The sequence below is a fragment of the Citrobacter sp. RHB21-C05 genome, assembly GCF_013889015.1.
GTDB classification, from domain to species: domain Bacteria; phylum Pseudomonadota; class Gammaproteobacteria; order Enterobacterales; family Enterobacteriaceae; genus Citrobacter_A; species Citrobacter_A sedlakii.
In genome coordinates, this window is sequence record NZ_CP057611.1 from 2,345,605 (window position 1) to 3,268,350 (window position 922,746).

Here is a 922,746-nt window from a genome sequence, read left to right on the forward strand (position 1 = left end):
TCCTTTACCGCTGAGCACCAGCGAAACCGTACTGACCGACACCCCCGCCGCCAGCGCCACATCGTGGATAGTGATTTTTTTGGCTATAGCCATGGAAACAACAAACTCCCCTGCTGACGTGACAGATAAAACGTTTTATCAATCACTTATATTTATACGCCCTATTATCCTTCGATAATGTGATTTGCGCCGCACTAAAATAAGGTAAAACGTTTTATCTTTCCGCTCAAATTTACGCGTTACCGATGGATTTTCACAAGGAGTCGTTAGATGACGGCAAAAACAGCACCCAAAATCACATTATGGGAATTTTTCCAGCAGTTGGGCAAAACCTTCATGCTGCCCGTCGCTTTACTGTCGTTTTGCGGCATTATGCTGGGCATCGGCAGTTCGTTAAGCAGCCACGATGTGCTTACCCTGCTTCCGGCGTTGGGCAATCCGGTCCTGCAGGCGATCTTCACCTGGATGAGCAAAGTCGGTTCATTCGCCTTTAGCTTCCTGCCGGTCATGTTCTGCATCGCGATTCCTTTAGGTCTGGCGCGCGAAAACAAAGGCGTCGCCGCGTTCGCCGGTTTCGTCGGCTATGCGGTGATGAACCTTGCGGTTAACTTCTGGCTAACCGCAAAAGGCATTCTGCCCGCCACCGACCCGGCGGTGCTGAAAGCCAATAACATCCAGAATATCCTCGGGATCCCGTCCATCGACACCGGGATCCTCGGCGCGGTCATCGCCGGTATTATCGTCTGGATGCTGCACGAACGTTTTCACAATATTCGTCTGCCGGATGCGCTGGCATTCTTCGGCGGGACCCGCTTTGTGCCGATTATCTCTTCCGTGGTTATGGGCCTGGTGGGTCTGGTCATTCCACTGGTTTGGCCGGTATTTGCGATGGGCATCAGCGGACTCGGTCATATGATTAACAGCGCGGGCGACTTTGGCCCCATGTTGTTTGGTACCGGCGAACGTCTGCTGTTACCGTTTGGTTTACATCACATTCTGGTTGCGCTGATTCGCTTTACCGACGCAGGCGGTACCCAGGAAGTGTGTGGTCATACGGTGAGCGGCGCCCTGACTATCTTCCAGGCGCAGTTGAGCTGCCCTACCACACAGGGTTTCTCTGAAAGCGCAACCCGCTTCCTCTCACAGGGTAAAATGCCCGCGTTTCTCGGTGGCTTACCGGGAGCCGCATTAGCGATGTATCACTGCGCCCGGCCTGAAAATCGCCATAAAATCAAAGGACTGTTGATATCTGGCCTGATCGCGTGCGTCGTGGGCGGCACCACGGAACCGCTGGAATTTTTATTCCTGTTCGTTGCGCCGGTACTGTATGTGATTCACGCGTTACTGACGGGTCTGGGTTTCACCATTATGTCGGTGCTGGGCGTGACCATCGGCAACACTGACGGCAATATTATCGATTTTGTCGTGTTTGGTATTCTGCACGGCCTGTCGACCAAGTGGTATCTGGTGCCAGTGGTAGCCGCTATCTGGTTCGCGGTGTACTACGTCATTTTCCGCTTCGCCATCACCCGCTTTAATCTGAAAACGCCGGGTCGCGACAGTGACATCGCCAGCACGATAGAAAAAGCCGTTGCCGGCGCGCCGGGTAAATCGGGCTATAATGTGCCAGCCATTCTGGCGGCGCTGGGCGGTGCCGATAATATCGTCAGCCTTGATAACTGCATCACCCGCCTGCGTCTGTCGGTGAAGGATATGTCGCTTGTGAACGTACAGGCGCTCAAGGACAACCGCGCCATTGGGGTGGTTCAGTTGAATCAGCATAATTTGCAGGTGGTCATTGGTCCGCAGGTTCAGTCGGTGAAAGACGAAATGGCGGGTCTGATGAATACCGTTCAGGCATAAGGGCTACGCTATGTTCGATTTTTCAACCGTTGTTGACAGGCATGGGACCTGGTGCACCCAATGGGATTACGTTGCCGACCGTTTTGGTTCTGCCGATCTGCTGCCGTTTACCATTTCCGATATGGATTTCGCGACGGCGCCCTGTATCCTGGAGGCGCTGCACCAGCGCCTCGCTCACGGCGTACTGGGCTACAGCCGCTGGCAAAATGATGCGTTTCTCGGCGCCATCGCCTCCTGGTTCGATCAACGTCACAACACCGCGATCGACACCGGTTCGCTGGTGTATGGCCCCTCGGTGATCTATATGGTGTCGGAATTAATTCGCCAGTGGTCCGCGCCGGGTGACGGCGTGGTTGTCCATACGCCTGCCTATGACGCTTTTTACAAAGCCATAGAGGGCAATCAGCGCACCGTGATTCCCGTCGCCCTGGAAAACCCCCGTGCGGGATGGATCTGCGATCGGGATAAACTGGAAGCGGCGCTGGCGCGACCGGAGAGTAAAATTCTGTTGCTGTGCAGCCCGCACAACCCGACCGGTAAAGTCTGGACGCGCGGTGAACTGGAGATCATGGCGGCGCTGTGCGAGCGCCACGGCGTTCGGGTTATTTCCGATGAAATTCATATGGACATGGTGTGGGGAGAACAGCCGCACATTCCCTGGTGCAACGTGGCGAACGGCAACTGGGCGCTGTTAACCTCCGGCTCGAAGAGCTTCAATATTCCGGCGCTTACTGGCGCGTATGGCCTGATACAAGATGAACAGAGCCGTACTCGTTATCTCAATGCGCTAAAAGGTCGCGATGGTCTGTCGTCGCCTGCCGTCCTGGCGCTGACCGCGCACATCGCAGCCTACGAGCAAGGCGCGCCCTGGCTGGATGCGCTTCGCGGTTACCTGAAGGATAATTTGCGTTATGTTGCCGATACGCTTAACGGCGCCTTTCCGGAACTGGCCTGGCAACCGCCGCAGTCAACGTATCTGGCGTGGATCGATCTGCGTTCGCTGAAGATTGATGATCATGCATTGCAGTCTGCGCTTATTCATCAGCAAAAAATCGCCATAATGCCCGGCTTTACCTATGGCGATGAGGGGCGCGGCTTTGTGCGTTTAAATGCCGGTTGCCCGCGTTCGAAACTTGAACAAGGCGTCTCCGGCCTGATAAAGGCGATTCGTTCCGTCCGCTAACGCACCGTTGCGCAATGAAATTAATCATTGCGCAACATAGCTTTTCACCGGGATTTGTTTTTATAATAGCGCGCACTTTTCTATTCAAATAATGAGTGCGACCATGATTGATACTTCCCTGCCGTTAACTGACATTCATCGCCACCTGGATGGCAACATCCGCGCCCAGACCATCCTCGACCTTGGTCGCCAGTTCAATTTGACGCTTCCAGCCCAGACGCTCGACACGTTGATCCCCCATGTACAGGTGACCGCGACGGAACCCGATCTGGTCAGTTTCCTGTCTAAGCTGGACTGGGGAGTCAAAGTATTAGGCTCCCTGGACGCCTGCCGCCGCGTGGCGTTCGAGAACATTGAAGATGCCGCCCGAAATGGCCTGCACTACGTTGAACTGCGATTTTCTCCGGGTTATATGGCCATGACGCATAACCTCCCGATCGCGGGCGTGGTGGAAGCGGTCATCGCGGGTGTACGCGAAGGTTGCGAAGCCTTCGGCGTGGCGGCGCGTTTGATTGGCATCATGAGCCGCACTTTTGGCGAAGCCGCCTGTTTGCAAGAGCTCGAGGCGCTTCTGGCGCACCGCGATCAGATCACCGCGCTGGATCTCGCCGGAGATGAACTGGGCTTCCCGGGCAGTTTGTTCCTGTCGCATTTTAACCGGGCCCGTGACGCCGGGTGGCGCATTACCGTTCATGCGGGGGAAGCCGCGGGCCCGGAAAGCATCTGGCAGGCAATTCGTGAGCTGGGCGCAGAGCGCATCGGACACGGCGTGAAAGCCGTTGAGGATCCTGCGTTGATGGACTTTCTTGCGGAGCAGCGCATCGGAATTGAGTCCTGCCTGACATCAAATATACAGACCAGCACCGTGGCATCGCTGGCGGCGCATCCGCTGAAAACTTTCCTTGAGCACGGCGTACTGGCCAGTCTGAACACCGACGATCCGGCAGTACAGGGCGTAGATATTATTCATGAGTATACCGTCGCGGCGCCGGCTGCGGGTCTGACGCGCGAACAGATTCGCCAGGCGCAGATCAACGGTCTGGAAATCGCTTTTCTGAGTGCGCAGGAAAAACAGGCGCTGCGCGAAAAAGTGGCGGCAGCGTAAAGGACGGTGCCGGATGGCGGTGATGCCTTATCCGGCCTACTGCATAAGCCTGCCCGGCGGGCGATAGCGCCGCCGGGCAGATAGCTCTTACGTCAGACTCAGCGTCGAACGGTGTTTAGCCGACTCAATACCAAGCTCAATCAATTCCATAATCTGAATCGCCTGGCTTGCAGGTACCGGGTTTTCTCCATTACCGTTCAGCGCGTCGCGGATCCCGGCGTAATACGCCGGATAATTCCCCGGAACGGTCAGCCAGGTCTCTTCGACGCGCGTTTCGCCTTCCACGCGGGTAAGCACGCCGTCGCGCATGTCGTAGCCCCAGTCTTCCTGTGGCAGACGCTCGCCGTTTTTCAGCCGCTCTTCCTGCGGGTCAAGGCCATATTTCACATAGCTTCCCCGCGAACCGTGTACGATATAGCGCGCCGATTCCGCCGCCGCCAGCATCGTTCCATGCAAAATCACCCGACGCTGGGGATAAGAGAGCGTGGCGTGAAAATAGTCGGTTGACTGGGCCCCCGGACGCAGTTGCGCCAGATCGACGGTCATACTGACCGGCAGACCAAACAGATTGATTGCCTGATCCAGCAGATGCGGCGCCAGATCGTACCAGATACCGCTACCTGGCCCGCCCTGTTCGCGCCAGCGATCGCGGACCTGCGGGCGGAAGCGGTCAAAGTGAGACTCAAAATAGGCCACTTCCCCCAGCACGCCCTCTGACAGCATCGCTTTCAGGGTCAGAAAATCGCTGTCCCAACGGCGGTTATGAAAGACGGAAAGCACCCGTCCATAGCTACGCGCCAGCGCATCCAGTTCGCGAGCTTGTGACAGTGTCACGGTAAAAGGCTTATCAACCACCACGTGCTTACCGGCTTCCAGTGCGGCTTTCGCCAGCGGGAAATGGGTGTCGTTAGGGGTGGGAATGACAATCAGGTCAATATTGGGGTCGTTAAACAAATGCTTTGGCTCAGAGACAACGGCCACGGCAGGCCAGTCCGCCTTTACCTTGGCTGCATCGCTGCTGGAAATGACGGCCAGTTCCAGACCGGGTGTACCATCAATTAACGGCGCGTGGAACGTCTTGCTGGCGTATCCATAGCCAATCAATCCTACGCGGATATTGTCACTCATCATGTTGCCTCTCGTTTCAGTCTGTGACCATTTCACACTATCCATAATCGTCTAACAATAGTTTACTTCGCCCCGCAGCAGAAAGGCGAAGAGTTAACTTAAGTCAAACAACCGTCATTTAAGCGCCGTCCGGGGTAATAAAGTGACTGAAACCGTTCCCGAAACCCTTGCTGGCTTAACTTTCGCTAAGTAAAATTCGCCGTCTGTGTTTAAGGATAAATCAAAGCAAATGTCGTCAGTGATCAATCGTATTATCGAATTAACGGGTTGGGTGGTTCTTGCATTTTCCGTGGTGCTGCTGGGCGTGGCTAATCATATTGATAATTACCAGCCGCCAGAGCAAACCGCAGTCGTTCAGAAAAAATGATGCTCTCCCGCCAGGTGGCTTGCGTCGTCTGGCGTTCAGCAACGGGCTTTTAAATACAGAAAAGGCTGAAAAAGTATCTGAAAAAGGTAAATCTGCCGCTTACCGCGACTGCGCATATTGCCAGTTTCAATGAAGCAGGATAACCTTCTGGCCAGTGCCGTCTGGCACGGCTTTAGCTGTTAAGAAATCACTTATTTTGCATTGGTATCCCGGGCGACCTGGTCAGGGATCGTTTGTTTATTTTTTTTACGTTCGCAACTCAACAGGCATTATTTTTATATTAGGGATCCCTGTTTATGACCGTTCAGGATTATTTATTAAAATTCCGCAAAATTAGTTCACTTGAAAGTCTGGAAAAGTTGTTCGACCATCTCCATTACACGCTTACCGACGATCGGGACATCATCAATATGTATCGCGCTGCCGATCACCGTCGCGCGGAACTGGTATCCGGCGGTCGCCTGTTTGATGTGGGTCAGGTGCCAAAGTCCGTCTGGCGTTACGTCCAATAAGAAAGTAGCGCTTGCCAGCAAAAGCTTTATAATAACCGCCCCAAAAAGAACGGTACGTCTGGCAATTCCGGAGATTTTATGACCACAACCCCGGCACAACGCATTGGAGGCTGGTTACTTGGCCCACTGGCCTGGCTTTTAGTCGCGTTGTTAAGTGCTTCACTGGCCCTTTTTCTTTACGCTACGGCGCTCGCAACGCCGCAAACGTTCAGAATGTTGTCAGAACAAAGCGGGGGCAATCTGGTTTTATGGGGCGTTTCTTTTCTTACCGCGATCGCCATGTGGTATTACACCCTGTGGTTGACGATTGCTTTCTTTAAGCGCAGACGTTGTGTGCCAAAGCACTATATTGTCTGGTTGCTGGTGTCGGTTTTGCTGGCGATCAAATCCTTTGCCTTTTCGCCCGTGCCCGATGCTCTTGCCGTACGTCAACTGCTGTTTCCGCTGTTGGCGGCAGCACTGCTGGTGCCCTATTTCAAACGCTCTGCGCGCGTGAAATCGACTTTCGTGAACCCGTAATAACCATACAGTTAACCTGTTGTCGCCTGCTGTAGATTGTCAGATAATAGGCGGCTTTTTTATTTCAGGCCGAAAAATGACTGATTACCTGCTGCTGTTTATCGGAACTGTGCTGGTCAATAACTTTGTACTGGTGAAGTTTCTGGGGCTTTGTCCGTTTATGGGGGTGTCCAAAAAACTGGAAACCGCCATGGGGATGGGCCTCGCAACGACGTTCGTGATGACCCTGGCCTCGATCTGCGCATGGCTGATTGATACCTGGATCCTGATTCCGCTCAATCTGATTTATCTGCGCACGCTGGCCTTTATTCTGGTTATCGCGGTTGTTGTCCAGTTCACCGAAATGGTGGTGCGTAAGACCAGCCCGGCGCTTTATCGCCTGTTGGGGATTTTCTTACCGTTGATCACCACCAACTGTGCCGTACTGGGCGTCGCGCTGCTGAATATCAACCTTGGTCACACTTTTTTACAGTCGGCGCTGTACGGATTTTCCGCCGCCGTCGGTTTTTCGTTGGTCATGGTGCTGTTTGCCGCCATTCGCGAGCGCCTCGCCGTGGCGGATGTCCCTGCCCCCTTTCGCGGTAACGCGATTGCGCTGATCACGGCAGGGTTAATGTCTCTGGCCTTTATGGGCTTTAGTGGTTTGGTGAAGTTGTAATGAATGCTTTCTGGATTGCCGTTGCCGCCTTGAGCCTGCTGGGCCTGGTGTTCGGCGCCATTCTGGGCTATGCCTCCCGCCGCTATGCGGTGGAAGATGATCCGGTCGTCGAAAAAATTGATGAAATTTTACCGCAAAGCCAGTGTGGGCAGTGCGGTTACCCCGGCTGTCGTCCCTACGCGGAAGCTATCGGTAGCCAGGGTGAGAAAATCAACCGCTGTGCGCCCGGCGGCGAAGCGGTGATGCTTAAAATCGCTGAACTGTTGAATGTCGATCCGCAGCCGATAGACGGCGATGAACAGGCCATTGCGCCTGTGCGTATGCTGGCCGTAATTGATGAAGCCAACTGTATCGGCTGCACGAAGTGCATTCAGGCCTGCCCTGTTGACGCGATTGTCGGTGCGACGCGCGCCATGCACACGGTGATGAGCGATCTCTGTACCGGCTGCAATCTCTGCGTCGATCCTTGCCCGACACAGTGTATCGAACTGCGCCCGGTCGCCGAGACGCCTGACAGTTGGAAGTGGGATTTAAACACGATCCCCGTGCGCATTATCCCCGTGGAACAACATGCTTAAGTTATTCTCTGCTTTCAGAAAAAATAAGATCTGGGATTTCGATGGCGGTATTCATCCGCCAGAAATGAAATCGCAGTCCAACGGAACGCCGCTGCGTCAGGTCCCCCTGGCGCAGCGCTTCGTTATTCCCCTAAAACAGCACATTGGCGCCGAGGGCGAACTGTGCGTTGCTGTCGGTGAGCACGTATTGCGGGGACAGCCGTTAACCCGTGGGCGCGGAAAAATGCTGCCGGTACATGCGCCCACCTCCGGTACGATAGCGGCAATTGCCCCGCACTCCACCGCCCATCCCTCCGCCCTCGCTGAACTGAGCGTGATCATCGATGCCGACGGCGAAGACCGCTGGATTGAGCGTGATGGTTGGTCGGATTACACCTCGCATAGTCGCGAAGAATTAATCACCCGCATCCACCAGTATGGCGTTGCGGGTCTTGGCGGCGCGGGCTTCCCAACCGGCGTAAAACTGCAGGGCGGCGGCGATAAAATCGAAACGCTGATCGTCAACGCGGCGGAATGTGAACCTTACATTACCGCTGACGATCGCCTGATGCAGGACTGTGCCGCGCAGGTCGTCGAGGGGATCCGCATCCTTGCGCATATCCTCCAGCCACGCGAGGTTCTGATTGGTATTGAAGATAACAAACCGCAGGCCATTTCGATGTTGCGCGCCGTGTTGGCCGACGCTCATGACATCTCCCTGCGCGTGATCCCCACTAAATATCCCTCAGGCGGCGCGAAACAACTTACCCAGATCCTGACCGGCAAACAGGTGCCCCACGGCGGTCGTTCTTCCGATATCGGCGTGCTGATGCAAAACGTCGGTACCGCCTATGCCGTTAAACGTGCGGTAATTGATGGTGAACCCATTACCGAACGCGTGGTGACGCTGACAGGCGAAGCCGTCAGTCGCCCCGGCAACGTCTGGGCGCGACTGGGTACGCCGGTGCGTCATCTTCTGAACGACGCGGGATTCTGCCCTTCAGCCGATCAAATGGTGATCATGGGCGGCCCGCTAATGGGCTTCACTCTGCCCTGGCTCGATGTGCCGGTGGTCAAAATCACTAACTGTCTGCTGGCGCCTTCCGCAACCGAAATGGGCGAACCCCAGGAAGAAAAAGGCTGTATTCGCTGCAGCGCCTGTGCGGACGCCTGCCCGGCCGATCTACTGCCGCAACAGCTTTACTGGTTCAGTAAAGGGCAGCAGCATGATAAAGCCACCGCGCACAACATTGCTGACTGCATTGAATGCGGCGCCTGCGCATGGGTATGCCCGAGCAATATTCCTCTGGTGCAATATTTCCGTCAGGAAAAAGCCGAACTGAACGCAATAAGCCAGGAAGAAAAACGGGCGGCGGAAGCCAAAGCGCGATTTGAAGCACGTCAGGCGCGTCTGGAACGCGAAAAAGCGGCACGCCTTGAGCGCCATAAAAAAGCGGCGGTCCAGCCAGCGGCGAAAGACCAGGACGCCATCGCTGCAGCCCTTGCGCGAGTGAAACAAAAACAAGCTCAGGCAACTCAGCCGGTTATCATCCAGGCCGGGGAAAAACCGGATAACAGCGCGGTCATTGCCGCCCGGGAAGCGCGTAAGGCTCAGGCGCGCGCAAAACAGGCGGAAAATAGCGTCACCACGGATACCGACCCGCGTAAAGCGGCGGTCGAAGCCGCTATTGCCCGCGCGAAAGCGCGTAAGCTGACACAGCAGGCAACGGACGAACAGGCCGCGCCCGCCGAACCGGTGGACCCGCGTAAAGCGGCGGTTGAGGCCGCCATTGCCCGCGCTAAAGCGCGTAAGCTGGCGCAGCAGGCAACGGACGAACAGGTCGCGCCCGCCGAACCAGTGGACCCGCGTAAAGCGGCGGTTGAAGCCGCCATTGCCCGCGCAAAGGCGCGTAAGCTGGCGCAGCAGGCAACAGACCAACAGGCCGCGCCCGCCGAACCGGTCGATCCGCGTAAAGCGGCGGTTGAAGCCGCCATAGCCCGCGCGAAAGCCAAAAAAGCCGCTCAGCAGCAGGTTGTCAACGAGGAATAAATGGTATTCAGAATCGCAAGTTCTCCTTACACGCATAACCAGCGTCAGACATCACGCATTATGCTGCTGGTTTTACTCGCCGCCGTACCGGGTATTGCCGCACAGCTGTGGTTTTTTGGCTGGGGCACGCTTTTTCAGATTGTGCTTGCAGGCATCAGCGCCGTTCTCGCAGAAGCCGCGGTGCTCAGACTGCGTAAACAGCCGGTTCTGTCCGTTTTAAAAGACAACTCCGCTGTGTTGACCGGATTGCTGTTGGCCGTCAGTATTCCGCCGCTGGCCCCCTGGTGGATGGGGGTGCTCGGTACCGTTTTTGCCGTGATTATCGCCAAACAGCTGTATGGCGGCCTGGGTCAGAATCCGTTTAACCCGGCAATGATTGGCTACGTTGTCCTGCTCATCTCCTTCCCCGTTCAGATGACAAGCTGGCTACCGCCACATGAGATTGCCGCGCTATCGCCAGGCCTGATGGATGCGCTTCAGGTGATCCTGACCGGTCATACCGCCAGCGGTAACGATATGAATAGCTTGCGGATGGGCATTGACGGGATCAGTCAGGCCACGCCGCTGGATACCTTTAAAACTGCGCTGCATGCGGGGCGCTCTGTTGACCAGATCCAGCAATACCCTATTTACCGCGGCGCGTTTGCGGGTGTGGGCTGGCAGTGGGTCAATCTGGCATGGCTGGCTGGCGGTGTCTGGTTGCTGTGGAAAAAAGCGATTCGCTGGCATATTCCGGTCAGCTTTCTGCTCTCGTTAAGTGTCTGCGCAACGCTGGGCTGGTTTTTCGCCCCCGACGCCCTGGCCTCACCGTCAATCCACCTGCTTTCCGGTGCGACCATGCTCGGCGCGTTCTTTATTTTGACCGATCCGGTAACGGCCTCGACCACGAATCGGGGTCGTCTGGTGTTCGGCGCGCTTGCGGGGCTGCTGGTTTGGCTCATCCGCAGCTTTGGCGGTTATCCGGATGGCGTAGCCTTCGCCGTGCTGCTGGCGAATATTACGGTTCCGCTGATCGATTATTACACCCGTCCGCAGGTGTATGGCCATCGCAAAGGATAATCCATGCTGAAAACGATTCGTAAACATGGCATCACGCTGGCGCTGTTTGCAGCAGGCTCAACCGGACTGACCGCCGCCATCAATATGATGACCAAAACGACCATCGACGAGCAGGCCGCTCTCCAGCAAAAAGCGCTTTTTGATCAGGTGCTGCCCGCCGATCGCTATAACAATCAGCTACAGAACCGTTGTTTCATCGTTAGCGCCCCGGCGCTGGGGAAAGGCGAGCACCGCGTTTATATCGCCGAGAAAAACGGCACTCCCGTCGCGGCGGTAATGGAAGCGACGGCGCCTGATGGTTACTCCGGCGCGATTCAACTGCTGGTTGGCGCAGACTTCAACGGCACGGTTTTAGGCACGCGGGTTACCGAACATCACGAAACGCCAGGGCTGGGCGATAAAATCGAACGGCGCTTGTCAGACTGGATCACGCATTTCAGCGGTAAATCGATCCAGGGCGCAAACGACAGTCGCTGGGCAGTAAAAAAAGATGGCGGCGACTTTGACCAGTTTACTGGCGCGACCATTACGCCTCGCGCAGTGGTTAACGCCGTGAAGCGCGCTGGACTTTATGCACAAACGTTGCCCGCGCAACTTTCACACCTTCCCGCCTGTGGAGAATAGACCATGAGCGAAATCAAAGACGTTATTGTCCAGGGGTTATGGAAAAACAACTCCGCGCTGGTTCAGCTGTTGGGCTTATGCCCTCTGCTGGCGGTGACCTCAACGGCAACCAATGCGCTGGGCCTGGGACTTGCCACTACGCTGGTGCTGACGCTCACCAACCTGACCGTTTCAGCGTTGCGCCGCTGGACGCCAGCGGAAATTCGTATCCCGATTTATGTCATGATCATCGCGTCGGTAGTGAGCGCCGTGCAGATGCTGATCAACGCCTATGCCTATGGCCTTTACCAGTCGTTAGGCATCTTTATTCCGCTTATCGTGACCAACTGCATCGTGGTGGGCCGCGCGGAAGCTTTTGCGGCGAAGAAAGGACCGGCGCTTTCGGCGCTTGACGGTTTCGCTATCGGCATGGGCGCCACTGGCGCGATGTTCGTGTTGGGGTCGCTGCGTGAGATCCTCGGTAACGGCACCCTGTTTGACGGCGCGGACAGCCTGCTGGGAAGCTGGGCGAAAGTGCTGCGGATTGAAATTTTCCACACCGATTCCCCTTTCCTGCTGGCGATGTTGCCGCCGGGCGCCTTCATTGGGCTTGGCCTGATGCTGGCAGTGAAATACCTTATTGACGAGAAAATGAAAAAACGCCGCGCCAGCGTGGCGGTCGCAACGGAACTGCCCTCTGGCGAAACAGGGAATGCCTCATGAACAAAACGAAACGGCTGGAAATTTTAACCCGCTTGCGTGACAACAATCCGCACCCGACAACGGAACTGAACTTCAATTCGCCTTTTGAACTGTTGATCGCGGTCCTGCTGTCGGCCCAGGCCACCGACGTGAGCGTTAATAAAGCCACCGCGAAGCTTTACCCGGTCGCCAATACCCCTGCCGCCATGCTCGCGCTTGGCGTGGAGGGCGTTAAGTCATACATCAAGACAATCGGCTTGTTTAACAGCAAGGCCGAAAACGTCATCAAAACCTGCCGTATCTTGCTGGAAAAACATCAGGGTGAAGTACCCGAAGATCGCGCTGCGCTGGAAGCTCTGCCGGGCGTTGGTCGCAAGACCGCTAACGTCGTGCTTAACACCGCATTTGGCTGGCCCACCATCGCCGTAGATACGCATATTTTCCGCGTCTGTAACCGAACCCAGTTCGCGCCAGGTAAAAACGTTGAGCAGGTAGAAGAAAAGCTGCTGAAAGTGGTTCCCGCAGAGTTTAAAGTTGACTGCCATCACTGGCTGATTCTGCATGGCCGCTACACCTGCATTGCGCGTAAACCGCGCTGCGGCTCCTGCATTATTGAAGATCTTTGCGAATACAAAGACAAAGTCGACTTTTGACCGACCGGGGCGTCAGCCCGCCCCGTCATAACCCTTTGTTATCCTCTCCATGTCCGGTTCGTTACCGACAATCCTATCGCCTGACATCCAGACCCTAATGGAATATGCGGGTGTTTAAACACTTATCCAGGTTAATCATTTTTTTGATAGCAAAAATTTCTATCCAATTGTGATCGCGATCAAACTGATAACCCTATGTAAATTATTTTATTCAATCTGGTTAAATTCAGCTGCAAATGCTCCGATCAAAACTTTTATTGACAATACAATACACTGGCTATTTTTCAGATATTGGCCTATATCACTGCCTTAATCGTCAAATAGCAGAACATATTGCCACAGGCCCCTTTCACGCCCTCCTTATTAGCGTAAAAATCTGCCTTTTTACGATTAAAGAAATTTAACGCTGGATAACATTTCTCATGCCCGATGAATTCACCACTTCAGATATATGTAACAGATTATTACAAAGGGCTTGTCTGAAAGTGCAAGATAGTGAACATTACTTGCCGTTTCCCCTCCCACTATAACAATTTCACGGCTGCGTAAGACGCATCACGTGACAGAACACCCCCGTTAATATGGGATGTAAAAAAAGAGGTATAAGTGTCTACTGCAAACAATAAACCAACGGAAAGCGTCAGTCTGAACGCTTTCAAACAACCGAAAGCGTTCTATCTCATCTTCTCGATTGAGCTCTGGGAGCGTTTTGGTTATTACGGCCTGCAAGGGATCATGGCCGTTTACCTGGTTAAACAACTGGGTATGTCTGAAGCGGATTCTATCACCCTGTTCTCCTCCTTTAGCGCCCTGGTTTACGGTCTGGTCGCCATTGGTGGTTGGTTAGGGGATAAAGTACTGGGCACCAAGCGCGTGATTATGCTTGGTGCGATCGTGTTGGCTATTGGTTATGCGCTGGTCGCCTGGTCCGGTCACGATGCCGGGATCGTTTATATGGGGATGGCAGCCATTGCAGTGGGTAACGGCTTGTTTAAAGCCAACCCGTCTTCCCTGCTGTCTACCTGCTATGCCAAAGATGACCCGCGTCTTGATGGCGCATTTACCATGTACTACATGTCCGTCAACATCGGTTCATTCTTCTCCATGCTGGCGACACCATGGCTGGCTGCGCGTTACGGCTGGAGCACCGCGTTTGCACTGAGCGTTGTCGGTATGCTGATCACCGTTGTTAACTTCGCCTTCTGCCAGCGCTGGGTGAAAAACTACGGTTCGAAACCTGACTTCGAGCCTGTCAACTATCGCAACCTGCTGCTGACCATTGTTGGCGTTGTCGCGCTGATCGCCGTTGCGACCTGGCTGCTTCACAACCAGGAAATCGCGCGCATGGCGCTGGGCGTGATCGCCCTCGGTATCGTGATTATTTTTGCGAAAGAAGCCTTTTCCATGCAGGGCGCGGCACGCCGCAAAATGATTGTCGCCTTCATTCTGATGCTGGAAGCGATCATCTTCTTCGTTCTGTACAGCCAGATGCCAACCTCGCTGAACTTCTTCGCGATCCGTAACGTTGAGCACTCCATTCTGGGTATCGCGTTCGAGCCGGAACAGTATCAGGCGCTGAACCCGTTCTGGATCATCATCGGTAGCCCGATCCTCGCCGCTATCTATAACAAAATGGGCGACACCCTGCCGATGCCGATGAAATTCGCGCTGGGTATGGTGCTGTGCTCCGGTGCGTTCCTCGTGCTGCCGCTGGGTGCGAAATTCGCCACCGACGCAGGCATCGTCTCCGTTAACTGGCTGATTATTTGCTACGGCCTGCAAAGTATCGGTGAACTGATGATCTCCGGTCTGGGTCTGGCGATGGTGGCGCAACTGGTTCCGCAGCGTCTGATGGGCTTCATCATGGGGAGTTGGTTCCTGACGACCGCTGGCGCGAATATCATCGGCGGTTACGTCGCGAACATGATGGCTGTACCAGAAAACGTTACCGACCCGCTGATGTCTCTCGAAGTATACGGTCGCGTCTTCCTGCAGATTGGTGTGGCTACCGCCGTTATTGCAGCGCTGATGCTGCTTACTGCGCCGAAGCTGAACCGCATGACTCTGGACGACAACAACGACCAGAAAGCGTCTAAAACCGCTACCGCGTAAGACGTAGGGAAACACAAACGAGAGCCGCTAACTTTGCGTTAGCGGCTTTTTTTTTGTTCGCTCTCGCACTAGGATACGGTAAACCTCAGTTGAAAGGAGTAACCGATGAAACTGTTCTATAAGCCAGGCGCCTGTTCTCTTGCTTCCCATATTACCCTTCGCGAGAGCGGCAAAGATTTCACCCTTGAAGGGGTGGACTTGATGAAAAAGCGGCTGGAAAACGGCGATGACTTTTTCGCGGTTAACCCAAAAGGGCAAGTTCCGGCGCTATTGCTTGACGATGGCACTTTGCTGACGGAAGGCGTGGCGATCATGCAGTATCTCGCAGACAGCGTGCCGGATCGCCAACTGTTGGCGCCGGTGGGCAGTATTTCACGTTATAAAACGCTGGAATGGCTTAACTATATCGCTACTGAGCTGCACAAAGGTTTCACCCCGCTGTTTCGCCCGGATACGCCAGAAGAGTACAAACCCGCCGTCCGCGCTTTGCTGGAGAAAAAACTGCAATACGTCGATGAATCACTCAAAGAGGGTCAGTGGATTTGCGGTCAGCGTTTTACCATTGCCGACGCCTATCTTTTTACCGTACTGCGCTGGGCAAGCGCGGTGAAGCTGAATATGGCGAGCTTAAACCATATTGCAGAGTATATGCAGCGAGCGGCAGAACGTCCGGCCATTGCCGCGGCGCTTAAGGCGGAAGGGTTGAAATAGCCGGACTGGCTGTGTAGCCGGGTATCGCTAACGCTTACCCGGCCTACGTTACGACAACCGCTTATAAGCGGGTCGCGCTGAAATAGTGCTCTGGTCTGGCGATACGATCCTGCGCCGCCACCACCTGCAGTTCATATTCCTGCATTTCCCGGGTCGCGATCATAATCTCATACACCGCCGCGGTGACATGTTCCAGCGCCTGCTGAAGGGTTGCTCCCTGCAACAGTTTTACCAACAGCAAACCGCTGGTGACGTCGCCAACCCCCACCGGCTGGCGCGTGCCGAAATCGACCAACGGACGGCTGATGTGCCAGGCTTCTTCAGCCGTTACCAGCAGCATTTCAAAACGCTCCATGCTGAAGCCTGCGCGCGCCAGATGTTTCACCAGGACAATCTGTGGGCCCTGCGCGATTAACTCACGGGCTGCCGCGACAGCGTCTTCTACGCTGTTCACCGCATGTTCGCACAGGATTTCCAGCTCAATCAGGTTAGGCGCAATGATGTCGCTGGCGGGGAGCGCATGACGAACGTGAAACTCAGCGACGCCTGGCGCCACGATGCAGCCCTTTTCCGGGTGGCCCATGACCGGGTCGCAAAAATATTTTGCCGCCGGATTCGCCGCTTTCACCTGGCGGACGATCCCCAGAATATGCTCACCTTGCTCCGCAGATCCCAGATAACCGCTCAGCACTGCATCACAGCGTTTGAGCTGATCGATATCGGCGATACCCTGCACAATTTCGCTCAGATGCGACGGTGGCATAACACACCCCGTCCATTTGCCGTACTGCGTGTGATTAGAGAATTGTACCGTATTGAGGGGCCAGACGTTGGCGCCGAGGCGGCGCATTGGGAATTCCGCAGCGCTGTTGCCAGCATGTCCAAAAACCACATGGGACTGGATGGCGAGGATATTCTTCATTTTTTGCTTACCACAACCCTGAAAAAAGAAAGGGGCGTAGTTTCCCACGCCCCTGCTGACTTATTGTTACTTCCAGCACACCAGACAGTAATTCTTCTTGCCGCGACGCAGCAGCGTGTAGCGGCCATACAGACGCTCGCTTTCCGCGAAGACATACTCCGGATCGGACTGCTTTGCGCCGTTAATGGTGATCGCGTTCGAGGCGATAGTTTTACGCGCCTGACCGCGAGAAGGCTGCAGCTCGGCATCCACCAGCGCCTGCATCAGATCCGCGCCCTTTTCCATCTCAACCATCGGAACGCCGTCCTGCGCAAGCTGTTCGAAGTCCGCTTCGCTCAGATCGCTCAGCGTCCCGTTGAACAGGCTCTCGGTGATGCGTTTCGCCGCCACCAGACCTTCTTCACCGTGGACCAGACGCGTCACCTGCTCAGCCAGCACGTACTGGGCGCGAGGCGCTTTGCCGCTGTTTTTGTCTTCTTCTTCCAGCGCGTTGATCTCTTCAATATCCATAAAGGTGAAGAATTTCAGGAAGCGATACACATCGGCATCGGCGGTGTTGATCCAGAACTGGTAGAATTTGTAAGGACTGGTTTTCTTCGGATCCAGCCACACTGCGCCGCCTTCGGTTTTACCAAACTTGGTGCCATCGGCTTTGGTGATCAGCGGAACGGTCAGCCCGAACACCTGGTTCTGATGCAGACGACGGGTCAGGTCGATACCGGAAGTAATGTTGCCCCACTGGTCCGAACCGCCAATTTGCAGCGTCACGCCGTGAAGTTTATTCAGGCAGGCAAAATCGTAACCTTGCAGAAGATTGTAGGAGAACTCGGTAAACGAGATACCCTGATCGTCACGATTCAGGCGCTGCTTCACCGCTTCTTTGTTGATCATCTGGTTAACGGAGAAATGCTTACCGATATCGCGCAGGAAGGTCAGCACGTTCATGTTGCCGAACCAGTCATAGTTGTTCGCTGCGATGGCGGAATTGTCGCCGCAGTCGAAATCGAGGAACGGCGCAACCTGTTTACGGATTTTGTCTACCCACTCCTGAACCGTGTCTTCCGTGTTCAGTTTACGCTCGGCGGCTTTGAAGCTCGGGTCGCCAATCAGACCCGTTGCGCCGCCAACCAGCGCGACGGGCTTATGACCAGCCTGCTGGAAGCGTTTCAGGCATAACAAGGGAACCAGATGCCCCAAATGCAAGCTGTCAGCGGTAGGATCGAAGCCGCAATAGAGCGCGATCGGGCCTTGCGCCAGTCGCTCTGCTAACGCTTCCTCGTCCGTCACCTGGGCTACCAGCCCCCGCTCTTGCAATTGTTTAATCAAGTTACTGCTTGCCATCAAAATCTCCATGTATAAAACGACTGCACCTTTGCCGGTACACGACTTTTCGCCAGACGCGAAAGCTCTATAGAATAAAGCGCCGGGGCACGCAGCGCTAGCGCTTAAAACAACATTTTCGGGGTTTACGGGGCGAGCCGATCAATTTTCCACGCGTTATTTTCCCGCTGATAGAGAAAGCGATCATGCAGACGGTGCTCACCACCCTGCCAAAACTCCATTTGCTCGATGCTGATGCGGAATCCGCCCCAGAAGCTGGGCAGCGGTACGTCGCCCTGTTGGAACTTCTGTTTCAGCTCAAGGAATTTACTTTCGAGGATCCCGCGTGCGGAAATTCGGCTGGACTGCTTAGAGACCCAGGCGCCTATCTGGCTGTCTCGCGGACGGCTGTGGAAATACTTGATCACTTCGAGCGTCGACAACCGTTCTGCCTGACCGGTAACCATCACCTGACGTTCCAGCATATGCCACGGGAACAGCAGGCTGACGCGCGGATTATTTTCAATTTGATGCGCTTTGCGGCTTCCGAGGTTGGTGTAGAAGACCAACCCTTTCCCGTCATAGTGCTTGAGGAGGACGATACGCTGGTACGGTTGGCCATTTTCATCGACCGTAGCGACGACCATCGCGGTGGGATCGGCCAGTCTGGCTTCACATGCCTGAGCCAGCCAGCGTTCGAAAAGGGTTAATGGTTCAGCGGGGAGATCGTGGCGACGCAGGCCACCTTTCGTGTATTCACGGCGCAGGTGCGCGATTTGCTGCAATTCGTCGTTATCAGACATGGTGTTCGCTACGGATTGTCAGTGGGTGGCGCTATTGTGCGCCGCCCGGTTGAAAATCTCAACGCTTCGGGTTTTGTAACTGACAGTTATTCAACACGATGCGGTCGCGCTTATAAACGGTGGCGCTGTCGCCCTTCGACCAGAAAACATAAATGCCGTCGGTGTACCGCGCGCCGGAGGCTGATACGCCCTGCTTGAGAGTCAGCAGCTTATTATCATAAATAAAGCTAACGTCCTGGCGGGTGTTATTCGATTTAACGGTTAGCGGTTTTTCGTCGCACTGGTATTCCAGCGTGTCCGTTTGCATCCGCTCGACAAACTGGTTATAGACGCTGCAGCCTGACAGCATAAGCGGAAGGCAGAGGAGTAAGAGTTTTTTCATAGCCGTATCCTGAAGACTTTCCTGGTCATGGAGGGTGAAAATACCCTCCCTAATGTTCCGATTGTAACGTCAGACGCCGCCAGAAAAATTCAGTTAACTCTGAGTTCGCGGGTTAGCCGGAAAAATCCCGCCCAGCACACTCGCTTCGCGCGCGCCGGTCACCGACGGTAAATTACCCGGCAGTCCGGCTACCGTTCGCCACGCCAGCCAGGCGAAAGCCAACGCTTCCATATCATCACCGCTGACGCCCGCGGTATCGGTGGTGGTCACTTCCGTTCCCGGCAGTAACGCAGCCAACCTCGCCATCAGCAGCGGGTTGCGGCTTCCTCCGCCACACACCATCAGACGGTCGCAACCCCCGTTCAGCAACACTTGTTCAGAAATTGTCACCGCGGTCAGCTCGGTAAGCGTCGCCTGTACGTCCTGCGCTTTCACGCCGGGAAAGGCCGCCAGTTGACGTTCAATCCAGCCATAGTTGAAATACTCCCGCCCGGTACTTTTCGGCGCAGGAAGCGCGAACCACGGATCGCTGAGCATCGCCTGCAGCAGAGGAATGATTACCGTTCCGCCGCGCGCCCATTCAGCATCTTTATCATATGGCTTCGCACACTGCCGCCAGATCCAGGCATCCATCAGCATATTGCCGGGCCCGGTGTCATGCCCGCGCACCGGCTGATCCGGTATCAACAGCGAGAGATTGGCGATTCCGCCGATATTGAGCACCATTCGCCGCTCCGTCGGATGCGCCAGCAGCGCCTGATGAAAAGCAGGGACCAGCGGCGCGCCCTGTCCGCCCAGCGCGATATCCCGACGGCGAAAATCGCCCACCACCGTGATACCGGTGCGCGCCACAATCTGGTTGTTATCGCCTATCTGCATCGTATGCGGGAATGCGCCCGTCGGCTCATGCCATACCGTCTGCCCGTGACAGCCAATCGCCACAATGTCCTGAGGGCGAAGCTTTTCCTGAGCAAGCAGTCCGTTAACCGCGTCAGCGAAGAGTTGGCCAAGTTGCACATCAAGCTGGCCTAACCGGGAAAGGGTCAGGGGCTGTCCCTGGCAAATGTCGAGAATCGCGTGTTTAAGCGCGACGGGCATCGGCCAGCTCACGCTCGCCTGTTGCGCCACCATTGTGTCATCTATCGTCGCCAGTACCACGTCAACACCATCGAGGCTGGTGCCTGACATCACGCCAATATAGCGGCCCGATTTCATACCTGTTCCTTATTAAGCCTGACTTTGCGTCACACTCCATCATAAACCCGCGGGCAATGCTACGCTTCATTAACGTTTTGTTCCGAAATTCCGTATAGCGTCCTGTTTAATAAACTGACTGAATAGTTCGTTTAAAGTTGGTTAACGAGCCTGTTATTATGATTTCTGTTTAGTCTGGACAGAATATGTGACCTCAAACGCACAAATGCCATATAATTGAACCATGGGAGATGCCTGGATGGCGTTTCATGGTGAACAGGAGATTTTAAATGATTAAACGTGTGCTGATCGTTTCACTGGCTGGCCTGTCCTTAGTGGGCTGTGCTAACACCGATAGCCTTTCAGGTGATGTGTATACCGCTTCGGAAGCAAAACAAGTGCAGAACGTCACTTACGGTACCATCGTAAACGTTCGTCCGGTTCAGATTCAGGCGGGTAACGATGAAAACGTGATCGGTGCGATCGGGGGTGCGGTTCTCGGTGGTTTCCTGGGTAACACCGTTGGCGGTGGTACGGGCCGTTCACTGGCTACCGCAGCAGGCGCAGTCGCCGGCGGCGTCGCAGGCCAGAGCGTTCAGGGTGCGATGAATAAAACCCAGGGCGCGGAACTGGAAATCCGTAAGGATGATGGAAATACCATCATGGTCGTACAGAAACAGGGTAACACCCGTTTCTCTGCGGGTCAGCGCGTGGTGCTGGCAAGCAACGGTCGTCAGGTTACCGTCTCTCCGCGCTAAACGAATTACGTGTGGTCAGGGTTGGCCACACGTCTCCCCACCTCAGTCTCGCGACTGTAACTCGATAATATTGCGCTCAAGTCGGGCGATGAGTTTAATCAGCAGATCAATTTCCTGCGTTGAAATCCCTTCCAGAATTTCACCACGCGTTTTGTTGATGACCGCTTCCATGTCGGCAATCAGCGGTTCAGCCTTTTCAGTCAGCTTGATACGTTTTGCCCGGCGATCGCTGGCGCACGTCTGTCGTGAAATCAGGCCTTTTTCTTCGAGCTGATCCAGCGTACGTACCAGTGATGGCTGTTCAATGCCGATCGCTTTTGCCAATTGAATCTGTGATTGATCGGGCGGCAATTGGTGAATATTATGCAGCGTTACCCAGTGTGTCTGCGTCAATTCCAGAGGCTTAAGACGGTGGTCTATCAAAGCACGCCAAATGCGCACCAACCGTGCCAGATCAGAACCTAATGGCGATTCCAATTTCATCTCCTTATAATTAGCTTGCTAAGATATTATACTGATTTTAGAATAGTGTGCAGCATTTGCATTCCTAAAACAAATGTATTGCTGCATTTGCTTACGTGTTGACATATTTTTCAGACATTACGCGAAAAAAGCGCGTTCTGAGGTTTTTTTTGCTAAACCTGTAGTAACGCGACCTGACGCAAAGGATTTTTGCTGTGACCATCGCACTTAATGCAACGGGAATGCCCTTACAAGACATGGTGATTGGCGCATCCATTTATTTCCCTCCCCTTTTCAAAGCCTTTGCGCTGGGCTTTATCCTGTGGCTGTTCATTCATCGCCTTCTGCGCGACCGCCTCTATTCCGGCGAATACTGGCATCCTTTGTTGCTGGATCTCTCTCTTTTTGCCCTGTGCGTCTGCGCTGGCCTGTTATTGTTGGTGGTGTTCTGATTATGTCACTTAAAACGTTAAAATATTTTTCGACGATCCTCATCGCCACTGCCGCGGTGCTCGCCGGTTGGTGGATGTGGAATTATTACATGCAGTCTCCCTGGACGCGTGACGGTAAAGTCAGAGCCGAACAGGTCAGCGTTACCCCGCAGGTATCCGGGGCGATCGTCGACCTGAAAGTGAAAGATAACCAGTTTGTTCACGCCGGCGACCTGCTGTTCAGCATCGACAAAACACCTTTTCATATCGCAGAGCTCAATGCGCAAGCTCAACTGGCAAAAGCACAGTCCGATCTGGCTAAAGCCAATAACGAAGCCAACCGCCGTCGCCATTTAACCCGTAACGTAATCTCCGCCGAGGAGCTTGACACGGCTAACCTGAATGTCAAAGCCATGCAAGCAAGCGTTGGCGTCGCCCAGGCAACGCTGAAGCAGGCCCAGTGGCAGCTCAGTCAGACGGAAGTACGCGCCCCGGTTTCCGGCTGGATCACCAACCTTTCCACCCGAACGGGGGATTTCGCCGCCACCGGACAGCCGCTGTTTGCGCTGGTCGACAGCCACTCTTTTTACGTGATGGGGTATTTTGAAGAGACCAAATTACGCCACATTCGTCCTGGCGCGCCTGCGCAAATAACGCTTTATAGCGGCAACGTAAAGTTACAGGGTCACGTTTCCAGTATCGGTCGTGCTATTTACGACCAGAGCGTAGAAAGTGATTCAGGTCTGGTGCCAGACATTAAACCCAATGTGCCCTGGGTTCGGCTGGCGCAGCGAGTGCCAGTGCGGATTGAATTTAACGCATTGCCGAAAGACCTGACGCTTGTCTCTGGTACCACCTGCAGTGTGGCGATTGGGCAGTAAATGACGCTCCCTCGTCTCTCACTGCGCAATACGCCATGGCTGAAAGCCACCGCCGGACAATGGCGCTATGCGCTGCGTAACACCCTTGCCATGTGCCTGGCGCTGACCTTTGCCTATTACCTGAATCTCGATGAACCCTACTGGGCGATGACCTCCGCTGCGGTTGTCAGCTTCCCGACCGTGGGCGGCGTGATCAGTAAAAGCCTGGGCCGTATCGCGGGGAGCCTGCTTGGCGCTACCGCAGCGCTGATTCTCGCCGGACACACCCTTAATGAACCGTGGCTTTTTCTGCTTAGCATGGCGGCGTGGATCGGCTTTTGTACCTGGGCCTGCGCGTATTTCAGCAATAATGTCGCTTACGCCTTTCAACTGGCGGGCTACACGGCGGCGATTATCGCCTTTCCAATGGTAAACATTGTCGAAATAACCCAACTGTGGGATATCGCCCAGGCGCGAGTCTGCGAAGTGATTGTCGGGATTTTATGCGGCGGCATGATGATGATGATCCTGCCCAGTACCTCAGACGGCACCGCCCTGTTGACGGCGCTGAAGAAGATGCATGCGCGCCTGCTGGAACATGCGAGTTTGCTGTGGCAACCGGACACAACCGATGCCATTCGCGCCGCTCACGAAGGGGTGATCGGGCAAATACTGACGATGAACTTATTGCGTATCCAGGCGTTCTGGAGCCATTACCGCTTTCGTCGACAGAACGCGCTGCTTAATGCCCTGCTGCACCAGCAACTGCGTCTCACCAGCGTCATCTCCAGCCTGCGAAGAATGTTGCTGAACTGGCCCAATCCGCCCGCCAATAGCCGGGAGATTATTGAGGCGCTACTGCTCGCCCTGGCCCGACCGCAAACTGACAGCTATACCGTCGCCAGGATCCTTGCCCCGCTTGCACCGCCAGATAGATCAGATTTTCGTCACGTCGCCTTCTGGCAGCGGCTGCGCTATTTTTGCCGTCTTTATCTGCAAAGCAGCCGCCAGCTACGGCTTCTGGAAACAGACACGCTACAGGCGCACATCAGCATCCCGCGGGTCCCTGCCCTTGCGCGCCATACTGACAGCGCGGAGGCAATCTGGAGCGGCCTGCGCACCTTCGCTACGCTAATGGCTATCGGCGCGTGGAGTATCGGCGCGCAGTGGGAATCGGGCTCGGGGGCGCTCACGCTGGCCGCCATCAGTTGTGTGCTCTATTCGGTAGTGGCGACACCGTTTAAATCGCTGTCGCTACTGATGCGTACGCTGGTGTTACTGTCGTTGTTCAGCTTTGTGGTGAAGTTTGGTTTGATGGTTCAGATCAGCGATCTCTGGCAATTTTTGCTGTTCCTGTTTCCGTTACTCGTCACCATGCAACTGTTCAAACTGCAAATGCCAAAGCTGGCGGGCCTGTGGGGACAACTGATTGTGTTTATGGGCTCATTTATCGCGGTGACGAACCCGCCCGTTTATGACTTTGCCGATTTTCTTAACGATAATACGGCCAAAATTGTTGGCGTCGCCCTGTCATGGCTGGCATTCGCCATTCTGCGTCCCGGTTCTGATGCGCGTAAAAGCCGGCGGCATATCCGCGCGCTGCGTCGCGATTTTGTCGATCAGTTAAGCCGTCGCCCCTCACTCAGCGAACATGAGTTTGAGTCGCTGACTTATCACCACGTCAGCCAGTTAAGCAACAGCCAGGACGCGCTGGCGAGGCGTTGGCTTCTGCGATGGGGAGTGGTGTTACTGAACTGTTCACACGTTGTCTGGCAGCTGCGCGCCTGGGAATCGCGTTCCGATCCGCTGTCGCGGGTGAGAGATATCTGTATCGCTTTGTTGCGTGACGTGATGAGCGAGCGCGGCGTACAACAGCGGCCGCTGGCGGCGTCCCTGGCGGAACTGCTGCGCATCTGCGAAACGCTTTCGCGTCACCCGCAGCCTGCCGCGCAGGAACTGGCCGCTCTTCTCTGGCGGCTACACTGCTCGCTGTCACAACTCGAGCAGGCGCCGCCAGAAGGAACGCTGACAACCTGATTATTTAATGACACCACAGGCAAACCGAGCCCCGCCGCCGCCCAACGGTTTTGGCTGATCGGACATATTATCGCCGCCAACGTGGATCATCAGCGCCTTATCTTTGATTTCATCGAGGGATTTCAGGCGTGATGCGGTCACAGGAATAACGGCTTTCCCTTCGTTGTTGACCACCAGCACGGGCAAGTCGCCTAAATGCCCTTCACCGTCTGGCCCGGCGTGCTTGCCGGTTTGGTGGGGGTCGAAGTGCCCGCCCGCGGCTTCTGCGGCAGATGCTTTACCGTCTTTCATCGCCGGTTCGCAACTGCCATTCGCGTGAATGTGAAAACCATGCTCGCCCGGCGGCAACGCTTTCAGATCCGGCGTAAACTCCAGCCCTTTATCGGTTTCATTAATGGTCACCTCACCGATGGATTGCCCAATACCTTGTGCGGTGACCAGATTCATTTCCACTTTCTCACTGGCGGCCTGCGCCCCGGTACAGGCTAACAGGGTTAACACGGCCAGACTTAATCGTTTCATAGGACCTCCGTTTTGTGTGCATTTGGCTTAAGTGTAAACCAGAGACGCAATTTTGAACGGAAAATCCAATATTTAGCGATTACGGCACGTCATACCCGAGCGCGGCTTTACGAATACGGAACCATTGCTGACGGCTCATGTTCAGCGACGCCGATCCCACGGCGGCCCTGACGCGCTCAATTTTGCCGGAACCGATAATTGGCAACGGCTGCGATGGCAAACGAAGCACCCAGGCGTACACGACCTGCTCAATCGTCTCTGCGTTTAGCTCCTCCGCCACTACCGCCAGCTCATTACGTAGCGGCTGAAACGCATCGTCGTTAAATAAACGACCGCCGCCCAGGCACGACCATGCCATCGGACGAATACGCAGTTGCTGAAGTTGATCGAGCGTGCCATCCAGCAGCAGCGGCTGATGCACCGGAGAAATCTCCACCTGATTCGTTGCCAGCGTGAACGGTAAACGGGACTGCAGCAGCGTAAACTGCGCGGGAGTAAAGTTTGACACGCCAAAGTGACGTACTTTTCCGCTCTGGTGCAGATGCTGGAAGGCTTCTGCCACCTCGTCGGCGTCCATCAGCGGATCGGGACGATGAATCAGCAGCAGATCCAGACGATCGGTGGCCAGATTGACCAGCGACTGCTCGGCACTCTTCACGATATGGTCACGATCGGTGATGTAGTGGCCGAGGGCGTTTTCTGCCCGCGCGGTGGTGGCGATACCGCATTTTGTGACAATCTCCATTTGCTCGCGCAGATGCGGCGCCAGCTTCAGCGCGTCACCAAAGGCCGCCTCGCACTGGTAGCCGCCATAAATATCCGCGTGGTCGACGGTGGTGATACCCAGTTCCAGGTGCTGCTCGATAAAGCTTACTCGCTCCTGGGGGGACATGTTCCAGTCCATCAGTCGCCAGTAGCCCATCACAAAGCGGGAAAAGGTCGGGCCTTGCGGCGCAATTGTCGTACGCTGAACCATAACTGCTTCCTCGTGAAATAAAGTGTTCCGAGTATATACAATTCGTCGGTTAAACGAGTGAAGGCTGTTGCGGTTCTTCAGGCTCTGCGGGTTTGTTTGCGCGCAATTTACGCAGCAGGCGCTGGCGGCACAGCCTCAGAACGTCCTGCTTCTGGGCGTCACTCATTTTCTGCCAGTTGAAGCGTTCGTCACGGCTGCGAAAACAGCCGCGACAAAATCCCCTCTCGTCGGACTGACAGATGCCGCGACACGGACTCTGGACGGGAAAAAATTCTAACTGCTCTGCCACATCCCCTCCTCATCTTTCGCCTGTACACACTATTGAAGACGGAAACCTGCTATCTGGCAACCCGGCTTGCATTAGACCGACTGGTCTATTACACTCTGCCCTATGAACAAGCATACTGAATGCGATACCCGCGAACACTTACTGGCCACCGGCGAGCGTCTGTGCATGCAGCGCGGATTTACCGGGATGGGCCTTAGCGAACTGTTGAAGACCGCCGAAGTGCCAAAGGGCTCGTTTTACCACTATTTTCGCTCCAAGGAAGCTTTTGGCGTCGCGATGCTGGAGCGCCATTTTGCCGCTTATCATCAGCGATTGACGGAGCACTTTACTACGGGCGCCGGAAATTACCGTGACCGCATTCTGGCTTACTATCAGGAAACGCTGAACCAGTTTCGTCAGCAGGGGACCATCAGTGGTTGTCTGACGGTCAAACTGTCCGCTGAGGTGTGCGATCTGTCTGAAGACATGCGTTCCGCGATGGACAAAGGCGCGAGCAATATTATCGCCATTCTCGCCCTGGCGCTGGAAAAGGGTCGCGAAAGCCATTGTCTGACATTTCCCGGCGAGCCGTTACAACAGGCACAAATCCTTTACGCGCTCTGGTTGGGCGCGAATTTACAGGCCAAGATTTCGCGCAGCGCCATGCCGCTCGAAAACGCGCTGGCGCATGTGCGACGTATCATCACAACGCCTGAGGGTTAACAGGCGTTTTTATTTACTCAATCACTAGACGACCGGTCTATTCATCACTGGAGCCATTATGTCCTCTGAAAAACTGTTTACCCCACTGAAGGTGGGTGCGATCACCGCAGCTAACCGTGTATTCATGGCCCCGCTGACGCGTCTGCGCAGCATTGAGCCTGGCGACATCCCGACTCCGTTAATGGCAGAATATTACCGCCAGCGCGCCAGCGCCGGTCTCATCATCAGCGAAGCGACGCAAATTTCCGCCCAGGCGAAAGGCTATGCGGGCGCGCCGGGTCTGCACAGCGACGAGCAGATTGCCGCGTGGAAAAAAATTACTGCCGGCGTTCATGCAGAAAACGGGCATATTGCCGTACAGCTGTGGCACACCGGGCGCATTTCTCATGCCAGCCTGCAACCTGGAGGGCAGCCGCCGGTTTCCGCTTCCGCGCTGAGCGCCGGGACGCGCACCTCTCTACGTGACGAAAACGGCAATGCGATCCGCGTTGACACCTCCATGCCGCGCGCGCTGGAAACCCATGAAATCCCGGGTATTGTGAATGATTTCCGCCAGGCCATCGCCAATGCCCGCGAAGCCGGTTTCGATCTCGTTGAGTTGCACTCCGCCCACGGATATCTGCTGCATCAGTTCCTTTCACCTTCGTCTAACCACCGTACCGACCAGTACGGCGGCAGCGTTGAAAATCGCGCGCGTCTGGTTCTTGAGGTTGTGGATGCGGGGATTCAGGAATGGGGCGCTGACCGTATTGGTATTCGCATCTCCCCTATCGGTACTTTCCAGAACGTGGACAATGGCCCCAACGAAGAAGCAGATGCGCTGTATCTGATCGAAGAACTGGGTAAACGTGGCATCGCTTATCTGCATATGTCCGAGCCGGACTGGGCAGGCGGCGCGTCTTATACTGAAGCCTTCCGCGAAAAAGTACGCGCGCGTTTCCAGGGGCCCATCGTTGGCGCTGGCGCATACACCCGTGAAAAAGCGGAAACCCTCATTGAAAAAGGGTTGATCGACGCGGTTGCGTTCGGTCGCGATTACATTGCCAACCCGGATCTGGTCACCCGACTGCAACGTAAAGCCGAGCTGAACCCGCAGCGCAGCGAGAGTTTCTACGGTGGCGGCGCGGAAGGTTATACCGATTACCCGACGCTGTAATCCCACCTGCGGCATTCCTCCATTGATAGCGGCGCGAAAACGCCGCTATACTAAAACAACATTTTGAATGTATTGACCATTTTTAAGGGGATAAACAATGCGTTTACTTCATACCATGCTGCGCGTCGGCGATTTGCAGCGTTCTATCGACTTTTACACTAACGTTTTAGGCATGAAACTGCTGCGTACCAGCGAAAACCCGGAGTACAAATATTCTCTGGCATTTGTCGGCTACGGTGAAGAGAGTGACGAAGCGGTGATCGAACTGACGTATAACTGGGGTGTCGATCGCTATGAACTGGGGACCGCCTATGGTCACATTGCGCTGAGCGTTGATAACGCAGCGGAAGCCTGCGAGCGGATTCGCCAGAACGGCGGTAATGTCACGCGCGAAGCGGGTCCGGTAAAAGGCGGCACCACCGTGATTGCGTTTGTTGAAGATCCGGACGGTTACAAAATCGAATTGATCGAAGAAAAAGACGCCGGTCGCGGTCTGGGTAATTAATCCCTTCCGGGCGCGGCTTCTCTGCGCCCGCAGTTTTACTGCAATGAGCGCCTTTTTTTGGCATACTACGCGCTGCATTTTTTCTGTATTTAAGAGACCCCGATGTCCGATAACGCTCAACTTACCGGTCTGTGCGACCGTTTTCGCGGTTTTTACCCTGTCGTCATTGATGTTGAAACGGCCGGGTTTAATGCCAGAACCGATGCGCTGCTTGAAATTGCCGCCATCACGTTGAAAATGGATGAACAGGGCTGGCTGATGCCGGACACTACGCTGCATTTCCATGTCGAACCGTTCGAAGGCGCGAATTTGCAGCCCGAAGCGCTGGCGTTTAACGGCATCGACCCCAGCAACCCGCTGCGTGGCGCGGTGAGTGAATATGACGCCCTGCACGCCATTTTTAAAATGGTGCGGAAAGGAATTAAAGACAGCGGCTGTAACCGCGCGATCATGGTGGCGCATAACGCTACGTTCGATCACAGCTTTATGATGGCGGCGGCCGAGCGCGCCTCGCTAAAGCGCAACCCTTTTCATCCGTTTGTCACTTTCGACACTGCCGCCCTCAGCGGACTGGCGCTAGGCCAAACGGTTCTGTCGAAAGCCTGTCTGGCGGCAGGTATGGAGTTTGACGGCACGCAGGCTCATTCGGCGCTTTACGACACGGAACGTACGGCAGTGCTGTTTTGTGAAATCGTCAACCGCTGGAAACGTCTGGGCGGCTGGCCGCTGGCCATGCCCGAGGCTTAACGCCGAACGTAAAAAAGCGACCTTTCGGTCGCTTTTTTAGTGAGTGCCGGATGACCGCGCGTTGGCGCCTTCTCCAGCCTGTCACCTAAATCCCGCAGGCGTCACCTTACTCGGTATCTGATTCTTCAGACTTGTACTTCGCCGCGGTCTCTTTGATCAGTTGCTGCAATTCGCCACGCTGATACATTTCGATCAGGATGTCGCAGCCGCCAACCAGTTCGCCATCAACCCACAACTGCGGGAAGGTTGGCCAGTTAGCATACTTCGGCAGTTCGGCGCGGATATCCGGGTTCTGCAAAATATCGACATAAGCAAAACGCTCACCACAGGCAGAAAGCGCCTGCACAGCCTGGGCAGAGAACCCGCAGCTTGGCAGTTTTGGCGAACCTTTCATATACAGCAGGATTGGGTTTTCAGCGATCTGGCGCTGAATTTTTTCGATAGTGGTGCTCATTGTCTTGCTTCCTTAACTTCTTTTACGGCAGTCGTCTGACATTGTAACGGCTCAGGCCGACATCGGAAAATAACATTTTCATTACGCTTTACTATTTTATCGTCTGAAGCCTTAAGTTGCATTGCAAATCACTGTTCAGGCCGCCCTTTTCAGCCAATTGTCTATTGAATAAGCAAATTTACCTTTGGTTGCTGCTTTTTTTGGCACTTATGCGCGGAACACTTTTTTTAACAATAAAAGCTATTAACTTTCTCCAATTCTATAGATTAGAATCATCAGGTTTTGTAAATCACATGCAGGCATGATTGCGCCTGCCTTAACCGAGGAATGCTCAGTGGCGCGGATTAACCGACTCTCCATCACGCTCTGTGCTTTACTGTTTACAACGATTTCCTTTATGTCCGTGGCCCAGGCTTCCCGGCAGGCCAGGACAACGTCTGATATTTCTCACAGCAAGAAAACCGCAGACATGAAAAAAAGCACCGCAACAGCGAAAAAGACCACGAAAAATTCCCAACGCACCGCAAAAAAAACAACCGCTAAAAACGCAGTGAAAACGGCATCGGCCAGCAAAAAACGTGTAACCCCCTCCAGCAAAACCTCCCGAACAACCAGTCGCCGCACAAAATCTGGCGTTTCGAAGACAGCCGTCGTAAGCTGGACGGAAAAATGCACGCCACGCAAAGGCCGCAAGCCACACTGCGTGAAGGTGAAAAGCGCAGCGGCCAGCACCCTTGCGGACGCGCATAAGTTAAAAGTCCAAAAAGCCACCAGTACAGCAATGAATAAACTGATGAGCCAGATTGGTAAACCCTACCGCTGGGGCGGTACATCGCCGCGTACTGGCTTCGACTGTAGCGGTCTGGTCTATTACGCCTATAAGGATTTGGTTAAATTCCGCATACCCCGCACGGCAAACGAGATGTATCACCTGCGTGATGCGGCGCCGATCGAACGGGGAGAGCTGAAAAATGGCGATCTGGTGTTCTTCCGTACCCAGGGTCGCGGCACAGCCGATCACGTTGGCGTCTACGTCGGTAACGGCAAATTTATTCAGTCGCCACGCAGCGGTCAGGAAATCCAAATCACCTCTCTTAGCGAAGACTACTGGCAGCGCCATTATGTCGGCGCCCGCCGGGTGATGACGCCGAAAACCATTCGCTAAAACTTTACCCTGTTGTTACACAACAGGGTAAGTTCTTCTTTTGCCACACCTTTCAATTTGCTACCCTATCCTTACGTACAATAAGGTTATTGTGCGAATCAATATTAATAATAAGGAGAGAAGCAATGTCGTTCGAATTACCTGCATTACCGTATGCCAAAGATGCGCTTGCGCCGCATATTTCCGCTGAAACGCTGGAATACCACTATGGCAAACACCATCAGACCTATGTGACAAACCTGAATAACCTGATCAAAGGCACCGCATTTGAAGGCAAATCGCTGAAAGAGATTGTGCGGAGCTCTGAGGGGGGCGTGTTTAACAACGCCGCTCAGGTCTGGAACCACACCTTCTACTGGAATTGCCTGGCGCCGAATGCCGGTGGGGAACCCACGGGTGAACTGGCTGACGCTATCGCCGCCGCGTTTGGCAGCTTCGCCGACTTCAAGGCCCAGTTTACCGATGCCGCGATCAAGAACTTCGGCTCCGGCTGGACCTGGCTGGTTAAAGACAAAGACGGCAAGCTGGCTATCGTGTCCACGTCTAACGCGGAGACGCCGCTCACCACAGACGCCACGCCGTTAATGACCGTCGACGTATGGGAACACGCCTATTACATTGACTATCGTAACGCGCGTCCGGGTTATCTGGAAAACTTCTGGGCGCTGGTTAACTGGGCGTTTGTGGCGAAAAACTTTGCCGCATAACTGAAAAATGCCCGACAGCACATTCGTGCGTCGGGCATTAAAGAGTTTGCTGTCTTAGCTGGCGACGCACTCTGTCTGCGGCTGTTTTCTGGCGGAAATAAACACCAGCAGTAGCGCCAGCCCCGCCACGATCGCCCCCATAACCGGAACAAAAGCGTAGCCCAGACCGCCGGAAATGACCGCCCCGCCCGCGGCAGCGCCCAGCGCATTACCCAGGTTAAAAGCGCCAATATTCACTGACGAAGAAAGGCCCGGCGCCTCGTGCGCCACACGCATCACCCGCATTTGCAGTGGAGGCACCACTGCGAAGGTCGCCGCTCCCCAGACCACCATAGCGATCGCTGCCCCCAGCGCATTTTGCGCCAGAAAGGGGATCGCCAGCATAATCACCATCAGAAGCAACAGAAAACCTTTCAGGGTGCCATTCACCGAACGGTCAGCCAGTTTCCCGCCAAAATAATTACCGATGGAAAACCCAACGCCAATCAGCACCAGCATACCGGTGACAAACGCTGGCGAGGCATGCGTAATGCTGTGCAATACGGGCGCGATGTAGGTATACAGCGTAAACATCGCCCCAGCCCCCAGAACAGTGGTTAATAACGCCGTCAACACCTGCGGACGCATCAGCACCGCCAGTTCCTTTTTTACCTCCGGACGCGTTCCAGCGCTGCCCTTCGGCAAGGAGAAGAACAGGCTCGCCATCGCGATAACGCCCAGCCCGGCGGTCGCCATAAACGACATTCGCCAGCCGATAGTTTCACCGAGCCAGGTGGCAGCCGGAACACCGCCGATGTTGGCGATCGTCAGTCCCATAAACATTGTTGCCACCGCGCTGGCCTGCTTATGCTTTGGCACCACGCTTGCCGCCACGACGGAGCCCAGCCCAAAAAAGGCGCCGTGGTTCAGACTGGTCAGAACGCGAGAGAGCATCAGGGTGGTGTAATCAGGAGAGATAGCGGAAAGCACATTGCCCACGGTGAAAATGGCCATCAGAAAGATCAGCGCATTGCGACGTCCGCGATGTGAAAGCAGTAGCGTCATTAACGGCGCGCCGACCATCACCCCAATGGCATAAGCGCTGATCAGCATTCCTGCGGCGGGAATCGTCACATCAACCCCGCGAGCGATGACCGGCAATAATCCCATGGGAGAAAATTCAGTGGTGCCGATCCCGAACGCGCCTATGGCCAACGCCAGTAAAGGGTAATTTATTTTCATACGGTAATGACTCCGCCTGTTCGCGCTTAAACGCGGTGGACAAGAAAAGCCAAAAGCATGACATCAATCACAAAAAAAGAGAAGTTAACAAATTTACAAAAGACTTTTGCATTTTAGATAACAATTGGCGAAGGGAATGTGAGGGAGCGACACTCCCTCAGCGGTAAATCAGTGCAGTGCTGCGGTTAAACCACCTGCCACGATCAGAGCCAGAACAATAAACGTGGTCACTAATGAAAATTTCAGATCGGTGCTCATCAACTTTTCTCCTTTTTATTCCCACACAAAAAGTGATATAGCGCATTTTTACACACTTGAAAGCAAAAATCTCCCACGATTTAGGGTGATATCTGTTTTTAACACTTCCCCTTTTCGTTAAGATCAGCCAAAATTCGACGCTTACTTGTTTAGCGTACCGGCCATTGACCCCTTCCTGACGTTCCGTGTCGTTTTCCCGGCGTGCCGCAACCCTGATGTTGCGATCAGGGTGTGTAAAGGCAAACGTTTACTTAGCGTATTTTACTGTTCAGGTTGGGTCTGGAGTGAGATGTAATGGCAACAATTAAAGATGTAGCGAAACGAGCAAACGTTTCCACTACAACCGTATCACACGTTATTAACAAAACGCGTTTTGTTGCAGAGGAAACGCGTAACGCGGTGTGGGCGGCAATCAAAGAATTGCACTATTCCCCCAGCGCCGTCGCCCGAAGCCTGAAGGTCAACCATACCAAGTCCATCGGCCTGTTGGCGACCAGCAGCGAAGCCGCCTACTTTGCCGAAATTATAGAAGCCGTTGAAAAAAACTGTTTCCAGAAGGGTTATACCCTCATCCTCGGCAACGCGTGGAATAACCTAGAAAAACAGCGCGCCTATCTGTCGATGATGGCGCAAAAACGCGTGGATGGCCTGTTGGTCATGTGTTCTGAATATCCGGAACCTCTGCTTTCTATGCTCGAAGAATACCGTCATATTCCCATGGTAGTGATGGACTGGGGCGAAGCCAAAGCCGATTTCACGGACACGGTGATCGATAACGCCTTTGAAGGCGGCTATATGGCAGGCCGATACCTGGTGGAGCGCGGACATCGTGAAATCGGCGTGATTCCCGGTCCGTTGGAGCGGAACACCGGCGCAGGCCGTCTGGCTGGCTTTATGAAAGCGATGGAAGAAGCGCTGATCAACGTGCCGGAAAACTGGATTGTGCAGGGCGATTTTGAGCCGGAGTCCGGCTACCGCGCAATGCAGCAAATCCTGTCGCAGTCACACCGTCCGACAGCGGTATTCTGTGGCGGCGACATTATGGCGATGGGCGCGCTCTGTGCTGCCGATGAAATGGGTCTGCGCGTTCCGCAGGATGTCTCGCTGATCGGTTATGACAACGTGCGAAACGCGCGCTTCTTTACGCCAGCGTTAACCACTATTCATCAGCCGAAGGATTCTCTGGGTGAAACGGCGTTTAATATGCTGTTAGACCGTATCGTCAATAAGCGCGAGGAATCTCAGTCGATCGAAGTCCACCCGCGACTGATTGAACGTCGCTCTGTTGCGGACGGCCCGTTCCGCGACTACCGCCGTTAAGTCGCGCCTGCGGGAGTCTCATCAGGCTCCCGCAGCCACTCTCTGTTCAGTGTTTCACTGTCTCCCAGATACTCCAGCAGCCACGCCAGCGCCGGCGAGGTATCGTTTTGTTGCCAGGTAAGACAGCAGGCGGCATCCGGGAAAGGATTTTCCAGCTCCAGCGCAACCCACTGCCCCGTGTTAAGACGAGGTTTTGCAAAATGCGTCGGCACCATGCCAATACACAATCCAGCACTGATACAGGTTGCGGAAGAGTCCCAGTCCGGCACGACCATACGGCGTTGATTATCCAGTAACCATGTGACGCGTTTGGGCAGGTTTCGGGAGGTATCCTCCAGCACCAGCGACGGCCAGTTTCGCAGCGTGTCGTCGCTCAACGGCCCCATTATGCTCGCCAGCGGATGGGAACGCGCCACCACGCAACTCCAGCTCAACATTCCCATATCGCGAAAGGCATAGCGACCGCCCACCGGAATAGCGCGCGTCGCGCCAATGGCCAACTCCACCCGACCATCGGACAACGCGTCCCAGACGCCATTGAAAACTTCCTGAAAAACCAGCAGCTCTACATCATCAAAATGACGGTAAAAGTCGACGACCATCTGGCGGGTCCGTTCCGGACGCACGATATTATCCACCGCAACAGGCAACTGCCCGCGCCAGCCATTGGCGATTTGCTGACACTGTTGCCGGGTGTCCTGCATTTTTTTGATAACAGAACGCCCTTCTTTTAAAAACCAGGCCCCGGCGGGCGTCAGCACCACGTCACGGTGGCGGCGTTCAAACAGTGGGACCGCCAACCACTCTTCCAGTTGCCGTACCGTGTAGCTGACCGCAGAAGGCACCCGGTGCAATTCCTGAGCCGCTGAACTGAAGCTGCCGTTACGCGCAACGGCGTCGACGACTTCCAGCGCATATTCTGACCACATAATCTGCCTGCAAAATTTTTGAATGCAATAACCAAATATTACCGTTTCACAAGGAGAAAGACACTCCCTACACTCTGCGCGAAGATTATTCATTAAAATAAGAGAACAACTATGCAAGCAGCGATGCAACCTGGAAAAGGGTTTTTAATCTGGCTGGCGGGACTGAGCGTACTGGGCTTTCTGGCCACCGACATGTATCTCCCCGCTTTCGCCGCCATTCAATCCGACCTGCAAACGCCCGCGTCGGCGGTCAGCGCCAGCCTCAGCCTGTTTTTAGCGGGTTTTGCCGTTGCGCAACTGCTGTGGGGACCGCTTTCAGACCGCTATGGACGCAAACCGATCCTGCTGTCAGGTTTAGCCATTTTTGCCCTCGGCAGCCTGGGGATGCTGTGGGTAGAAAGCGCCGCCGCACTGCTGGTTTTACGCTTTGTGCAGGCGGTAGGCGTCTGCGCCGCAACGGTGATCTGGCAGGCGCTGGTAACGGACTATTATCCTTCGCAGAAGATTAACCGCATTTTTGCGACCATAATGCCGTTAGTGGGCCTTTCCCCTGCGCTGGCGCCCTTGCTAGGTAGTTGGATCCTGACCCATTTTTCCTGGCAGGCGATTTTCGCCACTCTGTTCGCGATTACCCTGGTGTTGATGCTGCCCGCTCTGCGTCTGAAACCGACTCAAAACGCCCGTAAGGATGGCCAGGATAAGCTGACGTTCGCGACGCTGCTGCGTACCCGGGCTTATCGTGGCAATGTGCTGATCTACGCGGCCTGCTCTGCCAGCTTCTTTGCCTGGCTCACCGGTTCGCCGTTTATCCTGAGCGAAATGGGCTATAGTCCGGCGGTCATTGGCCTGAGCTATGTGCCGCAGACCATCGCCTTTCTGGTTGGCGGTTATGGGTGTCGCGCAGCGCTGCAAAAATGGCAGGGGCAGCAGCTTCTTCCCTGGCTGCTGGTCCTCTACGCGCTAAGCGTTGTCGCCACCTGGGGCGTGGGTTTTCTGAATCACGTCTCGCTGACGGAAGTGCTGATCCCCTTCTGCGTCATGGCGATTGCGAACGGCGCGATCTACCCGATAGTCGTGGCCCAGGCGTTACGTCCGTTTCCTCAGGCGACAGGGCGCGCTGTGGCATTGCAGAATACGCTTCAGTTGGGATTATGCTTCCTGGCAAGTCTGGTGGTTTCGTGGTTAATCAGCACCCCACTTCTCACCACCACCAGCGTTATGCTGGCCACCGTGGTGCTGGCGGCATTGGGTTACAAAATGCAGGCGCAGGCGGGTATTGTGGAACGTCAGCAGGACAATACGGAGATGGCCCACGGCGAATCCCATTGATAACGCTAATATATTTTATTCGTTAGGAAGCTAACAATTTTTGGTTGTATCATCGGTTTTTGAGGCCTATACTAAATTTCGGTTGTTAAAAATACGATAATAATTATGTGTTAACGGGAACCGGAGCGTTCCCGCTTCACCATGGATGGCCTTTTCGGCAAGGGTTTCTCCCTTCCTCTGTTCTACGTCGGATTATAGACTCGCGGAATATTTCCGTGAGATTTCTCACAAAGCCAAAAAGCGTCTACGCTGTTTTAAGGTTCTGATCACCGACCAGTGATGGAGAAGCTATGAGTTCATCGTGTATAGAAGAAGTTAACGTACCGGATGACGACTGGTACCGTATCACCAACGAATTATTAAGCCGCGCAGGCATAGCCATCAACGGTTCAGCCTCCGCTGATATCCGCGTCAATAACCCCCGTTTTTTTAAACGCGTATTACAGCAGGGCTCACTCGGTTTGGGCGAAAGCTATATGGATGGCTGGTGGGAATGCGATCGTCTGGACATGTTTTTTAGCAAAGTCCTTCGCGCCGGACTGGAAAATCAACTCCCCCATCATTTCAAAGATACTCTCCGCATCGCTGGCGCTCGCCTGTTTAATTTACAAAGCAAAAAACGCGCCTGGATTGTCGGCAAAGAGCACTACGATCTGGGTAATGATCTGTTTAGTCGAATGCTCGATCCGTATATGCAATATTCCTGCGGATACTGGAAAGAGGCCGGAACGCTTGAGGCGGCGCAACAAGCCAAACTCCAACTGATTTGTGAAAAGCTGCAATTACGTCCCGGCATGCGCGTGCTGGATATCGGCTGCGGTTGGGGCGGTCTGGCGCAATATATGGCGACCCACTTCGGCGTCAGCGTGGTCGGCGTGACGATTTCCGCTGAGCAGCAAAAAATGGCGCAGGCGCGCTGTACCGGACTCGATGTCACCATCCTGCTTGAGGACTATCGTGATTTACGCGATCAGTTTGACCGCATTGTCTCGGTCGGGATGTTTGAACACGTCGGCCCGAAAAATTACAACACCTATTTCGAGGTGGTGGATCGGAATTTAAAACCGGACGGCATTTTTCTGCTGCATACCATCGGTTCGAAAAAAACCGACAATAACGTCGACCCGTGGATCAATAAGTATATTTTCCCGAACGGTTGTTTGCCTTCGGTTCGCCAGATCGCGAACGCCAGTGAATCGCACTTTGTGATGGAAGACTGGCATAACTTTGGCGCGGACTATGACACAACCCTCATGGCATGGTATGAGCGATTCCTCGCGGCATGGCCTGATATTGCCGATAACTACAGCGAGCGCTTCAAACGGATGTTCAGCTATTATCTGAATGCCTGTGCGGGCGCGTTCCGCGCGCGGGATATTCAGCTGTGGCAGGTTGTGTTCTCACGCGGCGTAGAAAACGGTTTGCGGGTGGCCCGTTAAGTACCAAGCCCCTGTTCTGCTACAGGGGCTTTACGGGTTACGCTTCGCTTGTCGACCGGACTGTCGCCGCTTCCCGCGCCGCCAGTACCCGTTCTACCGTATCAACCACCGCCTGGGTTTGCGGGTCAATTTCGATATTCACCCGCGCGCCCAACTTTTTCTTGCCAAGCGTTGTGCGCTCAATCGTTTCCGGAATCAGGTGAACGCAAAAGCGCGTCGCGGTCACTTCGCCTACCGTCAGACTGATCCCGTCAATGCCAATAAATCCTTTGTAGAGGATATATTTCATTAAGGTCGGATCCTGAACTTTAAACCAAATCTGGCGATTATTTTCTGAGGTCAAAATCTTAGAAACCTCTGCCGTGGTCATGATATGACCCGACATCAAATGACCGCCAATTTCATCGCTGAATTTCGCCGCACGTTCAACGTTTACCTGATCCCCCGCTTTCAGCTCGCCAAGATTGGTAATACGCAACGTCTCTTTCATCAGATCAAAACTGATGTGGCTGCCGTTAATGTCGGTCACGGTCAGACAACAGCCGTTATGCGCGACCGACGCGCCCGTCTCCAGCCCGTCCAGCATGTATTCAGGTAATTCCACGACATGGGTGCGAAAGTTTGGTTTTTCATCAACAGACACCACTCTGGCGGTGCCCTGCACAATACCCGTAAACATAACTGCAACTCCCAAATTCAGTTCAACCATTTCTGCCTGCCACAATAGCAGTTGGAAAATCAGGTTGCCAGCGAAGCGCCCCCCGCGCCTGTTTTTTCACTGGAGAAATATCCATTCCTCGCTACAATAGACTGAAATTTCCCCGCATCTTCTTCTTGCTGCCCTTGCTGGCGGCTTTTTTAGTCTCTCTTATAACAACAAAATATAGGTGTTCACGTGCAGAAGTATATTAGCGAAGCGCGTCAGTTATTGGCTCTGGCAATACCGGTGATTCTTGCGCAAATCGCCCAAACCGCAATGGGTTTTGTGGATACCGTCATGGCGGGAGGCTACAGCGCTACCGACATGGCGGCAGTGGCGATTGGTACCTCCATCTGGTTGCCGGCCATTTTATTTGGCCATGGACTGCTGCTGGCGTTAACGCCGGTTATCGCGCAGCTCAACGGCTCAGGCCGACGCGAGCGCATCGCCCATCAGGTCCGTCAGGGTTTCTGGCTGGCAGGCTTTGTCTCGGTTGCCATTATGATTGTGCTGTGGAACGCCGGATACATTATCCGCGCCATGCATAACATCGATCCTGCGCTGGCAGATAAAGCCGTCGGCTATCTCCGCGCGCTGCTGTGGGGCGCACCGGGGTATCTGTTCTTTCAGGTGGCGCGTAACCAGTGCGAAGGTCTGGCAAAAACCAAACCGGGGATGGTGATGGGTTTTATCGGCCTGCTGGTCAACATTCCGGTGAACTATGTGTTTATTTATGGCCATTTCGGGATGCCAGAACTGGGCGGCGTCGGTTGTGGCGTGGCGACAGCGGCCGTTTACTGGGTGATGTTTGTCGCCATGATTTCGTGGGTTAAACACGCTCGCTCCATGCGCGACATTCGTAACGCCGAACGCTTCAGTAAGCCCGATGGCGTAGTGATGAAACGCCTGGTACAACTGGGATTGCCCATCGCGTTGGCCTTATTTTTCGAAGTGACGTTGTTTGCGGTCGTGGCGCTGCTGGTGTCCCCCCTGGGCATTGTCGACGTGGCAGGTCATCAGATTGCGCTCAACTTCAGTTCGCTGATGTTCGTGCTACCGATGTCGCTTGCGGCAGCGGTTACCATTCGTGTGGGCTATCGTCTGGGGCAAGGTTCGACACTGGATGCGCAAACCGCAGCGCGTACCGGGATAGGTGTGGGCGTTTGCATGGCCTGCATCACCGCCATTTTCACCGTATCGCTGCGTGAGCAGATCGCCCTGCTCTATAACGATAATCCTGAGGTGGTGACACTGGCTGCCCAACTGATGCTGCTGGCGGCAATTTACCAAATTTCTGACTCTATTCAGGTGATCGGCAGCGGCATTCTGCGTGGTTACAAAGACACGCGTTCGATTTTCTATATTACGTTTGTCGCTTACTGGGTCCTGGGTCTACCCAGCGGTTACATCCTTGCGCTGACCGATCTGGTGGTGGACCGTATGGGTCCTGCGGGATTCTGGATGGGCTTTATTATCGGTCTGACGTCAGCCGCCATTATGATGATGTTGCGTATGCGCTTCCTGCAGCGTCAGCCCTCGACGGTTATTCTTCAGCGCGCTGCGCGTTAAATCTGCAATAGCCGCCTTCTGGCGGCTATTCTCTCGTCACTTTGCGCACTTCCTCCGCAATCGAGCGAAAACCGAAAGAAAATAACCCTTTCCCTCTTGCCTCATTCCCTCTCTGCCGCTAATATTCGTCCCCGTTGTCACCTACAACGTTGCGTTCATAGCTCAGTTGGTTAGAGCACCACCTTGACATGGTGGGGGTCGTTGGTTCGAGTCCAATTGAACGCACCATCTTTCTGTACAGTGCGTCCGTAGCTCAGTTGGTTAGAGCACCACCTTGACATGGTGGGGGTCGGTGGTTCGAGTCCACTCGGACGCACCATTCAGCTATCTTTCTGTTATTCCCGTTACTTTCTCTCTTTTTCTTTCTTTACGCTCACTCTGTTTTTCTCCTCACGCTTCCGTGTCGCGTTAGCATCAGACCGCATTGATGAAAAACGCCCGACATGCGCCGGGCGTAAAACAACGTCAGTTAAAGATTACGGCTTATGTTCAAGCACCGGGTTCGCGTTTATGGCAATACGCTGAGGTTTCTCCTCTTCCGGTATATCCTGTAGCAACGCGATTGTCAGCAAACCGTTTTCCAGCGACGCGCCGGTGACGTTGACATGCTCCGGCAGACTGTAGCTGGCGCGGAAGTCGCTGCGGCTGATCCCCCGGTGGATCCATCCCTCTTCGCCGTGTTCTGTTTTCTCCTCTTCACGTTTACCGCTGATATTCAGCTGACCGCCGACGGTTTCAATTTCCAGCTCGCTCTCTTTCCAGCCCGGCACGCTGAGGGTGAGCTCATAGCGGTTATCCTCCAGCCGCCGGATATTGTACGAAGGCGTGGAGGGCAACGGCGTGCTGCCGGTTAGTTGGCTGAAAAGGCGATCGATGCGGTTAAAGCGGTCCGCAAACAGAGAGTCGGAGAGATCGTGTAATACGGGAAACGTTCTGAGCGTCATCATGTACCTCCTGAACAGTAAAGAAAATATTCAAAAAGTTCATGTCTTACGGGCAGGTGTTGTTTACCCTTACCCGTTTTTCATATATGTCCGTAGCGTTGATTTTCAATACGACAAAGCGGAATTTTGCGATCTCCATCACGCTACCGGTTTCTTACTCGCCACTTCGCTGTAAAGCCGATTCTCCGTCGAAAAAACCGTCAGGTTTACTGGAATATCCGTTTTGGCGGATCACGCAAGTAACGGACGTGAGATCATCTCCAGCCCCAGCACTGTCAGAAACAGCAAGAAACATAGCCTGAACAGCCGCAGGCCGATCCGTGCCCGAATTTTTTGTCCCAGCCACATCCCAAGGAGAGCGGGGATAATCGCCATCCCCGACAGGGACAGTTGCCTGACATGAAAAGCATCATGCAGATACAGTCCTGCAGCTAGCGCAATCGTCGAGACGGTAAACGAGAGGCCCAACGCCTGAACCAACTCATCACGCCCGAAACGCAGCGACTGAAGCCATGGCACGGCGGGCATGACAAAGACACCGGTGGCGCCGGTGACAAAGCCAGTGACCAGTCCCATGACAGGCGACAACCGACGTTCTAACCGCGCTGAGACGTGCATTGCAGGACGGCATAGCGCATAGCTGGCGTAAATGATAAGCGCGACGCCCAGGCCAACGCCTGCCCACAGCGGCGGAATACTGACCAGCAGAAACGACCCCACAACCGTGCCGATGACGATAAACATCATCATCAGCCAGAGACGCTGGAATACCTCTTGTAAGATAGGCCCCGAAAACAATTGCCAGAGATTCGTCACCAGCGAAGGGATAACCAGAAGCGCCGCCGCTTCAGCCAGCGGCATAACCGTACCAAGCAGCCCCATCGCCACCGTCGGCAACCCCATGCCAGTCACACCTTTGACCCAGCCTGCGGCAATAAATATCAGGAAACAATACAAATAAAGGGGTTCATTCATCTTGCTGGCCCACATTGTTGAACAGAGCGGCATTGGAACATCTGGCCGGAGCCGCCACAATGCGGTATTTTCCTCGGCAACTACGGAAAAACCGAAGGCGGAAATAAATGCGTTTTGATCTGGCCGACCTGCAATTGTTTATCTGTATCGTGGATGCCGGCAGCATCACCGGCGGGGCCTCTGCAGCCAACCTGGCACTGGCGTCCGCCAGCGAACGACTCCGAAAAATGGAAGGAAACTCTGGAATGCCCTTGTTGCTGCGTCATCCGCGCGGGATCTCATTAACGACAGCAGGAGAGGCAGTGGAGCGCCATGCCCGCATCATCCTTGAGCAACATCGGCGGTTGCGCGAGGAAATGGTCGCCCTTGCCGCGGGTCATCAGGAGACGCTTCGGCTTTATGCTAACAGCTCAGCGCTGACCACATTTCTGCCGGGTAAACTCGCCGCCTGGCTGGCCTCCCATCCGGGGATACATATCGAAACCGAAGAACGCGCCAGCACCGATATTGTCAGCAGCTTACTGTCAGGTGAGGCAGATGCCGGCATTGTTTCAGACGCCGTGGCCGCCGGCATGCTCAAACGGGAGCCCGTCGCGGAGGATCCGCTCGTGCTGATCGTCCCGCTAACGCATCCGCTTGCGGGTAAGGAGGCGCTTTTTTTCGTGGATATTATTGCGGCGCCAATGGTGGCGCTTTATTCCACTCGTGCCCTGCAACGCCATATTGAACAAAACGCAGCACATGCTGGCCTGGCGCTTAATATCCGCATTCGGTTGAATCACTATGAGGGATTATGCGAGATGGTGGCACACGGCACCGGCGTGGCGATTCTTCCCGCCGTCATCGCCGCGCGTTATCAGAGCCGCTATCCTTTTGCGATCGTTGCGCTACGTGATGGCTGGGCGTTGCGCAGGCTGTGCCTGTGCTACCGAAACGACGTTGCTTTTAGCCCCGCCATACGATCCTTATTCGACTGTCTGAGACAGCCCTAACGGCTGTTTCATAACAGCCGCCGCGTCCTGCTTCCCCCGCGGGCGATGTTCAGCAGGCTTACCGTCTTTCAGTAAATTCTGTTAACAGGCGAATTGCCCGGGGATCCGTGCCACCCGGTCTATGCTGTCTATACTTTACCGTTAACGTTTTGTTATGGGAGGTAAGATGGAGTATCTGGCACGGCTTAACGTCGTTACTGTACTAATGTCAGCGACATTCTGGATCAATCTTGGCATCGTTTTCGTTGTCACCTTAATCACCTACTGGCTCATCAACTGGCTGCTGAATTTCATTTACAGAACCATTGAGCGTCGCGATCACAAGGAGATTAAGCATCCGGGGTTACGGGTGATCGTGTTTGACATGTTAAAGCGAACCAGCAAATTGCTGATTTTCTTTGCCGCATTCCTGTTCAGTTTGCGCTTCGTCGCCCTCCCCGATCGGCTGTTTGCAAGCCTGAGCCACGCATGGTTTCTCGTGATCGCCATTCAAATCGCCATCTGGCTGGATCAGGGGGTACAGTCGTGGATGCGCCATCTGCTACACGCGCCCGGTACGCATAAAAATCCGGTCACCCTGGTTATTCTTGGGATGATTCTGCGCGTGGTTGTCTGGTCCATGATGCTGCTGTCGATTCTGGCAAACGCTGGGGTGGATATTACCGCGCTGGTAGCAAGTCTCGGGGTTGGCGGTATCGCCATCGCGCTGGCGGTGCAGACCGTTCTCAGCGACGTCTTCGCCTCGCTATCGATTGGTTTTGATAAGCCTTTCGAAATTGGTGACTTCGTGGTGTTCAATGACGTCGCAGGGACAATTGAGCATATTGGTCTGAAAACAACGCGTATCCGCAGCCTCAGCGGCGAGCAGATTGTTTGCGCCAACGCGCAACTGCTGCAGCAAACCATTCACAACTACAAGCGCATGCAAACGCGCCGCATTGTTTTTACCTTTGGCGTCGCCACCTCCACGCCGCCTGAAAAGCTGCGCCTGATTGGCGATACGGTAAAAAAAATCATTGAGGATGTCGGCGAAACGAAATTCGACCGCGCGCATTTTCTCGCCTTTAATCAGGATCGCCTGACCTTTGAAGTCGTGCATATTGTAAACACAGCCGACTACAACAAATATATGGATATACAGCAGGAGATTAATATTCGTATTATTGAAGCGCTGAATGAGCTAGAGGTGGAGCTGGCGTTGCCAAGTCTGGTGGTACGATCGCCAGTACAGGTCGCAGGCTCGGACAATCCTCTTCACGTTGAGCATTTGCAGGCTGAGAAATAGCGTTATGATGGTCTTTTCAAAAGGAGAGTACGATGGCCAAATTATTACAGCTTCACTTTGCGTTTAACGGCCCGTTCGGGCAGGAAATGACGGAACAACTGCGCGGACTGGCCGAATCCATTAACCAGGAACCCGGCTTTATCTGGAAAGTATGGACTGAAAGTGAACAAAATAAAGAGGCTGGCGGCATCTACCTTTTTGAAAGCGAAGAGACCGCCCTCGCGTATCTGGAAAAGCATAGCGCGCGTTTAAAGAATCTTGGTGTCAATGAAGTCATCGCCAAAGTCTTTGATGTTAACGTGCCGCTAAGCCAGTTAAACCACAGCCACGTGGCGTAAATGACGCATCCAGAGGGGGCTATGCCCCCTTTCTTCTCTTTCCTGTGCATTTTCCTTTCCGTCCTTTAAACCTCGCATCAGATAGACAGACAGCCAACCAGGCACTACATGTTAAGTCATGTCTGTCGCCACTGGCGCGTTTTGCGGATGAGAGGTGTGTATGTCTGTTGTGGTTATTACCGGAGGTAGCGCCGGAGCAGGAAAAGCAATCTCTGTGCGTTTCGCGCAGGCTGGATATGACGTTGCGGTGATAGCCAGAGATGACGAAGGTCTTCAGGAAACCTGTGAGGAGTGCGAAAAATATGGCGTGAAAACGCTGGGTATTAGCGTCGATGTCTCCAAAGCCAATGCCACTCACGACGCAGCGGAAATGATTGAAAGTCGGCTGGGCGCCATTGATGTGTGGGTTAACAGCGCCATGACAACGGTACTGTCACCGTTTCGGGAAATCACCCCCGCAGAGTTTCAGCGCGTCACCGAAGTGACCTATCTGGGCTTCGTTAATGGTACCCGCGCGGCGCTGGCGATGATGGCGCCGCGAGACAGAGGCATTATCATCCAGGTCGGTTCCGCGTTAGCCTACCGCTCGATTCCCCTTCAGTCTGCTTACTGTGGCGCCAAAGCGGCCATCCGCGGCTTTACTGACGCCGTACGCACCGAACTGATGCATGAGCACAGCAAGGTGCATATCACGATGGTACAAATGCCGGGAATGAATACCCCGCAGTTTGGCTGGTCGCGCAACAAAATGGACGCGGCGATGCAACCTGTGCCACCGGTGTACCAGCCCGAAGTCGCCGCAGAAGCGGTATTTAGCGTGGTGAAACGTCCGGTTCGCGAACTGTGGGTTGGGAAAAGTACCGTACAGTCAATCGTCGGCCAGTTTTTCTTTCCCCGCTGGCTCGACCGGCTGATGGTAAAGAAAGCCTGGGAAGGCCAGCTTACCGATGATCCCAGTCCCCATGACAGTGCGGACATTCTCTACACGCCCCGACGGGGCAATCATCCCACTCACGGTGAATTCAGCGAAGGCGCAAAAACACGCGCGTTCACCCTGTCATCTGACTTCCCCGGTAAGCTCGCCGCAGGCGCCGCGCTGACCACCCTTGCGCTGGTGATCGGGCTGATAGCGCGGCGTAAAAAACGCTAATCGCGCCGACGGGAAAACCAGCGGTAGCCGTAGCCGTTCAGGAGGAGCGGCACGGCCTTCCCGCCCCGAAGCGTATCGTCATACCCCTTGTCTGCCAGGCAGGCTTCCCAGTAGCCGTCCGCAATGTTTTTTAGCGCTGCCTTAACCGGCTTTTCACTGAAATTGGCCAGCGCCAGAACATCACGCTGCTCGCCATGGTAAAGAATGGCGAACACGGCCTCCTGTTTGAGCGGAATAATCTTCCACGGCGCCTGACAAATTTCATGCAGTTCCGCCCGAATATTCACCATATGACGCACCCGGTGCAACAAAGAATGGCGGCTTAGCTGCGACCGCTCTACGTTGACTTTTTTATAGCGCCACGGGCCGGACGCGATCGGTTGTCTGAATAAGCGCGACGTATCCGCAGTGGAAAATCCGCCATTTTTATCTGCCGACCACTGCATCGGCGTTCTGACCGAATAGCGCTCTTTCAGGCTAAGATCGTCACCCATTCCGATTTCATCACCGTAGCGGATAACCGGTACACCAGGCAGCGACAACAGCACCGCGTGACAAAACGCCAGCCGTTCGATATTCCCTGACAGCATCGGCGCCAGCCGTCTGCGTAACCCTCGCTGGTAAACATACATATCCTCGTCAGGGGCAAACGCGTCCAGCACCTTTTGCTTATTTACCTCGCCGATCCCCTCGAGATCCAGCTCATCGTGATTTCGCAGCCAGTTGGCAAAGCAGCAGCCATCCGGCGGCACAATCATCTTACTGAGCGCCCCGGCAAGCGGCAGTGCTTTCTTCTCCGCCAGGCTGACATAAAAATATTTATTCACCCAAAAGTTCAGCGCAATATGCAGCCGATCGTTTTTGCCGAAGTAGTTGCGATACTCCTGCGGGGCAACATCAACTTCGCCCAGCAGGATCGCTTCCGGATTCACGCTTTCTATCAGCCCGCGCAACTGCTCAAGGATCCAGTACCCCTTTTTGTCGTTACCGCCTCCGGCCTGTTTGGTTAAGTGAGAGGCCGCGTCGAGGCGAAAACCAGACACGCCAATCTTCAGCCAGAAGCGCACGATATTTTCGATTTCGTGGATAACCGCCTTTGAGGTGAGATTGAGATCGGGCTCATGACGATAGAACATATGCCGGTAGAATTGTTGAGCCTGTTCATCCCAGCGCCAGACGGATTCCTCCACCCCTGGAAACATGGGCGGATCGTCTTTTTCCGGGGGGGTATCGGCCCACAAATAAAAGTCCCGATAGAACGAATCGGGACTGCGTCTGGCCTCCTGAAACCACATGTGTTCAGAAGAGGTATGCTGAATCACCAGTTCGATGATCACATGCAGGCCCAGCGCCCGGGCCTGTTCGATAAACTCAATCACATCAGCAATCACCCCAAAACGAGGATCCGGTTGCAGATGGTCTGCGATATCGTAGCCTTCATCGCGAAACGGCGTAAGGTAAAACGGCGTGATCCAGATGGCTGTCGCGCCAAGACTGCGGATGTAATGCAGCTTTTCAGCGATCCCGGCAATATCGCCGAAGCCATCGCCATTCGCATCATAAAAGAGTGAAGTATCGACTTGATAGATCACCGCCTGGCTGTACCACTTCTGTTTTTTCTTCATAAGCTCGCTCCCAACGCGTGCTGGCAATGTTGCAAAAACGTCTGGTGTTATTGCAGACAGGAGAGATATTTCTCTGCCGAGCGCAGCACAATCTCATGCGCATGAGCCGTAATGTCCTGACCTTCAAACGCGCCGTACAGCTGTTCAAATGAAACGTCTTGCAGTCGCCGGGCAATCGCCGCGACACAAGCTGCGGACAGCGGCAGCATGTTGGGGTAGCTCCACATAAAGGAGACGGCGTTCGCGCCGGGTGTGACCTGAAGAATATCGCCTGCAAGGATCGTTCCGGCGCCCTCTCGCCAGTGCAGGACGGTGCCGCCTGCAAAATGGCCGCCGAGCCGCAGCAGCGTCACGGACGGCAGCACGTCGAGAGTGTCGCCTTTCCATCGCTGTATAAACGGGCTGTCGCGCATGATCCAGCGCCGATCGTCGGCATGAAGATAAACCGGGGCGTTAAACTCTGCCGCCCAGTCCTGCATGGTGGTGTAGTAGTGCGGATGCGAAATGGCGATGGCGCGCAGACCGCCCAGGGCGGCAATCAACGTCCGGGTCGCCGGATCGAGATTGGCGATACAATCCCAAAGGATATTCCCCGCGGGCGTTCTGAGCAGAAACGCCCGCTGGTTTATCGCAAATGAGGGAACCGTTTTGAGGGTAAAAAGCGACGGTGTGACCTGACGCCATTTGTTGGCGTGGCTGGACACCAGCGCGTCAAAATCCGTCCACTCCTGCCCTGATACCGGCACATACTGCCGTTCATCATCACAAACAGGACAGCGCGCTACGTTACGCTGGCTGTCGTCATACGATGTGCCGCAGGCTTTACACAGTATAATCATCTTCACTCCCGTTCCGGTTTGAACAAAAGTAAGTATGGCAGAGGATGCGCGAAGGAATAGCAATCGTCCGGTATCGTTACGTCCGCACTTTACACCGTGGCGGCATTACCGCTTACCCGGAAATCGGTGCGGCGATGGCGAAAACCGTCTTGTCCCCGGCAGGCCGCGTTTGCCGCCGTCTCTATTTCTTCGATCGTTAACATCGCAGATTTTGCACATGCAACCCCCGGCATTCTTGTCCTATACTGGTCGCATCTCAAAAATGAAATCATGCAGGTGAGTAATGGAAATTGATCTCGACAATCTGGTTTTTGACGGACTGGATGAAGCACAAACGCGCAACGCGGAACGTCTGGAAGATGCGGACAAAAAAGCAGAATCGGTGATCGCCGATGATGACTGCGGCGATGCGTGCAAAATCTGACATAAAAAGCGACGTAATATCAGGGTCGGAAAACGCCCGAAAGTAACACGGTTGTGTCGGATAGCAGCGTAACGTGCTATCCGACCAACATCCTGCTGCATCAGCATATCTGTCAGGAGTGACTCAGCACTCGACAAACTGATGCGTATCGTCGAGACGGTATTTCACCCCTGCCCGAATTCCTTTTTCACCTTCCACGGCCACCGCAAAACGCATTCGCTCACCGTCATGATAAGCCAACGCCGCACACCCGCCTGGCCCAAGCACGATGGCGTCGACCACGCCTGTACTGGCTATCACGGCGTTGTCGCCGTTGCAGATAATGTGTACATTGTCGCCGCTGTTGGCAATTCTGGCGCTGGCGCCGAAGCTGACGATCTGCGTGAGATCGCCATTGCTGGCAATATGGCTTCTCTCTCCCACCGCGCTGACCCGAACGCGCATCCCGCTACTGGCGATACGCGTGCCGTTACCTGCGCTGCTAATTCGCGTGGAGTTTCCCGCGGCTGCGATTCTGGCGCGATCGCCCGAACTGCTGATATGACTGTTATAGCCCATGCTGCCAAGCCGCACACAGTCGCCCGCACTGGCAATCTGCGCCGCGTAACCCACACTGGCGATTTTCATGTTATCGTCCGCGCATCCCAGACGGGCGTTATCCGCGGCGTTGGCAATCTGCCGAACACTCGTTACGACGTCAGGCAGCATCGGTGAGGACATGGCGAAAATATCCTGCCGGACAAAGTTTTCTTCGTCTATCCAGCGTGACCAGGCGTACTCCACCAGGCTGTTTGCCCAGTCGATATACCCGTCACGGCTTAACGCACGATGTACGTCAGCATAACTGCCGCCTTCCGGAAAACGCCGCAGGAACCAGCGGTACATCACTTTTCCAACCCGCCAGTTGCGTAAATCCTCTCGCGTCACAATCATCGGTTAATGCCGGTGATAGCCATCGACCATGCAACGGAATGTCTCCCCGGGCGTTCGTCCCGTGGTGCACAGATACAGATGTCCAAAGATAAAAAACAGGCTAACGATGGCCAGCGCGAAATGCGCCTGAAGCAGCCAATAGCGTACGCCGGGAAGGACATCCCCTGTGGCCTGTGGATACAGCGAAAGAAGACCGCTCAATAACAGCAGCGGCAGCAAGCCGTACATCACCCCGACATAAGCTGCCTGCTGTAACGGGTTAAACTTCGCCCGTGGCGTAGCCGGAAACGGGTGCGCATCTCCTTGTAAAATGCCGTACAGATAAAAACGGGTTTGTTTCTTCGCTCTCGCCAACCAGCCATGCGGCTGAATGAGATAATGATGACCATTGCCGCCCAGGGCGTTAATCAACACAAAGCCCACCCAGCATGCCAGTAGCATAAATCCACAGATTTCATGTACCGCCAACACGCTTTTAGTCACCAACGGACTGACCAGCGAAAAGTGGTTAATGAGCCCACTGGCAAGCAAAAGGATAAACAATAACGCGTTAGACCAGTGCCACAAGCGCACCGCTTTTGAATACAAATAAACTTTCTCGCCATGCGCGGCCGCGACCTTGCGAACGGCGCGAAAACGAAGCCAGGCGTGCAGCCCCAGCACCAGCCACATCACTACCAGCAACACGCCCGCTATAACCAGCCAGACTGGCCAGTACTCAGGGGAAAACAGCGGCACGTAGCTCGCCAGTTGGGCGTGAAATTGTTCGGCACTCTGCGACGCGTTCATACATTTTCCTTCTTAATCAAATGTTGACCGAACCGACGATAAAGATGAGGCTCGCCTGCGCCAGGAAGCTGATACTGATAATATTTATTGTCCTGCAGCCAGCGCTGGATTTCAGGGCTATCTTCGCGTCCAAAGAGCAGTGCATGTTCCGGACAAGACGAGACGCAGATGGGCGGGAACCCTTTCGCCAGTCGCGACTCTGCGCAAAAATCGCATTTATCCGCCACCTTGGTGTGAGGATTCAGATAGCGCACCTGGTAGGGACAGGCGCCAATACAATAGCTGCAACCAATACAGCGTGACGCATTTACGCGAACAATCCCCTGCTCATCACGCCAGGACGCGCCGGTTGGGCAGACGTCAATGCACGGCGCCTCGTCGCAGTGCTGACAAGACTGGCGGAAAAAATGATACAGGGTTTCGTTTTCATCCTCGGTGACAGGGATGTGCGCGATCGATAAGCGGCTTCCCTGCGCAGGAACATGATTGGTTTTGCGACAGGCGCGGGCGCAAATGTTACAACCGTTGCAGCGCGTTTCGTCGTGGATCATGACATAGCGCGCCGTTCCGCCTTGTGTCGTATTCGCCAGCAGCGACTGGCCCGGTCCGCTGAAAAAAATGACCGTCCCCATGCCAAGCACAAATTTTCGTCGAGTGAAGGACATCTTGTTATCCTCTAATGCGGTGGTCGCCCTCGCCACGCTATCCATGAATTCAGGGATTCTGAAACCGTTCAACTTCCAGCCATTCGCACAACCCATAGGCTTTGCCATAACGCATATAGCGCTCGCTAAAGAGATACGGAACGCCGTTGGATGACGTCACCGGGCGAATATCGGCATAGTCGGGATGTGTTTCGATCGCCGCCAGCGCGGCGGCGATCTGCGCAGACTCGAAGTGGTAAGGCGACTGTTCCAGCATAGCGACCTTGTACGGGCGCGGATACGTCTGACATTCAAAACGCACCGCCTGAGCGATTGCCCGACAAAGATCCTTTTCCAGCACCTGCACACACATGTCGGCATAGTTGGCGCTCATGCTGTCCGTTGAGTAGAAATAAACCTCCTGGGCGCCGTGCACACACGCGATATCCGCGCCCACCTCCCCCTCAACGAGAGCGGCCAATAATGGCGCAAGCTCGGCTTCTTCCATCGAATACGGCGGCTGTAGAAACAGTGCGCGCGCCACAAGCTGTCCTGCCGCCGTATGCTGGCGAATAAAATCAGCCATTATCTCTGCGGGGCTTGCCGGTTCAACAGGCGCACTATCCGCGTCATGCAAACGTAGCGCCTGCAGCCACTGCCGTTTTTCGAGATCCACGTCCGTCGTCGCTTCCGCGCCGACTTCCTCCAGATGGCTCATAAGGCTTTCCTTACGCTGGCAGCAAATTCTGCGCGGCCAGGTCAGCCGCCACGTCATCCAGTCCAAGCCGAATCAACGTGTCACGCGTTGGGCAACCCAGCTCAGGATCCCAGCCCATTTCCTGATAAAACAGGGTTAGCGACTCGCGCATATCGTCTCGATCCATCTTATCGGTGCCTTCAGTAAAGACCGGAATAGCCGGGTCTTTGTCGAATACCCATGAACAAATAAGATCGTGTTCGTTGCGCATATCTTTGGTCTGCATCAGTTTCACCGTGTATGCCCGATGCAACGTAAAGATACGTTCAGCGGCCAGATCGAGGCTTGCCTGGGTGGTTTCGTCACCGGTTACCGCCTGAAAGAATTTCGCTTCCAGATCCAGATCGCCCCGGTAGTTACGGCTTTTCAGCGGCGATACCGTCATCGGCCAGACCCAGTTACAGAGCGTGACAGCGTTATGAAGACAGACCTTCAGCAGGGTCCATTTGGCGTAACGGATTTTAGCCGGGTTAATCGGCGTATAATTTTTGGTTTCGTCGTAAGCATCTTCAGAGCCGAACAGCTCTGCCGCCACCTCTCGCTGAAGTTTCAACGGCAAACCGGAGCCAATAAAATTAATGTGCGTATGGGTCATGCAGTCGCGGTTGAACATGCAATTAGTAATCGCTCCGACCTGAGCGGAGGCTTCGTTAGCGTGATGTACCGGATACCCAAACGGGGACCACAGTTTGTTTTTCGCATAACCCCAGTATTCCTCGCCCAGTTGCCAACGCTCTGCGATGGCATATGAACCATCCGCGAGATGACTGAGTTCGCCGACACGGTGAGCCAGACGATAATAAAAATCCTTGATGAAATGAGGATCGCCCGCCTCCAGTTGATCCCACGGAATTGACGCATATTCTTCGGCAGGTAATACGCGTTTAAAGACCCCTTTGCTGTAGCAGTAGGTAAAATCACGGTGCAGCTGGCCGTAGTTGCACCAGATACCGTAGTCATCGAACAGGTTCAGGCCAATAAGATTTCCGATGACGCGCCCATCGTCTTTGTCCTCAAAATCCTTCGGTCCGTTCGGAAAAATGGTGGTGTGCACAAAGTTTGCCACGCAGGTGTTGCCGCCGGTGCTCGGTACGCCGAAATCTTTCACCCGGGGAATATTCATCTGCGTCATGCAGCGGATTGGACAGGAGTGACAGCCGCTCATTTTGACGGTGTATTTTTCTGCGGCCGGACCCAGATCGAAGACGGATTTGTAGGTACGGAAACCGACGGTATTTTGATTCCCCGGGGGAATTTCGCCTGTCTCGATAGGCCCGCCTTCGGCGGCCCCCCAGTAAAGCCCCTTCCTCGCCGTCCAGCGCGAGGCTGGAGAAGAATATTCCGCCCACGCTTGCGGAGTGCTTGGTACAACGTGGTTGTTATTCGCGCCAATCAGTTCCGTCATCATATAATCGTTCAGACGTTTCATCTCTTTGCGATCGGCGATATTTACCCCTTTTGTGCCCTCAACCGCAATGGCTTTCAGGTTCTTCGATCCCATGATCGCCCCGGTTCCGGCGCCGCCGCTATGGTTGCGGCTGTTAAGCATGCAAGAGAGCGGAACGAGGTTTTCACCTGCCTGGCCAATTGCCGCCACGCAGGTTTCCGCGGAGGTCATGCGGCAAATTTCTTCGGTGGTCGCGCGAGTGCCTTTCCCCCATAAAAAATCGGCTTTCTCGATCGTCACCTTTTCGTCTTTGATATTAATCCACACAGGAGACGCCGCCTTGCCCTCGATAATAATGGCGTCATAACCGGCAAATTTCATTTGCGCCGCAAAAAAGCCCCCCATATGGGCATCAACAACCAAGTTTCCCTTAGTGAAAGTGGAAAGCGATGTGATATTCACGCGAGAGCTACAGGGCGCTCCGGAACCGGTTAACGGTCCCGTCGCAAATACCAGTTTATTACTTTCGTCAAAAGGCTTCGTACCCGGAGGCACTTCGTCATACATTATCTTATAGCCGAAGCCCATTCCGCCGATGAATTTTTTAAATTTACTGGAATCTTCAAGGGTAATATCGCCTGTAGTAAGATTGACCCGTAAAATATTACCTGTCCAACCGTTAGCCATAATGTTTTCCTTTGTAAGACTCAAACAGTAATATCTTTCCACTCAATGATTTTTAATGCCCCGGTCGGGCAGGCATTGGCGCATTCACCGCATAAAATGCATTTTGACGATTTTTTCGTTTCGCTATTGACGGTGGCCATCATCCAGGGACAAGCGGTGGTGCAAGCGCTACAGCCAATACAACGTCGATGATCAACAGCAATGCAGCCGTCTTTCTGCTGCCAGGTGATCGCCCCGACAGGACAAACCTTCATGCATTGTGGATCTTTACATTGGCGACAGGTATCCGGTGTATAGTTCAGATCGCCATACAGGCCGCCGCCGGAACCGACACCCTCATCACCGAAGAAATAATTCCGGTGAATTTTGATGCGGGAAAAGAAGGTCCCCACCGCGCCATCGTTATAATTGGTGCAGGAAATTTCACAGCGGTGACAGCCGGTACAACGCGCACGCTGCGTCACCAGTACTCCTTTCGGCGTGTTAATCAACCCGACGGTGCCGCTGTCCACATCTTCCTGCTTACAGCCAAAAAGCGACAGCAGCGCTGGGGCAATGGTTAGCCCCGCCAGACCTTTTCCCGTCAAACGCAAGAATTCCAGCCGCGTTAAACCTGGATTTAATATTGGACGATCAACCTGGTTCATTAATTTCGCATCCTCTTCGTAAACGCAGTGTTGACAACCGTAACCAGGCCAATTTCTCATACGTCAAACAGCGCCCTGACGTTGTCTCCCACAGCTGAAGTTCCTGCCATAACCGAATCGAATAAATGACATGATTTAATGCAAACTTACTAATCCTTTAGGGTTAGGCGAAATAAATAATGGGTTTATTCGGTATGTATAACTTTGATCGTTATCAACTAAATTGGGGAAGGGAAATAATAAAAAAGAAGTGATATTTATTCTCATTTAGATGAGATGAAGCGGCATTTCATTATTTTCAAATTAATTGTGAAGCTGTTCCCAATATTAACTCTGACAGCCAAAAATAGCGTTATGCTCAGTTTAAACGTTGACGCATTATATTCTTGACATTCGATACAGTATTGCTGCTTAAAATTTCCAGTAATTTTGATAAGGGATGCCGCCATCCCTTATTATATAGATTATCCTGCCAGCGCGTTGATCACCGTTTCCATAGCCCGTTTTTCCAGTTCAGAGCGTTGAATACGCTGATTAGCCAGTGAGGTACGTAAAACACCGGCGATGACAATATGCTTCGGTTCTTGACCCAGATCGCGCATTTCCAGCACCACTTTTCCCACGACTCTGCACATCTCCCGGTACAGTTCATCATCTTTTGTCAGGTTTCCCATTTTTGTCTCTCCGTTGCAGGCTACATGCTTACAGCATATAACACCTGACGAATGAAGACAAAAAGCTAAAGAAAATCAATTAACTAACCGGATCACTATTCCGGCATCCGCCAGGGTCTGCACAGACCGTTAATGGCGGATGCCGATCGGAGACATTTTTACTGATTAACCGGAATCACCGCGCCTTTGTACTTCGTGCGGATCCAGTCCTGAATCTCTTTCGAATGAAGTACATTAACCAGCGCCACGATATCTTTTTTCTTCTCGTCGCCGCGATGTACAGTAATGATGTTGGCGTAGGGGTTATTTTCGCCGCTTTCCACGGCGATCGGATCGTGGACCGGATCCAGACCTGCATCAATAGCGTAATTTGCATTGATAACCACCGCGTCACCCTCATCATTGTTATACATCTGCGGCAGCAGCGCGGCTTCAACGTTAGGCAGGAATGTCAGCTTTTTGGGGTTCTCCACGATATCACTGATACGCGCACTGACCTTATCCACACCCGGCTTCAACTTTATAACGCCTTCTTTTTCGAAGATTGACAGAATACGCCCTTCTTCCGATACCGCGTCACGCATAATGATTTTGCCGCCTTCCGGCAGTTCCTTCAGCGTTTTGACCTTTTTTGAATAAATCCCAATCGGCTCAATGTGAATAGCACCGGCGCTAACGAAGTCGTAGGTTTTATCATCCGCATGGTCCTTCAGGACGCTGTTAAGGTAAGGAACATGCTGGAAGTAATTGGCGTCAATTTCGCGCCCGGCCAGCGCGGTATTTGGCAGGATATAATCCTGAAACGGTTTGATCTCTAATTCGATGCCTTGTTTAGCCAGAATCGGCTTCGCCTGTTCGAGAATTTCAGCATGTGGCACGTTAGATGCCCCAACGGTCAGGGTTTCCGCCCAGGACGCAAAGCTCATAGCGCTCAGGGTGGCTGCAGCCAGTAATGTCAGCGATTTTTTCATGATGAGGGTTTCCGTATTTTTAGCGTTTATCTAACAGAGAAGTGATCACATCGCCGCAAAACTGAATTATGAAGACGATTGCCAGAATGGTAATCGTCGCCACCAGCGTGACGTCGTTGTGGTTGCGCTGGAATCCTTCCAGATAAGCGAGATTCCCTAAACCACCAGCCCCAATCACCCCAGCCATCGCGCTATAGCTAACCAGCGCGATCAGCGTCACGGTGATACCTGACACCAGAGCGGGTGATGATTCAGGCAGCAAAACCCGAAAAATGAGCGTACTCAAACGCGCTCCCATTGAACGCGTTGCTTCAATCACCCCTTTGTCCACTTCGCGCAGCGCAATTTCGACCAGGCGGGCATAAAACGGCGCGGCGCCGACGATCAGTGCAGGCAGCGCGGCGTTTGCGCCAAGAATAGTACCAATCAGTGCCTTCGTGACGGGGATCAGCAGGACGATCAGAATGATGAACGGGATTGAGCGAAAAATATTCACCACCAGTGAAATGATGCTATACAGCGCGCGGTTTTGAAAAAGCCCGCCGCGAGCCGTTAAGAACAGCGCCAGACCCAACAGGAGTCCAAGCGCAAAGGTCGCAATGCCGGAAAGCGCGGTCATATAGAGCGTCTCCAGGGTGGCGGCAAAAAGTTGCTCCCATTTCAGATGCGGAAACAGTGTCTCAGTCATTTTGAATGACCTCACCTTCAATGCCGCTGTTTTGCAGATCGGTCAGGATATTCGCCAGTTGCTCCCCGGAAGCCGCCACGTGCAGCCACAGTTGTCCAAATACGCCGTGCGCCGTCTGCGTCATCTTTCCGTGCAGGATATTAAACGGCAAACCATAACGCAGGGTCAGCTCGCCGACGATGGGTTGATGGGTGCTGTGCCCGGTAAACGTGAGTTTAATGACCGTACCGCCCAACCCACCTGCCAGTTGGGGATTAAAGGTTTTTTCATCAGCGTACTGCCCTACCTGACGGACAAACTGACGGGTAATGGGTCGCTGCGGGTGAGTAAATACGCTGAGTACGTCACCTTCCTCCACCACGTTGCCGTTCTCCATTACCGCGACGCGATCGCAGATTTTGCGCACCACATGCATTTCATGGGTAATAAGGACAATCGTTAGCCTGAAGCGACGGTTAATATCGAGTAACAGTTCCAGAATCTGGTCGGTGGTCTGCGGGTCGAGCGCGGAAGTCGCTTCATCGCACAGCAGAACGTCCGGATTGTTTGCTAACGCGCGTGCAATACCGACCCGCTGCTTTTGACCACCGCTGAGCTGTGACGGATAGGCATTTTCTCGCCCGGCCAGCCCTACCAGCGCAATCAGTTCAGCCACTCGCGCCTTGATTTTGGCTTTTGGCGCACCCGCAATTTGCATTGAAAATGCGATGTTTTCACTGACGGTGCGCGACCACAGCAGATTAAAATGCTGAAACACCATACTGATTTTAAGGCGTGCCTGGCGCAAGGCTTCACCGCTGGCGGCGGAAATATCATGACCGTTAATCGTCACGCTGCCGGTCGTGGGTTTTTCCAGCCCATTCAACAGGCGTATCAGCGTGCTTTTCCCGGCGCCGCTGTAACCAATAATGCCGTAAATTTGCCCCTGTTCGACCTTCAGATTAACGTTATCGACAGCGGTAATAGTTTGCCTGCCTGGCGTAAACACTTTTGAGATATTTTTCAGGACAATCATAAGGTTCCGGTATCCGCTGCGGAGAATGGTTTTCCCGACAACGTGTTCGCTATTTAGCAGTATGGATGTCCAAACGAGTGTAGTGAGGCCGCTAATAAATTGAAATGAATAAAAAAGAATTTGGTTATAACCAGGAGGAATATCTCATTGTTGCGCAACTGAACCATAAATTGCGCGAATGATTTTGGGCATTACGTTTCCTTTAAATACAGTTTGTTGTGAAACTGCCCAGATGTATTTTGAAACGCTGTTTTCATTTTCCTTTTTGGAAAAAAACAGCGTATAATGCGCGCCAACTGTCTCTTGAATGGTTTCAGCACATTGGCCTGTAAAACTCAGCGTACACAAAACGTCCCTTTCCGTTGGGCTGAAACACAAGCACACATTCCTCTGCACGCTTTTTCGATGTCACCTATCCTTAGAGCGAGGCACCACCACTTTCGTAATACCGGTTTCGCTTCCTGGCGGTGCGCGCCGGAAGCCAGCTTCCCATATCCTTCTCAACTTAAAGACTAAGACTGTCATGAAAAAGACGAAAATTGTTTGCACCATCGGCCCGAAAACCGAATCTGAAGAGATGTTAACCAAAATGCTGGACGCGGGCATGAACGTCATGCGTCTGAACTTCTCTCACGGTGATTATGCAGAACACGGTCAGCGTATCCAGAACCTGCGCAACGTCATGAGTAAAACCGGCAAGAAAGCCGCGATTTTGCTGGATACCAAAGGTCCGGAAATCCGTACCATCAAGCTGGAAGGCGGCAACGACGTGTCCCTGAAAGCAGGCCAGACCTTCACTTTTACCACCGACAAATCCGTTGTGGGTAACAGCGAAATCGTCGCTGTAACTTACGAAGGTTTCACCGCTGACCTCGCCGTCGGCAACACCGTACTGGTCGACGACGGTCTGATCGGCATGGAAGTGACCGCCATCGAAGGCAACAAAGTGATTTGTAAAGTGCTGAACAACGGCGACCTGGGCGAGAACAAAGGCGTAAACCTGCCGGGCGTCTCTATCGCCCTGCCAGCCCTGGCGGAAAAAGATAAACAGGATCTGATCTTCGGCTGCGAGCAAGGCGTTGACTTCGTTGCCGCATCCTTTATCCGTAAGCGCTCTGACGTGGTTGAGATTCGTGAGCACCTGAAAGCGCACGGCGGCGAAAACATCCAGATCATCTCCAAAATTGAAAACCAGGAAGGCCTGAACAACTTCGACGAAATCCTCGAAGCGTCCGACGGCATCATGGTTGCCCGTGGCGACCTTGGCGTAGAAATCCCGGTCGAAGAAGTGATCTTCGCGCAGAAGATGATGATCGAAAAATGTATCCGCGCGCGTAAAGTGGTGATCACCGCGACGCAAATGCTCGACTCCATGATCAAAAACCCACGCCCAACCCGCGCAGAAGCTGGCGATGTGGCGAACGCCATCCTCGACGGAACCGATGCCGTCATGCTGTCCGGCGAATCCGCGAAAGGCAAATACCCGCTGGAAGCGGTCTCTATCATGGCGACCATCTGCGAGCGTACCGACCGCGTGATGACCAGCCGTCTGGACTTCAACAACGACAGCCGTAAGCTGCGCATCACTGAAGCCGTGTGCCGTGGTGCTGTTGAAACCGCTGAAAAACTGGAAGCGCCGCTGATCGTGGTCGCGACCCAGGGCGGTAAATCTGCACGCGCCGTACGTAAGTACTTCCCGGATGCGACCATCCTGGCGCTGACCACCAATGAAGTGACCGCGCGTCAGTTAGTGCTCAGTAAAGGCGTTGTGCCGCAACTAGTCAAAGAAATCAATTCTACGGATGATTTCTACCGCCTGGGTAAAGAAGTTGCCCAACAGAGCGGTCTGGCACAGAAAGGCGACGTGGTCGTGATGGTTTCTGGCGCGCTGGTTCCGAGCGGCACCACTAACACCGCCTCTGTTCACGTGCTGTAATAATTCCTGAATGAATTAATTGGTTTAAAAAAGCGCCCTCGCGGCGCTTTTTTTATTTCATCAATAGCCGCTATTAATAAAAAAGCAAATCGGATTTCACTATCTAATTGCCGATTATCTAAGACGAATCCGATGGAAGCAGCCTGTTTTCCCTCAGTTTTTTAGATACATTCCGACATTTCGATGCTTCTTTGAGCGAACGATCAAAAATAAGCATCTTCTCATCAAAAAAATATTCTCAACCTAAAAAACTTTGTGTAATACTTGTAACGCTACATGGAGATTAACTCAATCTAGAGGGTATTAATAATGAATCGTACTAAACTGGTACTGGGCGCGGTAATCCTGGGTTCTACTCTGCTGGCTGGTTGCTCCAGCAACGCTAAAATCGATCAGCTGTCTTCTGACGTTCAGACTCTGAACGCTAAAGTTGACCAGCTGAGCAACGACGTGAACGCAATGCGTTCCGACGTTCAGGCTGCTAAAGACGACGCAGCTCGCGCTAACCAGCGTCTGGACAACCAGGCTACTAAATACCGTAAGTAATAGTACCTGCGTAATAAAAATGGCGCACATTGTGCGCCATTTTTTTTGCCCTTCGTTTGCCTTTCCTGCTACTGCGTTTGCGTTTCTTGCGTTAACCCACCATTCTGCGCTGACTGTACCACGGGGGTTGCCGCCACCGCTGGCGTCTGTCCGGAAGAAACGGCTACCGGATACCCGGCGCGCCGATACAATGCTTTGTCCACCAGCGTATTGTCGACCTCTTTCATCGCTTTGAACTGGGTGAAACCGGCAGGCAGAACATACGGCATGGTCTGCACATTCTGTTCCTCTTCCGGCGACAGCGGTCGGTGAACTTCAACATACCGCATACCGTTCGGCTCAACGGCGTATTTCACCGGCTCGTTGATGACCTTAACCGGCGTTCCGGTTCGTACGGAAGCGAACAGCGCTTTAATGTCTGGCGCATTCATACGAATACAGCCGGAGCTGACGCGCAGCCCGACGCTGTCCGGCTGGCTGGTGCCATGGATAAGGTATTCACCGTTTCCATGCGCCAGACGCAGCGCAAAGCGTCCAAGCGGGTTATTCGGCCCGGCAGGGACGACCGCAGGCAGGGTTATTCCCCGCTCAAGAGATCGCTTGCGGATGCCCGCTGTCGGCGTCCACGTCGGGTTCGGTATTTTCTGCCCTACCCGCGTTTCCATCACCGGCGTTTCCAGCCCCTCCAGACCAATACCGATAGGATAGACCTGCACGATATTTTCCCCCGGCGGATAATAGTACAGACGTAGCTCTGCGAGATTCACGATGATCCCTTCACGCGGCGCGTCGGGCAGCAGCATTTGCGACGGGATAGTGATTAACGTACCGGGTTTCGGCACCGGAGCGATGGTATTGTTTGCCTCCAGAATGAGCATCGCGGCGGTATCAAAGCGACGGGCGATGGCCTGGAGATTTTTATCCCCCGCCTGCACCGTATACGTTTGATTATGACCAATGAGACGACTTCCTGCCGGCGGCAGTGGATAATCCACCGCCCAGGCAGCCTGTAAAGCACTGTAAGCGCCGATAAGCATAAGTGTTAATAAAGACGCGCGTTTCATATGTCACCCCCCTGGCGTTGATGCCGGACGGCAGTGAATGCCGCATCCGGACTACGAGGCTCGCGAACCTGCAAGCCTGACAAGACGCACCTGCGTCCTGTCAGGTATTTTACAGCGTGCGTCTGTTAAGTTTAGCTAAGAGTTGCAGCTTTCGTGCGAATCGCGCGGATCATCGCTTCAAGCCCCTGGGAGCGGGACGGGGTGAGATGTTGGGTGAGCGCCATTTTTTCGAACCACGGGCGGACATCAAAATTAACAATATCCTGCGGCGTCATCTGGTGATACAAAATAAACACCACCGCAATCAGCCCCTTTACGATGGCCGCATCGCTGTCGCCCTCAAGCTCAATCACTCCCTGCCCGTTCTGGCGCATCACAATCCAGACCTGGCTCTGACAGCCCTCAATTTTATTATCAGCAACGCGATCGTTTTCAGACAGCATCGGTAGTCGCTGACCCAGCTCGATAATATACAGGTACTTTTCTTCCCAGTTCGCGCAACGTTGAAAATTACGTAATAGCTTCTCTTTATCCGGCAACGCGGCCATAGTGCCTCCCTGTTATCCCAGTAAGCGATGAATACGCTGCAGCCCGGTCACCAGACGATCCACTTCTTCATGGGTGTTATACATTGCCAGCGACGCGCGACACATCGCCGGAACCTGATAAAACGCCATCAGCGGCATAGCGCAATGGTGTCCGGTACGGACAGCAATACCGTAGTTATCAAGGAAACTACCGACATCATAGGCGTGATGGTGACCGAGATTAAACGCGATCACGCCAAGCCGGCTAAGCGGGCCGTACAGCGTGAGGTCAGGCACCGCCGCCAGTTGCGCCAGCGCGTAATGCATCAAATTCTGTTCGTACTCGCCGATGTTTTCCAGCCCCAGCGCTGAGACATACTCCAGCGCGGCGCCCAGACCGATAATTCCTCCGGTATTTGGCGTACCCGCCTCAAAACGCCACGGCGCTTTCGTCCAGGTGGTGCCCTGGGTCAGGCTGACCGTAGCGATCATTGAGCCGCCCCCTTCCCACGGCGGCATCGCCTGCAGGATGACGTCTTTTACGTACAGCACGCCGATACCGGTCGGGCCGTACAGTTTATGCGCGGAAAAAACGTAGAAGTCGCAGTCCAGCGCCTGAACATCGACCGGGTGGTGCATGACCGCCTGCGCGCCGTCCACCAGGACTTTAGCCCCGTACTGATGGGCCAGCGCGGTGATTTCAGCGATCGGGTTCTCGGTGCCTAACACGTTCGAAACATGGGTAATGGCCAGCAGGCGGGTTTTCTCGTCCAGCAGCGATGGCAGACTTTCAAGCTGGAGCGTTCCGTCGGTATTGAGCGGGATTACCCGGAGTTCAGCCCCCACGCGCGCGCATAGCATCTGCCAGGGCACAATATTAGCGTGGTGCTCCATTTCGCTGATAATGATGTTATCGCCACGGTGAACGTTTTCCGGCCCCCAACTGTTGGCCACCAGATTGATGCCTTCCGTGGTGCCGCGAACGAACACCAGTTCCTCCGCTGAGCGGGCGTTAATAAACAGCGACGCCAGTTTGCGAACGTTCTCCATTCGCTCCGTCGCCTGGGCGCTCAGAGTATGAATACCGCGATGCACCGCCGCATAGCCATGGCGGTAGAATTCCGCCTCCGCGTCGATAACCTGACTGGGCTTCTGCGCGCTGGCGGCGCTATCAAGGTACGCCAGCGGCAGACCGTTGACTTCTCGCGTAAGCACGGGAAAATCCGCACGCACGTTGTCGATAGAAAATGTCATGCTCTGCCTCCCGGCAGGCGCTGGCCGATTCGCGCCAGAACCTGTTGCTTCAGCGCCTCGTCGCCGATGGCTTCCGTCAGTTCAGCGGCAAAGGCATAGAGAATCATCTGCTGGGCGTCCTGCTGGTCGATCCCGCGCGAGCGCAGATAGAACATCTGTTCATCGTCAATGCGCCCCACCGTCGCGCCATGGCTACACTTCACGTCGTCGGCGTAAATCTCAAGCTGCGGTTTGGTATCCACCTCGGCGAGTTTACCCAGCAGCAGGTTATTGTTGGTCATCTGACCGTCGGTTTTGATCGCGTACGGGGCAACGTTAATCAGACCGTTGAAGACCGCGCGCCCTTTATCGCTGACAATGGTTTTATGCAGCTGACGGCTGTTGCAATAGCCTTTGTTGTGCTCAAGCCAGGTGCGGGTATCACAGACTTCATTTTTCACCGGCATCGCGAGGCTGTTGATTCGTAGCGTCGTGTTCTCACCGTTCAGCCGGGTGCTGGTGTTATGACGCAGTACCGCATCCCCCAGCAGAAAACTGTGGCTGTGCGCCGAGGCGTCCGCCGCCATGAAAATATCATTATGGGCGAAGTGATGGCTTAACGGATTTTCAAACGCCAGCTTCACGTGATGCAGATGCGCGTTGGCTGCCACATTCATTGTCAGACGCGCGCCGGTAAAGTGTCGCGCGTCATTGAGGCTCACGTAATGTTCAATGACCGTTGCTTCTGCCCCTTCCGCCAGTTCCAGATGATGACGATAATGAGCGGTGTTCACCTCATCGTCGCCCACGCCCTGCGTAATGTGCATCAATAGCAGCGGCTTGTCAGGACGCTGATTACGCTTAACGTGGATATGGGTTACGCTGTGCGCCAGGCTTTCGGTGAGATGCAGAAACACCTCCGGCTGCACCGCGTCAGGCAGCGTCTGGCGCTCATCGTTGATCGCAACGTCAAAGCCGCTATTTTCACAGCTGTCGCTCAGCGCCGGACTGAATTTCCCATCAACAAAAACCAGACGCAGCGCATCAATTTGTAGCGCCAATGCATCCCGCTGCGCCGTCCCAATGTCCGCGAAGCGGCTGACGAACTGGCTGTTGATTAATCCTTCCAGCGGCGTGTATTTCCAGTTTTCATGTTTCCGCGTCGGCAGGCCCAGTCGCAGTAATTGCTGTAAGTGCTGCTGCGCCTGGGTGGAACGCGACTCGCCCTCGGCTTCAAACAGATGATGCCACTGCTGCAACGCATTACTGCTGTTCGGTAAGCCAGCCATATCCCTGCTCCTCCAGTTGTTTGACCAGGGTGAAATCGCCAGACTTCACAATCCGCCCCTGATACAGGACGTGGACAAAATCAGGTTTGATATAGTCAAGGATGCGCTGATAGTGCGTAACGATGATGAATGCGCGCTTGCCGTCCCGCAGGGAATTCACGCCATCGGCGACGATTTTCAGGGCATCAATATCCAGCCCGGAATCCGACTCATCCAGAATGCACAGCTCCGGCTCCAGCACCGCCATTTGCAGAATGTCGTTGCGTTTTTTCTCGCCGCCGGAAAAACCCACGTTGACCGAGCGGGTCAACAGATCTTCCGGCATTTTCAGCAGCGCGATTTTCTCTTCCATCAGGTCCTGAAAATCAAAACGGTCCAGCGTCTCCTGGCCGCGATAGCTGCGCACCGCGTTTAGCGCCGTTTGCAGGAAAAACTGATTGCTGACGCCGGGAATTTCCACCGGGTACTGAAAGGCCATGAAAATGCCTTCACCGGCTCTCTCTTCCGGCGCCAGGGCCAGCAGATCTTTACCTTTAAACGCGACGGAACCGCCGATTACCTCGTAATCTTCGCGTCCTGCCAGCGTCGCGGAAAGCGTGCTTTTACCGGAACCGTTCGGTCCCATGATCGCGTGCACTTCGCCGGGACGAACCTCAAGGTTCAGCCCACGCAGGATCGCTTTATCTTCGACACTGACCTGTAAATCTTTAATATTTAACATGATACTTCCTTAACCGACGCTGTGTTCAAGGCTAATAGCTAATAGTTTTTGTGCTTCGACGGCAAACTCCAGCGGCAATTCGGAGAACACGTCTTTACAGAAGCCGTTGACGATCATCGAGATCGCATCTTCTTCGCTGATACCGCGCTGTAGGCAATAGAACAGCTGATCTTCACCGATACGCGATGTGGTCGCTTCGTGTTCGAGCTGGGCGCTGTTATTACGGCATTCGACGTACGGGAAAGTATGCGCCCCGCAATCCGCGCCGATCAGCATTGAATCGCACTGGGTAAAGTTGCGGGCATTGGTCGCCGTCGGCATGATTTTCACCAGTCCACGATAGCTGTTCTGGCTGTGTCCGGCGGAGATCCCTTTCGAAATGATGGTCGAGCGGGTATTTTTGCCGATATGGATCATTTTGGTGCCGGTATCGGCCTGCTGGTGCCCGCTGGTCAACGCCACGGAATAAAACTCGCCAATCGAGTTGTCGCCACGCAGAATACAGCTCGGGTATTTCCAGGTGATCGCCGAGCCGGTTTCCGACTGGGTCCACGACATTTTGCTGTTTTCCCCTTCGCACAACGCGCGTTTGGTAACGAAGTTGAGGATCCCGCCGGTGTTGTTATCACCCGGGAACCAGTTCTGCACCGTGGAATACTTCACTTCGGCGTCTTTATGGATGATCACTTCCACGACTGCGGCGTGCAGCTGATAGCTGTCGCGCACCGGTGCTGAACATCCCTCGATATAGCTGACGTAGCTGCCCTCATCCGCCACAAGGATGGTGCGTTCAAATTGCCCGGTTTTTTCCGCGTTAATGCGAAAATAGGTGGAAAGCTCCATGGGGCAACGTACGCCCTTCGGCACATAAATGAAGGTACCGTCTGACGCCACGGCGGCGTTTAGCGCGGCAAAAAAGTTATCGTTCGCGGGGACTACCGTACCAAGGTATTTCTTCACCAGTTCCGGGTGATCATGGATCGCCTCGCCGAAAGAACAAAAAATAATGCCTTGTTCCGCCAGCTTTTCCCGGTAGGTGGTGGCGACTGAAACGGAGTCAAAAATAGCGTCGACCGCCACTTCCCGCCCTTCGCGCACAGGCACGCCAAGCTGCTCAAACGCGGCCTCCACCTCTTTACTGAGGAACGCGTTGGCGCCCGTTTGCTGAACCGCTCCCGGCTGTGATGCGCAGGTGTCGTCGCAGTGACCGCATGACGGCGCAGAGTAATAGCTGTAATCCTGATAATTCAGCTTATCGTAGTGGGCTTTCAGCCAGTGCGGTTCAGCCATTTCTACCCATGCCCGGTAGGCATTGAGGCGAAAGGCCAACATCCACTCTGGTTCGTTACGTTTTGCAGAGATCGCGCGCACCACGTCTTCGTTAATTCCTTTCGCCAGCTCATCAGTTTGTAACTGGGTAAAGAAACCTTCTTTGTAGTTTAGCGGGCCGCCGGTCCAGGTTTTGACATCGTCAGTTGCTTCAGTATTACGAGACATAGTACCGCCTATACCCCAAAGCTTTCGCCACAGCCGCATTCGTTCTGGGCTTTCGGGTTATGAAATTTGAATAACTGGTTTAATCCTTCCCGGACATAATCGACTTCCGTCCCGTCGATAAACGGCATCGCCTGAAGCGGGACGTAAAGCTTCGCGCCCTCGTATTCGAACAGCAGATCGTCCTTTTCAGGCTCACTGACCGTATCCAGCACGTAACCAAAGCCAGCGCAGCCGGTCTGTTTAACGCCCAGGCGCACGCCCAGCATTCCCGGCTGTTTGGCCACCAGTTCGCGAATATGCGCGGCCGCCGAAGGGGTGAGCGTTAATCCGCGCCAGGCAAAATCGTCTGGGTTAAATGTTCCTGAATGCAATTCCATAGAATGACCTCGCGTAATGAGCCATCAGGCTATAACACCATGTTAGTGATAATGATTATCACTTCAACCCCTCAACAGCAGGGGCATTCCCCTTAATCACCCTTTTTAACGGCTTTTATTAAGCATAGACCTTGCTACGCGGGATATAAGTCAGAGTGAGTTTTCTGCAATTCTTTGAAAAATAAAGCGTTCAGTAAAAATCATCGACCAGGGTGGTCAAAAAAGGAAAGATGTATAGAAAATGTCTATTTCACGGATAGGCAGTGGCGCGTAATTGTCGCAAAGAAAAAAACCCTTAAGGCTGTTCATCACAGCCTTAAGGGTTCCCGCCCCATCCGGCGCTTATCTCCGGCACTCGCAATGGCTTAGCTCTTGAAGGGGCTTTAAGAATATTCTCATATCGTCAGCGATCAGTTTTAACACTAATTGCGATCCGCGCATTTTGTATGGCGGATCAATTTCTTCAGTTTACTGAGAGTATGTCTTTCACCGCGTCCAGCAGCAGTCGTAGCCCCGCCGACTGGTGCGCGCGGGAAAGATACAAGCCGTACACCGGCAAAGGCCGGGGTTTATGCCCGGGCAGCAAAGGCACCAGCGCACCGCTTGTTAACCCTTCTCGCGCCTCTTTTTCCGGTATCAACGCCACGCCCATTCCTGCCAGCGCCGCCTCGCCTAAAAGCGAGGAAATCCCGGCGCTGAGGTTACCTTTTATCGCGACCGAAACCGCCTCACCGCAGGCATCAAGAAAGCGCCAGGATTTCCCGGCAAACCCGCTGTAATAAAGGCAGTTATGACGGGTAAGGTCGTCCGGTGTTTGTGGCGTACCATGCTGTTTCAGATAAGCAGGCGATGCGCAAAGCACTGACTCACAGCTGCCAAGACGACGAGCGATAGTACCCGGCTCCGGCGCGTCGGTAATACGAATAGCGAGATCGATTCGTTCCCCAACCAGACTCACGGGCTGGTTATTAATCTCGACTTCAATCCGCAGATCCGGGTAGCGGGTTAAAAATGCTGGCAGTACCGGCGCAAGAATATGCATCGCCGTAAAATGGGCACAGGCGACACGCAAGGTTCCGCAAGGCATACCTCCCGCCGCAACCGCGCCAATGCCCTGAGAAAGCTGCGCCAACGTGCGGGTCTTTAGCAGGACCTCTTCGCCAGCAGGCGTGATGGTGAGCCTGCGTGAAGAACGGTGGATCAGTCGTGCGCCAGCCCATTTTTCCATTTCCTCAAGATAGCGGCTAACCATCGGTCTGGAAAGCCCGAGCGCTCGCGCCGCGGCGCTCATACTGCCTAAATCACAGATGTGATTAAATACCGTCGCCGCCATCACTCTGTCCACTTTACCTCCATCCGATCGTTTTATGAAACTCAGCATGTCCTGTTTAAGGAATTCTAACAGATCGGGATTGGCTTAAAATGCGTAGCCTTAAGACAACACTTCATCTGCAAAAGGTTACTGTCATGAAAATAAAAACCCTGACGGCACTGACGCTGCTCGCTTCACCGGTCTTTGCCGCCCCACTGCATCTTGAGGTGTATAACCCTCAGGAGAACGCCATTTTCCCGGTCTCTTCCACCCTGGTATCCGGACCAACGGAAGCCATTTTGTTTGATGCGCAGTTCAGCACTAAAGATGGCGAAAAATTGCTTAAGATGATTCAGGCCAGCGGTAAGTCACTGAAAGCCGTGGTCATTACCTCGGGCGATCCGGACTTTTACTTCGGTCTTGAGCCGATTGTGAAAGCCTATCCTCAGGTAAAAGTGCTGGCGACGCCTGAAGTGGTCAAACATATTCAGGAAACGAAAGACGCAAAGCTGCAATACTGGGGACCGCAGATGAAGGACGGCGTGCCGAAAACCATCACCGTACCGCAAGCCACTCCCGCGACGCGTTTTCACATTGACGGAGAAACACTGGAACTTCGCCATCCGGGCAACTATGCGGCTTATGTCTGGATCCCGGCAAATCGGGCGATTCTGGGCGGTACCGGCGTCGCGTCCGGGATCCACGTCTGGACCGCTGACACTCAATCTGAAAAGCAACGTACGGCCTGGCGCGACGTGCTGAGCGAAATGCGCAGCCTGCAGCCGACTCAGGTGATCCCGGGTCATTACCTCGGCGCACGACCCGCCGGTGATACGGCGATCCGCTTTACCCAAAATTATCTACAAACGTTTGAACACGCGCTGGAGGCGAAAAAAGGGTCAGCTTACGTTATCGAAACCGTAAAGGCCGCGTGGCCCGGACTGGCAGATGAAAGCTCGCTGGCATTGAGCGCAAAGGTGAACAGTGGTGAAATGACGTGGTAATGGCGTTTATTCGCCGACAAAAAATAACCCCGACCAGAGGCCGGGGCATTCGCTATGAGGTACATCGCTGAATCAATGAACGCCAAGGCGCCAGGCAAAATAGATCTCTTCCTTCAGTTCAGTCGAAGAAAGCGTCAGTAAATCGGCAAACTCCAGCTCAAGCTGTTTCAGTCTTTTAAGGTATTGGGCTGGTGAGAGCTCGGTTTTATCACGACGTAAAAATTCAATTGCCAGTTGGGCCGGGTCTAATTGGCTAGTCATATCATCCTCGCTTATGGTCAAAACATGCACATTGTATCACTTTCCGCTGCGCAAATAATGACCAAAAGCAATATAGATCACATTTTTTTGGTGACAACGTCACACAATAGCCGTCGTTAAGCGTGATGTGCAGCATAAACGCTGCTGCTCATCATAGATATCGATTTGCCAGACCTGATGGCGTGAACCGGTGTGTATCGCCCTACAGACCCCTTTCACGCGTCCTTCCCGGGCAGGACGAACATGGTTGGCGTTTATTTCCAGCCCGACCACTTTTTGTTCGCCCTCAGTGCAGAGATACCCGGCGACGGAGCCAATGCTTTCGGCCAGCACGACAGACGCGCCGCCGTGCAGCAGACCAAACGGCTGCTTTGTTCGGCCGTCAACAGGCATAGAGGCTTCAAGCGTATCCGCGCCGATCTTTTCAAAGCGAATGTCCAGTAACCCAACCATGTTGCCCTCGCCCATTGCGTTGAGCGCGTCGAGTGTGATGTCACGTTTCCAGATCATCCCATTATCTCCAGTAGTGCCTGTACAGGATGGCGTACGCCCGTGCCTTCCACCCGCTTCACCTGGCTGCGGCAGGAATACCCCGTCGCCAGGCAGCGGTTACGGGGCAGTCGCTCCATCGCCTGATGCCAGGACAGTTCATAAATCCCCAGGGAACTGGCATGATTCTTAGCCTCATGCCCGTAAGTTCCGGCCATACCGCAGCAGCCGACGCTGACATTTTCCAGTTTCGCGCCAAAGCGAGCAAAAATTGACGCCCACTGCGCAGGCGCGCCGGGAAGCGCGGTGACCTCGGTACAGTGGCCAAAGAAGTACCACGGCTCGCCGCTGATTTCTCCCATAGCCTTCGGGGCCAGCGCTGTCGCCAGCCACTCGTTGGCCAGCTGTACGTGAAAATCACCGCGCTGCTCGCCGAGCGCGAGCGTATATTCATCGCGGTAGCAAAGCACCAGCGCCGGATCGACCCCCACCATCGGCATCCCCAGTTGCGCCACACGGTTTAAAAACTCAGAGGTCTTTTTAGCCGTTTTCGCAAAACGGGTCAGGAAGCCTTTAATATGTTGTGCCTTACCGTTTGGCGAAAACGGCAGCAGTACCGGCTGGAAACCTAACTTTTCGATCAGGCGTACAAAATCCGCCACAACCCGAGCGTCGTAGTAACTGGTGAACGGATCCTGCACCACCAGCACTGTATTCGCTTTTTGCGTATCGCTAAGCGCCTCAAGCTGCTCAAGCGTCATGTTGGCCGAACGGTGTCCGACCATTTGCTGCTGCAACGACGGCGTCGACAGTAGCGGCAGATCCACCATGCCGATGTGTTTTGCCGACAGCTTGCGCACCAGCGGCTGGTTAATAAAGAAGTTGAAGGTCTTTGGCGCGCGCGCCATCAGCGGCGCATAGGTTTCTACTGTCGCCACCAGATGATCGCGCAGCGGACGTAAGTAGCGCGTATGGTAAAGCTGCAGGAAACGCGAACGGAATTCCGGTACATCAATTTTGATCGGACACTGGGTCGAACAGGCTTTACAGGCCAGACAGCCGGACATCGCCTCTTTGACTTCATGCGAGAAATCATATTCGCCCTTACCCGCGTGCCAGGTATTACGGGTCCGGGCGATCAGCGAGCGTAAGCTGGGACGTTTATTCGCCAGTGCAGTTTCGAGGCGCACCGGATCAACACCGCGATCCGCCAGCAAACGCAGCCATTCACGCACCAGGGTCGCTCGCCCTTTCGGTGAATGGATACGGTTGAGACTGATTTTCATCGACGGACACATCGGGCTTTTCGCATCGAAGTTAAAGCACAGTCCGTTTCCGTTGCACTCCATCGCCCCGCGCCAGGTTTGACGAACCGCCAGCGGGATCTGCCGGTCATACGTGCCGCGCTTGACGGCGTCCACTTTCATCATCGGCGCGTCCACGCCTTCCGGCGGACAGATTTTCCCCGGATTCAGGCGGTTCTGCGGATCAAATACCGCCTTCACTTTACGCAGTTCCGCATACAGCGCGTCGCCAAAAAACGCCGGGCTGTACTCGGCGCGAAACCCTTTACCGTGCTCACCCCAGAGCAGGCCGCCATACTTCGCCGTCAGCGCCACCACTTCATCGGAGATTTGCTTCATCAGCACTTCCTGCTGCGGATCGCACATGTCCAGCGCCGGACGCACATGCAGTACGCCCGCGTCTACGTGGCCAAACATGCCGTAGCTCAGACCATGACCGTCGAGCAAGGCGCGAAACTCGGCAATGTAATCGGCAAGATGCTCCGGCGGTACGCAGGTATCTTCGGCAAATGGGATGGGTTTCGCCGCCCCTTTCGCGTTGCCCAGCAGACCCACCGCTTTTTTGCGCATCGCATAAATACGCTCTACGCCCGCCAGATCGGCGCAAAGCTGCCAGCCAATCACCCCGGCTTCTCCATGAGCGATTAATCCGTCCAGCCGCTCACACAGTGCCGCCACCTGGCCGTCAATTAGCGCTTCGTCGTCACCGGCGAATTCAACGATGTTCAGGCCAAGCATCTCTTTGTCCGGCACATCGGTGATTAATTCGCTTACCGAATGCCAGACGATATCTTCCCGTGCCAGGTTCAGCACTTTCGAGTCGACGGTTTCGACGGAAAGCGCTCTTGCCTCTACCATAAACGGCGCATTGCGCAGCGCGGAGTCAAAAGAGTCGTATTTGACGTTCACCAGTCGACGAACCTTCGGCAACGGCGTAATGTCCAACCGGGCTTCGGTAATAAAGGCCAGCGTCCCTTCCGAACCGGTGAGAATTCGGGTCAGATCGAACTCGGTCATGTCGTCGTTAAAAACATGCCGTAAGTCGTAGCCGGTAAGAAAGCGGTTCAGTTTGGGGAAGTTATCCATGATAAGCTGGCGATTGTCGCGGCAGCGTTCAAGGACCGTGCGATAGATACGTCCAATGGTGGTATGACTTTCCCCCAACGTTTCCGCCAGCGCTACCGGCAGCGGCTGCGTGTCGAGAATATCGCCGCCCAGCAGCACAGCGCGTACGCCCAGAACGTGATCGGAGGTTTTTCCGTAGACCAGCGATCCTTGTCCGGAGGCATCGGTATTGATCATCCCGCCAAGGGTGGCCCGGTTGCTGGTTGAAAGCTCCGGAGCAAAGAAATAGCCGTACGGCTTGAGGACCTGGTTCAGTTGGTCTTTAATCACCCCCGCTTCGACCCGCACCCAACCTTCTTCCGGATTGATTTCAATGATCCGGCTCATGTAGCGGGACATGTCCACGATAATGCCCTGGTTCAACGCCTGCCCGTTGGTTCCGGTACCGCCGCCGCGAGGGGTAAACACCAGCGAGGTGAAACGCGGTTCGGCGGCCACTCGGGCTATCAGCGCCACATCCGCCGTTGAACGCGGGAAAACGACGGCATCGGGAAGAAGTTGATAAATACTGTTATCTGTCGACATCGTCAGACGATCGGCGTAGCTCGTTGCCGTATCGCCAGTAAACCCTTGTTGCTCCAGCTCTTGCAAAAAATTGAGCACCAGTTGAACGACGCCAGGTGCCTGAGAAATTTGTGGAATCATTATTCTGACCCTTTCCTGCGGTCTGTGTTGTGAGGTTATCGTTTGCCTTGGTTGATTCATTTGTTGTATCACATTTTTTTCTTATGCGCTCAACAGAAATACTGGCAGAATCCGCCTGTTAAAACGCGCTGAAACTGCGCATGATTATGTGATGCGTTTCGCGTGTTCACGTCGCGTCAACGTTCTGACGCACTACAAAGGTGAAAAGAGTTTATGGTCAATGTTCGTCAGCCCAGGGATATCGCGCAGGTGCTGCTGTCGGTGCTGTTCCTTGCCATCATGATTGTGGCGTGTCTCTGGATTGTTCAACCTTTTATTCTGGGCTTTGCCTGGGCCGGTACGATTGTTATCGCCACCTGGCCGGTTTTACTACGCTTGCAAAAATTACTCTGGGGCCGCCGTTCTCTGGCGGTGCTGGTCATGACGCTTTTACTGGTGTTGTTATTCGTCATTCCTGTCGCACTTCTGGTGAACAGTATCGTCGATGGTAGCGGCCCGCTGATCCACGCCATAACCGGTGGCGATATGACGTTGCCGGATCTTGCCTGGTTGAACAGCATTCCGCTGGTTGGCGCAAAATTGTATGCCGGGTGGCATAACCTGCTGGAGATGGGCGGCGCGGCGATCATGGCGAAGGTTCGTCCTTATATTGGCGCAACGACCACCTGGTTTGTCGGACAAGCGGCGCACATCGGCCGTTTTATGATGCATTGCGGACTGATGCTGTTGTTCAGCGCCCTGCTGTACTGGCGGGGTGAACAGGTGGCGTTGGGTATTCGTCATTTCGCCTGCCGTCTGGCAGCCAAACGCGGCGACGCGGCCGTGCTGCTCGCCGCACAAGCGATCCGCGCGGTGGCGCTGGGCGTGGTGGTTACCGCGCTCGTTCAGGCGGTGTTGGGCGGGATTGGCCTGGCGATTTCCGGCGTACCGTATGCGACGTTGCTGACGGTGGTGATGATCCTCTCCTGCCTCGTCCAGCTTGGCCCGCTTCCGGTATTGATTCCGGCCATTATCTGGCTTTACTGGAGCGGCGACACCACCTGGGGAACCGTACTGTTGGTATGGAGCTGCGTGGTAGGTACGCTTGATAACGTCATCCGCCCTGTGCTGATTCGTATGGGCGCGGATTTACCGCTTATTCTGATCCTTTCTGGCGTAATTGGCGGCCTGATCGCCTTCGGCATGATTGGCCTGTTTATCGGCCCGGTTCTGCTGGCGGTTACCTGGCGACTGTTCTCCGCGTGGGTACATGAAGCGCCACCGCCAACGGATGAGCCAGAAGAAATCCTCGAAGAACTGGCGGAGATCAACGATCTCAACAAGTAACTCTCTTTCGGGCGACAGATGTCGCCCGAATGTTTAGCGTTGCTTATTAATAGGCTGCTGAATTTTTCAAATCACCCCTATTACGGCTTCCGCTCTCCGGGTTTCTGTCGCAAATTCTTTACAGTTTTTAAACTATTGAGACGAATCTGATCGACGCTAAAACGTCGCATGCCCTACTATTAGCTCACGGTTATAGATCAACACATTGATTTATAAGCATGGAAATCCCCTGAGTGAAACAACGAATTGCTGTGTGTAGTCTTTGCCCATCTCCCACGATGGGCTTTTTTTTTACCATGACATCACCTTACGTCCAGCAACGATGGCGCCTCGAGAGTACCCGATTTCAGATGTGCTATTGCCTGCAAGCGATTTATATCTTGAGTGTGGGTTAAAGGCGAAAATGAAATCGTTATATGTACCTGTTCCCTTAGCAATCCGGTTTCAGTCATCCTTTTAAAACCCAGTGCCGTCTTAAAGGCGGCTATGTCGGCATTTCCCACACAAACCGTAAACCAAAGTCCCCACCGGATATTCACGCGACCCCAGCCTGCACCTTTAGAGCGACTGGCTTAAAGAAGCGGGATTTGAGACCGGGCGCGGCGTGACGGTGAGGATTACGGAGGGGTGCCTGACCATTATCGCTGATAATAACGAGGTGCAGGAACTGCGCGAGCAGCTTTATCAGGCGAGACAGGTGGTTAAGGGGATTAAAGACGGAATGTTTAGTGTACTGAACGAAAGTTAAACAATAAAAAAGCTGGGAAGATTTAATTTCTTCTCCGGCTTTATGACTATTTAATTAAACCCTTTAGATAAATAAAAATATTATTTTCCAAAGGGTAATTAAATAATGAATTAAATATACAAATTTGTTCATATTCATTCTTCGTTATGACAATATCATCCTCACAGATATAATCGCATAACGTTTCAAATGCCAACGGTTCTTCCCCAAAGTCTATGTAGCTCAACGCATAATTCAATTCATCTTCGGAAAGTCTATTGTTAAATTCTTCACCGAATTTTTTCAACTTAATACCAGTAGCTGTAGCCATCATTTTGCTCCTGGTAAACGTGGAATAGGGCCACTATCAGGGAATGCAGTTACTATCCTTCCTTTTGCTGACTGATAAACAACCCTAATTTGCACCCCATCTCTGACTTCCCATGCCACCCAAGTAGCAGCTTTTCCTGATTTAGTTAATGCACCTCCCGTTCCTTGTTGGGCATACCACTTAGTTGATGGTGAATTTACAATATCATCAATCTCAGAAATAATTTTTTTCGAATCCCAAGACTGAGGGAAAGTTGTTTTACCTGGCTGGCCTGGCCACATATGACCACCACTACCGGGGCCATCACCATGAAGAATATGCTTTTGCGCTTTTGGACCACAGCCAAATAACCCAAGTGGGTCGATCCAGCTTAGCGGATTCGGCGCATAACTGTAGAGGTTTATGCCCCCCGCCAGCCCCACCGGGTCATCGGAACGATTCGGAGGCGGTCGTAACTTTAGCGCCTCTGCAACCCGCGCCACATCTGCCTTCACCAGTTCAGCATTTGCCACTTTTAACAATGTCGCAACATTGAACCCCCGAAGCACATTTTCTGCCGGGAACGCTACCGCCACTGACGACCAGATCAGCGTCAGGAGCATCAGCAGCACGGCCAGCCACCTGTTTATATTACACATCTTCCTTACTCCCTGCGTTTCTCCGCCCCGCATCATACCAGCACCGCAACCCTCTGGCATTACGCGTTTTATTACCGGTCGCGGGGGCAGACGCGCAGCGGCTGACCACGCCAGATCCCCGCAGGCGACGCCGGTGCTTCAGCCATGGAGCACGCTAACCCGTGACGACCATGCAACTTGTTTGCATGGTCGGGCGCGGGTTGACAGGGGCGCGAGGGGGTAGCCCCCGCATAACGACCGGAGGCGCAGGCCGACCTTCTTACAGTGAGAGCCCCACTGCGCGCGACGGATCTTCCGGGAACAACCGCGCCTTCCTGCTTAGCCGCTCTTCCACCCGCGCCGCCCGGAAACACCGCCATTACAGACGGCACCGCGCCCGACGCCTTTAGTCGCTGTGGCACTGTGGCCAGCAGAGGGCAATGCACCTGCATGACCACACCGCTGCCATCCCTCCGTGGCCGCAGAACGACGCCGCTCTTAATGACAACGCCGGACCGGGCGGGGGGTGGAAGCTGGCGAGGCGAGAACGAGCAACGCAGTGCGAGCCGCCGCAGCCAGACGCAGCCGGGCGGGCATGAACGCTTTTAAGCGGAGGCCGCAGGCCGACAGCCTCTTTTAACGGGCTTTCACCCGCGAACGTGGCCGGAACTGCGCACCGGAGCCTCCCGGCGCCGACATCATGCGTGTTACGCGTTGCGGGCCGTTCAGGCCCGTTTCGCGTAATGCCGCGTTATGTTGAATGACGTCCGGCCAGCAACCCGGCCCACAGAGGGCGCGGCGGCCCCGCGCTGGCCGGACGGCATTTACCCCCGCGCACGCCGGTGGTGGGGGGCAGGCAGCCGTCATGGACGGCGGCTGTCTGCCTGCACCGTCCCCTGCGGCCTCGCAGAGTGCCGGCTAACTTTGCGGCCTGTCCGGCAATGATCCGGCCTCCGTTCAACCTCCTTAACTCTCCCGCAACGCCGGTGCTCACGTAGTACGTGAGGATTTTGCAGGCCTTATCAGACCTACAGGATCCGGGCTATTTCCTGTTATCTGACTGCGGGTTACCGATAAGGCGTGTTCCTGCCGGTGTCGTTATGGGTGCTGTTAACGTTTATTTAACACTCTTTCTCCGCCGTTTCTCTGCCGGATGCGTCTTCTCATGCACCCGCTGCAACGGCGCTATCGCCACCTTCGTGTAGATCTGCGTCGTCTCCAGCTTTTCATGCCCTAAGATCGCCTGGATATGCCGCGTGTCCGCCCCGTTGTCCAGCATCTGCGTTGCCATCGAGTGCCGGAAGATGTGGCACGCGCCCGGCTTGTCTATCCGCGCCTTATCCCGGATGGCTTCTCCGGCAAGCTGCGTCAGCGTCCCGCGATTCAGCCCCTTACCGTGCCAGGTGATGAACAGATGACCGCTGTCGAACCGCTGCGCCAGCCGGGGCCGAACGTTGCGCAGGTAGCGCATCACCCATTCCAGCGCCACATGACCCACCGGCACCACCCGATCTTTCTTCCCCTTGCCCTGCCGCACGTTCACCACGCCCCGCGTGAAGTCCACGTCACCCAGCATCAGGTTCGCCACTTCCATACGCCTGATCCCGGTACTCCAGAGTATTTCCAGTATCGCCCGGTTGCGCAGACCCAGCGGTTTCTCCGTGTCCAGACTCTGCAACACCGTCCGGGTTTCCTGCTCGCTGAACACCTGCGCCGGAAGCCGCTTTTCTTCCTTCGGCAGCTCGATCTGCTCTGCCGGGTTGTACAGGATAACGTGGCGTTTCAGCAGCCAGCGGTAGAAGTTGCGCACCGCGCTCAGGCGGTTTAGCTGGCCGCCCACCGCCAGCGTGTTGCCGTCAGCCTTGCGATAAACGCGCAGGTGGCGCTGCCAGCCTTCCAGCACTGGCAGACTCACCTGCGGCGCGTACATCAGCCCGCGCTCCTCGCACCACGTCACGAACGGCAGTACCCGTTCGCGGTAGCCTTCGATGCTGCGTTCGCTGTAGCCTGCGGATAACAGGCTTTCCAGCCACGCGATCACATGCTGCCGCTGCGTGGCGTTCCCGTTCTGGCGGCTAAGATAAAGGGCTTCCGGCCCCGGTGGTATGGGTCTGGTCATGATGATTGTCCTGTTAAGGTTCAGGGATTGAGTATTGGGATTGCAGTACGGTACGACGAAGGAAGGATAAAGCGGTGGAACAGTGGTTTTAGCGCCGCCCCGACTTGCGGGGCGATAAGGTCAGTAATGGCGCGGCTTTCAGACTGTTTTTCCGGGTCAGACTTAGCCCCGACATGGGGCAGACTTAACCCCGACTTGCGCCTTTACAGGCCAGACTTGCGTAAGTCATACCCGCTTTACGGGCTGTCCCGGATCGCGTTGCCATGACGCTCATTATGACTACGATGAACCGTTTTCTTTTTCTGCCGGAACAGTGCTTTTTCATCTACCCCGACTTGCGGGGTGGTAACGCCAGTAACGGCGCGGCTTGCAGCCTGTTTTTCCGGGTCAGACTTAGCCCCGACATGGGGCAGACTTAACCCCGACTTGCCCGCCGCTGAACCAGACTTGCGTGAGTCATACATCACCTTTTCGCCCGGTTCGATCAGGCCGCACAGGTGCGCTCCGTCGCCGCTGCCGTCCCATAACAGTTCGTACTGCAACAGGTGGCCGCGACTGCCGCCGTGGATCAGCAGGTATTCCATCTCGCTTAACCGCTGGCAGTGCAGCTTGAGCTGGCTGTCGCTCCAGTTGGTAAAGTCGCGGATCTCCCGCCGCGTGAAGCGCACCTCACCGGGTTTGCAGTTATGCGCCGCCGCCGTTTCGTTCACCATCGTTTGTATCAACAGCAACAGCTTGCGCGTCTGCGCGTAACGTTGCGCCGCGTGGATCGCTTCCGTCTGCTATTCGAGGTAGTTAATCATGGCTGAACACGATATTACGCCAGAAGTCACCATTTCCAAAACCCAGCGCTGTCTTAAAGTCGGCTATGTTGGTATTTCCCACACCAACCGTAAAACCAAAGTCCCTACCGGATATTCGCGTAGTCCCAGCCTGCACCTTAAGGGCGACTGGCTGGCAGAAGCGGGATTTGAGACCGGGCGCGGCGTGACCGTGAAGATTTCGCAGGGGTGTATTGTGCTGATGGCGGACGGTAACGAGGTGCAGGCGCTGCGCGAGCAGCTTTATCAGGCTAAACAGGTGGTTAAGGGAATTAAAGACGGAATGTTTAGTGTACTGAACGAGAGTTAAATAGCAAAAAGCCGGGAAAATATATACTTTCCCGGCTAGTAAAACTAAGTAAACATATTAATATCGTCAAGTGCATCCTCGGCTCTTGATGATATTACCTCACTTGAATCTTTCATTTTTTCTTTTAGAAATGGAATAACCACATCTTTATTTATCCGTCCATTTACCCTTGCTATATGACCTAAACAAGTTAAAGATAATCCGCTAATATCTTCATCAGGATTATTTGCCATTCTCATGAACTGCTCTTCAGCCCATTCAACATCATTTATATTATGAGCTATGTAAAGCAGTGTATCTGCGACTTTCTCTGGTTCACCAGAATTAAGCAACTCCACTAAATGTAACTTATCTTTAGCCACCACAAACCTTTCCTTTTCTTGTAGTTTTACCAGACTTGATCAAAGCAGATTGTTGCTTGTTATCTAAGGCATCCCAATCACGTACATGCCCATGATATTCATCTACATGATCTGATAAAGAACGAGTTTTATCTAATACAACAATTTCATTGTTGGAAATATCGACACCAACGCGCCTTGGTGATGTTGGTTTTACTTGAATGGAATTATCTAATGCAGCCTGACCATTTATTGGTGCTCGGCTTTTTACTGAATTATCAGTTGCACCATGATAAGGAGCATCTTTATATACATTAACCTTATCCCCACTTAAACCCAGCGGATCAATATAACTTAATGGATTAGGCGCATATTGATAAAGGTTTATTCCACCTTCTAAACCTATAGGATCCGCACACAGATACTGCCCTGTCCCGCAATCATAGTACCGGAACCGGTTATAATACAACCCCGATTCTTCATCCTCATACTGCCCCGGAAAACGTAACCGGCAGGCGGGGGCTTCTTCCCTGTTCCGGCCTTCCTCCCGCCCCCACAGCTGCTGCTCTCCCCGCCAGACAAGGGTGCCGTCTTCGGTCAGCAGTTCCTGAATACGCCCGGTGATATCCGTGATGACATAGTGCAGTTGCCCTTTCTCATAACGCGCCAGCGGGGTGAAGCTGCCCGGCTCGTAAATCCAGCGAATGGCATTTTCATCTTCCGGTTTGCCATCAGTACCAACAGGAATTTCTTCCGTTAGCTGGTCGCCGTTCCAGTGAAAATCCATACCGGGCTTGTCCCGGTTAGTGCAGCGCTTGCTGATGCGCCTGCCGGACGGGTCGTATTTGTACTCCCAGCGTTCGCCTTCCGGGGTTTCCAGTCCGGTAAGCTGGCTCCGGGCATCCCAGCGGTAGCGCCACGTGAGCGGACGCCAGCCGCCTTTATCGACCAGCTTCTCCACCAGACGGCCGTTAACGTCGTATCTCCAGGTGGTCTGTTCATTTCGGATGACTCTGACAAAGTTGCCTTCTTCCGGCATCCCGCTGTCCGGGTTAATATGGAAGGCTGAATGCCGCCAGGCTTTGTACTCCCGTGACGTCACCCGGCCATGCCGCTGGCGCTGGTGTGTCTCACTCTCCGTCACCTCATTCACCCGGGTCTGGCGGCGGGTGATATTGAGGTTCCGGTCATAAGTGAAACGCTCTTCCCGCATGGGGATGTCACTGCCGCCGGTCCGGGTGACGTGGCTTATCTGGCCGTTTGCCGTCAGGCTGTTGACCATCGTCCCCCGCTGGGAATCGGCAATCATTGTCAGGTTGCAGGCTTTGTCATACAGCCACTGGCGGTGCAGAGTGTTGTTGCGCCGGTAGTGCGGGCTCTGTTCTGTGAGGTCGCCGGCCTGCTGCTCAGCCAGCATGCCGGTGGGGGTGTGGCGCTGGCGGAGGCTGAACCCGGCTTCACTCTGCCGGGATATCTCCTGACCGCACAGGTCGTGCTCCAGGGTCAGCGGCGCATGGTCGGCTATCTGCCATGAGGTCAGTTCCCCCGTCAGCCCACGGCTGAAATGCTCTGTAATGCCCGCAGTGGTGCGCTGCGAGACCGTATCCTGTACGGCATCGTACTGGTACTCTGTTCGCCTGCCGTTAAGGGTTTCGGCGGTGAGCCTCCCGGCACCGTCGTATTCAAAGGTCACGGTGGCGTCGTTATTCCGCGCTTCCACCAGACGGCACAGCGCGTCATAGATGAATGTCGTGCGGCTGAGTACCCGCTCGCTGTCGCCCTTCGTTACCTCCTCGCTCGTCACCTGGTCGGTGACGCTGTACTGGCGGTTAAGGTGTGTGCCGTCCGGGAAGGTGGTACGGATGCAGCGCCCGGCCGCATCGTATGTATAGGTCAGCGTGCGCCCGGTAAAGTCGGTTTCGGCGATAAGCTGACCGGCTGTGTCATAGGTCAGGCGGTAATGCTCACCTCCGGCGTTGGTGATTTCAGCCAGGCGGGTGAGTTTGTCGTAGCGGCACTCCAGCCGTTCTCCGTCCGGGCGGACAACAGCGGTCAGCAGGTCAAATGCGCCATATTCATAGCGGGTGGTTTTGCCTTCGCCATCGGTGAAGCTCTCCGGCAGCTTCTCGCTGTTCTGGCGCATCAGTTCGCGCACGCCGTCCGGACGGTGAATTTCCTCCACGCTGCCCTGAGGCCCGGCATGGTTTTTACTGTGACGGAACTGCGTGGTGAAGCCCAGCGGGTCTTTCACGCTGAGCAGGCGTCCCAGCATATCCTGCTCTGTCTGCGTGATGCCGCCATCGGGGGCAGTGGTTTCCCGCACCCGGTGCAACGCATCATAATCCCACTGCCAGGTGGCGCCGCCCGGCATAATCTGCCGGAGTAAATCACCCTGTTCACTGTAGCTGAAGTGCTGCTGACGCCCCTGCGGGTCGGTCAGGCAGACCATGCCGCCTTTATCGTCGTAACCCCACTGCCAGACCTGATTACCCGGCGCGGTCAGCCGGGTGAGCTGGCCGTGTTCGTTGTAGCCGTAATACAGACTGTAGCCGCCCGGCAGGGCAATCTGGCGGATATCGACTTCGTCGTTGTACTGGTATTCCGTGGTGCGCCCCAGCGCATCGGTGCGGGACTGAAGGCGGGCATTGTCCCGGACGGTGATTTCTTCGCGGCCCAGCGGGTCAAGGCTGCGGGTAACGAGGCCATCCCCGTTGTACCAGTAACGGGTTTCGCCGCCTTCGGCGTCAATGTAGGTGGTGCAGTGTTCTTCATCGTTATAGATAAAGCGGTCGTTATAATATCCTTCCGGGGTGGAACCCTCCATCACTCTCCCGGCGCCATCATAACGGTAGCTGACCTGTGTTTTGTCCGTGTCCCGCCAGCGGGTCATAAACCCCTGCGGAGAGTATTCATGCCACAGGTGGGTGAACTGGAAGGTATCGCACTCTGCAAGGTAGCCGTTATCATCATACTGGCAGGTCACCAGGCGCTGATTCTGCGGAGCGACCAGGTTAATGCTCATGAGCTGCTGTTGCTGCCAGTCGAGTGAGAGCCTGTAGCCGTCGCTGTGGTGGATTTCAGTCAGCTGCCCGTTCGTGCGGTGAAAATCAATCCGGTTGCCGTGGCGGTCGTGGATAGCCGATAACCACCAGACGCCATTCCCTGAAGGAGAGAAAACAAACGTCTGCTGCGAGCGACGATCGAGGACGGTAAGTTCACTGCTCAGGTTGCCGGAAAGCCGGTAAGCCATCTGGCGGGAATTTACTGTACTCTGAAAAATACCGTCCTGCGGAACGGGATAACTGAGGACCACGCCTTCATGGTCGGTAAAATACAGCTTATCGCCCTGCAACGTCAGTGACCGGGACCAGTCATCTGACCATTTTTCGCCGAACAACCCTTTTCTTTTTGTCCGTGAGCGGTAAAACCGTGACAGGCCAAGAGGCACAGACCCTGGGATGTACAGGACATTAAGCTGCTGGATCAGGCTACCGGATACCACATCAACCGGATCGCTACAGCACGTCAGAAAACTGCTGTCAAATTCTTCTCCCTGTCCGGGTTTGATTTTTTCCCTTCCTTTAATGATTGCCCCATCCATATCCATGCCGCCAGCGGCTCTCAGTGAAAAAGCCGCAAACGCGCTCTGTACGGCAGTCATCAGCCCCTGGTTTTCCGGTGTGTTCATGGCATTAAAGGTGTCGAACGCCTCTCCGCCAATCTGCTCTGCCATATTCTGCGCAGCTTCCGGCATGGTGTTGTAACGTGCTGAAGCAATGAGCATTGCGCCGATAGCCTGGCTGTTCATCACACCATCCCGGGTATGGTCGGTAAAGAAATCAGTAACTGATTTCTTTACGGCCTGCGCCGTTTCAGCCATGAACTGCGCCTCAAGCCGCCGTGACTCAGCGTCACGTTCATACGCACGGGTCAGCGTGTCCATAAACGTCTGCTCTTCCGCAGTTTCAGGCCTGATTGCCGGGTCTGCCTCTTTTGCCGTTACATTGGTTGCGGGTGGCTGACCGGTAATGATGCCGGTGGTGTTTCTGGCATTCATCCAGAACTTATCGAAGTGACGCAGAACGGGTTTGCCACCGACTCTGAAGGTGGTGCTGTGTTCCAGTGGTTCGCAGATATCACCCACCGTACCGCTTTTTATCCCCCCGGCCACGCCCGGCGCATCGCCCTTTGTAAGGGGAACGAAACTTTGATTCAGGACCAGCACCGGACAACCGTTGACTTTTACCGATGAAACAGTCAGCACGGCATCACCGAGGCTGGCAGTGACCGGATACGGCACCGGCGGCAGGGCGGGACCGACAGGGGTTTTACAGACATCCGGCGTCAGGCTGACCACCATCCACTGTCCGTCCTGACGGGCGATATAATTTTTCGCCATTATGATGCTCCTGCAATGTGGACTGTCCGAAAGAATACTTGCTACAAATAAAAACAACGTTGGTTATAATTTTTGGATCGTTGTTATTGCGAAAAAGTATTCTTTAACACACCAAATCTATTTTATATTCAGCGCATAAATAAGTGATGTTATTAATAATATCGTTTTACCGCCTCTGCGGCAGCGTGACGATATCTTCATATGCCGCCAGGCAAACACCTTTTAATCGAAAAATAAAATCACAACTAAATATTTAAAAATCAAGAAGTTATATAAATACACATTTAAAAACAACCCAACCCAGAAAAACCATTTAAAATTGTTTTTAATCTAAAATTTATGCGCAAGATCAAATTAAATTCGGTGTAATTATTTTTAACGCGCATTTTGAGAAAATGCACCCATATATATATTAATTAATGCTAGAAGAAGAGCCATTCGATTTATTACATGAATATATTGACTTGATAAAAGATGCTTAAAATCACATCAGTTACTTCAAAGGAAATTGTGATAGGAACATCGAGAAATAATATTAAAACGGCAATTTTGAAGTATCTACAGACTGCTAAAATATAAGCTGTACTTTCAAACTGCCGTTTTATCATTGCTCACGCTTCGTTACGGTGAATGGTTAACCGTTTATACACAGCTCACTTCACACCGGCTCAGCATCCGCCAGTTCTCTGGCATGACTCGCGTTTCGCCCGAGACGTTCACCGTCGCGCTTTCCCAGATCCTGGCGGAGGAATTGCCGATCATCAGCTCAAACTCGCCTGGCTCGACCACACGTTTGCCGTCCCTGCGGGTAAAATTGAGCATATCGACAGGCACATAAAAGGTTAGCGTCGCCCGTGCGCCAGCATCCAGCTCTACGCGCTGAAAGGCTTTCAGTTCTTTTATCGGCCTGACCATGGAAGCCACTTTGTCGCGAACGTAGAGTTGTATCACCTCGCTTCCCCTGCGTATCCCATCGTTGCTTACAGTGACCGCAATCGCAATTTCGCCATCCATTCCCACCGCCGGGGTCAACAGAGTGACGGCTTCACTGGAAAACTCGCCCCAGCCCTTACCATAGCCAAAGGGATAGCGGGAACCAAAATGAAAGGCAAACGGTGTTCCGCTACTTTTCAATTTGTGATTGTAATAATATGGCATAGCGCCCGCGCTTTTCGGCACGCTCACCACCAGTCTTCCCTGTGGTTCAGCGCGTCCGGTCAACACGTCGGCGATGGCCCACCCTCCTTCCTGACCCGGCGCCCAGGCCATTAGCAATGCAGCGATCTTATCCTCCAGCCCCTGCAGGTTGTAAGGTCTGCCACCGGTCATCACGACCACCACGGGTTTTCCGGTCGCCACCAGCGCCTCGAGCAACAGCTGCTGAACACCGGGCAGAGTAAGACTATCAGTATCGGACCCTTCACCTACCGTGCCGCTCTGAAACAGGCCAGCCAGATCGCCAACGCAGGCAATCACCACTTCACTCCGTTGGGCCGCGCTCACTGCGTCTGGAATAAGGGACGTGTCGAACGAAACGGGCGAGGCCTGCATTGGCTTACCGCTGCTGTCGCCCGGAAATACGGGGGCGCCTGCCAGCCGTTTTTCAATGATATGACACCCTTTGGCATACAGCACAGCGTCTTCACCGTAATAGCAACGCAGCGCGGCAAGGGGTGTGGTCACCTGCGCGGTCTTATCCATCTCATCGCTAATGATCAGATGCACCGGGAAGCTGTAGCCGCTGAGCAACGCCAGCGGGTCGTCTGCCGTTGGGCCCACTACCGCAATTCGCGGCTGCCCCTGCAACGGCAGGATGCCGTTATTTTCCAGCAGGGTCAGCGAACGGGTTGCCACTTCCCGGGCAATCTGGCGCGTCCCCGCGGACTGTAACGCAAGCGCCGTTTCATCAGCATAAGGCTGTTCAAACAGGCCCAGGCGGAATTTTTCTGTCAGAATGCGCGAAACGATTTCATCAATTTTCGCCATACCGATCAGTCCCCGTTCAACCGCCTCCGCCAGATGGCGGGCGCAGTCGTCTTTTGGCAGCTCCACATCCAGTCCGGCATTAAAGGCCAGCGCCGCCGATTCCGCCGCATCGTGAGAAACGCCATGATGCTGATGCAATAAACTTACGCCGCCATAATCCGCCACGATAATGCCGTCAAATCCCCATTGCTCACGTAGCAGCGTGGTAAGCAAAAAAGCGTCGCTGTGTCCGGGTTGATTATCAATGTCATGTAGGCGGGCATCACAGAGCCTGCATTGGTCAGCTTCACGGCCATTTCGAAGGGAAGCAGGAACGTATCGTTCAGTTCACAGAAGCCCAAATGTACCGGCGCATGGTTACGGGCCCCTTCGCTGAAGGAGTGACCGACATAATGCTTCAGGGTGGCTAACAGATCGCGCTTTTCGCCCTGTAACCCTGCGACATACGCGCAGCCCATAACGCCAACCAGCCAGGGATCTTCGCCAAAAGTCTCTTCGGTTCTTCCCCACCGCACATCGCGTGAAACATCCAGAACCGGCGCCAGTCCTTGTCGGCAGCCGGTCGCGCGCGCTTCAAGGCCGATCTGCCGGGCCGCGCGCCTCACCAGTTCGGGATCCCACGTCGATCCGTAATTGAGCGACGAAGGAAACAGTGTGGCGCCCTTACACAGCAATCCAACCAGACACTCTTCATGAAACAACGCCGGAATACCCAGCCGCGTTTCTTCTACAAGCATTTTCTGTAAGCGGTTTGCGGCGCGTACCCCCGTTTTCGCGTCAACAATATGCGTACCCAGTGGACGCGTTATCTGCCCGACGCCGATCTTCAGTCGCTCATTCAACGCCGCCTGTTTACTCACGCCGGCAAACTCATCGCTCATATCGCTACGCTCCTGATGATGGCCCTCCTCCGACAGCACCAGCCAGTAAGCGTGCATCTGGGCAAATTTTTCTTCCGGCGTCATACGTCCCAGCAGGTCGGCGACACGCGCCTGTACCGGGCGATTTGCATCCTTATAGATCATCCTGGTTTACTCCTGTATCGCGTTATTCAGAGCGGGAGAGGACAGACTCTCCCCTGCGTTGTTGAGGTCGCGCTTCCGCGCCAGTTCACGCGCAATGCGATCGGCGGTTTGGCTGTTGAGTTTGTAAAATAGCAGTAACAGCGCCATCCCCAGGAGCGCACTGGCCATATCGCCAAGACCGTAACCGATTTTATCGCGGGCAGAGAGAACAGAGGTTATTGTCATTGTTGTGCCTTAATGTCAGAAAATACCCCATTAACCAGGAATATCATTAACACTGCCGAACACGTTGCAGAATTCAGTATTGGAGGGAGAAGAAAAGGTCACAATTGCGGAAATAAACAGCGTTATTACGTTATTTGGTTAATGTGAGCTGCCGCACTACAGCGCCGAAAGCGCGACGCTTTCTTCCTTTTTCCTTCGCGATAGCGAATAATCATTAGCGCCTTTATCGCACGACGGGCGAAGGGGCTGTGGCCTGGCGGATCGGGTTCCGTAATTGATAAAAGGTATTTAATGAAAACCGTAACCGTAAAAAACCTTGTGATTGGCGAAGGAATGCCAAAAATTATCGTGTCGCTGATGGGCAAAGATATCGACAGCGTGCGTTCCGAGGCGCAGGCCTATCGCGACGCGCAGTTTGATATCCTTGAGTGGCGCGCCGACCATTTTACAGCCATCACCGAAAAAAACGCGGTTCTTGACGCGCTCAGCGCTATCCGTGACGCGCTTCCTGACACGCCGCTGCTGTGTACCTTCCGCAGCGCGCAAGAAGGCGGTGAGCAGGCGATCTCTACCGAAGCGTATGTCGCACTGAACCAGACTTTCATAGACAGTGGGCGCGTGGATATGATTGACGTGGAACTGTTCACTGGCGATGCCCAGGTACAACGCCTGGTCACCCATGCCCATGCGCGAGATATACGGGTGGTGATGTCTAATCATGATTTTAATAAGACGCCCGCCGCTGAAGAGATTATCCAGCGTTTACGCAAAATGCAGGCGCTGGACGCCGACATTGCCAAAATCGCCGTGATGCCGCAAAGCACGCGGGATGTGTTGACACTGCTCAGTGCGACGCTGGAGATGCACGAACGCTATGCAGATCGGCCTTTGATTACGATGTCGATGGCAAAAGACGGTGTGATTTCACGTCTGGCGGGAGAAACGTTTGGATCCGCCGCGACGTTTGGCGCGGTGAAAAAAGCCTCGGCACCGGGGCAGATTTCGGTGCATGACCTGCGCACCGCGTTAACCATTTTGCACAATGCCTGAGCAGACATTGCGCCTGTTACGGATGGCGGCGAACCGCCATCCGACTTCCGTTTACTTCTTCAGTTCGGCCAGACTCAGCCAGGTCTGAACGACGGTGTCCGGGTTCAGCGACAGGCTGTCTATCCCTTCTTCCATCAGCCAGGCGGCAAAGTCCTCATGGTCGGACGGTCCCTGACCGCAAATGCCGACGTATTTACCCTGCTTCTTCGCTGCGCGAATCGCCATCGACAGCAGTGCTTTCACCGCGTCGTTACGCTCATCAAACAGCTCAGACACCACCCCGGAGTCACGATCCAGACCCAGCGCCAGCTGCGTCATATCGTTTGAACCGATGGAGAAGCCGTCAAAGTATTGCAGGAACTGCTCTGCCAACAGGGCGTTGGAAGGGATCTCGCACATCATGATGATCTTAAGCCCGTTCTCGCCGCGCTTCAGTCCCTGACGTTCCAGCTCCTCCACTACCGCTTTCGCCTGTTCAACGGTCCGGACGAACGGAATCATGATCTCAACGTTGGTCAATCCCATGTCGTTACGTACGCGTTTCACCGCTTCACATTCCAGCGCGAAGCAGTCACGGAAACTATCCGACACGTAACGGCCTGCGCCGCGGAAGCCCAGCATCGGGTTCTCTTCATCCGGCTCATAGCGCTCGCCGCCGACCAGGTTCGCGTATTCGTTAGACTTAAAGTCCGACAGGCGCACGATGACGCGCTTCGGATAAAACGCCGCCCCCAGCGTGGCGATGCCTTCCGTCAGGCGGCCCACGTAGAATTCACGCGGGGAATCGAAGCCCTTCATCATCCCGCGGATTTCGTTCTGAAGCGCGGGGTCCTGATCGTCAAACTCCAGCAACGCGCGGGGATGCACGCCAATCATGCGGTTAATGATAAATTCCAGACGCGCAAGGCCAACGCCTTCGTTGGGCAGGCAAGCGAAGTCAAAGGCGCGATCCGGGTTACCCACGTTCATCATCACCTTCAGCGGCAGATCCGGCATCGTATCGACGCTGGAACTTTTCACGCTGAAGTCGAGCAAATCAGCATACACATAGCCGGTGTCGCCTTCAGCACAGGAAACAGTCACCTTTTCATCATCCTTCATGCGCTCGGTAGCATCACCGCAGCCAACGACCGCCGGGATCCCCAGTTCGCGGGCAATGATCGCCGCGTGACAGGTTCGACCGCCGCGGTTGGTAACAATAGCCGCGGCTTTTTTCATGATCGGTTCCCAGTCCGGGTCGGTCATGTCGGTGACCAGCACGTCGCCGGGCTGGATGCGGTTCATCTCACTGATGTCATGGATGACTTTCACTGTACCCGCACCGATGCGATGACCAATGGCGCGGCCTTCGGCGATGATTTTGCCCTGCGCGTGAAGCGTGTAGCGCTCCATCACCTGACCGCGGGAGCGTACAGTTTCCGGGCGCGCCTGTACGATAAACAGCTTGCCGGTGTGACCGTCTTTCGCCCACTCGATGTCCATCGGACGACCATAGTGTTTCTCGATCTGCACCGCCTGCTTCGCCAGTTCCTGTACTTCCTCATTCGTCAGAGAGAAAACGTCACGCTGTTCCTGCGGCACATCCTCGATAGTGACCTGCTTGCCATGCTCCTGAGTCGGCGCATAGATCATGCGAATTTTTTTCGAGCCCATGGTACGGCGCACAATCGCCGGGCGGTTTGCCGCCAGCGTCGGTTTATGCACGTAGAATTCATCCGGGTTCACCGCGCCCTGCACCACCATCTCGCCAAGCCCCCAGGCGGAAGTGATGAACACCACCTGATCGAATCCGGATTCAGTATCAATGGAGAACATTACCCCGGACGAAGCGAGATCGGAACGCACCATGCGCTGAACGCCCGCAGAGAGCGCCACGCCACGGTGGTCATACCCCTGATGAACGCGATATGAAATTGCGCGATCGTTAAACAGCGAAGCAAAGACGTGCTTCACCGCCACCAGTACCGCATCAAAGCCCTGGACGTTGAGGAAGGTTTCCTGCTGGCCGGCAAACGAGGCGTCCGGCATATCTTCCGCCGTCGCCGAGGAGCGCACGGCAAAAGAAGCCTGGTCGTCATCCGCAGAAAGCTGTGCGTAAGCGTCGCGGATGGCGTTTTCCAGCTCTGGCTGGAAAGGAGTGTCGATAATCCACTGGCGGATCTGCGTACCTGCCTTCGCCAGCGCGGAGACATCATCAATATCCGTTTTATCCAGCAGTTCATAAATGCGCTGGTTTACACCGCTTTGGTCGAGAAACTGATTAAACGCATCGGCGGTTGTGGCAAAACCATTCGGCACGGAAACACCCATACCGGAAAGGTTAGTAATCATTTCACCCAGGGAGGCATTTTTGCCCCCAACTCTGTCTACATCATTCATGCCGAGTTGGTTATACCAAAGCACCAGCGGTGACGAGCCATTGTTGGACATCGAACAATCCTTTTGTGATAAATGAACGAGTATAGGAAACGCTTAACTGCATATTTATCTTTGCATACTTAACCGGATGAAAAAAACGGTGAATCGTTCAAGCAAATATATTTTTTATTTTTTCGGACAGTTTACCCGTTTGCGCAAACCCGCGTACGACATGGGATCTCCACAGAAATTGTCGGTATAAACATCCGTTCCATAAAATGAAATGCGCTTTTCATAAAATATAAAAATAGCATTTCATTTTATAATTCGGGCGCAATTTCCTACGCTTTAGGATAATTTTAATTTATGCTTTCAGAGAATTATCGCTGCTATTCAGGAAGGACAAAATGGATAATGCTGTAGATCGTCATGTCTTTTATATATCCGATGGAACGGCGATCACCGCCGAAGTGTTAGGCCATGCGGTGATGTCACAATTCCCGGTCACGATTAGCAGCATTACGCTGCCGTTTGTTGAAAATGAAAGCCGCGCTCGCGCGGTGAAAGATCAAATCGACGCGATTTTCCAGCAAACGGGCGTGCGGCCACTGGTGTTTTATTCCATCGTATTACCCGAAATTCGCGCCATCATTCTGCAAAGTGAAGGCTTTTGCCAGGACATTGTGCAGGCGCTGGTTGCGCCGCTACAGCAGGAGATGAAGCTCGATCCCACGCCGATTGCCCATCGTACTCATGGGCTGAATCCTGGCAACCTGAACAAGTACGACGCGCGCATCGCGGCGATTGATTACACCCTCGCCCACGATGACGGTATTTCGTTGCGCAACCTCGATCAGGCACAGGTGATTCTGCTCGGCGTCTCCCGCTGCGGTAAAACGCCGACGAGTCTTTATCTGGCGATGCAGTTCGGTATCCGCGCGGCAAACTACCCCTTTATTGCTGACGATATGGATAATCTGATGTTGCCCGCATCGCTGAAACCCCTTCAGCATAAGCTGTTCGGCCTGACGATTGAGCCTGAGCGTCTGGCGGCGATTCGCGAAGAGCGCCGTGAGAACAGCCGCTATGCCTCACTGCGCCAGTGCCGCATGGAGGTTGCCGAAGTGGAAGCCCTTTACCGTAAGAACCACATCCCCTGCCTGAACAGTACCAACTACTCGGTAGAAGAAATTGCCACCAAGATCCTTGATATTATGGGGCTGAATCGCCGCATGTACTAATAAACTAGTTCACTGGTTTTGTTTTTTTGCTATGATGCCGTTCTGCTTGCGGGGTGTGACACACCTCGCACTTGAATTCGGCAGAGATTGGTTTAAGGTTGTGCCCATCACTTCCCGGCCCCTGCCGTAGAAGCACTCCATTTCTGAGAAAAGTCATGAACAGAACCGATGAACTGCGTACCGCGCGGATAGACAGTCTGGTAACGCCCGCTGAACTTGCGCACCGGCATCCCGTTTCCGCCGCCGTCGCCCGTCACGTTACCGACGCCCGCCGCCGGATTGAAAAAATTTTGAATGGCGAAGATCGCCGCCTGCTGGCCATTGTCGGTCCCTGCTCGATCCACGATCTTGACGCCGCCATGGAATATGCCACCCGCTTGCAGACGTTGCGTGACAAGCATCAGGCGCGTCTGGAAATCGTCATGCGCACCTATTTTGAAAAACCACGCACCGTCGTGGGCTGGAAGGGCCTGATTTCCGATCCCGACCTCAACGGCAGCTACCGTGTGAATCACGGCCTTGAGCTGGCGCGCAAGCTGCTGCTCCAGGTGAATGAGCTGGGCGTCCCCACCGCCACGGAATTTCTGGATATGGTGACCGGACAATTTATTGCCGACCTGATTAGCTGGGGGGCGATCGGCGCGCGAACCACAGAAAGCCAGATCCACCGCGAGATGGCCTCGGCGCTCTCCTGCCCGGTGGGCTTTAAAAATGGCACTGACGGCAATACGCGGATCGCGGTGGACGCTATTCGCGCCTCCCGCGCCAGCCATATGTTCCTGTCACCGGATAAAACCGGTCAGATGACCATTTATCAGACCAGCGGCAACCCGTACGGCCATATCATCATGCGTGGCGGGAAGAAGCCGAACTATCACGCGGACGATATCGCCGCCGCCTGCGATACGCTACATGAATTCGACCTGCCCGAACATCTGGTCGTCGATTTCAGCCACGGTAACTGTCAGAAACAGCATCGTCGTCAATTGGACGTTTGCGATGATGTTTGCCAACAGATTCGTAATGGCTCTACGGCCATCGCCGGGATTATGGCGGAAAGTTTCTTGCGTGAAGGCACGCAAAAAATCGTCAGCGGACAGCCGCTGGTTTACGGTCAGTCAATTACCGATCCCTGCCTCAACTGGGAAGATACCGAACGGCTGCTCGATAAACTCGCCTCGGCGGTAGACAGCCGCTTCTGACCCCCCCTTGCCCATTCCCCCCGGAATGGGCGCTTGCTCGCATTTTTTCGCTCCTCCCCTGATTTATCACTTGTCGTCGTCGGGTATATTATTGATAATAATAATCATTGTTACATTAATTATTATTAATTCACGCGCAATGTCATCTATGGATACCTTTGACTCTTCTCACCCTAAGGAAAGAGAAAGCATCACCCCTTCTCACACGCCGCTTCGCAAAATCAGTAGCCAGAACCTGCTGGGAGAAGACGGTAAAGTTATCATTGATCATAATGGACAAGAGTACTTGCTGCGCAAAACGCAGGCGGGGAAATTATTACTGACCAAGTAATGGCAAACGCCCGACACGTTTTGCGTATACGGGCGATTTAACCGTTAGCTGGAACAACTGATCTCCAGTCGCCGTCCCCAGTCTGGCGGGCGGTGGGTATAGTCGTCGTTACGGTCGTTGAAAGGATGGCGCAGTACGTCATGTAAACGATGCAGTTCGTCCATCTCCCCCTTTTCTGCCGCGTCGATGGCCCGCTGCGCGAGCCAGTTACGCAACACGACAGCGGGATTCACGCTCTGCATCGACGCCTGGCGGGTGGCATCATCTACGCCGTCTAGTTGCAGACGTGTTCGGTAACGCGTGTACCAGGCGTCGAACGCGTCACGATCGATAAACTCATCGCGCAGCGGTGAAGCGGCACTCCGCTGTTCGGTGACGCTTAACATACGGAACGTTCGGCTGTAATCGCTTTTTTCACGCGCCATCAGTCCAAACAACGCATTCAACAGCTCGTTATCTTCTTTCTGTTCACTCAAAAAGCCGAGCTTCTGACGCATCCGCTGACCATAGCGCGTTAACAATGCCTGCTGATAGGTATCCAGCGCCTCATTCAGCGCATCAACGTGAATAAACGGCGACAGGCTCTGGGCGAGGCGCTGGAGGTTCCACAGACCCACCGCAGGCTGATTGTCAAAGCGGTAACGCCCCTGGTGATCGGAATGGTTACAGATAAACCCCGGGTCGTAATCATCCAGAAAACCGAACGGACCATAATCCATCGTCAGTCCCAGAATCGACATGTTATCGGTATTCATCACACCATGCGCAAAGCCTACTGTTTGCCAGTCGGCGATAAGCGTCGCGGTACAGCTCACCACATCCCGGAACCAAAGGACATATTTGTCGTTCTCGTCACGCAGATGCGGCCAATAATGGCGAATGGCGAAGTCGGCAAGTTGCTGAACCTTTTCTGGCTCACGGCGATAATAAAAATGTTCAAAATGGCCGAAGCGCATATGACTTTGCGCCACACGTACCAGCATTGCGCCAGCTTCCACCGTCTCGCGATAAACCGGTGTGTCGCTGGTGACGATGGTGAGCGCCCGGGTAGTTGGAATGCCCAAATAGTGCATCGCTTCGCTGGCGAGGCTTTCACGAATGGTTGAGCGCAGCACTGCACGCCCGTCGCCCATACGTGAATACGGCGTCAGGCCCGCCCCCTTAAGATGCCAGTCCACGGTGCTGCCATCGGCGAGTAACTGTTCGCCAAGCAGAATGCCACGCCCGTCGCCGAGCTGCCCGGCCCATACGCCGAACTGATGGCCACTGTACACCTGCGCCAGCGGCGACATACCCGGCAGCAACGTCTCGCCCCCCCATACGCCTGCGGGACGGTCGGTACTGAACAGCGCAGCAGGAATATTCAGCTGTTGGGCCAGGGCGTCGTTATGCCATATCAGCCGGGAATGGGTCAGCGGCGTCGGAGAAAGTGCGGTATACGTTGCCGGCAATTCATCATGCCAGCGGGCTGTAAAAGACAGGGTCATAGGGCCTCCTGTCTGTAGTGTAGTCGGTTAACGCCATCCTAAACACCAGCAAACCGAGGGGTTATCCCTGAATTAAGCGGGTCACCTGATCCGCCGTGACGGCAGGCCACAGCGCGCCCTGCATCCCACCGAAACCAAAAGGCGTGATGCGTGTCAGCAGTTCCTCGCTATCGATCCCGGCTATCAACAAAGAGTCGCAATAAGGCGAAATTTGCGTCACTATTGCCCGCATAAAGGGGTCGAATGAAAGGCTCATTGCGCGTCGCTGCACAAAACCACGGTCGAGGGCGACACGTTTAAATAATCCCTCAAATATGGCTTTCGTCGAACTCTCCCCGGCGCCAAAGTTGGCAAGTACCAGGGGGAAACGTTCGGCCAGGGCGGCAAGCGCCGGATCCGCTTTCCCTGCCGCGAGTGCGGGAAAACTTTCATTAAGGGTGAGTTCAATAAATGAAAAACGTTTGATGGCCTGCAACCGTGACGTATTGATTAATAATAACGGTACGATTGCCGGGGTGATATTAATCCATGCGATCAGTTTATGCTGAATAAAAAAGTGTTGGCAGGTTTCCAGTAGCGCCAGTTTTTCTGCAAATAACTGGCACTGTTCGTCAGGCGAAAGTCGCGGTAATACCAGTTCTGTCGGAAAGCGCACCTTGCCGTCATCGCTGCCAAAGTTCGCGGTCACTTCCAGACCGATAAGTTTTCGTTGTACATTTCGGGCGGGGAGAAAATAAAGTTCAGAATGATAAATATTATCCAGCGTGACGTCCATCAGGTCCGCCCCTCAGTCAGGGAGTGATACGGCAACCTGATACAAAGGACGTGAACGCACGTCTTTTCTGCTGCTAACGGGGAAACGTTCATCATGTCCTTTTTACCCGGAATCCGGTTCCTTTGTATTCGGCTAGCGATATTATATACGCTAATTCAGTTTTATTCTTTTTTCTGTAATAACCGGAGAGTATACCGTTAATGACAGCCAGGCATTAACGACGTCAGATTCGTCGCGCTTGCCAAAAGTTTTTTCGCCAATAGACATTATCCAACGATGATCGCATCACGCCACGGCTGGTGGAAGCATGAATAAACTGACCGTCGGTATCATAAATACCCACATGCAACCCGCTGTCCCCTGAACCGGTTTTAAAAAAGACGAGGTCGCCTGGCAGCAGGTCGTCTTTATCAATTTTGGTGCCAATTTTGGCCTGTTGCCGCGTATCGCGCGGCAGTTGTAACGCGAATTGATCGCGCATCGTCATGAGGACAAATCCGGAACAATCGACGCCGCGACGGCTCATCCCGCCATAACGATACGGCGTACCGCGCCACGTCCGAAGCTGATCGTTTAGCCCGGCTATCACGGTAATGGAGTCTGAAAGCCGGGCGTTTGGCGGCGGCGCCCGGTGGCTACTGCATCCTGCCAGAACCAGTGCTGTAAAAAGAAGAAACCAGAAACGCATTCAGGACGAATCCTCTGTTTTTTTATTCTTGTACCAATTTAGCGGGTATTTGCCCCGTTTTTCAAGACGCCGTGTCGTTTACGTCGTGGAAATAAGCATTCGGTGGCCCTCAATGTCCAGACGGCGGAAATTCAGACCGTAAGCGCGCGCCAAATTCGCCGGGGTCATGACCTCATCGCGCGGTCCGCTGGCGAGCAGTTTCCCTCCCTTAAGCAACCAGGCTCGATGCGCATGACGCAGCGTATGATTGAGATCGTGGCTGCTCATCACAATAGCGATGCCCTGCGCGCACAGGGCGCTCAGAATACGATCCAGCGCATTCTGCTGCGCGACGTCAAGACTGTTCATGGGCTCGTCCAGCAGCAGCAATTGTCCCTGCGGATTGGTTTCCGGGGCAATTTGCAGGATAACCGCGGCCAGACGTACGCGCTGCCATTCCCCGCCCGAAAGCTGATTCGCATTCCGTCCGAGCTTATCTTCCAGCCCCAGCGACGCCGCCACCTGATGAAGCTGATGAGTATACGATTTGTCAGCCTGATGCAGCGTCAGAAAATGCCATACCGGCATTGCAAAAGGAGGATTCTGCTGCTGCGCCAGATATGCCCGATGGCGCGCCAGCCTGTTCGCGGGCCAGGACGCCAGCGCTTCGCCGCCAAAGTTGATATGACCTGAGCCGGTGGTAAGTCCCGCCATACGCGCCAGCAACGTACTTTTTCCGGCGCCATTTGGCCCCACAAGGTGAAGGATCTCCCCGGCGCGAACTTCCGCACTCAGTGGGCCAAGCCGGGTGGTGTCGGCGACATCCTGTAGCTGCATCAGTGAAGACATTATTTTGCCAGTGCGATTTTGATACTTTCCATTACGATAGGATCTTCAGGCGTCATATCAGGTGAAAAACGCTGGACCACCTTTCCGTCCCTGCCCACGAGAAATTTTTCGAAATTCCATAAAATATCGTCCGGATAAAGCGGCGCGCGTCCTTTGCTTGCCATGCGCTCATAGAAGCCGCTGTTTTCCGGGGCCACTGCGGTTGGCGCAGCGGCAATCAGTTTCTGGTACAGGGGATGCCGCCCTTCTCCGTTAACCTCAATTTTACTGAACATCGGAAACGTCACGCCCCATGTCGCGGCACACCAGGTTTTGATCTCTTGTTCGCTGCCTGGCTCTTGGCCGAGAAACTGATTGCACGGGAATCCCAGCACCAGAACCCCCCGGTCAGCCCAGGCTTTCTGAATATTCTCCAGTTGCTCGTACTGCGGCGTCAGCCCGCATTTAGAGGCCACGTTGACCACCAGCAACACATTACCGGCATATTTCTCCAACGAGATAACGTCCCCATCAATCGTCGTGACTTCAGTATTCAGAATCGAGTCTTGCATAGCGTCTCCAGAAAGTGAGTGATTTCAATGCCAGCTTTTAAGCATAGTTCGTCATGCAAGGTCTATCGTCCAGCTTTCAACAGTAACCAGATAAAGACCGGCGCGCCAAGCGTGGCGGTGACGACGCCGATAGGCAGCTCGGCGGAAGCCAGCGCCAGACGCGCAACCACATCGGCCAGTAATAGCGCAATGGCGCCCGCCAGCGCGCAACCGGGCAGAAGCACGCGATGATCGGTTAATCCGCATAACCGTAAAATATGCGGGATCACCAGACCAATAAAACCAATCGCCCCTGCCAGCGCGACGCTCACGCCAACCATCCAGCCTGTCGCCACCACCAGCAGATTACGCCAAAACCACAGCGGTAATCCCAATTGGCGGGCCGAGATTTCGCCCAGCGCCAGCATATTCATAGGCTGGGACTGACAGCAGATCCAGAGCAGAACCGGCACCAGCGCCAGCATCAGCCATGACTGTCCCCAGTCCACGCCGCCAAATCCCCCCATCATCCAGTACATCAACTGGCGAAGATCAAAAGAGGTAGAAAAATAGATGGCCCAGGTCATCAGGGCGCTGCAGATAATTCCCAGCGCGACCCCGGCAAGCAGCAGGCGGCTGGTGGAGAGATGGCGGCGAGCAAAGCGCAGGAGAATCAGTGTGATGATCAGTGCCCCGGCAATGGCGCAAAGACCTAACGACCACTGCGGCAACGTTCCCTGACCCAACAGAACAGCTGCAATCAGTCCAACGCCAGCGCCATTCGACACGCCCAGCAATCCGGGCTCCGCAAGAGGGTTTTCGAATAAAGCCTGCATCACCGCGCCGGAGAGCGCCAGCGCAGCGCCCACCAACAGCACCGCCAGGGTACGCGGCAGGCGGATCTGCCAGACAAACAGTTCACCACGCGGGGTCAGCCAGTCAGCAGGCCAAATCCACTGTTCTCCCGCACACAGGCTTAAAAGCAGCGCCAGTACCATCAGTACTGTAAGACTCAGGAGCCAGCGTACATTCTGTCGCTGTTGTTGACGGGCAAAAGTCAGCATGTTTTCCATTCAGCTGCAAAGGATGTGATTGATTCTACGGTGCTGCGCGAGGACAGAAAAGAAAAAAGGCCGCATTGCGGCCTTTTTTGTTATTTAAGACGGTTCTGATCACTCGTCTTTGGGCGAAGCGTTTTCAACCCGGCTCTTTAACTTCTGTCCGGGTCTGAAGGTCACCACGCGCCTTGCTGTAATGGGAATATCTTCACCCGTTTTCGGGTTACGTCCCGGACGTTGATTCTTATCACGCAGATCGAAATTACCAAAACCAGAGAGTTTTACCTGCTCACCGTTTTCCAGAGCACGACGGATCTCTTCGAAAAACAGTTCGACCAGTTCTTTGGCATCCCGCTTGCTAAGCCCAAGCTTATCAAACAGATATTCTGACATTTCAGCTTTTGTAAGCGCCATAGGTTCAATCCCTCAATGATGCCTGGAATCGCTCTTTTAATGCCTCTACACATTTGGCGACGGTAGCGGCAATCTCCTCTTCTTCGAGTGTACGGCTGGTATCCTGAAGGATCAGGCTAATGGCGAGGCTCTTATACCCCTCCGCAACACCCTTACCACGGTACACGTCAAATAAGTTTACGCCAACTACCTGATTTACGCCAACTTTCTTACATTCGGATAAAACATCTGCAGCGGGAACGTTTTCTGCGACCACCACGGCGATGTCGCGGCGGTTTGCCGGGAAGCGAGAAATCTCACGCGCCTGAGGCACCACGCGGTCTGCAAGCTTGTTCCACTCCAGTTCAAACACCAGCGTACGCCCGTTGAGATCGAGCTTACGTTCCAGCTCCGGATGAACAACGCCAATGAAACCAATGCGTTCACCTTTCAGATAAATCGCTGCAGACTGTCCCGGATGCAGCGCCGGATTCGCTTCGGCTTTGAACTGCACATCGCCGAGCTTACCGGTGAGATCCAGCACGGCTTCCAGATCGCCTTTCAAATCATAGAAATCAACGGTCTCTTTTGCCAGGTTCCAGTGTTCATCGTAACGGTTGCCGCAGATAACGCCAGCCAGCATCAGGTCCTGTCGAATCCCAAGGTTCGCCTGGGTGTCCGGCACGAAGCGCAGACCGCTTTCAAAGATGCGCACGCGGTTCTGCTGACGATTCTGGTTATACACTACCGTGGCTAACAGCCCGGTCCACAGCGACAGACGCATCGCGGACATGTCGACAGAAATGGGGCTTGGCAGCAGCAACGCTTCTTCAGCCGGGTGAATCAACTGTTGTACTTTTGGATCCACAAAGCTGTAGGTAATAACTTCCTGATAGCCTTTGTCGTTGAGCAACGTTTTCACGCGTTTAAGCGACAAATCCGCTTCACGGTGCGTTCCCATGATCAGACCAGCCTGAACCGGTTCGTCAGGAATATTGTTGTAGCCGTACACGCGTGCGACTTCTTCTACCAGATCTTCTTCGATCTCCATGTCGAAGCGCCAGCTCGGCGCAACGGCCTGCCACTCGCCCTCGCCTTCGGTTACTTCGCAACCGAGACGACGCAGAATATCGCTGACCTGTTCGTCAGCAATATGATGGCCAATCAGGCGATCCAGCTTGCTCCGGCGCAGAGTGATCGTGGCGCGCTTCGGCAGCGTCGCATCGTTCGTCACGTCAATAACCGGACCAGCCTCACCGCCGCAAATGTCGATCAGCAGGCGGGTCGCACGCTCCATCGCTTTATACTGCAAAGCCGGATCGACGCCGCGCTCATAGCGATGAGAGGCATCGGTGTGCAGGCCATGACGACGCGCGCGGCCAGTGATCGACAGCGGGCTGAAGAAAGCACATTCCAGCAGCACATTTTGCGTTTCATCGTTCACGCCGGAATGCTCGCCGCCGAAAATACCGCCCATGGCCAAGGCCTTATGGTGGTCGGCAATAACCAGCGTGTCCGCGCTCAGCGTCGCTTCGGTCCCGTCCAGCAGCACCAGGGTTTCGCCTTCTTTCGCCATCCGGACAACAATGCCGCCTTCAATGCGATCTTTGTCGAAAGCATGCATTGGCTGGCCCAGTTCGAGCAGCACATAGTTAGTGACGTCAACCACCGCGTCGATGGAGCGAATACCACAACGACGCAGTTTTTCCTTCATCCACAGCGGCGTAGGCGCTTTAACGTTGATGCCTTTCACCACTCGACCCAGATAGCGCGGGCATGCGTCGGCCGCTTCTACGGTAATCGGCAGCACATCGCTGACGGTCGCCGCCACCGGAGCAATTTCAGGCTCAACCAGCGGCGCTTTATTCAGTACCGCCACGTCGCGGGCGACGCCAATGATGCCTAAACAGTCGGCACGGTTGGGCGTTACGCTAATTTCGATGGTGTTATCATCGAGTTTCAGGTATTCGCGAATATCGGTTCCGATCGGCGCATCCGCGGGCAGTTCGATAATGCCGCTATGGTCGTCGGAAATGCCCAGTTCAGAGAATGAACACAGCATCCCTTCGGACGGTTCGCCACGCAGTTTTGCCGCTTTAATTTTGAAGTCGCCCGGCAGCACCGCGCCAATTGTCGCGACCGCCACTTTGAGCCCCTGACGGCAGTTTGGCGCCCCGCAAACAATATCCAGCAGACGTTCGCCGCCCACGTTCACTTTTGTTACGCGCAGTTTGTCTGCATTCGGGTGCTGGCCGCACTCAACCACTTCACCAACAACCACGCCGTTAAACGCGCCAGCCACCGCTTCAACACCGTCAACTTCCAGGCCGGCCATGGTGATTTGATTCGACAGCGCGTCGCTGTCGATTGCCGGGTTAACCCACTCGCGTAACCACAGTTCACTGAATTTCATTATGTTGTCCTGCCCTTATTTAAACTGTTTGAGGAAACGCAGATCGTTTTCGAAGAAGGCGCGTAAGTCGGTGACACCGTAACGCAGCATGGTCAGACGTTCCATCCCCATGCCAAACGCGAAACCGGAATAGATTTCCGGGTCGATACCGACATTGCGCAGCACGTTCGGATGCACCATGCCGCAGCCCAGGACTTCCAGCCATTTGCCGTTTTTGCCCATCACGTCAACTTCGGCGGAAGGCTCGGTGAACGGAAAATAGGACGGGCGGAAGCGAATTTGCAGATCTTCTTCAAAGAAGTTACGCAGGAAGTCGTGCAGCGTCCCTTTCAGGTTGGTAAAGCTGATGTTGGTATCGACAATCAAGCCTTCCATCTGATGGAACATCGGGGTGTGGGTCTGATCGTAGTCGTTACGATACACACGGCCCGGCGCGATAATACGGATCGGCGGCTGCTGCTCTTTCATGGTGCGAATCTGCACGCCGGAGGTCTGGGTGCGCAGTAAACGGGTGGCATCAAACCAGAACGTATCGTGGTCAGCACGCGCCGGGTGGTGGCCCGGAATATTCAGGGCGTCAAAGTTATGATAGTCATCTTCAATCTCGGGCCCCGTCGCCACCGTAAAACCCAGCTCGCCAAAGAAACTTTCGATACGGTCGATGGTACGGGTTACCGGATGCAGGCCGCCGTTTTCGATACGACGACCAGGCAGCGACACGTCAATCGTTTCTGCCGCCAGACGCGCATTCAGCGCCGCATTTTCCAGATCCGCCTTGCGCGCGTTCAGCGCCTGCTGCACCTGCTCTTTCGCTTCGTTAATAACCGCACCGGCTGCAGGACGCTCCTCAGGAGGCAGTTCACGCAGGGTCGTCATTTGAAGGGTCAGGTGCCCTTTTTTGCCCAAATATTCGACGCGTACATTGTCTAACGCGGCAACATCTGACGCCTGGTTAATGGCTGCCTTCGCACTGGCAACCAGCTCTGCGAGATGTGACATGGTTTTCCTCATTATGTGGCGATAATCATAAGTCGCTCGTCTATACGCAAAATCATTCAGGTTGTATCACAAAACACGTAAGTGTTTTAACAGCGCTTGCGCTGCCCCCACAGGGCGAGGCTGCAAGCCGAGTCACGCGGCAAGAGAGCGAATCCTCAGAAGCGTACATCAGTACGTGCCTGGGGTGAGCGAATGCAGCCAACACAACGACAACTTGAAGGATAAAGCGTATAAAAAAAGCCTCCACCAGGGAGGCTTTATGCGCTGTTTTTCGTTTCTTCTTTCACGCGCTAGCCTCCTGGAGTCAGGTGCTAAAGTAAAAAAAGAAGCGGAAAATAGCAGCATTCATGCTTGCGTTACCTTGTAGGGTAAAAACCGGAGAACCTTTATTGAAAAGGGTTACGGATGAATTGTCAACTCATTGACGATATTACAAATAAAAGAGAGGGAGCCAGGCTCCCTCTTTTCACTGGCTTATGCCAGAGCTGCTTTCGCTTTTTCAACCAGCGCGCTGAACGCTACTTTGTCGAATACGGCGATGTCAGCCAGGATCTTACGGTCGATTTCAACAGAGGCTTTTTTCAGGCCGTTGATGAATTTGCTGTAAGAAATACCGTTCTGACGTGCTGCTGCGTTGATACGCGCAATCCACAGTTGACGGAACTGACGCTTACGCTGACGACGGTCACGGTAAGCGTACTGACCTGCTTTGATAACAGCCTGGAAGGCAACGCGGTATACGCGAGAACGCGCACCGTAGTAGCCTTTCGCTTGTTTCAAAATTTTCTTGTGACGTGCACGTGCAATTACACCACGTTTTACGCGAGCCATGTTGCTCTCCTGTATCTATTCTGATTTGCCCTTTACCGCTGTCAACCCAGGACCTGAATTGCCTGGCGTTGAAGCGCGTCGATTGGGCGTAAAAAAGTTAAAAAAATCGTTAACGGCTTATGCGTACGGCAGGCACGCAATAACCAGGCCCAGATCGCCTTTGGAAACCATGGCTTTCGGACGCAGGTGACGTTTACGTTTGGTCGCTTTTTTGGTCAGAATGTGACGCAGGTTAGCATGCTTGTGCTTAAAGCCACCTTTACCGGTTTTTTTGAAGCGCTTAGCAGCACCGCGTACGGTCTTAATTTTTGGCATCTTAATAACTTCCACTTCGCATTGTTAATTAAACGAAACGTAGGGCGAACAAAATCTGTGAAGCCCGAAGGCTTCACAGAAATGGTTACTTGAAGGCCTTACTGTTTCTTCTTAGGAGCGAGCACCATAATCATCTGGCGGCCTTCGATCTTCGATGGGAAGGATTCGACCACTGCCAGTTCTTGCAAATCGTCTTTCACGCGATTAAGCACTTCCATACCGATTTGCTGGTGGGCCATCTCACGACCGCGGAAACGCAGCGTGATTTTGGCCTTATCGCCATCTTCGAGAAAGCGAATCAGGCTGCGGAGTTTTACCTGATAGTCACCTTCATCAGTACCAGGGCGGAATTTAATTTCCTTCACCTGGATAACTTTCTGCTTCTTCTTCTGTTCCTTAGAAGACTTACTCTTTTCATAAAGGAACTTGCCGTAGTCCATGATACGACAAACTGGCGGTTCGGCGTTAGGGCTGATTTCAACTAAATCTACTCCAGCCTCTTCAGCCTTTTCGATCGCTTCTCTCAGACTCACAATTCCCAGTTGCTCACCTTCCAGACCTGTTAAGCGAACTTCCTGGGCGCGAATCTCGCCATTGATACGATTCGGACGTGCCGTTTGAACTCGTTTTCCGCCTTTAATACCTTATTCCTCCAGTTGTTGAAGACTGCGGCTGCGAATCTCTTGTTGCAGCTTCTCGATCACTTCATTTACGTCCAGGCTGCCCAGGTCTTTACCACGGCGGGTGCGAACGGCCACTTTGCCAGCTTCCACCTCTTTGTCACCGCAGACCAACATATAAGGGACACGACGTAAAGTGTGCTCGCGGATTTTAAAGCCAATCTTCTCATTTCTCAAGTCTGCTTTTACACGAATGCCCGCATTTTGTAGTTTCTGCGTCAATTCGTTAACGTATTCAGACTGTGAATCGGTGATGTTCATCACCACGACCTGAACCGGCGCCAACCAGGTCGGGAAGAAGCCAGCGAACTCTTCGGTCAGGATACCGATAAAACGTTCCATTGACCCAAGAATGGCGCGGTGAATCATCACCGGCACTTTACGCTCGTTGTCTTCGCCGACATAGGACGCGCTCAGACGGGACGGCAGTGAGAAGTCCAGCTGTACAGTTCCGCACTGCCACGCACGATCGAGGCAGTCATACAAAGTAAATTCAATTTTCGGACCGTAGAAGGCGCCTTCACCCAGTTGATACTCAAACGGGATGTTGTTTTCTTCCAGCGCCACCGCCAGGTCCGCCTCAGCACGATCCCACATTTCGTCGCTGCCGATACGTTTTTCAGGACGAGTGGAAAGTTTGACAACGATCTTCTCGAAGCCAAACGTGCTGTACATATCGTAGACCATACGAATACAGGCGTTAACTTCATCGCGGATCTGCTCTTCGGTACAGAAGATGTGCGCATCATCCTGCGTAAAACCACGCACACGCATCAGACCATGCAGCGCGCCTGACGGTTCGTTACGATGGCAGCTACCGAATTCCGCCATACGCAGAGGCAGATCGCGGTAGGACTTCAGGCCCTGGTTGAAAATCTGAACGTGCCCCGGGCAGTTCATCGGCTTGATGCAGTATTCACGGTTCTCAGACGAGGTCGTGAACATCGCATCTTTATAGTTTTCCCAGTGCCCGGTTTTTTCCCACAGCACGCGGTCCATCATAAACGGACCTTTCACTTCCTGATACTGGTACTCTTTCAGCTTGGAGCGGACGAAAACTTCCAGTTCACGGAAGATGGTCCAGCCGTCGTTATGCCAGAACACCATGCCCGGCGCCTCTTCCTGCATATGGTAGAGGTCGAGCTGCTTACCGATTTTACGATGGTCGCGTTTCGCCGCTTCTTCCAGACGTTGCAGGTACGCATTAAGGGCTTTTTTATCTGCCCATGCGGTACCGTAAATACGCTGCAGCATCTTATTGTCGCTGTCGCCACGCCAGTATGCGCCCGCGGTTTTCATCAGTTTAAAGTGATGGCAGAAACGCATATTCGGCACGTGCGGACCGCGGCACATATCAATATATTCTTCATGATGATACAGGCCAGGCTGATCGTCATGAGCAATGTTCTCATCAAGAATAGAGACTTTGTACGGCTCGCCGCGTTTCACAAAGGTTTCGCGCGCTTCGTGCCAGCTCACTTTTTTCTTGATGACGTCGTAGTTTTTCTCCGCAAGCTCGTGCATCCGCTTCTCGAGCGCGTCGACATCTTCCTGGGTCAGGGTGCGGTCAAGATCAACGTCATAATAGAAACCATTGTCGACAACCGGGCCAATCGCCATTTTGGTATTTGGCCAGAGTTGTTTGATCGCATGGCCCAGCAGGTGCGCGCAGGAGTGACGAATGATCTCCAGCCCTTCTTCATCTTTCGCGGTGATGATAGACAGCGAAGCGTCATTTTCGATCAGATCGGAAGCATCCACCAGTTCACCGTTAACACGGCCAGCGATGGTAGCTTTTGCCAGACCCGGACCGATATCCAGGGCAACATCCATGGGGCTTACAGCGTGGTCGTAATGGCGTTGACTGCCATCAGGAAGAGTAATAACAGGCATGTTATGTCCTTATTTGCAGTGGTGACCCATACGCAAGATCACATACAAAGTTTCGATATTTAAAATTACCAAAAAGTAATGGGCTGATTCCCGCTTCACTCTGCGAAATATGTCACGGGTCACCGTAATGGCGACACTGGGCCTACACCCGCTTTTTGATAACACCGTCTGACAGTGTACACGGCATTGCCTGCCGTTCAAAGTCGCAATCACCCTGCCTGGTATGACGTAAATCAATTCACTGAAGCGCAGCAAGTTTTGTTACACTGCCGCCACGAACAAAGACAGACAGGACATGAATGATGCCAACGCAACGCTTCGCAAAAAAACACTGGAAAATGGTGGTGGTGCTTATTGCCATTTGTGGCGCCATGCTTCTTCTGCGCTGGGCGGCAATGATTTGGGGTGAGTGACGGGCGACTTGTTTCAGATTGGCCACGCTGCGAGACGCTTAGAATAATTTACGTTTCATCACGAAAATAAAAAAACCGGTACATCAGGATCCGGTTTTTATAAAGAAAAATAACGAGTAGAACACACGTTGCGGTAATGAAATATTAAGACCATTCACCCGCAACCAACATATGCACATTAAACGCATCATTCATGCTTTGCCCCGTAGACTGCGAACCCGGTGCGATATTCGAGCCGGCTTCTACGTCAGACGCCTGGGTAATGCCCACGCGCGAGGTGTTGTCTGCGTGCGTTGCTGTCACAGGTTCGGCAGCGAAAGCGCCGAAAGAGAGTGCGGAAAGCACGATCGCCGCACTGGCTGTTTTGATATTATTCATATTGTTTTATCTCTTACTTGAATTAAAACCTGGTATTAAAGGCAATAATCTGCCTGTATCGCTAAGTGTAGATCTGGATCACACTTTTGCCTAGTCAAAATAATTAACAATTCGTGTCAAATAAATTGTATAAAGCAAGGATGTGGTAAAGATGGAGAAAATATGAAGAAATGAAAATTTCGAAAAAAATAAAACTCCGGTTGAAAAATAATAATACGATAGCGCAATTTTAAACGCCAGACTGCATAACAGCCTGGCGGAGTATTACATCTTGTATCCGAGCGATACGGTCGTGCGGCGATCCGTATGCTCCGGTGCTGTTGCTGGCGGTTCGGAGTTCCAGGTAACGTTATACGCCACCTTCAGACCAAAGTGTTCGTTGATGGCGACGTTGAGCGCCGTTTCAGAGTTCAGCGTAGTGTCCTCCGCACCGAACACCGACACACCCTGAGTGAATTTGGTGGTATCGGTCATCTGCCATGCATAAGCGCCTGACGCGTAACCCAGCGGCTGTGTCTCGGTGGTGCCATCGGTGTGCTCGTCGTATCGAACGCCCGGACCGAATTCGAAACGGAAGCTGTGTACGGGGCCATTCAGGAACTGCCGTCCGTAACCGGCGGTGAGCACATCACGTTCGCGATAGCCGTTATAACGATCCGTCAGCCAACTGGCCTGACCAAAGAGATAATCGTAGTCGCTTAAGTTAAAACGGCTACGCCCGCCAACGGCATATTTTTCTGAAGAACGCTCATCGTTAGAAGAGGTATTGCTTGCGTTGCCCCACAGCGACCAGGCGGTGGTTTGCCCGTACCATGTCATCGTTGTGTCCGCCGTTAAGGACGAACTTTTGGTATTACCCGACTGCGCCAGATAGCCAGCGTTGAGGTTACCTTCGAAGGGTTTCTTCGCACTTGAGGGATCGTCCATGACAGTAAAAACGGAATCATCGGCAGCTGCATACATTGACGCAAACACGCCACCCGCCAGCAGAAACGCAGCGGGAACTGTCTTTAAAAGCTTCATTTATAAAGAGTCCGTACAACAAAAAAAGAGACCGTTACGGTCCCGGAAACTTTCAGAGGGATCAATGACAAACGCCTCAGGAAAGGTAACAAATTATAAAAAGGCTCGAATAACATAGCAATGAATTCTTATTTCATTTTTTGAATAAGAGAGTTCCCAAAGCATTAAATTGTTTATATATCTTTAAGGCAAACAAATTTAATAAAGAGCCAATAAATCAGCTTGTTATTGACTTCACTTTATGCCTGTTCGGTGCCAGACTGAAATAAGCCTAACAGGAGGAAAAGATGGTACGTATCTACACGTTAACACTTGCGCCCTCTCTCGATAGCGCAACGATCACGCCGCAGATCTATCCCGAAGGGAAGCTTCGCTGTACGGCGCCCGTTTTTGAGCCTGGCGGCGGCGGCATTAATGTCGCCCGCGCCATTGCCCATCTGGGCGGCACCGCTACCGCCATTTTCCCGGCAGGCGGCGCAACTGGCGAACACCTGGTATCGCTGCTGGCTGACGAACAGGTTCCAGTGTCGACCGTCGACGCCAAAGACTGGACCCGGCAAAACCTTCATGTTCATGTTGAATCCAGCGGTGAACAGTATCGCTTTGTGATGCCCGGCGCGGCACTGAATGACGATGAGTTTCGCCAGCTTGAAGAGCAGGTTCTGGAGATAGAATCCGGCGCGATCCTCGTTATTAGCGGCAGTTTGCCGCCAGGGGTGAGCGTGGACAAGCTGACTCAGCTTATTACCGCAGCCCAAAAACAGGGCATTCGCTGCATTATTGATAGCTCCGGCGAGGCGCTGACCGCGGCGCTGGCGATCGGCAATATCGAGCTGGTAAAACCCAATCAGAAGGAACTGAGCGCGCTGGTTAACCGTGAGCTGACCCAACCCGATGACGTGCGTAAAGCGGCGGAAGAGATCGTTCGTAACGGTAAAGCCCGTCGCGTCGTCGTTTCTCTTGGTCCTCAGGGGGCGCTGGGCGTGGACGGTAAAAGCTGCGTGCAGGTCGTTCCACCGCCGGTAAAAAGCCAGAGCACCGTTGGCGCAGGCGACAGCATGGTGGGCGCCATGACCCTAAAACTGGCGGAAGACGCTTCGCTGGAGGATATGGTGCGCTTTGGCGTCGCGGCAGGTAGCGCGGCGACAATCAATCAGGGAACGCGGTTGTGTTCTCATGAGGACACACAAAAAATCTACGCCTGGCTCTCACAAGCCTGATGCCCTCCCCCTCGTCCAGAGGGGGATGCGTTACACCTGTCGGCATCCGCATTCACCGACTATGCTAAAAAAGCATGTATTTACAAAGAGGTGTCAAATGGCCAGTGGGGATATCACCCGGTACATCGTTACCGTCAAGTTTCATGAAGATTCATTAACCGAAATCAACGAGCTTAACAACCATTTCACCCGCGCGGGTTTTCTGCTCACGCTAACCGACGAAGACGGCAATGTGCATGAACTGGGCACAAACACGTTTGGGGTGATCAGCGCGCAAAGCCCGGATGAGGTAAAAGCTCTCGCGACCGGACTGGCGGAAAGCGCGTTAAACAAAACGCCCGATATCACAATAATGACCTGGGACGAATGGCAGAACGGGGAAAAATCATCGCCATTAGCCCGTTAACGCGTCCACGTTGTGCGTTAGTTCGTGTTTTTTCACCGCATTATTGCGCTAACCTTATGATCTGGCAGACAACATGGGGAGAGACATCATGTGGCAGGCTATCAGTCGTCTTTTAAGCGAGCAACTCGGTGAAGGCGAAATCGAACTGCGTAACGAACTGCCTGGCGGAGAAATTCATGCCGCATGGCATGTGCGCTATGCCGGACGTGATTTCTTCGTTAAATGTGATGAACGGGAAGTGCTTCCTGACTTCACCGCCGAAGCCGATCAACTGGAACTGTTATCACGCAGCCATACTGTCACCGTACCAGAAGTCTGGGCGGTGGGAGCCGATCGGGATTACAGTTTCCTGGTGATGGATTATCTCCCTCCCCGTCCGCTGGACGCGCACAATGCGTTTATTCTGGGGCAGCAGTTGGCCCATCTTCATGAGTGGAGCGATCAGCCGCAGTTTGGTCTGGATTTTGACAACGCCCTTTCCACTACGCCGCAGCCCAATGCCTGGCAACGACGCTGGTCGACCTTTTTTGCAGAGCAGCGCATCGGCTGGCAACTGGAATTAGCCGCCGAGAAAGGCATTGCCTTCGGTAATATCGACGCCATCGTGGAACATATTCAGCAACGTTTGTCATCGCATCAGCCCCAGCCCTCTTTGCTGCATGGCGATTTGTGGTCCGGCAACTGCGCGCTGGGGCCGGACGGCCCGTACATTTTCGATCCTGCCTGCTACTGGGGAGACCGCGAGTGCGATCTGGCGATGCTGCCGCTACATACGGAACAACCGCCGCAAATTTATGATGGCTATCAGTCGGTCTCGCCGCTGCCGCTCGATTTTCTCGACAGGCAGCCGGTTTATCAACTGTACACGCTGCTTAACCGTGCCAGACTGTTTGGCGGTCAGCATCTGGTAACGGCACAGAAGGCGCTGGACCAGATTTTAGCGGCCTGACGATAATACCCAGCGACACTGCGCAGCCCTGCCGGACAGGCGTAAACCGCCCTCCGGCAGGGTTGTTTTATAAAAAGCCGAGCAGAGAAAAAAAGACGTAGCCAAGCGCGATAATAATCACCGGCAGGATATAGAGCGGGAAAATCTGCAGAAAAATGGTGTGGTGCGGTACGACAATGCGCGACTCGATTTGCTCGCGGGTTAGACCTTCACTGCCCTTCGCTTTTTCCAGAATAAGTTGATCCTCAACGCCCTCACGCAGAAAACGGGCCTGGCGGCTCATTCTGGCCCCCGAATCCTGCATTGCCAGCCCCACGAAAATCAGAATAAAAATCAACCAGAACATAATGTTCAGGCTATTCTGGAAATCAGGCGTCGGCGAGTTGTACCAGAACAGATTAAGAAACGGGGTGTTCACCCGCATCATGTCTATCATGACATGGGTAAAATCGAGCATGACGGCATTAATGCCTTCCTGCTTTTCGCTATGCGCATACATAAATTTCAGCGCCGAAATCAAAGTAGAAAGTAATGCTGGTATAAAAATCACCCATCCCAGGATCCGTTTTAGCACCGCTATGCGTCCCGCTTGTTGATACGTCATGAGCTCCCCTTGATAAAGACGCGTCGTTTTGGCTTAAGTCTACCCGCTGATGACTGTTTTCGCTCGATCTTTAAAGACGCTATGATTATTCTCTGACCCCTGAACGCTCTATAAGGAGAGGTGGTAATGACAATTCCGCGTCAAATTCTTGCGGCAATATTCGATATGGATGGCTTGCTGATTAACTCCGAACCACTATGGGATCGGGCTGAACTGGACGTGCTGGCAAGTGTAGGCGTAGATATTACCCGCCGCCATGAACTTCCCGATACGCTTGGACTGCGCATCGACATGGTGGTTGATCTTTGGTTCGCCCAGCAACCCTGGAACGGCCCGAGCCGTCAGGAGGTGACTGAGCGCATTATTCGTCGCGCGATCACGCTGGTCGAAGAGACGCGCCCGCTGCTCCCCGGCGTAAAAGAAGCCGTGGCGCTGTGTAAAGAACAGGGGCTGCTCGTGGGTCTGGCATCGGCATCGCCGCTGCACATGCTGGAGAAAGTGCTGACCATGTTTGACCTGCGCGACAGTTTCGACGCCCTCGCCTCGGCGGAAAAACTGCCTTACAGTAAGCCACATCCGCAGGTCTATCTCGACTGTGCGGCAAAACTGGGCGTGGATCCGCTTACCTGTGTCGCGCTGGAAGACTCCGTCAACGGCATGGTGGCCTCTAAGGCGGCGCGAATGCGCTCCATTGTCGTGCCTGCAAAAGAGGACCAACACGACCCACGTTTCGCGCTTGCCAACGTTAAGCTGACCTCACTGACTGAACTTACCGCCGCCGATCTGCGCGGTTGATCACGCACGGGCAGTGTCAGGCACTGCCCGTTTTCCCCATCCCACCAACAAAAATAAAACATTGTTTCATTTTGTATTGTGTTCTGTGTCTTCCTCTTCTATCCTTTTCTGCGGGCAAATAACGAATAACAGCGGGTCGCCGAGGTCACTATGATTTTGAATGCGTTTTCTCTTACAGGTAAAGTCGCTCTTGTTACCGGTTGCGATACCGGACTTGGCCAGGGAATGACCGTCGCGCTTGCCGAAGCGGGCTGCGACATCATCGGGGTGAACCGTAAAATACCCCATGACACCGCCGCCAAAGTCGCGGCGACCGGTCGCCGTTTTTTCGCTATTCAGGCCGATCTCAGTCAGCAAGACCCTCTTGCGGATATCGTCGCGCAAGCCGTCGGCCAGTTTGGTCGTCTCGACATTCTGGTGAATAACGCCGGCATCATTCGCCGCGAAGACGCGCTCAATTTCAGCGAAAAAGACTGGGATGACGTGGTGAATCTGAACCTGAAATCCGTCTTCTTTCTCTCGCAGGCCGTAGCCCGCCAGTTTATTGCCCAGGGTGATGGCGGAAAAATCATTAATATCGCGTCAATGCTGTCGTTCCAGGGCGGGATCCGCGTTCCCTCATACACCGCGTCAAAGAGCGGCATCCTCGGGATAACCCGGCTGCTGGCGAATGAATGGGCGCAATATGGGATAAACGTCAATGCCATTGCTCCCGGCTATATGGCGACCAATAACACGCAGCAGCTGCGTGAAGACGCAGAGCGCAACAAAGAGATTGTCGATCGCATCCCCGCCGGACGTTGGGGTACGCCGGAGGACCTGCAAGGCCCGGTGGTTTTCCTCGCGTCTCGAGCCTCGGATTACGTCAATGGCTACACACTGGCGGTGGATGGCGGTTGGTTAGCGCGTTAATCGCGCAATATTGACAAAGAGTTACAACGTCACCACTTCCGCCTACTGTATAAAAATCCTATACTGTACGAATTAACAGTTTATTGGGTTGTATCATGACGGCGGAAGGTCACCTTCTCTTTTCTATTGCCTGCGCGGTGTTCGCCAAGAACGCCGAGTTGACGCCCGTGCTTGCACAGGGCGACTGGTGGCATATCGTTCCTTCCGCCATCCTGACCTGTCTGCTGCCGGATATCGATCACCCGAAGTCGTTTCTCGGGCAACGGCTGAAGTGGATCTCAAAACCGATCGCCCGGGCGTTCGGGCATCGCGGGTTCACGCACAGCCTGCTCGCCGTCTTTGCCTTGCTGGCGACGTTCTATCTGAAAGTGCCAGAGACCTGGATCATTCCGGCGGATGCCTTACAGGGTATGGTTCTCGGCTATCTGAGCCATATTCTCGCCGACATGCTCACCCCGGCAGGCGTTCCACTGCTCTGGCCGTGTCGCTGGCGTTTCCGGTTACCGATCCTCGTCCCGCAGAAAGGGAATCAACTGGAGCGTTTTCTCTGCATGGCACTGTTTGCCTGGGCGGTGTGGATGCCCCAGTCGTTGCCCCAGAACAGTGCGGTACGCTGGTCATCCGACATGATCAATACGCTGCAAATGCAGTTCAACCGCTTTATAAAACATCAGATCGATTAGTAAATCAGCGAAATTGTCATTTTTGGCATAAACAATTCCATTTGAATATAAGAGCCGGTTCACACTTCTGCTACTCTTGCGCCAACAGGCTCGCTCCAGATAGCGAGACGAATAATAAAATCAGGAGAACGGGGATGAATTTTCCATTAATCGCGAACATCGTGGTGTTCGTCATTCTGCTGTTTGCGCTGGCGCAAACCCGTCATAAACAGTGGAGTCTGGCAAAGAAAGTACTGGTTGGTCTGGTCATGGGTGTGGTCTTTGGCCTCGCCCTCCATACTGTTTATGGTTCTGACAGCCAGGTACTCAAAGATTCCGTACAGTGGTTCAACATTGTCGGTAATGGCTATGTACAACTGCTGCAAATGATCGTGATGCCGCTGGTGTTCGCCTCTATTTTGAGTGCGGTAGCCCGCCTGCACAACGCTTCACAGTTAGGAAAAATCAGCTTCCTGACCATCGGCACGCTGCTGTTTACTACGCTTATCGCCGCACTGGTGGGTGTGCTGGTGACCAACCTTTTCGGTCTCACCGCAGAAGGGCTGGTACAGGGCGGCGCCGAAACGGCGCGCCTTAACGCTATCGAAACCAACTATGCCGGAAAAGTCGCAGACCTCAGCGTCCCGCAGTTGGTGCTGTCGTTTGTACCGAAAAACCCGTTTGCCGACCTGACTGGCGCGAATCCAACCTCTATCATTAGCGTGGTGATCTTCGCTGCGTTCCTCGGCGTGGCTGCGCTTAAGCTGCTAAAAGATGACGCGCCTAAAGGCGAGCGCGTATTAACCGCTATCGACACCCTGCAAAGCTGGGTAATGAAGCTGGTCCGCCTGGTGATGCAGTTAACCCCTTACGGCGTACTGGCGTTGATGACCAAAGTCGTGGCGGGCTCCAACCTGCAGGACATCATTAAGCTGGGCAGTTTTGTGGTGGCCTCCTATCTGGGGCTGGCGATAATGTTTGTTGTCCACGGCGCGCTGCTGGGCGTTAATGGCGTCAGCCCGTTGAAATACTTCCGTAAGGTCTGGCCGGTGCTCACTTTCGCTTTCACCAGTCGCTCCAGCGCCGCGTCTATTCCGCTGAATGTTGAAGCGCAAACCCGTCGTCTCGGCGTGCCGGAATCCATCGCCAGCTTCGCCGCCTCGTTTGGCGCGACCATTGGTCAGAATGGCTGTGCCGGTCTGTATCCGGCTATGCTGGCGGTGATGGTCGCCCCGACGGTAGGAATTAACCCGCTCGATCCGGTATGGATTGCCACGCTGGTTGGCATTGTCACCGTCAGCTCCGCTGGTGTGGCGGGAGTTGGTGGCGGCGCAACTTTCGCCGCACTGATTGTTCTGCCCGCAATGGGCCTGCCGGTCACGCTGGTGGCGCTGCTGATCTCCGTTGAGCCGCTGATCGACATGGGTCGTACCGCGCTGAACGTGAGCGGCTCCATGACCGCTGGTACGCTGACCAGCCAGTGGCTGAAACAAACCGATAAAACCATTCTGGACAGTGAAGAAGACGCCGAACTGGCGCATCGCTAAGCGAAAAAACGCCCTTCTTTAACGATAATAACCGCCTTTCGGGGCGGTTTTTTTATGGCGCATTAGTCAGCGATTTCATTTTCCTGCCGTACCTGGTTTGCCCAGCGTTGAGCGGACTCCGGTACGGTAAAGGCGGGCGATCGCTGGAACGACTCACCCAGTAAGACAAACGCGACATATTTTCCACGCAAAATCCACACGTCACGAAACGCTTCCATTTTTATCGCATGTTCAGGCGGCGCGGGTTCCACTCGCGGGACATAGCTAATAACCGGGCGATTTTGTTGGCGTAGAGGTTTCATCATTAATTGCTTCACTAAGACCGATGCTAAAAATCAGAAAAGAACTATCTTAGCCGATTTTTCCCCTGCCCGTCCTGCTCTGCACGTGCGCTTTGCGCGTCGGCTCGCCGTAACCATGCCGTGGTCTTCCGATAGAATCTCCGTGGTGGTCTATAGTTAGTGGGGTTTTAACAAATAAAACGGTCTTTTCAGCCATGAAAAATGGAGACGAGTTCAATGTCGCATAATGAGAAAAATCCCCATCCTCATCAGTCCCCTGTCCACGACACCCGTGAATCGCAGCCGGGACTTGACTCTCTGGCGCCTGAGGACGGCTCGCATCGCCCGTCCCCGGAACCCACTCCGCCGGGCGCACAGCCAACGGCCCCCGGCAGTCTGAAAGCGCCGGATACCGGAAATGAAAAGCTGAACGATCTCGAAAGCGTGCGTAAAGGCAGCGAAAATTTCGCGCTCACCACCAATCAGGGCGTGCGTATCGCCGATGACCAGAACTCCTTACGCGCCGGTAGCCGCGGTCCTACGCTGCTCGAAGATTTTATCCTGCGCGAAAAAATTACCCACTTTGACCATGAACGTATTCCGGAACGTATTGTTCACGCGCGTGGGTCCGCGGCGCACGGCTACTTTCAGCCCTATAAAAACCTGAGCGATATCACCAAAGCCGCTTTCCTTTCCGATCCGGACAAAATCACGCCAGTATTTGTGCGCTTCTCCACGGTACAGGGTGGCGCTGGCTCAGCGGACACCGTACGTGACATCCGTGGATTCGCCACCAAGTTTTATACTGAAGAAGGCATTTTCGACCTGGTGGGCAATAACACCCCCATTTTCTTTATACAGGACGCGCATAAGTTCCCGGATTTCGTCCACGCCGTTAAGCCCGAACCGCACTGGGCGATTCCGCAAGGCCAAAGTGCCCATGACACGTTCTGGGACTATGTTTCGCTACAGCCTGAAACACTGCACAACGTCATGTGGGCGATGTCGGATCGCGGCATCCCGCGGAGCTATCGCACCATGGAAGGTTTCGGTATTCATACCTTCCGACTGATTAACGCCGAAGGGAAAGCGACGTTTGTACGCTTCCACTGGAAACCGCTGGCGGGCAAGGCTTCGCTGGTATGGGACGAAGCGCAGAAACTCACCGGTCGCGACCCGGACTTCCATCGCCGCGAACTGTGGGAAGCTATCGAAGCCGGTGATTTCCCGGAATATGAATTAGGATTCCAGCTAATTCCGGAAGAAGACGAATTCAAATTCGACTTCGACCTGCTGGACCCAACCAAGCTTATCCCGGAAGAGCTGGTACCGGTGCAGCGCGTGGGGAAAATGGTGCTGAACCGTAATCCGGACAACTTCTTTGCCGAAAACGAGCAGGCCGCGTTCCACCCGGGCCATATCGTTCCCGGTATTGATTTCACAAACGATCCGCTGCTGCAGGGCCGACTGTTCTCGTATACCGACACACAAATCAGCCGCCTCGGCGGGCCTAACTTCCATGAAATCCCTATCAACCGTCCAACCTGCCCGTATCACAACTTCCAGCGTGACGGTATGCACCGGATGGGCATCGATACTAACCCGGCTAACTATGAGCCCAATTCGATCAACGACAACTGGCCGCGTGAAACGCCGCCAGCGCCTAAGCGGGGAGGTTTCGAGTCTTATCAGGAGCGCGTTGAAGGTAACAAAGTACGCGAACGTAGCCCATCCTTTGGCGAATATTACGCTCACCCGCGCCTGTTCTGGTTGAGCCAGACGCCGGTTGAGCAGTTGCATATCGTCGATGCCTTCAGCTTTGAGCTCAGTAAAGTGGTTCGCGCTTATATACGCGAACGGGTTGTGGATCAACTGGCGCATATTGACATAACGCTGGCGCAAGCAGTGGCGAAGAATCTGGGCATTGAACTGACGCCGGAACAAACGCAAATCGCCCCGCCGCCGGACGTCAACGGACTGAAGAAAGATCCATCGCTGAGTCTTTATGCGATCCCCGACGGTGATATTAAAGGCCGCGTGGTGGGGATTTTACTGAACGGTAAGGTTAAATCCGCCGACCTGCTGGCTATCCTGCAAGCGCTGAAAGCAAAAGGCGTTCATGCGAAACTGCTTTACTCACGCATGGGTGAAGTGGTGGCCGACGACGGTTCTACTCTGACCATTGCCGCCACCTTCGCTGGCGCGCCATCCCTTACCGTCGATGCCGTCATTGTGCCGTGCGGCGATATCGCGGATATCGAAAACAGTGGCGACGCCCGTTACTATCTGCTCGAAGCCTATAAACACCTCAAGCCTATCGCTCTGGCGGGCGATGCACGACGCTTTAAAGCTGTGCTGAATGTCGACAGTCAGGGGGAAGAAGGTCTTGTCGAAGCAGACAACGTGGACGGTCAGTTTATGGACGCGTTGTTTACGCTGATGGCCGCGCACCGCGTGTGGTCACGAACCGGTAAAGTGCCGCTAATCCCGGCGTAATCAATAAGTAAAAAATGCGGCGCATTATGTATGCGCCGCAAACTCAGGCACTACACATCAAGAAAACTGCCCAGACGGTAGCCGCGTTCCATAATCGCCTTCCTCAGCGACGGGGCCGTCAGTACCTCCAGTTCAGTCAGGCGGGGATAACAGTAGGCGCTTTGACGAATCACATTGTCGATAAACGCCGGATGACACATCACTTCGAGTGAAGCCTCCCCACGCGCCGCAGAGGCGTCCAGAACGTGCAGAAACAACGCTTCGGATATCGCTTCACCGTAAAACTCGCTGCTAAACCCTTGCGAACTTCGCAACGTTGCCGGCAGGTCCGCGGCATTAAACACCGGCTGGAGGTCGATACGTAGCGCCACTCCCCGTTCGGCGGCAAAACGCGCGACGACAGGAAAAATTTGCGGGAACATATGCACGTGATGATGGCTGTCCAGATGCGTAGGCTCCCGCCCAAACAGATCGATAAAACGCTGATACTGACACTCCAGTTCGCGGGCGATTTCATCCAGCGGCAGCGTATCCTCTTCCGCCATCTGCCAGATCCATTTCCCCAGACGCCCTTCCCGGGTCAGCCCTGGCATCCGGGTTAACGGGGCGCCGAGCGTCAGAACAAAGTGCATCCCGACGGCCAGCGACGGATGTTCGCGGCTTAACTGCGCCGCATGCTCAATGGCCTCGCCGTTCACCAGCGCCGTGGTGGAAGTCACCACCCCATGGCGACAGGCCTCAATGATGCCGTAGTTTTGTCCTTTGCTCAGGCCAAAATCGTCCGCATTGACAATCAGTAAGCGTTCCATAGTCAACCTCTTTAGTGTTGTGCGCCTTTCAGTTTTTCAATACAGCCAGCAAAGTTAGGCAGCCACTTTTCATGCGCCAGGATCAGCTCACGCGCCAGGGTTTCCGCATCGCGATCCGAATGGACCAGCGGACTGAGGTTAAGCGCCAGCAGCACGTCGTTAAACTCACCGCTCAACGCTGCCTTGCTGGCCGCTACTTCAAAGCCCTTGATGGTATAGATAAGCCCCAGCACTTTTTCGTCAAAATGGGTGATTCGCGGATGCGGCTTCGCGCCGTCGCGGCCCAATGTACAGGTCATTTCCACCGCCCAGTCCGCCGGAATGTTATCAACGTGCCCGTGATGCGGAACGTTGACATAATGCTCAGTCTGTTTGTCGTTGAAAATGGCGTTAATCACTTCGCACGCAGCATCAGAGTAGTAAGCGCCGCCGCGCTGCTCCAGCTCTTTCGGCTTCACGTTCAGCTCCGGATTTTTGTACAGATCAAACAGCTGTTTCTCAACTTTCTGCACTACCTGCGCGCGCGCGCCGCCCTTATAGTATTCGCCCATTTCAATAGCCAGCATCTCTTTCTGCTTGAAGTAATACAGCAGATACGAGCACGGCAGCAGATTCAATGAGCGAATCAGACCTTCACTGAACGGCAGATCAAAAATGTTCTTCACGCCGGACGCTTTAAGCTGACCGGAAGCGACGCCATCCAGCAGTTCAGCAAAGCGCGACTCCCCGTTGACGAACACATCTTTGATGAACACCATGTGGTTCAGGCCAAACAGATCGATAGACAGCGCATCGCTCTCTTTCAGTCCCAGCACATCGCCGATGAACATTTTCATGCCGACAGGAATGTTGCACACCCCAATGAAGCGCTTAAAGTTGGTGTGGCGATACACCGCTTCGGTCACCATACCCGCCGGGTTAGTGAAGTTAATGACCCACGCATTCGGGCAAAGTTCTTCCACATCCTTAATGATGTCAAAAATCACCGGAATGGTGCGCAGACCCTTAAACAGACCGCCTGCGCCATTGGTTTCTTGTCCCAGGTACCCCAGGCTCAGCGGAATGCGTTCATCCAGCTCGCGGGCTTTCAATTGTCCGACGCGCAGCTGGGTGGTTACAAAGTCTGCGTCTTTCAGCGCTTCGCGGCGATCGAGGGTTTTAAAGACCTTCATCGGCACCCCCGCTTTCTCAACCATGCGCTGACACAGACGGTAGATGATATCCAGCTTCTCTTCGCCGCCTTCCACGTCAACCAGCCACAATTCAGAGACCGGCAGCTCATGATAGCGCTTAATAAAGCCTTCGAGTAATTCTGGGGTATAGCTGCTCCCGCCACCAATAGTGACGACTTTTAATTTCTGGCTCATAATTTCTCCCTTCAGTGTCAGACACTGGCGTGAATTATGCTCGGCCCTTTTTTCAGGTGTAACGCGGGGGTCCCGCGTTAAAATTGGGCAAGCTTTAAAATCAGGTTATTGAATAAACTTTTTTACTGATTATATTGCGTCAGTTTTTTTCGATAGCTGTTTGGCGTAAACGACGTCATTTTTTTAAACGTTTTAATGAACAAACTTGGGCTACTGTATCCGGCCTCGTAGGCGATATCCGTTACGGAGTAGTTCGTCATCTCCAGCTGTTTTTTGGCAAAGTTAATACGAATTTCGTTAATTAACTGCATCGGCGTTTTTCGATAATAACGCTGCGTCGCTCGCGTCAGGTATTCCTGGGATTTTGCGGACAGGGAAACCATATTTTCCAGCGCATTTTCACCAAACTGCTCTTTATTGTGCATGGTTTCGACAGTGGCTTTTAACCACTGCGGAATATCATCCAGCACCTGTTCCTCACGATAATGACGCAGGCGGTTGATAATGTAGAAGGTGACCACTTCCACAAATTCCTCCAGCCCGGTATCTCGAAAGTTGAGCGAGGCAATCACTGTTTCGACATAGGTTAAAAATGCGCTGTTGGTGCGATAGACCTGCGATGCCACAAAACAGTACGGCATGAGCGGGCTATAGTGCTGTTCAAAAAAACGTTTGCTGATGCCGACGTTAAGAATACGCGTGGCGCCGAACTCGTAAAAACTCTGGTGATGAGAACCCAGCGGGACAAACACAAAGTCCCCCCGCTCCAGCAGCACACGCTTACCATTAATCTCCTGGTAATAGCGGCCGGTGAGCACCAGCGTAAACTCATAGTAGTCGTGCTGATGCAAGCCGCAGGCGCTCTCTGTCTTGTTATAGATAAAGACGTGGAAATTTTTGCCATTAAACAGTTGCTGTTCGCGGGCAACGGTGATTTCCGGTACGGTAGCGGTAGCCTGCAGTTGCATCATCAACTCCTTACTTGCTCAGCTTCTCGTGAAGCTCTATCAATTCTGACACCAGTTCGCGCGCCAGCATTGAGGTCATCAGGTGATCCTGCGCATGCACCAGAACCAGACTGACTTTTATTTTACCTTCACCCTGATCGCCTTCAATCAGTTTCGTTTGCACCAGATGGGCTTCATTCAGCGCCATGCGCGACTGTTCCATCATCGTCTTCGCCGCCCCAAAGTCGCCCTGCTTTGCCTGCTTCAGCGCTGCGTAGGCCAGGCTGCGCGCCTGTCCGGAGTTGATGATGAGTCCCATCACCACTTCTTCAAGCTCTTCAGCCTCGGTTTGCGCATCGGTAATGCTATCAAGATCCATCATAAATCATTCCTCTTTGACGACCCGGCATGCGTAACCACATGCCGGTTAAAATTTAGAATTTCAGGGCGTTGGCGATGTCTTCTTCGCTTTCTTCTTCATCGATGACGTTCTGCGCTTTGTTAGCCACCACGACAAACGGCAGGTAAATCAGCGTCGCCACACCCAGGTTGAACAGGGCCACCAGCAGCGCAGCGACGCTGCCGTTGGTGTTAAAGAAGGCGCCCAGGCCGGTGGGCATGGTCCACGGCGCGATGTTGGTAATCGGCGGGATAATGCCCAGGTAGTACGCCACCAGCGTAATCGCGGCAAGAATCGGTTGTACCAGAATGAACGGGATAAACATCACCGGGTTCATGATAATCGGCAGACCAAACAGAATCGGTTCGTTAATCTGGAAGATGCCTGACGGCAGCGCGAGTTTGGCGACCTGACGATAATCGGCGCGACGAGACGCGATGAAGATAGCAATGATCAGGCCAAGCGTTGCACCACTGCCACCGAGGAAAATATAGGAGTCCAGCATCGGTTTTGCCCAGATGTGGAAGGTCTTGCCGGCGGCCAGCGCGGCGTCAACGGAACCGTATTGCTGGTAAATAGCGATGTTCTCTAGCGCCCACGGGGTCATGATGCCGCTATCCAGCGCGGTCAACGCCAGGGAGCCGTGAATACCGAAGAACCACAGCAGCGGAACGAAGATAACATAAGCCCAACCCACCACGCTGCCCAGCGACGCCAGCGGCGTAGAAATGGTATCCATAATGATCTGGTGGAAGTTCGTTCCCCAGGTGGTCAGCGCCCAGGCGATGATCCCCATGATAGAGAGGATAATAAAACCTGGAATTAACGCGGAGAATGAGCGGGAGACAGATGCTGGTACGCTATCGGGTAATTTGATCACCCAGTTACGGCGGACAATGAATGTGAACATTTCCGCAACCACCAAACCGATAATAATACCGGAAATGATATTCGCGCCGCCCAGCCAGTTTGCGCCCACCGCATAGGCTTCACCGACGCTATAGGGCGTAACGGTCATAAATGCCGCGACGGATAATAAGCCGGCTGCCAGGGCGTCGACTTTACGTTCTTCTGCCAGCGCCATACCGATAAAGAACGGCGCCATCAGGGACATAATGCCTAACGTACCGTTGTAGACGTTCCCACCGATGCCTTTCAGACTATTGAGATTCTCAATGGTAGACGCATCCAGCCGAATGCCGAGGGAATAAAAAAACGACCCCTCCCCAAAGCTCAGGAAAACGTTATTAATTAATACAAACATGGCCCCAGCGAGGGTCAACGGCATTAAACGAATAAAACCATTTTTGATTGCATTAACGTGTGGCTGCTTTCCTATTTTTACAGCAAAAGGAAGGAGTACCTTTTCAAGTGAAGCAATGACGTTACTCATAGAAAAATACCCTTAAAAACCGCAATGTGACATTGCGGTATATGTAAATGAAATAACTCTTTGACGGGAAAAAATTAAAATATTAATTCGCAGCGGCTTTTTTAATTGCTGCAACCGCAGCCTTAAGCACGCCTAAACCATCGACTTTGCCATACAGCAGCGAGTCAATCACTTCTACAGGTTTGTCAGGTAACAAACGCTGAATTTCGGGCAACATATAAGCAATTTGCGGTCCTAATAATACGACATCTGCCGCCGGGCCTTTTTCTCCGGCAAGGGTTTCCGGGAATGCTTCAATAATAACCGGTACTTCGTATTTCTCAGCCTGTGCGCGCATTTTCGACACCAGTAAAGAGGTAGACATGCCCGCAGAGCAAAACAGATAAATGTGTTTCTTTTCCATAAAACGTTCCTCAAGTGCGATTATCTGTTAACCAGACACGCCGCAAGTCTCAAACCTGCATCCATGCACTGGACAACTTGCGTAATCGAAAGACTTATTTCTGTGTCTGAAATGAGTATACGGTATCGGACCCGCGGATGGTATTTCCTTGACCAACTAAATTGTCTCTCATTGACCTGACGTTATGACCCCCTTCACATTTCAGGCAAATAATTCGCTTCAATAATTAAGATCATGCCGCTATAAAAAAACCGGCGCAATGGCCGGTTCTTCGTGCTGTTCAGGCTTTAGACAGTCATTACTGCTTCGGAGCCTGGGGGTCGGTGTCATACTCGGCGCAGGTTTGATAGCCAGAGTTAATGACATGCCCGGTATCGTCAAGGGCGACGAAATAGGTTTCAGCTTTACCATCACGTTGACCCAGAATGTAGGTCTGGCAGGTACCGCGAGCATGGATCATGCTGACTTCAGAAGAAGGTTTACCGGCAATCTGTTCAACCTGTGAACGGCTCATGCCTTTTTTCACGTCTTTTACTACCGGCTGAACGAATTGGTCTTTTGTACGATCGTAAGCCGTACAGCCTGCCAGCATAGTCAATACCGCCGCTGTGCTCAGAATTCCTGCTACGTTCTTGTTCATTTTCCGTCCTCTTGTTTTTCAGCGTGTTAAGTAAGCCTGGAATACATCTCCACTTTTTTCAAGCGACCACTCCACACGAAGTTGGTTTCGGATGATTCTAATAAGTCACCAGGATGTCGTTTTAAACGCCACACGGCCCGCCCCGACTTGTCGTTTGCGCGACAAAGGGTTAGCTTTATTACAGACTGCTTTTTTTATTTCATATTGGGGAGGGGTTACATGTCTCTGCAACAAGAGATCATCCAGGCGCTGGGCGCAAAGCCGCACATTAATCCAGAAGAAGAAATTCGCCGCAGCGTGGATTTTCTGAAAGCGTATCTGCAACGCTATTCCTTCCTGAAAAGCCTGGTGCTGGGAATCAGCGGCGGGCAAGACTCCACGCTGGCAGGAAAACTCTGTCAGATGGCGATCAGCGAACTGCGCGAAGAAACAGGTAATGACGCGCTGCAATTTATTGCAGTCCGCCTGCCTTTCGGGGTGCAGTTCGACGAGCAGGACTGCCAGGACGCGCTTGCTTTTATCCAGCCGGATCGTGTGTTGACGGTCAACATTAAGGGCGCGGTGCTGGCGAGTGAACAGGCGTTGCGCGACGCGGGGATTGAACTGAGCGATTTTGTGCGCGGTAACGAAAAAGCCCGCGAACGTATGAAGGCACAGTACAGTATCGCCGGAATGACCAGCGGAGTCGTGGTAGGTACCGACCATGCGGCGGAAGCTATTACTGGCTTCTTTACGAAATATGGCGACGGCGGCACCGACATTAATCCCCTGTTCCGCCTGAACAAACGTCAGGGCAAACAGTTGCTGGCCGCGTTAGGCTGCCCGGAACATCTTTACAAGAAAGCCCCGACCGCCGACCTGGAAGACGATCGCCCTTCTTTGCCGGATGAAACCGCGCTCGGCGTCAGCTACGAAAATATTGATGACTATCTGGAAGGGAAAGCCGTCGATCCCGCCGTTGCCAATATCATCGAAGGCTGGTACCTGAAGACGGAACATAAACGCCGTCCGCCCATCACGGTGTTTGACGATTTCTGGAAACAGTGATTTTACCTGGCCGGATAATGACGCCACGCGCGCTGTCCGGCCAGCCTTCACAAAATCGCCTCTTTTTTACTCTCCGTTGCGCTGCTATACTGGATGAATAACCAGCATCCGGAGTTAACCGTGGTACGGCGTCAATCAGCCCCTCGTCCAGAATTTGAAGCAGCAGCAATTTACAAATACCCCGAACATCTGCGCCCTTTCCTTGATGCGTTGCCCAGCGTACCCGGCGTGTATCTGTTCCATGGCGACAGCGACGCCATGCCTCTGTACATAGGCAAAAGCGTGAATATTCGCAGCCGGGTACTGTCACATCTGCGCACCGCCGATGAAGCCGCCATGCTGCGTCAGTCCCGACGCATTACCTGGATCTGCACCGCAGGAGAAATCGGCGCGCTGCTGCTGGAAGCCCGGCTTATTAAAGAACAGCAGCCGTTGTTTAACAAACGACTCCGGCGCAACCGCCAACTCTGCGCCCTCCAGCTTCGCGGGCAAAACGTTGACGTCGTTTATGCACGCGACGTCGACTTTTCACACGCGGCCAACCTGTTTGGTCTTTTTGCCAATCGTCGCGCCGCGTTGCAGGCCTTACAGACCCTCGCTGATGAACAAAAGCTGTGTTATGGACTACTCGGTCTTGAGCCGCTGAGTCGCGGTCGCGCCTGTTTTCGCTCAGCGCTGAAGCGCTGCGCGGGGGCCTGTTGCGGCAAAGAAAGCCCTGACCAGCATGCGACCCGCCTGCTGGATTCGTTGGAAAAACTGCGTGTTGTATGCTGGCCGTGGAAAAACGCTATTGCGCTCAAAGAGAGCCGACCGGGGATGACACAGTACCACATTATTAATAACTGGCTTTGGCTGGGCGCGGTTGACTCTCTGGATAACGTGTCGACGCTGGTACAAACGCCGGCAGGCTTTGATCATGATGGCTACAAAATCCTCTGCAAGCCCTTGATTTCCGGCACCTGCGAGATCATCGACCTCAGCCCGGATGCTTTAATGAACAGCAGGTAACTGGCGTCAGGGTGGAATGGCCTACTGCGGTAAAAAAAACCGCCGGGCCTGTCCATCGCCTCATGGGAGAGGATGAACAAGACCGGCGGTTTTCGGATCCGTTTGCTCAGCGATTACTCAGCAGGTACGGGCATTTTACCGTCTCGCGCCGGACGTTCTGTCAGACGCTTCTCAAAATTGGCATTAAACTGCTTTTTCTGTTCCGGGGTCAGAATGTTGTAGATCTTATTCTGTGTTTCCATGTGCGCCAGCATGTTGGCTTTACGCTGCTCTTCCATTTTTGCGATCTGCGCTTCAGCTTTGGCTTTATCGAAGCTGTCGCTGGCAATGATCGCGTGCATTGCGCGGCGCTCATCTAAAGACGGGCGTTTCATGTCGGCGCGTTTCTCTTTCATGATGTCGCGAATCTGCTGCTTTTGCGCATCGGTCAGATTCAGGTCTTTGAACATCATGTCATGATGCGGACCAAATTTGCCTTTATGGTGCATCATGGGTTTTGCATCCGCTGGCGCGGCGGCGGTGGTTTCGGCTGCGTGAGCCAGGTTAGCAGCGCCCAGAGCCAGGGTAGAAGCAACAAACAGTGCAGTTAATTTACGCATATTTTTTATCCTTCCTTTCAGTTATTTTTTACGGCTTTCTTAACTCTTACCAACAAGAGCCGTGCCGTGTTGACGAGATTAACTTTAGCGGCTTTATCGTCAATTAGTCAGAGTATCGGTAAAACAATGAAAGTATAAAAAACAACTTTTCGCCAATTGTGGAGAAAAAAAGAAATTATGGCGAAGAATGGCAAGGAAAAATGACAAGCGGATGATTTTGCAGGAAATATGAAGAACTATAACTCAGCAATGATGAATAATAAAGCAATTTGCCAGGAATAATCCGTAATATTTCACAGACGCACGATATAATAAGAACCGCAGGCAAAGAGAGCCTGCGGTAAATAGGTCAGTTGATTTTTTCCAGCATCAGTCCGGCGCGTAAACCGGGTGCGACGGCAGGGTTGGGAAAAAGAACGTACTCAACTTCGTGGCGTACAATAACGCGCTCGGCGCCGTCTTCGGCTAACAGTGTGCCTTTTTGAAACGGTGTAAAGTTCAGCGTCTGAGAGTCAATATGCAGCACAAATGCTTCGCTGCGTCGTGTAATTTGTGATACTACACGATAGCGAACCGGCTGCGCGCCGCTGCGCTTTTCTCCCTTCCCGGCCAGCAGAGCGGACAACGCGTCTGCGGTAGGCGCAAACTGGCGTAGATCGTTTTGCCCGAACGGTAATGCCTTTCCCAGCTCCAGCGTGCAGGAAAGCGCGCCGAAATGCGCTGCGCTAAAATGCGTAAACGTACCGCCTGGTGTTTGATGAAAGACCAGCGCCTCAAGCCCGGCGGCGCCGAGCCAGTCGAGAAAACCGTCATCCCACGGAATCGGACGCTGCGGCAACACGCCAAACCGCAGATGATGAGAACCACGGATGGCGGTATGAAGATCGAGATGCCAGCGGGTCGGGGTTGCTTCCCGACACCAGAAATCCTCCAGGCATCGTTCCAGTTGCCGAGCGCGTAGCGTTTCACCACTTTCTTCAAACTGCTGCCAGCGCCCGCCGAACATCCGGTTCATATCACTGTGACAGTAGCGCTTGCCCTCTGCCAGCGCCTGCGGGTTGCCCAGAATCAGCAACAGCCGCCAGCGCAGAGGGATCTCACCCGCCATTAATCTCGTCAGCAGCGCGCTAAGCATTTCCACCGGCGCCGTTTCATTACCGTGAATACCGGCCGAAATCACTAACGCCCGATCGGTCGCCTTTTCCGGGATCAGCTCAAGGATGCCCGGCGCCGTCTGACGCCAGTGAAAGCCCGGGCCTTTCCCTTCAGAGACCTCCGGTATCACGCCTGCCAGGGTGACAGCAAGGAAATCATCCATGTCGCTCTCCTGCCTGCTGAAACGGATAGACAGAACCAAGTTTCAGCAACTGCGTCAGGGTGTCCAGCGCTTCGCGACCTTCCCGCAGCAACTGCGGGTCCGCCAGGTCTGCGGCGGTCAGCCGATCGCGATAGTAACGATCCACCCAGTCGTTGAGGGCGGAAAACAGGGTGTCGTTCATCATCACCGCGGGATTCACCGCCCGCAACTCCTCATCGGTCAACACGACCCGCAGGCGCAGACACGCAGGACCGCCGCCGTTGGACATACTTTCACGCAGGTCAAACACGCGCATATCGCGGATCGGGTTGTCGCCTTCCAGCAGGTCTGTCAGATAACGCCATACCCCCGCATGTTCACGACACTCCTGCGGCAGCACCAGCATCATCGAGCCATCTTCACGGCTCAGCAGTTGGCTGTTAAACAAATAGGTGGCAACCGCATCGGAAACAGATACCTCTGACGCAGGCACCACGACAGGCGTAAAACCCGGCACGCGGGCGCGCAGCTGGTCCAGTACCTGATCCTGGCTGGCGAAAGCCTGCTCATGGCAAAACAGCACTTGCCGATTCGACACCGCAATAACGTCGTTATGGAAAACGCCGAGATCAATCACATCAGGATGCTGCTGGGCAAAAATGCACTGCCGCGGATTAACCTGATTCAGCCGCGCGACCGCCTCGCTGGCCTCACGGGTCTGGCGCGCCGGATAATGAGAAGGCCGGGTCTGATTGCCCTCTTCACGCCCGTACACAAACAGCTGGATGCCAGGATCGCCATAGTTAGCCCCCAGACGACTGTGATTCGCCGCGCCTTCATCGCCAAGCATCGCCACCTGCGGCAGCGCCGTGTGAAGCGAAAAATAACGATCGTCGTGAAAAATGGCTCGCAGCAGCGCTTCGGTCGTCGGAGCCTCCAGCGATCGGTGAAACTTATTGTTGAGGTTTGCCACCGTCAGATGAACTTTACCATCCAGGGTATCAGCAGACGGTGCGACCGTGGCCGCATTGGCGACCCACATCGGCGACGCTGAACTGACGCTGGAAAGCCACTGCGGCGCGTGCCGGGCCACCTTTGCGAGGATCTGCTCATCGCTACCGCTAAACCCGAGCTGGCGCAGCGCCGGAATAAATGGCCGTTCATGCGGCGGGATCACTGCCTGCGGGTACCCGACATCGGCCAGCGCTTTCATTTTCTGCAATCCTTGCTTTGCGGCCAGGCGCGGATTCGATACCTGAAAGCGGTGCTGCGTGGACGCCACGTTACCAAACGACAACCCGGCATAATGGTGCGTCAGCCCCACCAGCCCGTCAAAATTAACCTCGCGCGCGTTCATAATCCTTCCTCACGAGAGAAATCAAGCCCGGGACTCAGGACACCCGGCAGCGTCAATGTCGGTGATTCGAGGCTCGCCATCGGCCAGGCGCAGTAATCCGCGGCGTACCACGCGCTGGCGCGATGGTTACCGGATGCCCCCACTCCGCCAAACGGCGCGGTGCTCGCGGCTCCGGTCAGTGGTTTATTCCAGTTGACGATCCCCGCGCGCGCTTCCAGAAGCAACTGGTCAAACTGTGCACGATCGGGCGAGATAAGTCCGCACGACAGGCCAAAGCGGGTCTGGTTCGCCAGCGCTATCGCGTCCTCAAAACGGTCATAACGCCAGACGCCCAACAGCGGGCCAAACACTTCGTCGTCGGGCACATTTGCCACATCGGTCAATTCCACGATCCCTGGCGACAGCAGCGACGTGCCTTCCTCAATCAGACGCGGCGTCAGCAACGTCTTACCGCCAAGCGCCGCCAGACGCTGCCAGGCCGTGTAGACGTGCTTCGCCGCCTGCGCTGAAATCAGCCCACCGAAAAAAGGCTGCGGCTCAGCGTCCCAGCGCCCCGGCTGTAACCGCTGACTCACCTCGACCAGCCGCGCAAGAAAGGCATCGCCCTGCGCCCCTTTTTTGACCAGTAAACGGCGCGCGCAGGTGCAGCGCTGTCCGGCAGTAATAAACGCCGACTGTAAAGTCAGGTGCACGGCGGCGTCGATATCTGCCGGGTTTTCGACGATCAACGGGTTATTTCCCCCCATTTCCAGCGCGAGAATTTTTTCCGGCTGTCCGGCAAGCTGGCGGTGCAGTTGATAACCCGTATTCGCGCTACCGGTAAACAGCAGACCATCCAGATCGTCCTGCGCGCTCAGCGCTTGTCCCGTTTCGCGACCGCCCTGAAGCAGATTCACGACGCCGGGGGGCAATCCGGCCTGCTGCCAGAGTTTGATTACGGCTTCACCGGTCCACGGCGTGAGTTCACTGGGTTTAAAAAGCACCGTATTGCCAGCCAGCAGCGCCGGGACGATATGGCCATTCGGCAGATGCCCGGGGAAATTGTAGGGGCCAAACACCGCCAGCACGCCATGCGGACGATGGCGCAGCGTCGCTGCGCCGTCCGGCAACGCACTCTGCTGCTCTCCGGTACGAGCGTGGTACGCGTTGATCGAAATGGCGATTTTATTGATCATCGCCGTCACTTCCGTGGCCGCTTCCCACCGCGGCTTACCCGTTTCGCGGGCGATAATCGCGGTGAGCTGCGTTTTATTGTTTTCCAGCAGCCCGCCAAACGCCTCTACAATCGCCTGACGCTCGCTAAAAGGACGTTTTGCCCATGCCGGAAACGCCGCGCGGGCAGCGCGAACGGCCTGCAACACCTGATCGGCATCCGCGTCGTGACCTTCCCAAAGCACGTCCCCCTTCACCGGATCGCGTTTAACCCGACGCTCCCCCTGACCGCTCAGCCAGTCACCATTAATCCATAACGTCATACCGTTTTCTCCTCAGCGCAAAGACGGACAAAGCGCACGCTTTCCCCCGCCTGACATTTCAGGGCATCCAGTTGTGCTGCCGTGAGCACCAACCGCTGCGTATCCGGGTCCGCACGCACCAGCATGACGCGGAAGTTCTGGTAATTCTCATTAGCCACCAGGCAGGCCGGATAATCCCCAGGGGCAGGCTGTCCTTCGACAACCTCCACCAGCCGACTTTTACGAATGGCGCGTACCCGGTCGATATCACACTCGAGTGTCGGCCCGCCATCGAAAATATCGATGTAGTTACGGTAGCGAAATCCCTCTTTTTCCAGCACCGCGCGGGCAGGCGCCGTCTGCGGATGGACCTGACCTATCACCGCCTGCGCCTCATGGCTGAGAAAATGGGTATAAATAGGATGTTTGGGCATAAGTTCCGCGATAAACGCTTTTTGCCCGGTACCGCACAGGAAATCCGCGCGGCTAAATTCCATTGAGAAAAAGCGCTTGCCCAGGCTTTCCCAGAACGGAGAGTAGCCGTTCTCATCAATGACGCCGCGCATTTCCGCAACCACCTTTTCATTAAACCTGTCGCGAAACGCCGCCATAAACATAAAGCGCGATTTTGACAGCAGATAACCGTTGCCTTCTTTACGCCAGTCCGGATCGAGAAATAGCGTACACAACTCGCTGCTGCCGGTGTGGTCATTACTGAGAAACAGCGTCGGCAGCGCGTTATAGACGTTCAGCTCTTTCGAGGCATGCACCAGCGTCCCTACACGGTAGTTGTACCACGGGTCATTCAGCCCGACCGCCACCTCGATGGCGCAAATCCCGCCCACCTCCCCGGTTTCGCTGTCTTCCAGTACAAACACGAACCCTTGTTCACTTTTCGGCAGTTCTCCCCGCCAGGTCTTAATTGAGCGATCGATGCGCGCTGCCAGCGTCGCTTCATTCGCCGGTAACGACGTCAGACCGCCGCCGGTTTTACCGGCAAGCTGCATCAGCGCAGCGACATCACCCTGTTCAGCAGGACGGATTACTCTCATGAGGAACCTCCAGCCTTGATCTGTGCGCAGGCCTGCGCGAAGCGATCCAGCCCAGTGGTCATTTCTTCTTCGGTGACGTTCAGCGCAGGGGCGAAACGTACCACGTTAGCCCCGGCAATCAGCACCATCACGCCCGCTTTCGCCGCTTCCTGCGCTATCTGTTTGGCTTGACCGGCATACCCGGCGTTCAGCACGCAGCCAATCAGCAGACCCAGACCGCGAATTTCGCTAAACAGGCCGGTATGCTGGTTAATGGCGTTCAGGCGCTCAACAAACCCGTCGTGGCGCTGTTTGACGCCGTTCAGCATCGCCGGGGTATTCACAATGTCCAGCAGTTTCCCGGCGACTGCGGTCGCCAGCGGATTGCCGCCGTAAGTGGTTCCGTGCGTACCGACGGTCATCACGCTGGCGCAGGCCTCACGTGCCAGCAGCGCGCCGATGGGGAATCCGCCGCCGAGCGCTTTCGCCGTGGTCAGAAGATCGGGCGTAACGCCGTAATGCATATAGGCGTACAGCTCACCGGTGCGACCGACGCCGGTCTGGACTTCGTCAAAAATCAACAGCGCGTTGTGACGATCGCACAGCTCGCGCAAGCCCTGCAGGAACGCAGGCGTGGCGGGCAACACCCCGCCTTCGCCCTGCATCGGCTCAACGATCACCGCGCAGGTGGTGTCGTCGATCAGGGTGCTGGCGGAGTTAATGTCGTTATATACCGCGTGGCGGATATCCGGCGGCAGCGGCGCAAAGTCCTGAGAATAGGCCGGTTGCCCGCCAGCACTGACGGTAAACAACGTGCGGCCATGAAAAGCATTTTTGAACGCCACAATGCCGCTCTTCTCGCTGCCGTAACGATCGTGGGCGTATTTTCGCGCCAGCTTCAGCGCCGCTTCATTAGCTTCCGCCCCGGAGTTACAAAAGAAAACGCGATCGGCAAAGGTGGCGTCGATGAGTTTTTTCGCCAGCCGCAGCGCCGGTTCGTTAGTGTAACCATTACCGGTGTGCCAGAATTTGCCAGCTTGTTCATTTAGCGCGTCTCGCAGTTCCGGGTGCGCATGACCGAGGGCATTGACCGCAATCCCCCCGGCGAAATCGATATACTCTTTACCCTGCTGATCCCACAAGCGTGAACCTTCGCCACGTACCGGAATAAAAGGCGCCGGGGCATAAACGGGCATCATCCATTCATCAAAATTTTCACGCGTAATTGACTGAGACATAGCAACCTCAACGGTAAATAAAAAGTTATTTATATGTTAATAAATAGTGTGTTTGCGCTGTAAATGTAGATTGCAGGCTTCATGCCAGCCAGCGAAAAAATGCATAAACGAGATGGAGAAACACAAAATCAATGGGTTATAGCCTGTCGATATTCACTTTTACTGCATAAAAAGTGAATATGTTTGCTGGAAAGGTGAATAATTGGATGAAAATCCGCAATATTATGCACATACCAAATATAATTCTGGAAATGTGATCGTCTGCGAAATTTACCGGAAATTGCTGCGCCATTCTGGCGCAATGCGCCCTGAAAGCGGGCAAATGTTGCACCATCGTTAACACCATTCGCATTCATTGCAGGAATCTGGCGACAAGTGGCAGTCAGCCAACGTAAATTCTGCTACCATCCTTGCACTATTCACCCAGCAAAGTGGCAGCGACTATGAAATTTGTCTCTTTTAATATCAACGGCCTGCGCGCCAGACCTCATCAACTGGAAGCCATTGTCGAAAAACACCAACCTGACGTCATCGGCCTTCAGGAGACAAAAGTTCACGATGACATGTTTCCGCTTGAGGACGTGGCGAAACTCGGCTACAACGTGTTTTATCATGGTCAGAAAGGCCATTACGGCGTGGCGCTACTGACAAAAGAGACGCCTGTCGCCGTCCGTCGCGGATTCCCTGGCGACGGTGAAGAAGCGCAGCGCCGCATTATCATGGCGGAACTCCCCTCGCCTCTGGGCAACGTGACGGTGATTAACGGCTATTTTCCGCAGGGTGAAAGCCGCGACCACCCCGTCAAATTTCCGGCGAAAGAACGGTTCTATCAAAACCTGCAGCAGTATCTCAACACTGAACTGAAGCGCGATAATCCGGTATTGATCATGGGCGATATGAACATCAGCCCGACCGATCTGGACATCGGTATCGGCGAAGAAAACCGTAAGCGCTGGCTGCGCACCGGAAAATGTTCGTTCCTGCCGGAAGAACGTGAATGGATGGGACGTTTGCTGAACTGGGGACTGGTAGACACCTTCCGCCACGCGCACCCGGAAACGGTGGATCGGTTCTCGTGGTTTGATTACCGTTCAAAAGGCTTTGATGACAACCGCGGCCTGCGCATCGATCTGCTACTGGCAAGCCAGCCGCTGGCGGAACGTTGCGTCGAAACCGGCATCGACTACGATATCCGCAGTATGGAAAAACCCTCCGATCACGCGCCGGTGTGGGCGAAGTTTCACGTTTGATAGAGACCGGTGAACAGCCGAAAATACCTGTTAGCGGGTATCCTTGTCCTTTTCATAGCCGGGTTGATGTGGCTCACGCCCCCCGGCTTTCTCACGCTTGATACGCTCAGGCGCAACCACGCTCTGCTGGTGGACTGGCAGCGCCAGTGGCCGTTGCTTTGCGCGACGCTCTATTTCCTGCTCTATACCGCTGTAGCAGCCCTGTCTGTACCCGGCGCGGCGCTGTTAACCCTGCTCGGCGGCGCGTTGTTTGGTCTGTGGCAAGGGACGCTGTTGGTCTCATTTGCCTCGACGCTGGGCGCCACGCTCGCTATGCTCACCAGCCGTTATCTGCTGCGTGACTGGGTATCGCACCGTTTTTCCCGCCAGATGATGCCGGTGAATCGCGGAATCGCGCGCGACGGCGTCGGCTATCTCTTTGCGCTGCGCCTGATGCCGCTGTTCCCGTTCGTGGTGGTGAATCTGCTGGCGGGAGTCACATCAATTAGCGTGGGCCGCTACTGGTGGGTCAGCCAACTGGGAATGCTGCCCGCCACGTTGGTGTATCTCAATGCCGGCAGACAACTGGGCCAACTGACATCCATGCGTGACATTATCTCACCCGCTATGCTGGCCGCGTTTGCGCTGCTCGGGCTTTTACCGCTGGCCTCGCGCTGGCTGGCAACACGTTTTTTTCAGGAGTAACTATGCGTTGGGGATGCATTATTGCAGGCCTGCTGTTAAGCGCTCAGGTTCATGCCGCTGACAGCTGGCAGCAGGTTAAAGAAGAAGCCAAAGGCCAGACAGTCTGGTTTAACGCCTGGGGAGGCGATCCGGCGATCAACCGGTATCTGGACTGGGTCAGCGGTGAAATGAAAACCCATTACGCTATTGAGCTGAAAATCGTCCGTCTGGCCGACGCTGCGGACGCGGTAAAACGTATTCAGACCGAAGCCGCCGCCGGGCGGAAAGACGGCGGTTCGGTAGATCTCTTGTGGGTAAACGGCGAAAATTTCCGCACGCTGAAAGAAGCGGGACTGCTGCAAACTCAGTGGGCGGAGACGCTGCCAAACTGGCGTTATGTCGATACGCAAAAGCCGGTGCGGGAAGATTTCTCCGTGCCTACCGACGGTGCGGAATCGCCCTGGGGCGGCGCACAGCTCACCTTTATTGCGGATCGAAACGTCACGCCGCAGCCGCCGCAAAGTCCGCAGGCGTTACTGGCGTTCGCCAAAGCCCACCCGGGTACCGTAAGCTATCCGCGTCCGCCGGACTTCACCGGTACGGCATTTCTCGAACAGTTACTCATCTCGCTGACCCGCACGCCGGCAGCGCTAACCGTTGCGCCCGATACCGCCCGTTTTGCGGAGGTAACCGCGCCATTGTGGCGCTATCTCGACGCGTTGCACCCATATCTGTGGCGTCAGGGGAAAGACTTTCCCGCTTCGCCGGCGCGCATGGATGCGTTGCTGAACAGCGGTACGCTGCGCCTGTCGCTGACCTTTAACCCGGCCCACGCGCAGCAAAAAGTCGCCAATGGCGAACTGCCGGACAGCAGCTACAGCTTTGGCTTTTCTGATGGCATGATTGGCAACGTTCATTTTGTGACGATTCCCGCCAACGCCCGTGCCGAAGCAGGTGCGAAGGTGGTGGCAAACTTCCTGCTCTCGCCGCAGGCGCAACTGCGCAAAGCTGACCCGGCAGTCTGGGGCGATCCTTCGGTACTGGACCCGCAAACGCTGCCTGTTGCCGAACGAGAAGCGCTGGCTGCGCGCTCGCCGGGCGGCCTGCCTGCCGTGTTACCTGAACCTCACGCCGCCTGGATCAACGCCCTGGAGCAGGAATGGCTGCGCCGTTACGGTACGCGCTAACGCTGCTGGCCTGGCTGTGCATGCTGGTTGTCTACGCGCCATTAGTGCCCGCCATCGTACTGCTGATCTCCCCGGCCCTGTCATTCGCGCACTGGCAGGCGCTGTTTGCCGATCCGCAGTTACCGCAAGCGCTGCTGGCCACCGTGGTTTCCACGATCGTCGCCGCCGTCGGCGCGCTGTTCATCGCGCTGGCGATCGTCGTGTCGCTCTGGCCTGGCGACCGATGGCGCAGCCTGGCCGGTCGACTGCCGTGGCTGCTGGCCATCCCTCACGTCGCCTTTGCCAGCGCAACGCTCCTGCTGTTTGCCGAAGGCGGTTTACTCTGGCGCGCACTGCCGGCGTTCACGCCGCCGATGGACAGCTATGGCATTGGACTGGGGGTCACGCTTGCAGTGAAAGAGAGCGCTTTTGTACTGTGGATTTTGACGGTCCTGTTGAGCGAAACACGTCTCAGCGGTCAGGTCATTATCCTCGACTCACTGGGCTACAACCGTTACCAGGCGATGCGCTGGTTGATCCTTCCCTCAATTGCCCCGGCACTGGGCGTGGTGATGCTGGCAGTGGTCGCGTGGACGCTTTCGGCAGTAGACGTCGCGATGATTCTCGGCCCTGGTAACCCGCCCACGCTGGCCGTACTAAGCTGGCAATGGCTAAGCCAGGGCGACAGCGACCAACAGAGTAAAGGGGCATTGGCCAGCCTGCTGCTGGTCATGTTACTCGCCCTCTTTGCGTTGGTTGGGTATCTGATCTGGCGTTTCTGGCGGCGAACATTGCCCTCCGTCAACGGTCTGCGTCAGCCTCACGTTCCGGCCCTGAGCGGAAAGGCGTTGTCGCGCGCACTGCCGCTGACGGGACTCCTGTGCGCGCTTTTGTTGGCTGTGCTCGCGCGAGATGCCACGCCCGACGTCGACGCGTTGATCAACAGCCTGCAAATAGGCGCGCTCGCCAGCGTACTGGCGCTGGTTATGTTACTGCTCTGGCTGGAATGGGGGCCACGGCACAGGCATCGTTGGGTCTGGTTACCGATCCTGCTGCCCGCGCTACCGTTGGTGGTCGGTCAGTATGCTGTCGCACTGCGCACCGGGCAGGACGGACAGTTTTCTACCCTCATCTGGGGCCACCTGCTGTGGGTTGCGCCATGGATGCTTTTCATACTACAACCGACCTGGCGGCGCATCGACCCGCGATTGATTCTGGTGGCGCAAACGCTGGGCTGGTCGCCAGTAAAAATTTTCTGCTACCTGAAATGCCCGCTGATGCTGCGCCCGGCGTTGATTGCGCTGGCGGTCGGTTTTTCTGTGAGCATTGCGCAATATATGCCGACGCTGTGGCTGGGCGCAGGGCGCTTTCCGACCCTGACGACAGAAGCCGTTGCCCTCAGTAGCGGCGGCAGCACCGGCATCCTGGCGGCGCAGGCGCTGTGGCAACTGTTGTTACCGTTGCTGGTGTTTATGCTGACTGCCGGCATCTCAACCTGGGTCGGTCGTGCCCGTCAAGGAATGCGATAATGCTTACTGTTCGTCATCTTTCGCTGTACCTGAAACAGACCCCGTTGTTCGGCCCATTAACGTTTGAGGCGGCAAAAGGTGACATTGTCACGTTAATGGGCCCTTCCGGCTGCGGAAAATCCTCGCTGTTGGCCTGGCTGGTTGGTGCGCTGTCACTGCCGCTGACGGCTTCTGGCGAACTGTGGCTGGACGATCGGCGACTGGATCGGCTGCCCACCGCCGCGCGGCAGGTGGGTATATTATTTCAGGATGCCTTGCTGTTCGATCACTTCACTGTAGGACAGAACCTGCTGCTGGCGCTACCGGCCGCCGTGAAAGGCGCGGCGCGCGAACAGGCGGTACAACATGCGCTGGAACGCGCGGGAATGGCGGGGTTCGCGTCACGCGATCCGGCGACGCTCTCCGGTGGCCAGCGTGGCCGGGTGGCGCTGCTCCGCGCCCTGCTGGCACAGCCACGGGCGCTACTGTTAGATGAACCGTTCGCGCGTCTTGACGCCGACCGGCGCGCTGATTTTCGCCAATGGGTCTTTGAAGAGGTCCGCCGCCTGAAGATTCCCGTGGTTCAGGTCACCCACGACCCGGAAGATGTGCCGGCCGGCGGACAGATTTTGCGGCTGACCAGCGCCGTATAAATATGCGCGCATCCTGTGTTAACGCAAAGTTTTTCGCCTCCAGGAAGCAGAAAATGTCGCCCTCTTATCTCAACGTCGGGCAATTCGATGAAACGTGTTTCTCAACTGACCGCGCTGGCAATGGCTTTAGGGCTGGCTTGCGCTTCCTCATGGGCTGCTGATATGACGCAGGCGCTCACTTTCCACCAGCTTATGCAGAAAAATGGCATCGCCATTGACACCCGCCCCAGCGCTTTTTATAACGGCTGGCCGCAGAGCGCCAACGGCCCTTCCGGCCATGAACCATCGGCACTGAATCTCTCCGCCAGCTGGCTCGACGCCATGAGCGATGAACAGATCGAGGCATGGATCCAACAACATCACCTTAGCGCCAACACCCCGGTCGCGCTCTATGGCAGTGAAACGGCGATTCAGGCGGTGAAAAACCGACTGGAAAAAGCCGGTCTTAACCCGGTTTCTACGCTCACCGACGCGCTTCAGGATCCCGCTCGCCTCCAGCGGCTGGCGCATTTTGAACAACTGGTGTACCCGCAGTGGCTGCACGAACTGCAACAAGGCAACGCGGTCGCCGCTAAACCTGCCGGTGACTGGAAAGTGATCGAAGCCGCCTGGGGCGCGCCGAAGCGTTATCTTATCAGCCATATTCCGGGCGCGGGCTATATCGATACCAACGAAGTGGAAAGCGAGCCGCTGTGGAATAAAGTCCCCGATGCCGATCTTAAGGCGATGCTGGCCAGACACGGTCTTCGTCACGACACGACGGTGATTCTCTACGGGCGCGATGTCTATGCCGCCGCCCGCGTGGCGCAAATTCTGCTCTACGCCGGGGTGAAGGACGTTCGCCTGCTCGACGGCGGCTGGCAGAGCTGGTCTGACGCCGGGCTACCGGTGGAACGCGGGATGCCAGCGAAAGTCAAACCCGCGCCGGATTTCGGCGTGACTATTCCGGCGCAGCCACAGCTGATGATCGACACGCAGCAGGCGCGCGGACTGCTGCACAGGCAGGACGCCTCGCTGGTCAGCATTCGCTCCTGGCCGGAATTTATCGGCGCCACCAGCGGGTATAGCTACATTAAGCCAAAAGGCGAAATTGCCGGCGCGCGCTGGGGTCATGCGGGCAGCGACTCCACGCATATGGAAGATTTCCATAACCCGGACGGCACCATGCGCAGCGCAGACGACATTGCCGCAATGTGGAAGCAGTGGAACATTCTGCCGGATCAACAGATCGCTTTTTATTGCGGCACCGGCTGGCGCGCTTCGGAAACGTTTATGTACGCCCGGGCGATGGGGTGGCAGAACGTGTCGGTGTACGATGGCGGCTGGTATGAATGGAGCAGCGATCCGAAAAACCCGGTTGCCCGTGGCGAACGGGGTCCGCAAAGCAGCCTGTAACCGCAAATGGCCGGATGCGCGCATGGCCCATCCGGCGCAACCTTATTTCTGACGCTGAATCGCTTTCAGGGTCTGGTATCCACTCCAGATTCTGGTGAACGTGGTCAACCAGCAGAGCGCGCCAAAGATCCACGCCAACGGCGCAAAACAGGCCGGAAACAGACAGCACAGCACAAAAAGCAACAGGGTTTCCGTCCCTTCCGTTAGCCCGCCCAGATAATAAAACGATTTGTGCGCGTAACCGGGATTATCGATATTGTGTTTCGCCGCGAGGGCGGCAAAGGCAAGAAAACTGCTCCCGGTGCCAATAAAAGCAAACAGCAGCCAGCCGCCCGCCAGCGCGTTTTGCTCCGGTTGTGCGAGGATAAAACCAAACGGCACCAGCGCGTAAAACAGAAAATCGAGCGAAATATCGAGAAATCCTCCCGCGTCGGTCAGTCCCCTGCGCCGGGCCAGCGCGCCGTCCAGCCCATCCAGCAGTCTGTTCAGCACGATGGCGACCAGCGCCGCAAAATACCATCCCAGCGCGAGAAACGGCAGCGCCAGTACGCCGATGGCAAAGCCAAACAGCGTTACGCCGTCCGCTGATACCCCTGGTTTGTCGAGCAGCCCGGCGCAACGGTGCAAAAACGGTTTGCAGCGCGGATGCAGATGACGGTCAAGCACGCGGCGCTCCTTTCAGGCTGTCACACAAGCCCTGTGAGGGGATATCCAGCGCGGCGTTAAAGCGCGCCGAAAGATTCTGAAACGCCAGCAGCGCGGTCATTTCGCTAATCACCTCGTCTGTAAAATGCGCCGTCATTTGCGCCTTTAGCGCGTCATCAACCTTCGGCGGCGTCGCGGTGACGGCTTCAGCGTAGGCCAGCGCCACGCGCTCCTCCTCGCTAAACAGCGCGGACGTCTGCCAGTTTGCCACCGCCAGCACTTTATCCATCGCGCCACAGCGCTCCGCCAACCTCAGGCTGTTCGCATCAACGCAAAATGCGCAGTGACATATCTGAGAAACGCGGGTCATCAACAGCGCGCGCATGTCCGGCGTCAGCCGCGCCCGTTTGCGCTCCAGAAAACCGACAAACAGCGCCACCAGCCAGAACAGAAACGGCATCCGCCCCCACCAGCGCGTCGGGTGCAGTACCTCACCGTAATGTTTTTTCTGGGTTTGAACCAGCGGCTTAAGCGGTAAAGGTAAACGGGTCAGCGGCTTAACCCACGATTGCGGATCGTTCAAGGGAAACTCCTGGGACTTCAGGTCAAACAAAGATAACGATAGTATGTCACTTTATCCCGTTAGACATTGATGAATATGATGAAAACCCTCGACGTTGTCGCCGCCATTATCGAGCGTGATGGCAAAATATTGCTCGCCCAGCGCCCTGCCCATGCGGATCAACCTGGGTTATGGGAGTTTGCAGGTGGAAAAGTCGAGCCTGGCGAAACACAGCCGCAGGCGCTTGCCCGTGAGTTACAGGAAGAACTGGGTATCTGCGCCACCGTCGGAGCCTACGTTGCCAGCCATCAGCGTGAAGTTTCGGGCCGCATCATTCACCTGCATGCCTGGCATGTTCCGGCATTCAGCGGCGCGTTAACCGCCCATGCGCATCAGCAGTTGGTATGGTGCGAGCCGCACGTCGCACAGGAATATCCGCTTGCTCCCGCCGATATCCCCCTGCTCAAGGCGTTTATGCTTTTACGCGACGCCAGACCAGCGGATTCGTGCTGATCGTTTTTTCATCGCGCTGACACTGCAACAGCACACCTTCCACTTTAATCACCGCGCCCTCCGAATAATACTGATCCTGATAAATGCAGCACTGTAGACAGGGCTGCACACGTTGGCCACCCGTACTGAACACCTCCGGCGGCACGTTGACCTCGACCTGCGGGTGAGAGATCGGATTAGCTGTCGCGGAAAAAGCGAGGGTCATCACGGCGGCGGCGAGGGCGAAAGCGCGCATAGAAATTCCTTATTATTGCGGGACTGTTCTCACTATAACGGTCTTTCATGGCGAAAACTTTAATCCCGCCCGTCATCGCTTTTTGTTATGACCCACGCCCGGTTATTAATTTGCTTAGCGGCACCATTTTTTTCTTGCTTCCCGTCACATTCCTGGTGGTATAGTCAAAAACTGCAAATACATATTCATTAAAAACACAATTACAATCGTTTAAATATAAGGTTTATCTATGGATCAGACACGCTCTCTGGAATCATTCCTCAACCATGTACAAAAGCGCGACCCGAATCAAACCGAGTTCGCGCAGGCCGTTCGCGAAGTGATGACCACCCTGTGGCCTTTCCTTGAGCAAAATCCCCGTTACCGTGAAATGTCGTTGCTTGAACGTTTGGTTGAGCCAGAGCGTGTGATTCAGTTCCGCGTAGTGTGGCTCGACGATCGTAATCAGGTGCAGGTCAACCGTGCCTGGCGCGTCCAGTTTAACTCAGCGATCGGCCCCTATAAGGGCGGCATGCGTTTCCACCCGTCCGTTAACCTCTCGATCCTTAAATTCCTCGGCTTCGAGCAAACCTTTAAAAACGCGCTGACTACCCTGCCAATGGGCGGGGGTAAAGGCGGCAGCGACTTCGATCCAAAAGGCAAAAGCGAAGGCGAAGTGATGCGTTTCTGCCAGGCGCTAATGACCGAACTGTATCGCCATTTGGGTCCGGACACCGACGTGCCGGCGGGTGATATCGGCGTCGGGGGTCGTGAAGTGGGCTTTATGGCCGGGATGATGCGCAAGCTGTCCAATAACAGCGCCTGTGTGTTTACAGGTAAAGGTCTTTCGTTCGGCGGCAGTCTTATCCGCCCGGAAGCCACCGGTTACGGCCTGGTCTATTTCACTGAAGCGATGCTTAAACGTCATGGTCTGGGCTTTGAAGGTATGCGCGTGGCGGTGTCCGGTTCCGGCAACGTGGCGCAATATGCGATTGAAAAAGCGATGGAGTTTGGCGCCCGCGTCGTCACCGCCTCTGACTCCAGCGGTACAGTGGTTGACGAAAGCGGCTTTAGCAAAGAAAAGCTGGCGCGCCTGTGCGAAATCAAAGCAAATCGTGACAGCCGCCTGTCCGCGTATGCCAAAGAGTTTGGCCTGACCTGGCTGGAAGGTAAACAACCGTGGTCAGTCCCGGTGGATATCGCCCTGCCTTGCGCGACGCAGAACGAGCTGGATGTCGACGCCGCGCGCGTGCTGATCGCCAACGGCGTGAAGGCGGTCGCCGAAGGGGCCAACATGCCGACCACCATCGAAGCGACCGATCTGTTCCTGGATGCGGGCGTACTGTTTGCTCCGGGTAAGGCGGCAAACGCTGGCGGCGTGGCGACCTCCGGTCTGGAGATGGCGCAGAACGCCGCGCGCATGAGCTGGAAAGCGGAAAAAGTGGATGCGCGCCTGCACCACATTATGCTGGATATTCACCACGCCTGCGTGGAGTACGGCGGTGAAAGCAAGCAGACTAACTACGTGCGCGGCGCGAATATCGCGGGCTTCGTGAAAGTCGCCGACGCGATGTTTGGTCAGGGAGTGATTTAATTCTTCCCCAACGAACTAGATGCCTGCCTCTGCTGATGGCGGGCTTTTTTTCGCCGCTCGCTTACGCGGCGCACTCTTTTTCTTCTCGCTGCTACCGCCGCCGCTACCCGGCGCGACGATCCCGCGGAAGCGACGCACCGGCGTGGACTTCGCCTGGTCGATCAATTGGTACAACGTACCGATTAACGGCTGCATAAAATCCTGATAGCGGCACTGTTTTTCACTGATTTGCGTCAAAATAGACTCCCAGTGCGCCGTCATGTCCGGACGGGTCGCCATCTCCGGCAGCGAATGGAACAGCGCCTTTCCGGCGTCAGTGGAGTGAATATAGCGCCCTTTCTTGGTGAGGAAACCGCGCTTAAACAAAAGCTCAATGATCCCCGCGCGGGTCGCTTCCGTACCCAGCCCGTCGGTGGCGCGGAGGATCTTTTTCAGATCTTTGTCCTGCACAAAGCGGGCAATCCCCGTCATCGCCGACAGCAGCGTGGCATCGGTAAAGTGGCGCGGCGGCTGGGTCTGACGTTCAACCACTTCACCCTTCTCGCACAGCAGTTCGTCGTCTTTCGCCACGACCGGCAGCGGCGTCCCGTCGTTTTCTTCGTCTCGCTCTTTGTTACCGAGCAGCGTGCGCCAGCCCGCTTCCGCCAGAAACCGCGCTTTGGCGACAAATTTGCCTTTGGCGATGTCGAGTTCGATCAAACACTTACGGAAAACGGCGTCCGGGCAGAACTGCATTAAGTACTGGCGCGCGATCAGGCTATACACCTTCGCTTCATTGTCGGTAAGGTTAATCGACGCACTGCGCGCGGTAGGAATAATGGCGTGATGCGCATCAACCTTTTTATCATCCCAGCAGCGGTTGCGGGTATCAGGGTCAATGACCGGCTGCGGTAACAGATCCGGCGCATGTACGCCGATGGCGTTCATCACCGCATGGCGTCCGGCAAAGTGTTCTTCCGGCAGATAACGGCAGTCAGAACGCGGATAGGTGATCAACTTGTGGGTTTCATACAGCTTCTGACAGATATCAAGCACGTTTTGCGCGCTCAGGCCAAAGCGCTTTGCCGCCTCAATCTGTAACGCAGAAAGCGAAAACGGCAGCGGCGCGGATTCCGATTCCCGTTTATCGTTATAGCTGGTGACAATGGCCGGTTGACCGTTTATCCGATTCACCACATGCTCCGCCAGCGGGCGATACAGTAAGCGCCCTTCTTCATCCTGATATGGCTCGCAGGCGTCGCTCGGCTGCCAGATGGCGGTAAACCGCTCGTCGGCGGGGGTAACGATGTGCGCCTTCACCTCGAAGAAATCTTTTGGAATGAAATTCTCGATCTCTTCGTCACGACGCACCACCAGCCCGAGTACCGGCGTCTGCACGCGCCCAACCGACAGGACACCCTGATACCCGGCGTTACGTCCAAGAATCGTGTAGGCGCGGGTCATGTTGATACCGTACAGCCAGTCGGCGCGCGCACGCGCCAACGCCGAGACGCACAGCGGCACGAACTCACTGTTCGACCGCAACCGGTCAATGGCGCGCTCCACCGCCTGCGGGTTGAGATCGTTGATCAGGCAGCGCTGCACCTGCTGGCGTTTTTCCGGCGCCAGTTGCAGGTAGTCAAGCACTTCATCCACCAGCAACTGACCTTCGCGATCGGGGTCTCCGGCATGAATGACCTCACTGGCCTCATGTAAAAAGCGCTTAATGACATTGAGCTGTTTGGTCACCGACGGACGCGGCTGCAATTGCCACTTTTCCGGCACAATGGGCAGATCAGAGAGGGTCCAGCGCGCATAGCGGCTGTCATACGCGTCGGGCTGCGCCTGCTCAAGCAGATGACCAATACACCAGGTCACCACCTGACCGTTCCCACACTCGATAAAGCCATCGCCTTTGCGGTGCGGCTTCGGCAGCACGTCCGCAATGGCGCGGGCCAGACTCGGCTTTTCGGCAATAAACAACCGCATTGAATTAACGGATCTCAACCATGGCACGACCGCCACGCGCGTCAACCAGTTCGCCAATCGCCGTCAGGTCGATGCCGAACTCTGCGGCGGCGAGTTTCACCTCGTCGACCGCATCCGGCGTCACCGCCAGCAGCAGACCGCCGGAGGTTTGCGGATCGCAAAGCAGATCGCGCACTTCACGCGGCATCTCGCCCATCAGATGCCCGTAGCTGGCAAAGTTTCGCTCGGTTCCGCCCGGTACGGCGCCAAGCCGGATATACTCCTCGACGCCCGGCAATTTCGGGATCGCGTCGTAGTGAATTTGTGCCTGAACGCCTGCGCCCTGACACATTTCGCTGAGGTGGCCCAGCAGGCCGAAACCGGTCACGTCAGTCATCGCCTTCACGCCGTCAATGTCCGCAAAGGCGGCTCCGGCAATGTTCATTCGACACATCACTTCCGTCGCCAGCCCCTGATGTTCGGGTTTAAGCAGTGATTTTTTCTCTGCGGTGGTCAATACGCCAATACCCAGCGGCTTCGTCAGGAAGAGTTTGCATCCCGCCCGCGCGGTACTGTTTTTCTTCACCCGTTCGGTCGGCACGATGCCGGTGACAGCCAGGCCAAAGATCGGCTCTGGCGCGTCGATGGAATGGCCGCCCGCCAGCGCAATCCCCGCCTCACGGCAGGCGAAACGTCCGCCTTCGGTAACTTCGCGGGCGATATCGGGCGACAGCGTGTTGATGGGCCAGCCGAGGATGGCAATCGCCATAATCGGTTTCCCGCCCATCGCAAAAATATCGCTAATGGCGTTGGTTGCCGCAATACGGCCAAAATCAAACGGGTTATCGACGATCGGCATAAAGAAGTCAGTGGTGCTGATCACACTGGTGCCGTTGCCGAGATCGTAGACTGCCGCGTCGTCGCGGGTCTCATTGCCCACAAGCAGGTTCGGGTCGACAAACTTCGCCTGCTCGCTGTGCAGAATGGTTTCCAACACTTTGGGGGAAATTTTACAACCGCAACCCGCTCCGTGGCTGTACTGCGTTAAACGAATAGCGTGCTCGCTCATGGACATCTCCTGTCATTGCAATCGGGCTATGGTAGCGCTCATTCCCTGATGTGGTAAGAGAGAGTGTCTGAATTCCAGCGTCTTTGCTCAGAATCCAGACAGTTTTGCGGATTATTTTAAAAAACGGTCACGAATGGCGCGGTATCCGGCACGTTAATCGTCGTTGAGGCTTTCAGTTGCGGCGTGCCAAGATAAAGAAAACCGACGATCTTATCCTGCGGCCGGCAGTTAAACGCGTCACGAACCACCGGGCTTTCGGTGAGCGCGCCGCTGCGCCAGATACCGCCAAAACCCTGGGCCACCGCCGCCATCTGCATCGCCATCACCGCGCATCCGGCGGACATTTCCTGTTCCCAGACCGGTACTTTATGATTTTCCTGGCATTTGGCGACCACGGTAATAATCAGCGGCGCACGGAACGGCGCGCTGCGGGCTTTCTCGATCGCTTTTTCATCACCGTCAGCGGCGATGGCCCCTTTTTCCAGGACGGCGCTGAAGCGCTCGCGTCCTTCGCCCTCAATCACAAAGAAGTGCCAGGGTTGCAGGGTCTTATGATCCGGCGCGCGCATTCCTGCCCGCAGGATATTCTGAAGTTGCTCACCGGCAGGGGCAGGCTCTGCCAGACGAGAGGCGCTACGACGGTTAACAAGTAATTCAAGTGCATCCATTTGGTTAACTCCTGTCATGGTGAATATTCACAAAATTAACACGAGAGCAGAATTTGTTACAGCGCAGACGGTGATTCCTGCTGACAACTGCCTGTCGGGTCATTAGGATAGCCTCATCTCATACATCCTGACCGGATGTAGTATTGGTAATGATTGGGAGAAGACATGCGAACCCTGTGGCGATTTATTGCCGGTTTTTTTAAATGGACGTGGCGACTGCTCAATTTTGTCCGCGAAATGGTGCTTAACCTGTTCTTTATTTTCCTGATCCTTGTGGGTGTCGGGATCTGGATGCAGGTGAACAACGGGAATTCGGGGGAGAAAGTCAGTCGCGGCGCCCTGCTCCTGGATATTTCCGGGGTGATCGTCGATAAACCCTCCAGTACCCATCGTTTAGGCGTGCTTGGTCGTCAATTGTTTGGCGCAAGCTCCGATCGCCTGCAGGAAAACTCCCTGTTTGATATCGTCAATACGATCCGTCAGGCGAAAGAAGACAGCAATATCACCGGCATCGTCATGGATCTGAAAGATTTTGCCGGAGCCGATCAGCCGTCGATGCAGTATATCGGTAAAGCGCTGCGCGAATTCCGCGACAGCGGTAAGCCGGTTTATGCCGTTGGCGATAACTTCAGCCAGGGCCAGTATTATCTGGCAAGTTTTGCCAATAAAATCTGGCTTACGCCACAAGGGGCTGTCGATATTCACGGTTTTGCCACAAATGGCCTGTACTACAAATCGCTGCTGGATAAGCTGAAAGTGTCCACCCACGTTTTCCGCGTCGGTACCTATAAATCCGCTGTTGAGCCCTTTATTCGCGACGATATGTCTCCCGCCGCACGTGAAGCGGATAGCCGCTGGATTGGCGAGCTGTGGCAGAATTACCTGAATACCATCGCCGCCAACCGTCAAATTCCGGCTCAGCAGGTATTCCCTGGCGCGCAAGGTGTACTGGACGGGCTGACAAAGGCCGGCGGCGACACGGCGAAATATGCCCTCGACCATAAGCTGGTGGATGCGCTGCTCACCAGCACTGAGATGGAAAAAGCCCTGACCAAAGCATTTGGCTGGAGCAAGTCTGAAAATAACTATCGCGCAATCAGCTATTACGATTATTCCCTGAATCCCCCTGCGGACACCGGTAGCGCCATTGCCGTGGTGTTTGCCAACGGGGCGATTATGGACGGCGAAGAAACCCCGGGGAACGTTGGCGGCGACACGACGGCCTCGCAAATTCGCGACGCCCGACTGGATCCGAAAGTGAAAGCCATCGTCCTGCGCGTCAACAGCCCGGGAGGCAGCGTGACGGCTTCCGAAGTGATTCGCTCTGAACTGGCTGCGGCAAAAGCTGCCGGAAAACCTGTCGTGGTATCGATGGGCGGCATGGCGGCATCCGGCGGCTACTGGATCTCCACACCCGCCAGCTACATTGTGGCGAACCCAAGCACCCTGACCGGCTCTATCGGGATCTTCGGGGTCATTAATACCGTTGAAAATAGCCTCAACGCTATCGGCGTACATACGGACGGCGTGGCCACCTCGCCGCTGGCGGATATTTCGATGACCAAAGCTCTGCCGCCGGAAGTGCAGCAGATGATGCAGCTAAGCATCGAGAATGGCTATCAACGTTTTATCACCCTGGTTGCCACTGCGCGCAAGTCAACGCCTGAGCAGATTGATAAAATCGCCCAGGGTCACGTCTGGACCGGGCAGGATGCGAAGGCTAACGGTCTGGTCGACAGTCTGGGCGACTTCGACGACGCGGTGGCGAAAGCCGCGGAGCTGGCGAAACTCAAACAGTGGCATATCGACTACTATCAGGATGAGCCGACTTTCTTCGACAGGGTGATGGACAGCATGTCCGGTTCAGTACGCGCCATGCTGCCGCAGGCTATTCAGGCGATGCTTCCCGCGCCGCTGGCCTCTGCCGCCAGCACGGTGAAAGCGGAAGGCGACAAACTGGCGGCGTTTAACGACCCGCAAAACCGTTATGCGTTTTGTCTGACCTGCGCTAACGTGCGTTAAACGGTGATGCCGGATACGTCGCGCAAGCGTCGCTATCCGGCACAAAAACACTCTTCACTTCGTAAGATCATCGCCATGCAGAAGAAATCTATTTACGTTGCCTATACCGGCGGTACCATCGGTATGCAGCGTTCTGAACAGGGATACATTCCGGTTTCCGGTCACCTTCAACGGCAACTGGCATTGATGCCTGAATTCCACCGTCCGGAGATGCCGGATTTCACTATCCACGAATACGCCCCGCTGATGGACTCCTCCGATATGACGCCTGAAGACTGGCAGCATATCGCGAATGACATCCACGCTAATTACGATGAATATGATGGTTTCGTGATCCTCCACGGCACCGACACCATGGCGTTCACCGCGTCCGCTCTCTCGTTTATGCTGGAAAATCTCGGTAAGCCGGTTATTGTGACAGGGTCACAAATCCCCTTAGCCGAGCTGCGTTCCGACGGACAAATTAATTTGCTCAACGCGCTGTACGTCGCCGCTAATTATCCGATCAACGAAGTTACGCTGTTTTTTAATAATCGCCTTTACCGCGGAAACCGCACCACAAAAGCCCACGCTGACGGCTTTGACGCCTTTGCTTCCCCTAACATCCAGCCGTTGCTGGAAGCCGGGATTCATATTCGTCGTACGGGCACTCCACCAGCGCCGCAGGGCGATGGGCCATTTATTGTGCACCCTATCACGCCGCAACCGATCGGCGTGGTCACGATTTACCCGGGGATCTCTGCCGGGGTGGTGCGAAACTTCCTGCGCCAGCCGGTAAAAGCGCTGATCCTGCGCTCCTATGGCGTCGGCAACGCGCCGCAGAATAAAGAATTTCTTAAAGAGCTGAGCGAAGCCAGCGACCGTGGCATCGTGGTGGTGAATCTCACCCAATGTATGTCAGGTAAAGTGAATATGGGCGGCTACGCGACCGGGAACGCGCTGGCGCATGCCGGGGTGATTGGCGGTGCGGATATGACTGTTGAAGCCACGCTGACCAAGCTGCACTATCTGTTGAGCCAGGGTCTGGACACCGCGGCCATTCGCGTGGCAATGACCCAGAACCTGCGCGGCGAACTGACGCCAGACGACTAAGGAGGATCCTGTGACCCAGCGCGCTCTGTTACTGGTTGATTTACAAAATGACTTTTGCGCGGGCGGCGCGCTTGCCGTGCCCGAAGGCGACAGCACCGTGGATGTCGCCAACCGGCTGATAGCGTGGTGTCAGGCGCGCGGCGAAGCGGCGATCGCCAGCCAGGACTGGCATCCGGCGAATCACGGCAGTTTTGCCAGCCAGCACCAGGTGGAACCTTACTCGCAAGGCCAACTCGATGGGCTGGCGCAAACCTTCTGGCCGGATCACTGCGTACAAAACACCGAAGGCGCGGCGCTGCATCCGCTGTTAAACCAGAAAGCGATCGCAACCGTATTTTACAAAGGCGAGAATCCGCAGGTTGACAGTTACAGCGCTTTTTTCGATAACGGGCGCAGACAAAAAACGGCGCTGGACGACTGGCTGAAGGCGCACAGTATTACGGAGCTGATCGTCATGGGGCTGGCGACCGATTACTGCGTGAAATTTACGGTGCAGGATGCGCTCCAGTTGGGCTACCGCGTAAACGTCATTACCGACGGCTGTCGCGGGGTGAATCTGCAACCCCAGGACAGCAGCTATGCGTTTATGGAGATGGCGGCGCAAGGCGCTACGCTCTATACGCTGGATGACTGGGAAGAGACGCACCGCTGATGTGATGGCCGGATGGCGCTGCGTTTATCCGGCCAACGTCTCTCCCCCTCGCATAAAAAATCCCGTTTGTCTTCCGTCACATAAAGTGAACTGTATCGCAGCGGCAACGACACGCGGGTGCTACTCTTTGATGGCTGTTTTTTCGCCACGCCATTTCCGTGGCGTGTTTGCTTTTTAAACGTCAAAGAGGATCGATTATGAAACGTTTGCCTTTGCTGGCAGTATTACCCCTGCTCTGCGCGTCCGTCGCGTCCGCCAGTTCGATGATGTCCGTTGGCTATTTTAACGGCGGCGGGGACGTCACCGCCGGACCGGGCGGTGATATTAATAAGCTGGACGTGCGCCAAATCACCCACCTGAACTACTCCTTTGGCCTGATCTATAACGGCGAAAAAGAAGAAACCAATGTCGCGCTGAAAGATCCGGCAATGCGGCATCAGATCTGGCTGTCGCCAAAAGTCCAGTCGGACCTCGCCCAGCTTCCCGTTCTGCGCAAACAAAACCCGAATTTAAAGGTGCTGTTATCGGTAGGCGGCTGGGGAGCGCGTGGATTCTCCGGCGCGGCGGCCACACCGGAAACCCGCGCGGTATTTATTCAGTCTGCGCAGGAGATTGTTAAAAAGTATGGTCTTGACGGAATCGATCTTGACTGGGAATACCCGGTCAACGGCGCATGGGGGCTGGTAGAAAGCCAGCCAGCGGACCGGGATAACTTCACGTTGCTGCTGAAAGAACTGCGTCAGGCGTTCGGCAAAGCCAAACTGGTGACCATTGCCGTCGGGGCGAATGCGGAAAGTCCGAAAAGCTGGGTAGATGTGAAGGCCATCGCACCGCTGCTCGATTATATCAATTTGATGACGTATGACATGGCCTATGGCACCCAGTATTTCAACGCCAACCTGTACGATTCAAAGGCGTGGCCAACGGTGGCCGCTGCCGACAAATACAGCGTAGACTTTGTGGTCAATAACTATCTTGCCGCCGGACTTAAACCGCAGCAGATGAATCTTGGCATCGGTTTTTATGGCCGCGTTCCCAAGCGTTCCGTGGAGCCAGGAATTGACTGGAGCAAACCGGACGCGCAGAAAAATCCTGTCACCCAGCCCTATTTCGGCGAGCAGGAAGTGGCGTTGTTTCGCTCGCTCGGTATTGACCTGAAGAAAGATACCTACGTGAAGTACAACGATATAGTGAAAACCTTTCTTAACGATCCGCAAAAGCGGTTTACCGGGCACTGGGATGACGACGCGAAGGTTCCCTGGCTGTCGGTAAAATCCGCTGAAGGCAAGACGCTGTTTGCCCTCTCCTACGAGGATCCGCGTTCAGTGGCGATCAAAGCCGACTACATCAAAAAACGCGGACTGGCGGGCGCGATGTTCTGGGAATATGGCGCGGATGATAATAACCAGTTAGCAAAACAGCTGGCGGAATCCTTAGCGATTACGCCGTGATCCGGTGAGACGCCCCAGGATTTATTGTGGGGCGTCTCCCGCACTGTGCGACGCCGTGTCATTCGGGTTAAGATTGGCGTATCCGCTGCGGTATTTTTACGCCGCTTTTTCTTTCTCGACAGGAGGCATGGGGCTTATGGCTTTTATCCCTAAAAATTACGCCCGTCTGGAAGTGGGTTATCGCGAAAAGGCGCTTAAGCTCTTCCCCTGGGTCTGTGGACGTTGTTCACGTGAATTTGTCTATTCCAATCTTCGTGAGTTGACGGTACACCATATCGATCACGATCATTCCAATAACCCGGAAGATGGCAGCAACTGGGAGATGCTGTGCCTGTACTGCCACGACCACGAGCATTCAAAATACACGGAAGCCGATCAGTACGGCTCAACGGTCATAGCGGGGGAAGATGCGCAAAAGAGCGTCGGCGAGGCAACCTACAATCCTTTTGCCGATCTCAAGTCGATGATGAACAAGAAGTAACCCTTCACGCGTTCCGATCAACACCCGACGGCGCACGCTGTCGGGCGTTTTGCGGTATCAGGATTTAAATGTCGCGATCGGTTTCGGCGCAATACCGAAATCTTCTTTCAACTGCTGTTTGCTTTTCATCACCATCTGACCGTTGGTGTCGATGGTCATGTGTTGCGCGTCAGTGTTGTGCCGCGCCTGCCAGAGCATCACCAGTTGCAGACTGTTATCTTTTTGCTCGGGCGTCAGCGCCACGCCGTCCGGCCATTTTCCCAACTCAACGGCGGTTGATAAGCGCTGATACACTTCCGGCGTCATACTGTTAATGATCTCATCAAGATTCATACGCTCCCCTCCTGTGGAATAAATTGCTGAATCGATTCTTCAACCCTTCACCTGATCGCCATTTTCATCGTCGGTAAAGCTCAGGGAGGCCGAATTAACACAGTAACGCTCCCCGGTCGGCTGTGGGCCATCCGGGAAGACGTGGCCCAGATGGGCATCACAATTGCCGCAGCGAATTTCGATGCGTTGCATTCCGTGTGAATCGTCTTTCAGATAGCGGATCGCGTCTTCGCTCAGCGGCTCGTAAAAGCTCGGCCAGCCGCAACCGGAGTCGTATTTCGTTTGGGAGGTAAACAGCGGCGCGTCGCAGACCAGACAGTGGTACACGCCGTCACGCTTGTTATGCAATAACTGCCCGGTAAACGGCGGTTCGGTACCGTGATTCTGCGTCACGTAGAACTGCATTTCAGTCAGGTTTTTCTTCAGATCTTCTGCGGAAGGTTTGTTCGCCATTTTGCTCGCATCTCGCTTTTGGAACACTCACATTGCGTCACCGATTCTAACAAAACATTAACACCTCAGTCGCAACTTTTGTTCTAAACTTGATCCTTGCGAAATGGCAGCTCGTGAATCGTGATGAAAATCACATTTTTATCTCAGTTGCCCTTTAAAATTCGGGGCGCCGCCCCCATGTGGTTTCAAGCCCAAAGGAAGAGTGAGGCGAGTCAGCCGCGCAAAGCTTGTGCAGAGGATTGATTTGTCGCAATGATTGACACGATTCCGCTTGACGCTGCGTAAGGTTTTTGTAATTTTACAGGCAACCTTTTATTCACTAACAAATAGCTGGTGGAATATATGACTATCAAAGTAGGTATCAACGGTTTTGGCCGTATCGGTCGCATTGTTTTCCGTGCTGCTCAGAAACGTTCTGACATCGAGATCGTTGCAATCAACGACCTGTTAGACGCTGACTACATGGCTTACATGCTGAAATATGACTCCACTCACGGTCGTTTCGACGGCACCGTTGAAGTGAAAGACGGTCATCTGATCGTTAACGGTAAAAAAATCCGTGTTACCGCTGAGCGCGATCCGGCTAACCTGAAATGGGACGAAGTTGGTGTTGACGTAGTTGCTGAAGCGACCGGTATCTTCCTGACTGACGAAACCGCACGTAAGCACATCACTGCTGGCGCGAAAAAAGTGGTTCTGACGGGTCCTTCTAAAGACGACACCCCGATGTTTGTTAAAGGCGCTAACTTTGACAAATATGCTGGCCAGGACATCGTTTCCAACGCATCCTGCACCACTAACTGCCTGGCTCCACTGGCAAAAGTTATCAACGACAACTTCGGCATCATCGAAGGTCTGATGACTACCGTTCACGCGACCACCGCGACTCAGAAAACCGTTGACGGCCCGTCTCACAAAGACTGGCGTGGCGGCCGTGGCGCGGCTCAGAACATCATCCCGTCCTCTACCGGCGCAGCTAAAGCTGTCGGTAAAGTTCTGCCGGAACTGAATGGCAAACTGACCGGTATGGCGTTCCGCGTTCCGACTCCGAACGTATCCGTTGTTGACCTGACCGTTCGTCTGGAAAAAGCTGCTTCTTACGAAGAAATTAAGAAAGCTATCAAAGCTGCTTCCGAAGGCGAAATGAAAGGCGTTCTGGGCTACACCGAAGACGACGTTGTTTCTACCGATTTCAACGGCGAAGTATGCACTTCCGTGTTCGATGCTAAAGCAGGTATCGCACTGAACGACAACTTCGTGAAACTGGTATCCTGGTACGATAACGAAACCGGCTACTCCAACAAAGTTCTGGATCTGATTGCTCACATCTCCAAATAAGTTGAGATGAAGCCATAAATTGTAAGAGCGACTCCGGTCGCTCTTTTTTTTGTCTGAAATTAAAGGATTGCGTGATGATTACTAAAATTTTTGCTCTTCCGATAATCGAACAAATCACCCCTGTTCTGTCGCGCCGTCAGCTGGACGAACTCGAACTGATTGTTGTCGACCACCCGCAGGTCAAAGCCTCTTTTGCTCTTCAGGGCGCGCATCTTCTCTCCTGGAAACCCGCTGGCGAAGAGGACGTTCTGTGGCTGAGTGATATCACGCCGTTTAAAAACGGTGTCCCCCTGCGCGGCGGCGTTCCGATCTGCTGGCCCTGGTTTGGTCCCTCCACACAGCCGGGTTTTCCTTCCCACGGTTTTGCCCGTAACCTGCCCTGGACGCTGAAAGCTCACAATGAAGATGACAACGGCGCGGTGCTAACCTTTGAGCTGCAAAGCAGTGAAGCGACCCGTCAGTACTGGCCGCACGACTTCACCCTGCTGGCGCGTTTTAAAGTGGGTCAAACCTGCGAAATCGAACTGGAAGCGCACGGCGATTTCGAAACAACATCCGCCCTGCACACCTATTTCAACGTTGGCGATATCGCGGCGGTGAAAGTAAGCGGTCTGGGCGATCGTTTTATTGATAAAGTGAACGATGCGAAAGAAGATGCGTTGACCGACGGCGTTCAGGCGTTCCCGGATCGCACTGACCGCGTTTATCTGAACCCGGAAGCATGCAGCGTGATTCACGACACCGCGCTAAACCGGAATATTAACGTTATCCATCATCACCATATCAACGTTGTTGGCTGGAACCCGGGCCCGGCGCTGTCCGTGAGCATGGGCGACATGCCGGATGATGGCTATAAAACGTTTGTCTGCGTCGAGACTGCGCATGCCAGCGCACCGCAAAAAGCGACGGAAGAAAAACCGTCCCGTCTGGCACAGACCATTCGCGTTGCGAAACGCTAACGGTAGCTGCGGCTGAACCTGGTCAGCCGTCATCTGGTCTGCAGGTTTAGAACCGTTTTCGTCACACCATATCCAGCGCGGTTTTCCCCGTTGGCGCTGGATATGCCTTCTCCAGAGCGGCAATTTCGCCGGCGGACAGCGTCATCGTCAGCGCCGCCGCATTTTGCTTCACGTGCTCTACGCTTGCCGCTTTCGGAATCGCCATCACCCCCTGATGACTGATCACCCAGGCCAGTAAAACTTGCGCTACGCTGGCGTGATGCGCCTGCGCGATCGCCTGCACCTGCGGGTGATTAAATAAACCGTTGCGCAGACGGCCGGCCTGCGCCAGCGGACTGTAGGCCATCACAGGAAGGTGTTGCTGCTGACACCATGGCAGAAGATCGTATTCGATACCGCGCGAAGCCAGATGATAAAGCACCTGATTGGTGGCGCAGGCTCTGCCGCCCTCCACTTTCCACAGCGCCTGCATATCGTCGTAATCGAGATTCGACACGCCCCAACGGCGGATTTTACCCTGCGCCATCAGCGTCTCCATCGCCTCGACGGTCTCCGCAAAAGAATAGCTGCCCGTCCAGTGCAATAAATAGAGGTCCAGATAATCCGTATTGAGCCGCCGCAAACTCGCCTCGCAGGCGGCAATAGCTTTCTGCCCTCCCGCATTCCAGGGATAGACTTTCGACACCAGAAACACCTGTTGACGCAATCCGCTCAGCGCCTCGCCAACCACTTTCTCCGCACCGCCGTCGGCATACATCTCCGCAGTGTCGATCAGCGTCAGCCCAGCCTCCACGCCCGCTCGTAGTGCAGCCACCTCCGCTTTGCGCATGCCTGCGTTTTCACCCATATACCATGTCCCCTGGCCGATTGCCGCCAGCGGCGGATGTCCGGCAAATACAATCTGTTTATCTGTCATCGCACTCTCCTCCATCATGCATTACCGTAAAGCAAAACAGGGCGCAAGCGCCCTGTTTTGATGCACAAAATGCATTGTGATGATGCACAATCAGAATTTATAGGTGATCCCGGTGGAGATCAGACCGGTCCAGGATTTGTCGATCATCGGGCTGTCGGTAATTTCATCAGACAGGCGGGTATAGCGCGCCGTGCCGTAAACGTTCCAGTCGCCCAGGAAGTTGTAACTGGCGCTCAACTCCAGATACGGGTTCCAGCTGTCGTTCGGGTTATAGTCACGCAGACCGCTACGGGCAGACTCTTTACGTGAAACACCGTAGTAGTATTCGTTCTGGTTTTCGCTGTTCCACTCAACCCCGATGCCTGGCGTCAGCGTTAAACCGCCGTTGGTGTAGCGGTACAGCCAGGCGAGATCCCAGACGATGCCGTTACTGTTGTCCAGCGTATCGCCTGACAGCATGGTGCGCAGAAAACCGTATTCCGTATTATGCACATACGACAAGCCCGCCATCACGGTGCTCTTACGTTTGTCCAGACGACGCATTTGATAATCATCGCTGTCGCCAGGCTTGAAGTACATCGGCGACCAGTAGGCGGTAATCGACAGTTTATCGGTCGTGTCATTCCACAAATAGTAACCGCCGCCAAGACCACGGAACCAGAAGTTATCGCCTTCATAGTTAATAACCGGAACCGGATAAACGTCAGCGTCATAGTCCTTATAAGGGTGTTCAACCACACCAACGCCTGCGCCCAGCGTCAGGTTGCTTTCAGCGTGCGCTACCGTAGCAGACGTTGCGATAAGCACGCCAAGTGCCAGAAGTTTGAGTTTGGTCACAATCCATCATTCCTTATTCAAATGTTTCGCGGCAAAAGTGTAACCGCCAATACGCAACAACCCAACTATTTTACAAATAACTGACAGAATGTAACCGTTTAATTTCCCTGGCAGAGATGACAGTCTGCTTGCAGCCGCGTGAATAACGCATGATCTTCTGCTGTTTTATTTACATTAGCTATGCACTTTTTGTGGATGAGTTATTGATATGCCATTGAAATTCATTTGCTCCCACAGGCAAGTTTTGCAAATGCCATCTACGCTTAAATTTAGAAGGTGTATCACCGGGCACGTTGATCTCCTGCTTAGCAAGATGGCATGAGAGTTGCTGTTTTTTCTGATGAGACAGTAAGTGACGTCGTTCAGTTTACCTCTTCCGGGAGCCTCTACTATTCATATGAACGGCTCTTAACCTGTGCTAAAAAACGAAAGGACGGCATACCATGAATATATTCGATCACTATCGCCAGCGCTATGAAGCTGCCAAGGACGAAGAGTTCACACTGCAGGAATTTCTTACCACTTGTCGGCAAGATCGCAGTGCTTATGCCAATGCGGCAGAGCGGCTATTGATGGCTATCGGTGAGCCTGTCATGGTCGATACTGCCCAGGAACCTCGACTTTCCCGACTCTTCTCTAACCGGGTCATCGCCCGCTACCCGGCGTTTGAAGAGTTCTATGGCATGGAAGACGCGATTGAGCAGATTGTCTCTTATCTGAAACACGCGGCTCAAGGGCTGGAGGAGAAGAAACAGATCCTGTATCTGCTGGGGCCTGTAGGCGGCGGGAAGTCGTCGCTGGCCGAGCGACTGAAATCATTAATGCAGCGCGTACCGATTTACGTTCTGAGCGCCAACGGTGAACGCAGCCCGGTCAACGACCATCCGCTGTGCCTGTTTAACCCGCAGGAAGACGCGCAGATTCTGGAAAAAGAGTACGGCGTTCCTCGCCGCTACCTGGGCACCATTATGTCGCCGTGGGCCGCGAAACGACTGCATGAATTTGGCGGCGATATTACCAAATTCCGCGTAGTGAAAGTGTGGCCGTCGATTCTGGAACAAATCGCCATCGCCAAAACCGAACCGGGCGATGAAAACAACCAGGATATCTCCGCGCTGGTCGGCAAGGTGGATATTCGTAAGCTCGAAAACCACGCCCAGAACGATCCGGACGCCTATGGCTATTCCGGCGCCCTGTGCCGCGCGAACCAGGGGATCATGGAATTCGTCGAGATGTTTAAGGCGCCGATTAAGGTGCTGCACCCACTGCTGACCGCGACTCAGGAAGGGAACTATAACGGTACCGAAGGGATCTCCGCCCTGCCGTTTAACGGTATTATTCTTGCCCACTCGAACGAATCGGAATGGGTGACCTTCCGTAATAACAAAAACAACGAAGCCTTCCTCGACCGTGTTTACATCGTGAAGGTGCCGTACTGCTTGCGCATTTCCGAAGAGATCAAAATCTACGAGAAATTGCTTAATCACAGTGAGCTCACCCATGCGCCCTGCGCGCCGGGCACGCTGGAAACGCTGTCGCGTTTCTCGATCCTGTCGCGTCTGAAAGAACCGGAAAACTCGAGCATCTACTCCAAAATGCGCGTTTATGACGGTGAAAGCCTGAAAGACACCGACCCGAAAGCGAAGTCTTACCAGGAGTACCGGGACTACGCTGGCGTGGACGAAGGAATGAACGGTTTGTCGACCCGCTTCGCGTTTAAGATCCTCTCGCGCGTGTTTAACTTCGATCATGCGGAAGTGGCGGCCAACCCGGTGCATCTGTTCTACGTACTTGAGCAGCAGATCGAGCGTGAACAGTTCCCTCAGGAGCAGGCCGAACGCTATCTTGAGTTCCTGAAAGGCTATCTGATCCCCAAATACGCCGAGTTTATCGGCAAAGAGATTCAGACAGCTTATCTGGAATCGTATTCTGAGTACGGACAGAACATTTTTGATCGCTATGTCACCTATGCCGATTTCTGGATCCAGGATCAGGAGTACCGTGACCCGGATACCGGTCAACTGTTTGATCGCGAGTCGCTGAATGCTGAACTGGAAAAAATTGAAAAACCGGCGGGGATCAGCAATCCAAAAGATTTCCGAAACGAGATAGTCAACTTTGTTCTGCGCGCCCGGGCGAACAACAGCGGGCGTAATCCGAACTGGACCAGCTATGAAAAACTGCGCACGGTCATCGAGAAGAAAATGTTCTCTAATACCGAAGAGCTGTTGCCGGTGATTTCGTTCAACGCCAAAACGTCGACCGATGAGCAGAAGAAACACGACGACTTTGTCGACCGGATGATGGAGAAAGGCTATACCCGTAAGCAGGTGCGTTTACTGTGCGAATGGTATTTGCGCGTACGTAAATCGTCATAAACCGTTGCCCGGCGGCGCACGCTTGCCGGGCCTATTACAACGTTCCGTAGGCCGAAGACGCGCGAGCGTCCTTCGGTATCTACAGACACTGCGTGTTGGCAAATGCAGTACGGGGGGCATATGACCTGGTTCATAGACCGACGACTCAACGGCAAAAACAAAAGCACGGTTAACCGCCAGCGCTTTTTGCGCCGTTATAAAGCGCAAATCAAACAGTCGATCTCCGAAGCCATCAACAAGCGTTCGGTGACCGACGTAGACAGCGGTGAGTCTGTCTCGATTCCTACGGAAGACATCAGCGAACCGATGTTTCATCAGGGACGCGGCGGCCTGCGCCATCGCGTACATCCGGGTAACGATCACTTTGTGCAGAATGACCGCATAGAGCGGCCACAGGGCGGTGGCGGCGGTTCCGGCAGCGGACAGGGTCAGGCCAGCCAGGACGGTGAAGGGCAGGATGAATTCGTTTTCCAGATCTCGAAAGATGAGTATCTCGATTTGCTGTTCGAAGACCTGGCGCTGCCAAACCTGAAGCAAAACCAGCAGCGCCAATTGACGGAGTATAAAACACATCGCGCGGGATATACGTCGAATGGCGTTCCGGCCAATATCAGCGTCGTTCGCTCGCTGCAAAACTCGCTGGCGCGGCGCACGGCGATGACCGCCGGTAAGCGTCGCGAACTGCATTCGCTGGAAGAAGAATTAGAGACCCTCAGCAAACGCGAACCGGCGCAGCTGCTGGAAGAAGAACGCCTGCGTAAAGAGATTGCCGAACTGCGGGCGAAAATCGAGCGAGTGCCGTTTATCGACACGTTTGATCTGCGTTACAAAAATTACGAAAAGCGTCCCGATCCTTCCAGCCAGGCCGTCATGTTTTGCCTGATGGACGTCTCAGGCTCAATGGATCAGTCTACCAAGGATATGGCGAAGCGCTTTTATATTCTCCTTTATCTGTTCCTGAGTCGGACCTATAAAAACGTGGAGGTCGTTTATATCCGCCATCACACCCAGGCGAAAGAGGTCGATGAGCATGAGTTCTTCTACTCGCAGGAAACCGGCGGGACGATCGTTTCCAGCGCCCTGAAGCTAATGGATGAGGTGGTGAAAGAGCGTTACGATCCCGCGCAATGGAACATCTATGCCGCGCAGGCCTCGGACGGCGATAACTGGGCCGATGACTCCCCGCTGTGTCATGAGATCCTGGCGAAAAAACTGCTGCCGGTGGTGCGTTACTACAGCTATATCGAAATCACCCGCCGCGCGCACCAGACGCTCTGGCGCGAATACGAACATCTGCAGGCGAGTTTTGACAATTTCGCCATGCAGCATATTCGCGATCAAGACGATATTTACCCGGTGTTCCGTGAGCTTTTTCATAAGCAAGGCGCCACCAGCGCCAGTTAAACAATGACCCGCCAGGCAAATGTGCGCCTGGCGGGTTCATTTATTCTCTGTTACATCCTCTCCTTCCGGGGTCATTAGGTTGAAACTGGCGCGTGTGATAAAATAAAGTGTCTGACCAGGAGAGTTGCTGTTTATCATGAAATTGCCGCACAAAGCGCTCAGGCTCTTTATTTCTGCAAGCGTTGTTGTTTTAACCTCCTCGTTTCTGATTTATGAGCTTGTCAATAGCCACAAAATGATGAACGCCTATATGCGTTATCTGATAGAAAAGGCCGACTCCTCTTTTTTGTATGACAAATATCAGAATCAGAGTATCGCCGCTCACCTGATGCGAACCTTTGCCAGCCCACAAAAAACGCCGCCGCCAGAAAAACGTCGCGCGATTTGTCAGGCTTACGAACATGTGAATCAGGTATATGGCCTGAATTTGACGCGCCATAACTACCCGGCGCTTCACGGTACGCTACAAACGGCCTCAGCAGACTGCGAACAGATTGCCCCCGAAGCATTACGCTTAACCGCGTTTGATCGGGCCGTCCTGGTGAACTATAAACAAGCCGATTACGGTAACGGGTTAGCCACCCGGGAAACAAAATTCCGCTATTATCTGGATCTGCAGGACCACTATATTTATTTCTATCGACGGGTTAATACACGTCAGTTCGCCATGCATCACTGGCATTTCTTACAAAAAGGCTCGCTAGGAATAAATATGGCGGATATTGACGGTGTGTTTACCGGACGCACCGTGCTGTCGAGTATTTATCAGGACGATCGCACCGAACTGAACGTGATGAGCTTTTTAACGCCGGTCTACCTCGACGGCACGTTAAAAGGGATGGTCATGGTGGATATTAATAAACAGAACTTGCAGAATATTCTTTATCCCCACGATCGCCCCCTTGTCTGGCGCTATCTGAATGCCGCGGTGACGGATACCGATTCCGGGAAAACCATTATTATCCATCAGAGCGAAAATAATCTTTTTCCGTATGTCCGCTACGTTGTTGATCTCCCCGGCGGGCTCCATGTCGCACTGTCGCTCGATATTCTCTACTTCCTGATGTCGGCGTGGAAAATTTTTCTTTTTTACCTGATAGCCACCGCCCTGCTGCTTAATATGGTCAGGCTCCATTTTCGTCTTTATCATAACGTGACGCGGGAAAATATTAGCGACGCGATGACCGGTTTATACAACCGTAAAATTTTAACGCCCACCCTTGAACAGCGGTTGCAGCGGTTTGTCAGCGCGGGTACGCCGGTCACCTTCATTGCGATCGATCTCGATAAGCTTAAGCAGATCAACGACACCCAGGGACATCAGGAGGGCGATCGGGCTATTACCCTGCTGGCGAAAGCGATCGAGGCGTCAGTGCGTAAAAGCGACTATGCCATACGGCTCGGGGGCGATGAATTCTGCGTGATCCTGATCGATGCGGAACCTGACATGGCCGCGCGTTTACCGGAGCGAATCAGCCAGCATCTGCACACCGTCGCGCCGGAAAAAGCGATCCGTTTTTCGTCAGGCGTATACAGCATGCAGCCGAACGATACGCTTCATGACGCCTATAAAGCCTCGGATGAACAGTTGTACCGCAATAAACAGCAAAACCATCAGCGTTCGTGATAGTCTTTTAGCCTGTTTTTTCGCGCTAACAGGAGTGAAAAATGAGCGAATTAGTGAAGGGCAGCGTAACCCATCAGCGTTTGATTGATTTGCTGTCGCTGGAAGGCGCGCGTTATCGCATTGTCAGTCACGAAGCGGTGGGTAAATGTGAAGCCGTGTCGGAAATTCGGGGAACCGCACTGGGTCAGGGCGCAAAAGCACTGGTCTGCAAGGTGAAGGGCAACGGCGTGAATCAGCATGTGCTGGCGATCTTACCCGCCGACCAGCAAGCCGATCTTTCGCTTCTCGCCACCCATCTTGGCGGACTTCGCGCATCACTCGCCAGCCCTGCCGAAGTGGATGCGCTCACCGGCTGCGTGTTCGGCGCTATTCCACCGTTTAGCTTTCATCCGCAGCTTAAGCTGGTCGCCGACCCGCTGTTGTTCGAACGGTTCGATGAGATCGCCTTTAACGCCGGCGTGCTCGATAAATCGATAATCCTTAATACCCGCGACTACCTGCGTATCGCCCAGCCTGAACAGGTCGCTTTCCGTCGCCTAACCTGAGCACGTCGCTGTTTCGCCGCATTATGCATTTGCCAGAAATGGCCAACCGGGATGAAAAAAGTCTGTTCACTCACGCGTTTGAGCGTAGAGTTAACAGGCTTACTTTTTTTGGCAAGGAAACCACGATGTTTGATGTCACTCTGCTGATCCTGCTCGGACTGGCAGCTCTGGGCTTTATCAGCCATAACACCACTGTCGCCGTTTCAATTCTGGTGCTGATCATCGTCCGCGTTACCCCTCTCAACGCTTATTTTCCGTGGATAGAAAAACAGGGGCTAACCATCGGGATTATTATCCTGACGATTGGCGTTATGGCCCCCATCGCCAGCGGTACGCTTCCGCCTTCCACGCTTATCCACTCCTTTTTGAACTGGAAATCGCTGGTCGCCATTGCGGTCGGCGTGGTGGTGTCGTGGCTCGGCGGGCGCGGCGTCACGCTGATGGGCAACCAGCCGCAACTGGTCGCCGGTCTGCTGGTGGGTACTGTGCTTGGCGTGGCGCTGTTTCGCGGCGTCCCGGTGGGACCGCTTATCGCCGCCGGTCTGGTCTCGCTTATTGTCGGGAAGCAGTAGTTAATCCCGTCAGATAACGGCCTGGGGTCTGGCCCAGGCCTTTTTTAAACATCGTAATAAACGCCGTCGTGGAGTCATACCCCAGTAACTGCGCGACCTGCTGCACGTTATTTCCGTCCACCAGCGCCCTCAGCGCGAGAATAAGCTGCAATTGATGCCGCCACCGGCGAAAGCTGAGGCCGGTCTCTTTGACCACCAGCCTGGCAAGATTACGCTCGCTCATGGCAAAGGCATCCGCCCACTGTCCCAGCGTTTGCCAGCGGGCGGGTTCGCGCGCCATCGTGTCGACCATCCGGCGAATTTTAGGGTGGGCGGAAACCGGTAGCTGCAATTGCTCCTGCGGTTGCTGTGGCAGTTCGTCAAACAACACCTGGGTCAGACGCCGGGTGGGCGGCTCAGCCCGTTGGCTGTCGCTACGCGTCGCCAGCGCCAGAATAAGTTCCCGGCAAAGCGGCGTAATTTGTAACGTGCAGCAGCGATCCGGCAGCGTCACCGCGTCCGGTTCGATAAACAGAAAACAGAGCTCCGCGTTGGCCGTCGCATGGTTACTGTGCGGAATACCGCCGGGGATCCAGACGCCGTACTGCGGCGGCACCATCCACATCGCCCGCTCTACCTCACAGGTAATCGCGCCGTGCAGCGCCATAATCAGCTGCCCCTTACGATGCTGGTGCAGCTTACTGAACAGTTCCTCAGGCTGCACCCGAATACGAAATGCCACAGCAGGGTCATGGTGAAGATCGGGTTCATATCCATCAAGTCGCAGGCTGTACATCATTTTGTCCGTTTTTAGCGATAAACTGTCATTTTAGCTTGATTTGTTATTCCGGCAAACGCGGTATGGTACGCCCTCACCCGTTGATATGAGATAACAATGACTTTTTCTTCACCACGCGGCAAACACAGCGCCCTGATGATTGCGGGCATCCTGATGATTGCCACCACGCTACGCGTGACCTTCACCGGCGCGGCGCCGTTACTGGACGCGATTCGCGCGGACTACCACCTCACCACCGCCCAGACCGGCCTGTTAACCACTCTGCCGCTGCTGGCTTTTGCGCTGGTTTCACCACTGGCCGCAAACGTTGCCCGGCGTTTTGGGATGGAGCGCAGCCTGTTTATTGCGATGCTACTGATTTGCGCCGGTATAGCCGTGCGCTCATGGCCTTCCGCCCCGCTGCTGTTTGCAGGAACGGCGGCGATTGGCTGCGGGATAGCGCTGGGCAATGTACTGCTGCCAGGACTGATCAAGCGCGATTTTTCACAGCATGTCGCCAGACTGACCGGCGCCTACTCTCTGACGATGGGCGCGGCGGCGGCATTAGGTTCCGCGCTGGTGGTGCCGCTGGCGCTGAGCGGTTTTGGCTGGCGCGGCGCGCTGTGTACGCTGATGATTTTTCCCTTACTGGCCCTTCTGATTTGGCTGCCGCAGTGGCGCAACGCCGCCACTGCAACCCTGACCTCCTCCCGCACCTTGCGCGCACGCGGTATCTGGCGCTCCGCGCTGGCCTGGCAGGTGACGTTGTTTCTTGGTATTAACTCACTGATCTATTATGTGATTATCGGCTGGCTGCCCGCGATATTAATCAGTCATGGTTTCAGCGAAGCGCAGGCGGGTTCCCTGCATGGTTTGCTGCAACTGGCGACCGCGGCGCCCGGTTTGCTTATTCCACTTGTCCTGCACCGCTTTCGCGACCAACGTTGCATCGCCGTACTGGCATCGCTGATGTGCGCCTGTGGCGCCGCGGGATTGTGGTTCATGCCCGTCCAGGCGGTTGCGTGGACGCTGCTGTTTGGATTCGGCTCGGGAGCCACAATGATCCTCGGGCTGACCTTTATCGGCCTGCGCGCCAGTTCCGCGCATCAGGCCGCGGCGCTCTCTGGTATGGCGCAGTCCGTTGGCTATTTGCTGGCGGCCTGCGGACCGCCGCTGATGGGAAATATTCATGATGCGCAGGGCGACTGGCAGATCCCGCTGTTGGCTGTCGCGGCGCTGGCGGTGCTGATGGCGGTGTTCGGCCTCTATGCCGGACGCAACAAGGAGATTGCCACAGCGTAACGTATGGCCCCCGAGATTGCCGGACGACGACGCCCTCCGGCAGTTGACGTTTACCCCCGCGCGGCGCGCAACATCGCCTGAACGAGCGGAACCGGTTTACCCGCCAGCGCGCCACGTTCATGCTGGAACAGCGTCGCCACAAAAAACGGATGCGTCACCAGCTCGACCGCGCGGATATCGCCATTGTCATCCCAGCCGGTCACCCGCAGATCGCCGCTTTCCAGCTCACGGGCAAACGCGTCCGCAATACCATAGTTACAGTGATAGCCTTCCGTAACGATCGGCTGACCATAGGCTTTGGCGATCAGCGTATTGGCGCGCAGTTCAATTGCATCCGTTTTTTCGACCAGCGAGCAGGTCAGCGGCATAATAACCATCCGCCCTTCGGTGTCGGTTTCAGCATGCGCCGCATCGTGCCAGCCCAGCACGTTACGGGCGTATTCCACTATCGCATGTTGAAACCCTCCACAGGTTCCCAGGAAAGGAATGCTGTTTTCCCGGGCATAGCGAATGGCGGTCAGCGCGCCGTCGGTATTTTGATAAGGACTGCCCGGCACGACCCAGATTGCGTCATACCCCACCAGGTCTTCTGCGCTGTTAATTTCCGTACTGGCAAGCCAGTCGTAATCCGCGATCAGCTCAAGGACCGCGGCGGCATCGTCGATGGCCAGGGGAATCGCCTGATGCGCCGTGACGCTGGCGTTATAATCACCGACCAGCGCGATCCGCAGCGTATCTTTTACAGGGGATATTTCCATGAAGAATTCCTTACGTCAGAGCAATTGGGGACAACATAAGGAACCTCAGCCTACCGATCTTTTCCCGCTATCACAATCCCTTAATTTAGGGATGGCGAGCCACGAAGTGCTATAGTGGTAACGTTTTTTTCGTTTTGACGCCTGAATCATGATGAAAAGTAAAATACTGATTAGCGCATGCCTGATGGGGTTTAAGGTTCGCTATAACGGTAGCGAGAAAACCCCTTTAAACGCGGTGCTTTCGCGTCTGCAGGAAGAACAACGTCTGGTCGTTCATTGCCCCGAACTGGCCGCTGGCATGCCGATACCCCGCCCACCGGCAGAAATTGTCTTTGCCAATGGCGATGCAGTCATGCAAGGGCGCGCAAAAGTACACGAAAAGACCGGCAACGATGCCACCGCGCATTATCAACTTGCCGCCTGGCTTGCCCTTCGCGCCGCGCAGGAAGCCGGATGTGTGGTCGCGTTACTTACCGATGGCAGCCCCACCTGCGGCAGCCAGTTTATTTACGACGGCACGTTTAGCGGCAAACGTCATCCCGGCATGGGGGTCGCTACCGCGCTGCTGCGTCAGCACGGCATTACCGTTTTTTCCGACCAGCAGTTAGCTGACTTTTGCGCCTGGATTGAAGAGAGAGATAAACATGAAAATTCAGTGTAAGCGCGTTTATGAACCCGCAGAACAAAGCGACGGTTACCGCGTGCTGGTGGATCGCTTGTGGCCGCGGGGCATCAAAAAAGCGGATCTCGCTTTTGATGAATGGGTCAAAACGCTCACCCCGTCGACAGAACTGCGTAAGATGTTTCATGCCGCAACGATTGATTTTACGCACTTTGCCGGGCTGTATCGTGCCGAACTCGCCGCCGAGCGCCAGGAAGGAGAACGGCTGGCGAAGATTGCCCGTCAGCAAACGCTGACGTTACTGTACGCAGCCAAAAACGACGAACAGAATCACGCCCTTGTGCTGGCGGATTGGCTACGCGAGCTGTGATTCGCGGGCATTGACTGCATCAGGCTGCGCGTCGGGTAACAGTGGCATCAGGTGCTCCGCACGTACCCAGGCAAACCCCTGCTGCCCATTCGCGGCAACCACATCGCCTGTCACCAGCCAGAGCGCCCGCGGCGTCTCTTTTGGCAGCATGGTCGTAAAGCCATTCACCGGGTTGATAAACACCTCGCCCGGTTGACACAGGTGAAACAGTTCTACCGACTTGCCAATATTGCAACGTCCGGCGGACGTTTTCGCGCCAATAATCATCGCCAGCGTGCCTGGCTTTAACTGGAACATACTTCTCTCGTTACGCTCTTGTACTGTAGATTAAGACTATTCCGAGAGATGATAGCCTGCCAGGCCCCCTGTTGTCACTTCGCGGATTGCGGATGATCGCGGCGCCACAGTTCCCATTCGTCAATGACTTCGCCGCCCGGCAGTTTGCAATCGGAGCGCACGCCCTGCGGGCTTTGCACCGGCACTAACGTCCCGCCTTTTTGCTCACAATAGACCGCCGCAGGGTTTGCCATCCCCACCTTCGGTGGCTTTGGCGCATCGGGTTGCGATGCCGTCGTACAGGCTGATAATAAACAGGCGCATGACAGCGCGATAAGCAGTGATTTCATATTCCCTCCGTTAACGGTGATAGCGCACTAGCGTACCGCGACTGCCTTCCGGTCTCCATGTTTTCCTGCGTCGTCGTTAAAAGCGTGCGGACATTCTCTTTTGTCACTCATTAACCCCTGTTATCCTTGCGGCTCTTTGCATACTTCTGACAGGTGATCGCATGAGACTGGGCATTCTGTTTCCCGTCGTCATTTTTATTACGGCCGTGGTTTTTCTGGCGTGGTTTTTTATCGGCGGCTATGCCGCGCCGGGAGCATAATTCATGAAAAAAACAACCCTGATAATGATCGCCGTAGCGATAGTCGCTGTGCTGGGAACCGCGTTAGGCTGGTGGTGACGCTGGTCTAAATGACAAAGGCCACCCTGAGGTAGCCTTTTGTCTGCAAATTTTACCGTTTAGCTTTTGATTTTTCTGTAGATAACCAGCACGACAATCGCGCCGATTACCGCGACGGCGAAGCTGCCGAAGTTAAAGCCGTCCACTTTCCCGAAGCCCAAAAGCGTGCTGATCCAGCCGCCGACGACGGCGCCGACGATCCCCAGAATGATCGTCATGAAGAAACCACCACCATCCTTACCAGGCATAATCCACTTCGCCAGAATACCTGCAATAAGACCAAAAATAATCCATGAAAGAATGCCCATTTTTTCCTCACTTATGTTTTTACGTTAGCGGTTTAGTCGCCGTTAAAAAGCATAGCACATCATCAGGAAATTGAAATTTGTGATGAAAATCACTTTATTTACCCTGCGTTGTTCTCCTACAAAAGTTGGGGTTGCATATTCAAATGATAAAGATTATCTTTCTCATTACTGAATAGTTGAGCAAAAAGCTCAGGTATTCAGTACGACATTGCTCACATTGCTTCCAGTATTTCTTGCCCGCCTCTGTGCGGGCTTTTTTTTGACGTTGCCTCGTCATTTATGTCGAACGGGCTGTCATTTCCTCCCCCTTCCTGTTCCAGAACCGCGCCACTGCGGGTTTCTTCATTCTGGCACGCATTATGCTTATCGCCATGCGTCATAATGACAATCCGAAGCGTCGGCGACAGTGCTGACGCTTCCTCTACAATTCGCGCTATTTCAGCATTTAACAGGTCTGTTATTGATGAAAAAAATCACCAGTGTGTGCCCCTACTGCGGGGCCGGGTGCAAGCTCAAGCTTGTTGTTGAAAATAACAAAATCATCCGCGCTGAAGCGGCTGAGGGTGTGACTAACCAGAACCAGCTCTGCCTGAAAGGTTACTATGGTTGGGACTTCCTGAACGATACCCGCCTGCTGACGCCCCGTCTGACTCGCCCCATGATCCGCTATGAAAAAGGCGCTAAATTTACCCCGGTCAGTTGGGATGAAGCCATCCGCTACACCGCGCATCGTTTGCTGGCTATCCGCGATACCTTTGGTCCACGCGCCATTATGACGACCGGTTCTTCCCGCGGAACGGGGAATGAAACCAATTATGTCATGCAGAAATTCGCCCGTGCGGTTCTTCATACTAACAATGTGGATTGTTGCGCCCGCGTATGCCACGGTCCTTCCGTCGCCGGACTCCAGGAAACCCTGGGCAATGGCGCAATGAGTAACGCCATTAGCGATATTGAACATTCCAAATGCCTGCTGATCTTTGGCTATAACTGTGCGGACTCTCACCCTATCGTGGCGCGCCGGGTCATTAAAGCGCGTCAGAATGGCGCAAAAATTATCGTCTGCGATCCTCGCCGTATTGAAACTGCCCGCATTGCCGATCAGCATCTGCAGCTTAAAAACGGGTGCAATATGGCGCTGGTTAACGCCTTTGGCTACGTGCTGATTGACGAGCAGTTATACGACAAAGCGTATGTGCAGCAGCATACAGAGGGCCTGGATGCCTACTGGCAGACGGTGAAAGACTATTCCCCTGAAGCCGTGGAACATCTGACTGGCGTTCCGGCTTTGCAGGTGCGCCAGGCAATGCGCACCTTTGCCGCCGCCCCTTCCGCAACCGTGATGTGGGGAATGGGTGTGACGCAGTTCGGCCAGGCGGTTGACGTGGTGCGGGGGTTATCCAGCCTCGCTTTGTTGACCGGTAATCTGGGGCGCCCTTACGTCGGCGTCGGACCGGTGCGCGGACAGAATAACGTTCAGGGTGCCTGTGATATGGGCGTGTTACCTAATCTGTTCCCGGGGTACCAGAGCGTGACCGATCCGGTTATTCGTCAGAAGTTCGCCCATGCCTGGGGTATCAATCCTGAGCGGATGGACGAACGCGTCGGGACGCGCATCACCGAAGTACCGCATCTGGCGCTGGAAGGTAAAATCAAAGCCTACTACATCATGGGAGAGGATCCGCTACAAACAGAAGCTGATTCGAGCCTGGTTCGCAAAGGCTTCGAGGCGCTGGATTTTGTCGTGGTACAGGATATTTTCATGACCAAGACCGCAGAGATGGCCGACGTCATTTTACCGGCAACCTCCTGGGGCGAACACGGCGGCGTATTCACCTGTGCCGACCGCGGCTTTCAACGTTTTGAAAAAGCCATTGAACCGACCGGTGACGTGAAGCGCGACTGGGAAATTATCAGCCTGCTGGCCAGCGAAATGGGGTATCCCATGCATTATGACAACAATCAGCAAATCTGGGATGAGATGCGCGAACTGTGTCCGCTGTTCTATGGCGTAACGTACGAAAAAATGGGTGAAATGGGACACGTACAATGGCCCTGCCCGGACCTCGATCACCCCGGAACGCCCTATTTGTACGCCAACAGTCGCTTTGATACGCCAGACGGCAAAGGCAAGCTGTTTGCCGCACCGTGGCGCGCGCCTGCGGAAATTCCGGATGAGACGTATCCGATGGTGCTCTGTACGGTACGCGAAGTGGGTCACTATTCCTGCCGCTCGATGACCGGGAACTGTGCGGCGCTTCAGGCGCTTGCCGATGAACCGGGCTATGTGCAGATTGCCGTCCAGGACGCACAGGAACTGGGGATCCGCCATCGCGATCTGGTGTGGGTCAGTTCGCGACGCGGCAAAGTGATCAGCCGGGCCGATGTCTCAGAGCGCATTAACCGCGGCACGGTGTATATGACCTACCAGTGGTGGATTGGCGCATGCAACGAACTGACGCAGGACAACCTCGACCCTATCTCAAAAACGCCGGAAACCAAGTATTGCGCGGTGAAGGTAGAAAAAATTACCGATCAACAGTGGGCTGAACGATACGCCGCGCAGACCTACAGCGAGATGAAAATGCGACTGTGTGAGGCGATCGCCTGACAGCGTTTGCACCTGAACCTGCAGTGCGGGTTCAGGCCGCGTTCAATAGCCGACGTGCTGCGGCTCGCCCAGCGGCAGCGCGCGCGCTTCCCGCCGTTTATCCTTCCGCATAAATCCCAGCGTGATAAAAAACAGCCCTGCCATAAAGGGCAATTCATACAACTCTTCAATCAAATCGGTATAGTTGACGTCGTGCAAAAAGAGTGGAGCCAGCAGACGGTGATGTTCGACAGTATCCGAAATCAAAAACGAACAGGCCGTCAGCGCAAACAGCCACACGGGAAGCGGTTCCTCACGCAGACGACGCGCAATCTCCCGGCGCAGTGAAGCAGACAGGCAAACCGGTAACACCAGCGCGGCAATCAGTATGACCGAGATCCCCCGAAACAGTATTCTGGGTTCGTCAGGAAAATAATCGCGTCCCCAACTGGTGCTTCGCCCCAGCAGCACTACCCACCAGACCACCGCCCATAACCAGAACTGTTTCGCGCCTTCAGGTCGGGAAAGCGGTCGGATATACCAGGCGGTGAACAACGCGCCAAACAGTAGCCATAGCGCCTGTCCGTTCTCAACCCACGCGACAAGCGCGCCATGAAAAAGCGGCAAATGCCAGTTTGCGGTGAACGGGATCGCGACGGCAGCTAGCGTAAGAAAGCCGGTTGTGGAGGAAAAACGTGCGTCAAGTTTCATGGGTATCAGTTCTGTTAAGGTTCTGTTACCCGATCATAAATTTTACGAATATTCTTACCTTAGCAATCCATGCGGTGAACTTAAGGTTTTCTTAAGGTTTCGTTTCAATTCATTTCTGTGATGTGTCAAACATTGCGAAAAGACAAAAAAAACCGTACTGCATCGCCTGTATGCAGTACGGTTGTTATTTCCGACGGTCTTACCAGCCGCAGACGTCGTGCTCGTTTTCCGTATCGTATGAACGAACCGTATTCACCAGATCTTTGACCACCTCAGCGGCCACTTCCGGCACCAGCAGGGTCATCGGCGCATCGGTTTCATAATCGACAGACACACCATTGCTGTTATTCGTCACGCTGACGGTATAGGTTGCTTTTCCCATGATTATTTCTTCCCGGTATGAATGACTTTTCGTTGGTTTGCGCTTTCCAGCAGAACCTCCGGCGCGACGAAAAAATCGATATTGAAATAGGTGTCATCGGTCATCACTTCGATGTTGTGCCACTTTTCAGGTGGAAAAACACCAAACTGACCGGCTTCGATGATCATCACTTTTTCCGGTTCCGGACTGTGTTCATCGGCATAGCCGAGATATTTGACCGCCCCCTGCATCACCGACAGGCGGGGATACACCCCCGGTCGGGTTCCTTTATCAAGGTGGCGTTCGAAAATTCCGGCAGGCGCGGTCTCTTTATTCCAGAACGGCGTGGAGCGCGTATGGATATGGTTTTGTGGAATCTGAAGCATGTTCTTCCCTCATCCAGTCGATAGATGCGGTTGTGTTTAACCCGCTGTTCCAGAAAGGTTACGCCTCATAACTGGCATTTTAAATACACCAAAAGGGGCACATGCTTCTTTTCCACTGTCGGGGCGACACGCCTACTTGTGCGCCTCGCCCCATGACATCATCTACCCGGCGGGATGAGCGGATTGCCGTATTGTTTCAGCCAGCTCTCTGCTAACTTTTTAGTGGCGTAATCGTTCAGATGCCCAACGTCACGGTACAACGGGATCCCGTTAATTTCTGTTTTGCAGATTCCGTCAGGACATTGCACCCTTTTTGGATCGATAACGATCAGAGATGGAAACTTTGTCTGCAGCGTTGCGTACATTTTTTCTGTCCACACCGCCGGATTGATTTGCGGCTGCGGATTACAGGATTGATGCTCATACTCGCCCCGTGTTTTAAAATGCTCATAGAAACAAGTCAGATAATTTTCCGGCATCGGGAACATGCTTTTCACAAGAATCGGCTGCGCGCCAGCATCGATAATGGCTTGTACAGCCTGCCCGGTCGCGCGGGTCACAATATTGATGGACTCAGTTTGTGATGGGGTATCATTAATATGATCTCTCACCCTGAACGCCGCATAGTTTTCCCATACCTGAGAAATGATGACGTATTTATACTTATGGCTTCGAATAGCGTCATAATATTTTTCGACGTTTTCGTGGCAAATCTGATAATGATCGCCTTTATAAGTATATAAATCATCATGGTATACGCCCGGAATCGCCAGACACAACGAAGTCGCTTTCATATCCACAGCAACTTTTGCATTTTTTCCCATGACATCAAAAAAATTCCAGTACTGATTGGAATGCGAATCGCCCATCAGTATCGCACGTTCTGAAGAGGTTTTATCCCCTACCACACACGCCATATCGGTTCCTGATACATTCGCATTCATACAGTCCTGCCGCTGTTTTAACTTTGTCTCTTTCAGAACGCTATTGATATGATGAAGCGTCTCACCAAACCGGAGATAACTAAAACCATCAAAATGCTTGCTGACAGGGATCAAAACGATAATGGCGAGCAGTGGCGCGACCAGCAAGATAATCAGCGTTTTTTTCAAAGACTGCCGGGGCTTTCTATAGGGTTTTTCAACAAAATAGTATGATCCCACCGCTAAAAGAATAGACAAACACAGGCCTGCCAGTCGGGCATAGACATGGGTAATCCCTATATAGTGCAATGTCGCGAAAATAGGCCAGTGGAAAAGATACAGTGAATACGAGATTTTACCGAGCCATACGAGAGGGGAGAATGATAAGCAATTATTGATTAGGATATTTTCCCGGGAGCCGCTAAAAATCACTATTGCTGTACTGAGACAAACCGCCAGCGTATAAACGTTGGGATAACCCAGAATGACATCCGTTCTGAAGCTGATAGTAAAAATAACAAAAATCGCAAGCAGTGAAATAATATTAAGCGCAACTGTATTTACTCTTTTTGCCAATGGCAGATAAATACATACGCAGACACCAAGCATAAATTCAAAGAACCGGGAAGCGAAAAAATAATAGGTTTTCGTCGGCTGTGCAGACGTATAATGCCAGGTAATTGCGATACCCACTACCGTTATCAGCAGCGAGCCGCACTTAATCGTTCGCTCATTTGTTTTCTTACGGAAAAAATAATAAATAATCGGAAAAAAAAGATACCATTGCCACTCAATAGACAGTGACCAGGTATGAAGCAATAACATCGCGTTCGAGTCAGGCGCTGCATACGCGGTCGTTTCATCACCAAAATAGCGGTTTGAGACGATCAGTAAGGTCTGTTTTATGCTTTTAAGAAAAGGTGCGTAATCTTCAGGTAACCAGAATACCGAAGCCAGGACGAAACAAAAAGCCATCATCGCCAGCATAGCAGGCTGCAAGCGCCATAGCCTGCGTAGGTAAAAGTCGCTAAAGCTAAATTTACCCGCATCCATTCTGTCTTTGATTATCGAGGCAATGAGGAAGCCAGAAATAACGAAGAAAATATCAACCCCAATAAAACCGGATGCGAATACTGTAAACCCGGCGTGAAATAGCACCACCAGCAATACGGCAATCGCCCTGATGCCGTCAATATCTGAACGATATTTCATCCATTACCCTGCCAATAAAATATAAAGCACGGATTTTACACGAGTTTATTTAAAAGTGAACCGCTATGGCTCACTGTTTCTCTGCGCTTCCGATACAAAAAAGCCCGCTGTATAGCGGGCTAACAGATTTACGATTGCAGCGTTGCCAGTCGTGCCGCGAATCCGACGAAAATCAGGCCGATCAGTGAATTTCCCACCTTCGCCAGTTTCTTTTTTGTGCGGATGTACTGGGTGACAAACGCGCCGGAGAGGATCAGGAAAGTCAGATAGCAAAAGCTCACCACTTCCAGCGTGGCCGCCAGAATGAAAAATGACAGTCCCGCGTGCGGCGCGTTAACATCAATAAACTGCACAAAAAAGGAGACGTAGAAAAGAATCGCTTTTGGATTGGTCAGGCTCAGTACGAGCGCGCGTTTAAAAATCGCACCGAAAGGCACGGCGTCTTCAGAGGCCCCACTGCCCTTTGATTTAAGCGTGGACCAGAGGATCTTCGCGCCAAGATAAAGCAGATAAAACGCACCGAGATAGCGCACGATATTAAACAGCACCGGCGTGGTTTTAATCAGCGTCGCAACGCCCGCATAGGCTAAAAACATCAGCACCGCATCGCCAATAAACACACCGCTCGCGGCAAGATAGCCGCCCTTTATCCCTCGCCCGACGCTGTTTTTTAAAACAAATATCGTATTCGGCCCCGGCACTAATACAATAAAAATCGCCCCCACCAGATAGGTCCAGTAATTCAGTACGCCATACTCTGCAAACACGTTAACCTCTTCCTGAAACAACACATACGCTTAGCTGCGAAACAATATGCTAACCAATGCACCTGATGATGGAAAGGGAAATCCCTTAAACGGAGATTCCGCGTTGGCGGGTGTTTTATCTGACGACCAGCAGATCCGACACGCGCGTAGTGTAGCGGGGAGAGAGCATCTCTCGTTTCATTTGCCACTGCTGGGTGGTGCCTTGCCCGGCAAAATAGAGCGTTCCCCTTCCCTCTTGCGCATTAAGCTTATCCAGCACGCTCATCAACTTTTCACTGCCCGGACGGGGTGCGTTATCGTCAAACAGATTAAGCTGCGCCACGCCCTGGCTGAAAAAGTCGCCAAGCATCACACCCGCTTTTTGATAACGGTGACCGTCACGCCAGATCGCGTCCAGACAGCGGATCGCCGCGTTAATAATGTCCCGGCTGTCATGCGTGGGCGTCAACAATTCGACCGAGCCATAATTGCCGTAATATTTTTCATTTTCCGCAAACGGACTGGTTTTCACAAAGGCGGAAATATGCCGACAGTATTGATGCTCCGCGCGAAGCTTTTCCGCCGCGCGCGTGGCGTGGCTGCAAATGGCCTGACGCATCTGCTCGTAGTCACTCACCCGCTCGCCAAAAGAGCGGGAACAGATAATCTCCTGCCGGGCGGCTGAAAACTCCTCCAGCGCCAGACACGGTTCGCCGCGCAACTCGCGCACCGTTCTTTCAAGCACCACGCTGAAATTTTTCCTGATGAAGCGAATATCCGTCTCCGCCAACTGCAGTACGTTTTCGATGCCCATTGTTTCCAGCTTTTTCGCAATGCGCCGCCCAATGCCCCACACCTCGCTGACCGGCATTAACCCCATTAGCTTTCTCTGGCGATCCACGTTCGACAGATCCACCACCCCGCCTGTCTGCGGCCACTGCTTTGCCGCGTGGTTCGCCAGCTTCGCCAGCGTCTTGGTTGGGGCGATCCCGACACCAACCAGCAGATGCGTGCGCTGCAGCAGCGTGCGGCGAATCTCCATGCCGAAATCGGTCAGATCCCGGCAATGACGTACACCCGTCAGATCGCAAAACGCTTCATCAATACTGTATATTTCCACGCGCGGCGTCAGCTCCTCCAGCGTGGTCATTACCCGGTTAGACATATCGGCGTACAGTTCGTAGTTGCTGCTGAAGCAGACGACGCCATAGCGACGAAACAGATCTTTTTGCTTAAAGTAGGGATCGCCCATTTTCACGCCCAGCCGCTTTGCTTCTGCGCTTCGGGCGATGACGCAACCATCGTTGTTTGATAACACGGCCACTGGCTTACCTTTCAGATCCGGCCGGAAGGCGGTTTCGCAGGATGCGTAAAAGGAATTCACATCCACCAGCGCAAACATGATTACTTTGTCGCTTTGATGATGTGCGTAACCACGCCGAAAATATCCAGCGTATCCTCACTGCTCACGCGGATAGGCGACCAGGCGCTGTTCATCGGGTTTAACTGCACCGTGGGCCGCAGCTGTAGCTGCTTTACCGTAAACTCCCCTTCAACTGCCGCAATCACAATGTCACCGTGCGTCGCCTGAAGCGCGCTGTCCACCACCAGCAAGTCCCCGTCGCCAATACCGCCCTCAATCATCGAGTCGCCAGCGGCGCGGACAAAATAGGTTGAACTGGGATGCTGAATAAGCAGTTCGTTAAGGTCGATCCGTTGTTCCACATAATCTTGCGCGGGAGAGGGAAATCCGCACTGAACGATATCGGCAAAAAGCGGAGTCGTTACAATCTGGCGCAAGTCAACGGGTCTGTAGAACATCATCATCACACATCCATATATCTACTGTATTTATATACAGTAGATTTAAACAAAGGCGAGATCAAGCGGCGAACAGCGCGTGTTGGCGGGCGTTAAACTGCAGCATGTTGATTTTATTTATTTACGGGGAGAAAAAAATTTTGTGCGGCTCATTCGAACGATTATAAAAGCGCCAACTGAAAACCCGTCGGCATGCGACGGGTTCACAGGATTTAATGATGCAGCATTTCATCCACCACGGCCTGGGCCTTAAGCTGGTATGGATAATAGGTTGGCCAGTTATCCATGTCTTCCAGCAGCGCCTGCTGTGAGGTATTGCCCATAAAGATATGGAAATGACTCGACTTGCGCGGAGCGATGATATGATCGCTAAACTGCACATATTTCGGCGCGTTGCTGTTCGCCTCTTTGCACTCAAACAGATAACGGACGCCTTTCTTACCCGAGGTATAGGTGAGGATCTTGTGTCCAGCATAGTCATATTTACAGGAGGCGACCTGATCGCCGGTATGGAACTCCATCACGCCGTTTTCAATACCGATCGTTTCGACATCCGTTGCATATCCTTTGCGGTAATACGCTTTTATTTCCTCTGCTGATTTACGCTTATCTTTCTCTGCTTTCTGCGTAAACACCGGATCCAGTTCGCCGCTGACCAGATACGGGTAAACGGATTGCCACATACCGTCCCAGTCGGTCAACGCCCTGTCCCGAACGTTTTTATCGTCGAATACGCCTTCGGCCGCTTTCTGTTCCACCTCTGTCAGCGGAGCGCCATGTGAATGGTGACCGTGTGCGAAGGCATAACCGCTCGCCAGCAGCATTCCCAGAAACAGCGATAGTTTTTTAAAACGAATAACCACAATTGCACCCTCAGTTCATCCATAAAGATGCAATGTTATATTATAACAAAAGAAGATATTCAACTGTCCCGATGAAAACAACGAGGAAAAGCAGGCCGGAAATCAACGGCCACCGCGCGGGTGGCCAATGGCAGGAGGCTGTCAGGCAGCCATCTTCAGGCAGGCGTCGGCGCACGCATTGCAGGCCTGGGCGCACGCCTGACAGTGTTGGTGCTCATGTCGGGCACATTCCTCGGCGCAGGCCTTGCACAGGTCCACGCAAAGACGACACGCCTGACTGAGATAATCGCTGTCCAGGGCCATAAATTGCGCCGCCAGACGGCACATTGCGGCACACTGGGTATCCAGACGGATACACGCTCTCATCATATCGATATCTTGTTCATTCAGGCATGACGCAGCACAGTGATCGCATGCTGCCGCACACGCATAACACATATCAATACATTCACGGTGTTCTTGCTGCATAACTCACTCCTTATTTTTGTCAGAGGAGTAGATAAGTCTGCACAAAATTTCCCACCTCGCCAGGCGGTAAGGCGCATTCACTTTTTTCCGAATAGCAGAATCCTTTTCCATTTCGTGTCGGCAATCACATATTCCACGCCCCGTTGTCCAGAACTTTGATCGGGTCACTTTTTCTACAAAAACCGAATTCGGTATGATGGAGGCGGACATAAAAAACAGGAGGTAATACTATGTATCGTTCTGTTCTGGTTCCAATTGATATCTCTGAATCCGATCTGACCCGCCAGCTCATCCCCCAGGTTGAGGCGCACACCAAAGCGGCAAAAGTCCACTTCCTGGCGGTGATCCCGTCAGTCCCCTTCTATGCTTCCATGGGGCTTGCCTACTCCGGCGAATTACCGGACAGGAACGGTTTACAGGCCAAAGCCTTGCAGAAGCTGGAAGAGATCGTGAAGCAATTCACTATCCCTGAAGGCAGAGTGCAAACGCACGTGGTGTATGGTCCACCTAAAGATCAAATCCTGAAGGTGGCGGAGGCGGTGAGCGCCGATCTGGTGATTATTGCCTCGCACCAGCCAGGCATTTCAACCTATCTGCTGGGCTCAACCGCTGCGGCCGTGGTTCGCCACGCGCACTGCCCGGTGTTAGTGGTACGCTGATCCCCGAACGGGAGTCCGCTGGCTCCCGTTTATTCTGCCTTTACAATCCAGTCCCGAAAGATTTCCATTGCCGGGGTCACTGGCTTCGATTTCAGGTGCGTGAGCCAGTAGCTGCCCATATCGACTTCATTAGCAAAAGGACGCACAAGCTGCCCGCTCGCCAGCTCGCGGCTGAACATTTTTGCCGGAACCAGTGCCGCGCCGCCGCTCTGGATGACCGTTTCAACCATCAGGCGCGATGAGTCGAACATTGCGCCATTGATTCGCTCAGCGCTAACCCCTGCCGCCGCAAACCAGGCATCCCACTCATCTGCCCGGTAAGAGCGTAAAAGATTCTCTTGCAGGAGATCGGCGGGATGCGACAGTCGTTGCGCGGTATCGGGCGAACAAAGCACCGTCAGCGGCGCCTCGCACAGCATTTCGTTATGGGTGGCGGGCCACTGACCGCTGCCAAAGCGGATGGCGAAATCCAGCCCTTCTGCGGCCAGGTTTACCACGTTGTTATTGGTGCGCAAACGCAGATCGACAAACGGATGCGCTTGCCGGAATTGTTCAATGCGCGGTAGCAGCCAGCCAACAGCGAAAGTCCCAACCGCCGCGACGGTGAGCACCTCACGGTATTCTCCTCCTTCAAACTGGCGGAAAATGGTGTCGATTTGCCCAAACGCATCGGTCAGCACCGCAAACAGCGCCTGCGCCTCATCCGTCATCTCCAGCCCTCTGGGCAGACGCTTGAACAGCACCCGGTTCAGGCGATCTTCAAGTATTCGTACCTGTTGGCTGACCGCCGCCTGCGTTACGCAAAGTTCAAGCGCGGCGCGCGTAAAGCTCAAATGACGGGCGGAAGCTTCAAAGGCGCGTAGCGCATTGAGAGGAAGATGAGAACGCATCGAAAAGACTCATAAGATTTTCTTTTATCCAGGGTAAATTCTTCTCGCTTGTTAAGCAAGCGCTGAATGGAGATAGTGCATCACGCCGGCAACCGGGAAACATTTTATTTTTATTGATGTCTCTGGCCTGGATATTTCTGCCTCAAAAACAAAAGTGCCCTTATTTACCCATTCATTGACGATTAAGAAGGTTTTGTATGCTTAAAGAACGGTTTCGCCAGACGGTATTTATCGCTGCCGCTGTTATGCCCTTCATTTTTAGTAGCACTTCACTGCATGCGCAGGCGACGTCAGACGTGCAGCAGGTTCAGAAAAAGCTGGCGGCGCTGGAAAAGCAATCTGGCGGACGCCTGGGCGTGGCGCTGATTAATACCGCGGATAATTCGCAGGTGCTGTACCGCGCAGACGAGCGTTTTGCGATGTGCAGCACCAGTAAGGTCATGACCGCCGCCGCGGTATTAAAACAGAGTGAAACCCATGACGGTATTTTGCAGCAAAAAATGACCATTAAAAAAGCCGATCTGACCAACTGGAATCCCGTAACAGAGAAATATGTGGGTAATACGATGACATTAGCTGAGCTAAGCGCAGCGACGTTACAGTACAGCGATAATACCGCCATGAATAAACTGCTGGCGCATCTTGGCGGCCCCGGCAACGTCACGGCGTTTGCACGTTCCATTGGCGACACGACGTTTCGTCTCGATCGTAAAGAGCCGGAATTAAACACCGCCATTCCCGGCGATGAGCGCGACACAACATCGCCGCTGGCCATGGCCAAAAGTCTGCGTAAACTCACGCTGGGCGACGCGCTGGCAGGTCCCCAGCGCGCGCAGCTTGTCGACTGGCTGAAAGGCAACACCACCGGGGGCCAGAGCATTCGTGCCGGCCTTCCTGCACGCTGGGTGGTGGGCGATAAAACCGGGGCGGGTGATTACGGCACCACGAATGACATCGCGGTGATCTGGCCGGAAGACCGCGCCCCGCTGGTGCTGGTAACCTATTTCACACAGCCACGGCAGGATGCGAAATGGCGTAAAGATGTCCTGGCCGCGGCGGCGAAAATTGTGACGGAAGGAAAGTAATTTCTCTGAACAGAACCCTGCACAGACACCTGACGGTGTCTGTGCGGAAAACAGCGCTTCGCTGGAAAATTGGTCTACACTAAAAAATGTGTGAATTCACTCTCACCAATCAACCTAACAAGGATGCGCGATATGAAAAAAATTGCTTTCGCTACCACACTGCTTGTCTCAGCCTTCTCTTTCAGCGCCATTGCCGCTGACCAGGTTTCAAAAGAAGAAGTTGATCATTTTAAACTGGAAAAAGTGGGGACGGTAAACGTTTCGCAGAGCGGCGGAGCCATCTCCTCACCAAGCGATCTGCGTGAAGAACTGTCGAAACTGACGGATGAAAAAGGCGCCAAATATTATCACATCGTCGCTGCCCGTCAGCATGGCCCGAATTTTGAAGCGGTCGCCGACATTTATAAAGATGCGAATAAATAAGCCCGTCGTGAACAGTATTCACCTGCTGGTCTGACAAAAGAAAAAGGCCCGGACAAATGTCCAGGCCTTTAAAATTTGGGCCGCCATCGAGGCCTCGAACCCCGTTCCCTACAACAAAAGTCGTTCGCTCTTCCAGATGAGCTAATGGCGGTTAGCCGTTTATCATTATCTGATTGAGAATTTACTCATCAGTGATAACGGGCTGAATAATACATAACTCAAATTAACCCTGCAAGAGCTAAAGTCCTTTTGAAACACCTTTAATTCACTGTTTGCTTATTATTTGCGCGCCGATAGCAAATCAAAAGCGCATCCGTATCCCAACAACACCCTGAATGGGTTCCTCAATATGGCGACCCTGTCGGTAATTCATTTCACCATACAGCGTGGCGGTGCGAGTTACGTCGGCAGACAGACCCAGGCCATACTTACCGGAGGTACCGTTAAGATTATTATCAAAATGATTCACATTATTGATTACCGTGCGATTCGATTTTGCTAATTCCTGTTCAACCTCCACCTGAATGTATGGCGCAATAACAGTGTCATGGCTGGAAAAATGGCCTCCCGTGCGTATACCCATCCCGGCAATAAGAGAACGCGCCGCGCCTGTCTTCGCCCTCATCCCGTTTGACAAACGAATATCCGCATCATTAATTTGCGTCCCGGTAAGGCGAAAAAATGGCTCAACAGTGATGGTATCATCCGGCTGGAAAAGTATTCCGCTTTCAGTCGCGGCGCTCAGACCATATTGATGCCATTCTCCCGTTGCATTACCACCATTGGTCATACGCACCCTGAGGTTATTATTTAATCTATTCGCTTTAACCACGCCATCAATATAAACGCCGTTGTGATGATACCAGGTGGCGTAGCCGCCAATACCGTAACTGTCCACATGGCTTTTTCCGCCCCGGGCGTGCAGGACATGATTTTTGGTCAGCGTGATAAACGCGCCGCTGACAAGCGTTCCATCCTGATATTCCGCCATTCGGTCTCCGCCCAGTTCCAAACCGTTTTGGTGCAGCGTATATTCAGCACCGCTACTGACCGAAACGTGGCTCTTTTTACCCAGATAATGGCCCCAGACATTCCCCTCGCCCGCCTTTCGCTCACGGCCTGAGTGATTACGGTAACTGCGCAGGCCGTCCATTTCTGAACGCATAACATTCAGGCCGACGGTCGCCAGGCTCAGGACTGCATCCGTAGAGGGGGTCGTAATCAGCGAACCGCCGCCATTGCCATTGTTATTCCCATTATCTCCTTCGCTGCCGCCGTCGCCCTCGTTGCCCTCGTTATCTTCATTATCTTCATCGCCTTCGTTACCTTCATTGCCATCGGTCATCGCGCCGAGATACCAGACATTGCCGCTGTAGCCATCCTTATTCTGTTGATGATACAGCGTATAAAGATACGTACCGCCATCAATCGCGGCTGAGCGATGATAATTAGCGCTCACCAGAGAAAATTCCGCTTCACCGCGTTGATCGTGAATAAGATTCACCGTAAGGTCCCTGTCGTCGGCGATTTCATGCCCCGAGTCAAAAACCATGATAGTAAAGCTGCCAGCGCCCTGACCTATCTCGACAAAATTCGCGTTCTTTTTAGCCAGCGATGAGTTAAATAAAAAGTGACCTGAGCCGCTAAGATTATCAATGGTCAGAGCCGCATATTCGCCGTAACTGTCGAGCAGAAAACTTACGTTTCCTCCCTGGAGAATGAGATTGCCGACATAAGCCGGGTCCAGATCCGCGGTGTCGTTATCAATGTCGGTAATGTACAGCGTCCCGGCTAGCGTGATGTTATCGGCTACCGCACCGGCATCCATATAGACGCCTCCCGCCTGCCCGACATTCATAAAACCAGTCGCGCGTGCGCCATCATATAAATAAGAACGACCGCCATTGATTGTGGTGTCATTAATAATGGCATTATTCGCCACCGACTGGATCCCGGCGTCAATCCTCGTTCTGTCCGCATAACCTTCGCTATAAACGATCTGATGGCCGCCGTTAATATGCGTGTCTTCGGCCTGCGAGCCGAAATAAATATACTGGCGCGACGTATCATTAAGCTGCGTTTTTTTCGCCGTGGAGGCGGAAAAGTAAACATACTGAACGCTGTTATCATTCAGTATCGTATTTTCCACGAAGCCCGGCGCCCAGGTCTGGAATTGAAGCGTCTGAACACTGTTTCCGTTGAGAGTGGTATTCACCGCCAAACCACCGGTAAGCTGCTGACGAGCCGTTCCATTAAGGGTTGTACCTTCTGCAACCGCATTTAAGCCAGAAATATACTGCGCGCCGTGATTAATCGTGGTGTCTGTCACCCGCGCGCTGTCACTCAGGTATTGTGAAGAGCCTTCCTCTATCGTTGTGTTTTTTGCATGCGCGTTATCCTTGAGCCATTGCTGCCCGCCGTTATTGAGCTGAGTGCCGGTGATTAGCGCATTTTCATAACCATACTGGCGTCCGCCGCTCCCCTGAACAACGGTATCCACCGCTTCAGAATAAACGTTTTGCGTACCATTGCTGTTGATAATCGTCCCCCTGGCAACGGCGTTATCTCTGACATTTTCAAAACCTTTATCGTTAAGAACCGTACCGTAAGACGTGGCGTTATCCTGTAATTCTAAAACACCACTAATTTTTTGCGGAACAGACATTTCGACAACAATATTTTTTACGACAGCATCTCCATTGTATATTACTGTCTCGCCAGAAATGAGGCAGTTAATATTACAACGCTCATTCGTCGTTTCTGTTTCTACAGGAATTAATGATACCGCCCCGACAGCGGGCGACAACACCGCAAAACCGCAGGCCAGCGTAGAGGCAACAACATGATGAATAAGAGTGCTTGCGGAGGTATTTGCTGACCATCCTTGTGTGCTCATTTAATTTCTCACTTCAGGGACGCCACGGCAAAACCTGATATAACAACAGTAAACCAGACGTATCCTTTCATTAAAAGACAATTGACCTGCTGCGCATAATCACGCACGGGAGGGAATAAAAACCAATGACAGGCTTAAATCAAACGCGTCCATCTAAACACAGATAATGTAAACCAACAGTAAACCGGGACCTGCGCAACAAGGCAAAATAATACGGAAATTCCTTATTAACACAGCAACATTTCTCGAATTATGTTGCTTATAGCGTATTCGCGACAATAAAAAACGAGAACCTTTTGGCTCTCGCTCTTATTAATTCCAGAAAGTAAGGTAGCGTAAAATGTGAAGACGCCGTTTACAGCGCCTGCGTCATCGGACGGAAAATAATCTCGTTCACACCGACATCTTCCGGCTCGCTGATAACAAATGCCACCCTGCGCGCAGAGGTGTCCGGAGGGATACCGACTTGAGTACCATAATCCTGATTAGCGCGTTTCATCACAAAAAGGAAGGGAGATAAAAATGCCAAAAGGCTCCCGGCGGAGCCTCAATTATTTTCGGTAGTCTACCGGTGTCTGACCGGAACGAATGTACTGTGTAATATTGTCAAATGTCACCATGACAGATTTGCAAAAAATGCATTTTGCGCCGAAAGGGTTTTTCTCGGTAACATCAAAAGCAGAGGTTCTGTACTGAGAACCATGACAACATGGACATCTGAAGTGGATATGAGGAGTCATAACGGTCACCTTAAAGTGCGGGCCTCTGGGGCCCTGGTCTACGCTAAATTCGACGTCCTGATCCTCATTTAACGTTTTAAAATTGTCGCTCTGAATTGCAGAAGAAGGGACAAACACATCTTTGCTGCCATCAGCCGGAGCAATAAAACCGAAACTTTTTTCAGCGTTGAATTCTTTTACTAAGCCTGTCTTTTTAATTGACATGATCGATACCTTAATTTGAGCCTTCCGGCGTAGGGTTTTTACAGAAACGACGAAGTGAATAGTGGGAAGACTCAAAGAAGGGACAAAGAGAATATACCTGAAATGAGAACTGCTTGAGTAAACAACTTTATAGATCGTTTGTTCTTAAACCGATGATGTCATTAACGCATGGACGTATCCGTTAAGCAATGTTTATTTTAGCCATCCGGATATCCTTATAGCCAGAAAATAACTCTGGCGTTCTCTTTAAGCACGTGTATAGTGCACCCTGTAATTAGCATTAAGGAATTTGTTTGTCCCGTAAAATGACAGGAATTGTCAAAACCTTTGACTGCAAAAGCGGTAAAGGTCTAATCAGCCCCTCCGATGGCCGCAAAGATGTTCAGCTTCACATTTCCGCACTCAGCCTTCGCGATTCAGAAGTACTGACCCCTGGGTTACGCGTTGAGTTTTGTCGAATAAACGGTCTGCATGGCCCTTCAGCAGCGAATGTTTATCTTTCGTAATCTGTATTAACACCTTTCGCCCAGGAAAAACCGTGGTGCATCATTAGCCATTCGCTAACAGCCCGCAGTCAGTCTATACCTGGCAGACGTTATCGGAAAAAATAAAAAACGGGAACCACTGGCTCCCGTTATGGTGTAACCCAGAATCTGAATTACATATTGGCGATGATCGCGTCACCAAACTCTGAACATTTCAGCAGCTTAGCGCCTTCCATCAGACGTTCGAAGTCATAGGTCACGGTCTTCGCGGCGATCGCCCCTTCCATGCCTTTAACAATCAGGTCTGCGGCTTCGAACCACTGCATGTGGCGCAGCATCATTTCAGCAGAAAGGATGATGGAGCCCGGGTTCACTTTATCCTGACCTGCGTACTTCGGCGCGGTGCCGTGAGTCGCTTCAAACAACGCGCACTCGTCGCCAATGTTCGCGCCCGGGGCGATACCGATGCCGCCAACCTGCGCAGCCAGCGCATCGGAAATATAGTCGCCGTTCAGGTTCATACAGGCGATAACGTCGTATTCCGCCGGACGCAGCAGGATTTGTTGCAGGAACGCATCGGCAATGACGTCTTTAATGACAATCTCTTTGCCGGTGTTCGGGTTCTTGATTTTCACCCACGGACCGCCATCGATCAGCTCGCCGCCGAACTCATCGCGCGCCAGCTGGTAACCCCAGTCTTTAAACGCGCCTTCGGTGAACTTCATGATGTTGCCTTTATGGACCAGGGTCACGGAGTCACGATCGTTAGTGATCGCGTACTCGATTGCCGCGCGCACCAGACGTTTGGTTCCTTCTTCAGAACACGGCTTGATACCGATACCGCAGTGCTCAGGGAAGCGGATTTTTTTCACGCCCATCTCTTCGCGCAGGAATTTAATCACTTTCTCAGCGTCCGCTGAGTCCGCTTTCCATTCAATACCTGCGTAGATGTCTTCAGAGTTTTCACGGAAGATAACCATGTCGGTCAGTTCCGGGTGTTTAACCGGGCTTGGGGTGCCCTGGTAATAACGTACCGGACGCAGGCAAACGTACAGGTCAAGTTCCTGACGCAGCGCAACGTTCAGAGAGCGGATACCGCCACCAACCGGGGTAGTCAGCGGGCCTTTAATCGCCACGCGGTATTCACGAATCAGATCCAGGGTTTCAGGGGGCAGCCAGACGTCCTGACCATAAACCTGGGTGGATTTTTCACCGGTGTAAATTTCCATCCAGGAGATTTTACGCTCACCTTTATAGGCTTTCTCGACCGCGGCATCGACCACTTTGAGCATGGCAGGGGTTACATCAACACCGATACCGTCGCCTTCGATAAACGGGATAATCGGATTCTCAGGAACGTTGAGTTTGCCGTTTTGCAGGGTGATCTTCTTACCTTCCGCCGGAACAACTACTTTGCTTTCCATTCACCTCTCCTTCGAGCGCTTCTGGTTTGCTCGTCTGTCATCGCGCTGCATGTGCCATTGCGTCCTGCTGCACGAATGCGTTAGAGCAATTTTTTGTTAATGTTTTGTAATGAGCATGTCAATACTACCCTAATGTTCGCCGCCATGAAAGACGCTCGTGATTAGGCTATAATGCGGCAATTGCTATAATCTGAAAATACCATGCAGAAAACTTCTTTTAGAAATCACCGGGTTGAGCGATTCAGCTCGCGACAAGCCACTAAGCGGCGCAAAGAAAACCAGCCAAAACGCGTGGTTTTATTCAATAAACCTTACGATGTTTTGCCACAATTTACTGACGAGGCCGGACGGCGCACCTTAAAAGATTTTATCCCCGTACAGGGGATTTATGCCGCAGGCCGTCTGGACCGGGACAGCGAAGGACTGCTGGTGCTGACCAACGACGGCGCGCTACAGGCGCGCCTGACGCAGCCGGGCAAACGCACCGGCAAAATCTATTTTGTGCAGGTTGAAGGCGACCCTACGGCGCAAGCGCTGAACGCGCTGCGCGATGGCGTCACGCTGAACGATGGCCCCACCCTGCCCGCCGGCGTCGAACTTGTCGCGGAGCCTGACTGGCTGTGGCCGCGCAACCCGCCGATTCGTGAGCGGAAAACCATCCCTACCCGCTGGCTGAAGATCACCTTATATGAAGGGCGTAACCGGCAGGTGCGGCGTATGACCGCGCACGTCGGGTTTCCGACGCTGCGTCTGATTCGCTATGCCATGGGGGATTACACGCTGGATAATCTCGCTAACGGCGAGTGGCGAGACGTCACCAATGCAAATAAAGGATAAAGTATGTTCAAACCACACGTCACGGTTGCCTGCATCGTCCATGCAGAAGACAAATTTTTAGTGGTCGAAGAAACGATAAACGGCAAAGCGTTGTGGAATCAGCCTGCCGGACATCTGGAAGCCGACGAAACGCTGGTGCAAGCGGCGGCGCGCGAGCTGTGGGAAGAAACCGGGATTAAGGCGCAACCTCAATACTTCATTCGTATGCATCAATGGATTGCGCCCGACAAAACGCCCTTTCTCCGCTTTCTGTTCTCTATTGAACTTGCCAATATGTGCGACACTGAACCGCATGACAGCGATATCGATTGCTGCCGCTGGGTCAGCGCAGAAGAGATTCTTCGCGCCCCGAACCTGCGTTCGCCGCTGGTGGCCGAAAGTATTCGCAGCTATCAGCGGCCAGAGCGTTATCCACTGGACATGGTCGGTGAATTTAACTGGCCGTTTACTGAGGGTGTCAACTAAAAGGGGTGCGTGATAGAATACGCCGCCTTGAAGTTCAATGTCGTGAGTATTCCAATGTCAGAAAGCCCAAAAAAAGTGATCGTCGGGATGTCCGGCGGTGTCGACTCTTCCGTTTCCGCTTGGCTGTTGCAACAACAGGGTTATCAGGTAGAAGGCCTGTTCATGAAGAACTGGGAGGAAGACGACGGTGAGGAATACTGCACCGCGGCGGCCGATCTGGCTGACGCGCAGGCCGTCTGCGATAAGCTCGGCATTGAACTGCACACCGTTAACTTTGCCGCAGAATACTGGGATAACGTCTTTGAGCTGTTCCTTGAGGAGTACAGAGCCGGACGTACGCCAAACCCGGATATTCTGTGCAATAAAGAGATCAAGTTTAAAGCGTTCCTCGAATTCGCCGCAGAAGATTTAGGCGCTGACTTTATCGCCACCGGCCACTACGTGCGCCGCGCTGATGTGGACGGCAAAAGCCGTCTGCTGCGCGGGCTCGACGGCAATAAAGACCAGAGCTACTTCCTGTATACCCTCAGCCATGAACAAATCGCGCAAAGCCTGTTCCCGGTAGGCGAACTGGCCAAGCCGCAGGTGCGTAAAATAGCCGAAGATCTGGGCCTGGTGACGGCAAAGAAAAAAGACTCCACCGGCATCTGTTTTATCGGCGAACGTAAGTTCCGCGAGTTTCTTGGCCGTTACCTGCCGGCACAGCCGGGTAAAATCGTTACCGTAGACGGCGAAGAGATTGGCCAGCACCAGGGGCTGATGTATCACACGCTGGGGCAACGTAAAGGACTCGGCATCGGCGGCACCAAAGAAGGGACCGACGATCCCTGGTACGTGGTCGATAAAGACGTTGAGAACAACATCCTAGTTGTCGCGCAGGGCCATGAACACCCGCGCCTGATGTCCGTCGGCCTGGTGGCGCAACAGTTGCACTGGGTCGATCGCGAGCCGTTCACCGGCACAATGCGCTGCACGGTGAAAACACGCTATCGCCAGACTGACATTCCGTGCACCGTGAACGCGCTGGATGACGAACGCATCGAAGTGATCTTTGACGAACCGGTTGCCGCGGTCACGCCGGGCCAGTCGGCGGTCTTTTACCGTGGCGAAGTGTGCCTCGGCGGCGGCATTATCGAACAGCGCCTGCCGTTGCCGGTCTAATTTTTACCTCTTAAATACAAGGAAGCAGTGAACGTGGCAAAAAATTACTATGACATCACCCTCGCCCTGGCAGGTATTTGCCAGTCGGCACGCCTGGTGCAACAACTGGCGCACCAGGGACATTGTGATGCCGATGCGCTCCACGTCTCACTGAACAGCGTCATTGATATGAACCCCAGCTCAACGCTGGGGGTGTTCGGCGGTAGCGAAGCCAATCTGCGCCTCGGCCTGGAGACCCTGCTCGGCGTGCTCAACGCCAGCAGTCGCCAGGGGCTAAACGCAGAGCTAACCCGCTATACCCTGAGCCTGATGGTGCTGGAGCGCAAACTCTCCGCCGCCAAAGGCGCGCTGGATACCCTGGGCGATCGTATTAATGGCCTGCAGCGCCAGCTGGAACACTTCGATCTTCAATCGGAAACGCTGATGAGCGCCATGGCCGGCATTTATGTCGACGTCATCAGCCCGCTGGGACCGCGTATTCAGGTGACGGGTTCCCCCGCCGTACTGCAAAGCCCGCAGGTGCAGGCCAAAGTGCGCGCCTCGCTGCTGGCAGGGATTCGCGTCGCCGTGCTCTGGCATCAGGTTGGCGGAGGCCGCCTGCAACTCATGTTTTCCCGTAATCGCCTGACCACTCAGGCAAAACAAATTCTTGCTCATTTAACCCCGGAGTTGTGATCTATGGAATTATCCTCACTGACCGCCGTTTCCCCTGTCGATGGACGCTACGGCGATAAAGTCAGCGCGCTGCGCGGGATTTTCAGCGAATACGGTTTGCTGAAATTCCGCGTACAGGTAGAAGTACGCTGGCTGCAAAAACTGGCCGCGCACGCAGCGATCAAGGAAGTTCCTGCTTTTGCTGCCGACGCAAACGGTTTCCTCGACGCTATCGTGGCAAACTTCAATGAAGAAGACGCCGCGCGCATTAAAACCATCGAGCGCACCACCAACCACGACGTCAAAGCAGTCGAGTATTTCCTGAAAGAGAAAGTGGCGGAGGTGCCTGAGCTGCACGCGGTTTCCGAATTCATTCACTTTGCCTGCACCTCAGAAGATATTAATAACCTGTCACATGCGCTGATGCTGAAAACCGCGCGCGACGAAGTGATCCTGCCGTACTGGCGCAAAATGATCGACGCGGTAAAAGATCTTTCCGTTCAGTATCGTGATATCCCGCTTCTCTCCCGTACTCACGGTCAACCGGCAACACCGTCGACCATGGGCAAAGAGATGGCAAACGTGGCCTACCGCATGGAGCGCCAGTTCCGCCAGCTGAACCAGGTAGAAATCCTGGGTAAAATCAACGGCGCGGTCGGTAACTATAACGCACACATCGCCGCGTATCCGGAGGTTGACTGGCACCAGTTCAGCGAAGAATTTGTCACCTCGCTGGGCATTCAGTGGAACCCGTACACCACCCAGATTGAGCCGCACGACTACATCGCCGAACTGTTCGACTGTATCGCCCGTTTCAACACCATTCTGATCGACTTCGATCGTGACGTCTGGGGTTACATCGCGCTGAACCACTTCAGGCAAAAAACCATTGCGGGCGAAATCGGGTCTTCCACCATGCCGCATAAAGTAAACCCGATCGACTTTGAAAATTCCGAAGGTAACCTGGGCCTGTCAAACGCGGTTCTGCAACATCTGGCCAGCAAACTGCCCGTGTCCCGCTGGCAGCGCGACCTGACGGATTCAACCGTTCTGCGTAACCTGGGCGTGGGCATTGGTTACGCGCTGATTGCCTATCAGTCCACCCTGAAAGGGGTAAGCAAACTGGAAGTGAACCGCGATCGTCTGCTGGACGAACTGGATCACAACTGGGAAGTATTGGCAGAGCCGATCCAAACCGTAATGCGTCGCTATGGCATTGAAAAACCGTATGAAAAACTGAAAGAGCTGACCCGCGGCAAACGCGTTGACGCTGAAGGGATGAAGCAGTTTATCGACGGTCTGGCGCTGCCGGAAGACGAAAAAACGCGGCTGAAAGCGATGACCCCGGCGAATTACATTGGTCGCGCCGTGACAATGGTTGATGAGCTAAAATAAGCCACCCGCCTGTGCCGGATGATGATGCAGCAGCATCTTATCCGGCCTGCAATGACCAGACGTGTTTTCCGTGCCGGTGCGCTTCCGGCATTTCCCCTTCCCCGGTTTATTAAATGTTTATCCCCACAGCAACATAATCAGCGTTAAACTATTCATACCGTATATATAGGGAGAAAAGATGATGCGCGTACTGGTTGTTGAGGATAATGCGTTGTTACGCCACCACCTGAAGGTGCAACTTCAGGATGCAGGACATCAGGTTGATGACGCCGAAGATGCCAAAGAGGCCGACTATTATCTTAACGAACACGTGCCAGATATCGCGATCGTCGATCTCGGACTACCCGATGAAGACGGGCTGTCGCTGATCCGTCGCTGGCGCGGGAATGACGTTTCCCTACCGGTTCTGGTGCTGACTGCGCGCGAAGGCTGGCAGGACAAAGTAGAAGTGCTGAGCGCGGGGGCGGATGACTATGTCACCAAACCGTTTCACATTGAGGAAGTGGTGGCACGCATGCAGGCGTTGATGCGGCGTAACAGCGGCCATGCCTCACAGATTATCTCCATTCCCCCTTTCCAGGTCGATCTTTCTCGCCGTGAACTGTCGGTGAACGATGAAGTCATTAAGCTGACCGCCTTTGAATACACCATTATGGAAACGCTGATCCGTAATAACGGCAAAGTGGTCAGTAAAGATGCGCTGATGTTACAGCTCTATCCGGATGCTGAACTGCGTGAAAGTCATACCATTGACGTCTTGATGGGCCGTCTGCGCAAGAAGATTCAGGCGCTGTATCCCCATGACGTGATTACCACCGTCCGTGGTCAGGGATATCTGTTCGAACTGCGCTAATGAATAAACTGCTGCGTCACCTTTTTCCGCTGTCTCTGCGGCTACGCTTTTTACTGGCGACTGCAGGGGTGGTACTGGTGCTGTCTCTGGCCTATGGCGCAGTCGCGCTGGTGGGCTATAGCGTCAGCTTTGACAAAACGACCTTCCGCCTGCTGCGCGGCGAGAGCAATCTTTTCTACACGCTCGCCAGGTGGGAGGACAATAAGATCCATGTCGAGATCCCGGAACATCTCGATATGCAAAGCCCCACGATCTCGCTGATTTATGATGAAAACGGCAAGCTGCTCTGGGCGCAGCGTAATGTGCCGTGGCTGGTAAAACTTATTCATCCCGACTGGCTGAAAACCAATGGTTTTCACGAAATCGAAGCCGATATTGACGCCACCAGCACGCTGGTAAACGAAGACCACTCGGTGCAGGCGCAACTGAAAGAGGTACGGGAAGACGATGACGACGCGGAAATGACCCACTCGGTCGCGGTAAACGTCTACCCGGCGACGGCGCGTATGCCGCAGTTGACGATTGTGGTGGTCGACACGATCCCCATTGAGCTTAAACGCTCTTATATGGTCTGGAGCTGGTTTATTTACGTGCTGGCAGCCAACCTGCTGCTGGTGATCCCGTTGCTGTGGGTGGCGGCCTGGTGGAGCCTGCGCCCTATCGAGGCGCTGGCGCGCGAAGTCCGGGAACTGGAGGAACACCATCGCGAACAGTTAAACCCGGAAACCACGCGCGAACTGACCAGTCTGGTGCGCAACCTTAATCGTCTGCTGAAAAGCGAACGCGAACGCTACGATAAGTACCGAACCACGTTGACCGACCTGACCCATAGCCTGAAGACGCCGCTGGCCGTGCTGCAAAGTACGCTGCGTTCAATGCGCAGTGAAAAGCTGAGCGTTAGCGACGCCGAGCCGGTGATGCTTGAACAAATCAGCCGTATCTCTCAGCAGATTGGCTATTACCTGCATCGCGCCAGTATGCGCGGCGGTGGCGTACTGCTCAGCCGGGAACTGCATCCGGTGGCCCCTTTACTGGATAACCTGACCTCGGCGCTCAATAAGGTTTATCAGCGTAAAGGCGTCACTATCAGCCTCGATATTTCACCGGAAGTGAGTTTTGTCGGTGAACAGAACGACTTTGTCGAAGTGATGGGCAACGTGCTGGATAACGCCTGCAAATATTGCCTCGAATTTGTCGAAATTTCCGCCCGCCAGACCGACGACCATCTGCATATTGTGGTGGAAGATGACGGTCCCGGCATCCCGCAGAGCAAGCGCGATCTGGTGTTTGATCGCGGTCAGCGGGTGGATACACTGCGTCCGGGCCAAGGCGTGGGACTGGCGGTCGCCCGTGAAATTACCGAGCAATACGACGGCAAGATTATCGCCAGCGACAGTCTGCTGGGCGGCGCCCGAATGGAGGTGATTTTTGGTCACCAGCAGCCGGGGCAAAAAGACGATTAACGCCGAAAATCACGGGACCTTCGCTAATAAATATGCGCTCACTACATTCATCCTGTTACGCATCCGTTATAATCGGTTGCAACGAACAGCCTGTGGATGCGCAATATGGAATACCAATTAACTCTCAACTGGCCCGACTTTCTTGAACGCCACTGGCAAAAACGCCCGGTGGTGTTGAAACGCGGCTTTAATAACTTCATCGATCCGCTCTCTCCTGACGAACTGGCGGGGCTGGCGATGGAAAGCGAAGTCGACAGCCGTCTGGTAAGCCATCAGGATGGCAAATGGCAGGTCAGCCACGGTCCGTTTGAAAGCTACGATCATCTCGGCGAGAACAACTGGTCGCTGCTGGTTCAGGCCGTTAACCACTGGCACGAGCCCACCGCCGCGCTCATGCGCCCTTTCCGCGCCCTGCCGGACTGGCGTATTGACGACCTGATGATCTCGTTCTCGGTACCCGGCGGCGGCGTGGGTCCGCATCTGGATCAGTACGATGTCTTTATCATTCAGGGGACTGGCCGCCGTCGCTGGCGCGTCGGTGAAAAGTTGCAAATGAAGCAGCATTGCCCGCATCCGGACCTTTTACAGGTCGATCCGTTTGAGGCGATCATTGATGAAGAACTGGAGCCGGGCGATATCCTGTACATCCCGCCGGGATTCCCGCACGAAGGCTATGCGCTGGAAAACGCAATGAACTATTCCGTCGGCTTCCGCGCACCGAATACCCGCGAACTGATCAGCGGGTTTGCCGACTATGTGCTGCAACGCGAACTGGGCAGCACGTATTACAGCGACCCGGACGTTCCCCCACGTGAGCACCCGGCTGACGTGCTACCGCAGGAAATGGACAAACTGCGCACGATGATGCTCGATCTGATTAACCAACCGGAACACTTTAAGCAATGGTTTGGGGAATTTATCTCCCAGTCTCGCCACGAGCTGGATATCGCCCCGCCGGAGCCGCCGTATCAGCCCGACGAAATCTACGATGCCCTGAAGCAGGGCGACGTGCTGGTACGCCTGGGTGGTTTGCGCGTTCTGCGCGTGGACGGTGAGGTATACGCCAACGGCGAGAAGATCGACTCTCCGCATCGTCCGGCGCTGGAAGCGCTTGCCAGCCACATCGTGCTCACCGCCGAAAACTTTGGCGATGCGCTGGACGATCCGTCCTTCCTGGCGATGCTGGCCGCGCTGGTCAACAGCGGCTACTGGTTCTTCGAAGGGTAAGTCGGCGCTTCGCTTATCCGGCCTGCAGGATAACCTCCCGTAGGCCGGACAATACGGCGCCATCCGGTCTCAACAAGACGACGGCTGCTTCGCCGTCAGCTCAGCGATACGCACAATCACCTGTACCGCTTTTTCCATGCCTTCCAGCGTCACAAACTCATGTTTGCCATGATAGTTGTAGCCGCCGGTGAACAAGTTCGGGCACGGCAGTCCCATAAACGACAGCTGCGCGCCGTCGGTGCCGCCGCGGATCGGCTTCATATCCGGTTCAATATCGCAGTCGCGCATGGCCTGCTGGGCGATGTCGAGGATATGCGGGTACTCAGCCACTTTCTCTCGCATATTGTAATAACTGTCCTCGATCACCAGTTCGATATAGCAGTCCGGGTGTAGCCCTTTGCCCACCTTTTTGGCGATCTCCATCATCTTGCGCTTCCGCGCTTCAAACTGTTTGCGGTCGAAGTCGCGAATGATGTAGTGCATATCGGCGCGATCGACGGTGCCTTTCATGCTCGCCAGGTGATAAAAGCCTTCGTAGCCGTCGGTGGTTTCCGGGCTTTCATCTGCGGGCACCTCGTTATGAATACGCGCCGCCAGCGACAGGGCGTTCACCATCACCCCTTTCGCGGTGCCAGGATGAACGTTATTGCCGACAATCTTGATGTTCACGGACGCCGCGTTGAAGTTCTCAAACTCCAGTTCGCCGACGCCGCCACCGTCAACGGTGTAAGCCCACTTCGCGTTAAACGCCGCGACATCAAAGTGCTTCGCCCCCTTGCCCACTTCTTCATCCGGGGTAAAGGCCACCCGAATATCGCCATGGGGGATGTTTTTCTCTTTCAGTACCGCCAGCGCGGTCATGATTTCCGCCACGCCCGCTTTGTCGTCCGCGCCAAGCAGCGTTTTACCGTCTGTGGTGATCAGCGTTTGTCCCAGCAACTGATGCAGCACCGGGAACATGACCGGCGACAGCACCTCATCGCCAATGCCGAGCGCAATATCACCGCCGCGATAATTTTCAACAATTTGCGGATTCACGTTTTTGCCGCTGAAATCTGGTGAGGTATCCACATGTGAAATGAAACCGATAGCAGGGATATCGCCGGGGATATTCGCCGGCAGCGTCGCCATCAGCGTCCCTTTGTCGCTTAACGTCACATTGACCAGCCCCATCTCTTCGAGCTGTTGTTTGAGCAAATGTAATAGCTTCCACTGTCCCTCTGTACTGGGAACCTGTCTCACACCCGCTTTCGACTGGGTATCCAACGAAACGTAGTGTAGAAAACGCTCAAGTAGTTTATCCATGCAGTCATCCTCACTATTTGTGACAACATTATCAGGAAGCCACAAAAGACAAATATTGCGTCAGGTCACTTTTATCCCCGCAAACGAGAATATTTCTCTTCAGACCCCTACTGACTATAACAAGGATTGGCGATTACAGTGGTTTGCCGTAGAATGACCGCCCTCTTTAAGAGTCACCAAGGTGGTCAACCACAAACCCCGTATCGGTCAGCCATCCGATACGTCTACATGGGACAGAGAAAAAAATTGAATAAACAACCGCGTTCGCTTTCACCGCTGGTTCTTTTATCAGGTATCAGCAAAAGCTTCGATGGCAAAGAGGTCATTTCCCAGTTGGATCTGACTATCAATAATGGCGAGTTCCTCACGCTGCTGGGTCCTTCAGGCTGCGGTAAAACAACCGTGCTTCGCCTGATAGCCGGTCTGGAAACCGTGGATTCCGGTCAGATTATGCTGGATAACCAGGACATCACCCACGTTCCGGCAGAAAACCGCTACGTAAACACCGTTTTCCAGAGCTATGCGTTATTCCCCCACATGACCGTTTTTGAAAATGTGGCCTTTGGGTTACGTATGCAAAAAACCCCGGCGGCGGAAATTGCCCCGCGCGTAACTGAAGCGCTGCGGATGGTGCAACTGGAAGAGTTCGCACAGCGCAAACCGCATCAGCTTTCCGGCGGTCAGCAGCAGCGCGTGGCCATCGCCCGGGCAGTCGTCAATAAACCGCGTCTTTTGCTGTTGGATGAGTCCCTCTCGGCGCTGGACTATAAACTGCGAAAGCAGATGCAGAACGAACTGAAAGCCTTGCAGCGTAAGCTCGGCATCACGTTCGTCTTCGTCACCCACGACCAGGAAGAAGCGCTCACCATGTCCGACCGCATTGTGGTCATGCGCGACGGACGCATTGAGCAGGACGGCACGCCGCGTGAAATTTACGAAGAGCCAAAAAACCTGTTCGTTGCCGGATTCATTGGCGAAATTAATATGTTCAATGCGACGGTCATTGAACGGTTAGACGAACAGCGGGTACGCGCGAACGTTGAAGGCCGCGAGTGCAATATCTACGTGAATTTTGCCGTTGAGCCAAGGCAACAACTGCACGTTCTCCTGCGCCCGGAAGATTTGCGCGTGGAAGAAATTAACGACGATTCGCCTGGCGAAGGGCTTATCGGCTACGTGCGCGAGCGCAACTACAAGGGGATGACCCTTGAGTCGGTTGTCGAACTGGAAAATGGTAAGATGGTGATGGTCAGTGAATTCTTCAATGAAGACGATCCCGACTTTGACCACTCGCTCGACCAGAAAATGGCCGTTAACTGGGTAGAAAGCTGGGAGGTCGTACTGGCTGATGAAGAACACAAGTAAATTCCAGAATGTGGTGATTATCACTATCGTCGGTTGGCTTGTGTTGTTTGTCTTTCTGCCCAACCTGATGATCATTGGCACCAGCTTTTTGACCCGTGACGATGCAAATTTCGTCAAAATGGTCTTTACGTTGGACAACTACACGCGTCTGCTCGATCCGCTCTATTTCGACGTGCTGCTGCACTCGCTGAATATGGCGCTGATTGCCACCCTCGCCTGTCTGGCGCTGGGTTATCCGTTTGCCTGGTTTCTGGCGAAACTGCCGCAAAAAGTGCGTCCGCTGCTGCTGTTTCTGCTGATCGTCCCCTTCTGGACTAACTCGCTGATCCGCATTTACGGGCTGAAAATTTTCCTTAGCACCAAAGGCTACCTTAACGAGTTTCTGCTGTGGCTGGGAGTCATCGACACGCCTATTCGCATTATGTTTACGCCGGGGGCGGTGATTATCGGTCTGGTCTATATCCTGCTGCCATTTATGGTCATGCCGCTTTATTCCAGCATCGAAAAGCTCGATAAACCGCTGCTGGAAGCGGCGAAAGATCTCGGCGCCAGCAAGCTGCAAACCTTTATCCGCATTATCATTCCGCTGACCATGCCTGGCATTATCGCGGGCTGTCTGCTGGTGATGCTGCCGGCGATGGGACTGTTTTACGTCTCCGATCTGATGGGCGGCGCGAAAAACCTGCTGATCGGTAACGTGATTAAGGTACAGTTCCTGAACATCCGCGACTGGCCGTTCGGCGCAGCGACCAGCATTACGCTGACCATCGTGATGGGCCTGATGCTGCTGGTTTACTGGCGCGCGTCGCGACTGCTGAATAAGAAGGTGGAACTCGAATGATCGGTCGACTGCTCCGCGGCGGTTTTATGACCGCTATCTACGCGTACCTGTATATTCCCATCATTATTTTGATTGTGAATTCCTTTAACAGCTCGCGATTCGGCATTAACTGGCAGGGATTTACCACAAAATGGTATGGCCTGTTGATGAATAATGACAGCCTGCTGCAGGCCGCTCAGCACTCGCTGACGATGGCGATCTTTTCGGCTACTTTCGCCACGCTGATCGGTTCGCTGACCGCGGTAGCGCTGTATCGTTACCGTTTTCGCGGGAAACCGTTCGTCAGCGGTATGCTGTTTGTGGTGATGATGTCGCCGGATATCGTGATGGCGATTTCGCTGCTGGTCCTGTTTATGCTGCTTGGCATCCAGCTCGGCTTCTGGTCGCTGCTGTTCTCGCATATCACGTTCTGTCTGCCTTTCGTGGTGGTGACGGTCTACTCGCGTCTGAAAGGATTTGACGTGCGAATGCTGGAAGCGGCAAAAGATCTGGGCGCCAGCGAACTGACTATTCTGCGTAAAATCATCCTGCCGCTGGCAATGCCGGCGGTGGCGGCAGGCTGGCTACTGAGCTTTACGCTGTCGATGGACGATGTGGTGGTCTCGTCGTTCGTCACCGGACCGGGTTATGAAATTCTGCCATTGAAAATATACTCCATGGTGAAAGTCGGCGTCTCACCGGAGGTGAATGCGCTGGCGACAATCCTGTTGGTGCTGTCGCTGGTGATGGTGATTGCCAGCCAGCTTATCGCTCGCGATAAAACGAAGAGCCTGTCTCGTCAGGCGTAAGTGTTGTTCAATCCGCCTGGAGAGTCAGGCGTTAATCTCAGGGGACGTTAAATGAAAAAATGGTCACGCCACCTGCTCGCGGCAGGCGCTCTCGCTATCGGTATGAGCGCCGCGCACGCGGACGACAGTAAAACGCTCTATTTCTACAACTGGACCGAGTATGTTCCGCCAGGTCTGCTGGAACAGTTCACCAAAGAGACCGGCATTAAGGTTATCTATTCGACCTATGAGTCGAATGAAACCATGTACGCCAAGCTCAAAACCTATAAAGAAGGCGCGTACGATCTGGTGGTTCCGTCCACCTATTACGTGGATAAAATGCGCAAAGAAGGCATGATCCAGAAGATCGACAAGTCGACGTTGACCAACTTCAGCAACCTTGACCCTGACATGCTGAACAAGCCATTTGACCCAAACAACGACTACTCCATTCCGTATATCTGGGGGGCGACGGCTATTGGCGTCAACAGCGACAGCATTGACCCGAAAACCGTCATCAGCTGGGCCGATTTGTGGAAACCGGAATACAAAGGCAGCCTTCTGTTGACCGACGATGCGCGAGAAGTGTTCCAGATGGCGCTGCGCAAGCTGGGTTATTCCGGCAACACCACCGATCCGAAAGAGATTGAAGCGGCGTACAACGAGCTGAAAAAACTGATGCCAAACGTGGCGGCTTTTAATTCCGACAACCCGGCAAATCCGTACATGGAGGGTGAAGTCAACCTCGGGATGGTATGGAACGGTTCTGCGTTCGTGGCGCGCCAGGCGGGTACGCCGCTGGAAGTCGTCTGGCCGAAAGAAGGCGGTATCTTCTGGATGGACAGCCTCGCCATTCCGGCAAACGCGAAAAATAAAGAAGGCGCGCTTAAGCTGATCAATTTCCTGCTGCGCCCGGATGTGGCGAAAGAAGTGGCGGAAACCATCGGTTACCCGACGCCAAACCTGGCGGCGCGTAAGCTACTCAGCCCGGAAGTCGCCAATGACAAATCGCTCTACCCGGATGCGGAAACCGTCAGCAAAGGGGAATGGCAGAACGACGTAGGCGCGGCCAGCGCAATCTACGAAGAGTATTATCAGAAGCTGAAAGCAGGACGCTGATCCTGCCCTGCGCCGGGCGGCGACCTCCCCTGCCCGGCCAGATCATCGTCCTCCTTCTTCCCCGCCCCGGTGCGGATATTTTTCCTCCTTCGCCACCAGAAACTGCATCAGTTCACAGTCCGACCTGAGCCTGAATTTATGCATGAGCGCATGGCGATGGGCCAGTACGGTTTTCTGACCAATGTTCATCTGCGCGCCGATCTGCCGGGAAGTCAGGCCGGAGAGCAACAGGCGTATCAGATGCTGCTGCTTATCGGAAACGCGCTTATGGGAACAGCTGACGCAGGAGCGTTTAACGTCCTCATCTTTATCTTGCCGGGTTAACGGCCAGTGATGTGCTATCGTATTGCGCAGATGGTCAACCGTGGCGTTATGGGCCATCAACACAATTTGGTGCAGGCAATCCGGCAGTTCGCCGCGAGCGGGAACGTGACGCTGTTCGACAATGCCAATCATCAACCCGGCCTTACAATGTAATAATTCCGGATGGCACAGATAGGCCTCTCCCGGACGCAGAACAGCAACGAGAATATCCGCCGCCCTGATTTTATCTGGATGATAATCAGCAAAAATGACCGTCTGCTGTTCGTCTTCCTGCTGGAATATTTCCGCCAGCAGCGCGGTCAGCCCAAATTTATAAAAGCTATCATCACAGCGGATAATGATATTCATAAAGCGCCTGTCAACGTTTTACTGATAGGTCATTGAAACGGTCACGACAGCATTAACGGTGCCCGGCATGACATGTCCCTGCTGGCTCACGATGCGGGCGCGCAGTTGCCATGTATAACGCTGACTTTCCACCTGACCGCTAAGTGATTTTCCATCCCCAAGCGGCTGTCCATCGCGGCTCTGAAGCTGTACCGCCACCGGCGTCGCCGTTCCGACGTTTTGATATCGGTCCTGCGGTTGGTTTTGATCCGGACTGCCATTAAACATGACGGTAACCTGAGTAGTGCCAGCGGGACAGTTTTCCACACTCAAATCGAACGCCACCCATGGCGTGGTTGAGCCCGGGGTGTACATGGACGACGCGGTAACCGATTGATCGGCGGTAAGGTCGACCGTTTTCGTTACGCTGTCGCTGCTGATCTGACACGGCGCCGCTTTTACGTTGCCGGTGACGTACAGCGCCACCGGATCGCCAATGCTCCACGCCGGCGCAGAAAATAACATCGCTATTGCCAGTCCTTGTTTACCGGGCATTTTCATCACCTGCTATTGATACGTTACATTCAGCGTTGCCGTGGCATTCGCACTGCCCGGCTTAACAACAGCCCGGGTCTGGTAATAACGCGCCGTCAGGGGAAACGCTTCCTGCCCACCCGCCGATTGTTTCAGCAGGATGCGGTTGTTCAGCTGCAGCGGAATCGTGTTGTAAACCAGTTGCACCCCAACACCTTCCGCCGTGCCGGGCATCCCCTGCCCGTTGAGCGCCAGAACGCCGGAATCGCCGCTGACATCCGGGTTTGGCGTTCCGCTCAGTTCAATGTTGATATTGGTTGAAGGATCGCAATTCAATCCCAGGGTTTGCGTATCGCCGCGCGAGGGGATAAATCCTGGTCGGTCTGAAAATGCGCTGGCATTAATATCGCCGAGATTAAAATTAATCACCTGGCTGGAAAGCGAACAGGCTAATACCGTGACCTGACTTGCGGCGTCCAGCGAAATTTGCACAAAGTGATTATCCGGCGCGCCATACCAGCCCTGCGCAATTAATCCAGGGGTTAAGGGGCCAGAGGTGATGTTTCCGGTTTTATAAAAAATGACGTCATAATTACCGAGGTAATAGAGCGTCTTAATATTCGCGCCATAAGATGGCAGCATGAAATTACCGGCGTCGAACGACGTGCGCATCCCGACGCCGTCGAGGTTAGTGTTATACACTCCGCTCATGGACGCGGGCGTGGCGGATAAGTAATTAAACGTATAGCCGCCATTGCAACTCGCGACGCCAGTGGATGAAAACGACGCCAGTTCAACAAATCCGGAGACCCGGACGCGGGCAATTTCCGCGCCTGCGCCTGTATCACGCTGCACCAGAATATTGCCTGTCGACACGGTTCGAATCAGCGGCGCCGTTATTTCGCACACGTCGGCGGAACACAGACCGGAAAAGGCCAGGATTAACGCGCCGAATAAAAAATGAATTTGCCGCACGGTATTGTTCTCATTGCCGTAAGTGAAGTATTCAGCGACAAAGGCTGTTGGCGACGTTGACGCCGGAATACTGTTCTGTCACATCCAGCGAATAAGCGGCGCGACAGCGCTGTCGCGGGCCGTCTCCCCAGACGACATCCAGCGTGCCCTGCCGTTCCATTCCGCTGAGATAAACCTGTCCGTCATCGCCCACAATAAACCCCGGCCCCTTTGCGCCGCTAACGCTGGCAACCGAACCAAACGGCACCGGTAGCCCGTTATCACGGCGTAAATTCAGCAACAGGCGCTGCCCGACGCTGGCGATAAACTCAGCACGCACGACGGCGCCACGCGTCGGCACAACGTTTTTATTGGTCAACGCCAGTTCCACGTTGTCGGGAACGGTTAGCGTATCCAGTCCGATATCGTTTTTACGATACGGCGATACGTTACTGGCCAGGGTATAGCCGCGAAAATCGGTTTTGACGCCGCTCTGATTTTTCACCCCGACACCGCCCGCGCCCGGCGCTTTAATTAACACGTTAGTTTCTCCCAGCGGCTGGGACAGCGTAACGCCGTCAGCGTGCGCCAACACGCCGCCGGCCAGGGCATAGTTCACCCGCTGGCTCGCGCGGTCATAGCTGTAGCCGCCGCTCAGTTCCCCATAGGTTCCCTTATAATCGGCGTTCAGACTGCCGGTATAGCCCACGTCATCCGAACCGTATCCCTGCTGGATATTCCAGCTCAGGGCATTTCCTGCCAGCGCCATACCGCTGACTCCGATGCTTTGGGTCGTGCCGCCGCTGCGGCTGTGGTTCAGGCCAGAATGAGCCCAGGTATTTGCCATAAACGCCGTCAGCGGCATGCTGACGTTAAGGGCTATCTGGCGATCGCTCTCCGCATGACCGTGATTGCCTGACTGATTGTTTTGACTCTGCGTCCAGCTAATTCCGTAGCTGAGTTGTTTCCAGGTGTTGTTATAGCTGACACTCAGCGACTGCATGGGTTTACCTGAATGCCAGTAATCTTCCCGCACCGCAGTGAGCGACAGCGAACCTGCGCCTGCGCCAAGACTCTGGCTGACGTTAGCCTCCATGCGATTACGCCGCTTCTGCGACAGCACGTTACCGCCACCGTAGGTATCAAACACGTCCTGCATGGCGTAATAACCGCGTGTTGAGTAGCGATAACCCGCGATCGCGAAATTCGTTCCGGTCGCCACACTGTTTTTGCTGTAGCGAATGCGCCAGGACTGTCCCTGCGCCTTCCCGGCTTCATGTGGTCGGGCCCATGACTGAATCACATCGCCAGAAACCGCCCCTACGACACCGAGGTTTTTACCCACCCCCATCGCCATCGCGCGGTAGCGATCAGCAATCTGTATTCCCCCGTAAACGGTAAACGCGTGGGGTAAACCATACATCGCCGTCCCCTGGGAAAATGGAGCGCGCTCCACCCGGCTGTCGTAAGTACGGTAGCGGCCCGCGGTAAGCGAAAATTTGAAGCGTCCTTCACGCTGGAGCACCGGTAATGAGGCAAACGGCACGGTGAAATGCTGCTCGCTGCCGTCGGCTTCTTTCAGGGTCACCTCAAGATCGCCGGCCCCGCCAGTCGGGTACATATCGCTGATCTCAAACGCGCCGGGCGCGACGTAACCTTGATAAATCTGATAGCCGTTTTGCCGGATAATAATTTGCGCATGCGTACGGGCGATCCCCCGGACCACCGGCGCATAACCTTTCAGCGAATCCGGCAGCATGTCGTCATCTGACGCAAGCTGACCGCCGCGAAACGGAATGCTGTCAAAAACATCGGCGGGCGAGGCGCTGTCGCCCAGAACCACCTGCGCTTTCAAGGGAATAATGTTGCGCTGCAGATAGGTGTAAACCGTATCCCAGCGATCGTTGCCCTCGCTGTCGCGATTCCAGGTGGTGTAGTTACGCAGACGCCAGGGGCCGATATTCATGCCCGGTCGCAGATTGGCGTACTGACTGTTGCGGGTTAAGCCGGTATTTTTTTCCCGGCTATTGTCCCCGCTCAGGCTGTAATTCAGCATTGCCGCGGTTATCCCTTCGTCCCACAGTTCCGGCGCGACATAGCCCCGCGCGTGGGCGGAAAGCGCAACCTGTGGCATACTTAGCATCAGTTTCTGGGAGGAAAATGACAGTTCACTGGATGCCTGAGGGATCGCTGACAGCTCCGCACAGTCGCCTTTCGCCATTAACCCCGGATAGACGTCAGTTCTCACCCCGTAGCGCTGTAAAATAACGTCGCTCAGGCAGGGTTGAAGGTTTCCGTCATCATCCCTGACAAAGGCGACCTCCCGGGTCTCCCGGAGCTCTCCATTAAGGAGAATATCGACCCGATAGGTTCCTTCTGCCTGCTGACCCGTTTCAAAACCAGAAAGGTCAATTTCCCCGGATGCGCTTTGGGTTCGTTCAAGTAACGCCGGGTTGAAATAATCTCTTCCCTTCGCCTCATTCAGCACAGCTGAAATCATTAATGAGATAAACATCGCCAGTCGGATCGGGGGAAGGTGATTTCTGTAATTTGCTATCATCATTGACTTTATTCCCCGACAGCCATCCCTGGCTATATTGCAGCGCGATGCGCGTCGCCTGTCCCGCCATAATCGTTAATGATTTTAAAGGTGACGGCGCCGCCACTGACGCCGGACGGCAGCGCGAAACGGGCGGTACTTTCCGGCGCAACGAATGTCACATCGTTCACTTTTTTACCTGCCACGGTAATTTCATTAAAATTAATAAAGTATGCGGAAGGATTTTTTACCTGAATAAACTTTCCGTCCAGCCGCCAGATTAATTTCTCTGCCTGCGCTTCCGGCGTCGACTGACGCAGTTGACCGGGACGATAAATGAGCTTTATTCGTGTCTTTACGGCGATTTGCAACGTATTGTCCTTTCGCGCTGCCGACGGGATTGACTTAATGTTCAACCAGAACAACGATTCTTTATTTTCCGGCAAATTTCCGCTGCGGATAATTCGCATTACGTTTTGCTGACCGTTATCCAGGCGATAAAGCGGCGGCGTTATAATAAACGGGGCTTTTGTTCGAGCCGCATCCGGTAATTCAATCCACGATTGAATTAAATACGGGATCGTATCGGGATTACTGACGCTAAGAGAGGCCTCTTTTTTTTCACCATCATAAATAACGCGCGTACCGCCAACGGAAACGCCAGCGTGTGTCATCGAAATACCCATCGCGAAAAACACGGGGAACAGGACGCAACAACGTAATGCATTCATACTAAACCTCTGAAAGGGCCAAATACTGGCCCTTAAACGGCGCAGGTAAATCAGTTATAGTTAACGGTAAAATTGGCGACAGCGTTAGCCGGCCCCGCCATCACCGTGGCGCTGGTGGCGACATAAGCCGCGTAAAAATCCAGATGATTATCCGCGGTACTGGATAACGGATACGAATAGCCGTTCACCTCGTTCAGCCCAAGGTTGCTTTTATCCGCTGTTTTCAGTCGAATCGCCACGCCACTCGCCGCCCCCGGATCCGGGTTTATCGCCAGTAAACTGTTGTCAAACGCATCGACTAAGCCATCAAACTTGACCTTTGCCGACGTCACGCTGACCGGACAATTGATCAATCTTAAGGTGAATTTCGTTGTCGATGCCTCATCGCCAACGCTGACAAAAGCCGTTTTGGAAACGCTGCCCATATCCACCATCAGGGTATTATTGGAACCAATATCCACGGTACATGCGGTATCGAGAATTTGTCCCATAAAATTAACCGTGCCGTCATAGGCGATGGCATTTGAAATAGTCAAAAGACCTGCGACGGATAACGCCATCACTACGCTATTTTTTTTCATCATTGCTATCCTTAACTTTTGTTTATTTATAATCCGGTTAATTTACCGGTGCGAAAACCGCCTCTTTAGCGAGAACATTTCCGCTATGTCTTTGAAAAATGCCAGGCCATAAGTCAAAACCACGTTATCGTGTTACACGTCATTCCGCTTTCTGCAAGCAGCAACCAAATACGTTGTCATATTGCTTAATGATGATTTTCATATAGCTGCATATATTCGCTCAAGTGATTTTTTGGTGTAATTTTACACTTTATTCCAGATTCACTTATTAATTTGCACTCCCCATAATTACTAAATCAAGCAGTAAGTTACGTTATTCCAATTATGATAATGCCATGGGAGAGCAATGATGCCTGCACGCAAAATAGCTACTGAATCAATTGCATATAAAGACCTGCCGATAAAACCGGTAAAACACATTGAGCGGATAATAGATAAACTTCTGCCGCACGCTAACATATATGAAACAAACCCAAGACAAATAATTAACTATAAAAACAATAACTCCCATCAATGCCTACTCCTGCTGAAAGGAACTATTTCAATATTCAGAACGCGGGATAGCTTTATGTTTAATTCCGAAGTCGCGCCGTTTGTCTTTGGCTTAAGTAATCAACTCTGTGATGCCAGTTATCTTTTTATGCGCAGTGAGGAGTGTTCGCGGGTGGCGGTATTACCCCTGACAAAAGTCAATGAGGTCATTACGAAAGAGAATCTGTGGGAAAGCCTGGCGTCGCTGTTGGTTTACACCGCAGGACGGGTTTACGATCATTGTACGCGTATTACCGCGCCCAGTTCCTACGATATTATTCGCTCACAACTTTATGAGTTAATGAAGGAATCTGTTGAGTTCCGCCGCAACATTACCGCGGCGAACTACATTCAGAGCCGAACCTTTTTGTCACGCAGCAGCATTATGAAAATTCTTGCCGACCTTAAAAAAGGTGGCTATATCATCACGGAACGTGGCGTACTTCTCCAGATACAGCAAAATATTCCCCTGAAATATTAGCCGTAGACTATGCTCGTCAAAGTAAGAACCTGATACCGCAGGTTCTCAAAGCGTTAATCATGACCGGACCGCCATCATGTCGCAGCAATCATCGTTTAATCTTCTCAAGCAGCCTTCCGTTTATGCCCCGGAACTGCTAAAGCAGTTGACGCAGGAGCAGGAATTTCGCTGCTATCCTAAAGGCAGTCGGTTTGTTTTTATTCGCGCGGGCGAGCACTGCTGTCAGTTTATCCGTAGCGGTGTGGTCAGCATTGAAAACCAGGAAAATCACCTGGCGCTCGGCATTGCATCCGCTCCTGTCTCGCTGGGTTTTACCAGCGCCTTATCCGAAAAGCTGCTGCTGCGTGCGCTGGAGCCGTGTGAGGTCGCCACCGTGCCCCTTGATACCGTCATGGCGCGCATTGAGGAGAAACAGCTCTGGGAAATCATGGCGAAGCATATGATCGTCGTGATGAATAAGCTGTTTATACAAAATGAGATGGCGACCGCGCCAACCGCCTATGATCTTCTTTGTAAGCAGTTGCTGGCGCTGAATCAGGAGCCGGACAGTATCCGGGAAAGCGTGGCCGCTTATCAGTTTATTCTCGACAGAACGCATATCTCACGCAGCAGCGTCATGAAAATTCTCTCGGCGCTGAAAAAAGGGGGCTATATCGAACTGAGCCAGGGCAAGCTGATCGCGATTAACCATCTGCCATCACGCTTCTAATCGTTATCGCGCAGCGATTTATACTGGCCGACGTCAATGCCATAGACCTTCATTTTTCGCCAAAGCGTCGTCCGGCCAATTTTTAACAGCGCGGACATCTCCTGTACCCGTCCGCCGGTGAGTCTGGCGGCGTGAATAATCGCCTCTTTCCCGGCATCCGCGAACGATAAGCTGGCAGACCGCCGCTCTTCCGCCAGAGGCGCATTTCGCCGTTCATTGAAGACATAGTCCGGCAGGTGGCTGAGGTGAATGCGCCCTTTTTCACTGCGCAGCGCCGTATTCTCAATGACGCTGTTCAGTTCAAAATCATTTCCCGGCCAGTCGCAGGCGACCAGTTGCGCCAGCACGTCATCGTCCATCCTGAGCCGCGTGGAAAAGCGTTTCTCAAGACGGCGTAACCGGTGATCGACCAGCGAAGGAATGCTGCTGCGACGCATCCGCAGCGGCGGAATAGTGATCTCAAAAGCATGTAGCGCATAGTAAAGCTGACGGCTGAAGCGGTTTTGTTCCACCAGCAGCGCCAGATCCGCCGTGGTGGCGGCGATAACCTTCACATCGACCGGCACTACGCGCCTGGCATCGAGACGGGTAATCACGCCCTGTTTGATGACCTGCAGCAGCGCCGACTGCAGTGCCGGGGCGAGATATTCGATTTTTTCCAGATACAGCGTTCCACCGTTCGCCAGTTCCAGCCGACTCAGGCGTCCTTCGCCCTCCTCACCCGCCGTCGTTGACGCAAAATCCAGTGCCCGTTCGGCATACAGTTGACAGTTTACCGCAATGTACGGCCCTTCCGCGCGCTCGCTGTCATTGTGGATCGCCTGGCTCAGCAACTCCTTACCCACGCCTTCCTCGCCGCGCAATAGTACCGGAAAAGCGCCGCGCGCCGCCTGGCGGCCAAAGTGGACGAGCCGCTGGGTTTGCGGATCGTTCTGCGCCATTTGCGCGAAGGTAAAATTCACTTTGCCCAACTGACTGGTCATGAGCTGGCGCATTTTTTCCACCGGGTGCAACAATAAAATAAAGCCGGTGCCCTGTGCGTCCTGGATCGGTTTCAGGGTGATCACCGCATCCACAAACTGATGCTGGCTTTCGAACGTTGCCTCGACATGATGAAGTGGACGGTGTTGCCGGACGGCCCGCACCAGCACTGCGGGCAACGTGAATAACTCCGTCAGGTTTTTCCCCTGGGCTGCCGCTACGTCAAGGTGCAGCAACCGCGCCGCCCTTGCGTTGATAAACTGCACGTGGCCCTGGGCATTCCAGGTCATCACGCCATCGTCCATGCTTTCTAACAGACCATTCAGATGGTTAAGGTGACGGTTGGATTCCGCCAGCAGACTGTCGGTGAGCAGAGAATTAGCCACCTCCCGGGCTATCGCCAGCGTGAGCGGCAGATCGGATGAGGTATCGTCGCCCGCCCGGCAAACCAGCGCGATCGAACCGGTAAGACGTCCGTGATTATCAAAAACCGGCGTCGCGCAGACGCACCACGGGCGCAACGCGTGCCGGAAGTGATGGGAACCCCGGGTTTTTACCGGCTGCCCAAGCAGAGCGGCCAGAGACAGCGCACAGGTGCCAATAATGCTTTCCGCACAGTAGGTCCCCTCAACAAACCCAAGCGCCGCAAGCTGCTCAAGCGTCCCGGCATCGCCGCAGCAGCTCAACACGCAGGCGCTTTCATCAAGAATAAACAGCCCGCACCGACACGGCATCATGTACTCCCACGCATCTTCCAGCGCCGCCTGCCCCAGCGTCAGCAGCGCCGCTTTACGCCGGCAAATGGTGTCAAAGGTCAGCCCCTGCGCCCGATGCGGCCTCGACCAGAAATCAGGGCGCATAATACTGGCGCAGCGCAACCATGAAGCGCGCAGAAACGCAGGAATCTCGTCATCAGGTGAAGCCATTGCCGGTTATCTCCAGTCAGGGTGCGCTCGCTCGCATTTTTGCGTGTTTTCCGTCAAATGCGTTCCAGAATGAAACATTTCTGCTCAGTTTGGTTCCATTATGAAACATAACACCGATGAATTTTCTTTTTCGCGCGCTGGGGCACAATTGCGCTATCGGCAGCGCGCGGTCGCCGTGATGTTGAACACGTCCTGTCCCTGGAGATAACCCGGAGCAAAAAATGAAAAAGCTAATTAACCGTGTGGAAGACGTACTGAGTGAACAACTGGCGGGTCTGGCGAAAGCCTACCCTACGCTGACCCTGCATCAGGATCCGGTGTATGTCACCCGCGCGGATGCCCCCGTTCAGGGCAAAGTGGCGCTGCTGTCCGGCGGCGGAAGCGGACATGAGCCGATGCACTGTGGCTATATTGGGCGGGGAATGCTCTCCGGCGCCTGCCCCGGCGAAATATTCACCTCGCCGACGCCGGATAAAATGTTTGAGTGCGCCATGCAGATTGACGGCGGCGAAGGCGTGCTGCTGATTATTAAAAACTACACTGGCGATATCCTCAACTTTGAAACCGCCACCGAACTGCTCCACGACAGCGGCGTGAAGGTCACCACCGTTGTGGTTGACGACGACGTGGCGGTCAAAGACAGCCTGTATACCGCCGGACGTCGCGGCGTCGCCAATACGGTCCTGATAGAAAAGCTGGTCGGCGCGGCGGCAGAGCGCGGCGACTCGCTGGAAGCCTGCGCTGAGCTGGGCCGCAGACTGAATAATCACGGTCATTCGATTGGCGTCGCTCTTGCGGCCTGCACGGTTCCCGCCGCCGGTAAACCATCTTTCACCCTGAACGACAACGAAATGGAGTTCGGCGTGGGTATTCACGGTGAGCCAGGTATCGACCGTCGCGCCTTTTCCTCGCTGGATGAGACCGTGGATCAGATGTTCGATACGCTGCTGGAAAACGGTGCCTATAGCCGTACGCTGCGCCACTGGGATCCACAGCAGGGCGTCTGGCTGGAAGACAAACAAAGCAAGCAGCCTTTACAGCGCGGCGACCGGGTAATTGCGCTGGTCAATAATCTCGGCGCGACGCCGCTTTCGGAACTCTACGGCGTTTACAATCGCCTGGAAACGCGCTGCCAGGAGGCAGGAATGATTATCGAGCGCAATCTGATCGGCGCCTACTGCACGTCGCTCGATATGTCCGGCTTTTCCATCACCCTGTTGAAAGTGGACGACGACACCCTCGCATTATGGGACGCCCCGGTTCATACCCCGGCCCTGAACTGGGGAAACTAAGGAGAACGTTATGTCACTGACCAGAACGCAAATCGTCAACTGGCTCTATCGCTGCGGCGACATTTTCAACCAGCAAAGCGATTATCTCACCGGGCTGGATCGCGAAATAGGCGACGCCGACCACGGTCTGAATATGCATCGCGGTTTTAGCAAGGTGGTAGAAAAATTACCCGCTATTGCCGACAAAGATATCGGTTTTATTTTGAAAAATACCGGCATGACGCTGCTTTCCAGCGTCGGCGGCGCAAGCGGCCCGCTGTTTGGTACCTTTTTTATCCGCGCAGCCCAGGTGACGCAAGCCCATCAGAGTCTGTCGCTGGAAGAACTTTATCAGATGATGCGCGAAGGCGCAGATGGCGTCATCAGCCGGGGCAAAGCGGAACCGGGGGATAAAACAATGTGCGACGTTTGGCTGCCGGTAGTCGAGTCGTTGCGTCTGGCCTGCGAACAAAATCTGTCCATACCCGCCGCCCTGGACGCCGCCGCCGCGCAGGCGGAAGCCGCCGCGCAAAGTACGATTACGATGCAGGCACGCAAAGGGCGCGCCAGCTATCTGGGCGAGCGCAGCATTGGGCATCAGGATCCTGGCGCAACCTCGGTCATGTTTATTACCCAGATGCTGAGCGCAGCGGCAAAAGAGTAAGGACGGTGTGATGGTAAACCTGGTAATTGTTTCTCATAGCGCCCGGCTGGGTGAAGGGGTCGGCGAGTTAGCGCGGCAAATGTTAATGGGCGAAGATTGTAAGATTGCCATTGCCGCCGGGATCGACGATCCGCAAAACCCTATCGGTACCGACCCGATAAAAGTGATGGAGGCTATCGAGTCTGTTGCCGATGCCGACAACGTGCTGGTGATGATGGATATCGGCAGCGCGTTGCTGAGCGCGGAAACAGCGCTGGAACTGCTCGAACCGGCTGTTGCCGCGAAAGTTCGCCTGTGCGCCGCGCCGCTGGTGGAGGGTACGCTGGCGGCCACGGTGAGTGCTGCGGCAGGCGCGGATATCGATAAAGTCGTTGCTGATGCGATGAATGCGCTGGAGGCGAAACGTGAGCAGTTAGGTTTACCTTCCCCAGCCGCCCAGACGCAGGCCGCGCCCTCGCTTACGGACGGCGAAGCGAAGTCGGTTTCGGTGGTGGTAAAGAATCACAACGGGCTGCATGTCCGTCCGGCGTCGCGGCTGGTTTCGACGCTGTCCGGCTTTAACGCCGCCCTTCTGCTGGAAAAGAACGGCAAATGCGTGACCCCGGACAGCCTGAATCAGATTGCGTTGTTGCAGATACGTTGTAATGACACTATTCGTCTGTTAGCCCGTGGCGAGCAGGCGGATGACGCGCTGGCGGCGTTCAGCCAACTGGCGGCGGCAAATTTTGGCGAGTCGGCAGCAGCGCCGGCGATGCAGACTGCGACGGCGGCGGTAACGGGAAAAGCATACCGCTATGCGCCGACGCTGCCCCCCGTCGTTAAAAAGAGCGTATTGAGCGTCACGGCAGAACAGTCACGTCTGCGCAACGCGTTGGATCTCACCCTGCTGGATTTGATGTCACTGGTAACCCGCGTCGAGGCGAGCTGGCCGGGCGATCTGGCGGCGATCTTCTCTGGCCACCATATGCTGCTCGACGACCCGGAGCTGTTTACCCGCGCTTGTGAATTACTGCGAAGCGAGCACTGCACCGCAGAGTACGCATGGCAACAGGTATTAACGGAGATGAGCGCGCAGTATCGCCAGCTTGATGACGCTTATCTGCGGGCGCGCGATATCGACATTGACGATCTGTTGCAGCGTAGTCTGCGTCATCTGCAACAATGCCCGCTTACGTTGCCTGAGTTTACTGCTCCGGCGATTCTGGTGGCGGACGATCTCTGCCCTTCCACCGTGGTGGCGCTTGACCCTGCGGTGGTGAAAGGCATTTGTCTGCGTGGCGGAAGCCCGCTTGCGCACGGCGCGCTTATCGCTCGTGAAATGGGCATCGCCTGGGTTTGTCAGCAGGGCCATGCGCTGGATGCAGTACAAACCGGCGAGGCGCTGACGCTCGACGTCGCGGGGCAGCGTGTCTTACGACAGAAATGACCCTGCCGGTATCCGGTCCGCAGTGTTCAGTGGGCCGGATACACGCTTACCCTACCGTTAGCCCGCAAACTGACCTTTTTGCAGGTCCTGAACCACAGCATGCATTTTGTCGGCATTGAGCTGGTAAAACTTAATCGACACCGCGGTGAGTAAATAAAACAGCGCGGGCAGTAGCGTAAACAGCATTATCACGCCATCCACGGCGCCGTCCGGCTGGGTGTCGCTGTTGGTGGCGTAACCGTAAAACGCCAGTACCCAACCGATAATCGCACCACCAACCGCAACGCCAAGTTTGATGACAAAAATGTTCGCCGCGACGTTCATTCCGGTGATTCGCCGACGGGTTTTCCATTCACCGTAGTTATTAGCATCAGTGATCATCGACCATTGAATCGCGCCATTGCCGCCCTGAATAATCTGGATCGCCAGATGCGCCAGCAGCGGGACAATCCACCATTCTACCGGCAGGAAATAACAGGCTACGCCGAGCGCGGCGTTGAGAATATTGATCCAGAAAGAGAGCTTAATTTTGCAAAAGCGGGTGCCAAACGGTTTCGCCAGCACCGAACCAAGCATTGATGCAAACATCCCGCCAAGCATAAACCAGGTGATCACATCCGCACCTTTGTTCAGCACCGTGTTAACGTAATACACCACTGCGCCGCCGCGGATCACTACCGCCACCAGCATCATAAAGTTATAGACCGACAAAATACGCCACTGCTCGTTTTGAAAAAGGATTTTCACATCGCGGGCGATGTTCATATTCTCCTCTTTAATCGGCTGAACGCGTTCTTTGGTGGTCAGGAAGCAGATCAAAAACATAACGCAGCCAATCGCGCCAAACAGCGCCATCGCCAGTTGAATACCGCTCGCTCTGTCGCCCGGCGAGAGGTAATCCGCCACCGGCAGAATAAAGGCGGTGCCTAACGCGCCGCCAATCGGCGTAATGGCGAACCGCCAGGATTGCAGCGATAAATTCTCATTGGGATCGGCGGTTAATGCCGCGCCTAACGAGCAGTAAGGAATATTAATGGCGGTATACATTAATGTCATAAATATATAAGCCGCGACGGCATAGGCTATTTTACCGCTGTCGCTAAAATCTGGCGTGGAATAGACCAGTACGCAGCTCACGGCAAAAGGGATACAGATTGCCAGCAGCCACGGACGAAAGCGGCCCCAGCGCGTCGCGGTCGCATCGGCAATTGCGCCCATCACCGGATCGGTAATGGCGTCCAGCAGACGGACCAGCAAAAACATGGTCCCCATTACGGCGGGCGGTAGGCCATAAATATCGGTATAAAAATAGGCCAGAATGGCAACGGAAGAGTCAAAGACAATATGGCTTGCGGCGTCGCCCAGGCTATAACCTATTTTTTCTTTTATGGGTAATTGTTCCACTTCAGACATAATTTATCCTTAATAAAATAATAAAAGCAGCACACAACATCCCGGTGCGTGCATTTCTTCACAGATGCTTTTTTCGGTCTATTATGTTTTTTGATTCATTTCTTATGTTTTTTATCTTCTGTGATCGCTCTTCATAACCTGCGTGCGCTTCGGCTGTTGTTATTATTTTGGTGAATATATTTCCCGCCATTACGTCATACCCGGATAACAAAAATGTCTGTAGCTTCGCAAAATGCGGCTTCAACGACGCGCAGCAGGCGATCCTGAACTACGATTTTCTCATGATAAATGCCGTAATCCGGTACGCACTAAGGAGATTATTCAATGCTTACCCCTGCTGTTCGCCATACAGGCGCGCTATCCTGGGCCATTAAACTGGCGCTGACCGGCACCCTTCTCACCTTTGCCTCATTGTCGGCCAATGCAGAAGAACCGATGACCAACCCGCCGCAGCCGCCCGACATTTTGCTCGGTCCCCTGTTTAATGATGTGCAAAACGCAAAATTGTTTCCCGATCAGAAAACCTTTGCTGACGCCGTACCGAATAACGATCCGCTGACCATCCTTGCGGACTATCGGATGCAGAAAAACCAGTCCAGCTTTGACCTGCGCCACTTCGTCAACGTCAACTTCACCTTACCGAAAGAAGGGGAAAAATATGTCCCGCCAGCGGGGCAGTCGCTGCGCGAACATATTGACGGACTGTGGCCGGTACTGACCCGTTCAACCGAAAGCGCGGGTAAATGGGACTCCCTGCTGCCGCTGCCTGAACCTTATGTGGTGCCCGGCGGGCGCTTTCGCGAGATCTACTACTGGGACAGCTATTTCACCATGCTGGGGCTGGCCGAAAGCGGTCACTGGGACAAAATTGCCGATATGGTGGCGAACTTCGCCTGGGAAATTGACGCCTTCGGGCATATCCCGAACGGTAACCGCACCTATTATCTGAGCCGCTCGCAACCGCCCTTCTTTTCTTTGATGGTCGAATTACTGGCGCAGCATGAAGGCGATGACACGCTGAAAAAATATTTGCCGCAGTTACAAAAAGAGTACAGCTACTGGATGGAAGGCGTCGACACGTTACAGCCAGGCCAACAGCATAAGCGGGTGGTGAAACTGGATGACGGTGCCGTACTCAATCGCTACTGGGACGACCGGGATACGCCGCGCCCCGAATCCTGGGTGGAGGATATCGCCACCGCGAAAAGCAACCCCAATCGTCCGGCCACGGAAATCTACCGCGATCTGCGTTCGGCTGCGGCCTCTGGCTGGGATTTCAGCTCGCGCTGGATGGATGATCCGCAGCAGCTCGGTACGATTCGGACCACCAGCATTGTGCCCGTGGATCTCAACTCCCTGCTTTACAAGATGGAAAAAATCCTCGCCCGCGCGAGCAAAGCAGCAGGCGACGACGCACAGGCCAGTCATTATGATCGGTTAGCGAACGAACGTCAGAAAGCCATCGAACATTACCTGTGGAACGACAAAGAGGGCTGGTACGCCGACTACGATCTTAAGAGCAAACAGGTACGTAATCCGCTTACCGCCGCCGCGCTGTTCCCGCTGTACGTCAATGCCGCCGCGAAAGATCGCGCCCACAAAATGGCCGTCGCTACCCAGGCGCACCTGCTCCAGCCTGGCGGCCTTGCCACTACGTCGGTGAAAAGCGGTCAGCAATGGGATGCGCCAAACGGCTGGGCGCCGCTCCAGTGGGTCGCCACCGAAGGATTGCAGAACTACGGGCAGGAAAAAGTGGCGATGGAGGTGACCTGGCGTTTCCTGACTAATGTTCAGCACACCTACGATCGGGAACAGAAGTTGGTAGAGAAGTATGACGTCAGCAGCACTGGCACCGGCGGTGGCGGCGGTGAATATCCGCTGCAGGATGGGTTTGGCTGGACGAACGGCGTCACGCTGAAAATGCTCGACCTGATCTGTCCGCAGGAAAAACCCTGCGACAGCGTCCCCTCCACCCGGCCTGCCGTTCAGCCGACAAGCGCTGAAAACGCGCAAACACAAGCCACGCCGTAATCATGGCGCGAACCGGCCTGGGGCGCCAGGCCGGTTCGCAGATCTCTGTCAGAAACTGTAGCTGGCGCCAACCTGAACAGTCCGGTCGCGCCCGATCCAACAGTTGGTGCTGTCGTAGCAACTGAAGGTCTCTTTATTAGTGACATTCTGCGCGCTGGCCTTTAGCGTCACGCCGCTGAGCGAAGGTAGCGCTTCGCCCAGGCGGTAAGACATTGCCAGATCGTACTGCGTCGTGCCGCCCAGCTTCCCGGCTGTGTTATCCGGCGAAATCTCCATCGGTCCGGTGTAGCGCGCGCCAGCGCCCAGCGTGAGCCCGCGTAGCGCAGTGCTATCGAAGGTGTAATCGCCCCACAGCGTAAAGGCGTTTTCCGGTACCTGAGTGGGCCGTTTTCCTTCGTAGCTTTCATCTTTCGTATTAATCGCATGGGTGTAGGCGTAGTTGGCGATCAGCGTGACGTTGTCAGCAGGACGACTGATGAGGGACAGCTCAGCGCCTTTTGACTCAATTTCGCCAGTCTGGCGGTAATCCCATGTTGGCGTCGCCGAAAGGACATTTTTCTGACGAATAGTGAATACCGAAGCGGTAAAGGTGGTGGCATAGTCAGCCAGCAGATACTTCACCCCGCCCTCCACCTGTTTGCTGGTGGTCGGCTTCACGTCTTTGGTCGTCAGCGAGCCCTGCGGCGAAATCGGCCTGAAGCCTTCAGAATAGCTGATAAACGGGGATAGTCCGTTAGCAAAAGCGTACAGCGCGCCAATACGTTTGGTCACCCGATCCTGGGAGATCCACGTTTTCTCGCCGTTCTGCAGCGCGTCAGCGGTCGTCGAGCGATAGTCATCGTAGCGGATACTGGCCAGCAGGTTTACGCCGCCAAAGACGATCTGGTCCTGGAGATAGTAACCATTTTGTTGGTAAGAAAGACGATTTTTTTGCGCGGTGTACAGGCCGAGATCGTCAGTATGAATCTGGTGGAAATCCGGATGGCGCATGTCAATGCCCGGCGTGGCGCTGGCATAACGATAGAAATAATGGCTGTCGAGTTTCTGGTAGTCGAAACCGGCCAGCAGGTGATGCTGCCAGTCGCCCAACAGCACCGTTTTGGTTAACTGGTTATCAATGTTAACGCTCTTAAGATCTTCATCAGTGGTGTAGGCAAAGCGATCGAGCATCCAGACCGGGTTGACGCCATTGCCGGTGGCATAGACGCTGCGCTGGTGGGTATCGACGTCAAAATACCGCGCTTTCTGGCTGAATCCCCAGCCGCTCTCGAACGCATGTTCGAGATGGTAGCCCAGCATCCACTGACGTTGTTTGAAGCCGCTCCACTTATCGCCTGCAAAGTCCCGACGGTCGGCATAACCGGAGCGCAGATATGCGATAGGCAATGGATTCGACGGCGACAGCGACGGCGTATTTTGTACCAGCGCATCCAGCGTCAGACGCGTTCTGCCGTCCGGCTGCCAGCTCACGGAGGGTGCAAGCAGGTAATCTTCATAGCGCGTGGTATATGGCTGATCGTTCCCTTCCGTCGCTTTCCCGAGCAGGCGATAATTCCAGTCGCTGTCACGGATGTTTCCCGTTGCGTCCAGATACCCTTCTTTCAGGTTGCGCGTACCGGTCATAACACCCAACTCCGTTTTCTGCTCCGCCTGCGGCGTCTTGCCCTGAATATTCACCAGCCCGCCCGGCGAGCCGTTGCCGTACAGCACCGACGCGGGGCCTTTGAGAATATCGACATGTTCAATGAGCAGCGGATCGATGCGCGCTTTAGTGTTGCCCGTGACGTTATACGGCAACTGTAAGCCATTGTAGTACTCTTGATCGACGGTGAAACCGCGGATTTTGTACTCGCTCATGTAGGTCGTATTGCCGCGCATTTCCGTTGACACGCCCGGTGCGTAGCGCAATATCTCGTTAACCGACGTTGCATGGCGCAGCGTGATTTCTTTTTTATCGAGAGTATTAATCACCTGCGGCGTCTTACTTTCAGGCACTGCGGATTTGGTCGCGCTGTTGGTCCAGGCAGGCAGCAAGCTCTCCTGCCCCGACGCGGACACCACGATAGTGGCTTCGTCTGCCTCTGCGGCATAACAGGAAGTGGTCAGAGCCAGTGAGATACAGCCAGAGAGCGCGCGCAAGCGAAAGCGTGAAGGGGTTATCATCATGAGAATCGTTATAATATGAAATAGGAATAGCAATTATTCTCATTTTTATTTGCAAATCAACAACACTCTTTCTACGGTATATTTTTTCGCATAAAACAACGGCTCCCGCAGGAGCCGTTGTGCCGAAGGTTAGTCGCGCCGTACAAGCCGGAAAACACCCAGCACCACAACGGCGCCCACCACCGCGACGAGGAAACTGTGCAGATTAAAACCGCTGATGCTGCCGCCAATGCCGAACATGGTCGCCAGCCAGCCCCCCACTACCGCCCCCACAATACCGAGTATGCAGGTGAGAATAAACCCGCCGCCGTCGCGCCCCGGCATCAGCAGTTTGGCAATAACACCGGCAATCAGACCGAAAACAATCCAGGCAATGATCCCCATGTTGAGGCCCTCTGTTCAGTGAAACCACACGCAACACCTTCTTGCGCCCGTACGCTAAGTATAGGCAAGTCGTTGATCCACGCCGAACCGGGCAGTGCAATTATTCCTTGTGGTATAGATAAGGGTTGTCTTAGGTTCTACCGCGCCCTGCCGATAACCCGTCGAAATCCCGCAACCTGGGCACATAATTACATCGCGTCCAGCGCGCGTTGTAGCTTCCAGATATAGCGCGGCGCCTGCGGCGCGGGATGGTTATCGACGACATGCTCAAAAAATTCGTCCGCATCCAGATCGTTAATTTTTTCGATCGCCTTTTTACGGTCGGAGGAGAAGGTACGCAGCAGCGCACCCGCGCCGTTCGCATACGAAACCACCAGCGCGTACTGCATCACCTGCGGGTCTTCGATGCCTGCGAGCGGACCGTTTTCCAGAATGCTCAGGTAAGCGGCGCCCATCGAAATGTTACGCTCCGGGTTTTTCAGTTCGCTGGTGGAAGGCTCGCCGCTCCAGCCCATACGGCGGTACACATCGCGCCCGGAGGTGGACGCCTTAAGCTGCATTAGCCCGACGGCGTTGGATTTGCTTACCACACTGGGGTTGCCGCCGGATTCAATGGCGATAATCGCGGTAATCAGCTTCGGGCTGACACCCCAGGCTGCGCCGGCTTTCTCACTGATCGGCATCCACTGCATTGCCCGTTTTACCGGCACTTCCGGGTTCCACGGCGGATTTTTATAATCGGGTTTTGAACTACAGCCAGCAAGCAGCACAATCAAAAAAGCAAACCATCTCAATTTCACGTCATCTGTCCTTATGGCCGACGCATCGGGCGTTTATTCGGCGTCAATACAACAATGCAGGCCGGATAAGCCAGGCGTTATCCGGCAAAACGTTCTACTATAGGCGGCATGATATACATTAGGTTTCTGTTGTAGCAAGGAATTGCCATGTCCCGGTTTCACTTAATTGCCCCTTCGGGCTATTGCATTAATCAGCAAGCGGCTTCACTGGGTATTCAACGTCTGGAACAGGCTGGTCACCAGGTAGAAAATACCGCCGTGGTTGGACGACGTTATCAGCGTTTTGCCGGTACCGAAGCGGAGCGCCTGGCGGATATCACTGAACTGGTTAACCTGACGATGCCTGGTACTATCGTCATGCCGGTGCGCGGCGGGTACGGCGCGAGCCGTCTGCTGGCGCATATCGACTGGCAGGCGCTGGCCGCGCGTCAGCAGCAGGATCCGCTGCTCATATGCGGACACAGCGATTTTACGGCGATCCAGTGCGGTTTGCTGGCGTTGGGTAAGGTCATTACCTTCAGCGGTCCGATGCTGGCAGGCAATTTTGGCGCGCCGGAGCTGGACCGTTTTACGGAAGATCATTTCTGGCGGGCGCTACGTAACGCGGTGTATTCAGTGGCGTGGCGCAGCGAAGGCCCGGCGTGTCATACCGAAGGCACTCTCTGGGGCGGTAACCTGGCGATGCTGATTTCCCTCATCGGCACGCCGTGGATGCCGAAAATTGAAAACGGTATTCTGGTGCTGGAAGATATCAACGAGCACCCCTTCCGCGTTGAGCGTATGCTACTGCAACTCTTTGACGCGGGCATCCTCAACCGTCAGAACGCCATTGTGCTGGGTAGCTTTAGCGGTAGCGCGCCAAATGAGTATGACGCGGGATACGATCTCAACGCCGTCTATGCATTCTTACGCGAACGCCTCGCTATTCCGCTCATCACCGGGCTTGATTTTGGCCACGAACAACGCACCGTGACGCTGCCGCTGGGTGCGCATGCGGTTTTGCGTAATGACGCCAATGGCGCTCAGCTTACGCTGTCCGGTCATCCGGTGTTGAAATCTTAAAAAAAGCGCTGGCGAGGGCTAACTAATCCGCGGGAACGGTCGTTAATATGTTAGGCTTAATGAATAAAAAAGCATAATTGAGGAGAATACGACCGTTGGACGCCACTGCAATAATCAGTCTTTTTATCCTGGGGTCCGTCCTCGTCACCAGCAGTATCTTACTCAGTTCATTTTCGTCACGTCTCGGTATCCCCATTCTGGTTATTTTCCTCGCCATCGGCATGCTGGCAGGCGTTGATGGCGTGGGCGGTATACCGTTCGACAACTATCCGTTTGCATATATGGTCAGTAACCTGGCGCTGGCGATTATCCTGCTGGATGGCGGGATGCGTACCCAGGCCAGTTCCTTTCGCGTCGCGCTGGGTCCGGCGCTGTCGCTGGCGACCGTCGGCGTGCTGATCACCTCTGGCTTGACCGGCATGATGGCGGCGTGGCTGTTTAAGCTGGACCTGATCGAAGGCTTGCTGATTGGCGCGATTGTCGGCTCTACCGACGCCGCGGCGGTTTTTTCGCTGCTCGGCGGCAAGGGGCTGAACGAACGCGTGGGCTCAACGCTGGAAATCGAATCCGGCAGTAACGATCCGATGGCGGTATTCCTCACCATTACCCTGATTGAGATGATCCAGCAGCATGAGACCGGCCTGAGCTGGATGTTCGCGGTCCATATCATTCAGCAGTTTGGTCTCGGGATCGCGCTTGGCTTAGGCGGCGGCTACCTGCTTCAACAGATGATCAACCGCATCTCCCTGCCCGGCGGACTGTATCCGCTGCTGGCGCTGAGCGGCGGGATCCTGATTTTCGCCTTAACCACCGCGCTGGACGGCAGCGGGATCCTGGCGGTGTACCTGTGCGGCTTTTTGCTGGGCAACCGCCCGATCCGCAACCGTTACGCGATACTGCAAAACTTCGATGGGCTGGCCTGGCTGGCGCAAATTGCCATGTTCCTCGTACTGGGACTGCTCGTTACGCCGTCTGACCTGCTGCCCATAGCCGTCCCGGCGCTGATGCTGTCGGCGTGGATGATTTTCTTTGCCCGTCCCATTTCGGTTTTTGCCGGGTTACTGCCGTTCCGCGGCTTTAACCTGCGCGAGCGGGTATTCATCAGTTGGGTTGGACTGCGCGGCGCGGTTCCCATCATTCTTGCGGTGTTTCCGATGATGGCCGGTCTGGACAACGCGCGCCTGTTTTTCAACGTCGCCTTCTTCGTGGTGCTGATCTCGTTGCTGTTTCAGGGCACCTCGCTCTCGTGGGCGGCGAAAAAAGCGAAGGTCGTGGTGCCGCCCGTGGGTTGGCCGGTTTCCCGGGTGGGGCTGGATATTCATCCGGAAAACCCCTGGGAGCAGTTTGTCTACCAGCTCAGCGCCGACAAATGGTGTGTGGGCGCGGCCCTTCGCGATCTGCATATGCCGCAGGAGACGCGCATTGCAGCGCTGTTCCGCAACAATGAGCTGTTTCACCCAACCGGCAGCACCCGTTTACAGGAAGGCGATGTGCTCTGCGTGATAGGACGCGAACGCGATTTGCCTGCGCTGGGGAAACTGTTCAGCCAGTCACCGCCGGTGGCGCTGGACCAGCGTTTCTTCGGTGATTTCATTCTGGAAGCGAGCGCGAAATTCGCCGATGTGGCGCTGATTTACGGGCTGGAAGACGGAACCGAGTATCGCGACAAACAGCAGACGCTGGGTGAAATTGTCCAGCAGTTGCTCGGCGCCGCGCCAGTCGTGGGCGACCAGGTTGAATTTGCCGGCATGATCTGGACGGTCGCCGAAAAAGAAGATAACGCAGTGCGCAAAGTCGGGGTGCGCGTGGCGGGAGAAGAAGACGAAGAATAACGATGGCGATGCCGGACACGCGTAGCCGTCGCCCGGCATCGTTCAATAAGTTACACCGTCACAACCGGCACGCGCAGCGCCAGAGCGCACATTAGCTCATAACCGACTGTGCCGGCGGCAGCGGCGACGTCGTCAATCTTAATCTCTTTGCCCCAAAGCTCAACCGGCGTGCCAATCCCCGCCTGCGGACAGGGCGTTAAATCCACCGCCAGCATATCCATAGAGACCGTACCCACCGTCATCGTGCGCACGCCGTCAACCAGAACCGGCGTTCCCGTTGGGGCGTGGCGCGGATAGCCGTCGGCATACCCCGCCGCGACAATACCGATCCGCTGTTCGTGCTGGGCTGTGAAACGCCCGCCGTAACCAACCCGGTCGCCGGCTTTCAACGTCTGCACGCCGATGATTTCGCTGCAAAGGGACATGACGGGTTTCAGCCCGGTATTGGCGATATCACGCCACTGGCCGGAAGGCGACGCTCCGTACAGAATAATCCCCGGTCGCACCCAGTCGCCGTGGGCTTCCGGATGCCACAAGGTTGCCGCAGAATTCGCAAGCGAACGGCGGCATTCCAGCCCTTCCGTCGCCTGCGCAATCCGCGCCATCGCCTCATTGATGCCGTCAGGGTGTTCAGCATCGGCAAAATGCGACATCAGCGTCATCTCGCCGACGTTCGGCATGGCCCGCAGTTGTTGCCAGACTGTCTGCAACCGTTCCGGTAGAAAACCAAGTCGGTTCATCCCGGAATTCACTTTCACGTACACATCCAGCGGCGCGTTGAGTTTGGCGTTCTGGATTGCCTTCAACTGCCAGTTGCTGTGTACGCACGTTGTCAGCCTCCAGGTATCGTATACGGTCAGATCGTCTGCATGAAAGAAGCCTTCCAGCATCAGGATCGGTCCTTTCCAGCCGCGCTCTCGCAGGGTTATCGCTTCTTCTAAATTGAGCAGCGCAAACCCATCGGTGCCGCCTAACGCATTCCAGATACGTTCAATGCCATGTCCGTAGGCGTTGGCTTTAACCACTGACCAGACGCGGGCGTTCGGTGCAGCCTGACGGACAATACTCAAATTCTGTTTCATCGCCTGCAGGTCAAGGCTGGCCAGTATAGGGCGGGTCATTTCGCATCCTTATCAGTGATGTGCGCCATGAAGTTGCTGTGGCCGGGATGGCGTATACCCCGGGCTGTAACGCGCCACGCTCAAATCCTCATACGGGATCGCGGGCGTGCGGCCAGAGAGGATATCGCTCAGGAGCTGTCCGGAGCCGCAGGCCATGGTCCACCCCAGCGTCCCGTGTCCGGTATTCAGCAGCAGATTTTTAAAGCGGGTTCGCCCCACGACCGGCGTACCATCCGGCGTCATTGGGCGCAGCCCGGTCCAGAATGTGGCCTGTTCAATGCGTCCACCGCGCGGGTAGAGATCGCGCACCACCATCTCCAGCGTCTCCCGACGCGGCTGGAGCAGTTCGGTATTAAAGCCGACGATTTCCGCCATGCCCCCGACACGAATGCGCTGATCGAAACGGGTAATGGCGATTTTGTAGGTTTCATCAAGAATAGTCGAAACAGGCGCGCCGTCCTCTTCCGCCACAGGGATCGTCAGCGAATAGCCTTTCAGCGGATACACCGGAATATCGACAATGCCTTTCAGCATCGCCGTGGAATAGGAGCCAAAGGCCATCACATACGCATCGGCTTTGATGATTTCGTCGCCGCACTTCACGCCATAGATACGCTCGCCTTCACAGAGCAGCTTGTCCACCGGCGTGTTGAAACGGAACGTGACGCCAGCCTGTTCAGCCATTTGCGCCAGTCGCTGGGTAAAAAGCTGGCAGTCGCCCGTTTCGTCGTTCGGCAACCGCAGCCCGCCGGTCAGCTTATGCGCCACTTCCGCCAGCGCCGGTTCCACTTCCGCCAGCCGGGCAGACTCCAGCAACTGGTACGGTACGCCCGCGTCTTCCAGCACCGCGATATCCCGAGTGGCGTTTTCATACTGCTGTTCGGTGCGGAAGAGTTGTAGCGTTCCGCCCTGACGTCCTTCGTACTGAATCCCGGTTGACGCACGCAGCGCTTTCAGACAGTCGCGGCTGTACTCCGCGAGACGCACCATGCGGCCTTTGTTTTCCATGTAGTGGCGGGTGTCGCAGTTCCGCAGCATTTGCCACATCCATTTAAGTTGAAACGGCGAACCGTCCAGACGCACGGCCAGCGGCGCGTGGCGCTGGAACATCCATTTAATTGCCTTTAAAGGAACGCCTGGCGCCGCCCAGGGGGCGGCATAGCCTGGTGAAATCTGTCCAGCGTTCGCGGCACTGGTTTCCAGCGCCGGACCGGGTTCACGATCGATGACGGTCACCTCATGCCCGGCCTGACATAAATACCAGGCGCTGGTCACGCCAACGACGCCACTTCCCAGTATGACAACTCGCATAGCCACTCCGTTAACAGTAAAAGAACAATCTTCTAATTACATCTTGATAACCCAGATGAAAATATTATTCAACATATGGCTTTTTTATGGTGACCTGCCTCACAGATAGCCGATTGCAGGGTGATAGCGGTTGTTTGGCATCTCCTGCTATGCCGCATTTTTATCCAGCATAAAATAGCGTAGCGATGGCAATTTCTGGCGGGATAACCAGCAGAAATCGCGAAGAAAAGATCGCATCGCCAACACGGTTTTTAACAGGGTGTTCTATGCTTGAAATGAGGTGCTCCACACAGAGAGCGCCGCCAACAATGAGGGTGCGCGAATGGCTACGATTGATTCCATGAACAAGGACACCACACGGTTGAGCGATGGACCCGACTGGACGTTTGATCTGCTGGATGTTTACCTGGCAGAAATAGACCGCGTGGCAAAACTCTACAGACTGGACACCTATCCGCACCAGATTGAGGTCATCACCTCCGAGCAGATGATGGACGCCTATTCCAGCGTCGGGATGCCGATCAATTATCCGCACTGGTCATTTGGCAAAAAGTTTATCGAAACCGAAAGATTGTATAAACACGGGCAGCAGGGTCTGGCCTATGAGATTGTCATTAACTCGAACCCGTGTATCGCTTATCTGATGGAAGAGAACACCATTACCATGCAGGCGCTGGTAATGGCTCACGCCTGCTACGGGCATAACTCTTTCTTCAAAAACAATTATCTGTTCCGCAGTTGGACCGACGCCAGCTCGATTGTTGATTATCTGATTTTTGCCCGCAATTACATCACTCAGTGCGAAGAGCGTTACGGCGTTGATGAGGTGGAAAAATTGCTGGACTCCTGTCATGCGCTGATGAATTACGGGGTTGATCGCTACAAGCGTCCGCAAAAAATCTCTTTGCAGGAGGAGAAAGCCCGTCAGAAAAGCCGTGAAGAATATCTGCAAAGCCAGGTAAACATGCTGTGGCGTACACTGCCGAAGAAAGAGGAAGAAAAAACGGTGGCCGAGGCGCGACGTTATCCGTCGGAGCCGCAGGAGAACTTGCTCTACTTTATGGAGAAGAACGCGCCACTGCTGGAGTCCTGGCAGCGTGAGATCCTGCGTATCGTGCGCAAAGTGAGCCAGTATTTCTATCCGCAGAAGCAGACCCAGGTGATGAACGAAGGCTGGGCCACCTTCTGGCACTATACGATCCTGAATCATCTTTATGACGAAGGCAAAGTCACCGAGCGCTTTATGCTGGAATTTTTGCACAGCCACACTAACGTGGTGTTCCAGCCGCCCTATAACAGCCCATGGTACAGCGGTATTAATCCCTATGCGCTGGGCTTTGCGATGTTCCAGGACATCAAGCGCATCTGTCAGTCGCCAACGGAAGAAGATCGCTACTGGTTCCCCGATATGGCGGGATCAGACTGGCTGGAGACGCTGCATTTCGCGATGCGCGACTTTAAAGATGAAAGCTTCATTAGCCAGTTCCTGTCGCCGAAGGTGATGCGTGATTTCCGCTTCTTTACGGTGCTGGACGACGATCGGCATAACTATCTGGAAATCTCTGCGATTCATAACGAGGAAGGCTACCGTGAAATCCGCAATCGCCTGTCGTCACAATATAACCTGAGCAATCTTGAGCCAAATATCCAGGTGTGGAATGTCGATCTGCGCGGCGATCGCTCTCTGACGCTACGCTACATTCCGCACAACCGCGCGCCGCTGGACAAGGGTCGTAAAGAGGTGCTGAAGCACGTGCATCGGCTATGGGGATTTGACGTAACGCTGGAACAGCAGAACGAAGACGGCAGCGTTGAGCTACTGGAACGCTGCCCGGCGAGGGTGAACAGTTTATAATCGCCCTGTCGCCCGCAGGGTTGGATAAACGCAAAAAACCTCTCTGCAGAGAGGTTTTTCTTTTATGACCTATCGCCCCTGAATCGCGAGATCGCCCGGCAGGTTTTTCTGCATCCGGTGCCAGATCTCGCCGCTGTCGTGACCGTAGCGGCGTACCGTTTCATACACCTGATCGTGCGCGCCTTGCAGGCAGAGTTGCGACAGCTTGTGATAGAACCCCAGCGCCAGGCTGCGCGCTTCCGGATTCGCGAAATAGTGACGCCCGATACGGGTGTACAGCCCTTTCATGCCGTTGAGGATCAGGCCGTAAATCGGGTTGCCGGAGGCAAACGCCAGGCCGCGGAAAATGTTGTAATCAAGTTCCGCAAAGGCGTCGGCGTGGTCGGCAACTTCCTGCGCTGTCGCCAGCACTTCCTGAGCTTTGTCAGGATGCTGACGAAATGCGGTGCGGATAAAGATCGTTGAGATGTTGGTTCGCACCGACAGTAGATTATCAATCAGTTGCGGAACGCTTTCATGATCGAGACGCGCCAGGGTTTCAAGAATGTTCAGCCCGGACGTTTCCCAGAAATTATTCACCTTCGTCGGTTTGCCGTGCTGAATGGTCAACCAACCATCACGCGCCAGACGCTGAAGCACTTCACGTAAAGTGGTACGCGTCACCCCGATCAGCTCGGAGAGTTCACGTTCAGCAGGCAGAATAGTGCCCGGGGGGAAGCGGTTATTCCAGATACTTTCAATGATGTACTCTTCCGCGAAACCCGCCGGGCTCTGCGCCTTAATGACCATAGTGAGATTTCCATTACACAGCAAAACATAGTTACACTCATCATACCAGACGGGTTACAACCCCGATAGCGCAGGCAACAAAGAAAAAGGGGATCAAGGCTTCATTTTCCGGATAACGCTGCGCCGGTATATAAGGTTAAGGACTTGCCTGGTTTACCGCTGACCGCTAAGCTTTGCGGCTAAACATAAAAACATCATTTCATTTAATTAGGTAAGGGAAACCGCCATGGAGATCTCCTGGGGTCGCGCATTCTGGCGCAACTTTTTAGGCCAGTCGCCAGACTGGTACAAACTCGCTCTACTGATATTTCTGATCGTTAACCCGCTGATTTTCATGATCAACCCCTTCGTAGCGGGATGGTTGCTAGTAGCGGAATTTATCTTCACGCTGGCCATGGCGCTGAAATGCTACCCGCTGCTGCCGGGCGGGCTGCTGGCGATTGAAGCGGTGATGATCGGCATGACCAGCGCCGCCCATGTGCGCGAAGAAGTCGCGGCCAATCTGGAAGTCCTGCTGCTGCTGATGTTTATGGTGGCGGGCATCTACTTTATGAAGCAGTTACTGCTGTTTATTTTTACCCGCCTGCTGTTGAGTATTCGCTCCAAAACCATGCTATCGCTGGCCTTCTGCATTGCCGCCGCCTTTCTTTCGGCTTTCCTTGATGCGCTTACCGTGGTTGCCGTCGTGATCAGCGTTGCCGTTGGCTTTTACGGTATTTATCACCGTGTGGCCTCCGCGCGCGGTGAAGATAACGATATTCTGGACGACAGCCATATCGATCAGCATTACAAAACGGTGCTGGAGCAGTTTCGCGGCTTTTTACGCAGCCTGATGATGCACGCAGGCGTTGGGACCGCGCTTGGCGGCGTGATGACCATGGTGGGCGAACCGCAGAACCTGATTATTGCAAAAGCCGCCGGCTGGCACTTTGGCGACTTCTTTCTGCGCATGTCGCCTGTCACCCTCCCCGTGCTGATTTGCGGCCTGCTGACCTGCGTATTGGTAGAGAAAATGCGCTGGTTTGGTTATGGCGAAACGCTGCCGGAAAAAGTGCGTGAAGTCTTGCAGCAGTTTGACGATCAAAACCGCCATCAGCGCACCCGTCAGGACCGACTGAAACTGGTGGTGCAGGCGATTATCGGCGTCTGGCTGGTGGTTGCCCTGGCGCTGCATCTGGCGGAAGTGGGGCTGATTGGCCTGTCGGTCATTATTTTAGCGACCTCGCTAACCGGCGTAACTGACGAGCACGCCATCGGCAAAGCGTTTACCGAGTCACTGCCCTTTACCGCCCTGCTGACCGTGTTTTTCTCGATTGTCGCCGTGATCATTGACCAGCATCTGTTTACGCCGATCATCCAGTATGTCCTGCAGGCGTCGGAGCATGCCCAGTTAACGCTGTTTTATCTGTTTAACGGGCTGCTCTCTTCGATCTCCGATAACGTCTTCGTCGGCACGATTTACATCAACGAAGCCAAAGCGGCGATGGAAAGCGGCGCGATCTCACTGCAACAGTTTGAACTGCTGGCGGTGGCCATTAATACTGGCACCAACCTGCCGTCGGTCGCCACACCAAATGGCCAGGCGGCCTTCCTGTTCCTGTTGACTTCTGCCCTTGCGCCATTGATTCGCCTCTCTTATGGTCGGATGGTGTGGATGGCGCTGCCTTATACCGTTGTTCTGACGCTGGTGGGTCTGCTGTGCGTGGAGTTCACTCTCGCCCCGTACACCGAATGGATGACCCGGATCGGCCTTTTAGCTACACTTCCATAACAACTTACCGGGCATTTCACTGCCCGGTTTGCCTTTTTGCGTGATAATTATCCAATTACACAATATTTCATTTTCTCCTGGTGGCGCAGTTATTGAATTGGTTTACACTGCCGTGTCTACGCATATTGCAGGGAAATAACTATGTTGCGATTTTTGAACCAGTGCTCACGGGGTCGGGGCGCATGGTTACTGATGGCATTGACTGCCCTGGCGCTCGAACTGGTCGCGCTGTGGTTTCAGCATGTCATGCTACTTAAACCGTGTGTGTTGTGCATTTACGAACGCTGCGCGCTGTTTGGCATCATGGGCGCCGGGTTAGTCGGCGCCATCGCGCCGAAAACGCCGTTACGCTATGTCGCGCTGGTGATTTGGATCTACAGCGCCATCCGCGGCGTTCAACTGGCATGGGAACACACCATGATTCAGTTACATCCTTCCCCCTTCATGACCTGTGATTTTATGGCGCGCTTCCCGGGCTGGCTGCCGCTGGATAAATGGTTGCCGCAAGTGTTTGTTGCCTCTGGCGACTGTGCGGAACGTCAGTGGGAATTTTTAAGCCTCGAAATGCCGCAGTGGTTGTTGGGCATTTTTGCCGCTTATCTGGTGGTGGCGATTCTGGTGTTAATCGCGCAGCCGTTTAAGCCGAAAAGACGCGATCTGTTTGGTCGTTAATCCGCAACGCTCCCACCCGGGGGCGTTTTTTTTGCCGGAAAATCATTGCGTGCGACGCTTTATAAGATGTATATTAAATACATCTTATAAAGCCCACCAGGGGGAGTCCTTATGTCACATCTACGCATCCCGGCAAACTGGAAAATCAAACGTTCAACCCCATTTTTCACCAAAGATAACGTCCCCGCAGCGCTTCTCTCCCACCACAACACTGCCGCCGGCGTTTTCGGTCAATTGTGTGTCATGGAAGGGACGGTCACCTATTACGGTTTCGCTAACGAAGAAGCAAAAGAACCGGAAGTGAAAGTGGTGATCAACGCCGGCCAGTTCGCCACCAGCCCACCGCAGTACTGGCACCGGGTCGAGTTGAGCGATGACGCTCAGTTTAATATCAACTTCTGGGTCGACGAAGATCACGAAGGCGAGCAGATGTATCAGGCGAAAAACGCCTAACATCCGCTCTCAGCATGGGCGGCTCAGTCCGCCCATTCAGGTTTATTCAGAATATGGTCCTGCCAGTCGCGGACTTCTGACTCTTTTACCGCAATATGGCGCACCGAGATGCGTTCGCCGTGCATCGCCGCTTTTGACCCCGTCAGCAGCGGGTGCCACGCGGGTAACCCTTTCCCTTCCGCCAGTAAACGATACGCACAGGTCATCGGCAGCCATTCAAAAGTCGGCAAATTATCACGCGTGAGTTTGATGCAGTCAGGCTCGTATTCGAAACGGCGTTCGTAGTTGCGACACTGGCAGGTTTTGATGTTTAACTGTCGGCAGGCGACATTGGTAAAATAGATTTCGTCAGTGTCTTCGTCCATCAGCTTATGCAGACAGCACTGACCACAGCCATCACAGAGCGACTCCCATTCGGCATCGGTCATTTCATCCAGGGTTTTACTTTGCCAGAAAGGTAAATCGCTCATCAGGGTATCCGCCATTGCTGTAAAGCTGCACCTTATAACCAGTCTGGCACGCTGATGCAAGTTTTGCCGCCCGAAAAAGGCGGCAAATAGCTTTTACAGAACGCGAGTCGTAAGGGAATGGCCGTTGAAATGAATCTCCAGCTCGTCGCCGCTGGCAAGCGGCCCGACGCCTTCCGGGGTTCCGGTCAACACAACGTCTCCAGCCTTCAGGGTAAAGAATTTACTCATATACGCAATCAGCGGCACGATTTTATGGATCATGTCGGCGGTCGTGCCCTGCTGGCGAACCTCGCCGTTTACCGTCAGGCTAAGCGGCGTATCCTGCGGATCGCCGTTAAATTCAGCAGCCGGAATAAACCCCGACAACGGGCAAGAATTATCGAAGCCTTTGGCTTTTTCCCATGGCTGCCCCGCCTTCTTCATTTTGCCCTGAATGTCGCGCAGCGTCAGATCGAGCGCCACACCGTAACCGGCAATGGCTTTACGCACATGATCTTCCGTCGCCTGGCGTAACGTAGCGCCAATCAGAACCGCCAGTTCGACTTCATGATGCACCGCGCCCATCGCCGTTGGAATCGCCAACGGCTGGCGCAGATCGCAAAGCGCTGTTTCCGGTTTGATAAACAGCACCGGCTCATCCGGCGTCGCGCTTCCCATCTCTTTAATATGCTTTGCGTAGTTGCTGCCTACGCAAACCACTTTGCTTGCCGGGAAGTCGAGCAGCGCGCCCTGCCAGTTATGATGTTGATACATGCTTTTCCCCTAATCTGTCATCCTGGATGGTCAGTAATGGCACCGGCAAGGCTTAACGCCGGATACCGTTTATTTATCCGTTTCTGGAGCGTGCTGCGAGGAGGCTGAAAGATGTTGCTTCAATAAATCTTCCGGCGGCGGAGGCAATTGTAAATAATATCCCTGCTCCGCTAAGGCTTGCTTTACTTTATCCAGATCGGCGTTGACTAACTTCTTACGACCATCCAGCGGCAATATCATTGCCAGTTTTGGCTGGCCAAATCCTTTCATCAGCTCTTCAGGTACGCGTGAAAAATCGTCTTTTTTTTCGACATATAAATAGGTCTGGTCACGTCGGGTACTTCTGTAGATCACACAAAACATACATTTTACTCTGAATTAAACGGTTGGCGACTTGCCTCAATATAATAGTGACTATAACATGCCTTCTGGACTTCGGAATATCATCCCATATCGGGGATGATAAATAGCAAATTGAGTAAGGCCAGGATGTCAAACACGCCCATCGAACTTAAAGGCAGTAGCTTCACCTTATCAGTGGTTCATTTGCATGAAGCCGAACCCGAGGTTATTCGTCAGGCGTTAGAAGACAAAATCGCTCAGGCTCCCGCTTTTTTAAAACACGCCCCGGTGGTGATTAACGTCAGCGGTCTGGACGCGCCGGTAAACTGGCCGGTTCTGCAGGAGGTGGTGACCTCCACAGGACTGCGGATTATCGGGGTCAGCGGCTGCAAAGACGCCCGTTTAAAAGCGGAAATCGACCAGATGGGCCTTCCCTTATTGACTGAAGGGAAAGAAAAAGCCGCGCGTTCCGCGCCTGCTGAACCCGTCGCCCCTGTCGCCCCGGCGCAAAACGCTGGTTCCGTCACAAAAACGCGATTTATTGATGTGCCGGTTCGTTCCGGTCAGCGCATTTATGCACCACAATGTGATCTGATTGTTACAAGTCACGTCAGCGCTGGCGCAGAGCTTATCGCTGACGGCAATATTCATGTCTACGGCATGATGAGAGGCCGCGCGCTGGCGGGCGCAAGCGGCGATCGGGAAGCGCAAATTTTTTGTACCCATCTGACGGCAGAACTGGTCTCTATCGCAGGTGTTTACTGGCTGAGTGATAAAATCCCAGCAGAATTTTATGGCAAAGCGGCCCGTTTGCAGTTAGCAGACAACGCTTTGACAGTTCAACCGTTGAATTGATCCCTTTTTAACAAGGAATTTCTATGGCACGCATTATTGTAGTTACTTCGGGTAAAGGGGGCGTTGGCAAAACCACCTCCAGCGCGGCCATCGCTACTGGTTTGGCCCAGAAGGGAAAGAAAACTGTCGTTATTGATTTTGATATCGGCCTGCGTAACCTCGATCTTATCATGGGGTGTGAACGCCGGGTCGTTTACGATTTCGTCAACGTCATTCAGGGCGATGCGACGCTGAATCAGGCGTTGATCAAGGACAAACGTACTGAAAACCTCTTTATTCTTCCTGCCTCTCAGACGCGCGATAAAGACGCCCTGACCCGCGAAGGCGTCGCGAAAGTCCTCGACGATCTGAAAGCGATGGATTTCGACTTCATAGTCTGCGACTCCCCGGCGGGGATTGAAACCGGCGCGCTGATGGCGCTCTACTTCGCCGATGAAGCGATCATCACCACGAACCCGGAAGTCTCCTCAGTTCGTGACTCCGACCGCATTCTGGGGATTCTGGCGTCGAAATCCCGCCGCGCCGAAAATGGCGAAGAACCGATCAAAGAACATCTGCTGCTGACGCGCTACAACCCTGGCCGGGTGAATAAAGGCGATATGCTCAGCATGGAAGATGTGCTGGAAATCCTGCGCATTAAGCTTGTCGGGGTGATCCCGGAAGATCAGTCTGTACTGCGCGCCTCTAACCAGGGCGAGCCGGTCATTCTGGATATCAATGCAGACGCGGGTAAAGCGTATGCCGATACGGTAGATCGTCTGTTGGGAGAAGAACGTCCTTTCCGCTTCATTGAAGAAGAGAAGAAAGGTTTCCTCAAACGCCTGTTCGGAGGATAAGTTATGGCATTACTGGATTTTTTTCTCTCGCGGAAAAAGAGTACAGCCAACATCGCGAAGGAGCGATTACAGATTATTGTCGCAGAGCGTCGTCGTAGCGACGCCGAGCCGCATTATTTACCGCAGTTACGCAAAGATATTCTTGAGGTCATTTGTAAATACGTACAAATCGATCCTGAAATGGTCACCGTTCAGCTTGAACAAAAAGACGGCGACATTTCTATTCTCGAACTTAACGTGACATTGCCAGAAGCGGAAGAGTCGAAATAACGCTTTCGCTCAGAAAAATCCTGGAAAAAAAGGCGGAACTTTCTGCCTTTTTTTATTTGTAGAAGAAAATCGTAATAAACATTTTTTTTGCTCAAAATATTGGTTATTTATACAGTATGACCTGAATTCATTTCACGGAAAATGTCGGATAGCGATCGGCGAAATAATCCCGCAAAAACTCAACCGTAATTCGTACCTTCGCGGAATTCGCCAGCCGGGAGACATGAACGGCCCAGATGTTTGCTGGTTGATAATACTCCGGCAGAACCTGCACCAGTTGACCGCTGGCAATATTGTCACAGACATCCCACCATGAGCGTAACGCAATCCCCTGGCCGTCCAGGCACCACTGGTGAACGATCTCCCCATGGTTCGACGACAGCGCACCTGTCACTTTGATGGCATGCTGCCCCTCTTTATTTTGGAGTTGCCAAACGCCAAATGGATGATCGCGCTCTTTTATTACCAGACAGGAACAGGCGGACAGCTCCGTCAGTTGCTTTGGCGTGCCGTGCTGCGCTAAAAATGACGGCGAGGCGCAAAGAATACGATAGTTCGTACCCAGTTTGCGGGCGATAAGATTCGGCGCGATATCATCGCCAATGCGAATATCCAGATCGACGCCTTCATTTGCCAGATCCACCAGCCGATCTTCGACATCAAAGCGCAATTCCAACTGGGGATACTGCTTCGCCAGCGCTGAAAGCGCGGGCGCTACCACGCGCCGGCCAAAGCCAAAGCTACTGATGATCCGCAGCATCCCTTGCGGCACCTGACGTACGTCAGAAAGCTCGTCCATCATCTGATCCACATCATACAAAATACGCTGCGCCCAGGCGTAGATGCGCTCGCCCTCTTCGGTCATGCTCACCCGCCGGGTGGTGCGATGCAGCAGAACCACGTTGAGCGTGTGTTCCAGTAGGGCGATACGTTTGCTGACGAAGGCAGGCGATACGCCCATCTCCTGCGCCACCGCGGCAAATCCCGAGCGCCGGGCAACCTGCATAAAGACGCGTAAGTCATTTAACAACGGCAGATTATTCATGATCTGTGTTTTATGTTTCACCAGTTGGTCTCATTAACTGCCGTTCAGTCAATTATAGGATAGCGGTGAAGTCAATTTTCTGAGCCGATAAGTGAGATCTGAAATGAACAAAACCTGTCGCATTGCCGCCATCCCCGGAGACGGCATTGGTAAAGAGGTTCTGCCGGAAGGGCTACGGGTGTTAAAGGCCGCCAGCGAGCGCTGGGGGCTGTCTCTGAGTATTGAAACCTTTGAATGGGCCAGCTGTGAGTACTACCAGCAACACGGCAAGATGATGCCGGATGACTGGCACGCACAGTTGTCATCGTTTGATGCCATCTATTTTGGCGCGGTTGGCTGGCCGGACACCGTGCCGGATCATATCTCTCTGTGGGGATCGCTACTGAAGTTCCGCCGTGAATTCGATCAGTACGTTAACCTGCGACCGGTACGCCTCTTTCCGGGAGTGCCCTGCCCGCTCGCGGGCAAGCAGCCTGGCGATATTGATTTCTACGTGGTGCGAGAAAATACTGAAGGCGAATATTCGGCGTTGGGTGGACGGGTTAATCCGGGCACCGAACATGAACTGGTGATCCAGGAGTCGGTGTTTACCCGCCGCGGCGTGGATCGCATTTTGCGCTATGCGTTCGAACTGGCGCAAAGTCGCCCGCGTAAAACGCTGACCTCCGCCACCAAATCTAACGGGCTGGCGATCAGTATGCCATTCTGGGATGAACGCGTGGAAGCAATGGCGCAGCACTTTCCCGCTATTCGCTGGGATAAGCAGCACATCGATATTCTGTGCGCCCGGTTTGTCATGCAGCCGGAACGCTTTGACGTAGTGGTCGCCTCAAACCTGTTTGGCGATATTCTGTCAGACCTCGGTCCGGCGTGTACGGGTACCATTGGCATCGCGCCTTCCGCCAACCTGAACCCGGAGCGCACTTTCCCCTCCCTGTTCGAACCGGTCCACGGTTCCGCGCCGGACATATACGGCCAGAACATTGCCAACCCGGTCGCCACTATCTGGGCAGGCGCGATGATGCTCGATTTCCTTGGGGAAGGCGATGCGCGCTATACCGCTGCCCATGACGGTATCCTGGCGGCGATCGAGCAAGTGATTGCCAGCGGACCGAAAACGCCTGATATGAAGGGGAACGCCTCAACCCGGCAGGTGGGCGAGGCTGTCTGCGAACGGATACGCTCCATGCAGTAAGCGAAGGCCGTACAGCGCGACCGGCTGGCGGATGTCCAGCCGGAGCGGGCTGACATTAGCCCTGACGCGGATACTCCGCCAGCAGCGCATGAAGCTGCGCGGCCATCAACTCGCCGCGCCAACCGGAGATCAGTTCTGGCTCGCCGTTTTGCGGTTTGAGCTGCCAGTGCCAGTTAAGCAACTGGTTGATCTGGCGGCGTGACGCCAGCAGTTCGGCGCTGACGTTATGCCCGGCGCTCACTCCGGCAATCAGCGCTTTAATATCTTTAAACGCTTTCCGATAGCCGGGCATGTCGATCAGGTTAAGCAGCGGCGCTGGCAGCGCCTCCTCGGGTAACGCCTGCGCTTTGGCAACCAGCGCGAGCAGCGTCTTGCCATGGAAGCGAATTTCACTGCCGGAAAGCCCGAGGCTGTCGAGTTCCCCCATGCTGCCGGGCATATAGCGCGCCACCGACCACAGATGTTCTTCACGCACCACGAAGTTCACCGCCAGATCGCGCTCGCGCGCCTTGCGCAACCGCCAGTCGGCAAGCAGCTGCAGACAGGCCAACTGGCGGGTACGCAGTTGCCAGGCATTGGTGATATCACGCCACGCCTCTTCCGGCGCCAGAATCTCCTGACGACGTTGCTGCATCAGACGGCATTCGTCCAGCGCTGCGGGCAGCCAACCAGCAGCTTCGGTTTCCGCCATCAGTTTTCCGGCGATCGGCAACAGATACCATACGTCCGCCGCCGCATATTCACACTGGCGTTCCGTCAGAGGACGCGCCAGCCAGTCGGTCCGCGACTCGCTTTTGTCGAGCGCCACGCCGCTAAACTCTTCGACCATTGAGGCAAAACCCCACGACAGCGGGCGACCGCAGAAAGCCGCCAGAATTTGCGTGTCGATCAGCGGCTGCGGCAGCTCGCCAAAGGCATTCAGAAACACTTCCAGATCTTCACTGCCTGCGTGCAGATATTTCGTGATAGCGGTATCGCGTAAAATCGCCTTCAGCGGCGACCAGTCGGTGATGCCATGCGGATCGATTAGCGCAACATGTTCGCCGTCGAACAACTGGATAAGCCCTAACTGCGGGTAATAGGTGCGCGTACGAACGAATTCGGTATCAAGGGCGATGGCAGGAAACGCGCGAACCGCCTCACAGAGGGTCGCCAGCGCGTCGTCAGTGGTGATCATTTGGTAATTCAAATTGCTTTCTCTTTGTTTTACGCCAAAAAAAACGCCGGATTATCCGGCGCTTGACGTGTTGCTTAACGCTCAGCCTTTATTGTCTACTTTGGCGCGGGCTTCGTCACGCAATTCTCGACGTAAAATTTTTCCGACATTGGATTTTGGCAATTCATCGCGGAACTCCACCAGCTTCGGCACCTTATAGCCGGTTAACTGGCGGCGGCAGAAAGTCACCAGCGCCTCGTCCGTTAATGACGGATCTTTTTTCACCACGAAAATCCTCACCGCTTCGCCGCTGCTGCCGGACGGTACGCCGACGGCCGCGACCTCCAGGACTCCCGGATGCTGCATCACAACATCTTCGATCTCGTTTGGATAAACGTTGAAACCTGAGACCAGAATCATGTCTTTCTTACGGTCGACAATGCGCAAAAAACCCTCATCGTCCATCACCGCGATATCACCCGTATGCAGCCAGCCGTCCTTGATGATCTCGTCGGTCGCATCCGGACGCTGCCAGTAACCGAGCATCACCTGCGGACCTTTGACGCACAGTTCGCCAGGCTGATCCGGCGGCACTTCGTTATCATCATCATCCACCAGCTTAGCTTCGGTAGACGGCACCGGCAACCCGATGCTGCCGCTGTGATAGTCAATATCATGCGGGTTCACGCTGACCAGCGGCGCGCATTCGGTCAGGCCATAGCCTTCGAGCAGATACTGCCCGGTCAGTTTCACCCAGCGTTCAGCTACCGCCTGCTGCACCGGCATACCCCCGCCGGCGGAAAGATGCAGGGAGGAGAAATCCAGTTGCTGGAACTCTTTATTATTCAGCAACGCGTTAAACAGGGTGTTCACGCCGGTCATGGCGGTAAACGGGTACTTTGCCAGCTCTTTCACCAGCCCCGGAATATCGCGCGGGTTGGTAATCAGCAGGTTCTGTCCGCCCAGTTCGATAAACAGCAGGCAGTTCATGGTCAACGCGAATATGTGGTACAGCGGCAGTGCGGTCACCACCAGCTCTTTCCCCGGATGCAGGAGCGGTCCATAGGTCGCTTTCACCTGTTCAAGGTTAGCCAGCATATTGCGATGGGTGAGCATCGCGCCTTTCGCCACGCCGGTCGTGCCGCCGGTATATTGCAGGAAAGCCAAATCCTCAGACACCACTTCCGGCTTCACGTACTGCATGCGGTAGCCCGCATGTAGCGCGCTGCGAAACGAGATGGCATCCGGCAGATGGTACTTTGGCACCAGACGTTTGATGTATTTGACCACAAAGTTCACCAGCGTCCCTTTCGCCGTCGACAGCTGGTCGCCCATGCGGGTCAGAATAACGTGTTGAACCTGAGTTTTCTCAACCACTTTTTCCAGGGTGTGGGCGAAGTTCGAGACAATGACGATCGCCGCCGCGCCGCTGTCGTTGAGCTGATGCTCCAGCTCGCGCGGCGTGTATAGCGGGTTGACGTTCACCACGATCATCCCGGCACGCAGAATGCCAAACAGCGCGACGGGATACTGCAACAGGTTTGGCATCATTAGCGCGACGCGATCGCCCTTTTTCAGACCCAGCCCTTCCTGCAAATAGGCCGCAAACGCCCTGCTCCGCTCTTCCAGCTTGCGGAAGGTCATCACCTCCCCCATATTAACGAACGCGGGCTGATCGGCGTAACGCGCGACAGCATGCACAAACAGTTCTACCAGGGATTGATAACGGTCAGGATTGATCTCCGCAGGCACATCCGCGGGATAACGGTTTAACCAAACCTTCTTCACTGCATCACCTCTAAAATGAGTGTTCGTCGTCATCGCAACCCCAGATAATAAACAAGCCGTTAACATAATATTAACTCAGCGTACCAGTTTATTAATTACTCAACGAAAAGGTTGCGAAGCGCGTCACTATTTATTTTTCTTATGACATGACTAACGCAGAAACAGCGGACGTGCCGCTGTTTCTTTTACTGATAATACAAAGGGTTACTCTGTGACTATCGTCTGAACCTGAGCAGGCCCAGGGTTATACCACCCCCAGCCGCCGTAGCCATAGGGCCAGCCTCGTCCGCCATAGAACCATGGGTCGATAGGCTGCGGCGGCATGACGACCTGTTGAGCGATACGCCAGCGCTTGTAGCCCGTCACGTCCATGGTCATGAAGTTATACGGCGTGTTGCCGACTTTTCCCGCCACGCTGCCGGTGATCGGCCCGACGACCGTCACTAACTGACCGCGAAAATCGACCGGATCAAGAAAGCCGTTCACGTTAGCATAAATACGTCCGCGTGACGGCTCGCCAAGGATCGGGCGCGCGCCGCTGTCCAGCGGGACGGTAGCGATTTCCAGTCGGGTTTTGCCCTGCTGGTTTTGTATATCCACCACCTTACCGCCAAATCGCGCTTCCTGACCAACGTACAGCTGCGGGGCATTCATCACCCGCATCAGATCGTCCTGCGGCGTCGGGCTGGTGCCTTTGATGGCATCCGGAACGGTCACACACCCGCTGAGCATCAGCACGATCGCGCCCGCCAGCAGATTTTTAACAACTTGTTTTTGAACCGCCATACTGCGACTCCTTTTCTCAGCGCACTGCCCCGAAGTTCCAGTGCATTTCCAGGGCATACATACTACTGAGATTCATTCTTTGCCCGGAAGTTTCTTCCAGGCCACGTTGTTACGTAAATAAACCGGTTCGGCGTGTTCAACAGCGACCGTTTTTCCTGCCGCCAACAATTGGCGGGCAACAGGAAGCATGTCTTCCGCTGCGGGCAGCAAAATACCGCCGTCACGCAGCGCCAGAGCGCTCTGTTTACCGAGATCGGGCCACGCAGGCCAGCCGGTTCCCACGGTAACCCATTCGCCGTCGAGCTGCTGCAGCCGTTCTTCCACCTGCTCCGGTTTGAGCACCGCTTCCGTTTCTTCGCCGTGCCAGAGGCCGTCTTCGTCACGCTGATACTCAGCCCAGTAGACTTCGCCCATGCGCGCGTCAATGGCCGCCAGTACGCGGGTTGCGCCGCTTTTGCGCCAGGCGCCCTGCGCCATTGTCGCCAGCGTGGAGACGCCAATCATCGGCAGTTCCGCCCCCAGGGCCAGCCCCTGCGCAATGCCAATACCAATACGCACGCCGGTAAAACTGCCCGGCCCGCGTCCAAAGGCCAGCGCGTCAAGTTCAGTGAGTGAAAGGCCGCTTTGGGTCAGGATGTCCTGCACCATGGGCAGGATACGTTGCGTGTGTTCGCGTGGACAAAGCTCAAAATGAGCCGTGAGGGAACCGTCGTTCCACAGAGCGACAGAACAGGCTTCTGTGGCGGTATCGATAGCCAGAATTCGCATGGGTTTTCGTGCTTAGATCAATAAAATGGCCCGCATCTTACCATACTCCAGCGTAAATTACTCCGCTGAAGGCATGGCGAGAAAACGGACCGCGCGGGCGATATCCCGGGTACGCGGCGCGGGCGGCAGACTGGCCAGAAACGTCGCGCCATAGGGGCGCATTACCAGCCGGTTGTCGCAAATCACCAGCACGCCGCGATCGTCGGCATCGCGGATCAGGCGGCCTACGCCCTGTTTCAGGGTGATCACCGCATCGGGTAATTGCACCTCGTCAAACGGATCGCCGCCACGCAGTCGACAGTCTTCCATTCGCGCTTTCAGCAGCGGATCGTCCGGCGAGGTAAACGGCAGCTTGTCGATAATCACCAACGACAGCGTATCGCCGCGCACATCCACCCCTTCCCAGAAACTGCTGGTCGCCACCAGCAGGGCATTACCGGCGCTGACGAACTGCTGTAACAGCTGGCCTTTACTGGTTTCGCCTTGCAGCAGTACCGGCAGCGTCATGGTCGCGCGAAACTGCTCCGCCAGGTCGCGCATCATGGCGTGAGAAGTACAGAGCATAAAACAGCGCCCATTATTGGCTTCGATGATCGGTCTTAACATTGCCGCCAGTTGGCGCGCCGCGCCCGGCTGGTTGGTTTGCGGCAGATTGCGCGGCACGCAGAGCAATGCCTGACGGCTGTAGTCAAATGGGCTGGGCAGCAGCATCGATTCCGCCTGCTCAATACCCAGACGTGCGGTAAAATGGTGGAGGTCGTCGTTCACCGACAGCGTGGCGGAGGTGAAGATCCAACTCCCCGGCTTCTGCTCCATCACCTCTTTGAATTTGTCCGCCACGGTCAACGGGGTCAGCGCAAGGGTAAAATTGCGCGACGTGCATTCGTACCAGTAGCTGTAACCGGGTTGATTGATCTCTTTCAGCCGCTTCAGGCGCGCCCGGTAGAGGGTGGCGCGCTCAAAGGCGGCGTCAAGCAGCGCCGAGCGGCCAAGCGACAGCTTCGCCACGTCATAACATAACTCGAGGGTGTCATCGAGCAGTAAAAAGGCACGCTGCACGCGCGGATCTGCCAGCAATTCGCGCAGATTGCCGCGATACCCCGGTTCGCCCAGCTGCAGGCGAAAATCCTGCGCGCTTTGCGCCAGACGGTCGGCACATTTTTGCAACTGCTGGGTGTCTTTCAGCTCGGTACGATAGGCAATGGTAATATCTTTCGCCAGATCCATCAGTTGGCGACTGGAAAGCGATTGTCCGAAATACTGGCTGGCAATGTCCGGAAGCTGGTGGGCTTCGTCGAAAATCATCACTTCCGCCTCCGGGATCAGTTCGCCAAAACCGCTCTCTTTGACCACCATGTCAGCGAGAAACAGATGATGGTTCACCACCACGACATCCGCCTCCATCGCTTTTTTACGCGCTTTTACCACGAAGCAGTCTTTATACAGAGGACAGTCGCTACCGAGGCAGTTATCGTTAGTGCTGGTAACCAACGGCCAGGCCTGGGAATCTTCGGCTACGCTGACGCAGGTACTGATATCGCCATCTACGGTCTGGTTCGACCAGGAGCGCAGCAGGATCACATCGCTTAAGGTCTGCACCGGCAGGTCTCCCCCCGCCAGCGCCTGTTGCTCCAGGCGTTCGAGGCAAAGATAGTTTGAACGCCCTTTCAGCAGAGCCAGTTTGCCGCTGTACTGTAGCGCTTTTGCTACCGTCGGCAGATCGCGGCTGTACAGCTGATCCTGCAAGGCCTTCGACCCCGTAGAGATAATCACTTTCTTTTTCGCGCGCAATGCTGGCGCGAGGTAGGCGTAGGTTTTCCCCGTCCCCGTCCCGGCTTCCACCACCAGCGGCTGCGCACGTTTAATGGCCTGTGTGACGGCTACCGCCATCTGTCGCTGTGGTTCGCGCGGTTTAAAACCCGGTATCGCTTTAGCCAGCTGACCTTCTGGTGCAAAATCGTCCGTCACACTACCCCCTGTTAATTTGAACAGGGATTATGTCAGGCCGGAGAGTCTTACGCCAGTTGAAGAAATGTCGACGCCCTGACAATATGGCAGTTTGCCCGCGTATGCAGAACGTTAAAGAGGAAGAATGTATGACGATTATTCGTATTGATGCCGAAGACCGCTGGTCCGATGTGGTGATCCACAACAACACGCTGTACTACACCGGCGTGCCGTCGAATCTGGACGCCGATGCGTTTGAACAGACGGCCAATACGCTGGCGCAGATCGACGCCGCACTGGCGCAGCAGGGCAGCAGCAAGTCACGTATTCTTGATGCAACCATTTTCCTGGCGGATAAAAGCGATTTTGCGGCGATGAACAAAGCCTGGGACGCCTGGGTCGTTGCCGGACACGCTCCGGTGCGCTGCACGGTGCAGGCTGGATTAATGAACCCGAAATATAAAGTTGAGATAAAGATTATCGCGGCGGTCTGAGTCGCTATTCGTCTTCATCGTCAAAACGCGCCACGATCCGTTCGCCGGTATGCGTGGCGCGTAGTTCTTCCGCCACCAGCGCAATAGCCTGACCGCTGCTCATGCCCTGGGACATCAGTTCCTGGATTCGTTCAACCGCTTTCTGCTGCTGCTCGTGGCTGAGTGAAGGTAAACCTGCAAACATCGTCAGCTCCTGCTAAATTGTCTGCGCTAATTATTTCATGCAACCCGTCACATAGCCAGTACAGTCAGGATCAATGAAGACGTTATCTCCCGCGATTATTACGCTCCCCTGGCGTCAGGACGCCGCCGAATACTATTTTGCCCCGCTAAGCCATTTACCCTGGGCGATGCTGCTGCATTCCGGCCATGCGAATCATCCGCACAGCCGTTTTGATATCGTGGTGGCCGATCCATGCTGTACGCTCACCACCCACGGCGACGCAACCCAAATCCGCGACGCGAATGGCGTTCGCGACAGCCACGACGATCCGCTGGCGTTGCTGCAAACGGCGCTGGATACGCTGCAGCTTCATCCGTCGCCTAATGACGCGCTTCCGTTTCAGGGCGGCGCGCTGGGATTATTCGGCTACGACCTTGGGCGACGTTTTGAGTCATTGCCGTCTATTGCGCAGCAGGATATTCCTCTTGCGGAAATGGCGATTGGCATTTACGACTGGACGCTGATTGTCGATCATCACCGCCACACGGTGACGCTGCTCAGCCATACCGACGTACAGGCACGCTACGACTGGCTGAAAAGCCAGCGTTCCCCCGCCCGGACGCCGTTTGCGCTGACCTCCGGCTGGCAGTCGAATATGAGCCGCGAACAGTATGGGGAAAAATTCCGTCAGGTGCAGGCGTACCTGCACAGCGGCGATTGTTATCAGGTGAATCTGGCGCAGCGTTTTCAGGCGGCGTATCAGGGGGATGAATGGCTGGCCTTTACGCAGCTTAATCAGGCCAACCGCGCGCCGTTCAGCGCCTTTATACGTCTTGACGAAGGGGCGATTCTGAGCCTGTCGCCGGAACGCTTTATGTTGCTGGATAAGGGCGAAATTCAGACCCGGCCGATCAAGGGAACCCTGCCACGACTGTCGGACGCGCAGGCCGACCGCCAACAGGCGCAAAGACTGGCGCATTCGGCAAAAGATCGCGCCGAAAATCTGATGATCGTCGACCTGATGCGTAATGACATCGGCCGCGTGGCGATTCCCGGCACGGTGAAAGTGCCGGAACTGTTTGTCGTTGAACCGTTTCCGGCGGTGCATCACCTGGTCAGCACCATCACCGCGCAACTGCCCGCGACGCGCCACGCCACGGATCTCCTTCGCGCTGCGTTCCCGGGCGGCTCCATTACCGGCGCGCCAAAAGTGCGGGCGATGGAGATTATCGATGAACTGGAACCCCATCGCCGCAACGCCTGGTGCGGCAGCATCGGCTACCTGAGCGTGTGCGGCAATATGGACACCAGCATTACTATTCGCACCCTCACAGCGGTTAACGGTCAGCTATACTGCTCTGCCGGAGGCGGCATTGTGGCCGATAGCGAGGAACAGGCGGAATATCAGGAAACGTTTGATAAAGTGAACCGTATTTTGCATCAACTGGAGAACTAACCCGTGGAAAACACAGGCCTGACGCTGGATGATTTTTTATCACGCTTCCAACTTTTGCGACCGCAGATCAATCGTGCGTCGCTCAATCAGCGCCAGGCTGCGGTTCTCATTCCGGTGGTGCGTCGTCCTCAGCCCGGGCTGCTACTGACCCAGCGTTCCGTGCATCTGCGCAAGCATGCCGGACAGGTGGCCTTTCCCGGCGGCGCGGTAGACAGTACTGATGTGTCGCTTATCGCCGCCGCTCTGCGTGAAGCGCAGGAAGAGGTGGCTATTCCGCCGGAAGTGGTGGAAGTGATTGGCGTTTTGCCGCCCGTGGATAGCGTCACCGGGTACCAGGTGACGCCAGTGGTGGGCGTGATCCCGCCAAACCTACCTTATCGCGCCAGTGAGGATGAGGTATCGGCTGTGTTTGAAATGCCGCTGGCACAGGCGCTGCATCTGGGGCGCTACCATCCACTGGACGTTTACCGTCGAGGCGATTCTCACCGCGTATGGCTGTCATGGTATGAGCATTATTTCGTCTGGGGTATGACCGCGGGCATCATTCGTGAACTGGCATTGCAGATTGGCGTGAAGCCGTAGGGTTATGGCGCATGGTCAAACGGAAAATACAGCCTGCGATCTGAAAAGGATATCTGTCACACCGGCAACAGGTTGCATGATGAGACATCCTGCGAGCTGAACAGGATATCTGTCACACCGGCAACAGGTTGCATGGAGAGACATCCTGCGATCTGAAAAGGATATCTGTTACACCGGCAACAGGTTGCGTTCCCCATACGGGCAGTGCTCCTCTGAACTTTCAGCACCCGTGAACGCGCAAGGGAGGCTCGCCGCCGCCTCCCTTGCAACCCAGGCTCCCGGCAGGGAAAATCGCCACTGCGTGGTGCATTCGCCTTTTGCCGTCTGCCTGTCGGGTCGGGGGCGAGCCTGCCTCCCCGCAGGCCGCCCCCTCCGCCCGCTTCCCTGCGGGCGGCCCCGGTCAGCCGTCAACGGCTCATCGATTTTCACGCCGGACCGGATCATCGCTGCCACGCTCTGCTTTTCAGGGAGATGAGTTTCGCTGTGATGAGCAGCTGGCGCTGTACCCTAACAGGTTTACGGTTCTGGTTGATGCTGTTATCCCCTGCCCGCCGCTGTGGAGGTCAGGTGTGGATGGTCCGGCTGAAAATTGCCGACGTGTTTCCGTAAGGCCGGGGGAAGCCGCAGGGAGGCGGCTTCAGGGGGTGCGCAGCAGGGACGCTGCGTCACCCCCGACCCGACAGCCTGAAGGAATAAGCGGAGGGCACCGCGAAGCGGCAATTTTCCGACCGGGAGCCGGGATTGTTAAGGGCGTGGCGGAGAACGCCCTTAACACGTTCGCGGGAGACGGGCACCCTGAGAGGCACAGAACATGGGGCGAACGGAACCCTTCTGCAGGGTTACATGGAGAGATATCCTGTAATCTGAAAGGGTAGCTGTCACACCGGCAACAGGTTGCATGATGAGATATCCTGCGATCTGAACAGGATATCTGTTACACCGGCAACAGGTTGCGTTCCCCATACGGGCAGTGCTCCTCTGAACTTTCAGCACCCGTGAACGCGCAAGGGAGGCTCGCCGCCGCCTCCCTTGCAACCCAGGCTCCCGGCAGGGAAAATCGCCACTGCGTGGTGCATTCGCCTTTTGCCGTCGGCCTGTCGGGTCGGGGGCGAGCCTGCCTCCCCGCAGGCCGCCCCCTCCGCCCGCTTCCCTGCGGGCGGCCCCGGTCAGCCGTCAACGGCTCATCGATTTTCACGCCGGACCGGATCATCGCTGCCACGCTCTGCTTTTCAGGGAGATGAGTTTCGCTGTGATGGGCTGAGCATCTGCCCGCCGCTGCGGAGGTCAGATGCCCTGAGTGGCACAGAACATGGGGCGAACGGAACCCTTCTGCAGGGTTACATGGAGAGATATCCTGTAATCTGAAAAGGGTATCTGTTACACCGGCAGGGAAATTACCCCCCTCAAGTCCCGCAAGCTATACTTATCTTTACGCGCAAACAACACAACCTGAAACTCCCGTCACAACATTAGTAAAAACGCGGTTAATCATTAGTTTAATTCATGTGAATAGTTAAGCTGATGCCGACGTTCCCTCTTACACTATGCGCAGTTATTACATCGTTTCTGGAAGTTTCCAGTCACCCTGTCAGGAGTATTATCGTGATTAGTCTATTCGACATGTTTAAGGTGGGGATTGGTCCCTCATCTTCCCATACTGTAGGGCCTATGAAGGCGGGTAAACAGTTCGTCGATGACCTGGTCGAAAAAGGATTACTGGATAGCGTTACCCGTGTTGCCGTCGACGTGTATGGTTCACTGTCGCTCACGGGTAAAGGTCACCACACCGATATCGCCATTATTATGGGCCTGGCAGGCAACGAACCTGCCACCGTAGATATTGACAGCATTCCGGGTTTCATTCGCGATGTTGAAAATCGCGGTCGCCTGCTGCTGGCGCAAGGCCAGCATGAAGTCGACTTCCCGCAAAATGACGGGATGCGTTTTCACAATGGCAACCTGCCGCTGCATGAAAACGGCATGCAGATCCACGCCTACAGCGGGGATAACGTTGTCTACAGCAAAACGTATTATTCTATCGGCGGGGGATTTATCGTCGATGAAGAACATTTCGGTCAGGACGCCGCCGGTGAAGTCAGTGTGCCGTATCCGTTCAAATCGGCTACCGAACTGCTGGGCTTTTGCAACAGCACCGGTCTGTCGCTTTCAGGGCTGGCCATGCAAAACGAACTGGCGCTGCACAGCAAGAAAGAGATCGAAGACTATTTTGGTCACGTCTGGCAGACCATGCAGGCCTGTATCGATCGCGGGATGAACACCGAAGGCGTGCTGCCGGGGCCGTTACGCGTACCGCGCCGTGCTTCCGCGCTGCGCCGGATGCTGGTTTCCAGCGACAAGCTGTCCAGCGATCCGATGAACGTGATTGACTGGGTGAACATGTTTGCTCTCGCGGTCAACGAAGAAAACGCTGCCGGTGGGCGCGTGGTTACCGCGCCGACAAACGGGGCGTGCGGGATCGTGCCTGCTGTGCTGGCCTATTACGATCACTTTATTGAGTCCGTCAGCCCGGATATCTATACCCGCTACTTCCTGGCGGCCGGAGCGATCGGCGCGCTGTATAAAATGAACGCCTCCATTTCCGGCGCGGAAGTGGGCTGTCAGGGTGAAGTCGGCGTGGCGTGTTCAATGGCTGCCGCAGGCCTGGCGGAACTGCTGGGCGCCAGTCCGGAGCAGGTATGCGTTGCCGCGGAAATCGGCATGGAGCATAACCTGGGGCTGACCTGCGATCCGGTTGCCGGTCAGGTTCAGGTTCCGTGCATCGAGCGGAACGCCATTGCCTCGGTCAAAGCGATCAACGCTGCGCGGATGGCCATGCGCCGTACCAGCGCGCCCCGCGTCTCGCTGGATAAAGTCATCGAAACGATGTACGAAACCGGTAAAGACATGAACGCGAAATACCGGGAAACCTCTCGCGGCGGTCTGGCGATCAAAGTGCAGTGTGACTAAGCCCGCCCACTCACACGCATAATTTTCCTTTCGCCCATCTGCCACGGATGGGCGAAATTTTTTGCCCTCTCTCGTCGGCCCGCATTTTCCCCACTACACTTGCTCTGTTACGGTTGGCTTTTCTGGCCGACGGTTTTCGGGTGGCCTGCATGCAGACAGCACAACGGATCATAAAAAAATATCGCCGCAGACGTTTTATTCTTTGCACGCTTTGTGCGCTGGCGACACTCATTCTGACGCTGAGCGTTCGATTTATTTCGGAGCGGAATTTAAATCAGCAGCGCACCGCCACCTTTGCCTCCCGCGCGGTGGCCTCACTGGATGAGATCCTCCGTCCCCTGCAAAACGGACGCGACAATCTGCTGCCTTTAATTGGGCTTCCCTGCGCCTCGGCGCACCTGCCTTTACGTAAAGAGGTCGCCCGGCTGCAAACGGTACGGGCTATCGCGCTGGTGCGAAACGGCGTGCTGTATTGCTCCAGCGTGCTTGGCCTGCGCGATGTTCCGATCCGCCAGCTTCAGCCCGATCTCCCAGTTGCGGATGCCAGGCTGTTGCTTTCCACAGACGCGGTACTTATTGCTGGCACCCCTATTCTGATCCAGTGGTATCCCGCTTCGCCCGATGGCAAAGACGGCCTGCTGGAGGTGATAAACATCGACCTGCTCATCTCTTTATTGCTGGAGCCGCGAAAACCGCAAATTACCCACGCCAGTCTGACGGTCGGCAACCGCCATCTCCTTTACGGTAAGGGTGTCGTCGCTACTCTGCCTCCTCTCGATGGAGATGAGCGCTATCAACATCACTCGCAGCACTTTCCCTTTACCATCAGCGTCACCGGCCCGGGTGCAGAGGCGCTGGCGTTGAGGACGTTACCGACCCAGTTGCCGCTGGCCCTCCTGCTAAGCCTGCTGGTGGGGTATCTCATGTGGCTGGTCACTGCCAACCGGGTGAGTTTCTCCTGGGAAATTAACCTCGCCATCGCCCAGCGGGAGTTTGAACTGTTCTGCCAGCCGCTACTGGGCGCGCACACGCAGCAGTGTACAGGAGTGGAAATCTTGCTGCGCTGGAATAACCCCCGTCAGGGCTGGATCTCACCGGACGTGTTTATTCCTATCGCGGAAGAACATCATCTCATCGCGCCGTTGACCCGGTATGTGATAGCGGAAACCATTCGGCAACGGCATTTTTTCCCGATGAGCCACCAGTTTCATATCGGCATCAACGTTGCCGCCAGCCACTTTCATAAGGGTGAGCTACAGAGGGATCTGGACCAGTACTGGTTCAGCGCACAGCCTGTGCAGCAACTGGTTATTGAACTAACGGAACGCGATGCCCTGCGGGATGTGGACTATCGTACCGTTCGCGAAATGCAGCGCCAGCATATCAAACTGGCGATCGATGATTTCGGCACCGGTAATAGCTCGCTGTCATGGCTGGAAAAGCTGCGCCCGGACGTGCTGAAAATTGATAAGTCGTTCACCCATGCCATTGGCACCGACGCCGTTAACTCGACGGTGACCGACATTATTATCGCCCTCGGGCAACGACTGAACATTGAACTGGTCGCGGAAGGAGTGGAAACGCAGGAACAGGCGCAGTATTTGCGCCGTCATGGCGTGCATTTGCTGCAAGGCTATCTTTATGCGAAACCCATGCCGCTGCGTGATTTTCCGCAGTGGCTGGCGGGAAGCCTGCCGCCTCCCGCCAGGCATAACGGGCGCATGACGCCCGTGATACCGCTGCGCTAGAGGCGATTACTCCTCTTCATCGTGCGCAGGCTGCTCTTTAACAATTCGCACCAGATCCACGCGATAGTCGTTAGCGTCGACAATGGTAATGCTGAGCGGGGCGACCTCAACCACCTCTCCAACATGGGGGATGTGTCCCTTCGCAGCAATCACCAGACCGGCCACCGTCGCGATATCTTCATCCTCATTAACCAAATTGTCCACCGCCAGCGCCTGTTGCAACGCGTGGAGATCGGTGCCGCCTTTCACTAACCAGCCGTTACCGTCAGCGGTGATTTCCGGCGTTTCGTCAGCATCCGGGAACTCTCCGGCGATAGCTTCCAGCACGTCCAGCGGCGTCACCAGCCCCTGTACGACGCCAAACTCGTTGGTGACGATCACAAAACTGCCGCGGGCGCGGCGCAGTACGCCGAGCAGGTTGATAGGATCCAGCGTTTCCGGGACCACTATCGCAGGCGAAGCCGAGGCGATCGCCGCCACGTCAACGCCCTCTTCCAGCGCCACCAACAATTCTTTCGCCCGCACGATACCAATGATCTCATCCAGTTCGCCACGGCACACCGGGAACAGGCTATGCGGCGAAGAAAGCAGTTGCTCGCGAATTTCATTCACGCTCAGGTTCGCGTCCACCCAACTGATTTCCCCGCGCGGCGTCATGATACCGCGCAGCGAGCGCTGGGCCAGGGTCAGGACGCCGTTAATCATATAGCGTTCTTCTTCCGCAAATGCGCCTTCCGGAATGGGCACCGCTGTCTGGCTGTCCGGCTCATGGGCCACGGCAGCCTGGCGTTTACCGCCCATCAAACGCAGGATGGCGTCGGCGGTACGGGCGCGCAGCGGTAACGTTGACTGATGGCGAATGAAGTTGCGACGCGCAATCTGATTAAACACCTCAATGATGATCGAGAAACCAATCGCCGCGTACAGATACCCTTTCGGTATATGGAAACCAAAACCTTCCGCCACGAGGCTAAGACCGATCATCAGCAGGAAGCTGAGACAGAGCACCACCACCGTTGGGTGCTGGTTGACGAAACGGGTCAGCGGCTTCGACGCCAGCAGCATTACCGCCATGGCGATCACCACGGCCGCCATCATCACTGGCAGATGGTTCACCATACCGACCGCGGTAATCACCGCATCAAGTGAGAACACGGCGTCAAGAATAACGATCTGCGTGACCACCACCCAGAAACTGGCGTAGCCTTTTCCATGCCCTGAATCGTGCTCACGGTTTTCCAGCCGTTCATGCAGTTCTGTTGTCGCCTTGAACAGCAGGAATATCCCCCCCAGCAGCATAATCAGGTCGCGGCCAGAGAAGGTGAAATCCATAACGGAGAACAGCGGTTTGGTCAGGGTCACCATCCAGGAAATGATGGACAGTAGCGCCAGGCGCATAATCAGCGCGAGCGATAAACCGATAAGGCGCGCTTTGTCACGCTGCTTTGGCGGCAGCTTATCCGCAAGAATTGCAATAAAGACCAGGTTATCGATACCCAGAACAATTTCAAGAACGACGAGCGTGAGCAAACCCGCCCAAATTGAAGGGTCCATTAAGAATTCCATGACAAGCTCCTGCTTAAGGAATGGTTAACAGGCGATACGGCAATATGCAGACGAAAAGTGTGACACGAAATGCCAGACTGGCAGGCGCGTTGCGGCCTGAAAGTGAAATGACGTCGGTGACGATCCATATAGCGGGCTGGTGCCCTATACTCCTGATAAGTTAAACGGACGTTAAACATAACAGAGAGAATGCATTTTTGGCAAAGATTTACCTTCCTTTGCAAAGAAATGTAACGGGGATATTTTACTCTACGAAATTTCTCATCGGCGAAAGCTAAATTACGGATCTTCATCACATAAAATATTTTTTTCGATATCTAAAATAATTCACGAAACTCATTGCTTTTTCATTGTAACCCTTATCTGAATCGATTCGATTGCGGACGACGATTCAAATACATCTTACTGAATGATGTGTTAACGATAATAAAGGAGGTAGCAAGTGACCATTGCTATTGTGATAGGCACACATGGTTGGGCTGCAGAGCAGTTACTCAAAACAGCAGAGATGTTGTTAGGCGAGCAGGAAAACGTCGGCTGGATCGATTTCGTTCCTGGTGAAAACGCTGAGACACTGATCGAAAAGTACAACGCTCAGCTAGCAAAACTCGACACCAGCAACGGCGTGCTGTTTCTCGTCGATACGTGGGGCGGCAGTCCGTTTAACGCTGCCAGCCGCATTGTCGTCGACAAAGAGCATTACGAAGTGATCGCTGGCGTCAATATTCCTATGCTGGTTGAAACCTTTATGGCGCGAGACGACAACCCGAGCTTTGACGAGCTGGTGCAGCTTGCTGTCGAAACCGGTCGCGAAGGCGTGAAAGCGCTGAAAGCGAAACCGGTTGAAACGGCGGCGCCTGCGCCTGTCGCCGCTGCGCCTAAAGCGGCGGCCCCCGCGAAGCCGATGGGACCAAATGATTATATGGTGATTGGCCTTGCGCGCATCGATGACCGTTTAATCCACGGTCAGGTGGCGACCCGCTGGACTAAAGAAACGAACGTGACCCGCATTATCGTCGTCAGCGACGAAGTGGCTGCGGATACCGTGCGTAAAACCCTGTTAACCCAGGTCGCACCGCCCGGCGTGACGGCCCATGTGGTTGACGTCGCCAAGATGATTCGCGTTTACAACAACCCGAAATATGCCGGCGAGCGTGTGATGCTGCTGTTCACTAACCCGACCGACGTTGAACGTATTGTGGAAGGCGGCGTGAAGATCACCTCTGTCAACATTGGCGGTATGGCTTTCCGTCAGGGTAAAACCCAGGTGAACAACGCAATCTCCGTCGATGCGAAAGATATCGAAGCCTTCAATAAACTCAACGCGCGCGGTATTGAACTTGAAGCGCGGAAAGTTTCCACCGATCCAAAACTGAAAATGATGGATTTGATCGCCAAAGTGGGCAAGTAACCACCGGCATTTAATTAGCTTTCACACATATGTCTGTATAGCAATAGGAGAAGTACAATGGAGATTACCACTCTTCAGATTGTGCTGGTGTTCATCGTCGCATGTATCGCGGGTATGGAGTCGGTACTTGATGAATTTCAGTTCCACCGCCCACTGGTGGCCTGTACGCTCATTGGCGCCGTTCTCGGGGATATGAAAACCGGTATTATCATCGGTGGTACCCTGGAAATGATCGCGCTGGGCTGGATGAACATCGGTGCTGCGGTCGCACCGGATGCCGCACTGGCCTCTATTATCTCGACCGTTCTGGTTATCGCGGGTCATCAAAGCATTGGCGCCGGTATTGCGCTGGCGATCCCGCTGGCCGCGGCAGGCCAGGTGCTGACCATTATCGTTCGTACCATCACTGTCGCATTCCAGCACGCTGCGGATAAAGCCGCGGAAAGCGGCAACCTGACGGCGCTCTCCTGGCTACACGTTTCCTCCCTGTTCCTGCAGGCGATGCGTATCGCTATCCCGGCGGTGATCGTGGCGATCTCCGTAGGCACCAGCGAAGTTCAGGGCATGCTGAACGCGATTCCGGAAGTGGTGACAGGCGGTCTGAACATCGCCGGCGGCATGATTGTGGTCGTCGGTTACGCGATGGTCATCAATATGATGCGCGCAGGCTATCTGATGCCGTTCTTCTACCTCGGCTTCGTCACTGCGGCGTTTACTAACTTCAACCTGGTTGCTCTGGGTGTGATTGGCGCGGTCATGGCCATCCTCTACATTCAGTTGAGCCCGAAATATAACCGTGTCGCAGGTGCGCCAGTACAGGCCGCGGGTAACAACGATCTCGATAACGAACTGGACTAACAGGTGAACGAAATGGTTGATATGACTAAAACTACCACCGAGAAAAAACTCACTCAGAGTGACATTCGTGGCGTGTTCATCCGTTCTAACCTGTTTCAGGGTTCATGGAACTTCGAACGTATGCAGGCGCTGGGTTTCTGCTTCTCCATGGTACCGGCCATTCGCCGTCTGTATCCGGAGAACAACGATGCGCGTAAGCAGGCCATCAAACGTCACCTGGAATTCTTTAATACCCATCCGTACGTTGCCGCACCGGTTCTCGGCGTAACGCTGGCGATGGAAGAACAGCGCGCCAACGGCGCAGAGATTGACGATGGCGCGATCAACGGTATCAAAGTCGGTCTGATGGGACCGCTGGCGGGCGTCGGCGACCCGATTTTCTGGGGTACCGTACGTCCGGTATTCGCGGCATTAGGCGCCGGGATCGCGATGAGCGGAAGCCTGCTTGGTCCGCTGCTGTTCTTCATTCTGTTTAACCTGGTGCGCCTGGCGACCCGCTACTACGGCGTGGCCTACGGTTACCGTAAAGGCGTCGATATCGTTAAGGATATGGGCGGCGGCTTCCTGCAAAAACTGACTGAGGGGGCGTCAATCCTCGGCCTGTTTGTCATGGGGGCGTTGGTGAACAAGTGGACGCACGTCAATATTCCACTGGTGGTTTCCACGATCACCGGTCAGGACGGACAGACCCGCGTCACCACTGTTCAGACCATCCTCGACCAGTTGATGCCGGGCCTGGTGCCGCTGCTGCTGACCTTCGCCTGTATGTGGCTGCTGCGTAAGAAAGTTAACCCGCTGTGGATTATCGTTGGCTTCTTCGTCATCGGTATCGCAGGTTACGCCGTCGGCCTGCTGGGCCAGTAAGACTGTTGTACACTACCGGGGCCAAACGGCCCCGTTTTTATTTTCTCTGGAGGACAGATGTCGATCACGGACCTGGTGCTGGTTTTCTTTATCGCCGCGTTACTGGCATACGCGATTTACGATCAGTTCATCATGCCCCGCCGCAACGGCCCCACTCTGCTTGCTATCCCCCTGCTGCGTCGGGGACGCGTGGACAGCGTTATTTTCATCGGTTTACTCGCCATTCTGATCTACAACAACGTCACCAGCCATGGGGCAATTCTGACCACCTGGTTATTATGTGCGCTGGCGTTGATGGGCTTTTATATTTTCTGGATCCGCGCGCCCAGGATCATCTTCAAGCAGCAAGGCTTTTTCTTCGCCAATGTGTGGATAGAATATAACCGGATTAAAGAGATGAATTTATCGGAAGATGGCGTTCTGGTGATGCAATTAGAGCAACGGCGCTTACTCATTCGCGTTCGGAATATCGATGACCTCGAAAAAATATATAAACTTCTTGTTTTTTCTCAGTGAGTTACAGTTATAGCCTGAGCAATCTTTTACTGTGTTCCTGGTAATCAAAACATAGCTCAGGCTATATATCCGCTTCGGAAATGTTATTTATTTTAACGTTTTTTTCAAAATTTAAAGTCAAATGAAAATCGTTTTCAATTAGAAGTCAAATAATATTTCCCCGCAGTTGTTTTATATTCTCAAAATATGTTAAGGTTGCGCCGTCATTGGGGAGTAGCCGATTTCCAGACTCCGGAAATGTACGTGTCAACATACTCGTTGCAAAACGTGGCGCGTACGGACTCATCGTCAGTTGAGTCAGGCGAGACCATAGGCGCATCAACTGCTGTGCAGGCCACAGAACATTGTTCCGGCATGCATGTTTACTGGGGGCAGTGGTGTGTTTTATGGAAACCCCGGTCAGGACGCTGTCATGAATATCACCGCCACAATTATTCTCGCTTTCGGCATGTCAATGGATGCATTTGCCGCATCCATTGGTAAAGGCGCCACGCTGCACAAACCTAAATTTTCTGAAGCCCTGCGCACGGGACTGATTTTCGGCGCGGTCGAAACCCTGACGCCGCTGATCGGCTGGGGGCTGGGGATGCTGGCAAGTAAGTTCGTGCTGGAGTGGAACCACTGGATCGCCTTTATCCTGCTGGTTTTTCTTGGCGGCCGGATGATGATTGAAGGCCTTCGCGGCGGTAACGACGAGGATGAAGAACCCCTGCGCCGTCATGGTTTCTGGTTGCTGGTGACCACCGCTATCGCCACCAGCCTCGACGCGATGGCCGTTGGCGTAGGTCTGGCGTTCCTGCAGGTCAATATCATTGCCACCGCGCTGGCTATCGGCTGCGCGACCCTGATCATGTCAACGACGGGTATGATGGTCGGCCGTTTTATCGGTCCCCTGCTCGGTAAACGGGCCGAAATACTTGGCGGGTTGGTCCTGATTGGCATTGGCGTCCAGATCCTCTGGACGCACTTTCACGGTTAAGCCGCGCGTTGCCAGATGTGCAGACTAAAGTCCGTCTGGCAATCAAAGGTCTCTCTGTCGGCCAGCGCCGTCCACACTTCCGCTTTCGCCCGCCAGGCGAATGGCGTCATCTGCAACAACGCCACCGCTGCCTGCCCACTCAGGGACATGGGGTAAGCGAGAGAAACCGACTCGACTAAAGTGAATCCTTCCAGCTGTTCCGCATGCGGCGCATGAAGACGCACGTCATTATAGATCAGCCCTTTCAGCTCCATTAAATGACGCGGCCCTGGCGTGGCGGTGATCACCCATCCGCCAGGTTTAACCACCCGCGCCAGTTCGGCGGCCTTACACGGTGCGTAAATCCTGACAATGGCGTTCAGGCTGGCGTCGGCAAACGGCAGGCGATGGCTGGATGCCACACAAAACGTGACCTGCGGATAGCGTTTTGCGGCGGCTTTAATGGCCACCTTCGCGACGTCCAGTCCATAAAGGGTAGCCGCAGGGAGAGCGTCAGCAAAGGCATGGGTGTAGTACCCCTCCCCGCAGCCGATATCCAGAATCGACGGGGCCGGAACGTCCAGACGCCCACAGAGTTGCGCCACCACGGCGTCACGCAGCGGTTGATAATGCCCCGCGTCCAGAAAGGCGCGTCGCGCCTGCATCATTTCGGCACTGTCACCCGGATCGCGTGAACGTTTGTGTTGTACCGGCAGCAGATTCACATACCCCTCTTTCGCCACGTCAAACTGATGACGCTGTGGACAGAGATAGCTGTTCTTCACCTGCTTAAGGGGCAGGTGACATAGGGGGCAGGAAAACGACATAGTAACTCCGGCAGGCTGCTAAAGGGCGCAAGTGTAGCGCGATTTGCGCCCCGGGAGAATATGTCACCACGTGGTCTCAGGCGCCTGCGCGCCATGCATTACCAGCAGATGACTGGAATCGGCAGGCATGCCGTCCGGTTTTACATTTTCCAGACGCAGCACATCCCCCATTATCTGGCTGAAAACGGGCGCGGACACCGCACCGCCATAATACGAACCGTTTTGCGGATCGTTGATCACCACCACCAGCGCAAATTTCGGCGCGCTTGCTGGCGCGACACCGGCGGTATAGGCCACATATTTATCAACATATTTCCCGTCAGCGCCAATCTTCTTGGCGGTACCGGTTTTCACCGCCACCCGGTAATCCCGCACGGCGGCCTTCGTCCCGCCGCCTCCCGGCAAGGCGACGCTTTCCATCATATGCTCTACCTGCTTAACCAGCGCTTGAGGCATTACCCGTTTCCCCATCACCGGCGGGTCTATGCGGGTAATAGAGAGTGGTCGGTAGATACCGAAACTGCCAATCGTGGCGTAAACGTGCGCCAGTTGTAACGGTGTGACCATCAGCCCGTAGCCAAAGGCAAACGTCGCCCGATCGAGATCGCTCCAGTAGCGGCGCTGCGGCATCAGCCCGCGACTTTCGCCGGTAAGTCCCAGCCCTGTCGGTTGACCGAAGCCAAAGTTTTTATAGGTATCGATCAGCCTCTGAACCGGCATCGCCAATGACAGATGCGACACGCCGGTATCACTCGACTTCTGTAAAATACCGGTCAGCGTAAGCTCCGGGTAAAATCCTACGTCGCGTATGCGATGTCCATCGAGGGTAAACGGATGGGTATCAATGACACTGTCCGGCTGCACTATGCCCTGCTGCAACGCCGTCATAATGACCAGCGGCTTCACCGTCGACCCCGGCTCAAAGGTGTCGCTGATGGCACGATTTCGGAAATCATCCAGCACCGCGCCGTCACGATTGTTCGGGTTAAAGTCCGGGTAGTTCGCCATCGCCAGCACCTCGCCGGTGGCAATGCTCACTAAAATAGCGGCCCCCGACTCCGCTTTGTTCCAGGTGACGGCGTTATCCAGCGCGTCTTCCGTTATGGTTTGCAACCGCTCATCAATACTGAGCTGCAAATTGTGCGCCGGGACTGGACTGACTTCAGTAATGTTCTCAATCACATGACCAAACTTATCTTTTCGCACCAGGCGCGACCCCGGTTTGCCCATCAGCTGCGCGTTAAAACTTTTCTCCACGCCTTCGATACCCTGGCCGTCGATATTGGTAAAGCCGATGAGATTCGCCGCGACGTGACCTGCGGGATAAAAACGACGGGATTCTTCGCGCAAATTGATCCCTGGCAGATTAAGCTTATCGATCCACTGCGCCTGCTGCGGCGAGACCTGACGGGCGAGATAAAGAAAGCGGCTGGACGGATCGCGATTGACCCGGGCCGCCAGCGTACTCAGCGAAAGATGCAGCGTTTTTGCCAGCGCCTGCCAGCGTTCGTTATATCCTACCCCACCCTTGCCGATCAGCATTTTCGGATCTGCCCAGACGGCGTTGACCGGAACGCTGACCGCCAGCGGACGACCTTCCCGGTCGGTTATCATCCCGCGCGGCGAAGCCGTGGTCACATGGCGTAACGAACGCATATCTTCTTGTTTTACCAGCGTGTCGGGCGTCACAATTTGTAGCCATGCCACCCGCCCCAGCAGCAGCCCAAGACTGAGCAATATGGCGAGACAGAGGAGCGCGAAGCGCGCTGGCGTGAAGTTTCTCGCCGCCCCTTCATTTTTCTTTTTCACCTGTACTCCGGCTTTCATTCTTTTCAGGTGATTGATTTAACGAGAAATCCGGAAGGAAAGCGGGGAGAACAATGCTAATAATGTCGCGGCTTTGCAACAAACCACTAACGGATGAGGGTTTTGAAATATTTTGAAGGATTATGAATTAAAAAGCCCCGCATTCGCGAGGCTTTAAATCTGAGTGTGATGCGCGCGAGCGCTTCAAATCAGTGGTGTCGATCAGATAGCGGTTACGTTAACAGCAGCCGGGCCTTTCTGGCCGTCCTGAATTTCGAACTCAACGTTCTGGCCTTCAGCCAGAGTTTTGAAGCCATTACCCTGGATAGCGGAGAAGTGTACAAACACATCTTTGCTGCCGTCTGCCGGAGTAATAAAGCCAAAACCTTTAGACTCGTTGAACCACTTAACTTGACCTTTAATCTTTGCCATTTGCAAAATTCCTTAGAGTGTTTTCTTTGCCCGCAGGCATTACCTAGATGAAACTGAGACATTACTGCATGAGGCACTAATATAAGGTTCGGCAGAGAAGCGGTATTCAACGACAACGTGTTTACTCAGGACTTCTTTACTGAAAATGCCACACATAAACAGAACTGTACCTCGTTTAACCCAAAACCTGTTATCACATACAACGTTAATTATGGCAAGCCATTTTTAAACGTGTCTCGATCCGTCGCACAAATCTCACGAGACGATAAGGTGTATCTGCACAGTTATGCGTCAACACGCGTATCGTTATATTCCCGCGGCGTTCCAGCGCCTTCGCCGGATCGGTTGCGCAACAAGGACTTGTTAACCATAGACCAGGAGTTTCAGAACCGCCAGCTTATCCCCGATCATTTTGTTGGTTTACGGCGTTTTCACAAATTCTGCTTTGTTATGCATAAATTGTTTCAACGCAAAAATGTCGGGTTGCATAAATTCCAAAACATTTTACCCTGCCGGGTTTTCTTCTCTTCTTATGCACTAATTTAATGAAAGAATGATGACAATGCACAAAAAAAGGGAGAGAAACGTTTCGATAAAAATAAAACCGATCGTTATCACATAACGAAAACCAACACGTTATTCCCGGTTAAGAAAATATAATACCGAGACAGCGCACGATAACAGTTTAATAGAACGAGGAAAAAGGGATATAACGAAGCGGTGGGGAATGCACAAATAAAGTGCGCCTGCAAAAGCGACATGCAGGAGTGACGCGATGGCAGGCAACGTCACTCCCGTTCTTACCGCTGGATTAACGCTCTGCAACAAGACGGATGATGCCATCATCCTCTTTTGCGTCGTTCACTGCTTTTGGCGCTTCCGTGGTTTTCTCCGGTTCGTTGGCTTCACAGAGGCGGCGCAGCAATGCATTTTGCCGCTTCTGTTGTTCCAGTAACGCTTCAAGCAGTTCTATCTGCTCGTTCGTTCGAGAGCTGGCGCGGTTAACGAAGAACCACAGCACCAGACCGACAACCAGAACCCCCACCGATACAATCAATGACGCAAAATTGAGCACGCCAGAATTTACAACTTCGTTCATTTCACCACCTCACAATAGACGCGCTATTCTACCACCGCGCCAGAGGAAGGAAATCAACGGATGCGAAAATGGCATCACCAGGGGATAAATTTATTGATGGCGCAAATTCCATTGAAGAATTGAACATCCTGATCGCACATGAGGTTGAACACCTGAGCCCACAGCAGCAGGCACACGAGTATAACAACGACCAGAATGACCCATCGAAACTTTTTCACTCCACTCTCCGCTTCAACACCTTATGGCGCTAAATTACCATGCGCTACTTAAACCGGGGCTAACTGTAGCGACAATAGCATCTTTTAGGAATCATTCACTTGTTTCAATAGTTGTAGCCGTTAAGCTCAGTCACACCAACAAAAGAAAAGAGGTCATAATGCGTTTGATTATTCGCGCTATTGTTTTGCTTGCGCTGGTCTGGATTGGCCTGTTACTGAGTGGGTATGGTGTGCTGATCGGCAGCCAGGAGAACGCAGCCGGATTGGGCCTGCAGTGTAAATACTTAACGGCCCGTGGCACGGCGACTGCGCAATATATTCATTCTGATAGCGGCATCATTGGTTTAACGAACTGCCCGCTGCTACGCAAAAGCGCAGTGGTGGTGGATAATAATTAATCTTCTGCCGAAGCGGGAGAGGAAGCAAATAAGAAATACAGGAACGATTTGCCCCTGTATTTCTTGTCACGTCTCGCGTTGCGTTAACGCGTCATCTCAATCCGTAGATTGTCAAAACGGATAATCGTTATAGCCCATTTGTTCAGAGATTTTACGTGCGGCGGTATGCAGCATTTCAACATACTCGTGCAAGCGTTCTTCAGAGAAACGTAGGGTCGGGAAAGAAATGCTGAGACCGGCGATCACTACGCCAAAACGGTCGAATACCGGCACCCCGATGCAGCGCAATCCTTCTTCCTGTTCTTCATTGTCTTCGCCGTAGCCCTGCTCGCGCACCTTATCCAGCAGCGGCAGCAACGCTTCCGTGGTGGTGATGGTACGTTCGGTGCTGCGTTTATACTCAACGCCGTCAAGAATTTGCTTCACTTCCTCACGGTCGCGCCAGGCCAGCAGGACTTTACCAATCGCGGTACTGTACAGCGGGTTACGGCGGCCAATTCGGGAGTACATGCGCAGATTGTACATGGAGTCGATTTTATGGATGTAAACGATGCTGTCTTCATCCAGCGCCCCCAGGTGCACCGTCTCTTTGGTCAGACGGGAAAGTTCTCGCATCTGGATATCGGCGCTGCGGATAAGATCGACGTTTTGCAACGCACGCGCGCCCAGTTCAAACAGTTTGAGCGTCAGAGAATACTTCTCTGATTCGCCTTCCTGCGCCACATAGCCCAGGGTTTTCATGGTCTGCAAAAAGCGATAAACGGTGCTCTTTGACATCATGACGCGCTGAGACAGCTCGGTAATCCCTATTTCACGCTCTTCTCCCAGCGCCTGCAAAATGCCAAAAACCTTTAGCACGGAAGATACAGAATCGGGCTGTTTATCCAGATCTGCGTTAGCCATTTATCACCTCATTACGAGTGTTTTATAAAAATCAGAACGAGTTTTTATTATAATTTCAGCGCCAGGCGGCCGCAATCCATCTTTGCTTACTTCGTTACAAATCTGCGACATAAGGCCTGAATATCAGTGCTAAAATCGCTACCCTGATCATACTCCTCGCAAAAACTATCAACCATATGAATAAATCACAGGCCGACGGTCTGCCGCTTCCGCAGCGCTACGGTGCTATTTTCACCATCGTCATCGGGATCTCAATGGCCGTGCTTGATGGCGCGATCGCTAATGTGGCGTTGCCCACCATCGCCACCGATCTCCAGGCTTCTGCCGCCAGCTCTATCTGGGTGGTTAACGCTTACCAAATCGCGATTGTCGTTTCGTTACTGTCACTGTCTTTTCTTGGCGATATGTTTGGCTATCGCCGTATTTACAAATGCGGACTGGTGGTCTTTCTGCTGGCTTCGCTTTTCTGCGCGCTTTCCGACTCGTTACAGATGCTCACCGTGGCGCGTGTGGCGCAGGGTTTCGGTGGCGCGGCGTTAATGAGCGTCAATACGGCGCTCATCCGTCTGATCTACCCTCAGCGCCATCTGGGACGCGGAATGGGGATTAACTCGTTTATTGTCGCCGTCTCGTCTGCCGCTGGCCCCACCATTGCCGCCGCCATCCTCTCCATCTCATCATGGAAGTGGCTGTTTTTAATTAATGTCCCGCTGGGCATTATCGCCCTGCTGCTGGCAATCCGCTATCTGCCGCCCAACGCGCCGCGGGAGAATAAACCACGCTTCGATCTCCCGAGCGCGATCATGAATGCCTTGACGTTTGGTCTGTTAATCACGGCCCTCAGTGGTTTTGCGCAAGGACAATCGCTGACGTTAATTACCGCGGAGCTGGTGGCGCTGATGATAGTAGGTTACTTATTTATCCGCCGACAGTTGGCCCTTCCTGTGCCGCTGTTGCCGGTCGATCTGCTGCGTATTCCGCTTTTTTCCCTGTCGATTGGCACATCCATCTGCTCTTTCTGCGCTCAAATGCTGGCAATGGTCTCCCTGCCTTTTTATCTGCAAACGGTTCTGGGACGTAGTGAAGTGGAAACCGGCTTGCTGTTGACCCCCTGGCCGCTGGCCACAATGGTGATGGCCCCGCTGGCGGGGTATCTGATCGAGCGTGTTCACGCCGGATTACTTGGCGCGATGGGCATGGTGGTGATGGCATGCGGCCTGTTCGCGCTGGTGTTGCTGCCTTCTGCGCCGTCCGACTTTAATATCATCTGGCCGATGATTTTATGCGGGGCGGGTTTTGGACTGTTCCAGTCGCCAAACAATCACACCATTATCACGTCAGCCCCGCGCGAACGCAGCGGCGGCGCGAGCGGTATGCTGGGAACAGCACGTCTGCTGGGACAAAGTACGGGCGCGGCATTGGTTGCCCTTATGCTCAACCATTTCGGTGATAACGGCACGCACGTTTCCCTGCTGGCAGCCGGTATTCTGGCGTCGGTGGCGGCCGTGGTGAGTGGGTTACGCATCACTCAACCTCGTTCGCAGGCGTAAAAAATGCGCGTCAAAAGACGCGCATTCAGATTCAACCATGATGTCCGGGAAGCGTCAGCGCCACCGGACATCATGTCTTACTTCAGGTATGCGCCACTGCGCAGCGCTTCGATACGTTTATCCAGCGGCGGGTGCGTCATAAACAGTTCGCTCAGGGACTTGCCCTTACCGTTAATGCAAAACGCCATCATGCTGGATGCTTCCTGCGGTTCATAGCTGGTTTTCAGACGCTGTAATGCGGCAATCATTTTTTCACGCCCGACCAGCTTCGCAGAGCCCGCGTCGGCATGGAATTCACGGTGACGGGAGAACCACATGGTGATAATGCTTGCCAGAATGCCGAAGACCAGCTCCAGAACCATCGCCACCACGAAGTAGATCATCGGGTTGCCGTTGCTGCCCTCACCCTCGTCGCGGTTGCCGCCAAGAAAACCTGCGGCGATCTGCGCCAGAATACGCGAAATAAAGATAACAAAGGTGTTCACGACCCCCTGAATCAGGGTCATTGTCACCATGTCACCATTGGCGATATGGCTAATTTCGTGCGCAATGACCGCTTCGGCTTCGTCCGGACTCATGTTTTGCAGCAGGCCAGTACTGACCGCCACCAGCGACGCGTCACGGCGCGCACCGGTCGCAAAGGCGTTAATATCCGGCGCATGGTAAATAGCCACCTGCGGCATAGCGATACCCGCCTGACGCGCCTGCGTTTCGACGGTATTTAACAGCCAGCGTTCTCTTTCATTGCGCGGTTGCTCAATCACTTCTCCGCCCACGGAACGCAACGCCATCCATTTGGACATCAGCAGAGAGATGAAGGAACCACCAAAACCGAACAGCAGCGCCATGATCATCAGGCCCTGTACGCTGCTCGACTGAATTCCTGTCAGACTTAACACCAGACCGAACACAACCATGACGGCCAGGTTCGTTAACAGGAAGAGCGCGATTCGCATCATAATTTTCTTTTAACCTCAACTTAACAAAACGCACTATGCGATTACCCACATCGTATGGGTCGTATGGTTATTTTCAAGCATCAGCGGGCGGTAAGTCACCAGAAAGACACAACTTTACATTTTGTTGCCGTTGGCTGACGTCCTGCTGCGAGTGTTAAAAAAACAGGCACAATTTCTTGTGCCTGTGTGGGGTTATTTGGCGGGAGCGGGCTGTTCTGCGGGCTTCTCTTTTTCGAGCCGCGCCAGATCCAGCGCGATTTTCACGGTTTCATCAAGATACGGATCCGGCTCCTGGTAATCTTTCGGCAGATCGTCCAGTTTCTTCAACACCGGTTTGCCTTCACGCGTAAACCGATCGTTGATCCGCGCCAGACGCAACGCATCATCTTCATTATTCTCTTTTTCACGCTGAGCATAATTGAGAGAAACGATATTGCGTTTATCCTTCATAGCATTGAAACGGGCAATGTCCTTCATGATGTACTGGAACTCAGGATCGCTGGCGATACGGGCATTGTGCGCTTTCAGCAACGCGGGTCCGAACGGTTTGAGATCGTCTGACTTCACATAAGTTGCCGCATCAATGCTATCCCACGGCAGTGCGTTATCTTCGAATTTCTCACCGGTTTCCGTCTCTTCATTACCTGTCGGCATGATGATATCCGGCGTTACCCCTTTGCGCTGGGTACTGCCGCCGTTCACGCGGTAGAATTTCTGAATCGTATACTGCACCGAGCCCAGCGCGGGCCATTCCGGACGCAGCATTTGATCGTAAATACGGTTCAGGGAACGATATTGCTGAACGGTACCTTTGCCGAAGGTCGGTTCGCCAACGATTAACGCACGACCGTAGTCCTGCATCGCCGCGGCGAAGATTTCCGACGCCGATGCGCTAAAGCGATCGACCATTACCACCAGCGGCCCTTTATAGTACACAACGCCATCGGTGTCGCTGTCTTCACGGACTTTACCGTTATTGTCGCGCACCTGGACCACCGGACCTGAAGGGATAAACAGACCAGAGAGCGAAACAGCCTCGGTCAATGCCCCGCCGCCGTTGGTACGCAGATCGATAATGACGCTGCTGACGTTCTGTTTTTCCAGCTTCTGCAACTGGACTTTCACATCGTCAGTCAGACCGACGTAGAAGCCCGGAATGTCCAACACGCCGACCTTCTCTTTGCCGACGGTTTTAACGGTCATTTTAACCGCGCGATCTTCAAGACGAATACGTTCACGGGTCAGCGTCACAATGCGGGTTTTTGTCCCCTTACCGGCAGGCAAAATTTCCAGGCGAACCTTACTGCCCTTTGGACCTTTGATAAGCGCAACGACGTCATCAAGACGCCAGCCAATCACATCCACCATGCTCTTGCCGGTCTGTCCTACGCCGACAATGCGATCGCCAACGCTAATCGCTTTACTTTTCGCCGCCGGACCGCCCGCGACCATGGAGTTAATAACCGTATAGTCGTCATCCATCTGCAACACCGCGCCAATACCTTCCAGAGACAGGCTCATTTCAGTATTAAACTGCTCGGTGTTGCGCGGCGAGAGGTAGTTGGTATGGGGGTCGATTTCGCGGGCGAATGCCGTCATCGCCAGGGAAAAAACGTCTTCACTGTTGGTCTGAGTCAAACGGCGAATCGCTGATTTATAGCGGCGCGTCAGCGTTTCGCGAATTTCTTTGTCGGTTTTGCCGGTCAGCTTGAGGCTAAGCTCATCAAATTTCACTTTGCTGTCCCACAGCACATTCAGCTCAGCCTCATTTTTCGGCCAGGGCGCTTTGCTGCGGTCCAGGTTGAAATTATCGTTGCCGGTAAAATCCATCGGACGTTTCAGCACCGTTAACGCGTACTGATACCGTTCGAAGCGACGCTTTTGCGCCAGATTGTAGAGATCGTAGAAAACGTCAAGCTTTCCCGAACGTAGCTCGTCACCTATTTGGCCTTTCTTCTTCGCGTACTGTTCTACGTCGCCAGCCAGCAGTACGTTATGGCTATAGTCGAGAAGATTTAAATAACGGTCGAAAATTTTGGCGGAAAAAGCCTCGTCAAGATCGAACTGACGATAATGCGAACGCGTGAAGCGCGACGTAACGCGCTCACTGACGGTCGCATGTTGCGTTTCTTCCTTAAGGACGGGAATTTGATCGGCACGCGTAATGTCGTCTACAGCGAAGGTCTGGCCTGCTAGTGCAAGCAGGCCAGCTAACGCGGTAAGCCTAAAAATTCTGTTCATGCCAGGCCTGGCCTCCGTTTCAGAACACCAGGTGTTCTGCGCGTACAATCAAAGACATACCCGAATTCAGCTGTACACGGACACCATCTTTGGTGATTTCTAATACCGTGGCATCCATCGCATCGTTACCCGCTTTCACCTTCAGAGACTGGCCTACGCTCAGGACGGAAATATCCGAAACCGGAGTCAGCTTCTCTTCACGAGGGGCGCGCGGCGCTTTTGCAGCCGGTTTTTCTGCACGCGGTTTACGTTCGGTCGCGTCTTTACGGCGCGGCGCTGGACGCGGCTTGCGCTCGCGGCGTGGCGCGTCGGTGGTTTCCCCTGCGGCAGCGGCAGCTTCACGTTTTTTCGCTTGCTGTTCCGCACGCTGCGCCTGAACGCGTGCTTTCGCTTCTTCAAGCTGCTTACGCGCGTGTTCAACATGCTGCTCATCCAGCTCACCGCACGGGTTGCCGTCGAGATCAACACGCGTCGCACCCGGCTTCACGCCGTACAGGTAACGCCAGCTGGAAGTATAAAGACGTAAAGCGGAACGAAGTTGCGTTTTGCTGAGGTTCATTTCCCCCTCAATACGCTCCACCAGATCCTGAAAAATACCAATTTTCAGCGGGCGCGCTTCGCCTTCCGCACTAAAGCACTGCGGAAAACGCTCGGCCAAAAACGCGATAACTTCTTTACTGCTATTCAACTTAGGTTGATTTTCCATGAAATTTCCTGATTACAACGGACGTAGCCAACAAGCCGCAGGCATGAACAGGCGTCATTATAATGACGCCATCAGTAATTGCTACGTTATCCGTTGATTATCCTGCGACGCTCGCAAAGAATTTTTTGTAATCCGACGTTGCAAGCACGGTCTGGAGCTGTTCTACCAGCTCACGAAGTCCGGCTTCGTCCTCTTCAGTGAAACGCCCGAACACCGTACTGTCGATATCCAGCACGCCGATTTGCTGCGCGTTTACCGTAACCGGCAGCACGATTTCCGCATTGCTCGCGGCATCGCAGGCTATGTGTCCATCAAACGCGTGAACGTCTTCAATACGCTGAACCTGATTTTGCGCGATGGCGGTACCGCATACGCCGCGCCCCACCTGGATCCGCACGCAGGCGATTTTGCCCTGAAACGGGCCCAGCACCAACGTGTCGTTTTCCAGCAGGTAAAAACCCGCCCAGTTCACGTCCGCCAGACGTTCGTACAGCAGCGCGCTGGTATTCGCCAGCGTTGCCAAAAAACTGGTCTCCCCTGCCATCAATGCCTGAAAATCGCGGTTCAGATCCGCATACAGCTCGGTCTTGTTCATTATTTAATCACTTGGTTGTCTTACGCTTACTGCCGGACTATTAAAATAAGCATTAAATGCGTTATTGCTCAAGATCATTCCCGTCATGAGTTAATATTACATTAATCTAACACTTTGAATCGCGATACATGGCTCTCAAGACTCAACACATTACGCCAACCAAAAAAATAGCGATCTGGTCCATCAGCGAAGCTCTTCCCCGTGCACACTATCAGCGCTGCCCTCAGTGCGACCTGCTGTTTAGTCTGCCGAAAATGCGTTCTCACCAGAGCGCCTATTGCCCACGCTGCCAGGCGAAAATACGCGACGGTCGCGACTGGTCGTTAACCCGTCTCGCGGCGATGGCGGTTACCATGATGCTGCTGATGCCCTTTGCCTGGGGCGAGCCGCTGCTGCACATCTATCTGCTCGGCATCCGCATTGACGCCAACGTTATGCAGGGGATCTGGCAGATGACCAAACAGGGCGATCCTGTCACCGCCGCGATGGTGTTCTTTTGCGTCGCCGGCGCGCCGCTGATCCTTGTCACCGCAATAGCCTATCTGTGGTTTGGCAATATCCTCGGCATGAACCTGCGCCCAGTCCTGCTGATGCTGGAAAGACTGAAAGAGTGGGTGATGCTGGACATTTACCTGGTCGGCATTGGCGTTGCGTCAATTAAGGTTCAGGATTACGCCTTCTTACAGCCGGGCGTCGGCCTTTTCGCTTTCGTGGCGTTAGTCATCCTGAGCATCCTGACGCTCTCGCACCTCAACGTCGAGCAACTGTGGGAGCGTTTTTATCCGCAGCGGCCAGCAAATCGACCGGACGAAAAGCTCCGCGTCTGCCTCGGCTGCCATTTTACCGGCTACCCGGATCGCCGGGGACGCTGCCCACGCTGTCACATTCCGCTGCGCGAACGTCGAAACCAGAGCATACAAAAATGTTGGGCGGCGCTGCTGGCGTCAATTGTCTTTCTGCTGCCCGCGAACCTGTTGCCTATCTCGGTGATCTACGTCAACGGCGGGCGTCAGGAAGACACCATCATGTCCGGTATTATGTCGCTCGCGAGCAGCAATATCGCCGTTGCCGCCGTGGTCTTTATCGCCAGTATTCTGGTGCCCTTTACCAAAGTGATCGTCATGTTTACCCTGCTGCTCAGCATTCATTTCAAATGTGAGCAGGGGCTGCGGACGCGCATCCAATTGCTGCGGATGGTGACCTGGATCGGCCGTTGGTCGATGCTGGATCTGTTTGTTATTTCGTTAACCATGTCGCTCATTAACCGCGACCAGATTCTTGCTTTTACTATGGGACCGGCTGCGTTTTATTTCGGCGCAGCGGTAATTTTGACTATTCTTGCTGTTGAATGGCTGGACAGCCGCTTACTTTGGGATGCACATGAGTCAGGAAACGCCCGCTTCGCAGACTGAAGCGCAAATTAAAACAAAACGCCGTATCTCGCCTTTCTGGCTATTGCCGCTCATTGCTTTAATGATTGCGGGCTGGCTGATATGGAACAGCTACGAGGATCGTGGAAACACCGTTACCATCGACTTTCAGTCGGCGGACGGTATTGTGCCAGGGCGAACGCCCGTCCGTTATCAGGGCGTCGAAGTCGGTACTGTCCAGGATATCAGCCTGAGTAAAGACCTGCGCAAAATTGAAGTGCGAGTCAGCATTAAATCAGACATGAAGGATGCCCTGCGCGAAGAAACCCAGTTCTGGCTGGTCACGCCCAAAGCCTCGCTCGCGGGCGTCTCCGGGCTTGACGCGCTGGTCGGCGGCAACTATATCGGCATGATGCCCGGCAAGGGCGCCGAAAAGGATCACTTTGTCGCTCTCGACACCCAGCCGAAATATCGTCTTGATAATGGCGATTTAATGATTCATCTGCATGCTCCGGATCTCGGTTCGCTGAACAGCGGCTCACTGGTCTATTTCCGTAAGATCCCGGTCGGCAAAGTGTATGACTACAGCATCAATCCTAATAAACAGGGCGTCACTATCGACGTGCTGATCGAACGCCGATTCACCAACCTGGTGAAAAAAGGCAGTCGCTTCTGGAACGTGTCGGGCATCGACGCAGACGTCAGCCTGAGCGGGGCGAAAGTGAAGCTCGAAAGCCTGGCCGCACTGGTTAACGGCGCTATCGCCTTTGACTCGCCGGAGTCGTCAAAACCGGCGGAGCAAGAAGATTCCTTCGGGCTGTATGAAGATCTGGCCCACAGCCAGCGTGGCGTTATTGTGAAGCTGCAACTGCCGAGCGGCGAAGGGCTGAAGGCGGACTCCACCCCGCTGATGTATCAGGGGCTTGAGGTTGGCGAACTCACCAAACTGGTATTACAACCGGGTGGTAAAGTCACCGGCGAAATGACCGTCGATCCCAGCGTGGTCACGTTATTGCGTGAGAATACCCGCATTGAACTGCGCAGTCCTAAACTCTCGCTTAGCGACGCCAATATTAGCTCGCTGCTGACGGGCAAAACCTTTGAGCTGGTACCCGGCGACGGCGAACCGCGTAGCGAGTTTGTGGTCGTTCCCGGCGAAGAAGCGCTTTTGCACGAGCCTGACGTTCTGACCCTGACTCTCACCGCGCCGGAAAGCTACGGCATTGACGCGGGGCAGCCGCTGATCCTGCATGGCGTTCAGGTCGGCCAGGTTATCGACCGCAAACTGACCCCCAAAGGCGTGACTTTTACCGTCGCCATCGATCCGCAACATCGCGATCTGGTGAAAGGCGACAGCAAATTTGTCGTCAATAGTCGGGTCGACGTCAAAGTCGGACTGGACGGCGTGGAGTTTCTCGGCGCCAGCGCCAGCGAATGGATCAACGGCGGTATTCGCATTCTGCCCGGTAATAAAGGCGAAATGAAATCCAGCTATCCGCTGTATGCCAATCTGGAAAAAGCGGTGGAAAATAGCCTCAGCGATCTGCCTACGACCACCCTGACGCTCAGCGCGGAAACGCTGCCTGACGTGCAGGCGGGTTCGGTCGTGCTGTATCGCAAATTTGAGGTGGGTGAAGTGATCACGGTGCGTCCGCGCGCCAACGCGTTTGATATCGACCTGCATATCAAACCGGAATACCGTAACCTGCTGACCAGCAACAGCGTGTTCTGGGCGGAAGGCGGCGCGAAAGTACAGCTCAACGGCAGCGGGTTGACCGTTCAGGCCTCTCCCCTGTCGCGGGCGCTGAAAGGCGCGATCAGCTTCGATAACCTGAGCGGCGCGAGCGCCAGCCAGCGTAAAGGCGACAAACGCATTCTGTACGCCTCGGAAACCGCCGCCCGCGCCGTTGGCGGCCAGATTACCCTTCACGCTTTTGATGCCGGGAAGCTGGCTGCCGGCATGCCGATCCGCTACCTCGGGATTGATATCGGGCAAATCCAGACCCTGGAACTGATCACCGCCCGCAACGAAGTTCAGGCGAAAGCGGTGTTATACCCGGAATACGTGCAGACCTTTGCCCGCGCGGGCACCCGTTTCTCGGTGATCACCCCGCAAATCTCGGCGGCAGGCGTGGAGCATCTGGATACCATCCTGCAACCTTATATCAACGTGGAGCCGGGGCGCGGGAATCCTCGTCGCAACTTTGAACTTCAGGAAGCCACCATCACCGACTCTCGCTATCTCGACGGTTTAAGTATTGTGGTGGAAGCGCCGGAGGCCGGTTCGCTGGCTATCGGTACGCCGGTCCTGTTCCGCGGGATAGAGGTCGGAACGGTGACCGGCATGACGCTGGGTTCGCTGTCGGACCGCGTGATGATTGCCCTGCGCATCAGCCAACGTTATCAACATCTGGTGCGCAATAATTCGGTCTTCTGGCTGGCCTCCGGCTACAGTCTGGACTTCGGCCTGACGGGCGGCGTCGTGAAAACCGGCACCTTTAATCAGTTCATTCGCGGCGGCATTGCCTTTGCTACCCCGCCAGGCATACCGCTGGCGCCGAAAGCGCAGGCAGGCAAACACTTCCTGTTGCAGGAAAGCGAACCGAAAGAGTGGCGCGAATGGGGAACGGCTCTGCCGCGCTAATACCATTGCTCCGGCGTGCTCGCGCCGGAGCCTTTATGCTACACTGCGCGCCTGTTTTACTGCCGCTGGTGCCGCTCCGTGACTCAACACGCTGTTTATTTTCCTGAAGCCTTTCTCACGCAAATGCGCGAGGCGATGCCCGCCTCCCTCTCTTTCGACGATTTTCTCGCCGCCTGCCAGCGTCCGCTGCGTCGCAGCATTCGCGTCAACACCCTGAAAATCACGGTCGCCGACTTCCTTACCCTGACCGCGCCTTACGGCTGGTCGCTTACGCCGGTGCCGTGGTGCGAGGAAGGATTCTGGATCGCGCGGGATGATGAAGACTCACTGCCGCTGGGCAGTACCGCAGAGCATCTGAGCGGGCTGTTTTACATTCAGGAAGCCAGTTCGATGCTGCCGGTCGCCGCGCTGTTTGCCGACGGGAATATGCCGGAACGCGTTATGGACGTTGCCGCCGCGCCAGGTTCAAAGACGACGCAAATCGCTGCGCGGATGGGGAACCGGGGAGCGATTCTGGCGAACGAATACGCCGCCAGCCGGGTAAAAGTGCTTCACGCTAACATCAGCCGCTGCGGGATCGGTAACGTGGCGCTCACCCACTTTGATGGCCGCGTATTCGGCGCGGCGCTGCCGGAAATGTTCGACGCCATTCTGCTTGATGCGCCCTGCTCAGGCGAAGGCGTCGTGCGTAAAGATCCCGATGCGCTGAAAAACTGGTCCGTTGAGAGCAATCATGCGATCGCCGCAACACAACGTGAACTGATCGACAGCGCGTTCCATGCGCTGCGCCCTGGCGGCACGCTGGTCTATTCAACCTGTACGCTGAACCGTGAAGAAAATGAAGCCGTCGTACACTGGCTGAAAGGACAGTATGGCGATGCCGTCGAATTTCTGCCGCTCGCCGACCTCTTTCCACAAGCAAAACAAGCGCTCACGGCAGAGGGTTTCCTGCATGTTTTCCCGCAGATTTATGATTGCGAAGGCTTCTTTGTGGCGCGTCTGCGCAAAACGGCGTCGATCCCGCCTTTGCCGGCCCCAACATACAAGGTAGGCAATTTTCCTTTTGCACCCGTAAAAGACCGCGACGCGACAAAGATTGTCCAGGCCGCGAACGCCCTCGGTCTGAAATGGGACAACGGTATGCGTCTGTGGCAACGCGATAAAGAGCTATGGCTTTTCCCGGCGGAGATCGAACCCGTGATCGGAAAAGTCCGTTTCTCACGTCTGGGCATTAAGCTCGCTGAGACCCATAACAAGGGTTTCCGCTGGCAGCACGAAGCGGTGATTGCGCTTGCCGATGTCACCCATCGTACGGCCTTTGAACTTACCCCAGAGGAAGCCGAAGCGTGGTATCGCGGGCGTGATGTCTACCCACAGCACACGCCTGATACGGATGACGTTCTGGTCACTTTTCAGCATCAGCCGATTGGTCTGGCGAAACGCATCGGTTCGCGTTTGAAAAACAGCTATCCGCGCGAGCTGGTTCGTGACGGCAAATTGTTTACCGGTAACGCGCAAAAGAACTAATTTTGCGCATTTTTTGACTGGCGCTTTTGCCTGCGTTGACTACGCTGAAAAATGGACGGCTAAACTGGTCGTACCACAAACAGTGAACCAACGGAGAGCACGATGATGAAAACCAGTGTGCGCATTGGCGCCTTTGAAATCGACGATGCCGAATTACACGGCGAGTCGCCGGGAGACCGAACGTTAACCATTCCGTGTAAATCCGATCCGGATTTATGTATGCAACTGGATGCCTGGGACGACGAAACCAGCATCCCTGCCATCCTCAACGGGGAACATTCGGTGCTGTTCCGCAACCATTACGATCAACAGTCTGATGCCTGGATCATGCGCCTTGCCTGATTCAAAAAGAACCCGTCGGCCTGGCGGGTTATTTACTTCCCCTTTCCCGCTTCCGTAAATTCCTCCTACACTATTGATACGGCTGTACAAATAGAGGATGGAATGTTCGCACTGGTTCTGTTTGTGTGTTATCTGGATGGCGGTTGTGACGATATCGTGGTGGATGTATACGATACTGAGCAACAATGCCTGTATTCGATGGACGATCAGCGGATTCGCCACGGCGGTTGCTTTCCGGTCGAAGATTTTATTGATGGATTCTGGATGCCCGCGCAGCAGTACAGCGACTTTTAGCCATGACAGCACTCGCCTGGCGGGAAGAAAGCTACGCAGCCGCCAGGGGCTGCGTATTAATGAACGATTGTTTACTCGTAGAAGATGGTAAATTCCACGGCTGCATTGGCCGTGCCGGCTTTTACTGGAAGCACAGTGCCGCCGGTAGCTTCGCGAAGGCGGGAATAGCGCGCACGCAGCGGAATTGTATAACTTGTCGCGTTACTGCCCAGGTAGTTCTGATTCAAAAAAGCCTTACCTCGCCAATCGTAATTGCTGGATGCTAACGCGCTTTTATCATTTGGCAGTATCGGATCCTCGATCTCAATACAGAGCCCCTCTGAACCATTCGGCTCAGGGTCGGTTTTAACACAGGTTTGACCAAGGTAGGTAAACCCCACTTCGTTAATCGGATCGAGCCGATAGGCGATGACGCTGGGATACCAGGGGTCCTCAACAAAGGTATTGCTGCTGCCTTCACCGGCCCAACTGCTGCTGGGACTCAAATAACTAAAAGCACTCTCATAGCGTCCGGCCATCACCGGGCAATTGATCAATTGAATGTTGAAATCTTTCCACGGCGAATACCAGTTAGATCGGTTCATCGCATCAGTTATCTCATACTCCCCTAACTGCACATGCACATCCGGTGTCTGACAACTGCCAGCAACGACATTAAGGTTACCGCTAATACGAATACGTTGACCCTTTACCTGAAAGTCCGCCGCCATATTTTGGCCGGGAAAAGCGTAAGTAATAATCGGGGGAATAGTGACAGGCAGCGTCCATGTCCCTGCAGGAATATCCCCCGTTTTGACCAGCACAAACATGATATAACCGGCACCTGGCGCGACAACGTTGGCGAAGGGCATGTCTAACGAGTTCGGCGACGAGATTTTTTCGACAGGAAGAGAACGGTTGACGGTATTGTCGCGCCAGACCAGTGAAAAACCGACACCAGGTGTTCCCGTTTCATAAATGTCAAACCCCTGATACTGACCGACGGTCGCCGGTCCGCCATTTTCAAATTCTAGTCTACCGTTTACGTAAAAAGTTTCATTGCTACCCGTACTTGATGTGCAATCACTGTATCCTAAGCCCACAGCGCCCGTGTTTATTATCCGCTGCGAAAATAACTCAGAGCCAAAAGGGAGATCGCGAAGGGCACTTACCGTGACGCGATCGGAAAGAATAGGAACGTTGAGTTCGACGTAATCCTGAGGAATGATTTCACTGTCGACATTATTTATTCTTGTCCCTGAACAGGTCACCAGGGCGTTTGCCGGATGGCTATACAGCATGGCGCAGCACAGAAAACCAGTGGCGCCAACATAGCGCCAAAAGGCGGGTTTGATTTGCATGACGTTTTTCCTTAAATCACATGGCCGGTTCGCGGGGTCACTGCGACACACAGCGACCATAGATGGTCAGCATGCCGCGGCTGTCCGTTTTATCGCGAGACGGTAATTGGTAGTTGAGCAGGCACTGTTGATGCGCCGACTCTCCCCAGCGCACGTTCAGTTGACCACTCTGCTCTGCCAGGCGAGCAAAAATACGTCTTCCCTGACCCACAACGCCGACAGAATTTTGACTGCTGTCATAGACGTCCGCGCCGAACGGTACTTTGCTGTTTTCGTCAAGGACAATCAGCACCGGTGTTCCCACTGTGGTGCCATACTGAAGCTTAACGACCGCGCCGCTGTATGGCGCCACTTTCTGGCTGGTCAGGTTTAACTCAATGTCGTCGGGTAAGCCTTTCGGATCGAGGCTGACTTCGTTCATTTGCCAGGCGTTCAGATAAGGCACGACGGCATAGCCAAAACGATCGATGCTGACTCCCGGATAGCTGCTGACAGCCGCCCCTTTCGCCCCCTTCGCTTCGACCAGCGCCACGGTATCGGCGGTGTATGGCGACAGGGTTAGACCGCCGCTGTGCAGGACAGCCGTACCGTTCACGCCCAGTGAATAGTTGTGGTAGTTTTTGCCTGCCCCTGCTGCGGTCTGTAGCGTGGTGTACGGGGTGCGCAACGAACTGTTAAAGGCCGCGCTGCGGGTTCCGCCTTTGTTGGCGTTGGCGGCGCTGACGCTGTAGCTGAAGGCATTGTTGTCCAGCGCCGTCCCGCTTACCCCAATCTGTTCGCGCATGCGCCCATCGTTGTCGCGGTTGAGGTTGACGGACATCTGGCTAAACGGACTCTCGCTTGAGAAAGGAATACTCAGGCTAAGCATATAACGGGTCTCATAGTCACCCTCGCCATTGCGGTTACGGCTGGCGCTCAGGCTATAGTTAACCCGGCCGATGTGATTGTTATAGCCAAGCTGATACTGGCGATCCTGCCCATGCTGTTTCCAGTAATTCTGTTGGTAAATACTGGCATAAAAATTCCCCCAACCATCAGGCAGTCGCTGGTTAGCCGTGATCCCCAGACGGCTCTTGGGACGATATACCTCGTGCCGGCTATCATAATGATTCAGCGCCTCTCGCAGTTGCATCGCCGTCATAAAGTCCATGTAGCCTTCGGTAGAAAACCGGTAGGCCGCCACGCTGATATTGCTGCCGGTTTGAACAATAGAATGGCTGTATTTCAGCTGATAGCTTTCCCCGGACATCGTTTTGCCAAAGCGGTCATACTCTTTCGGTAATGTGCTCCTGGCATGGGTCACATCGAATGAAAAGGCGCCAACATGGGTCCCCATGGCCAACCCCACTTGCCCGGCTTTGTAGTCCTCGTTACCCTGAATACCGGTATACGCGGTGAATCGATTGGACAGCCCCCGACGCCAGGTGAACTCGGCGAGAAAAGGTTCATCCTCGACCCAGCCTTTACGCAACGTACCGAGGGTAGCGCTGTAGTGCGTGATGCCAGGGCGCAAGAGATTACTGGTGGAGGCAAACGGCACGAGCTGACGCTGTACTGAACCGTCGGCTTCTTCCACAATGACTTCAAGTTCACCACCGTAACCCGTGGAAAAGAGATCGTTAATTTCGAACGCGCCAGGCGCAACCGTCGTCTCGTACAACAAACGGTTCTGCTGCATCACTTTTACCCTGGCGTTGGTTCTGGCAATACCGGTAATTAACGGCGCATAGCCACGCTGGGAATTAGGCAGCATCTGCTCCGCGTTCGCGAGTTGAATACCGCGAAACGCCAGGGTATCAAACTGTTCGCCCGTGGTGTGGGCATCGCCCAGCGTTAATTTACTGCTTATCTCTGGAATATGACGCTGCACGTAGGTATCCAGGGCCTGGTAATGACGGCCAAAGTCTTCCTGCCAGCTCAGACTGCCGTTATGGCGAAAATGCCAGCCTAACAGGTTAAAACCGCTGTTAATCCCGGCATAAATCGCATCGCTTTCGTTATGCGAGGTTACGTTGCGGTAAAAGTTCGCATTGTAGTTCAGAATACCGGCGGTGATCCCCTGATCCCATAATGCCGGGTTAACGTAACCACGCGGGCGCTTAATTAAGTAGATATCGGCAATCGCGAGACTAAGCGTTTGTTCACCGGTATCCAACTCGAACGATGCTTCGGGCAGGATCTGATTTATCGGTAAACAGTCATTATCCTCCGCGCGGTTGAGGAGCGTGAGCGATTCCCTTGAGAGTTTCTCGGTATTAAATTCAAGATTGATAAATGTTTTTTTCGACAGACATATGTCACCGTCGACATTCTGACCTGATCCATTTGATACCTGCAGGTCATACTGCCCCATGGCAACGTCGTTGATAATCACTTCAACGTTATATTTCCCGGGGATCGGGATACCTTTCTGAAAACGAGCGATATCAATACGGTTTTTGCTATCAGGACTAATAAAATTGGTATTGAATTCAACGAAAGAAGTATCAGCCGCACAGGCAACAGAAAAACAGGCGGTAGCAATGGCAATCGCAAGAGGACAAAGCGTCATTGTGCCGGTGATGGTTAAATTAAGGTTCCGTTCCATGATATCTTCCTGTAACTGCACTTTATAATTTTGTATTCGGCATTACTTTTTTTCTGTTTCAATAAGACGCATAGCGCCATAGTCGTTAATGATGAAGGGATAGTAATTACCCGCAGCACGGCTGAGCTGAAAGGTTTTTACCTCGCCAGGCGCCAGCATCCCGCCGTTGCCAATACTGACTTTCCCGTCACGATCCTCAGAAAAGTAAGCGACATTAATAAAATATGGGGTGGGATTATTGGCGGTTACCGTCGTGCCCTGACGCGTCCATTTCACCTGCTGCTGGGCATCACTGGCGGTCATCGCCAGCCCGGACGGTCGATAAAAAAGCTTCAGACGAGAACGAAAAGCCATTTGCAGCATGCTTTTATCCTCGGCGTTTTTCACCTTTGCCGGGATTTCCAGTACATTGAGATAGAAGATAGACTCTTTATCTTTTCGCAAGGTCTCGCCGGTATAACGTATCCGCAATGACTGCCCTTTTCCGGGATCGACGCGGTTAATAGGAGGCGTCAACGTAAAGGGAGCCCTGGCATTATCCGGACGGGAATGACGATCGCCGGAATCTATCCACGACTGGATTAATACCGGTGATTTGCCATTATTGGTCATCTTGATGGAAACTTCTTTATCCTTTTCTGGATACACGACGCGAGTGCCGGCAATAATAACCGCACTGTTTGCGGAAAAGACCACAAGCGTGGAAAACAAGGCAAAGATAAGGGGCAGTAATTTCATTTTCATCGCTCAAGTCCTTTTTTCAGGCGAGCATTACGCTCGCCTGCAGTCATAATGAAAATATCTTTCCGTTATGATTATTCGTAATCGATACTGAAGTTAACCTGGCTTTTCACTGTTCCAGGCGTTGTCGCGCCCATTGCGTAATAACGCACGGTGTAAGGCAGGCTGGCTGCGCCGCTGCTCATATCAATGCGTGAAGTAGTAGTTGTCTGGTTAGTGTGGCCCACCTGCAGCGGCAGGTCTGTCAGTTTGTCAACCAACTGCAGCTGAACATTGGTCGCGCCATCAGGCACACTTTCGTCAGTGTTCAGCAAGTTAAAGGTAGTCGTGTCAACCGTAGAACCGTTTTCGAAGAATGCCGCCGCCGTTGATGTGCTGGTGACGCCCGTGCAGTTAGCAAGCTGGATATTAAAACCGGTATCCGCCGTTGTCTGACCTTCAGTCTGCAGCAGAGAGGTGCTGACTTCCGGCAGAACGACTGTTGCAGGTGAAGCCTGGCCGTCAACGGTGATATCACAGGTAGTACCAGTCAGTTTACCTTCAAAATAAATCGTACCATCAGCGGCCTGTGCCTGCGTGCCAAATCCTCCAGCAATTAAAGCGGCAGCCAGAAACGTTTTTTTGATGCTCATTGTACAAACTCCATGTATATTAAAATATTCACGCGGAATAAATTGCAGTAGCACGAGTATTAAACCACTTCTATTAATACCCTTTTCTTTGCGAAGGATGATATAAGCCCAGACCACGTATCACAGCGGCTGAACGTAGATGTACCCTAAGTTTTATTAGGCCTTCGACAAATAAATACTAAAGCAGCGAATTATCTCAGTAAAGGTCGATTAAGACTTTAGCTTAAAAATAGGACAAAATTCTTTATTTTGAATTTAAATAAAAATGCAGATTAAGAAATTAGTCTGATAATCAATTTTGAACGCGTTGAACGATAAATCTTTGAAAAAGATTTATCTGCACACATTTTAATTGCCAGACAGAACGCAACACCGCACAAAAAATTAAGAAAAAAATCCTAATATCCCTATTGATGACATGGTCAAGGCGCATTTCTACGTACGAGGAATTTGACCAGGCACGTTTCCGTTTACTGTCAATAAAAAAGAAACCTATTCCATCCGATAATGTTAACAAAATGTTACCAAAAAGTAATTTATTGGATAATTTTTCGCAAATGATGCTTTCAAAAGAAAGTAAATCCGCCGTATTGATGTTTTTACATACAATTTTAACCCGTTTATGGCACATGCAGGCATGAAAAACGCGCATAAAATAAGATTTTTCTTAACGCAGACACAGTCAGTAGATTCAGTGATAGTTAATAAAAGATAATTAATCTACATAATAGTAATAGATATGTTAAAAGACGAACATAAAATTCCCATTGAATTCATATAATTATACGTAATAGAAATTGGCAGTGTAAATATTTTTCTTTTCGCGTAAAAGTCGAAAAGCTAGTCGCCGCATTGCATTAAACTGTAAATACCCAGAAATCGTTATCTTTTTATGCCAGGATTTTTCCCGCAAAAACAAACATTGATTCTCTATACGTGGTGATTAATCATGCGAATGGAGAAAAGGTAATAAAAGGATATGGCCCCGTTATGGAGAGTAAAATGGGTAAGAAATTGAGCCCTGTCGCTGAACGCTTATGTCATGAGTCAACAATTACTGTTATTACGACTGACCGCTACTTCTTTATGGCGATAAAGCATATCATCCATTCAATGCTGCCAGAGATCCTGAGCGAAAAAGGTGTGCTTTATAACGTCGTACATTGTGAGAGTGTATTTCACATGAACTTTCAGGATATGATTCAAAATGAAGACAGACTGCTTATCGCAGATTACGATGTGCGGCTGATCGGCAATTCCCAGGTGCTTAACTTAATTCAGGGAATGAAAATTTTCGGTTCGATGATGCTTGTTATCCATAAGGAATTGCCTATTGCCGAGGTTGACTGTTGCTTAGCTAAAGGCGCGCCAGTGGCAGAGATCAAAAAAAATTTGCGAGACTTTATTTTGCAAAAACGCGCGCCACAAAATATCAGCATCACCAGCAATCAGCTATTGTCGCGTTTCACCCGACGCGAGCATCAGATCATTCGTATGATTCTGAAAGGTAAACGGGTTGAGAGCATCGCGAAAGCCCTTAACGTAAGCCCTAAAACCATATATGCGCATCGATCGCGCATCTATCAGAAAGTCGGTGTACGTAACCTGCAGGGACTTTTTCACAATGGAGGCTTGCTCACTTCGCAACACAAGTGAGTTCGGCCGTTGACGCCCCACTCCACGACAACTCTGCTTCCAGCGTCGCCGACTGGACGTGATAGAGGCACTGATTTTTCGTAAAAGAAATGTTAAACCGTTTTTTGCTGTGGTATAACAAAACTGACCGTAACGCCAGCTTACTGGTGATGACGGGCCTGCCTTTCACGCGATATCGCCTAAAGGCAGATAAAAAGAGACCGAATACGATTCCTGTTTCCGCCACAACCAGTCTTTTTTGATTTTATTCAAACAATTACACATCAGAAACCCGTTAAATACGGGTTTCAATGCTTACCAATACATCCATTCAAAATCAAACCGTTGCCATCTTTTTCGAGTGGGCGACGAGTGAACTTCGGGATCGCTTCGATCCGAAATCTCCCAACTTTGCGTAGCTCCTTCCAGTTTCGCAACACGCCGCTTTACCGCCTCGTTAGGATGAAGCACCATGACCTTGCATTAAGAGTCATACAGTTTACGGTGTGCATCTCTTTTTTCTTCCTGCCCTATACTTTCAGTCTGACTGACTGGAGGTTTCTATGTGTGGACGTTTTGCACAAGCCCAAACTCGTGAAGAATACCTGGCCTACCTTGCCGATGAAGGTGATCGCGATATCGCATATGACCCGGAGCCGATTGGTCGTTACAACGTGGCGCCCGGCACCAAGGTCCTGTTACTGAGCGAACGCGACGAGCAGATGCACCTCGATCCGGTGTTCTGGGGATACGCACCCGGATGGTGGGATAAAACACCACTGATTAACGCCCGCGTTGAGACTGCGGCCACCAGCAGAATGTTCAAGCCTCTCTGGCAGCATGGCCGGGCGATCTGTTTTGCCGATGGGTGGTTTGAATGGAAGAAGGAAGGCGATAAGAAACAGCCCTACTTCATCCACCGTGCAGACGGTCAACCAATATTTATGGCTGCGATCGGAAGCATACCGTTTGAGCGCGGCGACGAAGCTGAGGGTTTTCTCATCGTGACATCAGCAGCAGATCAGGGACTGGTCGATATACACGACCGACGGCCACTTGTGCTTACGCCGGAAGCGGCAAGGGAATGGATGCGCCAAGATGTTGGGGGGAAAGAGGCAGAAGAGATTATCGCCGAAGGCTCTGTGTCAGCAGACAAATTTATCTGGCACGCTGTATCGCGCTCAGTGGGAAATGTGAAAAATCAGGGACCGGAACTGATCGTGCCGATCACTTAACGCGCAGCAGATCGTCAAATCGCGTTGTATACCGGGGCGAAAGCATTTCTCGCTTCATCTGCCATTGCTGCTGGATACCCTGCCCGGCGAAATAGAGAGTTCCCTTCCCATCTTTGGCGTTGAGGTGGTCCAACACTTCCATTAGTTTTTCGCTGCCGGCACGCGGCGCATTATCATCAAACAGGTTAAGCTGCGCCACGCCCTGGCTGAAAAAGTCACCCAGCATCACCCCCGCCTTTTGATAACGGTGCCCGTCTTTCCAGATTACATCAAGACAACGCGTGGCCGCGCCGATAATGTCCCTGCTGTCCTGCGTTGGCGTGAACAATTTAACGGAAGCGCTGTTACCGTAATAAGGCTCATTGAGGGCAAAAGGTGAGGTTTTGACGAATGTCGAAATAAACCTGCAATACTGATGTTCCCCCCGTAGTTTTTCTGCCGCACGCGCTGCGTAACTACAAATGGCCTGCCTCATCTGCTCGTAATCAGTTACCCGATCGCCGAACGAACGGGAGCACACAATTTCCTGCTTTGCCGGCGCAAACTCTTCCAGCCCCAGGCATGATTCGCCACGGAGCTCTCTTACAGTTCTTTCCAACACCACGCTAAAATGCTTACGGATAAACCGGATGTCGGTGTCTGCCAGATCGAGAACCGTCTTGATCCCCATGGCCTCGAGTTTTTTAGCGATTCTGCGACCGACGCCCCATGTTTCATCAACCGGCAGCGCCGCCATTAATTTACGCTGCCGATCAACATTCGACAGGTCGACTACACCGCCGGTTTGCCTCAGCCACTTTTTCGCCGCATGATTTGCCAACTTGGCCAACGTCTTTGTCTGCCCTATGCCAACGCCTACCGCAAGTCGTGTATTCCTGTAGACAGCCTCCTGCAGTTCCCTGCCGAAGTATTCCAGCACACGGCAGTTACGCACACCAGTCAGATCACAGAACGCCTCGTCTATAGAGTAAATCTCCACCCGCGGCGCCAGCTCTTCGAGCGTGGTCATCACACGCTGGCTCATATCCGCGTACAGCTCATAGTTGCTGCTGAAGCAAACGACGCCTGCGCGCCGAATTTGATCTTTTAACTTGAAGTACGGCTCCCCCATCGCTATCCCAGCGGCTTTAGCTTCCGCGCTACGCGCAATCACGCAGCCGTCATTGTTAGACAATACGACAACGGGCCTTCCCTTAAGATCTGGCCTAAATACAGTCTCGCAACTCGCATAAAACGAGTTCACATCAACCAGGGCAAACATCATAACTCCGCTCAGCCTCAGCGACTGGCATAACGTAAGCCGATGTTTTTCTAATGTTATAATTCATAAATCCTCCCTCACATTGACACTGAGTTTTAAAACAGTATAAATACTGTATATCCAACCAGTAAAGTAAGGAGAAAAAATATGTTCGTTGAGTTGGTATATGACAAGCGTAATGTTGAAGGGCTAACGGGAGCCAGAGAGATCATCCAAGCTGAACTGACGAAGCGTGTGCATCGAATTTTCCCTGATGCAGAAGTGAAGGTTAAGCCAATGCAGGCGAACAGCCTGAATAGTGATGCCAGCAAAAGCGATCGAGAGAAGCTGAACCGCATGCTGGAGGAGATGTTTGAAGATTCTGACATGTGGCTCTCCAATGATTAACACCAAGTGAACATGTGAATGAATTACCTTTTAGGTAATCAAGGTTACACACTTCAAAATCAAGCGACAAAAAGATCGGTCAACCACACTTGATTTGATCTTTGATTGTGTCTATTATCACCTCAAAGGTTGTTTATGAGGTGTTCTATGCAATCCAAAAACTTTCTGATTTCTGAATTCAAAGAGTGGCTGCAAAATCTCCCCGAGCTAAACATCGTTAATGATGCCACAGCTCGTAATCTACGCGACTCTTCTCTTCGTCTTCTAACTGTGCTTGGTCCAGATGGCGTTGACGGGGATATCCGTGATTACAGTGTTGCCTCTATGGCAGATATGTACGCCCAATCCGCAGAAAGCAAACCATCAGACTCTAGCTTGCAAGCATACAAAAGCCGAATGCAAAGCGCTGTTGATAAGTTTATTGCTTATCAGAATGGTGAACTTGAGGGTGACAAACAGATTCAGCCTGCGAAAAAGGAGCGTAATAAAGTGGCATCTAAAAAGAAAACTTCAGAGGATGATAGTGGGATTAAGACTTTCGAATTGCCAATCCCGCTACGTGGAGAGTTGATTGTAACTATTGGAAATCTGCCTCGAGACTTGACAAAGGAAGAGGCCAAGCGAATTAGTCTTATCGTTGAATCATTCGCCATGTTTGACGATGGTTCAAAATAAAAAAGCCCCGTTCGCAGCGGGGCTTCTTTAGGTGGAAGTTTGGGAAACTTCCAGAGCGCAGGTAAACTGCTAACTCTTTTGTGTGAGAGCTTAAGAATAGCCGTTTACCGGGGTTAACACAAGGCTGGACAGGATTACAGCCTGTGTTTAAGTACAGGTAACACGTTATGAAAGCACACGATGTTAATCGCGATGACTTCATTTACGAACATGATAAACCGATTTATGTGCGCAGTTACTGCCGCGTCCGTTTCGGTGAACTTGAAAATGTTCGTCAGCACTTCCGTTCATATCCGAGTTGCTGAAGCTAAGTCCCAAACCCGGCCACCGCGCCGGGTTTTTATTTCATATTTCAGATTAAACGCCTTGAACCGTCATATTGCTTAAGTACAATCCGCAGCGGCTGGCAATCATTCAATACTCGCACTATCGAACGAACGCCAGCCTGCCGCCGCACGTTCTTGCATACGACTTGCGGCGGTTTTATTTATGAGGTAGGTTTCTGCACGTCTGCTTCCAAAGCATCATTCTGTCGCTGGTTCCAGATACTATCTGGTGGCATTTCAACACGTACGGAAACAAAAGAATCTGCAGGAATGTCTACTGGCTCGCCATTAGTTAACCCGTTGATTTCGTTTCTTGCAAACTCAGGCGCTTCCGGGTGTGTACGGTGATATGTTTTTACCAGAACAGAGCCATCAGCATTCACTTCATAATCAAGCCAGATGCGCGCGAGCTTGTTCCTGTCTACCGGAATTTCAAATCCACCATCGATCCCTCCCCATGCTGCATCTGCATTAAGACCGGTGCAACCTGCTATCAAATACTCACCTGTATTTATGTGGGTAACAGCAACTCCCTCCGACTCTTCATTCGTTTCATAGCTACCATCCCTGAATATCTTTACAATGGGAGATGCAACCTTTATGAAACCGTTCGAATCTACGGTTGTGTTTCGTTCGTCTCTGAACTTGATAACGTCACTAAGATAGTACGTATCGCCCGACGGCTGGGCGACTTTGTATCCCGCACCGTTTCTATTAATGCCTATCTGGAAAACGCTATCGCCGCCGCTGTTATCATTCCAGTTACGCGAACTTAAAACACCGACTAGCGCCGCGCTCGTTTGCTTCCATCCCTGGTCCCCTCGCATAATGGCGCTGGATACGCCTAGCGGGTAGCTGCCTAAAAGCGCATAACTTACTATGCCCCTAAAATCACGTGCGTTTTGCTGCATTAATCCTGCCTCGCCAGGCATTGGGATCGCGTCTCTGGTGTCTACCGAACGAAAGGCGGAATCTTTGATAGTGTGCTCAGCCCCGTCCGCTGGTAGGTAATAGTTGGTCTCTGCGCTACCGCGTTTAATGTTAATCTTCGCTGCCGTTTGTCCGCCGATCGTTGTACGCACCACCATAGATGCTTCGGCGTAGTCCGTTGTCCCGGTCTTATAGGAAGATGCAACCTTACCGCCTTCTACCGTTGTCCCGGACGGGGGTGTAGCCGCATCACTATTAATCACACTCCACGAAGTATTTGCCGCCGTGAAACCGCCTGACGCGCGGATAATCCATACGCCAGTAAAAGAGTTAGGTACTACGTTATTAGTACCATAGCGACCATATACAGCGCTAGATCTGGAAGCGTTAAATTCTATCCTTTCATATGCAGAAATAGGAGTGACGCCTAAAACGTTAGCGATAGTGGCGTCTCTGCTTGGCCTTGATAGTGTGAACGCGTTTTCCGTACTGTATGTGAAGTCCGCATTATTACCCGCGCTATTTGTTGTCGGCCTGTTTAGTATTGCGCCATAAATATTAGGTAACGCACTCTCGTTAACAATTCCGTTATCGTTAGAGCTACCACCATCACCACGCCCGAATAAGTACCCAACAGATCCAGACTGTACGCCGTTTAAATCAGGAACACGGAATGTTGTCGTTCCGTTACCGCTTGAGAACTTACCACGATTACGGATGTTTCCCTGCCAGTCTGACTCACTGATAGGTGTATGCATTTGAGCGTGCGCCCATAGCTCAGGCCAGTCTGCGCGATTAAGCAATTGACCGTCGGCGGTAACCGCATAAGCCGGGATAAATGCGCGGCTATGCCATAGCGTGTACTGCCCTACCCCGTAGTTTTGAACACCGTTCATTGTCGGACCAGTGCCACCACCTCCGCCCACATAGTTAACCACCCAGCGTTTAGTTGTCGCGTCGTAATCGTTAACCGGATCGCCAGAAAGCGGCGTTGCGCCAATCGGACGCACATTAAGCCACGCTGCCGCCCTGTCTGCCAGATCTGAAAGGTTCAGCGATTTCACGAGCGATTCCACAGGGTTATGCGACGCCGATTCTTCCGCTGATTTGCGCGCTTTCTCCGAGTAATGAAACGCCGAGTAATCCCCATTCATTACAGGCACATCTTCAGGGTTAAGTGCATATTGACGGGCTAGTCCCTGATAACTCTCTGCATTGATTTCGCTCTGGGCCGCTTTAGTTTCCGACGATTTTGCACCTGTTGCGGCAGCAGACGCAGTCTGCGCATCGGTTGATACCCTCTCAGCTGTATTAACGACGGTGGTTTTATCTGCATCTATCAGCTGTACATCCTGATTGATTTGAGATGCAAGCTGGTTGAGGTAATCGACATCCAGCGTACTTAGCGTCACTGCAATGCTCTTCCAGGATGGGCCTGAAAACGAAGTTCCATCCGGCAACCTGACTGTGATCTCCCTGTCTCCACTGAAAACCTGCTGCCAGTTCTGCTTGTCGTAGTTAAGCCCTCGCAGCGCCTCGGCACTCTGAGCTACCAGCGCGGCAGTCACCATGTTGAGCGCCACGCGCGGAACCGCAGACCATGCGGCGCCGGGTTGTGTCGGCCCGGTGAATACGCTGACCAGCGCTAATTCGGTATCGCTTTCCACTGATTTAACAGGCAGGGTATATGGCACTCCGCCGACCGTAACAACGATAAAATCGCCTGCGGCAAGTTCTGTCGTGAACGCAGTGCCTTTACCGGTTACTGCATCAGAATTATTCGTCAGGGTGAGTGTTCCTGCTGACATGTGATTCTCCAGATAATAAAAAACCCGCCGGAGCGGGTATATGAGCGGTCAGGGAATGGGTGGCTATGGGTACAGCGAGGTATCAATACAGATAAATTCATCCTTATAGCGCCAGGCTGGAACGCCTCCGCCCTGCTGTCTGCCGTTTATCCTGGTTCCGTAAACGGTATCTCCATACGCGCCAGCTGCCATCGCTCCGGTCAGAAAAATACCTGCGGCGGGGTCTATGGGAGCAATCCAGGTAGAACATATTCCGGGGTTAACTGCTACCGGCCTCCCTGCTGCTACGGTAAATGCGGCGTTCTGATTAATCCCCTGTGGATTATTCAGCCGAAAAACCTGAAGAGGCCTCATATCCGTATTCCAGACCATTTCCTGCGCTGAGTTATAGACTGCCACGCCCCAGCCATGCTGGCTTTTAACGTGATTAGAAAATAAATAAATATCTCCTGAATAATTCGCATATGTAACCGTAATTATCCAGCTGCCGCCAGAATTACTCGGTATAAATATTCCGGCGCCATGCGGACCATCATGCCGGACAAAAAACATCAGGGATTTATTTGACGGGATTCCTGTATTGACAATGCCATTGCTGAAACGCACCTTCCCCATGAAATTTAATGGGGTTACGTCCGGGCTAATCCACAGGCTACCATCATTACGAAATATCTGTAATCCATAAGCCATTATTCATAAACCATCATTACCGGAACTTGTGATGAAACATCCGACCAGGTAACTGTATTACCATTAACGCTAACCGTAGGCGGAGGCGTTCCAAAAACCTCACCAAAACCAACATACCCAAGAGGATATGCCTTCAGGTTTTTACCTTTAACACCTGCATACGTCCGACTCCCGGAGGCGGGAGTCGTAATATAGTCAACAATAAAAACAGGAGAAAACGTACCGACCAGTTCAACACCGTACTGATCAAAGAGCTGAACGCCGTAGGCCATAATCCTCCCCATTGCACTGATAATTTATGAAATGTTCAGGTGATTTCCAGCCTGGAGCGAAACGCACGTTGAAGGTGTTTTTTGGCTTAACCCACATGGTGCCGTTTTTATCAATCCGGACATATTTAATCGGGACCGTTGCTGTGCGTTTTTCCGCTCCTGCCCCCAGGCGAGATGTATAGACAGCAGTGCAATCCACGGGGTGTACTCCCGCCATCATTGCATCAGGAACGCCAGCACATCCACTAATACTGGCCGACAACAACCCTAAGAACATTATTCTGGTCATAAACTCTTTGCCCCCTGTTATCAATTGTGCTTCTTCCCTGACCGGCGGTATAACCGTTCAGTTCGAAAGAGCCGTCCGCTTTCATAATCGTGCCTGTCATACCCGCTACGTAATTCGACGAATACCATGAGCCAACTTTGGCCAGCGTAAATTGCCCGTACTGAATGAGCGCATCATTGATAAATACCTGACCATTAACTACCGCAAATGGAGAATAAACATTGTCACCTGAACCAGACATCACCACGAACTGGTTGGCATTTATAGCAACGCGCGTAGTAACGGCTGTTCCGTTTATGGTGACCGCTACTGATAATCCGGCGTCATAATTTTGACCGTTATATTTAACCCCCGTTTTCAGGGTGTATATAGCAGAGCCGCCCGACGCATCAGTGTAGGCGGTCATTTTCTCCTGAATTGCTGCCTCTGTGCTCTCAAACTGCGCGGCAACGTCGGTTTCCAGCTGGGCCACGGATTTTTCAGCATCGGCGGCGACTTTTGAGGCCTGAATAATACCAGCCTTGTTCTCCCCATACTGCGCCCACTGCTGGTTCACATTATCGTAATCCGCAAGGGAGTTTTGGAGGATCGCCTCAAGGCTGGTTTCCAACTGCCCCATCAGCGCCTGCCCATCCGCAGCAGAAAGGAAGTCATCCGCAATATCGCCGAGATAATCAGCGGCGTTATCGTTGGATACGCCTCTGATCCAGTCGGTGTATCCCGATTCGTTTCCAGTCTTATCCACCAGTTGCGCGCGGTACCAGAATTCCTGCCCTGCTCTCAGCCCGAGTTGTGTGTATTCCGATGAAGGATACGGCACATCAGAAAGCAGCAACGGATCTGAAAAATCACTGTTCGCGGTATACTGAATCTCCGTTTTCAGCGTATCCGCAGTGTTTGCCGGGAACCCCCAGTTCAGACGGATACCCCAGTTGATTCCGGTAGCAGTGAAACCTACAGGCTTCGGCGGGTTTCCGACCTTGCCCGTCAGGGTTATCTCTTCCGAGTAATTCCAGCCGGAGGAAATCTCCGCGGCGTTAATAGCGCGCACCCGCACCAGGTAGCGACCGGCATAAATCCCCGGTACGTCGAACGACGTAGTGGAGCTACGCGCCACATTCACCCAGTTCCCGTCATTGCGGCGCCACTGAGCTTCATAAGCTATTGCGTTCTGCGCCTGGTCCCAGCTTGCGCGCATTGTCTCAACGCTGATGCCCTGCTGAACTACGGAAAACGAGCTGATGGCGATGTTCGCCGGCGGCAGTTGGTTGCCAGGAGGGATAACGCTCACCGGACGCTGGTCAATAATGGCGCCGGTATCGATACGGGGATATTTATCCGGGTCGTGATTTGCGCCGATGATTGTAAATGTGCCGTCGTCGTTATCTTTGACGCTAATGACACGATACTGTTGAGTATAAAGCTCATCAGACTCAATAACCCAAACGCCCTCGGCTGCTGGCAATTCAGTGTAAACAGTAGTGACTGTAACTTTATTTCCCGATACCGACTGAATGGTTCGTGACTGCGATATACCCGAAGGTAAATTGATAATTATTCTGTCTCCTGCCGAGGCGGCCGGCGCTCGGTCAAGTGTCAGCACGCGCTCATTCACCGCCGATATGCGCCCGCCGAGGTCACGACCGGACAGGTTACGATCCGCAACAGCAATGACATACCCGGGTTGCGGAATATTGCCATCCTCCCCAACGTCAAAAGTAACTATGCGATCTTTGTTGTTGGTGAGGATACCCCACCGCCCTTTACGGTTAGCTTCTGACTGCCGTGTACAACCAATAGCTGTTATCTCAAGCTGGTTAAAACCATAACGCGCTACCAGTGCCTGCTCAAAAACAGGTTCCATTGCATCTGCGTAAGCATTATCAGGGTCAGACCAGGATACCAGCGCATTGGTATAACGATTCTTTGTAGTGCTGCTTGAATAGGTGAATTTACCGTCAATAACGTTAGCGTGTGTATAGGTAAAATCGACGTCGCGTGGCATATCTGCCAACGCAACAATTTGATCGTCTCCCCAGTAGGTCATACCACGGAAGATGGCTGCAAAATCTCGCAGGACAGTGTAGGCATCATTGCGGTTCTGTACGTAAACGTTACAGATATAGCGCGGCTCAGTTCCCCCACCGCCTTTGCCATCAGGTACCACCTGGTCGCAATACTGCGCTACCTGGTACAACGTCCATTTATCAATGTTCGCTGCGGTCAGCCGAGCACCCAGCCCGAAGCGTTCTGCAACCACTAGGTCATAAAAAATCCATGCAGGGTTATCCGTCCATGCCCACTTAAATGCCCCAGTCCATATTCCGCTGTAGGTTCGGTTTTCAGGGTTGTAATTATCCGGAACACGTATCACACGTCCGCGCGGCTCACAGGAAATTTGCGGGATTGAGCCGTTGAACTGGCTGGAGTCGAATTCGATATACAGCAGCGCGGTGTTAGGATAGCGAAGTTTGGCGTCTATTACTTCCGTGTAGCTCTGCAATGTCATTGCATCGCCGATCTTCGCGCTGTTAGCATCATGGGTAATTTTGCGCAGTCGAATTGTCCACGTATTACCAGCCTGAGGTAAATCAATGCGGTGGCTACGCTCGTAACCGGATGTTGTTTTACCGGTTACACTGGTATTTAACACCGTTTGCCATGTACCACCATCGGTCTGCAAATCAACCGCATAATTGATCGAGTTGCCGACAAGATCACCATCATCCTCCTGTTTAAAGAGTGAAGGCCATTTGAGACGCAGGCGGACTGCCGAAAGGTGGATGTTGGTAAACGTGCGTGTCCATGCGGTTACGCTGGATACTTCGGTACCCACGTTGATTTCGTTTTCGGTACCGGGAATTCCCTGAATGTAATTCTGGGCCTGTGTACCCGGCCTGAATTCCCACGATACGCCGCTAAAATTTTGTGAGCCGTCGGCATTTTCCAACGGCGTGCCGTCAAGATATATATCTCTCCCAGTCAACTGGCCCGCAAATTCGCCTTCACCCAGCGCAATCAGTATTTTTGCTTTTGCAACAGACTGCAGGTCATCGGGTTGTTCAGTTGGTGTGCGGGTCTTTGAACTGCCGCCTTTGCGGCCCTTAATAGCGGTTACAGTTGCCATATCGTACCCATAAAAAAACCACCCGAAGGTGGCCTGGAGGAAAGTGATTTTTTATTGCTGATCTTCGACGTAAATGCCGGCGGAAATGATCGCTCCACCAATTCTGCGCTTACCGTAAAGCAGAGGTACCGGATAGCCCTGGGCAGCAGTGTTTGTAACGCCACCGAATGCATAGCTGGCCCGATTATCCGCGGATTGTTTGCTGGCAAGTCCGGTTGTCTGAGGGGAAAGCATCTGCACGACACCTCCAAGTGCCACCGCGGCTCCGAACTTCATCAGTGGAACACCGACGGCACCACCTCCAAAGTATGTCGCCACTGCCCCTACGGCGACCAGAACAACACCTAAAATTGTCTGGAATACCCCTGCACGTTTACTTCCTACTATTAGAGGCGCAATGCGAATATCAGCAGCACTCTGATCCATGATTAATTCATCATTGGAAAGATTTCGTTTCCCGCTGAATACGGCGTAAGTTAAGCCACGTTGTTTGCTGGTATTGAGAAAGCGCTCAAAGCCGGGAATGAGGACACACAGCGCCCGGATCGCCTCTTTGGGCGAAGCGACTGATAAACGATATTCACGCCCGAAGGTGGCGCCTAGCACGCCGTATAATCGAATTGTGCGGACCGGCTCAACATTGAGTAATGCCGTCATTTTTCCCCCATAAAAACTGTCACAGGCAGTTATCAGAAACAGTCTTTAAAGCGCAGTATTTTCATTGTGCGCTCACGCCAGTAACCGCCATAAGGTACGCGTTGGCTCAGATGCCCATAAAGGTGATGCAGTAGCATGTTGCCTTCCAGCAGAATTCCCGCATGATTCCACTTATCAGCCTGAACCTGCATGATCACCATATCCCCAGGTTTTGGCGGCCCGTCGAATTCACGGAATCCGCACTCATACCAGCAATCCTGATAGAAGTTGTCCGGATAGTCGTTTTCCCACCAGGGATAATCGACCCGGTAATCGTGAAGCTCTATCCCGTGCGTTTGCCGGAAATAGCTCATCACTAGCCCCCAGCAGTCAAAGTGACCAAGCACAAATGGGCGCTCCAGCAGCGGCAGTTCACCACGCGGCTGGATGGTCCGTAAATCCCCCTCCGGCCAGCTCACGATATGCCAGGGTAAAAGGGTTGCATCGCATTGCGCTTTATCCAGCTCGCTCGGTTGCGTCGTGGCATTCGGGTGACTGTGAGCGATGGCGATCACCTTCCCCCAGTCTTCTGCAGCTGCATAGTCTTCGGGGCAAAGTACAAAATTGTCCTCCGGCGCCGCGGCAAGATTCCGGCACGGGAAATAACGTTCAACACGGCTTTTCTGCGCCACCACGCCGCAACACTCGCGAGGATACTCAGTTGCAGCATGAGCCATAATCGCATCGATGGTTTTCTGACGCATATCAGCTCCTGATCAAAGACGTGCCAGGGAACCCACCGAACGGCAGTTCGTTGCCGTCTCCATGCCGGAGCTTACAGGCCGTAAGCGTGCCGTTGCATTCGTCCAGAGAGGGGTCGCTCACCGAGTTGTTGTTTTTATCGAAATAGCGGGTTCCGGCATAGTCGCAGCCATCGCCGGTGCGATATTTATTCCGGATACACCAGGTACACAGAGAATGAAGTTGACGTGTAGGGATCATCTTTCCCTGTAACGACATCGGGCTATCGAGCACGAATTCGATACTTTCGCCCGGAATTTCGCTGCTTTTGCTATCAAGGTAAAAAACTCGTTTTCTGACCTGTTGCGGATCAGCTGTTGCATTACCTGCAGGGAAGTTCTTCGCATCGAGATAGTGCGAATAGGTGTCATGGATAGTGACTTTCGCCTGTAGCATATCGTCATAAGCAAGGCACAGCGCCGTAATCTTGCTATCGATATCTGCAACCGTTAGCGTTGGTTGGGCGCTGTTGCCGTCGGTGGAGGCTTCAAGCCCTTCGATTTGATACGGCCAGGCGGCATATTCTTCCCCCTGCCACCAGATGCTTTTCGCCTTCAGCTTTGATTCATCGCCACCAGCGGCGGCGATTTCTTCTTCCGTGTGCGGGAGGTTGTACGCGTGAAATCGCAGTACATCATCCACGCCGAACGTAGAGCCATCAACTTCGATAAGTCGGACTTTATTGCCGGGCTCAAGGCTTTGATAGTCTGCTGTGATCATGGTGCGTACGCCTGTTTGAATGTTGCGGAAATGGTCAGAACGTTGCTGGATAAGGGCTGTGACTTGATTGATTCGGCCTCAATCCGGTAGAGCCCAGTTTCGCCAACTGGCGATGTCCAGATGAACGATTTGGTGACGTGAGAACGAAAGAACTTCAGGGCCTGAAGCATGTCCGCCTTTTTCCCCGTGAGTGTGACAGGCCATGACTGCTTTTCAGGGTTAATGCCTTCCCCGGCAATCTGCTCATAGCCGTCGCCAAAGGTTGCAGAGCGCGTTTTTAGGCTGAACGACCCTTCCATTCCCGCCTGTATCTGTGTTCGCCAGGTGAATGTTTCGATTGCCATGCTTTCTCCGGGCATAAAAAAACCCGCCAATTGGCGGGCACGTTAGTCATTTTTTCTATGGTTTGAGGTTGTCCAAGATAGCCTGAACTGAGTTCTTATCCTTGTTACTGGTGGAAGCCACCTGATTTACTTGCCCCCCTGGCATTTGGCTTTCTATCCACATATCGCTCCAAACTTTTGGTGTCTCGTTCACCGATGCGATAGTAAACCGCAGTTTAGCCATAGCTGGCGTGGAATAAGCGTTGCCAACCATCATCTGCGCAAGAACGCTATCAGTCGGTTTCCCGCAAACAACGTTCGTATCGGTGGCCTCGAAAACATTAAGTCCTTTACTGTTACAGAATACAACTAATGCATCCTTTACCTGGGCTTTGGTTTTCCCTGGGTATTCAGCTTCAGGCTTACCTGATGCGGTTTGCTTCTTTAATGGTTCCTGACTAGCGCAACCAGACAACAACATAACCCCAAGAGCTAACGCAATTACGTTTTTCATTAAGTTTTCCCATCGATTGCAATCGGAAACATCTTAACATTATGATTTACATGGTCAATTCAATTAATCAAAGGTTATCAGCGTGATTTAGAAGCATTCCAGATAAGCCCTCCAGGCCTCAATTGCTTCACAATACCTTCCCGTACAGACTGATCAATGGTTTGTTTATAGGCTCGAGTCATTGCATCGCTACCAGCAGTCGATTGTTGCTGTGAGTTCTGGTTCTGCACCATAACAGACGTTTGAACATTAACATTGCCAGCACCAGCGGATTGCAGTCCATACATTGGCGCTGTGCCAACGTAACCACCGTTCGCATACCTCTGAGCGCCGCGCATCAGTGAATAAAGATTACCTATACCCAGCGCACTGGTTGCCTCTTTTGTGAAAACAAATTCGCCACCATGGACCACGCCTTTCGGCTGGAACTTGCCGCCGTCTCCGGTATAGCCCCCAGAATCGAATTCCGGGACTGCGCCGCCTCTAGAAAATCCGAATAATGAACCAAATGATGTCCCACCAAACGCAGACTTCATTCCGTTGACCAATGCCAACTGTGTAAGCATTTGGGCGGTGCCCTTCAGGAACGTTGTCAGGAATTCAGAGAAGCTGGCTTTGCCAGTTGTAAAATAATCAGTGAGCGTAGAAGCCATTCCCGTAAACGCATTGGTCGACAGGTTTTGTATCTGACCATAAACATTGGTTGCGGAGTCCTCAAACTCAGCCCAACCTTTTTTTACCCCCGTCAGCCAGTCGCCACGCAACCTGTCCTCTGCATTATAGTAATCATTCGCTGCTTTAAGCTGCTTCTGATACCCCTCATCCTCAAGCGAACCACCTGCATTCCTCCAGCCTGAGGCAAGCTGACTTTTCGCCAGTTCACGCTGAGCCATCCGATCGCTCATCCTTGCACCGCCGACCAGTGCGGCTTGTTTCTCAGCCATCTGCGTGACGTATTTCTGCGAGGTATCCATTCGCTTGTTCAGCTGTTCCTGTGCGGTAATCTGATCACCTAGCAGGGCTTTCTGCCGTGCCAACTGAAGCACCTGGTCTTTACTCGCCAGGAGAGATTGTTCCTGCTTTGTCAGAGAGCGAGACCTGGAGGCCTCTTCCAGCACCTGAAATTTCGCTTCAGTAGTCCACAGATCTTTGCGCTGCTGGCTGATAGTGTCGTTCAGCCCTTTATGCTGCTGCAGCGCGCGTAACTGTGCCTTAAGCGCCAGTAGCTCGGCCTGGGCTGAGTCAGTGCTTCTGTCACCAGCAGATACACTTCCCTGCGTTCCGGTTTTCGTATTTTTTGTTCCAAACGCTGCGACCTCCTGGCGGTCATTCTTGGTGGTCGCTGGATTTATCTTGCGGGCTGTATCAAGATATTTACTCGCGCTAATGTCGGCGTCATCCCACTCTTTTTTGAGTTGTGCAACGCTTTCACCATACGCGCCAGCCATTTTCTCGTTGTAATCCTGCCAGCCTTTGAGCGTGTCCGTTTTCGCCCATTCAGGGATCAAGTCAATCGCACTGGCGACCGATGACGAAATAATCTGGTTTAGTTTCTGGAAAACGGTGGCAACGCTGTAATAAATAGCATTGAATTCTTTCAGGGTGTTCGAGGCAAGCTCAGCCACCCACTGACCTATGCTTTGCATTGCCTCAGAAGCCCAACCCTTAATATCCAGCCAGAGGCGCCCAAATGGTGTAAGAGAGTCGTATGCCTGCTCTCCCCGCTCAGCAATAGTATTGCCGAAAAGATTCATTGCTTGCGTTACAGCGGCCGTCTGGTCCTTCTGCTTCACCAGATCATCGATATGTTTAAGCTGGGATGCCGTAAGAAAGTTGTACTGCTCATTAAGGCCCTGAAGAGCTTTTACCGGGTCTTTTTCGATGTCTTTATAGGCTTTGGTGATGTCCTGTGCCGAAACAATGCCGGTTTGAACTGCCAGCGCCGTAGAGCTCGCTGCTTTTTCAAGTTGCTGCTGTGTTAGCGAGCCCATGCCAACCAGTTCAGTCATCAGGCCCTGAACGGTTCCTACCGTAGCGCCAGTTGAGGCAGCAATCGACTGAGAGGAAGCCATGATCTGGAGCGCTGACGTGCCGGCAATATTGCCCGTCCTGATGATGGCCTTGTTTATTTCATCGTAAGCTGTGAAGTAATCAGATCCCGCTTTAGCCGCCAGCAGAACAGCACCAGCCAGTCCACCAATCGCAACACGTGCAGGCGTGACCAGAGAAAGCATCGCTTTCATGGCATTACCCACACCACCGAACGAATCGCGCAACTGCCCGCCCTGCTGAATAGCGACCATATAAACTGGCATCCCGGAAGCCAGTGAGGTAACAATATCCGTCATCTGCATTGGCAGATAGCGCATCGCGTTACGATACTGCCCGGCGCTGATAGTGCCATTCTTCCAGGCGGTTTCCTGTTCTTTTAGCTTTGCGATCATTGGTGCGGCACGATCGGAAACACCAAGCTGTGCAGCCTTTAACTCAAGGAGTTCAGCGCGCGTTTTGCCGATTGCCGCGGTCTGGTCCTCAAGTGAAGCTATAAAAGTTTTTGCCGATGCAGCCGCCCGCTGCGCCGCTTGTGCCTGCTCAAGACGTGCCCGACCCTCTGCTGTCTCAGATTCCATGACCTGAGCAAGTTTCGCACGGGTTGTCTCCAGCACGCTATTGTAGCGAGTGAAGTCTTCGTCCCCAAGCAGCCCTTTTCCGCGAAATTTTGAAAGGCTTTCCTGAATAGTGTCGAGTTCATCCAGCGCTTTGTTAACCGGGCTGATTTTATTCAGCAGGTTCTGAAGCTCCTGGCGCTGCTGCTTCAGGCTTTCACTATTTTTCTTCTGGTTATCAATCCCGGTCCGGAAAGTACTGTTCAGATCGTCCGCTTTTCCTGCTGCCGCGGTCGCGGTGGTCTGAAAGCGATCCAGTTCACGATTGCCGCGCTCCAACTCGCTGGTATTTACGCGCAACGAAATTGTGGCGATGTCGTTACTCATCCAGCCCCCTTTTTATACATAATTCTGAGCGCGGTTCGCTCCATCACCTGGAGGTCTGAAAGCGCGGTTGCCTCGTCGCTGACATTGTGTAGCCGCATTACCCAGGGCAGGACGTTATAATCAAGCCCGGTAGCGCCTCCCATGCCTGTACGCCACTGCGTGCTGACAGCCTGAAACACCAGGAATGAAGGCCAGACATCCGGCCAGACATCGATAAACTGGTCGTCGTAATCGTCCGGCGTCAGCCCGTAAGGTGCCAGGTCTTCGGCAGTGGGTTCAGGCGTATAGAACGCCGAGGCAACCGCTATCAGTTTTTTTCGCGCTGGCCCATCAGCTCGCGATAATAGGTTTCAGGAATGGCCTTCATGGCCGCCGGGTAGTTTTCCAGAAGGACAGCCAGGTTATCTGCGTTGAATTCGTCGGGTAGCGCCCAGCCCGCGATGATTTCCATCAGGAAATCAGTAGCTGTTTTTCCCTCCAGTTTTTCCAGATCGGCCAGTTCTTTAAGTGGCTTATGGTTGAAAGTGAAAGTCAGCACTCCGTCTTCATCCCCGGCGCGCGGGATTGTGACATTGGCTTTAAAAGTAGGTTTTGGCTGTAGAGTAAATTTGGTGGCCATATTTTTTCCTGAAAAAGAAAGCCCCCAACAACGGGGGCATTATTAATTTGCAGCGGTGACGGTGACATTACAGGTCGCAATTTTCGCGCCGTCGGCGGTCGTGGCGGTGATGGTTGCATTGCCTTCAGCAACACCACTGACCCTGCCTGAAGCATCAACAGTCGCGATCGACTCATCGGAAGATGTCCAGACCACTGTTTTATTCGTGGCGCTATCGGGTTCGACAGTAGCGATCAGCGTGGCAGTCGCCCCTTCTTCAATGCTCAGGGTTGTCCGATCCAGGCTGACGCCGGTTACCGCTACTGCCTCAGCTTTTCCCGGGTCAACTTTGTAGAAGGTCATCGCCGGCGACTGCAGGTTTAATACAACACTGACCGTTTCGACTTCGTTAACCGCAGTTGTCGGAGTATCGTCAAAAGATGCCGTGGCCGCCCAGTAGCGGTTTTCTTTGGCCTTTGGTACGTACATGTAAGCCGCAACCGTCTCCTCTTCTTCATCCAGCTGGCGCAGCAGTGGATATACCGGGAGAGAGGAGTCGTGCGCGATCGAGTAGGTCTGAGATACGGCAGATTTGTAAGTATTCAGGTTGCGCTGGCGGTCATCGCTCAGGAACTGAATCTGCGTGGTGTTCTGATCGCCACCGGATTTTGAAACCTCAGTGATTTGCGGAAGTTCGGTCCATTCTTCAATCTTGCGAATAGAGCCGGAACCGCCGCCCGCGGCGTATTTGTTTTTGTTCGTGGTATTGATGTTGCGAAGGGTGACAGCATTCTCCGCAATCGCGTCGATTTTAGCGATGACGTTATCAATACCGGTCCAGTCGCAGCTCACGTGAACAATATCGCCAACCGCGATTTCGTCCGCAACGCTTACGGTGATCACCGCGTGCTCTGCATTAGTCGCGCCGGTGAATGGAATGGAAGGACCGTAGCCCGACGCCAGATAGACGTGAGCGCCGTTAGGCAGTGCGAAGCCCATAATGGTTACTCCTGTGAAAAATAAAACCGGCGCAATAGCCGGTGGTTTTGACGGGGATCAGTTAATGATGTCGGCCCGGTAGTTCAGGCTGACGGGGATGGAGTAGGAAACTACGGTCGGGATGCCACGAAAGATTGCGGGCGTGCTGGTTATCCAGCAGGTAAAGTCACCTCCCTGTATCTCCTGCCCTTCTGGAAATAACGCAGCAATCTGATGCGCCAGCGCTACAGCATCTGATCGCCCGGTTCCTGCGGGGGCAACAACATTAATCTGGTACACCCCGGAATAAACCCGGCAATTCAGGCCAAGATCCAGAGTCCGGGGCGTTGCGGGCATATCGTGAACCGCAAGGTAAAGCCCGTCGGTCGGCGGCGTGAATTCGATATTTTCCCAGGCAACTGGAATATTCTCTGCATCCGCCCAGCTCCCCAGCCTGGCGGCCATTGCCGATGCAATATCAGGAATCACTTCGGCACCTCCCTGACAGCCTCTTCAAAGAAGCGCTGAAACTCCGCCGCCGTAATACGAACCATGCCACCAGGTGCCTGTGTGGAATGCCCCATTTCAAGCCGGTATGCGTAAGGTACGTTGTTGCAGAAGTAAATGGATTTCATACCGACCTTGAACAACGACAGCGTGTAATTTCCGGCTGCTTTTGTCAGGTCGCCAGTCTTGTCTATCCGCCCGGTTTCATCTGTTGCAGGTGCATCAAACGACACCTGCCAGTTACCGCGAAAACGTCCCCCCGTATAGCCCGGCGGCGCTTTCAAGTCCATGCCATCCACCAGACGGGCCTTTTTCTTGAGCCGCCCGGTTTTGGTGAGGTTGTCTGGGTTCGCCCGTTGCGCCTCGTTGTAGTCGTAAACAGCACGATTATAGGAAACGGCTGTCAGGTTAACTTCCCACAACTCCGGGTTGCCCACTGGGGACATCATCACCAGTTGGTTAAGTATTTTAATGCCGACGGCGCGCACCACTGTTTCCTGATTCGTTTTCGCCTTATTAACGAATGCCGTGATTTCAGCCACGAACGCCGCGTTCTCGCCCATGTTATGCCCTCAGTTGCGCTTTGTAGCAGAGCACCAGTGAAGCAGGTTTTGCCGGGTTCGGTTTGACAACACGATAGGTTGTGCCGTCAATATCAACCACATCACCGATTTTAATTTCCTGCTCTGCCGTAAAAACGATCTGCACGTCGCCGTTAACGATGACCGTTCCATCAATTTCGCCTGGCGCGTATTCGGTCTTCACGCCCACAGCAGTAAAACGGACCGCTTCAGTTTTATGCTCAACGCCGCCGATAACCGTTACCGAGCCTTTACGGGTGACGTTGTACGTCGCGCCGTTCTGCCTGAGCATGCGGGTCGTTCTGGCCTGCATACGTTGGTAATCAATCGCCATATCAGGCCCTCTCAGCAAATGCATTAATGGCGTAACCACGACCACCAGCAAGGTCGCCCAGCAACGCCATAGCGGCAGGATAAGACGGTGTAAAGACTTCGCCATCTGCGACCGCATAGGTCATCGTGACAGCACCTTCCACACGTTCAGTTTTCACTGCGGCTTCGCGCACGCTGGAGAGTAAATCGCCGTCGATTGCCTCTACCGCCAGCATGCACTGCGCGGTTAAAACCTGCCGTGGAACTTCATCCGGCGGAAAATCATGTTCATCCAGAATTACATTCACGCGTGGCCATGCCAGCGGCTGGCGAGGGTCTGTTTTTGAGCCAACCCAGTCCAGCCCCTCCAGGTAATCCATTGCCTTAATCAGCAAAGGTGAGAGCTTGTCAGGCAGTTCAATGCCGCGTATTTCCGCAAATGAGACAAGATCCTCTTCACTGGCGTAGCTGTTGGCATCAGGAGAGGTGATATCGGTATTGATCATCGAATCATCCTGTTTATGGGGCTTTCGCCCCATTCGTTATTCCCCGGAAGGCGCAGTGAAGGTGATCTCTTCAGTGGTTTTCGCCACTCCATCCACAGTACCGGTTACCGTGAAGGTTCCAGCTGCATCTGATATGAGTTTCACCGTTGCACCACCAGCAGAGCCGGTTTGAGAACTAGCCGTGCTGAGCGTGCCACCTGTGGACGTCCACGTGACGGTTTTACCGGATACACCGGAGCCATTTAGCGTGTACTTCAGAGAAACAGTTACCGCGTCTGTGCTGTCAGCGGTTGCGGAGGTTTTATCCGCTGACAGCGTTACTCCCCCACTGCGGATCCCAGCTTAATCAGCACGCCTGCCGTAGATTTGTTGCTGGTGAAATGCTTCTTCCAGTTGCCCGCAGTGCCGATGGCGGTCAGGTCAGGGTTATCACCTTTGGCGGTATCCCAGCTGTAGCCCAGCAGATCAACGTTCACCACGCCTTCAGCGCGATAGCCAACCGCAAGGTTTTCCTGATCGTTGATATCGTAGGAACGGAAGCCCGGCGCCTGAGACTCGGTGACGGTAACCGCACCAGCTACCAGCCCAAGGATCGCATCAGCGTCCATGGTGTCGGTCACCAGCACAGGTTTACCCAGCGTGCCTGGCTGCCCGCCGTAAACCACCACGCCCGCTTCTTCGTAGATTTTGTTGGCAATCGCCTCATCAACAATGTCGAAGTAGGTGGCAGAGTGCATCACGAACAGAACCACGCGGTTAAACTTGTCCCCGTATTTGCGCAGGCCGCGCGTCAGGGTCTTTTTACCGTCGGTCTCAATGTCGGCGGTTACGACCATGTCGGCGTTAGCACCAATCGCCGCAGTCAGCGCTTTCAGGCCGTATTTCACGTAGCCTTCCAGCGTGGCATCTGCGACATCAACGCCGATTACTTCGGAGAACTCATCAACGGAGCGGCCACGGCGTTTAAAGGCCTCTTCCGTGGTTTCATACGGGCCGTATTTCCACGGTGCTTTAACGGATACCGCTTCACCGGCACCGATTTTTTTACCTGTGACTTTATCGACAGAGTTCACATTACGCGATTCGATGGAACCACCAACTTTGTAGAAGGCACGTTTACGGAAGTCGCCTTCAATCAGTTCGTTATCAAGCAAAATCGCACCGTTGGAGGAAGCGTTGAACACTTCCAGATTGTCCTGGCGACGCTCAAGAAATGCGGTCTGCGCCAGATCGTCATAAATAACCAGGTCGGTATTAACAGTCGTTGCCATGGTTTAAATCCCTTATTTCGGAAGTTTGAGGAAGGCCTGCTGGCCGTGTTTACGGATGTAGTCCGCTTTGTCGCTGGCGCTCATTTCGGAACGTTTCAAGCTTCCACCACCGTTTGGCTTGTGTCCGCCCGCGCCCGTACCTTCTGCGCGAGGGAACAGATGCGAAGCCGTCTCCTTGAGAGACTCCGCCCACTCAAGCGGGCTTAGTGGGGTTTTGCCGTCTTTGCCGAACAGAACATCGCCATTTGCATCAACCGCTACGGCCTCGCCTTCGTCGTTGAGCTGGAATGTGCCTTTGGCACGCAGAATCAGATCGTCAGAAGCTTCCGGCAGCGCGCCCGCTTTAGAGGCTGCTGCACGGATTGCATCCCCAAGGACCCGATCCCGAAATTTGTTGGAGAACGCTTCTGCTTTTTCCGCACGCTCGTTTGCCGCTTTGATCTGCTTATCAACATCAGCACGCATGCGCTCGGTACGCTTATCCAGCACCTCGTCAATTTTCCCGGCGGCGATAAGCTTCGCCTCTTCATCGTCAGAAAAACGCTGGAGAATGCCGCGTACAGCGTCTGGGTCGATACCGTCAAAGCGCGACAGATTTTCTTTTTGCTGCTTGATGGTGCCCAGCAGCTCAGAGTTTTTCGATTTCAGACCTGTGACTTCACTGGTCACACGCTCATCAATTAGCTTCTGGATTTCGGGGGTGATTTCGATACCACCGCCACCACTGCCCTCACCGCCGTTTTCAGGTGCGTAATATTTCAGAAGCATGTTTCGAATTAACATAATTTACCCTCGGGATTTTGTCGGGCCTCGCCCATAAAAAAGCCCCGGCGGATGCCAGGGCTCAGAGTGTTTGTTTAACGCTTAATCAGGGTTGTTTAGCCGGGTGTAAACCGAGCCGATCAGGACGCCAATCATCCTGCCTTCAGGCGTAGCCTCGCCAGCCTCTTTGCAGATAGCATCCAATTGTTCGATAACGTCATCCGGCAAAGGCTCCATATGAGCCAGCTCTGATGCTTTTTTCAGGAACGGGAGTGTTGTTTCAGCCACTTGAGGATCTCGGGGTTGATAGTGTCATTCTGGCCGCTCATAAACGCCGATACGATCTCAGCAAAAAGTTCTTTCGGTGCTTCTGCGGCATAGGCGCTGAGAGCACGCCACCAGCCATCATCATAAGCACTTTCAACCAGTGCACCAACTTCAGGCCGGGAATAATACAAATGGTGTCCAAGTTCATGCCACACGGAGCCCTTCACCGATGCCACCGCAACATACGGCAACTCCGCAGGCGAAACATCCAGTACATCCTGAGACAACGTGGATGACGCAACTGATGGCCTGACCATCATTGTCATATCGATTCCTGCGCTGTTCTTCAGAATATTTTCCCATTCACCGCTGTCCATCGCCCACCTGGAAAGGTGCACGGTTCGTGAGGATGATTCATAAGCGCCAGCAGCAGACGCCGGAACATCCAGAGTGTTACCGAACGCCGCGACGGGTTGGAGTCCAAACCGATGGATCACATCGAAAGCAGCCTGCGCCGCCTGTTTCGCCTCATCCAGTGATACACCATTCGGGAACTTCACATCCTGCGCCACACGCCCGGTCATCCACTCCACCAGTTCATCCAGGGTACGGGAGGACTCAAGTGTCGGGGCTGCCCCGGAACGCTCCTGAAGCTGTTCGAGGCTTATCCATTCGCCCTTGTCCGTGTACATTTCGCCAAGGTCGATTTTACCCGCCCGGAACATCCTTCCACGCTCAACCCCCAGAACCTGATCCTGTCGCTGCGCCGATTGACGCCTCAGCCATTCCAGATACGTGGTTTTCGCCGGTACCTGTCCGTCCATGCTGGCGCGGGTACCATCGTCCATTTCATCGATATCGATACCGAGTTCACGCCACGACTTCAGAATCAGGGTTTCGGTAGAACGGCAGCAGAAATGAATTTTCCCGGGGCCTTGCAGGTAAGGTACTTTATGCCCGATCGGTTTATTATTCATGGTGTAGCGCAGCAGGTCGCGAATGATGCAGTCGTGGCTGGTTTTATTGTCCAGCGTAGACAGCCACTGCTTACCCTTCACGATGTCGCTGTTGGCGCTGGTGAAGCTGTTGCGCGCGGTGGCTGCCAGATGATTAATGGCTGTTTTAGCGATGCTTGTGGCGTTTGCCCTGCTCATCTGGAGCGCGCCGTCGCGATAGTCTTTATTGGCATGACCGCGCACGCTTCGGGCGATGGTTTCAACCGTGTCACCAGCAAGATAGCCACGGCGTACAGCGTTTACGATCCGCGCCAGCCTGTCCGATTCCAGATTCTCCGCCCACTCACTCAGCAGGCGCCCCTGAAATGGCTGAGCCATCGCCGCGGCATAAACCATATCGGCGGTGATTCCCTGTAGGGGGTAGCGTGCCAACACCTGTGAGGGAAGAAGGGAATCGAACAGGCTCAGCTGATAACTGACCTCGTTCCTGGAAAGCGCCAGCAGTTCCCCTTCCAGCCCGGACTGCATCGAAGCGACAGCCTGATGGTTAAGTTCGCGTACGCTGCCGAGCAAGCTTTCCAGACGTGTAACCGTGAAGCTATCAGCCGGGAGCCGATCCAGTGCGTCCAGAAGACGGGCAGACAGTTCTGCGTCCGTCTCGTTAAGCAGCTTCACCATCCGGTTAGCGACACCCGTCGCATAGCGACTAATCCAGACGGAATGGGCAATGGCCTCATCCCGCAAACTTTCGTTGACTGTTGCCATATCAGCCCCCGGTCAATGAGGGAGCCTGATTGCGGAGCGCATCAATCACATCATCCGGGCTGTCTGCCGGGTTGATGAGGTCGAGTTTCTGAAGAACCCGAATCATGTCAGTATCGCGCAGCGCGCCGGACTGCCAGGCATTAACAATAGCAGTGACCATCCCGGATTCGGCAACCTTCGCGATGAATTCCTGGTTGATGGTGTAGCTCGTCGATTCGTCCTTAATTCCGAGATATTTCGCACACCAGCCCAGCGCCAGCGTATAAGCCTCTGATACGTTTGAAACGCAGATACCCAGCACCGACGTTGATGCGCTCTGTTCACCGCTTGCCTGCGTTGCAGTCTTCGCCGTGGCGTTCTGCTCAATTAGCCGGGCGCCCAACTGCACCATGTAATCGCGTTTGCTGTCCATGGCCTCTTTAGCCAGCATGTTCGGCTGCGCCTGGGCATAGCCAAACGAGCCTTCTTTAGGAAGTAGTAAGGGTGAGCGGGAACCTATTTTGACGCCTTTTTTTTCAAGGTGGTCGCGCCAGTTGGTATCAAGCCCGGTTATATAGGGCTGAACCTGTCCGCAGAACCACACGCTGTCCTCATAGTCGGCACTGTTGCGGTAATGGCCGTGGTTAATTTCCACCAGCGCGGCCAGCGGCGAGTCATCGATAGTGGGATCGTTGTTCTGTGCGCCGACAAAAGTGAACGGGATTTCGTCCCAGTAATCCTTTCCTTTCGGCTTCGGTTGATATTCGCTGCTGACGGTATAGGCTCCGCTTGACGTACCACTTGCCCGGCGCCATACCCGGCAGATAAACTTCCCTTCTTCCAGCGCCAGCTCGCGGTACTGAATTTCGTCCTTGTAAGCGTAACCGTCCGGCTCTTCTACGCATTCGCGCAGGATCACCAGCACCAGTTGATCGCGTCCGTTAATACGCTTCGTTCGCCAGTTAATGATGTTCTCTGCCGGATAGCGGAGAATGATCGCTTCGTCTGATGCTTCTGCATAGTCAACATAAAGCCCATCACGCGCCACCTCCAGCACGTTCTCAACCACCAACTGCGACTGCTGATATATGCTGGTTCCCGCCCCGTCAGCATTGTCCAGCAGGTATTTCAGCTTCTCCGGGCCGTTAAACGTTGGGTCTTTGCGATACGCCATGCCAAGCATGCCGATCTTCGTATTGCCAGCAATGGCGTAGAACACAGCGCGGCTCAGATAGTCCTCATTGCGCTTACGGTTGCGCGTGGATTTATCGGTTGGATCGAGATAAGGCAGATACTTATTGCCCGCCGCTTTTACGGCCTCAGCTCCTTTGCAAAAGTCTCTGTATTTCCGCCAGGCAGCAGAAGCCGCCCGGTGTTCTGGTCGAACCCAGGTGATGTCGTCGTTTGCCATATCAGAAAGTGGTATCCATGGTGATTGAATAGGCTGGTTTAACTATCGGGAACTGCTTCACGATGAAATAACCGGCGCCATCGTTTGGGTGATCGTTATCGCTCTTTTTGTCAGGCTCGCCGTTTTTATCCCACACCTGCTGCTCCAGACAGTCGGCATATACCGGGCAACGCGCCACATTAACTTTGTAACGACGCTCACCGTTACCGTTGCAGAACATAGCATTCATTGAATTTATTCGGTCTTTTACTGGTGGGTTAGCATCATCAACAATGACGTTAAACCCAGCCTGACGGAGTTGCTCAATATCAGTTTTGCTGGCGTTATTCGACTTTCTGGAGTCGCCGGAAGCATCCGGATAAATATAAATTTCCCGAACCTTGCGATAGTCGCCATCAGCGTATAACCAGAATCGCTCCTTGATAATTCGGATAATGTCAGGAGTATCGTAGGCGTTGATGATTTCAGTAACCGCATGCGGTAACCCGAGCCGGAGAACGTGGACGATCCCCGCCATTTTTCCTACGTTGAAATCCATCCCTATATAGAGCGGTTCACCGGGCTGCTCCTCCTCGCTGGAATTATTCAGCGCCCGATCGAACTGGTGATAAATGGTACCGCTGGTCAGGTTAGTGAACTGACCATTAAGGTACGCTTTAATCAGTTCCGGCGGATAGCTCGCCAGTAGTGAGGTTATGTAATCGGCAGGTAAGTTTTTCTCATTGTCGAAAGTACTGGCCTGCACCAGGCCGTAGAGCTTCTTAAGATCAGGATTTTCCCTAAGAGCCTTAACAAACTGTTCGTAGACAAATTTGAACCCTTCTGGCGTCGTTGTTATATCAATACCATTACGCAATCCATCAACTTTGTAACGCATACGCGCAATAATTTTTCGCCACGCCTGCCGCGCCTTCTCTTTCTTCAGAACGTCGAGTTCATCCACCAGCGCATTACCGATTTTGAAACCGACTATCGTGTCGGGTTTCTCCATAGATCGGCAAATTGTCGTGCCGCGATACTGGCGACCATTGTAGAAATGGACCTCTTTGTTACTCTCAACGATCTGGACCTTCAGCCCCCAGTCGTGCGCCACCTCCTCTATCGTGGGATAGAAAATATCGCGAATCTGAGGATAGGTTGGTGCGAAATAACCCTGATTGATTTTTGGAAATTCCCAAAACCCCTTACAGAGTCCACCACAACCTACCCACGTCTTACCGGATCCGAAGCCAGCAACATACGCCTTAAATTTCACATCCATTGCGAGAAAGCGCGCCTGTGGGATGTTAAGTGTCGGGCTGATCCCCATTGTCTGCCCTCGCATCCACTACGTTGATATTGATCTGCACTGGCGTTGGTTCGTCATCATCACCATCACCGGCCAGCTCTTTGCGCAGTTTTTCCACCTCCAATTGTCGTCGTTCAATTTCCAATTGTTGAAGTCGCTGCGCAAATTCACTGTCCGCCAGGCCGAGGCGCTTCATTACGGCTTCAAACATCCGTTCGCGGCTTATCGCGGTAATTTCAACGCCGTGCTTGCCGAGCTTAACGCCGGAATATGCCAGCGCTGCCGTAGTGGGCAACTTGCGGGTATCAGCAAAAAATGGCTGGCCTATTCCATCGCCATTGCAGCGTGGACATTCCGGGTTTGGTTCCTGCGTATGGTCATATCCATATCCGCCCACGTCCTCAGGCTCGCGACGTTTGCGTTCAACCGCTTCGATTCGCTTTTCTTCGTACTCCACGGCATCACGCCATTGGTACTGGTGACCGAAGCCCCAGCAGTAGCGGCAGCTCCCGCGGCGATACTGAGAAAGCTGGTTGGCGTCGAACGTTGCCAGTCGCCACATCTGCGCAAGCACCTCGTCTGCACTGCCGAGTGTGCGCATTAACGATTCTTTCTGCTGCTGCGCAATCGCCTGCGCAACGTTAGGATTCGCTATGAGTTGACGACCATAGTTTGGGTCACTATATCCTGCGCGTGCAGCGGCGGCAGTGGCGTTATTGTCCTTCAGGTATTCCGCGACAAATAAACGCTGTTGGGCAGTAAGACCGTCATCATCCACCAACTCTTTTGCGCATTTTTCCTTTTGCGCAGTGCGCAGTTTTTTCTGCGCAGGTTTTTGCGCAGTTGGTCTTTTTATGTATCGGCGGGCTGTTGCGTAATTCAGTCCCTGCGCTTCACACCAATCCTTCGGTGATACGCCGGTAGCGGCATTGTCGGACAGGAACCGTTGCTGAAGCTCGCCCCAGTCCGGTTTTGCCATTGTTTTACTCCGTTATTTTGATTCGATGGTCGCCATAAAGTGAAATACGCTTAAGCTTTCTCAGTGAATTGACGATAATGATTCCAGTAGCTGATAGAAAAGGAAGAACAATGATTAGATGTGTAACTCCCGCCTATAAAAAAATCTGGAATATTTGCGAAAATTCAGATCAAAGCGATAAGGCAGTGATTCTTATCGTTAACAGTGCTTGGGCAAAAGAAGTTGCCTTGGCTCAATTCAAAGAGGATGGGTACGACCCAATAAGCACCAAGCTGACTTCTATCAGAGAATGGATGACGCACGGCGGAGAGCTAAACCCATCGATAATGCACATTTCTCGCGATGGCATAACAAGGTTTGACGAAGGTAGAACTCGCGCGATCGTGGCTGACGAAAAAGGCTACCATGACTATCCGATCGCAACCACTTACCGCCACGCTATGAATCTCAAGGAGCACTGGGGCTCAGTATCGAGTGCAAAAAAGGTGTTTGATTTTACTGAGTGCTGGGATCGTATAGATAACGCGATAATCTTAGGAAATCCATAAATACTGGCATATGCGTTAAACGTATATGCACGTTTAAACCGATGAGGTACTCGCAACAGCACATTTCCAGCTTGTCTGTGAGTACCAGTGTTTATCTCATTAAAGGGAATAAATATGAGCATGCCGCAACCAATAGCTAACATGCTTTTGTTGCAGATGATGACCCAGCCAAAAGACATCAAACTTGCTGCAATCTATGCGTTAGGCGAAGGTAGATGCCAGGCGGATAACATTACCCAGGAACTACACAAATTAAGCCAAAGTGATGATATAGAGATTAGAATCGCAGCCATTAAGGCACTTGGTCGGTTATATCGATAAATACTGTGATTTCGCCATTACGATGGGTCTGCCCATGGTGATGGCAATAAAAAGCCTCGCGAATTCGAGGCCTGTCCCCTTAAAACCAGTTTGAATTAGTCATCATCCCTACGTAGATGAATTGAAACTGACTCCCCGCCACCGATAAATCCGCCATAATGGTCGAATGTTCCTTCGTGTTCCAATATAGCAACCACGGCGGCCGTCTCAGTGTTATTCATCCCGAGCTCATCTGCGATCTCTTGTTTTATCTCCGTCAAATCAACGACTTTCTTGCCAATGTTTTCTAACCGATTAATCATCCCACTCCAATCATCGTTAGAAATCTCAATGATTTCCGCATTAGCATTCATACCGACGGTAGGATCAATAACTACCCCATCGCTATTCCTTTTGTACTGAAAAATACCGGCCTGACCACCTTGGTAACCGCCTAATGTTTGTAATACTTTCATGTGCATCCATCTCCATACAGTAAGAATGGAAATATAATCGGCACACAAGTAGAAGATCTTTAATTTATAAACTCATTGCTTGCTTCTTATGGCAGTTCGCCTGCCACGTTTTGTTATGCGCCAGGATGTCGCGCTTCGTCTGCTTGTCCAGCACATCCCAGTCGTGAGCCGTGCCGTAGATGGGCTTAACCCAATCGCAGGCCGTGTCCACTACCTCAATCCTTGCGGATCCAGTTGTCGCGCAGCTCGCGATCAACATCGTCGCCACGCATATGGTTAACAGTCTGCTGTACATTACTGGCCTCTTTCGTTACTTCCACCCGGCGCTCTGCTACCGCTACCGTTGCTGCGGCGTTCTCTTCGGTGCGCTGCTTGTCTGCTTTGGCTTCCGCTGTGCTGGTGCCGCGCGCATGGCCGAAACCAAAAGCACCAGCGATAGCTGCAATCACCGCTGCGGCCAGCCCGATAATCATTTCAATTCCCATAGCAGCCTCACACCAGCACGGCTTTTGCCAGATTGAACCGACGACGGCGGTCATCAAGACCGTTTTTACCGCCGTTGATGATGATCGTGATACGTTCCACATCGCCGGAATACACAAGGCATCCGCTGGTGGCAAAGAACCACGCTGCGGAACGCGCTGCATTTTCGTCCTGCTCCAGCAACTCCGGCTGAGTAACCAGATCCAGTTTTAGCGCCAGGCCGCATTTGCGATAGTTGATTAACCCTGTGATTTGCTTCAGCCCGCGCCCGCGATATTTCCACCCGTCACCGGCAACCTGATTGCCCAGGTTCTTTTTGCCCCACTCGCCGCCGTAAACCAGGTTAGCAATCGCTTTCTGATTTGCCGGTTGCGTTGCCGTTCTGCCGAGCGCGGCGGCCTGCTGTGCCGTGATACGGTGCTTGCCGAATACGGGAACAAGACGATCGGCTGTGTAGTTCAGGCTTTCCACCAGCTTTTCATACCCGCCGGACTCATGCCCCATCTGCGCTATGAACATGGACTGATCGAGCGGCGCAGTGATGCCGAATTCTTTCATTGCCGTGTCGATATGCGGAAACCAGCGCGCGGCCAGTCCGACGCTTATACCAGCCGCCAGCTGAAATTGTTGTTGATTCATTTGATTACCCCGATATTGAGGCAGGACAAAAAACTTCTGACAAAGTGTGATGTAATAAATGCGAAACAGAGTTTGACTAAAGTCGATACTCCACCTCATTAGAACAACACCAGGCCTCGAACTTTCAGGGAAGCGGAGATGTCGCGCTTCCCTTTTTTATTTCTGAAGAATGTTGATTAAACGTGCCACGTTTCCCCGAGCCCAAAGCACGGCGGCGCAAATCAAGATATTAATGATGACCACCATCCAGTGTGATTCCTGGTAGAGGCCGAACAGATAGCGGAATGGGATGCTGGCATAAACCAGTACAGTGAAATAAGCGAGTAGAGAAACTATTGGGCGATGCCTGGCACCATCACGCTGGTAAAACATCAGAGCGAGAACGATGACCGCGCAAATACCAGCATTGCTCATCGCTGAAGGATCACTTGTTACCATTGCTGGCCCCTCCTCCGCGCAATCTCGAAAGCATACTGAACAAGCTTCCCAAATCCTGACTGTTGATGAAGGTAAGAAGTTTGATAGCCAACGCAGCCACTGCCACAGCGCCGAGAGCATCAAGCGGCCTGTCACTGTAACCTGTCCACTTGGCAAGGTACGAACCAACAAGCCCTGCTCCGAGAACGCCAACAATAAACGACGTCACGAAATAGCAAACCAACTTTATCCTGCTGATGTTTGCTGCTGTCGCTACGTAGAACACGGCCCCTGCGAAAGCGCCAAACACCACGCCATAATCAATACCGGTTGCGATGCCAAAAACACTGGCACCCATAAGCCCACCAGCGGCAACCGTAGTGCCAGAAACAGGATCGGACATTTAGCCCCCTCTATTGCTGTGAGTCCTCTCAGTACGAGGGGAAATAAAAAAGGCCGCCCGGAGGCAGCCTGATCAAAAATAAGTTTTTTAACCTGGTGGATCTAACGGACCAGCCAGGATACTGACTTCACTGTTGTGACAAATTGCATCATCCCGGGTTAAGTGCCATACGCCAGGTACAATTTCGCCGGTCGATATATCTTCGAACTCTTCACTCTTGAAATAAGCCACCTGGACAGAGTCAACGTGCTTAATCCAGTAGAACCCTTCCTGCATAGGTCACCTCATCACTGATAGAGTAGACAGTATAGCGGTACGGCAACACCATAGCAGACTGAATAATAGATGTGTTTAAACAAACCGGCATTAATATGAGGCACTCCATCCAACAAACCACCCACGGTTGTACGGATATTAACGGAGTGCTTTTGGATGAGCGCTGACCCCAAAGGTCAGTATTTTTAAACAGCAATTTTGCAAAAAGCAGCGCCCATTCAAAACTTGAGCGATCAGCGGGAATCGAACCCGCATCATCAGCCTAGAAGGCTGAGGTAATAGACATTATACGATGACCGCATGATCCGCCATCGAGGATTAGAACCCCGAACCAAAGAGGTAGAAGCTCCGTGCTCTTTCCAGTTGAGCTAATGACGGAAAAAATTGACCAGTGAAGTCCACTGGTCATGGGTCATGCAGTTGTCTCTGCGAAACGGGTGCATCCCCACCCAGTGTTTTCAGTATCGAGAGCATTATCGAATGCCATATTAACTATAGCATCGCAGAAAAAAGTCACACCGATAATTCCCTATGACTCACCCCTGAAGGCTTTGTGGTTGAATTGCGCCGAGCGTGGCGCAAAGAATACCGATTGGCAGACTTAGAAATGAAAAACCCCGCGGGATTAACCGCAGGGTTGAAATTTCATGCTGGCCGAAACGATTGAACGGATTCCCAGCGTTAGAGTTGATGCTAGCCTAAAATTCCGCGAATCTCAACGCCTTTGTTAACACCAAGCTGTAATGTCCCCTTTGAACCATTCTAAAATGTCCCCAGACAATTCTCTGGGGGATTTTTCATGATCAAAGAGACTGTTACGATGAGTCATAAGGAACTCCACCGACTTCAGATTATTCAGGAGTCAATTAATCGACATATTACTCAGGAACAAGCTGCGGCACGCATTGGCATTTCTATTCGGCAGGTTAAACGTCTGGTGCAACGGTATAGAAATGAAGGGCCTTCTGGTCTGGTTTCCCACCGACGTGGAAAGCGTCCTAATAATTCCTTTTCTACTGAATTCAGAGCAACAGTAATTTCACTCCTCAAAGGCCGTTACGCTGATTTTGGACCTACGTTTGCGTGCGAAAAATTGCGCGAGATACACGGTTTATCTTTATCCGTTGAAACTCTCAGAAAGTGGATGATAGAAGAGGGGTTATGGCGTAAACGCCGTCGTAAAATTGCCCGTATATATCAACGCCGCATGCGACGACCATCTTACGGTGAACTGATCCAGATTGATGGCTCACCTCATGACTGGTTTGAAAATCGAGGCCCCAGATGTACACTGATCGTTTTCATTGATGATGCCACCAGTGCGTTGATGGCGTTGCGTTTTGTGCCTGCTGAAACAACCCGGGCTTACATGGAAACCCTCCGGGGTTACCTTAATGATCATGGCGTACCGCTCGCTCTCTACTCTGATAGACACAGTATATTCAGGGTAAATAACCCAGAGCGGGAAGGTGAGCTGACCCAGTTCACTCGTGCGATAAAGACACTGGGCATCGAGCCAATCCATGCCAACAGCCCGCAGGCAAAAGGGCGGGTAGAGCGCGCCAATCAGACACTACAGGACAGGCTGGTCAAAGAAATGCGGCTTCAGAATATCAGTGATATTGAAACAGCAAATGCATGGTTGCCGACCTTTATTGAAGCCTATAACAACCGGTTCGCTACGTCGCCTCGTACTACTGATAATGCTCATCTTGATGTGCACCATTCTGAAGAGGAACTGGGTTATATCTTCAGCCTACAGGCGAAGCGCGTTCTGTCTAAAAATCTCACTTTCCAGTACAAAAGCAGTGCGTTTCAGGTACGCAGTGAGGGCCGGGGATATCGACTTAGGCATTCGGTTGTTACTGTATGCGAGAACTTTGACGTTGAAATTAACGTTCTGTATGACGGGAAAGCGCTGGGCTGGGAAAAGTATGTTGATGGCCCGGAGCCTATACCACTGGATGATGAAAAGAGTGTCCATGAACGAGTGGATAATGCCCGTATTGATTTACGCTCAAAATACTATGTTAAATCTAAAGCTGACCATCCCTGGCTTACGCGCCGAACGCAAAGTCATCAGCAAGTTAAGCCCCCGAAGTTACCTAAAAAGAAGCCTGATCCCGATAAAAAAGATTGAAACCAAGATCGATTCGGTTGAGTGCATATCCATTCATAGGGTAGATTCTTAAGTCGCGTTTCTGGTGTTCATTTTCGGGTGGTTTGTTACTTGTTTTACCGGGGATATGCCAGAAACGCGCTGAGTCAGTCTGGGCGGTGCGCGTAATGAGGCGTTATGGTAAATAGCCTATGCTAATGTCCGCTAAGAGCAAGAAGCGGAAGTTGGCAGTTTTGTGGACTGTCCCCACAAAAGTGACTACAGAAATAGTTGCAATTCATAATTGATCATGGGTTGTCAGTTAAACTCGTGGCGATTTAAATAGACTAATTGGGAGTGCGTCCATTACTTATATCTTGTAATGTTAACTATCAGAAATGATACAAAGATAATATGTCTTTAAAGAAAAGGCTGATGGCGAAAAGTGGCCCGATGAGGGCCACAATACGGCTGTCACTTAGACGTAAATATCAATGGTGCCAGCGGTATTTGTATCGTCTTTTTTCTCTTCTTTTTTATCAGGCTGAACTGTCGCGTCTTTATTCTTTTTCTCTGCCTGCTGCCTTAACAACTGCTCCAGTTGAGCCCTGAGGCTTTCAATTTGCTTCTGTACCAATGCAGCCATTTCTTTTTTCTGCTGTGTCGTCATCCCCTCTTCCGATGAGATTTTCCCAAGCTTTTCAGTCAGCACCTGAATTTGTCTTGTGATTTTGGCTATTTCTGATGTTCCTTCCGGGGCGGAGTTGTTTGAAATAACGGTTGAGGTATTCCCCTGAATTGTGACAGACATAGATTTCTCCTTTTAAAAAAGCACTATCGGCATGCACAAAAAAATCTTTAATCGTATTTCTTGTGTCATTAATTGTTTGATGTTCAGATTGTTTTCCTCGCGGGCTGGCGCGCCTCAGAAAGTAAAGCTTGTTGACAGGGGTAAACGTTCGGCAATAATTTTCTGCCGCATGCGGGTGTTGCATAAAACGTGCTATGTTCCTTTATCGACAGGTCAGGTCACCGCTCACCCGCCGACGAGAAAGCAACACTGACATGCTAAAGCAAAAAATAGATGAATAAGTTGAGTTGTGCATATGTAGCCTGACCGTCACAAAGTATATGGTGTCTGTACCAGTAAGATGATGGCCGGACTCTTTAAAAACGAGCTGACCTGCACAATACAGGATGGACTTAGCAATGGCTGCTCCTGGCACAAAGCGGACAGTGATCACCGTTCTTACGACTACTTTCTGACTTCCTTCGTGACTTGCCCTAAGCATGTTGTAGTGCGATACTTGTAATGACATTTGTAATTACAAGAGGTGTAAGACATGGGTAGCATTAACCTGCGTATTGACGATGAACTTAAAGCGCGTTCTTACGCCGCGCTTGAAAAAATGGGTGTAACTCCTTCTGAAGCGCTTCGTCTCATGCTCGAGTATATCGCTGACAATGAACGCTTGCCGTTCAAACAGACACTCCTGAGTGATGAAGATGCTGAACTTGTGGAGATAGTGAAAGAACGGCTTCGTAATCCTAAGCCAGTACGTGTGACGCTGGATGAACTCTGATGGCGTATTTTCTGGATTTTGACGAGCGGGCACTAAAGGAATGGCGAAAGCTGGGCTCGACGGTACGTGAACAGTTGAAAAAGAAGCTGGTTGAAGTACTTGAGTCACCCCGGATTGAAGCAAACAAGCTCCGTGGTATGCCTGATTGTTACAAGATTAAGCTCCGGTCTTCAGGCTATCGCCTTGTATACCAGGTTATAGACGAGAAAGTTGTCGTTTTCGTGATTTCTGTTGGGAAAAGAGAACGCTCGGAAGTATATAGCGAGGCGGTCAAACGCATTCTCTGAACCAAAGCATGACATCTCTGTTTCGCACCGAAGGTGACACTTCTGCTTTGCGTTGACACGCCTTTGTTCTCTAAAAATATTGACTGTAGGAAATCAGCCTACACGGTCACTGACTTTAAAGCGCTGTCTGCATAACCTTCTTGCCTGTAGCACTCTTCCACAAGCAATTCAAAGAGCGGTTGCAGGTGATCGTAAGCTGTGGTTTTTTTTACATCCCATACGGTACGGACGCCCTCCAGAACACTGGAAAATTTTAGCCGGGCGTAACCTCTCCCAGTGCAGCGGTCACACACTTTCATAACCGGCACGCCCTGTTCCTCTGTCTTTTTCTTATCGAGCACCTTCCCTTTGCCGTGGCAGCGACATGCATTACTAATAACGCCTTTACCGTTGCACGCTTTGCACAGTACTCGCGCGCTCTCCCGAACTGATTTCCACTCCTCCCAGTATGAGGGGTAAACACCCTTTGTAACTTTTGCCCATTTTGGCGGCTTGCCGTCGGGGTATTGGATTTTGTTGGTGAATACCTCGACTTCGGTAAAGCCACTACCATCGCAGCAGTCACATCTGCGAACGCTTGCCGCACTACGGGCGTAATCCTGGTATGCAAAAGCACACATAATTTCGAGAACGCGCTGCCGGACTTTTTCATCGAGTTCTGTAACTGATTTAAAGCGTCGGGATATTTCAACGGCTGAATCATAGAGTGCCTCCATCGCCCGATCTGGGCTACTTATGCCAATCTTTGCTAGATAGAGATCAAAGCCAAATCCGCACTTCGCGTTAACCAGTCCAAGTGCAGCCATCACATCAGTACCGGTCAGGCAGTCGTTAGCTGTCGCCCTCGAGGAGTCACTGAACATCGATGATTTTGGCGCGAAGTATTTAGCGATTGATTCGAGGTTCATTATGCGGCTCCTGCTGAATGATAGATGCGAACAAAATTACGAAGGATGCGGTAGTCCACCAGCACCGATCCCCGGTAGCGGTAGATGCGAAGGCGCTGCCAGTGCGCGCGGAGTACCTCAAGCGTTTCTGGCTTCATCTGGCCTCCCCGATGATAATTTGTCCGGTTTCTCCCCAGATTTTGGTAACCCGTCCGTCCCAGACATGGCTATCTTCGTCAAACACCGCATCCAGTAGAGCCTTTTCCAGATTGTCTTTGTCTGGTTTTTGTTGATGAGGCCGGCCGACATATTGCGCCCGCTTCGTCTTACTCCAGCTCTTTGGCATGGGGATGACGAACGTGACGTGATATCCGGACTCTGGCAGGCGGATGCCCAGCAACCGGACCCGTTCTTTGTATGCCCAGTACGCTGCTGTTGCTGGCCGTTTATGCCATCGGTCACGTTGAGTCATTCGGGGCTTGCCAATCGGCGTAATTTCGTAAATTTTCATGCGGGCACCACCAGCCCGCGGCGGGCAACTTCAATCACTGTCAGAACAATCGCGCGGTCCATAAGCTGTCGACGCTCCTCCCTGTTCAGCTTATTCCCGTTATCAATGCTGTCATGACAGCAAATGCAGAGCGCAGCTGTCGCACAGTCATCGGTTTTTAATCCCATGCCTTTCCCTTCGTTCCGGTGTGCCACCTGCGTTCCCCATGCGCCACAAAGAACACAACGCTCGATCTTCCCGACGGCGGCGAGCCATTTTTTGCTGCGATAAATAGCCATGCTCACCCCCAGACCTTTTGGCGAAAAGTTCTCGGAGTCCGCGCGGGATGCTCACTCTCAGGCAATTTCGCGCTTACGGTCCAAGTGAGATAATCGGAGTTCAGGCTGCGCTCTACCTTCACGCCGCGGCGCCGGTAATTAGCAACCAGTTCGTCGGCCTGTTCAGTTGTGCAGTCAGAGTGATGGAACCAGCTATATTTCATCCCCATCTCCCTGCAAAGCTCATAAGCTGGGAGGCGGCATTTTCGACTTCTTCCTGCGTGCGGAACGTGCGGGACAGTATCCATCGCCAGAGAACGTCGAGCGCGGCTTTGTACAATTGCTGGAACTCGGTTTCGCCCATATTGGCAAATGCAATGCTGCGAGGATGCTTGCGGAGGGTGCCGTCCGGTAGCTGGATAGCGTCGTAGTGGCCGGACTCGATGGTCACCCACGCACGATAGGCGTCAAAGGATTTGCAGGCACTGATGCTGCCGGCGCGCTTATCAGCGATGCGATCGAGATACTGTTCGGCGGCGTCAAGAAGTGCGCCCTCATTCCCACCATAGGAAGCCAGGAATTTTGCGTAGCCGGTCACCAGCTTGCGTTCGTTGGATGAGATCGCGCCGCCGGTAGGCTCCCAGTATTCGAAGCCCAGATTCAGCAGAGCGAAGAAGCGGCGATGAAACGCAGGATTGCGTACCTGTTTGAAGTCGGCCACCAGCACGGCGCCGAGCTTAATTTTTGATTGCAATAAATCGCTGGTCTCCGGCGTAGCCGGGATCAGGATCCCTGAGGACTGCTTAATGAGTTGTAACTGCGCCATGGTATTCACTCCGTGGCGCATCGCGGTCAGGTTGCTGGTTGTTCAGGCCAGCTCAAGAATTATGATTGCGTACGTAGTGACAAGTCAATTTTTAGAAGCCATTTCCCGGACAACTTCCATGATGGTTTCTTTTGACCAGTAAAGATCATCTCTGGATAACTTTCTGGGTGTTACAGCCCCCTCTCTGCTTGTAATAATATACCGTTCCTCTGCTCTAATCCTGAACGACAGAACCTCAAGCCCTCTTCCATCAGTAATGGTCACCCGAAAATTATCAGCAAGATTTGATTGAACTATATCCGCCACGTAATCCCCCTGAGCGACATACAGACGCAATTAAAAAATGTCGGCAGCAGCATCAAAGGTATACACATTGCGGTATTCGGATAAATGCGCGCCAGCCCTAAGCGCTATGTTAATAAAACCAATCGTCAGCGCTCTCCCAGGTCTCCTGGAGGATCATTTCAATTTGCTTTTTATCGTCCTTGGCAGCGCCATAAACATTAAGTCCATCAGATCCGGCTCGTCGAATCACCAGACTGCAATCTTCATACTGATTGCTAAGCCGCTTAAGCAGTTCCTTCTCAAGTGCCGCCTCCGCACCGTCAGGAAGTTTTTTAGTGCGATCAATGGTTAACTCAACTTTCATTATTGCCTCCATTGCATATACTGTGCTTTTATACAGTATACCTGTGAGAGCAAATGATCAACGTCTTTAAAGCACAAAATGTTAATTTTCTGTCAGGAGACGAAAAAATAACCCGCCATAGCGGGTTGAAAAATAAGATGTTTTTAAGCAGCGATTTCTTTCGTGTGACAAAGTTCAAAGAGATTCGCTCTCACCAGCGCTTCACCGAACGGTGGCGGGATAGTGTCTTGCTTCGGCCTTCAGGTTTACTATGTACAAATGCCTGTCGTTGCTGAAATTTGCCTGCGAAAGTTGGTGATTTCTCTAGAAAATAATAAAAACTATATTACTTTCGATGAAGAAATCAGTACTCGATAAAATTATCTATTTTTTTTATGAATTATTGACATCCCCGCAATGCCTTATAAGACGTGCACTTAGCCTTTCTTACCCTTTTGCAACCTCAATTTAACCTCAAAATCAACTCTTGTACTGAAAAGAATCCCTACTAGAATAGGCCATACAGAACAAAATATTGACAAAAAATGAAGAGAACTACACTAGATGTGGCAGAAGGCTAATTTCTGAAAAGTAGATATTAAAAAGCCCGGTTGATGATTCCGGGCCTTTCAAACGGTAAAGGAGCTTGCGACTCGTTTACCTTGCCGAATGTATCTGGCTACAGGAACAAGCTTAACTAAATGAACCAAAGTCTTCAAGTTACTGAGACACTATGGAACGAAATGGAATAGTTCAGAACTGATTTTAAAGTGAATTTTTATCCGGGCTCTTGGTGATGCTTGAGTCTCACCCCAACCAATTCGCGCCGAATGTATCTGGCTACAACAGATACAACATCTGCAAAGGCAAGCCCAAGGGTGTTTGCAGCCAGTCGCGAGAAAGTTAAGAGAAGCTCATTATGGCTGACTTACTATTAAAAATCGTACCTCCGATTATCGTGATTATTACTGCGATCATTGAGTACGTAAACCAGCGTCCATAAGCTTGGTATTGCCAAAAGGCCCATAAATGGGCCTTTTTTTACGCAGCAATTCCTCTCAGGTTACACAACTCCGGCAAGTTCTCCCTCACCAGCGCCTCGGCGAACTGCAAATCCACCGCTTTGCCTGATGATTTTAAAAAACGCTAAAGTGGATTCTGTTTTGTCATAGCTTGGCGACCATTCGATCAATCGCTTCAAGGCAAGATTGTTTATATGGAGCATTGACTTTTACACGGCGATTCATCACCCGTACACTTCCCGTAGGGAGTATTGAAAACGGACAACCTTTCGCAAAGGCTACTACACCCGTTGTTTGAAAATCTTTTATGTTAACAACACCTTCTTCAATAGTGTTAAAATCGAAAATTTCCGGATTTGTTGCGAGAAGTTGCTGAACATCATTATCGATTGAATTAAGCACCGCAGCGTAAGCAGAGGCTGGTCCCATATATTGCGTAAGTCGATTTTTAGCAATCATATGTACCCGAGGAAGCGGCCTGTTAACAGAATTTAGCTTATTAGCGAATGCATATGAAGCATAAATATCAGATGGTAATTTGAGTCCGTATATCAATGAAAAAGCGTTCTGAATTGCCCGGCGAGACGAATCATCTGCCATAACAGGTAAAATTAATTTATCGACGGCTGCTAAAGCAATCTGTGTATAGATTGAAAAACTGGGGTTACAATCGATAAATAAAGTCTCATATTCATCTGACAAACTGCTAACCAAATCATTTATCCAATCAATAATGCTAACCCAAGCATTTGTACCAGGTATTTGCTGGTTCGCCAAGGTATTAATTGCATTAGCTTGAAGTTCCAGTAAGGGATCACCACAGACCAGTGAAATATTTGTAGGAATATGATCATTAAAACTGCGTGGATGAGTTAAATAATCATGCGAATCAAATACTGGTTTTTGGTATGGGGTTGGTAGCCTCATCTGGAAATACCCACCCAATGTACAACGAGCATTGATGTCATGACGAGTCAGAAGATTGATACTCCCATTGCCTATCAGTCCCCCGAGAAATAGCTCTGAAAGGTTTGCTTGAGGACAAACATCGATAACAAGAACACGTTCTAATGGATGTAGCTCAGCGTATCTACAGATAGCCTGAAAAGAGAGACTTGTTTTACCAGTCCCGCCTTTGTTATTCCAAATCGCATACTTTTTCATTCTTTTCTCCATGTAACGATGTAACCATTGGTCAACGATTTACCAATGGTGGCATCGTTAACATCGGAAAACAAGCTATTTTGGTAAAAGGTTTACCAAAGGTGCCAGCGTAAACCTAAAAAATGAATATGATAGTATGTCAAATACCGGCGCTGGTTGATGAAAAATCCGTCAACAGAAAACTTTCCAGCTCAATGATCCGGTTTGTGGCGTATTGCAGCAGTTGGTCCATCACTCCCCCTTACCGATGCCAGCGACGACGACTTCTTTCGATTGGCTGGCGTTCTGACGGTTAGAGCGGCATATCAGCGCCCAAAAATTCATATCGCAAATAAGCGCTGCGCGCATTTCTGCCGTAAAGCGACAGCCAAGTTTATTTGACTTGCCGACTGACCGTCGACGCGTGCGCATTAACTTGCGTGTGTGCGCCGCCTGGACCTCAACCTGACGCTGTCTTGAGGCATACACACCCTTTGCGGGTACTTTCCGCGCCTGTTTTTGATAGGCGCTTAGCAGGTCATGTACGTCTGTAAATTTGTTATTGGTCATCTCAACACATCCTCCACACTGATTAATCCGTTACGGCTCAAATAGTCCATTGCAGCACCATGTAACTTGCTGTCTGGTCTGGCGTTTCGGAGTGAATGGGCCAAGCGTTTAATCCACATCGTTAATTCTTCCACTTGCTTTTCTGCCCGATCTGCTCGCTCCCCCTCTGATTCTGCTAATCCGTGGTAATGCCACTTTTCAGCCTCGTATGCACTGGCGTAGCCATTGGCGCTGTCCAGCTCATCCAGCAGCGCCAGCACATCCCGAGTGGGTACCATGAAGTTCGGCATGAAGTTATCTTTCGCCTTTTCTGCTGTTAAGCGAAGCGCCTGTTTGTCTGTCATGCTGCACGCTCCTTTTTCTTCTGTGCTGCTGGGTTAATCCAGAGGCATTCAGTACGCTGTACTGAGCCTGAGTGACCATTTGCCGCGGTGGTACGCGTGACTCTTTGCCAACCGACCAATGAGTCGTTATATAATTTGCTGTCATAACCGCAGACGATTACCATCCCCTGTAACTCCTTCATAGCGTTTAGCAATTCGACATGCTCGGCATTCGACATCTCGAATCGGTATGCACTTGTTTTTGTCGAACCCGTTCGCGTGTCGTGAACGTACGGCGGATCAACAAAATGAAGCGTCGATTCGGTGTCATGGTCCCGCATACACTGAATAGCCGGTCTGTTCTCCACGAGGACGCCAGCGAACCGACTGGCGACTGCGACCAGGTTGTCCGGCTGGCGAGCCCATACGCGTTGTGCCGTGCTGCTATTTCTTTTGGTATCAAGGCGGAAACCTGTGGTCCCCTTTGTGGCACCAGCGCTCCCGAAGCCCATAGTCGCGCGAACAATTAGACGGCGAGCCTGTTCTATACGGTCGTTAGTTGGTTCGTAAGCGTTCAGGAACTCGGTTCGTGAATATGGCGTTAATGCGCAGGCGTCGATGAGTGATCGGCTGGTAACGGGGTCACGCAGCACGCGAAACAGGTTCACCACGTCGCCATCAAGATCGTTATAAACTTCTGCCTCGCTGGGCTCTTTACGCAGCAGGACGGAAGCAGCGCCGCCGAATGGTTCGACAAAGCAGCGGTGCTTTGGAAAAAAACTGATAATCCACGGCGCCAGGCGAAATTTGCCGCCGTGGTAACGAATTGCAGGGTGTTTGATAGTCGCCTTTTTGTCGTTTGTCATACTGATGCTCCATAAACCTGCATTACACGCCCCATCACAGGGCTTTTCTCCAGCGCCGGCAGCGCTGAAAATCCCTTTTCCTGACTGCTGCTGTATCGCCTGAGGTCGTAATCAATTACCGCGCGCTGGTCGCGGAAAATGCCGCAACGACCATGACGAATGAAGCCGCCGCGCTCCAGCGCAATACGCAGATATTTTTCAGCCGTACCGCGATGAAGGCCGAACAGCGAGACCACCTCTGACGTCGTCATGTGTCCGTGCGCTTTCACCATGTGGATAATCCGATCGATAATCATTGTTCGTTCTCTGTGTGTTTTTGGTCGGGCCATCGGTTATTCCCTCCCTGTCAGCTGCTGCACGAGGTTTTTGTGGCGACCAATTACGCGGACAGCGTCACGCAGTTTTGTCAGTTGCTCCAGCTTGTTTCTGGTTAGGCGGATTTCGCGAGAAATATCCCGCACCGTTGGTACAGCCTCGACTGCGGCGCGCCCTTCGGTGAACGAGGGTATTTCACTCACAATCTGTTCAACCGGTTTTGCTTCTTCCGGCGCAGCAGGTGCCTCCGGTACCGGTTCTTGCTTAACGGGTTCTGTAACAACAGCAAGGGACCAGGTAACGCCTTTGCCCTTCCCGTTCTTCACCACAATACCCTGGCGCTCCAGCGCGCGAAGAACAGAGACCATTCCGCGGGCATTGCGATTGACGGCAGCAGCCAGCGAAACGGTCGTCATTGCCCCCTGCTCACGCAGCTGCTGTCGGACGACGGCAGGATCAACGGGTTTCGGATCCTCACCTTTCAGACGCGGGGCTGGATTCACAGGAGCCTTTGGCGTTGACTGCTGAGACTGACCTTTCATGGTACCGAGGAACCAGCCGCCATCTCCAAAATCGCATAACCCTTGATCACGCTGTTCACGTAACATGGTGAGCGCATCAACCGGGTCGATTTCAAGACGGGCAGCCACTTCGCGGTATGTCGCCCGGCCCATTTTTTCCAGTGCTTGAATTACGGTTTCCATGTGATTTCCTCTCAAATCAGACCAGCGTCTTTGCGTTGTTTGTACTTAGCCATCAGCATCTCAGCCGGAGTCGGCCCAGCGGCCACTTTTGGTGCGGACAATGCGCGACGGATAGGTGGCACGGGCTTACCAGCCAGAACCCGCTTTTCCCAGTCATGCAGGATGTCGCCAGCGGCCCGGATAAGTTCCTTTTCGCTGAGTTGCCCCTCCGTTCCACGACGGCGCAGCTCCAGGCAGACGTGGTAATACAGCGGGTTTTTATCCCTCCAGGGGAATTGCTCGCTGGTCGGATAGCGAAAAACCAGCTTCCGCCACCGCCAGTATTCGCTCATGATGTCGTCCACACTGATCCCTAGCGCGCCACTCCCCTCGCGGCACCACGAAATAAACTGACCTGGAGACGGCCAAAACGGAGACTGGCTGGAGCGGGCTTTTTGCATACCGGCGGAAAGCTGTTCACGTGAGGTAATGCCTGACTCGGCAAAAGCGGCGATCCATTGCTGCTTCGCAACGCGAATATCACCGTCAGTTCGTAGGTTCGTCTGAGTGGATGCCGGAAATACCTGCATGAGGTTTTCAAAAAGCATATCCACCAGCTTTTCAGCAGCGGAATTCACCACTTTTCGCTCATTGCCGACCATGCGCGCCAGCATGTCGCCATCACGATTTTCAATTGCACGATACAGAACAGGTGTCATAGAAATTTCTCCCATGCTTCAGGGCTATTCCAGTGCGGTCCTGTTTCGGATTTATTTGCTCTGACATCTGCGCGTTGCTTGCGAGTGGTGTCTTTGCGCTGGAGGGTCAGGGTGTCCCATTTGGCTCGTAGCTTTGCGGGCGAAAGGATGTTTGAATGCCAGAACGCGTCTTTGCTTGCCCACTGAAACAGCTCGCAGATTTCACGGTGGCTGTGTCCGTCAAGTTCACGCATCAGGCGTACATCGTTAGCCCAGGCCACAAGACCGGGTTTCTTCGGAAAGGGTTTTACTTTTTCAAGCAGTGCGATGATCCATTCTGCGCACTGCTGGTCTTCAGCAGTTCCCCACTTGGTGAAATTTGGGGTGTAAATCGCAGCTTCAGGATGGGCAGATAAAAATTTCTTCAGGCGGTCGTCTGAGGATTCGTCAGAATTCTCGGACGATGATCTTTTAATATTGTTATTGTTATAGTCTTGGGTGTTTACCGTTTCCGGGAAGGTTTTTCCTGTTTTCGGGAAGAGTTTTCCCGATTTCGGGAAGGTTTTTCCCGTTTTCGGTTTGTCTAAAATCCAGGCTGATAGCTCAGTATTTATACCGACAATTTTCATTACACCCTGTTTGTGACTAAAAATAATTCCACGCTCAGCCAGAGACCTGATCGCATCAGAAACATGCGAATCTGACAGCCCTGTAAGACCAGAAATTACAGTGTTCGTAACCCGATCCTGTTTTTTATTCCATCCGTAGGTAAGCCAGATCACCGCTTCAAGGCACTGCCATTCCCGCCCTGACATGCGAAGGCGCGGTTTAAGCTTCTGAATCTCGTTTGCGATCCTGGTGTACCCATTGGACAGGTCGGCCATGTGACCTCCTGTTTGCTCGGTTCTTATGGGAAAATTGATAACTTCAGCGGTATTTGACATACTCATCTCCGCAATTACCTACCGTTTTTGCACCTGAAAGCCGTTGGTGTTCGAGCACCGCGGCTTTCGCCTTTTCAGAACAAACCCTGCTGCCTGTTGCGTTTATTTCGTTTCGATTCAAACCGATCCGCCGGCAGCGTTTGTTTCTCTGTCCATAACTTCGCGTGACGTAAAACATCATCAAAAATCCTCCCTTTCCTGCTCGCTTGGCTCATGCGCGTATACATATCGACAGCCTGAAATGCCCCCCCCTGCGCCACTGCCGCAGTGAAGCCCTGCCGGATTAACTCTTCCCGGACGTGCTTTTCGATAAATTCCAAATGGTTCATCTGAACACCTCACATGACACCCGACGCTATGGCCGCGATACCACTCAGAACCTGAACGACAGCATCGCCGGGTAACATACCCAGCAGATGCTCAATCCCTTCCCTGACCTCTTTCACCATCTGGTGCTGCGGTGCATTCAGCATTACGGCCTGTTTTGCCTCACTGATTTCCTTCTCCATCACTGCATAACGCGTCATGAAGCAATCCTGTCCGATTAGGCGCCCACGAAATTCCAGCGGTAAAACAGCCAGAATCGCCGGAGTCAGCAGGCGGATGTTTTCACGTGCATATGCGGTATCACTGTCCAGCCAGCGGAAAAGCTTCTGCCGCTTACGGCTCAGGTCGTCAGGGAAATCCAGCCCGGCGCCGCCCTGTCGTTCCCATTCTTCAACGATCATTCCGGCGACTACGTCCTGGTTATCGAGAGATGCCGACCAGGCACGAACGGCATCGCGGATCTGTTCGTGCTTATCTGCCGCACTTTGCTGATTGCGATTTATCATCGCAGCCGGAGTTATTCCGGTATTTTGTTGATATGAAATGGCGTGCATGGTCAGGACTCCTGTTTTGGAAGCCCATCAGTAGGGTTTGGATATGCCAATGGGTCGATTTCATGAGGGGTAACCTGCCACTCAAGAATCCGACAAAGGGGCAAAATTCGACCGTGAGGAATTTTTCCTTTCCGAAGCCACTTACCTACAGCCTGCGATGAAATGCCGAAGCACTCTCCAATGCCTACTTGCGTCATGCGGCTGCTGATTTTGTCTTTAAGTTGGTTATCCATTTGTTGTCCTGCATGTTGGTGAATGTTGGCAGGAGAATAACATTTAAAACTTTTGGTTCCAACAAAAATCAAACCAATAGTTCTGATGAACTATAAAACCATTGGTTGTAAAATGAGAATATGAATAAAACTCCTCACCCTGTGTTTGCGAAAAGAATCCATCAAGTGATGGAGGAAAACGGCTGGAGCATGGCTGATTTAGCCAGGCGCGTGATGCTATCACATACATCAGTGCGTAAATGGGCTAATGGTGCAGCAGCAGCAAGCGGCGAGCGCCTCAAAAGGCTGTCAGCCGTAACCGGCAGGCCTGAGTACTGGTTCTTTATGGAACCGGGCACAGAAGGGGAGAATGGAGAAGAACTTCCGATATTACCGCGCGTTCTTGATGAACAGGAACAAACGTTGTTATCTCTGTTTAATCAGTTGCCTGAAGCTGAAAAGCTCCGTTTGATCATTCACACCAGGGGTGTGGTGAAAGAAATGGACCTACTTAAGAATGATGTCTACGACATTATGAACGACCTCAAGAAATAGCCACATTCCCGCTCTGTACAAAATAGACACCGTATTGGTGTCTTTTTTTACCCCCAAATAGAACCACAGGTTCCATTTATGCTTTACTTGTCGAACTTTTGGTTGTACTCTTCATTCCATCGACAACAAGCGCATCGTTGTCAGGTGATAAACGTTCCGCCAGCCGGGCGATAACGGCAAGCAGAGGGATAAATCATGAGTGAGGTAATTTTTAGCTTTGAAAACTCCAGTGACGCAGTACGCGCTGGGATGTTGATGAATAAGGTGGATCCGTCACTGCGTTATGTGCAGATACGAGCAACTGTCTGCGTAACCTGGCATGCAAACATCGTAGCGGCAACTCAGGCCGTTCTGGATGCAAACATTCCATGCACTTTTCAATACTGGAATGACATTAAAAACAGTCATCGCAGAGATTAGAAAATGATTGATTTCGCCCGCAAGCCTGCACGTATTCAGGCTATCAAACTTAACTATTTCGGAGTGATGCTTCGCCGCCTTTGCTACCTGCTGGCACAAAAAGGAGATCCGGATGCTTAAACAGTGCGGCTACTGCCGCAAACCCATTGATGAAGGCAAAGAAGTAAAGAGCACCCTTCTCTATAGCAACGGCTCACTGCTGGCGCGCAAAGAAAAGGAATATTGCTCTAAGCAATGCGCTGAATACGACCAGATGGCGCACGAAGCGTAATTAACTGAACTGAAATTCTAACCATTTATTTGGCGTGGACCCTTGCACCCTGAATAAACCAAAAGGAATATTTTATGAAGATTGTAACAATCGAAATGAACCTGGAAGCGGTGAATAAGAACATTGCTTTATTCAATTGTGAAAAGAAAGTCTCAGGCGTTATTCACTCGAACTCAGCTGGCGAAACCACTGTCGTTCTTGACGGTGGTTATGTGCTCGGAAAGTTCGACTGCCCTCACTGCGCTGTAGAAGCCATTTCACTGCTCACAGTCAAGGTGAGTGATGGGGATAAAGCGGGGTTTGGTAATTACCGCAGTTACAAGCTCGATTACTCAGAAAGATTTTATCAGACCATCCATTAAGAAAACGCCCACCGAAGCGGGCGTGCCCTGTCCGGCGTCACCGACCAAAGCGAACCGGACATAACAACCAGATATATCGGGGTGCTGTTAAGGCACCTCCATTCTACACGAATTGAGGACAAAACAATGAGTGGAACTAATCCTGTATTTTTAGTCCGCAAAGCAAAGAAATCATCAGGCCAGAAAGATGCTGTTCTCTGGTGCAGCGATGATTTTGAAGCGGCAAATGCAACACTGGATTATCTCCTGATTAAAACCGGCGCAAAGCTGAAAGATTACTTCAAAGCCGTCGCCACAAATTTCCCCGTCGTCAACGAACTGCCGCCGGAAGGCGAGCTGAGCCTCACGTTCTGCGATTACTATCAACTCGGCAAGGACAATATGACCTGGGCGCAAATCCCCGGCATCACCTTGCCGTCATCTGAAGCTGCCGCCGCGGCCCGCCAGCATATCGTTGACGGTGTTGATACTGAAACAGGCGAAGTGCTGGATCACACTGAAAACTTTGAGAACGAGGATAGCAGCCCACCCCCTGCCCCAGAGCTGACTGTTGTTGCAACTATGCCTCTCCGTCATCGAGTTCTGGCTCAATACATTGGCAACGGCGAGTACCTCTATCACGTCGATGCCGATCAGAAAAAAGCAATTATTGCTCTGGAAATGGACACCGATAATTCATATGTCCAGAACCTGTTACTGGCCGCCGAGAATGTTGAGGCGTTCAAGAAAGCAGTTGAACACGACATTCATAAATCAGTGAATGCCGTAAAAACAGTATTCCCTGTCGACGGAAAAATTCCTGAGCTGGCGACTGTTATCCAGTTCCTCAAAACATGGTTCGATACCGAACATATCGATCGCGGTTTGCTCGTTAAGGAGTGGGTGAAAGGCAACCGTGTATCGACTATTCAGCGCACTGAAAGCGGCGCTAACGCTGGCGGCGGTAATAAGACCGATCGTCATCCGGATGTAAAGCATAATTTTGACGTTCTCGACATTGAAATAGCGCTCGCCACCCTGCCTATGGATTTTAATATCTATGAGTTGCCGGGCAGTGTTTACCGTCGCGCAAAAGAAATCGTTAAGAAAAAGGAAAGTCCGTTCAAAGAATGGTCCGCAGCGCTGCGCGCCACGCCCGGTATCCTGGACTATTCGCGCGCCGCTATTTTTGCTCTTATCCGCGGTACATCATCCGAATTGGTTAAATTTCCTGGACGGCTGCGGGCCTATATCAACGCAAGCCTGACCGAGAGCAATCACGAGAAACCTACGGCAGAAACTCTTGCGGCAGCCCGTCACACACCGGAAAAAGACGCTGTAGAAGAAGCCAGCCGACAGCTGGCCGCCGAACGCGGTGAATACGTCGAGGGTATCAGCGACCCAACCGATCCAAAATGGGTGAAAACAGAGACAAGCCAGCCGACCGACGAACCTGAACTGGTTAAAAATGTCGGCAACGGGATTTTCGACGTGTCCGCCTTAATGCAGAACTCATCAACTCATGGCACAAAAACGGATCCGGAGACCACCAGTAATGTGCAGGTTCAAGAAGCTGACAGTGATGAAAAACAGGCTGGTGATGCGGTGCAGGCAGGCGAAGGCGATCTGGGGACTGGTGAAGAAGCAGTTACCGTAGAAAAGCTCGAAGAGAACCAGAATCAGGATGAGACGAGCCAATCTGAGCCTGAGGCGCAACAGGAAGAACCAGTACCGGATGCAGCGTGGCCGGAATACTTCGAGCCGGGCCGCTATGAAGGCGTACCTAATGAGGTTTACCACGCCGCCAACGGTATCAGTTCAACGATGGTGAAAGACGCTCGAGTGAGCCTGATGTATTACGACGGCCGCCACGTATCTAAAACCATCAAGAAAGAACGCTCCAAAGTTCTCGATATGGGAAATCTGGTGCATGCGCTGGCGTTACAGCCTGAAATTCTGGATGAAGAATTCAGCATTGAACCGGTCATCCCGGAAGGCGCTCTCACGACGACAGCAACGATCCGCGCAGTTATCGATGAACACAACGCCAGCCTGCCAGCGCAGCTGTCCGCCGACGACATCAAAGCGCTGTTGGAAGAATACAACGCCACCCTGCCGCCGCAGTTGCCGCTCGGCGCTTCGCTGGAAGAAACCGGACAGAGCTACATGGCGTTGCCCGCTGAGTTTCAGCGAATTGAAGACGGTCAGAAACAAACCGCATCGGCGATGAAAGCCTGCATCAAAGAATACAACGCCACCCTGCCGGCGCAAATGAAAACCAGCGGTAGTCGCGACACGCTACTGGAGCAACTGGCGATCATCAATCCTGATCTCGTTGCGCAGGAAGCACAGAAACCTCAACCGTTGAAAGTATCCGGCACCAAAGCGGATCTGATTCAGGCAGTGAAATCCGTCAAACCTGACACAGTTTTCGCCGACGAGCTGCTTGACGCATGGCGCGAAAACCCAGGCGATAAAATCCTGGTTACCCGCCAGCAATACGCTACCGCGCTGGCTATCCAGTCTGCGCTCTATGCCCACCCTGAGGCCGGTAAGTTACTGCAAAACCCAACACGCGCCGTTGAAGTCAGCTATTTCGGCATTGATGACGACACCGGACTTGAAATCCGTGTTCGACCGGATGTTGAACTCGAGTACGAAGGTCTGCGTATCGGCTTCGACCTGAAAACAATCAGCATGTGGGATGTGAAGGAAGATGCCCTGAAATCACGGCTTCACCGCGAAATAACCATGCGCGATTACCACCTCAGCGCCGGTATGTACTGTAACGTTGCCGACCTGGACAAATTCGCGTGGATATTCGTGAACAAAGACGAGGGTTATCACTGGGTGGCTGTTGTGTGGGCTTCGGAATCACTGCTGGAACTCGGAAAGCTTGAGTATCGCCAGACGATTCGTTCCATCGCGAACGCTATGGACACTGGCGAATGGCCAGCACCGATAACAGAAGACTACACCGACGAACTGAACGATTACGACCTGCGCCGTCTCGATGCGCTTCGTGAAATGGCTTAAGGGGGAAACTATGGAAAACAAAAACATAACTGTTGCCGATCAGAATGCAGTAGTTAACTCAAACATTGCTTTGTTTGACTCGCAGTACCTGAACGCTATCAGTGCATTCGCTCAGATGATGTCTCAGGGTTCTGCAACGGTTCCTCGCCATCTACAGGGTAATGCAGCAGATTGCATGGCAGTAGCTATGCAGGCCGCACAATGGCAGATGAATCCTTTCGCTGTGGCGCAGAAAACGCACCTGATCAATGGTGTGCTGGGTTACGAAGCACAACTGGTTAACGCAGTTATTTCCCGCAGTGGTGTACTGGCAAGCCGTTTTGAATATGAATGGTATGGCCCATGGGAAAAGGTCATCGGCAAGTTCAACATCAGAAAAGGTGATAAAGGCGAATATCGCGTACCGGGTTGGACAATGGCTGATGAAGAAGGTATCGGCATCATTATCAAAGCGCGCCTGAAAGGTGAGGATCAACCGCGAGAACTCGACCTGCTGCTTGCTCAGGCACGCGTTCGTAATTCCACTCTCTGGGCTGACGATCCGCGCCAGCAACTTGCTTACCTCGCAGTGAAGCGCTGGGCTCGCCTTTTCTGCCCTGACGTCATTCTTGGCGTCTATACGCCAGACGAACTCGATGAGCGAGAAGAGAAGATTATCAACCCCGCCCAGAGCACCCAAAGCATCACCATGCAGGATATTAATGCCGATAACCAGCAGACCACCAGTACGCAGGAAGCTGATGTAAACATCGATGATGCTGCAGAGAAATTCCGTGCGCGCATTGATTCTGCTGAGACGCTGGAAGATGCAACAGCAGTGGGAAACGATATCAATACGGCAAAACCTGCATTAGGTACGGCACTGTTCACTGAGTTGAAAAATAAAGCTACCCGTCGTTATCACCTGGTTAAGCATCGCGCCATGCTTGATGAAGCAATTAACGGTCTGCCACAGCCAGGCTCACCCGACGCGGCAACACGCTTTGAAGCGGTAGAGAAAAAACTCTCCGCGGCGAAGCGGCATCTTGGCGACGAGTTGCACGATAAGTACCGCATAACTCTTGACGACATGAAACCGGAATACATCGGCTAATTGAATTAGGGAGGGGTTACACCCTCCCGCCAGAGGAGATTTTATGCGCCTTATAAATCGCAGTAAGCAATCGCCATTGGGCCGCCGGGCATGTGACGCAGCACTGGCAAAGCATGTTGAACGTTACGGGGACTATGGTCGCAGCGAAAGGAAGGAAATATACACGGTGAACGTGGACGGCGTGAAGATCTGGGTAGAAGTGGTCAACCGTCATAAGAGTTATGTGGCAACCGCTATGACTGGCATGCGCCGTCTGAGAACACTGCCTGGTCGGTTTTACTGATAACGAAATATCAATTATTAAAACCCGGCAGCTTTATAATAAGTTGCCGGTTACAGGAGACAGTATGGCAAAGCTTCTGAACTTGCAGGAATGGGCTGATTTAACTTACTCAAAGCCCCCTTCACTTTCCACACTGCGTCGTTGGGTACGGAATGGACGAATTTTTCCCGCGCCGGAACTGCACGGAAAGGAATATAAGGTTCAGCCTGACGCTATCTATGTGGATCCGCGTAAAAAGAACCATCGCGTAAAACCAAAACACACTAAGCTGCCATCCGGCGGCACTCTACTGGAGAGACTGACTTATGGCGAAAAGGCCAGTACGTTACGACGCTAATCTGCCCCGTAACCTGACCTATCGTAAAAGAGACAGACTTTACAGTTGGCGCAATCCGATGACCGGGCAGGAGATATCTCTTGGCCGAATTGACCGCAAGGACGCAGTAGCCCAAGCCATCGAAGCCAACAACTACCTCGACAAGAACTATCTTCCTTCCTGTCTTCTGGACCGCATAAAAGACGTGCCCACATTCACAGTGGCTGCATGGCTGGAGCGGTACGAGGTTATTCTGGAAAGACGCGAGTTGAAACCCAATACGATGAAGGTTAGGCGAAATCAGCTCGCCACTATAAAGGACGAGTTCGGAAGGATCCCCCTCGCCTCCGTAACCACAAAGGATATAGCTTCTTTTCTGGATGCCTACATTGTCTGTGATAAAAAGAGCATGGCTTCCGGATTGCGATCGGTATTGATGGATGTCTTCAGAGAGGCAATTGTGGAGGGGCATATCGACAGGAACCCGGCAGAGCCGACGCGAACGCCGACACCGAAAGTCAAGCGTGAACGTCTGCTGCAAGAGCAATATGAAGTGATTCGCAACGCAGCCTTTAGATACTCTGAGTGGGCAGCAAATGCATTTGACCTGGCACTGGTGACAGGACAGCGTCGGGAGGATGTCTCTCTGTTCAGATTCAGTGATGTGCGAGACGGAAGACTGTTCGTAACTCAGGAGAAAACAGGTCACAAGTTGGCGATCCCCCTAGATTTGAGGCTGGAAGCATCCGATCTGTTATTACAGGATGTCGTGGATCGGTGTAGGATAAATAATCCGTCAGATTTTATGCTCTACTCGTCTGTCAGGCGCGGCGGACGAAAGCCAGGTCCGTTAACCCCAGACGGGCTTACACAGGCGTTTTCAACGATCAGGAATGCTACTGGTTTAAAGTTCGGCCCTAACCCGCCCTCTTTTCATGAGATAAGAAGTCTGGCCGGTCGGTTGTATGAGAGCGAGCGTGGAGAGGATTTCGCACAACGCTTACTGGGCCACAAAAATTTAACAATGACCAAAAAATACCTGGACGCACGCGGTGCAGACTATGTTATGGTTTAGACAGGATATGGAAATTTCGAGTAATTTTCGTGTTTTTTCGGGTTGAAACGTAAAAACACCATATAAAACATACAGATAAAAAAAGACCGAATACGATTCCTGTATTCGGTCCAGGGAAATGGCTCTTGGGAGAGAGCCGTGCGCTAAAAGTTGGCATTAATGCAGGCTAAGTCGCCTTGCCTTATAAGAATAGATGACGACGCCAGGTTTTCCAGTCCATGGTGAAAGTGGTTGGAAAAAACAGGCATCCGTCATGTGCTAAAAAGCAAAAACCGCAAGCGCGTTTCGACGATACTTGCGGTTTTTTATTGGAAATCAGAAAGATATTTTTGGTAATTAGCAGAGTTTTTCGGCGCGTTCGATAAAGGGCGCAAGACTCATTTTTTCCCCTGGTTTTGCCGGATCGTCTATTTGAATAACGTGAATAGGCTGAGCGTTGGTTTTTCCGCTGGCCACCTGCTGCTGCGCCACATCATTAAGCGGATACTGGACCAGCGTACTCGGATTGATCACATACAGCGCGTTTCCCGGTCGACATGTCAGCATCACTTCTTCCCGATTGAACGCCCACTTATCTTTACCCACTTCAAAACGGCTAACGGTAATGACCTGCGGTGCCGCCAGCGCCGCGCCGGAGCTGACCAACAGCAGCAAAGAAAGAATCATTTTTTTCATGAATTTTGCCTGTTCTTCAGAACGGTTCCAGAGTCGCGAACAGACTGACAATCGCCAGAACCGCCGCTCCCATACCCCATTCAATTTTTGTCATCCAGATAAAATACTGATTGATACGGCAATGTCCCAGCCGCATCCGTGGTACGAGAACATACCGATTCAGCAACGCGATTGCCACCATTAGCACCACAAGTGCACATTTTAACAAAAGCAACTGGCCCCAGCCGCTTCGCCAGGGAAGGGAGAATCCCTGAATAAATACGACATTCGCGATCCCGGTGATTAACACGCCCGCCACAGCGAGATGACCATATTGCGAGAAACGCATCATGGCGGCGATGGCCTGCTGACGCCAGCGGCCTTTTGCCAGGCGCATACAGTAGAGGACTGGCATCAGACCGCCAAACCAGGCCGCAGCACAGAGCAAATGCAGCGCGTGATTGCTCCGCTGTAGCGCGCCAGAAATGCCTGTATGCAGCGTGGCATGGCCGACGCCCGCCAGCAATGCAAACTGGGCAAACGCTAAAATCAGCAGCAGTCGCGGTAAATTTCGCGGAACGAGAAGCGCTGCCACCAGCGTCACAAGGGCGAGAATAATTTGCCATAGCCAGACACCGCCGAACTGGGTTTGCAGAACTGCGCGCCAGATTGACACAGAGAATACATCCTGCCACCCGGAGCCCATCAATCCGCCCTGCACTGCCAGCATCAGCGCCGCAGTCAGAAAACTCGCGCCAGCAGCGTACTGTTGCAGACGTAAAAACCGGCAATTCATCAGACGACGAAGCGCCACCGGCGCCAGCCACGCACCGTAAAGCGCGCTGCCAAATATCAGCATCAGCGCGGTAAAATGAATGAAACGAAGCGTGACCCAGGTGAGCGACAGCATACTTATTTCACGCTAAACGTGTACTGCCCTTTGGTTTTATGGCCATCAACGGACACAACGTGCCAGTTAACCGTATACGTCCCCGGCGGCAGTGCGTCATCAAGGGGCACAATCAGTTGCGTTTTATCCTGTTCGTTGCGCCTGGCGGGCCGTGTTTTGATAGCCTCCTGCTTTGGACCGGTAATTGTCACACCGCTGAAACCTTGCTCAATCCCTTCAGAAAAGTTAAGGGTGAGCGCCTGCGGCGCGGCGGTTACATTGGCATTGGCAGCCGGATACTGATGCGTCAGATGCGCATGCGACCAGACTACGGGCGTCGTCAGCATGGCGGTCAGAAACAGGAGCGTACGTGCAGGAGTGACCATATCAACTATTCCTTTTTGTTATGTCTTATCTTCAGAGGATAACCCTCTATAATGTTTGAGTCGAGACGCATCAATTGCGACTTGCCATCGCGGCGGTCTCTTAGTAACTTTTGCGCGCAATACCTAAGGAGAAGACCATGCAAAAAAATCTCGCTCAGCTTGAACAAGCTGAAATGGATAAAGTGAATGTCGATCTGGCGGCCGCTGGCGTGGCGTTTAAAGAACGCTATAACATGCCCGTCGTCGCCGAGGTCGTGGAGCGCGAACAGCCAGAGCATCTGCGCGACTGGTTCCGCGAGCGTCTTATCGCCCACCGCCTGACGTCTGTGACGTTGTCACGTTTACCGTATGAGCCAAAAGTAAAATAACGTTTTGCTTTAAAGTTACATATCCTTACATATTGCCTGCTACAGTATAAGTCTATTCTTAATCTATCATTTAAGAACGATTGTAGACACTATGAAAAGGAAGTCATTATGTCGAACTGGAAAATCGCTGCCGCGCAGTATGAACCCCTAAAAACACCTGTCCGCGAACGCGTTGCTCAGCATCTCGCCTTTATCGAAGCGGCGGCCCAACAACACTGCAATTTGCTGGTCTTTCCATCCCTTTCATTGTCCGGCTGCGCTGACGACCGAAAGGCGTTACCTGCGCCGCCGGATGCCAGTCTGCTCCAACCGCTGTCCTGGGCCGCAGCGCATCATCGTATGACAATCATTGCCGGCTTGCCCGTGGAGCATAATGAGCGCTTTGTCAAAGGCATGGCCGTTTTTGCACCGTGGATGACCGCGCCGCGTACCTATCATCACAGTCTTGGCGCTTGCCTTGGCAACGATCTTAAAACGATACGCGTGGTGGATGATCAACCGGAAGGCATGGATCTGGACCCGGCGTTTTCACTGTTCACCACCAGCCAGAGCGTCGGCGAGCCAGAATTACTCTCCTCAACGTCACGGTTGCAAAACTTTTCTCATAAATTTTCGATTGCCGTACTGATGGCCAATGCGCGTGGCAACAGCGCATTATGGGATGAAAGTGGTCGACTTATCGTTCGCGCTGACCGCGGTCCGCTGTTATTAACGGGACAGCGCACCCCACGGGGTTGGCAAGGTGATATCATTCCATTACGCTAGTCGTTTTCGGTCAGGAGTGTTACATGCTACGCATCATCGATACAGAAACCTGTGGCTTACAGGGCGGGATTGTCGAGATCGCCTCTGTCGACGTAATCGATGGTCAGATCGTCAACCCGATGAGCCACCTGGTGCGTCCTGACCGCCCTATTTCCCCTCAGGCGATGGCGATCCACCGTATTACCGAAGCGATGGTGGCCGATAAACCCTGGATTGAAGAGATTATTCCGCACTATTACGGAAGCGAGTGGTACGTTGCGCATAACGCCAGCTTCGACCGCCGCGTGCTCCCGGATATGCCGGGTGAGTGGATTTGCACCATGAAGCTGTCGCGTCGGCTGTGGCCCGGCATCAAATACAGCAATATGGCGCTGTATAAATCCCGTAAGCTGAACGTGCAAACCCCGGCCGGCCTGCACCACCACCGCGCATTATATGATTGCTATATTACGGCGGCCTTGCTGATCGATATCATGAACAGTTCAGGCTGGACGCCAGAGCAGATGGTCGAGATTACCGGACGTCCGGCGCTGCTCACCACCTTCACCTTTGGCAAATACCGCGGTAAACCGGTGTCTGAGATCGCAGAGCGCGATCCGGGCTATCTGCGCTGGCTGTTTAATAATCTCGACAGCATGAGCCCGGAGCTGCGCTTAACATTAAAGCACTATCTGGAAAACGCTTAATGCTCGCCTTGCCCCGGTAACGTCCCCTGGGCCAGGCCAATCAGAAAAGCGAATTCCAGCGCCACGCCTTCATACGATTTAAAGCGACCTGACTTCCCGCCGTGTCCCGAATCCATGTCAGTGCAGAGCAGCAACAAGCGATCGTCGGTTTTCAACTCGCGCAGTTTTGCCACCCATTTCGCCGGCTCCCAGTATTGCACCTGCGAGTCATGTAACCCGGTCGTGACCAGCATGTGAGGGTAAGCCTGTGCGGTGACGTTATCGTAAGGGCTGTAGCTTTTCATATACGCGTAATACTGAGGATCTTTCGGGTTTCCCCACTCCTCAAATTCCCCGGTCGTCAGCGGGATCGACTCATCCAGCATCGTCGTGACCACATCAACAAAAGGCACCTGGGCAATCACACCATGAAAAAGCTCGGGACGTTCGTTAATGGCAACCCCCATCAACATACCACCGGCGCTGCCACCCATAGCGTAACAGTGCGAAGGCGAGCCAAAACCCAACGCGAGCAGCGCGTCGCACGCATCTAGATAATCATTGAACGTATTGCGCTTCTTAAGAAATTTACCGTCTTCGTACCACTGCTGTCCCAACTCACCGCCGCCTCGCACATGGACAATGGCATAGACGAAGCCGCGATCCAGCAGGCTTAAGCGGCTACTGCTGAAATCAGCATCCATACAGGAGCCATACGACCCGTAGCCGTAGACCAGCAGCGGATTTTGCCCCTTACGAAAATACTTTTGGTTATAGACCAACGATACCGGCACTTCGACGCCGTCGCGCGCGGTTATCCACACGTGCTCGCTTCGGTAGTTTGCGGCGTCGAAACCGGGCACTTCCGTTTGCTTAATCACCCGACGCTCACCGGTGTCCATGTCCAGTTCAAACAGCGTGTCGGGTGTGGTCATGGAAGAGTAGCCGTAACGCAGCCGTGAGGTTTCCGGCTCCGGATTATAAGCAAGCCAGGTGACATAAGCCGGATCATCAAAGGCGATGCCTATGACTTCTCGCGTTTTACGGTTAATTTGCCGCAGGCTGGTCAGTCCGCGCTGCCGCTCTTCCACAACCAGCCAGTCAGTAAACAGGGTAAAGCCTTCCAGCATGATAGCGTCCCGCGGCGGGATCAGCGTTTCCCATTTTTTTTCGTCACGGACGCGAGTGCGATACAGACCGAAGTTTTTGCCGTCACGGTTCGAACGCAGGTAGAACTTGTGCTGGTAATGATCAAGGCTGTACTCGTGATCTTTACGACGCGGCAAAAAGACGAACGGTTCAGCGTCGGCCAACTCGGCATCCAGCAGCCGCACTTCGCTGGTCGTCGCGCTACCAAGATGGATCACAATGTAATGCTGCGAGGTTGTTTTATGCAGGCTGACGTAAAACGTATCGTCTTTTTCTTCGTAGATCAGTTCGTCGTGATTCGACGGCGTGCCAACGGTATGGCGCCAGACCTGGTAAGGCAACAGCGTTGTGGCATGCTTGCGCACATAATAGAAGGTCAGAGAATCATTCGCCCAGACAAACTCGGGGGCGACGTTATCGAGCATTTCCGGATACCAGTTGCCGCTGTCAAGATTACGGAAACGAATCCCGTACTGACGGCGGGACAAGTAATCTTCCGCTATCGCCATAATCGAGTTGTCAGGAGTAATAGCCAGCCCGCCAAGGGTGTAAAACTCGCTATGCGCCGCCCGTTTGTTGCCGTCAAGTAGCGTGACCCATTCATCCCATTCTTCACTGAGCGCCGACTGACGCTGATAAATGGCGTACTCGCAGCCCGGTTCGTAAATATGGCGATAGCGATAACCGTTCTTCACATAAGGCGCGGAGACTTCGCGCGGGGGAATGCGATCGATAATTTCTTTCAGTACGCGGTCCTGCAATGCCTGCTGGGTGGACATGACCTGATGCCCGTAGGCGTTTTCCTGGCGCAGGTAGTCAAGGACTTCCGGCTGCGAGCGGCTATCGTCCCGCAGCCAGTAATAATTATCGATGCGTGTATCGCCATGGACCGTCATGGCGTAGGGAATACGATTGGCTTTCGGCAGCATGTCACTGTTCTTTCGTGATTATACATCCTCTAAGGGTGGCAAAACTCACGAATGATGCAAGCGAAACATGCTGCATTCAGCGGTTAGCCGGGTAACGCCAGCTTTTGCTGTTTGAGATCCTGTTCAATACCTTCGCGGACATCCTGCGGGATTTTCAACGCATCGCCCAGCGCGTTAAGGTAGCTGCGCTCCATAAAGTGATCAATATCAATGGCCGCACAGCTCAGGAAGTAAACCTCAAGCGCTTCTTCTTCGTTGCGAACGCCCTCGGCCAGACGCTGCGGATCGAGCGGTTGCTCAATGGCCTTCTCGATGAACACGCGCCCCTGCTCCTCCACGCCCGCTTCGCGCAACTGCTGCTCGATAGCGGCGCGCTCTTTCGCATCAATATGACCATCGCTTTTTGCAGCGAAAACCAGCGCCAGGATCAAACGCTCGGTGCGCACATCCAGCGGCGAACTCTGCGCGCCAAATTGCGGCTCGTCCTGATGGGCGGCACGCACTCTGTCTTTGTACTTGTTCCATAATACTGTGCCAGCAATCGCACCACCGCCCGCGAGCAGCGCGCCAGTGCCATATTTGCTGAGTAATTTACGGGAAGATTTATTTGCGACCAGTAAACCTGCCAGGCCACCCAGCGCGCCGGGAACCAGCAGTTTACTTAATCCTTGCTGACCGGAAGAGGAAGACGACGAAGACGCTCCGCTCTGTCCGAGCAAAGATTGTAATTGATTTAGCCAGTTAGCCATTTTTGCCCCTCAAGTACTGACAATGAATCTTCAAATCGTACCCGAGGGGATGTCAGGAAATGTATTTTCCTGCAAAAGATGCGCAAATTATGACGTTACTGCGGCTGATACTCCGCCTTGCCGGCTTTGCAATCGACGCTGACGTTATAGTGTATATCCGCGCTTTTGCCGCGTACGGTCAGCGGCACCTGCCATTTTCCATCCTGGCCGGTAATTTCTTTCGGGTTAACCCAGGCAACAGGATCGGCCTGACCAACATGCTTTTGATCGTCAGGCCAGCGCGCAATACGATTTTGTTGATAATCGCGTTTAACGCTCGCCGCAATGCCCGCGGCATCCAGCCCTTCACACTGAGGAAATTTGACCGTTTTGCTGTCTGTACTGGCTGCATACGCCGATGCGCTGGCAACCAGCAGCAGGCTCAGCAGCGCGCCCGTTTTGTTCATGTTTTTCTCCATAGCCCATTGCGTTGACTCAGAAAAAAGCATGGTACAAAACGGCAGGAGCGCAAGTCAGACTCAGGCGGCCTGGGTGTCGTCTTCCGCGGACTCAACCACCTGCGGCGATGGCAATTTGCCGGTTCTGAGAATAGTGCTCAGGACATCTTTCTGTTCTGCCAGCCACAGGGAAAGCGCTTCACGCTGTTCGTCTTCCAGCGCTAACGGCGACTGTTCAAGCCAGGTGTCAAGCAGATCCGCCGTGTCCAGCATCTTGTCATACGCATCGGCTTCCTTTTTGCTGGTAAATGACATTTTTTCCTCACCTTCACGAATGACTACGTATTTAACTTCAACCGCCATTTTGCAGCCTCTCAATATTACTGTATTTATATACAGTATATTCCATTTGCGGCCTGAAATCAACCTGGTAATAAAGACAGACGCAAACGTTTTCGTATATACTGCGGCCAATTTTATCGGGGGATATTTGTATGACGTTATTAGGTACAGCGCTGCGTCCGGCAGCCACTCGGGTGATGTTGTTAGGTTCCGGCGAGCTGGGTAAAGAAGTGGCGATAGAGTGCCAGCGCCTCGGCATTGAGGTTATCGCGGTCGATCGCTATGCCGACGCGCCAGCGATGCATGTCGCGCACCGTTCCCACGTCATCAATATGCTGGACGGGAACGCCCTGCGACGTGTGGTTGAACAGGAGAAACCGCATTTTATCGTACCGGAAATCGAAGCTATCGCCACTGACATGCTGGTACAACTGGAGCAGGAGGGTCTGAACGTTGTCCCCTGCGCCCGCGCGACACAACTGACGATGAACCGTGAAGGTATTCGCCGCCTGGCGGCGGAGGCGCTGGCGCTGCCCACGTCCCCTTTCCGTTTTGCCGACAGCGAAGCCAGCTTTCGTGAGGCCGTCAGCGAAATTGGCTATCCCTGCATTGTGAAACCGGTGATGAGCTCCTCCGGCAAAGGACAAAGTTTTATCCGTTCCGAAGAACAATTGGCCCAGGCCTGGGCGTATGCGCAGCAAGGCGGTCGCGCGGGGGCCGGGCGAGTGATAGTGGAAGGCGTGGTGAATTTCGACTTCGAAATTACCCTGTTGACCGTTAGCGCCGTCGACGGCGTGCATTTCTGCGCGCCGGTGGGCCATCGTCAGGAAGATGGCGACTACCGTGAATCCTGGCAGCCGCAGCAGATGAGCGCGCTGGCGCTCGAACGCGCCCAGGAGATTGCACGTAAAGTGGTGCTGGCGTTAGGCGGCCACGGGCTGTTTGGCGTTGAGCTGTTTGTCTGCGGCGATGAGGTCATTTTTAGCGAAGTTTCCCCTCGTCCACACGACACCGGAATGGTGACACTGATTTCGCAGGATCTGTCCGAGTTTGCCCTTCACGTACGCGCCTTTCTCGGTCTGCCGGTGGGCGCTATCCGCCAGTACGGGCCGTCAGCTTCAGCGGTGATTTTACCGTCATTGTCCAGCCAGAACGTCACGTTTGACCAGGTGCAGAATGCGGTTGGCGCAGGCTTGCAGATACGCTTATTCGGTAAGCCGGAAATCGATGGAAGCCGTCGTCTGGGGGTCGTCCTGGCGACAGGAGAAAACGTTGACGCGGCAGTGATGAGCGCAAAAGACGCGGCCCGTCAGGTGATTGTCAAAGGTTGAATCGCCATCAGGCCTACAGCCGCGCGTAGGCCTGATAAACGACATAACCGCTAATTACTGCTTCGCGCCTTCTACTGCTTCGCGCGCCAGGCGGGTAATACGGTCGTAGTCACCCGCTTCCAGCGCATCGTTCGGCACCAGCCAGGAACCGCCGATACACAGCACGCTTTTCAGCGCCAGGTAATCACGGTAGTTGGCCGGAGAAATGCCGCCGGTCGGGCAGAAACGTACCTGTGAGAACGGACCCGCAATCGCCTGCAGCGCTTTGGTGCCGCCGTTGGCTTCCGCCGGGAAGAATTTAAACTCTTTCAGGCCGTAGTCCATTCCCAGCATCAGTTCAGAAACCGTGCTGATCCCCGGAATAAGCGGGATCGTACCTTCCGTTGCCGCTTTCAGTAACGGCTCGGTCAGACCCGGGCTGATGGCGAACTGCGCGCCGGCAGCAGTGACGTCCGCCAGTTGCTGCGGGTTGAGTACGGTACCCGCGCCGACAATGGCTTCCGGCACCTCTTTGGCGATAGCGCGGATAGCATCCATCGCACAGGCGGTACGTAACGTGACTTCCAGTACGCGCACACCACCGGCAACTAACGCTTTTGCCATCGGCACAGCGTGTTCCAGTTTATTCACCACGATCACCGGGACAACCGGGCCGGTGGTCAGGATTGCTTCTGCACTTGTTTTCCAGTTTTTCATCAGAGTTTTTCTCTCGCCTGATTACAAAATGAGTCTTAAAAAGTGATACAGGTTGCGCCCTGCTCCGCGCCGGAAAGTTTTTCACGCAGCGCGCTAAACATCTCACGACCGGTACCGATACGCGAAGCGCTCAGATCCGGAATGTGAGGCTGGCGGGCGGCAAGTTCCGCGTCATCAACCAGCAGCGTTAATTCCCCTGTCTGTCCGTTCACCCGAATAAGGTCGCCATCGCGCACTTTCGCCAGCAGGCCGCCGTCGTAGGCTTCCGGGGTAACATGTATGGCTGAAGGCACTTTACCTGAAGCACCCGAAAGCCGTCCATCGGTAACTAACGCAATTTTGAAACAGCGGTCCAATAATACACCAAGTGGCGGCATGAGTTTATGTAATTCTGGCATTCCGTTCGCCTTTGGTCCCTGATGACGGACAACCACGACGCAATCTTTGTTCAGCAGACCTGCTTCAAAGGCCGGTAAAACGTCATGTTGGCTTTCGAAGACCACGGCGGGGGCTTCGATAATCTGATTCTCAACCGGCACCGCAGACGTTTTCATGACTGCGCGACCCAAATTCCCGCTCAGTACCTTCGTTCCACCGTGATGGGAAAACGGCTGATCAAAAGCGGCAATGACATTGTTGTCCAGTGATTTCTGTGCGCCATCACGCCAGTCAAGCTCGCCGTTATTCAGCCACGGTTCCAGGGTGTAGCGCTTCAGACCGAAGCCCGCCACGGTATTGACGTCTTCATGCAGCAGGCCCGCATTCAGCAGTTCGCGCATCAGCACCGGTACGCCACCCGCCGCCTGGAAGTGGTTAATGTCTGCCGGACCGTTCGGGTACAGGCGCGCCATCAGCGGCACGACGTCCGACAGGTCCGAGAAGTCATCCCAGTTAATCTGAATGCCCGCCGCACGCGCCATTGCCACCAGGTGCATTGTGTGGTTGGTGGAACCTCCGGTTGCCAGCAGCGCGACAATCCCGTTTACCACCACTTTTTCATCGATCATTTTACCGATCGGCATCCAGTCGTTGCCGTTGCCGGTCAGACGCGTCACCTGACGCGCCGCCGCCACGGTCAGCGCTTCACGCAGCGGCGCATCCGGATGCACAAAAGAGGATCCCGGCAGCTGCATGCCCATAAATTCCACCACCATCTGGTTGGTGTTGGCCGTTCCGTAGAAGGTACAGGTGCCTGGCGCATGGTAAGAGGCCGCTTCCGACTCCAGCAGCGCCATCCGATCCACTTTCCCTTCAGCGTACAGCTGACGAATACGCACCTTTTCTTTATTCGCTAAACCACTGGCCATCGGGCCTGATGGGATAAAGATTGACGGCAGGTGACCAAACGACAGCGCAGCCATCACCAGACCCGGCACAATTTTGTCGCACACGCCGAGGAACAGCGCACCGTCAAACATGTTGTGCGACAGTCCAACCGCCGCCGACATCGCGATCACTTCACGGCTCAGCAGGGAAAGTTCCATACCGTCCTGCCCCTGCGTTACGCCATCACACATTGCCGGAACGCCGCCCGCCACCTGTCCGACCGCATTCGCCGAGTGCAGCGCTTTACGAATAATTTCCGGATAGTGTTCATAAGGCTGATGCGCCGAGAGCATGTCGTTGTAGGAGGTGATGATCGCGATATTGTTACGCAACATGCTTTTCAGGGAGGCTTTATCTTCCGGCTGGCAGGCGGCAAAGCCATGCGCCAGGTTGCCGCACGCCAGCTGCGAGCGGTGAACGGTTGAAGATTTGGCCTGCTCGATACGAGCGAGGTAGGCAGAACGGGTCTCGCGAGAACGTTCAATAATGCGCTGTGTTACGCGTAACAAATTCGGATTCATAACGGCTCCTGAAATTTATTTGTCAGAGCGACCGGTTTTGCAACATTCATCAATGGGTCCCGGGACCCGGTAAACGCTGGCAAGCAGTAGCTCAGGGGCAAAATCGTTTCAGGCAGTGTAATAAAAAAAGCCCCGCGGGTGAATCCACGCGAGGCTTAAAAGTGCAAAAATTGTTCTACAATCTGTGTTAGATCATGTTACCGGTAAAATAACACCTTAGTAGCAGGGGCGCTTTTACTCGAATTCATTCCAGGAACGCCCGTCGCGGGTGATCATCGCCACCGAGGCGACAGGTCCCCAGGTCCCGGCCTGATACGGTTTCGGCGCGTCATTGTCCATTGCCCATGCTTCGGTAATAGAGTCCACCCACTTCCATGCTTCTTCCACTTCGTCGCGACGCACGAACAGCGCCTGAATGCCGCGCATGGTTTCCAGCAGCAACCGCTCGTAAGCGTCCGCCAGATGCGTCTGATTGAAGGTTTCGGAGTAGCTCAGATCGAGCTTGGTAATTTGCAGGTTGTGCTTGTGATCGAGGCCCGGCACCTTGTTCAATACCTGAATATCCACCCCTTCATCCGGCTGCAGACGGATGGTCAGTTTGTTCTGCGGCAGATCCTGCCATGACTCTTTGAACAGGTTGAGTTCAGGCGTCTTGAAGTACACCACCACCTCGGAGCATTTGGTGGGCAAACGCTTGCCGGTACGCAAGTAGAACGGCACGCCCGCCCAGCGCCAGTTGTCGATGTCCACGCGAATCGCCACAAACGTTTCAGTGTTACTGCTCTTGTTCGCGCCTTCTTCTTCCAGATAACCCGGTACTTTTTTACCCTGTGCAAAGCCGGTGGTGTACTGGCCGCGGACCGTTTTTTCACGCACGTTGGAACGATCAATGCGACGCAGCGACTTTAACACCTTCACTTTTTCGTCACGAATACTGTCTGCGGTGAGATCGGACGGCGGAGACATCGCAATCATGCACAGGATTTGCAACAGATGGTTCTGGATCATATCGCGCATCTGGCCTGCCTGGTCAAAGTAGCCCCAGCGGCCTTCGATCCCCACTTCCTCGGCAACGGTAATTTCCACATGATCAATCGTGCGGTTATCCCAGTTGTTGACGAACAGCGAGTTGGCAAAACGCAACGCCAGCAGGTTTAAAACCGTCTCTTTCCCCAGATAGTGGTCAATACGGTAAACCTGGCACTCTTCAAAATACTCGCCAACCTGATCGTTGATCTCGCGCGATGTCGCCAGCGATGTTCCCAGCGGTTTTTCCATCACCACGCGCGCCGGTTTGGCATTCAGTTTGGCTTCGCCCAGACCTTTGCAAATCGCGCCAAAGGTGCTTGGCGGCATAGCGAAGTAGTTAATGGTGGTACGGTTTTTCTGGTCCAGCATGTCGCCCAGACGGGTAAACGCCGCGGTGTCATTGACGTCCAGATTGCAAAAATCCAGACGACCGCTCAGGGTATCCCATAAACTTTCGTCGATCTTCTCTTTCATGAAGGTTTCGAGGGCTTCACGAACAACCCGGGTATAGGCTTCTTTATCCCAGTCCGCGCGCCCTACCCCGATAATGCGGGTCTCCGGGTTGATCTGACCGGCTTTTTCCAACTGATACAGGGAAGGCAGCAATTTACGACGCGCAAGGTCGCCTTTCGCGCCGAAAATGACCAGGTCACAGGCCTGGGCTGTTTGCGTTACCGCCATGTCATTCTCCTTAGTTAGCTATCCTGGTGCGTTGCCAGGCATTACTTGTAATTTTATTACAGTGCACTGTACTGCTTTTACGTGAATCCTGAAACCGTAAACGGTTAACCACCCGTGCGGTTGGCGATCGTCGCGCCGTTTTGTTGTTGAGTGGCGCGATCGTGTAAAAAGGGGTGTCGTTTTTGTAAGCATGACATCAGGACAAAATAAGATGCTGATCATGTTATGAAAAAAAACAACAACTATACTGACCATTTTCCCCCCTTCATGGGCCAGCAGGGGTACTATCTACCAAAATCGCCGCTCGATTTCCTGTATTACTGAAATCGTCATATCCTTGAGTTTACATCATGAATATGCTGGAAAAAATCCAGTCTCAACTGGAACATTTAAGCAAATCTGAACGCAAAGTCGCCGATGTTATTCTTGCCTCGCCAGAACGGGCGATTCACTGCAGTATCGCGACCCTTGCTCAGGAAGCCAACGTCAGCGAACCTACCGTCAACCGCTTCTGCCGCAGTATGGAGACCCGGGGGTTTCCGGATTTTAAACTGCATCTGGCGCAAAGTCTGGCAAATGGTACCCCGTATGTAAATCGCAATGTCGATGAAGATGACAGCGTAGAGTCATATACGGGAAAAATTTTTGAATCCGCGATGGCAAGCCTCGATCACGTTCGCCAGTCACTGGACAAGTCGGCGGTTAACCGCGCGGTAGATCTCCTCACCCAGGCGAAAAAAATCGCTTTTTTCGGCCTCGGTTCCTCTGCCGCCGTCGCTCATGACGCGATGAATAAGTTTTTCCGCTTCAACGTCCCGGTGATCTATTCGGACGATATCGTGCTGCAACGGATGAGCTGTATGAATTGTAGCGACGATGATGTGGTCGTACTGATCTCTCACACCGGGCGAACCAAAAGTCTGGTTGAGCTGGCGCAACTGGCGCGCGAAAACGATGCGATGGTCATTGCTCTCACCTCCGCCGGTACGCCGCTGGCCCGAGAAGCCACGCTGGCGATTACCCTGGATGTACCGGAAGATACTGACATTTATATGCCCATGGTCTCTCGACTTGCGCAGTTGACCGTGATAGATGTGCTGGCAACAGGATTTACTTTGCGTCGTGGGGCAAAATTCAGAGATAACTTGAAGCGTGTCAAGGAAGCGCTTAAGGAATCGCGTTTTGATAAAGAATTACTCATCAAGAGTGATAACCGCTAACAGCAATAATAAGTACGACCTTTTTTCGTCATCCGGTTTTGTTCGCTATGCTATGTAAAGGTTTTCAGAACCGCCGGATCAATATTCACGCAACACCAAGTTGTTTTAGTTAACGGAGTATTACATGTCCAGAAGGCTTCGCAGAACCAAGATCGTCACCACCTTAGGCCCGGCTACTGACCGCGATAACAATCTTGAGAAGATTATCGCCGCGGGCGCCAACGTGGTGCGCATGAATTTCTCTCACGGCTCGCCAGAAGATCATAAAATGCGCGCGGATAAAGTTCGTGAGATTGCCGCCAAACTGGGACGCCACGTGGCGATTCTGGGAGACCTCCAGGGGCCAAAAATTCGTGTTTCAACCTTCAAAGAAGGCAAGGTTTTCCTCAACATCGGCGATAAATTCCTGTTAGACGCCAACCTCGGCAAAGGCGAAGGCGACAAAGAGAAAGTCGGCATCGATTATAAAGGTCTGCCGGCAGACGTCGTGCCTGGCGACATTCTGCTGCTCGACGACGGACGCGTTCAGTTGAAAGTGCTGGAAGTTCAGGGCATGAAAGTGTTCACCGAGGTAACCGTCGGTGGACCGCTTTCCAATAATAAAGGCATAAACAAGCTGGGCGGCGGTCTGTCTGCGGAAGCGCTGACCGAAAAAGACAAAGCGGATATCGTTACTGCCGCGCTGATCGGCGTTGATTATCTCGCCGTCTCCTTCCCGCGCTGCGGCGAAGATCTGAACTACGCGCGTCGCCTGGCGCGTGACGCGGGCTGTGATGCGAAAATCGTTGCCAAAGTGGAACGTGCTGAAGCGGTGTGCGATCAGAACGCGATGGATGACATCATTCTGGCCTCCGATGTGGTGATGGTTGCCCGTGGCGACCTCGGCGTTGAGATTGGCGACCCGGAGCTGGTCGGTATTCAGAAAGCACTGATTCGTCGCGCGCGTCAGCTGAACCGCGCGGTGATTACCGCCACCCAGATGATGGAGTCGATGATCACCAACCCTATGCCTACCCGTGCGGAAGTTATGGACGTGGCTAACGCCGTGCTGGATGGGACCGATGCGGTCATGCTGTCAGCAGAAACAGCCGCAGGCCAGTACCCGGCGGAAACCGTCGCCGCAATGGCGCGCGTATGCCTCGGCGCGGAAAAAATCCCGAGCATCAACGTCTCTAAACACCGTCTGGACGTTCAGTTCGACAACGTGGAAGAGGCCATTGCAATGTCCGCCATGTACGCCGCGAACCATCTGAAGGGCGTGACTGCGATCATCACCATGACCGAGTCTGGTCGTACCGCGCTGATGACCTCTCGCATCAGTTCCGGTCTGCCGATCTTCGCCATGTCCCGCCATGAGCGCACGCTGAACCTGACGTCTCTGTATCGTGGCGTTACGCCGGTACATTTTGACAGCGCGGCTGACGGTGTGGTGGCTGCAAGCGAAGCGGTAAACCTGCTGCGCGACAAAGGCTATCTGGTCTCCGGCGATCTGGTGATCGTGACCCAGGGTGATGTGATGAGCACCATCGGATCTACCAATACCACACGCATTCTGACCGTAGAGTAACGTGATGTTTGCCCGGTTTCTCCGGCCCATGCCCGTACAGGCATGGGCAGATGAAGCCGCCGTCCTCTGCTGTGAGTAAAAAAACCTCTCTGACGAGAGGTTTTTTTTATTTGATGGGATACAGCTCTTTGCGCTTGTATGGCTGGATTTCACCCGGCTTGCGTGTTTTCAGCAGCTTCAGGATCCAGGTATATTGCTCAGGGTGCGGGCCGACAAAGATTTCCACTTCCTCGTTCATCCGACGGGCAATAGTGTTGTCGTCAGCGGTCAACAGATCGTCCATCGGCGGGCGAACCTGAATAGTCAGGCGATGGGTTTTACCGTCATAGACCGGGAACAGGGGGATGACGCGCGCGCGGCACACTTTCATCAGGCGGCCAATCGCTGGCAGCGTCGCTTTGTACGTTGCAAAGAAATCCACAAACTCGCTGTGTTCCGGACCGTGATCCTGATCGGGAAGGTAGTAGCCCCAGTAACCCTGGCGCACCGACTGTATAAACGGCTTGATGCCGTCGTTACGCGCATGGAGACGACCGCCGAAACGACGACGCACCGTGTTCCAGACATAATCAAACACCGGATTTCCCTGGTTATGGAACATCGCCGCCATTTTCTGCCCCTGCGAAGCCATCAGCATCGCCGGAATATCCACACCCCAGCCGTGCGGCACCAGAAATATCACCTTTTCGTCATTACGACGCATCTCGTCGATGATCTCCAGCCCTTCCCAGTCAACGCGTGACTGTATTTTTTCAGGGCCGCGTATCGCCAGCTCCGCCATCATTGCCATCGCCTGCGGCGCGGTGGCGAACATCTCATCAACAATGGCCTCGCGTTGCGCTTCGCTTCGTTCGGGAAAGCACAACGATAAATTGATCAGCGCACGACGACGCGAGCTTTTGCCCATGCGTCCGGCAAAACGCCCCAGCTTTGCGAGCAGCGGGTCGCGAAAAGAGGCTGGCGTTAAGGCGATGCCCGCCATTGCCGCGACGCCCAACCAGGCGCCCCAGTAACGGGGATGGCGAAAGGATTTTTCAAATTCAGGGATGTACTCAATATTATTTTTTTTTGTTTCCATGCTCGTCCAGTGCCTGATGACGCAAACAATAAATCTGATGATAGTGTAGCGGCGCACCCTGCCGCGCACAAAATAAAAAAGCCGGCACACCATTGCGTACCGGCTTTCTGCGCGTAGGGGTTAATCGAAACGTAACTGTGGCAGAACTTCTTTCACCTGCGCCAGGTAATCCGTACGATCTTTACCGGTCAGCCCTTCCGTACGCGGCAGTTTCGCCGTCAGAGGGTTCACCGCCTGCTGGTTAATCCACACTTCATAGTGCAGATGCGGCCCCGTAGAGCGTCCGGTATTACCGGAAAGCGCGATACGATCGCCACGTTTCACTTTCTGCCCAGGTTTAACCAGCAGTTTACGCAGGTGCATATAGCGAGTGGTATAGGTACGACCATGACGCACCGCCACATAGTAACCCGCCGCGCCGCTGCGCTTCGCCACGACCACTTCGCCGTCACCGACAGAAAGCACTGGCGTACCCTGCGGCATGGCGAAATCAACGCCACGGTGCGGCGCAACGCGTCCCGTAACCGGGTTAGTACGACGCGGATTAAAGTTAGAGGAGACGCGGAACTGTTTGGCCGTCGGGAAACGCAGGAAGCCTTTCGCCAGGCCGGTACCGTTGCGGTCGTAGAACTTTCCGTCTTCAGCGCGGATCGCATAATAATCCTTGCCCGCAGAACGCAGACGCACGCCCAGCAGTTGGCTCTGTTCACGCTTGCCGTCAAGCATTTCACGCGACATCAGCACCGCAAACTCATCGCCTTTCTTCAGCTTGCGGAAGTCCATCTGCCACTGCATAGCTTTAATAACCGCGCTGATTTCTGAACTGGTCAACCCGGCGTTTCTGGCGCTGGCGACAAAGCTGCCGCCGACGGTGCCTTTCAGCAGGCTGTTGACCCAGTCGCCCTGTTGCGTTTCCGCCGTCATTTTAAAACCGTTTGCCGCCGTCCGATCATAGGTACGGGTTTCACGACGCGACATTTCCCAGGTCAGGCGCTGTAAATCGCCATCGGCTGTCAGCGTCCACGAAAGCTGCTGACCGATTTTCAGGTTACGCAGTTCTTTATCCGACGCGGCAAGCTGAGTGATATCGCTCATATCAATGCCGTACTGATTCAGGATACTGCTCAGCGTATCGCCAGTGGAGACAACATATTCATGAACGCCCGCTTCGCTCGAAATTTTATCGTCCAGCTCATCCTGCGGAATGGCTTCATCTTCCTGCGCAGCCTGATCGATAGGCTCGCTGGCCTCAGGAAGCAGAGAACGAATTTCGCTTTTTTCCAGTTCGATGGTTTTAACGATGGGGGCGGAATCGGGGTGGTAAACATAGGGCCGCCATACAGCGACGGCCAACGTAAGAACGGTAAGTGACCCCAGCATAACGCGATGGGGTCTTGGCAGATTATTAAATGCCAGAGCGACAGAGCGGGCTATCTGTTGCACGTATTCACTTCCTCATTAATCTCCTTTCAGGCAGCTCGCATACTGGTTCGCTAATTGGCTTAAGAACGCGGAATAGCTCGTTTTACCCAGTTTGATATTCGTCCCGAGCGGATCCAGCGTTCCCATTCGAACGGATGTCCCTCTCGCAACGGCTTCGACGACCGCTGGCCTGAACTGCGGCTCAGCAAAAACGCAGGTTGCTTTTTGCTCAACCAACTGTGTTCGTATTTCATGTAAACGCTGCGCACCAGGTTGTATCTCAGGGTTTACGGTAAAGTGACCCAGCGGAGTCAGCCCGTAGTGTTTTTCGTAATAGCCATAGGCGTCATGAAAAACAAAATAACCTTTACCCTTGAGCGGTGCCAGCTCGTTACCGACCTGCTTATCGGTTGCGGCTAATTGTGCCTCAAAATCTTTCAGGTTGGCGTCAAGTTTGGCTCGACTTTGCGGCATAAGTTCCACTAATTTTTCATGGATTGCAACCGCTGTAGACCGCGCTATCTCTGGGGAAAGCCAAAGATGCATGTTGTACTCGCCATGATGGTGATGCGCATCACCTTTTTCACCGTGCGCAGCGTCATGATCGTGTTCATCCTCGTCGTCATCCGCGCCTTTCATGAGCAACGGTTTCACGTCATTCAGGTGCGCAATCGTTACCTGTTTCGCCTGCGGGATTTTACTCACCGGTTTTTCCATGAACGCTTCCATTTCCGGACCAATCCAGACGACTAAGTCCGCGCCCTGTAAGCGTTTTACATCCGATGGACGCAGTGAATAATCATGCTCGGATGCCCCGTCCGGAAGTAATACCTCCGTCTCCGTCACGCCGTCGGCAATCGCCGACGCGATAAAACCTACTGGCTTAAGCGAGGCAACAACGGCGGCGTTTGCAGCCTGGGTTGCACCACCCCAAAGAGCGGCGGATAATGCAGCGAAAAGAAGCGTATTTTTATGTAACATAATGCGACCAATCATCGTAACGTTTGTGTGAATTGTGATATTATAACATTCCACGACATCTGCAAGACTAAAATTGACATGACGACTTTGGTATCACTGGAAAATGTCTCGGTCTCTTTCGGGCAGCGCCGCGTGCTCTCTGACGTGTCGCTCGAGCTCAGACCCGGCAAAATTTTAACGCTTCTTGGGCCTAACGGCGCCGGTAAGTCGACCCTGGTCCGGGTTGTGCTCGGTCTGGTAGCGCCGGACGAAGGGGTGATCAAGCGCAACGGAAAATTGCGTATCGGTTACGTCCCACAAAAATTATATCTCGACACCACCTTGCCGCTCACGGTCAATCGTTTTTTACGCCTGCGTCCCGCGACCCGCAAAGAAGATATCCTGCCAGCGCTGAAGCGCGTGCAGGCAGGCCATCTTATCGACGCGCCGATGCAAAAGCTGTCCGGCGGCGAAACCCAGCGCGTACTGCTGGCCCGCGCGTTGCTGAACCAGCCGCAGCTTTTGGTGCTGGACGAGCCGACACAAGGCGTGGATGTCAATGGTCAGGTCGCGCTGTACGATCTTATCGACCAATTGCGTCGTGAATTGGATTGCGCAGTGCTGATGGTCTCCCATGACCTGCATCTGGTGATGGCGAAAACCGACGAAGTGCTGTGCCTTAACCACCACATCTGCTGTTCAGGAACGCCTGAAATCGTTTCCATGCACCCGGAATTTATCTCGATGTTTGGCCCACGTGGCGCTGAACAGTTAGGGATTTACCGTCATCACCATAATCATCGCCACGACTTACAGGGTCGTATTGTGCTGCGCCGGGGAAATGGTCACTCATGATTGAATTGTTATTGCCCGGCTGGCTGGCCGGGATCATGCTGGCTTGTGCGGCTGGCCCGTTAGGTTCGTTTGTTGTCTGGCGCCGGATGTCCTATTTCGGCGATACGCTGGCCCACGCGTCGCTGTTGGGCGTGGCCTTCGGGCTTCTGCTGAATGTTAATCCGTTCTACGCGGTTATTGTTGTAACCCTGATGCTGGCGGCAGGCCTGGTGTGGCTGGAAAAACGCCCTCACCTCGCCATCGACACACTGCTTGGCATTATGGCCCACAGCGCGTTGTCGCTTGGCCTGGTGGTGGTCAGTCTGATGTCAAATATTCGCGTTGATCTGATGGCTTATCTGTTTGGCGACCTGCTGGCCGTGACGCCGGAGGATTTGCTTTCCATCGCCATTGGCGTGGTGATTGTGTTGGGGATCCTCGGCTGGCAGTGGCGGAATTTATTGTCGATGACCATCAGTCCCGACCTGGCGTTCGTCGATGGCGTGAAGTTGCAGCGCGTGAAGCTGCTGCTGATGCTGGTCACCGCGCTAACCATCGGCGTGGCGATGAAGTTCGTGGGTGCGCTGATTATTACCTCCTTGTTGATTATTCCCGCCGCCACCGCGCGACGGTTTGCCCGTACGCCGGAACAAATGGCCGCGGTAGCAGTGGTAGCAGGCATGATCGCGGTGACAGGCGGCCTGACCTTCTCCGCGCTCTACGATACTCCCGCCGGTCCGTCAGTGGTGTTATGCGCCGCGCTGCTTTTTATCCTCAGCATGATGAAAAAGCAGGCGAACTGATATGCGCACGTCGCATGCGATGAAAAACAAAGCCCGGTTTCACCGGGCTCTGAACACAACGTACTTTTTCAACTGTAAGCATTGAGTGTTCGCTGGCACAGCGCCGAGCGCACACAATCCTCTTTGCCAAAGCGGACAATGCCGACCATTTCATCTTCACTGAAGCGCGCCAGCGCATCGCTTAATCCAGACTGAACGTGCGCGGGTAAATCGCATTGGGTGATATCCCCATTCACAATGACCGTCACGTTCTCCCCGAGGCGAGTTAAAAACATTTTCATTTGCGCAGCAGTGACATTCTGAGCCTCGTCGAGTATGACCACCGCATTTTCAAATGTACGTCCGCGCATATAGGCGAACGGCGCGATTTCTACCTTACCGATTTCAGGTCGCAGGCAATATTGCATAAAGGATGCCCCGAGCCGTTTAACCAGCACGTCGTAAACAGGCCGGAAATACGGGGCAAACTTCTCCGCTACATCCCCAGGTAAGAAGCCGAGATCTTCGTCGGCCTGCAGAACTGGACGGGTTACGATGATCCTGTCAACATCCTTATGTATCAGGGCCTCTGCTGCTTTTGCCGCGCTGATCCAGGTTTTACCGCACCCGGCTTCGCCCGTGGCGAAAATCAGTTGTTTACTCTCGATAGCATTCAGGTACTGCGACTGAGCGTCATTACGCGCCTTGATTGGCGTGGTGTCGCGACTGTCGCGCGCCATGCCGATCGCTTCTACGCCACTCATCTGCACAAGCGAGGTGACCGATTCTTCTTCACGCTGTTTATGACTGCGCGAGTCCCGTCTCAGCACACGTTTTGCCTCACGACGAGCTTTGATCACTGCTTTTTGTCTTCCCATGGATAGCACCTTGAGTTGTTGGTATTCATCACACGCGCCGTTGGCAGCGCGATTATGCGCACAAACATCTGAGGGTTGGCTTCCTTGTAAGCCATGACTTGCCTTTCGAAAAGACGCCACGCACGGCTACGCGCACCGACAATGGCGTCCGTATGACATCGTAAAAGGAGGGGGGAGAGAAATTTAGCGGTGACGAGGGGGCAACCGGATGAAAGACGTCCGCGAAAGAGAGTGCATTGATGTTCAACAAGCTGTCCAGTACAGGACCTTACCATCCGCGATCTCCATAGTGAATGTTCATCACCGCCGGGAACTACCGCTCTTACTTTTAAGTACATCAGAATTTAGTAATATTGCAACAATATATTTACATAATATTAACTGAATTCACTTTTGATGTTGGCAACAGTCTCTTACAAGCATATTACAAAATTATTTCAAAAATCGGATCATACAAAAAAACTATTTTTTTAAGCCGCGCCGTCAGCCCTGTCCGTGGACAGGGTGACAGTATCAGGCTTCAAGGAGCGACTGGCCAAGATAATGATCCGGAACCTTCACGCCAGGAAAAACAAAGAAGTAGCCTCCACCAATCGGCTTTATGTACTCCTCCAGCGCTTCCCCATTCAGACGCTTTTGCACTGCCAGAAAACCTTTTTCGAGATCGTGCTGATAGCAGACAAACAAGAGTCCCATATCAAGTTGACCGGAAGGCGTCACCCCGAGGGAATAGCTGTAGCCACGGCGCATCATCAGACTGGAGTGGGTTTCCGGCGTGCGTGGATTGGCAAGACGTATATGGCTGTCCAGCGCAATCACATTCCCGTCCGGATCGCTGGCATAGTCGGGCACGTCATGCTCGTGCCGCATTCCCAGCGGCGCTCCCGTCTGCTTGTCGCGACCAAAAATTGTCTGCTGCTCTTTAAGCGGCGTCCGGTCCCAGAACTCTACGCGGAACTGAATCAGACGCACCGCCTGATACGTGCCGCCAATCGCCCACGCAGGTTCATTTTGATCTGAGGTAATCCATACCACCGCCTGCATAAGTTTGTCATCGCGGCTGTCCGGGTTTGCCGTACCGTCCTTGAAACCCAGCAAATTGACAGGCGTCTCTTTCCCTTTGCTCCGCGCCGCGTGGTCGGATATAAACCCTTCCCGCTTCCAGCGAATGCTCAGCAGATCCGGCGTGTGCTTGATGATATCGCGCAGGGCATGTATCACCGTATCCTGAGTATTGGCGCAAATCTGCAACAGCAAATCGCCATGACACAGCGCGGCGTCCAGCGAGTCATTGGGGAAACGGGTCATCTTTTGTAGCGATGTCGGCATGTGTGGCTGCAAGCCGAAACGCGCATCAAACAGCGAATAACCCGCCGACAAGGTCATGGTGAGGTTATCCGGAGCAATGTAGGCCCCAAGAATGCCCGAGTCCATTGGCGGCAGACGGGGGTTAGGCGTATCCGGCGCAGGACCGCCGTGAGTCAGAAAGGCAATGCGCTTTGTCAGCAGACGGAACAAACGTTCGAGATGGGCCCTTTCACTCGCCAGGACGTCAAAAGCCACCAGCATCATCGACGCCTGCTGTGGCGTCAGGATCCCGGCCTGATGCGCACCATAAAACGGCTGCCTCTCGTTGCGGGCATCCGGCGCTAACGTCCCCGGGGTGCTGCGCGTTTTTTGCGCATGAGCGACCGGACATCCGCCGGCCAGCGCCAGTGTGCCGCCAAGAGCGCCCATCCCTTTCAGTAAACGTCGGCGTGACGGCTCGCTCACGCCGATTTTGTCATCGTCCTGCATCGCGGTTAATCCAGTCCCAGTACGCCGCGTAGCAGCGCGAGATCTTCCGCAAGCGCGGTAATTGGTCCCTTCAGGGCGTTACGGTCAGCCCCGGTCAGCTTGTCGTAGGTTTCAAAACCGTCCGGGGTGCGGTATTTCGCGAGGATGGTATCGACTTTTTTAAAGTTAGCATCCACCTTTGCCAGCAGTTCGGCGTTTGCATCCTGCAACTGCGGACGCAACAGGTTGACAATTTTCTGCGCGCCATCAACGTTGGCCTGGAAATCCCACAGATCGGTGCGGCTGTAGCGTTCTTCTTCGCCACTGATTTTGGTGGCGGCCACTTCTTCAATCAGCGCCGCAGCCCCACCCACCACTTTGGACGGCGGGAACGCAAGTTCACTGATGCGTTTTTGCAGATCCTGCACGTCCGTATACAGCCTGTCGGCGTATTGCGCCATACCTTTATTGCTATTGTCGCTGAACAGTGCCTTTTCCAGACGGTGAAAACCGGTGAATTTCGGGTCAGCGGCTTTCTGTTCGTAGTCGTCTTCGCGGGCATCAATGCTGCCGTCGAGATCGGAGAACAGTTCGGCAATCGGTTCAATACGTTCATAATGTTGCCGCGTCGGCGCATACAGCGACTTCGCTTTATTCATGTCGCCTACCTTCACCGCATCGGTAAAGGCTTTTGTCCCGGACACCAGTTGCGCGATTTCGGCGGTGACAAAGGCTTTGTATTCGCTAATGGCGTCGCTCAGACGTAACAGCGCGTCGCTTTGCGCCCCTTCAACGCTAGCGGCGCCTTTAACAACCAGCTTCCCTTTGGGATTGGTCAGCAGGCCGCAGGTCATTTCATATTCGCCCGGCTGCAGATTAGCGGTCATTTTCTGGCTGAAACCGGGCGCGATATTTTCGCGCTCCTCAACCACCATCACCCCTTTAAGGATTTCCCATTCCAGCGCTTTCTGACTGTGGTTTCGAATGATAAATTGTGTCTTACCGGCGTTCACCGTAAGCGTCATCGGCTCGCACCGTTTATCGGTTACCGTCACATTCACTTGCGGCACGTCGGCGGCATGCGCCGGCAAGGTGGAAGCGAAAAGCGCGGCCATGCCAGGCAGCAGCGCACTCATGCGGAAGTTTTTCGTCATGACCATCCCTTTAAAGTATGTTGTAACTAATTAAAAATTTGCGTCGCACTGCCTTATGGCGTGATGCCTGACGCGGTTGCGCCTGTACGCGGCGGCAATACAAACAGCACCAGCGCCGGTATCAGGTAGATAAACCAGACCGCCACCTCGCTAACACTTGGCGCTTCCTGGTAACCAAAAATGCCTTCCATCAGGGTGCCAAACAATGAATGTGTCGACAGAACGGCGCTTATATCAAACGCAACATCCTGGAAGTGATTCCACAGCCCCGCCTCGTGGAAGGCGCGGATCGCGCCCGCCGCCAGACCTGCCGCCACCAGTAAAATGAACAGGCTGGTCCATTTAAAGAAGGCTGCCAGATTCAGACGAATGCCGCCCCAATAAAGTAAGAAACCCAGGATCACGGCAGTGGCCAGCCCCAGCAGCGCCCCTACCGGCGGCCAGAGACCCACGTCCTGTTGAAACGCGGCCAGCAGAAAAAAGACCGACTCCAGCCCTTCCCTCGCTACTGCAAAAAAGACCATCAGGATCAGCGCCCAGCCCTGGTGATTGCCGCGTTGCAGCGCATTGTCCACCGCCTGTTCAAGCGCCACCTTGACGTTGCGCGATACTCTCCGCATCCAGAACACCATCCAGGTGAGGATCGCGACCGCAATCACCGCCACTATCCCCTCGAACAGTTCCTGCTCTTTTTGTGGAAACTCGCCGGTCGTCTCGTTAATCACGATCCCAAGCCCAAGACAAAGCGCGGCGGCGAGAATAACCCCAACCCACATTGTGCGGATCCAACGCCCCCGCTGGGTTCGCTTCAGGTAACTGGCTATCAGGCTGACAATCAGCGCGGCTTCCAGCCCTTCACGCAACATAATCAGAAACGGAACAAACATGCCGGGCACCCTTAACGTTATTGTCAGTCAATTAATGCAAAGAAAAGTAAATTAGAGTGATAGTGATTATCATTACGCAAAATAAAAATTCAAGCGGAATGTCATGAGAATGATGTCTGAATGTAAACACTTAGCGAGGTAAGAATACGTGCCGTTGGGTAAATGGGGGGGATAAAAAGGCCCGCATTGAGCGGGCCTGGAAAGTCGTTGGGCGGAACCTGCAGAAGGTCTCGCGGCAAAGAATGTCTAACGATTAATTTTCCTGCAAACGCGACGGCGGCGCAGAGTGATAGTGCGCATCCGCCTCAGCGAAGCGTTGTAGCATGGCAGACGACGGCGCTTTCCCCAGCAGACTGAAGATAACTATCCCGATACTGCCAAAGATAAAGCCAGGAATGATTTCGTACAGATCCAGCCAGCCAAAGTGTTTCCAGACGATAACGGTGGCTGCGCCGATAATCATCCCCGCCAGCGCGCCGTTGCGGGTCATTCGCGGCCACAAGACGGAGAACAGCACGACCGGACCAAACGCGGCGCCAAAACCGGCCCAGGCGTAGCTCACCAGACCCAACACGCGGTTGTCCGGATTGGCAGCCAGGGCGATCGCCACCAGCGCCACCACCAACACCATCACGCGCCCGACCCACACCAGTTCCTGCTGACTTGCCCCTTTGCGTAGAAACGCCTTGTACAAATCTTCCGTAATCGCGCTGGAACAGACCAACAGTTGGCAGCTGAGCGTGGACATCACCGCCGCCAGAATCGCGGACAGCAGAATACCGGCAATCCACGGATTAAACAGGATTTGCGCCAGCTCAATGAACACTCGCTCAGCATTTTGATCCACCGCACCAGCCAGCGCCGGATTGTTAGTAAAGTATGCGATGCCAAAGAAGCCGACCGCTACCGCTCCTGCCAGGCAGAGGATCATCCAGGCCATACTGATGCGCCGTGCGTGGACGATACTGTGGTGGGAATCCGCCGCCATAAAACGCGCCAGAATATGCGGCTGACCGAAGTAGCCCAGCCCCCAGCCCATCAGGGAAATAATGGCCACAACATTCAGTCCTTTAAGCATGTCGACATTTTCAATGCTCTTTTGCTTGATCACTTCCAGCGACTCGCCAAAGCCGCCAACGCCGATAATCACCATTACCGGGGTCAGGATCAGTGCGAAAATCATCAGGCTGGCCTGTACAGTGTCGGTCCAGCTTACTGCCAGGAATCCGCCAATAAAGGTGTACAGGATGGTCGCCGCCGCGCCTGCCCACAGAGCGGTTTCATAGCTCATGCCAAATGTGCTTTCAAACAGACGCGCGCCGGCCACAATCCCGGACGCGCAGTAAATCGTAAAGAACAGCAGGATCACGAGCGCGGAGATAATGCGCAGGATCCGGCTTTTATCTTCAAAGCGACCGGTGAAATAATCCGGCAGCGTCAGGGCGTTATTGTTGTATTCCGTGTGTACGCGCAGGCGTCCGGCAACCAGCTTCCAGTTAATCCATGCGCCTAATGTCAAACCGATAGCAATCCAGCTTTCCGAAATACCGGAAAGAAAAATCGCGCCAGGTAAGCCCATCAGCAGCCAGCCGCTCATATCCGAAGCGCCTGCGGATAACGCCGTGACGAAGGGGCCGAGGCTGCGACCACCCAAAATATAATCATCAAAGTTCTTGGTTGAACGCCAGGCGATAAAGCCAATCAATATCATGCCAAAAATATATACGCAGAATGTCACCAGCATCGGTGTGCTAATTGCCATAAATTCTCCAAACTTTACTGTTTTATTGCTCTGCCGGAACGTGACAGAGCATGTTGTATTTGCCAGGCGACCGTATCCTGCCGGAAGCGCGGGTTATTCACAATCGATTTAACACACCATTTACATCAATTTTTATTGCAGATGAATACTATTTTCTTGCAGGTTGCACTCTCTCACATTTTTTACGGTTGCACCTTTTAAAAGTGTTAAGTGCCGCAGAGAAAAAGATACCGTTATTCTTTTCGCTGCGGTCATAGCGCTTTCTTTTATTAACAATTCATTCATTTTTAAGCTTGTTATGCAGGTCACATTTAACGTGGTTGCACAAAGTTGCAACATAGTGGATATTTCTCGATAACTAATCGCAGGACATTACCGAATAACAGGAGCAGACGGCATGGGAACCACCACGATGGGGGTTAAACTGGACGACGCCACGCGCGAACGTATTAAGCTGGCGGCCACGCGCATTGATCGCACCCCGCACTGGCTGATCAAGCAGGCCATTTTTAATTATCTGGAAAAGCTGGAAAATGAAGACGCGTTACCGGAGCTTCCGGCGTTGCTGGCAGGCGCGGCAAACGAAGGCGATGAACCGTCTGCCGCGCAGGAAGACGTCCATCAGCCGTTCCTCGAATTTGCCGAGCAGATCCTGCCGCAGTCGGTTTCGCGCGCCGCCATTACCGCAGCGTACCGTCGTTCAGAAACCGACGCCGTTTCCATGCTGATGGAACAAGCGCGTTTGCCGCAGCCGGTTGCCGAACAAGCGCACAAGCTGGCATATCAGTTGGCGGATAAACTGCGCAACCAGAAAACCGCCAGCGGTCGCGCCGGGATGGTTCAGGGACTGTTGCAGGAATTTTCCCTCTCTTCGCAGGAAGGCGTGGCCCTAATGTGTCTGGCGGAAGCGCTACTGCGTATTCCGGACAAAGCAACGCGTGACGCCCTGATCCGTGACAAGATCAGCAACGGAAACTGGCATTCACACATTGGTCGTAGCCCGTCGCTGTTTGTCAACGCCGCCACCTGGGGGTTGCTGTTCACGGGCAAACTGGTTTCCACCCATAACGAAGCCAATCTTTCTCGCTCGCTGAACCGCATAATCGGCAAAAGCGGCGAACCGTTGATCCGCAAAGGCGTGGATATGGCGATGCGTCTGATGGGCGAGCAGTTCGTGACCGGTGAAACCATCGCCGAAGCCCTGGCGAACGCCCGCAAGCTGGAGGAGAAAGGTTTCCGCTACTCTTACGATATGCTCGGCGAAGCCGCGTTGACCGCTGCCGATGCGCAGGCTTATATGGTTTCTTACCAGCAGGCGATCCACGCGATTGGTAAAGCGTCCAATGGTCGCGGCATCTATGAAGGACCGGGGATCTCCATCAAGCTCTCCGCCCTGCACCCGCGCTACAGCCGCGCGCAATACGATCGGGTGATGGAAGAACTCTATCCGCGGCTGAAGTCCCTGACGCTGCTGGCGCGTCAGTACGATATTGGGATCAATATTGACGCAGAAGAAGCCGACCGTCTGGAAATCTCCTTAGACCTGCTGGAAAAACTGTGTTTTGAACCAGAGCTGGCGGGCTGGAACGGGATTGGCTTTGTGATTCAGGCTTACCAGAAGCGCTGTCCGTTTGTGATTGATTACCTGATCGATTTGGCCACCCGCAGCCGCCGTCGCCTGATGATCCGCCTGGTGAAAGGCGCTTACTGGGACAGCGAGATCAAACGCGCGCAGATGGAAGGTCTGGAAGGCTATCCGGTCTATACCCGTAAGGTGTACACCGATGTTTCTTACCTGGCCTGCGCGAAAAAGCTGCTGGCGGTGCCTAATCTTATCTACCCGCAGTTTGCGACGCATAACGCCCACACGCTGGCGGCCATCTATCAGCTTGCGGGACAGAACTATTATCCGGGCCAGTATGAGTTCCAGTGCCTGCATGGCATGGGCGAACCCCTGTATGAACAGGTCACCGGAAAAGTGGCCGACGGCAAATTGAATCGTCCTTGCCGCATTTACGCCCCGGTGGGCACCCATGAAACACTGCTGGCGTATCTGGTGCGTCGTCTGCTGGAAAACGGCGCGAATACGTCGTTTGTTAATCGCATTGCCGACACCACCTTGCCGCTGGATGAGCTGGTGGCCGATCCGGTAGAAGCCGTGGAGAAGCTGGCGCAGCAGGAAGGCCAAACCGGGTTGCCGCATCCGAAAATTCCGCTGCCGCGCGATCTCTATGGCAAAGGCCGCGACAACTCCGCCGGTCTGGATCTCGCCAATGAACACCGTCTGGCGTCCCTCTCCTCTGCCCTGCTCAACAGCGCATTGCAGAAATGGCAGGCGAAGCCGATGCTCGAAGATGCGGTTGCTGAAGGGGAAATGCGCCCGGTAATTAACCCTGCCGAACCGAAGGACATCGTCGGCTATGTGCGTGAAGCGAATGAGGCGGAAGTGGAGCTGGCGTTGCAAAGCGCGGTTAACAACGCGCCCATCTGGTTCGCGACCCCGCCGGAAGAACGCGCGGCGATCCTGCATCGTGCCGCGGTGCTGATGGAAGGCCAGATGCAGCACTTAATTGGCATTCTGGTGCGCGAAGCCGGGAAAACGTTCAGCAATGCGATCGCTGAGGTCCGCGAAGCGGTGGACTTCCTGCATTACTATGCCGGTCAGGTACGCGATGATTTCGACAACGAAACGCACCGTCCGCTGGGTCCGGTGGTCTGTATTAGCCCGTGGAACTTCCCGTTGGCGATCTTCACCGGACAAATCGCCGCCGCGCTGGCCGCGGGCAACAGCGTGCTGGCGAAACCCGCCGAGCAGACCCCGCTGATTGCCGCCCAGGGCGTCGCAATTCTGTTGGAAGCGGGCGTACCGCCGGGCGTGGTACAACTGCTGCCAGGACGCGGGGAAACCGTGGGGGCATCGTTGACCGCTGACAGCCGCGTGCGCGGCGTGATGTTTACCGGCTCAACGGAAGTGGCGACACTGCTGCAACGCACTCTCGCCACCCGACTGGACTCGCAGGGACGCCCGGTTCCGCTGATCGCCGAAACCGGCGGCATGAACGCGATGATCGTGGACTCCTCGGCGCTCACCGAACAGGTGGTCGTCGACGTGCTGGCCTCGGCGTTTGACAGCGCCGGTCAGCGCTGTTCTGCACTGCGTGTACTATGCCTGCAGGATGACATTGCTGACCATACGTTGAAAATGCTGCGCGGCGCGATGGCCGAATGCCGGATGGGCAACCCTGGTCGTCTGACCACGGACATCGGTCCGGTGATTGACGAAGAAGCAAAAAACAACATTGAACGTCACATCCAGACAATGCGTGCAAAAGGCCGTCCGGTGTTCCAGGCGGTGCGTGAAAACAGCGATGACGCCCGCGAGTGGCAGAGCGGTACTTTTGTGATGCCCACGCTTATCGAGCTTGAAAGTTTTGACGAACTGGAAAAAGAGGTCTTCGGCCCGGTACTGCACGTGGTGCGTTACAACCGCAATAACCTGGAGACCTTGATTAAGCAGATTAACGCTTCCGGCTATGGCCTGACTCTGGGCGTCCATACTCGCATTGATGAAACTATCGCCCAGGTTACCGGCTCAGCGCATGTGGGCAACCTGTATGTCAACCGTAACATGGTGGGCGCGGTGGTCGGGGTTCAGCCGTTCGGCGGCGAAGGCTTGTCCGGCACCGGCCCCAAAGCGGGTGGACCGTTGTACCTGTATCGCCTGCTGGCCCACCGTCCGGAAAACGCGCTGTCGATCACCCTGGCGCGTCAGGATGCGGAGTACCCGGTTGACGCTCAGCTTAAGGCCGTGCTAACGGAGCCGCTGACGGCGCTACGCGACTGGGCGCGCGATCGCCCCGAGCTGCATCAGCTTTGCCAGCAATTTGGCGAACTGGCGCAGGCGGGAACACAGCGTCTGCTGCCGGGTCCCACCGGCGAGCGCAATACCTGGACGCTGCTGCCGCGCGAACGGGTATTATGTATTGCCGATGAGGAACAGGACGCACTGGCGCAACTGGCGGCGGTCACCTCGGTTGGCAGTCTGATCCTGTGGCCAGACGATGCGTTCCACCGCGAGCTGGCAAAACGGCTTCCCGCAGCGGTTACCGCCCGTATTCAGTTTGCGAAAGCCGACAGCCTGACTTCGCAGCCATTTGACGCGGTGATCTTCCATGGCGATTCCGATCAGCTTCGCGCACTGTGTGAAGCGGTCGCCGCCCGCGAAGGCGCGATTATCTCCGTGCAGGGCTTTGCCCGTGGCGAAAGCAATATTCTGCTGGAACGGCTGTATATCGAACGGTCGCTGAGCGTGAATACCGCCGCCGCAGGCGGTAACGCCAGCCTGATGACAATCGGTTAATCGTGTAGAATCCCCCCGGTGGCGCTACGCTTACCGGGGCTATGTCTCAACCGTAGGCCGGATATGCACAGCGCATCCGGCTTTTTAATACGGAGGAAAGGATGAAAAGAATCGTTATCGCAGGCGCGACGCTGCTGCTGTGCGCAAACGCGCTGGCCGATGAGTGTGCGAACGCCACAACCCAGGCCGACATGAACGCCTGTGCTATTACGCAATATCAGACGGCGGATAAAAAGCTCAACGATACTTACCAGCACGCGCTTAAACGCGCGGCGCCCGCGCAACAAGCGCTGCTGAAAAAGGCGCAAACCGCGTGGATTGCGGTGCGGGACGCCGACTGCGCGCTGATCAGTTCCGGTACCGAAGGCGGCAGCGCCCAGGTGATGATCGCTAATCAGTGTCTGGCGGATAAAACCACCGAGCGCGAAGCGTTTCTCGCCTCGCTGCTGCAATGTGAAGAAGGTGACATGAGCTGCCCGTTGCCGCCAGCAGGCTAACGAACGCGGATCCCTTCGATGATCATGCGCTGGACGTTCGCCACCGTCCGATCAAAAAAGGCCTCATCACGCAGCGTTGCGCCCGTTACTGCTTCAACCTGCGGCGCGAAGTCGGCGTAATGCTGGGTCGAGGCCCAAATCATAAAGATCAGATGATGCGGATCGATCGGCGCCAGTTTGCCGCTGTTGACCCATCCGGCAATCAGCGCGGATTTGTCATCAATTAACGCTTTCAGATCCCCGGTCAGTTCGGCCATCAATAGCGGCGCGCCTGCCAGCATCTCCATACAGAATAACCGCGACGCCTGTGGGTAATCGCGGGAAACTGCCAGCTTCAGGCGAATGTATTCGCTTATGGCTTCCAGCGGTGCGAAATCCTCGCGAAACGCTTTGAGCGGAGCCAGCCAGATGTCGAGGATCTGCCGCAGCACGGCGACATAAAGCGCCTCTTTAGACGGGTAGTAATAAAGCAAATTGGTTTTCGATACCCGGGCCTGCTCGGCGATCTGCTCAAGGCGCGTGCCGTGAAAACCATACTGGGAAAAGGTGTTTAACGCCGCCGTTAAGATAGCCTGACGTTTCGCGCTAACCGCCCGCGAGCGTTTACCACTTTTGTTTACAGCCCCCTGCGCCATGCCCCTCTCCTGTCCGTTCGTTCCGGGTGTTATTCACCTGCCGAATAAAAATAATGGCGCTTAGTCTGCGGGGGGTTAAGAGACAGTTCAACCGTACCGGCAAAAAAAACCGCCGGAAAATTCCGGCGGCGGTGGTTTCATCACCTCGGCGTTAGTCATGTTCATTAACGCGTTGCATGATGGTCTTCAGGGTGGGGTCACGCTAGCTTTTGCGGTTACCGCCGCTGCTCTTGCCCCCTTTCTTACCTGCTTCAGATGCACGCTGCGGGTCATTTTTAAAATTCCCCCCGCTGTGCTGACCACCTTTACGACCTGCTTCTGATGCTCTTTCACGGTCTTCGGCAAAATTACCGGAACCGCCTCGATGGTTTGCCATTACTGACCTCCGTCATTGATTAGACATCATATTGCATAGGTTTTGAGGAGTGATTCCTCACGCAACGTATGACCGGTGACATCATTTTCGCTACGTGATACTAAGCTTAGGCAATACGGGCATTTCAGCCAGCGTATCGTAATATCCTGCAACAGCTATCCGCCGTTATCGGCAATAATCGCCGCGAACAATCAATAAGCCATTCTTATGATTAAAAAAACTCACCGGCAGAAAATGTATCATTTTGCTACAAAAGCCATTTCAGTGAAAATTGTTATAAATCAAAGAAATGGTGGCGATATTTGCACTCTGGGCGTGACGGCATATCTTTATAAAGGGTAGCGAATCGCTACAGACACGGTTAACGCGAGGAGTAGGACAAATGGCTAAAGTTCTGGTGCTTTATTATTCCATGTACGGACACATCGAAACAATGGCGCACGCGGTTGCAGAAGGCGCAAACAAAGTCGACGGCGCTGAAGTGGTGGTTAAGCGTGTGCCAGAAACCATGCAACCTGAAATTTTCGCCAAAGCAGGCGGCAAAGCCCAAAACGCCCCCGTCGCCACGCCGCAGGAGCTGGCTGATTATGATGCCATTATTTTTGGTACCCCAACGCGCTTTGGCAATATGTCGGGACAAATGCGCACCTTCCTCGATCAGACGGGCGGCCTTTGGGCTTCTGGCGCGCTGTACGGCAAACTCGCCAGCGTGTTCAGCTCCACCGGTACCGGCGGTGGCCAGGAACAGACCATTACTTCCACATGGACTACACTTGCCCATCATGGGATGGTCATTGTGCCTATCGGCTATGCCGCCCAGGAACTGTTTGATGTTTCGCAGGTTCGTGGCGGAACGCCGTACGGCGCGACGACTATCGCCGGCGGTGACGGCTCTCGCCAGCCAAGCCAGGAAGAACTTTCAATCGCTCGCTATCAGGGTGAATACGTTGCCGGTCTGGCCGTTAAGCTCAACGGTTAGTCTTCAACAGGAGGATAAGCATGCCAACTCAAGAAGCAAAAGCGCACCGCGTCGGTGAATGGGCAAGTCTACGCAATACGTCGCCGGAAATAGCCGAGGCCATCTTTGAAGTGGCCGGATACGATGAGAAACTGGCTGAGAAAATTTGGGAAGAAGGCAGTGATGAAGTCCTGATCAAAGCCTTTGATAAAACGGATAAAGACTCGCTCTTCTGGGGCGAGCAAACCATCGAACGCAAAAACGTCTGACCCCACTTCCCCCGCATTCGCGGGGGAACCTCTCTTATTTTGCTGCCGCATTCATAACCGCGTCGAATTTATCGATCGGGCAAAACCCGTTGGCGTCCACCGGACAGCCTTTCAGTTCCAGCGTCACACGCTGCGGCGGGGATTTCAGCGTCAGGACATCCGCGTTACGCAGTTGCTCGCTGCTTTGATAGACGTATTCGATTTTCATCAGATCGCGTCTGGCGCGACTGTCATGCCAGCGCTGGAAGACAATTTTGCCACCAATCGGCGTACGCTCGTACTGGTTATGCAACTGGTATGGCTTGAAGTCGAGCGCCGTCAATAGCGAAGCGATATTCGAGTCATGCCCTACCAACACGGTAATTTTCGGCGCGTTAACGCGATCGGTCACCAGCGTCTTGTCGATATAGTTCACCAGGGGCGCTGCCACGTTGCGCGCCACGTCCGCAGAGGTAAACAGGCTGTCCTGATAGCCATTTTTCAGTTTCGACAGCACCTTCCACTGCTGATCGGTTTTGATTTCGCCCCATGCGACCTGATCCATCGGAAAGCCTTCGTAGTACTGCAGGGTGAACGCGTCCACCAGCGAGTTACCGACCTTCAACGGCCCGGAAACGCCCGGCTCCTTCTGGTACGTCGCGCTGAACGTATCTTTTTCGTTCGTCAGTGAACAACGTTGTTTTTCTTTACATGACGGAGACGTATTGTAACGGGTGATCTGCTCAAGCAGTTTATAACTCTCGTCGAGATGCATGCCTGCGCGCTCTTTTTGCATCGCCTGGATGGCTTTCTCGCTGAACGCGGCGGCGTCGTCGGTGATCACCGGGTTGAAGGTCGGGTCCATCGTGCCCATTTTTTCCTGATGATGTACCGGCACATCGCAGCCGGGGAATGCGCCGGTTATAAAGAATTGGGCAGTGGCGACGGTGCGTTGCAGACTGTTAGCATAGGCATAAACCGCGTCAGACGCCGGACATTCGCCGGACTTTACCATCCCCTGCGCGGCCAGCCATTCGCGCATATAGTGCCCCATATACACCTCGAGCACGCCGCCTTTCGTGGTGAGCTGTCCGCCCGGTACGTCCCATTCAGGCCACTTATTCGGCGTCGACTGTTCCAGTACGCTGCCGTTATTCGCCAGCGGCGCGCGCAGGTTGTGTCGGCTCATCATCAGCACTTGCTGTAGCTGATAACCTTCCGGTGTGGTTTGCGCCTGCGCGCCAACAGACACCAACATGCCCCCAGCCACTGCGGCGGCAATTAACGTTTTTTTCATCCCTATGCCTCTTGTTGTTATTTACGCGCCATCAGTGTGACAGAGTGTTGATAAATTTCCGGGAAGGTATCCGCAAAAACGGCGGAAAAAGATTGACTTCGACGCTGCCGCTTATTCTGGCAGAAACGCGTGAAGGCCGTATAAGGGCCTTCGCAGAAGGCTTCCGTTCGCCTCATGTTCTGTGCTTCTCCGGACGCCCGGATAGCAAGGGAGGCGGCGATCCTCCCTTGCGCGTTCACGGGTGCTGAACGTTCAGAGACGCACTGTCCGTAAGGTAAACGCAACCTGTTGTCGGTGTGACATATTTGCCCCTTCCCCGGGTACGTCTACGACCCCATTCCCGCCCACCACAGGCGTAATTTCATTCCCCAGTAGCTGGTCCAGCCGCTGGTGGTCGAGACAACCTGCCCTTTCGACAGCACCACCAGCGTCGGCGTCACGCTAACCGCCCAGCGGGTGGAAAGCGTGCCGTTAGCATCGTTGACGACCGGAAATGAGACTCCTTTGCGCGCCAGCCACCGGGCAACCAGCGGGTCGTCGCCAGAGCGCAGTGCCACCGTGAGCACATTCTTTCCTTCAGCCTGAAGCCGCGCGACATCGGGGGTTGTAAAACGACAAACGCCGCACCAGCTTGCCCAGAAATACACCAGCAGCGGCTGCTCCTCGCTCAGTGCGGCCAGGGTGACGCTTTCGCCATCCAGCGTCCTCAGCGGCATACTGTCAAAAGACGGCGGGGCCTGCGGAGCGCGCCAGGCGTCAAGCAGTAACGTGCCGCCAGCCAGCAGCACCAGCAGGATAATCCCCTCCCGCAACCAGCGTCGCAGTTTACTGACCATGCGCCACCGCCAGTTTCTCTTTGACCACCTCGTTCAGCACCTCCCAGGAGACCGCCCCCGGGATCAGCTCATCGCCAATGATTGTCGCTGGCGTCCCTTGTACGCCAATCAACCGCGCCAGTTGCAGGTTAGTGCTCAGCGTCTCCTGACTTTTCACCTCCAGCGTGACCGGACTCGCCCCCGACTTCGCTTGCGCCTGACGGATGCTGGCGTCGGTATGATACCCCCGCTTCTGCATCAACTTTTCATGCAACGCCGGAAACTGTTCCGGATGCTCACGCCACGTCGTCAGCGCAGTACGCGCCGCCAGCACCGAGCTTTCACCTTTAAACGGCAGCGGTTTCACGATCACCGCCACGTCGGGATAGGTCTTTACGATTTTTTCCAGCAACGGGTCAAGCTGTTTGCAGTAGGGACAGTTGTAGTCGGTAAAATTCACCAGCGTCAGCTTCGCCTGTTTTGCGCCAATGCGCGGACTGCCCGGATCGTTAAACAGCGCCTCATCAATCAACGCTTCAATTTGCCTTTCCTGTTCAGGCGTAAACGGCGCCGCTTCTTTCGCCACACTGACAGCGCTGAATAGCGACAAAAAAAGTATTAACAGATAGTTCATGGCGTCTCTCCTTTCGCTTCTGCCAGCGTTTTCAGCAGGTTGTCGCGGGTTAAAAGGGTTGGCAGCGTCTGCCCTTGAGGCAGGCCGGGGCCATAGATTTGGTTATACGGCACGGCGACCTGACCGCGTGCGTTGAGAAAGGCGGTGATCTCATCAGACGGCAACGTCCAGTCTCCCCGCAGCGCAACCACATCCGGTTGCCCCAGCGCCTCCTGCACGGACGGCGTTGTGAGAACATTGTATTTATTGACCTTGCAGGTAATGCACCACTCGGCGGTGACGTCGATAAACACGCGCTTATGCTGCGCGAGCGCATTGGTAATGGCCTGCTCGCTCAGCGGTTGCCAGTTAACGCGCTCTTTTTCTGCGGGCGTCGATGAGAAGCCCAGATGCGGCAGCAGCAGCGTTGCCAGCCAGATTGCCGACCCCAGCATCATCAGACCGAGCAGTCGACGCAGTCCATTCATCCAGCGCCCCGGACGCGGCAGACGCTGCGCCAGACCGGGCCGCATCGCCACCAGCAGCCACGGCAGGCTCATCCCCACGCCAAGCGCGAGGAAAAGCCCCCACAGCGTCGGTAACGAGGCGGTCAGCGCCACCGCCACTGCGGTGCCGAGGAACGGCGCGCTGCAAGGCGTCGCCAACAGCGTGGCGAAAGCGCCTTGCCAGAAATGCCCGGCCAGGCCGTTGCCGCCGTGGGTCGCCAGTTTTGTCGTCAGGGAGGCAGGCAAGCGAAAGGTGAACAGGCCAAACAGGCTGGCGCTGAAGGCTAACATGACCAGCATCATCACGCCGATAAACCACGGGTTCTGGAACTGTATTCCCCACCCCAGTGCCTGGTTGCTCAGGCGCAGAATGGTCATTAACAGCGACAGCGCCATGAACGACGCCAGTATGCCGACCACCGAAGCAAGGAACTGGCGACGGACCTGCCGGCGACTTTTATCTTCCACCAGCAATACCGAACCCAGCTTCATAGCCAGTACCGGCAGCACGCAGGGCATAAGATTCAGGATCAAACCGCCCGCCAGCGCCATCAGCACGACCTGCCAGAGCGGTAACCCGCCGCCGACCGCGGCGGGCGCATCGCCAGGCGTAAGTTCACTCTCCTGCGCAACCTCGTTATCCGCCAGCACCAGCGTCAACGGTTGGCCGTGCAGATCGGGCGCGCCTTCTCCCCAACTGTCGTGAACCGGAACCGTCGCCCGCATCGTGTCACCGTCAACACGAATATGCGGTTTGCCAAAATCCACCTCCCCAACGCTATCGAGAAACAACGCGGGATCCGTCCAGCCTGCGCTCCGCTGCGCCGTCACGATCAGTTCGCCGGGACGCGCGTCGGCCTGAAGCGTATCCGTCAGCCCTTGCGCCAACGGAATGCGCCCCATCGCCTGAGCGTAATCGTGGGCAAAGCCAGCATCCCGGGAAGATGGCGTGACGGAAAAGGGATAATCGGTGAGCAGACACACGTTGCTACAGGTAGAAAGCGTCAGCACGCCAGCAAGCGTGGCGGGCGCTTTCCCCTGAACGCGCAACGGAAACGTGACGCGCTGGTGATAGCCCTGGGTGGTGATACCGGCAACGTCAAAACGCGCGGGCGTCGGCCAGAACCAGTTGACGGCTGGCGAGTTCTCTTTCCACGCGATGGACGGCGCAATGCCGCCTTCGCCGGGCGAACGCCAGTAGGTTTTCCAGCCGTTTTCCAGCTTGACGTCTATGAGCAGGCGCGTTTCACCCTGCGCAGTGGTGTCCGCACGAACCCGTACGCTGGCATGATCGTTCTGCGGGGAACGCAACCAGCCGCTCTCTGCCGCCCAGGATACGGGCAGCCAGAGGAATAACAGACAGATCAGCGCCTGCCTGAATGCAAGAATCATAATTTTTCTCCATGAATGATTAACTAACTGTGCAGCACAGCCGGTCTGTCATTCACGGAAGACGCAGAATCGGAGATGGACCCGTAGTCCGGGCGGAGAAATAACGCGTTGCGGAAAGAACGGTAAACGCACCGTCCGTCGCGGGGTTAGCAGGGCAAGGAGTAGACAAAACGCCAGTATCGCGCCTTCGAAAACCACCGGCGGCGCGGCAAGCAACGATTTTGCACTGAGCTCACACGGCGTGACGGGCGTTGCGTCATCCGGTGCCGACGAGGGCGCAGAAACGACCGTCGTCGCCTTGGCCGTGTCCATCTGCAACGCATGCAGGCCCGCCATGCGCTGCGCGGTACAAACTATCACCACAACACATGCCAGGCAGAGAAACCACCATCCCATCCGTTGACGTTTCGCCATTACACCCTCACTCATTGACGCGAGTTATCTTAGCCACTGTCGGGGAATAAGCAACTGTTGGGCTGTAAAGTTATGTGGGTCATAAGGTTGGCATACGGCGACGGGAGGATTACCCTACACTTAACGGTGACACCTTTTCAGGGATCCCTTCAGCCTGTATTGATTAACCCGAGAGAACGCTATGGAATTAAAGGATTATTACGCCATCATGGGCGTGAAGCCGACGGACGATCTCAAGACGATCAAGACCGCTTACCGCCGACTGGCCCGCAAGTACCATCCAGATGTCAGCAAAGAAACCGACGCCGAAGCCCGCTTTAAAGAAATTGCCGAGGCGTGGGAAGTGTTGAGCGACGAGCAGCGCCGCGCTGAATACGATCAGCTGTGGCAGCACCGTAACGACCCGCAGTTTAACCGTCAGTTTCAGCAGGGCGAAAACCCGCGCTACAACGCCGAAGATTTTGACGATATTTTTTCCTCCATTTTTGGTCAGCAAGCGCGGCATACGCGTCAGCGTCACGCCAGCCGCGGCCATGATATCGAAATCGACGTTGCGGTCTTTCTTGAAGAAACGCTGGCGGAACATAACCGCACCATCAGCTATAACCTGCCGGTATATAACGCGTTTGGCATGGTAGAGCGCGAAATGCCTAAAACGCTGAACGTAAAAATCCCGGCGGGTGTGGGCAACGGTCAGCGGATCCGCTTAAAAGGCCAGGGAACCCCGGGCGAAAACGGCGGGCCGAACGGCGACCTGTGGCTGGTGATTCATATCGCGCCCCATCCGCTGTTTGACATAGTGAATCAGGATCTGGAGATCGTGGTGCCACTGGCGCCATGGGAAGCCGCGCTGGGTGCGAAAATTGCGGTGCCTACGCTGAAAGAGAGCATTCTGGTGACCGTTCCCCCCGGCAGCCAGTCCGGGCAGCGCTTGCGCATTAAAGGCAAAGGCCTGGTAAGCAAAAAACAGACCGGTGATTTATACGTGGTCATCAAAATTGTGATGCCGCCGAAACCTGACGAACACGCACGCGCGCTGTGGCAGCAGTTGGCGGAGGCGCAGTCGGGGTTTGATCCGCGTAAAGACTGGGGGAAAGCATAATGGCTAATGTCACCATCACCTTCACGGTTACTGAATTTTGTCTGCATACCGGCGTCACGGAAGAGGAACTGAATGAGCTGGTCGGGTTGGGTGTGATTGAACCGTATGACGATACCGCTCCCGGCTGGCAGTTTGACGATCGCGCCGCCGCGGTGGTGCAGCGCGCGCTCCGGCTGCGTCAGGAACTGGCGCTGGACTGGCCGGGTATCGCCGTTGCCCTTACTCTACTGGAAGACAATACGCGTTTGCGCCAGGAAAATCGCCTGCTGCGCCAGCGGCTTTCGCGCTTTATTGCCCATCCATAAATTCCGGGCGGCGAAAGCTGCCCTTTTATCCAGCAATGATATAAATCAACGCTGACGCTGTCGGATCACCGTAGGATAGTAGCATCTAAAATACCACTTTATGGGAATCAGTGGGCCATGAGCGATAAGAAACGAACGCGCTGGCAGCGCCGTCCGGGAACGACAGGCGGTAAACTCCCCTGGCATGACTGGCGCAACGCCACCAGTTGGCGTAAAGCGACGCAGTTTCTGATGTTGGCGATCAATGGGTATATTGGCGTGACCTTTTATTACTGGGTGCGCTATTACGAAACCGGCGGAGCCAGCCTGTATCTGCCCCGCCCTGGCGGAATTGAAGGCTGGCTACCTATCGCCGGTCTGATGAATCTGCGCTACACGCTGGAAACCGGATTTCTGCCGCCAATTCATGCTGCCGCCATGCTGTTACTGGTGGCCTTTATGCTAACCAGCCTGCTGCTGAAAAAATCTTTCTGTTCGTGGCTGTGTCCTGTCGGTACGCTGTCGGAACTTATCGCCAATCTTGGGAAACGGCTTTTTGGCCGTCATTTCAGTCTTCCCCGGTTTCTGGATATTCCCTTGCGGGGACTAAAGTATCTTTTGCTGGTCTTTTTTCTCTCTATTTCGTTGTCGATGCCTGCGCAGGGTATACAGTATTTTCTGATGTCCGCCTACGGCATTATTATCGATGTCAAAATGCTCGATTTCTTTCGCCATATCGGCACGATAACGCTCTTCAGCGTCGCGCTGCTGGTGGTCCTGAGCTTATTTATTCGTCACGCCTGGTGTCGTTATCTGTGTCCTTACGGCGCATTGCTGGGGCTGTTATCTCTGCTTTCACCGTTCAAAATCCGCCGTAATGCCCGTCGCTGTATTGACTGTGGTAAATGCGTGAAAAACTGCCCGTCGCGTATTCCGGTAGATAAGCTGATCCAGGTGCGCACCGTGGAATGTACGGGCTGTATGACCTGCGTGGAGTCCTGCCCGGTCGCCCAGACCCTGAGTTTTTCTCTGCGCACGCCTGGCGGAGAGACAGGGAAACGGCACGGCGCGCTGTCCGGGGTGACGATGACGCTGCTGGTGTTAGGGATTATGTTCGCCAGCGTGGCGTTCGCGATGCTGGCAGGCGTGTGGGAAAGCCCGGTGCCAGAACATCTCTATTTTCGCCTGATTCCGCAGGCAAGCGCCATTGGGCATTAAATCCGAGCCGGATGAGGACGTCATCCGGCACGAAAGATTTATTCCGGCTTCTGGTCGTCGGCGATACCATCCTCGATAAAATCTTTATCCAGTTCTTCCGCGTTGCCTTCATGATCGCGCCCGGAAAGAATGTTCCAGCAGGCGATAAACAACGCGGCGACCAACGGACCAATCACAAAGCCGTTAATGCCGTAGATTTCCATGCCGCCCAGCGTGGTGATCAGGATCAGGTAGTCCGGCATCTTCGTGTCTTTGCCGACCAGAATCGGTCGCAGAATGTTATCCACCAGACCGACAATCACCATAAAGAAACCGACGATAAAAAAGCCCTGCCACAGCTGCTGCGTCGCAAACAGATAAATGGCCGCAGGCACCCAGACAATAGCAGAGCCTACCGCCGGGATAAGCGACAGGAACGCCATCAGCGCGCCCCATAAAATACTGCCTTCGATTCCAGCAATATAAAACGCAATCCCGCCCAGCGTCCCCTGCACTATCGCCACCACAACCGTACCTTTTACCGTCGCGCGGGAAACGCCGGCAAATTTCGCAAACAGATGCTGCTTCACAAAGTCTGACAGGGGAAGCGAATCGAGGATCTGACGTACCAGAAAAGGCCCGTCTTTTAGCAGGAAGAACAGCAGATACAGCATTATGCCGAAACTGATGGCAAAGCCAAAGGTTCCTTTGCCAATCAGAAACGCGCTACCTGCCAGATACTGGCCCCCTTTCAGGGCCACCTCAGAGAGTTTTTGTTGGATTTCCGCAGCGCTGTCGAGATTGTGATCGGCAAGAAACGTTCGCGCCCAGTCAGGCATATGGGCAAATAAACTCGCGATCACCTCCGGAAACTGGGCGTTATTATTCTGTAGCTTGACGTAAACGACGTTCAGTTCGAAGGCCAGCGAGGAGAGGATGAGTGTCAGCGGAATGAAGACGATCAGACAGATAATCCCCAGCGTCAGCAGTGACGCCAGCCCATTGCGTTCTCCCAGCGCGACGCGCAATTTGTTCTTTATGGGATAAAAAATAACCGTAAGGATCGCAGCCCAAAGGATAGCGGAGAAGTACGGTGACAAAACATCGAAGAACGCCCATGTCACCATAACCAGCAGGAAAAGGAAAAATCCTTTTGTCAGTCCGTTAAAACGCATTAGTCAGTCCTGTAAACAAAACAACTCTTTGGACTATAGGTCTGATTGGGGATTTTACAATCCCGGAGAGCAGGAAAAATGCGGCAACAAAGGCGCCCCTTTCCATCGTGCGTTGCGGAAATGGCCACTCAAGAGCCAGAACAGGCATAATTATTACTCTCCCTCTGGCAAAACCACCCAATCTGTCATAATTTTAGGTGTTAATATTTTATAGCCAATAGTTCTCGCCGATATTTTTCTTGCCAGAATCATCTGAGGCGAGGTAAATCAGAACCAACAAAATATTACTGTCGGCGTTTCTATTTTGCAGCTTACCGCTTCGCTTTATTTGATCAAAAAATGATCGCATTTTTATTAGTAACGTAAAGTTATGTATAGCTTTCAATAAGATTTTTACCGCTTACCTGCTGAATTAAAAAGAAAAATAAAAAGAGATAACAAAAACGATCGTTTTTCAAGGACTTACATCACCTTGAAACATAGTGAAACGTTGTTTACTTTTAGAAACAAGCCTACACCAGCCTATTTCAAATGATATCAAGAAGTGCGTAACTTAAAGGCGTTAAGTGTGAAGTGGACAGTAATTGACACAATTGCATGCCCTAATACTGGTATTGCGTTTTCCAGCATCGTCAGCCTAAAAATGCTCAAACTGGTAATTTGGTATGAAGGAGATGTCATTATTCCAGCCGGATCAACAATTGAACCTTTTGCGGAAGGCATAAAAATTGATGGAGAATATCATCCACTAAAAGTCTACAATATCACGACGCTTAAACTTTCTGTCTGGCGCGAAATGAAAGAGAAAATTAAATGTCCGGAAAGCAGTCGCGACGACGATGATCTCTGCCTTACCCCCTTCAAATGCGCACTCAAAGTTTGCCCTTACGGTAAAAAACGCCCACAACATTCATTGGTGTCCTGAAGGACTCTTTCAACAAGGATGTGCTTACGCGCGCGTCTGTTAGGTATAACGAGCAAGCATCGCTTCCGGGATGGGGCACAGCGCGGAGTCCGCTCGATAGACGGGTTGCGATGCCTATTCGCCCGCGACGCAAAAGGTGACGCGTTTTTTATCGCCGACCAGCTTATCCTGTACTTCCATTCTGACGACTGGAGGTTTCCCGTGTGTGGACGCTTGCACAAGCTCAAACCTGTGAAGAGCATCTTGCCTACCAGGCAGACGAAGCCTGTCGTGACATAACATACGACCCGGTATAGCCGGAGAGTAACTCCGGCTGAATTTATCCGAAGTATCCAAAAAGACGAAGATCTCTGATTTAGCATTGCACTGATTTTGGACCAGGGTCACCGCAACAAAGCATATAGTTTGCTGTCATAGAGGTTACCGTTCTTATATGCTGCCTTTTTTAACACGCCCTCTAATTCAAAACCGTTTTTTTCAAGAATCCTGCATGATCCCAAATTATGAGAAAAGACGGTCGCATATAATCGGATGATATTGCGATTCTGGAATGAAAGCTGCACCATCTGTTTTACCGCTTTTGTCATGATCCCTTTTCCCCAGTAATCTTCTCCAAGCCAGTATCCAAGTTCTGCGCTTTTCTCATACATATCACAACCTACTGTAATACCGATACCGCCCACCGCTTGACCGTCAATGACGATTGCAAGGTTGCGAGTTTTCTTTAAATCTCGCGTTTGGCAAAATTCAATAAAGCGCACAGCATCTTCTTCCGTATAGGGGTAGGGAAAGATATTTCTCAAATTTCGGGCAATGTTCCGGTTATTTGCATGATGTACCAGGTCGTGAACATAGTCTAAAGACCATTCTTTTAATTCCATAAATTTTCTCCTAAGCTATAACAACCTTTCCAAACCAAGACCACTTATTAAACACCGATTTTTTTTACTCCCGGTCATTTTGCTAATCCAATCAACAAAACCACCATCGCCGATCTCAATTTGCTCGTTATCTTTTTGTACATAAATCTTAAAGTTGATTCCTTTGTAGTAGTTGTTGTTCTCACTTTTTAGATCAACAGAAACAGGAGTATCAGGAAACATCTCTTTTACAGCAGAGAACATTTCTTCAAAAAAGTCCTCATAGGCTGTATACCCAGTTCGCCGTCTTAGCACAATCGTCATTTTACGATGGTATCTTGTCTGTACTAAATGATCATAGAATTGAAGATGGTGCTTTAACAGCTCCTTTTCACACAGATAAGAGCCCTTATCCTTTGCGGCGGATACAATGCAAAAAATCCCAAAATGTGCATATAAATTTTCGCCTTCCCACTTCTGACCTCTGACTACGCGTGACGTCGTCGCATAATGTGTACAGCGGGTATGGTCAATTTGGTTGTTCAATATATCATTGGAAAGCATGATTGCCAGAATATTAGACGGGTCGGAAAGCACCTCAACATTCCGTACCGCACTTAATACATTGTTTTGGTTTACACAGCCAAACACACTACAACTGCCAATCGGTGCAACCGGGGACAACAGTTTGTTTGTCATTCCGACTTTTGATGTCATTGATAATAGTTCAAGCTCCAACTGGTGCAGTTTAATCGGATCAAAGCTGCCGGGAGCAACAAAGCGATTCTCCCTGAAAGCATGCAGGACTTTTTGTGGTGAGGATTTCGCTGTTCTTAGTAAAAAGAGTTTCAATAAAAGAGAATTGAAGTCTGCTGTATTCAAAGAACATATTCTGTCGAAAATGTCCTGTGCTTCTATTTTTTCTAATATTCTCTTGCAAATTTTGTCCATAAAAATCTCTCTTTTTTACAGCATAGTAAAAGTGTTTTTCAGCATAGTAAAAGTGAGAAATCCTATCAAGGTCAATTGACCCGACATTATAAATATGGCACACTTTTTTGGAGTTGTGTCATATCCTTAATCAAAAACGTGTTGTTACTATATGAAATTATCCCCTCGTTCTCACAAGTGCTGATAGCCCTATTCAAACTCCGAATGGGGGTGTTAATTTCCTTTGATAAATTTGCTTTTGTGAGATTTTGCAAAGTGTCTCGTCGATAATGCATCAGAATACTTCTCAAAAGTCTTTCTTTCACGGTAAGGCTTAGTATATGCTCTACCAATTCAGCGTTTATTATCAATTTATTTGCTAATTCTTTAATTAAAAATTTAGTAGCTTCAAAATCAGATTGTAACCATGACAGAAAGTCTGTTTTATAAAGACGTTTGGCAATACATGATGTAATGGCTGTAATTTCAACGGGTTTCCTTCCATCGTAGAATGGTTCTATTTCACCGAAAAAACTTCCTTTTTCATACAAATGCAGAGTAGCAAATGTTCCGTGAGGACTTTGAATATACGCCTCAGCTGTGCCCTCCATCAGGAAATAAATGTAGTTATTCTCCCGCTCTGCAAATAATATTGTTTCATTGGGATTATATATTTTAGTTTCCAGCTTCTCTTTCATACGGTTAGGTATAATATCATAAAAGAACATTGCACTCTCCTCTTGTTATTCAAAACTATTACCATAAATATTGTTGTAAAGAAAACGCCTAAATTAACTTCAGGCAACCAATATTTTATTCGTACTTTAACTTTTTTCTTCTTCCAACACTAAGCTTTTCCAGAGTATGCGGTTTGTCGCTTTCGCCCACCTCACGTACCCAGACATATTCAGCCCGGCCAAAAATCTGTTGGCTGGCGCAAAATTGATTTGAATAACGGCACAGAAAGAATGCCCCAGACTGTCACCTGACGCGCTGGTGCTTTACAACAACGATCGTGGTCAGTTCATCCGCAAGACATTTAATAACCGCTGGCTTAAGCCTGTACGTGCAGTACAAAGCGAACTGGGCCATGAACTGGATTACACGTTTCATGTTATAAAGGCAGAAGCTATTTCAGATTTTGAGGATAGCAACAGGGATAAGCAGCTTTTCAGCGGTCACAAAATAGAAAGCCAGGTGCTCATCTACGACAGGAAGGTACAAATCAACCCGACGCTGAATCGTCCGGTTATTGGGGAAAAGTGATTTTTTATGCAAATGAAGGTGTGCGATATTCTTCGAGAATATTCTTTTTTATTGTTCGCCCTGAAAAACAAAGGGGCAACCTTTCGGTAACCCCTTGTTTAATCTGGCGGAAGCGCAGAGATTCGAACTCTGGAACCCTTTCGGGTCGCCGGTTTTCAAGACCGGTGCCTTCAACCGCTCGGCCACACTTCCGGAATGAGGCGCACTATAAACATCCCGATGCGCCGTGTAAAGCCCGAATGTGTTTGTTTGCCTGAAAAACAGTCAAAATGCTGTTAATCGACTGAAATAACAACACATTGACCATTTTAACAGCACAATCTTCAGCCTTTGAGCGTGCAGGCGCTTTATGACCATGAAACCTGATGAAGATCAAATGAGTAAAGATGGGTAAAACCGCTATGTCATCGCCTGGGATTTCATTATCTTCTGTCATTAATTACATCTGTCATCATAAGAGAGTGACTCATGGATCGTATTGTTAGTTCTTCACATGACCGTACATCGCTACTCAGCACCCATAAAGTGCTGCGCAATACCTATTTTCTGCTGAGCCTGACGCTGGCGTTTTCTGCGATCACGGCGACAGCCAGTACCGTATTGATGCTACCTTCTCCGGGTCTGATTCTGACGCTGGTCGGTATGTATGGTCTGATGTTCCTGACGTATAAAACCGCGAACAAGCCAAGTGGTATTATCTCCGCGTTTGCCTTTACCGGCTTCCTTGGTTATATCCTTGGCCCGATTCTGAACGCTTACCTTTCCGCGGGGATGGGTGATGTGATTGGCATGGCGCTGGGCGGCACCGCACTGGTGTTCTTCTGCTGTTCAGCCTACGTACTGACTACGCGCAAAGATATGTCCTTCCTCGGCGGTATGCTGATGGCAGGTATTGTGGTGGTGCTGATCGGCATGGTTGCAAATATCTTCCTGCAACTGCCAGCGCTGCATCTGGCGATTAGCGCGGTATTTATCCTGATTTCTTCAGGCGCCATTCTGTTCGAAACCAGTAATATCATCCGTGGTGGTGAGACCAACTATATTCGTGCAACGGTTAGCCTCTACGTTTCGCTGTACAATATCTTTGTCAGCCTACTCAGTATTCTGGGTTTCGCCAGCCGCGACTAAGCTGAGGGTATAAACACGAACGGAGAATGCTTGCGCATTCTCCGTTTTTTTATGCCTGATTCCCGCGACAGAGGTATGTTGGATAGAGGCGATCCTGGATTAACCAGACTGAAGGCGCCACTTCCGCAATGGTCAGATAATAACGCGCGTCGGCGTGCGCGAAACTTCCCCACTGTGCGTCCGGCGTGTCATCATTGTGCCGCCGCCAGGTCTTCGTATAGGTCAGTACAATGACGTTATTATCCTCTCTCGGCGTCCAGGTAAAATTCATATCGCGATCGATAATCATGTCACGTCCCCCAGCCTTCGCCGCACCTTTATAGGTGGTAAGCCCCGTACCGTCACGATGAAAATAAAACTGTGCAACCGCGTTCACCCTGACTTCACTCTCTTTGCCCTGGTTGCGGGTGAAATTAAACTCCGTTGTGCAGGCAATGACGTCATGACTTCTCGACCACGACGGGTAAAAATATGTCGCCAGCGCGCCGCCAATCAACGTACCGCAAACGCCATACAAAAGTTTGTTTTTCATTTTCCTGCCCCACTCTTATAACGGATCGTTTTACAGAAACGGCTCTTACTTTCCGGACAGGCGCCGATAAAAACCTCATCAGCCTTCGCAATTGAAAATCTGGCGCTGAAATAATAAATGTCGTAATTCTCTCTCTGACACTCCACTTTGTTTTCTGCCAATAACGCCGCCAGTTTCGCGATGACCAACGGGCGTCCGTGATCGTTAATTAACCAGATACGGCAACCCGCAATGTTCTCTTCTACCGGCTTTAACGTGGCGGGAAGAATAAAGTCCGGCTTTACGTAGTGAAACGTGCCGATAGCCACCCCGACGAGTGCCAAAGCAAGTAAAGCTGTCCGCCTGAATCGAAAACGGAAGTGAGGTGCCGACGTTGAAGACGTGACAGGTGGCTCCACAACAGGCTCCGGGCTGGTCGTTTTTTCCCGCGGCTGGCATGAAACGTCGCCCTCGAAACGAAATCCCAAACGTGGAACGGTGGTAATAACAACACGCGTTTCCCCCAGCAACTGGAAACTTCTGCGCAGTTCGCTGACTGCTTTATTCAGGTTATTTCCCGATGGTGTAAAGCCGTACTCATCCCATACCCGGGTAATTAACTGTTCCCGACTCAGGTCACTGCCTTTATGGCGAATAAATTCCTGCAGTAAACGTACGGCAGGCGCCGACAGCGTTATTGCCGATTCTGGTTGACCAACGAGGCTTATTGACTGTGCTTTTGGATCAAACAACAACGAATGATTAAAAATAAAAAACATACAGAAATCTCATGTGATACCGCACGCGGTTCTGTTTGCAACCTGTTTTCTCACTGGCGTATTCGCCCACTGAACTCAGGCTATTTTCTGAGCAGAGCTTTTTCGCGACACAATGAGTAAAGCGGTATTTTTGCTTAACTATACAACTTTAAAACCAAAACAGCAGGATAAAAAACTGTAAAAATCAGTTTTTAAAATACAAATTCCCACAACATGCTGTTCTGATTAAAGTTTCCCTGCCCCGATGTGATGCGAAAGCAGAAAGCAATACAGGTAGGCCATCACGAAGAATGTGCTAACAGCAGGTAGGTTGAAGTTGATACAGAAGAACAAAATAAACAGGACGCACACCCTTTGCGCTTTCGCATTGACATTGTCATTTATTCCCGAAATGACGATGGCCAATATGAGTGTGTATCCCATGGAACTGAACGTGGATCAGTCCGGGACGGCACAAATTAAAGTCGCGTCGAAAAGCGATGATATTCAGTTCATCAGGGTGACGCAAAAGAAAATTCTTAACCCCGGCACACCGCAGGAAAAAGAGGCTGATGTCGCAGCATGGCAACAGGAAGGCTTGGTTGTCACGCCGGACAAATTCGCGCTGGCGGCAGGCTCTGTAAGGGTTATCCGCCTGGTTTCACTGATGCCGTCATCAAAAGAGACGACGTGGCGGGTGTACTTTGAAGGCGTAAAACAGCCTGAAAGTTTGCTTCCTGGGGAGAGTACCGCGGCTGCGGCGGCGAAGTTAGGCGTGAATGTTATCTGGGGAGCACTGGTACATCTGGCGCCCGAAGAAAACCGCGTTTCGCTGCAATTTAATCCCCGCAGCGGCGAAGTCATTAATGACGGGACCTTACGTGTGCCATTAAAAGAAATCGGAATTTGTCAGTCGGATTCCCAATGCCGATGGATAAAAGAGGATGCCACGATCTATCCCGATACCCAGAGGCCGTTGAAAGCTTTATCAACGGCCCGGGGCCATCAATATAAATTCCGCTACTTCAACTGGTTGAATAAAAGCAGTGAAGAAGCTGATTTACCCGTCGTGAATTAACACGACAACGTGCAACAACCGCCATTGCGGTTTTAATTAAGAGCTTATGGAGCTCGTTTTTAAATATGGAGATATCAATGCGTAATTATATTAAACCTCTGCTGATTGTCGCGGCAATGACAACATCCGTCAGTGCTCTCGCCATCCAGAAAGATATCACGGTGAACGCTAACGTCGATTCACAACTGGATATGACGCAGGCGGATAATACCCCCCTGCCTGCCAGCATCGATATGCAATACCTGCCGGGACGTGGCCTGGAAAGCTATCGTCTGAATACCAGGGTGTGGTCTAACTCCGCCACCAGCAACGTAAAAGTTCGCCTGGTCAGTGCGGCTCAGTTAATTAACGCCGATGGGGATCAAACGGTTCCGATGACCGTCAAGTTAGGTGAAAAAACACTGACCACCACCGATGCCGAATTCACTGGCGCAGAACTGTTCCCGGGCAGCGTTGAAAACGGATCTTCCGTTTTACCGCTGATTATTTCTCAAACCACGAAAGGGATCCTCAAAACGGGTCAGTACAGTGGCGTCGTTAGCCTGATGCTGACTCAGGCCACCACCACGGAAAGCGGTGCATAACACCGTAGTGAGATGAAGTCAGAGGGTGCAAGCCCTCTGATGTCAGGATGACGTCGAGGCTTGTTCATGGCTTTTCATAGTAAAACTCTCCTTTTTGCCGCGTTGTTACCGGCGTCTGTCCAACTGGCCTGTGCTGAAATGGTCATTCCTGCTGGCTTCGAAGATCTGGCGAAAAACCAGCGTCTGTGGATCGACGTGTCCTTGTATGGCGAATCGCTTGGCTTGTATGAAACGGATATCAATCTTGAGTCTGTCACTTTTGTGCAACCCGATAACTTACTGGATGCGATTAAGCGCCGGTTTAACGATGATCCAACTTTGCTGGCAATGGTTCGTAACGCGCTGGCGGCGCCGTTGTCGCGCAACGGTAACCTGGCATGCAGCAGTAACGGATTTGCCCAAGGTTGTGATTACGTTGACACCGCTGGTCTGGCCGTTATTTATGACGAAAACAACGCCCGAATTAGCCTGTTTCTGAACAAGCGTTATTTGCCCAAACAGGCACAGGAAAAGCAGTGGTACCAGCCGACGAAGGACACGGAAAACGCACTGATCCATCAACAGAATATCAATTTTGTCGCCGACCGCGATTATCAGTCTGCAACGGTTCAGGGCAACGGCGCGTTAGCGTTGACCGAGGACGGCTATTTTACTCTCGACTGGAACTGGCAGGGGCAGCGCGCTCGTCATCAACAACAGCAGGATTTTACCGTTAACAACGCCTGGTTTCGTCAGGATCTTTGGCGTCAGTATTATCTGCAGGCGGGCGAAATGGATACCCGCGATCTGTTTAGCAACGCAGGGGGAAACATAAACCTAAGTCAGTTGCCGTTGGGCAAAATTCGCGGCGTTCGGGCAGGTTCGACCCGCGCATGGATGAATCCGACGCAACAGTCTCAAGGAACGCCTGTCACCGTTTTTCTGTCCCACGACGCACGTATTGATGCCCGTCGCGGCCAGCAGATACTGGCAAGTTTTTATCTGAACGCCGGCGCGCAAACTCTGGATACCCGCAATTTCCCGGACGGCAGCTACACCGTGTCGCTGGCGGTGTACGAAAATAACCGTTTGATTCGTACCGAAGAGGTACCGTTTACCCGTACCGGTGTTACGCCATTTGATCGGTTTGAATGGTTTATGCAGGCCGGTCAAACCGATGATGACGATCAGCATTATGCCCGGCGCGGTGTGGCTCAGCTCGGTTTTCGACTGCCCCTGTCGGCCTCAGCAGCGATTACCAGCGGCGCGACTCTGACTGGCGGGCATCGCTTCATAGAAAACGCACTCGACTGGAGTCATGGTTTCAGCGCGGGCGCCATTGACGGCGTGTTAAGCACCCGCTTCAGCTATCTCAATGGCAATCGGGGCGAACGGGGAAATATTCAGCAAATCAGCTACAACGACGGCTTTTCACTGAGCTTTTATCGAAACGCCCTGTCGGCAGACAGTTGCGACACCCGCCAAAGCGGTTTTTATGGCGTCAACGGATGCTACCGCTCGCTTTCCGTGATGTTCTCCGTCCCGGTTGGCTCGTGGTATGCCAATCTGGGCTACGCCGATAACCGTAACGAGGGGCGTTATGTTTCCCGCCGGGATTTACCAGACAGAGACGATCGCCATCAGTATGGCCTGCCGTGGGAGTCGGTTTATATGACGCGTTCCCGAACCGAAGCGTGGCAGGGAGGAATGAGTAAATCGTTCAGTACCCATGGTCTGAATATTAACGGTAGCCTGAACCTTTTTATGCGCGACGATCGTTCGCGACGCGGAAAGGACAAAGGTGGCTATCTGAGTCTTAGCCTCTCGCTTTCACACCCGCGGCAGGGGGAGGCGTCCAGCTATACCTCGCTAGGGGCCACCTGGCAGCAGCAGAATCAGCAAAAAAATCAGCTGAGCTACAGCATGGCGCATAACTGGTATACCGATGCGCGCGGGGAAAATGAGTACGGCGTTAGCGCTTCCGGCATCAATAGCGATTCACTCAATACCGCATTTTATACACGTCAGGGCGGTCAGTACGGAAACGGTAACCTGACCGTGAGCGATGCCTGGGATCGTAAAGCCAGTCGCCACACGTTAAGCGGTAGCGGCAGCTATAACTCAACATTTGCCCTCTCGCGCACAGGACTATGGTTTGGGCGGTGGAACGATGGACGCCCGGCTTCCGCTATCGCGGTTACCGTTGCCGCGCCTGACGATCAACAAGCCGCCCACGTCGCCGTATCCCTGGATAACGGTGGCAGTGCAGATATTGCCGCTAACAGTCGCGCGCTTTTTGCCGTGCCAGGCTATCAACAAACTACGCTGTCGGTTAGCGAGTCGCTGGATGTTTCTCACGGCGCCAGCAGTGAGATTACTCAGGGCTCCGGTAGCCGCACAATGTTCATGGTGCCCGGGAAAATGCTTCATCGACAGGTGCAAACCACCATGAGCTACACTTGGGTGGGCCAGATGATGGATGAACACAATATGCCGCTGACCGGCGGGCTACCGCTTAACGTCACCGGATGGAGCGATCTGGGTAATGGTGGTTTTAGCGCACAAAGTAACGCGCCGCTGCGCAGTCTCTATCTGGTGCGCCAGCAGCAGTTTTATCAATGCGCCCTTACGGTTCGCACCCAGCACGACGTGGTGCGTTACGTTGGTGTAACCGCCTGTAACGAAATGACCTTTTCCGCCCTCCCTGACGCGGTACAGCAGCAGGCGCAACTCTTACTGGCGGGCCGTGCCCCTGCGTCAGGCACGACAGCGATGGCAACTCAGGACGGCTTAGCAAAAGGACTTCTCCATGAATAACCGTATTTTTATTTTCATGTTCTTATGCCTGTGGGCTGGCCAGGCGCTGGCCGGAGCGCCCGCAGGAAGAAATACCAGCGTGAGTATCAGTTACGATCGCTTATCGCCGCCTGCGCGCTTTGATATCTGGTTGCATGAGCCGACGGGCTATGATCTTGCCGATCCACAGAAATGGGGCCGCAACACGTTAACTTGTCTGTCACGAACCGACACCACGAACGGCGCATGCATGACCGCGCCAGTCTGGTTTTCGGCAAATCCTGCGACACCTTATCCCATCAGCCTGCGTTTCACCCATAGCCTGACGAATCAGAAAGTGGACGTGAATGTCTATGGTGAAAAACGGATGTTCATCAATAACAAAGTCTTCACCTTCGCCAGTTTCGTCACCGGCGGCACCGGCGACGAAAGTGCATGGGATAAAGAACCGTGGTTCGATTTTTATATTGTTAAAAGCGAGCTGGACAAACTCTCCGTACCCGGCATCTGGTCGGCCACACTCAAGCAGGATCTACGCGAATGGGGTTCAGCCAGCTGCGGCGGCAACTTTAATGACGCTAATGTCGGCTGCCCTGGCTACCTGTCAATCGCCAAATGGCAGGCAAATATTCGTATAGAGGTAGTCGATCCAAGCAATCAGCAGATTTACCTGCCCGCGTTTCCACATTCGACCCCCATCGTCAACCTGAACCTGACATATTTTCCGGGAAAACCTGGCGGTCATGAAATTCAGGGGGAAACCTCGCTGGACATGTGCCTTTACGACGGCAATAACGCCGCCAGCAGCCGCGTACTCCTGCGCTTTGAAGATGACGGTCATGCAGCGCCCGGCCGTGCCAACGGGGCATTTTCTATCTGGCGTCGCGGCGGCAGCAAAACCGAAAGCCGGGATCGGCTGGATTATCAGGTTTCGGTGATCAACCCACTCATCGCCGCCCGCCAGACGGCGGAAAATGGCGTGGATATTATCTGGCAGGGAACCAATGACCGGCGCGTATTACGCCAGGTGGTCCTCCCCGGCGGCGGAGAAAGCGTTCTGTGTGTGCCTGCGCCCATTACCCTCACCACCCCTGCGTTTGCGGCCAGCAGCAAAAATGCCGGGGATTACACCGGCACGCTGAAAATTATCTATACCCCCAGCACATTGTAATAAGGATATAACGATGCATTACGCGATTCTGGACACTAACCGTTTTTATGCCCTGGGGCTGTGCCATGCCCTGCGGCGCAGTAACGAACCGCCAATGATCTCAGTCGGGGAGATGCAGTGGCGCCCCACCCTCCTGCTGATGCAGGTCATTATCATACGTTGCCGTTTTTCCCTTATGTCCACCCATCAGGTGTTAATGAGGACGCTGCTACGCCTGGAGGCGGAAAGCTGGACGGGACGGCTTTACCTGATGTGTAACGAGAAAGGGTTAGCACTTGCAATTTTTCTGCGTCAACGCTTCACGACGTTGCAGATCCATATCCTTAACGATCGTCTGGCGATGCGCGACATTGTCTGCCTGCTTACGAAAGCACCGCGTCGTTCAACCTGTTGGCGGACTGAATTTGGCCTAACCGTCAGAGAACTCACGGTACTGTGTCTGCTCATTAAAGGCCTGCCTGTCCATCGCGTCGCCCGCGCGACGCAGATGTCCGAGAAGCAGGTTTCAACGCACAAATGCAATGCGCTAAAGAAGCTCAATGCCTGCAATCTGCTGCAATTACTCATCTGAGCAGTCTTATCGGCTGCGCGGATATTTGCTACACTGCGACCTGTTTTATGATAACGACAGACTGCTATGTTGATTTTTGAAGGCAACGAAATAGAAACCGATAGCGAAGGCTATTTGAAAGACACCACCCAGTGGAGCGAACCGCTGGCGACAGTCATTGCTGAAAACGAAGGCATTACCCTCTCGCCTGAACACTGGGAAGTGGTGCGTTTCGTCCGCGACTTTTACCTGGAATTTAATACCTCACCGGCCATTCGCATGCTGGTCAAAGCGATGGCGAATAAATTCGGCGAAGAAAAAGGCAACAGTCGCTACTTGTATCGCCTGTTTCCGAAAGGGCCGGCGAAGCAGGCCACCAAAATCGCCGGCCTGCCCAAACCGGTAAAATGCATTTAATAGCGAATACTGAATCCGGTGAGTTCTTCGCGCGAACGGTGCGGTTCACTTAGCACTCTGTCAACCCGGGCAGAGCGTGGACCGCCGTCTTTCAGCCACTTCATTAGTTTTTCAACCTGTTCGGCTTCGCCGCAAGCCACCACTTCTACACTGCCATCGTCCATGTTTTTCGCATAGCCGGTCACCCCCAGCCGCCGCGCTTCCTGCTGGGTGGTATAGCGAAACCCCACGCCCTGCACCCGGCCATGTACCCACGCGATAATGCAGACTCTCGACATTGCTCTTCTCCTTCTCTTGCCCGGGCGCGTTGCAAATCCACGAAAAACTCAGGACAATGGCGCCCATTTCTTTGAATCGACAGAATTGTAAATTATGAGTGTACGTTTAGTGTTAGCCAAAGGGCGCGAAAAATCTTTGCTTCGTCGCCATCCGTGGGTCTTTTCCGGTGCCGTTGCCCGAATGGAAGGTAAAGCCAGCCTCGGCGAAACCATCGATATTGTTGACCATCAGGGTAAATGGTTAGCCCGCGGCGCGTATTCTCCGGCGTCGCAGATCCGCGCGCGCGTCTGGACGTTCGACCCGTCTGAATCTGTCGATATCGCCTTCTTTACCCGTCGACTGCAACAGGCGCAGCAGTGGCGCGACTGGTTGGCCGAAAAAGATGGCCTTGACAGCTATCGTTTGATCGCCGGTGAATCCGATGGCTTGCCAGGCGTGACCATCGACCGCTTTGGCTCATTTCTGGTACTGCAATTACTGAGCGCTGGCGCTGAATATCAGCGTGCCGCATTGATTAGCGCGCTGCAAGCGCTGTACCCGGAATGTGCGATTTATGACCGTAGCGATGTCGCGGTACGTAAAAAAGAGGGAATGGAACTGACGCACGGCCCGGTGACCGGCGAGCTTCCGCCTGCCCTGTTGCCGATTGAAGAACACGGTATGAAACTGCTGGTGGATATTCAGGGCGGCCATAAAACCGGGTATTACCTGGACCAGCGCGACAGCCGACTGGCGACGCGGCGTTATGTGGAGGATCAGCGTGTTCTGAACTGTTTCTCTTATACCGGCGGTTTTGCCGTTTCTGCACTGATGGGCGGCTGCCGTCATGTGATCAGCGTCGATACGTCACAGGAAGCGCTGGACATTGCAAAACAAAACGTGGAACTGAACAAACTGGATCTGAGCAAAGCTGAATTTGTCCGCGACGACGTTTTCAAACTGTTGCGAACCTATCGCGATCGCGGCGAGAAGTTTGATGTGATCGTGATGGATCCACCGAAGTTTGTCGAAAATAAAAGCCAACTGATGGGGGCCTGCCGGGGTTACAAAGACATCAATATGCTGGCGATTCAGTTACTGAATCCGGGTGGCGTACTGCTGACCTTCTCCTGTTCTGGCCTGATGACCACGGATTTATTTCAGAAAATCATCGCAGATGCGGCAATAGATGCTGGTCGTGATGTACAATTTATAGAGCAGTTCCGTCAGGCCGCCGATCATCCCGTGATCGCCACCTACCCGGAAGGGCTGTATCTGAAAGGGTTTGCCTGTCGCGTCATGTAACTTGAAAAGTGGAATGTTACCCTCATATAAAAGGTAATGATTTCCCGGGAGGTGACTATGATTGCCAGCAAATTCGGTATCGGCCAGCAGGTCCGCCATTCCCTGTTAGGTTATCTCGGAGTGGTCGTGGATATCGACCCGGTCTATTCGCTCGAAGAGCCGTCGCCTGATGAGCTGGCGGTTAACGACGAGCTTCGTGCCGCTCCGTGGTATCACGTGGTAATGGAAGATGATGACGGTCAGCCGGTGCATACCTATCTGGCCGAAGCGCAGTTAAGCAGCGAGACGCAGGATGAACATCCTGAGCAGCCATCCATGGATGAGCTTGCTCAAACCATCCGCAAGCAGCTGCAGGCGCCTCGTCTCCGTAACTAAGATTGTAAGGCCCGACAGCGTTTCGCTATCGGGCCTTCTGCTATACGTGCTTTGCCAGTCCCAGACGCGGGATCTCAATGGCCGGGCAACGATCCATCACGACCTTCATCCCGGCCTCTTGCGCCAGCACCGCTGCCTGCTCGTTAATCACGCCCAGTTGCATCCACAACGTTTTCGCGCCAATCGCGATGGCTTCCTGCGCAACGCCCCAGGCCGCTTCAGAGTTGCGAAACACATCGACCATATCCACCTTTTCCGGAACCTCCGCCAGCGTCGCGTAGCCCTGTTGACCGAGCAACGTTCTCCCTGCCACCTTTGGTGAAACAGGAATGACGTGATACCCCTGGTCGAGGAGATACTTCATTACCCGGTAGCTGGGACGGTCGGGTTTGTCGCTTGCCCCCACCAGCGCAATTGTGCGGGTAGAGTTCAAAATATCAGCAATATCACTCTCTTTCATCGTCTTTCTCCAGGCTGTTTAGCCAAGTGTACGACAATCCTGCCAACCCAACCACGTGCGCCATACGCAAGTATGAGAGCAAAAGTCGAAAATATGTCTATATGTTAGTGAACATGATTTTCGAAAAATCTTGATACATTCTTACCGGCGGTTTGTGGACAGGAGGATCTTATGAAAACCGGCACCGTGACTGTAATACTCGCCTTATGTTTGCCGGTAACCGTCCTCGCCACGACGCTTCGTCTGTCAAATGATATCGATCTGCTGGTACTGGACGGCAAAAAGGTCTCCAGTTCTCTGCTGCGCGGCGCAGACAGTATTCAACTGGACAATGGTCCTCATCAGATTGTTTTCCGGGTTGAGAAAACCCTGCGGTTTAACAACCAGGAAGAGCGGCTGTATATTTCCCCACCACTGGTGATGAGCTTTGATACGCAACAGGTCGGTCAGGTTAATTTTCACCTGCCACGTCTGGAAAACGAACGCGACGCGGGCCATTTTGACGCCGCACCGCGTCTGGAACTTCTGGACGGCGACGCCATGCCTATCCCGGTAAAACTCGATATTCTTTCCCTGACCACACGAACAAAAATCATTGATTTTGAAGCCGAAACTGAGCGCTATAACAAAGCAGCGAAACCCGCGTCGCTGCGCCAGTTTGCCACGATGATGGCGGACGACAGCACGTTGCTTTCGGACGTTTCGGAGCTGGACACCGCTGTGCCGCAGTCGCAAACGCTCACCGAGCAACGGCTGAAATACTGGTTTCGTCAGGCCGATCCCCAAACCCGAAGCCGTTTTTTACGCTGGGCAGAAAAACAACCCTCTTCATGAGGTTGTTGTGCCGTGCGGCATTTTTTTTCTCTTTCTCTTGCAGCGTCAGTCACTTCCAGTACTCTGTAGCAAAGCCAACAACGGAATAAAAATATGGAACTGACAACCCGTACATTACCGGCGCGCAAACATATTGCGCTGGTCGCTCACGATCACTGCAAACAAATGCTGATGAACTGGGTGGAACGGCACCAGCCGCTGCTGGAAAAGCACGTTCTCTATGCCACCGGCACGACCGGGAACCTGATCCAGCGCGCAACAGGCCTGGACGTCAACGCGATGCTGAGCGGCCCAATGGGGGGCGATCAGCAGGTTGGCGCGCTGATCTCGGAAGGAAAAATTGATGTCCTGATCTTTTTCTGGGATCCGCTGAACGCGGTACCGCACGATCCGGACGTGAAAGCGCTGCTGCGTCTGGCGACTGTCTGGAATATTCCGGTCGCCACGAACGTCGCTACGGCGGATTTCATCATCCAGTCGCCTCACTTTAATGACGATATAGACGTCCTGATCCCGGACTACCCGCGCTATCTGGCGGAGCGTCTGAAGTAAACCGATTGAGGCGGCAACTGCCGCCTGATGTCAGGGCTTTCTGGCGACCGGCACATCAAGCGCTTTCAGGTCCGCAACAAAGCGTGACGGATTCTCTTTGTTATAAAGTAACCAGACGCGATGCCGAGCGCGCGTTAACGCAACGTAAAACAGGCGTCGCTCCTCGGCATCCGGGAAATCTTCCATCTGCGGCAGCAGCGCTTCTTCCATGATCGATTCCCGCGCCGGAGCCGGAAATCCATCGCTGCCCTCCTGCAAACCCACGACGATAACGTAATCTGCCTGCTGACCTTTACTGGCGTGGACAGTCATAAAATCAAGCTGCAGCTTCGGCCAGCGGGTCGCCGCTTTCTCCAGACTTTCTGGCCTGAGATGATGATAACGCGCCAGCACGAGGATCCGTTCATCCGCTTTTGCATAGCCGGAAAGCTTATCCAGCAGCGCGTCAAGCTGGGTTTCATCCAGCAGCGTCACCGCCTTTTTATCCCCTGTTGTCAGACTGTTCAACGGTTTGTTTAGCTGATGGGGATTCTGCTGGATAAAACGGTTCGCGACTTCGCCTATCCGGTTGTTGAAGCGATACGTAGTGTCTAGATCGCAGCGGTCTCCTTCGCCAAAGGTTTGATGGAAAGCGGTGGTTAATGAAAGCTGAGCGCCGCTGAATCGGTAAATAGCCTGCCAGTCATCGCCGACGGCAAACAGGGTGGTATGGCTGTTTTGCTTACGCAAGGCGGCCAGCAACGCCGCACGCTGTGGAGAGATATCCTGAAACTCATCCACCAGTATGTGCTTCCACGGGCTGATGAAGCGTCCTTTCTCCAGAATCACTATCGCCTGATGGATGAGTCCGGAAAAATCAACCGCGTTTTCAGCTTTCAGCGCGCTCTTCCAGGCCTTCAGCAACGGCGCCATCAATTTGATACGCTTGCTGAACAGATCGCGGATGTCCTCGGGCGCACTGGCGATCATTTCCGCCTGAGCGCCGCCGTGCATGCGCATCAGGCTGACCCAGCGATCCAGACGTGGCGCCAGACGGCGCTGTAACGTCTTATCATCCCAGAAGTTTCCTTCGGCCACCGTCCACTGCATTTCCTCTTCCAGCCACTGTCGCCAGCCCTTCGCCTGCGCCTTTTTCTCGCTGCACTGCTGACGCCACGTATTGATAAACAGCGTATTCCGCGCCGCGGCGTCATTTTCCAGTTTGCTGATGGTTGGCACTTTTTTACTGCCCTGCTGAATAATATGCAGCGCAAGGGCATGAAATGTGCGTGCGGTAATCTCATCGGTATGCAGACGCTCGCGGATACGCTCATCCATCTCCTGCGCCGCTTTACGCCCAAACGCCAAGAGCAGAATTTGCTCAGCGGCCGCGTCACCTCGCGCAAGAAGCCAGCCCGCCCGCGCCACCAGCACGGAGGTTTTACCGCTTCCCGCACCGGCCAGCACCAGCAGAGACTGTTCGCCATTTACCACCGCCCGCGCCTGAGCCGGATTTAACGGCGAGGATTCCACCTGCTGAAAGAACGCCGCATGTTCGCTCAGCATCGTTTCGGTATAAGCCTGGTTATGCCGCAGGCGACAACCTTCGATATCGTTAAGCCATGCCTGGCACTGCTGCAGCGCCTCGCGACAGTTATCGAACGCGTCAAGCCGGCTGACGGGCAACGGCAAGGCGGCAAACGCGCGCAGGATCTGCTGTCGTAAACCGGCGGTCTGCTCACGCGTTAGCCAGGCGTTTTGCCCCGTACGCGCGGCGATAGAGGCAAGCTGTTCCTGAAGTACGTCTGCGGCAACTTCACTCATCTCCTGGCTCCACTGCTGCCAGCGGGCATTGAGGTGATGGTGAAAACGCTGGGTTTCCGCCCATTCGGTTCCGTGTAGACGCACCACTTTTTCATCCGGGAGAACAAATTCCAGTTCACCCCACACCAGACCGCGCTTACAGTGAATAGCCATTAACTGATTGAACGGAATAAGGTATTCGTGGCGATCGCCCGACACTTTTATCCCGGCATTAAGAATCACCGCCCGATCGTAGGGGTGTTGCGCCAGACGTTTTCCCAAAGAAGTTGCTTTCAGTTCCATGACTCAGTCGATCCAGACAAAGAGGATTTCTTCTCAGTGTAACCGCCAGAGAATACGTGCTCCAGCCCAAAAAAACGTTACAATTGCCGACAATAACCAAAAACCAGAAGCAACCGAGGGTTTATGCGTACCGTTCTGAATATTTTGAATTTTGTGTTGGGTGGTTTTGCGACAACGCTGGCCTGGTTACTGGCGACGCTGGTCAGTATCGTTCTGATCTTCACTCTGCCCCTGACTCGTTCATGCTGGGAAATTACGAAACTGTCGCTGCTGCCTTATGGCAACGAAGCGATTCATGTTGATGAACTGAATCCGGCGGGCAAAAGCGCGCTGATGAATACCGGCGGGACGCTGTTGAATATTTTCTGGCTGGTTTGCTTTGGCTGGTGGCTGTGTCTGATGCACATCGCTTCCGGTATCGCCCAGTGCATCACCCTCATCGGTATCCCGGTTGGGATCGCAAACTTTAAAATTGCCGCTATTGCTCTGTGGCCGGTAGGACGGCGTGTTGTCTCGGTGGAAACCGCGCAGGCTGCGCGTGAAGCCAACGCGCGTCGCCGTTTTGAGTAATCAGGACTGAAAGCCGTTATGTTGAGTCCCCTGCTTCGCCGTTATACCTGGAACAGCACCTGGCTGTATTACGTGCGGATTTTTATCGCCCTGTGCGGCACGACCGCCCTTCCCTGGTGGCTGGGCGATGTTAAGCTGACTATCCCGTTGACTCTGGGGATGGTTGCCGCCGCGCTGACCGATCTCGACGATCGGCTTGCCGGGCGGTTGCGCAATCTGATCATCACGTTAATTTGTTTTTTCATTGCTTCCGCTTCAGTAGAACTGCTGTTTCCTTATCCCTGGCTGTTTGCTATTGGCCTGACGCTGTCGACCAGCGGGTTTATTCTGCTCGGCGGGCTTGGCCAGCGCTACGCCACAATTGCCTTTGGCGCGCTACTGATCGCCATTTACACCATGCTGGGAACGTCGTTGTATGCCGACTGGTATCAGCAGCCCGTTCTGCTGCTGGCGGGCGCTATCTGGTACAACGGGCTGACGCTCATTGGCCATCTCCTGTTTCCCATTCGCCCCCTGCAGGATAACCTGGCGCGCAGCTACGAGCAGTTAGCGCACTATCTGGAACTGAAATCGCGACTGTTTGACCCGGACATAGAAGATGAAAGCCAGGCGCCGTTATACGACCTTGCGCTGGCTAACGGCCAACTGATGGCGACGCTGAACCAGACTAAAGTCTCCCTGCTGAGTCGACTGCGCGGCGATCGCGGCCAGCGGGGAACGCGCCGTACTTTGCATTATTACTTCGTGGCTCAGGATATCCACGAACGCGCGAGTTCATCGCACATTCAGTATCAGACGCTGCGTGAGCATTTTCGCCACAGTGACGTCATGTTCCGCTTCCAGCGTCTGATGTCGATGCAGGGCCAGGCCTGCCTGCAGTTGTCACGCTCAATTTTGCTGCGTACGCCGTATCAGCACGACCCGCATTTTGAACGCGCCTTCACCCACCTGGATGCCGCGCTTGAGCGGATGCGCGCCGGCGGCGCGTCGGCTGATTTGCTGAAAACGCTGGGCTTTTTGCTGGCGAACCTGCGAGCTATTGATGCGCAACTGGCGACCATAGAATCAGAGCAGGCGCAGGCCATGCCGCGCGCGGAAACAGAAAATCAGCTCGCCGATGACAGTCCGCACGGTCTCAGCGATGTCTGGTTGCGCCTGAGCCGCAACTTCACGCCGGAATCCGCCCTGTTCCGCCATGCGGTGAGGATGTCGTTAGTGCTCTGCGTCGGTTACGCCATTATTCAGGTCACCGGTATGCATCATGGCTACTGGATCCTGTTGACCAGCCTGTTCGTTTGTCAGCCCAACTATAATGCGACCCGACACCGTCTGGCCTTGAGGATTATTGGTACGCTGGTCGGAGTGGCTATTGGCATTCCTGTCCTGTGGTTTGTGCCTTCGCTGGAAGGGCAACTTATCTTACTGGTCATCACCGGCGTCCTGTTTTTTGCCTTCCGTAACGTACAGTACGCCCACGCCACGATGTTTATTACCCTGCTGGTGCTGTTGTGCTTTAATCTGCTTGGCGAAGGTTTCGAGGTCGCGCTGCCGCGGGTCATAGACACGCTGATCGGTTGCGCCATCGCCTGGGCGGCGGTCAGCTTTATCTGGCCGGACTGGCGTTTTCGCAACCTGCCGCGGGTATTACAACGCGCAACCGATGCCAACTGCCGCTATCTTGACGCGATTCTTGAGCAATATCATCAGGGGCGCGACAATCGCCTGGCCTATCGCATTGCGCGACGAGATGCGCATAATCGCGATGCCGAACTGGCTTCCGTGGTGTCGAATATGTCGAGCGAACCGGACGTAACCGCCCAAACGCGTGAGGCAGCGTTCCGTTTACTCTGCCTCAACCATACGTTCACCAGCTACATTTCCGCGCTGGGGGCGCATCGTGAGCAACTGACCAACCCCGAGGTGCTGGCATTACTGGATGACGCCGTGTGCTACGTTGATGATGCCTTGCATCATCTCCCGGCTGATGAACAGCGCGTACAGCTGGCGTTGGCCGAACTCAAACACCGTATCCAGCAGCTTGAACCGCGTCCGGACAGCAAAGAGCCTCTGGTGGTTCAGCAGGTAGGACTGCTGGTGACGCTGCTGCCGGAAATTGGCCGACTGCAGCGCCAGATCACTCAATCTTCACCGGAAACAGCGGCTCCTTTGTCAGCGTCTTAACCCACGCCGCAAGCTCCTGGCGACGCGTCGCCGGAGTGCCGCTTCATGAATGCCATAAATTGCCCCTTCCAGAATGTAGAGGATTTTGTCGGTAATCGACTTGTTGATTTGTCTCAACCGAAGCCAGCACATTTTGGCGCCCAAAACACGGAGCGTACTGACATCATAAACACCCGCTTCGTTAAGCAGGCTCTCAAGATGAAAGGTCATATTGGGCAGATCTTTGAGCCGTTGCGTTGCCCCCCGCAGGTGTTTTTCTTTCAACGCCGCATCCAGGGAATATTTCGACAAGCGGATGAGTTTTTGCTGATCGCGCCAGAGACTTTCATCAACCTGATAGTAATTGAGCATGACGGGGCGTCCGCGCTTCATAAAGGTCAGCCAGACAGGTGAGTGCTTTACGCAGTACTGTACGCTTTGTTCACAGGCACGGAGATAAAGCTCGCCATCGGCGACCATGGCAAACACCGTGTCGTTGATGGTCAGGCTGTAGCTGCCAAACAGCGATCGATAACGGATAGTCCCCAGAGAAGATAAATATTCCTGTGATTTATTGATCCTGTCATAGGAGTGTACTTTCATAAAATTCCCTTTTAAATCATAAACTAAATAAATGATTTGCCGTCACGGATCCGTTAACGACGAAAATAGGCAACTTATTCTCAGGGGGCAAGTTGTATTTCGTTTTTACCGCAACGATGAATAAAAATTGCGAGTTTGTTTCCGAAAATAAAGTTGATCTTTCACGGCATCAGGGTTACTGTACATCCATACAGTAACTCACAGGGCTGGATTGATTATGTACACTTCAGGCTACGCAAATCGTTCTTCGTCATTCTCCTCAACAGCGAACAAAATGGCGCGCGTTTCAACCGAGAAAGCTACTGCCGGGCTTATCAGTGAAGTGGTCTATCGTGAAGACCAGCCCATGATGACGCAGTTACTGCTGTTACCGCTTCTCCAGCAGTTAGGGCAGCAGTCTCGCTGGCAGCTGTGGCTGACGCCGCAGCAAAAATTGAGCCGCGAATGGGTTCAGTCGGCCGGGTTGCCACTCTCTAAGGTCATGCAGATTCGTCAGCTCTCTCCCTGCCACACGCTGGAATCGATGGTTCGCGCATTGCGCACAGGCAACTACAGCGTGGTCATTGGCTGGCTGGCCGACGAGTTAACGGAAGAGGAGCATGCCGAATTGGTTAAAGCCGCTGATGAAGGAAATGCGATGGGGTTTATCATGCGCCCGGTTAGCGCGCATACCCATCCGACGAGACACCAAACTGGGCTAAAAATTCATTCAAATTTGTATCACTGAGTAAAATTAGGATTTATCCTGGAATTTTTTTTCGCCTTGTCCACTTTTTTTAAGGCGTATTGAATTTTTTGCGCGAACGCTTGTCGGAAGCGGTTTCCGCGTATTTTTCCTCGTAATTTCGACATCCAAAATGTTAAATATTTTGTATACAAGCGTTTTTTTTTCATATGCCTGACGGAGTTCACACTTGTAAGTTTCCAACTACGTTGTAGACTTTACATCGCCAGGGGTGCTCGGCATAAGCCGCAGATATCGGTAGAGTAACTATTGAGCAAGGCCCCCGGTGAAGGATTTAACCGTGTTATCTCGTTGGAGATATTCATGGCGTATTTTGGATGATAACGAGGCGCAAAAAATGAAAAAGACAGCTATCGCGATTGCAGTGGCACTGGCTGGTTTCGCTACCGTAGCGCAGGCCGCTCCGAAAGATAACACCTGGTACACTGGTGCTAAACTGGGCTGGTCTCAGTACCATGACACTGGTTTCATCAACAACAATGGCCCGACCCACGAAAACCAACTGGGCGCAGGTGCTTTTGGTGGTTATCAGGTTAACCCGTATGTTGGCTTTGAAATGGGTTACGACTGGTTAGGTCGTATGCCGTACAAAGGCGACAACATCAACGGCGCTTACAAAGCTCAGGGCGTTCAGCTGACCGCTAAACTGGGTTACCCAATCACTGACGATCTGGACATCTACACTCGTCTGGGTGGTATGGTATGGCGTGCAGACACCAAGGCTAACGTTCCTGGTGGCGCATCCTTCAAAGATCACGACACGGGTGTTTCCCCAGTATTCGCAGGTGGTATCGAGTGGGCTATGACTCGCGACATCGCTACCCGTCTGGAATACCAGTGGACCAACAACATCGGTGACGCTAACACCATCGGTACGCGTCCAGACAACGGTCTGCTGAGCGTGGGTGTTTCTTACCGTTTCGGTCAGCAGGAAGAAGCTGCGCCGATCGCTCCGGCACCGGCTCCGGCTCCAGAAGTACAGACCAAGCACTTCACTCTGAAGTCTGACGTTCTGTTCAACTTCAACAAAGCTACCCTGAAACCAGAAGGCCAGCAGGCTCTGGATCAGATGTACAGCCAGCTGAGCAACCTGGATCCGAAAGACGGTTCCGTAGTGGTTCTGGGCTTCACTGACCGTATCGGTTCTGACGCTTACAACCAGGGTCTGTCCGAGAAACGTGCTCAGTCTGTTGTTGATTACCTGATCTCTAAAGGTATCCCGGCTGACAAAATCTCCGCACGTGGTATGGGCGAATCCAACCCGGTTACTGGCAACACCTGTGACAACGTGAAAGCTCGCGCTGCCCTGATCGACTGCCTGGCCCCGGATCGTCGCGTTGAGATCGAAGTTAAAGGCGTTAAAGACGTTGTAACTCAGCCTCAGGCTTAAGTTTCCGTCTACTAAAAACCCCGCTTTGCGGGGTTTTTTTATACCATTTTTCAGCCGACATGCTATCAGTATAAACAGCTATTCCTTGCCCAACAGCGCCTGCAAATCCTGCTTTAGCGAGGACATTTTGCTGGCATACTTTTCTTTATTCTCGGCGTCTTCAATCAGTTGCACGATCGTCTCTGACAGAGTTTTACCACGCCGTTGCGCCAACCCCGCCAGTCTCTGCCAGACCATAAACTCCAGATCGATTGATTTTTTGCGCGTGTGCTGATGTTCAGCATTAAAGTGCCGTTTACGTCTTGCGCGTATTGTCTGCTTCATTCGGTTAAACAGCGCCGGATTCATATGCTCTTCAATCCAGACGTTCACCCGCACAGGTTCATTTTCGAGGGTAAGCAACATCTCCACGGCGTCCTGGGCAGCACTGGCTTCCACATAGCGGGTGATCAATTCTCCCTCGCGATGCTTCTTCACCAGATACTTCCACTTCCAACCGCTTTCAAGATTCTCAAGTTGTTGATATTTCATAGCGATCTCAATGTTACCGTGTCACTCTTATCAGAATATCAGCTTTTTCGCCTTTCGAAGAAAAGAATCTTCACGCTGTGAGCGACGCGACACCTGCCACGACGTTTTGCTCTCGCTTTCCCTGTGTGAAGCGGTGAGGTTTGCGGTATAATCGCGTCTTTTACAACAGACTAAAAAACATCAACTTTGACCATTACGAAACTTGCATGGCGTGATCTGGTTCCTGATACAGAAAGTTATCAGGAAATATTTGCACAGCCACACGTCATTGACGAAACCGACACGTTACTCAGTGATACTCAACCACGCTTACAGTTTGCCCTGGAGCAGTTATTACAGCCCAGAGCCTCTTCTCCTTTTATGTTGGCGAAAGCCCCCGAGGAGCTTGAGTATCTCAATCTTCTTGCAGAGGCTGCGCGCACGCTGCAACACGATGCCGGTCGCCTGACGGGCGGCCACTACGAGGTTTCCGGGCATACCATCCGTTATCGTGCGGCAGAACGCGCGGAAGATAATTTTGCGACCACTTCACAGGTGGTGATTGCCGACTGGGTAGAAGCGGAGCAGCTATTTGGCTGCCTGCGTCAGTTTAACGGCGACATCACTCTGCAACCGGGTCTGGTGCATCAGGCCAACGGCGGCGTGCTGGTGATCTCGCTGCGTACCCTGCTCGCCCAGCCGCTGCTGTGGATGCGCCTGAAAGCCATTGTCAGCCGCGAGCGCTTCGATTGGGTCGCCTTTGATGAATCTCGCCCACTGCCGGTTTCTGTGCCTTCAATGCCGTTGAAGCTCAGCGTGTTGCTGGTGGGCGAGCGCGAATCGCTGGCCGATTTCCAGGAGATGGAGCCGGAGCTTGCGGAACAGGCTATCTACAGCGAATTTGAAGATAATCTGCAAATTGTGGATGCAGAGTCCATGATTCAGTGGTGCCAGTGGGTGACCTGGATCGCAAAGCGTAACCAGTTGCCGACGCCCGCCCCTGACGCATGGGAAGTGCTGGTGCGTGAAGCCGTGCGCTATACCGGCGAGCAGGATACGCTGCCGCTGAATCCGCTGTGGATCATCAGGCAGTTCACTGAAGTGGCTCCGCTCTGCCAGAATGATCTTTGCAGCGGTGAGCAACTAAGCCTGATGCTGGCGCAGCGCGAATGGCGCGAAGGTTTTCTCGCGGAGCGCATGCAGGATGAAATCCTTCAGGAACAAATCCTGATTGAAACGGAAGGGGAACGCATCGGCCAAATCAATGCCCTGTCGGTGATTGAATTTCCGGGCCATCCGCGCGCTTTTGGCGAGCCTTCGCGCATCAGTTGCGTGGTACATATCGGCGACGGCGAATTCACCGATATTGAACGTAAAGCCGAGCTGGGCGGTAATATCCATGCGAAAGGCATGATGATCATGCAGGCGTTCCTGATGTCGGAACTTCAGCTTGAACAACAGCTTCCCTTCTCTGCTTCGCTGACATTCGAGCAGTCCTACAGTGAAGTGGACGGCGACAGCGCCTCGATGGCTGAACTTTGCGCCCTCATCAGCGCGCTGGCGGACGTGCCGGTTAATCAGAATATTGCGATTACCGGTTCCGTGGACCAGTTTGGCCGCGCTCAGCCGGTCGGCGGGTTAAACGAGAAAATCGAAGGCTTCTTCACCATCTGCCAGCAGCGTGAGCTGACCGGCAAGCAGGGCGTCATTATTCCGGCGGCCAACGTCAGGCATCTCAGTCTGCCACCCGCGCTACTGAAGGCTGTAGAAGAAGAAAAATTCACTATCTGGGCGGTGGATGACGTGACCGACGCGCTACCGCTGCTGTTAAATCTGGTGTGGGATGGCGAAGGCCAGACGACGCTGATGCAAACTATCCAGGAGCGTATCGCCCAGGCGACGCAACAGGAAGGACGTCATCGTTTTCCCTGGCCGCTGCGCTGGCTGAACTGGTTTGTTCCGAACTGATCGGACTTGTTCAGCGTACACGTGTTAGCTATCCTGCGTGCTTCACTAAAATAAGGCTTACAGAGAACATGGTAGATAAACGCGAATCCTATACAAAAGAAGACCTTCTTGCCTCTGGTCGCGGTGAACTGTTTGGCGCAAAAGGCCCACAATTGCCAGCGCCGAACATGCTGATGATGGACCGTGTCGTCAAAATGACCGAAACCGGCGGCAACTTCGACAAAGGTTATGTTGAAGCAGAACTGGATATCAATCCGGATCTTTGGTTCTTCGGATGCCACTTCATCGGCGATCCGGTTATGCCGGGCTGTCTGGGTCTGGACGCTATGTGGCAGTTGGTTGGATTCTATCTCGGCTGGCTCGGTGGCGAAGGTAAAGGCCGCGCTCTCGGCGTAGGCGAAGTGAAGTTTACCGGGCAGGTTCTGCCTACGGCGAAAAAAGTCACCTACCGTATCCACTTCAAGCGTATCGTTAACCGTCGCTTGATCATGGGTCTGGCTGATGGTGAAGTGCTGGTAGACGGTCGTCTGATCTACACCGCGAACGATCTGAAAGTCGGCCTGTTCCAGGACACATCCGCATTCTGATTTAGCCGCTGCAGCACTGTCAATGCACAGTAAATTGCGCGCTTAATAAGGCGAAACCTCCGCAACGCGGAGGTTTCTTTTTCTAAAGAGACAGAATCAGGCCATTACCACCCTGTCAGCCATGGCTTCTCGCCAACCTCCCAGCCAGTGCGACCTCTGATTCAGCGTCTGATAGGGACACATTTCTTTTGAGCGTCCGGCAATGCCGGCCTGATAACCACGTTGATGTGCCCGTTCCAGGCGATCTCGTTTTTGTCTCTTCATGCCTCGTTTCCCTCATACTTGTATCTGGTGGAAAAGAAAACAGTGATTACGAAATGTGCAATCACACTAAACGAATACCGCGAAACCCTTCTTGCGTCAATGCGCAAAATTCACACCAATGTCATATTTGTGAGCTACTGAATAACTCAGTTGTACAAAAAATGTGAGACGGAACAACTTCCTGTTTCCCGCGTCGGGCATAAAAAAACCGCCGTAAACGAGGGGTTCACGGCGGTAAGATTTACATAAGTTTAAACTAGCGAAGCTGCTTCAGTTCCTGTGCGATAGCGGCGGCCTCCTTACTCCACGCAGTCGCCAGCACTTTCACCATTTCATCGTAACCGTCTTTGGTCTGCACGGCTTCAATGTGGAAAGGACGCTTAATCAGCTGTCCCTGATGGTTCAGCAGCCATTCGCCGCTCACAATCACCTTGCCATCGTAGCGACCGTGAAAACCAGTGACCGTCACATTAAGCGTGTCCTGCATCGTTCCCAGCGGCTGAGAGGCGACTACCCATCCGGGCAACTGCGTACTCAGGTTGGCGACCAGTGTATTGCGTAGCTGTTGATCCAGCGGGCTGGCCCACAGGTTATTGTTGGCAATGACGTACTGGACGTCGCTGGTCTGATAAACCACTCCGTTTCCGGCGAGATAATCCGGCACCGCAACCTGCTCCACCCACAGCAGACGGTTGCTCTGACTCACCGTACTTTGCGCGCCGTTATGGGCAACCGGAAGCTGGTAATAGCTCTTATTTTCTCCACCTGAGCTGCATGACGTCAGCCAGAACGCCATCATCGCCACTAGCCACTTTTTCATTGTTTCGCCCTCTTAGGCTCTGGATCTTTCTTGTCCTTCGCTTCAAACACCAGCGCGTTGCTCTTTTCATTCAGGGTTTTCAGCACCGGTTGCAGCTCACGAAGCACCTGATCGAGACGCTGCATATCCGCAACCATCTTGTTGTAGGCGGCGGACCCCGGCTGGAAGCCCTGCATACTGCGGTTCAGTTCACGTAAGGTGTTCTGCATATCCGCTGGCAGCTGTTGCATCGACTGGCTGGAGGTAATCTTGTTCATATTGTCCAGCGTCGTTTGCAGATGCTTCATTGTGCGCTGGCTTTCCGACAGCGTATTGGTCGCCTGCTGGATCATCGGATTCAGCGGCAGGTTGTTGATCTTATCCAGCGCTTCCATCAGTCGCTGCTGGATCTGCGCCAGTCCCCCGCTTACCGTCGGGATGATTTGATAACCGTTAAATTCGCGAATACCGGTTAACGGCGGCTCTTTCGGATAGAAGTCGAGATCGACATACAACGCGCCGGTCACCAAATTGCCGGTTTTCAGCGAGCCACGCAGACCCCGTTTGAGCAGATCGGCCAGATGCGCACCGACGTCTGTCTCTTCACCCAGTTGCGCTTTCAGGCGTTCAGGTTCAATGCGCACCAGCACCGGAATGCGGTAATCGTTATTAAACACCTGACGCATGTTCGGCATAAAGAATGGCACCTTGCTCACGGTCCCCAGACGAATACCGCGGAACTCGAGCGGTGCGCCCGGCTGCAAACCGCGAATCGAATCTTTAAAGAACATCAGATAGTCGATATGGTCGGTATACAGCGAATCCTGAATGCTTCGTTGATCGTCATAAAGCCTGAAGGCGCTTTTTTCAGCTACCGGTTGGCCCTGTTCAAGCCCTTCCGGCACGTCAAAGCTAACACCGCCGCCAAACAGCGTACTGAGGGAGCCCATCTCAACGCGCATGCCCGCGGAAGTCAAATCCACCGCTATCCCACTGTCCTTCCAGAAACGCACATTGCTGGTGACCAGGCGATCGTTTGGCGCATTGATGAACAGCTGGTAGCTAATGGTACGCCGCTGCGCATCGAAAGTGCTGGTTTCAACGGAACCGACGCGATACCCGCGAAACAGTACCGGATCGCCCGGACTCAGCTGTCCGGCTTTTTTGCTGTCCAGCACAACACGGATACCTTTCGCATCGGGCGGCGCCAGCGGTGGGGAATCCAGCAACTGATAATTTTCCGGCTGGCTGCCTTTACGACCCGGCTGCAACTCAATATAAGCGCCGGAAAGCAGCGTACCCAGACCGCTGATCCCTTCGCGGCCCACCTGCGGCTTCACCACCCAGAAGACTGAGTCCTCATGCAGCAACTTTTCCATTCCGGAATTGAGGCGCGCTTTAATTTCTACATGTGTAAGATCGTCAGTCAGCGTCGCGCTTTCCACCACCCCGACGTCCACGCTTCGGCTCTTGATGGTGGTTTTCCCCCCTTCAATCCCCTCAGCGTTGGTGGTGATCAGGGTCACTTCCGGCCCCTGATGGCTGTAGTGATAAAACAGGACCCATGCCCCAATGAGTGCGGTGACGATGGGGAAAATCCACACGGGAGACCAGTTTTTCACCTTCTGAACTTTGGCTTCCCCATTTTTAGATTCCATGCTGTCCGGACTCCTCATGGTCTGGTTCACGATCCCACGTCAGACGCGGATCAAATGTCATCGCAGAAAACATTGTCATTATGACGACTAAAGCAAACATCAATGCACCCATCGCAGGATAAATATTCATTAGCCCTCCCATACGCACCAGCGCGGAGAGTACGGCAATCACAAACACGTCGATCATCGACCAGCGTCCGACAAATTCCACTACCTCATAAATCAGGTGCATGCGCTCGCTGTCGCGTCGGCCATGGCCTTTGGCATCCCAGCACAGCCAGGCTATCGCGATCATTTTCAGCGTCGGCACCATTATACTGGCGATAAAAATCACCGCCGCGACCGGGTAAGAGCCTTCGCTCCACAGCAACACCACCCCGGCCAGAATGGTCGAGGGCATTTTGGAGCCTAACAAATCGGTGATCATGATCGGCAGGATATTGGCCGGAAGATAGAGCATGATTGAAGTAAACAGTAACGCCAGCGTCCATTGCAGGCTGTTTCTGCGGCGCACGTAGCCCGTCGTCTGACAGCGCGGACAAACATGCTGCTCAGCTGGCAGGATTGCCGTACAACACGGACAGGAGCGCAGCCCCTGACGGATACCCGGCATGCCAGGATTCAGTGTTTGCCGGATAGCGGGCATCGGGGCAATATCGTCCCACAGCCAGCGGCGGTCGACGCACTGGAACGCGCGCAATTGCAGCACGCAAAACAGGCACCACGGAACAAAACTGCTGCCCACGCCAATATCGCCATACGCCATCAGCTTAACAAAGCTCACCAGCACGCCCGCGAGAAAGATCTCCGCCATCCCCCAGCTTTTCAACTGAAACAGGATACGCGCAAGCCATGCCTTAATCCGTCCAGGCATCTCTACCCTGTTCACCAGCAGCAAAATGGTCAATAAACAAAATGCCGGAACGAGTTGAACAAATAAGATAAAGAAGGTGCCGAGGCTGGCGTAATTTTCAGAAAAGAGCACGCCGGGAATTTCCAGCAGTTTAACTTCACTGTTCACCCCGGCGACATCCATGTTCACAAATGGGAACAAGTTTGACAAAAGCAGCATAAACAGCGCCGCTAATACGTAGGCAGTGGGACGCTGCCTCGGCGCGTCCCATTCTGTCGTCAACGTTGTGCCACATCGCGGGCATGCCGCTTTCTGCCCATGCTCAAGGTGGGGCAATGCCACCAGCATGTCACACTGCGGGCACAATATGTGCTTTGCGGCATGGTGATGTTCGCACATATGCGCTCCTTTCATTACGCGCCGTTTTTCAACGCTTCAAGGTATTCCCAGCGCTCGAAGGCCTGTTCAAGTTCCTGCTCCGCTTGCGCTAAGTCGCCGAGAACCTGCTGCGTTTGTTCATGTGGCTGGCTAAAAAAGGACGCATCCGCAACCTGCGCCTGTAACGCCTCCAGTTTCGCCTCCAGTTCTTCCAGCAACTGAGGCAACTGTTCCAGCTCGCGCTGCAGTTTATAGCTTAGTTTGCTACTGCCGCGTTTTACAATTTCTGCTTTTGGGGCAACCACTTCTTGCGCTTTCTTCACCGCTGACTGCGTAAACGCCAGATGCTGTTCCTGCTGCCCGCGCGCGTCGTGGTAACCGCCGACATAGCGGCCAATTTTGCCATTGCCTTCAAAGATCCAACATTCGGTCACGGTATTGTCGACAAACTGACGATCGTGACTAACCAGCAAAACGGTGCCCTGGTAACCGTCGATCAGTTCCTCCAGTAGCTCCAGCGTTTCGACGTCCAGATCGTTGGTAGGTTCATCGAGAATCAATAAATTGCTGGGCTTAAGGAACAGCCGCGCCAGCAACAGTCGGTTGCGTTCACCGCCGGAAAGCGCGCGCACCGGCGTCATCGCCCGCTTAGGATGGAACAGGAAGTCCTGCAGATAGCCCAGTACATGGCGTGGCTTGCCATTCACCATCACTTCCTGCTTACCTTCCGCCAGGTTATCCATGACCGTTTTATCCGGATCCAGCTCGGCACGGTGCTGATCGAAATAGGCTACTTCCAGCTTTGTGCCGACGTGGATACGCCCGCTGTCCGCCTTAAGCTGGCCCAGCATCAGTTTAAGCAACGTGGTTTTACCGCAGCCATTGGGGCCAATTAGCGCAATTTTGTCGCCGCGCTGCACCTGGGCGGAAAAATCGTTAACCAGCTGTTTGCCGTCGATCTGATAATTGACGTTTTCCATTTCAAAAACGATCTTGCCTGAGCGGGTTGCTTCTTCAACCTGCATCTTCGCGGTGCCCATCACTTCGCGGCGTTCGCTGCGTTCGCGTCGCATCGCTTTGAGCGCGCGCACGCGACCTTCATTACGGGTACGGCGGGCCTTGATCCCCTGGCGGATCCACACCTCTTCCTGCGCCAGTTTGCGGTCGAACTCGGCGTTCTGTAACTCTTCCACGCGCAACGCTTCTTCTTTTTCCAGCAGATAGTGATCGTAATTACCCGGATAGGTCACCAGCTTGCCGCGATCAAGATCGACAATACGGGTCGCCATGTTGCGAATAAAAGAGCGGTCGTGGGAGATGAAAATAATCGTCCCGTTGAACGACTTCAGGAAGCCCTCCAGCCAGTCGATGGTTTCAATATCGAGATGGTTAGTTGGTTCGTCCAGCAGCAGTACGCGCGGATTACTGACGAGCGCCCGGCCCAGCGCCGCCTTACGCAGCCAGCCACCGGAAAGCGCAGACAGCGCGGCGTTAGGATCGAGCCCCAACTGCGCCAATACTTCGTTGATCCGGTTTTCCAGTTGCCAAAGATTGTGGTGGTCGAGTTGCTCTTGCACCTTCGCCAGCTCGTTAAGGTTTCGCTCGCTCGGATCGGTCATCACCAGACGGGAAACGTCATGGTAACGCTTAAGGTATTCCGCCTGCTCCTCAATGCCTTCCGCGACAAAGTCGTACACGGTGCCTTCGACGTTACGCGGCGGATCCTGCTGCAACCGCGCGACGATCAGATCCTGTTCATAAATAATGCGACCGTCGTCCAGGCCCTGCTCACGGTTAAGGATCTTCATCAGCGTTGATTTTCCGGCGCCGTTGCGGCCCACCAGACAGACGCGTTCGTTATCTTCGATATGCAGTTCTGCGTTATCAAGAAGCGGCGCGTCGCTGAACGACAGCCATGCGCCATGCATACTGATTAATGACATTTACTTATCCTTTCAGGCTGCGGTAATCAGCCAGCAGTTGTGGATCTGGCGGTTGCGGGCAAAGTCCTGGGAAAGCGTTTTTTGGGTGATTTCTTGTGCTTTCAGCCCCAGCGCCGCCAGACCGTCGAGATCCATACGGAATCCGCGTTTATTGTTGGAGAACATGATCGTGCCGCCTTTACGCAGCAGACGCTTTAAATCTTTCATCAGCGCCAGGTGATCGCGCTGAACGTCAAACGCGTCCTCCATCCGCTTCGAGTTGGAGAACGTGGGCGGGTCGATAAAGATCAGGTCAAACTGTTCCGTCGCTTCGCGCAGCCAGGCGAGACAGTCGGCCTGAATCAGACGATGCGCGCGGCCACTTAAGCCATTCAGACGCAGGTTACGTTCCGCCCACTCCAGATAGGTTCGCGACATATCGACTGTCGTCGTACTACGCGCCCCGCCCAGGCCCGCATGGACGCTGGCGCTGCCGGTGTAAGAGAACAGGTTAAGGAAGTCTTTCCCCTTGCTCATCTGCCCCAGCATTCGACGGGCAATACGGTGATCAAGGAACAGGCCGGTATCAAGGTAGTCGGTGAGATTTACCCACAGGCGGGCGTTGTACTCACCGACTTCAATGAATTCGCCCTTCTCGTTCATCTTCTGATACTGGTTTTTCCCCTTTTGCCGTTCACGGGTTTTCAGCACCAGCTTGTTTGGCGCAATGTCGAGTACCGACAGCGTTGCCGCAATAATGTCAAACAGCCGCTGACGCGCCTTTTGCGCATCCACGGTTTTCGGCGGCGCGTATTCCTGGATAACCACCCAGTCAGCGTAACGATCCACCGCGACGTTATATTCCGGCAGGTCGGCATCGTACAGGCGATAGCAATCAATGCCTTCCTGACGGGCCCATTTATCCAGCTTTTTGATGTTTTTACGCAGACGGTTAGCGTAATCTTCCGCCACCGTGGCCGGTTTGCTGTCCGGCGTGGTTTCGGCGATATGATAATTTTTCTGCACACAGTCCAACGGGCCGTTTTTCGCTTTGAACTGCTTGTCAGCGCGCAGTTGCAGGCTGCTGAGCAGATCCGGTGAAGCGCTGAACAGCGACAGATTCCAGCCGCCAAACTGGTTCTTCATCGTGCGCCCAAGCAGGCTGTGCAGCGCAATCAGCGCCGGCTCGCTGTCCAGACGCTCACCGTACGGCGGGTTGCTGATCACCGTCCCGTACGGTCCTGTCGGCAGCGGGTTGCTCAGTTGCGCTACGTCTTTCACCTCAAACGAGATCAGCTCGCCGATCCCCGCGCGACGGGCGTTGCTGCGCGCGCGTTCGATCACCCGCGCGTCGCTATCGGAGCCGTAAAAACGCGAACCATAATCCGCCAGACCTTTGCGCGCTCGGGTTTGCGCGTCGGCTTTCACTTCCTGCCAGATGGCTTCGTCGTGTTGCGCCCAGCCACTAAAGCCCCAGCGCCCACGGTGCAGACCCGGCGCGCGATCGGTGGCCCACATTGCCGCTTCAATCAGCAACGTGCCGGAACCACACATCGGATCAAGCAGCGGCGTCCCCGGTTGCCAGCCGGAACGCATCACAATCGCCGCGGCCAGCGTCTCCTTGATGGGCGCAAGACCGGTTCGGTCGCGATAGCCGCGCAGATGCAGGCCGTCACCGCTTAAGTCCAGCGCGATACTGGCGGTGTCTTTATTCAGCCAGACGTTAACGCGGATATCCGGCGATTCACGGTCCACATTCGGACGCGGTAAATTCTTACGGGTAAAGGAATCCACAATCGCGTCTTTTACCTTCAGCGCGCCGTACTGGCTGTTGCGGATGGTGTCGTTCAGGCCGCTAAAGTGAACAGCAAAGGTGGCATCCGGGGAAAACATCGCCGTCCAGTCGATCGCCATAACCCCCAGATAGAGATCTAAGTCACTGTAAACTTTGCACTCACTCAACGGTAAAATAATGCGCGAGGCCAGGCGACTCCACATCAGGCTCTGGTAAACAAGCCGGGTGTCGCCCTTGAAATGGACACCACCCTGAACAACCTGACACTCTACGGCGCCGAGGCTTTCCAGTTCAGTTTTTAACAGCTCTTCCAGCCCACGGGCCGTACTGGCAAACAAAGAATTCATATCGTCACTTATACTCGAAGAAAATTGCTGCGCATTATAGCTAAACTGACGCCTATGTCATAAAGTTGAAGGCTTATTTCTTTCGAGGGACTGTACCGTGTTGACGTTAACCCGCCTATTCATTCACCCCGTCAAATCCATGCGCGGCATTGGATTGACCCATGCACTGGCAGACGTCAGCGGACTGGCTTTCGATCGGATTTTTATGATAACCGAAGCGGACGGCACCTTCATTACCGCCCGTCAGTTTCCGCAGATGGTACGTTTTACCCCCTCTCCTCTGCATGATGGCCTGCATCTGACCGCGCCGGATGGCAGTTCCGCCATCGTCCGGTTTAACGATTTCGCCGCACAGGACGCGCCGACGGAAGTATGGGGGAATCATTTTACCGCCCGCATCGCACCGGAGGCCATCAACCAGTGGCTGAGCGGCTTCTTTTCCCGCACCGTGCAGTTGCGCTGGGTCGGGCCTCAACTCACCCGCCGGGTTAAGCGCCATGCGAGCGTCCCACTCTCCTTTGCCGATGGCTATCCTTATCTGCTGGTGAATGACGCCTCGCTGCGCGATCTTCAGCAGCGTTGCCCGGCAGGGGTTCAGGTTGAACAGTTCCGCCCGAATCTGGTGGTTTCTGGTGCCAGCGCGTGGGAAGAGGACACCTGGAAAGTGATTCGCATCGGCGACGTTATCTTTGACGTGGCGAAACCCTGCAGTCGCTGCATTTTTACCACCGTCAGTCCGGAAAAGGGGCAGAAACACTCGTCGGGTGAACCGCTGGCGACGCTTCAGACCTTCCGCACCGCGTCGGATAATGGCGATGTGGATTTCGGTCAGAATCTGATCGCCCGAAACAGCGGCGTCGTCCGGGTCGGCGATGAGGTGGAGATTTTGTCAACCGGCCCCGCGCGCGTCTATGGCGCGGCCGATACGGATGACATCCCCGACGCCGCGCCGCAGGCAGACGCCTCGGTCAGCATTGACTGGCAGGGGCAGGCATTTCGGGGTAATAATCAGCAGGTGCTGCTTGAACAACTGGAAAACCAGGGAATTCGCATACCCTATTCTTGTCGGGCGGGGATTTGCGGCTGCTGTCGTATCACATTGCTGGAAGGCGAAGTGACTCCGCTGAAAAAGTCCGCGCTGGGCCCGGACGGCACAATTCTGAGCTGTAGCTGTGTGCCAAAAAGCGCGCTGAAGCTGGCGCGTTAAACCGCCTGTTCCAGACTGTAGCTGCTGGCGGTCAACTGCGGCTTCAGTCTGTCGTTCATGATCTTTATCGCATCGCCAAGCTGCATCGTTCGTCCCGCCACCACGACGCCGGGCTGAGCAAGTAAGCACAGCGCGGCGTTGTCGCCAGGTTCCACCACCAGCAAATTGACCTGTTCCTGGGTATCGCTTAACCAGACGCAGGCGGTATCGCCTGTCGTCGGCGACCAGTTATCATTATGCGCCACAAAGTGCCAGCTTTTCGGCATTTGCGGCTTCAGATAACGAATCGCCACCAGCGCATTGAGCACCAGTTCCGCTTTTTGTTCCCGGGAAAGCTCCAGGTCACGGCATTTTTCTTCAAAGGAGAAGTAAAGCGCTGCGTCATCGACGCAGAAACCAGACGGCGAAAATGCATCCGGGGTGAGCATTTTGCGGGCAAAACGCGAGCGAAATAACATGCCATTGGCTAAATCGAGCATCATACGGTCATGCTCTTCGTCATAATACCAGCGCCAGTTATCGTCAGGTTTAATTCGCATTTTTCTCTCCCCTCTCCATTGACCTGTTGCAAAATTGTCCCTTTTTGCCGCTTCGCTTATTGCTTTTATAAGCAAAGCTTAAAATGTCTAAATAAGCAACAGTGAAAGAATATAAAACAACCAGGCGCGGAAATAAACCCCTGGTTGTCTGATATTCTGATATAGCGCGGGAAAAAAAATCAAATATGGGTAACGATTTCTTTAATCAGCGGCGGACCTTTAAAAATAAAACCGGAATAAATCTGTACCAGTGTTGCCCCGGCGGCCATCTTCTCGCGGGCGGCGATGACCGAGTCGATCCCACCTACGCCAATAATGGGCAGTTGGCCTTTTAATTCCTGGGAAAGTCGACGGATAATTTCTGTGCTTTTTAATTGCAGCGGACGACCACTTAAACCGCCCGTTTGATCGCAATTTTTCATTCCCTGGACCAGAGAACGATCGAGTGTTGTATTGGTCGCAATAACACCATCAATATTATGGCGAACTAAACTGTCGGCAACCTGGATCAGTTCGTCTTCTGAAAGATCCGGCGCGATCTTGACGGCGATCGGAACATATTTTTGATGGATCGTTTGCAGATCGTTTTGTTTATTTTTAATTGCGCTTAGCAGATCGTCCAACGCGTCGCCATATTGTAAGGTACGTAATCCCGGTGTATTTGGCGAGGAGATATTAATCGCGATGTAACCGGCATAAGCGTAGATTTTTTCCATACAAATCAGATAGTCATCTTTACCCTGCTCGACCGGTGTGTCTTTATTTTTACCGATATTAATGCCGAGCACGCCGTCATAATGGGCCTTTTTAACATTCTCAACCAGGTTATCCACCCCGTGATTATTAAAGCCCATGCGGTTGATCAACCCTTCAGCATCAACCAGGCGAAAGAGCCGCGGCTTGTCGTTGCCTGGCTGCGGACGTGGAGTAACGGTGCCGATCTCGATCGAACCAAACCCCATCGCGCCCAGGGCGTCGATACATTCGCCGTCTTTATCCAGACCGGCAGCCAGTCCAAGGGGATTCTTAAAGGTTAACCCCATGCAAGTGACCGGCCTGGCTGGTACTTTCTGGCGGACTAACGCTTCAAAAGGCGTACCCTTAATGCGGCGTAATTGCTGAAACGTAAATTCATGAGCGCGCTCTGGATCGAGCTGAAAAAGGGCTTTACGAACGAAGGGGTAGTACATGAACTCTCCTGGATTCCCGGTATGCAGACCGGGGGCGTATTATGGGTGATATCGCACAAAAAGGGAATTGACCTGCGGCAATAAAAAGCAATCGTTTCCCCCGCTGTACCCTTTTTATGCTTTTTTCACATTTTCTATCCCGCATAAATCATTTCGGTTCCCGCCTCTCCTCTGACAGACTGCAAAAAATGTTATCAATGTTACTTAAAAGCAAACATTAAGTTATAAGGGAGAAGGCAACTATGCGCGTCATCACTCTGGCGGGAAGCCCACGCTTCCCCTCTCGCTCCAGTGCATTACTGGAATACGCCCGTGAAAAGCTCAACGCGCTGGACGTGGAGGTTTGGCACTGGAATCTGCACAACTTCGAACCGGCAGATCTGTTATATGCGCGCTTCGACAGCCCGGCGTTGCACATCCTGACGGAACAGCTTAAGCAAGCGGATGGCCTGATCGTCGCCACACCGGTCTATAAAGCAGCCTATTCCGGCGCCCTGAAAACACTGCTTGATATGCTTCCGGAGCGGGCGCTGGAAGGCAAAGTGGTGTTACCTGTGGCCACGGGGGGTACCGTTGCGCATCTGCTTGCCGTTGACTATGCGCTAAAGCCGGTGCTTAGCGCCCTCAAGGCGCAAGAAATCCTGCACGGGGTCTTTGCCGACGATACCCAGATCATTGAGTATCAACATGCCCCCCGCTTCACCCCCAATTTACAGTTGCGGCTCGACGACGCGCTGGAAACCTTCTGGCAAGCACTGCATCGCCGCGAGGTTCCCGCCCCAGCCTTCACGGTTCAGCGAGGCGCGGCTCATGCTTAATTTATTAAAACAACCTTTACTGGCATTCGGCGGCCTGCTGGCGCTTTCAGCCGCAACCTTCGCTGCGCCTTCGTCACCAGACGCGCTACGCATTGGTTATCAGAAAGGCAGCATCAGTATGGTTCTTGCCAAAAGCCATCAACTTCTGGAAAAGCGCTATCCGCAGACCCGTATTTCCTGGGTCGAATTCCCGGCCGGACCGCAGATGCTTGAAGCCCTTAACGTGGGCAGTATCGATCTGGGCAGCACCGGCGATATTCCGCCGATTTTCGCTCAGGCCGCCGGCGCGGATCTGGTCTATGTCGGCGTTGAACCGGCGAAACCGAAAGCGGAAGTGATACTGGTGCCGGAATCCAGCCCCATCCGGACGGTGGCGGAGCTGAAAGGGCATAAAGTGGCGCTTCAGAAAGGTTCCAGCTCGCACAACCTGCTGTTACGCGCACTCCAGCAAGCTGGATTGAAATTTACCGATATCCAGCCAACGTGGCTAACACCTGCCGACGCCCGCGCCGCTTTTCAGCAGGGTAACGTAGATGCATGGGCGATTTGGGATCCTTACTATTCTGCGGCGCTGTTGCAGGGTGGCGCGCGCGTGCTTAAGGACGGTAGCGACCTGAAACAAACCGGTTCGTTCTATCTCGCCTCACGTCCCTACGCAGAGAAGAACGGCGTGTTTATTCAGGGCGTGCTGGACACCTTTAGCCAGGCCGACGCGCTGACGATTTCGCAACGCCCGGAAAGCATTACCTTGCTGGCGAAAACCATGGGATTACCGGAACCGGTGATCGCCGCCTATCTCGATCATCGCCCGCCGACCACCATTTCCCCGGTCAGCGCTGCCGTTGCGGCGCTGCAACAACAAACGGCAGACCTGTTTTACGACAACCGTCTGGTGCCAAAAAAGATTGATATTCGCCAGCGCATCTGGCAACCCACTCAACAGGAAGGAAAACAGCTATGAGCCTGAATATGTTCTGGTTTTTACCGACTCACGGTGACGGCCACTTTCTGGGAACGGATCAGGGTTCTCGTCCGGTGGATCACGGTTATCTCCAGCAGATCGCGCAGACGGCCGATCGTCTGGGATTCACTGGCGTACTGATCCCGACCGGGCGTTCCTGTGAAGATGCCTGGCTGGTCGCCGCCTCGATGATCCCGGTCACCCAGCGTCTTAAGTTCCTGGTGGCATTACGGCCAAGCGTCACGTCGCCCACGGTGGCGGCACGCCAGGCGGCGACGCTTGACCGGCTCTCTAACGGTCGGGCGCTGTTCAACCTGGTGACCGGTAGCGATCCACAGGAACTGGCGGGCGATGGGGTCTTTCTCGATCACACCGAGCGCTATGAAGCCTCCGCCGAGTTCACCCAGGTCTGGCGACGGTTATTGCAGGGTGAAACGGTTGATTTTAACGGCAAGCATATTCATGTAAACGGCGCGAAACTGTTTTTCCCGCCGGTTCAGCAGCCGTATCCACCGCTCTATTTTGGCGGTTCCTCCGAGGTTGCGCAGGAACTTGCTGCGGAACAGGTCGATCTGTATCTGACCTGGGGTGAACCGCCCGATCAGGTAAGAGAGAAAATCGCCCAGGTGCGCGCTAAAGCAGCGGCTCGCGGTCGCACCTTGCGCTTTGGTATTCGTTTGCATGTGATTGTGCGCGAAACCAACGAAGAGGCCTGGCGCGCGGCGGACCGGCTGATCGCGCATCTCGATGACGAAACCATCGCGAAAGCGCAGGCCGCTTTCGCCAGGACGGACTCCGTGGGGCAGCAACGGATGGCGTCACTGCATAACGGCAAACGCGATAATCTGGAAATCAGCCCTAACCTGTGGGCAGGCGTGGGGCTGGTGCGTGGCGGCGCAGGCACAGCGCTGGTGGGAGACGGCCCAACGGTGGCGGCGCGTATTCAGGAATATGCCGCGCTGGGTATCGACAGTTTTGTGTTATCTGGCTATCCGCATCTGGAAGAGGCCTGGAAGGTCGGCGAACTACTCTTCCCGCACCTTGACGTTGCTATACCGGACGTTCCGCAGCCGCAGCATCTGCATTTGCAGGGAGAAGCCGTGGCGAATGACTTCATTCCGCGTAAAGCCGCCCAAAGCTAAGGAGGATGAACATGGCTACGCCCCTTGAAAAAAGATTGTTGCACGCTGCCCCCTGGTTTTTGCCGGTGGGTATTGTGGCGGTCTGGCAACTTGCTTCCTCCCTGGGCTGGCTTTCCGGTCGCATTTTACCGTCGCCGGAAGGGGTGATCGCCGCGTTCTGGACGCTTTCCGCCAGTGGTGAGCTTTGGCAGCATCTGGCGATCAGCGCCTGGCGCGCGCTGATCGGCTTTTCGATCGGCGGTTCGCTCGGCCTGGCGCTGGGCCTGGTCAGCGGCCTGTCGCACTGGGGAGAACGCCTGCTGGATACGTCCATTCAGATGTTGCGCAACGTACCGCATCTGGCGCTAATTCCACTCGTCATCCTGTGGTTTGGCATTGACGAAACCGCGAAGATCTTTCTGGTGGCGCTGGGTACGCTGTTTCCGATTTACATCAACACCTGGCATGGGATCCGCAATATCGATCGCGGACTGGTGGAGATGGCGCGCAGTTATGGGCTTTCCGGTTTGTCGCTGTTTTTGCATGTGATTTTACCCGGCGCCCTGCCCTCGATCATGGTTGGGGTTCGTTTTTCACTTGGACTAATGTGGCTGACGCTCATCGTAGCAGAGACTATCTCGGCCAATTCCGGTATCGGCTACCTGGCAATGAACGCCCGGGAATTTCTGCAAACGGATATCGTCGTCGTCGCCATTATTCTTTACGCCCTGCTCGGCAAGCTCGCCGATGTCAGCGCGCAACTGCTGGAGCGCCTCTGGCTGCGCTGGCATCCCGCTTATCAATTGAAAAAGGCCGCTGTATGAATACCGCCCGACTGAACCAGGGTACGCCGCTCCTGCTGAATGCGGTGACAAAGCGATATGCGCGAAACACGGTGCTGAACGGGTTGGATCTGCATATTCCGGCCGGTCAGTTTGTCGCGGTGGTCGGACGTAGCGGTGGCGGTAAAAGCACGCTGCTGCGCTTGCTCGCCGGGCTGGAGGCGCCCACCGACGGCGCGTTACTGGCAGGTACTACGCCGCTGACGGAGATGCAGGGGGACATCCGCATGATGTTTCAGGATGCGCGCCTGTTGCCGTGGAAGTCGGTGATGGATAATGTCGGTCTGGGACTGAAAAGCGGCTGGCGGAACGCCGCACGTCAGGCGCTGTCTGCAGTAGGGCTGGAAAACCGGGCGGAGGAATGGCCCGCAGCGCTTTCCGGTGGACAAAAGCAGCGAGTGGCGCTGGCACGCGCGCTTATCCATCGTCCCGGGTTGCTGTTACTTGACGAGCCGCTCGGGGCGCTGGATGCGCTGACCCGACTGGAGATGCAGGATCTTATCGTATCACTGTGGCAGGAACATGGCTTCACGGTGCTGCTGGTGACCCACGACGTCAGCGAGGCTGTGGCAATGGCCGATCGCGTACTGCTGATCGAAGCGGGCAAGATCGGGTTGGATCTTACGGTGGATATTGCGCGACCACGTCGTCGGGGGTCCGTGCGTTTAGCGGAGCTGGAAACGGAGGTGCTGCAACGGGTGATGCAGCGAGGCGAAACGACGCAACCGGTGCGTCGGCATGGCTGATTAACCGCATGCTGTCGCCTGGTCAAATCAGCGCCACCCGGTAAATTACCCGGTGGCGCTGATTATTTATCGCCCCAAGAAACGGCAGGTCGACGCATCAGGCAAGCGCTTTCGCGATCTTCTCGAACAGATCGCCGGACAGATTCTCCAGCCCTTTTAACTGTTCAAGCGCGGCGCGCATTTTTTCCTGGCGCGGCAGGTCATAACGCTTCAGACGAATCAGCGGTTCTATCAGCCGCGACGCCACCTGCGGGTTACGGCTGTTCAGCTCGGTTAACATGTCAACCAGGAACTGGTAGCCACTGCCGTCCTCGGCGTGGAAAGCCGCCGGATTACTGCCTGCGAAGGCGCCAATCAGCGAACGCACGCGGTTCGGGTTGCTCATACTGAACGAACGGTGCTTCAGCAAGCCGCGCACCGTTTCCAGCACATTTTCCGCAGGGCTGGTGGATTGCAGGATAAACCATTTATCCATCACCAGACCATCCTGATGCCACTTATCATCATACTCCTGCATCAGCGCGTCGCGGCACGGTAGCTGTGCGGCCACTGCCGCAGAGAGCGCGGCCAGCGCATCGGTCATATTGTTGGCTGTATGGTATTGCTTGCTCACCAGCGTATCGGCAAGCTGCGTTTCGCCAAAGGCGAGGAAACGCAGGCAGGTATTGCGCAAGGTGCGCTTACCGATATCCCCGTGCTCCACACGATACGTGTCCAGATGATTCGCGTTATAGATCGCGAGGAATTCATCCGCCAGTTCTGTCGCCAGCGTCCGGGTCAGGGCTTCGCGTACCTGGGCAATCGCCAGCGGGTCGATAATCTCAAACAGTTCAGCCATTTCATTTGCAGAAGGCAGCGTCAAAATTTCCGCCGCCAGCGCCGGATCAATCGTCTCATCCAGCAGCACCGCGCGGAAAGCGTCGGCAACATGCACCGGCAGCGAGAGCGGTTGCCCCTGCTGAACGCGCGCGACGTTCAGCTTGATCCAGGTCGCCAGCAGGCTCTGCGCCGCATCCCAGCGCGAAAAGTCGTTACGCGCGTGACGCATCAGGAAGGTCAGCTGCTGATCGCTCCATTTATATTCCAGTTTCACTGGCGCGGAAAACTCGCACAGCAGCGCCGGAACGGGCTGGAAATAGACGTTATCAAAAACAAACGTTTGTTCCGCCTGCGTGACGTTGAGCACCGGATTCACCGGATGGCCCCCCTTGCGCAGCGGGATCACCTTACCTTCGTTGTCATACAATTCAATGGCAAACGGGATGTGCAGCGGCAGTTTTTCCGCCTGATCCGGCGTGGGTGGCGTGCGCTGGCTGATGGTCAGCGTGTACTGTTCGGTTTCCGGATTGTAGTCATCTTTAACCGTCACAATCGGGGTGCCGGACTGGCTGTACCAGCGACGGAAATGGGAGAGATCGATATTGGACGCGTCCTCCATCGCCTGGACAAAGTCGTCGCAGGTAGCGGCGCTGCCGTCATGACGCTCAAAATAGAGCTGCATTCCCTTCTGGAAGTTTTCTTCTCCCAGCAGCGTGTGGATCATACGGATCACTTCCGCCCCCTTTTCATAAACCGTCAGGGTATAGAAGTTATTCATCTCGATGACTTTGTCCGGGCGGATGGGGTGCGCCATCGGACTGGCGTCCTCCGCAAACTGTAACCCACGCATCGTACGCACGTTACTAATGCGATTTACCGCGCGGGAACCGAGATCGGAGCTGAACTCCTGGTCGCGGAACACGGTTAAGCCTTCTTTCAGGCTCAACTGGAACCAGTCGCGGCAGGTGACGCGGTTACCGGTCCAGTTGTGGAAATATTCATGACCGATCACCCGTTCAATATCGAGGTAGTCTTTGTCGGTGGCGGTGTCGGTTCGCGCCAGAACGTATTTGGAGTTAAAAATGTTGAGGCCTTTGTTCTCCATCGCGCCCATATTAAAGAAGTCGACAGCGACAATCATATAAATGTCGAGATCGTATTCCAGACCAAAGCGCTCTTCGTCCCACTTCATGGAGTTTTGCAGCGAAGTCATCGCCCATGGCGCGCGGTCCAGATTGCCACGGTCAACGTACAATTCCAGCGCCACTTCCCGGCCTGAACGGGTGGTAAACGTATCGCGCAGCACGTCGAAATCGCCAGCCACCAGCGCAAACAGGTAGCACGGTTTCGGGAACGGATCCTGCCACTGAACCCAGTGGCGACCGTTATCCAGGTCGCCCTCTGCAACGCGGTTGCCGTTAGACAGCAGGAACGGATATTTGGCTTTATCGGCGATAATTTTGGTGGTAAAGCGCGCCAGCACGTCTGGTCTGTCGAGATACCAGGTGATATGGCGAAAGCCTTCCGCTTCGCACTGGGTACACAGCGCGTCGCCGGACTGGTACAGCCCTTCCAGCGCGGTATTTGCCGCGGGGCTGATCGCATTAACAATGCGCAGGGTAAAACGCTCGGGCAAATTGCTGAGGACCAGTTGGCCCTCGTCTTCTTTATAGTCCGTCCACGGTTCATCGTTAACATGGACGGAGATCAGCGTCAGCGCTTCGCCATCGAGTTTAAGCGGGGCATCGGATGCGCCATGACGAACAGCCTGGCTCACTGCCGTGACCAGGGTTTTTTCAGCATCCAGGTCAAAGGTCAAGTCAATATCAGTAATCTGGTAATCCGGCGCACGGTAGTCGTGGCGGTATTTGGCTTGTGGCTGTTGTGTCATAAAAAAACCTTTCGCATCTTTTATAGAGTCTCGACTCCAGTCTATTCCTGTTGCGCAAATCGCGCTACGCAGAATGTTCATCTTTTCAGGCACAAAGCCTCTTGTTGCTACATTTTTATAACACGAGGCACGAAATGCACTCGACCCGAAAGTCAGCTTATGGTGTGATCGGGGTTCAATAAATCGCTAAACAAGGTATACTCCAGCGGTTTTCTTAGTTGTTTATTGTACTAAACGCTCCCGTGAGAGGATGCTACTGCGCACCTATGACACAATTCGCTTCTTCTGTTCTGCACTCGTTGCTGGATACAGACGCTTATAAGTTGCATATGCAGCAAGCCGTATATCACCACTACTATGATGTGCAGGTAGCGGCGGAATTTCGTTGCCGTGGCGACGATCTGCTGGGTATTTATGCTGACGCCATTCGCGAGCAGGTCAACGCCATGCAGCATCTTCGCCTTCAGGAAGATGAGCATCAGTGGCTCTCTGGACTGCCTTTCTTCAAAGCGGATTACCTGAACTGGTTGCGCGATTTTCGCTATAACCCGGAGCAGGTCTCGGTCAGCAATGATAACGGTAAGCTCAATATCCGCTTAACCGGCCCGTGGCGTGAAGTCATCATGTGGGAAGTTCCCCTGCTGGCGGTGATAAGCGAGCTGGTGCATCGTTATCGTTCTCCGGAAGCGGGCGTCTCTCAGGCGCTTGATACGCTCGAAAGTAAACTTGTCGATTTCTCTGCGTTAACCGCCGATCTCGATATGTCTCACTTCCACCTGATGGATTTCGGCACCCGCCGCCGTTTTTCCCGCGAAGTGCAGCAGGCCATTGTCCAGCGCCTGCAGCAGGAGCCGTGGTTTGTCGGCACCAGCAACTACGATCTCGCTCGTCGTCTCTCCCTGACGCCGATGGGAACCCAGGCCCACGAATGGTTTCAGGCGCATCAGCAAATCAGCCCGGAACTGGCGACCAGTCAGCGTGCGGCGCTTGCAGCGTGGTTGCATGAATACCCTGACCAGTTGGGGATCGCCCTGACCGACTGTATTACCATGGATGCGTTCTTGCGCGACTTCGGCGTCGAGTTCGCCAGTCGTTATCAGGGATTGCGGCATGACTCCGGCGACCCGGTGGAATGGGGTGAGAAAGCTATCGCCCACTATGAAAAACTGGGCATCGACCCGCAGAGTAAAACCCTGGTCTTTTCCGATAATCTCGATCTGCGCAAAGCGGTCGATCTGTATCGCCACTTCTCTTCACGGGTACGGCTGAGCTTCGGCATCGGTACGCGCCTGACCTGCGATATTCCGCAGGTGAAGCCGTTGAACATTGTTATCAAGCTGGTGGAGTGTAACGGCAAGCCCGTTGCCAAGCTGTCCGACAGCCCAGGCAAAACCATTTGTCACGACAAAGCGTTTGTTCGCGCGTTGCGCAAAGCCTTCGATTTACCGCATATCAAAAAAGCCAGTTAACAGCTTAAGGGAGCCGCTACGGCTCCCTTTTCACGTTTATTTCCGAAATCTTCTTCTTTGCTAACGAATTCTGCTTGTCTGATGGCAGATGCCAGGTAACATAGGTATTCCCCCGTTTCGGGGACGTGTTTTTATATTGGACTACTAACAGAGAGAATATTATGAGCGTTGTGCCTGTAGCCGACGTACTCCAGGGCCGCGTAGACGTTGACAGCGAAGTCACCGTGCGCGGATGGGTACGTACCCGCCGAGATTCAAAAGCTGGCATCTCCTTCCTCGCCGTTTATGACGGTTCCTGCTTTGATCCTGTACAGGCCGTCATTAATCATTCTCTGCCCAATTACAATGAAGAAGTGCTGCGTCTGACCACCGGTTGCTCGGTTATCGTTACGGGTAAGGTAGTGGCCTCACCGGGACAAGGGCAAAGTTTCGAGATTCAGGCGACGAACGTGGAAGTCACCGGTTGGGTGGAAGATCCGGACACTTACCCGATGGCGGCGAAACGCCACAGCATTGAATACCTGCGTGAAGTGGCGCATCTGCGTCCGCGCACCAACATGATTGGCGCGGTCGCCCGCGTTCGCCATACCCTGGCGCAGGCGCTGCATCGTTTCTTCGACGAACAGGGCTTCTTCTGGGTGTCCACTCCCCTTATTACCGCGTCCGATACCGAAGGCGCGGGCGAAATGTTCCGTGTGTCGACGCTGGATCTGGAAAACCTGCCGCGTAACGAGCAAGGTAAAGTCGATTTCGATAAAGACTTCTTTGGTAAAGAGTCATTCCTGACCGTATCCGGCCAGTTGAACGGCGAAACTTACGCCTGCGCACTGTCGAAGATCTACACCTTCGGCCCGACCTTCCGTGCCGAAAATTCCAACACCAGCCGTCACCTGGCTGAGTTCTGGATGCTGGAGCCGGAAGTCGCGTTTGCTAACCTGAACGACGTCGCCGGACTGGCGGAAGCCATGCTGAAATATGCCTTCAATGCAGTGCTGACTGAACGTGCGGACGACATGAAGTTCTTCGCGGAGCGCGTAGACAAAGAAGCGATTTCACGTCTGGAACGCTTCATTGAAGCTGACTTCGCCCAGGTGGACTACACCGATGCGGTCACGATCCTGGAAAACTGCGGTAAGAAATTTGAGAACCCGGTGTACTGGGGCGTCGATCTCTCCTCAGAGCATGAGCGTTATCTGGCGGAAGAGCACTTTAAAGCACCGGTCGTGGTGAAAAACTATCCGAAGGACATTAAAGCGTTCTATATGCGCCTTAACGACGACGGGAAAACCGTTGCCGCAATGGATGTTCTGGCGCCGGGCATTGGCGAGATTATCGGTGGCTCCCAGCGTGAAGAACGTCTGGATGTGCTGGATGCCCGAATGCTGGAAATGGGCCTGAATAAAGAAGATTACTGGTGGTATCGCGATCTGCGTCGCTACGGTACGGTTCCGCATTCTGGCTTTGGCCTCGGCTTCGAACGTCTGATCGCCTACGTCACCGGCGTGCAGAACGTACGTGACGTGATCCCGTTCCCGCGTACACCGCGCAACGCGAGTTTCTAATCTCCACGTCAAAAGGCCAGCGCTGCTGGCCTTTTTATGATATCAACTGTCAATTTCTGTGAATAATTTGGCAGCAATGTAAAGATCAACCGCCTTCCCCTTCCGTCCTGTTACGTCATATTTCAGCGTCATATTTCGTACAAACCAAAATCCCTAATATCACTACGGATTAGTTTATTCTCATCCATTAGTACTTTTTTTAAACAATTTCACAGCATTCCAGACGGCTACAACACGGCATACGCGAAAACAAAGGTGCCGATTTTCTGTTCGATTTTTTACACTTATCTGAATTAAAGATAAGAAAATCATATATATAGATATGACTGCCGATATTTGAAGCGGAAACAGGTTCGAAACTTGATATCGTTCACAAAGTTCCAAAAATGAAACATATAGTTACATATTTTTTCTTTTTGAAACCAAATCTTTATCTTTGTAGCACTTTGACGGTAGCGGAACGCTGGTTTGAATGGAAAGATGCCTGTCAGACACATAAAGACACCAAACTCTCATCAATAGTTCCGTAAATTTTTATTTACAGAAATTATTGGCGGCAGTGGCAGGTGTCATAAAAAAACCAATGAGGGTAATAAATAATGATGAAGCGCAATATTCTGGCAGTGGTGATCCCTGCCCTGCTGGCTGCCGGTGCGGCAAACGCTGCAGAAGTCTATAACAAAGACGGCAACAAACTGGATCTGTACGGTAAAGCGGTAGGTCTGCATTATTTTTCTAAAGGCAACGGTGAGAACAGCTACGGTGGCGATGGCGACCAGACCTATGCCCGTCTTGGTTTCAAAGGGGAAACACAGATTAATGACCAACTGACCGGTTACGGTCAGTGGGAGTATCAATTCCAGGGTAACAACTCTGAAGGGGGTTCTGACGCGCAGAGCGGCAACAAAACCCGTCTGGCGTTCGCGGGTCTGAAATTCGGCGACGCGGGCTCCTTCGACTACGGTCGTAACTACGGTATCGTTTACGATGCGCTGGGCTACACCGATATGCTGCCTGAATTTGGCGGCGATACCGCCTACACCGATAACTTCTTTGTGGGTCGCGTGGGCGGCGTTGCGACTTACCGTAACTCCAACTTCTTTGGTCTGGTTGAAGGCCTGAACTTCGGCGTTCAGTACCTGGGCAAAAATGAGCGCGCAAGCAGCTATGAGGTTGACGGCGATGACAACAACTTCAGCGACGTGCGTCGTTCTAACGGCGACGGCTGGGGTGGCTCTCTGAGCTATGAGTTCGAAGGCTTCGGCATCGTCGGTGCTTACGGCTCCGCCGATCGTACCAATGCGCAGACTAACCCGGCTCTGCGTGGCCAGGGTGATAAAGCTGAGCAGTGGGCAACCGGTCTGAAATATGATGCGAACAACCTCTATCTGGCGGCAAACTACGGTGAAACCCGTAACGCAACGCCAATTAGCGGCGGTTTTGCTAACAAAACCCAGGACATCCTGTTAGTCGCGCAGTACCAGTTCGACTTTGGTCTGCGTCCGTCCATCGCCTACACCAAATCTAAAGCGAAAGACGTAGAAGGTATTGGTAATGAAGATCTGGTGAACTACGTGGAAGTTGGCGCCACTTACTACTTCAACAAAAACATGTCCACCTACGTTGACTACATCATCAACCAGATTGATTCTGACAACAAACTGGGCGTAGGCTCCGACAACACCGTCGCAGTCGGTATTGTTTACCAGTTCTAATAGCAGACCCCTTTGTTAAATGCCTCAAAAACAGGACTTCGGTCCTGTTTTTTTATGCCTGTCAGCGGAATCTCGCGACTTCACAAAACCTTGAGAGTTTTCACGTCTAACGGTTGGCATTTTGTAAATCTCCCGTTAACCTGATAGCGGAATTCCCTTCTGTAACCACAATGGAACCTCGTCATGTTTGAGAACATTACCGCCGCCCCTGCCGACCCTATTCTGGGCCTGGCCGATCTGTTTCGTGCTGATGACCGCCCTGGGAAAATTAACCTCGGGATCGGTGTCTATAAAGATGAAACTGGCAAAACGCCGGTGCTGACCAGCGTTAAAAAAGCCGAGCAGTATTTACTCGAAAATGAAACAACAAAAAACTACCTCGGCATTGACGGTATTCCGGAATTTGGCCGTTGCACCCAGGAGCTGCTGTTCGGGAAAGGCAGCGCGCTGATTAACGACAAGCGCGCACGCACGGCGCAAACACCAGGCGGCACCGGGGCGCTACGCGTCGCGGCAGACTTCCTGGCGAAAAACACGGCGGTAAAACGCGTATGGGTGAGCAACCCGAGCTGGCCGAACCATAAGAGCGTCTTTGGCTCTGCGGGTCTGGAAGTCCGTGAGTATACGTATTACGACGCAGAAAACCATGCGCTCGACTTCGACGCGCTGCTGAACAGCCTCAGCGAAGCCCAGGCAGGCGATGTGGTACTGTTCCACGGCTGCTGCCACAACCCAACCGGCATTGATCCGACGCTTGAGCAGTGGCAAACGCTGGCTCAGCTTTCTGTCGATAAAGGCTGGCTGCCGCTGTTTGACTTCGCATACCAGGGATTTGCCCGTGGTCTGGAAGAGGACGCTGAAGGGCTGCGCGCTTTCGCCGCGCTGCATAAGGAGCTGATTGTTGCCAGCTCCTACTCAAAAAACTTTGGTCTGTACAACGAACGCGTGGGCGCCTGTACGTTGGTCGCCGCCGATGCGGAAACCGTTGATCGCGCGTTCAGCCAGATGAAGTCTGTCATTCGCGCCAACTACTCTAACCCGCCAGCCCACGGCGCTTCCGTTGTCGCCACCATTCTGAGCAACGACGCGCTGCGCGCGATTTGGGAGCAAGAACTGACCGACATGCGTCAGCGCATTCAGCGCATGCGTCTGCTGTTCGTGAATACCCTGCAGGAAAAAGGGGCAAACCGAGATTTCAGCTTCATTATTAAGCAGAACGGCATGTTCTCCTTCAGCGGCCTGACCAAGGAACAGGTGCTGCGTCTGCGCGAGGAGTTCGGTGTTTACGCCGTCGCCTCCGGTCGGGTTAACGTTGCCGGAATGACGCCAGACAACATGGCGCCGCTGTGCGAAGCCATCGTCGCGGTTCTGTAAGCGACCCGGAAAACAAAAAGCCCGCTGAAACAGCGGGCTTTTTTACTGGCGCGTGGCACCGGCCTGGAGCCTGGCTACATACCGTTACCAGACAGGCATTTCATCCTGGAGGAAAGGATTATGCAGACGTTCGTACCCCAGCGTCGACAGCGGCCCATGCCCCGGAATAAAGGTCACCTCATCGCCTAACGGCAGCAGCTTACGCTTAATGGAGTCAATTAACTGACTATGGTCACCGCGTGGAAAATCGCTGCGCCCCACCCCGCCTTTGAAAATCACGTCCCCGGATATGAGCAACTGAGATGATTTATCAAAAAAGACGATGTGTCCTGGCGTGTGGCCCGGGCAATGTAACACCTGTAAAGTCACATTCCCTACGCTGACAGTCTCTCCTTCATTCAACCAGCGGTCAGGCGTCAAAGGCTGACACTCGTCGAGGCCGAACATGCGACTCTGGGCAGGCAGTCCCTCAAGCCAGAACTGATCTTCTTTTTCCGGACCGATAATCGGGACGCCGTAGTGCTGCGCCAGCTCTGCCGCCGCTCCCACGTGATCGAGATGTCCGTGAGTGAGCAGGATCTGCATCAGCGTTACGCCGCTGGCGTCTACTTCCTGTTTGATTTTCCCGGCATCGCCACCAGGATCGACCAGCGCTGCCAGACGGGTTTGCTCACACCAGATCAAGGAACAGTTCTGGGAGAACGCGGTGACCGGAATAATACGATAGTTCATACTTCCCCTGTTTCGTTAATCACCAGTGCCGTACGGGCCCGGTGTCGATATGCACAAAGTTACTGCGTGGGTAGTATCCTACACCACCAGCGCGCATAGATAACGCGGCTTTGCGAATATTGCTTAACGAAACGCCTTCAATATGGAAATCCATTGCCTGGCCTTTGGTGTGATAGCTTTTTTTAGCGACTCCACGACTGTGGGCGCGCAATTCATTATTGGTATCGAGCGAACGATAACCGGAAATCAACTGGACGGGTTTACGGGAACCGAGTAGCCCCTGCAGGCGGAAAAGCTGGTCAAACAGTCCTGGATCGATGGACTTCACCTTGTTTGCGCGGTAGTCGCGGAAAAAATGGTTAAGTTTGGCTAATTCATCCTGAATGTAAGCTCTGCCATCAAAAAATTCCGCTTTGATTGACTCACCGGTATGAAGATTATTGAGAGTCAAAATACGCGGACGCGGGGTAGAGAGAGTGGCAAACGCAGGCACGGGCAAGATGGCAGCTCCCAGGGCAGCACCACCTAACGCCAGCAGTTTGCGGCGATTAGCGTCAAAATTGTCCATGGTAATAAGGTCTACAGGTAAAAGGTCATCAACAATATGCTTTAGCGCACGAAGGGCACCTTAACTGGCAAAAAAGCCGCCGTCAAGATGGCCCAAGCCCAGCAGTGGCGGGGCTTCTGGCCGAATAGCCCCGTGACTGCCAAATATTACGACAACAGATTTATCAGAACTTCTTCATTTACCTGATTAATTGTTCCGCTTTTGCCACAATTTGTGCGCTGGATCGCGCTATCTGGTCATAATTGTAAATATCTGTGCGATATTCCGTTCGTCCATCGGCTCCCACGAACGCGGTCAGATAATAAAGATTGACCGGAATCGTCTGGCGAATATTGACGTAGCGGGTATCCCCCTGCTTCAGAGCGTCAGAGATGCGGCTATTATTCCAGCCAGCATCCTGTAGCAACATATTGGCAAGCTCAGAGGCCTTGTTTACGCGCACGCAGCCGGAGCTTAACGCCCGGGAGTCCCGTTTGAACAGATTATGGTTCGGCGTATCATGCAAATAAATAGCATCTGAACTGGGCATGTTAAATTTATACCGTCCCAGCGAGTTATGCGCGCCGGGCGCCTGCTGGAAACGAAACGGCAGATTCGACGGCGTAATGGTGGACCAGTCGACCTGCCACGGGTCAATCGCCTCCCTGCTGTTCCAGCCGCGCATCACCGTATAGCCGTGACGTTCCAGATAGCCCGGGTCATTCCAGACCTTCGGCAGAATGTCTTTTCTCGCCAGCGTCGGCGGGACATTCCACGGCGGGTTGACCACCACATTGTTCAGGGCGCTGCTCATCATCGGCGTTTTACGATCGGGACGCCCTACGATAACCCTCGACGCCAGCACCTGGTTGCCGTTCTGATAATAGACCAACGAGTAGGCCGGGATATTAACCATGATCCCCGTCGACAGGTCAGCCGGAAGTAAGCGCAGACGCTGGATGTTCAATGCCAGCACCCCTGCGCGCTGTGCCGGGGTGACGTTCAGCCAGTCGCGGGTCGCAGGGCCAATCGCCCCGTCCGCGCCCAGTCCCTGCCAGGTCTGGAAGCGTTTGACCGCCGCGACAAGCTCTTTATCATAAGCCGCGCGTACGGCTGGCGCTGGCTTGCTGCGCGGCGCGCTCTGCGGCGAGGACTTCGCGTCGGGTGCGTCAACGGCGACGGCTGACGGACTGACCACTGCCTCTGATGGCGTTTCATCGCCGGGTAGCGCGATCTTCGGTCCTCCTTCCAGCATCCCGGTACGCTGGAGGATTTCGCGCAGCGCCGGAACATCATTACTCCACTGTCCCGGACGCAGCGTCGCTTTCCCGGTCAACTGCGGCCATGGACGGGAATCGCCGACCAACTCCAGCAGCGACGCATGCATCGACGCGTATTGCGGGTGTTGCGGCGCCAGCCCGGCGATAAAAGCAGGCAGTTGACCGTTATCCAGCGCGACCTGCCACTGGTTAATCACCGACAGCGGCGGCGTCGTCATTGCGTACGGCTTGCTGCTGTAGAGCCAGCGATTGCCTTTGACCGGAATATTAGCAATAAAGTGCAGGTACCCCATCATCGCGTCAGACAGAACGACATCGCGCGTTAATCCGCTGACGGACGGATCGGTGAGTAGCGCCACCCAGTGGGTGAACTGTGGCTGGAAGCCCGCGATCGCCACCTCAGCCAGTTGCTGCTGGAAGGCTTTCACCGCATCACGGTTCTCCCACATCGGCCGCATATCACGCGCCGCATACAGCAGTTCCAGTTGATTCATATAAACAGGGGTGTACCCCGCAGGCAACCGGGACTGAAGCTCCGCGCGCGCTTTTTCCGCCGCGCCTTCAGGAAGGGGCTGGAGACCCGCCATCACAGCCGTTGCGGCGGACTGCGCCTGCGGCTGAGCGAGACTTTGTTCATTGGCGACGACAGGACTGCCGCCAGCGATAACCTCAGGCTCATCAGCCTGAACATTGAAGTGTGGAGCGAATGTTACAGCCAGGCACAAACTGAATGCCGAAAGCCGACGACCACCAAACTGATTAAGCAACATCCCTTGCCCCCTGGTTGCTATACGACATGCCCGCACATCCGGGGCTTTTTCCTATTATAGAAAGGCTGACAGGCGTTTACCTAACCTTATGTAAAGGAATTTAAAGATAACTCAGTATGAGAAGGTTGTTAAGTGGGCAGAAAAAAATCCCCGTGTTTTAAGCACGGGGAAATAACGAAAAGGACGCCTTACTCGGTAATGGTTAATGTGGTCTCGACATCATACTTGTAAGACCATTGCGTGCCTTTACTTTTGCCTAAAAGCTGTATCGTGCCGTGATACACCCCCGCAGGCAAAGACGTGTTTGTTGTGGAAGAATACACGAGATTCGCCCAGACAGGTGCGATGGCCTCGTAACACGCTTGCCCATAAGAGTTCAGTTGGAAGACATTACAGGCCGTGGCGCGACGTCCTTGAACGATCACATTCCACGTTTTCCCGTTCTGATCGGTCATTGGCACCGTGAGCGGGCTGGAGCCCTTCGCGTCGGAAATCAGCGAACCTGGCCCTTGTGTATCGCCAGTCGTCACGAATGCCATATCAGGGATGCCTTCAATATGCTGTGAGTCCCAGTTATCGCCTTGTACGGTGGAGCCGACAACCGAGATGTTCCAGTTCCCCCGGTAATCATCAATGAAGGTGACCGCTTTATTGGTTAACTCTGAGTTGCCAATGGTGGCCTTTACCGTGACCTGCCCTACCGTAGAGCCCGACAGTTTAACCGTAGCGATACCTCCGTTATCGGACTGCGTTTCAGTAGCAGAAAGCGAATTCAGCGTCGTGCTCCAGGAAACCGTCGCGGAAGGCAAGGGATTATTATTACCGTCGACCACTTCAGCACGGTAAGTGACTTCGCCCTTCCCGACATAGGCTGAGTCAGCGCTTGGGGTTAATTTTGCCAGCGTTGCCGTCTTCGCATCCGCAGTAAAAGTAACACTATTGCCCGAATGTGCTCCTGAAGGATTAGCGTCTGGCGTTGCAGTAACCGTTACCACGCCTGATTTCACAGAGGTCCCCTCCGTTGTGGCGCTGCCGCTACTGTCAGTTTGACTGCTTTGCGGGGACAGTGTGACGCCGTCCAGGTCAGCACGCCAGTTTACCGATGCCCCCGTTAAGACGTTGCCATTTTCATCCGCAACTGTCGCTGTCCAGCTGATTTTTTCCTGACCATCGGCAACCGCCGTCGCGGTGTTTGCTTTTACATCCGTCACCTGCGCGGTTGCCACATTCCCGATGACCTGGAGTTGTGCCGTCTGGCTGCTGGCGCCCGCCGCTGCGGTCACCTCGATATTCCCCGCCTTCAGGCTTGAGAATTGGGTCTTCGCGATCCCCTGAGCATCCGTCGTTGATGCACTTTCACTAAAGCGGCTGCTCGTTTCACTGCTACTCCAGTTTACGATTACGCCTGTAATTGGGTTCTGGTTGGCATCAATAACCTTCGCTGTTAGCGTCACGTTATCTTTACCCGCAATAATTCCCGACATTTTATCCGCGCTGAGTGACGATACAGTCGCCGTTCCTGGGTCGCCAGTGAACGTTAAATCGCCTAACGTTTTTGTGCTTCCATTGATGCTGGCTTCGACGCTGTAGCGGTCCACCGTGGTCGTTGTCAGCAGCACATCCGCAACCCCATCGGCCTGCGTGGTGGAGCTTGTCGCAGACAACTTACCTGTGGAGGGCGAAACAGCCCATTTTACTTCAGCGGCGGACAGCGGGTTTTCATTTGCATCCACAACCGTTGCGCTAACTTTTATTGCCGCAGTTCCATTGGCTAGCGCACGTTGTTTGTCGCTACTTAACGCCCCAACGCGTGCAGTCGTTGGATCAGCCGTAAAAATCGCGGCTTCAGCCTGGAAAGGCGCGCTCTCACTGGTTTGCGCAGTGACAATCACGCTACCCGCTTTCTTCGAGCTTACAGTCATTGCAGCGACGCCATTCGCATCACTGATCGTCTGATTCTGGCTTAATGTGACATTACTGTTGTCCGCTGACCAGTTAACGGTAATATCGGGTAAAGGAAGACCTTCCGCATTTCTTACCGTCGCTTCATAACGGATAGTGCTGGCACCATCGGCAACTTGTTTTGTGGTGCTTACCGTAATACCGTCAATTTTCTGCGTACTACTATCCGCAACAAAGGTGATGGGATCTGTGGTTTGCGCCTTGCCATTATTAACGCTTGCGCTCACCGTCACTGTTCCCGTCTTCGCTGACCTCAGACTCAATGTTGCCTTACCCTGTACGTCCGACACCGACGTCTTTTCAGTGATTTTTGCGCCGTCCGTTTTATTAACGATCCAGTTAACCGTCACTCCGCCCAGCGGATGATTGGCATTATCCGTCACCTGGGCGGTAATGATGTCGGTATCATTATTGTTTGCCACGACCTGCTTCTTCGCGGCAGAAATAGCGCTGACCTTTGCGCTGGTTATATCTGCGGTGAAACTCAGCGAAGGGGTGCTAATCGCGTTGCCCTGCAGCAACTGAGCTGTCACAACTGTGGTGATCACTGCCGTACTGCTTACCTGAATTTGCGCGGTACCGTTAGCATCTGTCAGCGTAGTGTTCGCGGACAATTTTGCCTGCGGATTATCGGCCGACCAGTCAACAGTCGCGTCTTTCACGACATTACCGTTTTGATCGGTGACATACGCGGTCAGGGTTAGGGGCGTGACGCCGTTCGCCAGGGCGCTGGTTGCGGGGACATCCACAGCGGTGAGTTGCGCAGCGCTTTGCGTAGCCTCTTCAGTCAGCTTCGCGCTGGCCAGCTTCACGTTTCCGTCAATCAACGGTTGAATCGTCAGTGTTTCAGCCTGTGTGCCCGCCGTCACGGTAGCAACGTATACGCCAGCTGACGTCTCGTTAAAGTGACCAATCGTCGCGTTCTTCTCTGCTACCTCACCGCCCACCTGCGCGGTGTTCATTTTCGCAGCGCTTAGCGTAGCCGTCAGTCGTGCCGCCAGTCCGCTCGCATTTTCGCCAGACGTTGTTTTGAGACTGATAGTAACATTGGCCGTTGAAGCGCCATCAGCAGGAATGCTGGCGGGTGAGACCACCGTGGTCGACTGCAGCGTAGTAACATTAATGCCGCTCACGTTGACCTTCATTTCGCTGGCGTCAGAAGCGTTGCCTTTTTTATCCCACGCAATAGCTTTGAGGGTGTAGCTATTGACGCCACTTCCCTGCCAGGCGGGTAAGGTGAAAACAAACTGCTCCGCACTTCCACCGGAACTGATCTTGCCGCCGTTGCTGAGAAATGAAGCCGCCTGCCATTCAATGCGTTCAAGACCATATTTGGTTTTTACTTTCGCTGTCACGGATTGTTTAGTCTGTTCTTCCCCCTGAATCGCCGTGGGTAATGACAGTGAAATGAGTTCCTGTTTGCGGTATTCAAGTACAATATTATTGTTACGGTCGACGAGATCCTGACGGCTTCCCATCAGAGAGCGACGCTGAGCCAGCGCAGAAGGATCGAGCTGATCGCGCAAAGGCACGCCAGGCGACCAGTTTACGCTGAGATTGAGCTGCGTATCGTTTTGGCCGCTTTTGCCCATTTTTTGATTTGCACCGAGGGTAATCAACGGTACAGGAGTATAGTTGAGGCCTAAGGTGACGGCGTAAGGATTTTTCTGTCGATCGTCTTCATCGTCACCGAATAACCCCACGCTGTCGCCATAATATTTTTCATAAATTATATTGGCGCCTAACTGAGGATAAGCAGGCAAATACCCCGTCGCGCGAACATCAAAACCATTCGCCGCGCGCTCGTCATAATCCCGATACTGAGAAGACGCCATCCAGTCACTGAGGCGAAAATAGCCATTAGCGGCAAGTTTGACGTAATCCCAACCTAACTCAGCGCCCACGCCGAGACGTTCGTGATGGTTATCCGAAACTTGCCGATCGTAAAAAAGATTTGTGCCCCACATCCAGTCATCAGAAAAATGGCGATACCCCAGTCCTGTATTGATAACATTTCTGTCATCATGCCGCCTACCGCCTAACTGAGTAAAAAACAGATGTTCTTTTTCGTTATACAACGGAAGCAGGAGATCAAGTTCAGAATCAGAAAGCGTAAAATGTTCATCAGTACTGATATTCACCCGCGCCGTACCAAACTGATTCAACCACTTTTGCACGGCGGAGGAGGCTTCGCCTGTCGCCGTCGAGATAACCGTAGTGCTTAATGCGGTCGCTGCGTCATCACTACTCAGTAACGATCCCGCTTGCACGGCCGCTTGCGCAACACGATTTGCGTCCTGCCCTTCGCGATTATTCGTATCGTTGGCTGATAAAACAGAGGACTTGTCCTGTGCGCTCTCAGCATAACTCGGTGAAAAATAGACCAGGCTTGAGGAGGAAAATAACTGAAGCGCTATTTGCAAACAGGCTAAAGACTTCCTTGTCGATAAATTCATATAATTTGTCCCTGGTTTATCCATAGGGAAAGTTAAAACCTTATTTTATGGTAAACAGCACAACACCTTCAATTACGCCAATAATTAACAGGATTAAATTACCCGGATAAAAGTTGAAATTACATTCTTGAAAGAAATTAATATAAACCCGCCAGTCAGTTCTTTTGAATAAAAATTAACACCTTATAAAGATAAGCAGAATGAATATTAGAATTTTGAGTTATATATTTAATTTTATATAAATATAAATTTAGAATTTTTCAGGTATCACGCGTAAAAAAGCCGTAATCCAATGATTACGGCTTTTACGTTGTTGCGAACCGATCTACGACGCTTCAGTCACGCCCGGCACACCTTCCGGAGGCTGTGGCGCAAAGCCGCGCAGCCCTACCACGTGTACGTGTTCCGTATTCTGGAAGACTTTACGCACCAGTTTATAGGTGGTGCCTTTTTCCGGACTGATGTTTTCCGGCGCCGCGATGATGAGCTGCATCTGCAGGCGTTCGCACAGCTCAAACAGCGTGGCGATGGAACGCGCATCGAGACGCGCCGCTTCATCAAGGAATAGCAGGCGGCACGGTGAGATATCTTTGCCGCGCAGGCGACGCGCTTCATCTTCCCAGCTCTGTACCACCATCACCAGAATAGACATACCGGTACCGATCGCCTCACCGGTAGACAGCGCGCCGGACTCTGCGCGCAGCCAGCCGTCGGAACCACGGTTAACCTCAACTTCCATTTCCAGGTAGTTACGGTAATCCAGCAATTCCTCGCCAATGGTCTGCGGCGTGCGCTGCCCCATGTCAATTTGCGGATTCAGTCGCTGATACAGCTTCGCCAGCGCTTCCGAGAAGGTGAGGCGATTGCTGTTGAACAGATCCTGATGCTGCTCGTGCTGTTCAGACAACACCTCCAGCAGCGTCGCGTGGGTTTCACGCACGTTGACATTCAACCGTACGCTATTGACCTGGCCGAAGGAAACGCTCTGCAAGCCCTGGTTGAGCTGACGGATACGGTTCTGTTCACGCTGGATAGTTTTACGAATGATGTTCGCCACGCTACGGGAGCTGATCGCCAGTTTCTGTTCGCGGGACGTCAGCTCCTCAGTCAGGCGGCCCAGTTCGATCTCCATCTGTTCGATCGCTTCCACCGGATCGTCGGTACGAATAATATCCTGACGAATACGTTCACGCAGATGCTGATACACCGCGACGAAGAACTGAATTTTACGCTCCGGACGTTTTGGATCTTCCGACAAGCGCAGGACGTCACGCAGATGCTCGTTATCCGCAACGGCCAGACGCAGCGCGCCGAGCGCCTTATCCGACATGGAACGCAGATCGTCCCCGGAAAGATAGGCCAGCTCGCGGCGGTGCAGGCGGCGCTCCACGCCGCTGTCTTTCACCAGCCGCATCACTGCACACCACCCGGCTTTCGCCATGACAACCTGCTCACGCATTTCAAAGTAATCGCGTTCCAGACGGCGCAGTTTACGGGTCAGGTTATCCATTTCCGCTTCACAGAAGGTGAGCGCTTTCTCAAGCTGGTTGCGGCGCGAACGGTTATTGCTGAGCTGGGCATGCAGTTCATCACGACGCATCCGCGCACGCTCTTCCGCCCCGCTGTCGGCGCGCACGCCGATATCCTGCAGCTCGCGTTGCAGGTCGTTGAGCAACTCTTTCTTGGTGTCATAGGAACTTTTCAGCGACGCCAGCACCTGGTTGTACTGGCTCAATTGCGCAGCATGACCACGCAGCGCTTCGCGGGCGCGGGTGCGTTCCGCTTCCGCCTGTTCCAGACGTTGACGCAGCTTTTCGTTCAGATCGCTGTTGCCGCTGAGCATTTCCGCTGAGTCGGAGTAACCGAAGTGGGCACGACGCTGCACCACTTCCGTCAGCGCAAACGCCTGTTGACGGGCATCGCGCTGCACTTGTTGGGCATAGGCGAAATCGTCTTTAAGTTGTTCAAACTGTTCCGGGTCGCTCTGCAATACCGAAACGACCGGTTCCAGTTTAGCAAGCTGGTTGCCGTGCTGCTGAATAAAGCGCGCGGCTTCCTGCGCATCGTCCAGCCGTTCGCGGATCTCATCCACGCGATCCGCCAGACTGTCGTCCGCCAGCAGATTGAGACGCGGCAGCAGGCGGTTCAGGGCAGAAACGCCCTCTTTCGCCTGTTCGTACTGGAGACGCTGCTGCTGGTTATCGCTTTCATGTGCGGTCAGCGCGCGCTCGAGCTCAACGCGGCGGGCGTTCAACTGGCGAATTTCGGCTTCCGGATCGGACTCAAACGCCACCGAAAGATGGCTACCGATGAAGCGGCTAAAAGCCTGATGCAGACGCTGGGTTTTCTGGACGTCAAAAGAGAGCGTGGCGAAACGTTCCGACAGACCTTCACGCTCAGCATGCAGGCTTTCGATACGGCTTTCACGCGCAGCGCGGCCAAACAGCGGCACCGACGGGAAACGGGAGTAACGCCACTGGCGATCGGCAATTTTGACCACCACCGCTTTTTCCAGTTCGTCGACGCTGAAAACGCTGTCATCGAAAGACTGCGGATCCCCTTCAATCAGATACAAATCTTCCGGGCAATCCGTTAAGCCTTCCAGTTGCTCGGCGATCTGCGAAAGATCCGGGACCACGATAGCATGGCGCGACGGGCCGTACAGCGCGGAGAAGTACGGGGCATCTTCCAGACTGACGTCGTCATAGATTTCCGACAGCAGGACGCCGCCAAACCGTTCCGCCAACGCGTTAAGCCGTTGATCTTCCGCACCGCCAGGCTGACTTAAGCGTTCAATTTCTTCGTCAACGGCGTTCTTACGCGCGCCGACTTCATCACGCTCAACAATCGCTTCACGTTCGCGTTCCAGCAACTGTTGCAGATATCCGGTCACATCCTGGCTGGAGGTGAACTCCTCGCCACACTGCTCGCTGAGCTGACTCAGGCTGTTCTGCGCCGCCAGCCACACCGGCGCGCGCTGCATTAAGTGCTGAATGCGCGACTGAAGCTGCTCCTGTTCCTGACGCAGCGCCATCCGCTGTTCGTGAGCGTTAGAGACGCTGTCAGAGAGCGACGCGATGCGCGCTTCCAGTTCCTGATGCAGTGCCTCCAGTTCATCAATGTCGAACTGTTTACCCTGCCGTTTGCAGAACTCCGCCAGCAGACGCTCCGCATCTTGCTGTTCGCGCAGGCGCTGCTCCAGCTCGCTCAGGCGCATCCGCAACGGCTGAACCTGTTCAGCCAGGTGGCGTTGATCGACGCCTTCGCGCAGCAGTTCGCGCGCCACGTCCCATGCTTCGTTACGCGCCAGCGGGCCGTTAATCGCCACTACCAGTTGATACGCCTGCTCAAACTGGCTGTGCGCCGTTTGCGCCACACTCATTTTCTGCTCGAGAGAGAGCATTTTTTCGGTGGCTTCCTGCTCTTTCGCCTGGAAGGTGTCCAGCCACTCGGCGGCACTGTCTGCGGTAAGATCCGGCAAATGGCAAAGATCTTTAGCGCGCTGTAACGCGGAAATCGCCTGGTTGTATTGAATCGCGCGGGTCTGCTGAACGTCCAGCGCCTGCTGGTAGTCGGCGAGCTGGCTTTTCAGCTCATCCACTTCCAGTTCGGCGGCTTCGGCGCGCGCCTCGTTATCTTCCTGCCGTTCGGCGGCTTCCGCCACCACTTCGTTTTGCTCTTCGAGACGGATCTGCAGCTCGTCGAGATCCGCTTCGTAGCGCTCAATTTTTTCCTGCTGACGGAGCGCGGTTTGCACCAGATTCAGGTGATCGCTCGCGGCCTGATAGTCGGCCTCAAGATCCCCTTCCGCGCCGTTGTGCTCGGCAAGTTCGCGCGCCATATCGACATGTTTATACTGCTCAGCCGCAAGCTGTTTACGCGAGGCGTAAAGTTCACGACGGAACTCCAACGCCTTGTCCAGGTGAATGCGACGCTCGTTGGCGTGACGCATGTAGTCCGCCGCCACATAGTTGGTGGCTTCGCTGATCAGGTGCTTAAACAGATCGCGGTCAGACTGGGTGACGCGGATCGCTTCCAGGGTCATGCGGTTTTCACGCAGCGCCGCTTCCATATCCTGGAATGCCTTGCGCACACCGCTGTTTTCCGGCAGCAGGTAGTCGCGTAAAGAGCGGGTGATGGCGCTGGAGATGCCGCCATACAGCGACGCTTCAATCAGGCGATAGAATTTACTGCGGTCGGAAGCCGAGCGCAGACGACGGGCAATGATGCCCAAATCAAACATCAACGAGTGGTAATCAGTTATGGAGTTGAACTGCTTAAACTGTACGCCTTCCATTTCATCAAGCTTGTCTTTCAGCTCGTTGAGCGTGAGCACGCGCGCCTGACGTTCGTTGAGGGTTTCCGTCACCAGTTGCGTCGGCTGAACCGACATCGGCAGTCCCTGAATGGCAAAGGGTTTAATGTCCACTTTCCGGTCGCGACCGGCGACCTGTTGCAGACGCACGCCGACCACCACCCGCTGATGGCGTGAGTTGATGGTATCGAGCATCGAATAACACACGCCCGCCTTCAGCTTACCGTGCAGGCCTTTATCGCGTGACCCGCTGGTCGCCCCCGCTTCGGTTGTGTTACGGAAGTGCAGCAGGGTTAAGTCCGGGATCAATGCCGTGACGAAGGCCGCCATGGTGGTCGATTTCCCCGCCCCGTTACCGCCGGAAAGCGTGGTGACTAATTCATCAAGGTCAAAGGTACGGGCAAAGAAACCGTTCCAGTTAATCAGCGTAAGTGAGCGAAATTTACCGCGTTCAATCATTATTCTTCTTCTCCACTGTCCGGCTGATTCTCTTCGGTATCATCGTTGAGCTGTAGGTGGTTTTCGACCGGCATCGCCTCTCCGTCGCGAATTAAGCGGCGCTGGGCTTCGCGCGGGTCGTCGCCAGTACGAACATCCGCGCCAAAGCGGAATACCGATTCCGTAATGCGGAATTTGCTGCTGTCGTGCCCCATAAACCACACCATGCCTAAGCGACGCAGGCGGTTTAAGGACGAGCGCATTTTTTCCTGCAGCTTTTGCCGGTCGACGTCGGAGCCGGTTGAGCGGTTATTCACCAGCTTCAACAGTTTAGCTTCGTCGGCCAGCGTTAACAGTTCGTCGTACAGCTCCTGTTGGGTGAAAATCCCTTCATTCGCCAGCCGCTCCGGGCTGAGATAGAGGTAGCAGAGGATTTTCCCGACCATCATATCCAGTTCGGAAAGAACAGAACGCGGGATCAGCGTCGTGGAACGCGGACGCAGGTAGAAAAACCCTTCCGGCGCGCGGATCAGCTCGACGTTATAGCGGCTGTAAAACTCTTCCAGATAGTCCTGAAAATCCATCAAAAAGGCATGATTATCCAGTTCGTCCAGTCCAATATGACGGCCTGAGCGTAACGCGCTGTCCAGCGCCGGAAATAACGGATTCGCCAGCGCCTGCGCCAGCTTAACCGGCATCACTTGTTCAATATTTGTCAATGACATGCGCCTGTACCTTGGCTCCGTAATCATTAATCGGCTGCCATTTGGCTGGCAGTCCGGTGAAGTCTGCTTGCGCTACGCCAAGACGTACCGCCTGATCGATAACAATACGCGCCACGTCGAAATGACGCGCACGCGGGTACTGCGACAGATATTCGCGTACCACGAGACCGAGATCCAGCGGCGTCTCTTTGGTTTTGTAGACAGCCAACTGTTCTTCGATGATCGCCGCCAGTTGCTCGCGGATCTCGTTAAATTCTTCGTACTCTAAATCCGGTGGAAGTTCCCCGGTCACCTCTTCGTCGCGCAGCGCCATTTCCTCGTCACGCATATCCAGCAGACGATCGGCGTTCGCATAGGTCAGCGCCCACGGCTCGTCGAAATAGGTCTGGACAGACTGGCGCAGACGCTGGGCAAAAACGCGATTTTTATCCATGTCGATAGCGGTACGGATAAATTTATGCACGTGGCGGTCATAGCCGATCCACAGATCGATAGACTGCTGGCCCCAACTGATAATACGGTCAAGCTTACTTTGCAGATCAAATACAAGGCGATCGACGAAATGCAGATCGTCATGCGCCAGCGTCGCATCCTGGATGCGCAGCAGGTTGGCCTGCAGCTTATCACCCGCCGCCTCCAGCGTATCCTGCAGTTCGCGCAGGGTGCCCGACGTTTCCGAGAGCAAGAGTTCGCAGCTGGAAATTGCCGCCCGCCAGTCTTTATTCAGCAGTTGCGCGATGTCGTCTTTTACCTGCTGTTGCTGCTCATCCATGATGCGCTGAGTGAGATCGATACTGTCGAAAATTTCCGCCACCGAGTATTTCAGCGGCGCATAGACGTTACGGTGCCAGTGGAACTCGTCGCCGCCTTCATCTGCGGCATCCGCTGCGCGCTTCAGTTCCCCTGCGACGATCGACAACTGCATTGACAGACGCAGCGTGGAGAACTCGCGCTGGCGGATATAATAATCGGTAATCCCGATGCCAAGCGGGGTAAGACGGTAAATGGCGTTCCCTTCCGCCTGCTCGCTGGTAAAGCGGTTCAGCAGACGTTGACGCACCATGTCGTTGATCGCATTGTTCGCGCGTACGCCAATGGTTTCGCTGGTTTGCTCAAACGCATCACTGACATGGCGAAACGCATCCACCAGTTCGCCTTCACTCATCTCGCCGTCGAGTCGCTCACCGTTCAGCGTGGCCACGGCCAACAGGAACGAAAGTCGGTCTACCGGCAGCGAGATAGAAAAATCATTTTTTCTGGCCCAGGCAACCAGTTCGGGGACTGTCTGGGAAAATTCACTCATAGGTTATCCTTGCATCTGCGGGTAAAGCCTCATGGGACAGGCGTTTCAGCGCGGTGACGTGTATATACCGGCCAAGGCTTATCCAGGGTTCCTGACGGCAATAACGCGTTTCAAGTTCAAGCAGCATCTCATAGCAGTCCCGCTGCTGGTGCTTTTCACGCAGATAATCATGAAAGACGCGCACCCCAGTTTTTCCGGTAATTTGCCAGCCAATCTGTTCCAGCCACTGATAAACCTGCCCTGGCTCACGGGGATAGTCCGGTGAAAGCGTGCGCTTTTTACGCTTTGGCATCCCCACCTGCACGTAATCGAAATTCCCGGCCACCATATTGTGCATCAACAGGCCGTTGGCATTGTAGAACATTAACGACAGTGCGCCACCGGGGCGCAATACCGACCACAGCGTCTCTAATACGCAGACCGGTTCTGCAACCCATTCCAGCACCGCATGAAACAATATCAGATCAACCGGGCTTTCCAAATGCGAAGCTACGTCCTGAGCGGCGCATTGTATAAAATGCATGTTATCGCTCACACCTTTTGCGTCCGCCGCCTGCTGCGCGCGGGCGATCATTTCCGCGGAAAGGTCACATAAGGTGACGTGGTGGCCCCGCTCTGCCATTTTGATCGCGGTCTGGCCTTCGCCGCCGCCGGCATCCAGCACGCGTAGTTTTTGCGTACCGTATTGCGCCAGCAGGCCATCGAGATCCTGCCAGAGGATCGCCTGGCGCAACTGGCCTTTGGTGGTGCCGTAAATGTTACGGGAAAACTTTTCCGCGATGTCATCAAAATTGCGATCCCGCATCGGGCTCTCCACTGACGGCTTGGGGTTCTTAATCAAAACCGCTATTTTGTCACACCCGAGCGGAGAATGAACCTGTCTGGTGTAATATCCTGATTATTCTTCTGCTGTATGGTTAAAAAAGGAACCAAAAAGAATGCTTTTTACACTAAAGAAAGTGATTGGCGGCATGCTGCTGCCTCTCCCTTTCCTGTTGTTAGCGATCGGCGCAGGGTTGATGTTGCTGTGGTTTAGCCGTTTTCAGAAAACCGGGAAGGTGATGATCAGCGCAGGCTGGCTGGCGCTGTTTCTGCTTAGCCTGCAGCCCGTTGCGGACGGACTGCTTCGGCCGATAGAAAGCCGGTATCCCACCTGGCAGGAGACACGAAAAGTGGACTACATCGTCGTGCTGGGCGGCGGTTATACCTGGAATCCCGAGTGGGCGCCCAGCTCCAACCTGATCAGTAACAGCCTGCCGCGCCTTAATGAGGGCATTCGCTTATGGCGGGCGAATCCGGGTTCGAAGCTGATCTTTACCGGCGCGCCCGCGCTGACGAATCCGGTCAGTACCGCGGAAGCCGGCGCGCGCGTCGCCGAATCGTTAGGCGTGCCTCGCGCAGATATTATTACCCTGGAGCAGCCGAAAGATACTGAAGAAGAAGCGCTGGCGGTGAAGCGGGCCATTGGCAACGCGCCGTTCCTGTTAGTGACGTCCGCCTCGCACCTGCCGCGGGCGATGATTTTCTTTCAACGCGTCGGGCTGGATCCGCTGCCTGCCCCGGCAAATCAGTTGGCAATTGATTCACCGCTGAATCCGTGGGAATACGCGCTCCCCTCGCCGGTCTGGCTGATGCACAGCGATCGCGTGGGTTATGAGACGCTGGGGCGTATCTGGCAGTGGCTGAAAGGACTATCAGGCGAGCCAGGGCAGGAGTGATTTCGCCGCAAGATCGACGTTAGCGCGGCTAAAGCGCCCGGTATTGACCAACTGGGCCACTTCGTCCCATAAGACATAAAGCCAGCGCCGACAGATAAACGACTCTGCCACAGGCGCGCGGCGCAGGTAATGCCAGAGCAGATCTTCCGCCAGCGCGTTATCCATCAGACGGAACAGTTCATATTCCCGCGGCGCCCAGAGCATAATACCCGGCCCCACCATCGCCAGAAGCTGATCGCTTCTGGCATCTTTTAACATACTGCGCAGGCTGAAATTGCCATGCACCAGCACGCAATTATCATTGAACCCCTCGAATAACGCAGGGAGGCATTCCCGCGTTCGAAACAGGATCCTTTTATCCTGCATCGTCAGCCCGGTGTTGTTGAACTGATTGAGTGTGCTCCATAGCACTTCAACACGCTGGCGATACCACGAGGGCCAGATGTTTTCCTGGGTATTATCCACCGCGCCGACGCAGCCCCGGCTGTCCTGACGATGCCAGGCGAGCAGACCTTCGACGATCTGATCTTTAAGCTGCTCCCAACGCTCCGGGGTGCGGGCTGGCGCTTCGACAGACACGCCCCGCAGGCGTTCCAGCAGCAACACGTCGGGGCCGGGGTGCTCGTCGTGGGTCATTACGCCATACACGACCGGCATCCGGACGGTACCGCTGCGCGCCAGCATAGTGATTTTCCACGCCAGCTGCTGCGCGACGCCGGGAGTGGTGAAACTTCTGGCCATCAGCGGCATCGGATTGCCATGGCTGTCATACAGTGACCACAGCGCCGTATCGGCTTTTTCATTCACGCATTCAATACGGCTCAGTTTTTCGCCCAGTAAATGGCTTAATTCGGCACGCAGCTGTTCCATTCAGTTTACCCTTATAAACGCTACTGCTTTTATAATGAGCGCCAGAGGGGCAGATGTCACCCGGATGAGATCAATTGTTGACAAGAAAATGTGAGGAAAATCGTAACGGTACGACGCGCCGCCCGGGATCGGACGACGCGTCGTAAGGGAACATTAACGCATTTCGGCGCGGACGCGCTCAAGATCTTCGGCGGTATCCACCCCGGTACCGGGAACTTCTTTCGCCACCGCGACGTGGATCTTTTCGCCGTACCACAGCACACGGAGCTGCTCCAGCATCTCGATGTTCTCCAGCGGGCTGGGCTGCCAGCTCACGTAACGGCGAATGAAACCGGCACGGTAGCCGTAAATCCCCAGATGGCGCAGGAAGGTATCGCCAACGGTTTCCAGGCTTTTGGCGAATCGGTCACGATCCCAGGGGATTGTCGCGCGCGAGAAGTAAAGCGCATAGCCTTCCGCATCCAGCACAACTTTGACCGCGTTGGGATTAAAGGCTTCTTCCGCGCCGTGGATCGGTGCCGCCAGCGTAGCCATGCCGACCTGACGCTGCGCCAGGTTTTCTGCGACCTGACGAATAATGACCGCCGGGATCATCGGCTCGTCACCCTGAACGTTAACAATCACGGTGTCATCGCTAAACCCGCACTTCTCGACGACTTCCGCCAGACGTTCCGTGCCAGACTGGTGGTCAGCGCGGGTCATGCAGACTTCGCCGCCCGCAGCCTCAACGGCGCGCGCGACATCGTCGTGATCGGTTGCGACGATAATACGCTCGGCGCCGGATTCACGGGCGCGCTCCAGGACGTGCACTATCATCGGCTTGCCATTAATGTCCAGCAGCGGTTTGCCAGGCAGGCGCGTTGACGCATAGCGCGCGGGGATGATGACCACGAAACTCATGATTTCCCCTCGTCAGCCGCCAGCACGCGGGCTTCTGTTTCCAGCAGGACGGGAATGCCGTCACGCAGGGGAAACGCAAGGTTATCCAGTTTGCAGATCAGTTCTTGTTTTTCCTGGTTAAACCAGAGTTTCCCGTTACAAACCGGGCAGGCGATGATTTCAAGCAGACGATGATCCATAGTTCCTCCAGATGGACCGGACAGTGAATCGGTAAATCTTATCATAATCGTTCACGCGTCTGCGTCTAATTCCCAGCCCTGCCGACATTCCGTGAACAGTCCCGGCGGGCAGTGGCCTAACGTCACGCGCGTGGCCTGCTGCCAGCGGGCAAAATCGCCAATCGCCTGTTTTAAGCCGTTCTGTAGCGAAATCCCGGACGTGACGCCCTTTTCCAGGTGCAGCGAAATGATCTCCAGCACCGCTGTTTTACGGTGCATTTTGGCGTCCATCCGACCAACCAGCTGTCCCCGGTGAAGCAACGGCAGGACAAAATAACCAAACTGCCGTTTCGGCGCGGGGGTGTAGCATTCCAGCCGATAACTGAAACCGAAGAGTTGTTCCGCGCGTTTACGATCCCAGACCACCGGGTCAAACGGCGACAGAACCGCGCTGTGCGTCGCGCTCAACTTTTTTGCCTGCGCCTGTTCAAGCAGCGGCAGGAGCTCAGCGTGTAGCCACAGCGTACCGAGCGTGTCGACTTCAACGGGAATAATTTGCTGTTGCTCCGCGCGCGTCTCTCGCCAGCGCTGTAGATCGGGTCGCTTTAGCCGATAGTAATCCGCCAGCCATTGCTCGCGAAAAATGCCAAGGCTGCGGGCGCTGTTGTCCAGCATGAACAGCTCAGCCTGGGCGCGCGGTAGCAGGTCGCGCTCATCATCCCAGTGCGGCATCACGCGATGGGTTAAATCATAAACGCGCTGAAAGTTGCGCCGTTCAACCACCATCAGTTTCCCGGCGGTGAACAGCCCTTCCAGGTGGCGCTTATGCGGCTTCCACTCCCACCATCCGCTGGTTCCCTTACGTGGATGCGCAAAATCCGCCGACCGCACCGGGCCGTTATGCTGAATATGCTGTATGAGTTGTTCAATTTCCCCGGCATGGTCGTTCATCCACGCCGCTTTGTACTTCCAGCCCATGTTTTCCGGGGTCAACATCCGGTGACGTATGAGCTTAAAGTCGCTGCGCGGCAAAAAGCAGGCTTCGTGCGCCCAGTACTCCATTAGCTCGCCGCGAGTCAGCGCGGCGTCAAGCCACTGCGAGGGATAATCCCCCAGACGGCTGAACAACACCAGATAAGGGCTGCGCGCGACAATATTGATGGTGTCGATTTGCAACAGCGACATGCGGGTTATGGTTGCGAGAATATCGGACTCACGGGCTCGACGGCGTGGCTTGCGCAGTAAGCCCTGTGCAGCGAGGTGGAGAAGACGGGCCTCTTTAAGAGAAAGGGACGGCAACGACATAGATGACTCCATCATTCATTCGCTGCCCTCGTGTCAGAATGCTAACGCGCCAGCGAGATCAGCTTTTCAAGTAACGCTTCAGGTTTGTTCCCCGACAAATGCGCATCGACAGGGAGATACCACCAGTTATCTTCAGCAAACGCGCGACACTTCACGGCATCTTTTTCCGTCATGATCAGCGTTTGCTCTGCATTCAGCAATGCCTGTACGTCACGCGCGCGCAACGCCTGGTGATCCGCCAGTGCGACACACTTTTGCGGCTGCACGCCGCAGGCTTCAAGCGTGGCGAAAAAACGTGGCGGATGACCAATGCCTGCCATCGCAACGACATTGTGTAACTGCGCGACGTTACGCCGCTCGCCAGTGCGCAAATTTACCGCCAGCCCCGGATCCAGACGCATTGGAATTTCTCCCGGCTGCGGCACACCGCCATTAACAATCGTCGCATCAACGGTTTTCAGACGGCCTGCACGTTCACGCATCGGCCCTGCCGGTAACCACCAGCCGTTACCGAAGCGACGAACGCCGTCAATCACCACGATCTCAACATCGCGCGCCAGACGATAGTGCTGCAAACCATCGTCAGTCACGATAATCTGGACGTCATGCTGCGCCAGTATCGCCTGAACCGCCTCCGGGCGATGAGGCGATACGGCAACCGGCGCCCCGGTACGCTGATAAATCAGCACGGGTTCATCACCCGCCTCGGCCGTAGTGGTTTCAGCGCTCAACAACAGGGGATAGGCAGCCGCTTTGCCGCCGTAGCCTCGCGAAACAACACCAACGCGCAGTCCACGTCGCTGAAGCTGCTCCACCAGCCAGATCACCACCGGCGTTTTGCCGTTACCGCCTGCCGTCAGGTTTCCCACCACAACAACCGGCACCGGGGCGCGCCAGGCGCGTTTGATGCCCAGCCGATAGCACAGACGAATCGCCCCGCTCACCAGGCCATACAGCCAGGAGAGCGGCAGGAGTAGCCGCCACAGAGGCGATTCACCGGACCAGATGCGTGCGATCATTGACCAAACTGCATTTTGTGTAGCTGCGCATAGACGCCATGGTGCGCCAGCAGTTCGCTATGCGTCCCGCGTTCTACGATCACGCCGTCTTCCACCACCACAATTTCATCAGCCTGTTCAATGGTAGAAAGGCGATGCGCAATCACCAGCGATGTGCGGTTTTTCTGCAACTCGTCCAGCGCCGCCTGGATGGCGCGCTCAGATTCGGTATCAAGCGCCGACGTCGCTTCATCCAGAATCAGGATTGGGCTGTCACGCAACAGCGCGCGCGCAATGGCGATACGCTGACGTTGACCGCCGGAGAGCAGCACGCCGTTTTCTCCGATGATGGTATCGAGGCCATTATCCATCTTATTGATGAAATCCATTGCGTAAGCCATGCGAGCAGCCTCTTCGATCTGCTCACGGGTGTAATGCTCGTTACGCGCATAGGCAATATTGTTGGCTACCGTATCGTTGAACAGATGCACATTCTGCGACACCAGCGCAACCTGATTACGCAGGGACGCCAGCGTATAGTCACGCAGATCGTGACCATCCATCAGGATTTCGCCTTCATCGATGTCGTAGAAACGCGTAATCAGACTGGCGATCGTCGACTTACCGGAGCCAGAGCGCCCCACCAGCGCGACCGTCTTCCCCGCCGGAATTTTCAGGTTGATGTTGCGCAGCGCGGGCACTTCGCGTCCCGGATAGGTAAAGGTAACATTGCGGAATTCCAGATCGCCGCTGGCGCGTTCAATAACGCGTTTACCGTCATCTTTTTCCTGTTCGCTGTCGAGAATCGCAAACAGAGTCTGACACGCCGCCATACCGCGCTGGAACTGGGCGTTGACGTTAGTCAGAGATTTCAGCGGACGCATCAGGGCGATCATTGCCGAAAAGACAACGGTAATGGTCCCCGCCGTCAGGCTCTCCATAACGCTCGGGAAGCTAGCCGCATACAACACAAACGCCAGCGCCAGCGAGGCGATAAGCTGGATGATGGGGTCAGAAATAGACGACGCGGAGACCATTTTCATCCCCTGCAGACGCATTTTGTTGCTCACCTTATCAAAGCGTTTGGTCTCAACTTCCTGGCCGCCAAAGATCAGGACTTCTTTGTGTCCCTTCAGCATTTGCTCGGCGCTGGTCGTGACCTGCCCCATCGTGTTCTGCATGTTTTTACTGATGGCGCGAAAACGCTTTGATACCACGCGGATCGCAATCGACACAATCGGCGCCAGCACCACGAGGATAATCGACAGTTGCCAGCTGTAATAGAACATCATGGCAAACAGGCCGATTATCGACGCGCCTTCGCGCACAACGGTAATCAACGCGCTGGAGGACGAGGAAGCCACCTGTTCAGAATCATAGGTGATGCGGGAGAGCAGTGTCCCGGTAGATTGCTTATCGAAGAAGGCGACGGGCATCCCCATCATATGACCAAACAAACGACGACGCATGGTCATCACCACTTTGCCCGATACCCAGGAGATGCAGTAACTGGAGATATAGCTGGTAATACCACGTAATATCATCAGCCCAATGACCACCAGCGGCATCCAGAGCAGCACTGAGCGATCGGTTTTACCAAAACCTTCATCAAGTAAAGGTTTGAGGAGCGATAACATGAAGGTATCGCTGGCCGCGTTGAGGATTAACGCCACACCCGCCACGATCAGACCCGCTTTGAAAGGCGCAATGGTAGGCCACAGTCGGCGAAACGTCTGCCACGTAGAGAGATCTTTATCGTTATGCATTCAAAAAACCAGCATTTGTTGAAATAGCCGCATATTCTACCCGTTATCGCCTGACACGCCAAACCACTGATGATACCAACGCGGTAAAATTTGCTCCCGTAGGCTGCTTATGCGCCAGCCCTGTGCGGAGAAATCCAGCGAAATTTGCCCCTGATGCGGGGTATCGCGCCACTGGTACCCCTGCTGCTGATAGCGCTGTCTGACCTTCCATGACGGTAACCGCCAGGCGTTATAACGCGATGCCGAGGCCAGCGCCATCTCGCCATTAACCCGCTGTATGAGTGCCAGCGAAGAGGACGTATTGCTGCCATGATGCGGCACCTGAATAATCGTAGCCGACAGATGCTGCCAGTAATGACTCAGCATCCGTTGCTCAGCTGGCGTCTCTATGTCGCCCGTCAACAGTAGGCTGTGGCGACCATCGTCGATTTTCACCACACAGGAGTGATTATTGCCCTTGCCGCGATCGCCTTTTAACGGCCAGTGCGCGCTGAAACGCAATCCCTGCCAATACCAGACCTCACCGCGATAACACGGTAAATGATTTCGCCAGCCTAACGGACTGCGGACCCAAAGCCCGGGCCAGGCGCTCAGCATAGAGTCTAGCCCACCCCGGTGATCAAGATGTTCATGGCTGAGAATAATCCCTTCTGGCTCCAGATGATGCCAGCGTAGCCACGGAATAATAATGTGTTGCGCGCTGTCCCCTTCAGGCCAGGCCAGCCCGGTGTCGTACAACAGCGCTTTGCCGTTACGCGCGATAACTACCGACAATCCTTGTCCAACATCCAGCATATGCGCCTGCCACGTATCGGTACGCGGCGGGCTCCAGAAAGGCCAACTGAGCAGGGCAAGCGTTGCCAGGCAGAGTCCGGGTAGCACCCGTAAGGCATTAAACCGCCAGCCAACAAGCATCAGCCAGGGAGCGAAAACCAGCCACTGCCAGCGCGCATCTACCGCTATCCACCCTTTCGGCAATTGGGTTAACGCCCAGAACACGGCGGCAAGCGAGCGATCGGCCAGATACCACAGTACAGACTCAACCACTAACGGCCCGCTGACGTGTGCCACCATTCCTGCGAGGATCAGCGGTACGCTAATAAACGTTACCAGCGGCACGGCGAATAAATTCGCCGCAAAAGAGGTCAGGCTAAGGCCGTGAAACAACGCGATTTGCAGCGGCAAAAGCAACAGCGTCATCCCCAACTGTAAATGGGCCAGCTCGACCAATAAACGCCCTGCCCGCGGTAACGTCCACTCCGGACAGGGAAACCATTGATACCAGAACAGCAGGGCCGCAACGGCGAAAGCGGAAAGCCACAGGCTCTGGGAGAGCACCGCCAACGGATCGCAAATAACAATCGCCGCCAGACAACAGCACCAGACGGCCCATCCGCTCCACTGCCGTCCACTCAGCTTTAGCGCCGTCCAGACAAATAGCGCAATAATGGTACGCAGCGCGGGCGGCTGAAGACCGGTTAGCCAGGCGTAGAATATGGCGCCGAGCAGCCCGCCGATAAGCGGATGCTGCCAGTGGATCCAGCGCACCGGCAGCAGAAACTGAACGCCACGAAGCAATCCACTGACGAGCAGAGCCATTAAGGCAATATGCAGCCCGGAAATCGCCATCAGATGGGCGGTGCCGGTATCGCGAAGGATGTTTTTCACCTCTTTCGTGATCGCCAGACGTTCCCCCATCCCCAGACCGACTATCACCTGCTGCCACGGATACTCCGCCAGCCTGGCTTTCAGTGATGCGAGATATCTGGCTCGCCAACTGCATTCCCCGTCCAGGATTTTTGCCTGCAGAAAACGGCCTGTGAGCGGTTGATGCTGTGCCAGGGCGTAGCGCTGGCTGTCAAATCCCCCGTCATTTAACTGCCCGTGAACAGCCCTGATCCTAATCGTCATCGCCCAGCGCTGCCCTGCACAGGGTTCAGACGGCAAATACTGCCCATAAAGAACGATACCCACCGCAGGAAAAAGACGACGCCCTGCCAGATGAGTGATGCGTCCGGCGTGTGTTGTGATGTTATCCGTCGCGGTCAGCTCGATAATGGCGTCCTGACTTTTTACCGGCAGCGTGTTTCCGGCCCAAAGCGACTGTTTAGCCGCGAAAACGCCCCACAGAAAAAACAACAGAACCAGCCCGGCAAGCTGCATCCATTTGCCGGAGAAAAGCGTTAGCGAACAGGCCAGCGCCAAAAGACTGACAAGCCAAAGCGTATCAGGCAAAGCCGGTAAGAAAAGCAAAGGGAAAATACCGCATAGCGCGCACAGGCTGACCGTCGTGATTTTCATGAACACCTCCGTGTGAGCGGAAGTGTGCAGGTTAGCCAACGGTCTGTCAGGCGGTAATGGCAGGCTTTACGATGCGGTTTCCAGCGTTTTTATCACCGTGTTGTAAACCGCCAAATTTATTGCGGGGCGTCTTCCAGAATGGAGCGTCAGAAATGAAAAAAGCACCAGAAAGGTGCTTTTTCGCAGGTTACGTTTTGAGGAAACTTAACCGTAAATATTGGCGCGATCGCGCAGTTCTTTACCTGGCTTAAAGTGCGGAACGTATTTTCCTTCCAGCTCGACTTTATCGCCAGTCTTCGGGTTACGCCCGGTTCGTGGTGCGCGATAGTGCAAAGAGAAGCTGCCGAAACCGCGGATTTCAATACGCTCGCCCTGCGCAAGAGTCGAGGCCATATGTTCCAGCATCTCTTTAACTGCATCTTCAACCGCTTTTGCGGGAATATGAGATTGCTGGGTTGCAAGTCTTTCAATCAATTCTGACTTGGTCATGATTCCTCCGGTTCCTATAAGGCATATAAGCGCTGCTGTTGCATTGATTAAGGGCGGCCGTAGCCGCCCTTTGTCATTGATTACAGAACGAATCCTGTAATCTGTCAAGTAATCTCATCTGACTTCGCGATGAAACATCCCGAAGTTTCAAAGAATTACTCGCCTTTAGCTGCTTTGAATGCTTCAGCCATTGCGTTGTTAGAGAAGTTTGCATCTTCCTGTTTGTTAACAGTTGCGATGGCATCTTTCTCATCAGCTTCGTCTTTCGCACGAACAGACAGGCTGATTGCACGGTTCTTACGGTCAACGCCGGTGAATTTGGCTTCAACGTCGTCGCCTACGCTCAGAACCAGTGTTGCATCTTCAACGCGGTCACGGGAAGCTTCAGAAGCGCGCAGGTAACCTTCAACGCCGTCAGCCAGTTCTACGGTTGCGCCTTTCGCGTCAACTGCAGTCACTTTACCGTTTACGATTGCGCCTTTCTTGTTCAGTGCAACCCAGTTGTTGAACGGATCTTCTGCCAGCTGTTTAACGCCCAGAGAGATACGCTCGCGCTCTGCGTCAACCTGCAGAACAACGGCTGCGATTTCGTCGCCTTTTTTGTATTCACGTACTGCTTCTTCGCCTGCAACGTTCCAGGAGATGTCAGACAGGTGAACCAGGCCGTCGATGCCGCCGTCCAGGCCGATGAAGATACCGAAGTCAGTGATAGACTTGATTTTACCTTCAACACGGTCGCCCTTGTTGTGGGTTTCCGCAAACTGCTGCCACGGGTTAGATTTGCACTGCTTCAGACCCAGGGAGATACGACGACGTTCTTCGTCGATATCCAGAACCATCACTTCCACTACGTCGCCAACGTTAACAACTTTGGACGGGTGGATGTTTTTGTTGGTCCAGTCCATTTCGGAAACGTGTACCAGGCCTTCAACGCCTTCTTCGATTTCAACGAAGCAACCGTAGTCGGTCAGGTTGGTCACGCGACCGGTCAGTTTGGTACCTTCCGGGTAACGCTTAGCGATAGCAACCCACGGATCTTCGCCCAGCTGTTTCAGGCCCAGGGATACACGGGTACGCTCGCGGTCGAACTTCAGCACTTTAACAGTGATTTCGTCGCCAACGTTTACGATTTCGCTCGGATGCTTAACGCGTTTCCAGGCCATATCGGTGATGTGCAGCAGGCCGTCAACGCCACCCAGATCAACGAATGCACCGTAGTCAGTGAGGTTCTTAACGATACCTTTAACTTCCATGCCTTCCTGCAGGTTTTCCAGCAGCTGATCGCGCTCTGCGCTGTTTTCGGATTCGATAACGGCACGACGAGAAACAACAACGTTGTTGCGCTTCTGATCCAGCTTGATGACTTTGAACTCAAGCTCTTTGCCTTCCAGGTGCAGCGTGTCGCGCACCGGACGAACGTCTACCAGGGAACCTGGCAGGAACGCACGAATACCGTTCAGCTCAACAGTGAAGCCGCCCTTAACTTTGCCGTTGATAACACCGGTAACAGTTTCAGCATCTTCGTAAGCTTTTTCCAGCGTGATCCATGCTTCGTGACGTTTAGCTTTCTCACGGGACAGCAGGGTTTCACCGAAGCCGTCTTCTACTGCATCCAGAGCAACGTCAACTTCGTCACCCACCTGGATTTCCAGCTCGCCCTGGGCGTTTTTGAACTGCTCAGCCGGGATGGCGGACTCAGATTTCAGACCAGCGTCAACCAGTACTACGTCTTTGTCGATAGCAACAACAACACCGCGAACGATGGAACCCGGACGGGTTTCGATTTCTTTTAAGGATTCTTCAAACAGTTGAGCAAAAGATTCAGTCATGTTTAATCTTCAGGTTTCATATTTAACGTCCATCTGACTCCATGCCGGATGGGGTTGTTTAACATACCCGCTGTCATTCCATTGCAACGGGGGTACTGCAAATTCGGTCGCTTTTAAGCGAGTGCCAGTTTTTGGCGCGCGTATTGTAGCGCTTTTTCAATCACTTGCTCAATGCTTAATCGGGTTGAATCTAAAACTAAAGCATCAGCAGCGGGAACTAACGGCGCTACAGCACGGTTTCGGTCGCGATCGTCGCGTTCTTTGATCTCGGCCAAAAGGCGTTCAAAGTTAACACTAAAGCCCTTTTCCTGCAACTGTAGCATACGGCGATGCGCACGTTCTTCAGAGGAGGCGTCAAGGAAGATTTTCACCGGCGCGTCCGGAAAAACCACCGTCCCCATATCCCGTCCGTCCGCGATCAGGCCAGGCAACTCACGGAAGGCGCGTTGACGACGCAACAGCGCTTCACGTACGCGTGGAAAGGCGGCGACCTGTGACGCAGCGTTCGCCACTTCCTGCGTACGAATTTCACCGCTCACATCTTCGCCTTCGAGAATCACTTCCAGATTTCCGTTGGTTGAGACAAAGCGCACATCAAGATGGGTCGCCAACGGAACCAGCGCATCTTCAGAGGCGACATCGACATGATGATGCAGCGCCGCCAGCGCTAACACGCGATAGATAGCACCAGAGTCCAGCAGATGCCATTGCAATGCTTCCGCCATTGCCTTGCACAAGGTGCCCTTTCCTGCACCACTTGGGCCATCAATGGTAATTACCGGGGCAATTGCCGTCATCTTTCTCTCCTTAAACAGGCACACCGTTAACGTAAACGCCGCGCATTATACGCGCCAACGCCCACAATCGTTAACGTTGTGTGCAAAAACCCGAATCGTCTGTATTCAGATGAAGAATAATTGCGCAATTATAGCGGGCTGGCGCATAACCAGCCCAAAAGATGACAATGTTTTACTTTTTGTCGGCGGCAATACGGTCGCGCATGTGCTGAGCGCGATCGGCTGAGGCGGGGTGGGAGTCCATCAATGATTTCGCATGCCCCGCGTCCATGGTGGCGAATTTATCGAATGCGGTGACCAGTCCCTGGGTATTTATGCCGCGTTTTTTCAGCAGGTCATAGGAGAAATCATCAGCATCCGATTCCTGGCTGCGGGAGAACGAAGAGTTGATTACCCCTTCGGCCAGGTCGCCGAGTTGAGACTGCGACAGTTTGGACGCCACTCCGCTGGTAGCGGAGAGGGCGTCACGGGCCGCCAACGTTGCATAGGCCGTTTGCATGGCCTTACGGGAATGCCCTAACGAGACGTGGCCTAACTCATGCCCCAGAACGCCTTCGATTTCGTTATCGGTCATCAGATCCATCAGGCCTGAATAGACGCGAACACAGCCGTTCGCCATTGCCCATGCGTTGATCTCACGGGTCATATATACCTTGTAAGATACCGGCGTGCCGTCAATGTTGTTGCCCAGCGCTTTCGCGATTTTATTTAGCCGCTTCGTGTATTTGCTCTTAGAACCCGCCAGTTTATTTTCACTGTCCATCTGTTTGCAGGACTCAGCAGACAGCGCTTTGACGTCCGCATCCGAAAGCGTCGCCGCTTTGTAAGCAGCGACGCCGGAACTGGCGAGTAGATCGCCGTTGACGCCATTTTTACAGCCAGCCATTAACGTAGCGGAAATCGCCACCGCCAGCAGCAATGATTTATTTTTCATGCTAATCTTCCAATGATATTTATAATAAAAAGATATAAATCAAGAGGTTAAGTCGAGAGAAAGGTAGCATTAGCGATAAGGGTAAATAAAGTACGAAAGCGGACGCAAGCGCGCCAGCGCAAAGGCTGGCGCGAAAGATAATCAGGCGGGAGTGCTAATACGCGCCAACTGCTCGAAATAATCCGGGAAGGTTTTAGCGGTACATTTCGGATCAAGAATGGTCACCGGCGTGTCGGATAACGCCACCAGCGAAAAACACATCGCCATACGGTGATCGTTATAGGTGCCAATTTCAGCAAACTGTAATTTCGCTGGCGGGGTGATGCGAATATAGTCGCGCCCCTCTTCCACTTCCGCCCCTACTTTACGCAACTCGGTCGCCATCGCAAACAGACGGTCAGTCTCTTTGACGCGCCAGTTATAGATGTTACGAAGCGTGGTCGTACCTTTAGCAAACAGCGCCGCCGTCGCAATGGTCATTGCCGCATCGGGAATGTGGTTCATGTCCATATCAACGGCATTTAGCTCACCGCGAGTACAGGCAATAAAATCATCGCCCCAGGTCAGTGTCGCCCCCATTTTTTCCAGCACATCCGCGAAGCGAATGTCCCCCTGCATACTTTTGCGGCCAATACCGGTCACCTTTACCGTCCCGCCTTTAATGGCTCCCGCGGCAAGGAAATAAGAGGCGGATGAAGCATCGCCTTCGACCAGGTAAACACCGGGAGACTGGTATTGCTGACGGCCCTTCACGACAAAACGCTGATAGTGATGGTTTTCAATTTCCACGCCGAAGGTTTTCATCAGATTTAACGTAATGTCGATATACGGCTTCGACACCAGCTCGCCTTTAATGCTGATAATGGTTTCCTGCGACGCCAGAGGGGCCGTCATTAACAGTGCGGTCAAAAACTGGCTGGAAACGCTGCCATCAACCTCAACCTGACCGCCGGTAAAGCCACCGCGCAGACGAAGCGGCGGATAGTTTTCCTGCTCCAGATAGTCAATACAGGCCCCGCCCTGACACAGCGCATCAACCAGATGACCAATTGGTCGCTCTTTCATACGCGGCTCGCCGGTCAGCACAATGTCGTTTGTACCGAGGCAAAGCGCTGCAGCAAGCGGACGCATGGCCGTTCCGGCGTTGCCCAGAAACAGCTCCAGTGCGCCGGTAGCCTGTAGCGGACCACCATTGCCGGTGATTTCGCAACGGGTGCGATCCGCAGAAAGGGTGTAATTGATCCCCAACGCGCTCAGCGCATTGAGCATATGGCGCACATCATCGCTGTCTAACAGGTTGGTCAGAACGGTGGTGCCATGGGCTAACGCCGCCAGGAGCAAAGCGCGGTTAGACACGCTCTTAGAGCCAGGCAGATTAATGGTGCCATCGACCCGCGCGATGGGTTGTAACGTCAGGGATTCCATGTACTCAACTCTCAAAAAACAAAAATAAAAACCCCACAGACGACGCTGTGGGGATGAAACGCCACACTTTTTTAGCCGTGACGACGTTCGAAATCGACCATAAAGTCGGTCAGGGCTTTGACGCCTTCCAGCGGCATCGCGTTATAAATGGACGCACGCATTCCCCCCACCACACGGTGGCCTTTCAGCGCGTGAAGACCTGCCGCAAAAGACTCTTCAAGGAACAGTTTGTCCAGCGCGCTGTCCGCCAGTTGGAACGGTACGTTCATGCGGGAACGGTTGGCTTTCGCCACATCGTTGCGGTAGAAATCGCTGTTATCAATCACGCCATACAGCAGTTCGGCTTTCTGTTGATTGATTTTATGCATCGCGTCGACGCCGCCATTCGCCTTCAGCCATTTAAATACCAGGCCGGAAAGATACCAGGCAAAAGTTGGTGGCGTATTAAACATTGAGTCGTTATCGCTCAGAACGGTGTAGTCGAGGATCGACGGGCAACTGGTGTGCGCTTTTCCTAACAGGTCTTCGCGAACGATCACAATCGTCAACCCGGCAGGTCCGATGTTTTTCTGCGCGCCTGAATAGATAACGCCGTAGCGGGAAACGTCTAACGGCGCCGAAAGAATCGTTGAGGAGAAATCAGCCGTCACGACCACATCGGAGGCAAAATTCGGCGTTTCATTAATGGCAATGCCGTCGATGGTTTCGTTCGGGCAGTAGTGCATATACGCCGCGTTATCCGAGAGTTGCCATTCGCTCATCGGCTTGACCGCGCGCAGTCCGTCCACGGTGACTTTGGCATCAATCACGTTTGGGGTGCAGTATTTTTTCGCTTCTTTTACCGCGCTGGCCGCCCAGTAACCGGCGTCCACGTAGTCTGCGGTGGTTTTATTTCCCAAAATATTCAGCGGAATAGCCGCAAACTGCCCACGTCCGCCGCCGTGACAGAACAGAACTTTATAATTGGAAGGGATGTTGAGGAGATCGCGAAAATCCTGTTCCGCTTCCGCTGCGACCTGGATAAATTCTTTACCGCGGTGGCTCACCTCCATGACGGAGGTGCCAAGACCGTTCCAGTCGCACAGTTCCTGTTGAGCCTGTTTGAGCACGTCTGCCGGTAACATTGCCGGGCCTGAACTAAAATTGAAAACCTGAGCCATTTCCCCTCACCACGTTGCATTGTTATTCATCCACGCTCTGACGAAGCGCAAAGAGTGGGTTTACGTTATTCCTGTGGATATTGGTTTTATCATTCAGTGATACGCGCCGCAACGGGTAATAATCGGCGCGGTGAAAATGAGTGTTCGCTCACACAACACAATCTGTCGGATTGATGGCGAATGACCGATATTTTTGCTGTCAGAGCACCCTTTTTGCCCGACTGGCCTTCGACCATTCTGGATTCTTGCAGCGCGGACAATCTTGCCTGTCGCCAGCGTTAAGGGTAATGACTTCGCTGCAACGCACGCAGGCGTAATCTCCCGTTTCGGGAACGACATGAAATCGCTCGGTGCAATATTTAGGCAAAATGCTCAGACCGGGTTTTATCTTTTCTTCTTCAAAGAAATAGACGCTGATTTGCCCGTTGGTTTCCAGTATCGCCAGCCGCACCTGGCCAAGCTGCTCTACGCCATTCAGACGCAGTTCCATAAAGAACTCAAACTCCGTCATATTGGCATGATTCAGTTTGGACCATGCCAGCTCGCCATCTTCAATGATGACGACCGGTTTCCCCTCCAGTAAATCGCCAATCCTTTCACTACGCGCCATCAGCCACATCGCCAACCGGTAAAGCAGCGCAATTATGATAAAGACCACCAGCACCGGCAGCATTGGGACATCATCATAAAAAGCGACGTCCCCTGCCGCGGAGCCCAGCGTCAAAATAATCAACACTTCAAAAAGCGACATCTGGCGCACGCCGCGCCGTCCCGTCAGCTTAAGAAACAGATAGACCAGTACAAAGGTATAAAGACTACGTAACGCAACCTCGCCCAAAAATTCCAGTGGCACTTTGTCCAGTGCCATCCGTTGTAGATCAAACGCTTTCATTTCTCTGCTCTTATGGTGGTTTACTGCATAAAAGCATAGTCAAAACTTTTATTTCCGCCGCGTTCGTGGCGGCGATAGCGTCAGTCAGATAAAACCCGTATCATTGCGCGCTTTCCGTACGACAAAAGTGATTTTCATGACGCAAACATTTATTCCCGGCAAAGACGCCGCCCTGGAAGATTCCATCGCTCGCTTCCAGCAAAAATTGCTCGATCTCGGTTTCCATATTGAAGAAGCCTCATGGCTGAATCCGGTGCCAAACGTCTGGTCGGTGCACATCCGCGACAAAGAGTGCGCGCTGTGCTTTACCAACGGCAAAGGCGCGACGAAAAAAGCGGCGCTGGCCTCTGCGCTGGGCGAATATTTTGAGCGTCTGTCGACGAACTATTTCTTTGCCGATTTCTGGCTTGGCAATACCATCGCCAACGGCCCGTTTGTGCATTACCCTAACGAAAAATGGTTCCCGCTGAACGACAGTGACGACGTGCCGGAAGGGTTGCTCGACGCGCGTCTGCGCGCTTTCTACGATCCGGAAAACGAACTCACCGGCAGTATGTTGATCGATCTCCAGTCCGGCAACGAGGAACGCGGCGTGTGCGGCCTGCCTTTTACTCGCCAGTCAGATAACCAGACCGTCTATATTCCGATGAACATTATCGGCAATTTGTACGTCTCTAACGGTATGTCCGCCGGTAATACCCGTAATGAAGCGCGAGTCCAGGGACTGTCGGAAGTCTTTGAGCGTTATGTGAAAAATCGCATCATTGCCGAAAGTATCAGTCTGCCGGAGATCCCTGCCGATGTACTGGCGCGCTATCCGTCGGTGGTGGAGTCCATTGCGACACTGGAAGCGGAAGGTTTCCCGATCTTTGCCTATGACGGCTCGCTGGGCGGCAACTATCCGGTGATCTGCGTTGTCCTGTTCAACCCGGCTAACGGCACCTGTTTTGCCTCTTTTGGCGCCCATCCGGATTTCGGCGTCGCACTGGAACGTACCGTGACCGAACTGCTGCAGGGCCGTGGACTGAAAGATCTCGATGTGTTTACCCCACCCACCTTCGACGACGAAGAAGTGGCCGAGCACACCAATCTGGAAACCCACTTTATCGACTCCAGCGGTCTGATCTCCTGGGATCTGTTCAAGCAGGATGCCGACTATCCGTTCGTCGACTGGAACTTCTCTGGCACCACCGAAGAAGAGTTCGCAACGTTAATGGCCATCTTCAACGCCGAAGATAAAGAGGTCTACATCGCCGATTATGAACATCTTGGTGTGTACGCCTGCCGTATCATCGTACCGGGTATGTCTGACATCTATCCCGCCGAGGATCTGTGGCTCGCGAATAACAGCATGGGAACGCATCTTCGCGATACTCTGCTTTCGCTTCCGGGAAGCAACTGGGATAAAGAAGAGTATCTCCGTCTTATAGAGCAGTTAGATGATGAAGGGTTTGATGACTTTACCCGCGTGCGCGAACTGTTGGGCCTGGCGACGGGTCCGGATAACGGCTGGTATACCCTGCGTATTGGCGAGCTGAAAGCGATGCTGGCTTTGGCGGGCGGCGATCTGGAACAGGCGCTTATCTGGACCGAATGGACAATGGAGTTCAACGCGTCCGTCTTTACGCCGGCGCGAGCCAACTATTATCGTTGTCTGCAAACGCTGCTACTGCTTTCCCAGGAAGAAGAGCGCGAACCGCTGCAATACCTGAACGCCTTTGTGCGTATGTATGGCGCGGATGCGGTAGAAGCGGCAAGCGCGGCGCTGAGCGGCGAAGCGGCCTTCTACGGCCTGCAGCCGGTGGATTGCGATCTTCATGCCTTCGCTTCACACCAGTCTCTGCTGAAAGCGTATGAAAAGTTGCAGCGCGCAAAAGCCGCATACTGGTCAAAATAAAGGCAATTGGCTTACTGACTGTAGGCGTTAATTATCGTCTGAGCTATATTACGGGGCGCTTTACGTGCCCCGTTTTACTTATTTTTGAAGAGCCAAATATAAATGTAATAACAAGGTTAAATATTGGTAGTTGATATTACTATTACCAACCGCTATTTGTTACTTTATTTGGCAATTACTCCATATTAATTAACCGCTCAACAGACCCAGGAAGGAAAAAATTCAACTCATTTGCTAAATTTTAAAATTTATTTTTATTATGATAATCAATAAATTACGCCGAAATCGCATAAAAACCATGCGCTTTACGGGCCTATAAGCCAGGCGAGATATGATCTGTATCAATTTCTCATCTATAATGCTTTGTTAGTATCTCGTCGCCGACTTAATAAAGAGAGAGTTAGTGTGAAAGCTGACAACCCTTTTGATCTTTTACTCCCTGCTGCAATGGCCAAAGTGGCCGAGGAAGCAGGTGTCTATAAAGCAACGAAACATCCGCTTAAGACTTTCTACCTGGCGATTACCGCCGGTGTATTTATCTCCATCGCCTTTGTTTTCTATATCACTGCGACAACCGGCACGGGTACGATGCCCTTTGGTATGGCGAAACTGATTGGCGGTATCTGCTTCTCTTTGGGGTTGATCCTTTGCGTAATTTGCGGCGCTGACCTCTTTACCTCCACCGTTTTGATTGTTGTTGCCAAAGCCAGTGGGCGTATTACCTGGGGCCAGTTAGCGAAAAACTGGCTGAATGTCTATTTTGGTAACCTGGTGGGTTGCCTGCTCTTTGTGCTATTGATGTGGCTTTCCGGCGAGTACATGACCGCCAATGGTCAATGGGGACTCAATGTTCTGCAAACCGCCGACCACAAAATGCACCATACTTTTATTGAAGCTGTCTGTCTCGGCATCCTCGCTAACCTGATGGTGTGCCTGGCCGTATGGATGAGCTATTCAGGTCGTAGCCTGATGGATAAAGCGTTTATCATGGTTTTACCGGTCGCCATGTTTGTTGCCAGCGGTTTTGAGCACAGTATCGCAAACATGTTTATGATCCCGATGGGTATTGTTATCCGTGATTTCGCCACACCGGAATTCTGGACCGCTGTTGGGTCTACTCCGGAAAGTTTTTCTCACCTGACCGTGATGAACTTCATCACTGATAACCTGATTCCGGTTACGATCGGTAACATTATCGGCGGCGGTTTGTTGGTCGGGTTGACATACTGGGTCATTTATCTGCGCGGCAACGATCATCATTAATTCTGATTTTCGCACTGCGCAGTAAATAAAAAATCCACTTAAGAAGGTAGGTGTTACATGTCCGAGCTTAATGAAAAGTTAGCCACAGCCTGGGAAGGTTTTACCAAAGGTGACTGGCAGAATGAAGTAAACGTCCGTGACTTCATCCAGAAAAACTACACTCCGTATGAGGGTGACGAGTCCTTCCTGGCTGGCGCGACTGAAGCCACCACAGCGCTGTGGGACAGCGTAATGGAAGGCGTTAAACAGGAAAACCGCACTCACGCGCCTGTTGACTTTGACACCTCTGTTGCTTCTACCATCACTTCTCACGACGCTGGCTACATTAACAAAGCCCTTGAGAAAATCGTTGGTCTGCAGACTGAAGCGCCGCTGAAACGTGCGATCATCCCGTTCGGCGGTATCAAAATGGTTGAAGGTTCCTGCAAAGCGTACAATCGCGAGCTGGACCCGATGCTGAAAAAAATCTTCACTGAATACCGTAAAACGCACAACCAGGGCGTGTTCGACGTTTATACTCCGGACATCCTGCGTTGCCGTAAATCCGGTGTTCTGACCGGTCTGCCAGACGCATATGGCCGTGGTCGTATCATCGGTGACTACCGTCGCGTTGCGCTGTACGGTATCGACTACCTGATGAAAGATAAATTCGCGCAGTTTACCTCTCTGCAGTCTGACCTGGAGAATGGCGTAAACCTGGAAGCGACGATTCGTCTGCGTGAAGAAATCGCTGAACAGCACCGCGCGCTGGGTCAGATCAAAGAGATGGCGGCGAAATACGGCTGCGATATCTCTGGTCCGGCTACCAACGCTCAGGAAGCTATCCAGTGGACCTACTTCGGCTACCTGGCTGCCGTTAAGTCTCAGAACGGCGCGGCAATGTCCTTCGGTCGTGTCTCCACCTTCCTGGATGCGTACATTGAACGTGACCTGAAAGCGGGCAAAATCACCGAGCAAGACGCTCAGGAAATGATTGACCACCTGGTCATGAAACTGCGTATGGTTCGCTTCCTGCGTACCCCGGAATATGATGAACTGTTCTCTGGCGACCCAATCTGGGCAACAGAATCTATCGGTGGTATGGGCGTAGATGGCCGTACTCTGGTTACCAAAAACAGCTTCCGCTTCCTGAATACCCTGTACACCATGGGGCCTTCTCCGGAGCCGAACATCACCGTTCTGTGGTCTGAAAAACTGCCGCTGAACTTCAAGAAATTCGCCGCTAAAGTGTCCATCGACACCTCTTCTCTGCAGTACGAGAACGATGACCTGATGCGTCCGGACTTCAACAACGACGACTATGCTATCGCATGCTGCGTAAGCCCGATGGTTGTGGGTAAACAAATGCAGTTCTTCGGTGCGCGTGCAAACCTGGCGAAAACCATGCTGTACGCAATCAACGGCGGCGTTGATGAAAAACTGAAAATGCAGGTGGGTCCGAAATCTGAACCGATCAAAGGCGATGTTCTGAACTTTGACGAAGTGATGGACCGCATGGATCACTTCATGGACTGGCTGGCTAAGCAGTATGTCACCGCGCTGAACGTTATCCACTACATGCACGACAAGTACAGCTACGAAGCCTCTCTGATGGCGCTGCACGACCGTGACGTGGTTCGCACCATGGCATGCGGTATCGCAGGTCTGTCCGTTGCGGCTGACTCCCTGTCTGCTATCAAATATGCGAAAGTGAAACCGATTCGTGACGAAGACGGTCTGGCTATCGACTTCGAAATCGAAGGCGAATACCCGCAGTTTGGTAACAACGACGCTCGCGTTGATGACATGGCGGTTGACCTGGTAGAACGTTTCATGAAGAAAATTCAGAAACTCACTACCTACCGTAACGCTATCCCGACTCAGTCTGTGCTGACCATCACCTCTAACGTTGTGTATGGTAAGAAAACCGGTAACACCCCAGACGGTCGTCGTGCTGGCGCGCCGTTCGGACCAGGTGCTAACCCGATGCACGGTCGTGACCAGAAAGGTGCGGTTGCCTCTCTGACCTCCGTGGCTAAACTGCCGTTTGCTTACGCGAAAGATGGTATCTCTTACACCTTCTCTATCGTACCGAACGCACTGGGTAAAGACGACGAAGTTCGTAAAACTAACCTGGCGGGTCTGATGGATGGTTACTTCCATCACGAAGCGTCCATCGAAGGTGGTCAGCACCTGAACGTGAACGTCATGAACCGTGAAATGCTGCTCGACGCGATGGAACATCCGGAAAAATATCCGCAGCTGACCATTCGTGTATCAGGTTACGCAGTACGTTTTAACTCCCTGACGAAAGAACAGCAGCAGGACGTTATCACCCGTACTTTCACTCAGACCATGTAATTCCCTGTCTGACTGAAAAAGCGTAGAATAAAGGCTCCACGTAAGTGGGGCCTTTTTAGCAAATAGCCCGCCTCACAGCCTGGTTTGTCAGTTATCTATACTTTGGGTATCTGCCAAAACAGACTCGACACAGCCCATGAGCTGTGCGCCAACACGGCCCCGGATGGGCCACATCTGGAGAAACACCGCAATGTCAGTTATTGGTCGCATTCACTCCTTTGAATCCTGTGGTACCGTTGACGGCCCGGGCATTCGCTTTATTACCTTCTTCCAGGGCTGCCTGATGCGCTGCCTGTATTGCCATAACCGCGATACGTGGGATACCCACGGCGGTAAAGAAGTTACCGTTGAAGAACTGATGAAAGAGGTGGTGACCTATCGCCACTTTATGAATGCTTCTGGCGGCGGCGTAACGGCATCTGGCGGCGAAGCGATCCTGCAGGCGGAATTTGTTCGCGACTGGTTCCGCGCCTGTAAAAAAGAAGGCATTCATACCTGCCTGGACACCAACGGCTTTGTCCGCCGTTACGATCCGGTTATTGATGAACTGCTGGAAGTGACCGATCTGGTGATGCTCGACCTTAAGCAGATGAACGACGAAATCCACCAGAACCTGGTGGGCGTATCAAATCACCGCACGCTGGAGTTTGCCCGGTATCTGGCGAAAAAAGAGGTTAAGGTCTGGATCCGCTACGTTGTGGTGCCAGGCTGGTCCGACGACGACGACTCCGCGCATCGCCTGGGCGAGTTTACCCGCGATATGGGTAACGTCGAGAAAATCGAGCTGCTGCCCTATCATGAGTTAGGCAAGCACAAATGGGTGGCGATGGGTGAAGAGTACAAACTGGACGGCGTAAAACCGCCGAAAAAAGAGACCATGGAACGCGTGAAAGGCATTCTGGAGCAGTACGGTCATAAAGTGATGTACTAACTCATTGACGCGTTTGGGCCTACGCCAGTAGGCCCGATAAGCGCTGCGCCATCTGCGCGCCCGCCCCGGCTACGACATAAAATATTGCGAAAGTTTATTCGCCACGCTTTCAATTGAGAAAATACTTTTCTGATGCGCTTTGCGACACTCAGCATAGCGTTCATCCTGCGCTTCCAGGGCATTGAGCAGTCGGTCTGCAACAAGCATCGCACCGGCTATTTCTGCAAAACCGTACTCACCTTCCCCTTTCAACGCCACCGCCGCCTGCAGATTCCAGTCGGAAAGACGACTCAACGGCGCTATCGTGCCGCGGGTTAGGGAAAGAATTCGCACATTCTGCTGCTTCGCCAGCGTCAGGGCTTGCATCATGTCCGCTGACGACTCTCCGGTATGAACCACAATAATCCCCTGACTCTGCGGGTCGACCATAATGGATGACGTGGCGAGATAAAAACGATCGACGAAACTCGCCGCTTTGCCCATTTTGATCAGGTTCATTTGCAAAAACAGCGCAACGGGTACGGCAGCGCCAACGGCGTAAATCGCGACATTGGTTACCGTATTAAGCCACGCAGCGGCAGCAAACAGCTCTTGTTGATTAAGGATGGCGTGGCTGTCGCGAATACTCGACACCACAGCCGCGATCTCCTCATTTCCCTGTTCATCAGGACGCGTTGCCCCCTGCTCAAGCGCCAGTGCCGTTCGGAAGTCGGAAAAGCCTTTAAAGCCGAACGCGCGGCAAAAACGGGTGATACTTCCCTCACTGGTTTCGATGGAATCCGCTAGCTCGGTAATGGTATGCCGCATCACAAAATCGGGGTTCTCCGTCACAAAACGGCCCACCTTTTCCAGAATCGGGCTCAGCCCCGAGGATTCATTTCTGATATTTATCAGCAAGTTAGTATCAATCTGACTCATTTTTCGCCTTTTTGCTCAAAATGCAAACACAATCACATCTTTCAATGCGGTGAATGGATAATAATTTTTTTCACTAAATCATCAAGAAAAATAATTATTTTTACACAACAGGAGAAAGCGTATGAAGGGTCTTATTGTCTGTCGCACTGGCATGGGCAGTTCTTTGATGCTCAAAATCAAAGCACAAAAAATCATCGATAAACACGGCTGGGATATTGAACTCGAACATGACGTATTGTCCGGACTTGCCACCTGGCAAGGCATTGACTTTGTTATCACCATGCGCGACCTCACCGATGAAATCGAAGCTGCCGGATTCAAAGCAATCGGCATAACCGACTTGATGAATAGCGAAGAAATGGAAACTGCGCTCACCAGCGTAATTCAGAGCAACTAACCTCTTTCGGAGGCAATATGGATCTCCTCAGGTTTATTGTATTCGACATTTTAGGTGTAACCCCACTCTTAGTTGGATTTATTGCATTAATCGGCCTGTTAATCCAACGTAAACCCATCGAAAAAGTGCTGTCTGGCACCTTCAAAACCATTGTCGGCTTTCTGGTTTTTGCTGGTGGGGCCGGACTGGCGGTAACCTCTTTGGGCAATTTCCAGACGTTGTTCAGCGATGGTTTTGGGTTGAAAGGGGTAATGCCTTTGGCAGAAGCGCTAACCGGACTGGCGCAAACCAAGTTTGCGATGTGCGTGTCGCTGATTATGGTGATTGGTTTTGGCTGGAACCTGCTTTTCGCCCGCCTGACCCCCTTCAAATATATCTTTCTGACCGGACAGCACAATCTGTACCTCTCAGCGTTGCTGACCGTTACGTTGAAAGCGCTGGGCTATAGCGATGGCATTACGATTATCGTCGGGTCGGTGCTGCTGGGGTTGGCCGCCTGTATTTACCCGGCGATTGCACAGCCCTGGATGCGAAAAATCACCGGCAATGATGAGATCGCAATGGGGCATTACGTTACGCTGGCCTATGCCGCCTCGGGCTGGATCGGCTCGAAAGTTGGCGATCCGAAAGAGTCGACCGAAAAGCTAAATCTGCCCGGCTGGCTGGGGATTTTTAAAGACTATATTGTCTCCGTCTCAATTTCGGTCAGTATTTTCTATTACATCGCGGCGCTGGCGGCCGGTAAAAGCGCAGTGTCCGCCGTCGCGGGCGGAATGCACTGGCTGGTTTACCCCCTGTTTCAGTCGCTGACGTTTACCGCTTCACTGTACATCATCATTACCGGGGTTCGCCTGCTGCTCTCAGAAATCGTGCCGGCATTTCTCGGGATCTCTGAAAAATTCATTCCCAACGCGAAACCAGCGCTCGACTGTCCGGTCGTGTTCCCTTACGCGCCCACCGCCACTGTCCTTGGCTTTATCTCTTCTTTTGTCGGGGGACTCGTCGTGATGGGGCTTCTCGCGCTGGTGGGGCAAACGGTGATCATTCCCGTCGCGATCCCTTACTTCTTTATTGGCGCGACCGCTGCCGTGTTCGGCAATGCTTCTGGCGGCTGGAAAGGCGCCGTGGCAGGCAGTTTTATCACCGGCATTCTCATCGGCATTGGCCCCGCACTGATCTATCCCATCATGGAATCGGTGGGGCTTTCAGGCACCAGCTTCCCGGAAACAGACTTTGTTGCGCTTGGTCTGGTGGTCTATTACATCGGCAAAATGCTGCCCTGATAAGGAGTGAATATGACTATTGATGAACTGAAGTCCCATGCCCGCGCCGCACGTCGCGATATTGTGACCATGATTTATGAATCCGGCATTGGCCACCCTGGCGGCGCGCTTTCCATTATCGACATTCTGACCTGGCTTTATCATCAGGAGATTGACCTGAATATTACGCCCCGGGCAAGGGTGGTGATGAGTAAAGGCCATGCCGTTGCAGCCCAGTACGTCATGCTGTATCAGTTGGGAAAAATCGCCCGCACTGAGTTTGCCACCTTTCGCCAGATCAACTCACGTCTTCAGGGCCATCCAAGCGTGAAGTCGCTGCCGGACGTCGATGCCACTACCGGTCTGCTGGGTCAGGGCCTGTCGGTGGCGCTGGGAATGGCTGCGGCAAAAAAACGCCGCCAGGATCCGCATCGCGTCTTCGCCATTCTCGGCGATGGCGAGATGCACGAAGGCCAGATCTGGGAATCCCTACAACAGGCCGCCCATATGCGGATGGATAATCTGGTCGCCGTCATTGACTACAACGGTTTCTCTTCACACGATCCGGTGAATCAGGTGATCAACCTGGAGCCTCTTGCCGATAAAATTCGCGCGTTTGGCTGGCACGTACTGGAGCTGCAGAATGGCAACGATATGCATCAGGTCGCCGACACATTTCTGCTCTCACGTCATTTGAAAGGCAAACCGGTCGCCATCATCGCCCATACCATTAAAGGCTTCGGCGTGAGCTATATGGAAAACAACGGGGGCTGGCACTCTAAAACCCCGACGGCAGAACAATACCAGCAGGCAATGGAGGAGTTACGGTCATGAAAGCACCCCGCGACGAGATTGGCAACGCCCTGCTTGCCCTGAAAGCAAAAGGCTATCCCGTTGTCGTTATCGATAGCGACCTTGCGAGTTCAACCCGAACCGACCAGTTTCAGCAGGTCTGCCCCGACGCGTTTTTCGAAATGGGCATTGCTGAAGGCTCCGCCATGAGTTTCGCTACCGGTCAGGCCCTGGAAGGAAATATTCCGTTCTACGTTAATTTTGCGATGTTTGTCACCGGTACCGCCTGGACACAGTTACGCCAGGCCTGCTATGCCAACGCCAATATCAAGCTGGTTGGTAGTCATCCCGGCATGGATGATGGGCCTGACGGCGCTTCGCATCATGCGTTGGAAGACCTGGCGCTGACGCGGGTTCTGCCGGGGATAACCATTCTGACGCCGGGTGATGCCGAGGAAATTGAGGCAGCGTTTGAACAAGCGGCTACGATCCACGGCCCCGTTTATATCCGCGTCGCGCGTGAACCTATGCCTGTCCGTGATAAATCTCGCGTCCCCCGCATCGCTGACATAGCCGCTATAGAGGATTCCGGCAACGATTTTGCGATCCTCTACGAAGGCACCGTTCTGGAACAGGCAAGTGAAGGTTACGCACAGTTATGCACAGCGGGTAAGCGAGGCAAACTGATCCATGTCGCCACGCTGAAACCTTTTAACCGCGAACGCTTTCTGCAACTGACCGCGGAGTGTCCGCACATCGCAACCATCGAAAACCACAGCATAACGGGTGGACTGGGGGGACAAGTTGCAGAAGTGCTGGCTGAGGAAGGCATACCCACGCGCTTAAGCCGACTCGGTACGCGGGACACGTTCACGGAGTCAGGTAACAGTCGCCAGCTAAAAGAGAAGTACGGAATTTCAGCATCGGCGCTGTATCAGGTACTGCGTTAAGGAAGCTCGCGAGTCGGATGGCGCAGCCTGAAGTCATAAGGTCGTCATCCGACATCGCAGAATAAGGAGTTAACGATGAAGCATCCCCTCTTTGTAGCCAGCCAGTTTTATGTACGTTGCCACAGCTGGAAACAGGCCATTATGCTCGCTTGCTCACCGCTGGAGCAGCAGGGACTGGTGACAGCTAATTATGCGCAGGCGATCGTTCGTGAAACCGAAAAGCAAGGCCCGTGGTACCTGTTAACACCCGAGTTTGCCCTGCCCCATGCACGTCCGGAAGAGGGCGTAATCAGTAATGAAACGCATCTGTCGCTGCTGTGTGTAAAAGAGGCGGTGTGTTTTCCGGGTTACCCCGATGTGCGGTTGGTCGTCGTGCTGGCTGCCGTCGACAGTACCCGTCATATCGAAAAGATTCAGCAACTGGTCTGCTGGCTTGAGGAAGCAGAGCGTCTGCAGCAGTTGACTCATATCACCTGTTCGGCGCAGCTGCGCACTGTGCTCGGTTCGGTCTGAACGACCGCCAGCAGAGCAAGTCCGCTGGCGATCACTGCGTCATTAAACGTGAGCCACCGGGTTCGGCGTGTGCCCGGCATTACGCAGCAGCATCAGTAAATAAATAAACGAGACGCTGGCAATCATAATAAACAGCAGATTATCGGAATAATTCTGCATTAACATCGCGGTGAAGGAGGGCCCTAACAGGCTGCCCACGGTGTAGCTCAACAGCAATGCCTGGTTCATCGCCACAAGCTGATGCTGTTCCACTTTTTCACATGCCCATGCCATCGCCACCGGATAGAGGGTAAAACCTGCCGCCCCCAGAATAAACAACGCGGGGGCCATCGCGGCCTGGCTGAGCATCGCGATACTGCCGAGGATCACCACGAAGACCTGAACGCGCAGAACCAACAGGCGACCAAACTTATCGGCCAGACGTCCGATCGGCCACTGTCCCAGGATCCCGGCGCTAACCAGCACCGCCATCCAGAAACCGATGCTGGCGTTGCTGATCCCCTGGTGATTCAAATACAGCGGCATCAGACCGTACAGGGAGCCGAGAACAATTCCGGAGATAATACAACCGTTCACCCCCAGACGCGCCTGACGCAACCTGAGCATCGACGTCACAGGTGTGGCGCTGTGTTCTTCCGACTGTTGATTCAGAATACGCGTGAAGAGCAGCGGTAAAATCGCCGCCAGTACCATACCCGTTACCCACGGCAACACATTCATCAGCTCCGTGGACACTTTGCTGACCAACAGTTGACCGAGGAATGTCCCCACGTAGTAAACCATCATATAAGCCGCCAGCAGGCGACCACGATTGCGTGAGGTGCCGCTGCACATCAGCGCACTTTCCACTACCACCCAGATCATGGCGCAGCCCACGCCCGCCACGAAGCGCCAGGCCAGCCAGCTCCAGAATCCGACCATTACCCCAAGCCCCACACAGCCAGCGGCAAAAATCAGCGAAGCAAGGTAATAGCTACGGTTAAACCCGAGATGTTTAATTAAATAGCCCGTCAGTAACGTACCCACCAGATTCCCGGTGAAATAAGACGAACTGATAATGCCCACCTGCCAGGTCGGCAGGTTTTCCTGAGCGAGCCAGAGCGGGACGAGCGTGTTCAGCACCGCGATCGCCAGGGTCAACAAAAGCAGGCCAGACAGCAAAAGCATGACGGGCCGGGTATAGGTGGACATGAGTATAAACCGTGAGGAAGTTCAAATTTCACGCGCATCATGCCACCAACAAAAACATTGTCAATCGGCTGAAACCGCGGCCTGACGGCCCTTTTTATGGTTCGATTCAATTTATTGATTGAGAAAATGTATTCTTACTACAGCGTCCCACTCAGGTGGCTGTTTTTATTGATTTATCGCTAAAAGGCGCCGCGTCGTTTGGTCGAAAAATCTCATAGTCCCACCAACAATTTTTTTTCCGTTCTATGCTTTGAGTGAACCTCCCGCACCCGGTTGGTTTCGGGTGTTTCGCTGACTCTCTCAAGGAGAAGAAATGGCTAAGCCTTATGTTCGTCTCGATAAAAATGATGCTGCGGTTCTTCTGGTCGATCACCAGGCCGGATTGCTCTCACTGGTCAGGGATATCGATCCCGATAAATTCAAGAATAACGTTCTCGCCCTCGGTGATTTAGCCAAATATTTTAAGCTGCCGACTATCCTGACAACCAGTTTTGAAACGGGTCCAAACGGGCCGCTGGTCCCCGAACTGAAGGCGCAATTTCCGGACGCCCCCTACATTGCGCGTCCCGGCAATATCAACGCCTGGGATAACGAAGACTTTGTCAACGCCGTGAAGGCGACAGGGAAAAAACAGTTGATCATTGCCGGTGTAGTCACTGAGGTTTGCGTGGCGTTCCCGGCGCTTTCGGCCATTGAGGAAGGGTTTGACGTTTTTGTGGTGACCGATGCCTCGGGCACGTTCAATGACATTACCCGCCTGTCGGCGTGGGATCGAATGTCGCAGGCTGGCGCGCAGTTAATGACATGGTTTGGCGTCGCCTGTGAGCTTCATCGCGACTGGCGCAATGACATTGAGGGGCTGGCGACGCTGTTCTCAAATCATATTCCGGATTACCGTAACCTGATGACCAGCTACGATACCCTGACGAAGCAGAAATAGAAAACCGGGGTCAACGCCCCGGTTTAGTGAGAGAGCCGGATGGCGTTGTCGCCATCCGGTAATTCCCTGTACGTTAACTGGCTACCGCTACGCCCACGGTCATATGCAGACCGTAGAACACGCCGCGGCCAATCAGTTCACCGACCAACAGCAGAACAAATGCTACCGAAAGCAGCGGTACCGCCGGCTGGTAGCCTTTCAACTGCGGCACAATCCAGCAGCAGAGCGCCACGGTGAGAACAACTATGCGCCAGGCCATCAGCGTACCGTAACCCGGCACCAGCGCCGACGCCTGCTGAATGGAGCTATGGATAGTCGCCAGCTCGGCGCCTTGCATCACCGACATAACCGCGCTCACAACCAGCGCCAGCAGTGAAACCGCAGGCAGCAGACGCATCGCCCAGCCATCGACGTCAGCCACGCGCAGCAGCAGGTAACCGAGCAGCGGCCCCCCCAAAAACAGCGTCAGGAAGAAGCCCATCGGCGTCCAGAGGCTGTACCAGGTCGGTACGGTATCGATGCTGTTATAAACGCGAACCATCATCCAGACAAATATCACGCCCAGAATCATGGTGACGATCAGCCACACTGTGCGTAACGCCGGAGAGAGCTTTTTCATCACGGCCAGCAGCCAGCCGATACCGCCAATCGCAAAGAAAACAGAGCCGCTGGCGATTTCATTACTCAGCGCCGACGACCCTACGCGATTCAGCGAATTAAACGCGCGCATCGGCGAGCCGAGGTGCAGCATGGAGGCGATAAAACCAATCCCCATCAATACCCATAACGCAAACATACAGCGGATCACCCGCTGCTGCGTCTCTGCGCGCAGGTCGCCTTTGATCAGCGCCAGCGCCAGAACGATAAAGCCACCGACTACACACTGCCCGAAGACCGTGAAGATCATTAGCGGCCATTCATGCCATCCACTTCCCATCTTACACCTCCTTCGGATTGGCCAGATAACCCGTGGTGTCTCCCGTCGGGCGGCTGTTGGCGTTAGGTTTGATTACAATATTAGGTTTAGTGAAATGCGCCCCCGGCAGCGGAGCGACAGCGGCCAGATCGCCGTGTTTTTTACGCAGTTCATCAATCGGACCGAAGTCCAGCGCGCGCAGCGGACAGGATTCCACACAGATCGGTTTTTTACCTTCCGCCACACGGTCATGGCAGCCGTCGCATTTGGTCATATGACCTTTGGCGGCATTGTATTGTGGCGCGCCGTACGGGCAAGCCATATGGCAGTAGCGGCAGCCAATGCACACATCTTCATCGACCACCACAAAACCGTCTTCCCGTTTATGCATCGCCCCGCTTGGGCACACCTTGGTACAGGCCGGGTCTTCACAATGGTTACACGAAATGGACAAATAGTAGGCAAAGACGTTCTGGTGCCAGACGCCGTTATCCTCCTGCCAGTCGCCGCCTGCATACTCGTAGATGCGCCGGAAGCTGACGTCCGGGGTTAAGTCTTTATAATCTTTACAGGCCAGTTCGCAGGTTTTGCAACCGGTGCAACGGCTGGAATCAATAAAAAATCCATACTGGGTTGTCATCGGCTACTCCTTACACCTTCTCAACCTGAACAAGGTTCGTATGTGACGGGTTCCCCTTAGCAAGAGGAGACGGACGCTGGGTGGTCAGCACGTTGATACAACCGCCCTGATCGATGCGTTTTGCATCCGGGTCGTACCACGCCCCTTCCCCTAACGCGACGACGCCCGGCATCATGCGCGGTGTGACTTTCGCCTCAATGTGCAGCTCGCCTCGACCGTTGAAAATACGCACCTTATCGCCATTGCTGATACCGCGCTTCTGAGCATCAAGCGGGTTGATCCACATTTCCTGGCGGCAGGCCGCTTTCAGCACCTCAACGTTGCCATAGGTGGAGTGGACGCGAGACTTATAGTGGAAGCCCGTCAGCTGTAACGGATAGTCTTTCGTCAGCGGATCGTTGTAATTCTCAAAGCCCGGGGTGTAGATCGGTAATGGATCGATCACGTCCCCTTCCGGCAACTCCCAGGTCGCAGCTATCTCGGCCAGTTCCTGCGAGTAGATTTCGATTTTGCCCGACGGGGTGGTCAGCGGGTTCGCCTGCGGGTCTTCACGGAAGGCTTTATACGCCACGTGATGCCCTTGCGGATCGCGCTGTTTAAAGATGCCCTGCTTGCGGAACGCTTCAAAGGTCGGCAGATCGGGAATCGCTTTACGCGACTGCTCGTACAGATGACGCATCCACTCTTCCTGCGTGCGCCCCTCGGTGAATTGCGCCTCCACGCCCAGACGCTTCGCCAGCTCGCTGGTCATCTGGTAGATGGTCTTGCACTCAAAGCGCGGCTTGATGGCCTGGTCAGCGAAGATAACGTAGGACATGTTGCCGCAGGAGGCATCCAGCGCGAAGTCCATCTGCTCAGAAGCCGTGCAGTCCGGCAGCAGAATATCGGCGTATTTCGCCGACGAGGTCATATGACAGTCAATGACGACAATCATTTCGCACTTCTTGTCGTCCTGCAGGATTTCATGGGTGCGGTTGATTTCAGAGTGCTGGTTGATCAGGCAGTTACCTGCATAGTTCCAGATCATTTTAATCGGCACGTCGAGCTTATCTTTGCCACGCACGCCGTCACGCAGCGCGGTCATTTCCGGGCCGCGCTCAATGGCATCCGTCCACATAAACATTGAGATACTTGTTTCAACCGGGTTTTCCAGCGTCGGCATACGCTCAAAAGGCAGCGAGTAAGAGCCTTCACGCGCGCCGCTGTTGCCGCCGTTAATACCCACGTTACCGGTCAGGATCGCCAGCATCGAGATCGCACGGGTCGCGATTTCACCGTTCGCGTGACGCTGCGGTCCCCAGCCCTGGCAAATGTACGCGGGTTTCGCGCTGCCAATTTCACGTGCCAGTTTCACGATGCGGTCTGCCGGAATGCCGGTGATCTGCGCCGCCCATTCAGGCGTTTTGGCTATGCCGTCTTTACCTTTCCCCAGAATATAGGCTTTGTAATGACCGTTTTTCGGCGCGCTGGCGGGCAGCGTTTTTTCATCGTAGCCCACGCAGTATTTGTCGAGGAACGGCTGATCGACCATGTTTTCGGTAATCAGAACATAAGCCAGCGCATTCACCAGCGCCGCATCGGTTCCCGGGCGAATCGGGATCCACTCATCTTCGCGGCCCGCGCCGGTATCGGTGTAACGCGGATCGATGATAATCATCCGGGCGTTAGACTTCTGTCGCGCCTGCTCAAGGTAGTAGGTTACCCCACCGCCGCTCATGCGCGTTTCACCTGGGTTATTGCCAAACAGTACAACCAGTTTACTGTTTTCAATGTCGGATGGGCTGTTTCCGTCGGCCCACCCGCCATAGGTGTAGTTCAGACCGGCGGCTATCTGGGCTGAAGAGTAATCGCCGTAGTGGTTGAGGTAGCCGCCACAGCAGTTCATCAAACGCGCGACCAGCGTTTTCCCTGGCGGCCATGAGCGGGTTAACGTGCCGCCCAACGTCCCGGTACCGTAGTTCAGATAGATGGATTCGTTACCGTACTCTTTGATCAGCCGCTGCATATTGCTGGCGATGATGTCGTAGGCTTCATCCCAACTGATGCGTTCAAACTTTCCTTCACCGCGTTTGCCAACGCGCTTCATTGGATACTTAAGACGATCCGGATTATAAACGCGACGACGCATTGAACGCCCACGCAGGCACGCCCTTACCTGATGCAGACCATCGTAGCGATCATCGCCGGTATTGTCTGTTTCAACGTATTTGATTTCGCCATCCACCACATGCATACGCAGCGGGCAACGGCTGCCGCAGTTCACGGTACACGCGCTCCAGATAACTTTTTCGCTGGCCTGCGCCGGGCTGATGGCTTCGGCGGCGTTAGCGATTCGGGTAAATGGCAGGGTAAACGCGCTGCTGGCCATTGCCAGACCGCCTATGGCCGTCGTTTTTACTAAACCACGACGACTCACCTCAGCTGCCATAACGGCATCGGGGATCTTAGTTTTCATAATGGCTCACTCTGCTTGCTCACAGTAAAAGTGCAAAAATTAACGTTATTATTTGAATATGAATGCGACGCTATATAGTTACATATACAACGAAATAGTAGGATGACAGCGAAAAATGCTGAATTTCATTCGAAGGTAGTATTACTCCGTAGGGAGTATGAATTATTGTCCGGTGTCAAACAGGCACAAAAAAAGCGCCATCAGGCGCTTTTTTAGGGAAGGATGGCGTAACTATCAGCCAATATATTCCAGTCCGTTCATATATGGACGCAGTACTTCCGGCACCTGAATGCGGCCATCAGCCTGCTGATAGTTTTCCATCACCGCAACCAGCGTACGTCCTACCGCCAGACCAGAGCCGTTCAGGGTATGTACCAGACGGGTCTTTTTGTCGGACTTACTGCGGCAGCGTGCCTGCATACGGCGTGCCTGGAAATCCCAGACGTTCGAGCAGGAAGAGATTTCGCGATAGGTATTCTGCGCCGGGATCCAGACTTCCAGATCGTAAGTTTTGCAGGCGCCAAAACCCATATCACCCGTGCAAAGGATAATCTTACGATACGGCAGACCCAGCAACTGCAGCACTTTTTCGGCGTGGCCGGTCATCTCTTCCAGCGCCGCCATGGAATCTTCCGGACGGACGATCTGCACCATTTCCACTTTGTCGAACTGGTGCATACGGATCAGACCACGGGTATCGCGACCATATGAACCGGCTTCGGAACGGAAGCACGGCGTGTGCGCGGTCATTTTGATCGGCAGTTGATCTTCGTCGATGATTTCATCACGCACCAGGTTGGTCAGCGGCACTTCCGCCGTTGGGATCAGCGCATAGTTGCTGCTGTCCGCTTCTTCTTCCAGCGGACGGGTATGGAACAGATCGCCGGCAAACTTCGGCAACTGTCCGGTACCATACAGCGTGTCGTGGTTAACCAGATACGGAACGTAATTTTCGCTATAACCATGCTGTTCAGTGTGCAGATCAAGCATGAACTGAGAAAGCGCACGGTGCATACGGGCAATCTGCCCTTTCATGACCACAAAACGCGAACCCGTCAGCTTCACGGCAGCGGCAAAATCAAGACCGGTATGCATTTCACCCAGCGTGACGTGATCGCGCACGTCGAAATCAAACTCGCGCGGGGTACCCCAGCGGCTGACTTCAACGTTGTCGTTTTCATCTTTCCCCACCGGCACTTCGTCAGCAGGCAGGTTTGGAATGTTCAGCGCGATGTCACGGATCTCAGCCTGCAGAACGTCCAGTTCGGCTTTCGCTGCGTCCAGCTCTTCACCAAGCTTGTTCACTTCCAGACGTAAAGGCTCGATATCTTCCCCGCGCGCTTTTGCCTGGCCGATGGATTTCGATCGAGAGTTACGCTCTGCCTGCAGGTTTTCCGTATTGACCTGCAAAACTTTACGACGCTCTTCAAGAGCGCGCAGCTTATCTACATCCAGCTTAAAGCCCCGGCGTGCCAGTTTTTCAGCGACTGCGTCTGGCTCATTACGCAGCAGATTGGGATCGAGCATGCTTATCCTGTGCTTATCGAATTAAAAGAGGAAATGTGACCACAGCCTGCAGTCACAGGGATACAGTGCCAACATTACCGCAACGCCTGCACTAACGGTAGCGTTTTATAGGGCTATTTTGATCCTGTCCGGCGAGCCAGGCGAGCTTTTCGCCAATCTTGCCCTCAAGACCTCTGTTGGTGGGATGATAATAACGCGTTTGTGCCATTTCCTGAGGAAAATATTCTTCGCCCGCGGCGTAGGCATTCGGCTCATCGTGGGCATAACGGTATTCCTGACCGTAGCCCATCTCCTTCATCAGCTTCGTCGGCGCATTGCGCAGATGGACAGGCACATCGTAGTCCGGACGTTCTCTGGCATCCGACATGGCCGCTTTGAAGGCGGTATAGACCGCATTACTTTTCGGCGCGCAGGCAAGATACACAATCGCCTGCGCAATGGCACGCTCGCCTTCTGCTGGACCAACGCGAGTAAAGCAGTCCCATGCGGAAATCGCGACCTGCATCGCACGCGGATCGGCATTGCCGACATCTTCTGAGGCGATAGCCAGGCAGCGGCGCGCAACATACAACGGATCGCCGCCCGCGGTGATGATACGCGCATACCAGTAGAGCGCCGCATCCGGCGCGCTGCCGCGCACCGACTTATGCAGCGCGGAAATCAAATCGTAAAAACGATCGCCCTTATTGTCGAAACGGGCGCTGCGCTCTCCGGCAATCTCGGTCAGCAATGCCGGAAGGAGAACGCGTTTACCGCTGTCGTCGACTTCCGCCATATCAGCCATCATTTCCAGCGTATTCAACGCCCGACGGGCATCACCGTTGACCAGTTCAGCAATCGCCCGACGCGTTTCATCCGGCAGCACGATATCCTGACCCCCGTAGCCACGGGATTTATCCTCCATCGCCTGAGTGAGAACCTGTTCGATGTCTCCGGTCGTCAACGATTTCAGCAGATAGACACGCGCACGGGAAAGCAATGCGGAATTCAACTCAAAAGACGGGTTTTCCGTTGTCGCGCCGATAAAGGTAATAGTGCCGTCTTCAATATGCGGCAAAAAGGCGTCCTGTTGGCTTTTGTTGAAGCGATGAACTTCGTCGACAAACAGGATTGTACGACGCCCGGCATTTCGATTTTGCCGCGCGCGTTCAATGGCTTCGCGGATCTCTTTGACGCCGGACGTAACGGCGGATATCCGCTCAACGTCAGCGTCGGCATAACGGGCAATCACTTCGGCAAGAGTGGTTTTCCCGGTCCCGGGCGGCCCCCACAGGATCATGGAATGCAGATGCCCGGCTTCAATAGCGCGGGGCAAGGGCTTGCCTGCGGCCAGCAGATGCTGCTGGCCGATATACTGCGCTAAATTTTCTGGCCGCATCCGCGCGGCCAGTGGCTGAAAAGTATTATCTGAAAAATCGAGCGACAGATTGCTCACTCATGCCTCTACTTACGTTGGTCGTCTACCGTTACGCCTTGCGGTGGGGTAAAGGTAAATTTCGATGCGTCGACCGCGCCGTTCTGCTGAGATTTCAGCTGGTAACTGCTGCGCTGGTCGTCCTGTTCCACGGCGCTGAACTGATGAATCGTCCCGTCACGTCCCACATTGATGGTGAACTGCTTCAGGTTTCCGTTGCTGGCTTTCGGCGTCAGCACAAAATCATCGCCATTTTGCTTGATATTATACTGCTGCCAGTCGCTGGACTGGTTGCGGGCAATGAGCATAAATGGCGTATTGCCGGTCGCGTCTTTCAGCCAGGTGGCGGTAGCCTGCTCAACGAACGGGTTGTAAAACCACAGGGTTTTACCGTCGGACACCAGAATACTTTCGTCAGGCTGCGTCATATGCCAGTTAAACAGATTGGGACGCTTTACCCACAGATCGCCCTGGCCTTCCTGAACGGCGGTGCCGCTGCCATCTGTCACTTTTTGCGTGAAGCTGGCATGGAAGCTGCTCACTTTATCCAGACGGCTTTTCAGATCGCTCGCGGCATCTGCCCAAACGCTACTGACAACGAACCCTGAAAGCAAAGCACAGGTGATGGCAATTTTTTTCATTGTTATTCCTCAAAATACGTCACTCCCGACCGGGAGTTCCTTCTGCTATCCATTCCAGGCCAAAATTCAGCGTGAGGAAAGAAGATTAAACTGAATTCGTGGTTATTGGCCGTATAGCCTCTTGCGACTTATCCGGCCAACAGAGTTACTCAAAGGGCGGCGGCGCCAGCACTTCACGGTTACCATTATGGCCCTGCTCGCTGACGATCCCCTGCGCCTCCATCTGTTCGATAATTCTCGCCGCACGGTTGTAACCGATACGGAACTGGCGCTGTACGCCTGAGATAGAAGCCTTGCGTTTTTCAGTCACAAAGTTGACCGCCTGATCGAATAACGGATCCAGCTCTTCGCCGCCGTCAAAGCCACCGCCGCCGCCTTCGCTTTCGCTGTCGGACGTAATACCGTCGACATATTGTGGACGACCGCGCGCTTTCCAGTCCTGGACCACGGCATGCACTTCCTGGTCACGAACAAAGGCGCCGTGAACGCGTACCGGCATGGTGGAGTTAGGCCCGGAATAAAGCATATCCCCCATTCCCAGTAAAGATTCGGCGCCGCCCTGATCGAGAATGGTGCGCGAATCAATTTTACTGGAAACCGTAAAGGCGATACGGGTCGGGATGTTGGCTTTGATCAGACCGGTAATCACGTCAACGGACGGACGCTGCGTCGCCAGCACCAGGTGAATCCCCGCCGCACGCGCTTTTTGCGCCAGGCGGGCAATCAGTTCTTCGACTTTCTTACCAACGGTCATCATCAGGTCGGCGAACTCATCGACCAGCACGACAATGTACGGCAGTTTTTCCAGTACCGGGTGCTGAGCGTCCATACTGTCGCCCGGCTTCCAGTATGGATCCGGAATCGGACGCCCCATCCGCGCCGCCTCAGCGATTTTCTCGTTGTAACCGGCCAGGTTACGCACGCCAAGCGCGGACATCAGTTTATAACGACGCTCCATCTCGTTCACGCTCCAGCGCAACGCATTGGCGGCGTCTTTCATATCGGTCACCACTTCCGTCAGCAGATGCGGGATTCCTTCATATACCGACAGTTCGAGCATTTTCGGGTCGATCATGATAAAGCGCACGTCTTCCGGCTGCGCTTTGTACAACATGCTCAGGATCATGGCGTTAACGCCAACGGATTTACCGGACCCGGTAGTCCCTGCTACCAGCAGATGCGGCATTTTCGCCAGATCGGCCACCACCGGATCGCCGGCAATGTCTTTACCCAACACCACGGTAAGCGGTGACGGATTTTCGCGGAATTTGGCGTTATCCAGAACCTCACGCAAATAAACGGTCTGACGTTTCTTGTTCGGCAGCTCCAGGCCCACATAGGGTTTGCCCGGAATCACTTCGACCACGCGCACCGCGACGGTCGAGAGCGAACGCGCCAGGTCGCGGGAGAGGTTAGAAATACGCGCGGCTTTAACACCCGGCGCCAGGTTCAACTCAAAACGCGTGATCACCGGGCCAGGTGAATAGTTCACCACATCCGCTTTAATACGGAAGTCAGCCAGGCGTGCTTCGACCAGACGCGCCATCTGTTCCAGCGCAAACGTGTCGACAGGTTCTACTTCGCTCGGCGGCGGCGTCAGCAGATCCAGCGACGGCAGCGGCGTAGTCGGTTTTTGCAACGGACGGCTGTCACCGTTACGCATCAACAACGGATGGATCAGGCTTTCCTGAGGTTGTTGCGCGACCGGCTGCTGCGGTTGCTGATAGTGCTGCTGCGGCGCGACCGGCTGCTGCGGTTGCTGAAAATGCTGCTGCGGCGCGACTGGCTGTTGCGGTTGCGCCGGTTCAGGCATTACGCCCGGCGTAAACAACGGTTCATGCGGCCCTTCATCCACCAGCGCTTTCATTGGCGAAAAGGCAAAATCGTCCAGAGAGAAAGGGTTCGCTCCGACAGGCTGTTCACCGGAATAACGCTGTTGCTGCGATGAAGCAAACTGACGGGCCAGCTCAGCTTCTGCCGCGGCATCATCATCTTCTGCCTGCTGTGAATCGTGCTGATACGTCTCGCCATAACGGCTCTGCTGCGACTGGGCGAACTGACGCGCCAGTTCGTCTTGCTGCATGGCGTCGATTTCGTCGTCGCTATAGTGCTCGTCATGCAGCTCCGCTTCGCGCGCCCTCTCTTCGGCCATACGCTGGGAAGGAAGCTTGATGCCATACGACGCCAGCTCACGACGCGTCGGGACACGCACACGATTTGGACGCGGCAACTGGGGACCAATACCTTCTTTCACCTGCGGACGCGGCGCACCGCCGTTCGCCAGGCTAAATACCGGCGCGGCGGCGGCGGATACGCCGGCAGCCTGGGTGGCGCCCTTAACCCCAGCGGCGACAGGCGCGACCGCCGCCGATTCAACTGGCGGAACAGCAGCAGAAACCGCGGGTTTTACCGGCTGAGGCTCTTTCACCGGTTCCGGTATCGGCTGATACCATGCGGCTAACTGCTCACGCTCGCGGGCGCGTTTTTCCTCAACTTCTTCAAAATAGTACAGCGGCGGACGCGCGGGTTTTTTCTCTTCAACCACGGGCTCAGGTTCGGCAGTCGGCTGCGTCGCTGTCACGGGTTGATGGGCGTAGTCCGACTCAGGTTGCTGAACCGGCGGCGGATACGCAACGGGTTGTACCGGCTCAGGCGGTTGCGTCAGCTCCGGCTCCTGCCACTGCGGTTGCGGCGCGGCAGGTTCAACGTAAGGGGCTGTAACCTGCTGTGGCGCGTAATACGACGGCTCAGGTTGTACAGGCTGCTGCTGCGGCGCGTAATGTGACGTTGTTTGCGAAGGAGATGGCGTCCGGGACGGATAGCCGTCCGGCGAAGGGGCAATCACCGGTTCGCCCGTCTGCGGGCCGGGAACAGGTTGCCATTCCACGGTCGGCGGGGTCGGGACAGGTTCCGCGCCTGGCACCTGCGGCGTTTGCATCACCGGATCAGCAGGCGCAGCCCAGGTCTGCGTCGCAGCGGTTGCCGCAGCGGCAGCGGCGACGGGTTCAGTGACGGAGTGACCGTTTAACAGGGGATCGAATTCGTCATAGTCCGGCTGGGTTGCCCGATGCCCCGAGAACAGAACATCGCCAGGATCCGCCGGTACGCCGCGAGCGCTCCAGGCAATGTCATCTTCGTCATCCATACGTTTACCGGAAAACAGCGCCGCATCGGTCTGACGACCATGAGGATTGATAAATTTCTCCGCCAGACGTTTACGTCGCGCCAGCGCGCCACGCAGGATGCGTGCGCGACGAGATTCACGCTGCACACCCTCGGCCTCGTCTTCGTACTCGTCTTCATCGTCATAGTCGTCTTCCACCCAGGTATCGTCACGACGGGTGCGATTGCTGGCGAAAGTCAGAATATTGAGCAGCCAGCCGCCGATTTTTTCAGCGATGGTAACCCAGGACCAGCCGGTAAAAAGCGTTAACCCTGCCGCCCAAATACACAGCAGCGCGATCGTGCCGCCGCTACTGTGCAGCAACGGTTGCAGAGTGGTGCTCAGCAGGCTGCCGATCACTCCGCCAGAAGCAAAATACCAGATATCATCGGCATTAATTGCAGCGAGGCCGCAGGAGGTCAGAATCAGCGCCAGAACGCCGATCAGTCGCAGCGAAACGGCAAAATAGTCGATATAGTCATCGGTGGCCTGGTGCCGCCAGGCAAACCAGCATCCGCCGACAATGATCACCGGGATGGTGTATGCCATGACCCCGAAGATAAAGAATAACGTGTCTGCCAGCCACGCGCCGGGGATCCCCCCCAGATTGTGGATAGGCTCATGCCAGGCCGTTTGCGACCAGCTGGGATCGGAAGGATTGAAGCTGAGTAAGGCGGCCATCAGCCAGACGGCAAAAAGCGCAATAAGGATGAGCAACGCCTCCAGAAGTCGGCGCCCGCTGCTTAACTTTGTCAATGTGACTTCTTTGTCTTCAGTGTATTCCTGGCTCAAAAAAGGCTCTCCAGGTTTCAGGCTTTTCCTGCCCGGTGCTAAAACGGACAACAGCACCGGGTTGCCCCGGCACTGTTGCTGTATGGATTAACAGGAGTGTAATCAAAATACGCCGATTTTGCACCTGTTCCGTATTAGCGTGTCTTAATAACCAGACGATTACTCTGTTTGACTTCTTCCATCACCACATAGGTACGCGTGTCATTTACGCCAGGCAGTCGCAGCAGGGTTTCACCCAGCAGCTTACGGTAGGCTGACATATCCGGTACACGCGTTTTCAACAAGTAGTCGAAATCACCTGAAACCAAATGACACTCTTGAATCTCTTCAAGTTTTTGTACAGCGGCGTTAAATTGTTCAAACACATCCGGCGCGCCACGATTCAGAGTAATCTCAACAAATACCAGAAGTGATGCATCCAGATAATGTGGGTTTAACAGTGCCGTATAGCCCTGAATGAAACCCTGTCTTTCCAGACGACGCACACGCTCAAGACACGGCGTCGGGGAAAGACCCACTCGTTTAGAAAGCTCGACGTTGGAAATACGCCCATCCTTTTGCAGCTCATTAAGAATGTTACGATCGATACGGTCGAGATCTTTGCCAGGGCGCTTCTTGCTATCTACCATTATTATTGTCTCTCTGTATTCCTTCCCTACTCCTGCCTGACTCTATAAACATCATGTTCAGAGTCGATGCCCATCACCACAGACCGAACCCAGAGGGATTAGCGGCGCGCAAGCCTGCGTCCGTGGTGAGAAGACCGTTGCCTGAAGGCAGCTATCGACATCACGAATGGCGTCTGTCCACGCCATGCGTAGATTTCGCTAGCCCGGTAAACATGGTATTTACATGCATGATTATGCAGCACACACATAACACTGTTTTTTCTTCCTCGAATGTTTTCGCAAAACAGCAGGGGATTGTCAAAGTAAAACATCGATTTTTAGTACAACATGCCAGTTATTCATTGCGAGTGGTGACAATTCGTCATTTTATCACCTTATAACTGACCACTTTTAAGTAGATTTGGTTATACCCTTGCGGCGAAACGGCGCACCGATTGTCCGTCCCTATTACACAAATTGTTAACAAAATCGCTGCACTCTTTTTTTACGCCGGTAAATTCCCTACAATCCTGCCCATTGCCTGCCAACAACTATGGGGATCTCATGGGCACGACCAAACACAGTAAACTGCTTATCCTGGGTTCCGGCCCGGCGGGATATACCGCTGCGGTCTACGCCGCGCGCGCAAACCTGCAGCCGGTGTTAATCACCGGCATGGAAAAAGGCGGTCAACTGACCACCACGACGGAAGTGGAGAACTGGCCGGGCGATCCTAACGATCTGACCGGGCCGCTGCTGATGGAACGCATGCATGAACATGCAACCAAATTCGACACCGAAATTATTTTCGATCACATCAATAAGGTGGATCTGCAAAATCGTCCTTTTCGTCTGACGGGCGACAGTGCGGAATACACCTGCGATGCGCTGATTATTGCGACCGGCGCGTCCGCGCGTTATCTCGGTCTGCCTTCTGAAGAGGCGTTCAAAGGCCGCGGTGTGTCCGCCTGCGCCACCTGTGACGGTTTTTTCTACCGCAACCAGAAAGTGGCGGTTATCGGTGGCGGCAATACTGCCGTTGAAGAGGCGCTGTATCTGGCAAACATCGCCGCCGAGGTACACCTGATTCACCGTCGCGACAGCTTCCGTGCGGAAAAAATCCTGATCAAGCGTCTGATGGATAAAGTGGAAAACGGCAATATCGTGCTGCATACCCACCGTACTCTGGAAGAGGTAACCGGCGATCAGATGGGCGTAACAGGGCTGCGTCTGCGCGACACGCAGAATGCCGACAACATTGAAACCCTGGACGTGGCGGGTCTGTTTGTCGCGATCGGCCATAGCCCGAACACGGCGATTTTCGAGGGGCAACTGGAACTTGAAAATGGTTACATTAAAGTGCAGTCCGGTATTCACGGCAACGCGACGCAGACCAGCGTCCCGGGTGTTTTCGCGGCAGGCGACGTAATGGATCACATTTATCGTCAGGCGATCACCTCGGCGGGTACTGGCTGTATGGCTGCGCTGGATGCCGAACGCTATCTCGACGGTTTAGCCGACGCGTGCAAATAAGTTTTACAAATCAGTAACAAAAGTAAATAAGGCGACTATAAGTCGCCTTTATTTTTGCCGCGTTGTAACATTGCCCTGCCGAAAAATACTGACAACTCACCTGCAAAGCGCGCAATGAATAAAACCCGTCAAAAAGAGCTAACTCGCTGGTTAAAACAGCAAAGCGTCATTTCCCAACGCTGGTTGATGATTTCCCGTCTGCTGGGATTCGTGAGCGGCGTGTTGATCGTCGCCCAGGCCTGGATCATGGCCCGCATTTTACATCACATGATCATGGAAAATATCCCCCGCGAGGCGCTTCTGATGCCTTTTGTTATCCTGGTTCTGGTGTTCGTGCTACGCGCGTGGGTCGTATGGCTACGGGAACGGGTCGGGTTCCACGCGGGACAACATATTCGCTTCGAGATCCGTCGTCAGGTGCTGGATCGTCTGCAACAGGCCGGTCCGGCATGGATCCAGGGAAAGCCTGCGGGCAGTTGGGCCACGCTGGTGCTGGAACAAATTGACGACATGCATGATTACTACGCCCGCTACCTGCCACAAATGGCACTGGCAGTGTGCGTACCGTTGCTGATTGTGGCGGCCATCTTCCCCTCTAACTGGGTTGCTGCGCTTATTCTTCTGGGAACCGCCCCACTGATTCCGCTGTTTATGGCGATGGTCGGCATGGGCGCAGCCGATGCGAACCGACGCAATTTTCTGGCGCTGGCGCGTCTGAGCGGCCATTTCCTCGATCGGCTACGCGGCATGGAAACCCTGCGTATTTTTGGACGCGGCGAAGCAGAAACAGACAGTATTCGCGCGGCGTCACAGGACTTTCGCCAGCGCACCATGGAGGTGCTCCGTCTGGCCTTCTTATCTTCCGGCGTACTGGAATTCTTTACCTCGCTCTCAATTGCGCTGGTCGCGGTTTACTTTGGCTTCTCTTACCTGGGCGAGCTGGACTTCGGGCACTACGGCGCGGGCGTGACGCTGACGGCGGGTTTCCTCGCGCTGATTCTTGCCCCCGAGTTTTTCCAGCCGCTGCGCGACCTCGGTACGTTTTACCATGCCAAAGCGCAGGCGGTCGGCGCGGCTGACAGCCTGAAAACGTTTATGGAAACACCCCTTGCTCATCCGGAACGTGGCGAGGTTGAGCTTTCCACGAAAGAGCCCGTTTCAATTACCGCCGAAAATCTCATCATTACCTCCCCGGAAGGCAAACCGCTGGCAGGACCGCTGAACTTTAGCCTCGTTCCCGGGCAGCGCGCAGTGCTGGTGGGGCGCAGCGGTTCTGGCAAAAGTTCGCTGCTGAATGCGCTGTCGGGATTCCTGCCGTATCAAGGATCGCTACGCGTCAATGGCGTAGAGCTGCGTGATTTGGCCCCGGAATCCTGGCGCCGGCAGATCTCCTGGGTGGGACAAAATCCCCAACTGCCTGCCGCTACTCTGCGTGAAAACGTGCTTCTGGCGCGCCCGGCGGCCAGCGAGCAGGAGCTGCGCGCCGCGCTCGACAGCGCGTGGGTAAGTGAGTTCCTGCCGCTGCTGCCGCAGGGAATCGACACGCCGGTGGGCGATCAGGCTGGTCGTTTGTCCGTCGGCCAGGCACAACGTGTGGCCGTGGCTCGCGCCCTGCTCAACCCGTGTCAATTGCTGCTGCTCGACGAACCGGCCGCCAGTCTGGATGCGCACAGTGAACAGCGGGTCATGCAGGCGCTGAAAGAGGCGTCCAAACGCCAGACAACGCTGATGGTTACCCATCAGCTTGAAGATCTTGCCGACTGGGACACCATACTGGTGATGCAGGACGGACAGATTGTCGAACAGGGTTCCTGGGCCGAGCGCAGCGCAGCGCAGGGCGCGTTTGCGACACTGTTAGCCCATCGTCAGGAGGAGATTTAAATGCGCGCGTTGCTGCCTTATCTGACGCTGTATAAACGTCACAAATGGATGTTAACGCTGGGGATTTCCCTTGCCATCCTCACGCTGCTCGCCAGCATTGGCCTGTTGACGCTCTCCGGCTGGTTCCTCTCCGCCTCCGCGCTGGCGGGCTTTGCCGGTATTTACAGCTTTAACTACATGTTGCCTGCGGCGGGCGTTCGCGGTGCGGCGATTACCCGTACCGCCGGGCGCTATTTCGAGCGTCTGGTCAGCCACGACGCCACCTTCCGCGTATTGCAGCATCTGCGTATTTACACGTTTAGCAAGCTGCTTCCTCTCTCCCCTGCCGGGCTGGCGCGTTATCGTCAGGGCGAACTGTTGAACCGGGTGGTGGCGGATGTGGATACGCTGGATCACCTATACCTGCGGGTTATTTCGCCGCTGGTGGGCGCGTTCGTGGTAATCATGGTGGTCACGCTCGGCCTGAGCGTACTGGATTTTACCCTCGCCTTCACCCTTGGCGGCATTATGCTGCTGACGCTGTTTATCATGCCGCCCGCTTTTTATCGCGCGGGTAAAGCGACCGGACATCATCTCACGCATCTGCGCGGTCAGTATCGCCAGCAACTCACCGCGTGGTTACAGGGTCAGGCCGAGCTAACCCTTTTCGGCGCAAGCGAACGTTATCGCGCGCAGATGGAAGCCACGGAATTGCAGTGGCACGAAGCGCAGCGTCGCCAGTCAGAGCTGACGGCGCTTTCTCAGGCGCTAATGTTGCTGATTGGCGCGCTGGCTATCCTGCTGATGCTGTGGATGGCCTCCGGCGGCGTAGGCGGAAATGCGCAACCTGGCGCGCTGATCGCCCTGTTTGTCTTCTGTGCGCTGGCGGCCTTTGAAGCCTTAGCGCCCGTGACCGGTGCTTTTCAGCATCTGGGGCAGGTGATCGCTTCCGCATTGCGCATTACCGAGCTGACGGAGCAAAAGCCGGAAGTGACCTTCCCGGCAAGTGACTTTAGCGTCCCCGCGCGGGTGGCGTTGACCCTGCGTGATGTGTCATTCCGCTACCCGGAGCAGGCGCAAAACGCGCTGGATTCCTTGTCTCTTACGGTCAAACCCGGCGAGTATATCGCCATTCTGGGCCGTACCGGATGCGGTAAATCCACATTGCTGCAACTGCTGACCCGCGCCTGGGATCCGCAACAGGGCGAGATTTTGATTAACGATCTCCCCCTTTCTGCGTTCAGTGAAGCGACGCTCCGCAAAACCATGAGCGTCGTGCCGCAGCGCGTACATCTGTTTAGCGCCACCCTGCGCGACAATCTGCTGCTGGCGGCGCCTGATGCCAGCGATGACTCGCTTGCAGATACGCTGCGTCGCGTGGGTCTGGAAAAACTGCTTGAGGATGCTGGCCTTAACAGTTGGTTAGGAGAAGGCGGTCGCCAGTTGTCCGGCGGCGAACTTCGCCGTCTCGCCATCGCCAGAGCGCTGCTGCATGACGCGCCGTTAATGCTGCTGGATGAACCAACCGAAGGGCTGGATGCGACCACCGAAAGCCAGATGCTGGAATTACTGGCTGAAGTAATGCGTGAAAAAACGGTGCTGATGGTGACCCATCGCCTGCGCGGGCTGGCGCGATGCGATCGGATAATAGTCATGGACAATGGGCAAATTATTGAGCAAGGTAATCACGCAGATCTGTTAGCCATGCAGGGTCGTTATTACCAGTTCAAGCAAGGTCTGTAAGCTATTATTTAACGATCTTATGCGTAGTGGAGTTCTGCTGTCATGCGGCTGGTTCAGCTATCTCGTCACTCAATAGCCTTCCCTTCGCCGGAAGGCGCTCTACGTGAGCCAAACGGTCTGCTGGCGCTTGGCGGCGATCTCAGCCCGGCACGTCTGCTGATGGCCTACCAGCGCGGTATTTTTCCGTGGTTTTCTCCGGGCGACCCGATCCTGTGGTGGTCCCCCGATCCGCGCGCGGTGCTTTGGCCGGAAACGTTTCATCTCAGCCGCAGCATGAAACGCTTTCATAAACGCTCACCTTATCGTGTTACGCTGAACTATGCCTTTGGTCAGGTGATCGAAGGCTGCGCGAACGATCGTGACGAAGGCACCTGGATCACGCCAGCCGTTGTCGAAGCGTATCAGCGCCTGCATGAATTAGGACACGCCCACTCCGTTGAGGTCTGGCGCGACGATGAGCTTGTCGGCGGCATGTACGGCGTTTCGCAAGGGGCGTTATTTTGCGGCGAGTCAATGTTCAGCCGCCGGGAAAACGCGTCGAAAACCGCGCTGCTGGTATTCTGCGCAGAATTTATCCGGGAAGGCGGCAAACTGCTCGACTGCCAGGTGCTGAACGATCACACCCAATCGCTGGGCGCCGTTGAAATCCCGCGCAGAACATATTTGCATCATCTCGACACCTTACGTCAGTTACGTTTACCCAGCCATTTCTGGGTGCCGCGGACGTTATTTTTGCCTCAGACGTGAATGTTTTCGGCACATTTTTTATCAGGGTGTTATAATTGCCGCGCAGAGAAGGTTTAGCCCATTACCCCGCTGCCGTTAAGGATCCATTCGCGTCAGGTAACGCCCATCGTTTATCTCATCGCTCCCTTATACGTTGCGCTTCACGTGCGACTTTGTCGTGTGTTTCAGAAGCAATCCGGAGTAATGCGCCAAATCTCGTTTGCAGCGTTTTAAACGTACAAATCTTTACTTATTTAAAGAACTTCGGCATTATCTTGCCGGTTCAAATTACGGTAGTGATACCCCAGAGGATTAGATGGCCAAAGAAGACAATATTGAAATGCAGGGTACCGTTCTCGAAACGTTACCTAACACCATGTTCCGCGTAGAGTTAGAAAACGGTCACGTGGTTACTGCACACATCTCCGGTAAAATGCGTAAAAACTACATCCGCATCCTGACGGGCGACAAAGTGACTGTTGAGCTGACCCCGTACGACCTGAGCAAAGGCCGCATTGTCTTCCGTAGTCGCTGATTGTTTTCACGCCTCAATGGCGTACAGATGAGAAAAGGTCGGTTTATCCGGCCTTTTTTGTCTACGCTGATTTTCATTCTTCCGTCATCTGCGCATATTCATCTGTTAAGAAATCCACCAGTGCCCGAACGGACGGCAGCAGGCCACGCCGCGACGGGAAAACGGCGTGAATCACTTCCCTTCTCGGTTCCCACCCTTCCAGTAAAGGAATAAGCTCTCCGGCAGAAAGCTGTTCTTTTACCATCAGCATGGGCAGTTGCACGGCGCCGACGCCAGCTACCGCCGCTTCGCGTAGTGCCAGCATGTCAGTGGTAATTAAGCGTGGCGTAAAATGAACCTCCGCCCTGGCGCCTTGTGGGCCATAGAGTTCCCAACGATGAATATGTTTTCCAGCAGAAAGACTCAGTCCTGGCCAGCGCGTTAATTCAGCCGGAGAGACAGGGACGCCCATCCTCGCCGTCAGCGCTGGACTGGCAAAGATGCGATGCGCCCGATCGGCCAGCACCCGCATCACCAGATCGCTGTCCTCAAACGGTCGCGGCCGCACACGGATCGCAACATCCACGCCTTCAGCAACCAAATCGACGCGTCGGTTGGTCGCTTCCAGTTGCAGCGTCACCTCGGGGTAGCGGGCCATAAACTTTGCCAGCATGGGGCCTACATGGACATGCAACAGCGTAACCGGACAGGTCAGCCTGACCACTCCGCGTGGTTCCACCTGCAATGCGGCGATGGCGTCCTGCGCCGCCTGCGCTTCTATCAGCATCGCTTTGCAATGCTCATAAAACGTCTGTCCGACTTCGGTGACATTAAACTGCCGTGTCGTTCGTTGAATAAGCCGCACCCCCAGTTGCTCTTCCAGTTGCGCAATCCGGCGACTGAGTTTGGACTTCGGTTCATCCAGTACACGCCCCGCGGCGGCAAATCCGCCCTGCTCGACCACATGCACAAACCACGCAAAATCATTGAGATCCGGCTTCATTCTTATTGTCTCATTTATAGAACGATGAAGGCCATTTTAGCGACTACTCTGCTCGTTGTCTTAAATATAAGCTTATTGACATCAAGACAACGCCAATGAGGAGATTACGATGAAACAGGTGACAGGCGTCTATACCGCGCCTCGCCCGCACTGGGTTGGCAATGGATTTCCGGTTCGCTCGCTGTTTTCTTACCAAAGTCATGCGCAGCAGTTAAGCCCGTTCCTGCTGCTGGATTACGCCGGTCCGCACACTTTTACGCCCGGTACTGAAAAACGTGGCGTGGGCGAGCATCCCCACCGGGGGTTCGAAACCGTCACTGTCGTCTACAACGGCGAAGTTGAGCACCGGGACTCTACCGGACGCGGCGGCATTATCGGTCCCGGCGATGTACAGTGGATGACAGCCGGCGCGGGTATCCTGCATGAAGAGTATCACTCAGATGCCTTTACCCGTAAAGGCGGTGAACTGGAGATGATCCAGCTATGGGTGAATCTTCCTGCCAAAGACAAAATGGCGGCGCCGGGCTACCAGAGCATCACCCGTGAACAGATTCCCGTCGCCGGATTACCCGATGACGCCGGTACGTTACGGGTGATTGCCGGCGAATACCGGCAATTTACAGGGCCTGCGCATACGTTTTCACCCCTCAACGTGTGGGATATGCGACTTAAGCAGGCGCATCCGGTCACGCTGACGCAGCCGGATGGCTGGAGTACTGCGCTGGTCGTTCTGAAAGGCACGATCACGGTGAATGGCACGACCACAGTCGGTGAAGCGCAGCTGGTGGTGCTCAGTCAGACAGGCGAAACGCTGCACCTGGAAGCCAACAGCGATGCCAGCGTCCTTCTGCTGTCAGGAGAGCCGTTAAATGAGCCGATCGTCGGTTACGGTCCCTTTGTAATGAACACTAAACAGGAAATCGCGCAAGCCGTTCGCGATTTTAACACTGGCCACTTCGGCCAAATCTGAATTGAAGGAGAAGATGATGTCCAGTCCAGCAAATTTTAATGGCGCACGCCCGGTTATTGATGTGAACGATGCGGTTATGTTGTTAATCGATCACCAAAGTGGCCTGTTTCAGACGGTCGGTGATATGCCCATGCCGGAACTGCGCGCCCGCGCGGCGGCGTTAGCGAAAATGGCGACTCTCGCGAAGATGCCGGTGATCACCACGGCCTCTGTTCCGCAGGGGCCGAACGGGCCGCTGATCCCGGAAATTCACGCTAACGCGCCGCACGCCAGGTATGTCGCGCGTAAAGGGGAAATTAATGCCTGGGATAACGCCGGGTTCGTCGATGCTGTCAAAGCGACGGGTCGGAAAACGCTGATTATCGCAGGCACCATTACCAGCGTTTGCATGGCATTTCCGGCTATCAGCGCCGTAGCCGAAGGTTATAAAGTGTTTGCGGTGATCGATGCCTCCGGAACCTACAGCAAAATGGCCCAGGAGATCACCCTTGCCCGTGTCGTCCAGGCGGGCGTTGTGCCAATGGACACGGCGGCAGTGGCATCTGAGCTTCAGGGGACCTGGAACCGTGAGGATGCGGCGGAATGGGCTGAAGTGTATACCCATGTCTTCCCGGCGTATCAACTGTTGATTGAAAGTTACGGCAAGGCGCAGGATGTGGTGAAGCATAACGAAACGCTGGATTCTCAGCGTTAAAAGTCAGCCCCGGCGCCTGCCGTCGGGGCTACTGCTCACTGTGTAACCAAATAAGATGTTAAGCGTAAATACTGCTTGACCCTTTTCGCGCAACTCCCTATAGTAGCGCCCCGTTGCCCCCCAAGCGGTCAGGCAGCAATACAATATGGTGAGGTGTCCGAGTGGCTGAAGGAGCACGCCTGGAAAGTGTGTATACGGCAACGTATCGGGGGTTCGAATCCCCCCCTCACCGCCATATTTAAGAAAGAGCGCGTACGAAAGTACGGGCTTTTTTTTTGCCTATTGCACACTCCGGGGGGATGAGAACCCCCGACCGGGGTCGACAACGGGCGAAGCCCGTTGGACAGACCGGACGCGCAGCGAACGGGCTGCCCGCAGGGCGAGCGAAGCGAGTCAATCCCCCCCTCACCGCCATATTTAAGAAAGAGCGCGTACGAAAGTACGGGCTTTTTTTTCGCCTATTGCACACTCCGGGGGATGAGAACCCCCGACCGGGGTCGACAACGGGCGAAGCCCGTTGGACAGACCGGACGCGCAGCGAACGGGCATAAAAAAACCGGGCTTTTTTCACGCCCGGTTTATTCATTATGCAAAAGAGATTAATGCGCTGCTTCCGGCTTGTGCTTCTGCGCACTCTGGAAGCCGTAGGTTAGCTCATTTTTCTCTTTATCCAGTTCGACGGTCACCTGGCCGCCATCCACCAGCGAGCCAAACAGCAGCTCGTTAGCCAGCGGTTTTTTCAGGTTGTCCTGAATCACGCGCGCCATTGGACGTGCGCCCATCGCCCGGTCGTAGCCCTTCTCAGCCAACCAGTTACGCGCGTCCTGACTCACTTCCAGAGAAACGCCTTTCTGATCCAGCTGAACCTGCAACTCGACAATGAACTTATCGACCACCTGATGGATCACCTCGGTAGAGAGGTGCTCGAACCAGATAATATTGTCGAGACGGTTACGGAACTCCGGCGTAAACACCTTCTTGATTTCACTCATCGCGTCGGTGCTGTTGTCCTGATGAATCAGGCCAATCGATTTACGCTCGGTTTCCCGCACGCCAGCGTTGGTGGTCATCACCAGCACCACGTTGCGAAAATCCGCTTTACGCCCGTTGTTGTCCGTTAACGTGCCGTTGTCCATCACCTGTAACAACAGGTTAAAGACGTCCGGGTGCGCTTTCTCGATCTCATCGAGCAGTAGCACCGCATGAGGATGCTTGATCACCGCATCCGTCAGCAGACCGCCCTGATCAAAGCCAACGTATCCCGGAGGCGCGCCAATCAGACGGCTAACGGTGTGGCGCTCCATATACTCGGACATATCAAAGCGCAGCAGTTCAATCCCCAGCGCTTTAGAGAGCTGCACCGTCACCTCGGTTTTCCCCACCCCGGTCGGACCGGCGAACAGGAAGGAACCGACCGGCTTATGCTCGTGTCCCAGACCCGCGCGGCTCATCTTGATGGCTTCGGTCAGCGCCTCAATGGCGTTGTCCTGACCAAAGACCAGCATTTTCAGGCGATCGCCAAGATTTTTCAGCGTATCGCGATCGCTCTGCGAAACGCTTTTCTCCGGAATACGCGCAATGCGCGCCACCACCGATTCGATATCCGCCACGTTGACGGTTTTCTTACGCTTGCTGACGGGCATCAGTCGCGCACGCGCGCCGGCTTCATCAATAACGTCAATCGCCTTATCCGGCAGATGACGGTCGTTGATGTATTTCACCGCCAGCTCCACCGCTGCGCGTACCGCTTTCGCGGTGTAGCGAACGTCGTGGTGTGCTTCGTACTTCGGCTTCAGGCCATTGATGATCTGTACCGTTTCGTCCACAGACGGCTCAGTAATATCGATTTTCTGGAAGCGACGCGCCAGGGCGCGGTCTTTCTCGAAAATATTGCTGAACTCCTGATAGGTGGTCGAGCCAATCACGCGGATTTTGCCGCTGGACAGCAGCGGTTTGATCAGGTTTGCCGCATCCACCTGGCCACCCGATGCCGCGCCGGCGCCGATTATGGTGTGGATCTCATCGATAAACAGGATGCTGTTGGTGTCCTGTTCTAACTGCTTAAGAAGCGCTTTAAAGCGTTTTTCAAAGTCGCCGCGGTATTTGGTGCCCGCCAGCAACGAACCGATATCCAGCGAGTAGAGAGTGCAATCAGCCATCACTTCCGGCACGTCGCCCTGGACGATACGCCAGGCGAGTCCTTCGGCAATGGCTGTTTTACCGACGCCAGACTCCCCCACCAGCAGCGGGTTGTTTTTACGACGGCGGCACAGCACCTGAATGGCGCGCTCAAGCTCTTTTTCACGGCCAATCAGCGGATCGATACCGCCAACGCGTGCAAGCTGGTTAAGGTTAGTGGTGAAGTTCTCCATACGTTCCTCCCCGCCAGCTTGTTCATCACTATTCGGCTGATTACCGGGGTCAGAAGTCTGACCCGGTTCATCTTTACGCGTACCGTGAGAAATAAAGTTGACCACATCGAGACGGCTCACCTCGTGCTTGCGCAGCAGATAGGCCGCCTGAGACTCCTGTTCACTAAAGATGGCAACCAGTACATTGGCGCCAGTCACTTCGCTGCGTCCGGAAGACTGTACGTGGAAAACCGCGCGCTGCAACACGCGCTGAAAACTCAACGTCGGCTGCGTATCGCGTTCTTCTTCACTGGCAGGCAGAACGGGTGTGGTTTGTTCAATGAAGGCTTCGAGTTCCTGACGGAGCGCCACAAGGTCCACGGAACACGCTTCCAGCGCTTCGCGGGCCGAGGGGTTACTGAGCAGCGCCAGTAACAAGTGCTCGACGGTCATAAACTCATGACGGTGCTCGCGCGCTCTGGCGAAAGCCATGTTTAAACTGAGTTCCAGTTCTTGATTGAGCATAGGCACCTCCCCCAATTTTTATGCCTGCATTCAGGCTTTTTCCAGCGTACACAGCAACGGATGCTCGTTCTCCCTTGCATATTTGTTCACCATCGCCACTTTGGTCTCAGCGACCTCCGCGGTAAACACGCCGCAGATGGCTTTGCCCTGATAGTGAACCGCAAGCATCAGTTGCGTTGCACGTTCTACATCATAAGAAAAGAATTTCTGTAACACGTCAATAACAAACTCCATCGGAGTATAATCATCATTGACTAATATCACTTTATACATAGATGGCGGTTTTAGCGCGTCGCGCACTTTATCTGCCGCCAGCTGGTCGAAATCCAGCCAGTCGTTCGTCTTACCCATTGTCAGTCGTCATCTTCGGTTACGGTTACCGGCAGTCTGGACTGCCGCTGACGGGAGCGGATTTGCACTATCAATCTACCTCAAGTAACAGATAACTATCATCTATCACTGGCATCCGCGACATCTGTCACATTACGGCAAATAGCGTTAACTGCTTCAAATTTTTGATTCATTTTTACCCAAACTACCCTGTCAAACGCTTGACGCCTGGCCTGATTTCTCTAAATTGTAGTTTTGAGAGTTGGCGAGGTTTTATACAGCCCCCACTCCACCACCGGTTCATTCCATCTTACTTATAAAGATTCACGAAGGATGTCGAAGCATGGAAACGGGTACTGTTAAGTGGTTCAACAATGCCAAAGGGTTTGGATTCATCTGCCCTGAAGGCGGCGGCGAAGATATTTTCGCTCATTATTCCACCATTCAGATGGATGGTTACAGAACGCTAAAAGCCGGACAGTCTGTCCAGTTTGATGTACACCAGGGGCCAAAAGGCAATCACGCCAGCGTCATCGTGCCCATCGAGGCAGAAGCTGTTGCATAGCTCTACTGTCTCATTGTGTACATCCCGCAGATAAAATGCCAGCCCGATCGGCTGGCATTTTTATTTTGCGTCAGGCAACGCGGGGTTAACCGCCCTACGATGCCGTTTATTCCCGCGCCAGCGCATCTACCGGATCCAGCCGCGCCGCGTTTCGCGCGGGCAACCAGCCGAACAGGATGCCGGTCACGGTCGAGCACATAAACGCCGTCAACAGCGCCACCGGCGAGAAACCAATCTCCCAGCCCGGCAGGAACAGTTGCAGCGTAAAGGCAATCAGCATCGACAGGGTAATCCCGAGCGCCCCGCCGACCAGGCAGACCAGAACCGCCTCAATCAAAAACTGTTGCAGCACGTCGCTGGCGCGCGCGCCAACCGCCATGCGAATGCCTATCTCCCGCGTCCGTTCGGTCACCGACACCAGCATAATGTTCATCACGCCGATCCCGCCAACCACCAGCGAAATGACCGCTACCAGCGTCAGGAACAACTGAAGAGTACGTGTGGTCTTTTCAGCGGTTTTCAAGACGCCGTCCATGTTCCAGGTGAAGAAATCTTTTTTCCCATGCCGCAAGGTCAGCAGTCGGGTGAGTTGCTGCTCGGCCTGCGCGCTGTCAAACCCGTCCTTCACCCGCACGGTGATCGAGTTCAGCCACGACTGTCCCATAATGCGCCCGGACATGGTGCTGTAGGGCAGCCAGACGCGAAGAATTTTACTGCTGCCGAACATTGACTGTTTTTCTTCCGCCACGCCAATAACCGTCGCGGGCATATTGCCTACCAGAATCACTTCGCCCACCACGCTCGCTTTATGCGGAAACAACTGACGCCGGGTATTGCTGTCCAGCACCACCACCTGCGCCCGACCGTTAAGCTGTTCACGGTTGAAGGTGCTCCCCTCGCTGAAGGTCATCCCGTATACGTTAAAGTAGTCGCCGCTGACGCCATTAGCGCTGGCCGCCACATCGGTATTGCCATAGCGCAGACGTAAATTCTGCGACACGGCAGGCGTCGCCGAGGTCACCCACGGCTGCTTCTGGATGGCGCTGAGATCGTCATACTTCAGCGACTGCTGGTATTGCGGGTCGTCGTCGCCAAAATCTTTGCCGGGATAGATATCAATGGTGTTGGTGCCAATGGCGCGGATATCGGCCAGCACCAGCTGTTTCGCCGCGTCGCCGACCACCACAATCGACACCACTGACGCGATGCCGATAATAATCCCGAGCATGGTCAGCAAGGTGCGCATTTTATTCGCCGCTAACGCCCGCCAGGACATGGTGAGCGCTTCGCGAAATCCGCTGACAAACTGGCTCCACCCGGATGCCGTTTTCACCGTCGGCTCCTGGATGCCTTTTCCCTGCCGGGGGGACTGCGACGGGGGATTACGCACAATTTCGCCGTCATGAATTTCAATCACCCGCTCAGCCTGTGCGGCAACCTGCGGATCGTGGGTGACGATAATCACCGTGTGCCCGCGATCGCGCAACTGGTGCAGGATCGCCATCACCTCTTCGCCGGAACGACTGTCGAGCGCGCCGGTCGGTTCGTCAGCCAGGATCACCTGCCCGCCATTCATCAGCGCACGCGCGATACTGACACGCTGCTGTTGTCCGCCGGACAGCTGCGAAGGCTGGTAGTCCAGGCGATCGCCCAGCCCGAGCCGCTGGAGCAGTTCCTGAGCGCGGGCCAGACGTTGCTTACGCTCGGTACCGGCATAGACGGCGGGCACTTCGACATTTTGCGCCGCCGTCAGGTGCGACAACAGGTGGTAACGCTGGAAGATAAAGCCAAAATGCTCGCGGCGCAGCTGCGCCAACGCATCGCTGTCTAAGGTCGACACGTCGCGCCCCGCCACCCGGTAGGTGCCGCTGGTGGGCTTATCGAGGCAGCCAAGAATGTTCATCAACGTCGATTTACCGGAGCCGGACGCGCCGACAATCGCGACCATCTCCCCGGCGTTGATTTGCAGAGTGATGCCTTTGAGCACCTCCACCTGCTCCTCACCGGAGGGATAACTGCGACGGATATTGCTCAGCTCAAGCAGCGCCGTCATTGCGCCGCTCCTGGCTTGCCTTCGCCGATAACCACTTCCTCACCCGCTTCCAGCCCTTTGATAATCTCGACATCGGTGTCATTACGCGCGCCAATTGACACTTCCCGCTCGCGGGTTTCGCCGTTACGCAGTAAGGTGATTTTGTAACGGTTATCGCCCACCGGGTCGCCCAGCGCGGAGAGCGGTATAGTCAGCACATTTTTCACGTCGGTGAGCTGGATATGCACCTGGGCGGTCATATCCAGCCGCAGAATGCCTTTTGGGTTCGGTACTTCAAACCGGGCGTAATAGAAAATCGCGTCGTTAACTTTTTCCGGTGTCGGCAGAACGTCTTTCAGCACCCCTTCATAACGGGTTTGCGGATCGCCCAGTACGGTAAACCATGCCTTCTGTCCCGGCCTGAGGTGAATCACGTCCGCCTCAGACACCTGCGCCTTCACCAGCATGGTGCTCATATCCGCCAGCGTCAGGATATTTGGCGCCTGCTGCGCCGCGATAACCGTCTGCCCCTGCAGGGTGGTGATTTGGGTCACTTCGCCGGCCATTGGCGCGACGATACGCGTATAGTCGAGATTGGTTTTAGCGGTATCCAGGGAGGCCTGATTACGCTTGATTTGGGCATCGATGGTGCCGATCTGCGCCTGCTTAACGGCCATTTCCGTCGCGGCGGTGTCGAGATCCTGCTGCGAGACGGCCTGGGTTTTTGCCAACTGCTGTTGTCGGGAGAGCGTGACCCGCGCCAGCTTCAGCTCGGCTTCAGCTTGCTGGCGCTGGGCGCGAAGCTCCATCAGCGTCGCTTCCACTTCTTTGATCTGGTTTTCCGCTTGCTCCGGGTCGATAACCCCCAGCAGTTGATCTTTTTTCACCTTATCGCCAATCGCCACCGACAGCGTTTTCAACTGCCCGCTCACCTGGGCGCCGACGTCAACTTTACGCAGCGCATCCAGTTTACCGGTGGCGAGCACACTCTGCTGAAGATCGCCCGGACGGACGATCAGCGTCTGATACGTTGGCACTGGCGCATTAAGCGTCCGCCAGAGGGCAATCGCCCCCAGGATAAGAATGAATATCAGCAGCAGATAGCGCTTTTTAATTTTTTTTCCCTTAATACCCATATTAATCCTGATGGTAGTTTTGCCTGCGAATATCAACCTTATCTAAACAACCCGCAAACGCAAAGGCGCGCGCGGCGGGCATTGACGATTGGTTAAGATTCAGCATGTTTCAATTTTCGCATACATCATGTTGCGGATTTCGATCATGTCACAGATTACTGATAATACCTTCTACCCTTCCGACGTCGCGTCCCCTTTACAATTATTTATGCGCCTGACGCGCGGACAATTACTGCCGGGTAAATTCTGGCGGAAAGCCAGTTTTCGGCGGAAATTTCTTATTCGCTCGCTATTAATGCCGCGGGCAACCAGTCAGTTGTTAGACAATCTGACGCAATGGCCGGAGCTGGACACGCTGTTAACACGCCAGCCGCGCCTGCCGATCCGTCTGCACCGACCGTATATGGCGGTGAATATTAAACGGCACACTGCGCTGAACGCGCTTTGCACGCACTATGAGATGATGCGTAACTTGCTCACCCGCGAGCAGCAGATCGGTTATTTAAGCCATTACGGCCTCGGTCTGGCACAAATAACCGCGAAAGACGATGCGCCATTCCAGCTGGATTTAGTCAGCCTCGTCTCCCTGGATAAAGAGGGAGAAAGTACGGTCGTGATTCGTGACGCGCAGAAACGTATTCTGGCAGAAATCACGTTTACCTTCTGCTATTTAAACGGAAAACGTACCCTGTTTATCGGTGGCTTGCAGGGGGCGGCAAACGATGTTCCGCATGAGGTTATACAACAGGCGACCAAAGCCTGTTATGGCCTCTTTCCGAAAAGAATCGTGATGGAAGCGCTGTGCCAGTTTGCCCGGGTTGCGCAGGTCGAGCAGATTCTGGCGGTCAGCAACGCTGTGCATGTCTATCGCAGCTGGCGCTACATGGATAAAAAAACCCAGATGCATGCCGACTATGACGCGTTCTGGTCATCGCTGGGCGGTGAAATGACCGACGCCGGCTATTACGCCCTGCCCTTAACCATTGCACGCAAAAGCGAGGCGGATATCGCCAGTAAAAAACGGGCCGAATACCGTCGCCGCTACGCCCTGCTCGACAGCGTTGTCGAACAGGTGCCCCGCCGCTTTAGCCATTAATCCGCCCGGCCGCGCGCCAGCCACAAGACGCGCGAAAACATTTTGCGCAGTAGCACCGGCACCGCGTCAACGCCGCGCCGTCCGGCCTCTATCGCCACTTCGATGGCTAAATCCGGTTTCGATGAGCGATGGATCGCCTTCGAAATGATTTTACGGATATTCATTGGCACGTTTTCCGGGATCTGCGCCACACGGTGAAAAACGTCCGAGAAGCCCTGGCGATACATAAAATGTTCCATATCAAGGGCTGGCAGCGCCGTTAAGTGCTCGCGCTCTTCCTCTTTGTCGTTATTCAGCAGACCGCGGACCGTCGCCGCATATTTCTTCCCGGCCTCATCGCCGTCCACCAGCACGTGCCACTCGATCCCCATCCGCCGGGCAAACTTCACCAGCGGCTTCAGCCCGGACTGAGCAAACTCGATCACTTTGATCCCTTCAGCGTCAAAATGGTGGCCGCACTGACGGGCCAGTTCGTTGATCACCCAGGTTTCGGTTTCCCCTTCCACCAGCAACCAGCAGCGGGCAAACAGCGAGGAGGCGCGGTTAAAACGAATGTGGAACGCAATACGACGCCCGTCTTCGGGGCTAAGACCACCTGGCCCTAAACGCCAGGCCGCCACGCGGGAAGATTCACGCACCAGGCGGCAGACGTGCTCGACGGGCGTCAGCGACAGCAGTTCACCGGAGTTGGTGGTGGTGATTCGCTGCAGCGGCAGCAGGTTGAGCAGTTGCCAGGCCACTGAGAGCATGATGGGATGCAGGCGGGTTTCCGGATCTTCCACCAGCAGCAGCGGCCTGGCGTCTTTATGCAGTCTGACGGTGCCCTTCGCCTGCAGCAGCGTCGAGAACAGTCCCAGCAGAATCACCCGGTGGGTCCGCCCGCCGGGTCTGTCGATCATCCGGTTAATAATGTCGAGATAGCGCCAGCTGCGCTGTTCGTTGCTCGAACGACGGCGCATTAACCGGTGCCGCGACTGGGACGTTCCCTGCTCGGTAAAGTAATGCTCCAGCAGTTGCACCATTGCTGACAGCCCCTGGCGGATCTGGCCATCGGTCAGGTTTTGCGGACGCGTCGCCAGTTCGCGAGCCAGAAAATCGAGCTGACGAGCGGTGATCTCGACATCTTTGACGTCAGGCACCGTACCGTTACGGATGCGGCGCATAAACCGCGCGTCGCGCAGGCGCAGCACTGGCATTAAACGCACCAGATGCCGCGCCTGGTCATTAATATTGTCCACCGACAGAGGATGACCGTCGCCGTCAAGGAAACTGCGCAGCGTCATCACGCTGCCGTCATCGGCGCTTTCGCCTTCCAGACGATAAAAGATGCGCTGATAGCCGTCGCGACACGGCGACCAGCAGGCTTCAAGCGGTCGATAACGCCGCACCCGGTGGCGTCCCGGTTGTGATTCGCGAAAGGTCAGGACAATGTGCAAATGCCGCTCACGGCCATTGACATCGCCAGGCGGGAACCAGAAATCGTCGCGGTCAAAGTGATACAGCTCTGACTCAGGCGAAAGCAGCAGCGTCAGCGCGTCAAGGAGACTGGATTTACCCCAGGCGTTTTCGCCAATCAGCACATTGTTTTGCTCCAGCATTAACGACAGCCGATTGATACCGCGAAACCCAACAATCTCAACGCGTTCGAGAATCATGCTTCCTCCAGACAAATGTCACTTTTCCCTTTAGCTTCTCGCAGTATAACGGCAAATGCGCGTCGCGGACGTGACCCGGGTAAAATTAAGCATGCTAATAGACTGATTTATGAACAATTAAGAAGATGAATTATGCTCACTGCCAAATTTATATAGCCGGATTTTTCGCCGTATAAATTCAGATTTTGTTCGCTCACTTTCATCCGAACATACGCTACACTTCAAATAAGATTAATCTGAGCAAGGAATGACGCCTCATTGCCCTACATCAAACGATCTGGATTTATTTAGCTAGAGAATGGACGACGTTCGTTTTTAAAATAGCGCGCTATTTATTGTTTCGTCGTCCTGTAGACGAATATTACTGACACCACGTTTGTGGTTATTTCTTATTGAGGTGGATATGTTCAGAAAATTAGCGGCTGAATGTTTTGGTACATTCTGGCTTGTTTTTGGTGGCTGTGGGAGCGCTGTACTGGCAGCAGCCTTTCCGGAATTAGGTATTGGTTTTGCGGGTGTCGCGCTGGCATTTGGTCTCACCGTATTAACGATGGCGTTCGCTGTGGGGCATATTTCCGGCGGTCATTTTAATCCAGCGGTGACATTAGGCTTATGGGCTGGCGGCCGTTTTCCGGCGAAAGAGGTCATTGGCTATATTATTGCCCAGGTGATCGGCGGGATTATTGCGGCGGCCGTATTGTACCTTATTGCCAGCGGTAAAACGGGCTTCGACGCGGCAGCCAGCGGGTTTGCTTCTAACGGCTATGGCGAACATTCACCGGGCGGCTATTCCATGCTGTCCGCCATTGTCATTGAGATTGTCCTGACAGCCGGTTTCCTGTTGGTCATTCATGGCGCAACGGATAAATACGCCCCTGCCGGTTTCGCGCCCATCGCGATTGGCCTGGCGTTAACCCTGATTCACCTGATCAGCATTCCGGTGACCAATACCTCTGTGAACCCGGCGCGCAGTACCGCAGTCGCGATCTTCCAGGGGGGTTGGGCGCTGGAACAGCTGTGGCTGTTCTGGGTGATGCCGATTATCGGCGGGATCCTCGGTGGGCTTATTTATCGCACCCTGCTGGAAAAACGCGATTAATGATAACAGGCCGGGTAAGCGCGATGCTTCTCCTGGCCTGCAAATACGTTCGATTGTGAACCGGGTGAGCGCCAGCGCCGCCCGGCTTTCTTTTTGCCGCTTTACGGGACAGACTTTATTGGGTAGTGTCGTTGACGCTAAACGATTCTTACAAGGACCGGCTGTTCATGTTTTCTGGACTTCTCATTATTCTGCTTCCGCTGATTGCAGGTTATCTCATTCCGCTGCGGCACAACGCGGCATTAAAACTCATTAATCGCCTGTTAAGCTGGATGGTTTATCTGATTCTCTTTTTTATGGGTATTAGCCTGGCCTTCCTGGATAATCTGGCGAGTAATCTGCTCGCTATTTTTCATTATTCCGCAGTCAGTATTAGCGTTATTTTACTCTGTAATATTGTGGCCTTGCTGTGGCTGGAACGTTCATTACCCTGGCGACACAATCATCAGCAGGAGAAACTGCCGTCGCGTATTGCCATGGCGCTGGAGTCGCTAAAATTATGCGGCGTGGTGGTGGCGGGTTTTCTGCTGGGACTCAGCGGTTTCTCTCTTTTGCAGCATGCGACCGAAGCCAGCGAATATACCCTGATTCTTCTGTTACTGCTGGTGGGGATCCAACTGCGCAATAGCGGCATGACGTTAAGGCAAATTATTCTTAATCGCCGGGGCATGATTGTCGCCGTCGTGGTGGTCGCCAGTTCCCTGATCGGCGGCTTAATCAATGCTTTTATTCTCGATCTGCCGATCAAAACCGCGCTGGCGATGGCGTCCGGATTTGGCTGGTACTCCCTGTCCGGTATTTTGCTAACGGAATCCTATGGTCCGGTGATTGGCAGCGCCGCGTTCTTTAACGATCTGGCGCGCGAATTGATCGCCATTATGCTGATTCCGGGCCTGGTGCGCCGCAGCCGCTCCACCGCGCTGGGGCTGTGCGGGGCGACATCGATGGACTTCACCCTGCCGGTTTTACAGCGCACGGGCGGGCTGGAAATGGTGCCAGCCGCCATTGTACATGGCTTTATCCTCAGCCTGCTGGTGCCTATCCTGATGGCGTTTTTCTCTGCGTAATACCCCGATGGCGGTAGGTCTCTGCCGCCAAAATTGCGCTAAATCAATCTCCCTGTAAGTTGTATCAGAAATCCCTTTTCTCCTTTCGTGCTCAGGCATAACCTTAAACATGTATATTAAATATAACTTTAAGGGTGTGACCATGTTTTGTGTGCAATGTGAACAAACTATCCGTACTCCGGCAGGAAACGGCTGCTCTTACGCGCAGGGTATGTGCGGTAAAACGGCTGAAACCTCCGATTTGCAGGATCTGCTGATCGCTGCCCTACAGGGTCTGTCTGCATGGGCGGTGAAAGCCCGTGAATACGGCATCATTAATCATGACGTTGACAGCTTCGCGCCGCGCGCGTTTTTCTCTACGCTGACTAACGTTAACTTCGATTCCCCGCGTATCGTGGGCTATGCCCGTGACGCCATCGCCATGCGTGAAGCGCTAAAAGCCCAGTGCCTGAGCGTAGACGCCAGCGCCCATTGCGACAATCCGATGGCGGAGCTGCAACTGGTCAGCGACGATCTCGGTGACCTGCAGCGCCAGGCGGCAGAATTTACCCCGAACAAAGACAAAGCGGCGATTGGCGACAACATTCTCGGCCTGCGTCTGCTCTGCCTGTACGGCCTGAAAGGCGCGGCGGCGTATATGGAACATGCCCATGTGCTCGGTCAATACGACAACGACATCTACGCGCAGTACCACAAAATCATGGCGTGGCTGGGCACCTGGCCTGCCGACATGAACGCGCTGCTGGAATGCTCGATGGAAATCGGCCAGATGAACTTTAAGGTCATGAGCATTCTCGACGCCGGTGAGACGACGAAATACGGTCACCCCACGCCAACTCAGGTCAACGTGAAAGCCACTGAAGGCAAATGTATTCTGATTTCAGGTCACGATCTGAAAGATCTCTATAACCTGCTGGAGCAGACCGAAGGTACCGGCGTTAACGTCTACACCCACGGCGAAATGCTGCCCGCTCACGGTTACCCGGAACTGCGTAAATTCAAACATCTGGTCGGTAACTACGGCAGCGGCTGGCAGAACCAGCAGGTCGAGTTCGCTCGCTTCCCTGGGCCTATCGTGATGACCTCAAACTGCATCATCGATCCGACCGTGGGCGCTTATGACGACCGTATCTGGACCCGCAGCATCGTCGGCTGGCCGGGCGTCAGTCATCTCGAAGGCGACGATTTCGGCCCGGTGATTGCGCAAGCGCAGCAGATGGCAGGCTTCCCGTACAGCGAGATTCCGCATCTGATCACCGTCGGCTTTGGCCGTCAGACCCTGCTTGGGGCGGCAGATACGCTGATCGACCTGGTCAGCCGGGAAAAACTGCGTCACATCTTCCTTGTCGGCGGTTGCGACGGAGCGCGCGGCGAACGTAACTATTTCACCGACTTCGCCACCAGCGTGCCGGATGACTGCCTGATCCTCACCCTCGCCTGCGGCAAATACCGCTTCAACAAGCTCGAGTTTGGCGATATCGAAGGGCTGCCGCGTCTGGTGGATGCCGGGCAGTGTAACGACGCTTACTCCGCTATCATTCTGGCGGTCACGCTGGCGGAAAAACTGGGCTGCGGCGTCAACGATCTGCCGCTCTCCCTGGTGCTCTCCTGGTTCGAACAGAAAGCGATCGTTATTCTGCTGACCCTACTGTCGCTTGGCGTGAAAAATATCGTCACCGGACCGACCGCGCCGGGCTTCTTCACCCCGGATCTGCTGGCGGTACTCAACGAAAAATTCGGTCTGCGTTCCGTCACCACCGTTGAAGACGATATGAAGCAGTTGCTGAGCGCGTAAGGAGTAAAAGATGACGATGCCAACCAATCAGTGCCCATGGCGGATGCAGGTCCATCACATCCATCAGGAAACGCCGGATGTCTGGACAATAGCCCTGCTGTGCCATGACTATTATCCGTATCGCGCCGGGCAGTATGCACTGGTGAGCGTGCGTAACGCTGCGGACACGCTGCGTGCCTACACGCTGTCTTCCACGCCGGGCGTCAGCGAGTATATTACGCTGACCGTTCGCCGGATTGACGACGGGGCAGGTTCGCAGTGGTTAACCCGCGACGTGAAGCGCGGCGACTACATTTGGCTGTCCGACGCGATGGGCGAATTTACCTGCGACGATAAAGCAGACGATAAATTCCTGATGCTCGCCGCCGGTTGCGGCGTCACGCCGATCATGTCAATGCGCCGCTGGTTGGCGAAGTATCGCCCACAGGCCGACGTGCAGGTAATTTTTAACGTACGCTCGCCGCAGGACGTGATTTTCGCCGAAGAGTGGCAGCAGTACCCGGTCACGCTGGTGGCAGAAAATAACGCCACTCATGGTTTTGTCGCCGGTCGCCTGACCCCTGCACTGTTGCAGCAGGTACCCGATCTCACCTCGCGTACCGTGATGACCTGCGGCCCGGCGCCGTATATGGATTGGGTCGAACAGGAAGTGAAAGCGCTTGGTGTGACGCGCTTTTTCAAAGAGAAGTTCTTTACGCCGGTGGCAGAAGCCGCTACCAGCGGTCTGAAATTTACCAAACTGCAACCGGCAAAAACGTTTTACGCGCCCGTCGGCACCACACTGCTGGACGCGCTGGAAAGCAACAAAGTGCCGGTTACTGTCGCCTGTCGTGCTGGCGTCTGCGGCTGTTGTAAAACCAAAGTGGTTTCCGGTGAGTATACGGTCAGCAGCACCATGACGCTGTCCGACGCGGAAATCGCCGAAGGCTACGTGCTGGCCTGCTCCTGCCATCCACAGGGCGATCTGGTCCTCGCGTAGTTTTACCTTGCCGGAAAGCGTTGCGCTTATCCGGTCTCCCCCTTCAGGCCGGATGCGCTGACGCCATCCGGCCTTTTTGCCATCTTCAACTAAACTTGTAACCGTTATCACATTGAAGGAGATGGAGAACCATGAAACAAACGGTTGCCGCTTTTATTGCAAAAACGCTGGAACAGGCCGGAGTGCAACGCATCTGGGGCGTAACGGGCGATTCCCTGAACGGCCTGAGCGACAGTCTCAATCGCATGGGAACGATTGAGTGGATGTCGACCCGTCACGAAGAGGTCGCGGCGTTTGCCGCTGGCGCGGAGGCCCAGCTTACCGGCAATCTGGCGGTGTGCGCAGGCTCCTGCGGCCCCGGCAACCTGCATTTAATCAATGGCCTGTTTGACTGCCACCGTAACCATGTTCCGGTACTGGCGATTGCCGCCCATATTCCCTCCAGCGAGATCGGCAGCGGTTACTTCCAGGAGACCCACCCGCAAGAGTTGTTCCGTGAATGCAGCCACTATTGCGAGCTGGTTTCCAGCCCTGAGCAGATCCCCCAGGTCCTGGCGATCGCCATGCGCAAAGCGGTACTGAATCGCGGCGTGTCGGTCGTGGTGCTCCCGGGCGACGTAGCGCTGAAACCCGCGCCGGAAGGCGCCAGCAGCCACTGGTATCATGCGCCGATGCCGGTGGTCACCCCCGCGGAAGAAGAGCTGCGCAAACTGGCGCAACTGCTGCGTTACTCCAGCAATATCGCGCTGATGTGCGGCAGCGGCTGCGCGGGCGCCCATCACGAGCTGGTTGAGTTTGCCGCCAAAATCAAAGCGCCTGTCGTGCACGCCCTGCGCGGCAAAGAGCACGTCGAATACGACAATCCTTATGACGTGGGCATGACCGGGCTTATCGGCTTCTCGTCCGGTTTCCATACCATGATGAACGCCGACACCCTGGTGCTGCTCGGCACGCAGTTCCCCTACCGCGCCTTCTACCCCACCGACGCCAAAATTATCCAGATCGACATCAATCCGGGGAGCATCGGCGCGCACAGTAAGGTTGATATGGCGCTGGTCGGCGACATCAAAGCGACCCTGACGGCGCTACTGCCGCTGGTGGAAGAAAAAACCGATCGAAAATTCCTTGATAAAGCATTGAACGATTACCGCGACGCCCGCAAAGGACTCGACGATCTGGCGAAACCGAGCGACAAAGCCATCCACCCGCAGTACCTGGCGCAGCAGATCAGCCGTTTTGCCGCCGATGACGCCATCTTTACCTGCGACGTCGGTACGCCGACGGTATGGGCGGCGCGTTACCTGAAAATGAACGGCAAGCGCCGACTGCTCGGCTCGTTTAACCACGGCTCGATGGCGAACGCTATGCCGCAGGCGCTGGGCGCGCAGGCTACCGCGCCGGAGCGCCAGGTCGTGGCGATGTGTGGCGACGGCGGGTTCAGCATGCTGATGGGCGATTTCCTCTCGGTGGTACAGATGAAGCTGCCGGTCAAAATCGTGGTCTTTAACAACAGCGTGCTGGGCTTCGTGGCGATGGAGATGAAGGCCGGCGGTTACCTGACCGATGGCACCGAGCTGCATGACACCCATTTCGCCCGCATCGCCGAAGCCTGCGGCATCACCGGTATTCGCGTTGAAAAAGCCTCAGAGGTGGATGAAGCCCTACAGCGTGCTTTCGCTATCGACGGTCCGGTACTGGTGGACGTAGTGGTCGCCAAAGAAGAGCTGGCGATCCCGCCGCAGATCAAACTGGAGCAGGCCAAAGGGTTCAGCCTGTATATGCTGCGGGCGATCATCAGCGGGCGCGGCGACGAAGTGATCGAACTGGCAAAAACCAACTGGCTCAGGTAAAACAGAAGGCATTACCCTGACTTTACAGAGGAAATGCCGTGATCGATCTACGCAGTGATACCGTCACCCGACCGGGCCGCGCCATGCTGGAAGCCATGATGGCCGCCCCGGTTGGCGATGACGTGTACGGAGATGACCCTACCGTTAACGAACTTCAGCGCTACGCCGCGGAACTCAGCGGCAAAGAGGCCGCGCTGTTTTTACCCACCGGCACCCAGGCCAATCTGGTCGCCTTGCTCAGCCACTGTGAACGCGGTGAAGAGTATATCGTCGGTCAGGGCGCGCATAACTATCTCTTTGAAGCGGGCGGCGCGGCAGTGCTCGGTAGCATCCAGCCGCAGCCCATTGACGCAGCGGCAGACGGTTCATTACCGCTGGATAAGGTGGCGGCGAAAATTAAGCCGGACGATATTCATTTCGCCCGCACGAAGCTACTCAGTCTTGAAAACACCCACAACGGCAAAGTGTTGCCGCGCGAATACCTGAAAGCCGCGTGGGAGTTTACCCGTGAGCGCGGTCTGGCGCTGCATGTCGACGGCGCGCGCATCTTTAACGCCGTGGTCGCTTACGGCTGCGCGCTGAAAGAGATCACCCAATATTGCGACTCGTTCACTATCTGCCTGTCGAAAGGGCTGGGTACGCCGGTCGGGTCGCTGCTGGTCGGCAGCCATGATTACATCAAGCGCGCCACGCGCTGGCGCAAAATGACCGGCGGCGGTATGCGTCAGGCGGGGATTCTGGCCGCCGCCGGGCTGTATGCGCTGAAAAACAATGTCGCCCGCCTGCAGGACGATCACGACAACGCCGCGTGGCTGGCGGAACAGCTGTGTGACGCTGGCGCGGAAGTGACGCGTCATGACACCAACATGCTGTTCGTTCGCGTAGGCGAAGAACGCGCGGCGGCGCTGGGCGCGTATATGAAAGACCACGGTGTGCTGATCAATGCCTCGCCCGTGGTACGTCTGGTCACGCATCTGGACGTCTCGCGCGAGCAGCTTGCCGACGTTGTCGCCCACTGGCGCGCCTTTCTGAACCGCTAAGGAGACAACCGTGCCGCAACGCATTCTGGTGCTTGGCGCCAGCGGATACATCGGTCAACATCTGGTGCAGGCACTCAGCGCGCACGGGCATCAGGTGCTGGCGGCGGCACGTCGCACCGAACGGCTGGAAAAAATGCAGCTGTCGAACGTCAGCTGCCATAACATCGATCTGAACTGGCCGCGCGCGCTGCCCGCCCTGCTGAAAAACATCGATACCCTGTACTATCTGGTTCACGGCATGGGCGAAGGCGGCGACTTTATCGCCCATGAACGGCAGGTGGCGCTGAACGTGCGTGACGCCCTGCGCGAAACGCCGGTTAATCAGCTGATTTTTCTCAGCTCGCTACAGGCGCCCGAACATGAGCAGTCGGACCACCTGCGCGCGCGACAACTGACGGCAGACACGTTGCGCGAGTCCGGCGTGCCGGTCACCGAACTGCGCGCCGGGATCATCGTCGGCGCAGGGTCCGCCGCGTTTGAAGTGATGCGCGATATGGTCTACAACCTGCCGATCCTCACGCCGCCGCGCTGGGTGCGCTCGCGCACCACCCCCATCGCGCTGGAGAACCTGCTGCATTACCTGGTGGAACTGCTCAACCATCCCACCCGCGAACATCGGGTGCTGGAAGCCGCCGGGCCGCAAGTGCTGAGCTATCAGGCGCAGTTTGAACATTTCATGACGGTCAGCGGCAAACGCCGTCCGCTCCTTCCCATCCCCTTTCCGACCCGTTGGATTTCCGTCTGGTTTCTTAACGTGATCACCTCTGTCCCCCCCACGACCGCGAAAGCGCTGATACAGGGACTGAAGCACGACCTGCTGGCTGACGACAGGGCGCTACGCGCGTTGATCCCGCAAAAGCTGATTGCCTTTGACGACGCGGTGCGCAGGACGCTGAAAGAAGAAGAGAAGCTGGTTAACTCCAGCGACTGGGGTTACGACGCGCAGGCATTTGCCCGCTGGCGGCCTGAGTACGGTTTTTTCGCCAAACAGGCTGGCTTTACCGTCAGCACCTCTGCCAGTCTGCAGGCGCTGTGGCAGGTCGTGAACCGTCTCGGTGGCAAAGAGGGGTATTTCTTCGGCAATGCGTTGTGGAAAACCCGCGCGGCGATGGATCTGCTGGTCGGCCATCGGCTGGCGAAAGGTCGCCCCGAACATGCGCTTTTACAGCCCGGCGATGCGGTGGACAGCTGGAAGGTGATTATTGTCGAGCCGGAAAAACAGCTGACCCTGCTGTTCGGTATGAAGGCGCCGGGGCTGGGCCGCCTCAGTTTTACTCTTGAGGATAAAGGGGATCACCGACAAATTGACGTGCGCGCCTGGTGGCATCCGCACGGGATGCCGGGCCTTTTTTACTGGCTGTTGATGATTCCGGCGCACCTGTTTATCTTCCGGGGAATGGCAAAGAAAATTGCCCGACTTGCAGAACAAATCACAGAAAATAAGTAAAAAGAGACTGTATTGTTTCACGTTTCCCATTGCATACCGACGTAATTCACGGAAGAATGCGCACGACGTTTTTAAAACACAGTGGATTGATATGAAGGTACTGGTTACCGGCGCAACCAGCGGCTTGGGACGAAACGCGGTTGAGTTTTTGCGCAACAAAGGCATCAGCGTCAGAGCCACCGGTCGCAATGAGGCGATGGGAAAACTGCTCGAGAAGATGGGCGCGGAATTTGTCCATGCGGATCTGACCGAGTTGGTTTCGTCACAGGCGAAGGTCATGCTGGCGGGCATCGACACGCTGTGGCACTGCTCAAGCTTCACCTCGCCGTGGGGAACCCAGGAAGCCTTTGATCTGGCCAACGTCCGCGCAACCCGTCGTCTTGGCGAATGGTCGGTGGCGTGGGGCGTGCGTAATTTCATTCATATCTCCTCCCCTTCGCTCTATTTCGATTACCACCATCATCGCGGTATTAAAGAGGATTTTCGCCCTCACCGTTTCGCCAACGAGTTTGCACGCAGTAAAGCCGCCGGTGAAGACGTGATTAATCTGCTGGCGCAGGCTAACCCGCAGACGCGATTTACGGTGCTGCGTCCGCAAAGTCTGTTTGGCCCCCATGACAAAGTGTTTATCCCGCGACTGGCGCACATGATGCACCAGTACGGCAGCGTGCTGTTGCCCCACGGCGGCAGCGCGCTGGTGGATATGACCTACTATGAAAATGCGATTCACGCGATGTGGCTGGCCAGCCAGGCGCAGTGCGACAGCCTGCCCTCTGGCCGGGTGTATAACATCACCAACGGCGAGCCGAGAACCCTGCGCAGCATTGTGCAAAAGCTGATTGATGAACTGAATATCCACTGTCGGATCCGCTCTGTTCCCTACCCGATGCTGGACATGATCGCCCGCAGCATGGAGCGTTTCGGCAACAAATCCGCAAAAGAGCCCGCACTTACCCACTATGGCGTGTCAAAGCTGAATTTTGATTTTACGCTGGATATCAGCCGCGCCGGGGACGAGTTGGGATATAAACCGGTGGTGACGCTTGATGACGGAATTATCAGAACCGCAGCCTGGCTGCGCGATCACGGGAAATTACATCGCTAAACCGCTCACCGCCGGAAGGTGACTTATCCGGGCGGCAAAATCGCAAAAAAGCGGCAACCTCTGGTTGCCGCTTTGCGTTTACTTTACAGCGCGGTCCATGCGTCGGACCATGCCAGACCCACGCCGGGTTCATAGTAGGTTGGCGCGTTGTTGCACCAGCCGCTGTATGGGAACGGTTTGCACTGGAACAGTTTACCGTGGTTGTTCACGATGTCCCCTGCGTTGTACGTGCTGTTAGCGCTCCAGCCTGGGTAAGCGCCTTCATCTTCAGACGGCGTCGAGGCCTTTGCTTTCACGTTCAGCAGATAGGATGCGGTGCTGCTCAGTTCGCCATCGCTGACGGTCAGGCTCACTTCGTACTGCTTCGCCGTAGCGGCTTCCGGCGCGGTAAAGGTCACCACCGCTTTGTCTTCGCCGGAAAGGGTCTGACCGTCCTGCGAGCGCCAGGTATAGGTCAGTTTATTACCGTCTTCATCGGTAGAGCTTTCCGCGCTCAGCGAAACCTGCGCCCCCGCTTCAACCGCGCCAACCGGCCCTGAAATAATCGCCACCGGCGCGTGGTTGACCACCACTGGCGCGGTATCGTCTGCCGGCGTGGTATCCGCCGGGGTCGTGTCATCTGGCGGAGTGGTATCCGCAGGCGTATCCTCAGACGGCGTGGTGTCCGCCGGTGTGGTATCGGCAGGTGTGACCGGCGTACCGTCGTCATTCACAATGTTCACGTTATAGAACTTCTGCACGCATTTGGTGTAGTCGCCGTCTTTAAAGGCGCTGAACGGCGTCTGGTAGCCCACCAACTGGCAAGCATAGGTTTTACCGTCTGGCGTGTCCGCGCTCCACCCCCAGTCCTGCTCCCAGTAAATCTTCAGCGCGCCCGCGCCGTATTCGTCGAACTGTTTCATGTTGGCGCAACCCAGCACTTCATCAGCCGGAACAGGTACTTTCAGGTAATTGGCGAACTCTTTGTAGTACTTGATACGGTTCTGCGACTGGGCGATCTCCGTCGGGCCGCCGCATTCCACGCCGCCGTTGATGATCTGGGTGGTCACACCGAAGCCCGGCACCAGACCGTTGGCTTTATCGTGTTCGTTCGGCTGCCAGGTGCCGTCGATCACCTGCAACATGCTCGGCTTCGGCGGCTGCGGGTAGGCGAAGAAGAAGATCGCGCTCGCCAGGTTCAGCCAGGTGTCCGCCACCAGCTCCGGTTTGTCGAGCAGTACACGCACGTCGCCATACATCGCTTCCGAGAATGGACCGTAGTTGTAGTTATAGGACAACTGCTTCGCGCCGCGACCAAAGTAGCTCAGGAAGTCGCCGTCTTTGTCTTTACCGCACGGCCAGGTCTGCCCCTGCCATACGTCCGGGTTACATTCACCGTTATAGCCGCCCTTCTGGCCTTCGCTCCAGCCCATCTCGCGGACATGAACCAGCGCCTGGCGCCATTCGGCCTCCGGACGCCAGCTTTCATGGCCGCCAGTTTCCTGGGCGAAGTGCGCGAACATAGTCGCCAGTTCTTTACGGCAGATCGCGTCGCTGTCGCGACCGTCGTTATAGGTCTGGCACAGCGCCGGGAATTTACCGACCGCTTTCAGGAAGTTGCTGTAGGTGTACGCCTGCGCGCGCAGCGGGAACAGGTATTCCCAGTCAGACGCTTTCACGATGCCTTCCACGCGCTTGACGTTTTCCGGATTGGCGGCGCGACCCGGCTCGATCAGTTCAACTGAGGCGTTATCGAGGGTGCGAATAGTCTCTTTTACCGACTGCATCAGCGGAAAGTTGGTCAGCTCCTGCTCTTTTTTCGCCAGGTCGCTGGCCTTCATGGTATAAGGCTCACCGCTGGTCGCCTGCAGATTGCTGGCCTGCGCCATAAACGGCGCCACACACGCGCCGGCAATAAGTACACTTAATAATGTCCGTTTGTTCATTTCAGTTTTCCTTGAATAGTACAATAAGATAATTAATCCCCTGGTTTATTTATTAATCCGTCAATAAATAAGCCCTCCAGTGCGACATTCACTTTTAGAAGAACACGCGTGGGTATTCTTCAAAAAATAAAAGTCATCCGCGGTAAGGTTTTTTTAACTGTTGATATTTATTCCATACCTTGCGCGCGTAGATCATGCGTTGAGGGTAGTTTTCTTTTTTCAGCCCTGCGTTATAAGCGCCAACGGCTTCCCAGTTATTGCCATAGACTTTAATCATGTCGGAAAGAATCGAAGCCCCCACCATAATTGAGGTGCACGGCTCGGCAATCAGCCGGTATTCATCAATCCCGTGTCGTTGCAGTTCTGTAAAATGCGAGCTGTTAATTTGCATCAAACCGACATCCCGGGTGCCATCGTGATTTACCCCTACGGCATAGGGATTCATCCCGGATTCAACTTTTGCTATTGCATATAAGAGATAAGGATCCACATGGTAATAATGCGCGGCGTTATCCCAACAGTTAGCGAATACGCTCTGACTGACAATCAGCAGCAAAAATATGATGCGTTTCATTTTTTCTCCTGATAAACGGGTTAATTGGCTCCTTTTTACATCCTGTCAGGTGAGAAGAACCACACCCGAAGCGGGGTGTGGTCCAGAGGTACGGGGAGCGTACTCCCCGCGACCTGCGGTGAAATTATTTGCAGTCGGTTGCTGCGCCTTCCTTCACCCATACATCGCTGTTTGCCGGGTTGTCGCCCATGGTCCACCACTTCGCACGGTACACAGACCCTTCATACGTTGTGGTATCGCCACCGTTGTAGACCACATCGGAACGCCAGTTGAATTTCACCTGGCTGACCAGTTCCCAGGCTTCCGCACCGAAGCCCGGCTGGTTACCCTGCGTCCAGTACTTCGCTTTCCATACCAGATGGTCGAAGCTCACGGTATCGCCGCCGTTGTAGATTTTGCTGGATTCCCATGCCGCGTATTTGCTGGCGTTAGCGTCAACCGGGTTGTCGCAGGAATCTGTTGCGCTACCTTCATCAGACGGCGTGTTGCCTTCATCAGACGGGGTAGTACCTTCGTCTGAAGGGGTGTTGCCTTCATCAGACGGATGGGTGTCTTCCTCTGCAGGAGTCGGTACCGCTTTCGGATTCACAGTCACCTGCACGTTAGACTGTACGCTGGTCTTACCGTCGGACACGATCACGCTCAGGGTGAAGGTGGAGGCGTTTGCCACGTCTGGCGCAGTGATACGCACGTTCGCCGTATCCGTACCGGTTGCGTTCATATCTGCCGGTACGCTCCAGCTGTAGGTCAGCGCATCGCCATCCGGGTCGGTTGCCTGCGCATGCAGAGACAGAGACTCGCCCGCGGTCACGCTCACGGCTTCCATGGCGTTGATTACCGGAGCCTGGTTGGCTTTCGGCGCTTTATTCACTACCTGGACATCCACCGCATTGCTCAGGCCTTTCGCATCAGTGACCGTCAGACGGAATGCCAGAGTTTGATCGAGGGTAACCGCTGGCAGGTTGATGCTGGCTTTAGCGCTGGTGCTGTTGGCAATCGCTACGGTGGCGCCGGAAATCTGCGTCCACTTGTAGGTCAGCGCGTCGCCGTCCTGATCGCGGGAAGCCGAACCGTCGAGCATCACGGTCGCCGGGCCAGTTACGCTCTGGTCAACCGCAGAAGCGACCGGCGCGTGGTTGGTGTTTACCGGCTCAACCGGCGTTGAGCTGCCGCCCATCAGACCTTCGTTCATGGCGTTCAGGATATCGCCGTTATCGGACTCGATAGACCACGCGAACAGACCGCCGAGGTTGTTGTTCAGGACATATTTGCCTTTCGCTTCAACGGAGCGGGCGTTGTCGTAGGTCACCAGCTCGCCGGTAGACTTGTTGAATACATACGGCGCTTCTGCAGCGGTATCGTATTTGTATTCCCAACCCGGTTTGCCCAGCATCTGGTTGACGATCTGACGGTAGTCAACGATGCCGCTTTCCCAGGTGCCTTTCACCGGACCGGTAGCCGTGCCGGTGAACGGGTTGTCGCCAGTGTAGCCGTGAACGCCGGTCCAGCCGCGTCCGTACATCGCCGCGCCAACGACGATCTTGCCAGGCTGTACGCCCTGCTCCAGCATCGCTTTCACTGCGTTATCGGTGGTGTAGTTGGTGTCCGGTTTCCATGACGCGCCATAAAGTGCGGTCTGATGGCCGAGATCGGTGTTGCTCCACGCGCCGTAGAAGTCATAGCTCATCAGGAAGATATGATCGAGGTACTGCTGCGCCGTGTTGTAGTCAACGTCTTCAATCTTATCTTTGCCCGCGCCGATTGCGGTGGTCAGCTCGTAGGTACGGCCCGTTTCAGCCGACAGTTCGTTCAGCATCTGACGCAGATCGTGCATCAGCGCGGTGTACGTGGCCTTATCGGTCTGCGGATTGCCGAGTTTGGCGTTCTCACCGCCGCCGCCCGGGAATTCCCAGTCAATATCCACACCGTCGAACACTTTCCAGGTTTTCAGGAACTCTTTTACAGAGGCGACGAAGCGATCGCGCAGGACTTTATTGTCCATCTGGAAAAACGGATCGGACAGCGTCCACCCGCCGACGGACGGCAGAATTTTCAGGTCAGGATGCGCTTTTTTCATCGCCATCAGTTGACCGTAGTTACCTTTGTACGGGTCATCCCAGTTGCTTACGCCCTGCTGCGGTTTCTGCAGCGCCGCCCATGGATCGTGGATCGCCACGGTGTAATCCTGACGTCCCTGGCACGCGCGTTTCAGGGATTCCAGCGCACCAGACGATTTGGCGCTGTCGTTAATACCGTCGCCGCCGCACATTGGAATAAAGCCATACAGCAGGTGGTTGATGTTCGCCACCGGGATTTTATCGGCGGAGAAGTTGCGGTCATAGACGCCCCACTCCGGGAAGTAGGCGCCAACCACTTTGTCGGTGTGCTGCGCGAAGGTTTTGTTATTTTCCAGCAGCGGGGTATTCAGCGGCAGCAGATGGCTACCGTCGGTATCCGCCACGATAATCAACTTACTGGCGCTCTTGGTGCAACCGCTGTCGTTACACAATTCCACCTGTTCCTGATAGCGCCCGCCTTTTTTTACTTTAAAGGTCGCAGAGCCAGACGCGCTGCCAGCACCGGTCCAGACGGTTTTACCGTCCAGCAGTACTTTTGCGGAAGTCGGCGCATCGCCGCTCCACACGTTCCACTCCACTTTCACGTCAACGCCGTCGTTATGCACTTTAACGAGGTTGTTATAATCCTGAGCAGCCTGATCCACTTCCACGAGGGCAAATTTATCATTACCGCTGGAAATAGACGGCGTCCCTGGCGCCGCTGCAAATACAGAGCTTGTTGCCGCAGCGACAAACAACGCCAGATATTTTGGCTTCATAAATTTCATTATTAATTCCCGATAACTTTATTTGTGAATATGAAAATAACCATGCCTTCCTTAAAGCATGAACGACAATGAGAAGTACTAATAAATGAATAACGGTATGAACCAGGACGGCTCATTAAAGATTATTAATTATGGACATCCTCCCTATTTATTTGCAAACCATCCTTTTTTTTACCCTTGCATAATAATCCGGGAAACACCCTTCGTCCTTTCATTCCCTCGGCGAAAATAGATGAAAAAATACTTGCAGCGGCACTTAGAATGTGAATTGCCAGGATTGAATAATAAAAATAATTACTCCCGCCAATGAAAGGGCGGGACCAAAAGGAATTTGTCGGTCATTGCCCGTGGATTTATATAACAACACATAGATAACGATGCCAGTGAGCGCGGCAAGCAGCAGAATGTACGGCAACGGTTGCCAGCCGCACCAGGCCCCCAGCGCGGCAAACAGTTTACCATCCCCCTGCCCCAGTCCCTCGCGCCCGGTCAACAGGCGACATCCCCAATAGACCAGCCACAACGACAGATAACCGGCTATCGCGCCATAGAGGGCGTCGGTTAACGGTAGCGTATGAACACAGGCGTGGAACAACAACCCGGCCCACAACAGAGGCTGGGTTAAACAGTCCGGTAGCAGCAGATAACGGGCGTCGATGAAGGTGAGCGGCAACAGGCCGGTCCACAAGATCCACAGCGCGATCAGCGCAGGCAACGAAGGCGCGAAGGCGGCGGACAGCGCAAAGAAGAGCGCGCTGAGGCATTCGACCATTAACAGACGAAGCGGGATAGCGGCCCGGCAGTGGCTGCAGCGTCCCCGCAGACAGCACCAGCTCAACAGAGGAATATTTTCCCACCAGGCCAACACGTGTCCGCATGCCGGACAGTGCGAGGCGGGAAACAGCAAATTCCCTGCGTCTTCTTCCTCCAGCAGCATCGGCGGAAGGCGCTCGATCACCACGCCCAAAAAGCTGCCGATGATACTGCCGAACACGCCGCTCATAACGCAAAACCCCAGCGGATAGCCCTCTCTGAAGGCGGTCAGGGCATTCATGCGGCTTTTTTCCAGCTCAGTACCAGCGTCGCCTTGACGCTGCTGGCGCGGTCGACCGGCATTAACGCCATTTTTTCCAGACGCACGCCTGAGGAAAGATTCAGTTCACGCAGCCAGTTTTTCAGTTCAACAACGTTCACCTTCTCAACAACAAGTTCGAGAGACTGCTCATGCTGGCGAATATCCGTCAGCGGCAAATGGATCTCTTTCGCGCTCTCTTCGATCACCTGGCGCGGATTACTGGTTTTTAATACCTTCGCCTGCAAATGATTTTTATCGATCTCTTCGCGCATCCAGCGCAGAGTCTCTTTTTGCCGTAATAATGTCGATTCGCTGTTTTTAATCATAGTGTCCAGCGGGATGATGCCGCCGTAATAGACCGCGGCACAGCACAGCGCCGCGGCGCACAGCGTAAACAGGTTACGCTCGCGCGGACTGTAATTCTGGTAACGCGCTTTCAGTTGGGCAATACGCTCTTTCATTTATATTTCCCGGAGACTATCGCCGTAAAGGGCGCCTGGGTGGAGACGGGTTGCAGGGTAAAATCAAAACTGCCGCGGGCCTGGTTCACAAATGACTGGATCGCCTGCGGGTCCGGTGACGACAGGCTCAGGGTAAGCTGATTTTGCGCCTCGTTATATTCCAGTTGGCTTAATTCCACGGCGGGCACGTTTTTTTTAATTTGCGCCAGGGCGTCAAGTTGTAAAAAGACCCCTTTCGGCTGTTTTTTGAGATTCTGACCAAAATGATACTTAATGTTGGTCTGCTGGCGCAGGCTGGGGAAATAGTGTTGCGCCACCTGAACGATCTCTTCCTGCGCCTGGTTTTCCTGCTGCACCAGCATCCAGGCCATGGCGATCCGCGGGCCAATCATCAGCCCCACGGAAAGCGCCACGGCGGCGGCCAGCATCGCTTTCCCATGCCGGAAGCCGTGCGTGCCGGAGGCTAAAAAGGGACCGTGCAACATATTGGCGCGGCAGGTTTTCCACTGCGGCTGAATCAGCGTCAGAGGATGCTGCCACGCCCGCTGTTCAGTAATGACGACGCCGGACGGGACGTCGCCGTAGCAGCAAATGTCGCCATCGAGATCGCGGGTCAAAAACGGCATCAGGGCGGCATCTGCCTCACAGGCGCTAAACGGCGCGGCGCGCAGCCACCAGCTGTCGCCGCAGGAAACCAGGGTCGCGCCGCCTTCGCTGACGGGCAGTAAAATGGCATCCGGCAGAACCTGAATCACCTTCAGCCCCGCTTTTTCACAAAGCGAAAGCCAGAAGCGCAGACGTTCTGCGTCAATCGCCACCGCGTCCACCTCACGGCCTTTTTTGCGCAGTACCGTCCAGTGCAACGTGTCCACATCGCCAATCAGCGTTTCTTCCGCCAGCCACGAGAATGGCGCCGACTGGATGGAAAGCCCTTTTTTTGGCAGTGTAAACTGGCGAAAGACCAGTTCGCTGGCGGGCAACAGCAGGCAGACGCGCGTTGCCAGCGGACTGTCTGCCAGCGTGCTTAAGGCGGCGCGATTATCCAGAACGTTCACCTGCTGCTGGCCGGAAATACACCACGCAATTTTCCCGTCCTCATTCGCGTCGGGACGAATAAAAAGTACCTGTTTCATTGACTATGACTCTTCTTATTCCATTATTCGGTAGCGGCGTTGCCAGGTCGTAACCTTCCCGGCTTCCTTATCAACGTGCAGTTGGCTGACAACGCGCAGCGTTAAATCATCGGTATTCCCGGTGCTGTTAACCCGGAAATCGTTGCTGTTCACCGCGATAAATTCCTGAACCTGGGTCAGAACTTCTTTGCTCTGCGGGTAGTTTGTTTCTAATTCCTTGCTGAAAGCCTCGACCGACTCCCACCCCTCTTGCGGACGGGAAGCAAGCAAGCGCGACGCGTCATCTTCACTCAGTTTTCCGAGGAACAGCGCCGACAATAGCGTCGCCTGCTCAGGCTTAAGGGTGTTCACATCGACCGTGCCATCGGCGTCCGGCAGGGCGCACAGCAGGGTGCTGGCTTTGGGCCAGGCCGCAGGCGGAAACGCCGGTAGCTGTGTGATCTCACCGATAGTACGCATCATCTGGTTCGCAGGAAGCCGCTCCGGCAGCGCGCCGGCCCACGCATCGTTCTCCTGCCCCTCTTTCGCCGTGATACTGTCACCGTCGAGGTAATCCACCAGTTGTTGATACACCTCTTCTGCGGCCACAGTGCTGACACCACTGTCGGCCAGCAGTTGTTCAATAATTTGCTCTTTGACCGGTTTCGTCGGCAACGCGGCGGCATCTGTGGCCGTCGCCGTTTTTTCTTCCGCCAGCAGGCTGTTGACATTGAAGCAGCGCCGGGCGTCCTCAATCTGGCTGACCACCGTGTAGTATTCCCCCTGGGTTTCCAGCGGCTCGCGCCATTCGCCCTCTGGTGAAAGCCCTTTGCTTTCACCGCTGGTGAGGGTTTGCAGACGATCTTTAATCACCTCATCCTGGCGTTGCATCGCCCAGCGCAACTGCTGCTGGCTCACCTGATATCGGGTTTTCTGCAAATTGCGACAGAACTGCTGGCTGATTTTTGCCGCCAGCGCGGACATCATGACCAACAGGATCAGCACCACCAGCAGCGCGACGCCGCGCTGTTTGTCTGTTTTCATTTTGCCTCTCCGGTCGGTACGGCGGCGGCAGGCGTCGCGACCTCCGCTGCGGGAGAGGTTGGCGGCGACGCGACGTCCGCTGGCGCTTCCGGCTTTTTCGCTAACTGAATTTCCGGCATCTCCCCGGGGGTGAGAAACACCCAGCGCCAGGTTTCGCCGTTTGTCATCGTCAGCGTCAGCTCCACGCCGTCTGGCTGGTGAGCGGGGTCCGTCCAGGCGTCCTGCCAATCCTGACGCCAGAAGCGCCAGCGCATCTCTTTCACGTCGCTTAAAATGGGCACCTCTTCCGGTTTGGCGCGGGAAGGGCTGTCGATCGCCGGCCAGACGTCGCGCCACAGGCGGTGCTCCTCCAGCCGCCAGCGCACGCGCTCCAGCCGGACATCGCCGCTCAAGGCGCTCAGGGTACTGAGTTCAACGGCGTTCCCATCCTGTCGAAACACCTCCGGTTCATTGCGCGGCGCGCGCGCCTGAAGCTGGAAGAAATCGCGCTCCAGCAGGTTATAGGCGCGCTGTAGCTGATTGAGCTTCGTCGCCGCGGTGTCCGTTGCCGTCGTGGTGCGCATCGCGCCGTCGAGTATTTGCCATGCCAGGATGCTGATCACCGCAAAAATGGTCAGGGCAATCATGATCTCCAGCAGGGTAAAGCCCTGCTGACGCGGGAGTCGCTTACTCATGGCGTGTCCTCCGGCGGAATGATGCTCAGGACGATCACCGGCTGGCTTTCGTCGCCTTCGGCATAAACCGCAATGTCGTTGGCAAACACCTTGTTGTCTTTTTTCACCCGCTGGATCTGCCAGCTCCAGGTGCGTCCGCCCATCGTTTCGTCGCCTTTTTCAGCGGCATCAGGAAACGGGCGCTTTTCCAGCTGCGCTTCGGCCAGTTGATTTTCCGCCACCCAACTGGCCTGCAGCGTGTCCGCCAGGCCGTGGGTAAAGCGCACGTTCAGCGAAACGGAATTCATAAGCGCCAGCGCCGCGGTGGAGAAAATCACCAACGCCACCATGACTTCCAGCAGCGTCATCCCCTGCTCTTTCATCCTACGTTTAGTCATTATTCTCTACCGACACCGGCGAGGCGCCCTGCGACACCACGCTAAAATGGTGCTGTTTGTCGTCACTTTGCAGGGTCAGACGAAAGCGGGACATCTCCCCGTCGGGTAAAAATATTACCTGCGGTTCGGACGTTACCGTCGCCGCCAGACGCTGTGGCGAAAGGGAGATATGCATCGTTTCCGGAAACTGGCCGTGAGTGTAAATACGCCCGGCGGTGAGCGGTTCCCAGCGCCGTTCGCCATTTTTTTCGGCCGGGGCGACAAGTTGATATTCCGATGGCGTTATGACCAGCCCGATAATAGTGCCGTCCATTACCGCGCGGTCGGAACCGTATTCAACGAGAGATTTTATTTGCTGGCCAAATATATCCGCACCACTGCGCGATGGAATCGTCGACACGACCATCATGGCGCAGCTGGCAAATATCACCAGCGCCAGAATAATTTCCAGCAATGTAAACCCACGCTGTTTTTTCATCACTTATCTTTGTTATCTAACGACCAGTTCGTAATATCATCGGCAGTGTTCGCTTCGGCATCCGGCCCCGGCGAAAAGATATCTACCGCGCCGTGCTCGCCCGGACTGACGAGAATATAATCATTGCCCCACGGATCCTGCGGCAGGCGACGAATATAACCGTCAGTACGATAGCCGTTCGGAATTGGCGCGATTTCCGGCTTCGTCACCAGTGCCTGCAGGCCCTGTTCGCTGGTGGGATAACGGTGGTTATCCAGCTTGTACATATCCAGCGATCCCTCCAGCGCCACAATGTCGCTGGTCGCCTTCTGGGTATCGGCTTTCTCTTTATTTCCCATCAGGTTTGGCACCACCATGCTTGCCAGAACGCCAAGGATGACGATCACCACCATTAATTCGAGCAAAGTAAACCCGGCCTGACGCGTCAGGTTTTTTCTTTTTACAGACATAATTAACCCACCATATTATTGAGCTGAAGAAGCGGCTGTAATATTGACAGCACGATAAATAAAACCACTGTCGCCATTGTCACCACCAGTGCCGGTTCAAATACCGACAGCGTTAATGTAATTCGATGTTGTAATGCAGATTCCTGGTTTTCCGCTGCCCGATCCATTAATCCGCCGAGTTCGCCGCTCTCTTCGCCGGAGGCGATCATGTACAACATGGTTGGCGGAAATAATTTCGCCTGTTCCAGCGCGTTATATAACGACGCGCCCTGGCGTACCGTGTCCGCCGCCTGCTCCAGCGCCTGCCGGGCATACAGGTTTTCAATCCCGTCCATCGCGATATACATCCCTTCCAGCAGCGGGACGCTGCTGGCCTGAAGGATGCTCAGCGTGCGGATGTAGCGGGCGCTGTTAATGGCGCAGACCAGTTTTTTCAGCGGCGAGCCGTTCACCAGCCAGCGGTGATAAACAAAGCGGTTGCTCTCTTTTTTAAGCCAGGCCTTAAAACCGACACCCCCGCCCACCAAGCCGCCGCCGATCACCATGCCGTAAGCCTGCAAAAAGTCGCTCACCGCGATCAGCGTGCGGGTGGTGATCGGCAATTGCTGTTTCATGTGGACAAACTGTTCGATCACCTGCGGCACTACCGCCACCAGCAGTATGGAGATGACCGCAATCGCCACCACCGTCAGGGTGATGGGATACACCATTGCCTGCGACAACTTGCTTTTCATTTTTTGTCGTTGTTCGTTGTACTCCGCCAGCTTTTCCAGCACATCACCCAGATGGCCGGTTTTTTCGCCCGCCATCACCAGGGTGCAGTAAAGCTTGTCAAAGGTGCGGGAATACTGGCTAAACGCGTCGAACAAGGTGTGCCCTTCCACCACCTTTTCGCGGATGTCAGTGACCATCGCCGCCAGCTTTTTGTCTTCCGTCTGCCTGGCAATCGCCTTCAACGCGCTTTCCAGCGGTAGCGCGGCGTTCACCAGCGTCGACAGTTGACGGGTAAACATCGACAGCACCGGCGTGGCGAGTTTCACCCCTTTTCGGGCGCTATTCCCGGCTGCCTGTTCGCGGGTAACGGTGATGGTCACCGGCATCAGCTTTTGCTCACGCAGGGTCTGGCGAACCTGTTTCGGTCCGTCGGCCTGCAGCGTGCCGCGCCGGGTTTTCCCGGCGGCGTCGGTGGCGGTCCAGGCATACCATGCCATTATTCGTCTCCTCCGCGCTCGGCGGTGACGCGCATCACCTCTTCCAGCGATGTGACGCCGGAAATCACCTTCAGCAGACCGTTCTCGCGCAGACTCCAGGCCTCTTTAAACATCTGCGTCTCGATGGACATTTCATCCTGGTCTTCGTGAATAGCGCGACGCATGGCGCTGTCGACCACCAGAAATTCATGGATCCCGGCGCGTCCCTGGTAACCGCTCTGGCGGCACTGTTCACAGCCCACTGCGCGATAAATCGCCTTCGGTGGTTTTTCCATAAACGTGAACAGCGCTTTTTCATTGTCTTCCAGCGGACTGCTTTGCCGGCAGTGGGGGCACAACCGGCGAACCAGACGCTGGGCAATGACGCCAAGAAGCGATGAACCAATTAAAAACGACTCCAGCCCCATATCGCGCAAACGGGTAATCGCCCCCGCCGCGCTGTTGGTGTGCAGCGTAGACATGACCAGATGACCGGTCAGCGACGCCTGCACCGCGATCTGCGCGGTTTCGCCGTCACGAATTTCCCCGATCATCACCACATCCGGATCCTGACGCAGGATTGCGCGCAGGCCGCGGGCAAAGGTCATGTCCACGCGCGGGTTGACCTGGGTCTGCCCCACCCCTTCCAGCTCGTATTCGATCGGGTCTTCGACGGTCAGAATGTTGCGTTCATGACCGTTGAGCGCCGACAAAATGGCGTACAACGTGGTGCTTTTACCGGACCCCGTCGGCCCGGTGACCAGGATAATGCCGTGCGGACGCGCGATCAGCCCTTTCAGCCTGACCAGTTCCTCCTCGATCAGCCCGAGTTTGTTGATATCCGGCTTAAGATTGCTTTTGTCCAGCAAACGCATCACCACGCGCTCGCCGTACTGCGATGGAATAGTGGAAACACGCACATCCACCGCTTTACGCCCGATCCGCAAAGAGATACGGCCATCCTGCGGCAGACGTTTCTCGGCGATATCGAGCTTTGACATGACTTTGATACGTGACACCAGCAGCGGCGCCAGCTTGCGCGCGGGCTGTAACACTGGGCGCAGGACGCCGTCGACGCGAAACCGGATGCTCAATGTGCGTTCGAAGGTTTCGATATGGATATCCGACGCGCCGTCTTTCACCGCTTCGCCAAGAATGGCGTTGATCAGACGGATCACCGGTGAATTTTCGTCATTATCAAGCAGATCTTCGTTGTCCGGGATCTCCTCGGTGAGCGCCATCAGATCGATATCCGCGTCCATATCATCAACCAACTGCTGCGACACGCCGCTGTTCTGCTGCCAGATTTTCGCCAGCATTTCGTCGAACGCCTCTGCCGTCACCACCGTTGGGGTGAAGGCATAGCCCAGCGCCCGCCGCATTTCCAGCAACGCAAACGCAGGCGCGTTTTCACGGATATACACTGTGTTGTTATGGATCAGCACGCCGTTATCTTTGGCGAAGCTGCTGCTGCATAACTGTTTGCTGAGTTCGTCCATGCCGCCTCCGCCTTATTCTTTAAACGGGTTGCGGGAGGTGGACGGCGTGGCGCGGGTTTTCACTGGCGCGGCGTCGGGAGTCGGAAACGCGGGTAAAACAGCGTTGTCGCCCGGCTCCAGAATACCCAGTTTTTTCTCTTCCATACGCTGCAGCTGACGGGCGCGAACCTGGTCGTATTTCTCTTTCGACGCCGCGCTGTAGTTGTCGTCGTCGCGCAACACGGTGGTATGGATAAACACCATCAGGTTACGCTTAGAGGTATCCTGGGAGGTATAGCGGAACAGTTGTCCAACCAGCGGAATGTCGCCCAGCAGCGGCACCTTCGAAACGTTCTGCTTGGTGACGTTCTCAATAAGGCCGCCCAGTACCACTGTTTGTCCGCTGTGCACCATCACTTCGTTATTGATAGTGCGGGTATTAAACGTTGGGCCTAACGAAGAATCCTCGGTAGAGCTGGCATCCACACTGGAGACTTCTTGCTCAATCTTCATGTGAATCATGTCGCCGTCGTTAATCTGCGGCAGGATCTTGAGTTTGGTACCGACGGTTTTACGCTCAACGGTGTTAAACACATTGTCGCCCGTGGTGGTCTGCGATCCCGACAGCACCGGCACGTCCTGCCCAACGTTAAATGACGCTTCTTTGTTATCCAGCGTCACCACGCTCGGCGTGGACAGAATGTCGTTTTTGCCGTTGGTGGACAGCGCGGTCATCAGCGCGCCAAAGTCGCCGTTGAAGAAGCCGGTCGCCATCCCGGTGAAGCTCACCCCTTTCATACTGCCGTCTTTAATTTGACTGATTGGCAGGCCGGTTGCGCCAAACTGTACTCCGCCGTGTTTCCCTGTCCACTGCACGCCGAGATCGGTTCCCGCGCCATCCTGCACTTCGGCGATGATCGCTTCCACCAGCACCTGCGGACGGCGGATGTCCAGCTTATCGATCACTTTTCCAGCGAGTTCATTACGTTAGGCTGGGCGGTAATCACCAGCGAGTTGGTGGACTCGTCGGCGGTAATGTTCAGTTCGTTATTGGCGGTGGCCGTTTTACTTTTCGTGGCCCCCGGCTTGTCCTTCAACTGCTCGCCAATGCCGGTGAGCACAGGCACCACCTTCGCGGCGTTAGCATATTTGAGATAAAAGACGCGGGTATTGCCTTCGTTACTTTGCTCGCGATCCAACTGGGCGATCAGCGCGCGCGTACGCGTGCGCGCCTCTTCGCTGCCGCTGATCACCAGGCTGTTGGTTTCATCATCAGAGACCACTTTGGTAGCCAGCTGCGGCGCGTTCTGCCCTTTTTGTTCTTCGTTGTTGAGGTTATTCAACATGTCCGAAAGTTCTTTGGCGGAAGCATAGTGCAGCGGAACGATTTCGCGGCGCTGCACGCCGGAACGATCCACGCGCTGCACCAGATCCACCAGCCGGTTCACTACCGAAGCTTTGCCGGTCAGCAGCAGCACGTTAGAGGGTTCGAAATGCACCACGTTGCCGATCCCGGTGGCGTCATTAAGCTGGCGAAGCAGCGGCGCCAGTTCGCGTACCGGCACGTTTTCCATGCGCACCACGCGGGTAATTATTTCATCGCCTTTGCCCGGATTTTGGCTGTCGGCAATCGGCGCGCCTGCGGTTCTTGCCACCGCAGACCGCACCACTTTTATCATGCCGTTATCCATCGGAATAACGGAAAGGCCATACAGGTCCAGGACGCTAAGAAAGAACTGATAGTATTCTTCTTCCGTTAATACGTTATACGTACGGACCGATACATTTCCCTGTACGGAAGGATCGACAAGAATCGTTTTATTCAGATTACGACCTACCGTATCGATAAACTCACGGATATCGGTGTTTTTAAAACTGGCGCTAAAATTCGCAGCAAATAGCGACCCGGAGTATAAAGCCAGGGTTGTCAGCGTCACACACGCCCAGGGAAATTTCTTCATGATCGTTCACTTGTTAATTATTTAAAACATTAACCTGAATATTTTCCAGGTGCGTATTCCGTTTCACCACTATTGCCGCCTGTTTCATCGTTGACCAGTTGGCGATAATACTTTTGGCCTGTGCGGCCTGAGTCATGTCAACAGAATTAACTCTTACAACCACATCGCCCTTTTTTAGCCCCATGTCGTGAAAAAAGGGCGAGGCGTCGCGGGGATTAATTTCGTAGCCTTCCAGCTGACCTTTTTCAATATGCGGTTTCAACACCAACCGATCGTTAAGATGCAAGCTTTCCGCGCCTGCGTCCGCGGTAGGTTTTGCCACCGGTCCGCTCTCTACGCCGCCTTTAAAGTAGTCCGGCTTTTTTAGCGCCAGTACTTGCGTAGTACCTTCGTAATTAACCACCACATTATCATTGTTAATTTCCTCAAGGTACGCATCATTAAAGCCCACCAGCGTTTCACCTTCGCGATAACTTTTTTGTCCTGCCGGTGTTTTGATAACGGCAAAAGAGAGCCATTTTTCATCGCTACTGACGATGCCCTCAATTTCTGCGGACAACGGGGTCTTTACTGCCACGGGAGAATTCGCTTGCCAGACGGCAGGCTGAAACAGGGCAAATTCCTTTTCTGTGTCACGCGTATTCCGCACTTTATTTTTGGCGGCATCTAACTTATTCGTAACTTTTCTATAATCTTTATAGACGACATACCCCTGATGCCCGCTAAATATTAGCAAGAGAAACATCACGCAGGGTGCAATCAGTCTGGAATAAAGTTGCATCCTCATTCTTCAACTGCCTTAAATAACACTGAATTTCGCAGCATCGGGCTGCGCCAATATGTGAAATGAATACTACTGAGAAGATTGAACAGCGACCATCTGCAATATCAGCAACTTTACAGGAAAAAATCGTTGACGCTTTTTTAGGTTGATGCTAACCCGAAAAAAATGAGGTTCATTTTCTCCTGTACAGAGTTTGCTCAGCCATCGCCCTTCCTTTATTTTTTCGCCAATGTTTTTGAAAGCCAAGTGCGCCGTGAGTCATCATGTATCTGAACCATTTTAAATTTACCAGCCAGCCGTATGGCAGCGTGACCCGACGTCCGGGGATGTTTTTAATTCCGTATCTCCAGGATATTTTTGGTCTGTTGCTGGCGAAAATAAAGACTCCGGGCATGATGGGCCTGTTTTCCGCCGAGCCGGAATTGCTCAGTGCGTTCATTGAAAATTTGCGCGAACAGCACCCGTGCGCACAAACCCTCAACGCCTTTCCGAAGCTGAGCGGCAATACCCTGCTGTACAAGCTCAATCCGGCCACGCAAACGAGCAAGAATAAATTACACGCCGTAGATGCTGTGCTGCGTCTCTGGCAGGAAGAATCGCCTTCGCGACGCCAGAAAGGCAAGCTGCTGATGATCTCCACGGCGGAAGCGATCAAGGACAACTGCTGGGACGTGCTGGCGATGCTGCTGGTGCGTGCCGAAGAGTCCGGCTTCCCGCTGACCATCCTGCTGACCGGCAGCCCCGAACAAGAGTCACGCCTGCTCAACCACTCCGGGCTGCGCTCACGGGTTCATACCTGCCATACGCTGCGCCCGCTAACCTGCGGCGAATTCCATGCCTACGTCGAGGTGCAGACCGAAGCGCATCAGGCGGAGACGTCGCCGTTGACGCCCGCCCGTGTGCGACGGATGCACGCGCTGACCAGAGGCCAGGTGAGCCAGTTGAACAAGCTGGCGCACCTGGCGATGCTCGCGGCCTGGACCGAACGCGCGGCCACCGTTTCACCGCGTCATTTACGTTTAGCCGCAGGCGAAATCATTCCCGCCAGGCCGCGCGGTCGCCGGTTCGCCGCCATGGGTCTGCTGACCTCGGTGGCGTTCGCCTGCTGCGCCGGGTATTTCTCTTCCGCGCTGACGGCGCATCTTCCCGTCCCCCTGCCGGTGCCTGTCGCCTGGCATAAAACGCAACCGAAGACAGACGGCCCCCGGGAACCGACGATTGAACGCGACGTAGTGAATCTGCCGGATGCTATGCATCAGCTATACACCATGTGGGGATATGACGCCTCGGCAAACGATGCGTTATGCCAGAACGCCGGACGGGTAAACCTGATGTGCCGGCAGGGAAATGCGTCGCTGGCGGCGCTGGAGAAAGCGGGATATCCGTGGATCGGCGAGCTCAAAACCGGCGATCACCTGAACTATGCCGTCGTGGCGCGGGTAGAAAAAGACACTCTCGATCTGCTGGTCAACAACCGTACCTGGCAGGTGAGCAAACGCTGGTTTAATCAGCATACCACCGGCAATTACACCCTGCTGCACCGCTTAACGCCGCAGGGGAAAGATGCAATCACCGCCGCCAGCGGCAAAACGGATTTGAACTGGCTGGATCAGGAACTGAGTCAGTTGCTGCACGAGCCCGTCACCCACGCGCAGGGCTGGACTGCCGATCTCGCCAGACGTACCCGCGAATTTCAGGGGAAAACGGGACTGCACGTTGACGGCATCGTCGGCGAAGAGACGCTGATGCAGCTGATGCGTGCCGCCAACAGTACGCCTGGCGTCGTGACGCAAACCGCAACGGTAAATCCGCCAGCGAAAACGCAAGGGAAGCCGCAATAATGTCCACCATTTGTCTTGCTGCTCAACGCAGCTTTGCGACCGGCGAGGCGGTCTATTTTTCCTACCGCCTGCCCACTATCCGGAAAAAAGTCTTTCAGACCCTGTTCTGGCTCATGACGCTGTTCGCTTTTGTCGTTGCCGGACTGTATGCGCATATTTACTGGCAATGCCGACACCCTGCGCCGCCGCCAAAGCCAGTGAAGGTGGTTAACCCCGACGTACACCCGTCTGATATGCATTATGTGTACGTTTCGAAGCCGTTCCCACCGCCAAAACCTGAACCGCTTCCGGCGGCGCAGGCACTTCCGCCTGTACAGGACGATGCGTTGTGGCAAGCCGATGACGACTGGCGGCAGGCGCATGACGGCGAATTATCCGCTGTGGCGCTGCCGGGTACAGAAAACCAGACGTCGTCCTTGCAGGAACGCTTCCTGCAAGCGCTACAGGAACAAAAAGCGGACTATCAGCAGGGAAAGGTACCGCCTCCCCCCGAGGATGAGACGCTGAACGACTATGACGCCATGCGGAAAACGCGCAGGATGGCGCAGACACCCCAAAATGCCCGGGGCCAACCGCTGCCTGACGACGCCTGATGATTGATATGATGAATGATTTACAGTGCAGAAGGACTAAAAAAGCCTCCACTTCCGTTTCATGAAGGGAGACTCCAGGGAGGATATTAGTATTTTTCAGGCAACGCTTTCATTGTAATTAAGCGTCCCTTTTCTATAACAATATAATTACCTTTTTTCAGATCAGACAGTATTTTGATGATCGTGCTACGGGCAAAGTTGGTGTATTCCTGAATATAATCATAAACGTTAATATCATAATCATGGTGGGTAATCAGCGCATTGATTTCAATCAGGAACTCACGGATGACGGAATAAGCATTGCGGGCGACCAGCATATCATCGCGTTTGCTTAACAGACAAATGTACCAGGATAAGACTTTCGTCAATTCTGGCCATAAATTATTTTCGGTCAAAAGCTGGAAGAACGCCTCTTTCCTGATGGAGCGAACAACCGTGTTAGAGCGCGCCAGACCATACATGTGGGGAGACTGATAGAACATCGCGGAAAGGCCAAAAATGCACTGTCCCTGCAACGTAAACATACACAATTCGTCCGAGACCCGGCGAAATTCAACCTGCCCGCTAATAATAATATGAATATAATCCGGATCGTCGGTAGTAATTTTCTGCCATTTTTTCAGTTTTCTTTCTTCATACCCTTCAGTGGCGGAAATAATGCACCCCATTTCGGTATGGGGACGTGTTTTTTTACCGTATATACTTAACATTGTTATACCTTACGCAGAATATTGATAATACGTGTGCTTAACCACCGCAGAAATGCGGTTTATAAACAACTGAATCGTTCCTGGTTCCCAAAAGGCAAGTAAAAGAAATAAAAAAGAGAAGAAATAATAGATTTATAATATTTTGAAAAGCATCCTGAAGACGAAATCAATCATAAATGAGACCAATATAAAGTCAATTAATCATAGATTAATTGACTTTTAACCTAGGATTAATCCCACCAGAAAAACCAGGAGGGGCGGCTCTGTCGCGCAGTCTGCGCCTATCCCTGCCCGTATTTCTCTAACAGCGCCTCGGCAATCGCCTGGGTTTGGGCATCCGCGACGCCATTCCATAGCGACGGGCGGAAATGCATCTGAAAGGCCATGATCACCCGCCGCTGCTCGCGCCCGGTCATATCAGGCGTGACTTCGTAACCATAGCGCGCCAGTAGGTCCAGCACGCTTGCGGGATCGACAGGCGTATGCGGCGCACGTCCGGCAAGATAAAATTCCACTCGCTGCGGGTCCGGCCAGGCGCCTATCCCTTGCTCCGCAAGCTGCTGCCAGGGAAACAGCGGGCCAGGATCGTCCTTACGCTGCGGCGCGATATCCGCGTGCGCCACCACGTTCTGCGGCTTAATGTCGTAACGGGAGACGATCTCTTTCGCCAGCGGTATCAGCGCCTGTATCTGCGCCGGTTCAAATGGCGCAAAGTATTTCTCGCCCGCCGACATCCGCCAGCCGCGGTTTTCCAGCTCGATACCGATTGAGGTGTCGTTGATGCGCGTCGCGCCGCGCCAGAAACTGACGCCTGCATGCCAGGCCAGCTCCTGTTCCGGCACCAGTTGCCAGATACGCGGCTTCCCCCGGTACCGCGGTGGCGCCGACGGGATCAGGTAATGCGAGCTGACATTTTTGTCCGTCAGCGTCGCCAGCGAGGTGTCAAAGTCATCCGCTGTGTAGTGGATCACCAGCACCTTGATGCGTGGATAAGCCGCCTGCGCCTGATGGCGCGTGTCGAGCTGGTATCCGTCTTTGTCGACAATCCCTTTTTCGCTCGCGCAGCCGGTCAGCAGCAGCGCGGCGGCCGCCAGCGACAGTAACGCTCTCATCGGCGCGTTTTTACCGCCGTGCCGCTCACGCTGACCATCAGCATACTGCCGTCTTTGCCCACGGTTTCATAGTCGATATCAATACCGACCACCGCATCGGCGCCCAGCGCTTTTGCCTGATCCCCCAGCTCTTCAAAGGCGATTTCCCGCGCTTTTCGCAGCTCTTTTTCATAGGCGCCGGAACGTCCGCCAACGATATCGCGGATACCGGCAAAAAAATCACGGAAGATGTTTGCGCCTAAAATGGCTTCGCCCGTGACCACACCGCAGTATTCCACGATGCTTTGTCCTTCCAGAGTGGGGGTGGTTGAAAACTGCATAATTACGCTCCTTTACTCAGCCATTGGCAAAATCATAAGGGATCGGGGCATAAGCGCACGATCGCAAAAGCATTATCAGACCGATACACTATTATTGAAAGGTTATAACTGAATAATGTAGAAGACTATTAGCAGAAGCTTATAAGGAAATCACTATGCGCTATTCGAAACTCTCCCTGCTTATCCCCTGCGCGCTGCTTCTCAGTGCCTGCACCACCGTCACGCCGGCCTACAAAGATAACGGACCGCGTGCAGGCGCCTGCGTGGAGGGAGGCCCGGACGATGTGGCTCAACAATTCTATGACTATCGCATTCAGCACCGCAGCAATGACCTTACCGCCCTGCGCCCATACCTGAGCGATAACCTGGCGAAACTGCTGTCTGACGCCAGCCGCGACGGCCAGCATCGTCAGCTTTTGAGCAGCGATCCCTTCTCCAGCCGCGCAACGCCGCCGGACAGCGCAAACGTCGCCAGCGCGTCGACCATTCCGAACCGGGACGCGCGCAATATTCCGCTGCGCGTAGAGCTGAAACAGGGCGAGCAGCGCTGGCAGGATGAAGTATTGATGATTCACCAAGGTCAGTGCTGGGTGATTGACGATGTGCGCTACCTCGGCGGCAGCGTCCATGCGCCAGCCGGAACCCTGCGCCAGTCGGTTGAGAACCGTTAATTTTTGACGTTACAGGCCGGATGGCTGCGCATTGTTTTATCCGGGCTACACGCAGTCCCACATCATTTTTTTCCTTTCTCGCGTAAATTGTCTGGCATTCTTCACAGAATGCCGACAATCGTGCTTGCGCCATCTTGCCGCCGCTATTTTGTGCTATGTTTAAGGGGAAATGCGCGCTATATTTAACTTTTAAAGCATAAATATTGCATAACTATTCTGCCAAAGGTACTATCTGCGGCTTCAATAGCTATCAGACGGCCAGTATACGAGTATCAATGAGTATTCAATTAAACGGCATTAACTGCTTCTACGGCGCGCATCAGGCGCTGTTCGATATCACGCTGGATTGCCCGCAGGGCGAAACGCTGGTGTTGCTTGGCCCAAGCGGGGCGGGTAAAAGCTCGCTGCTGCGCGTACTCAACCTTCTGGAGATGCCGCGGTCCGGTACGCTGGACATTGCGGGCAACCATTTCGACTTCCGCAAGACGCCGTCAGACAAAGCCATTCGCGATCTGCGCCAGAATGTCGGCATGGTCTTTCAGCAGTACAATCTGTGGCCGCATCTGACCGTACAGCAGAACCTTATCGAAGCGCCCTGCCGCGTGCTCGGGCTGACGAAAGATCAGGCCTTAGCCCGTGCGGAGAAGCTGCTGGAACGCCTGCGTCTGAAGCCCTACAGCGATCGTTATCCCTTGCACCTTTCTGGCGGCCAGCAGCAGCGCGTCGCCATCGCCCGCGCGCTGATGATGGAACCGCAGGTGTTGCTGTTTGACGAACCCACAGCCGCGCTGGATCCGGAAATCACCGCGCAAATCGTCAGTATCATTCGTGAACTGGCGGAAACGAACATTACTCAGGTGATCGTGACGCACGAAGTGGAAGTGGCGCGGAAAACCGCCAGCCGCGTGGTGTATATGGAAAACGGTCACATCGTCGAGCTGGGTGATGCGGGGTGCTTCGCCAACCCGCAGACCGATGCGTTTAAAAACTATCTCTCTCACTAAGATTCGGGACAACGACAATGAAAAAAGTTCTGATTGCCGCGCTTATCGCTGGCTTTAGCCTTTCTGCAACAGCAGCACAGACCATTCGTTTTGCGACCGAAGCATCCTACCCTCCGTTCGAGTCGATGGATGCGAATAACAAAATCGTCGGTTTCGACGTCGACCTGGCCAATGCGCTGTGTAAAGAGATTGACGCCACCTGTACGTTCACCAACCAGGCGTTTGACAGCCTGATCCCCAGTCTGAAGTTCCGCCGCTTCGATGCGGTTATGGCCGGGATGGACATCACGCCGGAGCGCGAAAAACAGGTGCTGTTCACCACGCCGTATTATGACAACTCCGCGCTGTTTATTGGCCAGCAGGGTAAATTCTCCAGCGTGGATCAGTTGAAAGGCAAAAAAGTGGGCGTGCAGAACGGCACCACTCACCAGAAGTTCATTATGGATAAGCACCCGGAAATTACGACCGTTCCTTACGACAGCTATCAGAACGCGAAGCTGGATCTGCAAAACGGACGTATTGACGGCGTATTCGGCGACACCGCGGTGGTTACCGAATGGCTGAAGGATAATCCGAAGCTGGCGGCGGTTGGCGACAAAGTGACGGATAAAGACTACTTCGGCACCGGCCTCGGCATCGCTGTCCGTCAGGGCAACACCGAGCTGCAGCAGAAATTTAACGCTGCGCTGGAAAAAGTGAAAAAAGATGGCACTTACGAAACCATCTATAACAAATGGTTCCAGAAGTAAGCCTTGATGAACGAATTTTTTCCGTTAGCAAGCGCCGCCGGGATGACCGTCGGCCTTGCCGTTTGCGCGCTGATCCTCGGCCTTGCGTTGGCGATGTTTTTCGCCGTCTGGGAGTCAGTTAAATGGCGTCCGGTCGCGTGGACCGGCTCAGCGCTGGTGACGATTTTACGCGGCCTGCCGGAAATTCTGGTGGTGCTGTTTATTTATTTCGGCTCCTCTCAACTGCTGCTGACGCTCTCTGACGGCTTTACCGTTAATCTGGGCGTCGTGCAGATCCCGATACAAATGGAGATCGAAAACTTCGACGTCAGCCCGTTCCTGTGTGGCGTAATTGCCCTTTCGCTGCTGTATGCGGCGTATGCTTCGCAAACCCTGCGCGGCGCGCTGAAAGCGGTACCGATTGGGCAGTGGGAGTCCGGCCAGGCGCTGGGGCTGTCGAAAGCGGCGATCTTCTTCCGCCTGGTGATGCCGCAAATGTGGCGTCATGCCCTGCCTGGTCTGGGTAACCAGTGGTTGGTGCTGCTGAAGGACACCGCGCTGGTCAGTCTGATCAGCGTCAATGACCTGATGCTGCAAACCAAGAGCATTGCGACACGCACCCAGGAGCCGTTTAACTGGTATATTATTGCCGCGGCGATCTATCTGGTGATCACCCTGATAAGTCAGTACATTCTCAAACGCATTGACCTGCGCGCGACACGTTTTGAGCGGAGACCGGGCTGATGTTTGAGTATTTACCTGAACTGTTAAAAGGGCTGCATACCAGCCTGACGCTGACGGTGGCATCCATTGTCGTTGCGCTGCTCCTGTCGCTGATTTTCACCATCGTTCTGACGCTGAAAACGCCGGGGGTGGTCTGGCTGGTGCGCGGCTATATCACGCTGTTTACCGGCACGCCGCTGCTGGTGCAGATCTTCCTGATCTACTACGGACCGGGACAGTTTCCGTCTTTGCAGGAGTATCCGGTTCTCTGGCATCTGCTGTCCGAGCCGTGGCTGTGCGCGCTGATTGCGCTATCGCTGAACAGCGCCGCTTACACCACACAGTTGTTTTACGGTGCGATTCGCGCAATCCCGGAAGGCCAGTGGCAGTCCTGCGGCGCGCTGGGGATGAGCAAAAAAGACACACTGGCGATTCTGCTGCCTTATGCCTTTAAACGCGCCCTCTCCTCGTATTCTAACGAAGTGGTGCTGGTGTTTAAGAGCACCTCGCTGGCTTACACCATTACGCTGATGGAGGTGATGGGTTACAGCCAGCTCATGTACGGGCGCACCTACGACGTGATGGTATTTGGCGCGGCAGGCGTCATTTACCTCATCGTTAATGGTCTTTTGACGCTGATGATGCGCTTGATCGAACGTAAAGCGCTGGCGTTTGAACGCCGGAATTAACCGTTCAGAAAGTGCATAAATCTGAATACAGAAAACGGACAAGTTGCTAACCTGTCCGTTTTTTTTATTCCCGTATAAAATATTTAATCATTTATATTGCATACAAATTCAAATGCTGGCATTGTAATTCCATGCCGCAGAAACGGCGCTTCATCATAACGGGAGTTCAACCATGAAAAAGTTAGTTCTGGCCGCATTGCTTGCCTCTTTCGCTGTCGGCGCGTCTGCCGCAGAAAAAATCAGCTTCGGGGTTTCCGCCACCTATCCCCCGTTTGAATCCATGGACGCCAATAACCAAATCGTCGGCTTCGATCTCGATCTGGCAAAAGCCTTATGTAAGCAGATGCAGGCAGAATGTACCTTTACCAATCATGCCTTTGACAGCCTGATCCCGGCGCTGAAATTCAGAAAATATGATGCCGTCATTTCCGGTATGGATATTACGCCGGAGCGGAGCAAACAGGTCGCCTTTACCCAACCTTACTACGCCAACTCCGCGCTGGTGATTGCCAGGAAAGATGCGTATAAAACCTTTGCCGACCTGAAAGGCAAACGTATTGGCATGGAAAACGGCACCACGCATCAGAAATACCTTCAGGACAAGCACCCGGAAGTCAAAACTGTCGCCTATGACAGCTACCAGAACGCGATTATCGACCTGAAAAATGGCCGTATCGACGGCGTATTCGGCGATACCGCTGTGGTCAACGAATGGCTGAAGAGCAACCCGCAGTTAGGGCCAGGAACAGAAAAAGTGACCGATCCCCAGTATTTCGGCACCGGTCTGGGCATCGCCGTTCGCCCGGATAATAAAGCCCTGTTAGAGAAACTGAACGCCGCGCTGACCGCCATTAAGGCGGACGGCACCTGGCAGAAAATCAACGACCAGTGGTTCCCGCAATAATGATTTACGGCCCGCAATGCGGGCCGTTATTTATGCATTCCGCACCAGCAGCGTCAGCACTTCATAATGGGCGGTATGAGGGAACATATCGAAAAGCTGCACGCGTTCGGGACGATAACCCGGTAAATCCGCAATGTCTTTTGCCATCGTACGGGCGTTACAACTTGAGTAGATGATAAACGGCGGGGCCATCTCGCTGAGATAATCGCATAGCGCTTTGCCAATCCCGCGACGCGGCGGATTCACCAGCACCAGTTGCGGGGCGCTCTCCTGAGCGGTAGCGAACTGCGTGGAGTCCAGCGCCTGAAAATGCAGATTCGTTAAACCGAGCTCTTTCGCCGACTGCTTCGCGCAGGCAATCGCCTCTGGGGAGATTTCAATCCCGGTTAGCCGCATCTCAGGCGTGGCGCAGTGCAGCCCAAAGCCGCCGACGCCGCAGAACAGATCCCACATATGGTTTACCGGGAGCTGGCGCACCCAGTCACGGGCGGTAGCATAGAGCTGGCTTGCCACCGTCGGGTTGGTCTGGAAAAAACTTTGTGGACGGATCCACAGCGGAACGTCGTTTAAACGCTCCGCCAGCGACGACGGTTCAGTCAGGAAGATCTCCGTCTCCCCTTCCATAATCGCCATGTGCACAGGCTGCAGGTTGACGCTGATGACCTTAAGCTGCGGCAGTTGCGCCTGCAGCGAGGGCAACGCGGCGCGCAGTTGCGCCAGCTTGGTTTCTGAACGCAGCACAAAGCGCAGCATCATGCCGCCATCGTACTGGCTTTCGGTAAGCAATATATATTTCAGCTCGCCACGCTTACGCGCCACGTTGTAGGGCGTTAAGCCCGCCCGGGCAATAAACGGCTTGAGGGCGGCGAAAACGGCAGCAAACGACGGCGGATAAAGCGGACAGTCGCAGAGATCTTCCGGCGTGCCGTCGCGGTGCAGCATCCCGAGCAGCGGTTTTTCCACGCTGCCGCTGACCACCATCTTGGCTTTATTGCGAAAGCCTTGTTCCGGCCCGCTGACTGGCGCGCGCCACTCCCCCACCGGGAAACCGGCAAGCAGATTGTTGAGATCGGCTGTTTTGGCGGAGAGTTGAACGTCAACCGGCTGCGTGATCCACGGGCAGGAGCGGCAGCGGCCGGCGTCATAAAGTGCGCAATACATACGGAAACCTTCAGATGTTCGGGGCGACGATTATACACATTATTCGGGCATTTGTAGGTCGCGCCAGGACGCCGTTTTTACTGGAGCTGGAAGAACCGGCGGCTGGTGGCCGGAACAAACAGCAGGCAAAGCACCAACATGTCCGGCAGCTTTTGCATCACCAGGGTATGCAGAATTTCCCGTTTTGACTCACCGGCGATGCTGAATAACTCCGGATACCCGTAGCCTAATGAGGCTGCCCATAAATAGCCCGCGGCGGTCACCTGGGTTAGTAAATAAATCCAGCGCGCCCAGTTGCGCCCTTTTACCAGCGAAAATGCGCACCAGATCTCAATAAACACCAGCACCAGGCTGCTCAAAAAAACCAGCGTCAGACTCCATGTTTGCACGCTGCGATGGATAAATTCGCCAAGCCCCCGAATGCCGAGCGTATTGAATATCATCAGCACGTCGAGGCAACGGATCATTATAATGGCGAGCGCCGCCACCTGCACCAGCGCGGGCACATTTAAACGGGCGTGTGATGAGGACGTTTTTTTGAAGAATCCCAATGTGTGACTTCCCTGAAAAACAGTGCCGCGACATGCGCGGCACTTCACTGGAAATTTTAATTGCTTCAGCCGCGTCTTGCACGCTGGATATCGCGGATTCGCTGTTTTTCCGTGCGCGCCATCAGATACCAGGCGATAAATCCGACAATTCCGACCACCCCGAGGATCAACGTAGCCAGAGCGTTGATTTCCGGGTTCACTCCCATGCGCACGCTGGAGAACACCAGCATCGGCAAGGTCGTCGCGCCGGGACCAGAAACAAAGCTGGCGATCACCAGATCGTCAAGCGACAGCGTAAACGCCAACAGCCAGCCGGAGACGATGGCAGGCATGATCATCGGTAAGGTGATCACGAAGAACACCTTCAGCGGCGTCGCGCCGAGATCCATCGCCGCCTCTTCAATAGATCGATCCAGTTCCCGCAGGCGCGAGGAGATCACCACCGCCACGTAGGCGGTACAGAAGGTGACGTGCGCCAGCCAGATGGTCAACATTCCGCGGTCGGACGGCCAGCCGATGGCGTGGGCGAGCGCGACAAACAGCAACAGCAACGAAAGCCCGGTAATGACGTCCGGCATTACCAGCGGCGCAGTAATCATAAAGGCGAAACCGTTGGCGCCGCGAAAACGACCAAAACGCACCAGAACGACAGCGGCAATGGTGCCCAGGATCACCGCCATTGTCGCCGCGCAGGCGGCTATCGTCAGGCTTAAGCCCACGGCGCTCATCATGGCGTCATCGCGAAACAGCTCGCCGTACCAGCGCGTCGACCACCCCGCCCATACCGTCACCAGTTTAGAGCTGTTAAACGAGTAGATCACCAGCATCAGCATCGGCGCATACAGAAACGTAAACCCCAGCACCAGAATCACGATGCGCCAGGGCGAACGTATTACCGGCAAATTGTTCATCCGTGGACGCCTCCGCTTTTTTGCTGGTGCTTGTGGAACCACATGATCGGAACGATCAGCAGCAGCAACATCACGATCGCCACCGCAGAGGCCACCGGCCAGTCACGGTTGTTAAAGAATTCCTGCCACAGCACGCGACCAATCATGATGCTGTCCGGCCCGCCGAGCAGCTCAGGAATGACAAACTCGCCGACAGCCGGAATAAACACCAGCATGGAACCGGCAATAATGCCGCCTTTGGTCAGCGGCACGATCACGCTAAAAAAGGTTTTCAGCGGGCGGGCGCCGAGATCGAGCGAGGCTTCCACCAGCGAATAGTCAATGCGCGTCAGAGCGGTGTAGATCGGCAAGACCATAAACGGCAGATAGGCATACACGATGCCGATATAGACGGCCAGGTTGGTATGCAGGATGGTCAACGGCTGGTCGATGACGCCAAGCCACAGCAGAAAGTTGTTTAACACACCGTTATTTTTCAGGATCCCCATCCACGCATAGACGCGAATAAGAAACGAGGTCCACGACGGCAGGATCACTAACAGCAGCAGGATATTTCGCGTCGACGGCTTGCTGTGGGCCACCGCCCACGCCAGCGGGTATCCCAGCAGCAAGCAGCACAGGGTGGAGATGCCCGCGACCTGTAGCGACTGCAAATAGGCGTCAAAATAAAGCGGATCGTCGGTCAACTGCAGGAAGTTACCGAGGTTAAGGGTGATCGCCAGCTGCCCGTCAGCCCACGCCATCAGCTCGGTGTACGGCGGGATCGCCCTCGCCATTTCCGCAAGGCTGATTTTAAAGACGATCAGAAACGGCAGCAGGAACAGCAGGATCAGCCAGACGTAAGGCAGCGCAATGACCAGTTTACGCCCGTGATTCATCTGCACGCGCGCCAGCCACAGCCGCAAACCGCCAGGCTTTTCTCCGCGTGCCGCAGGTTCAAGTGTACTCATTTTCGCTCCTTAAACCGTCAACACCACGCAGCTGTCGGCATCCCAGCACAAACGAACCTCATCGCCCCACGTCGGCAACCCTTTTCGGTAGCGATGGGCGTTCTGAAGCTGGGCGCTGATCATCTGCCCGCTTTTTAAGCGAACGTGGTAAATGGAGAGATCGCCGAGATAAGCGATATGCACCACTTCTCCCACGGCGAAGTTAACGCCATCGGCAGGCGGTTCTTCGCACAGCATGATTTTTTCCGGGCGCAACGCCACATGCACCGGCACGTTGTCCACCACCGAAGCATCGGGATCCACCTTCAGCGGATGCACCAGCCCCGGCGAATCCAGCACCAGGCCATCGTCCTGCCGCGCTTTCAGCACCCCTTCAAACACGTTAACCGAACCGATGAATTCCGCGCTGTAACGGGTGGTCGGATGCTCATAGATCTCCTCTGGCTCACCGATCTGGACAAACTTGCCGCGATTCATAATGGCAATGCGCCCGGCCATGGTCATCGCTTCTTCCTGATCGTGGGTGACCATGACGCAGGTCGCGCCGACGCGCTCGAGTATATCCACCACTTCGAGCTGCATCCGGTCGCGTAATTTTTTGTCCAGCGCCCCCATCGGCTCGTCGAGCAGCAATAATTTAGGCCGTTTTGCCAGGCTTCGCGCCAGCGCCACGCGTTGACGCTGGCCACCGGAAAGCTGATGTGGCTTACGTCTGGCGAACTCCTGCATATGAACCAGCCCCAGCATCTCTTCAACACGGCTGGCGATTTCCGCTTTCGGCAGTTTGTCCTGCTTCAGGCCAAAAGCGATATTCTGTTCGACGGTCATATGGGGAAACAGCGCATAGGACTGAAACATCATATTGACAGGGCGCAGATAGGGCGGGACGTGGGCAAGATCGACGCCGTCCAGCACAATGTGTCCGGCGGTAGGTTGTTCAAAACCTGCCAGCATACGCAGCAGCGTGGATTTCCCGCAGCCCGACGCCCCCAGCAGCGCGAAAATTTCACCTTTGTAGATAGTCAGGCTGACATCGTCGACCGCATGCTGGCCGTCAAAGGATTTTGTCAGGTTACGGATTTCCAGCAGCGGCGTCAGCGCCTTACGGGGTTTCGCCTGCGGGCGAGGTATCGCATCATTCACGGGGTGCTCTCCGGCGTAAATCAAAAATCGTGCAGGCGCCCCCTTTCGGTGCGCCTGATGCCGGGCACGCAATGCGCCACCCGGCCTGTCTCAGACTGACGAAAGGTTACTTACCGCTTTTCACTTTGGTCCATGCGCGGGTACGCACGCGATCGATTTTCGGTTCCTGTACCTTCAGCGTGAACATTTTCGCGCGCACATCGGCGGGCGGATAAATTCCCGGGTTGTCACGCACTTCCGCGCTCACCAGCTTCGTCGCCTCTTTGTTGGCGTTGGCATAAAACACGTGATCGGAGATATGGGCAATGACGTCCGGGCGCAGCAGGTAGTTCAGGAACTGATAGGCTTCCTCTTTGTTTTTGGCGTCGGCGGGCATGGCGAAGACATCAAAGAAGGCCATTGCCCCCTCTTTCGGGATCGAGAAGGAGATATTGACGCCGTTCTTCGCCTCTTTCGCACGATTCGCCGCCTGCCAGACATCGCCTGCCCAGCCAATAGCCACGCAGGTATCGCCGTTCGCCAGATCGTTGATGTATTGCGAAGAGTGGAAATAGCGGATATTCGGGCGCAGTTTGAGCAGCAGATCGGTTGCCGGCCCCGTGTAGTCCTTCGCGTCGGTGCTGTTCGGATCTTTACCCAGATAGTTCAGCACGGTCGCAAACACCTCTTCCGGCGCATCGAGGAAAGAGACGCCGCAGCTTTTTAACTTTTCGAGGTTTTCCGGCTTAAGCACCAGATCCCAGCTGTCCACCGGAGCATCGGCGCCGAGCGCCGCTTTCACTTTTTCGACGTTATAGCCAATGCCGGTCGTCGCCCACATATATGGCATAGCGTATTTGTTTTCCGGATCGTGTTTGGCAACCAGCTTAAGCAGCTCAGGGTCGAGGTTTTTCCAGTCCGGCAGCTTGCTCTTATCCAGCGGCTGAAAAACGCCCGCCGTCAGCTGGCGCTCAAGGAAACTGGCGGACGGCACCACCAGGTCAAAGCCGGTGCTGCCTGCCATCAGTTTGCCTTCCAGCACTTCGTTGGAGTCAAACACGTCGTAGACCACTTTGATCCCGGTCTCTTTTTCAAAATTCGCTACCGTATCCGGCGCGATATAATCAGACCAGTTATAAATATGGAGCGTTTTTTGTTCCGCTGCGAGCGTGCCGGCAGAGACGGCCATCAGAGCGCCCGCAACCAGACCCGATAGCCATTTTTTATTTAAGGCGGTCATAATCTCTTTCCTTATGCAAGTTCGTTAACATACGAACCTAAAAATTTGCACTCAAAGCTATGCAAGAATCGTGCATACTTTGTCATCCGGCACACTCAGGAAAGAACGGACGCTCTCCTGGCCGTTATTGCTCGCTGTTACAGCGCATCGCAAGAATAACTTTAGCCAGGTTTTCAGGCCATAGCCCAGATTAAAAAACGCCTTTTATCAATTTTTTATGCAATTTATGTCTATGTGATAAAGCGAATTGGCGGGAAAGGAGGTGAATAATTCTTTAAAGAAAGGTTAAAAGCAGCATAAAAGCGGGTAATACGCAGCCGCACTGGCAGCGACTGCGCTCTGCACGTTATTCCCTGAAGGGATATCAATGCAGAAAATGGATTTCGCCGTTGCTTTTTTGCGCGTCCTCTTCGGCGGTGTAGAGCATCTGGTGCGCCCCCGCTTCAAGAATGACCATCGAAATCTGCTCCTCGCTCTGACGCACGAACCATTCAAACTGCTCATAGGTGATGCCGCGCATAACGGATAAAGACTGGCAAACCACCAGCTTTGGCAGATTATCGTCCTGCATATCGAGAAACGCTTTAACCGTGAGAGAGCTGGCGTTGATCGCCGACAAATCCGCCGCCAGCGGCAACAGCGCAGACGGTCTGACTTCCGCCATAGCGGAAAACAGCAACGTGTTATCAACCAGGTCTAATTTGGCGTCGTAAATGCCGTCGAAGTTTTGCATATGCGGTAAGTGCAGCGCCTGACAGGTATCACATTCAAAAAAGCTCATGCCCAGGTCGTCGAGCCATTGTCGCAACGTATCCAGATCGGGAACGACCAGTGATGTCATAATAATGTGCTACCTCTTACGAAAAAAAATACCGGCACAGCTTACGCAAAAAGCGCGCGTCACGCTACGATCATCAGCGATATTCAGATCAGCCACCCGTTTTCAGACAAAAACCCGGCGTCGCGTGGCGTTCGATCCACTGGATCATTCGTCCGGCGATATCGACACCGGTCGTTTTTTCAATGCCTTCCAGACCAGGCGACGCGTTGACCTCCATCACCAGCGGACCACGTTCAGCACGTAAAATATCCACCCCTGCGACATCAAGCCCCAGCGTTTGCGCCGCTTTTACCGCAATCTCACGCTCCCGGGGCGTAATGTTGGCGATGCAAGCCACTCCTCCACGATGCAGATTCGAGCGAAAATCGCCCTCCTTCGCCCGGCGTTCAATGGCGGCGACCACTTCGTCCCCCACTACCAGACAGCGAATATCGCGCCCTTTGGCCTCTTTAATATATTCCTGCACCAGAATGTGGGCGTTGAGTCCGCGAAAGGCGTCCACCACGCTTTCCGCCGCCTGGCGAGTTTCCGCCAGCACGACGCCGATCCCCTGGGTTCCTTCCACCAGCTTCACCACCAGCGGCGCGCCGCCGACCATATCGATGAGATCGCTGGTGTCATCCGGCGAGTGCGCAATTCCGGTAACCGGCAGGTCGATGCCCTGGCGCGCCAGCAGCTGCAACGAGCGCAGTTTGTCGCGCGCGCGGGTAATCGCCACGGACTCATTGAGCGGATAGCTCCCGAGCATTTCAAACTGCCGCAGCGCCGCGGTGCCGTAAAAGGTGATCGCAGAACCTATACGCGGGATAACGGCGTCATAATGGGGAAGCCGACGCCCTTTGTAATGAACAGACGACGACGCCGGGTTGATGTTCATATAACAGGAAAGCGGGTCGAGAATATCAACCAGATGACCGCGCTTCATTGCCGCTTCACGCAGGCGTTTACACGAATAGAGCGTTCCGTCCCGGGACAATATGGCAATCTTCACCCTGCACCTCTCTGAATAACCCGTTCAACGTCCCGCGTATCATACACAGCGGCAACATTTTTAGCGCGTAGCCCACCCCTGTTTATGCAAATATTCCAGAATGAACGGACGGTTTTCTTTGATCAGGGTGCGACGAATATGATCGCTCCAGGTATCGCGGCGGTTATTACTGCCACGGGTGAGATAATATTGCGCCAGCTGTTCGTCATAGTCGGCGAGCGCCGCGTGATCCAGCGGCTGGTAGGCATTTTCATGCACCACGATGGCGGCAGGCAGACGGGGTTTGAGATCCGGATTGTCGGCAGGCCAGCCGAGACACAGGCCAAACAGCGGCAGAACGTGTTTTGGCAAATTCAGCAGTTCAGTCACCGCCTCAATATTATTGCGCAGACCGCCGATATACACGCCGCCCAGTCCCAGTGATTCTGCTGCGGTCAGCGCATTTTGCGCCATCATGGCCGTATCGACGACGCCGAGCAGCAGTTGCTCCGCCAGGCCCAATTGGGCGTCGGGGCAAATTTGCAGGTGACGGTTGAAATCGGCGCAGAAAACCCAGAATTCCGCGGCCTGGGCTACGTGCTGTTGTCCACCGGTTAACGGCACCAGCGCCTCACGCAAAGCAGCATCGGTGATGCGAATAATCGATGTGCACTGCAAAAAGCTGGAACTGGACGTGGCCTGTGCGCTCGCCAGGATCGCCTCTCGCTGTTCGGGGGTTATCGCCTGGTCGGTGTAATGACGAATTGAACGATGGTGACGAAGCAGATCAATAGTTGGAGTCATGACGTTTTTCTCTGTCTGAGCGGAAAGAATCAGTGTAGACGGCACAGTGTAAAGCGTTCAGCTTTCATCTGCTTAACAGATATAGCTTAAAGATATTAGAGTAAAAGGCGCAACCTACTGTTCAAGCTGAACGAATCACGGCATCATAACCGCCATTCGCCGTCAGGCTCAGAGTTGAAGGAGAAACATATGTTTACCGTAATTTTTGGTCGCCCGGGTTGCCCATACTGCGTACGTGCGAAAGAGTTGGCAGAAAAACTGAGCAACGAGCGCGAAGATTTTAACTATCGCTACATCGACATTCACGCCGAAGGCATCACCAAAGCGGATCTGGAAAAAACGGTCGGTAAACCGGTGGAAACCGTACCGCAGATTTTCGTCGATCAGAAACACATCGGCGGCTGCACTGATTTCGAAGCCTGGGCAAAAGAGAATCTGAACCTGTTCGCCTGACAGGTTTGCCCGCGCGGATCCATGTCAAACGCCCTCATCCGAGGGCGTTACTGTTTTTTACGCTGACGCGGCCTGAACAGGCTGCTGATGAATAAGAAGCATAAGGCGCCCAGCGCGCACCAGAACACGGCGCTGAATAACCACGCCAACTCCTGCCAAAGCGAACGGGTGGGGGTAAAAAAGAGGCGCATAAGCACCAGACAACAAGGCGCTGCAAGCATCGCACCGAGCAGAGGTTTGATTACCTCCCGACGATGAGAGCAAAAACTGGCAACAGCACCTGGTAGCGTAAAAAACAACAGCCCAATTTCAGGATGCCCGGCTGCCCGAAATGCCCCCTTCATGTTCATCGTCAAAAACACGCAGACGACCACAAAGAGCACAAAACAGCAGACCGCGCCTGCCCAACCTTGTTTATGTTTCAATCGTTTCTCCTGACACTGTCTCTATCGAACACACTTTTCGCCAGTGGCGTCCAGTCAGATAAAGCCGATCAGCAATCCATGCCAAATTACGCCCATACGATTCTTATAGCCGTTGATACGTAATGAGATTAAACTAGCCAAATATATTGTTGTGCTGCTTATATTTGGGCGACGAATATGACACTGCCGCCCTTATTAGATAGCAAAAACAGTAGCGTAAATTATCATTTCTTTCAACAGCTTACTGGTAAACAAGAAGTTAGCCTCCGTGAATATAAACGTCGCCGATTTGTTAAATGGGAATTACATCCTGTTATTATTTGTCGTACTGGCGCTTGGCCTGTGTCTCGGTAAATTGCGCCTGGGTTCCGTCCAACTGGGTAATTCCATTGGCGTTTTAGTGGTCTCTCTATTATTAGGGCAGCAGCATTTCAGCATTAACACCGATGCCCTGAACCTGGGTTTCATGCTGTTTATTTTCTGCGTCGGCGTTGAGGCGGGGCCTAACTTTTTTTCCATTTTTTTTCGCGACGGGAAAAACTACCTGATGCTGGCCCTGGTGATGGTCGGCAGCGCGCTGCTGATCGCCTTAGGGCTGGGTAAGCTGTTTGGCTGGGATATCGGCCTGACGGCGGGTATGCTGGCTGGCTCAATGACCTCCACCCCCGTGCTGGTCGGCGCGGGCGATACGTTGCGGCATTTCGGCATGGAGAGCGCAGAGCTGTCCCGCGCGCTCGATAACCTCAGTCTGGGTTATGCGTTGACCTACCTTATCGGTCTGGTCAGTCTGATCGTCGGCGCGCGCTACCTGCCTAAACTCCAGCATCAGGATCTGCAAACCAGCGCCCAGCAGATCGCCCGCGAGCGGGGACTGGATACCGATACCAACCGCAAAGTCTACCTGCCGGTTATTCGCGCTTACCGCGTCGGCCCCGAACTGGTGGCGTGGACGGACGGGAAAAACCTGCGCGAGCTAGGCATTTATCGCCAGACCGGTTGTTATATCGAGCGTATTCGCCGTAACGGCATACTCGCCAACCCGGACGGTGACGCGGTCCTGCAAATGGGCGATGAAATCGCGCTGGTGGGCTATCCGGATGCGCACGCCCGGCTCGATCCGAGCTTTCGTAATGGGAAAGAAGTTTTTGACCGCGATCTGCTCGACATGCGTATTGTCACCGAAGAAATTGTCGTGAAAAACCACAATGCCGTCGGTCGTCGCCTCGCTCAGTTGAAGCTCACCGACCATGGTTGCTTCCTTAACCGCGTGATCCGTTCGCAAATTGAAATGCCGATTGACGACAACGTGGTGCTTAACAAAGGCGATGTTTTGCAGGTTAGCGGCGATGCCCGTCGCGTAAAAACGATTGCCGATCGCATTGGCTTTATCTCCATCCATAGTCAGGTAACCGATCTGCTCGCCTTCTGCGCCTTTTTTATTATTGGTCTGATGATCGGCATGATCACCTTCCAGTTCAGTAATTTTAGCTTTGGCATCGGTAACGCGGCCGGTCTGCTGTTCGCCGGGATCATGCTTGGCTTTCTTCGCGCCAACCATCCCACGTTCGGCTATATCCCACAGGGCGCGCTGAATATGGTGAAAGAGTTCGGTCTGATGGTCTTCATGGCCGGCGTGGGCCTGAGCGCGGGTAGCGGTATCGGCAACGGTCTGGGAGCGATTGGCGGTCAGATGCTGGTAGCCGGGCTTATCGTCAGCCTGGTCCCGGTCATCATTTGCTTCCTGTTTGGCGCCTATGTCCTGCGCATGAACCGCGCGCTACTGTTTGGCGCGATGATGGGCGCACGTACCTGCGCGCCAGCAATGGAAATCATCAGCGATACCGCACGCAGTAACATTCCGGCGCTGGGCTACGCGGGCACCTATGCTATCGCGAACGTACTGCTCACACTGGCGGGGACGCTTATCATCATTATCTGGCCTGGCTTAGGATAAAACTGAAGTTACGCCTTAAGTGAAAATTTTTTGCAAATGCGCAGAACTTTTCTTAAAGGCGTCAGTCATAACTAGTGCCACTGCTTTTCTTTGATGTCCCCAATTTGTGGAGCCCATCAACCCCGCCGTTTCGGTTCAAGGTTGATGGGTTTTTTGTTGCCTGGAATTTACCACCCATTAAATCAATCACTTATACTCACCCTTTCCCAGGCATGGCGACAAAGTGGCGACACAACTAAAGTCCCTCCTTCCCACAACGAAAACCATTGTCTAAAAATCGTATTGATTTAAAATCCCTTTTTCTTATCAGGATCGCTAAGACAAAGATCATGCCCTATCTTCAAATTGCCCTTTTCTTATTAACCGAAAATTTAACCAACCTCACTCGTTACTGGGAGCGTGAATTATTACGGTCAAAATACAAATGCTCATGGATACGATTTGCAAAAGAGTATCGTAAAGCCAAGAGAAAAAGTCATCAAAACACTATGTTCTGGTTTTGGTGGCGTCTTGCCAATGAGATGCACATGAGTAAGAAACATCATTTCAAACTAGCGGCAAGACGGTTACACCTCCGGTTAGTATCCGCTTTTAATGTGGATGTCATGCCTGGAGCAAAGATCGGTTTCAACCCAAGAATCCACCACTTTTCCAATGTTGTAATATCCAAATTTTCAGACATTGGAGATAATTTATCTATAAAACAAGGGGTTACTATAGGAATCAAAAATTTGGACGCGCATGATTACGTTCTGAAAATTGGGCACAACGTCGATATAGGCGCCAACTCATGTATTATTTCAAACCAGATCATTATTGGTAATAATGTCACCATTGGCGCACAGTCGCTGGTTCTTCACAACATCCCCAGCGACACTATTTATAAAAACAAGATCACGCCAGTGTATACATCCAAACTACCGCAGCCGGAATATCAGGAAAAGCCGCCATTTGTCACTGGCAGTGCGACAAAAGAAGTGTCCCAATCCGCAGAAGTAGTGCTGTAATTTCGCTGAATAAAGTTCAGTTGTGAAGATTTCATATATCTACGCCCAGCCCGCGCCAGATCTTACTCGCGGGCTTATCTCTATAATGTCTGGCTTACCTCCTTGCGATCCACAAACACCGCCTAGAATGTATTTTTCCCTTTACTATCTGTAGGTTGTGAAATCACAGCCCGTTCCTCCATAGATCTTTTTCATTGAAAAGATTGAAATTGTTTTCACTCTTTTCAGTTTCAATTCTCCGCAAAGCCGCCAGCAGTGGCACGGTCTGGCGGTCTGTTTTGTAGAAAAATAAAAATGAAAAAAATTTTATGATCCCAAAACCGCAGGCGGGTGCGGTGTAGGGCCGTCAATGCTTCGCTCTGCATTTGGTCTTTTTGAAGTGTCTCGATTAGTGTCTAAGAATTGCAATGCGTACAGTGTTTGTTTTATGTCGTCTGTTAACAGGCACAAAAACCCGCATAAAATGCGGGTTAGCGGGATACTCTTTTTATATCGACTAATTTGAGTCTATGGTTATCGGCAGGCTTTCCGACCAACATAGTATGCAATTGAACGGTCAATTATAGGTGCCATATTTGGATCTGGTGCTGAGACATTCATTTGCTCGATAGTGTCACCGCTTCCAAGATACTTGACCGTCAAGGCCGTACAGTCGTATAAGCGCTTAGAATAAGACACTCCAAATGGTCCCTCTCTCTTGGTTGTTATCGTAGCCATATCACCGGTACGAGTCTTCTCCAAAACCGTATAGCTAGCCTTCGTATCTGTTGGCACAGTAAAAACTTCAGCGGCTAATACATTGAATGAAACTGCTGCGCCTACAGCTAAAATAAACAAATTTTTCATATCCCTTTTCCTATCCTTTGAGTCAGCAATAATCCTATCGCAACAATAACAAGGAACTGAGGAAACGACAAAACCCGCATTATGAGCGGGCTGATGAGATAGTCAGGCGATTATGCTCTGGTATTTATTGCGGGTTTGTCAGGCCTTCGCTGCCGTCTGGTTAAATGCGCCGGGATTGGTTGGCGTCCCAACGGAGGGATGCGAATGGTTCGCGCATTGCTGCGCCAGCTCTGCCTGTAAATCATTAGTATCCAGCATCATGGTCAGGACGTTGATACTCTCGCACCCAATATGGACAGTTGCCCCCATGATCTGCTGACCGCAGCCAGGATACCGGCCATGCGGAGGCGTTCTGAGCTATCACCACGCCCTGCACAACGCCCCCTTAACTATGAAAACAAACCTAAATCCCACAGGGGTGTAAAGAGAGAGGCAGCATGAGTAAAAAGAAACGCTTTATTAAGCGCGACCTGCGCGGCGACAAATTTAAAAAAATGAGCATTTTCACATTCGGCAAACCTGAACCGGTTCTGGCTACCGACACAGATAACCGTGATATCTGGTACGACAATGCTGCCGCTCCCTTCACCCAGCCGATTGACCGAATGGCATTCTCGCAACTGATTAAGCGGAACGGTAAGCACGACGTCATCCTTCACGCCCGTAAAAACATGATTGTTTCAGACTATCAGGGAGGCGGGCTTATTCACGACCAGCTGCAGCGTTTGATTATATAACGTTTGGGGATATTGCGATTGCCAAAATTCGTAACGGCTGGTGCGACGTGATCGCACCTGAACCCTTGCCAGGTCTGTATATTCTCCGCCGTAAAGTCAGAGACAACGCGCTGGATAAGCCTGGTGATTACATAGTGTTACAGGAAGGGGAACCGCAGGTAAGGCCAGAAGAAGATATTATCTTTATCAAAATGTATGACCCGCAACAGCATATATACGGACTGCTGGACTACATCGGCGGTGTGCATTCCGCGTTACTTAACAGTGAAGCGGACATTTTCCGATGCCGCTATTACCACAACGGTGCGCACACAGGCGGTATTCTGTATATCCGCGATCCCAGCATGGCGGATGAAATGGAAGAAGAAATAGAACAGCAGTTGCGCGACAGTGAAGGGATCGGTAACTTCTCCACCATACTGGTAAATATTCCAGGTGGAGACGGCGACGCCATCAAATTCATTGAAATGGGCGATATTTCCGTAAAGGATGAATTTGCCAGCACCAAGAACATCAGCGCCCAGGACATTCTCAACGCACACCGTTTCCCTGCCGGCCTCGCCGGTATTGTCCCGCAGAACACTGCCGGACTTGGGGATATTGAAAAGGCTGAACGCATTTACAAGAAAAGCGAAATTGCCCCCATCCAGCGCCATCTCATGCTGGCCGTTAACCACGATCCTGAAATACCGGAAAAGCTACACCTTAACTTTGATTTAAGTTACACAGATTCAACGGATACGAGTGCGGCATAAGGCGAAACAGGATAAAATCCGGGCATAATTTAACAGCTGGAGCATGGAATATGCGTGTTCTGAAAATCGAATGCCTGGGATGCGGCTCAAAGGCTGTTATTCGTAAAACAAACAGGAAGCACCGGCAGATTGCTGATATTTACTGTGCCTGTTCAGATGTCGAATGGGCCACACGTTTGTTATGAGTCTGACATTCTCCCACACTTTTAGCCCCAGCGCTAAAACGGGTGACGTTATGGTGCAAAAAGTACTGAATGCACTTTCACCCGATCAGCGCTAGTTGGCATTAGACCTCCTGAAAGCGACTCCCGCCGCTTGATTTTTTATTCGGCCAATAGCCAGTTAAATAGATATATTACTTAATATCACATCACTGGCTTTGACGTTCTCATTTATTAACCTCTCGGCGGCAGCTATCCGCGAACCTTTTAGCAAAGCTAGAATACCTAAAGAAAATACTTCAAAAAAAAGTAGCAGAGATAAACATATAATTTTAAAAATTGATATATTTTCTAACTGGGTGAACAATTGAGGGTTATAAACAAAAACATAAAGAGGAACACATATAGCTGTCATCATAAATATGAAATACGAAATAAAGCACCCCCATTTCATGGATGTTCTAAAAACGTTATTCTTATACCAATTCGATTTCCATTCAAATAATGCAAGTCCTTTTTCTTGCACAGAAATATACTGCTTACTTTTATTATATAGCTGTAAAGACCTTACTGGATCAGACACTGCCAATATCCGTCTTCTTTGTTGTGATGTTAGAGACATATCCCCAATAAATGCAGCAACACCAAACTCAAAACCCAGCCGTTTGAAATCTTCGCAGCCACTTTTACTCAGCACTTCATATGCAAATGTACTTCTTTTAGAATAATTATTAAAAGTACGATTAAATTCAAAATCACGCCATTTCAAAAAACCGATTAAACACAGCACAGCTGCAAAAGCCACTGATAATACTTGCAAAAAATTCAATGCTTCCATTTTTAATTTTCTCCAGCGTGTTTTTTCAGTACAAATTTAACGTATCTGAAACAGCACGACAAGACCTTAAAAGAGGAGGGATGATACCCATCTACTTGATAATTCATAAAAATCCACTTTTATGAAATGATGGATTCAAGCAAATCCATCTCCGCAGCATTTGCCAGACTATTAAAAGCGGCTGTTGCTGCCGTAAGATCGACAATATTTGACGAACCGTCTACATAATAACCGTCCCCGGTGCGCTCCACGGTTTCGAATCGAACTTTATAAAACGGATCTTCCCATTCACTTTCATCGTTTTTCTCTTCCGAATAGTAATTTAATTCAACGACGGCAAGCGCGTCGCCACGCGCGCCCAGAACGTTCAATTCCTGGCGTAAATCCAGATAAGCAATCCGCATGTTCAGCGTCCTTAAAATGAGAAATGAAGTCAGGCTAAACAATAATTCATTTTGTCACCCGGCTATACGCTTCACCATTAGCAGGATCTCCTCCCGCGACAGGGGCGTGCGGTCGGTCACGAAGTGCAGCGTCATCCCTTCAATAAACGCGTCCAGCGCGCGGGCAGTGCCGGGGGGAAACCATTGTTCCAGCGTACGCTGGCTGCGCTGCATCCAGTTTTGCATCACCGTTTTTAATGCCGGTTTACGGCTGGCGAAGGCGTAAAGCTGGTACATCAACGCCATGTTTTCCGGCGTGGTGACCTGCGAACTGTGGATCATCCCGGTAATAGCCAGACAGGCGCCCTGCGCGTCGCTCACGTCGGCAAAGAAGGCCTGATACTGCTCAGACATGGTATCGGTAAACTGACTCAATGCCTCGGTGAGCAGCTCATCGATACCCGAAAAATAGTAGGTTAACGATCCCAGCGGAACACCGGCAATCGCCGCGATTTTGCGATGCGTGACGGCGTGAATGCCGTGCTCTTTTACCGCCTCAAGCGTGGCCGTAATAATTTTCTCTCGCCGCTGTGGGTCATTAGCACGTCGCACATTTTTTCCTCAGAACGGGTTTATGTACAAATGTACACTTTATTGCTAATGTTGTCTCCTGTCCTTCATTAACGATGTGAACTTAATGACTGCCCTTTCCTCACGTAAAGCCCTACAACGCCGAACCTGGGCGCTGTTTATGTTCTTCTTTTTGCCCGGCCTGCTGATGGCTTCCTGGGCGACGCGTACGCCAGCGATTCGCGACACGCTCTCCGTCTCAACGGCGGAAATGGGCGCCGTCCTGTTTGGTTTGTCCATTGGCTCAATGAGCGGCATCCTTTGTTCGGCCTGGCTGGTGAAACGATTTGGCACCCGCAACGTGATCCGCACCACTATGTCCTGCGCGGTGTTAGGGATGTTAGTGCTGTGTCTCGCGTTAGGGTTCGCCTCGCCGCTGCTGTTTGCGCTGGGATTAGGCGTGTTCGGCGCCAGTTTTGGATCGGCGGAAGTGGCGATTAACATCGAAGGCGCGGCGGTTGAACGTGAGATGAATAAGACCGTGTTGCCAATGATGCACGGGTTTTACAGCCTTGGAACGCTGGCTGGCGCAGGCGTGGGGATGTTTTTAACCGCTTTTGGCGTGGCGGCCACCACGCACATATTACTGGCCTCTCTGGTGGCCATCGCCCCGATTTTTATTGCTATTCGGGCAATTCCTGACGGCACGGGCAAAAACGCCAGCGACGGTTCAACGCCTCAGGCAAAAGGTGTTCCCTTCTGGCGTGATATGCAACTGCTGCTTATCGGCGTCGTGGTGCTGGCAATGGCCTTTGCCGAAGGTTCCGCGAATGACTGGCTACCGCTGCTGATGGTTGACGGCCACGGCTTCAGTCCGACGTCCGGCTCGTTGATTTACGCTGGCTTTACCCTCGGTATGACCGTCGGACGCTTTGCCGGCGGCTGGTTTATCGATCGCTACAGTCGCGTGGCGGTTGTTCGTGCCAGCGCGCTGATGGGCGCGCTCGGCATCGGGCTGATCATTTTTGTCGACAGCGCCTGGGTGGCGGGCGTTTCGGTCATATTGTGGGGACTCGGCGCATCGCTGGGCTTCCCGTTGACCATCTCTGCCGCCAGCGATACGGGTCCGGACGCGCCAACCCGCGTCAGCGTTGTGGCAACGACGGGTTATCTGGCGTTCCTGGTTGGTCCGCCGCTGTTAGGCTATCTCGGTGAGCACTACGGACTGCGCAGCGCCATGCTGGTGGTGCTGGCGCTGGTGCTACTGGCGGCAATCGTGGCGAGAGCGGTCGCCAAACCGGAATCAACAACGCAAACTGCGACGGAGAAGGGATAAATGGCTATTAAGTTAATTGCTGTGGATATGGATGGCACCTTTCTGAGCGATCGGAAAACCTATAACCGCGAACGCTTTCTGAGGCAGTACGCGCAGATGAAAGCACGAGGGATTCGTTTCGTGGTCGCCAGCGGCAACCAGTATTACCAGCTTATCTCTTTCTTTCCAGAGATAGCCAATGAGATTGCCTTCGTCGCGGAAAATGGCGGCTGGGTGGTCAGTGAAGGTGAAGATGTTTTTAATGGCGAACTGCCGAAAGCGGCGTTTAGCGCCATCGTTGATCATCTGCTGACCCGGCGCGATGTCGACATTATCGCCTGCGGAAAAAGCAGCGCCTATACCCTGAAAACCTATAGCGATGCGATGAAAACGATGGCAGGTATGTACTATCACCGACTCGAATTCGTTGACAGCTTCGACAATATTAACGATGTGTTTTTCAAATTCGGCCTGAATATTTCAGATGACAAAATCCCGCAGGTCCAGCGCGCGCTGCATGAGGCTATCGGCGATATTATGGTGCCGGTCCACACCGGCTACGGCAGTATCGATTTGATCATCCCGGGCGTACACAAAGCCAACGGTTTGCGGTTGCTACAGCAGCGCTGGGGCATTGACGACAGCGAAGTGGTGGCCTTCGGCGATGGCGGTAATGATATTGAAATGCTGCGCCAGGCAGGCTTTAGCTTTGCGATGGAACATGCGGGGAAAGGGGTGGCCGCCGCGGCGAAATACCGCGCGGGTTCGAATAACGAGGAAGGTGTGCTGGATATTATTGATAAGGTGTTAAACAACGAAGCGCCGTTTCATTAAGATCTGATGAAAGCCTGATGGCAACGCTTTGCGTCTTACAGCCTGTCAATTTTTGCTCTCCAGGCCAGCGCAACGCCATCAGGCATCATGGCGTTATCCTTCCCGGGTGTTCCCGACCTGTTTATCTTTCAGGAAGATCACCATCAGCAGCAGCCACAGAATACCGTTAGTGAGGTTAAACAGGCTGAACAATCCGTTTCCACCGCTCAGATAAGCATATTTGCTGACCTCTATGCCGAGGGTAAAAATGAGCATTTGCAACATCCCCATCGCCGCGGAAACAGTGCCCTTGCTCATGTCGCTGGCAAACAGGGTCAAACGTACCAGCCCGGCATTCGCCAGACCAATACCAAACGCATAGACGCTCAGCCCGGCGGTCATCCACAGATAAGCATGGGATGAAACCACCGTTGCCGCCGCGGCAAGAATCAGCCCCAGCACAATCGGCCAGCCGCCTATGATAATCAGCGAACGCACCGTGCGGCGGGAAGTCAGACGCGCCAGCACCAGATTTCCGGCAATCAGAGCGCCGAAAATCGGCACCTGCAGCAGGCCATATTGATAACTGCTGAGCTGTTCACCGCTGATAATGATAATCGGCGACTGCGCAATCCAGGCCAGCAGCGGCAAACTGACAAATCCGAGCGCCAGCGCGCCAGCGACAAAGCGCCCGTTCTTCATGACCTGCTGGTAATCACGTCCGAGCGCCTTTAACGAAAGCGGCTCGCCGATGCGCGTCGCCGTTTCAGGCATCGCCCGTTGCAGTCCAAAAAACGCCATCGCCGCCAGTACGGCAAACAGCACAAACATCCCTTCCCACGGCAGAACGTGCACCCAGGCCGCGCCAACCAGCGGACCTAATAGCGGCGCGATCAGCGCGACGTTGGCCATTAACGCGGTGATCTTGATACACACCGCTTCCTCAAACGACTCCTGTATCGCCGCATAACCTACCGCACCAATGAAACATAAACTGATGCCCTGCAAAAAACGCAGCAGGGTGAACTGTTCGATCGTTTGCGCCAGCAGCGTGGCGAGACAGGTAACAATAAACCATACCACGCCAGCTAACATGACCGGCCGACGGCCAATACGGTCCGACAGCGGCCCTAACAACCACTGCAGAAACATGCCGCCCGCCAGGTAGGCGGTCATGGATGTCGGTACCCAGTCAATCCCTGCCTGATACTGCGCCACCACCGCCAGCATGCCGGGTTGGATCATATCGTTACCGATATAGGTTGAGAATTCGTAGAGCACCAGACAGAGGGGGAAAAGCAGCGCCTGACGTCCAAGCCGGGCACCTTGTTGTAAACGGTTTTGCATGCAATCTCATCGCCAGTTAAAAATCGCGCAAAGTGTAATGAAACTGCGCCACCGGAGATAGTGAATTATGCGCAGCGAAAGTAAATTGCGCACATTTTTACCGTCTCATCTCTACCGCCACCGTTGGTTTAAGGTCAGTCTACGTTAGCGGCTTTATCATGAGCGATTAACAGGCGTTAATGTCTTAAAAACACCTCATTTAACAGGTGAATAGGACAATGCCGCTTTACCCGTGGGATCGCCAAATTTATTCTCGTTCCTGCACAGATTATTACGTCAACGCACTGAGTCTGGAAGTTATGCTGGAAAATATAAACTATTCGTTGTTCTCGTTAATTAACGCTACGCCGGACTCGACGTCCTGGATGATTTCCCTCGCTATCTTTATCGCAAAAGATCTGATCGGTATCGTGCCCCTCGCCGCCGTAGCGCTCTGGCTTTGGGGGCCGCGCGGCCAGGTTTGCGCCCAGCGCCGACTGATTGTCAAAATGACGCTGGCGCTGGCGGTAAGCCTGTTGGTCTCCTGGCTGATGGGGCACCTGTTCCCCCACGAGCGCCCGTTTGCGGAAGGCGTGGGCTACCACTATCTTCCCCATGCGGCGGACGACTCTTATCCAAGCGATCACGGAACGGTCATTTTTACCTTTGCGCTGGCGTTTCTTTTCTGGCATCGCCTGTGGTCCGGCATCATCCTGATGGCGCTGGCGCTCACCATCGCATGGTCCCGCATTTATCTTGGCGTTCACTGGCCGCTTGATATGCTCGGCGGACTGCTGGCGGGGATGATTGGCTGTCTGAACGCGCAGATGATCTGGCAAAAATACGGCGCGGCTCTGTATCGCGGGCTGCAAAATGCCTATCGGTTCTGCTTTGCCCTGCCCATTCGCAAAGGCTGGGTGCGTGACTAAACCGGGGGAAAAAGAGTAATATTAAGCACTCTGCTATCAGCAGCGTGCTTATTTATTCGTCCAGGGGAATTATGGAAACTCGTCGCGATGAGCGTATTGGTCAACTGCTGCAGGCACTGAAACGCAGCGATAAACTTCATCTCAAGGAAGCCGCGACCCTGCTGGGCGTTTCTGAAATGACAATTCGTCGCGACCTGAATAGCCGTAGCGCGCCGGTCGTGCTGCTGGGCGGCTATATTGTGCTGGAGCCCCGCAGCGCCAGCCATTACCTGTTAAGCGATCAAAAGTCTCGCCTGGTCGAAGAAAAGCGGCGTGCGGCGCACCTGGCGGCAGAACTGGTTCAGCCTCATCAAACGCTGTTTTTTGACTGCGGCACCACCACGCCGTGGATCATCGAAGCGATCGATAACGACACACCGTTCACTGCGGTCTGTTATTCACTGAATACCTTTCTCGCACTGCAGGAAAAACCGCTGTGCCGCGCCATTCTTTGCGGCGGTGAATTTCATGCCAGCAACGCCATTTTCAAGCCGCTTGACGCGCAGGAAACGTTGAACAATATCTGTCCGGACATTGCCTTTTATTCCGCCGCAGGGGTACATATCAGCAAAGGCGCGACCTGTTTTAACCTGGAAGAATTACCGGTCAAGCACTGGGCGATGTCGATGGCGCAGCGTCATGTCCTGGTGGTGGATCACAGTAAATTCGGCAAAGTGCGCCCGGCGCGAATGGGCGATCTGAAACGCTTTGACGCAATAGTCAGCGACCGCTGTCCCGACGATGAATTTATCCACTTCGCCAAAGCGCAGCGGATAAAGGTGATGTACTAAATCAGGCCGGAGACGGCGTTTCTCCGGCCTTCTGGCGTTTTAAGAGAACCAACTGCCAAACCACTGGTGGAACTTCATCATCACGAAATCCCACATCCGGCTAAAGAAGCCGCCCTCTTCGACGTTTTCCATGACCATCAACGGACGTTGTTCAATGGATTTCCCGTTAAGCTGGAAGTCGATGGTGCCGACAACCTGACCTTTTTTCAGTGGCGCGGTGAGCTGCGGTTCATTCAGGGTAAAACTGGCCTTCAGGTTTTTCAGCTGTCCGCGCGGGATGGTCACCGATCCGGCTTCACCAGCGCCCAGGTTGACTTCACTCTTGTCGCCAAACCAGACGCGCTGGGTGACGAAAGTGGCGTCTGGTTTGATCGGCGTCACGGTCTCAAAGAAGCGGAAGCCCCAGGTCAACAGTTTTTCCGATTCGTTAAAGCGGATGCGATCGGTTTTGGTCCCCAACACCACAGAGATCAGGCGCATATCGCCCTGGGTTGCCGATGCCACCAGGTTATACCCCGCGCCCGCCGTGGTACCTGTTTTCATACCATCAACGTTGAGGCTGGAACTCCACAGCAGACGGTTACGGTTAGGCTGGCGGATGTTATTAAAGGTAAACTCTTTTTCTTTATGGATGGCGTACTCTTCCGGCACATCGTGGATCAACGCTTTGCCAAGCAGCGCCATGTCGCGCGCGGTACTGAACTGGCCCGGCGCATCCAGCCCGTGAACTGTCTGGAACGTGGTGTTGGTCAGCCCCAATTTTTTCGCATAAGCATTCATCAGACCGATAAACGATTCCTGGCTGCCGGCGACATAGTCCGCCAGGGCAATACAGGCGTCGTTGCCGGACTGGATGATCACCCCTTTATTCAGGTCAGATACCGCCACCTGATCGCCAGGCTTAAGAAACATGACCGACGAGCCGCGCAGCGCCGGGTTGCCGGTCGCCCATGCGTCTTTACCAATGGTCACCATATCGGTCAACTTAATTTTGCCCGCTTTCAGCGCCTGCCCGACAACGTAGCTGGTCATGATTTTCGTCAGGCTCGCCGGGTCCAGCTTCTCGTCAGCGTTACCTTCCGCCAGCACTTTACCACTGGCGTAATCCATTAAAATCCACGCGCGCGCATCCACGGCAGGCGCGGCAATGGTCTGTTCCGCCGCCATTGCGGTTGGCGCGAAAAGGAATAACAGGGCTGAACCCGCTGCGATATTACGGAGGGAAGAAGATAAATACGTCATAAATGCCACCCGAGTATCCATTCAAAAAAATATACGTCATACCACCGTATAATAAGTGCGGTGAGTAATAACGCACTAAGAAGCGTAAGGGAACCGTAAGTTGGTAAAGTTTTTAAAGTTTATGCAATAACGCCCCGTCACGCTGCAACCGGGGCGTTTTTTTTGCAGACTGTTGCGTAAATGTTAGGTTTATCTCACCATGGAAGACGAACGCAGCCCGGAGGCTGTCCATTTTGTGAGGGGTAATTATGATTACGCTGTGGGGTCGCAATAACTCAACCAACGTCAAGAAAGTGTTATGGACGCTCGAAGAACTGGAATTACCGTTTAGCCATATCCTGGCGGGAGGCCAGTTTGGTGTGAATCAGGATCCCGATTATCTGGCGATGAATCCGAACGGGCTGGTGCCTCTGTTGCGTGACGATGAAACGGATCTTGTGCTTTGGGAATCCAACGCAATCGTGCGTTATCTGGCGGCGCAGTATGGACAGAAACGCCTGTGGGTCGATGCGCCTGCGCGCCGCGCTGAGGGTGAAAAATGGATGGACTGGGCGAACCAGACGCTCAGCCCGGCGCATCGCGTGGTGCTGATGGGTCTGGTGCGTACCCCACCGGAGCAGCGCGACCAGGCCGTAATTGATGCCGGCGCCAAACGCTGTGATGAGCTGTTTGCGATTCTTGATGCAGAACTGGCGAATCACACCTGGTTTTCGGGAAATGCGTTCGGCCTGGGCGACATCGCCATCGCGCCGTTCGTCTATAACCTGTTTAACGTCGGCCTGACCTGGACCCAGCGCCCGCACCTCGAACGCTGGTATCAGCAGCTTGCCGAACGCCCGGCGTTTCGTAAAACGGTGATGATCCCGGTGAGTTAATGCGCACAATCAGGCCGGTTAAGATTCTTTTCGCCCCGGCCCTTTTCCGGTACGCAGGCTACTGCCGCGTACCTGAAGTTTACCCACCAGCCTGCAGTGCGTCGCGTTATCATCGCCCTGACATAAATATTCCACCGCCATTTTCCCTAGCTCGTTATAGGCCAGCTGAACGCTGGTAAGCTGCGGGGTGAGCTGATGCGAAATGCGCTGATCGTCATAACCGCACACCAGTATATCGTCGGGGATCTTCACGCCCATCGCCGCCAGCGCCTGATAGCAGCCCAGCGTCATCCAGTCGCTGGCGCAAAAAATGGCCTCAGGCGGCTGAGGCAACTGCATCAACGCCTGGGTGGCGTGATAGGTTGCGTTCAGCGACCAGTCTGTCTGGCGAACAAGCTGTTCTTCCAGTGCAATGCCCGCGGCCCCGAGGGTCTGCTGGTAACCTTCCAGACGTAACCGACTGGCGTCCATCCATTCGTCGCCCATGATATGCGCGATACGCGTCACGCCCTGATCGAGCAAATGCTGTGTCACCTGACAGGCGTTAGCCTTATCATCCGGCAAGAAGGTAGGCAACAGAGGACGCGTCGGATCGTACTGATTCAGCAGGACCACAGGCATCTGAACGGCATGTCTGAACGGGGAAAAGTCAAAGACCCGGGTAACCGGACTGGCAAAAATAACGCCCGCGCAGTGGCGCTGGGCAAGTTGTTGCAAAATATGCCGCGCCAGTTCAACGTCATCACCGTAATCATAGACGGTAAGCAGCATGTCATGCTGCCAGGCGGTGCTGCTGGCCTCGCTTAACGCGTCGACAAAGGGGTCGTAGCCCGGCATCCCGCTGACCAGCAGGGCGATTTCCTCCTGCCCTTCCTGGCGATGCGCTACCGTCAGTTTTTGATAACCCAACAGCCGCGCGGCCTGAAACACGCGCTCGCGCGTGGCCTCGCTTAAGCGAATGCTGCGGCTGTTATTCAGAACCAGCGACACGGTAGCCTGTGATACCCCCGCTTCGCGGGCAATATCACTCATGGTTATTTTATTCTTCTTTTGCATATCAACTCCTTCTGCCTCGCCAGACTATACCACACTCTCCCCGGCGTTAATTTGTGAACGCCTTTGCAGATTCCTCGCGCCGTGATTGCATCTGAAATAAAGTTAATAAAAATTAGCTAATAATATTAGCAAGGAGAAAAACGATGCAACAACAATGGACTATTCGCCAGGCGCAGGCATGGTTTGCGCAGCACGGCTGGGCCTGCGGATTCAACTATCTTCCACGGACCGCCGTTAACTGGAACGAAATGTGGCAGGCTGAGACCTTTGATTTACCGGTAATTGAACAGGAGCTGGCGTGGGCGGAACGATACGGTTACAACGCACTGCGTACTAATCTGCCGTATGTGGTCTGGCAGCATGACCGGGACGGGTTGATGGCGCGTATTGACGCTTTTCTCAACGTTGCCGCGCGCCACAATATGCAGGTGATGTTGACGCTGTTGGACGACTGTGGTTTTTCCGGCGACGAGCCGTGGTATGGACCGCAAAAAGCGCCCACTCCCGGCGTACATAACAGCCAGGCCGCCGCCAGCCCGGGCCGGGAGATAGTGATGTCTGCTGACCCGTGGCCACAGGTGGAAGCCTATGTTTGCGATATCATTACCCGTTTCGCCAACGACGGGCGCATCGCCATCTGGGACCTGTACAACGAACCGGGCAACCGTGGCGTGTTCGTCTCCCCCACCGACTATGCGGAAGTGGATGTGGAACTGGAAGAACACGCCCTGCGACTGCTGCGCAAGGTTTTTAGCTGGGCGCGGAGCGCCAGCCCCTCACAGCCGCTGACCGCTGCCGCCTGGCACGTTGAGCATGATGTCTGGGGCACCCTTGAACATCCCATTGACGTTGCCGCAATAGCGCTGTCGGATATCATCAGCTATCACGCCTACGCGCCCGCGGCAACCCAGGCATCGCTTCTGCATACCCTTTCCCGCTACGGCCGTCCGGTGCTTTGCACCGAATGGCTTTCCCGCCACACCCAGTGTGTCTTCAGCGAGCAATTGCCGCTGTTCAGCGCCTTCGATACCGGCTGCTATCACTGGGGGCTGGTGCAGGGCAAAACGCAAACCTGGATCCCCTGGCCTGGGGTCAATAAATGCCATCCTGACCCGCAGTCGCTCTGGTTTCACGATGTGCTGAAACCGGACGGCACGCCATGGCGCGAAGAGGAAATGCGCCTGGTGAAACAACTTACTGATTCTCGTCGGCAGCAGCGCAATAGCCGGACATAAATCAACATGGAGAACGTTTACGATGAGAAAATCACTGCTATTTCTGCTGGTTTGCTGCGGTCTGAGCGCCGCCGCCAGCGCCTGGTCCGCTAAACCGGTAGAGATTCGCTTTGCCTGGTGGGGCGGGAAAGTACGTAATCAGGCCACGTTGAAAGCGCTGGACGCATTCGAGGCCAGGTATCCCGGTATTAAGGTGAAAGCGGAATATACCGGTTGGGACGGTTACTATTCGCGTTTCACCACGCAAATGAACAGCGGCACGGAAGCCGACGTTATGCAAACCAACTGGAACTGGCTGACCCTGCTGTCGAAAAACGGCGAGGGTTTTTACGATCTCCGCCAGCTCAGCGGGCCGGTTGGGCTGGACCAGTATTCTCCCGCCTCGCTGGCGACCACCACCGTCAAGGGCAAAATTAACGCGATTCCCGTCTCGGCAAACGTCATGCTGTTTTATTACAACGCGGCGACATGGAAAAAAGCGGGCGTGGCGTTTCCTGAAACCTGGGATGAACTGCTGAAGGCCGGACCGGTTTTCAAACAGAAGCTCGGCGATAACTATTATCCGTTGATCCTTTCAGAACAGGACGGGTTGCTGCTGTTGCGTTCCTGGCTGTATCAAAAATACCAAAAGCCCATGGTTGATGAGCAACGGCGCAAAATCGCCTGGAGTCATGCGGAGCTGGTGGAAGCCTTTAACTTCTATAAGCAACTGACCGACCAGCACGTCATCCCGGATGCCAAAGAGCTGGCGGCCTACGGTAAAGGGGTCTATTACGAAATGAAGCCGTGGATCAACGGTGAATGGGCCGGTATTTATAACTGGAATGTGCTGTATCCAGCGGAATCACAGAATCTCCCCAATCCGTCCGATCTGGTAATGGGGCCATATCCGATGCGTGAAGGCGCAAAAGATGCCGGGCAATTTAATAAAACCGCGCTCATGTTCTCTATTAGTAAACACAGCAAACACCCTCAGGAAGCGGCAATGCTGATCGATTTTCTGATGAGTCAGCCCGAGGGTGTGCTGGCGACCGGGCTGGAACGTGGCGTTCCGCTGAGTGCGGCAGGCGAGAAAATTCTGCGCGACGCAGGCGTATTAAAAGACGACGATCCGGTGGTCACCGGACTCCAGCAGTCCGCGGCGCTACCGAACCACTCGCCGGTTATGCCGTGGCTGGAAGATCCGCAAATTATCGCTCTCTTTACCGCCGCACGGGAAAACATCGACCATGGAAAAGCAACGATCGATGAAGCGGCCAGCGAATTTGAACAGCAGGCTAACCGCGTACTCAGGCGGATTATGCGCTAACTACGCGGGCTAACTTTCCACAGCTCGCCGTCGGACTCGTCGGTCAGAACATACAGATAACCGTCGGGTCCGACGCGCACGTCGCGGATGCGCTGACCCCGTTCACCCAGAATGCGTCCCTCTTCGCTGACCTTATCCCCGTCGACGTTCATGACGATTACATCTTCATCCTTCAGCGCGCCGATAAACACCTTTTGCTTCCACTGCGGGAACGTGTTGCTGTTGTAAAACGCCATGCCGCTGACTGCCGGGGAATGCTTCCAGTAAAAAATCGGCTGCTCGGTGCCTTCCACCGTTTCCCCTTTTGCTTCCGGGATCTTAAAGCCACTGTAGTTGATCCCCCATGTAGCCAGCGGCCAGCCGTAATTTTTGCCTTTCTCTGGGATATTGATCTCATCACCGCCACGCGGGCCGTGCTCATTCAGCCACAGTACCTGACTCCACGGATTCATCGCCATCCCCTGTGGGTTGCGGATCCCGTAAGACCAGATTTCTGGACGCGCCCCCGCCTGGTTGACAAACGGGTTATCAGACGGTACTTCACCCTGCTCAGTAAGACGCACCACTTTGCCCTGAAGTTTGTCGAGATCCTGCGCCGTGGGTCGCTGATTGTTTTCGCCAAGACCAATATACAGGTATCCCTTACCGTCAAACACCAGACGGCCGCCGAAATGATTACCGGTGGACAGTTTGGGCATCTGGCGGAATACGGTCTGGAAGTTCTCCAGCCGCGAAAGATCGTCGCTGAGCCGCCCGAAGCCGACCGCCGTGCCTGCTTTACCCTCCGCGTCGGCTTCCGCATAGCTGAGCCAGACACGCCGCGTTTCGGCAAAGTCCGGCGCCAGCACCACGTCCAGCAGACCGCCCTGACCGTTCGCCCAGACCTTAGGGACGCCCGCCAGCGGGTCGGAAAGCCCTTTTCCCGCCTGCCAGTGACGTAGCTGACCCCCCTTCAGGGTGATCAGCATACCGGTATCCTCCGGCAGGAACGCCAGCGCCCACGGGTGGTCCAGTTTGGTTTGCAATACCTCAACGTTGACCGCGGGGGTTTCGGCCTGCGCTAACGCTGAAAATAACAGTGCGGGGATAAACGGGATAAGCGATAGACGCATAACGCCTCCTTGATGACTCTGGATTAAAGCGTAGTCAGCAAGGAACATAACGCGGCGATTTTTACAAAAACTTAATATGAAGGGGGAGCATCCTCCCCCTTATTACAGACAGGTTTCCAGAACTGGCTTCAGGCATATTCAGCCGTTGAGTTGGCCTGCAGACTCTGAATGCTCAGCGTTAACGTCGTCAGGCAGTTATCGAGTTTATCTGCGTTGACGGCAATGACAGTCGGACAGTCATGATGGCCGCTCATCAGGCACACGGCAGCAGCGGCCAGCGCCCCTTCGGCACGGTGCAAAGCATCCCACTCTTCCTGGTCGAGATGCAAAGTGAAGCGCAACGATTCATCGTGCAGCTCACGGTTCAGTTCGAAAAAGTTATCACGTAGATGATCATTCTCGCTGACTGACATGTATCCTTTCGCCTTCCGTAGCTGCAGATACGCAGCGAGGTCTATCCTGGCGTTGATCAGCTTATTCAGCAGATCGGTTCTCAGTCTGTCAACGAACATACTTCGTTCCTCCTTTTTGCAACCATAGTGCAATTTTATAGTATGGTCGTTTTTTGCTCAAAAAGCTGCCGGAGATCAATAATTCACCGGGAATTAACATTATTTACAATGTTAATAGTACATCTGACCTCCCTCAGCAGCGCTGAGCCAGGGCGTTTTCGCCGCCGCTAATAACTAATCTGTCGGGACGCGCACATTCCTGTATAATTTCCGCCACTATGCCGTTAAAATCCCGCGCCATTGATGCAACGTGAGTAAATCAGCATGTCACAAACCCGAAATCCCTCCCTGCAGCCAAAGATTGGTTTTGTCTCTCTTGGTTGCCCGAAGAACCTTGTCGATTCAGAACGTATCCTGACGGAACTGCGCACTGAAGGTTACGACGTTGTCCCGAGCTATGACGATGCAGATATGGTCATCGTTAATACCTGTGGCTTTATCGACAGCGCCGTGCAGGAGTCGCTGGAAGCCATCGGCGAAGCGCTGAATGAAAACGGCAAAGTGATCGTGACAGGCTGTCTGGGCGCGAAAGAAGATCAGATCCGCGAAGTCCATCCGAAAGTGCTGGAAATTACCGGACCGCACAGCTATGAGCAGGTTCTGGAACACGTCCATCATTACGTGCCCAAACCGAAGCATAATCCGTTCCTGAGCCTGGTGCCGGAACAGGGCGTGAAGCTGACCCCGCGTCACTACGCCTATCTGAAAATTTCCGAAGGCTGTAACCATCGCTGCACCTTCTGCATTATTCCGTCCATGCGTGGCGATCTTGTCAGCCGTCCCATTGGCGAAGTACTGAGCGAAGCCAAACGCCTCGTCGACGCCGGGGTAAAAGAGATCCTGGTGATTTCCCAGGACACTTCCGCCTACGGCGTGGACGTGAAACACCGCACCGGTTTCCACAACGGTGAGCCGGTGAAAACCAGCATGGTGAGCCTGTGCGAGCAGTTGTCCAGGCTCGGCATCTGGACGCGTCTGCATTACGTCTATCCGTATCCGCATGTCGATGACGTGATCCCACTGATGGCGGAAGGCAAAATTCTGCCGTATCTGGATATTCCGTTGCAGCACGCCAGCCCGCGCATTCTGAAGCTCATGAAGCGTCCGGGTTCCGTTGACCGCCAGCTGGCGCGCATCAAACAGTGGCGTGAAATCTGTCCGGAACTGACGCTGCGTTCGACGTTTATCGTCGGTTTCCCGGGCGAGACGGAAGACGATTTCCAGATGCTGCTCGACTTCCTGAAAGAAGCGCGCCTCGACCGCGTCGGCTGCTTCAAATACAGCCCGGTAGAGGGCGCAGGCGCGAACGCGCTGCCGGATCAGGTGCCGGAAGAGGTAAAAGAAGCGCGCTGGAACCGCTTTATGCAGCTACAGCAACAGATTTCCGCCGAACGCCTGCAGGAGAAAGTGGGTCGCGAGATAATGGTCATCATTGATGAGGTGGACGAGGAAGGCGCGATCGGCCGCAGCATGGCGGACGCACCGGAAATTGACGGCGCGGTTTACCTGAACGGTGAGACCCACGTGAAGCCCGGCGATGTGATTCGCGTTAAGGTGGAAAACGCCGACGAATATGATTTGTGGGGTTCCCGGGTTTAACGTTTACCCCCTCACGATTGCCGGATGCGCCATCTATGTCGCATCCGGTCAACACCGGTCCCTTCCCCTCGCTTACCCTTTAATTTTCGGATCCAGCGCGTCCCGCAGTCCATCGCCTAACAGGTTAAACGCCAGTACCGTCAAAAATATCGCCACCGCCGGGAACAGCGCCACGTGCGGCGCGATCACCATATCCGCTCGCGCTTCATTAAGCATCGCGCCCCACTCCGGCGTCGGCGGCTGCGCCCCTAAACCAAGAAACGACAGACTTGCCGCCGAAATGATCGACGTCCCTATGCGCATGGTGAAAAACACCACAATCGACGAAACGGTTCCGGGCAGAATATGGTTGAAGAGGATCGTCGCATCGCTGGCGCCAATGCTTCGGGCCGACTCGATAAATGTTTGCTGCTTCAACACCAGCGTATTGCCACGTACCAGGCGCGCGAAGGCCGGGATCGAGAATATCGCCACGGCGATAATCACGTTAGCAATACCGCTGCCGAGCACCGCCACCACGGCTATCGCCAGCAGAATGCCGGGAAAGGCGAACAACACATCGCAGATGCGCATAATCAACCGATCCCACCAGCCTTCATAGTAGCCCGCCAGTAGCCCCAGCACCGTACCGATCGCCGCGCCGATCAGCACAGCGAATACCCCCGCCGCGAGAGAGATTTGCGCGCCGACCAGCACCCGGCTGAAGATGTCCCTGCCCAGCGAGTCCACGCCGAACCAGTGCAGCGCCGACGGACCTTCGTTGAGCCGGTCGTAATCGAAATAATTTTCCGCATCAAACGGCGTCAGCCAGCGGGCAAACACCGCCACCACAATCAGCGCCAGCACAAACAGACCGGCAATCAGCGCCGCATGCTGGCGACGAAAGCGTCGCCAGAATTCGTACCACGGCGTGCGCACCCGCTCCGGTTTCACCAGAGGCATCGCGTTCAATATCGCCTGACGGCGCCAGTGACGTAATCGCATCCTTACTTGTACCTGATAGCCGGGTTAATGGCCGCGTAGAGCACATCCACCACTAAGTTGATAAGAATAAACTCCAGCGAGAATAACAGCACTTCGGCCTGTATCACCGGGTAATCCCGCATTTCCACCGAATCCACCAGCAGACGCCCCAGCCCCGGCCAGTTAAAGACCTTCTCCACCACGATGGAACCGCCGAGCAAAAAGCCAAACTGCAGCCCCATCATGGTGACGACCGGGATCATGGCGTTGCGCAGTCCGTGCTTGAGCACCACCCAGGTTTCACTCACCCCTTTCGCCCGCGCGGTGCGCATGTAATCTTCGCTTAACACATCGACAAAGGACGCGCGGGTAAAGCGCGCCATCACCGACGCCACCGCTGCGCCCAGGGTGATTGACGGCAAAATATAGTGCTGCCAGCTATCGGCCCCCACGGTCGGCAGCCAGCCCAGCCCGACGGAAAACACCTGCATCAGCAGCATCCCCAGCGCAAAGGCCGGAAAGGAGATCCCGGTAACGGCGAGCGTCATGCTGAGGCGATCGGGCCAGCGGTTGCGCCAGACAGCGGCGACAATACCCGCGGCCATGCCGAACAGAACCGCCCACGCCATACTGGTGAGCGTCAGCCACAGCGTAGGCATAAAACGGCTGGCAATCTCCTCGGAAACGGGTCGCCTGGAGACCATCGAAAGGCCAAAATCGCCGCGCAACACGTTGGTCATGTAATGCCAGAACTGGACATGCAGCGGCTGGTCAAGCCCCAGTTGCTGACGCACCAGTTCGATGACCTGCGCGTCGGCTTCCGGCCCGGCGATCAACCGCGCCGGATCGCCGGGGAGCAGATGGACGAATAAAAAAACCAGCACCGCCACAATAAACAGCGTCGGAATCAACCCCAACAAGCGCTTGAGAATATAATTAAGCATCAGATTCCCGGGGTGGCTTATTGCAAGTCGGCGTCGTCAAAGCTGAAGCCCGTATCCGGCATAATCCAGAAGCCAGTCAGCTTTTTGTTGTGCGCCGAGACCAGTTTTTCTACCACCAGCGGGATCCACGGCGACGCCTGCCAGAGGATATCCTGCGCCTCTTTATACAGCCGCGCCTTCTCCTGCGGGTCGGTGGTTTTCAACGCCTGCGCCAGATCGCGGTCTACCTGTTGATTGCTGTAAAAGGCGGTGTTAAACAGCGTCGGCGGCCAGTTTTGCGAGGCAAACAGCGGCGACAACGCCCAGTCCGCTTCGCCGGTAGAAGCCGACCAGCCGGTGTAAAACATCCTCACCCCGCTCTCTTTCTGCCCCTTACCTTCCACTTCCGCTGCGCGCTGTCCGGCGTCCATTGCCGTCACCTGAACCTTAACGCCCACCTGCGCCAGTTGCTGCTGAGTAAACTGCAGCACTTTCTGGGCGGTACTGTGATTGTGCGAGGCCCACAGCGTGGTGCTAAAGCCGTTCGGGTATCCGGCCTCTTTCAGCAGTTCACGCGCTTTTGCCGGATCGTAAGGCCACGGCGTGTAGGTTTGCGCCCCGGCAATGGACGGCGGTACCACTCCGGTCGCCGGGGTCGCATAGCCAGCAAACGCCACCTTCACCAACGCCTGGCGGTTAATGGCGTAGTTCAACGCCTCACGCACTTTCGGATCATCAAACGGTTTTTGCGTCACGTTCATGCTGATATAACGCTGCATGATCGACGGGCTGGCCACCAGTTGCAGATTTTTGTTTTTCTCTAGCAGAGCGGCCTGCTCGTAAGGAACAGGAAACGCAAACTGCGCTTCGCCGGTTTGCAGCATCGCCGCGCGGGTATTGTTGTCAGTTACCGGACGCCAGGTAATGGTATCGAGCTTCGGTAACCCTTTTTGCCAGTAACCGGGGAATTTTTTCACCTTCACATAATCGGTTTGGTTCCACGTTTCAAGCGTGTAAGGCCCGGTCCCGACCGGATGAAAGCCGATCTCTTTGCCATATTTTTCCAGCGCTTTCGGCGAAATCATCGCGGTTGCCGGATGCGCCAGAATGTTGATAAACGCCGAGAAAGGCTGCTTCAGGGTAATTTTTACGGTCGCGGGATCAACCACTTCCGTTTTAGCGATATTTTTATACAGGTTATAACGTTTAAGTCGGTTATCCGGGTTGCTGGCGCGATCGAGGTTCGCTTTCACCGCGTCGGCGTTAAAGTCGCTCCCATCCTGGAACTTCACACCCTGACGCAGTTTTAGGGTATACACCAGGCCGTCGTCGGAAACGGTGTAGCTTTCCGCCAGCACGTTTTTCAGCTTCATCCCTTTATCCAGTCCAAACAGCCCCTGGTAAAAAGATTTAGCGACCGCCTGCGATAAGGTGTCATTCGCATCGTAAGGATCGAGCGTGGTGAAATTGGAACCTACCGCCACCACGACGTCTTTCGCCGCAAACGCGGGCGTGGCGGCCAGTACGGAGGCCGCGCCGAGAGCCAATAGCCACTGCCGGGGAACGAATGTTGTCATAATTTTTCTCCTGTACCCTGCCTGAATGTTATAAGCGCGAAAGCGCATTTTCTTGTTGCGGACGCGCGACATAGTGCCCTGGCCCGACTAACTGCAATGAAACAGGCGTCACCCTCTCCCCGCGTCGATAAATATTGCTGGGAAGTTCGTCCGATAACAACACGCGTTGCGGCCGTTGCCGCCCGGGGTCAGCCACCGGAACCGCCGCCATCAGCTTACGCGTGTAGGGATGATGCGGATGTTCAAACAGCGCTGCGCGCGGCCCTATCTCCACAATACGCCCCCTGTTCATGACCGCGACGCGGTGGCTGATGCGCTCCACCACCGCCATATCATGCGAAATAAACAGATAAGCAATGCCCATTTCCCGCTGTAAGTCGAGCAGCAGGTTAATAATCTGACCACGAATCGAGACGTCCAGCGCCGAAACCGCCTCATCGGCGATGATCACCTTCGGGTTCAGCGCCAGCGCGCGGGCAATGCAGATACGCTGGCGCTGTCCGCCAGAGAACTCATGCGGATAGCGCCAGGCGTGCTCGGCGCGCAACCCAACCCGTTCCAGCAGCCACGCCACTCTTTTTGCCGCCGCGTCCCCCTCAAGCACCCCATGTACTCTTAGCGGTTCCCCAATGGAATACCCTACGGTCTGGCGGGGATCGAGCGAGGCATAAGGATCCTGAAAGATGAACTGAATATCACGCCGCAAAGACTGCAGCTTGCGGGCAGGCAGGTTATCTATACGCTGCCCCTGAAAAATAATCTCGCCGGACTGGCTTTCCACCAGCCGAAGCAACGCCCGTCCGGTAGTGGATTTACCGCAGCCGGACTCCCCCACCAGCGACAGGGTTTCGCCCGGCCAGAGATCGAAGCTGACGTCTTCAACCGCATGTACTTCCCGCGTCACGCGGTTCAGGATGCCGCTACGCAGGGGAAAACGGGTAACCAGATTGCGCACCTGCAATATTGGCTCGCCGTCCACCACTGTATTCTGATCCGTCGGCGGCTCGCAGGTATCCGGTTCGTCATGGGAAATGAGCGGGAAGCGGCGCGGATAAGGCAACCCTTGCATCGCGCCCAGTGTTGGTACTGCCGCCAGGAGCGTCCGGGTGTAGGGATGCTGCGGCGCACGGAAAATATGCTGAACATCGCCGGTTTCTACCGCCTGGCCCTGATACATCACCAGTACGCGGTCGGCGACATCGGCCACCACGCCCATATCGTGCGTGATGAAAATCACCCCCATCGACATCTCCTGCTGCAACACCTTGATCAGGCGCAGGATCTGCGCCTGTATAGTGACATCCAGCGCGGTTGTCGGTTCGTCGGCGATCAACACCGCCGGACGACAGGAGAGCGCCATCGCGATCATAACCCGCTGGCGCATCCCGCCGGAAAGTTGATGTGGATAGCGCGACAGAATCGCGTTTGCTTCAGGAATGCGAACCTGATCGAGCATGCGTTTAGCTTCCGCCATCGCCTCTTCCCGCCCTAGCCCCTGATGCAGACGGATCGACTCGGCGATCTGCTCGCCTACGGTAAACACTGGGTTGAGGGAGGTCATCGGCTCCTGAAAAATCATCGCGATATCGGCGCCGCGAATGCGCTGCAGCTGCGAGGCGCTTTGCTCGCCCAGCTCAATCACGTCGCGGTTTCGTCGGCGCAGCAGCATCTGCTCACTGTGCACTTCTCCGCCGGACTGCTCAAGCAGCCGCATCAGCGACAGCGCGGTTACCGATTTTCCCGATCCGGATTCGCCGACAATCGCCAGCGTCTCGCCGCGCTTGAGGCGAAACGACAGATCCCGCACCGCCTCGACGCGCTGCTGCTCGTGCCGAAAGGCAATGGTCAGTTTGCTGACCGCCAGTACATCGCTGGCGGCAAGCTCATCACTGTGTGGCAACGGTATCCCCTTTTTCCCGGTAGATTCCGGTGGTTGGTGTATCGCCCGCGTAGCCCCAGGCGCGATACATGCCTTCACTGTTAAAGGGCAACGCGACATTCCCTTCATGATCAACGGCGATCAGCCCTCCGCTGCCGCCCAACGCCGGTAATTTCTCCATCACCACGCGCTCGCAGGCTTCGGATAAACTCAGGCCGCCGTACTCCATCAACGCGGCAATGTCATAGGCGGCCAGCGTGCGAATAAACACTTCCCCGGTGCCGGTACAGGACACCGCCACACTGGCATTATTGGCATAGCAGCCCGCGCCGACCAGCGGGCTGTCGCCCACGCGTCCTGGCAGTTTATTGGTCATGCCGCCCGTCGAGGTTGCCGCCGCCAGGTTACCTTGTAAATCGAGCGCCACCGCGCCAACGGTGCCCATTTTTTTACTTTCATCCAACGGCGCGGCACTATGATCGAGCCGCGTTTCACCGCTGGCGCGCGCGGCCAGAAGCTGTTCCAGACGTGCCGGCGTCGAGAAAATTTCTGGGGAGACACGCGCCATCCCCAGTCCGGCAGCAAATGCTTCCGCGCCAGGGCCAATCATCATGACATGGGGACTGTGTTCCATCACCAGCCTGGCGGCGAGAATGGGATTACGCAGATGACTGACGCCCGCCACCGCCCCGGCTTTCAGGGTGTTACCGTCCATGACGCAGGCATCCAGTTCATGGGTGGCGTCGCGGGTGTATACCGCGCCGATGCCCGCGTTAAACAGCGGACACTCTTCAAGCAGCCGCACGGCCTCCGTCACCACATCCAGTGCGCTTTCTCCTGCTTCCAGCATCGTTTGTCCGACCGCTACGATGTCAGACAACGCCTGGATATAGCGTAACTCCTGCTCGTGGCTCATCTGTGCGCGCGAGATAGCGCCAGCGCCGCCGTGAATTGCAATGACTGCTTTGCCCATGATTATCATCCGTCTTCTACAAATATCAGAATTTCGTAGAGTTATTGATTCGATTTTTGAATATAGAAAGATGCGTTTGGCATGTAAAGGTTCAGGACGCAGGCTACGTCCGAGGGAGCATACAGTCCCCCGCCATTTTCTGACATAATAGACGGATTCGAGTTTGCCCCGCAGGAGTGTTTTCATGGAATTTACCGCCGGACTGATGCCGCTGGAAACGGCGCTTACCAATATGCTGTCGCGTGTAACCCCGCTTACCGCCGTTGAGACGCTGCCGCTGGTGCAGTGCTTTGGTCGCATTCTGGCCACCGATGTGGTCTCGCCGCTGGACGTGCCGGGCTTTGATAATTCCGCAATGGACGGTTACGCGGTACGCCTCGCCGACCTCGCTGCCGGGCACCCCCTGCCCGTCGCCGGTAAAGCCTTTGCCGGTCAGCCGTTTGACGGTGATTGGCCCGCCGGAAGCTGCATTCGCATTATGACCGGCGCGCCGGTTCCCGCAGGCTGTGAGGCGGTGGTAATGCAGGAGCACACCGAACAAACGGACAGCGGTATTCGGTTTACCGCTAACGTTCGCGCCGGGCAAAATATTCGCCGTCGCGGAGAAGATATCAGCCAAAACGCGGTGGTATTTCCTGTCGGTACGCGCCTGACCACCGCAGAGCTGCCGGTATTGGCGTCGCTCGGCATTGCCGGGGTGCCGGTGGTGCGTAAAGTGCGCGTTGCGCTGTTTTCCACGGGGGATGAACTGCAGCTGCCGGGTCAGCCGCTCGGCGAGGGGCAAATTTATGACACCAACCGCCTGGCGGTGCACCTGATGCTGGAACAACTGGGTTGTGAGGTGATCAATCTCGGGATTATTCGCGACGACCCGAACGCCCTGCGCGCGGCGTTTATTGAAGCCGACAGCCAGGCCGACGTGGTTATCAGTTCCGGCGGCGTATCGGTTGGCGAAGCGGATTACACCAAAACCATTCTGGAAGAACTCGGCGAGATCGCTTTCTGGAAGCTGGCGATCAAGCCAGGCAAACCGTTCGCGTTCGGTCAGCTCAGCAACAGCTGGTTCTGTGGCCTGCCGGGCAACCCCGTCTCCGCAGCGCTGACGTTTTACCAGCTGGTGCAACCGTTGCTGGCGAAACTGAGCGGTAACAACGCCAGCGGCTTACCGCCCCGTCAGCGGGTCCGCACCGCCTCGCGTCTGAAAAAAACGCCGGGACGTCTCGACTTCCAGCGCGGCGTGTTACAGCGCAACGCGAACGGCGAGCTGGAAGTGAGCACGACGGGACACCAGGGCTCGCATATTTTTAGCTCCTTCAGTCAGGGAAATTGCTTCATTGTGCTGGAGCGCGAGCGCGGGAATGTGGAGGCCGGCGAATGGGTGGACGTCGAGCCGTTTAACGCACTGTTTGGGGGCCTGTAATGGCGGAACTCAGCGACCAGGAGATGCTGCGCTACAACCGGCAAATCATCCTGCGCGGCTTCGATTTTGACGGTCAGGAAGCGCTGAAGGCGGCCAGAGTACTGATCGTCGGGCTCGGCGGACTCGGTTGCGCCGCCTCGCAATATCTGGCAAGCGCAGGCGTCGGACAACTGACGCTACTGGATTTCGATACCGTGTCGTTGTCCAACCTGCAGCGTCAGACCCTGCACAGCGACGCGACGATCGGGCAGGCTAAAGTTGAGTCTGCGCGGGAGGCGCTGCGACGGATTAATCCACACATTACGATTACGCCGATCAACGCTCTGCTGGATGACACAGCGCTTAGCGCGCTTATCGCTAAACACGATCTGGTGCTGGACTGTACCGATAATGTCGCCGTTCGCAATCAGCTCAACGCGGGCTGCTTTGCCGCCAGGGTTCCCCTGGTATCCGGCGCGGCAATCCGCATGGAGGGTCAGATCAGCGTCTTTACCTATCAGGAAGGCGAACCCTGCTATCGCTGTCTGAGCCGCCTGTTTGGCGAAAACGCCCTCACCTGCGTCGAAGCGGGCGTCATGGCGCCGCTGATTGGCGTGATTGGCTCGCTACAGGCAATGGAGGCAATAAAACTGCTGGCGCGTTATGGACAGCCCGCACGCGGCAAAATTGTCATCTATGACGCGATGACCTGCCAGTTTCGCGAAATGAAACTGATGCGCAATCCAACCTGCGAAGTGTGCGGGAAATAACATACGTCCCGGTGACGACCCACTGGCGCACAGGGACTCGAGCGTTAGGAAAACGTCGCGCTGTAACGCTGGCGCGCCATGCGCATGTTTGTCTGGACCGGACTGCTATGAGGCCGGATAAGGCTTACGCCCTACCCGGCCTGGGATCAGATTGAGGTACGACCAAACGCGCTCTGCCAGTCGTGCTCAAATTTGGCGACGGCGGCATCCACTGCCGGATAGCTGATCAACTGCTGCGCAACGTCCAACGGCAGGGTGATCGACTCACAGCCTGCCAGCAGGCAATCCAGCGCCTGACGCGGGGTTTTAAAGCTCGCCGCCAACACTTTCGCCTGAGGAGCGTGCATTTTCAGCAGGTTCTGGAGATCGGTCACGGTCTGGATCCCGTCCCCTCCCTGCGCATCCATGCGGTTAACGTATGGCGCGACATACTCTGCCCCCGCCAGGGCGGAGAGAAGCCCTTGCGCCGCGCCGTACACTGCCGTGCCGAGGGTCGGAATGCCTTCCGCTTTCAGCAATTTAATCGCCGCCAGTCCTTCCGCCGTTACCGGAACTTTGACCACGATATCCGCAATGATCCCACGCAGCTTGCGCGCATCGCTGACCATCCCTTCCGCCGTCGTCGCCATCACCTGGGCAAACAGACGCCCTTGACCGCCCATCGCATCACGTAATTCAGGCAGCAACACCTCCAGCGGTTTTTTGCCTGCGGCGACAATACTCGGGTTAGTGGTCACGCCCGCGAGAGGGAAAATCCGCGCCAGTGCCTTAACGGCCTCAACGTCGGAAGTATCCAGATAAAGTTCCATACCTATTCCTCAAACTGATCGTTAGCTTAAAACAAAGATACCACGGTAAAACCGCCATGTTAGTTGATACACGTCAATATAACTTTCATTCGAAAGTATTTTAATCTTTATACGAAACAAATGAGGCCGGTTATGATTTTTAATATTCAGCGTTATTCAACCCACGATGGTCCCGGCATCCGCACCGTCGTGTTCCTGAAGGGCTGCTCGCTGGGCTGTCGCTGGTGCCAGAATCCGGAAAGCCGGTCGCGCACGCCGGATCTGCTGTTTGATCCGCGCCTGTGTCTGGACGGCTGCCAGCTGTGCGCCCAGGCTGCGCCAGCCGTGATCGAACGCGCGCTGAATGGCCTTGTGATCCACCGTGAAAATCTTACCGAAAAACAGATCGCCGCGCTGAACGATTGCTGTCCGACTCAGGCTCTGACGGTTTGTGGCGAAGAACAGAACGTGGACGACATTATGGCTACCGTGCTGCGCGACAAACCCTTTTACGATCGCAGCGGCGGCGGCATCACCCTTTCCGGCGGCGAACCCTTTATGCAACCGACGTTTGCCGCTTCGCTGTTGAAAGCCAGCCATGAAGCAGGGATCCATACCGCAGTTGAAACCTGCCTGCATGTCCCGTGGAAGTACATTGCGCCTTCGCTGGAATACGTTGATTTATTCCTCGCCGATTTGAAGCACATCGCCGAGGCGCCGTTCAAACAGTGGACCGATGGCAGCGCCGCGCGGGTGCTGGGCAACCTGAAGCGGGTCGCGGCGGCGGGTAAGCAGATGATTATCCGCGTCCCCCTGATTCAGGGATTTAACGCCGACAAAGAAGCGATCGAAGCCATCACCGATTTTGCCGCCGACACGCTGCGCGTTCGCGAAATTCACTTTCTGCCCTATCACACGCTGGGCATCAACAAATATCACTTACTCAATCAACCCTACAACGCGCCGGAAAAACCGCTGGATGCGCCAGAACTGCTTGCCTATGCGCAGCAGTACGCCTGCGCGAAAGGTTTAACCGCGACTTTACGAGGATAGCCCTATGACGCAACTGAAACTGGACACGCTCAGCGAACGCATTAAAGCGCACAAAACCGCGCTGGTGCATATCGTTAAACCGCCGGTATGTACCGAACGCGCACAGCACTATACCGAAATGTACAAACAGCATCTCGACAAACCGATTCCGGTACGCCGCGCGCTGGCGCTGGCGCACCACCTGGCGGAACGCACCATCTGGATCAAGCACGACGAGCTGATCATCGGCAACCAGGCGAGCGAAGTGCGCGCCGCGCCGATCTTCCCGGAATATACCGTCTCGTGGATTGAAAAAGAAATTGACGACCTGGCGGACAGACCGGGCGCGGGCTTTGCAGTCAGCGAAGAGAATAAGCGCGTGCTGCATGAGGTCTGCCCGTGGTGGCGAGGCCAGACCGTACAGGATCGCTGCTACGGGATGTTTACCGATGAACAAAAAGCGCTGCTGGAAACCGGCATCATCAAAGCCGAAGGCAATATGACCTCCGGCGACGCGCATCTGGCGGTGAATTTCCCGCTGCTTCTGGAAAAAGGGCTCGACGGTCTGCGTGACAAAGTGGCGGAACGTCGTTCACGCATTAACCTCACCGTCCTTGACGATCTGCACGGCGAACAGTTCCTGAAAGCCATTGATATCGTGCTGGTTGCCGTCAGCGATCATATCGCGCGTTTCGCTGAGCTGGCGCGTAAAATGGCCAGTGAAGAAACCCGCGAGAGCCGCCGCACGGAGCTACTGACGATGGCGGAGAACTGCGACGTCATCGCCCATCAGCCGCCGCAAACGTTCTGGCAGGCGCTCCAGCTGTGCTACTTCATTCAACTGATTCTGCAAATTGAGTCTAACGGTCACTCCGTCTCGTTTGGCCGTATGGATCAGTACCTTTATCCGTATTACCGCCGCGACGTGGAGCTGGACCAGAGCCTGGATCGCGAGCATGCCATCGAGCTGCTGCACAGCTGCTGGCTCAAGCTGCTGGAGGTGAACAAGATCCGCTCCGGCTCGCACTCTAAAGCCTCGGCGGGCAGCCCGCTGTACCAGAACGTGACCATTGGCGGTCAGAATCTGGTTAACGGCCAGCCGATGGATGCGGTGAACCCGCTCTCTTATGCCATTCTGGAATCCTGCGGTCGTCTGCGCTCTACCCAGCCGAATCTGAGCGTGCGTTATCACGCCGGTATGAGCAACGACTTCCTCGATGCCTGCGTGCAGGTGATCCGCTGCGGATTCGGGATGCCCGCCTTTAACAATGATGAAATTGTCATTCCCGAATTCATTAAGCTCGGTATTGAACCGCAGGACGCCTACGATTACGCGGCGATTGGCTGCATCGAAACCGCCGTTGGCGGCAAATGGGGCTATCGCTGCACCGGAATGAGCTTCATCAATTTTGCCCGCGTCATGCTGGCGGCGCTGGAAGGCGGCCGCGACGCCACCAGCGGCAAGGTGTTCCTGCCGCAGGAAAAAGCGCTCTCTGCCGGTAACTTCACGGATTTCGACGATGTGATGGCGGCCTGGGATACCCAGATTCGTTACTACACGCGTAAATCGATCGAAATTGAGTACGTTGTCGACACCATGCTGGAGGAGAATGTGCACGATATCCTCTGTTCAGCGCTGGTGGATGACTGTATCGAACGCGCGAAAAGCATCAAGCAGGGCGGCGCGAAGTATGACTGGGTGTCCGGTTTACAGGTGGGCATTGCCAACCTCGGCAACAGCCTGGCGGCGGTGAAAAAACTGGTGTTTGAACAAGGCGCTATTGGTCAGCAACAGTTGGCGGCCGCGCTGGCGGCGGATTTTGACGGCCTTACCCACGAGCAACTGCGCCAGCGTTTAATCAACGGCGCGCCGAAATACGGTAACGATGATGATTCCGTCGATACCCTGCTGGCACGCGCCTATCAGACCTATATCGACGAACTGAAGCAATACCATAACCCACGCTATGGACGCGGCCCGGTTGGCGGTAACTATTACGCAGGGACGTCATCTATTTCCGCAAATGTGCCGTTTGGCGCGGCGACGATGGCAACTCCGGATGGCCGAAAAGCCCATACGCCGCTGGCGGAAGGGGCAAGCCCGGCCTCTGGTACCGACCACCTTGGGCCAACCGCGGTGATTGGCTCCGTCGGTAAGCTGCCGACCGGTTCGATTCTTGGCGGCGTATTGCTGAACCAGAAGCTGAATCCAGCCACGCTGGAGAATGAATCCGACAAGCAGAAGCTGATGATCCTGCTGCGTACCTTCTTTGAGGATCACAAGGGCTGGCATATTCAGTACAACATTGTCTCCCGTGAAACGCTGCTGGAGGCGAAGAAACATCCGGATCAGTATCGCGATCTGGTGGTGCGAGTGGCTGGCTATTCCGCCTTCTTTACCGCCCTCTCACCGGATGCGCAGGACGATATCATCGCCCGTACCGAGCATATGTTGTAATGCGCTTCTGGCCGGAGAATACGCGTAAGCGTTGCCGTCCGGCCTTATCCCCCTGTCGCCGGAGCGGCTTGCGCTTCTCCGGCCTGTTGCTTTCATTCGAAATAAATTTGTGGTTTCGGTCACATTGTTATTAAAATGTTTCTGGTCGCAGTTTTGAGCCAGGAGCACTTATATGACAGTCAACGTTATCGTCACCGATATGGACGGTACGTTTCTTGATGACGCCAAAAAGTACGATCGTACCCGCTTTATGGCCCAGTATCAGGAACTCAAAAAACGTAATATTGAGTTTGTCGTCGCCAGCGGCAATCAGTATTACCAGCTCATCTCTTTCTTTCCTGAACTCAAGGATGAAATCAGTTTCGTGGCCGAAAACGGCGCGCTGGTGTTTGAGCATGGCAAGCAGCTTTTTCATGGCGAACTGACCCGTCACGAATCACGCATTGTGATCGGCGAACTGCTGAAAGATAAGCAACTCAACTTTGTGGCCTGCGGTCTGCAAAGCGCTTATGTAAGTGAAAACGCCCCCGAAGAGTTTGTCGCTTTAATGTCAAAACATTACCATCGCCTGAAGCCAGTTAAGGACTATCACGACATTGACGACGTGCTGTTCAAGTTTTCGCTGAACCTGGCGGACGAGCAGATCCCTCTGGTGATGGATGCGTTACATACCTCGCTTGACGGCATAATGAAGCCAGTGACCAGCGGTTTTGGCTTTATTGATTTAATTATTCCGGGTTTGCATAAAGCCAACGGTATCTCCCGCCTGCTGAAACGCTGGGCGCTGTCGCCAAAAAACGTGGTGGCGATAGGCGACAGCGGTAACGATGCCGAAATGCTCAAAATGGCGGGCTATTCCTTTGCCATGGCCAATGCCGCCGACAGCATCAAAGCCCTCTCCCGCTACCGCACCGATGACAATAACCATCAGGGCGCGCTAAACGTCATTCAGGCCGTTCTGGACAATACCTCCCCTTTCAACGCCTGATCCCACATGCCGGAGCCCTGCGCTCCGGTTCTCCAGCGTCACCCTAAGCATTCAATTTTTTAAACTTGCATTAACCTATTTATAACTTATAGTGTCACTTGTAATTTAAATTAGTTTCGAATGAAAGCTATGCGAGGTAGTTATGGCCTTTACGTTTACAAGCGAGACGTTACCTGTCGATCACAAAGCGGCGATCCGCCAGATGAAAAAAGAACTGCGCGCGCAGCTGGGTGACGTACAACGACTCTTTAATCAATTGAGTGATGCCCTCGCTACCCGGGTAGCCGAGATCAATGACCTTAAAGCGCGGGGAGCAGCAGTCTGGCCTGAGTTGACATATACGGACCTCAACGCGGGCAAGATCACGGCAGAGCAGCGCGAACTCATCAAACGGCGCGGTTGCGCGGTAATTAAAGGCCATTTCCCTCGTCAGCAGGCGCTTGACTGGGATCAGTCCATGCTCAACTACCTCGACCGCAATCACTTTGATGACGTGTATAAAGGTCCGGGGGACAACTTCTTCGGGACGCTGTCCGCCTCCCGCCCGGAGATCTTTCCGATCTACTGGTCTCAGGCGCAGATGCAGGCCCGACAAAGTGAAGAGATGGCAAACGTTCAGTCTTTCCTTAACCGGCTGTGGACATTTGCCCGTGACGGTAAGCAGTGGTTTGACCCGGACGTCAGCGTGATTTATCCGGATCGCATTCGTCGTCGTCCACCGGGAACCACGTCGAAAGGGCTTGGCGCGCATACCGATTCCGGCGCACTGGAACGCTGGCTGCTCCCGGCCTATCAGCGCGTCTTCGCCAACGTGTTTAACGGTAATCTGGCGAAATACGATCCGTGGGATGCGGCATACCGTACCGACGTGGAAGAATATACCGTCGATAACACCACAAAATGCTCGGTCTTCCGCACCTTCCAGGGCTGGACAGCGTTGTCCGATATGCTTCCTGGTCAAGGTTTACTGCATGTGGTCCCCATTCCTGAAGCGATGGCATATCTCCTGCTGCGTCCGCTGCTGGACGATGTACCAGACGATGAACTGTGCGGCGTGGCGCCCGGCAGGGTACTGCCCGTGTCAGAACAGTGGCATCCGCTGTTGATGGAGGCGCTGACCAGCATTCCGCAACTCGAAGCCGGGGACTCCGTCTGGTGGCATTGCGACGTGATCCACGCTGTCGCCCCGGTCGAAAACCAGCAGGGCTGGGGAAACGTGATGTATATTCCCGCCGCGCCCATGTGCGAAAAGAATCTGGCGTACGCGCACACGGTAAGAGCCGCCCTGGAGAAAGGCGCATCCCCGGGAGATTTCCCACGTGAAGATTATGAAATGAACTGGGAAGGCCGCTTTACGCTGAATGATTTGAATATTCACGGCAAACGGGCGTTGGGAATGGTTTAATACTTACCCTCAATCATTCCGGTTTTCTTCCCGCAGAAAGAAAACCGGAACGCTTTTAATTGACGGAAACCCCGGCCAGTTTCCACTGTTCGTTTTCTTTGTACATAGTGACGGTAATCACCCCCGGCGCGCCATTCCTGAACGTGACTTTGCCCGACAGGGTTCCGACATTGTCGGCAACGCTAATGCTATTAAATGAATAATCGTCAATTTCAGAGAAGTTAATGGCTTTCGTCGCCTGAATGAATTCCTCTTCCGTCATTTTCCGCTGAATAGCATGGGCGCTCGCCCGCCAGGCTTCACCATATTGCTCATTGCGCAGCAGATCGATTTCCGCACGGGCAGCCTCTTTAACTCCACCCAACGAAACGAAGAGGATTGAAGCGATACCCACGACGGCGAGCAATATTGCGCCAATGACGCCTGCGACAACATATTTTCTTTTTTTCTTGTCTGCCAGAATGCCCTGTACCTGCTAACCGGCATTACGGACGATGTCGAAGACGGGATCCATTATTTCTGTTGAGACAAATGTATAACCATAAATTTTGCCCACGCTGCCATCTTCTTTGACGCCCCAGGCACTACCCGTAGAGAATTCCAGTCGCTTACCGAGATGCGCTGACTTGCCAAACGTAAAACCGCCAGCATTAGCATTCCATTCCACGTCGGTGGATGTCTCGCGATAGCGAACCTGTTTTTTGCGTTCATCGAAAAACAGCCGTAGTTCGTACTGTTTCTTCAGACCTGCTTTGCCTAAAATTTCCTGCCATTTGGCATCCACAATATTCCATGTGGCAACGATTTCATTGCCCTCTTCCTGAAGAATAAACGGCTTGTCGTTGTTGGCATTCAGGTTTAATAACTGTGTTTTAAGCGTAGCTAAAGAGACCGTTACTGGCTGATTCATTCTTTCTTCCCTGTCCTTGTTAAAATAAACGGGAAGCATCTTAGCCGGAATGTCGGTCACATTTCATCACTTGTGACACGCTTTCAGATTAACACCACAGCAGGGATTAAAGGTTTATTTCTCTGTATTTCGCGCGACAGGCGCATTAGCTGCGCCTGTCGTGTGAAAGACAACGGGAAAACTATTCGATACCTTTGCTGCGAAGGTAGTCTTCATAACTTCCGCTAAAGTCGATGACGCGTTCCGGCGTAATTTCCAGCACGCGGGTCGCCAGCGAGCTAACGAATTCGCGGTCGTGGGAAACAAAGATCAGGGTGCCCTGATACATCTCCAGCGCCATATTGAGCGACTCGATAGACTCCATATCCAGGTGGTTCGTCGGTTCGTCCATGATCAGAATATTAGGCTTCTGCATCATCAACTTACCAAACAGCATCCGCCCCTTCTCGCCACCGGAGAGCACTTTTGCCGGCTTTTTGATATCGTCCTGGCTGAACAGCAGACGCCCCAGAATGCTGCGCACCGCCTGCTCATCGTCGCCTTCCTGTTTCCACTGGCTCATCCATTCGAACACCGTCAGATCGTTTTCGAATTCATATTCGTGATCCTGCGCGTAATACCCTATGCGCGCATTTTCAGACCATTTCACGGTGCCGTTGTCCGCTTCCAGATCGCCGACCAGCGTTTTCAGCAGGGTGGATTTACCGACGCCGTTGGTGCCGAGCACCGCCAACTTCTCGCCCACTTCCAGAAGCAGGTTAACGCCTTTAAACAGCGGACCGTTGTCAAACCCTTTGCTGAGGGCTTCCACTTCCAGCGCGTTACGGAACAGTTTCTTGTCCTGCTCGAAGCGGATGAACGGGTTCTGACGGCTTGACGCTTTGACTTCGTCGAGTTTGATTTTATCAATCTGACGGGCGCGGGACGTGGCCTGACGTGATTTTGACGCGTTAGCGCTAAAGCGGCTGACAAAAGACTGCAGCTCGGCAATTTGCGCTTTTTTCTTGGCATTATCGGCGAGCAGGCGTTCACGCGCCTGGGTCGCGGCAGTCATATACTCATCGTAGTTGCCGGGATACACGCGCAGTTCGCCGTAGTCCAGATCCGCCATGTGAGTGCAGACCATATTCAGGAAGTGACGGTCATGCGAAATGATGATCATGGTGCTATCGCGGTCGTTGAGCACCTGTTCCAGCCAGCGGATGGTATCGATATCCAGGTTGTTGGTCGGTTCGTCGAGCAGCAGAATATCCGGATCGGAGAACAGCGCCTGCGCCAGCAGCACGCGCAGCTTCCAGCCTGGCGCGACTTCGCTCATCGGGCCGTAGTGCTGTTCTACGGGAATACCCACGCCGAGCAGCAGTTCACCGGCGCGCGCTTCCGCGGAATAGCCGTCCATCTCGCCATACTTCACTTCCAGATCGGCCACCTTGTAGCCGTCTTCTTCGCTCATTTCAGGCAGCGCGTAAATGCGATCGCGCTCCTGCTTCACTTCCCACAGCTCGCCGTGACCCATGATCACGGTATCAAGCACCGTAAATTCTTCAAAGGCAAACTGATCCTGGCGCAGTTTACCGATCCGCTCGTTGGGATCGAGAGACACGTTGCCGAGCGTCGGCTCAAGATCGCCGCCGAGGATCTTCATAAAGGTGGATTTACCGCTACCGTTGGCGCCAATCAGGCCGTAACGGTTGCCGCCGCCAAACTTGACGGAAATGTTTTCGAACAGCGGCTTACTGCCGAACTGCATGGTGACGTTACTGGAAACTAACACGGACGTATCCTAAAGAAGATGTGACAAACCGCGCATTATGCCACAAGTCTTCAATAAGATCCCGCCCTGCGGTAAACGGCGACGCGTTAAACCGGGGGAAAAAAATGTGATTTCGTACACATCCGAATTCCCTGTTAGCGGGAATGCACATATAATGCGCTCCCAACACTACAGAATTCTCAACCCAACAGCCTGCCAGGCATTGAATCTCGCATAACATGAATATGAAATTAACAACGTTTTTCGCGGCGGCACTCGCTGTAGTCGGCTTTTGCAGTACCGCTTCTGCCGTGACTTATCCGCTGCCAACCGATGGTAGCCGTCTGATTGGTCAAAACCAGGTTATCACCATCCCGGAAGGTAATACCCAGCCGCTGGAATATTTTGCGGCTGAATACCAGATGGGGCTTTCAAACATGCTCGAAGCAAACCCGGGCGTGGACACCTTCCTGCCAAAAGGCGGTACGGTGCTGAATATTCCGCAACAGTTGATCCTGCCGGACACCGTGCATGAAGGCATCGTCATTAACAGCGCGGAAATGCGCCTGTATTACTATCCGAAAGGCACCAATACCGTGATCGTACTGCCTATCGGTATCGGTCAGTTAGGCAAAGATACGCCGATCAACTGGACCACAAAGGTTGAACGTAAGAAAGCGGGCCCGACCTGGACGCCAACCGCGAAAATGCACGCCGAGTACCGCGCGGCGGGCGAACCGCTGCCGGCTGTCGTACCGGCTGGCCCGGATAACCCGATGGGTCTTTACGCGCTATACATTGGTCGCCTGTATGCGATCCACGGCACCAACGCTAACTTCGGCATCGGCCTGCGCGTGAGCCACGGTTGCGTACGTCTGCGTAACGAGGACATTAAATTCCTGTTCGAAAACGTGCCTGTCGGTACCCGCGTACAGTTTATCGATGAGCCGGTCAAAGCCACCACCGAGCCAGACGGTAGCCGCTATATCGAGGTACATAATCCGCTGTCTACCACCGAAGCGCAGTTCGAAGGCGAAGAGATCGTACCGATCACCCTGACGAAGGGCGTGAAGAGCATCACCGAACAGGCTGACGTTGACCAGGCGGTTCTCTCCCAGGCCATTGAAAACCGCTCCGGTATGCCGGTTCGTCTGAACTAATCATCTGAACTAATCAGTGACCAGCGTTGAGTAGCGGCTTACGCCCTACCCATCCTGCTGAGTCAGATCGTCGGCCCGATAAGCACCGCGCCATCGGGCCATCACAACACCAACAGCAGCCCGTATCCTACCAGTCCCGCCCACACCAGCATCGGCAGCGAATAAAGATGAAAGCGCCACCAGATGCGTCGGTCATTCGCCATCCGTAAGGCAATCAAATTCGCCAGCGAGCCAGGCAACAGGCCAAACCCGCCCACGTTCACCGCCCACGCCAGCAACATCGTCGGCGGCACATAATTCAGCAGCAGGATGGTGCCGGGCACATTACTGATAACCTGCGACAGGCCGATCGCCGTCAGCCACAGTCCCGGTTCAGAGAGCGTGCTGACATGATTTAACGCCCCCTGTAACAGGGGTAACTGCGTCAGCAAATGAACGTCTATGAACATCGCCATAAACACCAACAGCAGCGTCCAGTCCACGCTCAGCACCACGCGACGCGCCAGCAGCAAAAAACCCACCGCCACAATCGCCAGCCCGACGGGCGCCTGTTTCAGCTCTAACGCCGTCAGAAAAACGAGATACAGCGCCAGACAACTCCACACCAGCCGCGGCTGCCATTCTGGCGACCGCGTTCCGCTGTGAAATTCCAGCGGTCTGTTCGGAAAGCAGAACCAGCATAGTACCAACAACGTCAGCATCATCGCCGCAGCAAGCGGGGCCATCTGCAGGATAAACGCGGCGAATGAAAGCCCGCTGCGTCCCCACATCAGGATGTTTTGCGGGTTGCCGACAGGCGTAAGCAGCGAACCGGCGTTGACTGCCAGCGCTTCAAAGATAATCAGTCGGTTTACCGGAATGGCGCACAGCTTTTTAAGGGTGATGGTCAGCGGAACAACGATAAACAAGGCGACATCGTTAGTGAGAAACGTGGAAAGCAGCGCGGCGGCCAGCACCATAAATATCGCCAGACGGCGCTCTGTCGCCAGCCGTCGGGTCATTTTCCGCCCTGCTACATCGAAATAGCCGCTCAGCTCTACGCCTTTTGTAAGCAGCATCAGGCCGCTCAGGGTAACGATCGTATGCCAGTCAATCGCTGCGACCCAGCTTTGCGGCCTGAAGGGCACGTAAAAACTTAATCCCGCGCCCACAACGAGCAAGAGATGGAAAAAACGGTCGCGTTTCAGCGCCCGAAAAAAAGGCAGGTTCATTCAGAGGCTGTTCCATGCTGCTGCGTAAACGCGCGAAATGCGTCCAGCGTCTCCTGGCTGACGTGGTGCTCCATCCCCTCCGCGTCACGCCGGGCAATCTCCGGACTCACCCCCAGCACCAGCAGGAAGTTTTCAACGATTTGATGCCGTTCGCGGCTTTCCTGCGCCAGCTTTTCCCCTTCCGGCGTTAAAAAGACGCCGCGCCAGGGGATCATTTCGATCAGTCCTACCGACGCCAGGCGTTTCAGCATTTTCGCCACCGTAGGCTGGGAAACCCCAAGACGCGCCGCCATATCGACCTGACGCGCTTCGCCGACCTCAATGATCAGATCGGAGATTAGCTCCACATAGTCGTCAATCAGTTCGCGACGGTGAGCCTCTCTGACCTGGCGAAACCCTTCGACGTGTTCCTCAACGTTCACTAACTGCGTCACTTTTTTCGTTGTTGGCGTACCTGCGCGACGACTCATTCTGCTTCCTCATTCCTGTGACGCATTGACCGCATCGTTCTGGAGAGCGCTCATTGTAAACCAGAGTTGCCCCGGCACAAAAAATTAACGTTTTATCAATAGCTATACAATATAGCCTGTGCTATATCTGTATGTAATGCAGACACCCTTCACGGATCGAGGGGATCGGTCAGTCAGGAGGTCACAATGAATGAGTTCAAGAGGTGCTTAAGCGTGTTCAGCCATTCTCCCTTTAAGGTTCGGTTAATGCTGCTCTCGATGCTGTGCGATATGATTAGCAGCAAACCGGAACAGGACACCCCGTCAAAAAAATAATGCGGCGTCGCGGTACGCCGCTTCATCTTGCTGTCATGTTCGACGGCTATACTCACCTGCCAGCCAGAATACCCCTTCTTTTTGTCGGATTTGCTAACGTCTTCGCAAAACAATTTCATACTGCCAGTTGACCTTCTGTTTCACAGGCTCTATCTTCTTGCAGCCCTGCCTATATTGCGGCTCGCAGATGCGGACCTCTTCCCCTCTTAACGCACGCTCAGCAGGCGATGACCCTTGGCGCCAGGGTGAGCACATGGCGTTTTTTAGATAGTGGCATATGAATTTAACCCTCAAAGAGACGCTTTTGACGCGCACCCGGGCAATGAGCCCGTGGACGGCCTTTTATTTATTACAGTCTCTGCTGATCAACCTGGCGCTGGGCTACCCGTTTAGTCTGCTCTATACCACGGCCTTTACCTGCATTTTGCTTCTGCTGTGGCGTACCGCGCCGCGAGTACAAAAAGGACTGATTGGCCTCTGCTCGCTGGTGGCGGCGATGTATTTCCCTTTTGGCCAGGCTTACGGCGCGCCGAACTTTAATACACTGCTGGCGCTGCATTCCACCAATATGGAAGAGTCAACGGAAATACTGACCATCTTCCCGTGGTACAGCTATCTGGTTGGCGTGTTTATTTTTGCGCTCGGCGTTATTGCCGTTCGTCGCAAAAAAGAGGAAGTGCAGGCGCGCTGGAACACGTTTGACAGCCTCTGCCTACTGTTCAGCGTAGTTGCATTTTTTGTCGCGCCACTGCAAAACCTGGCCTGGGGCGGGGTATTTAAGCTCAAAGATACCGGTTATCCGGTGTTCCGCTTTGCAAAAGACGTCATCGTAAACAATAACGAGGTGATTGACGAACAGGCGCGCATGGCGAAACTTGCCAGCATGAAAGATACATGGACCGTCACCGCCGTGAAGCCGAAATATCACACCTACGTGGTGGTGATAGGCGAAAGCGCCCGTCGCGATGCGCTTGGCGCGTTTGGTGGACATTGGGATAACACACCGTTTGCCAGCAGCGTTAACGGGTATTTGTTTACCGACTATGTCGCCGCCAGCGGCTCCACGCAAAAATCACTGGGCCTTACGCTTAATCGGGTGGTGGAGGACAAACCGCAGTTCCAGGATAACTTCGTCACGCTGGCGAACCGCGCGGGCTTTCAGACCTGGTGGTTCTCAAATCAGGGGCAAATCGGGGAGTACGATACCGCCATCGCCAGCATCGCCAGGCGAGCAGACGAAGTTCAGTTCCTGAAAAGCGGCGACTTCGAAGCGGACAAAAACACTCAGGACACCGCCCTGCTGAAAATGACCGCTCAGGTACTGGCGACCGAGCGCACCCAGCCGCAGCTTATTGTGCTGCATTTAATGGGTTCACATCCGCAGGCCTGCGACCGGACACTTGGCAAATACGCAACGTTTGTACAGTCGAAAGAGACCTCCTGCTACCTTTATACCATGACGCAGACCGACGACCTGCTTCGTCAACTCTACGATCAACTGCGCAACAGCGGCGACAGTTTCTCGCTGGTGTATTTCTCCGATCACGGACTGGCCTTTAAGGAGCGCGGAAAAGAGGTGCAGTATCTGGCGCACGATGACGCGTTCCAGCAAAACTTCCAGGTGCCGTTTATGGTGCTTTCCAGCGATGACAAAGCGCATAAGGTGATTAAAGCGCGGCGCTCGGCTAACGACTTTCTCGCTTTCTTCTCCCAGTGGACGGGTATTCGCGCGAAGGAGATCAAACCCCGCTACCGTTTTATCTCCGAGCAAAAGGCCGGGCCAGTGTACATTACCAACTTCAAGTTACAGAAAGTGGATTATAACCATCTGGGGACGGACATTTTCTCGACGAAGTAACCGGCACAGGCAAAAAAAATCCGCCCCGAAAGGCGGATTTTTTATATCACCGAAGTGATTAGAAGCGGTAACCAACGCCAGCGATCCAGGTGCCAACGTCAACGCTACGAATACGGCTCTGCTCGTAGGAGAAGTCCAGAGCTACGTTTTCGATCGGGTTGAACTGCAGGCCAGCACCGTAGGTGAAGCCGTAGTCGCTGGTGTCATCTTTGTAGCCAGGGTAGTTAGTCTGCTGGAATTTACCGTAGCCAACACCCACAACACCGTAGATGCTTGCCCAGTCGTTCAGACGGTAAGCCGGACCCGCGGTGATGCTGTAGTACTGGGATTTGTTGTAATCGCCCGCACTGTTAGTACGATCTTTTTCAGAGTAAGTGAAGGAACCGATTACGCCCAGCGGGTTGTTGTCCTGCTCATAACGATACTTCAGGTTGAAACCGTTCATTTTGTTCGCTACGCCCTGAGCATCGCTCTGTGCGTAACCGCCGGTAACAGTAGAAGTTGCTGCAGAAGCGGTACCTGCAGTGAAAGCCAGAACAGCGGCCAGTGCTGAAAGACATGCAATTTTTTTCATAACCACCTCAAATGTGCTTCAAATAAGTCCTAAGTTTTAAATATATCAAAAATTGATGAGAAACTCTTTGCGATTCGCGATGTCTAACGGGTCAATTCATGTAACAAAACATTTCCACAACCCGCTATCCTATTCAAATAACATCACTTTTCTGGAAATCCAGCACATTATTACGCGCATAACAACGGACATTCATCCAGATTATTCCTAATCATAAAGTTTATTAATTCATCAATACCCTTTCATTCTACGACGTTTCACGAAAAATTTTTCAACAAAGACTCAACCGTTAAAGGTTTATTCCATTACACTGCCTGTTTTACTTTTCTATACATCACGCGCCCCATCGTGCGGCTGGTTCTTTGCCAGGCTCCACGATGGCGTGTTTTACCGTCCAGTGTCAGGAGAAAGGATGCCAGGGTCTTCACGTAAAATCCCAGTTTGGTTGCCGATAGTCGTACTGCTAATTGCGATGTGCTCCATTCAGAGCGGCGCATCATTGGCAAAATCGTTGTTCCCTCTGGTTGGCGCGCCGGGCGTTACCGCGCTGCGCCTGGCGCTGGGCACACTTATTCTGGTTGCCTTTTTTAAACCCTGGCGTCTGCGCTTTGCGAAAGAACAGCGGCTGCCGCTGCTTTTCTATGGGCTGTCGTTGGGTGGGATGAATTATCTCTTTTACCTGTCGATTCAGACGGTGCCGCTCGGCATCGCGGTTGCGCTGGAATTTACGGGGCCGCTGGCCGTGGCGCTGTTCGCGTCTCGACGTCCGGTGGATTTCATCTGGGTGGTGCTGGCGGTACTCGGGCTATGGTTTTTGCTGCCGCTGGGTCAGGATGTGTCGCATGTCGACCTGACAGGCGCAGCGTTGGCGCTGGGCGCGGGCGCCTGCTGGGCTATCTATATTCTTAGCGGCCAGCGCGCCGGGGCGGAACACGGGCCGGCAACGGTCGCGGTCGGCTCGCTGATTGCCGCCATTGTGTTTGTTCCTCTCGGCGCAGCACAGGCTGGCGAGGCGCTCTGGCACTGGTCGATAATCCCACTGGGACTGGCCGTCGCGGTGCTGTCTACTGCGCTCCCCTACTCCCTGGAGATGATTGCCTTAACCCGACTGCCGACACGAACGTTTGGCACGTTGATGAGCATGGAGCCCGCGCTGGCGGCGGTAGCCGGCATCGTGTTCCTCGGCGAAACGCTGACCGTCATCCAGTTGCTGGCGCTGGGGGCTATCATTGCCGCCTCTATGGGTTCAACGTTAACGATTCGACGCGATACTGAAATTAAAAAAGTTGACGTAAAGTAATTTTACATTTCTGCATGGTTTGCATAACCATGCAGAATATCCTTCCGCTTACCCACGCTATTTTCCGCCCTGGCGCTATGTGTTTTACCGATGTTTATTTGCAAGGATTTTCCTGGACTCAGGTTAATATCGCTATGGCCTTACGGAATAATTTTTCATTTGCAACATTATGAATAGCAATGCAATTCCTGATGAACATGGCAATGCGCTATTAAAGCGATAGGGAGAGCCAGAAAAGCAGGATCGATAACCGGTGCTATACTTAGTTTCGTTAATTACCGGGACATAACATCAAGAGGATATGAAATTATGAGTACCGCTAAATTGGTAAAAACAAAAGCGTCCAATCTGCTTTATACCCGCAACGATGTCTCCGACAGCGATAAGAAAGCAACGGTTGAGTTGCTGAATCGTCAGGTTATCCAGTTTATCGACCTGTCTCTGATTACGAAACAGGCGCACTGGAACATGCGCGGTGCTAATTTTATTGCCGTACACGAAATGCTGGATGGCTTCCGTACTGCGTTAACCGATCATCTGGATACTATGGCTGAACGTGCCGTACAACTGGGTGGCGTTGCCTTAGGGACGACTCAGGTTATCAACAGCAAAACCCCGCTAAAAAGCTATCCGCTGGACATCCATACCGTTCAGGATCACCTGAAGGAGCTGGCAGATCGTTATGCTGTCGTGGCAAACGACGTGCGTAAAGCGATTGGCGAAGCGAAGGATGAAGACACCGCTGATATCTTCACCGCCGCGTCACGCGATCTCGACAAATTCCTGTGGTTTATCGAATCTAACATCGAATAATCGCGTCATAAGTAAGACCTCTACAACCCTCGCTTCGGCGGGGGTTTTGCACTTTTATAGTGCAGCACACGGCCTCCCTGCCGCAATAAAGTAAATTTATTGTAATAATCACCTCACACAATCGTTAATGAAAGATTGTTTTAACAGCAATATTTACGCTAAATAAGCAGACTGCTAGCGCCACTCCGGTCATGCACTCATTTAGTGCCCCGTTTTGGTGCAAAAAGCGACACTTGCCACGCTGCGTGTGCAAACTTGCGTTGCGGCCTCTTGTTAAAACAAGGGGTTGCAAAACTGGCACGAATCTTTCATTACGCTTACTGTTCTTGCAGGGGATCGCCCCGTGGATAAAAAAGGAAATGCTATGAAGTCTTTATTAAACGTTTCACTGGCAGCACTTACCCTGGCTTTTGCCGTCTCTTCTCACGCGGCGGAAAAAAAACTGATTGTGGCGACTGACACCGCGTTCGTTCCGTTTGAATTCAAACAGGGTGACAAATACGTTGGCTTTGATGTGGATCTGTGGGCTGCCGTCGCGAAAGAGCTGAAGCTGGACTATCAACTGAAGCCGATGGATTTCAGCGGCATTATCCCGGCACTGCAAACCCGCAACGTCGACCTGGCGCTGGCGGGCATCACCATTACCGACGAGCGTAAAAAAGCGATCGATTTCTCTGACGGCTACTACAAAAGCGGCCTGTTAGTGATGGTGAAAGCGAATAACAACGATGTGAAAAGCGTGAAAGATCTGGACGGTAAAGTGCTGGCGGTGAAGAGCGGCACCGGCTCCGTTGACTACGCGAAAGCGAACATCAAAACCAAAGATCTGCGCCAGTTCCCGAATATCGATAACGCCTATATGGAGCTGGGCACCAATCGCGCGGACGCGGTTCTGCACGACACGCCAAACATCCTCTATTTCATCAAAACCGCCGGCAACGGCCAGTTCAAGGCGGTCGGTGAGTCTCTGGAAGCGCAGCAGTACGGTATCGCGTTCCCGAAAGGCAGTGACGATCTGCGTGAAAAAGTGAACGGCGCGCTGAAAACCCTGCGTGAGAACGGCACTTACAACGAAATTTACAAAAAATGGTTCGGTACTGAACCGAAATAAAACAGCCTGAGAACCAGGCTCTGTAACGCCCGGCAGCGTTTGCCGGGCCTACACTTTTAGCCATCGTACGATCGGCTATTTTCACCACGGTAACAGGAATAACATATGCAGTTTGACTGGAGCGCCATCTGGCCCGCCATTCCGATCCTGCTTCAGGGCGCCAAAATGACCCTGTGGATCTCGATCCTCGGCCTCGCCGGGGGGATCGTCATTGGTTTGCTGGCGGGGTTAGCCCGTACTTACGGCGGCTGGATCGCCAATCACGTCGCCCTTGTGTTTATCGAAATCATTCGCGGCACGCCTATCGTCGTGCAGGTGATGTACATCTACTTCGCCCTGCCGATGGCCTTCCCGGACCTGCGCATCGACACCTTTAGCGCGGCGGTAATCACCATCATGATTAACTCCGGCGCGTACATCGCGGAAATTACCCGCGGTTCGGTCTTGTCGATCCACAAAGGGTTCAGCGAAGCTGGGCTGGCGCTCGGGCTTTCACGTCGCGAAACCATTCGTCACGTGATTATGCCGCTGGCGCTGCGCCGCATGCTGCCATCGCTTGGCAACCAGTTAATTATCAGCATTAAAGACACCTCGCTGTTCATCGTGATTGGGGCGGCTGAGCTGACCCGCAGCGGCCAGGAGATCATCGCCGGCAACTTCCGCGCGCTGGAAATCTGGACCGCTGTCGGCGTGATTTACCTCATCATCACGCAGGTTCTGAACATCGTGCTTCGTAGTCTGGAAAGAAGGATGAAAATCCTGTGATTGAATTTAAAAACGTCTCCAAGCACTTTGGCCCAACCCAGGTGCTGCATAATATCGATCTGAACATCAAACAGGGCGAAGTGGTGGTGATTATCGGGCCGTCAGGCTCCGGAAAATCCACGCTGTTACGCTGCATTAATAAACTGGAGGAGATCACCTCCGGCGATCTGTTCGTTGACGGCCTGAAGGTCAACGATCCGAAGGTAGACGAGCGTCTGATTCGCCAGGAAGCGGGAATGGTATTCCAGCAGTTTTACCTGTTTCCTCATCTGACCGCCCTGGAAAACGTCATGTTCGGCCCGCTGCGCGTGCGCGGCACCCGTAAAGAAGAGGCGGAAAAACAGGCGAAAGCGCTGTTGGCGAAGGTCGGCCTTGCTGAACGCGCGCACCACTATCCGTCTGAGCTTTCAGGCGGGCAGCAGCAGCGTGTGGCGATTGCCCGCGCCCTGGCGGTTAAGCCGAAAATGATGCTGTTTGATGAGCCGACCTCTGCGCTTGACCCCGAGTTGCGCCACGAGGTTCTGAAAGTCATGCAGGATCTGGCGGAAGAAGGCATGACCATGGTCATCGTAACCCATGAAATCGGCTTTGCCGAAAAAGTGGCCTCGCGTCTTATCTTCATTGACAAAGGCCGGATTGCCGAAGACGGCAATCCGCAGGCGCTGATTGAAAACCCGCCAAGTCAGCGTCTACAGGAATTTTTGCAGCACGTTTCCTGACGGTTCGCCTCCCTTTCGCGCCGAAGGGGAGGTTTTCTACGACTCCTCCCAAATCCAAACCTCATCCCTCCAGCAACTATACTTATTGTTTTGCACAATTTTCTCATTGGAGGAGTCATGCGGTGGATCCTGTTTGTCCTCATTTGTCTGGCGGGGGCGCCCGCCCATGCGGTGACGATTCCCGGCGTGACCGCCAGCCCGGCGGCAGATGCTAAAACTACGCCCGCGCCCGAGCCGGACATTGAACAAAAAAAAGCGGCTTATGCCGCTCTGGCCGATGTGCTGGAAAATGAGGCGTCGCGCAAGGAACTCATTGGCCAGTTGCGCAGCGCCGCCACAACATCCGCGCCTGAGTCCCCCCCCAAAATCGTTCCTCCTGCCGTTGTGGAAGAAAAAACGGTGCTGGAGAATATCACCGACATCAGTCATCGCTACGGTGCGGCCTTCGCCGGGCGCTTCGCCCAGCTTTATCGTAATATCACCGACGCACCGCATAAACCCTTTAACAGCCAGACGTTCACCAACGCCCTCACCCACTTCCTGATGCTGGCGGTCGCCGTGTTCAGCTTTTACTGGTTGATTCGTCGGTGCGCGCTTCCGCTGTATCGCAAAATGGGTAACTGGGCGCGGAAGAAAAATCGTGAGCGCCGCAACTGGCTTCAGCTTCCGGCGATGATCGTCGGGGCTTTTATTATCGATCTGCTGCTGCTGGCGCTGACGCTATTTGTCGGGCAGTTACTGAGCGACAGGCTAAACGCCGGAAGCCGCACCATTGCGTTTCAGCAGAGTCTGTTTCTCAATGCCTTTGCCCTGATTGAGTTTTTTAAAGCGATACTGCGTCTGATCTTCTGCCCGAAAGTGGCGGAGCTGCGTCCGTTTTCAATTCAGGACAGCAATGCCCGGTACTGGAACCGCCGGTTAAGCTCGTTGAGCAGTTTGATTGGTTATGGGCTGATCGTCGCCGTTCCCATTATTTCTAATCAGGTCAACGTGCAGGTCGGCGCGATGGCGAACGTGGCGATCATGCTGTGCATAACGCTGTGGGCGCTGTATCTGATCTTTCATAATAAAAAGGATATCACCGGGCATCTGCTGAACCTGGCCGATCGTTCGCTGGCCTTTTTTAGCCTGTTTATTCGCGCTTTTGCGCTGGTGTGGCACTGGCTGGCAAGCGCCTATTTCATCGTCCTGTTTTTCTTTTCGCTGTTCGATCCGGGGAACAGCCTGAAATTTATGATGGGCGCAACGGTGCGCAGTCTGGCCATCATCGCCATTGCCGCTTTCGTGTCGGGGATGTTCTCTCGCTGGATCGCCAAAACCATTACCCTCTCTCCACACACGCAGCGAAATTATCCTGAACTGCAAAAGCGCCTGAACGGCTGGCTGTCCACCGCGCTTAAAGTGGCGCGTTTCCTGACGGTGTGCGTCGCCATCATGCTGTTGCTGAATGCCTGGGGACTGTTCGACTTCTGGAACTGGCTGCACAACGGCGCGGGTGAAAAGACGGTGGATATCCTGATCCGTATCGCGCTGATCCTGTTCTTCTCGGCGGTGGGCTGGACCGTTCTCGCCAGCCTAATCGAAAACCGTCTGGCCTCCGATATTCATGGTCGTCCGTTACCCAGTGCGCGCACCCGCACGCTGCTGACGCTGTTTCGCAATGCGCTGGCGGTGATCATCAGCACCATCACCATTATGATTGTGCTTTCGGAGATCGGGGTGAATATCGCTCCGCTGCTGGCAGGCGCCGGCGCGCTGGGACTGGCGATTTCGTTCGGGTCGCAAACGCTGGTCAAAGATATTATTACCGGCGTGTTTATTCAATTCGAAAATGGCATGAATACCGGCGATCTGGTCACCATCGGGCCGCTGACCGGAACGGTTGAGCGGATGTCAATTCGTTCGGTTGGCGTGCGGCAGGACACCGGGGCATATCATATTATTCCCTGGTCCTCGATCACGACCTTCGCCAACTTTGTGCGCGGCATTGGTTCGGTGGTGGCGAACTACGACGTGGACCGTCAGGAAGATGCCGACAAAGCCAATCAGGCGTTGAAAGACGCGGTTAACGCGGTGATGGAAAATGAGGAGGTGCGGGGCCTGATCATCGGTGAGCCGACCTTTGCCGGTATCGTAGGGCTGACCAACACCGCCTTTACGCTGCGCGTGTCGTTCACGACCCTGCCGCTAAAACAGTGGACGGTCCGCTTCGCGCTGGACAGCCAGGTGAAAAAACATTTCGACCTGGCCGGGGTGCGCCCGCCCGTGCAGACGTATCAGGTCCTGCCTGCGCCGACGATGTCGCCGGCGGCAGAAACCGCTTCCGCGCCGCTACCGCCAAACGCCCCGACGCTTTAGCGTTGACGCGCGTTAAAGCGGCGGCGCTGGTCATCGTCCATAAAGGTCCAGGCGATAAAGCGGCTCTGCTTATTGCCCTGGGCCATCTCTTTTTTCACCACCCTGACGGCGCCGACATCCGTCAGCGCCCGATACAGCGGCGGCAGATTTTCCCCCCGTGACACCAGTGTGGTAAACCACATCACCTGGCGTCCAAAAGCCCGGCTTTCGGCAATCATGGTTTTAATAAACGCCACTTCGCCTCCCTCACACCACAGCTCCTGCTGCTGGCCGCCAAAGTTCAGCGCGTCGTCTTTATCCTGCCCCAGGTTACGCCGTTTACGCTCGCTACCCGCACGCGCGGCGGCGGCAGAGTCATGAAACGGTGGATTGCACAGCGTCGCATCGTATTGCTCGTTTTTATGGATAACGCCGTTAAAGACAGCCGAAGCGGTTTTCTGCCGACGCAAACGTATTGCGCGCGTCAGTCCGGGGTTGCCGTTGATAATCGCCTGTGCGCTGGCAAAGGCGCGATCGTTGGTCTCGCTACCGGTAAAGCGCCAGCCGTATTCATGAACGCCAATCAGCGGATAAATACAGTTTGCCCCCACGCCGATATCAAGCAGCGTGGCCGATGAGGGAACGCTGCCCGTGGTTTCAGCCAGCAGATCGGCCAGGTGATGGATGTAATCCGCCCGTCCCGGTACCGGTGGGCATAAAAAACCGTCAGGGATATCCCAGTTCGCCACCCCGTAGTAATGGGCCAGCAGCGCTTTATTCAACGCTTTGACCGCCTGCGGATTGGCGAAATCGACGCTTTGTTCGCCCGCGGGTGTTCGGGTCAGAAACTGCGTCAGCTCAGGCGTGACTTTACAGAGCGCGGTCAGATCGTAGCGACTGTGGTGACGGTTACGCGGGTGTAATCCCGGTTTCTGGGGGGCCATAGCTTTCTCCTTTTAACAGCGGCGTAAGATACCCGCATAACGCAATGTGGTAAACCTGTGCAAAGCGAAAACCCGTTCAAATGACCTGATCAGCGTCGTCCTGTGACGGGCATCGCTCAAATCCTCAGAAAATCAGCATGATGTATGTCATTGATTTGTAAAAATACGTCAATTATTATCGTTCAAAAATTGAGCATATCTTCATCAATTTTTTCCGCTGTTGCCGCGACTGTGGCGACCTACACTTAGGAGGCACAACACGTTGTTTCACCAAGGAGCGCATCATGAAAAAATGCCTCGCCTTCCTCCTCGCCACCGCGTTTGCCGGTATAACGTCCGCGGCGTCAGCCGCACAGCCTCTGAGCAGTCCGGATGCCGGACAGTTGCGCGCATCGGGCACCGTTTCCGCCACCGGCGCAACCAACCTGAGCGAACTGGAAGACAAACTGGCGGAAAAAGCGAAGGAGCAAGGCGCAACCGGCTTCGTCGTTAATTCCGCAGGCGGTAAAAATCAGATGTATGGCACGGCCACGATCTATAAATAACCTTCCTTTTATCTCCTCCGGCCCGATGGCGCATGCGTCTTTCGGGCTGATACCCTGCGAATCCGCAGACCCGTTATACTTAATTATCCATCTATCATAAGGAGAACACGCTATGGCCTCCGGTTGGGCTAATGATGACGCCGTAAACGAACAGATCAACAGTACGATTGAAGATGCCGTTGCCCGCGTACGCGGTGAAATTCCGCGTGGTGATAGTCTGTATGAATGTGCAGAATGCGGTGATCCCATCCCTGAAGCACGACGCCAGGCGATACCCGGCGTGCGGCTATGCCTCGCCTGTCAACGGGAGAAAGATTTACATAATGCAACATATGCAGGATATAATCGCAGAGGCTCCAAAGACAGCCAGTTACGCTGACTTTTCTTTACCTGGATCTGTAGAATTTGCCGTTTCGCTTACACTCACGTTAAAACGCAGTCTGCGTGGCAAAACGTGCCGTTAATCACGCTACTGTAAAGCCGACTGCGAAGAAGCGTAAATTCATGCCATGAATTAATTAATAATCAATAAGTTATTTTTCATTCAATTTATTTGATGAAGGCGGTCAATTCTATTCGATTTTCTCTCTCGCCAAAAACCGTGATACTCATCACATCGACGGAACATCGTCTTCCTTAAAGAATAACCTGCGAGAGATTAATAATGAAAAACATCAAATACGCTATTGCTGCTGTTGCCCTGTCCACACTCTCTTTTGGCGCCTTCGCGGCCGAACCCGTTACTGCTGCACAGGCCCAAAGCATGAATAAAATCGGTGTAGTGTCTGCGGATGGCGCAACCACGCTGGACGGCCTGGAAGCGAAACTGGCTGAAAAAGCGACCGCTGCGGGCGCCAGCGGATACAGCATTACCTCCGCCACCAACAACAACAAAATGAGCGGCACCGCTGTTATCTATAAATAATTTCACCCCGTCTGTTTGCCGACAGACACACTGCTCCAACCCTCATTGAACCATTGTTACCCTTGTTTGCCCGTCCGCCACTGGACGGGCTTTTTTTTATCCGTTTTCGCCGTCGCTTAAAACGACTGATTCACCCGAGCCAGGCCTTCTTCCAGCGTTTCAACTTCAGCGGTCGCCACCAGACAGCACGCCATCTGGCGCTTTATTGACGCCGGAACCGGTTCACTTCCGGCAAGACAACGTTCGATCCAGCGCGCGGTGGTTTGCGGATCTTTTGCCGCAGGCAGCGGCACCGGCGCGTCCGGGATATCGCTTTGGCGCTCCTGCAACACCCGAATGCCGCTGCCGTCTATCAGGCTGATTTGCGGACAGCGCTGCGGATTCGCATACACTTCCCCTTCCGTACCGTGCATCAACAGGCCGCGACCGCCGATGTCGCTGAAGAACTTCGCCACCCGGGGGACATATTCGGGATGGGAGACGCTGGAAAGACGCAACGCGGCGTCTTCAGCGAACGGCGTTGCCAGCTTGGCAAGAGTATGCGCGCTGTTGCGAACGCCTAAGCGCCAGCGCATCGCCAGCTGCGTTTCCAGCGGCGGGCACAGCGCCCCGACCGGAATAAATACCGGCTGGTGACCATCCAGTTTTGCCTGCGCCTGCCCGGCATGACGCGTCGGCGGAATGCCCATCAGTTCGAAAATCGTTTCCGTCAGGACACGCGTGGGATCTTCACTGACGCCGTGAACCACCACCGGGAAGCCCAGTTTATGCAACAGTATCGCCAGCAGCGGCGTCAGATTGGCCTGTTTACGCGCGCCGTTATAGCTGGGAATAACAATCGGCATCGGTTTCGCAACGGGCGGGGTGAGCGTAATCGTATGATGCTGCATTGCCTCATAGAATCCGCGCATTTCCGCCTCACCTTCCCCTTTGATGCGCAGCGCGATCAGAATACCGCCCATTTCCAGCTCAGGCACTTCGCCGTTTAGCATCCGACTATACAGGCCGCGCGCCGTGTCCTGGTCCAGATCGCGGGCGTGATTTTTCCCCCGGCCAATCTCTTTAATGATGCTGCGATAATCCATGATGTCTCCCCTGTGACATTTTTTTAACAATATAGCCCTTAACCAGAGACGGCTGATAGCTTTTTATCGCGCTGCCCAATCATCTGTTTTTGAAAAAGTTCTACAAATGCAAGCGCAAGTGCAAATATTTGTGATTATCTCAACACAATCTTCCTGCCCCTCATTCTGCTTAAATATCCAACGCATCAATAGTGAGGACTATCGGTAACAACGTCCAGGCAACGTTTTACCCAGAGAATACCAGGAATGATTATGAACAAGGTGGCTTTAGGCTTAGTGTGCGCGGCAACGGTTGGATGCACTGCATCGGCATTTGCCGCAACCAATGGCGAAGGACAAATTAACTTTACCGGCGAAATCGTGGATTCCGCCTGTCAGGTTGTGAACGGGTTGAGCAACCCGTTAAATGTGCAGTTAGGTAAGGTGTCAAAAACGGTATTTACCGGTGCTGGCTCCACCAGCACGACAACAAAGTTTGATATTCAACTGACGGGTTGTCCGGAGACTGTCACGTCTGCCGCCATTAATTTCGGCGGAACGCCGGATGCAAACGACAATCGCTCGCTGGCAATCACCCCGGGCGCCGATGCGGCAACGGGCGTGGCCATCCAGTTGCTCGATTCGGCTGAGCAACCGGTGAGTTTATACACGCCTTCCCGCGAATATCCGTTAATGTCAGGAAGCTCGGTCAACGATCTGGAGTTTGCCGCACGCTATATCCAGACTCAGGCGGCTATAACCGCAGGTCCGGCTAATTCCGTTTCAACCTTCACTGTTATCTATAACTGATATTCCCCATCCAGAGGAGTCGCGTTACGTCTGCGCGGCTTCCTCTCTTTACGTTGAGAAACAGGTATGCGCCACGGTTATTTACTGAGCACACTTTTTCTGGTAGCCGCAACGGCACATGCGGGTGTTATTATTAACGGCACTCGCCTGGTTTATCAGGGAGAAAAAAAGGAATCTTCTCTTGGTATTTCAAATCCAGATAGCATGGATTATCTGGTACAGTCCTGGGTAGATTCTGGCAGTAATAATCGGACTAAAGCCCCCTTTTTAATTACCCCGCCTTTATTCCGCCTCGATGCCAATGAGGATAATGTTCTGCGTGTCGTTCGCACCGGTGGAGATCTACCGAAAGACCGCGAGTCCCTGTACTGGTTGAATATTAAAGCGATCCCATCGTCAAAGCGAATTGAAGGGGTTAACACCCTGCAAATCGCCATTAATACACGCATTAAGCTGCTTTACCGCCCGTCAGGCATTAAAGGTAAGCCTGAAGACGTCGCCAATAAACTGGAATGGCGTCGCGAAGGTCACGATGTGGTGGTAAAAAACCCGACCCCATTCTATATGAATTTTCAGAAGGTGACGCTGAACGGCCACAGAGTGAATAAAGCGACGTGGGCGGTCCCTGAGGCCGAAACGCATTTTGCCCTCCCGGCGGAGGCTGACGGAACAGCGTTAACCTATTCCATCATCACTGATTACGGCAGCATTAGCCAGACGTTCACTAAGACCCTGCATTAATAACGTTGTCCTCTGGCGCCATATTTATTATGTATAGTCATCAAAAGCCGTTTTCCTGCCGCTTATTTGCCGCGCTGGTCCTGCTATGTGGACTGGCGGCGGCAGTTTTTGCGCAGCAAACCAGAGCGGATGATTATTTTAATCCGGCGTTACTGGATATTGATAATCCGCAGCAGGGAAAGACGGATTTGTCGATTTATGAAAAAGGTCCCGGCCAGGCGCCTGGCAACTATCAGGTGACAATTTTTATTAATAACAGCAAAGTCGATACCCGTAACGTCACCTTCAATTTACAGACTCACGCGAAAGGAACGCGCACCCTCCAGCCTTGCTTTTCGCTGGATGAACTCAAGACGCTGGGGATTAAGACAGACGCCTATCCTCAGCTTATGACAGAGAGCAAGTGCGCGGACTTAAGCGTTATCCCTGCCGCATCGGCCACCTTCCGCGTACGCAATCAGCAGTTGTTACTCAGCATCCCCCAGTCAGCGTTGGGACAGGTGCCGCGCGGCTATATCGATCCGAAAGACTTTGACGAAGGGATCACGGCCGGTCTGATTAACTACAGCGCTAACGCCAGCCACAGCCATGCGCGACAACAAAACAGCCAGGACAATAGCAGCCAATACATCAACCTCCGCCCAGGGCTGAATATCGGCGCGTGGCGGGTGCGTAATTATTCCACCTGGAACCGTAATGCCACGGGCGACGATCGTCAGGAGAAATTCTCCTCCGTCTATACCTACGCGCAGCGTGATATTGTCGCCCTGAAAAGCACTTTGACAGTCGGACAAAGTTCCTCGCCAGCAGACGTCTTTGACAGCGTGCCGTATACCGGCGCGCAGCTAAACGCTGAAAACGAGATGCTGCCCGACAGCGAAAAAGGCTATGCGCCGATTATTCGCGGCACCGCCCACAGCAATGCGCGGGTCGTCGTTCGACAGAATGGCTACGTCATTTACCAAAACACCGTTGCGCCTGGCGCGTTTGAGATTAACGATCTCTACCCTACCGGCAGCAGCGGCGACCTTCAGGTCACGGTCCAGGAGACGGACGGCAGTGAAAGCCACTTCGTCGTGCCTTATGCCTCCGTACCGGTTCTGCAGCGTGAAAAGCACCTGCGTTACAGCGTTACCGCGGGTCGCTATCGTTCCTATGACAGTCACGTTGAGAAAACGCCGTTCGCCCAGGGCAGCGCTATTTACGGTTTACCCTACGGCGTTACCGCCTATGGCGGGGCGCAGCACAGCAGCCACTATCAGTCGCAGGCCATCGGCGCCGGGAAAAATTTCGGTGATTTAGGGGCGTTTTCCGTCGATGTTACCCGTGCGAAAGCACTGCTCAAAAAACAGCAAGCCCATAAAGGCCGATCCTGGCGAGTGCGTTACAGCAAAAATTTCGTCGGTTCCGGCACCAACTTCTCACTGGCGGGCTATCGCTACAACAGCAAAGGGTTCTATACCCTCGAAGACACCCTGGAATCCTATACCCAGGCTGACGACGTCTCCGCTCCCCGGCAGCGTCGCGCCCGCACCGAGGCCACCCTTGACCAGACGCTGGGTGAGCGCTGGGGTTCGCTTACGCTCAGTCTGGTGAAAGAAACGTACTGGAGTCAACGCCAGGACATGACGTCAATGAGCGTCAGCTACAACAACAGCTGGCACGGCGTAAGCTATAGCCTGAGCTACAGCATGAACAAGAACACCCGCGACAGCGACGATAAAAGCGCCGACCAGAACGATAACCAGTTCGCACTAAGCGTTTCCATACCTCTCGATCGCTGGATGCACAACACATGGGCGACGTACAACCTGAACAACACCCGGACAGGCGCCACGCAAAACATCGGCCTTAACGGCACCGCACTGCAGGAGGACAATCTTAACTGGAGCCTGCAGGAAGGGCTGAGCAATACCGGTAGCGGCAGTTCAACCAGTATGAATATGGATTACAAAGCGACTTATGGCGAAGTAAGCGGCGGCGTCAGTCAGGATAAATATCAGCGTACGGTGAATGTGGGACTGCAAGGAGGCATCGTTGCTCATGCCAATGGGATCACATTGAGTCAACCGCTTGGCGAAACCATTGCTCTGGTGAAAGCGCCGGGTGCATATGGCACGCATATTACCAACCAGACTGGGGTAGAAACGGATTTTCGCGGCTACACCGTCGTTCCGTTTGTTACGGCCTACCGTCATAACACCATTTCACTGGATACCGAAACATTGCCGGATGATGCCGACGTGACCCATGCGGCGCAAATTGTCACGCCGACCCGCGGCGCCGTGGTTCGCGCCAGTTTTAACACCCGCACAGGCAACAGAGTGTTAATGACGCTTACGCAAAACGGCAAACCGCTCCCCTTTGGCGCAACGGTTACGACAGGGGATAAGGACAGCGAATTTATTGTCGGCGCTGACGGACAAACCTATCTTTCCGGTCTGCCTCAACATGGACGTCTCGCCGTTTCCTGGGGGGACGATAACAGCGAGCACTGCGTCGCTGACTACGCGCTTAAGGATGAGAAAAACGAAACCCGCATCATTAACGCTGCCGCGCAGTGTCACTGACCATTAAGGCAATACATATGCATATGATTAAGCATTGTTTTTACCTGGCGATCCTTACCGCTGCCGGGTTGTTTATGCCGCACGCCAAAGCGTCCTGCCACACGCCGGACATGCCAAAACTGATTAACGTGCCTTCGATTTCGGTACCGGTTACGCTCGCCATTGGCGAAACCATTCCCGGCTCAGAACAGACTGTACATGTCGCGGGTAACTGCGATGAGCGTTACGACAGCGGACTGGAAATTATCTCCTGTTATTATGGTTCCGGCGCTGAAATTCCCGGAATGAACGGCGTGTACGATTCCGGCGTGCCCGGTATCGGCGTGGCGCTGATGAATGACAAAGGCCAACGCATCAGCGGTGCTGGCGGGCAACAGTGCGACTCACGCGCCACGCCGATTGCCTATGTCTCTTCTGATGGCTACCAGTCATTTAATTTCGACGTGACGCTTCAACTGGTTAAAACGAGTCATCAAGTCGCATCCGGTACGCTGGTACAGGCGCAAACAACATTTGGCATCGGTATTTATGCTCATGAAGGGATCGGCGATCCCAATACCCTTTCGTATGCCGGTAATGTCATTCTGAAAGAGGTCACCTGCTCGGTGTTGCCGAAAAATCTCACCGTTAATCTCGGTGATTTTCCGGTCAGCGATTTCGTGAGTATCGGAACATTGTCTACCCCCGCACAAAGCTTTGACGTGACGGTACACTGCGACAGCACTGTTCAGCCGCAGGTGAAGATAACCAGCGCAAACGGCTATGAATCGACGTTCGAAGGCGTTCTGAAACTGACGCAGCAGAAAGGAATGGCCACCGGGATTGGCGTCAGGATGCTCTTTGACGGCCATCTGGCCACCTTTGACAGCTATGTTGAAACTGCAAGCCAGGCGATCGCCAACGAAACGTTGACCATACCTTTCCAGGTGCGCTACCAGCAGACCCGCGAGGTCGTCACTCCCGGCCCTGCCAATACCGTGGCGACCATTACCCTCGCCTATAAGTGACCACGATGAAAAAGAGCGCATTGATTCTTGCCCTGGGTTTGATCGCGCAGGCTAACGCGGATGATATTCAGATTCAGATGAACGGTAATATCTTCGCAAATACCTGCATCGTTGACAGCGCCAGCCGCAATCTGACGGTGGATTTAGGCCAGGCGGTTTCCGGTAGCTTTAAAGACATTGGCGATACCGGTGAATGGAAAGACTTTTCCCTGACGGTGACGCATTGCCCGGAATCGCTCACCCTTGCTACAGCTTTTTTTTATGGAAAGCCTGACAGCTCGCACCCGACAAAATTCGCCAATATCGGTAGCGCCAAAGGACTGGCGCTTGAACTCGCGGACCGCCAGGACCATATGCTTATCGCCCCCCAGGCCGCGTTCAGCGCGGTGATCAACCCCAGCGACCGCACGGCCACCTTTCCGCTGGCGGCGCGTTATTACGCTACCGCCATGCCCGTCACGGCCGGCACGTTCAGCAGCGTTGTGCAGGTGACCTTCACTTACCAGTAGGACTGCGCCCCTTAGCACGGATGCTTTTTCTTCGCCCGGCAGCCACTTTTGCCGGGCGTTTTTTTACTTCCGGCACCTCCGGGCGTTCAATGGGGAAAACAGGCAGCGCGTCCAGTAGCCGCTTGCCGTAATTTTTGGTCAACAGCCGCTTGTCATAAATCACCACTTCGCCCCAGCAGCCGTGGCTACGGATCAGACGACCGACCTGCTGGATGAGGTTAAACGATGCCGCAGGCAAACTCTGCACCTCAAACGGATAACGATTCAGGCTTTTTAGCCATTCGCCTTCAGTAATGACCACCGGGCTGTCAATGGGCGGAAAGGCGATCTTATGGATATGCACCTGACTGAGTAATTCGCCTTTCAGGTCCAGCCCTTCGGCAAAGGATTGCAGCCCGACCAGCACGCTGCGCTCGCCGCCTTCCACCCGCTTGCGATGCAGTTCCACCAGCCGATAGCGTGGCTGATCGCCCTGCACTAACAGCAGTAACCGCAGGTCGGTAACGTACTCAAGAAAGCGTTGCATCGCCCTGCCGCTGGCGAACAGCACCAGCATGCCGAGGTGCTTTTTGCTTTCGACCTGCTGACGAAAATAGGCAGCCATTTCGGCGATGTGCTGCTCTTCGTTATCAATGAGCGGCTCATAGCGCATCTGCGGAATAACAATTTTTCCCTGCTCAACGTGGTTAAACGGCGAGTCGAGCGCGACAAAGCGGTCTCCCGCTTTTTCCTTCAGACCGCTCATCTCCTGAAGCCGCGAAAAGCTGTTCAGCGAGCGCAGCGTGGCGGAGGTGACGATAATATGCGGCACGCTGCGCCAGAGCAGCCGTTCAAGCTGGTCGCTTACCCGGATGCCAACGCAGTGGAACCAGACGTGGATCTGCCCGTCGCGCACCTCCCGCGTCGTCCATTTGGTGACCGGCGCGCCGGAAGACTGCGCCAGCGAAGCCAACCGCCATAGCTTGCTTTGCGCTTCGAACATCCCCAGGGCCCGGTTCATCTGCAGAATCACCCGGTGCAGGCGAACCACATCGTGACTGCCGGTTTTCTCGCTGAGATCGTTTATGAAAAGTTCAGCCAGCCCGCGCAGCGTTTCGGTCAGCTTCGCCAGCCGCTGACAAATCTCCATCACCTCGTCCGGCAGCTCGCCCATCGCGAAGCGATGTTCTGCCTCCTGAGCGGCGGGCATATACAGATTGAGAATGTTATTCAACGAGGCGATAAGTTCGTACAGCTCTTCACAGTGGGCGTTCAGGCGCTCGGGATTTGCCAGCGGCGGCGTGGTCTTGGGACGAAACTGCTCCATGCAGGTCGCCACCAGTTTGGTGAACAAATCCAACTGAAGCCGATACCAGGGGGCGGTGATTTCTGCGCTCATCTCCAGCGCGTCACGGGCGACGTCCGGCAGGTGATGGCCTTCATCCAGCACCAGTAGCAGATTTTTCGGGTCCGGCAGCACGGCCTCGCTTTCCATCGCCGCCATCACCAGCGCATGGTTAGCCACTACCACTTCCGCTTCCTGAATTTCACGGCGAGCGACAAAGAACGGACATTCACGGTAATAATGGCAGTTGCGGTTCAGACAACTGGCTTTGTCGGTACTCAGGCGTCGCCAGAGATCGTCATCAATGGCGATATCGGTATGATCGCGCAGGCCGTCCCAACGGTAGCCGTCAAGGGAGGCTTTCAGCTTCGCGCAGCGCTTTTGTTCTTCCTGATTGTTTGGCGTCAGTTCGTCCTCAAGAAACGCCAGTAAATCCTGCTGACTGGGTTCGGAACTGGCGAGCGCCGCCAGGTTGCGGGGGCACACATAGCGTCCGCGCCCAAACGCGGCGGTAAAGCGGAGATCGGGAATGATTTTGCGCAGCAGCGGCAGATCTTTACTGTAGATCTGATCCTGTAACGCCACGTTGGCGGTACTGACCACCAGCGTCTTTTGCTCTTCGCGGGCGATGGCGATGCCGGGAATGAGATACGAGAGGGTTTTCCCCACCCCGGTTGGCGCTTCAATCGCCAGATGCCGTCCTTCTTCGCCACTCAGCGTTTTAGCCACGTCAGCAATCATCTGTCGCTGCGGCGCGCGGGGGATAAAGTCGGGGATCTGTTCCTGAAGCGCCTTATACCAGGCGGCGATTTGCGCTTTTAGCGCGGCGGTTAATGCCATGAGAAAACCTGAAACACTGTATAAACAGCCACTATTGTGGCACATTTCAGGTTCAGTCAGTACCTTTTTTACCGGTTCTGGAAAGCCGCTCGCAACACGAGTTCAAAGCGCGGGGGTCGGACTGCCGGACAGCGCGGTGAATAGCGCTTATCCGGCTTACGACATTACTGTGCCGGGGTAATCCGACGCGGGCGGCGCGGCGGACGCGGCTTATCACCCGCCGGTTTGCCTTCGCCGCTGCGCGGTTTGGCTTTCGGCGCGCCGCCGTCCTGACGACGCGGCTGTTGCCCACGGCTCGCTCCCTGACCTTGTCCCTGGCGGCCACGACCGCCACCGCCGCCACGCTGCTGGCGCCCGTTCTGGATGGGCTCCGCTTTGATTGACGGATCCGGCTCATAACCCGGCGTGGTGATGCGCGGGATCTCTTTCTTCAGCAGTTTTTCAATATCGCGCAGCAGCTTATGTTCATCGACACACACCAGCGACAGCGCCTCGCCGGTGGCGGCGGCACGCCCGGTACGCCCGATACGGTGGACATAATCTTCCGGCACGTTCGGCAGTTCATAGTTCACCACGTGCGGCAGTTCTTCAATATCCAGTCCACGCGCCGCGATGTCGGTCGCCACCAGCACGCGAATATCGCCGGATTTGAAATCAGCCAGCGCGCGGGTACGTGCGCCCTGGCTCTTGTTGCCGTGGATCGCCGCGCTGCGAATGCCGTCTTTATTCAGTTGCTCCGCCAGATGGTTAGCGCCGTGCTTGGTGCGGGTGAATACCAGCACCTGCTGCCAGTTCCCCTGGCCGATCATCTGGGAAAGCAGTTCGCGTTTACGTTTTTTGTCGACGAAATGAACGTGCTGCGTCACCTGCTCAGAGGCGGTGTTGCGACGCGCCACTTCGATCTCCAGCGGGTTATGCAGCAGCTTTTCGGCAAGCGCCTTGATGTCGTCAGAAAAGGTCGCAGAGAACAGCAGGTTCTGGCGCTTCGCCGGCAGCTTCGCCAGCACGCGACGGATATCGTGAATAAAGCCCATATCCAGCATGCGGTCAGCTTCGTCGAGCACCAGGATTTCAATTTGATCCAGCTTCACCGCATTCTGGTGTTCGAGATCCAGCAAACGGCCCGGCGTCGCCACCAGCACATCCACACCGCCGCGCAGCTTCATCATCTGCGGGTTAATGCTCACGCCGCCGAAGACCACCAGCGAACGAATGTTCAGATACTTACTGTAATCACGGACGTTCTCGCCAATCTGCGCCGCCAGTTCGCGGGTGGGCGTCAGGATCAGCGCCCGTACCGGACGACGGCCCTTGGCATGGGGCTGTTGGGAAATAAGGTGCTGCAACAACGGCAGCGTGAAGCCAGCGGTTTTACCGGTGCCGGTCTGCGCGCTCGCCATCAGGTCACGGCCTTCCAGCACCGCAGGGATCGCCTGCTGCTGAATAGGGGTAGGTTCACGGTAACCCTGCTCGGCAATGGCGCGCAGAATTTCAGGGTTCAAACCCAGGGAATCAAAAGACATAACTACTCCGGACCGCCCCGACCGTTCCCGGTGTCGTTTTCAGGGAGATACTTACAATTTGGAAATGACAAAAACCACAATGTCATGAAGAGGCGGAGTGTAGCAGTTTTTGTGACAGAGCGCATAAATATCCCATCGCTCAGGTTTATACGGTCACGCGGCGGCGCGGAAGTTTTTATCAAACCGGTTCCTGAGTGAATTAATCGACACGGAAACCTTAACCGGAAAGTGAAAAGTACCGCCGCAGAACGCGGCGGCGAAAGCCTTTAACGCAGGCGATGTTTAATTTTATCAACCATCATCGCCGTTGAAATACCGTAACGGTCATGCAGGGTTGGCAACGCCCCGGCCAGCAGAAATTCATCCGGCAGACCAATGGTATCGAGTTCGCAACGCACGCCTTTACGCATCAGCAGCGCGGCGACCGCTTCACCCAGCCCGCCAATGCAGGTGTGGTTTTCCGCCGTGATCACCAGCCGGCCTGGTTTTGACGCCTGCTCAACCAGGGTTTTCTCATCCAGAGGCTTGATGGTCGGGACGTGCAGCACTGCGGCGCTGATATTATCGGCGCGCAGTTTTTCCGCGGTTTCCAGCGCGCGCATGGTCATCAGACCGGAGGAGATAATCAGCACATCGTTGCCATCCTCCAGCAGCTTCGCTTTCCCCAACTCAAACTTGTAGTCATATTTATCCAACACCAGCGGCACTTTGCCGCGCAGCAAGCGCATATAAACCGGGCCGTTATGGTCGGCCATCGCCGGGACCGCCTGCTCAATTTCCAGCGCATCGCACGGATCGATGATGGTCATGCCAGGGATGCCGCGCATGATCGCCAGATCTTCCGTCGCCTGATGGCTGGGACCGTAGCCAGTGGTCAGTCCCGGCAGCGCCGCGCAGATCTTCACATTAAGATGCTCTTCCGCGATGACCTGATGGATAAAGTCATAGGCGCGGCGAGTGGCGAACACCGCGTAGGTGGTGGCGAACGGGATAAAGCCCTCTTTCGCCATACCGCCTGCGGCGCCCATCAGCAATTGCTCCGCCATCCCCATCTGGAAAAAGCGTTCCGGATGGGCCTGAGCGAAAATATGCAGATCGGTGTACTTCGACAGGTCAGCCGTCATGCCGACGATCTCTGGCCGCTCCGCCGCCAGCTTTGCCAGAGCGACGCCAAACGGCGCGGCAACGGTAGCCTGACCTTCATCCGCGATGGAGGCGATCATCGCCGAGGTTTTTAAACGGGGTTTAGGGGTTGTCTGGCTCATTACAGCACTCCTTCCGGTTTGTTGGCATCGAGCACGGCAATGGCTTTCTGCCATTCGTCAGCATCAACGCGAATAAAATGGTTTTTATCGCGCGTTTCGAGGAACGGAACGCCTTTGCCCATCAGCGTGTCGCAGATAATGACCCGTGGCTGTTCGCCGCGATGGTTCTTCGCGTTATCAAACGCCTCGACGACTGCGGCGACATCGTTACCGTCCACCCGCTGTACGTACCAGCCGAAAGCCGCCCATTTTTCATGTAACGGTTCGAAGCCGAGAATTTTGCGTGAGTCTCCGTCGGCCTGCTGCTTGTTAACATCCACGATATTGATAAGGTTGGTCAGCCCGTAGTGCGCCGCAGACATTGCGGCTTCCCAGGTGGAACCTTCATCCAGTTCGCCATCCGACATGGAGTTATACACCCACGAATCGCTCTGCTTTTGCTTCAGCCCCAGCGCCATGCCTACCGCAATAGACAGTCCCTGCCCCAGCGATCCGCCGGACATCTCCATCCCCGGTGTATACGTCGCCATGCCGGACATCGGCAGACGGCTGTCATCTGAACCGTAGGTTTCCAGCTCCGGCTCAGGAATGATCCCCGCCTCCAGCAGCGCCGCATAGTAGGCAATGGCATAGTGACCATGGGAAAGCAGGAAGCGATCGCGTCCTTCCCATTCCGGTTCCTCCGCACGATACGTCATCGCATGGCTAAACGCAGTCGCCAGCACATCGGCGTAGCCCAGCGCCTGACCGATATACCCCTGCCCCTGAACTTCGCCCATGCGCAGGGCGTAGCGCCGAATGTGCCAGGCCGCCGCCGCGACTTTCTGAACTTCTGTCATCTTCATCAGAGTGCCCTCGCTTAATGGATTAACATGCCGCCGTTAACGTCCAGGGTAATACCGGTGGAATAGGAGGAGAGATCGCTGCCGAGGAACAGCGCGGCGCGCGCAATATCGACGGCGTCGCCAAGGCGGTTCATCGGAATGCCTGCCAGAATGTTGGCGGTCATTTCATCGGTCAGCTTCCCGGCGGTGATGTCCGTCTGGATCAGACCCGGGGTGATGCAGTTTACGCGCACATTGTCCGGCCCCAGTTCTCGCGCCATCGCCCGCGCCAGTCCTAATACCCCGGCCTTCGCCGCGCTATAGTGTGGGCCGCCGAAAATACCGCCGCCGCGCTGGGCGGAAACGGAGGAGATGCAGACAATGCTGCCGGATTTCTGCGCGCGCATTAGCGGAATGACCGCCTGCGACATCAGCAGCGTGCCGCGCAGGCTGACATCTAACACTGCGTCATAATTTTCGCGTTTGATATCCATTAATTTAATAGGCTGTGTAATACCGGCATTATTAACCAGCACATCAACCCGGCCATATTTCGCCACAATTTGTTCCATTGCAGCACTGACCTGCGCTTCGTCCGCCACGTTCGCCGCAAGGCCAAGATGATCGTCGCCTAACGATTTCGCCGCCGCTTCACTGGCCTCTTTATTTAAATCAATAATTACAACCTTTGCGCCATTTTCCGCAAATAACTTCGCTGTCGCGAAACCTAAACCGCGAACGGAAGCCGCGCCAGTCACAATGGCGACTTTATTTGTTAATAACATAAATTTACTCCATGACATTACGTCATATTAATTGATAAGAGAAAGATTTATTATTGTGGTTCATCAAGAAACAGAATCACCACTAAACCAATCGCTGCGCAAATACCAAAATAGGTGAAGACAGAATTAAAGCTGCCGGTATTATCAAGTAAAAAACCGGCTACCATTGGGGAAACAAACCCACCGAGATTACCGCCGCTATTAATAATAGAGGAGGCAATGGGATACGTTTTAGCATCAGAAACCGCCATACCATAAGCGGTAAACGCGGGCCAGCCAATATTCAGACACAGACCGACAAAAAATAATCCTACGCACACTGCCGCGGTGCTTGCAGGAATATTTAGCATGATAAGCATCATTATAACGGTTGAAACGGCGGTAAAAATCATTGTTGGTTTGCGTCGACGCCCGAGTAGTTTATCAGAGATATACCCGCCGCCAATCGCGCCGACAAATCCTCCAATGCAAGGCATACTGGCAACCAGCCCCATACTCATAAAGTCGAAGCCTTTTTCTTTCACCAGATAAAGCGGAATCCAGGTCAACAGGCCATACAGCACGCTGACCATCATAAAATAAGCCAGACAATCTCCGAGAATATTCTTCGACGTAAATAATCCTTTCGCCGTATCTATGGGTGCCATTTTTCTCACCCGGATGAATTTATCCAGCCACGTAAATTTATCCGCAATGACAATATTTTCACGCGTTTGATTATTTTCGCCCTGGCTGGCGTTAATTTCCGCCAGTTCACTCTCTGAAACAAAACGGCTTTCCGAAGGTTTGGTTTTCACCAGCAGATACCAGGCGATGGCTGCCACAATGCCCGGAATGGCGAAAGAATAGAATACCCAGCGCCAGCCCCAGGTTACCGCTATCCAGACCGCCAGCGGTGGAACGATAATCGGGGCAAACATCGTCGCGGCAATATACACGCCCGTCGCTGTGGCTTTTTCTTTGGGCGGAAACCAGCTATTGATGGTCGACGCCAGCCCAACCGGACACGGCCCTTCGCTCAACCCCAGACCCAGGCGCACCAGTTTTAAGCCCAGGACCGAGCTGACGGTGCCCATCAACCAGGTAAATGCGGAAAAACCAAAGATAGATAATGAAACCAACCCGCGCGTGCCACGCTTCGCAATGAAAAAACCGGCCGGAATCTGACTTACCGCATATCCCAAAAAGAACATACTGGCGATCGCACCGGCCTCGAAGTTGTTGATATGAAACTCATCGATGATAAACGGCAGTACGGCGCCGATATTCGTACGATCGGCATAATTAATGGCATACACCAGGAAAATCATCGTTAAAACGACAAAACGATACTTTGTTTTCCTGGTGTCGGTACAGACAACCGTATCTATACGTGACATAGGGTATCCTCTTTATTGTTTTATCTTTTTTCGTGCCCGTCGCCGCAGCACCTTTATTCAGACCTTCAAGGGCAATATAACAACGTGATCAAAAATCGGCATTTAGATAACCTCAATTGAGGTTGAGAAAAATTTGATTCGTGACTGCATTCAAATTAAAGCGATCCTTGAAAGCCAATTTTCCAAATCATAAAATGCGATCGGCCTCACAATTCATTACCTTAACCCCCTGATAACGTAGAAAAATCATGCTGAATATTTGCCTAATTGCACGCCAGCTGTTTATCTGTTTCTTCTGATTGCTTTCATCGGGAATAGAATTATGAGCGCCCCCGTCCCCAATAAAATGCTACCGGTTCCATCTTTGCGTAACATTCAGGCTTTTATCGAAGTCGCCGATACTGGCAGTCTGAATATTGCCGCTGAAAACCTTAACATTACGGCTTCTGCCGTGAGCCATCAGATTGCGAGCCTGGAAAATTATTTAGGTAAAAAATTATTCTCCCGCAGCAGTAAAGGCGTAAAACTGACCACCATCGGCGAGCGCTACCTCAAAGAGGTCTCCGGCGCCTTAAATATTATTGGCCAGGCGACTAACCAGGTGATTCATGACATCCATCAGGACTATTTGCGCATTCATTCGGCCCCCAGCTTTGGCTTACTCTGGCTGATGCCCAGGCTGGATCGCTTTCGCCAGGCGTGGCCCGACCTGAAAATCAGCCTGACCTGCTCCTATGAAAGCATTCAGTTTTCTCGCGACAATATTGACATCGATATTCGTCACGGCCTTTCACAGTGGCCGACACTGGTGGTGAAAACCATCCGTAATGAAAGCGTGTTGCCCTACTCATCACAGACCTGGCTGGAACATCACCCGGTGAAATCCCCTGAAGATCTGCTGTCGTGCGATCTCATCCATTCCGACAGCACCCTGATTAACTGGAACAACTGGTTCTCCTGGCACAAAGTGCGCGGCTTCAACAAAAATTTTATTTTCAACTTTGACCGCTCCTATATGAGCATCGAAGCGGCAAGAATGGGATTGGGTGTTATCCTTGAAAGTAACCTGCTGGCGGGAGAAAGCCTGCGTAAACAGCATTTGCAGCCGGTATTCGCAGAGGATGTCAGCATGTCGGTGAATGCCCATCATCTGGTTATGCCGCATACCAGCGAACAAAAAGCAAAAGTAAAAGCGTTTATCGCCTGGATATCCGAGGAACTCAACGCCGCCGGGTTCCAGATTTAAGCGCGGACTGGACAGAATGCAAACAGCAGACTATTTTTAATCAATCGATTGATTAAGAATCAGGTCGCGCGATGACTACCCCCACGATGACAAGCAAAGGCGAACAGGCGAAAAGCCAACTGATCGCCGCCGCGCTGGCGCAGTTCGGCGAGTATGGCCTGCATGCCACGACTCGCGACATAGCCGCCCTGGCCGGACAGAACATTGCCGCTATCCCCTACTACTTTGGTTCGAAAGAGGATTTATACCTCGCCTGCGCCCAGTGGATTGCCGACTTCATTGGAGAACAGTTTCGCCCACACGCCGAAGAGGCGGAGCAACTGTTTAGCCAGCCGGAGCCGGACCGCGCGGCGATGCGCGAACTGATCCTTCGCGCCTGTAAGAACATGATTATGCTGCTGACCCAGGAAGACACCGTGAATCTGAGCAAGTTTATCTCGCGCGAGCAGCTTTCCCCTACGGCGGCCTATCAGCTGGTCCACAAGCAGGTAATCGACCCGCTGCACAGCCATCTGACGCGTCTTATTGCCGCCTACACCGGCTGCGATGCCCACGACACGCGCACCATTTTGCATACCCATGCTCTGCTGGGCGAAGTGCTGGCGTTCCGCCTTGGCAAAGAAACCATTCTGTTACGCGCCGGCTGGTCACAATTTGATGATGAAAAAACGGCGCTGATCGAGCAGACGGTGACCTGTCATATCGATCTCATTCTGCAAGGTCTATCGCAAAGGAGTCTGGACTGATGAAAAAACCTGTTGTTATCGGGCTGGCTATCGCGGTGCTGGTCGCCGTATTGGCGGGCGGCGCCTGGTGGTATCAGAGTCGGCAGGATAACGGTCTGACGCTCTACGGCAACGTCGATATCCGCACTGTGAATATGAGCTTTCGCGTCGGCGGTCGGCTTGCCTCGCTGACCGTGGACGAAGGCGACACGATTAAAGCCGGACAGGTGCTGGGCGAACTGGATCACGCGCCGTATGAAAACGCGCTAATGCAGGCGAAAGCCGGTGTGTCTGTCGCCCAGGCCCAGTATGACCTGATGCTGGCAGGCTATCGCGACGAAGAGATCGCCCAGGCCGCCGCCTCGGTAAGGCAGGCGCAGGCGGCGTATGACTATGCGCAAAACTTCTATAACCGTCAGCAGGGACTCTGGAAAAGTCGCACCATCTCCGCCAACGACCTTGAAAATGCCCGTTCGTCCCGCGATCAGGCGCTGGCGACGCTGAAATCCGCACAGGATAAGCTGAGCCAGTACCGCTCCGGTAACCGCGAGCAGGATATCGCCCAGGCGAAGGCCAGTCTTGAACAGGCCCAGGCCCAGCTGGCGCAGGCGGAGCTCGATCTTCAGGACACCACTCTGCTGGCGCCGTCGAACGGTACGCTGCTGACCCGCGCGGTAGAGCCCGGCAGCATGCTCAACGCAGGCAGCACGGTCTTGACCCTGTCGCTCACCCGCCCGGTGTGGGTTCGCGCCTATGTCGATGAGCGAAACCTAAGCCAGGCGCAGCCGGGACGCGACATCCTGCTGTATACCGATGGCCGTCCGGATAAGCCGTATCACGGCAAAATCGGCTTTGTCTCCCCGACCGCAGAGTTTACGCCAAAGACCGTTGAAACGCCGGATCTGCGTACCGACCTGGTGTATCGCCTGCGCATTGTCGTGACCGATGCCGACGACGCGCTGCGTCAGGGGATGCCGGTCACGTTGCGGTTCAGCGATGAGGCAGGACATGAATGACGCCGTCATTACGCTCACGGGACTGACAAAGCGTTTCGCGGGCATGGATAAGCCCGCGGTCGCACCGCTCGACTGCACCATTCACGCCGGTTACGTCACCGGACTGGTGGGGCCAGACGGCGCGGGTAAAACGACCCTGATGCGTATGCTGGCGGGCCTGTTGAAGCCCGATGACGGCGCGGCGACGGTGATCGGCTTTGATCCGATCAAAAACGACAGCGCGCTGCACGCGGTGCTCGGCTATATGCCGCAAAAATTCGGGCTGTATGAGGATCTCACCGTCATGGAGAACCTGAATCTGTACGCCGACCTGCGTAGCGTCACCGGTGAGGTGCGGGAAAAAACCTTTGCCCGTCTGCTGGAATTCACCTCTCTCGGTCCGTTTACCGGACGCCTGGCCGGAAAACTCTCTGGTGGTATGAAGCAGAAACTGGGGCTGGCCTGTACGTTGGTGGGCGAACCGAAAGTGCTGTTGCTGGACGAACCCGGCGTCGGTGTGGATCCCATTTCCCGCCGCGAGCTGTGGCAAATGGTGCACGAGCTGGCGGGTGACGGGATGCTGATCCTCTGGAGCACCTCCTATCTCGACGAAGCCGAGCAATGCCGCGACGTACTGCTGATGAACGAAGGCGAGCTGCTGTACCAGGGCGATCCGACGCAGCTGACCAAAACCATGGCCGGGCGCAGTTTCCTGATGCATAGCCCGCAGGAGAACAACCGCAAACTGCTTCAGCGGGCGTTAAAGCTGCCGCAGGTGAGCGACGGCATGATCCAGGGCAAGTCGGTGCGTCTGATCGTCAAAAAAGAGACGTCGGCAGAAGACATTCGTCGTGCCGAAGGCATGCCGGACATTGCGATCAACGAAACCGCGCCGCGCTTTGAAGATGCGTTTATCGATCTGCTGGGCGGCGCCGCCACGTCAGAGTCGCCGCTGGGCGCGATTCTGCACACCGTGGAAGGCACGCCCGGCGAAACCGTGATTGAAGCAAAAGCGTTGACGAAAAAATTTGGCGATTTCGCCGCCACCGACCACGTTAACTTCGCCGTACAGCGTGGAGAGATCTTCGGCCTGCTGGGGCCAAACGGCGCAGGTAAGTCCACCACCTTTAAAATGATGTGCGGCCTGCTGGTGCCGACCTCGGGTAAAGCGCTGGTACTGGATATGGACCTGAAGGTCAGCTCCGGCAAGGCGCGCCAGCATCTCGGCTATATGGCGCAAAAATTTTCGCTCTACGGCAACCTGACGGTCGAACAAAATCTGCGCTTCTTCTCCGGCGTGTATGGCCTGCGCGGACGAGCGCAGAACGAAAAAATCGCCCGCATGAGCGAAGCGTTTGGCCTGAAAAGCATTGCCGCCCAGGCAACCGACGCGCTGCCGCTGGGCTTCAAACAGCGACTGGCGCTGGCCTGTTCGCTGATGCATGAGCCGGACATCCTCTTTCTTGACGAGCCGACCTCCGGCGTCGACCCGATCACCCGCCGCGAATTCTGGTTGCACATCAACAGCATGGTGGAAAAAGGGGTGACGGTGATGGTTACCACTCACTTTATGGACGAGGCGGAATACTGCGACCGTATCGGACTGGTGTATCGGGGCAAGCTGATCGCCAGCGGTACGCCGGATGACCTGAAAGCGCAGGCCGCCGATGACGACACGGCGGACCCGACCATGGAGCAGGCCTTCATCACCCTGATCAACGAATGGGATAAGGAGCACGGACATGCGTAATCCGCTTCTCTCCTGGCGTCGCGTTCGCGCTCTGTGTGTGAAAGAGACGCGGCAGATCGTCCGCGATCCCAGCAGTTGGCTGATTGCGGTGGTGATCCCCCTGCTGCTGCTGTTCATTTTCGGCTACGGAATTAACCTCGATTCCAGCAAGCTGCGCGTCGGCATTTTGCTGGAACAGCAGAGTGAAGAGGCGCTGGACTTTACTCACGCGATGACCGGCTCGCCGTACATCGACGCCACCATCAGCGATAACCGTCAGGCGCTGATCGAAAAAATGCAGGCCGGGCGGATCCGCGGTCTGGTGGTTATTCCGGTGGATTTCGCCGAAAAGATGGCGCGCGCCGACGATACCGCGCCCATTCAGGTGATCACCGACGGCAGCGAACCCAACACCGCCAACTTTGTGCAGGGCTACGTGGAAGGCATCTGGCAGATCTGGCAAATGCAGCGCGCCGAAGACCGGGGGGAAGAATTTGAACCATTAATTGACGTACAGACGCGCTACTGGTTTAACCCGGCGGCCATCAGCCAACACTTTATTATTCCCGGCGCGGTGACCATTATCATGACGGTGATTGGCGCGATCCTCACCTCACTGGTTGTGGCGCGTGAATGGGAGCGTGGCACCATGGAGGCGCTCCTCTCGACGGAAGTCACGCGCGTTGAGCTGCTGCTGTGCAAACTCATCCCTTACTACTTTCTCGGTATGCTGGCCATGCTGCTTTGTATGCTGGTGTCGGTGTTTATTCTCGGCGTACCCTACCGCGGCTCGTTGCTGCTGCTGTTCTTCATCACCAGTCTGTTTTTACTGAGCACGCTGGGGATGGGACTGCTCATTTCCACCATCACCCGTAACCAGTTTAACGCCGCCCAGGTGGCGCTGAATGCCGCATTCTTGCCGTCGATTATGCTGTCCGGGTTTATTTTCCAGATCGACAGCATGCCGGCGGTGATCCGCGCAGTGACGTATATCATTCCGGCGCGTTATTTCGTCAGTACCCTGCAAAGCCTGTTTCTGGCGGGAAATATCCCGGTGGTGCTGGTAGTTAACGTGCTGTTTTTGATCGCTTCGGCGGTGATGTTCATTGGCCTGACGTGGATGAAAACCAAACGTCGGCTGGATTGATTGTTCGCCTGATGGCGCTGTGCTTATCAGACCTACGGGCATACAGGCCGGAACCGGCATTTACGCCGCCTCTGGCGCGAGGAAAATGAGATGTTTCATCGCTTATGGACGCTGATCCGCAAAGAGTTGCAGTCTTTACTGCGCGAACCGCAGACCCGCGCGATTTTAATTCTGCCGGTGCTGATACAGGTGATCCTGTTTCCTTTTGCCGCGACGCTGGAGGTCACGAACGCCACCATTGCCGTGTATAACGAGGATAACGGTAAACACGCCGTGGAGTTGACCCAGCGTTTCGCCCGCGCCAAAGCCTTCACTCACGTGCTGTTGCTGAACAGCCCGCAGGAGATTCAGCCCACCATCGACACGCAGAAAGCGCTGCTGCTGGTCCGCTTTCCGGCGGATTTTTCCCGCAATCTGGACACCTTCCAGCCCGCGCCGATGCAGTTGATTCTCGATGGGCGTAACTCCAACAGCGCGCAGATCGCCGCCAATTATCTCCAGCAAATCGTAAAGGTTTACCAGCAGGAACTGATGGAAGGCAAACCGAAGCCGAACAACAGCGAGCTGGAGGTCCGCAACTGGTATAACCCGAACCTCGACTACAAATGGTTTGTGGTGCCGTCGCTGATTGCCATGATCACGACGATCGGCGTCATGATCGTCACCTCGCTCTCGGTGGCGCGCGAGCGCGAACAGGGCACGCTCGACCAATTGCTGGTCTCGCCGCTCACCACCTGGCAAATCTTTATCGGTAAAGCGGTGCCTGCGCTGATAGTCGCCACGTTCCAGGCGACTATCGTGCTGGCCATCGGGATCTGGGCGTACCAAATCCCCTTTGCCGGATCGCTGGCGCTGTTTTACTTCACGATGGTGATTTACGGACTGTCACTGGTCGGGTTTGGGCTGCTGATCTCCTCGCTCTGCTCAACGCAGCAGCAGGCGTTTATCGGCGTGTTTGTCTTTATGATGCCTGCGATTTTGCTGTCGGGTTACGTCTCGCCGGTCGAAAATATGCCGGTATGGTTGCAGAACCTGACGTGGATTAACCCGATTCGTCACTTTACCGATATCACCAAGCAGATCTATCTGAAGGACGCGAGTTTATCGATTGTCTGGGGGAGTTTGTGGCCGCTACTGGTGATCGCGGCCACGACGGGATCAGCGGCGTATGCGATGTTTAGACGCAAGGTCATGTAGCTTTTTATCTTTCGCCAGCAGCGATACCACGGCGGGCCCGGCAAGGATAGCGACGCCCGCTAACGCCAGCAGGACATTATTTTGCAGCACACGGGACAACAGCCACAGCACAATCAGCGCCGCGCCGAAATACCAGGTGGTGGTGAGTTCTTCCAGCACGTCGGCCACTTCCCGCCAACGCTGTTCATGATGGCGTTGCAGTGCCAGCATCAGCAGTACGGTGATGCCGTACACGACACATAATCCAAGGCCGACGCGAACCAGCGTGCCGCTCATCCAGCCCATTACCAGCATCGCCACTACCAGTAAATGCAACATTATCTGCCAGCAACTTAACCCCGTTGCGACACGAACACGTTGTTGCCACTTCATGGCTTTTCTCCTGAAGGATTTCCGTCTAATGATTCAGAGTACCGAACTTTACGGAAAATTCCGTAACAACGCACCTTTTTGTGACGACGACTACACTATTTACTCGGGATAGTGACGTTGACAGGAGAATCATGACTCAACACACCGGTAATTTTTCATTCAAAGTGCTCACCATTAATACGCACAAAGGGTTCACCGCCTTTAACAAGCGCTTTATTTTGCCGGAGCTGCGCGACGCCGTGCGCACAGTCGGCGCCGACATTGTGTGCCTGCAGGAAGTGCTGGGCGCCCATGAAGTGCATCCGCTGCACGTTGAGAACTGGCCGGACACTACCCATTACGAATTTCTCGCCGATACCATGTGGAGCGACTACGCCTATGGACGCAACGCGGTATACCCGGAAGGTCATCATGGCAACGCGGTGCTGTCGCGCTATCCGATTGAACACTATGAAAACCGCGATGTGTCGGTTGCGGGCAGCGAAAAGCGCGGCGTGCTGTACTGCCGCATAGTGCCGCCGCAGCTTAACCATCCGATCCATGTGATGTGCGTCCATCTGGGCTTACGGGAAGCGCATCGTCAGGCGCAACTCAAAATGCTGGCCGACTGGGTCAACGCCCTGCCCGACGGCGAACCCGTGGTGGTGGCTGGCGATTTCAACGACTGGCGGCAAAAAGCCAACCATCCGCTGAAAAAAGCGGCCGGGCTGGAGGAGATCTTCACCCGCGCCAACGGTCGTCCAGCGCGCACCTTTCCGGTCAGCCTGCCGCTATTACGACTCGATCGTATTTACGTTAAAAATGCCAATACCAGTGCGCCAACGGCGTTGCCGCTGCGCAACTGGCGTCATCTTTCCGATCATGCTCCCCTGAGCGCGGAGGTCCATTTATGAAGTGTGGCTGGCGTGAAGGTAACCAGATTCAGTTGCTGGAAAACGGCGATCAATTTTACCCCGCCGTGTATAAAGCCATTGCCGAAGCAGAGCAAAGGATCATTCTGGAATCCTTCATCTGGTTTGAGGACAACGTTGGGAAACAGCTGCATGCGGCGCTGCTCAAAGCGGCCAAACGTGGCGTAAAAGCGGAAGTGCTGCTCGACGGCTACGGCTCGCCGGATCTCAGCGATGAATTTGTGGGTGAACTGACCGCTGCAGGCGTGGTGTTCCGCTACTACGATCCCCGCCCACGGATCTTTGGGATGCGCACCAACGTCTTTCGCCGCATGCACCGCAAAATTGTGGTGATCGACGCCAGGGTGGCATTTGTCGGCGGCATTAACTATTCCGATGAGCATATGTCCGACTATGGTCCCGAGGCCAAGCAGGATTACGCGGTACGCGTCGAAGGTCCGATTGTGGCCGATATTTTACAGTTCGAGGTGGAAAATCTTCCGGGGCAGAGCGCGGTACGCCGCTGGTGGAAGCGTCATCACCAGGCGGTAGAGAACCACCAGCCCGGCGAGGCGCAAGCGCTGTTTGTCTGGCGCGATAACGAAGAACATCGCGATGACATCGAACGCCACTACCTGAAAATGCTGACCCAGGCGCGGCGGGAGGTGATTATCGCCAACGCCTATTTCTTCCCCGGGTATCGACTGCTCCATGCGATGCGCAATGCGGCGCGTCGCGGCGTACGCGTGAAGCTCATCGTACAGGGCGAACCGGATATGCCGATTGTGAAAGTCGGCGCGCGCCTGCTTTACAACTATCTGGTAAAGGGCGGCGTTCAGGTGTACGAATACCGCCGCAAACCGCTGCATGGCAAGGTGGCGTTAATGGACGACCATTGGGCGACGGTCGGCTCCAGTAATCTCGATCCGCTCAGCCTGTCGCTGAATCTGGAAGCGAACCTGATCATACACGACCGTCAGTTTAACCAGACTCTGCGCGATAACCTTAATGCGATCATCGAGAAAGACTGTAAACAGGTGGATGAGTCGATGGTGCCCAAACGCACCTGGTGGAACCTGACCAAGAGCGTGCTGGCGTTCCACTTTTTACGTCATTTCCCGGCGCTGGTGGGCTGGCTGCCTGCGCATACTCCACATCTGGCACAGGTTGAACCGCCAGCCCAGCCCGAGATGGAGACGCAGGACCGCGTTGAAGCACAAGATACAGGAGCGAAACCCTAATGGCGAAATCTCATCCGCGCTGGCGGCTGGCGAAAAAGATCCTTACCTGGCTTTTTTTTATTGCAGTAATTGTCCTGCTGGTCATCTATGCCAAAAAGGTCAACTGGGAGGATGTCTGGACGGTTATCCGCGACTACAACCGCGTGGCGCTGCTCAGCGCTGTCGGGCTGGTGATCGTCAGCTATTTATTGTACGGCTGCTACGATCTGTTGGGGCGCGCTTACTGCGGGCATAAGCTGGCGAAGCGCCAGGTCATGCTGGTGTCGTTTATCTGCTACGCCTTTAACCTGACGCTAAGCACCTGGGTCGGCGGCATCGGGATGCGCTATCGACTCTATTCGCGCCTCGGTCTGCCAGGCAGCACCATCACCCGCATTTTCTCATTGAGTATTACCACCAACTGGCTTGGCTACATTCTGCTGGGCGGGATTATCTTTACCTTCGGCGTGGTGCAGTTGCCCGCCCATTGGTATATCGACGAAGGCACGCTGCGCATTCTCGGCGTGGCGCTACTGCTTGTCATCGCCGTGTATATGTGGTTCTGCGCCTTTGCTAAGCGCCGTCATGTCACCATCAAAGGGCAAAAACTGGTGCTGCCGTCGTGGAAATTTGCGCTGGTGCAAATGGCCATTTCGAGCGCCAACTGGATGGTGATGGGACTGATTATCTGGCTACTGATGGGCCAGGATGTGAACTACTTCTTTGTGCTGGGCGTGCTGTTGGTGAGCAGTATCGCCGGGGTGATAGTCCATATTCCTGCGGGGATCGGCGTGCTGGAAGCGGTGTTCATTGCGCTACTCGCCGGTGAGCATACTTCGCAAGGGACAATCATCGCCGCCCTGCTCGCTTACCGCGTACTGTATTATTTCATACCGCTGCTGCTGGCATTGATTTGTTATCTGGTGCTGGAAAGCCGGGCGAAAAAGCTGCGGGCGAAAAACGAAAAGGCGATGGCGAAGTAGTCTTCTGACGTGCCGAACCTGATGGCGGAACCGCCATCAGGTTCGGTGAGATTACCGGCGGTTGCCGAAGATACGTAACAACATCAGGAACAGGTTGATAAAGTCCAGATACAGCGTCAGCGCCCCGAGAATCGAGTACTTGCGCAGGTTTGAACTGTCGCGCACATCAATCTGCTCGCCAATATTTTTCAGCTTCTGGGTGTCATAGGCGGTCAGGCCGACAAACACCACCACACCAATATAGGTCACTGCCCACATCAGCGCTTCGCTCTTCAGCCAGAAGTTCACCAGCGACGCCAGGATAATGCCTATCAGCGCCATAAACAGCATATTGCCCCAGCCGCTCAGGTCTCGTTTGGTGGTGTAACCCCACAGGCTCATCACGCCGAACATCCCGCCGGTCACCACAAAGGTGCTGGCGATGGACGAATAGGTATAGACGATAAAAATGCTCGACAGCGTCAACCCGGTGAGCGCCGAATAGAGCATAAACAGCGTGGTCGCCATGCCCGCGCTGAGCTTATGCACCATCGCCGAAAGCGCAATAACCAGCGCTAATTGGGCGATAATCAGGCCAAAAAAGGTGATTTTGCTGGAAAAGACGAACATCATGACCGCAGGGGTATTCGCCGCATACCACGCAATAAACGCGGTCAGCAGCAGTCCGACGGTCATCCAGCCGTACACTTGCGCCATATACGTTTGCAGACCGGAACGCGCCTGCACGATTGAATCGGATCGTGGAAATCTGTCCATGAAAATCTCCTGTTAAAAAAGTGACACCTGTATAAGCGTATCACATTCTGCTACCAGCGCTTTGCCGCCTGCTGGTCGCTGTCGCGGGCTTCCACCCAGCGCTCGCCCTCCGGCGTCGCTTCACGTTTCCAGAATGGCGCGCGGGTTTTCAGGTAGTCCATAATAAATTCGCCCGCCTCAAAGGCGCTACTGCGATGCGCGCTGGTGACGCCGACAAACACGATCTCATCGCCCGGCCACAGTTCGCCGATGCGATGGATCACGGTAACGCGCCCCAGCGGCCAGCGCGCGCGCGCCTCTGCCACAATCTCGCCCAGCGCTTTTTCGGTCATGCCGGGATAGTGCTCCAGCGTCAGCGCCTTCACGCTGTCGCCGAGGTTGTGATTGCGGACTTTGCCGGTGAAGGTCACAACCGCGCCGTCTTCGTCACGTTCCGCCAGCCACGGGTATTCGTCGCCGACACGAAACGGCGCCGGATCGACCACGATTTTTGTTTCCGCCATCTCAGCCTCCCGTTACCGGCGGGAAAAACGCCACCTCGTCACCCGAGCTTAACGGATGATCAAAGCTGACCAGCGTCTGGTTGACTGCCGCCAGCAGTTTGCCGTCTTCCAGGGCCAGCGCCCAGCGGTCGCTGTTTGTCGCCAGATGCTGGCGCAGCGCCTCAACGGTGGGAAAATCAGCCGCCACGTTCAGCGCATCGGTGCCAACCAGTTCGCGAACCTGGGCGAAGAAGAGAACCTTAATCATGAGAATCCGCCTTAAAATCACCCGATTTGCCGCCACTTTTCGCCAGCAGTCGCACCGGACCAATCACCATATCTTTCTGCACCGCTTTACACATATCGTAGATGGTCAGCGCCGCAACCGACGCGGCGGTTAACGCCTCCATCTCAACGCCGGTTTTGCCGGTCAGACGGCACAGTGACTCAATGCGCACGCGGTTGTGCTCCGGTTCAGCCAGCAGTTGCACTTCAACTTTGCTCAACAGCAACGGATGGCACAGCGGGATCAGCTCCCAGGTGCGTTTTGCCGCCTGGATGCCCGCGATGCGCGCGGTGGCAAAGACATCGCCCTTATGGTGGCTGCCGTCAATAATCATTGCCAGTGTTTCACTGCGCATGGTGACAAAGGCTTCGGCGCGCGCTTCGCGAACAGTTTCCGCTTTAGCGGAAACGTCGACCATGTGCGCTTCGCCAGCGGCGTTAATATGGGTCAGTTGCGACATACTTATTTCTTCAGATGAGGGTGGAAGTTACACGGACGGGTGCGCGCATCAAGCTGCGGAGCAATGATATTATCCCAGGCGGTACGGCAGGCTTTCGTTGAACCCGGCATGGCGAAAATCAGCGTATGGTTGGCCATACCTGCCACCGCGCGCGACTGCAGCGTCGCGGTGCCAATCTCTTCAAACGACAGCATTCGGAAAAGTTCGCCAAAGCCTTCAACTTCGCGGTCAAACAACGGCAGCAGCGCTTCCGGCGCCTGATCGCCTTCGGTAAGCCCTGTCCCGCCGGTGATCAGCACTACCTGAACGTTTTCGCTGGCGATCCACGCCGACACCTGGGCGCGGATGGCGTAGCGGTTCTCTTTGACGATGGCTTTATCCACCACCTGATGTCCCGCTTCCTGTGCCGCGTCACGCAGAAAATGACCGGAGGTATCTTCCTCCTCACCACGACGATTCGACACCGTAAGAATAGCGATACGGGTCGGGATAAATTCAGCGCTTACCTGACTCATGGAAAACTCCTTTTAGCGATCAACCGCCAATGTACGATAAGTTTTGCGTAATACCGGTGTTGTTCTGATGCAGGAAATGGGTCTGCTTTTTCTCACGCAGCGCGAGAGAAATACGTTCTTCCAGCGCATGCTGCTGCGAGTCTTCGACCAGCAGATCGCGCAGGCTGACGCCGCCGTCGCCAAACAGACACAGATGCAGTTTACCCACCGAAGAGACGCGCAGTCGGTTACAGGTGGCGCAGAAATCTTTCTCGTACGGCATGATAAGGCCGATTTCGCCCGCATAGTCGGGGTGGCAGAAAACCTGCGCCGGGCCGTCGCTGCGCTGGCGCAGCTGGTGGATCCAACCACGACGCAGCAGTTCATCGCGCAGCACCTGGCCGGAAATATGGTGTTTGCGGAAAAGCGCGCTGCCCTCGCCCGTTTCCATCAGTTCGATGAAGCGTAGCTGGATAGGGCGCGTCTGGATCCAGTTCAGGAAGGTATCGAGCTGATGATGATTCACGTCACGCATCAGCACGGTATTGACTTTGACCTTTGTAAAGCCCGCCTCAAAGGCGGCGTCAATGCCCGCCATCACCTGCCGGAATTTGTCCTGTCCGGTAATGGCGTGAAACTGCCGGGCGTCCAGGCTGTCGACGCTGACATTGATGCCCGTCAACCCGGCCTCGCGCCAGGCTGCGGCATCACGCGCCAGTCGATAGCCGTTAGTAGTGACGGCTATCTGGCGGATGGCGTCGTTCTCCCGCACAGCAGCGATGATGTCAGTAAAATCGCGGCGCAGGGAAGGTTCACCGCCGGTCAGGCGCACTTTTTCGGTGCCAAGACTGGCAAACGCGCGGGTAACCCGACGAATTTCATCGACAGAAAGAAAACCGTTATTGGTGACGCCGCCGGGCTTGTAGCCATCCGGCAGACAGTAGGTGCAACGAAAGTTACACACATCGGTAATCGACAAACGCAGGTAATAAAACGTGCGCGCGAAAGCATCGGTCAGTTGTGAGGCCATAGACACCTTTCCAGTACGGGAGGCGCAGTCATTTCTTCCTGCACCCTGGTGGCAACGCGTTTACGCTGTCACGGCCAAAGCGCCATATCAATGTCTTCATTGACCCAGGCGCAGAGGCTAGAGTGTTTTTTAATGATTAGCCGATACTAGCGCGTAAACGACCATTTTGCCATTTACGCCTAACGCTATATAAACTTATATATAGCGTCATGATCGTGCTATTTCGCTACAGAATAAGCGAAAATGGGCTTTTTGCATTGATATACATCATTAGGCAGTAACCGACATCTCGTACAAAAGGGGTAGCTGCGCAGAATTTATTTCTCTCTCCAGCGGGGAGTGAATTGCTGAAAACCCGCGATGTGCGCTACTGTAGCGAGGTAAATCTGACTTCAGGATATTTTATGCGCAATCGTACGCTGGCTGACCTGGATCGTGTCGTCGCTCTCGGCGGAGGGCATGGATTAGGACGCGTTCTCTCATCACTTTCATCACTGGGCTCACGCCTCACCGGCATTGTCACCACCACCGATAACGGCGGCTCGACCGGACGTATCCGCCGCTCGGAAGGCGGTATCGCCTGGGGGGATATGCGCAACTGCCTTAACCAGTTGATAACCGAACCCAGCGTCGCGTCGGCTATGTTTGAGTATCGTTTTGGCGGTAATGGCGAACTTTCAGGTCATAACCTGGGAAATTTGATGTTAAAGGCGCTCGATCACCTGAGCGTGCGGCCTCTGGAGGCGATCAATTTAATTCGTAACCTGCTTAAAGTCGACGCGCATTTAATCCCGATGTCGGAACTGCCGGTCGATCTGATGGCGATCGACGATCAGGGGCATGAGGTGTATGGCGAAGTGAATATTGACCAGTTGCTCACCCCGCCGCAGGACCTGATGCTGTCACCCAACGTGCCCACCACGCGTGAAGCGGTGCAAGCAATTAACGAAGCGGATTTGATCCTGATTGGCCCTGGCAGTTTTTACACCAGCCTGATGCCGATCCTGCTGCTGGATGACCTGGCGCAGGCGCTGCGCCGCACCCAGGCGCCGATGGTCTATATCGGCAATCTGGGGCGTGAACTGAGTCTGCCGGCAGCCAGCCTGACTCTGGTCGATAAACTGGCGATTATGGAGCAGTATGTCGGTAAACGAGTGATTGACGCCGTGGTCGTCGGTCCTAACGTTGACGTCAGCGCCATCAACGACAGAGTAGTGATTCAAGAGGAGCTGGAAGCCAGCGATATCCCCTATCGCCATGACCGCCAGCTACTGCACTGCGCGCTGGAAAAAGCGGTGCAGGCGCTGGGTTAAATCGGGCATGTCTCGATCGCGACCGGCGTAGCGCTTCGCTTTTCCGGTCTGCGACGCTTTGCCTGAATACCGGATTATGACGCGGCGATAAACAGCTCACGCAGTTGATGGAGCTGGTCGCGGATCTGCGCGGCTTCCTCGAACTCCAGATTCTGCGCGTGCTGCATCATCTGCCCCTCCAGCTCATGGATCTTCTGCTGCAGCGCCTTCGGCGACATATCCATCCCGACGATATCCGCCTTCGCCGTGGAGCGTGACTTGCCCCTGCCCTTCGCTTTGGTCTTCGCGATGTTCTGACCCAGCGCCAGAATATCGACCACTTTTTTGTTCAGCCCCTGCGGGGTAATGCCGTGCTGCTCGTTGTACTGCTGCTGTTTCTCACGGCGGCGCTCGGTTTCGCTAATGGCCTTCGCCATCGACGGGGTGATCTTATCGCCGTACAGGATAGCTTTGCCGTTAACGTTACGCGCCGCGCGGCCAATGGTCTGAATCAGCGAACGTTCAGAGCGCAGGAACCCTTCTTTGTCCGCGTCAAGGATCGCCACCAGCGACACTTCCGGCATGTCGAGCCCCTCTCGCAACAGGTTGATCCCTACCAGCACGTCAAACTCGCCGAGGCGCAGGTCGCGAATGATCTCCATACGCTCGACGGTATCGATGTCCGAGTGCAGATAGCGCACCCGTTCACCGTGTTCCTCCAGGTATTCGGTGAGATCTTCCGCCATCCGCTTGGTTAAGGTTGTCACCAGCACGCGCTCATTGATAGACGCCCGCGCGCGGATCTCTGAAAGCAGGTCGTCCACCTGCGTCGCCACCGGACGCACCTCAATGACCGGATCCAGCAGGCCGGTCGGACGAACCACCTGATCCACCACGTCGCCGCCCGATTTCTCCAGCTCATAGTTGCCCGGCGTCGCGGAAACATAGATAGTCTGCGGGGCCAGCGCTTCAAACTCTTCGAACTTCAGCGGACGGTTATCCAGCGCGGAAGGCAAGCGGAACCCATACTCCACCAGCGTCTCTTTACGCGCTCTGTCGCCACGGTACATGCCGCCAATCTGCGGAATGGTGACGTGCGATTCATCCACCACCAGCAGGCCGTCTGCGGGCAGATAATCGAACAGCGTCGGCGGCGGCTCGCCCGGTCCGCGTCCAGAAAGATAGCGTGAATAGTTTTCGATCCCCGAACAGTAGCCAAGCTCGTTCATCATCTCAAGATCGAACTGGGTGCGCTGGCTGAGACGCTGCTCTTCCAGCAGCTTGTTGTTCGCCAGCAGGATCTTGCGGCGATCAACCAGTTCGTCTTTGATCTCTTCCATCGCCTGCAAAATACGCTCGCGCGGCGTGACATAGTGGGTTTTCGGGTAGATGGTGTAGCGGGGAATGGTCGATTCCACCTGTCCGGTGAGCGGATCAAACAGCGACAGCCGCTCCACCTCTTCGTCAAACAGCTCCACACGTAGCGCGATGTCGTCGGATTCCGCTGGGAAGATGTCGATCACCTCGCCACGTACACGGAAGGTGCCGCGCTGGAACGCCTGATCGTTACGGGTGTACTGTAGCTCGGCCAGACGACGCAGGATCGCGCGCTGGTCGATCAGCATCCCCACCGTCAGGTGCAGCATCATTTTCAGGTACAGATCCGGGTCGCCCAGACCGTAGATCGCCGACACCGAGGCCACCACCACCACGTCGCGACGCTCGAGCAAGGCTTTGGTTGCCGACAAACGCATCTGCTCAATGTGTTCGTTTACCGACGCGTCTTTCTCAATGAAGGTGTCGGAACTGGGCACATAGGCTTCAGGCTGATAGTAGTCATAGTAAGAGACGAAATATTCCACCGCGTTTTCCGGAAAGAATTCTTTCATTTCGCCGTACAGCTGCGCCGCCAGCGTTTTGTTCGGCGCGAGCACCATGGTCGGACGCTGGAGATCGGCAATGACATTGGCGATGGTGAACGTTTTCCCTGACCCCGTTACGCCAAGCAGCGTCTGATGCGCCAGGCCATCCTCCAGCCCTTCTTCGAGGCGTCGTATCGCCTCTGGCTGGTCGCCTGACGGTTTAAATGCGGAATTCAGTTTGAACGGTTTACTCATGGGCAGCTACCTGAAGCAATGGGCGGGCAGGCTTGTAATTTTACTCGCAGCGCATAATATTGCCAGTAAAATATACTGGATGAAAAAACAGTAACGACGGAGAAAATTTGTGTTACGCGCCGAAAAGACACAGCGTCAGCGGCGAGAATTTCACCGCTGACAAGATAATCTTCTGACCGGCGGGGTTATCCCCAAACCAATCACTTCATTAACATTGTCAAGTCGTGTCATGAAAGTTTTATTGCATTCAATGACAGTTCTGCGACAGCTATTGCCTTTATATAACTAATTGAAAAGTAAATAATATTTAACAAAGCCGTCTTTCGCATCAATTTGGCTGGAAGCCGCGTATTCTCTCGCTTACCCTGCGTTTTCTAACTCTAATACACAAGGTTATCCACAGGAATAGTGGATAACTGCTTCCAGCCCACACGGTCTGCCGCCTGGCAATTTCCCCTCGTTGACGGATTTCAGGACAATAAAAAAAAATTATCGCTAAATTTTGATTTTTATCAGCTAACGAAACGGCCTGTCGCAGGCGATATTGCTCGCAAAATCGCCATTTACTCTCCTGTCAAAAGCGTGAGATCCAGATATTGTCCTGTTGCGACGGTTCGCGCTTCAGCGCCAAGCCAGGGGATTTCCCCGAGTAAAGGCGCGGGAATAACCCGCGCCAGCGTCGCCATATACTCGCGGTGGCGTTTACCCGGCGGCTGGACGTCATTCGCCACCCAGCCGGCTAACGTCAGCCCGGCCTGCTGAATGGCCTGCGCGGTGAGCATCGCATGGTTAATACACCCCAGCTTCACGCCGACCACTAAAATCACCGGCAGTTGTTCCGCCTGCACCCAGTCGGCAAACGTAACGTCCTCTGTCAGCGGCGTGAACCAGCCGCCCGCGCCTTCCACCAGCACCCACTCCGCGCGGGTTTCCAGCGCCCGTAGCCCGGCTGACATCACATCGGTTTGAATCGGTCTGCCCTCTCCGGCGCTGATGATGTGCGGCGAGGTCGGCTCGGCGAAGGTATAAGGATTCACTGCCGCGTAGTCCAGCGGCAGGCTGCTGCTGCGCTGGAGCGCCAGCGCATCGCTGTTGCGCAACCCTTCCGGCGTCATTTCGCTGCCGGAGGCAACCGGCTTATACCCGGCCGTGCGCAGCCCCATTTTGCCTGCCGCCTGGAGCAAAGCGCTGCTGGCGACGGTTTTCCCGACTTCGGTATCAGTACCGGTAACAAAATAGCGTTTAATCACGTTCAATAACTCCTGCAAAAAGATGGTAGGTGAGCGGATACTTTCCCTGTTGTTGAGGCCAGGCCAACTGCACTTTTTGCAGCTGCGCACGGGTGAGCACGCGCGGTTCACGTCCTTCGTGCAGATGCGTGGCCCCAATCCCCTTCAGCGAACGCATCGCGCTCAGCGCATCGTCAAACCACAGGGTCAACGTGTGCAGATGGCTTTCGCTACGCCAGCCGCGCAGGGCATCGCGCAGCGCCGCCTGCGGTAAGAACCGATTAGCATGGGTTTGGTTATCGACTGCCCGCCATGCCTGATGCAGCTCCGGCAGCGACCCTTTCGCCAGCGTTGTGAACGCCACTCTGCCGCCGGGACGCACCACCCGGTAAAGTTCGCTCAGCGCGCCGTGTAAATCGTTGCACCACTGAACGGCGAGATTACTCCAGGCGAGATCGAACGTCGCGCTCGCCAACGGCAGCGATTCGATATCTCCGGCAAGATAGTGGTGCGCCGTATTACGCCGCCGCGCCTCGTCAAGCATGGGTGAGGACAAATCCAGCGCGGTGACCTGACTGCCCTGCTCACGCCAGTAACGGCTCAACCGGCCAGGACCACAGCCGGCGTCCAGCACCTGCCCATAGCTTTGCTGCGGCAACTGCGCCAGCAGCGCGTCCGCGCTCAACCGTTGCAGCGTGGCGTGTTGTTCATAACACGTCGCCGCACGGCCAAACGCCGCCGCGATGGCCTGTTTATTCACCTGTGTCATTTAGCACCTCCAGCAGACGGTCAATGTCTTCACGCTCGTGCGCCTGGGTGAGAGTCAGACGCAAACGCGCCGTCCCCGCAGGCACCGTTGGCGGACGGATTGCCGTCGCCCAGCAGCCACGGCTGCGCAGGGTTTCCGCCAGATGCAGCGCCCGCGCGTTATCGCCAACGATCAGCGGCTGGATCGCGCTGTGCGATTCCCCCAGTCGGTAACGGCTGCGGTCTACGCCGCGACGAAAGCGTGCGATGAGCGCCGCCAGTTTCGCCCGGCGCGCGTCGCCTTCTTCGCTGCGGATCACCGCAAGGGAGGCCCGGATCGCCTGCGCCTGAGCAGGCGGCATGCTGGTGCTGTAGATCAGGTGTCGGGCAAATTGCAGCAGATAATCCGCCACGCGGGCTGAACACAATATCGCCGCGCCGCTGACGCCAAAGCCTTTACCAAAGGTCACGACCAGCAGTTCTGGTCGCACCTGCTGCCGCCAGCAGCTGCCGCGCCCTTCTTCGCCGCAGACGCCAATGCCGTGGGCATCGTCCACCAGCAGCCAGGCGTTGCGCCGCGCTGCCGCACGCTGGATCTCCGCCAGCGGCGCGCTGTCGCCGTCCATACTGAATACACCTTCAGTGACCACCAGTTGTTGCCCCGGACAGGGGGCATCGAGCAGTCGCGTCAGATGCCGGGTATCGTTATGGGTAAAACGGCGAAGCGACGCCGGACTAAGGCTTGCCGCCTCCAGCAACGAGGCATGGCTGAGGCGATCGGCGACAATCCGATCGTCCTTTGCCATCAACGCGGCAATGACCGCCTGATTAGCGGCAAAACCTGAGATAAACAGCAGCGCGCGCGGGTAACCCAACCAGTCCGCCAGCTCTTCTTCAACGTGTTGATGCGCAACGGTATAACCGCTGACGTGGCCGGAGCCGCCGCTGCCTACGCCGAAGCGTTCCGCCCCCTGTTGCCAGGCGTGAATAATCTGCGGATGGTGGCTTAAGCCCAGATAGTCGTTGCTGGAAAAGTTGAGAAAGCGGCGATCGCCGGTCATCAGCCAGCGGCCCGCGCCCTGCTCAACCGCGTAACGACGACGCAGGGCATCCGCTGAACGACGCGCGTTTAGCGCATCGTCGATTTTTTGCTGCCAGCTCATACCGCTGCCGCGTTGTACCAGGCGTCGGTATCCGGGGTCATCAGCGCCTGCTCCAGCCGCTGCTGCTGCTCGTTATCCCCTGCCAGCACGGCGGTTTGCTGCGGGTTCAGTCCGAGCTTACGGAACAGCTGTAAGTCTTTATCTTCTTCCGGGTTCGGCGTGGTCAACAGCTTGCAGCCGTAAAAGATAGAGTTCGCGCCCGCCATGAAGCACATTGCCTGGGTTTGTTCGTTCATCTGCTCGCGACCGGCAGAGAGACGCACGTACGAGGTGGGCATCATAATGCGCGCCACCGCGATCGTGCGGATGAAGTCAAATGCGTCCACATCGTCGTTATCGGCCAGCGGCGTCCCCTTGACCTTCACCAGCATGTTGATCGGCACGCTTTCCGGCGGAGTCGGCAGATTCGCCAGTTGCAGCAGCAAACCGGCGCGATCGTTTACCGTTTCGCCCAGCCCGACAATCCCGCCGGAGCAGACCTTGATCCCGGCATCGCGCACTTTATCCAGCGTATCCAGACGCTCCTGATAAGAACGGGTGGTGATGATATTGCCGTAGAACTCCGGCGAAGTGTCGAGGTTGTGGTTGTAGTAATCCAGCCCCGCCGCCGCCAGCCGCTGCGCCTGCGCTTCGCTCAGGGTGCCGAGGGTCATACAGGCTTCCAGCCCCATCGCCTTCACCCCCTGCACCATTTGCTCAAGATACGGCATGTCGCGCTCGTGAGGGTTCTTCCACGCCGCCCCCATACAGAAACGGGTGGACCCGGCGTTTTTCGCCTTGCGCGCCGAATCCAGCACCTGTTCGACCTCCATCAGGCGCTCTGCTTCCAGCCCGGTTTTATAGCGCGAGCTTTGTGGGCAATATTTGCAATCCTCCGGGCAGGCGCCGGTTTTAATCGACAGCAATGTACTGACCTGCACCTGGCGAGGATCAAAATGCTGACGGTGGATTTGCTGGGCTTCAAAGAGCAGATCCAGCAGCGGTTTTTCAAATAATTCGGTGACTTGCGACAGCGTCCAGCGAGAATGTTTGGTCATAATTTTCTACGTTTTGTTGTGAGAACCGTGTAGACTCGTAAACCTAAATGTTTTTAATTTGGTTTACAAGTCGATTATGACAACGGACGATCTCGCTTTCGATCGGCGCCATATCTGGCACCCTTATACCTCCATGACCTCTCCGCTACCGGTGTATCCGGTCGCGCGCGCGGAAGGTTGCGAACTGATCCTCACCAGCGGCGAACACCTCATTGACGGCATGTCGTCGTGGTGGGCGGCGATCCACGGCTACAACCATCCCGTACTCAACGCGGCGATGAAAACGCAAATTGACGCCATGTCGCACGTGATGTTTGGCGGCATTACCCATGCACCGGCCATCGACCTGTGCCGTAAACTGGTGGCGATGACGCCCGAGCCCCTGGCGTGCGTTTTCCTTGCGGATTCCGGTTCCGTGGCCGTTGAAGTGGCGATGAAAATGGCGCTGCAATACTGGCAGGCAAAAGGCGAATCGCGACAGCGTTTCCTGACGTTTCGCAACGGCTATCACGGCGACACGTTCGGCGCCATGTCAGTCTGCGATCCGGACAACTCCATGCACAGCCTGTGGAAGGGCTATCTGCCGGAAAACCTGTTTGCCCCGGCGCCGCAAAGCCGGATGGGCGGCGAATGGGATGAGCGCGATATGGTGGCGTTCGCCCGCCTGATGGCCGCACACCGGCATGAGATCGCCGCAGTGATCCTCGAACCCATCGTCCAGGGCGCGGGCGGAATGCGCATGTACCATCCCCAGTGGCTGCAGCGCATCCGTAAGATGTGTGATCGCGAAGGCATCCTGCTGATCGCCGACGAGATCGCCACCGGTTTTGGCCGCACCGGCAAACTGTTTGCCTGCGAGCACGCCGGGGTATCGCCGGATATTCTCTGTCTGGGTAAAGCGCTCACCGGCGGCACGATGACCCTTTCCGCCACCCTCGCCACCCGCCAGATAGCCGACACTATCAGCAACGGCGACGCCGGGTGTTTTATGCATGGCCCGACATTTATGGCTAACCCGCTGGCCTGCGCGGCGGCAAACGCCAGCCTGACGTTGCTGGCATCCGGCGACTGGCAGCAGCAGGTGGCGGCCATTGAAGCGCAACTGCGTGCCGAACTGGCCGCGGCGGCAGATTCGCCATGGGTCGCGGACGTACGCGTGCTCGGCGCGATCGGCGTGGTGGAAACCACTCATCCGGTCAATATGGCGGCGCTGCAAAAATTCTTTGTCCAGCGGGGCGTCTGGGTGCGTCCGTTCGGCAAACTCATCTACCTGATGCCGCCGTACATTATCCAGCCGGAGCAACTGCGTTGTCTGACGCAGGCGGTTAACGAAGCTGTGCGCGAAGAAACATTTTTTCGCGTTTAATTGGCGGTAAACTAAAACGTTTCTGGCTAAACTTTTTGGTTAAGGGAGGAATCAGCATGAAACTCATCAGTAACGATTTCCGCGACGGCGATAAGCTTCCGCTGCGTCACGTTTTTAACGGCATGGGTTACGACGGCGATAATATTTCGCCGCATCTGGCCTGGGATGACGTTCCGGCAGGAACGAAAAGTTTTGTCGTAACCTGTTTCGACCCCGATGCGCCCACCGGCTCCGGCTGGTGGCACTGGGGCGTAGCGAATTTACCCGCCGACACCCGCGTTCTGACCCAGGGTTTCGGCTCCGGTCTGGTGGCGCTACCGGACGGCGTGGTGCAGACCCGCACCGATTTCGGTAAAGCGGGCTACGGCGGCGCGGCGCCGCCGAAAGGCGAAACGCACCGCTATATCTTTACAGTTCATGCGCTGGACGTGGATCGTATCGAGGTCGATGAAGAGGCCAGCGGCGCGATGGTCGGCTTTAACGTCCATTTCCACGCGCTCGCCAGCGCGTCGATCACCGCCATGTTCAGTTAACCTGATAACGGATGGCGACGCTAACGTGCCGCCATCCGGTACTCCTTACAGAAAGTCCGGCACTAAACGCAGCAGCGCTCCCTGCGCCAGCAGTTCGGTCGCGCATTCTATGTCCGGGGCAAAGAAACGGTCGTCGGTATAGTGGGCAACCTGCTCGCGTAACGTTGCGCGCGCCTGCTCAAGCAGCGGACTGGACGTCAGTCCGTCGCGCAGATCGATCCCCTGACAGGCCGCCAGCCACTCGACCGCCAACACGCCGCGGGTATTGGCCGCCATCTCCCACAGCCTGCGCCCTGCCGCCGGCGCCATCGACACATGATCTTCCTGATTCGCTGAGGTTGGCAGACTGTCAACGCTGTGCGGATGCGCCAGCGCTTTGTTCTCGCTGGCCAGCGCCGCCGCCGTCACCTGGGCAATCATAAAGCCGGAGTTCACGCCGCCATTTTTTACCAGGAACGGCGGCAGTTGCGACATGTGTTTATCCATCATCAACGCAATTCGACGCTCAGCGAGCGCGCCGATTTCGGCAATCGCCAGCGCCAGGTTGTCTGCCGCCATCGCCACCGGTTCGGCGTGAAAATTACCGCCGGAGATGACATCACCCTCCTGCGCAAAAACCAGCGGGTTATCGGACACCGCGTTGGCTTCGATCAGCAAAACCTCTCTCACCTGACGCATCTGGGTCAGACACGCGCCCATCACCTGCGGCTGACAACGCAGTGAATACGGATCCTGCACTTTGTCGCAGTTATGGTGCGACTGCGACAGCGCGCTGGTTTCCGTTAGCACATGACGGTACAGCGCCGCCGCGTCAATTTGTCCAGGCTGCCCCCGTGCGGCATGGATCCGCGCGTCAAACGGACGGCGCGATCCCAGCACCGCTTCAGTGGTTAATGCGCCGCAAACCACGGCGGAGGCAAACAGTTCCTGGGCTTCAAACAGGCCGCGCAGCGCGAACGCCGTTGACGCCTGAGTGCCATTGAGCAGCGCTAATCCCTCTTTCGCCGCCAGGGTCAGCGGCGCCAGCCCGGCTTTTTTCAGCGCCTCTTTGGCCGGTAGCCATTCACCCTGAACGCGCGCTTTTCCCTCGCCGAGCAGAGTAAGCGACAGGTGCGCCAGCGGCGCTAAATCCCCCGATGCGCCCACCGAGCCTTTCGCCGGGATCAGCGGATAGACCTCGGCGTTTACCAGCGCGATCAGCGCCTCGATCACGCACAGACGGATACCGGAAAACCCGCGCGCCAGGCTGTTGATCTTCAGCACCATGATCAGGCGCACCATCGCATCATCCAGCGCTTCGCCAACCCCTGCGGCATGTGACAGCACCAGCGCGCGCTGAAGATTTTGCAGATCGTGATCGGCGATCCGCGTCTGGGCCAGCAGGCCAAAGCCGGTATTAATGCCGTAGGCCGTGCGCCCCTCCGCCACAATCGTGTTCACGCAGGCGACGCTGGCGTGAATGCCGTCGATGGCGCTGGCATCAAGCGTCAGCTTGACCGGCTGCCGCCAGACATCACAAAGCTGCGAAAAAGTGAGCTGCCCCGGCGTTAAGGTCAAGGTGTTCATATCAGCGTTTCTCCTGGGTTGCCGCAACCATCGGCAGATTAAGCTGGTGTTCAGCGGCGCACTCAATGGCGATCTCATAACCCGCGTCGGCATGGCGCATCACGCCGGTCGCCGGATCGTTGTGCAGCACGCGGGCGATTCGCTCCGCGGCGTCATCGCTGCCGTCGCACACAATCACCATCCCGGCATGCTGCGAGAAGCCCATGCCGACGCCGCCGCCGTGATGCAGCGACACCCAGGTCGCGCCACTGGCGGTATTGAGTAACGCGTTAAGCAGCGGCCAGTCGGACACCGCGTCGGAGCCGTCGCGCATCGCTTCCGTTTCACGGTTCGGACTGGCAACGGAGCCGGAGTCCAGGTGGTCGCGACCAATGACAATCGGCGCGGAAAGTTCGCCGCGACGCACCATGTCGTTAAACGCCAGTCCGATCTTTTGACGTAACGACAGCCCGACCCAACAGATGCGCGCCGGAAGCCCCTGAAAGCGGATCCGCTCGCGGGCCATGTCCAGCCAGCGATGCAGGTGCGCATCGTCCGCGACGATCTCTTTCACTTTGGCGTCGGTTTTATAAATATCCTCAGGATCGCCGGAGAGCGCCACCCAACGGAACGGGCCGATGCCGCGGCAGAACAGCGGACGTATATAGGCGGGTACAAAACCGGGAAAATCAAAGGCGTTGTCCACGCCCATCTCTTTCGCCATCTGACGAATATTGTTGCCGTAATCAAACGTGGGCACCCCCATCCTGTGAAATGCCAGCATGGCCTGCACGTGCTTCGCCATAGAGCGCTTTGCGGCTTCGACGGTTCCCTGCGGATCGGAAACCGCCTTCTGCTGGTATGTCTGCCAGTCCCAGCCGGAAGGCAGATAGCCGTGCAGCGGATCGTGGGCGCTGGTCTGGTCAGTCACCAGATCCGGACGCACGCCGCGTTTTACCAGCTCGGGCAGCACGTCCGCGGCGTTAGCGCACAGGGCGACAGACACCGCGCGGCCTTCACGGGTGTAGTTTTCGATGCGCGCCAGCGCGTCGTCCAGCGAGGTCGCCTGCTCATCAACATAGCGGGTGCGCAGGCGAAAATCGATACGACTCTGCTGGCATTCAATGTTCAGGGAACAGGCCCCCGCCAGCGTCGCCGCTAACGGCTGCGCGCCGCCCATGCCGCCGAGTCCCGCCGTCAACACCCAGCGTCCGCGCAACTCGCCGTGATAATGTTGGCGCCCCGCTTCGACAAACGTTTCATACGTGCCCTGCACAATTCCCTGACTGCCTATGTAGATCCAGCTCCCGGCTGTCATCTGGCCGTACATCGCCAGCCCTTTCGCATCCAGTTCGTTAAAATGTTCCCAGGTGGCCCAGTGAGGAACCAGGTTGGAATTGGCGATCAGCACGCGCGGCGCGTTGCGGTGGGTCTTAAATACGCCGACCGGCTTACCGGACTGCACCAGCAGGGTTTCATCGTCCTCCAGCGCAGTCAGCGCCTTAACAATGGCGTCAAAACATTCCCAGTTGCGGGCCGCCCGACCAATGCCGCCATAGACCACCAGCGCATAGGGATTTTCGGCAACATCCGGATCCAGGTTGTTCATTAACATACGCAGCGGCGCTTCGCTTAACCAACTTTTGGCCGTTAAGGTGGTTCCCCGCGGCGCGCGGATCGTCTGCTGACGGTATTTGCTATATGACATAACACTGCCTCTCCTGAAGGGCCGGACCTGACGATACCGACGTAGGGAATGATTCAGCTATGGCATAAACATATACTTGTCTATACAAGACATAACAAGGCTGAATTTAACAGAAAAGATACATTTTTATCATATTGCGTCAGCAATCACGCTTTCCAGGACGCAGGGTCAGGAAGAGAAATGGCCCTGCAAGCGGTAACGGGAACCGGGGAAAAGCAGCCGCGCGTGGGAGACAATTTGCGTGGCGGACCAGGTGGTACGGCGGATCAACAGGCAGGGTTCGGTTTCGTTGATGGTTAATAACGCAGACTCTTCGGCGCTGGCACGAACCGCTTCCACAATGTGCTCCCCTTCCGTGAGCGGGGCGATCAACGACAGATAAGCGTGCGGCGTGGTCTGGCTGTAATCCTGCGCCAGATAGTCGGGCACCACCTGTGCATTGACGATGCGATCTTCAATTTGTACCGGCAATTCATTTTCGAAGTGCACCATCACGGAATGAAAAATATCGCTGCCTTCGTTGATCTTCAGCGCGGCCGCCTGTAGGGCATTCGCGGGGCTTCTTTCCAGCACCCGCACGTCGCAACGGTGCTGATGCGAGCGGGCAGTGATTTCATCAGCGATACTGCGAATCTCGAACAGCGCCGACTGGCCTTTTGGCTCGGCGACAAAGGTTCCAACCCCTTGTAACCGCACCAACAGTCCTTCGTCGGTCAGCTCGCGCAGTGCGCGGTTAATGGTCATCCGGCTGTAGCCGTATTGCGTCACCAGCGCCGCTTCAGACGGAATGCGATCGTGCGGCTGCCAGACGCCGCTGGCGATCTTCTCGCTGATCGCCCGTTTTACCGTTTCATAATACGGCGCGGGTGTCGCGCGGGGTCGAAGGACATTCATGCGTACATTTACCTTTTCATCAAACCAGGGTTGACGGAAGCCGTCGCTAAGGGCTTATTGCCACCAGTAAACGATCTGCCAGCCAAGCCGCGCCGCAACGCGCGCCGCGCTGCCATCATTATCAAAGCGCGGATTAAATTCAACCATATCCACCGCCTGAAGCTTGCCGCTGCGACAAATCGGCTCAATCAGCCGCAGCAGGGTCGACAGCGGTACTCCCAGCGCAGCGGGTGCTGAAACCGCAGGCATCGCCGCGCCGGGAAGCACGTCGAGATCGACGGTGAGATAAATTTTATCGACCCGTCCGATAAACGCCGCAAGCGTCGCCTGCGCGTCATCGCAATAGAGATCTTCAACTACCGTCACCCGGCGGGTTTGCGCCTCATCCCACAGCGCCTGGGTATTTGCCGCCCGGCTGACGCCAAAGCAGGCATAGTGAAACCCACGCTGCTGCTGGTCGCACAGTTGCGCCAGTTGGCGAAACGGCGTACCAGAACTGGGGCGTCCGGCGAAACGCAGATCCAGATGAGCGTCAAGATTGATAATTCCGATGCGTTCAGCCGCAAAAGCATCATAAACACCCGCGCCATGCCCGAACGCCGTCTCATGCCCCCCACCGAGTACAAAGGTGCGCACACCCGCCTGCTGGCAGCGATGTACCGCATCCCTTAACGCCTGTTGCGCCCCTTCCAGATCCGCGCCTGGCGCCAGAATATTGCCCATATCCACCAGTCGCTCATGTCCGGCGTGGCAGGCGAGATTCGCCAGCGCTTTACGCAGCGCGTCCGGGGCGCCAGCGGCGCCGGGGCGTCCGTGGTTACGCTTAACGCCTTCATCACAGGCAAAGCCCAGCAGCGCAATCCGGTCACGATAATGCCCGGGCGAAAACGTCCGGCTTATTTCGATGGTCTGACACAGACGCAGCGCATTCGCCGCCTCCGCGCGATCATCACGTCCCTGCCACAGCGCAGGGGAAACGGGTTGCCATTGCGTCATGCGATATCCCCCCGAAAGACGCGTTGATACAGCGGGTTGCGCCCCGGTTCGTAGACGATCTCTACCGGATGTTCCGCATCCCAGATCGCGAAATCCGCCCTATAACCGGCCGTAAGCTGACCGTGCGTCGACTGGCGACCCAGCGCGCGCGCGGCGTGACGCGTAACCCCCGCCCAGGCTTCTTCCGGCGTCAGGCCAAACTGCACGCAGGCCATATTCATCGCCAGGTGCAAGCTGATAAACGGGCTGGTGCCGGGATTAAAGTCGCTCGCCACCGCCATCGGCACGCCGTAGCGGCGAAGCAGTCCAACGGGAGGAGTCTGTTTCTCTTTCAGGAAATAAAACGCCCCCGGCAGCAGCACGCCGACAGTGCCGCTGCGGTGCATCGCCGCCACGCCCGCCTCGTCCAGATACTCAATATGATCGGCAGACAGTCCACGATAGCGGCTGACCAACTGCGCGCCGCCGAGCAGAGACAACTGCTCCACGTGCCCTTTTACCGGTATACCCAGCGCCTGCGCTGCGCGAAGCACCCGTTCGCTTTGCGCAAGCGTAAAGCCAACGCTTTCGCAAAACAGATCGACCGCTTCAAACAGCCCTTTTTGCCATAGCTGCGGCAAAATGACGTCGCAGACAAGGTCGATATAGCCGTCAGGATCGTCGCGAAATTCCTGCGGGGTGGCGTGCGCCGCCAGCAGCGTAGGGCTGATCTCCATCATTCCATCGGCCGCCAGCCGGGCAGCCACGCGCAGCATCTTTTCTTCGCTGGCGATATCCAGTCCGTAGCCGGATTTTATTTCCAGTAGCGTTACCCCTTCACGGGCTAAACGCTGCATTCTGTCTCTGGCGACGCGGTAAAGCACATCTTCTGTCGCCGTCCGGGTCGCTGACACCGTGGCGTTAATGCCGCCGCCCTGAGCGCTGATCTGCTGATACGAGACGCCGTTCAACCGCTGCTCCCATTCACTGGCGCGGTTGCCGCCAAAAATCAGATGCGTGTGGCAGTCAATCAGACCGGGGGTAACCAGTCGGCCCTCAAGGTTGGCGGTATTCGCATGGCGGGTCGGCAGTTCGGCTTCAGGAATAACAGACAGGATTTTTTCGCCGCGAATAATCAGCGCATGATGTTCAAGTATCCCATACGGGGCGTCGATGTGCGGATCCAGCGTAGCGAGACGGAGATTTCGCCAGACCTTATCCCCGGGTAACAGTTGCGACATGCTTTCTCCACTTGTCTTAGGTTGTATAGACATTTATTTGAGATCGCCGCTGGGAAGTCAATCTTCCGGATTAAAAATGTTACTTAATTGTGACTTCAAAACGCGAAGAATCCGCTAATGCTGAGTTAAAAAACAACTTTTTGCCTTTTCACCTTCCCGTTTCGTTCAACTTAGTATAAAAAAGCAGGCTTCAATGGACACTTAATTAGCCCGGAGCAACTCGTGAACACATCATCAGTTTCCCGTCTGGCGCTGGCACTGGCTTTTGGCGTGACGCTGACCGCCTGTAGCTCTACGCCACCAGACCAAATCCCTTCCGATCAAACCGCGCCGGGGACCGCCTCGCGCCCGATTTTATCGGCCAGTGAAGCGCAGAATTTTGTCGCGAAAACGTATTTTTCGTCGCTGACGCCAAACACCGCGCCGTGGACGCCGTCGGCAATTACCCTGCCGGCGCAGCCTGACTTTGTGGTGGGGCCGGCAGGAACCCAGGGCGTGACGCACACCACTATCCAGGCGGCGGTCGATGCGGCGATCACAACCCGTACGAATAAACGTCAGTACATTGCGATTATGCCGGGCGACTACCAGGGCACCGTGTACATTCCTGCCGCGCCGGGCAGCCTGACGCTTTACGGTACCGGCGAGAAACCGCTGGACGTCAAAATTGGCGCGGCGATTGACGGTGAGATGAGCACTGCCGACTGGCGCCGCGTCGTCAATCCGGGAGGCAAGTACATGCCCGGCAAACCAGCCTGGTATATGTTCGATAACTGCCAGAGCAAACGCGGCGCGACCATTGGCATGATGTGTTCCGCGGTATTGTGGTCGCAGAACAACGGTCTGCAGTTGCAGAACCTGACCGTTGAGAACAATCTCGGCGACAGCGTGGACGCGGGTAATCACCCTGCCGTGGCGCTTCGCAGCGATGGCGACAAAGTGCAGATCAACAATGTGAATATTCTGGGTCGCCAGAACACATTCTTTGTCACCAACAGCGGCGTGCAAAACCGCCTGGTCAACGATCGTCAACCACGTACGCTGGTGACCAATAGCTATATCGAAGGCGACGTGGATATCGTTTCCGGGCGTGGCGCGGTGGTGTTTGATAACACCGATTTCCGCGTGGTCAACTCTCGTACCCAGCAGGAAGCATATGTCTTCGCACCGGCAACCTTATCTAACATCTATTACGGCTTCCTTGCGACCAACAGCCGCTTTACCGCCGCCGGTGACGGCGTGGCGCAGTTAGGCCGTTCGCTGGATGTCGACAGCAATACCAATGGTCAGGTGGTGATCCGCGACAGCGTGATCAACGAAGGCTTTAATCGCGCGACGCCGTGGGCTGACGCGGTGATCTCTAAACGTCCGTTCGCCGGTAACACCGGGGTGCAGGATGATAAAGGCGAGATTCAGCGTAACCTGAACGACACCAACTTTAACCGCATGTGGGAATACAATAACCGCGGCGTGGGCAGTAAAGTGGTGGCAGAGCCGAAGCAGTAACAACGCAGGCCGGATAATACCGGCCTGATGACGCTACGCATAGTAGACCTGCGGGTCGTCACCTCACCGTGACGACCCGTTTTCACATCATGGAGTCAGACGCGCCCGGTTGAAATTAATCAGGCTGCCCGCCTTAATGATTTCACCCTCCTCGGCGGTGAGACTTTCCATATACAGACTGATTTCGCCCACCGGCGCGCCATCACGAATTACCCATGCCGTCATTTTTTCGCCGCAGCGCTCCAGCGCCGCGCGTATGCCGGGGATATAAATATAGTCGTCCACTTCAAACGACGGCGCTTCCGCCATTTGCAGCGGCAGCATTCCCCAGTTAATCATATTTGAGCGGTAGCGTTTGGTGGCATATTCCTGCGCAATATTCGCCAGCCCGCCAATCACGCGCTGACAGCTTGCCGCCTGCTCGCGCGCAGAGCCATCGCCGGGCTTCACGGCATAAATTACGCTGCCAATACCGGTTTCAGCCGCAACCACCCGCTCCTGACCGGCGATTTGCCGTATACCCGCAAATACCGAAGCCAGTTCGTCCGTCTCTCCCGCCCGCCGCCGTTTCTCCAGCGCGGCGACCGTTTTGCTTCTGCCCACATATTCCGGGTCGCGGCGCGACAGGGTAAATTCCGCCAGTCCCACCGGATTTGAACGATAAGAAGAGGTTTCGCCGGACGGAATAAGCTCATCGGTGGTGGTGACGTCGTCGAGGATTTTCGCGCACACCTTCAGCAGAATATTATCGGTCAGCGCGCCCATTTCCGGCCAGTCTTTGATATTCGGCCCGTAGATCAGTGGCTGTGCGGTGGCGCCTTTCACAAAGCCCTGATAGACGCGATTCTGGTAGGGCGCAGGATCGAAGCGGTAGGCCGGTACGTTATCCCAGCAGTCCAGCTCCGTTGCGGCGGTAAGCACGCCGCCGTTCGCCGCAGTGGCGGCCACGGAACGCGCGTCCATCAGCGCGACGGCGGACATCTGACCGTTGCCCGGTTTCGATCCCTCGCGGTTGGGGAAGTTACGCGTGGTATGACGAATGCTGAGTCCGTTATTCACCGGCGTATCGCCCGCACCAAAACAGGGGCCGCAGAAGGCGGTGCGGATAATCGCGCCAGCGCCCATCAGATCGCTGACCATCCCCTGCTTCGCCAGCGCCATAAATACTGGCTGTGAGGAGGGATAAACGGACAGCGAGAAGGCGTTGTCCCCGCATGAATGTCCGCGCAGCGCGTTGGCGGCGGCCACCACATTCTCATAGTTGCCGCCGGAACAGCCGGCAATGATCCCCTGCTGCACCTTCAGACGACCGTTTTCGACTTTATCGAGCAGCGAAAGCCCGGCCTTCCCTTGCGCAATGCGCTGCGCGTCAACTTCAACCTGGTGCAGAATATCGCTTAAGTTTTCCTGCAACGTTGCTATTTCATAAACATTGCTCGGATGGAAAGGCAAGGCGATCATTGGCCTGATAGCGCTCAGATCCACTGAGATGCAGCCGTCGTAATAGGCAAGCGGCTGCGGCGCCAGCGGGCGATAGGCCTCTTCGCGTCCGTGCAAGGCCAGCCATTGCTGAATTTCTTCATCGGTCTGCCAGACGGAGCTGAGACAGGTCGTTTCCGTGGTCATGACGTCGACGCTGTTACGGAAATCCGTGGAGAGGTTGCGGATGCCCGGCCCGACAAACTCCATCACTTTATTTTTAACGTAGCCGTTTTTGAACACCGCGCCAATAATCGCCAGCGCCACGTCCTGTGGGCCGACGCCCGGCGCCGGTTTACCGGTCAGCCAGACCGCCACCACGCCCGGATAATCGCAGTCCCAGGTATCATTCAGCAACTGCTTAACCAGTTCGCCGCCCCCTTCACCAATGGCCATCGTCCCCAGCGCGCCATAGCGGGTATGGCTGTCTGAACCGAGGATCATCTTCCCGCCGCCGGCCATCATTTCGCGCATGTACTGATGGATGACCGCGATGTGCGGCGGCACAAAAATACCGCCATAACGCTGCGCCGCCGACAGGCCAAACAGGTGATCGTCGCCGTTTATCGTCCCCCCGACGGCGCACAGTGAGTTATGGCAGTTGGTCAGGACATAGGGCAGTGGAAACCGCTCCATACCGGAGGCTTTTGCCGTCTGAATAATGCCGACAAAGGTAATATCATGAGAGGTGAGCGCATCAAATTTAATTTTCAGTTTGCGCATGTCGCCGGAGGTATTATGCGCCGCCAGGATCGACCAGGCGATAGTGCCTTTTTTAGCATCGTCTTTACTGACTGCGCCGGAATAGTGTTCTTCAGCAATTATCTCGTTATTGTCGCTGAGATAGATCCCTTTCTCATATAACTTAATCATTACAAACTCCGTACCGCTATGAGTGATTACAGCATGTTCCAGCCGATAAGCAGGTTCCACCACCAGACGCCCAGCGTGATATGAACCAGGAAAGTGATGAATGTCAGCATGGCGCCGACCAGCCACCACGATTTAATGTCGTTATATCCCACGCCGAAAATAACCGGGCCGGCAGCGCCGCCGTAATGGGTTACCATGCCGCCGTAGGAGTTGGAAAAAAGCAGCGCCAGCGCGGTTAACATTAATGGCGCGCCAGAGACGTTTGCCAGCATTGCGAAGACCGGCATCATCGCCACAATATAGGCGCTGCCGGAGGCAAAGAAATAACGCACGATAATGCTGAGAAACAGAATGATAAAAAATGCGATATTGCTATGGTTATCAAAGGAAATATTATTTTTGAAAAGTTCTGCCAGCCAGTCAAAAAATTTCACTTTCGATAATAATGAACTCAGACCAATAATGCCGCCGTACCAGATTAAGGTATTCCAGCCGCCTTTATTTTTGACCACGTCGTCCCAGCTCACCACGCCCAGCAGAAGCATCGCCCCCATCACCACGATAGCGACCGTGGATTCATCAATACCGAGACTTTTACTGAAGATCCATCCCAGCAGGGCAAGTACGAAAATGCTCAGCAGCATTTTTTCGCGCACTTTCATCGGCCCTAAATTCTCCAGTCCCGCCCGGGCGATGGTTTTATTATCTACTTTCTTAATTTCCGGCGGGTACATGAAATAGATAACCAGCGGCGCTAACAGCAGCATCACCATTCCTGGCAGCAAGGCTGCCAGCGCCCATCCGCCCCAGCTGATCTGCAGATGACAGATGTCGTTGATCATTTTTAGCGCCAGAATATTTCCCGCCATCGCGGTAAAAAACATATAGCTGGTGGTCTTGGTCACCATATACACCGTCATCATCAGGTAATGCCCGACGCGACGCGGACTTTTATCAGGTTCCGATCCCAGCGCCACCGCCACGCTGTTGATAATGGGCAGGACAATCCCCCCTGCCCGCGCCGTATTTGACGGGGTCGCCGGGGCGAGCACCAGGTCGAGAAAAACGGTGACGTAGCCCAACCCCAGCGTGGTGTTGCCGATTTTACCGATCAGGATGTAGGCGATGCGTTTACCCAGCCCGGTAGTGACAAAAGCGGCGCTGAGGGTAAAGGCGGAGAACACCAGCCACGTCGTGCCGGAGGCATAACCGCTCAGCACGCTGCTGGTCTTAAACTGACCGGCGCCTAAATTGCCGACCACCACCATTGATGCCGCAACGGCCATCAATAACACGACCGGCTCCGGGAAAGGTTTAATGACCAGCCCGACGATCGCTGCCAGATAAATGCCAAACAGCACCCAGGCCAGCTCGCTTAAACCGGCAGGCGCAGGCAGTAAACCTATTACGCAAGGGATCGCTAATATCGTTATTAGCTTCCATAATGATTTCACATTCATTTTTATGTCCTGATGGATCTGTGCAGAAATAGACAGCTGTCTGTTCGGCATTCCTTAATCACAACGAAATGTGTTTTTGGCACTTACGGAAGATAAACGTCTCCGGAAAATATTTTCCTTGCGGTGCGAATAACGGAAGCGCGAAGCGTTGTTGGGTCGTCACTTTGATTGCTTAACTGAATATCGAGGCTGCCGCCCGGATGCTCGAGGGTAATTTTGCCGTTGCCGGGGAACGGAATGATCTGACGGGTTACGGTACCGGCAATCGCGCAGCTGCTGGCGATAGCAATCGCGCCGGTTATCGCCAGCGCTTTATGGCAGGCGTGCGGCATGAAATAACGCACATTCAGGGTGCCGCCTTTTTGTGGTGGAGAAATTAATACTGGTTTCGGAATCACCTTATTCGCGACATCGCCCAGCCCCATCGCCAGCCCCGCCTGCAGACGAATAGACTCGATTCGCGCCAGAAGCTGCGCATCGCCGTCCAGTTCCGCCGCCGTTTCATAGCCGGTTTTACCTAAATAGTCGGCGGGAATTATCACTACCGGCATCGCCATATCGATACAGGTGGTTGGCACCGCGTCAAAATAGTTAAGCGGCTGGCCGGTCGGGAAAAGCCTGCCGGTTTTCGCCCCGGCGGCATTGAGGAAAGTCAGCGCGACGGGGGCCGCGGTTCCCGGTACGCCGTCGATTTTGACCGTTCCTTCATAATTCACTACGCCGTTCGGTGTCTGTACGTCCGCTTCAATAAGGGTATGGGTATTCACGTTGCGGATACGTAGCCGGGTGACAGGGGAAGTGGCGGCAGTCAGCCCTTGCTCTATAGCGAACGCGCCGACGGCGCAGAGCATGTTGCCGCAGTTTGGCGTGGTGTCGACGCGCTGCTCATGGACCAGCACCTGGGCAAAGAGGTAATCGATATCGGCATCTGGGGCGGCGGAGCGGCTGATGATGGCAACCTTGCTGGTCAGGGGATTTCCCCCACCGATACCGTCTATCTCCAGTTCATTGCCCGATCCCATAATCGATATTAATACCGCGTCGCGTTGAGCCGTATCCTCAGGCAGATCCTCAGCCCGTAAAAATGCGCCGCGCGAGGTTCCTCCACGCATCATTACGCAGGGTATTTTTTTCACGTCAGTGTCCTCAATAATTATTACGCAAAACAGAATTACACGTGAAAAACGGCCTGGCTAATGACTTTGATTTTCCTATTAGTAACTTTTATTTATTAATCATCCTGCGTGGACCAAAGGTAAACTGAGGCCTGTTCCCGGGCTGGCGACGCCAGCTTTTTTATTTGTGGAGTGGCAATGAAACACCAACTATCAAGTATGAAAGCGTTTGTCACGCTGGCAGAGTCAGAATCTTTTAACAATGCCGCAAAATTACTTAATATTACGCAACCTGCATTAACACGCAGAATAAAAAAGATGGAAGAAGATTTACAGGTAATTCTTTTTGAACGGACTACGCGTAAAGTTACGTTAACAAAAGCGGGCAAAATGCTGTTACCGGAAGCGCGGGAGATAATTAAAAAGCTTGATGAAATTCTGTTTAATATTCGAGAAATGAATACACATCAGCGAGGCAGAATCACCCTGTCCTGTATTCCAACGGCGGTGTTCTATTTTTTGCCGCAGGCCATAGGGAAATTTAATGAGTTATACCCCAATATTAATGTGCGCATTATGGAACAGGGCACGCATAATTGCATGGAGTCCGTTCTTTGCAATGAGGCTGACTTCGGCATAAACATGAACAACATCACAAATTCATCGATAGACTTTACCCCGCTGGTGAACGAACCGTTCGTCCTGGCATGTCGGCGCGATCATCCCCTCGCCAGCAGACAGCTGGTTGAATGGCAGGAACTGGTGAATCACACGCTGATCGGCGTGCGCTCGTCGAGCGGAAACCGGCTGCTGATAGAGCAACAGCTGGCGGATAAGCCCTGGAAGCTGGAGTGGTTTTATGAGGTTCGCCATCTGTCCACCTCGCTCGGTCTGGTCGAAGCGGGGCTTGGCGTGTCGGCGCTGCCGGGGCTGGCGATGCCGCAGACGCCGCACCCGACGCTGCTCGGCATTCCGCTGGTCGAACCGGTCATCCGCCGCACGCTGGGCATCATTCGCCGTAAAGACGCGGTTCTTTCGCCGCCTGCGGAGCGCTTTTTTAACCTGCTGCTGAAATTATGGACCGACCAGAGCGACCTGCTGTGGCGTCCGGTTTCGGAGTGAGCGCCCCCGCCGGTTGGCGGCAGCGCCCGACACTCCGCATTGTCGCGTTTATTCGGCCAGGAAAGTCCTTCCCGGCCCGTTTACGTGGCTTAATACGCGTTAACCACGACCCACATCGGCCCCTGGCCCACCGCATAACGCCCTTTTTCGGTTAATAATCCCTGCACGCCGGAAATCTCATACACCGCGATATGGTGCGATTTCTGTCCGGCGGCAATCAGGTATTTTCCGCTGTGATCGACGTTGAAGCCGCGAGGCTGGGTTTCGGTCGGCTGGAAGCCCTCTTTGCTCAGCACGCTGCCGTCTTCGGAAACGCTGAACACCGTAATCAGGCTGGCGGTCCGGTCGCAGGCGTACAGATGACGTCCGTCCGGCGTAATATGAATGTCCGCCGCCCAACGCGTATCGGCGAAATCGGCAGGCATCATATCCAGCGTTTGTACGCATTCGATCTTGCCATGCGGATCTTTCAGCTCCCACACGTCTACGGAACTGTTCAGTTCGTTAACACAATAGGCGTACTGCTGATTTGGATGGAACGCCATATGGCGCGGCCCCGCCCCTTCAACGGTGGTCACTTCCGCCGGTTCCTGCGCCACCAGTTTGCCATCATCGCTCAGGGTGAACAGGCAGATGCGATCCTGCTTCAGCGCAGGTACCCACAGGGTGCGGTTGTCGGGTGAAATATTAGCCGAGTGGCACCCCTCCAGCCCCTCCACTACGTCTACCAGCCCGACCGGCAACCCGTCCTCCAGACGCGTGACGCTGACGTTTCCGGCATTGTACGAGCCGACAAAAACGAAACGCCCTTGATGATCGGTGGAAATGTGCGTCGGGCTGCCCGGCAGCGCGGATTCAGCGGCGAAGGTCAGCGCGCCATCATCCGGCGCAATCCGATAAGCCAGTACGCGGAACTCAGGTCGCACGCCCACGTACAGAAAACGTTTATCCGGGCTGACCACCATCGGCTGAACCTGCCCCGGAACGTCGACGACCTGAACCAGGCTCAATGCACCGTCGTGTTGCAGACGCCAGACATGGATCTGTTGGCTCTCTGGGCTGGCGGTATAAACTGTTTGCTTCATGAATACTCCTTGGCTTTTGGCAACTGCTGCAATTTACCAACGTAGACGGTTTTGTCAGTAAATGCTGAATTAATTTGTCCGCTTCCCGTCCCGGTGTACCATTCCGGCAGACGCATTTTTCAACATTTATCTGGATAACGTTATGACTGCACGCGTGATTGCCCTGGATTTGGATGGAACCTTACTGACCCCGCAAAAGACCTTGCTCCCTTCATCGCTCGAAGCGCTCTCCCGGGCAAAGGACGCAGGCTATCAACTTATCATCGTCACCGGGCGCCATCACGTTGCGATTCATCCTTTTTATCAGGCACTGAAGCTGGATACACCTGCAATTTGCTGTAACGGCACTTATTTGTATGATTATCATGCAAAAAGTGTGCTTGAATCCGACCCGCTGCCGGTTAACCAGGCACTGCAACTGATAGATATGCTGGATGAACATCAGATCCACGGCCTGATGTATGTCGACAACGCCATGCTGTATGAACGCCCGACCGGACACGTGATCCGCACGTCGAACTGGGCGCAGACGCTGCCGCCGGAGCAGCGTCCGGTCTTCACGCAGGTGCCTTCGCTGGCCGAGGCCGCCCATGACGTCAACGCGGTATGGAAATTTGCCCTGACCGATGAAGATATTCCTAAACTGCAGCAGTTTGGTAAACAGGTTGAGCAAGCGCTGGGACTGGAATGCGAATGGTCATGGCACGATCAGGTCGATATAGCCCGCAAAGGCAACAGTAAAGGGAATCGCCTGACGCGATGGATCGAGTCTCAGGGCGGTTCGATGGCGAACGTGATTGCCTTTGGCGACAACTACAATGATATCAGCATGCTGGAGGCGGCCGGGACCGGGGTGGCGATGGGCAATGCCGATGACGCGGTGAAAGCCCGCGCCAACGTGGTGATTGGCGATAACACGACCGACAGCATCGCCAAATTTATTTACACTCACCTGCTGTGATCAGGCGGTAATCGACACGCTCTTGATTTGCGCGTACAGCCAGAGGCCAGGCTTGATAGCCAGTTCATCTCTGGCCCACGGGCTGATACGCGCCCATAGCGTTTTACCGCCTACTTCAAGCTGCACTTCCACCTGGCCGCAATCGTCAAGACAGGTGATCACCTTCGCCCGCAGAACGTTGCGGATACTGGTCTGCTGCGGTGGTTGCAATACCAGCGATACATCCGACGCCTGAATGCGAATGCGCAACGTACGGTGTAACGGTTCATCCAGCTTATTAACCCACACATGCTGGTCTCCCAGCGCCAGCGCGGTCATCGCATAGTGTGGATGGTGTTTCAGCACGCTGACCTTGAGCACACTGCTCTGCTGTTCTTTCGGCAGCCACGGGTGCATTACGCTGCTTCCCCATACCTCCTCCAGCGCGCCAAACGCTTTCACCAGGCCGTCTTCCAGCACCATTACGTTATCCGCGAGATGAAGGATCTCATCCAGTGAATGGCTGACGTACAGCATCGGGATGTTAATTTCCTGCGCCAGTCGTTGTAGATACGGCAGCAGTTCACGCTTTCGAGGAATGTCCAGAGAGGCTAACGGCTCATCAAGCAGCAGCAGTTCCGGGGCGGTCAGTAGCGCCCGGCCTATCGCCACCCGCTGTTTTTCACCGCCGGAGAGGTCGCCCGGCAAACGGTCGAGCAACGTTTCGATACCTAATAACGCCACCAGCTTGTCGAACTGTCCGGCCATGCTTTTTGCCATGCCGTAACGCAGGTTGCCGCGCACTTTATAATGCGGAAACAGCCGCGCATCCTGAAACACATAGCCCACCCGGCGCTTTTCCGGCGTCAGGCAGATGCGGCGCTCACTGTCGTTCAGCACCCGCCCATTAAGCATAATACGGCCGGTCTGCGGCGTCGTCAGTCCGCTGATGGCGTTGATCAAGGAGGTTTTTCCCGCGCCGGAGACGCCAAAAATGGCGGTGATGCCGCTGGCGGGCAGCGTTTCATTAATCGTCAGGCAGTGAGTGCCCAGCGTCTGGGTGAAATTGAGTTCCAGCATGATTATTGCCCCGTCCGCGTGCGGCTGATGCGCGCCAGCCATTCGGAGATCAGCAATGAAATCAACGCCAGCACGATGGAGATAACGCAAAGCCGCGCCGCCGCGCTTTCCCCACCGGGCGTCTGGATCAGCGTGTACATCGCCGAAGGAAGGGTGCGCGTTTCGCCGGGAATGTTGGAAACAAAAGTAATGGTCGCGCCAAACTCGCCGAGGGAGCGAGCAAACGCCAGCACCGTACCCACAATAATCCCCGGCAACGTAAGCGGTAAAGTTATAGTGAAAAAGACGCGCCAGCGCCCGGCGCCGAGTGTACGGGCAGCCTGCTCCAGTCGGGTATCCACCCCTTCCAGCGCCAGCCGGATAGCGCGCACCATCAGGGGAAACGACATCACGGCCGCCGCCAGCACCGCGCCGCGCCAGCTAAAGGCAAAGGTGATGCCGAAGCTGTCATACAACCACTGGCCGATAATTCCGCGACGGCCCATCGAGACCAACAGCAGGTATCCCACTACCACCGGCGGTAAGACCAGCGGCAGATGCAACAGGCTGTCCAGCAATGCTTTGCCCGGGAAACGACAGCGCACCAGCAGCCAGGCAAAGAAAATCCCAAACGGCAGACTGAAGAGTACGGCCAGGGATGACACTTTCAGGCTCAGAAGTACGGCCTGCCATTCGGGATCGCTCAGTATCATTACTTCGTCGTAAATCCGTAACGTTTAAAAATAGCTGACGCCTGCGGCCCTTTCAGGTAATCACAAAAGGCGCTGACCGTTGCGTTTTTATGTCCATCCACTATGGCGATGGGGTATTCCACTTTCTGATGTGACGCTTCAGGGAACGTGGCCACCACTTTCACGCCTTTACTGGCGACGGCATCGGAACCGTAAACGATTCCCAGCGGCGCTTCGTTACGCTCCACCAGCGCCAGCGCGCCGCGCACGTCTTCCGCAGGCGCCAGTTTCGGCGCTAGCGTATCCCAGGCGCCCAGTTTTTGCAGCGCTTCTTTCGCGTAAATGCCGGCCGGAACATGTTCCGGATCGCCTACGGCCAGGCGTCCGCCGTCAAGCAGGCGGGTCCAGTTGGTTTTGTTGTCGACAGTAAAATCTTTTTGTTCGCTTGCTTTGGGCGCGACGACAACCAGGCTGTTCCCCAACAGCGTCTGGCGTGACGCGGTATCTATCGCTTTTTTGTCTACCGCGTAATCCATCCATTTCTGGTCGGCGGAAATAAACACATCTGCCGGAGCGCCCGCTTCGATTTGTCGCGCCAGGGTAGAAGAGGATGCGAAAGAGGAAACCACCTCAACGTTTTTTTCTTTTTTATAAACGGCCGCGATATCCTGCATCGCGTTGGTCAGCGAAGCCGCTGCAAAAACGGTAATTTTGCCCTCACCTGCCAGCGCCTGCCCGGCAAGAGTAAGAGAAAGTGTTGCCCCGGCAACCAGACGTAGCCATGAACGTGCCATTGAAAGCTCCTGTGCGTATCGTTATGTAGCGGACAATATAACGATAATTCCGGCAATTTCCCAGCGGTTATTACTACCCATTCGGGAGGAATCAGGAAAACTATCGGCAGGAAATACGGGAACTTGAGCAAAGAAAAACGCCCGGCAAAGCGGGCGTCGGGAAATTAACGGTTTTGTCTGGACTGATCTTTCTGGCCGATGCCGGAGAAAATGTTAAACACTTCACCCAGACCGTAAATCAACCCCAGGATAATGGCCATTACCACGGGCACCATGATCACGGCGAATACCAGACTTTTCAATAACTCTAACATGGTCATCTCCTGATTCAGTTCTTTAAGTATTCTAACCGCATCATCGAGAAAAGCACTCCCCTTTTGTGCGGTCGTCTATGCGCAGGCGGGGTTTTCCGTCACAATAGTCCTTTTGCCAGGATCGTGTTATGCAAGCCGAAATCCTTCTTACCCTTAAACTGCAGCAAAAACTGTTTGCCGACCCTCGACGCATTTCTCTGCTTAAGCATATTGCGCTTTCCGGCTCCATTAGTCAGGGTGCGAAAGACGCGGGCATTAGCTATAAAAGCGCCTGGGACGCCATTAACGAGATGAACCAGCTCAGCGAGCAGACGCTGGTCGAACGCGCCACCGGCGGCAAGGGCGGCGGCGGCGCGGTATTAACCCGCTACGGACAGCGCCTGATCCAACTCTACGACTTACTGGCGCAGATACAGCAAAAGGCGTTTGATGTTCTGAGCGACGACGATGCGCTTCCCCTCGACAGTCTGCTGGCCGCCATTTCACGCTTTTCCTTACAAACCAGCGCGCGCAACCAGTGGTTTGGCACCATTACCGGCCGCGACCACGATCGGGTGCAGCAGCATGTAGACGTTTTGCTGGCGGATGGCGAAACGCGGCTGAAAGTCGCGATTACCGCGCAAAGCGGCGAACGTCTGGGGCTTAACGAAGGCAAAGAGGTGCTGGTGTTATTGAAAGCGCCGTGGGTGGGCCTCACCCAGGACGACGCCGTCGCGCAGACGGCAGATAATCAGCTTAAAGGGACGATTAGTCATATTGAACGCGGCGCAGAGCAGTGCGAAGTATTGATGACGCTGGCGGACGGTCAATCGTTGTGCGCGACGGTGCCGCTAGAAAACACCGCAACGCTTGCCCAGGGCGACAGCGTGACGGCCTTTTTTGATGCCGATAACGTCATCATCGCCACGTTGTGCTGAGAAACCGTTCAGGCGTTCTTCTTTGCATTTCGGCTACCGTCAGCGCTCGCGCAAAACGCATTGACATTCCTGTCCGGAAAACGTATCCCTGTTATTCATCGCTGCAAAAAATGGGATACAAAATGTCATCGTTGCAAATTTCGCAAGGCACGTTTCGCCTGAGCGACACAAAAACGCTTCAGCTTGATTCCGCTTCGTTAACCGCGGGCGAAAGTTGGGCGTTTGTTGGCGCGAACGGAAGCGGGAAGTCGGCGCTGGCGCGCGCGCTGGCGGGAGAACTCCCGCTGCTCAGAGGCGAACGCCATTGTCAGTTTACCCGTATCACTCGCCTCTCCTTTGAACAGCTACAAAAGCTGGTCAGCGACGAATGGCAGCGCAATAACACCGACATGCTCAGCCCCGGTGAAGACGCCACCGGCCGCACGACCGCAGAAATCATTCAGGACGAGGTGAAAAACCGGTCCCGCTGCGAGGAACTGGCGCTGCAATTCGGCATCTCTCATCTCCTTGCGCGCCGCTTCAAGTACCTTTCCACTGGCGAAACGCGTAAAACCCTGCTTTGCCAGGCGCTGATGTCCGAGCCGGATTTATTGATCCTCGATGAACCGTTTGACGGGCTGGACGTCGCCTCACGCCAGCAGTTGTCGGGGCTACTTGAGACGCTGCATCAATCCGGCATCACGCTGGTGCTGGTATTGAACCGCTTCGATGAAATGCCTGATTTTATCCAGTATGCCGGGGTAGTGGCCGACTGCGCACTCACCGAAACCGGCGCGAAAGACGCGCTGTTACAGCAGGCGCTCATCGCTCAGCTCGCCCATAGCGAACGTCTGGAAGGCGTCAGCCTGCCGGAACCCGACGAACCCGCGGCGCGGCATCTTCTGGCCGCAAATGACGCGCGTATTGTCCTTCGTGACGGCGTGGTTTCGTATAACGATCGTCCTATCCTGCATCATCTGAACTGGCAGGTTAACCCCGGTGAGCACTGGCAGATTGTCGGCCCCAACGGCGCGGGAAAATCAACGCTGCTGAGTCTTATCACCGGCGATCACCCACAGGGTTACAGTAATGACCTTACGCTGTTTGGTCGCCGTCGCGGCAGCGGTGAAACCATCTGGGACATCAAGAAGCATATTGGCTATGTCAGCAGCAGCCTGCACCTTGATTATCGCGTCAGCACCACGGTGCGTAATGTCATCCTCTCTGGCTACTTTGACTCTATCGGCATCTATCAGGCCGTTTCTGACCGCCAACAGAAGCTGGCGCAACAGTGGCTGGATATCCTCGGCATCGATAAACAAACTGCTGACGCGCCTTTCCATAGTCTTTCCTGGGGTCAGCAGCGGCTGGCGCTGATTACCCGCGCGCTGGTAAAACACCCAACGTTACTGATCCTCGACGAACCGTTACAGGGACTGGATCCGCTTAACCGCCAGCTGATTCGCCGTTTTGTGGATGTGCTGATTAGCGAAGGCGATACCCAGTTGCTCTTTGTGTCACATCATGCGGAAGATGCCCCTGCCTGTATCACTCATCGGCTGGCGTTTGTTCCCGAGGGCGATCGCTACGTGTATCAGCAGACCCGATTGCGCTAGTTTTCATCCGTGGGCGCGAAAGCGCCCTTTTTTTTCGGACAAAGGCCGCAATCCCTGGCAAAGTTTTTGATTTACAATCGTATAACTGACAACAAACGGTGAAAAACGGTTAGTGTAAACGATTCCACTATTTTATTCCGTGTCACACTTTTCGCATCTTTGTTATGCTATGGTTATTCCATACCATAAGCTTAACGGAGCGAATTATGAGAGTTTTGGTTACCGGTGGTAGCGGTTACATTGGCAGTCATACGTGCGTGCAGTTATTGAAAAACGGTCACGACGTCATCATCCTTGACAACCTCTGTAACAGTAAGCGCAGCGTCCTTCCCGTGATCGAACGTCTTGGCGGAAAACACCCGACCTTTGTCGAAGGCGACATCCGCAATGAAGCGCTGATGACCGAGATCCTCCACGACCACGCGATTGATACCGTCATCCACTTCGCCGGTCTGAAAGCAGTGGGGGAATCCGTCGCCAAACCGCTGGAGTATTATGACAATAACGTTAACGGCACCCTGCGGCTGATTAGCGCCATGCGCGCCGCCAACGTCAAAAACATTATCTTTAGCTCCTCCGCCACCGTCTACGGCGATCAGCCGAAAATTCCTTATGTTGAAAGCTTCCCGACCGGCACCCCGCAAAGTCCCTACGGGAAAAGCAAACTGATGGTCGAACAGATCCTGACCGATCTGCAAAAAGCGCAGCCGGAATGGAGCATCGCCCTGCTGCGCTACTTTAACCCGGTCGGCGCGCACCCATCAGGCGATATGGGGGAAGACCCGCAGGGCATCCCGAATAACCTGATGCCTTACATTGCGCAGGTGGCCGTCGGTCGTCGCGACTCCCTCGCCATTTTTGGCAACGACTATCCGACCGAAGACGGTACCGGCGTACGCGACTACATTCACGTCATGGATTTGGCCGACGGTCACGTCGCGGCGATGGAAAAGCTGGCGGGTATTCAGGGCGTGCATATTTATAACCTCGGCGCGGGCATCGGCAGTAGCGTCCTGGACGTGGTCAACGCGTTCAGTAAAGCCTGCGGCAAACCCGTTAACTACCATTTTGCGCCGCGCCGCGATGGCGATCTTCCTGCTTACTGGGCAGACGCCAGCAAAGCAGATCGCGAACTGAACTGGCGCGTTACGCGCACCCTCGACGAAATGGCGCAGGACACCTGGCACTGGCAGTCTCGCCATCCGCAGGGATACCCGGATTAAGGACGAATCATGACCCCATTTAACCCTGTCGATCATCCACATCGCCGTTTTAACCCGCTAACCGGACAGTGGATTCTGGTTTCACCGCATCGTGCCAAGCGCCCCTGGCAGGGCGCGCAGGAAAAGCCCGCAGACGAGATGCTGCCTTCTCACGATCCGGACTGCTTCCTGTGCGCCGGTAACACCCGCGTCACTGGCGATAAAAACCCCGATTACACCGGCACTTACGTTTTCACCAACGATTTCGCCGCGCTGATGACCGATACGCCCGACGCGCCGGAAAACCACGATCCGCTGATGCGCTGCCAGAGCGCGCGCGGCACCAGCCGCGTCATTTGTTTCTCGCCCGATCACAGCAAAACCCTGCCGGAACTGAGCGTGCCGGCGCTAACGGAAATTGTGAAAACCTGGCAGACGCAAACCGCCGAGCTTGGCAAAACGTATCCCTGGGTGCAGGTTTTCGAGAACAAAGGCGCGGCCATGGGCTGCTCTAATCCGCATCCGCACGGACAGATTTGGGCGAACAGCTTTCTGCCTAACGAAGCGGAACGCGAAGATCAGCGGCAAAAAACGTATTTCGCCGAACAGGGCTCGCCGATGCTCCTCGACTACGTGCGGCGTGAACGGGCAGACGGCAGCCGTACCGTGGTGGAAACCGAACACTGGTTGGCCGTGGTGCCTTACTGGGCCGCCTGGCCGTTCGAAACCCTGCTGCTGCCCAAAACCCATGTCCTGCGCATTACCGACTTGACCGACGACCAGCGCGCCGATTTGGCGCTGGCTCTCAAAAAACTGACCAGTCGTTACGACAACCTGTTTACCTGCTCCTTCCCCTACTCCATGGGCTGGCATGGCGCGCCGTTTAACGGTGAACAGAACGACCACTGGCAGTTGCATGCGCACTTTTATCCGCCGTTGCTGCGTTCCGCGACCGTTCGCAAATTTATGGTCGGTTACGAAATGCTGGCGGAAACCCAGCGCGATCTCACTGCCGAACAAGCGGCAGAGCGCCTGCGTGCGGTCAGCGACATCCACTTTCGCGAATCCGGAGTATAAAAATGAATCTGAAAGAGAACACACTCTCTCTGTTTGCTGAAAAATTCGGCTACCCTGCCACCCACACGATTCAGGCGCCAGGCCGCGTTAACCTTATCGGCGAGCATACCGATTATAATGACGGCTTCGTGCTACCCTGCGCCATCGACTACCAGACGGTCATTAGCTGCGCCGCGCGCGACGACCGTCAGGTTCGGGTGATTGCCGCTGACTACGAAAACCAGATGGATGTGTTTTCGCTGGACGCGCCGATTGTCACCCATGACAGCCAGCAGTGGTCAAACTATGTGCGGGGCGTAGTAAAACATCTGCAAAAACGCGACGCCAGCTTCGGCGGCGCAGATCTGGTTATCAGCGGTAATGTGCCCCAGGGGGCAGGTTTAAGTTCATCCGCGTCGCTGGAAGTGGCGGTCGGCACCGTGTTCCAGCAGCTTTACCACCTGCCGCTGGACGGCGCGCAGATCGCGCTGAACGGCCAGGAAGCGGAAAACCAGTTTGTCGGCTGCAACTGCGGCATTATGGATCAGCTTATCTCCGCGCTGGGTAAAAAAGATCACGCGCTGCTGATCGACTGTCGCTCACTCGGCACTAAAGCGGTTTCCATGCCTGAAGGCGTGGCGATTGTGATCATCAACAGTAACTTCAAACGTACGCTGGTCGGCAGCGAGTACAACACCCGTCGCGAGCAGTGCGAAACGGGCGCGCGATTCTTCCAGCAGCCTGCGCTGCGCGACGTCAGCCTCGACGCCTTTAACGCTGTCGCCGCTGAACTCGATCCGCTGGTTGCCAAACGCGTGCGTCACGTGTTAACTGAAAACGCACGTACTGTTGAAGCGGCAAGCGCGCTGGAGAAAGGCGACCTTAAGCGTATGGGTGAACTGATGGCGCAATCTCATGCCTCCATGCGTGACGATTTCGAAATCACCGTACCGCAGATCGATACTCTGGTGGAGATCGTCAAAAAGACTATCGGCGAGAACGGCGGCGTGCGCATGACCGGCGGCGGCTTTGGCGGCTGCGTCGTGGCGCTGATCCCGGAGACGCTGGTACCGGCCGTTCAACAGGCTGTCGCAGAACAGTACGAAGCGAAAACCGGTATTAAAGAAACATTTTACGTTTGTAAACCCTCACAAGGAGCAGGACAGTGCTGAATGAAACACCCGCACTGGCACCCGATGGTCAGCCGTACCGCCTGTTAACCCTGCGCAATAGCGCAGGGATGGTGGTCACGCTGATGGACTGGGGTGCTACCTTACTTTCCGCGCGAATTCCCCTTTCCGACGGCAGCGTGCGTGAAGCGCTGCTGGGATGCGCCAGCCCGGAACACTATCAGGATCAGACGGCCTTTCTTGGCGCGTCAATCGGTCGCTACGCTAACCGTATCGCCGACAGCCGCTATGTTTTTAACGGCGAAACCGTGACCTTACAGCCAAGTCAGGGCGTCAACCAACTGCACGGCGGACCGGAAGGGTTTGATAAACGCCGCTGGCAGATTGTGAATCAAAACGAACGCCAGGTGCTGTTCGCGTTAACCTCGGATGATGGCGACCAGGGCTTTCCGGGCAATCTCGGCGCGACGGCGCAGTATCGTCTGACCGACGATAATCGCATCTCTATCACCTATCGCGCCACGGTGGATAAGACCTGTCCGGTCAACCTGACCAACCACGTTTACTTTAACCTTGATGGCGACCAGACCGACGTGCGCCAGCATAAGCTGCAACTCCTGGCGGAGCAGTATCTGCCGGTCGATGAAGGCGGGATCCCGCGTGACGGACTAAAATCCGTCGCCGGTACGTCGTTTGATTTTCGCCACGCAAAAGTCATTGCCAGCGAATTTCTTGCCGATGACGATCAGCGCAAGGTGAAAGGCTACGATCACGCCTTCCTGCTTCAGGCCAATGGTGATGCCCGTACCCCCGCAGCCCGTCTGTGGTCTGCGGATGAGAAATTGCAGATGGAGGTTTACACCTCTGCTCCGGCGCTGCAGTTTTACTCTGGCAACTATTTGGCTGGCACCTCATCACGCGGTCCGGTGCCGTATGCCGATTACCAGGGGCTGGCGCTGGAAAGCGAGTTTCTGCCCGACAGCCCGAACCATCCGGAATGGCCACAGCCGGACTGCTTCCTGCGTCCTGGCGACGAATATGCCAGCGTGACGGAATATCGGTTTATTCCGTCCTGACGGTTTCGCTGAAATTACCCGGTGCCAAAAGCGCATCGGGCATACTTTCTCCTCGCCTGGTTAATTCCCCGCCACTCAACGACAAAATCGCAACGCAGAGTTCACAAGAACCTTACACTGCCGTCTGATTTTCGCTATGGTTATGCGTAAGCGTTGCTGTTGAGCAATAACGGCAATATAATGAGAATTATTATCATTAAACGGTATTAAGGAGTAAGTATATGGCTGTAACGAAGCTGGTGCTGGTACGCCACGGCGAAAGTCAGTGGAACAACGAAAACCGCTTTACCGGTTGGTACGATGTCGATCTGTCCGAGAAAGGCGTGGGCGAAGCGAAAGCGGCGGGTAAGCTGCTGAAAGCTGAAGGCTATAGCTTTGATTTTGCTTATACTTCTGTGCTGAAACGTGCCATCCACACCCTGTGGAACGTGCTGGACGAACTGGATCAGGCCTGGCTGCCGGTTGAAAAATCCTGGAAACTGAACGAACGTCACTACGGCGCGTTGCAGGGTCTGAACAAAGCGGAAACCGCCGAGAAGTACGGTGACGAGCAGGTGAAACAGTGGCGTCGCGGCTTCGCGGTCACCCCGCCGGAACTGACTAAAGACGACGAGCGCTACCCGGGTCACGATCCGCGTTACGCAAAACTGACCGAAAAAGAGCTGCCGCTGACCGAAAGCCTGGCGCTCACCATCGACCGCGTTATCCCTTACTGGAACGAAACCATTCTGCCGCGAATGAAGAGCGGCGAGCGCGTGATTATCGCCGCTCACGGTAACTCCCTGCGTGCGCTGGTGAAATACCTCGATAACATGAGCGAAGATGAGATCCTCGAACTGAATATCCCGACCGGGGTGCCGCTGGTTTACGAGTTCGACGAAAACTTCAAGCCGATCAAACACTACTATCTGGGTAATGCTGACGAGATCGCCGCAAAAGCCGCCGCCGTCGCAAACCAGGGTAAAGCGAAGTAAGCCTGTCTGCTGTCGCTACGCTTGTCGGGCCTGTGGATCGTTGATCTTTCCGGGCCGGATAAGGCGCTTAAGCCACCTCGACAGACGAAAAAGCCGACTCACTGAGTCGGCTTTTTTACAGGAGAAAGATTACCCGCGCCGTGCTTTTACTGCTTCCGCGAGCTGGCGCAGAATGGCGTCAGTGTCTTCCCAGTTAATGCAGGCATCGGTAATACTCTTGCCGTACACCAGCGGTTCACCGCTGTCCGGATTCTGATTGCCCTCTACCAGGTGGCTTTCGATCATCACTCCCATAATCGCTTTCTCGCCGCCCGCGATCTGCTGGCACACGTCAGCGCCAACGTCCATCTGCTTTTTAAACTGCTTGCAGGAATTCGCATGGCTGAAATCGATCATGATTTGCGCGGGCAGACCGGCCTTCGCCAGCCCTTCCTTCACTGCCGCGACGTGCGTGGCGCTGTAGTTTGGCTCTTTTCCGCCGCGCAGGATGATATGGCAGTCACCGTTGCCGCTGGTATTGACGATCGCCGAGTGGCCCCACTTGGTGACCGACAGGAAGCAGTGCGGCGCGCCTGCGGCATTGATGGCGTCAATAGCGACCTTGATGGTGCCATCGGTGCCGTTTTTGAAGCCTACCGGGCAGGAAAGACCAGAAGCCAGTTCGCGATGTACCTGAGATTCCGTGGTACGCGCACCAATCGCCCCCCAGCTCATCAGGTCCGCCAGATATTGTGGGGTAATCATGTCCAGAAACTCACCCGCCGCAGGCAGACCGCTGTCGTTGATATCCAGCAGCAGCTTACGCGCAATGCGCAGACCATCATTGATCTGGAAGCTGTTATCCATGTGCGGATCGTTGATCAGCCCTTTCCAGCCAACGGTGGTGCGCGGCTTTTCGAAATAGACGCGCATCACGATTTCCAGTTCGTCTTTCAACGCTTCACGCAGCGCCAACAGGCGGCCCGCGTATTCTTTTGCGGCAACCGGATCATGAATTGAGCAAGGACCAATCACGACCAGCAGGCGGTCGTCGTTGCCTTTTAAAATTTTGTGAATCGCCTTACGCGCATGGGCCACGGTATTAGCGGCATTTTCAGTAGCGGGGAACTTTTCCAGCAGTGCGACAGGGGGTAATAACTCGTTGATCTCTTTGATGCGTAAATCGTCGTTCTGATAATTCATGATTCGTCCAGTGTTGCCATACTTATATAAATGAATGCAATCCCTCCAATCTATATCGTCAGTCAGAAAGTGTAAACGCGATTTTACACTTCGAACGGATTAATCCTGGAAATCCGCAAAAAAACCCCAGAAAGTAGCGAAAAACGAGATCTAACCTACAATTTTTAATTGTAACTGCTTAGTTTTTTAATTTTTTCAAGATTCTCTACTGGGCCATTACGCCCGGATGGGATCTTAAACCATTGCCTGGTCCTTTCATGGCATATGCACTGTTGGAAGACGTTATCCGACATCTGAACCATAACAGGAGCATCTTATGCAAATGACAAAATTGGCTTCACTGTTTCTTACTGCCACACTCAGCCTTGCCAGCGGCGCAGCGCTTGCTGCCGATACCGGCGCCCAGACGAATAACGGACAGGCCAACGCCGCCGCAGAAGCCGGTCAGGTCGCGCCGGATGCGAAACAAAACGTCGCGCCGAATAACCTCGACGGCACAAACATCAATACCGGTAACACGAACACCAATACCAGCGGCGCCCAGCAGTCCACCGGGACGTCTGCAACCCAGGATGGGATGACCAAAGACGAGGTGCATAAAAACACCATGTGTAAAGATGGTCGCTGTCCGGATGTGAATAAGAAAGTGGAAACTGGCGACGGCACCAGTAACAACGTGGATACCAAAACGGATGGCACCACTCAGTAACGGTAAAACGGGCTGATAACAGGAGAGCTAAGGCTCTCCTTTTTAATTTAATTCGACCAAAAACGGTATGATGTCATACAGTTAACAGAGAATTCATAAAGGGATGACATTCATGGCGCACGCTCACTCTCACTCAACCCCTCATCTGCCTGAAGATAATAACGCACGTCGGTTACTGCTCGCGTTTTGCGTCACCGCGGGATTTATGCTGCTTGAGGTCGTTGGCGGGATTCTTTCCGGCTCGCTGGCGCTGCTGGCGGACGCCGGGCATATGTTAACTGACGCCGCCGCATTGCTGTTTGCCCTGCTGGCCGTTCAGTTTGCCCGCCGCCCGCCGACGTTACGTCATACGTTTGGCTGGCTGAGACTCACCACGCTGGCCGCATTCGTCAATGCGATTGCGTTAGTGGTTATCACTATTTTAATCGTCTGGGAAGCGATTGAGCGCTTCTATACGCCACGTCCGGTAGCGGGCGGCATGATGATGTCCATCGCCGTGGCAGGTTTGCTGGCGAATATCCTTGCGTTCTGGATCCTGCATCGCGGCAGTGAGGAGAAAAACCTTAACGTGCGGGCCGCCGCTCTGCATGTTATGGGGGATTTGCTGGGTTCAGTGGGGGCGATTGTCGCCGCGCTGATAATTATCTGGACGGGTTGGACGCCCGCTGACCCCATTTTATCAATTCTGGTCTCGCTGTTAGTCCTGCGTAGCGCATGGCGTCTGTTGAAAGACAGCGTGAATGAGTTGCTTGAGGGCGCGCCCGTGTCGCTGGATATCACCGCACTGAAACGCCATCTCAGCCGTGAAATCCCGGAGGTGCGAAATGTGCATCACGTCCACGTCTGGATGGTGGGTGAAAAACCGGTAATGACGCTCCATGCGCAGGTGATCCCACCGCACGATCATGACGCCCTGCTGGCGCGCATTCAGCATTTTCTCGTGCATCACTACCAGATTGCGCACGCCACCATTCAGATGGAGTACCAGCGTTGTGAAGGACCGGACTGCCATCTGAATGAGACAGCGTCCGGCCATACACATCATCACCATTAATGAGACAGCGCGCGTGAGCCTCGTTCGCGTGCGCTGTTAATCCACATCCGACTGCCGTTGAGCGCAATAAAAGTCAGGATCAGATACTCCAGCGACATGGCGTATACGCCCTGAAGCGCGAAGATCACGACGCTAATAACGTTGATCACCACCCATAACAGCCAGTTCTCGACGTATTTTCGTGTCATCAGTATCATCGCCACAATCGACAGTACCATCATGCAGGAATCCCAGAACGGGAAAGCATCCGGCTGAAGATTGGGCATAACCACCTGTAGCCCCAGCGCCTGCATTATGGTTACCGCGACGCGGGTCAAAAAAGCAAACACCGGATCGATAAACACCGTCATCAGACCAATCGCCACCACACAAACGGCCAGCCAGCCCAGCGCTTTCGGTAACGGTAGCCAGCGGATTTTCAGTTCCGCCTCATTCTGGGTATTCTGCCGCGACCACGCATACCAGCCGTAAATATTCGCCGCAAAGAAAAAGAGTTGCAGCAGCAGGCTGGCATAGAGTTGGATCTGAAAGAAAATGATGGCAAATAACGTCACGTTGATCAGCCCGAAAACGTAATTGCTGATCTTTTCCATGCTGGCAAGACCAATGCACAACAGTCCGGCGATGGTGCCTACCGCCTCAATCCATGAAAGATCGTAACCACCGGCGCCGATCGGAATATGTACCAGGATGTTTTGCGTACTAAAAAAGTCCATCTTTCCCCCAGAGCGTTTTTATTATTTACGCACGTAGTGTAGCCGCAAAATCCAGCATGCGGTTTAACGGCAATAATACCCCTTCTCGCAGCGCCGTATCAACCTGAATCTCATGGGCTTGTCCGCCCTGCTCCAGCCCTTCAGCAATCGCCTTAAGGCCGTTCATCGCCATCCACGGACAGTGCGCGCAGCTGCGGCAGGTTGCCCCTTCGCCAGCGGTGGGCGCTTCCAGCAACTCTTTGCCCGGAACGGCCTGCTGCATTTTGTAGAAAATACCGCGATCGGTAGCGACGATAAGTTGCTTATGCGGTAGCGTTTTCGCCGCGTTGATAAGTTGGCTGGTGGAGCCGACGGCGTCGGCCATGTCGACAATCGATTGTGGGGATTCCGGGTGGACGAGGATTGCCGCTTCAGGGTAAAGCCCCTTCATGCGGGCCAACGCCTGGGTTTTAAACTCATCATGGACGATGCACGCGCCCTGCCAGCATAATACGTCCGCGCCAGTCTGTTTTTGCACATAGCGACCAAGATGGCGATCCGGCGCCCAGATGATTTTTTCGCCCAAACTATCCAGATGCTCAATGAGTTCAACCGCAATGCTGGAGGTCACGACCCAATCGGCACGCGCTTTGACCGCAGCGGAGGTGTTAGCGTAGACCACCACGGTCCGATCCGGATGGGCATCGCAAAATGCGTTAAATTCCTCGACAGGACAGCCGAGATCGAGCGAACATTCGGCCTGCAGCGTCGGCATCAAAATGGTTTTTTCCGGGCTGAGGATTTTGGCGGTTTCGCCCATAAAGCGTACTCCTGCCACCAGCAGGGTGGACGCAGGATGCTTTGCGCCAAAGCGCGCCATCTCAAGGGAGTCTGATATGCAACCGCCGGTCTCTTCCGTCAGTTGCTGGATTTCCGGATCGGTGTAATAGTGCGCGACCATCACTGCATCACGCGCTTTCAGCAGACGCTTGATTTTGTCGCGATAGAATTGTTTTTCGTCAACGCTCAGCGGGACAGGTTTTGGCGGAAACGGATAAATCGCTGCTTCTGGGTCAAACATTACGCTCATCTTGCTTTCTCGTTTTTCTCGCTTAACGAAATAACCGATACAGAGCGTACATGACGCCGAAATCGGCCATATTTGTTTTATATGCTAAACAAGATAGCGGATTGCGTAACGAAAGTCACACCTATTGCGCACCGTTTTGCCGAAGGGTGACGGTGATCTGATCCGGCTTCGCCTCGCCCTTCGGGCCGTCGCTGCAAGCGGCTCCGTTGTCTCACTGCATTCGAATCATAACATTCTGCACATAGCAAAAAGGCGCCTTTAGGGCGCCTTTTTACATTGGTGGGTCGTGCAGGATTCGAACCTGCGACCAATTGATTAAAAGTCAACTGCTCTACCAACTGAGCTAACGACCCCTTGCGGGATTTACTGCTTAATCATTCAGACTGGTGGGTCGTGCAGGATGACTCGGCTTCGCCTCGCCCTTTGGGCCGTTGCTGTCGCAACGTTATCCTTCACGCTTTCTACCCGTTTCCACCGTTAAAATGGTGGGTCGTGCAGGATTCGAACCTGCGACCAATTGATTAAAAGTCAACTGCTCTACCAACTGAGCTAACGACCCTTTAGGGTGTCGCCTGAAGATTTTGACTCGGTACCCATTCAACATGGGTTATCGTGCAGGATGTTTTGGCTTCGCCTCGCCCTACGGCGCCGTTGCTGTCGCAACGTTATCCTTCACGTTTAACATCTGAGTTCGACGTTAAAACTGGTGGGTCGTGCAGGATTCGAACCTGCGACCAATTGATTAAAAGTCAACTGCTCTACCAACTGAGCTAACGACCCGAGTGGTGGGTGATGACGGGATCGAACCGCCGACCCCCTCCTTGTAAGGGAGGTGCTCTCCCAGCTGAGCTAATCACCCGATACTGCGCTGGATACTACTGTCTTACTGATGGGTCGTGCAGGATGACTCGGCTTTGCCTCGCCCTACGGCGCCGTTGCTGACGCAACGTTATCCTTCACGTTTAATTATCGCTTTCCACCGTAACGATTGGTGGGTCGTGCAGGATTCGAACCTGCGACCAATTGATTAAAAGTCAACTGCTCTACCAACTGAGCTAACGACCCACTTTTGCGCTGCTTTCGGTTTGTTTGATATCCCGTGGCAACGGCGGCATATATTACTGATTTCAGATTTCAGCGCAACTAAAATTTCGATGTAGATCACTCAACTGCTTATGAATCGCACGACACGACCAGAAATAATTCGATTTCTGGTCGTATGGTGTGCATTACATCGCGCCGAGACGTTTTTGCGCCTGTTTCGCCCCATCAGTACCTGGGTATTTGCTGATAACCTGCTGATAAACCGCTTTCGCTTTCGCAGTATCACCTTTGTCCTGCATGATCACACCGACTTTATACATCGCGTCAGCGGCTTTAGGCGACTTCGGGTAGTTCTTCACCACCGAGGCGAAATAAAACGCGGCATCATCTTTTTTACCCTTGTTGTAATTCAACTGACCGAGCCAGTAGTTGGCATTCGGCTGATAGGTTGAATCCGGGTATTTCTTGATGAAATTCTGGAATGCCGCAATCGCGTCATCCTGGCGGGATTTATCCTGCACCAGCGCAATTGCCGCATTATAGTCGGTATTGGCGTCACCGCTTTGGACCGGCGCGCCAGTGGCTGCCGCCCCTGCATCCGGTGCTGCCGTCGCTGCGCCCGTCGCCGTCCCCCCCTGAGCGCCGCCCGCGGACTGCGCGGCTGCGCCACCGCTGTTCAGACTGTCAATCTGCAGCAGGATCTGCTTCTGGCGTTCAACGACCTGATTCAGTTGATATTGGCTTTCCTGAATTTGACCACGCAGGGAATCGATATCGGCCTGATTATCAGAGAGTTGTTGCTGGAGTTGGGTTAAAAGCTGGCTGTGAGCATTCGAAATACGCTCGAGTTGAGTGACACGGTCTTCGACCGAGCCTGAGCCGACACTACTGATTGGCGCTTGAGCAAAAGCGGCCCAGGGGGCCGCTATGCCAACCAGTAACGACAGACTCAACACATGATGTCTGAAGTTACTGCTCATGCAATTCTCTTAGTAAACCAGTACGGCACGACGGTTTTTGGCATACGCCGCTTCGTCATGACCCAGTACTGCAGGTTTTTCTTTACCGTAAGAAACGATGGAGATCTGGTCAGCAGAAACGCCTTTACCCTGCAGGTACATCTTAACAGCGTTCGCACGACGTTCACCCAGGGAGATGTTGTACTCAGGCGTACCACGTTCGTCCGCGTGACCTTCTACGGTGACTTTGTAAGACGGGTTGCTACGCAGGAAGTTTGCGTGCGCATCCAGCATCGCAGCGAAGTCAGAACGGATATCGTACTTGTCCAGATCGAAGTAAACGATGTTGTTCTGCTGCAGCTGTTGCATTTGCAGACGCGCCTGCTCTTCGGAGGACATGTTGCCGCCGCTGCCGTTTGCATCCATACCAGTGCCGGCACCCAGCATGCCTTCGCTGCCGTCATTGCTGGCGTTCTTGTTGGAAGAACATGCCGCAATAGCCATAACAGGCAGAGCAATCATCAGCCCTTTCAGCACTTTGTTCAGTTGCATTTCAATGATTCCTTTATTAATCAATTATTTATTATCACAGATACGGCGACCAGGCAGGGAATTTAACCTGTCCATCAGTTGCCGGAAGACGCGCTTTGAAACGCCCATCTGTAGAAACCAAATTCAGCACGGATCCCATCCCCTGAGAAGAGCTGTAGATAACCATAGTGCCGTTAGGTGCCAGACTTGGCGTTTCGTCCAGGAACGTTGACGACAGAACCTGTACGCCACCCGCTACCAGATCTTGTTTGGCAATGTGCTGCTGACCGTTAGTCGTGCTTACCATTACCATAAATTTCCCGTCGCTGCTGACATCAGCATCCTGGTTTTGTGAACCTTCCCAGGTAATACGCTGCGGAGCACCGCCGTTGACGTTAACTTTATACACCTGTGGACGTCCGGCCTGGTCAGAGGTAAAGGCCAGGTTCTGGCTGTCCGGGAACCAGGTCGGTTCCGTGTTGTTGCTGCGACCATCGGTTACCTGACGGATCTGACCGGAGCCGATATCCATCACGTACAGGTTCAGACTACCGGTTTTTGACAGGGCAAACGCCAGTTTGCTGCCGTCCGGAGAGAACGCAGGCGCACCGTTGTGACGCGGGAAAGAGGCAACCTGACGCACCGCACCGTTAGATAATGTCTGAATAACCAGCGCAGAACGACCGCTTTCAAAGGTGACATAAGCCAGTTTCGAGCCATCCGGAGACCACGCCGGAGACATCAGCGGCTGCGGGGAACGGTGAACCACGAACTGGTTGTAACCATCGTAGTCAGAGACGCGCAGCTCATACGGGAACTGACCGCCGTTTGTCTGCACAACGTAAGCGATACGGGTACGGAAAGCGCCCTTAATGCCGGTCAGCTTTTCGAACACTTCATCACTGGCGGTATGGCCCGCATAGCGCAACCACTGCTTATTCACTTTGTAAGAGTTCTGGGCCAGTACAGTACCCGGCGCGCCGCCAGTGTCAACCAGTTGATAGGCGACATTATAGGAACCGTCCGGATTCGGCGTTACCTGACCGACAACCACCGCGTCGATACCCAGCGCAGACCATGCCGCAGGCTGAACCTCCTGCGCGGTACCCGGCTGCTGCGGCAGACGGGAGCGATCTAATGGGTTAAATTTCCCGCTGTTACGCAAGTCTGCGCCAACGATGCCGCCGATATCTTCAGGCGCCGCCCCCGGCCCCGCCCACTGGAATGGCACAACGCCAATCGGGCGCGCCGAGTCCACCCCCTGGGTGATCTCGATACGGACTTCTGCGTGCAGCACCGCCGCCCACAGCATCAGAAAACCAAATGCTACTCGTAATGCCTGCTTCATCATATCTCCCTTATCTGGACGGAAAGCCCACGATAATTTAGCAGAATGTTAACAAACTCAAATACACAAAACTACCGAAACCCAGGGACTGCCGACGTTTGTTTTCCCCGCGGTGACGGGGAAAGTTTAGCTTACGGTTTAAAGTCCAGAGGCGCGTTTTTAAACACTTCATACACTGCCTGGCTTGGCGGTTTTGGAATCTTCGCCTGTCGGGCCGCCGCAAGCGCTGCCTGACAAAGCGCCGGATCGCCACCTTCAGACTGAATATCCAGCAGCAGGCCGTCCGGCGCGAGTTTTATCCGCAGCGTACAGGTCTTGCCTGTATAGGACGATGCGTCATAAAACTTGCTCTCGATAGCAGATTTGATCTGCCCGGCATAGTTACTGATATCCGCGCCTGACGCGCCATTATTTTTAGTATTACCACTCCCCGCCGGAGAAGCGTTGTTCCCTTTCGCCCCACCGCCGGTTTTCGGCGCATTCTTACCGGAGCTTAAGTCGCCCAGCAGATCGTCCACGCCTGCTGCTGCCGCGGCCTTTTCCGCAGCGGCTTTTTCGGCGGCCGCTTTTTTAGCCGCTGCCGCTTTCTTATCGGCAGCCGCTTTCTCCGCAGCGGCTTTTTTCTCTGCGGCGGCCTTTTCGGCGGCGGCTTTCTTCTCGGCCGCCGCTTTTTCAGCGGCTGCCGCTTTGGCTGCAGCGGCTTTTTCTGCGGCCGCTTTCTTCTCCGCGTCGGCCTGAGCCTGCTTAGCAGCCTCCGCTTCCGCCTTTTTCTTCGCATCCGCGGCCGCTTTCGCCGCCTCGGCTTCGGCTTTCTTCTTCGCGTCAGCAGCGGCCTTTTTCGCCGCCTCCGCCGCTTCTTTCGCCTGCGCGTCCGCTTTCGCTTTTGCATCGGCGGCAGCTTTCTTCGCGGCTTCCTCAGCCTGTTTCTGCTGCTCCTGCGCTTTCTTCGCCTCAGCCTCGGCCTGCTTTTGCTGTTCCTGCGCCGCTAAGCGCTCTTTTTCAATCTGCTTAAGCCGTTCCTGTTCCGCAGCCTGCTTCTCGCGAAGCTCTTCCGCCTGCTGTTGCGCCAGTTTTTCACGCTGCTCTTTAGCACGCTGCGCGCTGGACTGTTGCTGCTGCTGACGTTCGTACTGCTGAACCACGGCGCCAGGATCAACCATCACGGCATCGATGGAAGAACCACCGCCGCCGCCGGCTGAAGCCTCTATATGCTCATCGAACGAACTCCAGATCAGCACTGCAAATAAGATGACATGCAGCACCGCTGAAATAATTATCGCCCGCTTGAGCTTGTCGTTTTGTTCGGTTGCCTTTGACACTCTCGGTTCCCAAAAACTGTTCGCCTGTTACACGCTCTTTTCACGCCAGAGAAGCGGATGATCAGATAGGCTGGGTCATTAAGCCGACCGACTTCACACCCGCGCTGTGTAACAAGTTCAGCGCTTTAATTATTTCATCGTAAGGCACGTCTTTCGCGCCACCGATTAAGAAGACCGTTTTCGGATTGGATTCCAGGCGGCTTTTCGCTTCCGCAACAACCTGTTCCGGCGGCAGTTGATCCATACGATCTTTTTCCACTACCACGCTGTACTGCCCTACCCCGGACACTTCAATAATCACTGGCGGATTGTCGTTACTGTTCACCGCCTGCGACTCCGTGGCGTCCGGCAGATCGACTTCCACGCTCTGGGTAATGATCGGCGCTGTCGCCATAAAGATCAGCAGCAGCACCAGCAGCACGTCGAGCAACGGTACGATGTTGATTTCGGACTTCAGGTCGCGACGACCCCGTCCACGCGATCTCGCCATGGTTTACCCCTTGTTGCTCTCGCTAACGGTAAACGCCTGACGGTGCAGAATCGCGGTAAACTCTTCCATAAAGTTGTCGTAATTCAATTCCAGCTTGTTCACACGCTGGTTCAGGCGGTTGTAGGCCATAACCGCAGGGATCGCCGCAAAGAGACCAATCGCCGTCGCGATCAGCGCTTCCGCGATCCCCGGCGCGACCATCTGCAGGGTGGCCTGTTTTACCGCCCCCAGGGCGATAAACGCATGCATAATCCCCCACACGGTACCAAACAGACCGATATACGGGCTGATAGAACCGACGGTGCCGAGGAACGGAATGTGCGTCTCAAGATTCTCAAGCTCGCGGTTCATTGAGATGCGCATCGCCCGGGAGGCGCCTTCAACGATCGCTTCCGGTGCATGGCTGTTAGCCCGATGCAGGCGGGCAAACTCTTTGAACCCGCTATAGAAGATTTGTTCCGACCCCGCCAGACTATCGCGGCGGCCCTGGCTTTCCTGATACAGGCGAGACAGTTCGATCCCGGACCAGAATTTGTCTTCAAACGCTTCGGCTTCACGCGCAGCAGCGTTGAGAATACGGGTCCGCTGGATGATGATGGCCCAGGATGCGATTGAAAAACCAATCAAAATCAACATGATAAGTTTAACCAGAAGGCTAGCCTTCAGGAACAAATCAAGGATATTCATGTCAGTCACTGCTTAAACTCCGCGACAATGGACTTGGGAAGCGCACGAGGCTTCATTTTGAGTGGATCAACGCAAACAATCAGCACTTCTGCTTCATTGAGCACCGTGTTTTCTGCGTTGACAATGCGTTGCGTGAACACCATTGAGGTACCACGCATTGACGTAATTTCAGACTGAACTTCGAGCATGTCGTCGAGTCGCGCAGGCGCATAGTATTCCAGCGTCATTTTACGCACCACGAAGGCCACTCGCTCTGCCAGCAAAACCTGCTGACTAAAGTGGTGATGACGCAGCATCTCTGTACGCGCTCTTTCATAAAAAGCGACATAGCTGGCGTGGTAAACCACCCCACCGGCGTCAGTGTCTTCATAATAGACACGAACCGGCCATCGAAATATATACTTATTCATTCCTGCGGCCTCGTTGTCGGCGCCATCCGCTCATCTCCGTCACTTACGTTTGCAAGTGTCTGGTGACTCGCGTCATTGCCCTCGCGACGCATCAAGAATGCTGTTGTATATCGCGTTGTATTCACTTTACATCCCGGTAATGCAACAAAAGAGAGAACTTTTAAACGTTGCTACTATACGCGCGCTATCAGGGCTTGGGAATGGGGGGAAGTTAAGGGAGAGTAAAAATATATGGGCTTATGCAAGCCCATCGTTCTTTCAGGATGTTTCTTATTCAAAAGAAGAAGAAAAACAGCCCCACGATAAGGACTATGTCGGCCAGCAGAGGGGAGAAGATCCCTTGCCAGTGCACGGCGCGAGGGCGAAAACCAACGCCATGTATGATGCCTGCGCAGACGGCCCACATCAGCAGTAAACCGTGCCAGATTTCCAGCGTACTGGTCTTTGCCGCGAAGCGGGAGGGATCCCAAAACATACATCCTGCTAACACCAGCGCCATGACGAAAGAAAGCGCCCGTAACGGGCGCTTGTCCATTATCGCATACAGCATCGCGATAAGTTTCATCAGTGTTCTTCTTGACCGTTTTTGCTTGCCTCGACGTGCTCAAGGGCCAGCGCGGTGATGATCCCAAATGCACAGGCAAGAAGCGTTCCCAGAATCCAGGCGAAATACCACATACAATTGCTCCTTACTTAGTACAGAGAGTGGGTGTTGCTTTCAATGTGTTCTTTGGTAATACGACCGAACATTTTCCAGTAACACCAGCTGGTGTAGATCAGGATGATCGGCACAAATACCACAGCAACCCAGGTCATCAGGTTCAGCGTCATCTGGCTGGACGTCGCATCCCACATCGTCAGGCTCGCATTCATCATGGTGCTGGAAGGCATCACGAACGGGAACATCGCGATACCCGCGGTCAGGATGATGCAGGCCAGCGTCAGAGAAGAGAACAGGAACGCCCAGGCCCCTTTTTCCATCCGCGAGGTCAGGATCGTCAGCAGCGGCAGTACCACGCCCAGCGCCGGAATCAACCACAGGATCGGTGCGTTGTTAAAGTTCACCAGCCATGCGCCCGCTTCACGAGTCACTTCTTTGGTCAGTGGGTTAGACGCGGCATGGTGATCGATAGCAGAGGTCACCACATAACCGTCGATACCGTACATCACCCAGACACCCGCCAGCGCGAAGCAGACCAGCGTGACCAGCGCGGCGATCTGTGAGGTCGCGCGGGCACGCAGGTGCAGTTCGCCCACGGTACGCATTTGCAGGTAGGTCGCGCCCTGGGTGATGATCATCCCAACGCTGATCACGCCTGCCAGCAGACCGAACGGGTTCAGCAACTGGAAGAAGTTACCGGTGTAGTAGAGACGCAGATACTCGTCGACATGGAACGGTACGCCCTGCAACAGGTTACCAAACGCCACGCCAATCACTAGCGGCGGCACAAAGCTACCGATGAACACGCCCCAGTCCCACATGTTGCGCCAGCGCGGATCTTCAATCTTGGAACGGTAGTCAAAACCGACCGGACGGAAGAATAACGATGCCAGCACGAGGATCATCGCCACATAGAAACCGGAGAACGCGGCGGCATAGACCATCGGCCAGGCGGCGAACAGCGCGCCGCCGGCGGTGATCAGCCACACCTGGTTACCGTCCCAGTGCGGGGCGATGGAGTTAATCATAATTCGACGCTCGGTGTCGTTACGACCGAGGAAACGGGTGAGCATGCCCACCCCCATGTCGAAGCCATCGGTAACCGCAAAACCAATCAGCAGAACGCCAACCAGCAGCCACCAGATAAAACGTAGTACTTCATAATCGATCATTTGACGACTCCTGTCTTAGCGTGCCGGCTGAGAAGCCACGGTGGACTGCTCAAAGTGATAGCGACCGGTTTTCAGGCTGCTTGGGCCAAGGCGTGCAAACTTGAACATCAGGAACAGTTCTGCCACCAGGAACAGGGTGTACAGGCCGCAAATCAGGAACATGGAGAACAGCAAATCGCCTACCGTCAGCGACGAGTTCGCCACGGCGGTGGGCAGCACTTCGCCGATAGCCCATGGCTGACGGCCATATTCCGCAACAAACCAGCCCGCTTCTACGGCGATCCACGGCAGTGGAATACCATACAGCGCAGCGCGCAGCAGCCATTTTTTCTCGCCGATGCGGTTACGGATAACGCTCCAGAAGGACAGCGCGATGATCGCCAGCAGCAGGAAGCCGCATGCCACCATGATACGGAACGCGAAATACAGCGGCGCAACGCGAGGAATAGAATCTTTCGTCGCCTGCTGGATCTGCGCTTCTGTCGCGTCGGAGACGTTCGGAGTATAGCGTTTCAGCAGCAGACCGTAGCCCAGATCTTTCTTCATGCTGTTGAACTGATCGCGAACGGTCTGGTCGGTTGAACCGGCGCGCAGTTGTTCGAGCAGTTCATACGCTTTCATCCCGTTGCGGATACGTTCTTCGTGCTGGACCATCAGGTCTTTCAGACCGATCACCGGCGTATCGACGGAGCGGGTAGCGATAATACCCAGCGCGTAAGGGATCTGGATCGCAAATTTGTTTTCCTGCGAATCCTGATCCGGAATACCGAACAGGGTAAAGGCAGCCGGTGCAGGCTGGGTCTCCCACTCGGCTTCGATGGCGGCGAGTTTGGTTTTCTGCACGTCGCCCATTTCGTAACCGGACTCATCACCCAGAACGATAACAGACAATACAGCGGCCATCCCGAAGCTGGCGGCAATGGCAAAGGAGCGTTTAGCGAAGGCAATGTCGCGGCCTTTCAGCAGATAGTAAGCGCTGATACCGAGGATGAACATCGCACCCGTGACATAACCCGACGCCACGGTATGAACGAATTTCACCTGTGCAACCGGGTTGAGCACCAGTTCAGAGAAGCTCACCATTTCCATGCGCATGGTTTCAAAGTTGAAATCCGACGCGATAGGGTTCTGCATCCAGCCGTTAGCGACCAGGATCCACAGCGCAGAAAGGTTAGAGCCTAATGCCACCAGCCAGGTAACAGCCATGTGCTGGACTTTGCCCAGACGATCCCAGCCAAAGAAGAACAGACCTACAAAGGTGGATTCGAGGAAGAAGGCCATCAGACCTTCGATCGCCAGCGGCGCACCGAAGATATCCCCAACGTAGTGGGAATAGTAAGACCAGTTTGTCCCGAACTGGAACTCCATGGTCAGCCCTGTTGCCACACCCAGAGCAAAGTTGATACCAAACAACTTGCCCCAGAACTTAGTCATATCTTTATAAATCTGTTTGCCGGAAAGGACGTAGACCGTTTCCATAATGGCCAGCAAAAACGCCATACCGAGCGTCAGTGGCACAAAGAGGAAGTGGTACATCGCGGTCAAGGCAAACTGTAAGCGCGACAGTTCGACTATATCTAACATCATGACTCCTTGCTCATCGCATGAAGACTCCGAGAGTGAACCCCGTTAGAAAGGGTCACACGCATGCCCCAATACAAATTTGTTTGCGCGCCTTCACCGGTATCCTTTTTCCGTATAAGGAAACAGAATGGGTGAAAGGTTACAAACATGTTAATAAAAAACTCAAATTGATCCCGCAATTATATTACGCCGCAAAATCCTTACAATAAACAGGTTTTTATTGAGGAAGATTTGCGTTTTTCGACAGTGATCAATTTATAGCGAATTTCTCACTTTTCCATCAATTTGATCGGCGACAATTTATCGCGTTTCCTTATCTTTTTCCAATCATTAAACATTGATTTAAATCAAAAACGCCCTTTTATGTTAACCATGTTTAGATGTGGTGACCGAAGTAAAAAACATGTTGCACATGTGTATCTTTGATTGATTGCAGAGTTACGCCAATAAAATTCTTATATAAAAAGACGGTGTTTTAATTAACGTGGCAGGCCGTTCTGCCAGGGTTTGCTGAGGGGCTATTTTTCGAAGTCCGGGTATCATTTTCGTCGCGTCTGAAAAGCCCGCCTTTCATCATTCACATTAATTTTACTTTAAGGTTAATTTGAATTAACACCACAACGTTATTATTGTGAAAATAACAACGCCACGCTAAGCGTGGCGTTGTTTCGATTGCTGACATTTCAGACAAGCTGGTAGCGGAAGGTCCGCGATTGCCCGGGTAAAAACGTCCCGGGAAGGTTATCGTCCCGCTCGTGAGCCGAAACGACCTGCTCGCTCATCATCACTTCCGCGCAGTTTGCCACCGTCCGGGTAAAGGTGACGGTGGTATCACTCGACGAGCTGTCCGACGGATTAAACAGGCGCAAAATCAGCGCTTCGCCGTCTTCCGCTTTCTTTAGCGCGCTTATCTGGCAGCCGACAGGCGGCATGGTCAGTAAACTGTAACGCTCAGGTACCGTAAAACGGGCCTTGTTGAGCTTCATCGCGTCCCACGGAATTTTATTGTAACACTGTACCGGCGTCAGCCACGCCCGCGCCTGTTGCGCCACACCCGCAGAGAACGGCGTACCGCTAAAGCTAAACAGACTTAGCCGACAATGCAGGGTTCCCCGCAGTTGTGAATCCGGTACCGGCATTTTGATGCCGGAAGGACGCCCTGGGCGCAGCAGTAAATCCTCTTTACCCAGTAGCCCCACGCCGCGCAAGAGCGTAATGGCGAAGGTTTTTTTCTCCTCGCCCGTCACCTCAAATTCGCGCAAACCTTCCGTAAAGACCGCCAACCCGTTACGCCCTTCCTGTAACGCAGCATAATTGAGCAGATTCCATACCGGCACAGGCGCCTCTTTCCACCCTTCTTCCCGCCAGTTAGTCATCGCGTCGTCCTCTACCGGACGCGTCACAGAGCCAAACTGGGTATCCGCCAACACCTGATCGGTAGTAAAAGGCGTTGGAATTAATACCCGCACCCGATGATCGTCGGCCTGGTTGTCCAGCGTTATTCCGACATCAATTCGTCTGCTGTTATGGGAAAGCGTCACCGCAATCTCCACCCCTACCCTGCCGCTGCGCTGGCGCAGGGCGCGTTCAGCGAGATCACGCGGAACCGCCAGGTCATAACGGATCAGCGCCTGGCTCTGCCACGCCTCATGGCGGATCTCGCAGTGGGGTTGCACACCGGCCGACGTCAGCCGCCACTCTTCTCTTGCTGGCGAATAATCATATTCATCGCCATCGTCAGAACCTTCTTCCAGCTCCAGCACCCGGTCATAACAGACGCCGCTGTCTTTATCATACAGGCGCAGCGTGCCGTCTTCGTTGAGCGAAATTTGCCAGAAAGCGTTCTCCAGCAACGTTTCCGGGGTCGTTTTCGCGGCAACCTGAAGTCCAGGGGCATTGGCATCAATGTACAGGGTGCGATACCCCATCGACGGGACGATCTGATGAATCTGGATGTCGTACTCCATAAACGGGTCGTAGTTGCCGTAGTGAACGATTTGCCGGTCGATCAGCCCCGGGTCCAGCTCTCGCGCCTCACGAATGAAATAAGGCACAGCGTTCCCTCTGTCATCACGCAGGCTGAACTGGCTGGCGCGCAGGCGAAGGGTGGTATTAATGACCTCTTCACGCGGCCACGGCATCAGGTTAAACAGCACCAGTTTGTCGGCGTCGCTGTGGGGCATGTTGTCCACCACTTTACGCAGATAAAAACGGATCAGGTTGTCGGCCATGTCTTCCGCCAGCATAAATCGCGCCGCAATTTCGCGGTGCACCGGGTCACTACAGCAACAGCCGATGCTGTCGTGGGCGTGATTCTTTAATATCTCCTTCCACATTTTTTCCAGCAGACCGTGGTGGTAATCAAAACCCAGCGTCCATGCCAGCGTCGCCAGCGGTTCGAGAAGATTGACGATTTTATTTTCGATCCGCGCGTGAGCGATTTTGATGTCCATCCGCGTCGAGCCTATGGTGCGGTGTACGCGCATGTATTTGCCGTCGATAAATTCGCCCTTCAGGGTGGCTAATTGCTCGCGATGGGCCTCAGTGCGTTCAAAGACCTCCTCGAAACGACTCATGACAAAAGTCCGTTGGGGATAAATTTCCCGCAACTTATCCATCACCGCAAAGATATTTTGCTGAAGCGGCATCTGGTCGTGACCGTTAGGCAGCAGGATCTCTTTTGTTACCGATGCCTTTTCCAGCACCTCGAAATAACCGTCGAGTCGTTTACGTAATCCGGCTTCGTCCTCCGGTAAGTACTTACCAATCGCGTAGCCCAGCGGCAGCACCTGCGCCACCACTTCGCTGCCATCGCGACTCTGCCACAGAAACTCGGTTTTATCGGTGCCGTGGCGTTCTGAACAACCGCGCCAGAACAGGGTGCGGGTGATGCCAAAGCCGTTGTAAATATGCGGAAGCTGGCCGGACATGCCAAACGAGTCCGGCAGATAGCCAATTTTCATCGGCTCGCCAAAGGCCAGACAGTCACGCATCCCATACATCAGGTTACGCACAATCGATTCACCGGAAACAAGAGTGGTATCCGTCTGGGTATACCACGGGCCGATAATCAGCTTCCCGGCCTGAACCAGTCGTCTGACCCGCTCTTTATTTTCCGGCACCACCGCGAAGTAGTCCTCCAGTATCGCCGTCTGCCCGTCCAGCACGTAATATTTGTATTCGGCATCCTGCTCCAGACGGGTAAGGATCTCCTCCATATTATTGACCAGCAAAATGCGTGATTCTTCGGTGGTGAAATACCACTCACGATCCCAGTGCATATGCGGGGTGATGTGAACACGAGAGACTGCTTTCATCGTCGTTTCCTGTTAGTGAGTGTTTACCGGCACGCGGTCGGTGACGTACTTGCCCTGCTTCACCGCCTGACGACGCCAGAGCAGCAGGATCAGCGTGGAAATCAACGTTCCCGCCAGCGCCGCGCCAAACCAGCCTGCCGCCGCTATGACGCCGCCTAATCCGCCATCATGGAGTAAAAAGAGGGAGAAAATCCCTGCGCCGGGCGTCGACAGCCCAATATTCATGGCGCCAACGATCGCCCCGGTGACCATCGACCCGAGGACAAAAGCGCTAATGACCCGCAGCGGATCTTCTATCGCCATCGGGATAGCCCCTTCGGTGATCCCCGCCAGCCCCAGTAGCCAGGTAGATTTACCGGTTTCGATTTCAAACTCTTTAAATAAACGTGGCGAGAGTAGCGTGGAGGCCGTTACCGTAAAGGCTGAAACCATTTTGACGGAGGCAAAAATGGCGTAAGGCCCGTAAACGCCGTTGGCCATTGCGCCCAGGCAGAAGGCGTAGGCAGCTTTATTCACCGGCCCGCCCAGGTCGAAGGAGCACATAAAGCCGAGGATAGCGCCAAGCAACAGCGCATTGGCGCCGCTTAAGCCATTCAGCCAAGCCGTCAGCGCGTTGTTGATCCACGCCACCGGCTCGCCAACCACGAACAGCATCAGGCTGCCCGCGCCGAGCGTGCCGATGACCGGGTACAAATAGAAGGTTAAAAACCCGTTGAACTTACTGCTCAGCCGGAGATGATTTTTCACCCAGCGCATCAGGTATCCGGCGATAAGCCCGCCCGCTACCGCGCCAAGAAAGCCGGAACCGATCATATTAGCGGCCAGTCCGGCGGCGAAGCCCGGCGCCAGCGCGGGTTTATCCGCCAGCGAATAGGCGGTATAGGCCGCCAGTACAGGCACCATGAGAATGCCAAGCATTCCGCCGCCCAGTTTGCGGTACATCCACAGCCAGGAGTTTTCCTGATCGAAAAGGTGTTGCAGCCCCAGCATCTGCGCCAGCAGTACCGCGACGGCAAGAACGGTGCCGCCCGCGACGATCAGCGGCACGGCGAATGAGATGCCGCTCAGCAGCGCCTGTTTGAGTTCGGTTTTTAGCCCCTTCGCAGGCGGCGCATCCTGCTGAAGCGCGCGCGTTTCACGCTGCGGCAGCGCCAGCGCCTGCTGGATCAGTTGCTCCGCATGGCGAATCGGCTCCGCGACCGGTACCGTAAGCGTCGGCAGTCCGGCAAAACGTTCACTCTCTTTTATGGCCACCTCAGCGGCGAAAATACACGCCGTCGCCGCATTCAGTTGGTCCGCCGTCAGCCTGCCTTCAATGCCGTTAGCGCCCTGCTTTTCGACATACACATTCACGCCCAACTTACGACCCGCTTTTTCCAGATACTCCGCGGCCATATAGGTATGCGCAATCCCCGCCGGACAGGCGGTCACGCAGACCAGCGTTGGCGCCTTCGCCAGCGGGGGTGTGAATGCAGCATGAACCTCGTCGTCCAGCGCCGCCAGCAACGCGTCTGCGCTTTCGGCAGCCATCACCCGTGCCCGCGTCTCGTCGTCCGCCAGACGGGTGGTAAGCGCGGTCAGCAAGTGCATATGCGTACTGCCCGCTTCATTCTGCGGGATGGCGAGCAGAAAGATCAGTTCCACCGGTTCGGGTCCATCGACACCATCCCACTCCAGTGGTTCGCTGAGGGTCGCCACCGCGAACGCGGCCTCCTTCACAGCGGACGTTTTACCGTGCGGTACTGCCAGCCCTTCGCCCAGCGCGGTGGGACCGAGACTTTCGCGGGAAAAGACCTCCGTTAAAAACGCCTGGGGATCGGCAATCTTACCCAACGCCGTTAGCCGTTGCGCTAATGCGGTGATTGCCTCGTCACGACTGGCGAAGCGGGCATTCAGGCACAGCGCATCGCGGTGGGTTAACGTTGTCAGGTTCATCATGTTCCTCACCCTGTGGTGGTTTTATGCGCGAAGAATTGTGCCAGACGAAATAATACATTTATGTGATCATTTTCACTATTGCGCGATAATTTGTATTAAATTTGTATTATTTACAGCGCCGGGATGTCAGGCATAATGAGCGAATTCGTATTAACCTTCCCGGAAAACCATGAGCCGAAAGCCGCTATACCGCCAGATCGCAGACCGTATCCTTGAGCAAATTCAGCGAGGGGAGTTGAAGCCAGGCGACGCCCTGCCGACGGAATCCGCGCTGCAGGCAACGTTTAACGTCAGCCGAGTCACGGTGCGCCAGGCGCTCAGGCAGCTTACGGAACAGCATATTGTCGAAAGCATCCAGGGTAGCGGCACCTATGTAAAAGCGGAGCGGGTTAATTACGACATCTATCAGTTAACCAGCTTCTATGAGAAGCTCGCTGACCGTAACGTCGATATTCACAGTGAAGTGCGGGTCTTTGAAGTGATCCCGGCAGATGACTTTTTGCAGGAACAGCTCCAGCTTGCCCAGGGCAGCCGCGTCTGGCACGTCAAGCGGGTGCGCTTTATCAAGCAAAAACCGGTAACGCTGGAAGAAACCTGGATGCCGCTGGCCCTGTTCCCGGATCTGACCTGGGAAGTCATGGAAAAATCGAAGTACCATTTCATCGAAGAGGTGAAGCAAATGGTGATCGACCGAAGCGAGCAGGAGCTGATCCCGGTGATGCCCACCGAGGAGATGAGCCGACTGTTGGCTATCGATCCCGGCAAGCCGATTCTGGAAAAAGTCTCGCGCGGATATTTGAAAGATGGCCGGATATTTGAATACAGTCGAAATGCGTTCAATACCGACGATTATAAATTTACCCTGATCGCCCGTCGTAAGCAGCGTTAAAATTTCCCTTGCGCCGCAGGCGATAAATAAAAGTGATGCGCAGCGCGAAAAAACACGTTATACGGCGATAAAAAACAAATCATTAGCATTTGTTTATTTTTATTAACAACCAATAAATGCCGTATCTCAAGCACTTTTTAAATTCCGTTACCTTACTCACAATTCTCTCGCTTTCATTATTTTTCATGAATATTTTTGTTGCTGATTATAAATAAGATTCAGATCACAAAGGTGACATTTCGTTTTTCACCATTATGGTTATACAAATATATTCCCACTCAGAAATAAAATTTAACCACATGATATTTATGGTTAAATTTTATCAGCATCCAGTATCGCCGTTTTACGCATGATTTTTTGAAAATAGATCAATTGCATCGATAACGCCGCCCCAGGACACTCCCTCACTATTAAAGGCCGCCACCCCAGAGGGCGCCATATATCATCATTTTTATTTTTACCCTGAGTCCTGGAGAGGATTACCCATGAAGAAATCAACACTTGTTATTGGCGTCATTGGTGCTGACTGCCATGCAGTAGGCAATAAAGTTCTGGACCGTGTTTTTACTGCCCATGATTTTCGCGTAATCAATCTGGGCGTTATGGTAAGCCAGGATGAATATATTGACGCCGCCATCGAAACCGGCGCCGACGCCATTGTCGTTTCCTCTATTTATGGCCACGGTGACATTGACTGTCTGGGGCTACGCGAACGCTGCATCGAACGCGGTATTGGCGAGATTCTGCTTTATGTGGGCGGAAATCTGGTTGTCGGTAAACATGACTTTGCCGATGTGGAAGCGAAATTCAAGGACATGGGCTTTAACCGTGTCTTCGCGCCAAGCCATGACCTGGAAGATGTGTGCCGGTTAATGGCCGCCGATATCAACCAGCGCCACGGCGTCACGCAGCGCTGTCTGGAAGAGGCCATCTGATGCAAATCGTCTCTGTCGACATCGGCTCGACGTGGACCAAAGCGGCTCTCTTTGCCAGGGAGGGCGACGCACTCACACTGGTCAATCATGTTCTGACGCCGACCACGACTCACCATCTGGCAGAAAGTTTCTTTGCCAGCCTTAACCAGGTTCTGAACGTGGACGATGCGCGCCCGCTGCTCAACAGCGGCGATGTGACGCTGAAATATTCCTCTTCCGCCAAAGGCGGGCTGGCCGTCGCGGCGATGGGGCTGGTGCCTTCAATCACCCTGGAATCCGCGAAAGTCACCGCCCACTCTGCGGGGGCGAAAATCGCGCAATACTACGCCTACAAGCTCAACCGCCACGACATTCAGGCGCTGGAAGCCTCGCCGCCTGACATCCTGCTGTTTACCGGTGGAACTGACGGCGGTGAAGAGAGCTACGGTCTGGCTAATGCCCACGCGCTGGCGAACTCGCGTCTGGACTGCGCCATCATCTACGCGGGTAACCGCGACATTCAGGACGAGATCCAGGCGATTCTGGGCCATAAAGATCTCATCACGGTGGACAATATTCTGCCGGATCTCGATCACCCAAACCCGTATGCCGCGCGCAAAGCGATTTGCGACGTGTTCCTGTCACGCATCGTCAAAGGAAAAGGGCTGGATGTGATTGTCGGCGAAACAGGTGAAGAGCCAATGCCGACGCCGTGGACCGTGTATGAACTGGTGAAAGCGATCAGCGATGTCGACAGCGCGTGGAAGGAGTTCATGCTGATCGACATGGGCGGCGCCACCACCGACGTCTACTCCGCCAGCGCCAACACGCTCTCCCCTGACACCGTCCTGCATGGCGTCCCGGAGCCATTTGTTAAACGCACGGTGGAAGGCGATCTGGGTATGCGCGTCTCCGCGGTGGTGGTGGGTGAGAGCACCCGGGATCTGGTCAACGTCGTTTTTGCCCGGCAGCCGCAGCGCCAGGAGGCCTTCTTTGGCTATCTGCGTCATCTGGTGGCCCATCCGGACTACCTGCCGCAGGGGGAGGAGGAGCGTTATTTCGACAGCCTGTTAGCCGGACTGTGCGTCGGCTATGCCGCAGAACGGCATGCCGGCACGAAAAAACAGGTCTGCACCTGCGTGGGCAACGTCGATCTCCAGATGGGACGCGATCTGACCACGGTGCGTAAAGTGGTGGGATCCGGCGGCTGGCTGTCGCGCGCCAGTCAGTTCGACATTCATCACTGGCTTAAGTACCGCGAACTGGACGACGACGGCAGGCGCATTCTTCTTCCCACCCAGTTTGACTATTACCGCGATGCAAAAGGTCTGCTCCCGCTGCTGGCGAACGTCGCCAGGATCGATCCCCAGGCCGCGGCACGCACCAGCATTCACTGTTTAACCCTCTAATCCCAAAGGCAGCGACGAATGGAACTTCGAAATAAAAAATTGACCCATGACGAGTTTATGACCGAACGGCACCAGGTGTTGCAGACGTGGTCAACCGGCAAAGATGTCGAAAAATTTGAAGATGGCGTGAAGTACCAGCAGACCATCCCGGAGAAAAAACGCTTCTCTCATGCCCTGCTAAAAGCCGATCAGCAGGGAAAAACCCTGAGCCAGCCGCGCGCCGGCGTGGCGTTAATGGACGAACACATTGCGCTGCTGAAAACGTTGCAAACGGAGTGCGATCTTCTGCCCAGCACCATTGATGCCTACACCCGTCTGAACCGCTATGAAGAAGCGGCGATCGGCATTCAAAAATCGATCGAAGCCGGCACCTCAAAACTTAACGGCTTACCGGTGGTAAACCACGGCGTAGCGGCCTGCCGCCTGATGACCGAAGCGCTGGAAAAGCCGATTCAGGTACGCCACGGTACGCCGGATGCCCGCCTGCTGGCGGAAATCGCAATGGCCAGCGGCTTCACCAGCTACGAAGGTGGCGGCATCTCTTACAACATTCCTTACGCCAAGCGCGTCACGCTGGAAAAATCGATCCGCGACTGGCAGTACTGCGACCGCCTGATGGGGCTGTACGAGGAACACGGCATACGCATTAACCGCGAGCCGTTCGGCCCGCTGACCGGCACATTGATCCCTCCGTTTATGTCCCACGCCGTAGCGATTATCGAAGGCTTACTGGCGCTGGAACAAGGAGTGAAATCCATTACCGTGGGTTACGGACAGGTCGGCAGTCTGACCCAGGATGTTGCGGCGATCCAGTCGTTGCGCGAGCTATCCCATGAATACTTCCAGAACTACGGTTTCGATGACTATGAGTTGAGCACCGTGTTCCATCAGTGGATGGGCGGCTTCCCGGAAGATGAATCGAAAGCGTTCGCCATTATCTCCTGGGGAGCGGCGGTGGCGGGAATGGCTGGCGCCACCAAAGTCATCACCAAAAGCCCGCACGAAGCCTTTGGTATTCCTACCGCAGCGGCGAACGTGCAGGGGCTGAAGGCGTCCCGACAGATGCTCAACATGGTCAGCGACCAGAAATTCCCGCCGTGTAAAGCGGTCGAGCAGGAAGTCGAGCTGATTAAGAGCGAAGTGCGCGCGGTGTTGAAGAAAGTCTTTGAACTGGGCAACGGCGACGTGGCGCGCGGAACGGTGCTGGCCTTCGAAGCCGGGGTGCTGGATGTGCCGTTCGCGCCTGCCGCCTGTAACGCGGGCAAAATCCTGCCGGTGCGCGATAACAGCGGCGCGATCCGTGTACTCGAAGCCGGCGCGGTGCCGCTACCGAAAGACATTCTCGCGCTGCACCATGACTATGTTGCCGAGCGCGCGCGCTTTGAAGGACGTAAACCCTCATTCCAGATGGTTGTTGATGACATCAACGCGGTATCCCACAGTCAATTAATAGGAAGACCATAATGAAAATCAAAAAGGCCCTTTTCACCGCTGGCTACTCCTCTTTTTATTTCGACGATCAGCAGGCGATCAAAAACGGCGCGGGTCATGACGGGTTTATTTACACCGGCGCGCCGGTTACGCCAGGCTTTAGCGCCGTGCGTCAGGCGGGCGAATGCGTATCGGTCCAGTTGATTCTGGAAAATGGCGCGGTGGCGGTTGGCGACTGCGCCGCCGTACAGTACTCCGGCGCGGGTGGCCGCGACCCGCTGTTCCTCGCAGAGCATTTTATTCCGTTCCTTAACGATCATATTAAACCGCTGCTGGAAGGCCGTGATGTGGACGCGTTTCTGCCCAACGCCCGCTTCTTCGACAAGCTGCGTATCGACGGTAAGCTGCTGCATACTGCCGTACGTTACGGCCTGTCCCAGGCGCTGCTTGACGCCACGGCGCTGGCCTCCGGTCGCCTGAAAACGGAAGTGGTTTGTGACGAATGGCAACTGCCGTGCGTCCCGGAAGCCATTCCCTTATTCGGACAAAGCGGCGATGACCGCTATATCGCCGTCGACAAGATGATCCTGAAAGGCGTTGACGTCCTGCCTCACGCGTTGATCAACAACGTCGAAGAAAAACTTGGCTTCCACGGTGAAAAACTGCGTGAGTACGTGCGCTGGCTGTCGGATCGCATCCTGACCCTGCGCACCAGCCCGCGCTATCACCCGACGCTGCACATTGACGTTTACGGCACTATCGGCCTGATTTTCGATATGGATCCTGTACGCTGCGCTGCGTACATCGCCAGCCTTGAAAAAGAGGCGCAGGGGCTGCCGCTGTACATTGAAGGCCCGGTGGATGCAGGTAACAAGCCGGATCAGATCCGCATGCTGACCGCCATCACCAAAGAGCTGACCCGTCTGGGCTCCGGGGTAAAAATTGTCGCGGACGAATGGTGTAACACCTACCAGGACATTGTGGACTTCACTGATGCCGGCAGTTGCCACATGGTACAGATCAAAACCCCGGATCTCGGCGGCATTCACAACATCGTTGACGCGGTGCTGTACTGCAACAAACACGGCATGGAAGCCTACCAGGGCGGCACCTGTAACGAAACCGAAATCAGCGCCCGTACCTGCGTTCACGTGGCGCTCGCCGCGCGGCCAATGCGCATGCTGATCAAGCCGGGCATGGGCTTCGATGAAGGTCTTAACATTGTGTTTAACGAAATGAACCGCACCATCGCGCTGTTACAGACTAAGGATTAACTGATGGCCCGTACATTTAAGATCTTATCACCGACGGCCATTCTCGGTTATGGCTTCCCGGAAGACAGTTTTCGCAAAGCCATGGAAGCGTCACCGGATCTGATCGCCGTTGACGCGGGTTCTTCCGATCCTGGCCCCCACTACCTGGGGGCGGGTAAACCGTTTACCGACAGGGCCGGCGTGAAGCGCGATCTGCGCTATATGATCGTCGCTGGCGTGAAAAACAACATCCCGGTGGTGATTGGCACCGCCGGGGGGTCCGGCGCGGCGCCGCATCTGGAATGGTGCCGCCAGATAATCCTCGAGATCGCGCAGGAAGAAAACCTGTCATTCTCGCTGGCGCTGATCCCTGCGGATGTCGATAAAGCGATCGTGCATGCGGCGCTGGACAACGGCAAGATCACCGCGCTGGATTTCGTTCCCGAACTCACCCATGAGGCGATTGAAGAGAGCACCTACATCGTGGCGCAAATGGGCGTAGAGCCCTTCCAGCGTGCGCTCGCCGCCGGTGCGCAGGTCGTGCTGGGGGGACGTGCTTACGATCCGGCGTGCTTCGCAGCCCTGCCCATTATGCAGGGATTCGATGAAGGCCTGGCGCTGCATTGCGGGAAAATCCTTGAATGCGCGGCGATTGCCGCCACGCCGGGGTCCGGTTCCGACTGTGCGATGGGGATCATTGACGACAACGGCTTCACCCTGAAAACGTTCAACCCGAAGCGGAAGTTCACCGAAACCTCAGCCGCGGCGCACACCCTGTATGAGAAGTCCGATCCTTACAGCCTGCCGGGGCCTGGCGGGGTGCTGAATCTGAAAGGCTGTCATTTTAAAGCGGTCAACGATGGCGAGGTGTACGTTAGCGGTTCACGTCACGAAACCACGCCGTATGCGCTGAAGCTGGAAGGGGCGCGCCAGGTAGGATTCCGCTGCCTGACCATCGCCGGCACGCGCGATCCGATCATGATTGCCGGAATTGATACCATTCTGGAAGACGTGAAAGCCAGCGTGGCGCAAAACCTCTCGCTAAATGACGACAGTATTCGCATGACGTTTCACCTGTACGGCAAAAACGGCGTGATGGGCAACCATGAGCCGGTAAACACCGCCGGGCATGAGCTGGGCATTCTGCTGGATGTGGTGGCGCCGACCCAGGATATCGCCAACAGCGTCTGTTCGCTGGTGCGCTCTACCCTGCTCCACTACGGCTATGAAAACCGGATCGCCACCGCGGGCAACCTCGCCTTCCCGTTCTCGCCTTCCGATATCCAGAGCGGGCCGGTGTATGAGTTCTCGGTCTATCATCTGATTGAAGCGAGCGACGATCTGCGTTTTGACTTCCGCCTCGAGCAGGTGACGCCAGAAGGAGTAACGGCATGAAATACCCTATTTGCACCCTGGCTCAGGTGATTCGCTCTAAAAATGCCGGGCCGTACGAACTGGTGTTAGATATTTTATTTAAAACACGTGAAGACTATCAGCGGGTTAAACGTTCAGAGCAATTAACGCCTCAGTTAATTGCCGGCCTGTATAACGTGGCGCCTGACTTTATTCATCGCATTGTCTGGTTTGACCCGGCGAATGCGGTAAAAATCGTCATGCCTCGCGATATTATTTCCGGCAATGTTGGCGACAATGATGTTTATGGCGCACAGCAACATGCCCCGCTGTTAAATATTACATTCGACCTTGAGTAATTAATAACAATAACATCCACCGGCGTACAGGGTTTCGCTGTATCACTGTATTCCAGTTTATTTAAATGGTTGGTCACAACAGGCTGGCGTCCGGCTGCTTCTGCGGTGCGGACGCCCCTTCTCCTGCTGCCGCCAACCCTTATCCGTATCCGATGGAGTGAAAATGAAAAAAATAAGTCTGACCAAAATGATCATATTAGGCCTGATTCTCGGTATGATTGCCGGGGTGGCTATTAATAATATGGCATCAGCCGATACTGCAAAAACCTATGCGCAGGAAATTTCTATTTTTACCACCATATTTCTGCGCATGGTTAAAATGATTATCGCGCCACTGGTTATTTCAACGCTGGTGGTGGGTATCGCCAAAATGGGTGACGCAAAGACGCTCGGACGTATCTTTTCAAAAACCTTTTTTCTGTTTATTTGCGCGTCGCTGCTGTCAATTGCGCTGGGTCTGGTGATCGTCAACCTGTTCCAGCCGGGGGCAGGCATTAACTTTGTCGCCCACGACGCGGGCGCCGTAGCCGCCGTCCAGTCAGAACCGTTTACCCTGAAGGTGTTTATTTCCCATGCGGTGCCCACCAGTATCGTGGATGCGATGGCGCGTAACGAGATCCTGCAAATCGTGGTGTTCTCCATTTTCCTCGGCTGTAGCCTCGCGGCGATAGGCGAAAAAGCGGAACCGATCGTCAAAGTGCTCGACTCGCTGGTTCACGTGATGCTGAAACTGACCGGCTATGTCATGCTGTTCGCTCCGTTGACGGTTTTCGCCGCGATCTCCGGCCTGATTGCCGAACGCGGGCTGGGCGTCATGGTGAGCGCCGGGATCTTTATGGGCGAGTTCTACCTGACGCTGGGGATGCTGTGGGCAATCCTGATTGGCTTGTCGGCAATGCTTGTCGGTCCGTGCATTGGCCGCCTGACCAAATCCATCCTCGAACCGGCGCTGCTGGCCTTTACCACCTCCAGCTCAGAGGCCGCCTTCCCCGGCACGCTGAACAAACTGGAAAAATTCGGCGTCTCGTCCAAAATTGCCAGCTTCGTCCTGCCGATTGGTTACTCCTTTAACCTTGTTGGCTCCATGGCCTACTGCTCGTTTGCCACTGTGTTTATCGCCCAGGCGTGCAACATTGAGCTGAGTATGGGCGAACAAATCACCATGCTATTGATCCTGATGCTCACGTCTAAAGGCATGGCGGGCGTTCCGCGCGCCTCGATGGTGGTGATTGCCGCCACCCTCAACCAGTTCCACATCCCTGAAGCGGGGCTGATCCTGCTGATGGGCGTCGATCCGTTCCTCGATATGGGCCGCTCCGCCACCAACGTGATGAGTAACGCAATGGGCGCGGCGATCGTTGGCCGCTGGGAAGGCGAGCACTTCGGTGAAGGCTGTCGCGGCACCGCGCCCGCGCCGGTTAAGGTCCCCGAGCAGGAACGTCCAGCGACTGAGCCGTCAGAAGTGGCCATGTCCTGATCGCGCAACAATGCCGGATGACGCCACTGCTTATCCGGCCTGCGAATCGCACATTTTTCCAGGCCGGATAAGGCGCAACGCCGTCTTCCGGCGTAATTTGTCGAGCGAGATTGCACCATGAACGTGAAACTTTTTGGCTCAGCTATCATTATCGCCAGCCTGTATTTCAACGCCCCTGTGCTGGCACAGCCTGCACCGGACTATGCCGCGCTGATTGAACAGGCGCACCAGAAATTCAAAAGTAACGCAGACGGAAAAGTCGCCGACTACATTCCTGCGCTGGCAACCTACAGCCCCGCTAATTTCGCCATTACCCTCGCCACGGTGGACGGTAAAATTTACCAGACGGGCGATGTGAAAAAAGCGTTTCCGATGGAATCGCTCAGCAAAGTGTTCACGCTGGCACTGGCCATGGAACAGCATGGCCCGCACGTGGTGCTGGAGAAACTCGGTGCCAACGCGACTGGCCTGCCCTTCAACTCCGGCCTTGCTGTTGAGCTGACCAAAGGCGCGCCGGAGAATCCATTGGTCAACGCGGGCGCTATCAGCACCGTGAGCCTGATTGACGCGAAAGACAAAACGGACCGCTGGAACAAAATTCTCAACAACCTCAATGCCTGGGCCGATGCAACCCTCACCGTCAATGAACCGGTATTCACCTCGGAAATGGAAACCAACCAGCACAATCAGGCACTGGCAGCGTTGATGGCGTCATACGGCAGCCTCTACGGCGATACCGACGAGGCCGTTGAGATTTATACCCGCCAGTGTTCGGTGGATGTCACCGTTGAACAGCTCGCCAAAATGGGCGCGGTACTTGCCAATAACGGTAAATCCCCCTTCAACGGCAAGCAGCTTCTGAATGCACGCTATGTACCGCAGGTGCTGGCGGAAATGGCGATTGCCGGACTGTATGACGGCAGCGGCAAATGGCTTTATACCGTCGGTATCCCGGCGAAATCCGGGGTGGGCGGCGGCATGGTTGCGGTCGTACCGGGACAATACGCCATTGCCGTCTATTCGCCGCCGCTGGATGAAGCGGGTAACAGCGTTCGCGCACAGCAAACCATCCACTATGTTGCTAACGCCACGCAGGCCAATCTTTTTATGACACGTTAAACCCCGTAGCGGATGGCGCTTGCGCTTATCCGCCTACGACTCGTTCATTTTTGCAGTTCAAACACCGCCATCCGGCAAAAAAACAAAAAGGTGAGAAGTCCTATGTCTAAACACTTTGTCTGGCAGGAACTCTTTGTACAAAGCAAAGAAAGCACAGAATATGAACTACTCAGTAATCAGCATATTACGGTAAGCGAGCTTGACGGTGAGGAAGTGATCAAAGTGGCGCCGGAGGCGTTAACGCTGCTGGCGCAGCAGGCATTTTATGAAGCGTCATTCTTCCTGCGCGCCAGCCATCTGAAACAGATCGCCAGCATTCTGCACGACCCGCAGGCCAGCAGTAACGATAAATACGTCGCGCTACAACTGCTACGTAATGCCGAGGTCTCGGCGAAAGGCGTACTGCCAAACTGTCAGGATACCGGCACCGCGACGGTAGTCGCCAGCAAAGGGCAACGGATCTGGACCGGCGGCGATGACGCCGAAGCGCTGAGCAAAGGCATTTACACCACCTTTCAGGAGCATAACCTGCGCTATTCCCAAAACGCGCCGCTGGATATGTATCGCGAAGTGAATACCGAGACCAACCTGCCCGCACAGATCGATATCAGCGCCACGCCGGGCAGCGAATACCATTTCCTTTTCGTCAATAAAGGCGGCGGTTCGGCCAACAAAGCCGCACTGTTCCAGGAGACCAAATCGCTTCTGCAACCGGAAAAACTGACCGCCTTCCTGATAGAAAAAATGAAATCACTCGGTACCGCCGCCTGTCCGCCGTACCACATCGCTTTTGTCGTCGGCGGTCTGTCAGCGGATCAGGCGCTGAAGGTCGCGAAGCTGGCCTCGACGAAGTATTACGACAATCTGCCCACTCACGGTAACGAACTGGGGCAGGCGTTCCGCGATACGGCGCTGGAAACGACCCTGCTCAACGCCAGCCGTGAATTTGGTATTGGCGCGCAGTTCGGCGGTAAATATTTCGCGCATGATATTCGCGTTATCCGTCTGCCGCGCCATGGCGGCTCCTGTCCGATCGCCATGGCCCTTTCCTGCTCGGCGGACCGTAATATCAAAGCAAAAATAAACAAACACGGTATCTGGCTGGAAAAACTGGAACATAATCCGGGCAAGTTTATTCCTGAGTCCTGTCGCGTGGAGAACAGCGCACAGACCGTGAAGCTGGAGCTGAACCGTCCCCTGCGAGAAATTCTGCACGATCTGTCCCGACTGCCCGTCGGTACCCGCCTCTCCTTAAGCGGTCCGATCGTGGTTGCCCGCGATATTGCGCACGCCAGAATCAAAGCACGACTCGACAGCGGCGAACCGTTGCCAGCGTACCTGTGTAACCACATTGTCTATTACGCCGGTCCGGCCAGAACGCCGGACAATATGGCCTGTGGCTCGCTCGGCCCAACCACCGGCGGGCGCATGGACGGCTATGTCGACGCTTTCCAGGCCGCTGGCGGTAGCCTGATCATGCTGTCCAAAGGCAACCGCAGCCAGCAGGTTACTGACGCCTGCCACAAACACGGCGGCTTTAATCTCGGCAGCATCGGTGGTGCCGCCGCCTTGCTGGCGCAGCAGTATGTGAAAAGCCTGCGCTGCCTTGAGTATCCCGAACTGGGAATGGAAGCGGTCTGGATGATGGAGGTTGAAAACCTGCCCGCTTTCGTGCTGGTTGACGACAAAGGAAATAACTTCTTCAGTCAGTTTGAGCAGCAGCACCGGTGCGCAACCTGCCCGGCGGGGCACTAAGGAGCGTCTATGGAAACGCGAGCCAACGATGCGCGGCATCGTCAGCGCCAGCAAAAGCTGAAAGAACAGGTCGAGGCCCGGGTCGCAGCGGCCACCGGAAAAAAAGGGATCCTGATTGTTTTTACCGGCAACGGTAAAGGGAAATCCACCGCCGCGTTCGGCACCGTCACGCGCGCTGTCGGCCACGGTAAAACCGTTGGCGTCGCGCAGTTTATCAAAGGCCAGTGGGACAATGGCGAATACAACACCCTGCATCCGCTGGGCGTCGAATTCCACATTATGGGTACCGGGTTTACCTGGGAAACGCAAAACCGCGAGGCGGATATCGCGGCGGCGCTTGTCGTCTGGACAGAAGCGCAGCGGATGCTGGCCGACCCGCAGTACGATCTGGTGGTGCTGGATGAACTCACATATATGCTGGCGTATCACTACCTTGATACCGACGCGGTGATCGCCGCCATAACGGCGCGTCCGGCGCAGCAGAGCGTGATCGTCACCGGTCGCGGCTGCCACGCGAGACTGCTGGATCTTGCGGATACGGTCAGTGAAATGCGCCCGGTGAAGCATGCTTTTGACAGCGGTATTCAGGCGCAGGTGGGCATTGACTGGTAGTCACATCGTTGCCGGATGGCGCATGCGCTTATCCGGCTTCCCGTTTGCCCGTCATCCGCCGTCAGCGTTCCAGGTGAGATACCACCGATTTTTGTAACAGCCACTCGCGGAAAACCTGTAAATGACGGGATTCCGCTTTTTCTTCCCGCCAGGTCATGATGAAACGATTACCCGTGCGCATGGGCACATCGCAAGGGATCACCATGTCACCGTTATCCAGATCGTGCTGGATCGCAAACCGTGGGAGCAGCGCAACCCCCAAATTCGATCGCACCGCGGCGATCAGCATCGACAGCAGATCAAAACGCGGGCCTTTGTTGACCCGTGGGCTACTGACATCTGACAGGGCAAACCACTCCTGCCAGCCGTTAATTCGCGTACTTTGATGCAGCAAGGGAAACTCATTGAGCAACTCTTCAACCGCCAATTTCTGGTTAGGCTGTGACAGCAGACTGCCGCTACAAACCGGGAGGATTTCCTCTTCGAACAGATACTCCACTTCTGACCACGGCGAACAGAAGTCTTCACGCATAATGGCCGCATCATATTCACGGTTGAGGAAATCGCCCATGTTCGCCAGCGAGTGAATATTAACGATAATATCGGGGTTAAGTTTGTTGAATTCACGCAGATTGGGGATCAGCCAGTGGGTGCTAAAGGTCGGATTGACCGCCAGTTCAATGACTTCGACCGTGGGCTGCCAGGTCATAATGGTATTAGTATCACGCTCAAGTTTATTGAGCGTTTCCTTAACAATGCTCAAATAATGCTTCCCGGCCTCGTTTAAAAAAATCCGCTTTTTGGCATGATTAAATAATGCAGTATGCAGAAAATCCTCAAGTGCATTCACCTGGCGAAATACAGCACTTTGCGTTAATGCTAACTCCTCCGCCGCACGCGTATAACTTTCATGACGTGCCACCACTTCAAACGTCACCAGTAATTCAGTCTTTGGTATCTTTCCTCTCATAACGTCTTCCATATGCCGCGTACAAAAATAGTTTAATTTATAAAAAATAAATGCAACCGACTCCCGATTGGCCTAAGAGTTATATTTTATTTCCTACCTGGATGTCATTGATCCACTCCATGGTTTATTCACACAGGAGTCGAACAAATAATAACCAATAATACGCAAAACTGGCCATAAACACAATTTAAATAAGGTTATTATGCGACAAATAGCGCCAATAAGTTCTTAATAATTTTTCAAGATAACTTGTTTATCGGCGAAAAAACTTTGCGGGTTTAATCAATATTATTTACTTATTATTTCAGGAGAATTCAGCTCACTAAACGATAAGCAAACGATGACGTTTTTTTATCTGCTTTTACTCTTTTTACCGTTTTTCCCGACAATAATTAAGGACGACATATGAAAAACTCCGGAAAAGTCTGGCTGGTTGGTGCAGGCCCTGGTGATATCAGCTTACTGACCCTTAAAGCCCTGCAGTGTATTCAACAGGCTGATGTCATCATTTACGATCGGCTGGTCAATCCTAAAATGCTTGAGTGGTGCTCAGCGAGCTGTACCTGCATCAACGTTGGCAAAAGTCCGGGCTTTCATAGTGTTCCTCAGGAGGAGATCAATGCCCTGATTATCCAGCATGCGCGAGCACAGCGGAACGTTGTGCGCCTGAAAGGTGGCGATCCTTACGTGTTTGGCCGCGGTGCCGAAGAGGTGGAATGTCTGGTCGAAGAAGGCATTGACTTCGAAGTGGTGCCGGGGATCAGTTCCGCCATTGGCGGGCTGGCCTGCGCCGGGATCCCGGTGACCCACCGCGATCTGGCATCGGGTTTTCATGTTGTGACAGGACATACCCGCGAAGGTAATCAGCAGCAGGACTGGCGGCAGTTGGCGAAGCTCAACGGCACGCTGGTGATTGTTATGGGGATCGCAAACCTGCCATTTATTTGTGAAGAACTGCTAATGGGAGGCAAATCACCGGACACGCCCGCGGCGATTGTGATGTCAGTTACCCGGGACAATCAGCGGCGCTTAACCTGTACGCTCGGTACATTACTCACGAAAGCGCAGGAAGCGAATATTGTGCCACCGGCACTGATTGTGGTTGGTGATGTTGTCCGTCTGAGCGACCGACTCTCTTTTATTCCAGAGGCGATGGAACGCGCCTACAGCGAAAGGCGTTCATGACGGAATAACTGCGGAGACGTCTGGTGAGCCGCCCGGAACACCCGACACAAATAGCTCGTCTGCGCATACTGAAGTTTCCGGGCGATGCTGTCGATAGAGTTCTACGGATCGCACATCAACTCACTCGCCCGCTGCATTTTTTCTGGCTCACCCAGGTTTTAAAATTCGCTCCCTGCCGTTTCTTAAAGAAACGGCTAAAGTAGTTGGCGCTTAAACAGACATGTGCGGCGACCCGTTTCTTTTCGTGGCGAGAAAGTTCCATTGCTGACAGACGCAGGTCGTTCTACTGCGCATCAGCGGTGTCCACCGTTTTACGCTGAACCGGATTGAGATTGTTAATAATAAAGCTGAGCAGGTTTGCCGCTGCCACCAGATGATTATTTTCTACAATCGCGATCTGATTCCAGGCTGATTTAATTTTAGGATCGAAAGCCCACTGCCGATCGTCATCGATGACAATAGTTTTATATTCCGGATACTTTGCGCACGCCTGATCGCAAATAATAAATCCCAGCAGATGCCCCTGACGAATTAACGCCATAGAGAAAAAACTCAACCCGGCATGACAGCAGAGTATTCTGATTTTTTCTTCTTTTACCCCTTCAAAAGCACAATATTTATCACGTTTCTGACAAGTTTTTGGTATTGCAGATTGGCGCGCAGTAATGAACAGAACGAATTAAAATTATGACAGGCAGTAATTTTCCGACCATTTATGTCTACCACCACGGCGGCGAGTCCGGTCGCCTTAGAAAACACCTCTGCCAGTGAGTAAAAAGTGTGTAAGACATCGTCCTGAATATGCTGAGGCACATTACGCTCCGTCAGTGGTCTGGATAACGTCGCTACTATGCTTAATTTGTCCAGGTGAAAAAATGACCCTGACCGCAAAAAATAATCTTATTTATTCAGGTGATTATGATCAAATTGCAAGAGCGTCCCCGCGCCCTCGAAACCAGACCACCGACTGCTGTGACAACTTTTCCCAAAGATTAACGAATCTTCACATCTCCCTGTGAGCTTCATTTCAATATCACTCATCACTTTATATATTATTTTCAATTAGTTATAAAAATCACATACAATTTTATGATGTGCTTATTTGTGAGAATCATCATGTGAATGTGAAACGCCCTCCTGAATAATAGGTTCAATGACAAGATAATCTGAACGGAGTGGATGTATGCCCGTCACGACAGGTGTTATCGCCGACGACTTTACTGGCGCAACGGATATAGCAAGTTTTATGGCTGAGCAAGGCTGGAGGGTCGCGCTGCTGCCCGGGATGCCAGACGCCGCCCTGCCCTGGAATGAAGAGGTCGACGCGATTGTCATCTCGCTGAAAAGCCGTTCTCTACCGGCTGACCAGGCCATCGATCAATCATTACGCTGCTGGCAATGGCTGCACAACACAGCAGGTGCGCGGCAGATTTACTTTAAATATTGCTCCACTTTTGATTCCACCCCCGCCGGGAATATCGGTCCGGTCAGCGATGCGCTGATGGAAGCGATGCACGCGCCGTACATCGTTCACTGCCCAGCCCTGCCGCAAAACGGACGTACGGTGATTCACGGTTATCTGTTTGTGAATGGCGTATTACTGAATGAATCCGGCATGGAGAAACATCCGCTCAACCCGATGACCGATGCGAACCTGATTCGCCTGCTCACAGCGCAAACTGCCAGCGCTGTCGGGCGCATTGACCTCCGCACGATTCAGAAAGGTGTGGAAGCGGTCACTCACGCGCTGGAACGCTGCCAGTCTGAAGGTGTACGTCACGTGATCGCGGATACCTTTAGCGAAGCCGATCTGCAGACCCTCGCTCAGGCCTTACGTCATACACCGCTGCTGGCGGGCGGTTCCGGCCTGGGTGGCGCACTGGCCGCTTGCGCTGCGTCACAGCGTGGGCGGGAAGCGGTACATCCCTTCCCGCTGCCGGCCAAAACGGTGGTTTTTTCCGGAAGTTGTTCCACCATGAGTAACCGCCAGGTGAATCGCTATAAAGCACAGGCCGCTTCCCTTCTACTCGACGTAGCGCGCTGCCTGACAGACGCAGAGCGTTACAGTGACGAGCTGTCGCTGTGGACAATGACTCATGTCGATGACGCGCTCGCTCCATTGATTTACGCTACCCAGCCGCCGGAAGCGCTGAAACGTATTCAACAGGAGTACGGCGAGCAGCGCGCCAGCCGGGCGATTGAGCAAACTTTTGCCAGACTGACGGCCAAACTGCAGGCCGCGGGCGTAACCGGTTTTATCGTCGCCGGTGGTGAAACGTCCGGCACCGTAGTGGAGGCGTTACAGGTGACGAGACTGACGGTCGGCAAAGCCATCGCGCCCGGCGTGCCATGGGTGTTCTCCGCCGAGCCGCCGCTCGCGCTGGCGCTGAAGTCAGGCAACTTCGGTGACGAAGACTTCTTTTTCATCGCGCAGGAGTCTTCATTATGAGTCAGCTTAACGAACAACAACTCCGCGAACAGCTGGTGCATTACGGTCGTTCTCTGTTTATGCGCGGCTTCAGCAGCGGTGGTTCGGGCAACCTGAGCGTAAGACTGCCGGACGGCGGCTATCTGGTCACGCCGACCAACTCCTGTTTGGGCGAGCTGAACGCCGCGACGCTCAGTAAACTGGATGCCAACGGCGTTTACCTCAGTGGCGATAAACCGTCAAAAGAAGTGCCCATGCACCTGGCCTGGTACCGTCATCGTCCGGCCTGCGGCGCGGTGGTTCATCTGCATTCGCCATGGCTGACCGCCCTTTCCTGTCTGCCATGCAGCACACCGGAAAATTGTCTGCCGCCGTTAACGCCGTACTACGTAATGCGCGTCGGGCAGTTGCCTCTGTTGCCCTATTTCAAACCCGGTCATGAGGGTATTGCCAGCGCACTCAGCGAGATTGCGGCGGACCATACTGCCGCGCTCCTGGCAAATCACGGTCCGGTAGTCAGTGGTCGCTCACTTCGTGAGGCGGTGTTTAATGCCGAAGAGCTGGAAGACAGCGCCCGCATCTGGCTGACCTTAAAACCACTCGGCTACGTGCCGCTAACGGCGGAAGCAGTAGCTGAACTCGAACAATCCCGGCGAGCATGAGGTGAGAGGATGATCCCCGAACAACGACGTGATTTTATCTACCGCTACGTGCATGAAAAAAACGTTGCCTCGTTTAATGAGCTGGCGGATCTGATGAGCGTGTCGCACATGACCGTGCGCCGCGATATTCAGTTGCTGGAGGAAGAAGGCAAAGTCATCTCGATCAATGGCGGGGTGAAACTCAACAATCTGCTGAAATCGGAGCTACCGTGGCGGGAAAAGGCTGAGCTGCATCATGACGTGAAGCGACGGATGGGGCAACTTGCCGCGATGCTGATAGAGCCAGGGCAAACGCTGTATCTCGATGCGGGAACGTCGTTGTTTGAAGTGGCGAAAGCCGTCGCCGCCAGCCACTGCTTCAACCTGACGGTGGTGACGAACGATTTTTCCATCAGCCACTACCTGATGGATATGCCGCACATCACGCTGTATCACACCGGCGGACTGGTGGATCAGCGCAACCGCTCATGCCTTGGGAAAAGCGCCGCCAGTTTTCTGCGCACGATAAACATCGACGTGGCGTTTCTCAGTTCGTCCTCGTGGGATACCGAACGTGGAATGTCGACCCCCAGTGAAGGCAAAGCCTCGGTGAAAGAGGCGGTGCTCACCGTCTCCCGCCGTCGGGTGCTGGTCTGCGACAGCAGTAAATTTGGTAAATACGGAATGTTCCACATCTGCTCGCTGGATCAACTGACCGACATTATTTCGGACAACCGGTTGCCCGACGTAGCGCAGGATACTATTGCCAGCCAGGGCGTGAAACTACACCTGGTGGATTGCCGGGAGGGAACGCATCATGCTGAAGTTAGCGGCTAACCTCGACTGGCTGTTTTGCGAACGTCCCATTGCGGAGCGCTTTCAGTCCGCAAAGGCGGCGGGTTTTCACGGCGTTGAAGGGCTGTTTCTGTGGCAGCATCCGCTGGAGGTGCTGCTGGCGGCGCAACGGGAAACCGACCTGCCGGTGGCGTTGATGAATGCGCCGGCGGGTAACTGGCAAGCCGGTGAACGCGGACTGGCCTCCCTGCCAGGCAGTGACGAGGAATTTCATCGTAGTCTGCTGATTGCCCGCGATTACGCCACGGCACTGGGCTGTCGCAAGGTGCACGTCATGGCCGGATTGCGCGTGGCTGGACTTTCCGCCAACGCCCAGTATGAGCAATTAACCGACCGACTGCGTATCGCCTGCGACGTCATGGTCGGGGCCGATATCGACGTGTTGATTGAACCGTTGAACCCGGACGATATGCCTGGTTATTTTGTCGATAGCTTTCCACTGGCTGAACGTCTTATTCGCGAAGTGAACAGAAAAAATATCGGCTTACAGTTTGATATTTACCACTGCCAAAAAATACACGGTAATGTTACGCATCTTATTGAACATTATTTACCGTTCATTAAACACTTTCAGATTGCTTCTGTACCCGGTCGCCATGAACCGGGAACGGGAGAATTAAATGAAACATGGCTTTTTGAATTTATTAAGCAAACAGGCTATCAGGGCTGGATAGGTTGTGAATATAAACCGTCAACACCAGGGCCCGAATCGTTACGTTGGATAACACCGTACTTATAATTTTAATATCTCTGTACCGGAAAACCGGAGGAACACATGTCGGATACTGTTATTATTTCGCTGGCACCCGTTGCCGCGGATTGCCCCAGAGTTATACCTGAAGAACTGGCGCAGGAAATACTGGCAAGCGTCGAACATGGTGCAGCCATCGTGCATTTACACGTTCGCGATAAGCAGGGTCGCCTGACGCCGGACACCACCGATTTTCAGGCGACGATCGACCACGTCATGCGCCATTCCGACCTGATTATTCAGGCCTCAACCGGTGGCGTCTCCGCCATGTCGATTGCCGAGCGCTGCGCGCCACTGGACTGTCCCGGTGTCGAAATGGCGTCGCTGAACGTCGGCTCCGTTAACCTCGGCGATGCCGTATACTTTAATCCCGGACCGGACGTCGAATATTGTTCGCAACAAATAACCCAACGTTCCATTATTCCTGAATTTGAAGTTTTCGAAATTGGCATGATTAATAACATTCTGGCGCTGGAAGAAAAAATACCGTTCAAGAAACCGATGTTATTTAATATCGTCCTCGGACACCGTGGAAGTTCACCCGCGACAGTTGATGCGTTAATTGCCTTGCGCAGTATGATCCCTCGCGACGCCTTATGGGGAATTACCCATTTTGGCCGCAAGAATTTTGATATTATTGCGGCAGCGGTCGGCATGGGCGCCAGTGAAGTAAGAATTGGTTTTGAAGACAGCTATTATTTAAGCGCCGAAGAGAAAGCTCAGCATAATTATCAGCAGGTTGCAAAACTCGCCACGCTTATTCGCAGTATGGATAAAAAAGTCGCCACGCCGGATATTGCGCGGCAAATGTTAGCTATTCCACCACGGCAGTAATAGCGAGAGAAAGGACATTTCACCATGACTATCACAACCGTTATTCACAGAACCGGACTGGGCGTCTGCATCGTCGGTGGCGCCCTGGCGGCAATTGGCGCGCTGATGCAGTCTCCCGCCCTCTGGCAGCCGGGGCTGGTGATGCTGACGACAGGCTTCGCGGCAGGCGCGGGCTACTGGACAAATCTTCGCAGCTACCAGTTTACCTTGTGGATCATTGCCGGCTTTGTCGCAGCGATGACCTGGTCAACCGATCTGATCGTCTGGGGCGGATTCAACATCACCCATAAATGGATCGTCTTTTTAGTGATCCAGGCGACCATGTTCAGTATGGGCACCAAACTCACGATTCAGGACTTTATCGACGTCGCTAAAATGCCCTGGGCGGTGTTTATCGGCACCTTCTGTCATTTCGTCATCATGCCTCTGCTCGGCCTGAGCATCACGCTGATCTTTGACTTTCCGCCGGAAGTGGCGGTGGGGATTCTGCTGATTGGTTCCTGTCCCAGCGGGCTCTCCTCCACCGTCATGGTGTATATCGCCAACGCCAACCTGGCGCTGGCGGTCTCGATCGCCGCCGTCTCGACGCTGGCGGCGACGGTCATGACCCCGCTGTGGGTGAATCTGCTGGCGGGTTCAATGATCGACATCCAGCTTACGGCGATGGTGATGGACGTCGTGAAAATCGTGTTGATCCCGATTGGCGCGGCGATTTTACATGACTACCTGAAAACCTATGCCGGCGTGCAGGGGCGTCGTACCGTGCAAACGCTGGCCGGGATCAGCGCCATCTGGCTGCTGTATATGCTTGCCGGCGGCTGGAACACGCTGTTTGGCAGCGCCAGCGCCGACGCGCAAATGTATGCAGTGGTGCTGAACTTTGTGGCAGGCGGGATCATCTGGGCGCTGTTCTATAACTGGCTGTATGGACGCGTGGCCGGCGTCAAGAAGATCATGCCGACCATCTCGATGATGGGCATCATTTTCTTCACCACTACGGCAGCGGCGGCCGGGCGCGACAACCTGGTTCAGGTCGGTTTCTTGCTCTGCTTCGCCATGCTGATGCACAACCTCGGCGGCTTCCTGATTGGCTATTTGATGAGCCGCTGGATCTTCCGCATGGATGTTCAGTCCGCCCGGACGGTAGCCTTCGAAGTCGGCCTGCAAAACGGCGGGATGGCATCAGGTCTTGCCGCCGCGATGGGAAAACTGGCCACCGTTGGTCTCGCCTCTGCGGTCATGACGCCGCTTGGCAACGTCAGCGGCTCGCTGCTGGCTAACTACTGGCGCAAAAAGGATGCCCGACAGGCGCAGGCCCAGAGCGAGTGTTCGCCTGCTCAGCCGGTATCAGAACCTCTGTCAAAAGGATAACTCACCATGATGACTTTAACCCTGCAACAGGCACGACGTGCGGTAGACAGCGCGCTCGATCTCACCGACACCCGTTATGCGCAACGTCCGCTCAGCGTGGCGGTATGCGACGCTCACGGCGAGTTACTGAGCTTTGCCCGTATGGATAACGCCAAACTGTTGACCATTGAGCTGACGCAGCGCAAAGCACGCACCAGCAGCCGTTTAGGTTGCACAACTCAGGCGTTTTTGCAACGTCTGCAAGATGAGTCACTGGATATCAGCTACTTTGCTGACCCACGATTTACCGCCCTGCCCGGCGGCGTACCGATTCTTCACAACGGTAAATGCGTGGGGGCCGTTGCGATTGGTGGACTGTCCGCCCAGGAAGATCACGATGCGGCCATGGCCGTTGCCGAATGTTTGCTCAAGGAGATCGCAGAATGAAAAAGATCGCTATGCTTCACACCAGTTCCGCCACGCTCGCCATGATGCAGCAACTGATCGGCGACATCATGCCAGAAGCGGACGTAATGCACCTGGTCGAAGAGTCGATGATTAAGCAGGTGATGAAGGCCGGAGGCGTGACGCCGAACATTGCGGCACGCATTGCCGACTACGTCCACATAGCCGAAAAAGCGGATTGTGAGATTCTCATCACCGCCTGTTCGTCCATTGGCACGGCGGTTGAACAGTGTCAGTTTATGACGCCGCTGCAGCTTGCGCGTATCGACTGCGCGATGGTGGAACAAGCCATTAGCCTGGGTGAGAATATTGCCGTGCTGGCCACCGTCGCCACGACCATGAAACCGACGCTGGAGTATGTGCAGCGCAAAGTACAGGCCAGTGGTAAGCAATGCACCGTGACGCCGATATTGATGGAAGAGGCCTTCCATGCCCTGCTGGCGGGCGATATGGAAACCCACGATCGCATCGTCAGCGAAGGATTGCACAGCGCGTATAAACAGGCTGATGTGGTTATGCTGGCGCAAGCGTCGATGGCGCGCGTTCTGCAACAGCTTCCGTCGCCGCCCGTCCCGGTGATGACCTCTCCGGAAAGCGGGATCCGTTGGCTGAAAACACTGGCGGAAAGCGCATAACCTGGCAAGTCAACACTCCCCGTAGGCGGATAAACGCCAGCGCCATCCGGCAAACAGACAGGCAAAAAAAGGCCATCATCAGATGGCCAACCATGTCGAAAATGGACCAGCCCTTTCCCCTGCATCACGGGTAAATGCAGGGGTTAGGCTGTTTTATTGCTTTTACTTAATGACAGCTTTCAGCGCTTCGCCGATATCGGCCAGGCTGCGAACCGTTTTCACGCCTGCGGCTTCCAAGGCTGCGAATTTCTCATCCGCCGTACCTTTACCCCCGGCGATAATCGCCCCCGCGTGACCCATACGCTTACCTTTCGGCGCGGTCACGCCCGCGATGTAGCCCACAACCGGCTTGGTGACGTGATCTTTGATGTACGCAGCCGCTTCTTCTTCCGCGCTGCCGCCGATCTCACCGATCATCACGATCGCTTCGGTCTGCGGATCTTCCTGGAACAGCTTCAGGATGTCGATGAAATTAGAGCCCGGGATCGGGTCGCCGCCGATGCCCACGCAAGTGGACTGGCCGAAGCCGTAATCGGTGGTCTGCTTAACCGCTTCATAGGTCAGCGTACCGGAACGGGAAACGATACCCACTTTACCCGGCTTATGGATGTGGCCTGGCATGATGCCGATCTTGCATTCGCCTGGGGTGATCACCCCCGGGCAGTTCGGCCCGATCATGCGCACGCCCGCTTCGTCCAGCTTCACCTTCACGGTCAGCATATCCAGCGTCGGGATACCTTCGGTGATGGTGATAATCAGCTTAATGCCCGCGTCGATCGCTTCCAGAATGGAATCTTTACAGAACGGAGCCGGAACGTAGATCACAGAGGCAGTCGCGCCTGTTGCTTCTACCGCTTCACGCACGGTGTTGAACACCGGCAGGCCCAGATGGGTGGTGCCGCCTTTACCTGGCGTGACGCCGCCAACCATTTGCGTACCGTAAGCGATCGCCTGTTCGGAGTGGAACGTCCCCTGGCTACCGGTGAAGCCCTGACAGATAACCTTGGTGTTTTTATCGATTAAAACAGACATTATTTCCCCTCCACTGCGGCAACAACCTGCTGAGCTGCATCCGTCAGACTTTTCGCTGCAATAATATTCAGGCCGCTGTCAGCCAGTTTCTTCGCGCCGAGTTCGGCGTTGTTGCCTTCCAGACGCACAACCACCGGCACGTTAACGCCCACTTCTTCCACCGCGCCGATAATACCGTCTGCGATCAGGTCGCAACGGACAATACCGCCGAAGATGTTAACCAGCACGGCTTTCACGTTGTCGTCAGAGAGAATAATTTTGAACGCTTCGGTCACGCGCTCTTTGGTCGCGCCGCCGCCCACGTCGAGGAAGTTCGCCGGTTCGCCGCCGTGCAGCTTAACGATGTCCATGGTGCCCATCGCCAGACCCGCGCCGTTCACCATACAGCCGATATTGCCGTCCAGCGCCACGTAGTTCAGTTCCCACTGCGCAGCCTGCGCTTCGCGCGGATCTTCCTGCGACTGATCGCGCATTTCGCGCAGATCCGGCTGGCGGAACAGCGCATTGCCGTCAGCGCCCAGCTTGCCGTCGAGGCAGATCAGATCGCCTTGTTTGGTGATAACCAGCGGGTTAATTTCGATCAGCGCCAGATCGCGCTCCAGGAAAATGGTCGCCAGGCCCATGAAGATCCGGGTGAACTGCTGCACCAGTTTGCCTTCCAGACCCAGTTTGAACGCCAGCTCGCGTCCCTGATACGGCATCGGTCCGGTCAGCGGATCGAGCGCCACTTTATGGATCAGGTGCGGGGTTTCTTCCGCCACTTTTTCAATTTCCACGCCGCCTTCGGTAGAGGCCATAAAGACCACGCGACGGGAGCTGCGGTCAACAACCGCGCCCAGATACAGTTCTTTGTCGATATCGGTCGCCGCTTCAACCAGAATCTGGTTTACCGGCTGGCCGTTCGCATCTGTCTGGTAGGTCACCAGGCGTTTGCCCAGCCAGTGTTCAGCAAACGCGCGAATCTCTTCTTTGCTGTTAACGACCTTCACACCGCCCGCTTTACCACGGCCACCAGCGTGAACCTGACATTTTACTACCCACGGACCGGCACCGATTTTCGATGCCGCTTCTTCAGCCTGGCGCGGAGTAGTACAGGCATAACCCACCGGCGCCGGTAAGCCATAGCGGGCAAAAAGTTGTTTTGCCTGATATTCATGTAAGTTCATGTGTTCTGTCCATCCTTCAGGTAATCGTTATCTTTAAACCCGTAGACCAGAGCGGTATCTTTGCCGGACGGCGCTACGCTTAATCCGGCCTACGGGGCAGGTGACGCTAAAAAATGACTATACGTCCAGCAGCAGACGCGTTGGATCTTCCAGCAGCTCTTTAATCGCCACCAGGAAGCCCACGGATTCGCGGCCGTCGATCAGGCGGTGATCGTAAGACAGCGCCAGGTACATCATCGGCAGGATTTCAACCTTGCCCTCCACTGCCATCGGACGATCTTTAATGGCGTGCATCCCGAGGATCGCGCTCTGCGGCGGGTTGATGATCGGGGTGGACATCAGGGAACCGAACACACCACCGTTGGTGATGGTAAAGTTACCGCCGGTCAGGTCTTCTACCGTCAGCTTGCCGTCACGGCCTTTGACGGCCAACTCTTTAATTTTCTTCTCGATGTCAGCCATGCCCAACGTATCCACGTCACGCAGGACGGGCGTCACCAGGCCACGCGGCGTAGACACCGCCATGCTCACGTCGAAATAGTTGTGATACACCACGTCGTCGCCGTCGATAGACGCATTCACTTCCGGATAACGCTTCAGCGCTTCAACCACCGCCTTCACATAGAAGGACATGAAACCCAGACGGATACCGTGACGTTTCTCGAACGCTTCGCCGTACTGCTTACGCAGATCCATGATTGGCTTCATGTTGACTTCGTTGAAGGTGGTCAGCATCGCGGTGGAGTTTTTCGCTTCCAGCAGACGCTCGGCCACGCGCTTGCGCAGTCGGGTCATCGGGACGCGTTTTTCACTGCGAGCGCCAAGCGCTGGCTGTGCCGCCGCAGCCGCAGCGGGTGCGTTGGACGCTGCTTTCGCCGGCGCTTTCGCCAGATGTTTTTCTACATCTTCACGGGTGATGCGGCCACCGACGCCGGTGCCTTTAATGGCGCTGGCATCCAGGTTGTGTTCGGCCAGCAGGCGACGGATCGCCGGGCTGAGCGCATCGTTGTTTTGCTCTTCCAGAGACGCCTGCTGGCGCTGCGCCGGGGTGGACGCTTTCTCTTCGGATTTCGCGCTGGTTTCTTTACCGGCGCTGTTGCCTTCACGCAGGCGACCCAGGATCTGGCGAGAGGTCACGGTAGTGCCTTCGTCTTCCAGAACCGCATCCAGAATGCCGTCCGCTGATGCCGGTACTTCCAGTACCACTTTGTCAGTTTCGATTTCGACCAGCACTTCGTCACGAACTACGGCATCGCCTGGTTTTTTGTGCCAGGTGGCGACGGTCGCGTCCGCTACGGACTCAGGCAGGTCGGGAACAAGAATATCTACGCTACTCATTATTTATCCTTTATTTAATCGACGTTCAGCGCGTCATTAACCAGATCTTGTTGCTGCTTCTGGTGAACGGACATATACCCTACCGCCGGAGAGGCGGAGGCCGGGCGACCTGCATAACGCAGGGCGGACCCAAATGGAATCACTTCACGGAAATGATGCTGGCTGCAGTACCAGGCGCCCTGGTTGAGCGGCTCTTCCTGACACCAGACAAAATCATGTACGTGAGCGTACTGTTTCAGCACGTCCTGCATCGCCTGATGCGGGAACGGATAAAGCTGTTCGATGCGCACAATGGCGACATCTTTCTGATCGTTCTTACGGCGCTGTTCCAGCAGGTCGTAATAAACCTTACCAGAACACATCACCACGCGCTTCACGCCTTTCGGATCGATATCATCAATTTCGCCAATGGCCGGCAGGAAGGTGCCGTTGGCCAGCTCATCCAGGCTGGAAACCGCCAGCGGATGACGCAGCAGCGATTTCGGCGACATGACCACCAGCGGACGACGCATGCCACGCAGCGCCTGACGACGCAGCATGTGGTACACCTGAGCCGGGGTGGACGGCACGCAAACCTGCATGTTCTGCTCGGCGCAAAGCTGCAGATAACGCTCCAGTCGCGCGGAGGAGTGCTCCGGCCCCTGGCCTTCGTAACCGTGCGGCAGCAGCATCACCAGGCCACACATGCGGCCCCACTTCTGTTCGCCGGAGGAGATGAACTGGTCAATCACCACCTGCGCGCCGTTGGCGAAGTCACCGAACTGCGCTTCCCAGATCGTCAGGGTACGCGGTTCCGCCGTGGCGTAACCGTATTCAAACGCCAGTACCGCTTCTTCAGACAGAACGGAGTCCCATACCCGGAAGCTGCCCTGGCCGTTATGCACATGCTGCAGCGGGGTGTAGGTTGAACCGTTAGACTGATTATGAATCACCGCGTGGCGGTGGAAGAAGGTGCCGCGACCGGAGTCTTCGCCGGACAGGCGTACCGGGATACCTTCATCAACCAGCGTGGCGTAAGCCAGATTTTCGGCGCCGCCCCAGTCGAACAGTTTCTCGCCCGCCGCCATCGCCTGGCGGTCAGCGTAAATTTTGGCCACGCGGGACTGCATCTCAACCGCTTCCGGCACCGTACTGATGCGTTTCGCCAGCTCCTGCAGACGCTTCATCTCCACCTTGTTCGGGTATGCTTCGTCCCACTCGTGGTTGAGGTACGGCGACCAGGTAAAGGAGTGCATGTTCATCGGACGCCACTCTTTCACCACGCATTCGCCGGCGTCCAGCGCGTCACGGTAAAGGTTGACCATTTCGGTCGCGTCTTCCAGCGTGGCGACGTTGTCGGCTTCCAGTTTGTCGGCGTAGATCTTACGCGGGGTCGGGTGTTTTTTGATTTTCTGGTACATCAGCGGCTGGGTTGCGCTCGGCTCGTCGGCTTCGTTATGGCCGTGACGGCGGTAGCATACCAGGTCGATGAAGACATCACGTTTAAAGGTGTTACGGAAGTCCAGCGCCAGACGGGTGACAAACGCCACCGCTTCCGGATCGTCCGCATTGACGTGGAAGATCGGCGCCTGCACCATTTTACCGATGTCGGTGCAGTACGGCGTGGATCGGGCATCCAGCGGATTAGAGGTGGTGAAGCCCACCTGGTTGTTGATAACGATGCGAACGGTCCCGCCCACTTCGTATCCCCGCGCTTTCGACATGTTCAGGGTTTCCTGAACCACGCCCTGCCCGGTCACCGCGGCGTCACCATGAATGGTGATCGGCAGCACTTTGTTGCTGCTCGGCTCGTCGAGTCTGTCCAGTCGCGCCCGCACGGAACCGATAACCACCGGGCTGACGATCTCCAGGTGCGACGGGTTAAACGCCAGCGCCAGGTGGACCAGGCCGCCTTCGGTTTCAATATCGGACGAGAAGCCCATGTGGTACTTCACGTCACCGGTACCGAGGTGTTCTTTATGTTTGCCCGCAAATTCGTCGAACAGATCCTGCGGTTTTTTACCCAGCACGTTGACCAGCACGTTCAGACGACCACGGTGGGCCATTCCCAGCACCACTTCACGGGTGCCGCTGTTGCCCGCATGGCGGATCATCTCTTTCAGCATCGGGATTAACGCGTCGCCGCCTTCCAGCGAGAAGCGTTTCGCGCCCGGGAACTTCGCGCCCAGATAACGTTCCAGGCCTTCCGCCGCGGTCAGTTCGCTCAGGAAACGTTTTTTCTCATCGGCGCTAAACGCCGCGCGTCCGGATTCGATACGCTGTTGCAGCCAGCGTTTTTCTTCGGTGCTGGTGATGTGCATGTACTCGGCGCCGATCGGGCCGCAGTAAGTTTGTTTGAGGGCGGAGAGCAACTCGCCCAGCTTCATCGTCTCTTTGCCGCCAGCAAAAGAACCTACGTTAAAGCTTTCCTGGAAGTCGGCCTCGGTCAGATCGTGGAAGGAAGGATCCAGATCCGCCACGGTTTCTTGCTTCCACAGTCCCAGCGGATCGAGATTCGCATGCTGGTGACCGCGGAAACGATAAGCGTTAATGAGCTGCAGGACTTTAACCTGCTTCACATTGGTGTCAGGGTCGGAAATCGAAGAAGAGTAACGTGAGGCATCCTTCGCCAGACGACGGAAATAATCACGCGTTTTTGAATGGAATTGATCCGGTTTGACCCCTGTACCAGGCAACTGCTGGAACGTGGAACGCCAGTTCGCGTCCACAGAGTCAGGATCGGTTAAGAAGTCTTCATAGAGCTGTTCTATCCAGCTCTGGTTTGCGCCAGAGAGGTAAGAAGAGTCCAGCCAGGCTTTCAAAGCGCTGTTCTGCATCGTGATCCCTTAAGCATTTTTATGCTTACTTTCGCCGTAGAAACTACCACGCACACCGAGTGTACGTGCCGGGGTTCACCTGCGAGCTCTTACTGGCCCGCGAAGGAACCTTTAAAAACTGCCATTCATCTTCTGCGTTCAGGCTGCGACGTCGTTGGCTGCCTTGTCTCGTCCTGTACGCCTCGATGACGGGTACTGCAATGTAGCGGTTTTTAAAGATTTCCTGCATCACCGGGGAATCGCTTCCCCGGCGTTTACACGTTATGCACTGCGCTGCAACAGCATCGACTTAATATGGCCGATGGCGCGCGTCGGGTTTAGCCCCTTAGGACACACACTGACGCAGTTCATGATGCTGTGACAGCGGAATACGCTGAATGCATCGCTCATCCCTTCCAGGCGGCTGTCGGTTTCGGTATCGCGGCTGTCGATCAGGAAGCGGTATGCCGCTAACAGACCGGCCGGGCCGATGAACTTATCCGGGTTCCACCAGAAAGACGGGCAAGACGTTGAGCAGCACGCACACAAAATACATTCATACAGCCCATCGAGTTTTTCCCGCTGCTCGGGCATCTGCAAATGCTCGCGCGCCGGAGGATTTTGCCCATTATTCAACAAGTAAGGCTTAATCTTCTCATATTGTGCGTAGAATTGCCCCATGTCTACCACCAAATCGCGGATCACCGGTAACCCTGGCAGTGGACGGATGACAATTTTCTTACCCGGCTGATTCAGCGCCGAAATGGGCGTGATGCACGCCAGGCCGTTTTTGCCGTTCATGTTCAGTCCGTCAGACCCGCAGACCCCTTCACGGCAGGAGCGACGGAAAGAGAGGCTCGGATCTTTTTCTTTCAGCTGCATCAGCGCATCCAGCAGCATCATATCGCGCCCTTCTTCGCCTTCCAGGGTGTAATCCTGCATGCGCGGAGCGTCATCAACATCCGGGTTATAGCGATAAATTGAAAACTCGAGTTTCATTGTCCTGTCTCCGCATTAGTAAGTACGAATCTTCGGCGGGAATGCCGGGCGCAGTTTCGGTTCCATATTGACCTGACGTCGCGTCATGGACTCCGTCTCTGGCAGATACAGGGAATGGCACAGCCAGTTTTCATCATCACGCTCCGGGAAGTCGAAGCGGCTATGCGCGCCGCGACTTTCGGTACGGAAGTTTGCTGAAACCGCCGTGGCGTAGGCAGTTTCCATCAGGTTATCCAGCTCCAGGCACTCAACGCGCTGAGTGTTGAACTCGCTGGAAGTATCGTCCAGACGGGCGTTTTTCAGCCGCTCGCGGATCGCCTTCAGCTGTTCCAGCCCTTTCGCCATCGCGTCGCCTTCACGGAATACCGAGAAGTTGTGCTGCATACATTCCTGCAGCGCTTTGCGAATCACGACCGGATCTTCACCGTCGCGGTTATTGTTCCAGCGGTTCAGACGCGCCAGTGAGGCGTCGATTTCGTCATCGGTCGCATCGCGCAGTGCGCCCTGCTCCGCGATAGACTCCTGCAGATGCAGACCCGCCGCACGGCCAAACACCACCAGATCCAGCAGCGAGTTGCCGCCCAGACGGTTGGCGCCGTGTACGGAGACGCAGGCGATTTCGCCCACCGCAAACAGGCCCGGAACCACCACGTCTTCGCCCTGCTCGTTCACGGTCAGCGCCTGGCCGGTCACTTTGGTCGGGATTCCGCCCATCATGTAGTGGCAGGTCGGGATAACCGGAATCGGCTCTTTCACCGGGTCGACGTGGGCAAAGGTACGGGAAAGTTCGAGAATACCCGGCAGACGGGACTCCAGAACCTCTTTCCCCAGATGATCAAGTTTCAGCTTGGCATGCGGCCCCCACGGACCGTCGCAGCCGCGACCTTCGCGAATTTCAATCATGATGGAACGCGCCACCACGTCGCGACCCGCCAGGTCTTTCGCATTCGGCGCATAACGCTCCATAAAGCGTTCGCCGTGTTTGTTCAGCAGATAGCCGCCTTCGCCGCGGCAACCTTCGGTGACCAGTACGCCCGCACCGGCGATACCGGTCGGGTGGAACTGCCACATTTCCATGTCCTGCACCGGCACGCCTGCGCGAATCGCCATGCCCACGCCGTCGCCGGTATTAATATGGGCGTTGGTGGTGGATTGATAAATACGGCCTGCGCCGCCGGTCGCCAGCACCGTGGCGCGGGCTTTGAAGTAAACCACTTCACCGGTTTCAATGCACAGCGCGGTACAACCCACGATCGCGCCGTCGGCGTTCTTCACCAGATCCAGCGCATACCACTCGGAGAAAATGGTGGTGTGATTTTTCAGGTTCTGTTGATACAGCGTGTGCAGCAGCGCATGGCCGGTACGGTCAGCTGCCGCTGCGGTACGTGCCGCCTGCTCGCCGCCGAAGTTTTTCGACTGGCCGCCAAACGGACGCTGATAGATACGACCGTCATCAAGACGGGAAAAAGGCAGCCCCATGTGCTCCAGCTCCAGAATCGCTTCCGGTCCGGTCTTGCACATATATTCAATCGCGTCCTGGTCACCAATGTAGTCCGACCCTTTGACGGTGTCGTACATGTGCCATTCCCAGTTATCCTCATGGGTATTACCGAGCGCGACGGTAATGCCGCCCTGCGCGGAAACGGTATGGGAACGGGTTGGAAAGACTTTAGAGAGCAGCGCACAGGTTTGTCCGCTCTGGGAAATTTGCAGCGCCGCACGCATACCCGCGCCGCCTGCGCCTATGACCACTGCATCAAATTCTCTGACTGGCAATTTCATTACACACCCCACACCACAACAAATCCATAAATGACGTAAACCACCAGCGCAACGACGATAGCCAGTTGCAGGCCTAAACGAACGGCCAGCGGTTTAACGTAGTCGGTCAACACCTGCCACATGCCAATCCAGGCATGAATCAAGATGGAAAAAAGGGCCAGCAGAGTGAAGACTTTGGTGAAGGCCGATGAGAAGAAACCGGTCCAGACTTCCCAGGTCAGGTCGCCGCTCGTGGCGAAGAACCCCACCATGTAGATGATGTATAACGTCAGAACGATAGCGGTAGCGCGGACCAGGATGAAGTCATGTACGCCATTGCGTCCTAATGCGGAGGCGTTGCTTACCATACGAGGACTCCTGCGAGAAGTGAAAGCACGACAGTGATAACGAAAGAGATTTTGGCCGAGCGTTGACCCGCTTCGAATGTTTCTTCCAGATAGCCAAAATCCATTAACATGTGACGCACGCCGCCCACCACGTGGTACGCCAGCGCGGTGAGAATGCCCCACATGATAAATTTAACGAAGAAGCTCCCCATGATGGCGGACGCCTGCTGGAATCCTTCCGGGGAAGAGAGGCTGGTACCCAATAACCACAACAGAATCCCGACCGCCACGAAGGTGATCACGCCGGAAACGCGATGGAGAATGGACGCTATCGCCGTGATTGGGAACCGGATCGTTTGCAGATCCAGATTGACAGGTCTTTGTTTTTTCACATTTCTTATCATGAATAACGCCCACATGCTGTTCTTATTATTCCCTTTAGACTTCGGGTACAGAGGCTCATCCACCTGTAGCCTGAAAGACGACGGGATTTCCTTCCTCCGGTCTGCGTGCGGGTCAGACAGCGTCCTTTCTATAACTGCGCGTCATGTAAAACACTGCTTCCAGATGCTAAAACGACACGTTACAACGCTGGGTGGCTCGGGATTGCAGGGTATTCCGGAGACCTGGCGGCAGTATAGGACGTTCACAAAATCATTACAATTAACCTACATATAGTTTGTCGGGTTTTATCGCGAACAGTGACCTACGTCACGATAACAACATTTTTTTAATTTTTAATCATTTGATTTGACAATCATTAAACAAAGTTGTTACAAACAACACCAGAAAAAGCATATAATGCGTAAAAGTTATGGGGTCACTCTTTAACCTGCAAATAAGTTATGTAACAGTAAGAAGATATTGACCGATCCCTTCAGTACAGTTAATAGTGATAGACAGGTTGAATAATTCGGATTGCTAAGTTGTTGATTTGTTGCTATTTCACCATGAGTTAACTGATTTACCTGCAAGCGCCCATTGCTCTGTACCCTGGTTTTCTCCTCTCACGCAGAGCGGCGAGCCGAATAACAAACCGGTAACAGTTAATTTTATGTTTACACAAACTCATTCCCGCTGCGTCAACGCGGCACGCGTGAAGGACGATGTGTAGAAGACAGATCTCACCTGTGCAGTCTCAAGCAATAAGGCGCTAAGGAGACCGTAAATGGCTGATACAAAGGCAAAACTCACCCTCAATGGTGATGCTGCTATCGAACTGGACGTGCTGAAGGGCACGCTGGGTCAGGACGTTATTGATATTCGTAGTCTGGGTTCAAAAGGCATGTTCACTTTTGATCCGGGTTTCACCTCTACCGCATCCTGCGAATCCAAAATTACGTTCATCGACGGCGATGAAGGGATTTTGTTACACCGCGGCTTCCCGATCGATCAGCTGGCCACCGACTCCACCTACCTGGAAGTGTGCTACATCCTGCTGTACGGCGAAAAACCGACGCAGGCTGAATACGACGAGTTCAGAACCACGGTGACCCGTCATACCATGATCCACGAGCAGATCACCCGCCTGTTCCACGCCTTCCGCCGCGACTCACATCCCATGGCGGTAATGTGCGGGATCACCGGCGCGCTGGCGGCGTTCTATCACGACTCGCTGGACGTGAACAATCCGCGCCACCGCGAAATCGCGGCCTTCCGTTTGCTCTCCAAAATGCCGACGATGGCAGCGATGTGTTACAAGTATTCGATCGGTCAGCCATTCGTTTACCCGCGTAACGACCTCTCCTATTCCGGTAACTTCCTGAATATGATGTTCTCTACGCCGTGCGAAACGTATGAAGTGAACCCGGTGCTGGAACGTGCAATGGACCGTATCCTGATCCTGCACGCTGACCACGAGCAGAACGCTTCCACCTCCACCGTTCGTACCGCAGGTTCTTCCGGCGCCAACCCCTTTGCCTGTATCGCGGCGGGCATCGCTTCCCTGTGGGGACCGGCACACGGCGGCGCGAACGAAGCGGCTCTGAAAATGCTGGAAGAAATCAGCTCAGTTAAACACATTCCGGAATTTGTTCGTCGCGCGAAAGATAAAAACGACTCTTTCCGCCTGATGGGCTTCGGCCACCGCGTGTACAAAAACTACGACCCGCGCGCCACCGTAATGCGTGAAACCTGCCATGAAGTGCTGAAAGAGCTGGGCACGAAAGATGACCTGCTGGAAGTGGCCATGGAGCTGGAACACATCGCGCTGAACGACCCGTACTTCATTGAGAAGAAGCTCTACCCGAACGTGGACTTCTACTCCGGTATCATTCTGAAAGCGATGGGGATTCCGTCCTCTATGTTCACCGTGATCTTCGCGATGGCACGTACCGTCGGCTGGATTGCGCACTGGAATGAAATGCACAGCGAAGGCATGAAAATCGCCCGTCCTCGTCAGCTGTATACCGGCTACGATCAGCGTGATTTTAAGTCTGACATTAAGCGTTAATGCTTTACGCATCCGGCGTCCCCCACGCCGGATGCGTGCCAGCGCGCTCCGGCTCTCCCCCCTGCCGGAGGGCCTGTTAACCGCACCATCCCCTCTTTTATTGACCCGCGTTATTTTAATCTGCTCACACTTTCTCTATGATTTCCTGAGATTTCGCTAAACGTTATTCAGGAGCAGGGAATGCCATCTTTGCAGTGGGGCGCCTTATTTGTCTTGTCGTTACTTCTTTCCCTGCTGTTCCTGTACGTTCATCTCCCGGCGGCGCTGTTGCTCGGCCCGATGCTGGCAGGCATTGTGTTTAGTCTGCGCGGGTTGCCCCTGAAACTGCCCCGTACCGCCTTCCTCGCCGCCCAGGCGATCCTCGGCTGCATGATTGCGCAAAACCTTACCGGCTCCATCCTCACCACGCTTGCCCTTCACTGGCCGATGGTCCTGGCGGTGCTGTTGGTTACGCTGCTTTCCAGCGCGGTAGTGGGCTGGCTGTTGGTGTGCTACAGTTCGCTGCCGGGCAACACCGGCGCGTGGGGCTCTTCGCCCGGCGGCGCGGCGGCGATGGTCGCCATGGCGCAGGACTATGGCGCGGACATCCGTCTGGTGGCATTTATGCAGTATTTACGCGTGTTGTTCGTTGCGGGGGCGGCGGTGCTGGTCACCCGCCTGATTCTTGGCGACAGCGCAGAGGCCGTCAGCCAGCAGGTGGAATGGTTTCCGCCGCTGAGCGTTAACTTACTGTCTACCCTGCTGCTGGCGGCCATTGCGGGTCTTGCCGGACGGCTGTTGCGGATCCCGTCCGGTACGATGTTGCTGCCGATGCTGGCAGGCGCGTTGCTGCATACCAGCGGGACGATGGTGATTGAACTGCCGGAGTGGCTGCTGGCGATTGCCTATATGGCGATTGGCTGGCGCATCGGTCTGGGCTTCGATAAACAGGTGTTTTTCATGGCGCTGCGCCCCCTGCCGCAAATACTCGCCTCCATCTTTTCCCTGATGGCGATTTGCGCGGCAATGGCCTGGGGCCTCGCGCACTACATGCAAATTGATTTTATGACCGCCTACCTCGCCACCAGCCCCGGCGGGCTGGATACCGTGGCGGTGATCGCCGCTGGCAGCAACGCCGATATGGCGCTTATCATGGCGATGCAAACCCTGCGCCTGTTCAGCATCTTGCTGACCGGCCCGGCGGTGGCGCGTTTTATTTCCACCTACGCGCCAAAACGGCCATCACAGCGCTGAAAAACGTCGCGTGGCCAGACTGCTCGCTATTTTTGACAGTGCGGACACCAGTAAAATGGGCGCGACGAAAGCGTGGTTTTTTCAATGATCCCGCCACAGCGCTCGCACGTTTCACCGTCACGGTGGAACACATGAAAGCGAAACAGCGCGCCATGGTGTTTATTCTCATCCACCCGCCCACGCGTGGTATAGGACAGGCGCGGAATATCCAGCAGAGCGTGGGATAACGCGTCGAGTTGTTTCGCATTCAACGCGTTCGCTTTGTGACTGCCGTTTAGTCCCACCTGCCAGAGGATCTCGACGCGCAGGTAGTTACCCAGCCCGGCGAGAAATGCCTGATCCAGTAGCAGCCCGGCAAATTGTCGATTGCGAAAACGGGGCGAAAGCAGACGTTCTTTTACCGCTTCAGCCGTCAGACGCGGATCGAGCACATCCGGGCCAACGCGCTGTAAAAAGGGATGGGTAGTAAGTTGCTCCGGCGTCAGCATCTCAATATCCGAGGCGCTGTAGAGCAGAATGGCTTTATCCGCCGTTTGCAGCCGCACGCGCAGCACGCGGGTGGTCTGCGGCGCTTCACCGCTGTCCACCACTCGCCACACGCCGTAAAGCTGATTGTGGCTGTACAACGTCAGGCCGTCGGAAAAATGGGTCAACAGCGCTTTACCACGCGTTTCCATTTCCGTCACTCGCTGCCCTTGTAGCTGTGATTCAAAGGGTTTTAACTGCGCAAAGGCAAACCAGACGTCCGTCAACGGTTTACCTTTGATCGCCGCCTCCAGGGTATCCGCCGCGCGGCGGATCTCCGGGCCTTCAGGCATGATACTGTCCTTATCGATAGTGTTAGTGGGTTGCGCCGCCCGTCACCACAAGATCCTTTTCGACCTGTAGCGCGGTCTCAATGGCGATTTCCAGTGCCTGACGCACCGTTTCCGCCGCCATGCTGGGCGCGCCCGGATGCGCCGCCGCCTGCTGCGGTAGATAAGGGATATGAATAAATCCGCCCTTCACCTCCGACAGGCCGCTTAATTTATGCAGCAGCCCGTACATGACATGGTTGCAGACAAAGGTGCCGGCAGTTTGCGATACCGACGCCGGCACGCCCGCCTCACGCATCGCGCTCACCATCGCTTTGATCGGCAGCGTGCTAAACCAGGCCGCCGGACCGTCGATCACTATCGGCATATCCACTGGCTGCTGGCCTTTATTATCCGCGATGCGGGCATCATCGACGTTGATCGCCACGCGCTCAACGGTGATATCCGAACGCCCCCCGGCCTGACCAACCGCCAACACCAGCGCCGGAGAGAGCGCGTCAATCGCCGCATTCAGTACGCTGAGCGATTCGCCAAATACGCAGGGTAACTGGCGCGCAACCACGCGACATCCGCGGATAATTGCGTTGTCGAGGCGCGACACCACTTCCCAGGAGGGGTTAATCTGTTCGCCGCCAAACGGCTCAAAACCGGTGATCAATACCGTTTTCATCCTTCCTCCTTACAGGAACATCAGGAAATACATCAGGAACACGTTGACGATAAGCAGCAACACGCCGGTCGGCACCTGCGCTTTAATCACCGCGTTTTTATCCGGCAGCTCCAGCAACGCGGCAGGAACAATGTTGAAGTTTGCCGCCATCGGCGTCATGAGCGTACCGCAGTAGCCGGAAAACATGCCAATCGCCGCCATCACCGCCGGATTGCCGCCGTGCTGGAGCACCAGAATCGGAATGCCAATCCCTGCCGTCACGATCGGGAAAGCGGCAAAGGCGTTGCCCATCACCATCGTCAACAGTGCCATCCCGAGGGTATACACCGCCACCGCGATAAAGCGGCTGTCAACGGCGAGGTATTCCTGAGTCAGATACGAAATGCCGCTGCCCACGCCTGCGGCGGTGAACAACAGTCCCAGCGTCGCGAGGATCTGCGGCAGAATAAACGCCCAGCCGATGGAGTCGAGCAAACGCCGCGCTTCCTGAATCGGCTGATGGACCTTCTCGTGCGTCATTTTGATCGCCATGCCGAGGCCGATCAGCGAACCTGCGGTCATGGAAAACAGCGTGACCAGGGTAGCGTGGTTACCCGACCCGAACAGCCCTTCCTGTAAACCGGGAATATGGTTGAACATCAGCACGCCGATCACCGTCACTACCGGAATCGCCAGCGCCGGATAAAACAGGCGGTTGCCGAGACGCGTCGCGCTCTCTTCACGTTGCTCACGGGTACGCTGATGATAGCTGCCGAGCTTTACGCCGCCAAATCCGGCAATCAGCGCCATCAACACCACGGCAATGCCAACGGCGATATTCACCGCGCGCTTGTCACCCACTAACTGATAGGTCCAGTCGCCCAGTAAAAACAGCAGACCGTAGACGCCCCAGAATAATCCCGTCGTCAGCCGTCGCGGGTTGGCTTTGTCCCGCCAGGACATCAGAGCGACAATCAACAGAATAACGCCTGCCAGCCAGTAGAGGTAGCTTTGCTGAAAATTCATTGCGCATCTCCTTTACCCGCGTTCGCCGCACTGGCTTTCGCCATCTCACGTTGCAGATAGTTATCGAGCCGCCACAGGCGCGCGCCGTGGATCAGAAACGCGCAGATCGCCGTGGGGATCCCCCACAGCGCAATGTGCAGCGGTTCGGTCTGGATCCCGCCGGATTCCAGCATAAAGTTGTGCATGAAGATGATCGCGCCGAACGCGACGAAGATATCTTCGCCAAAGAACAGCCCAACGTTATCGGTCGCCGCCGACATCGCCCGCAGGCGATAGCGTACCGCGCCAGGCAGCTGGCCGTAATTCTTCTCCGCCGCGCCTTCCGCCATCGGCGCCAGCAGAGGACGCACCATCTGCGGATGGCCGCCGAGGCTGGTCAGCCCCAGCGCAGCCGTCACTTCACGGATAAAGAGGTACACCACCAACAGACGACCCGCGGTGGCGCTGCGAATTTTCGCGATCCACGTCTGGGCGCGTTCTTTGAGACCGTGACGCTCCAGCAGACCGATCACCGCAAGCGGGATCAACAGAATAAACGGCAGATTGCGGGTATTGAGAAAGCCTTCTCCCAGTTTTTCGAGGATCGTGGCGATCGGCATCTGCGCCGCCAGTCCGGTGACGATCCCGGCCACAATGACCACCAGCACCGGGTTAAAGCGTAAAAGAAACCCGACCACAATGACGGCAATGCCCATCAGTGGCCAGAGAGTGATAGCATCTCCCATAATCCATTCCTTGTCTGTTGTGTTTTTGTTGTGTCGTACGTCAGCGCGTCGTCCTCTTTGGGACGACGTCATTGTTTAAGCTGTAATGTGAATACCGCGCGTCGTAAACGCTTCGCGCAGACGTCGGGCAAAAGCGAGTGCGTGCTCGCCGTCACCGTGAATGCACACAGTCTGGGCGACCACGCTGGCCCACGCGCCGGTCACACTCTGCACGCGGCCGCTTTCCACCATTCCCAGCGTTTGCGCCAGCGACTGTTCCTCGTCGTCGATCAGCGCTCCCGGCTGGCTACGCGGCACCAGCGAACCGTCAGGCTGGTAGCCGCGGTCGGCGAATACTTCCTGACGGGTGACAAGTCCGTAACGCTCACCCGCACGGATCAGTTCGCTGCCCGCCAGTCCGACCAGAACCAGCGCGGGGTCACAGGCATGTACCGCTTTCGCGATCGCGTCCGCAAGCTGCGGGTCTTTCGCCGCCTGGTTGTAGAGCATCCCATGCGGCTTGACGTGACGCAGAACGCCGCCCTCCGCTTTCGCGATCGCCGCCAGCGCGCCGACCTGATACAGCGTCTGCGCGTAGACGGTTTCCGGCGGCAGGGTCATTGCCGTACGGCCAAAGTTTTCCCGGTCGGGAAAGCTGGGGTGCGCGCCAATGGCGACGCCGTTTTTTAGCGCATTTCGCACGCTCAACAGCATGGTTTGCGCATCCCCGGCATGAAACCCGCAGGCAATATTGGCCGAAGAGACCAGCGTTAACAGTTCCGCATCGCTTGCGCAGCCTTCGCCGAGGTCCGCATTCAAATCAATGTTCATTGCTCAACCGCCATGTCAGTTGTTCAAGATAGCGCCGCTGGTCCTGGCGCGCTTTCAGCGCGTCTTCCAGCGAACACTGGACAAAATGAATCGGCTGACCGAGCGGGATCTGCGCCAGATGGTACATATCCGCTTCGATAATACAGGCGATTCGCGGATAGCCGCCGGTGGTCTGAGCGTCGTTCATTAATACAATCGGCTGACCGTTGTGCGGCACCTGCACCACCCCGGGCAGCAATCCGTGGGACAGCAGTTCACGTTCGGTGGTGCGTTTTAGCGGCTGTCCCTGCAGCCGGTAGCCCATCCGGTTACTTTGCGGACTGAGGTACCACGGCGAACGCCAGAACGACGCCTGCGATGCCGTATCAAACTCGTGATATTCCGGCCCCGGCAGTGCGCGAAGCCGGTTTCCCCACAGCAGCTGTTTTACCCCCTGGGCGCCGAGGAATTGCCGCGCCGGTGCGCCAATGGCGAGGCGGTCGCCGTCCCGGAGCAGACGCCCTTCGAAACCGCCAATCCCGACTTTCAGGTCCGTACTGCACGACCCCATGACTTCAGGTACGGCAATGCCTCCGGCCACCGCCAGGTAGCTGCGCATACCGTGTTGCGGACGCTTTAACGCCAGACGCTGACCCGCTTTTACCGGCAGTCGCCAGCCTGTCCAGACCGGGTGCTCATCCAGTTTCGCTTCGCACCCTGCGCCGGTCAGGGCAAACCAGCCGTCGGCCTCAAATTCGACCACCAACTGTCCGAGCGTAATTTCCAGCACGGGCGCGTTGGCGTCGTTGCCGACCAGCAAATTGGCGATATGCATGGCGGGTCGATCCAGCGCGCCGCAGTGGCTGATACCGGACTGGCGAAAACCGTGACGGCCACCATCCTGTACCGAAGCGTACATTCCCGCGCGAATAATCTTCAACATACCCCCTCCTTCTGCGGGATAAAGCGCACGTTGTCGCCGGGACGCAGCAGGACCGGTTCATCCTGCGTCGGATCGAACAGTTTCCGCGGCGTGTGTCCGATGAGCTGCCAGCCGCCCGGCGTCGCGAGCGGATAAATGCCCGTCTGCGAGCCACCGATCCCGACAGAACCTGCCGGAACGATCAGGCGCGGTTCGGCGCGTCTGGGCGTATGCAACGGTTCCGGTAAGCTCCCAAGATAGGGAAAACCGGGTTGGAAACCTAAAAACCAGACCACGTACTCAACCGACGCGTGTAGTTCGACCACCTGCTTTTCGCTCAGCCCACTGTGACGAGCCACCAGAGCGAGATCGGGACCGCCCGCGCCGCCGTAAACCACCGGGATATCAATATTGCGCGAGTCGGGCTCCAGCGCCTCGCTTTCTTCCCACCAGCGCTGCAAACGCTCAATGGCATCCAGCGCCAGGGTTTGCGGCTCCCGCAGGATCACCGTGATATTGTTCATCCCTGGGATAGCTTCAATCACATTTGGCATGTCGACCAGACGCTGGGTCAGTCGCCAGATACGTTTCTGGCTCGCCAGCGTCACGGGGGGTTCTAGCTCCAGTACCACCGCCGTTTCGCCTAACAGATAACAGCGCGCTCGTTGCACTTGCGTTCCTCTTCGTCTTTTTTACGCGGGATTCGGTATGTCAATAAACGTCACATCCAGATCGGTATTTTCATTCAACCAGTCGCTGAGGGCGCGAATACCGCCGCGTTCGGTGGCATGGTGCCCGGCGGCGTAAAAATGCAGCCCCTGCTCGCGCGCCGAATGAATGGTTTGTTCAGAGACTTCGCCCGTAATGAACGCGTCTACGCCAAAGCGGGCGGCGCTGTCGATAAAACTTTGTCCGCCGCCGGTGCACCAGGCGACGCGGGTGACCGTCTCCGGCCCGGTATCGCCGCACCATAACGGTTTACGCCCAAGACGCGCTTCAATCCATGAGGCCAGTTCCAGTCCAGGCACCGGCATCGACAGTTCGCCCCAGGGCACCAAGGGTTCGATCTCCCCCATCACGTTGATGCCAAGCAGGGCGGCAAGCTGCGCGTTGTTGCCCAGTTCAGGATGCGCGTCCAGCGGCAGGTGCCAGCCATAGAGGTTGATATCATTTGCCAGCAGCGTTTTCAGGCGGTTACGCTTCATGCCGCGAATCACCGGAGATTCGCCCTTCCAGAAATAACCATGGTGAACGATGACCGCATCAGCCTGCAGGCGTACCGCTTCATCCAGCAATGCCTGGCTGGCCGTGACGCCGGTGACGATTGTTTGCACCGTCGCTTTGCCTTCAACCTGTAAACCGTTAGGCGCGTAATCGCTAATCGCCGCGCTGTTGAGTTTCTCGTTGATCAGTTGTTCCAGTTCGGTGTTTTTCATCATCGCTCCCTTGTTCGTCTATGCGATACGTTAAAATAGCCTTCGGGCGTCCGTTCGTCGATAGCCAATTCACTGACACATTAAGAAACAATCCCGTCGTTTTTTAGCGTGAAAAGCGCGCCCTTCCGTGAGAGAATTCATGTATATTTATGCAATCAGACAGCATATTGCAAAAATAATCCTCTCTGTATCGACATTGTAACGTTAAGGAACCCCCGCCGCGCGGCGTTTTATCCGCTGGGCGCGCAAGCTATTCTGGTATCACAATGAATAAAGCATCATCTCAACCGCGGGCGATTTACTACGTCGTCGCGCTGCAAATCTGGGAATACTTCAGTTTTTACGGCATGCGCGCCCTGCTGATCCTCTATCTCACCAACCAGCTTAAATACGACGATACCCACGCCTATGCGTTATTCAGCGCTTATTGTTCGCTGGTCTATGTCACGCCGATTCTTGGCGGTTATCTCGCTGATAAAGTGCTCGGTAACCGCATGGCGGTAATGCTTGGCGCTTTTCTGATGGCGGTCGGGCATCTGGTCCTCGGCGCCAGCGAAATTGCCCCCACCTTCCTTTATTTGTCGCTGGCAATCATTGTTTGCGGCTATGGCTTGTTCAAATCGAACATCAGTTGTCTGCTGGGTGAGTTGTACCAGCCGGACGATCCACGCCGTGACGGTGGGTTTTCGCTGCTATACGCGGCGGGCAATGTGGGTTCGATCGTCGCACCGATCGCCTGCGGGTATGTCCAGGAAGAATACAGTTGGGCGATGGGCTTCGCGCTGGCGGCCATCGGCATGATCGCCGGGTTGATCATCTTCCTTTGCGGCAATCGCCACTTCGCGCACACCAAAGGGGTGAACAAAGCCGCGCTGTGCGCCCGGCCGTTTCTCCTGCCCAACTGGGGCTGGCTGCTGGTCCTGTTGGTTGCCGCGCCGCTGGTCATTACCGTTCTGTTCTGGCAGGACTGGTCGGTTTACGCGCTGATTGCCGCCACCGTCATCGGTCTGGCGGTGCTGAGTAAAATTTATCGTCAGGCAGAAAACCAGAAGCAGCGTAAAGAGCTGGGCCTGATCGTGACCCTCACCGTCTTTAGCCTGCTGTTCTGGGCCTTTGCCCAGCAGGGCGGCAGCTCCATCAGCCTGTATATCGATCGCTTCGTAAACCGCGATATTTTCGGCTATTCGGTTCCTACCGCCATGTTCCAGTCGGTAAACGCCTTTGCCGTGATGCTCTGCGGCGTGGTGCTGGCCTGGCGGGTAAAAGAGAGTATGGGGGGTCGCCGCAGCGTACGCATCTGGGGCAAATTCGCTCTCGGCCTCGGTCTGATGAGCGCCGGATTCTGCATTCTGACCCTTAGCGCCCGTTGGTCCGCAGCCTATGGCCACTCTTCCATGCCGCTGATGATCCTCGGTCTGGCGGTGATGGGCTTTGCAGAGCTGTTTATCGACCCGGTGGCGATGTCGCAGATTACACGTATTGAAATCCCTGGGGTAACTGGCGTATTAACCGGCATTTATATGCTGCTTTCCGGCGCGATTGCCAACTATCTGGCGGGCGTTATTGCCGACCAAACGTCCCAGAGCGCGTTTGACGCCAGCGGCGCGATCAACTATTCCATCAATGCTTATATCGATGTGTTCAGTGACATCACCTGGGGCGCGCTGGCCTGCGTCGGGCTGGTACTGTTGATCTGGCTGTATCAGTCGCTTAAATTCAGAAACCGCCCGCTGGCGATTGAGTCCTGAGTTAACGGGCATGAGTGGCTGGGCGCCGTGACCCGATCGTCTTCGTTAAGGTCGGTTACCCGCAGCACCCAGCCACGCTCGCTTCCCTGTGTCTGCATGGTGTGGGCAATGCGTAGCGCCGCCTCCCGCTGACCTTCTTTTTTCCCTGCTGACGTCCCTGCAATAAACCATCCTGTAGCCCCTGGCTATGTCCTTCCAGGCTACCGGGTGACATAAATGACCTTACGCGCCTTTTCTTGCCGCTTCATAGGCGGCAAGCGTCGCCGCGCGGGCCTGTTTATGATCGACGATGGGCTGCGGGTAGTTAAGCGTGACGCCTGCTTTTTTTGCCCATTTCCACGGTTCGTGAATCGCGTTTCCAGGCACGTCGCGCAGTTCCGGGAGCCACTGACGAATAAACTTACCGTCGCGATCGAATTTTTCCCCCTGCGTTGTTGGGTTAAAAATACGAAAATAGGGTGCGGCGTCAGTACCTGTGGAGGCCGCCCACTGCCAGCCGCCGTTATTGGCGGCGAGATCGCCATCAATAAGCTGCGACATGAAATAGCGCTCGCCCTTGCGCCAGTCGATCAGCAGGTCTTTCACCAGGAAACTGGCGGTAATCATTCGCAGACGGTTATGCATCCAGCCGGTAGCATTAAGCTGGCGCATAGCCGCATCAACAATCGGAAAGCCGGTTTGCCCCGTCTGCCAGGCGCTGAAATGCGCCGCGTTATCCTGCCAGGCTACCTTTTCCGTCCAGCCGATAAATGGGCGGTATTTACACAGCGCAGGGTTCCAGGTCATCAGATGCCGATAAAACTCTCGCCAGATAAGCTCGTTCAGCCAGACGCTGCCCGGCCCGCCGTCCAGTGCGTCAGGCTGTTCGGCGAGCAGGCGGTGCAGACACTGGCGCGGCGATAACCCTCCCGTCGCCAGAGCGGCAGATAAACGGCTGGTGCCGTCGATAGCGGGAAAATCCCGCTGCTGTGCGTATTCACCCGCCCCCTGCTGGCAAAACTGGCGCAGTCGGGCTATCACCGTTTTTTCGTCCACCGGGAAAAGCGTGGTGTCTGCCTCCTGCTGCGGATAGGTAAACACGATTTTTTGACGCCGCTGCGCCAGGGGCGAATTTTCTCGCGCGGCTGGCGCCGCCACACATTCAGGCATGGCCTCTTTCAAGCGCTTAAGCCAGGCATTTTTAAACGGGGTAAAAACTTTATACATTTCCTGATTGCCGGTCATCACCGATCCCGGCGGCAGAATCACGCTGTCGTCAAACCCTTCACATACCACCTCAGGCAGCGCTTTTTCTACCGCCGCATCCCGTTCGCGTTCGTTGACCTCATACTGATAGTTGTAAAAAAGATGGCTGACATCATGCTGCCTGCAGACCGCTTTTACCGTTTCGACGCTGGCGGTAAAGTCGTCCGCTTCGGCGGTGAGCAGCGGGATGCCCTTCTCCGCGAGGGAGGCCTGCAACCCTTCGAGTTGCGCACGGATCACCCCCGCCTGACGCGGCGACATAGTGTGATCTGCCCATTGGCGGGGCGTGGAGATAAAGAGCGCCAGCACGTGCGCATTACGATGGCGACAGGCGGCGGAAAGCGCGAGATTGTCATGCAGACGGAGATCGCGGCGGAACCAGACCAGATGGGTGGGCATAGAACTCCTGTTAAAATAACGCGATACGTTTCACGATAATGATTTTTATGTCCTTACAGCCGGGTCCTTTAGGCGCTAAGTGTAGTCGCAGACATAAAAAAACCGCCACATGACTGTTGGCGGTTTTTTTGTCGGTCAATGATCAGTAAAAATCGCAGGTCGCTTTTTCTGCCTGGTCCATCCACACCGGCTTGTCGCTGGTTTTCGACCAGACGCGGTGCAGGTAGCTGTAAAAACGGGCGCGATCTTTCCAGAACAGCATGACCGGCAGCGCCAGGACTCCCGCCAACACGGCGAAAGTACGGCGTAAGAACACAACATGCGCGGGATAATCTTTATAGAGTCCCATACTTTCTCCCCTTTTATATCTTCGGTGAATTGCACCGTGAAAATGAATTTGGTTATCTGATGAAAATTGTACCGCCTTGCCTGTAATTTTACTACTCATCCGACCACTTATTTTTAGCGGTTTAGGCTTTATTTACCTTCATTACGTAATTAAGTTACATAAAAGTTAAATTAATACTAATCATTAGTTAAATAATGGTCTCTGCCATTTTTATACTTTTTTTACACCTTACCCGCCAATTTTTGCGAAATCTTTGCAGGCAGATATTTACCCTTTGATTATCACCATTATGCCACTGGAGGTGCACTGTGAGTGCAGGCGTGATAATCGGTATCGTACTGATTTTCTTATTATTAGGTTATCTGGTATATGCGTTAATCAACGCGGAGGCATTCTGATGGCTGCGCAGGGATTTCTACTTATTGCCACGTTCTTAGCGATGCTGTTCTTACTTGCCAGACCCCTGGGAGTCGGACTGGCGCGTTTGATTAACGATACGCCGCTTCCGGGCACAGCAGGCATTGAGCGTCTGCTCTGGCGGGCGCTGGGGATTTCCCAACGGGAAATGAACGCCCGGCAGTATGTGCTGGCTATTCTCGCGCTGAATGTGTTGGGGCTGGCGGCGCTGTTCGTCATGCTGATGTGTCAACAGCGCTTGCCGTTAAATCCGCAGCAGTTGCCGGGCCTGTCATGGCATCTGGCGCTCAATACGGCAATAAGTTTTGTCACCAATACCAACTGGCAGGCTTACGGCGGAGAAACGACCCTTAGCTATTTCAGCCAGATGGTCGGCCTGACAGTACAAAACTTTTTGTCAGCGGCCACCGGGATTGCCGTCGTGTTCGCGCTGATACGCGGATTTGTCCGTCAGAGCGCCAGCACCCTGGGTAATGCCTGGGTCGATCTGGTACGTATTACCTTGTGGATCCTGTTCCCCCTCGCGTTACTCATCGCGCTGTTCTTTATTCAGCAAGGGGCGCTGCAAAACCTGCTGCCGTATCAGCCGTTCACCACCCTCGAAGGGGTGCAACAGTCCCTGCCAATGGGACCCGTCGCCTCTCAGGAAGCGATAAAAATGCTGGGCACCAACGGCGGCGGCTTCTTTAACGCTAACTCGGCGCATCCGTTTGAAAACCCGACCGCGCTGACCAATCTGGTGCAGATGCTGGCGATCTTTTTGATTCCGGCGGCACTGTGCTTTGCGTTTGGCGACGCGGCAGGCGATCGCCGCCAGGGGCGAATGCTGCTGTGGGCAATGTCGCTGATTTTTATCGTCTGCGTGGCGGTAGTGATGTGGGCGGAGGTGCAGGGTAACCCGCATCTGCTGCAATACGGCGCCGACAGCAGCCTGAATATGGAGGGGAAAGAGAGCCGCTTTGGCATTCTGGTCAGCAGTCTGTTTGCCGTGGTCACCACCGCCGCGTCCTGCGGAGCGGTCATTGCCATGCATGACTCCTTTACTGCGCTGGGCGGGATGGTGCCCATGTGGTTGATGCAGATCGGTGAAGTGGTGTTCGGCGGCGTCGGCTCAGGCCTCTACGGTATGCTGCTGTTCGTGATGCTGGCGGTATTCATTGCCGGCCTGATGATTGGCCGCACGCCGGAGTATCTCGGTAAAAAGATCGACGTGCGCGAAATGAAAATGACCGCGCTGGCGATTCTCGTTACCCCCGCGCTGGTCCTGATCGGCAGCGCGCTGGCGATGATGACCGAGGCGGGACGCAGCGGCATGCTTAACCCCGGCCCTCACGGCTTTAGCGAAGTGTTGTATGCGGTCTCCTCGGCAGCCAATAACAACGGCAGCGCCTTTGCCGGTCTGAGCGCGAACTCACCGTTCTGGAACTGTCTGCTGGCCTTCTGCATGTTTGTCGGTCGCTTCGGGGTGATTATTCCGGTCCTGGCGATTGCCGGTTCGCTGGCGGTGAAACAGCGCCAGCCTGCCAGCCCGGGTACGCTGGCGACCCACGACGCGCTGTTTGTCGGGCTGCTGATTGGCACCGTACTGTTAGTCGGCGCGCTGACCTTTATTCCTGCACTGGCGCTTGGCCCAGTGGCTGAACACCTTTCCTTACGCTGAGCACGGAGCACATGACTATGAGTCGCAAACAACAGGCGCTTTTCGAACCGTCATTGGTCGCTCAGGCGCTGATGGACGCCGTGAAAAAATTAAGCCCCCATACCCAGTGGCGCAATCCGGTGATGTTTATCGTCTGGATCGGCAGCCTGCTGACTACCCTGATAGCCATCGCGATGGCTGGCGGGCAGATGCCTGGCAGCGCGCGGTTTACCGGCGCGATCGCCCTGTGGTTATGGATCACCGTGCTGTTCGCTAATTTTGCCGAAGCGCTGGCGGAAGGACGCAGTAAAGCCCAAGCCAACAGCCTGAAAGGGGTGAAAAAAACCGCCTTCGCCCGCAAACTGCGCGAGCCGAAATACGGCGCGCAAAGCGATCGTGTGGCGGCGGACCAACTGCGTAAAGGCGATATCGTCCTCGTGGAAGCCGGCGATATCATTCCCTGCGATGGCGAAGTCATTGAAGGCGGCGCGTCGGTGGATGAGAGCGCCATTACCGGCGAGTCTGCGCCGGTGATCCGTGAATCCGGCGGCGACTTCGCCTCGGTCACCGGCGGGACGCGTATCCTCTCCGACTGGCTGGTAATCGAATGCAGCGTCAATCCAGGCGAAACCTTCCTCGACCGGATGATCGCCATGGTCGAAGGCGCGCAGCGTCGTAAGACGCCAAACGAAATCGCCCTGACCATCCTGCTGATTGCCCTTACCCTCGTCTTTTTGCTGGCAACGGCAACGCTGTGGCCGTTTTCCGCCTGGGGCGGCCATCCGGTGACCGTGACCGTACTGGTGGCGCTGCTGGTGTGCCTGATCCCGACCACCATCGGCGGATTGCTCTCCGCGATCGGCGTGGCCGGCATGAGCCGGATGCTCGGCGCGAACGTTATCGCCACCAGCGGACGTGCAGTGGAAGCAGCGGGCGATGTGGATGTCTTGTTGCTGGATAAAACCGGCACCATCACCCTCGGCAACCGTCAGGCGTCACAGTTTCTGCCAGCCAGCGGCGTGGATGAACGCACGCTGGCGGACGCGGCGCAGCTTTCTTCGTTAGCGGACGAAACGCCGGAAGGCCGCAGTATCGTTATCCTCGCCAAGCAGCGTTTTAATCTGCGCGAGCGCGACGTGCAGTCGCTGCATGCCACTTTCGTCCCGTTCACTGCCCAGAGCAGGATGAGCGGTATTAACATCGATAACCGGATGATCCGTAAAGGATCGGTGGATGCGATTCGCCGCCACGTCGAGGCTAACGGCGGGCAGTTCCCGCCTGATGTCGAGCAAAAAGTGGACAGCGTCGCCCGCCTGGGCGCCACGCCGCTGGTGGTCGTGGAAGGCGCACGCGTACTGGGGGTTATCGCGCTTAAAGATATTGTCAAAGGCGGCATAAAAGAACGTTTCGCCCAACTGCGCAAAATGGGCATTAAAACGGTGATGATCACCGGCGACAACCGTCTGACCGCCGCCGCCATCGCCGCCGAGGCGGGGGTGGATGACTTCCTCGCCGAAGCCACGCCGGAAGCCAAGCTGGCGCTGATTCGCCAGTATCAGGCGGAAGGACGCCTGGTGGCGATGACCGGGGACGGCACCAACGACGCGCCAGCGCTGGCTCAGGCTGACGTCGCGGTGGCGATGAACTCCGGCACCCAGGCGGCGAAAGAAGCGGGTAATATGGTCGATCTCGATTCTAACCCCACCAAGCTGATTGAAGTGGTGCATATCGGCAAACAGATGCTGATGACACGCGGTTCCCTGACAACTTTCAGTATCGCTAACGACGTGGCGAAATACTTCGCGATTATTCCGGCTGCCTTTGCCGCAACGTACCCGCAGCTTAATGCACTGAATATTATGCGTTTGCATTCGCCGGATTCCGCGATTCTCAGCGCGGTCATTTTTAATGCGTTGATCATTGTCTTTTTGATCCCCCTGGCGCTGAGAGGCGTGCGCTACAAACCGCTCTCCGCCTCTGCGATGCTGCGCCGCAACCTGTGGATTTACGGTCTCGGCGGTCTGCTGGTGCCGTTTATCGGAATCAAAATCATTGATGTTCTGCTGACCCTGCTGGGTCTGGTGTGAGGGATATATGAATCAACTACGTCCATTCTTGTCGACGCTGATTTTTCTGATGCTGTTGACCGGCGGGGTTTACCCGCTGCTGACCACCACACTGGGACAGTGGTGGTTTGCGCCGCAGGCCAACGGCTCGCTGATTATTGACAATAACATCGTGCGCGGCTCTAGGCTTATCGGGCAAAACTTTACGGCGGAAGGATATTTCCACGGTCGCCCTTCCGCTACCGCCGACATGCCTTATAATCCGATGGCGTCTGGCGGCAGCAACCTTGCCGTCAGCAATCCTGAGCTGGATCAGCAGATCCAGCAACGGATAGCCGCCCTGCGCGCCGCCAACCCGCAGGCCAGCGCTACGGTGCCGGTTGAACTGGTCACGGCGTCCGCCAGCGGTCTGGATAACAACCTGAGTCCGGCCGCCGTCGCCTGGCAGATCCCGCGTGTCGCCAACGCGCGCAATTTACGCGTTGAAACGGTGAGGCAACTGGTCGCAAACTATACCCAAACGCCGCCGATTGGCTACCTCGGCCAGCCAGTGGTCAATCTCGTGGAACTGAATTTAGCGCTGGATAAGCTCTGATGGTTAATGAAGAACCGCTCCGCCCGGATCCCGATCGTCTGCTGGAGCAGACGGCGGCGCCGCACCGGGGAAAACTGAAAATTTTCTTCGGCGCCTGCGCGGGCGTCGGGAAAACCTGGGCAATGCTGGCCGAAGCGCAACGTTTGCGCGCCCAGGGGCTGGATGTTCTGATTGGGGTGGTGGAAACCCACGGACGCAAAGAGACCGCCGCCCTGCTGGAGGGGCTGGCGATTTTACCGCTGAAACGCCAGGCGCATCGCGGGCGTCACATCAGCGAGTTCGATCTCGACGCCGCCCTCGCCCGCCGTCCGGCGCTGATACTGATGGACGAACTGGCGCACAGCAACGCGCCTGGCTCACGTCATCCGCGACGCTGGCAGGACATTGAAGAACTGCTTGAAGCCGGTATCGATGTGTTCACCACCGTGAATGTCCAGCACCTGGAAAGTCTCAATGATGTCGTCAGCGGCGTCACCGGTATCCAGGTGCGCGAAACCGTTCCGGACCCTTTCTTTGACGCCGCCGACGAAGTGGTGCTGGTCGACCTGCCACCTGACGATCTTCGCCAGCGCCTGAAGGAAGGCAAAGTGTATATCGCCGGTCAGGCCGAACGCGCCATTGAACATTTCTTTCGCAAAGGCAATCTCATCGCCCTGCGCGAACTGGCCCTGCGGCGCACCGCCGACCGGGTGGACGATCAAATGCGCGCCTGGCGGGGACGCCCCGGCGAGGAAAAAGTCTGGCACACACGCGACGCCATTCTGTTGTGCATTGGACACAATACCGGCAGCGAAAAGCTGGTGCGCACCGCCGCGCGTCTGGCGTCCCGGCTGGGCAGCGTCTGGCATGCGGTGTACGTCGAGACGCCCGCCCTGCACCGTTTACCGGAAAAGCAGTGGCGGGACATTCTCAGCGCCCTGAGGCTGGCGCAGGAGTTGGGGGCGGAAACGGCCACCCTTTCCGATCCCCGTGAAGAGAAAGCGGTGGTTCGCTATGCCCGCGAGCATAACCTGGGCAAAATCGTGCTGGGACGCCCACCGGGACGGCGCTGGTGGCACAAAGCGTCTTTCGCGGACCGGCTGGCGAAACGCGCGCCGGAACTGGACGTTATGATTGTCGCGCTGGACGAGTCGCCGCTACGCCCACTCTCCGCCCTGCCGGATACCCGCAGTTTTAAGGACAAATGGCGGGTGCAAATTCAGGGCTGTCTGGTCGCCGTCGCCCTTTGCGCGCTGACGACATTCATTGCCAGCCAGTGGCTGGCGGCCTTCGACGCCGCCAACCTGGTGATGCTGTATCTGCTGGGCGTGGTGGTTATCTCTCTTTTTTATGGCCGCTGGCCGTCGGTATTTTCTACCGTGATCAGCGTGGTCAGCTTTGACCTGTTCTTTATTGCCCCGCGCGGCACGCTCGCGGTATCCGACGTTCAGTATCTGTTGACCTTCGGGGTGATGCTCACGGTGGGCCTGGTGGTGGGGAATCTCACCGCTGGGGTGCGCTACCAGGCGCGCGTGGCGCGTTATCGGGAACAACGTACCCGTCATCTGTATGAAATGTCGAAAGCGCTGGCGATGGACCGCAGCGAGAAAGATATTGCCGTCACCAGCGAGCAATTTATCGCTTCCACGTTTCACGCCCGCAGCCAGATTCTGTTACCGGATGCGCAAGGCAGTCTGACGCCGCTGACCCACGCCAGGGGCATGACGCCCTGGGACGATGCGATCGCCCGCTGGAGCTTTGACAAGGGCCAACCGGCTGGCGCGGGCACCGATACCCTTCCCGGCGTGCCGTACCAGATCCTGCCATTGCGCAGCGCGGACAAAACGTACGGGCTGGCGATCGTCGAGCCGGGAAACCTGCGACAACTGATGATCCCTGAACAACAGCGCCTGCTGGAAACCTTTACGCTGCTGGTGGCGAACGCCCTCGAGCGCCTGACGCTCACTGCCAGTGAAGAACAGGCGCGTCTGACCAGCGAGCGGGAAAGCCTGCGTAACGCCCTGCTCGCTGCGCTCTCTCACGATCTGCGCACTCCGCTGACGGTGCTGTTTGGCCAGGCGGAAATTCTCACCCTCGATCTGGCCAGCGAAGGTTCCGCGCACGCGAAGCAGGCCAGTGAAATTCGTCAGCATGTGCTGAATACCACCCGGTTGGTGAATAATCTGCTGGATATGGCGCGCATTCAGTCAGGCGGCTTTAACCTGAAAAAAGAGTGGCTGACGCTGGAAGAAGTGGTGGGCAGCGCGCTGAAAATGCTGGAGCCGGGGTTACTTCACCCGGTCAATCTCTCCCTGCCAGCCCCGCTGACGTTGATCCATGTTGATGGCCCGCTGTTTGAACGGGTCCTGATCAATCTGCTGGAAAACGCCATTAAGTATGCCGGACCGCAAGCGGAGATCGGCATTGACGCCCATGTCGAAGGCGACCAACTGCTGCTTGACGTGTGGGACAACGGACCGGGGATCCCCGAGGAACAGCAGCAGCCGATCTTCGACAAATTCGCCAGAGGTAATAAAGAGACCGCGGTACCCGGCGTCGGGCTGGGACTGGCGATCTGTCGGGCGATTGTTGAAGTGCACGGCGGCGCCATTGCCGTCTATAATCGCCCCCAGGGCGGCGCCTGTTTTCGTGTTACACTGAAGCAAGAAGCGCCACCAGAACTTGATGATTTTCATGAGGATATGTGACAAACGTTCTGATTGTAGAAGATGAACAGGCCATTCGCCGTTTTCTGCGCAGCGCGCTGGAAGGCGACGGACTGCGTGTATTCGAAGCGGAAACCCTGCAGCGTGGACTGCTGGAGGCAGCCACGCGGAAACCGGATCTTATTATTCTCGATCTTGGCCTGCCGGATGGCGACGGCATCGATTTCATCCGCGATCTGCGGCAGTGGAGCGCCGTCCCGGTGATCGTGCTTTCTGCCCGCAGCGAAGAAAACGATAAAATTGCCGCCCTTGACGCGGGCGCGGATGACTATCTGAGTAAACCTTTTGGTATTGGCGAACTGCAGGCGCGTCTGCGCGTGGCCCTGCGCCGTCATGCCGCAACCCCTTCCCCTGATCCAGTTGTCCGCTTTTCCGACATCGTGGTGGATCTCGCCGCGCATCTGATTCATCGCGGCGAAAGTGAAATTCACCTTACGCCGATTGAGTTCCGCCTGCTGGCCGTCATGCTCAACAATCCGGGAAAAGTGTTAACCCAACGGCAGCTGTTGAATCAGGTTTGGGGGCCGAACGCGGTCGAACATAGCCACTATCTGCGTATTTATATGGGTCACCTGCGGCAAAAGCTGGAGCAGGATCCGGCCCGTCCCCGGCATTTCATCACCGAAACCGGCATTGGCTATCGTTTTATGCCATGAATGGTTATTCATTATTTTTAAATAATTCTAAAAATTAATTTTTAATATACCGCACTGCCTTAATAATAATTATGGCGGCATAAGTTTATTCTCACAAAAAATAACAAAACACAAATCTATAACATATAAAACACATTTTGATATCTTATCTGCCATCATGCATAAAAAACGACTAAATATTTTGCGAATGATCGTTTTTTGTTGATCTCCTTCACGGATCGGACTGTTTTCCTGGATAAAATACCCTCACCTTCTACTGATAAAGGAAAGGTAACCAAAATGGAAAACAATAACCGCTTAATGCCCCATATCAGGCGAACAACACATATTATGATGTTTGCCCACCGTAATAGTTTTGACTTTCATTTCTTTAACGCCCGTTAGTCGTTCGACTATGGGCACGTCAGCATACAGGTCTTCCTGACTCGCTGTATCACAGGCCTGCGCCTGTATCTCCAAGTGCTCACACTGCGTAAACCTGAATTTGCCTGTAACCGGACAGGTAAGGTTTTTTGCATCCTAAAAAAAGCAATTCACTGATTTTATTTATCAGGGGATGGACTTTGCTTTTATTCCGGCGCTATCAGTTTCTCATTTGAGAAATTGAGGACCTGCTATTACCTGAAATAAAGAGATGAACATGTCTGAATTAAAAATTGCCGTAAGCCGTTCCTGCCCCGACTGCTTCTCAACGCAGCGTAATATTGTAAATGTGGATGAAACCCATTTTATTGACGTGGCGGCGGTCGTGTTATCGGTCAATGATATTGAACGAGGTAAACTCGAAGAAATTGACGCCACCGGCTACGGTATCCCGGTGTTTGTCGCGACCGAAAATGAAGAGCGCGTCCCGGCGGAATTCCTGCCGCGTATCTCGGGTGTTTTCGAGTGCCATGAAGCCCGTAGCGTCTATTATGGTCGACAACTGGAAACTGCGGCGAGCCACTATGAAACGCAGTTACGTCCACCGTTCTTCCGTGCGCTGGTCGATTACGTTAACCAGGGTAACAGCGCCTTTGACTGCCCCGGACACCAGGGCGGCGAGTTTTTCCGTCGCCATCCTGCTGGCAACCAGTTCGTTGAGTATTTTGGCGAAACGCTTTTCCGCGCCGATCTGTGCAACGCTGACGTGGCGATGGGCGACCTGCTGATCCACGAAGGCGCGCCGTGCGTCGCCCAGCAGCACGCGGCAAAAGTGTTTAACGCCGATAAAACTTATTTTGTGCTGAATGGAACGTCATCATCGAACAAAGTGGTGCTCAACGCGCTGCTGACGCCGGGTGACCTGGTGCTGTTCGATCGTAACAACCACAAGTCAAACCATCACGGCGCATTATTGCAGGCGGGCGCCACCCCGGTATATCTGGAGACCGCGCGTAACCCGTATGGTTTTATCGGTGGGATCGACGCCCACTGCTTTGAAGAGCGTTATCTGCGGGAACTGATCGGCGAAGTCGCGCCTCAGCGCGCCCACGATGCGCGTCCGTTCCGCCTGGCGGTGATTCAGTTGGGTACCTACGACGGCACCATTTATAACGCCCGTCAGGTGGTGGATAAGATTGGTCATCTGTGCGACTACATTCTGTTTGACTCCGCGTGGGTCGGCTATGAACAGTTTATTCCGATGATGGCGGACTGCTCACCGCTGCTGCTGGAACTGAACGAAAACGATCCGGGCATTCTGGTGACCCAGTCGGTGCATAAACAACAGGCTGGCTTCTCCCAGACCTCGCAGATCCATAAAAAAGACAGTCATATCAAGGGGCAGTCACGTTATGTGCCGCATAAGCGCATGAATAACGCCTTTATGATGCATGCCTCCACCAGCCCGTTTTATCCGCTGTTCGCAGCGCTGGATATCAACGCCAAAATGCACGAGGGCGCCAGCGGCCGCAATATGTGGATGGACTGCGTGGCGAACGGCATCGACGCCCGCAAGCTGATCCTTGAGAACTGTCAGTATATCCGTCCGTTTGTCCCGGAAACGGTGGACGGGAAACCGTGGCATGTCTGGCCAACGGCGACTATCGCCAGCGATCTGCGTTTCTTCCACTTTGTACCCGGCGAAAGCTGGCACGCGTTCGAAGGCTACGCAGAGCATCAGTATTTTGTCGACCCCTGCAAGCTGCTGTTAACCACCCCGGGCATTAATGCGCGGACCGGCGAATATGACGACTTTGGCGTTCCGGCCACCATTCTCGCCAACTTCCTGCGCGAAAACGGCGTCGTACCGGAAAAATGCGATCTCAACTCGATCCTGTTTCTGCTGACCCCGGCAGAAGACATGGCGAAATTGCAGCAGCTTGTCGCACTGCTGGTGCGTTTCGAAAAACTGCTGGCGTCCGACGCGCCGCTGGCCGACGTACTGCCCTCCATCTACAAGCAGCATGAAGCACGCTACGCCGGATACAGCCTGCGCCAGCTGTGCCAGGAGATGCACGACCTGTACGCGCGCCACAACGTTAAGCAGTTGCAAAAAGAGATGTTCCGTAAAGCGCATTTCCCACGCGTCAGCATGAATCCGCAGGAGGCAAATTACGCCTATCTGCGCGGCGAGGTGGAACTGGTGCCGCTGCCGGAAGCCGAAGGCCGTATTGCCGCGGAAGGCGCGTTGCCTTACCCGCCGGGGGTGCTGTGCGTCGTGCCCGGCGAAGTCTGGGGCGGCGCGGTGCTGCGCTATTTCAGCGCGCTGGAGGAAGGGATCAACCTGCTGCCGGGCTTTGCGCCGGAGCTGCAGGGGGTCTACATCGAAGAATGTGATGGTCGTAAGCAGGTGTGGTGCTACGTGATCAAAGCGCGACAAGAGCATGACGGTCTGCTGAAAGGAGAAACATTATGAGTAAAGCCAAAGCCAACAAAATGGGCGTGATGCAGCTTACCATTCTGACGATGGTCAACATGATGGGCTCCGGGATCATCATGCTACCGACCAAGCTGGCGGAGGTCGGCACCATTTCGATTATCTCCTGGCTGGTCACCGCTGTCGGATCCATGGCGCTGGCCTGGGCGTTCGCCAAGTGCGGCATGTTCAGCCGCAAATCTGGCGGCATGGGCGGCTACGCGGAGTATGCATTTGGCAAGTCCGGCAACTTTATGGCCAACTATACCTATGGGGTGTCGCTGTTAATCGCCAACGTGGCGATTGCCATTTCCGCGGTGGGCTACGGGACCGAGCTGTTCGGCGCGACGCTCACGCCGGTGCAGATTGGCCTCGCCACCATCGGCGTTCTGTGGATCTGTACGGTTGCCAACTTCGGCGGCGCGCGGATTACCGGGCAGATCAGCAGTATTACGGTCTGGGGGGTGATCATTCCGGTGGTTGGCCTGTGCATCATCGGCTGGTTCTGGTTCAGTCCGACGCTGTACGCGAACTCATGGAACCCGCATCACGTGCCGTTCTTTACCGCCGTCGGGTCGTCTATCGCCATGACGCTGTGGGCTTTCCTCGGCCTGGAGTCCGCCTGCGCTAACGCGGAAGTGGTGGATAACCCTGAACGCAACGTGCCGATAGCGGTTCTTGGCGGTACGCTTGGCGCAGCGGTGATTTACATCGTCTCCACCAACGTGATTGCCGGGATTGTGCCGAACATGGACCTGGCCAACTCCACGGCCCCGTTTGGTCTGGCGTTTGCCCAGATGTTCACGCCGGAAGTGGGGAAAGTGATCATGGCGCTGATGATCATGTCCTGCTGCGGTTCCCTGTTGGGCTGGCAGTTCACCATCGCTCAGGTGTTTAAATCCTCTGCCGATGAAGGCTATTTCCCGAAAATCTTCTCGCGGGTGACTAAGGTCGATGCGCCGGTACAGGGGATGCTGACTATCGTGATTATTCAGAGCGGACTCTCGCTGATGACCATTAGCCCGTCGCTGAACAGCCAGTTTAATGTGCTGGTCAACCTGGCGGTGGTCACCAATATTATTCCGTATATCCTGTCGATGGCCGCGCTGGTGATTATTCAGCGGGTGGCGAACGTCCCGCCAGCGAAAGCGAAAATGGCAAACTTCGTGGCGTTTGTTGGCGCGATGTACAGCTTCTACGCGCTCTACTCGTCGGGGGAAGAAGCGATGCTGTATGGCTCGATTGTCACCTTCCTCGGCTGGACGCTATACGGACTGGTATCGCCGCGCTTTGAGCTGAAGAATAAGCACGGGTAAGTTAGCCCCCATCCTGAGACAAAAAAGGCGCCTTACGGCGCCTTTTCATTTGTCGGTAACGCCTGACGCATCAGGCGTTTTTCAGCACTTCGCTGACAATTTCAACCGCTTCTTTTTCGATCTGCTTGCGATGTTCTTCGCCGAGGAAACTTTCGCAATAGATTTTATAGGCGTCTTCCGTACCGGATGGACGCGCGGCAAACCAGCCGTTTTCCGTCATCACTTTCAGACCGCCGATCGCCGCGCCGTTGCCCGGCGCCGCGGTCAGGCGCGCGGTGATCGGATCACCTGCCAGCGTGCTGGCGCTGACCATTTCCGGCGACAGCTTCGACAACGCAGCTTTTTGCGCAGAGGTTGCGCCCGCCTGCAGGCGGTTATAGCTTGGCGCGCCGAAACGCGCCGCCAGTTCGTTGTAGTGTTCCTGCGGGTTTTTACCGGTGACGGCGGTAATTTCCGCCGCCAGCAGGCACATGATGATCCCGTCTTTATCGGTGGACCACGGCGTACCGTCGAAACGCAGGAACGATGCGCCCGCGCTTTCTTCACCGCCAAAGCCAAAGCTACCGTCAAACAGGCCGTCAACAAACCATTTGAAGCCCACCGGCACTTCGACCAGTTTGCGGCCCAGATCGTTGACCACGCGGTCAATCATTGCCGAGGAAACCAGCGTTTTACCCACCGCCACCTCTTTGCCCCACTGCGGACGGTGCTGGAACAGATAATTGATAGCGACCGCCAGATAGTGGTTCGGGTTCATCAGCCCCGCCGGCGTGACGATACCGTGACGGTCATAGTCCGGGTCGTTGGCAAACGCCAGATCAAACTTATCACGTAGCGCCAGCAGGCCAGCCATCGCGCACTCCGAGGAGCAGTCCATGCGGATCGCGCCGTCTTTGTCCAGGTGCATAAAGCGGAAGGTCTGATCCACCTGATCGTTCACGAGGGTCAGGTTGAGCTTGTAGTGCTCCGCAATACGCTTCCAGTATTCAATACCGGAACCGCCCAGCGGATCGACGCCCAGCGTCAGGCCCGCTTTCTGAATGGCGGCCATATCAACAATTTCCGCCAGCCCTTCCACAAACGGCTGCACCAGATCCTGCTCTTTGACGTGACCAGACGCCATCGCCGCATCGAGAGAAATGCGCTTCACGCCCTTCAGACCGTCGGCCAGCAGCGCATTTGCGCGGTCTTCCACCACTTTCGTGACGTTGGTATCTGCCGGGCCGCCGTTCGGCGGGTTGTATTTGATGCCGCCGTCTTCCGGCGGGTTGTGAGACGGCGTGATGACAATACCGTCCGCCAGCGCCCCCCCTTTTTTATTGTGAACCAGGATAGCGTTCGACACCGCAGGCGTCGGGGTAAAACCGTTGTTCTCCTGAACAATCACGTCGACACCGTTGGCCGCCAGCACTTCCAGCACCGAGATAAACGCCGGTTCGGACAGCGCGTGGGTATCTTTCCCCACATAGCAAGGGCCGGTGATACCGTTTTTCGCACGTTCTTCGGCGATAGCCTGGGCAATCGCCAGAATGTGCGGCTCGTTGAAGCTATGGCGACCTGCACTGCCGCGGTGTCCGGAGGTACCGAACTTCACCGCGTGCTCGGCATTCCCTGCCTCGGGTTTCAGTACATAATATTGCGCCGTCAGTTGGGCGACGTTAATCAAATCACTTTGTTGCGCAGGTTGACCTGCACGGTTGTGGATTGCCATTGCCTGGTCCTTTTATGCAAGCATTAAATTGTTCCGCAAACCTTCTCAATCAATTCCGCCGGGAATTGCATTGACTGCATGATGTGTTCGACCATGCTGCATTTACGGCCGGTGTTGGTGTTCGTGATCACCCAGTACGGCGTGCCAGGCACATGTTTCGGCTTGGTCTGATTGCCGTTTTTCAGCAGCGTCTGTTCATCCGCCGCGAAATAGACGCGAGTGCGACCATGCAGCGAGTCGGTGGCATCGGCAAACGCCTGGTGATCCAGTGAGTAAAGTGTAGACAGCACCAGCATAAAGCGATTCACCGCTTTTTTCTGTTCCGCATATTCATCGGACAGCAGCAGCTCACGCATAGCGCGCACTTTGTCTTTGACGGGATTGACGGGTTTCACTTCTGCGCTCACAGGCTGCGCGGCGCGTGCCTCTTTTGTCGCCGACGCGACGGGCTGCGATGCGGCGGAAAACTTCAACATACGCCGTAAAATGTCGGACGCGCTCTCGCCGATATGCTTGGTGTGGCTGGCAATATAGCTGTAGAGTTCATCATCAACTTCAATCGTTTTCATCTTAATCCAGTGCGGTGTCATAACTGATCTGAATACAAATCGTTGGAATTATAGGAGCAAATCCCAACAGCGGATAGCGTCAAACCTGGCTGAACAAAAAACTCGGAGTAAACCGTATCAGTTGCAGCCCAGTGGCAGAATGGTCAACATAATACCCTAACCCGACAGAGCGAAAAAAAGAACTTTGCCATGAAATTGAATATCCGAGCGCAAACTGCACAAAACCTGCACAATAATTCTCCCATCGTCCTCGTTCACGGTCTGTTTGGCAGCCTGGACAATCTCGGCGTGCTGGCCCGCGAGCTGGTCAGCGATCACGATATCCTCCAGGTCGATATGCGTAACCACGGCCTCTCGCCCCGCGATCCGCTGATGACATATCCGGCGATGGCGCAGGATCTGCTCGACACTCTGGATGCGCAGCAGATCGAAAAAGCCACGTTTATTGGCCACTCGATGGGCGGCAAGGCGGTGATGGCCCTGACCGCGCTGGCTCCGGAACGCATCGATCGTCTGGTGGCGATCGACATCGCCCCGGTAGATTATAAGGTACGACGCCACGATGAGATTTTCGCGGCGATTAACGCCGTGAGGGCGTCTCAGGCCACAACGCGCAAGGAGGCGGCTGCCGTCATGCGCGACCATCTCAGAGAAGAGGGCGTGATTCAGTTTCTGCTGAAGTCGTACGTTGACGGCGAATGGCGCTTTAACGTGCCGGCGCTGTGGGATCAGTATCCGCATATTGTCGGCTGGCAGCCGATTCCAGCCTGGGATCGCCCGGCGCTGTTTATCCCTGGCGGCAACTCCCCTTACGTCACCGAGGCGTATCGCGACGACCTGCTCGCGCAATTCCCACAGGCGCGCGCGCATGTCATCGCGGGCGCAGGCCACTGGGTTCATGCCGAAAAACCTGACGCAGTGCTGCGCGCCATTCGTCGTTATCTGAACGACAGCGCAAACTGATTAAAAACTCAGCGTCCGCGCGCGATTGCGCGCGCGAACGTTGGCGTGCCCCATCCGCTGATGTATGATGGCGCGCTATCCATCCGGGCAGAGGCCTGGCTGATTGTTTCCCCGAAGTCACCAAAATCATGGCCAAAGAACAAACGGACCGTACGACATTAGATCTGTTCGCGCACGAGCGTCGCCCGGGACGACCTAAAACCAATCCGCTTTCACGCGATGAACAGCTGCGCATTAACAAGCGCAACCAGCTTAAACGCGACAAAGTTCGTGGCCTGAAACGTGTTGAACTTAAGCTCAACGCGGAAGCCGTCGACGCCCTGAATGAACTGGCGGAATCGCGCGACATCAGCCGCAGCGAGCTGATCGAAGAAATCCTGATGAGCCAACTGGCGACGTTGCGACGCCAGGGTTCAGTCTGAAACCCGCACAATTTATCACTTTCATGTAGCAGGGAGTGCACTCGCGTGCGTTTGCTATTTCCGCATACCTGACTGTTCTGCTATGATTGCCCTTATCTGTGGGCAATTTGCCCCCACCATTTCAATAAGTTTCAAGAGGTTACTTTACTCATGGCAATCACTGGCATTTTTTTCGGCAGCGACACCGGGAACACCGAAAATATCGCAAAAATGATTCAAAAACAGCTTGGTAAAGATGTTGCCGACGTGCATGACATTGCAAAAAGCAGCAAAGAAGATCTTGAAGGCTATGACATCCTGCTGCTTGGTATCCCGACCTGGTACTATGGCGAAGCGCAGTGTGACTGGGACGACTTCTTCCCGACTCTGGAAGAGATTGATTTCAACGGCAAGCTGGTGGCGCTGTTCGGCTGCGGCGACCAGGAAGATTACGCGGAATATTTCTGCGACGCGTTAGGCACTATCCGCGACATCATTAAGCCGCGCGGCGCGACCATCGTCGGTCACTGGCCGACCGCGGGTTATCATTTTGAAGCGTCGAAAGGCCTGGCCGATGACGATCACTTTGTCGGTCTGGCCATTGACGAAGATCGCCAGCCAGAACTGACCGCCGAGCGCGTTGAGAAATGGGTTAAGCAGATTTCTGAAGAACTGCACCTGGATGAAATCATCAACGCCTGATGACCGTGCGGCGCAAAGACCATTTGCGCCGCATCAATAGACAAAACCAATCAAAATAATTGCTACAAATTTGTAACTTTCTTGCCCATCCCTGTACAATGTGCGGGAGTTATTAGGTGGCGCTCTCATTTCCAGGCAATACCACGTTTTTATTAACATTTGCCCGAGGCTTGCAGTTTTCATTTAAGGATGGCAGTCCTATAATGAGAGGCATTATCTCGAATGCAATTTCTGTCACTTCTCGTATGAAGTGAATCGTTTAGCAACAGGACAGATTCCGCATGACTGACAACAATACCGCATTAAAGAAGGCTGGCCTGAAAGTAACGCTTCCACGTTTAAAGATTCTGGAAGTGCTTCAGGAACCGGATAACCATCACGTCAGTGCGGAAGATTTATACAAACGACTGATCGACATGGGTGAAGAAATTGGTCTGGCGACCGTCTATCGCGTGCTGAACCAGTTTGATGACGCCGGTATCGTAACCCGCCACAATTTTGAAGGCGGCAAATCCGTTTTTGAGCTGACCCAGCAGCATCATCACGATCACCTTATTTGCCTCGATTGTGGCAAAGTGATTGAATTTAGTGATGATTCGATTGAAGCCCGTCAGCGTGAGATTGCGGCGAAGCACGGTATTCGTTTAACGAACCACAGCCTCTATCTTTATGGCCATTGCGCCGAAGGCGACTGCCGCGAAGACGAACACGCGCACGACGGCAAATAATTTTACGCTTGATGAAAGCCAGCCTGCGGGCTGGCTTTTTTGTGGGCGCGATCCCGCCGTTTTCCTTCCCTCCCCGCCCGTGTTGCTTTAATGTAAAAATTCCCTTCCCTGACCTGTCCGGAGAATCGAAATGGAACTTCGCCAGTTACGTTATTTTGTTCGTATTGTTGAAACCGGCAGCATGGGTAGCGCCGCGCTGGATCTCGACATTGGCGTCTCGGCGCTGAGCCAACAAATGACACGTCTGGAAAGTGAACTCGCCATCCGCCTGCTGCAACGAACGTCGCGCGGCGTCACGCCCACTAACGCGGGGCTGGCCTTTTATTCTCAGGCGCAACTGGCGCTACGGCATGCCGACGACGCCATTCTTGCTGCGCGTGAGGCGCGGTTATCCGGCCACGTTAGCGTCGGTATGGCACCCAGTACGGCATCGGTGTTGGGCATTCCGTTTATTAACGCCATGCGGGAAAGCTACGCTGACGTGCGGCTGCACGTCGTGGAGAGTCTCTCCGGCAATCTTGAGCGGATGATTAACACCCGCCAGCTTGATTTAGCGGTCGTCTTTCAGAAAGAGAAGATCCTGCGCTGGAGCGCGAAGCCGGTTCTGGAAGAGCGGCTGTTTCTGATCGGCCCCCATCCCCTGCTGGCTATATTCCCTGAAGACAACATCATGCCTGCTCAACTGGCGAATATTCCCCTCGTGATGCCCAGTCAGGGCCACGGTCTGCGCGGCAGACTGGAGGCTATCGCACAAGAGCACGCGCTGCAGGTTGATATCGTTGCGGAAATTGACGGTCTGACGCTACTGATGCGGGCGGTCCGCGACGGTCTGGGCGCCACCCTACAACCTGGCGCGGCGATTTCCCGACTGGACCAGGACGACCTGCGCGTGATCGGCGTCCATAATCCGGTCCTCAGCCGTCCCAACTTTCTGGTCAGTTTATCGGATGACGAACTGACCCCGGCGGGGCTGGCAGCTCGCGTCGTGCTGGGTAAAGTGATGCGTGAACTGGTTGAGGCTGACCGCTGGCCAGGCGCCACCCTTTACTTTAACTAAAGAGGGTTTTAGCAGTACCTCATAGCGCCCCCACAACCCATGCGTATACATTTTCATTACAAATTTAACATTTGTTAAAGCGTAATGGAGTCTACGATGGTTGATGTTCTGGTGATTGGCGGCGGCAATGCCGCGCTGTGTGCCGCCTTAACCGCCCGGGAGGCCGGTGCGTCGGTGCTGCTGCTGGAAGCGGCGCCGCGCGAATGGCGCGGTGGCAATTCACAGCACACCCGTAATTTGCGCTGTATGCATGATGCGCCGCAGGATGTGCTGGTCGACCGTTATCCCGAAGAGGAGTACTGGCAGGATCTCTGGCGGGTAACAGAAGGCAATACCAACGAAGCGCTGGCACGGCTGGTGATCCGCACCTCTTCGCAGTGCCGTGACTGGATGCGCAAACACGGTGTGAATTTTCAGCCACCGTTATCAGGCGCACTGCACGTTGCGCGTACGAACGCCTTTTTCATGGGCGGCGGCAAGGCGCTGGTCAACGCCTATTATCGCAGCGCGGAGGCGCTCGGCGTCACCATCCGCTATAACACGCCGGTACAGGCGCTGGAGTTACATGACGGCGAGTTTGTCGCCGCGCTGGCGGGCGATGAACGCATCGAGGCCAGAACCTGTGTACTCGCCGCTGGCGGTTTCGAGTCCAATCGCGAATGGCTACGTGAAGCCTGGGGACAAAACGCGCGTGGGGAATGGCCCGCCGATAATTTTCTCATCCGCGGCACCCGCTTTAATCAGGGTGTCCTGCTTAAATTTATGATCGATGCCGGCGCCGACATCATTGGCGATCCATCCCAGTCGCACTGCGTGGCGATTGATGCCCGCGCGCCACTGTATGACGGCGGGATCTGCACGCGAGTGGACTGCGTCTCTTTAGGCGTGGTGGTCAACCGCGACGCAGCGCGTTTTTATGATGAAGGCGAAGATTTCTGGCCGAAACGCTATGCCATCTGGGGGCGCCTGGTCGCCCAACAGCCGGGGCAAATTGGTTATTCCATTATCGACAGCAAAGCCATTGGTCACTTTATGCCACCGGTATTCCCCGGCGCGCAGGCCAATACGCTGGAAGAGCTGGCCTGCCAACTGGGGCTGGATGCACAACGTTTTAGCGCTACCGTCAGGCAATACAACCAGGCCTGCCAGCCTGGACACTTTGATCACACCGTCCTGGATAACTGCGCCACCAGCGGGTTAACGCCGCCGAAAACGCACTGGGCACGCCCTCTCGATACGCCGCCTTATTACGGCTACGCCCTGCGGCCAGGGATCACGTTTACCTACCTCGGTCTGAAAGTGAACGAACGCGCGGCGGTGCATTTCGCCGGAAAACCCAGCCGTAACCTGTTTGTCGCCGGAGAAATGATGGCGGGCAATGTGCTGGGCAAAGGCTATACCGCTGGCGTTGGCATGTCGATTGGCACCACGTTTGGCTGCATTGCCGGTAAAGAAGCCGCCCAGGCCGCACGTAAGGAGGCGCACCATGAAGCAGCTTGAGAAATTAATTATTGAGGCACAAATCATTACCGAACCGGAAGCCGAAGTGGAACGGGTGATGCAGGTTTGTAACGCCTGCCGCTACTGCGAAGGCTTTTGCGCCGTCTTTCCGGCGATGACTCAACGTCTTGAGTTTGGCAAAGCGGACATCAACTACCTGGCTAACCTGTGCCATAACTGCGGCGCCTGTCTGCACGCCTGTCAGTACGCGCCCCCTCATGAGTTCGCCATTAACGTACCGAAAGCGATGGCGGAAGTGCGCCTCGAAACCTATCAGCATTATGCCCGGCCCGCCGCGTTTGGCGCGTTGTATCGCCGGGCGGGCATGACCGTCGCGCTAACGCTGGTCTTTGCGCTGATTTTCTTCCTGTTGTTGGCGATGAGTCTGAAAGGCTCCTTGCTGCACCCGCCGCTGGCTGGCGACTTCTACCAGATATTCCCGCATAACCTGCTGGCCTGGATGTTTGGTTCCGTCTTTATTCTGGCGATGGGGTTGTTGATGGCTGGCGTGATCCGCTTCTGGCGTGAGATCTCCCCCGGCGCGCCGCAGCCCGTGGAAATTGCCGAAGCGACGCACAATGCCCTGACGCTGAAGTACCTCGACGGCGGACACGGCAAAGGGTGTAACGAAGCCGATGATGCCTTTACATTGCTGCGCCGTCGCTTCCATCACTTGACCTTCTACGGTTTTATGCTCTGCTTCGCCGCCACCGTGGTGGCGACCGGCTATCACTATTTTGCAGGGTGGGAAGCCCCTTATCCGTTTTTCAGCGTGCCGGTGCTCCTCGGCACCCTCGGGGGGGTAGGTCTGATTATCGGTCCTGCGGGTTTGCTGTGGCTGAACGTAAAGCGCTCGCCGCTGCACGGTGACGCGCGACAAAAACCGATGGATCGCGGTTTTATTTTGCTGTTGCTGTTGACCAGCCTGACAGGGCTGGGACTGCTGGCAGGGAGGGATTCCACGTGGATGGGCGTTCTGCTTGCTGTCCATCTTGGCGTGGTGATGGCGCTCTTTTTAACCCTCCCGTACGGAAAATTTGCCCACGGATTTTACCGCTGCGCTTCGTTACTCAAATGGGCTATCGAGAAGCGGCGCGGAAAACAGGCGGGGGTCGCAGGCGACTGACCCGCAACATCTTACCTCAATAACTATTACGATAAGACAGTGGAGAGCAATCCCATGAGCCAACAACCATCGCGCGCCGGCACGTTCGGCGCAATACTGCGGGTAACCAGCGGTAATTTTCTTGAGCAGTTCGACTTTTTTCTGTTTGGTTTTTACGCCACTTATATTGCGAAAACGTTTTTCCCGGCAGAAAGTGAATTCGCCTCGTTAATGCTCACGTTTGCCGTCTTCGGCTCCGGCTTTTTGATGCGTCCCGTCGGGGCGATTGTGCTGGGTTCGTATATCGACAGAATTGGCCGCCGTAAGGGGTTAATGGTAACGCTGGCGATCATGGGTTGCGGTACGCTGCTGATCGCCCTCGTGCCTGGCTACCAGACCATTGGCGTACTGGCGCCAGTGCTGGTGCTGCTGGGCCGACTGTTACAGGGATTTTCCGCCGGCGTGGAGCTGGGCGGCGTTTCCGTTTATCTTTCAGAGATCGCCACGCCGGGCAATAAAGGTTTCTACACCAGCTGGCAGTCGGCCAGCCAACAGGTGGCGATTGTGGTGGCTGCGCTGATCGGCTACGGTCTGAACGTCACGCTCGGGCACGATGAAATCTCTGAATGGGGCTGGCGCATTCCGTTCTTTATTGGCTGCATGATCATTCCGCTCATTTTTGTACTGCGCCGTTCGCTACAAGAAACCGAAGCCTTTATCCAGCGTAAGCACCGCCCCGATACCCGGGAAATACTGACCACCATTGCGAAAAACTGGCGCATTGTCACCGCTGGTACGCTGTTGGTGGCAATGACCACCACCACTTTTTATTTTATTACCGTTTATACGCCCACCTACGGCCGTGCCGTTCTGCATCTGAGCGCGCGTGACAGCCTGATAGTCACCATGCTGGTCGGGATTTCTAACTTTATCTGGCTGCCTATTGGCGGCGCGATCTCCGATAAAATCGGCCGTCGTCCGGTGTTGATGGGGATTACTCTGCTTGCGCTCATCACGACCTGGCCGGTGATGCACTGGCTGACCGCCGCGCCAGATTTCACCCGTATGACCCTGGTGCTGCTGTGGTTCTCGTTCTTTTTTGGCATGTATAACGGCGCGATGGTCGCCGCGCTGACCGAAGTGATGCCGGTCTACGTACGAACGGTGGGGTTTTCGCTGGCGTTCAGCCTTGCGACGGCCATTTTCGGGGGGCTGACTCCCGCAATTTCTACTGCGTTGGTTGAGATGACCGGTGATAAAAGTTCGCCAGGATGGTGGCTGATGTGCGCAGCGCTATGTGGTTTCGCCGCGACGGCTATGCTGTTTGTTCGCCTGAGCCGCAGTTACCACCCCGTGGAGAATTAAGCCAGAAAACAGGGGCGGAGACCCTCTCCGCACCCTGGGTTATTTGGCGCTATTGTTGCTGCGGATTTCCTGCCAGATCTTGTCACAATCGGCTTTTACCGCCTGATCGTTACCGGTACGCGTCGCCTGTATGCACTGCTGGTAATCCAGTACGCGAACGCTTTCCTGACGGGTAAACTGCTCGTGCTGTTTCTCTTTCTTCAGCACCGCTAAAACGCTCTGGCAGGCTTCGATTTTTTCTGGCGATCCCTGCGCCGTATTGATGCAGGCGCTGTACGCCTCTTTCAGACGGCTGTCTTCTTTTGGCGCCGTCGTCGTTGTGCAGGCCACCAGTCCCGAAGCCATCACGGCGATGAGTATCAGTTTTTTCATAGAACAGTCCTCAACGGTGCGGCAGGCGCATGGCCCGCCGCGTATGGGCATTAGAAGATGGTGAACGGGGCAATGACGATAAATTTCACGTCACGCTCATCCTGGAAGATGTTGCCGTAACCACCGCCCCAGCTTGGGATGTTGGAGTGGTTGTCATACTCAGTGAAGTGCAGTTTAAACATGGTGCCTTTGGCGCGTCCGTCCTGCAGGGTATAGACCGCATCCAGGCTGTAAGATGATTCCTCGATAGTGCGGTTTTTGTTGTAGTACGCATCAGGATTGCTCTGCCAGGTGGACGGCTTCGCATCCCAGGCATACACATAAGACGCCCCCACAGCCCAACCCGGCAGGTTCCAGTTTTTCAGGTCATACATCGCGCCGAAGAAGACCGCTTTTTCGCCGTTGGCGTTGAAGTCAGAACGGTTATCCCACCAGATATCCAGACGACCGTTGGAGGAGGCATAAGTCGGGGTCATACGCTGCAGGAAGTAACCCTGCTGCCCTTCCGCTTTCACCCAGGTGCCTTCCAGACGCAGGTCAACCACTTCCGCGACCTTGTAGCCGAAGGTTAAGGCCTGCAGCCAGGCCGTACCGTCGTAAATATCGTTTGTGCTACGGTCATCCACTTTGTCACGCGCACCGTAGAACTGGTAGCTGGTCGTCAGCGGGTTGCCGCCTAAATCAAACTTATAGCTGGCTTTCGCGAAGTACTGATCGACATAGCCTTCAGACTGTCCAAATGCCGCTTCCAGCACCAGGTCGTTTTTGAAATCATATTTCGCGCCGACGGAATGAAGGTAATCGACCTTAGTCTTTTTATCGGCCTGATAGAATTTGTCGACCTCGGTGTGCCACGGCGCTTTGTATTCGTTGGCCCACATATAGGAGAAGCTCAGCGCGCCCGCATCGCCGTAGTCAAAGTTCGCCCCGGCTTCGGCACCCTGATAGGTGCCCGGCATAAAGCTCCAGTGCGGTGCTAACAGCGTTTGTCCGGTTGGCTGAATATACCCCGCGCGCGCCCAGGCGGGGCCATACTTAAATTTCGCCGCCGCTTTATACAGGCTTACTCCGCTTTTATCGCCCGAGTAATCTTCGTCGTAGCCTTTATTCTTTTTCGAGAAGGCAATTTCGTTGGGGTGACCGCTGTCGCCGTTTTCCGCCATTTCGATAGCGGTGAAGGCCGCGATATCGAGGCCAAACATATCAGCCGCGTAGCCGGACTGGAAATCCAGGTTGGCGTTCCAGGTCGCATGAGAAAGGTTCGTTTTATATTTGTCTTCGTCGGTAACGTCTTTACGATCGCGCTCGCGCTGCCAGTAATAGATCCCGCCCGTCAGGGTGGAGTCATCAAAAAAACCTTCGGCATGAGCGTGTGGAACAACAACCAAGCCCGACATTGCTGTGATACCGGCGATAGCCAGCGCCAGCGCACTACGTTTGCCACTGAACGTACGCATGTGTTAATCCTCTTTGACGTTTTAAAGTGCTGTCGCCAACGGCTAACAGCCAAAAAATAAAAGTGAAAAGTAGCATTGAGAAAGACCTCGCTGACTACAATGAATAGACTATTTTTCGCGACGCGAATTATCAATACCTTTCTGTAACGAGAATGTAAGAGTATGAGCAACCGCACATATTTCATCGCGTTCTGTTACATTTCATTCATTTGATCAAAAAAGCGGAAGATCAGAAAAAAATACTTGTTTTCCAGAAAGATGAAATCGGTTACATCACGATAAGCATTGATGAAATCAATTTGTTATGTAAAAAGATTTGTTAAGCAGAATATTTAAGAAACGATAATTAATTCGCTTCGAAAAAAGAGAGTTGAGGGCAAAAAAAAACGCCGCTGAACGCGGCGTTTGAGAGACAAGTTGCGACTTATTCGCCGACTTTCGCCCAGGTGTCACGCAGGCCGACGGTACGGTTAAAGACCAGTTTCTCGGCGGTAGCATAACGACTGTCCAGACAGAAGTATCCTTCGCGCTCAAACTGGAACGCTTTACCGGCGACCGCCTCTTTCAGCGATGGTTCGGCATAACCCTGTTTGATAACCAGCGATTGCGGGTTCATTACGGACAGGAAATCTTCCGCCGCGCCAGGGTTCGGCACGCTGAACAGACGATCGTAGAGACGAATTTCAACCGGCAGCGCGTGCGCCGCGCTCACCCAGTGAATCACGCCCTTCACTTTACGGCCATCTGCCGGATCTTTGCTAAGGGTGTCGGCGTCGTAGGTACAGAAGATGGTGGTGATAGTGCCTTCGGCATCTTTTTCCACGCGCTCAGCTTTCACCACGTAGGCGTTACGCAGGCGTACTTCTTTCCCCATGACCAGACGCTTGTACTGCTTGTTCGCTTCTTCACGGAAGTCCGCGCGGTCAATCCAGATCTCGCCGCTGAACGGCACTTGACGACTGCCCATTTCCGGTTTGTTCGGATGATTCGGCATCGTGACCTGTTCGCTCTCGCCCTGTGGGTAGTTTTCGATCACCAGTTTCACCGGATCGATTACCGCCATCGCGCGCGGCGCGTTTTCATTAAGATCTTCGCGAATGCAGGATTCGAGCGACGCCATCTCAATGGTGTTGTCCTGCTTGGTCACGCCAATACGTTTGCAAAACTCGCGAATCGCGGCGGCGGTATAACCACGGCGGCGAAGACCGGAAATGGTCGGCATACGCGGGTCGTCCCAACCTTCCACATGCTTGTCGGTCACCAGCAGGTTCAGCTTACGCTTGGACATCACCGTGTATTCCAGATTCAGGCGCGAGAATTCATACTGACGCGGGTGAACCGGAATCGTGATGTTGTCCAGCACCCAGTCGTACAGGCGACGGTTGTCCTGGAATTCCAGCGTACACAGCGAGTGGGTAATACCTTCCAGCGCATCGCTGATGCAGTGGGTGAAGTCGTACATCGGATAGATGCACCACTTGGTGCCGGTCTGGTGATGCTCCGCGAACTTAATACGGTACAGCACCGGATCGCGCATCACGATGAACGGCGACGCCATGTCGATTTTCGCGCGCAGGCAGGCTTTGCCTTCTTCGAAACCGCCGGTACGCATTTTTTCGAACAGCGCGAGGTTTTCGTCCACGCTGCGATCGCGGAACGGGCTGTTCTTACCCGGCTGAGTCAGGGTGCCGCGGTATTCGCGGATCTGCTCTGGCGTCAGTTCATCAACGTAAGCCAGACCTTTGGTGATCAGCTCAACCGCGTAGGCATGCAGCTGATCGAAGTAATCGGAGGAGTAGCGAACCTCGCCAGACCAGTGAAAACCTAACCACTCAACGTCGTTTTTGATCGAATCAACGTACTCGATATCTTCTTTTACCGGGTTAGTGTCATCGAAACGCAGGTTGCACTGGCCCTGATAATCTTGCGCGATGCCAAAGTTCAGGCAAATGGATTTCGCGTGGCCAATGTGCAGATAGCCATTTGGCTCCGGCGGAAAACGGGTATGTACCGTGGTGTGCTTACCACTGGCCAGATCTTCATCGATGATCTGACGAATAAAGTTACTCGGGCGGGCTTCAGCCTCACTCATCGTGGATTCCTCAAAGCGTAAACAACGTATAACGGCATATGATCTTATAAGCCGGACAGACTGACAACCTTTAGTTACGCAAAATACGTCTCAAACGAAAATATGGGGACCATTTGCTGCAAAAAAAAGCGGCGAAGGTTTTCCTTCGCCGCTTAAGGTCGCTGTGATGTTGTCGGAACCCGGTTTTCGCCTTATCCGACCCGGACCTTTTTATTTACCTTTGATTTCATACAGTGGGGTTTGACCCGCCACGACGTGACCTTCGGCTTTCACTACCAGCGCGCTGAAGTCGTCGATGTTGCTGCACACCACCGGACTTATCATGGAGCGCGCGTTCGCGTTCAGATAGTCCAGATCCATTTCCAGGATCGGCTGGCCTGCGGTCACTTCAGCCCCTTCTTCAACCAGGCGTTTAAAGCCCTGGCCATTCAGCGCAACGGTATCGATCCCCATGTGGACCACGATTTCCGCGCCTTTCTCTGTTTCCAGGCAGAATGCGTGGTTGGTATTGAAGATTTTCACGATGGTTCCCGCTGCCGGAGAAACCACGATTTTATCCGTTGGTTTAACCGCCACGCCGTCACCGACCGCTTTGCTGGCGAACGCCTCGTCAGGCACCTGATCTAACGCCACCACGTCACCGGTAATCGGGGAAACCAGTTCAGCAATGGTCACCGCATTGGGTACCGCCTGCGGCTTCTGGGCCGGGGTTGCTGTTGCAGCAGGCGCGGCATCCGCCGAGGCTGCGGCAACCGGACCACGCGCAACGACTTTTTTCATCGCGTCGCCAATGGATTCTGCTTTCGCCCCGACAATAACCTGAATGGTTTGTTTGTTCAGTTTCACCACGCCGGACGCGCCCAGGCGTTTACACATTGCATCGCTCACCCTGGCGGAGTCGCCAACGGTCAGACGCAGACGGGTGATACAGGCATCAATGGCTTTCAGGTTATCCGTACCGCCGACCGCTGCGATGTAGCTGGTCGCCAGTTGCGTCAGACCTTCTTCCGTATTGCTGTTCGCTTCTTCAGTCACCACCTCGTCTTCTTTATCTTCGCGGCCCGGCGTTTTCAGGTTAAACATACGAATAACCGCGCTGAACAACAGGAAGTAAATGACGAAGAACGCCAGCCCCATAACCAGCAGCATCCAGACGTTCTGGCTCGCCGCGGGCAGGCTGTACATCAACACGTAGTCGATAGCGCCTGCAGAGAACGAGAAGCCCGCGTGGATCCCCAATAGCGTGGCGATAAACAGGCTGATGCCGGTCAGAATCGCGTGCAGGAGATACAGCAGCGGCGCAAGGAACATAAACAGGAATTCCAGCGGCTCAGTCACGCCGGTCAGGAACGCGGTGATGGCGACGGACAGCAGCATACCGCCTACCATCGGACGACGCGCTTTCGGGGCAGCGAAGTACATCGCCAGTGCCGCGCCCGGCAGACCAAACATCATGATCGGGAAGAAGCCGGACATGAACATCCCGGCAGTGCCGTCACCCGCATAGAAGCGGTTGATATCGCCGTGGAAAACGGTACCTGCAGCGTTGGTGAATTCACCAATCTGGAACCAGGCGATGGTGTTCAGCACCTGATGCAGACCGGTTGGGATCAGCAGACGGTTGATGAAACCAAAAATACCGGAGCCGAGCGCGCCTGCGGACACGATCCATTCACCGCCAGCATGAATAGCATGCTGAACCGGCGGCCAGACGTAGCCGAAAATCGCCGCCAGCACCAGGCAGAAAAAGCCCGTAGCAATCGGCACAAAGCGTTTGCCGCCGAAGAAGCTCAGGAAGTCAGGCAGCTTGATATCCGCCCAACGGTTGTAGACAGCGCCGCCCACCAGGCCGGTAATGATACCCGCCAGCACACCCATGTTGATTTCCGGGTTGATGGTGACCATCGCTTTAGTCAGTACGAAATAACCGACCGCCCCTGCCAGCGCTGCCGCACCCGCGCTGTCTTTGGACCAGCTGGATGCCACACCGATGGCGAAGATCAGCGCGAGGTTATCAAAAATCGCCCCACCCGCCTGCGCGATAAAGGCGACGTTCAGTAAATCTGGTTGGCCGAATCGCAGCAACAGCGCCGCCACCGGCAGCACCGCGATAGGGAGCTGTAACGCCCTACCCAGTCGCTGGAAAAAACCTAGAATGTTCATCTTATTCCCCCTACGAGACCCCGATATGGCCATTCAGGCCGTATTTTTATGTGTGTAGCTCAACTTCTCAGCGTGATGTTCCGGCAAATACGTTGTTAGATCATCTCCTGCAAGAGTGTGTGAAAATTTAATTCGTATCGCAAATTAAAAGCGTGTTTTTTGTGAGTACAGTCACCAAATATCGTTATTATCTCTCCCTGTCACTGGCTAACTTTGAAAACTTATTTTATCATTCAAAAAATCAAGACGGATTGACTCCAATCGCGACAGACCAGGTTACGCTTTAAGGTGCACAGACGCGCAATCCGCCAACGGCTTACATTTACTTTCTGAGGTGAAGAATGAGACTGATTCCCCTGACTACCGCTGAACAAGTCGGCAAATGGGCTGCCCGCCATATCGTTAACCGTATCAATGCGTTCAAACCGACAGCCGATCGTCCGTTTGTGCTGGGTCTGCCGACGGGCGGCACGCCAATGACCGCTTACAAAGCCTTAGTGGAAATGCACAAAGCGGGCCAGGTCAGCTTCAAACATGTGGTGACGTTCAATATGGACGAATATGTCGGCCTGCCAAAGGAACATCCGGAAAGCTACCACAGCTTCATGCACCGTAATTTCTTTGATCACGTTGATATTCCAGCAGAAAACATCAACCTGCTCAATGGTAACGCGCCAGATATTGACGCGGAATGCCGTCAATATGAAGAAAAAATCCGTTCTTACGGTAAAATCCACCTGTTTATGGGCGGCGTCGGTAACGACGGTCATATCGCATTTAACGAACCGGCTTCTTCCCTGGCTTCCCGTACCCGCATTAAAACCCTGACCCACGATACGCGCGTGGCAAACTCCCGTTTCTTCGACGGTGATGTGGATCAGGTGCCTAAATATGCGCTGACCGTTGGCGTGGGGACTTTGCTGGATGCCGAAGAAGTGATGATTCTGGTGCTGGGCCATCAGAAAGCCCAGGCTCTGCAGGCCGCCGTTGAAGGCAACGTCAACCACATGTGGACCATCAGTTGCCTGCAGCTGCACCCGAAAGCCGTGGTGGTCTGCGATGAGCCGTCAACGATGGAACTGAAAGTTAAGACGCTGAAATATTTCAACGAGTTAGAAGCCGAAAATATTAAAGGTCTGTAATGTTGTCTCCGCCCTGCCACTGCGTTCAGGGCGGCATATTTTTGAAATCGGGGGTCGGAATGTATGCTTTAACCCAGGGTCGGATCTTTACCGGCCACGAAATTCTTAATGACCATGCGATTGTTGTCGCCAATGGCCTGATTGACAGCGTTTGTCCGGTGGCGGAACTGCCGCACGGGATCGAACAACGTTCACTGAACGGGGCCATTCTTTCCCCCGGTTTTATCGACGTTCAGCTTAATGGCTGCGGCGGCGTACAGTTCAACGATACCGCAGACGCCGTTACCGTTGAAACGCTGGAAATCATGCAGAAAGCCAACGAGAAATCGGGCTGCACTAACTATCTGCCAACGCTGATCACCACCAGCGACGAACTGATGAAGCAAGGCATTCGCGTTATGCGTGAATACCTGGCGAAACACCCGAACCAGGCGCTGGGTCTTCATCTGGAAGGCCCGTGGCTGAATCTGGTTAAAAAAGGCACCCACAACCCGAACTTTGTTCGTCAGCCGGACGCTGCGCTGGTGGACTACCTGTGCGATAATGCCGACGTCATCACCAAAGTTACGCTGGCGCCGGAAATGGTGCCTGCTGAAGTCATCAGCAAACTGGCGAATGCCGGCATCGTGGTTTCTGCCGGACACTCTAACGCCACGCTTAAAGAAGCCAAAGCCGGTTTCCGCGCAGGTATCCGCTTTGCCACGCACCTGTTTAACGCTATGCCGTACATTACCGGCCGTGAACCGGGTCTGGCGGGGGCTGTTCTCGACGATGCGGACATTTATTGCGGCGTGATTGCCGACGGCCTGCACGTTGACTACGCCAATATCCGCAACGCCAAACGTCTTAAAGGCGATAAGCTGTGTCTGGTAACGGATGCGACAGCGCCCGCAGGTGCGAATATTGAACAGTTCATTTTTGCTGGTAAAACAATATACTACCGCAATGGATTGTGTGTGGATGAAAACGGTACGCTAAGCGGTTCATCGTTAACCATGATCGAAGGCGTGCGTAACCTGGTTGAGCACTGCGGCATTGCGCTCGACGAAGTGCTGCGCATGGCGACGCTCTATCCGGCGCGCGCGATTGGCGTAGAAAAACAGCTCGGCAGCATCGCGCCGGGTAAAGTGGCGAACCTGACCGCGTTTACCCACGACTTTAAAATCATCAAGACCATCGTTAATGGTAACGAGGTCGTTACTGAGTAAGAGAAAGTATGACACCAGGCGGACAAGCTCAAATAGGTAATGTTGATCTCGTAAAACAGCTTAACAGCGCGGCCGTTTACCGCCTGATTGACCAGCATGGACCAATCTCGCGGATTCAGATTGCCGAACAAAGCCAGCTTGCTCCCGCCAGCGTAACCAAAATTACGCGTCAACTGATTGAACGCGGGCTGATCAAAGAAGTCGATCAGCAGGCCTCCACCGGGGGCCGCCGCGCGATCTCTATTGTTACCGAAACCCGCGGTTTCCACGCCATCGGCGTACGTCTGGGACGCCATGACGCGACCATTACCCTGTTCGATCTCAGCAGTAAAGTGTTGGCGGAGGAGCATTACCCGCTGCCCGAACGTACTCAGGAGACGCTGGAACATGCGTTGCTCAATGCAATTTCAGCCTTTATTGACGGCAACCAGCGCAAAATTCGCGAACTGATCGCCATTTCGGTGATCCTGCCGGGCCTTGTCGATCCGGAAAGCGGCATGATTCATTACATGCCGCATATTCAGGTTGAAAACTGGGGACTGGTCGATGCGCTGGAAACCCGTTTTCGCGTCACCTGTTTTGTCGGTCACGACATCCGCAGCCTCGCGCTGGCAGAGCACTATTTCGGCGCAAGCCAGGACTGTGAAGACTCCATTCTGGTGCGCGTGCACCGCGGCACCGGCGCCGGGATCATCTCTAATGGCCGAATTTTCATTGGCCGTAACGGCAACGTCGGCGAGATCGGCCACATTCAGGTTGAGCCGCTGGGCGAGCGTTGCCACTGTGGCAACTTCGGCTGTCTGGAGACCATTGCGGCTAACGCCGCGATCGAACACCGTGTGCAAAACCTGCTCAAACAGGGCTATCAGAGCCGTGTTTCGCTAAATGACTGCAACATCAAAACCATCTGTAAAGCGGCAAACAAAGGCGACAGCCTGGCCTCGGAAGTGATCGAGCACGTAGGGCGACATTTGGGCAAAACTATCGCCATTGCCATTAACCTGTTTAATCCGCAGAAGATTGTGATTGCCGGTGAAATTACCGAAGCGGATAAAGTCCTGTTGCCCGCAATCGAAAGCTGCATCAATACGCAGGCGCTGAAGGCGTTTCGCCAGAATCTGCCAGTGGTGCGCTCTACGCTGGATCATCGCTCCGCTATCGGCGCATTCGCCCTTGTGAAGCGCGCCATGCTGAACGGCATTTTGCTCCAGCATTTGCTGGAAAACTGATGCGCTTTTATAGTATCGGATTCATAACCATTTCCCTGGGTAGTTCATGACCATTAAAAATGTCATTTGTGATATCGATGGCGTGCTGATGCACGATAACGTCGCCGTCCCCGGCGCTGCAGAATTTCTGACCGGCATTATTGAAAAGGGTCTGCCGCTGGTGCTGTTGACCAATTACCCGTCGCAAACCGGGCAGGATCTGGCGAACCGCTTCGCCACCGCCGGCGTCAATGTCCCTGACAGCGTGTTTTATACCTCAGCCATGGCCACCGCCGACTTCCTGCGTCGTCAGGAAGGGAAAAAGGCATACGTGGTGGGCGAAGGGGCGCTGATCCACGAACTGTATAAAGCCGGGTTCACCATCACCGACGTCAACCCGGATTTTGTGATTGTGGGCGAAACCCGTTCCTATAACTGGGACATGATGCATAAAGCGGCATACTTCGTGGCGAACGGCGCACGCTTTATCGCCACCAATCCGGACACCCACGGTCGCGGTTTTTACCCGGCCTGCGGCGCCCTGTGCGCCGGTATTGAGAAAATTTCCGGACGTAAGCCGTTCTACGTCGGCAAACCCAGCCCGTGGATCATTCGCGCCGCGCTGAACAAAATGCAGGCGCACTCGGAAGAGACGGTAATTGTCGGTGACAATCTGCGCACCGACATTCTTGCCGGATTCCAGGCGGGACTTGAAACCATCCTGGTGCTTTCCGGCGTTTCTACGCTTGATGATATTGACAGTATGCCGTTCCGTCCGAGCTGGATTTACCCCTCCGTCGCCAAGATCGACGTTATTTAACGCCAACCGTTGCCTGATGACGTTTCGCTTATCAGGCCTACGGTCAAGCCACGCCGTATCTAATAAAATCACCTAAAAACTGTCAATTCATTAATAAATCCGCTCATTACGTACTCTTTTTTCATCATTCCATAATCGCTGTTGCGTTTTTTCTTTTTTACCCGGCAAAAGTATTGCGCCCTGCTCTCCTTTGCGGCATTTTTTAAATCAAGCACACACAAAATGTATTCAGACAGGGTAACGGAGAAGGTTATGTGTTCAATTTTTGGCGTATTCGATATTAAGTCAGATGCAGGGGAACTGCGGAAAAAGGCGCTCGAGCTGTCACGCCTGATGCGCCATCGCGGCCCGGACTGGTCCGGTATTTTTGCCTGCGACAAGGCCATCCTCGCGCATGAACGTCTGTCCATTGTCGACGTCAACGCGGGCGCTCAGCCACTGTATAACGAAAAGAAAACCCACGTATTGGCTGTCAACGGCGAAATCTACAACCATCAGGCGCTGCGTGCGGAATATGGCGATCGCTATGCGTTCCAGACCGGCTCCGACTGCGAAGTTATCCTCGCGCTGTACCAGGAAAAAGGCCCGGAATTTCTTGACGATCTGCAAGGAATGTTCGCTTTCGCCCTGTACGATACCGAGAAAGACGCGTATCTGATTGGTCGCGACCACATCGGGATTATCCCGCTGTATATGGGTTATGACGAACACGGTAACCTGTATGTTGCTTCGGAAATGAAAGCGTTGGTGCCGGTTTGCCGCACGATTAAAGAGTTTCCGGCGGGCAGCTATTTATGGAGCCAGGACGGTGAGATTCGTCAGTACTATCAGCGCGACTGGTTCGAGTACGATGCGGTAAAAGATAACGTTACCGACAAAGCGGAACTGCGCCAGGCGCTGGAAGACTCGGTAAAAAGCCATCTGATGTCAGATGTGCCGTACGGCGTGTTGCTCTCCGGCGGTCTGGATTCTTCAGTGATTTCCGCTATCACCAAAAAGTTCGCCGCGCGTCGCGTGGAAGATCAGGAAAGATCTGAAGCCTGGTGGCCGCAGCTACACTCCTTCGCTGTCGGTCTGGAAGGTTCTCCGGATCTGAAAGCCGCGCAGGAAGTCGCGAACCATCTGGGCACGGTGCACCATGAGATTCACTTCACCGTGCAGGAAGGGTTAGATGCGATCCGCGATGTAATTTATCACATCGAAACGTACGATGTGACCACGATTCGCGCGTCAACGCCAATGTACTTAATGTCGCGTAAAATCAAAGCGATGGGCATCAAAATGGTGCTGTCCGGCGAGGGATCTGACGAAGTGTTCGGCGGCTATCTTTACTTCCATAAAGCGCCAAACGCCAAAGAGCTGCACGAAGAAACGGTACGTAAACTGCAGGCGCTACATATGTTTGACTGCGCGCGCGCCAACAAAGCGATGTCAGCCTGGGGCGTGGAAGCCCGCGTCCCGTTCCTCGACAAGAAATTTCTCGATGTGGCCATGCGTATCAATCCGGAAGATAAGATGTGCGGCAACGGCAAGATGGAAAAACATATCCTGCGTGAATGTTTCGAATCTTACCTGCCGGCAAGCGTCGCATGGCGTCAGAAAGAGCAATTCTCCGATGGCGTGGGCTACAGCTGGATCGACACCCTGAAAGAAGTGGCGGCGCAGCAGGTAACCGACCAGCAACTGGAAACCGCCAGCTTCCGCTTCCCTTACAACACGCCAGGCTCGAAAGAAGCGTATCTGTATCGTGAGATCTTTGAAGAACTGTTCCCGCTCCCGAGCGCCGCGGAATGCGTGCCGGGCGGCCCGTCTGTCGCCTGCTCTTCCGCCAAAGCGATCGAATGGGATGAAGCGTTCAAAACCATGAACGATCCTTCCGGACGCGCGGTCGGCGTACATCAGTCGGCATACAAATAAATCTGCATGATGAAATGGGTCCGCAAGGGCCCTTTTTTTGTTCTAAAATCTTGCCCATAAAGTGTTTCATAACCAATAATTGCCGATTATTGCGTCACGCTGTTCGCAACCTAACCAAACAGTCACATTCACGCTGTTTTCGATGAAAAAGAGGTTGACGCTTCAAGGCTCAATACGCATAATGCGCCCCGCAACGCCGATAAGGTAACGCGAAAAAAGAGGGCTACGTAGCTCAGTTGGTTAGAGCACATCACTCATAATGATGGGGTCACAGGTTCGAATCCCGTCGTAGCCACCATCTTTTTTGCGGGAGTGGCGAAATTGGTAGACGCACCAGATTTAGGTTCTGGCGCCGCAAGGTGTGCGAGTTCAAGTCTCGCCTCCCGCACCATTCACCAGTACGCGTTGCACGGATGGGGTATCGCCAAGCGGTAAGGCACCGGTTTTTGATACCGGCATTCCCTGGTTCGAATCCAGGTACCCCAGCCATATTTCTTCGAGTTTGCGGATCACCGCGACGGTCATTGGGGTATCGCCAAGCGGTAAGGCACCGGTTTTTGATACCGGCATTCCCTGGTTCGAATCCAGGTACCCCAGCCATCGAAGAAATACTCTGGCTACGTAGCTCAGTTGGTTAGAGCACATCACTCATAATGATGGGGTCACAGGTTCGAATCCCGTCGTAGCCACCATCTTACGAAATGTCGATTGATTCGGCAGATTCAGAAAAATTTGTTGGGGTATCGCCAAGCGGTAAGGCACCGGATTCTGATTCCGGCATTCCGAGGTTCGAATCCTCGTACCCCAGCCACGTTAAAAAAGCTCGCTTCGGCGAGCTTTTTGCTTTTATGAATTCCGAAAGTCCCAGCCAGCCGTATACATGTTCTGCCTCTGTCGCTAGATTAAGCCACTGCAGATAAAGGGACTTTACGATGAACTACCAGATTTTTCCGTTTATATTTACCCGGACGGCAACGCTGTTCCTTTTTGTTTTCGCCGTCGTGCTAACTTTCTTTAACCTTTCCGCGTTGCTAACCTACCTCATTCTGGTCGGTTTATTCTTTCCCATCGGCATATCAATGCGCCTGCACCAGCTCAACGAAACGGGAGTAGCGCTCACGCTGACGGAGAAAACCCACAATATCACCTACATTCATGGCTTACCGGCGCATGAACAGCGGGTGGTTATTAAAAACCCCTGTTTCTGGTCGAAAAAACGTATCCAGCAATTTTATACCTTCAGCTTTCTTGGGAAGCTAATTTTACAGGGGTTCTGTATCGCGATATTGGCACGCGAATATCTCCTGACAGGAGCAAATGCCGCAACAGACATCGTCGCCCTGCTCATACTTGTGTATATGCTATCGATGTCAGGGAGAAGCGCCTATATGCTATATCGCATCGCCACCCATCGTTGGCGCTGTGAACCCCTGACGACCAGCAGCGGAAGCATCTGGTATCAGGGATTTTTATTCGAAGGAAACAACAGAGTAACGCTGTTCGAGCGACTACTTTAAGCGCGTGTTACAACCCTAACGCATACTTCAGCGCCTGGCGTTTAACAACACCCGCACGTTCAGCAGCCATCAGGCCGAGGTTGCGCAGCATACGCAGCGGCGGCAGGTTATTATTGAATCCAGCGTAAAACAGATCCATTCCACTCTGCATCATAAAGTTATCCGCCATGCGCCGCATTTGGTAGCGCTTCAACACCGGCTGGCTGGCCCAACGTTCTCCATAGCTGCGCGCATTTACCAGCACATCGATCAGCGCATCGACATCGCGATAGCCGAGGTTCACCCCCTGCCCGGCCAGCGGATGAATGGTATGCGCCGCATCGCCAACCAGCGCCAGGCCCGGCTGAACATACTGCAACGCGTGTCGACGGGTCAGCGGGAACGCACCTGCGGCCAGCGGCGTCACCGGCCCCAGCCGCGCCGGGAAATGTTTTACGATTTCCGCCTGCAACTGCGGCATGCTCAGGGTCTGCAACTGGCGAATACGCGCTGGCGCGTCATACCACACCAGCGACGCCCAGCGATCAAAGAGCGGCAAAAAGGCGCGCGGGCCATCCGGCGTAAACTGCTGCCAGGTGCTGTCCCCCGGCGCCTGCTCGCACTGAACGCTGATCAGCATGCATGACTGCGCATACTGCCAGGCGTGAATGCCAATGCCAGCCCGTTGGCGCACCTGTGAATTCGCGCCGTCAGCGCCGACCACCAGCTTCGCCATAATCTGCTCGCCATCTGCCAGCTCCAGTACCTGACTGTCGTGATGACGATGTAGCGCCGCAAGCGACGCAGGGACTCGCAGGGTAACGTTCGGATGCGCCTCCAGCGCCTGCCACAGCGCCTGCTGCAAAACGGTGTTCTCGACCATATAGCCCAGCAGCGGCAGCTTCAGTTCCGCAGCGTCAAAAACAACGTGGGCATTTTCCCATTCCCAGGTTTCCAGCCGACGATAAGGATGGCTGCGCATCCCTTGTACCGCATCCCAGACGCCCAGGCTTTTCAACAGCGAAACAGACGCGGCGCTGATCGCGGAAATACGCACGTCGGGCCGGCTGTCCGCCGCAAAGGGCGCTGGCGCGGCGTGTTCAATCACCGTGACCGTAAATCCGTTCTGCGCCAGTCCCAGCGCCAGCGCGCCGCCGACCATTCCTCCGCCGACAATGGCCACTTCCGTTGGTTGATTTGTCATGGTCATTCATCCTGTTACGTGAATCAGATAAGTTTACAGGATTTTTTACCCCTTGAGCTGATAACGGTCATACTGGTCACAACCGCGGCAAAGCATTACACTATGCGCCCTGCAATTCAGCCACTATTTCGCAAGAGCAAGTCGATGACCAAAAAACTCCATATTAAAACCTGGGGCTGTCAGATGAACGAATACGATTCATCGAAGATGGCCGATCTGCTGGATGCCACTCACGGGTATCAACTGACCGACGTGGCGGAAGAAGCGGATGTGCTGCTGCTGAATACCTGCTCTATCCGCGAGAAGGCTCAGGAAAAAGTCTTCCACCAGTTAGGCCGCTGGAAGCTGCTGAAAGAGAAAAACCCCGATCTGATTATCGGCGTCGGCGGCTGCGTAGCGTCTCAGGAAGGCGAACATATCCGTCAACGCGCTCACTATGTCGACATTATTTTTGGCCCGCAGACGCTGCACCGTCTGCCGGAGATGATCAACTCCGTTCGTGGCGATCGCAGCCCGGTGGTGGACATCAGCTTCCCGGAAATCGAGAAATTTGACCGTCTGCCGGAACCGCGCGCGGAAGGGCCGACCGCTTTCGTTTCTATTATGGAAGGCTGCAACAAATATTGTACCTACTGCGTGGTGCCGTACACCCGTGGTGAAGAGGTCAGCCGTCCGTGCGATGACATCCTGTTCGAAATTGCCCAACTGGCGGCTCAGGGCGTGCGTGAAGTGAACCTGCTCGGTCAGAACGTTAACGCCTGGCGCGGTGAGAACTACGACGGCACCACCGGATCTTTCGCCGACCTGCTGCGTCTGGTCGCCGCCATCGACGGTATCGATCGCATTCGTTTTACGACCAGCCATCCGATCGAGTTTACCGACGACATCATTGAGGTTTACCGTGATACGCCGGAACTGGTGAGCTTCCTGCACCTGCCGGTGCAGAGCGGCGCGGATCGCGTACTTAACCTGATGGGACGCACCCACACGGCGCTGGAATACAAAGCGATTATCCGTAAACTGCGCGCGGCGCGTCCGGATATTCAAATCAGCTCCGATTTTATCGTCGGCTTCCCGGGGGAAACCACTCAGGATTTCGAGCAGACCATGAAACTGATTGCCGACGTCAATTTTGACATGAGCTACAGCTTTATCTTCTCTGCGCGTCCGGGTACCCCGGCAGCCGACATGGTGGATGACGTGCCGGAAGAAGAGAAAAAGCAACGACTGTATATTCTTCAGGATCGCATTAACCAGCAGGCAATGGCCTGGAGCCGCCGCATGCTCGGCACCGTTCAGCGCATTCTGGTCGAAGGCACGTCGCGTAAGAGCATCATGGAACTGTCCGGTCGTACTGAAAATAACCGCGTGGTCAACTTTGAAGGCACGCCGGATATGATCGGTAAGTTTGTCGACGTGGAAATCACCGACGTCTGGACCAACTCCCTGCGCGGTAAAGTGGTACGCACCGAAGACGAAATGGGCCTGCGAATCGCAGAAACGCCGGAATCGGTCATTGCCCGCACCCGTAAAGAAAACGATATTGGCGTCGGGTTCTACCAGCCTTAACGCCTTCAGGCCCGCTACGCTGGCGGGCCTTGTAATTCTTCTCGCCGCCCCCATTTCTACTGCAATGCTTGCGCCTTTATCCACTGGCGTGAATAATTTCCTTATCAGCCGGTGAACGTTCATCTTCCGGCTACCTATGCATAAGAGGAACAGTTTGAACACAGACACTCGCGAAATTACCCTTGAGCCCGCAGACAATGCCCGCCTGCTGAGCCTTTGCGGCCCGTTTGACGACAACATCAAACAGCTGGAACGCCGTCTCGGCATCGAGATTAACCGCCGTGACAACCACTTTAAACTGACCGGTCGCCCAATTTGCGTTACCGCTGCGGCAGATATTTTGCGCAGTCTGTATGTTGATACCGCGCCGATGCGCGGCCAGATTCAGGACATCGAACCGGAACAGATTCATCTCGCCATTAAAGAGGCGCGCGTGCTTGAGCAGAGCGCCGAAAGCGTGCCGGAATACGGCAAAGCGGTGAACATTAAAACCAAACGCGGCGTCATTAAACCGCGCACGCCGAACCAGGCGCAGTACATCGCCAATATTCTCGACCACGATATCACCTTCGGCGTCGGGCCGGCGGGTACCGGTAAAACCTATCTGGCGGTCGCGGCGGCGGTCGATGCGCTGGAACGTCAGGAAATTCGTCGCATTCTGTTGACCCGCCCAGCGGTTGAAGCGGGTGAGAAACTCGGCTTCCTGCCGGGCGATCTCAGTCAGAAGGTCGATCCGTATCTGCGCCCACTGTATGACGCGCTGTTTGAAATGCTCGGCTTTGAGAAAGTGGAAAAGCTGATCGAGCGCAACGTGATCGAAGTCGCGCCGCTGGCCTATATGCGCGGGCGCACCCTGAATGACGCGTTCATTATTCTTGATGAAAGCCAGAACACCACCATCGAACAGATGAAGATGTTCCTGACCCGTATCGGCTTTAACTCAAAAGCGGTGATCACCGGCGATATCACACAGATTGACCTGCCGCGCAACACGAAGTCCGGGCTGCGTCATGCGATTGAAGTGCTGGCGAACGTCGAAGAGATCAGCTTCAACTTCTTCCACAGCGAAGACGTCGTGCGCCATCCGGTGGTCGCGCGCATCGTGAACGCTTATGAGGCCTGGGAAGAAGCGGAACAAAAACGCAAAGCCGAACTGGCGGCGGAGCGCAAGCGTGAAGCGCAGGAGCAAGAGCAGAAATGAATCCGGTGATCCTTGATTTACAGCTGGCGTGTGAAAACAACGCGGGCCTGCCGGACGAAGTCCAGTTTCAGACATGGCTGAATGCGGTAATCCCGCAGTTTCAGGAAGAATCAGAAGTGACGATTCGCCTGGTCGATACCGCGGAAAGCCACGATCTCAACCTGACCTACCGGGGAAAAGATAAGCCGACCAACGTGCTCTCCTTTCCGTTTGACGCGCCGCCGGGTATTGAGATGCCGTTGCTGGGCGATCTGGTTATCTGCCGTCAGGTGGTTGAACAGGAAGCGCAGGAACAGGGCAAGCCGCTGGAAGCCCATTGGGCGCATATGGTGGTACACGGCAGTTTGCATTTACTCGGCTACGACCACATCGAAGACGATGAGGCCGAGGAAATGGAAGCCCTCGAAACAGAGATTATGCTTGCTCTGGGCTATGAGGATCCGTACATTGCCGAGAAGGAGTAGCACTCCTTCATTTTGCAGGCCTGAGACGCGTAGCGCCATCAGGCGATAAATGCCGTCAGCGGCTGAGTTTACGCCTGACGCGCGTTCGATTAACTAACATGAGAACCCATACGACGCCATGAGCGACGACAATTCACACAGTAGTGACACGTTAAGCAACAAGAAGGGATTTTTCTCCCTGTTACTGAGCCAACTTTTCCACGGTGAACCGAAAAACCGTGATGAACTGCTGGCGCTGATCCGTGATTCCGGGCAAAACGAGCTGATCGATGAAGATACGCGCGACATGCTCGAAGGGGTAATGGATATTGCGGACCAGCGCGTTCGCGACATCATGATCCCCCGCTCCCAGATGATTACCCTGAAACGCAACCAGACGCTGGACGAATGCCTCGATGTCATTATCGAGTCCGCCCACTCGCGTTTTCCGGTGATCAGCGAAGACAAAGATCACATTGAAGGGATTCTGATGGCGAAGGATTTGCTGCCTTTTATGCGCAGCGACGCCGAAGCCTTCAGCATGGAAAAAGTGTTACGCCAAGCCGTTGTCGTCCCGGAGAGCAAACGCGTTGACCGGATGCTCAAGGAGTTCCGCTCACAGCGTTATCATATGGCTATCGTCATCGACGAGTTCGGCGGCGTCTCTGGTCTGGTGACCATTGAAGACATCCTTGAACTGATCGTAGGTGAAATCGAAGACGAGTATGACGAAGAAGACGATATCGACTTCCGCCAACTCAGTCGCCACACCTGGACCGTCCGCGCGCTCGCGCCGATTGAAGATTTTAATGAAGCTTTCGGCACCCACTTTAGCGATGAAGAGGTCGATACCATCGGCGGCCTGGTGATGCAGGCGTTTGGCCACCTGCCCGCCCGCGGTGAAACCATTGACATTGATGGTTACCAGTTCAAAGTGGCCATGGCCGACAGCCGCCGTATTATTCAGGTTCATGTCAGAATTCCGGATGACTCCCCCCAGCCAAAACTGGACGAATAAAACCGAACGGGAAGAAGAACTCAATGGCATTTGCCTCTTTACTTGAACGCCAGCGCATTCGCCTGCTGCTGGCGTTATTATTCGGGGCCAGCGGGACGCTGGCATTTTCTCCGTATGACATCTGGCCCGCGGCGATCATTTCGCTTATGGGCCTGCAGGCGTTAACCTTAAACCGACGTCCGCTCCAGTCCGCCGCTGTCGGCTACTTCTGGGGACTGGGGTTGTTCGGCACCGGTATCAACTGGGTGTACGTCAGCATCGCGCAGTTTGGCGGGATGCCTGGTCCGGTCAACGTCTTTCTCGTGGTGCTGCTCGCCGCTTACCTTTCTTTGTATACCGGCCTGTTTGCCGGGATCCTGGCGCACCTGTGGCCGGAAACCCGCTGGCTGCGCGTGGCGATTGCCGCGCCAGTGGTCTGGCAAATCACCGAGTTCCTGCGCGGCTGGGTTCTGACCGGCTTCCCGTGGCTGCAGTTTGGCTACAGCCAGATTGACGGCCCGCTGAAGGGGCTGGCGCCGGTAATGGGCGTCGAGGCGATCAATTTTATGCTGATGATGACGAGCGGCCTGCTGGTGCTGGCCCTCGTCAGCCGAAACTGGCGTCCGCTGGCGGTGGCGGCGATACTGTTTGCGCTGCCTTTCCCGCTGCGATACATCCAGTGGTATACGCCGGAACCCGAAAGGGCGACCCAGGTTTCTCTGGTGCAGGGGGATATCCCGCAGTCGCTGAAGTGGGACGAAAGCCAACTGATCAATACGCTGAAAATCTACCTTGATGCCACCCAACCGCTGATGGGGAAATCGCAGCTGATCATCTGGCCGGAATCCGCAATTCCGGATCTGGAAATTAACCAGCAGCGCTTCCTCGGCATGATGGACGATTTGTTACGTTCAAAAAACAGTACGCTCATTACCGGCATCGTTGACGCGCGCCTGAACAAGCAGAACCGTTACGACACCTACAACACGATTATTACGCTGGGTAAAGACAATCCTTACAGCTACGACTCAGGCAATCGCTACAACAAAAACCATCTCGTGCCGTTTGGCGAGTTTGTGCCGCTGGAGTCGATCCTGCGTCCGTTAGCGCCCTTTTTTGATCTGCCGATGTCCTCATTCAGCCGCGGTCCGTATATCCAGCCGCAGCTGCACGCCCATGGCTTCGCCCTGACGGCGGCCATTTGCTACGAGATCATTCTGGGCGAACAGGTGCGGGATAACTTCCGTCCGGACACCGACTACCTGCTGACCATCTCTAACGACGCATGGTTCGGCAAGTCGATTGGCCCGTGGCAGCACTTCCAGATGGCGCGGATGCGTTCGCTGGAGCTGGCAAGACCGCTGCTGCGTAGCACCAATAACGGGATAACCGCGGTAATTGGCCCGCAGGGCGATGTCCAGGCGATGATCCCTCAGTTTACGCGTCAGGTGCTGACCACCACCGTGACGCCGACCACAGGCTTAACGCCGTATGCCCGTACCGGCAACTGGCCGCTGTGGGCGATAACCGCCCTGTTTGGTTTTGGCGCAGTGCTAATGAGCTTGCGTCAACGCCGGAAGTAACCCTCCCGCGTAATCTCGCCGGATGGCGGCCCTGGCCCGTCTCCGGCGTTTCCTTTCTCCTGCTATTCCATTCTGGCACGTCTATTGCTTTGTAATACAAGGCAAACCTGTTTTAAGCCCAACGTGCAACCGGGACGCACCAACGCGGTTCATCGGTAGCACCGAAACAGTGCAATGAAAGATTTTTGCCTCCGGATGGTGCGGCGCACTTCGCAAAAATAAACAATAACGCAGCAATATCTTTACATTCAGCCAAACTAAATGTTAACAAACAGGTACAACACTGCACGCGCAAGTTGCAGACGATAACAACATCACAATGGGTATCAATGCGCCGATGGCGCAGACGATAAAGGAGTTGGATATGCAATTACGTAAGCTAGCCACAGCAATGCTGGTTATGGGGCTGTCTGCCGGTGTGGCGCACGCGGAAGACGCCGCGCCTGCTGCGGGCAGCACGCTGGACAAGATCGCCAAAAACGGCGTCATTGTCGTGGGTCACCGTGAGTCATCCGTACCGTTCTCGTATTATGACAATCAGCAGAAAGTGGTGGGTTATTCTCAGGACTACTCCAACGCCATCGTTGAAGCGGTGAAGAAGAAGCTGAACAAGCCTGACCTGCAGGTGAAGCTGATTCCGATTACCTCCCAGAACCGTATTCCGCTGCTGCAAAACGGCACTTTCGATTTTGAGTGCGGCTCTACCACCAACAACGTTGAGCGCCAGAAGCAGGCCGCCTTCTCTAACACCATCTTTGTCGTCGGTACCCGCTTGCTGGCGAAAAAAGGCGGCGACATTAAAGACTTCCCGGATCTGAAGGGCAAAGCGGTGGTGGTGACTTCCGGTACCACCTCGGAAATTCTGCTGCACAAGCTGAACGACGAGCAAAAAATGAATATGCGCATCATCAGCGCCAAAGACCACGGTGACTCCTTCCGCACGCTGGAAAGCGGTCGCGCAGTCGCGTTCATGATGGATGATGCCCTGCTGGCGGGCGAACGCGCGAAGGCGAAGAAACCGGACAACTGGGAAATCGTCGGCAAAGCGCAGTCCGAAGAAGCTTACGGCTGCATGCTGCGTAAAAACGATCCGGATTTCAAAAAATTGATGGATGAGACCATCGCCCAGGCGCAAACCTCTGGCGAAGCGGCAAAATGGTTTGATAAATGGTTTAAAAACCCTATCCCGCCCAAGAACCTGAACATGAATTTCGAACTCTCTGACGAAATGAAGGCCCTGTTCAAAGAGCCAAACGACAAAGCACTTAACTAACAACAATGAAATAGGGCGAGATCTCCTTGCCCTCTCGATTGCTGGTCAGCACGGACAGACTATACGCCTGATGGTCGTTCCCCATCAGGCCTGAAAACCGAAACACGCTGATCAACAATCTTCGAGGGTAGCGCTGCTACCCTTTTTTTTCGGAGTAGATGTATGTCAATAGACTGGAACTGGGGTATTTTTTTACAGGAAGCCCCCTTCGGCAACACCACCTATCTCGGCTGGCTCTGGAGTGGCTTTCAGGTCACCGTGGCGTTATCCATCACCGCCTGGATCATTGCTTTTCTCGTCGGCTCGTTATTCGGCATTCTTCGCACTGTGCCGAACCGTTTTCTTTCCGGTATCGGCACGCTTTACGTGGAACTGTTCCGTAACGTTCCGCTGATCGTGCAGTTCTTTACCTGGTATCTGGTCGTGCCGGAACTGCTGCCGGAAGATCTCGGCATGTGGTTTAAGGCAGAACTGGATCCCAACATTCAGTTCTTCCTGTCGTCAATGATCTGTCTGGGGCTGTTTACCGCCGCCCGCGTTTGTGAGCAGGTACGCGCGGCAATACAGTCGCTGCCGCGCGGGCAAAAGAATGCGGCGCTGGCCATGGGACTGACGCTGCCGCAGGCGTATCGTTACGTGCTGCTGCCTAACGCTTACCGGGTGATCGTACCGCCGATGACCTCAGAGATGATGAACCTGGTGAAAAACTCGGCCATCGCCTCCACCATCGGTCTGGTCGATATGGCGGCGCAGGCGGGCAAGCTGCTCGATTACTCCGCCCACGCCTGGGAATCCTTTACCGCCATTACCCTGGCATACGTATTAATTAATGCCTTCATCATGCTGGTGATGAACCTGGTGGAACGGAAAGTCCGCCTGCCTGGCAATATGGGAGGCAAATAATGTACGAATTTGACTGGAGTTCCATTGTCCCTTCCCTGCCGTATCTGCTGGACGGCCTGCTGATTACGCTGAAAATCACCCTGACAGCAGTGGTCGTGGGGATTGTCTGGGGCACGCTGCTCGCGGTAATGCGCCTCTCAAGCTTTGCGCCGATCGCCTGGTTTGCCAAAGCCTACGTTAACGTTTTCCGCTCCATCCCGCTGGTGATGGTACTGCTGTGGTTCTACCTGATTGTGCCGGGGCTACTGCAGGATGTGCTGGGCCTGTCGCCGAAAACCGATATCCGTCTGATCTCGGCGATGGTGGCTTTTTCGATGTTCGAAGCGGCGTATTACTCCGAGATTATCCGCGCCGGTATCCAGAGTATTTCCCGCGGACAGTCAAGCGCTGCGCTGGCGCTGGGGATGACCCACTGGCAGTCGATGAAGCTCATCATTCTGCCGCAGGCGTTTCGCGCGATGGTACCGCTGCTGCTCACGCAGGGCATCGTCCTCTTCCAGGACACCTCCCTTGTTTACGTTTTAAGCCTTGCGGACTTCTTCCGCACCGCGTCCACGATTGGCGAGCGTGACGGCACGCAGGTTGAAATGATCCTGTTTGCTGGCGCCGTCTACTTTGTTATCAGCCTGAGCGCGTCGTTGTTGGTCAGCTATTTGAAGAAAAGGACAGTTTAATGATTACCCTGAAAAATGTTTCGAAATGGTATGGTCACTTTCAGGTGTTGACCGACTGCTCCACGGAAGTAAAAAAAGGCGAAGTGGTGGTGGTTTGCGGTCCCTCGGGTTCCGGTAAGTCAACGCTGATTAAAACCGTTAACGGCCTGGAACCCGTGCAAAAAGGCGAAATTACCGTCAACGGTATTATGGTCAACGACAAGAAAACGGATCTGGCGAAGCTGCGCTCGCGCGTCGGCATGGTGTTCCAGCACTTTGAGTTGTTTCCACATCTGTCGATCATCGAAAACCTGACGCTGGCGCAGGTCAAAGTGCTCAAGCGCGATAAAGCCCCTGCCCGTGAAAAAGCGCAGAAACTGCTGGAGCGCGTCGGCCTTGCCGCCCACGCCAACAAGTATCCGGCGCAGCTTTCCGGCGGCCAACAGCAGCGTGTGGCGATTGCCCGCGCGCTGTGCATGGATCCGATCGCGATGCTGTTTGACGAACCCACGTCGGCACTCGACCCGGAGATGATCAACGAAGTACTGGACGTCATGGTCGAGCTGGCCAACGAAGGGATGACCATGATGGTGGTCACGCACGAAATGGGCTTTGCGCGTAAAGTGGCGAACCGGGTGATTTTTATGGACGAAGGGAAAATTGTCGAAGACTCGCCAAAAGAAGCGTTCTTCGCTAACCCGCAATCCGAACGCGCAAAAGACTTCCTTGCGAAAATCCTGCATTGATCCTGACGGCGCGCACGGCAGAGTGCGCGCCATCTCACGCTTTCTTGTTTCGCTCCTCGAATCCTTTTCAACCCGGCGTTACCCTTGCCGCAAAAGTAGCGCTTACAAGGAGCAACAATGGCACTTCCGATTTTGTTTGATTGCGATCCGGGTCATGACGACGCTATCGCAATGGTTCTCGCCCTCGCCTCACCAGAACTTGATGTTAAAGCCATTACCGCCTCCGCCGGCAACCAGACGCCAGAGAAAACGCTGCGTAACGTGCTGCGTATGCTGACGTTGCTAAAGCGTACCGATATTCCGGTCGCGGGCGGGGCGGTAAAGCCATTAATGCGCGAGCTGATCATCGCCGATAACGTTCATGGCGAAAGCGGGCTGGACGGTCCGGCGCTGCCGGAACCGGCTTTTGCGCCGCAGCCCTGCACCGCCGTCGAGTTAATGGCGAAAACCCTGCGCGAAAGTCCACAACCGGTCACCATCGTCTCGACCGGTCCGCAGACCAACGTTGCGCTATTACTGAATAGCCACCCGGAACTGCACGCCAACATTGCGCGAATAGTGATCATGGGCGGCGCGATGGCGCTGGGTAACTGGACGCCCGCCGCCGAGTTTAATATTTTTGTCGACCCGGAAGCGGCGGAAATCGTCTTCCAGTCAGGCATTCCGGTCGTGATGGCGGGACTGGACGTCACGCACAAAGCGCAGATCCATGCTGATGATACCGAACGTTTTCGCGCCATCGGCAACCCGATCGCGACCATCGTCGCTGAACTACTCGATTTCTTCCTCGAGTATCATAAAGATGAAAAATGGGGATTCACCGGCGCGCCGCTGCATGACCCCTGTACCATCGCCTGGCTGCTGAAGCCGGAGCTGTTTACCACCGTGGAGCGCTGGGTCGGCGTCGAAACGCAGGGTAAGTACACGCAGGGAATGACAGTCGTGGATTACTATTTCCTGACGGGCAATAGACCGAACGCCACCGTGATGGTGGATGTCGATCGCGAAGGGTTTGTGGATCTTCTGGCTGAACGCCTGACGGCTTACGCGTAATGTTTGCCGGATGGCGACACCGCCATCCGGCAGTGCGAATCACGGCTCGAACGGTCTGCGCTGAAACTGATCGTGACCGCATTTTGGACACAGCGGCAGTACGTCTGGCGTATACACGGCTAAATGGAAATGGCATTTTTCACACACCAGGTTGCCTAACCCCACCACCTCGCCGCTGTGATAAACCCCGTGATGGCTGAGATCCTGGAACACCTCACGCCATTCCAGCTGTGTTTTGTCGGTAATATCCGCCAGTTCCTGCCACAGGCTCTCTTTAATTACCCGCATAAAGACGCTGTCGGACTCCTCCTCGAGGCTTTCTTCGTAGCTCATGGCGAACTCTTCCAGGTCGCGTCTGACCGCGCGGATCAGTTCGTCCGCCTCGGTTCGCGTTAACTCCCCTGCCTGTAATACCCGCTGCCGCGCCTGTTCCACCAGCAGGTCGATATCGCGTTCGCCGTTACGCAGGCGTTCGCTTAATGACGCCACCAGTTCACGGTAATATTGAGCAACCTTGTTCATCGTTTCGCCTCCTGGGTCGTTAACTGTCTATAATAATAGACGTTATTTGCACACTGCTTTGTAAGATCGCCCGCAGAGTGAGTAAATCAATGCGCGGATTAACCCTGCGAAAGACTGTTTTGACGCGGGCGTTTGGGCTATGCTATGCGGATCTAAAACACCACCTCTAAAGCTACGTTTGTAGCTGTATTGAAAACAGGACCACTGGCTGCCATGCAAGAGCAATACCGCCCGGAAGAGATAGAATCCAAAGTACAGCTTCACTGGGATGAGAAGCGCACATTTGAAGTAACCGAAGACGAGAGCAAAGAGAAGTATTACTGCCTGTCTATGCTTCCCTATCCTTCTGGCCGACTACACATGGGCCACGTGCGTAACTACACCATCGGTGACGTGATCGCCCGTTACCAGCGCATGCTCGGCAAAAACGTGTTGCAGCCTATCGGTTGGGACGCTTTCGGCCTGCCTGCGGAAGGCGCAGCGGTGAAAAACAACACCGCGCCGGCGCCGTGGACTTACGACAACATCGCCTATATGAAAAACCAGCTTAAAATGCTGGGCTTCGGCTACGACTGGAGCCGTGAACTGGCGACCTGCACCCCGGAATACTATCGCTGGGAACAAAAATTCTTTACCGAGCTGTATAAAAAAGGTCTGGTTTACAAAAAGACCTCTGCGGTGAACTGGTGCCCGAACGATCAGACCGTGCTCGCTAACGAACAGGTGATCGACGGCTGCTGCTGGCGCTGCGACACCAAAGTTGAGCGTAAAGAGATCCCGCAGTGGTTTATCAAAATTACCGCTTATGCGGACGAACTGCTGAACGATCTGGACAAGCTCGATCACTGGCCTGACACCGTCAAAACGATGCAGCGCAACTGGATTGGCCGTTCTGAAGGCGTGGAAATCACCTTTGATGTCACCGGTTATGAAGATACGCTGACCGTTTACACCACCCGCCCGGATACCTTTATGGGCGCCACTTACCTGGCCGTTGCCGCCGGTCACCCGCTGGCGCAGAAAGCCGCGGCGAACAACCCGGAACTGGCTGCCTTTATCGACGAATGCCGCAATACCAAAGTCGCGGAAGCCGATATGGCGACCATGGAGAAGAAAGGCGTCGATACCGGCTTTAAAGCGGTACATCCGTTAACCGGCGAAGCGATCCCGGTCTGGGCGGCGAACTTCGTGCTGATGGAATACGGCACCGGCGCGGTCATGGCGGTTCCGGGTCACGATCAGCGCGACTACGAATTTGCCACCAAATACGGTTTAACCATCAAACCCGTCATTCTTGCCGCCGACGGTTCCGAACCGGATCTGTCCGAACAGGCGCTGACCGAAAAAGGCGTGCTGTTTAACTCCGGCGAATTCGACGGTCTGGCCTTTGAAGACGCCTTCAACGCGATTGCCGACAAACTGGCGGCGAAAGGCGTGGGCGAGCGCAAAGTGAACTACCGTCTGCGCGACTGGGGCGTTTCCCGTCAGCGCTACTGGGGCGCGCCGATCCCAATGGTCACCCTGGAAGACGGCACCGTAATGCCAACTCCGGAAGATCAACTGCCGGTGATCCTGCCGGAAGACGTGGTCATGGACGGTATCACCAGCCCGATCAAAGCCGATCCTCAGTGGGCGAAAACCACCGTTAACGGTCAGCCAGCGCTGCGTGAAACCGACACCTTCGACACCTTTATGGAGTCCTCCTGGTATTACGCGCGCTACACCTGCCCGCAGTATCAGGAAGGCATGCTGGATTCCAAAGCCGCCAACTACTGGCTGCCTGTGGATATTTACATCGGCGGTATTGAACACGCCATCATGCATCTGCTCTACTTCCGCTTCTTCCATAAGCTGATGCGCGACGCGGGCATGGTGAACTCTGACGAACCGGCGAAACAGTTGCTGTGTCAGGGCATGGTGCTGGCGGATGCGTTCTATTATGTCGGCGAAAACGGCGAGCGTAACTGGGTTTCTCCGGTAGATGCCATTGTTGAGCGTGACGAGAAAGGCCGTATCGTGAAAGCGAAAGACGCGGCAGGCCATGAACTGGTGTACACCGGCATGAGCAAAATGTCGAAGTCGAAAAACAACGGTATCGACCCGCAGGTGATGGTTGAGCGTTACGGCGCCGACACCGTACGTCTGTTCATGATGTTCGCCTCCCCGGCGGATATGACCCTCGAATGGCAGGAGTCCGGCGTTGAAGGGGCAAACCGCTTCCTGAAACGCGTCTGGAAACTGGTTTACGAGCATACTTCACGTGGCGACGCTGCGCCGCTGAACGTTGCCGCGCTGAGTGAAGATCAAAAAGCGTTGCGTCGCGACGTACACAAAACGATCGCCAAAGTGACCGATGATATTGGTCGTCGTCAGACCTTCAACACCGCTATCGCCGCGATCATGGAACTGATGAATAAGCTGGCGAAAGCGCCGCAGGAAGACGAACAGGATCGCGCCCTGATGCAGGAAGCGCTGTTGGCGGTTGTGCGTATGCTTAACCCGTTCACTCCGCACGTCTGCTTTACGCTGTGGCAGTCGCTGAAAGGCGAAGGCGATATCGACAATGCGCCGTGGCCGGTGGCTGACGACGCCGCGATGGTTGAAGACTCCACCCTCGTCGTGGTGCAGGTCAACGGCAAAGTGCGTGGCAAAATCACCGTTCCGGTGGATGCGACTGAAGAACAGGTTCGTGAACGTGCGGGTCAGGAACATCTGGTCGCAAAATATCTTGAGGGCGTGACCGTGCGTAAAGTGATTTACGTACCGGGTAAACTTCTCAATCTGGTCGTTGGCTAAGCGCGGGAGGAAGCGTGCGATATCTGGCAACAGTGTTGTTATCTCTGGCGGTGTTAACCACCGCCGGGTGTGGCTGGCATCTGCGTAGCACTACGCAGGTTCCGGACACAATGAAAACCATGATCCTCGACTCCAGGGATCCTAACGGCCCACTGAGTCGTGCGGTGCGTAATCAGTTGCGCCTGAACGATGTTGAGCTGCTGGAAAAAGGCTCAATGCGTAAAGATGTCCCATCGTTACGTCTGGGCGCCGTCAGTATTTCTCAGGATACGGCGTCGGTCTTCCAGGACGGTCAGACGGCTGAGTATCAGATGGTCATGAACGTTAACGCCTCGGTGCTGATCCCGGAACACGGTATTTACCCGATCAACACCAAAGTGTACCGTTCATTCTTCGACAACCCGCAGATGGCGCTGGCGAAGGATAACGAACAGCAGATGATCATCAACGAAATGTATGACAAAGCGGCTGAACAGCTGATTCGTAAGCTGTCCAGCGTAAAAATCGCTGATGTCCGCTCGGTTCAGGAAGAAGAAAAAACTGAAAATACCGTGGTCACACCTGCGGCTTCTTCCTCACGCGTTTCAACCACGCTGGGTAACTGATGATTCGGTTGTACCCTGAACAACTCCGCGCGCAGCTCTCCGAAGGGCTGCGCGCGGCGTATTTATTACTCGGTAACGACCCTCTTTTGTTGCAGGAAAGCCAGGACGCCATTCGTCAGGCAGCGGCAGCGCAGGGGTTCGAAGAACACCATACCTTTTCGCTCGACAACAGCACCGACTGGAATGCGCTGTTTTCACAGTGTCAGGCGATGAGTCTGTTCGCCAGTCGACAGACGCTGTTGCTGTTGCTGCCGGAAAACGGTCCAAACGCCGCCATCAACGAGCAGCTGGCCCACCTCACGCAGTTACTGCATGACGATCTCCTGCTTTTGGTGCGCGGTAATAAGCTCACAAAAGCCCAGGAAAATGCCGCGTGGCTTAGCGCGCTGGCCGATCGGAGCGTGCAGGTCAGTTGCCAGACGCCGGAGCAGGCTCAGCTTCCGCGCTGGGTGGCCGCCCGGGCAAAACAAAAGAATCTGCAACTGGATGACGCGGCAAATCAGCTGCTGTGCTATTGCTATGAAGGCAACCTGCTGGCGCTGGCACAGGCGCTGGAACGTCTGTCATTGCTGTGGCCGGACGGAAAACTCACGCTTCCCCGTGTCGAACAGGCGGTGAACGATGCCGCGCACTTTACCCCGTATCATTGGGTCGATGCGCTGGTGATGGGCAAGAGCAAACGCGCACTGCATATTCTTCAGCAATTACGTCTGGAAGGCAGCGAGCCGGTCATTTTATTGCGCACCCTGCAGCGTGAACTTTTACTGCTGGTCAACCTCAAGCGCCAGGCCGCCCATACGCCCCTGCGCGCGCTGTTTGATAAACACCGCGTCTGGCAAAACCGCCGTGCCATGACGAGCGAAGCCCTGAACCGACTAAGCCTGACGCAACTGCGCCAGGCGGTGCAGCTACTGACACGTACAGAAATAACGCTGAAGCAGGATTATGGCCAGTCAGTCTGGGCGGAACTCGAAGGTCTTTCGCTGCTGATTTGCCATAAGGCGCTGGCAGACGTTTTTATTGATGGTTGATATGAAATCGTTACAGGCACTTTTTGGCGGCACCTTTGATCCGGTGCATTATGGTCACCTCAAGCCCGTGGAAACCCTGGCCAACCTGATTGGCCTGTCACGGGTGATTGTGATGCCGAACAATGTTCCCCCGCATCGTCCACAGCCGGAGGCCACCAGCGCCCAGCGGAAAACGATGCTCGAGCTGGCCATAGCCGATAAACCGCTGTTCACCCTTGATGAGCGTGAGCTGCTGCGCGATACGCCTTCTTATACCGCGCAAACGCTGAAAGAATGGCGAGAGGAGCAAGGTCCGGATGCGCCGCTGGCGTTTATCATCGGCCAGGATTCACTGCTAACCTTTCCCACGTGGCATGACTACGAAACCATCCTTGATAACACCCATCTGATCGTCTGCCGCCGTCCAGGTTACCCACTGGAGATGGCGCAGGAGCAGCATCAACGCTGGCTGGAAAAGCATCTGACGCATACTCCGGACGATCTGCACCGGCTGCCCGCGGGCAGAATCTATCTTGCCGAAACACCGTGGTTTAATGTCTCCGCCACCCTTATTCGCGAGCGTCTGGAAAACGGCGAATCCTGCGACGACCTGATGCCGAAAGCAGTATTGGACTATATTAATCTGCACGGTTTGTATCGTTAAGCACATCCGCTAACACCGCCAGCAGGCGGTCGTTTTCTCCGCTACTGCGTATCGCCACCCGAAAATAACGCGCATCAAGCCCTGGATAATTGGCGCAGCTACGGATCAAAATATGCCGTTCGAGGAGCGCGCGCTGCAGATCCCTTTCGCATTTCAGCAGCAGATAATTTGCCCGGCCAGGATAGACGCTCAAACCCGGCAGCGCGCTCAACTGCTGATAAACGCGTTCCCCTTCCTCTTTCAGCCACTGCCAGGTCGCCCGCTGCCAGGCGATGTCATCCAGCAGATGTTCTCCGGCAAGCGCCGCAAACGCATTGATCGACCAGGGCATCTGCCGGGCGCGTACTCTGGCGACCGCCTGCTCGTCGCTGTTGACCAGATACCCCAGACGCAGCCCCGGAATGGCATAAAACTTGGTCAGCGAACGCAGCACCCAGATATGCGGGTTAGCCTGCAAGGTGGGAATAAACCCCGGCTCGTCGGGGATGAAATCGAGAAAGGCTTCATCAAGAATCAGTGCGATATTCAGCGCCTTACAGCGTCGCGCAATGGCCTCGAGCAGCGACCGCTCCGGCAGCAGGCCGGTAGGATTATTAGGCGTACAGAGAAACAGGCAGTCATGCTCAGCGCGTAGCGCGCCAAGGATAGCGTCGGTTAGCTGCCAGCCGTCCGCCTCACGCAGGGCGAACAGGTCAATCTGACATTCGCCGCGGCGTAAGGCGCGACCGTATTCGGCAAAGCCGGGCGTGACAATCATCGCCCGTCGCGGTTTAAGGCCGTCCACCAGCGCGAAAATCGCCTCCGTCTCGCCGTTTGTCGCCAGGATCCAGGATGCGGGGATCTGATGATGTTTCGCCAGCGCCTGATGAAGATGGCGGTACTCAACGTCCGGATAGCGCTCGGCAAGATGAAGATTGTCGACGATGGCGCGTTTTACCGACGCCGGCATACCCAGCGGGTTAATATTCGCGCTAAAATCCAGCAGCCGATCGGCTGAAATACCGAGTAGCTCGGCGGCCTCGCGGGTATTCCCGCCGTGTGCGCTTGAAAACAGAGACATCGTGCCGCTCCTGGCAAAAAACGTTATTTTAAAGAAAACAGCGCGCGCAATCAGGGCCAATATCATATTTTGCGCGAATACGTTCACGAGGAAAAAATGCGACTCTGGTTAGTTCGTCATGGTGAAACCGAAGCCAATGTAGCCGGTCTGTACAGCGGCCATGCTCCCACGCCGCTGACGGCGCGAGGTATTACTCAAGCGCAGACGCTGAACACACTGCTCAAGCAGGTTCCCTTTGAGCAGGTGCTGTGCAGCGAGCTGGAGCGGGCGCAGCATACGGCGCGCTTAGTCTTAGCCGGGCGAGATCTTCCTCTCCTGACCCGCCCCGAGCTGAATGAAATGTTTTTCGGCGACTGGGAAATGCGCCATCACCGGGATCTTTGCGAAGAAGATGCGAGCAATTACGCGGCGTGGTGCAACGACTGGCAAAATGCGATCCCCACCAACGGTGAAGGATTTCAGGCGTTTTCAGGCCGGGTGGATCGGCTGATAAGCCAGCTTGCCGACTACCAGCATCATACACATGTGCTGATGGTCAGCCATCAGGGCGTACTTAGCCTGCTGATTGCAAAGCTGCTTTCTATGCCCGCGACCGCCATGTGGCGCTTTCGCGTTGAGCAAGGCTGCTGGAGCGCCATTGATTTCCACGACGATTTTGCCACACTGCGGGTACTGAACAGCAGAGCGGTATGGCAGCCGGGAGAATGAAAGGTCTGTTTTTTAGCGCCAGACACGCTTCGACCATTGACACCCCCTGACAGGCTGCTATTCTCCGCTGCCAGACTTTTCCCGCCCTTCAGCCCTTTGCAGAAATTGTTTTACAAAAATGGCGATGCATTCTGTTGCATGGGGTGGGATGATAGCCCACTTTCCGCACCTGAGCCGGTGACATTTGTCCCGTACCCGTGTGGGTTCAGGTATACTAACAGACTTATTTGTTTTACGCATTCATGCCCCAGGAGGAAAACTTGCAGGGTAAAGCACTCCAGGATTTTGTTATCGACAAAATTGATGACCTTAAAGGTCAGGACATCATCGCCTTAGACGTTCAGGGCAAATCCAGCATCACTGACTGTATGATTATCTGTACCGGCACCTCCAGCCGCCATGTGATGTCTATCGCCGATCACGTTGTGCAGGAATCCCGCGCGGCGGGCATGCTGCCGCTGGGCGTGGAAGGCGAAAGCGTTGCCGACTGGATCGTCGTTGACCTGGGTGAAGTGATTGTCCACGTAATGCAGGAAGAAAGCCGTCGCCTGTATGAACTGGAAAAACTCTGGAGTTAATGCGTGAAGCTTCAACTTGTCGCGGTAGGCACGAAAATGCCCGACTGGGTACAAACCGGTTTTACCGAGTACCTGCGGCGTTTTCCAAAAGATATGCCTTTTGAGCTTATCGAAATTCCAGCGGGCAAACGCGGCAAGAACGCGGATATTAAGCGTATTCTCGACAAAGAGGGTGAACTGATGCTGGCCGCCGCAGGCAAAAACCGCATCGTCACCCTGGATATTCCGGGTAAACCCTGGGACACGCCGCAGCTGGCAACGGAACTGGAACGCTGGAAGCTGGACGGGCGTGACGTCAGCTTGCTCATCGGCGGGCCGGAGGGCCTCTCTCCCGCCTGTAAAGCAGCGGCGGAACAAAGCTGGTCGCTCTCCGCGCTGACCCTTCCCCACCCGCTGGTTCGGGTGTTGGTCGCCGAGAGCCTGTATCGGGCATGGAGCATTACCACTAATCACCCCTATCACCGTGAGTGATCGTTGAGCTTGAGTAGACTACGCAGCGGATGAAACTACAGAATTCTTTTCGCGACTATACGGCTGAGTCCGCGCTGTTTGTGCGCCGGGCGCTGGTCGCCTTTTTGGGTATATTACTGCTCACCGGCGTGCTTATCGCCAACCTGTACAATCTGCAAATCGTCCGGTATACCGACTACCAGACCCGCTCAAATGAAAACCGCATCAAGCTGGTGCCCATTGCCCCCAGCCGCGGCATTATATACGACCGTAACGGCATTCCGCTGGCCCTGAACCGCACGATTTACCAGATCGAAATGATGCCGGAAAAGGTAGACAACGTGCAGCAAACGTTAGACGCCCTGCGCAACGTCGTGGATCTCACCGACGACGATATCGCGGCCTTTAAGAAAGAACGCGCCCGTTCGCACCGTTTCACCTCCATTCCCGTGAAAACCAACCTGACAGAAGTGCAGGTCGCGCGTTTTGCTGTAAACCAGTACCGTTTCCCTGGCGTCGAAGTGAAAGGCTATAAGCGCCGCTACTACCCTTACGGCTCCGCACTCACTCACGTCATCGGCTACGTGTCGAAGATCAATGATAAAGATGTCGAACGGCTGGATAAAGACGGCAAGCTGGCGAACTATGCCGCCACCCATGACATCGGCAAGCTGGGCATTGAGCGCTACTATGAAGACGTGCTTCATGGCCAGACCGGCTACGAAGAAGTTGAAGTCAATAACCGGGGCCGCGTCATCCGCCAGCTTAAAGAAGTGCCGCCGCAGGCCGGGCACGACATCCACCTCACCATAGATTTAAAACTGCAGCAGTATATTGAGACGCTACTCGCAGGCAGCCGCGCGGCGGTGATCGTGACCGACCCACGCACCGGCGGCGTGCTGTCGCTGGTGTCAATGCCCAGCTATGACCCGAACCTGTTTGTCGACGGCATTTCCAGTAAAGACTATTCCGGTTTGCTTAACGATCCGAACACGCCGCTGGTCAACCGCGCCACGCAAGGGGTTTATCCACCGGCCTCGACGGTAAAACCGTATGTCGCCGTCTCCGCGTTAAGCGCAGGCGTGATTACCCGCAATACCAGCCTGTTCGACCCGGGGTGGTGGCAGTTGCCGGGGTCTGAAAAACGCTACCGCGACTGGAAAAAGTGGGGCCACGGACATCTGAACGTCACCAAATCGCTGGAAGAATCCGCCGATACCTTCTTCTATCAGGTCGCGTATGACATGGGTATTGACCGCCTGTCCGAGTGGATGGGTAAATTTGGCTACGGGCACTATACCGGTATCGATCTCGCGGAAGAGCGCTCCGGTAACATGCCGACCCGCGAATGGAAAATGAAGCGCTTTAAGAAGCCGTGGTATCAGGGCGATACCATTCCGGTGGGTATCGGACAAGGTTACTGGACGGCCACGCCGATTCAGATGAGCAAAGCGCTGATGATCCTGATTAACGACGGCGTAGTAAAAGTGCCACATCTGCTGATGAGCACTTCCGAAAACGGCAAGCAGGTTCCGTGGGTCCAGCCCCACGAACCGCCGGTTGGCGACATTCACTCTGGTTACTGGGAACTGGCGAAAGACGGTATGTACGGCGTGGCAAACCGCGGTAACGGTACTGCGCATAAATACTTTGCCAGCGCGCCGTATAAAATCGCGGCCAAATCCGGTACGGCCCAGGTCTTTGGCCTGAAAGCCAACGAAACCTATAACGCGCATAAAATTGCCGAACGCCTGCGCGATCACAAGCTGATGACGGCCTTCGCGCCTTATGATAACCCGCAGGTTGCGGTCGCCATGATCCTCGAAAACGGCGGCGCTGGCCCGGCGGTGGGGACAATTATGCGTCAGATTCTTGACCACATTATGTTGGGTGACAATAACACCAGTCTGCCAGCTGAAAACCCGGCGGTTGCAGCGGCGGAGGATCAATAACGATGACGGATAATCCGAACAAAAAAACATTCTGGGATAAAATTCATATCGATCCCACCATGTTGCTGATTCTGCTGGCGCTGCTGGTGTACAGCTCGCTGGTGATCTGGAGCGCCAGCGGCCAGGATATTGGCATGATGGAGCGTAAGGTCGGGCAGATCGCCATTGGTCTGGTGATCATGGTGGTAATGGCGCAAATTCCGCCTCGCGTTTATGAAGGCTGGGCGCCCTATCTTTACATTGTCTGCATCATATTGCTGGTGGCGGTTGATGCCTTCGGGGCAATATCAAAAGGGGCGCAGCGCTGGCTGGATCTCGGCATTGTGCGCTTTCAGCCATCCGAAATCGCCAAGATCGCCGTTCCGCTAATGGTCGCGCGCTTTATCAACCGCGACGTTTGCCCGCCATCGCTGAAGAATACCGCCATTGCACTGGTGCTGATTTTTATGCCGACCCTGCTGGTGGCGGCGCAGCCTGACCTGGGCACCTCAATTCTGGTCGCCCTTTCCGGCCTGTTTGTGCTGTTCCTTTCGGGCCTGAGCTGGCGTCTGATTGGCGTGGCGGCGCTGCTGCTTGCCGCGTTTATTCCGATCCTCTGGTTCTTCCTGATGCATGATTATCAACGCCAGCGCGTCATGATGCTTCTCGACCCGGAAACCGATCCGTTAGGCGCGGGCTACCATATTATTCAGTCTAAGATCGCGATTGGCTCAGGCGGCCTGAGCGGTAAAGGCTGGCTGCACGGGACGCAGTCGCAGCTGGAATTTCTTCCGGAACGTCATACCGACTTTATCTTCGCGGTACTGGCCGAAGAACTGGGCCTGGTGGGGATCCTTATCCTGCTGGCGCTGTACATCCTGCTGATCATGCGTGGCCTGTGGATTGCCGCCCACGCGCAAACCACCTTTGGTCGCGTCATGGCCGGTGGTTTAATGTTGATATTATTCGTTTATGTCTTCGTTAATATTGGTATGGTGAGTGGTATTCTGCCTGTTGTAGGCGTTCCGCTGCCACTGGTCAGTTACGGAGGCTCGGCGCTGATTGTGCTGATGGCCGGGTTCGGGATTGTCATGTCGATCCATACCCACAGAAAAATGTTATCGAAAAGCGTGTAAGGGGTGCGCAATGCGTAAGCAGTTGCCTGGAGTCTGCGTCGCAGCAGGAATTATGCTGCTCGCGGCATGTACGAGCGATGATGGTCAGCAAGCGACCATCGTTGCGCCGCAGCCAGCGGTATGTAATGGACCGGTGGTGGAGATCGGCGGAGCGGAGCCGCGTTACGAGCCGCTCAGCCCGACCGCTAATCAGGATTACCAGCGAGACGGTAAGCATTATAAGATTGTGCAGGATCCGTCGCGCTTCAGTCAGGCCGGGCTTGCTGCGATTTACGATGCCGAACCGGGCAGCAATCTCACCGCTTCGGGCGAGATGTTTGATCCGATGCAGCTGACGGCTGCGCATCCTACATTGCCGATCCCTGGCTATGCGCGAATTACTAACCTCGCCAATGGCCGGATGATCGTTGTACGCATTAACGATCGTGGCCCTTACGGCAACGATCGGGTGATTTCGCTGTCGCGCGCCGCCGCCGACCGTCTGAACACCTCGAATAACACCAAAGTGCGCATCGATCCGATCGTGGTCGCCCAGGACGGTTCCCTGTCGGGTCCCGGCATGGCGTGTACCACTGTGGCAAAACAAACCTATGCCCTGCCCGCGCGGCCAGACCTGAGCGGCGGCATGGGAAGCGCCTCCTCCGCACCACAGGCTATCCAGCCTCAGGGCGATGTTCGCGCGATCAGTAACGCCACGCTGAAAAGCGAAGACAGCGCTGGCGCGCCGGTAAACAGTAGCGGTTTCCTCGGCGCGCCAACGACCTTAGCGTCAGGCGTTCTGGAAGGCAGTGAACCGACACCGGCTGCGCAACCCACCACTGCCGCGCCGGTAACCGCTCCTGTGAGCGCGCCAACTGCAACGGTACCTGCCGCAGCGCCTGCTGCAGCATCCGGTCATTATGTTGTTCAGGTCGGGGCAGTCAGCGACCAGGGGCGCGCGCAACAGTATCAGACGCGGTTAGCACAGCAGTTTAACGTGCCTGGACGCGTGACCCAGAACGGCGCCGTGTGGCGAATTCAGCTCGGTCCTTTCGCCAGTAAAGCGGAAGCCAGCGCGCTACAGCAGCGTTTACAATCCGAAGCCCAGCTGCAGTCATTCATCACCGGCGCGCAATAACGTAAAAGCGGCATCTGATTTGTCAATTTCTGTAAGTGACGTTAACAACGTTAACAAAAGTCACCCGGAAAGTCAGATGCCTGCCGGTAGTGCATTTGCTATAGTAAGGCACTTTTTTCAATTCCATCACGGATGTCGTAGTTCAGACCATGAAGACCACTTTTTCCGCTCGTTTCATGCAGCGCATGGCGCTCACCACGGCTCTCTTCACAGCCGCTATCTCAGGCGCGCATGCCGATGACCTGAATATTAAAACCATGATCCCGGGTGTTCCGCAGATCGATGCGGAGTCTTACATCCTTATTGATTACAACTCCGGCAAGGTGCTGGCTGAACAAAATGCCGACACCCGTCGCGATCCGGCCAGTCTGACCAAAATGATGACCAGCTATGTTATCGGTCAGGCAATGAAAGCGGGAAAATTCAAAGAAACCGATCTGGTCACGATTGGCAACGATGCCTGGGCGACCGGTAATCCGGTCTTCAAAGGCTCTTCTCTGATGTTCCTGAAGCCAGGAATGCAGGTGCCGGTCTCACAGCTGATTCGCGGCATCAACCTGCAGTCCGGTAACGACGCCTGCGTGGCGATGGCGGATTTTGCCGCAGGGAGCCAGGACGCGTTTGTAGGTCTGATGAACAGCTATGTGAACGCGCTGGGACTGAAAAACACCCACTTCCAGACGGTACATGGTCTGGATGCGGAAGGTCAGTACAGCTCCGCCCGCGACATGGCGTTGATTGGCCAGGCGCTGATCCGCGATGTGCCGAACGAATACTCGGTGTACAAAGAAAAAGAGTTCACCTTTAACGGCATTCGCCAGATGAACCGCAACGGCCTGTTATGGGATAACAGCCTGAATGTGGACGGTATCAAAACCGGACATACGGCAAAAGCGGGCTATAACCTTGTCGCCTCCGCGACCGAAGGGCAGATGCGTTTGATCTCCGCAGTGATGGGGGGACGCACCTATAAAGGTCGTGAAACCGAAAGTAAAAAGCTACTGACCTGGGGCTTCCGTTTCTTCGAAACCGTCAACCCACTGAAAGCCGGTAAAGAATTCGCCTCTGAACCCGCCTGGTTTGGCGATACCGATCGCGCCTCCTTAGGCGTGGATAAAGATGTGTATCTGACCATCCCGCGCGGACGCATGAAAGATCTGAAGGCCAGCTATGTTCTGAACAACGCGGAACTCCACGCGCCGTTGCAGAAAAATCAGGTGGTCGGCACCATTAATTTCCAGCTCGACGGCAAAACCATTGAGCAACGTCCGCTGGTTGTGCTGCAGGAAATCCCGGAAGGCAACTTCTTCGGTAAAATCATTGATTACATTAAATTAATGTTCCATCACTGGTTTGGTTAAAAATCGAACACTTGAAAGTGTGATTTCCATCCCCATATACTAAGCATCAGTAAAACTCCCGCCTTGCCGCGGGAGTTGTCATTTTTTTACGTTACGCCGGAGCTGACATGAAAACCAAACTTAACGAACTGCTTGAATTCCCTACGCCTTTTACTTACAAAGTTATGGGGCAGGCGTTACCTGAGCTGGTCGATCAGGTGGTTGAAGTGGTACAGCGCCATGCGCCAGGTGATTACTCTCCGACGGTAAAACCAAGCAGCAAAGGCAATTACCACTCGGTTTCTATTACCATCAACGCCACGCATATTGAACAAGTTGAAACACTGTACGAAGAGCTCGGCAACATTGAGATCGTCCGTATGGTGCTGTAAATCTGTTAACGTTACCCGGCATTGTCCGGGTAACCCCTCTCCTCTCTCGCTGTGATATACTTTTTCCCTCTTTTGTTTTCTCTACGGAGATGCTGTTTTGTCTCAGGATAAAATACTGGTCCGCCAGCTCGGCCTTCAACACTACGAGCCCGTCTCCCAGGCCATGCACGAATTTACAGACACCCGCGATGAGCACACCGCCGACGAAATCTGGCTGGTAGAACATCACCCGGTCTTTACCCAGGGCCAGGCGGGAAAAGCGGAACATGTCCTGATGCCAGGCGATATCCCGGTGATTCAAAGCGATCGCGGAGGACAAGTGACGTATCATGGCCCCGGCCAACAGGTGATGTACGTCCTGTTCAATCTCAAACGCCGCAAGCTGGGCGTCCGGGAACTGGTCACCCTGCTGGAGCAAACCGTTGTGAATACGCTGGCGGAAGTCGGTATAGACGCACATCCCCGCGCCGATGCCCCAGGCGTCTACGTCGGTGAAAAGAAAATTTGCTCCCTCGGATTACGTATTCGCCGCGGCTGCTCGTTCCACGGCCTGGCGCTGAACGTAAATATGGACCTTTCGCCATTTTTGCGTATTAACCCATGTGGTTATGCGGGAATGGAAATGACAAAAATATCGCAGTGGGATAAACAAGCCACCACGGAAAATATTCGACCACGTTTATTGGCAAATATTTTAGCCCTGCTAAATAATCCTCCTCACGAATATATTACTGCTTAACCAATTGATAATAATGACCCACAAATTAGCTGGGTCATTAATCCAGATCCCTTGAAGGCTTTACAAAACCGCCTGGTTTCTATATTTTCATTATCTCTGTGTTTGAATCGTTAACGAAATATTTCGTTTCGTCGTCATTCTATTTTTCATCGACGCGCGTTAATTATTCAATCGTCATTCTTTTTGCAATCAATTTTCGCAATGGCAAGATGAGTAAGGGTGGAGAAAATATATGCAGCTCATAAATATAACTCACGCAATTATTCATAAAACAAATAAATATGGAGTGTGAGCGTGAGTGAGAATAGTCAGCCGAAAGGCCATTGTTACGAACACCGGCCCGAAGATAAACCGCAAATTTTCAGAACGCTAAGAAATATCGACCTGAATCTGTTGACTATCTTTGAGGCTGTTTATGTTCATAAAGGTATCGTTAACGCCGCCAAAATACTCAATCTGACGCCTTCGGCCATCAGCCAGTCTATTCAAAAACTGCGCACTATTTTTCCCGACCCGCTGTTTATTCGCAAAGGACAAGGCGTTACGCCAACCGCCTATGCCACTCATTTGCACGAATATATCAGCCAGGGTCTTGAGTCGATTCTCGGCGCTCTCGATCTTACCGGCTGTTATGACAAACAGCGAACCATTACCATTGGCACCTCGCCGTCCGTCGGCGCGCTGGTGATGCCCACCCTCTACCAGGCGATCAAAACCCGCTTTCCGCAACTGCTGTTGCGGAATATTCCCGTGCATGACGCCGAAGCCCAACTCAGCCAGTTCCAGACCGATTTGATTATTGATAACCACGTCTACAGCAATCGCGTGGTCCAGCATCAGGTTCTCTTTTCCGACAACATTGAACTGGTTTGCCGGCAGAACCATCCATTCCTGACCGGCGCGTCCACCCCTGAGCACGTCGACAATGCGGAACACAGTCTGTTGATGATAGAAGGGCAAAGCTTCACGCTGCTGCGCCAGCGGATCCAGGAGATTTTCCCGAACCGGAAAATCAGCTTCAGCAGCTATAACATGTTCACCCTTGCCTCGCTGATCGCGCACAGCGATCTTGTCGGCATTATGCCAGCCCGCTTTTTCACGCTGTTCAACCAGTGCTGGTCGCTACAGCGGCTGCCGCACCCCGCCCTGAACCGCGAGCAGGTCGACTACTCGCTCCATTACAATAGACTGAGCCTGCGCGATCCCATTCTGGAAAACGTGATTACGGTTATTCGTGATGCTTTTTGAAAAGGAAATGTTGCTGTCGGGTCACAACTGAGGTTGGGCATATGGCACAAAACAACAACTATTTTACATTTTACCGACCACTCAGGCTGCTTTAAGGGCCGTTTCAATGATATACTGCCTGTAGTGAATTCAAAAATAGTTGATAAATACAACATTTGATTGAATTAAAACGCTTTCCTTCGTATTCGCAACTGGAACACGCACGCTATGAGTAAACCCATTGTGATGGAACGCGGTGTTAAATACCGCGATGCCGATAAGATGGCCCTTATCCCGGTCAAAAATGTGGCGACAGAGCGCGAAGCCCTGCTGCGCAAACCGGAATGGATGAAAATTAAGCTTCCAGCGGACTCCACGCGTATCCAGGGCATTAAAGCCGCCATGCGCAAAAACGGCCTGCATTCCGTCTGTGAGGAAGCCTCCTGCCCGAACCTGGCGGAATGTTTCAATCACGGCACCGCCACCTTTATGATCCTCGGCGCAATTTGCACCCGTCGCTGCCCGTTCTGTGATGTTGCTCACGGTCGCCCTGTTGCCCCTGACGCCAATGAGCCGGTGAAGCTGGCGCAAACCATTGCTGATATGGCGCTGCGCTATGTGGTCATCACCTCCGTGGATCGTGACGATCTGCGTGACGGCGGCGCGCAGCATTTTGCAGACTGCATTACCGCAATCCGTGAAAAGAGCCCAAACATAAAAATTGAAACACTGGTGCCTGACTTCCGTGGCCGTATGGATCGCGCACTGGATATTCTGACCGCCACCCCACCGGATGTATTCAACCATAACCTTGAAAACGTACCGCGTATCTATCGTCAGGTTCGTCCGGGCGCGGACTACAACTGGTCGCTGAAGTTACTGGAACGCTTTAAAGAAGCGCACCCGGAGATCCCGACCAAATCAGGCCTGATGGTGGGTCTGGGCGAAACGAATGCTGAAATCATTGAGGTGATGCGTGATCTGCGCCGTCACGGCGTTACCATGCTCACTCTGGGTCAGTATCTGCAGCCGAGTCGCCACCATTTGCCGGTACAGCGCTACGTCAGCCCGGATGAGTTTGACGAGATGAAAGCGGAAGCATTGGCAATGGGCTTTACCCACGCCGCCTGCGGCCCGTTCGTGCGTTCCTCTTACCATGCTGACCTGCAGGCGAAAGGAATGGAAGTGAAGTGATTCAGTAACGAATCGTTACATTTCAGCCATAAAAAACCCGCCAGCGTGCGGGTTTTTTCTCGTCAGCATAAAACGGATGAGCATCCTGCTCCGGGCATTACTCTTTATGAGAGAGTTTTTCAGCCTGAACGTTACCGTCTACGTCTCTTTTTGCAGTCGCATCGTCATCGTTCATAGCTTTTTTAAAGCCCTTGATTGCCGTGCCCAGGTCTCCACCCAGCGTGCGTAACTTCTTGGTACCAAACAGCAGAACAACCAGTGCGGCAACCACCAGCAGTTTGGTAATACTAATCTCACCCATAAATACCTTCTCGAATTAAAACAGGCAGCAAAGCGTGCCTTGATAACCGGATAACATTAACGGTCATTTGACGCGCGCACACAATAGCAATCTGTAACAAGGTGAATCAAGCAGTGTTTAAAAAAACGTCATAATAATTGCGGTGGCGCAAATCTGCGATTACGTAACACCGGCAACTGCGCGCGCACCTGGCGGATCCGCGCGGCAGAAATCTCCGCCATGATCAGCGCCGGGCACTCTGCCGCCGCCGCGACGGTTACGCCAAACGGGTCGATAATCCGGCTCTGACCAATATTTTTATTTCCGCACTCACCGGCAGCGACCATATAACAGGTCGTGTCCAGCGCCCGGGCCGCCAACAGCGTTGACCAGTGGTGCTCTTTCAGCGACCCACGAACCCAGGCAGCCGGAAGTACCAGTACGTCCGCCCCTTGTAGCGCCTGGGCGATCGACAGCTCAGGAAAGCGCAGATCGTAGCAGGTCATCAGCCCGACCTTAAACCCTTCCACCTCAATCAGCGGCGCAATCGCCTTTCCGGCGTCGACGTTTCGCGATTCCTGTATCGAAAACGCATCGTAAAGATGCAGCTTAGCGTAGCTCGCCACGATTTTCCCGGCGCGCAGCGCCACCAACGTATTCACCGCGCGTCCGGGAAGCGAAGGAACGTGGATAGTCAGGATAGTGGTCAGGGTATTGTTTGCGCTTTCCTGCAAAAGCCGCTGCAGGAACTCCCCTTCCAGTCGCTGGGCGGATTTAACCGATAAATCGGGATCCGCATCATCGCGCGCCAGCAGCGCTTCTGGCAGAACGAGCAGCGAGACGCCGCGTTTGACCGCTTGCGACATCAACGATACGCAGGTTTCTGCGTTTTCTTCCCATACGGGACTGACAGCAAATTGCCCGGCAGCAGCGAACATACACCCTCCAGTCAGGTTGGCTACACTCGCCAACCCTGTTTATTCAGCGTTACACTCATACCCATTACTCATCAAATAACAGGATTACGCAGTGTTACAACTTCTTTTAGCAGTTTTTATTGGCGGTGGTACAGGAAGTGTAGCGAGATGGATGCTCAGTATGCGGTTTAATCCGGTACATCAGGCGATCCCTGTGGGTACCCTGACCGCGAATTTACTGGGGGCATTTATCATTGGCATGGGACTGGCGTGGTTTAGTCGGATGACCCACATCGATCCTGTGTGGAAAGTGCTTATCACCACGGGGTTTTGCGGCGGGCTAACGACCTTCTCAACCTTTTCCGCGGAAGTGGTGTTTCTGCTTCAGGAAGGACGTGTTGCCTGGGCAATGCTGAATGTGCTGGTCAACCTGCTCGGCTCGTTTGCCATGACCGCACTGGCGTTCTGGTTAGTTACCGCCGCCAGCAGCCACTAAAGATCAAAAAAAACCCGCTGATTAAGCGGGTTTTGAATTCTTGCTGACGTAGGCTTACAGAGCGGTTACGTTTGCAGCAGAAGGGCCTTTGGCACCGTTAGTGATTTCGAACTCTACGCGCTGACCTTCAGCCAGAGTTTTAAAACCATTGGTCTGGATTGCAGAGAAGTGTACGAACACGTCTTTGCTGCCATCTTCCGGAGTAATGAAACCGAATCCTTTGGACTCATTAAACCACTTAACGTTACCTTTAATCTTAGACATCAAAATTACCTTTACATGAAAAATAGACACAAATGCTGTGTCGGGTACCAGTACACCAATTGTGGTACGCTTTGTCCAGTCGAACTTTGGTAAAAAGTGATAAATATCGCGTTATTTTTTAGCATAAGCATATAGCTTATTGTTTTATCTACTCTTTTTAATCACTTATCGCTTCAGAACTGAAAGCGCATCCAGGCAAAATAGACGTTACCATTATTGTAGGTACCGGGGATGTAGGTCATCTGAAACGTTGCCGGTCCGTACCCAATGGACGCCAGCGGCAGCAGCACCGGGACAGGAATGTAATTCCAGTTATCGCGCGCCGTAACGCCTGCGGTAAAGCCCAGCCCCAGTCGGAAGTTATCGTCCGGCAGTGGGCGCCATGTGCTTTCCCAACCATAGCCGCCAATGGGCTCCCATTTATTCCAGGAGTCTTTAAAGGCCATGATATACAGGCCATGCCAGTTTCCTTTTTCATCCCAACGTGACTGACCAAAACCGCCGCCCCACGGACGCTCATTATAACGATCGGTTTTTTCTTTATCGTAAGCGAAACGCGCATGCCAGGTGATCGCAGGAATATATAAATCATAATGTTCCGGCTCCCGCCAGGTCTCCGCGACATTGTCGGTAAACGTCGTAAACCATCCTTTCTCTTCAGCCAATGCCTGCTGTTGCAGGCCGGATTGAATAAAAAGAAAAACAATAAGGAAAAAGAATTTTTTAGCCACCATCACAATATTTATTACCCTGCTTAAGTACAGCTTAAATTGTACCAAAAAAAAGTTTAATGGGACCTTAACAGCGGTGATTTAAACCAGAATCAGATTGTTCTAAGATTTATTTTCACCCAAATAACCTTATTATATTTGGGTATATTTATTGCTGTGTTATCAGCGAGATATCGCTGTTTTTTTGTTCTGCTTCGCGCGTTGTTCTCCTGCCCCGCAAATTATTAACATTGATGCATCATAATTTGCACAAATAAAAAACAAACACCCATAACAGGGGTAAAGCTGGCTGAGATATATTGAACCGGTAGCATTATTGTAAAAAAAGCCGATAACTCAGATTTAATTCGTCTGTTTCTTGATTTTAATCAGCGAGTGTCGCAGGGTTATTCGGCACATTTTTACACCACTTAATTGGTATTTTCTTATTTTCATATCTGGGTGTCCATGCGACAGGGGAAACAATGTTAACAGTGATTGAACTCCTTATTGGAGTAGTGGTTATCGTGGGCGTCGCCCGCTACATAATTAAGGGGTATTCCGCGACCGGCGTACTCTTTGTCGGCGGTCTGGCGCTGTTGATTATCAGCGCGTTGATGGGACATAAGGTTCTGCCTGCCAGTGAATCGACAACGGGTTACACGGCGACCGATATTGTCGAGTACATCAAGATCCTGCTAATGAGCCGCGGCGGCGATCTCGGCATGATGATCATGATGCTCTGCGGTTTCGCCGCCTATATGACCCATATCGGCGCAAATGATATGGTGGTGAAGCTGGCATCCAGGCCGCTGCAGTACATTAACTCGCCTTACCTGCTGATGATTGCCGCCTATTTCGTGGCCTGTCTGATGTCGCTGGCGGTGTCTTCTGCTACCGGCCTCGGCGTATTGTTGATGGCGACGTTGTTCCCGGTCATGGTTAACGTCGGGATCAGCCGCGGCGCCGCAGCGGCAATTTGTGCGTCCCCTGCCGCGATTATCCTTTCGCCTACCTCCGGCGACGTGGTTCTGGCAGCGAAAGCCGCCGAAATGCCGCTCATCGACTTTGCCTTTAAAACGACGTTGCCGATCTCCATAGCCGCCATTATCGGTATGGCGGTAGCGCACTTTTTCTGGCAGCGTTATCTGGATAAAAAAGAAAACATCGCCCATGAAATACTGGACGTGAATGAGATTACCACCACAGCCCCGGCATTTTATGCCATCCTGCCGTTTACACCGATTATTGGGGTACTGATTTTTGACGGTAAGTGGGGACCGCAGTTGCACATCATCACCATTCTCGTGCTGTGTATGCTGATTGCGGCAGTGCTGGAGTTTGTTCGTGGCTTTAATACCCAGAAAGTCTTCTCCGGGCTGGAAGTCGCGTATCGCGGCATGGCGGATGCTTTCGCCAACGTGGTGATGCTGCTGGTGGCCGCAGGCGTTTTCGCACAGGGTCTGAGCACGATTGGCTTTATCCAGAGTCTTATCTCCATCGCCACGTCGTTTGGTTCGGCGAGCATCATTCTGATGCTGGTGCTGGTCATTCTGACCATGCTGGCAGCGATGACCACCGGCTCCGGTAACGCGCCGTTTTATGCGTTTGTCGAAATGATTCCCAAGCTGGCGCATTCGTCCGGCATCAACCCGGCGTACCTGTCGATTCCGATGCTGCAAGCCTCCAACCTGGGACGGACGATTTCTCCGGTTTCCGGCGTGGTGGTCGCGGTAGCCGGAATGGCGAAAATTTCGCCGTTTGAAGTGGTAAAACGCACTTCCGTACCGGTCATGGTGGGGCTGTTAATCGTGATTATCGCCACCGAAGTGATGGTGCCAGGCACGTCTTCCGCCGTCACTGGCGGCTGATATTATCCGGGGGAGATCAGCGCCGGATAAGACGCGGGGAAATCCCCAGGAGCATAATAACGATGTGACTGGGGTTTTGAGCGTAGCGAACAGTGAGGCAGCGTGAAGGTTGACGTGTATCACCCGTGGTAAATGCGCTGCGGCCGTCCTACCTTTCCATGCACTATTTCCGCTGTAATCAGATGCCGACTGGCGCAATACTCAAGGTACCGTCTGGCAGTGGTTCGGCTGATGGTCAGCGCCTGAGCGACGGTTTCGGCGGTGTGCTGTACCTGTGGGTCGGCGAACAGCTTCTTCACCGCGTTTAGGGTAAGCGCATCAATTCCGGTTGGCAGATCGTCTTTCGGCTCCCCACGGGCATAAGCATTAAACATCTCATCAATCTGTCGCTGGCTGGCGCTGTCATTACCTTCCAGCATCCGTTTGCGCTGCTGGTAGCGCGTCAGAGTCTGTCCCAGTCGCTCATAAGCGATGGGCTTGATCAAATAGTCAAACGCCCCGCTGCGCACCGCTTCCGATACCGTTTCCATATCGCTGGCGGCCGTGGTAAACACTACGCCGCCAGGATAGTGCGACTCGGTCAGCTCGTGCAGCAGGGTGATCCCTTTCCCGTCGGGCAGGTAATTATCCAACAGAATGAGTCCCGGTCTGAAGCGTTCGATCATCATTCTTGCCTGCGCCAGGTTGCCCGCTAACCAGATCTGGTTAAAACCGGGAATATGGCGGATGTATTCTGCATGCATTTCCGCAAGCAGCATTTCATCCTCAACGATTAATAGGGTTAATGGTTCCGTCATTGTTCTTTTTCACTTTCGGAATAAAGAGAGAAAATAGAGTGCCGCAGGGGGAATTGTCTTCCAGCGTTATCATCCCGCCACAGCGTCTCACATAGCTGGCAATCAGATACAGGCCAATGCCGTGCTCACCCGGCTCATCGGTACGGGTGCTGACACCCTGTTCAAATATTTTGTCGCGAAGCTCCTCTGGCACGCCGCAGCCCTGGTCGGCGACTTCTATCACCACCTCGTCACCTTCGTCGCTCAGATACAGTTCCACCACGTTATTGCCTTCCACTGTGCGTAAACTCGCTTCGAAGGCATTATCCAGCAGATTGCCGACAATCGCCGCAAATTCAGTGCTGTCCAGCCCTTGCGGCAGGTGATGCAGTTGGCTGCCAGGGACAATCGTCATTTTAAGCCCCAGTTCACGCGCGCGCTGTACCTTACCAAACAGCAATCCCGCTACCTGGCGGTCGGCAAAGGCGTCGCGCAGACTGTCGATAAGCTGCTGCTGCGCCTGGGACTCGCCCTGCACCATCTCCCTGACCCGATCGTACTCCTTCATCTGTAAAAGGCCATTGAGCGTCGACATCCAGTTAAGATGTTCGTGGCGTAACGTTCTGAGACTCTCTACGTATTGCTTGATCTGGGTTAACTGGGCGTTCAGGGTGGCGATTTCGTCTTTACTGCGAAAGCTGATAATCGCCCCCAGCAGTTCCTCGCCGGAACGGATCGCTTCGCGATTAGCAATCACGCTCAGGCCGTTGAAATTCATCATGACGTCAACGCGTTTTTCAGCAATGCGATCGGTAAAGAAATCGGACGGCGACACCACGTCCTCGATACGCCTGCCTAACCACTGTCGTCCTGGCGAGCGCAGACCAAGCATTTTTCTCGCGCTACGGTTAATCGCCGTGATAAAACCGTCCGGATCCACCGCAATCAGCCCTTCATACACCGAGCTAAACAGCGCCTCCTGCTGGCGCACCACCCGGGCGATCTGCCGGGGTTCCATGCCCATCATCTGACGACGAATATGGGTGGCGAACAGCCACGAAAGTAGCATCAGAACCACCAGCAACAGCACAAACACGCCCGCCATCGGCAGAATAAAGTCCAGTCGCCAGCTATCTATTTTACTGACCAGATAACCGATGGAGACGACGCCGATAACATTGCCTTCATTATCAAAGATCGGCGTTTTGGCGCGCATGGCATTGCCGATTGAGCCGGTACCAGAGATGAAATAGCTTTCCCCTTTCTCCAGCGCGCCTGGCTTGATGAACTGCATCGGGTAGCCGATTTTTTCCGGGTTCGGGTGATATAGGCGAACAGAGTTGCGATCGCCAATCACCACGTAGTCAAAGTCCGTGTCGATTTGCAGCTTATCGGCAATGGTTGCCAGTCGCTTGTAATCACGGGTTTTCACCGCCGCAATGATGCTGTCGTTCGCGGCGATGATCTTCGCCTGGTTCATCGCCATATCACGAACGTGGCGGGTCAAATAGTCTTCAAAGCTGGCGGAAAAATATTGCGCCAGCGCGGCGATAATGAACACCGAGAAAACCAGAATAAGCAGAAAAATACGCAACGGAAATGCCAGTTGTCGAAAAAAAGAAAACGGCTTTTTATTTTTTTGAACCAACATTGCTGTTCCTTTACCGGCATTATAAACAGAGCACGCACGCTAAATGTAATAAAAATGTTTTACTCCCACGCAAGCGGAATAAGAGTGATCGTTACAGATTCATCACCTTAAATCAATTAAACAACTTAAAACCACATCTCAAATTGTGATTAGAATAATTAAAAAACTTAAAACCATTAAACCCATAAAAACCATCTAAGTGTTTGTGAAATAAATCAAAATTTACCCCCTAAATACTCCTTACGATGTATGTGTTCAGGAGAAAAAGAAATATCTCGTCGCAAAATTTTCTTTTCCTCCAAATGAAAACAAAACGTTATTAAATTGCTTTTTCGTACAACATTCGCCTCAAAACGGCAACAATATAGCTTCTCAGGATGCCTTTACTATGTTTAGTAATAATGTGTTTACACGGGTCAAACGCTCAGAAAATATAAAAATGGCGGCGATCACACAATTCCTGAAAGAGAATGATTTAAGCATCGATACCACCGTGGAGGTGTTTATTACGGTGACCCGTGATGACCGCCTTATCGCCTGCGGCGGCATTGCCGGAAATATCATTAAGTGCGTGGCCATCAGCGAATCGGTACGCGGCGAAGGATTAGCGCTCACGCTGGCGACAGAGTTGATCAATCTCGCTTACGAAAGACATTGCACGCATCTGTTCATTTACACCAAAACGGAATACGAAGCCCTGTTCCGACAGTGCGGTTTTTCGACCCTCGCCAATGTTCCCGGCATCATGGTGCTGATGGAAAACAGCGCAACCCGCCTGAAACGCTACGCAGAATCGTTAACCCGTCTGCGTCACGACGGTAAAAAAATCGGCTGCATCGTAATGAACGCCAACCCATTCACCAACGGACACCGCTATCTGATCCAGCAAGCGGCGGCGCAGTGCGACTGGCTGCATCTGTTTCTGGTGAAAGAAGACACCTCGCGCTTTCCTTATGAAGACCGGTTCGATCTGGTGATCAAAGGCTCGGCGGATATCCCGCGTCTCACTGTGCATCGCGGTTCCGAATACATTATTTCCCGCGCCACATTCCCGTGTTACTTCATTAAAGAACAGAGCGTCATTAATCACTGCTATACGGAAATTGACCTGAAAATTTTCCGTCAGCATCTGGCGCCCGCCCTGGGAATTACCCATCGTTTCGTCGGAACGGAACCGTTCTGTACCGTCACCGCCCAGTATAACCACGACATGCGTTTCTGGCTGGAGACGCCCACCCTTCCCGCCCCACCGATTGAACTGGTGGAAATAGAGCGCCTGTGTTACCAGGAGACGCCCATCTCGGCCTCGCTGGTCCGCAAGCTGCTGGTTAAAAAAGATCTCACGGCTATCGCGCCGCTGGTGCCGCCTGCCACGTTGCACTATCTGCAACAAATGGCTGAACGTCCCGCAAACGGTGCGACAGTCCGCCAAAAGACCCCCGCATTAGTAACAGGTGAAAAATGAAAATAAACCAGGCTGCCGTCGCAGGCACACTTGAGTCGGGTGATGTGATGATCCGCATCGCCCCTCTCGATACGCAGGAGATTGACCTGCAAATCAATAGCAGCGTTGAGAAACAGTTTGGCGAGGCCATTCGCGCCACCATTCTGGCGGTTCTTGCGCAATATGACGTACGCGGCGTGCAAGTGAATGTCGATGATAAAGGCGCGCTGGACTGTATTTTACGCGCACGACTGGAAGCGTTACTGGCTCGCGCCAGCGGCATCCCGGCCCTGCCATGGGAGGATCGCCAATGATTTCCGCGTCTTTACAACAACGTAAAACCCGCACGCGCCGCAGCATGCTGTTTGTTCCGGGCGCCAACGCCGCCATGGTCAGCAACGCCTTTATTTACCCCGCCGATGCGCTGATGTTCGACCTGGAAGATTCCGTTGCGCTGCGTGAGAAAGACACGGCTCGTCGCATGGTTTACCACGCGCTGCAGCATCCTCTGTATCGCGATGTAGAGACCATCGTGCGTGTCAACGCGCTGGACTCCGAGTTTGGCGTCAACGATCTGGAGGCTGTCGTTCGCGGCGGCGCTGACGTGGTTCGTTTGCCGAAAACCGACACGGCGCAGGACGTTATTGATATTGAAAACGAAATCCTGCGCATTGAAAAAGCCTGCGGCCGCGAACCAGGCAGCACCGGCCTGCTGGCGGCCATTGAGTCACCGCTGGGCATTACCCGCGCGGTAGAGATCGCCCACGCCTCTGAACGCCTAATCGGTATCGCCCTGGGCGCGGAAGACTATGTGCGCAACCTGCGCACCGAGCGCTCGCCGGAAGGCACCGAACTGCTGTTCGCCCGCTGCGCTATTTTGCAGGCCGCACGTTCCGCCGGTATCCAGGCGTTCGACACCGTGTATTCCGATGCCAACAACGAAGCGGGTTTTCTGCATGAAGCCGCGCATATCAAACAGTTGGGCTTTGACGGCAAATCGCTGATCAACCCACGCCAGATTGAACTGCTGCATAACCTGTACGCCCCGACGCAAAAAGAGGTCAACCATGCGCGTCTGGTCGTGGAAGCCGCTGAAGCCGCCGCCCGCGAGGGACTCGGGGTGGTCTCTCTGAACGGCAAGATGGTCGACAGCCCGGTGATCGAGCGCGCGCGTCTGGTGCTCTCCCGCGCAGAACTTTCCGGCATCCGCGAAGAATAAGGCAAAAAATAATGACCCAGAAAAACGAACAGTCTCAACGACAGGAACGGGTAACAGCCTGGAGCCGCCGCGCTGAAAGCAACCTGTCCAGCTATAAAAACGCGTCTAAACAGAACCTGCAGGCGCAGAAACCGCGCAACCAAAAGCTGTGCGCAAACCTGGAAGAAGCCATCCGCCGTTCCGGTTTACAGGACGGGATGACCATCTCCTTCCACCATGCGTTTCGCGGCGGCGATCTGACCATTAACCTGGTGATGGACACTATCGCCAGCATGGGCTTTAAAAACCTGACCCTGGCCTCCAGCTCCCTGAGCGACTGCCACGCGCCGCTGGTTGACCATATTCGTAAAGGCGTGGTCAGCCGCATCTATACTTCCGGCCTGCGCGGGCCGCTGGCGGAAGAGATCTCGCGTGGCCTGCTGGCCGAGCCTGTGCAGATCCACTCCCACGGCGGGCGCGTCAATCTGGTGCAAAGCGGCGAACTGAATATTGACGTCGCTTTTCTCGGCGTGCCGTCCTGCGACCCGTTTGGTAATGCCAACGGCTATACCGGGAAAGCCTGCTGTGGTTCGCTCGGCTATGCCCGGGTCGACGCCGAAAGCGCCAATCAGGTGGTGCTGTTGACGGAACAACTGCTGCCGTATCCGCATAATCCGGCCAGCATCGCCCAGGATCAGGTCGATCTTATCGTTCAGATCGATCAGGTCGGCGATGCCGATAAAATCGGCGCAGACGCCACCCGTATGACCACCAACCCCCGCGAGCTGCTTATTGCCCGCAGCGCGGCGGACGTGATTGTTAACTCCGGCTACTTCAAAGAAGGTTTCTCGCTGCAAACCGGCACCGGCGGCGCGTCGCTGGCGGTCACCCGCTTCCTTGAAGACAAAATGCGCAGCCGCAACATTTGTGCGGACTTTGCGTTGGGCGGCATCACCGCCACCATCGTCGACCTGCATGAAAAGGGGCTGATTCGCAAACTGTTGGATGTCCAGAGCTTCGATCGCAACGCCGCTCAGTCGCTGGCGCGCAACCCGAACCACATCGAAATCAGCGCGAACCAGTACGCAAACTGGGGTTCCAAAGGCGCCTCCGTTGACCGCCTGGACGTGGTGGTGCTGAGCGCGCTGGAAGTGGACACCCAGTTTAACGTCAACGTGCTGACCGGCTCCGACGGCGTGATTCGCGGCGCGTCCGGCGGTCACTGCGACACCGCGGTCGCTGCTGCGCTGTCCATCATCGTCGCGCCGCTGGTACGCGGTCGCATTCCCACGCTGGTCGATAACGTGCTGACCTGCGTCACCCCAGGCTCCAGCGTCGACATTCTGGTGACCGACCACGGCATTGCCGTTAACCCGGCACGACCGGAACTGGCGGAACGCCTGAAAGAAGCCGGTATGAAAGTGGTGCCGATTGCGTGGCTGCGCGAGCGCGCGCAACAGCATACTGGCGAACCGCGTCCCATCGCGTTCACTGACCGCGTGATCGCCGTGGTGCGTTATCGCGACGGTTCCGTGATTGACGTTGTTCATCAGGTGAAGGAATAAGCCATGCACCTGCTTCCTGAACAGGCCACCCGCCACGCGGTTTCTATTCCCGAGCTGCTCGCCAGCCGGGATGAGAGACAGGCAAGGCAACACGCCTGGCTTAAGCGCCATCCCATTCCACTGGTCTCCTTTACCGTGGTGGCGCCCGGCCCGATCAAAGACAGCGCGCTCACCCGTCGCCTCTTTAATCACGGTGTGACTGCCCTGTACGCGCTGGCGGAGACAGCGGGCTGGTTAATCAGGGAGCAGGCTGCACTGGCCTCTGCAAGCGGGCCGGAAGGCATGATCTCCATAGAAGCGCCGGCCCGTGACATCAAGCTCGCGACGATTGAGCTTGAACATAACCATCCTCTGGGACGCCTGTGGGACATCGACGTCCTGACGCCCGGAGGCGAAATTCTCTCCCGTCGCCATTTTGCGCTGCCTGCCCGCCGCTGCCTGCTGTGCGGGCAAAGCGCCGCAGCGTGCGCGCGCGGGAAAACCCATACGCTCTCCGATCTTCTTAACCACATGGAGGCGCTATTACATGCTGCCGATTCCCGATACGCACGGTGAAACCACCGCCCTGCCGCGCACGCTGTTTGATGCTTACGCGCATCTCGCCTGGCGCGCCATGCTGACGGAAGTGAATCTGTCGCCGAAGCCAGGACTGGTCGATCGCCTGAACTGCGGCGCGCATAAAGATATGGCGCTCGCCGATTTTCATCGTAGCGCGCTGGCCATTCAGGGCTGGCTGCCGCGTTTTATCGAATACGGCGCCTGCTGCGCACAGCTACCGGCAGACTCGGTGTTAAGCGGGCTGCGTCCATTAGGTATGGCCTGCGAAGCGGATATGTTCCGCGCCACCGCTGGGGTCAACACCCATAAGGGCAGCATTTTTTCGCTGGGTTTGCTGTGCGCCGCCATTGGCCGCTTACATCAGCTGCAGCGCCCCATTACGCCTGAAACGATCTGCGCCGCCGCCGCGAGCTTTTGCCGGGGCCTGACGACACGCGAACTGCGCAATAACAATCACCAAAAAACCGCAGGCCAGCGTCTTTATTTCCAGTTGGGCTTAACCGGCGCGCGCGGCGAAGCCGAGGCGGGATACCCCTTAGTGATCCGCCACGCACTGCCGCATTACCGCACCCTGCTCGCCACGGGACGCGACCCGGAACTGGCGCTGCTCGACACGCTGCTTGTGCTGATCGCGCGCAATGGCGATACCAACGTCGCCTCGCGCGGCGGGGCGACAGGTTTGCGTTGGATCCAGCAGCAGGCCACAGCCTTACTGCAAAGCGGCGGCATTCGTAGCGCCGACGATCTCGACCGTCTTCACCAGTTCGATCAGGCGTGTATTGAACGCAATCTCAGCCCCGGCGGTAGCGCCGATCTGCTGATCGTGACGTGGTTTTTAGCTCAGCTTTCTCAGGTTAACCATTTAAACACTTATTAAAATTTCCTTTTCGGAGAAGCACTTATGTCTTTATCTAAAGATAATATATGGAAATTATTGGCGCCTCTTATCGTCATGGGCGTCATGTTTCTTATCCCTGTTCCGGACGGTATGCCCCCTCAGGCATGGCACTACTTCGCCGTCTTCGTGGCGATGATTGTCGGGATGATCCTGGAGCCTATTCCGGCTACCGCGATCAGCTTTATTGCCGTCACCATCTGCGTCATTGGCAGCCATTACTTGCTGTTTGATACCACAGAACTGGCCGATCCTTCCTTTAACGCCGGCAAACAGGCGCTGAAATGGGGGCTGGCGGGCTTCTCCAGTACCACCGTCTGGCTGGTGTTCGGCGCGTTTATCTTCGCGCTGGGCTACGAAGTGACCGGCCTCGGTCGCCGAATCGCGCTGTTCCTGGTGAAGTTCATGGGTAAACGCACCCTGACTCTGGGCTATGCAATTGTCATCATCGACATCCTGCTGGCGCCGTTTACGCCGTCCAATACCGCCCGTACCGGCGGCACCGTGTTCCCGGTGATCAAAAATCTGCCGCCGCTGTTTAAATCGTTCCCGAACGATCCGTCAGCGCGTCGTATTGGCGGCTATTTGATGTGGATGATGGTGATCAGTACCAGCCTGAGCTCCTCTATGTTTGTCACCGGCGCGGCGCCAAACGTGCTGGGTCTGGAGTTCGTGAGTAAAATCGCGGGCGTGCAGATCAGCTGGTTGCAGTGGTTCCTCGGCTTCCTGCCAGTCGGCATCATTTTACTGATCGTTGCGCCATGGCTCTCTTACGTTCTGTACAAGCCGGAAGTGACGCACAGTGCGGAAGTTGCTGCCTGGGCGGGCGATGAACTGAAAACCATGGGCCGTCTGACCCGCAAAGAGTGGACGCTGATCGGCCTGGTTCTGCTGAGCTTAGGCCTGTGGGTGTTTGGCGGTGAACTGATTGACGCCACCGCGGTCGGTCTGCTGGCGGTATCGCTGATGCTGGCGCTGCACGTAGTGCCGTGGAAAGATATCACCAAATATAATAGCGCGTGGAACACCCTGGTTAACCTCGCCACCCTGGTGGTGATGGCAAACGGCCTGACCCGCTCTGGCTTCATCGACTGGTTTGCTAACACCATGAGCGCGCATCTGGAAGGCTTCTCGCCTAATGCGACAGTCATTGTGCTGGTACTGGTGTTCTATTTTGCCCACTACCTGTTTGCCAGCCTGTCGGCGCATACCGCCACCATGCTGCCCGTGATCCTGGCGATTGGTAAAGGCATTCCGGGCGTTCCTATGGAGCAGTTGTGTCTTCTGCTGGTGCTGTCCATCGGTATCATGGGCTGCCTGACCCCGTATGCAACGGGCCCTGGCGTCATCATCTACGGCTGTGGCTACGTGAAATCTAAAGATTACTGGCGTCTTGGCGCAATCTTCGGGGTGATTTACATCGCGATGCTGCTGCTGGTTGGCTGGCCGATACTGGCTATGTGGAACTGATTTTTCCACGCGAGAAAACGGAATAACCCCACCGCCCGCCCGGTAATCATACCCGGCGGGCTTTTTTATGGTTAAATAGAGACTATTCAGTTTTTATATAAGTCCCACGCTCACCATGAAACCAATCTGGCAAAAATCTGTCCTTCTGGCTGCAACCCTGCTTCCTTTTTCATCGGCGTTCGCCGAACCGCTTCAGGCAAAACAGTATGGCGATTTTGATCGCTACGTGCTGGCGCTCTCCTGGCAAACCGGATTTTGCCAGAGCCAGCATGAGCGCAACCGCCATGAACCTGACGAGTGCCGCCTGCAAAAAGAGACCGCCAATAAGGCTGATTTCCTGACGGTACACGGTTTATGGCCAGGGTTGCCGAAGTCCGTGGCCTCGCGCGGGGTGGATGAACGGCGCTGGATGCGGTTTGGCTGCGCCACGCGTCCAATCCCTAACCTGCCGGAAGCGCGCGCCAGCCGCAAATGCGCGGCGCCGGAAACCGGCCTGTCGCTGGAAAGCGCCGCCAAACTCAGCGAAGTGATGCCGGGCGCCGGTGGACGCTCCTGCCTTGAGCGCTACGAGTACGCCAAACACGGCGCCTGCTTCGGCTTTGATCCGGATGCTTACTTCGGCACAATGGTGCGTCTAAATAAAGAGATCAAAAGCAGCGAGCTGGGAACCTTCCTCGCCGACCATTATGGTCAACGTGTCAGCCGCAGCGCGTTCGACGCGGCGTTTGCCAGACGCTGGGGTAAAGAAAATAGCAAAGCAGTGAAGCTAAGCTGTCAGGGTAATCCTGCGTATTTAACCGAAATCCAGTTTTCACTGAAAGCCAGTGCCATCAACGCGCCGCTGACGGCAGACTCTTTCGCCCCGCAACCGCATCCGGGAAACTGCGGCAAAGACTTTATTCTCGACAAGGTGGGGTATTAGCCGAGAATTCCGTGAAGCCGTAAGCAACCAGGTAATTGCGTGAATGTGAGCTAAATCACTTCAAAGTGCACGGAAGTCTCAGTATCATCAGGAGAGTTAAACCCTCGCCGCCAGACGGTGAGGGTTTTCTTTTGGGAATCTATACCTGCGGCAAAACGCAGTACTGACGACATGGAGTAAAAATGTCCAGACCAACTATCATCATTAACGACCTTGACGCAGAACGCATCGATCGCCTGCTGGAGCAGCCCGCGTATGCTGATTTACCCATTGCTGACGCGTTAAATGCCGAGCTGGATCGTGCCCAGATGTGTTCGCCAGAAACTATGCCGCCTGACGTCGTCACCATGAACAGTCGGGTGAAATTCCGCGATCTGAGCAATGGCGAAATTCGCGTGCGCACGCTGGTTTATCCTGCGGCAATGACCGACAGTAATACTCAGCTTTCGGTGATGGCGCCGGTGGGCGCGGCGCTGCTTGGCCTGCGCGTCGGCGACAGCATTCACTGGGAACTGCCGGGCGGCGCCTCCACGCACCTTGAAGTGCTCGAACTGGAATACCAGCCAGAAGCCGCAGGCGACTATTTGCGTTAATCCCTCATCTGCATAAGCGATTTTCCGCTTTACCCAGAGGATGCCCTGCATCCTCTTTCCGAAAATCATCCCTTCTTCCTGGTTCATCCTTTCACCGCCCGTTCCATACTTAGAGCCGGTTTCAGTCGGCGTCTTTATCGCCGCCAGTTTGCGCACTGCCCGGTTCCAAAGGGCAAATGAAATAGCCTGACAGGACAGGCTATTAATCGGTTTCACCGGCAGGTACAGTCATGAACGAGACTTTTGCGATACTGCTGGGGTTTTTCGTGATGGCGGCAATCGTCATCGCGGCAGTCCTGTATCTGGAAAAGCGCTGGTAAGGGTCAGATAACGCCGCCTGGCATCGCATTCACCAGCCCTTTCACCGTTTTCTGCGCCGACTCTGCGCTTTGCGCGCCCGGCACCAGGATGACTTTTCGGCACTCTTCCTGACGTTTTTCGAAGATCTCATACCCGCGAGCTGCGTCTTCAAACGGCATATAGTGAGTGACGATTTCTTCCGGCTTGAGCAGTCCTTTTTCCACTAAGGGCAGCAGCTCGCCCAGCCAGGCATGGACGTGAGTTTGCCCCATTTTAAAGCTCAGCCCTTTATCAAACGCATCGCCAAACAAGAAGCCGTGGATGAATCCGGCGTAAACGCCCGGCACGCTGACAATCCCGCCACGCCTTACCGCAGCAATACATTGGCGCAATGCTTTTCCGCTGCTGCCCTCGAGCTTCAGGTTGGTCAGCAGCGTTTCCGTGGTGCTGCCTTTGGCTTCAAAACCCACGGCATCAATCACCGCATCCACGCCGCGATTCCCCGCGGTTTGCTCAATAATCAGCTCCGCCGCATCGTTATGATCGTCAAAATTAATCGGGATCGCGCCGTAACGCGCTTCGGCGAAACGCAGTCGGTAGGGATGGTGATCGACGATAAAAATTTGCTCGGCGCCCAGCAGCCGCGCGCAGGCGATAGTCAGTAGCCCGACGGGGCCAGCGCCAAAGATCGCCACGCTCGAGCCTTTCCGGATTTGCGCATTCTTCGCCGCCTGCCAGGCGGTAGGCAGGATATCCGACAGAAACAGCGCTTTGTCGTCAGACAGCAAAGGCGGAACCTTAAACGGCCCGACGTTGCCTTTCGGTACGCGAACATACTCCGCCTGTCCGCCCGGCACGCCGCCGTAAAGGTGGCTGTAGCCAAACAGCGCGGCCGGCGGCGGGATCTGTTTTTTATTCAGCGCCGCGCCCTTGCCGGCGTTGGTGTTTTCACAGGCGGCATATTGCTGCAAACGGCAAAAAAAACAGTCACCGCAGGCGATCACAAAAGGAATCACGACCCGTTCGCCCTTCTTCAAGGTCTTTACGTCGCGACCGGTCTCAACCACTTCTCCCATGAACTCATGGCCAAAAATATCGCCATGCTTAACCTGAGGTATCTTCCCGCGATACAGGTGGAGATCGGAACCGCAGATGGCGGTCGCGGTAATTCGCAGGATGATATCGTCAGGTTGCTCAATAATGGGATCGGGAACATTTTCAACCTGAACATGATGCGGACCGTGGTACGTCAGTGCTTTCATATAACCTCCGGTACAGGGTTTTAAAATCGGCGCATCTCTAAAGGGTAGCCATCAGCGGGGAAAAGCCGTCACGCAGCGCGCCTTTGGGATTATTCCTGGCTGCACGCGCGGGGCATTTTCGCTAAAGAAACAGGACGAAGTGAAAAAGTGCCAGACAAAGAGCAGAAAGAAATATTATTATATGCTTGAATGATTTGAGTATTCATTAACAGGGAGAAACGGGTATGTATAAGACGATCATTATGCCGGTTGATGTTTTTGAAATGGAGCTAAGCGACAAGGCGATCCGCCACGCTGAGTTTCTGGCGCAGCAGGATGGCGTGATTCATTTGTTACATGTATTGCCAGGCTCTGCCAGCCTGAGCCTGCATCGTTTTGCCGCCGACGTTCGTCGCTTCGAAGAGCATCTGCAGCACGAAGCCGAGACCCGACTGCAGACCATGGTCGGGCACTTTAGCATTGATCCGTCACGTATTAAACAGCACGTCCGCTTCGGCAGCGTCCGCGATGTGGTCAATGAGCTGGGTGAAGAACTGGATGCGGATGTGGTGGTGATTGGTTCACGTAACCCGTCGATCACCACGCACCTGCTGGGATCTAACGCTTCCAGCGTCGTGCGCCATGCAACGCTGCCGGTGCTGGTCGTACGTTAAACTCACCGCTTCATAAACGATAAAGCCCTGCCTTTCGGCAGGGCTTTCTTATTGCAGGTATCGTCTTACTTTCTTTTTATGCCGTTTTCGTGCGGATCAGGTAGTCAAAGGAACTCAGTGACGCTTTTGCCCCTTCGCCGGTCGCGATGATGATCTGCTTGTACGGCACCGTGGTGCAGTCGCCGGCAGCGAACACGCCTTTCACGTTTGTCTCGCATTTCGCATCGATGATGATTTCACCCATACGGTTACGCTCGATGGCGCCTTCCAGCCAGTTGGTGTTCGGCAGCAGACCAATCTGCACGAAAATCCCCGCCAGCTCAACGCTGTGAACATCACCACTGACGCGGTCGCGGTATTCCAGACCAACCACTTTCGAACCGTCGCCTTTTACTTCCGTGGTCTGCGCGTTCAGAATAATGTCGACATTTTTCAGGCTGCGGACTTTATCCTGCAACACCTGGTCTGCCTTCATTTCAGGCGCAAACTCAAGCAACGTAACATGTTCAACGATGCCCGCGAGGTCAATCGCCGCTTCAACGCCGGAGTTACCGCCGCCAATCACCGCGACACGCTTGCCTTTAAACAGCGGGCCGTCACAGTGCGGGCAGTAAGTGACGCCTTTAGTGCGATATTGATCTTCACCCGGCACATTCATGTTGCGCCATTTCGCACCCGTCGCAATGATGATACTGCGCGCTTTCAGCACCGCGCCGGACGCCGTTTCGATCTGGTGTAACCCGCCTTCAACGGCTGCCGGAACCAGTTTGCTGGCGCTCTGGCTGTCGATCACATCAACATCGTAATCGCTGACGTGCGCCTTCAGCGCGCCCGCCAGTTTCTGGCCTTCGGTTTTCGGTACGGAGATGTAGTTTTCAATGTCTACCGTGTCGAGCACCTGACCACCGAAACGTTCGCCCATCAGGCCGGTACGAATACCTTTACGCGCGGAATAAACCGCTGCTGCCGCGCCCGCCGGGCCGGAGCCGACAATCAACACATCATAAGCGTCGCGCTTGTTCAGTTCTTCGGCTGCGCGTTTTTCTGCGCCGGTATCCACTTTAGCAACGATTTCCGCCAGCGTCATACGCCCCTGACCGAACTCTTTACCATTAACAAAGACCGCCGGTACGCCCATCACGTTGCGATCGGTGATCTCGTTCTGGAAGGTGCCGCCGTCAATCGCCGTGTGCTTAATACGCGGGTTCAGCACCGCCATCAGGTTCAGCGCCTGCACCACGTCCGGGCAGTTATGGCAGGAAAGCGAATAATAGGTTTCGAATTCAAACTCGCCGTCGATATCGCGGATCTGCTCCAGCAGAGACTGCGTTTCCTTCGACGGATGACCGCCGGTCCACAGCAGCGCCAGCACCAGAGAGGTAAACTCGTGGCCCAGCGGAGAACCTGCGAAACGAGGTCCCTGGTCAGAACCTGGGTTGGTAATCAGGAAAGACGGCTTACGCACCGGCAGACTGTTCTCTTCTTTGAACGTCACCTTCGGCGACAGTTCGGCGATTTCAGCCAGTAGTTCCCTGATTTCTGCCGATTTAGCGCTGTCATCCAGCGTGGCAATCAGCTCAACAGGTTTAGTGAGTTTCTCAAGGTAAGCCTTGAGCTGGGTTTTCATATTTGTGTCGAGCATCATTCTTCCCTCTCTGAAAACATCATCATGCAAGCTGCCTTAAACGGGCCGCCTGAATGCAACTTGCGTCATGGTGCTGGAATGAAATGGGCGCAGGCGCGCCCATGACTGAAACAATTTCCAAAGTATTTCGCGTCACAGCAAGGCGGCTAGCCTGAGAATCCCCGGAGCTTACGGAAGTCAGTGACCGGGGTGAACAGGCGACGCCAACGCAGCTATGGCGTGAAAGACGACGGAAATTTAGATTTTACCCACCAGGTCCAGGGATGGAGCCAGCGTCGCTTCGCCTTCTTTCCATTTCGCCGGGCACACTTCGCCTGGGTGAGCAGCAACGTACTGGGCAGCTTTGATTTTGCGCAGCAGGTCAGATGCGTCACGGCCGATACCTTCAGCGGTAACTTCGATCGCCTGGATGATACCCTGCGGGTCAACAACAAACGTCGCGCGGTCTGCCAGACCTTCGTCTTCACGCATGTTGTCGAAGTTACGGGTCAGGGCGCCAGTCGGGTCACCGATCATCGCATATTTGATTTTCGCGATGGTTTCAGAGCTGCTGTGCCATGCTTTGTGGGTGAAGTGGGTGTCAGTAGACACAGAGTAAACGTCTACGCCCAGCTTCTGCAGTTCTTCATAATGGTCTGCAACGTCACCCAGTTCAGTCGGGCATACGAAAGTAAAGTCAGCCGGGTAGAAGAAGAACACGCTCCAGCGGCCTTCGGTATCTTTTTCGGTAACTTCGATGAATTCACCGTTTTTGAACGCCTGGTTTTTAAAAGGTTTAATTTTAGTGTTAATCAAGGACATCTGTACTTCCTCCGTGTTTTCGTTGAGTTGTAAGGTAACGAAAAATGACTGACAGGGCTAATGCGTTTCCTTTATCAAATCAATAAGCGTTAGCTAACAACCTTCTCTCACCAACGTGGTGAACCTGAACAATCCAACGTAAAAAGGGCCACCTTCGCAGGCGGCCCCGTTACCTGAACTACCCGTAGGTAACTTCAGCGCCAGTGAAACTGGCTAAGTGTTGCGCTCTACATTACCTTAACAAAGGCTGTAACAGCGAAAAGGATTACAACACCCTGCCGGGAAAAGGGCAATCGTTCCCTCCGAGATGTTGCCTATGGCTGTGATAGGTTTGCCCATCATGCTCGTAACGCATTGGATTTATAAGGAATAAAAATGTTTAAACGCACGCTTCTGCTCACCCTGCTGCCCTTTCTCGCTCATGGCGAAGAGCTTCCGGCGCCGGTTAAAGCCATCGAAAAACAAGGCATTACTATCATCAAGTCTTTCGACGCGCCGGGTGGAATGAAAGGGTATCTGGGAAAATACCAGGACATGGGGGTGACTATCTACCTGACGCCGGACGGAAAACAGGCGATTTCGGGTTATATGTACAATGAAAAAGGCGACAACCTGAGCAATCAACTGATCGAGAAAGAGATTTATGCCCCGGCTGGCCGGGAAATCTGGCAGCGGATGGAAAAAGCCACGTGGCTGCTGGATGGCAAAAAAGATGCGCCGGTGGTGCTGTACGTCTTTGCCGATCCCTTCTGCCCGTACTGTAAACAGTTCTGGCAGCAGGCCCGCCCGTGGGTGGAATCCGGAAAAGTGCAACTACGTACTTTGCTTGTCGGGGTCATTAAGCCGGAAAGCCCGGCGACCGCCGCCGCCATTCTGTCGGCAAAAGATCCGGCTAAAGTCTGGCATGACTATGAAGCCTCGGGGGGCAAAATGCCACTTAACGTGCCGGCCTCCGTCCCGCCTGAACAAATGAAGATCCTGAATATGCATCAAAAAATTATGGACGATCTGGGCGCAAACGTGACGCCTGCTATCTATTATATGAATAAGGACAATGTGCTGCAGCAGGTCGTCGGTTTACCTGATAACGCGCAACTGGAAACCATGATGAAAAGTCATTAACATTTTGTGGGGTGATTAAAATTAAATTGACCATAATCGCCCTCAATACTTCTTAATTTCTTCTCCAAAAAAAAATGGAATGTGTTACTTTAGCCATACTAAATGTCACTTTAAGTTTGCATTGAAAAATTTTATTCAGTGACAACACCTAAAACATTCATGCAACAGATAATTTCATCTTAGAAATGGAAACAGGAAAAAACATGGCTAACCTTTACGATCTCAAAAAATTCGATCTTAACCTGTTGGTTATTTTTGAATGTATTTATCAGCATCTCAGCATCAGTAAGGCGGCTGAAACGCTTTACATCACACCCTCAGCGGTGAGCCAGTCTCTACAGCGGTTGCGGACGCAGTTAAACGATCCGTTATTTATCCGTTCTGGTAAAGGCATTACCCCAACAACGATGGGGATTAACTTACATCACCACCTGGAAAATAATCTGAACAGTCTTGAGCAGACGATAAATATCATGCATGAGACAGAAATCAGGAAAAAGTTCATTATTTACGGACCTCAAATCATTATTGCTGACAATGTGATAAGTTTAATTAATAAAATTCGTCAAAATACCAACATAGAAATCGAACACCATGACATTCTCACTGGCAAAGAATCGGCTGAGGATTTGTTAGCTTACCGCAAAGCCGATTTGGTCATTTCTTTATATCCAGTGAATAACCGCTCTATTCTTTGTAAGCCGTTTAATCCCGTTGAATGTATTCTGGTATGCAGCAAAGACCATCCCCGTATTAACGAAAACTCTGCCCTGGAAGATATTCTGGAAGAGCAATTCACGATGCTTATGCATGATGATCCAGGTTTTAAAGAATATCAGACCCATCCAGAAAATATTATTAAAGGTCGAAGTATTGGTTTCCGCAGCCAGTCACTTATTGCTATTGCAAATGTCATTGCGGCTACAGATATTATTGGATTTATACCCAAGGTCATCTATGACTTCTATCAACCACTTTTACATTTCAAGCGCATCAGTTATCCCTTTACGCTCCCTACTATTCAACTTTATTATTTATACAATCGCGCCTCGTTGAATAATAAAACGTTTGCCGAGATAATTTCTCGTATTGATAATGATGCTTAATATTTTGAGTGCTAAGCATTTGTTATATAAATACTTAGCGCCAACACATTCATAATAAATATGAATTTTGCACAATCCCTCAAACGGCCTATCGTATATAATTACTTATTGTATTATATTAATGATATTACCGTTCAGGGATAGGCTTTATATGTCTGTTTATAAGATTCCTTTAGATCAAAACGTTCTTGAAGCCGCAGAAGAACGAATATCATGGACCCTTGAGAATCTTCCACGCGTCTGTGTCTCATTTTCAGGCGGGAAAGACTCCGGGCTCATGCTGCATTTAACTGCACAGCTTGCACGCAAGTTAAACAAAAAAATTAGCATACTGTTTATTGACTGGGAGGCGCAGTTTTCCTGCACCATCGACTATATTGACGCACTGCGCCAGACATATTCCGACGTCATTGAGAATTTCTATTGGGTGGCGTTGCCCCTGACAACGCAAAATTCACTCTCACAATTCCAGCCAGAATGGCAATGCTGGGAACCCAATACCCGCTGGGTGCGCCAGCCGCCGCCGGATGCGATTACCGACCCGGGCTATTTTTCCTTCTATCAGTCCGGGATGACGTTTGAACAATTCGTACGCGAATTCGCCGACTGGTTTTCTAATAAACGCCCGGCCGCCATGATGGTCGGTATTCGTGCAGACGAGTCTTATAACCGTTTTGTCGCCATCGCCAGCCTGAGTAAGCAACGTTTTGCCGATGATAAACCCTGGACCACCGCCGCGCCGGGCGGACACACCTGGTATATCTACCCGATATATGACTGGAAAACCGCGGATATCTGGACCTGGTTTGCACAAACAAAACTGGCCTGCAATCCGCTTTATAACCTGATGTATCAGGCTGGCGTTCCGGCTCGCTATATGCGCATTTGCGAACCGTTTGGCCCTGAACAACGCCAGGGGCTGTGGCTGTACCATGTTATTGAACCTGAAAGATGGGCGCTTATGTGCGAACGCGTCAGCGGCGTCAGAAGCGGCGGAATATACGCCGGACAAAACAATCATTTTTACGGGCATCGGAAGATCCTCAAGCCCGACCATTTAAGCTGGCAGCAGTACGCCATGCTGCTCTTGCAAAGCATGCCGGAGAAAACGGCAGAGCATTACCGAAACAAAATCGCCGTCTATTTGCAGTGGTATAAGAAAAAAGGCGACGGGGAGATCCCGGAAACCCAGGCGGGTGATATTGGCGCGAAAGACATTCCATCCTGGCGGCGCATCTGTAAGGTTTTACTGAATAATGATTACTGGTGTCGGGCGCTCTCTTTCAGTCCGACGAAGCCAAAGAGTTACCAACGTTACAGCGATCGCATGAAAGCAAAACGTAAAGAGTGGGGAATTTTATGCAACAACGACTAACACAGGAACTCACGCACTTTCTTTCTGCGTTGTCCGAAGAAGAGCGCATTAAAGCTATCAACGAATTCAGAATGGCCATTCATCGCGTCAGCCCGTTTCGCGACCAACCGGTAGACTGCGTTTTATGGATCAAAAACGAGCATATCGCGCCCAATGATTACAACCCCAATACCGTCGCGCCACCGGAAAAGAAACTGCTGCTGAAATCCATTGAAGAGGATGGTTTCACCCAACCCATTGTGGTGTCTCAGGCCAGTGAAGAAGAGTATGAAATTGTCGATGGCTTTCACCGTCACGAGCTGGGCAAAGGCCGGGCGGCGCTAAAAACACGGCTGAAAGGGTATTTACCCATTACCTGCCTGGAAGGCGAACGCCACGATCGGATGGCGGCCACCATTCGCCATAACCGGGCAAGGGGGCGGCATCAGATCCACGCGATGTCAGAAATTGTCCGCGAACTGGCGTTACTGGGCTGGGATGACGCTAAAATAGGCAAAGAGCTGGGCATGGACGACGATGAAGTGCTGCGCCTGAAACAGATCAACGGTCTGCAGGAGCTGTTCGCCAATCGTCGATTCTCGAAGGCCTGGACGGTGAAATAAGCAGAACGACTGATGCTCAGTATCCTACAAGGCGCAGGAAGTCACAGCCCCAGCCACAGAAATCAGGATGAGCATCAGCAGCAGCGCGCGCCGCCCTTCCCGCCGTATCGCGCATCCTGACGCTCGCGGAAAAACTCTTCATAGGTCATCGGCGTCTGCTCAGGATGCGTCACCCGCATATGCTCAACATAGTTGTCATAATCCGGTACGCCAATCATCAGCTTCGCCGCCTGGCCCAGATATTTACCGGCTTTCGAAAGCGTATCAAACATCATTCCCCCTTAACAGAAACACCCTCCCCCGGTGCGGGAGAGGGTGATGCATAACTTAGTGCGCGCCTTTCGCCTGCGCGACGATCTCATCCACGTTTTCCGGCATCGGCTCGTACGGCGTTTCTTTCGCCGTCGGCGTGTCCACCTTCAGCGCCGCCAGCGCGGTCTTGATGGAGAACAGCGCCAGCACCACAACCACCACCATAAAGAAGATCGTCAACCCGGCATCCAGACGGTTATTAAATACCAACTGCGCCAGCTGCGATTCGGTGTACTGCGCCGGAATATTGCCGCTGTCGATCATCGCCTGGAACTTATTGGCGATCGCCAGGAAGCCCACTTTCGCATCCGGACTGAAGGCTTTCTGCCAGCCGGCGGTCAGAGTACAAATCAGCAGCCACGCGGTGGGCACCAGCGCCACCCATGCATAACGCTGGCGCTTCATCTTGAACAACACCACCGCACAAAGCATCAGCGCCATGCCCGCCAGCATTTGGTTGGCGATACCAAATAGCGGCCACAGGGTGTTAATGCCGCCGAGCGGGTCGACGACCCCCTGATGCAGGAAGTAACCCCAGGCCAGCACGCACAGCGCCGTCGCCAGCAGGTTAGCGGGCAGCGAATCGGTACGTTTCAGCCCCGGCGAGATCACGCCCAGCAGATCCTGCAACATAAAGCGTGCAGCGCGCGTCCCGGCGTCCACCGCGGTGAGAATAAACAGCGCTTCAAACAGAATCGCGAAGTGATACCAGAAGGCGACATCCATCATCCCGCCCAGCGCACCGTGGAGAATGTACGCCATCCCCACCGCCAGCGTCGGGGCGCCGCCCGCACGGGAAATGATCGACTGCTCGCCGACCTCGTTCGCGATCTGGTTCAGCGTATCCGGCGTAATCACAAAGCCCCAACTGCTGACCACCTGCGCGGCAGACGCTACCACGTCCGTGGTTCCGGCTGGAGCCAGAACCGCCATCGGGCTGTTCATTGCGAAGTAGACGCCCGGATCGATGATGCAGGCGGAAACCAGCGCCATGATGGCCACAAAGGATTCCATCAGCATCCCACCATAGCCGATAAAGCAGGCCTGTCCTTCATTCGCCAACATCTTCGGCGTGGTGCCCGAGGAGATCAGCGCATGGAACCCGGACACCGCGCCGCAGGCAATGGTAATAAACAGGAACGGGAACAGGTTACCGGTCCAGACTGGCCCCGTACCGTCAACAAATTTGGTCAGCGCAGGCATGGTCAGGGTTGGGCGCATGATCAAAATCCCTACCGCCAGGCCAACAATGGTGCCGATCTTCAGGAAGGTGGAGAGATAATCACGCGGCGCCAGCAGCAGCCACACCGGCAGCACCGCCGCCACGAAGCCGTACCCCACCAGCATCCAGGTCAACTGTACGCCGGTAAAGTCAAAGTATGGCGCCCAGGTTGGGCTTTCCGCGACCCAGCCGCCGGAGATAATGGCAAACACCAGGAATACCAGCCCAATCACCGACACTTCGCCAATGCGTCCCGGACGGAGATAGCGCAGATAAATCCCCATGAAGATAGCCAGCGGAATGGTGAACGCCACGGTATACGTCCCCCACGGGCTGTGAGTCAGCGCTTTCACCACAATCATCGCCAGCACCGCGAGGATGATCACCATGATCATAAAACAGGCCACCAGCGCAATGACCCCGGCGGTCGGCCCCATCTCCTCTTTCACCAGTTCGCCGAGCGAACGCCCGTCGCGCCGGGTCGAGACAAACAGCACCATAAAGTCCTGCACCGCCCCGGCGAGTACCACCCCGGCCAGCAGCCAGATCATTCCCGGTAGATAACCCATCTGCGCCGCCAGCACCGGCCCCACCAGCGGCCCTGCCCCGGCAATCGCCGCAAAATGGTGACCGAACAGCACTTTTTTGTCGGTCGGCACATAGTCCAGCCCGTCGTTATGACGCACGGCGGGCGTCATGCGCGTCGGGTCAACCGCCAGCACATTTTTGGCAATGTACAGGCCGTAAAAACGGTAGGCAATGAGATAGACGCAGACCGACGCCACCACGATCCATAGCGCGTTGATCTGTTCCCCACGGTTTAATGCAATGTAGCCCAGAGCGAACGCCCCCATAACCGAGAGCACTGTCCAGACGAGGTATTTCCCTGATTTGTTCATGGTTGTTATCCGTTTGCATGTTCCAGAGAAGTGAGATGTTACATTTTGTTTCTATAACATCTTTTTCAGTTTTAACAACCTGACAACCTAATAAACCTGAACCATCACCTGATATTTACATTGCATTGTTAAGCGGATCACTATCCGCAGGAAAACCGCACAAAAAGTGAAACTTTTTTTACAGCTCACAATTTTTGTTTCCTCACCGTTGTAGCCGCCAATGAAATGATTTGAATCATCTTTTTAATTGCTTACATCGTCAGAATAAGTGGGCTAAACGCATATCTACAAGGAGAAGGAAATGAGTAGTACAGAGGTAAAGGAGCAAAGAACAGGACCCGGCGCGTATTTCGCCCTGGCGTTTGCCGCCGTCTTTTTTTCCGGGTTATTGGGTGGAAAAGAGTGGTACGGGGTCTTTGACTTCACCACGCTCAACGGCGCGTTCGGACGCGTCGTGAGCGGCGTGAGTCAGCAAGGCGACGCGATTACTACCACCACCAGCGCCTTTCGCGGCGTGGGGGGGAACGGCGCGATGGACGGCTTTTTATTTGCATTGGGCCTCATTCCGGCGGTGATGTTCGCCCTCGGCATGATCAACGTACTGGAGCATTATGGCGCGTTGCGCGCCGCGCGCCGCCTGTTAACGCCCTTGCTGCGCCCGCTGCTGGGGATCCCTGGCAACACCGGACTGGCGATGATCGGCAGCCTGCAAAGCACTGACGTAGGAGCTTCACTGACCCGCAATTTGTCCGATGAAGGTCAGATTACGGAAAAAGAGAAAGATATCTTCGCGATGTTCCAGTTTTCCGCCGGCGCAATGATCACGAACTTCTTCTCCTCCGGCGCGATCCTGTTCACGCTGATGGCGATGGACGGTACGCCCGCGGTCCCAACGTCTATCGGCGTTTGCATCATGGTGATGTTCGTAATGAAAATTTTCGGCGCCAACCTGATGCGCCTGATCCTGACGTTCAGCGGGAAAAAAGCCCCTGCCGTCACCGCGGAAAAAGGAGAAGCCTGATGAGCGCCCAAAATGCTAAACCGGTTATTACCGATGTCTTCGTTGAAGGCGCGCGTAAAGGCTGGAACATCGCCACCAGCAGCACATTGCCCAATGTCGTGATGGCCTTCATTATCATCAAGGCGCTGGAGATCACCGGCGCGCTGAAAGGCATGGGCATGGTCTTCGCTCCGCTGATGGGGCTGTTTGGTTTACCCGGCGAAGCCGCCGCCGTGCTGATCGGCGGCTGGATGTCGATGGGCGGCGGCATTGGCGTCGCTATCGGTTTGTTCGATAAGGGGATCATCAGCGGCGAACATCTGGCGATCCTCGCCCCGGCTATCTATCTGATGGGCTCGCAGGTGCAATATCTGGGCCGTATCCTCGGGGTGATTGGCACCCAGGCCAAACGCATTCCGCTGATGATCGTCATTTCGATCATCAACGCCTTTATCGCGATGCTGCTGATGCGCATCATTCTCTGAATTAAGGACGATGTATGGATCTTGAAACGTATTTTGCCGAACTGGAAACCCTGGTCAACGTGGACTGCGGCACCGCCACACTTGAAGGTGTCGCGCAGGTTGCCGGCATCATCCGCCAGCTCTGGCTGCAGGAGGGCTGGCACGTCGAGTCCGTCGATCTGGGCGACAAGGTCGGTCCCGGCCTGTTTGTCACCAATAAACCGGGCGCCGAAAAATTCGACGTGCTGATGGTCGGGCATATGGACACCGTTTTCCCGGCTGGCACCGTGGCCGAACGCCCGATGAGCCGCGATGAAAACCGACTGTATGGTCCTGGCGTCTCTGACATGAAAAGCGGCCTGCTGAACATCCTCTGGGCAATGCGCACGCTGGCGCCGGAACATCGCGAACGCCTGAGCATCGCGGTCGCCATGAATCCCGATGAAGAAACCGGCAGCGTCTATTCTCACGAATGGATTGGCGAACTGGCGAAAAAATCACGCTGCGTGCTGGTCTGCGAAGCAGCGCGCGCCGACGGCTCGCTGGTGAAGGCGCGTAAGGGAATGGCAGGTTATCACCTGACCTTCACCGGCGTTGCCGCCCATGCAGGTAACGAACCGGAAAAAGGACGCTCGGCGATTACCGCTCTGGCGAACAGTATTGTCGCGATCAATGCCCTCGCCGACAGCCGCGCCGGAACGACGCTTAACGTAGGGGTCATTCGCGGCGGCAGCGCTGCTAACGTGGTGCCGGACAGCGCCTTTGCCGAACTCGACGTACGCTTCTGGCAAAACGACGAAGATGCCCGCGTCCATCAGGCGTTGCAGGAGATGTGCGAGCGCGGCTTCCTTGACGGGGTCACCACCACGCTCGTTCAGGTCAATCACAAACCGGCGATGGCCGCAAGTGAAGCGACGGGCGAGCTGATGGCCCTCGTGGAGCAGGCGGGTAAAGAAGAAGGTATTGCGATTACCTGGCAGGCCGTCGGTGGAGGCAGCGACGCCAACCATACCGCCGCGTTAGGCATTCCGACGCTGGACGGTCTTGGTCCGGTAGGGGCGGGTTTCCACAGCCCGGCAGAATGGCTGGATATCGCCTCGATCGCGCCGCGGATCCGCTTATTACGCCGCATCGTGTCGCAGTTGTAAGCGTCAACCCCTCTCTGCACAGGGAGGGGTATTTATCTTAACCGAGCACCGCGGTTCCCAGCCGGCAAGTGCAGCAACGCCGCCCTTGCTCATCAAACACCACAATCTCCCAGCTTTGACTTTGGCGCCCCAGGTGCAGCGGCTGACAGACGCCGCGTACTTTTCCCTGAGAGACCGGACGATGATGGGTGGCATTCAGCTCGGTCCCCACTACGCACTGACCGTCCCGGGTCATCAGATAGCCCGCCATCGAGCCCAGCGTCTCCGCCAGCGCCGCTGACGCGCCGCCGTGCAGCAGGCCAAACGGCTGATGAGTGCGGGCATCGACCGGCATTTCCGCTTCCAGCACCTCATCGCCCAGGCGGGTGTAGAAGATCCCCAAATGCGCCACCATCGTGTTCTGGCTGGTGGCATTCAGTTCATCCAGCGTTAAGTGACGTTTCCAGATCATCGTTATGCTCCCAGCGTCGAACCGCCGTCCACCACGATGTCCTGCAGCGTGATATGGCTCGCCAGATCGGAAGCAAGGAACAAAATGGTATTAGCGATCTCCTGCGGACGAGCGATTTTGCCCAGCGGAATACCGAGCTTAAACTGCTCGCCAAAGCCGCGAATGCGCTGTTGTTCAGCATCGTCGCTAATCCATAACGTGCGCTGCATATCGGTATCAGTGGAGCCAGGCGACACCACGTTACAGCGCACACCGTTACCCGACAGCTCCAGCCCAACGGTCAGCGCCAGGCTTTTCAGCGCCGCTTTTGACGCGCCATAGGCGCTCATGCCGATACGCGGGGTGTGCGCGGCGTCGGACGCCACGGTGACAATCGCTCCCCCCTGCTGGCGGCGAAACTGCGCCATTGTCTGTTGAAAAAGATTAAACGCGCCACCGACGTTGACGGCAAAGGTTTGCTGCCAGTCGTCGGCGCTCAGCGCATCGGTGGCCCCCATACGCAGGATCCCGGCGGCGTTCACCAGCACGTCCAGTCGTTCGGTTTGCGCCAGTAAACGCTGGCACACCTCGGCCACTTGCCCTGCATCCGCCACGTCCAGCGTTTCGGTGACGAACGGGTAGTCGTCCAGCGCGAATTCACGGTCGAAACCCGTGACCTGTGCGCCCGCTTTCGCAAACGCCTGCGCGGTCGTATAACCAATGCCCTTACCGGCGCCGGTAATCCACACCGTTTTGCCCTGAAAGTCAAACCCGGCCATTACTTCACCTCGCGTGAAAGCAGTGTCCACCAGGCGTCAATCGTCGGATTTTTCGCCAGCATCACGAAGTCGATATCGCCATGTACTTTGCGCCAGCGCGCCGCCAGCGCCATCATCCGCACCGAATCCAGACCGTAATCAATGAGGTTCTCATCATCCATCGGCGTATCGGACTCATCCAGCAGCGGCAGGATCAGGGCGCGCAGCGCATCTTTGCTGGCTGGGACTGGCGCGGGCAGCAGATCCTGCGTCATCACCACCCGGCCGGAACGCCCTGCGACGTACTTCAGCGACATCAGGTGCTCTTCGCGGCTAAAGTCCGCCAGCGCGTCCGCCACCATAAACGGCTTGATGTCACGCATAAAGGCGTCGGTGGCGGTGGTCATGCAGCCGATATGCGCGTACACGCCGGTGATAATCAACTGGTTACGCCCCGTCTCTTTCAACATTTGTTCAAGCGGTGAACGGTGAAACGCGCTGTATCGCCATTTCACCAGCACCGTGTCAGCCTCATCCGGCGTCAACAGATCCACCACCTTTTGCTGCTCCGGTGAACGGGTCAGGCCCGGCCCCCACATATCATTGAGCAACGCGCGGTCTTCATCGCTCTGCTCTTTCGGCTGGGCGGTGTAATAGACCGGAATGTGATGTGCTTTACAGTATTCCCGCAGGGCGGCGATATTGGCGATAACCTGCGCCATCATCGGGCAGTTTTCCCCCCAGAAGCTGACAAAGTAATCCTGCATATCGTGAATCAACAGCGCCGCGCGCTCGGGTTCAAAGGCCCAGTTCACCTTGTTGGTCGGAATATCCTGCGCGCCCGGCAGCGCGTATGCCTGTAATTTTGGGATTGCCATTGCGTGTTCTCCTTCAGGCCGTGCGCGTAGCCAGCCAATGACGTAATTGTTTTTTATCGACTTTACCGACCGGCGTCAGAGGCAGCGCCTCGACGGTCTCTACACGGTCCGGCAGCTTAAATTCCGCGACGCCCTGCTCGCGCAGGAATCGACGCACCTGGACGGCGCGCAGGGGTTCTTTCACCACCAGATACGCACAGCTTTTCTCGCCCATTAGCTCATCTTCCATGCTGACCAGCGCCGCATGGATCACCGCCGGATGGCGCAGCAACAGGTTTTCGATCTCTTCTGCGGCGATCTTCTCACCGCCGCGGTTGATCTGATCTTTTTCACGTCCCTGAACGGTGATGTATCCGTCTTTATCGATAGAAATCAGGTCGCCCGAACAGTAAAACCCGTTGTCGTCAAATGCGCTGGCGTTGTGCTCAGGGCTTTTAAAGTAACCGCGGAAGGTATACGGACCGCGGGTCATCAGCCGTCCGGTCTCGCCCTGCGGCAGCGGATTACCGTCGGCGTCCGCTACCCACACTTCGTCATCCGGGCACATCGGACGTCCCTGGGTGTTGATGATTCGCTCCGGGCTGTCGTCAAGGCGGGTGTAATTCACCAGCCCTTCCGCCATGCCAAACACCTGCTGGAGCTGACAGCCGATCTCCGCCGGAATACGGGCCGCCAGCGACGCGGACAGACGCGCGCCGCCCACCTGCAACAGTTGCAGCGAGGCCAACTGCGCGTTGCTGCCCCATTCGTTAATTGCCTGAAGCCACAGGCTGACCGCAGGCGGCACCAGCGCCGTGGCGTTAATCTGGTGTTTTTCGATCAGCGGAAAGCACAGCGTGGCGCTCGGATCATCCGCCAGCACCACGGTTCCCCCGGCGAGAAACACGCCCAGCGACCCCGGCGAACTCATCGCATAATTGTGCGCCGCCGGAATCGCGCATAAAAAACGCGTCTGCGCGGTGAAGCGGCAAATTTCGTTGCTGCGACGCACGCTGTAGTAGTAGTCATTATGGGTTCGCGGGATCAGCTTCGGCGTCCCGGTGGTGCCACCGGAAAGCTGAAAATAAGCCACCTCGTCGGCAGGGGACGGCGTGGCGGTAAACGCCTCCGCCGGGGTGTCAATCGCTGCCTGCAGGCAATGTTCGCCGTGATCATTAAGCAGATGCACCACGCGAATAGTGTTGTGCTCCGCCACAAAGGTATTCAGGAAATCATCGCCCGCAAACAGCGCGTGTTGGCGGTCAGCAATCAACAGCGCGGGTTCTATCTGCTTCGCGTAAGCGTTCAGTTCGGTACGCTGATGGCTGAACAGGGCGAGGACCGGCGCCACGCCCAGCTCCAGCAGGGCAAAGAAAGTGATATACAGTTCGGCCACGTTGCCCAGTTGCACCAGCGCGGTTTCGCCCGGCTTGATGCCCTGACGGCGTAAACTGCTGGCGAGATTCGCCGCCGCCTGATTCAACTGGCGATAGCTCAACTGGCGCTCGCCGTCGATCACCGCCGTACTGTCGTTTTGCGCATGGCGGGTCAGAATGTCCGTCAGCGGCAAATCCTGCCAGTACCCTTTTTCACGGTAACGCCGGGCAAACTCGTCAGGCCACCGGGTGAAAGGAATGCTCATCATCGCTCCTTAATGCAATCCAAAAACGTTCAACATGGTGGAGAGCTTGACGCCAGTTTCACGCCATTCCCCCACCGGCGAAGAGGCCGGGACAATTCCTGCGCCCGCAAACAGGCGGACCTGGTTTTTATGCAGCTTCGCACAGCGGATCGTCACCACCCACTCACCGTTTCCGTCGGCGTCGCACCAGCCGACAATGCCGCCAAACAGGTCACGGTCGAACGGTTCCAGTTCAGCGATAAGCTTAATCGCCGCCTGATGCGGGAAGCCGCTCAGCGCCGGCGTCGGATGCAGCAGGCACGCCAGCGTCAGGGCGTTTTCTCCGGCATTCGCCTTACCTTCAAAGGGCGTGCCGAGGTGCCACAGCGTCGGGGTGGTAATCAACTGCGGCGAAGACGGCAGGTGCAGTTCACTGCTGCGATCGCGCAGAACGGTTTTCATCGCCTGGGTCACCAGATCGTGTTCATGGCGATCCTTCTCGGATGCCAGCAGACGGTTACCCGCCTCCCTGTCCAGCACGTCATCCGGCTGGCGACGGGCGGAACCGGCTAACGGCAGCGAACTGAAGCGCTCGCCCTCTTTGCGCAGCAGCAGCTCCGGACTGGCGCCGAGCAGCACCCCGCCGTCCTCCAGCGGGACATGGAAGTTGTAACTAACTGGGTTTTGCGCCACCAGACGTTCAAGCAGCGCGCCGCTGTCGATCTCCGCGTCGGCGGTGATATCAATCAGGCGCGACAGCACAACCTTATCAACCTCCGGCGTGGCGGTAAGCGCAGCGGCTCGCGCCACCATACTTTCAAAGGTGTCCTGCTCCGGGATCGCCCTGCGTTCGGTCACATTCAGCGACTGATGACCGGTAAAATAACGCGAGGCCTGCTGTTTTTCCTGTCGCGAGAAGGTTTCCCAGGCCTCCGGGATAAACAACGCGGAAGGCTGGCGGGTATCAAACGGAATAGCGCCGACCATTATCGGGTTAGCGATGCCCTGCGCTTTGGCATCGGCGAACAGATTATGTAATTTTTGTTGGAAAGGACTGTCTGGCGAATCGCCGTTGACGGCAGGTTCATTGAAACGGGCGAAGCATCCTGACGTCGTAAAACTGCGGTACGGCGACATAAAGAAAAAGCGATCGGGCGCAAGTGTTGCCATGGTCTGCTGTACTTCCTCGGCCAGTGACGTATCCATATCATCCTCCAAAATGATAAAGGTTTTAATAATGATTATCATTTATATTTTCGGGCGCTAACCTAAAAGCAAACAGGCAGTATGTCAACTCCTGGGGTAGCACAATGTGCGACTAAGGCTTGCATCCCTTATCCTTAATAATGAAAATGAGAAGCATTAATCACTCAGTACAGGAACCGATTAGTGAGACTGTCTTCTCTCCCCACCCTGCTTATTACGCTTGCCGTTTTCGGATTCTCCTCAGCCCAGGCCGCTGACTGGCCGCGCCAGGTCACGGACAGCCGCGGAAGCCACACGCTGGAGCGCAAACCCGAACGCATCGTTTCCACCAGCGTCACGCTCACCGGTTCGCTGTTGGCGATTGACGCCCCGGTCATTGCCAGTGGCGCCACCACCCCGAACAACCGTGTGGCGGACAGTCAGGGCTTTCTGCGCCAGTGGAGCGACGTGGCGAAAGCACGCAAACTGACGCGACTGTACATTGGCGAGCCGAGCGCAGAAGCCGTCGCGGCGCAGATGCCTGACCTGATTTTGATCAGCGCTACCGGCGGCGACTCAGCGCTGGCGCTGTACGATCAGCTGTCAACCATCGCCCCGACGCTTATCATCAACTACGACGATAAAAGCTGGCAGACGCTGCTGACCCAGCTAGGCGCGATCACCGGCCAGGAAAAACAGGCCGCCGCGCGCATTGCCGAGTTCGATAAGAAGCTGGCGAGCGTGAAACAGCAGTTAACCCTGCCGCCGCAGCCGGTGAGCGCGCTGGTTTACACCGCCGCCGCCCACACCGCCAACCTGTGGACTCCGGACTCGGCACAGGGCAAGATGCTGGAACAGCTTGGCTTTACGCTGGCGACACTGCCTGCCGGGTTACAGGCCAGCCAGAGCCAGGGCAAACGTCACGACATCATCCAGCTTGGCGGAGAAAATCTCGCCGCCGGGCTGAATGGCCAGGCGCTGTTCCTGTTTGCCGGTGACGAAAAGGACGAGAAAGCGATTTATGCCAACCCGCTGCTGGCGCACCTGCCTGCGGTTCAGAACAAACGCGTTTATGCGATGGGCACCGAATCCTTCCGTCTGGACTATTACAGCGCAATGCGGGTTTTAGACCGCCTCGCCGACCTGTTTTAACGTGTTATTGTGCCTGACGGCGCGTCGCGACTCAGGCACTGGCTGGCTGCTGGCGAAACCGCCGCAGCTCGCTTAACAACAGCATCAACAGTACGCCAATCATCACCAGACCAAACCCGCTGACGCTGGCCGACGCCACGGGCGTCATCACAGCGCCCAGTCCGCCTAATAAGGCCGCGCCAATGGCGTCCCCGGTCACGTTCTGCGCGGTCCACAAACCGTTAATCCGCCCTAACATCTGTTCCGGCGTCTGGGTTTGCAGCAGGGTGTACTGCAACAGCGAACTTATTGCGCTCAGCCAGCCAAACAGCGCCAGGCAGATAACGCCCAGCGCCCAGATGGGCATCAGGGCGAACAGACCGATCGCCAGAAACGATCCCACGGTAGAAAGCAGCATAATCCACCCCGGCCGCACGCTGTGCGCCAGCTGTCCGCTGGTCAACGCTCCAACCGCCGCGCCGAGCGGAATGGCGGCGTACAATAAGCCAATCTGTGCCGCTGACATCTGCCAGCCGATCGCCAACGCCGGATACAGCACGCGCACGGCGCTGGCCATTGTCAGCAATCCTCCGAGCAGCGCGATCCCCCCGATTAGCGGGCTGGCAAGCAAAAAGCGAAATGCCGCGAGCAGCGACGTCAACGGATGCTCACGCGGCTGCGGCGGAGGCGGCAGAGCGGGTAAACTCAGCAACGGCAACAAAGTTATAAATGTTCCGGCCGCCGCCAGCCCGTAGTTCCATGCCACGCCGCCAGAGGCAAGAAGCAGCCCGCCGAGCATCGGCGAAATCACCGAGCCCAGACGTACGGTCAGCATAGTGATCGCCCCGGCCTGCATCAGGTTTTCGCGCCCGACCAGCGCAGGCGTTGCCGCCAGCAATGCGGTCACGCCGAGCGAGGCAAAGAAACCGTCCCACAAACCGAGCAGATAAATCGCCATCAGTGACGGCTCCGGCAGCATCGCATTCAGGCACAGGCCGATAAAGCCAATGCCGCAGGTGCCGCGCGCCAGCAGGATCACTTTTTTCCGCTCGTAACGGTCCGCCAGCACGCCGCCCACCATCAGCCCGATAAACATCGCGCTGCCGGTCAACGTCACCGAAAGACCGACCTGCCAGGTGGAGTGAGTCATCATCTGGATCTGAACAGGTACCGCCACGCCGAGCAACCCCAGCGAGACGATCGAGATAAAACGGGCGAGGAAGACCGCGCGAAAAGCAGGATGCGTCCTCAACAGACTGAGGTTGAGGAGCCAGGATTGTCGATTCATTACAAAACCTTGATGGGTACTTTTATTATCAATTCCGTGGCTGCACATGGTAACATATTCAAATAAGATCGATAACGATAATTACTATCATTATCAGGGAAGTGGATATGTCATGCTCTGTTTCCGTGACGCGCGCCATTGCCGTGCCCGGATTGTTGTTATTACTGATTGTCGCCACGGCATTAAGTCTCATCATCGGGGCCAAGCCCCTCCCCGCGGTCGTGGTGCTGGATGCGCTTCGCGGCAGTTGCCACAGCGCCGACTGCACGATCGTGCTTGACGCCCGTCTGCCGCGCACGCTGGCGGGTCTGCTGGCGGGGGGCGCGCTCGGCCTTGCCGGGGCGCTCATGCAAACGCTCACCCGTAACCCACTGGCCGATCCCGGCCTGCTTGGCGTCAATTCCGGCGCCAGTTTCGCCATCGTGCTGGGGGCGGCGCTGTTTGGCTTTTCCACACCGCAGGAGCAACTGGTAATGGCTTTTGCAGGCGCGCTGGTGGCGTCGCTGATCGTGGCGTTTACCGGTAGCCAGGGCGGCGGACAACTCAGTCCGGTGCGCCTGACGCTCGCCGGCGTCGCGCTGGCGGCGGTGCTGGAAGGCCTCACCAGCGGGATCGCGCTGCTTAACCCGGACGTCTACGATCAACTGCGCTTCTGGCAGGCCGGTTCGCTGGATATCCGCAGCCTGCAAACGCTCAAGGTGGTCATTGTACCGGTACTGATCGCGGGCGCGACGGCGCTGATGCTGAGCCGGGCGCTCAACAGTCTGAGTCTTGGCAGTGATACCGCTACGGCGCTGGGCAGCAAAGTCGCGCGCACACAGCTTATCGGCCTGATGGCCATCACCGTGCTCTGCGGCAGCGCCACGGCGATCGTCGGGCCTGTCGCCTTTATCGGCCTGATGATGCCGCACATGGCGCGCTGGCTGGTGGGCGCCGACCACCGCTGGTCATTGCCTGTCACGCTGATCGCCACCCCTGCCCTGTTGCTGTTTGCGGATATCATCGGACGGTTGATTGTTCCCGGCGAACTGCGGGTCTCGGTCGTCAGCGCCTTTATCGGCGCGCCGGTGCTGATTTTTCTGGTTCGTCGACGCCCGCGAGGTGCCGCATGAGGCATATCTCCCGTCGTCTGTTTATCAGTTGCCTGCTACTGTTGCTTGCCTGCCTGCTAGTCGGTATGTGGAGTCTGCGCAGCGGCGCCGTAACGCTCGAAACCTCGCAGATTATCGCCGCCCTGCTCGGCGATGCGCCGCGCAGTATCACGATGGTCGTCACCGAATGGCGATTGCCGCGGGTATTGATGGCGTTGCTGATCGGCGCAGCGCTCGGGGTCAGCGGGGCGATTTTTCAGTCGCTGATGCGAAACCCCTTAGGTAGCCCCGACGTGATGGGCTTTAACACCGGCGCCTGGAGCGGCGTGCTGGTGGCAATGGTGCTGTTTGGCCAGCATCTGACCGCCATCGCGCTGGCGGCAATGGCGGGCGGTATTCTTACCTCGCTGCTGGTCTGGCTGCTCGCCTGGCGCAACGGCATTGAGACCTTCCGCCTGATCATCATCGGTATCGGCGTACGCGCGATGCTGGTGGCGTTCAACACCTGGCTGCTGTTGAAAGCCTCGCTGGAGACGGCGCTGACCGCCGGACTGTGGAACGCCGGGTCGCTGAACGGTCTGACGTGGGCAAAAACCTGGCCGTCCGCGCCGCTGATTATTCTCATGCTGATCTGCGCCGCCCTGTTGGTACGCCGAATGCGTCTGCTGGAAATGGGCGATGACAGCGCCTGCGCGCTGGGCGTCAGTGTCGAGCGTTCCCGCCTGATGATGATGCTGGTGGCCGTGGTATTAACCGCCGCCGCCACCGCGCTGGCCGGACCGATTTCGTTTGTTGCGCTCGTCGCGCCGCACATCGCCCGCCGACTTAGCGGTACCGCCCGCTGGGGATTAACCCAGTCCGCGCTCTGCGGGGCGCTGCTGCTGCTGGCGGCGGATCTCGGCGCACAGCAACTGTTTATGCCGTACCAGCTTCCGGTGGGCGTTGTCACCGTGAGCCTGGGCGGTATTTACCTTATCGCCTTGTTAATTCAGGAGTCCCGCAAAAAATGACCGAATCAGTAGCCCGTTTGCGTGGCGACCAGTTAACGCTGGGTTATGGAAAATTCACCGTTGCCGACAATCTTAGCGTCGCCATTCCGGACGGGCATTTCACCGCGATTATCGGGCCAAACGGCTGCGGCAAATCGACGTTGCTGCGTACCCTGAGCCGCCTGATGACGCCCGTACACGGACACGTCTGGCTGGATGGCGAGCACATCCAGCGTTACGCCAGTAAAGAGGTCGCGCGGCGCATCGGCCTGCTGGCGCAAAACGCCACCCCCCCCGGTGATATTACCGTTCAGGAACTGGTGGCGCGGGGTCGCTACCCGCACCAGCCGCTGTTTACCCGCTGGCGCAAAGAGGATGAGGAAGCCGTTTCGCAGGCGATGCGCGCCACCGGTATTACCCATCTGGCCAACCAGAGCGTGGACACGCTTTCCGGCGGGCAGCGCCAGCGCGCATGGATTGCGATGGTGTTGGCGCAGGAGACGTCGATTATGCTGCTGGACGAACCCACCACCTGGCTGGATATCAGCCATCAAATCGATCTGCTGGAGTTGTTGAGCGAACTGAATCGCGAGAAAGGCTATACCCTTGCGGCGGTGTTGCACGATTTGAACCAGGCCTGCCGTTACGCTACGCATTTGATTGCCCTGCGGGACGGAAAAATTATCGCCGAGGGCGCCCCCAGCGCGATTGTCAACGCCGGGTTGATTGAGGAAATCTACGGGTTGCGCTGCACCATCATTGACGATCCGGTCGCGGGTACGCCGCTGGTCGTGCCGCTTGGACGTTCAAACAGAGGTTAACGACGAAATGGCTTAGCCGGACAAGGTGCATATGCCCTGTCCGGCTGGCGGGTTTATTTATTCACCCGCCTCAATGCCGTTCAGCTTCCCGGCGATAACCGGACCAATCTTCTCAAACGCCGCTGGAGAAATGATCTCCACATGCGCGCAGTCCTGACCATACACCTCCAGTTCAGCGATCCACGGCGCCCAACTGCCTGTCGGACTCATCCCTGCGGGCAGCGTTTTTTCTGCCACAAACAGGGTCGCTCGCCCGTCAAACGGGACGCTGTGCGCGGTGCTCAGTAACCGCACAGCATCAGCATAGTTGCCTTCGATGGTGCTGAACAATTCACGGGAAGCCTTCCCCTGCTGGGCGGCCAGAAACGCTTCCCGCTCGCGATCGATTTCCGCCAGCACTTCCGGATCCAGCCCGTTGGCCTCTTTTTCCGACCAGTTTTGCGTTTCCGGCGGCCAGGTATCGAGCAGGCCCAGGAAAGCGACCGCTTCACCACGCGCGCGCAGGCGCGACGCAATGCCCTGCGCTAACGTGCCGCCGAGCGAATAGCCGAGTAAGTAATACGGGCCGTGCGGCTGTTGCGCCAACAGTGTCGCCAGATGGCGTTCACAGACAGCGTCCAGATCGGCACAGGTCTGCATCGGCCCCTGTGGACGGGGAGACTGAATGCCGGTAATCGACCACTGCGAACCGAGATAGCGTGACAGAACGCTAAACTGCCAGGCAAATCCCGACGCCGGATGGAAACAGAACAGCGTGGGTCCCCTGCCTTTACGCAGCGGCAGCAGCGTTTCAAAACCCAGACGCTGGCTCTGTACGTCGTCTTCGGCCTCCAGTAACGCGGCCAGTTGGCCAACCGTCGACGCCACCATCACCTGCCCCGGCGTCACCTGACGCGCGAAAATACGGCTGAGCTGCGCCGCCAGCTTCATCGCCAGCAGCGAATGACCGCCGAGAGCAAAGAAGTCGGCATCAATGTCGTTAACTTCACAGCCCAGCAGTTGGCTGAACGCCCGCGCCACCTGCGTCTCACCCCCCGCCAGCGGCGCACGGCCTTTGGCGCGCGGGGCCAGTTCCGGCATCGGCAACGCTTTTCTGTCGAGCTTGCCGTTGGCGCTGAGCGGCAACTGCGCCAGTTGTAGCAGCACCGCTGGCACCATGTGCGGCGGCAATGTCTCGCGCAGTTTCGCCTGTAGCGCCGCAATATCCAGCGGCAGGCCGGACTGTGAAACCAGATACCCCACCAGTTGACGGGCGTCGCCGCCGGTCGCCGCCGCCTGATTAAAGACGCAGGCATGAACCACCGCCTGCTCAACATCAGGCAGCGCCTGCATCACGCGGTCGATCTCACCCAGTTCAATGCGCTGTCCGCGGATCTTGAGCTGATCGTCACTGCGCCCAAGGTACTCCACCGCGCCGTTATCCAGCCAGCGCGCAACGTCGCCAGTACGATACATGCGCTCGCCGGGGGCAAACGGATCGGCGATAAACCGGCTCGCGGTGAGATCCGGTCGCCCAAGATATCCCTGTGCCAGTTGAATACCGGTCAGGTAGAGATCGCCCGCCACGCCAGGCGGAACCGGATGCATCATCGCATCCAGAATGCGCAGCCCTGTGTTCCAGACCGGGAAGCCAATCGGTACGCTACTGCCGGTGACCGCTGCCAGTTCGTCACCCCAGGCGGGATACCAGCTTACATCTACCGCCGCTTCCGTCGGCCCGTACAGGTTATGCAGCGGCGCATGGGTCAGTTGCTCCCACTCCCGGCACAGCTCGGCGGGCAGCGCTTCGCCGCTACAGAAGACGTGTTGCAACGTGGCGCAGCTTTCGCGGGCGCTTTCCGGCGTTAGCGACGCCACAAACGCCGCCAGCATCGACGGCACAAAGTGGGTAGTCGTCACCCCATAATGGGCAAAGAAGCGCTGCATGGCGAGCGGATCGCGGTGTGCCTCCGGCTCGGCCATCACCAGCTTCGCGCCGGCGATAAACGGCCAGAAGAATTCCCAGACCGAGACGTCAAAACTGCACGGCGTTTTTTGCGCCACCACGTCGGTCGCCGTCAGCCCATAATGGTTTTGCATCCACAGCAGACGATTGACGATGGCGGTTTGCCCCACCATCACGCCTTTCGGCCTGCCCGTCGACCCGGAGGTGAAAATGATATAGGCGGTATGGTGCGGCTGAGATAAACCGAGCGGCTGGCCGTCCCCGCCTGCCAGCGGTTCGCTGTAGCAAAGGCTTTCCAGCCCCGGCAGGTCGTTAAAGCGAGCACGCTGTTCTTCACTGGTGATTAGCAGTTTAGGTCGGGCATCTTCGAGCATCATCCGCAGACGATCGTCCGGATAGCCGGTATCCAGCGGCAGCCAGGCCGCACCGGCTTCGACAATGCCATGCAGAGCGAGAGTCAGGAAAACAGAGCGCGGTAACGCCACCGCGACGCTGTCACCCGGTTTCACGCCGCGCTCGCGCAGCAGCGTCGCCAGCGCCACCACTTGCTCGCGCATTTCACGGTAGCTGAACTGATAACGCGCATCCGCCAGCGCCGGGGCGTTCGGCGTTCTTTTCGCCTGCTCCGCCACCAGCGCGCTGAGGGTCGTCCGAGGGATCGCGACCTCCGTGGCGTTGACGCTCTCCAGATGCCGCCACTCTGACGGCAGCAGCATGTCGGCATCGCCGCAGCGTAGCGCAGGATTTTCTGCAAACTGTTCAATTATCGCCGTCAGACGCGCGGCGTGCTTCGTCAGGGTCGCTTCATCATAACGCTGGCTGTTAGCCAGCAGCTCGATGCTCAGGCCGCCGTCATCATCGGGGAACAACGCCAGTTCAAGATCGTTGACCGGGCCGGTCGCCAGCGTATGGGTCTGTGCCTGAATGCCCGGAATATCCAGTTGATAATCAAAAACTTTAACATTGAGTACCGGACCAAACAGCGGCTCTTCTCCGGCGGCGCGCCCGCTGTCGCGAACGATCTGCTCTGCGTCGTAGCGCTGATGACGGCGCATTTTTTTCAACTGCGCCGAGAGTCGTTTCGCCAGATCCGCCAGACTTTCTGCGGCATCAATGCGTACCCCAAGCGGTAACACGTTAAGCACCGGTCCGGTCGCCGTCAGAGCTGCCGAACCCATCCGACGCATAAAGATAAAGCCCGCGGCGTACTCCATCCGGCTGCACAGCCTGCCGAGCCACAGCGCCACCAGAGCCAGCGCCAGATCGGTGCGCTGCACGTCAGGGAACTGCGCCGACAGCTGGCGAAACGCCCCTTCCGGCGCGTTCAGCTTCATGCGGACGATCTCTGCCGTTGTCGCGCGTCCCGGCAACGGCGCGGAAGACAGCGACGCGGGCGGCGGCAATTCCCGGCGCTGCTGAGTCCAGAACGCGCCGTCGCGCTGCCAGGCGTCGCTCTGGCGATACTGCTGATATTCCTCTACAACCTCAGCAAACGGCGTAAACGGCGAGGCGGGCGTGGGTTCACCATGCTGCCACGCGCAGTATATCGCCGCGATCTGGCGGGTAATGGCCGGGAAACTAAAGCCATCGACCAGCAAATGATGATAGCGCTGATACCAGTACCAACGGTTATCCGCTACCCGAATTAACTGATGAAACGCCAGCGGTTTACCGCTGTCCACGCGCAGATTTTGTTGCAGATCCGCCTGCATCAGCGCCAGCGCAGCGTCATGAGGATGGACGGCATCACGCAGATCGGTTATCTGCGGCCCGGCAAAGCGCAGAGAATCATCCACCCACTGCCAGACGTCGCCGTTATCTTCCGTAAAGCGCATCCGCAGCGTGTCGGCCTGCTCCATTCCGGCAACCACCGCGCGCGCCAGCAACGGCGCGTCCAGATGGCCAGTAAGCTCCACATAGTGGGCGACGCTCCAGGCCGACGGCAGCATTGACAGTTTTTCTGCCATCCAGATGCCGGGCTGAGCGGCGACCAGCGGTAAACGTTGGCTCATAGCGCCTCCTGCGAAACGGCATAATGGTGAGGAAGCAAAGTACGCCAGTGTGTTTCCAGCCACTGCTGACACGCCGCCTGGGACTGAGGCCCGGCTACCACCTGCCAGCCAGCGGGCAGCGCGCACTGCTGCGGCCAGAGGCTAAACTGATGCTGACCATTTTGCAGAATGTAAAACAGTCCCTGCGGGTTATCGAAGGGATTCGTGAATTCCATACTCAACTCCTGTCGTGGAAAATCGCCTGCTTAACGCAGCGGCTGCCAGAGGTCGATAAGCCCCTGCATCAGTCCGCCGCGCCAGCAAAGCGCATCATGTCCGCCGTCAACCTGACGCCAGAAAACCGACTGCTGTGTTGTCTCCAGTTGTGCATAAAGCGCCTGGTTCGCCCGGAAAATCACCGGCTCCCGGACCCCGGCCTCCAGCACAATGCGTAAACCGTTGGCCTGAAGAAGCCCGGCTTTGAGTTGTTCTGTGATAAACCCGTCCTGATGGCCGCCGCGATGGGGCCACCAGTACGAACCGGACTGACTGAGGACGCAGCCGAAGCGCCCGGGCCAGTTCAGTCCGGCGTAAAGCGATGACAAGCCGCCGAAGCTCTGTCCGGCCACCAGCGTGCGATCGGCGCGGTCGCTGAACGGCGCAACGGCGTAAACCTGCGGCAATAATTCTTCCTGCACGGCCAGCCAGAAGTCGGGATTACAGGGAAGCTCGCGGCTGCGGTGAGCGGTATCGATCGCATCAATCAGCACGTACACCGCCTGCGGAAGCAGCCCTTGCTGCGTGAGTGACGTTAGCGCAGGCCAGACCGGCAGACTTTGCGCCCAGAACTGGCCGTCGAGCAACACAGCCAACGGACGCGTTTGCGGCCGATCGTCACCGGTAGTAAAAACCCACACCCGTCGCGTATTGCCGAGGCGTTTGCTGCGCCATTGCACCACAGCTGGCAGAGAACGGGGCGGCTGCGGACGATCCCAGCCAGGCTGCGCTGGCGCCTGGGGCATTTCCAGCGCCGACACGCCATGTCCTCGCCCGCCCTGCCAACTTACCGGGTTGAGCGGGTCGGCAATCGCCTGGGGCAACAACTGCCGCCAGCCTTCGCGCAACATGGTCCGATCGGGCGTTTCACCTGCCGCCAGACCGGCAAACACATCGTCACGCGCGGTAGGAATAAAGCAGTAGCTGCCGCGCCAGTGAGCGCCAAGAACTGTTCGCCATTGCCAGACATCCGTTCCGGCAATGCGCTGCATCGACTGAGGCAACTGGTTCTGATGATGGTCGGTCACGCCGGTGATATAGACCCACACGCGCTGAATGGGGGAGCAGGTTTCATCGCCCTGCGGATCGCGCCACCAGAAGGTGACCTGGTAATTGCCGTTGGCATCGCGTGTCCATTCAGGACCGTTTTTTGACTGCCACCAGGCCTCGCTCCCAACCGTTAACGCCGTCACCGTCTTAACCCCATGTTTATTGTGAAATTTTTCATTGATTGATGAAATATATTGATAATATTATTGATAACTATTTGCATTTGCAATAGCGTATTGTCGCGCTGTGGGAAGCGCGAACACGTTTTAACCAACCGCACTGCGTGCTTTTCTGGAATGGAGGGTTTTCGCAGACGCGGGCGATATCGGGCCAGATGCGTCTTTCCGGCAACTGGTACACGTGGCTAAAGAAAAGCAGGATAAACAATGAACAAGAAGATTCATTCACTGGCCTTATTGGTCAATTTAGGGATTTACGGGGTCGCGCTGCCCGCCATGGCAGAAGAGACAACCGACAGCACAACCGCCTCTCATGAAGACACCATCGTCGTGACCGCCGCCCAGCAAAACCTGCAGGCCCCCGGCGTGTCGACCATTACCGCCGATGAAATTCGCAAAAACCCGCCCGCTCGCGACGTCGCGGAAATTATCCGTACGATGCCAGGCGTTAACCTGACCGGTAACTCGACCAGCGGTCAGCGCGGCAACAACCGCCAGATCGACATTCGCGGTATGGGGCCGGAAAACACCCTGATTCTGATCGACGGTAAGCCCGTCACCAGCCGTAACTCAGTGCGACTTGGCTGGCGCGGCGAACGTGACACCCGTGGCGATACGGCCTGGGTACCGCCGGAAATGATTGAACGCATTGAAGTGCTGCGCGGTCCTGCCGCAGCGCGCTACGGCAATGGCGCCGCCGGGGGCGTGGTGAATATTATCACCAAGAAAAGCAGCAGCGAGTGGCACGGCTCGTGGAACACCTATTTCAACGCGCCGGAGCACAAAGACGAAGGCGCGACCAAGCGCACCAACTTCAGCCTGAACGGCCCGCTCGGCGGGGATTTCAGCTTCCGTCTGTACGGTAACCTCGATAAGACCCAGGCTGACGCGCGCAACATTAACCAGGGCCATCAATCAGAGCGTACCGGCACCTATGCAGATACCCTGCCCGCCGGGCGCGAAGGGGTCATCAACAAAGATATTAACGGCGTGGTGCGCTGGGACTTCGCGCCGATGCAGTCCCTCGAACTGGAAGCGGGCTACAGTCGTCAGGGCAACCTGTACGCCGGGGATACGCAAAATACCAACACGAACCAGTTGGTGAAAGATAATTACGGCAAAGAGACTAACCGTCTGTACCGTCAAAACTACTCGCTGACCTGGAACGGCGGTTGGGACAACGGCGTCACCACCAGCAACTGGGTGCAGTATGAACATACCCGTAACTCCCGGACACCGGAAGGTCTGGCGGGCGGTACCGAAGGGATCTTCGATCCGAAGGCCGCGCAGAAATATGTTGATGCCGACCTGAACGACGTGACCCTGCACAGTGAAGTCAGTATTCCACTGGATCTGTTGGTAAACCAGAACCTGACGCTGGGCACCGAGTGGACCCAACAGCGCATGAAGGACATGCTTTCCAACTCGCAAACCTTTATGGGCGGCGATATTCCGGGCTATAGCAGTACCGATCGCAGCCCGTATTCAAAAGCGGAAATCTTCTCGCTGTTCGCTGAGAACAACATGGAGTTGACCGACACCACCATGCTGACGCCGGGGCTGCGTTTCGATCATCACAGCATCGTCGGCAACAACTGGAGTCCGTCCCTGAACCTGTCACAGGGCCTCGGCGACGATTTTACCCTGAAAATGGGGATCGCCCGCGCCTATAAAGCACCGAGCCTGTACCAGACCAACCCGAACTACATTCTGTACAGCAAAGGCCAGGGCTGTTACGCCACGGGCGCGGCGTCCGGCATCGGCTGTTACATGATGGGTAACGATGACCTGAAAGCTGAAACCAGCATTAACAAAGAGATCGGCCTTGAGTTCAAACGCGACGGCTGGCTGGCGGGCATTACCTGGTTCCGCAATGATTACCGCAATAAGATTGAGGCGGGTACCGCGCCGATGAACCGCACGTCCATCACCAGCAAAGGGAAAACCACTTACACCGATATTTACCAGTGGGAGAACGTACCCAAAGCCGTGGTTGAAGGTCTGGAAGGAACGTTAAACGTGCCGGTCAGTGAAACGGTGAACTGGACTAACAACATCACGTACATGCTGCAGAGTAAGAATAAAGAGACCGGCGAGCGCCTGTCGATTATTCCAGAGTACACGCTGAACTCAACGCTGAGCTGGCAGGTGCATCAGGACGTCTCGCTGCAGTCCACCTTCACCTGGTACGGCAAACAAGAGCCGAAGAAATACGACTACCAGGGTAAACCGGTGACGGGTTCAGACAAACAGTCCGTTAGCCCGTACAGCATCGTTGGCCTGAGCGCCACCTGGGACGTGACCAAGAACGTCAGCCTGACCGGCGGCGTGGATAACGTCTTCGACAAGCGTTTGTGGCGTGAGGGGAATGCCCAGACTACCGGCAGCACGACTGACGTCTCGTATATGCGTGGCGCAGGCGCGTACACATATAACGAACCGGGTCGTACGTGGTATATGAGCGTAAACACCCACTTCTGATATCAGCACACCCTTCCGCGCGGGCGGAAGGGTGTTATTATCACCCCATGCAAATCACCCATTCTCGTCTCCCCTTCGCCGACCTTACGCTGCACGTCGTCACTTTCGATCCCGCCAGCTTTCAGGAAAGCGACCTGCTGTGGCTCCCTCACTACACGCGTCTGATGAACGCCGGACGCAAGCGTAAAAGCGAGCATCTGGCAGGCCGGATTGCCGCCGTACATGCGTTAAGGGAGTATGGCGTCAAAAGCGTACCGGGCATCGGCGATCGGCGTCAGCCGCTATGGCCGGAAGGGCTGTTCGGCAGCATCAGCCACTGCGGCAATACCGCGCTGGCGGTAGTCGCCAGAGAGCCAGTGGGGGTTGATACAGAAGCCTTGCTTTCGCCGCAGACGGCGGAAGAACTGGTAAGAAGTCTCGTTTCGGAGACTGAGCAGGAACGTCTGAAAGCGTGTCGCCTGCCCTTTGAACAGGCGCTGACGCTGGCCTTTTCCGCCAAAGAGAGCGCTTTTAAAGCCACGCCAGCGTCAGAGCAGCATCACGCCGGGTTTCACCACTATGAGATTGTCGACGTGCAGGCAAACCTGCTGCGTCTGCGCCACCGCGCGCTGCGTTGGCGCGTGCAGTGGCATTTCACCCAACAGCATCTGATCACGCTGGCCCGCGGTTAACCGTTGAGCAACTCGCGCGCCTGATTCGCCACAGACTGCGCGTCAAAGCCGTGGTGTTGTCGCATCCAGCGCCGATCCGCCGCCGCAGCGTATTCACCGTCCGGAATACCCAACCGTTTCAGTACCGCGCCGCTACCCGCTTCTGCCAGCGCCTCCGCCACCAGACTGCCCAGCCCGCCGTTAACGTTATGTTCTTCAACGGTTATTACCGCCTTGCACCCTTTCAGCGCAGCCAACAGGGCCTGTGTATCACAAGGGCGGATTGACGGCACGCCGATTACCGTCGCATGGATACCGGCGTCGGCTAACAGCGAGGCGGCATCCACCACTTCATGCACCGTCGACCCTGTCGCCACCAGCGCCAGATCGTCACCTTCGCGTAACGTCACAACCGCGCCAGGCGCAAAGCGATAGTCCTCACCATACAGCTCCGGCAGCGCTTTGCCGTCCATACGGATATACACCGGACCGACATAACCGAGGGCGTAGTCGATGATCTGACGGCATTCGCGCGGAGACGAAGGGGCGAATATCTGGATATTGCCAAATCCCCGCATAACAGCGAGATCGTCGATCGAATGGTGGGTACTGGCCAACGGCCCATAGCTGGCCCCGGCGTTCAGGCCAAACAGCTTCACGTTCGTGTTGTTGTAACAAACATCGACTTTGATTTGCTCGTTAGCCCGGGAAATCAGGAACGGTGCGGCGTTACACGTGACGGCGACTTTCCCGCCCAGCGCCAGCCCTGCCGCCGTACCGACCATGCTTTGCTCGGCGATCCCCACGTTAACCAGCCTGCCGGGAAACTGTTTGATAAACGGGGCAATCTTCGCCGTCGAGGTGGAGTCCGCCACCACCGGCACCAGGTCGACGCCCTTTTCCACGGCATCAATAAACGCCTGAACCATCACGTTCGCGAGGTGTTCTGCATTACTCATCTTTCAGTTCCTCCAGTGCCAGTGCGATTTCTTCGCCTTTCGGTACGCGGTGGTGCCATTCCGGACGTCCCTGAATAAAGGAGATCCCTGCGCCTTTGGTGGTGTTGGCGATAATGACATTGGGTTTACCCGCCTGTTTCAGCCCTTCCAGCGCGGCAACCACCGACGCCATCTCATTGCCTTCACACTCCGTTACCGCCATACCAAACGCCCGCCATTTATCGGCCAGCGGGTCCGTATTCAGGATTTCGCGGGTCGGCCCGGCAAGCTGAAGATTGTTTTTATCGTTAATGATGATCAGGTTATCCAGCCCGTAATGCGCTGCCGCCAGAGCGGCTTCCCAGTTACTGCCTTCTGCCAGCTCACCGTCGCCGGTAATCAAAAAAATGCGGCGGGCGCTGTTGCTTTTTTTGGCTGCCAGCGCCAGTCCCACCGCAACAGGCAAACCGTGGCCCAGCGCGCCCGTGTTCAACTCAATGCCGGGGGTTTTCTGGCGAACCGGGTGTCCGGGAAGATGGGAGTTGGCATGCTGGTAGGTTTCCAGCCAGTCGACGGGGAAAAATCCCGCTTCTGCCAGCACGCAGTAATAGCACCCCACCGCGTGCCCTTTAGACTGGATGTAGATGTCGCGCTGGTCATCGTCCAGGCGATCCGGCGCGACGTTGAGAATACGGAAATAGAGCGCGGTCAGCAGTTCAACCTGAGACAAGTCGGCACCGGTATGGCCGCCTGCGGGACTGTTGGCGTTGAGTCTGACAATGTGGCGGCGCACGGCTCGCGCCTTGCGCTCAAGCGTCTGGATATCGTAATTGTAGGGATTCATTTAATACCTCTGAATTTATTTTCAATATGGAATATTTATTCCACCAGGAACTAAAAAAACCAGACATCCCCAGGCGTTGCATGACATGGCTTGTGCCGCTGCAGGATACTCAGGAACATTCTGTCTCCTTACCGCAACTGGATTAACGAATGACATATTCAATTGACTTAATGCGTCACTGAATATATATTCACACTTGATTCTTTATTCAATTATGCGACCTTTTTCTCAGCTTTGTCCAATGCTGTTTTTGAGGATTGGTTAAACTTAGAGCTTTGTCACACTTACCAGCTTTGTCTTTTCGCGTATGATAATACCCTCTAAGATAATGGCGGTACGGAACGTATGTGTCTGGCTATGATGAATTTTTTTGGGGAATACTATGGCAAAGCAGGATGAACAACGGCTATTGGTTAAAATCGCAACCCTTTACTATCTCGAGGGTCGCAAACAGTCCGATATTGCTCAGCTTCTCTCGCTTTCTCAGTCGTTTATCTCCCGCGCAATCACCCGCTGTCAAAAAGAGGGCGTGGTGAAAATCAGCGTCGTTCAACCGTCCAATATTTTTCTTAATCTTGAGAAAGGCATCGAAGAACGCTACGGGTTGAAACAAGCCATCGTGGTGGATACGGAAGAAGATGCCAGCGATCACGCCCTTAAACGCGCCATAGGCTCCGCCGCGGCCCACTATCTTGAAACCCGTCTGCGGCCTAAAGATCTGGTTGGCGTCTCGTCGTGGAGTTCAACCATCCGCGCAATGGTCGACGAAGTCCATACACAAAATCTGAAGGCGGGCGGCGTCATTCAACTTCTCGGCGGCGTCGGACCAAACGGCAATGTGCAGGCTACCATCCTCACCCAAACGCTGGCGCAGCACCTGAACTGCGATGCCTGGCTTCTGCCCTCGCAAAGTATCGAAGGTTCGGTGGCAGAGAAAAACCGGCTTATCGCCAGCAAAGACGTCGCCGATGTGATCTCACGCTTCGATAACGTTGATATCGCCATTGTCGGCATCGGCATTCTCGAACCGTCGCAGCTCCTTAAAACCTCCGGGAACTATTATCACGAAGATATGCTCCAGGTGCTGGCCGATCGCGGTGCCGTAGGGGATATCTGTCTGCACTACTATGACAAAAGCGGTCAACCTGTTTTACAGGACGACGAAGATCCGGTGATCGGCATGGCGCTCGACAAAGTGAAAAAATGCCCAAACGTCGTGGCGCTGGCTGGCGGTACCGACAAAGTCGCGGCCATTAAGGGGGCGCTGAACGGCGGCTATATTGACGTTTTGATCACCGACTATCCCACCGCTCGCCAGTTGGTCACCGCCTGAATTCCGCCTCACTGTACTGCCTTTGCGTTGCGATCCTTGTGCGCAAAGGCATTAAAAATCTTTAAATTTCAATAAACTGAAAGGATTCACCTCCACGTAATTTTCACCGGTCTTTGCTATTCTGCCCACTCTCTAAGTGTGATTCTCAGCACAATTGATGATTTTTTCGGTAGCTCAGCCCAACGATTGTGGCTAAGGTATTAAATAAATAATCAATACCGAATATATATTCACAAACAAAAATACGCGACGTCACAGCCAGCCTGATGAAGTAAAACGCGACAACGAGGGATGCCATTCTGCCTTCTACGCCGGGACGCAATGTGACTCAGGAGACAATCTATGTGTACAGCGAAGAAAGGGTTCATTATCGCGCTGGATGAAGGCACCACCAACGCGAAAGCGGTCGCGCTAGACGACAGGGGCAACGTGGTCGCGAAATACTCTCAGCCGCTGGCGATTCAAACGCCGCGGGAAGGCTGGGTGGAACAATCCGGCGAGGTATTGATTGAGGCATCCCTGGACGTGATCGCCAGGGCCATTCAGCATGTCGGCGCAGACAACGTCGTTGCGCTGGCGATCAGTAATCAGCGTGAAACCGCCATCGGCTGGTATCGCGACAGCGGTAAGCCGCTGAATGCCGCGATCACCTGGCAGTGCACGCGCAGCGCGGCCTGGTGTGAGGCGCTGCGCCAGGACAACCAGGAGCCGTTGATTAAAGCCACAACCGGCTTGCCCATCGCCCCGCTGTTCTCGGCCTCGAAAATGCGCTGGCTGCTGGAATCGATACCTGACGGTGCGCGACTGGCGGAACAGGGAAAAATTTGCCTGGGCACCATCGACAGTTGGCTGCTGTGGAACTTAACCGGCGGCGAGGCCTTCTCCTGCGACTTCTCCAACGCCGCCCGCACCCAACTGCTTAACCTGCAAACCGGGCAATGGGATGAGGCGATGCTGGCGCTGTTCGCGATCCCCCGCGTCGCGCTGCCGGAAATCAAACCCTCCAGCGGCCTGTTTGGTCATACCCGCGGCCTGGCCGGGATCCCGGATGGTATTCCGGTGATGTCGATGGTTGGCGATTCTCACGCCGCCCTGTTTGGTCATGCGCTTGGCGAACTGGGGTGTGTTAAAGCTACCTACGGCACGGGTTCCTCAGTCATGGCGCCAGTGAAGTCGGCGCAGTGCGCTATCCACGCGCTGGCGACCACCATCGCCTGGCATGATGGCGAACGCATTGTTTACGGTCTGGAAGGCAACATTCCGCACACCGGCGACGCGGTTGCCTGGATGGCGGACAGCACCGGACTGAGCGAGCTGCCTGACGACGAGCTGGCGCATGAACTTAACACCCTTCCCGCTTCCGTTGAATCGACCCTCGGCGTTTACTTTGTCCCGGCGCTGACCGGGCTAGGCGCGCCCTGGTGGGATGACAGCGCGCGGGGCGTGATCTGCGGACTCAGCCGCGGGGTAAAGCGAGCGCATCTGATCCGCGCCGCCCTCGAGTCTATTACCTATCAGATAGCAGACGTGGTCGTTGCCATGCAACAGCACGACGATTTCAGCTTAACGGCGCTCATGGTTGACGGCGGTCCAACAAAAAATGACTGGTTGATGCAATACCAGGCGGATCTGTTGGGCTGTCCGGTGATGCGCAGCGATGTGCCGGAACTTTCCGCCATCGGCGCCGCGTTGCTGGCGCGCAAAGCGCTTCACCCCGGCTCGCTGAGCGATCTTAAAGACCTCTTAACCGAGCACAGTACTTTTCAACCCGACATGGCGCGCCACCGTCGACTGCAACAACGATGGCAGGCGTGGCGCCATGCGGTGAACAGAACATTATGGAAACCGGCCTCGTCGGTCTGACGCCTTACCAGGGAATAACGGCTGACTGAATACATTCACTCAACAAAGGAGGACTCCGGCCCATAACAAATCTGGCTTTACGTTGTTTCACCGTACCCGACAATAACAACACAGAGAGAACATTGTCATGAAATTACGTTTAACGCTGTTAACCGCTGCTACCCTGACCGCGTTGTCCTTTGCCGCGCATGCCGTCGAAAAAGGGACAATTATGATTATGGTCAACTCGCTGGATAATCCGTATTACGCCTCTGAAGCGAAAGGCGCCAGCGAAAAAGCGCAAGAATTAGGTTACAAGACCACAATTCTTTCGCACAGCGAAGATGTGAAAAAACAAAATGAGCTCATCGATACCGCCATCGGTAAAAAAGTTCAGGGCATTATCCTTGATAACGCTGACTCAACGGCCAGCGTTGCGGCAATTGAAAAAGCGAAAAAAGCGGGAATACCGATTGTCTTAATCAACCGTGAAATTCCGGTAGATGATGTGGCGTTGGTGCAGATTACCCATAATAACTTCCAGGCCGGTTCGGAAGTCGCCAACGTATTTGTGGAAAAAATGGGTGAAAAAGGCAAATACGCTGAGCTGACCTGTAACCTCGCGGATAATAACTGCGTCACCCGTTCCAAATCATTCCACCAGGTCATCGACCAGTTCCCGGATATGGTCAGCGTCGCGAAACAGGATGCTAAAGGCACGCTGATTGACGGCAAACGCATCATGGACAGCATTCTGCAAGCGCACCCTGACGTGAAAGGCGTTATCTGCGGAAACGGCCCCGTCGCGCTTGGCGCTATCGCCGCCCTGAAAGCCGCTAACCGCAGCGACGTCATTGTCGTCGGCATTGACGGCAGCAACGACGAACGCGACGCGGTAAAAGCGGGTTCGCTGCAGGCTACCGTGATGCTTCAGGCTCAGGCCATCGCGGCGCAGGGGGTGACCGATCTGGATAACTACCTGCAAAACGGCGTGAAGCCCGATAAACAGCGCGTGATGTTCCGCGGCATTCTCATCACTAAAGATAACGCAGATAAAGTCCAGGATTTCAACATCAAGTCCTGATCCCGGGGAGTTGCGCCTCTCACGAGGCGCAGAGGAGAACATTATGTCTAAAAAAGCCTGGCTGGCGCTGGCCGTATTGACCATGGGAGGGTGCCGCATCGTCTCGCAACAGGAACTGGCGGACCTTAAATCTCCCCCCAATCCCCATATGGCCAACATTGACCAAACGTGGCAAAACCAGATTGTCCCGCAGATTGTCGGGCAGGTGCGTCCCGTCGCCGAACTGATGGCGGCGCTGGGCGCGGAAAAAGACATTGACAGCGCCTGTCAAAAGCTGGGCTTTCGTTCTCAGGATGAGAACCCCTGTCTCTTTTACGTCAAGGTAGCAGGAAAGATCAGCCAACTCGACACGGCGTCACGCAGCGGCAAGATGACGGTCGCGGATAAGAGCGGCAGCGATGTGGTCGTCCAGATCGGTCCGACGCTGCGCGGCACGCAGTTGCGCGATGCGTATAAAGGGGCCAGCTACGGTGATTTCAACGACCAGGTGTTGTTCGGCGAATATGGCCGGGCAATTAACGAGCAGGCCGTCAACATGATCCAGGCGGCGCCGCTGAAAACCGGCGAATCCGTCGAGGTGTATGGCGTATTTTCCAGTTGGGATATTCCCCAAACACTGCCTGCGATTACGCCCGCCAAAATCGACCTGGCAGGAGGGGAATAACATGCAGCCGCATAATCGCGTCGCGCCCGACTGCGCTGAGTCTGAAGTGATTATTGAAACCCGTGCGCTGTCGCGCGTTTATCCCGGGGTGGTGGCGTTAGATAATGTGAATTATCGGGTCTACCGGAATAAGGTCAATGTACTGATTGGCGAAAATGGCGCGGGTAAATCGACCATGATGAAAATGCTCGCCGGGGTGGAAACGCCCTCCTCCGGGCAACTGTTTCTTGATGGTCAACCTGTCTCGCTAAATTCGACACATCAGGCGGAGAAACTGGGGATCAGCATTATTTTTCAGGAGCTGAATTTATTTCCCAATATGAACGTCATGGATAATATTTTCATGGCTAACGAATTTTTCCAGAAAGGACGAATCAACGAAAAATATCAGTATGCGTTGGCGAAATCTTTACTGGAAAGACTGGAGCTGGACGTTGACCCTTATACGCCGCTAGGGGAACTCGGCATCGGCCACCAGCAACTGGTGGAAATCGCCCGCGCGCTGTCTAAAGACACGCGAGTGCTGATCATGGATGAACCCACCTCCGCCCTCAGCCAGTCTGAAGTGAAAGTGCTGTTCAACGTGATCGAACAGCTGAAGCGGCGCGGCGTGACCATTATTTATATCTCCCACCGTCTGGAAGAACTGATGGAAATTGGCGACAACATCACCATTTTCCGCGACGGTCGGTTTATCAGCGAACGCCCCGTTCGTGACGCCAGCATTCCGTGGATCATCGAACAGATGGTGGGCGACAAGAAAAAACATTTCGATTACCAGGCCGCGCCACACGGCGACACCGTGCTTGCCGTACAGGGCCTGACCGCGCTTCACCCCAGCGGTGGCTACAAACTCAATGACGTTTCGTTTCGCTTACGCAAAGGCGAAGTGATCGGCATTTACGGTCTGCTGGGCGCCGGGCGCACTGAGTTGTTTAAGGGGCTGGTAGGCCTGATGCCCTGCCAGAGTGGAAAGATAGACCTCAACGGCGAACGCATTGATAACGCCCACTTCCAGTCGCGACTGAAAAAAGGGCTGGCGCTGGTGCCAGAGGACAGACAGGGTGAAGGCGTGGTGCAGATGATGTCGATCCAGTCCAACATGACCTTGTCAGACTTCAGCCTGAAGGGGTTTCGTCGGGCCTGGCAATGGTTGAACCCGCATAAAGAGCAGTCCAGCGTGAAGGAGATGATCCAGCAACTGGCAATTAAGGTCAGCGATCCCGAACTGCCCATTACTTCCCTGAGCGGAGGCAACCAGCAGAAAGTGGTACTGGGCAAGGCGCTGATGACGCAGCCTCAGGTGGTGTTTCTTGATGAACCGACCCGCGGCATCGACGTGGGCGCGAAAACCGACGTCTATCACCTTATCGGCAAAATGGCGCAGCAAGGGTTGGCAGTGATGTTTTCGTCATCCGAACTCGACGAAGTAATGGCGCTGGCGGATCGCATTCTGGTCATGGCCGATGGCCGCATTACCGCCGATGTCCCCCGCGATGCCGTCACGCGCGAGGCGTTAATCGCCGCGTCTACCCCACAAGATTAATCAGGCTGGAATCCATCATGAACCAGAAATATATGATTTATATGTACCTGCTAAAGGCCAGAACATTCATCGCGCTGCTGCTGGTGATTGCGTTCTTTAGCGTGATGGTACCGAATTTCCTGACCACGTCTAACCTGCTGATTATGACGCAGCATGTGGCAATCACCGGGCTTCTGGCCATTGGCATGACGCTGGTGATCCTGACGGGCGGCATCGACCTGTCTGTGGGCGCCGTTGCCGGGATCTGCGGCATGGTGGCGGGCGCGCTGTTGACCAACGGCCTGCCCATCTGGGGCGGTAATATCCTCTTTTTTAACGTGCCGGAGGTGATCCTCTGCGTCGCCCTGTTCGGCATCCTCGTCGGGTTCATCAACGGCGCGGTAATTACCCGCTTCGGCGTGGCGCCGTTTATCTGCACCCTCGGCATGATGTATGTCGCCAGGGGCTCCGCCCTGCTGTTTAACGACGGCAGCACCTACCCCAACCTCAACGGGATGGAGGCGCTGGGCAACACCGGTTTCGCCACGCTGGGCTCCGGCACCCTGTTGGGCATTTATCTGCCTATCTGGCTGATGATTGGCTTCCTGCTGCTGGGTTATTGGATCACCACCAAAACGCCGCTTGGTCGCTATATCTACGCCATCGGCGGCAACGAGTCCGCCGCGCGCCTTGCCGGCGTGCCGATCGTTAAAACAAAAGTCTTTGTATACGCCTTCTCCGGACTGTGCGCGGCCTTTGTCGGACTGATTGTCGCCTCGCAGCTGCAAACCGCGCATCCGATGACCGGCAATATGTTTGAAATGGACGCCATTGGCGCCACCGTACTGGGCGGAACCGCGCTGGCGGGTGGGCGCGGCAGGGTATCCGGCTCCATTATCGGCGCTTTCGTCATCGTCTTTCTCGCCGACGGGATGGTCATGATGGGCGTCAGTGACTTCTGGCAGATGGTCATTAAAGGGGTGGTTATCGTCACCGCCGTGGTGGTCGATCAGTTCCAGCAAAAGCTCCAGAACAAGGTCATTCTGATGCGCCGCCATGAAGAAAAGCTGGCGGCGGCGCCCTCGGCAAAAACCGCATCAAGCTAAACCGCATCATTCCGCCGGGCGGAGGCTGCCCGGCTTAAACAGGAGAAAAAATATGCAACGCAATTTTCAGGGGAAAACCGTGGTTATCACCGGGGCATGTCGGGGAATTGGCGCCGGCATCGCCGAACGCTTCGCCCGCGACGGCGCAAATCTGGTGATGGTGTCCAACGCGGAGCGCGTCCACGACACCGCAGAGCAACTGCGCCAGCGCTATCAGGCGGATATCCTGTCACTGCGGGTCGATGTGACCGATGAGGCGCAGGTGCAGTCGCTGTACGAGCAGGCCGCCGCCCGCTTCGGGACTGTCGATGTATCCATCCAGAATGCCGGAGTCATCACCATCGACTATTTCGACCGGATGCCGAAGGCGGATTTCGAAAAAGTGTTGGCGGTAAACACTACCGGGGTATGGCTGTGCTGTCGTGAAGCGGCAAAATACATGGTTAAACAGAATCAGGGCTGCCTGATCAACACCTCGTCAGGTCAGGGGCGGCAGGGCTTTATCTACACCCCGCATTACGCCGCCAGCAAGATGGGCGTTATCGGTATCACCCAGAGCCTGGCGCACGAGCTGGCGCCGTGGAATATCACCGTCAACGCCTTCTGTCCGGGCATTATCGAAAGCGAAATGTGGGATTACAACGATCGCGTGTGGGGCGAGATTCTCAGCAGCGAAGAAAAACGCTACGGCAAAGGGGAACTGATGGCGGAATGGGTGAAAGGGATCCCGATGAAACGGGCCGGGAAACCCGAGGATGTCGCCGGGCTGGTGGCTTTCCTTGCCTCTGACGATGCGCGTTACCTTACCGGGCAGACCATTAATATTGATGGCGGCCTGATCATGTCGTAATCCCCGCCGGGGACTATGTGGAGAGAAATCACTATGATCGCAAAAGATTTTGCCCGGCAGTTATTTAACCTCGAAGGACGCGTCGCCTTCGTTACCGGCGCGGGTAGCGGTATCGGCCAGATGATAGCCTGGGCCCTTGCCAGCGCGGGCGCGCGCGTGGTCGGTTTTGACCTGCGGGAAGACGGCGGGCTGAAAGAGACCGTACAGAATATCGAGGCCATCGGCGGGCAGGCCGCCCTCTACGCGGGCGATGTCCGCCAACTCAGCGACCTGCGCGCGGCCATCGCTTTCACCCACGAACGTTTTGGTCGCCTCGATATCGCGGTTAACGCCGCCGGGATCGCGAACGCAAACCCGGCGCTGGAAATGGAAAGCGAGCAGTGGCAGCGGGTGATTGATATCAACCTGACGGGCGTGTGGAACTCGTGCAAAGCCGAAGCGGAACTGATGCTGAAAAGCGGTGGCGGCGCCATTATTAATATCGCCTCTATGTCCGGAATCATCGTGAACCGGGGCCTTGATCAGGCGCATTACAACAGTTCGAAAGCCGGCGTGATCCATCTTTCGAAAAGTCTGGCGATGGAGTGGATTGAGAAAGGGATTCGGGTCAACTCCATCAGCCCGGGTTATACCGCCACGCCAATGAATACCCGCCCGGAAATGGTGCATCAGACGCGGGAATTTGAAAGCCAGACGCCGATTCAACGTATGGCGAAGGTGGAAGAGATGGCCGGTCCGGCGCTGTTTCTCGCCAGCGATGCCGCGTCGTTTTGCACGGGGGTAGATTTGGTGGTGGATGGCGGGTTTATCTGCTGGTAAACATTCGCCCGCAGCCAGTGAAGACTGCGGGCTTTCATTTTTCTGAATCTCAGCAATGGCCTGAAGCCGGAAAGCGTCAGGCGCCCGCGATTACCCGACTCTCCACATCTCTTCTTACTGTGTATGTAAACAGTAAGCGTTTTTTTTCAGAAAACGTTTAGATCTACATGCCGGGAAACAGTACGCCGTTGCCTGGCGCTTCGCGATCCAGATGAATAAAGTTCAGATGGCGTTCATACTGGTCGAGAATATCGGTAATCACCTGCTCTTTGCTGTAGTCCATCAGGTCGTTACCCTGACTGCCTTCCAGCAGGAAAGTTTCCAGACGATAGTAGGTCGATTTACCACTGCGGGCACGGTAGGTGAACCCCGGCACCGCGTACTGCTGCGGCCAGATCTGGTAGATAAAATTCCGTTCGTCGCCCATGTATACCCGCAGATCCAGATGGCCGAGGTTTTCGCCCTCTTCCGGCGGCAGGCTTTTTAGCGCTACCCTGGCGCCGCGCAGTGTGAGCTCCTGGGCCACTTCTTCCATCGCCGGGAAGCATACCGTCTCCATCATCTGGCGGGTATAGCGCGTGCCCGGATAGTTCATCAGCCGCGATAAGCGTTTTTTCCAGCTCAGCCGATCCTGTACGCCCATCGGACGCGGCGCGGTGTGTCGGCTGGCGCTTTCCCGGCGATAATCCTCGACCTTCAGCGATTTATACAGCCCGGCCATGACAAAGAATATGACGAAGCTAAACGGTAGCCCCATGATGACCGTGGTGTTCTGCAGCGCGGAAATACCGTTTGTCATCAACATGCCGAGCGTCAGCAGGCCGATGGCGACAGACCAGAAAATGCGCAGCCAGTTTGGCGCATCGCTGTTAATGTCTTTTAGCTTTGAAGTAAAGTTACCCAACACCAGCGCGCCGGAATCTGCGGAGGTCACATAGAACAGCAGGCCTGTGATTGTCGCCACCGAGGCGCTGAAGGTGAACGCCGGATACTGGGCCAGCAGGCTGTAAAATCCACGCTCCGGATGCGCCATCGCTTCGGATGCAAAGCCTGCATCGCCGTGAATAATTTCGTACAGCGCGCTGTTGCCAAACACCGACAGCCACAGCAGGGTAAAGGTGAACGGAATAATCAGCGTGCCGAAAACGAACTGACGGATCGTACGCCCGCGCGAAATACGCGCCAGGAACAGGCCGACAAACGGTGACCACGCCACCCACCACGCCCAGAAGAACAGCGTCCAGTTGTTCATCCACTCGACCGGGCGATCAAAAGCAAAGCTGTTCAACGTCATGCCCATAAAGCGATTCACGTAATCACCCACGTTAAGCACCAGCGCATTGAGCAGGAATGACGTATCGCCCATAAACAGCACAAACAGAATCAGCCCCAGCGCCAGCGCAACGTTCAGTTCGGACAGCACGCGAATGCCCTTATCGACGCCCGAGGTGACAGAAATTGTGGCGATAATCACCGACAGCACTATCAGCGCCGCCTTTGCCGCCATTGAGTCCGGGATATCGAACAGCACGCTAAGCCCGTAGTTCAGTTGCACCACGCCAATCCCGAGGGTGGTGGCGATGCCGAAGATGGTGCCAATCACCGCCGCGATGTCCACGCTGTGTCCTATCGGTCCGTTGATTCGTTTACCAAAGATGGGATAGAGCGCCGAACGAATGGTCAACGGCAGGTTATAGCGATAGCTGAAGTAGCCCAGCGCCATGCCCATCAGCGCATACATCGACCAGCCGGTCAGACCGTAGTGAAACAGGGTCCAGACCATCGACTGGCGAGCCGCTTCGACCGTCTGCCCCGCCCCTTCCGGCGGCTGCATATACTGCGTGACCGGTTCCGCGACCGAGAAAAACATCAGGTCGATACCAATTCCGGCGGCAAATAACATCGCAGCCCAGCTTAGCAGGCTGAATTCTGGTTTGGACTGCTCAGGCCCGAGCTTCACTGAGCCAAAGCGCGAACAGGCGATAAAAATGACGAAGACGATATACAGCGTGGCGGCCAACAGATAATACCAGCCGAAGGTTTTCGATACCCAGTTCAACGTCTTGCCGATCCAGGCGGCGGAGAAATCACTAAAGAAGAGCGTGGTCAGGGAAAACAACAAAATCAGCCCGGCGGACGTAAAAAAAACAACCGGATTGATTTTGTCTTTTTCTCTGCACGAGGGAAGGTCTGACATCCAGTATCCTCACTTTTATTGCAACTATTTGAAATCAAAAACGTAACAATTAATACACATTTATATTGAACGTTCAATCAAAAACCGTTCTAATAGATAAACAAAACTGATGAATGGAGTCCGAAAATGCCCAAACTGGGGATGCAACCGATTCGGCAACGGCAGCTGATTAACGCCACGCTGGAGGCGATCAATGAGGTGGGAATGCACGATGCGACGATCGCGCAGATCGCCCGCCGCGCCGGGGTTTCGACCGGCATCATCAGCCATTACTTCAGGGATAAGAATGGATTGCTGGAGGCGACGATGCGCGACATCACCAGCCAGCTCCGCCATGCGGTTTTGCATCGGCTGCGTGCGCTCCAGGGCGCCCGTGCCGAACTGCGCCTGCGGGCCATCGTCGCGGGGAATTTTGACGACACGCAGATAAGCCACGCGGCGATGAAAGCGTGGCTGGCCTTCTGGGCCAGCAGTATGCATCAGCCGATGCTGTATCGCCTTCAGCAGGTTGCCAGTAAGCGTCTGCTGTCGAATATCGTCTACGAATTTAAGCGTGAACTGCCGCGCGAGCAGGCGCAGCAGGCGGGTTACGGACTGGCGGCGCTGATTGACGGGCTTTGGCTACGCGCCGCGCTGAGCGGCGAACCGTTTAATCTGAGTCTCGCCCAGGCGCTGACCACCCATTTCATCAGTCAGCATTTGCCGAAAGCCACTGACTAAACGAGGAGAACGCATGTCGCGAATGGCAGAACAACAGCTTTATATAGACGGTGGTTATACCGCCGCCGCCAGCGGTCACACCTTCGATACCATCAATCCTGCCAATGGCGATATTCTGGCGACGGTTCACGCCGCAGGGCGTGACGATGTTGATCGCGCCGTAAAAAGCGCCCAACGCGGACAAAAAATTTGGGCGGCGATGACCGCGATGGAACGTTCGCGCATTCTGCGCCGGGCGGTGGATATTCTGCGCGAACGCAATGACGAGCTGGCCAGACTGGAAACGCTGGATACCGGAAAGCCGTTCAGCGAAACCGCCAGCGTGGATATCGTGACCGGCGCGGACGTACTGGAGTATTACGCCGGGCTGATCCCGTCACTGGAAGGCAGCCAGATCCCGCTGCGCGAGTCCGCTTTCGTTTACACCCGCCGCGAGCCGTTGGGCGTGGTGGCAGGGATCGGCGCATGGAACTACCCGATTCAAATCGCGCTGTGGAAGTCTGCTCCGGCGCTGGCAGCGGGCAATGCGATGATCTTCAAACCCAGCGAAGTGACGCCGCTCACCGCGTTAAAGCTGGCGGAAATCTACAGCGAAGCGGGTCTGCCGGACGGCGTATTTAACGTGTTGCCGGGCGCGGGTGCGGAAACGGGCCAGTATCTGACCGAACATCCCGGCATTGCCAAAGTGTCGTTTACCGGCGGGGTTGCCAGCGGCAAAAAAGTGATGGCGCATTCCGCGGCCTCCTCACTGAAAGAGGTCACGATGGAGCTGGGCGGTAAATCGCCGCTGATTATTTTCGAGGACGCCAACGTTAATCTGGCTGCCGACATCGCCATGATGGCGAATTTCTACAGCGCCGGGCAGGTCTGTACCAACGGCACCCGCGTGTTTATCCCGACAAAGATGAAAAGCGCCTTTGAACAGACGATCCTCTCCCGCGTGGCGCGAATTCGCGCAGGCGATCTGTTTGATCCTGCAACTAACTTCGGGCCTCTGGTCAGCTTCGCGCATCGGGAAAACGTTCTGCGCTATATCGAAAGCGGCAAGCGCGAAGGCGCAACGCTACTGTGCGGCGGCGGCGCACTGAAAGGCCGCGACGTTGAACATGGCGCGTGGGTTGCGCCAACGGTGTTCACCGACTGTCGCGACGAGATGACCATCGTACGGGAAGAAATCTTTGGCCCGGTCATGTCAATCCTCACCTATGAGCGCGAAGACGAGGTAATTCGCCGCGCCAACGCGACCGACTATGGTCTGGCGGCAGGCGTGGTCACGCAGGATCTCAACCGTGCGCATCGGGTTATCCACCAGCTCGAGGCCGGGATCTGCTGGATCAACACCTGGGGGGAATCCCCGGCGGAAATGCCGGTCGGCGGCTATAAGCACTCTGGCATTGGTCGTGAAAACGGCGTGATGACGCTGCAAAACTACACCCAGGTAAAATCCATCCAGATCGAGATGGCCCCCTTCCAGTCCGTCTTTTAACCAGGAGGTCTCATTGCATTTTGACTATATCATTATTGGCGCCGGTTCTGCCGGCAACGTACTGGCAACACGACTGACAGAAGACAGCAATACCACCGTTCTGCTTTTAGAGGCGGGCGGCCCGGACTACCGTGCGGATTTTCGCACTCAGATGCCCGCGGCGCTGGCCTATCCCCTTCAGGGGAAACGCTATAACTGGGCGTATGAAACCGAGCCGGAACCGCACATGAATTATCGCCGGATGGAGTGCGGACGCGGCAAAGGACTGGGCGGTTCCTCGTTGATTAACGGCATGTGCTATGTTCGCGGCAACGCGATGGATCTCGACAACTGGGCAAACGAACCCGGACTCGAACACTGGAGCTATCTCCACTGCCTGCCCTACTACCGTAAGGCGGAATCGCGCGATATCGGCGCAAACGACTATCACGGCGGCGACGGCCCGGTCTGCGTGACCACCTCGAAACCCCATGTGAATCCTTTGTTCGACGCGATGATCGAGGCGGGCGTACAGGCCGGTTATCCGCGCACGGACGATCTTAACGGTTACCAGCAGGAAGGCTTTGGCCCGATGGATCGCACCGTAACGCCGCAGGGACGTCGCGCCAGCACCGCGCGCGGCTATCTCGATCAGGCAAGAAAACGTCCTAACCTGACGATAATCACCCACGCGCTGACCGATCACATCCTCTTTGATGGCAAAAAGGCGGTGGGCGTGGAGTGGCTGGAAGGCGACGGCACCATTCCGACCACCGCCACAGCGGAAAAAGAGGTGCTGTTATGCGCCGGGGCGATTGCTTCGCCGCAGATTCTGCAGCGTTCCGGCGTTGGCGACGCGGCGTTGCTGAAAGCGTTTGCTATTCCGCTGGTTCATCACCTGCCCGGCGTCGGCGAAAACCTGCAGGATCATCTGGAGATGTACCTGCAATACGCCTGTAAAAAACCGGTCTCACTGTACCCGGCTCTGCAATGGTGGAATCAACCGAAGATCGGCGCCGAATGGCTGTTTGGCGGCACCGGCATTGGCGCGAGCAACCATTTCGAAGCGGGCGGTTTTATCCGCAGCCGGGACGCGTTTACCTGGCCAAACATTCAGTATCACTTTCTGCCGGTCGCGATCAATTACAACGGCTCGAACGCGGTTAAAGAACATGGCTTCCAGTGCCACGTCGGCTCTATGCGCTCGCCAAGCCGCGGCCACGTCCATCTTAAATCACGCGATCCGCGCGAGCACCCGGCAATTTTGTTTAATTACATGTCGACCGACCAGGACTGGCAGGAGTTTCGCGACGCCATTCGCATTACCCGTGAAATCATCAACCAGCCCGCGCTGGATCCCTTTCGCGGACGGGAAATAAGCCCTGGCAGCGACTGCCAGAGCGACGAACAACTGGACGCGTTTGTGCGCGAGCACGCCGAGACGGCGTTTCATCCCTGCGGCACCTGCAAAATGGGCTTTGATGAAATGGCGGTCGTGGACGGCGAAGGCCGGGTTCACGGCGTGGAAAACCTGCGCGTGGTGGACGCTTCAATCATGCCGCAAATCATCACCGGCAACCTGAACGCGACCACAATCATGATTGGCGAAAAGCTTGCCGATGCTATTCGCGGTCGCGCCCCGCTGGCAAAAAGCACAGCCAGCTATTACGTGGCGGGCGACACGCCGGTGCGCCAGGCGCCACGGCGGTAACGGTCTGTACGGTCTGATAACGCGGCGCGTATCAGGCCGCTTCCGAATACCCATAACGCTTCTATACTGAAAAGACATTCCTTTAAAAGAGAACGTTATGCCGTTACCCGATTTTCACGTCTCCGAACCCTACACCCTCGGCATTGAGCTGGAAACGCAGGTGGTTAATCCACCGGGCTATGACCTGAGCCAGGATTCTTCGCGGCTGATTGCCGCCGTGAAAGACCGGGTCACCGCCGGTGAAGTCAAACATGACATCACCGAAAGCATGCTGGAACTGGCGACCGATGTGTGTCACAACATCGACCAGGCCGCCGCACAGTTTTCCGCCATGCAGCAGGTGATTCTCCACGCCGCGGCGGAGCACCATATTGAGATTTGTGGCGGGGGCACCCATCCGTTTCAAAAATGGCAGCGGCAGGAAGTGTGCGATAACGAGCGCTATCAGCGGACGCTGGAGAATTTTGGCTACCTCATTCAGCAGGCGACCGTGTTTGGTCAGCACGTACACGTCGGTTGCGCCAGCGGTGACGACGCGATCTATCTGCTGCACGGGCTGTCACACTTCGTGCCGCACTTTATCGCGCTCTCTGCCGCTTCGCCTTATATGCAGGGTTCTGACACCCGTTTCGCCTCATCGCGGCTGAATATTTTCTCCGGTTTTCCGGACAACGGTCCGATGCCGTGGGTCAGTAACTGGCAGGAATTTGAGGGGCTATTCCGTCGGCTCAGTTACACCAGCATGATCGAAAGTATTAAAGATTTGCACTGGGATATCCGACCGAGTCCGCATTTTGGCACCGTGGAAGTGCGGGTGATGGATACGCCGCTCACCTTGTCTCATGCCGTCAACATCGCGGGACTGATTCAGGCGACCGCGCACTGGCTTTTGACCGAGCGACCGTTTAAACACCAGGAACGCGATTACCTGCTGTATAAGTTCAACCGCTTTCAGGCCTGCCGTTACGGGCTGGACGGCATTCTGACCGACGTACATACCGGCGATCATCATAAACTGTCAGAGGACACCCTGCGTCTGCTGGAGAAAGTCGCCCCCTCGGCGGATAAAGTGGGCGCAGGCAGCGCGATCGAGGCCCTGACCCGTCAGGTGAGAAACGGCGGCAGCGAAGCGCAAAAGATGCGGGAATTTGTCGCCGATGGCGGGTCGTTGATTGGTCTGGTGAAAAAACATTGCGAGATCTGGGCGGGGTAACAGGACGGCGTTTGCGTTGTCCGGCGTAATCCCGGACAATGGCTTTTTTAACTCACATTTAACAATGCCATGAAACACCCGCTTGAATCGCTGATGACTGCCGCCGGTATTTTGCTGATGGCTTTTCTGTCCTGCCTGTTGCTGCCCGCTCCGTCTCTGGGACTGACGCTGGCGCAAAAGCTGGTTGACGCCTTTCATCTTATGGATCTCAACCAGCTTTATACGCTGCTGTTCTGCCTGTGGTTTTTAGCGCTTGGCGCTGTCGAATATTTTGTGCTCCGCTACGTCTGGCGTCGCTGGTTTTCGCTGGCCGGTTAAGCCCGTGAAGTCGCGCATGCCGTGCACCAGCGCTTCGCACCACGCGGTGTAGTCATGCCCGCTCGACCACGGATGAAAACTGACCGTGTAGCCCTTTTCTTTGAGTACCTTTTCAAACGCCAGCGTGTTGCGATAAATGCCGCCGTTCGGCCCTTCCTGTTCAAAACGCCCGGCTTGTAGCCAGAAGGTAATCGGGTAGCGCGGCGAGTTCTGATACTGCCGCGTCAGCCAGGCGGGCGCCTCCCCGTGCGGCGCCCACCAGTAGGAGCCGGAAAGACTCAGCACATTGCCAAACAGCCGTGGGTAGCGCAGCGCCACCCACGACGACGCCAGTCCCCCGTAGCTGGACCCGGCCAGCACCGTTTTCTGCCGCTGGAGGGATATGCCCCGCTGCGCCAGCCAGGGCGTCAGCTCGTGCGCCATGAAATCGGCAAAGTCCGGGTTTGGCGGCAGCTCTTTTCCACGACGCGGATGATCGAGCGAGTCCACAAATACCACATTGATCGGCGGAAGCTGATGGCGGGCAATCAGACCGTCAACTATCCGGTCGATATGGTAGTCATCAAGGTAGGTTTTACCGTCAAACAGGATCAACGTCCAACGCGCCGGCTGCGCCACTCGCGGACGGTAGAGAGCGATTTCCCGGCGATTGCCTAACCGTTCGCTTTTCAGCATCTGACGGGTTAGTGCGCCGTGCGTCAACGGCTGTGCAGCGGCCTGCGCCGAACAAAAACGCGGCGGGCCAAGATCGATTAACGACGACTGGTTCCAGCGATCGGCATGCTTATCGCCGATCCGCAACGGGTTATAAGGATCGGCCTGCGCGCTGACCAGGATCGCGCGTCGCTGATCGCGGGGCGAACCGCTGACTTTTGGCACATCCGGCGCCAGTTTGTACTGCATAACCGTATCCGCAGGCACAACATAGCTGCGAAACCAGACGTCGGAATGGCCGAGTCGAAACAGCGGATCGTGCTCGCCTGCCGGCGAGCCAAACAGAAAAACGTTTTGCTTCGCGCCGCGCCAGAGAAAGGTGATCCGTTTATGGTTAGCGTCGACAGGTTCGACCAGCGGCGTACCGTAACGCTGCCGATCCTGCCAGAAATCCGCGGTTCCCGCCCCGGCGGCAATCGCTTTTTCCAGCCGCTGTAGCGTCGGGCTGACAGGGGAAATTCGCTGCGTGCGCGGCAGCGGCGTCGTCTCTTTCATCTGCCAGCTAAACTGCCAGCGCGCGCCTTCGTTACCATGCAGCACCAGCGAGGTAGTCTGCTGTACGGGTAACGAAAACAGCAAATGATGCTCGCCATCGTCGGGGCCGTCTTCCAGTAACGTGCGGATACGCCGGTTTTGACCGTCGAGCAGACGGGCATCGGTGACGCCGGACAGCGTTGCGGAAACATAGTTTTCGTTTAGCGGATGAAGGACAAAACAGACTTCGCCGCTGGCATCAAATTTTCCCTGCTGCTCGCCGTAGAGCGAGGGAGTCGAACAGGGCATCGCCTGAGCCGACAGGGTTCCCAGCCCCAGGAGCAAACCACTCCACGCCATTTTCATTGGCTAACCGTTCCTGAAGAAATGTGTTAGCCACGCTAATGTAAATGGGAATGATTTGCAATAAGATTTGTAAGCGGAATGTTACTCTGCCTGTCGCGGCCTGATAACACTATGCCGGGTGTGTCCGGCTGTGGTTCTCTTTGCGGTAGGCGCCCGGCGGCTGATTAAACGTGCGGGTAAAGATGCGGGTAAACGTCTGCTGCGAATCAAAACCGTAGCGCAAACAGATATCGTATACTTTTTCGTCGGATTCGCGCAAATCCCGCGCCGCCAGCAGCAGCTTACGCTCGCGGATGTAGCGTCCGAGACTCTCCCCTTTGTACTGCATAAAAAGACGCTGCAAATGCCACTTGGAATACCCCGCGTGGCGGGCGATATCGTCAATACGCAACGGTTGATTCAAATTTTCATCAATCCATTCGACAATGGTGTCGATTACCTGAGCAGAAATGGTCATTCAGCACTCCTCTCCTGCAAATTGCTCGTGTTCTCCCACCATGCCGTGAACTGTTGCGCCGGATCGTCGAGCTTCACCGGTTCGCCCAGCGTCGGAGTGAGCAGGCGGTAGGGTTTATGACGGCTGGCCAGCGCCAGCCGCTTATAAGGATCATCCCAGGTGTGTTTCGCCAGCACAAAACGTCCGGCATGCCCCGGTAAGATGGCTCTGGCGCGCAGATCCTGTGCCGCCTGAGCGGTTTCCTCCGGCATCATGTGGATGTATTTCCAGTCCGGGTCGTACTGACCGTTTTCCATGATCGCCAGGTCGATCGCGCCAAACTGTTCGCCAATCGCCCGAAAGTGCGGGCCGTAGCCAGAGTCGCCGCTGTAGTAAATTTTCTGTTCCGGCGTTTCAAACAGAAAACTGGCCCACAGCGTCTGGTTACGCTTGATGCCGCGTCCGGAAAAATGGCGGGCGGGCAGTACGTGAATATAGAGCCCGTCATCCACCCGCACAGACTGGTGCCAGTCACGCTCCTCAATGATGTCGCCGTTCATACCCCAGTACCGCAAATGCGAACCGACGCCGAGCGGCGTAATCACTCGCTTCACTTTTGGCATCAACGCCTTGATGGTGGCGTAATCCAGATGGTCATAATGATCGTGAGAAATGATCAGCAGATCGATCGCCGGCATTGCCTGGGCGGTCCAGGGGTAATCGCCGACAAACGCTTTGTTGAGAAAAGAAAACGGCGCCGCATAACGGCTGAAGACCGGGTCGATCAGAATGCGTTTTCCGCCGAGCTGCAAATACCACGACGAGTGGCCGAGCCAGATCAGCGTGTCCCTGTCCGCGGGCAGAGCTGCAATATCGGTCGCTACCAGCGGTAACGGCTGCGCCGGACGCGCGTTCTCTCGCTTTGCGACCAGGAATGCCCACCAGGCCGCCAGCAGACTTTTATTTCCGGTATAGCCCGGCCCTGGCACCTGATTATGGAATTGCCCATCACGATAATTGACGGACTGTTCAAACTGGCTGAGCTGAGCCCCTTGCGGCGCCTGACCGAAGCCAGCATTGAGGACAAACGGTAACGTTGCGGCACTGGCAATGATCATCATAATAACCACACAAACTGTGAGACGCTTCATATCCTGACCTGAAAACGCGCTCCCGTCCGGTAGTCTGCGCGGCTGACTCTTGATTATGAGTGAGTAAGCACTCATTATAGAAATCGGAAATTTCGCGTCAAGACGTTTTTCAATCTTTGACATTCCACGTTGCGGCGCTGCAAAGGCCGTGTTTCAATTCGGGTTTTAGACTGATAAGGGTAAAATGTAGTGGCTCGTCCGAAGAGTGAAGACAAAAAACTGGCATTACTGGAGGCAGCAACCACGGCAATCGCGCAGTCCGGGATCGCGGCTTCTACCGCCGTGATTGCCCGTAATGCAGGCGTGGCGGAAGGAACATTGTTTCGCTATTTCGCGACCAAAGACGAGTTAATTAACGAACTTTACCTCCATCTTAAGCACAGCCTGTGTCAGTCAATGATCGCCAGGCTGGATCGCTCGCTAACCGATGCCAAAGCGATGACCTTTTATATCTGGAGCAGCTATATCCGCTGGGGGCTGGAACAGACGCACGGGCACCGCGCGATACGCCAACTGGCGGTCAGCGAGAAAATTACCAAAGAGACAGAACAAAAGGCCGACGCCATGTTTCCTGAGCTGCACGATCTTTGCCACCGTGCGGTCCTGCCGGTCTTTATGTCAGACGAATATCGCGCCTTCGGCGACGCGCTGTTTTTAACTCTGGCCGAAACCACCATGGAGTTTGCCACTCGCGAACCGGCTCGCGCCAGTGAGTTTATCTCTCTCGGTTTTGAAGCGATGTGGCGCGCCCTCACCCGCGAGGAATTCTGATGAATGATAAAACGCTGTATGATTGCGCGCGCCGTCTGGCGCTGGCTTTTCCGTTTACCGAACATTGCTGGCCGTTTGGCCCGGAATATGACGTCTTTAAAGTGGGCGGTAAGATCTTCATGATTGCCACCGACGTAAACAATCGCAGAGTGATTAATCTGAAGTCCGATCCGCAAAAATCGCTGTTAAATCAGCAGATATACCCGAGCATCACGCCTGGTTACCACATGAACAAAAAGCACTGGATTTCCGTCACGCCCGGCGACGATATCAGCGAGTCGCTGCTGGAAGAACTGGTCAACGATTCGTGGAATCTGGTAGTTGACGGTCTGACGAAGCGCGACCAAAAACGGATCCGCCCGCGCTGATTGGTCGTGACAGACGATAACTGTTTTCGCAATTTCTCACTTATCATCTGCCGGAGAACCTTGTACCCTGCGGGGTAATAAAACAAACCGGGAGTAGTTATGGATATCGTATCAGTTGCCTTAAAACGTCATTCCACCAAGGCCTTCGACCCCAGCAAAAAACTGACCGCTGAACAGGCAGAAAAGATAAAAACGCTGCTGCAATACAGCCCGTCCAGCACCAACTCTCAGCCGTGGCACTTTATTATCGCCAGCACCGACGAAGGCAAGGCGCGCGTCGCGAAGTCTGCCGCCGGAAACTATGTGTTTAATGAACGCAAAATGCTCGACGCTTCACACGTGGTGGTGTTCTGCGCCAAAACGGCGATGGACGACGCCTGGCTGGAGCGCGTGGTCGATCAGGAGGAGGCGGATGGTCGCTTCCCGAACGCCGAAGCAAAAGCGGCTAACCACAAAGGCCGCACCTTCTTCGCCGATATGCACCGTAAAACCCTTCACGATGATGCGCACTGGATGGCAAAACAGGTTTACCTGAACGTGGGGAACTTCCTGCTCGGCGTCGCCGCGCTGGGGCTGGACGCCGTACCTATCGAAGGCTTTGACGCTGAGATCCTTGACGCCGAATTTGGCCTGAAAGATAAAGGGTTCACCAGCGTGGTCGTGGTCCCTGTCGGTCATCACAGCGTCGAAGATTTCAATGCTTCACTGCCGAAATCCCGCCTGCCGTTATCCACCACCCTGACGGAAGTGTAACTGTTCAGATAAGAATGCCAGGCAGCAGTCCGTTGCTGGCTGGCAAATTATCAGGACATTCCTCATTACTTCCCCGCGCCATAAGTCCTGAACTGGATCAGAGTTTTCTCGCACCCGCAATGGCGAATAAATACACTTATGATTTATTCCCGGGTTTTATCATGTTCCCCACTCACTCTCTTTTTCGCCTGAGTGCGCCGCCCTCACTCAGACTGGTAACACTGGGGTTGGGCTGCCTGTACTGGCTTTTGATCGTTCACATCCCCTGGCCAAACAGGGGTGATTACGGCATGAACCTGCCGATGAATCTGCTGAGCTGGTCGGCAATTTGCCTTCAGGCGCTCATCATCTGGTTGCTACTGAAAGCGGATAAACTGCGGCTTACTCCAACATTTCTGCTGTTACTGGCTGGCGCGATCCTGTTCACCCTCCCTCTGCTTTGGTCACCCCATGCCGGATTATCCATTGCCCTCCCCCGCATCGTCGGCATATGGGGCGGCGTACTGATTTATCTCGCCCTGGTGCAACAGCCTGTACGCGAAAAAGATATCGTCGCGCTTTTTTATCTGTTAGCGTCCGCGGCAATTATTGAGACCGCTATTTCACTGGCCGGGTTTTACTGTCCGGAAATATTACCTTTCCCGCTTAAAGACCTGGCAGTTAATTATAAAGGCTATGCCCCCGGCATTTTCCAGCAGCTGAACGTTACCGCCTCATTTCTGGCAACGGGATTACTGGCGCTTCTTTTTTTGCTGGCCGATAAGCGCCGCACGTTGCTTAATCCGCGTACTGAACTCGTACGTTTAGCCGTGCTCAGTACATCGTTGCTCGTAATATCGGCTACGCTGGTGCTGTTTCATTCCCGGATCGGCTGGCTTGGCGGTGTATGCGGAATGATTTGCGCCTCGCTCCTGTTCGGTCATCACTCCTTCCGCGACCGCACGACGTTATATCGCCGTTTTCTGATCGTAATTTTGCCCATTGCTGGCTGTATTATGGGTAGCCAGTTGCTTAATCAGTCCGTATCGGATTCGTTAATCCACGAAAGCTCAACCCATCAGCGATACTTAACGCTGGAATATACACTGCGAATGATACTGATACATCCCTGGCAAGGCTGGGGAATGGGAATGTTTGAATCTACGTACCAGCATTTTATGGCCACGCTACCTTTCGCTAACCCCAACAGGGAAATGATGCAGCATCCCCATAACGAAACGCTATTTATTTGGTGGGAAGGTGGCGCGGTAGCGCTGATGGGCGGGCTATCTGTTTTTATGGGATGGATCAGTTTATTTCGTCGACGCAAAAACGTATGGCAGTGGGCAGCGTTGCTGACGACATTGCCAATTTTGCTGCATACGCAGGTCGAATTCCCGCTTTATTATTCAGTAGCGCATTTTTTTGCCATTTTACTGCTTATGTCCGCAGCGGACGGACGTCATTCACGCTGTCAGGTACCTCTTCGTCCCCTGCGCCCCGTTCTCGCCGCCCTCTCGGTGTATGGCATCGTGCTCTCACTACAGCTCTTTCGTACCAGCATAACGCTGGGTAATTTTGAAACCGGCAGACTGGAAGCGCCGGACAGTATCGCACAGTTGGATGTCCCGTGGCTGATGCAGCTGCGCTGGCAACGCGCCCTCTCGCAGTTACATCTGCTGCATTACAATCAATCAGGGGATCTTGCGGAACTCAAGCGGTATGCCGGAGAAAATGCGCAATGGATAACACTGCATATGGAAGAAGACGCCTATAACGATCAGATTGCTATTTTAGCGTTTCTGCGCCGCGACCAGGAAGCGCAAACGTTAAAAGAATATGCGCAGCGTCTGATGCCGTGGGACAAAAGATTCAGGTCGTAACAGGGTTCCATCCTTCCAGTCGCGGGAGCCTGAAGCTGGCAAAATTTGCATAAACTCCGTACAGCGGTCATCATAGGCCGCTGTTTTATAAAGGAGACGTTATGCAGGATTTAATTACCCAGGTCGAAGATTTAGCGGGTATAGAGATAAATCACACCACGTCGCTGGTGATGATTTTTGGCATTATTTTCCTCACCGCCGTGATTGTGCATATCATTTTGCACTGGGTGGTTCTACGCACATTCGAAAAACGCGCCACCGCCAGTTCGCGCCTGTGGCTGCAAATTATTACGCAAAATAAATTATTCCACCGCCTGGCGTTTACCCTTCAGGGGATCATCGTCAATATCCAGGCGGCGCTGTGGCTGCAAAAAGGCAGCGAGGCGGCAGAAATGTTAACCACCTGCGCGCAGCTGTGGATCATGATGTATGCCCTGCTGTCGCTGTTCTCCCTGCTGGACGTGATTTTTAATTTGTCGCAGAAATTACCGGCGGCATCTCAGCTTCCGCTCAAAGGCATCTTTCAGGGAATCAAACTGATTAGCGCGATTATCGTTGGCATTCTGATGATTTCGCTGTTAATAGGCCAGTCGCCAGCGATTTTAATAAGCGGCCTGGGCGCGATGGCGGCGGTGTTAATGCTGGTGTTTAAAGATCCAATCCTGGGGCTGGTCGCCGGGATCCAACTGTCCGCCAACGACATGCTTAAGCTGGGCGACTGGCTGGAGATGCCGAAATACGGCGCGGACGGCGCGGTGATCGACATCGGACTGACGACCGTAAAAGTGCGTAACTGGGATAACACCATCACCACCATTCCGACCTGGTCGCTGGTCTCTGACTCATTCAAAAACTGGAGCGGCATGTCGGCTTCCGGTGGTCGGCGTATTAAGCGCAGCATCAACATTGACGCCACCAGCATTCATTTTCTTGATGAAGATGAAAAAGCGCGCCTGTATAAAGCGCAACTGCTGAAACCCTATTTAGATACCCGTCATCAGGAAATTGACGCCTGGAACCAGCAGCGCAATGCGCCGGAATCCGTATTAAACCATCGCCGGATGACCAATATCGGCACCTTCCGCGCCTATCTGAACGAGTATTTACGTAACCATCCGCGCATTCGCCAGGATATGACGTTAATGGTGCGCCAGCTCGCCCCGGACGATCACGGACTGCCGATGGAAATTTATGCTTTCACCAATACCGTGGTCTGGCTGGAATATGAAAGTATTCAGGCCGATATTTTCGACCACATTTTTTCGGTGGTGGAAGAGTTTGGTTTACGCATTCATCAGTCGCCGACCGGCAACGATATTCGCTCGCTGGCCAGCGCATTGCCGAAATAACTCAGGTACTGGCGCGCGAAACATAGCGCCAGTTCATCATCACCCTTTCCGTCGGCGCATCCGGATTATCGATCTTATTTAAAAGCAGCTCGACCGCCTTGCGCCCAATATCCCGCGACGGTTGTTCGATGGTGGTCAGTGAAACCATTTCCGCCACTTCCGTGCCGTCAAACCCTACCACGGCGATATCTTCCGGCACCCGCAGCCCGGCCTGTTCAATGGCGCGTAGCGCCCCTGCCGCCAGCGTGTCGGAAACAGCAAATACCGCATCCGGCGGGGTATTCTGGAGTAACGCTTGCATCGCCTTCCTGCCCGCGCCGGAACTGAGATCGCTGGCGTATTCCACCGCCTGGTAATCGAGATCGCGAAGGTGAATGACGCTCTTATAGCCACGCTCACGCAGGCGGGCGTATTTATAGCTCAGGTCATGGTTGATAAGCGCAATACGCTGCCGTCCGCTGTCGGCAAGCTGACTGACCACATGCTGCGAGGCATCGACGTCGTTAATTCCCACGCAGGAAACCGCGCCCGCATCGGCGTATTCCGCACACTGTACCCACGGCGCGTTGCCAATCAGTTCCGCGAGTTCCGGCAGTTTCGAGAAGGCATCCATGGTGATAATGCCGTCGACGATTTTGCCGGACAGCAGGCTCAGGCCCGAACGGGAACGTTCGATATCGGAACCGGAATTGCACAACAGAATCCGATAGCCATTTTTCTCCGCCTCTTCTTCAATGCCTTTGACCACTTCAGCGCAAAACGGATTCGCGATATTAGAGACCATCACCAGAATCATATAGCTTCGTGCGGTGCGTAACTGCCGCGCCAGCAGGTTTGGCTGATAGTTACTCTCTTTGATCGCCTGCAGCACCCGCTCGCGGTTTTTCGCCTTCACCGTATCGCTGTTATTGAGCACGCGCGACACCGTAGCCACCGACACGCCAGCCAGCCTGGCGATTTTCTGAATAGACATAACGACGACACATCCTGCGGTTAGCGTTTTGTGCAGGCTATCATAAATTTGTTGCCCGGCGAACCGGGCGACGTGTCATTGTTCAACGCACACCCAGCGCTGCTGCTGATGGCTTTTCACAATGGCGTCAATGATATACATCACGTTAGCGCCGTCATGGAAGGTTGCGAACTGCGGCGCCTCCGGCATCGCTCCCGTCTGCACTGCCCGGTAGAACTGCGCCAGCATATTTTTGAAGGCATCCGGCCAGCCTTCAATGTGTCCACCGGGAAAGTGGGCGCTGTCGGCCACGTCAGGGTTCATCAGCCCTGGATCGTCGCTCAGCGTCTGATTGGCCTGCGCGCGATGGCCGATCCATAGCTGCTGCGGGATTTCCTGATCCCACGCCACTGACCGCTCGCTGCCATTTACCTCAAACGCCAGGCGGTTTTTGCGCCCGGCGCTCACCTGCGAGACGCTAAAGCTGCCTTTGCTGCCGTCGTCAAAGCGGAACAGCACCGAACCAAAATCTTCGGTGGTGACCCGCTTGTCTTCGTACTGCGCGTTTTCATCGTGGGAAAAGGTCTGGTTTCCCCCCACGCTGGCCTTACGCGTCGGCCAGACGATGGATAAGTCGGCCATCACCTCCGTAATGCGCCTGCCGGTGACAAACTGCACCGTGTCGCACCAGTGGGAGCCGATATCCGCCACCGCCCGCGATGCGCCGCCCAGCGCCGCATCCACCCGCCAGTTGTCGTCGGTTTCCAGCAGCATCCAGTCCTGCAAATAGCTGCCGTGCGAGGCAAACAGCCGCCCGATGCTGCCCGCGCGCATCATACTCGCCGCCTGGCGCACCATCGCAAACTGGCGATAGACGAAGCTCACGCCGTGCACCACGCCCGCCTGCTCCGCCAGCGCCACCAGCTCGCGCGCCTCGTCCGGGGTCATGCACAGCGGTTTTTCGGAAAATACGTGCTTACCCGCACGCAGGATCTTGCGGTTGATCTCCGCGTGCAGATGGTTCGGCGTGCAGTTGTGCACCACGTGCAAATCAGGGTGCGCGAGCAGTTCTTCCACGCTGGCGCAGGCGTGCGGCACGTTAAGCTGGCGCGCTTTCTCCTGCGCCCCGGCAAACACACCGTCGCAGAGCGCCACCACCTGCACAAACCCGAGGCGCCTGAGCGCCTCGATATGCGCCGGGCCGATAAACCCGCTGCCGATAATGCCAACGTTAATCATCGTTGCCCCCTGCGGCGAAATCATCAAACGCGCGTCCGGAAACGGGAATAATGTGGCGGCGGATAAACGCGCTGCCCTCCCTGGCGCCGGTATCGCCCTCCTTCAGGCAGCACTCCCACTCCAGCACCGCCCAGCCGTCGTAGTCGTACTGGGTCAGCTTGCTGAAGATGCCCCGGAAGTCGATCTGCCCGTCGCCGAGCGACCGGAAGCGGCCAGCGCGGTTGATCCACGGCTGATAGCCGCCGTACACGCCGCTGCGCCCGCTGGGGCGGAACTCGGCGTCCTTAACGTGAAACGCTTTTATACGCGTATGGTAGATGTCGATAAAAGTCAGATAATCCATCTGCTGCAACAGCATATGGCTTGGGTCGTAGAGTATGTTGCAGCGCGGATGGTTATCCACCAGCGCCAGAAAACGCTCGAAGGTCACGCCGTCATGCAGATCTTCCCCCGGATGCAGCTCAAAGCAGACGTCAACGCCCTGCTCGTCGAAGGCGTCCAGAATTGGCCGCCAGCGGTTTGCCAGTTCCTGAAACGCTTCCTGAAAACGCTGCTCGTTATGCGGCGGCCAGGGGTAGAAAAACGGCCACGCCAGCGAGCCGGAGAAGGTGGCATGGGCCTTCAGGCCTAACCGGGCGGACGCCACCGCCGCCTGCTTCAGCTTTTCCGTTGCCCACGCCCGGCGCGCCGCATCGTCACCGCGCACGGACGCGGGCGCGAAGTGGTCAAACGCGTCGCTGTAAACCGTGTTTACCGCCACAAGCTGCCCTTCCAGATGGGTCGACAGTTCGCTGATGACCAGCCCATGCGCGGCAAGCTTACTGGTAATGTCATCGCAGTAGGCCTGGCTCTCTGCGGCTTTCTCGACATCAAAAATGTGCGGATGGTTACAGGGGATCTGCACCGCTTTGTAACCCTTCGCCGCTGCCCAACCTGCCAGCCCGTTAAGCGTGTTGAACGGCGCGTTCTCACCAATAAACTGCGACAGAAAAATACCCGGTCCCTTAATCGTTTTCATACCCCCTCCTGAACATTACGCCTTGTCATCGTCATACCTAAACGTGAGAAGGAAAATCAGCGCGATCGCCGCGGCAGCCACCGCCGGGATCCACCAGAATGTCACCCATGCCTGCGGCACGGTCTGCCCGGCCACCAGGCGGTTATAGAGCGCGCCGGAAATCTGCGAGCCGAGCAACATGCCGATGCCGTAGGTAAACATTACGATCATGCTCTGGGCCTGACCTTTGACCTTTTCACCGGCGACCCGGTCGGTATAGATAAAGCCGACGACAAAGAAGAAATCGTAGCAGACGCCGTGCAGCAGAATGCCGAGATAGAGCAGGATGCGCCCCTCCTCGCTGACGCCCAGCGCGAACATGGCATAACGCACGAACCACGCCAGCATGCCGATCAGCAGCATCACCTTCACGCCCAGGCGGCGGAACAGCAGCGGGATGACCAGCATAAAGAAGATTTCGGACATCTGCCCGAAGGACATGGCGGTGCTGACGTCGGCAATGCCGGCATCCGCCAGATACGAGGCGGTGTAGGCGTAGTAGGTTCCCAGCGGGACGGAGATCAGCATCGCGCAAACGGAGAAGACGAAAAAGTGGCGGGTTTTAAGCAGCGCGAAGGCATCCGCGCAGAAGAGATCGCGCACCCTGACCGGCAGGCCTTTCGCCGGGGCTGGCGTGTGCGGCAGCGTCAGGCTATAGATCGCCAGCAGCACGGAGCTTGCCGCCGCCACCTGGAAGATGGTGACGCTGGACGCCACGCCGGTGACGCCGATAAAAATGCCCGCCACGATCCAGCCGATGGTGCCAAACACGCGCACCACCGGGAAAGTTTTATCCACGTTCGCCAGGCTGTGAAAGGCGATATTGTTGGTCAGCGCCAGCGTCGGCATGTAGCAGAGCGTGTAGCCAAACAGCAGGCCGATCAGCAGCGCGCCGTTCTCGGCAATCAGCGCGCCCGGCACGAACCACAGGATTGCCGCGCCCGCCAGGTGCATCACCGCCATGACCTTCTGCGAGGCGAAGAAGCGGTCCACCAGCATCCCGAGCACGAACGGCGAAAGAATGGAGGCGATTGGCCCGGCGGAGAAGGCATCGCCGATCAGCAAAGACATATTGTGCCGGGTCATCACCAGGCCGAGCGTGACCGACCAGCTACCCCAGATGAAAAACTGCAGAAACATCATTAGCGACAGACGCGGCACCAGCAGCCGGTGCTGTGTTATCGCCTTTTCACTACTTTCAGTTGACACCATGATAAGCCTCACCCTTAAAAGTAATCGATTACAAAATGCAACAAATAAAAAGTAATCGATTACAAATTAAAGATCCTGCGGATCGAAACAGAATTGGGAGAGGGGTCACGATAAAGGTGGAGCGGTACATTAAGGGCCCGGCAGGCGCAGTACCGCCAGGCTTAAAACGGGTGCGGCTGGGTGTCCTCACCCCGGCCCTCTCCCTGAGGGAGAGGGAGAAAAGCAGATCACTTTTTTCGGGATAATTTAAACGCCACAAACAGGAACACCACCCACACCGGCAGCAGCATCGCTGACAGACGCATCTCATCCATGGTGCACATCAGCACCAGGATCAGCGCCAGGAACGCAATACAGATATAGTTCCCCGCCGGATAGAGCAGCGCTTTAAACTGCGTCTCGCGTCCCTTGCGGCGCATGGCGGCGCGAAAGCGCAGGTGCGCCAGGCAGATCATGATCCAGTTCAGCAGCAGCGTGGCGACAACCAGCGCCATCAGCAGACCAAAGGCCTCTTTCGGCAGCAGGTAGTTGATCAACACCACCAGCGAGGTAATCGCGCCGGAAAGGAACAGCGAATTGACCGGCACGCCGCGACGGCTGACGCGGGTGAGGAATTTCGGCGCGTTACCCTGCACCGAAAGACCAAACAGCATGCGGCTGTTGGAGTACACCCCGCTGTTATACACCGACAGCGATGCCACCAGGATAACGAAGTTCAGCGCCGACGCCACCATGTTGCTGTTCAGATCGTGGAAAATCATCACGAACGGGCTGCTGTCGGATTTCACTTCCACCCACGGGTAGAGCGCCAGCAGCACCACCAGCGAGCCGATGTAGAACAGCAGAATACGGTACACCACCTGGTTGACCGCTTTCGGTATGCTTTTGTGCGGGTCGCGCGCTTCCGCCGCGGTGATGCCAATCAGCTCCAGCCCGCCGAAGGAGAACATGATCACCGCCAGCGAGAGGATCAGCCCTTTCCAGCCGGTCGCCAGGAAGCCGCCATGCTGCCACAGATTGTCGAGGGTCGCCCGCTCGCCGCCGTGGCCGGAGAACAGCAGCCACAGGCCAAAGCCGATCATGCCGATAATCGCCAGCACCTTGATCAGCGCGAACCAGAACTCGGTTTCGCCATACAGGCGCACGTTCACGAGATTAACGGCGTTAATAATGATGAAGAAGGCCGCGGCCCAAATCCATGTCGGCACGTCCGGCAGCCAGTACTGCATATAGATGCCTGCGGCGGTCAGCTCGGCCATGCCCACCAGCACAAACATTACCCAGTAGTTCCAGCCGGAAAGGAAGCCTGCGAACGGGCCCCAGTATTTATACGCAAAGTGAGCGAACGAGCCTGACACCGGCTCTTCGACAACCATCTCGCCGAGCTGGCGCATGATCAGGAAGGCGATGATCCCGGCGATACCGTAACCCAGCAGAACCGCCGGGCCGGCCATCTGAATGGCGGGGCCGATACCGAGAAACAGCCCGGTACCGATCGCGCCGCCAAGGGCAATTAACTGAATATGTCGATTTTGCAAACCACGTTGCAGCGTCGGATTCTGATCCGACGCGGCTTCAGCGCAACCACGGCCTGAAGCGGATGACGCGTCTTTCACGCCCTACCCCTGTCTCTTTTTTAGAAGGGGCACGTTTTAACACTTCATGCTGGAGGTAGCAAGTTTAACGCCGGGCTACCGCATGCGCCCGGCGGATAAACGTTACGACCCGATGATCCCACCGTCCGCTTTGGTAATCACCACCGTTGACGATCGTGGGCGGCCGTTCGGGCTGGCGTCAGGCCAGTTAGAAACGGCGCGCGGATTGGCCGGATCGGTAATATCATCCCCGCCCTCTCCCGGATGCTGAATGTTAATAAACAGCGTGCGGTTGTCCGGCGTAAACGCAATGCCGGTGATTTCGCACCCGCGCGGGCCGGTCAGGAAGCGGCGATACTCATTGGTGCCCGGAATGGTTGCCACCATCTGGTTATTGCCCATCCCCTCGTACGCTTTCTTATTGATGGTGCTGGAGGAGACGTCGGTCTGGATCCACAGGACGCCCTGGTGATCGAACGACAGCCCATCCGGGCTGCCGAACGCCGCGCCCTGCATGGAGCCTTTAGACTTAGGATCGTCGCCGTCGGTGCGTCCTGCCATGACCAGGATATCCCACTTGAAGCGGGCAGCGGCCGGATCGGCTCCCTCTTCGTGCCAGTGCATAATATGACCAAACACGTTGTTGGCGCGCGGGTTGGCGGCATCGACCGGCGCCTTGCCCTCTTTACCGCGATCGCTGTTGTTGGTGAGCGTACAGTAGACGCTGCCGCTGGCGTGCGGATCGACCGCTATCCACTCGGGGCGATCCATTTTCGTCGCCCCCACCACGTCGGCCGCGAGGCGGGTTTTAATCAGCAGATCGCCCTGGCTTTCGAAACCGTTGCTTTTATCCAGCCCATTTTGCCCGAAGATCAGCGGCAGCCAGTCGCCGCTCCCCTCCTCGTTGAACCGGGCAACGTACAGCGTGCCGGACGTCAGCAGGTTCATATTGGCTTCACGGTTCGCGGGATCGTATTTTTTGTCCGAGACGAATTTATAGATGTACTCAAACTTCTGATCGTCCCCCATGTAGACCACCACGCGGTTATCGGCGGCGAGCGTGACGGCAGCGCCCTCATGCTTGAAGCGACCGAGCGCGGTATGCTTGCGCGGCGTGGAGGTGGGATCGTAGGGATCAATTTCTACCACCCAGCCGAAACGGTTGGGCTCGTTAGGGGTTTTATCGACGCTGAAGCGGTCATCCACCTCGTTCCAGCGGTAGGATTCATCGCTGTCGCTGATGCCGTAGCGTTTTTCCAGCGGGTTGAGGTCGGCTTTTTTGACAAAAATATCCGACCAGTTCTCCTCGCAGGTGAGATAGGTGCCCCACGGCGTATGGCCGTTGGCGCAGTTTTGCATCGTGCCCAGCACGCGTTCCCCCTGCGGGTCGGCGGCGGTTTTCATTAAGTCCTGATGCCGCGCCGGGCCGGTAAGCTGCATTGGCGTATTGACGGTAATACGGCGCGCGAACGAAGACGGACGAACCACCTGCCATTCGCCGCCCGTTTTTTTCACTTCCACCACCGACACGCCCATCGCGTTCTGCCCTTTGCGGGCTTTGTCGAGACTCCAGTTCGCCGTACCGTCGGTAAACAGCATTCCGTTGTCGATGTATTCATGGTTCATCGCCAGCAGGCCATGCTCCGGATTTTGCTCCCCCTGCGGCAGGCTGAACCACGCCATGCCGTCGTGGTGCATGCCCGCCTGCACGGCCTGTTCGTCCGTGGTGTTGCTGGCATCCGGCTTAAATGCCGGCATACTGTTTTTGATCCCCGTCGGGTCACCCCAACGATAGAACGGGCGGGCAATATAGCCTTCCGGTACCCTTACCGTGTCTTCCGTTGAAATAGCGATACTGTTAAACCCAAGCGACACGGCTTTGGCCAGCGCGGAAGGTTTCGATAACGCGGCAACGGCATTTTCGGGTTTGATCAGTAAGGGGAATGAAACGGCAGCCCCCGCAACGGCGCCCGCCTGTAAAAAACGGCGACGGGAGAGAAATACCTCCGCCACCTCAGAGAATACCGGGTTAGCGCTGCGGTTGTTGATATCGTCACGATGTTCTTTTTTAAAAACGGATTTGAGGGGTCTGCCCATAGCGGCTTCCTGTCATTGGCCAAGAGGTAAGGAGTTGGCGAACAGTGTAAGAAGCTTTTGTTACATTTTTATAACAATGAGAGGAATTGGGGCATCCCTGCCCCGGATAACGAGGTGGAACCTCAGAACTCGTAGCCCACCGAAACCTTAAAGGTTCGCGGTTCGCCCTGCGTGATATAGGTGCCGGAATCGTCCACGCTGGCCCAGTAGTTCTCGTTGGTGACGTTATCAATACCGGCACGAACCACCATTTGATTCTGACTCTGGTTGACAGCAAAACGATAGCGCACGCCGAGATCCAGCGTGGTGTAGTCATTAAGCTTTTTGCTGTTGGCCAGATCGGCATACTGCGAACCGGAGTGATTCACCCGTGCGGTGGCGGTAAGCCCTTCAACCGGTTTAATGTCATACTCCGCGCCGAGTACCGCATAGAAGTTCGGTACGCCAATCGCCGCATTCCCCTGATTCACCCCGTTGTTGGTTTTGGTCAGCGTTGCCTGCAGCCAGGTGGCGCTGGCGTTCAGACGCAGCCCCAGCGTCGGTTCGCCGAATACGTTCAGCTCCACGCCGCGGTTACGCTGTTCTGCATCCAGCCCGTAATGTTTGGTTTCACTGTCGAGGATGGCCGTCGGCATTTTTATCTCAAACAGCGCCAGCGAGCCGCCCACGCGGCCAAAGTCCGCCTTCACGCCGACCTCATTTTGCTTAGAATGAACGATGCCGGTGCTCTGACCGTAGTTAACGGCGGTGTTGGGCGCAGTTTTTCCCGGCTGTAGCGCTTCGGTATGGTTGGCGTAGAGCGAGATTTCCTCCCACGGTTTATAAACCACGCCATAGGTTGGCATCCAGCGGCTGCCGTCAAAACCGTCAGCGGGGTTTTCCGCCCCTGTCATTTTGTCATAGCCGCGAATCACCACCTTCTGATGGCGGGCACCGACGGTGAACAACAGTTTGTCGTCGAATACGCCCAGCGTATCGCTCAGCAACCAGCCTTGTGTGCGGGTACGCCCGCTGGTTCGGGGGTCGCTATAATCTCCCCCCTTCCCGTTCGAGTTTGTGCTGTCCGGAGCGGCCACCCCGCCGTTGTGATAAATATTGGTGTACGGATTTTCCGCCGTTTTCGACATTTTCCACGCGATCTTTTCGTTTTTGCTTTGCGCCGAATAACCGACGTTCACCTTGTGCGAAACAAAGCCAGTGTCGAACTGCCCGCGAAGGCCAGCCATTCCACTCACTGTGTCGCTAATGCGATTGGTGTCGAGTCGGCTGACCATGGCCCTGCCGCTTTTATCCATCAGCTTCGGCGCGCTGTAAATCCCCTCTTCGTGCGCGTGCTGCGCGCCGAGACCGGTATAGGCCGTCCAGCTGTCGGTGATGTCGTACTCGCTGCGCCAGATCCCGAACGTGTTGTCGATATCGCTGTAGGCCCACTTCTGCGAGAAATTGCGGTTATTGTCCGGGGGGGCAGGAATGAAATCGACCACGGAGATATTGACGCTGGTCGGGCTGCCGTGGAAGGTTTTTTTCTGATAGCCCAGATCCAGCGAGGTGCGGAAACGGTCGCCTTTGTAATCCAGACCGGTGGAGAGCAGCGTGGTACGGCGGCGGTCATCAGTAATGGTCGTTTCACCTTCGCGGTGTACCAGGTTCACGCGCGCGCCGAACTGGTCGTTGTCGCCAAAGCGACGGCCTGCATCGAGCGTGGCGCCAATCTGTGAATCGGAGGTGTAGTCCACGCCCACTTTCGCCTGCGGCGCGTCGCCCGCATGCTTTGGCTCAAGGTTGATCATCCCGCCCACGCCGGAGCTTGCCGCGCCGTTCATCAGGGCGTTTGCCCCTTTGAAAATTTCAATGCGCTCGACCATCTGGGCATCCACTACCTGACGCGGCAGCACGCCGGACAGTCCGCCAAAGGTCATGTCATCGCCGTCAAACTTCAGGCCGCGGATGCGGAAGGTTTCGGCGCTGTTGCCGTACCCCTGAACGTACTGTACGCCCGCGTCGTTAGCCACCACGTCAGCAATGGTTTTTGCCTGCTGATCCTCCACCAGCTTCGCGGTGTAGCTGATGATGCTGAACGGCACGTCCATGGCGTTCTGCTGACCGAGCATCCCCAGCCTGCCGCCGTTAGCAACCTGACCGTCAAGAAACGCGGGCATCGGCGTGTCGCCGCCGGGAACGAAGTCGCCGCGCGTGGCCGCCTGCACTACGATGGTGTCTTCCGGGTTAACCGCCTTTTCTGCCGCCCATGCGGAGACTGAGAGCGCGCTGACCGTCAGCGCCAAAGCTGTTTTGGTGTTGTTCATGTGAATGCCATAGAAATAAGAAAAAACGGTGCCGGACAGCATCCTGCCCGGCCTTGTTATTATTTGTTCAGCGCAATGCGCACCACGCTGTCCGGCGCATCGGTGGAATGGTCTTTATTGAATTTTTGCTTTACGGTGACGTAGAGGGTCTGACCATCCGCAGAAAGCAGCAGGCTGTTGGGATTCGGCGGCAGATCCCAGCTTTTTTTCAGGCGGTAATCGGTCGCGTTGAGGCTAAGCAATTTTCCGGATTCACGCTGGGTAATGTAGATCTCGTTACGTTTCGGGTTGAACGTCACGGCTAAGGAATCCCCCACGTCCAGTTGCTTCAGCACTTTGCCGCTGTGGATATCCAGCACCAACGTGGTTTTGGCTTTCGAGTTGTCGGTAACGAACAGACGACCGGTTTGCGGATCTTCCGCCATATTCAGCAGCAGAGCCGGTTTGTCGCCCAGTGGCTTCCAGCGCTTCTCGACGCGCTGATTGCGTGGGTTGATCACCAGGATCTCGCCGCCGCCGTTCGCGGCATAAATACGCTGCGTGGTGTCTGAGTAGTGCAGTCCGGTCATCCATTTACCGGTGTTTTTGATGCGGGTTTTCAGCTTCAGCGTACCGGCGTCCACCACCCAAATCACTGCCGGATCGGCAACCGCGCCCACATACAGCAGTCCGTTATGCAGAAGCACCTGACGGGCGCCGTAAGGGAAGCCTTCCGGGTTACGCTCCGGGAACAGAATCCGGTTTTTGACTTTGCCGTCTGCGGTATTGATTGCGCTCAGCCCGCCGTCCAGCGAATTTGTGACATAAACCGTTTTCCCCTCCGCTGACATCGCCATACCGAAGTTTTTCAGATCGGTATGGCTGCGACCCAGAGTTTGCAGAGTGTTAGCATCCAGCTTATAGACCACGCCGCCCTGCACGTCCTTAAAGCCTTCTGCGCTGGCGACGTACAGCGCATCGCCTGCCGGGTTTAGCGCCATTTCGTACAGGCCATCCGCCAGATCGCGCTTAATAAGATCCGTCGCAGCCGCTGACGCGGCCACATGTTCTGTCGTTGCCGGGGTCGCGGTGGCCGACGGCGTCGTGGCGCAGCCGGTTAACGCCGCCGCGATCAGCAGCGCGAGGACGGTGGTGGTCTTTTTCATGCCGGGTTCCTTACCGAAAGAGGCAATGCATTAAAATAATAAAGAGAATGAGAACTATACTTATTCTCTTTTTCATCGCAAGCAAATTTCGCTTAAAAAAGACCCTTTTTGAAACAGGGGTTCGGAATGTGAGGAGTCCCACCGAAAAATGGGCGAATCGAGAATTTCTGCGAATTATTCTGGACGAAAAGGCATGACAGACCACAAAATGCAGATTGCTGTTTTTTCCATAAATATCAAAAGTATGACTTAACCTAAATCGCGTCATTCTTGGGATGGTTACGCCAGGCTACGGGTGTCATGAATAAGATCATTAAACGACTCGAAATCGTTAAAAGCGCTATCGAACTTGAAGATCAGCAGATTATCCAGCAGCAGCTTGTGCATTTAAAACAAGAGGCTGGCGATCCTGCTCTTTACGCCATTGCCCTCGCCATTGAATCGGGTCGATTCAGCGATGCCATGCGCGACATCGCCGCCTGGCTGCAAAATCAACGTGCCCTCACCCATTGGCAGGACCCGGCCATCGCCGCCAGCAAGCTGGAGCTTAAGGCGCTTGAAGCCCAGTTGCGCGAGCTGATCGACACCCGTAATACCCGCATTCAGATCCTCGACGAATTTAATGACCAGTATCACCTGCGTCTTGGCCCCTTGATGAGCCGGATTCTGGCGTTGCGCCAACAACTGGCGGCCAGCGCCCGGCGCAAACAGGAAGTGGAACGTCAACGGCGTGAAAAGGATTATCGTGCCTGCCAGCAGTATATTTCGCTGGCTATCGAAAGGTTAGCGCAGCTCAAACTGCAATGGATGGCGATAAGTTCAACCTCCCGCGAAGCCGTAACAGTGCGAGAGCGTATTCAGCAGCAAACGGAACTGATTGCCGATCTGCTCGCTGAAATCCGCGAGCTGGAAAGCGACGCCACCCACCATGATGACGGCGCGGCCCGTCAGGCGCAGGAAGACGCGGCCCATGAATATCAGGAATACCAGGAACAGCAACAGGACGCCCTGCACCGTTTTGCCCGCGACCAGCGTCTTTCCGCGGACGAACGCAATGAGCTTAAGCGCCTGTGGCGACAAGCCAGCCGCCTGTGTCATCCTGACGTGGTCGCCGATGATCTTAAAGAGAAGGCGCATCAGATGATGGTGAAGCTTAACCTCGCGCGGCAGAATGCCGATCTGGCGGCAATTCGTTCGCTGCTTTCGCAGTTGCAAAGCGGTCTGGAGCCGATGATGGCCAGCGACAGGCTGAATAATCTGGAACATTTGCAGAAAAAAATTCGCCAGTTGCGCAGCCAGATAGAAGCGTTACTGAAAGAGATTGCGGAACTGGAAGCGGAAAACGCCTGGCGTCTGGCGACATCGGTACAGGACAAAGAAGCGTATTTCGCTGAGCAGGAGCGCGCATTAGCTGCGCTTCGCGATACGCTGGAAGTGCAGGTAAAACACGTCGAGCAGGAACTGCTGGCAGGTTAACCGCAACGTTTTGTCGGTGTGTTACAAAATTCCTGCTGTTGGGGTGAAGCCCCGATAAGCGCCTTAATTGGCTTTAAGAAAACGTTTTAAGCGGCATACGGCTTAGCGCAACTCTACGCAGAATCCCTCAGTGATGCAGAGGGATTTTTTTCCGTGGAGTCATCTGAACGCACAGCCATTTACTCTGTACTATGAATAACGTTTTAATAAGGCCGGGATCGCCTCCGGCGGGATCGGCGGTGAAAAATAAAATCCCTGGGCTTTATCGCAGCCCATCCCAATCAGCCAATCGTTTTGCACTTCCTCTTCGACGCCTTCCGCCAGAGCCTCAACCCCAACGTTATGCGCCAGAGAAATGATCCCCTCCACCAATTGCGCCGCTCTCGCCCCTTCCGGCACCGCCGCAAGAAACGATTTATCCATCTTTAAGGTGTCAAAGGGATAGCGCAGCAAATAGTCAAGATTGGCGTGTCCGGTGCCAAAGTCATCCAGCGCGAAGGTGATCCCCAGCGCCTTCAGCTCACGCATATTTTTCGCCGCGATCTGGCATTCGCACAGAGGCTGTGTTTCCGTGACTTCAATTTCACAGCGCCGCGGGTCCAAACCGTATTTCGCAAGATTATGCTGGACCCGCGCGGGTAATTGCGGGTCACATAGTTCAAGGGCCGAGAAATTGATCGACAATGACAGGTATTCAGGCCAGCCTGCCGCCGTCTCCCACGGCGTTTTCGTCACCATCTCTTCCACGGCCAGGAACTGACCGCTGTTTTCTAACAGTGAAATAAACATATCCGGCGGCACCATTCCCATTTCCGGGCTGTTCCAGCGCATCAACGCCTCGAATGCGCAAATGCGTCCGGTGCGCAAATTAAAGATCGGCTGATATACCATATAAAGCTGCTGAGTCTGTTTCGCGCCTTTTAACGCTTTCAGCACGGCGCCGGAATCTGCCACTTTTCCCTCCTGATGTTATCCTTCCATTGGGTACCACGCCGCGCGCATCGCCCTCGCGAAGTCGTACCTGAACCAGAAATATTACAGGCAAACTTACGACAGGAAGGATAAGCGATGGTTGAATCTGACTATCAATTTATTCAGTTCCGCAGAGTTTGCCAAACCCAGCTTCACAATAATTTTCATCTTATGCGTCTGGATGGTTTTGTAACTCAGGCTGACCAGGCTTGAGATCTCCTGCGGTGAATAACCGCCCACCAGTAAACGGAGAACCTGCTGCTCGCGGTCGGTCAGTCTTTTTTGTGAACGAAATAACTGCGGGCTCCAGTACTCGCTCGCCAGTGTGGCCAGTCGTCGGTAATCCCGTAGCGGTGATTTATCCGTCAATACGATGGCCTTTTCAACATACAATAACTCGGTGCACAGTTTTGCCAGACGACTGTCAGCGATAACCACCACCGTATTGTCGTGAACGTTAAATCTGTTTTTATTTAAATAATTCACAAAGTCCGCACAGGCGTGTTTGTGGCTGGTGAGATTAAAAATCATCGTACGATGGCGATAACGCGCGGCGTTATTGACCATAACCCGCCAGGGGACAGGCGTGACTTCAACATGTTTACTTTTTAAATAGTCAGAGATGCCCTGACCCACAAAATCTCCACATCCACTCATTAACATGAGAGCCTCCCTTCTGGTTTAAATTTTTATAAAGTTTTAAGCTTATTGCTCAACAAAATATTAATGATGACTTTTTCGACCCCGGACTCCTCACGAGGATGTTTGAATTGAAATTTGCAGGAGATTTGTTGACTGGCATAAAGCTGATTATTTTCGTCAAATTCTTGTATGGGTACGACGTTGACCACTCGGAGATCCAGGTGGAGCGAACCGAACTGTTCAAATTCAAGCAATGCCCCTTTGATTAGCGCGTCTTTATACAGAAATCGCGTATTCACACTCGGTGACATTAGCGCACAGCCGCCGCGGGAGATATTTTTGATTTGTAGACTGTAATTTTCGCCGTTTTTATAACGACCCAGACAATAAAAATGCTGGCCTTTCAGAAAGGAAAAGCGCTGATGTTGCCGACGTTGCACAAAAAAAATGACGTCAGGAATGTAATACGCCAGTCCGCCCTTCATTTTAGCCGTCAGCGAGGGACTAAACCTGGCGTTAAACTTAATAATGCCTCTTTCGCTATGCAGAATGAAATGCTGGATCGAAGAAGGCATAACCTCGCTGCGTTCAACAATAACGAAATAATCAAAGTCCACCTTTTCCAGCTGTGTGACCACACTGTTTTCCTTGAATTTCAACTCCAGTTTGGTTTTTCTGAGAAGTTCTTCACGAATAATGGCCACGATTTCAAATTTATTTTCCTTTGCCATTCCAAATCCCATAGTCAATCCTTATTTTTCGTAATCCAGATACTTCTCATTTAATTAAAATAAAAAAGAAGGAGAATTTTCCTGACTGATAGTTTTTGTTTACCATAAGGGATTCTCTTTCAGATATTTCGCACGATATTAAGTTTTTAGCTATTTTTATTGATTAATTGATTTGTAAAAACATTCAGTGAAGTGTAAAACTGGCCCACTTTATGCGTGCAAAAATCCCAACTTAACGAAAATTTCATTACAAAAAGGGATAATTCGGCTAAAAAACGAAGCACCATGAAATAAAAAAATGGACGAGGGGAACGGCTTTCAGTACGCGATAAACATCGCTGTTTTTCTGCGCAACACGCTGGTGAATATGTCCTCAGTCACGTCGAGCGGAATTAATCCGCTCTTTCAGGAGAAAATAAATACAAAAAATGATGAAAAAAACGCTTACAGGAGAGGAAAAACGGCGAGGGATTTCATTCAAACGAAATGAAGGTATCCGACCGGTGCGGTGACACCAGGTCGGATAATGTGAATAAGATTATCTCCTCCCTGCGGCGTGATGCCTGCGCAACCACATCAGCTTATAGGCGGCGGGAATAATAAACAGCGACAATAGCGGCGCGGTAATCATCCCGCCAATCATTGGCGCGGCGATGCGGCTCATCACCTCTGACCCGGTCCCTGTGCCCCATAAAACAGGCAGCAGACCGGCAATGATAACCGCCACGGTCATCGCTTTCGGCCGCACCCGGAGTACCGCGCCGCGATAAAGCGCATCGTCGAGTTTCTCTGCCGTGAAGGTCTGCGGATTATTCAGCGCTGGCTCGGCCTCTATGGCATGACGCAGGTACATCAACATCACCACGCCAAACTCAGCGGCGACGCCGGCAAGGGCGATAAACCCGGTTCCCGTCGCCACCGACAAATGGAACCCCATCCCGTAAAGAAACCAGATCCCGCCCACCAGCGCAAACGGCACGCTGGTAATGATTAACAGCGCCTCGCCAACGCGACGGAACGCCAGGTACAGCAGAACAAAAATAATCATCAGCGTCATCGGCACCATCATTTTAAGCTTATGATTCGCCCGCTCCAGCAGTTCAAACTGTCCGGAAAACGCGACGCTGGTGCCGGGCTTTATCTGCACGTTTTTCGCAATCGCCTGCTTAAGATCGTTCACCACGGAAACCATATCCCTGTCGCGGGCGTCGATGTAGATCCAACTGGTGGGGCGCGCATTTTCCGTTTTTAACATCGACGGGCCGGACGTGATGTTGACCTCCGCCACATCAGCCAGCGTGATTTGCTGTTTTAACGGCGTCAAAATCGGCAACTGCCGTAGCGCCTGCGGGCTGTCGCGATAGTTCTGCGGATAACGCAGATTAATCGGATAGCGGGCGATGCCCTCCACGGTCTCCCCTACCATCGCCCCGCCGATCGCAGAGGAGACGAACAGCTGTACGTCGCCGACCGTCATCCCGTAGCGCGCCGCTTTTTCCCGATCGATGTCGATATGGAGATAACGTCCGCCTTCCAGACGTTCCGCCAGCGCAGAGGTTACCCCCGGTACAGTTCTCGCGACGTTCTCGATCTGTTCGGCCATCGCGTCAATATCCGCCAGCACGTTGCCGGACACTTTGATGCCAATGGGACTTTTGATGCCGGTGGAAAGCATATCGATGCGGTTACGAATCGGCGGCACCCACAGGTTTGCCAGCCCCGGCAGACGAACGGTCTGGTCCAGTTGCTCAATGATTTTTTCCATCGTCATCCCCGGACGCCACTGATCCTGCGGCTTAAGCTGAATGGTGGTTTCCACCATTTCCAGCGGTGCGGAATCCGTTGCGGTTTCTGCTTTGCCGGTTTTGCCGAAAACCCGCGCCACTTCCGGCACGCTCATAATCAGCTTATCGGTTTTCTGCAACATGCTGGCCGCTTCCGCCGCCGAGATCCCCGGTAGCGTGGAAGGCATATACAGCAAGTCGCCTTCGTTAATCTGCGGTAAGAACTCGCCGCCCACTTTGCCGAGCGGCCAGGCAACCGTCAGGACAGAAAGTAGCGCCAACAGCAGCGTGGTTTTCGGCCAGCGCAGCACGTTCAGCAGCAGCGGATGGTAAAGACGGATCAACAAGCGGTTCAGGGGATTGCGGCTTTCCGCCGGAATATTGCCGCGGATCCACAGCCCCATCAGCACAGGAATCACCACAATCGCCAGCAGCGCCGCACCGGCCATTGCCCAGGTTTTTGTGAACGCCAGCGGCCCGAACAGACGCCCTTCCTGGCCTTCCAGGGTAAAGATAGGGATGAATGAAAGGGTAATAATTAACAGACTGATGAACAACGCAGGTCCCACCTCGACGGAGGCCTGCGTAATCACCTGCCAGCGCGTCTCGTTATCGATGTTTTTCCCCGGATGCTGATGCGCCCACTCCTCCAGCCGTTTATGGGCGTTTTCGATCATCACAATCGCAGCATCGACCATTGCGCCAACGGCGATAGCGATACCGCCAAGCGACATGATATTGGCGTTAAGCCCCTGAAAATGCATCACAATAAATGCAATACACAATCCCAGCGGCAAAGAAATGATCGCCACCAGCGCGGAACGCAGGTGCCAGAGAAACAGCGCGCAGACCAGCGCCACGACAATGAACTCTTCCAGCAGCTTATCGCTAAGATTGTCGATGGCGCGGTCAATCAGCCCACTGCGATCGTAGGTTGTTACGATCTCCACCCCTTCCGGCAAACTGCGTTTCAGGGTGTCCAGCTTGTTCTTCACGGCGGAGATAACCTCGCGCGCATTTTTCCCGGAGCGCAGGATCACCACCCCGCCCGCCACTTCGCCATCGCCGTTCAGTTCGGCGATCCCCCGGCGCATTTCAGGACCGATTTGCACCCTCGCCACATCGCGCAGATACACCGGCACGCCGTTTTCATTCGTCTTCAGGACGATATGATTGAAATCCTCCAGCGATTGCAGATAGCCGCTGGCGCGCACCATGTATTCCGCTTCCGCCAGTTCGACCGACGACCCGCCCGCCTCTTGATTTGACGTGCCCAGCGCGGCCTTTACCTCCGCCAGGCTGATGCCGTACTGGGCAAGTTTCATCGGATCAATGACCACCTGATATTCTTTCACCACCCCGCCGACCGAAGCCACCTCCGACACGTCGGGAATCGTTTTAAGTTCATATTTCAGAAACCAGTCTTGTAACGAACGCAATTCGGCCAGATCGTGCTTACCGCTGCGATCGACCAGCGCATATTCAAAGATCCAGCCAACGCCTGTGGCGTCCGGTCCCATTTCCGCGCTCACTCCGGTGGGAAGTTTTCCCTGCACCTGATTAAGATATTCAAGCACTCGCGAACGCGCCCAGTACGGATCGGTGCCGTCTTCAAAAATGACGTACACATACGAATCGCCAAACTGCGAGAAGCCTCGCACCGTTTTGGCGCCCGGCACGGACAGCATCGTGGTCGTTAACGGATACGTGACCTGATTTTCCACGATTTGCGGCGCCTGCCCTGGGTAACGCGTTTTGACAATCACCTGCACGTCGGAGAGATCGGGTAGCGCGTCCACTGGCGTATTCACAATGGTCCAGGTTCCCCAGACGCCAAGGAAAAGCGCGCCAATGACGATCAGAAAACGGTTGGCGACCGAGCGGCGGATTATCCATTCAATCATCTGCGTTCTCCTCAGTGCGCATGCGCGGCGGGCGTGGATGTGTCAGGAGTGGACGCCGCTCGCATTCGATCCAGCGCGCCAGCGATATTCGCTTCGGAGTCAATCAAAAACAGACCGCTGGAAACCACGCTTTCCCCTTCTTGCAAGCCGGAACGGATTGCCGTTAATCCCTGCGATGACTGGAATACCGACACCCGTTTCGGCACAAAGCGCCCTTCGTTATCAACCGTAATCACCCGCTGTTCGCTGCCGGTGTCGATCAGCGCTTTTGTCGGGATCAGCAGCATTGGCTCGCTTTGGCTGTTAAGGCTAAGGAAAGCGTTCATGCCTGGCTTCAGCGCTTCGTCGGGGTTGTCCACTTCCAGACGCAGTTGCAGGGTACGGGTTGAGGCATCCGCACTCGGCAACAGCGTCCATTTGCGGAAGGTAAAATGCATGTCGGGACGGGCCGGTATGGTCAGGGAAAACTGCGAGGCGTCTTTAATCAGCCACGCAATGGACTCCGGCACGGCAGCCGTTACCCAGACCGGATTCATTCCCTGAATCCTCGCCACCACGTTATCTTTGCTGATGTTCATTCCGGCGCGTAAATCAAAGGCGGTAATCACGCCGTCGATCGGCGCGGTGAGGGTGAAGCGGGTCTGAATCTTGCGGGTGGTAATCAGGCGGCGAAGATCCGCTTCCGGCATGCCGGCCAGGCGCAGGCGTTCAAGGATCCCCTCAACCTGGCTGGCGGTTCCGCCTGTCTCCTTCAGCAGCAGATATTCACTTTGCGCTTCCACCCAGTCAGGAATGGTCAGCTCAAGCAGCGGCGCGCCCTTTTTCACTTTATCGCCGACGGTCAACGGCCAGACTTTTTCGATAAACCCGGCGGCGCGCGCCTGCATAATCGCATATTGATATTCGTTGTAGCTGACGTTCGCCGGGAAAGTCTGCGCAAAGGTCAGCGCCCCCCGGCGAACGACCCCGGTTTTCACGCCGAGGTTTTGCGTCTGTGTGGGGTCAATCCGCACGCCCGGCGCGGCGGCGTTTGCGCTTTCTTCATCGACGTATTTCGGCACCAGGTCCATATCCATAAAGGGCGATTTCCCCGGCTTGTCGAAGCGGGTATTCGGGTACATCGGGTCGTACCAGAACAGCACCTTGCGGGCGTCGTTTTGTGCGGTAGACGACGCATCGTCAGGCCCGCGATCGGCTGTGAAATACGCGTAACCGCCCACGGCGATAAGTCCGCCAGCCAGCATGCAGCCGATAATCAGCGCGATATTTTTCATGAGGTCATGCCCAACGTTGAAATAAAGAAAAATTACTGACGCTTAATGTCCTGCAATAACGAAAGATTCCCCTGCTGGACAAAATGAAAGGTGACGCTATCGCCTGGCGTGATCCCGTTAAGCTGCGTTTGTGGCGTGAGGGTAAAGCGCATGGTCATGGCCGGCCAGTTCAGCGCCGGGATCGGCTCGTGCGCAATGGTGACCTTCTTGCTTTCCCCGTCTATGGCTTTGACGACTCCCGTTGCGCTCACCACCGGGCTGTGTTCAGCGGCAATCATCCCGTCATGATGATGTTCACTGGCCTGAACATGGGCTGCCAGCACAGAGAAAACCGTTACTACGACTGCTTTAAAGAGATTGTTCATAAGTCACCTTTCAGAAGGAGTGAATTTTGCCGGACGGCGACTGGCGCCTGAACCGGCTACAGGAGGCCTGGCCCGCGGCGGGGGATTTATTCCACCCAGCCGCCGCCGAGGGCGGTATACAGTTTGATTTCGTTAACCTGGCGGGCGTAATTGAGGTCCAGCAACGTTTGTTGGGTTGAAAACAACGAACGCTCCGCGTCCAGCACGTCGATGTAACTCACCGCACCGTGGCGATAGAGCGCTCTGGCGCGTTGCAGGGTAATGTGCAGCGACGCGAGGTAGCGTTGCTGGCCGCGAATCTGCCCGGCCAGACTCTGGCGCAGCGCCAGCGCGTCAGCGACCTCTTTAAACGCGTTCTGGATTTTTTGCTCGTAATTGACCACCGACTGCTGTTGACGGATCTCGGCCAGATCGAGACTGGCCTGATTACGACCGGCATTGAAAATCGGCAGCTCCACCTTTGGGATGAAGCTCCACATGCCGCCCGCCGCGCTGAATAAGTTCGTCAGATCGCTGCTGCTGCCGGAAATGCCGCTGGTCAGGCTAATGGAGGGGAAAAACGCCGCCCGCGCCGCGCCAATATTGGCGTTCGCCGCCATCAGCGTATGCTCTGCCTCCATAATGTCCGGTCGTTGCAATAAGATGTGCGACGACAGCGCAGGCGGCAGGGTTACAGCATGGAGATCGCCCTCGCCAGCGGCGTTTTCCTCCGGTAGCCGGGCATAGGCGCCCAGCAGAAGCTGTAACGCGTTATTGGCCTGCGCCAGCTCCCCCTGACGTTTGGCGATGTCGCTGCGGGTGCTTTCAATAACGCCGCGCGCCTGTTCCAGCGCCAGCACATTACTGGTACCGGTGACCAGTTGCTTTTCCACCAGCGCATAAGAACGCTGATAATTGCCTAACGTTTCTTCGGCAACCCGAAGTTGAGCCGCCGCAAGTCGCTGACTGAAATAGCTTTGCGCCACGTTCGAAACCAGCAAAATATGGACCGCCCGACGGGCTTCTTCGCTGGCAAAAAAGTTTTGCCGGTCGGCTTCGCTCATGTTTTTCAGCCGACCAAAGAAATCCAGATCAACACTGAGATTCAGTCCCGCGTCGTATTCGCGGCTGGTTCCGCTGTCGCCCTTGAGATTTCCGCTCCAGCTTCCGCTGCCTTCTGCGTTCAACTGCGGATAGCGGTCGGCGTCGGTGACCCGGTACTGCGCCCTCGCCTCCTGCACTTTCAGCGTCGCCATGCGTATATCCCGGTTATTACGCAACGCCTCGCTAATAAACGTTTTGACTTGAGGATCAACGAAAAACTGCCGCCAGCCGCTGTCCTGATAGTTCGCAGGCGCGGTCATCAGACGGTTGTGGCTCAGCGAAAACTGCTGCGGCACCGGTAAGGCCGGGCGCTGGTAGTCCGGCGCCAGCGAGCATCCTGCCAGCAGCAGCGCCGTGCTGAGGGTAAAAAACCTGAATGTGCACATAAGCCTGATTAACATAAGGAAAGATGCGGGTCACTTTACCTGGCGCTCTCTGTTCAGTCGGTGACAGCAAAATGACAAAGCTGTCATTTTCCCGGAAGGCGATTGCTATCCGATCTGACTTCTCTAGAATTGGGACACGCCACGTCAACAGGCGGCGGAAGGAGGATGCGTTGAAGATACTGATCGTCGAAGATGAGAAAAAAACCGGGGAGTATCTGACCAAAGGGCTGACGGAAGCGGGCTTTGTGGTCGATCTTGCGGATAACGGCCTGAATGGCTATCACCTGGCGATGACCGGCGACTACGACCTGCTCATTCTCGACATTATGCTGCCCGACGTTAACGGCTGGGATATTGTGCGTATGCTGCGCGCTGGCGGAAAAGGGATGCCGATTCTGTTACTCACGGCGCTCGGCACCATTGAACACCGGGTGAAGGGACTGGAATTAGGCGCGGACGATTATCTGGTTAAGCCGTTCGCCTTCGCCGAGCTGCTGGCGCGCGTCAGAACGCTGCTGCGGCGCGGCGCCGCGGTGATTGTTGAAAGTCAGTTTCAGGTGGCGGACCTGAATGTCGATCTGGTCAGTCGCAAAGTCAGCCGGAGCGGAATGCGGATCACTCTCACCAGCAAAGAGTTTACCCTGCTTGAGTTCTTTCTCCGTCACCAGGGCGAGGTACTGCCGCGCTCGCTGATCGCCTCCCAGGTGTGGGATATGAATTTCGACAGCGACACCAATGCCATCGATGTCGCCGTGAAACGTCTGCGCGGCAAGATTGATAATGACTTCGAACCCAAACTGATTCAGACCGTGCGCGGCGTGGGCTACGTGCTTGAGGTGCCGGATGCGCAGTAAGCGACCTTTTTCCCTGGCGACACGCCTGACTTTTTTCATCAGCCTTGCCACAGTCGCCGCTTTCTTTGCCTTCGCCTGGATCATGATCCAGTCGGTAAAAGTCCATTTTGCCGAACAGGACGTGAACGATCTCAATGAAATTAGCGCCACGCTGGAGCGCATACTCAGCCATTCCGATGAACCGGAATCCCGGCGGCTGGAGATTGTGCAAAATGTGGTTGCCGGTTATTCAAACGTCCTCATTGCGCTGGAGGACACCCGCGGGCGCGCGCTTCTGCATTCGCCTGGCGCGCCGGACATCCGGCAATTTCTCGCCACCGCCGAGCCGGACACCACCGTTCCCGGCGGCAACGTATGGCTGATCAACGGGCCAGCGAAGCAAATGACCGGACACGGCACCCACGCCAGCTGGCGCATGATCCGCCTGCCGGTCGGTCCGCAGATTGACGGTAAACCGGCATATACTCTGTACATGGCGTTGTCGATCGACTTTCACCTCCATTACATTAACGATCTGAAAAACAAGCTGGTCATGACCGCGTCGATCATTAGCCTGGTGATCGTCTTTCTGGTTTTATTCGCGGTCTATAAAGGACACGCGCCGATCCGCCGCGTTAGCCGACAGATCCAGAACATTACCTCGAAAGATCTCGACGTTCGCCTTGACCCGCAAAATGTCCCCATTGAGCTGGAACGACTGGTGCTCTCTTTCAACCACATGCTGGAACGCATTGAAGATGTCTTTACCCGCCAGTCTAATTTTTCTGCCGACATCGCGCATGAGATCCGCACGCCCATCACCAACCTGGTGACGCAGACGGAGATTGTTCTTAGCCAGCCGCGAACTCAAAAGGAACTGGAAGAGGTGCTCTATTCCAGCCTTGAGGAACTGAGCCATATGGCAAAAATGGTCAGCGACATGCTGTTCCTGGCCCAGGCGGATAACCACCAGCTTATTCCAGAGAAAAAAGCGCTTAATCTGGCCGAGGAAGTCAGTAAGGTGTTCGACTTTTTTGAAGCGCTGGCAGAGGAGCGTGGCGTCACGCTGCGCCTTGAGGGCTGCCCGTGCCATGTTTTCGGCGATCCGGGAATGTTGCGCAGAGCGCTGAGCAATTTATTATCAAACGCGTTGCGTCATACGCCTGGCGGCGAAACCGTCATCGTCAGGCTAAAAGAGATTGACGATCGGGTGCGCATTGAGGTTGAAAACCCGGGAACGCCGGTTGCGGCGGAACATCTGCCGCGTCTGTTTGATCGTTTCTATCGCGTGGACCCCTCCCGCCAGCGCAAGGGCGAAGGCAGCGGCATAGGCCTGGCGATCGTCAAGTCGATTGTAACGGCGCATCACGGAAAAGTGTCGGTGACGTCTGACGCCCGCGCGACCCGCTTTACGCTGAGTTTACCGAAAGCGCTGCGCTGACAGGTCGCTACCGGTGGCGTCAGCGCTAAGAATCCTCCTAAATCAAAGAAGGCAATGGCGGTGAATTTTTAACCCACACAAAATTTTAACATTTCATACACATAGTGATATTGCCCGGCGGGCGATGTCCAACACGTCACGGCTCCTGACGTCACGGTTTTTCCTCCGCCCGCCTTTTCGTCAACCTATGACCACGCCAATGCGGTTACGCTAAATAATTCCACCTGGCGCACAATTTTTATTCTTCTTTGAAACAAAAAATCCGAAAAAAGGCATGTCTGGCCGCTGACTATTTATCCGGCAAATTATTAACAGAATAGCGTTATTACCGTCAGAATTTTGTGCGTGTCCGATCACGGTCATTATTGTTAATCGCACGTTGACATTTTTTAAATCGATAGAATTCAAATTATTGCAAAGCAAAAAAGGCCATTCTTATTTTTTATTGTGCATTAATTCACTGAATGTTACCGTCCTGACACCGATGAACAGCGTTCAGGATAATCAGGGAGGTTCGGTGAAGGTCTATGCATTATAACCTCCTGTGGCTTATTTGGGGGCTTTGGCTGTATCTCATTATTCATTATGGCGTGGGTGATCAACATTTTTACCTGACGATAAAATCGCGATGGAAAGTGATTGCCATAATTATTTTAACCTGTGGTTTATTTTATGCTGTTTATTTAATTTTATCATCGACGGGGATCAGAACCATGTTCAAACGCAAAGAGCAAAACACCACGTTTGCCGACACTCATGCAGACATCAACATCGCCTCTTCTCTTAACCCTTCTCAGGTTTCTTACCTCGGCGACGATGTGGAATTGACGGTAAAACCGACGCAGCAAAGCCCGCTGGAACCGTCGGTCGCCGTTATCCCGGAAACCTGTATTATTAAGGGCGAGCTTAACTCCACCAGCGATATTCACGTAAATGGCCGCATTGACGGTGTTATTCGCTCTGAAAAAACCGTTCATATTCTGAAAAGCGGTCACGTTGAAGGGGATATTATAGCCTATGCCATTGCCGTCGACGGCGTTCTGAATGGCAATTGTATCGGCGGCGAAGTCAGCATTAATGCGCAGGGAATGGTAAATGGTCAGGTAAAAAGTGACTCACTGGCCATTCATAAAAATGGCCGTTTTTACGGTAACTCTTTACCGCGCAGCGACGAAGAAGCGCAAAAAAATGAATTTATCAGCGCCATGGATGCGGTAAAGGAAAATACCATCGACCTGGCCAGTTTTTATAAAGAGTGACAGGAAGATATTCGCGCCGGATGGCGGCTTTGTGCTGTCCGGCCTGAATACCGCCAGGTAAACGCGCCAGGAAATGGCGCCCCCTGCAGGATTCGAACCTGCGACCGACGGCTTAGAAGGCCGTTGCTCTATCCAGCTGAGCTAAGGGAGCATCGAGAGAAAACAAACTGACATAAAACTGCCCGGTATTATACGTTCACCACTCTGGTGGTCAATGGCTTTCCTTTCAACTGCTTGAGTTATGAGCATAACCGCCGCCGTTCACCTCAAGAGCGGCCTGATTCCTGTCAAAAACTGCCGCGACCGTAAGCGGCGACTGACAACCGTCCTTACTTCTGACAAAATAGCCGCATCCCCTTCGACGTGAAATTACAGATGGAATCCTCTCTCTGATGGCAGCAAAGATTATTGACGGTAAAACGATTGCGCAGCAGGTGCGCTCTGAGGTTGCTCAAAAAGTTCAGGCGCGCGTGGCGGCCGGACTGCGGGCGCCAGGACTGGCGGTTGTGCTGGTAGGCAGTAACCCGGCTTCGCAGATTTATGTCGCAAGCAAACGTAAGGCCTGTGACGAAGTGGGATTCGTCTCCCGCTCCTATGACCTGCCGGAAACCACCAGCGAGGCGGAGTTACTGGAACTGATCGATACGCTGAATGCCGATAACACCATTGACGGTATTCTGGTGCAATTGCCGCTTCCGGCGGGTATCGATAACGTGAAAGTGCTGGAGCGTATCGATCCGGACAAAGACGTGGATGGTTTTCATCCTTACAACGTTGGTCGCCTGTGCCAGCGCGCGCCGCGTCTGCGCCCCTGTACGCCCCGCGGCATCGTTACCCTGCTTGAACGCTACAATATCGACCTTTACGGCCTGAACGCCGTCGTGATTGGCGCATCCAACATCGTGGGCCGCCCGATGAGCATGGAGCTGCTGCTGGCCGGTTGCACGACCACGGTGACGCATCGCTTTACCAAAAATCTGCGCCATCATGTCGAAAATGCCGATCTGCTGGTCGTCGCGGTCGGTAAACCGGGCTTTATTCCCGGTGAGTGGATCAAAGAAGGCGCCATCGTGGTTGATGTCGGCATTAACCGTCTGGAAAATGGCAAGGTGGTTGGCGACGTCGTTTTTGACGACGCGTCCGCGCGCGCATCTTACATTACCCCCGTGCCGGGCGGCGTTGGCCCAATGACCGTCGCCACTCTTATCGAAAACACGCTTCAGGCGTGTGTTGAATATCACGACCCACAGGATAACTAACATGGCGACATTTTCTTTAGGCAAGCATTCTCACGTTGAACTGTGTGATTTGCTGAAACTGGAAGGCTGGAGCGAAAGCGGCGCCCAGGCGAAAATGGCCATTGCGGAAGGACAGGTCAACGTTGACGGCGCAGTGGAAACCCGCAAACGCTGCAAAATCGTTGCCGGTCAAACCGTCAGCTATGCCGGTCAGAGCGTCACCGTCGTCGCCTGATGCCCTTTGCCGGACAGCGGTCTTCGCACCCTGTCCGGCGATGCTCCCCTTCCCGTCGAGTGACTTCATCGTCCCTTCACAGTGCGTTGCGAACATAGCGTTTTTTCATACGAAGCGAAAATATGCCAACGATTCTCACCCACGCGGCTGTCCCGCTCTGCCTCGGCTTAGGGCTGGGCACAAAAGTCATTCCCCCCCGTTTGCTGTTTGCCGGTATCGCGCTGGCGATGGTGCCGGACATGGATGTGCTCTCCTTTAAACTCGGCGTGGCCTACGGCAACGCGTTCGGCCATCGCGGCTTTACCCATTCGCTGCTGTTTGCTTTTGTGGTGCCGATACTGTGCGTGCTCATTGGTCGACGATGGTTGAAAGCCAGCCTGACGCGCTGCTGGCTGTTTCTTACGGTATCACTGCTGTCACACAGTTTACTGGATTCGATCACTACCGGCGGAAAAGGTGTCGGCTGGCTGTGGCCGTGGTCGGATGAACGCTTTTTTGCGCCGTGGCAGGTGATTAAGGTCGCGCCGTTCGCGCTATCGCGCTATGCCACGCCGTATGGCCATCAGGTGATATTCTCGGAACTGCTGTGGGTGTGGTTACCGGGGCTGATGCTGATGGGGATGTTGTGGTGGAAACGGCGATAAAAAGCCGGATAGCGACGCGTTACGTCTTATCCGGCCTGTAAATAACCTCAACCCGACAAACGTAAACGCCGCCGGGGATCTCCGTCTTACTTGCGACGCCAGGTGGTTCCCTGCGGTCCGTCTTCCAGGACGATACCCATTTCGTTCAGACGGTCGCGCGCCGCATCCGCCGCCGCCCAGTCTTTCGCTTTACGGGCATCCAGACGCTGCTGGATCAACGCTTCGATTTGGGCTACTTCGCCGTCATCCGCCTGCGCGCCGCTTTGCAGGAACGCTTCCGGCTCCTGCTCCAGCAGACCGAGCACAGCAGAAATTTTACGCAGATGCGACGCCATGGCATTGGCGGCTGCCATATCTTCCCCTTTCAGACGGTTCACTTCGCGCGCCATGTCGAACAGCACCGAATAGGCTTCCGGCGTATTGAAGTCGTCGTTCATCGCCTCAATAAAGCGCGTTTCAAAGGCCTCGCCACCGGCAGGAGCGACGGTTTTATCCGTTCCGCGCAGCGCGGTGTACAGCCGCTCCAGCGCTGAACGCGCCTGCTTGAGGTTCTCTTCGCTGTAGTTCAGCTGGCTGCGGTAGTGACCGGACATCAGGAAGTAGCGCACCGTTTCCGCATCGTAGTATTTCAACACGTCGCGCACGGTGAAGAAATTGCCCAGCGATTTAGACATCTTTTCGCGATCGACCATCACCATGCCGGAGTGCATCCAGTAGTTCACGTATTCGCCGTCGTGCGCACAGGTGGACTGCGCGATTTCGTTTTCATGATGCGGGAACATCAGATCCGAACCGCCGCCGTGAATATCAAAATGATTACCCAGCTGTTTGCAGTTCATGGCCGAGCATTCAATATGCCAGCCAGGACGGCCTGCGCCCCACGGCGACGGCCAGCTCGGTTCGCCCTCTTTGGACATCTTCCACAGCACGAAGTCCATCGGGTTGCGTTTGACGTCAACCACGTCCACGCGCGCCCCGGCCTGCAACTGATCCAGATCCTGGCGAGACAGCAGACCGTAGTTTGGGTCAGTCGGCACGTCGAACATCACGTCACCGTTGTCTGCGACGTAAGCGTGGCCTTTGGCGATCAGCTGCTCGGTGATCTCAATGATCTCGGCGATATGATGCGTCGCGCGTGGCTCCATGTCCGGGCGCAGAATATTCAGCGCATCAAAATCTTTGTGCATTTCCGCGATCATGCGATCGACAAGCGCCACGAAGCTTTCACCGTTTTCATTAGCGCGTTTGATGATTTTGTCGTCGATATCAGTAATGTTGCGTACGTATTTCAGCGTGTAGCCCAGAAAACGCAGGTAACGCGCCACCACATCAAACGCGACGAAAGTACGGCCATGTCCGATATGACAGAGATCGTAAACGGTAATACCACACACGTACATGCCGACTTCCCCGGCATGAATAGGTTTGAATTCCTCTTTTTGGCGCGTCAGTGTATTAAAAATTTTTAACATTGAAGGTTCCGTGTAAGACGTGTGTGGATCGTAAAGTCCGTATAATACCCATAATTCGGCATGGGATCAGCACACTTTGCAAGGTGATCACAGCCTGCGCTTATGCTATAACACACCCCTTACTCTGACCCTCATCGGGTTAAAGCACTTCTCTATCGGAACAGGATGCAAAAATGGTTACTTTCCACACTAATCACGGCGATATCGTAATCAAAACGTTTGATGATAAAGCGCCTGAAACAGTTAAAAACTTCCTGGACTACTGCCGCGAAGGTTTTTACAACAACACCATTTTCCACCGTGTGATTAACGGTTTCATGATTCAGGGCGGCGGTTTCGAACCTGGCATGAAGCAGAAAGCAACGAAAGAAGCGATCAAAAACGAAGCCAACAACGGTCTGAAAAACACCCGCGGTACGCTGGCGATGGCCCGTACTCAGGCTCCGCACTCTGCAACCGCGCAGTTCTTCATCAACGTCGTCGACAACGACTTCCTGAACTTCTCCGGCGAAAGCATGCAGGGCTGGGGTTACTGCGTATTTGCCGAGGTCGTTGAAGGCATGGACGTTGTGGATAAAATCAAAGGCGTCGCGACCGGTCGCAGCGGTATGCACCAGGACGTACCAAAAGAAGACGTGATCATCGAAAACGTGACCGTTAGCGAGTAATCGTGGCGACACTGTTTATTGCAGATCTTCATCTCTGCACGGAAGAACCGGCGATCACCGCCGGTTTTCTGCGTTTTTTAGCCGGAGAGGCCCGTCAGGCCGACGCGCTGTATATCCTCGGCGATCTGTTTGAAGCCTGGATCGGCGACGACGACCCTCTGCCTCTGCACCGGCAAATCGCGGCGGCAATCAAGGCGGTGGTTGACGCGGGCGTTCCTTGCTTCTTTATTCACGGCAACCGGGACTTTCTGCTTGGGAAACGCTTCGCGCGTGAAAGCGGAATGATCCTTTTGCCGCAGGAAAAGGTGCTCACGCTGTATGGCCGCCGGATACTGATTATGCATGGCGATACGCTGTGTACTGACGACCACGGTTATCAGGCGTTTCGCGCCAAAGTTCATCAGCGCTGGCTGCAAACGCTGTTTCTCGCCCTGCCGTTGTTTATTCGCAAACGGGTAGCCGCGAAAATGCGCGCGGGCAGCAAAGCCGCCAACAGCAGCAAATCGCTGGCCATCATGGACGTTAATCAAGATGCCGTTGTGGCCGGGATGGAAAAACATCAGGTGCAGTGGCTGATCCACGGGCACACCCACCGCCCGGACGTGCATACCCTTACCGCTAACGGCCAACCCGCGTTCCGCGTGGTGTTGGGCGCCTGGCACAGGGAAGGGTCGATGGTAAAAGTGACGCCGACAGACGTTAAACTGATCTCTTTCCCGTTTTAAATCTCCCCGCGAATTGCCAGTCTCATAAGTGACGCAACCGTTTTCCTTGGCGTATTTACATGCTATTCTCTGTGGCCTCAAAAGCAGCGTGTCCCGCACCACAGGAGTTTTCAGACGCATGTCTTCCCGCAATAACCCGGCGCGAGTCGCCATCGTGATGGGGTCCAAAAGCGACTGGGCTACCATGCTGTTCGCCGCCGAAATCTTCGATATTCTGAACGTCACACACCACGTTGAGGTTGTCTCTGCGCACCGCACCCCCGATAAACTGTTCAGCTTCGCCGAAAGTGCGGAAGAACACGGCTATCAGGTGATTATCGCCGGCGCCGGCGGCGCGGCGCATCTGCCGGGCATGATTGCGGCGAAAACGCTGGTGCCGGTGCTGGGCGTTCCGGTACAAAGCGCAGCGCTGAGCGGCGTCGACAGCCTCTACTCCATCGTGCAAATGCCGCGCGGCATTCCGGTGGGCACGCTGGCGATAGGTAAAGCCGGCGCGGCAAACGCAGCGCTGTTGGCCGCCCAAATTCTGGCAACGCACGACGACGCGTTACGTCAGCGTTTGCACGACTGGCGCAAGGCGCAGACGGACGACGTCCTTGAGAATCCGGACCCGCGAGGTACGGCATGAAACAGGTCTGCGTACTGGGCAACGGTCAGTTAGGTCGAATGCTGCGTCAGGCCGGTGAACCGCTGGGTATCGCCGTCTGGCCGGTTGGGCTGGACGCGGAACCTGCCGCCGTCCCTTTTCAACAAAGCGTTATCACCGCAGAAATTGAGCGCTGGCCGGAAACGGCGCTGACCCGTGAACTGGCGCGTCATCCCGCGTTCGTCAACCGCGACGTCTTCCCGATTATTGCCGACCGCCTGACGCAAAAGCAGCTTTTTGACACGCTCAACCTGGCGACCGCGCCGTGGCAATTGCTGGCCGATAAAAAGGAATGGCCCGCGGTGTTTGAACGGCTGGGTGAACTGGCGATCGTGAAACGTCGCGTCGGCGGCTACGACGGCCGCGGCCAGTGGCGACTGCGCGCGACGGAAACCGACCAGCTTCCGGCCGACTGCTACGGCGAATGCATCGTTGAACAGGGCATCAACTTTTCCGCTGAAGTGTCGCTGGTTGGCGCTCGCGCCTTCGACGGCAGTACGGTGTTTTACCCGTTAACGCGCAACCTGCATCAGGACGGAATTCTGCGTACCAGCGTCGCTTTTCCCCAGGCCAATGCGAAACAGCAGGCACAGGCCGAAGCGATGCTCTCCGCCATTATGCAGGAGCTGAACTACGTCGGCGTAATGGCGATGGAGTGTTTTGTCACGCCGGACGGCCTGTTGATTAACGAACTGGCGCCGCGCGTGCATAACAGCGGTCACTGGACGCAAAACGGCGCCAGCATCAGCCAGTTCGAGTTGCATTTGCGGGCTATTACCGGCCTGCCGATGCCAGCGCCGGTGGTAAACAGCCCGTCGGTGATGGTGAATCTGATTGGCAGCGAGCTGAATGCTGACTGGCTAAAGCTGCCGCTCGTGCACCTGCACTGGTATGACAAAGAGGTGCGTCCGGGGCGTAAAGTTGGCCACCTGAACCTGACCGACAGCGACACCGCGCGCCTGAGCGCAACGCTTGAAGCCCTCGCGCCGCTGCTTCCGTCGGAATACGCCAGCGGTATCGTCTGGGCGCAAAGCCAGCTCAACTAACACATTTAGTGCCAGGGGAAGGAAGTTTCCTTCCCCGTTTCCCCTCTACGCGCGTAAAATCCCCCCATTGCTGTTTTTGTCTTTTCAGGATTTCACATGAACGATGGAACGGACTATCGGGCGATCCTCGCCGCTGATACGCCCTTAATCGATGTCCGCGCGCCGGTTGAATTTCAGCAAGGCGCAATGCCCGGCGCGATCAATTTGCCCTTGATGGATGATGACGAGCGCGCCGCCGTCGGCACCTGTTACAAACGCCAGGGGCCGGACGCTGCGCTGGCGCTGGGTCATCAACGGGTCTGCGGCGAGAAACGCCAGCAGCGAATTGACGCCTGGCGCGCGGCCTGCGAAAAATACCCGCACGGCTATCTCTGCTGCGCGCGCGGCGGCCAGCGTTCGCATATTACTCAACAGTGGCTGCGCGAGGCGGGCGTCGAGTACCCGCTGATCAAAGGCGGCTACAAAGCGCTGCGCCAGGCGGCGATACACATTACGGAAGAACAGGTCCAGAAACCAATGGTGCTTGTCGGCGGCTGCACAGGCAATGGCAAAACGCAGCTGGTCCAGCAGCGGCCTGATGGGGTCGATCTTGAAGGGCTCGCCCATCATCGAGGCTCCTCGTTTGGCCGCACGCTGGAACCGCAGCTCAGCCAGGCGAGTTTTGAAAACCTGCTGGCGGTGACGTTACTGCAAAAACAGGCGTCACGCTGGGTGCTGGAAGATGAAGGCCGGATGATCGGCTCAAACCATCTGCCGGAATGTCTGCGCCTCCGGATGACTCAGGCGAGCATCGCCGTGGTGGACGATCCGTTCGAACGCCGTCTTGAACGGTTGCGCGACGAGTATTTTATCCGTATGCACCATGATTTCACCCACGCATACGGGGACGAACAGGGCTGGCAGGAATATGGCGAGTATCTGCATCACGGGCTTTTCGCTATTCGCCGCCGTCTGGGTTTGCAACGCTTTGCCGAACTGACCGCAAAGCTTGACACCGCGCTGACGGAACAGCGTCGTACCGGTAGCACCGACGCCCATTTCAACTGGCTGGTGCCGCTGCTGGAAGAATATTACGACCCGATGTACCGCTATCAACTGGAGAAAAAAGCCGACAAGATTGTCTTTCGCGGGACGTTTGAAGAGGTGGCGGACTGGCTGCGCCATTAAAAGAGCCGGGCGGCGTTTTCGCCTTACCCGGCGCGCACAGTGCGGCGACACAGGCCGGATAAGACGCCACGCGTCGCTCTCCGGCACTGTCGCCGACTCAGAAGTCGTAACGCAGACGCACGAGGTTCATATCGCCCAGGTCATCGGTGCTGGAGGTGAAGACATGCTCGTAATCAACACGGAAACCATAGTCCAGTTGGAAGCTGATCCCCACGCCGTTATCGGTGCGCAGATAATCCCGGCCATTCACGTATTCAATACGGTCGCCCATAAAGTACGGCTGAATGGATTTCACCGCGTACTGGTTGATCGGGAAAGTGTAGCCCGCGAAGTATTCCAGACCCCAGGCATCACCAGCAAAGTAGTCGCTCACCGATACTTTTTTCGTGGTCATGAAGTTCTGGTACCAGCCGCCGCCCATTGAGAAGGTCCAGTTTTCCGGCGTCCAGCTCAATGCTGTACCCACAATGTTCTGATCGTACGTCTTGTTGCCGTTGCCGCGCATTTCTGCACGGGTGTAGTTCCACGCCGTACCCCAGCTTAGATCGTCAGTAATATGATAATCCGCACCCAGCGAGCCGCCGCCTTTACGCTTGTAGTTCAGGCCGTTGTTTGCGTTGTAGTCATCGCTGAACAGATAAGACGCGTAGAGATCAACATCGCCTACGGTTTTCTTGTATTTCAGCATTTTGCGTGAACGGTAGGAACCGTCGTAGTCGCCGTTGATCCCGTTACCCGGAGCCTGGCCTATCATGTCATAGTCCCAGATATCGGTTTTCGCGCCCACCACATCGTAGTAAATGCTGTTCTGTTGACCGAAAGTCAGCGTACCCCAGGTATCGCTTTTCAGACCGGTATACAGCATACGGCGGGTGGTGTCGTGCGCGCCTTCGGCGTAGTGGTTATCCCAGTTAAACTGCGCCGGAATATTCACGCCCAGCTCGTAGAAGCTGATCCAGCTAATGTCGTCAAACAGATAGTAATCTGCCGCGAAACGGAAACGGGTGCCGCCGTCAAAACCATTACGTTTATAACCGTTGGCGCCGTCATCGCCCGTCATATTCTGGAACTGGGGACGAATACTCCCACCCACGGTGAAGTTTAGACGGCTCAGCGGGTTGCCCGCCTGGGGATCTTGTTTCAGAACAGTGATTTCCGCCTGAGAAGCGAAAGACATTAATGCCACTGCCGCGCCGATCGATGCCGCCAGCGCTGTTGTTTTTATAGTCATTATTTTTCCTTGATAGATTTCCTGCTAATTATTCAGCAATGGAATGTTAACCGGAATTACTACAGGCGTGTTGGCGGGTTTTTAATGATTTGTGCCGTTAAACGGCGCGGGCTTATCCATTTATGCTTTTAAAAAAGAGCGCGCCGGTATCTTCACCGGCGCGTCAGTCTCATACTGCTTAATTGCTAAACTGGCGGAACAGCGCCTTCCCCTTCAGTAACCGGATCCCCAACCAGCCGCCGCAGACGGAAAGCAGGAACGCGCCGCTAAGGGGTAAAACCGCCCACAATCGCCAGTCCGGCTGCCAGGGGAAATCAAAGACCCGGGTTTGCAACATGGCCAGCGCTGTTTCTGCGCCAATGGAGGCCACCAGCCCGGACACCAATCCCAGCATGGCAAATTCACACCATAAGGTGGTGCGCAGCAGTTTCTTGCCCGCCCCCAGCGTGCGCCAGACGACCAGTTCCTGATGACGTTGCCGCATGCCAACCTGCACCTGCGCCAGCAACAGCAGGATACCGCAGGCGGTAACCAGCACCACCATGACTTCCAGCGCCCGGCTCACCTGCTCCAGCACCTGGCCGACCTGCCGGAGAATAGCGCCGATATCCAGCAGGCTAACCGTCGGAAATTCGCGGTTAAGCTGGGTCAGCATTTCGTTGCCGTTTTCCCAACGAAAGCTGGTCAGCCAGCTTTGCGGCTGTCCGTCAAGCGCGCCGGACGGGAAGATAAAGAAGAAGTTTGGCCGCAAACTTTCCCAGTCCACCTTACGCAGACTGGTGACCTTTGCGCTGAACTGTTGGGTATCGCCCATAAAGGTCACGCTATCGCCCAGTGACACGTTCAACCGCTTCGCCAGCCCCTCTTCTATCGACACTTCGCCCTTTTTCGGCGGCCAGACGCCGGCGACAATCGGATTATGGCTGGGTCGGCTATCCTGCCATGTCAGATTCAGCTCGCGGTTTAGCGCTTCATCCGGATTACCTTCAGTCGATTTATCGTTAATGGCCGTCAGGCGCGCCCGGACAATAGGATAAAACGCTTCCGGGATCACCTGATGCTCCGAGAGAAAGGCCTTCACCTGCGGCACCTGTTCAGAAGCGATGTTGATCAGAAAATAGTTGGGGCTTTCCGGCGGCAGTTGCTGCTGCCAGCGATCCAGCAGATCGCCGCGCAGCACCAGCAGTAGCGCCAGCAGCATAAACGACAGCGAGAATGCGGAAAGCTGGCTCAGGGTGGACCACGGCTGACGCAGCAGGCGGCTAACGGCCAGACGCAGCGGCAACGACGAGAGCGTCAGGCCGCGCAGAACATTCAGCAGCATCCACCCCAGCACGCCGCACAGCAGCGCCAGTACCACCGCGCCCGCCAGCACCGCCCACAGCAGGGGACTGCCGCCCATTAATCCGGCGAGCAACAGCACAACGACAGCGGTGACGACCGGCAGATAAAACTTCAGCGGCCAGACATTCGCCACCGCGTCGCGACGCAGTACGCGCAGCGGCTGAGTCGCCAGCAGCAGACGATACGGACGCAGGCCCACCAGCAGCGAAATCACCACCATGGTGCCCAGCGCCCACAGCCACGGCCAGAGGCTGGCAGGCGGCAGTGCGGCAGGCAATACCGGCTTGAGCAGCACCATTAAGATCTTTTCAAACAGTAACCCTATCGCGCCTCCGGTGACGGCAGAAAGCGCCAGCACCATCAGCCACTGCCCGACGATCAGCTTGCGCAATTGCGCCCTGCCCGCGCCGAGGGTTTTCAGGATTGCCACTAGATCATAGCGGCTGCGGCAGTAATGGCTCATTGCCACCGCCACGGCGGCGACGGCCAACAGCAGGGTTAACAGCGCTGAAAGCAGTAAAAATTGCTGCGATCGCTCAAGGGATTTACCGAGCGCGCCTTCATCCTGCTCAAGACCATACCAACGATGCTCTGGTTTGAGCTGCGGCAGCAGCCATTTTTCGTAGTCGTCCAATTGCTGCGCAGTACCGCCAAACTTGTAGCGCCAGGTAACGCGGCTGCCGGGCTGTACCGCACCGGTTTTTTCCACATCAGCAATGTTCATCATCAGCCGCGGCGCCATCTGGAATGGGTTAAAGCCCGAGTCCGGCTCCTGCACCACTTCACCGGCAATACGCAACGTGGCGTCGCCCACGTCAAGGGTATCGTCGATTTTCAGATTCAGCAGCGCCATCAGGCGCGACGCGAGCAGCACCGACCCGGGCTGGGGCTTCAGCCCAGACGGGCGGGTCTCCAGCTTGCCGTACATCGGATAAAGGTCATCAACCGCCTTAACGTTAGCCAGTTGCGGCGTGTCTCCGGCAAACGTCATGGTGGCGAAGGTCAGTTGTTCCCCGACTTTTAGCCCGCGCTGACGCGCTTCGTCGATCCACGCCTGCGGGACCACGCGCGAACTACGCAGCGTCCGGTCGCCGGCCATAAACTCACGGCTTTGCTGGCTTAACCCTTTCTCCATTCGGTCGCTGATGCTGCCCAGCGCCAGCACACAGGCCACCGCCAGGCTCAGCGCCATCCAGACAATCAGTAACGACGGCGAGCGCCATTCGCGCCAGAACCAGCGTGCGATCATGCCTCCTCCTGCAACTGTCCGTTGACCAGTCGCAGACGCCTGTCGCAGCGCGCCGCCAGTTGGGGATCGTGGGTCACCAGGATCAACGTCGTCCCGTGTTCACGGTTCAGCGAAAACAGCAGATCGGCAATTTTGTCGCCAGTCTGTCGATCCAGGTTGCCGGTTGGTTCATCCGCAAACAGCACCTCCGGTCGTCCGTTAAACGCGCGCGCCAGCGCCACGCGCTGCTGTTCGCCGCCGGAAAGCTGGGCCGGAAGATGATCCAGACGCTTACCCAGCCCCAGTTGTTCCAGCAACGCTTTCGCGCCTTCCCGGCTTTTGCTGCTGGTTTCCCCACGCAGCAGCGCTGGCAGCTCGACGTTCTCCAGCGCGTTTAGCGTCGGGATCAACATAAACGACTGGAAAACAAAGCCGACGTGCCTGGCGCGCAGTTGCGCCCGCGCTTCCTCGTCCATCTGGTGCAGCGGTTTACCCACCAGACTGACCTCGCCGCCGCTGCCGTCATCCAGTCCGGCGAGGATCGCCAGCAGCGTTGACTTACCCGAACCCGACTCGCCAATCAGGGCGATGGTCTCGGCGCGTTTGACAACCAGTTCAACTCCGGTAAGGATGGAAAGCTCATGCTCCCCCTGACCGACGGACTTCTTAAGACGATGAACTTCAACAATGTTTTCCGCTGGCATTTGCCCTTCCTGTTTTTGATCCTGTTTACCTGTCGGGCCGTGGCGGCTGACACGTTATTAATCCTCGGCGACAGCCTGAGCGCCGGCTATCGTATGTCTGCCAGCGCAGCCTGGCCTGCGCTGTTGAATGACAAATGGCAAGCAAAAACCACGGTTGTCAATGCAAGCATCAGCGGCGACACCTCCGGGCAAGCGCTGGCGCGGCTGCCTGCCTTGCTAAAACAACATCAACCGCGCTGGGTACTGGTTGAGCTTGGCGGTAACGACGGCCTGCGCGGTTTCGCCCCGGCGCAAACCGAACAGACGCTGCGCACCATTTTGCAAAAGGTGAAAGCCGCTAACGCCGAACCGCTGCTGATGCAAATTCGCCTGCCCGCAAACTATGGTCGCCGTTATAATGAAACCTTCAGCGCTGTTTATCCTAAGCTTGCCAGTGAGTTCGATATTCCTCTGTTACCCTTTTTTATGGAAGAGGTCTATCTGAAACCCCAATGGATGCAGGATGATGGTATTCATCCTAACCCCGAAGCTCAGCCGTTTATCGCTGACTGGATGGCGAAACAGCTGAGTCCTTTAGTAAATCATGAGTCATAACACAACGGAGATCCTGACAGGTAAAGTTATGCAAAAATCGGTCTTAATAACAGGATGTTCCAGCGGAATTGGCCTGGAAAGCGCGTTTGAACTTAAGCGCCAGGGCTTTCAAATTCTCGCAGGCTGCCGTAAACCTGAAGATGTCGCCCGCATGAATAGCATGGGCTTCACCGGCGTACAGATCGATCTCGACTCTCCTGAGAGTGTGGATCGCGCCGCCGATGAAGTTATCGCCCTGACCGATAACTGTTTGTTTGGGATCTTTAATAATGCCGGGTACGGCGTTTACGGTCCCCTGAGCACCATCAGTCGTGAGCAGATGGAGCAGCAATTTTCCGCCAACTTTTTTGGCGCTCACCAGCTCACAATGCGCTTATTACCGGCAATGCTGCCCCACGGCGAAGGGCGTATCGTCATGACCTCGTCGGTGATGGGGCTGATCTCCACGCCGGGACGCGGCGCTTACGCCGCCAGTAAATACGCGCTGGAAGCGTGGTCGGACGCGCTACGTATGGAGTTGCGCCACAGCGGAATTCACGTCAGCGTGATCGAGCCCGGCCCCATTCGTACCCGTTTTACCGAGAACGTTAACCAAACGCAAAGCGACAAACCGGTGGAAAATCCCGGCATTGCCGCCCGTTTTACCCTGGATCCTGAAGCGGTGGTCAATAAAGTGCGCCACGCGTTTGTCAGCGACAAACCTAAACTTCGCTATCCGGTCACGCTGGTCACCTGGGCCGTCATGCTGCTGAAACGTCTGCTGCCGGGACGCCTGATGGACAAAATTTTGCGTGGGTGAGTTGAAGCGCGCGCGTCAGCCCCCATGTAAAAAAGAAATCGACAAAAGAGAGCAACTCCATGTCCGTACAGAATATTGTCAACATTAACGAATCGAACCTGCAGCAGACTTTAGAACAGTCGATGACCACACCGGTACTGTTCTATTTCTGGTCCGAGCGTAGCCAGCACTGTCTGCAACTGACGCCAGTGCTGGAAAGCCTGGCCGCGCAGTATAACGGCCAGTTTATCCTGGCGAAGCTCGACTGTGACGCCGAGCAGATGATCGCCTCCCAGTTTGGCCTGCGCGCGATCCCTACCGTTTACCTGTTCCAGAACGGTCAGCCGGTTGACGGTTTCCAGGGGCCGCAGCCGGAAGAAGCGATTCGCGCCTTGCTCGATAAAGTGCTGCCGCGTGAAGAAGAGTTGAAAGCCCAGCAGGCAATGCAACTGATGCAGGAGGGCAACTATATCGACGCGCTGCCCCTGCTGAAAGACGCCTGGCAGTTGTCTAACCAGAACGGTGAAATTGGTCTGCTGCTTGCGGAAACCCAGATTGCCCTGAACCGCACTGAAGAGGCCGAAGCGGTGCTCAAAACGATTCCTCTGCAGGACCAGGACACCCGCTATCAGGGACTGGTGGCGCAGATTGATTTGCTGAAACAGGCCGCCGACACGCCAGAGATTCAACAGCTCCAGCAACAGGTTGCCGATAACCCGCAGGATGCCGGACTGGCGGCGCAACTGGCGCTGCAACTGCATCAGGTGGGACGTAACGAAGAAGCGCTGGAACTGCTGTTCAGCCATCTGCGTCACGATCTCGCCGCGGCGGACGGACAGGTGCGTAAAATGTTCCAGGAAATTCTGGCCGCGCTTGGCACGGGTGATGCGCTGGCGTCGAAGTACCGTCGCCAGCTGTACGCGCTGTTATATTAATTCCGCCTGCAGTGCCCGGTGGCGCTACGTTTACCGGGCCTGCGGGTCAGAGATGCCCTTCCCCGCTCACGACTTTAAATGCGTCACCACCAGTTGGTGACGCGAATTGTAGAATTTCCGATAGGTTAAATAACAGGCGATAATGGTTGACAGGCTCGCCGTCGAAAGCAGCATAAAGGTCACCATAATCTGGTATTTTATCGCTTTTACCGGATCGATCCCGGCAAAGATCAACCCCGACATCATACCTGGCAAACTCACCAGCCCAACCGTTTTCGCCGAGTCAATCGTTGGGATTAGCGAAGCGCGAATGCTGTCGCGAATCAATCCGGCTGATGCCATTTTTGGCGTCGCGCCCAGGCTCAGTTTTTCCTGAATCTGCTGCCGCTCACTGCTAAATCGCTGTCCGAGATTGTTATAGCACAAGCCAACGGCGACCATCGCGTTCCCGGCAATCATCCCGGAGATCGGAATCACCTGCATGGGAATAAATTCAATCGACCCTGACAGCACCAGCACCGCTAGTGTTAAGCCTGCGCCCACGGTAATGGCAATAAATGAGGACACAAACGCTTTATCAATATATTTGCTGCGCTTCTGCGCGTTATACGCCGCGTTAAAACAGATAAATAGCACCATCACTAACGTCAGAACGGCGTGATTGACGCCGAAGATATATTTCAGGACATAGCCCACGATAATAAGCTGAACGACAGCGCGCCCGACGCTCCAGAGAATGTCCTTTTCCAGCGCCAGTTTCTCTTTGTGGCTGATCAGCATCGCCACCACCACCAGCATCATCGCCAGGGCCAGAGACGAATTGGTAATATTATGCTCGTTCATTACGCGTCTCCTGCATTTCACCGGCATGCGGCGTCAGGGTAATAATCGTATCCGCATGATCGATCTCATCTTTATCGTGAGTAACCCACAGCACCCCAATTTGCTTATCACGAGCGTAGCGATGGATCATTTCGTTGACGTTGCGCTTATTTTTTTCATCCAGCGCGCTGGTGATTTCATCAAGCAGCAGCACCTGCGGTAAAAACTGTAGATTGCGGATTAGCGAGATACGCTGCTTTTCGCCGCCGGAAAGCGCGCTGATGTTTTTCTCCAGTAGCGTTTCCGAAAGGTCAAATCGCGCCAGATCGTCGACAAGCTGCTGTCGCTCCGGGCGCTTATTGCGGATTTCCCAGGGGAAGATCAAATTATCATACACGGTGTTGCCAAATAGCGTGGGCGTTTGCGTACAGTAAGAAACCTGCTGGCGATACGTTTCCGGGCTGAGCGTGGCGATGTCTTGACCCGCAAAAAGAATTTCCCCTTCGCTGGGGCTAAGTAACGACGCGATAATTTTCAGCAAGGTGCTTTTACCGCAGCCGGAAGGTCCGGTAATCAGTTTAAATTCGCCGGGGAGGAGGGTAAAGCGAATACCACGCAGAATGGTTGTCTCCCCTGCCTGGTATCCCACGTTTTTGAGCTGAAGCAGAATGCCATTTTCTTTCATTGTGCGTCCATCTTTCCATTTTTTATCGGCAATGAGTGTATCTCTGTATGGAATAAGAGGGGAACTCCCTTTGATTAATCGGATATAATTTGTTTACGCTGGTAGCGATATATCATTTCAAGGACAGTGCAACAGGAGGTTTTTTTAATGCTTATTTTTATCCCTATTCTCATCTTTGTCGCCCTGGTGGTCGTTGGCGCGGGCGTGAAAATCGTACCGCAGGGGTATCAGTGGACAGTGGAACGTTTTGGCCGTTACACCAAAACGCTCCAGCCCGGCCTGAGCCTCGTTGTGCCGTTTATGGACCGCATTGGCCGCAAGATCAATATGATGGAACAGGTGCTGGACATTCCTTCCCAGGAAGTGATTTCCAAAGACAACGCCAATGTCACCATCGACGCCGTGTGTTTTATCCAGGTCATCGATGCTCCACGGGCGGCCTATGAGGTCAGTAACCTCGAACTGGCGATCATCAACCTTACGATGACCAACATCCGTACCGTTCTGGGTTCGATGGAGCTCGACGAAATGCTTTCCCAGCGCGACAGCATCAACTCGCGACTGCTGCATATTGTCGATGAGGCGACCAACCCGTGGGGCATCAAAGTCACACGTATTGAAATCCGCGACGTGCGCCCTCCGGCGGAGTTAATTTCCTCTATGAACGCGCAGATGAAAGCGGAGCGAACCAAGCGCGCCTATATTCTGGAAGCCGAAGGGGTACGCCAGGCGGAGATCCTCAAGGCCGAGGGGGAGAAACAGTCGCAGATCCTGAAAGCGGAAGGCGAACGCCAGTCGGCCTTCCTGCAGGCGGAAGCGCGTGAACGTTCCGCTGAAGCGGAAGCGCGGGCGACCAAAATGGTGTCCGAAGCGATTGCCGCCGGGGATATTCAGGCGGTTAACTACTTCGTGGCGCAGAAATATACCGAAGCGCTACAACAAATAGGCTCGTCCAGTAACAGTAAAGTGGTGATGATGCCCCTGGATGCCAGCAGTCTGATGGGCTCCATTGCCGGCATCACTGAACTGGTTAAAGACAGCGCCAGCGAGCGGAAAAAATAATGATCGAGATGATAGCGGCGCATCCGC

The 922,746-nt window shown here is 54.6% G+C and carries 870 protein-coding genes, 19 tRNA genes, 1 other RNA gene, 17 pseudogenes, 2 riboswitches and 1 other annotated feature (2 of these 910 cut by a window edge); of the genes and pseudogenes, 431 read left to right on the forward strand and 476 right to left on the reverse strand.

The genetic code is table 11. The features are described 5' to 3' along the window. Positions 1 to 93, reverse strand: the 5' portion of a protein-coding gene (locus tag HVX72_RS11210) for a Mal regulon transcriptional regulator MalI (RefSeq protein WP_181821378.1). It extends 936 nt beyond the left edge of the window; the window shows 93 of its 1,029 coding nt (coding positions 1-93); the start codon lies at positions 91 to 93; its stop codon lies off the left edge, out of view. 177 nt (positions 94 to 270) lie between these two features. On the opposite strand from HVX72_RS11210, the gene malX reads away from it, so the two are divergent. The 3 genes from malX to add all read left to right on the forward strand — a co-directional run bounded on the left by malX (position 271) and on the right by add (position 4,151). Further along, a complete protein-coding gene (gene malX / locus HVX72_RS11215; protein WP_042282825.1) occupies positions 271 to 1,863 on the forward strand; it encodes a PTS maltose transporter subunit IICB in 1,593 nt (530 codons plus the stop codon). 10 nt (positions 1,864 to 1,873) lie between these two features. Continuing rightward, positions 1,874 to 3,046 carry a MalY/PatB family protein gene (locus HVX72_RS11220; protein WP_181821379.1) on the forward strand — a complete coding sequence of 391 codons (1,173 nt, stop codon included), beginning with the start codon at positions 1,874 to 1,876 and terminating at the stop codon, positions 3,044 to 3,046. Between the two features lie 103 nt (positions 3,047 to 3,149). Further along, positions 3,150 to 4,151: an adenosine deaminase gene (gene add, locus HVX72_RS11225; protein WP_181821380.1), complete on the forward strand. Its 1,002-nt coding sequence runs from the start codon at positions 3,150 to 3,152 to the stop codon at positions 4,149 to 4,151. Between the two features lie 87 nt (positions 4,152 to 4,238). Here the strand turns inward: add and HVX72_RS11230 are convergent, their stop codons facing one another. After that, positions 4,239 to 5,279 carry an oxidoreductase gene (locus HVX72_RS11230; protein ID WP_181823266.1) on the reverse strand — a complete coding sequence of 347 codons (1,041 nt, stop codon included), beginning with the start codon at positions 5,277 to 5,279 and terminating at the stop codon, positions 4,239 to 4,241. Between the two features lie 241 nt (positions 5,280 to 5,520). Here HVX72_RS11230 and blr point away from each other — a divergent pair, with 241 nt between their 5' ends. From blr to gstA, 12 genes are all read left to right on the forward strand, one after another. Continuing rightward, the gene (gene blr / locus HVX72_RS11235; protein ID WP_042284684.1) at positions 5,521 to 5,646 is read left to right on the forward strand and encodes a division septum protein Blr; all 126 of its coding nucleotides are present in this window, start codon (positions 5,521 to 5,523) and stop codon (positions 5,644 to 5,646) included. 296 nt (positions 5,647 to 5,942) lie between these two features. After that, positions 5,943 to 6,158 carry a transcription modulator YdgT gene (ydgT, locus tag HVX72_RS11240; RefSeq protein ID WP_042282818.1) on the forward strand — a complete coding sequence of 72 codons (216 nt, stop codon included), beginning with the start codon at positions 5,943 to 5,945 and terminating at the stop codon, positions 6,156 to 6,158. 78 nt (positions 6,159 to 6,236) lie between these two features. Then, positions 6,237 to 6,677 (forward strand): DUF2569 domain-containing protein, encoded by a 441-nt coding sequence (locus HVX72_RS11245; RefSeq protein WP_042282816.1) that lies wholly within the window; start codon positions 6,237 to 6,239, stop codon positions 6,675 to 6,677. 76 nt (positions 6,678 to 6,753) lie between these two features. Beyond that, entirely contained in the window at positions 6,754 to 7,335 is a 582-nt protein-coding gene (gene rsxA / locus HVX72_RS11250; protein ID WP_042282814.1) for an electron transport complex subunit RsxA, read from the forward strand. Further along, positions 7,335 to 7,913, forward strand: a complete 579-nt coding sequence (gene rsxB, locus HVX72_RS11255; protein WP_042282812.1) for an electron transport complex subunit RsxB — start codon at positions 7,335 to 7,337, stop codon at positions 7,911 to 7,913. Before rsxA ends, rsxB begins: the two co-directional genes overlap by 1 nt. Beyond that, positions 7,906 to 9,942 (forward strand): electron transport complex subunit RsxC, encoded by a 2,037-nt coding sequence (gene rsxC, locus HVX72_RS11260; protein WP_181821381.1) that lies wholly within the window; start codon positions 7,906 to 7,908, stop codon positions 9,940 to 9,942. Before rsxB ends, rsxC begins: the two co-directional genes overlap by 8 nt. Beyond that, complete coding sequence (rsxD, locus tag HVX72_RS11265) at positions 9,943 to 11,001, forward strand: electron transport complex subunit RsxD (RefSeq protein ID WP_181821382.1); 1,059 nt, start codon at positions 9,943 to 9,945, stop codon at positions 10,999 to 11,001. A 3-nt stretch (positions 11,002 to 11,004) separates the two neighbouring features. After that, a complete protein-coding gene (gene rsxG, locus HVX72_RS11270) occupies positions 11,005 to 11,625 on the forward strand; it encodes an electron transport complex subunit RsxG (RefSeq protein WP_042282807.1) in 621 nt (206 codons plus the stop codon). Between the two features lie 3 nt (positions 11,626 to 11,628). Then, complete coding sequence (locus HVX72_RS11275; protein ID WP_042282805.1) at positions 11,629 to 12,327, forward strand: electron transport complex subunit E; 699 nt, start codon at positions 11,629 to 11,631, stop codon at positions 12,325 to 12,327. After that, entirely contained in the window at positions 12,324 to 12,959 is a 636-nt protein-coding gene (nth, locus tag HVX72_RS11280; RefSeq protein ID WP_060569707.1) for an endonuclease III, read from the forward strand. Before HVX72_RS11275 ends, nth begins: the two co-directional genes overlap by 4 nt. Before the next feature lie 606 nt (positions 12,960 to 13,565). After that, positions 13,566 to 15,071, forward strand: a complete 1,506-nt coding sequence (gene dtpA / locus HVX72_RS11285; protein WP_042282802.1) for a dipeptide/tripeptide permease DtpA — start codon at positions 13,566 to 13,568, stop codon at positions 15,069 to 15,071. A gap of 105 nt (positions 15,072 to 15,176) precedes the next feature. Next, positions 15,177 to 15,782, forward strand: coding sequence for a glutathione transferase GstA (gene gstA / locus HVX72_RS11290; protein WP_181821383.1), 606 nt, complete (start codon positions 15,177 to 15,179; stop codon positions 15,780 to 15,782). A gap of 61 nt (positions 15,783 to 15,843) precedes the next feature. Here gstA and pdxY read toward each other — a convergent pair whose 3' ends face one another. From pdxY to anmK, 5 genes are all read right to left on the reverse strand, one after another. Then, positions 15,844 to 16,704 carry a pyridoxal kinase PdxY gene (gene pdxY / locus HVX72_RS11295; RefSeq protein ID WP_042282799.1) on the reverse strand — a complete coding sequence of 287 codons (861 nt, stop codon included), beginning with the start codon at positions 16,702 to 16,704 and terminating at the stop codon, positions 15,844 to 15,846. A 66-nt stretch (positions 16,705 to 16,770) separates the two neighbouring features. Next, positions 16,771 to 18,045, reverse strand: coding sequence for a tyrosine--tRNA ligase (gene tyrS, locus HVX72_RS11300; protein ID WP_181821384.1), 1,275 nt, complete (start codon positions 18,043 to 18,045; stop codon positions 16,771 to 16,773). Positions 18,046 to 18,170: 125 nt separating this feature from the next. Further along, positions 18,171 to 18,827 carry a pyridoxamine 5'-phosphate oxidase gene (gene pdxH / locus HVX72_RS11305; protein ID WP_181821385.1) on the reverse strand — a complete coding sequence of 219 codons (657 nt, stop codon included), beginning with the start codon at positions 18,825 to 18,827 and terminating at the stop codon, positions 18,171 to 18,173. Positions 18,828 to 18,885: 58 nt separating this feature from the next. Beyond that, positions 18,886 to 19,209, reverse strand: a complete 324-nt coding sequence (gene mliC / locus HVX72_RS11310; protein WP_042282791.1) for a C-type lysozyme inhibitor — start codon at positions 19,207 to 19,209, stop codon at positions 18,886 to 18,888. Positions 19,210 to 19,302: 93 nt separating this feature from the next. Next, positions 19,303 to 20,424, reverse strand: coding sequence for an anhydro-N-acetylmuramic acid kinase (gene anmK / locus HVX72_RS11315; protein ID WP_042282790.1), 1,122 nt, complete (start codon positions 20,422 to 20,424; stop codon positions 19,303 to 19,305). A gap of 269 nt (positions 20,425 to 20,693) precedes the next feature. On the opposite strand from anmK, the gene slyB reads away from it, so the two are divergent. After that, complete coding sequence (slyB, locus tag HVX72_RS11320) at positions 20,694 to 21,161, forward strand: outer membrane lipoprotein SlyB (protein ID WP_181821386.1); 468 nt, start codon at positions 20,694 to 20,696, stop codon at positions 21,159 to 21,161. A 42-nt stretch (positions 21,162 to 21,203) separates the two neighbouring features. Here slyB and slyA read toward each other — a convergent pair whose 3' ends face one another. Beyond that, on the reverse strand, positions 21,204 to 21,644 hold the full coding sequence (slyA, locus tag HVX72_RS11325; protein WP_082636795.1) for a transcriptional regulator SlyA: 441 nt from the start codon (positions 21,642 to 21,644) through the stop codon (positions 21,204 to 21,206). A gap of 194 nt (positions 21,645 to 21,838) precedes the next feature. On the opposite strand from slyA, the gene HVX72_RS11330 reads away from it, so the two are divergent. The 3 genes and pseudogenes from HVX72_RS11330 to HVX72_RS11340 all read left to right on the forward strand — a co-directional run bounded on the left by HVX72_RS11330 (position 21,839) and on the right by HVX72_RS11340 (position 25,009). Beyond that, positions 21,839 to 22,075 carry a DUF1656 domain-containing protein gene (locus HVX72_RS11330; protein ID WP_120714876.1) on the forward strand — a complete coding sequence of 79 codons (237 nt, stop codon included), beginning with the start codon at positions 21,839 to 21,841 and terminating at the stop codon, positions 22,073 to 22,075. Between the two features lie 2 nt (positions 22,076 to 22,077). Continuing rightward, entirely contained in the window at positions 22,078 to 22,935 is an 858-nt protein-coding gene (locus HVX72_RS11335) for an HlyD family secretion protein (protein WP_181821387.1), read from the forward strand. Next, positions 22,936 to 25,009, forward strand: a pseudogene (locus tag HVX72_RS11340) (FUSC family protein). Here HVX72_RS11340 and sodC read toward each other — a convergent pair. The 3 genes from sodC to HVX72_RS11355 form a co-directional block, all read right to left on the reverse strand. Next, positions 24,952 to 25,473, reverse strand: a complete 522-nt coding sequence (sodC, locus tag HVX72_RS11345) for a superoxide dismutase [Cu-Zn] SodC (protein WP_042282781.1) — start codon at positions 25,471 to 25,473, stop codon at positions 24,952 to 24,954. The pseudogene HVX72_RS11340 and the gene sodC sit on opposite strands and share 58 nt — an antisense overlap. 79 nt (positions 25,474 to 25,552) lie before the next feature. Next, positions 25,553 to 26,449 (reverse strand): aldo/keto reductase family oxidoreductase, encoded by an 897-nt coding sequence (locus HVX72_RS11350; RefSeq protein ID WP_181821389.1) that lies wholly within the window; start codon positions 26,447 to 26,449, stop codon positions 25,553 to 25,555. Positions 26,450 to 26,498: 49 nt separating this feature from the next. Next, a complete protein-coding gene (locus HVX72_RS11355; RefSeq protein WP_181821390.1) occupies positions 26,499 to 26,738 on the reverse strand; it encodes a DUF1289 domain-containing protein in 240 nt (79 codons plus the stop codon). A gap of 102 nt (positions 26,739 to 26,840) precedes the next feature. Here HVX72_RS11355 and HVX72_RS11360 point away from each other — a divergent pair, with 102 nt between their 5' ends. The 4 genes from HVX72_RS11360 (at position 26,841) to rnt (ending at position 29,848) form a co-directional block, all read left to right on the forward strand. Then, positions 26,841 to 27,440 carry a TetR/AcrR family transcriptional regulator gene (locus HVX72_RS11360; protein WP_181821391.1) on the forward strand — a complete coding sequence of 200 codons (600 nt, stop codon included), beginning with the start codon at positions 26,841 to 26,843 and terminating at the stop codon, positions 27,438 to 27,440. Positions 27,441 to 27,498: 58 nt separating this feature from the next. Then, complete coding sequence (locus tag HVX72_RS11365; RefSeq protein WP_042282773.1) at positions 27,499 to 28,596, forward strand: alkene reductase; 1,098 nt, start codon at positions 27,499 to 27,501, stop codon at positions 28,594 to 28,596. Positions 28,597 to 28,693: 97 nt separating this feature from the next. Then, positions 28,694 to 29,101, forward strand: coding sequence for a lactoylglutathione lyase (gene gloA / locus HVX72_RS11370; protein WP_042282771.1), 408 nt, complete (start codon positions 28,694 to 28,696; stop codon positions 29,099 to 29,101). A gap of 102 nt (positions 29,102 to 29,203) precedes the next feature. Next, entirely contained in the window at positions 29,204 to 29,848 is a 645-nt protein-coding gene (rnt, locus tag HVX72_RS11375) for a ribonuclease T (RefSeq protein WP_042282769.1), read from the forward strand. Positions 29,849 to 29,954: 106 nt separating this feature from the next. Here rnt and grxD read toward each other — a convergent pair whose 3' ends face one another. Then, positions 29,955 to 30,302, reverse strand: a complete 348-nt coding sequence (gene grxD / locus HVX72_RS11380) for a monothiol glutaredoxin 4 (protein WP_042282768.1) — start codon at positions 30,300 to 30,302, stop codon at positions 29,955 to 29,957. A 334-nt stretch (positions 30,303 to 30,636) separates the two neighbouring features. Here grxD and HVX72_RS11385 point away from each other — a divergent pair, with 334 nt between their 5' ends. Next, complete coding sequence (locus tag HVX72_RS11385) at positions 30,637 to 31,467, forward strand: C40 family peptidase (protein ID WP_181821392.1); 831 nt, start codon at positions 30,637 to 30,639, stop codon at positions 31,465 to 31,467. Between the two features lie 125 nt (positions 31,468 to 31,592). After that, positions 31,593 to 32,174, forward strand: a complete 582-nt coding sequence (sodB, locus tag HVX72_RS11390; RefSeq protein WP_181821393.1) for a superoxide dismutase [Fe] — start codon at positions 31,593 to 31,595, stop codon at positions 32,172 to 32,174. 54 nt (positions 32,175 to 32,228) lie between these two features. Here sodB and HVX72_RS11395 read toward each other — a convergent pair whose 3' ends face one another. Together HVX72_RS11395 and HVX72_RS11400 are read right to left on the reverse strand one after the other, a co-directional pair. Then, positions 32,229 to 33,395: an MFS transporter gene (locus HVX72_RS11395; protein ID WP_042282763.1), complete on the reverse strand. Its 1,167-nt coding sequence runs from the start codon at positions 33,393 to 33,395 to the stop codon at positions 32,229 to 32,231. 168 nt (positions 33,396 to 33,563) lie between these two features. Further along, positions 33,564 to 33,653, reverse strand: coding sequence for a YnhF family membrane protein (locus tag HVX72_RS11400; protein ID WP_086512609.1), 90 nt, complete (start codon positions 33,651 to 33,653; stop codon positions 33,564 to 33,566). A gap of 294 nt (positions 33,654 to 33,947) precedes the next feature. Between HVX72_RS11400 and purR the strand changes: the two genes are divergently transcribed. After that, positions 33,948 to 34,973 (forward strand): HTH-type transcriptional repressor PurR, encoded by a 1,026-nt coding sequence (purR, locus tag HVX72_RS11405; RefSeq protein WP_042282761.1) that lies wholly within the window; start codon positions 33,948 to 33,950, stop codon positions 34,971 to 34,973. Here purR and punR read toward each other — a convergent pair. After that, positions 34,970 to 35,902: a DNA-binding transcriptional activator PunR gene (gene punR / locus HVX72_RS11410; protein WP_042282759.1), complete on the reverse strand. Its 933-nt coding sequence runs from the start codon at positions 35,900 to 35,902 to the stop codon at positions 34,970 to 34,972. The two genes, purR and punR, sit on opposite strands and share 4 nt — an antisense overlap. 123 nt (positions 35,903 to 36,025) lie before the next feature. On the opposite strand from punR, the gene punC reads away from it, so the two are divergent. Next, on the forward strand, positions 36,026 to 37,231 hold the full coding sequence (punC, locus tag HVX72_RS11415; RefSeq protein WP_181823267.1) for a purine nucleoside transporter PunC: 1,206 nt from the start codon (positions 36,026 to 36,028) through the stop codon (positions 37,229 to 37,231). Between the two features lie 290 nt (positions 37,232 to 37,521). Next, positions 37,522 to 38,670: a cyclopropane fatty acyl phospholipid synthase gene (gene cfa, locus HVX72_RS11420; protein WP_181821394.1), complete on the forward strand. Its 1,149-nt coding sequence runs from the start codon at positions 37,522 to 37,524 to the stop codon at positions 38,668 to 38,670. A 37-nt stretch (positions 38,671 to 38,707) separates the two neighbouring features. On the opposite strand, the gene HVX72_RS11425 is transcribed toward cfa, so the two are convergent. Beyond that, positions 38,708 to 39,349 carry a riboflavin synthase subunit alpha gene (locus tag HVX72_RS11425; protein ID WP_181821395.1) on the reverse strand — a complete coding sequence of 214 codons (642 nt, stop codon included), beginning with the start codon at positions 39,347 to 39,349 and terminating at the stop codon, positions 38,708 to 38,710. 216 nt (positions 39,350 to 39,565) lie between these two features. On the opposite strand from HVX72_RS11425, the gene mdtK reads away from it, so the two are divergent. The 3 genes from mdtK (at position 39,566) to HVX72_RS11440 (ending at position 41,258) form a co-directional block, all read left to right on the forward strand. Next, the gene (gene mdtK / locus HVX72_RS11430) at positions 39,566 to 40,939 is read left to right on the forward strand and encodes an MdtK family multidrug efflux MATE transporter (RefSeq protein ID WP_042282755.1); all 1,374 of its coding nucleotides are present in this window, start codon (positions 39,566 to 39,568) and stop codon (positions 40,937 to 40,939) included. Between the two features lie 151 nt (positions 40,940 to 41,090). Next, a tRNA-Val gene (locus HVX72_RS11435) sits at positions 41,091 to 41,167 on the forward strand. 14 nt (positions 41,168 to 41,181) lie between these two features. After that, a tRNA-Val gene (locus HVX72_RS11440) sits at positions 41,182 to 41,258 on the forward strand. Between the two features lie 157 nt (positions 41,259 to 41,415). Here the strand turns inward: HVX72_RS11440 and HVX72_RS11445 are convergent. Together HVX72_RS11445 and HVX72_RS11450 are read right to left on the reverse strand one after the other, a co-directional pair. Then, the gene (locus HVX72_RS11445; protein ID WP_084588962.1) at positions 41,416 to 41,886 is read right to left on the reverse strand and encodes an Hsp20 family protein; all 471 of its coding nucleotides are present in this window, start codon (positions 41,884 to 41,886) and stop codon (positions 41,416 to 41,418) included. A 228-nt stretch (positions 41,887 to 42,114) separates the two neighbouring features. Then, positions 42,115 to 42,858: a sulfite exporter TauE/SafE family protein gene (locus HVX72_RS11450; RefSeq protein ID WP_181821396.1), complete on the reverse strand. Its 744-nt coding sequence runs from the start codon at positions 42,856 to 42,858 to the stop codon at positions 42,115 to 42,117. A 107-nt stretch (positions 42,859 to 42,965) separates the two neighbouring features. On the opposite strand from HVX72_RS11450, the gene HVX72_RS11455 reads away from it, so the two are divergent. From HVX72_RS11455 to HVX72_RS11470, 4 genes are all read left to right on the forward strand, one after another. Next, on the forward strand, positions 42,966 to 43,850 hold the full coding sequence (locus HVX72_RS11455; protein ID WP_181821397.1) for a LysR substrate-binding domain-containing protein: 885 nt from the start codon (positions 42,966 to 42,968) through the stop codon (positions 43,848 to 43,850). A 166-nt stretch (positions 43,851 to 44,016) separates the two neighbouring features. Next, positions 44,017 to 45,135: a mechanosensitive ion channel family protein gene (locus HVX72_RS11460; protein WP_042282750.1), complete on the forward strand. Its 1,119-nt coding sequence runs from the start codon at positions 44,017 to 44,019 to the stop codon at positions 45,133 to 45,135. A 32-nt stretch (positions 45,136 to 45,167) separates the two neighbouring features. Next, a complete protein-coding gene (locus tag HVX72_RS11465; RefSeq protein ID WP_042282748.1) occupies positions 45,168 to 45,473 on the forward strand; it encodes a monooxygenase in 306 nt (101 codons plus the stop codon). A gap of 160 nt (positions 45,474 to 45,633) precedes the next feature. Further along, complete coding sequence (locus HVX72_RS11470) at positions 45,634 to 46,623, forward strand: SDR family oxidoreductase (RefSeq protein WP_042282747.1); 990 nt, start codon at positions 45,634 to 45,636, stop codon at positions 46,621 to 46,623. Here HVX72_RS11470 and HVX72_RS11475 read toward each other — a convergent pair. Beyond that, positions 46,620 to 48,248, reverse strand: coding sequence for an alpha-amylase family protein (locus HVX72_RS11475; protein ID WP_181821398.1), 1,629 nt, complete (start codon positions 48,246 to 48,248; stop codon positions 46,620 to 46,622). The two genes, HVX72_RS11470 and HVX72_RS11475, sit on opposite strands and share 4 nt — an antisense overlap. A 47-nt stretch (positions 48,249 to 48,295) precedes the next feature. Beyond that, positions 48,296 to 49,087, reverse strand: a complete 792-nt coding sequence (locus HVX72_RS11480; RefSeq protein ID WP_181821399.1) for an MBL fold metallo-hydrolase — start codon at positions 49,085 to 49,087, stop codon at positions 48,296 to 48,298. Positions 49,088 to 49,370: 283 nt separating this feature from the next. On the opposite strand from HVX72_RS11480, the gene HVX72_RS11485 reads away from it, so the two are divergent. After that, entirely contained in the window at positions 49,371 to 49,511 is a 141-nt protein-coding gene (locus HVX72_RS11485; RefSeq protein ID WP_120714875.1) for a hypothetical protein, read from the forward strand. A 123-nt stretch (positions 49,512 to 49,634) separates the two neighbouring features. On the opposite strand, the gene ydhT is transcribed toward HVX72_RS11485, so the two are convergent. The 10 genes and pseudogenes from ydhT to HVX72_RS11535 form a co-directional block, all read right to left on the reverse strand. Then, complete coding sequence (gene ydhT, locus HVX72_RS11490) at positions 49,635 to 50,444, reverse strand: protein YdhT (RefSeq protein WP_181821400.1); 810 nt, start codon at positions 50,442 to 50,444, stop codon at positions 49,635 to 49,637. Between the two features lie 3 nt (positions 50,445 to 50,447). Continuing rightward, positions 50,448 to 51,233, reverse strand: a complete 786-nt coding sequence (gene phsC, locus HVX72_RS11495; protein ID WP_042282738.1) for a thiosulfate reductase cytochrome B subunit — start codon at positions 51,231 to 51,233, stop codon at positions 50,448 to 50,450. After that, on the reverse strand, positions 51,230 to 51,898 hold the full coding sequence (locus HVX72_RS11500; RefSeq protein ID WP_072014927.1) for a 4Fe-4S dicluster domain-containing protein: 669 nt from the start codon (positions 51,896 to 51,898) through the stop codon (positions 51,230 to 51,232). Before HVX72_RS11500 ends, phsC begins: the two co-directional genes overlap by 4 nt. 49 nt (positions 51,899 to 51,947) lie before the next feature. Further along, positions 51,948 to 52,595 carry a YdhW family putative oxidoreductase system protein gene (locus tag HVX72_RS11505; RefSeq protein WP_181821401.1) on the reverse strand — a complete coding sequence of 216 codons (648 nt, stop codon included), beginning with the start codon at positions 52,593 to 52,595 and terminating at the stop codon, positions 51,948 to 51,950. A 10-nt stretch (positions 52,596 to 52,605) separates the two neighbouring features. Then, on the reverse strand, positions 52,606 to 54,708 hold the full coding sequence (locus tag HVX72_RS11510) for an aldehyde ferredoxin oxidoreductase (protein ID WP_042282735.1): 2,103 nt from the start codon (positions 54,706 to 54,708) through the stop codon (positions 52,606 to 52,608). 77 nt (positions 54,709 to 54,785) lie between these two features. Continuing rightward, positions 54,786 to 55,415, reverse strand: a pseudogene (locus tag HVX72_RS11515) (ferredoxin-like protein); the annotation flags it as partial. A gap of 404 nt (positions 55,416 to 55,819) precedes the next feature. Further along, complete coding sequence (fumD, locus tag HVX72_RS11520) at positions 55,820 to 56,029, reverse strand: fumarate hydratase FumD (protein WP_042282732.1); 210 nt, start codon at positions 56,027 to 56,029, stop codon at positions 55,820 to 55,822. Between the two features lie 158 nt (positions 56,030 to 56,187). Next, on the reverse strand, positions 56,188 to 57,000 hold the full coding sequence (locus HVX72_RS11525) for a MetQ/NlpA family ABC transporter substrate-binding protein (RefSeq protein WP_060569686.1): 813 nt from the start codon (positions 56,998 to 57,000) through the stop codon (positions 56,188 to 56,190). Between the two features lie 19 nt (positions 57,001 to 57,019). After that, complete coding sequence (locus HVX72_RS11530) at positions 57,020 to 57,688, reverse strand: methionine ABC transporter permease (RefSeq protein ID WP_181821403.1); 669 nt, start codon at positions 57,686 to 57,688, stop codon at positions 57,020 to 57,022. Then, complete coding sequence (locus HVX72_RS11535) at positions 57,681 to 58,703, reverse strand: ATP-binding cassette domain-containing protein (RefSeq protein ID WP_181821404.1); 1,023 nt, start codon at positions 58,701 to 58,703, stop codon at positions 57,681 to 57,683. Before HVX72_RS11535 ends, HVX72_RS11530 begins: the two co-directional genes overlap by 8 nt. 321 nt (positions 58,704 to 59,024) lie before the next feature. On the opposite strand from HVX72_RS11535, the gene HVX72_RS22195 reads away from it, so the two are divergent. The 3 genes from HVX72_RS22195 to lpp all read left to right on the forward strand — a co-directional run bounded on the left by HVX72_RS22195 (position 59,025) and on the right by lpp (position 61,185). Continuing rightward, positions 59,025 to 59,219, forward strand: coding sequence for a hypothetical protein (locus HVX72_RS22195; RefSeq protein WP_248316086.1), 195 nt, complete (start codon positions 59,025 to 59,027; stop codon positions 59,217 to 59,219). A gap of 7 nt (positions 59,220 to 59,226) precedes the next feature. Beyond that, positions 59,227 to 60,639, forward strand: coding sequence for a pyruvate kinase PykF (gene pykF / locus HVX72_RS11540; protein ID WP_042282731.1), 1,413 nt, complete (start codon positions 59,227 to 59,229; stop codon positions 60,637 to 60,639). 309 nt (positions 60,640 to 60,948) lie between these two features. Continuing rightward, positions 60,949 to 61,185: a murein lipoprotein Lpp gene (lpp, locus tag HVX72_RS11545; protein ID WP_001082307.1), complete on the forward strand. Its 237-nt coding sequence runs from the start codon at positions 60,949 to 60,951 to the stop codon at positions 61,183 to 61,185. A gap of 68 nt (positions 61,186 to 61,253) precedes the next feature. Here the strand turns inward: lpp and HVX72_RS11550 are convergent, their stop codons facing one another. The 8 genes from HVX72_RS11550 to HVX72_RS11585 all read right to left on the reverse strand — a co-directional run bounded on the left by HVX72_RS11550 (position 61,254) and on the right by HVX72_RS11585 (position 69,238). Further along, entirely contained in the window at positions 61,254 to 62,249 is a 996-nt protein-coding gene (locus HVX72_RS11550; RefSeq protein WP_181821405.1) for a L,D-transpeptidase family protein, read from the reverse strand. Positions 62,250 to 62,380: 131 nt separating this feature from the next. Beyond that, positions 62,381 to 62,797, reverse strand: a complete 417-nt coding sequence (gene sufE, locus HVX72_RS11555) for a cysteine desulfuration protein SufE (protein ID WP_042282726.1) — start codon at positions 62,795 to 62,797, stop codon at positions 62,381 to 62,383. Positions 62,798 to 62,809: 12 nt separating this feature from the next. Then, on the reverse strand, positions 62,810 to 64,030 hold the full coding sequence (sufS, locus tag HVX72_RS11560) for a cysteine desulfurase SufS (protein ID WP_181821406.1): 1,221 nt from the start codon (positions 64,028 to 64,030) through the stop codon (positions 62,810 to 62,812). Further along, positions 64,027 to 65,298 carry a Fe-S cluster assembly protein SufD gene (sufD, locus tag HVX72_RS11565; protein ID WP_181821407.1) on the reverse strand — a complete coding sequence of 424 codons (1,272 nt, stop codon included), beginning with the start codon at positions 65,296 to 65,298 and terminating at the stop codon, positions 64,027 to 64,029. The genes sufS and sufD overlap by 4 nt, the downstream gene beginning before the upstream one ends. Then, the gene (sufC, locus tag HVX72_RS11570; protein WP_060569680.1) at positions 65,273 to 66,019 is read right to left on the reverse strand and encodes a Fe-S cluster assembly ATPase SufC; all 747 of its coding nucleotides are present in this window, start codon (positions 66,017 to 66,019) and stop codon (positions 65,273 to 65,275) included. Before sufC ends, sufD begins: the two co-directional genes overlap by 26 nt. 9 nt (positions 66,020 to 66,028) lie before the next feature. Then, on the reverse strand, positions 66,029 to 67,516 hold the full coding sequence (gene sufB, locus HVX72_RS11575; protein ID WP_042282719.1) for a Fe-S cluster assembly protein SufB: 1,488 nt from the start codon (positions 67,514 to 67,516) through the stop codon (positions 66,029 to 66,031). Between the two features lie 8 nt (positions 67,517 to 67,524). Continuing rightward, on the reverse strand, positions 67,525 to 67,893 hold the full coding sequence (gene sufA / locus HVX72_RS11580) for a Fe-S cluster assembly scaffold SufA (protein ID WP_042282717.1): 369 nt from the start codon (positions 67,891 to 67,893) through the stop codon (positions 67,525 to 67,527). A 463-nt stretch (positions 67,894 to 68,356) separates the two neighbouring features. Next, positions 68,357 to 69,238 carry a LysR family transcriptional regulator gene (locus tag HVX72_RS11585; RefSeq protein WP_249418862.1) on the reverse strand — a complete coding sequence of 294 codons (882 nt, stop codon included), beginning with the start codon at positions 69,236 to 69,238 and terminating at the stop codon, positions 68,357 to 68,359. 122 nt (positions 69,239 to 69,360) lie between these two features. Here HVX72_RS11585 and HVX72_RS11590 point away from each other — a divergent pair, with 122 nt between their 5' ends. Beyond that, on the forward strand, positions 69,361 to 70,209 hold the full coding sequence (locus HVX72_RS11590; RefSeq protein ID WP_181821408.1) for a Vmh family MBL fold metallo-hydrolase: 849 nt from the start codon (positions 69,361 to 69,363) through the stop codon (positions 70,207 to 70,209). A 72-nt stretch (positions 70,210 to 70,281) separates the two neighbouring features. On the opposite strand, the gene HVX72_RS11595 is transcribed toward HVX72_RS11590, so the two are convergent. The 3 genes from HVX72_RS11595 to HVX72_RS11605 form a co-directional block, all read right to left on the reverse strand. Beyond that, the gene (locus tag HVX72_RS11595; protein WP_042282711.1) at positions 70,282 to 70,470 is read right to left on the reverse strand and encodes a YdiH family protein; all 189 of its coding nucleotides are present in this window, start codon (positions 70,468 to 70,470) and stop codon (positions 70,282 to 70,284) included. A gap of 99 nt (positions 70,471 to 70,569) precedes the next feature. Beyond that, the gene (menI, locus tag HVX72_RS11600) at positions 70,570 to 70,980 is read right to left on the reverse strand and encodes a 1,4-dihydroxy-2-naphthoyl-CoA hydrolase (RefSeq protein ID WP_181821409.1); all 411 of its coding nucleotides are present in this window, start codon (positions 70,978 to 70,980) and stop codon (positions 70,570 to 70,572) included. Next, positions 70,977 to 74,033 carry an FAD-binding and (Fe-S)-binding domain-containing protein gene (locus tag HVX72_RS11605; RefSeq protein ID WP_181821410.1) on the reverse strand — a complete coding sequence of 1,019 codons (3,057 nt, stop codon included), beginning with the start codon at positions 74,031 to 74,033 and terminating at the stop codon, positions 70,977 to 70,979. The genes menI and HVX72_RS11605 overlap by 4 nt, the downstream gene beginning before the upstream one ends. Before the next feature lie 213 nt (positions 74,034 to 74,246). On the opposite strand from HVX72_RS11605, the gene ydiK reads away from it, so the two are divergent. The 3 genes and pseudogenes from ydiK to HVX72_RS11620 all read left to right on the forward strand — a co-directional run bounded on the left by ydiK (position 74,247) and on the right by HVX72_RS11620 (position 76,107). Beyond that, positions 74,247 to 75,359 carry an AI-2E family transporter YdiK gene (gene ydiK / locus HVX72_RS11610; RefSeq protein ID WP_042282704.1) on the forward strand — a complete coding sequence of 371 codons (1,113 nt, stop codon included), beginning with the start codon at positions 74,247 to 74,249 and terminating at the stop codon, positions 75,357 to 75,359. Positions 75,360 to 75,545: 186 nt separating this feature from the next. After that, positions 75,546 to 75,653, forward strand: an RNA gene (gene rprA / locus HVX72_RS11615) — antisense sRNA RprA. Positions 75,654 to 75,853: 200 nt separating this feature from the next. Next, a pseudogene (locus HVX72_RS11620) lies at positions 75,854 to 76,107 on the forward strand (SymE family type I addiction module toxin). A gap of 46 nt (positions 76,108 to 76,153) precedes the next feature. Here HVX72_RS11620 and HVX72_RS11625 read toward each other — a convergent pair. The 4 genes and pseudogenes from HVX72_RS11625 to HVX72_RS11640 form a co-directional block, all read right to left on the reverse strand. Beyond that, a complete protein-coding gene (locus HVX72_RS11625) occupies positions 76,154 to 76,420 on the reverse strand; it encodes a MafI family immunity protein (protein ID WP_052406265.1) in 267 nt (88 codons plus the stop codon). After that, positions 76,417 to 77,019 (reverse strand): EndoU domain-containing protein, encoded by a 603-nt coding sequence (locus HVX72_RS22320; RefSeq protein WP_275943319.1) that lies wholly within the window; start codon positions 77,017 to 77,019, stop codon positions 76,417 to 76,419. The genes HVX72_RS11625 and HVX72_RS22320 overlap by 4 nt, the downstream gene beginning before the upstream one ends. A gap of 1,132 nt (positions 77,020 to 78,151) precedes the next feature. Then, the gene (gene xerC / locus HVX72_RS11635; RefSeq protein ID WP_181821411.1) at positions 78,152 to 79,153 is read right to left on the reverse strand and encodes a site-specific tyrosine recombinase XerC; all 1,002 of its coding nucleotides are present in this window, start codon (positions 79,151 to 79,153) and stop codon (positions 78,152 to 78,154) included. A gap of 236 nt (positions 79,154 to 79,389) precedes the next feature. Then, positions 79,390 to 79,899: pseudogene (locus HVX72_RS11640) on the reverse strand (DNA primase); the annotation flags it as partial. 55 nt (positions 79,900 to 79,954) lie between these two features. Between HVX72_RS11640 and HVX72_RS11645 the strand changes: the two are divergent. Then, positions 79,955 to 80,284: a SymE family type I addiction module toxin gene (locus tag HVX72_RS11645; protein ID WP_181821412.1), complete on the forward strand. Its 330-nt coding sequence runs from the start codon at positions 79,955 to 79,957 to the stop codon at positions 80,282 to 80,284. A gap of 44 nt (positions 80,285 to 80,328) precedes the next feature. On the opposite strand, the gene HVX72_RS11650 is transcribed toward HVX72_RS11645, so the two are convergent. The 4 genes and pseudogenes from HVX72_RS11650 to HVX72_RS11665 all read right to left on the reverse strand — a co-directional run bounded on the left by HVX72_RS11650 (position 80,329) and on the right by HVX72_RS11665 (position 88,260). Further along, entirely contained in the window at positions 80,329 to 80,646 is a 318-nt protein-coding gene (locus HVX72_RS11650; protein ID WP_249418863.1) for a hypothetical protein, read from the reverse strand. Beyond that, on the reverse strand, positions 80,639 to 85,024 hold the full coding sequence (locus tag HVX72_RS11655) for a PAAR-like domain-containing protein (RefSeq protein WP_249418864.1): 4,386 nt from the start codon (positions 85,022 to 85,024) through the stop codon (positions 80,639 to 80,641). Before HVX72_RS11655 ends, HVX72_RS11650 begins: the two co-directional genes overlap by 8 nt. Positions 85,025 to 85,666: 642 nt before the next feature. Then, positions 85,667 to 88,035 (reverse strand): annotated as a pseudogene (locus tag HVX72_RS11660) (glycoside hydrolase family 3 N-terminal domain-containing protein). Positions 88,036 to 88,041: 6 nt separating this feature from the next. Further along, positions 88,042 to 88,260: a hypothetical protein gene (locus HVX72_RS11665; RefSeq protein ID WP_181823313.1), complete on the reverse strand. Its 219-nt coding sequence runs from the start codon at positions 88,258 to 88,260 to the stop codon at positions 88,042 to 88,044. Positions 88,261 to 88,551: 291 nt separating this feature from the next. Between HVX72_RS11665 and aroD the strand changes: the two genes are divergently transcribed. Next, on the forward strand, positions 88,552 to 89,310 hold the full coding sequence (gene aroD, locus HVX72_RS11670; protein WP_181821414.1) for a type I 3-dehydroquinate dehydratase: 759 nt from the start codon (positions 88,552 to 88,554) through the stop codon (positions 89,308 to 89,310). A 51-nt stretch (positions 89,311 to 89,361) separates the two neighbouring features. Here aroD and ppsA read toward each other — a convergent pair whose 3' ends face one another. Then, the gene (gene ppsA / locus HVX72_RS11675) at positions 89,362 to 91,740 is read right to left on the reverse strand and encodes a phosphoenolpyruvate synthase (RefSeq protein WP_181821415.1); all 2,379 of its coding nucleotides are present in this window, start codon (positions 91,738 to 91,740) and stop codon (positions 89,362 to 89,364) included. A gap of 335 nt (positions 91,741 to 92,075) precedes the next feature. On the opposite strand from ppsA, the gene ppsR reads away from it, so the two are divergent. From ppsR to hemP, 3 genes are all read left to right on the forward strand, one after another. Next, the gene (ppsR, locus tag HVX72_RS11680) at positions 92,076 to 92,909 is read left to right on the forward strand and encodes a posphoenolpyruvate synthetase regulatory kinase/phosphorylase PpsR (RefSeq protein ID WP_042287427.1); all 834 of its coding nucleotides are present in this window, start codon (positions 92,076 to 92,078) and stop codon (positions 92,907 to 92,909) included. Positions 92,910 to 93,064: 155 nt separating this feature from the next. After that, entirely contained in the window at positions 93,065 to 94,111 is a 1,047-nt protein-coding gene (gene aroH / locus HVX72_RS11685) for a 3-deoxy-7-phosphoheptulonate synthase AroH (RefSeq protein WP_042287430.1), read from the forward strand. A 139-nt stretch (positions 94,112 to 94,250) separates the two neighbouring features. Continuing rightward, positions 94,251 to 94,442: a hemin uptake protein HemP gene (hemP, locus tag HVX72_RS11690; RefSeq protein ID WP_042287433.1), complete on the forward strand. Its 192-nt coding sequence runs from the start codon at positions 94,251 to 94,253 to the stop codon at positions 94,440 to 94,442. A 44-nt stretch (positions 94,443 to 94,486) separates the two neighbouring features. On the opposite strand, the gene selO is transcribed toward hemP, so the two are convergent. The 14 genes from selO to thrS all read right to left on the reverse strand — a co-directional run bounded on the left by selO (position 94,487) and on the right by thrS (position 107,332). Then, positions 94,487 to 95,929: a protein adenylyltransferase SelO gene (gene selO, locus HVX72_RS11695; protein WP_181821416.1), complete on the reverse strand. Its 1,443-nt coding sequence runs from the start codon at positions 95,927 to 95,929 to the stop codon at positions 94,487 to 94,489. A gap of 61 nt (positions 95,930 to 95,990) precedes the next feature. Beyond that, complete coding sequence (locus HVX72_RS11700; protein ID WP_181821417.1) at positions 95,991 to 96,704, reverse strand: EAL domain-containing protein; 714 nt, start codon at positions 96,702 to 96,704, stop codon at positions 95,991 to 95,993. A gap of 223 nt (positions 96,705 to 96,927) precedes the next feature. Next, positions 96,928 to 97,392, reverse strand: coding sequence for an NlpC/P60 family protein (locus HVX72_RS11705; RefSeq protein WP_042287438.1), 465 nt, complete (start codon positions 97,390 to 97,392; stop codon positions 96,928 to 96,930). Positions 97,393 to 97,470: 78 nt separating this feature from the next. Then, the gene (gene btuD, locus HVX72_RS11710) at positions 97,471 to 98,220 is read right to left on the reverse strand and encodes a vitamin B12 ABC transporter ATP-binding protein BtuD (RefSeq protein WP_181821418.1); all 750 of its coding nucleotides are present in this window, start codon (positions 98,218 to 98,220) and stop codon (positions 97,471 to 97,473) included. Continuing rightward, a complete protein-coding gene (locus HVX72_RS11715; protein WP_181821419.1) occupies positions 98,220 to 98,771 on the reverse strand; it encodes a glutathione peroxidase in 552 nt (183 codons plus the stop codon). The genes btuD and HVX72_RS11715 overlap by 1 nt, the downstream gene beginning before the upstream one ends. 62 nt (positions 98,772 to 98,833) lie before the next feature. Further along, entirely contained in the window at positions 98,834 to 99,814 is a 981-nt protein-coding gene (gene btuC / locus HVX72_RS11720) for a vitamin B12 ABC transporter permease BtuC (protein ID WP_042287445.1), read from the reverse strand. A 108-nt stretch (positions 99,815 to 99,922) separates the two neighbouring features. Continuing rightward, on the reverse strand, positions 99,923 to 100,222 hold the full coding sequence (gene ihfA / locus HVX72_RS11725) for an integration host factor subunit alpha (protein WP_001229265.1): 300 nt from the start codon (positions 100,220 to 100,222) through the stop codon (positions 99,923 to 99,925). 4 nt (positions 100,223 to 100,226) lie between these two features. Then, positions 100,227 to 102,614, reverse strand: a complete 2,388-nt coding sequence (pheT, locus tag HVX72_RS11730; RefSeq protein ID WP_060569667.1) for a phenylalanine--tRNA ligase subunit beta — start codon at positions 102,612 to 102,614, stop codon at positions 100,227 to 100,229. A 15-nt stretch (positions 102,615 to 102,629) separates the two neighbouring features. Continuing rightward, positions 102,630 to 103,613 (reverse strand): phenylalanine--tRNA ligase subunit alpha, encoded by a 984-nt coding sequence (pheS, locus tag HVX72_RS11735; protein WP_181821420.1) that lies wholly within the window; start codon positions 103,611 to 103,613, stop codon positions 102,630 to 102,632. A 230-nt stretch (positions 103,614 to 103,843) separates the two neighbouring features. Next, positions 103,844 to 103,967: a sequence feature (Phe leader region), on the reverse strand. Continuing rightward, entirely contained in the window at positions 103,918 to 103,962 is a 45-nt protein-coding gene (gene pheM, locus HVX72_RS11740; protein WP_001386830.1) for a pheST operon leader peptide PheM, read from the reverse strand. Its footprint overlaps the feature before it by 45 nt. Before the next feature lie 120 nt (positions 103,968 to 104,087). Continuing rightward, positions 104,088 to 104,444, reverse strand: a complete 357-nt coding sequence (gene rplT / locus HVX72_RS11745) for a 50S ribosomal protein L20 (RefSeq protein ID WP_000124849.1) — start codon at positions 104,442 to 104,444, stop codon at positions 104,088 to 104,090. A 117-nt stretch (positions 104,445 to 104,561) separates the two neighbouring features. Further along, positions 104,562 to 104,759 (reverse strand): 50S ribosomal protein L35, encoded by a 198-nt coding sequence (gene rpmI / locus HVX72_RS11750; RefSeq protein ID WP_001124225.1) that lies wholly within the window; start codon positions 104,757 to 104,759, stop codon positions 104,562 to 104,564. A gap of 98 nt (positions 104,760 to 104,857) precedes the next feature. Further along, the gene (infC, locus tag HVX72_RS11755) at positions 104,858 to 105,400 is read right to left on the reverse strand and encodes a translation initiation factor IF-3 (RefSeq protein ID WP_042287453.1); all 543 of its coding nucleotides are present in this window, start codon (positions 105,398 to 105,400) and stop codon (positions 104,858 to 104,860) included. A 3-nt stretch (positions 105,401 to 105,403) separates the two neighbouring features. Next, positions 105,404 to 107,332 (reverse strand): threonine--tRNA ligase, encoded by a 1,929-nt coding sequence (gene thrS, locus HVX72_RS11760; protein ID WP_042287456.1) that lies wholly within the window; start codon positions 107,330 to 107,332, stop codon positions 105,404 to 105,406. A gap of 302 nt (positions 107,333 to 107,634) precedes the next feature. Here thrS and yniD point away from each other — a divergent pair, with 302 nt between their 5' ends. Beyond that, positions 107,635 to 107,745 (forward strand): small membrane protein YniD, encoded by a 111-nt coding sequence (gene yniD / locus HVX72_RS11765; RefSeq protein ID WP_120714873.1) that lies wholly within the window; start codon positions 107,635 to 107,637, stop codon positions 107,743 to 107,745. 144 nt (positions 107,746 to 107,889) lie between these two features. Here the strand turns inward: yniD and HVX72_RS11770 are convergent, their stop codons facing one another. Beyond that, positions 107,890 to 108,123, reverse strand: coding sequence for a hypothetical protein (locus HVX72_RS11770; protein ID WP_181821421.1), 234 nt, complete (start codon positions 108,121 to 108,123; stop codon positions 107,890 to 107,892). A 264-nt stretch (positions 108,124 to 108,387) separates the two neighbouring features. Then, positions 108,388 to 109,146: a YdiY family protein gene (locus tag HVX72_RS11775; RefSeq protein ID WP_042287461.1), complete on the reverse strand. Its 759-nt coding sequence runs from the start codon at positions 109,144 to 109,146 to the stop codon at positions 108,388 to 108,390. Between the two features lie 287 nt (positions 109,147 to 109,433). On the opposite strand from HVX72_RS11775, the gene pfkB reads away from it, so the two are divergent. The 3 genes from pfkB to HVX72_RS11790 all read left to right on the forward strand — a co-directional run bounded on the left by pfkB (position 109,434) and on the right by HVX72_RS11790 (position 111,721). Further along, positions 109,434 to 110,366 (forward strand): 6-phosphofructokinase II, encoded by a 933-nt coding sequence (gene pfkB, locus HVX72_RS11780; RefSeq protein ID WP_042287463.1) that lies wholly within the window; start codon positions 109,434 to 109,436, stop codon positions 110,364 to 110,366. 97 nt (positions 110,367 to 110,463) lie between these two features. Continuing rightward, positions 110,464 to 110,772, forward strand: a complete 309-nt coding sequence (gene ghoS / locus HVX72_RS11785) for a type V toxin-antitoxin system endoribonuclease antitoxin GhoS (protein ID WP_060569664.1) — start codon at positions 110,464 to 110,466, stop codon at positions 110,770 to 110,772. An 88-nt stretch (positions 110,773 to 110,860) separates the two neighbouring features. Next, complete coding sequence (locus tag HVX72_RS11790; RefSeq protein ID WP_060569663.1) at positions 110,861 to 111,721, forward strand: fructosamine kinase family protein; 861 nt, start codon at positions 110,861 to 110,863, stop codon at positions 111,719 to 111,721. Between the two features lie 67 nt (positions 111,722 to 111,788). On the opposite strand, the gene HVX72_RS11795 is transcribed toward HVX72_RS11790, so the two are convergent. Further along, on the reverse strand, positions 111,789 to 112,325 hold the full coding sequence (locus HVX72_RS11795; protein WP_060569662.1) for a YniB family protein: 537 nt from the start codon (positions 112,323 to 112,325) through the stop codon (positions 111,789 to 111,791). Positions 112,326 to 112,451: 126 nt separating this feature from the next. Here HVX72_RS11795 and hxpB point away from each other — a divergent pair, with 126 nt between their 5' ends. From hxpB to tcyP, 4 genes are all read left to right on the forward strand, one after another. Next, positions 112,452 to 113,120 carry a hexitol phosphatase HxpB gene (gene hxpB / locus HVX72_RS11800; protein ID WP_181821422.1) on the forward strand — a complete coding sequence of 223 codons (669 nt, stop codon included), beginning with the start codon at positions 112,452 to 112,454 and terminating at the stop codon, positions 113,118 to 113,120. 150 nt (positions 113,121 to 113,270) lie between these two features. Next, positions 113,271 to 114,032: a 2-dehydro-3-deoxy-D-gluconate 5-dehydrogenase KduD gene (kduD, locus tag HVX72_RS11805; RefSeq protein WP_181821423.1), complete on the forward strand. Its 762-nt coding sequence runs from the start codon at positions 113,271 to 113,273 to the stop codon at positions 114,030 to 114,032. Positions 114,033 to 114,127: 95 nt separating this feature from the next. Further along, complete coding sequence (locus HVX72_RS11810; protein ID WP_042287473.1) at positions 114,128 to 114,715, forward strand: metal-dependent hydrolase; 588 nt, start codon at positions 114,128 to 114,130, stop codon at positions 114,713 to 114,715. A 134-nt stretch (positions 114,716 to 114,849) separates the two neighbouring features. After that, positions 114,850 to 116,241 carry a cystine/sulfocysteine:cation symporter gene (tcyP, locus tag HVX72_RS11815; protein WP_042287476.1) on the forward strand — a complete coding sequence of 464 codons (1,392 nt, stop codon included), beginning with the start codon at positions 114,850 to 114,852 and terminating at the stop codon, positions 116,239 to 116,241. A gap of 62 nt (positions 116,242 to 116,303) precedes the next feature. On the opposite strand, the gene cedA is transcribed toward tcyP, so the two are convergent. Further along, positions 116,304 to 116,546, reverse strand: a complete 243-nt coding sequence (gene cedA, locus HVX72_RS11820) for a cell division activator CedA (RefSeq protein WP_042287478.1) — start codon at positions 116,544 to 116,546, stop codon at positions 116,304 to 116,306. A 213-nt stretch (positions 116,547 to 116,759) separates the two neighbouring features. On the opposite strand from cedA, the gene katE reads away from it, so the two are divergent. Beyond that, positions 116,760 to 119,018, forward strand: a complete 2,259-nt coding sequence (katE, locus tag HVX72_RS11825; RefSeq protein WP_042287480.1) for a catalase HPII — start codon at positions 116,760 to 116,762, stop codon at positions 119,016 to 119,018. A 50-nt stretch (positions 119,019 to 119,068) separates the two neighbouring features. On the opposite strand, the gene chbG is transcribed toward katE, so the two are convergent. From chbG to osmE, 7 genes are all read right to left on the reverse strand, one after another. Further along, the gene (gene chbG / locus HVX72_RS11830) at positions 119,069 to 119,827 is read right to left on the reverse strand and encodes a chitin disaccharide deacetylase (protein WP_181821424.1); all 759 of its coding nucleotides are present in this window, start codon (positions 119,825 to 119,827) and stop codon (positions 119,069 to 119,071) included. Positions 119,828 to 119,838: 11 nt separating this feature from the next. Next, positions 119,839 to 121,194: a 6-phospho-beta-glucosidase gene (locus tag HVX72_RS11835; protein WP_181821425.1), complete on the reverse strand. Its 1,356-nt coding sequence runs from the start codon at positions 121,192 to 121,194 to the stop codon at positions 119,839 to 119,841. A 122-nt stretch (positions 121,195 to 121,316) separates the two neighbouring features. Continuing rightward, the gene (gene chbR / locus HVX72_RS11840; RefSeq protein WP_082636792.1) at positions 121,317 to 122,165 is read right to left on the reverse strand and encodes a transcriptional regulator ChbR; all 849 of its coding nucleotides are present in this window, start codon (positions 122,163 to 122,165) and stop codon (positions 121,317 to 121,319) included. A 7-nt stretch (positions 122,166 to 122,172) separates the two neighbouring features. Further along, positions 122,173 to 122,523, reverse strand: coding sequence for a PTS N,N'-diacetylchitobiose transporter subunit IIA (gene chbA, locus HVX72_RS11845; protein WP_181821426.1), 351 nt, complete (start codon positions 122,521 to 122,523; stop codon positions 122,173 to 122,175). Positions 122,524 to 122,575: 52 nt separating this feature from the next. Further along, positions 122,576 to 123,934: a PTS N,N'-diacetylchitobiose transporter subunit IIC gene (gene chbC / locus HVX72_RS11850; RefSeq protein ID WP_042287498.1), complete on the reverse strand. Its 1,359-nt coding sequence runs from the start codon at positions 123,932 to 123,934 to the stop codon at positions 122,576 to 122,578. Between the two features lie 82 nt (positions 123,935 to 124,016). After that, on the reverse strand, positions 124,017 to 124,337 hold the full coding sequence (gene chbB, locus HVX72_RS11855; protein ID WP_042287501.1) for a PTS N,N'-diacetylchitobiose transporter subunit IIB: 321 nt from the start codon (positions 124,335 to 124,337) through the stop codon (positions 124,017 to 124,019). Between the two features lie 298 nt (positions 124,338 to 124,635). Then, a complete protein-coding gene (gene osmE, locus HVX72_RS11860) occupies positions 124,636 to 124,977 on the reverse strand; it encodes an osmotically-inducible lipoprotein OsmE (protein ID WP_181821427.1) in 342 nt (113 codons plus the stop codon). Positions 124,978 to 125,196: 219 nt separating this feature from the next. On the opposite strand from osmE, the gene nadE reads away from it, so the two are divergent. Together nadE and cho are read left to right on the forward strand one after the other, a co-directional pair. Continuing rightward, on the forward strand, positions 125,197 to 126,024 hold the full coding sequence (gene nadE / locus HVX72_RS11865; protein ID WP_181821428.1) for an ammonia-dependent NAD(+) synthetase: 828 nt from the start codon (positions 125,197 to 125,199) through the stop codon (positions 126,022 to 126,024). Positions 126,025 to 126,144: 120 nt separating this feature from the next. Next, positions 126,145 to 127,032, forward strand: coding sequence for an excinuclease Cho (gene cho, locus HVX72_RS11870; RefSeq protein WP_181821429.1), 888 nt, complete (start codon positions 126,145 to 126,147; stop codon positions 127,030 to 127,032). A 113-nt stretch (positions 127,033 to 127,145) separates the two neighbouring features. Here cho and spy read toward each other — a convergent pair whose 3' ends face one another. The 6 genes from spy to HVX72_RS11900 all read right to left on the reverse strand — a co-directional run bounded on the left by spy (position 127,146) and on the right by HVX72_RS11900 (position 134,008). Then, complete coding sequence (gene spy / locus HVX72_RS11875) at positions 127,146 to 127,631, reverse strand: ATP-independent periplasmic protein-refolding chaperone Spy (protein WP_042287508.1); 486 nt, start codon at positions 127,629 to 127,631, stop codon at positions 127,146 to 127,148. Between the two features lie 349 nt (positions 127,632 to 127,980). Then, entirely contained in the window at positions 127,981 to 128,949 is a 969-nt protein-coding gene (astE, locus tag HVX72_RS11880; RefSeq protein WP_181821430.1) for a succinylglutamate desuccinylase, read from the reverse strand. Further along, the gene (gene astB, locus HVX72_RS11885; protein WP_181821431.1) at positions 128,942 to 130,285 is read right to left on the reverse strand and encodes an N-succinylarginine dihydrolase; all 1,344 of its coding nucleotides are present in this window, start codon (positions 130,283 to 130,285) and stop codon (positions 128,942 to 128,944) included. The genes astE and astB overlap by 8 nt, the downstream gene beginning before the upstream one ends. Then, positions 130,282 to 131,760, reverse strand: a complete 1,479-nt coding sequence (gene astD, locus HVX72_RS11890) for a succinylglutamate-semialdehyde dehydrogenase (protein WP_181821432.1) — start codon at positions 131,758 to 131,760, stop codon at positions 130,282 to 130,284. The genes astB and astD overlap by 4 nt, the downstream gene beginning before the upstream one ends. Then, complete coding sequence (astA, locus tag HVX72_RS11895) at positions 131,757 to 132,791, reverse strand: arginine N-succinyltransferase (protein ID WP_042287518.1); 1,035 nt, start codon at positions 132,789 to 132,791, stop codon at positions 131,757 to 131,759. The genes astD and astA overlap by 4 nt, the downstream gene beginning before the upstream one ends. After that, positions 132,788 to 134,008: an aspartate aminotransferase family protein gene (locus HVX72_RS11900; protein ID WP_042287521.1), complete on the reverse strand. Its 1,221-nt coding sequence runs from the start codon at positions 134,006 to 134,008 to the stop codon at positions 132,788 to 132,790. The genes astA and HVX72_RS11900 overlap by 4 nt, the downstream gene beginning before the upstream one ends. Before the next feature lie 443 nt (positions 134,009 to 134,451). On the opposite strand from HVX72_RS11900, the gene xthA reads away from it, so the two are divergent. The 6 genes from xthA to HVX72_RS11930 all read left to right on the forward strand — a co-directional run bounded on the left by xthA (position 134,452) and on the right by HVX72_RS11930 (position 140,643). Further along, positions 134,452 to 135,258, forward strand: a complete 807-nt coding sequence (gene xthA / locus HVX72_RS11905; RefSeq protein WP_181821433.1) for an exodeoxyribonuclease III — start codon at positions 134,452 to 134,454, stop codon at positions 135,256 to 135,258. Positions 135,259 to 135,267: 9 nt separating this feature from the next. Next, positions 135,268 to 135,942 (forward strand): VTT domain-containing protein, encoded by a 675-nt coding sequence (locus HVX72_RS11910; protein ID WP_181821434.1) that lies wholly within the window; start codon positions 135,268 to 135,270, stop codon positions 135,940 to 135,942. A gap of 2 nt (positions 135,943 to 135,944) precedes the next feature. Further along, positions 135,945 to 137,108 (forward strand): ABC transporter substrate-binding protein, encoded by a 1,164-nt coding sequence (locus tag HVX72_RS11915; RefSeq protein ID WP_181821435.1) that lies wholly within the window; start codon positions 135,945 to 135,947, stop codon positions 137,106 to 137,108. Further along, complete coding sequence (locus HVX72_RS11920) at positions 137,081 to 138,616, forward strand: thiamine ABC transporter permease (RefSeq protein WP_181821436.1); 1,536 nt, start codon at positions 137,081 to 137,083, stop codon at positions 138,614 to 138,616. The genes HVX72_RS11915 and HVX72_RS11920 overlap by 28 nt, the downstream gene beginning before the upstream one ends. Continuing rightward, positions 138,616 to 139,248, forward strand: a complete 633-nt coding sequence (locus tag HVX72_RS11925; protein ID WP_060569647.1) for an ATP-binding cassette domain-containing protein — start codon at positions 138,616 to 138,618, stop codon at positions 139,246 to 139,248. The genes HVX72_RS11920 and HVX72_RS11925 overlap by 1 nt, the downstream gene beginning before the upstream one ends. Positions 139,249 to 139,335: 87 nt before the next feature. Next, positions 139,336 to 140,643, forward strand: a complete 1,308-nt coding sequence (locus tag HVX72_RS11930) for a rhodanese-like domain-containing protein (protein WP_181821437.1) — start codon at positions 139,336 to 139,338, stop codon at positions 140,641 to 140,643. Positions 140,644 to 140,685: 42 nt separating this feature from the next. Here HVX72_RS11930 and HVX72_RS11935 read toward each other — a convergent pair whose 3' ends face one another. Together HVX72_RS11935 and HVX72_RS11940 are read right to left on the reverse strand one after the other, a co-directional pair. Continuing rightward, positions 140,686 to 141,309 carry a CDP-alcohol phosphatidyltransferase family protein gene (locus HVX72_RS11935; protein WP_042287538.1) on the reverse strand — a complete coding sequence of 208 codons (624 nt, stop codon included), beginning with the start codon at positions 141,307 to 141,309 and terminating at the stop codon, positions 140,686 to 140,688. After that, positions 141,302 to 141,871 carry a carboxymuconolactone decarboxylase family protein gene (locus tag HVX72_RS11940; RefSeq protein WP_042287541.1) on the reverse strand — a complete coding sequence of 190 codons (570 nt, stop codon included), beginning with the start codon at positions 141,869 to 141,871 and terminating at the stop codon, positions 141,302 to 141,304. The genes HVX72_RS11935 and HVX72_RS11940 overlap by 8 nt, the downstream gene beginning before the upstream one ends. A gap of 75 nt (positions 141,872 to 141,946) precedes the next feature. On the opposite strand from HVX72_RS11940, the gene HVX72_RS11945 reads away from it, so the two are divergent. Further along, on the forward strand, positions 141,947 to 142,363 hold the full coding sequence (locus HVX72_RS11945; protein ID WP_269468252.1) for a pyrimidine (deoxy)nucleoside triphosphate diphosphatase: 417 nt from the start codon (positions 141,947 to 141,949) through the stop codon (positions 142,361 to 142,363). Here HVX72_RS11945 and HVX72_RS11950 read toward each other — a convergent pair. After that, the gene (locus HVX72_RS11950) at positions 142,323 to 142,568 is read right to left on the reverse strand and encodes a YnjH family protein (RefSeq protein WP_120714880.1); all 246 of its coding nucleotides are present in this window, start codon (positions 142,566 to 142,568) and stop codon (positions 142,323 to 142,325) included. The genes HVX72_RS11945 and HVX72_RS11950 overlap by 41 nt on opposite strands. 259 nt (positions 142,569 to 142,827) lie before the next feature. On the opposite strand from HVX72_RS11950, the gene gdhA reads away from it, so the two are divergent. Beyond that, entirely contained in the window at positions 142,828 to 144,171 is a 1,344-nt protein-coding gene (gene gdhA / locus HVX72_RS11955; protein WP_060569643.1) for an NADP-specific glutamate dehydrogenase, read from the forward strand. A 15-nt stretch (positions 144,172 to 144,186) separates the two neighbouring features. Here the strand turns inward: gdhA and topB are convergent, their stop codons facing one another. The 3 genes from topB to HVX72_RS11970 form a co-directional block, all read right to left on the reverse strand. Further along, entirely contained in the window at positions 144,187 to 146,139 is a 1,953-nt protein-coding gene (gene topB, locus HVX72_RS11960; protein WP_181821438.1) for a DNA topoisomerase III, read from the reverse strand. A gap of 4 nt (positions 146,140 to 146,143) precedes the next feature. After that, positions 146,144 to 147,187, reverse strand: coding sequence for a selenide, water dikinase SelD (gene selD, locus HVX72_RS11965; protein ID WP_042287550.1), 1,044 nt, complete (start codon positions 147,185 to 147,187; stop codon positions 146,144 to 146,146). A gap of 116 nt (positions 147,188 to 147,303) precedes the next feature. Beyond that, complete coding sequence (locus tag HVX72_RS11970; RefSeq protein WP_042287553.1) at positions 147,304 to 147,855, reverse strand: NAD(P)H nitroreductase; 552 nt, start codon at positions 147,853 to 147,855, stop codon at positions 147,304 to 147,306. Between the two features lie 165 nt (positions 147,856 to 148,020). On the opposite strand from HVX72_RS11970, the gene sppA reads away from it, so the two are divergent. The 5 genes from sppA (at position 148,021) to yajD (ending at position 153,553) form a co-directional block, all read left to right on the forward strand. Continuing rightward, a complete protein-coding gene (gene sppA / locus HVX72_RS11975; RefSeq protein WP_042287555.1) occupies positions 148,021 to 149,877 on the forward strand; it encodes a signal peptide peptidase SppA in 1,857 nt (618 codons plus the stop codon). A gap of 75 nt (positions 149,878 to 149,952) precedes the next feature. Further along, positions 149,953 to 150,969 (forward strand): asparaginase, encoded by a 1,017-nt coding sequence (gene ansA / locus HVX72_RS11980; RefSeq protein WP_181823270.1) that lies wholly within the window; start codon positions 149,953 to 149,955, stop codon positions 150,967 to 150,969. 10 nt (positions 150,970 to 150,979) lie between these two features. Next, the gene (gene pncA / locus HVX72_RS11985; RefSeq protein ID WP_181821439.1) at positions 150,980 to 151,621 is read left to right on the forward strand and encodes a bifunctional nicotinamidase/pyrazinamidase; all 642 of its coding nucleotides are present in this window, start codon (positions 150,980 to 150,982) and stop codon (positions 151,619 to 151,621) included. 197 nt (positions 151,622 to 151,818) lie between these two features. Beyond that, on the forward strand, positions 151,819 to 153,072 hold the full coding sequence (locus tag HVX72_RS11990; protein WP_181821440.1) for a glycoside hydrolase family 18 protein: 1,254 nt from the start codon (positions 151,819 to 151,821) through the stop codon (positions 153,070 to 153,072). A 136-nt stretch (positions 153,073 to 153,208) separates the two neighbouring features. Beyond that, entirely contained in the window at positions 153,209 to 153,553 is a 345-nt protein-coding gene (yajD, locus tag HVX72_RS11995; RefSeq protein WP_042287562.1) for an HNH nuclease YajD, read from the forward strand. Positions 153,554 to 153,610: 57 nt separating this feature from the next. Here the strand turns inward: yajD and HVX72_RS12000 are convergent, their stop codons facing one another. Then, positions 153,611 to 153,886, reverse strand: a complete 276-nt coding sequence (locus tag HVX72_RS12000; RefSeq protein ID WP_042287565.1) for a YeaC family protein — start codon at positions 153,884 to 153,886, stop codon at positions 153,611 to 153,613. A gap of 39 nt (positions 153,887 to 153,925) precedes the next feature. After that, complete coding sequence (gene msrB / locus HVX72_RS12005) at positions 153,926 to 154,339, reverse strand: peptide-methionine (R)-S-oxide reductase MsrB (protein ID WP_042287567.1); 414 nt, start codon at positions 154,337 to 154,339, stop codon at positions 153,926 to 153,928. A gap of 342 nt (positions 154,340 to 154,681) precedes the next feature. Here msrB and gapA point away from each other — a divergent pair, with 342 nt between their 5' ends. Continuing rightward, entirely contained in the window at positions 154,682 to 155,677 is a 996-nt protein-coding gene (gene gapA, locus HVX72_RS12010; RefSeq protein ID WP_012905550.1) for a glyceraldehyde-3-phosphate dehydrogenase, read from the forward strand. Positions 155,678 to 155,751: 74 nt separating this feature from the next. Further along, positions 155,752 to 156,636: a D-hexose-6-phosphate mutarotase gene (locus HVX72_RS12015; RefSeq protein WP_042287570.1), complete on the forward strand. Its 885-nt coding sequence runs from the start codon at positions 155,752 to 155,754 to the stop codon at positions 156,634 to 156,636. A gap of 61 nt (positions 156,637 to 156,697) precedes the next feature. Here HVX72_RS12015 and HVX72_RS12020 read toward each other — a convergent pair whose 3' ends face one another. Continuing rightward, complete coding sequence (locus HVX72_RS12020; protein WP_181821441.1) at positions 156,698 to 157,552, reverse strand: aldo/keto reductase; 855 nt, start codon at positions 157,550 to 157,552, stop codon at positions 156,698 to 156,700. Between the two features lie 90 nt (positions 157,553 to 157,642). Beyond that, positions 157,643 to 158,389 carry a MipA/OmpV family protein gene (locus tag HVX72_RS12025; RefSeq protein WP_042287574.1) on the reverse strand — a complete coding sequence of 249 codons (747 nt, stop codon included), beginning with the start codon at positions 158,387 to 158,389 and terminating at the stop codon, positions 157,643 to 157,645. A 443-nt stretch (positions 158,390 to 158,832) separates the two neighbouring features. Here HVX72_RS12025 and yeaG point away from each other — a divergent pair, with 443 nt between their 5' ends. The 5 genes from yeaG (at position 158,833) to HVX72_RS12050 (ending at position 164,915) form a co-directional block, all read left to right on the forward strand. Further along, positions 158,833 to 160,767 carry a protein kinase YeaG gene (gene yeaG, locus HVX72_RS12030; RefSeq protein ID WP_181821442.1) on the forward strand — a complete coding sequence of 645 codons (1,935 nt, stop codon included), beginning with the start codon at positions 158,833 to 158,835 and terminating at the stop codon, positions 160,765 to 160,767. 120 nt (positions 160,768 to 160,887) lie between these two features. Beyond that, positions 160,888 to 162,171 (forward strand): YeaH/YhbH family protein, encoded by a 1,284-nt coding sequence (locus tag HVX72_RS12035; protein ID WP_042287579.1) that lies wholly within the window; start codon positions 160,888 to 160,890, stop codon positions 162,169 to 162,171. Between the two features lie 136 nt (positions 162,172 to 162,307). Continuing rightward, complete coding sequence (gene dgcJ, locus HVX72_RS12040) at positions 162,308 to 163,798, forward strand: diguanylate cyclase DgcJ (RefSeq protein WP_181821443.1); 1,491 nt, start codon at positions 162,308 to 162,310, stop codon at positions 163,796 to 163,798. Between the two features lie 41 nt (positions 163,799 to 163,839). Continuing rightward, a complete protein-coding gene (locus HVX72_RS12045; RefSeq protein ID WP_042287581.1) occupies positions 163,840 to 164,343 on the forward strand; it encodes a YbaK/prolyl-tRNA synthetase associated domain-containing protein in 504 nt (167 codons plus the stop codon). Positions 164,344 to 164,468: 125 nt separating this feature from the next. Next, positions 164,469 to 164,915, forward strand: coding sequence for a DUF441 domain-containing protein (locus HVX72_RS12050; RefSeq protein WP_042287584.1), 447 nt, complete (start codon positions 164,469 to 164,471; stop codon positions 164,913 to 164,915). On the opposite strand, the gene HVX72_RS12055 is transcribed toward HVX72_RS12050, so the two are convergent. Then, the gene (locus tag HVX72_RS12055) at positions 164,896 to 165,690 is read right to left on the reverse strand and encodes a helix-turn-helix transcriptional regulator (RefSeq protein WP_060569638.1); all 795 of its coding nucleotides are present in this window, start codon (positions 165,688 to 165,690) and stop codon (positions 164,896 to 164,898) included. The genes HVX72_RS12050 and HVX72_RS12055 overlap by 20 nt on opposite strands. A 99-nt stretch (positions 165,691 to 165,789) precedes the next feature. Between HVX72_RS12055 and HVX72_RS12060 the strand changes: the two genes are divergently transcribed. Continuing rightward, complete coding sequence (locus HVX72_RS12060) at positions 165,790 to 166,974, forward strand: CynX/NimT family MFS transporter (RefSeq protein ID WP_181821444.1); 1,185 nt, start codon at positions 165,790 to 165,792, stop codon at positions 166,972 to 166,974. 50 nt (positions 166,975 to 167,024) lie between these two features. Here HVX72_RS12060 and HVX72_RS12065 read toward each other — a convergent pair whose 3' ends face one another. Further along, positions 167,025 to 167,732, reverse strand: a complete 708-nt coding sequence (locus tag HVX72_RS12065; protein ID WP_060569636.1) for a CTP synthase — start codon at positions 167,730 to 167,732, stop codon at positions 167,025 to 167,027. Positions 167,733 to 167,883: 151 nt separating this feature from the next. On the opposite strand from HVX72_RS12065, the gene HVX72_RS12070 reads away from it, so the two are divergent. Beyond that, positions 167,884 to 168,393 carry a DUF523 domain-containing protein gene (locus tag HVX72_RS12070; RefSeq protein ID WP_181823271.1) on the forward strand — a complete coding sequence of 170 codons (510 nt, stop codon included), beginning with the start codon at positions 167,884 to 167,886 and terminating at the stop codon, positions 168,391 to 168,393. Then, positions 168,377 to 168,724, forward strand: a complete 348-nt coding sequence (locus HVX72_RS12075) for a DUF488 domain-containing protein (protein WP_060569634.1) — start codon at positions 168,377 to 168,379, stop codon at positions 168,722 to 168,724. The genes HVX72_RS12070 and HVX72_RS12075 overlap by 17 nt, the downstream gene beginning before the upstream one ends. On the opposite strand, the gene HVX72_RS12080 is transcribed toward HVX72_RS12075, so the two are convergent. Next, entirely contained in the window at positions 168,710 to 169,021 is a 312-nt protein-coding gene (locus HVX72_RS12080) for a hypothetical protein (RefSeq protein WP_042287599.1), read from the reverse strand. The two genes, HVX72_RS12075 and HVX72_RS12080, sit on opposite strands and share 15 nt — an antisense overlap. 74 nt (positions 169,022 to 169,095) lie before the next feature. Further along, on the reverse strand, positions 169,096 to 169,350 hold the full coding sequence (locus HVX72_RS12085) for a DUF333 domain-containing protein (protein ID WP_181821445.1): 255 nt from the start codon (positions 169,348 to 169,350) through the stop codon (positions 169,096 to 169,098). A gap of 161 nt (positions 169,351 to 169,511) precedes the next feature. On the opposite strand from HVX72_RS12085, the gene HVX72_RS12090 reads away from it, so the two are divergent. Further along, on the forward strand, positions 169,512 to 169,610 hold the full coding sequence (locus HVX72_RS12090; RefSeq protein WP_042287604.1) for a YoaK family small membrane protein: 99 nt from the start codon (positions 169,512 to 169,514) through the stop codon (positions 169,608 to 169,610). Positions 169,611 to 169,747: 137 nt separating this feature from the next. Here the strand turns inward: HVX72_RS12090 and HVX72_RS12095 are convergent, their stop codons facing one another. Beyond that, on the reverse strand, positions 169,748 to 169,996 hold the full coding sequence (locus HVX72_RS12095; RefSeq protein ID WP_042287607.1) for a GlsB/YeaQ/YmgE family stress response membrane protein: 249 nt from the start codon (positions 169,994 to 169,996) through the stop codon (positions 169,748 to 169,750). A gap of 463 nt (positions 169,997 to 170,459) precedes the next feature. On the opposite strand from HVX72_RS12095, the gene fdhF reads away from it, so the two are divergent. Beyond that, a complete protein-coding gene (fdhF, locus tag HVX72_RS12100; protein ID WP_181821446.1) occupies positions 170,460 to 172,607 on the forward strand; it encodes a formate dehydrogenase subunit alpha in 2,148 nt (715 codons plus the stop codon). A gap of 42 nt (positions 172,608 to 172,649) precedes the next feature. Here fdhF and HVX72_RS12105 read toward each other — a convergent pair whose 3' ends face one another. From HVX72_RS12105 to HVX72_RS12145, 9 genes are all read right to left on the reverse strand, one after another. Continuing rightward, positions 172,650 to 173,297: a hypothetical protein gene (locus tag HVX72_RS12105; RefSeq protein ID WP_181821447.1), complete on the reverse strand. Its 648-nt coding sequence runs from the start codon at positions 173,295 to 173,297 to the stop codon at positions 172,650 to 172,652. Between the two features lie 199 nt (positions 173,298 to 173,496). Beyond that, entirely contained in the window at positions 173,497 to 173,679 is a 183-nt protein-coding gene (locus HVX72_RS12110; RefSeq protein WP_042287613.1) for a DUF1869 domain-containing protein, read from the reverse strand. Between the two features lie 2 nt (positions 173,680 to 173,681). Continuing rightward, positions 173,682 to 174,044: a DUF1971 domain-containing protein YeaR gene (gene yeaR / locus HVX72_RS12115; RefSeq protein ID WP_042287615.1), complete on the reverse strand. Its 363-nt coding sequence runs from the start codon at positions 174,042 to 174,044 to the stop codon at positions 173,682 to 173,684. Positions 174,045 to 174,202: 158 nt separating this feature from the next. Further along, complete coding sequence (locus HVX72_RS12120) at positions 174,203 to 176,179, reverse strand: acyltransferase family protein (RefSeq protein ID WP_181821448.1); 1,977 nt, start codon at positions 176,177 to 176,179, stop codon at positions 174,203 to 174,205. 128 nt (positions 176,180 to 176,307) lie between these two features. Continuing rightward, positions 176,308 to 176,946 (reverse strand): leucine efflux protein LeuE, encoded by a 639-nt coding sequence (leuE, locus tag HVX72_RS12125; RefSeq protein ID WP_042287620.1) that lies wholly within the window; start codon positions 176,944 to 176,946, stop codon positions 176,308 to 176,310. A gap of 115 nt (positions 176,947 to 177,061) precedes the next feature. Further along, a complete protein-coding gene (locus tag HVX72_RS12130; protein ID WP_181821449.1) occupies positions 177,062 to 178,327 on the reverse strand; it encodes a Y-family DNA polymerase in 1,266 nt (421 codons plus the stop codon). Positions 178,328 to 178,329: 2 nt separating this feature from the next. Beyond that, positions 178,330 to 178,749: a translesion error-prone DNA polymerase V autoproteolytic subunit gene (locus tag HVX72_RS12135; protein WP_042287741.1), complete on the reverse strand. Its 420-nt coding sequence runs from the start codon at positions 178,747 to 178,749 to the stop codon at positions 178,330 to 178,332. A gap of 209 nt (positions 178,750 to 178,958) precedes the next feature. Further along, complete coding sequence (gene zinT / locus HVX72_RS12140; RefSeq protein ID WP_233459199.1) at positions 178,959 to 179,570, reverse strand: metal-binding protein ZinT; 612 nt, start codon at positions 179,568 to 179,570, stop codon at positions 178,959 to 178,961. Between the two features lie 180 nt (positions 179,571 to 179,750). Beyond that, positions 179,751 to 180,077: a four-helix bundle copper-binding protein gene (locus HVX72_RS12145; protein WP_042287626.1), complete on the reverse strand. Its 327-nt coding sequence runs from the start codon at positions 180,075 to 180,077 to the stop codon at positions 179,751 to 179,753. A gap of 230 nt (positions 180,078 to 180,307) precedes the next feature. Here HVX72_RS12145 and uspF point away from each other — a divergent pair, with 230 nt between their 5' ends. Further along, entirely contained in the window at positions 180,308 to 180,736 is a 429-nt protein-coding gene (gene uspF, locus HVX72_RS12150; protein ID WP_042287629.1) for a universal stress protein UspF, read from the forward strand. Positions 180,737 to 180,765: 29 nt separating this feature from the next. Here the strand turns inward: uspF and HVX72_RS12155 are convergent, their stop codons facing one another. Then, complete coding sequence (locus HVX72_RS12155; RefSeq protein WP_181821451.1) at positions 180,766 to 181,626, reverse strand: LysR family transcriptional regulator; 861 nt, start codon at positions 181,624 to 181,626, stop codon at positions 180,766 to 180,768. Positions 181,627 to 181,823: 197 nt separating this feature from the next. Here HVX72_RS12155 and blaSED point away from each other — a divergent pair, with 197 nt between their 5' ends. Beyond that, positions 181,824 to 182,711 (forward strand): SED family class A beta-lactamase, encoded by an 888-nt coding sequence (gene blaSED, locus HVX72_RS12160; RefSeq protein ID WP_060569629.1) that lies wholly within the window; start codon positions 181,824 to 181,826, stop codon positions 182,709 to 182,711. Between the two features lie 132 nt (positions 182,712 to 182,843). Beyond that, on the forward strand, positions 182,844 to 183,134 hold the full coding sequence (locus tag HVX72_RS12165) for a DUF1471 domain-containing protein (protein WP_181821452.1): 291 nt from the start codon (positions 182,844 to 182,846) through the stop codon (positions 183,132 to 183,134). A gap of 76 nt (positions 183,135 to 183,210) precedes the next feature. Here HVX72_RS12165 and HVX72_RS12170 read toward each other — a convergent pair. The 5 genes and pseudogenes from HVX72_RS12170 to HVX72_RS22205 all read right to left on the reverse strand — a co-directional run. Further along, positions 183,211 to 183,285 (reverse strand) — tRNA-OTHER (locus HVX72_RS12170). A gap of 150 nt (positions 183,286 to 183,435) precedes the next feature. Further along, positions 183,436 to 185,799 carry an autotransporter outer membrane beta-barrel domain-containing protein gene (locus HVX72_RS12175; RefSeq protein WP_181821453.1) on the reverse strand — a complete coding sequence of 788 codons (2,364 nt, stop codon included), beginning with the start codon at positions 185,797 to 185,799 and terminating at the stop codon, positions 183,436 to 183,438. A gap of 586 nt (positions 185,800 to 186,385) precedes the next feature. Then, the gene (locus tag HVX72_RS12180; RefSeq protein WP_181821454.1) at positions 186,386 to 186,559 is read right to left on the reverse strand and encodes a hypothetical protein; all 174 of its coding nucleotides are present in this window, start codon (positions 186,557 to 186,559) and stop codon (positions 186,386 to 186,388) included. Between the two features lie 22 nt (positions 186,560 to 186,581). Further along, positions 186,582 to 186,770 (reverse strand): hypothetical protein, encoded by a 189-nt coding sequence (locus HVX72_RS22200; RefSeq protein ID WP_042287743.1) that lies wholly within the window; start codon positions 186,768 to 186,770, stop codon positions 186,582 to 186,584. Between the two features lie 18 nt (positions 186,771 to 186,788). After that, a pseudogene (locus HVX72_RS22205) lies at positions 186,789 to 186,974 on the reverse strand (cold shock domain-containing protein); the annotation flags it as partial. 293 nt (positions 186,975 to 187,267) lie between these two features. Here HVX72_RS22205 and cspF point away from each other — a divergent pair. Next, positions 187,268 to 187,480 (forward strand): cold shock-like protein CspF, encoded by a 213-nt coding sequence (gene cspF, locus HVX72_RS12190; protein WP_042287635.1) that lies wholly within the window; start codon positions 187,268 to 187,270, stop codon positions 187,478 to 187,480. Between the two features lie 152 nt (positions 187,481 to 187,632). Here cspF and icd read toward each other — a convergent pair whose 3' ends face one another. Further along, entirely contained in the window at positions 187,633 to 188,883 is a 1,251-nt protein-coding gene (gene icd, locus HVX72_RS12195) for an NADP-dependent isocitrate dehydrogenase (RefSeq protein ID WP_042287636.1), read from the reverse strand. 201 nt (positions 188,884 to 189,084) lie between these two features. Between icd and rluE the strand changes: the two genes are divergently transcribed. From rluE to roxA, 8 genes are all read left to right on the forward strand, one after another. Then, complete coding sequence (gene rluE, locus HVX72_RS12200) at positions 189,085 to 189,720, forward strand: 23S rRNA pseudouridine(2457) synthase RluE (protein WP_042287637.1); 636 nt, start codon at positions 189,085 to 189,087, stop codon at positions 189,718 to 189,720. Between the two features lie 3 nt (positions 189,721 to 189,723). Further along, on the forward strand, positions 189,724 to 190,185 hold the full coding sequence (locus HVX72_RS12205) for an NUDIX hydrolase (protein ID WP_042287638.1): 462 nt from the start codon (positions 189,724 to 189,726) through the stop codon (positions 190,183 to 190,185). Between the two features lie 54 nt (positions 190,186 to 190,239). Further along, complete coding sequence (gene mnmA / locus HVX72_RS12210) at positions 190,240 to 191,346, forward strand: tRNA 2-thiouridine(34) synthase MnmA (RefSeq protein ID WP_060569624.1); 1,107 nt, start codon at positions 190,240 to 190,242, stop codon at positions 191,344 to 191,346. A gap of 33 nt (positions 191,347 to 191,379) precedes the next feature. Next, positions 191,380 to 192,021, forward strand: a complete 642-nt coding sequence (hflD, locus tag HVX72_RS12215) for a high frequency lysogenization protein HflD (protein WP_181821456.1) — start codon at positions 191,380 to 191,382, stop codon at positions 192,019 to 192,021. Between the two features lie 3 nt (positions 192,022 to 192,024). Continuing rightward, positions 192,025 to 193,395: an adenylosuccinate lyase gene (gene purB, locus HVX72_RS12220; protein ID WP_042287640.1), complete on the forward strand. Its 1,371-nt coding sequence runs from the start codon at positions 192,025 to 192,027 to the stop codon at positions 193,393 to 193,395. A gap of 181 nt (positions 193,396 to 193,576) precedes the next feature. Continuing rightward, complete coding sequence (gene phoP, locus HVX72_RS12225) at positions 193,577 to 194,248, forward strand: two-component system response regulator PhoP (RefSeq protein ID WP_042287748.1); 672 nt, start codon at positions 193,577 to 193,579, stop codon at positions 194,246 to 194,248. Next, positions 194,248 to 195,711 carry a two-component system sensor histidine kinase PhoQ gene (gene phoQ, locus HVX72_RS12230; protein WP_042287641.1) on the forward strand — a complete coding sequence of 488 codons (1,464 nt, stop codon included), beginning with the start codon at positions 194,248 to 194,250 and terminating at the stop codon, positions 195,709 to 195,711. Before phoP ends, phoQ begins: the two co-directional genes overlap by 1 nt. A gap of 105 nt (positions 195,712 to 195,816) precedes the next feature. After that, a complete protein-coding gene (gene roxA, locus HVX72_RS12235) occupies positions 195,817 to 196,938 on the forward strand; it encodes a [50S ribosomal protein L16]-arginine 3-hydroxylase (RefSeq protein ID WP_042287642.1) in 1,122 nt (373 codons plus the stop codon). 69 nt (positions 196,939 to 197,007) lie between these two features. Here the strand turns inward: roxA and pepT are convergent, their stop codons facing one another. Beyond that, the gene (pepT, locus tag HVX72_RS12240; protein WP_042287643.1) at positions 197,008 to 198,243 is read right to left on the reverse strand and encodes a peptidase T; all 1,236 of its coding nucleotides are present in this window, start codon (positions 198,241 to 198,243) and stop codon (positions 197,008 to 197,010) included. 228 nt (positions 198,244 to 198,471) lie between these two features. Between pepT and potA the strand changes: the two genes are divergently transcribed. Genes potA through potD form a run of 4 tightly spaced genes read left to right on the forward strand, consistent with a single transcriptional unit; the run spans position 198,472 to position 202,335 of the window. Next, on the forward strand, positions 198,472 to 199,608 hold the full coding sequence (gene potA, locus HVX72_RS12245; RefSeq protein WP_181821457.1) for a spermidine/putrescine ABC transporter ATP-binding protein PotA: 1,137 nt from the start codon (positions 198,472 to 198,474) through the stop codon (positions 199,606 to 199,608). Next, the gene (gene potB / locus HVX72_RS12250; RefSeq protein WP_060569621.1) at positions 199,592 to 200,449 is read left to right on the forward strand and encodes a spermidine/putrescine ABC transporter permease PotB; all 858 of its coding nucleotides are present in this window, start codon (positions 199,592 to 199,594) and stop codon (positions 200,447 to 200,449) included. Before potA ends, potB begins: the two co-directional genes overlap by 17 nt. Continuing rightward, entirely contained in the window at positions 200,446 to 201,237 is a 792-nt protein-coding gene (potC, locus tag HVX72_RS12255; RefSeq protein WP_042287646.1) for a spermidine/putrescine ABC transporter permease PotC, read from the forward strand. The genes potB and potC overlap by 4 nt, the downstream gene beginning before the upstream one ends. 51 nt (positions 201,238 to 201,288) lie before the next feature. Then, positions 201,289 to 202,335 (forward strand): spermidine/putrescine ABC transporter substrate-binding protein PotD, encoded by a 1,047-nt coding sequence (potD, locus tag HVX72_RS12260; protein WP_042287648.1) that lies wholly within the window; start codon positions 201,289 to 201,291, stop codon positions 202,333 to 202,335. Positions 202,336 to 202,377: 42 nt separating this feature from the next. Here the strand turns inward: potD and HVX72_RS12265 are convergent, their stop codons facing one another. The 6 genes from HVX72_RS12265 to HVX72_RS12290 are packed head-to-tail and all read right to left on the reverse strand — an operon-like array spanning position 202,378 to position 208,328. Then, the gene (locus HVX72_RS12265; RefSeq protein ID WP_181821458.1) at positions 202,378 to 203,007 is read right to left on the reverse strand and encodes a helix-turn-helix transcriptional regulator; all 630 of its coding nucleotides are present in this window, start codon (positions 203,005 to 203,007) and stop codon (positions 202,378 to 202,380) included. Between the two features lie 18 nt (positions 203,008 to 203,025). Then, positions 203,026 to 203,541 (reverse strand): fimbrial protein, encoded by a 516-nt coding sequence (locus HVX72_RS12270; RefSeq protein ID WP_052406284.1) that lies wholly within the window; start codon positions 203,539 to 203,541, stop codon positions 203,026 to 203,028. A 12-nt stretch (positions 203,542 to 203,553) separates the two neighbouring features. Next, positions 203,554 to 204,495 carry a fimbrial protein gene (locus HVX72_RS12275; protein ID WP_181821459.1) on the reverse strand — a complete coding sequence of 314 codons (942 nt, stop codon included), beginning with the start codon at positions 204,493 to 204,495 and terminating at the stop codon, positions 203,554 to 203,556. A 31-nt stretch (positions 204,496 to 204,526) separates the two neighbouring features. Continuing rightward, on the reverse strand, positions 204,527 to 207,037 hold the full coding sequence (locus tag HVX72_RS12280) for a fimbria/pilus outer membrane usher protein (protein ID WP_181821460.1): 2,511 nt from the start codon (positions 207,035 to 207,037) through the stop codon (positions 204,527 to 204,529). Positions 207,038 to 207,066: 29 nt separating this feature from the next. Continuing rightward, positions 207,067 to 207,744 (reverse strand): fimbria/pilus periplasmic chaperone, encoded by a 678-nt coding sequence (locus HVX72_RS12285; protein ID WP_042287655.1) that lies wholly within the window; start codon positions 207,742 to 207,744, stop codon positions 207,067 to 207,069. Between the two features lie 50 nt (positions 207,745 to 207,794). Then, positions 207,795 to 208,328 (reverse strand): fimbrial protein, encoded by a 534-nt coding sequence (locus tag HVX72_RS12290; protein ID WP_167333856.1) that lies wholly within the window; start codon positions 208,326 to 208,328, stop codon positions 207,795 to 207,797. 346 nt (positions 208,329 to 208,674) lie between these two features. Between HVX72_RS12290 and HVX72_RS12295 the strand changes: the two genes are divergently transcribed. Then, entirely contained in the window at positions 208,675 to 209,337 is a 663-nt protein-coding gene (locus HVX72_RS12295; protein ID WP_181823272.1) for a winged helix-turn-helix transcriptional regulator, read from the forward strand. A gap of 76 nt (positions 209,338 to 209,413) precedes the next feature. Continuing rightward, positions 209,414 to 210,046, forward strand: coding sequence for a winged helix-turn-helix transcriptional regulator (locus HVX72_RS12300; protein WP_060569617.1), 633 nt, complete (start codon positions 209,414 to 209,416; stop codon positions 210,044 to 210,046). Here HVX72_RS12300 and dhaR read toward each other — a convergent pair. Continuing rightward, positions 210,043 to 211,953 carry a dihydroxyacetone kinase operon transcriptional regulator DhaR gene (dhaR, locus tag HVX72_RS12305; protein ID WP_181821461.1) on the reverse strand — a complete coding sequence of 637 codons (1,911 nt, stop codon included), beginning with the start codon at positions 211,951 to 211,953 and terminating at the stop codon, positions 210,043 to 210,045. The two genes, HVX72_RS12300 and dhaR, sit on opposite strands and share 4 nt — an antisense overlap. Positions 211,954 to 212,174: 221 nt before the next feature. On the opposite strand from dhaR, the gene dhaK reads away from it, so the two are divergent. Genes dhaK through dhaM form a run of 3 tightly spaced genes read left to right on the forward strand, consistent with a single transcriptional unit; the run spans position 212,175 to position 215,314 of the window. Further along, on the forward strand, positions 212,175 to 213,245 hold the full coding sequence (gene dhaK / locus HVX72_RS12310) for a dihydroxyacetone kinase subunit DhaK (RefSeq protein WP_181821462.1): 1,071 nt from the start codon (positions 212,175 to 212,177) through the stop codon (positions 213,243 to 213,245). Between the two features lie 10 nt (positions 213,246 to 213,255). After that, on the forward strand, positions 213,256 to 213,888 hold the full coding sequence (gene dhaL / locus HVX72_RS12315; protein ID WP_042287666.1) for a dihydroxyacetone kinase subunit DhaL: 633 nt from the start codon (positions 213,256 to 213,258) through the stop codon (positions 213,886 to 213,888). 10 nt (positions 213,889 to 213,898) lie between these two features. Beyond that, the gene (gene dhaM, locus HVX72_RS12320; RefSeq protein WP_181821463.1) at positions 213,899 to 215,314 is read left to right on the forward strand and encodes a dihydroxyacetone kinase phosphoryl donor subunit DhaM; all 1,416 of its coding nucleotides are present in this window, start codon (positions 213,899 to 213,901) and stop codon (positions 215,312 to 215,314) included. A 57-nt stretch (positions 215,315 to 215,371) separates the two neighbouring features. Here the strand turns inward: dhaM and HVX72_RS12325 are convergent, their stop codons facing one another. Then, on the reverse strand, positions 215,372 to 216,727 hold the full coding sequence (locus HVX72_RS12325; RefSeq protein ID WP_181821464.1) for a glycoside-pentoside-hexuronide (GPH):cation symporter: 1,356 nt from the start codon (positions 216,725 to 216,727) through the stop codon (positions 215,372 to 215,374). A gap of 324 nt (positions 216,728 to 217,051) precedes the next feature. On the opposite strand from HVX72_RS12325, the gene HVX72_RS12330 reads away from it, so the two are divergent. Then, entirely contained in the window at positions 217,052 to 218,758 is a 1,707-nt protein-coding gene (locus tag HVX72_RS12330) for an alpha,alpha-trehalase (RefSeq protein ID WP_060569612.1), read from the forward strand. 48 nt (positions 218,759 to 218,806) lie between these two features. On the opposite strand, the gene HVX72_RS12335 is transcribed toward HVX72_RS12330, so the two are convergent. The 3 genes from HVX72_RS12335 to emtA form a co-directional block, all read right to left on the reverse strand. Continuing rightward, on the reverse strand, positions 218,807 to 220,918 hold the full coding sequence (locus HVX72_RS12335) for a TonB-dependent siderophore receptor (protein ID WP_249418880.1): 2,112 nt from the start codon (positions 220,916 to 220,918) through the stop codon (positions 218,807 to 218,809). A gap of 135 nt (positions 220,919 to 221,053) precedes the next feature. Then, positions 221,054 to 221,308, reverse strand: coding sequence for a GlsB/YeaQ/YmgE family stress response membrane protein (locus HVX72_RS12340; RefSeq protein WP_042287677.1), 255 nt, complete (start codon positions 221,306 to 221,308; stop codon positions 221,054 to 221,056). 188 nt (positions 221,309 to 221,496) lie between these two features. Next, complete coding sequence (gene emtA / locus HVX72_RS12345) at positions 221,497 to 222,108, reverse strand: membrane-bound lytic murein transglycosylase EmtA (protein ID WP_042287680.1); 612 nt, start codon at positions 222,106 to 222,108, stop codon at positions 221,497 to 221,499. A 147-nt stretch (positions 222,109 to 222,255) separates the two neighbouring features. On the opposite strand from emtA, the gene ldcA reads away from it, so the two are divergent. Both ldcA and HVX72_RS12355 read left to right on the forward strand, forming a co-directional pair. Next, on the forward strand, positions 222,256 to 223,170 hold the full coding sequence (gene ldcA / locus HVX72_RS12350) for a muramoyltetrapeptide carboxypeptidase (RefSeq protein WP_042287682.1): 915 nt from the start codon (positions 222,256 to 222,258) through the stop codon (positions 223,168 to 223,170). A 95-nt stretch (positions 223,171 to 223,265) separates the two neighbouring features. Beyond that, positions 223,266 to 225,002: a potassium/proton antiporter gene (locus tag HVX72_RS12355; protein ID WP_042287685.1), complete on the forward strand. Its 1,737-nt coding sequence runs from the start codon at positions 223,266 to 223,268 to the stop codon at positions 225,000 to 225,002. Between the two features lie 50 nt (positions 225,003 to 225,052). Here HVX72_RS12355 and dadX read toward each other — a convergent pair whose 3' ends face one another. Continuing rightward, positions 225,053 to 226,123 carry a catabolic alanine racemase DadX gene (dadX, locus tag HVX72_RS12360; protein ID WP_181821465.1) on the reverse strand — a complete coding sequence of 357 codons (1,071 nt, stop codon included), beginning with the start codon at positions 226,121 to 226,123 and terminating at the stop codon, positions 225,053 to 225,055. A gap of 12 nt (positions 226,124 to 226,135) precedes the next feature. Beyond that, positions 226,136 to 227,434: a D-amino acid dehydrogenase gene (locus HVX72_RS12365; protein ID WP_042287690.1), complete on the reverse strand. Its 1,299-nt coding sequence runs from the start codon at positions 227,432 to 227,434 to the stop codon at positions 226,136 to 226,138. 322 nt (positions 227,435 to 227,756) lie between these two features. On the opposite strand from HVX72_RS12365, the gene HVX72_RS12370 reads away from it, so the two are divergent. Then, positions 227,757 to 229,289, forward strand: a complete 1,533-nt coding sequence (locus HVX72_RS12370) for a SpoVR family protein (RefSeq protein WP_042287691.1) — start codon at positions 227,757 to 227,759, stop codon at positions 229,287 to 229,289. A gap of 69 nt (positions 229,290 to 229,358) precedes the next feature. On the opposite strand, the gene fadR is transcribed toward HVX72_RS12370, so the two are convergent. Further along, a complete protein-coding gene (gene fadR / locus HVX72_RS12375; protein WP_042287694.1) occupies positions 229,359 to 230,078 on the reverse strand; it encodes a fatty acid metabolism transcriptional regulator FadR in 720 nt (239 codons plus the stop codon). A gap of 226 nt (positions 230,079 to 230,304) precedes the next feature. Here fadR and nhaB point away from each other — a divergent pair, with 226 nt between their 5' ends. From nhaB to HVX72_RS12390, 3 genes are all read left to right on the forward strand, one after another. Beyond that, positions 230,305 to 231,849 carry a Na(+)/H(+) antiporter NhaB gene (nhaB, locus tag HVX72_RS12380; protein WP_042287696.1) on the forward strand — a complete coding sequence of 515 codons (1,545 nt, stop codon included), beginning with the start codon at positions 230,305 to 230,307 and terminating at the stop codon, positions 231,847 to 231,849. 141 nt (positions 231,850 to 231,990) lie between these two features. Beyond that, positions 231,991 to 232,521 carry a disulfide bond formation protein DsbB gene (gene dsbB / locus HVX72_RS12385; RefSeq protein WP_042287698.1) on the forward strand — a complete coding sequence of 177 codons (531 nt, stop codon included), beginning with the start codon at positions 231,991 to 231,993 and terminating at the stop codon, positions 232,519 to 232,521. 111 nt (positions 232,522 to 232,632) lie between these two features. After that, positions 232,633 to 232,974, forward strand: coding sequence for a DUF1971 domain-containing protein (locus tag HVX72_RS12390; protein ID WP_042287700.1), 342 nt, complete (start codon positions 232,633 to 232,635; stop codon positions 232,972 to 232,974). Positions 232,975 to 232,997: 23 nt separating this feature from the next. Here HVX72_RS12390 and HVX72_RS12395 read toward each other — a convergent pair whose 3' ends face one another. From HVX72_RS12395 to HVX72_RS12405, 3 genes are all read right to left on the reverse strand, one after another. Next, positions 232,998 to 233,444 carry a YcgN family cysteine cluster protein gene (locus HVX72_RS12395; protein ID WP_060569797.1) on the reverse strand — a complete coding sequence of 149 codons (447 nt, stop codon included), beginning with the start codon at positions 233,442 to 233,444 and terminating at the stop codon, positions 232,998 to 233,000. Between the two features lie 93 nt (positions 233,445 to 233,537). Next, positions 233,538 to 234,197, reverse strand: coding sequence for a fumarylacetoacetate hydrolase family protein (locus HVX72_RS12400; protein WP_042287702.1), 660 nt, complete (start codon positions 234,195 to 234,197; stop codon positions 233,538 to 233,540). 69 nt (positions 234,198 to 234,266) lie between these two features. Continuing rightward, positions 234,267 to 234,560: a YcgL domain-containing protein gene (locus HVX72_RS12405; protein ID WP_042287705.1), complete on the reverse strand. Its 294-nt coding sequence runs from the start codon at positions 234,558 to 234,560 to the stop codon at positions 234,267 to 234,269. Positions 234,561 to 234,686: 126 nt separating this feature from the next. Between HVX72_RS12405 and minC the strand changes: the two genes are divergently transcribed. From minC to minE, 3 genes are read left to right on the forward strand one after another with little or no spacing between them, the layout of a single operon-like run. Next, complete coding sequence (gene minC / locus HVX72_RS12410; RefSeq protein ID WP_042287708.1) at positions 234,687 to 235,394, forward strand: septum site-determining protein MinC; 708 nt, start codon at positions 234,687 to 234,689, stop codon at positions 235,392 to 235,394. A gap of 23 nt (positions 235,395 to 235,417) precedes the next feature. Next, positions 235,418 to 236,230 carry a septum site-determining protein MinD gene (minD, locus tag HVX72_RS12415; RefSeq protein ID WP_042287710.1) on the forward strand — a complete coding sequence of 271 codons (813 nt, stop codon included), beginning with the start codon at positions 235,418 to 235,420 and terminating at the stop codon, positions 236,228 to 236,230. A 3-nt stretch (positions 236,231 to 236,233) separates the two neighbouring features. Next, positions 236,234 to 236,500, forward strand: a complete 267-nt coding sequence (gene minE / locus HVX72_RS12420) for a cell division topological specificity factor MinE (protein WP_001185666.1) — start codon at positions 236,234 to 236,236, stop codon at positions 236,498 to 236,500. Between the two features lie 127 nt (positions 236,501 to 236,627). Here minE and HVX72_RS12425 read toward each other — a convergent pair whose 3' ends face one another. After that, positions 236,628 to 237,545 (reverse strand): LysR substrate-binding domain-containing protein, encoded by a 918-nt coding sequence (locus HVX72_RS12425; protein WP_181823274.1) that lies wholly within the window; start codon positions 237,543 to 237,545, stop codon positions 236,628 to 236,630. 103 nt (positions 237,546 to 237,648) lie between these two features. Between HVX72_RS12425 and HVX72_RS12430 the strand changes: the two genes are divergently transcribed. Beyond that, entirely contained in the window at positions 237,649 to 238,740 is a 1,092-nt protein-coding gene (locus HVX72_RS12430; protein ID WP_060569609.1) for a tartrate dehydrogenase, read from the forward strand. Positions 238,741 to 238,795: 55 nt separating this feature from the next. On the opposite strand, the gene rnd is transcribed toward HVX72_RS12430, so the two are convergent. From rnd to HVX72_RS12455, 5 genes are all read right to left on the reverse strand, one after another. Beyond that, positions 238,796 to 239,929: a ribonuclease D gene (rnd, locus tag HVX72_RS12435; RefSeq protein ID WP_181821466.1), complete on the reverse strand. Its 1,134-nt coding sequence runs from the start codon at positions 239,927 to 239,929 to the stop codon at positions 238,796 to 238,798. Positions 239,930 to 239,998: 69 nt separating this feature from the next. Next, complete coding sequence (fadD, locus tag HVX72_RS12440; RefSeq protein WP_181821467.1) at positions 239,999 to 241,684, reverse strand: long-chain-fatty-acid--CoA ligase FadD; 1,686 nt, start codon at positions 241,682 to 241,684, stop codon at positions 239,999 to 240,001. Between the two features lie 204 nt (positions 241,685 to 241,888). Next, entirely contained in the window at positions 241,889 to 242,470 is a 582-nt protein-coding gene (locus HVX72_RS12445) for a Slp family lipoprotein (RefSeq protein ID WP_060569606.1), read from the reverse strand. Between the two features lie 72 nt (positions 242,471 to 242,542). Next, positions 242,543 to 243,238, reverse strand: a complete 696-nt coding sequence (gene tsaB / locus HVX72_RS12450; protein WP_181821468.1) for a tRNA (adenosine(37)-N6)-threonylcarbamoyltransferase complex dimerization subunit type 1 TsaB — start codon at positions 243,236 to 243,238, stop codon at positions 242,543 to 242,545. Positions 243,239 to 243,295: 57 nt separating this feature from the next. Further along, entirely contained in the window at positions 243,296 to 245,206 is a 1,911-nt protein-coding gene (locus HVX72_RS12455) for an ATP-dependent DNA helicase (RefSeq protein WP_042287723.1), read from the reverse strand. Positions 245,207 to 245,334: 128 nt separating this feature from the next. Here HVX72_RS12455 and HVX72_RS12460 point away from each other — a divergent pair, with 128 nt between their 5' ends. Next, complete coding sequence (locus tag HVX72_RS12460) at positions 245,335 to 245,679, forward strand: RidA family protein (protein ID WP_060569604.1); 345 nt, start codon at positions 245,335 to 245,337, stop codon at positions 245,677 to 245,679. 4 nt (positions 245,680 to 245,683) lie between these two features. On the opposite strand, the gene HVX72_RS12465 is transcribed toward HVX72_RS12460, so the two are convergent. Then, positions 245,684 to 245,863 carry a YoaH family protein gene (locus HVX72_RS12465; RefSeq protein WP_042287725.1) on the reverse strand — a complete coding sequence of 60 codons (180 nt, stop codon included), beginning with the start codon at positions 245,861 to 245,863 and terminating at the stop codon, positions 245,684 to 245,686. A 73-nt stretch (positions 245,864 to 245,936) separates the two neighbouring features. Between HVX72_RS12465 and pabB the strand changes: the two genes are divergently transcribed. The 4 genes from pabB (at position 245,937) to HVX72_RS12485 (ending at position 252,595) form a co-directional block, all read left to right on the forward strand. Then, positions 245,937 to 247,298: an aminodeoxychorismate synthase component 1 gene (gene pabB, locus HVX72_RS12470; protein WP_042287727.1), complete on the forward strand. Its 1,362-nt coding sequence runs from the start codon at positions 245,937 to 245,939 to the stop codon at positions 247,296 to 247,298. A gap of 3 nt (positions 247,299 to 247,301) precedes the next feature. Next, entirely contained in the window at positions 247,302 to 247,880 is a 579-nt protein-coding gene (locus HVX72_RS12475; RefSeq protein ID WP_042287729.1) for a CoA pyrophosphatase, read from the forward strand. A gap of 1,602 nt (positions 247,881 to 249,482) precedes the next feature. Continuing rightward, a complete protein-coding gene (sdaA, locus tag HVX72_RS12480) occupies positions 249,483 to 250,847 on the forward strand; it encodes an L-serine ammonia-lyase (RefSeq protein ID WP_042287775.1) in 1,365 nt (454 codons plus the stop codon). 149 nt (positions 250,848 to 250,996) lie between these two features. After that, complete coding sequence (locus HVX72_RS12485) at positions 250,997 to 252,595, forward strand: EAL domain-containing protein (protein ID WP_181821469.1); 1,599 nt, start codon at positions 250,997 to 250,999, stop codon at positions 252,593 to 252,595. 6 nt (positions 252,596 to 252,601) lie between these two features. Here the strand turns inward: HVX72_RS12485 and yoaE are convergent, their stop codons facing one another. Further along, positions 252,602 to 254,161, reverse strand: a complete 1,560-nt coding sequence (gene yoaE, locus HVX72_RS12490; RefSeq protein ID WP_042287780.1) for a CNNM family cation transport protein YoaE — start codon at positions 254,159 to 254,161, stop codon at positions 252,602 to 252,604. Between the two features lie 442 nt (positions 254,162 to 254,603). Here yoaE and manX point away from each other — a divergent pair, with 442 nt between their 5' ends. The 5 genes from manX (at position 254,604) to mntP (ending at position 258,789) form a co-directional block, all read left to right on the forward strand. Further along, positions 254,604 to 255,572 (forward strand): PTS mannose transporter subunit IIAB, encoded by a 969-nt coding sequence (gene manX / locus HVX72_RS12495; RefSeq protein ID WP_042287785.1) that lies wholly within the window; start codon positions 254,604 to 254,606, stop codon positions 255,570 to 255,572. Between the two features lie 57 nt (positions 255,573 to 255,629). Beyond that, positions 255,630 to 256,430 (forward strand): PTS mannose/fructose/sorbose transporter subunit IIC, encoded by an 801-nt coding sequence (locus HVX72_RS12500; RefSeq protein WP_042287787.1) that lies wholly within the window; start codon positions 255,630 to 255,632, stop codon positions 256,428 to 256,430. Positions 256,431 to 256,442: 12 nt separating this feature from the next. Further along, a complete protein-coding gene (locus HVX72_RS12505; RefSeq protein ID WP_024132703.1) occupies positions 256,443 to 257,294 on the forward strand; it encodes a PTS mannose transporter subunit IID in 852 nt (283 codons plus the stop codon). Between the two features lie 57 nt (positions 257,295 to 257,351). Further along, on the forward strand, positions 257,352 to 257,810 hold the full coding sequence (locus HVX72_RS12510) for a DUF986 family protein (RefSeq protein ID WP_181821470.1): 459 nt from the start codon (positions 257,352 to 257,354) through the stop codon (positions 257,808 to 257,810). 196 nt (positions 257,811 to 258,006) lie between these two features. Continuing rightward, a riboswitch (yybP-ykoY riboswitch) is annotated at positions 258,007 to 258,109 on the forward strand. A gap of 113 nt (positions 258,110 to 258,222) precedes the next feature. Continuing rightward, complete coding sequence (mntP, locus tag HVX72_RS12515) at positions 258,223 to 258,789, forward strand: manganese efflux pump MntP (protein ID WP_181821471.1); 567 nt, start codon at positions 258,223 to 258,225, stop codon at positions 258,787 to 258,789. Here mntP and rlmA read toward each other — a convergent pair. From rlmA to mgrB, 6 genes are all read right to left on the reverse strand, one after another. After that, entirely contained in the window at positions 258,786 to 259,595 is an 810-nt protein-coding gene (gene rlmA, locus HVX72_RS12520) for a 23S rRNA (guanine(745)-N(1))-methyltransferase (RefSeq protein ID WP_060569599.1), read from the reverse strand. The genes mntP and rlmA overlap by 4 nt on opposite strands. A 63-nt stretch (positions 259,596 to 259,658) precedes the next feature. After that, entirely contained in the window at positions 259,659 to 261,404 is a 1,746-nt protein-coding gene (gene ftsI, locus HVX72_RS12525) for a peptidoglycan glycosyltransferase FtsI (protein ID WP_181821472.1), read from the reverse strand. 219 nt (positions 261,405 to 261,623) lie between these two features. After that, the gene (gene cspE, locus HVX72_RS12530; protein WP_001062678.1) at positions 261,624 to 261,833 is read right to left on the reverse strand and encodes a transcription antiterminator/RNA stability regulator CspE; all 210 of its coding nucleotides are present in this window, start codon (positions 261,831 to 261,833) and stop codon (positions 261,624 to 261,626) included. Positions 261,834 to 261,872: 39 nt separating this feature from the next. Next, positions 261,873 to 261,989: a DUF2627 domain-containing protein gene (locus HVX72_RS12535; RefSeq protein ID WP_042287799.1), complete on the reverse strand. Its 117-nt coding sequence runs from the start codon at positions 261,987 to 261,989 to the stop codon at positions 261,873 to 261,875. A gap of 655 nt (positions 261,990 to 262,644) precedes the next feature. After that, positions 262,645 to 262,932, reverse strand: a complete 288-nt coding sequence (locus tag HVX72_RS12540; RefSeq protein ID WP_042287801.1) for a YebO family protein — start codon at positions 262,930 to 262,932, stop codon at positions 262,645 to 262,647. Between the two features lie 74 nt (positions 262,933 to 263,006). Continuing rightward, entirely contained in the window at positions 263,007 to 263,150 is a 144-nt protein-coding gene (mgrB, locus tag HVX72_RS12545; RefSeq protein WP_181821473.1) for a PhoP/PhoQ regulator MgrB, read from the reverse strand. 158 nt (positions 263,151 to 263,308) lie between these two features. Here mgrB and HVX72_RS12550 point away from each other — a divergent pair, with 158 nt between their 5' ends. Further along, positions 263,309 to 263,548: a YobH family protein gene (locus HVX72_RS12550; protein WP_181821474.1), complete on the forward strand. Its 240-nt coding sequence runs from the start codon at positions 263,309 to 263,311 to the stop codon at positions 263,546 to 263,548. A 111-nt stretch (positions 263,549 to 263,659) separates the two neighbouring features. Here HVX72_RS12550 and kdgR read toward each other — a convergent pair whose 3' ends face one another. Then, on the reverse strand, positions 263,660 to 264,451 hold the full coding sequence (gene kdgR / locus HVX72_RS12555; protein ID WP_042287810.1) for a DNA-binding transcriptional regulator KdgR: 792 nt from the start codon (positions 264,449 to 264,451) through the stop codon (positions 263,660 to 263,662). 176 nt (positions 264,452 to 264,627) lie between these two features. Between kdgR and HVX72_RS12560 the strand changes: the two genes are divergently transcribed. Beyond that, positions 264,628 to 266,001 (forward strand): MFS transporter, encoded by a 1,374-nt coding sequence (locus tag HVX72_RS12560; RefSeq protein WP_042287812.1) that lies wholly within the window; start codon positions 264,628 to 264,630, stop codon positions 265,999 to 266,001. A gap of 77 nt (positions 266,002 to 266,078) precedes the next feature. Here HVX72_RS12560 and htpX read toward each other — a convergent pair whose 3' ends face one another. The 4 genes from htpX to HVX72_RS12580 form a co-directional block, all read right to left on the reverse strand. Continuing rightward, a complete protein-coding gene (gene htpX / locus HVX72_RS12565; RefSeq protein WP_042287815.1) occupies positions 266,079 to 266,960 on the reverse strand; it encodes a protease HtpX in 882 nt (293 codons plus the stop codon). A 192-nt stretch (positions 266,961 to 267,152) separates the two neighbouring features. Further along, a complete protein-coding gene (gene prc, locus HVX72_RS12570; RefSeq protein ID WP_181821475.1) occupies positions 267,153 to 269,201 on the reverse strand; it encodes a carboxy terminal-processing peptidase in 2,049 nt (682 codons plus the stop codon). 19 nt (positions 269,202 to 269,220) lie between these two features. Continuing rightward, positions 269,221 to 269,907: an RNA chaperone ProQ gene (proQ, locus tag HVX72_RS12575; protein WP_181821476.1), complete on the reverse strand. Its 687-nt coding sequence runs from the start codon at positions 269,905 to 269,907 to the stop codon at positions 269,221 to 269,223. 97 nt (positions 269,908 to 270,004) lie between these two features. Next, positions 270,005 to 270,502, reverse strand: coding sequence for a GAF domain-containing protein (locus tag HVX72_RS12580; protein WP_181821477.1), 498 nt, complete (start codon positions 270,500 to 270,502; stop codon positions 270,005 to 270,007). A 128-nt stretch (positions 270,503 to 270,630) separates the two neighbouring features. On the opposite strand from HVX72_RS12580, the gene yebS reads away from it, so the two are divergent. From yebS to HVX72_RS12605, 5 genes are all read left to right on the forward strand, one after another. Next, complete coding sequence (gene yebS, locus HVX72_RS12585) at positions 270,631 to 271,914, forward strand: membrane integrity lipid transport subunit YebS (RefSeq protein ID WP_042287824.1); 1,284 nt, start codon at positions 270,631 to 270,633, stop codon at positions 271,912 to 271,914. Next, positions 271,883 to 274,516: a PqiB family protein gene (locus HVX72_RS12590; protein ID WP_181821478.1), complete on the forward strand. Its 2,634-nt coding sequence runs from the start codon at positions 271,883 to 271,885 to the stop codon at positions 274,514 to 274,516. Before yebS ends, HVX72_RS12590 begins: the two co-directional genes overlap by 32 nt. Before the next feature lie 78 nt (positions 274,517 to 274,594). Continuing rightward, positions 274,595 to 276,043 carry a 16S rRNA (cytosine(1407)-C(5))-methyltransferase RsmF gene (gene rsmF, locus HVX72_RS12595; RefSeq protein ID WP_072014989.1) on the forward strand — a complete coding sequence of 483 codons (1,449 nt, stop codon included), beginning with the start codon at positions 274,595 to 274,597 and terminating at the stop codon, positions 276,041 to 276,043. 105 nt (positions 276,044 to 276,148) lie between these two features. After that, positions 276,149 to 276,385: a YebV family protein gene (locus HVX72_RS12600; protein WP_167333858.1), complete on the forward strand. Its 237-nt coding sequence runs from the start codon at positions 276,149 to 276,151 to the stop codon at positions 276,383 to 276,385. A gap of 102 nt (positions 276,386 to 276,487) precedes the next feature. Continuing rightward, the gene (locus tag HVX72_RS12605; RefSeq protein ID WP_042287832.1) at positions 276,488 to 276,679 is read left to right on the forward strand and encodes a YebW family protein; all 192 of its coding nucleotides are present in this window, start codon (positions 276,488 to 276,490) and stop codon (positions 276,677 to 276,679) included. A gap of 71 nt (positions 276,680 to 276,750) precedes the next feature. On the opposite strand, the gene HVX72_RS12610 is transcribed toward HVX72_RS12605, so the two are convergent. From HVX72_RS12610 to HVX72_RS12625, 4 genes are all read right to left on the reverse strand, one after another. Continuing rightward, positions 276,751 to 278,019, reverse strand: a complete 1,269-nt coding sequence (locus HVX72_RS12610) for a fimbrial protein (RefSeq protein ID WP_181821479.1) — start codon at positions 278,017 to 278,019, stop codon at positions 276,751 to 276,753. Positions 278,020 to 278,056: 37 nt separating this feature from the next. After that, a complete protein-coding gene (locus HVX72_RS12615; protein WP_181821480.1) occupies positions 278,057 to 280,606 on the reverse strand; it encodes a fimbria/pilus outer membrane usher protein in 2,550 nt (849 codons plus the stop codon). A gap of 42 nt (positions 280,607 to 280,648) precedes the next feature. Next, complete coding sequence (locus HVX72_RS12620) at positions 280,649 to 281,350, reverse strand: molecular chaperone (protein WP_233459180.1); 702 nt, start codon at positions 281,348 to 281,350, stop codon at positions 280,649 to 280,651. Positions 281,351 to 281,421: 71 nt separating this feature from the next. Beyond that, on the reverse strand, positions 281,422 to 281,979 hold the full coding sequence (locus HVX72_RS12625) for a fimbrial protein (RefSeq protein WP_082636783.1): 558 nt from the start codon (positions 281,977 to 281,979) through the stop codon (positions 281,422 to 281,424). A gap of 1,002 nt (positions 281,980 to 282,981) precedes the next feature. On the opposite strand from HVX72_RS12625, the gene HVX72_RS12630 reads away from it, so the two are divergent. Beyond that, on the forward strand, positions 282,982 to 283,635 hold the full coding sequence (locus HVX72_RS12630) for a LuxR C-terminal-related transcriptional regulator (protein ID WP_181821481.1): 654 nt from the start codon (positions 282,982 to 282,984) through the stop codon (positions 283,633 to 283,635). 542 nt (positions 283,636 to 284,177) lie between these two features. Continuing rightward, positions 284,178 to 284,849 (forward strand): SOS response-associated peptidase, encoded by a 672-nt coding sequence (locus HVX72_RS12635; RefSeq protein ID WP_181821482.1) that lies wholly within the window; start codon positions 284,178 to 284,180, stop codon positions 284,847 to 284,849. Here HVX72_RS12635 and HVX72_RS12640 read toward each other — a convergent pair. Then, positions 284,842 to 286,110: a Y-family DNA polymerase gene (locus HVX72_RS12640; RefSeq protein WP_181823276.1), complete on the reverse strand. Its 1,269-nt coding sequence runs from the start codon at positions 286,108 to 286,110 to the stop codon at positions 284,842 to 284,844. The genes HVX72_RS12635 and HVX72_RS12640 overlap by 8 nt on opposite strands. A gap of 147 nt (positions 286,111 to 286,257) precedes the next feature. On the opposite strand from HVX72_RS12640, the gene HVX72_RS12645 reads away from it, so the two are divergent. Together HVX72_RS12645 and HVX72_RS12650 are read left to right on the forward strand one after the other, a co-directional pair. Continuing rightward, positions 286,258 to 286,497, forward strand: coding sequence for a DinI family protein (locus HVX72_RS12645; protein ID WP_181821483.1), 240 nt, complete (start codon positions 286,258 to 286,260; stop codon positions 286,495 to 286,497). 147 nt (positions 286,498 to 286,644) lie between these two features. Further along, positions 286,645 to 287,172 (forward strand): hypothetical protein, encoded by a 528-nt coding sequence (locus tag HVX72_RS12650; RefSeq protein WP_181821484.1) that lies wholly within the window; start codon positions 286,645 to 286,647, stop codon positions 287,170 to 287,172. A gap of 2,680 nt (positions 287,173 to 289,852) precedes the next feature. Here HVX72_RS12650 and HVX72_RS12660 read toward each other — a convergent pair. The 24 genes and pseudogenes from HVX72_RS12660 to HVX72_RS12780 all read right to left on the reverse strand — a co-directional run. After that, a pseudogene (locus tag HVX72_RS12660) lies at positions 289,853 to 290,236 on the reverse strand (phage tail protein); the annotation flags it as partial. A 63-nt stretch (positions 290,237 to 290,299) separates the two neighbouring features. Beyond that, positions 290,300 to 290,926 (reverse strand): hypothetical protein, encoded by a 627-nt coding sequence (locus HVX72_RS12665; RefSeq protein ID WP_181821485.1) that lies wholly within the window; start codon positions 290,924 to 290,926, stop codon positions 290,300 to 290,302. Further along, the gene (locus HVX72_RS12670; RefSeq protein WP_181821486.1) at positions 290,926 to 291,198 is read right to left on the reverse strand and encodes a hypothetical protein; all 273 of its coding nucleotides are present in this window, start codon (positions 291,196 to 291,198) and stop codon (positions 290,926 to 290,928) included. The genes HVX72_RS12665 and HVX72_RS12670 overlap by 1 nt, the downstream gene beginning before the upstream one ends. A gap of 245 nt (positions 291,199 to 291,443) precedes the next feature. Beyond that, positions 291,444 to 294,614 carry a host specificity protein J gene (locus HVX72_RS12675; RefSeq protein ID WP_181821487.1) on the reverse strand — a complete coding sequence of 1,057 codons (3,171 nt, stop codon included), beginning with the start codon at positions 294,612 to 294,614 and terminating at the stop codon, positions 291,444 to 291,446. 51 nt (positions 294,615 to 294,665) lie between these two features. Further along, a complete protein-coding gene (locus tag HVX72_RS12680; protein ID WP_181821488.1) occupies positions 294,666 to 295,271 on the reverse strand; it encodes a tail assembly protein in 606 nt (201 codons plus the stop codon). A gap of 32 nt (positions 295,272 to 295,303) precedes the next feature. Continuing rightward, a complete protein-coding gene (locus HVX72_RS12685; RefSeq protein ID WP_181821489.1) occupies positions 295,304 to 296,014 on the reverse strand; it encodes a C40 family peptidase in 711 nt (236 codons plus the stop codon). A gap of 1 nt (position 296,015) precedes the next feature. Then, the gene (locus HVX72_RS12690; protein WP_181821490.1) at positions 296,016 to 296,771 is read right to left on the reverse strand and encodes a phage minor tail protein L; all 756 of its coding nucleotides are present in this window, start codon (positions 296,769 to 296,771) and stop codon (positions 296,016 to 296,018) included. Then, positions 296,768 to 297,115 carry a phage tail protein gene (locus tag HVX72_RS12695; RefSeq protein WP_095440551.1) on the reverse strand — a complete coding sequence of 116 codons (348 nt, stop codon included), beginning with the start codon at positions 297,113 to 297,115 and terminating at the stop codon, positions 296,768 to 296,770. Before HVX72_RS12695 ends, HVX72_RS12690 begins: the two co-directional genes overlap by 4 nt. Before the next feature lie 55 nt (positions 297,116 to 297,170). Next, a complete protein-coding gene (locus HVX72_RS12700; protein WP_181821491.1) occupies positions 297,171 to 297,608 on the reverse strand; it encodes a hypothetical protein in 438 nt (145 codons plus the stop codon). Positions 297,609 to 297,685: 77 nt separating this feature from the next. After that, complete coding sequence (locus tag HVX72_RS12705) at positions 297,686 to 300,601, reverse strand: phage tail tape measure protein (protein WP_181821492.1); 2,916 nt, start codon at positions 300,599 to 300,601, stop codon at positions 297,686 to 297,688. Then, a complete protein-coding gene (locus tag HVX72_RS12710; RefSeq protein ID WP_181823277.1) occupies positions 300,598 to 300,912 on the reverse strand; it encodes a DUF1799 domain-containing protein in 315 nt (104 codons plus the stop codon). The genes HVX72_RS12705 and HVX72_RS12710 overlap by 4 nt, the downstream gene beginning before the upstream one ends. Further along, the gene (locus HVX72_RS12715) at positions 300,909 to 301,220 is read right to left on the reverse strand and encodes a phage tail assembly chaperone (protein ID WP_181821493.1); all 312 of its coding nucleotides are present in this window, start codon (positions 301,218 to 301,220) and stop codon (positions 300,909 to 300,911) included. The genes HVX72_RS12710 and HVX72_RS12715 overlap by 4 nt, the downstream gene beginning before the upstream one ends. 42 nt (positions 301,221 to 301,262) lie before the next feature. Further along, positions 301,263 to 302,198: a phage tail tube protein gene (locus HVX72_RS12720; RefSeq protein WP_181821494.1), complete on the reverse strand. Its 936-nt coding sequence runs from the start codon at positions 302,196 to 302,198 to the stop codon at positions 301,263 to 301,265. Between the two features lie 57 nt (positions 302,199 to 302,255). Continuing rightward, positions 302,256 to 302,666, reverse strand: a complete 411-nt coding sequence (locus HVX72_RS12725; protein ID WP_181821495.1) for a DUF4128 domain-containing protein — start codon at positions 302,664 to 302,666, stop codon at positions 302,256 to 302,258. Then, positions 302,663 to 303,247 (reverse strand): hypothetical protein, encoded by a 585-nt coding sequence (locus tag HVX72_RS12730; protein ID WP_181821496.1) that lies wholly within the window; start codon positions 303,245 to 303,247, stop codon positions 302,663 to 302,665. The genes HVX72_RS12725 and HVX72_RS12730 overlap by 4 nt, the downstream gene beginning before the upstream one ends. Before the next feature lies 1 nt (position 303,248). Next, positions 303,249 to 303,599: a hypothetical protein gene (locus HVX72_RS12735; protein WP_181821497.1), complete on the reverse strand. Its 351-nt coding sequence runs from the start codon at positions 303,597 to 303,599 to the stop codon at positions 303,249 to 303,251. A gap of 1 nt (position 303,600) precedes the next feature. Continuing rightward, positions 303,601 to 304,083: a DnaT-like ssDNA-binding protein gene (locus HVX72_RS12740; RefSeq protein WP_181821498.1), complete on the reverse strand. Its 483-nt coding sequence runs from the start codon at positions 304,081 to 304,083 to the stop codon at positions 303,601 to 303,603. A 317-nt stretch (positions 304,084 to 304,400) separates the two neighbouring features. Then, the gene (locus HVX72_RS12750) at positions 304,401 to 305,354 is read right to left on the reverse strand and encodes a major capsid protein (protein WP_045135241.1); all 954 of its coding nucleotides are present in this window, start codon (positions 305,352 to 305,354) and stop codon (positions 304,401 to 304,403) included. 12 nt (positions 305,355 to 305,366) lie between these two features. After that, a complete protein-coding gene (locus tag HVX72_RS12755) occupies positions 305,367 to 306,137 on the reverse strand; it encodes a hypothetical protein (protein ID WP_181821499.1) in 771 nt (256 codons plus the stop codon). An 81-nt stretch (positions 306,138 to 306,218) separates the two neighbouring features. Next, positions 306,219 to 306,404: a hypothetical protein gene (locus HVX72_RS12760; RefSeq protein WP_048228552.1), complete on the reverse strand. Its 186-nt coding sequence runs from the start codon at positions 306,402 to 306,404 to the stop codon at positions 306,219 to 306,221. Positions 306,405 to 307,027: 623 nt separating this feature from the next. After that, positions 307,028 to 308,104: pseudogene (locus HVX72_RS12765) on the reverse strand (hypothetical protein); the annotation flags it as partial. 1 nt (position 308,105) lies between these two features. Further along, positions 308,106 to 309,494 carry a DUF4055 domain-containing protein gene (locus HVX72_RS12770; protein WP_181821500.1) on the reverse strand — a complete coding sequence of 463 codons (1,389 nt, stop codon included), beginning with the start codon at positions 309,492 to 309,494 and terminating at the stop codon, positions 308,106 to 308,108. A 1-nt stretch (position 309,495) separates the two neighbouring features. Continuing rightward, complete coding sequence (locus HVX72_RS12775) at positions 309,496 to 310,803, reverse strand: terminase family protein (protein ID WP_181821501.1); 1,308 nt, start codon at positions 310,801 to 310,803, stop codon at positions 309,496 to 309,498. Next, complete coding sequence (locus HVX72_RS12780) at positions 310,781 to 311,761, reverse strand: terminase small subunit (protein ID WP_181821502.1); 981 nt, start codon at positions 311,759 to 311,761, stop codon at positions 310,781 to 310,783. Before HVX72_RS12780 ends, HVX72_RS12775 begins: the two co-directional genes overlap by 23 nt. A gap of 77 nt (positions 311,762 to 311,838) precedes the next feature. Between HVX72_RS12780 and HVX72_RS12785 the strand changes: the two genes are divergently transcribed. Together HVX72_RS12785 and HVX72_RS12790 are read left to right on the forward strand one after the other, a co-directional pair. After that, on the forward strand, positions 311,839 to 312,309 hold the full coding sequence (locus tag HVX72_RS12785; protein WP_139267361.1) for a hypothetical protein: 471 nt from the start codon (positions 311,839 to 311,841) through the stop codon (positions 312,307 to 312,309). Between the two features lie 114 nt (positions 312,310 to 312,423). Continuing rightward, entirely contained in the window at positions 312,424 to 312,630 is a 207-nt protein-coding gene (locus HVX72_RS12790; protein ID WP_042291595.1) for a HEAT repeat domain-containing protein, read from the forward strand. Positions 312,631 to 312,725: 95 nt separating this feature from the next. Here the strand turns inward: HVX72_RS12790 and HVX72_RS12795 are convergent, their stop codons facing one another. The 8 genes from HVX72_RS12795 to HVX72_RS12825 form a co-directional block, all read right to left on the reverse strand. After that, positions 312,726 to 313,085: a hypothetical protein gene (locus HVX72_RS12795; protein ID WP_071258647.1), complete on the reverse strand. Its 360-nt coding sequence runs from the start codon at positions 313,083 to 313,085 to the stop codon at positions 312,726 to 312,728. A 215-nt stretch (positions 313,086 to 313,300) separates the two neighbouring features. Continuing rightward, entirely contained in the window at positions 313,301 to 313,570 is a 270-nt protein-coding gene (locus HVX72_RS12800; RefSeq protein ID WP_071258649.1) for a hypothetical protein, read from the reverse strand. A 7-nt stretch (positions 313,571 to 313,577) separates the two neighbouring features. Beyond that, complete coding sequence (locus HVX72_RS12805) at positions 313,578 to 314,207, reverse strand: glycoside hydrolase family 19 protein (protein ID WP_104868777.1); 630 nt, start codon at positions 314,205 to 314,207, stop codon at positions 313,578 to 313,580. 156 nt (positions 314,208 to 314,363) lie between these two features. Next, positions 314,364 to 314,645, reverse strand: a complete 282-nt coding sequence (locus tag HVX72_RS12810) for a phage holin family protein (protein WP_181821503.1) — start codon at positions 314,643 to 314,645, stop codon at positions 314,364 to 314,366. Then, the gene (locus HVX72_RS12815) at positions 314,632 to 315,027 is read right to left on the reverse strand and encodes a phage holin family protein (RefSeq protein WP_042291608.1); all 396 of its coding nucleotides are present in this window, start codon (positions 315,025 to 315,027) and stop codon (positions 314,632 to 314,634) included. The genes HVX72_RS12810 and HVX72_RS12815 overlap by 14 nt, the downstream gene beginning before the upstream one ends. Before the next feature lie 87 nt (positions 315,028 to 315,114). Beyond that, complete coding sequence (locus tag HVX72_RS22210) at positions 315,115 to 315,303, reverse strand: hypothetical protein (RefSeq protein ID WP_042291610.1); 189 nt, start codon at positions 315,301 to 315,303, stop codon at positions 315,115 to 315,117. A 228-nt stretch (positions 315,304 to 315,531) separates the two neighbouring features. Continuing rightward, a tRNA-Arg gene (locus HVX72_RS12820) sits at positions 315,532 to 315,603 on the reverse strand. 4 nt (positions 315,604 to 315,607) lie between these two features. After that, positions 315,608 to 315,681, reverse strand: a tRNA-Arg gene (locus HVX72_RS12825). A gap of 421 nt (positions 315,682 to 316,102) precedes the next feature. Between HVX72_RS12825 and HVX72_RS12830 the strand changes: the two genes are divergently transcribed. Next, the gene (locus HVX72_RS12830) at positions 316,103 to 317,443 is read left to right on the forward strand and encodes an IS1202-like element ISEsa1 family transposase (RefSeq protein ID WP_181821504.1); all 1,341 of its coding nucleotides are present in this window, start codon (positions 316,103 to 316,105) and stop codon (positions 317,441 to 317,443) included. Between the two features lie 436 nt (positions 317,444 to 317,879). On the opposite strand, the gene HVX72_RS12835 is transcribed toward HVX72_RS12830, so the two are convergent. Next, complete coding sequence (locus HVX72_RS12835; protein WP_001317460.1) at positions 317,880 to 318,212, reverse strand: FlxA-like family protein; 333 nt, start codon at positions 318,210 to 318,212, stop codon at positions 317,880 to 317,882. Positions 318,213 to 318,414: 202 nt separating this feature from the next. Then, a complete protein-coding gene (ydfV, locus tag HVX72_RS12840; RefSeq protein WP_001326990.1) occupies positions 318,415 to 318,720 on the reverse strand; it encodes a protein YdfV in 306 nt (101 codons plus the stop codon). A gap of 24 nt (positions 318,721 to 318,744) precedes the next feature. Here ydfV and relB point away from each other — a divergent pair, with 24 nt between their 5' ends. Together relB and relE are read left to right on the forward strand one after the other, a co-directional pair. Continuing rightward, entirely contained in the window at positions 318,745 to 318,984 is a 240-nt protein-coding gene (gene relB, locus HVX72_RS12845) for a type II toxin-antitoxin system antitoxin RelB (RefSeq protein WP_000534858.1), read from the forward strand. Continuing rightward, positions 318,984 to 319,271, forward strand: coding sequence for a type II toxin-antitoxin system mRNA interferase RelE (relE, locus tag HVX72_RS12850; RefSeq protein ID WP_000323025.1), 288 nt, complete (start codon positions 318,984 to 318,986; stop codon positions 319,269 to 319,271). Before relB ends, relE begins: the two co-directional genes overlap by 1 nt. Positions 319,272 to 319,369: 98 nt before the next feature. Here relE and HVX72_RS12855 read toward each other — a convergent pair whose 3' ends face one another. The 19 genes from HVX72_RS12855 to HVX72_RS12940 form a co-directional block, all read right to left on the reverse strand. After that, the gene (locus tag HVX72_RS12855; protein ID WP_181821505.1) at positions 319,370 to 320,179 is read right to left on the reverse strand and encodes an antitermination protein; all 810 of its coding nucleotides are present in this window, start codon (positions 320,177 to 320,179) and stop codon (positions 319,370 to 319,372) included. Continuing rightward, a complete protein-coding gene (locus tag HVX72_RS12860; protein WP_181821506.1) occupies positions 320,179 to 320,316 on the reverse strand; it encodes a YlcG family protein in 138 nt (45 codons plus the stop codon). Before HVX72_RS12860 ends, HVX72_RS12855 begins: the two co-directional genes overlap by 1 nt. After that, on the reverse strand, positions 320,313 to 320,669 hold the full coding sequence (locus tag HVX72_RS12865; RefSeq protein WP_181821507.1) for a RusA family crossover junction endodeoxyribonuclease: 357 nt from the start codon (positions 320,667 to 320,669) through the stop codon (positions 320,313 to 320,315). The genes HVX72_RS12860 and HVX72_RS12865 overlap by 4 nt, the downstream gene beginning before the upstream one ends. Further along, positions 320,666 to 320,947, reverse strand: coding sequence for a hypothetical protein (locus tag HVX72_RS12870; protein WP_181821508.1), 282 nt, complete (start codon positions 320,945 to 320,947; stop codon positions 320,666 to 320,668). Before HVX72_RS12870 ends, HVX72_RS12865 begins: the two co-directional genes overlap by 4 nt. Before the next feature lie 2 nt (positions 320,948 to 320,949). After that, on the reverse strand, positions 320,950 to 321,156 hold the full coding sequence (locus HVX72_RS22215) for a hypothetical protein (protein WP_233459107.1): 207 nt from the start codon (positions 321,154 to 321,156) through the stop codon (positions 320,950 to 320,952). Next, positions 321,147 to 321,752 (reverse strand): DUF1367 family protein, encoded by a 606-nt coding sequence (locus HVX72_RS12875; protein ID WP_181821509.1) that lies wholly within the window; start codon positions 321,750 to 321,752, stop codon positions 321,147 to 321,149. The genes HVX72_RS22215 and HVX72_RS12875 overlap by 10 nt, the downstream gene beginning before the upstream one ends. Before the next feature lie 84 nt (positions 321,753 to 321,836). After that, on the reverse strand, positions 321,837 to 322,058 hold the full coding sequence (locus tag HVX72_RS12880; RefSeq protein WP_181821510.1) for a hypothetical protein: 222 nt from the start codon (positions 322,056 to 322,058) through the stop codon (positions 321,837 to 321,839). Between the two features lie 109 nt (positions 322,059 to 322,167). Further along, positions 322,168 to 322,401 carry a DinI-like family protein gene (locus HVX72_RS12885; RefSeq protein WP_181821511.1) on the reverse strand — a complete coding sequence of 78 codons (234 nt, stop codon included), beginning with the start codon at positions 322,399 to 322,401 and terminating at the stop codon, positions 322,168 to 322,170. Positions 322,402 to 323,546: 1,145 nt separating this feature from the next. Beyond that, positions 323,547 to 324,566: a ParA family protein gene (locus HVX72_RS12890; RefSeq protein ID WP_181821512.1), complete on the reverse strand. Its 1,020-nt coding sequence runs from the start codon at positions 324,564 to 324,566 to the stop codon at positions 323,547 to 323,549. 231 nt (positions 324,567 to 324,797) lie between these two features. Next, a complete protein-coding gene (locus tag HVX72_RS12895) occupies positions 324,798 to 325,115 on the reverse strand; it encodes a hypothetical protein (RefSeq protein WP_181821513.1) in 318 nt (105 codons plus the stop codon). Beyond that, positions 325,112 to 325,459, reverse strand: a complete 348-nt coding sequence (locus HVX72_RS12900; RefSeq protein WP_181821514.1) for an ead/Ea22-like family protein — start codon at positions 325,457 to 325,459, stop codon at positions 325,112 to 325,114. Before HVX72_RS12900 ends, HVX72_RS12895 begins: the two co-directional genes overlap by 4 nt. Then, the gene (locus HVX72_RS12905; protein WP_181821515.1) at positions 325,456 to 326,304 is read right to left on the reverse strand and encodes a DNA adenine methylase; all 849 of its coding nucleotides are present in this window, start codon (positions 326,302 to 326,304) and stop codon (positions 325,456 to 325,458) included. Before HVX72_RS12905 ends, HVX72_RS12900 begins: the two co-directional genes overlap by 4 nt. Next, positions 326,301 to 326,633 carry a DUF977 family protein gene (locus HVX72_RS12910; RefSeq protein WP_181821516.1) on the reverse strand — a complete coding sequence of 111 codons (333 nt, stop codon included), beginning with the start codon at positions 326,631 to 326,633 and terminating at the stop codon, positions 326,301 to 326,303. Before HVX72_RS12910 ends, HVX72_RS12905 begins: the two co-directional genes overlap by 4 nt. Before the next feature lie 3 nt (positions 326,634 to 326,636). Further along, on the reverse strand, positions 326,637 to 327,323 hold the full coding sequence (locus tag HVX72_RS12915; protein ID WP_181821517.1) for a hypothetical protein: 687 nt from the start codon (positions 327,321 to 327,323) through the stop codon (positions 326,637 to 326,639). 11 nt (positions 327,324 to 327,334) lie between these two features. Next, positions 327,335 to 328,021, reverse strand: a complete 687-nt coding sequence (locus HVX72_RS12920) for a replication protein P (protein WP_181821518.1) — start codon at positions 328,019 to 328,021, stop codon at positions 327,335 to 327,337. After that, positions 328,018 to 328,944, reverse strand: a complete 927-nt coding sequence (locus HVX72_RS12925; protein ID WP_042291650.1) for a replication protein — start codon at positions 328,942 to 328,944, stop codon at positions 328,018 to 328,020. The genes HVX72_RS12920 and HVX72_RS12925 overlap by 4 nt, the downstream gene beginning before the upstream one ends. 74 nt (positions 328,945 to 329,018) lie before the next feature. Next, entirely contained in the window at positions 329,019 to 329,273 is a 255-nt protein-coding gene (locus HVX72_RS12930; RefSeq protein WP_181823314.1) for a hypothetical protein, read from the reverse strand. Positions 329,274 to 329,282: 9 nt separating this feature from the next. Further along, the gene (locus HVX72_RS12935; RefSeq protein WP_181821519.1) at positions 329,283 to 329,825 is read right to left on the reverse strand and encodes a toxin YdaT domain-containing protein; all 543 of its coding nucleotides are present in this window, start codon (positions 329,823 to 329,825) and stop codon (positions 329,283 to 329,285) included. Between the two features lie 2 nt (positions 329,826 to 329,827). Then, positions 329,828 to 330,058: a hypothetical protein gene (locus HVX72_RS12940; protein WP_048986204.1), complete on the reverse strand. Its 231-nt coding sequence runs from the start codon at positions 330,056 to 330,058 to the stop codon at positions 329,828 to 329,830. A gap of 120 nt (positions 330,059 to 330,178) precedes the next feature. On the opposite strand from HVX72_RS12940, the gene HVX72_RS12945 reads away from it, so the two are divergent. The 9 genes and pseudogenes from HVX72_RS12945 (at position 330,179) to HVX72_RS12980 (ending at position 337,427) form a co-directional block, all read left to right on the forward strand. Then, on the forward strand, positions 330,179 to 330,592 hold the full coding sequence (locus HVX72_RS12945; protein WP_181821520.1) for a helix-turn-helix domain-containing protein: 414 nt from the start codon (positions 330,179 to 330,181) through the stop codon (positions 330,590 to 330,592). Between the two features lie 423 nt (positions 330,593 to 331,015). After that, positions 331,016 to 331,132, forward strand: a pseudogene (locus HVX72_RS22220) (hypothetical protein); the annotation flags it as partial. Continuing rightward, complete coding sequence (locus tag HVX72_RS12950; RefSeq protein ID WP_181821521.1) at positions 331,125 to 331,283, forward strand: YdaE family protein; 159 nt, start codon at positions 331,125 to 331,127, stop codon at positions 331,281 to 331,283. The pseudogene HVX72_RS22220 and the gene HVX72_RS12950, both read left to right, overlap by 8 nt. Positions 331,284 to 331,310: 27 nt before the next feature. After that, positions 331,311 to 331,645, forward strand: a pseudogene (locus HVX72_RS12955) (DNA breaking-rejoining protein). A 126-nt stretch (positions 331,646 to 331,771) separates the two neighbouring features. Next, on the forward strand, positions 331,772 to 334,660 hold the full coding sequence (locus HVX72_RS12960) for a RecE family exodeoxyribonuclease (protein ID WP_181821523.1): 2,889 nt from the start codon (positions 331,772 to 331,774) through the stop codon (positions 334,658 to 334,660). 10 nt (positions 334,661 to 334,670) lie between these two features. Then, entirely contained in the window at positions 334,671 to 335,753 is a 1,083-nt protein-coding gene (locus HVX72_RS12965) for a RecT family recombinase (protein ID WP_181821524.1), read from the forward strand. A 43-nt stretch (positions 335,754 to 335,796) separates the two neighbouring features. Next, positions 335,797 to 336,036 carry a DUF4060 family protein gene (locus tag HVX72_RS12970; RefSeq protein WP_181821525.1) on the forward strand — a complete coding sequence of 80 codons (240 nt, stop codon included), beginning with the start codon at positions 335,797 to 335,799 and terminating at the stop codon, positions 336,034 to 336,036. Between the two features lie 64 nt (positions 336,037 to 336,100). Next, positions 336,101 to 336,373, forward strand: coding sequence for an excisionase (locus tag HVX72_RS12975; RefSeq protein ID WP_181821526.1), 273 nt, complete (start codon positions 336,101 to 336,103; stop codon positions 336,371 to 336,373). Beyond that, entirely contained in the window at positions 336,342 to 337,427 is a 1,086-nt protein-coding gene (locus HVX72_RS12980; RefSeq protein WP_181821527.1) for a tyrosine-type recombinase/integrase, read from the forward strand. The genes HVX72_RS12975 and HVX72_RS12980 overlap by 32 nt, the downstream gene beginning before the upstream one ends. Before the next feature lie 336 nt (positions 337,428 to 337,763). Here HVX72_RS12980 and HVX72_RS12985 read toward each other — a convergent pair whose 3' ends face one another. Genes HVX72_RS12985 through yobA form a run of 3 tightly spaced genes read right to left on the reverse strand, consistent with a single transcriptional unit; the run spans position 337,764 to position 339,356 of the window. Next, on the reverse strand, positions 337,764 to 338,102 hold the full coding sequence (locus HVX72_RS12985; RefSeq protein WP_060569589.1) for a YebY family protein: 339 nt from the start codon (positions 338,100 to 338,102) through the stop codon (positions 337,764 to 337,766). A 16-nt stretch (positions 338,103 to 338,118) separates the two neighbouring features. Beyond that, a complete protein-coding gene (gene copD, locus HVX72_RS12990) occupies positions 338,119 to 338,991 on the reverse strand; it encodes a copper homeostasis membrane protein CopD (protein ID WP_181821528.1) in 873 nt (290 codons plus the stop codon). Between the two features lie 2 nt (positions 338,992 to 338,993). Further along, positions 338,994 to 339,356, reverse strand: a complete 363-nt coding sequence (gene yobA / locus HVX72_RS12995; RefSeq protein ID WP_042287846.1) for a CopC domain-containing protein YobA — start codon at positions 339,354 to 339,356, stop codon at positions 338,994 to 338,996. A gap of 137 nt (positions 339,357 to 339,493) precedes the next feature. Between yobA and HVX72_RS13000 the strand changes: the two genes are divergently transcribed. From HVX72_RS13000 to exoX, 3 genes are all read left to right on the forward strand, one after another. Then, positions 339,494 to 339,724, forward strand: coding sequence for a DNA polymerase III subunit theta (locus tag HVX72_RS13000; RefSeq protein WP_042287849.1), 231 nt, complete (start codon positions 339,494 to 339,496; stop codon positions 339,722 to 339,724). Positions 339,725 to 339,832: 108 nt separating this feature from the next. Next, positions 339,833 to 340,489 carry a carbon-nitrogen hydrolase family protein gene (locus HVX72_RS13005; RefSeq protein ID WP_042287851.1) on the forward strand — a complete coding sequence of 219 codons (657 nt, stop codon included), beginning with the start codon at positions 339,833 to 339,835 and terminating at the stop codon, positions 340,487 to 340,489. Positions 340,490 to 340,512: 23 nt separating this feature from the next. After that, the gene (gene exoX / locus HVX72_RS13010) at positions 340,513 to 341,175 is read left to right on the forward strand and encodes an exodeoxyribonuclease X (RefSeq protein WP_042287853.1); all 663 of its coding nucleotides are present in this window, start codon (positions 340,513 to 340,515) and stop codon (positions 341,173 to 341,175) included. Here the strand turns inward: exoX and ptrB are convergent. From ptrB to yebG, 4 genes are all read right to left on the reverse strand, one after another. Next, complete coding sequence (gene ptrB / locus HVX72_RS13015; RefSeq protein ID WP_042287855.1) at positions 341,172 to 343,232, reverse strand: oligopeptidase B; 2,061 nt, start codon at positions 343,230 to 343,232, stop codon at positions 341,172 to 341,174. The two genes, exoX and ptrB, sit on opposite strands and share 4 nt — an antisense overlap. An 83-nt stretch (positions 343,233 to 343,315) precedes the next feature. Next, the gene (locus tag HVX72_RS13020) at positions 343,316 to 343,981 is read right to left on the reverse strand and encodes a tellurite resistance TerB family protein (RefSeq protein WP_042287858.1); all 666 of its coding nucleotides are present in this window, start codon (positions 343,979 to 343,981) and stop codon (positions 343,316 to 343,318) included. Between the two features lie 95 nt (positions 343,982 to 344,076). Then, positions 344,077 to 344,427 (reverse strand): protein YebF, encoded by a 351-nt coding sequence (yebF, locus tag HVX72_RS13025; protein ID WP_181821529.1) that lies wholly within the window; start codon positions 344,425 to 344,427, stop codon positions 344,077 to 344,079. Between the two features lie 72 nt (positions 344,428 to 344,499). Then, positions 344,500 to 344,781 carry a DNA damage-inducible protein YebG gene (yebG, locus tag HVX72_RS13030; protein WP_042287862.1) on the reverse strand — a complete coding sequence of 94 codons (282 nt, stop codon included), beginning with the start codon at positions 344,779 to 344,781 and terminating at the stop codon, positions 344,500 to 344,502. Positions 344,782 to 344,912: 131 nt separating this feature from the next. On the opposite strand from yebG, the gene purT reads away from it, so the two are divergent. Continuing rightward, the gene (gene purT / locus HVX72_RS13035) at positions 344,913 to 346,091 is read left to right on the forward strand and encodes a formate-dependent phosphoribosylglycinamide formyltransferase (RefSeq protein WP_181821530.1); all 1,179 of its coding nucleotides are present in this window, start codon (positions 344,913 to 344,915) and stop codon (positions 346,089 to 346,091) included. 54 nt (positions 346,092 to 346,145) lie between these two features. On the opposite strand, the gene kdgA is transcribed toward purT, so the two are convergent. From kdgA to zwf, 3 genes are all read right to left on the reverse strand, one after another. Continuing rightward, positions 346,146 to 346,787: a bifunctional 4-hydroxy-2-oxoglutarate aldolase/2-dehydro-3-deoxy-phosphogluconate aldolase gene (gene kdgA / locus HVX72_RS13040; protein WP_042287867.1), complete on the reverse strand. Its 642-nt coding sequence runs from the start codon at positions 346,785 to 346,787 to the stop codon at positions 346,146 to 346,148. A 35-nt stretch (positions 346,788 to 346,822) separates the two neighbouring features. Continuing rightward, a complete protein-coding gene (edd, locus tag HVX72_RS13045) occupies positions 346,823 to 348,634 on the reverse strand; it encodes a phosphogluconate dehydratase (protein WP_181821531.1) in 1,812 nt (603 codons plus the stop codon). 234 nt (positions 348,635 to 348,868) lie between these two features. Further along, positions 348,869 to 350,344 carry a glucose-6-phosphate dehydrogenase gene (zwf, locus tag HVX72_RS13050; RefSeq protein ID WP_060569584.1) on the reverse strand — a complete coding sequence of 492 codons (1,476 nt, stop codon included), beginning with the start codon at positions 350,342 to 350,344 and terminating at the stop codon, positions 348,869 to 348,871. Between the two features lie 350 nt (positions 350,345 to 350,694). Here zwf and HVX72_RS13055 point away from each other — a divergent pair, with 350 nt between their 5' ends. Then, on the forward strand, positions 350,695 to 351,564 hold the full coding sequence (locus HVX72_RS13055; RefSeq protein ID WP_042287873.1) for a MurR/RpiR family transcriptional regulator: 870 nt from the start codon (positions 350,695 to 350,697) through the stop codon (positions 351,562 to 351,564). Between the two features lie 124 nt (positions 351,565 to 351,688). Beyond that, the gene (pyk, locus tag HVX72_RS13060; protein WP_042287875.1) at positions 351,689 to 353,131 is read left to right on the forward strand and encodes a pyruvate kinase; all 1,443 of its coding nucleotides are present in this window, start codon (positions 351,689 to 351,691) and stop codon (positions 353,129 to 353,131) included. A gap of 106 nt (positions 353,132 to 353,237) precedes the next feature. Here pyk and lpxM read toward each other — a convergent pair whose 3' ends face one another. The 3 genes from lpxM to znuA all read right to left on the reverse strand — a co-directional run bounded on the left by lpxM (position 353,238) and on the right by znuA (position 356,612). Further along, positions 353,238 to 354,209 carry a lauroyl-Kdo(2)-lipid IV(A) myristoyltransferase gene (gene lpxM, locus HVX72_RS13065; RefSeq protein WP_042287878.1) on the reverse strand — a complete coding sequence of 324 codons (972 nt, stop codon included), beginning with the start codon at positions 354,207 to 354,209 and terminating at the stop codon, positions 353,238 to 353,240. Positions 354,210 to 354,329: 120 nt separating this feature from the next. Further along, entirely contained in the window at positions 354,330 to 355,652 is a 1,323-nt protein-coding gene (mepM, locus tag HVX72_RS13070) for a murein DD-endopeptidase MepM (RefSeq protein WP_042287880.1), read from the reverse strand. A 15-nt stretch (positions 355,653 to 355,667) separates the two neighbouring features. Beyond that, a complete protein-coding gene (znuA, locus tag HVX72_RS13075) occupies positions 355,668 to 356,612 on the reverse strand; it encodes a zinc ABC transporter substrate-binding protein ZnuA (protein ID WP_042288205.1) in 945 nt (314 codons plus the stop codon). A gap of 78 nt (positions 356,613 to 356,690) precedes the next feature. On the opposite strand from znuA, the gene znuC reads away from it, so the two are divergent. Beyond that, a complete protein-coding gene (znuC, locus tag HVX72_RS13080; RefSeq protein WP_042287883.1) occupies positions 356,691 to 357,446 on the forward strand; it encodes a zinc ABC transporter ATP-binding protein ZnuC in 756 nt (251 codons plus the stop codon). Continuing rightward, positions 357,443 to 358,228: a zinc ABC transporter permease subunit ZnuB gene (znuB, locus tag HVX72_RS13085; protein ID WP_042287886.1), complete on the forward strand. Its 786-nt coding sequence runs from the start codon at positions 357,443 to 357,445 to the stop codon at positions 358,226 to 358,228. The genes znuC and znuB overlap by 4 nt, the downstream gene beginning before the upstream one ends. A 68-nt stretch (positions 358,229 to 358,296) precedes the next feature. Here znuB and phoH read toward each other — a convergent pair whose 3' ends face one another. From phoH to putP, 5 genes are all read right to left on the reverse strand, one after another. Continuing rightward, positions 358,297 to 359,085, reverse strand: a complete 789-nt coding sequence (phoH, locus tag HVX72_RS13090) for a phosphate starvation-inducible protein PhoH (RefSeq protein WP_042287889.1) — start codon at positions 359,083 to 359,085, stop codon at positions 358,297 to 358,299. Positions 359,086 to 359,598: 513 nt separating this feature from the next. Beyond that, positions 359,599 to 360,882, reverse strand: coding sequence for an iron uptake transporter deferrochelatase/peroxidase subunit (gene efeB / locus HVX72_RS13095; RefSeq protein ID WP_181821532.1), 1,284 nt, complete (start codon positions 360,880 to 360,882; stop codon positions 359,599 to 359,601). 5 nt (positions 360,883 to 360,887) lie between these two features. After that, on the reverse strand, positions 360,888 to 362,015 hold the full coding sequence (gene efeO, locus HVX72_RS13100; RefSeq protein WP_181821533.1) for an iron uptake system protein EfeO: 1,128 nt from the start codon (positions 362,013 to 362,015) through the stop codon (positions 360,888 to 360,890). Positions 362,016 to 362,068: 53 nt separating this feature from the next. Beyond that, positions 362,069 to 362,902, reverse strand: coding sequence for an iron uptake transporter permease EfeU (gene efeU, locus HVX72_RS13105; protein WP_181821534.1), 834 nt, complete (start codon positions 362,900 to 362,902; stop codon positions 362,069 to 362,071). A 253-nt stretch (positions 362,903 to 363,155) separates the two neighbouring features. Beyond that, positions 363,156 to 364,664, reverse strand: coding sequence for a sodium/proline symporter PutP (gene putP, locus HVX72_RS13110; protein ID WP_042287900.1), 1,509 nt, complete (start codon positions 364,662 to 364,664; stop codon positions 363,156 to 363,158). Positions 364,665 to 365,061: 397 nt separating this feature from the next. Between putP and putA the strand changes: the two genes are divergently transcribed. Both putA and HVX72_RS13120 read left to right on the forward strand, forming a co-directional pair. Then, positions 365,062 to 369,024: a trifunctional transcriptional regulator/proline dehydrogenase/L-glutamate gamma-semialdehyde dehydrogenase gene (putA, locus tag HVX72_RS13115; protein WP_181821535.1), complete on the forward strand. Its 3,963-nt coding sequence runs from the start codon at positions 365,062 to 365,064 to the stop codon at positions 369,022 to 369,024. A gap of 101 nt (positions 369,025 to 369,125) precedes the next feature. After that, positions 369,126 to 369,521, forward strand: coding sequence for a lysozyme inhibitor LprI family protein (locus HVX72_RS13120; RefSeq protein WP_060569578.1), 396 nt, complete (start codon positions 369,126 to 369,128; stop codon positions 369,519 to 369,521). Here the strand turns inward: HVX72_RS13120 and rutR are convergent. Together rutR and HVX72_RS13130 are read right to left on the reverse strand one after the other, a co-directional pair. Next, positions 369,518 to 370,156: an HTH-type transcriptional regulator RutR gene (gene rutR, locus HVX72_RS13125; protein WP_181821536.1), complete on the reverse strand. Its 639-nt coding sequence runs from the start codon at positions 370,154 to 370,156 to the stop codon at positions 369,518 to 369,520. The two genes, HVX72_RS13120 and rutR, sit on opposite strands and share 4 nt — an antisense overlap. Positions 370,157 to 370,358: 202 nt before the next feature. Next, the gene (locus HVX72_RS13130) at positions 370,359 to 370,532 is read right to left on the reverse strand and encodes a general stress protein (protein ID WP_042287910.1); all 174 of its coding nucleotides are present in this window, start codon (positions 370,530 to 370,532) and stop codon (positions 370,359 to 370,361) included. Between the two features lie 382 nt (positions 370,533 to 370,914). Between HVX72_RS13130 and wrbA the strand changes: the two genes are divergently transcribed. Together wrbA and HVX72_RS13140 are read left to right on the forward strand one after the other, a co-directional pair. Continuing rightward, on the forward strand, positions 370,915 to 371,511 hold the full coding sequence (gene wrbA, locus HVX72_RS13135) for an NAD(P)H:quinone oxidoreductase (protein ID WP_042287913.1): 597 nt from the start codon (positions 370,915 to 370,917) through the stop codon (positions 371,509 to 371,511). Positions 371,512 to 371,531: 20 nt separating this feature from the next. Then, the gene (locus HVX72_RS13140) at positions 371,532 to 371,759 is read left to right on the forward strand and encodes a YccJ family protein (RefSeq protein ID WP_042287915.1); all 228 of its coding nucleotides are present in this window, start codon (positions 371,532 to 371,534) and stop codon (positions 371,757 to 371,759) included. A gap of 34 nt (positions 371,760 to 371,793) precedes the next feature. Here the strand turns inward: HVX72_RS13140 and agp are convergent, their stop codons facing one another. From agp to HVX72_RS13165, 5 genes are all read right to left on the reverse strand, one after another. Beyond that, positions 371,794 to 373,035 carry a bifunctional glucose-1-phosphatase/inositol phosphatase gene (agp, locus tag HVX72_RS13145; RefSeq protein ID WP_181821537.1) on the reverse strand — a complete coding sequence of 414 codons (1,242 nt, stop codon included), beginning with the start codon at positions 373,033 to 373,035 and terminating at the stop codon, positions 371,794 to 371,796. A gap of 326 nt (positions 373,036 to 373,361) precedes the next feature. Next, complete coding sequence (locus HVX72_RS13150) at positions 373,362 to 373,871, reverse strand: protein disulfide oxidoreductase (RefSeq protein WP_181821538.1); 510 nt, start codon at positions 373,869 to 373,871, stop codon at positions 373,362 to 373,364. Beyond that, complete coding sequence (locus HVX72_RS13155; protein ID WP_181821539.1) at positions 373,861 to 374,484, reverse strand: DsbA family protein; 624 nt, start codon at positions 374,482 to 374,484, stop codon at positions 373,861 to 373,863. The genes HVX72_RS13150 and HVX72_RS13155 overlap by 11 nt, the downstream gene beginning before the upstream one ends. Next, entirely contained in the window at positions 374,481 to 376,361 is a 1,881-nt protein-coding gene (locus HVX72_RS13160; RefSeq protein ID WP_181821540.1) for a protein-disulfide reductase DsbD domain-containing protein, read from the reverse strand. The genes HVX72_RS13155 and HVX72_RS13160 overlap by 4 nt, the downstream gene beginning before the upstream one ends. Before the next feature lie 48 nt (positions 376,362 to 376,409). Further along, positions 376,410 to 376,775 carry a copper resistance protein gene (locus tag HVX72_RS13165; RefSeq protein ID WP_181823279.1) on the reverse strand — a complete coding sequence of 122 codons (366 nt, stop codon included), beginning with the start codon at positions 376,773 to 376,775 and terminating at the stop codon, positions 376,410 to 376,412. Positions 376,776 to 376,956: 181 nt separating this feature from the next. Here HVX72_RS13165 and cbpA point away from each other — a divergent pair, with 181 nt between their 5' ends. The 3 genes from cbpA to HVX72_RS13180 all read left to right on the forward strand — a co-directional run bounded on the left by cbpA (position 376,957) and on the right by HVX72_RS13180 (position 379,379). Beyond that, the gene (gene cbpA, locus HVX72_RS13170; protein WP_181821541.1) at positions 376,957 to 377,877 is read left to right on the forward strand and encodes a curved DNA-binding protein; all 921 of its coding nucleotides are present in this window, start codon (positions 376,957 to 376,959) and stop codon (positions 377,875 to 377,877) included. Further along, positions 377,877 to 378,182 carry a chaperone modulator CbpM gene (gene cbpM / locus HVX72_RS13175; protein WP_042287937.1) on the forward strand — a complete coding sequence of 102 codons (306 nt, stop codon included), beginning with the start codon at positions 377,877 to 377,879 and terminating at the stop codon, positions 378,180 to 378,182. Before cbpA ends, cbpM begins: the two co-directional genes overlap by 1 nt. Before the next feature lie 117 nt (positions 378,183 to 378,299). Then, positions 378,300 to 379,379 carry a 4Fe-4S binding protein gene (locus tag HVX72_RS13180; RefSeq protein WP_181821542.1) on the forward strand — a complete coding sequence of 360 codons (1,080 nt, stop codon included), beginning with the start codon at positions 378,300 to 378,302 and terminating at the stop codon, positions 379,377 to 379,379. Positions 379,380 to 379,417: 38 nt separating this feature from the next. Here HVX72_RS13180 and HVX72_RS13185 read toward each other — a convergent pair whose 3' ends face one another. Continuing rightward, positions 379,418 to 380,533, reverse strand: coding sequence for an AI-2E family transporter (locus tag HVX72_RS13185; RefSeq protein WP_181821543.1), 1,116 nt, complete (start codon positions 380,531 to 380,533; stop codon positions 379,418 to 379,420). A gap of 568 nt (positions 380,534 to 381,101) precedes the next feature. Here HVX72_RS13185 and iraM point away from each other — a divergent pair. Beyond that, positions 381,102 to 381,458 (forward strand): anti-adapter protein IraM, encoded by a 357-nt coding sequence (gene iraM, locus HVX72_RS13190; protein ID WP_042287946.1) that lies wholly within the window; start codon positions 381,102 to 381,104, stop codon positions 381,456 to 381,458. A 383-nt stretch (positions 381,459 to 381,841) separates the two neighbouring features. Here iraM and HVX72_RS13195 read toward each other — a convergent pair whose 3' ends face one another. The 3 genes from HVX72_RS13195 to HVX72_RS13205 form a co-directional block, all read right to left on the reverse strand. Continuing rightward, on the reverse strand, positions 381,842 to 382,339 hold the full coding sequence (locus HVX72_RS13195; protein ID WP_181821544.1) for a GNAT family protein: 498 nt from the start codon (positions 382,337 to 382,339) through the stop codon (positions 381,842 to 381,844). A gap of 15 nt (positions 382,340 to 382,354) precedes the next feature. Then, positions 382,355 to 383,269, reverse strand: a complete 915-nt coding sequence (locus HVX72_RS13200; protein ID WP_181821545.1) for a hypothetical protein — start codon at positions 383,267 to 383,269, stop codon at positions 382,355 to 382,357. 86 nt (positions 383,270 to 383,355) lie between these two features. Next, positions 383,356 to 383,976: a Crp/Fnr family transcriptional regulator gene (locus HVX72_RS13205; protein ID WP_042287957.1), complete on the reverse strand. Its 621-nt coding sequence runs from the start codon at positions 383,974 to 383,976 to the stop codon at positions 383,356 to 383,358. A gap of 226 nt (positions 383,977 to 384,202) precedes the next feature. On the opposite strand from HVX72_RS13205, the pseudogene HVX72_RS13210 reads away from it, so the two are divergent. Next, a pseudogene (locus tag HVX72_RS13210) lies at positions 384,203 to 384,514 on the forward strand (integrase); the annotation flags it as partial. 104 nt (positions 384,515 to 384,618) lie between these two features. On the opposite strand, the gene HVX72_RS13215 reads toward HVX72_RS13210, so the two are convergent. Both HVX72_RS13215 and HVX72_RS13220 read right to left on the reverse strand, forming a co-directional pair. Continuing rightward, a tRNA-Ser gene (locus HVX72_RS13215) sits at positions 384,619 to 384,706 on the reverse strand. 13 nt (positions 384,707 to 384,719) lie between these two features. Beyond that, positions 384,720 to 384,950 carry a hypothetical protein gene (locus HVX72_RS13220; RefSeq protein ID WP_060569566.1) on the reverse strand — a complete coding sequence of 77 codons (231 nt, stop codon included), beginning with the start codon at positions 384,948 to 384,950 and terminating at the stop codon, positions 384,720 to 384,722. Positions 384,951 to 384,982: 32 nt separating this feature from the next. Here HVX72_RS13220 and yccA point away from each other — a divergent pair, with 32 nt between their 5' ends. Beyond that, positions 384,983 to 385,642, forward strand: coding sequence for an FtsH protease modulator YccA (gene yccA, locus HVX72_RS13225; protein WP_012905355.1), 660 nt, complete (start codon positions 384,983 to 384,985; stop codon positions 385,640 to 385,642). A gap of 49 nt (positions 385,643 to 385,691) precedes the next feature. Here the strand turns inward: yccA and HVX72_RS13230 are convergent, their stop codons facing one another. Both HVX72_RS13230 and HVX72_RS13235 read right to left on the reverse strand, forming a co-directional pair. After that, positions 385,692 to 386,174: a hypothetical protein gene (locus HVX72_RS13230; RefSeq protein ID WP_181821546.1), complete on the reverse strand. Its 483-nt coding sequence runs from the start codon at positions 386,172 to 386,174 to the stop codon at positions 385,692 to 385,694. Beyond that, the gene (locus tag HVX72_RS13235) at positions 386,171 to 386,932 is read right to left on the reverse strand and encodes a winged helix-turn-helix domain-containing protein (protein WP_042287964.1); all 762 of its coding nucleotides are present in this window, start codon (positions 386,930 to 386,932) and stop codon (positions 386,171 to 386,173) included. Before HVX72_RS13235 ends, HVX72_RS13230 begins: the two co-directional genes overlap by 4 nt. Positions 386,933 to 387,353: 421 nt before the next feature. Here HVX72_RS13235 and HVX72_RS13240 point away from each other — a divergent pair, with 421 nt between their 5' ends. From HVX72_RS13240 to tusE, 6 genes are all read left to right on the forward strand, one after another. Beyond that, positions 387,354 to 387,989 carry a fimbrial protein gene (locus tag HVX72_RS13240; protein WP_233422700.1) on the forward strand — a complete coding sequence of 212 codons (636 nt, stop codon included), beginning with the start codon at positions 387,354 to 387,356 and terminating at the stop codon, positions 387,987 to 387,989. A 77-nt stretch (positions 387,990 to 388,066) separates the two neighbouring features. Then, the gene (locus HVX72_RS13245) at positions 388,067 to 388,573 is read left to right on the forward strand and encodes a CS1 type fimbrial major subunit (protein ID WP_042287971.1); all 507 of its coding nucleotides are present in this window, start codon (positions 388,067 to 388,069) and stop codon (positions 388,571 to 388,573) included. Between the two features lie 66 nt (positions 388,574 to 388,639). Further along, the gene (locus tag HVX72_RS13250) at positions 388,640 to 391,369 is read left to right on the forward strand and encodes a TcfC E-set like domain-containing protein (RefSeq protein ID WP_181821547.1); all 2,730 of its coding nucleotides are present in this window, start codon (positions 388,640 to 388,642) and stop codon (positions 391,367 to 391,369) included. Beyond that, positions 391,362 to 392,519: a CfaE/CblD family pilus tip adhesin gene (locus tag HVX72_RS13255; RefSeq protein ID WP_181821548.1), complete on the forward strand. Its 1,158-nt coding sequence runs from the start codon at positions 391,362 to 391,364 to the stop codon at positions 392,517 to 392,519. The genes HVX72_RS13250 and HVX72_RS13255 overlap by 8 nt, the downstream gene beginning before the upstream one ends. A 13-nt stretch (positions 392,520 to 392,532) precedes the next feature. Beyond that, positions 392,533 to 393,090, forward strand: coding sequence for a helix-turn-helix transcriptional regulator (locus HVX72_RS13260; RefSeq protein WP_181821549.1), 558 nt, complete (start codon positions 392,533 to 392,535; stop codon positions 393,088 to 393,090). Between the two features lie 66 nt (positions 393,091 to 393,156). Further along, positions 393,157 to 393,486, forward strand: a complete 330-nt coding sequence (tusE, locus tag HVX72_RS13265) for a sulfurtransferase TusE (RefSeq protein ID WP_181821550.1) — start codon at positions 393,157 to 393,159, stop codon at positions 393,484 to 393,486. Here the strand turns inward: tusE and yccX are convergent. Then, on the reverse strand, positions 393,483 to 393,764 hold the full coding sequence (yccX, locus tag HVX72_RS13270) for an acylphosphatase (protein ID WP_181821551.1): 282 nt from the start codon (positions 393,762 to 393,764) through the stop codon (positions 393,483 to 393,485). The two genes, tusE and yccX, sit on opposite strands and share 4 nt — an antisense overlap. 94 nt (positions 393,765 to 393,858) lie before the next feature. Between yccX and rlmI the strand changes: the two genes are divergently transcribed. Together rlmI and hspQ are read left to right on the forward strand one after the other, a co-directional pair. Further along, positions 393,859 to 395,049 carry a 23S rRNA (cytosine(1962)-C(5))-methyltransferase RlmI gene (gene rlmI, locus HVX72_RS13275; protein ID WP_181821552.1) on the forward strand — a complete coding sequence of 397 codons (1,191 nt, stop codon included), beginning with the start codon at positions 393,859 to 393,861 and terminating at the stop codon, positions 395,047 to 395,049. Between the two features lie 57 nt (positions 395,050 to 395,106). Beyond that, positions 395,107 to 395,424: a heat shock protein HspQ gene (gene hspQ, locus HVX72_RS13280; RefSeq protein WP_042287987.1), complete on the forward strand. Its 318-nt coding sequence runs from the start codon at positions 395,107 to 395,109 to the stop codon at positions 395,422 to 395,424. Positions 395,425 to 395,464: 40 nt separating this feature from the next. On the opposite strand, the gene HVX72_RS13285 is transcribed toward hspQ, so the two are convergent. Further along, on the reverse strand, positions 395,465 to 395,884 hold the full coding sequence (locus HVX72_RS13285; RefSeq protein ID WP_042287990.1) for a CoA-binding protein: 420 nt from the start codon (positions 395,882 to 395,884) through the stop codon (positions 395,465 to 395,467). Positions 395,885 to 396,055: 171 nt separating this feature from the next. Between HVX72_RS13285 and HVX72_RS13290 the strand changes: the two genes are divergently transcribed. Next, positions 396,056 to 396,718, forward strand: a complete 663-nt coding sequence (locus HVX72_RS13290; RefSeq protein WP_042287992.1) for a DUF2057 family protein — start codon at positions 396,056 to 396,058, stop codon at positions 396,716 to 396,718. A 93-nt stretch (positions 396,719 to 396,811) separates the two neighbouring features. After that, positions 396,812 to 397,270: a methylglyoxal synthase gene (gene mgsA, locus HVX72_RS13295; protein WP_042287996.1), complete on the forward strand. Its 459-nt coding sequence runs from the start codon at positions 396,812 to 396,814 to the stop codon at positions 397,268 to 397,270. A gap of 30 nt (positions 397,271 to 397,300) precedes the next feature. Here the strand turns inward: mgsA and helD are convergent, their stop codons facing one another. After that, on the reverse strand, positions 397,301 to 399,355 hold the full coding sequence (helD, locus tag HVX72_RS13300) for a DNA helicase IV (RefSeq protein ID WP_181821553.1): 2,055 nt from the start codon (positions 399,353 to 399,355) through the stop codon (positions 397,301 to 397,303). 123 nt (positions 399,356 to 399,478) lie between these two features. On the opposite strand from helD, the gene HVX72_RS13305 reads away from it, so the two are divergent. Next, positions 399,479 to 399,925 carry a YccF domain-containing protein gene (locus HVX72_RS13305; RefSeq protein WP_042288001.1) on the forward strand — a complete coding sequence of 149 codons (447 nt, stop codon included), beginning with the start codon at positions 399,479 to 399,481 and terminating at the stop codon, positions 399,923 to 399,925. 18 nt (positions 399,926 to 399,943) lie between these two features. Further along, positions 399,944 to 402,106, forward strand: coding sequence for a YccS family putative transporter (yccS, locus tag HVX72_RS13310; protein ID WP_181821554.1), 2,163 nt, complete (start codon positions 399,944 to 399,946; stop codon positions 402,104 to 402,106). Here the strand turns inward: yccS and HVX72_RS13315 are convergent. Beyond that, positions 402,060 to 402,688, reverse strand: a pseudogene (locus tag HVX72_RS13315) (TfoX/Sxy family DNA transformation protein). The gene yccS and the pseudogene HVX72_RS13315 overlap by 47 nt on opposite strands. A 217-nt stretch (positions 402,689 to 402,905) precedes the next feature. Between HVX72_RS13315 and sulA the strand changes: the two are divergent. Both sulA and ompA read left to right on the forward strand, forming a co-directional pair. After that, a complete protein-coding gene (sulA, locus tag HVX72_RS13320; RefSeq protein WP_042288011.1) occupies positions 402,906 to 403,415 on the forward strand; it encodes an SOS-induced cell division inhibitor SulA in 510 nt (169 codons plus the stop codon). 355 nt (positions 403,416 to 403,770) lie between these two features. Further along, on the forward strand, positions 403,771 to 404,823 hold the full coding sequence (gene ompA, locus HVX72_RS13325; protein ID WP_042288222.1) for a porin OmpA: 1,053 nt from the start codon (positions 403,771 to 403,773) through the stop codon (positions 404,821 to 404,823). Between the two features lie 78 nt (positions 404,824 to 404,901). On the opposite strand, the gene matP is transcribed toward ompA, so the two are convergent. After that, on the reverse strand, positions 404,902 to 405,354 hold the full coding sequence (gene matP, locus HVX72_RS13330; protein WP_042288017.1) for a macrodomain Ter protein MatP: 453 nt from the start codon (positions 405,352 to 405,354) through the stop codon (positions 404,902 to 404,904). Between the two features lie 186 nt (positions 405,355 to 405,540). Between matP and HVX72_RS13335 the strand changes: the two genes are divergently transcribed. Together HVX72_RS13335 and fabA are read left to right on the forward strand one after the other, a co-directional pair. After that, positions 405,541 to 407,301: a Lon protease family protein gene (locus HVX72_RS13335; RefSeq protein ID WP_181821555.1), complete on the forward strand. Its 1,761-nt coding sequence runs from the start codon at positions 405,541 to 405,543 to the stop codon at positions 407,299 to 407,301. Positions 407,302 to 407,369: 68 nt separating this feature from the next. Beyond that, positions 407,370 to 407,888 carry a bifunctional 3-hydroxydecanoyl-ACP dehydratase/trans-2-decenoyl-ACP isomerase gene (fabA, locus tag HVX72_RS13340; protein WP_000227926.1) on the forward strand — a complete coding sequence of 173 codons (519 nt, stop codon included), beginning with the start codon at positions 407,370 to 407,372 and terminating at the stop codon, positions 407,886 to 407,888. A gap of 96 nt (positions 407,889 to 407,984) precedes the next feature. Here the strand turns inward: fabA and rmf are convergent, their stop codons facing one another. From rmf to rlmKL, 6 genes are all read right to left on the reverse strand, one after another. Further along, entirely contained in the window at positions 407,985 to 408,152 is a 168-nt protein-coding gene (gene rmf / locus HVX72_RS13345) for a ribosome modulation factor (protein WP_012905338.1), read from the reverse strand. 256 nt (positions 408,153 to 408,408) lie between these two features. After that, entirely contained in the window at positions 408,409 to 408,972 is a 564-nt protein-coding gene (gene pqiC, locus HVX72_RS13350) for a membrane integrity-associated transporter subunit PqiC (protein ID WP_181821556.1), read from the reverse strand. Beyond that, a complete protein-coding gene (pqiB, locus tag HVX72_RS13355; RefSeq protein ID WP_060569555.1) occupies positions 408,969 to 410,609 on the reverse strand; it encodes an intermembrane transport protein PqiB in 1,641 nt (546 codons plus the stop codon). The genes pqiC and pqiB overlap by 4 nt, the downstream gene beginning before the upstream one ends. Next, the gene (gene pqiA, locus HVX72_RS13360) at positions 410,599 to 411,861 is read right to left on the reverse strand and encodes a membrane integrity-associated transporter subunit PqiA (protein ID WP_181821557.1); all 1,263 of its coding nucleotides are present in this window, start codon (positions 411,859 to 411,861) and stop codon (positions 410,599 to 410,601) included. The genes pqiB and pqiA overlap by 11 nt, the downstream gene beginning before the upstream one ends. Before the next feature lie 14 nt (positions 411,862 to 411,875). After that, complete coding sequence (locus tag HVX72_RS13365) at positions 411,876 to 413,783, reverse strand: ABC transporter ATP-binding protein (protein ID WP_060569554.1); 1,908 nt, start codon at positions 413,781 to 413,783, stop codon at positions 411,876 to 411,878. Positions 413,784 to 413,795: 12 nt separating this feature from the next. Beyond that, positions 413,796 to 415,904, reverse strand: coding sequence for a bifunctional 23S rRNA (guanine(2069)-N(7))-methyltransferase RlmK/23S rRNA (guanine(2445)-N(2))-methyltransferase RlmL (gene rlmKL, locus HVX72_RS13370; RefSeq protein WP_181821558.1), 2,109 nt, complete (start codon positions 415,902 to 415,904; stop codon positions 413,796 to 413,798). A 97-nt stretch (positions 415,905 to 416,001) separates the two neighbouring features. On the opposite strand from rlmKL, the gene HVX72_RS13375 reads away from it, so the two are divergent. Then, complete coding sequence (locus HVX72_RS13375) at positions 416,002 to 417,111, forward strand: YcbX family protein (RefSeq protein WP_181821559.1); 1,110 nt, start codon at positions 416,002 to 416,004, stop codon at positions 417,109 to 417,111. On the opposite strand, the gene zapC is transcribed toward HVX72_RS13375, so the two are convergent. Then, on the reverse strand, positions 417,108 to 417,650 hold the full coding sequence (gene zapC / locus HVX72_RS13380; protein WP_042288043.1) for a cell division protein ZapC: 543 nt from the start codon (positions 417,648 to 417,650) through the stop codon (positions 417,108 to 417,110). The genes HVX72_RS13375 and zapC overlap by 4 nt on opposite strands. Before the next feature lie 179 nt (positions 417,651 to 417,829). Continuing rightward, a complete protein-coding gene (gene pyrD, locus HVX72_RS13385) occupies positions 417,830 to 418,840 on the reverse strand; it encodes a quinone-dependent dihydroorotate dehydrogenase (protein ID WP_042288046.1) in 1,011 nt (336 codons plus the stop codon). Between the two features lie 242 nt (positions 418,841 to 419,082). On the opposite strand from pyrD, the gene ssuE reads away from it, so the two are divergent. From ssuE to ssuB, 5 genes are read left to right on the forward strand one after another with little or no spacing between them, the layout of a single operon-like run. Continuing rightward, positions 419,083 to 419,658: an NADPH-dependent FMN reductase gene (gene ssuE, locus HVX72_RS13390; protein ID WP_042288049.1), complete on the forward strand. Its 576-nt coding sequence runs from the start codon at positions 419,083 to 419,085 to the stop codon at positions 419,656 to 419,658. After that, positions 419,651 to 420,619 carry a sulfonate ABC transporter substrate-binding protein gene (locus HVX72_RS13395; protein ID WP_181821560.1) on the forward strand — a complete coding sequence of 323 codons (969 nt, stop codon included), beginning with the start codon at positions 419,651 to 419,653 and terminating at the stop codon, positions 420,617 to 420,619. The genes ssuE and HVX72_RS13395 overlap by 8 nt, the downstream gene beginning before the upstream one ends. Further along, positions 420,616 to 421,761, forward strand: a complete 1,146-nt coding sequence (ssuD, locus tag HVX72_RS13400; RefSeq protein ID WP_060569548.1) for an FMNH2-dependent alkanesulfonate monooxygenase — start codon at positions 420,616 to 420,618, stop codon at positions 421,759 to 421,761. The genes HVX72_RS13395 and ssuD overlap by 4 nt, the downstream gene beginning before the upstream one ends. Before the next feature lie 11 nt (positions 421,762 to 421,772). Beyond that, positions 421,773 to 422,564, forward strand: a complete 792-nt coding sequence (ssuC, locus tag HVX72_RS13405) for an aliphatic sulfonate ABC transporter permease SsuC (protein ID WP_181821561.1) — start codon at positions 421,773 to 421,775, stop codon at positions 422,562 to 422,564. Next, positions 422,561 to 423,328: an aliphatic sulfonates ABC transporter ATP-binding protein gene (gene ssuB, locus HVX72_RS13410; protein WP_042288061.1), complete on the forward strand. Its 768-nt coding sequence runs from the start codon at positions 422,561 to 422,563 to the stop codon at positions 423,326 to 423,328. Before ssuC ends, ssuB begins: the two co-directional genes overlap by 4 nt. A gap of 97 nt (positions 423,329 to 423,425) precedes the next feature. Here the strand turns inward: ssuB and pepN are convergent, their stop codons facing one another. Then, entirely contained in the window at positions 423,426 to 426,038 is a 2,613-nt protein-coding gene (pepN, locus tag HVX72_RS13415) for an aminopeptidase N (protein WP_060569545.1), read from the reverse strand. A 266-nt stretch (positions 426,039 to 426,304) separates the two neighbouring features. Here pepN and pncB point away from each other — a divergent pair, with 266 nt between their 5' ends. From pncB to aspC, 4 genes are all read left to right on the forward strand, one after another. Then, positions 426,305 to 427,507 (forward strand): nicotinate phosphoribosyltransferase, encoded by a 1,203-nt coding sequence (gene pncB / locus HVX72_RS13420; RefSeq protein WP_042288068.1) that lies wholly within the window; start codon positions 426,305 to 426,307, stop codon positions 427,505 to 427,507. 161 nt (positions 427,508 to 427,668) lie between these two features. After that, positions 427,669 to 429,069, forward strand: coding sequence for an asparagine--tRNA ligase (gene asnS / locus HVX72_RS13425; RefSeq protein WP_042288071.1), 1,401 nt, complete (start codon positions 427,669 to 427,671; stop codon positions 429,067 to 429,069). 599 nt (positions 429,070 to 429,668) lie between these two features. After that, positions 429,669 to 430,784 carry a porin OmpF gene (gene ompF / locus HVX72_RS13430; RefSeq protein ID WP_275943312.1) on the forward strand — a complete coding sequence of 372 codons (1,116 nt, stop codon included), beginning with the start codon at positions 429,669 to 429,671 and terminating at the stop codon, positions 430,782 to 430,784. A 183-nt stretch (positions 430,785 to 430,967) separates the two neighbouring features. Further along, positions 430,968 to 432,158 carry an aspartate transaminase gene (gene aspC, locus HVX72_RS13435; RefSeq protein ID WP_181821562.1) on the forward strand — a complete coding sequence of 397 codons (1,191 nt, stop codon included), beginning with the start codon at positions 430,968 to 430,970 and terminating at the stop codon, positions 432,156 to 432,158. 84 nt (positions 432,159 to 432,242) lie between these two features. Here aspC and HVX72_RS13440 read toward each other — a convergent pair whose 3' ends face one another. The 8 genes from HVX72_RS13440 to cmoM form a co-directional block, all read right to left on the reverse strand. Continuing rightward, a complete protein-coding gene (locus HVX72_RS13440) occupies positions 432,243 to 432,890 on the reverse strand; it encodes an MBL fold metallo-hydrolase (RefSeq protein WP_060569543.1) in 648 nt (215 codons plus the stop codon). 19 nt (positions 432,891 to 432,909) lie between these two features. Then, a complete protein-coding gene (locus HVX72_RS13445) occupies positions 432,910 to 433,458 on the reverse strand; it encodes a YcbK family protein (protein ID WP_042288084.1) in 549 nt (182 codons plus the stop codon). A 178-nt stretch (positions 433,459 to 433,636) separates the two neighbouring features. Next, positions 433,637 to 435,487, reverse strand: coding sequence for a L,D-transpeptidase (gene ldtD / locus HVX72_RS13450; protein WP_181821563.1), 1,851 nt, complete (start codon positions 435,485 to 435,487; stop codon positions 433,637 to 433,639). A gap of 188 nt (positions 435,488 to 435,675) precedes the next feature. After that, on the reverse strand, positions 435,676 to 439,905 hold the full coding sequence (locus HVX72_RS13455; RefSeq protein ID WP_181821564.1) for an inverse autotransporter beta domain-containing protein: 4,230 nt from the start codon (positions 439,903 to 439,905) through the stop codon (positions 435,676 to 435,678). A 325-nt stretch (positions 439,906 to 440,230) separates the two neighbouring features. Then, entirely contained in the window at positions 440,231 to 444,679 is a 4,449-nt protein-coding gene (gene mukB / locus HVX72_RS13460) for a chromosome partition protein MukB (RefSeq protein ID WP_181821565.1), read from the reverse strand. Continuing rightward, positions 444,679 to 445,383: a chromosome partition protein MukE gene (mukE, locus tag HVX72_RS13465; RefSeq protein WP_181821566.1), complete on the reverse strand. Its 705-nt coding sequence runs from the start codon at positions 445,381 to 445,383 to the stop codon at positions 444,679 to 444,681. The genes mukB and mukE overlap by 1 nt, the downstream gene beginning before the upstream one ends. Next, positions 445,364 to 446,686: a chromosome partition protein MukF gene (mukF, locus tag HVX72_RS13470; RefSeq protein WP_042288102.1), complete on the reverse strand. Its 1,323-nt coding sequence runs from the start codon at positions 446,684 to 446,686 to the stop codon at positions 445,364 to 445,366. Before mukF ends, mukE begins: the two co-directional genes overlap by 20 nt. Further along, on the reverse strand, positions 446,679 to 447,491 hold the full coding sequence (gene cmoM / locus HVX72_RS13475) for a tRNA uridine 5-oxyacetic acid(34) methyltransferase CmoM (protein ID WP_060569539.1): 813 nt from the start codon (positions 447,489 to 447,491) through the stop codon (positions 446,679 to 446,681). Before cmoM ends, mukF begins: the two co-directional genes overlap by 8 nt. A gap of 133 nt (positions 447,492 to 447,624) precedes the next feature. Here cmoM and elyC point away from each other — a divergent pair, with 133 nt between their 5' ends. Then, positions 447,625 to 448,404, forward strand: coding sequence for an envelope biogenesis factor ElyC (gene elyC, locus HVX72_RS13480; RefSeq protein WP_181821568.1), 780 nt, complete (start codon positions 447,625 to 447,627; stop codon positions 448,402 to 448,404). Here elyC and HVX72_RS13485 read toward each other — a convergent pair. The 14 genes from HVX72_RS13485 to HVX72_RS13550 form a co-directional block, all read right to left on the reverse strand. Then, positions 448,381 to 449,274 carry a YcbJ family phosphotransferase gene (locus tag HVX72_RS13485; protein WP_042288113.1) on the reverse strand — a complete coding sequence of 298 codons (894 nt, stop codon included), beginning with the start codon at positions 449,272 to 449,274 and terminating at the stop codon, positions 448,381 to 448,383. The genes elyC and HVX72_RS13485 overlap by 24 nt on opposite strands. A 153-nt stretch (positions 449,275 to 449,427) precedes the next feature. Then, complete coding sequence (gene kdsB, locus HVX72_RS13490) at positions 449,428 to 450,174, reverse strand: 3-deoxy-manno-octulosonate cytidylyltransferase (protein WP_181821570.1); 747 nt, start codon at positions 450,172 to 450,174, stop codon at positions 449,428 to 449,430. Then, positions 450,171 to 450,353, reverse strand: a complete 183-nt coding sequence (gene ycaR, locus HVX72_RS13495) for a protein YcaR (protein WP_042288120.1) — start codon at positions 450,351 to 450,353, stop codon at positions 450,171 to 450,173. The genes kdsB and ycaR overlap by 4 nt, the downstream gene beginning before the upstream one ends. Positions 450,354 to 450,404: 51 nt before the next feature. Next, positions 450,405 to 451,637, reverse strand: a complete 1,233-nt coding sequence (locus tag HVX72_RS13500) for a winged helix-turn-helix domain-containing protein (protein ID WP_181821572.1) — start codon at positions 451,635 to 451,637, stop codon at positions 450,405 to 450,407. 41 nt (positions 451,638 to 451,678) lie between these two features. Continuing rightward, the gene (gene lpxK, locus HVX72_RS13505) at positions 451,679 to 452,656 is read right to left on the reverse strand and encodes a tetraacyldisaccharide 4'-kinase (RefSeq protein WP_181821574.1); all 978 of its coding nucleotides are present in this window, start codon (positions 452,654 to 452,656) and stop codon (positions 451,679 to 451,681) included. After that, positions 452,653 to 454,401, reverse strand: coding sequence for a lipid A ABC transporter ATP-binding protein/permease MsbA (msbA, locus tag HVX72_RS13510; RefSeq protein WP_042288128.1), 1,749 nt, complete (start codon positions 454,399 to 454,401; stop codon positions 452,653 to 452,655). The genes lpxK and msbA overlap by 4 nt, the downstream gene beginning before the upstream one ends. A 36-nt stretch (positions 454,402 to 454,437) precedes the next feature. Next, positions 454,438 to 456,702, reverse strand: coding sequence for a ComEC family protein (locus HVX72_RS13515; protein ID WP_181821576.1), 2,265 nt, complete (start codon positions 456,700 to 456,702; stop codon positions 454,438 to 454,440). A gap of 204 nt (positions 456,703 to 456,906) precedes the next feature. After that, positions 456,907 to 457,191 (reverse strand): integration host factor subunit beta, encoded by a 285-nt coding sequence (gene ihfB, locus HVX72_RS13520; protein WP_000167332.1) that lies wholly within the window; start codon positions 457,189 to 457,191, stop codon positions 456,907 to 456,909. A 155-nt stretch (positions 457,192 to 457,346) separates the two neighbouring features. Beyond that, entirely contained in the window at positions 457,347 to 459,020 is a 1,674-nt protein-coding gene (gene rpsA, locus HVX72_RS13525) for a 30S ribosomal protein S1 (RefSeq protein ID WP_042288135.1), read from the reverse strand. A 113-nt stretch (positions 459,021 to 459,133) separates the two neighbouring features. Beyond that, entirely contained in the window at positions 459,134 to 459,817 is a 684-nt protein-coding gene (cmk, locus tag HVX72_RS13530; protein WP_042288138.1) for a (d)CMP kinase, read from the reverse strand. Positions 459,818 to 459,989: 172 nt separating this feature from the next. Further along, positions 459,990 to 460,751, reverse strand: a complete 762-nt coding sequence (locus tag HVX72_RS13535) for a M48 family metallopeptidase (RefSeq protein WP_060569532.1) — start codon at positions 460,749 to 460,751, stop codon at positions 459,990 to 459,992. Between the two features lie 141 nt (positions 460,752 to 460,892). Continuing rightward, the gene (gene aroA, locus HVX72_RS13540) at positions 460,893 to 462,176 is read right to left on the reverse strand and encodes a 3-phosphoshikimate 1-carboxyvinyltransferase (RefSeq protein ID WP_181821578.1); all 1,284 of its coding nucleotides are present in this window, start codon (positions 462,174 to 462,176) and stop codon (positions 460,893 to 460,895) included. Positions 462,177 to 462,247: 71 nt separating this feature from the next. After that, positions 462,248 to 463,336: a 3-phosphoserine/phosphohydroxythreonine transaminase gene (gene serC / locus HVX72_RS13545; protein ID WP_181821579.1), complete on the reverse strand. Its 1,089-nt coding sequence runs from the start codon at positions 463,334 to 463,336 to the stop codon at positions 462,248 to 462,250. A 199-nt stretch (positions 463,337 to 463,535) separates the two neighbouring features. Beyond that, positions 463,536 to 464,228, reverse strand: coding sequence for a DUF421 domain-containing protein (locus HVX72_RS13550; protein WP_042288148.1), 693 nt, complete (start codon positions 464,226 to 464,228; stop codon positions 463,536 to 463,538). A 136-nt stretch (positions 464,229 to 464,364) separates the two neighbouring features. On the opposite strand from HVX72_RS13550, the gene ycaO reads away from it, so the two are divergent. The 4 genes from ycaO (at position 464,365) to pflA (ending at position 470,659) form a co-directional block, all read left to right on the forward strand. After that, on the forward strand, positions 464,365 to 466,125 hold the full coding sequence (gene ycaO, locus HVX72_RS13555) for a 30S ribosomal protein S12 methylthiotransferase accessory factor YcaO (protein ID WP_181821582.1): 1,761 nt from the start codon (positions 464,365 to 464,367) through the stop codon (positions 466,123 to 466,125). A 405-nt stretch (positions 466,126 to 466,530) separates the two neighbouring features. Beyond that, positions 466,531 to 467,388: a formate transporter FocA gene (gene focA, locus HVX72_RS13560; RefSeq protein ID WP_042288150.1), complete on the forward strand. Its 858-nt coding sequence runs from the start codon at positions 466,531 to 466,533 to the stop codon at positions 467,386 to 467,388. A 57-nt stretch (positions 467,389 to 467,445) separates the two neighbouring features. Next, positions 467,446 to 469,728 (forward strand): formate C-acetyltransferase, encoded by a 2,283-nt coding sequence (gene pflB, locus HVX72_RS13565; protein ID WP_042288152.1) that lies wholly within the window; start codon positions 467,446 to 467,448, stop codon positions 469,726 to 469,728. A 190-nt stretch (positions 469,729 to 469,918) separates the two neighbouring features. Next, positions 469,919 to 470,659, forward strand: a complete 741-nt coding sequence (gene pflA, locus HVX72_RS13570; RefSeq protein WP_042288154.1) for a pyruvate formate lyase 1-activating protein — start codon at positions 469,919 to 469,921, stop codon at positions 470,657 to 470,659. A 69-nt stretch (positions 470,660 to 470,728) separates the two neighbouring features. Here the strand turns inward: pflA and HVX72_RS13575 are convergent, their stop codons facing one another. Further along, on the reverse strand, positions 470,729 to 471,577 hold the full coding sequence (locus tag HVX72_RS13575; protein WP_181821583.1) for a MurR/RpiR family transcriptional regulator: 849 nt from the start codon (positions 471,575 to 471,577) through the stop codon (positions 470,729 to 470,731). A gap of 121 nt (positions 471,578 to 471,698) precedes the next feature. On the opposite strand from HVX72_RS13575, the gene HVX72_RS13580 reads away from it, so the two are divergent. The 5 genes from HVX72_RS13580 to HVX72_RS13600 all read left to right on the forward strand — a co-directional run bounded on the left by HVX72_RS13580 (position 471,699) and on the right by HVX72_RS13600 (position 475,491). Continuing rightward, positions 471,699 to 471,974, forward strand: a complete 276-nt coding sequence (locus HVX72_RS13580) for a PTS sugar transporter subunit IIB (RefSeq protein ID WP_181821585.1) — start codon at positions 471,699 to 471,701, stop codon at positions 471,972 to 471,974. A gap of 17 nt (positions 471,975 to 471,991) precedes the next feature. Then, positions 471,992 to 473,257, forward strand: a complete 1,266-nt coding sequence (locus HVX72_RS13585) for a PTS ascorbate transporter subunit IIC (RefSeq protein WP_181821587.1) — start codon at positions 471,992 to 471,994, stop codon at positions 473,255 to 473,257. A gap of 12 nt (positions 473,258 to 473,269) precedes the next feature. Further along, entirely contained in the window at positions 473,270 to 474,070 is an 801-nt protein-coding gene (locus tag HVX72_RS13590; protein ID WP_181821589.1) for a transketolase, read from the forward strand. Beyond that, entirely contained in the window at positions 474,067 to 474,978 is a 912-nt protein-coding gene (locus tag HVX72_RS13595) for a transketolase C-terminal domain-containing protein (protein ID WP_181821591.1), read from the forward strand. The genes HVX72_RS13590 and HVX72_RS13595 overlap by 4 nt, the downstream gene beginning before the upstream one ends. A gap of 75 nt (positions 474,979 to 475,053) precedes the next feature. After that, complete coding sequence (locus tag HVX72_RS13600; RefSeq protein ID WP_181821593.1) at positions 475,054 to 475,491, forward strand: PTS sugar transporter subunit IIA; 438 nt, start codon at positions 475,054 to 475,056, stop codon at positions 475,489 to 475,491. A gap of 42 nt (positions 475,492 to 475,533) precedes the next feature. Here the strand turns inward: HVX72_RS13600 and HVX72_RS13605 are convergent, their stop codons facing one another. Further along, on the reverse strand, positions 475,534 to 476,682 hold the full coding sequence (locus HVX72_RS13605; RefSeq protein ID WP_181821595.1) for an MFS transporter: 1,149 nt from the start codon (positions 476,680 to 476,682) through the stop codon (positions 475,534 to 475,536). Positions 476,683 to 476,995: 313 nt separating this feature from the next. On the opposite strand from HVX72_RS13605, the gene ycaC reads away from it, so the two are divergent. Further along, positions 476,996 to 477,622 (forward strand): isochorismate family cysteine hydrolase YcaC, encoded by a 627-nt coding sequence (gene ycaC, locus HVX72_RS13610; RefSeq protein WP_042288161.1) that lies wholly within the window; start codon positions 476,996 to 476,998, stop codon positions 477,620 to 477,622. 73 nt (positions 477,623 to 477,695) lie between these two features. On the opposite strand, the gene HVX72_RS13615 is transcribed toward ycaC, so the two are convergent. From HVX72_RS13615 to lrp, 8 genes are all read right to left on the reverse strand, one after another. Next, positions 477,696 to 478,559, reverse strand: a complete 864-nt coding sequence (locus HVX72_RS13615; protein ID WP_181821596.1) for a dimethyl sulfoxide reductase anchor subunit family protein — start codon at positions 478,557 to 478,559, stop codon at positions 477,696 to 477,698. 1 nt (position 478,560) lies between these two features. Continuing rightward, positions 478,561 to 479,178, reverse strand: a complete 618-nt coding sequence (dmsB, locus tag HVX72_RS13620; protein ID WP_181821597.1) for a dimethylsulfoxide reductase iron-sulfur subunit DmsB — start codon at positions 479,176 to 479,178, stop codon at positions 478,561 to 478,563. Positions 479,179 to 479,188: 10 nt separating this feature from the next. Then, positions 479,189 to 481,633, reverse strand: a complete 2,445-nt coding sequence (gene dmsA / locus HVX72_RS13625) for a dimethylsulfoxide reductase subunit A (RefSeq protein ID WP_181821598.1) — start codon at positions 481,631 to 481,633, stop codon at positions 479,189 to 479,191. A gap of 234 nt (positions 481,634 to 481,867) precedes the next feature. Next, on the reverse strand, positions 481,868 to 483,160 hold the full coding sequence (gene serS / locus HVX72_RS13630; protein ID WP_042288170.1) for a serine--tRNA ligase: 1,293 nt from the start codon (positions 483,158 to 483,160) through the stop codon (positions 481,868 to 481,870). Positions 483,161 to 483,251: 91 nt separating this feature from the next. Continuing rightward, positions 483,252 to 484,595, reverse strand: coding sequence for a replication-associated recombination protein RarA (rarA, locus tag HVX72_RS13635; protein ID WP_060569521.1), 1,344 nt, complete (start codon positions 484,593 to 484,595; stop codon positions 483,252 to 483,254). Positions 484,596 to 484,603: 8 nt separating this feature from the next. Then, the gene (lolA, locus tag HVX72_RS13640) at positions 484,604 to 485,215 is read right to left on the reverse strand and encodes an outer membrane lipoprotein chaperone LolA (RefSeq protein ID WP_042288173.1); all 612 of its coding nucleotides are present in this window, start codon (positions 485,213 to 485,215) and stop codon (positions 484,604 to 484,606) included. Positions 485,216 to 485,360: 145 nt separating this feature from the next. Further along, positions 485,361 to 489,170 carry a DNA translocase FtsK gene (gene ftsK / locus HVX72_RS13645; protein WP_181821599.1) on the reverse strand — a complete coding sequence of 1,270 codons (3,810 nt, stop codon included), beginning with the start codon at positions 489,168 to 489,170 and terminating at the stop codon, positions 485,361 to 485,363. Between the two features lie 134 nt (positions 489,171 to 489,304). Then, positions 489,305 to 489,799 carry a leucine-responsive transcriptional regulator Lrp gene (lrp, locus tag HVX72_RS13650; RefSeq protein ID WP_000228469.1) on the reverse strand — a complete coding sequence of 165 codons (495 nt, stop codon included), beginning with the start codon at positions 489,797 to 489,799 and terminating at the stop codon, positions 489,305 to 489,307. A gap of 543 nt (positions 489,800 to 490,342) precedes the next feature. On the opposite strand from lrp, the gene trxB reads away from it, so the two are divergent. The 6 genes and pseudogenes from trxB (at position 490,343) to infA (ending at position 496,175) form a co-directional block, all read left to right on the forward strand. Further along, entirely contained in the window at positions 490,343 to 491,311 is a 969-nt protein-coding gene (gene trxB, locus HVX72_RS13655; RefSeq protein WP_042288179.1) for a thioredoxin-disulfide reductase, read from the forward strand. Positions 491,312 to 491,425: 114 nt separating this feature from the next. After that, complete coding sequence (gene cydD, locus HVX72_RS13660; RefSeq protein ID WP_181821600.1) at positions 491,426 to 493,192, forward strand: cysteine/glutathione ABC transporter permease/ATP-binding protein CydD; 1,767 nt, start codon at positions 491,426 to 491,428, stop codon at positions 493,190 to 493,192. After that, positions 493,193 to 494,914 (forward strand): cysteine/glutathione ABC transporter ATP-binding protein/permease CydC, encoded by a 1,722-nt coding sequence (cydC, locus tag HVX72_RS13665; RefSeq protein ID WP_181821601.1) that lies wholly within the window; start codon positions 493,193 to 493,195, stop codon positions 494,912 to 494,914. It begins immediately after the preceding gene. Between the two features lie 42 nt (positions 494,915 to 494,956). Next, on the forward strand, positions 494,957 to 495,661 hold the full coding sequence (aat, locus tag HVX72_RS13670) for a leucyl/phenylalanyl-tRNA--protein transferase (RefSeq protein WP_042288185.1): 705 nt from the start codon (positions 494,957 to 494,959) through the stop codon (positions 495,659 to 495,661). Then, a pseudogene (locus HVX72_RS13675) lies at positions 495,662 to 496,029 on the forward strand (hypothetical protein). Further along, positions 495,957 to 496,175, forward strand: coding sequence for a translation initiation factor IF-1 (infA, locus tag HVX72_RS13680; RefSeq protein WP_001040187.1), 219 nt, complete (start codon positions 495,957 to 495,959; stop codon positions 496,173 to 496,175). Before HVX72_RS13675 ends, infA begins: the two are co-directional and overlap by 73 nt. Before the next feature lie 73 nt (positions 496,176 to 496,248). On the opposite strand, the gene HVX72_RS13685 is transcribed toward infA, so the two are convergent. Further along, positions 496,249 to 497,157, reverse strand: a complete 909-nt coding sequence (locus tag HVX72_RS13685) for a LysR family transcriptional regulator (RefSeq protein ID WP_181821603.1) — start codon at positions 497,155 to 497,157, stop codon at positions 496,249 to 496,251. Between the two features lie 109 nt (positions 497,158 to 497,266). Between HVX72_RS13685 and HVX72_RS13690 the strand changes: the two genes are divergently transcribed. The 3 genes from HVX72_RS13690 (at position 497,267) to HVX72_RS13700 (ending at position 499,056) form a co-directional block, all read left to right on the forward strand. Then, positions 497,267 to 498,127 (forward strand): pirin family protein, encoded by an 861-nt coding sequence (locus tag HVX72_RS13690; protein ID WP_181821605.1) that lies wholly within the window; start codon positions 497,267 to 497,269, stop codon positions 498,125 to 498,127. Between the two features lie 16 nt (positions 498,128 to 498,143). Then, entirely contained in the window at positions 498,144 to 498,821 is a 678-nt protein-coding gene (locus HVX72_RS13695; RefSeq protein WP_181823281.1) for an isochorismatase family protein, read from the forward strand. A gap of 147 nt (positions 498,822 to 498,968) precedes the next feature. Beyond that, positions 498,969 to 499,056 (forward strand) — tRNA-Ser (locus tag HVX72_RS13700). A gap of 364 nt (positions 499,057 to 499,420) precedes the next feature. Here HVX72_RS13700 and clpA read toward each other — a convergent pair. The 3 genes from clpA to HVX72_RS22110 all read right to left on the reverse strand — a co-directional run bounded on the left by clpA (position 499,421) and on the right by HVX72_RS22110 (position 502,221). After that, positions 499,421 to 501,697: an ATP-dependent Clp protease ATP-binding subunit ClpA gene (gene clpA, locus HVX72_RS13705; protein WP_181821607.1), complete on the reverse strand. Its 2,277-nt coding sequence runs from the start codon at positions 501,695 to 501,697 to the stop codon at positions 499,421 to 499,423. 30 nt (positions 501,698 to 501,727) lie between these two features. Further along, positions 501,728 to 502,048 (reverse strand): ATP-dependent Clp protease adapter ClpS, encoded by a 321-nt coding sequence (gene clpS, locus HVX72_RS13710; protein WP_042284844.1) that lies wholly within the window; start codon positions 502,046 to 502,048, stop codon positions 501,728 to 501,730. A 98-nt stretch (positions 502,049 to 502,146) separates the two neighbouring features. Further along, positions 502,147 to 502,221: a hypothetical protein gene (locus HVX72_RS22110; protein ID WP_217968143.1), complete on the reverse strand. Its 75-nt coding sequence runs from the start codon at positions 502,219 to 502,221 to the stop codon at positions 502,147 to 502,149. A gap of 149 nt (positions 502,222 to 502,370) precedes the next feature. On the opposite strand from HVX72_RS22110, the gene cspD reads away from it, so the two are divergent. Further along, positions 502,371 to 502,592 (forward strand): cold shock-like protein CspD, encoded by a 222-nt coding sequence (gene cspD / locus HVX72_RS13715; protein WP_042284847.1) that lies wholly within the window; start codon positions 502,371 to 502,373, stop codon positions 502,590 to 502,592. 106 nt (positions 502,593 to 502,698) lie between these two features. Here cspD and macB read toward each other — a convergent pair whose 3' ends face one another. Continuing rightward, the gene (gene macB / locus HVX72_RS13720) at positions 502,699 to 504,645 is read right to left on the reverse strand and encodes a macrolide ABC transporter ATP-binding protein/permease MacB (protein WP_181821609.1); all 1,947 of its coding nucleotides are present in this window, start codon (positions 504,643 to 504,645) and stop codon (positions 502,699 to 502,701) included. Continuing rightward, complete coding sequence (macA, locus tag HVX72_RS13725; protein WP_060569857.1) at positions 504,642 to 505,760, reverse strand: macrolide transporter subunit MacA; 1,119 nt, start codon at positions 505,758 to 505,760, stop codon at positions 504,642 to 504,644. The genes macB and macA overlap by 4 nt, the downstream gene beginning before the upstream one ends. 145 nt (positions 505,761 to 505,905) lie before the next feature. Here macA and HVX72_RS13730 point away from each other — a divergent pair, with 145 nt between their 5' ends. After that, positions 505,906 to 506,856, forward strand: coding sequence for a VirK/YbjX family protein (locus HVX72_RS13730; RefSeq protein WP_042284854.1), 951 nt, complete (start codon positions 505,906 to 505,908; stop codon positions 506,854 to 506,856). Here HVX72_RS13730 and HVX72_RS13735 read toward each other — a convergent pair. Continuing rightward, complete coding sequence (locus HVX72_RS13735) at positions 506,853 to 508,511, reverse strand: ATP-dependent endonuclease (RefSeq protein WP_042284856.1); 1,659 nt, start codon at positions 508,509 to 508,511, stop codon at positions 506,853 to 506,855. The genes HVX72_RS13730 and HVX72_RS13735 overlap by 4 nt on opposite strands. Positions 508,512 to 508,914: 403 nt before the next feature. Here HVX72_RS13735 and aqpZ point away from each other — a divergent pair, with 403 nt between their 5' ends. The 8 genes from aqpZ (at position 508,915) to HVX72_RS13775 (ending at position 518,893) form a co-directional block, all read left to right on the forward strand. Next, the gene (gene aqpZ, locus HVX72_RS13740) at positions 508,915 to 509,610 is read left to right on the forward strand and encodes an aquaporin Z (RefSeq protein WP_060569859.1); all 696 of its coding nucleotides are present in this window, start codon (positions 508,915 to 508,917) and stop codon (positions 509,608 to 509,610) included. A 167-nt stretch (positions 509,611 to 509,777) separates the two neighbouring features. Then, positions 509,778 to 510,677 (forward strand): lysine exporter LysO family protein, encoded by a 900-nt coding sequence (locus HVX72_RS13745; protein WP_181821610.1) that lies wholly within the window; start codon positions 509,778 to 509,780, stop codon positions 510,675 to 510,677. 142 nt (positions 510,678 to 510,819) lie between these two features. After that, complete coding sequence (gene hcp / locus HVX72_RS13750) at positions 510,820 to 512,472, forward strand: hydroxylamine reductase (protein ID WP_042286186.1); 1,653 nt, start codon at positions 510,820 to 510,822, stop codon at positions 512,470 to 512,472. Between the two features lie 10 nt (positions 512,473 to 512,482). Beyond that, positions 512,483 to 513,451 carry an NADH oxidoreductase gene (gene hcr, locus HVX72_RS13755; RefSeq protein WP_181821612.1) on the forward strand — a complete coding sequence of 323 codons (969 nt, stop codon included), beginning with the start codon at positions 512,483 to 512,485 and terminating at the stop codon, positions 513,449 to 513,451. Positions 513,452 to 513,582: 131 nt separating this feature from the next. Continuing rightward, positions 513,583 to 515,301, forward strand: a complete 1,719-nt coding sequence (gene poxB / locus HVX72_RS13760) for a ubiquinone-dependent pyruvate dehydrogenase (RefSeq protein WP_042284864.1) — start codon at positions 513,583 to 513,585, stop codon at positions 515,299 to 515,301. A 38-nt stretch (positions 515,302 to 515,339) separates the two neighbouring features. Further along, positions 515,340 to 516,341: a low-specificity L-threonine aldolase gene (gene ltaE / locus HVX72_RS13765; RefSeq protein ID WP_181821614.1), complete on the forward strand. Its 1,002-nt coding sequence runs from the start codon at positions 515,340 to 515,342 to the stop codon at positions 516,339 to 516,341. A 10-nt stretch (positions 516,342 to 516,351) separates the two neighbouring features. Then, a complete protein-coding gene (locus HVX72_RS13770; protein ID WP_181821616.1) occupies positions 516,352 to 517,788 on the forward strand; it encodes an SDR family oxidoreductase in 1,437 nt (478 codons plus the stop codon). A 91-nt stretch (positions 517,789 to 517,879) separates the two neighbouring features. After that, a complete protein-coding gene (locus HVX72_RS13775; RefSeq protein WP_060569864.1) occupies positions 517,880 to 518,893 on the forward strand; it encodes an NAD(P)-dependent oxidoreductase in 1,014 nt (337 codons plus the stop codon). Between the two features lie 83 nt (positions 518,894 to 518,976). Here HVX72_RS13775 and HVX72_RS13780 read toward each other — a convergent pair whose 3' ends face one another. From HVX72_RS13780 to gspC, 15 genes and pseudogenes are all read right to left on the reverse strand, one after another. Then, positions 518,977 to 520,818, reverse strand: coding sequence for a chitinase (locus HVX72_RS13780; RefSeq protein WP_042284873.1), 1,842 nt, complete (start codon positions 520,816 to 520,818; stop codon positions 518,977 to 518,979). Positions 520,819 to 520,951: 133 nt separating this feature from the next. Further along, positions 520,952 to 521,392, reverse strand: coding sequence for a type III secretion system invasion protein IagB (iagB, locus tag HVX72_RS13785; protein WP_042284876.1), 441 nt, complete (start codon positions 521,390 to 521,392; stop codon positions 520,952 to 520,954). 124 nt (positions 521,393 to 521,516) lie between these two features. After that, on the reverse strand, positions 521,517 to 524,237 hold the full coding sequence (locus HVX72_RS13790) for a glycosyl hydrolase family 18 protein (RefSeq protein WP_060569866.1): 2,721 nt from the start codon (positions 524,235 to 524,237) through the stop codon (positions 521,517 to 521,519). 256 nt (positions 524,238 to 524,493) lie between these two features. After that, positions 524,494 to 525,291, reverse strand: coding sequence for an A24 family peptidase (locus HVX72_RS13795; RefSeq protein WP_181821618.1), 798 nt, complete (start codon positions 525,289 to 525,291; stop codon positions 524,494 to 524,496). Further along, complete coding sequence (locus tag HVX72_RS13800; RefSeq protein ID WP_042284884.1) at positions 525,288 to 525,773, reverse strand: type II secretion system protein M; 486 nt, start codon at positions 525,771 to 525,773, stop codon at positions 525,288 to 525,290. Before HVX72_RS13800 ends, HVX72_RS13795 begins: the two co-directional genes overlap by 4 nt. Next, positions 525,770 to 526,906 carry a type II secretion system protein GspL gene (gspL, locus tag HVX72_RS13805; protein ID WP_181821620.1) on the reverse strand — a complete coding sequence of 379 codons (1,137 nt, stop codon included), beginning with the start codon at positions 526,904 to 526,906 and terminating at the stop codon, positions 525,770 to 525,772. The genes HVX72_RS13800 and gspL overlap by 4 nt, the downstream gene beginning before the upstream one ends. A gap of 15 nt (positions 526,907 to 526,921) precedes the next feature. After that, positions 526,922 to 527,929, reverse strand: coding sequence for a type II secretion system minor pseudopilin GspK (gene gspK / locus HVX72_RS13810; protein ID WP_181821622.1), 1,008 nt, complete (start codon positions 527,927 to 527,929; stop codon positions 526,922 to 526,924). Continuing rightward, positions 527,926 to 528,603 carry a type II secretion system protein GspJ gene (locus tag HVX72_RS13815; RefSeq protein ID WP_181821624.1) on the reverse strand — a complete coding sequence of 226 codons (678 nt, stop codon included), beginning with the start codon at positions 528,601 to 528,603 and terminating at the stop codon, positions 527,926 to 527,928. Before HVX72_RS13815 ends, gspK begins: the two co-directional genes overlap by 4 nt. After that, positions 528,600 to 528,980 carry a type II secretion system minor pseudopilin GspI gene (gene gspI / locus HVX72_RS13820; RefSeq protein WP_181821626.1) on the reverse strand — a complete coding sequence of 127 codons (381 nt, stop codon included), beginning with the start codon at positions 528,978 to 528,980 and terminating at the stop codon, positions 528,600 to 528,602. The genes HVX72_RS13815 and gspI overlap by 4 nt, the downstream gene beginning before the upstream one ends. Beyond that, positions 528,973 to 529,458, reverse strand: coding sequence for a type II secretion system minor pseudopilin GspH (gene gspH / locus HVX72_RS13825; RefSeq protein ID WP_181821628.1), 486 nt, complete (start codon positions 529,456 to 529,458; stop codon positions 528,973 to 528,975). The genes gspI and gspH overlap by 8 nt, the downstream gene beginning before the upstream one ends. After that, the gene (gene gspG / locus HVX72_RS13830) at positions 529,458 to 529,907 is read right to left on the reverse strand and encodes a type II secretion system major pseudopilin GspG (protein ID WP_082636807.1); all 450 of its coding nucleotides are present in this window, start codon (positions 529,905 to 529,907) and stop codon (positions 529,458 to 529,460) included. The genes gspH and gspG overlap by 1 nt, the downstream gene beginning before the upstream one ends. A 2-nt stretch (positions 529,908 to 529,909) precedes the next feature. Next, the gene (gene gspF, locus HVX72_RS13835; RefSeq protein WP_181821630.1) at positions 529,910 to 531,118 is read right to left on the reverse strand and encodes a type II secretion system inner membrane protein GspF; all 1,209 of its coding nucleotides are present in this window, start codon (positions 531,116 to 531,118) and stop codon (positions 529,910 to 529,912) included. Beyond that, the gene (gene gspE / locus HVX72_RS13840; protein ID WP_181821631.1) at positions 531,118 to 532,596 is read right to left on the reverse strand and encodes a type II secretion system ATPase GspE; all 1,479 of its coding nucleotides are present in this window, start codon (positions 532,594 to 532,596) and stop codon (positions 531,118 to 531,120) included. The genes gspF and gspE overlap by 1 nt, the downstream gene beginning before the upstream one ends. A 12-nt stretch (positions 532,597 to 532,608) precedes the next feature. Further along, positions 532,609 to 534,536 (reverse strand): annotated as a pseudogene (gspD, locus tag HVX72_RS13845) (type II secretion system secretin GspD). A gap of 13 nt (positions 534,537 to 534,549) precedes the next feature. After that, entirely contained in the window at positions 534,550 to 535,281 is a 732-nt protein-coding gene (gene gspC / locus HVX72_RS13850; protein WP_042286188.1) for a type II secretion system protein GspC, read from the reverse strand. 302 nt (positions 535,282 to 535,583) lie between these two features. Between gspC and HVX72_RS13855 the strand changes: the two genes are divergently transcribed. Together HVX72_RS13855 and HVX72_RS13860 are read left to right on the forward strand one after the other, a co-directional pair. After that, the gene (locus HVX72_RS13855) at positions 535,584 to 537,161 is read left to right on the forward strand and encodes an ExeA family protein (protein ID WP_181821633.1); all 1,578 of its coding nucleotides are present in this window, start codon (positions 535,584 to 535,586) and stop codon (positions 537,159 to 537,161) included. Continuing rightward, positions 537,161 to 537,754 carry a hypothetical protein gene (locus HVX72_RS13860; protein ID WP_181821635.1) on the forward strand — a complete coding sequence of 198 codons (594 nt, stop codon included), beginning with the start codon at positions 537,161 to 537,163 and terminating at the stop codon, positions 537,752 to 537,754. The genes HVX72_RS13855 and HVX72_RS13860 overlap by 1 nt, the downstream gene beginning before the upstream one ends. 86 nt (positions 537,755 to 537,840) lie before the next feature. Here the strand turns inward: HVX72_RS13860 and HVX72_RS13865 are convergent, their stop codons facing one another. From HVX72_RS13865 to HVX72_RS13875, 3 genes are all read right to left on the reverse strand, one after another. After that, positions 537,841 to 538,464 carry a helix-turn-helix domain-containing protein gene (locus HVX72_RS13865; protein WP_042284916.1) on the reverse strand — a complete coding sequence of 208 codons (624 nt, stop codon included), beginning with the start codon at positions 538,462 to 538,464 and terminating at the stop codon, positions 537,841 to 537,843. A gap of 281 nt (positions 538,465 to 538,745) precedes the next feature. After that, complete coding sequence (locus HVX72_RS13870) at positions 538,746 to 539,576, reverse strand: N-acetylmuramoyl-L-alanine amidase (RefSeq protein WP_181821637.1); 831 nt, start codon at positions 539,574 to 539,576, stop codon at positions 538,746 to 538,748. Further along, positions 539,573 to 539,896, reverse strand: a complete 324-nt coding sequence (locus HVX72_RS13875) for a heavy metal-binding domain-containing protein (protein ID WP_042284921.1) — start codon at positions 539,894 to 539,896, stop codon at positions 539,573 to 539,575. The genes HVX72_RS13870 and HVX72_RS13875 overlap by 4 nt, the downstream gene beginning before the upstream one ends. A gap of 155 nt (positions 539,897 to 540,051) precedes the next feature. Between HVX72_RS13875 and HVX72_RS13880 the strand changes: the two genes are divergently transcribed. The 6 genes from HVX72_RS13880 to artJ all read left to right on the forward strand — a co-directional run bounded on the left by HVX72_RS13880 (position 540,052) and on the right by artJ (position 544,615). After that, complete coding sequence (locus HVX72_RS13880; RefSeq protein WP_181821639.1) at positions 540,052 to 540,567, forward strand: lipoprotein; 516 nt, start codon at positions 540,052 to 540,054, stop codon at positions 540,565 to 540,567. Positions 540,568 to 540,842: 275 nt separating this feature from the next. Further along, complete coding sequence (artP, locus tag HVX72_RS13885; RefSeq protein ID WP_042284928.1) at positions 540,843 to 541,571, forward strand: arginine ABC transporter ATP-binding protein ArtP; 729 nt, start codon at positions 540,843 to 540,845, stop codon at positions 541,569 to 541,571. A 17-nt stretch (positions 541,572 to 541,588) separates the two neighbouring features. Next, on the forward strand, positions 541,589 to 542,320 hold the full coding sequence (gene artI / locus HVX72_RS13890; RefSeq protein WP_060569877.1) for an arginine ABC transporter substrate-binding protein ArtI: 732 nt from the start codon (positions 541,589 to 541,591) through the stop codon (positions 542,318 to 542,320). A gap of 6 nt (positions 542,321 to 542,326) precedes the next feature. Continuing rightward, positions 542,327 to 543,043 carry an arginine ABC transporter permease ArtQ gene (gene artQ / locus HVX72_RS13895; RefSeq protein WP_042284934.1) on the forward strand — a complete coding sequence of 239 codons (717 nt, stop codon included), beginning with the start codon at positions 542,327 to 542,329 and terminating at the stop codon, positions 543,041 to 543,043. Continuing rightward, positions 543,043 to 543,711, forward strand: coding sequence for an arginine ABC transporter permease ArtM (artM, locus tag HVX72_RS13900; RefSeq protein ID WP_181821647.1), 669 nt, complete (start codon positions 543,043 to 543,045; stop codon positions 543,709 to 543,711). Before artQ ends, artM begins: the two co-directional genes overlap by 1 nt. A gap of 172 nt (positions 543,712 to 543,883) precedes the next feature. Then, complete coding sequence (artJ, locus tag HVX72_RS13905; RefSeq protein ID WP_042284939.1) at positions 543,884 to 544,615, forward strand: arginine ABC transporter substrate-binding protein ArtJ; 732 nt, start codon at positions 543,884 to 543,886, stop codon at positions 544,613 to 544,615. A gap of 30 nt (positions 544,616 to 544,645) precedes the next feature. On the opposite strand, the gene rlmC is transcribed toward artJ, so the two are convergent. The 9 genes from rlmC to nfsA form a co-directional block, all read right to left on the reverse strand. Then, complete coding sequence (gene rlmC / locus HVX72_RS13910; RefSeq protein ID WP_181821649.1) at positions 544,646 to 545,776, reverse strand: 23S rRNA (uracil(747)-C(5))-methyltransferase RlmC; 1,131 nt, start codon at positions 545,774 to 545,776, stop codon at positions 544,646 to 544,648. A gap of 77 nt (positions 545,777 to 545,853) precedes the next feature. Beyond that, a complete protein-coding gene (locus HVX72_RS13915; RefSeq protein WP_120714883.1) occupies positions 545,854 to 546,375 on the reverse strand; it encodes a YbjO family protein in 522 nt (173 codons plus the stop codon). Between the two features lie 17 nt (positions 546,376 to 546,392). After that, on the reverse strand, positions 546,393 to 547,238 hold the full coding sequence (potI, locus tag HVX72_RS13920) for a putrescine ABC transporter permease PotI (RefSeq protein WP_042284946.1): 846 nt from the start codon (positions 547,236 to 547,238) through the stop codon (positions 546,393 to 546,395). Beyond that, positions 547,235 to 548,188 (reverse strand): putrescine ABC transporter permease PotH, encoded by a 954-nt coding sequence (gene potH, locus HVX72_RS13925; RefSeq protein WP_181821651.1) that lies wholly within the window; start codon positions 548,186 to 548,188, stop codon positions 547,235 to 547,237. The genes potI and potH overlap by 4 nt, the downstream gene beginning before the upstream one ends. A 9-nt stretch (positions 548,189 to 548,197) precedes the next feature. After that, positions 548,198 to 549,331: a putrescine ABC transporter ATP-binding subunit PotG gene (gene potG, locus HVX72_RS13930; protein WP_042284953.1), complete on the reverse strand. Its 1,134-nt coding sequence runs from the start codon at positions 549,329 to 549,331 to the stop codon at positions 548,198 to 548,200. A gap of 106 nt (positions 549,332 to 549,437) precedes the next feature. Beyond that, entirely contained in the window at positions 549,438 to 550,550 is a 1,113-nt protein-coding gene (potF, locus tag HVX72_RS13935) for a spermidine/putrescine ABC transporter substrate-binding protein PotF (protein WP_042284956.1), read from the reverse strand. A 364-nt stretch (positions 550,551 to 550,914) separates the two neighbouring features. Beyond that, entirely contained in the window at positions 550,915 to 551,391 is a 477-nt protein-coding gene (locus HVX72_RS13940; protein WP_042284958.1) for a YbjN domain-containing protein, read from the reverse strand. 88 nt (positions 551,392 to 551,479) lie between these two features. Continuing rightward, complete coding sequence (gene rimK / locus HVX72_RS13945) at positions 551,480 to 552,382, reverse strand: 30S ribosomal protein S6--L-glutamate ligase (protein ID WP_181821653.1); 903 nt, start codon at positions 552,380 to 552,382, stop codon at positions 551,480 to 551,482. Positions 552,383 to 552,442: 60 nt separating this feature from the next. Then, entirely contained in the window at positions 552,443 to 553,165 is a 723-nt protein-coding gene (gene nfsA, locus HVX72_RS13950) for a nitroreductase NfsA (RefSeq protein WP_042284964.1), read from the reverse strand. 189 nt (positions 553,166 to 553,354) lie between these two features. On the opposite strand from nfsA, the gene HVX72_RS13955 reads away from it, so the two are divergent. After that, entirely contained in the window at positions 553,355 to 553,618 is a 264-nt protein-coding gene (locus HVX72_RS13955; protein ID WP_042284966.1) for a GrxA family glutaredoxin, read from the forward strand. 47 nt (positions 553,619 to 553,665) lie between these two features. Here the strand turns inward: HVX72_RS13955 and HVX72_RS13960 are convergent, their stop codons facing one another. Continuing rightward, positions 553,666 to 554,043 (reverse strand): inner membrane protein YbjM, encoded by a 378-nt coding sequence (locus HVX72_RS13960; RefSeq protein WP_042284968.1) that lies wholly within the window; start codon positions 554,041 to 554,043, stop codon positions 553,666 to 553,668. Between the two features lie 268 nt (positions 554,044 to 554,311). Between HVX72_RS13960 and HVX72_RS13965 the strand changes: the two genes are divergently transcribed. Together HVX72_RS13965 and HVX72_RS13970 are read left to right on the forward strand one after the other, a co-directional pair. Next, the gene (locus HVX72_RS13965) at positions 554,312 to 555,997 is read left to right on the forward strand and encodes an aspartate:alanine antiporter (protein WP_042284971.1); all 1,686 of its coding nucleotides are present in this window, start codon (positions 554,312 to 554,314) and stop codon (positions 555,995 to 555,997) included. Positions 555,998 to 556,263: 266 nt separating this feature from the next. Continuing rightward, positions 556,264 to 557,004, forward strand: a complete 741-nt coding sequence (locus tag HVX72_RS13970) for a serine acetyltransferase (protein WP_181821655.1) — start codon at positions 556,264 to 556,266, stop codon at positions 557,002 to 557,004. Positions 557,005 to 557,517: 513 nt separating this feature from the next. On the opposite strand, the gene HVX72_RS13975 is transcribed toward HVX72_RS13970, so the two are convergent. Together HVX72_RS13975 and HVX72_RS13980 are read right to left on the reverse strand one after the other, a co-directional pair. Further along, positions 557,518 to 557,850: a hypothetical protein gene (locus tag HVX72_RS13975; RefSeq protein WP_181821657.1), complete on the reverse strand. Its 333-nt coding sequence runs from the start codon at positions 557,848 to 557,850 to the stop codon at positions 557,518 to 557,520. A gap of 138 nt (positions 557,851 to 557,988) precedes the next feature. Beyond that, positions 557,989 to 558,171: pseudogene (locus tag HVX72_RS13980) on the reverse strand (phage tail sheath family protein); the annotation flags it as partial. Between the two features lie 116 nt (positions 558,172 to 558,287). Here HVX72_RS13980 and HVX72_RS13985 point away from each other — a divergent pair. Then, a pseudogene (locus HVX72_RS13985) lies at positions 558,288 to 559,342 on the forward strand (phage portal protein). Positions 559,343 to 559,392: 50 nt separating this feature from the next. Beyond that, positions 559,393 to 559,622 (forward strand): annotated as a pseudogene (locus tag HVX72_RS13990) (ogr/Delta-like zinc finger family protein). A gap of 62 nt (positions 559,623 to 559,684) precedes the next feature. Here the strand turns inward: HVX72_RS13990 and HVX72_RS13995 are convergent. From HVX72_RS13995 to HVX72_RS14005, 3 genes are all read right to left on the reverse strand, one after another. Continuing rightward, positions 559,685 to 560,341 carry a hypothetical protein gene (locus HVX72_RS13995; RefSeq protein WP_181821659.1) on the reverse strand — a complete coding sequence of 219 codons (657 nt, stop codon included), beginning with the start codon at positions 560,339 to 560,341 and terminating at the stop codon, positions 559,685 to 559,687. Between the two features lie 119 nt (positions 560,342 to 560,460). Continuing rightward, a complete protein-coding gene (locus HVX72_RS14000) occupies positions 560,461 to 560,745 on the reverse strand; it encodes a hypothetical protein (protein ID WP_181821661.1) in 285 nt (94 codons plus the stop codon). Positions 560,746 to 560,799: 54 nt separating this feature from the next. Next, positions 560,800 to 561,336, reverse strand: coding sequence for a TetR/AcrR family transcriptional regulator (locus HVX72_RS14005; RefSeq protein ID WP_181821663.1), 537 nt, complete (start codon positions 561,334 to 561,336; stop codon positions 560,800 to 560,802). Between the two features lie 85 nt (positions 561,337 to 561,421). On the opposite strand from HVX72_RS14005, the gene HVX72_RS14010 reads away from it, so the two are divergent. Beyond that, positions 561,422 to 562,630 carry an MFS transporter gene (locus tag HVX72_RS14010; protein ID WP_060569885.1) on the forward strand — a complete coding sequence of 403 codons (1,209 nt, stop codon included), beginning with the start codon at positions 561,422 to 561,424 and terminating at the stop codon, positions 562,628 to 562,630. Then, a complete protein-coding gene (locus tag HVX72_RS14015) occupies positions 562,631 to 563,443 on the forward strand; it encodes a Cof-type HAD-IIB family hydrolase (RefSeq protein ID WP_042284982.1) in 813 nt (270 codons plus the stop codon). It abuts the gene before it with no gap. 93 nt (positions 563,444 to 563,536) lie between these two features. Here the strand turns inward: HVX72_RS14015 and HVX72_RS14020 are convergent, their stop codons facing one another. Continuing rightward, positions 563,537 to 564,769, reverse strand: coding sequence for an MFS transporter (locus HVX72_RS14020; RefSeq protein ID WP_181821665.1), 1,233 nt, complete (start codon positions 564,767 to 564,769; stop codon positions 563,537 to 563,539). A 299-nt stretch (positions 564,770 to 565,068) separates the two neighbouring features. Here HVX72_RS14020 and ybjG point away from each other — a divergent pair, with 299 nt between their 5' ends. Beyond that, positions 565,069 to 565,677, forward strand: coding sequence for an undecaprenyl-diphosphate phosphatase (gene ybjG / locus HVX72_RS14025; RefSeq protein WP_181821667.1), 609 nt, complete (start codon positions 565,069 to 565,071; stop codon positions 565,675 to 565,677). A gap of 71 nt (positions 565,678 to 565,748) precedes the next feature. Next, a complete protein-coding gene (gene deoR / locus HVX72_RS14030) occupies positions 565,749 to 566,507 on the forward strand; it encodes a DNA-binding transcriptional repressor DeoR (RefSeq protein WP_042284989.1) in 759 nt (252 codons plus the stop codon). A 39-nt stretch (positions 566,508 to 566,546) separates the two neighbouring features. On the opposite strand, the gene dacC is transcribed toward deoR, so the two are convergent. After that, complete coding sequence (dacC, locus tag HVX72_RS14035; RefSeq protein WP_060569946.1) at positions 566,547 to 567,749, reverse strand: serine-type D-Ala-D-Ala carboxypeptidase; 1,203 nt, start codon at positions 567,747 to 567,749, stop codon at positions 566,547 to 566,549. 248 nt (positions 567,750 to 567,997) lie between these two features. On the opposite strand from dacC, the gene HVX72_RS14040 reads away from it, so the two are divergent. After that, the gene (locus HVX72_RS14040) at positions 567,998 to 568,624 is read left to right on the forward strand and encodes a glutathione S-transferase family protein (RefSeq protein WP_181821668.1); all 627 of its coding nucleotides are present in this window, start codon (positions 567,998 to 568,000) and stop codon (positions 568,622 to 568,624) included. 18 nt (positions 568,625 to 568,642) lie between these two features. Here the strand turns inward: HVX72_RS14040 and HVX72_RS14045 are convergent, their stop codons facing one another. Further along, the gene (locus HVX72_RS14045; protein WP_181821670.1) at positions 568,643 to 569,680 is read right to left on the reverse strand and encodes a LacI family DNA-binding transcriptional regulator; all 1,038 of its coding nucleotides are present in this window, start codon (positions 569,678 to 569,680) and stop codon (positions 568,643 to 568,645) included. A 143-nt stretch (positions 569,681 to 569,823) separates the two neighbouring features. On the opposite strand from HVX72_RS14045, the gene HVX72_RS14050 reads away from it, so the two are divergent. Both HVX72_RS14050 and HVX72_RS14055 read left to right on the forward strand, forming a co-directional pair. Continuing rightward, positions 569,824 to 570,915 (forward strand): cellulase family glycosylhydrolase, encoded by a 1,092-nt coding sequence (locus tag HVX72_RS14050; RefSeq protein ID WP_042284995.1) that lies wholly within the window; start codon positions 569,824 to 569,826, stop codon positions 570,913 to 570,915. 22 nt (positions 570,916 to 570,937) lie between these two features. After that, positions 570,938 to 572,224, forward strand: a complete 1,287-nt coding sequence (locus tag HVX72_RS14055) for an ABC transporter substrate-binding protein (protein ID WP_181821672.1) — start codon at positions 570,938 to 570,940, stop codon at positions 572,222 to 572,224. On the opposite strand, the gene HVX72_RS14060 is transcribed toward HVX72_RS14055, so the two are convergent. Both HVX72_RS14060 and bssR read right to left on the reverse strand, forming a co-directional pair. Beyond that, positions 572,221 to 573,336 (reverse strand): PQQ-dependent sugar dehydrogenase, encoded by a 1,116-nt coding sequence (locus tag HVX72_RS14060; RefSeq protein ID WP_181821674.1) that lies wholly within the window; start codon positions 573,334 to 573,336, stop codon positions 572,221 to 572,223. The genes HVX72_RS14055 and HVX72_RS14060 overlap by 4 nt on opposite strands. A 128-nt stretch (positions 573,337 to 573,464) precedes the next feature. Next, the gene (gene bssR, locus HVX72_RS14065) at positions 573,465 to 573,848 is read right to left on the reverse strand and encodes a biofilm formation regulator BssR (RefSeq protein ID WP_060569890.1); all 384 of its coding nucleotides are present in this window, start codon (positions 573,846 to 573,848) and stop codon (positions 573,465 to 573,467) included. Positions 573,849 to 574,112: 264 nt separating this feature from the next. Between bssR and rimO the strand changes: the two genes are divergently transcribed. Further along, entirely contained in the window at positions 574,113 to 575,447 is a 1,335-nt protein-coding gene (gene rimO, locus HVX72_RS14070) for a 30S ribosomal protein S12 methylthiotransferase RimO (RefSeq protein ID WP_181821676.1), read from the forward strand. A 72-nt stretch (positions 575,448 to 575,519) separates the two neighbouring features. Here the strand turns inward: rimO and gsiD are convergent, their stop codons facing one another. Genes gsiD through iaaA form a run of 5 tightly spaced genes read right to left on the reverse strand, consistent with a single transcriptional unit; the run spans position 575,520 to position 581,762 of the window. Continuing rightward, positions 575,520 to 576,431 carry a glutathione ABC transporter permease GsiD gene (gene gsiD, locus HVX72_RS14075; RefSeq protein WP_042285003.1) on the reverse strand — a complete coding sequence of 304 codons (912 nt, stop codon included), beginning with the start codon at positions 576,429 to 576,431 and terminating at the stop codon, positions 575,520 to 575,522. 2 nt (positions 576,432 to 576,433) lie between these two features. Beyond that, positions 576,434 to 577,354, reverse strand: a complete 921-nt coding sequence (gene gsiC, locus HVX72_RS14080; protein WP_060569892.1) for a glutathione ABC transporter permease GsiC — start codon at positions 577,352 to 577,354, stop codon at positions 576,434 to 576,436. 17 nt (positions 577,355 to 577,371) lie between these two features. After that, positions 577,372 to 578,910, reverse strand: coding sequence for a glutathione ABC transporter substrate-binding protein GsiB (gene gsiB / locus HVX72_RS14085; protein WP_181821678.1), 1,539 nt, complete (start codon positions 578,908 to 578,910; stop codon positions 577,372 to 577,374). Positions 578,911 to 578,938: 28 nt separating this feature from the next. After that, positions 578,939 to 580,810, reverse strand: a complete 1,872-nt coding sequence (gene gsiA, locus HVX72_RS14090) for a glutathione ABC transporter ATP-binding protein GsiA (RefSeq protein WP_181821680.1) — start codon at positions 580,808 to 580,810, stop codon at positions 578,939 to 578,941. Beyond that, positions 580,797 to 581,762, reverse strand: a complete 966-nt coding sequence (gene iaaA, locus HVX72_RS14095; RefSeq protein WP_181821682.1) for a beta-aspartyl-peptidase — start codon at positions 581,760 to 581,762, stop codon at positions 580,797 to 580,799. Before iaaA ends, gsiA begins: the two co-directional genes overlap by 14 nt. Before the next feature lie 184 nt (positions 581,763 to 581,946). Here iaaA and moeA point away from each other — a divergent pair, with 184 nt between their 5' ends. Beyond that, entirely contained in the window at positions 581,947 to 583,182 is a 1,236-nt protein-coding gene (gene moeA / locus HVX72_RS14100) for a molybdopterin molybdotransferase MoeA (protein ID WP_181821684.1), read from the forward strand. After that, positions 583,182 to 583,931 carry a molybdopterin-synthase adenylyltransferase MoeB gene (gene moeB, locus HVX72_RS14105; protein ID WP_181821686.1) on the forward strand — a complete coding sequence of 250 codons (750 nt, stop codon included), beginning with the start codon at positions 583,182 to 583,184 and terminating at the stop codon, positions 583,929 to 583,931. Before moeA ends, moeB begins: the two co-directional genes overlap by 1 nt. Before the next feature lie 146 nt (positions 583,932 to 584,077). Here the strand turns inward: moeB and fsa are convergent, their stop codons facing one another. Beyond that, positions 584,078 to 584,740, reverse strand: coding sequence for a fructose-6-phosphate aldolase (gene fsa, locus HVX72_RS14110; RefSeq protein WP_060569896.1), 663 nt, complete (start codon positions 584,738 to 584,740; stop codon positions 584,078 to 584,080). 132 nt (positions 584,741 to 584,872) lie between these two features. On the opposite strand from fsa, the gene HVX72_RS14115 reads away from it, so the two are divergent. From HVX72_RS14115 to HVX72_RS14130, 4 genes are all read left to right on the forward strand, one after another. Next, entirely contained in the window at positions 584,873 to 585,772 is a 900-nt protein-coding gene (locus HVX72_RS14115) for a glycyl-radical enzyme activating protein (RefSeq protein ID WP_181821688.1), read from the forward strand. Between the two features lie 4 nt (positions 585,773 to 585,776). After that, entirely contained in the window at positions 585,777 to 588,209 is a 2,433-nt protein-coding gene (locus tag HVX72_RS14120; RefSeq protein ID WP_181821690.1) for a formate C-acetyltransferase/glycerol dehydratase family glycyl radical enzyme, read from the forward strand. A 172-nt stretch (positions 588,210 to 588,381) separates the two neighbouring features. After that, positions 588,382 to 589,197, forward strand: a complete 816-nt coding sequence (locus HVX72_RS14125) for a Cof-type HAD-IIB family hydrolase (RefSeq protein ID WP_060569899.1) — start codon at positions 588,382 to 588,384, stop codon at positions 589,195 to 589,197. Between the two features lie 142 nt (positions 589,198 to 589,339). Beyond that, positions 589,340 to 590,602, forward strand: coding sequence for a DUF1479 domain-containing protein (locus HVX72_RS14130; protein ID WP_181821692.1), 1,263 nt, complete (start codon positions 589,340 to 589,342; stop codon positions 590,600 to 590,602). Positions 590,603 to 590,657: 55 nt separating this feature from the next. Here the strand turns inward: HVX72_RS14130 and HVX72_RS22225 are convergent, their stop codons facing one another. The 3 genes from HVX72_RS22225 to HVX72_RS14140 all read right to left on the reverse strand — a co-directional run bounded on the left by HVX72_RS22225 (position 590,658) and on the right by HVX72_RS14140 (position 593,286). Further along, a complete protein-coding gene (locus tag HVX72_RS22225; RefSeq protein WP_233459104.1) occupies positions 590,658 to 590,996 on the reverse strand; it encodes a DUF4019 domain-containing protein in 339 nt (112 codons plus the stop codon). Between the two features lie 81 nt (positions 590,997 to 591,077). Beyond that, on the reverse strand, positions 591,078 to 591,512 hold the full coding sequence (locus HVX72_RS22230) for a hypothetical protein (RefSeq protein WP_233459103.1): 435 nt from the start codon (positions 591,510 to 591,512) through the stop codon (positions 591,078 to 591,080). A gap of 181 nt (positions 591,513 to 591,693) precedes the next feature. Further along, entirely contained in the window at positions 591,694 to 593,286 is a 1,593-nt protein-coding gene (locus HVX72_RS14140; RefSeq protein WP_042285031.1) for an ABC-F family ATPase, read from the reverse strand. A gap of 218 nt (positions 593,287 to 593,504) precedes the next feature. Here HVX72_RS14140 and ldtB point away from each other — a divergent pair, with 218 nt between their 5' ends. Continuing rightward, positions 593,505 to 594,425, forward strand: a complete 921-nt coding sequence (gene ldtB / locus HVX72_RS14145; RefSeq protein ID WP_042285033.1) for a L,D-transpeptidase — start codon at positions 593,505 to 593,507, stop codon at positions 594,423 to 594,425. 101 nt (positions 594,426 to 594,526) lie between these two features. Here ldtB and HVX72_RS14150 read toward each other — a convergent pair whose 3' ends face one another. After that, the gene (locus HVX72_RS14150) at positions 594,527 to 595,636 is read right to left on the reverse strand and encodes an anion transporter (RefSeq protein ID WP_181821694.1); all 1,110 of its coding nucleotides are present in this window, start codon (positions 595,634 to 595,636) and stop codon (positions 594,527 to 594,529) included. Next, positions 595,633 to 596,106 carry a manganese-binding transcriptional regulator MntR gene (gene mntR, locus HVX72_RS14155; RefSeq protein ID WP_042285036.1) on the reverse strand — a complete coding sequence of 158 codons (474 nt, stop codon included), beginning with the start codon at positions 596,104 to 596,106 and terminating at the stop codon, positions 595,633 to 595,635. Before mntR ends, HVX72_RS14150 begins: the two co-directional genes overlap by 4 nt. Before the next feature lie 186 nt (positions 596,107 to 596,292). Between mntR and mntS the strand changes: the two genes are divergently transcribed. Together mntS and HVX72_RS14165 are read left to right on the forward strand one after the other, a co-directional pair. Beyond that, entirely contained in the window at positions 596,293 to 596,421 is a 129-nt protein-coding gene (gene mntS / locus HVX72_RS14160; protein WP_072014953.1) for a manganase accumulation protein MntS, read from the forward strand. A gap of 277 nt (positions 596,422 to 596,698) precedes the next feature. After that, complete coding sequence (locus HVX72_RS14165; RefSeq protein ID WP_042286193.1) at positions 596,699 to 598,279, forward strand: phosphoethanolamine transferase; 1,581 nt, start codon at positions 596,699 to 596,701, stop codon at positions 598,277 to 598,279. A gap of 58 nt (positions 598,280 to 598,337) precedes the next feature. Here HVX72_RS14165 and ompX read toward each other — a convergent pair whose 3' ends face one another. Continuing rightward, entirely contained in the window at positions 598,338 to 598,853 is a 516-nt protein-coding gene (gene ompX / locus HVX72_RS14170) for an outer membrane protein OmpX (RefSeq protein ID WP_042285041.1), read from the reverse strand. A gap of 412 nt (positions 598,854 to 599,265) precedes the next feature. On the opposite strand from ompX, the gene rhtA reads away from it, so the two are divergent. The 6 genes from rhtA (at position 599,266) to ybiO (ending at position 605,919) form a co-directional block, all read left to right on the forward strand. After that, on the forward strand, positions 599,266 to 600,153 hold the full coding sequence (gene rhtA, locus HVX72_RS14175; RefSeq protein ID WP_042285043.1) for a threonine/homoserine exporter RhtA: 888 nt from the start codon (positions 599,266 to 599,268) through the stop codon (positions 600,151 to 600,153). A 309-nt stretch (positions 600,154 to 600,462) separates the two neighbouring features. Further along, entirely contained in the window at positions 600,463 to 600,966 is a 504-nt protein-coding gene (gene dps, locus HVX72_RS14180) for a DNA starvation/stationary phase protection protein Dps (protein WP_042285046.1), read from the forward strand. Positions 600,967 to 601,330: 364 nt separating this feature from the next. Continuing rightward, the gene (gene glnH / locus HVX72_RS14185; RefSeq protein ID WP_042285049.1) at positions 601,331 to 602,077 is read left to right on the forward strand and encodes a glutamine ABC transporter substrate-binding protein GlnH; all 747 of its coding nucleotides are present in this window, start codon (positions 601,331 to 601,333) and stop codon (positions 602,075 to 602,077) included. Between the two features lie 105 nt (positions 602,078 to 602,182). Then, positions 602,183 to 602,842 (forward strand): glutamine ABC transporter permease GlnP, encoded by a 660-nt coding sequence (glnP, locus tag HVX72_RS14190; protein WP_042285051.1) that lies wholly within the window; start codon positions 602,183 to 602,185, stop codon positions 602,840 to 602,842. Then, a complete protein-coding gene (gene glnQ, locus HVX72_RS14195) occupies positions 602,839 to 603,561 on the forward strand; it encodes a glutamine ABC transporter ATP-binding protein GlnQ (RefSeq protein ID WP_181821696.1) in 723 nt (240 codons plus the stop codon). Before glnP ends, glnQ begins: the two co-directional genes overlap by 4 nt. Before the next feature lie 117 nt (positions 603,562 to 603,678). Then, positions 603,679 to 605,919 (forward strand): mechanosensitive channel protein, encoded by a 2,241-nt coding sequence (ybiO, locus tag HVX72_RS14200; RefSeq protein WP_181821698.1) that lies wholly within the window; start codon positions 603,679 to 603,681, stop codon positions 605,917 to 605,919. Here the strand turns inward: ybiO and rlmF are convergent. Beyond that, positions 605,916 to 606,842, reverse strand: a complete 927-nt coding sequence (gene rlmF / locus HVX72_RS14205; protein WP_042285059.1) for a 23S rRNA (adenine(1618)-N(6))-methyltransferase RlmF — start codon at positions 606,840 to 606,842, stop codon at positions 605,916 to 605,918. The two genes, ybiO and rlmF, sit on opposite strands and share 4 nt — an antisense overlap. 284 nt (positions 606,843 to 607,126) lie before the next feature. On the opposite strand from rlmF, the gene mcbA reads away from it, so the two are divergent. From mcbA to ybiJ, 3 genes are all read left to right on the forward strand, one after another. Next, on the forward strand, positions 607,127 to 607,387 hold the full coding sequence (mcbA, locus tag HVX72_RS14210) for a DUF1471 family periplasmic protein McbA (RefSeq protein WP_181821700.1): 261 nt from the start codon (positions 607,127 to 607,129) through the stop codon (positions 607,385 to 607,387). A gap of 112 nt (positions 607,388 to 607,499) precedes the next feature. Further along, on the forward strand, positions 607,500 to 607,766 hold the full coding sequence (locus HVX72_RS14215) for a DksA/TraR family C4-type zinc finger protein (RefSeq protein WP_042285063.1): 267 nt from the start codon (positions 607,500 to 607,502) through the stop codon (positions 607,764 to 607,766). A 285-nt stretch (positions 607,767 to 608,051) separates the two neighbouring features. Then, the gene (gene ybiJ, locus HVX72_RS14220) at positions 608,052 to 608,312 is read left to right on the forward strand and encodes a DUF1471 family protein YbiJ (RefSeq protein ID WP_042285065.1); all 261 of its coding nucleotides are present in this window, start codon (positions 608,052 to 608,054) and stop codon (positions 608,310 to 608,312) included. A gap of 116 nt (positions 608,313 to 608,428) precedes the next feature. On the opposite strand, the gene ybiB is transcribed toward ybiJ, so the two are convergent. Continuing rightward, positions 608,429 to 609,397 (reverse strand): DNA-binding protein YbiB, encoded by a 969-nt coding sequence (ybiB, locus tag HVX72_RS14225; RefSeq protein ID WP_060569908.1) that lies wholly within the window; start codon positions 609,395 to 609,397, stop codon positions 608,429 to 608,431. Positions 609,398 to 609,649: 252 nt separating this feature from the next. Between ybiB and HVX72_RS14230 the strand changes: the two genes are divergently transcribed. The 5 genes from HVX72_RS14230 (at position 609,650) to HVX72_RS14250 (ending at position 615,013) form a co-directional block, all read left to right on the forward strand. Continuing rightward, a complete protein-coding gene (locus HVX72_RS14230; RefSeq protein ID WP_181821702.1) occupies positions 609,650 to 610,186 on the forward strand; it encodes a fimbrial protein in 537 nt (178 codons plus the stop codon). Positions 610,187 to 610,252: 66 nt separating this feature from the next. Then, positions 610,253 to 610,927, forward strand: a complete 675-nt coding sequence (locus HVX72_RS14235) for a molecular chaperone (RefSeq protein ID WP_181821704.1) — start codon at positions 610,253 to 610,255, stop codon at positions 610,925 to 610,927. A 29-nt stretch (positions 610,928 to 610,956) separates the two neighbouring features. After that, positions 610,957 to 613,497, forward strand: coding sequence for a fimbria/pilus outer membrane usher protein (locus tag HVX72_RS14240; protein ID WP_181821706.1), 2,541 nt, complete (start codon positions 610,957 to 610,959; stop codon positions 613,495 to 613,497). 17 nt (positions 613,498 to 613,514) lie between these two features. Then, positions 613,515 to 614,504 (forward strand): fimbrial protein, encoded by a 990-nt coding sequence (locus HVX72_RS14245; RefSeq protein WP_181821708.1) that lies wholly within the window; start codon positions 613,515 to 613,517, stop codon positions 614,502 to 614,504. 5 nt (positions 614,505 to 614,509) lie between these two features. Then, a complete protein-coding gene (locus HVX72_RS14250) occupies positions 614,510 to 615,013 on the forward strand; it encodes a fimbrial protein (RefSeq protein ID WP_181821710.1) in 504 nt (167 codons plus the stop codon). Here the strand turns inward: HVX72_RS14250 and dinG are convergent. The 6 genes from dinG to HVX72_RS14280 form a co-directional block, all read right to left on the reverse strand. Then, complete coding sequence (gene dinG / locus HVX72_RS14255; RefSeq protein ID WP_042285078.1) at positions 615,000 to 617,177, reverse strand: ATP-dependent DNA helicase DinG; 2,178 nt, start codon at positions 617,175 to 617,177, stop codon at positions 615,000 to 615,002. The genes HVX72_RS14250 and dinG overlap by 14 nt on opposite strands. Positions 617,178 to 617,341: 164 nt before the next feature. After that, entirely contained in the window at positions 617,342 to 618,700 is a 1,359-nt protein-coding gene (gene rhlE / locus HVX72_RS14260) for an ATP-dependent RNA helicase RhlE (RefSeq protein WP_181821712.1), read from the reverse strand. 266 nt (positions 618,701 to 618,966) lie between these two features. After that, entirely contained in the window at positions 618,967 to 619,965 is a 999-nt protein-coding gene (locus HVX72_RS14265; RefSeq protein WP_042285083.1) for a transketolase family protein, read from the reverse strand. Continuing rightward, positions 619,965 to 620,810 (reverse strand): transketolase, encoded by an 846-nt coding sequence (locus tag HVX72_RS14270; protein ID WP_181821714.1) that lies wholly within the window; start codon positions 620,808 to 620,810, stop codon positions 619,965 to 619,967. The genes HVX72_RS14265 and HVX72_RS14270 overlap by 1 nt, the downstream gene beginning before the upstream one ends. 14 nt (positions 620,811 to 620,824) lie before the next feature. Continuing rightward, positions 620,825 to 621,574: an SDR family NAD(P)-dependent oxidoreductase gene (locus HVX72_RS14275; protein ID WP_042285088.1), complete on the reverse strand. Its 750-nt coding sequence runs from the start codon at positions 621,572 to 621,574 to the stop codon at positions 620,825 to 620,827. A gap of 50 nt (positions 621,575 to 621,624) precedes the next feature. Continuing rightward, entirely contained in the window at positions 621,625 to 622,953 is a 1,329-nt protein-coding gene (locus tag HVX72_RS14280; RefSeq protein WP_060569915.1) for an MFS transporter, read from the reverse strand. Between the two features lie 322 nt (positions 622,954 to 623,275). On the opposite strand from HVX72_RS14280, the gene HVX72_RS14285 reads away from it, so the two are divergent. From HVX72_RS14285 to HVX72_RS14310, 6 genes are all read left to right on the forward strand, one after another. Further along, positions 623,276 to 624,199, forward strand: coding sequence for a LysR substrate-binding domain-containing protein (locus HVX72_RS14285; RefSeq protein WP_181821716.1), 924 nt, complete (start codon positions 623,276 to 623,278; stop codon positions 624,197 to 624,199). A 71-nt stretch (positions 624,200 to 624,270) separates the two neighbouring features. Then, the gene (gene cecR / locus HVX72_RS14290) at positions 624,271 to 624,945 is read left to right on the forward strand and encodes a transcriptional regulator CecR (RefSeq protein ID WP_060569917.1); all 675 of its coding nucleotides are present in this window, start codon (positions 624,271 to 624,273) and stop codon (positions 624,943 to 624,945) included. Further along, positions 624,945 to 625,940, forward strand: coding sequence for a secretion protein HlyD (gene hlyD / locus HVX72_RS14295; protein ID WP_042285099.1), 996 nt, complete (start codon positions 624,945 to 624,947; stop codon positions 625,938 to 625,940). The genes cecR and hlyD overlap by 1 nt, the downstream gene beginning before the upstream one ends. Then, complete coding sequence (locus HVX72_RS14300; protein ID WP_042285102.1) at positions 625,933 to 627,669, forward strand: ATP-binding cassette domain-containing protein; 1,737 nt, start codon at positions 625,933 to 625,935, stop codon at positions 627,667 to 627,669. The genes hlyD and HVX72_RS14300 overlap by 8 nt, the downstream gene beginning before the upstream one ends. Then, positions 627,662 to 628,795: an ABC transporter permease gene (locus HVX72_RS14305; RefSeq protein ID WP_042285106.1), complete on the forward strand. Its 1,134-nt coding sequence runs from the start codon at positions 627,662 to 627,664 to the stop codon at positions 628,793 to 628,795. The genes HVX72_RS14300 and HVX72_RS14305 overlap by 8 nt, the downstream gene beginning before the upstream one ends. Positions 628,796 to 628,885: 90 nt before the next feature. Next, positions 628,886 to 629,992, forward strand: a complete 1,107-nt coding sequence (locus HVX72_RS14310; protein ID WP_181821718.1) for an ABC transporter permease — start codon at positions 628,886 to 628,888, stop codon at positions 629,990 to 629,992. Here HVX72_RS14310 and HVX72_RS14315 read toward each other — a convergent pair. Continuing rightward, positions 629,954 to 630,364 (reverse strand): YbhQ family protein, encoded by a 411-nt coding sequence (locus HVX72_RS14315; protein WP_042285112.1) that lies wholly within the window; start codon positions 630,362 to 630,364, stop codon positions 629,954 to 629,956. The two genes, HVX72_RS14310 and HVX72_RS14315, sit on opposite strands and share 39 nt — an antisense overlap. Positions 630,365 to 630,495: 131 nt before the next feature. On the opposite strand from HVX72_RS14315, the gene HVX72_RS14320 reads away from it, so the two are divergent. The 3 genes from HVX72_RS14320 to HVX72_RS14330 are packed head-to-tail and all read left to right on the forward strand — an operon-like array spanning position 630,496 to position 633,457. After that, positions 630,496 to 631,257 carry an endonuclease/exonuclease/phosphatase family protein gene (locus HVX72_RS14320; protein WP_181821720.1) on the forward strand — a complete coding sequence of 254 codons (762 nt, stop codon included), beginning with the start codon at positions 630,496 to 630,498 and terminating at the stop codon, positions 631,255 to 631,257. Then, entirely contained in the window at positions 631,254 to 632,495 is a 1,242-nt protein-coding gene (gene clsB, locus HVX72_RS14325; RefSeq protein WP_181821722.1) for a cardiolipin synthase ClsB, read from the forward strand. The genes HVX72_RS14320 and clsB overlap by 4 nt, the downstream gene beginning before the upstream one ends. Beyond that, complete coding sequence (locus tag HVX72_RS14330; RefSeq protein ID WP_181821724.1) at positions 632,495 to 633,457, forward strand: YbhN family protein; 963 nt, start codon at positions 632,495 to 632,497, stop codon at positions 633,455 to 633,457. The genes clsB and HVX72_RS14330 overlap by 1 nt, the downstream gene beginning before the upstream one ends. A 51-nt stretch (positions 633,458 to 633,508) precedes the next feature. Here HVX72_RS14330 and HVX72_RS14335 read toward each other — a convergent pair whose 3' ends face one another. The 6 genes from HVX72_RS14335 to moaA all read right to left on the reverse strand — a co-directional run bounded on the left by HVX72_RS14335 (position 633,509) and on the right by moaA (position 636,965). Further along, positions 633,509 to 634,213: a Bax inhibitor-1/YccA family protein gene (locus HVX72_RS14335; protein ID WP_042285122.1), complete on the reverse strand. Its 705-nt coding sequence runs from the start codon at positions 634,211 to 634,213 to the stop codon at positions 633,509 to 633,511. A 50-nt stretch (positions 634,214 to 634,263) separates the two neighbouring features. Next, positions 634,264 to 634,716, reverse strand: coding sequence for a molybdopterin synthase catalytic subunit MoaE (gene moaE, locus HVX72_RS14340; RefSeq protein WP_060569922.1), 453 nt, complete (start codon positions 634,714 to 634,716; stop codon positions 634,264 to 634,266). Between the two features lies 1 nt (position 634,717). After that, entirely contained in the window at positions 634,718 to 634,963 is a 246-nt protein-coding gene (moaD, locus tag HVX72_RS14345; RefSeq protein ID WP_181821726.1) for a molybdopterin synthase sulfur carrier subunit, read from the reverse strand. Continuing rightward, positions 634,956 to 635,441: a cyclic pyranopterin monophosphate synthase MoaC gene (gene moaC, locus HVX72_RS14350; protein WP_042285132.1), complete on the reverse strand. Its 486-nt coding sequence runs from the start codon at positions 635,439 to 635,441 to the stop codon at positions 634,956 to 634,958. The genes moaD and moaC overlap by 8 nt, the downstream gene beginning before the upstream one ends. A gap of 2 nt (positions 635,442 to 635,443) precedes the next feature. Then, a complete protein-coding gene (moaB, locus tag HVX72_RS14355) occupies positions 635,444 to 635,956 on the reverse strand; it encodes a molybdenum cofactor biosynthesis protein B (protein ID WP_042285136.1) in 513 nt (170 codons plus the stop codon). Positions 635,957 to 635,975: 19 nt separating this feature from the next. Continuing rightward, positions 635,976 to 636,965, reverse strand: coding sequence for a GTP 3',8-cyclase MoaA (gene moaA / locus HVX72_RS14360; protein ID WP_042285138.1), 990 nt, complete (start codon positions 636,963 to 636,965; stop codon positions 635,976 to 635,978). Further along, positions 636,953 to 637,102: riboswitch (molybdenum cofactor riboswitch) on the reverse strand. (Overlaps the previous gene by 13 nt.) Before the next feature lie 267 nt (positions 637,103 to 637,369). On the opposite strand from moaA, the gene yvcK reads away from it, so the two are divergent. Further along, positions 637,370 to 638,278 (forward strand): uridine diphosphate-N-acetylglucosamine-binding protein YvcK, encoded by a 909-nt coding sequence (yvcK, locus tag HVX72_RS14365; RefSeq protein ID WP_181821728.1) that lies wholly within the window; start codon positions 637,370 to 637,372, stop codon positions 638,276 to 638,278. Positions 638,279 to 638,352: 74 nt separating this feature from the next. Here the strand turns inward: yvcK and uvrB are convergent, their stop codons facing one another. The 5 genes from uvrB to bioB all read right to left on the reverse strand — a co-directional run bounded on the left by uvrB (position 638,353) and on the right by bioB (position 644,550). Then, on the reverse strand, positions 638,353 to 640,374 hold the full coding sequence (gene uvrB / locus HVX72_RS14370; protein WP_181821730.1) for an excinuclease ABC subunit UvrB: 2,022 nt from the start codon (positions 640,372 to 640,374) through the stop codon (positions 638,353 to 638,355). A gap of 563 nt (positions 640,375 to 640,937) precedes the next feature. After that, a complete protein-coding gene (bioD, locus tag HVX72_RS14375) occupies positions 640,938 to 641,624 on the reverse strand; it encodes a dethiobiotin synthase (RefSeq protein WP_181821732.1) in 687 nt (228 codons plus the stop codon). After that, the gene (gene bioC, locus HVX72_RS14380; protein ID WP_181821734.1) at positions 641,617 to 642,372 is read right to left on the reverse strand and encodes a malonyl-ACP O-methyltransferase BioC; all 756 of its coding nucleotides are present in this window, start codon (positions 642,370 to 642,372) and stop codon (positions 641,617 to 641,619) included. The genes bioD and bioC overlap by 8 nt, the downstream gene beginning before the upstream one ends. Further along, the gene (gene bioF / locus HVX72_RS14385) at positions 642,356 to 643,513 is read right to left on the reverse strand and encodes an 8-amino-7-oxononanoate synthase (protein ID WP_181821735.1); all 1,158 of its coding nucleotides are present in this window, start codon (positions 643,511 to 643,513) and stop codon (positions 642,356 to 642,358) included. Before bioF ends, bioC begins: the two co-directional genes overlap by 17 nt. Further along, positions 643,510 to 644,550, reverse strand: coding sequence for a biotin synthase BioB (gene bioB, locus HVX72_RS14390; protein ID WP_042285153.1), 1,041 nt, complete (start codon positions 644,548 to 644,550; stop codon positions 643,510 to 643,512). The genes bioF and bioB overlap by 4 nt, the downstream gene beginning before the upstream one ends. A gap of 76 nt (positions 644,551 to 644,626) precedes the next feature. Between bioB and bioA the strand changes: the two genes are divergently transcribed. Both bioA and HVX72_RS14400 read left to right on the forward strand, forming a co-directional pair. Further along, positions 644,627 to 645,916: an adenosylmethionine--8-amino-7-oxononanoate transaminase gene (gene bioA, locus HVX72_RS14395; protein ID WP_181821736.1), complete on the forward strand. Its 1,290-nt coding sequence runs from the start codon at positions 644,627 to 644,629 to the stop codon at positions 645,914 to 645,916. A 56-nt stretch (positions 645,917 to 645,972) separates the two neighbouring features. Then, positions 645,973 to 646,449, forward strand: coding sequence for a kinase inhibitor (locus HVX72_RS14400; RefSeq protein WP_060569929.1), 477 nt, complete (start codon positions 645,973 to 645,975; stop codon positions 646,447 to 646,449). A 45-nt stretch (positions 646,450 to 646,494) separates the two neighbouring features. On the opposite strand, the gene hutH is transcribed toward HVX72_RS14400, so the two are convergent. The 5 genes from hutH to hutI all read right to left on the reverse strand — a co-directional run bounded on the left by hutH (position 646,495) and on the right by hutI (position 652,812). Further along, entirely contained in the window at positions 646,495 to 648,015 is a 1,521-nt protein-coding gene (hutH, locus tag HVX72_RS14405; protein ID WP_181821737.1) for a histidine ammonia-lyase, read from the reverse strand. A 1-nt stretch (position 648,016) separates the two neighbouring features. Beyond that, entirely contained in the window at positions 648,017 to 649,702 is a 1,686-nt protein-coding gene (gene hutU / locus HVX72_RS14410; RefSeq protein ID WP_181821738.1) for a urocanate hydratase, read from the reverse strand. Positions 649,703 to 649,870: 168 nt separating this feature from the next. Beyond that, the gene (locus HVX72_RS14415; protein WP_181821739.1) at positions 649,871 to 650,596 is read right to left on the reverse strand and encodes a histidine utilization repressor; all 726 of its coding nucleotides are present in this window, start codon (positions 650,594 to 650,596) and stop codon (positions 649,871 to 649,873) included. 54 nt (positions 650,597 to 650,650) lie between these two features. After that, a complete protein-coding gene (gene hutG / locus HVX72_RS14420) occupies positions 650,651 to 651,592 on the reverse strand; it encodes a formimidoylglutamase (protein WP_181821740.1) in 942 nt (313 codons plus the stop codon). Continuing rightward, positions 651,589 to 652,812, reverse strand: coding sequence for an imidazolonepropionase (hutI, locus tag HVX72_RS14425; RefSeq protein ID WP_181821741.1), 1,224 nt, complete (start codon positions 652,810 to 652,812; stop codon positions 651,589 to 651,591). The genes hutG and hutI overlap by 4 nt, the downstream gene beginning before the upstream one ends. A 222-nt stretch (positions 652,813 to 653,034) precedes the next feature. Between hutI and HVX72_RS14430 the strand changes: the two genes are divergently transcribed. Next, entirely contained in the window at positions 653,035 to 654,318 is a 1,284-nt protein-coding gene (locus HVX72_RS14430; RefSeq protein ID WP_181821742.1) for a putative acyl-CoA thioester hydrolase, read from the forward strand. A gap of 87 nt (positions 654,319 to 654,405) precedes the next feature. Here HVX72_RS14430 and HVX72_RS14435 read toward each other — a convergent pair whose 3' ends face one another. From HVX72_RS14435 to HVX72_RS14445, 3 genes are all read right to left on the reverse strand, one after another. Beyond that, entirely contained in the window at positions 654,406 to 656,670 is a 2,265-nt protein-coding gene (locus HVX72_RS14435) for a hydratase (protein ID WP_181821743.1), read from the reverse strand. A 26-nt stretch (positions 656,671 to 656,696) separates the two neighbouring features. After that, positions 656,697 to 658,130, reverse strand: a complete 1,434-nt coding sequence (locus HVX72_RS14440; protein ID WP_042285185.1) for an anion permease — start codon at positions 658,128 to 658,130, stop codon at positions 656,697 to 656,699. 83 nt (positions 658,131 to 658,213) lie between these two features. Further along, complete coding sequence (locus HVX72_RS14445) at positions 658,214 to 659,266, reverse strand: 4-oxalomesaconate tautomerase (RefSeq protein WP_181821744.1); 1,053 nt, start codon at positions 659,264 to 659,266, stop codon at positions 658,214 to 658,216. Between the two features lie 177 nt (positions 659,267 to 659,443). Between HVX72_RS14445 and HVX72_RS14450 the strand changes: the two genes are divergently transcribed. Continuing rightward, entirely contained in the window at positions 659,444 to 660,367 is a 924-nt protein-coding gene (locus HVX72_RS14450; RefSeq protein WP_181821745.1) for a LysR family transcriptional regulator, read from the forward strand. 89 nt (positions 660,368 to 660,456) lie between these two features. Here the strand turns inward: HVX72_RS14450 and pgl are convergent, their stop codons facing one another. Further along, entirely contained in the window at positions 660,457 to 661,452 is a 996-nt protein-coding gene (gene pgl, locus HVX72_RS14455) for a 6-phosphogluconolactonase (protein ID WP_181821746.1), read from the reverse strand. Positions 661,453 to 661,594: 142 nt separating this feature from the next. Between pgl and HVX72_RS14460 the strand changes: the two genes are divergently transcribed. Continuing rightward, positions 661,595 to 662,413: a pyridoxal phosphatase gene (locus tag HVX72_RS14460; RefSeq protein WP_181821747.1), complete on the forward strand. Its 819-nt coding sequence runs from the start codon at positions 661,595 to 661,597 to the stop codon at positions 662,411 to 662,413. Here HVX72_RS14460 and modC read toward each other — a convergent pair whose 3' ends face one another. The 4 genes from modC to HVX72_RS14480 form a co-directional block, all read right to left on the reverse strand. Further along, positions 662,414 to 663,472, reverse strand: coding sequence for a molybdenum ABC transporter ATP-binding protein ModC (gene modC, locus HVX72_RS14465; protein ID WP_181821748.1), 1,059 nt, complete (start codon positions 663,470 to 663,472; stop codon positions 662,414 to 662,416). Positions 663,473 to 663,474: 2 nt separating this feature from the next. Beyond that, entirely contained in the window at positions 663,475 to 664,164 is a 690-nt protein-coding gene (modB, locus tag HVX72_RS14470) for a molybdate ABC transporter permease subunit (RefSeq protein WP_042285202.1), read from the reverse strand. Beyond that, on the reverse strand, positions 664,164 to 664,937 hold the full coding sequence (gene modA / locus HVX72_RS14475) for a molybdate ABC transporter substrate-binding protein (RefSeq protein WP_181821749.1): 774 nt from the start codon (positions 664,935 to 664,937) through the stop codon (positions 664,164 to 664,166). Before modA ends, modB begins: the two co-directional genes overlap by 1 nt. Before the next feature lie 164 nt (positions 664,938 to 665,101). Continuing rightward, on the reverse strand, positions 665,102 to 665,251 hold the full coding sequence (locus HVX72_RS14480) for an AcrZ family multidrug efflux pump-associated protein (RefSeq protein ID WP_000891513.1): 150 nt from the start codon (positions 665,249 to 665,251) through the stop codon (positions 665,102 to 665,104). A 128-nt stretch (positions 665,252 to 665,379) separates the two neighbouring features. Between HVX72_RS14480 and modE the strand changes: the two genes are divergently transcribed. The 7 genes from modE to gpmA all read left to right on the forward strand — a co-directional run bounded on the left by modE (position 665,380) and on the right by gpmA (position 673,201). Continuing rightward, positions 665,380 to 666,168, forward strand: coding sequence for a molybdenum-dependent transcriptional regulator (modE, locus tag HVX72_RS14485; protein WP_060569940.1), 789 nt, complete (start codon positions 665,380 to 665,382; stop codon positions 666,166 to 666,168). Between the two features lie 122 nt (positions 666,169 to 666,290). Next, positions 666,291 to 667,763 carry a molybdate ABC transporter ATP-binding protein ModF gene (modF, locus tag HVX72_RS14490; protein WP_181821750.1) on the forward strand — a complete coding sequence of 491 codons (1,473 nt, stop codon included), beginning with the start codon at positions 666,291 to 666,293 and terminating at the stop codon, positions 667,761 to 667,763. A gap of 206 nt (positions 667,764 to 667,969) precedes the next feature. Next, positions 667,970 to 668,986, forward strand: a complete 1,017-nt coding sequence (gene galE, locus HVX72_RS14495; protein ID WP_042285216.1) for a UDP-glucose 4-epimerase GalE — start codon at positions 667,970 to 667,972, stop codon at positions 668,984 to 668,986. A 9-nt stretch (positions 668,987 to 668,995) separates the two neighbouring features. Beyond that, positions 668,996 to 670,042: a galactose-1-phosphate uridylyltransferase gene (galT, locus tag HVX72_RS14500; protein ID WP_181821751.1), complete on the forward strand. Its 1,047-nt coding sequence runs from the start codon at positions 668,996 to 668,998 to the stop codon at positions 670,040 to 670,042. 2 nt (positions 670,043 to 670,044) lie between these two features. Continuing rightward, positions 670,045 to 671,193, forward strand: coding sequence for a galactokinase (gene galK, locus HVX72_RS14505; protein ID WP_042285221.1), 1,149 nt, complete (start codon positions 670,045 to 670,047; stop codon positions 671,191 to 671,193). Then, the gene (gene galM / locus HVX72_RS14510) at positions 671,187 to 672,227 is read left to right on the forward strand and encodes a galactose-1-epimerase (RefSeq protein WP_042285223.1); all 1,041 of its coding nucleotides are present in this window, start codon (positions 671,187 to 671,189) and stop codon (positions 672,225 to 672,227) included. Before galK ends, galM begins: the two co-directional genes overlap by 7 nt. A 221-nt stretch (positions 672,228 to 672,448) precedes the next feature. Further along, positions 672,449 to 673,201: a 2,3-diphosphoglycerate-dependent phosphoglycerate mutase gene (gene gpmA / locus HVX72_RS14515; protein ID WP_042285226.1), complete on the forward strand. Its 753-nt coding sequence runs from the start codon at positions 672,449 to 672,451 to the stop codon at positions 673,199 to 673,201. Positions 673,202 to 673,330: 129 nt separating this feature from the next. On the opposite strand, the gene aroG is transcribed toward gpmA, so the two are convergent. Then, positions 673,331 to 674,383 (reverse strand): 3-deoxy-7-phosphoheptulonate synthase AroG, encoded by a 1,053-nt coding sequence (aroG, locus tag HVX72_RS14520; protein WP_181821752.1) that lies wholly within the window; start codon positions 674,381 to 674,383, stop codon positions 673,331 to 673,333. A 316-nt stretch (positions 674,384 to 674,699) separates the two neighbouring features. Here aroG and HVX72_RS14525 point away from each other — a divergent pair, with 316 nt between their 5' ends. Together HVX72_RS14525 and zitB are read left to right on the forward strand one after the other, a co-directional pair. Further along, entirely contained in the window at positions 674,700 to 675,092 is a 393-nt protein-coding gene (locus HVX72_RS14525; RefSeq protein ID WP_060569942.1) for a YbgS-like family protein, read from the forward strand. Positions 675,093 to 675,204: 112 nt separating this feature from the next. After that, positions 675,205 to 676,146 carry a CDF family zinc transporter ZitB gene (gene zitB / locus HVX72_RS14530; RefSeq protein ID WP_042285230.1) on the forward strand — a complete coding sequence of 314 codons (942 nt, stop codon included), beginning with the start codon at positions 675,205 to 675,207 and terminating at the stop codon, positions 676,144 to 676,146. On the opposite strand, the gene pnuC is transcribed toward zitB, so the two are convergent. From pnuC to mngA, 20 genes are all read right to left on the reverse strand, one after another. Further along, positions 676,143 to 676,862, reverse strand: coding sequence for a nicotinamide riboside transporter PnuC (gene pnuC, locus HVX72_RS14535; RefSeq protein WP_042285233.1), 720 nt, complete (start codon positions 676,860 to 676,862; stop codon positions 676,143 to 676,145). The two genes, zitB and pnuC, sit on opposite strands and share 4 nt — an antisense overlap. Before the next feature lie 25 nt (positions 676,863 to 676,887). After that, positions 676,888 to 677,931: a quinolinate synthase NadA gene (nadA, locus tag HVX72_RS14540; RefSeq protein ID WP_181821753.1), complete on the reverse strand. Its 1,044-nt coding sequence runs from the start codon at positions 677,929 to 677,931 to the stop codon at positions 676,888 to 676,890. 277 nt (positions 677,932 to 678,208) lie between these two features. Continuing rightward, a tRNA-Lys gene (locus tag HVX72_RS14545) sits at positions 678,209 to 678,284 on the reverse strand. A 130-nt stretch (positions 678,285 to 678,414) separates the two neighbouring features. Next, a tRNA-Lys gene (locus tag HVX72_RS14550) sits at positions 678,415 to 678,490 on the reverse strand. 145 nt (positions 678,491 to 678,635) lie between these two features. Further along, a tRNA-Lys gene (locus HVX72_RS14555) sits at positions 678,636 to 678,711 on the reverse strand. Positions 678,712 to 678,714: 3 nt separating this feature from the next. Further along, a tRNA-Val gene (locus HVX72_RS14560) sits at positions 678,715 to 678,790 on the reverse strand. Between the two features lie 130 nt (positions 678,791 to 678,920). Beyond that, positions 678,921 to 678,996: transfer RNA gene (locus HVX72_RS14565), tRNA-Lys, on the reverse strand. A 164-nt stretch (positions 678,997 to 679,160) separates the two neighbouring features. After that, positions 679,161 to 679,955 (reverse strand): cell division protein CpoB, encoded by a 795-nt coding sequence (gene cpoB, locus HVX72_RS14570; protein WP_042285238.1) that lies wholly within the window; start codon positions 679,953 to 679,955, stop codon positions 679,161 to 679,163. A gap of 9 nt (positions 679,956 to 679,964) precedes the next feature. Continuing rightward, entirely contained in the window at positions 679,965 to 680,486 is a 522-nt protein-coding gene (gene pal / locus HVX72_RS14575) for a peptidoglycan-associated lipoprotein Pal (RefSeq protein ID WP_012905064.1), read from the reverse strand. A 34-nt stretch (positions 680,487 to 680,520) separates the two neighbouring features. Further along, positions 680,521 to 681,813 (reverse strand): Tol-Pal system beta propeller repeat protein TolB, encoded by a 1,293-nt coding sequence (gene tolB / locus HVX72_RS14580; protein WP_042285242.1) that lies wholly within the window; start codon positions 681,811 to 681,813, stop codon positions 680,521 to 680,523. A gap of 131 nt (positions 681,814 to 681,944) precedes the next feature. Further along, on the reverse strand, positions 681,945 to 683,132 hold the full coding sequence (gene tolA / locus HVX72_RS14585; RefSeq protein WP_042285245.1) for a cell envelope integrity protein TolA: 1,188 nt from the start codon (positions 683,130 to 683,132) through the stop codon (positions 681,945 to 681,947). A gap of 61 nt (positions 683,133 to 683,193) precedes the next feature. Further along, positions 683,194 to 683,622 carry a colicin uptake protein TolR gene (gene tolR, locus HVX72_RS14590; protein ID WP_181821754.1) on the reverse strand — a complete coding sequence of 143 codons (429 nt, stop codon included), beginning with the start codon at positions 683,620 to 683,622 and terminating at the stop codon, positions 683,194 to 683,196. Between the two features lie 3 nt (positions 683,623 to 683,625). Beyond that, positions 683,626 to 684,318: a Tol-Pal system protein TolQ gene (gene tolQ / locus HVX72_RS14595; RefSeq protein WP_082636750.1), complete on the reverse strand. Its 693-nt coding sequence runs from the start codon at positions 684,316 to 684,318 to the stop codon at positions 683,626 to 683,628. Continuing rightward, positions 684,315 to 684,719: a tol-pal system-associated acyl-CoA thioesterase gene (gene ybgC, locus HVX72_RS14600; protein WP_042285256.1), complete on the reverse strand. Its 405-nt coding sequence runs from the start codon at positions 684,717 to 684,719 to the stop codon at positions 684,315 to 684,317. The genes tolQ and ybgC overlap by 4 nt, the downstream gene beginning before the upstream one ends. A gap of 274 nt (positions 684,720 to 684,993) precedes the next feature. Further along, entirely contained in the window at positions 684,994 to 685,287 is a 294-nt protein-coding gene (gene ybgE, locus HVX72_RS14605) for a cyd operon protein YbgE (RefSeq protein WP_120714852.1), read from the reverse strand. Further along, positions 685,284 to 685,397, reverse strand: coding sequence for a cytochrome bd-I oxidase subunit CydX (gene cydX / locus HVX72_RS14610; RefSeq protein WP_042285261.1), 114 nt, complete (start codon positions 685,395 to 685,397; stop codon positions 685,284 to 685,286). The genes ybgE and cydX overlap by 4 nt, the downstream gene beginning before the upstream one ends. A 15-nt stretch (positions 685,398 to 685,412) precedes the next feature. Further along, positions 685,413 to 686,552: a cytochrome d ubiquinol oxidase subunit II gene (gene cydB / locus HVX72_RS14615; protein ID WP_042285264.1), complete on the reverse strand. Its 1,140-nt coding sequence runs from the start codon at positions 686,550 to 686,552 to the stop codon at positions 685,413 to 685,415. Positions 686,553 to 686,567: 15 nt separating this feature from the next. Next, positions 686,568 to 688,136, reverse strand: coding sequence for a cytochrome ubiquinol oxidase subunit I (gene cydA, locus HVX72_RS14620; RefSeq protein ID WP_042285266.1), 1,569 nt, complete (start codon positions 688,134 to 688,136; stop codon positions 686,568 to 686,570). A gap of 683 nt (positions 688,137 to 688,819) precedes the next feature. Then, complete coding sequence (gene mngB / locus HVX72_RS14625; RefSeq protein ID WP_181821755.1) at positions 688,820 to 691,453, reverse strand: mannosylglycerate hydrolase; 2,634 nt, start codon at positions 691,451 to 691,453, stop codon at positions 688,820 to 688,822. 12 nt (positions 691,454 to 691,465) lie between these two features. Then, complete coding sequence (gene mngA, locus HVX72_RS14630) at positions 691,466 to 693,388, reverse strand: PTS 2-O-a-mannosyl-D-glycerate transporter subunit IIABC (protein WP_181823282.1); 1,923 nt, start codon at positions 693,386 to 693,388, stop codon at positions 691,466 to 691,468. Between the two features lie 172 nt (positions 693,389 to 693,560). Between mngA and HVX72_RS14635 the strand changes: the two genes are divergently transcribed. The 11 genes from HVX72_RS14635 (at position 693,561) to cobO (ending at position 705,962) form a co-directional block, all read left to right on the forward strand. Further along, a complete protein-coding gene (locus tag HVX72_RS14635; protein WP_181821756.1) occupies positions 693,561 to 694,280 on the forward strand; it encodes a GntR family transcriptional regulator in 720 nt (239 codons plus the stop codon). A 485-nt stretch (positions 694,281 to 694,765) separates the two neighbouring features. Next, positions 694,766 to 695,215: a methylaspartate mutase subunit S gene (gene glmS, locus HVX72_RS14640; protein ID WP_181821757.1), complete on the forward strand. Its 450-nt coding sequence runs from the start codon at positions 694,766 to 694,768 to the stop codon at positions 695,213 to 695,215. Further along, positions 695,215 to 696,603, forward strand: coding sequence for a methylaspartate mutase accessory protein GlmL (gene glmL / locus HVX72_RS14645; RefSeq protein WP_181821758.1), 1,389 nt, complete (start codon positions 695,215 to 695,217; stop codon positions 696,601 to 696,603). Before glmS ends, glmL begins: the two co-directional genes overlap by 1 nt. Before the next feature lie 18 nt (positions 696,604 to 696,621). Continuing rightward, a complete protein-coding gene (locus HVX72_RS14650; protein WP_181821759.1) occupies positions 696,622 to 698,067 on the forward strand; it encodes a methylaspartate mutase subunit E in 1,446 nt (481 codons plus the stop codon). Then, positions 698,067 to 699,308 (forward strand): methylaspartate ammonia-lyase, encoded by a 1,242-nt coding sequence (locus HVX72_RS14655; protein WP_042285281.1) that lies wholly within the window; start codon positions 698,067 to 698,069, stop codon positions 699,306 to 699,308. The genes HVX72_RS14650 and HVX72_RS14655 overlap by 1 nt, the downstream gene beginning before the upstream one ends. Positions 699,309 to 699,311: 3 nt before the next feature. Then, the gene (locus HVX72_RS14660) at positions 699,312 to 700,682 is read left to right on the forward strand and encodes an acyclic terpene utilization AtuA family protein (protein ID WP_060568869.1); all 1,371 of its coding nucleotides are present in this window, start codon (positions 699,312 to 699,314) and stop codon (positions 700,680 to 700,682) included. Further along, positions 700,679 to 700,999, forward strand: coding sequence for a DUF4387 domain-containing protein (locus HVX72_RS14665; protein ID WP_060568870.1), 321 nt, complete (start codon positions 700,679 to 700,681; stop codon positions 700,997 to 700,999). Before HVX72_RS14660 ends, HVX72_RS14665 begins: the two co-directional genes overlap by 4 nt. 163 nt (positions 701,000 to 701,162) lie before the next feature. Continuing rightward, positions 701,163 to 702,476: a dicarboxylate/amino acid:cation symporter gene (locus HVX72_RS14670; protein ID WP_181821760.1), complete on the forward strand. Its 1,314-nt coding sequence runs from the start codon at positions 701,163 to 701,165 to the stop codon at positions 702,474 to 702,476. 117 nt (positions 702,477 to 702,593) lie between these two features. Continuing rightward, positions 702,594 to 703,595 (forward strand): glutaminase A, encoded by a 1,002-nt coding sequence (glsA, locus tag HVX72_RS14675; protein WP_042285293.1) that lies wholly within the window; start codon positions 702,594 to 702,596, stop codon positions 703,593 to 703,595. A gap of 102 nt (positions 703,596 to 703,697) precedes the next feature. Further along, a complete protein-coding gene (locus HVX72_RS14680) occupies positions 703,698 to 705,350 on the forward strand; it encodes a class I fumarate hydratase (protein ID WP_181821761.1) in 1,653 nt (550 codons plus the stop codon). Between the two features lie 9 nt (positions 705,351 to 705,359). After that, on the forward strand, positions 705,360 to 705,962 hold the full coding sequence (gene cobO, locus HVX72_RS14685) for a cob(I)yrinic acid a,c-diamide adenosyltransferase (RefSeq protein ID WP_042285298.1): 603 nt from the start codon (positions 705,360 to 705,362) through the stop codon (positions 705,960 to 705,962). A gap of 61 nt (positions 705,963 to 706,023) precedes the next feature. Here the strand turns inward: cobO and HVX72_RS14690 are convergent, their stop codons facing one another. Further along, positions 706,024 to 706,932 carry a LysR family transcriptional regulator gene (locus tag HVX72_RS14690; RefSeq protein ID WP_042285301.1) on the reverse strand — a complete coding sequence of 303 codons (909 nt, stop codon included), beginning with the start codon at positions 706,930 to 706,932 and terminating at the stop codon, positions 706,024 to 706,026. A 405-nt stretch (positions 706,933 to 707,337) separates the two neighbouring features. Between HVX72_RS14690 and cobA the strand changes: the two genes are divergently transcribed. Further along, positions 707,338 to 708,117, forward strand: a complete 780-nt coding sequence (cobA, locus tag HVX72_RS14695) for a uroporphyrinogen-III C-methyltransferase (protein ID WP_181821762.1) — start codon at positions 707,338 to 707,340, stop codon at positions 708,115 to 708,117. On the opposite strand, the gene HVX72_RS22345 is transcribed toward cobA, so the two are convergent. The 3 genes from HVX72_RS22345 to HVX72_RS22350 form a co-directional block, all read right to left on the reverse strand. Then, positions 708,096 to 708,212 carry a hypothetical protein gene (locus tag HVX72_RS22345; RefSeq protein ID WP_346010442.1) on the reverse strand — a complete coding sequence of 39 codons (117 nt, stop codon included), beginning with the start codon at positions 708,210 to 708,212 and terminating at the stop codon, positions 708,096 to 708,098. The two genes, cobA and HVX72_RS22345, sit on opposite strands and share 22 nt — an antisense overlap. Positions 708,213 to 708,400: 188 nt before the next feature. Further along, the gene (locus HVX72_RS22235; RefSeq protein WP_343285940.1) at positions 708,401 to 708,790 is read right to left on the reverse strand and encodes a PocR ligand-binding domain-containing protein; all 390 of its coding nucleotides are present in this window, start codon (positions 708,788 to 708,790) and stop codon (positions 708,401 to 708,403) included. Beyond that, positions 708,712 to 708,930: a PocR ligand-binding domain-containing protein gene (locus HVX72_RS22350; protein WP_181821763.1), complete on the reverse strand. Its 219-nt coding sequence runs from the start codon at positions 708,928 to 708,930 to the stop codon at positions 708,712 to 708,714. The genes HVX72_RS22235 and HVX72_RS22350 overlap by 79 nt, the downstream gene beginning before the upstream one ends. Before the next feature lie 370 nt (positions 708,931 to 709,300). Between HVX72_RS22350 and otnK the strand changes: the two genes are divergently transcribed. The 8 genes from otnK to HVX72_RS14745 are packed head-to-tail and all read left to right on the forward strand — an operon-like array spanning position 709,301 to position 716,076. Continuing rightward, complete coding sequence (gene otnK, locus HVX72_RS14710) at positions 709,301 to 710,566, forward strand: 3-oxo-tetronate kinase (protein WP_181821764.1); 1,266 nt, start codon at positions 709,301 to 709,303, stop codon at positions 710,564 to 710,566. Beyond that, a complete protein-coding gene (locus HVX72_RS14715) occupies positions 710,563 to 711,207 on the forward strand; it encodes an aldolase (protein WP_042285314.1) in 645 nt (214 codons plus the stop codon). The genes otnK and HVX72_RS14715 overlap by 4 nt, the downstream gene beginning before the upstream one ends. Before the next feature lie 9 nt (positions 711,208 to 711,216). Beyond that, positions 711,217 to 712,023, forward strand: a complete 807-nt coding sequence (locus HVX72_RS14720; RefSeq protein WP_042285318.1) for a DeoR/GlpR family DNA-binding transcription regulator — start codon at positions 711,217 to 711,219, stop codon at positions 712,021 to 712,023. Then, positions 712,004 to 712,780, forward strand: a complete 777-nt coding sequence (locus HVX72_RS14725) for a TIM barrel protein (protein WP_181821765.1) — start codon at positions 712,004 to 712,006, stop codon at positions 712,778 to 712,780. The genes HVX72_RS14720 and HVX72_RS14725 overlap by 20 nt, the downstream gene beginning before the upstream one ends. A gap of 36 nt (positions 712,781 to 712,816) precedes the next feature. Next, positions 712,817 to 713,626: a 3-keto-5-aminohexanoate cleavage protein gene (locus HVX72_RS14730; RefSeq protein WP_060568878.1), complete on the forward strand. Its 810-nt coding sequence runs from the start codon at positions 712,817 to 712,819 to the stop codon at positions 713,624 to 713,626. 24 nt (positions 713,627 to 713,650) lie between these two features. Continuing rightward, complete coding sequence (locus HVX72_RS14735) at positions 713,651 to 714,997, forward strand: bile acid:sodium symporter family protein (RefSeq protein WP_181821766.1); 1,347 nt, start codon at positions 713,651 to 713,653, stop codon at positions 714,995 to 714,997. 6 nt (positions 714,998 to 715,003) lie between these two features. Beyond that, entirely contained in the window at positions 715,004 to 715,423 is a 420-nt protein-coding gene (locus tag HVX72_RS14740; RefSeq protein WP_042285329.1) for a heme-binding protein, read from the forward strand. Beyond that, entirely contained in the window at positions 715,420 to 716,076 is a 657-nt protein-coding gene (locus tag HVX72_RS14745; RefSeq protein WP_042285333.1) for an aspartate/glutamate racemase family protein, read from the forward strand. Before HVX72_RS14740 ends, HVX72_RS14745 begins: the two co-directional genes overlap by 4 nt. Before the next feature lie 162 nt (positions 716,077 to 716,238). On the opposite strand, the gene sucD is transcribed toward HVX72_RS14745, so the two are convergent. The 8 genes from sucD to sdhC all read right to left on the reverse strand — a co-directional run bounded on the left by sucD (position 716,239) and on the right by sdhC (position 725,933). Further along, entirely contained in the window at positions 716,239 to 717,108 is an 870-nt protein-coding gene (gene sucD, locus HVX72_RS14750; protein WP_042285336.1) for a succinate--CoA ligase subunit alpha, read from the reverse strand. Further along, entirely contained in the window at positions 717,108 to 718,274 is a 1,167-nt protein-coding gene (gene sucC, locus HVX72_RS14755; RefSeq protein ID WP_042285338.1) for an ADP-forming succinate--CoA ligase subunit beta, read from the reverse strand. Before sucC ends, sucD begins: the two co-directional genes overlap by 1 nt. 117 nt (positions 718,275 to 718,391) lie before the next feature. Continuing rightward, entirely contained in the window at positions 718,392 to 719,612 is a 1,221-nt protein-coding gene (odhB, locus tag HVX72_RS14760) for a 2-oxoglutarate dehydrogenase complex dihydrolipoyllysine-residue succinyltransferase (RefSeq protein ID WP_181821767.1), read from the reverse strand. 14 nt (positions 719,613 to 719,626) lie between these two features. Continuing rightward, a complete protein-coding gene (gene sucA, locus HVX72_RS14765; protein WP_042285345.1) occupies positions 719,627 to 722,428 on the reverse strand; it encodes a 2-oxoglutarate dehydrogenase E1 component in 2,802 nt (933 codons plus the stop codon). Positions 722,429 to 722,689: 261 nt separating this feature from the next. Next, positions 722,690 to 723,406, reverse strand: coding sequence for a succinate dehydrogenase iron-sulfur subunit SdhB (gene sdhB / locus HVX72_RS14770; RefSeq protein WP_042285348.1), 717 nt, complete (start codon positions 723,404 to 723,406; stop codon positions 722,690 to 722,692). Between the two features lie 15 nt (positions 723,407 to 723,421). After that, positions 723,422 to 725,188 carry a succinate dehydrogenase flavoprotein subunit gene (gene sdhA, locus HVX72_RS14775; protein ID WP_181821768.1) on the reverse strand — a complete coding sequence of 589 codons (1,767 nt, stop codon included), beginning with the start codon at positions 725,186 to 725,188 and terminating at the stop codon, positions 723,422 to 723,424. Continuing rightward, the gene (sdhD, locus tag HVX72_RS14780) at positions 725,188 to 725,535 is read right to left on the reverse strand and encodes a succinate dehydrogenase membrane anchor subunit (RefSeq protein WP_042285355.1); all 348 of its coding nucleotides are present in this window, start codon (positions 725,533 to 725,535) and stop codon (positions 725,188 to 725,190) included. The genes sdhA and sdhD overlap by 1 nt, the downstream gene beginning before the upstream one ends. Beyond that, positions 725,529 to 725,933, reverse strand: a complete 405-nt coding sequence (sdhC, locus tag HVX72_RS14785; protein WP_042286197.1) for a succinate dehydrogenase cytochrome b556 subunit — start codon at positions 725,931 to 725,933, stop codon at positions 725,529 to 725,531. Before sdhC ends, sdhD begins: the two co-directional genes overlap by 7 nt. A 749-nt stretch (positions 725,934 to 726,682) precedes the next feature. Here sdhC and HVX72_RS14790 point away from each other — a divergent pair. Both HVX72_RS14790 and HVX72_RS14795 read left to right on the forward strand, forming a co-directional pair. Continuing rightward, on the forward strand, positions 726,683 to 727,966 hold the full coding sequence (locus HVX72_RS14790; protein WP_042285358.1) for a citrate synthase: 1,284 nt from the start codon (positions 726,683 to 726,685) through the stop codon (positions 727,964 to 727,966). 180 nt (positions 727,967 to 728,146) lie between these two features. Next, positions 728,147 to 729,199, forward strand: coding sequence for an AbrB family transcriptional regulator (locus tag HVX72_RS14795; protein WP_181821769.1), 1,053 nt, complete (start codon positions 728,147 to 728,149; stop codon positions 729,197 to 729,199). A gap of 26 nt (positions 729,200 to 729,225) precedes the next feature. Here HVX72_RS14795 and nei read toward each other — a convergent pair whose 3' ends face one another. The 8 genes from nei to ybgI all read right to left on the reverse strand — a co-directional run bounded on the left by nei (position 729,226) and on the right by ybgI (position 735,561). Next, a complete protein-coding gene (gene nei, locus HVX72_RS14800) occupies positions 729,226 to 730,017 on the reverse strand; it encodes an endonuclease VIII (protein ID WP_181821770.1) in 792 nt (263 codons plus the stop codon). 22 nt (positions 730,018 to 730,039) lie between these two features. Next, entirely contained in the window at positions 730,040 to 730,684 is a 645-nt protein-coding gene (gene pcp / locus HVX72_RS14805; RefSeq protein WP_181821771.1) for a pyroglutamyl-peptidase I, read from the reverse strand. Between the two features lie 9 nt (positions 730,685 to 730,693). Continuing rightward, positions 730,694 to 731,689, reverse strand: a complete 996-nt coding sequence (locus HVX72_RS14810) for a DUF979 domain-containing protein (RefSeq protein WP_181821772.1) — start codon at positions 731,687 to 731,689, stop codon at positions 730,694 to 730,696. After that, on the reverse strand, positions 731,686 to 732,414 hold the full coding sequence (locus HVX72_RS14815; RefSeq protein WP_042285372.1) for a DUF969 domain-containing protein: 729 nt from the start codon (positions 732,412 to 732,414) through the stop codon (positions 731,686 to 731,688). Before HVX72_RS14815 ends, HVX72_RS14810 begins: the two co-directional genes overlap by 4 nt. 75 nt (positions 732,415 to 732,489) lie before the next feature. Continuing rightward, positions 732,490 to 733,224, reverse strand: a complete 735-nt coding sequence (pxpA, locus tag HVX72_RS14820) for a 5-oxoprolinase subunit PxpA (protein WP_181821773.1) — start codon at positions 733,222 to 733,224, stop codon at positions 732,490 to 732,492. Continuing rightward, complete coding sequence (gene pxpC / locus HVX72_RS14825; RefSeq protein WP_042285378.1) at positions 733,214 to 734,146, reverse strand: 5-oxoprolinase subunit PxpC; 933 nt, start codon at positions 734,144 to 734,146, stop codon at positions 733,214 to 733,216. The genes pxpA and pxpC overlap by 11 nt, the downstream gene beginning before the upstream one ends. Beyond that, positions 734,140 to 734,796 (reverse strand): 5-oxoprolinase subunit PxpB, encoded by a 657-nt coding sequence (gene pxpB / locus HVX72_RS14830; protein ID WP_060568887.1) that lies wholly within the window; start codon positions 734,794 to 734,796, stop codon positions 734,140 to 734,142. The genes pxpC and pxpB overlap by 7 nt, the downstream gene beginning before the upstream one ends. A gap of 21 nt (positions 734,797 to 734,817) precedes the next feature. Further along, positions 734,818 to 735,561 carry a radiation resistance protein YbgI gene (gene ybgI / locus HVX72_RS14835; protein ID WP_042285382.1) on the reverse strand — a complete coding sequence of 248 codons (744 nt, stop codon included), beginning with the start codon at positions 735,559 to 735,561 and terminating at the stop codon, positions 734,818 to 734,820. Between the two features lie 266 nt (positions 735,562 to 735,827). Between ybgI and HVX72_RS14840 the strand changes: the two genes are divergently transcribed. After that, positions 735,828 to 737,309, forward strand: coding sequence for an MFS transporter (locus HVX72_RS14840; protein WP_181821774.1), 1,482 nt, complete (start codon positions 735,828 to 735,830; stop codon positions 737,307 to 737,309). Positions 737,310 to 737,531: 222 nt separating this feature from the next. Here the strand turns inward: HVX72_RS14840 and phrB are convergent, their stop codons facing one another. Further along, positions 737,532 to 738,953, reverse strand: coding sequence for a deoxyribodipyrimidine photo-lyase (gene phrB / locus HVX72_RS14845; protein ID WP_181821775.1), 1,422 nt, complete (start codon positions 738,951 to 738,953; stop codon positions 737,532 to 737,534). A 142-nt stretch (positions 738,954 to 739,095) separates the two neighbouring features. Beyond that, positions 739,096 to 739,302 (reverse strand): YbfA family protein, encoded by a 207-nt coding sequence (locus tag HVX72_RS14850; RefSeq protein WP_042285391.1) that lies wholly within the window; start codon positions 739,300 to 739,302, stop codon positions 739,096 to 739,098. Positions 739,303 to 739,610: 308 nt separating this feature from the next. Here HVX72_RS14850 and kdpF point away from each other — a divergent pair, with 308 nt between their 5' ends. From kdpF to potE, 9 genes are all read left to right on the forward strand, one after another. Next, on the forward strand, positions 739,611 to 739,700 hold the full coding sequence (kdpF, locus tag HVX72_RS14855) for a K(+)-transporting ATPase subunit F (protein WP_042285393.1): 90 nt from the start codon (positions 739,611 to 739,613) through the stop codon (positions 739,698 to 739,700). Further along, a complete protein-coding gene (gene kdpA / locus HVX72_RS14860) occupies positions 739,700 to 741,379 on the forward strand; it encodes a potassium-transporting ATPase subunit KdpA (RefSeq protein ID WP_181821776.1) in 1,680 nt (559 codons plus the stop codon). The genes kdpF and kdpA overlap by 1 nt, the downstream gene beginning before the upstream one ends. A gap of 17 nt (positions 741,380 to 741,396) precedes the next feature. Further along, positions 741,397 to 743,445 carry a potassium-transporting ATPase subunit KdpB gene (gene kdpB, locus HVX72_RS14865; RefSeq protein WP_060568891.1) on the forward strand — a complete coding sequence of 683 codons (2,049 nt, stop codon included), beginning with the start codon at positions 741,397 to 741,399 and terminating at the stop codon, positions 743,443 to 743,445. Positions 743,446 to 743,452: 7 nt separating this feature from the next. Then, positions 743,453 to 744,019 carry a potassium-transporting ATPase subunit KdpC gene (kdpC, locus tag HVX72_RS14870; protein ID WP_042285401.1) on the forward strand — a complete coding sequence of 189 codons (567 nt, stop codon included), beginning with the start codon at positions 743,453 to 743,455 and terminating at the stop codon, positions 744,017 to 744,019. Beyond that, positions 744,019 to 746,706 carry a two-component system sensor histidine kinase KdpD gene (gene kdpD, locus HVX72_RS14875; RefSeq protein ID WP_181821777.1) on the forward strand — a complete coding sequence of 896 codons (2,688 nt, stop codon included), beginning with the start codon at positions 744,019 to 744,021 and terminating at the stop codon, positions 746,704 to 746,706. Before kdpC ends, kdpD begins: the two co-directional genes overlap by 1 nt. Then, positions 746,703 to 747,380, forward strand: a complete 678-nt coding sequence (kdpE, locus tag HVX72_RS14880) for a two-component system response regulator KdpE (RefSeq protein WP_042285405.1) — start codon at positions 746,703 to 746,705, stop codon at positions 747,378 to 747,380. The genes kdpD and kdpE overlap by 4 nt, the downstream gene beginning before the upstream one ends. A gap of 279 nt (positions 747,381 to 747,659) precedes the next feature. Beyond that, positions 747,660 to 747,764: a leader peptide SpeFL gene (speFL, locus tag HVX72_RS14885; RefSeq protein ID WP_106875989.1), complete on the forward strand. Its 105-nt coding sequence runs from the start codon at positions 747,660 to 747,662 to the stop codon at positions 747,762 to 747,764. A 256-nt stretch (positions 747,765 to 748,020) separates the two neighbouring features. Beyond that, positions 748,021 to 750,219: an ornithine decarboxylase SpeF gene (speF, locus tag HVX72_RS14890; protein WP_181821778.1), complete on the forward strand. Its 2,199-nt coding sequence runs from the start codon at positions 748,021 to 748,023 to the stop codon at positions 750,217 to 750,219. After that, entirely contained in the window at positions 750,216 to 751,535 is a 1,320-nt protein-coding gene (gene potE, locus HVX72_RS14895) for a putrescine-ornithine antiporter (RefSeq protein WP_042285407.1), read from the forward strand. The genes speF and potE overlap by 4 nt, the downstream gene beginning before the upstream one ends. A 70-nt stretch (positions 751,536 to 751,605) precedes the next feature. Here potE and pgm read toward each other — a convergent pair whose 3' ends face one another. Both pgm and seqA read right to left on the reverse strand, forming a co-directional pair. After that, positions 751,606 to 753,246 carry a phosphoglucomutase (alpha-D-glucose-1,6-bisphosphate-dependent) gene (pgm, locus tag HVX72_RS14900; protein WP_060568893.1) on the reverse strand — a complete coding sequence of 547 codons (1,641 nt, stop codon included), beginning with the start codon at positions 753,244 to 753,246 and terminating at the stop codon, positions 751,606 to 751,608. A 23-nt stretch (positions 753,247 to 753,269) separates the two neighbouring features. Then, positions 753,270 to 753,815, reverse strand: coding sequence for a replication initiation negative regulator SeqA (gene seqA, locus HVX72_RS14905; protein ID WP_042285411.1), 546 nt, complete (start codon positions 753,813 to 753,815; stop codon positions 753,270 to 753,272). Positions 753,816 to 754,004: 189 nt separating this feature from the next. On the opposite strand from seqA, the gene ybfF reads away from it, so the two are divergent. From ybfF to tcuC, 8 genes are all read left to right on the forward strand, one after another. Next, the gene (ybfF, locus tag HVX72_RS14910) at positions 754,005 to 754,778 is read left to right on the forward strand and encodes an esterase (protein WP_181821779.1); all 774 of its coding nucleotides are present in this window, start codon (positions 754,005 to 754,007) and stop codon (positions 754,776 to 754,778) included. Positions 754,779 to 754,906: 128 nt separating this feature from the next. After that, positions 754,907 to 755,200, forward strand: a complete 294-nt coding sequence (gene ybfE / locus HVX72_RS14915; RefSeq protein ID WP_042285416.1) for a LexA regulated protein — start codon at positions 754,907 to 754,909, stop codon at positions 755,198 to 755,200. A gap of 150 nt (positions 755,201 to 755,350) precedes the next feature. Then, positions 755,351 to 755,881: a flavodoxin FldA gene (gene fldA / locus HVX72_RS14920; protein ID WP_181821780.1), complete on the forward strand. Its 531-nt coding sequence runs from the start codon at positions 755,351 to 755,353 to the stop codon at positions 755,879 to 755,881. 281 nt (positions 755,882 to 756,162) lie between these two features. Then, positions 756,163 to 756,609, forward strand: a complete 447-nt coding sequence (fur, locus tag HVX72_RS14925) for a ferric iron uptake transcriptional regulator (RefSeq protein ID WP_042285420.1) — start codon at positions 756,163 to 756,165, stop codon at positions 756,607 to 756,609. A gap of 130 nt (positions 756,610 to 756,739) precedes the next feature. Next, positions 756,740 to 757,666 carry a tricarballylate utilization LysR family transcriptional regulator TcuR gene (tcuR, locus tag HVX72_RS14930; RefSeq protein WP_181821781.1) on the forward strand — a complete coding sequence of 309 codons (927 nt, stop codon included), beginning with the start codon at positions 756,740 to 756,742 and terminating at the stop codon, positions 757,664 to 757,666. A gap of 96 nt (positions 757,667 to 757,762) precedes the next feature. Further along, positions 757,763 to 759,166, forward strand: a complete 1,404-nt coding sequence (gene tcuA / locus HVX72_RS14935; RefSeq protein WP_060568896.1) for an FAD-dependent tricarballylate dehydrogenase TcuA — start codon at positions 757,763 to 757,765, stop codon at positions 759,164 to 759,166. After that, positions 759,153 to 760,292 (forward strand): tricarballylate utilization 4Fe-4S protein TcuB, encoded by a 1,140-nt coding sequence (gene tcuB, locus HVX72_RS14940; protein ID WP_060568897.1) that lies wholly within the window; start codon positions 759,153 to 759,155, stop codon positions 760,290 to 760,292. The genes tcuA and tcuB overlap by 14 nt, the downstream gene beginning before the upstream one ends. Positions 760,293 to 760,346: 54 nt before the next feature. Next, positions 760,347 to 761,636 carry a tricarballylate/proton symporter TcuC gene (tcuC, locus tag HVX72_RS14945; RefSeq protein ID WP_042285430.1) on the forward strand — a complete coding sequence of 430 codons (1,290 nt, stop codon included), beginning with the start codon at positions 760,347 to 760,349 and terminating at the stop codon, positions 761,634 to 761,636. A 39-nt stretch (positions 761,637 to 761,675) separates the two neighbouring features. Here the strand turns inward: tcuC and chiQ are convergent, their stop codons facing one another. The 4 genes from chiQ to nagE all read right to left on the reverse strand — a co-directional run bounded on the left by chiQ (position 761,676) and on the right by nagE (position 767,720). After that, positions 761,676 to 762,008, reverse strand: coding sequence for a ChiQ/YbfN family lipoprotein (chiQ, locus tag HVX72_RS14950; RefSeq protein ID WP_042285432.1), 333 nt, complete (start codon positions 762,006 to 762,008; stop codon positions 761,676 to 761,678). A gap of 50 nt (positions 762,009 to 762,058) precedes the next feature. After that, positions 762,059 to 763,465 carry a chitoporin gene (gene chiP / locus HVX72_RS14955; RefSeq protein WP_181821782.1) on the reverse strand — a complete coding sequence of 469 codons (1,407 nt, stop codon included), beginning with the start codon at positions 763,463 to 763,465 and terminating at the stop codon, positions 762,059 to 762,061. 424 nt (positions 763,466 to 763,889) lie between these two features. Beyond that, the gene (gene glnS / locus HVX72_RS14960; protein WP_181821783.1) at positions 763,890 to 765,557 is read right to left on the reverse strand and encodes a glutamine--tRNA ligase; all 1,668 of its coding nucleotides are present in this window, start codon (positions 765,555 to 765,557) and stop codon (positions 763,890 to 763,892) included. Between the two features lie 210 nt (positions 765,558 to 765,767). Then, the gene (gene nagE / locus HVX72_RS14965) at positions 765,768 to 767,720 is read right to left on the reverse strand and encodes a PTS N-acetyl glucosamine transporter subunit IIABC (protein WP_181821784.1); all 1,953 of its coding nucleotides are present in this window, start codon (positions 767,718 to 767,720) and stop codon (positions 765,768 to 765,770) included. Positions 767,721 to 768,061: 341 nt separating this feature from the next. Between nagE and nagB the strand changes: the two genes are divergently transcribed. From nagB to HVX72_RS15025, 12 genes are all read left to right on the forward strand, one after another. Further along, on the forward strand, positions 768,062 to 768,862 hold the full coding sequence (nagB, locus tag HVX72_RS14970; protein ID WP_042285441.1) for a glucosamine-6-phosphate deaminase: 801 nt from the start codon (positions 768,062 to 768,064) through the stop codon (positions 768,860 to 768,862). A 59-nt stretch (positions 768,863 to 768,921) separates the two neighbouring features. Further along, the gene (gene nagA, locus HVX72_RS14975; RefSeq protein ID WP_181821785.1) at positions 768,922 to 770,070 is read left to right on the forward strand and encodes an N-acetylglucosamine-6-phosphate deacetylase; all 1,149 of its coding nucleotides are present in this window, start codon (positions 768,922 to 768,924) and stop codon (positions 770,068 to 770,070) included. An 8-nt stretch (positions 770,071 to 770,078) separates the two neighbouring features. Next, complete coding sequence (gene nagC / locus HVX72_RS14980; RefSeq protein ID WP_042285445.1) at positions 770,079 to 771,299, forward strand: DNA-binding transcriptional regulator NagC; 1,221 nt, start codon at positions 770,079 to 770,081, stop codon at positions 771,297 to 771,299. Positions 771,300 to 771,345: 46 nt separating this feature from the next. Next, complete coding sequence (nagD, locus tag HVX72_RS14985; RefSeq protein ID WP_181821786.1) at positions 771,346 to 772,098, forward strand: ribonucleotide monophosphatase NagD; 753 nt, start codon at positions 771,346 to 771,348, stop codon at positions 772,096 to 772,098. A 252-nt stretch (positions 772,099 to 772,350) separates the two neighbouring features. Continuing rightward, entirely contained in the window at positions 772,351 to 774,015 is a 1,665-nt protein-coding gene (gene asnB, locus HVX72_RS14990) for an asparagine synthase B (RefSeq protein ID WP_181821787.1), read from the forward strand. Positions 774,016 to 774,236: 221 nt separating this feature from the next. Beyond that, a tRNA-Met gene (locus HVX72_RS14995) sits at positions 774,237 to 774,313 on the forward strand. A gap of 8 nt (positions 774,314 to 774,321) precedes the next feature. Then, positions 774,322 to 774,406, forward strand: a tRNA-Leu gene (locus HVX72_RS15000). Between the two features lie 23 nt (positions 774,407 to 774,429). Further along, positions 774,430 to 774,504: transfer RNA gene (locus HVX72_RS15005), tRNA-Gln, on the forward strand. A 36-nt stretch (positions 774,505 to 774,540) separates the two neighbouring features. Beyond that, a tRNA-Gln gene (locus tag HVX72_RS15010) sits at positions 774,541 to 774,615 on the forward strand. A 15-nt stretch (positions 774,616 to 774,630) separates the two neighbouring features. Continuing rightward, positions 774,631 to 774,707, forward strand: a tRNA-Met gene (locus tag HVX72_RS15015). A gap of 44 nt (positions 774,708 to 774,751) precedes the next feature. Beyond that, positions 774,752 to 774,826, forward strand: a tRNA-Gln gene (locus HVX72_RS15020). Positions 774,827 to 774,947: 121 nt separating this feature from the next. Continuing rightward, positions 774,948 to 775,532 carry a hypothetical protein gene (locus tag HVX72_RS15025; RefSeq protein WP_181821788.1) on the forward strand — a complete coding sequence of 195 codons (585 nt, stop codon included), beginning with the start codon at positions 774,948 to 774,950 and terminating at the stop codon, positions 775,530 to 775,532. 7 nt (positions 775,533 to 775,539) lie between these two features. On the opposite strand, the gene ubiF is transcribed toward HVX72_RS15025, so the two are convergent. After that, positions 775,540 to 776,715 carry a 3-demethoxyubiquinol 3-hydroxylase gene (gene ubiF, locus HVX72_RS15030; protein WP_181821789.1) on the reverse strand — a complete coding sequence of 392 codons (1,176 nt, stop codon included), beginning with the start codon at positions 776,713 to 776,715 and terminating at the stop codon, positions 775,540 to 775,542. Positions 776,716 to 776,859: 144 nt separating this feature from the next. On the opposite strand from ubiF, the gene miaB reads away from it, so the two are divergent. From miaB to rihA, 10 genes are all read left to right on the forward strand, one after another. Beyond that, entirely contained in the window at positions 776,860 to 778,284 is a 1,425-nt protein-coding gene (gene miaB / locus HVX72_RS15035; RefSeq protein ID WP_042285454.1) for a tRNA (N6-isopentenyl adenosine(37)-C2)-methylthiotransferase MiaB, read from the forward strand. A 154-nt stretch (positions 778,285 to 778,438) separates the two neighbouring features. After that, positions 778,439 to 779,485, forward strand: coding sequence for a PhoH family protein (locus tag HVX72_RS15040; protein WP_042285455.1), 1,047 nt, complete (start codon positions 778,439 to 778,441; stop codon positions 779,483 to 779,485). Further along, positions 779,482 to 779,949, forward strand: a complete 468-nt coding sequence (gene ybeY, locus HVX72_RS15045) for an rRNA maturation RNase YbeY (RefSeq protein ID WP_060568904.1) — start codon at positions 779,482 to 779,484, stop codon at positions 779,947 to 779,949. Before HVX72_RS15040 ends, ybeY begins: the two co-directional genes overlap by 4 nt. A 118-nt stretch (positions 779,950 to 780,067) precedes the next feature. After that, the gene (gene corC / locus HVX72_RS15050; RefSeq protein ID WP_042285457.1) at positions 780,068 to 780,946 is read left to right on the forward strand and encodes a CNNM family magnesium/cobalt transport protein CorC; all 879 of its coding nucleotides are present in this window, start codon (positions 780,068 to 780,070) and stop codon (positions 780,944 to 780,946) included. A gap of 23 nt (positions 780,947 to 780,969) precedes the next feature. Continuing rightward, positions 780,970 to 782,508 (forward strand): apolipoprotein N-acyltransferase, encoded by a 1,539-nt coding sequence (lnt, locus tag HVX72_RS15055; RefSeq protein WP_181821790.1) that lies wholly within the window; start codon positions 780,970 to 780,972, stop codon positions 782,506 to 782,508. A gap of 364 nt (positions 782,509 to 782,872) precedes the next feature. After that, positions 782,873 to 783,781: an amino acid ABC transporter substrate-binding protein gene (locus HVX72_RS15060; protein ID WP_042285462.1), complete on the forward strand. Its 909-nt coding sequence runs from the start codon at positions 782,873 to 782,875 to the stop codon at positions 783,779 to 783,781. Between the two features lie 162 nt (positions 783,782 to 783,943). Beyond that, the gene (gene gltJ / locus HVX72_RS15065; RefSeq protein ID WP_042285465.1) at positions 783,944 to 784,684 is read left to right on the forward strand and encodes a glutamate/aspartate ABC transporter permease GltJ; all 741 of its coding nucleotides are present in this window, start codon (positions 783,944 to 783,946) and stop codon (positions 784,682 to 784,684) included. Next, positions 784,684 to 785,358: a glutamate/aspartate ABC transporter permease GltK gene (gene gltK / locus HVX72_RS15070; protein ID WP_042285468.1), complete on the forward strand. Its 675-nt coding sequence runs from the start codon at positions 784,684 to 784,686 to the stop codon at positions 785,356 to 785,358. Before gltJ ends, gltK begins: the two co-directional genes overlap by 1 nt. Further along, a complete protein-coding gene (gltL, locus tag HVX72_RS15075; RefSeq protein WP_042285471.1) occupies positions 785,358 to 786,083 on the forward strand; it encodes a glutamate/aspartate ABC transporter ATP-binding protein GltL in 726 nt (241 codons plus the stop codon). Before gltK ends, gltL begins: the two co-directional genes overlap by 1 nt. Positions 786,084 to 786,200: 117 nt before the next feature. Beyond that, positions 786,201 to 787,136, forward strand: coding sequence for a pyrimidine-specific ribonucleoside hydrolase RihA (gene rihA, locus HVX72_RS15080; RefSeq protein WP_181821791.1), 936 nt, complete (start codon positions 786,201 to 786,203; stop codon positions 787,134 to 787,136). Positions 787,137 to 787,175: 39 nt separating this feature from the next. On the opposite strand, the gene HVX72_RS15085 is transcribed toward rihA, so the two are convergent. After that, the gene (locus HVX72_RS15085) at positions 787,176 to 787,658 is read right to left on the reverse strand and encodes a zinc ribbon-containing protein (protein ID WP_042285476.1); all 483 of its coding nucleotides are present in this window, start codon (positions 787,656 to 787,658) and stop codon (positions 787,176 to 787,178) included. A 213-nt stretch (positions 787,659 to 787,871) separates the two neighbouring features. Between HVX72_RS15085 and leuS the strand changes: the two genes are divergently transcribed. From leuS to nadD, 4 genes are read left to right on the forward strand one after another with little or no spacing between them, the layout of a single operon-like run. Further along, positions 787,872 to 790,454: a leucine--tRNA ligase gene (gene leuS, locus HVX72_RS15090; protein WP_042285478.1), complete on the forward strand. Its 2,583-nt coding sequence runs from the start codon at positions 787,872 to 787,874 to the stop codon at positions 790,452 to 790,454. A gap of 14 nt (positions 790,455 to 790,468) precedes the next feature. Further along, entirely contained in the window at positions 790,469 to 791,059 is a 591-nt protein-coding gene (gene lptE / locus HVX72_RS15095; RefSeq protein ID WP_181821792.1) for an LPS assembly lipoprotein LptE, read from the forward strand. After that, complete coding sequence (holA, locus tag HVX72_RS15100) at positions 791,059 to 792,090, forward strand: DNA polymerase III subunit delta (protein WP_181821793.1); 1,032 nt, start codon at positions 791,059 to 791,061, stop codon at positions 792,088 to 792,090. Before lptE ends, holA begins: the two co-directional genes overlap by 1 nt. A 1-nt stretch (position 792,091) precedes the next feature. After that, positions 792,092 to 792,733: a nicotinate-nucleotide adenylyltransferase gene (gene nadD, locus HVX72_RS15105; protein ID WP_181821794.1), complete on the forward strand. Its 642-nt coding sequence runs from the start codon at positions 792,092 to 792,094 to the stop codon at positions 792,731 to 792,733. On the opposite strand, the gene cobD is transcribed toward nadD, so the two are convergent. Beyond that, a complete protein-coding gene (gene cobD / locus HVX72_RS15110) occupies positions 792,708 to 793,793 on the reverse strand; it encodes a threonine-phosphate decarboxylase CobD (protein ID WP_181821795.1) in 1,086 nt (361 codons plus the stop codon). The two genes, nadD and cobD, sit on opposite strands and share 26 nt — an antisense overlap. 96 nt (positions 793,794 to 793,889) lie before the next feature. Between cobD and HVX72_RS15115 the strand changes: the two genes are divergently transcribed. From HVX72_RS15115 to lipA, 11 genes are all read left to right on the forward strand, one after another. Beyond that, positions 793,890 to 794,501 (forward strand): adenosylcobalamin/alpha-ribazole phosphatase, encoded by a 612-nt coding sequence (locus HVX72_RS15115; protein ID WP_042285494.1) that lies wholly within the window; start codon positions 793,890 to 793,892, stop codon positions 794,499 to 794,501. A 260-nt stretch (positions 794,502 to 794,761) separates the two neighbouring features. Beyond that, complete coding sequence (gene rsfS, locus HVX72_RS15120) at positions 794,762 to 795,079, forward strand: ribosome silencing factor (RefSeq protein WP_012904988.1); 318 nt, start codon at positions 794,762 to 794,764, stop codon at positions 795,077 to 795,079. Positions 795,080 to 795,082: 3 nt separating this feature from the next. After that, positions 795,083 to 795,550, forward strand: coding sequence for a 23S rRNA (pseudouridine(1915)-N(3))-methyltransferase RlmH (gene rlmH, locus HVX72_RS15125; protein ID WP_042285498.1), 468 nt, complete (start codon positions 795,083 to 795,085; stop codon positions 795,548 to 795,550). A 29-nt stretch (positions 795,551 to 795,579) separates the two neighbouring features. Continuing rightward, positions 795,580 to 797,481 (forward strand): peptidoglycan DD-transpeptidase MrdA, encoded by a 1,902-nt coding sequence (gene mrdA / locus HVX72_RS15130; RefSeq protein WP_042285501.1) that lies wholly within the window; start codon positions 795,580 to 795,582, stop codon positions 797,479 to 797,481. 2 nt (positions 797,482 to 797,483) lie between these two features. Beyond that, complete coding sequence (gene mrdB / locus HVX72_RS15135; protein WP_042285504.1) at positions 797,484 to 798,596, forward strand: peptidoglycan glycosyltransferase MrdB; 1,113 nt, start codon at positions 797,484 to 797,486, stop codon at positions 798,594 to 798,596. 10 nt (positions 798,597 to 798,606) lie between these two features. Continuing rightward, the gene (rlpA, locus tag HVX72_RS15140; protein WP_060568912.1) at positions 798,607 to 799,713 is read left to right on the forward strand and encodes an endolytic peptidoglycan transglycosylase RlpA; all 1,107 of its coding nucleotides are present in this window, start codon (positions 798,607 to 798,609) and stop codon (positions 799,711 to 799,713) included. A gap of 149 nt (positions 799,714 to 799,862) precedes the next feature. Then, a complete protein-coding gene (gene dacA / locus HVX72_RS15145; protein ID WP_042285511.1) occupies positions 799,863 to 801,074 on the forward strand; it encodes a D-alanyl-D-alanine carboxypeptidase DacA in 1,212 nt (403 codons plus the stop codon). Positions 801,075 to 801,181: 107 nt separating this feature from the next. After that, positions 801,182 to 801,445 carry a DUF493 family protein YbeD gene (gene ybeD / locus HVX72_RS15150; RefSeq protein ID WP_004100153.1) on the forward strand — a complete coding sequence of 88 codons (264 nt, stop codon included), beginning with the start codon at positions 801,182 to 801,184 and terminating at the stop codon, positions 801,443 to 801,445. Positions 801,446 to 801,542: 97 nt separating this feature from the next. Continuing rightward, complete coding sequence (gene lipB / locus HVX72_RS15155; protein WP_181821796.1) at positions 801,543 to 802,184, forward strand: lipoyl(octanoyl) transferase LipB; 642 nt, start codon at positions 801,543 to 801,545, stop codon at positions 802,182 to 802,184. A gap of 294 nt (positions 802,185 to 802,478) precedes the next feature. Further along, positions 802,479 to 803,432: a YbeF family transcriptional regulator gene (locus HVX72_RS15160; RefSeq protein WP_181821797.1), complete on the forward strand. Its 954-nt coding sequence runs from the start codon at positions 802,479 to 802,481 to the stop codon at positions 803,430 to 803,432. A gap of 207 nt (positions 803,433 to 803,639) precedes the next feature. Next, positions 803,640 to 804,605 (forward strand): lipoyl synthase, encoded by a 966-nt coding sequence (lipA, locus tag HVX72_RS15165; protein WP_042285520.1) that lies wholly within the window; start codon positions 803,640 to 803,642, stop codon positions 804,603 to 804,605. Between the two features lie 97 nt (positions 804,606 to 804,702). Here lipA and tatE read toward each other — a convergent pair whose 3' ends face one another. Together tatE and HVX72_RS15175 are read right to left on the reverse strand one after the other, a co-directional pair. Continuing rightward, positions 804,703 to 804,906 (reverse strand): twin-arginine translocase subunit TatE, encoded by a 204-nt coding sequence (tatE, locus tag HVX72_RS15170; RefSeq protein ID WP_042285523.1) that lies wholly within the window; start codon positions 804,904 to 804,906, stop codon positions 804,703 to 804,705. Between the two features lie 128 nt (positions 804,907 to 805,034). Further along, a complete protein-coding gene (locus tag HVX72_RS15175; protein WP_181821798.1) occupies positions 805,035 to 805,823 on the reverse strand; it encodes a deaminated glutathione amidase in 789 nt (262 codons plus the stop codon). A gap of 91 nt (positions 805,824 to 805,914) precedes the next feature. On the opposite strand from HVX72_RS15175, the gene crcB reads away from it, so the two are divergent. Beyond that, entirely contained in the window at positions 805,915 to 806,298 is a 384-nt protein-coding gene (gene crcB, locus HVX72_RS15180) for a fluoride efflux transporter CrcB (RefSeq protein WP_042285528.1), read from the forward strand. Between the two features lie 54 nt (positions 806,299 to 806,352). On the opposite strand, the gene cspE (HVX72_RS15185) is transcribed toward crcB, so the two are convergent. After that, positions 806,353 to 806,562 carry a transcription antiterminator/RNA stability regulator CspE gene (gene cspE, locus HVX72_RS15185; protein WP_000034826.1) on the reverse strand — a complete coding sequence of 70 codons (210 nt, stop codon included), beginning with the start codon at positions 806,560 to 806,562 and terminating at the stop codon, positions 806,353 to 806,355. A 173-nt stretch (positions 806,563 to 806,735) separates the two neighbouring features. Beyond that, on the reverse strand, positions 806,736 to 807,299 hold the full coding sequence (gene pagP, locus HVX72_RS15190) for a lipid IV(A) palmitoyltransferase PagP (RefSeq protein ID WP_042285534.1): 564 nt from the start codon (positions 807,297 to 807,299) through the stop codon (positions 806,736 to 806,738). 458 nt (positions 807,300 to 807,757) lie between these two features. On the opposite strand from pagP, the gene dcuC reads away from it, so the two are divergent. Beyond that, a complete protein-coding gene (dcuC, locus tag HVX72_RS15195; protein ID WP_181821799.1) occupies positions 807,758 to 809,143 on the forward strand; it encodes an anaerobic C4-dicarboxylate transporter DcuC in 1,386 nt (461 codons plus the stop codon). A gap of 119 nt (positions 809,144 to 809,262) precedes the next feature. On the opposite strand, the gene dpiA is transcribed toward dcuC, so the two are convergent. Together dpiA and dpiB are read right to left on the reverse strand one after the other, a co-directional pair. Continuing rightward, on the reverse strand, positions 809,263 to 809,940 hold the full coding sequence (gene dpiA / locus HVX72_RS15200; protein WP_042285538.1) for a two-component response regulator DpiA: 678 nt from the start codon (positions 809,938 to 809,940) through the stop codon (positions 809,263 to 809,265). Further along, positions 809,909 to 811,570, reverse strand: coding sequence for a sensor histidine kinase DpiB (dpiB, locus tag HVX72_RS15205; protein ID WP_181821800.1), 1,662 nt, complete (start codon positions 811,568 to 811,570; stop codon positions 809,909 to 809,911). The genes dpiA and dpiB overlap by 32 nt, the downstream gene beginning before the upstream one ends. Positions 811,571 to 811,958: 388 nt before the next feature. On the opposite strand from dpiB, the gene citC reads away from it, so the two are divergent. The 10 genes from citC to yldA all read left to right on the forward strand — a co-directional run bounded on the left by citC (position 811,959) and on the right by yldA (position 820,535). Then, positions 811,959 to 813,035: a [citrate (pro-3S)-lyase] ligase gene (gene citC, locus HVX72_RS15210; RefSeq protein ID WP_181821801.1), complete on the forward strand. Its 1,077-nt coding sequence runs from the start codon at positions 811,959 to 811,961 to the stop codon at positions 813,033 to 813,035. Further along, complete coding sequence (gene citD / locus HVX72_RS15215; RefSeq protein WP_042285548.1) at positions 813,032 to 813,328, forward strand: citrate lyase acyl carrier protein; 297 nt, start codon at positions 813,032 to 813,034, stop codon at positions 813,326 to 813,328. Before citC ends, citD begins: the two co-directional genes overlap by 4 nt. Beyond that, positions 813,325 to 814,233 (forward strand): citrate (pro-3S)-lyase subunit beta, encoded by a 909-nt coding sequence (gene citE, locus HVX72_RS15220; RefSeq protein WP_042285551.1) that lies wholly within the window; start codon positions 813,325 to 813,327, stop codon positions 814,231 to 814,233. Before citD ends, citE begins: the two co-directional genes overlap by 4 nt. A gap of 11 nt (positions 814,234 to 814,244) precedes the next feature. After that, positions 814,245 to 815,777 (forward strand): citrate lyase subunit alpha, encoded by a 1,533-nt coding sequence (gene citF / locus HVX72_RS15225; RefSeq protein WP_181821802.1) that lies wholly within the window; start codon positions 814,245 to 814,247, stop codon positions 815,775 to 815,777. Positions 815,778 to 815,780: 3 nt separating this feature from the next. Further along, positions 815,781 to 816,332: a citrate lyase holo-[acyl-carrier protein] synthase gene (gene citX, locus HVX72_RS15230; RefSeq protein ID WP_042285557.1), complete on the forward strand. Its 552-nt coding sequence runs from the start codon at positions 815,781 to 815,783 to the stop codon at positions 816,330 to 816,332. Beyond that, the gene (gene citG / locus HVX72_RS15235; RefSeq protein WP_181821803.1) at positions 816,304 to 817,212 is read left to right on the forward strand and encodes a triphosphoribosyl-dephospho-CoA synthase CitG; all 909 of its coding nucleotides are present in this window, start codon (positions 816,304 to 816,306) and stop codon (positions 817,210 to 817,212) included. Before citX ends, citG begins: the two co-directional genes overlap by 29 nt. A 24-nt stretch (positions 817,213 to 817,236) precedes the next feature. Then, a complete protein-coding gene (gene citT, locus HVX72_RS15240) occupies positions 817,237 to 818,700 on the forward strand; it encodes a citrate/succinate antiporter CitT (RefSeq protein WP_181821804.1) in 1,464 nt (487 codons plus the stop codon). Between the two features lie 115 nt (positions 818,701 to 818,815). Then, complete coding sequence (gene rna / locus HVX72_RS15245; RefSeq protein WP_042285565.1) at positions 818,816 to 819,622, forward strand: ribonuclease I; 807 nt, start codon at positions 818,816 to 818,818, stop codon at positions 819,620 to 819,622. A gap of 182 nt (positions 819,623 to 819,804) precedes the next feature. Then, the gene (gene rnk / locus HVX72_RS15250) at positions 819,805 to 820,215 is read left to right on the forward strand and encodes a nucleoside diphosphate kinase regulator (protein WP_060568920.1); all 411 of its coding nucleotides are present in this window, start codon (positions 819,805 to 819,807) and stop codon (positions 820,213 to 820,215) included. Positions 820,216 to 820,445: 230 nt separating this feature from the next. Continuing rightward, complete coding sequence (gene yldA, locus HVX72_RS22325; protein WP_275477531.1) at positions 820,446 to 820,535, forward strand: small membrane protein YldA; 90 nt, start codon at positions 820,446 to 820,448, stop codon at positions 820,533 to 820,535. 3 nt (positions 820,536 to 820,538) lie between these two features. Here the strand turns inward: yldA and HVX72_RS15255 are convergent, their stop codons facing one another. Further along, positions 820,539 to 821,777 carry a zinc-dependent alcohol dehydrogenase gene (locus tag HVX72_RS15255; RefSeq protein ID WP_181821805.1) on the reverse strand — a complete coding sequence of 413 codons (1,239 nt, stop codon included), beginning with the start codon at positions 821,775 to 821,777 and terminating at the stop codon, positions 820,539 to 820,541. Between the two features lie 224 nt (positions 821,778 to 822,001). Between HVX72_RS15255 and uspG the strand changes: the two genes are divergently transcribed. Then, positions 822,002 to 822,430 carry a universal stress protein UspG gene (gene uspG, locus HVX72_RS15260; RefSeq protein ID WP_042285573.1) on the forward strand — a complete coding sequence of 143 codons (429 nt, stop codon included), beginning with the start codon at positions 822,002 to 822,004 and terminating at the stop codon, positions 822,428 to 822,430. Between the two features lie 76 nt (positions 822,431 to 822,506). On the opposite strand, the gene ahpF is transcribed toward uspG, so the two are convergent. Together ahpF and ahpC are read right to left on the reverse strand one after the other, a co-directional pair. Continuing rightward, positions 822,507 to 824,072 (reverse strand): alkyl hydroperoxide reductase subunit F, encoded by a 1,566-nt coding sequence (gene ahpF, locus HVX72_RS15265; protein WP_042286200.1) that lies wholly within the window; start codon positions 824,070 to 824,072, stop codon positions 822,507 to 822,509. A gap of 240 nt (positions 824,073 to 824,312) precedes the next feature. Next, on the reverse strand, positions 824,313 to 824,876 hold the full coding sequence (gene ahpC / locus HVX72_RS15270; protein WP_000052802.1) for an alkyl hydroperoxide reductase subunit C: 564 nt from the start codon (positions 824,874 to 824,876) through the stop codon (positions 824,313 to 824,315). Positions 824,877 to 825,251: 375 nt separating this feature from the next. Here ahpC and dsbG point away from each other — a divergent pair, with 375 nt between their 5' ends. From dsbG to HVX72_RS15290, 4 genes are all read left to right on the forward strand, one after another. Continuing rightward, the gene (gene dsbG / locus HVX72_RS15275; protein WP_181821806.1) at positions 825,252 to 825,998 is read left to right on the forward strand and encodes a thiol:disulfide interchange protein DsbG; all 747 of its coding nucleotides are present in this window, start codon (positions 825,252 to 825,254) and stop codon (positions 825,996 to 825,998) included. A gap of 203 nt (positions 825,999 to 826,201) precedes the next feature. Further along, positions 826,202 to 827,104, forward strand: a complete 903-nt coding sequence (locus HVX72_RS15280) for a LysR family transcriptional regulator (RefSeq protein WP_181821807.1) — start codon at positions 826,202 to 826,204, stop codon at positions 827,102 to 827,104. Positions 827,105 to 827,255: 151 nt separating this feature from the next. Further along, entirely contained in the window at positions 827,256 to 828,479 is a 1,224-nt protein-coding gene (locus tag HVX72_RS15285) for a phosphoadenosine phosphosulfate reductase (RefSeq protein ID WP_181821808.1), read from the forward strand. Then, positions 828,464 to 829,081: a ParB/RepB/Spo0J family partition protein gene (locus HVX72_RS15290; RefSeq protein WP_042285588.1), complete on the forward strand. Its 618-nt coding sequence runs from the start codon at positions 828,464 to 828,466 to the stop codon at positions 829,079 to 829,081. Before HVX72_RS15285 ends, HVX72_RS15290 begins: the two co-directional genes overlap by 16 nt. A 74-nt stretch (positions 829,082 to 829,155) precedes the next feature. Here the strand turns inward: HVX72_RS15290 and HVX72_RS15295 are convergent, their stop codons facing one another. Then, positions 829,156 to 829,353 carry a YbdD/YjiX family protein gene (locus HVX72_RS15295; RefSeq protein WP_042285592.1) on the reverse strand — a complete coding sequence of 66 codons (198 nt, stop codon included), beginning with the start codon at positions 829,351 to 829,353 and terminating at the stop codon, positions 829,156 to 829,158. Positions 829,354 to 829,408: 55 nt separating this feature from the next. Continuing rightward, positions 829,409 to 831,514 (reverse strand): pyruvate/proton symporter CstA, encoded by a 2,106-nt coding sequence (cstA, locus tag HVX72_RS15300; RefSeq protein ID WP_060568925.1) that lies wholly within the window; start codon positions 831,512 to 831,514, stop codon positions 829,409 to 829,411. Positions 831,515 to 831,815: 301 nt separating this feature from the next. Between cstA and HVX72_RS15305 the strand changes: the two genes are divergently transcribed. From HVX72_RS15305 to HVX72_RS15315, 3 genes are read left to right on the forward strand one after another with little or no spacing between them, the layout of a single operon-like run. After that, positions 831,816 to 832,535 carry a nucleoside recognition domain-containing protein gene (locus tag HVX72_RS15305; RefSeq protein WP_042285602.1) on the forward strand — a complete coding sequence of 240 codons (720 nt, stop codon included), beginning with the start codon at positions 831,816 to 831,818 and terminating at the stop codon, positions 832,533 to 832,535. Then, on the forward strand, positions 832,535 to 832,999 hold the full coding sequence (locus HVX72_RS15310) for a YjiG family protein (protein ID WP_181821809.1): 465 nt from the start codon (positions 832,535 to 832,537) through the stop codon (positions 832,997 to 832,999). The genes HVX72_RS15305 and HVX72_RS15310 overlap by 1 nt, the downstream gene beginning before the upstream one ends. A 14-nt stretch (positions 833,000 to 833,013) precedes the next feature. After that, positions 833,014 to 834,126, forward strand: a complete 1,113-nt coding sequence (locus HVX72_RS15315) for a M20 family metallopeptidase (protein WP_042285608.1) — start codon at positions 833,014 to 833,016, stop codon at positions 834,124 to 834,126. Positions 834,127 to 834,163: 37 nt separating this feature from the next. Here HVX72_RS15315 and entH read toward each other — a convergent pair whose 3' ends face one another. From entH to entC, 5 genes are read right to left on the reverse strand one after another with little or no spacing between them, the layout of a single operon-like run. Continuing rightward, on the reverse strand, positions 834,164 to 834,577 hold the full coding sequence (gene entH / locus HVX72_RS15320; RefSeq protein WP_181821810.1) for a proofreading thioesterase EntH: 414 nt from the start codon (positions 834,575 to 834,577) through the stop codon (positions 834,164 to 834,166). Positions 834,578 to 834,579: 2 nt separating this feature from the next. Next, the gene (gene entA / locus HVX72_RS15325) at positions 834,580 to 835,335 is read right to left on the reverse strand and encodes a 2,3-dihydro-2,3-dihydroxybenzoate dehydrogenase EntA (RefSeq protein WP_181821811.1); all 756 of its coding nucleotides are present in this window, start codon (positions 835,333 to 835,335) and stop codon (positions 834,580 to 834,582) included. Further along, positions 835,335 to 836,192, reverse strand: coding sequence for an isochorismatase (locus HVX72_RS15330; RefSeq protein WP_042285616.1), 858 nt, complete (start codon positions 836,190 to 836,192; stop codon positions 835,335 to 835,337). Before HVX72_RS15330 ends, entA begins: the two co-directional genes overlap by 1 nt. Positions 836,193 to 836,205: 13 nt before the next feature. Then, positions 836,206 to 837,813, reverse strand: coding sequence for a (2,3-dihydroxybenzoyl)adenylate synthase EntE (entE, locus tag HVX72_RS15335; protein WP_181823283.1), 1,608 nt, complete (start codon positions 837,811 to 837,813; stop codon positions 836,206 to 836,208). Positions 837,814 to 837,822: 9 nt separating this feature from the next. Next, a complete protein-coding gene (entC, locus tag HVX72_RS15340) occupies positions 837,823 to 838,998 on the reverse strand; it encodes an isochorismate synthase EntC (RefSeq protein ID WP_042286202.1) in 1,176 nt (391 codons plus the stop codon). 189 nt (positions 838,999 to 839,187) lie between these two features. Here entC and fepB point away from each other — a divergent pair, with 189 nt between their 5' ends. Continuing rightward, entirely contained in the window at positions 839,188 to 840,129 is a 942-nt protein-coding gene (gene fepB, locus HVX72_RS15345) for a Fe2+-enterobactin ABC transporter substrate-binding protein (protein WP_233459115.1), read from the forward strand. A gap of 31 nt (positions 840,130 to 840,160) precedes the next feature. Here fepB and entS read toward each other — a convergent pair whose 3' ends face one another. Beyond that, complete coding sequence (gene entS / locus HVX72_RS15350; protein ID WP_181821812.1) at positions 840,161 to 841,396, reverse strand: enterobactin transporter EntS; 1,236 nt, start codon at positions 841,394 to 841,396, stop codon at positions 840,161 to 840,163. Between the two features lie 107 nt (positions 841,397 to 841,503). Between entS and fepD the strand changes: the two genes are divergently transcribed. Genes fepD through fepC form a run of 3 tightly spaced genes read left to right on the forward strand, consistent with a single transcriptional unit; the run spans position 841,504 to position 844,297 of the window. Next, positions 841,504 to 842,508, forward strand: coding sequence for a Fe(3+)-siderophore ABC transporter permease (gene fepD, locus HVX72_RS15355; protein ID WP_181821813.1), 1,005 nt, complete (start codon positions 841,504 to 841,506; stop codon positions 842,506 to 842,508). Then, positions 842,505 to 843,497, forward strand: coding sequence for an iron-enterobactin ABC transporter permease (gene fepG / locus HVX72_RS15360; RefSeq protein ID WP_042285627.1), 993 nt, complete (start codon positions 842,505 to 842,507; stop codon positions 843,495 to 843,497). The genes fepD and fepG overlap by 4 nt, the downstream gene beginning before the upstream one ends. Next, on the forward strand, positions 843,494 to 844,297 hold the full coding sequence (fepC, locus tag HVX72_RS15365; protein WP_181821814.1) for an iron-enterobactin ABC transporter ATP-binding protein: 804 nt from the start codon (positions 843,494 to 843,496) through the stop codon (positions 844,295 to 844,297). Before fepG ends, fepC begins: the two co-directional genes overlap by 4 nt. A 57-nt stretch (positions 844,298 to 844,354) precedes the next feature. On the opposite strand, the gene entF is transcribed toward fepC, so the two are convergent. Genes entF through fes form a run of 3 tightly spaced genes read right to left on the reverse strand, consistent with a single transcriptional unit; the run spans position 844,355 to position 849,702 of the window. Continuing rightward, positions 844,355 to 848,254 (reverse strand): enterobactin non-ribosomal peptide synthetase EntF, encoded by a 3,900-nt coding sequence (entF, locus tag HVX72_RS15370; RefSeq protein ID WP_181821815.1) that lies wholly within the window; start codon positions 848,252 to 848,254, stop codon positions 844,355 to 844,357. Further along, positions 848,251 to 848,469, reverse strand: a complete 219-nt coding sequence (locus HVX72_RS15375) for an MbtH family NRPS accessory protein (RefSeq protein ID WP_042285631.1) — start codon at positions 848,467 to 848,469, stop codon at positions 848,251 to 848,253. The genes entF and HVX72_RS15375 overlap by 4 nt, the downstream gene beginning before the upstream one ends. Positions 848,470 to 848,499: 30 nt before the next feature. Further along, positions 848,500 to 849,702 (reverse strand): enterochelin esterase, encoded by a 1,203-nt coding sequence (fes, locus tag HVX72_RS15380; protein ID WP_181821816.1) that lies wholly within the window; start codon positions 849,700 to 849,702, stop codon positions 848,500 to 848,502. Between the two features lie 243 nt (positions 849,703 to 849,945). Between fes and HVX72_RS15385 the strand changes: the two genes are divergently transcribed. Both HVX72_RS15385 and entD read left to right on the forward strand, forming a co-directional pair. Further along, positions 849,946 to 852,219, forward strand: a complete 2,274-nt coding sequence (locus HVX72_RS15385) for a TonB-dependent siderophore receptor (RefSeq protein ID WP_060568937.1) — start codon at positions 849,946 to 849,948, stop codon at positions 852,217 to 852,219. Positions 852,220 to 852,266: 47 nt separating this feature from the next. After that, positions 852,267 to 852,890, forward strand: a complete 624-nt coding sequence (gene entD, locus HVX72_RS15390; RefSeq protein WP_181821817.1) for an enterobactin synthase subunit EntD — start codon at positions 852,267 to 852,269, stop codon at positions 852,888 to 852,890. Here the strand turns inward: entD and HVX72_RS15395 are convergent. Beyond that, complete coding sequence (locus HVX72_RS15395; protein WP_042285642.1) at positions 852,887 to 853,828, reverse strand: transketolase C-terminal domain-containing protein; 942 nt, start codon at positions 853,826 to 853,828, stop codon at positions 852,887 to 852,889. The two genes, entD and HVX72_RS15395, sit on opposite strands and share 4 nt — an antisense overlap. Continuing rightward, entirely contained in the window at positions 853,821 to 854,651 is an 831-nt protein-coding gene (locus HVX72_RS15400) for a transketolase (RefSeq protein WP_042285644.1), read from the reverse strand. The genes HVX72_RS15395 and HVX72_RS15400 overlap by 8 nt, the downstream gene beginning before the upstream one ends. 382 nt (positions 854,652 to 855,033) lie before the next feature. Here HVX72_RS15400 and HVX72_RS15405 point away from each other — a divergent pair, with 382 nt between their 5' ends. From HVX72_RS15405 to HVX72_RS15440, 8 genes are all read left to right on the forward strand, one after another. After that, entirely contained in the window at positions 855,034 to 855,984 is a 951-nt protein-coding gene (locus HVX72_RS15405; protein WP_181821818.1) for a sugar-binding transcriptional regulator, read from the forward strand. Between the two features lie 342 nt (positions 855,985 to 856,326). Continuing rightward, a complete protein-coding gene (locus HVX72_RS15410; protein WP_181821819.1) occupies positions 856,327 to 857,847 on the forward strand; it encodes an FGGY-family carbohydrate kinase in 1,521 nt (506 codons plus the stop codon). Positions 857,848 to 857,974: 127 nt separating this feature from the next. Further along, complete coding sequence (locus tag HVX72_RS15415) at positions 857,975 to 858,910, forward strand: D-ribose ABC transporter substrate-binding protein (protein WP_042285653.1); 936 nt, start codon at positions 857,975 to 857,977, stop codon at positions 858,908 to 858,910. 43 nt (positions 858,911 to 858,953) lie between these two features. Further along, positions 858,954 to 859,574, forward strand: coding sequence for a DUF2291 domain-containing protein (locus HVX72_RS15420; protein ID WP_181821820.1), 621 nt, complete (start codon positions 858,954 to 858,956; stop codon positions 859,572 to 859,574). A gap of 1 nt (position 859,575) precedes the next feature. Then, a complete protein-coding gene (locus HVX72_RS15425; RefSeq protein WP_181821821.1) occupies positions 859,576 to 861,120 on the forward strand; it encodes a sugar ABC transporter ATP-binding protein in 1,545 nt (514 codons plus the stop codon). A gap of 17 nt (positions 861,121 to 861,137) precedes the next feature. Continuing rightward, complete coding sequence (locus HVX72_RS15430; RefSeq protein WP_042285659.1) at positions 861,138 to 862,205, forward strand: ABC transporter permease; 1,068 nt, start codon at positions 861,138 to 861,140, stop codon at positions 862,203 to 862,205. Between the two features lie 52 nt (positions 862,206 to 862,257). Next, positions 862,258 to 863,055 carry an SDR family oxidoreductase gene (locus HVX72_RS15435; protein ID WP_181821822.1) on the forward strand — a complete coding sequence of 266 codons (798 nt, stop codon included), beginning with the start codon at positions 862,258 to 862,260 and terminating at the stop codon, positions 863,053 to 863,055. A 33-nt stretch (positions 863,056 to 863,088) separates the two neighbouring features. Further along, positions 863,089 to 863,874, forward strand: coding sequence for an SDR family oxidoreductase (locus HVX72_RS15440; RefSeq protein ID WP_042285664.1), 786 nt, complete (start codon positions 863,089 to 863,091; stop codon positions 863,872 to 863,874). Between the two features lie 163 nt (positions 863,875 to 864,037). Here HVX72_RS15440 and HVX72_RS15445 read toward each other — a convergent pair whose 3' ends face one another. Further along, positions 864,038 to 866,071, reverse strand: coding sequence for a choline transporter (locus HVX72_RS15445; RefSeq protein WP_181821823.1), 2,034 nt, complete (start codon positions 866,069 to 866,071; stop codon positions 864,038 to 864,040). 126 nt (positions 866,072 to 866,197) lie between these two features. Between HVX72_RS15445 and betI the strand changes: the two genes are divergently transcribed. The 5 genes from betI to HVX72_RS15470 all read left to right on the forward strand — a co-directional run bounded on the left by betI (position 866,198) and on the right by HVX72_RS15470 (position 871,498). After that, positions 866,198 to 866,791 (forward strand): transcriptional regulator BetI, encoded by a 594-nt coding sequence (betI, locus tag HVX72_RS15450; RefSeq protein WP_042285669.1) that lies wholly within the window; start codon positions 866,198 to 866,200, stop codon positions 866,789 to 866,791. 13 nt (positions 866,792 to 866,804) lie between these two features. Next, a complete protein-coding gene (gene betB / locus HVX72_RS15455) occupies positions 866,805 to 868,277 on the forward strand; it encodes a betaine-aldehyde dehydrogenase (protein ID WP_042285671.1) in 1,473 nt (490 codons plus the stop codon). Positions 868,278 to 868,290: 13 nt separating this feature from the next. Continuing rightward, positions 868,291 to 869,967, forward strand: a complete 1,677-nt coding sequence (gene betA, locus HVX72_RS15460; protein ID WP_181821824.1) for a choline dehydrogenase — start codon at positions 868,291 to 868,293, stop codon at positions 869,965 to 869,967. Positions 869,968 to 870,064: 97 nt separating this feature from the next. After that, the gene (locus HVX72_RS15465) at positions 870,065 to 871,180 is read left to right on the forward strand and encodes a YbdK family carboxylate-amine ligase (protein ID WP_042285676.1); all 1,116 of its coding nucleotides are present in this window, start codon (positions 870,065 to 870,067) and stop codon (positions 871,178 to 871,180) included. 69 nt (positions 871,181 to 871,249) lie between these two features. Then, positions 871,250 to 871,498: a DUF1158 domain-containing protein gene (locus HVX72_RS15470; RefSeq protein WP_042285680.1), complete on the forward strand. Its 249-nt coding sequence runs from the start codon at positions 871,250 to 871,252 to the stop codon at positions 871,496 to 871,498. Here the strand turns inward: HVX72_RS15470 and HVX72_RS15475 are convergent. From HVX72_RS15475 to HVX72_RS15485, 3 genes are all read right to left on the reverse strand, one after another. Further along, complete coding sequence (locus tag HVX72_RS15475) at positions 871,427 to 873,052, reverse strand: alpha/beta hydrolase-fold protein (protein ID WP_181821825.1); 1,626 nt, start codon at positions 873,050 to 873,052, stop codon at positions 871,427 to 871,429. The two genes, HVX72_RS15470 and HVX72_RS15475, sit on opposite strands and share 72 nt — an antisense overlap. 109 nt (positions 873,053 to 873,161) lie before the next feature. Beyond that, positions 873,162 to 873,509, reverse strand: a complete 348-nt coding sequence (locus HVX72_RS15480; RefSeq protein WP_042285684.1) for a RamA family antibiotic efflux transcriptional regulator — start codon at positions 873,507 to 873,509, stop codon at positions 873,162 to 873,164. Next, a complete protein-coding gene (locus HVX72_RS15485; protein WP_181821826.1) occupies positions 873,506 to 874,639 on the reverse strand; it encodes an MBL fold metallo-hydrolase in 1,134 nt (377 codons plus the stop codon). Before HVX72_RS15485 ends, HVX72_RS15480 begins: the two co-directional genes overlap by 4 nt. A 189-nt stretch (positions 874,640 to 874,828) precedes the next feature. Here HVX72_RS15485 and HVX72_RS15490 point away from each other — a divergent pair, with 189 nt between their 5' ends. From HVX72_RS15490 to HVX72_RS15510, 5 genes are all read left to right on the forward strand, one after another. After that, positions 874,829 to 875,410: a TetR/AcrR family transcriptional regulator gene (locus tag HVX72_RS15490; RefSeq protein WP_042285688.1), complete on the forward strand. Its 582-nt coding sequence runs from the start codon at positions 874,829 to 874,831 to the stop codon at positions 875,408 to 875,410. Beyond that, positions 875,410 to 875,778 carry an MmcQ/YjbR family DNA-binding protein gene (locus tag HVX72_RS15495; protein ID WP_042285689.1) on the forward strand — a complete coding sequence of 123 codons (369 nt, stop codon included), beginning with the start codon at positions 875,410 to 875,412 and terminating at the stop codon, positions 875,776 to 875,778. Before HVX72_RS15490 ends, HVX72_RS15495 begins: the two co-directional genes overlap by 1 nt. A 99-nt stretch (positions 875,779 to 875,877) precedes the next feature. Continuing rightward, entirely contained in the window at positions 875,878 to 876,531 is a 654-nt protein-coding gene (nfsB, locus tag HVX72_RS15500) for an oxygen-insensitive NAD(P)H nitroreductase (protein WP_042285692.1), read from the forward strand. A 290-nt stretch (positions 876,532 to 876,821) separates the two neighbouring features. Next, positions 876,822 to 878,393, forward strand: coding sequence for an O-antigen ligase family protein (locus HVX72_RS15505; RefSeq protein ID WP_181821827.1), 1,572 nt, complete (start codon positions 876,822 to 876,824; stop codon positions 878,391 to 878,393). A gap of 101 nt (positions 878,394 to 878,494) precedes the next feature. Next, complete coding sequence (locus HVX72_RS15510) at positions 878,495 to 879,742, forward strand: mechanosensitive ion channel family protein (RefSeq protein ID WP_181821828.1); 1,248 nt, start codon at positions 878,495 to 878,497, stop codon at positions 879,740 to 879,742. 1 nt (position 879,743) lies between these two features. Here the strand turns inward: HVX72_RS15510 and HVX72_RS15515 are convergent, their stop codons facing one another. From HVX72_RS15515 to HVX72_RS15550, 8 genes are all read right to left on the reverse strand, one after another. Beyond that, on the reverse strand, positions 879,744 to 880,715 hold the full coding sequence (locus HVX72_RS15515) for a LacI family DNA-binding transcriptional regulator (protein WP_181821829.1): 972 nt from the start codon (positions 880,713 to 880,715) through the stop codon (positions 879,744 to 879,746). A 75-nt stretch (positions 880,716 to 880,790) separates the two neighbouring features. Continuing rightward, positions 880,791 to 881,933, reverse strand: a complete 1,143-nt coding sequence (locus tag HVX72_RS15520) for a Gfo/Idh/MocA family oxidoreductase (RefSeq protein WP_181821830.1) — start codon at positions 881,931 to 881,933, stop codon at positions 880,791 to 880,793. Further along, entirely contained in the window at positions 881,926 to 882,951 is a 1,026-nt protein-coding gene (locus tag HVX72_RS15525; protein WP_181821831.1) for a sugar phosphate isomerase/epimerase family protein, read from the reverse strand. Before HVX72_RS15525 ends, HVX72_RS15520 begins: the two co-directional genes overlap by 8 nt. Before the next feature lie 15 nt (positions 882,952 to 882,966). Beyond that, complete coding sequence (locus HVX72_RS15530; protein ID WP_181821832.1) at positions 882,967 to 884,202, reverse strand: MFS transporter; 1,236 nt, start codon at positions 884,200 to 884,202, stop codon at positions 882,967 to 882,969. A gap of 227 nt (positions 884,203 to 884,429) precedes the next feature. Continuing rightward, positions 884,430 to 885,818 carry a phenylalanine transporter gene (gene pheP / locus HVX72_RS15535; protein ID WP_181821833.1) on the reverse strand — a complete coding sequence of 463 codons (1,389 nt, stop codon included), beginning with the start codon at positions 885,816 to 885,818 and terminating at the stop codon, positions 884,430 to 884,432. Positions 885,819 to 885,920: 102 nt separating this feature from the next. Continuing rightward, positions 885,921 to 887,894, reverse strand: coding sequence for a PhoX family phosphatase (locus tag HVX72_RS15540; protein ID WP_181821834.1), 1,974 nt, complete (start codon positions 887,892 to 887,894; stop codon positions 885,921 to 885,923). A gap of 122 nt (positions 887,895 to 888,016) precedes the next feature. Next, a complete protein-coding gene (locus HVX72_RS15545) occupies positions 888,017 to 890,200 on the reverse strand; it encodes a TonB-dependent siderophore receptor (RefSeq protein ID WP_181821835.1) in 2,184 nt (727 codons plus the stop codon). Between the two features lie 59 nt (positions 890,201 to 890,259). Beyond that, positions 890,260 to 891,345: a YncE family protein gene (locus HVX72_RS15550; RefSeq protein WP_060568954.1), complete on the reverse strand. Its 1,086-nt coding sequence runs from the start codon at positions 891,343 to 891,345 to the stop codon at positions 890,260 to 890,262. Between the two features lie 300 nt (positions 891,346 to 891,645). On the opposite strand from HVX72_RS15550, the gene HVX72_RS15555 reads away from it, so the two are divergent. Next, a complete protein-coding gene (locus HVX72_RS15555) occupies positions 891,646 to 892,821 on the forward strand; it encodes a DnaJ family molecular chaperone (RefSeq protein WP_181821836.1) in 1,176 nt (391 codons plus the stop codon). Between the two features lie 189 nt (positions 892,822 to 893,010). On the opposite strand, the gene HVX72_RS15560 is transcribed toward HVX72_RS15555, so the two are convergent. From HVX72_RS15560 to HVX72_RS15590, 7 genes are all read right to left on the reverse strand, one after another. Beyond that, the gene (locus HVX72_RS15560; RefSeq protein ID WP_181821837.1) at positions 893,011 to 893,775 is read right to left on the reverse strand and encodes an EAL domain-containing protein; all 765 of its coding nucleotides are present in this window, start codon (positions 893,773 to 893,775) and stop codon (positions 893,011 to 893,013) included. 93 nt (positions 893,776 to 893,868) lie between these two features. Further along, positions 893,869 to 894,456, reverse strand: coding sequence for a LuxR family transcriptional regulator (locus tag HVX72_RS15565; RefSeq protein WP_060568957.1), 588 nt, complete (start codon positions 894,454 to 894,456; stop codon positions 893,869 to 893,871). A 26-nt stretch (positions 894,457 to 894,482) separates the two neighbouring features. Continuing rightward, positions 894,483 to 895,178, reverse strand: a complete 696-nt coding sequence (locus HVX72_RS15570; RefSeq protein WP_181821838.1) for a PilZ domain-containing protein — start codon at positions 895,176 to 895,178, stop codon at positions 894,483 to 894,485. A gap of 526 nt (positions 895,179 to 895,704) precedes the next feature. After that, entirely contained in the window at positions 895,705 to 898,854 is a 3,150-nt protein-coding gene (locus tag HVX72_RS15575) for a CusA/CzcA family heavy metal efflux RND transporter (protein ID WP_181821839.1), read from the reverse strand. 11 nt (positions 898,855 to 898,865) lie between these two features. Beyond that, on the reverse strand, positions 898,866 to 900,128 hold the full coding sequence (locus tag HVX72_RS15580) for an efflux RND transporter periplasmic adaptor subunit (RefSeq protein ID WP_181821840.1): 1,263 nt from the start codon (positions 900,126 to 900,128) through the stop codon (positions 898,866 to 898,868). 32 nt (positions 900,129 to 900,160) lie between these two features. Next, positions 900,161 to 900,493, reverse strand: coding sequence for a cation efflux system protein CusF (gene cusF, locus HVX72_RS15585; RefSeq protein WP_060568962.1), 333 nt, complete (start codon positions 900,491 to 900,493; stop codon positions 900,161 to 900,163). Positions 900,494 to 900,579: 86 nt separating this feature from the next. Continuing rightward, positions 900,580 to 901,962 carry an efflux transporter outer membrane subunit gene (locus tag HVX72_RS15590; protein ID WP_181821841.1) on the reverse strand — a complete coding sequence of 461 codons (1,383 nt, stop codon included), beginning with the start codon at positions 901,960 to 901,962 and terminating at the stop codon, positions 900,580 to 900,582. 170 nt (positions 901,963 to 902,132) lie between these two features. Between HVX72_RS15590 and cusR the strand changes: the two genes are divergently transcribed. The 3 genes from cusR to HVX72_RS15605 all read left to right on the forward strand — a co-directional run bounded on the left by cusR (position 902,133) and on the right by HVX72_RS15605 (position 905,495). Then, a complete protein-coding gene (cusR, locus tag HVX72_RS15595; protein WP_042285734.1) occupies positions 902,133 to 902,816 on the forward strand; it encodes a copper response regulator transcription factor CusR in 684 nt (227 codons plus the stop codon). After that, the gene (locus tag HVX72_RS15600) at positions 902,806 to 904,236 is read left to right on the forward strand and encodes a Cu(+)/Ag(+) sensor histidine kinase (RefSeq protein ID WP_181821842.1); all 1,431 of its coding nucleotides are present in this window, start codon (positions 902,806 to 902,808) and stop codon (positions 904,234 to 904,236) included. The genes cusR and HVX72_RS15600 overlap by 11 nt, the downstream gene beginning before the upstream one ends. 713 nt (positions 904,237 to 904,949) lie before the next feature. After that, complete coding sequence (locus HVX72_RS15605) at positions 904,950 to 905,495, forward strand: polymer-forming cytoskeletal protein (protein WP_157845128.1); 546 nt, start codon at positions 904,950 to 904,952, stop codon at positions 905,493 to 905,495. Between the two features lie 74 nt (positions 905,496 to 905,569). On the opposite strand, the gene HVX72_RS15610 is transcribed toward HVX72_RS15605, so the two are convergent. Then, a tRNA-Arg gene (locus tag HVX72_RS15610) sits at positions 905,570 to 905,646 on the reverse strand. Positions 905,647 to 905,887: 241 nt separating this feature from the next. On the opposite strand from HVX72_RS15610, the gene folD reads away from it, so the two are divergent. From folD to HVX72_RS15625, 3 genes are all read left to right on the forward strand, one after another. Beyond that, a complete protein-coding gene (gene folD / locus HVX72_RS15615) occupies positions 905,888 to 906,754 on the forward strand; it encodes a bifunctional methylenetetrahydrofolate dehydrogenase/methenyltetrahydrofolate cyclohydrolase FolD (RefSeq protein WP_042285739.1) in 867 nt (288 codons plus the stop codon). Between the two features lies 1 nt (position 906,755). Next, positions 906,756 to 906,968: a ribosome-associated protein YbcJ gene (ybcJ, locus tag HVX72_RS15620; protein WP_042285741.1), complete on the forward strand. Its 213-nt coding sequence runs from the start codon at positions 906,756 to 906,758 to the stop codon at positions 906,966 to 906,968. 122 nt (positions 906,969 to 907,090) lie between these two features. After that, positions 907,091 to 907,612 (forward strand): metal-dependent hydrolase, encoded by a 522-nt coding sequence (locus tag HVX72_RS15625; protein ID WP_042285744.1) that lies wholly within the window; start codon positions 907,091 to 907,093, stop codon positions 907,610 to 907,612. An 86-nt stretch (positions 907,613 to 907,698) separates the two neighbouring features. On the opposite strand, the gene cysS is transcribed toward HVX72_RS15625, so the two are convergent. After that, positions 907,699 to 909,084 (reverse strand): cysteine--tRNA ligase, encoded by a 1,386-nt coding sequence (cysS, locus tag HVX72_RS15630; protein WP_042285746.1) that lies wholly within the window; start codon positions 909,082 to 909,084, stop codon positions 907,699 to 907,701. A 173-nt stretch (positions 909,085 to 909,257) separates the two neighbouring features. Here cysS and ppiB point away from each other — a divergent pair, with 173 nt between their 5' ends. From ppiB to mnmH, 5 genes are all read left to right on the forward strand, one after another. Then, positions 909,258 to 909,752 (forward strand): peptidylprolyl isomerase B, encoded by a 495-nt coding sequence (ppiB, locus tag HVX72_RS15635; protein ID WP_012904905.1) that lies wholly within the window; start codon positions 909,258 to 909,260, stop codon positions 909,750 to 909,752. Positions 909,753 to 909,754: 2 nt separating this feature from the next. Further along, positions 909,755 to 910,477 (forward strand): UDP-2,3-diacylglucosamine diphosphatase, encoded by a 723-nt coding sequence (gene lpxH / locus HVX72_RS15640; RefSeq protein ID WP_181821843.1) that lies wholly within the window; start codon positions 909,755 to 909,757, stop codon positions 910,475 to 910,477. A gap of 118 nt (positions 910,478 to 910,595) precedes the next feature. After that, positions 910,596 to 911,105, forward strand: coding sequence for a 5-(carboxyamino)imidazole ribonucleotide mutase (purE, locus tag HVX72_RS15645; protein WP_181821844.1), 510 nt, complete (start codon positions 910,596 to 910,598; stop codon positions 911,103 to 911,105). After that, a complete protein-coding gene (gene purK, locus HVX72_RS15650) occupies positions 911,102 to 912,169 on the forward strand; it encodes a 5-(carboxyamino)imidazole ribonucleotide synthase (protein ID WP_181821845.1) in 1,068 nt (355 codons plus the stop codon). The genes purE and purK overlap by 4 nt, the downstream gene beginning before the upstream one ends. A gap of 96 nt (positions 912,170 to 912,265) precedes the next feature. Further along, complete coding sequence (mnmH, locus tag HVX72_RS15655; RefSeq protein WP_181821846.1) at positions 912,266 to 913,336, forward strand: tRNA 2-selenouridine(34) synthase MnmH; 1,071 nt, start codon at positions 912,266 to 912,268, stop codon at positions 913,334 to 913,336. Positions 913,337 to 913,433: 97 nt separating this feature from the next. On the opposite strand, the gene HVX72_RS15660 is transcribed toward mnmH, so the two are convergent. The 3 genes from HVX72_RS15660 to ybbA all read right to left on the reverse strand — a co-directional run bounded on the left by HVX72_RS15660 (position 913,434) and on the right by ybbA (position 917,843). Beyond that, complete coding sequence (locus tag HVX72_RS15660) at positions 913,434 to 914,567, reverse strand: porin (RefSeq protein ID WP_181821847.1); 1,134 nt, start codon at positions 914,565 to 914,567, stop codon at positions 913,434 to 913,436. A 178-nt stretch (positions 914,568 to 914,745) separates the two neighbouring features. Further along, positions 914,746 to 917,160 (reverse strand): putative ABC transporter permease subunit YbbP, encoded by a 2,415-nt coding sequence (gene ybbP / locus HVX72_RS15665; protein WP_181821848.1) that lies wholly within the window; start codon positions 917,158 to 917,160, stop codon positions 914,746 to 914,748. Then, on the reverse strand, positions 917,157 to 917,843 hold the full coding sequence (gene ybbA, locus HVX72_RS15670) for a putative ABC transporter ATP-binding protein YbbA (RefSeq protein ID WP_042285767.1): 687 nt from the start codon (positions 917,841 to 917,843) through the stop codon (positions 917,157 to 917,159). Before ybbA ends, ybbP begins: the two co-directional genes overlap by 4 nt. Here ybbA and tesA point away from each other — a divergent pair. The 3 genes from tesA to HVX72_RS15685 are packed head-to-tail and all read left to right on the forward strand — an operon-like array spanning position 917,814 to position 920,150. Beyond that, entirely contained in the window at positions 917,814 to 918,437 is a 624-nt protein-coding gene (tesA, locus tag HVX72_RS15675; RefSeq protein WP_042286206.1) for a multifunctional acyl-CoA thioesterase I/protease I/lysophospholipase L1, read from the forward strand. The two genes, ybbA and tesA, sit on opposite strands and share 30 nt — an antisense overlap. After that, positions 918,427 to 919,236 (forward strand): SDR family oxidoreductase, encoded by an 810-nt coding sequence (locus HVX72_RS15680; RefSeq protein WP_120714857.1) that lies wholly within the window; start codon positions 918,427 to 918,429, stop codon positions 919,234 to 919,236. Before tesA ends, HVX72_RS15680 begins: the two co-directional genes overlap by 11 nt. Positions 919,237 to 919,295: 59 nt before the next feature. Next, complete coding sequence (locus HVX72_RS15685) at positions 919,296 to 920,150, forward strand: co-chaperone YbbN (RefSeq protein WP_042285772.1); 855 nt, start codon at positions 919,296 to 919,298, stop codon at positions 920,148 to 920,150. A gap of 66 nt (positions 920,151 to 920,216) precedes the next feature. Here HVX72_RS15685 and fetB read toward each other — a convergent pair whose 3' ends face one another. Then, positions 920,217 to 920,993, reverse strand: a complete 777-nt coding sequence (fetB, locus tag HVX72_RS15690; protein WP_060569037.1) for an iron export ABC transporter permease subunit FetB — start codon at positions 920,991 to 920,993, stop codon at positions 920,217 to 920,219. Beyond that, positions 920,980 to 921,657 carry an iron ABC transporter ATP-binding protein FetA gene (gene fetA / locus HVX72_RS15695; RefSeq protein WP_181821849.1) on the reverse strand — a complete coding sequence of 226 codons (678 nt, stop codon included), beginning with the start codon at positions 921,655 to 921,657 and terminating at the stop codon, positions 920,980 to 920,982. The genes fetB and fetA overlap by 14 nt, the downstream gene beginning before the upstream one ends. 147 nt (positions 921,658 to 921,804) lie before the next feature. Here fetA and HVX72_RS15700 point away from each other — a divergent pair, with 147 nt between their 5' ends. Then, the gene (locus HVX72_RS15700) at positions 921,805 to 922,719 is read left to right on the forward strand and encodes an SPFH domain-containing protein (protein WP_042285781.1); all 915 of its coding nucleotides are present in this window, start codon (positions 921,805 to 921,807) and stop codon (positions 922,717 to 922,719) included. Then, positions 922,719 to 922,746: the 5' portion of an NfeD family protein gene (locus tag HVX72_RS15705; protein ID WP_042285783.1), read on the forward strand. 434 nt of this gene lie beyond the right edge of the window; the window shows 28 of its 462 coding nt (coding positions 1-28); the start codon lies at positions 922,719 to 922,721; its stop codon lies beyond the right edge, outside the window. The genes HVX72_RS15700 and HVX72_RS15705 overlap by 1 nt, the downstream gene beginning before the upstream one ends.

Coding starts and splice junctions, on each gene's coding strand:
- malX (WP_042282825.1), top strand. CDS start 271: ATGACGGCAAAAACAGCACCCAAAATCACATTATGGGAATTTTTCCAG.
- HVX72_RS11220 (WP_181821379.1), top strand. CDS start 1,874: ATGTTCGATTTTTCAACCGTTGTTGACAGGCATGGGACCTGGTGCACC.
- add (WP_181821380.1), top strand. CDS start 3,150: ATGATTGATACTTCCCTGCCGTTAACTGACATTCATCGCCACCTGGAT.
- HVX72_RS11230 (WP_181823266.1), bottom strand. CDS start 5,279: ATGAGTGACAATATCCGCGTAGGATTGATTGGCTATGGATACGCCAGC.
- ydgT (WP_042282818.1), top strand. CDS start 5,943: ATGACCGTTCAGGATTATTTATTAAAATTCCGCAAAATTAGTTCACTT.
- HVX72_RS11245 (WP_042282816.1), top strand. CDS start 6,237: ATGACCACAACCCCGGCACAACGCATTGGAGGCTGGTTACTTGGCCCA.
- rsxA (WP_042282814.1), top strand. CDS start 6,754: ATGACTGATTACCTGCTGCTGTTTATCGGAACTGTGCTGGTCAATAAC.
- rsxB (WP_042282812.1), top strand. CDS start 7,335: ATGAATGCTTTCTGGATTGCCGTTGCCGCCTTGAGCCTGCTGGGCCTG.
- rsxC (WP_181821381.1), top strand. CDS start 7,906: ATGCTTAAGTTATTCTCTGCTTTCAGAAAAAATAAGATCTGGGATTTC.
- rsxD (WP_181821382.1), top strand. CDS start 9,943: ATGGTATTCAGAATCGCAAGTTCTCCTTACACGCATAACCAGCGTCAG.
- rsxG (WP_042282807.1), top strand. CDS start 11,005: ATGCTGAAAACGATTCGTAAACATGGCATCACGCTGGCGCTGTTTGCA.
- HVX72_RS11275 (WP_042282805.1), top strand. CDS start 11,629: ATGAGCGAAATCAAAGACGTTATTGTCCAGGGGTTATGGAAAAACAAC.
- nth (WP_060569707.1), top strand. CDS start 12,324: ATGAACAAAACGAAACGGCTGGAAATTTTAACCCGCTTGCGTGACAAC.
- gstA (WP_181821383.1), top strand. CDS start 15,177: ATGAAACTGTTCTATAAGCCAGGCGCCTGTTCTCTTGCTTCCCATATT.
- pdxY (WP_042282799.1), bottom strand. CDS start 16,704: ATGAAGAATATCCTCGCCATCCAGTCCCATGTGGTTTTTGGACATGCT.
- tyrS (WP_181821384.1), bottom strand. CDS start 18,045: ATGGCAAGCAGTAACTTGATTAAACAATTGCAAGAGCGGGGGCTGGTA.
- pdxH (WP_181821385.1), bottom strand. CDS start 18,827: ATGTCTGATAACGACGAATTGCAGCAAATCGCGCACCTGCGCCGTGAA.
- mliC (WP_042282791.1), bottom strand. CDS start 19,209: ATGAAAAAACTCTTACTCCTCTGCCTTCCGCTTATGCTGTCAGGCTGC.
- anmK (WP_042282790.1), bottom strand. CDS start 20,424: ATGAAATCGGGCCGCTATATTGGCGTGATGTCAGGCACCAGCCTCGAT.
- slyB (WP_181821386.1), top strand. CDS start 20,694: ATGATTAAACGTGTGCTGATCGTTTCACTGGCTGGCCTGTCCTTAGTG.
- slyA (WP_082636795.1), bottom strand. CDS start 21,644: ATGAAATTGGAATCGCCATTAGGTTCTGATCTGGCACGGTTGGTGCGC.
- HVX72_RS11335 (WP_181821387.1), top strand. CDS start 22,078: ATGTCACTTAAAACGTTAAAATATTTTTCGACGATCCTCATCGCCACT.
- sodC (WP_042282781.1), bottom strand. CDS start 25,473: ATGAAACGATTAAGTCTGGCCGTGTTAACCCTGTTAGCCTGTACCGGG.
- HVX72_RS11350 (WP_181821389.1), bottom strand. CDS start 26,449: ATGGTTCAGCGTACGACAATTGCGCCGCAAGGCCCGACCTTTTCCCGC.
- HVX72_RS11360 (WP_181821391.1), top strand. CDS start 26,841: ATGAACAAGCATACTGAATGCGATACCCGCGAACACTTACTGGCCACC.
- HVX72_RS11365 (WP_042282773.1), top strand. CDS start 27,499: ATGTCCTCTGAAAAACTGTTTACCCCACTGAAGGTGGGTGCGATCACC.
- gloA (WP_042282771.1), top strand. CDS start 28,694: ATGCGTTTACTTCATACCATGCTGCGCGTCGGCGATTTGCAGCGTTCT.
- rnt (WP_042282769.1), top strand. CDS start 29,204: ATGTCCGATAACGCTCAACTTACCGGTCTGTGCGACCGTTTTCGCGGT.
- grxD (WP_042282768.1), bottom strand. CDS start 30,302: ATGAGCACCACTATCGAAAAAATTCAGCGCCAGATCGCTGAAAACCCA.
- sodB (WP_181821393.1), top strand. CDS start 31,593: ATGTCGTTCGAATTACCTGCATTACCGTATGCCAAAGATGCGCTTGCG.
- HVX72_RS11395 (WP_042282763.1), bottom strand. CDS start 33,395: ATGAAAATAAATTACCCTTTACTGGCGTTGGCCATAGGCGCGTTCGGG.
- HVX72_RS11400 (WP_086512609.1), bottom strand. CDS start 33,653: ATGAGCACCGATCTGAAATTTTCATTAGTGACCACGTTTATTGTTCTG.
- purR (WP_042282761.1), top strand. CDS start 33,948: ATGGCAACAATTAAAGATGTAGCGAAACGAGCAAACGTTTCCACTACA.
- punR (WP_042282759.1), bottom strand. CDS start 35,902: ATGTGGTCAGAATATGCGCTGGAAGTCGTCGACGCCGTTGCGCGTAAC.
- punC (WP_181823267.1), top strand. CDS start 36,026: ATGCAACCTGGAAAAGGGTTTTTAATCTGGCTGGCGGGACTGAGCGTA.
- cfa (WP_181821394.1), top strand. CDS start 37,522: ATGAGTTCATCGTGTATAGAAGAAGTTAACGTACCGGATGACGACTGG.
- HVX72_RS11425 (WP_181821395.1), bottom strand. CDS start 39,349: ATGTTTACGGGTATTGTGCAGGGCACCGCCAGAGTGGTGTCTGTTGAT.
- HVX72_RS11445 (WP_084588962.1), bottom strand. CDS start 41,886: ATGATGACGCTCAGAACGTTTCCCGTATTACACGATCTCTCCGACTCT.
- HVX72_RS11450 (WP_181821396.1), bottom strand. CDS start 42,858: ATGAATGAACCCCTTTATTTGTATTGTTTCCTGATATTTATTGCCGCA.
- HVX72_RS11455 (WP_181821397.1), top strand. CDS start 42,966: ATGCGTTTTGATCTGGCCGACCTGCAATTGTTTATCTGTATCGTGGAT.
- HVX72_RS11460 (WP_042282750.1), top strand. CDS start 44,017: ATGGAGTATCTGGCACGGCTTAACGTCGTTACTGTACTAATGTCAGCG.
- HVX72_RS11465 (WP_042282748.1), top strand. CDS start 45,168: ATGGCCAAATTATTACAGCTTCACTTTGCGTTTAACGGCCCGTTCGGG.
- HVX72_RS11470 (WP_042282747.1), top strand. CDS start 45,634: ATGTCTGTTGTGGTTATTACCGGAGGTAGCGCCGGAGCAGGAAAAGCA.
- HVX72_RS11475 (WP_181821398.1), bottom strand. CDS start 48,248: ATGAAGAAAAAACAGAAGTGGTACAGCCAGGCGGTGATCTATCAAGTC.
- HVX72_RS11480 (WP_181821399.1), bottom strand. CDS start 49,087: ATGATTATACTGTGTAAAGCCTGCGGCACATCGTATGACGACAGCCAG.
- HVX72_RS11485 (WP_120714875.1), top strand. CDS start 49,371: ATGGAAATTGATCTCGACAATCTGGTTTTTGACGGACTGGATGAAGCA.
- ydhT (WP_181821400.1), bottom strand. CDS start 50,444: ATGATTGTGACGCGAGAGGATTTACGCAACTGGCGGGTTGGAAAAGTG.
- phsC (WP_042282738.1), bottom strand. CDS start 51,233: ATGAACGCGTCGCAGAGTGCCGAACAATTTCACGCCCAACTGGCGAGC.
- HVX72_RS11500 (WP_072014927.1), bottom strand. CDS start 51,898: ATGTCCTTCACTCGACGAAAATTTGTGCTTGGCATGGGGACGGTCATT.
- HVX72_RS11505 (WP_181821401.1), bottom strand. CDS start 52,595: ATGAGCCATCTGGAGGAAGTCGGCGCGGAAGCGACGACGGACGTGGAT.
- HVX72_RS11510 (WP_042282735.1), bottom strand. CDS start 54,708: ATGGCTAACGGTTGGACAGGTAATATTTTACGGGTCAATCTTACTACA.
- fumD (WP_042282732.1), bottom strand. CDS start 56,029: ATGGGAAACCTGACAAAAGATGATGAACTGTACCGGGAGATGTGCAGA.
- HVX72_RS11525 (WP_060569686.1), bottom strand. CDS start 57,000: ATGAAAAAATCGCTGACATTACTGGCTGCAGCCACCCTGAGCGCTATG.
- HVX72_RS11530 (WP_181821403.1), bottom strand. CDS start 57,688: ATGACTGAGACACTGTTTCCGCATCTGAAATGGGAGCAACTTTTTGCC.
- HVX72_RS11535 (WP_181821404.1), bottom strand. CDS start 58,703: ATGATTGTCCTGAAAAATATCTCAAAAGTGTTTACGCCAGGCAGGCAA.
- pykF (WP_042282731.1), top strand. CDS start 59,227: ATGAAAAAGACGAAAATTGTTTGCACCATCGGCCCGAAAACCGAATCT.
- lpp (WP_001082307.1), top strand. CDS start 60,949: ATGAATCGTACTAAACTGGTACTGGGCGCGGTAATCCTGGGTTCTACT.
- HVX72_RS11550 (WP_181821405.1), bottom strand. CDS start 62,249: ATGAAACGCGCGTCTTTATTAACACTTATGCTTATCGGCGCTTACAGT.
- sufE (WP_042282726.1), bottom strand. CDS start 62,797: ATGGCCGCGTTGCCGGATAAAGAGAAGCTATTACGTAATTTTCAACGT.
- sufS (WP_181821406.1), bottom strand. CDS start 64,030: ATGACATTTTCTATCGACAACGTGCGTGCGGATTTTCCCGTGCTTACG.
- sufD (WP_181821407.1), bottom strand. CDS start 65,298: ATGGCTGGCTTACCGAACAGCAGTAATGCGTTGCAGCAGTGGCATCAT.
- sufC (WP_060569680.1), bottom strand. CDS start 66,019: ATGTTAAATATTAAAGATTTACAGGTCAGTGTCGAAGATAAAGCGATC.
- sufB (WP_042282719.1), bottom strand. CDS start 67,516: ATGTCTCGTAATACTGAAGCAACTGACGATGTCAAAACCTGGACCGGC.
- sufA (WP_042282717.1), bottom strand. CDS start 67,893: ATGGAATTGCATTCAGGAACATTTAACCCAGACGATTTTGCCTGGCGC.
- HVX72_RS11590 (WP_181821408.1), top strand. CDS start 69,361: ATGAAAATAAAAACCCTGACGGCACTGACGCTGCTCGCTTCACCGGTC.
- HVX72_RS11595 (WP_042282711.1), bottom strand. CDS start 70,470: ATGACTAGCCAATTAGACCCGGCCCAACTGGCAATTGAATTTTTACGT.
- menI (WP_181821409.1), bottom strand. CDS start 70,980: ATGATCTGGAAACGTGACATCACACTCGACGCGCTCAACGCAATGGGC.
- HVX72_RS11605 (WP_181821410.1), bottom strand. CDS start 74,033: ATGATTCCACAAATTTCTCAGGCACCTGGCGTCGTTCAACTGGTGCTC.
- ydiK (WP_042282704.1), top strand. CDS start 74,247: ATGGTCAATGTTCGTCAGCCCAGGGATATCGCGCAGGTGCTGCTGTCG.
- HVX72_RS11625 (WP_052406265.1), bottom strand. CDS start 76,420: ATGATGGCTACAGCTACTGGTATTAAGTTGAAAAAATTCGGTGAAGAA.
- HVX72_RS22320 (WP_275943319.1), bottom strand. CDS start 77,019: ATGCTCCTGACGCTGATCTGGTCGTCAGTGGCGGTAGCGTTCCCGGCA.
- xerC (WP_181821411.1), bottom strand. CDS start 79,153: ATGACCAGACCCATACCACCGGGGCCGGAAGCCCTTTATCTTAGCCGC.
- HVX72_RS11645 (WP_181821412.1), top strand. CDS start 79,955: ATGGCTGAACACGATATTACGCCAGAAGTCACCATTTCCAAAACCCAG.
- HVX72_RS11655 (WP_249418864.1), bottom strand. CDS start 85,024: ATGGCGAAAAATTATATCGCCCGTCAGGACGGACAGTGGATGGTGGTC.
- HVX72_RS11665 (WP_181823313.1), bottom strand. CDS start 88,260: ATGACAATAACCTCTGTTCTCTCTGCCCGCGATAAAATCGGTTACGGT.
- aroD (WP_181821414.1), top strand. CDS start 88,552: ATGAAAACCGTAACCGTAAAAAACCTTGTGATTGGCGAAGGAATGCCA.
- ppsA (WP_181821415.1), bottom strand. CDS start 91,740: ATGTCCAACAATGGCTCGTCACCGCTGGTGCTTTGGTATAACCAACTC.
- ppsR (WP_042287427.1), top strand. CDS start 92,076: ATGGATAATGCTGTAGATCGTCATGTCTTTTATATATCCGATGGAACG.
- aroH (WP_042287430.1), top strand. CDS start 93,065: ATGAACAGAACCGATGAACTGCGTACCGCGCGGATAGACAGTCTGGTA.
- hemP (WP_042287433.1), top strand. CDS start 94,251: ATGTCATCTATGGATACCTTTGACTCTTCTCACCCTAAGGAAAGAGAA.
- selO (WP_181821416.1), bottom strand. CDS start 95,929: ATGACCCTGTCTTTTACAGCCCGCTGGCATGATGAATTGCCGGCAACG.
- HVX72_RS11700 (WP_181821417.1), bottom strand. CDS start 96,704: ATGGACGTCACGCTGGATAATATTTATCATTCTGAACTTTATTTTCTC.
- HVX72_RS11705 (WP_042287438.1), bottom strand. CDS start 97,392: ATGCGTTTCTGGTTTCTTCTTTTTACAGCACTGGTTCTGGCAGGATGC.
- btuD (WP_181821418.1), bottom strand. CDS start 98,220: ATGTCTTCACTGATGCAGCTACAGGATGTCGCCGACACCACCCGGCTT.
- HVX72_RS11715 (WP_181821419.1), bottom strand. CDS start 98,771: ATGCAAGACTCGATTCTGAATACTGAAGTCACGACGATTGATGGGGAC.
- btuC (WP_042287445.1), bottom strand. CDS start 99,814: ATGCTGACTTTTGCCCGTCAACAACAGCGACAGAATGTACGCTGGCTC.
- ihfA (WP_001229265.1), bottom strand. CDS start 100,222: ATGGCGCTTACAAAAGCTGAAATGTCAGAATATCTGTTTGATAAGCTT.
- pheT (WP_060569667.1), bottom strand. CDS start 102,614: ATGAAATTCAGTGAACTGTGGTTACGCGAGTGGGTTAACCCGGCAATC.
- pheS (WP_181821420.1), bottom strand. CDS start 103,613: ATGTCACATCTCGCAGAGCTGGTTGCCAGTGCGAAGGCAGCCATTAAC.
- rplT (WP_000124849.1), bottom strand. CDS start 104,444: ATGGCTCGCGTAAAACGTGGTGTAATTGCACGTGCACGTCACAAGAAA.
- rpmI (WP_001124225.1), bottom strand. CDS start 104,759: ATGCCAAAAATTAAGACCGTACGCGGTGCTGCTAAGCGCTTCAAAAAA.
- thrS (WP_042287456.1), bottom strand. CDS start 107,332: ATGCCTGTTATTACTCTTCCTGATGGCAGTCAACGCCATTACGACCAC.
- yniD (WP_120714873.1), top strand. CDS start 107,635: ATGCCAACGCAACGCTTCGCAAAAAAACACTGGAAAATGGTGGTGGTG.
- HVX72_RS11770 (WP_181821421.1), bottom strand. CDS start 108,123: ATGAATAATATCAAAACAGCCAGTGCGGCGATCGTGCTTTCCGCACTC.
- HVX72_RS11775 (WP_042287461.1), bottom strand. CDS start 109,146: ATGAAGCTTTTAAAGACAGTTCCCGCTGCGTTTCTGCTGGCGGGTGGC.
- pfkB (WP_042287463.1), top strand. CDS start 109,434: ATGGTACGTATCTACACGTTAACACTTGCGCCCTCTCTCGATAGCGCA.
- ghoS (WP_060569664.1), top strand. CDS start 110,464: ATGGCCAGTGGGGATATCACCCGGTACATCGTTACCGTCAAGTTTCAT.
- HVX72_RS11790 (WP_060569663.1), top strand. CDS start 110,861: ATGTGGCAGGCTATCAGTCGTCTTTTAAGCGAGCAACTCGGTGAAGGC.
- HVX72_RS11795 (WP_060569662.1), bottom strand. CDS start 112,325: ATGACGTATCAACAAGCGGGACGCATAGCGGTGCTAAAACGGATCCTG.
- hxpB (WP_181821422.1), top strand. CDS start 112,452: ATGACAATTCCGCGTCAAATTCTTGCGGCAATATTCGATATGGATGGC.
- kduD (WP_181821423.1), top strand. CDS start 113,271: ATGATTTTGAATGCGTTTTCTCTTACAGGTAAAGTCGCTCTTGTTACC.
- HVX72_RS11810 (WP_042287473.1), top strand. CDS start 114,128: ATGACGGCGGAAGGTCACCTTCTCTTTTCTATTGCCTGCGCGGTGTTC.
- tcyP (WP_042287476.1), top strand. CDS start 114,850: ATGAATTTTCCATTAATCGCGAACATCGTGGTGTTCGTCATTCTGCTG.
- cedA (WP_042287478.1), bottom strand. CDS start 116,546: ATGATGAAACCTCTACGCCAACAAAATCGCCCGGTTATTAGCTATGTC.
- katE (WP_042287480.1), top strand. CDS start 116,760: ATGTCGCATAATGAGAAAAATCCCCATCCTCATCAGTCCCCTGTCCAC.
- chbG (WP_181821424.1), bottom strand. CDS start 119,827: ATGGAACGCTTACTGATTGTCAATGCGGACGATTTTGGCCTGAGCAAA.
- HVX72_RS11835 (WP_181821425.1), bottom strand. CDS start 121,194: ATGAGCCAGAAATTAAAAGTCGTCACTATTGGTGGCGGGAGCAGCTAT.
- chbR (WP_082636792.1), bottom strand. CDS start 122,165: ATGATGCAACTGCAGGCTACCGCTACCGTACCGGAAATCACCGTTGCC.
- chbA (WP_181821426.1), bottom strand. CDS start 122,523: ATGATGGATCTTGATAGCATTACCGATGCGCAAACCGAGGCTGAAGAG.
- chbC (WP_042287498.1), bottom strand. CDS start 123,934: ATGAGTAACGTCATTGCTTCACTTGAAAAGGTACTCCTTCCTTTTGCT.
- chbB (WP_042287501.1), bottom strand. CDS start 124,337: ATGGAAAAGAAACACATTTATCTGTTTTGCTCTGCGGGCATGTCTACC.
- osmE (WP_181821427.1), bottom strand. CDS start 124,977: ATGAACAAGAACGTAGCAGGAATTCTGAGCACAGCGGCGGTATTGACT.
- nadE (WP_181821428.1), top strand. CDS start 125,197: ATGTCTCTGCAACAAGAGATCATCCAGGCGCTGGGCGCAAAGCCGCAC.
- spy (WP_042287508.1), bottom strand. CDS start 127,631: ATGCGTAAATTAACTGCACTGTTTGTTGCTTCTACCCTGGCTCTGGGC.
- astE (WP_181821430.1), bottom strand. CDS start 128,949: ATGGATGATTTCCTTGCTGTCACCCTGGCAGGCGTGATACCGGAGGTC.
- astB (WP_181821431.1), bottom strand. CDS start 130,285: ATGAACGCGCGCGAGGTTAATTTTGACGGGCTGGTGGGGCTGACGCAC.
- astD (WP_181821432.1), bottom strand. CDS start 131,760: ATGACGTTATGGATTAATGGTGACTGGCTGAGCGGTCAGGGGGAGCGT.
- astA (WP_042287518.1), bottom strand. CDS start 132,791: ATGAGAGTAATCCGTCCTGCTGAACAGGGTGATGTCGCTGCGCTGATG.
- HVX72_RS11900 (WP_042287521.1), bottom strand. CDS start 134,008: ATGTCTCAGTCAATTACGCGTGAAAATTTTGATGAATGGATGATGCCC.
- xthA (WP_181821433.1), top strand. CDS start 134,452: ATGAAATTTGTCTCTTTTAATATCAACGGCCTGCGCGCCAGACCTCAT.
- HVX72_RS11915 (WP_181821435.1), top strand. CDS start 135,945: ATGCGTTGGGGATGCATTATTGCAGGCCTGCTGTTAAGCGCTCAGGTT.
- HVX72_RS11920 (WP_181821436.1), top strand. CDS start 137,081: ATGGCTGCGCCGTTACGGTACGCGCTAACGCTGCTGGCCTGGCTGTGC.
- HVX72_RS11925 (WP_060569647.1), top strand. CDS start 138,616: ATGCTTACTGTTCGTCATCTTTCGCTGTACCTGAAACAGACCCCGTTG.
- HVX72_RS11930 (WP_181821437.1), top strand. CDS start 139,336: ATGAAACGTGTTTCTCAACTGACCGCGCTGGCAATGGCTTTAGGGCTG.
- HVX72_RS11945 (WP_269468252.1), top strand. CDS start 141,947: ATGATGAAAACCCTCGACGTTGTCGCCGCCATTATCGAGCGTGATGGC.
- HVX72_RS11950 (WP_120714880.1), bottom strand. CDS start 142,568: ATGACCCTCGCTTTTTCCGCGACAGCTAATCCGATCTCTCACCCGCAG.
- gdhA (WP_060569643.1), top strand. CDS start 142,828: ATGGATCAGACACGCTCTCTGGAATCATTCCTCAACCATGTACAAAAG.
- topB (WP_181821438.1), bottom strand. CDS start 146,139: ATGCGGTTGTTTATTGCCGAAAAGCCGAGTCTGGCCCGCGCCATTGCG.
- selD (WP_042287550.1), bottom strand. CDS start 147,187: ATGAGCGAGCACGCTATTCGTTTAACGCAGTACAGCCACGGAGCGGGT.
- HVX72_RS11970 (WP_042287553.1), bottom strand. CDS start 147,855: ATGGATGCACTTGAATTACTTGTTAACCGTCGTAGCGCCTCTCGTCTG.
- sppA (WP_042287555.1), top strand. CDS start 148,021: ATGCGAACCCTGTGGCGATTTATTGCCGGTTTTTTTAAATGGACGTGG.
- ansA (WP_181823270.1), top strand. CDS start 149,953: ATGCAGAAGAAATCTATTTACGTTGCCTATACCGGCGGTACCATCGGT.
- HVX72_RS11990 (WP_181821440.1), top strand. CDS start 151,819: ATGAAACGTTTGCCTTTGCTGGCAGTATTACCCCTGCTCTGCGCGTCC.
- yajD (WP_042287562.1), top strand. CDS start 153,209: ATGGCTTTTATCCCTAAAAATTACGCCCGTCTGGAAGTGGGTTATCGC.
- HVX72_RS12000 (WP_042287565.1), bottom strand. CDS start 153,886: ATGAATCTTGATGAGATCATTAACAGTATGACGCCGGAAGTGTATCAG.
- msrB (WP_042287567.1), bottom strand. CDS start 154,339: ATGGCGAACAAACCTTCCGCAGAAGATCTGAAGAAAAACCTGACTGAA.
- gapA (WP_012905550.1), top strand. CDS start 154,682: ATGACTATCAAAGTAGGTATCAACGGTTTTGGCCGTATCGGTCGCATT.
- HVX72_RS12015 (WP_042287570.1), top strand. CDS start 155,752: ATGATTACTAAAATTTTTGCTCTTCCGATAATCGAACAAATCACCCCT.
- HVX72_RS12020 (WP_181821441.1), bottom strand. CDS start 157,552: ATGACAGATAAACAGATTGTATTTGCCGGACATCCGCCGCTGGCGGCA.
- yeaG (WP_181821442.1), top strand. CDS start 158,833: ATGAATATATTCGATCACTATCGCCAGCGCTATGAAGCTGCCAAGGAC.
- HVX72_RS12035 (WP_042287579.1), top strand. CDS start 160,888: ATGACCTGGTTCATAGACCGACGACTCAACGGCAAAAACAAAAGCACG.
- dgcJ (WP_181821443.1), top strand. CDS start 162,308: ATGAAATTGCCGCACAAAGCGCTCAGGCTCTTTATTTCTGCAAGCGTT.
- HVX72_RS12045 (WP_042287581.1), top strand. CDS start 163,840: ATGAGCGAATTAGTGAAGGGCAGCGTAACCCATCAGCGTTTGATTGAT.
- HVX72_RS12050 (WP_042287584.1), top strand. CDS start 164,469: ATGTTTGATGTCACTCTGCTGATCCTGCTCGGACTGGCAGCTCTGGGC.
- HVX72_RS12055 (WP_060569638.1), bottom strand. CDS start 165,690: ATGTACAGCCTGCGACTTGATGGATATGAACCCGATCTTCACCATGAC.
- HVX72_RS12060 (WP_181821444.1), top strand. CDS start 165,790: ATGACTTTTTCTTCACCACGCGGCAAACACAGCGCCCTGATGATTGCG.
- HVX72_RS12065 (WP_060569636.1), bottom strand. CDS start 167,732: ATGGAAATATCCCCTGTAAAAGATACGCTGCGGATCGCGCTGGTCGGT.
- HVX72_RS12070 (WP_181823271.1), top strand. CDS start 167,884: ATGAAAAGTAAAATACTGATTAGCGCATGCCTGATGGGGTTTAAGGTT.
- HVX72_RS12075 (WP_060569634.1), top strand. CDS start 168,377: ATGAAAATTCAGTGTAAGCGCGTTTATGAACCCGCAGAACAAAGCGAC.
- HVX72_RS12080 (WP_042287599.1), bottom strand. CDS start 169,021: ATGTTCCAGTTAAAGCCAGGCACGCTGGCGATGATTATTGGCGCGAAA.
- HVX72_RS12085 (WP_181821445.1), bottom strand. CDS start 169,350: ATGAAATCACTGCTTATCGCGCTGTCATGCGCCTGTTTATTATCAGCC.
- HVX72_RS12090 (WP_042287604.1), top strand. CDS start 169,512: ATGAGACTGGGCATTCTGTTTCCCGTCGTCATTTTTATTACGGCCGTG.
- HVX72_RS12095 (WP_042287607.1), bottom strand. CDS start 169,996: ATGGGCATTCTTTCATGGATTATTTTTGGTCTTATTGCAGGTATTCTG.
- fdhF (WP_181821446.1), top strand. CDS start 170,460: ATGAAAAAAATCACCAGTGTGTGCCCCTACTGCGGGGCCGGGTGCAAG.
- HVX72_RS12105 (WP_181821447.1), bottom strand. CDS start 173,297: ATGAAACTTGACGCACGTTTTTCCTCCACAACCGGCTTTCTTACGCTA.
- HVX72_RS12110 (WP_042287613.1), bottom strand. CDS start 173,679: ATGGGAAAAGCAACCTATACCGTCAGCGTGACGAATAACAGCAATGGT.
- yeaR (WP_042287615.1), bottom strand. CDS start 174,044: ATGCTTCAGATTCCACAAAACCATATCCATACGCGCTCCACGCCGTTC.
- HVX72_RS12120 (WP_181821448.1), bottom strand. CDS start 176,179: ATGAAATATCGTTCAGATATTGACGGCATCAGGGCGATTGCCGTATTG.
- HVX72_RS12130 (WP_181821449.1), bottom strand. CDS start 178,327: ATGTTTGCGCTGGTGGATGTGAATTCCTTTTACGCATCCTGCGAAACC.
- HVX72_RS12135 (WP_042287741.1), bottom strand. CDS start 178,749: ATGATGTTCTACAGACCCGTTGACTTGCGCCAGATTGTAACGACTCCG.
- zinT (WP_233459199.1), bottom strand. CDS start 179,570: ATGCTGCTGGCGAGCGGTTATGCCTTCGCACACGGTCACCATTCACAT.
- HVX72_RS12145 (WP_042287626.1), bottom strand. CDS start 180,077: ATGCAGCAAGAACACCGTGAATGTATTGATATGTGTTATGCGTGTGCG.
- uspF (WP_042287629.1), top strand. CDS start 180,308: ATGTATCGTTCTGTTCTGGTTCCAATTGATATCTCTGAATCCGATCTG.
- HVX72_RS12155 (WP_181821451.1), bottom strand. CDS start 181,626: ATGCGTTCTCATCTTCCTCTCAATGCGCTACGCGCCTTTGAAGCTTCC.
- blaSED (WP_060569629.1), top strand. CDS start 181,824: ATGCTTAAAGAACGGTTTCGCCAGACGGTATTTATCGCTGCCGCTGTT.
- HVX72_RS12165 (WP_181821452.1), top strand. CDS start 182,844: ATGAAAAAAATTGCTTTCGCTACCACACTGCTTGTCTCAGCCTTCTCT.
- HVX72_RS12175 (WP_181821453.1), bottom strand. CDS start 185,799: ATGTCTGTTCCGCAAAAAATTAGTGGTGTTTTAGAATTACAGGATAAC.
- HVX72_RS22200 (WP_042287743.1), bottom strand. CDS start 186,770: ATGACTCCTCATATCCACTTCAGATGTCCATGTTGTCATGGTTCTCAG.
- icd (WP_042287636.1), bottom strand. CDS start 188,883: ATGGAAAGCAAAGTAGTTGTTCCGGCGGAAGGTAAGAAGATCACCCTG.
- rluE (WP_042287637.1), top strand. CDS start 189,085: ATGCAGAAAACTTCTTTTAGAAATCACCGGGTTGAGCGATTCAGCTCG.
- HVX72_RS12205 (WP_042287638.1), top strand. CDS start 189,724: ATGTTCAAACCACACGTCACGGTTGCCTGCATCGTCCATGCAGAAGAC.
- mnmA (WP_060569624.1), top strand. CDS start 190,240: ATGTCAGAAAGCCCAAAAAAAGTGATCGTCGGGATGTCCGGCGGTGTC.
- purB (WP_042287640.1), top strand. CDS start 192,025: ATGGAATTATCCTCACTGACCGCCGTTTCCCCTGTCGATGGACGCTAC.
- phoP (WP_042287748.1), top strand. CDS start 193,577: ATGCGCGTACTGGTTGTTGAGGATAATGCGTTGTTACGCCACCACCTG.
- phoQ (WP_042287641.1), top strand. CDS start 194,248: ATGAATAAACTGCTGCGTCACCTTTTTCCGCTGTCTCTGCGGCTACGC.
- roxA (WP_042287642.1), top strand. CDS start 195,817: ATGGAATACCAATTAACTCTCAACTGGCCCGACTTTCTTGAACGCCAC.
- pepT (WP_042287643.1), bottom strand. CDS start 198,243: ATGGATAAACTACTTGAGCGTTTTCTACACTACGTTTCGTTGGATACC.
- potA (WP_181821457.1), top strand. CDS start 198,472: ATGGGACAGAGAAAAAAATTGAATAAACAACCGCGTTCGCTTTCACCG.
- potB (WP_060569621.1), top strand. CDS start 199,592: ATGAAGAACACAAGTAAATTCCAGAATGTGGTGATTATCACTATCGTC.
- potC (WP_042287646.1), top strand. CDS start 200,446: ATGATCGGTCGACTGCTCCGCGGCGGTTTTATGACCGCTATCTACGCG.
- potD (WP_042287648.1), top strand. CDS start 201,289: ATGAAAAAATGGTCACGCCACCTGCTCGCGGCAGGCGCTCTCGCTATC.
- HVX72_RS12265 (WP_181821458.1), bottom strand. CDS start 203,007: ATGAATATCATTATCCGCTGTGATGATAGCTTTTATAAATTTGGGCTG.
- HVX72_RS12270 (WP_052406284.1), bottom strand. CDS start 203,541: ATGCCCGGTAAACAAGGACTGGCAATAGCGATGTTATTTTCTGCGCCG.
- HVX72_RS12280 (WP_181821460.1), bottom strand. CDS start 207,037: ATGATGATAGCAAATTACAGAAATCACCTTCCCCCGATCCGACTGGCG.
- HVX72_RS12285 (WP_042287655.1), bottom strand. CDS start 207,744: ATGAATGCATTACGTTGTTGCGTCCTGTTCCCCGTGTTTTTCGCGATG.
- HVX72_RS12290 (WP_167333856.1), bottom strand. CDS start 208,328: ATGATGAAAAAAAATAGCGTAGTGATGGCGTTATCCGTCGCAGGTCTT.
- HVX72_RS12295 (WP_181823272.1), top strand. CDS start 208,675: ATGCCTGCACGCAAAATAGCTACTGAATCAATTGCATATAAAGACCTG.
- HVX72_RS12300 (WP_060569617.1), top strand. CDS start 209,414: ATGTCGCAGCAATCATCGTTTAATCTTCTCAAGCAGCCTTCCGTTTAT.
- dhaR (WP_181821461.1), bottom strand. CDS start 211,953: ATGGCTTCACCTGATGACGAGATTCCTGCGTTTCTGCGCGCTTCATGG.
- dhaK (WP_181821462.1), top strand. CDS start 212,175: ATGAAAAAGCTAATTAACCGTGTGGAAGACGTACTGAGTGAACAACTG.
- dhaL (WP_042287666.1), top strand. CDS start 213,256: ATGTCACTGACCAGAACGCAAATCGTCAACTGGCTCTATCGCTGCGGC.
- dhaM (WP_181821463.1), top strand. CDS start 213,899: ATGGTAAACCTGGTAATTGTTTCTCATAGCGCCCGGCTGGGTGAAGGG.
- HVX72_RS12325 (WP_181821464.1), bottom strand. CDS start 216,727: ATGTCTGAAGTGGAACAATTACCCATAAAAGAAAAAATAGGTTATAGC.
- HVX72_RS12330 (WP_060569612.1), top strand. CDS start 217,052: ATGCTTACCCCTGCTGTTCGCCATACAGGCGCGCTATCCTGGGCCATT.
- HVX72_RS12340 (WP_042287677.1), bottom strand. CDS start 221,308: ATGGGGATCATTGCCTGGATTGTTTTCGGTCTGATTGCCGGTGTTATT.
- ldcA (WP_042287682.1), top strand. CDS start 222,256: ATGTCCCGGTTTCACTTAATTGCCCCTTCGGGCTATTGCATTAATCAG.
- dadX (WP_181821465.1), bottom strand. CDS start 226,123: ATGACCCGCCCTATACTGGCCAGCCTTGACCTGCAGGCGATGAAACAG.
- HVX72_RS12365 (WP_042287690.1), bottom strand. CDS start 227,434: ATGCGAGTTGTCATACTGGGAAGTGGCGTCGTTGGCGTGACCAGCGCC.
- HVX72_RS12370 (WP_042287691.1), top strand. CDS start 227,757: ATGGCTACGATTGATTCCATGAACAAGGACACCACACGGTTGAGCGAT.
- fadR (WP_042287694.1), bottom strand. CDS start 230,078: ATGGTCATTAAGGCGCAGAGCCCGGCGGGTTTCGCGGAAGAGTACATC.
- nhaB (WP_042287696.1), top strand. CDS start 230,305: ATGGAGATCTCCTGGGGTCGCGCATTCTGGCGCAACTTTTTAGGCCAG.
- dsbB (WP_042287698.1), top strand. CDS start 231,991: ATGTTGCGATTTTTGAACCAGTGCTCACGGGGTCGGGGCGCATGGTTA.
- HVX72_RS12390 (WP_042287700.1), top strand. CDS start 232,633: ATGTCACATCTACGCATCCCGGCAAACTGGAAAATCAAACGTTCAACC.
- HVX72_RS12395 (WP_060569797.1), bottom strand. CDS start 233,444: ATGAGCGATTTACCTTTCTGGCAAAGTAAAACCCTGGATGAAATGACC.
- HVX72_RS12400 (WP_042287702.1), bottom strand. CDS start 234,197: ATGTATCAACATCATAACTGGCAGGGCGCGCTGCTCGACTTCCCGGCA.
- HVX72_RS12405 (WP_042287705.1), bottom strand. CDS start 234,560: ATGTTTTGTGTGATCTACAGAAGTACCCGACGTGACCAGACCTATTTA.
- minC (WP_042287708.1), top strand. CDS start 234,687: ATGTCAAACACGCCCATCGAACTTAAAGGCAGTAGCTTCACCTTATCA.
- minD (WP_042287710.1), top strand. CDS start 235,418: ATGGCACGCATTATTGTAGTTACTTCGGGTAAAGGGGGCGTTGGCAAA.
- minE (WP_001185666.1), top strand. CDS start 236,234: ATGGCATTACTGGATTTTTTTCTCTCGCGGAAAAAGAGTACAGCCAAC.
- HVX72_RS12425 (WP_181823274.1), bottom strand. CDS start 237,545: ATGAATAATCTGCCGTTGTTAAATGACTTACGCGTCTTTATGCAGGTT.
- HVX72_RS12430 (WP_060569609.1), top strand. CDS start 237,649: ATGAACAAAACCTGTCGCATTGCCGCCATCCCCGGAGACGGCATTGGT.
- HVX72_RS12445 (WP_060569606.1), bottom strand. CDS start 242,470: ATGGCGGTTCAAAAACAAGTTGTTAAAAATCTGCTGGCGGGCGCGATC.
- tsaB (WP_181821468.1), bottom strand. CDS start 243,238: ATGCGAATTCTGGCTATCGATACCGCCACAGAAGCCTGTTCTGTCGCT.
- HVX72_RS12460 (WP_060569604.1), top strand. CDS start 245,335: ATGACGATTATTCGTATTGATGCCGAAGACCGCTGGTCCGATGTGGTG.
- HVX72_RS12465 (WP_042287725.1), bottom strand. CDS start 245,863: ATGTTTGCAGGTTTACCTTCACTCAGCCACGAGCAGCAGCAGAAAGCG.
- pabB (WP_042287727.1), top strand. CDS start 245,937: ATGAAGACGTTATCTCCCGCGATTATTACGCTCCCCTGGCGTCAGGAC.
- HVX72_RS12485 (WP_181821469.1), top strand. CDS start 250,997: ATGCAGACAGCACAACGGATCATAAAAAAATATCGCCGCAGACGTTTT.
- yoaE (WP_042287780.1), bottom strand. CDS start 254,161: ATGGAATTCTTAATGGACCCTTCAATTTGGGCGGGTTTGCTCACGCTC.
- HVX72_RS12500 (WP_042287787.1), top strand. CDS start 255,630: ATGGAGATTACCACTCTTCAGATTGTGCTGGTGTTCATCGTCGCATGT.
- HVX72_RS12505 (WP_024132703.1), top strand. CDS start 256,443: ATGGTTGATATGACTAAAACTACCACCGAGAAAAAACTCACTCAGAGT.
- HVX72_RS12510 (WP_181821470.1), top strand. CDS start 257,352: ATGTCGATCACGGACCTGGTGCTGGTTTTCTTTATCGCCGCGTTACTG.
- mntP (WP_181821471.1), top strand. CDS start 258,223: ATGAATATCACCGCCACAATTATTCTCGCTTTCGGCATGTCAATGGAT.
- rlmA (WP_060569599.1), bottom strand. CDS start 259,595: ATGTCGTTTTCCTGCCCCCTATGTCACCTGCCCCTTAAGCAGGTGAAG.
- cspE (WP_001062678.1), bottom strand. CDS start 261,833: ATGGCAAAGATTAAAGGTCAAGTTAAGTGGTTCAACGAGTCTAAAGGT.
- HVX72_RS12535 (WP_042287799.1), bottom strand. CDS start 261,989: ATGTGTGGCATTTTCAGTAAAGAAGTCCTGAGTAAACACGTTGTCGTT.
- HVX72_RS12540 (WP_042287801.1), bottom strand. CDS start 262,932: ATGAACGAAGTTGTAAATTCTGGCGTGCTCAATTTTGCGTCATTGATT.
- HVX72_RS12550 (WP_181821474.1), top strand. CDS start 263,309: ATGCGTTTGATTATTCGCGCTATTGTTTTGCTTGCGCTGGTCTGGATT.
- kdgR (WP_042287810.1), bottom strand. CDS start 264,451: ATGGCTAACGCAGATCTGGATAAACAGCCCGATTCTGTATCTTCCGTG.
- HVX72_RS12560 (WP_042287812.1), top strand. CDS start 264,628: ATGAATAAATCACAGGCCGACGGTCTGCCGCTTCCGCAGCGCTACGGT.
- htpX (WP_042287815.1), bottom strand. CDS start 266,960: ATGATGCGAATCGCGCTCTTCCTGTTAACGAACCTGGCCGTCATGGTT.
- prc (WP_181821475.1), bottom strand. CDS start 269,201: ATGAACAGAATTTTTAGGCTTACCGCGTTAGCTGGCCTGCTTGCACTA.
- proQ (WP_181821476.1), bottom strand. CDS start 269,907: ATGGAAAATCAACCTAAGTTGAATAGCAGTAAAGAAGTTATCGCGTTT.
- HVX72_RS12580 (WP_181821477.1), bottom strand. CDS start 270,502: ATGAACAAGACCGAGCTGTATGCGGATCTGAACCGCGATTTTCAGGCA.
- yebS (WP_042287824.1), top strand. CDS start 270,631: ATGGCTCTCAAGACTCAACACATTACGCCAACCAAAAAAATAGCGATC.
- HVX72_RS12590 (WP_181821478.1), top strand. CDS start 271,883: ATGAGTCAGGAAACGCCCGCTTCGCAGACTGAAGCGCAAATTAAAACA.
- HVX72_RS12600 (WP_167333858.1), top strand. CDS start 276,149: ATGAAAACCAGTGTGCGCATTGGCGCCTTTGAAATCGACGATGCCGAA.
- HVX72_RS12605 (WP_042287832.1), top strand. CDS start 276,488: ATGTTCGCACTGGTTCTGTTTGTGTGTTATCTGGATGGCGGTTGTGAC.
- HVX72_RS12610 (WP_181821479.1), bottom strand. CDS start 278,019: ATGCAAATCAAACCCGCCTTTTGGCGCTATGTTGGCGCCACTGGTTTT.
- HVX72_RS12615 (WP_181821480.1), bottom strand. CDS start 280,606: ATGGAACGGAACCTTAATTTAACCATCACCGGCACAATGACGCTTTGT.
- HVX72_RS12620 (WP_233459180.1), bottom strand. CDS start 281,350: ATGAAAATGAAATTACTGCCCCTTATCTTTGCCTTGTTTTCCACGCTT.
- HVX72_RS12625 (WP_082636783.1), bottom strand. CDS start 281,979: ATGAGCATCAAAAAAACGTTTCTGGCTGCCGCTTTAATTGCTGGAGGA.
- HVX72_RS12630 (WP_181821481.1), top strand. CDS start 282,982: ATGGGTAAGAAATTGAGCCCTGTCGCTGAACGCTTATGTCATGAGTCA.
- HVX72_RS12635 (WP_181821482.1), top strand. CDS start 284,178: ATGTGTGGACGTTTTGCACAAGCCCAAACTCGTGAAGAATACCTGGCC.
- HVX72_RS12640 (WP_181823276.1), bottom strand. CDS start 286,110: ATGTTTGCCCTGGTTGATGTGAACTCGTTTTATGCGAGTTGCGAGACT.
- HVX72_RS12645 (WP_181821483.1), top strand. CDS start 286,258: ATGTTCGTTGAGTTGGTATATGACAAGCGTAATGTTGAAGGGCTAACG.
- HVX72_RS12650 (WP_181821484.1), top strand. CDS start 286,645: ATGCAATCCAAAAACTTTCTGATTTCTGAATTCAAAGAGTGGCTGCAA.
- HVX72_RS12665 (WP_181821485.1), bottom strand. CDS start 290,926: ATGGCTTATGGATTACAGATATTTCGTAATGATGGTAGCCTGTGGATT.
- HVX72_RS12670 (WP_181821486.1), bottom strand. CDS start 291,198: ATGGCCTACGGCGTTCAGCTCTTTGATCAGTACGGTGTTGAACTGGTC.
- HVX72_RS12675 (WP_181821487.1), bottom strand. CDS start 294,614: ATGGCAACTGTAACCGCTATTAAGGGCCGCAAAGGCGGCAGTTCAAAG.
- HVX72_RS12680 (WP_181821488.1), bottom strand. CDS start 295,271: ATGACGGCATTACTCAATGTTGAGCCGGTCCGCACAATTCGATTATAC.
- HVX72_RS12685 (WP_181821489.1), bottom strand. CDS start 296,014: ATGCGTCAGAAAACCATCGATGCGATTATGGCTCATGCTGCAACTGAG.
- HVX72_RS12690 (WP_181821490.1), bottom strand. CDS start 296,771: ATGATCACAGCAGACTATCAAAGCCTTGAGCCCGGCAATAAAGTCCGA.
- HVX72_RS12695 (WP_095440551.1), bottom strand. CDS start 297,115: ATGGCAATCGAAACATTCACCTGGCGAACACAGATACAGGCGGGAATG.
- HVX72_RS12700 (WP_181821491.1), bottom strand. CDS start 297,608: ATGAAAAACGTAATTGCGTTAGCTCTTGGGGTTATGTTGTTGTCTGGT.
- HVX72_RS12705 (WP_181821492.1), bottom strand. CDS start 300,601: ATGAGTAACGACATCGCCACAATTTCGTTGCGCGTAAATACCAGCGAG.
- HVX72_RS12715 (WP_181821493.1), bottom strand. CDS start 301,220: ATGGCCACCAAATTTACTCTACAGCCAAAACCTACTTTTAAAGCCAAT.
- HVX72_RS12720 (WP_181821494.1), bottom strand. CDS start 302,198: ATGGGCTTCGCACTGCCTAACGGCGCTCACGTCTATCTGGCGTCGGGC.
- HVX72_RS12730 (WP_181821496.1), bottom strand. CDS start 303,247: ATGGGCGAGAACGCGGCGTTCGTGGCTGAAATCACGGCATTCGTTAAT.
- HVX72_RS12735 (WP_181821497.1), bottom strand. CDS start 303,599: ATGGCGATTGATTACCAACGTATGCAGGCCAGAACGACCCGCATGCTC.
- HVX72_RS12740 (WP_181821498.1), bottom strand. CDS start 304,083: ATGATCAATACCGATATCACCTCTCCTGATGCCAACAGCTACGCCAGT.
- HVX72_RS12750 (WP_045135241.1), bottom strand. CDS start 305,354: ATGGCAACGACTGTTAATACCGACCTGGTTATTTATGACGATCTGGCG.
- HVX72_RS12755 (WP_181821499.1), bottom strand. CDS start 306,137: ATGTTAATTCGAAACATGCTTCTGAAATATTACGCACCTGAAAACGGC.
- HVX72_RS12770 (WP_181821500.1), bottom strand. CDS start 309,494: ATGGCAAACGACGACATCACCTGGGTTCGACCAGAACACCGGGCGGCT.
- HVX72_RS12775 (WP_181821501.1), bottom strand. CDS start 310,803: ATGGGGATCAGCCCGACACTTAACATCCCACAGGCGCGCTTTCTCGCA.
- HVX72_RS12780 (WP_181821502.1), bottom strand. CDS start 311,761: ATGGCAAAACCGGACTGGGGCGAGCTTCAGCAACGGTTCCTGTCCGAC.
- HVX72_RS12785 (WP_139267361.1), top strand. CDS start 311,839: ATGATTCCAGTAGCTGATAGAAAAGGAAGAACAATGATTAGATGTGTA.
- HVX72_RS12790 (WP_042291595.1), top strand. CDS start 312,424: ATGAGCATGCCGCAACCAATAGCTAACATGCTTTTGTTGCAGATGATG.
- HVX72_RS12795 (WP_071258647.1), bottom strand. CDS start 313,085: ATGAAAGTATTACAAACATTAGGCGGTTACCAAGGTGGTCAGGCCGGT.
- HVX72_RS12800 (WP_071258649.1), bottom strand. CDS start 313,570: ATGGGAATTGAAATGATTATCGGGCTGGCCGCAGCGGTGATTGCAGCT.
- HVX72_RS12805 (WP_104868777.1), bottom strand. CDS start 314,207: ATGAATCAACAACAATTTCAGCTGGCGGCTGGTATAAGCGTCGGACTG.
- HVX72_RS12810 (WP_181821503.1), bottom strand. CDS start 314,645: ATGGTAACAAGTGATCCTTCAGCGATGAGCAATGCTGGTATTTGCGCG.
- HVX72_RS12815 (WP_042291608.1), bottom strand. CDS start 315,027: ATGTCCGATCCTGTTTCTGGCACTACGGTTGCCGCTGGTGGGCTTATG.
- HVX72_RS22210 (WP_042291610.1), bottom strand. CDS start 315,303: ATGCAGGAAGGGTTCTACTGGATTAAGCACGTTGACTCTGTCCAGGTG.
- HVX72_RS12830 (WP_181821504.1), top strand. CDS start 316,103: ATGATCAAAGAGACTGTTACGATGAGTCATAAGGAACTCCACCGACTT.
- HVX72_RS12835 (WP_001317460.1), bottom strand. CDS start 318,212: ATGTCTGTCACAATTCAGGGGAATACCTCAACCGTTATTTCAAACAAC.
- ydfV (WP_001326990.1), bottom strand. CDS start 318,720: ATGTCATTACAAGTATCGCACTACAACATGCTTAGGGCAAGTCACGAA.
- relB (WP_000534858.1), top strand. CDS start 318,745: ATGGGTAGCATTAACCTGCGTATTGACGATGAACTTAAAGCGCGTTCT.
- relE (WP_000323025.1), top strand. CDS start 318,984: ATGGCGTATTTTCTGGATTTTGACGAGCGGGCACTAAAGGAATGGCGA.
- HVX72_RS12855 (WP_181821505.1), bottom strand. CDS start 320,179: ATGAACCTCGAATCAATCGCTAAATACTTCGCGCCAAAATCATCGATG.
- HVX72_RS12860 (WP_181821506.1), bottom strand. CDS start 320,316: ATGAAGCCAGAAACGCTTGAGGTACTCCGCGCGCACTGGCAGCGCCTT.
- HVX72_RS12865 (WP_181821507.1), bottom strand. CDS start 320,669: ATGAAAATTTACGAAATTACGCCGATTGGCAAGCCCCGAATGACTCAA.
- HVX72_RS12870 (WP_181821508.1), bottom strand. CDS start 320,947: ATGGCTATTTATCGCAGCAAAAAATGGCTCGCCGCCGTCGGGAAGATC.
- HVX72_RS22215 (WP_233459107.1), bottom strand. CDS start 321,156: ATGGGGATGAAATATAGCTGGTTCCATCACTCTGACTGCACAACTGAA.
- HVX72_RS12875 (WP_181821509.1), bottom strand. CDS start 321,752: ATGGCGCAGTTACAACTCATTAAGCAGTCCTCAGGGATCCTGATCCCG.
- HVX72_RS12885 (WP_181821511.1), bottom strand. CDS start 322,401: ATGAAAGTTGAGTTAACCATTGATCGCACTAAAAAACTTCCTGACGGT.
- HVX72_RS12890 (WP_181821512.1), bottom strand. CDS start 324,566: ATGAAAAAGTATGCGATTTGGAATAACAAAGGCGGGACTGGTAAAACA.
- HVX72_RS12895 (WP_181821513.1), bottom strand. CDS start 325,115: ATGACCAATAACAAATTTACAGACGTACATGACCTGCTAAGCGCCTAT.
- HVX72_RS12900 (WP_181821514.1), bottom strand. CDS start 325,459: ATGACAGACAAACAGGCGCTTCGCTTAACAGCAGAAAAGGCGAAAGAT.
- HVX72_RS12905 (WP_181821515.1), bottom strand. CDS start 326,304: ATGACAAACGACAAAAAGGCGACTATCAAACACCCTGCAATTCGTTAC.
- HVX72_RS12910 (WP_181821516.1), bottom strand. CDS start 326,633: ATGGCCCGACCAAAAACACACAGAGAACGAACAATGATTATCGATCGG.
- HVX72_RS12915 (WP_181821517.1), bottom strand. CDS start 327,323: ATGGAAACCGTAATTCAAGCACTGGAAAAAATGGGCCGGGCGACATAC.
- HVX72_RS12920 (WP_181821518.1), bottom strand. CDS start 328,021: ATGACACCTGTTCTGTATCGTGCAATTGAAAATCGTGATGGCGACATG.
- HVX72_RS12925 (WP_042291650.1), bottom strand. CDS start 328,944: ATGTCAAATACCGCTGAAGTTATCAATTTTCCCATAAGAACCGAGCAA.
- HVX72_RS12930 (WP_181823314.1), bottom strand. CDS start 329,273: ATGAACCATTTGGAATTTATCGAAAAGCACGTCCGGGAAGAGTTAATC.
- HVX72_RS12935 (WP_181821519.1), bottom strand. CDS start 329,825: ATGCACGCCATTTCATATCAACAAAATACCGGAATAACTCCGGCTGCG.
- HVX72_RS12940 (WP_048986204.1), bottom strand. CDS start 330,058: ATGGATAACCAACTTAAAGACAAAATCAGCAGCCGCATGACGCAAGTA.
- HVX72_RS12945 (WP_181821520.1), top strand. CDS start 330,179: ATGAATAAAACTCCTCACCCTGTGTTTGCGAAAAGAATCCATCAAGTG.
- HVX72_RS12950 (WP_181821521.1), top strand. CDS start 331,125: ATGCTTAAACAGTGCGGCTACTGCCGCAAACCCATTGATGAAGGCAAA.
- HVX72_RS12960 (WP_181821523.1), top strand. CDS start 331,772: ATGAGTGGAACTAATCCTGTATTTTTAGTCCGCAAAGCAAAGAAATCA.
- HVX72_RS12965 (WP_181821524.1), top strand. CDS start 334,671: ATGGAAAACAAAAACATAACTGTTGCCGATCAGAATGCAGTAGTTAAC.
- HVX72_RS12970 (WP_181821525.1), top strand. CDS start 335,797: ATGCGCCTTATAAATCGCAGTAAGCAATCGCCATTGGGCCGCCGGGCA.
- HVX72_RS12975 (WP_181821526.1), top strand. CDS start 336,101: ATGGCAAAGCTTCTGAACTTGCAGGAATGGGCTGATTTAACTTACTCA.
- HVX72_RS12980 (WP_181821527.1), top strand. CDS start 336,342: ATGGCGAAAAGGCCAGTACGTTACGACGCTAATCTGCCCCGTAACCTG.
- HVX72_RS12985 (WP_060569589.1), bottom strand. CDS start 338,102: ATGAAAAAAATGATTCTTTCTTTGCTGCTGTTGGTCAGCTCCGGCGCG.
- copD (WP_181821528.1), bottom strand. CDS start 338,991: ATGCTGTCGCTCACCTGGGTCACGCTTCGTTTCATTCATTTTACCGCG.
- yobA (WP_042287846.1), bottom strand. CDS start 339,356: ATGGTCACTCCTGCACGTACGCTCCTGTTTCTGACCGCCATGCTGACG.
- HVX72_RS13000 (WP_042287849.1), top strand. CDS start 339,494: ATGCAAAAAAATCTCGCTCAGCTTGAACAAGCTGAAATGGATAAAGTG.
- HVX72_RS13005 (WP_042287851.1), top strand. CDS start 339,833: ATGTCGAACTGGAAAATCGCTGCCGCGCAGTATGAACCCCTAAAAACA.
- exoX (WP_042287853.1), top strand. CDS start 340,513: ATGCTACGCATCATCGATACAGAAACCTGTGGCTTACAGGGCGGGATT.
- ptrB (WP_042287855.1), bottom strand. CDS start 343,232: ATGCTGCCGAAAGCCAATCGTATTCCCTACGCCATGACGGTCCATGGC.
- HVX72_RS13020 (WP_042287858.1), bottom strand. CDS start 343,981: ATGGCTAACTGGCTAAATCAATTACAATCTTTGCTCGGACAGAGCGGA.
- yebF (WP_181821529.1), bottom strand. CDS start 344,427: ATGAACAAAACGGGCGCGCTGCTGAGCCTGCTGCTGGTTGCCAGCGCA.
- yebG (WP_042287862.1), bottom strand. CDS start 344,781: ATGGCGGTTGAAGTTAAATACGTAGTCATTCGTGAAGGTGAGGAAAAA.
- purT (WP_181821530.1), top strand. CDS start 344,913: ATGACGTTATTAGGTACAGCGCTGCGTCCGGCAGCCACTCGGGTGATG.
- kdgA (WP_042287867.1), bottom strand. CDS start 346,787: ATGAAAAACTGGAAAACAAGTGCAGAAGCAATCCTGACCACCGGCCCG.
- edd (WP_181821531.1), bottom strand. CDS start 348,634: ATGAATCCGAATTTGTTACGCGTAACACAGCGCATTATTGAACGTTCT.
- zwf (WP_060569584.1), bottom strand. CDS start 350,344: ATGGCGGTAACGCAAACAGCCCAGGCCTGTGACCTGGTCATTTTCGGC.
- HVX72_RS13055 (WP_042287873.1), top strand. CDS start 350,695: ATGAATATGCTGGAAAAAATCCAGTCTCAACTGGAACATTTAAGCAAA.
- pyk (WP_042287875.1), top strand. CDS start 351,689: ATGTCCAGAAGGCTTCGCAGAACCAAGATCGTCACCACCTTAGGCCCG.
- lpxM (WP_042287878.1), bottom strand. CDS start 354,209: ATGGAAACAAAAAAAAATAATATTGAGTACATCCCTGAATTTGAAAAA.
- znuA (WP_042288205.1), bottom strand. CDS start 356,612: ATGTTACATAAAAATACGCTTCTTTTCGCTGCATTATCCGCCGCTCTT.
- znuC (WP_042287883.1), top strand. CDS start 356,691: ATGACGACTTTGGTATCACTGGAAAATGTCTCGGTCTCTTTCGGGCAG.
- znuB (WP_042287886.1), top strand. CDS start 357,443: ATGATTGAATTGTTATTGCCCGGCTGGCTGGCCGGGATCATGCTGGCT.
- phoH (WP_042287889.1), bottom strand. CDS start 359,085: ATGGGAAGACAAAAAGCAGTGATCAAAGCTCGTCGTGAGGCAAAACGT.
- efeB (WP_181821532.1), bottom strand. CDS start 360,882: ATGCAGGACGATGACAAAATCGGCGTGAGCGAGCCGTCACGCCGACGT.
- efeO (WP_181821533.1), bottom strand. CDS start 362,015: ATGACGAAAAACTTCCGCATGAGTGCGCTGCTGCCTGGCATGGCCGCG.
- efeU (WP_181821534.1), bottom strand. CDS start 362,902: ATGTTTGTTCCGTTTCTGATTATGTTGCGTGAAGGGCTGGAAGCCGCG.
- putP (WP_042287900.1), bottom strand. CDS start 364,664: ATGGCAATTAGCACACCGATGCTGGTGACATTCTGCGTATATATTTTT.
- putA (WP_181821535.1), top strand. CDS start 365,062: ATGGGAACCACCACGATGGGGGTTAAACTGGACGACGCCACGCGCGAA.
- HVX72_RS13120 (WP_060569578.1), top strand. CDS start 369,126: ATGAAAAGAATCGTTATCGCAGGCGCGACGCTGCTGCTGTGCGCAAAC.
- rutR (WP_181821536.1), bottom strand. CDS start 370,156: ATGGCGCAGGGGGCTGTAAACAAAAGTGGTAAACGCTCGCGGGCGGTT.
- HVX72_RS13130 (WP_042287910.1), bottom strand. CDS start 370,532: ATGGCAAACCATCGAGGCGGTTCCGGTAATTTTGCCGAAGACCGTGAA.
- wrbA (WP_042287913.1), top strand. CDS start 370,915: ATGGCTAAAGTTCTGGTGCTTTATTATTCCATGTACGGACACATCGAA.
- HVX72_RS13140 (WP_042287915.1), top strand. CDS start 371,532: ATGCCAACTCAAGAAGCAAAAGCGCACCGCGTCGGTGAATGGGCAAGT.
- agp (WP_181821537.1), bottom strand. CDS start 373,035: ATGAAAAAAACGTTAATTGCCGCCGCAGTGGCTGGGGGCATGTTGGTG.
- HVX72_RS13150 (WP_181821538.1), bottom strand. CDS start 373,871: ATGGTCAGTAAACTGCGACGCTGGTTGCGGGAGGGGATTATCCTGCTG.
- HVX72_RS13155 (WP_181821539.1), bottom strand. CDS start 374,484: ATGAACTATCTGTTAATACTTTTTTTGTCGCTATTCAGCGCTGTCAGT.
- HVX72_RS13160 (WP_181821540.1), bottom strand. CDS start 376,361: ATGATTCTTGCATTCAGGCAGGCGCTGATCTGTCTGTTATTCCTCTGG.
- HVX72_RS13165 (WP_181823279.1), bottom strand. CDS start 376,775: ATGGCGAAACGTCAACGGATGGGATGGTGGTTTCTCTGCCTGGCATGT.
- cbpA (WP_181821541.1), top strand. CDS start 376,957: ATGGAATTAAAGGATTATTACGCCATCATGGGCGTGAAGCCGACGGAC.
- cbpM (WP_042287937.1), top strand. CDS start 377,877: ATGGCTAATGTCACCATCACCTTCACGGTTACTGAATTTTGTCTGCAT.
- HVX72_RS13180 (WP_181821542.1), top strand. CDS start 378,300: ATGAGCGATAAGAAACGAACGCGCTGGCAGCGCCGTCCGGGAACGACA.
- HVX72_RS13185 (WP_181821543.1), bottom strand. CDS start 380,533: ATGCGTTTTAACGGACTGACAAAAGGATTTTTCCTTTTCCTGCTGGTT.
- HVX72_RS13195 (WP_181821544.1), bottom strand. CDS start 382,339: ATGGAATTAAAAGAATGGTCTTTAGACTATGTTCACGACCTGGTACAT.
- HVX72_RS13200 (WP_181821545.1), bottom strand. CDS start 383,269: ATGGACAAAATTTGCAAGAGAATATTAGAAAAAATAGAAGCACAGGAC.
- HVX72_RS13205 (WP_042287957.1), bottom strand. CDS start 383,976: ATGTTCTTTTATGATATTATACCTAACCGTATGAAAGAGAAGCTGGAA.
- HVX72_RS13220 (WP_060569566.1), bottom strand. CDS start 384,950: ATGACAGAAGATAATGAAATCCCAGGCGATGACATAGCGGTTTTACCC.
- yccA (WP_012905355.1), top strand. CDS start 384,983: ATGGATCGTATTGTTAGTTCTTCACATGACCGTACATCGCTACTCAGC.
- HVX72_RS13230 (WP_181821546.1), bottom strand. CDS start 386,174: ATGAAAAACAAACTTTTGTATGGCGTTTGCGGTACGTTGATTGGCGGC.
- HVX72_RS13235 (WP_042287964.1), bottom strand. CDS start 386,932: ATGTTTTTTATTTTTAATCATTCGTTGTTGTTTGATCCAAAAGCACAG.
- HVX72_RS13240 (WP_233422700.1), top strand. CDS start 387,354: ATGGAACTGAACGTGGATCAGTCCGGGACGGCACAAATTAAAGTCGCG.
- HVX72_RS13245 (WP_042287971.1), top strand. CDS start 388,067: ATGCGTAATTATATTAAACCTCTGCTGATTGTCGCGGCAATGACAACA.
- HVX72_RS13250 (WP_181821547.1), top strand. CDS start 388,640: ATGGCTTTTCATAGTAAAACTCTCCTTTTTGCCGCGTTGTTACCGGCG.
- HVX72_RS13255 (WP_181821548.1), top strand. CDS start 391,362: ATGAATAACCGTATTTTTATTTTCATGTTCTTATGCCTGTGGGCTGGC.
- HVX72_RS13260 (WP_181821549.1), top strand. CDS start 392,533: ATGCATTACGCGATTCTGGACACTAACCGTTTTTATGCCCTGGGGCTG.
- tusE (WP_181821550.1), top strand. CDS start 393,157: ATGTTGATTTTTGAAGGCAACGAAATAGAAACCGATAGCGAAGGCTAT.
- yccX (WP_181821551.1), bottom strand. CDS start 393,764: ATGTCGAGAGTCTGCATTATCGCGTGGGTACATGGCCGGGTGCAGGGC.
- rlmI (WP_181821552.1), top strand. CDS start 393,859: ATGAGTGTACGTTTAGTGTTAGCCAAAGGGCGCGAAAAATCTTTGCTT.
- hspQ (WP_042287987.1), top strand. CDS start 395,107: ATGATTGCCAGCAAATTCGGTATCGGCCAGCAGGTCCGCCATTCCCTG.
- HVX72_RS13285 (WP_042287990.1), bottom strand. CDS start 395,884: ATGAAAGAGAGTGATATTGCTGATATTTTGAACTCTACCCGCACAATT.
- HVX72_RS13290 (WP_042287992.1), top strand. CDS start 396,056: ATGAAAACCGGCACCGTGACTGTAATACTCGCCTTATGTTTGCCGGTA.
- mgsA (WP_042287996.1), top strand. CDS start 396,812: ATGGAACTGACAACCCGTACATTACCGGCGCGCAAACATATTGCGCTG.
- helD (WP_181821553.1), bottom strand. CDS start 399,355: ATGGAACTGAAAGCAACTTCTTTGGGAAAACGTCTGGCGCAACACCCC.
- HVX72_RS13305 (WP_042288001.1), top strand. CDS start 399,479: ATGCGTACCGTTCTGAATATTTTGAATTTTGTGTTGGGTGGTTTTGCG.
- yccS (WP_181821554.1), top strand. CDS start 399,944: ATGTTGAGTCCCCTGCTTCGCCGTTATACCTGGAACAGCACCTGGCTG.
- sulA (WP_042288011.1), top strand. CDS start 402,906: ATGTACACTTCAGGCTACGCAAATCGTTCTTCGTCATTCTCCTCAACA.
- ompA (WP_042288222.1), top strand. CDS start 403,771: ATGAAAAAGACAGCTATCGCGATTGCAGTGGCACTGGCTGGTTTCGCT.
- matP (WP_042288017.1), bottom strand. CDS start 405,354: ATGAAATATCAACAACTTGAGAATCTTGAAAGCGGTTGGAAGTGGAAG.
- fabA (WP_000227926.1), top strand. CDS start 407,370: ATGGTAGATAAACGCGAATCCTATACAAAAGAAGACCTTCTTGCCTCT.
- rmf (WP_012905338.1), bottom strand. CDS start 408,152: ATGAAGAGACAAAAACGAGATCGCCTGGAACGGGCACATCAACGTGGT.
- pqiC (WP_181821556.1), bottom strand. CDS start 408,972: ATGAAAAAGTGGCTAGTGGCGATGATGGCGTTCTGGCTGACGTCATGC.
- pqiB (WP_060569555.1), bottom strand. CDS start 410,609: ATGGAATCTAAAAATGGGGAAGCCAAAGTTCAGAAGGTGAAAAACTGG.
- pqiA (WP_181821557.1), bottom strand. CDS start 411,861: ATGTGCGAACATCACCATGCCGCAAAGCACATATTGTGCCCGCAGTGT.
- HVX72_RS13365 (WP_060569554.1), bottom strand. CDS start 413,783: ATGTCATTAATCAGTATGCATGGCGCATGGCTGTCGTTCAGCGACGCG.
- rlmKL (WP_181821558.1), bottom strand. CDS start 415,904: ATGAATTCTTTGTTTGCCAGTACGGCCCGTGGGCTGGAAGAGCTGTTA.
- zapC (WP_042288043.1), bottom strand. CDS start 417,650: ATGCGAATTAAACCTGACGATAACTGGCGCTGGTATTATGACGAAGAG.
- pyrD (WP_042288046.1), bottom strand. CDS start 418,840: ATGTACTACCCCTTCGTTCGTAAAGCCCTTTTTCAGCTCGATCCAGAG.
- ssuE (WP_042288049.1), top strand. CDS start 419,083: ATGCGCGTCATCACTCTGGCGGGAAGCCCACGCTTCCCCTCTCGCTCC.
- HVX72_RS13395 (WP_181821560.1), top strand. CDS start 419,651: ATGCTTAATTTATTAAAACAACCTTTACTGGCATTCGGCGGCCTGCTG.
- ssuD (WP_060569548.1), top strand. CDS start 420,616: ATGAGCCTGAATATGTTCTGGTTTTTACCGACTCACGGTGACGGCCAC.
- ssuC (WP_181821561.1), top strand. CDS start 421,773: ATGGCTACGCCCCTTGAAAAAAGATTGTTGCACGCTGCCCCCTGGTTT.
- ssuB (WP_042288061.1), top strand. CDS start 422,561: ATGAATACCGCCCGACTGAACCAGGGTACGCCGCTCCTGCTGAATGCG.
- pepN (WP_060569545.1), bottom strand. CDS start 426,038: ATGACACAACAGCCACAAGCCAAATACCGCCACGACTACCGTGCGCCG.
- pncB (WP_042288068.1), top strand. CDS start 426,305: ATGACACAATTCGCTTCTTCTGTTCTGCACTCGTTGCTGGATACAGAC.
- asnS (WP_042288071.1), top strand. CDS start 427,669: ATGAGCGTTGTGCCTGTAGCCGACGTACTCCAGGGCCGCGTAGACGTT.
- ompF (WP_275943312.1), top strand. CDS start 429,669: ATGATGAAGCGCAATATTCTGGCAGTGGTGATCCCTGCCCTGCTGGCT.
- aspC (WP_181821562.1), top strand. CDS start 430,968: ATGTTTGAGAACATTACCGCCGCCCCTGCCGACCCTATTCTGGGCCTG.
- HVX72_RS13440 (WP_060569543.1), bottom strand. CDS start 432,890: ATGAACTATCGTATTATTCCGGTCACCGCGTTCTCCCAGAACTGTTCC.
- HVX72_RS13445 (WP_042288084.1), bottom strand. CDS start 433,458: ATGGACAATTTTGACGCTAATCGCCGCAAACTGCTGGCGTTAGGTGGT.
- ldtD (WP_181821563.1), bottom strand. CDS start 435,487: ATGTTGCTTAATCAGTTTGGTGGTCGTCGGCTTTCGGCATTCAGTTTG.
- HVX72_RS13455 (WP_181821564.1), bottom strand. CDS start 439,905: ATGAATTTATCGACAAGGAAGTCTTTAGCCTGTTTGCAAATAGCGCTT.
- mukB (WP_181821565.1), bottom strand. CDS start 444,679: ATGATTGAACGCGGTAAATTTCGCTCACTTACGCTGATTAACTGGAAC.
- mukE (WP_181821566.1), bottom strand. CDS start 445,383: ATGTCATTGACAAATATTGAACAAGTGATGCCGGTTAAGCTGGCGCAG.
- mukF (WP_042288102.1), bottom strand. CDS start 446,686: ATGAGTGAATTTTCCCAGACAGTCCCCGAACTGGTTGCCTGGGCCAGA.
- cmoM (WP_060569539.1), bottom strand. CDS start 447,491: ATGCGGGATCGCAATTTTGATGACATCGCGGAAAAGTTTTCCCGTAAC.
- elyC (WP_181821568.1), top strand. CDS start 447,625: ATGCTTTTTACACTAAAGAAAGTGATTGGCGGCATGCTGCTGCCTCTC.
- HVX72_RS13485 (WP_042288113.1), bottom strand. CDS start 449,274: ATGGAACAGCTGCGTGCCGAATTAAGCCATTTACTGGGCGAAAAACTG.
- kdsB (WP_181821570.1), bottom strand. CDS start 450,174: ATGAGTTTCGTGGTCATCATCCCCGCGCGCTATGCGTCAACGCGCCTG.
- ycaR (WP_042288120.1), bottom strand. CDS start 450,353: ATGGATCATCGTCTGCTTGAAATCATCGCCTGCCCGGTTTGTAACGGG.
- HVX72_RS13500 (WP_181821572.1), bottom strand. CDS start 451,637: ATGTCGTTGCCGTCCCTTTCTCTTAAAGAGGCCCGTCTTCTCCACCTC.
- lpxK (WP_181821574.1), bottom strand. CDS start 452,656: ATGATCGCACGCATCTGGTCCGGTGAATCGCCTCTGTGGCGGCTACTC.
- msbA (WP_042288128.1), bottom strand. CDS start 454,401: ATGCATAACGATAAAGATCTCTCTACGTGGCAGACGTTTCGCCGACTG.
- HVX72_RS13515 (WP_181821576.1), bottom strand. CDS start 456,702: ATGAAAATCACGACGGTCAGCCTGTGCGCGCTATGCGGTATTTTCCCT.
- ihfB (WP_000167332.1), bottom strand. CDS start 457,191: ATGACCAAGTCAGAATTGATTGAAAGACTTGCAACCCAGCAATCTCAT.
- rpsA (WP_042288135.1), bottom strand. CDS start 459,020: ATGACTGAATCTTTTGCTCAACTGTTTGAAGAATCCTTAAAAGAAATC.
- cmk (WP_042288138.1), bottom strand. CDS start 459,817: ATGACGGCAATTGCCCCGGTAATTACCATTGATGGCCCAAGTGGTGCA.
- HVX72_RS13535 (WP_060569532.1), bottom strand. CDS start 460,751: ATGAAAAATAAATCATTGCTGCTGGCGGTGGCGATTTCCGCTACGTTA.
- aroA (WP_181821578.1), bottom strand. CDS start 462,176: ATGGAATCCCTGACGTTACAACCCATCGCGCGGGTCGATGGCACCATT.
- serC (WP_181821579.1), bottom strand. CDS start 463,336: ATGGCTCAGGTTTTCAATTTTAGTTCAGGCCCGGCAATGTTACCGGCA.
- HVX72_RS13550 (WP_042288148.1), bottom strand. CDS start 464,228: ATGAAAGCGTTTGATCTACAACGGATGGCACTGGACAAAGTGCCACTG.
- ycaO (WP_181821582.1), top strand. CDS start 464,365: ATGACGCAAACATTTATTCCCGGCAAAGACGCCGCCCTGGAAGATTCC.
- pflB (WP_042288152.1), top strand. CDS start 467,446: ATGTCCGAGCTTAATGAAAAGTTAGCCACAGCCTGGGAAGGTTTTACC.
- pflA (WP_042288154.1), top strand. CDS start 469,919: ATGTCAGTTATTGGTCGCATTCACTCCTTTGAATCCTGTGGTACCGTT.
- HVX72_RS13575 (WP_181821583.1), bottom strand. CDS start 471,577: ATGAGTCAGATTGATACTAACTTGCTGATAAATATCAGAAATGAATCC.
- HVX72_RS13580 (WP_181821585.1), top strand. CDS start 471,699: ATGAAGGGTCTTATTGTCTGTCGCACTGGCATGGGCAGTTCTTTGATG.
- HVX72_RS13585 (WP_181821587.1), top strand. CDS start 471,992: ATGGATCTCCTCAGGTTTATTGTATTCGACATTTTAGGTGTAACCCCA.
- HVX72_RS13590 (WP_181821589.1), top strand. CDS start 473,270: ATGACTATTGATGAACTGAAGTCCCATGCCCGCGCCGCACGTCGCGAT.
- HVX72_RS13595 (WP_181821591.1), top strand. CDS start 474,067: ATGAAAGCACCCCGCGACGAGATTGGCAACGCCCTGCTTGCCCTGAAA.
- HVX72_RS13600 (WP_181821593.1), top strand. CDS start 475,054: ATGAAGCATCCCCTCTTTGTAGCCAGCCAGTTTTATGTACGTTGCCAC.
- HVX72_RS13605 (WP_181821595.1), bottom strand. CDS start 476,682: ATGTCCACCTATACCCGGCCCGTCATGCTTTTGCTGTCTGGCCTGCTT.
- ycaC (WP_042288161.1), top strand. CDS start 476,996: ATGGCTAAGCCTTATGTTCGTCTCGATAAAAATGATGCTGCGGTTCTT.
- HVX72_RS13615 (WP_181821596.1), bottom strand. CDS start 478,559: ATGGGAAGTGGATGGCATGAATGGCCGCTAATGATCTTCACGGTCTTC.
- dmsB (WP_181821597.1), bottom strand. CDS start 479,178: ATGACAACCCAGTATGGATTTTTTATTGATTCCAGCCGTTGCACCGGT.
- dmsA (WP_181821598.1), bottom strand. CDS start 481,633: ATGAAAACTAAGATCCCCGATGCCGTTATGGCAGCTGAGGTGAGTCGT.
- serS (WP_042288170.1), bottom strand. CDS start 483,160: ATGCTCGATCCCAATCTGCTGCGTAATGAGCCAGACGCAGTCGCTGAA.
- lolA (WP_042288173.1), bottom strand. CDS start 485,215: ATGAAAAAAATTGCCATCACCTGTGCTTTGCTTTCAGGGTTCGTTGTC.
- lrp (WP_000228469.1), bottom strand. CDS start 489,799: ATGGTAGATAGCAAGAAGCGCCCTGGCAAAGATCTCGACCGTATCGAT.
- trxB (WP_042288179.1), top strand. CDS start 490,343: ATGGGCACGACCAAACACAGTAAACTGCTTATCCTGGGTTCCGGCCCG.
- cydD (WP_181821600.1), top strand. CDS start 491,426: ATGAATAAAACCCGTCAAAAAGAGCTAACTCGCTGGTTAAAACAGCAA.
- cydC (WP_181821601.1), top strand. CDS start 493,193: ATGCGCGCGTTGCTGCCTTATCTGACGCTGTATAAACGTCACAAATGG.
- aat (WP_042288185.1), top strand. CDS start 494,957: ATGCGGCTGGTTCAGCTATCTCGTCACTCAATAGCCTTCCCTTCGCCG.
- infA (WP_001040187.1), top strand. CDS start 495,957: ATGGCCAAAGAAGACAATATTGAAATGCAGGGTACCGTTCTCGAAACG.
- HVX72_RS13685 (WP_181821603.1), bottom strand. CDS start 497,157: ATGAAGCCGGATCTCAATGATTTTGCGTGGTTTGTGCATGTGGTCGAG.
- HVX72_RS13690 (WP_181821605.1), top strand. CDS start 497,267: ATGAAACAGGTGACAGGCGTCTATACCGCGCCTCGCCCGCACTGGGTT.
- HVX72_RS13695 (WP_181823281.1), top strand. CDS start 498,144: ATGTCCAGTCCAGCAAATTTTAATGGCGCACGCCCGGTTATTGATGTG.
- clpA (WP_181821607.1), bottom strand. CDS start 501,697: ATGCTCAATCAAGAACTGGAACTCAGTTTAAACATGGCTTTCGCCAGA.
- clpS (WP_042284844.1), bottom strand. CDS start 502,048: ATGGGTAAGACGAACGACTGGCTGGATTTCGACCAGCTGGCGGCAGAT.
- cspD (WP_042284847.1), top strand. CDS start 502,371: ATGGAAACGGGTACTGTTAAGTGGTTCAACAATGCCAAAGGGTTTGGA.
- macB (WP_181821609.1), bottom strand. CDS start 504,645: ATGACGGCGCTGCTTGAGCTGAGCAATATCCGTCGCAGTTATCCCTCC.
- macA (WP_060569857.1), bottom strand. CDS start 505,760: ATGGGTATTAAGGGAAAAAAAATTAAAAAGCGCTATCTGCTGCTGATA.
- HVX72_RS13730 (WP_042284854.1), top strand. CDS start 505,906: ATGTCACAGATTACTGATAATACCTTCTACCCTTCCGACGTCGCGTCC.
- HVX72_RS13735 (WP_042284856.1), bottom strand. CDS start 508,511: ATGATTCTCGAACGCGTTGAGATTGTTGGGTTTCGCGGTATCAATCGG.
- aqpZ (WP_060569859.1), top strand. CDS start 508,915: ATGTTCAGAAAATTAGCGGCTGAATGTTTTGGTACATTCTGGCTTGTT.
- HVX72_RS13745 (WP_181821610.1), top strand. CDS start 509,778: ATGTTTTCTGGACTTCTCATTATTCTGCTTCCGCTGATTGCAGGTTAT.
- hcp (WP_042286186.1), top strand. CDS start 510,820: ATGTTTTGTGTGCAATGTGAACAAACTATCCGTACTCCGGCAGGAAAC.
- hcr (WP_181821612.1), top strand. CDS start 512,483: ATGACGATGCCAACCAATCAGTGCCCATGGCGGATGCAGGTCCATCAC.
- poxB (WP_042284864.1), top strand. CDS start 513,583: ATGAAACAAACGGTTGCCGCTTTTATTGCAAAAACGCTGGAACAGGCC.
- HVX72_RS13775 (WP_060569864.1), top strand. CDS start 517,880: ATGAAGGTACTGGTTACCGGCGCAACCAGCGGCTTGGGACGAAACGCG.
- HVX72_RS13780 (WP_042284873.1), bottom strand. CDS start 520,818: ATGAACAAACGGACATTATTAAGTGTACTTATTGCCGGCGCGTGTGTG.
- iagB (WP_042284876.1), bottom strand. CDS start 521,392: ATGAAACGCATCATATTTTTGCTGCTGATTGTCAGTCAGAGCGTATTC.
- HVX72_RS13790 (WP_060569866.1), bottom strand. CDS start 524,237: ATGAAATTTATGAAGCCAAAATATCTGGCGTTGTTTGTCGCTGCGGCA.
- HVX72_RS13795 (WP_181821618.1), bottom strand. CDS start 525,291: ATGAATGCCCTGACCGCCTTCAGAGAGGGCTATCCGCTGGGGTTTTGC.
- HVX72_RS13800 (WP_042284884.1), bottom strand. CDS start 525,773: ATGAAAGAGCGTATTGCCCAACTGAAAGCGCGTTACCAGAATTACAGT.
- gspL (WP_181821620.1), bottom strand. CDS start 526,906: ATGAAACAGGTACTTTTTATTCGTCCCGACGCGAATGAGGACGGGAAA.
- gspK (WP_181821622.1), bottom strand. CDS start 527,929: ATGAAAACAGACAAACAGCGCGGCGTCGCGCTGCTGGTGGTGCTGATC.
- HVX72_RS13815 (WP_181821624.1), bottom strand. CDS start 528,603: ATGAGTAAGCGACTCCCGCGTCAGCAGGGCTTTACCCTGCTGGAGATC.
- gspI (WP_181821626.1), bottom strand. CDS start 528,980: ATGACTAAACGTAGGATGAAAGAGCAGGGGATGACGCTGCTGGAAGTC.
- gspH (WP_181821628.1), bottom strand. CDS start 529,458: ATGAAAAAACAGCGTGGGTTTACATTGCTGGAAATTATTCTGGCGCTG.
- gspG (WP_082636807.1), bottom strand. CDS start 529,907: ATGTCTGTAAAAAGAAAAAACCTGACGCGTCAGGCCGGGTTTACTTTG.
- gspF (WP_181821630.1), bottom strand. CDS start 531,118: ATGGCATGGTATGCCTGGACCGCCACCGACGCCGCCGGGAAAACCCGG.
- gspE (WP_181821631.1), bottom strand. CDS start 532,596: ATGGACGAACTCAGCAAACAGTTATGCAGCAGCAGCTTCGCCAAAGAT.
- gspC (WP_042286188.1), bottom strand. CDS start 535,281: ATGTTTCTCTTGCTAATATTTAGCGGGCATCAGGGGTATGTCGTCTAT.
- HVX72_RS13855 (WP_181821633.1), top strand. CDS start 535,584: ATGTATCTGAACCATTTTAAATTTACCAGCCAGCCGTATGGCAGCGTG.
- HVX72_RS13860 (WP_181821635.1), top strand. CDS start 537,161: ATGTCCACCATTTGTCTTGCTGCTCAACGCAGCTTTGCGACCGGCGAG.
- HVX72_RS13865 (WP_042284916.1), bottom strand. CDS start 538,464: ATGTTAAGTATATACGGTAAAAAAACACGTCCCCATACCGAAATGGGG.
- HVX72_RS13870 (WP_181821637.1), bottom strand. CDS start 539,576: ATGAGAGCGTTACTGTCGCTGGCGGCCGCCGCGCTGCTGCTGACCGGC.
- HVX72_RS13875 (WP_042284921.1), bottom strand. CDS start 539,896: ATGCAGTTTTCAACCACCCCCACTCTGGAAGGACAAAGCATCGTGGAA.
- HVX72_RS13880 (WP_181821639.1), top strand. CDS start 540,052: ATGCGCTATTCGAAACTCTCCCTGCTTATCCCCTGCGCGCTGCTTCTC.
- artP (WP_042284928.1), top strand. CDS start 540,843: ATGAGTATTCAATTAAACGGCATTAACTGCTTCTACGGCGCGCATCAG.
- artI (WP_060569877.1), top strand. CDS start 541,589: ATGAAAAAAGTTCTGATTGCCGCGCTTATCGCTGGCTTTAGCCTTTCT.
- artQ (WP_042284934.1), top strand. CDS start 542,327: ATGAACGAATTTTTTCCGTTAGCAAGCGCCGCCGGGATGACCGTCGGC.
- artM (WP_181821647.1), top strand. CDS start 543,043: ATGTTTGAGTATTTACCTGAACTGTTAAAAGGGCTGCATACCAGCCTG.
- artJ (WP_042284939.1), top strand. CDS start 543,884: ATGAAAAAGTTAGTTCTGGCCGCATTGCTTGCCTCTTTCGCTGTCGGC.
- rlmC (WP_181821649.1), bottom strand. CDS start 545,776: ATGTATTGCGCACTTTATGACGCCGGCCGCTGCCGCTCCTGCCCGTGG.
- potI (WP_042284946.1), bottom strand. CDS start 547,238: ATGAACAATTTGCCGGTAATACGTTCGCCCTGGCGCATCGTGATTCTG.
- potH (WP_181821651.1), bottom strand. CDS start 548,188: ATGAGTACACTTGAACCTGCGGCACGCGGAGAAAAGCCTGGCGGTTTG.
- potF (WP_042284956.1), bottom strand. CDS start 550,550: ATGACCGCCTTAAATAAAAAATGGCTATCGGGTCTGGTTGCGGGCGCT.
- HVX72_RS13940 (WP_042284958.1), bottom strand. CDS start 551,391: ATGACATCACTGGTCGTTCCCGATCTGGATACGTTGCGACAATGGCTC.
- nfsA (WP_042284964.1), bottom strand. CDS start 553,165: ATGACTCCAACTATTGATCTGCTTCGTCACCATCGTTCAATTCGTCAT.
- HVX72_RS13955 (WP_042284966.1), top strand. CDS start 553,355: ATGTTTACCGTAATTTTTGGTCGCCCGGGTTGCCCATACTGCGTACGT.
- HVX72_RS13975 (WP_181821657.1), bottom strand. CDS start 557,850: ATGAAAAATTTGTTTATTTTAGCTGTAGGCGCAGCAGTTTCATTCAAT.
- HVX72_RS13995 (WP_181821659.1), bottom strand. CDS start 560,341: ATGGAAGCATTGAATTTTTTGCAAGTATTATCAGTGGCTTTTGCAGCT.
- HVX72_RS14000 (WP_181821661.1), bottom strand. CDS start 560,745: ATGCGGATTGCTTATCTGGATTTACGCCAGGAATTGAACGTTCTGGGC.
- HVX72_RS14010 (WP_060569885.1), top strand. CDS start 561,422: ATGACTGCCCTTTCCTCACGTAAAGCCCTACAACGCCGAACCTGGGCG.
- HVX72_RS14015 (WP_042284982.1), top strand. CDS start 562,631: ATGGCTATTAAGTTAATTGCTGTGGATATGGATGGCACCTTTCTGAGC.
- HVX72_RS14020 (WP_181821665.1), bottom strand. CDS start 564,769: ATGCAAAACCGTTTACAACAAGGTGCCCGGCTTGGACGTCAGGCGCTG.
- ybjG (WP_181821667.1), top strand. CDS start 565,069: ATGCTGGAAAATATAAACTATTCGTTGTTCTCGTTAATTAACGCTACG.
- deoR (WP_042284989.1), top strand. CDS start 565,749: ATGGAAACTCGTCGCGATGAGCGTATTGGTCAACTGCTGCAGGCACTG.
- dacC (WP_060569946.1), bottom strand. CDS start 567,749: ATGACGTATTTATCTTCTTCCCTCCGTAATATCGCAGCGGGTTCAGCC.
- HVX72_RS14040 (WP_181821668.1), top strand. CDS start 567,998: ATGATTACGCTGTGGGGTCGCAATAACTCAACCAACGTCAAGAAAGTG.
- HVX72_RS14045 (WP_181821670.1), bottom strand. CDS start 569,680: ATGCAAAAGAAGAATAAAATAACCATGAGTGATATTGCCCGCGAAGCG.
- HVX72_RS14050 (WP_042284995.1), top strand. CDS start 569,824: ATGCAACAACAATGGACTATTCGCCAGGCGCAGGCATGGTTTGCGCAG.
- HVX72_RS14055 (WP_181821672.1), top strand. CDS start 570,938: ATGAGAAAATCACTGCTATTTCTGCTGGTTTGCTGCGGTCTGAGCGCC.
- HVX72_RS14060 (WP_181821674.1), bottom strand. CDS start 573,336: ATGCGTCTATCGCTTATCCCGTTTATCCCCGCACTGTTATTTTCAGCG.
- bssR (WP_060569890.1), bottom strand. CDS start 573,848: ATGTTCGTTGACAGACTGAGAACCGATCTGCTGAATAAGCTGATCAAC.
- rimO (WP_181821676.1), top strand. CDS start 574,113: ATGTCACAAACCCGAAATCCCTCCCTGCAGCCAAAGATTGGTTTTGTC.
- gsiD (WP_042285003.1), bottom strand. CDS start 576,431: ATGCGATTACGTCACTGGCGCCGTCAGGCGATATTGAACGCGATGCCT.
- gsiC (WP_060569892.1), bottom strand. CDS start 577,354: ATGCTTAATTATATTCTCAAGCGCTTGTTGGGGTTGATTCCGACGCTG.
- gsiB (WP_181821678.1), bottom strand. CDS start 578,910: ATGACAACATTCGTTCCCCGGCAGTGGCTATTGGCTCTCGGCGCGGCC.
- iaaA (WP_181821682.1), bottom strand. CDS start 581,762: ATGGGCAAAGCAGTCATTGCAATTCACGGCGGCGCTGGCGCTATCTCG.
- moeA (WP_181821684.1), top strand. CDS start 581,947: ATGGAATTTACCGCCGGACTGATGCCGCTGGAAACGGCGCTTACCAAT.
- moeB (WP_181821686.1), top strand. CDS start 583,182: ATGGCGGAACTCAGCGACCAGGAGATGCTGCGCTACAACCGGCAAATC.
- fsa (WP_060569896.1), bottom strand. CDS start 584,740: ATGGAACTTTATCTGGATACTTCCGACGTTGAGGCCGTTAAGGCACTG.
- HVX72_RS14115 (WP_181821688.1), top strand. CDS start 584,873: ATGATTTTTAATATTCAGCGTTATTCAACCCACGATGGTCCCGGCATC.
- HVX72_RS14120 (WP_181821690.1), top strand. CDS start 585,777: ATGACGCAACTGAAACTGGACACGCTCAGCGAACGCATTAAAGCGCAC.
- HVX72_RS14125 (WP_060569899.1), top strand. CDS start 588,382: ATGACAGTCAACGTTATCGTCACCGATATGGACGGTACGTTTCTTGAT.
- HVX72_RS14130 (WP_181821692.1), top strand. CDS start 589,340: ATGGCCTTTACGTTTACAAGCGAGACGTTACCTGTCGATCACAAAGCG.
- HVX72_RS22230 (WP_233459103.1), bottom strand. CDS start 591,512: ATGAATCAGCCAGTAACGGTCTCTTTAGCTACGCTTAAAACACAGTTA.
- ldtB (WP_042285033.1), top strand. CDS start 593,505: ATGAATATGAAATTAACAACGTTTTTCGCGGCGGCACTCGCTGTAGTC.
- HVX72_RS14150 (WP_181821694.1), bottom strand. CDS start 595,636: ATGAACCTGCCTTTTTTTCGGGCGCTGAAACGCGACCGTTTTTTCCAT.
- mntR (WP_042285036.1), bottom strand. CDS start 596,106: ATGAGTCGTCGCGCAGGTACGCCAACAACGAAAAAAGTGACGCAGTTA.
- mntS (WP_072014953.1), top strand. CDS start 596,293: ATGAATGAGTTCAAGAGGTGCTTAAGCGTGTTCAGCCATTCTCCCTTT.
- HVX72_RS14165 (WP_042286193.1), top strand. CDS start 596,699: ATGAATTTAACCCTCAAAGAGACGCTTTTGACGCGCACCCGGGCAATG.
- ompX (WP_042285041.1), bottom strand. CDS start 598,853: ATGAAAAAAATTGCATGTCTTTCAGCACTGGCCGCTGTTCTGGCTTTC.
- rhtA (WP_042285043.1), top strand. CDS start 599,266: ATGCCAGGGTCTTCACGTAAAATCCCAGTTTGGTTGCCGATAGTCGTA.
- dps (WP_042285046.1), top strand. CDS start 600,463: ATGAGTACCGCTAAATTGGTAAAAACAAAAGCGTCCAATCTGCTTTAT.
- glnH (WP_042285049.1), top strand. CDS start 601,331: ATGAAGTCTTTATTAAACGTTTCACTGGCAGCACTTACCCTGGCTTTT.
- glnP (WP_042285051.1), top strand. CDS start 602,183: ATGCAGTTTGACTGGAGCGCCATCTGGCCCGCCATTCCGATCCTGCTT.
- ybiO (WP_181821698.1), top strand. CDS start 603,679: ATGCGGTGGATCCTGTTTGTCCTCATTTGTCTGGCGGGGGCGCCCGCC.
- rlmF (WP_042285059.1), bottom strand. CDS start 606,842: ATGGCCCCCCAGAAACCGGGATTACACCCGCGTAACCGTCACCACAGT.
- mcbA (WP_181821700.1), top strand. CDS start 607,127: ATGAAAAAATGCCTCGCCTTCCTCCTCGCCACCGCGTTTGCCGGTATA.
- HVX72_RS14215 (WP_042285063.1), top strand. CDS start 607,500: ATGGCCTCCGGTTGGGCTAATGATGACGCCGTAAACGAACAGATCAAC.
- ybiJ (WP_042285065.1), top strand. CDS start 608,052: ATGAAAAACATCAAATACGCTATTGCTGCTGTTGCCCTGTCCACACTC.
- ybiB (WP_060569908.1), bottom strand. CDS start 609,397: ATGGATTATCGCAGCATCATTAAAGAGATTGGCCGGGGGAAAAATCAC.
- HVX72_RS14230 (WP_181821702.1), top strand. CDS start 609,650: ATGAACAAGGTGGCTTTAGGCTTAGTGTGCGCGGCAACGGTTGGATGC.
- HVX72_RS14235 (WP_181821704.1), top strand. CDS start 610,253: ATGCGCCACGGTTATTTACTGAGCACACTTTTTCTGGTAGCCGCAACG.
- HVX72_RS14240 (WP_181821706.1), top strand. CDS start 610,957: ATGTATAGTCATCAAAAGCCGTTTTCCTGCCGCTTATTTGCCGCGCTG.
- HVX72_RS14245 (WP_181821708.1), top strand. CDS start 613,515: ATGCATATGATTAAGCATTGTTTTTACCTGGCGATCCTTACCGCTGCC.
- HVX72_RS14250 (WP_181821710.1), top strand. CDS start 614,510: ATGAAAAAGAGCGCATTGATTCTTGCCCTGGGTTTGATCGCGCAGGCT.
- dinG (WP_042285078.1), bottom strand. CDS start 617,177: ATGGCATTAACCGCCGCGCTAAAAGCGCAAATCGCCGCCTGGTATAAG.
- rhlE (WP_181821712.1), bottom strand. CDS start 618,700: ATGTCTTTTGATTCCCTGGGTTTGAACCCTGAAATTCTGCGCGCCATT.
- HVX72_RS14265 (WP_042285083.1), bottom strand. CDS start 619,965: ATGAGCCAGACAACCCCTAAACCCCGTTTAAAAACCTCGGCGATGATC.
- HVX72_RS14270 (WP_181821714.1), bottom strand. CDS start 620,810: ATGAAGATGACAGAAGTTCAGAAAGTCGCGGCGGCGGCCTGGCACATT.
- HVX72_RS14275 (WP_042285088.1), bottom strand. CDS start 621,574: ATGTTATTAACAAATAAAGTCGCCATTGTGACTGGCGCGGCTTCCGTT.
- HVX72_RS14280 (WP_060569915.1), bottom strand. CDS start 622,953: ATGTCACGTATAGATACGGTTGTCTGTACCGACACCAGGAAAACAAAG.
- HVX72_RS14285 (WP_181821716.1), top strand. CDS start 623,276: ATGAGCGCCCCCGTCCCCAATAAAATGCTACCGGTTCCATCTTTGCGT.
- cecR (WP_060569917.1), top strand. CDS start 624,271: ATGACTACCCCCACGATGACAAGCAAAGGCGAACAGGCGAAAAGCCAA.
- hlyD (WP_042285099.1), top strand. CDS start 624,945: ATGAAAAAACCTGTTGTTATCGGGCTGGCTATCGCGGTGCTGGTCGCC.
- HVX72_RS14300 (WP_042285102.1), top strand. CDS start 625,933: ATGAATGACGCCGTCATTACGCTCACGGGACTGACAAAGCGTTTCGCG.
- HVX72_RS14305 (WP_042285106.1), top strand. CDS start 627,662: ATGCGTAATCCGCTTCTCTCCTGGCGTCGCGTTCGCGCTCTGTGTGTG.
- HVX72_RS14310 (WP_181821718.1), top strand. CDS start 628,886: ATGTTTCATCGCTTATGGACGCTGATCCGCAAAGAGTTGCAGTCTTTA.
- HVX72_RS14315 (WP_042285112.1), bottom strand. CDS start 630,364: ATGAAGTGGCAACAACGTGTTCGTGTCGCAACGGGGTTAAGTTGCTGG.
- HVX72_RS14320 (WP_181821720.1), top strand. CDS start 630,496: ATGACTCAACACACCGGTAATTTTTCATTCAAAGTGCTCACCATTAAT.
- clsB (WP_181821722.1), top strand. CDS start 631,254: ATGAAGTGTGGCTGGCGTGAAGGTAACCAGATTCAGTTGCTGGAAAAC.
- HVX72_RS14330 (WP_181821724.1), top strand. CDS start 632,495: ATGGCGAAATCTCATCCGCGCTGGCGGCTGGCGAAAAAGATCCTTACC.
- HVX72_RS14335 (WP_042285122.1), bottom strand. CDS start 634,213: ATGGACAGATTTCCACGATCCGATTCAATCGTGCAGGCGCGTTCCGGT.
- moaE (WP_060569922.1), bottom strand. CDS start 634,716: ATGGCGGAAACAAAAATCGTGGTCGATCCGGCGCCGTTTCGTGTCGGC.
- moaD (WP_181821726.1), bottom strand. CDS start 634,963: ATGATTAAGGTTCTCTTCTTCGCCCAGGTTCGCGAACTGGTTGGCACC.
- moaC (WP_042285132.1), bottom strand. CDS start 635,441: ATGTCGCAACTGACCCATATTAACGCCGCTGGCGAAGCGCACATGGTC.
- moaB (WP_042285136.1), bottom strand. CDS start 635,956: ATGAGTCAGGTAAGCGCTGAATTTATCCCGACCCGTATCGCTATTCTT.
- moaA (WP_042285138.1), bottom strand. CDS start 636,965: ATGGCCTCACAACTGACCGATGCTTTCGCGCGCACGTTTTATTACCTG.
- yvcK (WP_181821728.1), top strand. CDS start 637,370: ATGCGCAATCGTACGCTGGCTGACCTGGATCGTGTCGTCGCTCTCGGC.
- uvrB (WP_181821730.1), bottom strand. CDS start 640,374: ATGAGTAAACCGTTCAAACTGAATTCCGCATTTAAACCGTCAGGCGAC.
- bioC (WP_181821734.1), bottom strand. CDS start 642,372: ATGACACAGGTGAATAAACAGGCCATCGCGGCGGCGTTTGGCCGTGCG.
- bioF (WP_181821735.1), bottom strand. CDS start 643,513: ATGAGCTGGCAGCAAAAAATCGACGATGCGCTAAACGCGCGTCGTTCA.
- bioB (WP_042285153.1), bottom strand. CDS start 644,550: ATGACCAAACATTCTCGCTGGACGCTGTCGCAAGTCACCGAATTATTT.
- bioA (WP_181821736.1), top strand. CDS start 644,627: ATGACAACGGACGATCTCGCTTTCGATCGGCGCCATATCTGGCACCCT.
- HVX72_RS14400 (WP_060569929.1), top strand. CDS start 645,973: ATGAAACTCATCAGTAACGATTTCCGCGACGGCGATAAGCTTCCGCTG.
- hutH (WP_181821737.1), bottom strand. CDS start 648,015: ATGAACACCTTGACCTTAACGCCGGGGCAGCTCACTTTTTCGCAGCTT.
- hutU (WP_181821738.1), bottom strand. CDS start 649,702: ATGTCATATAGCAAATACCGTCAGCAGACGATCCGCGCGCCGCGGGGA.
- HVX72_RS14415 (WP_181821739.1), bottom strand. CDS start 650,596: ATGAATGTCCTTCGACCCCGCGCGACACCCGCGCCGTATTATGAAACG.
- hutG (WP_181821740.1), bottom strand. CDS start 651,592: ATGACGCAATGGCAACCCGTTTCCCCTGCGCTGTGGCAGGGACGTGAT.
- hutI (WP_181821741.1), bottom strand. CDS start 652,812: ATGTCGCAACTGTTACCCGGGGATAAGGTCTGGCGAAATCTCCGTCTC.
- HVX72_RS14435 (WP_181821743.1), bottom strand. CDS start 656,670: ATGATTAAGTTATATGAGAAAGGGATCTATCTCAGCGACAATAACGAG.
- HVX72_RS14440 (WP_042285185.1), bottom strand. CDS start 658,130: ATGAATGTGAAATCATTATGGAAGCTAATAACGATATTAGCGATCCCT.
- HVX72_RS14450 (WP_181821745.1), top strand. CDS start 659,444: ATGAAACACCAACTATCAAGTATGAAAGCGTTTGTCACGCTGGCAGAG.
- pgl (WP_181821746.1), bottom strand. CDS start 661,452: ATGAAGCAAACAGTTTATACCGCCAGCCCAGAGAGCCAACAGATCCAT.
- HVX72_RS14460 (WP_181821747.1), top strand. CDS start 661,595: ATGACTGCACGCGTGATTGCCCTGGATTTGGATGGAACCTTACTGACC.
- modC (WP_181821748.1), bottom strand. CDS start 663,472: ATGCTGGAACTCAATTTCACCCAGACGCTGGGCACTCACTGCCTGACG.
- modB (WP_042285202.1), bottom strand. CDS start 664,164: ATGATACTGAGCGATCCCGAATGGCAGGCCGTACTTCTGAGCCTGAAA.
- modA (WP_181821749.1), bottom strand. CDS start 664,937: ATGGCACGTTCATGGCTACGTCTGGTTGCCGGGGCAACACTTTCTCTT.
- HVX72_RS14480 (WP_000891513.1), bottom strand. CDS start 665,251: ATGTTAGAGTTATTGAAAAGTCTGGTATTCGCCGTGATCATGGTGCCC.
- modE (WP_060569940.1), top strand. CDS start 665,380: ATGCAAGCCGAAATCCTTCTTACCCTTAAACTGCAGCAAAAACTGTTT.
- modF (WP_181821750.1), top strand. CDS start 666,291: ATGTCATCGTTGCAAATTTCGCAAGGCACGTTTCGCCTGAGCGACACA.
- galE (WP_042285216.1), top strand. CDS start 667,970: ATGAGAGTTTTGGTTACCGGTGGTAGCGGTTACATTGGCAGTCATACG.
- galT (WP_181821751.1), top strand. CDS start 668,996: ATGACCCCATTTAACCCTGTCGATCATCCACATCGCCGTTTTAACCCG.
- galK (WP_042285221.1), top strand. CDS start 670,045: ATGAATCTGAAAGAGAACACACTCTCTCTGTTTGCTGAAAAATTCGGC.
- gpmA (WP_042285226.1), top strand. CDS start 672,449: ATGGCTGTAACGAAGCTGGTGCTGGTACGCCACGGCGAAAGTCAGTGG.
- aroG (WP_181821752.1), bottom strand. CDS start 674,383: ATGAATTATCAGAACGACGATTTACGCATCAAAGAGATCAACGAGTTA.
- HVX72_RS14525 (WP_060569942.1), top strand. CDS start 674,700: ATGCAAATGACAAAATTGGCTTCACTGTTTCTTACTGCCACACTCAGC.
- zitB (WP_042285230.1), top strand. CDS start 675,205: ATGGCGCACGCTCACTCTCACTCAACCCCTCATCTGCCTGAAGATAAT.
- pnuC (WP_042285233.1), bottom strand. CDS start 676,862: ATGGACTTTTTTAGTACGCAAAACATCCTGGTACATATTCCGATCGGC.
- nadA (WP_181821753.1), bottom strand. CDS start 677,931: ATGAGCGTAATGTTTGACCCAGAAGCAGCGATTTATCCGTTTCCGCCA.
- cpoB (WP_042285238.1), bottom strand. CDS start 679,955: ATGAGCAGTAACTTCAGACATCATGTGTTGAGTCTGTCGTTACTGGTT.
- pal (WP_012905064.1), bottom strand. CDS start 680,486: ATGCAACTGAACAAAGTGCTGAAAGGGCTGATGATTGCTCTGCCTGTT.
- tolB (WP_042285242.1), bottom strand. CDS start 681,813: ATGAAGCAGGCATTACGAGTAGCATTTGGTTTTCTGATGCTGTGGGCG.
- tolR (WP_181821754.1), bottom strand. CDS start 683,622: ATGGCGAGATCGCGTGGACGGGGTCGTCGCGACCTGAAGTCCGAAATC.
- ybgC (WP_042285256.1), bottom strand. CDS start 684,719: ATGAATAAGTATATATTTCGATGGCCGGTTCGTGTCTATTATGAAGAC.
- cydX (WP_042285261.1), bottom strand. CDS start 685,397: ATGTGGTATTTCGCCTGGATTCTGGGAACGCTTCTTGCCTGTGCATTT.
- cydB (WP_042285264.1), bottom strand. CDS start 686,552: ATGATCGATTATGAAGTACTACGTTTTATCTGGTGGCTGCTGGTTGGC.
- cydA (WP_042285266.1), bottom strand. CDS start 688,136: ATGTTAGATATAGTCGAACTGTCGCGCTTACAGTTTGCCTTGACCGCG.
- mngB (WP_181821755.1), bottom strand. CDS start 691,453: ATGAAAGCAGTCTCTCGTGTTCACATCACCCCGCATATGCACTGGGAT.
- mngA (WP_181823282.1), bottom strand. CDS start 693,388: ATGAACCTGACAACGTTAACCCACCGCGATGCGCTGTGCCTGAATGCC.
- HVX72_RS14635 (WP_181821756.1), top strand. CDS start 693,561: ATGAGCCGAAAGCCGCTATACCGCCAGATCGCAGACCGTATCCTTGAG.
- glmS (WP_181821757.1), top strand. CDS start 694,766: ATGAAGAAATCAACACTTGTTATTGGCGTCATTGGTGCTGACTGCCAT.
- glmL (WP_181821758.1), top strand. CDS start 695,215: ATGCAAATCGTCTCTGTCGACATCGGCTCGACGTGGACCAAAGCGGCT.
- HVX72_RS14650 (WP_181821759.1), top strand. CDS start 696,622: ATGGAACTTCGAAATAAAAAATTGACCCATGACGAGTTTATGACCGAA.
- HVX72_RS14655 (WP_042285281.1), top strand. CDS start 698,067: ATGAAAATCAAAAAGGCCCTTTTCACCGCTGGCTACTCCTCTTTTTAT.
- HVX72_RS14660 (WP_060568869.1), top strand. CDS start 699,312: ATGGCCCGTACATTTAAGATCTTATCACCGACGGCCATTCTCGGTTAT.
- HVX72_RS14665 (WP_060568870.1), top strand. CDS start 700,679: ATGAAATACCCTATTTGCACCCTGGCTCAGGTGATTCGCTCTAAAAAT.
- HVX72_RS14670 (WP_181821760.1), top strand. CDS start 701,163: ATGAAAAAAATAAGTCTGACCAAAATGATCATATTAGGCCTGATTCTC.
- glsA (WP_042285293.1), top strand. CDS start 702,594: ATGAACGTGAAACTTTTTGGCTCAGCTATCATTATCGCCAGCCTGTAT.
- HVX72_RS14680 (WP_181821761.1), top strand. CDS start 703,698: ATGTCTAAACACTTTGTCTGGCAGGAACTCTTTGTACAAAGCAAAGAA.
- cobO (WP_042285298.1), top strand. CDS start 705,360: ATGGAAACGCGAGCCAACGATGCGCGGCATCGTCAGCGCCAGCAAAAG.
- HVX72_RS14690 (WP_042285301.1), bottom strand. CDS start 706,932: ATGAGAGGAAAGATACCAAAGACTGAATTACTGGTGACGTTTGAAGTG.
- cobA (WP_181821762.1), top strand. CDS start 707,338: ATGAAAAACTCCGGAAAAGTCTGGCTGGTTGGTGCAGGCCCTGGTGAT.
- otnK (WP_181821764.1), top strand. CDS start 709,301: ATGCCCGTCACGACAGGTGTTATCGCCGACGACTTTACTGGCGCAACG.
- HVX72_RS14715 (WP_042285314.1), top strand. CDS start 710,563: ATGAGTCAGCTTAACGAACAACAACTCCGCGAACAGCTGGTGCATTAC.
- HVX72_RS14720 (WP_042285318.1), top strand. CDS start 711,217: ATGATCCCCGAACAACGACGTGATTTTATCTACCGCTACGTGCATGAA.
- HVX72_RS14725 (WP_181821765.1), top strand. CDS start 712,004: ATGCTGAAGTTAGCGGCTAACCTCGACTGGCTGTTTTGCGAACGTCCC.
- HVX72_RS14730 (WP_060568878.1), top strand. CDS start 712,817: ATGTCGGATACTGTTATTATTTCGCTGGCACCCGTTGCCGCGGATTGC.
- HVX72_RS14735 (WP_181821766.1), top strand. CDS start 713,651: ATGACTATCACAACCGTTATTCACAGAACCGGACTGGGCGTCTGCATC.
- HVX72_RS14740 (WP_042285329.1), top strand. CDS start 715,004: ATGATGACTTTAACCCTGCAACAGGCACGACGTGCGGTAGACAGCGCG.
- HVX72_RS14745 (WP_042285333.1), top strand. CDS start 715,420: ATGAAAAAGATCGCTATGCTTCACACCAGTTCCGCCACGCTCGCCATG.
- sucD (WP_042285336.1), bottom strand. CDS start 717,108: ATGTCTGTTTTAATCGATAAAAACACCAAGGTTATCTGTCAGGGCTTC.
- sucC (WP_042285338.1), bottom strand. CDS start 718,274: ATGAACTTACATGAATATCAGGCAAAACAACTTTTTGCCCGCTATGGC.
- odhB (WP_181821767.1), bottom strand. CDS start 719,612: ATGAGTAGCGTAGATATTCTTGTTCCCGACCTGCCTGAGTCCGTAGCG.
- sucA (WP_042285345.1), bottom strand. CDS start 722,428: ATGCAGAACAGCGCTTTGAAAGCCTGGCTGGACTCTTCTTACCTCTCT.
- sdhB (WP_042285348.1), bottom strand. CDS start 723,406: ATGAAACTCGAGTTTTCAATTTATCGCTATAACCCGGATGTTGATGAC.
- sdhA (WP_181821768.1), bottom strand. CDS start 725,188: ATGAAATTGCCAGTCAGAGAATTTGATGCAGTGGTCATAGGCGCAGGC.
- sdhD (WP_042285355.1), bottom strand. CDS start 725,535: ATGGTAAGCAACGCCTCCGCATTAGGACGCAATGGCGTACATGACTTC.
- sdhC (WP_042286197.1), bottom strand. CDS start 725,933: ATGTGGGCGTTATTCATGATAAGAAATGTGAAAAAACAAAGACCTGTC.
- HVX72_RS14790 (WP_042285358.1), top strand. CDS start 726,683: ATGGCTGATACAAAGGCAAAACTCACCCTCAATGGTGATGCTGCTATC.
- HVX72_RS14795 (WP_181821769.1), top strand. CDS start 728,147: ATGCCATCTTTGCAGTGGGGCGCCTTATTTGTCTTGTCGTTACTTCTT.
- nei (WP_181821770.1), bottom strand. CDS start 730,017: ATGCCTGAAGGCCCGGAGATCCGCCGCGCGGCGGATACCCTGGAGGCG.
- pcp (WP_181821771.1), bottom strand. CDS start 730,684: ATGAAAACGGTATTGATCACCGGTTTTGAGCCGTTTGGCGGCGAACAG.
- HVX72_RS14810 (WP_181821772.1), bottom strand. CDS start 731,689: ATGAATTTTCAGCAAAGCTACCTCTACTGGCTGGCAGGCGTTATTCTG.
- HVX72_RS14815 (WP_042285372.1), bottom strand. CDS start 732,414: ATGGGAGATGCTATCACTCTCTGGCCACTGATGGGCATTGCCGTCATT.
- pxpA (WP_181821773.1), bottom strand. CDS start 733,224: ATGAACATTGATTTGAATGCGGACCTCGGCGAAGGCTGCGCAAGCGAT.
- pxpC (WP_042285378.1), bottom strand. CDS start 734,146: ATGTTGAAGATTATTCGCGCGGGAATGTACGCTTCGGTACAGGATGGT.
- ybgI (WP_042285382.1), bottom strand. CDS start 735,561: ATGAAAAACACCGAACTGGAACAACTGATCAACGAGAAACTCAACAGC.
- HVX72_RS14840 (WP_181821774.1), top strand. CDS start 735,828: ATGAATAAAGCATCATCTCAACCGCGGGCGATTTACTACGTCGTCGCG.
- phrB (WP_181821775.1), bottom strand. CDS start 738,953: ATGCCCACCCATCTGGTCTGGTTCCGCCGCGATCTCCGTCTGCATGAC.
- HVX72_RS14850 (WP_042285391.1), bottom strand. CDS start 739,302: ATGGGACTCTATAAAGATTATCCCGCGCATGTTGTGTTCTTACGCCGT.
- kdpA (WP_181821776.1), top strand. CDS start 739,700: ATGGCTGCGCAGGGATTTCTACTTATTGCCACGTTCTTAGCGATGCTG.
- kdpB (WP_060568891.1), top strand. CDS start 741,397: ATGAGTCGCAAACAACAGGCGCTTTTCGAACCGTCATTGGTCGCTCAG.
- kdpC (WP_042285401.1), top strand. CDS start 743,453: ATGAATCAACTACGTCCATTCTTGTCGACGCTGATTTTTCTGATGCTG.
- kdpD (WP_181821777.1), top strand. CDS start 744,019: ATGGTTAATGAAGAACCGCTCCGCCCGGATCCCGATCGTCTGCTGGAG.
- speFL (WP_106875989.1), top strand. CDS start 747,660: ATGGAAAACAATAACCGCTTAATGCCCCATATCAGGCGAACAACACAT.
- speF (WP_181821778.1), top strand. CDS start 748,021: ATGTCTGAATTAAAAATTGCCGTAAGCCGTTCCTGCCCCGACTGCTTC.
- potE (WP_042285407.1), top strand. CDS start 750,216: ATGAGTAAAGCCAAAGCCAACAAAATGGGCGTGATGCAGCTTACCATT.
- pgm (WP_060568893.1), bottom strand. CDS start 753,246: ATGGCAATCCACAACCGTGCAGGTCAACCTGCGCAACAAAGTGATTTG.
- seqA (WP_042285411.1), bottom strand. CDS start 753,815: ATGAAAACGATTGAAGTTGATGATGAACTCTACAGCTATATTGCCAGC.
- ybfF (WP_181821779.1), top strand. CDS start 754,005: ATGAAATTGAATATCCGAGCGCAAACTGCACAAAACCTGCACAATAAT.
- ybfE (WP_042285416.1), top strand. CDS start 754,907: ATGGCCAAAGAACAAACGGACCGTACGACATTAGATCTGTTCGCGCAC.
- fldA (WP_181821780.1), top strand. CDS start 755,351: ATGGCAATCACTGGCATTTTTTTCGGCAGCGACACCGGGAACACCGAA.
- fur (WP_042285420.1), top strand. CDS start 756,163: ATGACTGACAACAATACCGCATTAAAGAAGGCTGGCCTGAAAGTAACG.
- tcuR (WP_181821781.1), top strand. CDS start 756,740: ATGGAACTTCGCCAGTTACGTTATTTTGTTCGTATTGTTGAAACCGGC.
- tcuA (WP_060568896.1), top strand. CDS start 757,763: ATGGTTGATGTTCTGGTGATTGGCGGCGGCAATGCCGCGCTGTGTGCC.
- tcuB (WP_060568897.1), top strand. CDS start 759,153: ATGAAGCAGCTTGAGAAATTAATTATTGAGGCACAAATCATTACCGAA.
- tcuC (WP_042285430.1), top strand. CDS start 760,347: ATGAGCCAACAACCATCGCGCGCCGGCACGTTCGGCGCAATACTGCGG.
- chiQ (WP_042285432.1), bottom strand. CDS start 762,008: ATGAAAAAACTGATACTCATCGCCGTGATGGCTTCGGGACTGGTGGCC.
- chiP (WP_181821782.1), bottom strand. CDS start 763,465: ATGCGTACGTTCAGTGGCAAACGTAGTGCGCTGGCGCTGGCTATCGCC.
- glnS (WP_181821783.1), bottom strand. CDS start 765,557: ATGAGTGAGGCTGAAGCCCGCCCGAGTAACTTTATTCGTCAGATCATC.
- nagE (WP_181821784.1), bottom strand. CDS start 767,720: ATGAACATTCTAGGTTTTTTCCAGCGACTGGGTAGGGCGTTACAGCTC.
- nagB (WP_042285441.1), top strand. CDS start 768,062: ATGAGACTGATTCCCCTGACTACCGCTGAACAAGTCGGCAAATGGGCT.
- nagA (WP_181821785.1), top strand. CDS start 768,922: ATGTATGCTTTAACCCAGGGTCGGATCTTTACCGGCCACGAAATTCTT.
- nagC (WP_042285445.1), top strand. CDS start 770,079: ATGACACCAGGCGGACAAGCTCAAATAGGTAATGTTGATCTCGTAAAA.
- nagD (WP_181821786.1), top strand. CDS start 771,346: ATGACCATTAAAAATGTCATTTGTGATATCGATGGCGTGCTGATGCAC.
- asnB (WP_181821787.1), top strand. CDS start 772,351: ATGTGTTCAATTTTTGGCGTATTCGATATTAAGTCAGATGCAGGGGAA.
- HVX72_RS15025 (WP_181821788.1), top strand. CDS start 774,948: ATGAACTACCAGATTTTTCCGTTTATATTTACCCGGACGGCAACGCTG.
- ubiF (WP_181821789.1), bottom strand. CDS start 776,715: ATGACAAATCAACCAACGGAAGTGGCCATTGTCGGCGGAGGAATGGTC.
- miaB (WP_042285454.1), top strand. CDS start 776,860: ATGACCAAAAAACTCCATATTAAAACCTGGGGCTGTCAGATGAACGAA.
- ybeY (WP_060568904.1), top strand. CDS start 779,482: ATGAATCCGGTGATCCTTGATTTACAGCTGGCGTGTGAAAACAACGCG.
- corC (WP_042285457.1), top strand. CDS start 780,068: ATGAGCGACGACAATTCACACAGTAGTGACACGTTAAGCAACAAGAAG.
- lnt (WP_181821790.1), top strand. CDS start 780,970: ATGGCATTTGCCTCTTTACTTGAACGCCAGCGCATTCGCCTGCTGCTG.
- HVX72_RS15060 (WP_042285462.1), top strand. CDS start 782,873: ATGCAATTACGTAAGCTAGCCACAGCAATGCTGGTTATGGGGCTGTCT.
- gltJ (WP_042285465.1), top strand. CDS start 783,944: ATGTCAATAGACTGGAACTGGGGTATTTTTTTACAGGAAGCCCCCTTC.
- gltK (WP_042285468.1), top strand. CDS start 784,684: ATGTACGAATTTGACTGGAGTTCCATTGTCCCTTCCCTGCCGTATCTG.
- gltL (WP_042285471.1), top strand. CDS start 785,358: ATGATTACCCTGAAAAATGTTTCGAAATGGTATGGTCACTTTCAGGTG.
- rihA (WP_181821791.1), top strand. CDS start 786,201: ATGGCACTTCCGATTTTGTTTGATTGCGATCCGGGTCATGACGACGCT.
- HVX72_RS15085 (WP_042285476.1), bottom strand. CDS start 787,658: ATGAACAAGGTTGCTCAATATTACCGTGAACTGGTGGCGTCATTAAGC.
- leuS (WP_042285478.1), top strand. CDS start 787,872: ATGCAAGAGCAATACCGCCCGGAAGAGATAGAATCCAAAGTACAGCTT.
- holA (WP_181821793.1), top strand. CDS start 791,059: ATGATTCGGTTGTACCCTGAACAACTCCGCGCGCAGCTCTCCGAAGGG.
- nadD (WP_181821794.1), top strand. CDS start 792,092: ATGAAATCGTTACAGGCACTTTTTGGCGGCACCTTTGATCCGGTGCAT.
- cobD (WP_181821795.1), bottom strand. CDS start 793,793: ATGTCTCTGTTTTCAAGCGCACACGGCGGGAATACCCGCGAGGCCGCC.
- HVX72_RS15115 (WP_042285494.1), top strand. CDS start 793,890: ATGCGACTCTGGTTAGTTCGTCATGGTGAAACCGAAGCCAATGTAGCC.
- mrdA (WP_042285501.1), top strand. CDS start 795,580: ATGAAACTACAGAATTCTTTTCGCGACTATACGGCTGAGTCCGCGCTG.
- mrdB (WP_042285504.1), top strand. CDS start 797,484: ATGACGGATAATCCGAACAAAAAAACATTCTGGGATAAAATTCATATC.
- rlpA (WP_060568912.1), top strand. CDS start 798,607: ATGCGTAAGCAGTTGCCTGGAGTCTGCGTCGCAGCAGGAATTATGCTG.
- dacA (WP_042285511.1), top strand. CDS start 799,863: ATGAAGACCACTTTTTCCGCTCGTTTCATGCAGCGCATGGCGCTCACC.
- ybeD (WP_004100153.1), top strand. CDS start 801,182: ATGAAAACCAAACTTAACGAACTGCTTGAATTCCCTACGCCTTTTACT.
- lipA (WP_042285520.1), top strand. CDS start 803,640: ATGAGTAAACCCATTGTGATGGAACGCGGTGTTAAATACCGCGATGCC.
- tatE (WP_042285523.1), bottom strand. CDS start 804,906: ATGGGTGAGATTAGTATTACCAAACTGCTGGTGGTTGCCGCACTGGTT.
- HVX72_RS15175 (WP_181821798.1), bottom strand. CDS start 805,823: ATGTTCGCTGCTGCCGGGCAATTTGCTGTCAGTCCCGTATGGGAAGAA.
- cspE (WP_000034826.1), bottom strand. CDS start 806,562: ATGTCTAAGATTAAAGGTAACGTTAAGTGGTTTAATGAGTCCAAAGGA.
- dcuC (WP_181821799.1), top strand. CDS start 807,758: ATGTTAACAGTGATTGAACTCCTTATTGGAGTAGTGGTTATCGTGGGC.
- dpiA (WP_042285538.1), bottom strand. CDS start 809,940: ATGACGGAACCATTAACCCTATTAATCGTTGAGGATGAAATGCTGCTT.
- dpiB (WP_181821800.1), bottom strand. CDS start 811,570: ATGTTGGTTCAAAAAAATAAAAAGCCGTTTTCTTTTTTTCGACAACTG.
- citC (WP_181821801.1), top strand. CDS start 811,959: ATGTTTAGTAATAATGTGTTTACACGGGTCAAACGCTCAGAAAATATA.
- citD (WP_042285548.1), top strand. CDS start 813,032: ATGAAAATAAACCAGGCTGCCGTCGCAGGCACACTTGAGTCGGGTGAT.
- citE (WP_042285551.1), top strand. CDS start 813,325: ATGATTTCCGCGTCTTTACAACAACGTAAAACCCGCACGCGCCGCAGC.
- citF (WP_181821802.1), top strand. CDS start 814,245: ATGACCCAGAAAAACGAACAGTCTCAACGACAGGAACGGGTAACAGCC.
- citX (WP_042285557.1), top strand. CDS start 815,781: ATGCACCTGCTTCCTGAACAGGCCACCCGCCACGCGGTTTCTATTCCC.
- citG (WP_181821803.1), top strand. CDS start 816,304: ATGCTGCCGATTCCCGATACGCACGGTGAAACCACCGCCCTGCCGCGC.
- citT (WP_181821804.1), top strand. CDS start 817,237: ATGTCTTTATCTAAAGATAATATATGGAAATTATTGGCGCCTCTTATC.
- rna (WP_042285565.1), top strand. CDS start 818,816: ATGAAACCAATCTGGCAAAAATCTGTCCTTCTGGCTGCAACCCTGCTT.
- rnk (WP_060568920.1), top strand. CDS start 819,805: ATGTCCAGACCAACTATCATCATTAACGACCTTGACGCAGAACGCATC.
- yldA (WP_275477531.1), top strand. CDS start 820,446: ATGAACGAGACTTTTGCGATACTGCTGGGGTTTTTCGTGATGGCGGCA.
- HVX72_RS15255 (WP_181821805.1), bottom strand. CDS start 821,777: ATGAAAGCACTGACGTACCACGGTCCGCATCATGTTCAGGTTGAAAAT.
- uspG (WP_042285573.1), top strand. CDS start 822,002: ATGTATAAGACGATCATTATGCCGGTTGATGTTTTTGAAATGGAGCTA.
- ahpF (WP_042286200.1), bottom strand. CDS start 824,072: ATGCTCGACACAAATATGAAAACCCAGCTCAAGGCTTACCTTGAGAAA.
- ahpC (WP_000052802.1), bottom strand. CDS start 824,876: ATGTCCTTGATTAACACTAAAATTAAACCTTTTAAAAACCAGGCGTTC.
- dsbG (WP_181821806.1), top strand. CDS start 825,252: ATGTTTAAACGCACGCTTCTGCTCACCCTGCTGCCCTTTCTCGCTCAT.
- HVX72_RS15280 (WP_181821807.1), top strand. CDS start 826,202: ATGGCTAACCTTTACGATCTCAAAAAATTCGATCTTAACCTGTTGGTT.
- HVX72_RS15285 (WP_181821808.1), top strand. CDS start 827,256: ATGTCTGTTTATAAGATTCCTTTAGATCAAAACGTTCTTGAAGCCGCA.
- HVX72_RS15290 (WP_042285588.1), top strand. CDS start 828,464: ATGCAACAACGACTAACACAGGAACTCACGCACTTTCTTTCTGCGTTG.
- HVX72_RS15295 (WP_042285592.1), bottom strand. CDS start 829,353: ATGTTTGATACGCTTTCGAAAGCCGGTAAATATCTGGGCCAGGCGGCG.
- cstA (WP_060568925.1), bottom strand. CDS start 831,514: ATGAACAAATCAGGGAAATACCTCGTCTGGACAGTGCTCTCGGTTATG.
- HVX72_RS15305 (WP_042285602.1), top strand. CDS start 831,816: ATGAGTAGTACAGAGGTAAAGGAGCAAAGAACAGGACCCGGCGCGTAT.
- HVX72_RS15310 (WP_181821809.1), top strand. CDS start 832,535: ATGAGCGCCCAAAATGCTAAACCGGTTATTACCGATGTCTTCGTTGAA.
- HVX72_RS15315 (WP_042285608.1), top strand. CDS start 833,014: ATGGATCTTGAAACGTATTTTGCCGAACTGGAAACCCTGGTCAACGTG.
- entH (WP_181821810.1), bottom strand. CDS start 834,577: ATGATCTGGAAACGTCACTTAACGCTGGATGAACTGAATGCCACCAGC.
- entA (WP_181821811.1), bottom strand. CDS start 835,335: ATGGCCGGGTTTGACTTTCAGGGCAAAACGGTGTGGATTACCGGCGCC.
- HVX72_RS15330 (WP_042285616.1), bottom strand. CDS start 836,192: ATGGCAATCCCAAAATTACAGGCATACGCGCTGCCGGGCGCGCAGGAT.
- entE (WP_181823283.1), bottom strand. CDS start 837,813: ATGAGCATTCCTTTCACCCGGTGGCCTGACGAGTTTGCCCGGCGTTAC.
- entC (WP_042286202.1), bottom strand. CDS start 838,998: ATGGATACGTCACTGGCCGAGGAAGTACAGCAGACCATGGCAACACTT.
- entS (WP_181821812.1), bottom strand. CDS start 841,396: ATGAATCGACAATCCTGGCTCCTCAACCTCAGTCTGTTGAGGACGCAT.
- fepD (WP_181821813.1), top strand. CDS start 841,504: ATGTCATGCTCTGTTTCCGTGACGCGCGCCATTGCCGTGCCCGGATTG.
- fepG (WP_042285627.1), top strand. CDS start 842,505: ATGAGGCATATCTCCCGTCGTCTGTTTATCAGTTGCCTGCTACTGTTG.
- fepC (WP_181821814.1), top strand. CDS start 843,494: ATGACCGAATCAGTAGCCCGTTTGCGTGGCGACCAGTTAACGCTGGGT.
- entF (WP_181821815.1), bottom strand. CDS start 848,254: ATGAGCCAACGTTTACCGCTGGTCGCCGCTCAGCCCGGCATCTGGATG.
- HVX72_RS15375 (WP_042285631.1), bottom strand. CDS start 848,469: ATGGAATTCACGAATCCCTTCGATAACCCGCAGGGACTGTTTTACATT.
- HVX72_RS15385 (WP_060568937.1), top strand. CDS start 849,946: ATGAACAAGAAGATTCATTCACTGGCCTTATTGGTCAATTTAGGGATT.
- entD (WP_181821817.1), top strand. CDS start 852,267: ATGCAAATCACCCATTCTCGTCTCCCCTTCGCCGACCTTACGCTGCAC.
- HVX72_RS15395 (WP_042285642.1), bottom strand. CDS start 853,828: ATGAGTAATGCAGAACACCTCGCGAACGTGATGGTTCAGGCGTTTATT.
- HVX72_RS15400 (WP_042285644.1), bottom strand. CDS start 854,651: ATGAATCCCTACAATTACGATATCCAGACGCTTGAGCGCAAGGCGCGA.
- HVX72_RS15405 (WP_181821818.1), top strand. CDS start 855,034: ATGGCAAAGCAGGATGAACAACGGCTATTGGTTAAAATCGCAACCCTT.
- HVX72_RS15410 (WP_181821819.1), top strand. CDS start 856,327: ATGTGTACAGCGAAGAAAGGGTTCATTATCGCGCTGGATGAAGGCACC.
- HVX72_RS15415 (WP_042285653.1), top strand. CDS start 857,975: ATGAAATTACGTTTAACGCTGTTAACCGCTGCTACCCTGACCGCGTTG.
- HVX72_RS15420 (WP_181821820.1), top strand. CDS start 858,954: ATGTCTAAAAAAGCCTGGCTGGCGCTGGCCGTATTGACCATGGGAGGG.
- HVX72_RS15425 (WP_181821821.1), top strand. CDS start 859,576: ATGCAGCCGCATAATCGCGTCGCGCCCGACTGCGCTGAGTCTGAAGTG.
- HVX72_RS15430 (WP_042285659.1), top strand. CDS start 861,138: ATGAACCAGAAATATATGATTTATATGTACCTGCTAAAGGCCAGAACA.
- HVX72_RS15435 (WP_181821822.1), top strand. CDS start 862,258: ATGCAACGCAATTTTCAGGGGAAAACCGTGGTTATCACCGGGGCATGT.
- HVX72_RS15440 (WP_042285664.1), top strand. CDS start 863,089: ATGATCGCAAAAGATTTTGCCCGGCAGTTATTTAACCTCGAAGGACGC.
- HVX72_RS15445 (WP_181821823.1), bottom strand. CDS start 866,071: ATGTCAGACCTTCCCTCGTGCAGAGAAAAAGACAAAATCAATCCGGTT.
- betI (WP_042285669.1), top strand. CDS start 866,198: ATGCCCAAACTGGGGATGCAACCGATTCGGCAACGGCAGCTGATTAAC.
- betB (WP_042285671.1), top strand. CDS start 866,805: ATGTCGCGAATGGCAGAACAACAGCTTTATATAGACGGTGGTTATACC.
- HVX72_RS15465 (WP_042285676.1), top strand. CDS start 870,065: ATGCCGTTACCCGATTTTCACGTCTCCGAACCCTACACCCTCGGCATT.
- HVX72_RS15470 (WP_042285680.1), top strand. CDS start 871,250: ATGAAACACCCGCTTGAATCGCTGATGACTGCCGCCGGTATTTTGCTG.
- HVX72_RS15475 (WP_181821825.1), bottom strand. CDS start 873,052: ATGAAAATGGCGTGGAGTGGTTTGCTCCTGGGGCTGGGAACCCTGTCG.
- HVX72_RS15480 (WP_042285684.1), bottom strand. CDS start 873,509: ATGACCATTTCTGCTCAGGTAATCGACACCATTGTCGAATGGATTGAT.
- HVX72_RS15485 (WP_181821826.1), bottom strand. CDS start 874,639: ATGAAGCGTCTCACAGTTTGTGTGGTTATTATGATGATCATTGCCAGT.
- HVX72_RS15495 (WP_042285689.1), top strand. CDS start 875,410: ATGAATGATAAAACGCTGTATGATTGCGCGCGCCGTCTGGCGCTGGCT.
- nfsB (WP_042285692.1), top strand. CDS start 875,878: ATGGATATCGTATCAGTTGCCTTAAAACGTCATTCCACCAAGGCCTTC.
- HVX72_RS15505 (WP_181821827.1), top strand. CDS start 876,822: ATGAACCTGCCGATGAATCTGCTGAGCTGGTCGGCAATTTGCCTTCAG.
- HVX72_RS15510 (WP_181821828.1), top strand. CDS start 878,495: ATGCAGGATTTAATTACCCAGGTCGAAGATTTAGCGGGTATAGAGATA.
- HVX72_RS15515 (WP_181821829.1), bottom strand. CDS start 880,715: ATGTCTATTCAGAAAATCGCCAGGCTGGCTGGCGTGTCGGTGGCTACG.
- HVX72_RS15520 (WP_181821830.1), bottom strand. CDS start 881,933: ATGATTAACGTTGGCATTATCGGCAGCGGGTTTATCGGCCCGGCGCAT.
- HVX72_RS15525 (WP_181821831.1), bottom strand. CDS start 882,951: ATGAAAACGATTAAGGGACCGGGTATTTTTCTGTCGCAGTTTATTGGT.
- HVX72_RS15530 (WP_181821832.1), bottom strand. CDS start 884,202: ATGGTGTCAACTGAAAGTAGTGAAAAGGCGATAACACAGCACCGGCTG.
- HVX72_RS15540 (WP_181821834.1), bottom strand. CDS start 887,894: ATGGGCAGACCCCTCAAATCCGTTTTTAAAAAAGAACATCGTGACGAT.
- HVX72_RS15545 (WP_181821835.1), bottom strand. CDS start 890,200: ATGAACAACACCAAAACAGCTTTGGCGCTGACGGTCAGCGCGCTCTCA.
- HVX72_RS15550 (WP_060568954.1), bottom strand. CDS start 891,345: ATGAAAAAGACCACCACCGTCCTCGCGCTGCTGATCGCGGCGGCGTTA.
- HVX72_RS15555 (WP_181821836.1), top strand. CDS start 891,646: ATGAATAAGATCATTAAACGACTCGAAATCGTTAAAAGCGCTATCGAA.
- HVX72_RS15565 (WP_060568957.1), bottom strand. CDS start 894,456: ATGTTAATGAGTGGATGTGGAGATTTTGTGGGTCAGGGCATCTCTGAC.
- HVX72_RS15570 (WP_181821838.1), bottom strand. CDS start 895,178: ATGGGATTTGGAATGGCAAAGGAAAATAAATTTGAAATCGTGGCCATT.
- HVX72_RS15575 (WP_181821839.1), bottom strand. CDS start 898,854: ATGATTGAATGGATAATCCGCCGCTCGGTCGCCAACCGTTTTCTGATC.
- HVX72_RS15580 (WP_181821840.1), bottom strand. CDS start 900,128: ATGAAAAATATCGCGCTGATTATCGGCTGCATGCTGGCTGGCGGACTT.
- cusF (WP_060568962.1), bottom strand. CDS start 900,493: ATGAACAATCTCTTTAAAGCAGTCGTAGTAACGGTTTTCTCTGTGCTG.
- HVX72_RS15590 (WP_181821841.1), bottom strand. CDS start 901,962: ATGTGCACATTCAGGTTTTTTACCCTCAGCACGGCGCTGCTGCTGGCA.
- HVX72_RS15600 (WP_181821842.1), top strand. CDS start 902,806: ATGCGCAGTAAGCGACCTTTTTCCCTGGCGACACGCCTGACTTTTTTC.
- HVX72_RS15605 (WP_157845128.1), top strand. CDS start 904,950: ATGTTCAAACGCAAAGAGCAAAACACCACGTTTGCCGACACTCATGCA.
- folD (WP_042285739.1), top strand. CDS start 905,888: ATGGCAGCAAAGATTATTGACGGTAAAACGATTGCGCAGCAGGTGCGC.
- ybcJ (WP_042285741.1), top strand. CDS start 906,756: ATGGCGACATTTTCTTTAGGCAAGCATTCTCACGTTGAACTGTGTGAT.
- HVX72_RS15625 (WP_042285744.1), top strand. CDS start 907,091: ATGCCAACGATTCTCACCCACGCGGCTGTCCCGCTCTGCCTCGGCTTA.
- cysS (WP_042285746.1), bottom strand. CDS start 909,084: ATGTTAAAAATTTTTAATACACTGACGCGCCAAAAAGAGGAATTCAAA.
- ppiB (WP_012904905.1), top strand. CDS start 909,258: ATGGTTACTTTCCACACTAATCACGGCGATATCGTAATCAAAACGTTT.
- purE (WP_181821844.1), top strand. CDS start 910,596: ATGTCTTCCCGCAATAACCCGGCGCGAGTCGCCATCGTGATGGGGTCC.
- purK (WP_181821845.1), top strand. CDS start 911,102: ATGAAACAGGTCTGCGTACTGGGCAACGGTCAGTTAGGTCGAATGCTG.
- mnmH (WP_181821846.1), top strand. CDS start 912,266: ATGAACGATGGAACGGACTATCGGGCGATCCTCGCCGCTGATACGCCC.
- HVX72_RS15660 (WP_181821847.1), bottom strand. CDS start 914,567: ATGACTATAAAAACAACAGCGCTGGCGGCATCGATCGGCGCGGCAGTG.
- ybbP (WP_181821848.1), bottom strand. CDS start 917,160: ATGATCGCACGCTGGTTCTGGCGCGAATGGCGCTCGCCGTCGTTACTG.
- tesA (WP_042286206.1), top strand. CDS start 917,814: ATGAACTTCAACAATGTTTTCCGCTGGCATTTGCCCTTCCTGTTTTTG.
- ybbA (WP_042285767.1), bottom strand. CDS start 917,843: ATGCCAGCGGAAAACATTGTTGAAGTTCATCGTCTTAAGAAGTCCGTC.
- HVX72_RS15680 (WP_120714857.1), top strand. CDS start 918,427: ATGAGTCATAACACAACGGAGATCCTGACAGGTAAAGTTATGCAAAAA.
- HVX72_RS15685 (WP_042285772.1), top strand. CDS start 919,296: ATGTCCGTACAGAATATTGTCAACATTAACGAATCGAACCTGCAGCAG.
- fetB (WP_060569037.1), bottom strand. CDS start 920,993: ATGAACGAGCATAATATTACCAATTCGTCTCTGGCCCTGGCGATGATG.
- fetA (WP_181821849.1), bottom strand. CDS start 921,657: ATGAAAGAAAATGGCATTCTGCTTCAGCTCAAAAACGTGGGATACCAG.
- HVX72_RS15700 (WP_042285781.1), top strand. CDS start 921,805: ATGCTTATTTTTATCCCTATTCTCATCTTTGTCGCCCTGGTGGTCGTT.